This window comes from Streptomyces sp. NBC_01255 (genome assembly GCF_036226445.1).
GTDB lineage: Bacteria > Actinomycetota > Actinomycetes > Streptomycetales > Streptomycetaceae > Streptomyces.
On record NZ_CP108474.1, the window covers coordinates 4,170,204 to 5,069,744 of the forward strand.

Here is an 899,541-nt window from a genome sequence, read left to right on the forward strand (position 1 = left end):
GGGGCCGTGGAGGACACCCTGCTCCAGCTGCAGAAGCAGGAGCTGATCAAGGTCATCGACGCGGCCACCGTCAGCTGGCCGGAGGAAGCGAGCAAGCCGAAGACCAAGCAGCTGAACAACCTCACCGGCGCCGGCGCGCTGTCCGGCACCTTCTGGGGCATGCTCTTCGGCCTCCTCTTCTTCATGCCGCTCCTCGGCGCGGCCGTCGGCGCGGCCGCCGGTGCGCTCGGCGGCAAGATGGCCGACGTCGGCATCGACGACGACTTCATCGACTCGGTCAAGTCAAAGGTCACGCCCGGCAGTTCCGCGCTGTTCCTGCTGTCGGCCGACGCCGTCGTCGACCGCGTGAAGGACGCCTTCCCGAACGGCCACGCCGAGCTGATCCAGTCCAACCTGGACAGCGAGAAGGAGGCCAAGCTCCGCGAAGTCTTCGCGAGCTGAGCCGAGTTCACGCAAGCAAGACGGAGAAAGGGAAGGCTGTTCCATGGGCGACGCCGTCGGACAGATGCTGGCCCCGGCCGTCGGCATCGCCATCAGCCCCATCCCTCTCATCGCGGTCGTCCTGATGCTGGCGACCCCACGCGGGCGCAGCAACGGCGTTGCCTTCACGGTGAGTTGGGTCGTCTCGCTCGCCGTCGTCGTGGCCGCCGTCGTCCTGCTCGGTTCGAGCGCGGGCGCGTCCGGTGACGACGGGCCCGCCGACTGGACGCTGTGGCTCAAGCTCGGGCTCGGCATCCTGTTCCTGCTCATGGGCGCCAAGCAGTGGAAGGACCGCCCGCGGGAGGGGCAGGAGCCCGAGCCGCCGGGCTGGATGAAGGCGATCGACCGGTTCACTCCCGGCAAGGCGGCCGGACTCGCGGCCGCCCTCGCGGTCGCCAACCCGAAGAACCTGGTCCTGGCGGTCGGCGGCGCCGTCTCCATCGCCGGCAGCGGGGCCTCGGCAGGCGGCAAGACCGTCGCCGCCGTCCTGATGGTGCTGATCGGCTCCCTCTGCACCCTGGCGCCGCTCACCGTCTACCTCCTCGGCGGCGAGCGGTCCGCGCAGACCCTGGGCGGCTGGAAGACCTGGATGTCCCGGCACAACGCGGCGATCATGACGACGCTGCTCGTGGTCCTCGGGGCGAAGTACGTCGGCGACGCGCTGAGCGGGCTGGCGGCGGCGTGACGGAACGGGGGCGGGTCGGTACGTCGGGGCGGGGCCGTGAGTCGGGGCAGGGCCGTGAGTCGGGGCAGGGCCGTGAGTCGGGGCAGGGCCGTGAGTCGGGGCAGGGCCGTGAGTCGGGGCGGGGCCGTAAATCGTGGTGGCTCGGGCCACTCGGCCGGCTCGGGCGGCCCAAGCCCGCAGACGTGGGATCCGGCCTCGTCACCGGACTGTTCTCCATCCCCGAGGGCATGGCCTACGCCGCCATCGCCGGCTTCAACCCCGTCGCCGGTCTCTACGCCGGCGTCGTCCCCGCGATCGTCGACTCCCTCACCGCCCGTACCGTCCTCATGGTCACCACCCTGACCAGCGCCATCGCCCTCACCTCCCAGAGCGTCCTGTCCGACGCGGGCCTCGACGCGAAGGACCCCGGCAACATCGCGACCCTCACGCTCCTCGCCGGGCTCGTCATGCTCCTCATGGGCGTGCTGCGGCTCGGTGCGGTGATGAGCTTCGTCTCGAACGCCGTCATGACCGGCTTCTCCACCGGCATCGCGCTCCAGATCGTCACCGGCGTACTGAAGGACGCCACCGGCTACAAGCCGCAGGGCCACAACCGTCTCTACCAACTCGGCGACTGGCTGGCCCACATCGCCGACTGGGCTCTCGGCGCCACCCTCGTCGCCGTCGCCACGATCGGCATCTGGGCCGCGACCCGGCTCGTGAAGCGTCTCGAACCCGTCGCGCTGCTCGTCGCGATGGTCCTGGCGAGCGTCGCCGTGGCCGTGCTCGGCACGGACGTGGAGCTCGTCCGGGACATCGCCCACATCCCGGCCGCGCTGCCCGGCTTCTCCGCGCCCGACCTGTCCGTCGTCCCCGAGCTGCTCGGCGGCTCGGTCGCCGTCGCCCTCGTCGCCCTCGCCCAGGCCGCGAGCATCGGCCCCTCCGTACCCAACCCGGACGGCTCCCGCTCCTCCGTCAACGGCGACTTCGCCGCCCAGGGCCTCGCCAACCTCGCCGGCGGCCTCTTCCAGTCGCTGCCCGCGGGCGGCTCCCTCTCCCGTACGGGCGTCGCCGTCTCCGCCGGGGCCCGCACCCGCTGGGCCGGCGTCTTCTCCGGCGTCCTGCTCGCCGTCATCGTGCTGATCTGCGCCCCGCTCGCCGAACGCATCCCGATGCCCGTCATCGGCGGCCTGATCCTCGTCGTCGGCGGCGAACTGATCTGGGGCAAGCGCCGCGACATCCTGCTGGTGCTCCGCACCTCGCGCCTGTCGTCGGCGGCGATGATCCTGACGTTCCTCGCCACCACCCAACTCCCGCTCCAGCAGGCCATCGTGCTCGGCGCGGTCCTCTCCCTCCTCCTCTACTGCGCCCAGGCCGCCCGGCGCGCCCGCCTCGTCGCCTTCGTACGCGACGAGAAAGGCGGCTGGCACACGGCCGAACCGCCGAAGCACCTCACGGCGGGCGAGACCACCGTCCTCTATTACGACGGCATCGGCTTCTTCGCCGAACTCCCCCACATCGAGGCCACTCTGCCGCGCGCGGACGACGCTCCGGGAGCCGTGCTCGTCCTCGTCATGCGCGGCGTCCCGGACGTCCCGTCCTCGACCGTCGTCAAACTCCTCCGGCGGTACGTGACGGAGCTCCACCGGCACGGCGGCCGCCTCGTCATCGCGGGCGCGGAACCCGGTCTCGTACGCACCCTGAAGGCCACCGGCCTCGACGAGGACCTCGGCCCCGGCGGCATCATCCCGGCCGAGGGCACCCTCTTCGCCCCCCTGAACCGCGCCCTTGCCGAGGCGTCCCGGGGACGCCAGGACCCCGGACGACCTGTCCAGGAGACCCCGCCGGACACCCCCTAGCCCTCGCGTACGACACGGTGGCGGAGGAGGACGGAACGGCCGTCGAAGGTCCGGGACTCCACCGGCTCCAGCTGCGTACGACGCTCAGCGGGGTGGAAGGCCGGGGTGCCACCACCGAGGAGCACGGGGTGGACGACGACCTGGTACTCGTCGACGGCATCGTGCGCGCCGAGGTGGGCGGCCAACTCGGCGCCGCCGAAGAGCACCAGGGTCTTGCCGGCCTCCGCGAGCGCCGTCAGCTCCTCGGCGACGTTCTCGAAGACGACGGTGGTGTTCCAGCCGAGGTCCTGGCCGGCGAGGGTCCTGGAGACCACCACCTTCGGAGCCTCCCGCCAGACCGGCGCGAAGGTCAGGTCGTGCGGGTCCTGCGAGTACTGCTCGGCGTTCGGCCAGAAGCCGGACATCAGGTCCCAGACCTTGCGGCCGTAGAGGAAGACGGTGTCACCGGCGGTCAGCTCCGCGGTGTACGCGGAGAGCTCGGCGCCCATGGCCGGCCAGTCGAACTCGCCGTTCGGCCCGGCGATGAAGCCGTCGAGGGACTGGTGCACGAAGTGGATGATCCCGGCCATGAGGGGTCCTGCCTTCAGGTGACGCGCACCGCCTCTGCGGCCCGCTCTCACCCATGGGTCGAGAGCGGGCCGACGCCGCTCGACATCCGAGAGGAGCCTATTTCGGCCAACTTGTTTCGGCCTGAGGGCCTGAGATCAGCCCGGGATCGGTCTGGGATCAGCCTGGGATCGGCCTGGGATCGGCCTGAGGTCGGCCTGAGTGGTCTGGGATCGGCCTGAGTGGTCTGGGATCAGCCTGGGCTGCTGCCGGGACGACCTGGCCCCCGGAGCGGCGAACGGCCCGCCGGTAGCCGCCGGGCGCCGAGCCGTGGACGCGCTTGAAGGCAGCGGAGAAGGCGAACTCGGTGCCATACCCGACCTGTTCGGCGACGGTACGGAGCGGGGCGTCCGTCGTCCGGAGCAGCCGCTCGGCAAGGGTCATGCGCCACCAGGTGAGGTACGCGAGGGGCGGACGCCCGACGAGTGCGGCGAAGCGGCGGGCGAACGGGGCCCGCGAGAGCCCCGCCTCCGCGGCGAGGCGCTCCACCGTCCAGGGGGCGCCCGGTGACCGGTGCATCGCGTGCAGAGCGGCCGTGACCACCGGGTCGCCGAGCGCGGCGGCCCAGCCGGAGGCCCCGGGCCCGGCCTGGGCGGCCTGTTCGGCGAACCAGATGCGGAGGATGTAGAGGAGCAGCGCGTCCAGGAGGGCGGGCACTGCCGCGTCCGTCCCCAGCCCGGGCCGCCGCAGCTCGGCGGCGAGCAGCTCCACGGCGGCGGCCAGCTCGGGCGGGCGACCGGGCCGGGCGGCCGGCAGATGGATCAGGTCGGGAAGGCCGTGCAGCAAGGGGTGCGTACGGGAGGGGTCGAGCTGGTACGTGCCGCAGAGCAGCTCGGTGACGGGGCCGCCTTGGCCGGTGGGGTCGACGCGGTCGGAGACGTAGGGGGAGGCCGAGGGGGTGGGGGCGCAGTCCTCGACGGCGGTCTCGCGGTATGCGTCCCCCGAGGCGCGGCAGTCGGCGAGGAGATGCCCGGTGCCGTGCGGCAGGAACACGACGTCACCGGCGGCCAGTTCGAGGTCCCCGGCGCTGGGGGACCGCAGTGCACAGGTGCCCTCCAGGACGACCTGGAACCCCGCCGATCCCGGAACTGTGGCGAAACGCTGCGCCCAGGGCGCGTGCCAGCGGACGGAGGCGGAGCGGGGGCGACCGGACCGCATCACGGCGATCACATCGCTCAACACATCCATGGGTGGAGCCTAGCGAGACGAACGCGCATGAAGAAGGCATCCAGGCACATGGATCGTCTCGCTCACCCTTCCTAGATTCACCTCATGACGACAACAAGGCCGCTGATGAAGGCCACCCGAATCCACCAGTACGGCGACGCGGACGTGATCCGCTACGAGGACGCGCCGCTCCCCGGCCCGGCCGCGGACGAGGTGCTCGTACGGGTCGCGGCGACCTCCTTCAACCCGACCGAGACGGCCCTGCGCGGGGGCCTGCTGCACGGCTTCCTGCCGGTGGACCTGCCGTTCACGCTCGGCTGGGACATGGCGGGGGTCGTCACCGAAGTGGGCGCGGCTGTACGGAACTTCACGATCGGCGACCGGGTCGTGGGCCGGCTGGACGGCGGGGCGGGAGCCGAGTACGCGGTGGCGCCGGCGAGACTGCTGGCGGCCGCGCCGGCCTCCGTACCGCTCGCACACGCCGCCGCCCTGCCGGTGGCCGGCCTCACGGCATGGCAGGCGGTCTTCGAGCACGGGCGGGTGGGGGCAGGGCAGCGGGTCCTGGTGAACGGCGCGGGCGGCGGAGTCGGCGGCTTCGTCACCCAACTCGCCTCCCACGCGGGCGCGGACGTCACGGCCACGGCGAGCGCGCGCAGCGCGGCGACGGTGCGGCGGCAGGGGGCGCGGCGGGTCATCGACTACACGACGACCCCACTGCCGGAGGGCCTCCGGTCCCCGGTCGACCTGCTGCTGAACCTGGTCCCGATGCCGCCGGAGGACGCCGCGACGCTGCCCCGCCTGGTACGCCCGGGCGGCCACATCGTCTCGATAGCGACCCCGATCCCGGCGGACCCGGGCAGGTCGGTGACGTCCCGGCACATGGTGGCCAGGAATGACGTGGCCCAGCTGAAGGAACTGATCGCCCTGGTGGACGGGGGTGCGGTGACCTTGGACATCACCGAGACGCGACCACTGGAGCACCTGGCGGAGGTCCACAGGTCGAGCGAGGCCGGGGGCGTGCGGGGGAAGGTGCTGCTCGTGCCGTGAGGGGTTCGTTCACCGGTTAGAGGGGTGCTGCGAGGGAGGGACGTTCCTGCGGTCACCGGTGTGTAGTGATGCCGATACTTTCTGTGATGACCGATCCGGTTCGACCAAACAGGGGTTATCCATGAGGAAGTTGGCGACTGCGGTGGTGGCTGCGGGGCTGTTCTTTGGGGGAATGGGGGTGGCGGTGGCGGACTCGGAGCACAAGCTGATCATCACGGACCCAGGCGTTGTGTTCGCCGGCACGTACCAGTGGCAGCCCACGAGCAAGGTGCCCAGTGGGCTTCATGTGAAGGGCGAACTGAGGGACGACGACGGTGACGACGGGCACAACGTGTACCTCCGCTCAAGGGTTGAGGGCTATGCCTGGGGCCGTCTCACGGGCACCCAGAGGAGGAATGTCAAGGTCGACAAGGTCTTCGTCGACGGCGCGGTCCTGAAGACGAAGGAAGTCCGGCTGCAGGTGTGCCGCGACCGTGGCTCCCTGCGACCGGACAACTGCTCCCCTGAGCGGCTGATCTCGCGGCGATAGTCAACGGTTCTGGGAGCCGCCGATGAGCGGCTCCCACTCTGCAGGGAGCAGACCACGATGGACGTCATCCTCCGCGCCGAGGGCGTGGATCTTTCTTACGGCACGCATCAGGCGGTCAGCGGTGCCGATTTCACGCTCAAGCGCGGCGAGGTAGCCGCCATCATGGGCAGCAGCGGGTCAGGGAAGTCTTCTCTGCTGTACTGCCTTGCCGGGGTTCTGCCTCCTTCCAGCGGCACGGTGACCTTCGACGGGGTCCAGCTCGGTTCTCTCCCCGACGGAGAGCTGAGTGCCCTGCGTCGCACTCGCTTGGGGTTCGTCTTCCAGTACGGGGAACTGTTGCCGGAGCTGACCGTGGAGGAGAACGCTGCGCTTCCCCTCCGGCTTGCCGGGATCAGTAAGACCCATGCTCATGCCATGGCTGGCCAAGTACTGGGGCGGCTAGGAATGGGCGAGCTGGTCCGGCGAAGGACCTCGAAACTGTCGGGTGGCCAGAGTCAGCGCGTGGCGGTTGCGCGGGCTCTGGTCCACCGGCCGGACGTGGTGTTCGCGGATGAGCCGACCGGGGCCCTCGACAGCGCCAACGCCGCTGCGGTGTTGGAGGAGTTCCTCCAACTGGCTCGGAGACAGAAGACGGCCGTGGTTATCGTCACGCACGACGCCGACGTCGCGGCAAAGGCGGACACGCAATACACGATGTCGGACGGTCTGCTGACGCAGCGGGTGCCAGTGTGAACGCGTTTCTCCTCGGGCTCCGCCTTCTCTGGGGAAGTGGGCGCAGGGGGCGGATTCGCTTCCTTTTGATGGCACTCGGATCCGCACTCGGGGTGGCCTGCCTTGCCGCAGTGCTGACCATTCCGTCGATCCTCACCGCGCACGACGCTCGCACGGCTGCCCGGGAGCCACGGCCAGGCGGTAGCAACGCCCTTTATCGTGAGTTCCGGGACCCGTACGGGTCGCAGCCACTCCATCGGGTCTTCGTTGCTCGCACAAACCCCGGGCCGACGCCAGTGCCACCCGGCATCGACGAACTTCCCGAGGCCGGTGAGGCGATCGTTTCGCCGAAACTGGTCGAGATCCTGGCAGCCAACCCGAGGGCAGCCGGTCTTATCCCTGGTCGCGTAACCGGCACCATCGCGCCGGCGGGATTGGGCGACTCGGACGATCTGTACGCCTACATCGGCACCACTCCGGACGAGCTGAGCGGAGCAGAGCAGCTCGGTAGCTTCGGCACCGGCAGCTCGTGGCGGCAGATCATCGACCCCTCAACCCTCGACATCCTGCGCTTCACCCTCGGGTGCATCGTGCTCCTCCCCCTCGTCATTTTTCTCTCGGTCTGTGCACGGCTCTCTGGGGAGTCCCGTGCCCGACGCCTCGCCGCCCTTCGGCTCGTCGGGCTCAGTGTGAAGGACACACTGCGGGTCAATGCCGGGGAGAGCATGGTCGCCGCGTTCGTCGGAGCCGTGCTCGGTGTCGCCGGGTATCTCGGCGTCAACGAGGTCATGGCGCGGGTCGGGTTGCCGGGGCTGCACTGGTATCCGGCGGACGGGCGGCCCGAGGCGTCAACGATTGCCGTGTGTCTCCTCGGATGTCCGGCGCTCGCATGGGTCGTGGGCCAGTTCAGTGCGCGGCGGGCCGCTCTGTCGCCGATCAACGTCCGTCGGACCGGGGAACGCAAGCCGCCGAGGATCTACGGGACACTGCTGCTGATCCCAGGGGTCGGTGTCATCGGCGGGTACTGCGTGCTCAGTGTCATGGGGCGCGACCCCTCCGGGGGTTCTGCGAGTTCTGTACTCGTTCCTGCCGCCGTGTTGTTGACTGGTGCCGGTCTCGTCTTCGGTTTGGCTCCGATTACTGCGTGGCTCGCGAGGCGGGTGGCCGGGGCCGCGAAGTCGCTGCCGGTGGCGTTGGCGATGCGGCGTACGGAGGTCGATCCGGGGTCATCGTTGCGGGTTGCCACCGGTCTCGTGCTGCTGGTGTTCGGAGCCTCGCTCACTCAGGGAGTACTCGTCGAACTGGACCAGGTCAGCCGTCGGACTGCGCCCGTTCAGGAGTACAAGATCAACCTCAGTGATCTGAGCCCCAAGCAAAGGCAGCAGCTCACACTGGTCCCTGGTGTGCGGATGCAGGTGCCCGCGTACAGCTCATGGGATCCGCTAGACGGCACCTTGCGGCCGCACGTCGACCTACTGGTCGCCACCTGTGCCCAACTCACCGCAACAACTCAGTGGGCAAGAGGCTGTGTGGACGGAAGGATCATGCAGCTGCACGACGGCAACTCCGCGTACCCCGAGGACCCTCAGCCTGGTGACCGATTCCCCTTCGAGACACGCGACGGGCGAAAGATCATTCTCACCGTTCCTCCTGAGCGGATCAGCATGAGGGCATACCAGCCGTCCGTCTTCCGCACGAGTGCCCTCCTCGTACCGCCCTCCCTCCTGCCCCCCGACCTGGCCGACGCCGACGGCACTCTCACCCTCGTCAGCGCCGCCGACCCCGCCACCATCCGTTCCGTTCTCGACGGGGTCGGGGCCATCGCGCCCACCGCGTCCGTCGATCCCGTCGGGATCGTGATCGATTCGCTCGCGCAGCTCGCTGTGATCCGGAGTCTGCTGGCCGTCGGGATGGTGCTCGGGCTGGTGATCGGGGTCGCCGCGTTCGTCGTTTCCGTTGCCGATCGGGCCATGGAGCGGCGCGCGCAGGTGACCGCGCTCGCATTGTTGGGGGCTCGGGCCGGGACCTTGCGGGTGGTGCAGGTGTTGCAGGTCGGGTTGCCGCTGGTCGTGGGGTTGGGGGCGGCGATCGTCACCGGGTGGCTCGCCGAGTCCAGCTATCTGATCACCGGGGGTGGGGCCGTGCATTGGGACTGGGAGGGGCTGCCGCTGCTCTTCGCCTGTGCCCTGGGCGTCCTGTGCGCCGCTGCCCTCGCCTCCGTACCCATGGTCCGGCGGCACATCGATCCCGAACACATTCGGCGGGATTGATCTTGCGGTCGGCGATGAGTTCCGGGTGCAGTGGGGGTCTTACCTTCAGTTGCCCACTTCACCCAGGAGATCACCGTGGCCGAGAACACCCCCAAGGGTCCCGCCAGCTACTTCCCCTCCATCGAGAAGAAGTACGGGCGGCCCGTCGCCGAGTGGCAGGAGATCATCCGGGCCTCGCCGCTCACCAAGCACATGGAGCTCGTCTCCTGGCTCAAGGCCGAGCACGGGCTCGGGCACGGCCACGCCAATGCCCTCGTCGCCCATACCCTCGCCGAGGGCAAGTAGGGCAAGTAGGGCAAGTAGGGCAAGCAGGGCGAGTAGGGCGAGTGCGGGACGCAGCCTCAGGCCGCCAGTTCGTGGGCCGTGCGGCGGTGGACGCGCGGCGCCAGCATCAGGGTCGCCACCGATGCCGCCGAGCCCGCCACCAGGGCCGTCCACCACAGGGCGCTCGGGCCCAGGGTCGTGTAGGCGGCGACGCCCACCGTGAGGGCCGCGAAGCGGGCCACGCCCCACGTCCAGCTGAAGGCGCCCTGGTAGCGGCCCCGGGCGTGCGCCGGGGCGAGGTTGGCGACGACTCCGGCGGCGATGCCGGCGACCACGACCTCGCCGAGGGACCAGACCACGACCGACACCGTGTAGCCGACGATCCCGTCGGCCAGGCCGGTGAGCGCGACGCCCACGGCGATCAGGGCACTGCCCGCGCTCTGCACCACGAGCTGCGGCAGCTTGGCCAGCCGGGCGGTCACGAAGGGCTGGAGGGCGACCACCAGGACCGCGTTGACCGCCGCCATCGCCCCGTACACCGCCGGGGAGAGGCCGCTGTCGCGGACCGCGAGCGGCAGGGCGACCTCGGTCAGCGAGTACACGAAGAGCTGGATGCCGAAGAGGGGGAGGAGGAGCAGGGCCAGGCGGTCGCGGAGGATCACTCCGTAGCCGATGCCGTCCTTCTTCTCGTCCTTCTGCTCGCCATTGGTCTTCGGGGTCTTCGCTCGTGCCGGTTCCTTCAGGCGCGTCGCCACGACCACCGCGTACAGCAGCATCGAACCCGCGTCCACCGCGAACAGCAGCCAGTAGCCGTGGGCCGCGAGGTAGCCGCCCAGGACGCCCGCGACCGCGGTGCCGATGTTCACGCCCCAGCCGAAGAGGGCGTACGCGCGCTGGCGGCGTTCGCTGTCGACCGCGTCGGCCAGCAGCGCGTACGCCGCCGGCGACACCGTGCTGCCCGCCGTGCTGATCAGCAGCGACGCCGCCGCCATCGTCCACACCCCCGGCGCCAGGAACAGCGCGCCCTGCGCCGCCGCCGCGCCGATCAGGCCGATCAGCATCGTCGGCCGGCGGCCGATGCGGTCGGCGAGGATGCCGCCGACGGCGGGGCCGATGAGGTTGCCCGCGCCGAGGGCGCCGAGGACGTACGAGGTGTCGGTGCCGGTCACTCCGCGCGCGGCGAGGAAGAAGACCAGGAACGGCGTGACGAGGTAGCCGAGGCGGTTGACGATCGTTCCAGCGAAGATCGTCCAGACGATGGGCGGGAGACCGCGGAAGGTGGAGGGCATGGGCTGATCTTGTGGGAGCCCCCGCTTCCCTCTCCAATGATTAAGCTCAGGACGAATCCATTCGATCCTTCATGATGAGCAGGGCGGTAACTCCATGGAATCCGGGCTCCGTTTCTCCGCCGCCGACCTCGCCCAGACCCGCTTCGCCGTCTCCCCCATGTGGGAGGTCGTCACCAGCTTCCGTCTGCTCGTCCGGAACTCCGACACCTCCCCCCACCGCCGCTGGGCCGCCCAGGTCCGCCCCCGCCTCCTCCGGGCCGGGCTCGACCGCGGCTGGCTCGCCGCCCTCGTCCCCGCCCACGGCTACCTCGCCGACTTCCTCAACCCCACCCCCACCGGGCCCTTCCCCACCCTCGACGCCGAGCTCGACGCCATCCGCCGCACCCCTCCCGAGCAGGTACGCGACGACCTCGGGCGGCTCGGGGCGGAAGGCGGCGACGAGGCCCGGCGCCGGCTGCTGCACGAGGCTCCCGAGGCCGCCCTCCGCAAGGTCGCCGACGAGGTCGACACGTACTGGGAGATCAGCCTCGCGCCCTACTGGGCCCGCATCCAGAAGCTGCTGGAGGCCGACGTCTTCCACCGGGCCCGCCAGGTCGCCGAGCACGGTTCCGCCCGGGTCCTGAGCGAGCTCCACGAGACCGTACGGTGGGACGACGGCACCCTGCGGCTCGTACGCCGCCACTGCGCGCTCACCCGCGACGAGGCCGGCTCCGGGCTGCTGCTCATCCCCTCCGCCTTCGCCTGGCCCCAGGTCCTCACCCGGTCCGTCCACCCCGATCCGCCCCAACTCGCCTACCCCGCCCGGGGAATCGGCACCCTGTGGGAACCCCGTACCACCGCCGCCACGGACGCCGTCGCCGCCGTCCTCGGCCGCTCCCGCACCCTCCTGCTCACCGAGCTCGACACCCCTGCCTCCACCACCCAACTCGCCACGCACTGCGGCCTGTCCGCCGCCGGCGTCTCCCAGCACCTCATCGCCCTGCGGAACGCCGGCCTCGTCACCGCCCACCGCAGCGGGCGCTCCGTCCTCTACGCCCGCACCGCCGTCGCCGACCAGCTCCTCAATCCGTAGCGAGGTCGGGGAGGATGTGGGGATGACTGCTTCCTTGGGGTTCCGCTGGGCCGAGCGGGTCGTCGTGCGCGACCACGTGCGGCTGTCCTGTCGCGACTGGGGCGGCTCCGGGCCCGACGTACTCCTCCTCCACGGGCTCGCCGGGCACGCCGGGGAGTGGGACGCGACCGCCCGCGCCCTCCGGGACGCCGGATACCGGGTCGTCGCCCTCGACCAGCGCGGGCACGGCAGCAGCGAACGGCGGCCCGCGGACGTCTCGCGCGCCGCGTACGTCGCCGACGTGGTGGCTGTCGTGAGCGAACTCGGGCTTCACCGGCCCGTGTTGATCGGCCAGTCCCTCGGCGGGCACACCGCACTGCTCACCGCCGCCGCCCACCCCGGGCTGCCGAGCGCCCTCGTCCTCGTCGAGGCCGGGCCCGGCGGGTCGAACCCCGGCGTGCAGGACGCCATCGGGGAGTGGTTCTCCGCGTGGCCCGCGCCCTTTCCGTCGCGGGAGGCGGCCGTCGCGTACCTCGGCGGCGGGAAGCGGGCCGTCGGGGAGGGGTGGGCGGACGGGCTCGAAGAGCGCGGCGACGGGCTGTGGCCGCGCTTCGACGCCGACGTCATGGTCCGGTCGCTCGACGAGAACGCCACCCGCACCTTCTGGGGCGAGTGGGCGGCGGTCACCTGCCCCACCCTCGCCGTCCTCGGACAGGGCGAGCAGGGCGGGATCATCGGCGACGAGGAGTACGCGGAGATGGTCCGGCTCCGGCCCGGAGCCCTGCACGGGGTCAGCGTGCCCGGCGCGGGGCACGACGTGCATCTGGAGCGGCCCGAGGTGCTGCACGCGCTGGTGACGGGGTTTCTGGGCTGAGCCTGGCACCTCACACGGTCCGGTAGTGCTCGCCGAAGAGTCGTGCGACGAGTTCGCCCCGGCTGGACACCTCCGCCTTGCCGAAGACGGCCTTGAGATGGTCCCGCACGGTGTGCGGGGAGATGAACAGTGTCGCGGCGATCTCAGCGGTGGGCAGCCCGCGCGCGATGAGCTGGGTGATCTCCAGCTCGCGCGGCGTCAGGCCGTACGCCTCGGCGATGAGGACCGCCCGGTCGGTGGCGGCCGCCGGCTCGATGACGAGTGCCACGGGACCGGGTCGTCCAGCGGGGCCGCTGAGACAGGAGGCGTGGCAGGTCAGCCAGCGGCCGTCGACGGTCCGGATGCGCGTCCTCGCGCCGCCCGCCCGGTCGCGGCCCCGGGCGATCGCCCGTGCCTGCAGTGCGGTGGCGACCACCCAGATCGGGAGCCTCAGGCCCAACTGCGAGGGGATGTAGGGGCCTTCAGGCAGTTGCGAGAGGTACTGCCGTGCCTCTTCGTTGATCGACGTCGGCTCGCCGGAGGGATCGAAGAGCACCAGTCCGGGCGCGGGCGCGTCGGATCCGCCGCCGGACGCGGACGGGCGGGCGAACCGGCGCACCCGGGAGGCCAGCGGAGCGGACAGACCGGCGAGCAGTGTGGTCTCGGCCGGTCCGAACGGGGCGCCACCGCCCATGCGGAACAGGCTCACCACGGCCCAGGGCCGGTCGCCGACCCGCAGCACGGCCCGTAGCTCGTCGTCCACGCCCTGGCTCCCGAGGAGCCGGCGGAAGCGCGCGCTGCGCGCGGGCAGGTCGCCGGTGGCCGCACGCAGACCGGCCACTGGGACGGCGGCGCGGGCGAGGTCCCGAAACGGGAGGACGTTCTCCTCCAGGAGTTCACTTTCCCAGTACTCGGCGCAGCCCTCGCCGGAGCCGAGGTTCTCCACCAGCATCGGCGCGGTGATGAGACCGGTTTCCGGGTCGGTGGCCGCCCAGACGGCCGAGTCGAACGGAACGATCCGACACAGCTTGGCGGACACCCTGCTGAAGAGTTCGCGTGTGTCGGTGGCCCGATCGGCGTCCGACAGCACCTTGGCGTGACCTGACAGCACCTCGGCCTGGCGGCGCGCATCGGACATGGAGATCCCTCCCGTGGTCTGGACGCAGGCCAGCCTTCCCGCCCTCCCGTCCGGCACCAACCCCCCGTTTGAGGGGGTTATTTCCCACCGGTCACCCCTCGCGGGGGATGGGGCTCCGCACTGGGGGCGGCGAGTCTCGACGAGGCCGCGGTTCTTTCGGCGGCAGCCCGGAACGTGAAAGGAAGGACGAAGCACATGGACATCGCCATCGTCGGAGCGGGTGCTGCCGCGGTCGGTCTGCTGGACAGCCTGGCGGCCACCGCCGACAGCCCTGGGGCCATCACGGTGTTCGAGCCATCCCCGCATCTTTGGCGAGGCCGCCCGTACGGCCCTGACCTGGACACGGTGCTGGTCAACGCACCACCGGCCATCATGTCGATCCGCCACCTGGACTTCGGGCACTACGCGGCCTGGCTGGGCACGCGTGCCCCGGCTCACCTCGACGAACGGCTGGGCCGGCCGCTGGTTCCGCGCGCGCTCTACGGCGAGTACCTGGCACACACCGCGGAGACGGCGTTGGACACCCTGCGCGAAGCCGGCCGGCGGGTGCGGGTCGTCACCGCCCGCGTCATCGGGGCAGCCCGGTCCGGGGCCGTCTGGTCGCTCCGCACCGAGGACGGACGTGGGCACGAGGCCGACCACGTGGCCTTGTGCGTGGGCGGGGGGACGCCGCAAGACCACTACGGTCTCGGCGGCGCCTCCGGTTTCGTCGACGATCCGTACCCGCTGGCCCGCAACCTCGACCGGGTCCCGCCCGGCAGCAACGTCGCGGTCATCGGGAGCGGTCTGACCGCGGTCGACGTCGTCGTGTCGCTCGCCGCGCGCGGGCACACCGGGCCGATCACGCTGCTGTCCCGCAGTGGTGTGCTGCCCCACGTCTGGCAGCGCCCGGTCGAGCACCGGCCGCAGCACGTGACCGCCGAGCGGGTGGCGGCACTGCACCGGCAGCACGGTGTCGTCACCCTTGAGGACCTCATCGGGCTGCTGCGGGCCGAACTGGCCGAGACCGGAGAGGACTTCGATGCCTTCGTGGCCGATCTGCTGGCGACCACGACCGAAGATCCGGTCCGGCGCCTGCGGGCGCAACTGGACGCCATCGACGACTACAGGATCGGCCGCCGGGTCCTCCAGGAGACAGCGCACAGCGTCGGCCCGTACGTGTGGCGGCTGCTGCCCGAGCCCGACCGTATGCGGCTGCGGCGCCACTTCCGCACGGCGACGAGCGTGGCCTCACCGATGGTCCCGGTGAACGCCGCCACCATGATGCGGCTGTTGGACTCCGGGCAACTCTCCGTCGCCGCGGGCGTCCGCAAGATCGAGGCGGCGGACGGGGTGTTCCGGGTAGGCCGCGACGAGGGCGAAACTACGTTCGACGCCGTCGTCAACGCCGTGAACCCGCCACCGCGGGCGATCCCTCGGGGGGCCGGGCAGTTGGTCGCGGCCTTGCTGGCCGACGGCTCCGCCGAGCTGCACCCGGCCGGTGGGCTGGTTCCGGCCGACCCGCGCCTGCACGTGGTGGGAGACCTCGCCGGGGGCGGTCCGTTCATCACGTCCAGCATCGCGGGCATAGCGGCCCAAGCGGCACGGGCCGCGCAGACGATCGTCGCGGCCGGCGATGGAGGAGCCACGCCTTGACCGGCCACTCACGCCGCTGGGACTGAGGGACGAAGGCCTGGGCTGAGACCTGGCCTGGGGCCTGGCCTGGGGCCGGTCAGGTCTTGCCTTCGAGTGCACTCCAATTCCTAGAGTGCGGCGCATGCGCTATCGAACACTCGGCGGGACCGGGATCGACGTCAGCACCTACTGCCTCGGCACCATGATGTTCGGGGCCGTCGGCAATCCGGACCACGAGGACTCCGTACGGATCATCCATGCCGCCCTCGACCAGGGCATCAACTTCGTGGACACCGCCGACATGTACTCCGCCGGCGAGTCCGAGGAGATCGTCGGCAAGGCCCTGCGCGACCCCCGGCGCCGCGAGGAGACCGTCCTCGCCACCAAGGTGTACTTCCCGATGGGCGGCGAGGGCCCCAACAAGGGCGGCTCGTCCCGTCGTTGGATCACCCTCGCCGTCGAGAACAGCCTGCGGCGGCTCCAGACCGACTGGATCGACCTCTATCAGGTCCACCGGCCCGACCCCCGTACGGACATCGAGGAGACCCTCGACGTCCTCGGCGACCTCGTCACCCAGGGGAAGATCCGGGCGTTCGGCTGCTCCACCTTCCCCGCCGAGGAGATCGTCGAGGCGCACGCCGTCGCCGAGCGGCGCGGGCTGCGCCGCTTCCGCTCCGAGCAGCCGCCCTACTCGCTGCTCGCGCGGGGCGTGGAGGCATCCGTGCTGCCCGTGGCCCAGCGGTACGGGATGGGGGTGCTGACCTGGAGCCCGCTCGCGTCCGGCTTCCTCACCGGCCGGTACCGCAAGGGCGCGCCGATCGACCTGACCAGCGGGCGGGCCGCGCTCACCCCGCACCGCTTCGACCCGTCGCTGCCCGTCAACGCCGCCAAGCTCGACGCCGTCGAGGAGCTCGTCGCGCTCGCGGACGAGATCGGGTGCAGCCTGCCCGAGCTGGCCCTGGCCTTCGTGACCGCGCACCCGGCCGTGACCTCCGTGATCATCGGGCCGCGCACGATGGAGCAGTTGGAGGGGCTGCTGAAGGGTGCGCCGGTCGTGCTCACGGACGAGGTCCTGGACCGGATCGACACGATCGTGCCGCCGGGGACGAACCTCTACCCGCCGGACGGCGTCTGGCGCCCCCGCGCCCTCACCGAACCGGCTCTGCGGCGACGGCCGTTGGAGGAGCGCGCGGCGGGCTGAGTCGGTCGAGTGCGCGGGGCGGGGAGTGCGGCGGCGTGGGTCACGGGGTGCGTCGCGCGCCCGCCGTTTCCTACGCCGGCGCGAACTGCTCCCCGCCCACCACCCTGAGCAGCGCCAGCCGCTCCCCCGCGTCCGTGCCCGGCGGCGGCGTGTGGATCACGAGCCGCTGCTCGCCCTCCGGGGCCAGCAGCACCTGGCAGTCCAGGTCCACGGGGCCGATCACCGCGTGCACGACCCGCATCCGGCTGTGCCGCCGGACCCCCACCTCGTGCCGCGCCCACAGCTCCGCGAACTCCTCGCTCGCCCCGCGCAGTCGCTCCACCAGACGGACGCACGCCGGGTCGCCGGAGCGGCGGCCGACGGCCGCGCGCAGGTCGGCGACGTGGAGGCGGCTGTAGTACGCGTGCTCCTCGGCCGGGTACGCCGTACGGGCCTCGGGGTCGGCGAACCAGCGCCACACGACGTTCCGCCCGTGCTCGGACACCGTGCACACGCCGCCGAGCAGGGCGCGGGCCATCGCGTTCTGGGCGAGGACGTCCCCGAGGTCGCTCAGGACCTGCGCCGGGGTCGTGTCCAGCTGGTCCAGGAGGTGCAGGAGGCCGGGTGAGACGTGGTCGCCGACGGTGGGCCCGGCGGGCGGGCGGTGGCCGGCGAGAAGGTGGAGGTGGTCCCGCCCGTCGGTGTCGAGGCGCAGCGCGCGGGCGAGCGCGGCCAGCATCTGGGGCGAGGGCTGCGGGCCGCGGGCCTGCTCCAGGCGGATGTAGTAGTCGGCCGACATGCCGGCGAGCTGGGCGACCTCTTCGCGGCGCAGCCCGGGCGTACGGCGGCGGGGGCCGGCCGGGAGGCCCGCGTCCTGCGGGCGGACCCGGTCGCGGGAGCGGCGCAGGAAGTCGGCGAGTTCGCGGCGGTCGATCGTCGTCATGTGGATCATCCTGCCGGAGGGGTGCCTGCCCATCCAGGCCGTATCCAGGGACTGGCGATCCCAGGGTCGGAAGGGCTCTCCCGCCCGTTCCCGGCGGTCGGCAGAGTCCTCGGTGTCAGCCACTCACCCCCTTCCACCGGGAGCAGCGATCATGGCCACCGTCACCGTCGGCACCGCCCGCGTCCACTACGACGTCGAGGGCTCGGGCGCCGGTCCCGCCCTTCTCCTCGTCCACGGCACCGGTTCGGGCGGCGCCGCCGTCAACTGGGGTCGGACCGCGCCCCGCTTCACCGGCGACCGTACGGTCGTCACCCTGGACCTGTCCGGCGCCGACCGGACCGTCGACGACGGCGGGCCGCTGACCGTCGAGGCGCTCGCCGCGCAGGTGATCGCGGTGATCGAGGCGGCCGGCACCGGGCCGGTCGATCTGCTCGGTTTCTCGATGGGTTCCCCGATCTCGGCGACCGTCGCAGCGCTCCGCCCCGACCTGGTGAACAAGCTGGTCCTGGTGGCGGGTTGGGCGTACACGGACGGCGACGAGTACCTGCGGAACCTGTTCACGCTGTGGCAGCGGCTCGGTACGTACGACCCGGCGGGCTTCGGGCGGAGCGTGACGATGACGGGGTTCAGCCGTGGTTTCCTCAACGGCATCGGCCGCGAGGGCGTCGAGGCGCTGATCCCGAACCTGCCGCCCACCCCCGGCACCCTGCGGCACGTGGCGCTCGACCTGGAGGTCGACATCCGGGAGCTGCTGCCCCGGATCACGGCGGAGACGCTGGTCGTGGGCTGCACGCAGGACGCGACCGCACCCGTGGAGAACAGCCGGGCGCTGCACGCGGCGATCGGCGGCAGCTCGTACGCGGAGATCGACGCCGGGCATGTCGTCTTCTTCGAGAAGGAGGACGAGTTCGTGAGGACGGTGACGGATTTCCTCGGTTCCCTCGTCGGTTCGGTCCGCGTCTGAAGCCATGCTGGGAGGCATGGGTGAGACAAATACGCGTACGAGAACGATCGACGACGCCGAGCGCAGGGCCCGGCTCGCGGTCCGGCACCGGCTGGCCGGGGCCGCGCGGGCGGCGACGGCGGAGGAGGTCGGGGACTCCTTGGTGGCGCTGCACGGCACGGATCCGGCGAGCGTGTTCCTCGCGATGGGGGCGCGGCTGGCGGGCGGCGAAGGGCCGGTCGCGTCGGCCGAGCGGGCACTGTACGAGGAACGGTCCCTGATCCGGATGCACGGCATGCGGCACACGGTCTTCGTCTTCCCGTCCTCTCTCGCGCCCGCCGTGCAGTCCTCGACGACCCGCCCGGCCGCCGTGCGTGAACGGACGGTGCTCGTCCGCCACTTGGCGGAGGGGAGCTCCTTCGACGAGGCCTGGCTGGCGGAGACGGAGCGGCTGGTCCTGGCCGAGCTGGCCGTACGCGGGGAGGCGGCCGGCACCGAACTGGGCGCGGCCGTACCGAGGTTGCGGGAGACGTTCGTGTACGGGCCGGGCACCCGTCAGGAGGGCGTCCAGTCCGTCGCGAGCCGGGTGCTGCGGGTCCTCGGCATGGAGGGCCGGATCGTCCGGGGGCGGCCGCAGGGGACGTGGACGTCGAGCCGTTTCCGCTGGGCGCTCGCGGAGGAGCACCCGCCGGTGCCGGCGGCGGAGGCGCGGGCCGAGCTGATCGGGCGCTGGCTGGCGGCCTGCGGGCCGGCGACCGAGGCGGATCTGAAGTGGTGGACGGGGTGGAAGGTCACGGACGTGCGCGCGGCGCTCGCCGCGGTCGGGGCGGTGGCGGTGACGCTGGCCGGGGACGGGGACGGGGACAGGGCTGGGGCTGGGGCTGGGGCTGGGGCCGGGGCTGGGGCCGGGGGGACGGGTTTCGTCCTGCCGGACGACCTCGACCCCGTACCGGCGCCGGAGCCGTGGGCGGCGCTGCTGCCCGCGCTCGACCCGACGGCGATGGGCTGGCAGGGCCGGGACTGGTACCAGGACCCCGGCCACCGGGCCGCGCTGTACGACCGCAGCGGGAACATCGCGCCGACGGTGTGGTGGGACGGCCGGATCGTCGGCGTCTGGGCGCAGCGGCCGGACGGCGGGATCGTCCACCGGCTCCTGACCGACGTGGGCGGGGACGCGGTGCGGGCGATCGGGGTGGAGGCGGCGCGACTGGCGGCCTGGGTGGGGGACGTACGGGTGACGCCCCGGTTCCGCACCCCGCTGGAACGGGAGCTCGCCGCGCCCTGATCACCGGCACCTACTCGCTCTCGCCGAGGCCGGGGACCCCCAGCTCGGCGAGGCCGTTGAGGACGAGGTCGACGCCGACCGCGGCGAGCAGCAGGCCCAGGAGCCGGCCGAGGAGCTCGATGGTGGTGCCCTGGGCGCGCCGCAGGACGCCGGCGAGGAGCAGCACGCAGGCCAGGTCGAGGGCGATGACCGCCGCGTACGCGAGGACGACGGTCGAGCGCCAGCCGAAGGAGTCCCCGGAGGCGCCTCCGATGAGGATCGCCGTCATGGCGAGCGGGCTCACGACGTACGGCGTGAGCAACTCGCGCACTCCGCTGACCAGGTCCGGGGAGTCCCGGTGCGTGCTGACGGGTCCGATGTGGAGGCCGAGGACGAGTCCGAGGGCGTAGAGGAAGAAGATGATGCCGCCCGCGAGCATGAGCGCGGGCGTGCTGATGTGGAAGAGCTCGAGCAGCCACGGGGCCGTGATGCCGGTGCCCAGACCGACGAGGACGGCCAGACCCGAGGAGACGAGGGCGATGGAGCGCAGCTGGCGGGCGGGGTGGATCTGGGCGAGCCCGGCGAACGACAGGAGCACCTTGGGCGGGCCGACGACGGAGAAGAAGGCGATGAAGGCGGTGGAGAAGCTGAGTGCGTGCACCCTGGAATCATGGGACGGCCGGGTGATTTCTCCCGTCTTTCCGGCCTTTGCCCGCGCGGTGTCGAGAATCGCCCGTCGGCTCCGATTCTCCTGCGAGAGGCAGAACCGGCCACGGATGTGAGGAGGACGTCATGAAGTACCTGGTGATGGTGCAGGGCTCGCAGATCGACTACGAGGCGATGGTGGGCCGCGGCTCCGCCGGGAGCCCTGCCTGGGACAAGGCGGACCTCAAGGCGATGTTCGAGCACATGAACGCGATCAACACCGAGCTGACCGCCAGGGGCGAGATGCTCGACGGCCAGGGCCTCGCCGCCCCGGCCACGACTCGCTTCGTGACGGTGGACGGCGAGGGCAGGCCGGTCGTCACGGACGGCCCGTACGCGGAGACCAAGGAGGTCCTCGCGGGCTACTGGCTCCTCGACTGCGCCTCCCTGGACCGCGTCACGGAGATCGCCGCCCAGGTGGCCCGCTGCCCCGCCCCGGCCGGCTCCCCGGAGTACGCGGTGGTGATCCGCCCCGTCGACGAGTCCGGTCCGAGTCAGGACTGAGCTCGCCGAGGCGCCCTTTCCTCAGTGCACCCCGTGGGGGCCGCCCGTGTGGCGGGGGGTGCCGCGGGGGATGAGGAAGGGGGCCGTCAGGGCCGCTGTGGCCGCTGTGGCCGTGCAGAGGGTGAAGGCCGCCGTGAAGCCCGTCGGCGTCGGGTCCGTGGTGGCGGTGAGGGCCAGGGTGGAGACGGCGGCGACGCCGATGGAGCCGCCGACCTCGTGGAAGGTGTTGACGATGCCGGAGGCGAGGCCGGCCTCGTGCGGGGCGATCAGGCCGAGGGACGTCGTGGTCGCCGCGACGAAGACCGCGCCGAGGCCGAAGGACGCCGTGGCGAGGGCGGGCAGGAGGGTCGCCCAGGGGTTGGCGCCGGGGGTCAGGAAGGTCAGCGGCAGGCAGCCCAGGGCCGCCAGGGCCAGGCCGCCGGTGGCGCAGGCGCGCGGGCCCGCCGTCGTCACGAGGCGCGAGCCCAGGTGGGCGCCGATCGCGGTCGTGAGGGCGATCGGGAGGAAGAGCAGTCCGGTGCGGAAGGCCCCGAGGCCGTACACGTGCTGGAGCTGCATCGAGCCCAGGAAGAAGAAGGAGATCAGGAGCGCGGTCGCGACCAGCATGAGCAGGGAGCCCGCGACGACCGGGCGCCGCGTCAGCATCCTGAGGTCCATCAGCGGGGCGGCGCTCGCCCGCTCGACCGCGACGAAGATCCCGTAGAGCGCGAGCGCGCCGAGCAGCGGCAGCAGGGTCGCGGCGGAGGCCCAGCCGGAGTCGCCCGCCTGGACGAGGCCGTAGACGAGCGCGCCGGTGGCGGTGGTCACGAGGAGTGCGCCGGGGGCGTCCAGGCGGGCGTTCGTGCGCCCGGGCCTGTTGTCCGGGAGGACCTTCGGGAGGGTGGCGAGGAGGGCCAGGCCCACCGGGACGTTGACGTAGAAGATCCAGGGCCAGCCCGGGCCCTCGGTGAGGGCTCCGCCGAGCAGGACGCCCACGGCCGAGCCGGTGCCGCCGATCGCCGCCCAGGCTCCGAGGGCCTTGGCCCGCTCGGCGCCGTGGAAGGCGGTCGTGACGAGGGCGAGCGCGGCCGGGGAGAGGAGCGCGGCGCCGATGCCCTGGGCGATGCGGCCGCCGAGCAGGACGGGGGCGTTCGCGGCGAGGCCGCAGACCAGGGAGGCGGTCGTGAAGAGCGCGAGGCCGGTCAGGAGGACGCGGCGGGCGCCGAGGGCGTCGGCGAGCCGGCCGCCGAGGAGCATGAGTCCGCCGAAGCAGAGGGTGTACGCGGTGACCACCCAGGTCAGGGCGGTGCGCCCCAGGTCGAGGTCGGCGGAGAGGGCGGGCAGGGCGAGGTTCACGACGGTGACGTCGAGGATCAGCATGAACTGGGCCGCGCAGATCAGCGCGAGGGCCGTCCAGCGGCGTGGGTGGGGTTGCGGGTGGGCATGGGTGTGGGCCGGCGCGTCGAGCTGAGGCTTCATAACTGAACTGTACGGCACAGTACAGTTGAACTCAACGGTACAGTTCGGTTGTAGGGTGACGGGTATGAACGCGCAGCCCCCGGACGTTCCCGCCGCCGTCGCCGCACCCAGGCCCGCACCCAGCGGCCCCCGCGCCGCCCGCAAGCGCCAGGCCGTCGTGCGGGCCGCCCGCGATCTCTTCCTCCGCGAGGGCTTCGGCGTCGGCATGGACGCCATCGCCGCCGAGGCGGGCGTCTCCAAGGTCACCGTCTACAACCACTTCGGCAGCAAGGAAGCGCTCTTCACCGCCGTCGTCGCCGGCGCCCTCGACGAGCCCCTGGCCGGAGGGGAGGAGGCGGAAGGGCCGGACCTCGCGCTGCTCGTCGCCGCCGAGGGGCCCGACGCGCTCAAGGCCGCCCTCACCGACGCCGGCCGCGCCTGGGCCCGGGCCGTACGCGCCGACGACGAGGGCCGCGCGCTGCGCACCCTCGTCGCCACCGAACTCCACCGCTTCCCCGAGCTGGGCCGCGCCTGGCGCGCCCACGGCCCGGCCGGCCACCACCCCGCCGTCGCCGACGCGCTGCGCACCCTCGCCGACCGGGGCCTCCTGGAGATCCCCGACCTGGAGGTCGCGGTCCTCCAGCTCTACTCGCTGCTCGTCTTCCCGCAGATGGTCTTCGAGCAGTACGGGACGGAGCTCGCCGAGGAGCTGAGCGAGCGGCTCGTCACGGACGGGGTCGAGATGTTCCTCCGGCGTTACGCCGCCTGAGACGGCCGGCCGGCAGACGCGTCGCTACGCCTCCTGACGCAGGCGTGCGAGCGTCGCGTCGAGGGTCGGCCCGCCGTTCTTCGCCGCGCGGTTGTACGGGAGCTTCCCGAGCATCAGCGCCATGCCGCAGGTGTCGGTGAGCGCCGAGAAGACGAGCCCGCCCGCGACGCCCGCCGAGAGCAGCTGGAACGCGGGGTGGACGAGGAGACCCAGTGCGAGGCCGAGCAGGACGAGCGAGCCCGCCACGAGCCTGACCTGCCGGTCCATCGCCCAGACCGGCTTCGCCGGGGCGCCCACCGGGCGGTCGAGGCCGTGCCCGCGGGCCGCCCAGCCGCTCGTACCGCCCGCGAGGTCGATCGCGGCGACGCCGTGCGCGGCGAGCCGGGCGCAGGCGTCGGCCGAGCGGCCGCCCGACTGGCACACGACGAGCAGCCCGCCGCGGGCCGCCGCCTCCCGGAGCTCGGGCACGGCCCGGCCGAGCCGGTCGAGCGGGACGTTGAGGGCCCCGGGAACGTGCCCGGAGGCGTACTCGCCGGGTGTCCGCACGTCGACGACGGTCAGCTCGGCCAGCCGCTCACGGGCCTGGTCGGCGTCGAGCGAGAGGGGTTCGTTCATGGCAGGTGTCATCCTTGGTCTTCGGCGGACGGGCCCTAGCCCCGTGCTGGGGAGTAAATTACCCCCTGGGGTATCTGTGGAGGAGTAGTCGTGGAACTCGATCTCGCGGGCGCGGAGCTCAAGGCGGTACTGAACCGGCTGCGCCGGGCCCAGGGCCAGATCGCCGGCGTGATCCGGATGATCGAGGAGGGACGGGACTGCGAGGAGGTCGTGACCCAGCTCGCCGCCGCCTCCCGCGCCCTCGACCGGGCCGGGTTCGCGATCATCGCGACCGGACTCCAGCAGTGCCTGACCGACATCGAGGACGGCCGGAAGAACGGCGAGGACCGCGATGCCATGCGGGCGCGCCTGGAGAAGCTCTTCCTGTCGCTGGCCTGAGGGGCGCAGAAACGCCGAGCACCCCCGGGGATGTCCCCGGGGGTGCTCGGCGTTTCGGGATCTCGCGCCTCAGTCGTCCGCGAGGCCCTTCAGGCGCTTCGCGATCCGCGTCAGACGCGCGCCCTGGTAGCGGGCGGCCTGGAGGACGCTCTCCTCCGGGGCGCCGTTGGCGCCGGGGTGCGAGGTGCCGTAGGGGTTGCCGCCGGCCGCGTAGACGCTCGGGTCGGTGAAGCCGGGCGAGACGATGACCGAGCCCCAGTGGTGGAAGGTGTTGTAGAGCGCGAGCAGCGTCGACTCGTTGCCGCCGTGGACGTTGTGGGCGCTGGTGAAGGCGGTCGCGGGCTTGTCCGCCATGACGCCGCGCTGCCACAGACCGCCCGAGGTGTCGACGTACTGCTTGAGCTGGGCGGCGACGTTTCCGAAGCGGGTCGGGGAACCCAGCGCGTACGCGTCGGCCCACTCCAGGTCGTCCAGCGTGGCGGTCTCCACGTCAGCGGTGGCGTCGACATGCGCACGCCAGGCCGGGTTCGCGTCGATCGCGGCGTCCGGGGCGAGCTCGGGCACCCTGCGCAGGCGCACGTAGGCGCCGGCCTTCGAGGCGCCCTCGGCGACGGCCTGGGCGAGCTGATGGACGGCGCCTGTGGACGAGTAGTAGATGACGGCGACCTTGACGGACATGACGAACTCCCTCAACCGGATTACTTTCCGCTTCGATGCTCCGAGGTTAAACGGATGACTATCCGCTTTGCAAGGGCAGCGGGTATGCTCACATCGAGGAGCGATCGAGGGGGACGCGAGCACACGCGGGCGAGCACGGGCGAACGGACGAAGGACAGGAGTCGGCAGATGAGCACGAGAGAACCGCGGGCCGGGGACACGGCCGCGGCGCCCGCCGCGCCGATGCTCAGCCTGCTCCCCACCGGCGGCGGCAGCCCCGCCCCCGAGCGCGCCGACGCCGCCCGCAACCGGCGGAAGATCCTCGACGCGGCCGCCCGGATCGTCGCCGAGGACGGCCCCGACGCCGTCACCATGAACCAGGTCGCCCACGCCAGCGGCATCGGCGTCGGCACCGTCTACCGCCGCTTCGGCGACGTCTCCCAGCTCCTGTGGGCCCTGCTCGACGACCGCGAGCGCCAGTTCCAGGAGGCGTACATGAGCGGCCCGCCGCCGCTCGGGCCCGGCGCTCCCGCCGCCGAGCGGCTCGACGCCTTCCTCGACGCGCTCGTCGACCGGGTCGGCGAGCAGCGCGAGATCCTGCTCGCCGCCCACTCCGCCGCGCCCCGCGCCCGCTACCACAGCGGCGCGTACCGGGTGATGCACACCCATGTGACCCTGCTCATCGGCGAGTTGAGGCCCGGCTCCGACGCCGCCCTGCTCGCGCACCTGACGCTCGCGGCGTTCTCGCCGGACGTCATGCACCATCTGACGGTCGAGCAGGAGCTGTCGGGCGAGCGCTTGAAGGCGGGCGTGCGGGAGCTGCTGACCCTGCGGGGCTGAGGCAGCACCCGGCGATCAGGCTCCGGGCCCGCCCAGCGCCGCCAAGCCGTCCAGCGTCCGCGCGAGCCCGAAGGCGTACGCGTGCTCCGCGTCGTACACGCCGTCGTACGCGATCGCCGACGCCTCCCCCACCCGCGCCGCCAGCGGGAACCTGGCCTCGTCGAAGACCCGGGCCAGCAGCGGCTCGTGGGTGTCCCACCACTCCGCGTCGGACATCGCGCTCTCCCGCTCCACGGCCCGCGCGTCCAGCTCCGCCCTCGCGCTCGCCTGGACGGAGCCGAGGAGGTACGTCAGCGCCGAGTCCCGCGCCACGTCGTCGAGCCCGAGCCCCTCGAAGGCCCCGAGCTCGTACTCGTACTTGGCCATCACCCCGGGCCCCAGCGGGGCGCGCACGACCCGCAGGTCGACCAGCCAGGGGTGGCGCAGATGCAGCGCCCGGTTCGCGTCGGCGACCGCCGTCACCCTGGCCCGCCAGGGCTCCTCCGGGGCGAACGGCGGCCGGTCCATCCGGAGGAAGGCGGCGTCCAGCATGAGGTCGATCAGCTCGGCCTTGCCGGGGACGTACGTGTAGAGCGTCATGGGGGTCACGCCGAGGCGCTGGGCGACCGCGCGCATGGTCACCGCGTCGAGCCCGCCGCCGTCGGCGAGGCCGAGGGCCGTGTCGACCACCGCGTCGACCGTCAGGCCCTGCCGGGGGCCGCGCCGCCCTGCCGGGGCCCCCGGCAGGGCCTCGCGCCACAGCAGCTCCAGGGTGCGCGCCGGGTCGCCGGCGCCGCTGCGGCTCTTCCCCTTCGTCTCCGTCATGACGGCCATTCTCGCAGGTCAGTAACTGTTTTCCCTAACTTTGTACGCTGTATAGAGTAACCTGTCCGGAGAGCATCGGAGAGCCATGGGACGATCGCCGGAGGGCATACGCATGAACCACCCCGTCGCAGCGGACAGCCACCACGTCATCCAGGTCCGCGGGGCCCGGGAGAACAACCTCAAGAACGTCGACGTCGACCTCCCCAAGCGCCGCCTCACCGTCTTCACCGGGGTCTCGGGCTCCGGGAAGTCCTCGCTCGTCTTCGGCACCATCGCCGCCGAGTCGCAGCGCCTGATCAACGAGACCTACAGCGCCTTCCTCCAGTCCTTCATGCCGTCCCTGTCCCGCCCGGACGTCGACGGCCTGCACAACCTGAGCGCGGCGATCGTCGTCGACCAGGAGCGGATGGGCGCCAACTCCCGCTCCACCGTGGGCACCGCCACCGACGCGTACACGATGCTGCGGATCGTCTTCAGCCGCCTCGGCACCCCGCACGTCGGCACCTCGGGCGCCTTCTCCTTCAACCTGCCCGAGGGCATGTGCCCGCGCTGCGAGGGCGTCGGCCAGGTCTCCGACATCGACGTCGACGAGCTCGTCGACCGCACGAAGTCCCTCAACGAGGGCGCCCTCACCGTGCCGGGCTACGCCGTCGACTCCTGGATGTGGCAGATCATCGCCCACTCCGGTTTCTTCGACCCCGACAAGAAGCTCGCGGACTTCACCGAGCAGGAGTGGGAGGACTTCCTCCACAAGCCGTCCTGCAAGGTGAAGGTCGGCAGCAACAACTTCACCTACGAGGGCCTCGTGGTGAAGCTCCAGCGCACGGTCCTCTCCAAGGACCGCGAGTCCATGCAGGCCCACATCCGCGCCTTCGTCGACCGGGCCGTCGTCTTCCGCACCTGCCCCGAGTGCGAGGGCACCCGGCTCACCCGGGCCGCGCTGTCCTCCCGTATCGAGGGGGTCAACATCGCCGAGTGCTCGGCGATGCAGATCAGCGACCTCGCCGCGTTCATCCGGAAGATCGAGGACCCCTCGGTCGCCCCGCTCCTCGCGAGCCTCCGCGAACTGCTCGACTCGCTCGTCGAGATCGGCCTCGGCTACCTCTCCCTCGACCGGTCCTCCGGCACGCTCTCCGGCGGCGAGGCCCAGCGCGTGAAGATGGTCCGCCACCTCGGCTCGCCCCTCACCGACGTCACGTACGTCTTCGACGAGCCGACCACCGGGCTCCACCCGCACGACATCCAGCGGATGAACGACCTGCTCCTCCGCCTGCGCGACAAGGGCAACACCGTCCTCGTCGTCGAGCACAAGCCCGAGGTCGTCGAGATCGCCGACCACGTCGTGGACCTCGGGCCGCGCGCCGGGACCGCGGGCGGCGAGATCTGCTACAGCGGGAACGTGGCGGGCCTGCGCGGCTCCGGCACCCTCACCGGCGACCACCTCGCGCACCGGGCGAAGCTCCGCCCCGAGGTACGGACCGGGACCGGCTCCCTCACCATCACGGGCGCGAACCAGCACAACCTCAAGGACGTGAGCGTCGAGATCCCCACCGGGGTCCTGACCGTCGTCACGGGCGTGGCCGGCTCCGGCAAGTCCTCCCTGATCCACGGCAACCTGCCGGGCCGCGCAGGGGTCGTCGTCGCCGACCAGTCCCCCATCCGCGGCTCGCGCCGCTCGAACCCGGCGACGTACACCGGGCTCCTCGCCCCGATCCGTACGGCCTTCGCCAAGGCCAACGGCGTCAAGGCGGCGCTCTTCAGCGCCAACTCGGAAGGCGCCTGCCCGCACTGCAACGGCCTCGGGCTCGTCTACACCGACCTGGCGATCGCGGCGGGCGTGGCCTCGGTCTGCGAGGCGTGCGAGGGCAAGCGGTTCACCGCCGAGGTCCTCACGTACGAGCTGGACGGGAAGAACATCCACGAGGTCCTGTCGATGTCGATCGAGGAGGCGTACGACTTCTTCACGGCCCTCGGGGCGAAGAGCCAGGCCCGCACGATCCTCGGCCGGCTGAAGGACGTCGGCCTCGGCTACCTCCGCCTCGGCCAGCCCCTCAACACCCTCTCCGGCGGCGAGCGCCAGCGTCTCAAGCTCGCCATCCACATGGCGGAGAAGGCCGCCGTCTACGTCCTCGACGAGCCCACCACCGGCCTCCACCTGGCCGACGTCGACCAGCTCCTCGCGCTCCTCGACCGCCTCGTCGAGGCCGGCAACACGGTCGTCGTGATCGAGCACCACCAGGCGGTCATGGCCCACGCCGACTGGCTGATCGACCTCGGCCCGGGCGCGGGCCACGACGGCGGCCACATCGTCTTCGAGGGCACCCCCGGCCGGCTCGTCGAGAAGGGCGACACCCTGACCGCCCGCCACCTGCGGGAGTACGTGGGCGGCTGAGCACCCCCGTACGGGTCCGCCCGCTCCGTGGACGGTGGTGGACCGGGAGCGGGCCCCGGCCGCAGGATCGTGGCATGACCACGTATCTGATCCTGCACGGCTTCCAGAACCACCGTCCGCCGGGTCACTGGCAGCACTGGCTCGCCGGGGAGCTGCGGGCGCGCGGGCACGAGGTGCGCTACCCGCAGCTGCCCGAGGCCGACGCGCCCGTCCTGGAGGACTGGCTCGCCGCCCTGGAGGAGCACGGTGAGCGGCCGGCCGACGGGGAGTTCGTGGTGCTCGCGCACAGCCTGTCCGTGCTGCTGTGGCTGCGGGCCGGGGAGCGGCGGCCGGACGCCGACCGGGTGCTGCTCGTCGCCCCGCCCTCACCGCCGGTGACCGCGTCGATCCCGGCGATCGCCGCGTTCGCCGACGGGCTCGACCTCGCGGAGAAGGGCCTGGCGGAGACGGGCCTGGCGGAGACGGGCGTACGGGCACGGCTCGTGTACGGGGACGGGGATCCGTACTGCCCCGAGGGCGCGGACGTCCACTACGGCACCCCGCTCGGCCTCGACACGGACCACGTCCCGGGCGGCGCGCACCTCAACCCCGACTCGGGATACGGGGAATGGTCCTCGGTCCTGGAGTGGTGCGAGAACCCGGCGGCCCGCGTCAAGGGTCGGTAGCCTCGGCCGGATGCACCCCGAGACCGCACCCTACGACCAGAGCCTGCTCGACGTGGGCGACGGCAACCTCATCCACTGGGAGGTCTCCGGCAACCCGGCGGGCCGGCCCGCGCTCGTCGTGCACGGCGGGCCGGGCTCCGGGTCATCCCCGCACAACCGGCGGTTCTTCGACCCGGAGGCGTACCGGCTCGTCCTCTTCGACCAGCGCGGCTGCGGGCGCTCCACCCCGCACGCGAGCGACCCGGCCGCCGACATGTCCGTGAACACCACCGCGCACCTGGTCGCCGACATGGAGCGGCTGCGCGAGCACCTCGGGATCGACCGCTGGCTGCTGTTCGGCGGCTCCTGGGGCTCCACGCTGATCCTGGCGTACGCGGAGGCGCACCCCGAGCGCGTGACGGAGATCGTCATCACGGCCGTCACGACCACCCGCCGCTCCGAGATCGCCTGGCTGTACGAGGGCGCCGGCCGCTTCTTCCCGGAGGCCCACGACCGCTTCCGGGCCGGGGCCGACGGGGCGGAGGACCTGGTGAGGGCGGAGGACATGGTGGCCGCCTACTCCGCCCTGATGAACCACCCCGAACGGGCCGTACGGGAGAAGGCCGCGGCCGACTGGTGCGCCTGGGAGGACACGGTGCTCTCCATGGAGGGCAAGGGCACCCCGTACACCGACCGGGTCGACGACGCCCGGCTCGCCTTCGTCCGGATCTGCGCGCACTACTTCGCCCACGGCGGCTGGCTGCCGGAGGGCGCGCTGATCCGCGACGCGCACCGGCTCGCCGGCATCCCCGGCGTCCTGGTCCACGGCCGGCTCGACATGGCAGGCCCGCCCACCACGGCCTGGGAACTGTCCCGCGCCTGGCCGGGCGCCGAACTGCACATGATCGAGGACGCCGGGCACCTGGGCGGCGAACGGACCCGGGACCTGATCCTTTCGGCCATGGACCGCTTCGCGAAGGGATGAACCCACCATGCGGGCGCCCGGCGGCGGCGGGATGATCGAAGCATGAGTTCCCAGGCAAGGCCCGAGATCCATCTCGCCCAGCAGCCCGAGGCCGACGCCCTGCTCGGGCGTTCGCCGCTCGCCGCGCTCGTCGGCATGCTCCTGGACCAGCAGGTCCCGATGGAGTGGGCGTTCTCCGGCCCGTACACGATCGCCTCGCGGCTCGGGGCGGACGATCTCGACGCACACGAGATCGCCGCCCGCGACCCGGAGGAGTTCGCCGCGCTGCTCTCCGAGAAGCCGGCCGTGCACCGGTTTCCCGGGTCGATGGCCCAGCGCGTGCAGCAGCTCTGCCGCTTCCTGGTCGAGGAGTACGGGGGCGACGCCGAGGCCGTCTGGGCGGACGCGGCGACCGGGAAGGAGCTGCTCGCGCGGCTCGAAGCGCTGCCGGGCTTCGGGAAGCAGAAGGCGCAGATCTTCCTGGCGCTGCTCGGCAAGCAGTACGGGGTGCGGCCCCCGGGCTGGCGGGAGGCGGCGGGGCCGTACGGCGAGCAGGGCGCGTACCGCTCGGCCGCCGACATCACCGGGCCGGAGTCGCTCGTGAAGGTGCGCGCGCACAAGCAGGAGATGAAGGCGGCAGCGAAGGCGGCAAAAGCCGCCAAGGATCCCAAACCGTCCGGGAATCGATAATTCCAGATGTCAATCCTGCTCAAGGTGACAGGAATTGCGCAGAACCTGTTCACAGAACCCCCCACAGATCGCTAACTTCCCCTCAACCTCGTCCGTTTCGGGAAGGACTTCTGTGAACGCAACCCAGCGCCGTGCCGCGGCCATCCTGGCCGCTGCCGCCCTCGCCACCCCGCTGGTCCTCTCCTCTCCCGCCACCGCCGGCCAGGACCCCGCGGCCGCACCGGCCCGCGATGCCGCCAAGCTGGCGAAGAAGCTGGTCCGCGAGACGTCCGGCAAGGACGCCTTCAAGCACCTGCAGATGTTCCAGGCGATAGCCGACTCGTCCGGCGGCCACCGCGCGGCCGGCACGCTCGGGCACGACGCCTCCGCCGCGTACGTGTACACGCAGCTCAAGAAGGCCGGCTACAACGTCTCGTACCAGAAGTTCGAGTTCCTCTACACGCAGACGCTCGCCGAGAAGGGCTCCGTCGTCTCCCCGGCGCCCCGCACGCTCGACGTCAAGGCGATGACGTACACCAAGTCCACCCCGGTCGGCGGCATCACCGCGGCCCTCGCGGCCGTGCCCGTCGACGCCGACGGCACCACCGGCTGCGAGCCGGGCGACTACGCCTCCGGCACCTTCACCGGCAAGATCGCGCTGATCAAGCGCGGTGGCTGCTCCTTCGCGATCAAGCAGGAGCAGGCCGCCGCGGCCGGCGCCACCGCCGCCCTGGTCTACAACAACGTCGAAGGCGCCCTCTCCGGCACCCTCGGCGACCCGGCCGCCGGGAAGCTCCCGACCGGCGGTCTCACCCTGGCCGAGGGCACGGCGCTCGCCGCCGACCTCGCCAAGGGGCCGGTCTCGCTCTCCCTGGAGATCCGCCAGCTCCAGGAGAAGCGTTCCACCAACAACGTCATCGCGGAGACCAAGGGCGGCAACGCCGCCAACACCGTGATGCTCGGCTCGCACCTCGACTCCGTCACCGCCGGCCCCGGCATCAACGACAACGGCTCGGGCTCCGCCGGTCTTCTCCAGACCGCCCTGGAGCTCGCCCAGTCGAAGGACAAGGTCCGCAACAAGGTCCGCTTCGCCTGGTGGTCCGCGGAGGAGAACGGCCTCCTCGGCTCCGACCACTACGTCAAGAACCTCACCGCGCTCGACAAGAGCGAGATCAAGCTCTACCTCAACTTCGACATGATCGCCTCGCCGAACTACGGCCTCTTCGTCTACGACGGCGACAACTCGGACAACGTCGGCGAGGGCGCGGGCCCCACGGGCTCCGCCCAGCTGGAGCGCGACATCACCGACTTCATGGACAAGAACGGGGTCCCGAACGAGGGCACCGACTTCTCCGGCCGCTCCGACTACGGCCCGTTCATCAAGGTCGGCATCCCCTCCGGCGGCACCTTCACCGGCGCCGAGGGCATCAAGACCGCCGCCCAGGCCGCCAAGTTCGGCGGCACGGCGGGTGTCGCGTACGACGTGAACTACCACGCCAAGGGCGACGACCTGAAGAACGTCAACATGAAGGCCTTCGACGTGAACATCGACGTCATCGCCAACGCCGTGGGCACGTACGCCCACGACATCTCCTCCCTGCGCAAGCCGGTCGTCTCCGTCCCGACCACCGGCGGCACGGGCAGCGGCGGCGGCCTGCACGACGACCACCACGAGGTCACCGAGTAAGCCGGTAGTCACTTCCGGCGGCGGGCCGTGCCGAAGATCGAGCGGCTGATCTCCCGGCCCAGCTGAGTGCCGATCGACCGGGTGAGGGATTTGAAGATCCCACTGCCCACCACCTGTTCGGCGAGCGAGGGCTCCGGCTTCGGAGCCCTCGCTCCCTGCTGTCCGGAGGCCTTCTCGGCCTTCTCGGCCTCCTTCGCCGCCGCGGCCTCCAGGGCCGCCGCCTCCGCCGCCCGCTGCTCGGCCGTCAGCCGCTCGTACGCCGACTCCCGGTCCACCGCCTCCGCGTACCGCCCGTACAGCGGCGACCCCTTCACGGCGGCGTCCAGGGCGGCCGCGTCGATCGGGCCCATCAGCGACTCGGGGGCCCGCAGCCGGGTCGCCGCCACCGGGGTCGGGGCGCCCTTCTCGCTCAGTACGGTGACCACCGCCTCGCCCGTGCCGAGCCCCGTGAGCACTTCCTCCAGGTCGTACGCGGAGTTGGGGAAGGTCCGCACGGTCGCCTTGAGGGCCTTCGCGTCGTCCGGGGTGAAGGCGCGCAGCGCGTGCTGCACCCGGTTGCCCAGCTGGGCGAGCACGTCCGAGGGGACGTCCTTCGGCGTCTGGGTCACGAGGAAGATCCCGACGCCCTTCGAGCGGATCAGCCGGACCGTCTGCGTGATCGACTCCAGGAACGCCTTCGACGCCCCCTTGAACAGCAGGTGCGCCTCGTCGAAGAAGAAGACCAGCTTCGGCTTCTCCAGATCGCCGACCTCCGGCAGGTCGTCGAAGAGGTCCGCGAGCATCCACATGAGGAAGGTCGAGAAGAGCTGCGGCTTGTCCTGCACGGCCGGCAGCTCCAGGACCGAGACGATCCCGCGCCCGTCGGCCGCCGTCCGCAGGAACGCGGCCGTGTCGAACTCCGGCTCCCCGAAGAAACCGCCCGCGCCCTGCTGCTCGAAGGCCGTGATCGACCGCAGGATCACCCCGGCCGTCACCGTCGACAGACCGCCGATCCCCTTCAGCTCGGCCTTCCCGGTGTCCGAGACCAGGAAGGCGACGACCGCCCGCAGGTCCTTGAGGTCGACCAGTTCGAGGCCCTTGGAGTCGGCGTAGTGGAAGATCAGGCCGAGCGACTGCTCCTGCGTCTGGTTGAGCTGGAGCACCTTCGAAAGGAGTACGGGGCCGAAGCCGGTCACCGTGGCGCGCACCGGGATGCCGGGGCCGATGCCCCCGAGCCCGTAGAACTCGCAGGGGAAGCCCGTCCCCCGCCACTCCTGGCCGACCTGGGCGGCCCGCTCCCGCACCTTCTCGCCGTCCGCCCCGGGGGCCGAGATCCCGGAGACGTCCCCCTTGACGTCGGCGAGGAAGACCGGCACGCCGTGGGTCGAGAGCTGCTCCGCGATCAGCTGGAGCGTCTTCGTCTTGCCGGTGCCGGTGGCACCGGCGACCAGACCGTGGCGGTTGAGCATCGGCAGCGGGATGCGGACCGGCGCGTCCGGGTGACACGCGCCGTCCCAGAGGAGCGCCCCCAGATCGAGTGCGGGTCCGTCGAAGGCGTACCCGGCGGCGATCTCGGCGGCGGGCCCCGCAAGGGGTGCGGGCGGCTGTGCGCTCTGCTCACTGACGCTCATGACGACACCTTGATTTCGCTTTTGTCACGGTTCGCACCAGCATCGCACCGCCCTTGCGTGGCTGCGCCGGGAGCCGCTTGCCCGGTAGGCTTTCCGTGTGATCTTCAAGCGCATCGGAAACGGAAAGCCGTATCCCGACCACGGCCGGGAAAGCACCCGGCAGTGGGCGGACGTCGCGCCGCGCCCGGTCCGCCTCGACCAGCTGGTCACCACCAAGGGCCAGCTGGACCTGGAGACGCTGCTCGCCGAGGACTCCACCTTCTACGGCGACCTCTTCGCGCACGTCGTGAAGTGGCGCGGCGACCTCTACCTCGAGGACGGACTGCACCGCGCCGTCCGCGCGGCACTGCAGCAGCGCCAGGTGCTGCACGCCCGCGTCCTGGAACTCGACTGACGCTCCACCGCCACTGACCCTTTCGGGGTCAGTTCGCCCCCATCCGGACGCGATCACATGATCATCAAGTAGGCATCGCCGACGGGCGGTATTACGCTGCGTTCATGAGCATGCTCACACCCCCCGGAATGGGCGGAAAGTACCGCATCACGGGGGATGTCTACCCGCGCATGCGCCGCCCCCACCGCCGGCGCCGGATCATCCTCGCGGCCGCGGCCTCCGTGGTCGTGCTCGGCGCGGCCGGCTGGGGCACGCTCCAGCTCGTCGACGTCTTCTCCGGCGACGAGGGCACGAAGACGACCGCCGGGAAGCAGACCGACTGCAAACCCGTGGCCAAGGCGACGACCCCGCCCGTGGCCGCCCTCCCGAAGCCCGGCCAGATCACGGTCAACGTCTACAACGCGACCCCGCGCAGCGGGCTCGCCAAGACGACCGCGGACGAGCTCAAGAAGCGCGGCTTCAAGATCGGCAAGGTGGGGAACGCTCCCGCCGCCTTCGACAAGAAGGTCCCCGGCGCGGGGCTGCTGCTCGGCCCGCCCGCGGCCACGAAGGGCGCCTTCCCGGTCCTCGGCACCCAGCTCAAGGGCGCCACGACCAAGACGGACACCCGGGGCACGACGGACGTGGACCTGATCATCGGGACCGCGTTCAAGACGCTGTCCCCGAAGGCGACGGCGGACGCGGCCCTGGTCGCCCTGACCAAGCCCGCGCCCGTACCGACCGGAAAGTGCTGAGGTACTCCTGAGGAGCTACTCGGCAGAGCCGGCTGCGTCCTATTCGGCGGAGCCGGCTGGGTAATTACTCGGCAGAGCCGTACATGCGGTCGCCCGCGTCGCCCAGGCCCGGGACGATGTAGCCGTTCTCGTTGAGCCGCTCGTCGACCGAGGCCGTCACGACGGTCACCGGCGTGCCCGCGAGCTCGCGCTCCATGATCTCGACGCCCTCCGGGGCGGCGAGGAGCACGACCGCGGTCACGTCGTCGGCGCCGCGCTTGATCAGCTCGCGGATCGCCGCGACCAGCGTGCCGCCGGTCGCCAGCATCGGGTCCAGGACGTACACCTGGCGGCCCGAGAGGTCCTCCGGCATCCGCGTGGCGTAGGTCGACGCCTCCAGCGTCTCCTCGTTGCGGATCATGCCCAGGAAGCCGACCTCGGCCGTCGGGAGCAGACGGACCATGCCGTCGAGCATGCCGAGCCCGGCACGCAGGATCGGGACCACCAGCGGACGCGGGTACGAGAGCTTCACACCGGTCGTGGGAGTGACGGGGGTCTCGATGTCGACCTGCTCGGTCCGCACGTCCCTGGTGGCCTCGTAGGCGAGCAGGGTGACCAGCTCGTCGGAGAGACGACGGAAGGTCGCGGAGTCCGTGCGCTTGTCGCGCAGGGTGGTGAGCTTGTGGGCGACCAGAGGGTGGTCGACGACGTGGAGACGCATGACTCAACAGTAGCCCGCCGCGCACTGGCGTCGACCCACGCCGCTGGGGGAAGGTGGGGGCACAGGGACCCAGCGATGGGGTGGTGTGGCCGATGCCCGACCTGGAAGAACCGGCCGAGGAAGCCGCCGAGGGGGCGGCCGACCAGCCGGCACCGGAGACCGACGCGCAGCGCCGCAGGCGCCGCGCCCAGTTCCTCCGCGAGCTGAACGAGGCGAAGGCGCTGCGCGAGCGCGTACAGCCGCGGCGCGCCCGGGCCGCACGGATGCGCCAGGCCATGCGTATGCGGACCTTCCGCTGGTGAGAACACCCGGCGCGGCCCGCCGTGCGCCCCCTGTGTGCGCCGGGGTCGCACGCCCGCCCGATGGCGGTGCCCTTCAGACTGATGCACGACGCAAGAGCCGAAGACCTCTCCTGAGCGCCCTGTTTCTGTCACGATGCCGATTGGGCGGGGCATCGGAAGCGCGCCGCCGGAACGTCACACCTCTGATCAGTGGGAGAGAGTCAGGTGTACATCGCCGCACTGCTCGCGCGCACCGAAGACGGGTGGGAAGCGAGCGACACGGAGCTCGACGACGTGGAGACCCTGTCGGATCTGGCCGAGCTCGCCCGTGAGGCCTCGGACGACGACACGGTGATCGTCTACATCGAGCAGGAGGACGCGTGGTTCGGGATCGTCCGGATCGAGGGTGAGGAAGACCCTCGGATCTACGTCTCGGACGGCGCCGCCGCCGCCCGTTCCTCGTACGGGGAGATCCTCACCCGGGAGATCCTCGGCGACGACCTCGACGCCGAGCTCGACGAGCTGGAGTCGCTGGACCTGGACGGCACGGAGGACGGGGAGCCCCTCGTCGACGATGCCGACGATGACGACGACGAGCGGGCCGGCGCGGCCGCGGAGGCCGTGCCGTCCGCTCCCGTGGGCGACGCGCTGGTCCTCGCGGACCTCGGCCTCTCGGAGCGGGAGCTCCGGGGGCTCGACAGCGACGCGCTCGCGGTGATCGCGGACGCGCTGGGCGCCGCGGAGGTCCTGGAGGCCGTCCGCTAGTGACCCACGCCGTACCTGTCCCCGACCCCGGCGCCGGCCCCGTACCGACGCCGGGTGCCGACCCCGTATCGACGCCGGGTGCCGATCCCGTATCGACGCCCGTCGCCGACCCCGTACGGGACCCCGTAAGGGACCCCTGGCGGGACGCCATGCGGCTCGCTCTCGCCGAGGCCGACGCGGCCGCGCCCGCCGGTGACGTACCGGTCGGCGCGGTCGTGCTCGGCCCGGACGGCACGGTCCTCGCCCGCGCGCACAACGAACGGGAGGCGGCCGGCGACCCGACCGCCCACGCCGAGGTCCTCGCCCTGCGGCGGGCGGCCGCGGCGACCGGGGAGTGGCGCCTGACGGGGTGCACGCTCGTCGTCACCCTGGAGCCGTGCGTGATGTGCGCGGGCGCCCTCGTCCAGTCGCGGGTCGAGCGGGTGGTGTTCGGCGCGCTCGACGAGAAGGCGGGCGCGGCGGGCTCGCTCTGGGACCTCGTACGGGACCGGCGGCTCAACCACCGCCCCGAGGTGATCCACGGCGTGCTCGGCGAGGAGTGCGCGGAGCAGCTGACGGCCTTCTTCCGCACCCGCTGACACCCCTCCTGACCTCGCCGGGGATACGGATTTCATCGCAGCGCCAGTTTCGGCTAAGCTCTCTCTCGGTAGCGTGTCCGAGCGGCCGAAGGAGCTCGCCTCGAAAGCGAGTGTGGCGCAAGTCACCGAGGGTTCAAATCCCTCCGCTACCGCTCTTGGGAACCGCCCCTGACCTGTGAAGAACAGGTCAGGGGCGGTTTCATTTTGACGCGACGTCAGTGGGTCGGGTCCGGAGCGAATGCCTGGGCGACGGCGAGGCTGTCCTCGTAGACGTGGTGGCGGGTGACCAGGCCGTCCTCGACGGTGAGGTGCAGGGCGAAGCGGGCGCGGTACGGGCGTCCGGTGGTGCGGGCCGTCTGGCGGATCTCGCCGAGGACGATCGCGTCGTCGCCGTCGACGAGGATGCGTTCGATCCGGGTGTCGGCGGCGCCGGGGACGTGGTGCTCGGCGATCTCGCGGTAGTGGGCGGCCGCGTCGGCGCGCGAGGACCGGTGGCGGATCCACGGCGTGGCGGGTCGTCCGTGTTCGGCCTCCGGCCAGTCCAGCTTCCAGTCGCCGTGCTCCGCGTAGAGCTCGGCGATCTTCTCGGGATCGCCCTCCCCGATGCGGCGCAGCAGATCCTCCAGGACGGCACGGGTGGTCGCGGGCGCGGGTGTGGTCATCGTCTTCTCCTCGTGTGCACGGGTCCGGGGGTGGGGCTCAGGCACGGGCCGGGTGCTCGGCGATCCTGAGCAGGAGCTTTCCGGTGCTCGCCCGTGAGGCCATCAGCCGGTGCGCCTCGGCCGCCTCGGAGAGGGCGAACTCGGCGGTGACGGGCAGGGTGACCGTGCCGTCGGCGACCTTCGCGAACGCCCGCTCGGAGAGGGAGCGCAGGGCTTCGGGGGCGGTGCCGGCGAGCGCCAGGATCGAGAAGCCGCCGACCGAGATCCCTGCGGGGTAGAGCTCGGGCTGGCCCACGCTCCAGGGAGCGGCCGCGCCGGCGTTGCCGAAGGAGACCAAGCGGCCGAAGAGGGCGAGGGATGCCAGGGAAACCTTCAGGGTCGAGCCGCCGACGGGGTCGAGGGCGACGTCGACGCCGCGGCCGCCGGTCGCGGTGCGGACGCCGTCCTGGAAGTCGTCGCCGAGGAAGACGTCGTCGTAGCCGTGGGCGAGGGCGTGTGCGGCCTTGGCCCGCGACGACACGACGCCGTACACCGCGCTCATGCCCGCGTCCTTCGCCAACTGGCCCACCACGGTGCCGATTCCGCCGGCCGCGCCGTGGACGAGGAGTGTCTCGCCCGGCCGGACCCTGGCCACCTCGTGGAGCAGGGCGTAGGCCGTCGGGAGCACGGTGGGCAGGGTCGCGCCCGTGCGGAGGTCGACTCCGGACGGCAGGGGGAGGACGGTGGCCGCGTCGGTCACGACGACCTCCGCGTAGGCGCCGCCGTCGGTCAGCGCGGTCACCTCCTGGCCGACGGCGAGGCCGACGACGTCCGGGCCGAGCGCCCGCACACGGCCGGAGACCTCCAGACCGGGGCGGAAGGGCAGGGCCGGCACGCGGTAGCCCTCGGCCCGCGCCTTCAGGTCGGCGAAGTTCACGCCGGCGTAGGAGACGTCGATGCTCACCTGGCCAGGGCCGGGTGCGGGAACGTCGGTCTCCACCACCTTGAGGACTTCGGGACCGCCGTACTCACCCAGTTCGATCGCGCGCATGCGTCACACCTCCCGCTCGACTGTTCAATGAAAAGCGAACACTCGGGACTGTATGATCTCCATCGAACACTCCGCAAGTCTCCTTTCCCCGACGGAGGGCACCATGAGCGCGAGCAGCCACCGGACCGCCCCCCAGCACACGCACCCCGACGACGTTCCCCTGCTGACGGCCCTCGCCGCCCTCGCCGACCCCGTGCGCCTCACCCTCGTACGGGAGCTGGCCGGCTCCACCGACTGGGCGCGCACGTGCAGCAGCTTCGACGTACCCGTGGGCAAAGCGGCCCTCAGCCACCACTTCGCGGTGCTGCGCGCGGCCGGACTCGTCGAGAGCCGGGACGAGGGGCCTCGCCGGGTCAACCGCCTGCGCCGCACCGAGTTCGACCACCGGTTCCCCGGCCTTCTCGCCCTCGCCCTCCGCCTCGAAGACCCTCTCCCCCGGCGCTGACGGGAGCCGGTCGCCACGTCGCACGGGAACGGCGTACGGGAACGGCGCAAGGGAACGGCGTACGGCAAAGGCGCACGGGAAAGGCCCCGGTCCGCGCTCGGGGCGCGGGCCGGGGCCTTCTCCGTAGGACGGGGGGAACGGCATCGGGGGGACAAGCCGTTCCCCCCGATGAGAACCGGACCAACAAGTCCTGCGCCGCAGTCAGGGGGGAAGCTGGCGGCGCGGACCCCGCAGTGCGGGCCGGTTCCGGAAGCCCTTCGGATTCCTGCCAGATCCTCCGGGCTCGACATCCATACTGCTCGCCCGTCACTCTTCCGGGGGGCGGCGAAAGGCCTCGATCTCCGGGTCCTTGGTCCATAAAGGCTCGGTTAGAGTGGCGCGATCGTACGGCGGGGACAGGGGAGGGCTGAGCAATGGGGCAAGCGAGGAAGATCGCGCTGTACGCGGTCGCGGTCTTTGTGCTGTACACGATCATCAACTCCCCCGAGCGGGCGGCCGATCTCGTGGGAGTAGGGTTCGAAGGCATTGCCAGCGCTGCCCAGGGCGTCGGCGAGTTCATGACCGAACTCATCAACTAGGAGCCCTTCGTGATCCGCCATCTGGTCCTCTTCAAGCTCAACGAGGGCGTCAAGCGCGACGAGCCCCGTGTCGTCGCCGGTGTCGAGGCGTTCCGCGCGCTCGGCGAGCAGATCCCCGAGCTGAGGTTCTGGGAGTGCGACTGGAACATCACCGACCGGCCGATCGCGTACGACTTCGCCATCAATTCGGCCGTCGAGGACACGGACGCCCTCCAGCGCTACCTGGAGCACCCCGCACACCAGGCGGGTGTCGCCCAGTGGCGCGAGTTCGCCACCTGGGTGATCGCCGACTACGCCTTCTAGCCACACCCGGAGCATTCGCGCCGCCGAGGCCCCCCGCCGTCATGGTGGGGGGCCTCGTGCGGTTCTGGCCTCCCCTTTTGCTCCACCATGCCCTCAACACGTAGCTATACGGTGCTTGCACACAGTGGACATGTCTTGTGATGCTATGACCGCTTTTGACGGATGAGTTGACCGTAGTTGACCCAGTCGACCAGCAAGACCAGCCAAAGGGGTGGCGTGAACGTGCCGGCCAGTACAGCGCCTCAGGTCCCGCCCCAGCACGAGGCAGGTGGGGCGGAGACCCCGCGCCCCCGCCCCCAGAGCACCCGCGGCGCCGACACCCGCGCCCTCACGCAGGTGCTCTTCGGGCAGCTCAAGCACCTGGAACCGGGCACTCCGGAGCACCACCGGGTGCGCGGGGCCCTCATCGAGGCCAACCTGCCGCTCGTGCGGTACGCGGCGGCCCGCTTCCGCTCCCGCAACGAGCCGATGGAGGACGTCGTCCAGGTCGGCACCATCGGCCTGATCAACGCCATCGACCGCTTCGACCCCGACCGGGGCGTGCAGTTCCCGACCTTCGCCATGCCCACGGTCGTCGGCGAGATCAAGCGGTACTTCCGCGACAACGTCCGGACCGTGCACGTGCCGCGCAGGCTGCACGAGCTGTGGGTCCAGGTGAACGGCGCCACGGAGGACCTGACGACCGCCCACGGCCGCTCCCCCACGACCGCGGAGATCGCCGAGCGGCTGCGGATCGGCGAGGACGAGGTGCTCGCCTGCATCGAGGCCGGGCGCTCGTACCACGCGACCTCCCTGGAGGCGGCGCAGGAGGGCGACGGGCTGCCCGGGCTGCTCGACCGGCTCGGCTACGAGGACCCCGCGCTCGCCGGCGTCGAGCACCGCGACCTCGTCCGGCACCTGCTCGTCCAGCTGCCCGAGCGCGAGCAGCGGATCCTGATGCTGCGCTACTACAGCAATTTGACCCAGTCTCAGATCAGTCAGGAACTCGGCGTCTCGCAGATGCACGTGTCAAGGCTCCTCGCCCGGAGCTTCGCGCGTTTGAGATCCGCAAACAGAATCGAGGCGTAACCGGAACGGGTAGACCGGTTCGGAGCAGTTCTACGGCGCCCCAAATGCCGTACACCCCTTGTTTCCTGCGGAAATGCACCGTCTGCTTGTCGACAAGTCACTACAGCGTGTTGCCGACATGTGACATTCTGCTGGAACCGAGTTTGCCGCAGCCCCGCCGCCGGTATTCAGGTGGAGGCTGCGTTCCTCAGATGGTCGCGGCCACCGCGACCGTCCGCGACCTCAAGGGGGTGGCATGTCCACAGAACTGGGCAGCTCGAAGGTGCTCACGCTCACGCCCGTTCCCGTGCCCACGCAGACGACGGCTCCGACCGCGGCCGAAAGCTCCGCAGGGAGCTCCGCGGCGAGCTCCGCGGAAACCGCCGTCGTGAGCGTCGTCGACACCGTGGAGAGCACGGCTCCGCCGCTGCCCGCCACGCCCGGCGCCCTCGACACCCGCACCCTCTCGCGCTCCCTGTTCCTGCGGCTCCGCGCCCTCACCGACGAAGGCGCCGCCCCCGACAGCCCGGAGCGGACCTACGTCCGCGACACCCTCATCGAGCTCAACCTCCCCCTCGTGCGGTACGCGGCGGCCCGCTTCCGCTCCCGCAACGAGCCGATGGAGGACATCGTCCAGGTCGGCACCATCGGCCTGATCAAGGCGATCGACCGCTTCGACTGCGAACGGGGCGTGGAGTTCCCGACGTTCGCCATGCCCACGGTCGTCGGCGAGATCAAGCGCTTCTTCCGCGACACGTCCTGGTCGGTGCGGGTGCCGCGCCGGCTCCAGGAGCTGCGGCTCGCCCTCACCAAGGCCAGCGACGAGCTCGCGCAGAAGCTCGACCGCTCCCCCACCGTCCCCGAACTCGCCGCCGTCCTCGGGGTGTCGGAGGAGGACGTCGTCGACGGCCTCGCCGTGGGCAACGCGTACACCGCCTCCTCGCTCGACTCCCCCTCGCCCGAGGACGACGGCGGCGAGGGCTCCCTCGCCGACCGCCTCGGCTACGAGGACACCGCGCTCGAAGGCGTCGAGTACCGGGAGTCGCTCAAGCCCCTGCTCGCCAAACTGCCGCCCAGGGAGCGGCAGATCATCATGCTGCGCTTCTTCGCCAACATGACCCAGTCGCAGATCGGCGAAGAGGTCGGCATCTCCCAGATGCACGTCTCGCGGCTGCTCACCCGCACCCTCGCCCAGCTGCGCGAAGGCCTCATCTCCGACTGACCGAACGGGCGGACTTCTCGAAAACCACGCCTTGCTGACGATCCGTCAGCCAGACTGTGGTCCATGAGGCGAAGGAAGCCGGGACTCGTGGCGGTGGCGCTCTGCCTCGGCGGGGCGCTGACCGCCTGTGGCGGCGGAGGAGACGACGAGGGGTACGCGGCGGTCGGCGCCGGCCCCTTCCCGAGGGGCGCGGTCGCCCCCTCGGGTGCGGTCACGCTGGTCCCCCTGGACAGCCCCACCGCGAGCGGGACAACGTCCAGTACGTCGTCCCCGGCGCCTGCGCCGTCGTCGCCGTGGTCATCGCCGCCATCGTCATCGTCGTCGTCGCCTTCGTCGTCATCGTCGGATGCGGCGGGTGGGAGCGCGGCGCCCTCCTCCGGCCCCGGGACCTCCGGTACGTCCGGCGGCTCGGGCTCTTCCGGTACGGAGTCGGGTACGGCTCCGGTGACCTCCGCGCCCGGCGGCTCCACCACCTCCGGTACGGCTCCTGGTACCGGCGGCGGCACCCCGCCCCGTACCCCCTCCAGCACTCCCGGGACCACGCCCGCGCCCGGCACCAGTGGCCCCGGCCCCTCCACGGCCCCGCCCACAACCCCCGGCCGCCCTTCGCCGTCCCCCACGCCCCCGCCCGCCCTGCTCACCGTCTCCGCGCCCGCCCTCGCGGACGCCGACCGGCGCTGGTGCGAGCAGGTGACCGTCACCTTCCGGAACACCGGTGGCACGGCGGCCCGTTCGGGCACGGTCACCTTCGCCACGCACGTCATCGGGGCCCTCGGCGTCGACTGGGCGACGGTCACCTCCAGCCAGGCCCTGCCCGCGCCGATCGCCGCCGGGACGGCGCGGACGCAGACGTACCGCGTGTGCGTGGACTCCTGGCGGGTGCCGCTGGGGATGCGGATCGACACCCAGCAGGTCACCGTCAGCTGGCAGTGACCGGGAAGCGCACCCCGGTCAGGCCCTCCGACACCTCCCACAGCCGGCGCCCCGTGCCGGCGTCGGCCGCCGCGTCCGAGAGACGCACGCGGGCCGGCGCGCCCCGCAGCTCGGCCGGACCGTCCGGGCCGATGAACTCGCCGCCCGTCACGTCCGGGGCGGTCGCCGCGTACAGCTGGGGCAGCGCGCCCCGCTCCGGGGGCTGGGCGAGCAACGGGTTGCCGATGCGCCCGAAGACCAGCCGCGTCAGACCGCGTGTGTCCCGGGTCTGGAGGCTCGTCGCGGAATAGCCGGGGTGGGCGAGCACGCTGCGGACCGGGCTCCCGGTCTCGGTCAGGCGGCGGTGGAGCTCCCGGCCGAAGACGGCGTTGGCGAACTTCGACTGGTTGTAAAAGGCCATGGGCGCGTAGCCGCGCTCGCCGCCGAGGTCGTCGAAACGAAGGCTGCCCTGCCGGTGGTTGATCGAGCTGACGGTGACCACGCGGGGGTCCCGTCCGGCGGCGAGCAGGTCGAGGAGCAGCCCGGTGAGCGCGAAGTGGCCGAGGTGGTTGGTGGCGAACTGGAGCTCGTGGCCCTGGGCGCTCAGGGTGCGGGGCGGTGCCATCACGCCCGCGTTGTTGACGAGCACGTCGAGGTGGCGGTGCTCCTCGCGGAGGCGGGCGGCGAAGGCGCGTACCGAGTCGAGGTCGGCGAGGTCGAGCCGCCGTACGTCGAGCAGACGGGCGTCCAGGGGGAGGGCTCCTGACCCCGCTGCCATCAGGCCCTCGACGACCTCGCGGCCCTTCACCTCGTCCCGTACGGCGAGGATCACGCGCCCGCCCCGGTGGGCCAGCGCCCGGGTCGTCGCGAGGCCGAGGCCACTGGTGGCTCCGGTGACGACGAAGACCCTTCCGGTCTGGTCCGGGATCCGGTCGGCGGTCCAGCTCTGCTTCTTGGTCATGCGACACACGCTGCCGCTAGTGTCACCGAGTGTCAAGCATGCGCCCTGGTGTCATTGAGGGCACCGCGTTACCATCTCCCCGTGAGCCCTGTGAGCACCCGCCCCGACGTCACCCTGGCCCAGCGCAAACGACAGCTCGTCGCGACCGAGCTGACCGAGGCGGCGCTCCAGCTGCTCGCCCTCAGAGGCTTCGACGCGGTCACGGTCGACGAGATCGCGACCACCGCGGGCGTCTCCAAGCGCACGTTCTTCCGGTACTTCGCGTCGAAGGAGGACGTGGTCGTCCAGTTCCTGGCCGACATGGGCGCCGACATGCGCGCGGGACTCGCCGCCCGGCCCGCCGGGGAGCGCCCCTCCGAGGCGCTGCTGCACGCCGTCTCCGTACCCCTGTCCCTCTGCGGCGACCACGCCGAACGTGCGCTGCCGGTGGTCAGGCTGATCCTGCGGACGCCCGCGCTGCTCGCCCGATTCCTGGAGCACGAGGCGCGGTGGCGGGAGGAGCTGACGGAGGAGCTCGCGGGGCGCCTGGGGCTCGACCCCGAGGCCGAGCTCTATCCGCGGCTGGCAGCGGGCATGGCCATCGCCGCGTTCGACACGGTGCTGCACCACTGGAGCGGCGACGGGGACACCGAGGACCCGACAGCGCTCATCGGCCGGGCCTTCACGCTGCTCGCGCCCACCCTGGACCGAGAGACACGGTGACAGCATGAGACACGGCGAAAGCAAAGACGGGCCGGGTCCGCGTGATGCGGACCCGGCCCGTCCGGGGTGTGCTGTAGGGACGAGCGGTCAGCCCAGGGCCAGCCAGGCGACGGCCGCCAGGACGGCGATCACCGCGACGACGCCGACGATCAGGCCGACGCGCGGCCCGGCCGGGGCCGCCGCCGGGGCAGCGGCCTGCGGCTGCTGCCGCTGCGGAGCACCCTCGTCGACGAAGGCGCGGAACATCTGCGTGCTGCCGGCGGGGTCGTAGCCCTCGGGGCCCTGCCCCTGGGGTGCCTGGCCCTGGCCGTACGGTGCTTGGGGGTTGTGTGCCATGAGCCAGGACCCTAGCGAAGTGCGGGTGGGGGGCCCAAGCCCGTCACCCTCCTCCGCGGCCTCGACCCCGCCGCGCCCCCGCCCCGGCCGCCCTTTGCCGATTCTTTAGCGCCGTTTGACCGATTTAGTTTGCCTGAAGCAACCATCCATCTCTATCGTTGCCCTAAGCAACAACATCTGTGGAGTGGCCGATGGAACCGACGGACCGGACGGATCCGATGGACAGAGGCAGGCGCTACGAGAACCTCGCCCGCCAGGTGAGCGCGATCGGAGCGGTGAAGCGCGGACTCGCGCGGACCCTGCCTGCCGAGTGCCCCGGCGGGTCCGCCATCGTCCTCGCCCTGCTCCACCACCACGGGGACATGCGGATCGGCCGCGTGTCCGAACTGATGGCCGTCGACATGTCGGTCAGCAGCCGCCACGTGGCCCACACCGTGGACCGCGGCTGGGTCGAGCGACTGCCCGACCCAGCCGACAAGCGCTCCCGCATCCTGCACCTGACCTCCGCGGGCGAGTCCATGCTCGCCGTCCTCGACCGACGGCTGACGGACATGCTCGCCCGCACCCTCGCCGAGTGGTCCGACGACGACGTCGAACTGCTCACCGACCTGCTTGCCCGCCTCCGCGACTCCTTCGGGGACTGCCGGGCCCACCACGCTTGAGAACGAAGGAAGTTGATGGCAACCACCACACCTGCCACCGGTGTGCGCGGCGGGAGCGCCCGGCAAGAGGACACCGCCACCGGCGGCGCCCCGATGACTCACCGGCAGATCATGGAGGCGCTGTCCGGCCTGCTGCTCGGCATGTTCGTCGCCATCCTGTCCTCGACGATCGTCTCCAACGCCCTCCCCCAGATCATCACCGACCTGGGCGGCGGCCAGTCCGCCTACACCTGGGTGGTCACCGCCGCGCTCCTCTCGATGACCGCGACCACCCCGCTCTGGGGCAAGCTCGCGGACCTCTTCTCGAAGAAGCTGCTCGTCCAGATAGCCCTGATCATCTACGTGGCGGGCTCGGTCGTCGCCGGTCTCTCCCAGAGCACCGGCATGCTCATCGCCTGCCGTGTCGTCCAGGGCATCGGCGTCGGTGGTCTGACCGCCCTCTCCCAGATCATCCTGGCCGCGATGATCGCCCCGCGTGAGCGCGGCCGGTACAGCGGCTACCTCGGCGCGACCTTCGCCGTCGCCACCGTCGGCGGCCCGCTGCTGGGCGGCGTCATCACCGACACCGACTGGCTCGGCTGGCGCTGGTGCTTCTACGTCGGCGTGCCCTTCGCGTTCATCGCGCTGGTCGTCCTGCAGAAGACCCTCAAGCTCCCCGTCGTGAAGCGCAAGGTCAAGGTCGACTGGGCGGGCGCCTTCTTCATCAGCGCCGCCGTCTCCCTGCTCCTCATCTGGGTCACCTTCGCGGGCGACAAGTACGACTGGATGTCCTGGCAGACCGCCGCCATGGTGCTCGGTTCGATCGCGCTCGGCGGGATCTTCCTGCTCGTCGAGTCGAAGGCGAGCGAGCCGATCATCCCGCTCCGCCTCTTCCGCAACCGCACGATCACCCTGGCCTCGCTCGCCTCGCTCTTCGTGGGTGTCGCGATGTTCGCCGGCACGGTCTTCTTCAGCCAGTACTTCCAGCTGGCGCGGAACGAGTCGCCGACGATGTCCGGCGTCCTCACCATCCCGATGATCGCGGGCCTGTTCGTCTCGTCCACCGCCTCCGGCATGATCATCACGAAGACCGGCAAGTGGAAGGCGTGGCTGGTCAGCGGCGGCGCCCTGGCCGCCGGCGGGCTCGGGATGCTCGGCACGATCCGCTACGACACGACGTACTGGCACATCGCGATCTTCATGGCGGTCCTCGGCCTCGGCCTCGGCATGATGATGCAGAACCTCGTGCTCTGCACCCAGAACCAGGTGGACCCCGCCGACCTCGGCGCGGCCTCCTCCGTCGTCACCTTCTTCCGCTCCCTCGGCGGTGCGATCGGCGTCTCGGCGCTGGGCGCGGTCATGGCCCACCGGGTCACGGACTACGTCAAGGAGGGCCTGGCCGAGCTCGGCCCGAAGGCCGCGGGTGCCATGGGCCAGGCCGGCTCGGGCGGCGGGATCCCGGACATGGACAAGCTGCCGGGCCCGATCCGTACGGTCATGGAGAGCGCGTACGGACACGGCGTCGGCGACGTCTTCCTCTACTCGGCGCCGTTCGCGCTGCTCGCCTTCGTGGTGACGCTGTTCATCAAGGAAGTCGCCCTGAAGAGCAGCACGGTGACGGCCTCCGAGGAGGGCTAGAAAAGCTCCCGGCCGCGCTTCGAGCGGAGGCGCGGCCGGGTCGGGAACGGAGCGGCGGGCAGGGGACGGCCCGCCGCTCCGTCATTTCCTGGTTTCACGGGAAACCATCGCCTCGATGCCGGCGACCAGGACGTCCAGGGCATAGGCGAAGTCCCGGTCCCACATTTCGGTGACGCTGCCGTGCGCGGCCCGCGCGTCGAGGATCTCCGCCATGGGTTCGATGGCGTCCACGAAGCCCGGATTGTCGCGGAAGGCCTTGACGGACTCCCCGTAGAAGTCGTCCTGCGACATCCCGGCCTCTGCCGCACGTCGCCCGAACTGGGACTCGATCGTTCCGTAGCCGTACACGAACTGGAAGACCGCCGACGTCGCACTGGGCTGACGGTCGATCGGCAGGCCGGTGTCCCCGATCGCCTCCTGGATCTTGGCGCCGACCGCGATCGCGTGCGGGCCGATGTTCAGGTACCGCCCGGCGCTCGGCGACATCCACGGGTGGCGGACCAGCATCCGGCGGTATTCCAGGGCGAGGACCCGGGTAGTGTCCCGCCAGCCGTCGGCGGCGTCGATCGCCGCGAGGTCGAACTCGCCGTAGACGCTGTCCATGGCGAACTCGATGATGTCGTCCTTGGTGTCCACGTACCAGTAGAGGGACATCGCGGTGACCTTCAGCTCGGCCGCGAGCTTGCGCATCGACAGCCCGGCCAGGCCCTCCTCGTCGAGCATCCGGATCGCCGCGTCGACGATCCGGTCCCGGTCGAGCCCGGCCGGACCGCCGCCGCTGCGGGGGGCCCTCTCCTCCAGCCAGACGCTGGAACGCGCCGGGTTCTTGGCCCGTTCGGCTGCCTTGACCATCGCGTTCCTCCGTCTGTCAGCGGTCCGTCACCATGCTAAGCAGCCGTCTCGATCCGTTCCGCCGCCTCGGCCGCCCCCGCGGCCTTGGCCTCCGTCCGCTCGGCCCGCCTGAGGAGGGCCGCGGCGACCAGACCGCCGGCGAAGACGGCGATCGCGCCGACGAGCTGGCTGGTCTGGAGGCCGGAGGCGAAGGCGTCGGAGATCTCCTGGCGCTCGGCCGCGCTGCCCGCGGCGGCGAGCGCGGCCGGGAGCGAGGTCGCGGTGACGGCGACCAGGGCGGCGAAGCGGGCGTTGAGCACGGCTCCGAGGACGGCGACGCCGAGGCCGTTGCCGAACTCGGCGAGGGTGCCGTTGATACCGGCGCCCACGCCCGCCTTCTCCGGCGGGATCGAGCTCATGATCGCGTTGGCCATGGCCGGGGACGAGACGGCGATGCCACCGCCCATCAGGACCAGGCCGAGCAGCATGCCCCAGTAGCTGCCGTCCGTACCGCCGCCGAGCAGCGAGATCGAGGTGAGACCGCCGGCGACCAGGGTCATGCCGAGGACGACGGTGGGCGGGGTGCCGAGCTTCATGACGATCCGCGGGCCGATGCCCGTCAGGTTGAGGGCGACGATCGTCAGCGCGAGCGGCGCCATCCGCAGACCCGCCTCGAGGGGCTCGTACCCGAGCACGAACTGCAGGTGCTGGGTGAGCAGGAAGAGCGAGCCGCCCATGCCGAACACGACGAGGATCGAGCCGCCGATGGCGCCGACGAACTTCTGGTTGCGGAAGAAGTGCATGTCGAGCATCGGGTACGGGGTGTGGAGCTCCCACAGCGCGAAGGCGCCGAGCCCGAGGAGGCCGATGACGGCCGGGACGAGGACCTCGGCGGAAAGCCAGCCGTGCTCGGGGCCGGTGATGATCGCGTACACGACGGCCGTCATGCCGATCGTGGAGAGCAGTGCGCCGAGCAGGTCGGGGCGGTCGCCCTGCGGGTTCTTGGACTCGGGGACCAGCTTGAGGACGGCGACGAGCGCGAGGACCGCGACCGGGATGTTGATGAGGAAGATCATTCCCCACCAGAAGTGGTTGAGGATCACGCCGCCGATCAGCGGCCCGCCGGCGAAGCCGAGCGAGGCGACCGTGGACCAGAGCGCGATGGCCTTGACCCGCTCGGAGTCGTCGAAGATCTGCATGACGACGGCGAGGGTGGTGGTCATGAGGAGCGCGCCGCCGACGCCCATGCCCGCACGGGCGGCGATGAGCTGCGTGGTGGAGTCGGCGAGGCCGGCGGCGAGCGAGCCGAGGCCGAAGAGCGCGAGGCCGGCGGCGAGGAGCTTCTTGCGGCCGTAGCGGTCGGCGGCGTTGCCCGCGCTCAGCAGGAGGCCGGACTGGACGAGCGAGTACGCGTTGATCATCCACTGGATGTCGGTGGTGGTCGCGTCGAGTTCGGAGGTCAGCGAGGGGATGGCGACGCTGAGCACGGTGTTGTCGAGCAGCACGGTGAGCTGGGCGAGGCAGATGACGCCGAGGATCAGCCAGCGCTGCGGGTGGCCGCCGGTGGGCTTGGCCGGGGCAGTCGACGCCGTCATGGGCAGGACTCCTTGTACGGTGTACGGGACTAGGTCTCGTACACCGCACAAGGAGTCTCGTACGCTGTATAGCGATTACTTCGTCGTGGTCAGGTCGTAGAAGGTGGCGCCGCCGATCGTGACCTTCTCGAACGTCTCCGAAACCCAGGTGGAGATCTCCGAGTTGCCGCCGGGACCGCCGCCGCCCATGCGGCCGCCGCCGTTCTCGCCGGTGGCGCCTTCGCCCGTGCCGCCTTCGCTGCCGCCGATGAAGTAGTGGATCTTCCCCTCGGCGACGTGCTGCTTGAACTGGGCGAGCGTCGGGGACGGGTCGCTGCCGTTGAAGCCGCCGATCGCCATCACGGGCTTCTCGGTGGCGAGCTGGTAGCTGGCCGCGTTCTGGGCGCCGACCGTGGCCGCGACCCAGGTGTACGCGTCGGCGTCCGCGAGGAGCGCGGCCTTCGCCTCCGTACCGACGCTGGCGCCGTTGAGGAGACCGCCCATGCCACCGCCGCCGGGGCCACCTTCACCCCGGGTCATGCCCTGGGGCGGTGTGCCGCCGCCGGGCATCTGGCCCTGGCCACCGGGCATCTGGCCGCCCTGGCCACCCGGCATCTGTCCCTGACCACCCTGCCCACCGGGCATCTGACCTTGCCCCTGACCGTCCGGGCCCTGGCCGCCCTGGCCCTGGCCACCCTGGCCCTGACCGCCTTGGCCCTGGCCTCCCTGCGGCAGCGCCCCCATCTCGAACGACCGCATACCGCCACCGCCCGGGCCCCGACCGCCCATGGCGCCGCCCGACGGACCCGCCGTGACGATCGAGCCCTGGTGCCCGGAGCCCAGCGTCTCCAGGGTGTACGCGAACGGCCCCGCGAGCCCCGCCGCAAGCCCGAGGCCCGCCACCGCGAGCCCGAGCCGGCGGTCGATCCGGCCGGCGAACAGCAGCGCCACCGCGGCCGCCGCGCCCACCACCAGGACCGCCCAGCGCAGCCACGGCAGCCAGTCCGGAGTACGGCCGAGGAGCGTCCAGGCCCACACCGCCGTCACCGCGACCGTCACCGCGAGGGCCGCCGAGGCGAGCCACCGCGTGCGCTCCTCCCAGAGCACCGCCGCACCCATGCCGACGAGCGCCGCGACGTACGGGGCCAGGGCCACCGTGTAGTACTCGTGGAAGATGCCGGCCATGAAGCTGAAGACGGCGAGTGTGATGAGCAGCGAGCCGCCCCACACCAGGAACGCCGAACGTGCCGTGTCCGTCCGGGGCGCCCGCCAGGTGACGACGAGCCCCGCGACGAGCAGGACCAGCGCCGCCGGGAGCAGCCAGGAGATCTGACCGCCGACCGCGTCATTGAACATCCGGCCGATCCCGGTCTCGCCCCAGCCGCCGCCCTGGCCGCCGCCGCGTCCGCCGCCGCCGACGCTGCCGGTCTCGTTGCCGTTGATCCGGCCGAGGCCGTTGTAGCCGAAGGTCAGCTCGAGGAAGCTGTTGTTCTGCGAGCCTCCGACGTACGGGCGGGAGGCCGCGGGCCACAGCTCGACCAGGGCCACCCACCAGCCGGCCGACACGATCATCGCGAGTCCGGCGAGGGCGAGACGGCCGATGCGGCGGCCGATCGCGCCCGGCGCGCACACCCCGTAGACGAGCGCGAGCGGCGGCAGGATCAGGAAGGCCTGGAGGGTCTTCGCGAGGAACGCGAACCCGAAGGCCACCCCGGCCCAGACCAGCCACTTCGCCGCGCCCTGCTCCTGCTCCAGGGCGCGCAGCACGCAGTACACCGCGACCGTCATGAGCAGCGCGAGCAGCGCGTCCGGGTTGTTGAAGCGGAACATCAGCGCGGCGACGGGCGTCAGCGCGAGCACCGCGCCCGCGATGAGACCGGCGCCCGCGCCGAACCGGCGCCGGACGGCCGCGTAGAGCACGGCGACCGTGGCCACGCCCATCAGCACCTCGGGCACGAGGATCTGCCAGGAGCCGAGCCCGAAGAGGCGGACGGAGAGCGCCATCGGCCACAAGGCGGCCGGGGGTTTGTCGACGGTGATGGCGTTGGCCGCGTCGAGGGAGCCGAAGAAGAAGGCCTTCCAGCTCTCGCCGCCCGCCTGGACGGCCGCCGAGTAGAAGGAGTTGGCGTAGCCGGAGGCGCTCAGGTTCCAGAGGTAGAGCGCGGTGGTCACGGCGAGCAGGCCGAGGAAGGCGGGCCGGACCCAGGGGGCGTCCTCGGCGCGCCCGCGCCGGAGCCGGGTGAGCGGGCCGCCGCGGGACGGCGCGGCATGGGCCGCGGTGGACATGGTGGTCATCGGTCGTTCCTTGAGGAGGTCTGCGGGGTGGACCGCTCGGGGAAGACCCAGAGCCGGAAGAGGAGGAAGCGCAGGACGGTCGCGGCGAGGTTGGCGACGATCAGGACGGCGAGCTCCGTGGAGTGCGCCGGATCGCCGGTCGCCGCGCCCAGGGCGGCGAGTGAACCGCTCGTCAGGGCCAGGCCGATGGCGAAGACCACGAGCCCCTGCGCCTGGTGGCGGACGGCCCGGTCCCTGCCCCGTACCCCGAAGGTGAGGCGCCGGTTGGCCGCCGTGTTGGCGACGGCGGAGACGAGCAGCGCGGCTGCGTTGGCGAGCTGTGGGCCGACGCCGAGGCGGAAGGCCGAGTACAGCGCGACGTAGAAGAGCGTGGACAGCGCGCCGACCACGCAGAAGCCGACGAGCTGCCGCGCGAGACCGCCCGGCACTCCGCTGAGGTCGCGGTCCCGGGGGTCGTCGCCGAAGGGCCGGGCCAGCCGGTCGAGGGGCAGCGAGCCGGTCGCCAGGGCCCGGCCGACCCGCCACACGCCCTTGAGGTCGTCGGTGGCCGTCTTCACGATGTGCACGGTCGAGTCGGGGTCGTCGACCCAGTCGACCGGCACCTCGTGGATGCGGAGCCCGGCCCGCTCGGCGAGGACCAGCATCTCGGTGTCGAAGAACCAGCCGGTGTCCTCGACCATCGGGAGGAGCCGCTCGGCGACGTCCCGCCGTATCGCCTTGAACCCGCACTGGGCGTCGGAGAAGCGGGCGGCGAGCGAGCCGCGCAGGATGAGGTTGTAGGCCCGCGAGATGAACTCCCGCTTCGGCCCGCGCACCACCCGCGAGGAGCGGGCGAGACGGGAGCCGATCGCCAGGTCCGAGTGGCCGGAGATGAGCGGCGCGACCAGCGGGAGCAGTGCGTTCAGGTCGGTCGACAGGTCGACGTCCATGTAGGCGAGGACGGGCGCGTCCGAGGCGGACCAGACCGTCCGCAGCGCCCGGCCGCGCCCCTTCTGCTCAAGCCGTACGGAGCGCACCTCGGGCACCTCGTCGGCGAGGGCCGCGGCGACGGCGGGCGTCGTGTCGGTGGAGGCGTTGTCGGCGACGGTGATGCGGAAGCCGTACGGGAAGGTCCGCAGGAGGTGTTCGTGGAGCCGGCGGACGCACGGCTCCAGGTCCTTCTCCTCGTTGTAGACGGGAATCACCACGTCCAGGACGGGCCTTCCGGCGACGCTCACCGGCAGGTGCTCCCGGGCGGGAAGGGCGCCGGGAGTCCCGGACGCGGGGCCCGCGATCGTTGGGGTTCGCATGACACCGACACTCGCCGGGGCCGCTGTCACGGCTGTGTGATGAGCCTGTGCCCTCGCTGTGAGTCCGGCTGTGAGTCCCGCGGGGAGGCCTTCTCGGCGGGCAGCCGGACGGTGAAGACGGTCCGGCCGGGGGCGCTCGCGACGGTCACGTCGCCGCCGTGGGCGAGGGCGACCGCGCGCACGATGGCGAGGCCGAGGCCGGTGGAGCCGGCGTGCCGGGAGCGGGAGGCGTCGCCGCGCGCGAACCGCTCGAAGACGGACGGCAGGAGCCCGGGCGGGATGCCGGGCCCGTCGTCTTCGATGTCGACGAGCGCGCTCGGCCCGTCCGACCGGACGCGGGCGGTGACCTTCGTGCCGGGCGGGGTGTGGGTCCGGGCGTTGGCGAGAAGGTTGACGAGAACCTGCTGGAGGCGGGCGCCGTCGGCCCGTACGGTCACGGCCTCGCCGTCCGCGGGCAGTTCGAGGCGCCAGTGGTGCTCGGGCCCGGCAGCCCGGGCGTCGCTCACGGCGTCCACGACGAGGGGGACGAGGTCGGTGCTCTCGTACGAGAGCGGGCGTCCGGCGTCGAGCCGCGCGAGTAGCAGGAGGTCCTCCACCAGACCCGTCATCCGGGTCGCCTCGGACTCGATCCGGCCCAGCGCGTGCCGGGTGTCGGGCCCGCACTCCTCCCGGCCGCGCCGGGTGAGCTCCGCGTACCCCCGGATCGAGGCGAGTGGGGTCCGCAGCTCGTGGCTGGCGTCCGCGACGAACTGCCGGACGCGGGTCTCGCTCTGCTGGCGGGCGTCGAGGGCCGAGTGGACGTGGTCGAGCATCCGGTTGATGGCCGCGCCGACCTGGCCGACTTCGGTGCGGGAGTCGGCCTCCGTCTCCGGGACCCGCTGATGGAGCGCCACCTCGCCACTGTGCAGCGGGAGCTGGGCGACCTGGCCGGCGGTGGCGGCGACCCGCCGCAGCGGGCGCAGCGCCACCCGGACCAGCACGGTCCCGGCGATCGAGGCCGCGACGAGCCCGGCGCCGGTGACGCTCAGCTCGACGAGGACGAGGGTGGAGAGGGCGTCCTCGACCTCGGCGAGCGGGATGCCGGTGAGGAACGAGCCACGCTCCCCGGAGGCGTACTCGACCCGGTAGGACCCGAGGCCGCCGGGCAGTTCGACGGTGTGCGGCTCGCTGTCGCGGGGGACGGCGGCGAGCGCGGCCCGCTGGGCCGCGTCGAGCGCTGTGGTCTGGACGTTCCGTCCGAACTCCCCGGCATCCTCGGACGCGGCCTCCGCCGAGTACCCGGCCGTGGTCATCTCGCCGTCCACCAGGAAGGCACCGAGGGTGCCGATCCGGGCGCCGGACTGGACGAACGCGAGCGGGTCCTTCGGCGGGCCCGGGTCGGGCATGCCGGGGAGGGATCCCCTGGCGACCGGCGGGCCCGAAGCCCGCATCGAGACGCTGTTCAGCTGCTCGTCGGCCTGGTCGTACAGGTACGAGCGGAAGGCGATGGTCGTCACCGTCCCGATCACGGCCGCGACGACCGCGATCAGCGCGACCGCCGAGACGACCAGCCGGGTGCGCAGCGACCACGGCCGCCGACGTCGTACGGGCACGGGCGCTACTCCCCCGGCTTGATGAGGTACCCGGCCCCGCGACGGGTGTGGATCATCGGCTGGCGCCCCGCGTCGATCTTCCGGCGCAGGTAGGAGATGTAGAGCTCGACGACGTTGGCCTGGCCGCCGAAGTCGTACGACCAGACGCGGTCGAGGATCTGCGCCTTGCTGAGCACCCGGCGCGGATTGCGCATGAGGTAGCGCAGCAGCTCGAACTCGGTGGCGGTGAGGTGGATCGAGTCCCCGCCCCGGGTGACCTCGTGGCTGTCCTCGTCGAGGGTGAGGTCCCCGACGGCGAGCAGCGACTCGCTGCGCGCCTGCGCGGCGCCGGACCGGCGGATGAGGCCGCGCAGCCGGGCGACGACCTCCTCCAGGCTGAAGGGCTTGGTGACGTAGTCGTCCCCGCCGGCGGTGAGCCCGGCGATCCGGTCCTCGACGGCGTCCTTCGCCGTCAGGAAGAGGACCGGAACGTCCGGGAGCTCACGCCGGATCGAGCCCAGCAGGCTGAGCCCGTCGGCGTCGGGGAGCATCACGTCGAGAAGCACGGCGTCGGGCCGGAACTCGCGTACGGAGCGCAGGGCGGCGGCGCCGTCACCGGCACTCCGTACCTGCCAGCCCTCGTAGCGGAGGGCCATGGAGAGGAGCTCGGCGAGCGAGGCCTCGTCGTCGACGACGAGGACGCGGACGGCGGTGCCGTCGGCACGGAGCATGTCGGCGCGGGTGCCGGGGCGGCGTGTGGTGACGGTCATGCGCCCACGCTCTCCACCGCCGCTGAGAGCCCTCTTTCCCTTTCCTGTGATTTCCCTGAGAAAGGCCCTCGGGGTGGCCGTCTCAGGGGTGTTTCACGTGAAACAACGCGGCGCCGTTCTCGTACAGGACGCGCCGCATCCAGTCGTCCCCGAGCCCGAGGCGTTCAAGGGCGTGGAGTTGGTGGGCGTACGGGTAGGGGATGTTCGGGAAGTCGGAGCCGAGGAGGACCCGGTCACCGAGGGCGGCGAGCCGCCCGAGCTCCGCCGTCGGGAAGGGCGCGAGCCGCTCGCTGAAGTCGGTGAAGGCCATGGTGGTGTCGAGGCGCACGCCCTCGTACCGCTCGGCCAGGGTGAGGAAGTCGCCGTACTCGGGCATGCCCATGTGCGCGACGATCACCCGCAGCCGGGGGTGGCGGGCGAGCAGCCGCCCCATCGGTTCGGGGCCGGTGAACTTGCCCGGGGTGGGCCCGGAGCCGCAGTGCACGACGACGGGCGTACCGCTGTCGGCGAGGGCTCCCCACGCGCTGTCGAGCAGCGGGTCCGTCGGGTCGAACCCGCCGACCTGAAGATGCACCTTGAAGACGCGGGCGCCGGCGCCGAGCGCCTCACGGACGTACGTGTCGACGCCCGGCTCGGGAAAGAAGGTCGCGGTGTGCAGACAGTCGGGGGTGCGGGCGGCGAAGTCGGCGGCCCAGGCGTTCAGCCAGGCGGCCATGCCGGGCTTGTGCGGGTAGAGCATCGCGGTGAAGGCGACGGCCCCGAAATCGCGCAGGATCGCGAGCCTGCGGTCCTCCTCCTCTCGGTAGGTGATGGGCCACTCCAGGCCCGTCAGGGGGCCGGCGGAGTCGAAGTAGGCCCACACCTTGTCGAGGACGTTCTGCGGCATGAAGTGCGTGTGCACATCGACGAGCCCGGGAATCCCGAGCCGCGCGACAAGCGCCCGGATGTCGTCGCTCTCGCTACTCCCGCTCAAAGCTGTAGCTCCGCTCGACCTTGCCGATGTGGACGCTGTAGCTCTCGTACCAGTGCTCCCGCCCGTGCGCCTTGGCGGCCTGGTGCTCGGTGTCGAGACGCCAGGCGTCGAGGGAGTCGAGGTCGCGGAAGTAGGCGACGGTGATGCCGATGCCGCCGGGGGTGCGGGCGTACTCGTAGCCGAGGAACCCGGGGATGTCCTTGACGATCTCCTGCATGCGGGAGGAGGTCTCGGCATAGCCCTCGGGCGCGTCGGGACGCACGGAAGTGAACAGGGCGGTGTAGTACGGCGGTTCCAGGCCCGCCACCAGCTTCTGGGTCATGTGATCACCCTCGTCGCGGCCGGGCCGGGATGTCCACGGTCGCAGGCCAAAGGGATCCAAGACTTTACGAAGCATCAGAAGAGCTCGCCCTGGGAACTCTCGGGCTCCGCACCGGTCACAGCGGCCACCGGCACCGAGAAAGCACCCGCCTCCCCGACCCCCCGGAGCGCCCAACCCCCCATGAGCCGGGTGTCGAGGACGACGCACCGCCCACCGGGATCGAGCAGGTGCAGATCGGGCCCGGCGGCGGCGAGCAGGCGCCCGGTGACGACACCGCCGTCGACGAGCTCGGTGACGGTCCCGCCGAGCGGCGGCAGCCCGTCCAGATGAAAGGCCTCGGCGTGGTCACGAGCGACGAAGTCCAGCGGCTCCAGGGTCTCCGTCCACCCGCCGATCTCCCGCGCGCGCCGGTGCAGCTCCTGAACCTCCCGGGCACGTTCCTCGGCGGGCGGCAGGACATGCCGTACGGCCCGCTTCCGCTCGTACGCGATCCGGTCGGGGACTCCGAGTGCCTGCCGCAGCACTTCCTCGGTCCGGCGCGCGGCCATGAGAGGCCCTCGCCCGAGCCAGCTGAAGGCGACCGCGCCCTGCTCCAGGAGCCGGGCCTCGCCACGGGCCTCGGCGGTGATCCCGACCTTGGTCATGCCGGGCCCGAACCAGGCGAGATAGACGCGGTACGGCTGCGGATCGTCCAACAGGGTGTCCGCCGCGACCGAGTGCGCCCGGTCGAGCCGCGCGCACTCGGCGCACCGCCCGCCGGTGGCCCGCCCGGACACGACGGCCTCCAGGGGACAGGGATTGCCCCGAGCGCCAGGACACCGCCGCACCCCGACGGCCCGAAAGGCAAGCCCCTGCCCGTACGTGAGGGCACTGACCCGCCCACCCTGCCATCGCAACCCGGGCACCCCATCACGCCACCCGAGCCCCCGACACCACCACTCCACCGGCCCATGCCTCCCTACCAGCTGTGGTGTCCAGTCTCCGCCACGTCAGCCCCCGTCCCCGGCTCAGGGCAGCACATAAATCCGCGCACCGTCGGGATCCGGAGCACCCACCTCACGCATGCAGCCGCGCTCCAGAAGGATCCGGACGCAGTCGCGGACGCGCTCGCCGGAGAGACCGGTCCTGAGGGTGACGTCCTGGGGCCGGTAGCGGACCCCGCCCCGCACGAGTGCGGGCGCCAGACAGCAGGCGACGGTCCGGGTGTCGCCGGTGATGGCCCAGGACTCGACGAGCTGGTGCGGGGTGAGCGCGACGACGGCGGCGCCGGTGCGCTGCCGGGGCACCGAGAGACGCGCAAGGGAGTCGGCGGCCCTTGCGAGGTTCTCGCGTGTCTCGCGGAGCAGCTCCGCGCGGTCGGTGTACTCCTCGTAGGCGGCGTGCACGGCGGCCTGCTCGTCGAACTCGCCCTCCAGTCGTACGAGCGCGTCGACGAGCTCCGGCGGCAGGAGGAACCCGGCCCGGACCGGCGAGGGTTCGAGCCCGTATCCGCCGTCCCGCTGGACCGCCGTCACGACCTCCGCGACCCACGCCCGGAACGGCCCGGCCTCCGGCCTCCGGCAGGCGCCCACGAGCTGGACGAGCCCCGGAACGTTCACCATCCGCGCCGAGGCCCTGACGCCGCTGAGGGCGAGTATCGCGGCGCTCCCGGCGAGCTCCCCCGCCCCCGCCAGGCACCCCTTGGGCAGCACCACCGTCCGCAGCGCCTCCCGCGTCCCCGCGTACCCCAGCCGCCTCGCCACGTCCACGACCGGGAACCAGTGCGTCCCGTCCGGCGCGGTCAGCCGCCTCAGACGCGCCCCGGTGGCGACGTACACCATGTCATCGATGTCGATCGCATCCATCGATCATCACCTCCGCCTCGCAAGCTAGGCCGAGGGCATATTCAACTGACATGCAAATCAGACAGGTTCACCCAAAAGGGGAAGGCCCCTGGATCCCCAAGGGCCTTCCCACCGACTTCGCCGACTCCGCCGACTCTGCCTACTTCTCCTACTTCGCGACGAACTGCGTCAGGATCGCCTGCACCTCGTAGATGTCGACGCCCTTGGTGAAGGTCTTCTGGACGGGCACGGCGTTGCCCGAGATCCAGATCTTCAGCTCGGCGTCGAGGTCGAAGGTGCCGGCGGTCTCGACGGCGAAGTGCGTGATGCTCCGGTACGGGATCGAGTGGTACTCGACCTTCTTGCCGGTGATGCCCTGCTTGTCGACGAGCACCAGGCGCCGGTCGGTGAAGAAGATCGTGTCGCGGATCAGCAGGTACGCGGCGTGCACCTGCTCCCCCTGCCCGAGCAGCCGCGCGAAGTCCTGCTGCGCCTGCGCCGGATCGATCGCGTGCGCGTTCCCGAAGAGCGCCATGTTCCAACCCCCAGATGAAGAGAAAAAACGATCATCAAACCTCGACCCACCTCCACGCAAGAGGTCCCGGTCGCTGTCAGGAAGGAACGGAGATGATCTGCCAAGCGATCATTCCTGTGGCTCCAGCCGCTGCGCTGATGTCGATCGGCAACTGTGTCGGGGCATTCTCGACGCGCCGGCCTGCCGGTACTCCGTCACACGGCACGGACTGGGGCGGCTTGTCCGCGATGACGACCTTCACGGCCCCTGTGCCGACGCAAGCCACGGAGAGCTTGTAGGCCTTGCCCTTCTTGAGCGGGGAGAGACTGTGCACACCGTCCCGAACCCGCTCCAGCCCGGATTCCACGAATTCCGGCTCATCCGGCGAGACGATCTCCAGTGCGGCCTTGGCGCGCTTGCCCTGGTCTTCCTCGCTTTCCCCTTGTGGCGACTGCGTCGCAGTGGGCTTCCCCGTCGCCGATGCCGACGGGGTACCCGAGGGTGTTGCACCGTCGGTGCAGCCGGCCGCCAGGAGGGATACGAGAACGAGGGTCGCCCCCGCGGTCAGTGGCTTGCGCAGTGTCGTCACGAGTTCGTCTCCCAGTAGCGCCACCCGACCTCCGAGGAGGGCAGCTTCGCGGTTCCGCTTTTGATGAGCTTCTTGCCGCATCGATCCGCGCTGGTCTCGCACTTGGCCCACTTTACGGAGTATCCCCAGGAGCCGTACTGAAGATGACCGTACTTGTTGTTGGTCACGTTCCTGCGGTACTCGTGTCCCAGAGTGATCCCGACCTCAGCGCCAATTGTGACCGACACCGAGGTCTTGGCCTTGGCGATGACGGCGCCGACCTCTGCCTCCGCGGCCCCGGTGATCTCCGCCTTGAGCGTCCCCGATTTCTCGACCTTGACCACCATGATGCCTCCGGGCCCGTCCTTGAAGGACGTCCCTACCCACTTGGTCGGCATGTGGACGGGGGTCTTTGAGGTGATCTCGATCCAGTTGCGACGGGGGTTGTCACACGCCTGCGAGCCGGTCTCCCCGTTGGTCGATGTCTCCGGTAATTGCGCCAACGATTCGTCCTCGGGCGCGGCCCTCGTGCTGTAAAAACGCATGGTTCCCCCACGTTAAGGCTGATCGTGAGGCCACCTGTTAGGTCAATGAGGTGGCCGCATGGAAGGAACGTAACCGTGTTCACGGGCGATGAGGGAGAAAAGAGCGTTCTTCTGAGCAAGAATTGAGGAAGATAGTTTCCGGCCGCCTGCGACCTCAACTGGCCATCGAAAACGTTACGTTGTGAACGTGCGGCTGAGATCGCTACCGACGACGTCCGCCGTCTCCACGGGCTGCCCCTGATCGATGTAGTACGTCCGACGGATGTGCGTGACGTGTCTGCCTCCACGATCGAGCCGGGGATCCTGACCCGGATGTTCGCCCTGCGGGCCCGCCGCGCCGGCGTGCGCGTGATCCCGCTTCGGAACACCCGCCACACGTACAGCTCGCTCCTGGTCGCACTCAAGGTCCACCCGAAGGTGGCACAGCGGATCCTGCGGCACTCTCAGATCGCGATGACGATGGAGGTGTACGCCGAGGCGAGCGAGGAACAGGTGCGCACCGCGATCGGCAAGCTGTCCGATGCGATGGGCGGCACCGGCTGAGCCATCCAAGGCACGTCGGCGTGAGAAGACCCCGAGGAGCACCCCGGGTTCTTCTGCCATATGGCTCGCCTAGGACTTGTCCGGCCGATCAAGGTCCCCCCACGGAGTTCTGCGTGGCCGGGCCCTCACCGCGCCGCCTGCCGTCCAGGGAACCGTGGCGGCCTGGTCCGAAGCCCCTGCCTGCGGTGATCGCCACATGACCCGGATACGGTGCCCGCGTGGTGCGTCGAGACCTCTCTCCGCGCCACCTCAGGGAGGGATCAATTGCGCACTTCAATACTTCGGCGCCTGGCCACGGTGGCCACGACGCTGGGGCTCACCGCTGCGGGTCTGCTGGGGGCGGGCATATCGCCCGCGCAGGCCGCGACCAGCGACTGTCCCTCGGGCTACTTCTGTGCCTGGAAGACCGGCAACGCCACGGGCACGATGTACGTCAGCCCGAGTTCAGTAAACTCAACAACGATTGGCACTCCGACCGTCTCGTCCGCAACAACGCGGGACAGCTCTGGTTCCTCCCCGGGAACGGTTATGGCGAGCTCATCGGAACCGGAGGCTGGAACGCCTTCAACGCCTTCGTGCGCCAGGGCGACTTCAGCCGGGACGGCCTGGAGGACGTGATCGCCCGCGAGGCTTCCACAGGGAAGCTGTGGCTGTACCCGGGCAGGGTGACGGACTCGGGAGCTGCTGCTCTCGGCGCGCGCAAGCTCATCGGCTCCGGTGGCTGGAACGTCATGGGGCAGCTGGTCGGCGCCGGCGACCTGAACGGCGACACCCGCTCCGACCTGGTCGCCGTCGAGAAGGCCTCGGGCAAGCTCTGGTTCTACCCGGGCAAGGCCGGCGCCTACGGCTCCCGCGTGCTGATCGGTAGCGGCTGGAACTCCATGGCCTCGCTCCTCGCGGTCGCCGACTACACCGGCGACGGCTACAACGATCTGGCCGCGATCACCGGGGCCGGCACCTCCACCACCACGTGCCCCTCGGGAGACGGCTGCCTGCTCGTGTACCCGGGCACCGGTACGAGCAAGCTCGCACCGGCCTCCCGGAAGGCCGACGACTGGTGGGGCCTGACCGGCGCCTTCTGATCCCGGTAGGAACCCTGCCGTACACATGAACGACCGATGAAGAGGGTCCCGCTTAAGGGCAGGGCCGCATGCTCTCGGTCTCGTTGCTCACGCTGGTCTTCGGCATGATCGGCCGGACAGGTCCATCCGTCTCGGTTCCGGCGACGGGGCCGTGAGGCGTGGTGACGGTCCAATAGCCGAAGCGCCATGGCGTGGTTGAGAAGGCGGGCCCAGCCGTAGGCGGTTTCACCGTCGAGCGGACACCCTACCCACGGGGCGAGACCGGGCCGCTCCTGGGCCGGTTGCTGTACTTCGCTGCTGTACGACCCCAACGCAAGAGGCCCCGGACTCTCGTCCGGGGCCTCTCACCTGTGTGCACTCGGCAGGATTCGAACCTGCAACCTTCTGATCCGTAGTCAGATGCTCTATCCGTTAAGCTACGAGTGCTTGTTTTGTTTTCTGCCTTCGCTCCCCGGCCTTTCGGCCCGCTCGCGGCGACAGGAAGAACATTACATGACTGCCGCCGTCATGTGAAATCCATTCACCCCACCCCTTGTGACCTGCGAAAACGCTGCTCAGGAGAGGTTCGGGGTGTCCGTGGCCGGAGGTCGCCGGTGGGCGCGCTCGGGGCGGAAACACGCCGAAAGAGACCGGGGTCACACGGGCCGGGAACGGCCGAAGCCCCGGCCGTTGGGCCGGGGCTTCGGTAGGGGCGGAGGCGGAGGGATTTGAACCCTCGATGGGCTTTAAGACCCAAACCGCATTAGCAGTGCGGCGCCATAGACCGGACTAGGCGACGCCTCCATGCACCCCGCGCATACGCGAGTGGTGCGTGCAGATGATGACACAGGCGAACCGGCTGTCACCAATCGATTCTCACCGTACTAGGCCTCCGGGGTCCAGGGCAAAGCCCCGGGGGCCCGGCCGCGCCCCGTGCCGCCCACCCGGCGCACCCCGCTTGCGCAACGCCCCCGCGCCCGGAGCGTTAGTGAGAAGGGACGGGCCCCTTGGACCCGCCCTCGTACCCGCATCCGTGTCCGTGTCCGTGTCCTTCGCCGTATCCCGCCGCTCCTGGAGATCCGTATGTTGCGCCGCCTCCTCCTCGCGACCCTCGCCACCGCCGCCGGGACCGCCGGACTCGGCCCCCTGCCGCCGCTGCCCCTGCTCTCCCCGCCCGACACGCTGACCGTGACGGTCGCCGAGAGCGGCCGTCCCGGCGCCGACGGCACGTTCGAGCTGACCTGCGACGACCAGGCCGGCGGGACGCACCCGGACGCCGAGGACGCCTGCGCGCGGCTGGAGAAGCACGCGAAGGCGGGAAGGAACCCGTTCAAGGCCGTTCCGCAGGACGCGTTCTGCACCCAGGTGTACGGCGGGGACGCCGTCGCGCACGTCACCGGCACCTGGCTGGGCCGCGAGATCGACGCCCGTTTCTCCCGCGTCAACGGCTGCGAGATCGACCGCTGGACCGACCTCCAGCCGGTCCTTCCCGCCCTCGGACAATGAACGGCGGGCGGCGGCTCCCTTAGACTCCCTCCGTGACAGGCTGCGGCCCGAGGGGCAAGATGGGGCCCGCCTGCCGACAGGCAAGCACGTGCAGTGGGTCAGGGAGGAACCGTCGTCGTGAGCAGCAGGCCATCCCGAGGCGCTGCTCGCCTCGCAGCCATACTCGACGCCCTTCCTGACGGCCTCGTGCTCGTCAACTGCAATGGCACGGTCGTCAACGCCAACACGATCGCCCTCGGCATGTTCGAGACGCCCGGCACCGCGCTCGTCGGCCGTGGCCTGCTCGATCTGCTGCCCGGCTTCGACTCGCGCCTCATCCCCGGCTCCATGCGCCGCCCCGAAGGCACCGACGAGCGCGGCCGCACCAAGCCGACCCGGATGATCGCCCGCCGCACGGACGGCGGCGAGTTCCCCGTCGAGGTGACCAGCGCCAGCCTGGAGGACGGCCGCGAGGCCTACGACTCGTACAGCGGCTACACCGGCGACGAACTGCTCATGCTCGTCGTCCGGGACCTCACCGGCACCCTCGACACCGAGGCCGAACTCGCGCGCTCGCAGCGCCAGACCGAGATGATCCTGCGCGCCGCGTCCGAGGGCGTCGTCGGTACGGACACCGACGGCCGGGTCGTCCTCGTCAACCCCGCCGCCGCGCAGATCCTCGGCTACCGCGCCGGTGAGCTCGGCGGCCAGGAGCTGCACCCGCTGATCCTCGCCACCCGCGCCGACGGCGAGCCCTTCCCGTACGAGGAGTCGCCGCTCGCCGACACCCTCAAGTCCGGGCGCAAGCACCGGGTCCGCGGTCAGGTGCTGTGGGCGAAGAAGGGCGACCGGGTGCCGGTCGACCTGACGACCGCCCCGGTACGGGACGGGGACCAGCTCGTCGGCGCGGTGATGACCTTCGCCGACCGCAGGCCGTACGAGCAGCTCGAGGAGCAGCACGCCGCCGAACTCTCCGACCGCGCGGAACGGCACGCGGTGGAGCGGGAGACGCAGCAGGAGCGGTACGCCTCGCTGGCCGCCCGGCACGAACAGCTGACCGCCGTCCTCGCCGAGTCGCTGCGCGGTCCTCTGGAGGAGCTGCGCAGCCGGCTGGGCGCGCTCGCCGCCGACGACGCCGGGCAGCTGTGGCCCGAGGCCAACCAGGTGCTGCACCACCTGACCGCCGGCTACGCCCGGATGACCGCGCTCGTGGACAACGTCCTGGGCTACCAGCGCCTGGACGCGGGCGCGGAGAAGCTCGACCGGCGGGTCGCGCTCCTCGACGGGGTCGTGACGGCCGGCATCGACGGGGCCGTCGAGCTGATCGGGCCCGGCCGCGCGCAGTTCGCCGTGCACGCGCCGCCGATCGAGGCCGAGGTGGACCCGGACCGGCTCGCGACCGCGCTCGCGCACCTCGTCGCGGACGTCGCCGGCGTCGACGCGACCGGCAAGAACCGCGCCGCCGCGCAGGGCGCCGGGCCGGCCGACTCCACGATCGTCGTCGCGGCCGCCCAGCGCGGCGACGTCGTACGCATCGAGGTCCGCGGCCCGTACGCGGGCGGCGACCCGGTCCACGGGCCGGTCGTGCGCGGGATCGTGGCGGCGCACGGCGGTGTCGTGCAGACCCACGAGGTGCCGGGGACGAGCGGCGGCGCGTACGTCCTGGAGGTCCCGCTCGGGGCCGGGCGGGGCACGGTCCCCGCACCCGCACCCACGCCCTCGCCCGCGGCCGGTGCCGTGCCCACTGCCTCTGCTTCTTCCTCTCCCGCGCCGCGGGACGTCCCGGCCCTCCCCGCGCAGGCCACGGGCACGGAGGGCGAGACCTCCGGCGGCGGACGTCGCCGGGCCCGGCGCGCCTCCACGGACGCCTTCCTGGAGAGCCCGGTCGCCCCGGAGGCCGCCGAATCGGGCGGTCGCCGTCGTGCCCGTACGGCAGAGTCGGCCGGCCCCGCCGAGCTGATCCCCGCCCAGCAGAACGCCGCCGCCGACAGCTCCGCCATGCCCGCGCTCCCGGCTTCCGTGCCCGCCTCCCTTCCGTCGGCCGGGCCCGCCGTCGAGCCCACCGGGCGCCGCCGTGGCCGTCCCGCCGAGGGCTCCGTGGTGACCGCCGCCGAGGGCGCGCAGGGGCGGGCCGCACTGGGCGCCGCCGTGCCTCCGCAGGGTGTCGCCGCCGCCGAGCACGTGAACGCGCACGCGGTCGCGGCCGCACACGGTCCTGCCCTGGCCCTGCCCGCCGTCGCCTCCGGCGGTGACGTACCGGGCGCCCAGCCGAGCGGGCGCCGCCGGCGGGCGCTGGCCGCCGCGCAGGAGCGGGCGGCAGCGGCCGAGGCCGGCCCACGGACGCCGTTCGCGCTCCCGCCGGCCGACGTGGACCGCCCCGAGACCACGTCCGCTTCCGCCCCCGCGCCGGTACCCACGCCGGTTCCGGTTCCGGGCACCGCCGCGCTGTCCGTCTCCGACGAGGGGCAGCACGAGGCCGTACGCGGTGTCCCGGGCTCCGACCACACGCCTCCGCAGCCCCATCCGCACCTCGCGCAGCAGCCGCAGCCGCTGCCCGAGCCGAGCGGTCGCCGCCGGGCCATGGCACCGCCGGCGCCCGCGCCGCCGTCGGCGACCCCGCTGCCCGCGCCGCAGAGCGGCACCGGCTCCGGGACGGGCACCGGCTCCGTACCGCTGCCGCCCGAGCTGCCCATGCCGGTGACGACGTCGCCGACGACGGTGTCGAAGGACTCGACCCAGGGGCGGGCGTTCAGCGTGCGCACCCTCGGGCAGGGCGTTCCCTTCGTCCCGCCGGCGGCCGCCTCCGCCACCCCGGCCGTCGCGACCCCTGCGGCTGCCCCTGTGACCCCAGTGGCCCCTCCCGCCCCAGTGGCCCCGATTGCCCCTGCTGTCCCGGCGGCCCCCGCGCCCTCCAACGGCTCCGGGCGGCGGCGCAAGCTCGCCACCCCGCCGGAGGTCGACCCGCCGGCCCCGGCGGCGCTCCCCGTACCGGCCGCCGCCGAGAACGCCGCCAAGCCGCACCCGCAGTCCTCCTCCGAGGCCGCGCTGGGGCTCGCCCCGGCCGCTTCCGAGGGCCGCGCCTACGCCATAGGGGCGCCCGCGGAGGGCTCGGCCGAAGGCCCCGAGCCGCTCGACGGCCCCGGTGGCGCGGTCGAGGTCGCCAACCGTCCCGCGCCGCGGCCCGTCGACGACGAGCTGCCCCCCGAGCCGCTCGACAACCCGCGCCGGCTGCTCGTCTGGCCCGCGCCCGACGTCTCCACCCAGCAGGCGCTCAGCGACCGCGGCTACCGCCCGGTGATCGTGCACTCCCGCGAGGAGGTCGACGCCCAGATCGCCGCCTTCCCGGCCGCGCTCTTCGTCGACCCGCTGACCGGGCCCATCACCCGTACCGCGCTCCAGTCGCTGCGCCAGGCCGCCGTCGCCGCCGAGGTGCCGGTGCTGCTCGCGGCAGGGCTCGGGCAGGCGACCCGGGAGGCCGCGTACGGCGCCGATCCGGCCGTACTCCTCAAGGCGCTCGCGCCCCGCGACAGCGAGCAGCACCCGTCCCGGGTCCTGCTGATCGAGGAGCACGACGACATCGCGGAGGCGCTCGCCGCCACCCTGGAGCGGCGCGGGATGCAGGTCGCACGGGCGGCCACGGACACCGAAGCGGTCACGCTGGCCACGGAGACCCGGCCGAACCTCGTCGTGATGGACCTGATGCAGGTGCGCCGCCGACGGGCCGGAATCATCGACTGGCTGCGCGCGAACGGGCAGTTGAACCGCACGCCGCTCGTCGTCTACACCTCGGCCGACCTCGACGAGGAGGAGCTGCCGAAGCTGTCCTCCGGCGAGACGGTCCTCTTCCTCGCCGAGCGGTCGAACAGCACCGAGGTCCAGGCCCGGATCGTCGACCTGCTCGCGAAGATCGGCACCAACTAGGGCCTGTCCGGCGGATCAGGGTCGGATAGGCCCTAGCCGTACGGGCACGCGTGAGGGGAGGGCCTGAGCCCTCCCCTCACGCATGTCCTGAGGCCGTCGCTACAGCTGGGTCACGTCCAGCTCGCCCTCCGCGTACTGCTTGCGGATGACCTTCTTGTCGAACTTGCCGACGCTCGTCTTCGGCACCGTCGGCACGATCGCCCAGCGCTCCGGCAGCTGCCACTTGGCGATGCCGCCCTCGGCGGCGAGGAAGGACCGCAGCGTCTCGTAGTCCGCCGTGGCGCCCTCCTTGAGGACGACCGTCGCGAGCGGCCGCTCGCCCCACTTCTCGTCCGGCACGGCGACGACGGCGGCCTCGGCGACCTCCGGGTGCGCCATGAGGGCGTTCTCCAGGTCGACGCTCGATATCCACTCGCCGCCGGACTTGATGACGTCCTTCGCCCGGTCGGTGAGGGTGAGGTAGCCGTCGGGGCTGATCACGCCGACGTCACCCGTCTTGAGCCAGCCGTCCTCGCTGAACTTGTCGGCCGGGCGGATCTCCTCGCCGTCGGCACCGCCGAAGTACGAGCCCGCGATCCAGGTGCCGCGGACCTCCAGCTCGCCCGCCGACTCGCCGTCCCAGGGCAGGTGGTCGCCGCCGGGGCCGACGAGCCGCGCCTCGACACCGGCGGGGAAACGTCCCTGCGTGACCCGGTACGGCCACTCCTCCTCGGCGCTCAGACCGGCCGGCGGGTGCGCCATCGTGCCCAGCGGGGAGGTCTCGGTCATGCCCCAGGCGTGGCAGAGACGGACGCCGAGCCGGTCGTACGCCTCCATGAGGGACGGCGGGCAGGCCGCGCCGCCGATGGTGACCTGGGCCATGGAGGAGAGGTCGCGGGGGTTCGCGGTGACCTCGGCGAGCAGGCCCTGCCAGATGGTGGGGACGGCCGCCGCGTGGCTCGGCCGCTCGCGCTCGATCATGTCGGCGAGCGGGGCGGGCTGGAGGAAACGGTCCGGCATCAGCATGTTGATGCCGGTCATGAAGGTGGCGTGCGGGAGGCCCCAGGCGTTGACGTGGAACTGCGGCACGACGACGAGGGTCGTGTCCTTGTCGGTCAGGGCCATCGACTCGGCCATGTTCACCTGCATGGAGTGCAGGTAGATCGAACGGTGGGAGTAGACGACGCCCTTGGGGTCGCCGGTGGTGCCGGAGGTGTAACACATCGCGGCGGCGGAGCGCTCGTCGAGCTCGGGCCAGTCGTACGTGGTCGGGCGGCCGGCGATCAGCTCCTCGTAGTCGTGCACGCGCGGCGCGACGCCCTCGAGGCCGGAACGGTCCCCGGGGCCCGCGACGACCACGTGCTCGACCGTCGGAAGGTGCGGGAGCAGCGGGACGAGGAGCGGCAGCAGGGAGCCGTTGACGAGCACGACCCGGTCGGCGGCGTGGTTGACGATCCACACCAGCTGCTCGGGGGGAAGGCGGAGGTTGAGGGTGTGGAGGACCGCGCCCATGGAGGGGATCGCGAAGTATGCCTCGACATGCTCGGAGTTGTTCCACATCAGGGTCGCGACACGCTGGTCGCCGGTCACCCCGAGTTCGTCGCGCAGGGCGTTGGCCAGCTGGTGCGCGCGGGCTCCGGCCTCCGCGAACGTGCGGCGCTGCGGCTCGGGCTCGCCCGTCCAGGTGGTGATGGTGGACTTCCCGTGAATCGTCATCCCGTGCTTGAGGATGCGGCTCACGGTCAGCTGTACGTCCTGCATGGTGCTGTACACGGGGCGTCCTCCCGGTGGGCGCTACGTGGCAGAAAGGGTGTGGAGATTCTGCGCACGTACCGCGCGGTATGTCACTACCCGGGAGTACGTAAATTGCCAGTGTTCACTGGCGGAAGTTGCTCTTCCCTCTGATTTCCCCCTGGTTTCCCCCCTGTTTCCTACCGTACGGGGGTCAGCTCCGGGTCCTCGCGGAGCTTGCCGAGCGCCCGGGACACCGCACTCTTGACCGTGCCGACCGAGACGCCGAGCACCTCGGCGGTCTGGGCCTCGCTGAGGTCCTCGTAGTACCGCAGGACCACCATCTGGCGCTGGCGCTCCGGCAGCTTCATCACCGCGCGCCACATCGCGTCGTGCAGCACCTGGCGGTCTGCCGGGTCGGGCTCCGGGAGGCCGGTCGGCTCCGGCAGCTCCTCGCAGGCGAACTCGTCGACCTTGCGCTTGCGCCACTGCGACGTACGGGTGTTCAGCAGGGCGCGGCGGACATAGCCGTCCAGGGCGCGGTGGTCCTCGATGCGCTCCCAGGCGACGAAGGTCTTGGTGAGCGCGGTCTGGAGGAGGTCCTCGGCGTCGCAGGGGTTGGCGGTCAGGGAGCGGGCCGTCCGCAGCAGCACGGGACCACGTGCCCGCACGTACGAGGAGAACGACGGGTACGGCACGTGGCCGAGGGCGGCCTTCGAGGCGCCGGTGCAGACGGGGCCAGAGGGTGGCGGAGTCATGACTCCACGCTAGAAGCGGACCGTGCCCGGCGGATCGGCCCCAGGTCCCGAACCGGGGTCCGCCTCAGGTTGGAGGAACGGCGATGCCCGGACCTCCTCTGGGTGGAGTCGCCCCTCCACCGGAGTCAGGGTCGGTACCGGGTCGAACCAGGGTCGGGGGAGGGGCGGGGAAGGGTTGGGGAAGGGCCGAGGCGGGTGGGCGACGTGGTGCGCGGGGTCAGGTGCCGGGCGTCGTGACACGGGCGACGGGCGCGTCCACCGCGTTGCGGTCGATCAGCATCCGGCGTCCTCCGTACGACTCGGCGACGTTGCCCGCGTACTGATGGATCCGGGCGTGCGGCATCCAGGCCTCCGGGTGCAGCGACGCCTCCGCGTACAGCGCGGGCACGCCCCGCCAGCGCGCGAACCACAGCACGGACGGCAGGTCCTCCGTACCCGCCTTCCGCTCCCCCTCGATGTGCCGGATCCCGGTCTCGGCACTGCTGTAGTAGCCGGGCAGGTAGCCGAGGCGCCGCACCTCCCGGTTCCAGGCGCGGACGAAGGAGAGCGTGGTGGCCGCGCAGCGTGTGTCCTCCACCTGGAAGGCCTCGATGTCCAGGTACAGCGGGCTGCTCGTGCCGATCCCCAGGGCCCGCGCCGCCCGCACTGCCTCGCCCGCCTCCCGGACGCCCTGGCTCCAGGGGCTTGTGCCGATGGCGTACGGCCGCTTCGCGGCGGAGTAGACGCACGGCGCCTGGGAGCCGACGAAGAGCGGCAGCAGCCGCCAGCCCATGGCGTGGGCGGAGGCCACCCAGGCGGGGTTCAGCTCCTTCTGGGTGGGACAGCCCCTGCCCCGGCCCCCGAAGTAGACCCCGACGGCCCGGTACGGGGACGCGAGCCAGGCCTTCATCACCGCGAGGGACGGCGCCTCACAGGTGTCGAAGGCCTTGCCCGCGAAACGCGGCGCGGACGCGGGCGCGGCAGGGACGGGAGCGACAGGGACGGGAGCAGCAGGGACGGGCGCGGCAGGGACGGGAGCCGAGGCCCGGGCGCTGACCGACGTCGGGCCCGTGACGAGAGCGGCGCCGGCCACCGCCGCCACCGCCAGGGCGGTGACCACGGCCCGCGCCCCGGGAGACGGCGCGGACCGTGCGTGCGGCGGGCGGACTGACGGGAGCGAGGCGGCCGGAAGCGGGGCGGGGTGCGGGGGTGGTGCGTTTGTGTTCATGCCGCGAGTGAAGGGCCGCCCGCCCCTCCCGGCCACCGCTGCGGCCGTCGTGTCAGCCGTCCGCGCCCAGGATCAACCCGGACGTGGGAACCCCCGTGCCCGCCGTGACCAGGGTCCGGGCCGCGCCGGGTATCTGGTTCACGGACGTGCCGCGCAGTTGGCGCACCGCTTCCGCGATGCCGTTCATGCCGTGCAGATAGGCCTCGCCGAGCTGACCGCCGTGGGTGTTCAGCGGGATGGCGTCGGCCGCGACGAAGTCCGCCGCCTCTCCCGGACCGCAGAAGCCGAACTCCTCCAACTGCATCAGCACGAACGGTGTGAAGTGGTCGTAGAGGATGGCCACGTCGATGTCGTCCGGGGTGAGGCCGGCGGTCCGCCAGAGCTGCCGGGCTACCACGCCCATCTCCGGCAGCCCGGTCAACTGGTCCCGGTAGAAGCTGGTCATGGCCTCCTGCTTCCGTCCGGCGCCCTGCGCCGCCGCCAGGATCACGGCGGGGGGCCGCGGCAGGTCGCGGGCGCGCTCGACGGAGGTGACGACGATCGCCTGGCCGCCGTCCGTCTCCTGGCAGCAGTCGAGGAGCCGCAGCGGCTCGACGATCCAGCGCGAGGCGGCGTGGTCGGCGAGGGTGATCGGCTTCCCGTGGAAGTACGCGGCGGGGTTGCGGGCCGCGTGCCGCCGGTCGGTGACGGCGACGTGCCCGAAGGCGTCCGGGGTCAGCCCGTAGGTGTGGAGGTACCGCTGGGCGGCCATCGCGACCCAGGAGGCCGGGGTGAGGAGCCCGAAGGGCAGCTGCCAGCCGAGCGCGGCGCCCTCGGCGGAGGGCTCGCGCTGCTGGACGCCGGAGCCGAAGCGGCGCCCGGAGCGCTCGTTGAACGCCCGGTAGCAGACGACGACTTCGGCGACGCCGCTCGCGACGGCGAGCGCGGCCTGCTGGACAGTGGCACAGGCGGCCCCGCCGCCGTAGTGCACGCGGGAGAAGAAGGACAGCTCGCCGATGCCGGCGGCCTGGGCGACGGTGATCTCGGGGTTGGTGTCCATGGTGAAGGTGACCAGGCCGTCGACATCGCCGGGGGCCAGCCCGGCGTCGTCGAGGGCGGCCCGTACCGCCTCGGCGGCGAGGGAGAGTTCGCTGCGGCCCGAGTCCTTGGAGAACTCCGTCGCCCCGATGCCGACGACGGCCGCCCGCCCGCCGAGGCTGTCCCTGGTACGGACGCTCATCGCGCCACCTCCACGGTGACGGTGACCGTCGCGGTGACATGGTGTCCCAGGTCGTTGGCCCCGACGACCCGGACCGTGGCCGTGTCCCCGGCCACCTCGGTGACCGTCCCGGTCAGGGTCATCGTGTCCCCGGGGTAGTTGGGGGCGCCGAGCCGGATGGCGACCCTGCGGAGGACCGCACGGGGGCCGAAATGGTCGGTGATGTACCGGCCCACGAGTCCGTTGGTCGTGAGGATGTTCATGAAGATGTCCGGGGAGCCCTTCTCCCGGGCCAGTTCGGCGTCGTGGTGGACGTCCTGGTAGTCGCGGGAGGCCACGGCCCCGGCGACGATCAGGGTGCGGGTGATCGGGATCGACAGCGGCGGCAGCTCGTCCCCGGGCTTCATGACAGGTCTCCCTTCGCGAGCAGGTCGCCGAGTTCGGCGAGGAGTTCGGTGCCGCAGCCCAGATAGGCGTCGAGCTGCCGGCCCCACAGGAAGTGCCGGTGGACGGGGTGGTCGAGGTCGGCGCCCATGCCGCCGTGGAGGTGCTGCCCGGTGTGCACGACCCGTTTGCCCGCCTCGGACGCCCACCAGGCGGCGGTCAGGGCGGCCTCGGTGGCGTCCAGGCCCTCGTCGTGGCGCCAGGCCGCCTCGTAGGCCGTGACCCGGATGGCCTCGGTGTCCATGTGGGCGTCCGCGGCGCGCAGCTGGACCGCCTGGTGGGTGGAGAGCGGGCGCCCGAACTGCTCGCGTACGGAGGTGTACTCCACGGCCCTGGCGAGGGACCCCGCGCACACCCCCGCCTGGAGCCCGGCGAAGGCGACCCGGGCGGCGGCCAGCACGTCCGCGTAGGCGCCGGGGCCGGTCCCCAGCCGCTCCCCCGCCGCCCCGTCGAGCACGAGCCGCCCCGCGGACCAGGGCGCGGTGAGCTCGACGGTCTCGGTCCGGGCCGCGTCCTCGGTGCGGACGAGCCACAGTCCGCGCTCCGCGTCCGGTACGAGGACGTGGGTCGCGTCCCTGAGCCACGGCACCCAGTCGGCGGCCCCGCTGAGCCGCCCCTCGCGCGCCGCGACCCCGCCGGTCGCGGGGAACGCGCCCGTCACCACCGTCGTACCGTCGCGGAGGCCCGGCAGGAGCCGGGCGCGCTGCTCCTCCGTGCCGTGCCGGGCGACGGCGAGGATCCCGTAGACACAGCTCGCGGCGAGCGGTACCTGTGCGGTCCTGCGCCCCTGCTCCTCCAGGAGAAGGACGAGGCCCAGCAGCCCGGTCTCCTCGACGGCGCCGGGAAGGCCGGCCGCGCAGAGGGCCTTCCACAGCTCGGCGTCGCTGCCGGTTCCGGCGGCCGCGAGCCGCTCGTGGGTGGCGAGGTCGCCGAAGATCCGCGCGGCCAGGTCCCGGGCGGCTTCCTGCTCCTCGGTGGGGGTGAAGTCCATGTCAGCTCTCCCCTCCCGCGCGGAAGACGGGGAGCTCCAGCTCGTCGTCGACCCGCTGGAACTCCAGCCGCACCGGCATCCCGATCCGGACCTTGTCGTACGGCACACCCACCACGTTGCTGATCATCCGTACGCCCTCGGTCAGCTCGATCAGCCCGACCGCGTAAGGAGGGTCGAAGGCCGGGAAGGGCGGGTGGTGCATCACCACGTACGAGTAGACGGTCCCGGCGCCGCTCGCCTCGACCGTGTCCCACTCCGGCGAGCCGCACTCGGCGCACCCCGGCAGCCAGGGGAGACGCAGGCTCGCGCAGTCGCCGCAGCGCTGGATGAGCAGCCGGTGCGCGGCCACGCCCTCCCAGAATCCGGCGTTGTCCCGGTTGACGACCGGGCGCGGCCGCCGGGGCGCCGCGGCGGCGGGCTCCGGGGTCCGCCGGTCGGGCTTCGGCGGGCGCCCGGCGGGCGCGTACTTGAGGATCCGGAAGCGGTGGGTGCCGGCGAGCTCGCCGTCCGCCCGGACGTCCATCCGGGTCGTGACGAAGTGCCCGGTGCCGAGCTTGGTCGTCTTGCGCGGCGACACGGACTCGATGACGGCGTCGAAGGTGATCGCGTCCCCCGGCCGCAGGGGCTTGAGGTACTCCTGCTCGCAGTCGGTGGCGACGACCGAGGTGTACCCGGCGGCGTCGAGGAGCGCGGACAGCTCGTCGTACGCCCCGGAGCGCTCGCTGTGCCCGGAGAGGCCGCCCATGGTCCATGCCTGGAGCATGGTCGGTGGCGCGACCGCCCCTGGCCCTTCGTACGCCGGGTGGGCATCGCCCATGGCCTCGCACCAGTGCCGGATCATGGGCAGGTTGACCGGGTCCTTGCCGATCCCGGCGGTGGCGGCGGACTTCCCCTCGTAGGCGGCGAGCCGCTCGTAGAACTCGTCCGGCACCGCGCCCGGTGCCGCCTCCGTACCGCTCATCGCCGCCCCCTCCCCTTCATGCCGAGCCGCATCCTCGCGACGATCTCGCGCTGCACCTCGCTCACCCCTCCCCCGAAGGTGTTGATCTGCGCGGCCCGGTTCATGCGCTCCAGCTCGCCGCCGTCGAACTCCCCCGGCGATCCCGCTCGCACCGTCCCCGCCCCGCCCGCGATCTCCTGACATATTCGATACACCTCGACCGCCGATTCGGTTCCCGCGAACTTCACGCCGCTCGCGTCCCCCGGGGCCAGTCGGCCGGCCCCCACGTCCCCCACCAAACGCCAGTTGAGCAGGCGCGTTGCCGCCAGCCGGGCATGCGCTTCGGCGGCCCGAATCCGTATCCACGGCTCGTCAATGCGGCGCCTGCCCGTCACCAGATCGGGGGTACGCGCCCGGTCGAGCGCCGCCGCGAAAAAGTCCTCTGCCTGCATGCCGATCGCGGCGAGCGCGACCCGCTCGTGGTTGAGCTGCTCGGTGATCAGTCCCCAGCCGCCGTGCTCCGGTCCGACGAGGTTCCCGGCGGGGACCCGTATCCCGTCGTAGTAGGTGGCGGTCGTCGTCAGCCCGCCGACGGTCGCGATCGGGGTCCAGGAGAAACCGGGCGCGTCGGTGGGGACGAGGACGATGGAGATGCCCCGGTGCGGCGACGCGGCGGGGTCGGTGCGGCAGGCGAGCCAGATCCAGTCGGCGTTCTGGGCGTTGGAGGTGAAGATCTTCTGCCCGTCGATCAGCCAGTCCGCGCCGTCGCCCTCCCCGTCCCGTACCGCCCGGGTCCGCAGGGAGGCGAGGTCCGTACCGGCCTCGGGCTCGCTGTAGCCGATGGCGAAGACGGTCTCGCCGCGCAGGATCCGGGGCAGGAGGTAGGCCTTCTGCTCGTCGGTCCCGTACTTCATGAGGGTGGGCCCGACGGTGTTGAGGGTGACCATGGAGACGGGGGCGCCCGCCCGGTAGGCCTCGTCGAAGAAGACGAACTGCTCGTCGGGGCCGCGCCCCTGCCCGCCGTACTCCTCGGGCCAGCCGAGGCCGAGCAGCCCGTCGGCGCCGATCCGGCGGAGCAGCCGGCGCTGGGCGGCGGTATCGCCGGGGGGAGGCGGTCCTTCGGGCATCACCTCGCGGAAGTACGCGCGGAGTTCGGCGCGCAGCCGCAGCTGCCGCTCGGTCGGGGCGAGGTGCACGGCGACGGCCTCCCGTGGGACGACTGAGGTTTCTGACTGTCCGTCAGATTCAGGACCTCTGTCAAGGTCGGCGACCGTACGCCGACGACCGCACGCCGTGGGGCGTGCGGTCGCGGAAACGCGGGACGGCCCGCGCCCCGGTACCGAAGTACCGGCGCACAGGCCGTTGTTCACACCGCGGTCACGCCCCCCGTCGGGCCGGCTCCCGTGCTGCTGCCGACTACCACCACGGGAAGAAGTTCACCACCGCGTTCGACTGGTCGATGTGGGTGAACGCGGAGCCGTTCACGCTCGCCGTGTTGTTCTGGTTGGAGGCACCGGAACCGGTCGCCACCTGCTGCGTGGTGGTCGAGTTTCCGTTGTTGTCCCCGCCCACACCACTGCCGATGATCGTGGCGACGCTCGTGTTCGATCCGTCGTCCGCGAATCCACCGTTGTCGGCCTGGGCCACCCCGGTGAAGAGCGCGGCGGCAAGGGGCAGGGCGGCGGCAGCGGCGAGAACGCGGGCGGTACGGATGCTTGCCATGTCTGTTCCTCCGGGAACTGAAACTGATGCTGTGCACGGAACTGCTTCGAGAACTTCTCTGAACTACAGCCAATACCCAGGCAGTTGGCCGACCGCCTCGGTCGTTGTGCTCGACGTCGCGAATCCAGAGTTGCCCACCGAATCCCCGTCGAACCACCCCGGAGCGGCTTATTCCCCCGCAAGCGTGAGGACAGCCTGATAAACCCCGGCGAAGCGAGAACGGCGCAGCTCAGCCGGGCGACGGGCAGCGTGCGGCCGAAAGAATCCGGGCGCGGCAAGGGAGGAAGCGTTCCGGCAGATTTTCCGCCAATCCTTCTCTCGGAAAGACGGCCCGGCGAGTCCCGGCCACAAGGAATGCGAACGCATGGGCGACGCCCGGAGAGAAATTCGACGAATTGCCCTGCCGAATGCCCTACGGAAGATCCTGACTGCCGACCGCCGCCTCGAAGGCCGCATACGCCCCCGCGTCGAACAGCACGAACCGCACTTCCTCCACCTCGGTACGGGCCGCCCGTACGGTCTCCACCGCGATCCTGGCCCCGTCCTCCATCGGCCAGCCGTAGATCCCGGTGGAGACGGCCGGGAACGCGACCGTGCGGTCCCCCAACTCGTCCGCGACCCGCAGGGATTCGCGATAGCAGGAGGCCAGCAGCGCCGACCGGTCCTCGTCCCGCGACCAGACCGGCCCCACGGTGTGGATCACATGCCGGGCCGGCAACCGCCCCGCGGTCGTCGCCACGGCCCGGCCGGTCGGCAGCCCCTTGCCGTAGTGGGAGCGCCGCAGATCCTGGCAGGCGGCGAGGATCTCCGGCCCGCCCTTCCGGTGGATGGCCCCGTCGACGCCGCCGCCCCCGAGCAGCGACGAGTTCGCGGCGTTGACCACCGCGTCCGCCGCCTCGGCCGTGATGTCCCCCTGAACGAGCACGATCCGCACCACGACGAAAGCCTTTCCACTCCGGAACCAGCGAGGGACGACGGCGACCCGCCAGCCACGAACGACAGAACGGCCCCTGACTGTCGTTCCTGGTCAGGGGCCGTTCCACTGGCGGTGGGTGTGGGATTTGAACCCACGGTGACATCGCTGCCACGACGGTTTTCAAGACCGTTCCCTTAGGCCGCTCGGGCAACCCACCCTCGCCCCGGCCCACCTGGGGTGGAGCGGGCTACAGCGTACCGGCTGGGGAGCGGGGTGGGGCTGGGTCGGCCGGGGAGGGGGCCGGGTTAGAGTCCCTTGTTCACAAGATCTCCACATCTGAGTTTCGCGGCGTCCGCCGCGCGATTCCCGAAGGGTTGCAGGGTGCACGGGCCTGCTCACCGGGCTCGGCGTCGCCGGCATGCACTACCTGGGCATGGCCGCGGTCAGCGTCCAGGTCGACGACGCGTCGCACACGGCCGAGGGTTCCTCGCTCCTGAACGTGCTGCCGATGCTCGTCGGCCCGCTGATCTTCCTCGTCCTGGCCGCCGCCGTCGTGATGTTCGATCCGCTGCTGATCATGGGCGACGACGAGCCGCGCCGCCCGGCGCACCGGAAGGGCCCGCGGGCCGGCGAGTTCGGTGAGTTCAGCGCCTCGCGGATCGACATCGGGATATCAGGGTTATCGGGGATATCGGGGATGCCGTGAGCGAGGGGGCGTGGGATGCGCGGGAGGCGAGCACCGAGACCCTCGCCTCTTCCCACGGGTGGCGGTCGTAGACGCGCGCGACACCGCGCGTGAAAGGGGGAGGGGAGCACCTGGTGTCTGCCGGTGCTCCCCTCCCCCATTTCCCTGCCGCCGTCCCGTACGGTCAGCTGTCGCCCGTGCGTTCGCCCAGGGTGACGGTGGCCGTGGCCGTCTTGCCGTCGCGCTCGTAGGTGATCTTGACCGAGTCGCCCGGCTTGTGGGTCCAGATCTCGCTGATGAGCGCGGGGCCGCTGTCGATCGCGTGGCCGCCGAAGCCCGTGATCACGTCCCCGGCCTTGAGGCCGGCCTTCGCCGCCGGGCCGTTCGGGGTGACCGAGGCGGTGCCGCCGGATCCCTGGGCCGCGATCGTCGCGCCCTCGCCCTGCTCGGTCATGTTCACGGTCGCGCCGATCACCGGGTAGACCGGCTTGCCCGTCTTGATCAGCTGCTGTGCCACGTTCTTCGCCTGGTTGACCGGGATCGCGAAGCCGAGGCCGATCGAGCCCGCCTGGGACTGGCCGAAGCCGTTCCCGGTGGACTGGATGGCCGAGTTGATGCCGATCACCGCGCCGCTCGCGTCGAGCAGCGGGCCGCCGGAGTTGCCCGGGTTGATCGAGGCGTCGGTCTGCAGGGCGCTCATGTACGAGTTGCCGCCGCCCGAGCCGTCGCCCGAGGCGACCGGGCGGTTCTTGGCGCTGATGATGCCCGTCGTCACCGTGTTCGACAGACCGAAGGGCGCGCCGATCGCGATCGTCGAGTCGCCGACCGCCACCTGGTCGGAGTTGCCGAGGGGCAGCGGCTTCAGCCCCTTCGGGGCGTTCGTGAGCTTCAGGACCGCCACGTCGTACCCCTGGGCCCGGCCGACGACCTCCGCGTCGTACGTCTTGCCGTCGGAGAAGGTCACGGAGAGCGTGCCGCCCTCCGCCGCCGACGCCACCACGTGGTTGTTGGTGACGATGTGGCCTTCCTGGTCGTAGACGAAGCCGGTGCCCGTGCCGCCCTCGCTCTCGCTCTCGCCCTGCGAAGCGCCGGACTTCGCCTGGATCGTGACCACGCTCGGCAGCGCCTTCGCCGCGACCGCGGCGACCGTCCCCGGGTCGCGCTTGAACGAGGCCGGTGCCTCGCCCGAGGAGACCGTCGTCGAGCCGGTGCCCTCGTCGCCGCGCTGGGCCGCCCAGTAGCCGATGCCGCCGCCGACACCGCCCGCGACGAGCGCCGCGACCAGGACGGCCGCCACGATGCCGCCGGTCCGCTTGCGAGGTGCCTGGGGAGCGACGGGTACGGGCGGGACCGGCGCGCCCCAGGCCGGTACGGCCGGCGGCGGCGGGGGCCAGCCACCGGCCGCGCCTGCCGCCACGGGGGCGGGCGGCGCGGGAGCCGCGACGGTCGCCGGCTCGGGAGCCGGTGCGGGGGCGGGGGCGGGGGCCGCTGCCTGGGCAGGCGTCGGCGCCTCCGTCGTCACCGCCTCGGTCGGCGCCGCCGGCGGGGCCGGAGGTACGGGAGGCGTCGGAGGGGCGGGCGGCGTCGGAGGGGCGGACGGGGCAGTCGGGTCCGCCGGAACCGCCGTGCCCTCGTTCTCGGTGCTCACAGCTCGCTCTCCTCGTTGGCTGCTCGGTCACTGCGCGGAATGGTCGTGGGTGGTCGTGGGTGGTCGTGTCTGGCGCAGGGTGTCGTGACCAGCTTTTCCCACCGGGCGTCAGGCCACCGTAAGGCGGAGCTGTGCATCCGCGCCCCATCCTTTATATACGGGCAGAACGGACAGCATCCGGTGTGCTCGTCCCACCCCGCCAATGGCACCATGACGCCGTGACTCACGCACGGCAGCACCCGAACAGCGGACCCGTCCAGGTCGTCGCCCACCGCGGAGCCTCCGAGGACGCCCCGGAACACACCCTGGCCGCCTATGTGAAGGCCATCGAGGACGGCGCCGACGCCCTGGAGTGCGACGTCCGGCTCACCGCCGACGGCCACCTCGTCTGCGTCCACGACCGACGCGTCAACCGTACGTCGAACGGTCGCGGTGCCGTCTCCGCCCTCGAGCTCGCCGACCTCGCCGCGCTCGACTTCGGCGTCTGGAAGGAACGCGAGGAACGCGGCGAAGCCTCCGAGAGCCCCGACTGGGGAGACCCCGAGTACACCTCCGTCCTCACCCTGGAGCGCCTCCTGGAGCTCGTCTCCGACGCCGGGCGCCGGGTCGAGCTGGCCATCGAGACCAAGCACCCCACCCGCTGGGCGGGCCAGGTCGAGGAGCGGCTCCTCCAGCTCCTGAAGCGGTTCGGACTCGACGCCCCGGCCTCCAGCGACGACTCTCCCGTGCGGGTCATGAGCTTCTCGGCCCGTTCCCTGCACCGGATCGCCGCCGCCTCGCCGACTCTGCCGACCGTCTCCCTCACCCAGTTCGTCACCCCGCGGCTGCGCGACGGACGCCTCCCCGCGGGCGCGCGCGTGGCGGGCCCCTCGATCCGGATCGTCCGGCACCACCCCGCCGTGATCCTGCGGCTCCAGAAGGCCGGGCACCAGGTCCACGTCTGGACGGTGGACGAGCCCGAGGACGTCGAGCTGTGCGTACGCCTGGGTGTGGACGCGATCATCACCAACCGTCCCAAGCAGGTGCTCGCGCAGCTGGGCCGCGACTGAGCTCCTGCCCCATTCGTCACACCTTCCCCAGGGCTTACGGGGAGTGCACCGGCGCGTTCAGCGCGTACGCGATCGTCACGAGTGCGACACGCCACGCGCGTTGGCCGGTTTCCGGTCCAGTCCAGTGGGGCATCCACACGGTGGCGTGGGGCAAAGGAGGTCTCGGGGGTGGCGTTGGTGGTGGCACAGGAGGTGCCCACGTCGTCGAGCATGGCCGTACCCCATGGCCCTGCGGGCGTGGGTGAGGCGCGACACCGGATGCGGGACGAGCTGTACCGCAGCGGGGTGTCCGAATCGGTCGTCGACGACGCGGTACTGATCCTTTCGGAGCTGCTCAGCAATGCCTGTCGTTACGGCAGGCCGCTGGGACGGGCGGAACGGGGCGAGGGCGATGTCCTGGCGGCCTGGCGGGTCGACCCGGCGGGTGGTCTGCGGGTCGAGGTGACGGACGGCGGTGGTCCCACAAGACCCGTGCCGTCCACACCCTCGGTCACCGCACGCGGCGGACGCGGGCTGAACATCATCAGCGCGCTGGCCCAGGACTGGGGCGTACGGGACAGCGCGACCGGTGAGGTCACGGTCTGGGTCGTGGTCACCGAGGGGCACCGCCGCGAGGACTTCGCGGCGCGCGTCGGCGGCGGCTCGGGCTTCGACTTCCTCGATACGTACGACGATCTGGACTGACGCCGGGACACCCGGGCCGCGGTCCGACGTGCCTCGGACCCCGGTCCGGCGTGCCTCGGACCCCGGTCCGGCGTGCCTCGGACCCCGGTCCGGCATGACCCGGACCGGGGCGCATCGGACCGGCGCGCCTCGGGTGGGGCCGCGCCCCGCCTGAGGAGCGGCGGTGCCCTGTGCGGCTAGGCTCGCGCCCGATACAGCACGCACACAGCACCGCCGCGATCGGGAGAAAGCCACACCATGGCCAAGAAGCGCCCCCAGACGAAGGCCGGCAAGGCCGGCCAGGCACAGGTCACGAGCGGGGAGATCCCGGTCGTCGGCGCGCGCGAGCCCTGCCCCTGTGGCTCGGGCCGCCGCTACAAGGCCTGTCACGGCCGGTCCGCCTCGCACGCCGTGACCGAGCTCGTCCAGCGCCCCTTCGAGGGCCTGCCGGGCGAGTGCGACTGGGTCGCGCTCCGCGAGCTCGTGCCCGCCGCCACCGTGCCGCTCACCCTGAAGGGCGGGCTGCCCGAGGGCGTGCCGTCCGTGACGCTCGCGACCGTGCTGCCGATGGCGTGGCCCGCGCTGCGCCGCGACGACGGCTCCGTCCTCCTCGCCCTGCAGAACGACTCGTCCTCCGGCGACCTCGCGCGCGACCTCGCCGACACCCTCCAGCGTGCCCTGGAGACCGAGCCGGGGACCCCGGTTCCCCCGCGCCGCGTGCCCGCCGAGGGCCCGCGCCTGCAGGAGCTGCTCGACGCGGACGCCCCGTTCACGCCGGAGGTCCACACGGGCTTCGAGTTCTGGATCCCCGCGTCCGCGGACGGTGCCGACCCCGAGGTCGCCGCCTCCCTGGAGCGGGCCAACGCCGCCGCGATCCCGACGGTCAAGCTGACCGGTGTCGACTCCGCGTACTGGTGCGAGACCCCGGACAAGAACCACCTGCGCTGGGTCATGCCGCACCCGGAGGAGAAGCTCCTCGACGCGCTCGCCCGGCTCCAGGCCGGCGAGGGCACGTCCCTCGGCGCGGACACCCGGCTCGTCGGCTCCTTCCGCGCCCACGGTCTGATGGTGCCGGTGTGGGACCTGCCGACCTCCATGACCGCCGAGGAGTGCGAGAAGCCGGCCGCCGAGTTCGCCGAGCGGCTCGCCGGGGCGCTCGCCTCGGACGCCCCGCTCACGGCCGAGGAGCGCCGGGCGCGCGGCGGCCTCACGAACCGTCAGGTGACTCTCAGCTGATACCCCAGGTGGTATTGGTGACTGACAGACCGGCCAGTCGGTGACTTCCGCCACAACCCGGTCTGCGGGCGGGTAAATCCCTGTCCGAATAACCGAGATCGAATTTGCGAACAGCAGATCTCTTGTTACCGTTCTGGAAGCCCGGTCGCTGGTGCATCCCCCGTCGCCAGCGACCGGGCGTTTCCATGCCCGCCCCAGGCCGCGCCGGGGCGCCGGCGCTCAACTTCCTTCGGTGTCCGCCGTGTTGCTCCCCGACCTGAGCAGCAGCGGGGTACTTCCCCCTTCGCCGGTACCCGCGAATTCCGCAACCGCCGTATACGCCGTGGCCTTGCCCTGACCGCGTTCCCTGGGCGTTTCACAGGTTCCCGGTTCGTCCTGCGCCGCGACCGGACAACGTACGTGCACGGTCCGCCCGCCGGGCGCCATCAGGGTCAGAAACGCGTCGAGTTCCTGCCCTGTCGCGTTCCGGTAGTACGTACGCGCCCATGTGTCGGGACCCTCGGCCAGGACGCAGGTCTGCGCCTCGATGCCCTCGGGAGAGGCGAGTTCCGGCCCACACTTCGTGATCCGCTCGGGAGCCGCCGGAACAGCGGACGGCGTGGACGGCGCGGAGGGGGCGGAAGGGGCGGCGGAGGCGGGAGCCGGATCGGGGCCGGCCACGGCAGGCTCCGCCGTACGGGATCCGAGGCCCAGCCCCAGGTCCGGCAGCAGGCCCCCGTCCCCGGACTTCGCATCACCCGTGCCCGCGGGCCGTACAGGATCACCCGTCGGACCCGCCACCGCGACGATCGGCAGCAGGACGGCGACCGCTACGGCCGCCCCGAGTCCGATCATGCGGAGTTTCGCCGGGCTCATCACCGGACTCATGCGACCCACCTGCTCCTTCGCCCGGGATCTTCGACGGGTGGGGCGAACATATCGGCGGCCGGCGGGCGGCCGGTCGGCCGCGCGCCCGTTTCCCCTGCAAGTCGGGCCAGGACACACCCGTTCGGGTGAACGGTCACCCCGCGCCCGTACGCGGCCGGCCGTCAGTAGGTGAGCCGGCTCCCGCCGCCCGGCGTGCTCGTGCTCGCCTCGACCAGGGCGTCCACCACGGCCTCCACGTCCGGCAGCCACGGCCGGGCCGAGCCCGCCAGCGGCGCCCGCTCCCACCGCACCTGCCCGCTCCCGGCGACCGAGGGCGGCAGCAGCAGGTAGCCGCCCTCGCCGTGGAACCGCAGCGAACTGGGCACGCTGTCCTTCGCGTACAGCAGCTCGCCCAGCCGTTCGAGGCCGTACGGGGCGACGAGGATCGACCACCGCGTCGGTGTCGCCACCACCGGGCCGAGCCGCATGCCCATCGCGTCGAGCGCGGTCAGCGCCCGCGCTCCGGCCACCGCGGGCAGGCTCACCGCGCAGGGCGCGCCGCCGCCCGTGGCGAGGACCACCGGGGCCTCCGCGCGCCTGGTCCACCACCAGCGGATCATCCGCTCGTCGGTGGTGGCCGCGAGGAGCCCGGGGTCGTACGGGTGCGCGCCGGGCACCGCGCACGCGGGGTCGGGGCAGGCGCAGGCCGGCCCCGCGGCCGTGCTGGTCTTCGTCTTCAGGCCCACGCCGGGCAGGACGGGCCAGTCCCACTCCGCGAAGGTGACCGCCGCGTCGAGCCGGGCGGTCAGCACCTCGCGCCGGAGCCGGAGCCTGCGTCGCCTTCCTCGCCTCACGAGGGGTCCCAGGATTCCGAGGATCTCGCGCATGAGCGCTCGTTCCTTTCCGTTGAACGCCGAATCCACATCACACCATGTGCAGATCTCTTCACCGTGCGTATCAGCGCGTACAAGGTCGGTGGTGCGCCGCCCGCGCCGAAGCGGGGCCGACGGGCCAGGTATGAACCGGTTGAGCCAGGTCGAGCCGGGGAGGAACCGGTGGAGCAGGTCAGAACCAGGTGAAGCCAGGTCGGAACCAGGTCGAGCCAGGTCGATCCGTATCGGTGCCAGATCCAAGCCGGGTCAGAACACGTTCCCCGCCACTGGGGGACGGGCCGAGGCCTGCGGCACGTAAGACGCCGGGGTTCCACGGCACGTTCCGGGGCAGCTCCAACTGCCCCTGCCTGTCATCGAGTACGTACCCAGCACGCTCGGAATGACGCGCTTTCAAACGACGCCAGTCGACCGCAAAAGGTGCACACAGGGGGTAATTTTCAGCCAACTTCCCGCGTACTTCAACCCTTGCGTCCAAGCTCACGGACACCACAAGTCCCATGCGGACAATGCTGGACATCGCTCCTCCAGTGCGTGTACATGTGGATGCATCGAGCGGCGCAGAATGACATGGGGGTTTGCGATGCTATGGCGTCAAACGCACCGGTCGGAAAGCCGACTGACATGAGCGCCCCACACATGCCGAATGTGGCTGGAATCGATTCCACGGTTCCCTCTCCCCCGCACACTGCGGCGCCCCTTTCCGGGGTCCCCGCTGCGGCGACGCCCGTCGACGCGGCTCTCCCGCCCGGCGTGCTGATCCAGGACCGGCTGGCCGGCTGGGTCTCCGACCTCACGACCCTCCACGAACTCACCGAGCGCCTCATCAGGACCTCGTCCCTCGACGAGGCCCTCCCCGAGGTGCTCGGCGCCGGTGCGGCCCTCGTCGGCGCCCGCCGGGGCATGGCCGTCCTCGAACCCGCCGACGGCCTCGGCCCCGCCACCACCATCGGCCTCGGGCTCGCCCACGCCGAGCTCGGCACGATCGAGACCGTCCCGCGCGGCGCGACCAGCTACGGCCGCCTCCTCGACGGCCTCCCCGATCCCGCCGACCCGGCCCGCGTCCCCGATCCGATCGCCATCCCCGACGTCCGTACGGAGGAGGGCCTCGACCCGCGCCACCGCGAGGTCGCCGCCCGCCTCGGCTACGCCGCCAGCTACGCCCTCCCCCTCGCCACCGAGGAGGCCGGCCGGCTGGGCGCGGCCGTCTGGCTCTACGACGAGCCCGCCGAGCCCTCCGAACGCCAGCGCCACCTCATCGGGCTCTACGGCCGCTTCGCCACCGAGCACCTCGCCCGCCTCCTCCAGGTCGAGCGGGCCCGCGCCCAGGTCGCCACCGTCGCCGAGGAGCTGCTCCCCAGCCGCCTCCCCCGCGTCCCCGGCGTCCAGCTCGCCGCCCGCCACCGCACCGGCCCCCGGGGCGGCGGCGACTGGTACGACGCGCTGCCGCTGCCCGAGGGCGCCCTCGGGCTCGCCGTCGGCTCCGTCTCCGGGACCGGCCCGAGCGCGCTGGCCGCGATGGGCCGGCTGCGCGCCTCCCTCCGGGCGTACGCGGTGATGGAGGGCGAGGACCCCGTCGCCGTCCTCTCCGATCTGGAGCTCCTGCTCCGGCTCACCGAGCCCGCGCGCTCGGCGACCGCGCTCTTCGCGTACGCCGAGCCCGCGCAGCGCCGGATCGTCCTGGCCGGGGCCGGCCACGCGCCGCCGCTGATCATCGGCGACCACCGCACCGAGTTCGTCGAGACCTCGCTCTCGGCTCCGCTCGGGATGCTCTCCTGCTGGGAGGCGCCGAGCGTCGAGCTGTCCCCCGCCCCGGGAGAAACGGTGCTTCTCTACACGGACGGGCTGCTCCGCCGTACCGGCGACGCCATGGACCGGGCCTTCGCGCGGCTCCACGCGGCCGCTTCGAGCGTGCCGAAGGCGGACCGGGGCGACCCGGGCGCGATCGCCGACCACGTCCTGCGGACCCTGCTGCCGGACGGCCTCACCGCGGCGGGCACCGAGGAGGAGGACGTGGTCCTGCTCGCGGCCCGCTTCGAGTGAGCGGAACGTGACGCTCCGGTAATAGGCCTTCCGGCCCTGGGCCCCCTTCCGTACGACCGTACGATGGTGGGGGTTCAGTGTCGTACCAAGAGGAGGCAGACCCGTGGCCGAGGAGCTCACGCCGGAGACCCCGGAAGAGTCGACCGAAGAGCAGGCGATCAAGCAGCGGAAGAACGGCCTGTACCCGGGCGTGTCCGACGAGCTCGCCGAGAACATGAAGTCCGGCTGGGCCGACACCGAGCTGCGCGATCTCGCGCCCATCGCGCAGGCCGACAAGACCGCCGCGCGCCGTGCCGCGCTGTCCGCCCGCTTCCCGGGCGAGCGTCTGGTGATCCCCGCCGGACAGCTGAAGACCCGGTCGAACGACACCGAGTACGCCTTCCGTGCCTCGACCGAGTACGCGTACCTCACCGGCGACCAGACGCAGGACGGCGTCCTCGTCCTGGAGCCGGCGAAGAGCGGCCACGAGGCCACGATCTACCTGCTGCCGCGCTCCGACCGCGAGAACGGCGAGTTCTGGCTCGACGGCCAGGGCGAGCTGTGGGTCGGCCGCCGTCACTCCCTCACCGAGGCCGAGCAGCTCCTCGGCGTCCCCGCGAAGGACGTCCGCGAGCTGGCCGCCCACCTGAAGGAGGCCACCGGCTCCGTCCGCGCCGTCCGCGGCCACGACGCCGGCATCGAGGCGGCGCTGACCGACAAGGTCACCGCCGAGCGCGACGAGGAGCTGCGCGTCTACCTCTCCGAGGCCCGTCTCATCAAGGACGACTTCGAGGTCGCCGAGCTGAAGAAGGCCTGCGACGCCACCGCCCGCGGCTTCGAGGACGTCGTCAAGGTCCTCGACAAGGCCGAGGCGACCAGCGAGCGCTACATCGAGGGCACGTTCTTCCTGCGCGCCCGCGTCGAGGGCAACGACATCGGCTACGGCTCCATCTGCGCCGCCGGCCCGCACGCCACCACCCTCCACTGGGTGCGCAACGACGGCGACGTCCGCTCCGGCGACCTGCTGCTGCTCGACGCCGGCGTGGAGACCAACGAGCTCTACACCGCGGACATCACCCGCACCCTGCCCATCAACGGCCGGTACACCGAGCTCCAGCGCAAGATCTACGACGCCGTGTACGAGGCGCAGGAAGCCGGCATCGCCGCGGTGAAGCCCGGCGCCGCCTACCGCGACTTCCACGACGCCGCCCAGCGCGTCCTCGCCGAGAAGCTCGTCGAGTGGGGCCTCGTCGAGGGCCCGGTCGAGCGCGTCCTGGAGCTCGGCCTCCAGCGCCGCTGGACCCTGCACGGCACCGGTCACATGCTCGGCATGGACGTCCACGACTGCGCCGCCGCGCGCACCGAGGCGTACGTCGACACGACCCTCGCTCCGGGCATGTGCCTGACCGTCGAGCCGGGTCTGTACTTCCAGGCCGACGACCTGACCGTGCCGGAGGAGTACCGCGGCATCGGCGTCCGGATCGAGGACGACATCCTCGTCACCGACGACGGCAACGTGAACCTCTCGGACGCGCTGCCGCGCCGCTCCGAAGAGGTCGAGGCGTGGATGGCCGGCCTGAAGGGCTGATCTCCGCGATCACGCGTACGTTGGAGACGAAGGGCCCCCGCCGACCGACCGGCGGGGGCCCTTCCCCGTATCCGTACGTTCCTCTCGGGCTCAGGCCATCAGCAGGCTCAGGCCATCAGCAGGGACGGCCCGTCCTTCCACTTCAGGATCTTGTCGAAGCTGACCACCGCGCCGCCCCGGCCCGAGCGATTGCCGAACTGGACGTGATCAGCGAGCTCTTCGATCAGACGCAGCCCCCGGCCGTGCTCGGCGTCGTCCGAGGGGGCCGTCGGCGCCGTCTGAGCGCCCGGGAAGCCCGGGCCTGAGTCCGCGACCTCGATACGGCAGGTCTCGCCGTCCAGATACGCCGTCACCCGGTACGCCCTGCCCGTCCCGCCGGCGTCGCCGTCGCCGCCGTGCTCGACCGCGTTCGCACAGGCCTCGGTCAGCGCCACCGACAGGTCGTACGACACGTCGGGATCGACACCAGCCGTCTCCATCGTGCCCATCAGAAGCCGGCGGGCCAGCGGCACGCTCGCAGCCTCGCGCCGCAGATGCAGTGACCACCAGATGCTCATGCTCCAGCCTCCCGGCAGCGGCTCGACATACCGATACCTATTGCCGGACGGAACCCTTCGTAAGCCCCTGAAGGCGACAAGAGCGCTCGTTCGGCGGATGCACCACGCCGATACGCCGGTGTATGTCGCCCCGAAGACGCCCAAGAACGACCTTCCGGACCTGCCTCATGCCGGGCGTACGCCTGGTGCGATGATGGGCCCCGCCATGACTGCCCCCGCGCTCGCTCCACGGCTGCTGAGGGCCGCGGTGTTCACCGCGGTCTGTGTCGTGCTGTCCGCGCTGGGACACGCCCTCGCCGCCTGTGCGGGCATCGCGCTGTGGACCCTCGTCGCCGGTTTCCTCGGCGTCTTCGGGACCACCCTCCTCTTCACCGGACGCGAACGCTCCCTCGCCTTCGTCGTCGGCGCCCTCGCGGGCGGGCAGCTCGGCCTGCACATCCTCTTCAGCCTGGGGCAGCGCCCCCTCGCGCTGAGCTCCACGGCCGACGACGCGCTCGTGCGGATGGCCGCCAAGCTGGTCTGCGGAGCGGGCACCGGGGCCCTCAGCCCGGCCGACGCCGCCCGGGTCGTCGGCGACGCCGGGCTCGACCCGGCCACCGCCCACGCCCACATGGGGCACGCGACGGCCCCGGCCGCGGGGCTCCTGCCCGGACTGCCGATGCTCCTCGGCCATCTGCTCGCGGCACTCGCCGCGGGCTGGCTGCTGCGCCGCGGCGACCGGGCCCTGGTCCGGCTCGTCCAGCTCTCCGAGCAGGGGGCGACGGAGCTCGCCGAGTGCACCCTCGTGCGCTCGCTGCGGGCCACCCTCCGTCTCGTACGGAGCCTGCTCGCCGGGCTGCCCGCCGCCCCGCACGCCGGATCGCGGCGGCCGGCCCGTACGGCCTTCGACTCCTCGCCGCCGCCCGTGTTCGAGGCGCTCGAGGACACGGTGATCAGGCGCGGCCCTCCGGCCGCCGACTGCGTCCTCGCAGCCTGACGCGGACCGCTCACCAGGAGCGGCGCCGCGTACACCCGCACGCCTCGACAGGGGTACCGCCCCTCGGCGCGCCGGATCCCGCCGTCCTCCTCCGAGCCGGAGTGTCTTCTGCCATGAACGTTTCCCGTCCTGCCTCCTCGCGTCTCTCCGCCGCCACGCGTGTCGCCCTCGCCGGTGGCATCGCGCTCTCCTCCGTCGTGCTGCTGTCCGGCACGGCCTTCGCACACGTCAGCGTGCAGCCGCAGGGCGAGGCCGCCAAGGGCGGCTACGCGACCGTCAACATCAAGGTCCCGAACGAGCGCGACAACGCCTCCACCGTGAAGCTGGAGGTCAACTTCCCGCTCGACCACCCGCTGGCGTCCGTCATGCCGCAGCCCGTCCCCGGCTGGAAGGCCGAGGTGACGAAGAGCAAGCTCAGCAAGCCGCTGGAGCTGCACGGCAAGACGATCAACGAGGCCGTCTCCAAGGTCACCTGGACCGCCGACGGTTCGAAGATCGGCCCCGGCCAGTTCCAGCAGTTCCCGCTCTCCCTCGGCCAGCTGCCCGAGGACACGGACCAGCTCGTGCTCAAGGCCATCCAGACGTACGACAACAAGGAGGTCGTGCGCTGGATCGAGGAGGCGAAGGAGGGCGCGGACGAGCCGCAGAACCCGGCTCCCGTCCTGAAGCTCTCCGCCGCGAGCGGTGACCACCACGGCGCCGCCACCTCCCCGTCGGCCTCGGCCTCGGCTTCCGCCTCCGCTGACGAGAAGGGCGGGCACGACGACAAGGCCGGCGCCCACGAGGAGAAGACGGCCTCCGCCTCTTCCTCCTCCTCCGACACCACGGCCCGGATCCTCGGCGTCATCGGCATCCTCGTCGGCATCGCCGGCGTCGCCTTCGGCGTCCTCGCCGGCCGCCGCCGCTCGGCCTGACGCTCCCCCTTCCTTTTCCCTCCCTCCACCCGACCAGTTCGGAAAGAACCACCATGTCCGCAAAGAAGACACCCACCTCGCAGCCCGGGGACGGCACCGCCCGCCCCGGGCGGCGCACGCCGCTGATCGTCGCGGCGGTCGCGATCGTCGCCGCGCTCGGCATCACCGCGGCCGTCGGCCTCGGCGGCAACGACGACAAGGCCTCCGGCACGGGCTCCAGCTCGGTCGCCGAGGTCTCCGGCGTCGACGACTCCACCAAGGCCGCCACCGTCCTCGACCGGCCGTTCACCAAGCCCTCGCTCGTCCTCACGGACACCAAGGGCCAGAAGTACGACCTGCGCGAGCGGACCAAGGGCAAGGCGACCCTCGTCTACTTCGGCTACACGCACTGCCCCGACGTCTGCCCCATGACGATGAGCAATATCGCCATCGCCATGAAGCAGCTCCCCAAGGCCGACCAGGACAAGCTCCAGGTCGTCTTCGTCACCACCGACCCCGAGCGGGACACCCCGGCCGAGCTCGCCAAGTGGCTGCCCGCCGCCGGCGACCCCTCCTTCACGGGCCTCACCGGCGACTTCTCCGCCATCCAGGCGGGCGCCCGCTCGATGGGCATCGGCATCGACCCGCCGAAGAAGGAGAACGGCAAGGTCGTCTCCATGCACGGCGCCCAGGTGATCGCCTTCTCGCCCACCACCGACCAGGGCTACGTCCTGTACGGCGAGGACACGACCGTCGAGGACTACGCCAAGGATCTGCCGAAGCTCATCAAGGGGGAGAACCCGTGAACCGCCGCACCACCGCCCTGTCCGCCGCCGTGGCCCTCGCCGCCGCACTCGCGCTGACCGGGTGTTCGTCCGACAGTGACGAGCCCGAGCTGAAGGTCAGCGGCGCGTACATGCCGCAGCCCGTGATGGACATGGCCGGCGGCTTCCTCACCATCACCAACGACGGCGGTACGGCGGACAAGCTCACCTCCGTCACCAGCCCCCTCTCTGACGACGTCACGATCCACGAGACGAAGGACCAGAAGATGGTGGAGGTGAAGTCCTTCGACATCCCCGCGAACGGGGAGCTGAAGCTCGAACGCGGCGGCAACCACATCATGTTCATGGAGCTGAAGAAGAAGCCCAAGCAGGGCGAGAAGGTCAGCATCGAGCTCCACTTCGAGAAGTCCGGCCCCATCAAGGTCGACGTTCCCGTCGAGGCAGCCAACCACAACCCGCAGCAGCACTGAGCTCGTTGACGGAGTGACACAGAGATGACAACCACCGCCCCGCGCCTCGGTACCGCCGTGGCCCGGCTGCTGATCCTCGCGGCCGCGCTGCTCGGCACGCTGCTCGCCGGCGCCGCCCCCGCCTCCGCGCATGCGGCGCTCACCGGAAGCGACCCGAGGGACGGGGCGGTGGTCGCCACCGCTCCCAAGGAGGTCAACCTGACCTTCTCCGAGCAGGTCGCGATGAGCGCCGACTCGATCCGGGTCCTCGACCCGGCGGGACGGCGCGCCGACACCGGCGAGATACGCGACCTGTGCAGCGGCGCCGTCGTCCGGTACGGAGTCGGGCTCCGCGCCGGACTGCCGGACGGTACGTACACCGTGGCCTGGCAGACCGTCTCCGCCGACAGCCACCCGATCGCCGGCGCCTTCACCTTCTCCATCGGTGCCCCCTCCGCGACCTCCGTCGCGCTGCCCGAGCAGAACGCCGGCGGCGGACTCGTCGGCACCCTCTACGGCATCGCGCGCTACCTCTCGTACGCCGCCTTCGCCGTCCTCGTCGGCGGCGGCGCCTTCGTCCTGGCCTGCTGGCCGCGGGGGGCGGGCGTCCGCCCGGTCCAGCGGACCGTGGTCCGGGGCTGGCTGACCCTCACCGTCGCCACGCTGGCGATGCTCCTCCTCCGCAACCCGTACACCGGCTCCGGCGAGCTCTCCGACGCCTTCGACCTGGCGGGCCTGAAGTCCGTCCTGGAGACCAAGACCGGGGCCGCGCTCACCTCCCGTCTGCTGCTGCTCGGCGCCGCGGCGCTGTTCGTCGCGGTCCTCTTCGGCTCCTACGCCCGCCGTACCGACCCGAAGGAGAGGAAGGACCTCGCCTTCGGCCTCGGCCTCGGCGGCACGGTCGTCGCCGCCGGGATCGCCGGTACCTGGGCGCTGGCGGAGCACGCGTCGACCGGCATCCAGCCCGGCATCGCCATGCCCGTCGACATCCTGCACCTGCTGGCCGTCGCCGCCTGGCTCGGCGGACTCACGGTGCTGTTCGTCGCCCTCTACCGGACACCCTCCGTCGAGCGCTCGGCGGTGGAACGCTTCTCGAAGGTCGCCTTCGGCTCCGTGGTCGTCCTCGCGGCCACCGGCCTCTACCAGTCCTGGCGCCAGGTCGGCTCCTGGTCCGCACTGACCGGCACCCGCTACGGGCAGCTGCTGCTGGTCAAGATCGGCCTGATGGTCGTCCTCCTCGGCATCGCCTGGATCTCACGCCGCTGGACCCAGCGCCTCGCCGACCCGACGCCCACCGAGGAACCGGTCGCGGAGGCCGAGGCAGCGGAGGAGGCCGAGCTGGCGGAGGAGGCCGAGGCGGCCGAGGTCCTCGTCGGCGCCGCGTCCGAACCCGACCCCGAACCCGACCCCGAGCCGGACCCCGAGCGGGCCGCTCAGCTCGCCCGGCAGCGCGCCGCCGTGGCCACCGCCCGCCGCAAGCGGGAGCGGGATGCCGACCCCGAGCGGGCCGGCCTTCGCCGCTCGGTGCTGACCGAGGCCGCCGTCGCCATCGTCCTCCTCGCCGTGACCACCGTCCTCACCTCCACCGAGCCCGGCCGCACCGAGGAGGAGGCCGGCCGCACCGGCTCCACCGCCGGCTCGGCCGCCGTGCCCGACCGTCCCGTCGACATCCGGCTGCCCTTCGACACCGGCGGCGTCGACGGCAAGGGCGTCGTCCGTCTCAGCCTCGACCCCGGCCGCACCGGCGCCAACGCGCTCCATGTCTTCGTCGAGCGCCCCAACGGCAAGCCTCTGGACGTCCCCGAGATCAAGGTCGCCTTCACCCTGGAGGCCAAGGACGTCGGCCCGCTGCCCGTCGCCCCCGACCGCATCCAGACCGGACACTGGAGCGCGAACGGCGTCCAGATCCCGATGCCCGGCGAGTGGAAGATCCAAGTGACCGTCCGCACCTCCGACATCGACCAGACCACCATCGACAAGAACGTGAAGATCGGCTGACCCTCGTGACCGAGAGCGACAACAGCGGCAACAGCGACAGCCGCGGCGACAACACCCCCGTGGACATCTCCCGGCGGCGCCTGCTCGGCACCGTCGGCGCAGCGGGCGCGGCCGGACTCGTCATCGGCGCGGCCAGTGGCGTCGGGATCTCCTCGGCGGTGTCGGGCGACGACACCACCGCCGGCTTCGGGGCCGGCGGGCCGCAGGCCCTGACCTCCGTCGGCGCGACCGAGGTGATGTTTCACGGGAAACATCAGGCCGGTATCACCAACCCCCTCCAGTCCCGCGGCCATCTCATCGCCTTCGACCTCGCCCCGGGCGCCGGGCGCAAAGAGGCCACCGCCCTGCTGCGCCGCTGGTCGGCCACGGCGAAGGCGCTGATGGCGGGGAAGGCGCCGGCCGAGGACACGGGCATCGCGCTCGACGCCGGGCCCTCCTCCCTCACGGTCACCTTCGGCTTCGGCCGTACCTTCTTCGACCGCACCGGACTGGCCGCCCGACGCCCCACCCAGCTCGACCCGCTGCCCGCCTTCTCCTCCGACGCCCTCGATGCCCGGCGCTCCGAGGGCGACCTGTGGGTGCAGATCGGCGCCGACGACGCCCTCGTCGCCTTCCACGCGCTGCGGGCCGTCCAGAAGGACGCGGGCGACGCGGCCCGGGTGCGCTGGCAGATGAACGGCTTCAACCGCTCGGCCGGTGCCACCGCCCAGCCGATGACCGCGCGCAACCTCATGGGGCAGGTCGACGGCACGGGCAACCCGAAGCCCACCGAGCCCGACTTCGACCAGCGGATCTTCGTCCAGACCGGCGCCACGGGCGCCCAGGAGTGGATGGCCGGCGGTTCGTACGCGGTGGTGCGGCGGATCCGGATGCTGCTCGACGACTGGGAGAAGCTGCCGCTGGACCGGCAGGAGCAAGTGATCGGCCGCCGGAAGTCCGACGGTGCCCCGCTCAGCGGCGGCACCGAGACCACCGAGCTCGATCTGAACAAGGTCGGTACGGACGGCATGCCGGTGATCCCGGCCGACGCCCACTCCCGGATCTCCGCCCCCGAACAGAACGGCGGGGCGGCGATGCTCCGCCGGCCCTTCTCCTTCCACGACGGGATCGGCCCGGACGGGACACCGGACGCCGGACTCCTCTTCGTCTGCTGGCAGGCCGATCCGCTCCGGGGATTCGTCCCGGTGCAGCGCAAGCTCGACCGGGGCGACGCGCTGTCCCGGTTCATCCGGCACGAGTCGAGCGGCCTCTTCGCGGTCCCGGGCGGCCCCGCCGAGGGCGAGTACGTGGGCCAGCGGCTCCTGGAGGCGTAACCGGCCGAGATGTCGTCCAAGCGGGCGGCCCCCGCGCCCGGCGACCATTAGGGTGACGGTATGTCCGCCACCCGGTTCACGTATCTCGGTCCCGAAGGCACCTTCACAGAGGCCGCGCTGCGTACGCTGCCTGAGGCCGCGACCCGGGAGCTCGTCCCGATGCTCTCGGTCCCGGCCGCGCTCGACGCCGTACGGAACGGGGAGGCCGCCGCCGCGCTCGTACCGATCGAGAACTCGGTCGAGGGCGGGGTGACCGCGACGCTGGACGAGCTGGCCTCCGGCGAGCCGCTGATGATCTACCGCGAGGTGCTGCTGCCGATCGCCTTCGCGCTGCTGGTGCGGCCCGGGACCAAGCTCTCGGAGATCAAGACGGTCACGGGTCATCCCGTGGCCCAGCCGCAGGTCAGGAACTGGCTGCGCGCGCACCTGCCCGATGCCCTGTGGGAGTCGGCCGCGTCGAACGCGGACGGGGCTCGGCTGGTCCAGGAGGGCCGGTTCGACGCCGCCTTCGCGGGCGAGTTCGCGGCGGTGACCTACGGTCTGGAGCCGCTGGTCAAGGAGATCCACGACGCGGAGAACGCCGAGACGCGGTTCGTGCTCGTGGGCCGGCCGGCCCGCCCGGCGGCTCCGACCGGCGCGGACAAGACCTCGGTGGTGCTGTGGCTGGGTGACGATCATCCGGGTGCCCTCCTCGAACTGCTCCAGGAATTCGCGGTGCGCGGGGTGAACCTGATGCTGATCCAGTCCCGGCCCACGGGAGCGGGGATCGGGAACTACTGCTTCGCCGTGGACGCCGAGGGCCATATCTCGGACCGCCGGGTGGGCGAGGCGCTGATGGGGCTCAAGCGGAACTGCCCCAAGGTGCGCTTCCTCGGCTCGTACCCGCGGGCGGGCGTCGCGGTGGGGGACGTGTCGGCGCTGCGGCGCGGGACGTCGGACGGGGACTTCACGGCGGCCTCCGACTGGCTGGCGAGGGCCCAGGACGGTCGGGCCTGACCCGATACTGACCGACCGCTCCCGCCGCCGGGGGCGGTCGTCCACAGGTACGAACAACTAGTCCTACCTGCATACTTTTCAGTTACCCACAGAGGTTATCCACAGGGCTCTGCTCGACCTGGGGACAAGTCGACATCACAATCCGACATGGTCGACAAATCACCCCAGCTACCTTCAGCCGCGCCCGAGCCGTCCACAGTGCGCCGATGACGCATCCGTCAGCGCGTTTCCGCGGATCAACTCTTTGGAGCGAGCAATTCCCACCCGAATGAGTGGGCAAATGGCGTTTGATCACGGAATTGCCAGGCCCGCCGCGCGGAATCCCCGCGATCTTCCCCGTAGTCCACAGAACTTCCGCACAGCCTGTGGATAAGTGAATGCGGTGGCCCGTGATCCGCTTTTCCCTGAGCGGCAATTCGGGCAAAACAACACGCGCGACCTTATGCGGTGGGGGCGCGCAAGCGGGCACCGGTAGCCTGGTGGGGTGATTGACCTTCGCCTGCTCCGTGAGGACCCCGACCGTGTTCGCGCCTCCCAGCGCGCCCGTGGAGAGGACGTCGCGCTCGTCGACGCCCTGCTCTCCGCCGATGAGCGGCGCAGGTCGTCCGGCGTCCGCTTCGACGAGCTCCGATCCGAGCAGAAGGCGCTCGGAAAGCTGATCCCCAGGGCCACGCCCGAGGAGCGCACCGAGCTCCTGCAGAAGGCCGAGCAGCTCAAGACTGACGTCAAGGCCGCCGAGGCCGAACAGAACGAGGCCGACGAGACGGCCAAGCGGCTCCTGCTCCAGCTCGGGAACATCGTCCACACGGACGTCCCGGTCGGCGGCGAGGAGGACTTCGTCGTCCTGGAGACGCACGGCACCATCCGCGACTTCGCGGCCGAGGGCTTCGAGCCCAAGGACCACCTGGAGCTCGGCGAAGCGCTCGGCGCCATCGACGTCGAGCGTGGCGCCAAGGTCTCCGGCTCGCGCTTCTACTACCTGACCGGCGTGGGCGCCCTCCTGGAGCTCGCCCTGGTCAACGCGGCGATCGCCCAGGCCACCGAGGCCGGCTTCATCCCGATGCTGACCCCGGCGCTGGTCCGCCCGCGCGCCATGGAGGGCACCGGCTTCCTCGGCCAGGCCGCGGAGAACGTGTACCACCTGGAGAACGACGACCTCTACCTGGTCGGCACCTCCGAGGTCCCGCTCGCCGCGTACCACATGGACGAGATCATCGACGCGGACAAGCTGCCGCTGCGCTACGCCGGCTTCTCCCCGTGCTTCCGCCGCGAGGCCGGCACGTACGGCAAGGACACCCGCGGCATCTTCCGCGTCCACCAGTTCGACAAGGTCGAGATGTTCTCGTACGTCGCGCCCGAGGACGCGGAGAACGAGCACAAGCGGCTCCTGGACTGGGAGAAGCAGTGGCTGACCGCTCTGGATCTGCCGTTCCAGGTCATCGACGTCGCCACCGGTGACCTCGGCGCCTCCGCCTCCCGCAAGTTCGACTGCGAGGCGTGGATCCCGACCCAGGGCAAGTACCGCGAGCTGACCTCCGCCTCGAACTGCAACAGCTTCCAGGCCCGCCGCCTCTCCGTCCGCATGCGCGACGAGCAGGGCGGCAAGAAGACCGTGCAGCCGCTGGCCACCCTGAACGGCACGCTGTGCGCCGTACCGCGCACGATCGTGGCGATCCTGGAGAACCACCAGCTGCCCGACGGCTCGGTGCGCGTGCCCGAGATCCTGCGGCCGTACCTGGGCGGGCGCGAGGTCCTGGAGCCGATCGCCAAGTGAGCCCCTTCCCCTACCGCCTGGTGGCGACGGACCTCGACGGCACGCTGCTGCGCGCCGACGAGTCCGTCTCCGGCCGCACGCGGGACGCGCTCGCCGCCGTGACCGAGGCGGGCGCCGCGCACATCGTCGTCACCGGCCGGGCGGTTCCCTGGACGCGGCACATCCTCGACGACCTCGGCTACGAGGGGATCGCGGTGTGCGGGCAGGGCGCGCAGGTCTACCACGCCGGTGAGCACCGGCTGCTGACCTCGCTCACCCTGGACCGGCAGCTCGCCGGGCTCGCGCTCTCCAAGATCGAGGCGGAGATCGGCCCGCTGGCGCTGGCCGCCAGTCGCGACGGTCTGGAGGGCGAGGTCCTGATGGGCCCCGGCTACCAGGTCCACGAGGGGCGCCTGCCGTACGTCCCGTACGAGGACCCTGCGGAGCTGTGGGCGGCGCCGCTGACCAAGCTCTACGTCCAGCACCCGGAGCTGAGCGACGACGAGCTGACGCGGATCGCGCGCGAGACGGTCGGCGGGCTCGTGGACGTCGTCATGGCCGGGCCGGGGATCGTGGAGATCCTCCCGCTCGGTCTGAGCAAGGCGACGGGGCTCTCCCTGGCCGCGCGCCGGCTGGGCGTGAAGGCCGCGGAGACGATCGCCTTCGGCGACATGCCGAACGACATCCCGATGTTCGCCTGGGCGGCCCACGGTGTGGCGATGGGCAACGCGCATGAGGAACTGCAGGCGGTGGCGGACGAGGTGACCTCGTCGAACGAGGAGGACGGCATCGCGGTCGTCCTGGAGCGCCTGCTGAGCGCCTGAGCTTCCTGGACACCGAAGAAGGCCCGCTCCCCTCAAGGGAGCGGGCCTTCGACGTTCACGGCCTCGCACGGACGTACACGTACGCGCGCTCGAAGCGGCCGCTTCCGGGAGATCCCCCGTTTCCCCCGCACGACTAGTGTGCGCCGGTGCGCTGTTCGGGAGCGACTGGTTTTCCTCGGGTCAGCGGATAGCAGGCGAGCCCGATCGCCAGGGAGATCGCGTGGCCGAGATCGGTGTACGTGCGGCCGGCCACCAGCGGCACGAGGAAGAAGGCGACGGCTCCCGCGAGGTAGAACCAGCGCCAGGGCCGGGGCAGCCGGTAGGTCAGGATGCCCACGGAGGCGGCGAGCCCGTAGCTGACCCCGATGTCGACGACGTGCGCCATGCTGCGCGGCACGTCGTGGTCGCGGATGGCGTCCAGGACGACCTGCTGGCTGATGAGGGTCGCCGCGATGTGCGCCGTGGCCACGGTGAAGAGCCACTTCGGCGTGCCGAGCCACCGCTCCACCGGGGCGTGGAAGAGCTCGAAGAGGACCGCGTAGAGCAGCAGGTCCGCCGGGTCCTCGATCCAGAACGCGCTGCCGAGCAGAGCCCGCGCCGGGTGGTGCGCGAGCTGGTGGAGGTTGCTGCTGTTGCGGTGGAGGAGATAGCTCTCCAGGCCGTCGGGCGAGAGCGCGATGACGAGGCTCGTGATCGCGATGACCAGCAGCCAGACATGCGTACCGGGTGACGAACGCACCCACGACCTGATCGGTCGGGATGGTTCGCCACCCGGAGAGGCGTCGCTGTCCGGGGATTCTCTATTCGGCACCTTTCAGTGCCTATCACCCGGAACCGTGAGAAACCTTAGAAATTGATCATGTGTCCGGCAATGCCGTGGATCGCTTCCTTCACGGCCTCGCCCAGCGTCGGGTGCGCGTGGACGTTCCGCGCGACCTCGTGGACCGTGAGGTCCCACTGCTGGGCCAGCGTCAGCTCGGGCAGCAGCTCGGTGACGTCGGGGCCGATCAGGTGGGCGCCGATGATCTCGCCGTGCGTCCCGTCGGCGATGATCTTGACGAAGCCCGTGGCGTCGCCGAGGCCGTGTGCCTTGCCGTTCGCGACGAACGGGAACTTGGCGACCTTGACGTCGAAGCCCTTCTCGCGGGCCTGCGCCTCGGTCCAGCCGAAGCTGGCGATCTGCGGCTGGCAGTAGGTCGCGCGCGGGATCATCGGGTAGTCGAGCTCCATCGTCTCGGCGTCCCCGATGGTCTCGGCCGCGATGACGCCCATGGCCTCGGCCGTGTGCGCGAGCATCAGCTTCGCGGTCACGTCACCGATGGCGTAGATGTGCGGCACGGAGGTGCGGCAGCGGCCGTCGACGTCGATCGCGCCGCGCTCGGTCAGCGCGACACCGGTGGCCTCCAGGCCGTAGCCGGTGACGTTCGGGGCGAAGCCGATGGCCTGAAGGACCTTGTCGGCCTCCAGGACCTTCTGGGCCCCGTCCTTGCCGGTGACGGTGACGCGGACCTGCGGGCCGGACTCGTCGATGGCCTCGACACGGGTGGAGGTCAGGACGTCGATGCCGAGCTTGCGGTACTGCTTCGCCAGCTCCTTGGAGACCTCTTCGTCCTCCAGCGGGGCGATGCGGTCGAGGAACTCGACGATGGTGACCTTGGTGCCGTAGTTGTTCAGCACGTACGCGAACTCGATGCCGATCGCGCCGGCGCCGGCGATGACGATCGACTGCGGGGCGTCCTCGGCGAGGATCTGCTCCTCGTACGACACGACGCGCTCACTGCGGGCGGTGCCCGGCAGCAGGCGCGGGGTGGCGCCGGTGGCGATGATGCAGTTGTCGAAGGTGATCGTCTCCGAGGTGCCGTCGGCCTTGGCCACCTGGAGGGTGTTCGCGTCGAGGAAGGTGCCCCGGCCGTCGAACTCGGTGATCCCGTTCTTCTTCATGAGGAAGTGGACGCCCTTGACCCGGCCGTCCGCGACCGAGCGGCTGCGGCGGAAGGCGTCGCCGTAGTCGAAGGTGACACTGCCGTCGACCTTGATGCCGAAGGTCTTCGCCTCGTGGTTGAAGATGTGGGCGAGTTCGGCGTTGCGCAGCAGCGCCTTGGTGGGGATGCAGCCGACGTTCAGGCAGACACCGCCCCAGTACTTCTCCTCGACGACCGCGACCCGCTTGCCCAGCTGGGCGGCGCGGATGGCGGCGACGTAGCCGCCGGGGCCAGCTCCGAGTACGACGACGTCGAAGCGGTCTGACATGACTGACTCCCGAGGGTGGTGAGGGTGTTCGGTCCGCGTACGGCCCCACAGTAGTCCGGTGTCCCCCACATGGTCAGTTGTAGGATGACTGGGCAACCGGGCGAATAGAGGGGTCGTAACGGCATGGCGCTCAAGGCGGCGGGGCGGACCTCGCTGGTGGACTCCGTCGTGGAACAGCTGCGTGCGCAGCTCGCGGACGGGGAGTGGGCGGTCGGCGACCGCATCCCCACCGAGCACGAGCTCGCCCAGCAGCTCGGCGTGGGCCGCAACACCGTCCGCGAGGCGGTCCGGGTCCTCGTCCACGCCGGTCTCCTGGAGTCCCGGCAGGGCAACGGCACCTTCGTCAGGTCGACCGCCGATCCTGCCGCCGTGCTGTCCGGGGTGCGCCACGCGGGCGCGGCGGACGTGATCGAGCTGCGGATCGCCCTGGAGGCGGAGGCCGCCCGGCTCGCGGCGGTGCGCCGGGACACCCACGACCTGGTGCGGCTGCGGGCGGCCCTCACCACCCTGCGAGAGGAGGGTGACCGGGACGCGGACGCGGACCTCGCCTTCCACCTGGCGGTCGTGGGCGCGACGCACAACGCGGCCTTCGTCGAGGTGTACCGCTTCTTCTCGGCGCAGGTGCACGAGGTGCTGGTGGAGGCGCTCGGCGACCGGGAGATGCCGCCGGTCGACATGGACACCCACGAGGCCCTGGCGGCGGCGATCGAGGCGGGCGACCCGGAGGAGGCGGAGCGTCAGGCGCGGGAGCTGCTGCGGGTGCCGATGGAGGCGGTCGTGGCGCTGACGGACGAACAGAAGCGGTCGGGGAGCGCGGGGAAGACGGGGGAGAGCCGGTGAGCGGGGAGATACGGACGCCGGATCATGCCCCGGTGGGCGTGCTGGTCGACGCCGAGGCCGGGGCCGATGCCGGGGCAGGGGGCGGGGCAGGGGCCGGGGGCCTCGCCTCAGCCGAGGGCGTGGCGGCCCGGCGCGCGCTGCTCGCCCACCCGGCGGTGCTCCTCGTCGGGATCGTGCTGGCCTCGCTGAACATGCGGGCCTCGCTGGCGAGCGTGGCGCCCCTGGTGGGCGAGATCTCCACCGCCCTCGGTCTGTCCTCGACGGCGAGCTCGCTCCTCACCTCGGTCCCGGTGCTCTTCCTGGGCCTGGGCGCGCTGGTCGCGCCGTGGCTGGGGCGCCGCTTCGGCGCCGAGCGGGTGCTGTTCGCCGCGCTCCTCCTGCTCGCCGTCGGCATCCTCGCGCGCGTGCTGCCGTCCGTGTACGCGCTCTACGGCGGCGGGATCCTCGTCGGCACCGCGATCGCCCTGCTCAACGTCCTGATGCCCAGCCTGATCAAGCGGGACTTCCCCGACCGGGCCGCGGCGATGACCTCCGTCTACACGGGCGCGATGATCGCCGGCGCGACGGTGGCGGCGGCGGCCGCGGTGCCGCTCGAGGAGACCCTCGGCGGCGGCTGGAAGGCCTCGCTCGGCGTCTGGTCGCTGCTCGCCATGGTCGCGGCGGTGGCCTGGCTGCCGCAGGTGCTGATCGCCAGGGGCCGTACGGGCCACGGGGTACGGGCCGTCCCGGCCGGCGACGCCCGACCGGTGAGCCTCTGGCGCTCGCCGCTGGCCTGGCAGGTGACCCTGTTCATGGGCATGCAATCGGTCTGGACGTACGTGCTGATCGCCTGGATGCCGACGATCTTCACCGACCACGGGATGAGCCGCTCCACGGCCGGGGTGGTCTTCGCCTTCAACACCCTCACCCAGATCGTGGGCGCCTTCGCGGTGCCGCTGCTCGCCGGCCGGACGCGGAGTCAGCGGCCGCTGATCGTCCTGGTCACGGCGCTGGTCGCGGCCGGTTACGTCGGTCTGCTCGTCGCGCCGGTCGAGGGCGCCTGGCTCTGGTCGGGCGTACTCGGCGTCGGCCAGGGCGGTGCGCTGGGCCTCGCCCTGACCCTGATCGTGCTGCGCTCGGGGGACGCGGCGACCGCGTCCCGGCTGTCCGGGATGGCCCAGTCGGTCGGCTATCTGCTCGGCGCGGCGGGTCCGCTGGCCGCCGGCGCCCTGCACCAGGCCACCGGCTCCTGGACCCTGCCGATCGCCCTGGTCCTGGGCGTCTGCGCGGTGGCCCTCGCGGTGGGTCTCCTCGCGGCCCGGGACCGGGTGGTCTGAAAGGGGCGCGGCACGGCTCCGGGAGGGCCTCCCGGAGCCGTGCGACGACCTTCGGAGTCGTACCGACTCCGCATGGTCCCGGGGCCTACTCCTCGCCCGCCAGGGTCAGCGTCCGCAGCTTGTGGCCGGCGAACCAGGTCGCCACGACCGTGACCGCCACGAGGAGGACGGTCGCCGTGGTGAGACCGACCTCGGAGTCGATCAGACCGTCACCGGTGACCTTCTCCGCGAGGGCGAGCGACCACTGCTGGACGCTCAGGGTCTTGGCGCCGGAGATCAGGGAGCCGAAGAGGGTCTCCCAGACCAGCGCGTAGACGAGGCCGATGACCACCGCGTGCCGGCTGACCGTGCCGAGCAGCAGGAACAGCGCGCTGTAGGCGATGGAGGCCACCAGGGCCGCCACCGTGTACGCGATCGCCACCTGCTGGCCGTTGCCGTTGAGGACGAATCCGGCGATGAACGTCGGCACCGCCGAGAAGACCATGGTCACGGCGATCGCCACGATGAGCTTCGTGAAGATGATCGAGGACCGCTTCACCGGCTTGGACAGCAGGTAGACGATCGAGCCGTCGTCGATCTCCGGCCCGATCGCGCCCGTCCCGGCGATCACGCCGATCAGCGGCACCATCGTGGCCAGCGCGAAGCCGCCCAGGACGTCGGCGGCGACCTGGTCGTCCGCGCCGTTGAAGGCCCGGACCGCCGCCGCGATGAGCACCAGCAGGGCGGGCAGCAGGAAGAGGATCAGCGCCCGTCGGCGGCCGAGGAGTGCCCGGTAGGTGAGCCGGGCGACTGTGGGGTTGTACATCGGTCAGGCTCCTTTCAGGCCGCGACGAGGTACGAGAAGACCGATTCGAGGGACTCGTCCGAGGGCGAGACCGTCAGGAGGCGGATGCCCTGGTCCTTCGCGACCCTGGGCAGCAGCTCCGTGAACCGCCCGAAGTCCACCGCCTGGACGCGCAGTCCGCCTTCCACCTGGTCGACCTCGATCCCGGCCGTGGACGGGTCGGCGATCAGCGCGGCGGCCAGCGCCCGGTCGTCGCTGGAGCGGACGAGATAGCGGTGCGGCCGGTCCGTCATGAGCCGGCGGATCTTGCGGAAGTCGCCGGAGGCCGCGTGCCGCCCGGCCACGATCACCTCGATGTGGGAGGCGAGCTGCTCGACCTCCTCCAGGATGTGCGAGGAGAAGAGGACCGTGCGGCCCTCCGCGCCCATCCGCCGCAGCAGGTCCATCAACTGCATGCGCTGGCGCGGGTCCATGCCGTTGAACGGCTCGTCCAGGAGGAGCACGGACGGCTCGTGCACGAGGGCCGAGGCCATCTTCACGCGCTGCCGCATGCCCTTGCTGTACGTGGAGATCTTGCGGTCCTGGGCGTACTCCATCTCGACCGTGGCGAGGGCCGCCTGGGCCTCCTTGTCGCCGAGGCCCTGGAGCTCCGCGTTGGCCACGACGAACTCGCGACCGGTGAGGAAGTCGTACATCGCCTCCCGCTCGGGGACGACACCGATCTGGCGGTAGACGGACTCGTTCCCCCAGATCTTCTGCCCGTCGAGCGTGACGCTGCCGGTGGAGGGGTCGAGGAAGCCGCCCATCATGTTGATCAGGGTGGACTTCCCGGCGCCGTTCGGTCCGAGGAGGCCGGTGACGCCCGGGCCCACCGACATCGTGACGTCGTTCACGGCCACGACGTTTCCGAACCAGCGGGAGACGTGGTCGATGTGGAGGGTTGTCACAGCCCGACCTTTCGGTAGCGGCGCATCAGGATGCCGTACGAGCCGGCGATGAGCGCGAGGACGACCAGCACGTAGACCACGCCGGCACCGGTGCTCGGACCCCCGAGTTCGGGGAAGCCCGGAGGGGCACCCAGGAAGGCGCTCTGCACGCCGTCGATGAGGGTCATCGGCGAGAAGAGGCCGAGCCACTGGATGGCCCCCTCGTTCTCGGTGGCGAAGGCGATGCCCATGAGGGTGGAGACCGCCCCGTACGAGACGGTCAGGACGGCGATCACGGCGGCGACGCCGAAGCCGCGGCGCGGGGTGAGGGCCGCCATGACGAGGCCGATGCCGCCGAAGAGCACCGAGAGCAGGGCCACGGAGACGAGCCCCTGGCCGAACATCTTGGTCTGCTCGGCGAAGTCCATCTTGGCGAGCAGCGAGCCGATCCAGAGGATCAGCAGCGGCGAGGCGGTCAGGATGAAGAGCGCCGAGGCCATCGCGCCGAGCTTGGCGAGGACGTAGTCCGCGCGCTCGATCGGGCGGGAGAAGTACAGCGGCACCGTCCGGAACCGGAGGTCCCGGGAGACGGACTGCGGTGCCTGCGAGGCCAGGTAGATGCTGATGACGACCTGGAGGTAGATCGCGTACTGCGTGTACTCGATCGACAGCTTGGACTGCTTCCCGACCACGGCGACCGCGACGAGGATCAGCGCCGGGACGCACATCACGGCGAAGAGGAGCATCGGCAGCACCTTCGACTTGGCGCTGCGGCCGAGGCCGTAGGCACCGCGCAGGGACTGCGAGAAGAGCGACCGGCGCGCGTAGGCCCGGCCGAGGCGCGGGCCGTCGTAGGACCGGTAGCCGATGTTGTGGATCTGCGTCGTGTCGGGAGCGGCCTGGGAGGGGTGGGGCAGCTGGGTGCTCATCGGGCCGGCACCTCCTCGTGCCGCGGGGGCGTCTCGGGCCGGAAGACCTCGGCGATGTGGTGGCGGCGCTGCTCCATGCGGACGAGACCGAGGCCGAGACCGGCGACGGTGTCCCGCACGAGGTCGTACGTCTCCTCGCCGGCCGCCTCCAGGAGCAGGATGTGGCCGGCGCCCGGCAGACCGTCCTCCACGCCCGCGTGGAGGGTGACGCCGGCGTCGGTGAGGGCCGCGCGGAGCGCCCCCGTGCCGTCGGGGTGGGTGTCGGAGTCGGTGACCTCGACCGCGAGCGTCGTTGTGGTCCGGGTGAAGTCGCTGGTGGAGCTGGAGCGGAGCAGCTGCCCGCCGTCGATGACGACGACGTGGTCGCAGGTGCGCTCCAGCTCGCCGAGGAGATGCGAGGTCACGAGGACGGAGATGCCGAAGTCGGTCCAGACGCGGCGGATCAGTCCGAGCATCTCGTCGCGGCCGACCGGGTCGAGGCCGTTGGTCGGCTCGTCGAGGAGGACCAGCTTCGGGTCGTGGACGAGGGCCTGCGCGAGCTTCACCCGCTGCTTCATGCCCGTCGAGTAGCCGCCGATGGGGCGGTAGCGCTCCTCGTACAGGCCGACGTGACGGAGGGTGTCGGCGGTCCGCTCCCGGGCGGCGGTCGCGGGCAGGCCCGACATCCGCGCCATGTGGACGACGAACTCGGTGGCCGAGACGTCCGGGGGCAGGCAGTCGTGCTCCGGCATGTAGCCGACCTGCTCACGGATCTGCGCGCCGGAGGTGCTGACGTCGAGGCCGAGCACCTCGGCGCGGCCCTCCGTGGCGGGGGCGAGTCCGAGCAGGATTTTGATCATGGTGGACTTGCCGGCTCCGTTGGCACCCACGAGTCCGGTCACACCGGGCCCGATGTCCAGGGAGAGCCGGTCAAGAGCGGTCACCCGGGGGAACCGCTTGCTGAGGCTTTCGGTCGCGATCACAGTCACAGTGACGACGGTAGTGGTGTGCGCCACAGCGGTCGTCAGCCCAACGGCTCGATCCTTCTCCGACCAGAGGAGTACAAGCCCGTAAGGGGGTCGCGACGAAAGTCGTTTTCCACAGGCTGCTGTCCGACCCCTTGACTCAGCCGCCGGGCATTGTCACATTCATCGGTGTCAAGTTACGGACGCGTAGTGCGATCGGGCGCTCACACGGGACGGCGGATGGCATGGGCTCAGCAGTGACAGGCGAACTCTCCGCGGAGTTGCGGGGGTTCAGGGAAGTGCAGCGGCTCTCCTACGAGTGCGCGGAAGCCGTCGCGGCGCAGCTCAAGCCGGGCGTGACCGAGCGCGAGGCCGCCCGGATGCAGCGGGAGTGGCTGTACGAGCGCGGGGTGCGGGACTGGTTCCACCGGCCGTTCGCCTGGTTCGGGGACCGCACGGCCTTCGTGGACTTCAGGATCCCCCTGCAGTTCTTCCCGACGAACCGCCGCCTGGAGGCGGGGATGCCGTTCATCCTCGACATGGCGCCGGTCTACAAGGGCCACACCGCCGACATCGGCTACAGCGGCTGCCTGGGCCTCAACCCCCTGCACGACAAGCTGCTCGCCGACCTCCGCGACCACCGCGAGCTGATACTCCGCGAGGTCCGCGAGCGCCGTACGCTGCGGGAGATATACGAGGACGTGGACCGGCTCATGGTCCGCCAGGGGTACGCGAACCGGCACCGGGCCTACCCCTTCGGCGTCATCGCCCACAAGATCGACCGGGTGAAGGAGCGCCGCTGGTCGCCGACGCTCTTCGGCTTCGGCACGCAGGCGATCAAGGGCTTGGCGAGCGACGCGATCCACGGCCACCGGGACGGCTGGTCGCCGCTCTGGTCGCCGTACACGTTCTCCGACCACCCGCCCGTGCCCGGGCTGTGGGCGGTCGAGCCGCACCTCGGATTCCGGGGTACGGGCGCGAAGTTCGAGGAGATCCTGGTCGTCACCGACTCGAAGGATCCCGAGCAGAGCGCGTTCTGGCTGGACGACGATCTGCCGCACGTGCGGCGCTGGAACGAGGGGGCGGTCTGATGGCGGGGCTCAAGGGTGTGCGGGAGCGCTGGGTCCGTACGGGCGGGGTCGAGCTGTGTGTCGCCGAGCTCGGCGACACGGACCGGCCGACCGTGGTGCTCGTGCACGGCTACCCGGACTCCAAGGAGGTCTGGTCGGAGGTCGCGGCCCGGCTGGCCGAGGAGTTCCACGTGGTGCTGTACGACATCCGGGGCCACGGCCGGTCGACGGCTCCGGCCCCTCTCCGCGGCGGCTTCACCCTGGAGAAGCTGACGGACGACTTCCTCGCGGTCGCCGACGCCGTCAGCCCGGACCGGCCCGTCCATCTCGTCGGCCACGACTGGGGCTCGGTGCAGTCCTGGGAGTTCGTCACCGTCCCGCGCACCGAGGGGCGGATCGCGTCCTTCACCTCGATGTCGGGGCCGAGCCTCGACCACTTCGGGCACTGGATCAAGCAGCGCATGGCCCGGCCCACCCCCCGTCGCGTCGGGCAGCTCCTCGGCCAGGGCGCCAAGTCCTGGTACGTGTACATGCTGCACACGCCGGTGCTGCCGGAGCTCGCCTGGCGCGGGCCGCTCGGCAAGCGCTGGCCGAAGATCCTGGAGCGGGTCGAGAAGGTCCCGGCCGGCGACTACCCGACACCCTCGCTGCCGAGCGACGCGGCGCACGGCGCCTGGCTCTACCGGGACAACGTCCGCGCCCGTCTCGGCAGGCCGCGCCCCGACGCGTACGCGCACGTGCCCGTGCAGCTGATCACGCCGACCGGTGACGCCTTCCTCTCCGAGCGGCTCTACGACGACCTGGGCACCTGGGTGCCGGACCTGACCCGGCGCACCCTGCCCGCCAAGCACTGGGTGCCGCGCACCCGGCCGGACCAGCTGTCCGCCTGGATCGCCGAGTTCGTCCGGGCGAACGAGGACCCGGCGACCGGAGCCTCGGGTGCTCGCCGGCCCGTCGCGGCGACGGCGCCGAGAAGCGGGGTGAAGCCGGAGTACGCGGAGCGGTTCGGCGGGCAGCTGGTCCTGGTGACCGGGGCCGCCAGCGGCATCGGGCGGGCCACCGCCTTCGCGTTCGCGGAGGCCGGTGCCCGGGTCGTGGCCGTGGACCGGGATGCCGAGGGCGCGGGCCGTACGGCCGAGATGGCCCGGCTCATCGGCGCTCCCGAGGCCTGGAGCGAGACCGTCGACGTCGCCGACGAGCAGGCGATGGAGAAGCTGGCCGCGAAGGTGGCGAGCGAGTATGGGATCGTCGACGTCCTGGTCAACAACGCGGGCATAGGGCTCACCGGCTCCTTCTTCGAGACGACGAGCGAGGAGTGGAAGCGGGTCCTGGACGTCAACCTGTGGGGCGTGATCCACGGGTGCCGGATCTTCGGCGCGCAGATGACCGCGCGCGGCCAGGGCGGTCACATCGTCAACACCGCCTCGGCGGCCGCCTTCCAGCCTTCTCGTGCCCTGCCCGCGTACAGCACCTCGAAGGCCGCCGTGCTGATGCTCAGCGAGTGCCTGCGCGCCGAGCTGGCCGACCAGGGCATCGGGGTGTCCGCGATCTGCCCCGGCATCGTCAACACCAACATCACCGCGACCACGCGGTTCGCGGGGGTCACGGACGAGGCGGAGGAGACGCGGCGCCAGAAGAAGGCGTCCCGGCTCTACGGGCTGCGGAACTACCCGCCGGAGAAGGTCGCGGACGCGATCCTGGGGGCGGTCCTGCACGACCGGGCCGTCGTCCCGGTGACCCCCGAGGCCCGGGGCATCCACACCCTGTCCCGGCTGAGCCCGGGCGTGCTGCGGGCGTTCGCCCGCTGGCAGCCGCCCGCGTAGGCGGGTCGCGCCCTCCGCGTCTGCCGGACGCGGAGGGAACGGGGGAGGGAACGGGGGAGGGACGGGGGAGGGACGCGCGGTCGTACGATCCCTCCCAGGAGGGGCCCCGCGGCGACGGGGTGCGGAAAGCGGGGGGTGGGAGCGGGTTTGTCCGAGCAGTCAGCACAGCCGGAGTACCGGATCGAGGATCTCGCGCATCACAGCGGTGCCACGGTCCGGACGATCCGCGCCTACCAGGACCGCGGTCTGCTGCCCCGCCCCGAGCGGCGCGGCAGGTCCAACGTGTACGGGGACGCTCACCTCGCCAGGCTGCGCCAGATCGCCGACCTCCTCGACCGCGGCTACACCCTGGCCTCGATCAAGGAGCTCCTGGAGGCCTGGGACACCGGCCGGGGCCTCGGCGGGGTACTCGGCCTGGTCGCGGAGGTCCACGGGCCGTGGACGGACGAGGAGGCGGCCCGGATATCCCGCGCGGAGCTGGACGCCCGCTTCGGCGGCAAGCCCGACGAGGACGCCATCCGGGAGGCCGTAGAGCTCGGCGTACTGGAGCGGCTTCCGGACCGCGAGGCGGAGGAGTACCTCGTACCGAGCCCGCAAGAGCTCGCCGTGGCCGTCGAGTTGTACGCGGCCGGGGTGCCGCTTCCGGCAATCACCGGGCATCTGCGGGAGCTTCGCGACCAGGTCGAGCACATCGCCTCCCGTTTCCTGGAGTTCACGACCGAGCACGTCTTCGCTCGCTATCTGGAGCACCGGCCCCCGACGGACGCGGACGCGGCCGAGGCGGCGACGATGGTGCGACGGCTCCGGCCGCTCGCCCAGCAGACGGTCGATGCCGAACTGGCTCGGGCCATGCGCCTGTTGGCGACCCGGCACCTCCAGCTCCATCTCTCGCCCGACGCGCCGCCTGCGAGGGACGACGAGCCCCGCTCGGTGGGTCTGCCCGCCGGGACGATTCGGGCCGTTCAGAATCTCGTTGGCGCGGAGGGTGTCGCGGCGTTCATCACTGCCGCCACGGAACGCGAAGTCCATAAAAGGACATTGGACACGCTTGCCTCAACTCAGCAGATATCCAACCAACTTACCCAATAGGCCTTAAATGGCAGCCGCGTTGTCCACAGAATCGCCAACTAGCCTGTGGATAACCTACTTTGGCTGTGGATCAAACATGTCCGCTTCAATTCATCGGAGAACAATGGACGAACGACGCACGGTGAAGGTGTCGAAGTACCTCTCCAAGCATCTGCGTCACCAGCCCGAGCGCATCGGCCTCGTCCTCGACACGCAGGGCTGGACCGAGATCGACACGCTCCTGCGGGCAACGGCCGCGCATGGCTTCCCGATCACCCGCGAGGAACTCGACCACGTCGTCGCGACCAACGACAAGAAGCGCTTCGCGATCGAGGGCACCCGCATCCGCGCGAGCCAGGGCCACACCGTCGAGGTGGACCTGGACCTGCCGGTCGCCGAACCGCCCGCGTACCTCTACCACGGTACGGTCGCGGACCGGCTTGCCGCGATCCGGGCGGAAGGCCTGCGCCCCATGGCCCGCCACCACGTGCACCTCTCCCCCGACCGGGAGACCGCGACCCGGGTCGGCGCCCGGCGCGGACGGCCGATCGTGCTGAGCGTCGACGCCGGCGCCATGCATCGCGCGGGACACGTCTTCCACGTCAGCGCCAACGGGGTCTGGCTGACCGACGCCGTGCCTCCGGAGTTCCTCCGCCTGCCCTCCTGAGACCGGCCGCCCCCTGAGCCGAGCGGCTGAGGCATGATCACCCCCATGGCACACCCGCACCTGCCCACCACCGAATCGGCCGTCACCGCGATCCGCGAGATCGCCCAGGAGTTCCACCTGGAGATGACGGTGACCGACGACATCGGCGCGGACCAGACCTCCCGGCGCACCTCCGCCGGCGCGTTCGCCGTCCTCGACCCGGACGGCTCCCTGCCGCACGAGGCCTACGTCGAACTGGGCGGCTCCCCCTCGCTCAGCGTCCAGCTCTTCCCCGAGGACGACGCCAGGATCGTCGTGGACGGTATCGAGTTCGCCGACGTGCCCCGCGACGCGGTCCCCGCCTTCCTCCGCTCCGTCCTCGGCGGCCTCGCCCATGTGAAGGGCCGGTTCTTCCCGCCCGGCTGGTGGCTGGTCGTCCCGCTCCCCGGCGACACCACGCACAAGGAGCTCATCCCGGGCAGCTCGCTCACCCCCTGGATGAACCGCCGCGTCCGCTGATCCTCCGCGGACCGCCGAGGCTCAGCGCATCACATCGTGGTCAAGCGGGCTCGGTGTAACCGAGCTCTCCCAGACGAAGTCTCAGCCGTACCGCAGCGGCCTCGTTCTCCCTCTCCAAGTCCGTGATCGAGGCCGCGTACCGGTCGCCCCACGAGCGATACGCATCGACAAGTCCTTGTCGTTCCGTAGCGGCAAGCCTCTCCACACGAGAGCGGAGATCGTCACCAAGGACATCGAGCACCCGCTCGCGCGCCAGATCCTCAGGAACGTACGAAGGCCGTTCGTCGGTCGACGCCCACCGGTCGATCAGCCCAGGAAATCCTCGATTGTCAAGACTCCTGAGGTCGTTGTGCCGATCCGACCACCAAGCTGCGAAGACACCCGCCAGTTGATATCGGTCCAGAATGCCGGCAGGCAGGAGTTCCTCGCGGAAGGAAGCCATGAGCCGGGGGCGCAGCATCAACAGTCTGCCGGTGCCCGCAAGCTCGGCGATGAGGTACTCGGTCTCCCTCCACCATGACCGGCAGCGGTCGCCGAAGTCCCGCTCGCGGGCGGCGCCCAGGTCAGGGATGCGGGCTGCGGTCGCCTCGAAGCCCTCACCAAGGAAATCGAGGTACGCGGAACCCCGCGTCCTGAACAGGTCGGCGAGGTCGACGCCGAAAACGCGGAACCTCTCCGCTTGCGCATCGACCTCGCTTCTAGGCACACCACCAAACAACGCCGCACGGACATCAAGAAGCTGCTCGGCCGGCGGACTGGCGTCTACATAGCGCCGAATATTGAGATTGAAGTCGTTCTCCGCGATCTCATCCAGCGAGACCACTCGCGAGAAGCCAGGAATGTTCGCCCATTCACGGAAAGCACCCACGATCTTCTCTACGTTCTGCGGCTCCAGGCGGTTCTGGGATCGCCCCGTGACTACCTCGTGCTCGGCGTTGATGAACAACACCTGACCACGTTGTTCCGCTGGGGTTCCGTTCTCGCCCCGGAGCACCAGGATGCAAGCTGGGATGGACGTTCCATAGAAAACATTCGGTCCGATGCCGATCACGGCTTCGAGCCGGGAAGCCTCGACGATTCCGCGACGGATGTCCGCCTCTACCCCACCTCGGAAGAGCACACCGTGCGGGGTGACCACCGCGCCGATGCCACCCGGTCGGAGTGTGGCCAGCACATGCTGGACATTCATCAGATCGGCCTTCTTGCCCTGCCCAGGTGTCCAGCCGTATCTCATCCGCTCCGGATACCTCACCACCTTCTCGGAATAGTTCATCGAGAAAGGAGGATTGCTCAGCACACAGTCGAAGCGTCTCAGGTGCCCGTCCGCCATCACGTGCAGGGGGTCGCTCAACGTGTCCCCGCAGAGCACCGAACTGTCAACGATGCCGTGTAGCAGAAGGTTCAACCGGGCCGTAGAGCAGGTCGCGGCGTTTACTTCCTGCCCGAAGAGGGCCAGATGCGTACCGGCCCCGACGTGCTCGTCAACGTACTGTCTGGCCTGAACGAGCATGCCTCCCGAGCCAGCAAAGGGATCGTAGACCGACTGTCCCTCCTGCGGCCGGACCAGATGCACCATCAACCCGACCACAGAGCGGGGTGTAAAGAATTCCCCGCCACGCTTCCCAGCACCGTCGGCGAACGAGTTGAGGAGAATATCGTATGCACGACCGACCACGTCACCGGACTCCAGATCGTTGTCACTCAACGAAATCCGGTCGAATTGGTCGATCAGTGCTTTCAAATCAGCACGGCCCAGCCTTCTGTCGAAGTCAAGAGCTTCGAATACACCTTTCAGTACCTCTGGGTTACTTCGCTCGAGTTCCCAAAGAGCTTCGTTGAGGACGTGTCCCAGCGCCTTACCCTCGTAGCCGGTGATGTGGGACCAGTGCGCGCGCTCGGGAACTCGAAGGATCCCCGGCTGGTCAGAGACCCGCTTGAGGACCAGCATCCCGGAGATGATGTCACGATACTGAGGTTCGTCCATCTTTCCGCGCAATACGTCAGAGGCGCGGAAAAGGGCACGCTCTAGACCGACAGAGGTACGGAGGGTCATAGGTGGCTCGTTCCTTGAATCAGCTCTTCGAAGATAGCCGGCCTGAGTGCTTCCAATCGGTCGGCCAGCTGCCGCTGAATCTTGATCCGGGCATCGATATCGGCCAGGGCTTGGACAACAGCGTGCTGGCGAGGCAAGGGTGGGACGATGACCAGCAACTCGCTCAGCATCGCCGAATTAAGCGAAGGAACTGTGCCCGGGAGGGACTTCCCCAGCATGGCCCGCTGCACGGACGGATCAGACAGGTACGACACGAGGTATTCGGGCAGGACAAACTCACGCTGCGGCCTGATACGGAGACAGGAAGAGCCGTAGAACCACGTGGCGTGCTCTGCCTCGATCAGCGCCAGCCGCCCGAGTGCCCCCTGCCGCACGACGAGAAGGTCGCCTGCTCGCAGCGCGAAGCGGGCGAGCCGTTTGGCCTCGCTCCACGGCACCCGTCGCAACCGCCTCGTGTCCACGGTGTGGTGGTCGGTGAGATCTGGGGGCGAGATCACCGGCACACCGTCAGGCCCGTCGTTCAGGCTGTCCAGCAACGACCCCGACGGGCCGGCTGTCACCTCGCAGAGATTCCCGAGCGGCTGCTCAAGGTGCGCCGAGGGTGCGTCACCTACTCGCACAGCGCCTCCGTCCTTTATGTCCGCATAGCAAATTTGTCGACTTCTGCGAGGTGGGGGAACCGCACACGTGTGGCTCCCCCACCTCACACTCGGGCTAGTCAGACAGTACGCAGCCAGCCCCGCATCACGGTCCGCACCAGTTCCTCCGCCACGACGGTCAGCAGAGCGGTGGCCACGACGGCCAACGCCACCGCGCCGTGCCCCATGAACGCCGCGCACACCACGACCACCACGGTGATCCCCAGGAGAATCTGCACAGCCCTCCTGGCCCGGGGCGGCAGGAACCATGCATCATGGACATTGACAATCCTCACAGGGTCGTCCTTTCTGTCACGCGCTTCGCGCGGTGACGGTTTTTGCTGCGCCGCCCTGCCGGGCCTGCAAACCATGCGGGGCGGTGCGGCGTCTACGGTTGACTGTTCTCTTAGCGGCGCAAGCAGGAAGCGACGCCCCCCCAGCCACCAAGCACGCGGCCCGAGCACGCCCGAGCTTCGATAGCCAAAGCATACACACCGTCAGACTGCGAAGCTAGCTTCGCAGTTGACTGCCTGTGGGCAGCTCGTGGTCAAAGGCCGACCCGTCCATCGGACCGCCGTAGGCTCGGGACCATGAGCCTGCGTCTGAGCACCGTCATCCTGCCCATCGACCGGTGGCACGAGGGAGGCCGCGAGAAGTGGCGGCGCGCCGAGGAGCTGGGGTTCCACACGGCGTACACCTACGACCACCTCTCCTGGCGCACCTTCCGCGACGGCCCGTGGTTCGGCGCGCTGCCCACCCTCACCGCCGCGGCCACGGCGACCGAGCGGCTCCGCCTGGGCACGCTCGTGACCTCACCCAACTTCCGCCACCCCGTGACCCTCGCCAAGGAGCTGATGTCGCTCGACGACATCTCCGGGGGCCGGATCACACTCGGCATCGGGGCCGGCGGCAACGGCTTCGACGCCACCGCCCTCGGGCAGGAGGCGTGGACGCCGAAGGAGCGGGCCGACCGGTTCGGCGAGTTCCTGCCACTGCTCGACCGTCTCCTCACCGAGGAATCGGTGACGGAGCGGGGCACCTTCTACTCGGCGGAGGAGGCCCGGAACATCCCCGGCTGCGTCCAGCGTCCGCGACTGCCGTTCGCGGTGGCGGCGACCGGGCCGCGCGGGCTGAGGCTGGCCGCCCGGTACGGGCAGGCGTGGGTGACGACCGGCGACCCGAAGATCTTCGAAAACGGCACCCCGGAGCAGTCGGTGGAGGCACTGCGCGGCCAGGTCGAGAAGCTCGGCAAGGCATGCGCCGAGACCGGCCGGAACGTGGCCGAGCTCGACAAGGTCCTGCTCACCGGCCTCACCCCGGACCGTGGTCGCCCGCTGGAGTCGCTGGACGCCTTCGTCGACTTCGCCGGCACCCACCGCGACCTCGGCTTCACCGAGATCGTGATCCACTGGCCGATCCCGGACTCCGGCTTCGCCGCCGACCAGGCCGTCTTCGAGAAGATCGCCACCGAGGCCCTCTCACAGCTGGGCTGAGCCGCCCGCCACGGTCGTACGCCCCGCCGGGGCCTGAGGTCAGGGCACGCGCCGGGCGTGCCCGCGCCACAGGGCGAGCAGCACCGGTGAGCCGGTCGGCGCGGGCCGTCCGGGGCACACGTCGAAGTGGCTGACCCGGCAGGTGTCGGACGGTACGGCGGGGCCGAGGTTGACCGCCGTACCGTCGCCCGCCACGCGCCAGCGCCGGCCCGCCGGAACCACCCGGGCCGGCAGCTCCCCCGGCTCGATCATGACCCAGCGCCCGCGCACCGTCCGGTGCCACGCGGCGCCGGCTCCGCACGCGCCGCAGGTCGCGGGCGACGAGCTCCGCGCGTCCGGCACTGCCCTCCCGGTGCGGGCCGCGTGCGTCACGGCCGCGGTCATCCCCGCCAGGACGTCGCCCACCAGCACCGGATCACGCGCCGGATGATCCGATCCGGCCCGCTCACAGCTCCCGCAGAGCGCCATCCCGAGACTCGCTATCCATATGCCGTACGGCGCACCGCAGGCCTCGCACTCGTCACACCGCCGGCCCGAGACCATGCCCCACCCCCTGGAGATGCCGTCAGCTCTCCTGGAATCCTCCCCACCCTCGCCAGGAACCGAACGAGCGTTTTACGGCCAGATCAGGACGCTCCGGGACGGGTCGCGCCACCGAATTCGCCTACTCATATGTGCACCTCCTCGCACGCCCGTGCGTCCGGTGCGGAACAATGGTGCGGTGACCTCTCCCCCCTCTCCGCGTTCCTCCGCTCCCGCGGCCCCGGCGACCCGGCTGATCGCCACCGACCTCGACGGCACGCTCCTGCGCGACGACAAGTCCGTCTCCGAGCGCACGATCGCCGCCCTCGCCTCGGCGGAGCGGGCCGGTATCGAGGTCTTCTTCGTCACCGGCCGGCCGGCCCGCTGGATGGACGTCGTCAGCGACCACGTCCACGGCCACGGCCTGGCCATCTGCGCCAACGGTGCCGCCGTCGTCGACCTCCACTCGGGAGGCACGTTCCTGGAGGTCCGCCCGCTGGAGCGGCCGGTCGCCCTCGACGTCGTACGGGCGCTGCGCGCCGCCGCGCCCGGGACCTCCTTCGCGGTCGAGCTCACCACCGGCATCCACTACGAGCCGGACTACCCGCCGTTCTTCCTCGACCCCGGCGCCACCGTCGCCACCGCCGAGAAGCTCCTCTTCGAGGAGGCTCCGGGCGCCGCCGCCCCGGTGCTCAAGCTGCTCGCCCAGCACCCCGAGCTCGACCCCGACGCGTTCCTGGCCCTGGCCAGGGAGGCCGCCGGCGAACTGGCCTCCTTCACCCGGTCCAGCCCCACGGCTCTCCTGGAGGTCAGCGCCCTCGACGTCTCCAAGGCCTCCACCCTGGCCCGGTGCTGCGCCGAGCGCGGCATCTCGGCCGAGGAGGTCGCCGCCTTCGGCGACATGCCCAACGACATCGAGATGCTCAACTGGGCCGGCCGCTCGTACGCGATGGGCAACGCCCACCCCGACGTGATCGCCGCCGCCTCCGGCCGTACGGTCGGGAACAACGAGGACGGGGTGGCCGTCGTCATCGAGCGGCTCGTGGCGGAGGCGCTGGACGCGCGGCGGGACACCCCGTAGCCACACCCCGTCGTCAGAGCGGGGCTTCCCACACCACCGTCGTGCCGCCGCCGTCCTCCCCGAGGCCCGGCCCGCACCAGCTCGCGCCGCCCAGCGACTCGGCCCGCCGCGCCAGGTTGCGCAGACCGCTGCGCCGCCCGCCCTTCGGGATGCCGACGCCGTCGTCCGCGACCGAGAGCCGCACCCCGGCCGAACCGTCGGGCAGCGTGACCGTGGCGTCGACGACCACCTCGATGCGGCTCGCCTCCGCATGCCGGAAGGCGTTCGAGAGGGCCTCGCGCAGGGCGGCGATGAGGTTCTTGCCGGTGAGATCGCCGACCGCCGAGTCGATCACGCCGAGGAAGCGGTGCGCCGGCTTGAAGCCGAGCGGCACGGCCGCCATGTTGATCTCCCGCAGGACACGGGTGCGCAGCCCCGACGGGGCCTCGGCAGGACCCTGCTGAAGCGCGAAGATCGCCGTACGGATCTCCTGGATGGTCACGTCCAGCTCGTCCACGGCCTTGCCGACGCCCTCGCGTACGGCCGGCACGATCGACTTCCGCTGGGCGCTCTCCAGCATCATGCCGGTGGCGAAGAGTCGCTGGATGACCAGGTCGTGCAGGTCACGGGCGATCCGGTCACGGTCCTCGAACACGGCGAGACGCTCCCGGTCCCGCTGTGCGTCCGCCATCATCAGCGCGAGCGCCGCCTGTGAGGCGAACTGCGTGGCGAGCGTCCGCTCCGTCTCCGTGAACGGCCGCCCGCCCCGCACCCGGGGCGTGGCGAGCGCGCCGAGGACCCGGCCGCCGCTCTGCAGCGGCAGCATCATGCTCGGGCCGTACGCGGACGTCAGCCGGCTGATCATGCGCGGGTCCGTCGAGGCGTCCGCCACGAAGACCGCCTCGCCCTCCAGGAGCTGTTCGACCACGGCGCTCTCGGGCGGGATCACGACGCCCAGCGACTTGGTGGCGCGGGGCGAGGAGACGGCGACGATCTCCAGGCCCCCCTCCTCGGCGGGCAGCAGCACGATGCCGGCGTCCGCGTCTGCGAGTCGGCGCGCCTGTTCGGCGACGACCGCGAGCGCGTCGTCGGCGTCGCCGCCGGAGAGCAGGGCCGTGGTGACGGCGACCGAGCCGTCGATCCACCGTTCGCGCTGCCGGGCGGCCTCGTAGAGGCGGGCGTTGCCGATGGCGATGCCCGCCTCCGTGGCGAGCACCCTGACCATGTGGACGTCGTAGTCGTTGAACTCGCCGCCGCCGTGCTTCTCGGCGAGATAGAGGTTGCCGAAGATCTCGCCCTGGACCCGGATGGGGACGCCGAGGAAGCTCCGCATCGGCGGATGCCCCGGCGGGAAGCCGGCCGCGCGCGGATCGGTGGACAGGTCGGCGAGGCGGATGGTCTGCGGGTCGCGGATCAGCGCGCCGAGCAGCCCGGCGTGGCCGTCGGGGAGATGCCCGATCCCGCGGGCCACGTCCTCGCCGACGCCGAAGGTGACGAAGTCGGACAGTCCCTTGCCCTCTTCGTCGACGACCCCGATCGCGGCGTAGCGGGCGTCGGCGAGTTCGGCGGCGGTCTCGCAGATCCGGTCGAGGGTGGAGTGGAGTTCGAGCCCCGTACCGACCGACCGCATGGCCTCCAGGAGCTGCGGTACGCGGGCGGTGAGCTCCGTGGACAGCCCCTGGAGGCTGCGCGTGGCCCGAGTGGCGGCTTCCAGGGGGTCCGAGGCGTCGGACGCGGCGGCGGTCATGAGCCTGAGCCTAGTTAGTCCTATTTGGCGAGAAAAGTCGGCCGATGGCCTACCGTCCCGCTCATGCCCCCGACATGGCCCCGCTCATGCCCCGTCATGCCCCTGACGCGGCCCGGCTCGGCCCGGCGCCGACGACGAGCAGATCGGTCTCCCGCTCCTGCTCCAGCATCCGACGCAGCGGGCCCTCCGCCTCCGCCAACTCGGCGTACGGGCCACGCTGCACGGTCCGGCCCTCGGCCAGGACCACCACCTCGTCGACGGCGTCGAGCCCGTGCAGCCGGTGGGTGATGAGGACGGTGGTGCGGCCCTCCGTGGCCCGGAGCAGGTCGTCGGTGAGCGCGTCGGCCGTGGCCAGGTCGAGGTGCTCGGCCGGCTCGTCGAGCACGAGGACGGGGAAGTCGGCCAGCAGGGCGCGTGCGAGCGCGAGGCGCTGCCGCTGGCCGCCGGAGAGCCGCGAGCCGTGCTCGCCCACGAGGGTGTCGAGCCCGGCCGGGAGGCCGTTCACCCAGTCGAGCAGCCGGGCCCGGCGCAGCGCGTCGCGCAGTTCCTCGTCGCTCGCCCCGACCTTCGCGAGCCTCAGGTTCTCCCGGACGGAGCTGTCGAAGATGTGGGCGTCCTGGGCACAGAGTCCGACGAACCGCCGGACCGCGTCGCCGTCGAGCTCCCAGGCGGGCACGCCGCCGATCCGGTACATGCCGTTCTCCACGTCCAGGAACCGCAGCAGCACCTGGGCGAGCGTGGTCTTCCCGGAGCCGGAGGCACCGACGACGGCGACCCGGCGACCGGCCTCCAGGGTGAGCCCGAAGTCGGCGAGCGCCGCGCGGTCCTGCCCGGCGTGCCGGGCGGAGAGCCCCGTCAGCTCCAGTGGGAACGGGTTCGCCGGGGGAGTCTCGGGCCTGGCGGGCTCGTGTACGGGGACGGGGGCGTCGAGCACCTCGAAGACGCGCTCGGCGCTGTGCCGGACGCGCTGCCGGTACTGGACGGCGAGCGGCAGGCCGGTGACGGCCTCGAAGGCGGCGAGCGGTGTCAGGACGACCACGGCGAGGGCCACTCCGTCGAGCCGCCCGTCCCGTACGGCCTGGACGCCGACGAGTGCGGCGGCCGCGACCGTCAGTCCGCAGACCACCGCGGAGAGACCGGCGCCGAGCGCGGTGGCCGCGGCCTGCCGGGAGGCGATGGAGGTGAGGTGCCGGTCGGCGGTCCGGGTCCGCTCGACCCGGCCGGGCAGCGCGCCCGCGACCGTCAGTTCGGCGCAGCCGCGGAGCAGGTCGGCGACGGCGGTCGCGAGGGCGCCGCGTGCGGGGGCGAGCCGGCGCTCGGCCCGGCGGGCGAAGGCCCCGCCGACCGCCGGGACGGCGACACCCGCGACCAGCAGACCCGCGGCGAGGACGGCCCCGGCCTCGGGCAGCAGCCAGGCGGTGAACCCGGCGGAGGCGACGCCCACGACGAGGGCGGCGCCCACCGGGAGCAGCCAGCGAAGCCAGTAGTCCTGGAGCGCGTCGACGTCCTGGACGAGCCGGGAGAGGAGGTCTCCGCGGCGGGTGCGACGCAGCCCGGCCGGGGCGATCCGCTCCAGGCGGCGGTAGACGGAGACCCGGAGCTCGGCGAGCATCCGGAGCACGGCGTCGTGCGAGACGAGCCGCTCGGCGTACCGGAAGACGGCCCGGCCGATGCCGAAGGCGCGCGTGGCGGTGACGGCCATCATCAGATAGAGCACGGGCGGCTGTTCGGAGGCCCGGGAGATGAGCCAGCCGGACACGGCCATGAGTCCGACGGCGGAACCGAGGGCCAGGCTCCCGAGCAGGAGGGCAAGCGCCATGCGTCCCTTGAGCTCACCGGCCATGTCCCGGACCCGCCCGAGCAGCGACCGCCCGGAGCCCGTTCCGGCTCCCTCGTCGGCCACGCCGACCGCTCCGGCGTCCGGTCCGCCGCTCACGGCCCCCTCCCCACCGGACCGATCCGCCGAGTCCGATCCCGCCGCTTCCACCTGGCCGCGCGCGCCGACCGGACCCGCCACGCCGACCGACTCCGACTCGGCCGAACCCGCTTCCCGGGCCGCCGTCGGAATCAGGCTCACCACCCGGTCCGCGACCGCGAGCAGCGCCGGACGGTGGACCACCAGCAGAACCGTCCGGCCGGCCGCGAGACGCCGGACCGCCTCGACGACGCCCGCCTCCGTCTCGCCGTCCAGCGCGGCCGTCGGCTCGTCGAGCAGCAGCAGCGGCCGGTCCGCCAGGAACGCCCGGGCGAGCGCCAGGCGTTGCCGCTGGCCCGCCGACAGCCCGGCACCGTCCTCGCCGAGCGGGGTGTCGAGCCCCTCGGGAAGCCCCGCGACGAACCCGTCCGCCCCGGCATCCCGCAGGGCTTCCCGTACCGCCTCGTCGGAGGCGTCCGGGCGGGCCAGACGTACGTTCTCGGCGATCGTCCCCGCGAAGAGGTACGGGCGCTGCGGCACCCAGGCGATCCGCGACCGCCAGCCCTCCAGGTCCAGCGTCGCGAGGTCCTCGCCGCCGACCCGGACGGAACCGCCCTCCTCCGGTGCCACGAAGCCGAGCACCACGTCGAGGAGCGTCGACTTTCCGACGCCGCTCGGACCGACCAGGGCCACCGTCTCGCCGGGCTCGACCGTCAGCGTCGCCGCGTCGAGGGCCGGTTCGGCGCGCCCCGCGTGCCGCACGGTCACCCGGTCGAGCTCCAGCCGCACGGAGCCCGGAACCGCCCCCGTACCGCCCTCGCGTACGGGCTGCTCCAGGACCTCGAAGATCTCCTCCGCCGCCGCGAGTCCCTCGGCCGCCGCGTGGTACTGCGCGCCCACCTGCCGCAACGGGAGGTAGGCCTCGGGCGCCAGGATCAGGATGACGAGCCCGGTGTACAGATCGAGCTCACCGTGGACGAGCCGCATGCCGATGGTCACGGCGACGAGCGCGACCGACAAGGTCGCGAGGAGCTCCAGGGCGAAGGAGGAGATGAAGGCGATCCGCAGAGTGCGCATCGTCGCCTGCCGGTACTCCGAGGTGATCGCGCGGATCGACTCGGCCTGGGCCTTCGCCCGGCCGAAGATCTTGAGGGTGGGCAGCCCCGCCACGACGTCCAGGAAGTGGCCGGAGAGCCGGGAGAGCAGCTTCCACTGCCGGTCCATCCGCGCCTGCGTGTACCAGCCGATGAGGATCATGAAGAGCGGAATCAGCGGCAGAGTGACGACGATGATCGCCGCCGAGACCCAGTCCTCGGTGACGATCCGGGCGAGGACCGCCACCGGTACGACCACCGCGAGGCCGAGCTGCGGGAGGTAGCGGGCGAAGTAGTCGTCGAGCGCGTCGACGCCCCGCGTCGCCAGCGCGATCAGCGAACCCGCCTTCTGGCCGCTCAGCCACCCGGGTCCGAGCGCGGCCGCCCGGGCGAGGAGCCGGCCGCGGAGCTCGGACTTGACCGCCGCACTCGCCCGGTGGGCGGCGAGCTCGGTCAGCCAGGAGACGACCCCCCGCGCCACCGCGACTCCCGCGAGCAGCAGCAGAGAGGTGGTCAGATCGGAAACCGCCAGGCCCTTCTGGAAGGCCCCCACCACGATCTCGGCGATGAGCATCGCCTGGGCGATGACCAGCGCCGCCCCGGCCAGACCGAGCACGACCACCGCCGCAAGGAAGAAGCGGGTGGCCCGGGCGTACCGGAGCAGACGCGGATCGATCGGTTTCACGTGAAACATGCCCCTCTAGTGAGCTCGTGCGTCGGTCGGCTGGTGAGCGTCGGCGATGTGCTGCGTACCGATGCGCTTACGGAACACCCAGTAGGTCCAGCTCTGGTAGAGCAGCACCAACGGGGTCGCGATCGCCGCGCACCAGGTCATGATCTTGAGCGTGTACGGGCTCGACGACGCGTTCGTCACGGTAAGACTCCACTCGGGGTTGAGCGAAGACGGCATGACGTTCGGGAACAGCGCGAGGAAGAGCATCGCCACCGCGGCGGCGATCGTCACACCCGAGAGCGCGAACGACCAGCCCTCGCGCCCCACCTTGATGGCACCGATGGCGCCGACCAGGGCCACCACGGCGATCAGCATCGCCGCGAGGCTCCAGCTGTCCCCCGTGTCGACCTGGGTCCAGATCAGGAAGACGAGCGCGAGCACGGCCGCGACCAGGCCCAGCTTGAGTGCGAGCGCCCGGGCGCGCACCCGGATGTCACCGATCGTCTTGAGCGAGGCGAAGACCGCGCCGTGGAAGGTGAAGAGGGTGAGCGTGACCAGACCGCCGAGGAGCGCGTACGGGTTGAGGAGGTCCCAGAAGGTGCCGACGAACTCCATCTCCGCGTCGATCTTCACGCCCCGGACGATGTTGCCGAATGCCACGCCCCAGAGGAACGCCGGGATCAGGGAGGTCCAGAAGATGGCCTGCTCCCAGTTGCGCTGCCAGTTCTCCTCGGGCCGCTTCGCCCGGTACTCGAAGGCGACGCCCCGGACGATCAGACAGACCAGGATGATCAGCAGCGGCAGGTAGAAGCCGGAGAAGAGCGTCGCGTACCACTCGGGGAAGGCGGCGAAGGTCGCGCCGCCTGCGGTGAGCAGCCATACCTCGTTGCCGTCCCAGACGGGACCGATCGTGTTGATGAGGACCCGCTTCTCGGCCCGGTCGCGGGCGAGCAGCTTGGTCAGGACGCCGATCCCGAAGTCGAAGCCTTCGAGAAAGAAGTAGCCGATCCAGAGGACGGCGATGAGTACGAACCAGACGTCGTGGAGTTCCATGCCTCGTTCTCCTGAGCCTCAGTACGAGAAGGCCATGGGGCGGTCGGGGTCACGGGAGTCCCCGCCGATCTTGGTGGGCGGGTTGAGGTCGTCCTCGGTGAGCTCCGGCGGTCCCGCCTTGACGTACTTGACGAGGAGCTTGACCTCGATCACGGCGAGAACGGCGTAGAGGGCGGTGAAGATGATCATTGAGGTGAGCACCTCACCCTGGGAGACACCGGGGGAGACCGCGTCCCGGGTGCGCAGCACGCCGTAGACGACCCAGGGCTGACGGCCCATCTCGGTGAAGATCCAGCCCCAGGAGTTGGCGATGAGCGGGAAGCCCATGGTCCAGAGGGCGACGATCCAGTACCACTTGGTGAAGCGCGGGCTGAGCGCCTTCCGCTTGAACAGGACCAGATTCGGCACTTCGTCCTCGCCGGTCCGCATCCCCGGCGCCAGCATGAACTTCTTGCGGGTGAGCCAGAGACCGAGCATGCCGATGCCCAGGGAGGCCATGCCGAAGCCGATCATCCAGCGGAATCCCCAGTACGCGACGGGGATGTTCGGCCGGTAGTCGCCGGGGCCGAACTTCTCCTGCTCGGCCTTGTTGATGTCGTTGATGCCCGGGACGTACGAGGTGAAGTCGTCGTTCGCGAGGAAGGACAGGAGTCCCGGGATCTCTATGGCGACCTTGTTGTGGCCCTTGTCGACATCGCCGTAGGCGAAGATCGAGAAGGGCGCGGGCGCCTCGCCGTCCCAGAGCGCCTCGGCGGCGGCCATCTTCATGGGCTGCTGCTTGAACATGACCTTGCCGAGCAGGTCACCGCTGATGGCGGTGCCGAGGCCGGCGATGATCAGGGTGATCAGGCCGAGCCGCAGCGAGGTCCGCATCACCGGGATGTGCTTCTTGCGCGCCAGGTGGAACGCGGAGATGCCGACCATGAACGCGCCGCCGACCAGGAAGGCCGCCGTCATGGTGTGGAAGAACTGGGTGAGGGCCGTGTTCTGGGTGAGCACCAGCCAGAAATCGGTGAGCTCCGCCCGGCCGCGCTCCTCGTTGATGCGGTACCCGACGGGGTGCTGCATCCAGGAGTTCGCCGCGAGGATGAAGTAGGCGGAGAGGATGGTGCCGATCGACACCATCCACATGCAGGCGAGGTGGATCCGCTTGGGCAGCTTGTCCCAGCCGAAGATCCACAGGCCGATGAACGTGGACTCGAAGAAGAAGGCGATGAGCGCCTCGAAGGCGAGCGGGGCACCGAAGATGTCGCCGACGAAACGGGAGTAGTCGGACCAGTTCATGCCGAACTGGAACTCCTGCACGATGCCGGTGACGACACCCATGGCGATGTTGATCAGGAAGAGCTTGCCCCAGAACTTCGTCGCCCTGAGGTACTTCTCCTTCTCGGTCCGCACCCAGGCCGTCTGGAGACCGGCGGTGAGGGCGGCGAGGGAGATCGTCAGGGGGACGAAGAGGAAGTGGTAGACGGTGGTGATGCCGAACTGCCAGCGCGCCAGAGTCTCTGGCGCAAGAGCGAGGTCCACGTCGTTTTCTCCTTACTCGCCGTGGTCACATCGGCAGTTTGCCCTGTTAATCCCACCAATTAGGGGACGAACCGGGACACGCTTGTGAACGCGTTCACATTCACAAGCATTATGGCTCATACGAAATTCGTACCTTCAGTCGGGGTCCCTCTACCGAAGGTCACCTCTTCCCAGGACCTTCAACATATTGTTGAATCCGGGCATGACCCTTCGGATACGCATCTTCTGGCCGGCCGGACACACCACGGCGACCCTTGAGGAAACCCCCACGAGCGCGGCGCTCGCGGGGGCTCTCCCGATCTCCTCCACCGCCCGGACCTGGGGCGAGGAGGTCTACTTCGACACTCCGGTCTCCGTCCCCGTCGAGGACGGCGCGCGCCAGGTCGTGGAACCGGGCACGGTGGCCTTCTGGACGGACGGCGACGCGCTCGCCCTCCCCTACGGCCCGACCCCGATCTCGCGGGGAGACGAGTGCCGGCTCGCGAGCCCGTGCAATCTGCTGGGCGCGCTGGACGGCGACCCGCGGATCCTGGCCACCGTCAGGGACGGCGACCCGATCCGCGTGGAGCTCGTCGCCGGCCGCTGATCAGCCCTGCTCGCGGAAGCCCTCCGCCGCCTTCAGGAACAGGTCGTTCGCCTCGGTCTCACCGATCGTGACGCGCACGCCCTCGCCCGCGAACGGCCGCACCATCACGCCGTGCCGCTCGCACTCCGCCGCGAAGTCCAGCGTCCGCTCGCCGAGCCGCAGCCAGACGAAGTTCGCCTGGGTGTCCGGCACGGTCCAGCCCTGGGCCACAAGCCCCGCGTGGACCCGCTCGCGCTCGGCCACCAACGAGCCGACCCGGCCGAGCAGTTCGTCCTCGGCCCGCAGCGAGGCCACCGCCGCGTCCTGCGCCAGCTGGCTGACCCCGAACGGGACCGCCGTCTTGCGCAGCGCCGCCGCCACCGGCTCGTGGGCGATCGCGAAGCCGACCCGCAGCCCCGCCAGGCCGTACGCCTTGGAGAACGTACGCAGCACGGCGACGTTCGGCCGGTCGCGGTAGAGCTCGATGCCGTCCGGGATGTCACCCCCTTCACCTGGGGTGGAACGGACGAACTCCCTGTACGCCTCGTCGATGACGACCAGGACGTCGGAGGGCACCCGGTCGAGGAAGCGCTCCAGCTCGGCCCGGCGGACCGCGGTGCCCGTGGGGTTGTTGGGGTTGCAGACGAAGATCAACCGGGTCCGGTCGGTGATCGCCGCGGCCATCGCGTCGAGGTCGTGCACGTCGCCGTCGGTCAGCGGCACCTGTACCGAGGTGGCACCACTGATCTGCGTGATGATCGGGTACGCCTCGAAGGAGCGCCAGGCGTAGATCACCTCGTCGCCCGGGCCGGACGTGGCCTGGAGCAGCGACTGCGCGACCCCGACCGAGCCCGTGCCCGTCGCGATGTGCGAGACCGGCACGCCGAAGCGGTCGGCGAGCTCCTGCATCAGGCCCGTGCAGGCCATGTCCGGGTAGCGGTTGAAGTTCGCGGCGGCGGCCAGCGTGCTCTCCATGACCCCGGGCAGCGGCGGATAGGGGTTCTCGTTGGACGACAGCTTGAAGGCCACGGGTCCGCCCGCGGCGGCCGGCTTGCCCGGCTTGTAGGTGGGGACGCCGTCCAGCTCGGCGCGCAGCTTGGGGCTGCCGGTGCTCGTCCCGCTGGTCTCGCTCACAGTGTGGCCTCCTCGGCCGTCCGTACCGCCAATACTCCTCACCTTATGAGGATTCGCCTCCGCTGCGAATGGCCTGTGGACAACAGGAGGGACACGCTGTGGACAGCGCTCCCGATCCCTCCCGCGGCGAGCCCGTGGAGAGGGGGAGCGCGAGCCCGGGTGGCGCGCGCCGGTGGCGGGCGCCGTGGCGCGCATCCCCCGTAGAGGTGAGTTGAGACCTCTTCGAGACCTCGCCCCTTCGCCAGGCCTATGCCGTTCGGCAACCCTAGGTCGCATGGAAGAACCCTTAACTGCCTTGGATTCCTTACCTATTGACCGTTTTCGATCATGCAGAAACGTGCCTGTCAATGCCTGCATATGCGACCGTCCCGACCGCCCCTCATCGCCCTACTATCGGCTCGCCATGACAGCAGCAGGGAAGCACCAGGTGAGCCGGGCACAGACCCGGGGAAGCCGGCAGGGCCGGGCAGGCATCCGGGACGTGGCCGCCGCCGCCGGGGTCTCCATCACGACTGTCTCCGACGCGCTCAACGGCAAGGGCCGACTCCCGGACGCCACCCGCCGCCACGTCCGCGAGGTCGCCGACCGGCTGGGCTACCGCCCATCCGCGGCGGCCCGCACGCTCCGTACGGGCAAATCGGGACTCATCGGCCTGACCGTGACCACGTACGGGGATGAACCTTTCACCTTCACCGAATTCGCATACTTCGCGGAGATGGCCAGAGCAGCCACATCGGCGGCACTCGCCCGGGGCTACGCCCTGGTCATCCTCCCCGCCACCTCCCGCCATGACGTCTGGTCGAACGTCGCCCTCGACGGCACCGTCGTCATCGACCCCTCCGACCACGACCCGGTCGTCACCGAACTGGTCCGGCAGGGCCTCCCCGTCGTCTCCGACGGACGCCCCGCCGGCACCCTTCCGGTCACCGCCTGGGTCGACAACGACCACGAAGCCGCCGTCCTCGATCTGCTCGACCACCTCGCCGACGCCGGCGCCCGCCGCATCGGCCTCCTCACCGGAACCACCACCGACACGTACACCCGCCTGTCCACCACCGCGTACCTCAACTGGTGCGAGCGGGTCGGCCAGGACCCCGTCTACGAGTCTTATCCGGCGCACGATCCGTGCGCGGGCGCCGTCGCGGCCGACCGGCTGCTCGCCCGCCCGGACCGACCCGACGCCGTCTACGGCCTCTTCGATCCCAACGGAACCGATCTCCTCGCGGCCGCGCGCCGCTACGGGCTGCGCGTCCCGGAGGACCTGCTGCTGGTCTGCTGCAGCGAGTCCACCGTCTACGCCACCACCGAACCGCCCATCACGACGCTCTCGCTCAAGCCACGCAGGATCGGCACGGCCGTCGTCCAGCTCCTCATCGACGCCATCGAGGGGATCGATACGGACGGTCCGGTTGAGCAGGTGATACCGACCGAACTCATCGTCCGCACGTCCTCGCAGCGGCGCTCGCCGCGCACCACGGTCAGCCCGCCGCGCTCACCCGCGAAGGACTGACCGAGGCTCACCGACACCGCCGCCCCGCCCCTGCCCGTGGGCCGGGGCGGCGAAACCGAGCACCGTACCGGCCTCAACCCTGGACTGGACCTTCTCAATTCGGGCGAAACAACCGGTGAACCCGGAGTGGACCCGGATTCACCACCCCTGGTGCGTCACACAGGAGGACCCTCATTCCTATGATGGGCGGACGACATCGTGGGCCACCCCGACCAGGCCGGTCCACGATGTGCAGGGCATCGCGACGGTGGTGGAGGGGTCCATGACTCAGGGGGCCGGGCAGGAGCCCGTGGTGCGCACGGCGACATTGCGCGACTTCCGCGTACCGCCGTACGCCCGGGTGCCCGTACAGGGCCACGCCGCCGAGCCGACGTCCGCGGATCAGCTGCCGACGCCCGCGCCGGCCGCCGAGCACCTTCCGCCGGCTGAGCCGGCTGCCGAAGCACCGGCCGAGGCGCCGGTCACGACACCGGTCGCGACACCGGTTGCCCCGCCCATGCCGGCCACCGCGCCCGCGCGGACCGTCGAGGCAGCACCGAGCGGGTCGCTCCCCGTCGTCGGCGCGCCCCTGTCCGCCCCCGCCGATCCGACCCTGCTCCTGGGCCGCCGTGTCGCCCCCGCGTACACCGGCGTCACCACCAGCACCACCGGCTCCTCCATCGTCTCGGTCGCCACCGGCCACCCCGGCAGCGCCTTCCCCGAAGGAGGCCTGCCCGAGGGCTACACCCCGACCGAGCGCGACCTCCCGATCATCAACCGCGGCGACACCGTCCAGGTCCGCGTCACCCCCGACGCCGCCACCGCGCCCGACCCCGCCGCCACGACCGGCGACGGCCCCGGCCCCCTCTACGTCGTCGGCGACGTCCACGGCTACCTCGACGAACTCGTCGCCGCCCTGCGCGCCCAGGGCCTCGTCGACGAGAACGGCGGCTGGGCCGCGGGCAACGCCCGGCTGTGGTTCCTCGGCGACTTCACCGACCGCGGTCCCGACGGCATCGGCGTCATCGACCTCGTCATGCGCCTCTCCGCCGAGGCCGCCGCCGCCGGTGGCTACTGCAAGGCCCTCATGGGCAACCACGAGCTGCTGCTGATCGGCGCCAAGCGCTTCGGCGACACCCCGGTCAACTCCGGGGCGGGCACGGCCACCTTCCAGGCCGCCTGGCTGCTCAACGGCGGGCAGAAGCACGACATGGACCGGCTCCAGGACGTCCACCTCCAGTGGATGTCCCGGCTCGACGCCGTGGTCCTGGAGGACGACCACCTCCTCCTGCACTCCGACACCACCGCGTACCTCGAATACGGCGAGACCATCGAGGACGTCAACGAGACGGTCCACGAGATCCTCAACCGGAGCGACGCCGACGAGGTCTGGGACGTGTTCCGGAAGTTCACGAAGCGCTTCGCGTTCCGCGACGAGGGCGGACCGCAGGCCGTCCAGGAGCTCCTCTCCACCTACGGCGGCAGCCGGATCGTGCACGGCCACAGCCCCATCCCGTACCTCCTCGGCCAGGTCGGCACGGAGGAGAGCGAGAACGGCGGCGGCCCGATCGTCGACGGACCGCATGTGTACGCGGACGGTCTCGCGATCGCCATGGACGGCGGCGTGACCATGGCCGGAAAGCTGCTGGTCGTCCAACTCCCTCTGAACGGCTGACGCATAACCCTGCGCATCCGGGGAAGTCGATTTCCGGAAACACTCTGTCAGCCCGTGGCGTCACCGCAATACCATCGGACCATCCGTAGCAGGCTCTCCTCCGTTTCCGCCCGACCAACCGTTCTCCACGGCTGATCCGGGCCTGCGGAGCATCGGGGGATGCACATGAACGTGGCTCCGTACCTGCTGACCGAGGATCGCGCCGAGTACGAGCGGGTCCTCGACGACGCACTGAGCACCGCCCACGCACGTCCGGATCTCGCCGGAGTCGGGACCCGGCTCACGGTCGGACAACTACGCTCCATGGCCCTGAACGCGACAGCGCTGATCACCACCGCGGCGTCCAGCGAGTACGACCACTTCGTCAAGGTCCGCGAGCAGAGCCGCGTCGCGGTCGCCACCCGCATACCCGCCCCGCAGGACGGCTCCGGCGCGGGGATCGTCGCGATCGTCACCGTCATGGTGCCCGTCCTCGCCGGGTCGGCCGCCTTCATCTTCCTGCTGGTCGGCGCGCTCCTGCACGCGATCGCGCCCACCGTGGTGTTCGGCGCGACGCTGCTGACGGCCGGCCTGGTGTTCGGCGCGGTCGCCGCCGCGGGCCTGCTCTGCGCGGCCGCCGGACTCCTCCGGACCGCCCTGCGCAACAGCCCGACCGCGACGGTCAGCGCCGGTGCGCCCGCCACCACGGCGGACGACGAACTGTCCCGCGCTCGCGAGGCCTGGCGCCTCGCCCTGCTCGAACGCGGCGTCGTCCCCTTCCTCCGCGACGCCCTCGCCGCGATGGACCGGGACGACGGCACGCCCAGCTGAAGGCGGCACCGCCACCTGACAACGGCACCGGCCCGCGACTCCCCCGTGGGTCGCGGGCCGGTGCCTGTTCGGAAGCCTGCGTGATGCCGGCCCGGAAGCCGCCGCGGTCAGTCCGCGAGCGGCAGGTAGACGCGGTTGCCGGCCTCCGCGAACTCCTTCGACTTCTCCGCCATCCCGGCCTCGATCTCCTGCTGCGTGCCGCCGTGCTCACGCCGGATGTCCTGGGAGATCTTCATCGAGCAGAACTTCGGACCGCACATCGAGCAGAAGTGCGCGGTCTTCGCGGGCTCCGCCGGCAGCGTCTCGTCGTGGAACTCGCGTGCGGTGACCGGGTCGAGCGCCAGGTTGAACTGGTCCTCCCAGCGGAACTCGAACCGCGCGTCCGAGAGCGCGTCGTCCCACTCCTGCGCGCCCGGGTGGCCCTTGGCGAGGTCCGCCGCATGGGCGGAGATCTTGTACGTGATGACGCCCGTCTTCACGTCGTCCTTGTTGGGCAGGCCCAGGTGCTCCTTGGGCGTGACGTAGCAGAGCATCGCCGTGCCCCACCAGGCGATCATCGCCGCGCCGATGCCGGAGGTGATGTGGTCGTAGGCGGGCGCCACGTCCGTCGTCAGCGGGCCGAGCGTGTAGAACGGCGCCTCCTCGCAGATCTCCTGCTGGAGGTCGATGTTCTCCTTGATCTTGTGCATCGGGACGTGACCCGGGCCCTCGATCATCGTCTGCACGTTGTGCCGCTTGGCGATCGTGTTCAGCTCGCCGAGCGTACGCAGCTCCGCGAACTGCGCCTCGTCGTTGGCGTCCGCGATCGAACCGGGGCGCAGACCGTCGCCGAGCGAGTACGTGACGTCGTACGCCGCCAGGATCTCGCAGAGCTCCTCGAAGTTCGTGTAGAGGAAGTTCTCCTTGTGGTGGGCGAGGCACCAGGCGGCCATGATCGAGCCGCCGCGCGAGACGATGCCGGTCTTGCGGCGCGCGGTGAGCGGCACGTACGGCAGGAGCACGCCGGCGTGCACCGTCATGTAGTCGACGCCCTGCTCGGCCTGCTCGATGACCGTGTCCTTGTAGATCTCCCAGGTCAGGTCCTCGGCCCGGCCGTCGACCTTCTCCAGCGCCTGGTAGAGCGGCACGGTGCCGATCGGCACGGGGGAGTTGCGCAGCACCCACTCGCGGGTGGTGTGGATGTTGCGGCCGGTGGACAGGTCCATGACCGTGTCCGCGCCCCACTTGGTGGCCCAGGTCATCTTCTCCACCTCCTCCTCGATGGAGGAGGTGACGGCGGAGTTGCCGATGTTGGCGTTCACCTTCACCAGGAACCGCTTGCCGATGATCATCGGCTCGATCTCCGGGTGGTTCACGTTCGCCGGGAGCACCGCGCGGCCCGCGGCGATCTCCTCCCGTACGACCTCGGGGGAGACGTTCTCCCGGATCGCGACGAACTCCATCTCCGGGGTGATCTCCCCCCGGCGGGCGTACGCGAGCTGCGTCACCGCCTGGCCGTCGCGGCCGCGGCGCGGCAGGCGCGGGCGGCCGGGGAAGACGGCGTCGAGGTTCTTGAGCCCGCCACCGCGCGGTGACGTGTGCTTGATGCCGTCGTCCTCGGGGCGGACGGGACGGCCCGCGTACTCCTCGGTGTCACCGCGCGCGATGATCCAGTTCTCGCGCAGCGGCGCCAGGCCACGCCGTACATCGGTGTCGATGGTGGGGTCGGTGTACGGACCGGACGTGTCGTACAGCGTCACGTCCTTGCCGTTGGTGAGGTGCACCTGACGGACCGGGACCCGGAGGTCGGGGCGCGAACCCTCGACGTAACCCTTGTGCCAGCCCGGCGTGCGGGTGCCGTCGACGGACGTGCCGTCCTGGTCGGAGGCAGGCGTGCGTGCATCCTGAATGGTCATGAGACCGATCTCCCTACGCCGGCATTACCCGGTAACAGGTTCGGCGGTCGGCGCAGCCTCCTCCCGTACGTGCGTACGGTGATCAGCGCCCTCTCAGCCCGGTGCTCCGAGCTCCCGCGTGTGCAAAGGTGTCACCACGCTAGCGTCATCCCTGGCGTGCTGAACAGTGGGCCCCCACCGTTCTTGCGATGATCGGTCGGTGACTTCCCCCCAGCAGCCCCCCGAGCCGCACGGCCACGTCCCCGGTCCCGACCACGGGCACGGGCACGATTCCGGCCCCTCCCATGGGCACGGGCACAGCCACAGCCACGGCCCCGCAGCCCCCGTCTCCCGGCATCTGCGCAAGGTCATCGCCGCGGTCCTGATCCCCTTCGCCACCGCCGTCGTGGTCGGGCTCGCGGTCCTGTGGCCCGGCGGCGCTCCGGCGCACGAGCGCACCGGGGTCGGCTTCGACCGGCAGACCGAGCAGGGCACGGTCGTCTCCGTCGAACAGATCGACTGCAAGGACGTGAACGCCGCCCAGGTCCCGCCGACGGGCGACACGTCCACACCCGAGGGACGCGAGGCGGTCGAAGCCCAGCAGGGTCAGTGCGAGAAGGCGACGGTCGAGGTCACCAGCGGCCCGGAGAAGGGCCGTACGTTCACCGAGATCGTGCAGCCCGACGCTCCGCGCCAACTGCACGAGGGGCAGGGCGTGGTGGTGGCGTACGCCCCGGACGCCCCCCGCGACCTCCAGTACTCCGTGACGGACGTGGACCGGAAGCTCCCGATGGCGCTGCTCGCCGGGATCTTCGCCGTCGCGGTCGTGGCCGCCGGCCGGATGAAGGGCTTGATGGCGCTCGTCGCGCTGGTCGCGAGCTTCGTGGTGCTGACGTTCTTCATCCTCCCGGCGATCCTGGAGGGCTCGAATCCGCTGGTCGTGGCGGTGGTCGGGTCGAGCGCGATCATGCTGATCGCGCTCTACTTGTGCCATGGGCTCTCGGCCCGCACGTCGGTCGCGGTGCTCGGCACACTGATCTCGCTGCTGCTGATCGGACTGCTCGGCTCGCTCTTCGTCGGCTGGGCCTCGCTCAGCGGCAACACCGACGACAACACCGGCCTGATCCACGGCCTGTATCCGGACATCGACATGTCCGGCCTGCTGCTCGCCAGCATCATCATCGGTTCGCTCGGCGTCCTCGACGACGTGACCGTCACCCAGACCTCGGCGGTCTGGGAGCTGCATCAGGCAGACCCGCGGATGGGGCCGCGCGCGCTGTACCGGGCCGGGATCCGGATCGGCCGCGACCACATCGCCTCGGTCGTGAACACCCTGGTCCTCGCCTACGCGGGCGCCGCCCTGCCGCTGCTGCTGCTCTTCTCGATCGCGCAGAGCAGCATGGGCACGGTGGCCAACAGCGAGCTGGTCGCGGTGGAGATCGTCCGAACGCTGGTCGGTTCGATCGGTCTGGTCGCTTCCGTGCCGCTCACCACGGTCCTCGCGGCGCTGGTGGTCTCCGCCGACCGGCCGGGAGCCGACGCCGACGGGAAGCCCCGGGCGGCGGCGGTACGGGGCGGTCGGCGCCGCCGCGCGAAGTAGGGATTCCGGGTGTGGGCTGGTCCGTCCCGCACTCCCGCACCCCGTACTCCGCGTCCCGTCCCGTTCTCCGGTGTACCCCGTCGCTGTGCCGACGGGGTCTCAGCCGGCGTTCTCCTCTGCCAGAATCCGGCCGAGTGCCGCCTCCAGGTTGTCCTCGAAGTCGCCGAGTGTCCGTTCCTGACCAAGCGGAACCAGCTTGTCCGTGCGGTCGAGGAAGGCGACCAGCGGCGGCGCGCTGGCCCGGAACAGGGCGCGGTCGCCTCCCACCTGAAGCCGGATGGAGACGTCCGAAAGCCCATCGGGGTCCGTCGGGGCGATGTGCACGTCCCCGTCCCCGCTCGGCTTGTTGATCCCGTCGAGCAGCAGTTCCCTGCCGAACGCCCAGGTCACGGGCGCGTCTCCGGGGAGGTGGAAGGTCATCCGCACCGCGTAAGGATCCCGGGTCTCGTATCGCAGCTCGACTGGGATCTTGAAGCAGAGCTCCTCGGAGACGAGGAAGCTCATCAGGACCTCGGCCTGAACCGACTCTCGCATCATGTACCCCGCAGTAGATGAAGCAGTTGTGTAAACACAGCTGCTGAAAGCTGTGACCGAAACGGCCAGGAATGATCCCCCGTGGCCCTCTTGACGCAATCGTGCTGTAAGCGCTAGCAGATCACAAGGAGTGATTTTTCAGATACTGATAGAGAACGCGAGCGAACTGAAGAGCCTCCCGATCTCCGTACGTAGCCGCTCGACTGCTGGGAGCAACCGTTCTTCCTGGTGAAGGGGGAGGGAAATGGCCATCGCGGCCGCCGCGGAGCCCGCTGTGATGGGAATGGCGGCACAGACCGTGCCGAGTGCATATTCCTGACGCTCTACCAGGGGCTCCATTCGCCCCAAACCGCCCAAACGATCCAAAAGCACACGCCGGTTACGCACCGTGTACGGAGTGATTGCTTCCACCGGATGGCGGTCGAGGTGGTCTTGACGAGTTTTCAGATCGAGTTGACTCAGCAGGCACTGCCCGATGGCGTGCGCGTGCGCGGTCTCGCGGAAGTCGGCCCACTCCTCCACCGCGGGGGCCGAGGGAGTGTCCGCGACAGCGACGAGCTCGATCTCGCCCTCCCGATAGAGGGCGAAGTACACCGGCACACCGATCTCGTCCCGCCAGCGGGCAAGGGAGTCTTCGATCTTGATGCGACGATTCTGCACAGCTCCGCCGCCGGCCAGTCGGACGGCGGCGTCGCCCAGGACGAACACACCCTTCTCGCGGCGTAGATAGCCCTCGTGCGTCAGGGTGCGGAGCAGGTGGTACGTGGTGGGCAGCGGAAGGCCCGTCTCGCGGGCGAGCTGTTTGGCCGGGGCGCCATCCGCATGGGAGGACACGGCCTCCAGAAGTCTCAGCGCCCGCTGCACCGAGCCGATCAGGGTAGGTGCAGCAGACTGCGTAGCCGTGGCCAAAGGTCACCCCCAGGCGTGACGACGGATGCCATGCATCCGCCCGCGGGGGCCGCCCCCGCGCGCCCGCCGGGCCTGGGAAACCGCTGGTCAGTACGGCGGTCTACGCCCGTAGTCCCCAACACGGCGGAGGGATTCCACTCTAGTGGCAGCCTTTGAGGCCCTGCCCGGATTCCAGCCCCGCGTTCCCCCGGGCGGGCTAATGCCCGCCATCGGTTCCCTACGGCTCCGCGGCTTGTGCTACCAGTCCTCGCGCGACCCGGTGGAGTTCTTGAACTTCCGCACGACGTAGACGAGTCCGGCGACGAGGGCCACGAAGAGCAGCACCTTGAACAGCACCGCGACCACGAAGGTCAGGACGCTGGTGATCAGTCCGCCGAAGACCAGCAGGACGAGAGCGGGTATGGCGACCCACTTCACCCACCAGGGCATCCCCGCGAGAATCTCTTGTACGGCCATGGTCCTACCTCGCTCTCGAAGATCTGTTCCGCGCATTCCGCGCCGAACACCCTCAAGGCTAGGGGCGGAAAGCGGCCCACGGGGGCCACGGGGCCCCCGCTCTCCCCTGATCCGTCCCCTAGGGGGTCGCCGGCCTCCGCATCGGGGCCGCCACCGCCGCCTCGGGCCTCAGCCCTCCGGCGGGGAGAAGACCACCATGACCCGCAGGTCCTCGCTGATGTGGTGGAACTTGTGGGGCACCCCGGCCGGCACGTAGACCACGCTGCCGCGCGCCACCTGGGTCGTCTCCTCCCCTACCGTGATCGCCGCACGGCCGCTCACCACGAAGTAGACCTCGTCCTGGCCGTGCGGCTGCTGCGGGTCGAGCGCCCCGGCGTCCAGCGCGTACAGGCCCACCGACATGTTCCGCTCCCGCAGGAACTGGAGGTAGGCGCCCTGGTTCGCGGCGCGCTCCGCTTCCAGTTCGTCCAGCCGGAATGCCTTCATCGCCTGTCAGCCCCTGCCCTTGGCCCGATCATGTCTGCCACGATCAGACACATGAAGAATTTTGTAGTCAAGACGCTCGCGAACGCGGGCGCCCTGGGAGTCGCCGTCTGGGTGCTCTCACCGGACATCACCCTGACCGGTGAGAGCACCGGCAGGCAGGCCCTGACCCTCATTCTCGTCGCCCTGGTCTTCGGGCTCGTGAACTTCTTGGTCAAGCCGATCGTCAAACTGCTGACGCTGCCGCTCTTCATCCTGACCCTCGGCCTGATCACCCTGGTGGTCAACGCCCTGATGCTGATGCTCACGTCCTGGTTTGCCGACCTGTTCGACCTCAGCTTCCACGTGGACGGCTTCTGGACCGCCGTCGTCGGCGGCCTGATCATCTCCGTCGTCTCGTGGGCACTGAACGTCGTGCTCCCCGACGGTGACTGAGCCGGCGACCGTGCCCTATCGCGTGTGCTTCGTCTGCACGGGCAACATCTGCCGCTCGCCGATGGCCGAGCACGTCTTCCGCCGGCGGGTGGAGGAGGCCGGCCTCGGCGGGGCGGTGGAGGTCGACAGCGCGGGGACCGGCGGCTGGCACGAGGGCCACGGTGCCGACCCGCGCACGGTCGCTGTCCTGGACGAGAACGGCTACACCTCCGCGCACTCCGCGCGCCGGTTCCAGGCCTCGTGGTTCCCCGCCCTCGACCTGGTGATCGCGCTGGACGAAGGGCATCTGCGGGAGCTCCGGGCACTCGCCCGCACCCCCGAGGAAGCGGCGAGGATACGGCTGCTGCGTTCTTACGACCCGGCCGCGGGGGACGCGCTCGACGTCCCCGACCCGTATTACGGGGGCCGGGAGGGCTTCGAGGAATGCCTGGAGATGGTGGAGGCCGCGAGCGGGGGACTGCTCGCTGCCGTACGTGCGGAAATGGAGGAACGGACAGCGTGACCGACCAGGCAAGCGACCCCGGCCGGCGGACGGCCGGCGTACTGGGTGACGGCACCCTCGCCGTGCGGGCCGGGCTCCCCGCGCCCGTGAAGTACGAACCGACCCTGCCGGGCCCGGTCTTCGCCGCGCACTTCCATCTGCCGGGCGAGCCGACGGGCGGCTACGCGTACGGCCGCGACGAGAACCCCACCTGGACCCACCTGGAACGGGCCATCGGCGAGCTGGAGGCACCGGGGGAGCAGGGCGTCGAGACTCTGGTCTTCGCCTCGGGCATGGCCGCGATCTCCGCTGTCCTCTTCTCCCAGCTGAAGGCGGGCGACGCGGTGGTGGTGCCCACCGACGGCTACCAGGCCCTGCCGCTGCTGCACGAGCAGCTGCGGGCGTACGGCATCGAGGTCCGCACCGCGCCGACCGGCGGCGACGGGCAGCTCGCCGTCCTCGAAGGCGCCCGGCTGCTCTGGATCGAGACCCCGTCCAACCCCGGGCTCGACGTCTGCGACATCCGGCGTCTGGTGCGCGAGGCACACGCCGCGGGGGCGCTCGTGGCCGTCGACAACACCCTCGCCACCCCGCTCGGCCAGCGGCCCCTGGAGCTGGGCGCGGACTTCTCCGTCGCCAGCGACACCAAGGGCATGACCGGGCACGGCGACATCCTGCTTGGGCACGTGAGCTGCCGGGATCCGCTGCGGGCGGCGGAGGTACGGCGCTGGCGCAAGGTGGTCGGCGCGATCCCCGGCCCCATGGAGGCCTGGCTCGCCCACCGTTCGCTGGCCACCCTCCAGCTGCGGATCGACCGGCAGTGCTCCACCGCTCTGTCCCTCGCGCGCGTACTCGCCGAGCGCGACGACGTGACCGGGCTGCGATATCCGGGGCTGCCCGGCGACCCGTCGCACGCGGTGGCGGCCCGGCAGATGCGGCGCTTCGGCCCGGTGGTCTCCTTCGAGCTGGCGGACCGGAAGCGGGCCGAGCGGTTCCTCGAAGAGCTGCGACTCGTGGACGACGCCACCAGCTTCGGCGGCGTGCGCTCCACGGCGGAGCGGCGGGGGCGCTGGGGCGGGGACGCGGTCGCGGAGGGCTTCATCCGCTTCTCGGTGGGCGCCGAGGATCCGGAGGACCTGATCGCCGATGTCCTGCGGGCCCTCGACGAGGCCGGAGCAACCGGCTGAGTCCGTCGTGGTGGCAGGGACCGGTTCCTACCACGCCCGGCCGGCAACAGGCGCACGGAACGGGGCGCTCCGAGCCTCCCCCCTCGTGGCTCGGAACGCCTCGGTTCCACGCGCGGAGACCGCCTGAACAAGGCTAGTTGACTGTGCGTCAGTGTCCAATCACGGTAGCGACAGAGACCTATCGACTTATTTATAGTTGGACGGTCCTGAGGCGCAGTCAGCCGACCGCCTGAGTCGAACGGCCGCACGGCCGGGAGGGGGCGGACATGGATCTGGCTCTGCTGCGCACGTTCGTCGCGGTGCACCGGGCCGGCTCCTTCACCCGCGCCGCCGCGCTCCTGGGACTGTCCCAGCCCGCCGTCACCAGCCAGATCAGGACCCTGGAGCGGCAGTTGGGGCGGCCGCTCTTCCTCAGACAGGCGCGCGGGGTCACGCCGACCACGATCGGCGACGAGCTCGCTCACCGTGCCGCGCCGCATCTGGACGCGCTGGTCGAGATCGCCGAGACCGGGCTCGACGAGGAGAGCGGCGTCCGCACCCTCCATATCGCCGGGCCTCCGGAGTTCACCGCGCTCCGCGCGCTGCCCGCGCTCACCCCGCTGGTCGGCCAGGGGCTCGCGATCCGGGCGACCTTCCTCGGGAACGCGGAGGAGATCCTCGACGGGCTCGCGGCCGGCCACCATGATCTGGCCCTCACCACTGCCCGCCCCCGCGGTGGTCTCTTCGTCGCCACCCCGCTCTGCGACGAGGAGCACGTACTGGTCGCGGCCCCGCGCTGGGCCGCCCGGCTCGCCCCCGAAGTGCTGCTCCGCAAGGGGGCGGTGGTCCTGGAACAGCTTCCGGTGGTCGAGGTGCACGAGTCGCTGCCGTTCGTCTCCCGCTACTGGGCCGCCGTCTTCGAGACCAAACCGGCGGCGGCAGCGACAGTGATCGCCCCCGACCTGCGAGCCGTACGGGATTCCGCGGCCTCCGGTGCCGGTCTTGCCGTCCTGCCGCGCTATTTGTGCGAGGAGGCCTTGGAGCAGGGGCGGCTCGTGGCGCTGCTCGACCCTGCGGTGCCTCCGCTGCGAACGTACTTCCTGGTGGTGCGGACCGGGACGCTCGCGCTCTCGCACATCGCGCGGGCGCACGAGGGTTTGTTGCAGGCCGCAGGGGACTGGTGAGTTTCAGGACACCGCGTACGGGCCATTTTCTTCCCATGACCGAACGGCCCGTGATCAAGCGCACCGCACGCGCCATCCTGCTCGACGGGGACGACCTCGTCCTCATCAAACGCACCAAGCCGGGGATGGATCCCTACTGGCTCACGCCCGGTGGTGGCGTGGAGCCTTCCGACACCACCGTCGTCGAGGCCCTGCACCGCGAGGTGCTCGAAGAGCTCGGCGCCAAGATCACCGACGTGGTGCCCTGCTTCGTCGACACGATCGAACACATCGTCGACGGCGGGGTCTCCGGGGTGAAGGTCCAGCACTTCTTCGTGTGCCGGCTCGGCTCCATGGACCCCTCCCTGCGACACGGCCCCGAGATCGACGAACCGGTCGGCGAGTACGAGATCGTCCGGGTGCCGTTCAGCCGGGTCGGCATCGCCGCCGTCCATCTCGTCCCTCTCTCCCTGCGTCACTACCTCGACGGCAACATCGAAGGAGTTCGCGCCATGCACGCCCCCGACCTGGGCTGATCACTGTTCGCCGGGGTGAGCTCGCCACTCGCGGTGGTGAGCTCGGCCAGGAAGTCGTGCCGGATGCGGTCCGACGGCACCCCTGCTCCGCGCAGGGCGTCGACCCCGCGGCGGACCATGCCGAGCGGGCCCGAGAGGTAGGCGTCGCGCTCCTCCCAGCGCCCGTAGCGGCAGACGGCGTCCGGGAGCCGCCCCTGCTCCTCGGTGACCGGGTGGACGGAGAGCCAGGGGAAGGTCTTCTGGAGCCGCAGCATCGTGTCGATGTCGTAGAGGTCGTGACCGCTGCGCGCCCCGTAGAAGACGTCGACCGGCCGCCGGTCCCCGTGCTCGGCGACGTCCTCGACCAGGGCCTTGATCGGCGCTATCCCGGTGCCACCGCCCAGGCAGAGCAGTCCGCTGTCGGTGGAGTGGTCGACCGTCATGGAGCCGGCCGGCGGGCCGAGGCGCAGGGTGTCTCCGGGGCGCGCTCTGTGGACCAGTGCGTTGGACACCCAGCCTGCCGGGACCGCTTTGATGTGGAGGGCGAGCAGCCCGTCGGGCCGGGGCGCCGAGGCGAAGGAGTAGTGGCGCCAGATCCGTGGCCACCAGGGGGTCTCCAGCGTCGTGTACTGCCCCGCCAGGAAGGGGTACGGCTGATCGGGCCGGAGGGTGACGACGGCGACGTCGGGGGTGCGGAGATCGTGGGAGACCACCTCGGCCTGCCACCACGCGGGCGCGCGCTCCTCGTTCTCCGCCGCCGCGTCGATCATGATCTGGGAGATCGTCGTGTACGTACGGACCCAGGCCGCCTCGGTCTCCTCGCCCCAGCTCGCCGTGGCGTACCGGACGAGCGCTCCGATCAGGGCCTCGCCGACGGCCGGGTAGTGGGCGGCCTGGGTGCCGTACTTGCGATGTCCCTTGCCGAGGTTCTCCAGATACGCGGTGAGGACGGGTACGTCGTCCAGGTGCTCGGCCGCTGTCAGGAGGGCCTTCAGGAGCCGGTCCCGCTGGGTGTCCATGGCCGCGGGGAACATCTCGCGCAGCTCGGGGTTCCGGACGAAGAGCAGGGCGTAGAAGTACGAGGTCACCTGGTCGGCGACGGGTGCGATTTCCGCCAGCGTCCGGCGGACCAGAATCGCGTCGTGGGAGGCCTCTCCGGGTATTCGGGCCTCCGTCCCGTCCGTCGTGCTGGTCGGAGCATCCATCATGTGCCTCGCCTCGCGCTGGCCGGCTTCCGTGCCCGCAGCATGACATTTCCGGGCACCGCTTCGGACGGAAAGCGGAGTTCTCGGTCCATAGGGCCGGGTTTCCGGCTAAGCTGCGCGGTTTCGGACGAAGCTGTAGGCCTCTCGCAGGTCCCCTCCGGTGTAGCTGTGGCGGGAAAGCCCGGCGAGATGATGGTCCGCGTTCACGGCCACGGTGTCCCGCACGATCGCGAAGAGCTCGGCGTCGGACATCGAATCCCCGTAGGCCACGCAGTCGGCCCATTCCATGCCGTACTCCGCGCAGAGCTCCCGAGCGATCCGTACCTTCCCCGCCGCGTCGAGGATGCCGGGCCGATGGATCGGCTCCGTGAAGGGGACAGCAGGCCAGCGTGACCCGTGCACCGTGTCGACGCCCCAGTCGAGAAGGCGGTCGACGAAGAAGTCGGGCGAGAGGGAGATGACCGCACAGCGCTCACCCCGGGCCCTGATGTCGGCCCAGACCTCGCGGATGCCCGTCAGCCAGGGCGCGCCCTCGAAGGCCGCGGCGACCTGCTCCGGGGTGAGCGTGGCCCAGAGCTCTCGGGCCCTCACGGCGAACTCGTCCGGAGTGAGCCCCCGCAGAAACCCCTCCTCCAGTGCGGCGATCTCCTCCGCGAGGCCCAATTGCCGGGAGATCTCCACGGCGGCGGCCGAACCTCTGATCAGCGTGCCGTCGAGGTCGAAGAGGTGCAGTCTGCTGTGTCGGGATTCCGTGGATTCACTCGGTTTCACGTGAAACATCGTCCGTATCCCAGGGGCTGGAATCAACGCTTCCCGGGTAATCGGCCGGATCTCGTAAACCGGTGGACGGAAGATCACTGCTTCGGTCAGCCTGAAAGGCATGCCGACTTCCCCCTCAGCTCTCGCTCAGCTCCCCATCCGGCGCCTCACCGCGGACGACCTCCTCGCCTGCGCCGACCTCTCCGAGAACCGGGGGTGGCTGCGCGAAGAGCACAAGTGGGGCCATCTACTGACGGCGGGCACCGGCTACGGCATCGACGACCCGTCCGGCACGGGGCTGGTCACCTGCTGCGTGGTCACCTCGTACGGCCAGGAGCTCGCCGCGATCGGCATGGTGCTCGTCGCCGAGGCGTACGCACGCCAAGGGGTGGGACGCCGGCTCATGCAGCACGTCCTGGCGGAGGCGGGTGACACCCCGCTGACCCTGTATGCCACCGCCAACGGCCAGCCCCTCTACGAGCAGCTGGGCTTCATCGAGACGAGCCGGTCCGAGATGGTGCGCGGACAGTTCAGCTTCACCACGCCCGCACCGGACGTCCCCGTCCGCCCGGCGACCGCCGAGGACCTCCAAGCGATCGTGCGCCTGGACCGCGAGATCTTCGGCCTCGACCGCACGCACATCCTCACGCGGCTGCCCGCGTTCGCGGACCACCTGCGGGTCGCGGAGGAGGACGGCGAGATCATCGGCTTCGCGGCGGCCTGGCCCAACATGGACACGCATGTCGTCGGGCCGCTGATCGCCAAGGACCCGGCCACGGCCCAGGCGCTGATCGCCTCCCTTGCCGCCGCCACCGACCGGCCTCTGCGCACGGACATCGACGTACGCCACACGAAGCTGCTGAGCTGGGCGAAGGAAAACGGCATCGACTCGATCACCACCACCGCCGTGATGGTTCGCTCCCTCCCGGACCTCCCCGGCGACTGGCGCCGGCGCTTCGCCCCCCTGACCGTCGCGGCGGGCTGACCTCCGTTTCCCCTCGGCACCCGGGCAGATTTACTTGCAGACGCGCATTATTGCGCCGCATCGTCTACCCTGGTTCGTGAGCCGCTCCGGCGCCGAGGAGAGACCGAGGAGAGACCATGACCGCCACGGACCCCGCACTGACCGCGCTCTCCCAGCGCTGGTGCGCCCTCTCCCTGCTGCACGGCAGGATCGAGTCGCACATCGAGCGCGCCCTGGAGTCCCGGCACGGTCTGAGCGTCCGCGAGTACTCGCTCCTCGACGTCCTCAGCCGCCAGCACAGCGGCCCCGGCGGTCACCTCCAGATGAAGCAGGTCGCCGACGCCGTCGTGCTGAGCCAGAGCGCCACCACCCGGCTCGTCACCCGGCTCGAGGACCGCGGCCTGCTCACCCGGTACCTCTGCGCCACTGACCGGCGGGGCATCTACACCGATGTCACCGAGGCCGGCCAGAAGCTCCTCGAAGAGGCCCGTCCCACCAACGACAGCGCGCTGCGTGAGGCCCTCGACGAAGCCGCGAAGAACCCCGAGCTGGCGCCTCTGGTCCAGGTCGTGGAGGGCGTGGGCGTCACCGTCTGACGCGGGGGAAAGGCGGCGGCAGCGGAGGAGCGTGCGTACGCTGCGGAGCATGAGCGATCTTGACGTACGCCCTGCCGTCGCCGCCGATCTCCCGGCCATCGTGGCGATGCTCGCCGACGACCCGCTGGGTGCGCAGCGCGAGTCCCCCGACGACCTCTCCCCGTACCTCGCCGCTTTCGAGCGCCTCGCGAGCGATCCCCACCAGCACGTCGTCGTGGCGGTCCGCGGGGAGAAGGTCGTCGGGACGCTCCAGCTGACGGTGATCCCCGGACTCTCCCGCCGGGGGACCACCCGCTCGATCATCGAAGGCGTCCGCATCCACGCCGACGAGCGCGGCAGCGGACTCGGAACACAGCTCATCGAATGGGCCGTCGAGGAGTCCCGCCGCCAGGAGTGCGGACTGGTCCAGCTGACCTCCGATGTCACGCGTACCGACGCCCACCGCTTCTACGAGCGGCTCGGCTTCGAGGCCTCCCACGTGGGCTTCAAGAAGAACCTCTGAGGCCACCCGGCGGACGGACAGCGCGCCGGCCGGCGACCCGGCGCGCTGTTTCACGTGAAACACGAGGTGGAGACCGCAGAGGCAACCACCAGGCGGACGGCTCAGAGGCCGCGCCAGCCTGCCTCGTCCACCCCGCCCGGCACCGCGTCCCCCGGCTCGTACGGCTCCCGGGTGAAGACGAAGGACCCCAGGTCGAGGTGGCTCACGCTGCCGTCGGGGCGCCGCACCACCCGGAGCGTCTCCCCCTCGTAGTAGCCGTTGAGGCCGACCCAACCGCCCTCGGGCAGCGCACGGAAGCGAGCCCGCCGCCCGGCTCCCCTCAACGGCTCCAGCACCACGGAACGCTCGGGCCCGAGCCGGAGCCCGTAGGAGTACGTGCCCCAGTACCAGGGCCCCGTCAGGGAGAGCAGCTCCTCATCGGCCTCGGCCTCCGGAAGGGGGCGCCAGGGCTCCGGGAACTTGGGCTCGGCGTCCGCCACGATCCGCACGAGATCGGCCGCCACGGCTGCTGTCAGCGGGCCGGACGTGGCATTGGCGAGAGCGATCCCCGCCAGTCCGTCCTCCACGCTCACCCACAGACAGGCGACGAAGCCCGGCAGCGAGCCGGTGTGCCCGATCAGGGTCCGGCCGTCCCTGCGCAGCAACTGGAGACCGAGCCCGTAACTCCCCTCCCAGTCACCCTCACCGGCGGGGGAGGCCGGAGCCCGCATCTCCTCCACGGAGGCCGCCACAAGCACCTGCTCGTCGCCCGCCGTGAGGAACACGGCAAACCGGCCGAGGTCCGCTGCCGTCGACCACAGCTGTCCGGCCGGCGCCATCAGCCCCAGGTCCTCGGACGGCTCGGGCAGCATCACATCGGCCCAGGGATGCACCGCCCAGCCACCCGTGTGCGGGGCGACCGGGTCGAGCGTCGTACGGCTCATCCCCAACGGCTCCAGGATCTCGCGCCGCAGCACCTCCTCCCAGGAGACCCCGCGCAGCTCCTCGACGAGCGCACCGAGCAGGGTGTAGCCGGGGTTGGAGTAGTGAAAGCCGCGCCCCGGGGTCCGGAGGGAGGGCCGCTCCCCCAGGACGTCGGAGAGCTCCGGCCGCAGCGTGGCGGAGGACCGTTCCCACCACTGGCCGGGTGTCTCGGCCGCGAGGCCACCGCTGTGGCCGAGGAGCTGAGCGATCGTCACCTCGCCGACGCTCGTCCCCTTGAGGTGGCGCTCCAGTGGATCGTCGAGGTCGATCAGTCCCTCGTCCCGCAGGCGCATCACCAGCACGGCGGTGAACACCTTGGTGAGGGAGCCGATCCTGAACTGCGTGTCGGCATCCGGCGCGTGCCCGTCCACGCAGCTGCGCGAACCACTCCACACCAGCGCTCCGTCACGGACCACCGCCCCGACGAAGGAGGGCGCGCGCCCTTCGGACTGGGCGACCGCCACGCGGTGCAGCAGAGCCCGCTCGGTACCGGGCAGCAAGGCGTCGAAAGATGTCGTCATGGAACCCATCCAACGTGATGTCACATCCGAAGCTTCCCGATCCGTCCCATGAACATCACCGGATCGGATCGGAAGGGAGCACGGACATGAAGGTTCTGCTGGCAGGAGCGAGCGGCGCACTGGGCCGGAGCGCCACCCGGCAGCTGACCGCCGCCGGCCACGAGGTCGCCGGGCTCGGCCGGGGCACCACGAACACGCTGCGCGCCGACCTCCTGGACGCCGACGCCGTCCTCAGCGCCGTGGACGGTCTCGCCTTCGACGTCGTCGTCCACGCGGCGACCGCGCTCAAGGGCGAGTCGATGGCACGCCACCAGAGCATGGTGCCGACCAATGCCCTGCGGACCCGGGGCACGGAGAACCTGCTCGCCGCCGCCCGCGCGACCGGCGCCCGCCGGTTCGTGGTCGAGTCGATGATGTTCGGCTACGGCTACGGCGACCACGGCACCGGCCTCGTCACCGAGGAGAACACCCCCTTCGGCCCGCGCGGCACCACCACGTGGCTGGAGCGCCACGTCGGCGCCATGCGCACCAAGGAACGCATGGCCTTCACCGCGGAAGGACTGGAGGCGATCAGCCTGCGGTTCGGCTTCTTCTACGGCTCCGGAGTCACCGACGCCGACGTGCTCCCCCTCCTGCACAAGCGCTCCCTGCCCGTGGTCGCCGACCACGGACGCGCCCTCTCCTGGGTGGACGTCGACGACGCGGCACGGGCCGTCGTCCTGGCCGTCGGGAGCGGCACCCCGGGCCAGGCCTACAACATCGTCGACCGCACCCCGCTCCCCTTCGGCACGCACGTCCAGGAGGTCGCCGCGGCCTTCGGGGCTCCCAAGCCCCTGCGGGTCCCGCTCTGGCTGCTCAAGCCGGCTCCCCTGGTCCACACCTGCATGACCAGCCAGCTGCGCCTCGACGCGAGCAAGGCCGAGCGGGAACTCGGCTGGTCGCCCACCCACGCCGACAGCCTGACGGGTGTCCGGGCCCTCGCCTCCGCCCACCCCGCTGCGGCCTGAGCGGAGCAGTGCGAGGGGAGCGGCGCGCTGTCAGTGGTGGCTGTGACCATGGCGCGTATGGAGATCTTCGAATGGGGGCCGCTGCTCAGGCTGTGGAGCGAGGAATGGCTGGAAGCACGGGCCGCGGAGGACCCGGAGGAGTTCCAGGATCTGGACGAGGACCTCGTGCAAAACCGCTGGCTGGGGTTCGCCCCGGCGGATCCGGCACGGCTCGCGGCTCTGGACGAGCGGGTCCGAGGGCTCGGGATCGAGGTGCCGCTGCCTCCGTCCTTGCGCGCGTTCCTCGAAACGACCGACGGCTGGCGGCACGCGGGCGGCTTCGTCTACCTGTTGGCGGGCGCGGAGGGCATCGGGTCATACGGAGATCCTCACGACCTGCAGCCCTTGTACGAGGAGTACCTGGACGAGGACCCGCCCGAGGAGGAGGTGCTCCTCGCCGGCATGTGGGGCCGGGCGCTCCAGCTTTCCCTCGACTCGGACATGACCGACGTGCTGCTCGACCCGGGCGACGTGGGCGCCGACGGCGAGTGGGCGGTGTATGTCCGTCACGGGTGGGGCGGTGAACGACCCAGCCGCTACGCCTCGTTCCGCGTGTTCATGGGGGACATGTACAAGGAGTTCTACCGGGCGGCGCTCACGCCGGCTTCGAGAACACCGTGACCCGGGAACGCGACGCCATGGTGGAGACGGCCCGGCTGGCCTGTCCGAGAGGTGAACTGGACGAGGCTCTCACCCTCTTCGGCGAGGCGCTGGATTTCGGCAGGCCTCGGGCCGGCCTGCTGACCTCGCAGCTCCGGGCACTGCTCGACGGGCACGGCTGGGTGCCGGTCGACCCGCGCATGGACGATCCGCTGTACGCGGGCGAGGTGCTGCCCCTGAAGGTGCGCGACCATCTGCGCGACCGCCACGGGCACGACGACTCCGTACTGGGCCCCGCGACCGAGGAGTACGCGGAGGACAGGGAGCGGGCCAGAGCCGTTCTGGAGCAGCTGAGGCAGCGCACCTACGAGTACACCTCACCGGGCCCCTTCGGGCTCGCGGTCACCGAGGCCAGGGAGCTGGCGCGCTGGGGCGACACGGACGGCGCCTGGCGGGTCCTCGCGGCGGCGGTCCCGCGGTGGGAGCCGTACACGGTGGACCACGTGGCGCCGTTCGGCCTGCTGGCGGATCCGCTGCTCGGGCCGGTCATCACACCGGAGCGGGGCCGGCAGTTGCTGACCACACCCCGGGCGCCGGTCAGGGCGCGGCGGCGCCCGCGCCCATCGCTGAGGCAGAGCCGGGGACAGGGACGGGGACGGGGACAGCGCGCGACGGGCTCGGGTGGCTGACACGTGCAGGCCTCACGAGCGGACTGCGCCGGGACCCGTACCGGTTCGTCCTGGTGGAAGGCGTACCCCCTGAAGAGCTGGCCGAGCGGTTCGGCACGGGACCCATGGAGCCGGTGGCGAGCGAGACCGACCTCTGGCGGCTGGAGGCCGCGGCCCGGCGAAAGCGCGCCTTCCCCAGGGCGCGGATCGGCGCCCTGAACGGCTGGAGCTTCGCCTTCGAGTCGGCCCACTGGCTCGGCTTCGACCCGGCCCGCCTGATCGCCCCCGGCCCCGATCTGTCGCACGGCACCCGCGCCCTCACTGTCTGGTGGGAGCCGGGCCTCTTCCACTTCGCGTGCGCCGAGGACGGCGAGCAGCGGTACGTCTTCACGGTCCATGAGACCGACCGGCACCGGACCGGCATCCTCCCCGCCGCGCTCGACCCCGACCGGCTGTTCCCGGACCCCTTCGGGCCCGCCGTCGACCGCTCGGACGAGGGCCACGCCCTGGACGCGATCGCGGAGGCGTACGGCGTCTCGCTGCCCCGGTTCGCCCTCGACCAAGGCAGACTGCACACGATCCCGACCCGGCAGTGGACCAGACCGCCGGAGCCGCCGGAGCCCGGGACGCCGCCGTATCTGACGTTCACGCGCACGCGCAGGTAGGCGGGCGGCCTGTGGGGTCTCGTACTCGGCTTCATACGGCGCGGCTGCGAGCGTGGGTATCGGGCGGGTGTTCCACGGTCGGCCATGCGCGGTCGTCCACCGTCAGGATTGGCTCGCCCAGCACGGTCGCCGGGGTTGTGCCGATGAACTCCATGACGTCCCGATGCAGATGGGACTGGTCGTAGTCGCCGCCGTCCGCCGCGACTCGGGCTGCGCCTTCACCCGCGACACGTCGTCGAGGGACACCAGGGAACCGGCCAGATCGGCCGGAGAGGCGCCCAGAACCGCACCTGCGATCACTGGGGACAGGCGCACCTGCACGCACCGCATTCCGCGCGGGATACCAGGTCCCGCAAGAACTCGTCGACGAACTGCGCGGCATGACCTACCGCGCGCTCACCGCGGCGATGCAGGCGTCCATCGCCTATCTGAACCAGCGTGCGCTCCCGGATCGGCTGATGGCCCTCGGCAAGCCATTGCAGGTGATCTTCGGCGACCAGGACCGCAGATGGCGCCCCTCGTCCGCAGCCGACTACCACGTCGTTCCGGGCGCGAGAGTCGAGTTGCTGCCCGGTGCCGGCCACACACCCATCCTGGAGGATCCGCCGCGGACCGCCGCGCTCCTCCTGTCCTTCGCCGAGATCTGAGAGCCCACGCGGCCTCCGGTCAGGTCTGGGCCATGTCCACGAAGCGCGAGTAGTGGCCCTGGAAGGCCACGGTGATCGTGGCCGTCGGGCCGTTACGGTGCTTGCCCACGATGATGTCCGCCTCGCCGGCCCGCGGGGACTCCTTCTCGTAGGCGTCCTCGCGGTGCAGCAGGATCACCATGTCGGCGTCCTGCTCGATCGAGCCGGATTCACGCAGGTCGGAGACCATCGGCTTCTTGTCGGTGCGCTGCTCGGGACCACGGTTCAGCTGGGAGAGCGCGATCACTGGCAGCTCCAGCTCCTTGGCGAGGAGCTTGAGGTTTCGCGACATGTCGGAGACTTCCTGCTGACGGCTCTCCTGCCGCTTGGAGCCGCCCGACTGCATCAGCTGGAGGTAGTCGATGATCACGAGCTTGAGGCCGTTGCGCTGCTTGAGGCGGCGACACTTCGCCCGGATCTCCATCATCGACAGGTTCGGGGAGTCGTCGATGTACAGGGGCGCCTGGGAGACGTCCGGCATGCGGCGGGCGAGCCGCGTCCAGTCCTCGTCGGTCATCGTGCCGGAGCGCATGTGGTGGAGCGCGACCCGGGCCTCCGCCGAGAGCAGGCGCATCGCGATCTCGTTGCGGCCCATTTCGAGGGAGAAGATGACGCTGGGCAGGTTGTGCTTGATGGAGGCCGCCCGGGCGAAGTCCAGGGCGAGGGTCGACTTACCCATGGCGGGACGGGCCGCGATGATGATCATCTGGCCGGGGTGCAGTCCGTTGGTGAGCGAGTCGAGGTCGGTGAAGCCGGTCGGCACACCGGTCATCTCACCGCTGCGGGAGCCGATCGCCTCGATCTCGTCGAGGGCCCCCTCCATGATGTCGCCGAGCGGCAGGTAGTCCTCGGTGGTGCGCTGCTCGGTGACCGCGTAGATCTCGGCCTGCGCCGAGTTCACGATCTCGTCGACGTCTCCGTCGGCCGCGTAGCCCATCTGCGTGATCTTGGTGCCGGCCTCCACGAGGCGGCGCAGGACGGCGCGCTCGTGGACGATCTCGGCGTAGTACGAGGCGTTGGCCGCAGTCGGTACCGACTGGACCAGGGTGTGGAGGTAGGAGGCGCCGCCGACACGGGTGATCTCGCCGCGCTTGGTGAGTTCGGCGCCGACCGTGATGGGGTCGGCCGGCTCGCCCTTGGCGTAGAGGTCGAGGATCGCGGCGTAGACGGTCTCGTGGGCGGGCTTGTAGAAGTCGTTGCCCTTGATGATCTCCACGACGTCCGCGATCGCGTCCTTGGAGAGCAGCATGCCGCCCAGGACGGACTGCTCGGCGTCGAGATCCTGCGGGGGAACTCGTTCGAAACCGGAGAGTCCGCCGTCCCACGGGCCGTCGTTGCCGCGCTCTTGCTGGTCGTCCCGCCCGCGGCCCCGGCCGCGTCCTTCTCCTCGGGTACGGGTGGGCAGCCGGTCGCTCGGTCCGCTGTCGGCCCAGGGGTCGTCCATGGGCTCGGGAACGCTCACCAAGCACCTCCTCCCGTCCGCTCCGCGGACCTCGCCGTGCCACTCTTTCTTACGCCACGGCCTTGATCAACGAGTGGCTTTGCGACCGCTGCTGGCGCGTCGGGTGCCGGACCACGGTAGGCCCGCGAGGAGCGTCAGCCAATCTGGTTATCCACAGGGCCTGTGGGTGAACGGCCAGATGCTGTGGAGAACTCCCCGGATCCTGTGCACGGAGCGGGGGACAGCCATGTGGACAAACTCATAGCACCCCCATCCTCACCCACCTGACCTGCACCTTTTCCATCCACGGCCTGTGGGGGAGAAAAAGTTCTCCCCCTGGACCAAGATCAGAACAAACGGCCCACACCCGAAGCCCCGCGCCATCGTAAAGTAATGGTCTCTGGCTCATTGCATCTCTTACCTGTGGAAGATTAGATTGACCCCATGATCCAGGCCCCCGCGACCTCCAAGGCCGTCCGTCGGCAGCACGACCGCGAGATCGTCTCCCTCGCCCTGCCGGCCTTCGGCGCTCTCGTCGCCGAGCCGCTGTTCCTGATGGTCGACAGCGCCATCGTCGGCCACCTCGGCACCCCCCAGCTCGCGGGTCTCGCGATCGCCGGCGTTCTGCTGTCCACCGCCGTCAGCGTCTTCGTCTTCCTCGCCTATGCGACCACGGCGGCCGTCGCCCGGCGCGTCGGCTCGGGCGACCTCCAGGCCGCCATCCGGCAGGGCATGGACGGCATCTGGCTCGCCCTCCTCCTCGGCGCCGCCGTTGTCGCCCTGACCCTGCCCACGGCGCCTTGGCTCGTCGACGTCTTCGGCGCCTCCGACACGGCCACCCCCTACGCCGTGACCTATCTACGGATCTCCAGCCTCGGCATCCCGGCCATGCTGGTCGTCCTGGCCGCCACCGGCGTCCTGCGCGGCCTCCAGGACACCCGTACGCCGCTCTACGTGGCCATCGGCGGCTTCGCCGTGAACGGGGCGCTCAACATCGGACTGGTCTACGGCGCCGGCCTGGGGATCGCCGGATCGGCCTGGGGCACGGTCATCGCCCAGTGCGGCATGGCCGCCGCCTACCTCGTCGTGGTCGTACGGGGTGCCCGGCGCCACGGCGCCTCCCTCCGCCCCGACGCCACCGGCATCCGGGCCTCCGCCCAGGCGGGCGTCCCCCTCCTGGTCCGTACGCTCTCGCTCCGCGCCGTCCTGATGATCGCCACCGCCGTCGCGGCCCGCATGGGTGACGCGGAGGTCGCCGCCCACCAGATCATCCTGTCCCTGTGGAGCCTGATGGCTTTCGCCCTCGACGCGATCGCCATCGCGGGTCAGGCCATCATCGGCCGCTATCTCGGCGCGAACGACGCCGACGGCGCACGCCAGGTCTGCCGCCGCATGGTCCAGTGGGGCGTGCTCTCCGGCGTGGTGCTCGGCGCGCTCCTCATCGTCGCCCGCCCCTTGTTCATCCCGCTCTTCACCGGCGACACCACCGTCCAGGACACCCTGCTCCCCGCCCTGCTGGTGGTCGCGCTGTCCCAGCCGATCTCCGGTGTCGTCTTCGTCCTCGACGGAGTCCTCATGGGCGCGGGGGACGGTCCCTATCTGGCCTGGGCCATGCTGCTGACCCTCGCGGCCTTCGCCCCGGTCGCCCTGCTCGTTCCGGCCCTCGGTGGCGGCCTGACCGCCCTCTGGTGGGCGATGACCCTGATGATGACGGTCCGGATGATGACGCTCTGGCTGCGCGCACGCTCCGGGCGCTGGATCGTCACAGGCGCCACACGCTGAACGTTTCACGTGAAACGGCGGAAGGGCCGCACCCCGAGGGGTGCGGCCCTTCCTCACTGCTGAGCGCAGAGCGCCAGCGGCAGCGTTACGCGGCGACGATCTCGACGCCGAGCTTCGCGGCAACGTCGGCGTGCAGACGCACGGACACCTGGTGCGAGCCCAGGGTCTTGATCGGCGAACCGAGCTCGACGCGACGCTTGTCGACGTCGGGGCCACCCGCGGTCTTGATCGCCGAGGCGATGTCGGCCGGGGTCACGGAGCCGAAGAGGCGGCCGGCGTCGCCGGAGCGAACGGCCAGGCGCACCTTCGTGCCCTCGAGCTGGGCCTTGATCTCGTTGGCCTGCTCGATGGTCGCGATCTCGTGGATCTTGCGGGCGCGGCGGATCTGCGCCACGTCCTTCTCGCCACCCTTGGTCCAGCGGATCGCGAAACCACGCGGGACCAGGTAGTTGCGAGCGTAGCCGTCCTTGACGTCGACGACGTCGCCGGCGGTGCCGAGGCCAGAGACCTCGTGGGTCAGGATGATCTTCATTTTTCGGTCACCCTTTCCTTATCGCGCTGTGGACGTGTAGGGCAGCAGCGCCATCTCACGGCTGTTCTTGACGGCCGTGGCGACGTCACGCTGGTGCTGCGTGCAGTTGCCGGTGACGCGGCGGGCACGGATCTTGCCACGGTCGGAAATGAACTTCCGCAGCATGTTCGTGTCCTTGTAGTCCACGTACGCGGTCTTGTCCTTGCAGAACGCGCAGACCTTCTTCTTAGGCTTGCGCACAGGCGGCTTCGCCATGGTGTTTCTCCTGTGTGATCAAGAAGTGGGGATACGAGCTGCTTCGAGGGCGTGTGCCCTAGAAGGGAGGCTCGTCCGAGTAGCCGCCGCCGGAGTTCCCACCCCAGCCGCCGCCTCCGCCGCCCTGCTGGCCGCCGGAACCGCCGGAACCGCCAGAAGGAGCACCGGTCGCCCACGGGTCGTCGGCGGGAGCACCGCCGCCACCCTGCGGGGCACCGCCGCCGGAGTTTCCACCCCAGCTGCCGCCACCCTGCTGCTGGCCACCGCCGCCGTAGCCGCCCTGACCACCGCGACCAGTGGTCTTGGTGACCTTGGCCGTGGCGTTCTTGAGGCTGGGGCCGACTTCCTCGACGTCCAGCTCGTAGACCGTGCGCTTGACGCCCTCACGGTCCTCATAGGACCGCTGCTTCAGCCGGCCCTGCACGACGACGCGCATGCCTCGCTGAAGCGACTCGGCGACGTTCTCCGCCGCCTGACGCCAGACCGAGCAGGTGAGGAAGAGGCTTTCGCCGTCCTTCCACTCGTTGGTCTGACGGTCGAAGGTGCGGGGGGTGGACGCGATACGGAACTTCGCGACCGCCGCACCGGACGGGGTGAAGCGCAGCTCGGGGTCGTCGACAAGATTGCCGACGACCGTGATGACGGTCTCGCCTGCCATGGGGGAACCTCTCGGCGGGATTGCTTCTGGCTGCTTGTAGCTACTCGAACCCGATGACCTCTGAGCTAGAAGCTCAGTGGGTCTCGGGGCGGAGGACCTTGGTCCGGAGGACCGACTCGTTCAGGTTCATCTGGCGGTCGAGCTCCTTGACGACCGCAGGCTCGGCCTGCAGGTCGATGACCGAGTAGATGCCCTCGGGCTTCTTCTTGATCTCGTACGAGAGACGACGACGGCCCCAGGTGTCGACCTTCTCGACCTTTCCGTTGCCCTCACGGACGACGGAGAGGAAGTTCTCGATCAGGGGGGCGACAGCGCGCTCCTCCAGATCGGGGTCGAGGATGACCATCACCTCGTAGTGACGCATGTGGAACCCACCTCCTTTGGACTCAGCGGCCACGGTCGTTCCGTGGCAGGAGGGTCGTGATGCGTAAACAACGGTATCCGCCACCACTGACAATCCCCCTCGACGAACGAGGGGCACTGTCGAGATCCAGGACGGACCCAGGGCAGACACCGGTGCAGACCGTACAGAGTACCTGCACATCGGCCTGCGGTTGAAATTCACCGGTGAGGGGACGCAATCTGTACACATCGGATGTCGGCGGCGCTAAGATGCGCCGCCGTCCGGCAGGCACGCCAGGAGGTGCCCCCATGGCACAGGCAATGCGACCCGACCCCGGCCATTCCCTCTTCGCGACCGACGGCAAGCCACACCCGCTCCAGGACACGCTGCTCGCCGTGACGCTGATCCTGGGCGTGCTCTCCTTCGTCACCGCCCAGTTCCACAGCCTCCACCTGCTGAGTTCCTGGTCGGGGCTGATCGGCATCCTGACCGGGGCCTACGGACAGTTCATCTCCGTGACGACCCGCGAGCGCTTCGCACTGGTCGTCGGCCTCGGCCTGGCGGCGGTGGGCTTCTACCTCGGCATGGCGCACGGCGGTCTGTTCGGAGGCGTCATCAGCGGCTGAGTCCGGCGGCACGTCAGGGCGGGCCCAGCGGCACGTCAGGACGTACACGCCCATCCGGGGCGCTCCCCGGTCACAGTAGGCTTCGGCGCGAGAGCCGGAGCCCCTGACCGATGGGGACACACCTGCCGAGGAGCGCCCCGCATGAGCCTGACCCTGAGGACCATCAGCCGTGAGCAGCATCTGGGATTCATCCAGAGCCAGCCCGCGGCGAGCCACTGCCAGGTCCCGGCGTGGGCTGACGTGAAGACCGAGTGGCGCTCGGAGAACCTCGGTTGGTTCGACAAGAACGGCGAGCTCGTCGGTGCCGGTCTGGTGCTCTACCGTCAGCTCCCGAAGATCAAGCGCTACCTGGCCTATCTGCCCGAGGGCCCGGTCATCAACTGGCACGCGCCCAACCTCGACGACTGGCTCCAGCCGATGCTGGCGCACCTCAAGCAGCAGGGCGCGTTCTCGGTGAAGATGGGCCCGCCAGTCGTCATCCGCCGCTGGGACGCCGCCGCCATCAAGTCCGGTATCCAGGACCCGGACGTGAAGCGCCTCAAGGACGTCGAGGCCACCCACATCGAGCCGCGCGCCTTCGAGGTCGCGGACCGGCTGCGGAAGATGGGCTGGCAGCAGGCCGAGGACGGCGGCGCCGGCTTCGGCGACGTCCAGCCCCGCTACGTCTTCCAGGTCCCGCTCGCGAACCGCTCGCTCGACGACGTCCTCAAGGGCTTCAACCAGCTGTGGCGCCGCAACATCAAGAAGGCCGAGAAGGCCGGCGTCGAGGTCGTCCAGGGCGGCTACGAGGACCTGGCCGAGTGGCAGCGCCTCTACGAGATCACGGCCGTCCGCGACCACTTCCGGCCGCGCCCGCTCTCGTACTTCCAGCGCATGTGGACCGTCCTCAACAACGAGGACCCCAATCGCATGCGGCTCTACTTCGCACGCCACAACGGCGTGAACCTGTCCGCCGCGACCATGCTCGTCGTCGGTGGCCACGTCTGGTACTCCTACGGCGCCTCCGACAACATCGGCCGCGAGGTCCGGCCCTCGAACGCGATGCAGTGGCGGATGCTGCGCGACGCCTACGCGATGGGCGCGACCGTCTACGACCTGCGGGGCATCTCGGACTCGCTCGACGAGACCGACCACCTCTTCGGGCTCATCCAGTTCAAGGTGGGCACGGGCGGCGAGGCCGTCGAGTACGTCGGCGAGTGGGACTTCCCGCTGAACAAGCTGCTCCACAAGGCGCTCGACATCTACATGTCCCGCCGCTGAGCGGCGTCGCTTCGGCGACGGTTCCGTAGTCTCGTACATATCTTTGATACACCGCTGCCACCAGAAAGGTTCCGGGCCGGCCATGGCGCTCTCCCTCTACGTCGACACCGCTCGCTGGCGCGCGCACCAGAAGACCGTCATCGACCAATTCCCCGGTCTGATCCCGGTCTGCAAGGGCAACGGCTACGGCTTCGGGCACGAGCGCCTCGCCGACGAGGCCGCCCGCTTCGGCGCCGACATGCTCGCGGTCGGCACCACCTACGAAGCCGCGCGCATCAAGGACTGGTTCAGCGGCGACCTGCTGGTCCTCACCCCCTTCCGACGGGGTGAGGAACCGGTTCCGCTGCCCGACCGGGTCATCCGCTCCGTGTCCTCCGTGGACGGCGTCCACGCCCTGGTGGGCGCCCGCGTCGTGATCGAGTGCATGAGCTCGATGAAGCGGCACGGCGTCCACGAGGAGGAGCTCCAGCAGCTCCACGCCGCGATCGAGGACGTACGGCTCGAGGGCTTCGCCCTCCACCTCCCGCTGGACCGCCCGGACGGCACCGACGCGGTCGAGGAGGTCATCGCCTGGATGGACCGGCTGCGGGCCGCCCGTCTGCCGCTGCACACCATGTTCGTGAGCCACCTGCGGGCCGAGGAACAGGCCCGGCTCCAGCAGCAGTTCCCGCAGACCCGGTTCCGCGCGCGGATCGGTACCCGGCTCTGGCTGGGCGACCACGAGGCCACCGAGTACCGGGGCGCCGTCCTCGACGTGACCCGGGTCGCCAAGGGGGACCGGTTCGGCTACCGCCAGCAGAAGGCCGCGTCGGACGGCTGGCTGGTCGTCGTCGCCGGTGGCACCTCGCACGGCGTGGGTCTGGAGGCCCCGAAGGCGATGCACGGCGTCATGCCGCGCGCCAAGGGCGTCGCACGGGCGGGTCTGGCCACGGTCAACCGGAACCTGTCGCCCTTCGTCTGGGCGGGCAAGCAGCGCTGGTTCGCCGAGCCGCCGCACATGCAGGTGTCGATCCTGTTCGTCCCCTCCGACGCCCAGGAGCCCCGCGTCGGCGACGAGCTCGTCGCGCATCTGCGCCACACCACGACGCAGTTCGACCGGCTCGTGGAGCGCTGAGCCGGTCGAGCACGTTCACCCCCGGGGGCCCGGTTCCGATTCCGGTTCTTCCCCGGGGGTGCCTTGTTCCACCTCTCCGACCGTGCCCCACTGCACGCGCGGCCCCTCAACCGCCGGTGCGGCGTGCCGGGCCGGGTGCGCCGCTCTGCCCGTGACGAAGACGTCCTCGGCACCGTCCAGGACGCCTCCTGAGGGGTCGTCCGAGCCGTCCTGCCGGACCGGGTCCTTCTCGGGCATGAGGATGTCGCGTACGACCATGACGCACAGGTACAGCGTGCCGAGCAGGTGCAGGACGATCGCGAACTGGTAGCCGTCGACCGGCAGTCCCTGCTTATTGCCGCTGTTCATGAAGGCCAGGTACATCCAGATGCCCAGGAAGTACATGACCTCGCACGCCTGCCAGATCAGGAAGTCGCGCCAGCGCGGCCTGGCGAGGGCCGCGAGCGGGACGAGCCACAGCACGTACTGCGGCGAGTAGACCTTGTTGGTCAGGACGAACGCGGCGACGACCAGGAAGGCCAGCTGGACGAAGCGGGGCCTGCGGGGAGCGTTGAACGCCAGGAAGCCGAGGGCGACCACCGCGATCACCATGAGCATCAGCGCGTACAGATTGGCCTTGTCCGGCGTGATCGAGGTGCCCGTCCGCTGGCTGACCAGCAGCCAGACCGAACCGAAGTCGACGTTCCGGTCACGGCTGAAGAGATAGAACTGCTTCCACCCCTCGGGCGCCATCAGCATCACGGGCAGGTTCACGACCAGCCACGCGCCGGCCGCGCCGAGCACGGCCGTCCCGTACTCGCGCCACTTCCCCGCGCGCCAGCAGAGCAGCAGCAGCGGGACGAGCAGCAGTATCGGGTAGAACTTCGCGGCCGTGGCGAGGCCGAGCAGGATGCCGAAGCCGAGCGGCCGGCCGCGCGACCACAGGAGCACCGCGGCGGAGGTCAGCGCGACGGCCAGTATGTCCCAGTTGATCGTCGCGGTGAGCGCGACGGAGGGCGCCAGGGCCACCAGGAGACCGTCCCAGGGGCGGCGCCGGTGCGTACGCGCCACACAGACCGCGAGGACGGCCGCGCAGACCATCAGCATGCCCGCGTTGACCATCCAGAACGTCTGCTCGCGATGGTCCATGGTGCCGCCGCCGGGCGTCAGCCAGGCCGCGACCTCCATGAAGAGACCCGTCAGGACCGGGTACTCCAGGAACGGTATGTCGCCGCTCAGCCGGTCGAAGTAGGGCACCAGACCATCGGCGAACCCGCGCCCGGAGAAGAGATGCGGGATATCCGAGTAACAGGCGTGGGTGTACTGGGAGGTGGTGCCCCGGAACCAGGCCCAGTTGTAGCAGGGCAGTTTCTGCACCATGCCGAGGGCGAACATCCCGATGGCCACGAGGGCGATCACCCGCACCGGTGTGAACTGACCGGCGCCGGTCAGGGCACGGCGGCCGAAGGGACCGCCGATCAGCTCGCTGCCCGCGGCGGCCACCTCGTCCCGGTGGGTGGGGATGACCGCCGGCGGGCCCTGCGGCCGGTCCTGCGGCTCGCGCGTCTTCTGGAGGCTCGGCATGGGGGACATCCTGCCGTACGTCCCTGGGAAAACGGCGAGGGCCGCCGCGTCCGGCCCGTACGGAAGGTACGGACGGACGCGACGGCCCTCACTGCGTGCGCTGCTCTCGTGGAGGCGCGGCCGGGATCAGGGGGTCCAGGCCCCGTCTCCGTCTCCGCCGCCTCCGCCGCCGGGCCCGCCGTTCCCGTTGCCCGGGTCCTCCGTCGTCGCCGACCCTGTCGGTGTCGGTGCCTCCGTCGTGGTCGGCGCCGTGGTCGTCGGCTCACCGGTGTTGCCACCCGGGTCGCCACCCGGGTCGTTGCAGTCCCAGTCGAAGACAGTGCAGGTCGTCTTGCCCGGCTTCGGCGACTTCGTCGGCGTGGTCGGGGGAGTCGTCGTCGGCGTGGCCGGGGGAGTCGTCGTCGGCGCCGTCGTCGTCGGCGTGGCCGAGGTCTCGGTGGGCGTCGGGGTGGGCGTCGGCGACGGCGTCGGGCTGGTGGCGCCACCGCCGAAGACGGGCTCGGCGTTCTCCAGCTTCTCGGGCTCGGGGAACTTCACGTCCGGCATGCCCGCGACGGCGTCCGTCATGTAGTCGTTCCAGATCTGCGAGGGGAACGACGAACCGTGGATCGTGTCCCGGTTACCCGTGCCGTACATCTTCTCGAACTCGCGGTTCTTCTTCGTCTCGTCGTCGTCGAAGCGGTACATGTCGATGGCGGTCGACAGCTGCGGGGTGTAGCCCACGAACCAGGCCGACTTGTTGCCGTCGGTCGTACCGGTCTTGCCGGCGACGGCACGGCCCGGGATCGCGGCCTTGCGGCCGGTGCCCTCCGGGTCCTCCACGACGGACCGGAGCACGTCGGTGACGTTGCTGGCGATGGCGGACGAGAAGGCCTGCTCGGTCTTGCCCTTGTGCGTGTAGATGGTCTTGCCGCCCTTGACCACCTTCGTCACCGAGAACGGCTCGTTCTGCTCGCCGTTGTTGGCGAAGGTGGCGTAGGCGCCGGCCATCCGGATCGCGCTCGGGCTGGAGATACCGAGGGAGAAGGAGGGCACCTCACCCTTGACGAGGGAGTCCTCACGCAGACCGGCCCTGACGGCGGCGTCACGGACCTTGTCGATGCCGATGTCCATGCCGAGCTGCACGTACGGCGAGTTGGCCGACTTGATCATGGCCCGTCGAAGGGTCATGGAGCCGTAGCTCTCGTCGCCGTCATTGGTCTGCAGCCACCCCTCCCCCTTCTCGTCCTCCCAGATCTCGCCGTCGTACTTCCGGATCTTCAGCTCGTTCTTGCCGGAGTAACGGCTCTTGTCCGGGTCCACGATCTTGCGGGAGGACTCGTCCTGCACGGGGCCGAGTCTCTTGTCCCGGACGCCGTCCTTCATCGCGGCGGCCAGCACGAAGGGCTTGAAGGTCGATCCGACCTGGGCACCGGTCGTGTCGGCGTTGTTGGTGAAGTGCTTGGTGGCGTCCTGGCCGCCGTAGATCGCGACGAGCTCGCCGGTCTTCACGTCGACCGAGGCGCCGCCGAACTGGACGTTGGTGTCCGTCTTCGGCCGCTTCTCCGGGTCGATGTGTTCGTCGTAGACCTTCTTGACCGATTCCTCGAGTGCCCTCACCTTCTTCTTGTCGAAGGTGGTGTAGATCTCGAAGCCGCCGCGCTCCAGCTCCTTGGTGCCGATGCCCTCGGTGTTGTTGTTGATGAAGTTCGCCTTGGCCGTGCTGACCAGGTAGCCGATCTGACCGGTCAGCGCCGCGTCCTGCTTGCGCTTCTGGACCTTGGGGAACGTCGTGTACTTGGCACGTTCCTCGGCCGTGATCTTCTTGTCCTTGACCATCTCGTCGAGGATCCAGCTCCACCGCTTGGTGGCACGGTCGAGGTTCTTCTGGGGCGTGGCCTCGGGGTCGATCTCCGGGTAGCCGGCCGGGTCGTAGTACGTCGCGCCCTTCAGCACTGCGGTGAGCAGCGCCGACTCACTGGCGTTGAGGTGCTCGGAGTCCTTGTTGAAGTACGCCCGAGAGGCGGCCTGGATGCCGTAGGCACCACGCCCGTAGTACGCGGTGTTCAGGTAGCCGGCCATGATGGCGGGCTTCTTGGTCTCGTTGCCGACCTTCATGGAGATGAAGAGTTCCTTCACCTTCCGGCTGAGTGTCTGCGACTGGTCGTTGAGGCGGTTGTTCTTCACGTACTGCTGAGTGATCGTCGAACCGCCCTGGGTCTCGCCGCCCTTGGCCATGTTCCACACGGCACGGCCGATACCCATCGGGTCGATGCCCGAGTCGGTCCAGAAGGTCTTGTTCTCGGCCGAGACCACGGCCTCCTGCATGACCCTCGGGATCTGCTCGATGCCGACGATCTGGCGGTTCGTACCACTGCCGGTCGCGACCATGCGCGAGCCGTCGGCCCAGTAGTAGATGTTGTTCTGCGAGACCGCGGTCGCGTCCTCCTTCGGGACGACCACGTTGGAGTACGCGAAGACCGCGCCACCCATCAGCACGCCGACGAACAACAGGAACGTGCCCGTCACGAGCCGCCACGAGGGCATCCAGCGACGCCAGCCGTACTTGTCGTGGCGCGGGTAGTCGATGATCCGCTTCTTGCCCGGCGGACGCCCGCCGGAGCCGCGGCCCGGACCGCTGCCGCGGCCGCCACCACCACCGCCGCGCCGCCCTCCACCGGGACCGGCAGGACCACCAGGGCCCCCGGGGCCGGCTTCGGCCCCCCTTCGGCGGCCACCGCGCTGCGCGGCCCGTCGGGCCTCCGCGCGACCGCCGTAGGGACGCGACTCCTCCCCATGGGAAGAGGGCGGCCCGTACGAGGCCGAAGGGGCCCCCCTACCGACATCCTGGGCCGGGGCCGACCTGCGGCCCACCGGCTGCTGGGCAGCGCGCCGTGCCGCCGCACGGCCACCTGTCGGCGGCTCCTGCGACGGCATTTTGCGACGATGCTCGCTCATCGAACGACTACTCCTCGGGCAGGCGTGTACGCCTGGAAGCGGCAGTTGAGTTCCGGTCCCCCCGAAATGCGCACGGACGGAACCCATCGGAGGCCCCTCCGTACCGCAGCCGGTCACCCGCAGCACTGACGCCCCGCGGCATCGCTTGGTTCCCGGTGGTCTGCATGCCGCACAGACTACGCACGGCCAAAACCCACGTAGGGCCCGAGTTCACCCCAAATCAGGCAACTCGATCGCTGTGAATTGACGATGTGACGCCGGTCACGGCGGTCCCACTTGTCGAGACAGTGCGGCCGTTCTATCGTGCTGATGTATCGAGTCGATACATCAGCACGGCATAAGGGTCCCGGGAAGCGGAGGAGGCGACGGATGAGCAGGCGCTCAGGCATCCTCGAGTTCGCCGTTCTCGGCCTGCTCCGCGAGGCCCCGATGCACGGGTACGAGCTGCGGAAGCGCCTCAACACCTCGCTGGGGGTCTTCCGGGCCTTCAGCTACGGGACGCTGTATCCCTGCCTCAAGACGCTGGTCGCCAACGGCTGGTTGATCGAGGAGCCGGGCAGCGCTCCCGAGGACGCTCTCGCCGCTTCACTCGCAGGACGCCGGGCCAAGATCGTCTACCGGTTGACACCGGAAGGTAAGGAGCACTTCGAGGAGCTCCTCACCCACACCGGCCCCGACGCCTGGGAGGACGAGCACTTCGCCGCCCGCTTCGCCTTCTTCGGTCAGACCGAGCGCGAAGTACGGATGCGGGTGCTCGAAGGCCGTCGCAGCCGGCTGGAGGAGCGTCTGGAGAAGATGCGCGCCTCCCTGGCCCGGACCCGCGAGCGACTCGACGACTACACGCTTGAGCTGCAGCGCCACGGCATGGAGTCCGTGGAGCGCGAGGTGCGCTGGCTGAACGAGCTCATCGAGAGCGAGAGGGCGGGACGGGATCAGCGATCCGGTCCCGACGCCCCCGCTCTGCACGACAACGATTCTGGAGAAACGGGCGGCCTGCCCCGGCACGGGGGCAGTACCCGGCCGGATCCGTCCGACGACACCGCCAAGTGAAACCCTGCGCACAGCAGGGCTTCCACGATCACAACAGGGAGCAACCGGAAATGGGTTCGGTTCGCGTAGCCATCGTCGGCGTGGGCAACTGCGCCGCCTCGCTGGTCCAGGGCGTCGAGTACTACAAGGACGCCGACCCGGCGGCCAAGGTGCCCGGCCTGATGCACGTCCAGTTCGGCGACTACCACGTCGGTGACGTCGAGTTCGTCGCCGCGTTCGACGTCGACGCGAAGAAGGTCGGCCTCGACCTCTCCGACGCCATCGGCGCCAGCGAGAACAACACCATCAAGATCTGCGACGTCCCGAACGCGGGCGTCACGGTTCAGCGTGGTCACACGCTCGACGGTCTCGGTAAGTACTACCGCATGACCATCGAGGAGTCCGCCGAGGAGCCGGTCGACGTCGTCCAGATCCTCAAGGACCGCCAGGTCGACGTTCTCGTCTGCTACCTGCCCGTCGGTTCCGAGGACGCTGCGAAGTTCTACGCGCAGTGCGCCATCGACGCCAAGGTCGCGTTCGTCAACGCTCTCCCGGTCTTCATCGCCGGCACCAAGGAGTGGGCTGACAAGTTCACCGAGGCGGGCGTCCCGATCGTCGGCGACGACATCAAGTCGCAGGTCGGCGCGACCATCACGCACCGCGTGATGGCGAAGCTGTTCGAGGACCGCGGTGTCCGTCTTGAGCGCACCATGCAGCTCAACGTCGGCGGCAACATGGACTTCAAGAACATGCTCGAGCGCGACCGCCTCGAGTCCAAGAAGATCTCGAAGACGCAGGCCGTCACCTCGCAGATCCCGGACCGCGAGATGGGCGAGAAGAACGTCCACATCGGTCCGTCGGACTACGTGGCCTGGCTGGACGACCGCAAGTGGGCGTACGTGCGCCTCGAGGGTCGCGCCTTCGGTGACGTTCCGCTGAACCTGGAGTACAAGCTCGAGGTGTGGGACTCCCCGAACTCCGCGGGTGTCATCATCGACGCCCTGCGCGCCGCGAAGATCGCCAAGGACCGCGGCATCGGCGGCCCCATCCTCTCCGCGTCGAGCTACTTCATGAAGAGCCCGCCGGTTCAGTACTTCGACGACGAGGCCCTGGCCAACGTCGAGAAGTTCATCAAGGGTGAGGTCGAGCGCTAAGCGCCACACGCTTGTCGAAGAGGGTCCCCGCGGCGCTGCCCGGGGGCCCTCTTCGTATGTGAGTCTTGCTGCCATGTCCGTCGTACGTGATCTGCGCGTACTCCTGCGCCTGACGAACTTCCGCCGCCTGCTCGCCGTCCGGCTGCTCTCCCAGTGCGCCGACGGCGTCTACCAGGTGGCCCTGGCCACGTACGTCGTCTTCTCCCCCGAGAAGCAGACCTCGCCCACCGCCATCGCCTCCGCCATGGCCGTGCTCCTGCTCCCGTACTCGCTCGTCGGACCCTTCGCCGGGGTCTTCCTCGACCGCTGGCAGCGCCGACAGGTCTTCCTGTACGGGAACCTCCTGCGGGCCCTGCTCGCCTGCGGGACCGCCGTGCTGGTCGTCGCCTCCGTCCCCGACTGGCTCTTCTACGCCTCCGCGCTCTCCGTCACGGCGGTCAATCGCTTCGTGCTCGCGGGCCTCTCGGCCGCGCTCCCCCGCGTCGTCGACGAGGAACGGCTGGTCGTGGCGAACTCGCTCTCCCCTACGGCCGGCACCCTCGCCGCCACGCTCGGAGGCGGTCTGGCCTTCGGCGTCCGGCTGATCGCGGACGACTCCGACGCGGTCGTGGTGGCCTTCGGCGCGGCTCTCTACCTCCTGTCCGCCCTCGCCTCCCTGCGGATGCCCCGGGGGCTCCTCGGACCCGATCCGGAGCTCGTTCCCCAGCGGCTCACCTCCTCGCTGGCCTCCACGGCCCGGGGACTGGCCGAAGGGCTGCGGCACCTGGCCGAGCGTCGGCCCGCCGCCAGGGCGCTGACCGCGGTGGCCCTGATGCGCTTCTGCTACGGCGCCCTGCTCGTCACCGTCCTGATGCTCAGCCGCTACGCCTGGAGCACCACGGAGTCCGAAGGCCTGGGCCTCCTGGGGATCGCCGTCGCCGCTTCGGGGGCCGGGTTCTTCGCAGCGGCCGTCCTCTCCCCCTGGGCGGTGGGACGACTGGGCCCCTTCGGCTGGATGACCCTGTGCGCGGGGCTCGCCGCCGTCCTGGTGCCGACGCTCGGCCTGTTCTTCGACCCCGCGCCCTTCCTCGTCGCCGCTTTCGTCCTCGGGCTCATCACCCAGGGAGCCAAGATCGCGACGGACACGGTGGTGCAGACGACCGTGGACGACGCCTACCGAGGCCGGGTGTTCTCCCTCTACGACGTGCTGTTCAACGTCGCCTTCGTCGGGGCAGCGGGCATCGCGGCGCTGATGCTGCCGCCGGACGGCCGCTCCCCCCTGCTTGTCGTCCTCGTGGCAGCGGTCTACGCGGCGATCGCGCTGGCGCTGCGAAAGGAACGCACGGAGGGGTGATGTTTCACGTGAAACACCACCCCTCTGCGGCATCGCCGCCTCGGTCACGATCGGGTGGGTGTTTCACGTGAAACACCTACCCGATCTCCCCGACTCGTCTCAGCCGCGCGCCGCCCACCACTCCTTGAGTGCGGCGATCGCCTGGTCGTGCTCCATCGGGCCGTTCTCCAGCCGGAGCTCCAGCAGGAACTTGTACGCCTGACCGATGGCCGGACCGGGTCCGATACCGAGGATCTCCTGGATCTGGTTGCCGTCCAGGTCAGGACGGATCGCGTCCAGCTCCTCCTGCTCCTGAAGCTGGGCGATGCGCTCCTCCAGGCCGTCATAGGTGCGGGAGAGCGCCGACGCCTTGCGCTTGTTACGGGTGGTGCAGTCCGAACGGGTCAGCTTGTGCAGCCGCGAGAGCAGCGGTCCCGCGTCGCGGACATAGCGGCGCACCGCCGAGTCGGTCCACTCGCCGTCCCCGTAGCCGTGGAAGCGGAGGTGCAGCTCGACCAGCCGCGAGACATCCTTGATCATCTCGTTGGAGTACTTCAGTGCGGTCATGCGCTTCTTGGTCATCTTCGCGCCCACCACCTCATGGTGGTGGAACGAGACCCGGCCGTCCTTCTCGAAGCGACGGGTGCGCGGCTTGCCGATGTCGTGGAGCAGGGCCGCGAGGCGCAACACCAGGTCGGGGCCGTCCTCCTCCAGGTCGATCGCCTGCTCGAGCACGGTCAGCGAGTGCTCGTAGACGTCCTTGTGCCGGTGGTGTTCGTCGCTCTCCAGACGCAGCGCGGGCAGCTCGGGCATGACGTGGTCGGCGAGACCCGTGTCCACGAGCAGGCCGAGGCCCTTCCGGGGGTGGGCCGAGAGCAGCAGCTTGTTGAACTCTTCCCTGACCCGCTCGGCGGAGACGATCTCGATCCGGCCGGACATCTCGCGCATGGCCGTGACGACCTCGGGTGCCACCTCGAAGTCCAGCTGGGCGGCGAACCGCGCGGCCCGCATCATGCGCAGGGGGTCGTCGGAGAAGGACTCCTCGGGCGTGCCCGGCGTCCGCAAAACCCGGGCGGCAAGGTCTTCCAGGCCGCCGTACGGGTCGATGAACTCCTTCTCGGGGAGGGCCACGGCCATGGCGTTGACGGTGAAGTCACGCCGGACGAGGTCCTGGTCGATGGAGTCGCCGTAGGAGACCTCGGGCTTCCGCGAGGTCCGGTCGTACGCCTCGGAGCGGTACGTCGTGACTTCGATCTCAAAGCGCTGATCAACATCTCCGACGCGGGCGTCCTTCTGGCAGCCGACTGTCCCGAAGGCGATCCCGACCTCCCAGACGGCGTCGGCCCACGGGCGGACGATCTTCAGGACGTCCTCGGGGCGGGCGTCGGTGGTGAAGTCCAGGTCGTTGCCGAGCCGGCCGAGCAGGGCATCCCGTACCGAGCCGCCGACCAGCGCGAGGCTGAACCCGGCCTCCTGGAAACGGCGGGCAAGGTCGTCGGCGACAGGGGACACACGCAGCAGTTCGCTGACCGCGCGTCGTTGCACCTGGCTCAGTGCGGTCGGGGTCTCTTCGTTGGCGTTCGGCACAACAGAAAAGGGTACGTGCCCCGGTCCACCGCGACGTCCTCGTTTTCCCGCGGAACGGGCACGCGGCCCCATCGGCTGGAGCAGTCCCCGGCACTTGCCCCCAGCGTGCCTCGTTACCATGCCTGGACACAGCAACCGGGAACCATCGACACCACTGGCACCACAGACAACGACGAGGATGGGCGAACGCGTGGGCGAGGCGGCAGACATTCAGGGAACCGGTCCCTCACCTGCCCGCCGCTGGCTGCGGCGCACCATCACGGTCGCCGTCGGCGCGCCGCTCCTCGCTGGTCTGCTCCAGGCCCCGACCGCCTCACCGGCGGACGCCGCGGAGGAAGCCACCGTCTCGAAGACCGTCGATGTGTCTCTCGACACGCTGTCCCCGAGCGCCCCGGTGGACGGTGACACCGTCACCGTCTCGGGGACGGTCACCAACCGGGGAAAGAAGACGATCACCGACGCGACCGTGGATCTGCGGGTCGGCCCGATGATGACGAGCCGCAGCGAGATCGACCAGGCGTCGGACCGCACCGGCTACCGGAGCGACAGCGACCCCGCTCCGCTCGACGAGTCCCCCACCGTCAAGATCCCCCGCCTCGGCGCCGGGCTCAGCGCGGACTTCTCCCTCTCGGTCCCGGTCTCCGAACTCGGTCTCGACGAGTTCGGCGTCTACCAGCTGGGCGTCTCGCTCACCGGCCAGACCTCGGACCTGCGCTACGACCGGGTGCTCGGCATCGAGCGGACCTTCCTGCCTTACCAGCCGGAAGCCACCGAGAAGAAGACCCAGCTCACCTACCTCTGGCCGCTGATCTCCTCGGCCCACGTCTCCGCGGAGACGGCCACGGACGATCAGCAGACCCCGGTCTTCGAGGACGACGCCCTGGCCGCCGAGCTGCGTCCGGGCGGCCGTCTGGAGCAGATGGTCTCGCTCGGCAAGGACCTGCCGGTGACCTGGGTGATCGACCCGGATCTGCTGGCCACCGTCGACGCCATGGCCAACGGCTACCGCGTCAAGGACGGCACGGTCCACGTCCCGGGCAAGAACAAGGCCGTGGCCGAGCAGTGGCTGAACGAGCTGGAGACAGCGGTGCAGGGCCGCAAGATCGTCGCCCTGCCGTTCGCCGACCCCGACCTCGCTTCCCTGGCCCATCGCGGCAAGGACGTCCCGGGCTCCCTGGGACACCTCCAGTCGGCGACCTCGCTCGCGGCGATGACCGTCGAGACCGTCCTCCACGCCCAGCCTTCCACCGACTTCTCCTGGCCCGTGGAAGGGGCCGTCGACCCCTCGATCGTGGCCGTCGCCACCTCTGCCGGCGCGAACAAGGTGATCGCCCGCAGCGACAGCGTCCGCGACGACCTCCCCTACACGCCGACGGCGGCCCGCCCCCTCGGCAACGGCAGCACCACGGCCGTGGTGAGCGACGAGCTCCTGTCCACCGCCTTCGAGGGCGACATGGTCCGCGCGGAGAAGTCCACCCTCGCGGTCCAGGAGTTCCTCGCGCAGTCGCTCGCGATCACCCTGGAACAGCCGGAGCAGCAGCGCAGCGTCGTGGTCGCCCCGCAGCGGGTGCCGACCGTCTCCCAGGCGCAGACGATGGCGAACGCCATCCGCGGGCTGTCCGCCAAGCGCTGGAGCAATCCGATCGAGCTCCAGGCGGCGGCCGCGGCCAAGCCGGACCCGGACGCGTCCACCACGGTGCCCAGCGGTTCCCGGTACCCGAAGCAGCTGCGCGACCGGGAACTGCCCGTCCAGACCTTCCGTGACATGAAGACCACCCGTGACGAGCTGGACGACTTCAAGATCGTCCTGACTCTCCCGGACCGTGTCGTGACCCCGTTCGGCAACGCGATCAGCCGTGAGATGTCCACCTCCTGGCGCGGTCAGGCCAGGGCGGCCGCGGTCTACCGGAACGACGTCCTGAAGTACCTGCAGGACCTCACCGAGGGCATCCAGCTGGTCGACAAGTCGGACCTCACGCTGTCCGGCCGCAGCGCGACGATTCCCGTGACCGTCCAGAACAAGCTCCTCCAGGGCGTGGACGACCTGGTCCTGCGCCTCACCTCCGGCAACGGGAACCGGCTGGAGCTGAACGGCCGGCGGTACGCCGAGCTCCCCGTGAAGATCAACGCCGGGCACAGCCAGTCGGTGAAGTTCGACGCTTCGGCCAATGTCAACGGCCAGGTCCCGATGACCGCCCAGCTCTACACCGTTGACGGCACCCCGTACGGGCAGCCGATGACCTTCAACGTCAAGGTCTCCGAGATCACCGCCACGGTGATGCTCGTCATCGCCGGCGGCGTGCTGCTCCTCGTCCTCGCCGGCGTACGGATGTACAGCCAGCGCAAGCGGGTCGCGGCCAGGAAGGCGGAGACGGAAGCCGACGAAGCCGAAGCCGAGGAATCCGGAACCGAGGCCGAGGAATCCGAGGCGGGTACGGAGACGGAGCCCGCGCCGGAGACGGAGGACGTCGAGGGCGGTGAACCCGAGCAGCCGAGTGACCCGACACCGGACACCGGGTCCGAAAGCGGCGACCCGTCCGGCCCGGGTGAGAAAGTGGACCGTTGAGCGATGTCGTGGCCGGTCGGCCGGGGACGATGAGGTGGGGTAACCATGAACGCGCCGTACGACGGTGACCGCGGCCAGGGCGCGGGCGGCACCGCGCCGTCCGGTGGGACGCCCGCGGCACCCCCCGGTTCCGGGTACCCACCGGTGCCGCCTTCGCCTCAGCAGGGTGTCCACGACCCGCACGGGCAGAACCCTTACGCGCAGAACAACCCGTACGCCCAGGACCCCTACGTCCAGGACGCCTTCGCCCACGACCCGTACCAGGCCCAGGACCTCTCCGCGCAGGACCCGGTGACCGAGGCGCTCTACGACCGCGCCGCGCACCCGCCGCCCCCGCCCGGTACCTACCAGGAGCCTCAGCCGCTCTACCAGCAGCCCGCCGCGCCCCAGCACGCCCCGGACCCCCGCGTGTGGGCGCAGACTCCGGCGCCCGAGCCCGACGGCCCCTCCCGTCACCTGCCGTACGGCGACGACGCCCGCACGGTGCAGTTCACCGGCGTCGACGACCTGGTGACCCGCGCCGGCGAGGAGCAGCCCGAGCCGGACGCGTTCGCGCACCTCTACCGGGACCAGCAGACGCCCGGCCAGGTACCGCCGCCCGCCTCGGAGGCGGACCCCATGCCCGTTCCCGCCCCCACGCCGAAGAAGTCCGGCCGCGCCTCCGGGCTGCTCAAGTCGAGTGCCGTGATGGCGGCCGGCACCCTGGTCTCCCGGCTCACCGGCTTCGTCCGCAGTCTGGTGATCACCGGCGCGCTCGGCGCCGCACTCCTCGGTGACACCTTCACCATCGCCTACACCCTGCCGACGATGATCTACATCCTCACCGTCGGCGGCGGCCTCAACTCGGTCTTCGTCCCCCAGCTCGTCCGCTCCATGAAGAACGACGAGGACGGCGGCGAGGCCTACGCCAACCGCCTGCTCACGCTCGTGATGGTGGCACTCGGCCTGATCGTGGTGGCGGCCGTCTTCGCCGCGCCGCTGCTGGTCCGGCTGATGTCGAACACGATCGCCGACGACGCCGCCGCCAACAGCGTGGCCGTGACCTTCGCCCGCTACTGCCTGCCCACGATCTTCTTCATGGGCGTGCACGTGGTGATGGGCCAGATCCTCAACGCCCGCGGCAAGTTCGGCGCGATGATGTGGACGCCGGTCCTCAACAACATCGTCATGATCGTCACGTTCGGCCTGTTCATCTGGGTCTACGGCACCTCCGCCGAGTCCCAGATGGGCGTCCAGACCATTCCCGACGAGGGCATCCGCCTGCTCGGCATCGGCACCCTCCTCGGGCTCGTCGTCCAGGCCCTGGCGATGATCCCGTACCTCCGCGAGACGGGCTTCCGCTTCCGGCCCCGCTTCGACTGGAAGGGCCACGGGCTCGGCAAGACGGTGAAGCTCGCCAAGTGGACCGTGCTCTTCGTCCTCGCCAACCAGGCGGGGGTCCTGGTCGTCACCCAGCTCGCCACGGCCGCCGGTCAGGAGTCGGGGAAGAACGGCGCCGGCTTCCTCGCCTACTCCAACGCCCAGCTGATCTGGGGCATGCCGCAGGCCATCATCACCGTCTCCGTCATGGCCGCGCTGCTGCCGCGGATCTCTCGCGCCGCCCACGACAACGACCCCGGCGCCGTCCGCGACGACATCTCGCAGGGCCTGCGGAACTCGGCCGTCGCGATCGTCCCGGTCGCCTTCGCCTTCCTGGCCCTCGGCGTCCCGATGTGCACCCTGCTCTACGCCTCCAGCGGCGTCGAGGCCGCCCAGAGCATGGGCTTCATCCTGATGGCCTTCGGCCTCGGCCTGATCCCCTACTCCGTCCAGTACGTCGTGCTCCGCGGCTTCTACGCCTACGAGGACACCCGGACGCCGTTCTACAACACGGTCATTGTCGCCGCCGTGAACGCGGCCGCCTCGGCCCTCTGCTACGTCCTCCTGCCCGCGCAGTGGGCCGTCGTCGGCATGGCCGCCTCCTACGGACTCGCCTACGCGGTCGGCGTCGGCATCGCGTGGCGCCGCCTGCGCAACCGCCTCGGCGGCGACCTAGACGGCACGCATGTGATGCGGACCTACGCGCGGCTCTGCATGGCCTCCGTACCTGCGGCGATCGTCGCCGGCGCCGTCGGCTTCGGACTGCTGAAGCTCCTGGGCGAAGGCGCCCTGGGCTCGCTCGTCGCCCTGTTCGTAGGCGGAGCAGTCCTCCTGGGAGTCTTCTTCGTCGCGGCCAAGCGCATGCGGATCGCGGAGCTGAACACCCTGGTCGGCATGGTGCGCGGACGTCTGGGACGCTGATTCGATGTCCCCGCACAACCATCGGCGGGGACCGCGTGTCGTGCATAGCGTCGGACTGTGGGCACAATTGGCATGGCTGTTGGATGTGGCGCAACGGATGGGGAGGCAGGACGACGGTGGCGGAACGTAGCACGGCTGCCGTCGACGTGGCCGACAACAGCGGTGACGACCCGCTGACCGCCAAGGCGGACAAGGCCGCGACCGACGGGGTGGCGGAAACGCAGAAGACGGCGGCGACGACCGCCGAGGCCACGGAGAACAAGGCGGTCGAACGAAAGAGCGGCGAACAGCCCTCCATCACGGCACCGGAACTGCACAGCGGCCACAAGCTGGCCAGACGATACCGGCTGGAGGAGTGCGTCACCCGTCTGGACGGGTTCAGCAGCTGGCGTGCCGTCGACGAGAAGCTGCGGCGTGCCGTCGGAGTCCACCTCCTGCCGGCCGATCACCCCCGGGCCCGCTCCGTCCTGGCCGCGGCCCGTTCGGCGGCGCTGCTCGGCGACCCCCGGTTCGTCCAAGTCCTCGATGCCGTCGAGGAGAACGACCTCGTGTACGTCGTGCACGAGTGGCTGCCCGACTCCACCGAGCTCACCGCGCTGCTCGCGACCGGCCCGATGGAGGCGCACGACGCCTACCAGCTCGTCAGCCAGGTCTCACAGGCCATGGCCGCCGCTCACCGCGAGGCCCTCGCGCACCTCCGGCTCACCCCGAGCGCCGTCCTGCGCAGCTCCACCGGCCAGTACCGGATCCGTGGTCTCGCCGTGAACGCGGCTCTGCGCGGCATCACCGCCGAGCGCCCGCAGCGCACCGACACCGAGGCGATCGGTGCCCTGCTGTACGCGGCGCTCACTCAGCGCTGGCCGTACGACAGCGACGCCTATGGGCTCTCGGGCCTCCCCAAGGGCGTGGGGCTCCTCCCGCCCGACCAGGTCCGGGCGGGGGTCCACCGCGGCCTCTCCGAGATCGCCATGCGCGCCCTCGCCAACGACGGGGCCACCGCGTCCCGCCAGGAGCCGCCCTGCACGACGCCGGACGAGCTCGCCAAGGCCGTGGCCGCGATGCCCCGCGTCAAGCCGCCGGAGCCGACGTTCCCCACCCCGCCCGACTACCAGCGCACGACGTACCAGCAGGGCACCTACGGACGCCCCCAGGCACGTCCCGCCGCCACCCAGCCGGTCATGGTGCCGCCGGCCCCGCTCCAGAGCCGCACGGGCACGGCCTTGAAGTGGGCCGTCTCGGCCCTGCTGATCGCCGCCCTGGGCCTGGGCAGCTGGCAGATCGCCGACCGGCTCCTCGACCAGGAGCCGACCACCAAGACGCCGGTCACCTCCCCCACGGTCGACGAGAAGCCCAAGCCGCCCAAGCCGATCTCCATCGTGTCCGCCCAGGACTTCGATCCGCCCCCGCAGGGCAACGGCACGGAGAACCCCCAGGCCATACAGCTCGCCTACGACGGCGACCCCAACACCTACTGGCACACCGTGAACTACCGCGGTGTCGGCTTCGCCAACCTGAAGTCGGGCGTGGGTATGGTCCTCGATCTGGGCACGGCCCAGAAGATCAGCTCGGTCGACCTGTCGTTCCTGGGCAGCACCTCGGTGGAGCTCCACACCGCGCCCTCCGACGCCTCTTCGGCACCGTCCACACTCGACGGGTTCACGACGCAGGCATCCGGCATCGGCAGCAACGTGACCCTGAAGCCCACCGAGGCGGTCACGACCCGCTACGTTCTGGTCTGGCTGACGGAACTCCCCGCCAACGACGGGGGCTACCGCGGCAAGCTGGCCGAGATCAAGATCTTGGGCTGACCACCGCACGGGGAGGGGCTCACCGTTGGACGCTCCGATAGACGAGACCACAGGCGATCAGGAGCTCTTGGCGCGCCATGTCGCCGGAGACCCGGACGCCTTCAGTGAGCTCGTGCGGCGTCACCGCGACCGGCTGTGGGCGGTGGCCCTGCGCACCCTGGGGGACCGCGAGGAGGCCGCCGACGCCCTCCAGGACGCCCTGCTGTCCGCCTTCCGGGCCGCCCATACCTTCCGGGGCCAGTCGGCCGTCACGACCTGGCTCCACCGCATCACGGTGAACGCCTGCCTCGACCGGCTCCGCAAGACCGCCTCCCGCAGAACCTCACCCGTCGACGACACCGACCGCTTCGAGCAGCTCCTCGACCCCCACGAGTCAGCCGAGGCCCCCATGGAGCGCCAGGATCTGCACCGGCAGCTCCTGGCGGCCCTCGCACAGATCCCCGAGGACCAGCGCGCCGCACTCGTCCTCGTCGACATGCAGGGATACCCGGTCGCGGAGGCGGCACGTATCCTCGGCGTTCCCACCGGAACCGTGAAAAGCCGTTGCGCGCGGGGACGGTCTCGCCTCCTCCCGATGGTCACTCATCTGCGCGCCGACACAGTGGGTAACGAGGCCGTCGAAGGGGGAAGGAACCGGACGCCGGGGACATCCGTCCCACCGGTGCCGGGGCCGACGGACACCGGACCGACAGATCCAGCTGCTGTGAAGGGCGGAGGTGGGCGCGCGTGACTTCCACGACCGGCAAGGCCGACACGACACAGCACCCGGACGTCTCGGAGATCTCCGATCTCACCGAGGGACTCCTGTCACCGAGCCGCTCCGCGGCCGTACGCCGCCATCTGGACGGCTGTCCCCTCTGCGCCGACGTCAGGACCTCCCTGGAGGAAATCCGGGGCCTCCTGGGCACGCTGCCCGGGCCGCCCCGGATGCCCGCCGAGATCGCCGGCCGGATCGACGCCGCGCTCGCCGCCGAAGCCCTTCTCCAGGCCACCGCGCCGGACAGCGACAGCCCCGTTTCACGTGAAACATCGCGTCCCCGCACCGAGCCGGTCCCCTCCGGCGCGCCTTCCCCCGCGGAACGCCCTGCGGGCCGCCCCAAGGCGGCCACTGGCCCCGGTCGCCCCGGAAAGCCTCGGCGGCGCCGGATCGCGCTCGTCTCCACACTCGGCGCCGCCTTCGCCGCCGCCGTCCTCGGCATGAGCCTCTTCCTCAGCCAGGGCGGTGGACCGACCGCCGGGAGCACGCAGGGCGCCAAGCTGGCAGACGCCAGCGCCGTGGCCCCCTTCTCCGGGACCCCCGTCGAGGAACGCGTCCACACGCTCCTGGGCGAGGAAGCCGGCGTGGCCAAGACGCCTCAGGGAGTCGGCCCCGAATCGATGTCCGCCGAGAGTGCCACGACCGCCAGCCCCCAGCGGAACCGGGACAGCGCCGTCCCCGCCTGCGTCCTGGCCGGCACCGGCCGTACCGACGCCGTGCTCGCCCATGAGCGGGGCGAGTACCAGGGGACGCCCGCCTATCTCCTCGTTCTGACGGACCCCGCGGACAGCACCCGCGTCCAGGCCTTCGTCCTCGACGCCTCCTGCGCCGAACGGTCCACAAGCACCGGAAGCCCTGCGGCCGATCTCCTGCTCAGCGAGACGTATCCACGCTCCTGATCTCGCTCTGTGCCTCGGCCACGTGCCGCGCGGCAATCTCGGGAATGCATGCCCCGTAGGATCCGTTGGGTGGGGTGAGAGTGACCGAGACAACCGCCCCCGTAGGCAGTGGCAGTCTGCAGAGACGAGGAAGTAACCCGTGAGCGACGTCCGTAACGTGATCATCATCGGCTCCGGGCCCGCGGGCTACACCGCAGCGCTCTACACGGCCCGAGCGTCGCTGAACCCGCTGGTCTTCGAGGGCGCCGTCACCGCCGGTGGCGCGCTGATGAACACGACCGAGGTCGAGAACTTCCCCGGATTCCGTGACGGCATCATGGGCCCGGACCTGATGGACAACATGCGGGCCCAGGCCGAGCGCTTCGGCGCCGAGCTGGTCCCCGACGACGTCATCGCCGTGGACCTGACCGGCGACATCAAGACCGTCACCGACACCGCCGGCACCGTGCACCGCGCGAAGGCCGTCATCGTCACCACAGGCTCCCAGCACCGCAAGCTCGGCCTCCCCAACGAGGACGCGCTCTCCGGCCGCGGTGTCTCCTGGTGCGCCACCTGCGACGGGTTCTTCTTCAAGGACCACGACATCGCCGTCGTCGGCGGCGGTGACACCGCGATCGAGGAGGCCACCTTCCTCTCGCGCTTCGCCAAGTCCGTCACGATCGTCCACCGCCGCGACACCCTGCGTGCCTCCAAGGCCATGCAGGAGCGCGCCTTCGCCGACCCGAAGATCTCGTTCGCCTGGGACAGCGAGGTCACCGAGATCCACGGCGAGCAGAAGCTCAGCGGTCTGACCCTGCGCGACACGAAGACGGGCGCGACCCGCCAGCTGCCCGTCACCGGCCTCTTCATCGCCGTGGGCCACGACCCGCGGACCGAGCTCTTCAAGGGCCAGCTGGAGCTGGACGACGAGGGTTACCTGAAGGTGGCCGCGCCGTCGACCCGCACGAACCTCACGGGCGTCTTCGGTGCGGGCGACGTCGTCGACCACACCTACCGTCAGGCCATCACGGCCGCCGGTACCGGCTGCTCCGCCGCGCTCGACGCCGAGCGCTTCCTGGCCGCCCTCGCCGACAGCGAGAAGCTGGCCGAGACCCCCGCGGTCTGACCCTCGTCCTTCCTGACTCCACACCCCGCGAAAACAAGGAGGCCGCCGTGGCCCTGAAGACTGTGACCGACGCTTCCTTCGAAGAGGACGTCCTCAAGAGCGACAAGCCCGTCCTGGTGGACTTCTGGGCGGCGTGGTGCGGCCCGTGCCGCCAGATCGCCCCGTCGCTGGAGGCAATCGCCAAGGAGCACGGCGAGCAGATCGAGATCGTGAAGCTCAACATCGACGAGAACCCGGGCACGGCCGCCAAGTACGGCGTCATGTCCATCCCGACGCTGAACGTCTACCAGGGTGGCGAGGTCGTGAAGACGATCGTCGGCGCCAAGCCGAAGGCCGCCATCGAGCGCGACCTGGCGCCGTTCCTCGAGTCCTCGAACGGCTGACACGCTCTCTGTTTCACGTGAAACATGAAGCGTGAAACACGAACGGCCCGCCCCTCAAGGGGCGGGCCGTTCTCATGCCCCGGTACTAGAGCGGCCGCAGAGCGGGCTCTTTCTGTACGGCGCCGAGCAGCCGGTCCAGAGCCATCTCGACGTCCTCCTTCCAGGAGAGCGTCGTCCGGAGCTCCAGCCTCATCCGGGGAAAGGCGTGATGTGGCCGGACCGTCTTGAAGCCCACGGCCAGGAGGTGCTCGGCCGGCAGCACACAGGCCGGTTCCTTCCACCGGGCATCGCCGAACGCCTCGATCGCCTTGAATCCCCGCCTCATCACGTCCTTCGCCACGGTCTGCACGACCATCCGGCCCAGCCCCTGGCCCTGGTACTGCGGCATGATCCAGGCCGTCATCAGCTGGACGGAGTCAGCCGCCACCGGGCTGGTCGGGAAGGCCGTCGACCGCGGCACATAGGCCGGGGGAGCGTAGAGGACATAGCCGACGGGCACGTCGTCCACGTAGACCACCCGCCCGCAGGAACCCCACTCCAGGAGGACCGCCGAGATCCAGGCTTCCTTCTCCGCCTCCGGACGCCCCGCCTTCACGGCAGCCTCTCCACTCACCGGGTCGAGCTCCCAGAAGACACAGGAGCGACATCGCCGGGGAAGATCCGGAAGGTTGTCCAGCGTGAGCGGTACGAGCCGACGCCCCACGGTTTCCCCTCGCTTCCCTCGCCCTTGAGCACGGATACGCTTCTCAGAATCGTATCGACCGGGCGATCAGGGGGACACCGCTCGCAGGCAAAGGGCGGGTCGGGCTCCGGTGAAGACCGGAACCCGACCCGCCCTGGGCAGCCTCAGCGCAGCGGCAGCGTCAGCCCTGCTCGCTCTGCTCGGTGTTCTTGTGGTCCATGACCTTCCCTTCGCCGGGCGCGAGGGTCGAGAGGATCCGGTCCAGATCGTCTATCGAGGCGAACTCGACGACGATCTTTCCCTTCTTCTGCCCCAGGTCGACCTTCACCCGGGTCTCGAAGCGGTCCGAGAGCCGGGACGCGAGATCGGTGAGTGCGGGAGAGACACGCCCCCCGGCGCGGGGGCCCTTCGGCTTGACCGCGGCGGGCTCCTCGGAGCCCATGAGGCTCACGATTTCCTCGACGGTACGCACGGAGAGACCCTCGGCGACGATCCGGTAGGCCAGCTGGTCCTGGGCCTCCGAGTCCTCCACGCCGAGCAGGGCTCGCGCGTGACCGGCGGAGAGCACCCCGGCGGCGACCCGCCGCTGCACCGGCGGTGAGAGACGCAGCAGACGCAGCGTGTTGGAGATCTGCGGGCGGGAACGCCCGATCCGCTCCGCGAGCTGATCATGGGTGCAGCCGAAGTCCTTGAGCAGCTGCTCGTAGGCGTGAGCCTCTTCGATCGCGTTCAGCTGGGCCCGGTGGAGGTTCTCCAGGAGGGCGTCCAGGAGCATCTTCTCGTCGTCGGTGTCCCGGACGATCGCCGGGATCCGTTCAAGGCCGGCCAGCTTCGATGCCCGCAGACGACGCTCACCCATGACGAGCTCGTAGCGCTCGTCATCGACCTTGCGCACCACCACGGGCTGGAGCAGGCCGACCTCCTTGATGGAGACGACCAGCTCCGCCAGCGCGTCCTCGTCGAAGACCTCGCGCGGCTGGTGCCGGTTGGGAACGATGGCTTCGACCGGAAGCTCGGTGAAGTAGGCCCCACCCTGAATCTCCGGCAGAACCACCTCCTCGGCCTCGCTCCACGACGCCGACGCGTCGGGGGACGGGCTGCTGTGCGGAAGCGTCGCCAGCTTCGCCGCGGCCACGCCCCGCTCCGCGGACAGCCCGGAGGCGACGCCGGGGGAGGTCGCGCCCACCCCGATACCGACCGCCGGAACCTTCTGTTCCTGGGGAGCGGCGGGGATCAGCGCACCGAGCCCACGTCCCAATCCCCTAGGTCGCTTGCTCACTGGATCCCCTCCGACATGCTGCGCTGGTTGTTCTGGTGCCCTGTATGGGCGTGCTGCGGGTCGTAGTGCAGGGCAGCACCCCGCAGGGCGATCTCGCGGGCGGCTTCCAGATACGACAGGGCACCGCTGGAGCCCGGGTCGTACGTGAGAACCGTCTGGCCGTAACTCGGTGCCTCCGAGATACGGACGGACCTCGGAATGCTGGTCCGCAGCACCTCCTCGGCGAAGTGGGTGCGCACCTCGTCGGCGACCTGGGAGGCGAGCCTCGTCCGGCCGTCGTACATGGTGAGCAGGATCGTCGAGACGTGGAGCTCGGGGTTCAGATGGCCCCGGACCAGCTCGACGTTCCGCAGGAGCTGGCCGAGCCCTTCCAGCGCGTAGTACTCGCACTGGATCGGAATCAGCACCTCGGCCCCCGCCACCATGGCGTTGACCGTGAGCAGGCCGAGTGAGGGCGGGCAGTCGATGAGGATGTAGTCGAGCGGCTGCTCGTAGGCCTGGATCGCCCGCTGCAGACGGCTCTCACGCGCCACCAGCGACACGAGCTCGATCTCCGCACCGGCGAGATCGATGGTGGCGGGGGCACAGAAGAGGCCCTCGACGTCCAGGACCGGCTGCACCACCTCGGACAGCGGACGGCTGTCCACCAGCACGTCGTAGATCGAGGGGACCTCGGCGTGGTGGTCGATGCCGAGCGCCGTGGAAGCGTTGCCCTGCGGGTCCAGGTCGATGACCAGGACCCGGGCACCGTGCAGGGCTAGGGAGGCGGCAAGGTTGACCGTCGTGGTCGTCTTGCCCACGCCGCCCTTCTGATTGGCGACCACCATCACGCGCGTCTGGGCCGGTCGGGGAAGTCCCTCACCGGCACGACCCAGGGCTTCTACTGCCAGTTGGGCAGCACGACCAATGGGGGTGTCGTCCATCGGGGGCAATGTTTCACGTGAAACATCCTCCCCCACCGATTCGGTTCGGGGACCGGGGACCGGATCGGTCATCGGTCCCGCGATGTTGGCGTCGGACCGCAAGGATTCACTCTCCTCGGCTTCAGGCTCGCGATGAGCAGAGCCTGCCATGCTTTCGGGGTCGTGAACCAGCGAGGTCGGTGGTTCTGTGGGTGAATCCACCTCTGTGGACAACTCCGTAACCCTCGCGAGTGGCTTCACGCGGGGCTTACGGTCCCGGGGCGTGGCAGCCGCGCGGCCGCGGCTGATGATCCCCTGCAGCAGGGAGCGACGTTTCACGTGAAACACCATGCCCCTGCTGCCCGGTCGGAGCCGTTCGACACTCCGAAATGGTACGTATGCGACGCTCAGCGGCGTCGACGGGTCTTGCTCGTCCGGGCTGCCTTGGCTCGCTTGGCCGCGAACCGCACACCACCCGGGCTCTCGCCGACCTCCACCCGCACGACCGTGGACAGCGGATCGACGATCCCCTCACCCACGTGCAGCACCGAGGTCTCCACCACACCGAGCTTGGAGAGTGCGGCGCGAGCGCCGTTGAGCTCCTCCTCCGCGGTGTCGCCCTTGAGGGCCAGCATCTCGCCGTACGGGCGGAGCAGGGGAACACCCCAGCCGGCCAGCCGGTCCAGCGGTGCCACCGCGCGAGCGGTCACCACGTGGACAGGTGTGATCTTGTCGAGCATCTCCTCCGCTCGGCCACGGACCACGGTCACGTGGTCGAGGCCGAGCAGCTCGACGACTTCCTGGAGGAAGTTCGTCCGGCGCAGCAGCGGCTCCAGGAGGGTGATCTTGAGGTCGGGCCGGACCAGAGCCAGCGGGATACCGGGAAGACCGGCACCCGAGCCCACGTCGCAGACCGTGACGCCCTCGGGGACGACCTCCGAGAGGACGGCACAGTTCAGCATGTGCCGCTCCCACAGCCGCGGGACCTCGCGCGGGCCGATCAGGCCGCGCTTCACACCCGCGTCCGCGAGAAGCTCCGCGTACCGCACGGCCTCCGGGAAGTACTCACCGAAGACTGTCCGCGCCTGCTCCGGGGCCTCCGGGAGCTCCGCTGCCTCCGTCACGGGAACCGTCCTTCCGTACCGCACGCAATCCCTGCGAGCGCACTGTGGTGGCTGACTATCAGGCTGACAAAGATCGGCCCCGCCTGCGAACAGACGGGGCCGACACTACGAGAGAGATCAGGCCGGAAGTACGACGACGAAGCGCTGCGGCTCCTCGCCCTCGGACTCACTGCGCAGACCGGCGGCGGCGATCGCGTCGTGCACGACCTTGCGCTCGAACGGGGTCATCGGGTCCAGCTTGACCGGCTGGCCGCTGGACTTCACCTCGTCCGCAGCCTTGGCGCCCAGCTCTGCGAGCTCAGTGCGCTTCTGGGCGCGGAAACCGGCGATGTCGAGCATGAGCCGGCTGCGGTCACCGGTCTCACGGTGCACGGCCAGGCGGGTCAGCTCCTGGAGAGCCTCCAGGACCTCGCCGTCGCGGCCGACGAGCTTCTGCAGGTCGCGGCTGCTGGAGTCGCTGACGATCGAGACCGCGGCGCGGTCCGCCTCGACGTCCATGTCGATGTCGCCGTCAAGGTCGGCGATGTCGAGGAGACCCTCAAGGTAGTCGGCCGCGATCTCACCCTCCTGCTCCAGGCGGGTCAGGGTGTCGCCACCCTCGGTGGCGGCGGAGGTGATGCCTTCCGTCACGGACGGTCTCCTTCTTACTTCTTGGACGACGGGTGCTTGGGCCGCTGCTGGCCCTTGCGCTGACCGGACTTGCCCTGGCGGGAGCCTCCGGAGTTGGCACGGGGGCGCGCGGGCTTGTCGCCCTGCGCCTGGTCCTTCGCCTCGTCCTTCGTCTCGGCCTCGGCGTCAGCCTCAGCGTCGGCCTTCGCCGATCCCTGCGGCTTCTTCTCCAGCGACGTGGTCGCCTGCTCGGCGGCCGGCTCGGAGCCTTCCTCGGCGTCCTTCGCCGCGGCCTGCTGCGCTGCGGCGGCCTGGCGCTGAGCCTTGGTCTGGCGCTTGGGCTGCTGCCGCTTGGCGGCGCCGCCGCCCTCGGCCTCGGCCTCGATCGTGTCGCTCTTGATCACAGTGCCGTCGGCCTGGGCCGCGAAGCCGGCCTTGGTCAGGCCCGAGAAGAAGCGGCGCTCGTTCTCGTTGCGATCGCTGGTGGCCTTGGCGACGATCATCTTCACGATGGTCTTCCGGCGACGACCGCGGACCTCACCGTGGGCGGTGATGCTCTTCAGCAGACGCTGGAGGTAGGAGTCCTGGGCCTTGCTGCCCGGAGTCGGGTTCTGGTTGATCACGTACATCTGCTGGCCCATGGTCCACACGTTGGTGGTCAGCCAGTAGACGAGAACACCGACGGGGAAGTTGATGCCCATGACGGCGAAGATCACCGGGAAGATGTACATGAGCATCTTCTGCTGCTGCATGTACGGGGTCTTCACCGAGAGGTCGACGTTCTTCATCATCAGCTGGCGCTGCGTGAAGAACTGCGAGGCCGACATCAGCACGATCATGATCGCGGTGACGATGCGGACCGAGGTGATCGACGCGTCGAGAGCGGCGACCGCGGCGGCGCTGTCGGTGAACTTCGAGGCCAGCGGGGCACCGAAGATGTGTGCCTGACGGGCGCTGGCAAGCAGCGGGCCGTCGATGACACCGATCTCCTTGCCCGAGGCGATCGAGGAGAGCACGTGGTAGAGGGCGAAGAAGAACGGCGACTGCGCCAGGATGGGAAGGCACGAGGAGAGCGGGTTGGTACCCGTCTCCTTGTACAGCTTCATCATCTCTTCGGACTGACGCTGCTTGTCGCTCTTGTAGCGCTCCTGGATCGCCTTCATCTTCGGCTGGAGCGCCTGCATGTTCCGCGTCGACTTGATCTGCTTGACGAACAGCGGAATCAGACAGATACGGATCAGCACCACGAGGCACACGATCGACAGGCCCCAGGCCCAGCCCGTGTCAGGGCCGAAGATCGCCCCGAACAACTTGTGGAACTGGACGATCACCCATGAGACAGGTGTGGTGATGAAGCTGAACAGACTGGCAATCGTGTCCACTAATCAGGCTCCTTGAGCATTGGGCGAAGTCTCGGCGGCCGGGCTCGTCTCGGCGGTGGACCCGCCCTTGTCGCCGCGCAGCGCGTTCCTCAGCATTTCGTGCCAGCGAGGGCGCTTCCGCGGGGGGACATGGTCCACACCGCCGGGCGACCACGGGTTGCACCGCAGGATGCGCCAGGCGGTCAGGGCAGTGCCCTTGATCGCGCCATGCCGGTCGATGGCCGTGAATCCGTAGTGGGAACACGACGGGTAGTACCGGCAGACAGGCCCCAGAAGAGGGCTGATCGTCCACTGGTACAGCTTGATGAGAGCCAGCAGCGGGTACTTCATCGCGCGCCCCCTCCCAGCAACCGCTGAAAAGCGGCGTCCAGGTCTCGGGCCAGCTGTGCGTGATCGGCGTCACCGGCTCCGGGCAACGCCCGTACGACCACCAGGCTACCGGGGGGCAGCTCGATGAGACGGTCGCGGAGAAGATGGCGCAGGCGACGCTTCACCTGGTTGCGTACGACCGCGCCGCCTACGGCCTTGCTCACGACGAAACCCGCACGCGTCGGGGGAGCGCTCTCCCCAGGCGCGTGCGGGTCCGTTGCACCGCTGCGTAGGTGGACGACGAGGAGCGGGCGACCGGCCCGGCGACCTCGGCGTACCGCGGTTGCGAAGTCCTCGCGCCGCCTCAGCCGATTCTCGGTAGGCAGCACGTCATGACCTGTTTAAGTGGATCAGGCGGACAGGCTCGCGCGACCCTTGCCACGGCGGTTCGCCAGGATGGCGCGGCCGGCACGGGTACGCATGCGCAGGCGGAAGCCGTGGGTCTTCGCACGACGACGGTTGTTCGGCTGGAAGGTGCGCTTGCTCACTCGGGGGCTCCAGAAATGATTCGGGTGGTGGCGGGACATCGCCTGGCTGTCACCGTGCGCCCACGAGTAGCTCGTAACGCCCGATAGCACCGCTTCGCGACCACAGATCGTGGTCTTTGCCCATCGGAGGCAGGCGGCAGCAGCCATCGACAACTCGACCTGGTCACGGTACGCGCGGCTACGCCATCCGGTCAAACCGACCTGTCGCCATGGTCCATTATGCACAGGCTGTGGACAACAACTTGAACCACGTCAGCCGCCCCGACTACCGTGGGGAGACTCCACAGTCTTTTCCCTTCTGTCCTCACCTGTCCTCAACGGACCCGTCCTCACGGACTTCGACCCACCGTCCCCCGAGAACCACACCATCGTGGGACCTGCGAGAAAGCGTGCCCCGTGGCTGACGTACCTGCCGATCTTGCCGCAGTGTGGCCACGCGTCCTCGAGCACCTCCTGGGCGAAGGGCAGCAGGGGATCGAGGCCAAGGACAAGCAGTGGATCGAGCGCTGCCAGCCGCTGGCCCTGGTCGCAGACACCGCTCTCCTCGCCGTGCCCAACGAGTGGGGCAAGCGCGTCCTCGAGGGCCGGCTGGCCCCGCTGATCAGCGAGACCCTGAGCCGTGAGTGCGGACGCCCGATCCGGATCGCGATCACCGTCGACGACTCCGTCGGCGAGCCGAGCCCGCCCGCGCCTCCCGCTCAGCAGCCTCGCTACGACGAGCGCCCGCAGCACGAGCCGTACGAGAAGTACGAAGGCTACGGTCACCGTCCGATGCCCGACGACGGGCTGCCCACCGCGCGCCCGGCCTACCCGGACTACCAGCAGCCGCAGCGCCCCGACCCCGGCTCCTGGCCGCGCACCCAGGAGGACCTCTCCTGGCAGCAGCCGCGGCTCGGCGGTTACCAGGAGCGGGCGCCGTACACCGGCCCGGAGCAGTCCCGGCAGTCCCGCTACGACGAGCCTCCCCGGGGATACGAGCAGCCGCAGCGGCCCGAGCGCGCCGAGCTGCCCGACCCGCAGGGCCACGGTGCCCGCCCCGGCCCCCGGCCCGGCGGCGGTCCGGTGCACGGCGGTCCCGGTCCCTCCTCCTCCGGGCAGGGCTCCGGCGCGCCGGGTGAGCAGCACGCGCGGCTGAACCCCAAGTACCTCTTCGACACCTTCGTCATCGGTTCCTCGAACCGCTTCGCGCACGCCGCCGCCGTCGCGGTGGCCGAGGCGCCGGCGAAGGCGTACAACCCGCTCTTCATCTACGGGGAGTCGGGGCTCGGCAAGACCCACCTGCTGCACGCCATCGGCCACTACGCGCGGAGCCTCTACCCGGGCACGCGCGTGCGGTACGTGAGCTCCGAGGAGTTCACCAACGAGTTCATCAACTCGATCCGCGACGGCAAGGGCGACGCCTTCCGCAAGCGCTACCGCGATGTGGACATCCTGCTCGTCGACGACATCCAGTTCCTCGCGAGCAAGGAGTCGACGCAGGAGGAGTTCTTCCACACGTTCAATACGCTGCACAACGCGAACAAGCAGATCGTGCTCTCCTCGGACCGGCCGCCCAAGCAGCTGGTGACTCTGGAGGACCGGCTCCGCAACCGCTTCGAGTGGGGTCTCACCACCGACGTGCAGCCGCCCGAGCTGGAGACGCGCATCGCGATCCTCCGCAAGAAAGCGGTGCAGGAGCAGCTCAACGCCCCGCCGGAGGTGCTGGAGTTCATCGCCTCCCGGATCTCGCGGAACATCCGTGAGCTGGAAGGCGCGCTGATCCGGGTGACGGCCTTCGCGAGCCTCAACCGGCAGCCGGTGGACCTGGGGCTCACCGAGATCGTCCTCAAGGACCTGATCCCGGGCGGCGAGGACAGCTCGCCGGAGATCACCGCCCCCGCGATCATGGCGGCCACGGCCGACTACTTCGGGCTGACGGTGGAGGACCTCTGCGGATCGTCGCGCAGCCGGGTCCTGGTGACGGCGCGGCAGATCGCCATGTACCTGTGCCGTGAGCTGACGGACCTGTCGCTGCCGAAGATCGGCGCGCAGTTCGGCGGCCGCGACCACACGACGGTGATGCACGCGGACCGGAAGATCCGTGCCCTGATGGCGGAGCGGCGCTCCATCTACAACCAGGTCACCGAGCTCACGAACCGCATCAAGAACGGCTGACGGACCGCCGCGACAGCAGCGGCGGAAGGGCGCCCCGGGACACGTCCTGGGGCGCCCTTCGGCGTTCTCGCACCCCGTGCCGGGCCGCCCTTCGGCGTTCTCGCACCCGCTCCAGGGGCGCCCCTGTTCGCTGTGCACAGCTGTGTACGAGCGCGAGGTGTTCGATTACTCCGTTCCGGTGGCGGGTTCTCCACAGATTGGGGGATGATCTCCCGTCCACAGGGTGGGGACTGTCGAGTTATCCGGATCGTGTCCACAGGCCCGGCTGGTGACAGTTCATCACCCCAGGTCAGACCCATGGGGATTTGTTGGCAACTTCTTTCCACAGCCTGTGGATGAAACTTTCGTCCACAGGGGGCCCGGAAAGTTGTCCACCGGCTGCCCACAGGGGGCTGCCGGTTGCCCACAGCTTCTCCACACCCCTGTCCACTGTTCGGCAACGAATCGCCCGTCCTCACCGCGTCGAGTGAAAGCCGTCACACCAAGGGAGACGGTTGGGCTGTGGGGAACGTGGGTAAAGCTGGGGACAGCGCTGGGGAGAACTCCCCATGACCTGTGTACCGGGTGTGCAGAACTTTTCGGTGTCCACAGAGAACCCTGGTTTTCCACGGGTTCCACCCACAGGGTCGGTGGACAAAAAAACGGGTCTGACCTGCGAAAACGACGTTATCCACCGTTTCCACAGGCCCTACTACTACTCCCACTTAGAGTTAGCTAGGAATCCGCTTCGAAGTGGGGCCTGTGCACAACTCGCCGCCGGAGCTCCGACGCGCCCTCGTCGCGACTTGACCCCGAGCAGCAACGAGTGTCGGCGGCGTACGTCAGACTGGTTCCCTCAGTCGACGATGAGCCAGCAACAAGCAGGAGGCGGTTCCGGTGAAGATCCGGGTGGAGCGCGACGTACTCGCCGAGGCGGTGGCCTGGGTGGCCCGCAGCCTCCCGGCCCGTCCGCCGGCGCCCGTACTCGCGGGCCTTCTCCTGAAGGCCGAGAACGGTGCCCTGAGCTTCTCGAGCTTCGACTACGAGGTCTCCGCCCGGGTCTCGGTCGAGGCCGAGGTCGAGGAGGACGGCACGGTCCTCGTCTCCGGCCGGCTGCTCGCCGACATCTGCCGCGCCCTCCCCAACCGTCCCGTGGAGATCTCCACAGACGGTGTACGGGCGACCGTGGTCTGCGGCTCCTCCCGCTTCACCCTCCACACCCTGCCTGTGGAGGAGTACCCGGCGCTGCCGGAGATGCCCACCGCGACCGGCACCGTCCCCGGTGAGGTCTTCGCCTCCGCCGCCGCCCAGGTGGCCATCGCCGCCGGCCGTGACGACACGCTGCCCGTCCTCACCGGTGTGCGCATCGAGATCGAGGGCGACACGGTCACCCTGGCCTCCACCGACCGCTACCGCTTCGCGGTCCGCGAGTTCCTGTGGAAGCCGGAGTCCCCGGACGCCTCCGCGGTCGCCCTGGTGCCCGCGAAGACCCTCCTGGACACCGCGAAGGCGCTCACGAGCGGCGACACGGTCACGCTGGCGCTCTCCGGCTCCGGCAAGGGCGAGGGCCTGATCGGTTTCGAGGGCGCGGGCCGCCGCACCACGACCCGGCTGCTCGAAGGCGACCTGCCGAAGTACCGCACGCTCTTCCCCACGGAGTTCAACTCGATCGCGGTGATCGAGACCGCGCCCTTCGTCGAGGCCGTCAAGCGTGTGGCCCTGGTCGCCGAGCGCAACACCCCGGTCCGGCTGAGCTTCGAGCAGGGCGTGCTGATCCTGGAGGCCGGCTCCAGCGACGACGCACAGGCTGTGGAGCGTGTGGACGCGCAGCTGGAGGGCGACGACATCTCGATCGCCTTCAACCCGACCTTCCTCCTGGACGGCCTGAGCGCGATCGACTCCCCGGTCGCCCAGCTCTCCTTCACGACCTCCACCAAGCCGGCGCTGCTCAGCGGCAAGCCCGCCCTGGACGCCGAGGCGGACGAGGCCTACAAGTACCTGATCATGCCGGTGCGGCTCAGCGGCTGACCTGCTCGTACGGGGTCGTCGCCTGAGCGGCTGACCCCACAGGTGTGCATCCGGGGCCGGGCGTAGGCTCGGACCCGGGTAAACCGCACACGACGCTTAAGGAATCTCTGATGGAGCTCGGTCTCGTCGGTCTCGGCAAGATGGGCGGCAACATGCGCGAGCGCATCCGCCGCGCAGGCCACACCGTCATCGGATACGACCGCAACCCGGACCTCGCCGATGTCCACAGCCTCGAAGAGCTTGTGGGCAAGCTCAAGGGTCCGCGGGTCGTGTGGGTCATGGTTCCGGCCGGTGCCGCGACCCAGTCCACGATCGACGAGCTGGCCGCTCTCCTCTCCCCCGGCGACATCGTCGTGGACGGCGGGAACTCCCGCTGGACCGATGACGAGAAGCACGCCGAGGAGCTCGCCGCCAAGGGCATCGGGTTCGTCGACTGCGGCGTCTCCGGCGGCGTCTGGGGCCTGGAGAACGGCTACGCGCTGATGTACGGCGGCTCCGCCGAGGACGTGGCGAAGGTCCAGCCGATCTTCGACGCGCTCAAGCCCGAGGGCGAGTTCGGCTCGGTCCACGCGGGCAAGGTCGGCGCCGGCCACTTCGCGAAGATGGTCCACAACGGCATCGAGTACGCGATGATGCAGGCCTACGCCGAGGGCTGGGAGCTCCTGGAGAAGGTCGACTCCGTCACCGACGTGCGCGAGGTCTTCCGCTCCTGGCAGGAGGGAACGGTCATCCGTTCCTGGCTGCTGGACCTCGCGGTCAACGCGCTGGACGAGGACGAGCACCTGGACCAGCTGCGCGGCTACGCATCGGACTCCGGCGAGGGCCGGTGGACCGTCGAGGCCGCCATCGACAACGCCGTACCGCTGCCGGCGATCACCGCGTCGCTGTTCGCACGGTTCGCGTCCCGTCAGGACGACTCCCCGCAGATGAAGATGATCGCCGCACTGCGCAACCAGTTCGGTGGCCACGCGGTCGAGACGAAGAAGTAATCCACAGGCTGTGCACCCCGCGGTGCACAGCCGCCGGGGGAAGAAGGTCGGCGCCCACCATGCACGTCACGCATCTCTCGCTGGCCGACTTCCGCTCGTACGCCCGGGTCGAGGTTCCGCTCGACCCGGGCGTCACCGCGTTCGTGGGCGCGAACGGCCAGGGCAAGACCAATCTCGTCGAGGCCGTCGGCTATCTCGCCACTCTCGGCAGCCATCGCGTCGCCTCGGACGCCCCGCTGGTACGGATGGGCGCGGAGCGCGCGGTCATCCGGGCGGCCGTCACCCAGGGCGAGCGCTCCCAGCTGATCGAGCTCGAACTCAACCCCGGCCGGGCCAACCGCGCCCGTATCAACAGGTCCTCGCAGGTCAGACCGCGTGACGTACTGGGCATCGTCCGGACCGTGCTGTTCGCGCCGGAGGATCTCGCCCTGGTCAAGGGCGACCCCGGTGAGCGACGCCGCTTCCTCGACGAGCTGATCACCGCGCGGACACCGCGCATGGCGGGCGTGCGCTCCGACTACGAGCGCGTCCTCAAGCAGCGCAACACGCTCCTGAAGTCGGCGGCGATGGCACGGCGGCACGGCGGCCGGGGCATGGACCTGTCCACGCTCGACGTCTGGGACCAGCACCTCGCGCGCGCCGGGGCGGAGCTGCTCGCGCAGCGCCTCGACCTCATCGCCACCCTGCAGCCGCTCGCCGACAAGGCGTACGAGCAGCTGGCGCCGGGCGGCGGACCGATTCTGCTGGAGTACCGCCCCTCCGCGCCGGGCGCCGGGCACACCCGCGAGGAGCTGTACGAGCAGATCGTCGCCGCGCTCGCCGAGGTACGGAAGCAGGAGATCGAACGGGGCGTCACGCTCGTCGGACCGCACCGGGACGAGCTGCTGCTCAAGCTCGGCGACCTGCCGGCGAAGGGGTACGCGAGCCACGGGGAGTCCTGGTCGTACGCGCTGGCCCTCCGGCTCGCCTCGTACGACCTGCTGCGCTCCGAGGGCAACGAGCCGGTCCTCGTCCTCGACGACGTCTTCGCCGAGCTGGACGCGCGCCGCCGCGAGCGGCTCGCGGAGCTGGTGGCGGGCGGCGAGCAGGTCCTGGTGACCGCGGCGGTGGACGACGACGTGCCGGGGGTCCTCGCGGGGACGCGGTACGAGGTGGCCGGCGGGACGGTGGAGCGGGTATGAGCGAGCAGCCGCCCCTGGGCGCCGGGGCGCCGGAACAGCCGGAGGGACCCAAGGTCCCCGAGGCCTCGGGCATCGACCTGGCGCGGGTCGCGCTGCGCGCGGCCAAGGAGCAGGCGAAGGCGCGGGGCGCCGCCGCCCAGCAGAAGAAGCAGGCCCGGCGCGGGGGCGGGCTGCGTTCCGGCGCGCGCGCCGACGGGCGCGACCCGATGGCGCTCGGCGCGGCGATCAACCGGCTGATCACCGAGCGCGGGTGGGAGACACCGGCGGCGGTCGGCGGCGTCATGGGGCGCTGGCCGCAGATCGTCGGCGAGGACCTGGCGAAGCACTGCGTACCGCTGAAGTTCGACGACGAACCGGACGCGCGGGTCCTCACCGTGCAGTGCGACTCCACGGCGTGGGCTACGCAGCTGCGGCTGCTCGCGCCGCGGCTGGTGGCCCGGCTGAACGAGGACCTCGGGCACGGGACTGTGCGGGTCATCAAGGTGTTGGGGCCTGGGGCGCCGCGGCGGGCGTACGGGCCGTTGCGGGCGCCGGGGTCTGTGGGGCCCGGGGACACGTACGGCTAGAGCGCCGGGCCGCCGGGTTCCCTGGCGTGCGAGGCCCCCTGCGGGCCCCGCTCTCGTGGTGCGGGTCCGGGAAGAGGGCGCCGTGCGGGTGGCGTTGTGCCCACCCTCCCCCAGAGGGGGGACCCCCAGCCCGGGCGGAACGCATGCCCACAACGTGGCTACCGGATCCCCACAACGCGCAACCACTCGAAGCGCTAGGTGGCCGTCAGAGGGCTCTGGGGGGCCTGTCTGGATATGGGGAGTCGTCTCGGGTCCGCTCAGGGCGGCACATGCGGACTCAGGGACCGGCAAACCCCCATGAGTGTCGGCGCTACCGGTAGACTGGGAGACAATCCCGCCACCCTGCGGAACAAGTCGAACGACGCAGCCGCTCCCGTATGCCCGGAGAACGGCCTGTGCTGTGCCAGAAAGGGCGCTTCGTGGCCGATTCCGGCAACCCCAACGAGAACAACCAGTACACCGCCAGCAACATCCAGGTCCTTGAGGGCCTGGATGCGGTGCGCAAGCGCCCTGGCATGTACATCGGCTCGACCGGCGAGCGCGGTCTGCACCACATGGTGCAGGAGGTCGTCGACAACTCGGTCGACGAAGCCCTGGCCGGCCACGCCGACACCATCGACGTGACGATCCTGCCCGACGGCGGCGTCCGCGTCGTCGACAACGGCCGTGGCATCCCGGTGGGCATCGTGGCCTCCGAGGGCAAGCCGGCCGTCGAGGTCGTGCTGACCGTGCTGCACGCGGGCGGCAAGTTCGGCGGCGGCGGCTACGCCGTCTCCGGCGGTCTGCACGGTGTCGGTGTCTCCGTCGTGAACGCCCTTTCCACCAAGATCGCCGTCGAGATCAAGACGGACGGCCACCGCTGGACGCAGGACTACAAGATGGGCGCCCCGACCGCGCCCCTCGCGCAGCACGAGGCGACCGAGGAGACCGGCACGTCGGTCACCTTCTGGGCCGACCCGGACATCTTCGAGACCACCGAGTACTCCTTCGAGACGCTCGCGCGCCGCTTCCAGGAGATGGCCTTCCTCAACAAGGGCCTCACCCTGACGCTCACGGACGAGCGCGAGTCGGCGAAGGCCACGGTCGGTGCGGACGACCCGGAGGCGGAAGCCGCAGAGCCGGCCGCGCGCACGGTGAAGTACCACTACGAGGGCGGCATCGTCGACTTCGTGACGTACCTCAACTCGCGCAAGGGCGAGCTGATCCACCCCACCGTGATCGACCTGGAGGCGGAGGACAAGGACAAGGCCCTGTCCCTCGAGGTCGCGATGCAGTGGAACAGCGGCTACAGCGAGGGCGTGTACTCCTTCGCCAACATCATCCACACCCACGAGGGCGGCACGCACGAGGAGGGCTTCCGTGCGGCGCTGACCTCGCTGATCAACAAGTACGCGCGCGACAAGAAGCTGCTCCGCGAGAAGGACGACAACCTCACGGGCGACGACATCCGCGAGGGCCTGACGGCGATCATCTCGGTCAAGCTGAGCGAGCCGCAGTTCGAGGGCCAGACCAAGACCAAGCTGGGCAACACGGAGGCGAAGACCTTCGTCCAGAAGGCGGTCTACGAGCACCTCAACGACTGGCTCGACCGCAACCCGGTCGAGGCCGCGGACATCATCCGCAAGTCGATCCAGGCCGCCACCGCGCGCGTGGCCGCCCGCAAGGCGCGCGACCTGACCCGCCGCAAGGGCCTGCTGGAGTCGGCGTCGCTGCCGGGCAAGCTGTCCGACTGCCAGTCGAACGACCCGGTCAAGTGCGAGATCTTCATCGTCGAGGGTGACTCCGCCGGCGGCTCGGCCAAGTCCGGCCGCAACCCGATGTACCAGGCCATCCTGCCGATCCGCGGCAAGATCCTGAACGTCGAGAAGGCCCGGATCGACAAGATCCTGCAGAACACCGAGGTCCAGGCGCTGATCTCGGCCTTCGGCACCGGTGTGCACGAGGACTTCGACATTGAGAAGCTCCGCTATCACAAGATCATCCTGATGGCGGACGCCGACGTCGACGGTCAGCACATCAACACCCTGCTGCTGACCTTCCTCTTCCGCTTCATGCGCCCGCTGGTCGAGGCCGGTCACGTCTACCTCTCGCGACCGCCGCTCTACAAGATCAAGTGGGGCCGGGACGACTTCGAGTACGCGTACTCGGACCGCGAGCGGGACGCGCTCGTCGCGCTGGGCAAGCAGAACGGCAAGCGGATCAAGGAAGACTCGATCCAGCGCTTCAAGGGTCTCGGCGAGATGAACGCCGAGGAGCTGCGCGTCACCACCATGGACGTCGAGCACCGCGTACTCGGCCAGGTCACCCTGGACGACGCGGCCCAGGCCGACGACCTGTTCTCGGTGCTGATGGGCGAGGACGTCGAGGCACGGCGCTCGTTCATCCAGCGCAACGCCAAGGACGTTCGCTTCCTCGACATCTGAGTCGGTCTCAGCTGACCGTACGAAAGGACTGACGACCAGCAATGGCCGACGAAAACACTCCCGGCACCACCGAAGAGCAGGAGCCTGTGCTGCGGATCGAGCCCGTCGGGCTCGAGACCGAGATGCAGCGCTCGTACCTCGACTACGCGATGTCCGTCATCGTGTCCCGCGCGCTGCCCGACGTACGGGACGGCCTCAAGCCCGTCCACCGTCGCGTGCTGTACGCGATGTACGACGGCGGCTACCGGCCCGAGAAGGGCTTCTACAAGTGCGCCCGCGTCGTCGGTGACGTCATGGGTACGTACCACCCGCACGGCGACTCCTCGATCTACGACGCGCTCGTCCGCCTCGCCCAGCCCTGGTCGATGCGCATGCCGCTGGTCGACTCCAACGGCAACTTCGGTTCCCCGGGCAACGACCCGGCCGCCGCCATGCGGTACACCGAGTGCAAGCTCATGACGCTGTCGATGGAGATGCTCCGGGACATCGACGAGGAGACCGTCGACTTCCAGGACAACTACGACGGCCGCAACCAGGAGCCGACGGTCCTGCCGGCCCGCTTCCCGAACCTGCTGATCAACGGCAGCGCCGGTATCGCGGTGGGCATGGCGACCAACATCCCGCCGCACAACCTCCGCGAGGTCGCGGCCGGTGCGCAGTGGGCGCTGGAGCACCCCGAGGCCAGTCACGAGGAGCTCCTCGACGCGCTCATCGAGCGGATCAAGGGCCCGGACTTCCCGACCGGCGCGCTCGTCGTCGGCCGCAAGGGCATCGAGGAGGCGTACCGCACGGGCCGTGGCTCGATCACGATGCGCGCGGTCGTCGAGGTCGAGGAGATCCAGAACCGCCAGTGCCTGGTGGTCACGGAGCTTCCGTACCAGACCAACCCGGACAACCTCGCGCAGAAGATCGCCGACCTCGTGAAGGACGGCAAGGTCGGCGGCATCGCCGACGTCCGCGACGAGACGTCGTCCCGTACCGGTCAGCGCCTCGTCATCGTGCTCAAGCGCGACGCCGTCGCCAAGGTCGTGCTGAACAACCTCTACAAGCACACCGACCTGCAGACGAACTTCGGCGCGAACATGCTGGCGCTCGTCGACGGCGTGCCCCGCACCCTCTCGCTCGACGCGTTTATCCGCCACTGGGTGACGCACCAGATCGAGGTCATCGTCCGCCGGACGAAGTTCCGGCTGCGGAAGGCCGAGGAGCGCGCCCACATCCTGCGCGGTCTGCTCAAGGCGCTCGACGCGATCGACGAGGTCATCGCCCTCATCCGGCGCAGCGACACGGTCGAGGTCGCCCGCGGCGGCCTGATGGACCTCCTCCAGATCGACGAGATCCAGGCCAACGCGATCCTGGAGATGCAGCTCCGCCGCCTCGCGGCCCTGGAGCGGCAGAAGATCGTCGCCGAGCACGACGAGCTCCAGGCCAAGATCAACGAGTACAACGCGATCCTGGCCTCCCCGGAGCGCCAGCGGTCGATCGTCAGCGAGGAGCTCGCGGCGCTCGTCGAGCGCTTCGGCGACGACCGCCGGTCCAAGCTCGTGCCCTTCGACGGTGACATGTCCATCGAGGACCTGATCGCCGAGGAGGACATCGTCGTCACGATCTCCCGCGGCGGCTACGTGAAGCGGACGAAGACCGAGGACTACCGCTCGCAGAAGCGCGGCGGCAAGGGCGTGCGCGGGACGAAGCTGAAGCAGGACGACATCGTCGACCACTTCTTCGTCTCCACCACCCACCACTGGCTGCTCTTCTTCACCAACAAGGGCCGGGTCTACCGGGCCAAGGCGTACGAGCTGCCGGACGCCGGCCGGGACGCGCGCGGCCAGCACGTGGCCAACCTGCTCGCCTTCCAGCCGGACGAGCAGATCGCCCAGATCCTGGCGATCCGCGACTACGAGGCCGCGCCGTACCTGGTGCTCGCCACCAAGGCCGGCCTGGTCAAGAAGACCGCGCTGAAGGACTACGACTCGCCCCGCTCCGGCGGTGTCATCGCGATCAACCTCCGGGAGACCGAGGACGGCCGTGACGACGAGCTGATCGGGGCCGAGCTGGTCTCGTCCGAGGACGATCTGCTCCTCGTCAGCAAGAAGGCGCAGTCGATCCGCTTCACGGCCACGGACGACGCTCTTCGCCCGATGGGACGTGCCACGTCGGGCGTCAAGGGCATGAGTTTCCGCGCGGACGACGAGCTGCTCTCGATGAATGTCGTCCGGCCCGGTACGTTCGTCTTCACCGCGACCGACGGCGGGTACGCGAAGCGCACCCCCGTCGACGAGTACCGCGTCCAGGGCCGTGGCGGCCTCGGCATCAAGGCCGCCAAGATCGTGGAGGACCGCGGCTCGCTCGTGGGCGCGCTGGTGGTCGAGGAGACCGACGAGATCCTCGCCATCACGCTGTCCGGCGGTGTGATTCGTACGCGAGTCAACGAAGTCAGGGAGACCGGCCGTGACACCATGGGCGTCCAGCTGATCAACCTGGGCAAGCGCGATGCCGTCGTCGGCATCGCACGGAACGCCGAGGCCGGCAGCGACGACGAAGATGTCGACGACGACGCCGAGGGCGTCGTCGAGGCGACCGAGGCCGCAGTGGTCGAGGCCGAGGCAGTCGAGGGCACGGAGCCCTCGGCCGGGGAGCACGAGGAGTAAGAGCGTGAGTGGAGCCACGGGCGCCGGATCGGCGGCCGCCGGAGCTTCTGCTGGTGCTGGAGCGAACGGCGCCCGTGGCCCCGCCACGGACTCCCAGGGGGTTGCGGTGACGGATACCCGGGGGCAGCAGCCCTCGTACGAGACCTACAGCGGGCCTCTGCCCGGCGAGCGCGCGGGTGCGCAGCAGCCGGGCGGCCCGTACCACCCGCCGCAGGCGTACGGCGCTCCGGCGCCGGGCGGCCAGGCGGGCGGTCCGGCAGGCGGGACACTGGGCGGCCAGACGGGCGCCGGTGCCGTGCGCCGACCGCGTACGGGGGCACGCACCACGCCCCGTACGCGCAAGGCGCGGCTGCGGGTGGCGAAGGCCGATCCGTGGTCGGTGATGAAGGTGAGCTTCCTGCTCTCCATCGCGCTGGGCATCTGCACGGTCGTCGCCGCCGCGGTGCTGTGGATGGTCATGGACGCCATGGGCGTCTTCTCGACGGTCGGCGGCACGATCAGCGAGGCCACGGGCTCGAACGAGTCCAACGGCTTCGACCTGCAGTCGTTCCTTTCGCTGCCGCGGGTCCTGATGTTCACCTCGGTGATCGCCGTGATCGACGTGGTCCTGATGACCGCCCTGGCGACGCTGGGCGCGTTCATCTACAACCTGTCGGCCGGTTTCGTCGGCGGTGTGGAGCTGACGCTCGCCGAGGACGAGTAGGACGTGTGGGGCCGACCCGGGAACGGATTTTGGGACTGGCCCCCACGTGCGCTAATCTTCAGGAGTCAGCGCGCGGGACACACACCGCAAGCGCGGCGGGGCTATAGCTCAGTTGGTTAGAGCGCATCCCTGATAAGGATGAGGCCACAGGTTCAAATCCTGTTAGCCCCACAGTTCAGATCGACCCGGACGGTTCAACCGTCCGGGTCGATTTGTTTGTGGCAGGTTTGAAGTCCGCACAGGTCACCGATCGGTATCGGTCGATGTGTAGAGTGGGCGTCAGAAGTCTCCTACGTCAACGAAAGACGAGGTCGCGCGGTGAAGAAGCTTCTCCTGGTCGCACTGGCCGCCATCGGCGGGCTCCTCGTGTACCGCCAGATCCAGGCGGATCGCGCCGAGCAGGATCTGTGGACGGAGGCGACCGACTCCGTGCCCGCAGGTTCGGGTGTCTGAGACGAAAACCGTCTGTGGGTGGAGCCCCGGCCGCGCGTGAGCGGGCCGGGGCTTTGCTTTGCCTGAGCGAACAATTTGCTTGCTTGAGTAAAGGGGAGAGGCGCGTGAAGACGCAGGCCGGCATCGGACGCATCGGCCGGAGAGCGGGGGCCCTGATCGCGACGGTCGCGGCAGTGGGCGCGGTGACGGCGCTGCCGGGCCAGGCACGGGCGGCCGACGGGGGCGCGCTCCCGCCGTACGCCTTCGACGGCACGGCCCAGCAGGTCAAGGGCGCCGCTTCGAGCTCGGACGCGGAGCAGCTGAAGACCGGGCAGACCTACCGGGACACGCTCAAGAAGGACGGCAAGATCTATTACCGCGTCGACCTCGACGACAAGCTCAACAGCTACGTCTCCGTGGTCGCCGTGCCGAAGCCCGGGGGCAAGGTCGAGTACGGCGACGGCTTCAAGGTGAGCATGCAGGACGGTTCCGGCACCGACTGCGGCTACCAGCAGGTGTCGTTCTCCTCGGCCGAGTACACGCGGCCGCTCGCCGGGTACGCCCGCCGCATCATCGATCCGGACAGCTCCAGCTGCCAGAAGGCGGGCGCCTTCTACGTGCTCGTCGAGCGCACGTCGAAGCCGACCTCGGCCCCGGACGACTGGGAACTGGAGATCCGGCACCTGTCCGAGCCGGGCCTGAAGAAGGCCGGCCCGACCGAGCTCCCCGAGGCCTGGTCCTCCGCCACGCCCCCGCCGCCGACGGGCGGTCCGCAGAAGCGGCAGGGCGGCGCCGGCTTCCACGACGCCGTCTCGCTGACGCAGGGCGAGTGGCGGTCCGACATCCGGCCCGGTCAGACGCTCTTCTACCGGGTGCCCGTCGACTGGGGGCAGCAGCTCTTCGCCACCGCGGAGCTGGGCAGCAGCGCCGCCGCGGACGAGTACGTCAGCTACGCGTTGGTGCTCTCCCTCGACAACCCCGCGCTCGGTCACGTCGACGAGAACAGCGGAAGCTACGACGGGAAGCCCGCGACGCTGGCGCTCGACGCACAGCGGCCGGTGGCGCACGAGAACCGCAGCTCGTACAACGACGCCACGAACGGCATGCGGTTCGCCGGCTGGTACTACCTGTCGGCCACGCTCAGCCCCAAGCTCGCCGAGGAGTACGGGGACAAGCCGGTGCCGCTGACGCTGCGCGTGAACGTCACGGGGACCGCGAAGCCCGGGCCCGGGTACGACGGGGACCCGGGCCCGTTCGCGGTGACCGCCGACGACAAGGAGGCGGCGGCGAACGGCGCGAGCGGAGCGGCGGCGGCCGAGGGGAACGGAGCCATGCGGCTCGTCGCGGTGGCCGGCATCGGCACCGGGAGCGTGCTGCTGCTCGGGCTCGGCGCGTGGACGCTGGTGGCGCGGAGGCGGGCGGCTTAGAGCGGTTGGGCGGGGGTTGGGCGGTTGGGCGGTTGTAGAGCCGCGTAGGACCCCGTGAGGGCCCCTCAGGGCGGCTCAGGGCGGCTCAGGTCTGGGTCAGGGCCCAGAAGCCGACCGCGAAGCAGACCAGGGCGAGCAGCAGGACCGGGACCGTCACCTTCGGGGGCGGTCCCGGTCGGCGTACGGGGGCCGGGGGCGCGGGTTCCGCGCGGTGCGCCGGTGCGGTGTGCTGATCGGGAACCTGAACGGGGTGAGCGGTGTATGGATGAGTAGGGGCCTGTCCATACGGTGCTCCGGCCGTGGGGGCCTGGTCGAAGGAGGGGGTCGGGTGCGTGACCGGCGGAGGCAGGTGGAAGCTGCCCGTCTCGGAGGGGTTCGGCATCGGCGCGTGCGCCGGGGCTGCCGCCGACACGGGCTGCTGGTACTGGGGCTGGTACTGGGGCTGTGCGGGGTGTTGCTGAGGCGGTACGGGCCCGGTGGGCCCGGTGGGCCCGGTGGGCGGCACGCCGGGCGGCGTCGGTACGGCGTCGGTGGCGGTGGCGTGAGTGCCGGGGGCTGCCGGTCCGCCGGGACTCGCGGGGCCGGTCGGGCCCAGGGGGCCGAAGCCGGCCGGCAGCGGGCCGATCTGGTCGAAGATCTCGACCGGAGGCTCGTCGGGACGCGGCTCGGGCAGCATCTCGGCGGCGGCGTCCAGCGCCTTGCGCGCGCCCGTGGCGGTCCGGAAGCGGGCCTGCGGATCGGGCTGGAGCAGCCCGGCGAGCACCTGCCACAGCGGCTCCGGGATGCCCTCGGGGGCGCTCGGAGTGCCGTACGTGAGGAAGTGGCCGACGAGGGCCTGGGAGTCCGGGCTGCGGCCCTGGAGCAGATAGAGCGCGACCAGGCCGACGGCGAACAGGTCGGCGGTGAAGTCCGGCTCGGCACCGAGGAGTTGCTCGGGCGCGAAGTAACCGGGCGTTCCCACCACGTAGTTGGTCTCGGTGAGCCGGGGCTCACCCTTGCGCATGGAGATGCCGAAATCGGACAGCCGCAGGTGCGGCCGCCCGGTTCCGGTGACGTCCAGAAGGATGTTGGCGGGCTTGATGTCCCGGTGGACGACGCCCTCGGCGTGCACCGTGGCCAGACCCGAGAGGAGCTGGTCGAGCAGGGTGCAGACGAAGCGGGGCGGCAGCGGGCCGTAGTCCCCGACGACGTGCGCCAGCGAGCCGCCGGCGACCAGGTCCATGGTGAAGAGGACCTTGTCGTCGTCGGCGGCCCAGCTGGCCGGGGCGAGGACGTGCGGATGGTCGATCCGCATCGCCTGCTCGCGGACGAAGCGGAGCAGCGTGTGGGCGTCGCTCTGCTGGAGCACCTTGGCCGCCACGTACCGGCGCCGCCGGTGGTCCCAGGCGCGCCACACCGCGCCCGCCCCGCCCCGTCCGATCGGGTCGATCAGCTCGTACCGACCAGCGAAGACCTCACCCATCGCGCTGCGCCCGCTCCCCGTCGTGTCGTGTCTCCCCGGGACCGGCCGACCGCCGGTCCCGTGTCAGTTCTGGTGCGACTCGTAGTGCGCGACCGCGTCCGCGGTGCGCCCCGCGCCGTACACCCGGAGGAACTCTGCCAGTTCCGGGTGCGCCGGGGCGAGGGAGTCCGCCGCGTCGATGATGTCGCCCGCGGCGGCCACCGACCGCAGCAGGGACTGGATCTCGCGGACCACGCGGCGCACGGTCGGTGCGCCGGAGCCGGTGGCGGTCTGGGCCGTGCTGGTGAGGACGGAGCCGCCCTGCGACTTCTTGACCTCGTCCATCCGGTCGGTGGCCTCGGCGGCGCTGACGCTGCCGTCGGCGACCTGGACGGCGAGCTCCTGGAGAGCCTGGACGCGCTGGACGACGGCCGGGTTGCCGATCTTCGCCCGCTGGCCGCTCATCAGCTGGGACAGCATGGGCGCGGACAGCCCGAGCACGGCCGCGAGCCTGGCTTGATTAAGCCCGAGATCATCGATCAGCCGACGGAAGAGCGCCCCCAACGGCTCCCCGTACCAACTGCGCTGAAGCTCTCTGGCTCTTGCCGTGGCTTCCTGCTGCGCTGCGTCCATTACTTCTCCCCATCCCTTAGGTTCGCCACTGCGAACCTCGATCAGCATCTTACGGAGAGTGGTCGTGGACCGGGAGTCCCTATCCTTTTGCCGGACATGGGGGGAGACCCGGTACGCTGTTCTCGTTCCGGGGCCTTAGCTCAGTTGGTAGAGCGCTGTCTTTGCATGGCAGATGTCAGGGGTTCGACTCCCCTAGGCTCCACCTGGATGCACCCCCTTGATCAGCGGAGACGCGATCAAGGGGGTGTTTTTTGTGCCCGTTTCCGGTGGGGGTGACCGCGTGCGGGGGCAGTGAGCGTTCGGCGCACAGGAGGATCGCTGCGCCCGTCAGGACCATCAGCGCGAGGACGGTCCACAGCTGCCACTGCCCCGCGTCGAGGAGGAACCCCAGGAGCATGGGCGCGAGGGTGCGGCAGGCGGACCAGGACAGTTGGTAGACCGACAGGTACCGGCCCCGCAGGTGGTCGGGTGCCGCCTGGACGGACAGGCCCTGCGAGGGTGCGGAGTGGACGAGTTCGCCCGCGGTGTAGAGCACGGCGACCGCGAGGACCGCGGCGAGGGCGTTCGGGCCGCTGACGAGCCGGGGGAGCAGGGCGAAGGCGACGAAGGAGAGTGCGAAGACGACCGCGCCGAGCGCGGCCGCCCGCGGGCGGCTGCCGCGCAGCGTCAGGCGGGCGGCGGGGACGCCGAGCCCGGCGACCAGGACGGTGTTGACCGCGAAGACGATGCCGGCCAGGGCGTCGGGCAGGGCGACGTCCCGGGTGAGGAAGACCGGCAGGGCCATGGCCTGGGTGGTGTAGCCGAAGGCTATGAGGAAGTTGGCCGCCGTGATGAGCAGGTAGGGCCGGTCGGCGAGGACCTGTCGGTACCCCTCGCGTGCCGCTGGTCGCGCGGTGCCGCCGCGGACGTTCGGGATCCTGCTCACCAGGAGCGCGGCGCAGGCGAAGACCACGGCCAGGGTCTCGGAGGCGACGACGAAGCCCGCGGTGCCGTTCCACACGAGCATGCCGGCGGCCGCGAGGCTGCCGCATCCCATCCCGGCGTTGCGGAGGCTGCGGTCCCAGGCCAGGAGGCGGTCACGCTCGGTGCCCCGCGCGAGGTCGCCGATGAGCGCGTGCTGGCTGGGCGAGGAGGCCCACATGCCGACCGCGACGACCAGGGCGATCGCCAGGAACGCGGGGTAGGACGCGGCGAAGGGGTAGGCCGCGAAGCCGGCCGCGCGCAGCGCGAGTACGCCGATGAGCACTCGTCGGCCGCCGAACCGGTCGATGAGGATGCCAGCGGCCGGCATGAACGCCAGCGCGCAGAGCCCGGCGATCGTCAGGCCCGTGCCGATCGATGTCAGGGACAGGCCGGTGAGCGAGTGGAGGAACAGCATCGTCAGCGGCACGTAGATGCCGTCGCCGATCGACCCGGCCAGGCTCGCGGCGACGAGGCGGCGGCGCGTGGATCTCTCTCTCGTGGATTTGTCTTCCATGGAAGATTTTTTATCATCCGTGGAAGATAGAGTGAAGGGATGCAGGCAGACGCCATCGCCGCCATCGTCGACCAGTGGCGACGCGAGCGACCCGATCTGGACGCGACGCCGATGCTCGTCATCGGCCGCCTCTTCAGGCTCACCGACGCGCTGGACCAGCTGCTGCGCCCGCCGTTCGCCGCCGCGGGGCTGGGCAGCGGCGACTTCGACGTCCTCGCCGCCCTGCGGCGGTCCGGTGAGCCCTACGCGCTGTCCGCGGGCGAACTCAGCCGCACCGTCCTGGTCACGACCGGCGCGATCACCAAGCGGGTCGACCGGCTCGAGCAGCGTGGTCTGGTGGCTCGGACCGTCACGGAGGCCGATTCGCGCGGCCGCCTCGTCACGCTCACCGCGGCGGGCGTCGCGCTGACCGACGAGCTCATCGCCGTCCACCTGGACAACCAGCGCCGGCTTCTGGCCGGGCTCGGCGAGGACGAACAGGCGGCGCTCGCGGATCTGCTGGAGCGACTCGCTCTCGGGCTGCCCCCGGCGGGTGGCTGAGGAGGCTTTCGGTGAGAGGCCCTGGGGCGTCTAGAGGTCGGCGAGGGTGCTGTCCACGGTGTCCAGCAGGGCCTGCCGGTTTCGCTGGACGCGGCCGAGCACGCGCAGTCCGTAGTACGTGCTCTGGACACGGCGGGCGAGGGCGCGGAGGTCGCCGGTGGAGCGGATCTCGCCGCTGTGGCGGCCGGCGGCGAGGATCGCGTACAGCTCGTTCTCGACCCGGTCGAAGCTGCGCTGTACGGCGTCCCTGACGTCCTGGTCCGGGCCGGAGGCCTCGACGGCGGCATGGATCGCGAAGCAGCCGCGGCCGTCGGCCTCGTCGAGGTCCGCGTCGACGGCGTGGAGCATCATCGCGCGCAGGCGGTCCTTGACGGGGCCGGGGCCCTGGAGCAGTGCGACCTGCTCGGCGGTGCGGGTCTCGTAGTAGCGGTGGAGGGCGCGGAGGTAGAGCGGGCGCTTGCCGCCGAAGGCGTTGTAGAGGCTCGACGGCCCGAGGCCCGTGCTGTCGCAGAGATCGCGGGTCGACGTGCCCTCGTAGCCGTGCCGCCAGAACGTCTCCATGGCCGCGGTCACGACACGCTCCTCGTCGAACTCTCGCGGCCTGGCCATGCTCCCACCCTAAGACGTCCGCCCCCGGGGTCAGGAGGCGGTGGCGACCGCTTCGATCTCGATCAGCCAGGCGGGGTCCGCCAGCGCGGCGACCTGGACGAAGGTCTCCGCGGGGAAGGGCGGGGCGTAGTGCTTCGCGCGGAGGGCGGCGAAGGCCTCCTGATGGGAGGGGGAGAGGTCCGTGGCGAAGACGGTGAGCTTCACCAGCCGGTCGAGGCCGGAGCCGGCGTTGGTCAGGACGGTGGACACGTTGGCCAGGGCCTGGGCGGCCTGCGCCGCGAAATCGCCGTGGCCGACGGTGGTTCCGTGTGCGTCGATCGGGGCTTGTCCGGAGGTGAAGACCAGGCCGCCCACCCGGATGCCGAGGGAGATGCCGGCCTCCTCGTACCAGTCGGGGTCCGCCGTGACGCGGACGCGGGTGAAGGGCGGAGGGGAGGTCGGTGTCATGGCGGCTGCTCCTTCTGTTCCTTCGGTGAACCTGCGTTGACCCTTCGTCAGGTGGACCGTAGCAGGTTTTGGAGCGATCGATTCAGAATGAGTGATGACGGGGGTGCTTTCGGGGCGGTTGCCTTCTTTCCCGTCGTCCTGGTCCGTCAGTGCGCGTCGGGGGCGAGCTCCCGCAGGACCGCGATCCCCTCGTGGGCCAGCGCCTCCGCGTGCCTGTTGCCCAGCCTCCGGGCCAGTTCCAGGGCCTGGCGGTGCAGCCGCAGGGCCTCGTCGGGGAGGCCCGCGAGCCGGCAGGTCTCGGCGTAACCGTCCAGGAAGTGGATCTTCCAGTGCTCCTCGAAGACCTCGTCGAGCAGCGCGAACGCCTCCCGGTGACTGGCCAGAGCCTCCTCGTACCGCCCCATCTGCCGCAGCGCGACGCCCCGGCAGTTGAGGCACCACGCCTGGTTGTGGAGGTGCCCGTCGTCACGGGCCACCGCCAGCGCCCGCCCCAGGTGCTCCACCGCCTCCTCGGGCCGATCGGGCGCGACGGCCACACCGAGAGTGATCCGGGCGGTCAGCGCGGGCGGCCAAGTGGGGTCCGTGTGGGGGATGCCCAGCACCTCCCGGGCCCGCCGCGCCGCCTCCTCCCGGTGGCCCAGCTGGAGCATCGCCCAGGCCTCCGACGCGGCCGCGTGGGCCGCACCCGTCGGGCTGCCTGCCTGCTCGTACAGCTTCCCCGCCAGCCGGAAGAGGTCGAGCGGTTCCTCGACGTGTCCCGCGTCCCAGCTCAGGTAGCCGCGGCGCAGGGCCAGTTCGGCCTCCGCCCGGGTGTCCCCCGCGCGGGCCGCCTGCACCTCGGCCGCGTCGTACGAGGCGGTGGCCTCCGCCATCCGGCCCGCGTTGTAGCGCGCGAAGCCCAGGTCGCTGTACGCCTCGGCCAGTTGCAGCGGATCCCCCAGGCGCTCGGCGGCGGCGAGCGACCGCTCGAAGAGGTAGTTGAGGTGGGACGTGCCGCAGCGGCGGGCGAAGTACGCCCGCAGGAAGCGCGGCAGCTCGCACACGTGCGTGTCGGCGCCGACGGCGGCGGCCGTCTCGAAGGCGGCCAGGAGGTTCCCGTACTCCGTGACGAGCCAGCCGAAGGCCGCGTTCTTGTCCGCGAACCGGGGCAGCACGGCCGGCGGCACGCCGGCGGAGGCAGGGCGCCCGGGCGCCAGGTACGGCATCGCGGCGTCGGCCGCCGCCGTCGCGTGGACGTAGTAGTCCAGTACGCGGTGCAGGGCCCGCTCCCGCGCGGGCGCCGCGTCCTGCTCCGCCACGGCCCGGCGCGCGTGCTGGTGCACCAGGTCGTGCAGCCGGTAGCGGCCCGGCGTCGGCTCCTGGACGAGGTGCGCGTCCACCAGGTCCTCAAGGGACGCCCGCGCCTCGCGCAGCGGCAGGTCCGCGAGGGCCGCCACCACGTACGCGTCGAAGGATTCCCCCGGCAGCAGGCCGAGCAGCCGGAACAGCCGGGCCCGGGCGCGGTCGAGCTGCCGTACGGACATGGCGAACGCCGCACCGAACTCGGCGTCGAACTCGCTCGCGCCCTCGCTCGCACCCTCCGACATCCGCTCGACGAGGATCCCCACGGTCCAGCCCGGCCGGTGCCGCAGCCGTGCCGCGGCCAGCCGCAGGGCGAGCGGCAGCCGGCCGCACAGCCGCAGCACCTCGGCGGCGGCCTCCGGATCGCGCGCGAGCCTGCTGTCGGGGCCGCCCGGGTCGCCGCTGGCGCGGGCCAGCAGCTCCGCGCTCTCCGCCGGGCTCAGCACGTCGAGCGAGACCGGGGGCACCTCGTCCAGCCCGAGGAGACGGTTGCGGCTCGTGATCAGGGCGACGGACGGCCCGGCGCCGGGCAGCAGCGGGCGGACCTGGTCGGCGTCGGCGGCGTTGTCGAGGACCACGACGACCCGGCGGCGCGCCAGCTCCGACCGCCAGCAGGCGGCCAGCTCCTCGACGCCCTCGCGCGGGACCTTCTCGGAGGGGACGTCGAGCGCGGCGAGCAGCATCCGCAGCGCGGAGTCGGGGTCGAGCGGCGGCCGGCCCTCGGTGAAGCCATGGAGGTCCACATAGAGCTGGGCGTCCGGGAAATCGGCGGCGAGGCGGTGCGCGGCGTGGACCGCGAGGCAGGTCTTGCCCACGCCCGCCATGCCGTCGACGGAGACCGCCCGGTGGCTCTCGACGGCCGCGAACACGGCGGCGAGCCGCTCCTCGCGCCCCGTGAAGTCGGGCACGTCGCGCGGCAGGTCGTTGCGGGGCAGCGGCCGGATCTGCCGACTGCTCTTCGGGGGCGGGGGCAGGGGGTTCGAGGTCCGCTCCCACAGCGGCCGCAGGGGGCGGGGGTCCCGCTTCACCAGGCGGCACAGGGCGACGACCGCGGGCCAGGGCGGCACGGTCCGGCCGTTGAGGTAGCGCGAGAGCGACGAGGAGCTGAGGCCGGTGTCCCGCGCGAGGGCCCGTACGCCGAGCCCGGACAGCTCGTGGAGCAGGCGCAGCCGGGCGGCCAGCTCCTCCTGCGGGTCGGCGCCCGAGGCTCTCGCGTGTGAGTCGGCCGGTCGTGCGTCCATGGTTCCCCCGTCTTCGTGTCCTGCTGTGGTGCTGTGATCCCGTCCCGCGCGGGGCGAAGTCTTCCGATCCAACTCGCCGCAGGTCAAGGCTGTTTCACCTGTCCCACGGTGTCCCACCGCGATGGCCGCGGCGGGCGGAACGGGCTGTCATGGAGTCACGCCCCGAGGGAACGGGGCACCGACCCGGAAGAGGTGAAGAGGTGCGGAGCGAACCGCGGTCCCGTATGAGGAACCCCGTCGCCGTGCTGCCCGCCGCGACGCGGCCCGTCCAGGAACTCCTCGACGCCGTGCGCTCCGGAGGCGTGGACGGGCAGACGCTGGAACTGATCCACCTGCGGATCAGCCAGATCAACGGCTGCGCCGCCTGCGTCGACGGCGGCGCCAGGACGGCCCGTGCGGCCGGCGTGAGCGACGAGCGGCTGGCCGCGGTCGCCGCCTGGCGCGAGGCCCCGTACTTCACCGCGGCGGAGCGGGCGGCCCTCGGGCTCGCCGAGGCCGCGACGCGGCTGGCGGACCGGCCCGACGCGGTCACCGACGAAGTCTGGGACACGGCCGCCACCTACTACGACGAGAAGCGACTCGCCGCGATCATCCTCATGGTCGGCGTCACCAACCTGTTCAACCGGCTCAACGCCACGACCCGGCAGATCGCCGGCGCGTACCGCCCGTAGCCGCATCCGTACCAGTAGCTGTACCCGTACCCCGTACCCCGTAGCCGCATCCGATTCCGTACGAGAGCAAGGAAGTCCGCCATGACGAACACGCAGAAGCCCGCCAAGAAGACCGCCGCGGCCGAGACGAAGACCGAGGAATGGACGGCGGAGGAGCGGAGCGCGATGAAGGAGCGCGCCAAGGAAGTGAAGGCGTCCGCGCGCCGTGGATCGCGCGCCGACAAGGCGGCGGAGGAGGAGGCGGCCGTGGTCGCGAAGATCGCCGAGATGGAGGGCTCGGACCGGGACATGGCCGAGCGCGTCCACGCCGTGGTGAAGGAGAGCGCCCCCGAACTCGCGCCGAAGCTCTGGTACGGGATGCCCGCGTATGCCAAGGACGGCAAGGTCGTCTGTTTCTTCCAGAGCGCGCAGAAGTTCAACGCGCGGTACGCGACCTTCGGCTTCAACGACGTGGCCAACCTCGACGACGGCACGATGTGGCCGTCCGCCTACGCCCTGAAGGAGCTGACCGCCGCCGACGAGGCGCGGATCGCCGAGCTGGTGAAGAAGGCGGTGAGCTAGCCCGCCGGGGCCGGGAGGTGGCCACTGATCCGTACGGGTGGTGTTCATCGGAAGAACTGCGCGGCGGTGGCGTCGTTCCGCGGGAATCTCGGGTCGCATCCACATCATGTGGAAAGTACGTAAAGCGCGCAACCCGAAATGAACCATCTGAGAACGTCACGAAAGTGAGAGATCATGGCCACCGCCAAGGTCAAGCAGTTCTGGACCGCCTTCATCTCCGTCCTCTTCGCCCTCCTCGCCTCCGTCGGCCTGGCGAGCACCGCCACCGCGGCCCAGCAGCCCGCCGTGCAGCAGCCCGAGGAGCCCGTCGGCTCTGCCTCCGCCGCCGCGGTCCCCGCCGCCGGGGAGCGTGCCCTCGTCTCCGTACCGGCACAGCGGACGCATCGGTGGCCGCTCGCCGGTGACCGCTCCCTGCCGCCCACCATCAAGCAGCGCATCGGCGCCGAGGCCCACGGCTCCTCCCCCTCCGTACGCCACCGCCACGCGGGTGGAGCGGCCGAGAGCGACCCGGCCGCGCTGACGGAGCTGGCGCTCGCCGCGACGGCGCCGGCGGCGGGCGCGTAGGACGCGGGGAGCCGACGTATGCGTACGCGCACTCCCCGCGCCTGTGGAACCGCGAGATCCTCAGAGCAAGACCCTCAGACCTCCTCCAGACCCTCCAGACCCTCCAGACCCTCTAGGCAATCCAGACCGACCGACCGCAGTGGTCAGCGACGCTCGTCGCGCTCCGCATCGGCAGCGGCCTCGGCGTCAGCTTCCGCCTCCGCCTCCGCCTCGATCTCGGCATCAGCCTCGATCTCGGCCTCGGTCTCCTTGTACTGCACCTCCGGATCGAGGAATCCGTTACTGCCGTCGACGGACGACAGCGTGGATCCCTCACCTACCTCGGTAGGAGCGGGCGGCTCGACCAGCCAGTCGGGATTGGCCTGCTTGTCCCACCACTTCCAGGCGGCGAAGACGCCGCCGGCCACCAAGCCGAGGACCACGAGTCCCTTGGCGAGGCGTCCGGCCCTGGCCCGCCGCTCGTGCTTCCTCACGATCTTCTGAATGTCCTTCGGCGTCACCTGCCCGCGCAGCGCGGCCCAGGCGGCGGTGGAACGCGACCCGGCCTCCTCAAGGACGGGACCGGTCGCGGCGACCGCGTGCTCGACACGCGGAACGGTGTAGTCGGTCGCCTGGCGGGCGGCCGAGCGGGTCATGACCGCCGCGCGATGCGCGGCCGCGTCGACCCGCGGTGGTACGTGCGGTGCGACGTACGAGGCGTACTGCGCACGCGCCTGTGCTCGGGCCTGTCGTGTGGCCTTGGAGACCTTCGGCGCGATCCGCACCCGCGCCTCGTGCGCGTAGTACGTGGCCTGGTCCCTGGCCGTTTCGGCGTACGGCGCCACCACTTCCGCGGCGTGCAGGACGCTCTCCTTCGCCGAATCTGACGCGGCGCGCACGCTGTCCATGCGGGTCACGGGATTCCTCCTCCTCGGTGGCGACGATGTCGGTTTTTCACCTTTCCATCCTTTTCGGAATCATGCCCGTCGGATCGGGGTCCGGCATGCGGGGCGGGCATCCGGGGCATGCGGAGCGGTGATCCAGAGCGTGTGGCGCGGTGATCCAGGGCATGCGGAGCGGGCATCCGGGGCATGTGGGGCCGTGATCCGGGGCATGCGAGGATCGGTCACGCCAGAGACAGACGTGACATGACGCAACACGACACGACGTGGACGGAAGGCGACCGTGGCCGAGCAGCTGTACGCGATCCTCAAGACCAGCCTGGGTGACATCGAGGTCCGGCTGATGCCGTTCCACGCCCCGAAGACGGTGCGCAACTTCGTCGAACTCGCCTCCGGCGAGCGCGAGTGGACGCACCCCGCCACCGGCACGGTCTCCTCGGATCCGCTCTACGACGGCACGGTCTTCCACCGGGTCATCAAGGGCTTCATGATCCAGGGCGGCGACCCGCTGGGGAACGGCACGGGCGGACCCGGGTACGAGTTCGCCGACGAGTTCCACCCGGAGCTCTTCTTCGACCGTCCGTACCTGCTGGCCATGGCCAACGCCGGCCCGGGCACCAACGGCTCGCAGTTCTTCGTCACGGTCGGCGCCGCGACCTGGCTGAACCGGAAGCACACCATCTTCGGCGAGGTCGCGGGCCAGGAGAGCCGGAAGGTCGTGGACGCGATCGCGGCGGTCGCGACCGACCCGCACACCGAGCGTCCGCTCCAGGACGTGGTGATCGACTCCGTGGTGATCGAGAAGCGCTGAGGCGAAAGTGACGGAAGGGACGCAAGGGAAGGAACCTCCCATGGACCCGCAGTCCGGTCTGCCCCGCTGCTATCGCCACCCGGAGGCCGAGACCGGCATCCGCTGCGCCCGCTGCGACAAGCCCATCTGCCCGCAGTGCATGATCTCCGCCTCGGTCGGTTTCCAGTGCCCTGACTGTGTGCGCAACGGTTCGGGAACCGGCCATGCCGCCGACGCCAACCAGCCCCGGACGCTCGCGGGCGGCCGGGTGGCGGCCGACGACCGTCTGGTCACCAAGATCCTCATCGGGATCAACCTCGCGGTCTACCTCATGGTGCTGCTGTTCGGGGACCGGCTCGTCGACGAGCTCGTGCTCATCGGCTACGCCTACATGCCGGCCCTCGGCGAGTTGGTCGGGGTCGCGGACGGCGAGTGGTACCGGCTGCTGACGGCGACCGTCCTCCACCAGGAGGTCTGGCACATCCTCTTCAACGTGCTGGGCCTGTGGGTGATCGGCGGGATCGTCGAGCCCGAGCTCGGCCGGATCCGGTACACGGTCCTGTGCGTGCTCTCCGGGCTCTCAGGCTCCGTGCTCGCCTATCTCGTCGCCGCACAGAACCAGCCCTCGCTGGGCGCCTCCGGCGTCGTCTACGGCCTGATCGGCGCCTGGGTCGTGCTGGCCCGCCGCAAGCGGCACGACATGCGGCCGGTGGTCCTCTTCGTGGCGCTGTCGCTGCTCATGACCTTCACCCGTCCGGGGATCTCCTGGGAGGCCCACGTCGGCGGTCTCGTCGCGGGCGTCCTGGTGACGTACGCGCTGTTGCACGCGCCGAGGGCGCGCAGGGACCTCGTGCAGTACGGGGCCTGTGGACTGGTGCTCCTGCTCGACCTGGGGCTGGTGCTTGCCCGATCCGCTGCGCTCACCTGAGCGCAGGGGGCTGTGGACGAGCTTTTCTTCGAGCTTTCCCCAGAGTTATCCACAGTGTGTGGCGGCTCACCCCCGCACTGTGGGGAAACACTGCACCCCTCGCCTCTGACCTGGTGTTTCTCCAGGGAGGCGAGGGGTGCGGCACGTTCTACGGCAGGTGATCGCGCTCACAAAGCGGTCATACCGGCGTCAACCTCGTCCAAGTTATCCACAGATCTTCGTAAGTTATCCAGTGCTGTGTACAACGCTGTGGATAAGTTCAGGGGAGAGCTTGACGAGCCGCCGGTCCAGCCGATAAATCGCGGGCTTTTTCGCTACTTCGCTACTTCGCTACTTCCACTGCGTGGAGACACCGAAGCCCGCCGCGATGAAGCCGAAGCCCACCACGATGTTCCAGTTGCGGATCGCCTCGATCGGCATCGAACCGTCGGTGACGTAGAAGACCACGATCCACACCAGCCCGATGGCGAACAACGCCAGCATCACGGGGGCCACCCAGCTGTGGTTCGTCAGCTTGATGTTGGTGGCCTGCTTGGCAGGCGTAGGCGTGAAGTCGGCCTTCTTGCGGATACGTGACTTCGGCACGAGGGACTCTCCTGTCGATGCGCTGCGTGACCGCGCAGGGAACTGTGGCTGGCGCCGGGATGTGACGTAGGAGGAAGACTGCGTCCCCCGGGCGTCCGTTAGCGTAGTGGTTCCGCGGCACCGAAGGGGATCAGGGTACGTTGAGCAATTCCGCCGACACTCCCACAGGGCCGGGCCGCACCACGAGGTGGCGCCCCGTCCGGGTGCTCACCCTTGCCGTCTTCGCCCTCGCCGGACTGATCTTCGTCACGAGTTTCAACACCGCCAAGGGCACCAACATCCGCACGGACGCCTCGCTGCTCAGGCTCTCCGACCTCATCGAGGAACGCAGCCACAAGAACGCCGGGCTCGACGAGTCCACCGCCGCCCTCCGCTCCCAGGTCGACGGCCTCGCCGCCCGCGACGACGGTTCCACCCGTGCGGAGGACGCGAGGCTCGACGCCCTCGAAGCGACCGCGGGGACCAAGGAGGTGTCCGGCTCCGGCCTCACCGTCACCCTCGACGACGCCCCGCCCAACGCCCAGGCGGCCCCGGGCTACCCCGAGCCGCAGGCGAACGACCTCGTCATCCACCAGCAGGACCTCCAGGCCGTCGTCAACGCCCTGTGGCAGGGCGGCGCCAAGGGCATCCGCGTGATGGACCAGCGGCTCATCTCCACCAGTGCCGTGCGCTGCGTCGGCAACACCCTGATCCTCCAGGGCCGCGTCTACTCGCCTCCGTACAAGATCACGGCCGTCGGCGACCGCGGGAAGCTGAGCAAAGCGCTCACCGAGTCCCCCGCCCTCCAGAACTACCAGCTGTACGTCAAGGCGTACGGGCTCGGCTGGAAAGTCGACGACCACAAGGCGGTGACTCTGCCCGGCTACTCGGGCACAGTGGACCTCCACTACGCGAAGCCGGTGAGCTGACCGGAGGGACTGCGGGGAGGGGCGCGTGGGCGGCTTGCGTCTCGTCGTGCGGACCTTCAGCGAGCTGTGCCTCACCGTCGGCACCCTGATCGTCCTCTTCGTCGTCTACGTCCTGTACTGGACCGGTGTCCAGGCCGAGAGCGCGAGCGCCGGCCAGATCGACACCCTCCAGCGGGCGTGGGCGGACGCACCGCTCGCACCGCCGCCCGCGCCGGGGTCCTCATCCCCGCCGCCCGCCCCCGAGACGCGCCCCTACGCCCCCGGCAAGGGGATCGCCGTCATGTACGTCCCCCGGCTCGGCAAGGACTGGAAGTGGCCCGTCCTCGAAGGCACCGGCCCGGGCGTCCTGAAGAAGGGCCTCGGGCACTACGCGGCCACGGCACGCCTCGGCGCGACCGGGAACTTCGCCGTCGCCGGCCATCGCCGCACGTACGGCGACCCCTTCAAGGACTTCCCGCGGCTGCGCCCCGGCGACGCGGTCGTCCTCACCGACGGGACCACGTGGTTCACGTACCGGATCGACCGCGGCTCCTACAGGACCCTGCCCACCGACGTCGGGGTCGTCGCCCCCGTACCGAAGCCGCTCAGGAAGAACGCGGCCGGCTACGACGGGCCAGGCCGCTACCTCACCCTCACCACCTGCGAGCCCGAGTGGGGCAGCAGCCACCGGCTGATCGTCTGGGCGCACCTCGACGCCACGCAGCCGGTGACCGACGGTCGTCCACAGGCTTTGGGCAGCTGACCCCCCACAGCCCCCTCGCCCCGTACTCTGGTCCCCGTAACGAACGGAAGGGGCGGTCGACGTCATGTACGGCTGGATCTGGAGGCATCTGCCGGGCAACGCGTGGGTGCGGGCACTGATCTCGATCGTGCTGGTGCTCGCGGTTGTCTACGCCCTCTTCCAGTACGTGTTCCCCTGGGCGGAGCCCCTGCTTCCGTTCAACGATGTGACGGTGGACGGCCAGTGAGCGCGCGAATTCTCGTCGTCGACAACTACGACAGCTTCGTCTTCAACCTCGTTCAGTACCTCTACCAGCTCGGTGCCGAGTGCGAAGTCCTCCGCAATGACGAGGTCGAGCTGAGCCACGCACAGGACGGCTTCGACGGCGTCCTGCTGTCGCCCGGGCCCGGCGCGCCCGAGCAGGCCGGGGTCTGCATCGACATGGTCCGGCACTGCGCCGCCACCGGCGTGCCCGTCTTCGGCGTCTGCCTCGGCATGCAGTCGATGGCCGTGGCGTACGGCGGTGTCGTCGACCGCGCGCCCGAACTGCTGCACGGCAAGACGTCCCCCGTCACGCACGAGGGGAAGGGCGTCTTCGCAGGCCTCCCCTCGCCCTTCACGGCGACCCGCTACCACTCGCTGGCCGCCGAGCCCGCCGCCCTGCCGGCCGAGCTCGAGGTCACCGCGCGGACCGAGGACGGCATCATCATGGGGCTGCGCCACCGTGAACTGCCCGTCGAAGGCGTCCAGTTCCACCCCGAGTCGGTCCTCACCGAGCACGGCCACCTCATGCTCGCCAACTGGCTGGAGCGGTGCGGCGACAAGGGGGCGGTCGGCCGGTCGGCGGGGCTCGCGCCGGTGGTGGGCAAGGCCGTCGCGTGACGGCGGGCTCGCCGTGGTTCCGGGACGCGGGAGGCCCGGGGCCCGAGCCGATACCCGTGGACCCGTACGGGCAGGGGGAGCAACTCCCTTACGAGCCGACGGCGTACGAGCCGACGGCGTACGAACCGTCGTACGAGCCCGTGTACGAGGCTCCGGCTGTCCCCGCGTACGAGGGTCCGTACGAGCCGCCGTATGAGGCTCCGTACGAGGCGGCCTCTCACGAGCCCGCGTACGCGTCGTACGCGCCGGAGGAGCCCCCACAGGCCCCACCGGCCCCACGGGACGAGACGGTGGCCCTGCGGGCCGTGGAGACGCCTCAGACGCCTCAGACGCCTCAGGGGCCCGGACGGGCCGAGCGGCGCCGCGCGGCCAAAGGCGGCAGAGGCAAGAGCCGCGGCAGCGCCGCCCCCACCGCCACCACGGGGACGGCCACCGAATCCCGCCCTCTCTCCCGCGTCGAGGCCCGCCGCGCAGCCCGTGCGGCCAAGGACAGCGTCGGTGTCGTCGCCAGCCGGATCATCGGCGAACTCTTCATCACCTTCGGCGTCGTCATGCTGCTCTTCGTCACCTACCAGCTGTGGTGGACGAACATCCGCGCCGGCCAGCAGACCGACCGCGCCAAGGAACAGATAGAGGACACCTGGGCGAAGGGCGACAGCAAGCCGGAGGCCTTCGAGCCCGGCGAGGGCTTCGCCATCATGTACATCCCCAAGCTCGACGTCGTCGTGCCCATCGCCGAGGGCATCAACAAGACCAAGGTCCTCGACAAGGGCATGGTCGGCCACTACGCCGACGGCAAGCTCAAGACGGCCATGCCGTCCGACAAGCAGGGCAACTTCGCCGTGGCCGGACACCGCAACACGCACGGCGAACCGTTCCGGTACGTCAACCAGCTCAAGCCCGGCGACCCGATCGTCGTCGAGACCCAGGACGCGTACTACACCTACGCGATGGCGAGCATCCTGCCCCAGACCTCGCCGTCGAACGTCGCGGTGATCGACCCGGTCCCGAAGGGCTCCGGCTTCACCAAGCCCGGCCGGTACATCACGCTGACCACGTGCACGCCCGAATTCACCAGCACGTACCGCATGATCGTCTGGGGCACGCTGGTCGAGGAACGCCCGCGCAGCAAGGGAAAGCCCGAGGCACTCGTAGGCTGAGACCCCACACCTCCGGACGGGACGACGGGACGACCTAGTGGCACGCGCGCGCAACCGGATCGCCGGGATCATCAGCGTCTTCGGCGAACTCCTCATCACAGCGGGTCTGGTGCTCGGACTCTTCGTCGTCTACTCGCTGTGGTGGACCAACGTCCTCGCCGACCGCGCGGCCGACCAGGACGGCGCCCAGGTCCGCGACCGCTGGGCCGACGGCCCCGGCGCCCTCGACACCAAGGACGGCATCGGCTTCCTGCACGTGCCGGCCATGAACAACGGCGAGGTCCTGGTCAAGCAGGGCACCACCCCCGGCATCCTGAACAACGGCGTCGCCGGCTACTACACCGACCCGATAAAGTCCGCCCTCCCGCAGGACAAGAAGGGCAACTTCACACTGGCCGCGCACCGCGACGGGCACGGCGCGAAGTTCCACAACATCCACAAGCTGAAGACCGGCGACCCGATCGTCTTCGAGTCCAAGGACACCTGGTACGTCTACAAGGTCTACAAGACGCTGCCGGAGACCACGAAGTTCAACGTGGACGTCCTCCAGCCCGTCCCGAAGGAATCCGGCGTGAGCAAGCCGGGCCGCTACATCACGCTGACGACCTGCACCCCGATGTACACCTCGGACTACCGGTACATCGTCTGGGGCGAACTGGAACGCACGGAGAAGGTCGACCGCGACCGCACCCCGCCGGCGGAGCTGCGCTGACGTTCGGCCGACGAACGACCGAGCCCCGGCATCCCAAGGATGCCGGGGCTCGGTCGTGTCCAGGTGCACGAGTACGGGTGCGGGTACGGGTGCGGCCGTCAGTCGAAGAAGCCGCCGCCGCCGTTGTCGTTCCCGCCCTGGTCTCCACCCTGGTCTCCACCCGGGTTGCCACCCGGGTTTCCGCCTTGGTCGCCAACGGTGCCGCCCACGGTGATGATGGTCACCGGAGTGTTGGGGTCGACCATCGAACCCGGTGCAGGGTTCGAGGTGATCACCGTGGCGTCCTCCTTGTCGGAGCCCTGCTGGACGACGTTCGTCAGGCCCATGCCCAGAAGCAGGTCCCTGACCTCCTTGAACTGCTTCGTGGCGATGTCCGCCGGGATCTGGATCTGGGTCACCTGCGGGCCCTTGGAGACCTTCAGCGTGATCTGAACGTCCTTCGGCTGGTCCGTGCCGCCCTGCGGGGTCATGTCGACGACCGTGCCCTTGGGCAGGTCGCTGTCCACTTCCTCTTGGTTGATCTTGTTGAAGCCGACGGCGTTCAGCTGCTGGACCGCCTGGTCGTAGGTCCGGCCCTTCTGGTCGGGAAGCTCGGACAGCATCTGCTTCGCGACGGTGATCGTCACCTCGGAGTTCTTCTCCGCCTTGGAACCAGAGGTCGGGTCCGTACGCAGGACCGTGCCCGGGTCCTCCTGGGACTCCTCCTGCTCGACCTTGACCTCGAAGCCCTTGTCCTTCAGGGTCTGCTCGGCGCGCTCCTGGGACTGCTCGATGACGTCCGGGACCTCCACGAGGGGCGCGCCCTCGGAGACCCACACCTGGATCGTGCTGCCGGTGTCCATCTTCGCGACGTTGTCCGCGACCGGGACCTGGCGGCAGATGGAGCCCTTGGGCTCCTCGCAGCGCTCGGTGCCGGCCTCGACCGCCTTCACCTGGGCGTTCGTCGCGAGACCCTCCGCTGCCTTCAGCGGCTGACCGACGAGCTGGGGGACCGTGACCTGCTGGGGCCCCTCCTTCTTGTCCATCAGCGAGACACCGATGAAGATCGCGCCGACAAGCACCAGGATGCCCGCGAGAACCAGCAGGATCGTCGAGGTGTTCGACTTCTTCTGGCCACCGCCGCGACGACGGTCCGGACGGTCGTCATAGCCGTAGCCACCGTCGTCGCCGTTGACCGGGGGCATCATCGACGTCTGACCGGCCGGGTCGGCCTGGCGCAGAGCGGTCGTCGGCTGGTCCTCCGGGTAGCCCCCGTAGCCCCCGCCGTACGCGGGCGCGCCGCCCATGCCCATCCCCATGCCCATCGCCGCGGCGGCCGCGACCGGCTGACCGTCGAGGCAGGCCTCGATGTCCGCGCGCATCTCGTCCGCCGACTGGTAGCGGTAGTCGGGGTCCTTGACCAGCGCCTTGAGGACGATGGCGTCCATCGACGGCGTGATCTCGGGGTCGAAGTTGCTCGGCGGCTGCGGCTCCTCACGGACGTGCTGGTACGCGACCGCGACCGGAGAGTCGCCGATGAAGGGCGGACGGACGGTGAGGAGCTCGTACAGCAGGCAGCCGGCGGAGTACAGGTCGGACCGGGCGTCGACCTGCTCGCCCTTGGCCTGCTCCGGGGAGAGGTACTGGGCGGTGCCGATCACGGCGGCGGTCTGGGTCATGGTCATGCCCGCGTCGCCCATGGCGCGCGCGATGCCGAAGTCCATGACCTTGACCTGGCCGGTGCGCGTCAGCATGACGTTCGCCGGCTTGATGTCACGGTGCACGATGCCGGCGCGGTGCGAGTACTCGAGCGCCTGGAGGATGCCGACCGTCATCTCGAGCGTGCGCTCGGGCAGCAGCTTGCGGCCCGAGTGCAGCAGCTCGCGCAGGGTCGACCCGTCGACGTACTCCATCACGATGTACGGGATGGAGACCCCGTCGACGTAGTCCTCGCCGGTGTCGTAGACCGCGACGATCGCCGGGTGGTTCAGCGAGGCGGCGGACTGTGCCTCACGGCGGAACCGGGCCTGGAAGGACGGATCGCGGGCCAGGTCGGCCCGCAGCGTCTTCACGGCGACGGTGCGGCCGAGCCGGGTGTCCTGGGCGATGTACACCTCGGCCATGCCACCACGGCCGAGCACCGAGCCCAGCTCGTACCGGCCGCCGAGGCGACGCGGCTCTTCCATAGCTAATCCAGCCCTCTCCGTCTGTCCCGACCGCACCCATGGGTGGTCCGGCGGTGTGTGCTGTTCGCGCATACGCTACCGGCCCCTGGACGGCGTTCCGCTCGGGGCCGGTAGCTGATACCTGACCGGTACCTGGTTCGTACCGTCTCGGTGGTTCGTACCGTTCCGGGATCAGCCCCGGCTCTTGAGAACCGCCTTCATGACGTCCTTCGCGATCGGGGCGGCCAGGCCGCCACCGCTGATGTCCTCGCGGTTGGTGCCCTCGGAGTCCTCGACGATCACGGCCACGGCGACCGGGGAGCCCTGGTCGGTCTTGGCATACGAGATGAACCAGGCGTACGGACGCTTGGCGTTCTTCTCGCCGTGCTGGGCGGTACCCGTCTTGCCGCCGACCTTGACGCCGTCCATGTTCAGGTCCGCGTTGCCGCCGGTGCCCTTGGAGACGACGTTCTCCATCATCTGCTGGAGCTTTTGGGCGTTCTCCGGGGAGACCGGCCGGCTCATCTCCTCCGGGTCGTTCTGCTTGATGACGTCGAGGTTCGGGGCGACCAGCTTGTCGACCATGTACGGCTTCATCAGCTTGCCGTCGTTGGCGATCGCCGCCGTGACCATCGCCATCTGGAGCGGGGTGGTCGCGGTGTTGAACTGGCCGATGGAGGAGAGCGCGTTGCCGCCGCGGTCCATCTGCTTGTCGTAGACGGAGGCGGCGGAGCGGACCGGAGTGAACTGCTCGGCGTTGAAACCGAACTTCTCGGCCATCTCCACCATCTTGTCGCGACCGACGTCGTCACCGAGCTTCGCGAAGACCGAGTTGCAGGAGATCCGCAGCGCCTCGTTGAGGCTCGCGTTGGCACAGCCGCCCGAGTGGTTCTTCATCGGGACCGTGGAGAGCGGGATCTTCCAGCCCTCGGGGGTCTCGGTCGCCGCGTTGATGTCGGTGACCTTGCCGGCCTCCAGCGCCGCGGCGGCGGTGACGACCTTGAAGACGGAGCCGGGCGGGTAGATCTCGCGGATCGCGCGGTTCTGCTTCGGCTTGTTCTTGTCCTTCTCCAGCGCGACCCAGGCCTTCTCGTCCTTGCCGGAGTAGCCGGCGAACGAGCTGGGGTCGTACGAGGGGGTGGACGCGAGCGCCAGGATCTTGCCGGTGGACGGCTCGATGGCGACGACGGCGCCGGTGTTGTTCCCGAGACCCTTGTAGGCGGCCTTCTGCGCGGCCCCGCTGAGGGTGGTGACGACGTCGCCACCCTTCTTCTTCTCGCCGGTGAACATGGCGAGCGTGCGGTCGAAGAACAGCCGGTCGTCGTTGCCGGTGAGGATGCCGTCCTCGATCTTCTCGATCTGGTTGGCGTCGTAGGCCTGCGAGGCGTAGCCGGTGACCGGGGCCCACATGGGGCCGTCGGTGTAGGTGCGCTTGTACTTGAAGTACTCGTCCTTCGAGTCGACGGAGCCGGTGATCGGCTTGCCGTCGACAATGATGTTTCCGCGCTCGTTCGCGTACCGCTCGATCCGGACACGGGTGTTCTTGGGATGCGAGGTCAGCTCGTCGGCGCGGACGAACTGTACCCAGTTGTCCCGCAGGAGCAGGGCGAGGATGAGCAGGCCGCAGAAGATCGCGACCCGGCGCAGCGGCTTGTTCACGGACGGACCACCTGGGTCATCTCGGCGTCGGGGGACGGGGCGGGCGCGGGCGCCGGACGGCGCGCCGTGTCGCTGATCCGGATCAGGATGCCGATCAGTGCCCAGTTGGCGATCACTGAGGAACCGCCGTACGCGAGGAACGGCATGGTCATACCGGTGAGCGGGATGAGCCCCATCACGCCGCCGGCGACGACGAAGATCTGGAGCGCGAAGGCGCCGGAGAGGCCCATCGCGAGCAGCTTGCCGAAGGGGTCACGGGCGGCGAGGGCGGTGCGGACACCGCGCTCGACGATCAATCCGTAGAGGAGCAGGAAGACCATGACGCCGGCCAGCCCGAGCTCCTCACCGACCGTGGCGAAGATGAAGTCGGAGTTGGCGGCGAACTGGATCAGGTCCGAGTTGCCCTGGCCGAGACCGGTGCCGAGGATGCCGCCCGAGCCGAAGGACATCAGCACCTGCGTCATCTGGTCGCAGGCGTTCAGCATGTTCTGGTCGGTGGCCGTCTCCAGACAGCCGAAGGGGTCGAGCCAGGCCGCCACACGGGACTTCACGTGGCTGGCCGTGGAGCCGACGACCGCCGCACCGGCGACTGCCATCAGCAGACCCATGACGATCCAGCTGGTCCGCTCCGTCGCCACGTACAGCATGATCACGAAAATGCCGAAGAACAGCAGCGACGTACCGAGGTCGTTCTCGAAGACCAGGATGAGGAGGCTGACCGCCCAGATCGTGAGGATCGGGCCGAGGTCACGGCCGCGCGGCAGGTAGAGCCCCATGAAGCGGCGGCTGGCCAGGGCCAGAGCGTCCCGCTTCACCATCAGGTAGCCGGAGAAGAACACTGCCAGGACCAGCTTGGCGAACTCGCCGGGCTGGATCGAGAAGCCGCCGATGCGGATCCAGATCTTGGCACCGAAGACATCCGCGCCGAGGCCCGGGACCAGCGGGAGCAGCAGCAGGATGAGCGAGACCACCATGGAGATGTACGTGTAGCGCTGCAGGACGCGGTGGTCCTTCAGGAGCAGCAGCACGCCCACGAACATGGCGATGCCGATCGCCGAGTACATCATCTGGCTTGGCGCGTCGGGGCTGAAGGTGCCGTAGCGGCGCATCGACGTGGCGATCAGCCGAGGCGACTGGTCCAGCCGCCAGATCAGTACCAGGCCCATGCCGTTGAGCAAGGTCGCCAGGGGCAGCAGCAGCGGATCCGCGTACGGGGCCCACTTGCGCACCACGAGGTGGGCGACGGCAGCGAGCAGCGCCAGGCCGAGTCCGTACCCCAGCATGCCGGCCGGGACCTTGCCGTCCATGGCCAGGCCCACGTTGAGGTACGCGAACACCGGGATGACGACGGCGAACGCGAGCAGCGCCAGCTCGGTGTTGCGGCGGCTCGGCGCCTCGATCGCGCCGATGGTGGTCGTGTTGGTGACAACGCTCATGGTGGTGAAAGGCCCCCTACGGGTGCTTACTGCTTGCCGCAGTTCGAGGCCAGCTTCTGCTCCTCCGCGGTGAGGGTGGGACCCGGGGACGGAGCGGCTGTGGTGGGCTTGGAGTCAGGGGTGGCAGTGCCTTCCGGCGTCTCGGCCGGCGGCTTGCTCGCCTGGTCCGCGGCCTTCTCGGCGGCGGCGCGGCGCTGCTCGGTCTTCTTGCAGGCCGAGGCCTGCGCCGCCAGCTCGGAGATCTTCGTCTCGGCCTTGCCGAGGTTGCCGCCCGCGATCGTGTCCTCGACCTGCTTCCGCTGGTAGGCGGGGAGGTACTTGAGTTCGATCTCGGGGTGGTCCTTCTCGACCTTAGACAGCGAGACCCAGGCCAGGTCCTGGCTGATGCCCTGGTAGAGCGCCACGTGCTGGTCCTTGGAGCCGACGAAGTACTGCGTCTGCGTCCACCGCCAGCCGCCGTAGAGCCCGCCGCCGACGACGGCGAGGGCCAGGACGAGGAAGAAGGAGCGCTTGAGCCACTTGCGGCCCGTGCGCGGCTTGACGAAGTCGTCGTCCGTGTACGACTCGAAGGAGCCCTGCGGCGGCATGCCGCCGTAGCCGTGGTCGTCGCCGCTGCCGGGCGGACCGAAGCCGCCGGCGGGCGGCTGCTGGTGCGGGGCCGGGCGGCCGAGGCCGGAGGCGCGGCCGGCGGGGGTCTGCATCGCCCCGCCGTCGTTCAACTGGGCGGCCTGGTTCTCGGCGACCGCGCCCACGATGACCGGGGTGTCGCTGAGGTGACCGGCAAGGGTGTCGCCGCCGTCGACGTCGAGGACGTCGGCGATGATCACCGTGATGTTGTCGGGGCCACCGCCGCGCAGCGCGAGCTGGATCAGCTCCTGCACGGTCTCCTGCGGGCCCTGGTAGCTGGCGAGCGTGTCCTCGAGGGTCTGGTGGGAGACCACGCCGGACAGGCCGTCGGAGCAGATCAGATAGCGGTCGCCGGCCCGGACCTCGCGGATCGAGAGATCGGGTTCGACGTGGTCACCGCTGCCGAGCGCGCGCATGAGGAGCGAACGCTGCGGGTGGGTGGTGGCCTCTTCCTCGGTGATCCGGCCCTCGTCGACGAGGCGCTGGACCCACGTGTGGTCCTGCGTGATCTGGGTGAGGACACCGTCACGGAGCAGGTAGGCGCGCGAGTCGCCGACGTGCACGAGGCCGAGGCGCTGGCCGGTCCACAGCAGGGCCGTGAGCGTCGTGCCCATGCCCTCGAGCTGCGGGTCCTCCTCGACCATCATCCGCAGCTGGTCGTTGGCGCGCTGCACCGCCGTACCGAGCGAGGTGAGGATGTCGGAGCCGGGGACGTCGTCGTCGAGCGTGACGAGGGTGGAGATCACCTCGGAGGAGGCGACCTCACCGGCGGCCTGGCCGCCCATGCCGTCGGCGATGGCGAGCAGCCGGGGGCCGGCGTAGCCGGAGTCCTCGTTGCCCTCGCGGATCATGCCCTTGTGGGAGCCCGCGGCGAAACGCAGGGACAGAGTCATGCGCACCTGCCCTGTCGACGCTGCATCGGGGTACAGCCGGTCTCGACCCACACTGCCCACCCTCCGGTCGCTCCGCTCATTGTCGTACTACTTCCGCAGCTCGATGACGGTCTTGCCGATGCGAATCGGCGCGCCCAGCGGAACCGGAGTGGCGGTGGTGAGGCGGGTCCGGTCGAGATAGGTGCCGTTCGTGGACCCGAGATCCTCGACGATCCACTGGCCGTCCCGGTCCGGGTAGATCCTGGCGTGCCGGCTGGACGCGTAGTCGTCGTCCAGCACGATCGTCGAATCGTGCGCCCTGCCCAGCGTGATCGTCTGGCCCTGGAGGGCGACGGTGGTGCCGGTGAGGGTGCCCTCGGAGACGACCAGCTTGGTCGGGGCGCCACGGCGCTGCCGCCCGCCCGCAGTGGGCTGCTGCCCACGCTGCTGCGGCGGCGCGGCGGCCTGCTGGCGCGCGTTCTGCTGCGGCCGGGCGTCCTGGCGCCGTGAACCGCGCTGCGTCACCCGCGTTCCGAACAGGTCGCTACGGATGACCTGGACGGCCACGATGACGAACAGCCACAGAACGGCCAGGAAACCCAACCGCATGACCGTCAGGGTCAGCTCTGACATTGCCCCCGCTTCACCCTTCGGCTTGCCGGTAAACGATGGTGGTACTACCCACGACGATCCGCGAGCCGTCGCGGAGCGTAGCGCGGGTGGTGTGCTGCCCGTCCACCACGATGCCGTTGGTGGATCCCAGATCCTGGATCGTCGAGGGCGTTCCGGTCCGGATCTCGCAGTGCCGGCGGGAGACGCCGGGATCGTCGATCCTCACGTCCGCGTCGGTGCTGCGGCCGAGGACCAGGGTCGGGCGGGAGATCTGATGGCGGGTGCCGTTGATCTCGATCCAGCGGCGGACCTGGGAGCCTGCTCCGGCCCCGGAGCCCGTGCCGGGCATGGCCACGGGGCCGCCCGCCGGGCGTCCCGCGGCTGCCGTGGGCCGCTGGCCGGGGGCGCCGGGAGGAGGCGAGGCGGGCATGGGCGGGGCGCCGGCCGGGGGGTACCCGTAACCGCCGCGGCCCTGTGCCTGGCCCTGCTGCTGGTGGGGCTGCTGCTGTCCGGCCGCGGGCGGCTGCGGCTGTGACGTACTCGACGCGAGGGTGCGGCTGCGCACCCGGTAGAGACCGGTGTCGAGGTCGTCGGCCTTCTCCAGATGGACCTTGATCGGGCCCATGAAGGTGTACCGCTGCTGCTTCGCGTAGTCCCGGACCAGGCCGGCGAGCTCGTCGCCCAGCTGACCCGAGTAGGGGCTGAGGCGCTCGTAGTCCGGCGTGCTCAGCTCCACGATGAAGTCGTTCGGGACGACGGTCCGCTCGCGGTTCCAGATCGTCGCGTTGTTGTCGCACTCGCGCTGGAGCGCGCCGGCGATCTCGACGGGCTGGACCTCGGACTTGAAGACCTTGGCGAAGGTGCCGTTGACCAGACCTTCGAGGCGCTGCTCGAATCGCTTCAGGACTCCCATGGGGCACCTCCTCCGTCGTTGTCGTCCTGGTACTGCTTACTGATCGTATCCACGCGTCGGGAAATCGGCTGGTTCCCCTTCTCTGCCCTGTGGACGAGTGTCACCTCTCACAGACCTTTCCCCCGGATCGTAGAGGTGGCCTGTGGACAGTGTCCCGCACCCGGCGGAGGGAGCGGCGGTGGGACGGGGGGTCCGGCCCCGGAGACCGAGTGCGGTCCGTCACCTTCCTCCCGTCTCCTTCCGTTCCACCCGTTCCCTCCCTTCCACCTGTTCCGCCCGTTCCATCCGTTCCATCCGTTCCACCCGGTCCTTCCGTTCCATCCCTTCGTTCCGTCTCCTTCGCTTTCCTGTCTCCCCTTCCTGTCCTTCCCCACTCGTTCCCTTCGGGGTCTCTCTCAGGCCTCCCTCTCTCCTTGTTCTGCGGGCGTGGGGGCGAAACAAGGGATGTGAATCCACGGTCTGCGACGTGCTAATCTTCAGATGTCGCCAGGCGCTCGCACCGAAAGGTGAGAGGGCAGGGAGGCCACCAATGCGCGGGTGGCGGAATAGGCAGACGCGCTGGATTCAGGTTCCAGTGCCCGAAAGGGCGTGGGGGTTCAACTCCCCCCTCGCGCACCAGACGAAAGCCCCGTAGGTCATCGACCTACGGGGCTTTCGCGTGTGTATCGCGGAATGTGAGCCTTCCCACGTCGGGTCCGGGTCGGGGTCGGGGTCGGGGTCGGGGAGTGGGTCCGGGGGCCGGGGTGCAGGGCGGGCCCGAGGTCGCGACTTTTGTCGTCGCGGGGCGAGACGAAAGACGGACGTCCGCGGGTGGGGTCGCTGCCTAGGGTGCGAGCGTGGACGTTATGTCGAAATCGGGGGACCCGGGCGCGAGCGGGAACGAGACCGGGAAACAGGTAGTGACGGGGACGGGGACGGGGCTCAGGGCCGGGATCGGGGTCAGGGTCGCCGCTTGGTGGGGATGGTTCGCCGTACCGGGACAGTGGTCGCGGCGCAGGACCGCCGGCGAGATCTCGCTCGCCGTGGTCGTCGCTCTGCTCGCCGCCGGGAGCGAGGAGCTCCTGGGCGGTGAGGGCTGGCGGCTGGCCGGGGTCGCCGCCGGTGCCGCCGTGCTGTCGCTGCTGCGGCGCAGGCTGCCCGCGGGCGTGCTCGTCGCCGCCGCGGCGCTCGCTCCCTTCCTGCCGGGATTCGGGCCGCTGCTGATCGTGGTCAGCTGGTCGGCCGGCCGGTACATCGCGGGCGCCGGGCGGGCGCTGGCCGCGTTCATGGCCGCCTTCGTCCTGGACGTCGGGGGGACGCTCCTGGAGACCTGGGACCGGCAGCGGCTGCTCACGGTGGCCTTCCTCGCGACCCTCTACTACCTCGGCACCACCCTGGCGCCCGGGCTCGCCCACCGTTACTGGACCCAGCGGCGGACCCTGTTGCACGCCCTCCAGGAGCGCAACGCCCAGCTGCTGCGGGAGCGGACGATGGTGGCCTGGCAGGCGCGGCTGCGGGAGCGGCAGCGGATCGCCCAGGACATGCACGACAGCCTCGGGCACCAGCTGGCGCTGATCGCCGTGCACACGGGGGCCCTGGAGGTGGACCGGGAGCTGAGCGAGCGGCAGCGCGAGGTCGTCGGAGTCCTGCGGAACGCCTCGGTGACGGCGATGCACGAGCTGCGGGAGGTCGTCGGCATATTGCGCGACGGGATCGAGGCGACGGGAGGAACGGCCTCGGCGCCCGCGCGGGCCGGGGACGAGACGGGGCGGGCGGCGCGGGGGACCGCCGGCATCGAGGGGCTCGTGGTGGCGGCCAGGGCGGCCGGAACCACCGTCGGGCTGAGCCGGCTCGGGGAGGAGCGGTCACTGGCACCGGCCGCGGACCACGCCGCGTACAGAATCGTGCAGGAGGCGCTGACCAATGCCTACAAGTACGCGCCGGGGGCGCCGATCGCCGTCGAGCTGCGGTACGAGCCGGACACCTTCGTCGTGGAGGTCCTCAACGAGGCGTCGGCGGGCGGCCCGGCCAAAGACGTGGTGAGCGGCGGACAGGGGCTGACGGGACTCGCCGAGCGCGCGCGGCTGGTGGGCGGCATGTGTCACGCGGGTCCGGCCGACGGAGGTGGGTTCCGAGTGGCCGGGATGCTGCCGTACGGAGCGGCACCCGTCGCCGAGGCAGCGCCTTTGGTCGATGCCGCCGACGACTTCCGGCAGCAGTCGACGAGACCGCTGGTGGGCGATGGTCGTCCGGTCGTGGTCGGACCGGCCGACTGGACGTTCACGGAGCGGGAGCTGGCGATGGCGGTACGCGGGGGCAGAGGCAGGAGCATGGGCGCAGGTGGCGGGGTCGCGCTGGGCTGCGGGATCGCCTTCGGTGCGGTCGTCCTGCTCGTGGTGGCGGCGGGTTTCGGTCTCTTCTTCATGATCGGTTCCTTGGAGAAGGGGATGATCGAACCCGAGCAGTACGACGGGGTGAAGGTCGGTATGACCGAGCGCGAGGTCCGCGACCGACTCCCGTCGGGCGACTCGATCGCCACCGCGGGTCTGGGTGGCAAGGGGCCCGCGCGGCCGGAGGGCGCCGACTGTCTGCTGCTGCTCTCCTCGGAGACCGGTGAGTCCTTCGACGAGGAGCCCGTTTTCCGGTTCTGCTTCAAGGACGGCAAGCTGATCGAGAAGAAGTCGTACGTGGTCGAGCAGCGGTGACGCTGTCCTCGGCCCCATCGCAGTCGTGGGGGAGTAGCTGTGGCAGGGCAGCCCATCAGGGTCGTGATCGCCGATGACGAGCCCCTGATCCGGGCCGGGATCCGGATGATCCTCATCTCGGACCCGGACATCGAGGTGGTCGCCGAGGCGGCCGACGGCCGGGCGGCCGTCGAGGCGGCGCGGGCGCACGCCGCCGACGTGGTGCTGCTCGACATCCAGATGCCGGTGCTCGACGGCCTCTCCGCGCTGCCGGAGCTGCGGCGGGCCGCACCGGCGGCCCGGGTGATCGTCCTGACGACCTTCGGCGAGCGGGAGAACGTGCTGCGGGCCCTGGAGCACGGGGGTGCCGGGTTCCTGCTCAAGGACACGGCGCCGGCCGAGCTGATCAGGGCGGTGCGAGCGGCGGCGGCGGGGGACGCCTATCTGTCGCCGGCGGCGACCCGGCACGTGGTGGAGCGGCTCGCCACGGGCCGGGAGGCCGCGCGGTCCGAGCAGGCGCGGGTGCGGGTGGCGGCGCTGAGCGAGAAGGAGCGCGAGGTGTTGGCCGTGCTCGGGGAGGGGCTCTCCAACGCGGACGCGGGCCGACGGCTGCACATGAGCGAGGCCACGGTGAAGACGTACGTGAGCCGGATCCTGGCCAAGCTGGACTGCGAGAACCGGGTGCAGGCGGCGCTGCTGGCCCGGGACGCGGGGCTGTAGCCCCTCGCCGGAGGGGACGGGGGCCAGGTGGGACGGGTGCGCTCGGGAGGGCGGGTCAGCGCGGGGTGGTGTCCGGGAGGCCGCTCGTGCTCGCGGTGTTGTAGCGGAGCAGGTACGCGGCGAACCGGGCGAGGTCGTCGGCCGACCAGTCCCTGAGGCGTTCCTGGTAGGCGGCGAGGCGGCTCGTCTGCGCTGAGGCGAGGACCTCGGCGCCCGCCTCGGTGGGGTGCAGGACCTGGACGCGGTGGTCGTCGGGGGCGGGCCGGCGCTCGACGAAGCCGAGCTTCTCCAGGGTGGCGACCTGGCGGCTGACCGTCGACTTGTCCAGCAGGTAGTGGGCCGCGAGGTCCGTGGCGCGGCAGCCGCGCTGGTCGTCGATGTGGGCGAGCAGCGTGTAGGAGACGAGCGGGAGCTCGGGGTGGACCCGGGCCGCCGCGGCGCGGGCGCGGCGCGCGAAGGCCGTCAGCTCGCGCTGGATGACGTCCACGGACGCCTCGCGCGGTACCTCTGCGCCACCGGTCATGGTGCGCTCCCCTGTCGTCTGGTGTCGTTGCCTGCGGGTTCGGTTGTATGGTACAACGGTTCTTTAGTTGTAAAAGCCAACCATGGAGGTTTCCGGTGTCCGCAGGACCGAGCACCAACGGCGCGTTGCGGCATGTCCTCGGACATCTGCTCGCTCCCCTGCTGATGTGCGTCGGCATGGGCCTGGCCTACCTCGGAGCCTTCCACGCGCCCGCGCCCCACGACCTGCGCGTCGACGTCGTCGGCTCCGGACCGAGCGCCCAGGTCCTCGCGCAGACGCTCCAGGACCAGGGCGCCGGTGCCCTCGACGTCCGTACCGTCGCCGACCGGGACACGGCCGTCACCTCGCTGCGCGAGCAGGGCAGCTTCGGGGCCTACATCCCCGGCGAGAAGCCCGAGCTCCTCGTCGCCTCGGGCTCCTCCGACACCAGCGCCATGGCCGTCGAGAAGGTGTTCACCAAGGTCGCCGCCGCACAGGACGCCCCGCTCGAGGTCACCGACGTCGCCCCCGTCGCCTCCGGCGACCCCACCGGCCAGGGAGTCTTCTTCCTGCTCGTCGCCCTCAGCATCGGCGCCTACGCCTCGGTCGCCGTCATCGGTGGAGCCGGCGCCGTCCTGCCCATGCGGATCAGGGTCCTCCTCGCCGCCGGGATGTCGCTGGTCGTCAGCCTGATCGGCACCCTGTTCGCCGGACCGCTCTTCCACCTCGTCGACCAAGGGCTCGGCGGAGTCTGGGCGATGTCCTGGCTGTACGCGTCGGGCATCCTGCTCGTCGGCGTCGGCCTCCACACGTTCCTGCGCCGCTGGACCACGCTCGGCGTGATGGTGCTCTTCGTCATGCTCAACTTCACGAGCTCCGGCGGCATCTACCGGCCCGAGCTCCAGCCGGGCTTCTTCGGCGCGCTGCACGCCTTCTGGAACGGCGCGGGCTTCGTCGAGGGCGTCCGCAGCCATGTGTACTTCGGCGGTCACGCGCTCGGCGGACACGTCCTCGTCCTCGCCCTGTGGTTCCTCGCCGGAGCCGCCCTCGTGGTGACCGCGGGGGTCGTGGAGGCCAGGAGGAACGGTGCCGCGAAGGCCGGGGAGAAGGCCGGGGAGAGGGCACGGGAGAAGGCACGGGAGAAGGTCCCGGCAGGGGACGGGATCGAGGAGGAGTTGGAGGAGGCGGTCGCCGTCTGAGGTTGTCCACAGGGCGTTGTCCACAGGGGGAGACGGCCGATCAGGTGCGGCTGTACCGTCAGGGCCGGATGATGTTGGACATCGCATCGGGGGAGGGCATCCCATGGACGAGATCCGGGCCGTGGTGCCGGGACAGCGCGGTACGGACGGGGCGGCGGACGGTGAGCGCGTCCCGCACGTACCGGGCTTCGCGCGCCGTGGCGCCGATGGTGGCGCAGGGGTCTCCTCCAGGGACGCCGGCAAGGGACTGCGCGGCCGGGTGCCCCGCTCCGCGCACGACCGGCCGGCCCTCGCGGCCGACCGGCCGGACGCCGTCCGCGCCGTCGAGGACTCCAGCCGGGACCGGGTGCCCGAGCTCGCGCCGATACGGGTCGGGAGGATGGCGGCGAGCCCCTTCGCCTTTCTGCGCGGATCCGCCGGGCTGATGGCCCAGGACCTCGTCACGACCCCCGTCACCGGGATATCCGCCCAGCTGTGCGGTGACGCGCACGCCGCCAACTTCGGTCTCTACGGCGACGCCCGCGGACGGCTCGTCATGGACCTCAACGACTTCGACGAGACGATCGTCGGCCCCTGGGAATGGGACCTCAAGCGGCTCGTCACCTCTCTCGTCCTCGCCGGGCGCGAGGTCGGCGCGAGCGAGGAGGTGTGCCGGGCGGCCGCGTTCGACACCGTCGGCGCCTACCGGCGCACCATGCGCCTCCTGGCCCGGCTGCCCGCCCTCGACGCCTGGAACGCGATAGCCGACGAGGAACTCGTCTCGCACACCGACGCCCGCGATCTCCTCGGCACGCTGGAGAGGGTCTCGGCGAAGGCCCGGAACAACACCAGTGCCCGGTTCGCCGCCCGGTCGACCGAGGCCGTGACCGATGCCGAGGGCGGCGGACGCAGATTCGTGGACGCTCCCCCGGTACTGCGCAGGGTTCCCGACGTCGAGGCGGCGGCCGTCGCCGCCTCCCTCGGCGGCTACCTGGAGACCGTGTCCGAGGACCGGCTGCCGCTCCTCGCGCGGTACGCCGTCCACGACGTGGCCTTCCGGGTCGTCGGCACCGGCAGCGTCGGCACCCGTTCCTATGTCGTGCTGCTGCTCGACCACCGGGGCGAGCCGCTGGTGCTCCAGGTGAAGGAGGCGAGGCCTTCGGCCCTCCTGCCGTATCTGCCGGCCGTGGGCTTCACCGTGCCGGACCACGGCCACGAGGGGCGGCGGGTGGTCCTCGGGCAGAAGCGGATGCAGGTGGTGAGCGACAACCTGCTCGGCTGGACCACGGTCGAAGGGCGCCCCTTCCAGGTGCGTCAGTTCCGCAACCGCAAGGGCAGCGTCGACCCCGTCGCGCTCACCGTGGACCAGGTCGACGACTACGGCCGGATGACCGGGGCTCTGCTGGCCCGGGCGCACGCCCACAGCGCCGATCCGCGTCTGATAGCCGGCTACTGCGGCAAGAACGAGGAGCTGGACGAGGCGGTCGCGTCCTTCGCCGTCTCGTACGCGGACCGCACCACCGCGGACCACGCCGACCTGCTCGCCGCGGTCAGGGCGGGGCGGATAGCGGCGGAACTGGGCGTCTGACCGACGCCCGCACGGGGGGAGGGAGGGGAGGGGGAGGGAGGGGGGAGGCCCCCCCCCGAAGGACCGTAGGCTGGGTGGGACGAGCCGGAACGAGGACGTGGGCGGGCGTGAACGTGAGCGTGGACCAGGGTGCGAACGACGAGCCCGAGGCCGAGCGGTCCGCGGACGAGCGGCCTGCGGGCGAGCCGTCTGCGAGTGGCGAGCGGGCCGAGAACGGGCCCTCCGTAGGTTCGGAGTGGGCCGAGAGCGGGCCGTCCGTAGGTCCGGGGCGGGCTGAGAGTGAGGCGTCTGTGAGTGGTGAGGCGTCCGCCAGTGGCGAGCGGGGTGCGGACGAGCGGCCCGAGGCTCGGCTGGAGCGGGCCGTGCGGGTCGCCGAGCAGGCGCTGATCGAGTTCGAGATCGCCGTCGAGACCTTCCGGGTCGAGGTGGAGAACTTCTCGCGGCTGCACCACCAGAAGCTCGGCCCCATGTACGCGCGGCTCGACGAGCTCGACGCGCGGATCGCCGAGGCTCGGGCGGCGCGTACCGGAGATCCCGAGGATCTGCGGCGAGCCCAGGAGGCGCGGGCCGCGGTCATGCCCATGCCCGGGGTGGAGGAGCTCTTCCACGACTGGATCGACTCCGACGGCCTCTCCCCCGAGGCGGCGGCGATGCTCAACGAGCGGCCGGTGCAGGCTCCGAAGCGGGTCCGGCCCAGCGAGGAGGCCCGCAGGCTCTACCGCGAGCTGGCCCGCAAGGCCCACCCCGACCTGGCCCGGGAGGACGCCGAGCGGCAGCGTCGCGAGGAGTTCATCACGCGGGTGAACGCCGCCTACGCCCGGGGCGACGAGGCGCAGCTGCGTGAGCTCTCCGACGAATGGGCGGCCGGTCCTGTGCCGGCCGAGGAGCGGCTCAGCGAGAGCGAGGAGCTGTACGCCCGGCTGGAGTGGCTGGCGCAGCGCAAGGACCTGCTGTCCGTGATGGCGCGTGAGCTGGAGGAGTCCGCGATCGGCGCGATGCTGCGGATGGCTCCGGACGACCCGGACCGGCTCCTGGAGGAGGTCGCGGAGCAGCTGCTCGCGCAGGTCTCCGAGCGTGAGACGGAGCTTGCCGGGCTGGTGGAGTAGGTTTTTTCCGTGCGCTCGAACTTCTTCGGGCGGTTCTGACGAGAGAAGGCCAGTCCCATGAATTTCTCCCCGCTGCCCTCGGTGGACGCGGCTGCCGTGCCGGCCGATGGCCTGGTGCTGGACGTCCGGGAGGACAACGAATGGGAAGCCGGCCACGTCGAGGGTGCGCTGCACGTGCCGATGAGCGACTTCGTGGCGCGCTTCGGTGAGGTGACGGAGGCGGTGGCCGAGCACGGTCGCGCCTATGTGATGTGCCGGGTGGGCGGCCGGTCGGCGCAGGTCACGCAGTATCTGGTGCAGCAGGGCTTCGATGCGGTGAACATCGACGGCGGGATGCTGGCCTGGGACGGTGCCGGGCGTCCGATGGTGACGGGAAGCGGGAGCCCGGCTTTCGTCCTCTGAGCTGAGCTGAGCTGAGCTGAGCTGAGCTGAGTCGTCAGGCGAGGGGGTGGGTGGCCAGGAGGTCGCCCAGGGCCTCCTCGTGGGCGGCCGCGGGGCCGAGGGACAGTTCGAGCTGCTTGGCCCAGGCGTGGTAGCGGTGCAGGGGGTAGTCGGTGTCGGCGCCGAAGCCCCCGTGGAGGTGCTGGGCGGTCTGCACCACGCGCCGTACGCCCTCGGACGCCCAGATCTTCGCGACGGCGATGTCCCCGGCCGCGGGGAGCGCCCCCTCGGCCCCGGTGGAGACGCGCCAGGCGGCCTGCCAGAGGGTGGCCTCCATGGCGCGCAGGTCGATGTAGCGGTCGGCGGTCTGGACGGCGACGGCCTGGAAGGTGGCCACGGGGTGGCCGAACTGTTCGCGTTTGCCGGTGTACTGGCTCGTCATGGTGAGGACGGCCTCGCCGAGTCCGAGGGCGAGTGCGCAGGTGCCGGTGGTGAGGAGCTCGCTCAGTCGCTCGCAGGCGCCTTCGGCGTCGATGACCTCGGTGCTGTCGAGGCGTACGGCGTCGAGGTGGAGTTCGGCGAGGAGTTCACCGCTGGTGGAGTACTGCTCGGCGAGGGTGACGCCTTCGTGGGTGCGGGGGATCAGGGCGAGGACGGTGCGGTCCTCGGTGTGCGCGGGGACGGCGACGATGTCGGCGCCGTGGGCCCAGGGGACGGTGCTCTGGAGTCCGTCGAGGATCCAGGTGGTGCCGTCGCGGTGGGCGGTGACGGCGCGGTCGGCCGGGTCGTGGCCGGTGCGTCCGTGGGAGGCGGCGGTGAGGACGAGTTCGCCGCGGCAGACCCGGGGGAGGAGCGCGGCGGCCGTCGACGGGTCCGCGTACCGGTCGACGGTCATGGCCACGGCGCCCGTTTCCAGCAGGGGTACGCGGGCGAGGACGCGGGCGGATTCGCGCAGCACGAGGCAGAACGCGACGGGGTCGAGTCCGGCGCCGCCGTGCTCGGGGGGCAGGACGAGACCGAGCAGGTCGGCGGCGGCGAGGCGGGACCAGAGTGACCGGTCGAGGTCCTCGGAGACGGCGCCCGGGGTGAGGGCCGGGCTCGGTACCGCGTCGGGTGTGACGCTCGTGAAGACCGCCTTGGCCGCCTCGACGGCTGCCTGTTGCTCTTCGGTGAAGGTGAAGTCCACTGTCCTGCCCTCCCGTTGCCGCTCCTGCTCTCTCTGCCCTGACGAGCCGTCAAGATAGAACAGGTTCTAGCGGAAGGGAATGGCGGCGCCGGGACTCGTCAGCGGTCGAAGTCCAACTCCACGTCCGGGGTGACGGGATGGGACTGGCAGGCCAGGACGTATCCGGCCTCGGTCTCCTCGGGTTCCAGCGCGAAGTTGCGGTCCATCCGCACCTCTCCGCCGACGAGGAAGGCGCGGCAGGTGCCGCACACGCCGCCCTTGCAGGCGTACGGGGCGTCCGCGCGGGAGCGCAGCACGGTGTCGAGGAGGGACTCGCCCCGGTCGACCGGCCAGGTGCCGGAGCGGCCGTGCAGGGTCGCGGTCAGGGTCGCGTGCGCGGGGGTGTCGGCCGCGGCGACCGGCGCGGGCGCCGAGCCGTCGTCGACGTGGAAGATCTCCTGGTGGATCCTGCCCCGGTCCACTCCGAGGCCGCGCAGCGCCTGCTCGGCGCCCTGGACGAGCCCGAAGGGGCCGCAGAGGAACCAGCCGTCGATCTCGCCGACCGGCAGGAGCGCGGGCAGCAGGGTGTCCAGCCGCTCGCGGTCGAGGCGGCCGGAGGGCAGTCCCGCCTGCTGTTCCTCGCGGGAGAGCACGGTGACCAGCTGGAAGCGGTCCGGGTAGCGGTCCTTGAGGTCGGCCACCTCGTCGAGGAACATCGTGGAGGCGGCGGTGCGGTCGCTCCGGATCAGGCAGAACCTGGCCTCGGGCTCCCGGGCGAGCAGCGTGGCCGCCATGGACAGGACCGGGGTGATGCCGCTGCCGCCGACGACGGCGGCGAAGTGGCCGGGGCGCGGGGTGAGCGCGAAGCGGCCCATGGGTTCCATGACCTCGACGAGGTCGCCGACGGTCAGCTCCTTGAGCGCGTACGTCGAGAACGCGCCGCCGTCGACGAGCCGGATGCCCACGCGCAGGACGGGGGGCTCGCCCGCGGGGGCGGCGGGGGCGCAGATCGAGTACGTACGCCGGATCTCCTCGCCCTGTTCGCCCGCGCGGCGCAGGGCGAGGTGCTGGCCGGGGAGGTGCCGGTACGTCTCGTGGAGCTCAGGCGGTACCGCGAAGGTGACGGCCACGGAGTCGTCCGTGAGCCGCTCGACGTCGCTCACCCTGAGCGGATGGAACCCGGCCCGTCCGGCGGCTGAGGGCAGCATCTACAGCTCCTTGAAGTGGTCGAACGGTTCGCGGCACGCGATGCAGCGGCGGAGGGCCTTGCACGCGGTGGAGGAGAAGCGGCTGAGGAGTTCGGTGTCGGTGGAGCCGCAGTTCGGGCAGCGGATCGCCAGGGTGAGGAGCACGGGGCCACCGGCCGGGCCCTGGGGGCGGGGCGGGGCGATGCCGAACTCGGCGAGCTTGCGCCGCCCTTCCTCGCTGATGTCGTCGGTGGACCAGGCGGGCGCGAGGACCGTGACGACGGAGACGTCGGGCACGCCGTGCTCGTGGAGGGCGCGCTCGATGTCGGAGGACATCGCCTCTATCGCGGGACAGCCCGTGTACGTCGGGGTGAGGGAGACCTCGACGCTGCCCGGGCCGGTGACGTGGACGCCCCGCATGACGCCGAGTTCCTCCAGGGTGAGGACGGGCATCTCGGGGTCGAGAACGGCGCCGGCGATCCGGCTGAGCTCCTCCTCCAGGGCCGTCATGGTCACCATGTCGCCCCCGGGTGGCTGCGGTGCAGGTGCTGCATCTCGGCGAGCATCCGTCCGAAGGACTCGGTGTGGAGGCCCTGGCGGCCGGCGCCCGCGGCCCAGGCTCCGGTGCGGGGGCCGGCGGGCACGGTGAGCGTGGCCTTGTCGAGGACGGCCGTGACGGAGTCCAGCCAGGCGCTCTCCATGGCCGTGCGGTCCAGGTCGAGGCCGTCGACGGGCTGGAACAGCTCGCCGGTGTACCGCCAGAGGGCGTCGCAGGCCCGCTGCATCCGGTCGTGGCTCTCGGGGGTGCCGTCGCCGAGGCGCAGGGTCCAGTGCTCGGCGTGGTCCTGGTGGTAGGCGACCTCCTTGACGGCCTTGGCCGCCAGGCCGGCGAAGGGGCCGTCGCCGGCCGCCAGCTGTCCGTACAGGAGGCGCTGGTAGGTGGAGAAGTACAGCTGCCGGGCGATGGTGTGGGCGAAGTCGCCGTTCGGCTGTTCGACCAGCTGGGCGTTCCGGAAGGAGCGCTCCTCGCGGAGGTAGGCCAGTTCGTCCTCGTCGCCGGCGAGGGAGAGCAGGACGCGGGCCTGGCCGAGGAGGTCGAGCGCGATGTTCGCGAGGGCGACCTCTTCTTCCAGGACGGGGGCGGCGCCGGCCCACTCCCCCAGGCGGTGGGAGAGGACGAGGGCGTCGTCGCCGAGGGCGAGGGCGGCGGTGGTGATCGCGGCGGTCTCGCGGGTGTCGGGGGTGCTCACAGGTGCTTCACCCCCTCCGGGATCTCGTAGAACGTCGGGTGGCGGTAGGGCTTGTCCGCGGCCGGTTCGAAGAAGGGGTCCTTCTCGTCGGGCGAGGAGGCGGTGATCGTCGCGGAGGGCACGACCCAGATCGAGACGCCTTCGCTCCTGCGGGTGTACAGGTCGCGGGCGTTGCGCAGGGCCATCTCCGCGTCGGGCGCGTGGAGACTGCCCGCGTGGGTGTGGGACAGTCCGCGGCGGGAGCGCACGAACACCTCCCACAGCGGCCAACCGTCGGTGGTCATCCCTGTGCCTCCCCGTGCTTTCCGGTGTGCTTCTCCGCGTAGACCGCGGCCGCTTCTCTGACCCAGGCGCCGTCCTCGTGGGCCTGGCGCCGCTTGCTCAGCCGCTGGTCGTTGCAGGGGCCGTTCCCCTTGAGGACGTCCCAGAACTCGGTCCAGTCGATGGGGCCGAAGTCGTAGTGCCCGCGCTCCTCGTTCCACCGGAGGTCGGGGTCGGGGAGGGTGAGGCCGAGTGCCTCGGCCTGCGGGACGGCGATGTCGACGAAGCGCTGGCGCAGTTCGTCGTTGGTGTGGCGCTTGATCTTCCAGGCCATCGCCTGGGCGGTGTGGGTCGACTCGTCGTCCGGCGGGCCGAACATCATCAGCGAGGGCCACCACCAGCGGTCCACCGCGTCCTGCGCCATGGCGTGCTGGGCCTCGGTGCCGTTCGACAGGGCGAGAAGGGCCTCGTACCCCTGGCGCTGGTGGAACGACTCCTCCTTGCAGACCCGGACCATCGCGCGGGCGTACGGGCCGTAGGAGCAGCGGCACAGGGGGACCTGGTTGGTGATTGCGGCCCCGTCCACGAGCCAGCCGATCGCGCCGACGTCGGCCCAGGTCAGCGTCGGGTAGTTGAAGATCGAGGAGTACTTCTGGCGGCCGGAGTGGAGCTTGTCGAGCAGCTCGTCGCGGCTGGTGCCGAGGGTCTCCGCGGCGCTGTACAGGTACAGGCCGTGGCCGGCCTCGTCCTGGACCTTGGCCATGAGGATCGCCTTGCGGCGCAGCGAGGGCGCGCGGGTGATCCAGTTCGCCTCGGGCTGCATGCCGATGATCTCTGAGTGGGCGTGCTGCGCGATCTGCCGGACGAGCGAGGCGCGGTAGGCCTCGGGCATCCAGTCGCGCGGCTCGATCCGCTCGTCGGCGGCCACTGCGGCGTCGAAAACGGCTTCGTAGGCGGCCTGTGTCGCCGCTACGGCCGCGTCCGACACGCCGGGCGCGCCCGTGGTTCCTGTCGTCCCTGCCGTCACTGCGGTCATCGGACCCCCTACCGACCGATCGTTCGGTTCAATGACTTCAATGGTGAGTCGGGGGCCCGTATGGTGTCAACCCTGTGGATAACCGAGGTGGGCCGATCGGGATCGGGGCGGGATGGACGCGGACGTCGAAAGGGACATCGACGCGGACGTCGAAAGGGACATCGACGCGGACGTCGAAACGGACGCTGACGCGGTGACGAACGGCCCGTCCGCGGCGACGCCGGCCGGCAGCGGGATCATGGCCCTGTCGCTGCCCTACCAGGTCGTCGCCGCCGTGGCGCTCGCCGTGGCCGGCGTCTTCGTCTGCGTCCACCTGGCGATGGTGTTCCTGCACGTCGCACCGTCCAACACGCTCACCAAGCGGCACGGCCAGGCCGTCGACGACTGGATCTACCCCGAGTTCGAACAGAACTGGAAGCTCTTCGCGCCCAACCCGCTCCAGCAGAACGTCTCCGTCGAGGTCCGCGCCGAGGTCGTCACCACCGGTGACGGCCGCCGCACCACCGGCTGGATCGACCTCACCGCCCAGGACGCCGCGGCGATCCGCCACAACCCGCTGCCCAGCCACACACAGCAGAACGAGCTCCGCAGGGCCGTGGACTTCTACCTGAACTCGCACGCCGACGACGGCAGCCCCAACGGGACGCGCGGTCACCTCTCGGAGGAGTACATGCGCCGGATCGCGATGCTCCGGCTCGACGGCCTCGCCTCCCTCGACGGGGCCGACGTGCGACGGGTCCAGCTGCGCGCGGTCACCCGGCCCGTACCCGCGCCCCGGTGGAGCACCGAGAAGAACGAGGTCACCCCCTCCTACCGCGACTTCCCCTGGTGGAAGGTGACCGACGCCGACCGGCCGGACGGCGCGTCCCGGAGCCGTACGGACGCCGTCGGCCCGAGCCGTGGGGAGGCGGGTCGATGAGCGGTCCCACCAGCACGCGCGCGCGGACGCGTGAGCCCTTCGACCGGCGGATCGCCCGCGCCGTCCAGGCCGTCACCGGCCGCGCGCTCGGCCCGCACCAGACCGCGATCGTGCGGATCGGCTTCTCGCTGACCTGGCTGGTCTTCCTGCTGCGCGAGCTGCCGCACCGGCACGAGATGTACGGGCCCGACGGCCCGTGGTCCTGGGAGCTGGCGAGCCGGCTGATCGCCGACAACCGGGCCTTCACCGTGCTGATGTGGTCGGACGGACGGGTCTGGTTCGAGCTCGTCTACGGGCTCGCGGTGCTCTCCGCCGCCCTGCTCCTCGTCGGCTGGCACACCCGGGCCGTGTCGGTGGTCTTCATGGTCGGGGTCCTCTCGCTGCAGAACCGGTCCGTCTTCCTCGGCGACGGCGGCGACAACGTCCTCCACCTCGCCGCGATCTACCTCGTCCTGACCCGCTGCGGCCAGGTGTGGTCCCTCGACGCCAGGAGGGCCGCCCGCAGGGCCGTCCGAGGGGCTCGTGAGGACGTCGTCGGCCCGCTGCTGTGGATCGTGCTCGGCGGCTTCCTGCTCGCCACCACCTGGTTCAGCGACGTCACCGGAGAGTGGTGGCTGCCGGTGCTGCTGTGGGTGCTGTGGCTCGGGCACGGGCTGTGGTGGCTGGTCTGCCGGCTCGCGCCCGGGGAGCCGCGCACCCTGCTCGACGTCCTCGCCAACCTCACGCACAACGCCGCCCTCGTCGTGATCATGGCCGAGGTCTGTCTGATCTACGCCACGGCCGGCTGGTACAAGATCCAGGGCTCGCGCTGGCAGGACGGCACCGCCCTCTACTACCCGCTCCACCTGGACTACTTCTCGCCCTGGCCCGCGCTCTCCGAGCTGCTCGCCTCCAGCGGGATCATGGTGATGCTGCTGACCTACGGCACGGTGATCGTGCAGGTCGCCTTCCCGTTCACGCTCTTCCACCGCAAGGTGAAGAACGTCCTGCTGGTCGCGATGATGCTGGAGCACGCCGGGATCGCCCTGCTCCTCGGGCTGCCGGTCTTCTCCCTCGCGATGATCTCCGCCGACGCGGTGTTCCTGCCGACGGCCTTCCTGGTGGCCCTCGGCGCACGGGCCGCGCGGGGCAGGGACCGGCTGCTGGGACGGCGGCGGTCCGCCGGAGCGCTGCCCGAGCAGCGCCGTACGGGTGAGGAGCACGGCCCCCGTACCCTCGTCGGGTGAGCACCACCGAAGAGAATCCCCGAGCCGAGGCGGCTGAGGCAGTCGACGTGGCTGACGCGGTCGACGTGGCCGAGCCGGCTCAGTACGACGAGGGGTTCGGCCCCGAGATCGGCGTCGGGCCGCACCCGGAGCCGTGGCCGGAGGGCGAGCGGTACGACCCCGAGCTGCTCGCCGGCGGCGACCGGCGCAATGTCGTGGACCACTACCGGTACTGGACGCGGGAGGCGATCGTCGCCGACCTCGACACCCACCGTCACGACTTCCACGTGGCCGTGGAGAACTGGGGCCACGACTTCAACATCGGCTCGGTCGTACGGACCGCCAACGCCTTCCTCGCGAAGGAGGTCCACATCGTGGGCCGACGGCGCTGGAACCGGCGGGGCGCCATGGTCACCGACCGCTACCAGCACGTCCGCCACCACCCGGACACCGAGTCGCTGACCGCGTGGGCGGCGGCCGAGGGCCTGCCGATCATCGGGATCGACAACCTCCCGGGCGCGGTGCCGCTGGAGCGGACCGTGCTGCCGCGCCGCTGTGTGCTGCTCTTCGGACAGGAGGGCCCGGGGCTCACGGACGAGGCTCGCGCCCGCGTGGAGACGGTCTGCTCGATCGCCCAGTTCGGCTCGACCCGGTCGATCAACGCCGGTGCGGCCGCCGCGATCGCCATGCACGCGTGGGTGCAGCGGTACGCGGAGATCGACAGCCCGCAGGGGGGCGTGGAGGCCCCGTAGGGCCCCCACGCGCCTGGGTCAGGCCTGGCGGCGGACCTCCACCACCCGGAAGCGGTTCGAGACGAAGGCGCCGTCGCACAGCGCCGCGTTCGCCGCGGGGTTGCCGCCGGAGCCGTGGAAGTCGGAGAACGCCGCCGTCTGGTTGACGTACACCCCGCCCGTGAGGTTCAGCGAGAGCTGCGCCGACTCCTCCAGGCAGACCTCCTCGACCGCACGCTCGGTTTCGGCCGAGGTCGTGTACGCGCCGACCGTCATCGCGCCCTTCTCGCGGACCGTGCGCCGCAGCAGCTCCAGGGCGTCGGCGGTGGAGTCCACCGAGACGGCGAAGGAGACCGGGCCGAAGCACTCGGAGAAGTACGCGGCCTGGGCGTCCGGCTTGGAGCCGTCCAGCTTCACGATGACCGGGGTACGGACCACGGCGTCCGGGAAGTCGGGGTTGACGACCTCACGGGACGCGAGCGCCACCTCGCCGAGGCCGGCGGCCGCCTCCAGACGCGCCTTCACGTCCGGGTTGACCAGCGCGCCGAGCAGACCGTTCGCCCGGGCGTCGTCGCCGAGCAGGCCGCCGACCGCCGCCGCGAGGTCGGCGACGACCTCGTCGTACGCCTTGGGGCCCTGATCGGTGGTGATGCCGTCGCGGGGGATCAGCAGGTTCTGCGGGGTCGTGCACATCTGGCCGCTGTACAGCGACAGCGAGAACGCCAGGTTGGCCAGCATGCCCTTGTAGTCGTCGGTCGAGTCGACCACGACCGTGTTGACCCCGGCCTTCTCCGTGTAGACCTGCGCCTGGCGGGCGTTGGCCTCCAGCCAGTCGCCGAAGGCGGTCGAGCCGGTGTAGTCGATGATCCGGACCTCGGGCCGCACGGCCAGGGTCTTGGCGATGCCCTCGCCCGGGCGCTCGACCGCGAGCGCGACGAGGTTCGGGTCGAAGCCGGACTCGGCGAGCACCTCGCGGGCGACGCTGACAGTGAGCGCGAGCGGCAGGACGGCGCGCGGGTGGGGCTTGACCAGGACCGGGTTGCCGGTCGCCAGCGAGGCGAACAGGCCCGGGTAGCCGTTCCACGTGGGGAAGGTGTTGCAGCCGATCACCAGGGCGATGCCGCGGCCGACCGGGGTGAACTCCTTGGACAGCTCCAGCGGGTCGCGCTTGCCCTGGGGCTTGGACCAGCCGGACCGCCCGGCGGGGGTGCGGGTCTGCTCCTCGTACGCGTACGCCACGGCCTCCAGGCCGCGGTCCTGGGCGTGCGGGCCGCCGGCCTGGAACGCCATCATGAACGCCTGTCCGCTGGTGTGCATGACGGCGTGGGCGAACTCGTGGGTGCGGGCCGAGATCCGGGACAGGATCTCCAGGCAGACGAGCGCGCGGGTCTCCGCCCCGGCGTCGCGCCAGGCGGCCGTGCCCGCGCGCATCGCGGGCAGCAGGACGTCGATGTCGGCGTGCGGGTACTCGATGCCGAGCTCCGGGCCGTACGGCGAGACCTCGCCGCCGGTCCAGCCGTCCGTGCCGGGCTGGTCGAGCTCGAAGCGGGTGTTCAGCAGGGCCTTGTGGGCGGCGAGGCCGGCCGCCGCGTCGAGCGAGCCGTCCTCCCCGTAGGCCTTCGGGTGCTCGGGGTACGGCGACCAGTAGGCGCGGGTGCGGATCGTGGCGAGTGCCTGATCGAGCGTGGACCGGTGCTTCTCGGCCAGACGGTCGGTGGTCGGCAGAGCGGTGGCCATGGATGGACCAACTCCTCGTCGAGCTGGGCAGGGAGACGCGTACGGAGTTAGAGTAACCGAACGATCGGTCGGGACAAGGGGGTCCGCCGATCCTGTGGAAAACCCATCGGGGAGGATCACTCCTATGAGCGCCAACGTGACCGTCAGGGGGAGCGACGACGTGACCGCCAGTGAGCCGACCGCCCTCGCACAGGACCGCACCGTCGCCGTCGTCGGCACCGGCACCATGGGCCAGGGGATCGCCCAGGTCGCGCTGGTCGCCGGCCATCCCGTACGGCTCTACGACAGCGCCCCCGGCCGGGCCGGGGAGGCCGTGGCCGCCCTCGCCGCCCGCCTGGACCGGCTCGTGGAGAAGGGCCGCCTGGACGCCGCCGCGCGCGAGGCGGCCGCCGGCCGGCTGCACGCGGCGGAGGACCTCGCCGAGCTCGCGGACGCGGCGCTCGTCGTCGAGGCGATCGTCGAGAACCTCGCCGTCAAACAGCAGCTCTTCGCCGACCTGGAGAAGGTCGTCGGCGACGACACCGTCCTCGCCACGAACACCTCCTCCCTCTCCGTCACCGCGATCGCGGGCGGGCTGCGCCTGCCCGGCCGGTTCGTCGGACTCCACTTCTTCAACCCGGCGCCGCTGCTCCCGCTCGTCGAGGTCGTCAGCGGCTTCGCCACCGACGCGGACGTCGCCACGCGCGCGTACGAGACGATGAAGGGCTGGGGCAAGACGCCGGTGCGCTGCGCGGACACCCCCGGCTTCATCGTGAACCGGGTCGCGCGCCCCTTCTACGCGGAGGCGCTGCGGGTCTACGAGGAGGGCGCGGCCGACCCCGCCACCATCGACGCCGCCCTGCGCGAGTGCGGCGGCTTCCGCATGGGGCCCTTCGAGCTCACGGACCTCATCGGGCAGGACGTGAACGAGGCCGTCACCCGCTCGGTCTGGGAGTCCTTCTACCAGGACCCGAAGTTCACGCCGTCGCTCGCGCAGCGGCGGCTCGTGGAGTCGGGGAGGCTCGGCCGCAAGTCGGGGCAGGGCTGGTTCTCGTACGAGGAGGGCGCCGAGCGGCCCGAGCCGCACAACGCGCCGCCGGCCGAGGCGCCCGCGCGGATCGTCGTCCGTGGCGACCTGGGGCCCGCCGAGCCGCTGGCGGGCCTCTTCGAGGAGGCGGGGATCAAGGTACGGCGCAAGGGCGGTGACGGGTTCATCGTGCTGCCCGGCGGCGGCCAGCTCGTCCTCGCGGACGGCGAGACCGCCTTCGAGTACTTCAGCGACGAGATCATCTACTTCGATCTCGCGCTCGACTACGCGCGAGCGACCCGGATCGTGCTCTCCACCGGGGAGCGGACCTCGCCCGAGGTCCTCGCGGAGGCCGTGGGCCTCTTCCAGGCGCTCGGCAAGCAGGTGTCCGTGATCGGTGACGTGCCCGGCATGATCGTCGCCCGTACGGTCGCGATGCTGGCCGATCTGGCGGCCGACGCGGTCGACCGGGGCGTCGCCACCGCCGAGGACGTGGACACGGCGATGAGGCTCGGGGTCAACTACCCCGCCGGCCCCTTGGAGTGGGCCGAGAAGGTGGGGCACATGCGTGTGTGCGACCTGCTGTCGGAGATGAACAAGCGCTACCCGACGGGGCGGTACGCGCCGTGCCTGGCCTCCGCCCGCAAGGGAAGCGCCGATGCGGCCCGGATAGGAAAGGAAGGCCGATGACGACGGCGAAGCGCGACACGTACACCCCGGAGACGCTGCTCTCGGTCGCCGTACGGGTCTTCAACGAGCGCGGCTACGACGGCACCTCCATGGAGCACCTGTCCAAGGCGGCGGGGATCTCCAAGTCGTCGATCTACCACCACGTGTCCGGCAAGGAGGAGCTGCTGCGGCGCGCGGTCAGCCGGGCGCTCGACGGGCTCTTCGCGGTGCTCGACGAGCCGGGAGCGGTACGCGGCCGGGCCGTCGAGCGGGTCGAGTACGTCACGCGCCGGACCGTGGAGGTGCTGATCGCGGAGCTGCCGTACGTGACGCTGCTGCTGCGGGTGCGGGGCAACACCGCGACCGAGCGGTGGGCGATGGAGCGGCGGCGCGAGTTCGACCACCGGGTGGCCGAGCTGCTGAAGGCCGCGGCGGCGGAGGGCGACCTGCGGGCGGACGTGGACATACGGCTGGCGACCCGGCTGCTCTTCGGCATGATCAACTCGCTGGTGGAGTGGTACCGGCCGCATCCCGACGCGGTGGGCGAGCGGGAGCAGCTCGCCGAGACCGTCGCGCATCTGGCGTTCGACGGGCTGCGGACGGCCCGCTGAGCGAGCGTGGACGGCTTGTGGACGGCCCCTACGGGGGCCGTCCTGCTTTTCGGGCGGTCAGAGGCGGTGGTCGGTGTTGAGGTCCGTCTCCTCGAAGACCAGCAGGGTGCGGGTCGACAGCACTTCGGGGATCGACTGGAGCCGGGTGAGTACCAGCTCGCGCAGTGTCCGGTTGTCCGGGGTGTGCACGAGCAGCAGCACATCGAAATCACCGCTGACCAGCGCGATGTGCGTGGCGCCCGGGAGCGCCCTGAGCTGCTCGCGGACCGTCCGCCAGGAGTTCTGGACGATCTTGAGCGTGATGTAGGCGGAGGCGCCGTGTCCCGCCCGTTCGTGGTTGACGCGGGCGCTGAAGCCGCGGATCACGCCGTCGTCGATGAGCCGGTTGATCCGTGCGTAGGCGTTGGCCCGGGACACGTGCACCCGCTCGGCCACGGAGCGTACCGAGGCGCGGCCGTCCGTTTGCAGCAACCTCAGGATGTCGCGGTCGATCGCGTCCAGTGGGCGTGGCGGAGGGGCGCCCGTCGGCGTGCCGATCGGTGCGCTGAGGGCCTCTTCGGGCACCTCGCCCTCGGTCCCGCCGTGGGGCCTGCCGAGTGCCTCGTTCAATGCCCCGCCCAGTGCCTCGCCCGGTGTGCTGCCGGGTGCTCCGCCCGTGGTGCCGGCCGGAGCCCCGCTCCGGTCGACGGCCATTTGTTCTTCCGCCATGTCCCCCCGCCTCTCTCCGGTGGACGACCTGCTCCTATCCCAGGCTGTGGAGAACCGTTTGTCCACAGGCTGGAGGTGCCTGTAGCCAAAATGCCTCCACGACCGAACAATCGGTAGGTGAGGCGCGCCACACTCGCGCCACCCGCCTTCGGGTCTTATGCCCGCTCCCACGAGGAGGTGGACTCGTTGCAACAGCGCAGTTCGACAGTCCAAGAGCCGCCCGGTGCCGTTCCCGCCTACCGGCCCACCCCGCCGCCGGCGTGGCAGCCGCGTACCGACCCTGGCCCGCTGCTGCCCGACGCCGAGCCGCTGCGCGTGCTCGGCACGGACGCCGTGGCCGATGCCGACCCCGCGCTGCTGCTCCGGCTGTACGCGGAGCTGATCCGCGGCCGTCGGTACAACACGCAGGCCACCGCTCTCACCAAGCAGGGCCGGCTCGCCGTGTACCCGTCCACCACCGGCCAGGAGGCGTGCGAGGTCGCCGCCGCCCTGGCCCTGGAGGAGCGGGACTGGCTCTTCCCCTCGTACCGCGACACCCTCGCGGCGGTCGCCCGCGGCCTCGACCCCGTGCAGGCGCTGACGCTGCTGCGCGGCGACTGGCACACCGGGTACGACCCGCGCGAGCACCGCATCGCGCCGCTCTGCACCCCGCTGGCCACCCAGCTCCCGCACGCGGTGGGCCTCGCCCACGCCGCCCGCCTCAAGGGGGACGACGTGGTCGCCCTCGCCATGGTCGGCGACGGCGGCACCAGCGAGGGCGACTTCCACGAGGCGCTGAACTTCGCGGCCGTCTGGCAGGCCCCCGTGGTCTTCTTCGTGCAGAACAACGGCTTCGCGATCTCCGTGCCGCTGGCCAAGCAGACCGCCGCCCCCTCCCTGGCCCACAAGGCCGTCGGATACGGGATGCCGGGCCGGCTGGTCGACGGCAACGACGCGGTGGCCGTGCACCAGGTGCTGACCGAGGCCGTGGCACGCGCGCGGCGCGGCGGCGGCCCCACCCTCGTCGAGGCGATCACCTACCGGATCGACGCCCACACCAACGCCGACGACGCCACCCGCTACCGCGCCGCCGGCGAGGTCGAGACCTGGCGGGCACACGACCCGATCCTGATCCTCGAACGGGAACTGACCGAGCGTGGCCTGCTCGACGAGGACGGCAGGCGCGCGGCGGCCGAGGCCGCCGAGACGATGGCGGCGGAGCTGCGCGAACGGATGAACGCCGACCCGGTGCTCGACCCGATGGAGCTCTTCTCCCACGTGTACGCCGAGCAGACGACGCAGCTGCGCGAACAGGCGGCGCAGCTGCGCGCCGAGCTCGAAGCCGAGGGTGAGGCGTGATGACGACCGCGACGACCGGCCCCACGGCGGCCAAGGCGGCCAAGGCCGCCGGTGCCGCCGGGAAGCCCAAGCCCGCGACGATGGCGCAGGCGCTCCAGCGCGCCATGCGCGACGCGATGGCCGAGGACCCGACCGTCCATGTGATGGGCGAGGACGTCGGCACGCTCGGCGGTGTCTTCCGGGTCACCGACGGGCTCGCCAAGGAGTTCGGCGAGGACCGCTGCACCGACACCCCGCTGGCCGAGGCGGGCATCCTCGGCGCGGCCGTCGGCATGGCCATGTACGGCCTGCGGCCGGTCGTCGAGATGCAGTTCGACGCCTTCGCCTACCCGGCGTTCGAGCAGCTGATCTCGCACGTGGCGAAGATGCGGAACCGCACGCGCGGCGCCATGCCGATGCCGATCGTCATCCGTGTCCCGTACGGCGGCGGGATCGGCGGGGTCGAGCACCACAGTGACTCCTCCGAGGCCTACTACATGGCCACCCCCGGCCTGCACGTCGTCACCCCGGCGACCGTCGAGGACGCCTACGGGCTGCTGCGCGCGGCCATCGCCTCCGACGACCCGGTGGTCTTCCTCGAGCCCAAGCGGCTCTACTGGTCGAAGTCCGACTGGTCGCCCGAGGCGCCCGCGCCCGTCGAGCCGATCGGCAAGGCGGTCGTACGGCGGCGGGGCACCGGCGCCACCCTGATCACCTACGGCCCGTCGGTTCCGGTCTGCCTGGAGGCGGCGGAGGCCGCCCAGGCCGAGGGCTGGGACCTGGAGGTCGTCGACCTGCGCTCGCTCGTGCCGTTCGACGACGAGACCGTCTGCGCCTCGGTACGGCGCACGGGCCGGGCGGTCGTGGTCCACGAGTCGACCGGTTTCGCCGGCCCCGGCGCGGAGATCGCCGCGCGCGTCATGGAGCGCTGCTTCCACCACCTGGAGGCGCCGGTGCTGCGGGTCGCGGGCTTCGACATCCCGTACCCGCCGCCGATGCTGGAGCGGCACCATCTGCCCGGCGTGGACCGTGTCCTGGACGCGGTGGCACGGCTTCAGTGGGAGGCGCAGAGCTGATGGCCCAGGTGCTCGAATTCAAGCTGCCCGACCTCGGCGAGGGTCTCACCGAGGCCGAGATCGTCCGCTGGCTCGTCGCCGTCGGCGACGTCGTCGCCATCGACCAGCCGGTCGTCGAGGTCGAGACGGCCAAGGCCATGGTCGAGGTGCCCTGCCCGTACGGCGGCGTCGTCACCGCCCGGTACGGCGAGGAGGGCACCGAACTGCCCGTCGGCGCGCCGCTCCTGACGGTCGCGGTGGGCGGTACGGGTGCGCCGGAGGAGCTCGCGGAGGCTGCTCCGGAAGCGGCCCTCACGGCGGGTGGGTCCGCCGCCGAGTCCGCCGTCTCCTCGGAGCACTCGGGCAACGTGCTCGTGGGCTACGGCACGGCGGGGCCCGCCGCCCGGCGCCGACGGGTGCAGCACGCGAGCCCGACGGCCGCCCAGGCTCCGGCCGCCGTCTCCGCACCCGCACCCGCGGCCGTCGTGGCAGCGGTTCCGGCGTCCGCCGAGCCCGCGGGCCCGGTGCCGGTCATCTCGCCGCTCGTACGGAAGCTGGCCCGGGACCGGGGACTCGACCTGCGGGAGGTACGCGGATCGGGGCCCGAGGGTCTGATCCTGCGGGCGGACGTGGAGCTGGCGCTCGCGGCCCTGGACCGGCCGGTCGCCGCCCCGACGCCCGCCGCGAGCCCCGCAGTGACTCCTGTCGCGGCGGTCGGCGAGCGGATTCCGCTGCGCGGGCTCCGCGGCGTGGTGGCGGACAAGCTCTCGCGCAGCCGTACGGAGATTCCGGACGCGACCTGCTGGGTCGACGCCGACGCGACCGAGCTGATGGCGGCCCGGCGCGCGATGAACTCGGCGGGCGGGCCGAAGATCTCGCTGCTCGCGCTCCTCGCCCGGATCTGCGCCCACGCCCTGGCCCGGTTCCCCGAGCTCAACTCCACGGTGGACACGGCCGCCCGGGAGATCGTCCGGCTGCCGGCCGTGCACCTCGGCTTCGCCGCCCAGACCCCGCGCGGTCTGGTCGTCCCGGTGGTCAGGGACGCGGGGACGCGGACGGCCGAGTCGCTCACGGCGGAGTTCGCCCGGCTCACGGAGTCCGCCCGGCAGGGCACGCTCACGCCGGCCGATCTGACGGGCGGCACGTTCACCCTGAACAACTACGGGGTGTTCGGGGTCGACGGCTCCACGCCGATCATCAACCACCCCGAGGCCGCGATGCTCGGTGTCGGCCGGATCATCCCCAAGCCCTGGGTCCACCAGGGCGAACTGGCCGTCCGTCAGGTGGTGCAGCTCTCGCTCACCTTCGACCACCGCGTCTGCGACGGCGGCACGGCGGGCGGCTTCCTGCGGTACGTGGCGGACTGCGTCGAACAGCCCGCGGTCCTGCTCCGTACGGTCTGACACCCCGTCCGGCCGGCCCGGCCCGTCTCTTGTGAGGGGACGGGCCGGACGTCCGCGGTGCCCGGCGGCCCATACTGCTGGGGTGACCACCGCATACGACGCCGTCGTGCTCGCCGGGGGCGCCGCCAGGCGCCTCGGCGGCTCCGACAAGCCCGGGGTACGGGTAGGGGGCCGGACACTCCTCGACAGGGTGCTCGCGGCCTGCCCCGACGCCGGCCGGACCGTGGTCGTCGGGGACCCCCGCCCGACCGCCCGCCCCGTCCGCTGGACCAGGGAGGAGCCGCCCGGCGGCGGCCCGGTGCCCGCCGTCGCCGCCGGCGTGCGCGAGACGGACGCCGACGTCCTCCTCGTCTTCTCCGCCGACCTGCCCTTCCTCGGCCAGGACACCGTCCGGCGCCTCCTGGAAGAGCTCGCCGGGGCACCCGACGCGGAAGCCGCCGTCCTCACCGACGAAGACGGCCGGGACCAGCCGCTCGTCGCCGCGTACCGGACCGGGCCGCTCGTCCGCGAACTGACCCGGCTCACGCACGACCACCGCGGACTGGCCCACATGCCGCTGCGGTACCTCACGGACGGGCTTCGCCTCACCCGGGTCGCCGCAGGGCCGCTCGCCTCCTTCGACTGCGACACCTGGGAGGACATCGCCACAGCCCGGGCCCGCGTCAGGGAGCATGGGACCGTGCTGGACGAATGGATCACCGCAGTCAAGGACGAACTGGGCATCGAGCTGGACGTCGACACCGGCGTGCTGCTCGACCTGGCCCGTGACGCCGCCCACGGAGTGGCCCGCCCCGCCGCGCCCCTGACCACCTTCCTGGTCGGCTACGCGGCGGCGAGCGCGGGTGCTGCCGGGGGCGGCCCCGAGGCGGTCGCCGAGGCGGCCCGCAAGGCGGCGGAGCTCGCCAAGCGCTGGGCCGCCGAACAGGACGAGGCCGGATGACCCTCAAGGAGTCCGCCCTCGTGGCCCCCGACACCGCTCCCCGCCCACAGGCGGCCGAGGAGCCGCACCGCGCCACCGCCTGGCCCGCGGCGCGGACAGCTGCCGCCGAAGCCGGCGCCGCGGCCCGCGCCGGACAGATCGGTCAGGCGAGGAAAGCCGGGCACGCCGGTCAGGCCAGTCAGGCCGGGCACGGTGTGCGGGAGCCGCTGGCTGTTCCTCTCGGCGTGGCGCTCGGCCGGGTCCTCGCGGGGCCGCTCCTGGCCCTCACCGACCTGCCCTCCTTCGACACCTCCGCCATGGACGGCTGGGCGGTCGCCGGGCCGGGCCCCTGGACGGTGCGTGAAGAAGGCGCCGTCCTCGCGGGCCACGCCCCCGCGGCCGTACTGGCCGACGGCGAGGCCGTACGGATCGCCACCGGAGCCCGCGTCCCGGCCGGGACGACCGCGGTCATCCGGAGCGAGCACTCCCGCACCGAGCAGAGCGGTGTGAAGCCCGGCCCGCTCCTGCACACCCTGCACGCCCTGCGCGAGGTGCGGCCCCGGCAGGACATCCGCCCCCGGGGCCAGGAGTGCCGCGCCGGAGACCGGCTGCTCCCCGCGGGCTCCGCCGTCACCCCGGCCGTCCTCGGTCTCGCAGCGGCCGCAGGCTACGACACCTTGCCCGTCCTCCCCCGCCCCCGCGTGGAGATCCTGGTCCTCGGCGACGAGCTGCTCACGACGGGACTCCCCCACGAGGGGCTCATCCGTGACGCCCTCGGCCCGATGCTCGGACCCTGGCTGGAGGCGCTCGGCGCCGAGGTCCTCGCCACGCGCCGGATCGGCGACGACGCCGAGGAGCTGTACACCGCCGTCACCGGCTCCACCGCCGACCTGCTGATCACCACCGGGGGGACCGCCGCCGGGCCCGTCGACCATCTGCATCGCGTGCTCGACGCGGCGGGCGCCACCCTCCTCGTCGACGGGGTGAAGGTACGGCCCGGCCACCCGATGCTCCTCGCCCGGCTCGCGGGCACGGACCCCCGCCATCTCGTCGGGCTCCCCGGCAACCCGCTCGCGGCGGTCTCCGGGCTCCTCACCCTCGCCGAGCCGCTGCTCGCCGCCCTCGCCGGGTACTCCCGGGCGCCGCACGGCGCACCCGGCGTGGCCGCCGTCGAGGACGAGGTCCAGGGGCACCCCCACGACACCCGGCTCGTCCCGGTCGTCCGCCGCGCCGACCGGGCCGTCCCGCTGCACTACAACGGACCGGCCATGCTCCGTGGCATCGCCGCGGCCGACGGCCTGGCGGTCGTCCCGCCCGGTGGTGCCCGATCGGGGCAACAACTGGAGATCCTCGGCCTTCCCTGGCCGACACCGGCGGGGGACGCCCCGGCCGAAGGAGTGTGTTTCACGTGAAACTTCCCAGCCGTGACGTGATGGCCCGCAACGCGGACGAGCGGATCGCGGGTCCCCAGATCCGGCTGCCCCGCCGAGTCGTCGAGAAGCCGCTGCGCCAGGTCGGCAAGCGGCTGCTCATGGCGCTCGGCGTGCTCCTCTTGACGGTGCTCATCGTCTACGTCGACCGCGACGGCTATCACGACAACGCCGATGAGACGCTCGACTTCCTCGACTGCGTCTACTACGCGACCGTGACGCTCTCCACCACCGGCTACGGCGACATCGTCCCGTACAGCGACACGGCGCGGCTCGCCAACATCCTGCTGGTCACGCCCCTGCGCGTGCTGTTCCTGATCATCCTGGTCGGTACCACTCTCGAGGTCCTCACGGAGAGGACCCGGGAGGAGTTCCGGCTGAATCGCTGGAGGTCCACCTTGCGCGACCACACCGTCATCGTCGGCTTCGGCACCAAGGGACGGTCCGCGATCCAGACCCTCTGCGCCACCGGTCTCCACAAGGACCAGATCGTCATCGTCGACCCCTCCAACAAGGTGATCGAGACGGCGAACGCGGACGGCTTCGTCGGTGTCGTCGGCGATGCGACGCGCAGCGACGTGCTGCTGCGGGCGGAAGTGCAGCGGGCCCGCCAGATCGTCATCGCCACCCAGCGCGACGACACGGCCGTCCTGGTCACCCTGACCGCCCGCCAGCTCAACCGGGGCGCGAAGATCGTCGCCGCGGTCCGCGAGGAGGAGAACGCGCCGCTGCTGCGCCAGTCCGGCGCGGACGCGGTCATCACCAGCGCCAGCGCCGCCGGTCGGCTGCTCGGCCTGTCCGTGCTGAGTCCCAGTGCCGGCACGGTGATGGAGGACCTCATCCAGCAGGGCTCCGGCCTGGACCTCGTCGAGCGTCCGGTGACCAAGGCCGAGGTGGGCAAGAGCGTGCGGGAGACCGAGGACCTCGTGGTGAGCGTGCTCCGTGGCCACCGGCTGCTGGGCTACGACGACAAGGCCGCCAGTCCCCTCCAGCCCACCGACCGGGTGATCACCATCGTGCGCGCCGCGCCGGTGACCCCGCTCACCACGCCACCGCAGGACTGAGGGTGCGGGACCGGGCACCGGCCGCCGGAGTAGCCTCGCCGCCATGTACGCGATCACGATTCCCGAACCCGGCGGTCCCGAGGCACTCGTCTGGGCCGAGGTGCCCGATCCCGTGCCCGGCGAGGGCGAGGTCCTCGTCGAGGTGGTGGCGAGCGCCGTCAACCGCGCCGATCTGCTCCAGCGCCAGGGCTTCTACGACCCGCCGCCGGGCAGTTCCCCGTACCCCGGTCTGGAGTGTTCGGGGCGGATCGCCGCGATCGGGCCGGGGGTGTCCGGCTGGTCCGTCGGCGACGAGGTCTGCGCGCTGCTCGTCGGCGGCGGTTACGCCGAGAAGGTCGTCGTCCCGGTCGGCCAGCTCCTGCCGGTGCCGGAGGGCGTCGACCTGACCACGGCCGCGGCGCTCCCCGAGGTCGCCTGCACGGTCTGGTCCAACATCTTCATGATCGCCCACCTGCGTCCCGGCGAGACGGTGCTCGTGCACGGCGGGGCGAGCGGGATCGGCACGATGGCGATCCAGCTCGCGAAGGCCGTCGGCGCGCGGGTCGCGGTCACGGCCGGGAGCCCCGGGAAACTGGCCCGCTGTGCCGAACTGGGCGCGGACATCCTCATCGACTACCGCGAGCAGGACTTCGTCGAGGAGCTGCACAAGGCGACGGACGGGGCCGGTGCGGACGTCATCCTGGACATCGTCGGCGCCAAGTACCTGGAGCGGAACGTGAAGGCACTGGCCGTCAGCGGCCGGCTGGTGATCATCGGGCTCCAGGGTGGCGTGAAGGGCGAGCTCAACCTGGGGGCGCTGCTCGCCAAGCGTGCGGCGGTCATGGCGACCACGCTGCGTTCCCGCCCGCCGCACGAGAAGGCGGCGATCGTCGCCGCCGTCCGCGAGCACGTCTGGCCGCTGATCGGCGCGGGCACGGTCCGGCCGGTCGTCGACCGTACGGTGCCGATGCCGGAGGCCGCCGAGGCGCATCGGGTGCTGGAGTCCGGCGGTCACGTCGGCAAGGTGCTGCTGCTGGCGCCGCAGGGCTGATCCGCGGGACACGAAGGAGGGGCCCGGCGCATCTCGTGCGCCGGGCCCCTCTTCCGTACCGACCTCGCGGACCTACAGGTACGGCCCCGAGCGGACCGCGTGGCCGTGGCCGCGGTCGTCGTCGTCATCGTCGTGCGAAGCGCCCGGCGGCAGCGCCCGGCGCATCTGCTCCAACTGGGCGCGGGCCGCCATCTGCTGGGCGAACAGCGCCGTCTGGATTCCGTGGAAGAGGCCCTCCAGCCACCCCACCAACTGGGCCTGCGCGATCCGCAGTTCCGCCTCGGAGGGGACCGCCTCGTCCGTGAACGGCAGGGAGAGCCGCTCCAGTTCCTCGACCAGCTCGGGCGCGAGCCCGTCTTCCAGCTCCTTCACGGAGCTGGCGTGGATGTTCTTGAGCCTGACGCGGCTGGCCTCGTCGAGAGGGGCCGCCCGTACTTCCTCCAGGAGCTGCTTGATCATGCTGCCGATGCGCATGACCTTCGCAGGCTGCTCGACCATTTCCGTCACCGGGACCTCGCGGGATTCGTCGTCACCCTGAGTGCCGCCGAGCGCCGTTCCGTCCTGTCCCACGATGAGGACCTGGGGGCTCTCCTGCGACCTGTCATTCCTCGGCATCTCCATGCCGCCATTCTCTCGCACACATGCCTCACCACACGGTGTGCCCCTGTACGAGAGTGATCCACCCTCGTACAGGGGCACAGGAACGCAACGAACCGACGGGGCCGGGTCTGTCAGGTCGCCGCGCGCCGGGCCACGGCGCCGCGCGAGCGGGTCACCAGGGCGGCGAGGAGCGCGGCGCCGAGCGGTACGGCGACGAGGAGGCCGGCCAGCGTCTCCCAGGGGATGACGATCGGCACGTACGGCGGGCCCGACATGCCGTTGTCCCAGCCCTGAGCGATGGCCTGCTCGTAGAAGTTGGTCGCCTCGCGTCCCTCGGTGAGCCGGAGCCCGATCGCGGGCAGGACGCCGGCTGCCGATCCGAGGACCACGCCCATCGCCGCGACGACTCCGCACTGGAAGCCGCTGAGCGTACGGCGGACCCGGGGCGGGGCGCCCACGGCGGCGAGCGTCTTCAGGTCGGCCTCGGCGTCGGCCTGGGCGAGCCCGGTGGCGATACCGGCGGCGCCGATGGTGACGAGGCCGGCGAAGACGGCCAGCGCGATCACGAAGAGGCTGTCCTCGTTGACGAAGCCCTCCTCGACGTGCAGATCGGCGTTGCTGCCGAGCTTGGCGAGCTCGCCGTCGAGCTTCTGGCGCGCCTCGGTGTCCGGCATCCGCTCGGTGCTGAAGTACGCACCGGCCGGCAGGGTGGAGAGTCCGGCGGCCTTCGCGGTGGCCGGGGTCATCAGCAACTGGACGCCGTAGGACTTCTGCCCCTTGGGCACCAGGTAGGCGGGGATGGAGCTGACCTTCCCCGGCGCGGGCAGGCCCTTCTCGGAGGCCCGGTCGGCGGCGGGGATGTCGGTGACCTGCTTGATCCCGACGGTGCCGTTCTTGTCGATCTCGCCCCGGGAGAAGCTGACGATCTTTCCTTCGGCGAGGGCCTTCACGGCGCCCGGGTCGTCGACGCCGAGAACCTGGAGGACCTTCGCGTCACCGACGAGCAGACCGCCGTCGACGGACATCCAGCCGCCGCGGGAGGACTGGTCGCACCGCCAGTCCTCGGTGATCAGCTTCCGCCGCTGTTCCGGGGTGTACTTCTCGCTGGGGTCGACGCCGCCGGGCAGTGAGGTGGCGTACAGCGGGCACTCGTGCGCCTTGGGAAGCACGACCTCGTAGCGGCCGCAGCCCGCGCCGCCGCCGCCCCAAGGGGAACAGCCGGGCTTGCCGACCGAGACGCGCTCGACGTCGGCGCGGACGTCGACGGGGAGGTAGCGCTGGATCGCCTCGCGGACCGCGGGGACGTCCCGGCCGCCCTCCTCCAGGACGAAGGCGGAGACCGCGCCGTGCGGCAGCCGGGCCTCGTACGCGGCCCTCTGCTGCGCCTCGCTGCTGGCCATGAACGTGGAGACGGCAACCGTGCCCGCGACGGCGGCGAGGACGGCGGCGACAGCGGGTGCCGTACGCCCCCGGTTCCGGACGGCGTCCCGCAGCGCGAGCCGCGGGGAGAGCGGCAGCCAGCGCCCGGTGCGGCCGAAGAGCCCCACCAGGGCCGGGGTCATGGCGACGACGCCCAGCTCGGCGATGGCGGAGCCGCCGCCCACGATGACGACCGACTCGGTGGCGAGCGAGCCGAAGAGCGCGATCGCGCCGCCCAGCAGGATGGCCGCGAGGCCGATCAGGGGCAGGACACGGCTGCTGCGGCGGACGCCGCGCCGGCCCGTGAGCGAGGCGAGGACGGTCTGCCGGGAGGCAGTGATCGCCGGGACGATGGCGGCGAGCAGACCGGTCAGGACGGCGAGCAGCGCGATGCCGAGCAGTTCGAGCGGCCGGATGTCGAAGGCGCCGAACCGCTGGTTCATCATGTCCTCGAGAACCGGCTGCAGTGCCAGCGTGAGGATCACGGCGAGGACCGTGCCGACGACGGCCGCGGCGACGCCGATCACGAGACCACCGCTCAGCACGATGGCCCGGATGTGGCTGCGGGCACCGCCGTTGGCCCCGACCAGACCGAGCTGCCGGCGCGAGCGGCGGGCGCCGACCGCGAAGGCGGGTCCGGCCAGGAGGCAGATCTCCAGCATCGCCAGGCCGACGACGGTGGCGACGGCGGCGAGCGCGGCGGCGTCGGCCGCCGGGCTGGAGTCGAAGCTGCCCCAGCCCTCCTTCTGGAAGAGCGGCACCTCGGACTCGGCGGGCGGGTCGATCATGACGGCACGCGAAGTGACGACCACGCCCTTGGTGTTGATCTGCTGGACCGTGTTCCACGTGAAACCACCGGACTTCTTCACCAGATACGAGGTGGAGGTGTCGGGGGTGGGCATGCCGGACTTCTCGACAGCCTTCGCGTACGGGACGAGGAAGGCACCCGGCAGCGCGTTGACCTGGGAGACGGCGAGCGCGTCGGGAACTTCGTAGGAGCCGACGATCCGATACGTACGGTCGAAGTTGCGGGCGGAAAGGGTCGAGCCGACCGACAGACCGCTGACCTCCAGGAAGTGCGAGGTCGCCATGACCTCGTCGTTCTTCTCCGGGAAACGCCCCGAGAGGAGGGTCATGATGCCGCGGGTGATCGGGTCGGACGCCTTCAGCTCACGCACCTCGGCGGAGAGCAGACCGTGGGACGTCGTCAGCTTGGCACTGCCGGAGCGGTCCGTGACGACCGTGGAACCCGCCGGGATCGCCTTGGTGACGTCGGTGGGGCCGTTCGGCCACGGCTGGTCCTTGTAGTCCTTGACCGGCGTGTGCATCTCGCCCGGCGGGTCCTGAAGGATCGGAACGCCCTCGGCGTGGGCGTCCCGGAATATCGCGTCCGCCGTGCCCATCGACCTGTCCGCCCGTTCCGTGGGGGAGAGTTCGGAGCTGCGGTAGGTCAGATCGAGGGCACTGACACCCAGGATCGGCAGGGCGATCATCGCCAGGACGAGGGCGCTGCGGCCCTTGGAGCGCCAGGCGTCGCGGCGGGCGATGCGGATCGCGGCCCGCCAGGAGTGGAACCAGGTCTTCACGCCTCCGCCACCTGGCCCGAGAGGAGGGAGTCGGCCTCGCTGCGTACGGTCTGGTCGACGATCGCGCCGTCCCGCAGGAACACGACCCGGTCGGCCCAGGCGGCGAACCGCGGCTCGTGGGTGACCAGGACGCCGGCGGCGCCCGCGTCGCAGCGGGAGCGGAGCAGGGCGAGCACGGACTCGCCGGTCTCGGAGTCGAGGGCGCCGGTCGGCTCGTCGGCGAGGACGAGGCGGCGGTCGCCGACGAGGGCGCGGGCGATCGCCACGCGCTGCTGCTGGCCGCCGGACATCTCGTCGGGGAAGCGGTCGGCGAGGTGGCCGAGCCCCATCTCCTCCAGGGCCGCCAGGGCCTCGACGCGGGCCTTGCGGGCCGAGGTGCCGTCGAGCTCGCGGGGCAGGGCGACGTTCTCGGCGGCGGTGAGCGCCGGGATGAGGTTGTAGTCCTGGAAGACGTACCCGATGCTGCGGCGGCGCAGGGCGGCGAGCTCCTTGACGCTCGCGGTGGTGATGTCGGTGTCCTCGACGATCACATGACCGGAGGTCGGGGTGTCCAGGCCGCCCGCGATGGTGAGGAGCGTGGACTTGCCGGAGCCGGACGGGCCCATGACGGCGACGAGTTCGCCGGGATACACGGCGAGGTCGATACCGCGCAGGGCGTGCACCTCGGTGGCGCCCGAGCCGTGGACACGGGTCAGGTTCTGGAGCTGCAGCACGGGCTGCTGTGTGGACATGGAGGGGTCCCCCTTGGACGTACGCGGCGTTCGGCCGGTACGGAGCGAGCGGTGGAAGGTGGTGCGACAGCGGTACGGGGTGGGGTGCGACCGTGCGGTCAGCGCGCCCCGCCCGCGGCCGATGCCGGGGTGGTCGTGTGCGCATCGGCCGAAGCCGAAGCCGAAGCCGAAGCCGAAGCCGGATCCGAAGCCGGTGTCGATACCGGCGGGGATGCGGATGCGGATGCGGAAGTGGAAGCCGTCGTCGACGACAGGCGGATCAGCCGGGCCTCGCAGTGGTCCAGCCACCGCGCCTCGGCCTCGGTCTGGAAGATCAGCTGCTCCAGGACGAGCAGCCAGGCCACGTCGTCCCGTTCCCGCGCGCCCCCGCGCTCGACGGCGACGAGCGCCTGAGCCTTGAGCCGGGTGTAGTCCTGCATCGCCTTCACGGTGTGCCGGCGCTGGGACTGGATGACGTCGCGGATGTCGATACAGGGCGCGCCCACCGCCATGGCGAGCTTGATGGCCAGCTCGTCACGGGCGGGGCTGGTGCGGTCCACCGGCTTCTCGAACCAGGTCCTGAGCTCGGCGAGACCGGCGTCCGTGATCGTGTAGAGCGCGTGCCCCGCCTCGTCCTGGCCCCCCTGCGCGACCATGCCGTCGCGCTCCAGACGACTCAGCGTCGTATAGACCTGGCCGACGTTGAGCGGCCAGGTGGAGCCGGTGCGGGACTCGAACTCCGTACGGAGCTGGGAGCCGTAGCGAGGGCCGCGTTCGAGAAGGGCGAGAAGCCCGTGGCGGATCGACATACTCAGTATGTATACCGAGTATGCCGTGGTCGACAACCGTCCTGAGACGGAAGGCGCGAGTCCGACTCAAGGGGGACCCCGGCGGTCAGAGCGGCTCAGCGGCGGCGCATACGGAGCCCCAGGAAACCGATCCCGAGCCCCATCAGAGCCAGCCCCACACCCAGGGTGAGGACGGGAATCCGCTGGTCGACGAGGGTGGGCGCGGCATCGGCCGCCATCCCGGGCGCGGCGGCGGGCCGGGTCGCGGGCGCCACCTCGGTCAGCACCTCGTCCTCCTCGCGTACCGCCTCGACGTCCTCCTCGGCGGCCTCGTACGGGTCGGAGTCTGTTGCCGTCCTGGTACGAGCGGGGTCGGGCGACGGAGAGTCGGCGCTCGGCGGGACGGCGGGCGGCGTCTCGGAACGGCCGGGGCGCGGGTGCCCCTCTCCGGCCGGTCGGCCCGCCAGGGAGGCGGAGCCGCTGGGGGCGGGGGCGTCAGTGGGCGTGGAGCTCGGCGCGACGGGAGAGGAGGGGGCGGCGATGGAGGGCGAGGGCGACGCGGTGCCGGTCGGCGCGGGCGCCGGCGGGACGGGTGTGCCGGGGCTGCCGGTGCGCCCGGGGGACGCGGACCCGGACGCGGACCCGGTTCCGGTTCCCGTCCCGGGGACAGGGGAAGAGGGCGGCGGGATGCCGGGGGACGTCGCCGAGGAGGGTGTCGTCCCCGTGGCGGGCGGCACGGGCGGTCTGGAGGGCCCGGTCGCGGTGGGCGGCGCGGGGGGCGTGGTCGGCGCGGCCACCCGCGTACCGCCGAGGGCCTCCGCTCCGTACGCGAGGGGCGCGGCACACAGGGCGAACGCGCAGGCGAACGTGCAGGCGAGCGCGGGGCCGAGGGCCCGCGCCCGTGCCCTGCGGAGTGCTGGAGTCACCGGGTGACCCCCTCCCGTACCGAGCCGCCAAGGTGTCGACTCAGCGTCACATGCCGGGACACTTCCGGCATCCGGGACGAGGGCGGTGGACCTCAAAGGAGGAAAAGGGGACGGCCGTTCCCACCGGCCGTCTCTCCTACTGCGGCGGATTGCCCGTCGAGATCTTGAGGGTGAACTCGGCGTCGTCGGCCGTGATGTCCTCACCGGCCGGCGGGTACTGCTCCAGGACCGTGCCCTCGCCGTACGTCGACTCGTCCACGGGGGTCTGGGTCATGATCTTCCACCCGGCCGCCCGGGCGCAGTCCTTCACCGACTGGATGTTCTTGTACGTGAAGTTGGGGACCTCGAACTTTGCGGGGTCGTCGCTCGACTCCGAAGGCTGGGTGCACTTCTTCACGTCGATGGTCTTGGTCAGGTCGGGACCCTTGTGGCCGGGGGCCGCCGTCTGGGTCTGCTCCGTGCCGCCGGTGGTGCCGCCCGTGCCGCCGGCCTCCTTGCCCGGGTCGTCCTTCTGGCTGAGCACCACGATCAGGCCGCCGACCGCGAGGAGGACGGCGACGACGGCGCCCACGAGCACCGGGGTGTTCCGGCGGGAGCCGCCGCCCGTCGCCATGGGAGCGGGCGCGGGGGCCGGCGTGTGCATCGGGCCCGTGGCGTACGGCGAGGGGGCCGGCGCGGTCTGGTAGACCGGCGCGGGCGTCGGGGCCTGCTGCGGGTAGCCGTACGACGGGCCGGGCGCGGGCGTCGCGGGGCCGTACGGTCCGGGCTGCGGCGTCGGCGGCAGGTAGGGCTGCTGTACGCCGTGCGGGCCGGGCTGCGGCTGCGGCGGCGGGGTCTGGCCGACCGGCGGGAAGACCGCCGAGCCGACGCCCGAGCCGCTGCTGACCGGACCGCCCTGGACGATCATCGGGGCGCCGGTCTGACCGGCCGCGAGCACCCGCAGGCACTCGTCGCGCATGGCCGCGGCGCTCGGGAACCGCTCGTTCGGGTTCTTCCGCAGCGCCCGGGCGACGAGCGCGTCCATCGCCGGCGTCACCGCGCGGTTGACGGAGGACGGGGCGACCGGCTCCTCCTGTACGTGCGCATACGCGATGGCGAGCGGCGAGTCGGCGTCGAAGGGGAGACGGCCCGTCAGCAGCTGGAAGAGCATGATGCCGACCGAATAGAGGTCGGAGCGGGCGTCCACCGCGCGGCCGAGGGCCTGCTCGGGGGAGAGGTACTGAGGAGTGCCGACGACCATGCCGGTCTGCGTCATCGACGTGACGCCGGACTGCATCGCCCGGGCGATGCCGAAGTCCATGACCTTGACCACGCCGCGCTTGGTCGTCATCACGTTGCCCGGCTTGATGTCCCGGTGGACCAGGCCCATCTCGTGGCTGACCTCCAGGGCGGCCAGCACGTCGGCCGTGACCTTGAGCGCCTTGTCGGCGGGCATCGCGCCGTACTGCCGCACGTCCGAGGCGAGGACCGAGCCGAGAGGCTGCCCCTCCACGTACTCCATGACGATGTACGGCATGACGGCGCCGTCGAGGGTGTCCTCGCCGGTGTCGAAGACCGAGACGATGTTCGTGTGCGACAGCTTCGCGACGGCCTGCGCCTCGCGCCGGAACCGCTCGCGGAACGACGCCTCGCGGCCGAGTTCCGTGTGCAGCGTCTTGATCGCGACCTGCCGGTCGAGGGCGCTGTCATAGGCCAGGTACACCGACGCCATGCCGCCCTCGCCGAGGAGATCGCGCAGCTGGTACCGGCCGCCCGCTACCGAACCGCCCGCATAGCGGCCCTGTGCGCCGTCCTGGCTCATCTGTGCTTCCCCCTACGCGCGCGTGGCGGCGTCGAATTCCGGAATTTCCTGGCCAAGTCTGCCCCAGGGCACCGACACGTCAAGCCGCGTGCCCGTTCCGTGACCCTCCGCACAGGGCGTGTCCTCGAAGCGTTCCCGAAGTGTCCGCGGAAACCCGTCGAATTTGCACAGGTGTACGTGGACGAGGTTGGATGGCCGGTCAACCGCGGACCGTGATGTCGTACGGAGCCTGTAGCGTGACGACTGGACACGGCACGACAGACGACGGCGAGGACTGATGGCACCCGAATCCGGAACAGGTGGCGGTGTGCCGTCCTCGGACGCGGAATCGTGGGGCGTCGGTGGTGTCGTCGGCGACGGACGGTACCGGCTGACGCACCGCCTCGGCCGCGGCGGCATGGCCGAGGTCTTCGCCGCAGAGGACGTGCGCCTCGGGCGCACGGTGGCGGTGAAGCTCCTCCGCGCCGATCTCGCCGAGGACCCCGTCTCGAAGGCACGCTTCACCCGTGAGGCGCAGTCGGTCGCGGGGCTCAACCACCACGCCATCGTCGCCGTGTACGACTCCGGCGAGGACCTCGTGGGCGGCCGGCCCGTGCCGTACATCGTGATGGAGCTGGTCGAGGGCCGCACCATCCGTGACCTGCTGATCAGCGCCGACGCGCCGGGGCCCGAGCAGGCGCTCATCATCGTCTCGGGTGTTCTCGAGGCGCTGGCCTACTCGCACCAGCACGGCATCGTGCACCGCGACATCAAGCCGGCGAACGTCATCATCACGCACGGCGGCGCCGTGAAGGTCATGGACTTCGGCATCGCCCGCGCCCTGCACGGCGCGCAGTCGACGATGACGCAGACCGGCATGGTCATGGGCACCCCGCAGTACCTCTCCCCCGAGCAGGCGCTCGGCAAGGCGGTCGACCACCGCTCCGACCTGTACGCGACGGGCTGCCTGCTCTACGAGCTGCTCGCGCTGCGGCCCCCCTTCACGGGTGAGACGCCGCTCTCCGTCGTGTACCAGCACGTGCAGGACGCGCCGGTCCCGCCGTCCGAGGTGACTCCCGGTGTGCCGCCGGAGCTCGACGGCCTGGTCATGCGTTCCCTCGCGAAGGACCCGGACGACCGGTTCCAGAGCGCGGAGGAGATGCGCGGGCTCATCCAGTACGGCCTGCAGATGCTCCAGCAGCTGGGCGGCCACACCGGCGCGTGGAACACCGGTCCCGTCGACATGCACGACGGCGGGCACACGCCCGGCGGCGGCATGGCGGCGACGACCGCGATGGGTCACCCGATGCACGGGGAGACCGCGCAGGGCCGGATCCTTCCGCAGATGAACCCGGACGACGGGGGCGTCGGCGGGTACGGCGGCTACGACGGCGGCACCGGCGGCTACGGCCAGGACGGGGCGTACGGTTCGAACGGCGGCGGCCGGGGCGGCCGCGGCAAGCTGATCCTCTTCGTGGCGCTCGCGCTGGTCGCGGTCGTCGCGGGTGTCGTGTACGCCATCGACGCGGCGAGCAAGAAGGACGGCGAGACGGTGAAGCCGATCCCGACGACCGTCAGCAACTCGCCGTCGACCGCCTCCGAGCAGCCCACCCCTTCGGAGGAGCCCTCCACCGAGGAGGAGCAGACGCGGGACCCGGACACGTCGACCGGGGGCGGCGCCACGCAGCCGCCGTGGACGCAGCAGCCGCCGGTCACGCAGCCTCCGACCACGCAGCCGCCGACGACGGAGCCGACGCCGACGGAGCCGACGACCACCGAGCCGACGACCACCGAGCCGACGCCGACGGAGACGACGACGGCGCCGCCGACGGACCCGACGGGCACCACGGATCCGCCGGTCGACCCGACCGGCGATCCCACCGACGACGGCGGCGACGGCGACACCCCGCCGACGGGCGGTTCCACCGCCACCGGCTGACCCGCCGGACGCGGCCTCCGTCCCGCCGGAAGCCGTTTCCGTCCCGCCTCCCGGCCGCTCAGCCGGCGAAGGCGTCACGCACGGCGTCGTACTCACGGGTCCACCAGACCGCCAGGGCCGACACCGCAGGAAACTGCGGGTCGGCCCTTCGGTCGTGCAGCTGGTAGCGCCAGCGCAGCGTCCAGAAGTCGTTGAGCCGCTCCCACCACACCCGGTGCGCCGCCGCGGCCAGCTCGGCACCGTCGGCGCCCGTCGCCCGCCGGTACGCCCGCGCGTACGCCCGCACCTTCTCCAGGGCCAGCTCGCCCCCGGGCCGTACGAAGAAGATGGCGGCCGCCCTGACCGCCTCCTCGGCCCGCGGCCGGACCCCGAGGCGGTCCCAGTCGACGATCGCGGCCGGCTCCGCGCCCCGGTAGAGCAGGTTCAGCGGGTGGAAGTCGCCGTGCACCCAGCCGGACGCGGCGGCCGGCGGCGGCCGGTGGTGGGCGTGCTGGGCGAGCAGCCGGCGGCGCTCCCGCAGCCGGTGCTCGGCGAGCGCGTCGAAACTGTCGTGGGGCCGGTGCGCGCGGGCGAGGCCGATCAGCTCCTCGATGGCACGGAAGGTGTCCTCGGGGCGGGCGCTCTCGTGGTCGTCCCCCGGCGGCGGGGACTCCATGACCCGCTCCAGACAGGTGTGGACGTGCCCCAGGAGCGCGCCGAGGCGGCGGGAGCCGCCGGTGGAGAGCTGGGTGCCGTCGCGGTGCCGGCCGTCGATCCACGGGTGCAGGGCGTAGCAGAGGCCGTCGATGACCGCGACCGTACGGCCCCGGCTGTCGGCGAGCGGCGGGGCCACCGGCAGGCCCAGGGCGTGCAGGCGCTGGGTGGCGCGGTGCTGCCGGGCGATGGTGACGCGGTCGGCGGTGGGGGCGTCCAGGTGCTGCTTGAGGAAGTAGGCGCCGCGCGTGGTGGAGAGGCGGTAGCCGCGGTTGAGCAGGCCCTGGGCCACGGGTTCGCAGGAGAGGGGCTCGCCCGCGGCCGCGTAGCGGCGAAGGAGGGCGCCGACGGGCGGAGCGAGGGTTGCAGATGAGCGCGGCACTCCCCAAATGTTAGATCACGCTACGTGGTGGAGATGTCGCTCCAGGGAATGGTCCACGGGCCGCTCCGTGGAGTGGTCCATGGAGTGCAGCTCGACGGGCCGGCCGGCCGGCCCGGCGGCGTCCCCGGCCGAGTAGTCGAGCTCGTGCACGGTCACGAACTGCGGTTCGATCCGCAGGTAGACCGGTTCGAAGGGCTCGTCGTCCACGGCCCGCGGCTCGGGCCCGAACGCCGCGAGCTGCTCCTCGGTCGGCTCGACGATCTCCGCCGTGCCCGTGAACTGCACGGACCAGATCCTCTCGGCCCCGGTGTTGAAGTTGTCCGCGCCGTACGCGACGACGCTGCCATGGCAGGCCCGGTGGTAGCCGAGCCCTCTGTGCATCCGGATCAGGACGCGTCCGTCGGTCACGATGTGCCGGGCGGGCGCGACGAACGGCATCGCCCGCATGCTCGTCGCCACCCGGCCGTACGACACTCGGCCGAGCAATTCGATGGCGCGGATCTCCTCGGTGGACATGGCTTCCACTCTCCGCCACCGGCAGCGTGTCGGAAAAGGGGCCCCTGCCCCGCCTTCACGGGGACGTAGGTCCCGAATCCGGGCCGTCGGCCCCGGGCTGCTCCGTACGGGTGACGCACGGGCGGGACCGGGGCCGCGCGGGCCTCAGTGGCGCTCGGCCTGGAGCCGTGCCACGTACGCCGCGGCCTGCGAACGCCGCTCCATGCCCAGCTTCGACAGCAGGCTGGAGACGTAGTTCTTGATGGTCTTCTCCGCAAGATGGAGCCGCTCGCCGATGACCCGGTTCGTCAGGCCCTCGCCGATCAGGTCCAGGATCTTGCGCTCCTGGTCGGTCAGGTTGGCGAGCTTGTCGTCGCCCTTCGGGTTGTTGCCGTCGCGCAGCCGCTCCAGGACGCGGGCGGTCGCCACCGGGTCGAGCAGCGACTTGCCGGCCGCCACGTCCCGCACGGCGTTCAGCAGCTCGTTGCCCCGGATGGCCTTGAGGACGTATCCCGAGGCCCCGGCCATGATCGCGTCGAACAGCGCCTCGTCATCGGCGTACGAGGTGAGCATCAGGCATTTGATGCTCTCGTCCTGCGAACGGATCTCACGGCACACCTCCACCCCGCTGCCGTCCGGCAGCCGGACATCGAGCACGGCGACGTCGGGGCGGGTCGCGGGGATCCTGACCAGCGCGTCTGCCGCCGTCCCGGCCTCGCCGACCACCTCGATGTCGTCTTCCACGGAGAGCAGCTCGTGGACGCCGCGCCGGACGACTTCGTGGTCGTCCAGCAGAAATACCCTGATTTTTCCTTCTTCGCGCACCCAGTCAGTCTCACATATTGGCTCTTCCCGCGCCCGGGGTGCGCGGGATACCGTGCCGCTTGTTCCGACGACGGCGTCGAGCCGTTGTCCATGCGCTGACCAGGGCGGAGTCCCCCTTTTCTCGATTTACTTGGAAATCCAAGCAAAATCGCAGGTCAAGTGGGGTTTCGCGGGAATGGCGCACTATGGGTAACGTGCCTATGACGGCGCTCACCGGGACACCTGTCACGCCCGACCCCGGCCGCGTCGCACCCACCCCGTGCGAAGGGTACGGAGAAGGCGGAGCCGCACTGGCCTGCCCGGCGAACCCGGGGGCCGGACCGACGGAGGAGCACGCACGTGACCGTGGAGAGCACTGCAGCGCGCAAGACGACGCGACGCAGCAGCGGCACCAAGCGCACCGCAAGCGCGAGCACGAGCACCACCAAGAAGACGAGCACGCGCGCCGAGGCGGTAGCGACGGAGCCCGAGCTCGTCCAGCTGCTGACGCCCGAGGGAGAGCGCGTCCAGCACCCCGACTACGACATCGACTTGAGCGCCGAGGAGCTGCGCGGTCTCTACCGCGACATGGTCCTCACCCGTCGCTTCGATGCCGAGGCCACGTCCCTCCAGCGCCAGGGCGAACTGGGCCTGTGGGCCTCCCTGCTCGGCCAGGAGGCCGCGCAGATCGGCTCCGGCCGCGCCCTGCGGGACGACGACTACGTCTTCCCGACCTACCGCGAGCACGGCGTCGCCTGGGTCCGTGGGGTCGACCCCACGAACCTGCTGGGAATGTTCCGTGGCGTGAACCACGGCGGCTGGGATCCCAGCACCAACAATTTCCACCTGTACACGATCGTCCTCGGCTCGCAGACCCTGCACGCCACGGGCTATGCCATGGGTATCGCCAAGGACGGCGCGGATTCCGCCGTGCTCGCGTACTTCGGCGACGGCGCCTCGAGCCAGGGCGACGTCAACGAGTCGTTCGTCTTTTCCGCGGTCTATAACGCCCCGGTCGTGTTCTTCTGCCAGAACAACCAGTGGGCCATTTCCGAGCCCACCGAGAAGCAGACCCGCGTCCCGCTCTACCAGCGCGCCGCCGGCTTCGGCTTCCCCGGCGTCCGCGTCGACGGCAACGACGTCCTCGCGTGCCTGGCCGTGACCCGCTGGGCGCTCGAGCGTGCCCGCAACGGCGAGGGCCCGACGCTCATCGAGGCGTTCACCTACCGCATGGCCGCCCACACCACCTCCGACGACCCGACGAAGTACCGCCGGGACGAGGAGCGCGAGGCCTGGGAGGCGAAGGACCCGATCCAGCGCCTCAAGACGTACATGGAGAACGAGGGCCACGCCGACGCGGCCTTCTTCGAGGAGCTGGAGGCGGAGAGCGAAGCCCTCGGCAAGCAGGTCCGCGAGGTCGTGCGCGCCATGCCCGTCCCGGAGCACATGGCGATCTTCGACAACGTGTACGCGGACGGGCACGCGCTCGTCGACGAGGAGCGCGCGGAGTTCGCCGCGTACCAGGCGTCCTTCGCGAACGGAGAGGCCGAGTAATCATGGCTGTTCAGAAGCTTCCCCTCGCGAAGGCGCTCAACGAGTCGCTGCGCAAGGCCCTGGAGACCGATCCCAAGGTCCTCATCATGGGCCTGGACGTCGGCAAGCTCGGCGGTGTCTTCCGGATCACCGAAGGTCTGCAGAAGGACTTCGGCGAGGACCGTGTCATCGACACCCCGCTCGCCGAGTCCGGCATCGTCGGCACCGCGATCGGCCTCGCGCTGCGCGGCTACCGGCCGGTAGTGGAGATCCAGTTCGACGGTTTCGTCTTCCCGGCGTACGACCAGATCGTCACCCAGCTGGCGAAGATCCGGGCCCGTTCGCTCGGCACCGTGAAGATGCCGGTCGTCATCCGCATCCCGTACGGCGGCGGCATCGGCGCCGTCGAGCACCACTCCGAGTCCCCCGAGTCGCTCTTCGCGCACGTCGCGGGCCTCAAGGTCGTCACCCCGGCGAACTCCTCCGACGCCTACTGGATGCTCCAGCAGGCGATCCAGAGCGACGACCCGGTCATCTTCTTCGAGCCCAAGCGCCGCTACTGGGACAAGGGCGAGGTCGACACCGAGGCCATCCCCGGCGAGCTGCACAAGGCCCGGGTCGCCCGCGAGGGCACGGACCTCACCCTGGTGGCCTACGGCCCGATGGTGAAGACCTGTCTGGAGGTGGCCGAGGCCGCCGCCGAGGAGGGCAAGTCGATCGAGGTCGTGGACCTCCGCTCGATCTCCCCGATCGACTTCGACACCATTCAGGCCTCGGTCGAGAAGACCCGCCGCCTGGTCGTCGTCCACGAGGCGCCGGTGTTCTTCGGCTCCGGCGCCGAGATCGCCGCTCGGATCACCGAGCGCTGCTTCTACCACCTGGAGGCCCCCGTCCTGCGGGTCGGCGGCTACCACGCGCCGTACCCGCCGGCGCGCCTGGAGGAGGAGTACCTGCCGGGCCTGGACCGCGTGCTCGACGCCGTCGACCGCTCGCTGGCGTACTGAGGAGAGCACCGTGACGATCCGCGAATTCAAGATGCCCGATGTGGGCGAGGGCCTCACCGAGGCTGAGATCCTCAAGTGGTACGTCCAGGTCGGTGACACGGTCACCGACGGACAGGTCGTGTGCGAGGTCGAGACGGCCAAGGCCGCCGTCGAGCTGCCGATCCCCTTCGACGGGACGGTGCACGAGCTGCGCTTCTCCGAGGGGACGACGGTCGACGTCGGCCAGGTCATCATCTCGGTGAACGTGGGCGGCGGAGACGCCCCCGCCGCCGAGGCGCCGGTGGCCGAGGCTGCCCCGGTGGTGGCGGCCCCCGCCGCCCCGGCGGCCGAGGACGACGAGCCCAAGGGCCGCCAGCCCGTCCTCGTCGGCTACGGCGTGGCCGCGAGCTCCACCAAGCGCCGCCCGCGCAAGGCACCGGCGGGCACCACCCCGGCGGCTGCGACGGCCGCTCCGGTCCTCGTCTCCGTACCGGAGCAGCTCAACGGGCACGGGCCGGTCGGCGACCGGCCGCTGGCCAAGCCGCCGGTCCGCAAGCTCGCCAAGGACCTCGGCGTCGATCTGGCGACGGTCACCCCGACCGGCCCGGACGGCATCATCACCCGCGAGGACGTCCACGCGGCGGCGGCTCCCGCTCCCGCGCCGGTCGTCGAGGCCCCGGCTCCCGTGGCCACTCCGGCTCAGGCCACGGCCCAGGCGCCGGCTCCGGCTCAGGCTCCGGTCTCCGTCGCGGCGGCCGAGGTGTCGTCGGAGGCGCGAGAGATCCGTGTCCCCATCAAGGGGGTGCGGAAGGCGACGGCGGCCGCGATGGTCGGCTCGGCGTTCACGGCGCCGCACGTCACGGAGTTCGTGACGTTCGACATCACGCGGACGATGAAGCTGGTCGAGGAGCTGAAGTCCGACAAGGACATGGCGGGCCTGCGGGTCAATCCGCTGCTCCTCATCGCGAAGGCCGTGCTCGTCGCGGTCAAGCGGAACCCGGACATCAACGCGGCCTGGGACGAGGCGGCGCAGGAGATCGTGCTCAAGCGGTACGTGAACCTGGGCATCGCCGCGGCCACCCCGCGCGGTCTGATCGTGCCGAACATCAAGGACGCGCACGCCCAGACCCTGCCCGAGCTGTCGAAGTCCCTGAGCGAGCTGGTCTCCACCGCTCGCGAGGGCAAGACGACTCCGGCGGCCATGCAGGGCGGCACCTTCACCATCACCAACGTCGGCGTCTTCGGCGTCGACACCGGTACGCCGATCCTGAACCCGGGCGAGGCCGCGATCCTCGCGGTCGGTGCGATCAAGCTCCAGCCGTGGGTCCACAAGGGCAAGGTGAAGCCGCGTCAGGTCACGACGCTCGCGCTCTCCTTCGATCACCGCCTCGTCGACGGCGAGCTCGGCTCGAAGTTCCTCGCGGACATCGCCGCGGTCCTGGAGCAGCCGAAGCGGCTCATCACCTGGGCCTGATCTCCTCGACGCGGTAGGCGGGTTCGCCCGTTTCACGTGAAACATCCGGTGGAGACATCCGGTGGTGGCATCTGCCACCACCGGATGTTTGGGTAGAGGGCATGGATCTCCCTATCGAACCGCCGCACGGTGTCGGGCCCGTACGCCTGGGCATGACCTTCGACGAGGCGGCGGCCGCCGTGACGCCCTGGGGCGAGCCCCGGCTCCGTCCCCGGGCGCGGAGCGGCTCCCTCTCCGCGTCCTGCGCGGGCGTGGGTGTCGAGGTGCTCCTTGAGGAGGAGAACACCGTCACGGCCGTCGAGTTGTGGTGGCCGGGTGAGGGGAAGGAAACCCCCACGCGCGTGCTCCTCGACGGGCAGGACGTCTTCCGTGCGCCCGCTGACGCAGTCCTCGACCATCTCGCGGCTCAGGGCCGGCGCGTCCACGACGCCGACGGCGAGGACCCGTTCGTGGCCGGTCTGTCTCTCGGCTTCACGCGCCGTACCTCGCAGGAGGTGCCGCGCCGGCCCGACGGTCTCCCCACGTGCTTCACCTCCGTCCTGGTCGGCGGCGAGAGCTACTACGACTTCCGGATCTAAGGGGCCGCCGTCCGCATCTTGGACGGCGGCTCCTGTTGCACCTCTGTTGTATCTAAGCTGTACGCATGGCATCCGCACCCCCAGCCGCAGACCGCGTCTACATGCACGTCAAGCAGGCGGTGCTCGACCGTCGTTACGAGGGCGGCACCCTGCTCACCGAGGGGGAGCTCGCGCTGGCGGTGGGGGTGTCGCGGACCCCCGTCCGCGAGGCCCTGCTCAAGCTGGAGATGGAAGGGCTGCTCAAGCTCTACCCGAAGAAGGGCGCCCTCGTCCTGGCCGTCTCCGCGCAGGAGATCGCCGACGTCGTCGAGACCCGGCTGCTCGTCGAGGAGTTCGCGGTCCGCCGGGCCGTGCCCGCGCCGGCCGCGCTGATCGAGCGGCTCGAAGAGCTCCTGGAGGAGCAGAAGCAGCGCGCCGAGGCCGGGGACCTCGCCGAGGTCGCGATCACCGACCGCTGCTTCCACGCCGAGATCGTCCGGCACGCCGGCAACCAGATCCTCGCCCGTCTCTACGACCAGCTCCGCGACCGTCAGCTCCGCATGGGTGTCGCCGTGATGCAGTCCCAGCCCGACCGGATCGCCAAGAACATCGCCGAGCACGCCGAGATCCTCGACCGGATCCGCGCGGGTGACGTGGAGGGCGCGGCCCACTGCGTCCGCCAGCACCTCACCTGGGTCAAGGTCCTGGTCCGGGGTGAGGACCGGTGAACCCCGACAAGGGGAAGGGACGGGCCCGCCGCGGCCGGAACAAGAACGGGAACAAGAACGGGAAGAACCGGAACGCGTACGGCTCCGCCGTCACCCTCCCCGGCGACCCGCCCGGCGGCCGCCGGGCCGCCCTCGTCTGGGGCGTCGGCGTCGCCGTCTACTTCGTCGCCATCATCTTCCGCACGTCCCTGGGCGTCGCCGGACTCGACGCCGCCGACCGCTTCGACGTCAACGCCTCCGCGCTCTCCACCTTCTCCATACTCCAGCTGCTCGTCTACGCGGGCATGCAGATACCCGTCGGGCTCATGGTCGACCGGCTCGGCACCAAGAAGGTCCTGACCCTCGGAGTCCTGCTCTTCACCCTCGGCCAGCTGGGCTTCGCGCTCTCGCCCACCTACGGCACGGCGCTCGCCTCCCGCGCGCTTCTCGGCTGCGGCGACGCCATGACCTTCATCAGCGTCCTGCGGCTCGGCAGCCGCTGGTTCCCCGCCCGGCGCGGCCCGCTCATCGGCCAGGTCGCCGCTCTCTTCGGCATGGCCGGCAACCTCGTCTCGACCATCTTCATCGCCCGCGCCCTGCACGGCCTCGGCTGGACGACCACCTTCGTCGGCAGCTCGCTCGCGGGCGTCCTCGTCCTCGTCCTGCTGCTGATCTTCCTCAAGGACCACCCCGAGGGGTACGAGCCCGAGCCTGTCCGGCACGCGGGCGCCGCGTTCGTCCGCCGCCAGATCGCCGAGTCGTGGCGGGAGCCCGGCACCCGGCTCGGCATGTGGGTCCACTTCACGACCCAGTTCCCGGCCATGGTGTTCCTGTTGCTGTGGGGGCTGCCGTACCTCGTCGAGGCGCAGGGGCTGTCCCGTGGCACGGCGGGCGAGCTGCTGACCCTGGTCGTGCTCTCGAACATGGTCGTCGGCCTCGCGTACGGGCAGATCATCGCCCGCCACCACAACGCCCGTGTCCCGCTCGCCCTCAGTACGGTCGCGGCCACCGCGCTGCTGTGGGGGGCCACCCTCGCGTACCCCGGCGACCACGCCCCGATGTGGCTGCTGATCACCCTCTGCCTGGTCCTCGGGTCCTGCGGACCGGCCTCGATGATCGGCTTCGACTTCGCGCGCCCGGCCAATCCGCCGGAGCGTCAGGGCACCGCCTCGGGCATCGTCAACATGGGTGGTTTCGTCGCCTCGATGACGACGCTGCTCGCCGTCGGCGTGCTGCTCGACGCGACCGGTGGCGATTACCGGATCGCGTTCTCGTCCGTCTTCGTCCTGGAGGCGTTCGGCGTCGTGCAGATCCTGCGCCTCAAGGCCCGCACCCACCGCAGGGAGCGGGAGCGGCTCGTCGCCAGCCGTGTGGAGGCCGTGCACGTACCGGCGTGAAGCCGTTCTAGCGGGGCGTCACCGCGAAGTTGTCGAGTATCGCCCGCGCCAGGTCCTCGTCGCCCTCCGTCTTGACCCGGTCGGCGACATCGGCCGGCCGGACGCGACCGCAGGCGAGCCGTACGAACGTCTCCCAGTCCGTCGCGAGCGTCACCGCCGGGCCCAGCGAGGGCGCCCCGTCGACCGTCCCCCGGCCCTCGGCGTCGACCCGTACCGTCCGCAGGAACTCCACCGGACCGGTCACGTCGAGCACCACCGCCGAGGAGGCGGGCGCCCCGGCGTCCTTGGCGACCACCTTCGGCAGCGCCTCCAGGAGCACGTCCCGGGTGACGTGCGCGCCGGCCGAGTCCAGATTGCCCGGCACGCCGAGCGCGACCCGCAGGTCCTGCTCGTGCACCCACACGTCGAAGGCGCGCATCCGGTAGGCCAGTTCGAGGGACTGCTCGGCGCCGAGAGGGGCGCGGATCAGGTGCTCGGGAGAGCGGTTCTCGTTGCGGAGCTGACGGGCCCTGCGGATGAGGATGTACTCCAGCTCCGAGGTCATCTCCGGCGCGGTGTGGTGCCGCCGCACATCGACCTGGACTTCCATGTAGCGGGCGAAGTCACTGCGTACGTGGTACAGATCGCGCGGCAGGGAGTGGATGGGGCGCGGGTCGCCCAGCATCTCCGTCTCCATGCCGATGACATGGGAGACGATGTCCCGCACCGACCAGCCGATGCACGGGGTCGGCCGGTTCCACTCGCCCTCCACGAGCGGCTGCACCAGCTCGGCTATCGCCTCGATGGAATGGGTCCAGGCGTCGGCGTAGTTCTGGAGGCTGGGATGGACGGTCACGGGACCCCTCGGCGGTTCTTCGGTGCGCGGGCTGAAAACACGACTGGGTGGGAGGCTCGGACGCTAAGTTACGCTGCCCGAAGGCACCCCGGCAGTGCTTTCGTGTGACGATCGTAGGCCGGTGTTGACGGCTCGAATGCCAGGACGGTGGTAGTGTGCGCGCCTCGCTGATCCAGATCGCGGTAGACCCGGACGAACCGGTCGACGCCCGACGGGCCCGCGTGGCCCGTCTCGTACGGGAGGAATCCGGCCACGCCGACCTCGTCGTCCTCCCCGAGCTGTGGCCCATGGGGGCCTTCGCGTACGAGCAGTTCGCCGCCGAGGCCGAGCCGCTGAACGGCCCGACGCACCGGGCGATGGCGGAGGCCGCGCGGGACGCCGGGGTCTGGCTGCACGCCGGGTCGTTCGTCGAGGCGGAGGGCGGCGCCCTCTACAACACCTCGCTCGTCCTCTCCCCCGACGGCGAACTCGCCGCCTCCTACCGCAAGATCCACCGCTTCGGCTTCGACAAGGGCGAGGCGGTGATGATGGCCGCCGGGGAGGACCTGGTCACCGTCGACCTGCCGCACCTCACGCTCGGCGTCGGCACCTGCTACGACCTGCGCTTCCCCGAGCTCTTCCGCGGCCTCGTCGACGCGGGCGCCCAGGCGTTCGTCGTCCCCGCCGGCTGGCCGGCCCGCCGCCGCGCGCACTGGACGCTCCTCGCGCAGGCGCGGGCGGTCGAGAACCAGGCGTACGTCCTCGCCTGCGGCACCGCCGGCACCCACGCGGGCGTCGAACAGGCCGGGCACTCGATCGTCGTCGACCCGTGGGGCGAGGTCCTCGCGGAGGCCGGCCCGGACGAGGAGATCCTGCGGGTCGTCCTCGACCCGGCGAAGGTGACGGCGACGCGCGAGCAGTTCCCGGCCCTCAAGGACCGCGTCCTGGGCATCGCGGCGCCGCGCGTCCGCCGCCCCTGAGGCGGCCGGGCGGTCGGGCGGTCAGCTGTCGGGCGTGAGCGCGGCGAGGCCCTTGCTCAGGTCCTCCCCGTTCATGACCGGCGTGTAGGAGATCTTGGCGCCGAGTTGGAGGAAGAAGGGCTCCGAGATCTTCGGCATCTGGGACGGGTCGGCCAGGTCGAAGAAGATGAAGGCGGTCCGACAGCCGTCCTGGGCCGTGAAGTAGGCGGCCTCGGGTCGGAGCTCCGCCATGGCCTTCTCCACGATCTTCTGCAGGGTGCCCTGCTTGATGGCCTCGTTGGAGGCCTGGGTGTCCATCTGGACCTTCAGCAGCATGCGCATGACGCGGCCTTTCCGACCGGGCAGGCGCTCCGTTCGGTACGCACCCTCGACACCCGGACGCGCTCACTTCCAGCGTCTCTCCTCCAGCCCGGCGGGACCACTCGGGCCTACGCCTGCGCCTCCGCCCACAGCTGGCCGACCCGGGAGAAGCCCGCGCGGACCGCGCCGCCCCGGGTGAGCGCCGCGCGGTCCACCCCCGCGAAGATCAGCGCCAGGGACAGGTCCGCCGCGCCCGCCCGGCCCGACACGGTGACGTCGAGCCGGCGCCGGCTGCCGCGCCCCGCCCCGCTCACCGACACGGTGACCCCCGGGTCCTCGGCGTCCGCGGCGCGCTCCAGCGTCCAGGAACGCCGGTCCCGCGCCCACAGCCGGTAGTGGTCGCCGCCGTACCGCAGCTGGAGCGCCCGCTGCCGGGCCGTCGCGCCGATCCTGTTGCGGGTCATGTAGACGTGGGCGTCGCCGACGCGGAGGGTCGCGCGGTTCAGGGTCGGCAGCCGGATCGTCTCCGTGTGGATGCCCCGTGTCTCGTACGACGCCGGCGGGAGCAGACCGCCCCGCAGCTCCGAGACGACGACCTCCTGCACGGTCTGCCGCAGCGGCGCCTCCACGGTGATCTCGCCGAACTCGGCGGAGGCGCCCCGCCAGCCGGCCCGCCGCTCGTACCCCTTGCCCTCGCGCCACGGGCGCAGCGCGAACGGTGTGACGGTGGTGTGCATGGCGCCCCCTGATGTGCCTCCGGCCGTTTCAGACGACGATCGCATGAAGGGACGCGCGCTCCGCCTCCGGGTCCGGGGCGTACTCCGCCCAGGCCGCCGCCAGCCTCCGTACCGCCTCCGTGAGGATCTCGGGCGGTGCGAGGAAGTGGAGCCGGAGGTGGCGGAGGCTGCCGCCGAGGGCGTCCGTCGTGGCGCCCGGGAGGACGGCGACCCCATGGCGGAGGGCGAGTTGGGCGAAGGAGACGCCGTCGCCGTGCGGGAGCCGCACCCACAGGGTCTGGCCGCCGGCCGTCGGCGCGCAGGACCAGGAGGGCAGCCGCCGGGCGAGCTCGGCCCTGAGGTGGTCGTGGCCCGCCCGTGCCGCCGCCGTGCGGGCGGCCAGGACCGGGGCGAAGTCGTCGAGGAGGCGGGTCGCGGCGAGTTGGGACGGGAGGTCGCTGCCCAGGTCGTGGAGGGCCTTGAGCCGGGCGAGGCGGGCGATCAGCGGCGCCGGACCCCGTACCCAGCCGATCCGCAGCCCGCCCCACACGACCTTGCTCAGCGAGCCGACCGCGATCACCTCGCCGTAGGAGGAGAGCGACGGCTGCCCTTCTCCCGGGGTGAACGCGAGGTCGGCGAGGACCTCGTCGTCGACGAGCGGCACGCCCAGCGCGGTCGCCGCCTCGACGAGCCGGCGGCCGGCGAGCGGCGGCAGGACGGTCCCGGTGGGGTTCTGGAAGCGGGGCACGACATAGGCCAGGGCCGGACGGTGACGTTCCATCACCCGTACCGCCTCCGCCACGTCCACGCCGTCGGGGCCCACCGCCACCGGCAGCGGTACGGCCGCCGCCTCCCGGAAGAGGTCGAGCGCCCCCGGATACGTCGGCGCCTCCACCAGCACCCCGTCGCCGGGCGCGAGCAGCAGCCGGGTGAGGAGCGAAAGGCCCTGCTGGGCGCCGGTGGTGACGAGGATCCGCTCCGGACCGGTCGGCACGCCCCGCGCCGCGTACCGCGCGGCGACCGCCGCCCGCAGCGCGCCGAGCCCGGCCGGGTGGTAGCCGAGGTCCGCGTCCGGCAGGACGAGCGAGCGGTACGCCTCCGCCAGCTCGGGCGGCGGCTGCGAGGGCGCGGCGCAGCTCAGCAGGATCACGTCGTCGGGCGCCTCCAGGAGGTGCAGGAAGAGCGGGTTCGACGTCTCGGTCACCCGGGGCCGTTCCGGCGCGAGCGCCGCCCGGGCGACCCGGGTGCCGCTGCCCTGCCGCCGTACGAGCCGCCCCTCCTGGCGCAGGGTGTCGTAGGCGGCGACGACCGTCGTACGGCCCACGGCGAGGGCCGTCGCGAACCGCCGGTCCGGCGGCAGCCGCGTGCCGGGCGGCAGCGCGCCCTCGTCGATCAGCCGGCGCAGCCGGGCGGCGAGCAGGAGGTAGAGCGGGCCGCGCCCGGCGGACCAGCGGCCGAGCCGGGCGACCAGCGCGTCGATCGTGTCGGGGGAGGGACTGATTGGCTCCATCGCCGAACCAATCTGCCGGGATTGGACCTGGGAAGGCAAACGGCCGGTCCACAGACTGGGCACATGAGCCACGCCGACTCCGCAGACTCCGCAGCAGCGTTCCGTACCCGTCCCGAGACGCTCGCCGTCCACCCGCCCCACGTCGAGATCACCGGCAGCAGGCCGCTCGGCGTCCCCCTCCACCAGGGCCACGTCTTCGCCTTCGACTCGGCCGACGCCCTCGCCGAGGCCTTCACCTCCCCCGACGCGTTCATGTACAGCCGCCACGGCAACCCCACTGTCCGCACCCTGGAGAACGCCGTGGCCCGCCTCGAAGGCGGGGCCGCCGCCCTCTCCTTCGCCTCCGGCATGGGCGCCGTCAACGGCGTCCTCCACGCCCTGCTCGGCAGCGGGGGCCATGTCGTCGCCCAGACCTGCCTGTACGGCGGTACGTACGCGGTCCTCACCGACCTCGCCACGCGCTGGGGCGTCGACGTCACCTACGTCTCCGGTACGGACCCGGAGGAGGTGCGCGCGGCCCTGCGCCCCGAGACCCGCCTCCTCTACCTGGAGACCATCGCCAACCCGACGACCCGCGTCTCCGACCTGCCCGCGCTCGCCGCCGTCGCGGGCGAGGCCGGGGTGCCGGTCGTCGTCGACAACACCTTCGCCTCCCCGCTGCTCTGCCGGCCCCTCCACCACGGCGCCGACATCGTCGTCCACTCCGCCACCAAGTACCTCGCGGGGCACGCCGACGTCCTCGGCGGTGTCGCCGTCTTCAAGGACCCCGACCTCCACCGCAGTGTCCGCCGCCACACGATCGAACAGGGCGCGTCCACCGACCCGTTCGCCGCCTGGCTCACCCTGCGCGGCATGCAGACCCTGTCGCTGCGCATCGCGCGCCAGTGCGCGAACGCCGCCGAGCTCGGCGCCCGGCTGGAAGCGCACCCGGCGGTCACGGCCGTCCGCCACCCCTCCCTCGCGAGCCACCCGGACCGGGAGATCGCCGAGCGGCTGCTGCCGGACGGGGGCGGCGGCGTGATCTCGGTCGACCTCGCGGGCGGCCGCGAGGCGGGCCGGACGTTCGTCGAGGCGGTCCGGGTGGCATCGCTGAGCGTCTCCCTGGGCGACGTGAAGACCCTGGTGATGCACCCGGCCTCCACCTCGCACCACCAGCTCGACGCGGAGGCCCTGGCGGCGGCGGGCATCGGGCCGGGCACGGTCCGGATCTCGGTCGGCATCGAGCATGTCGAGGACCTGTGGACGGACCTGGAGCAGGCCCTGGCCAAGGCGGTGTGAGGAGCCGTCAGCGTCAGTCCTCGCGCTCCCGCTCGGCCATCCGGATCACGCACACGGCCACCGCGACGAGCAGCGCCGCGTCCGCGTCCTCGCGGACGACGTTCACGGCGTACGTGTCGCGGACGCGGAACCACTGCCGGGAGATGTGGGCCAGGAGCTCGCCGTCGTACTCGACGGTGAACTCCCGGTCCAGGATCCGGCCGCTGACGTCCAGTTCGGTGCCCTCGACGAGGGTCACCCGGTAGTGGTTGCGCAGGAGCGAGAGCCGTTTGCGGCGGATGGTCGCGAGGGGGCGGTCGTCCCGCTCGATCGTCATCGCGTCCCGGAGGCTGAACATCTTCTGGCGCAGGGTGATCAGGACCTGCCCGTCGGGGTCCTTCAGCTCCAGGGTGTCGCGCAGCCGCATGGCCTTGCCGTCGACGAGGAAGGCGTGGCGGCCCTGCTCGTCCTCGATCCAGTAGTCGTCGCCGATCGCGAAGATCTTGTCCCGTACGAGATATTTCACGCGGATATGCCTGCCCCGTGATCGCTCGGCTCACGCCGAGAAATAGCGGACGAAGGCGTCCGGGGTCGCGCCGAGCGTCTCGCCGAAGGGCGAGTCGAGCTGATGGATCAGCAGCACCGTGAACGCGATGAACCCGGAAAGACCCATCACCATCACCACATGGGTCGTGCTCTTCTTGATCCCGAAGAGGAACATGAACGCCAGCGTCAGCGCGCCGCCGATGATCAGGCCCGTCCACAGCACCGGCGAGAGCCGCTCCTGCGCCGCCGCTTCCCGGCCGCGCCGCGCGTCGTCGACGTAACCGAGCTGGGCGAGCACCTCCTGCGCGGCGATGTGCTCGGACACCTTGTCGGAGTCGGACACCTCGCTCGCGCGCCGCAGCTGTTCGAGCATCGCCCAGCCGGAGGCGTCGAGGGGCTCGCGGGCGGCCATCGCCGGCCACTCGACGCCGACGACGTGGTTCGCGTACGAGCGGGCGGCGTCGCGCAGCGGCTGCCGATGGCCGGCGGGGAGCGCGTCCGCGAGCAGGTACGTCTGGTGCAGGGCGCTCGCCTCGGCCTGGACGTGGTCGGCGGCGGAGGAGCGGGTGTCCCAGACGGAGACCAGGCAGAGGCCGAGCACGACGGCGTAGAGGACCGACACCATCATGGCGATGTACTCGGCGACGTCCTCGCGCGGTTCCTCGTCCTCGCCGACCGGGAAGAGCCGGGTCTTGGCGACGACGGCGAGGGCGGCGACGAACGCGACGCCGAGGACGACGACGAGCGTTTCGAACAGGGCCACGGTCAGCCCCGCCGGTTGCCGAGGAGGGCCGCGGCGATCGCCGCGGGGATCAGAAGCAGCAGCAGGGTGATCACGATCCCGAGCTCGTGCGCCTCCCGGCCACGGCGCCGCAGCCGCCCGAGGAAGCCCTCGTCGTCGGGGGCGGCGGCGCGGAGGGCGGCGGGGGCAGTGGTGGTGCCGGGCCGCTCACCGGCGACGGGTTGGGTGCCATCCGGCCCGACGGCGGGCGGTGCCGGCGGCGGAGGGGGAGGCGGAGCCGGTACGGGAACGGCCCCGGTGGCGACCCCCGCGCCCCCGGGAGCCACGACCGCACCTGCCGCAGCCGCCGTACCGCCCGCAGCACCCCCCGGAATCGCGGGAGCCCCCGCAGCCCCGGCAACTTCAGCAGGCCCAGCAGGCCCAGCGGGCCCAGTGGCCCCAGCAACCCCCACACCCCCAGGAGCCCCTGGAACGGCACTGCCCCCCGGCGCCCCACCGCTCCCCGGCCGATTCGGCTTGGGCGCCGCGACGCTCGCGCGTCGCGGGAGGGTGAAGACGGCCGAGGACCGGGCGGTGAGCGTCGGCGCGAGGAGGCGCTCGCCGCCGGGCCCGTAGGTGGTGACCCGGTCGCTGCCGGAGGCGATCCCGGTGCTCCGGTGGGTGCCCGGCGGCCGCCGCACGACGGCCGTACAGCGGGCCGAGGCCCCGGGCGCGAGCACGGCGACGGTCCCGCCGCCCGCCCCGCAGTCGAGGGAGCCGGGCGCGAGCCCCAGCCCCGGGTCCTCGACGCGTACCGCGTGGACGGCCCGGTTGCCGCGATTGGTCACGGTGTACGCGACGCCGACCGACCCCGCCCCAGACCCCGACCCAGACCCCGACCCCACCCCCAGGCCTCGCCCCGCGCCCGCACCGGCTCCCGGCACCGTGACCCGCTCGGTGAGACGGAGGCCGCCGGCGACCCCGGTGTACCCGGTGCGGGCGGTCGCGGTGAGCCGCCGCCGCAGCGACGGGATGTCGCCCTCGACGCGCGCGGTGGCCCGGCGTACGCCGCCGACCGCCGGGAACCGGGCGACGCACTCCAGCTCCCCGAGCGCGGCGAGCGTGCGCCCGGGGCACCGCACGGCCCCGGCGGGCACCGCCGGATCGACGACCCGGACCCCGTACAGATGGGCCTCCCCGCTGTTCACGAGGCGGTACCGCTTCACGACCTGCGCCCCGACCCGTACGGCCGGCGGCCGCAGCCCGCTGTGCCCCCGCCCGTTCACGGTCACGGTCATCCGTAGCGCCCCGTCCCCGACCCCACCCGCCGCCCACGCCCCGGGGAGTCCGGGCAGGGCCAAGCAGGGCAGGACGAGCAGCCCCACCAGCAGTCCGCCTCTCACCCGATGGCGGTAATAGTCCGATGATCTGCCCACGCGCGTCATGGGGGCCATGCTCACCAGCCCACCCTCCGACCCCACCCCCGGACACGCACCCCCGCCCCGCCCGGCCCCCACTTTCCACCCGTACGGCACCCTTGACCCATGAGCGACCCCGCGACCGCACCCGCGCCCCGACGTGCCCGTGTCCGTGCCCCCGAGCTGATCGGCAAGGGCGGCTGGCTGAACACGGGAGGAGACGACCTCACCCTCGCCGACCTGCGAGGAAAAGTCGTTCTTCTCGACTTTTGGACCTTTTGCTGTGTGAACTGCCTCCACGTCCTCGACGAGCTGCGGGACCTGGAGGAGAAGCACCGCGACACGCTCGTCATCGTCGGTGTGCACTCGCCGAAGTTCGTGCACGAGGCCGAGCATCAGGCCGTCGTCGATGCCGTCGAGCGGTACGAGGTGCATCACCCCGTGCTCGACGACCCGGAGCTCGCGACCTGGAAGCAGTACGCCGTCCGGGCTTGGCCGACGCTCGTCGTGATCGACCCCGAGGGGTACGTCGTCGCCCAGCACGCCGGTGAGGGGCACGCCAACGCGATCCGGACCCTCGTCGAGGAGCTGGAGGCCGAGCACGAGGCCAAGGGGACGCTGCGGCGCGGGGACGGGCCGTACGTGGCGCCGGAGCCCGTCGCCACCGACCTCCGCTTCCCCGGCAAGGCGGTCCTGCTGCCGTCCGGGAACCTCCTCGTCTCCGACACCACCCGGCACCAGCTCGTCGAGCTCGCGGCGGACGGGGAGACCGTCGTGCGGCGGATCGGGGAAGGGGTGTTCCGGGAGCCGCAGGGCCTCGCGATGCTGCCCGACGGCAAGATCGTCGTCGCCGACACCGTGAACCACGCCCTGCGCGTGTTCGACCCGGAGAGCGGCGCGATCGAGCTCGTCGCCGGCACCGGAAAGCAGTGGTGGCAGGGGTCGCCCACGTCCGGGCCCGCCCTGGAGGTCGACCTGTCCTCGCCGTGGGACGTCGCCTGGTGGCAGGGCAAGGTGTGGATCGCCATGGCCGGCGTCCACCAGATCTGGACGTACGACCCCGAGAGCGGGACCGTCGAGGTCGCCGCCGGGACGACGAACGAGGGCCTCGTCGACGGGCCCGCCGCCGAGGCCTGGTTCGCGCAGCCGTCCGGGCTCGCCGCCACCGAGGACCGGCTGTGGATCGCCGACTCCGAGACCAGCTCCGTGCGCTGGATCGACACCGAAGGAATCGTCCACACGGCCGTCGGCACCGGGCTCTTCGACTTCGGGCACCGCGACGGCGCCGCCGACCAGGCCCTGCTCCAGCACCCGCTGGGCGTGACCGCCCTCCCCGACGGCTCGGTCGCGATCAGCGACACGTACAACCACGCCCTGCGCCGCTTCGACCCGGCGACGGGCGAGGTGACGACGCTCGCCACCGATCTGCGCGAGCCGAGCGACGCCGTGCTCGTCGACGGCGACATCGTGGTCGTCGAGTCCGCCCGGCACCGGCTGACGCGGCTCCGCCTGCCCGAGGAGGCCGTCCAGGTCGAGTCGGTCGCCCACCGCACCAAGCGCGAGGCCACGGAGGTCGCCCCCGGCCGCCTCCGCCTGGATGTCGTCTTCCAGGCCCCGACGGGCCAGAAGCTCGATGACCGCTACGGCCCGTCGACGCGGCTCCTGGTCTCCTCGACCCCGCCGGAGCTGCTGCTCGGCGGCGAGGGCACGGGAACCGATCTCTTCCGTGAGCTCGACCTGAACCCGGAGCTGACCGAAGGCGTCCTGCACGTCTCCGCGATGGCCGCGTCATGCGACGACGACCCCGCCAACGAGTACCCGGCCTGCCACGTCCACCAGCAGGACTGGGGCGTCCCGGTGAAGATCACGGAGACGGGCACGGCCCGCCTCCCCCTGATCCTCGCGGGCATGGACGCCTAACGCACGATCCCCTGGTTCCTGGACGGGCGCCCTGCGGCCCCGTCCAGGCACCCGGCCACCCACGCCGCCGGGTCGTGGACGGCCCGTTCGCCGCCCATCCCCTGCCGCTCCATGAGCGCGCACTCCCCGGCGAGCAGCGCCTTCGTGCGCGAGCCGTCGACGTCGTACCCGCGGATGCGGGAGGCCAGGATGTAGCCGCCCTCGTACGCGATGTCCGTGCCCCACGGCGGCCGGTCGTCGTACCGGTCGATGACGACGCCCGCCGCCGCCGCGGCGAGCGCGACGGCGACGGTGATACCGGCGGTGAACTTCCCCCGGGACGGGCCCTCGTGACGGTGCATGAGGACGAGGCTGCCGGGCGGGGCCTTTCGTCGATGTTTCGCTCGGCGCCCCGGACGTGCTCAGCCCTCCAGGAAGGCGACCAGGGCGTTTGCGAGGAGGTACGGGTCGTCGGCGCCGCAGAGTTCGCGGGCGCTGTGCATCGAGAGGATCGCGACGCCGATGTCGACGGTCTTGATGCCGTGGCGGGCGGCGGTGATCGGGCCGATCGTCGTGCCGCAGGGCATGTCGTTGTTGGAGACGAACGACTGCCAGGGCACGCCCGCCTTCTCGCAGGCGGCGGCGAAGACGGCCCGGCCGCTGCCGTCGGTGGCGTACCGCTGGTTGACGTTGACCTTGAGGATCGGGCCGCCGTTGACGCGCGGGTGGTGCGTCGGGTCGTGGCGCTCCGCGTAGTTGGGGTGGACGGCGTGGCCGGTGTCGGAGGAGAGGCAGACCGTGCCGGCGAAGGCGCGGGCGCGGTCCTCGTAGGCGCCGCCGCGGGCGTAGACCGAGCGCTCCAGGACGTTGCCGAGCAGCGGGCCCTGGGCGCCGGTGTCGGCCTCGGAGCCGTTCTCCTCGTGGTCGAAGGCGGCGAGGACCGGGATGTACGGCAGGTCGTCGCGGCCCGCGAGGGAGGCGAGCGCGGCGACGGCGGCGTGGACGGAGAGGAGGTTGTCCATGCGCGGTCCGGCGAGGAGTTCGCGGTCGCGGCCCAGGTAGGCGGGCGCCTCGACGGGGTGGACCATGAGGTCCCAGCCGGTGACGTCCTCGGCGTCGACGCCGGCCTCGGCGGCGACGAAGGAGATCAGGTCGCCCTCGTGGACCTTGCCGATGCCCCAGATGGGCTGCATGTGGCGCTGGCGCTCCAGCTTGAGGCCGTCGTTGGCCCCGCGGTCGAGGTGGATGGCGAGCTGCGGGACGCGCAGCAGCGGCCGGTCCACGTTGACGAGGTGGTGGCTGCCGTCGCGGAGGGTGAGGCGGCCGGCGAGGCCGAGGTCGCGGTCGAGCCAGGTGTTGAGGAGGGTCCCGCCGTAGATCTCGACGGCGACCTGACGCCAGCCTTGGGCGCCCATGTCGGGGCGGGGCTTGACGCGCAGGTTGGGGGAGTCGGTGTGGGCGCCGACGATCCGGTACGGGGTGTGGGCGGCGGCGCCCTCCGGCACGTACCAGGCGATGATCGCGCCGCCGCGGACCACGTACTTCCCGCCGCTCGTCCCGTCCCACTCGGCGGTCTCCTCGACGCGCCGGAAGCCGGCCTTCTCCAGGCGTGAGGCGGCGCTCGCCACCGCGTGGTACGCCGACGGGGAGGCCGTCAGGAAGGACATGAGGTCATCGGTGTGACCGCGGTCGAAGGGGCCGGCCGTGGGGCGGGAAGCTGCGCTGCTCATGGGCTCCACCTTACGCAGCACGGCTCCTGAGGGGCCGGTGGGTACCGGCGCCCACATGGGCCTGGCAAGTGAGCCCGGCTGGAGCGCCCCGGAGGTGAACCGAGCCGTAAAAAGAAAACAGCACGGCCCGCCCCCCTCCCCGGGGACGGGCCGTGCCGGCAGGACGTGGTGGCGTTCCTTAGAACGCGGCCTCGTCCAGGTCCATCACCGAGGAGTCGATCGCCTCGGCGAGCGCGCGCTCGGCGGAGACGCCCGGCAGGACGTTCGCGGCGAAGAACTTCGCGGCCGCGATCTTGCCCTGGTAGAAGGCGACATCCTTGCCCGTGGCGCCGGCGGCCAGCTTCTCGGCGGCGACAGCGGCGCCCTTGAGGAGCAGGTAGCCGACGACGACGTCGCCGGAGGCGAGCAGCAGGCGGGTGGTGTTGAGGCCGACCTTGTAGATGTTCTTGACGTCCTCGCCGGTGGCGGTGAGGTCGGTGATCATCGTGCCGACGATGCCTTCGAGGTCGACGGCGGCCTTGGCGAGCGCGTCGCGGGCGCCGGCCAGCTCCTCGCCGCCGGTGCCGACCGCGAGGAACTTCTTGATCTCCTCGGAGAGCGTGTTCAGGGCGGCGCCCTGGTCACGGACGATCTTGCGGAAGAAGAAGTCCTGGCCCTGGATGGCCGTGGTGCCCTCGTAGAGGGTGTCGATCTTGGCGTCCCGGATGTACTGCTCGATCGGGTACTCCTGGAGGAACCCGGAGCCGCCGAAGGTCTGGAGCGACTGCGCGAGCTGCTCGTAGCCCTTCTCGGAGCCGTAGCCCTTGACGATCGGGAGCAGCAGGTCGTTGAGACCGTGCAGCGCCTTGACGTCCTCGCCGGCCGCTTCCTTGAGCGCGATCTCGTCCTGCACGGAGGCCGTGTAGAGGACGAGGGTGCGCATGCCCTCGGCGTACGCCTTCTGCGTCATCAGCGAGCGGCGGACGTCGGGGTGGTGCGTGATGGTGACCTTGGGCGCGGCCTTGTCCATGAAGTTGGCCAGGTCGGTGCCCTGGACGCGCTCCTTGGCGTACTCCAGGGCGTTGAGGTAGCCCGTGGAGAGGGTGGAGATCGCCTTCGTGCCGACCATCATGCGGGCGAACTCGATGATGAGGAACATCTGGCGGATGCCCTCGTGCTTGTCGCCGATGAGCCAGCCCTTGGCGGGGTGCTGGTCGCCGAAGGTCATCTCGCACGTGTTGGAGGCCTTGAGGCCCATCTTGTGCTCGACGTTGGTGGCGTAGACGCCGTTGCGGGCGCCGAGCTCGCCGGTCTCCCAGTCGAACTCGTACTTCGGGACGAGGAAGAGGGAGAGGCCCTTGGTGCCGGGGCCGGCACCCTCGGGGCGGGCGAGGACGTAGTGGAGGATGTTCTCCTCCATGTCGTGCTCGCCGGAGGTGATGAAGCGCTTCACGCCCTCGATGTGCCAGGAGCCGTCCTCCTGCTGGACGGCCTTGGTGCGGCCGGCGCCGACGTCCGAGCCGGCGTCGGGCTCGGTGAGGACCATGGTGGAGCCCCAGCGCTTCTCGACCGCGATCTGGGCGACCTTCTTCTGCGCCTCGTTGCCCTCGTTGTAGAGGACGCCGGCGAACGCCGGGCCGGAGGAGTACATCCAGATGGCCGGGTTCGAGCCGAGGAGGAGCTCCGCGTAGGCCCAGACGAGGGAGCGCGGGGCGGTGGTGCCGCCGATGCCCTCGGGGATGCCGAGGCGCCAGTACTCGGAGTCCATGAAGGCCTTGTAGGACTTCTTGAAGGAGGCCGGTACGGGGGCGGTGTTGGTCTCCGGGTCGAAGACCGGCGGGTTGCGGTCGGCGTCGGCGAAGGACTCCGCGAGCTCGTTCTCGGCGAGGCGGCGGATCTCGTCGAGGATGCTCTTGGCGGTCTCGACGTCCATCTCCTCGAACGGACCGGTGCCGTACACCTTGTCGCGGCCGAGCACCTCGAAGAGGTTGAACTCGATGTCGCGGAGATTCGACTTGTAGTGCCCCATGGCGACGGCTCCGTAAAGGCTCGGGGAGGCAGGTTCCTCGTACACGTACCAGCGAGTAGCAACACGCTCTCTCCGATGATGCTACCCACCGGTAATAAGAGCAACCCCTTCCGGGCCATCTGTGACGCAGTAGGCTCAGGGCCCATGTACGGCTACGACCAGAATCCGGGTGCCCAGCAGCAGTACGCCCCGCCGCAGCAGGGGTACGCGCAGCAGCCTCCGCTCTATCCGGAGCCCTCGCCTCCGTCTCTTGCCGACGCCGTACGCGCCTTCACGACCGGCACCCTCGCCCCCGAGGACTTCCAGCAGATCTTCGCGACCTCGAAGGTCTACTGCCCGCGCGGCGACAACCCCGGCTTCCTGGCCCTGCACAACACCCAGCAGCCGGTGATCCCGATGTTCACCACGCTCAAGGAGCTGCGGCGGTACGCGGGCAAGGAGTCGAAGTACTTCGTCATCACCGGCGCCGAGGTGATCGACCTGCTGCCGACCGGCTACGGCTTCGTCCTCGACATGGAGGGCGACCACCGCATGGTCTTCGACGCCAAGGCCGTGGAGCAGATGGTCGACTACGCGATGCGCCGGATGTACGGCTGACCGATTCTTGACCCCATGGGGCGCCCGGGAGGAATTCCTCCCGGGCGTTCCGCGTTCCAGGTGGCAGAAAGTTCAGTGTTCAACTAAAGTGGACGTACAAGGTCGCACCTAGGAGGTCCGGTCATGCCCGCTGTGACTGTCGAGAACCCGCTCACCCTGCCGCGCGTCGCCGCCCCGGCCGACGCCGGCTCCCGCCCCGTGCTCGCCGTCACGACGGCCCCGTCCGGCTTCGAGGGCGAGGGTTTCCCGGTGCGACGCGCGTTCGCCGGGATCAACTACCAGTACCTCGACCCGTTCATCATGATGGACCAGATGGGCGAGGTGGAGTACGCCCCCGGCGAGCCCAAGGGCACGCCCTGGCACCCCCACCGAGGCTTCGAGACCGTCACCTACATCATCGACGGGACCTTCGACCACCAGGACTCCAACGGCGGCGGCGGCACCATCACCGACGGCGACACCCAGTGGATGACCGCAGGTCAAGGCTTGCTTCATATCGAGGCCCCGCCGGAGTCCCTCGTCGTCAGCGGCGGACTCTTCCACGGTCTCCAGCTCTGGGTGAACCTGCCCGCGGCCGACAAGATGATGGCCCCGCGCTACCAGGACATCCGCGGCCGCCAGGTCCAGCTGCTCACCTCCCCCGACGGCGGCGCGCTGCTCCGCGTCATCGCGGGCGAGCTCGACGGCCACGAGGGCCCGGGCATCACCCACACCCCGATCACGATGATCCACGCCACCCTGCGGCCGGGCGCCGAGATCAGCCTGCCGTGGCGCGAGGACTTCAACGGCCTCGCGTACGTCCTCGCCGGCCGCGGCACCGTCGGCGCCGAACGCCGCCCCGTCCACATGGGCCAGACCGCCGTCTTCGGCAAGGGCGGCGCGCTCACCGTCCGCGCGGACGAGAAGCAGGACGGCCACACGCCGGACCTGGAGGTCGTCCTCCTCGGCGGGCAGCCGATCCGCGAGCCCATGGCGCACTACGGCCCGTTCGTCATGAACACCCAGGCCGAACTCCGCCAGGCCTTCGAGGACTTCCAGGCGGGCCGGCTCGGCACGATCCCGGCGGTCCACGGGATCGGCGAGTAGGAGTACGTACGTCACAGGAGGAGCAGCAGGCGTACGTACGTAACCGGTGGTGACGTGCCGTCACCCGTACGGCCGTCAGCACGCGACGACACGCCGACGGGCGTGGTCCGGTGGACGGGTGCAGACGACCCGAGCGCTCCTCCCCGAACCCGCCCGTCGTTTCGCCGCGTGGTGCGTGGTCCTGCTGCTCGCCGCGGGGGTCTTCGCCATCGGGATCTGGCTGTGCGTCGTCTTCCAGACGGCCGTCACACCCGTCCTCCTCGCGATCCTCGGCACCGCCCTCCTCGGGCCGCTCTACCGCTGGCTCCTCCGCATGAAGGTGCGGAAGTCGTTCGCCGCCGGGCTCACCGTCGTCGCCGTCGTCACGGTCGTCGGCGGCGCCACGTACATCGTCGTCCTCGCGCTCATCGACACCGGCGACCAGATCATCACCTCGCTGCGGCAGGCCGCCGCCGACATCGCGAAGCATCTCGGCGCCGCCGGGACCTCCCTCGACGACCTCGCCAAGAACGCCGAGGGCCTCCTCAAGCAGTTCGGCGGCACCGCCGCCTCCGGGGTGATCAGCGGGCTCAGCGTCGTCGCCCAGATGCTCGCCACCGCCGTCCTGGCCCTGCTCCTGATCTTCTTCTTCCTGAAGGACTCCGACCGGGCCGCCGGCGCCCTGCGCGCCCTCGCGCCCCACGCCACCGGCGACACCGTCGAGGCCATGGCCCGACGCGCCTTCGAGGCCGTCGAGGGGTACATGCGGGGGACGACCCTCGTCGCCCTCGTCGACGCCGTCATCATCGGCGTCGGACTGCTCGTCCTCCAGGTGCCCGGCGCCGTGGGACTCGCCGCGCTCGTCTTCGTCACCGCCTACATCCCGTACCTCGGCGCCTTCCTCTCCGGCGCCGTCGCCGTCCTCGTCGCCCTCGCCGACCGGGGCTTCGTCATCGCCCTGTGGGTGCTCGGCATCGTCCTCGCCGTCCAGGTCCTGGAGGGCAACGTCCTCCAGCCCTTCGTCCAGAGCAAGACCGTGCAGATGCACCCGGCCGCGGTCATGCTGGCGATCACGGCGGGTGCGTCCGTCGCGGGCATCCTGGGCATGCTCCTCGCCGTACCGCTGACCGCGGCGGCGACGGGCGTCCTCGGCGAACTGCGCGCGCGGTACGGGGCGCCCCGCGAGCCCGAGGTTCCCGAGGTTCCCGAGGTTCCCGAGGCTCCCGAGGTCCCCTAGGTTCCCGAGGTTCCTTAGGTTCCCGAGGTTCCCTAAGCGGTCGCCATCCCGCCCGGCTCGAACGAGGCCAGCATCTGCTCCAGGGCCGCCTGGTCGGGGCCGACGAACGGGTCCGTGTCCGGAGCCATCGCGATCGTGTCGATCATCGAAGCCGTCATCCGGACCGCGGGCGGCAGATGCGTGGACAGCACGATCTCCGGGGCCATGTCCTGCAGCGGGTCGATCGTCGCCCGGTACTTGACCGGGTCCACGACGTGCACCCAGGGGCTGTCCAGACTCGCCCACAGCAGCTGGGCCTGCCGCAGCTCCTCGGGCTTGAGGTCGTTCGCGTGCCCGCTCTCCGCGAGCTCGGCGGTCGGCATGGGCCCGCCGAAGCAGTCGGAGCTGAAGCAGATCCGGGTCTTCTCGTCGTAGAAGCCGACGGTGGCGGGGTTGTCGAACAGCGGCGGCCTGAACGCGCGCAGCATGCGGTCGCCGACGTCGAGGGACTGGCCGGGGTTGAGGAAGTACAGGCGGTCCATCGGCAGCGGGCGTTCCGTCGTCATGATCCCGGCGCCGATGAAGGTGGTGACGACCTTCGCCCGGGGCGCGGCCACGAGCAGGTCGAAGATGCCGCCCGTGTGGTCGCGGTCCGGGTGAGTGAGCCAGATCCAGAGGACATCGGCGGGGTCGATGACCGAACCGAGCGTCTCGACGAAGTTCCGGTCGGCTATCGAGAGTCCGGTGTCGACGACGACGGGCTCGGCGGCGGTCAGGACGTAGGCGTTGACGGGGATGTGGCCGATCCCCGGGATTTCGAGGCTGTCGGCGATCACGGTGGTGTCGCTGCCGACCTTGTGGGTGTCCATGGCACGCATGCTCCGTGGTCCCCCCGGGCGGCCGTACGACACCAGTCTGCGCCGTACGAGGGGGCGGCGCGCGCCGGGCGGAAGCGGGCTCGGCAGGGGCTCTACCCGCAGCGGCCTTTCCTTGATGGTGGCCCTACCCGCAGCAGCCCTGCCCCGACGGGGTCTCGTTCAGCTCGAACCAGATCGACTTGCCCTCGCCCCGCGGGTCGAAGCCCCACGCGTCCGCCAGCATCTCCATCAGGAGCAGCCCGCGGCCGCTCGACGCCATCTCGCCCGGGTGCCGCTTGTGCGGCAGCTCGTCGCTCTGGTCGGAGACCTCGACGCGCAGCCGCCGCGCCTTCTCGCCGCAGGCGACCTCGGCGACCAGGAGCGCGTCGCCGTCCGTGTGGACGAGGACGTTGGTGACCATCTCGGAGACCATCAGGACCGCCGAGTCGAGCTGGTCCTCGTCCGTCCAGTCGTGCAGGAGCTGGCGCAGCTGCTCGCGCGCCTCGGCGATCCGCTCCGGCTCCGCCTGGGCGATCGTCATCAGGGTGCGGCGCGGGGCCTCCGGCGGCGCGCCCGCGGGCCGGCGGGAGAGGAGCAGGACCGCGATGTCGTCCTCGCGGCGGTCGGCGAGCGGCCCGGTGGTGTGGTGCGAGCCGGGCCCGTGCACCGCCTCCACCAGGGTGTCGGCGAGCTGCTCCAGGTCCTCGCCGTCGTGGGACTCCAGGAGCGTCTTGACCCGCTCCCAGCCGGTGTCCAGGTCGTGCCCGCCGGTCTCCAGGAGGCCGTCGGTGCAGATCATCAGGGTCTCGCCGGGCTCCAGGGTGAGCCGGGTCGTGGGGTAGTCGGTGTCGGGGTCGATGCCGAGCGGCAGACCGCCGGCCGTGGGCCTGAGGAGAACCGTTCCGTCGTTCATCCGTACCGCCGGGTCCGGATGCCCGGCCCGCGCGATGTCGACCGTGCCCGTCTCCAGGTCGACCTCCAGGTAGAGGCAGGTCGCGAAGCGCGGGCCGACGTTCTCCCCGTCGTCGCCGTCCGTGATCCCGTACAGGAAGCGCGAGGCGCGCGAGAGCACCGCGTCCGGCCGGTGGCCCTCGGAGGCGTACGCGCGCAGGGCGATCCGCAGCTGCCCCATCAGGCCCGCCGCCCGTACGTCGTGGCCCTGGACGTCGCCGATGACGAGCGCGATGCGCCCGGCGCCGTGCCCGCCGGCGCGGGTGGTGCCGCCGGGCAGCCGGATCATGTCGTACCAGTCGCCGCCGACCTGGAGCCCGCCGCCGGTCGGCACGTACCGGGCGGCGACCTGGATGCCGGGGATGCCGGGGCCGAGGACCGGCATCATCGTCCGCTGGAGCCCGAGCGACAGCTCGCGCTCCGACTCGGCCACCCCGGCGCGCGCGAGGGCCTGCGCGAGCATCCGCGCGACCGTCGTGAGCACCGAGCGCTCGTCGGGGGTGAAGGCGACCGGATGCTTGAAGGCGGCCATCCAGGCGCCCATCGTGCGCCCGGCGACGACGAGCGGCACGAACGCCCAGGAGCGGCGGCCGAAGCGCTGGGCGAGCGGCCAGGTGGTGGGGTAGCGGCGCAGGTACTCGTCGGGTGTCGGCAGATAGATCGCCCGCCCGGTCCGTACGACCTCCGCCGCCGGATAGTCGGTGTCGAGCGCCATCGACGAGAACGGGCCCTCGTCGCCCTGGCTGTGCCCGTGGTGGCCGATGACGGTCAGCCGGTCGCCGGCCACGCCGAAGACGGCGAGCCCGTCCGGCGAGAAGCCGGGCATCGACAGGGAGGCCGCCACCCGCAGCACCTCGGCGGTCGAGCGGGCTTCGGCGAGGGCCCGTCCCGCGTCGAGGAGGAAGGCCTCGCGGGAGCGGCGCCAGTCGCCGGTGATCGGGGTGTGAGCGGCGGTGCCGGGCTGCTGCTCGGCGACTTCCTGGAGGGTGCCGACGAGCTGGTAGTCGTTGCCCTCGATGAGCGGCTTGGACCTGCTCCGTACGGTACGGATCACCCGGCCGTGCTCGTCCATGATCCGCAGCCGGGCCTCGGCGAGGGTGCCCTCGGCGACGGCCAGATTGACGACGCCGTCGATCTCGTTCCAGTCGACCGGGTGAAATCGCGAGCGTACGGCCGCCTCGGTGAGGCGCACGGACTCGGCGGGCAGCCCGAGCAGCCGGGCCGCCTCGGCGTCGAGCGAGACGATCCCGGACGCGTTGTCCCAGCGCCACAGGCCGGTCGCGATCGCGGCCAGGACGTCCTCGGTGCGCATTGCCCCACTTTATGAATATCGGACAGCAGGTCGCCACTGAGAGTATTCGAAAAGGGATCATGGGGCGGCCGGTACCCTGGGTGCGTCTGTCTGCGTGTCCTGTGACTTGCGTCCCGTGAGTGAGGGCGCGCGGCGACTGAGTGCGGACGCGCGCCGACCCACTCCAAGATCCCGAAGATCCCGATATCGAAGACTGGATGAACGACGATGCATCGGTACAGGTCCCACACCTGCGGCGAGCTCCGCGCCTCTGACGTCGGCACCGACGTCCGGCTGAGCGGCTGGCTGCACAATCGGCGCGACCTGGGCGGCATCCTCTTCATCGATCTGCGCGACCACTACGGCATCACGCAGCTCGTCGCCCGCCCCGGCACCGCCGCGGCCGAGGTCCTCGACAAGCTGACGAAGGAGACCGTCGTCCGCGTCGACGGCAAGGTCGTCTCGCGTGGCGCGGACAACGTCAACCCGGAGCTCGGCACCGGCGAGATCGAGATCGAGGCCGCCACGGTCGAGGTCCTGGGCGCGGCCAAGCAGATCCCGTTCACGGTCAACACCGACGACGGCGTGAACGAGGAGCGGCGTCTGGAGTACCGCTTCCTCGACCTGCGCCGCGAGCGCATGCACCGCAACATCATGCTGCGCTCGGCCGTCATCGCCTCCATCCGTTCGAAGATGGTGGCCCTCGGCTTCAACGAGATGGCGACCCCGATCCTCGCCGCGACCTCCCCCGAGGGCGCCCGCGACTTCGTCGTCCCGTCCCGTCTGAACCCGGGCAAGTTCTACGCGCTGCCGCAGGCGCCGCAGCAGTTCAAGCAGCTGCTGATGATCTCCGGCTTCGACCGCTACTTCCAGATCGCGCCCTGCTTCCGCGACGAGGACGCCCGCGCGGACCGCTCGCCGGGCGAGTTCTACCAGCTCGACGTCGAGATGAGCTTCGTCGAGCAGGAAGACGTCTTCCAGCCGATCGAGAAGCTGATGACGGAGATCTTCGAGGAGTTCGGCGGCGGCCGCCACGTCACGTCTCCGTTCCCCCGCATCCCCTTCCGCGAGTCGATGCTGAAGTACGGCAACGACAAGCCGGACCTGCGCACGGCCCTGGAGCTCGTCGACATCTCCGACGTCTTCGAGGCGTCCGAGTTCAAGGCCTTCGCCGGCAAGCACGTCCGCGCGCTCGCCGTGCCGAACACGGGCGACCAGCCCCGCAAGTTCTTCGACGCGCTGGGCGACTTCGCGGTCTCCCTCGGCGCGAAGGGCCTGGCCTGGGTCCGCGTAGGCGAGGGCAACGCCCTCACCGGCCCGATCGCCAAGTTCCTCACCGAGGAGAACGTCAAGGTCCTCACCGAGCGCCTCGGCCTGGAGCCGGGCCACGCGATCTTCTTCGGCGCGGGCGAGTTCGACGAGGTCTCCAAGATCATGGGCCCGGTCCGGGTCGAGGCCGCCAAGCGCGCCGGCCAGTTCGAGGAGAACGTCTTCCGCTTCGCGTGGATCGTCGACTTCCCGATGTACGAGCGGGACGAGGAGACCGGCAAGATCGACTTCTCGCACAACCCGTTCTCCATGCCGCAGGGCGGCATCGAGGCCCTGGCGACCCAGGACCCGCTGGACGTCCTCGGCTGGCAGTACGACATCGTCTGCAACGGCATCGAGCTGTCCTCGGGCGCGATCCGGAACCACGAGCCCGAGATCATGTTCAAGGCCTTCGAGATCGCGGGCTACTCGCGCGAGACGGTCGAGCACGAGTTCGCGGGCATGCTCCGCGCCTTCGAGTACGGCGCCCCGCCGCACGGCGGCATCGCCCCCGGCGTCGACCGCATCGTCATGCTCCTCGCGGACGAGCCCAACATCCGCGAGACGATCGCCTTCCCGCTCAACGGCAACGCCCAGGACCTCCTGATGGGCGCCCCGACGGAGCTGGACGAGTCCCGCCTGCGCGAGCTGAACATCCAGCTCCGCAAGCCGGTCGAGAAGGCGGCCGAGAAGCCGTCCGACGACCGCCCGGTCACGGACGCGGTCCACCCGGACGCGGCGCGGTAATCAGCTCGTAAACGTCGCTGGGGCCCGGAACCGTAGAACGGTTCCGGGCCCCTCTCGCGCTGTCGCCGACCGAGACACCCCCGCTGCGATCGCGTCGGAAGTCGATCCGGAACGGCGTGCCGACACCGACGCGCCACACCTGGCCCGTGTTCCACTCTCTGGAGGTCAATGACCGCCAACTGTTCTTTCGGCCAAGCCTGGCGGAGGGTGCCTCCTACAGGACCTTCGGTTCCGTAGATTCGAAATCGGGTGGGAAATACATTCGGATGATCCCGTCACCGTTGTACTCTGCAAAGTCCCCGAAATTAGGACGCGGTCCGTCACTGCCCAGGTCGGTGCCGCAAAAGTATCGTGGACCGGGGGCGCTCGAGTAGAGGAAATCCAGATCGGTGATGGCGTCACTTATTCTGCACACAAATCCCGGCTCGCGACTTCCGTACATCAGGAAAATGAATTCGTGACTTCCTACTGGACTGTTGTGGAATTCTTTCCAGAAATCTTGGCCGGGGGAATCTTCTGGGACCTCGAGATCTCTATAGTTGAGGGCTGCCCATCTGACGCCACTCACAGTCCAGGGAAGTTCGCTGAGTGTTCGATTGAACTCCTGTGAGTACTTTACGTCAAGGAGCCAGCTTTCGTGCTCTGACAACCAGTCGGCTACGTGGCCAGCTCTCGTATGCATGATTTCACCCTCTCACGTGTGCGGATAGTGCTCAAGGATGGCCAGGAAGTCGTCCTCGGTGCCGCCTCTTACCGTGTCGGCTCCGTACTGCCACTGGTCGCTTCTCTTGCGTCCGACTCGGGACCACCAATTGATATGGAAGCCTTTATTGGGGTTGTCGGGATCGAAGTCGATTCGCCATCCGCGCATTCCGTCCGGGCTCTGCATGCCCGTGATCCGACCGGCGTGGGGGCCGATTTCCTGCACGAAAGGCACCTGGTCGTCCCCGAGGCTAGCGCGCTCCTTCGCGTGCTGGCGAGCCTCGGTGTAACTATCGAAGAAGTCGTGTATCTCCCGAGATTTCTTCCTCTCCCCTTCTTCTTCGGGGCACGGCGACAGCCCCAGGGGGTCGCTCCACGTATGTGGATTGCGGACGTACGTCGCGGGGTTCGGGGCCGGAGCCAGGCCCAGGGGGTCCTGGGAGAGGTAGCGGGCCGATTCCGGGTCGTAGTAGCGGAAGTGGTTGTAGTGAAGGCCCGATTCGGGGTCGAAGTACTGGCCCGGGAAGCGGAGGGGGGTGTAGGCGGTGGCTGTCTTGTTCCAGGTTGTGGTGCCCCAGAGGGTCGTGCGAGTGCGCCAGGCCAACTCGCCTGATTCGTCGACGAGTTCCGTCGGCGTGCCGATCAGGTCGGTGACGATTGCGAAGAAGCGTTCGTCTGTGGACTTCGTTCGGCGTTCCGTCTGGGTCAGGGGGCGTAGGCCCGCATGGTCCCAGGTGAGGGTGATGTCCTCAGTCGTCTGTTCGCAGAGAGTTGTGCCGTCCCAGGTGAAGTGGACTGTTTCCCTTGGGGATTGCTTGGATAATCGGCGGCCCAGGGGGTCGTACGCGTACCGCCAGACCGTGCCGTCCGGGGTCGTCACCGCCGTGAGGCGGTCCTCCGCGTCCCACTCGTAGCGCCACGTGTCCGGTTTGCGGGAGAGGCGGGTCTTCTGGCGTAGGACTGTCCGGCCCTGGGCGTCGTGTTCGTAGCGGACGGATCCTGCATGGGAGATGCGGGTGCCCTGGTAGGCGCGTGTGCCCGTCGCGGAGTGGGACGGGTGGGTGGCCGGCCAGGACGCTTCCGTCTGGTTGCCGGTCTCGTCGTAGGCGTACCGCTCCGTCCAGTCGGTCGCGTGGACGGCCGTCACCCGGCCCGCCCCGTCCAGGTCGAAGCTGCGCGTGCCGGAGAGTGCGTCCGTGATGCTGATGAGCCCGCCGTCCGCGCGGTACGTGTACGCGCGGTGCTGGACGCGGCCGCCCGCGCCGCCGGTGACCTCCTGGGCGGTGAGGCGGCCCATCGTGTCGAACGACGACGTCAGGACGGCGAAGTCAGCCACGTGGCGCGTGGTTTCGCGGCCGAGGGCGTCGTGGGTGAAAGCCAGTCTCCGGCCCGAGCTCGTCAGTTCCGTTCGGCGGCCCGCCTCGTCGTACGACCAGCTGCTCGTCGAACCGCCTGGCGTCGTCCGTCCCACCCGGCGGCCCGCCTCGTCGTGCGTGAATGAGAGGGTACGACCGTTGACCGTCTCGGAGACGAGACGGCCGTAGCGGTCGCGGAGGCGTTGCAGTGTCGCGTCCGGGCCCGTCGCCGTCGCCAGTTGGTCGAAGACGTCGAACTCGTAGGTGCTGACCGCCCCTTCGGCGTCCTTGCGGACGATTCGGCCGAGGCTGTCGCGGTCGAATCGGATCGCCTGGCCGAGTGCGTTCGCGCGGGACGCCAGTCGGGCCGCCGCGTCGTAGGCGTAGCTCAGCGTCCGGTCGTCGAAGTCCGTCTCCGTGACCAGTCGGCCCGCCGGGTCGTAGGCGTAGTCCCAGGTCAGACCCTGCGGGTCCGTCACTCGCGTCAGTCGCAGGTTCGTGTCGTGGGAGAACTCGTAGCGGACTCCATCCGGGCCCGTGCGGGACGTCAGCAGGTCGAAGTCGGTGTACGTGAAGCGGGTCGTGCCGCCCATCGCGTCCGTGTGGCTGAGGCAGTTGCCCTCGCCGTCGTACGTCCAGGACTCCGCCGTGCCGTCGGGTGCGGTACGCCGGGACGGTCGGCCCTCGACCGTCCACTCCAGACGGGTGGTCGCGCCGAGGGGGTCGGTGGTCCGGATCGTACGGCCGAAGGCGTCGTGTTCGTAGCGGGTCGTTGCTCCTAGCGGATCGGTGATCTCGATCGGGAGGCCGCGGTCGTCCAGGATCAGTCGGGTGGTGGCGCCTTGCGGGTCCGTCACCGACGTGAGCCGGCCTGACTCGTCGTACACGAACTCCGTCCGCGCTCCCGAAGGGTCCGTCACCGACGTGCGGTTGCCGCGTTCGTCGAAGGTCTGGCGGGTGACATTGCCGTCGGTGCCGGCGATGCGTATCGGGAATCCGAGTTCGTCGTACTCGGCTCGTGCCTGCCGTCCGTCCGGGCGTTCCACCAGGGTCGGGCGGCCGTGTTCGTCGTAGGTGGTGCGGCTGACGTGGCCCATCGGGTCCGTGCGGGACAGCAGGTGGTTGTGGCGGTCGTACGCGAAGTGCGTGACCGCGCCCAGCGCGTCTATCTCGGCGACGACCTGGGAGAGGTCGTTGACCAGATGGCGCGAGGTGTTCCCCAGGCCGTCTGTGAGGGTGGTGACGCGGAGCCCCGTCGCCGGGTCGACGTCGTCCCAGGTGAAGGTGGTTTCGAGGTGGCCGTTCGTGCCCGACTGGTAGGTGCAGCGGTCCTGGTCGTCGTAGACGTAGTCGAAGCGGCTGCCGTTGGTGTCGGTCCATGAGGTGATGCGGCCTTGCTCGTCGCAACCGAAGAGAAGAGGACGGTCCGAGGAGTTGGTGACCTCTGTCAGATGGCCGTCCGTGTAGCCGTAGCGCAGGATCTCCTGGTCGGTGCCGTCCACCGCCGCTCCTGCGAGGTGGAGCGCGGTTACCCGTCCTTCGCTCGTCGTCAGCTTCAGGTGGTAGCCGCCGTGGTGGACGATCGATGTCGGGGCGCCCGACTCGTCGTGTTCGAAGGTGATCCAGCGGCCGTTGCGGTCGTCGATCTGGGCCAGGAGCGCGAGCCCGTCGCCGTGGTCGGTGAAGTGCCAGACCTTGCGGGTGTCGGGGTCGGTGATCGTGTAGCCGTCCTCGACACGGTCCAGGGGCCACCGCCGACCGTGGTTCGGCATGACCGGGACACCCGGCGCGGGGTGGGGATAGGCGAGGAGGCTGCCTTCGTCACAGCTGAAGACGACACCTTCCGAGTCGATCTCCAGCCGCTGGTCCACCGTGCTCGACCACGTCGGGCCGAACCAGCGTCCCGAGCGGCGCGAGGAGTCGAAGCCGCGCCGGAAGACGAGAGGTAGCGAGCCGGGCAGGGCGATGTCGGTCTGCGGCAGCAGCATGCGGCCCGTGGCGATGTCGATGGGATCCCGCTCGCACCGCGTCTCTTTGCCCGTCTTGCAGGTGCTGGGCGGGTTCTTCTCCTGGTCCGCGCGGCTGCCACCGTCCGGCGTCTTCCCGTCGGGCAGGTGCTTGGTGCCGTTCAGCCCGATGCGCACACCACTGCGCGCGAGCCCCGCGCCCTTCGTGCCGAGCAGCTCCGGGAGCAGCCGGCCGATGAACTCCGACGGGTCGCCCTTCGCCGCGTCCCAGGCGTTCTTCAGCGCCCTGTCCGGGTTCGCCGCCGTGGACGCCAGGCCGGCGAGCGTCATGTTGACGCCCTTGTAGTAGTCCATCGGGTGGGTCACGTTGTACGGGTCCGTCGGGTTCACCGACCGAACGGTGTTGACCAGCCCCGCCGCGCCCTTGACGACGCCACCACCGACATGGGCCAGCTCGATGCTCTGCCCCAGGCCGTAGTCCGTCAGTTCGAGCAGGGCTCTCTCGCGGCCCGTCGGCACCTTCGGCGCGTGTGCCAGCGCGGCGCTGACCGCTGCCTTCGCGGTGTCCCCGGCCTCGTTACGGGCCTGCCGCGCGTCGTTCAGGATCTGGCGGGCGCGCTGCCGCTTGGCTTTGCCGGGGTCGGAGAACGCCCCGGGGTCCGGCAGCGGACTGTCGCCGGTGCGCGCCGCGTTGTAGGCGTCGACCTTCTTGTTGTACGTGTCGACGGCCGACTTGGAGTCCTGGTCGCCCTCCTTGTACAGCGCTATCGCCTCACGCGCCTTGCCCTGCGCGCTCACGACCGTATGGGAGTACGTCTCCAGGGCCTTTGCCGCGTTCTCCATCGCGTCCGCCGCGTGCAGCCAGTCGGTGGGCAGGGTGCTGAACTTCTCCCGGAACGCGTCAGCGGCCTCGCCCTTCCAGTGGGCGGAGTCCAGCTGCTTCATCCCGCTGCCGACCAGGTCGAACGCCCGCTGGAAGTCCCGCAGGTTCTTCACTGCCCCGGCGATCTTCTCGGGCTTGCCGTGGACGAGCTCGTCCGCATCCTCGGTCTGCCCGAGCTGCTGCTCCCCGACCTGCGCACCGAGCGAGGAGGCGACCCCGTCGCCCCAGTCCTCGACCGAGTCCGCCCAGTCGTGCGCGCCTACCTTGTCCAGGCCCTGGCCGACCTTGTCGGTCGCGTGGTCGACGGCTTCGCCGACCACTTCCTTGCCCTTGTCGACGACGTCACCGAACTTGTCGATGCCCTTGTCGAGCAGACCTCCGAAGTCCACCATCAGCGGCTCTCCCCCCAGCGCGGCTGCTCGGCCTGTTCGACGGTCGCCTGGTCAGGGTCGAGGTCCCCCCTGAGCTGCTCGTCCATCCGGTCGCGGTCCGCCGGGTCTATCACCCCGGAACGCTCCATCGAGTCCAGCCCCGAATCCATGACGTCGTAGCCGGTGTTCTGCCAGAGTTGATCGACTTCGTGCTTGGTCTTGATGACCGACTCCGGACTCCAGTCCGCGTTGTCCCATGTGTGCTGGTCACGGATCGTGTCCCAGCGCATCTTCTTGACGTCGTCCTCGGAAAGGTGCGGGTTTCCGTTGAGGGAGTTCACGCCGATCTTGATCGAGTCCTTGATGTACTGCTCCTGCTCCGCGAACGAGCCCGCGGACAGGCCGACCGCCTGAGCGAACCCGTTTCCGCGCAGGGTCAGCGCACGGATCCCCCACTCCCACCGTTCGCAGAACGTCTCGAACTCCGACGTCAGCCCGCCGTGCCCCAACTCAAGTCCGGACAATGCGAGATCGGAGAACCCGCGGCCCGTCGACGCCTCGCCGATCATGCCGAGCTCCTTCAGCTCGGCATGGGCCAGGTCGATGCCTTTCGCTATCGCCGCCAGCGCCGCCGCCGGCGCCGCGAGGTCCGGCTCACTCCCACTCATCGTGCCCCCGTCCCTCGTTCACCGAGATCCACCGCCACCTCATCCGGGACGATCCCCGCCACCGGCGGAAACAGCGCCCCGTCCGCACTGCCCGCGTCCAGAGCGACCCCACCAGGCCCGGGCAGCATCGGCACCATCACGTCAAGCAGCCGCGCGCCCAGCACCGTCCGGTACGTCCACTCACGCCCCGCTTCCCCCCGCGCGACCGCGAACCGCGCCAGCGCCTCCTCGTCCGAGAACGCGCAGATCCAGCGGACCCCGTTGAAGTCCGCGGTCCACATGCTGTCGGAGTCATCGAACGGCACCAGTACGGCCGTACGCCGGAATTCGCCGAGCACCCGAGCGAACTCCCGCCGCGCCACGGTCACCTTCGCCTCGTCGCCGACCTCAGGCTCGGGACCAGGCTCCGGCACGGCCCGTGCGGCCGGGGTCGCGAGAGCCGCCTCCGGTTCCGGCGCCGTCACCGGGACCGATCCGCCCGCCAGATCCGCCAGCCTCGAAACCCGTCGAGGCCCCGGTATCCCGTCCCCGTTCCCAGTCACTCACGCATGCTGCCACGCGCCCATTCACACGAGCAACGAACAAAGACCCGAGCCCGTCAAGTCGGACGGCGACGCGCGAGGGCCCGGGGACGGACGTCGTCCCCGGGCCCCTTCCGTACTCCCCGCCGGTTCTACTCGTCCGCGAAGATTTCCTCGGCCGATGCCACCGTGACGGCGCGGGTGAGCCAGCCGTGCAGGGTCTCCGGGTCGTCGCAGCCGGTGACGCGGGCGCGGACGTCGTCGGGCACGTCGAGGCCGCGCTGCTCCAGGACGACCAGTATGGCGTCGGCGCTCGCCTGCGCGCGGCCTTCGGCCTTGCCTTCGGCCTTGCCCTCGGCCTTGCCCTCGGTTCGGCCTTCCTCCCGGATTTCTTCGGCGAGGTACGACTTGTAGAAGGAGAGGTCCACGGCCACCAGGGTCCTCCAGAGGTCTTGCGCCGGGCGGTTAGCCAGAGTTCTTTGTGCGGCTCAGGGCTGTTCGCCGGGCTCGCTTCCGTAACGCGGCAGGTCCTCCGTCGAGATGGTCCATTCGGCGATGGTGACGTCCTCGCCGTAGACGAAGTCCTTGCGGGTGGCGTAGCGGGGGCCGTCGGGCGTGGGGTGGATGTCGGTGAGGACGGCTCCGGTGCCGGTGCGGGGGTCGAAGACCGCGTAGGAAGGGACGCCGATCAAGGGATAGTCGCGCACTTTGACCACCCAGTCGTTGTCAGGGTTGGAGCGGGAGACGACCTCGATCGCGGCGAAGAGCGTGCGGGGGTCGAAGGAGCCAGGGACGTCCATGTCCGCGAGGGCGATCACCATCACGTCGGGTCGACGCATGATGCCCTCGGACGCGTCCTCGACGTCGGGTTCGCCCGTATGGGCCACCATCTCCTCCGGCATCACCTTCTCAAGGCGTCTGCGGAGGTGCACGGTGGTCAGCTCGTGCGGGCCGACGGGCGCCATCATGTCGTGAACGATCCCTTCCTTGGTGACCTCGAACTTGCCGGGCACGGTGTCGTCCGTGGACTGGACGAAGTCCCGCATGGCCCGATAACGGAAGGAGGCGGTCTGCCGTGCGTCGTCCGGGGCGATGGTCATGGTGGCTCCTCGTCTGTGCCCATCGGGCCGAGTCATCACCTTCATGCTAGGCAGCCTTTCCTCAGCCGGCCGCGCAGTCGCGGCAGCTCCCCGGTTCGGGGGCGCGGTAGGCGCGGTCGCAGGTGTCGCAGTTTTGGAGGGGGTGCCGGGTGGCGGCCGGGTCGTTCGGGGCGCGGAACGGTGGCAAGGGTGGGAGCTGGGCCGTGAGGCGGTGGGCAAGGAGGGCAGCCGGGCGGATGAGGGGCTCCGGCGGTAGGGCGGAGGTCAGGGCGCGGTGTACGGCTTCGGGGGTGAGGTCGCGCTCCAGCCAGGCGGCGACTCCGGGGACGAGGTGTTCGGCGTCCGTGGCGGAGATCAGGAGTCGGGGGTCCTCGCGGCGGAGGCCGGAGAGGACGCCCAGGGCTGTCTGGAGGAGATCCGGGGCAGGGTACGCGGGCTGCGGTACGGCGGGGAGAGCGCGGCGGCGGGGTGGTTTGTCGGGGCTCCGGCGGGGCTGGGGCCGGGAGCTCGGGTCGTCCTCGCCTCCGCCCGTTCGGCCCGGCTGGTTGCAGGAGACCGTACGGGTGACCATGCGGCCCCCGTCGATGCGTACGCGGGTGCGCCGCAGGTAGCCGTGGGCCTCCAGCTCGCGCAGGGCGTTCGCGATCCGGGTCTTTCCCTCGGGGAAGCGCTCGGCGAGGGTGTCGATGTCGACCTGGGCGCCGGTCGGGAGCGACTGGATGTGTACTGCCAGGCCGATCGCGACGAGGGACAGGTCCTCGTGCTGGGCCAGGTGGTTGCCGACCACCGTGAAGCGGGTGGTGTGGTGGGCGTTGTCGTGGACTACGCCGCCGTAGCGCCTCCGGGTGCTCCGGGAGGAGTGGTTTTTCCCGTCGTTACGGGACTGGGCGTGCGGGCGCACGCTAGTGTTCTGAACACCCATGGGGAAGGTACTGCTTCCTCTTGGTCAGGCCCTCGCACTGGGATTGCCGTCCCGGCGGGGGCCGACGTATGTCTGCGGTCATATGCCAGCCGAGCTGAGCGTAAGGCAGGCAACCGGGGCGAAATCCAGCTGAGTTGATGTTCTTCACCCGCATGAGTGAGCGTGCGCCCGGGGCGGGAGGGGTGGGGCTTGGTCCGGGTTCTTTCTCTCTGTGGTCGTCCTTTGGGAGACCCTCCGCCCCGCCGAACTCCGCATTTCCGGGGTTCGGTGGCTGCATCGTCTTCGCAGGTCAGGGGTGCGGCAGGTCGAGTTCGGCCCATACGGTCTTCCGGGGTACGGGACCTGGCTCGACACCCCACCGGTCCGCCAGCGCCTCGACGAGGAGCAGTCCGCGTCCGGAGTCGCTTGGGGGGAAGGGTGGTTGGAGGCGTGGGAGGTTCTCGCCTCGGGTGTCCGTCACCTCGATACGCAGGACGCTGTCGTGGGTGACGAGCGCCAGCCGGAAGCTCCGGCCGGCGACCCTGCCGTGAGTGGCCGCGTTCGCGGCGAGTTCGGCGACGACCTGGGTGGCGGCCTCCGCCACGCCGTACGGCACCTCGTGCTCCCGCATCCACTCGACGGCGAGCAGGCGGGCGAGCCGGGCCCCGCGTGGTGTGGGGGACAGGAGGACGGTGAAGTGGCGTGTGGGCGAAAGGACTTGGGTGGTGTTCTGCTGATTCACGTCACCGAGCGTGGCCGCCCCCGCTTACCGTGAACAGTGACGACGCCGATGCGTAGGGTGACTGTCCGGAGCTTGTCCACTGCTGTCCGGGCTGTCCGGAGCCCTTCCGGGGGAGGTGTCGCGCCACGAAGGGGCGAGGGAAGGGTGCGGGTATGTCGGTGGACGGTGGGGCGCAGCGGCTCAAGACCGAAGCGGACGAGCCGGGGTGGGAGGTCGATCCCGACGATGACTGGGGCGTGGCCGTAGTCGCCACTGTGGGGCGGCAGTTGAGGCTGCGGAGGGAAGCGGTGGGGATGCGGGCCGCCGAGCTCGGGGCGGCTACCGGCTATGGCGAGGACCTCATCTACAAGATCGAGAGCGGGAAGCGGATCCCGCGACCTGAGTTCCTGGACAAGGCGGACGAGGTGTTGGGGGCGGGGGGTCTGCTCTCCGCCATGAAGGAGGACGTGGCGAAGGTCCGCTACCCGAAGAAGGTGCGGGATCTGGGGGACGCCGAGGCGAAGGCCGTAGAGATCGGTGTGTACGTCTGCAACAGCATCAGTGGGTTGTTGCAGACGCCGGAACACGCTCGTGCCGCGTTCGAGTCGCGGCAACCTCCCTACCCGGAGGCCGAGGTGGAGCGGTTGGTGACCGCTCGGGTGGCTCGGCAGTCCATCTTCGCGCGAGAGCCGGCGCCTTCGCTCGGTTTCGTGCTGGAAGAGGCGCTGCTGCGACGGCCACTGGGAGGCACAATGGTGTGGCGAGGACAGCTCGAACGTCTTCTGGAGGTGGGTCGGTTGCGTAACGTCACGCTTCAGGTGATGCCGACGCACGTAGAGGTCCATCCCGGTCTGGACGGCAGGATCGAGCTGCTGAAGTTCGTGGACGGTACTGCGACGGGACGCTCCGACGGTGCCTTTAACGGTCGTCCCGTCGCGGACCCGAGGCAGGTACGCATCCTTGAGCTGCGGTATGGCACGATCCGGGCTCAGGCTCTCCCGCCCCGGGAGTCGCTGGCCTTCATTGAGCAACTGCTGGGAGAGACATGATCCGCAAGTCCTCTACCGGGGACGCCTCCGAACTGGCGTGGTTCAAGAGCAGCTACAGCGACGGCAACGAGGGCGACTCGTGCATCGAGGTAGCCACTACCCCCGCCACCGTCCACGTCCGCGACTCCAAGAACCTCGGCGGTCCCCAGCTCGCGCTGACGCCGACCGCCTGGGCGGGGTTCGTCTCGTACGCCGTCCGTAACTGACGTACACAGGAACCCACAGCCCGCTCTCACGTTCCTGACAGGCCTGCTTCCTAGGGTCCTCGCCCATGAGCGAAAACCAGAAGCACAGGCGGGGCATGACCCGGCGGCGGGCACTCGTCGCGGGTGGTGGGGTCGTGGTCGCGGCGGGGATCGGCGCCGGGGTCGTCTCCACCGCCTCGGCGGACGGAGCGGCCGGAAAGGCGAAGTCGGCCGCGAAGCCCACTGCGGGCGAGGCCTGTTACCGGCTGACGTCGGAGACGACCGAAGGGCCGTACTACATCGACGCGGACAAGATCCGCAGGGACATCACGGAGGACCGGGAGGGCATCCCGATGACCGTGCGGCTCAAGGTGATCGACTCCGACACCTGCAAGCCGCTGCGGGGCGCCGCCGTCGACGTCTGGCACTGCGACGCGCTCGGCATCTACTCCGGGTACGAGAGCCTCAGCACGGGTGGTGGGGGTGGGGCCCCCGGGGGCGGTACGCCGCCGACCGGTACGCCGCCCACTGACGCGCCCACCGGCACCCCGCCCACCGGTACGCCCCCGACAGGCGGCCCCGGCGGTGGCGGTGGTGGCGGGCACGAGGAGCCCACCGACGACAAGCGGTACCTGCGCGGCACCCAGCTCACCGACAAGCACGGGTACGTGGAGTTCCGGACGGTCTTCCCCGGCTGGTACCGGGGGCGTTGCGTGCACGTCCACACCAAGGTGCACGTCGGCGGGAAGATGACGGCGACCGGGTACGAGGGCGGGCACACCTGCCACACCGGGCAGCTCTTCTTCGCGGAGAGCGCCGTTCTCGACTCGGCGAAGGTCGCCCCGTACTCCACCAGCACCACCGAGCGCACGACCCTCGACGACGACACCATCTACCCCGGCAACGGGGCCGAGGGCGGCCTGCTCACCCTCAAGTACCCGAAGGGGAAGATCGCGAAGGGGGTCGTCGCCACGCTGACGATGGGCGTCGACCCGGACGAGACCCACACGGGTACCTCCGCCTAACGGAGGCCGTCCAGGAACAGGGCGGCGGCGAGCAGATGGCCGCTGCCCCGGGGCCGGAGGCCGCGATTCCGCAGCCGGCGGTCGAGGTCGTCGAGGGCCAGGTGGCCTGCCAGGACCTCCCGGGCGCCGTCCTGGACCTCCCGCAGGCCGTGCGGGCCCGCCGTGTGCAGCAGGCCGGTGTCCTGGAGGGTCGTCATGACGGCGAGCAGGGCGTTGATCCGTGCCTCCGGCTCGCGTGCCCCGGCGCGCCGGGCCGTGTCCAGCGCCGCCAACGCCCGCCGTACGTGCGGGAACCCGGCCCGCGCCTCGCCCTTCGCGCCGGCGGCGCCGTACCGGACGGAGACGGCGGAGCCGGGGGTGGGCGTGCGCGGTGCCCGCCGGTCCGGGTGGGCGGCGATCCGTCCCGCGAGCGCGGTTGCTTCCTCGGCCGTCCCACGCGGCGCGAGAGCGGCCCCGGCCACGAGCAGCCCAAGCGGCCACACGGCCCCGTGGTGCAGCACCCGCCCCCCATCGGCCCGCGCCATGTCCCGCTCGGTGGACCGCCCGACCGCCCCGAGTTCGATCCGCAGTGCCGCCGAGGGCTCCGCGACCCGCCGTGCGACCGCCGCCATCGCGGCGAGCCCGGGCGCCAACGCCTCGGCGGACCATCGCAGGTCCCCGCCGTCCGTGCGCTGCCCGCCCGGAAGCCCCGGCCTGGGCGTCAGGTCGATCCCCGCCACCAGCGCTTCCACGGCGGCGCGGGCCAGCCTCTCGTCCTCACGACTCCCGATACTCCCGATCATGCGCGGCACGCTAGGCCCCGGACCTGGGAGCCTGCTCGCCGCCGCCTGTGCAGCGGCTGTGTCCGTCACCCCGTCGAGCCGTACGACGCATCCCGGCGAACCCATGCGGCTGCGGCACTAGACACCTCCGATGCGGCTCTGCGCCGCCGGCACCACTCTGCCGATCGTCGTGGCGAGTGTGGCTCCGAGGACGCCGACGCCGGCCAGGGTCAGCCAGATCGCGGTCGCCCCGCTGGACAGCAACACGGAGAGGGCGGCCGGAGCGACCGCTCCTGCGACGGTCACGGCGAGCTGGTTGAGGGCCAAGTACCGGCCGCGGAGAGCGTCTGGGGCGCTCTCCGCGGCGACAGTCGAGGCGATGGGTCCGCAGAGGACTTCGCCGAAGGTGTAGCTGACCGCACCGAGCAGGACGATGCCGACCGCGAGGGCGAGCGCAGCCACGCGGTCGGCGGCAAGGAACAGGAGGTAGCCGGCCACGAAGCAGGCGTGTCCGGCGACGAGGACGCGGCTGCGGATCCGCCCGCTGAGCCACCCGACGACGATGCCTTGGCCGAAGCCGACCATCAGGGTGTTGAGCGTGAAGATCGCACCGGCAGTCCAGCCGGGCAGTCCCAGCACGTCCACGGCGTAGACAGGTATCGCGATGTTGAGGGCGAACAAGGAGATCGCAAAGCACAGTTGATGCGCGACCAGCGACAGGTACCGCCGGTCCCGGAGCACGTGCCCCCAGCCTCCGGCAGCGTCCTGGCCCGCCTTGGGGCGGATGTTCGGCACGGCCCGCATCAGAACGAACGCGGTGACATAGGACAAGGCGTTGACGACCACCATCGCGGCCCAGACGCCGTGGGTGCCGAAACTGACCGCGACGGCGGAGAGCAGCCCGCCGAGTGCGTAGCCGAGGTTGCGTACGGAACCCAGAAGACCGAACCATCGCTCCCGTCGGCCGGGCGCGGCCAGCGCCGTGACGGTCACGCCGTAGCAGCTGAAGGACACCGCCCGCCCGGCACTGTTCAACCAGGCGCAGATGACGATCTGCCATGTCTGGCCCGCGACGAGATACCCGGCGAAGCCGAGCGCCTGGGCCAGGTTCGCCGCCTGCAGTACGGGCTTGGCGCCGTACCGGTCGGCGAGTCCTCCGACCAGAGGACCCGCGGGGAGCGCCAGCAGCCCGGCCGTCGTCAGCGCCGCGCCCACCTGCACCAGCGTCAGCGACGTCGTGGCCAGGAAATACAGCATCGAAACGGGGACGAAGACACCGGTGCCGATCGAGTCGATGACGATCGCTGCGACGAAACGGCCGTGCCGAGCTGTCGAGGGACGGATCGTGCCATCGGGAATAGTCACGACCCGGACGGTATAAATTCGATACCGGTATCTACAACGCTACCGGGAGTCGTGCATGGGTAACGCGTACAACGTCATGGCCGCGACCTGCCCCAGTCGCACCGTTCTGCACCGGATCGGGGCGCGCTGGACGGTGTTCATCGTCAACGCGCTGGACAACAGGCCGATGCGATTCACCGAGCTCAAGGCGCACATCCGGGGGATCACATCGAAGGCGCTCACCGAGACCCTTCGCGCGATGGAGTACGACGGTCTGATCTCTCGCACGGAGATTCCCGCAAGTCCCCCGCATGTCGAGTACGCCCTCACCGACCTCGGGCGGTCCCTGCTCACACCCCTGCGTGCCGTCCGGGAATGGGCCGAGAGCCACGTCCCCGACATCGAACGCGCCCGCGCCCAAGCGGACGCGCAGCGGTAGCCCCGAACACCGGGTGCGTCGCGGGAAGCCGGTGACCATGCCGGCCGACGGATCCTGCACGCCCGCAACTCCCACGCCAGGGAAATCGTCCTGAGAAATTTCGCCGGGGCTGTCACACATCCCGTCCGGGCTCCGTCAGTGCTGTGTCCGGCTCGGTCGAGGCGGACACGGGAAAGGCTGAAGGAGCCGTCGCGATGTTCACCGAGATGTCCACCACCGCAGTCGTCGTCACCGCCGTCGCCGCCTTCATGGCCGGGTTCTCCGCCGCGGCGATCTTCTTCAAGGCCGCCTTCGTCGTCGAGCCCCTCGCCGCGTACGGCGTGCCGCAGTCGTGGTGGAACTGGCTCGGGGCCGCCAAGGCCGCCGGGGCCGCCGGGCTCGTCGTCGGGTTCTTCGTGCCGGTCATCGGGACCCTCGCCGCGATCGGACTGATCCTGTACTTCGCCGGCGCCGTGATCACCATCGTGCGGGCCCGCTCGTACGCCCACGTGCCCTTCCCGCTGGTCTACATGGCCCCCGCCGTCGCCGCCCTGGCTCTGACCTGGTGACCCGTTCCGTAGGACGGCGAAGGCCGCCGCCCCTGTTCACAGGGGACGGCGGCCTTCTTCGTACGCGTACGCCGGGGCGTCAGTCCTTCTTCGGCTCCTCCAGGCGCGGGAACAGCACCGCGCCCTTCGTCACCGTCGCGCCCGCCGGGAGCCGGCCCCACGTGGCGGCGTCCTGGACCGGCTGCGCGGCCAGGGCGCCCAGGGACGCCTCGGCGCCGAGCGAGTCCCACAGCGCCTGCGAGGTCTCCGGCATGATCGAGTTGAGCAGGACCGCGACCGCGCGGAGCGACTCGGCGGCCGTGTAGAGGATGGTCGCCAGGCGGGCCTGGCCCTCCGGAGAGTCGTCCTTCGCGACCTTCCAGGGCTCCTGCTCCGTGATGTAGCCGTTGACCTGCTTCACGAAGTCGAAGATCGCCAGGATGCCGCCCTGGAAGTCCAGCTCCTCGCCGATCTTGGCGTCGGCCGTCGCGACCGCCTTGGCCAGACCGTCCTGGATCGCCTTCTCGGCGTCACCGTCGGCCGCCGAGGCCGGCAGCGCGCCGTCGAAGTACTTGCCGACCATCGCCGCCACGCGCGAGGCGAGGTTGCCGTAGTCGTTCGCCAGCTCGCTCGTGTAGCGGGCCGTGAAGTCCTCCCACGAGAACGAACCGTCCTGGCCGAACGCGATCGCCCGCAGGAAGTACCAGCGGTACGCGTCCACGCCGAAGTGCGACGTCAGGTCCTGCGGCTTGATGCCCGTCAGGTTCGACTTCGACATCTTCTCGCCGCCGACCATCAGCCAGCCGTTCGCGGCGACCCGGCCCGGGACCGGCAGGCCCTGCGCCATCAGCATCGCGGGCCAGATGATCGCGTGGAAGCGGAGGATGTCCTTGCCGATGAGGTGCACGTTCGCCGGGAACGTCTCGTCGAACTTCGCCTGGTCGGCGCCGTAGCCGACGGCCGTCGCGTAGTTCAGGAGCGCGTCGACCCACACGTACACGACGTGCTTGTCGTCCCACGGGACCGGGATGCCCCAGTCGAACGTCGAGCGCGAGATGGAGAGGTCCTCCAGGCCCTGCTTGACGAAGTTCAGCACCTCGTTGCGCGCCGACTCCGGCTGGACGAAGCCCGGGTTCGACTCGTAGAACTCCAGGAGCTTCGGGCCGTACTCGCTCAGCTTGAAGAAGTAGTTCTCCTCCTTGAGGATCTCCACCGGCTTCTTGTGGACGGCGCACAGCTTCGTGCCGTCCTCCGCCTCGATGAGGTCGCCGGGGAGCTTGAACTCCTCACACCCCACGCAGTACGGGCCTTCGTACCCGCCCTTGTAGATCTCGCCCTTGTCGTACAGGTCCTGCACGAACTCCTGGACGCGATCGGTGTGACGCTTCTGCGTGGTGCGGATGAAGTCGTCGTTCGCGATGTTCAGGTGCTCCCAGAGGGGCTTCCACGCCTCCTCGACGAGCTTGTCGCACCAGGCCTGGGGCGTGACGTCGTTCGCCTCGGCCGTGCGCATGATCTTCTGACCGTGCTCGTCCGTGCCGGTGAGGTACCACACCTTCTCGCCGCGCTGACGGTGCCAGCGCGTGAGCACGTCGCCTGCGACGGTCGTATAGGCGTGGCCCAGGTGAGGAGCGTCGTTGACGTAGTAAATGGGGGTCGTGACGTAGAACGCCTTCGCCCCCTGCTTCTCGGATCCAGTGGCCGCCATGGTCGAAATCCTAACGGTCGTACGAAGATCCACTCACATCGATAAACGTGGGGGCGGGGAGGGAGGGCAGGGGGAGAGGTCCGCGAAACATGCGGGTGGGGAAGATGGGGGCATGCGTGTACTCGTGGCCGAGGACGAGCTCGTCCTCGCGGAGCTCGTCGCCGTCGGCCTGCGGCGGGCCGGCTTCGCCGTCGACGTCGTCCATGGCGGCGACTCCGCCCTGGAGCGGCTTGGCCTGGACTCGTACGACGTCACTCCCTACGACGTCAGTCCCTACGACGTCCTCGTCCTCGATCGCGATCTGCCCCGCGTCCACGGCGACGAGGTCGCCCGGCGGCTCGTCGCCGCCGGGTCCCCCACCCGCATCCTCATGCTGACCGCCGCCACCGCCGTCGAGGACCGCGTCGCAGGCCTCGACCTCGGCGCCGACGACTACCTGGGCAAACCCTTCGAGTTCCCCGAGCTCGTCTCCCGCGTGCGCGCCCTGCGCCGGCGCTCCGCCCGCCCGCCGATCCCGCCCCTCCTGGAACGCGACGGGCTGCGCGTCGACACCGCCCGCCGGACCGCCACCCGCGACGGGCGCGACCTCGACCTCTCCCCTAAGGAGTTCTCCGTCCTCCAGATCCTCCTGGAGGCCGACGGCGCACCCGTCTCCGCCGAGGAGCTCCTCGAACGCGCCTGGGACGCCCACGCCGACCCCTTCACCGGGGCCGTACGCGTCTGCATGAGCAAGCTGCGCGCGAAGGTGGGGGAACCGGGGCTCATCCGGACCGTGCAGGGCGTCGGGTACGTGGTGTGAGCGGGCCCGTCCTGGGGGCCGGGTCCACCATCCGGACCCGGATCGCCCTCGTCTACGGCGGTGTCTTCCTGGTCCTCGGGGCCCTCCTGCTCCTCCTCGTGAACCTGCTGGTCAGAGCCGGTACGGACGGGGAGACGGACGCGATCGTCTCGAAGGTGGACGAGGTTGCCGTCGTCGAGGCGTACCGGCTCGGCGACGACATCAGCGCGGCCGCCGGCGACCAGATGCTCATGTGGTCCTGCCTCGCCCTGCTCGTCATGGCCTGCGGCGCCGTCGTCGTCGGATGGTGGACCGCCGGGCGGGTCCTGCGGCCCGTGCACGAGATGACCGCCCGGGCGCGGCGGCTCTCCGAACGGAACCTGCACGAGAGGATCGCGGCGAGCGGCCCCGACGACGAGCTGAAGGAGCTCGGCGACACGATCGACGCGCTCCTCGGACGCCTGGAGACGGCCTTCGACAGCCAGCGCCGGTTCATCGCCAACGCCTCCCACGAGCTGCGGACCCCGCTCGCCACACAGCGCGCCGCCATCCAGGTGGGACTGGACGATGACTGCGCGGTGCGGGATGTACTTCTCGACAGCAACCGCCGCAGCGAACGGCTCATCGACGGGCTGCTCCTCCTCGCCCGGAGCGAGCGCGGGCTCGCGGAGCGGGAGGACGTACCGCTGGGGGACGTCGTCGCGGAGGAGTACGAGGACGCGGAGGTGGTCGCCGGAGGCGGTGTCGTGCGGGGGAGCCGGGTGCTGCTCTCGCAGCTCGTCCGGAACCTCGTCGCGAACGCGGTCGCCTACAACGTGCCGGGGGGAGTGGTCGACGTACGCGTCGAGGGCGGGGTGCTGACCGTGGTCAACACCGGGCCCGTCGTCCCGCCGGACCAGGTCGCCGGGCTCTTCGAACCCTTCCGGCGGGGCGAGGGGCGGGACCGCATGGGGCCGGGCGCGGGGCTCGGGCTCTCCATCGTGCGGTCGATCGCCGTCGCGCACGGGGGCGCCGTGACGGCCGTGGCGCGGGGTGCGGAGGAGGGCGGCGGGCTGGTGGTGACGGTGACCCTGCCGGTCACCGTCACCCCTGCTTCTATCTAGAACTCCAGGTCGGCGAGCAGACCGGCGTAGAACGCCGGGTGCGCCGTCTCGACCGGGGTCGCGCCGGGGAAGTACGCGGCGGTACGGGGAGTGCCGTCGAGCTTCCGGAGGAAGTCGAAGGCCTTGTTGTCCTCCTCGCCCCAGGCCACGAACCGCCAGTGCAGCGGGCGGTCCGCCGCCTCGGCCAGCGCCGCCGTGGCCGCCGTCTTCGACTCGGGCGCGCCGTCGGTCTGGAAGACGACCAGGGCGGGTCGCGCCGGGTCGGTCTTCTCGTGGTGGGCGAGGACCTCCTCCACCGCACGGTGGTAGTTGGTGCGGCCCAGGCGGCCGAGCGTGCCGTTGATCTCCTCGACGCGGGTGGGCGTGAGGTCGGCGGGGGTGAGCTCGACGGTGCCGTCGATGTCCGTGGAGAAGAACACGGTCGTGACGGTGGCGTCCTCGTCCAGGTGCGCGGCGAGGGCGACGGTCTGCTCGGCGAGACGCTGGACGGAGCCGTCCTTGAAGTACCCGCGCATCGAACCGGACCGGTCCACCACGAGGTACACGGCGGCCCGCGCCCCGGTGAGCCCCTGCTTCTTGAGCACGGCGCCGGCGGCCTTGTAGGCGTCGGCGAGGTGCGGGGCGGCGGCCTTCACCTTGGCGAGGGGGAGGGCGGGCGCGGCGGCCCCATCGGTGTCGGTGGCGGTGTCCGTGTCGGCTTCGCCGGCGGGCGCCTCGGCCTCGGCCGGGCTCGCGTCGTCGGCGGCGACGACCGCCTCCGGCTCTGCCGGGGTGTCGGCCGCGTCCGCCTGCGGGGTCGCCTCGGCGGTGGCCGTGTCGTCGGTGTCCGGCGTCTCGGCGAGCTCCTCCGGAGCGGCCGCCGGGTTCGTACCGTCGGTGTCCGCCTCCACCGGCTCGGCCGCAGGGGCCTCCGCCTCGACGGCTTCGGTGGTCTCGGGGGCAGCCTCGGCCTCCGGCTCCGCCGGAGTCTCGGTCGCCTCCGCGATCGCGGGCTCCGCCGCGCTCTCCTGCTCCTCCGGAGCGTCGACGGCGACGGCCGCCTCCGACTCCGCCGGGGCGTCCGGGGCCGTGTCGGCCACCGTGGCCGGCTCCGCTTCCGGCTCGGCGGTCTCGGTGGCGGGCGCGTCAGCGACGGCCGCCTCCGGCTCCGCTTCGGCCTCCGGCGCAGCCGGTTCGGCGGTCTCGGTCTCGACCGTGGCGTCAGGCGCCTCGGCGGTCTCGGTCTCGACTGTGGCGGCAGGCGCCTCGGCGGTCTCTGCCTCCGGCTCCGTCCGCTCCTCGGCGTCGGCCGCAGCGGCGGCCGGCTCCTCGGTCTCGGCCGTCGCGGGGGACGCCTCCGCCTCCGGCGTCTCGACCGCCGACGGCTCTGCAGCCGCCTCCGGCGCCTCGACCGCAGCGGCCTCCGCTTCCGGCGTCTCGACCTCCGCCGGCTCCGACGTGCTCGTCTCCGCCGACGCCTCGACTGTCGTGGTCTCCGCCGTCTCCGACGTCCCCCCGCTCCGTGCCTTCGGCACCTGCGGGTTGTCGAACGACGCGGCCACCAGGTCGTCCGCCGCGCGGCGGGCCGCGGCTTCTTCGGTGTCCGTGGACGTGGACGTGGACGTGTCCGTCGACGTGGACGTGTCCGTCGATGCCGACGAGGCCTCACGCGTCTGGGGCGGGACGGAGGTCGCCGGGGTGTCCTCGCGGTCCCGGCCGAATACCTTGCGCAGCATGCTCCGAATACCCATGGGCGAACCCTTTCGCATGAGTGGGTGCAGTGTGAATGTCCGTACTGGGCGTTTCGGGACGTTCATCCCTGGCCAGGGCGGACACGTAAGGTTAGCGGCCACCCCCTCCCTCCTCCGTGACCCGGTCGCCTCCGGATGCCGTGCATTCATTCGGCGTTCACTCCGGCGCCGCCCCTGTGCAGATGTGCGCACATAGCGTCGCCGCCGAAGGATTCCCGACACCATGTCGGCGCAGTGTGCGCCGGAGGAGGACGAAGTGCGCAAACTGCTGCCGCTCCTGAGCACGAACCCCCACGGAGGCGGCCGTTCCGCTCTCACCTGCCGATTCCGGTGTGGTGACGCCTGCTTCCACGAGGTGCCGAACACCAGCGACAACGAGTACGTCGGCGACGTCATAGCCGGTGTCCTCTCCCGTCGTTCGGCGCTGCGCGCCGCCGCCGTCGTGACCGTCGCCTCCGCCGCCGGCGGTGCCGTCGTCCTCGGTGGCGCCCCGGAGGCCGTCGCCCGTCCGCAGAAGCCCGCACGCCCCGACGGTGCCCGTGGGCTCCGCTTCGCCGCCGTCGCGCCCAACACCGCCGACCAGGTCACCGTGCCCGCCGGCTACGCCCAGAACGTCGTCATCCGCTGGGGCGAGCCGATCCTCCGCGGCGCGCCCGCCTTCGACTCCGAGAAGCAGACGGCGAAGGCCCAGGCCGGCCAGTTCGGTTACAACAACGACTTCCTCTCCCTGCTGCCGCTGCGCGGGGAGCACCACCGTCAGGTCCTCGTCGCCAACCACGAGTACACCGACGAGATCCTGATGTTCCGCGGTTACGACTCCGAGAACCCGACCCGCGAGCAGGTCGAGATCGCCTGGGCCGCGCACGGCCTCTCGGTCGTCGTCGTCCAGGAGGAGCACCGCTCCGGCAAGCTGACGCCCGTCACCCGTCACCACCTCAACCGGCGGCTGCACACCACCAGCGAGTTCGAGCTGACCGGCCCCGCCGCCGGCAGCGCCCTGCTGAGGACGAGCACCGACCCCGAGGGCCGTATCGTCCTCGGCACGCTCAACAACTGCGCCGGCGGCACCACCCCGTGGGGCACCACCCTCCACGGCGAGGAGAACTTCAACCAGTACTTCGCCTACGGAAGCTCCGCCACCGACAAGCGGTACGGGGTCGGGACCGGCGCCTCCGAGCGCAAGTGGGAGCGGTTCGACAAGCGCTTCGACCTCCGCCAGGAGCCCAACGAGGTGCACCGCCAGGGCTGGGTCGTCGAGCTCGACCCGTACGACCCGGAGTCCACGCCCCGCAAGCGCACCGCGCTCGGCCGCTTCAAGCACGAGGCCGCGCAGCCCCGTCTCACCGAGGACGGCCGCCCGGTCGTCTACATGGGCGACGACGAGCGCTTCGACTACTTCTACAAGTTCGTGTCGTCGAAGCGGATGAAGAAGGGGAACTCGCGCAGCGCCCGCGAGCACAACCTCACGCTCCTCGACGAGGGCACGCTGTACGTCGCCAAGCTGACCGGCGACTCCCCGGCCGCCGAGATCGACGGCACCGGCAAGCTGCCCAACGACGGCGAGTTCGACGGCTCCGGTCAGTGGATCCCGCTCGCCACCGGCGACGTCTCGCACGTCCCCGGCATGACCGCCGAAGAGGTGTACGTCTTCACCCGCCTCGCCGGTGACAAGGTCGGGGCGACCAAGATGGACCGCCCCGAGGACGTCGAGCCGTCCCCGCGCAGCGGCCGCGTCTACGTCGCGCTCACCAACAACACCAACCGCGGCAAGGGCACGAACCCGGGCGCCGACGAGGCCAACCCGCGCAACCTGAACAAGCACGGGCAGATCCTGGAGCTCGCCGAGCACTGGGACGACCCGGCCGCCGACGGCTTCGCCTGGCGTCTCTTCCTCGTCGCGGGCGACCCGAACGACCCGGCCACCTACTTCGCCGGCTTCCCCAAGGAGAAGGTCTCCCCGATCTCCTGCCCGGACAACGTGGCCTTCGACCCGCACGGCAACCTGTGGATCTCCACGGACGGCAACCAGCTCGGCTCGCACGACGGCCTGTTCGGCGTCGCCACGCGCGGCGAGCGCCGCGGTGAGCTCAAGCAGTTCCTGACCGTCCCCAAGGGTGCCGAGACCTGCGGGCCGATCATCCAGGACCGCCGCGTCGTCGTGGCAGTGCAGCACCCGGGCGAGCTCGACGGCGCCTCCGTCGAGACCCCGAAGTCGGACTGGCCCGACGGACCCGGCAAGATCGTCCGCCCGTCGGTCGTCTCCGTCTGGCGCAAGGACGGCGGCGACATCGGCGTCTGAGGGCGCTAGATCCCGGGGAGGGTCTGGGCGTGGAGTGCTCTTCTACTCCACGCCCAGGCCCTCCCTGAATCTCGTGAACTGTTCCTCCGGGTCCCCCGTGTACGCCCACGGCACCCATGCCGCCCGCGCCCCCAGCATCCCGAGCAGCTCCCTTGCGATCTCCACCTGGCCCGCGTAACACGCCGCGTGCGTCAGGAAGTTGAGGTCCCCCACCTCCTCCGGCGCCACCGGGCGTCCCGGGTCCCTGCCCTCGATCCAGCGCGCGTACGTGCGCCGCAGCTCCGTCACCGCCAGCTCGTGCTTCCAGTGCTGGTCGAAGCCCCGCACCGGGCCCCGGCCGAGCGCCCCGTCCGCGATGTAGCGGTACTCCTCGACCCGGGCGACCTGCACGAGCACCGGCAGCGCGGAGCCGGGCGGCGCCACGCCCGCCGCGTCGCGGGCGAAGTCGTACATGCTGCCGTGCGTGCCGTGCCACCGCGCCGACCAGTAGCGCAGCACCTGGATGTGTCCCTCGGTGTTGTACGGGTCCCGGCGCCGCAACTCGTCGAACCAGTGGCGCAGTTCGCGGCGCGCCACCCCGCCCTCGTACAGTCTCGCCACCGAGAGCAGCGACACCCACGGCATGGGGTCTGCCGGTGCCGCCTCGGCCGCGCCCCGGCAGGCGTCGACGGCGGCGTCGATCCGGCCCCGTTCCACGGCGGCGCCCCGGCCGGCCGCGATGGCCGCGTCGAAGACGCGGACGACCTCGGTCGCCGCCCGCAGCACGGCGGCGTCGGGGTTGCCGGGCTCGGCCGCCCGCCACGTCTCGACGGTGGAGCTGCCGGCGGCGGCGTGCGAGAGGAGCCGCAGCCGGTGGGTGCGGCGCGCCCAGTCGTCGCCGGTGGCGGCGAGCAGGTCGCGGACGCCCTGCCAGCGGCCGATGACGATGTCGTGGCGCGCCTCGGTGAGCGCGCGGTCGCCGAAGTCCGGGTCGAAGTCGGGCGCGAAGCGCTCCGCTCGCGCCGAGCGCGCGGAACGACGGCGTACGGCCATGGGGGACTCCTTCGGTTCGGCTTCCGTCAGGTCCGACAGGTGGGGGTGTCGCTGCGTCTCGTGCGTACTCAGAAGTCGGTGGCGTAGCTCTTGTCGTGGGCGCCGGTGCGGGCGTGCGGGGTGGCCGGGCCGGAGCCCTCGGTGGCGGCGAGCGCGCGGACGGCGTCCAGGCGGGCGGGGCGGTAGTAGTCGCTGCCCTTGCGCCAGTACACGAGGAGCGGGACGACGCCGATGAGGAGTCCGCCGAGGCCGATGGTGAGGGCCGTGGTCGAGAGCTCGCCGAGCGATTCGACGAAGCACCAGAGCATGAAGCCGGAGCCGAGCAGCGGCCACAGGCCGCCGAGGAGGAAGTTCCGTACGGAGCGCAGGAGGAGCGACTTGTACGCGACGACGGCGGCGATGCCCGCGAGGCCGTAGTAGAAGGCGATCTGGAGGCCGATCGCGGCGACGGCGTCGCTGAGGATCCGCTGGACGGACTGCGCGGCTGCGGCGGCGGCGAACATGAGGAGCGCGGCTCCGCCGACGGCGGCGATCGCGACCCAGGGGGTGTTCCAGCGGCGGTGCACGGTGCCGAGCGCGGCGGGCAGGGTCCGGTCGCGGCCCATCGCGAAGAGCGAGCGGGTGACCTGGAGGAGGGTCGTCTCCAGGGTGGCGACGGTCGACAGGACGACGGCCACGACGAGGAGTTTGCCGCCGACGCCCGGCCAGATCTCCTGGCCGAGGACGGCGAGGACGTTCGGTCCCGCGGTGCGGATCTCCTCGGCGGTCAGCAGGACGTTCACGGCGACGGTGAAGGCCTCGAAGAGGACGAAGACGAAGCCGACGCCGACGAGCGCGGCGAGTCCCGCCGTACGGCGGCTGTTCCGGGTCTCCTCGCTGAGGTTGCTGGTGACGTCCCAGCCCCAGTAGTAGAAGGCGGCGATGAGGGCGCCGGCGGCGAAGCCCTGGGGGCCGTCGAACTGGCCGAGGCCGAACCAGGACCAGTCGAAGGCGGCGGCCCGTCCCCGGTGCAGGACGGCGGCGACGACGAAGCCGATGAGGATCAGCATCTCGACGCCCGACATGACGAGTTGGGCCCGTACGGTCAGGCGGGCGCCGCCCAGGACGACGAGCAGCATCATCAGGAACCAGCCGGCGCCGACGGCCGCCGCGAGCGGGGTGTGGTTCGCGAGGTCCGGGTCGATCAGGGAGAGCGTGAGGGAGCCGGCGGGCAGCGAGCCCGCCACCATGAAGACGGTGGCGGCGAAGACGAGCGCCCAGCCGGAGAGGAAGCCGAGGAAGGGGTGGAGGGTGCGGCCCACCCAGGAGTAGCCGGCGCCGGCGTTCACGTCGATCCGGCCGAGGCGGGCGTAGGCGAGGACGATGCCGAGCATCGGTATCGCGCAGTAGAGCAGGGCGGCGGGTCCGGCGAAGCCGACCGCGCCGAAGAGGACGGCGGTGGTCGCGGCGAGCGAGTAGGCGGGTGCGCTGCCCGCCACGGCCATCACGATCGTGTCGAACGTGCCGAGGACATTGGGCTGGAGCCCTCTGCTGTGGGTGGTGCGCATGGCGGAGTCCTCGGGGCGCGGGGGGTGGTGAGGCGGGCGGTGGGGGTGCGGTGGGGGGTGCGGTGGCGGTGCGGTGGCAGGCGGCGGTGCGGTGGCAGGGTGAAGTGGCCCGTCCGCCGGGTCGGTTGCGCGACGGCGGCAGGCGCGGAGCACGGTGGATCGCTGTGGATCTCGCGGAATCTCGGTGAATCGAGCGCATCGTAGTCGCCCGGATGGCGTTCGGTAACGGCGGTGGGGAGGGTTCCGTTCCGTGACCGCCGGTAAGTCCTCCCGTACGCCCCCCGGGGGAGGTTTACCGCAGGTCGGGACCGGCGATGGCGCGGGCCGCGCGGACCTCCTGGCGGAGGGGTGCGAGGACTCCGTTCTCGTCGCCCGGGAGCTCCGCGCGGACCTCCACGAGCGTGACGCTGGAGCGCAGTCCTTCGGAGAGTTCGCGCAACTCCCGCTCCACGGCGGCGACCTCGGCCGCGTCGGGGGCGGGGGCGCCGTGGGCGACGCGGATCCGGGCGGCGGTCGTCGCGTCGACGATCCGCTCGACGGCGACGACGAGCGGCCACCAGGCGGCGGCGCGGGTGCCGGTGGGCGGCGGTTCGGTCAGGGCGCGCTGGAATTCGGAGCGGACGGTCGACAGGTCCCGGTAGAGCTTGCGCCGGGCCCGGTGACGGGCGGTCCGGTCGTCCGCCGTGAACGCGCCGCCGACGTACGCGGCGGTGTCGGCGACGGCGTCCGCGAGCCGGTCCCCGATACGGGTGTGCCAGGACTCGGGCCAGAGGAGGTAGCCGGCGATCAGGGTGATCGCGCAGCCGATGAGCGAGTCGTAGAGGCGGGGCATGACGAGGTCGAAGCCCTGGTGGTTGAGCATGTCGGAGAGCAGCAGGATGACCGGGGTGATGGCCGCGGTCTGGAAGGCGTACCCCTTCGCCGAGAAGGCCGGGATCAGGGCGGCGAGCGCCACCATCACGGGCACGTCCCACCAGCCTCTCGGGACCTCGGCGAGGACGAGGGCGGCGAGGACGAGGCCGGCGGCGGTGCCGAGGGCGCGGAGCACGGCCCGGGAGAAGACCGAGCCGAAGTCGGGCTTCATGACGAAGGTGACGGTGAGCGCGACCCAGTACGAGCGGGGCACGGGGATCAGCGAGACGAAGGCCTGGGCGAGGCCGATGCAGAGCGCGAGCCGCAGCCCGTACCGCCAGGACGCCTCGGAGAGCAGGACGGCGCGGGTGGCGCGGCGGACCCGGACGCGGAGGGCGGCGGGGCGGCCGAGCCGGTCGTCGATGTTGTAGGGGGCGGGCTCGTCCTGGTGGACGACGGTCGCCGCGTAGCGCAGGGCGTGGTCGACGGCCTTCTCGGCGGGCCGCTCGGGCGCGGGCAGGTCGAGGACGGGGGTGCCGGTGCGGCCTTCCTCGACGGCGTCGGCGAGTTCCCGTACGGCCGCGGGGATCGCGGCGGGCAGCGGGCCGAGGAGCCGGACGCGGAGGCGGGCGGCGGGGGCGGCTTCGAGGAGCGGGACGAGGGCGTTGAGCTGGGAGAGGAGCCGGACCAGGTGGGGCGCGCGGCCGTGTTGGCGGGCGCGGCGGGCGAGGACCAGGTCGTAGGACTGGTTGAGGGAGGCGGTGACGGCGTGCCGCTGTTCGTCGTAGGCGGCGGCGGTGGTGCCGGTGGCCTCGTAGAGGTCGGCGACGGCCCGGTAGGTGGCGGCGACGGCGGCGCGTTCGGGGGCGGTGCGGCGCAGGGGCCAGCCGAGGAGGGTGAGGAGGAGGACGAAGAGCCCGCCGAGGGTGAGGAGCAGGGGCGCCTTCCACCACGGTCCCGGCATGGGGAGGCCGGCGCCGACCACGCAGTTCAGGAGCAGCAGGAGTCCCGACACGGAGGCGACGGCGCCGATCGACGAGATCATCCCGGAGACGAGCGCGACGAGGGTGAGGACGGCGACGGCGAGCCAGCCGTGGCCGAAGACGAGGGTGCCGAGGGTGACGCCGAGGGCGCCGAAGAGCTGCGGCACCGCGATGTTGAAGATCCGCATCCGGTAGGCGTCGGCGGTGTCGCCGATGACACCGGAGAGGGCGCCCATGGAGACGAGGGCGCCGTAGGCGGGCTGTCCGACGGCGAGTCCGACGGCGATCGGCGCGGACAGCGCGACGGACGCGCGGGCGACGGCGGCCCAGGGGATGGGGGTGGGGGCGGGCTTGAGCCCGGCCGTGAGCCAGGTGGGCGGTGAGAGCCGTACGGGCCGAGCGGGGCGTGCCATGCCCCCCAACTTACGTGTCAGGTGGTGCGGTCAGGCGGCGCGGCAGAGCTCGGCGCGGTGGGGGTGGTCGGCCGGGGTCGCCGGGGTCGAGGTGTGGGTGACGGTCCTGTGGACCGGTCGCGTGGCGTTCGTGGCCCGCGAGCGGGTCCTGGTGAAGACGACGAGGCGGAGCACCGCGAAGCGGGCGGTGCCGGCGAGTGCGGAGGCGGTCAGGTAGACGATCTGTTCGAGCATCGCCCCGGGCGCCGCCACCAGTTGCTGGAGGAGCAGCATCGCGCCGCAGGTCACCGCGTACGCGGCCGCGGCGGAGCCGGCCGACTGCGTGTGCTGGCGCCAGGTGGCGCGTCCGCCCGCGCCGAAGGTGAAGCGGGCGTGCAGCTCGGTGGAGAGGAGTGTGGAGGCCACGGCTATCAGGGCGTTGGCCAGGAGCCAGGGGATCCAGGAGGCGAGGCCCGTCACGGCGAAGCTGGAGGCGATGCCGACTCCGCCGCCGCAGAGCACGAAGCGGGCGAAGGCGTGGAAGGCGCCGGGTGCCGTCTGCTGCCGGCTCTGCCCTGCTGTCTCCATGATCGGACCCCTCCGCTGGCTCGCTCCGCCGCCCGATGCGTACCCGTCGGCCGGTGGGCCGTGGGCGTGCATCCCTTATGGCGCCATGATGGCACATGAGTGGCGCCATGGCGAGCCATTAATGGCATCAGTGGCGCCATCGATGGCGTCAGGGGGCGCCAAGGGGTGCCAAGGGGGTGCCATCAGGGGTGGTGGAGGTGCCTCATCCTGGGGTCAGTGACTGGAGCGGCGCATGGGGCGTCCTCGACGGCCCCGCGCGGCGAGGGTCGGTGCGGTGGTCAGTTGCGGTAGGACTCGACCTCCGAGGCCGGGCGGAGGGCGGCCGTGTCCGGGTCCTCGCCGAATTCGCTCTTCGCCCGGCGCTGGCGCAGCAGGTCCCAGCACTGGTCGAGCCTGACCTCCAGCTGGGCGAGGCGGGTGCGTTCCTCCGGGAGGAGGCCGCCCGTGCGCGTGCGCAGCGCGCGTTCCTCCTCGACGAGGGCGCCGATGTCGCCCAGGATCTCCTCGTTGTCCATGCTTTCAGCGTGGCCGATCAGCGTCTCGCGCGCAGGTCGAGAGCTCAGCGCTCTCCGCGCAGGTCGAGATCGGCGAGGACGGCCCGGTGGTCGGAGCCCGCGAGGTCGAGGAAGCGGATGCTCCGTACGGTGAAGTCGTCGCTCACCAGGACGTGGTCGATCTGGGCGAACGGCGGCAGCGGGCCTTCCATGGGCCAGGTCGGGGTGCGGCTCGCGTCCGCGCGCCGGGCGGCGTCCTGGAGGCGGCCGGCGGCGAGGATCGAGCGGAAGGCCGCGTGGTCCTGGGAGGCGTTGAAGTCCCCGGCGAACAGACGTGGCCCCGTGCCGAGCCGGGTCACGGCCTCGTCCTCGATCCGGCCGAGCTCCTGCTTCCACCCGTCGATCTGGCCCGGCACCGGCGGCAGCGGGTGGGCGAGTTGGAGGCGTACGGGCAGTCCGGCGATCCGGGCGGTGGCGCCCGGCATGCCCATCGCCGCCGGGATGACCCGCTCGTCGGTGAGCGGGTAGGCGCTCAGCAGGACGGAGCCGGAGGCCCCGCCGGCGTCGACCGAGGTGTGGTGGGGGAGTTCGGCGGCGAAGGCCGTGGTCAGGGCGTGTCCGCACACGAGGTCGCACTCGGTGGCGAAGACGAGCTGGGGGCGTTCGCGCCGGATCGTGTCGATCAGCGCCCCGGTGGCCTGGCCGTACTCGACGTTGGCGGCGAGCACCTTGACCCGGGCCAGCGGCAGTCCGTACGAGGTGACGAGCTGCGGCATGTAGGGCAGGGAACTCCAGCCGACCGCGGCGAGGACGACGACGGCGAGGAGGGTGAGCGCGCGGCGCCGGGCGACGGCGGCGAGGAGCACCGCGAGCCCGGCGGGCACGGCGAGCCAGGGCAGCAGGGAGAGCAGCTGCGGTACGGGGGAGATCCCGTCCGTGTCGAGGAAGCGGCAGGCGCTGATCAGGGCCGGGACGACCAGGAGCAGCCCGGCGGCCCAGGCGGTGAGGCGGTGCCTGGGCCGGAGGGGCTGGGGTTCGGGAGCCGTCGGTGCGGCGCTCGTCACGGATGCGGTTGGGGCGGCAGGGGCTCGGTCCACGCCTTTCAGTGTCGCAGGGCCTGTGCGATCTCCGCGGTCGTGGTGCCCGAGAGCGTCCGATTGCTGCGCGCCGTACCCGACTTGGAGGCTCCGGGTTCGACGCCGTTGATGTTCAGGACGACCGCGTCGAGGAGATTTCCGCTGTCGTCACGGAAGTTGACCATGACCGTGTAGTCGGCGTTCTTGTCCTGGGGGTTGGTCGCCGTGATCTCGGCGACCGTGCGGTCCCCGTCGGCGCTCGTCGTCCCGGCCTTCACGTCGCCGGTGGCGTTGACCCCGTCCTTGACCTCGTTCATCTTCTCCTCGGCCGCCGAGGCGACGGCGGCCGTTGCGGAGGAGACGACCTCGCCGGCCTTCTCCGAGACGGCGTCGCAGCCGGTGAGGGAGAGGGTGACGGAGAGGAGGGCGGAGGCGGCGAGGGCGACTCCCGTCGTGCGTGGTCTCATCGGTGGCCGCCTCAGAACTTCTCGGTCGTGCCGTAGGCCTCGTCCGTGGCCAGTGCCCAGATCACGAAGATCGAGATGGCCATGGAGAACAGCGCCCACCACGGCTGGTACGGCAGGAAGAGGAACTGGAAGAGGACGTTGAGGGAGGCCAGCGCGATACCGGCGACCCGGCCCCACTCGGCGCCCTTGAGGATCCCGTAGCCGGCGATCGCGAGGATGATGCCGAGGATCAGGTGGATCCAGCCCCAGGTGGTGAGGTTGAACTTGAAGACGTAGTCGCCGACCCGGGTGTAGACGTCGTCCTCGGCGATCCCTGCGATGCCCTGGAAGACGTCCATGAATCCGGTGACCAGCATGAGGACACCGGCGAAGAGGGTGCCGCCGGTGGCCCAGGCACTCGAGGTGCTCGGCTTGCGGGGTGCGGTGTTCTGGCTCATGACCCCATCGTCGGAGCGTTCGTACGATTCCGAACTTTCAGCTGGGCCGAACGAGTGAGCGAAGGTAGGAGTCGAGTGCGGAGTCGAACTCCTCGGGCCGTTCCAGGTTGGGCAGGTGCGCGGCCCGTTCGATGACGGCGAGCGTGGAGTGGGGCAGCAGCGCGTGCATCTCCTCCGCGTCCGCGACCGGTGTGTACGTGTCGTCCCGGCCGACCACGACGAGCGCGGGCACGGCGACGGTGGTGAGCGACTCGCGGTAGTCGGGCCGCTCGGCCCGGCCGCGCAGCGCGGCGGCGGCGCCGGCGGGGTCGGTCGCGCACATCATGCGGTGCACGTGCGGCGCGGCATGGGTGTTGTACGGGGCGACCATCCGGTCCAGGACCTCGTCGGCGTACTCCCGCATGGCGTCGGCGCCGCCGGCGAGCAGCCGGTCGGCCATGGCGTTCCGGGCGGCCTTGCCCTCGTCGGTCTCGGCGGCCGGGAACGTGTCGGCGAGGACGAGGCCGCGGACGCGCTCCGGGTGGCGGCGGTGGAGCTCCATGGCGATCTGGCCGCCCATGGAGAGGCCCGCGACGACGCACTCCTCGATGTCCAGGTGGTCGAGGAGGTCGACGAGGTCCTCGGCGAAGTCGCCGAGGCCGGTGAGTCCGGTGAGGTCGCCCGTCGCGCCGGGCGGGGTGATGCCGTAGCCGCGCAGGTCGGGGGCGATCACCCGGTGCGTGAGGGAGAAACGGTCGATCTGGGGCTGCCACATGGTGTGGTCGAAGGGGTGGCCGTGGACGAGGAGGAGCGCGGGGCCGCTGCCGCGGTCCTCGAAGTAGAGGCGGGTGGCGAGGTTGTCGGTGAAGCGCATGACGGCAGGCTAGGCAGCGGCGATCGCTCGGTGCAATGAGATCTTTGCTCTCGGTGCAATGAGGCGCGCTGTGCGAGGGAGGGGTGTCGTGGAGGAGTACCGGAGGATCGCGGACCGGGTCGAGGCTGCCGTACGGGACGGGCGGCTGGGTCCCGGCGACCGGCTGCCGCCGCAGCGGGTCTTCGCCCGCCGCCACCGGATCGCGAACTCGACGGCCATCCGCGTCTACGGGGAGCTGGCCCGCCGCGGCCTGGTCGTCGGCGAGGTCGGGCGCGGCACCTTCGTCCGGGCCGCGCCGCCGCTGCCCGGGTCCGCGCTCGCCGAGGCGACCGGGGCGGCGCCCGTCGACCTCCAGCTCAACTACCCCGTCGCGGAAGGCCAGTCGGAGCTGATGGCCCGCGCGCTCGCGGCGCTCGCCCGGCCCGACGTCCTGGCCGAGGCCGTCTCGGGCCCGGCCGCCGCGACCGGCACCCCGCATGCCCGGGAGGCGGCGGTGTCCGTCCTCGCCCGGCCCGGCTGGGCGCCGGACCCGGAGAACGTCCTCTTCGCGGGGAACAGCCGCCAGGCCATCGCCGCCGCGCTCTCCGCGCTCGTCCCGCCCGGCGGCCGGCTGGGCGTCGAGGCGCTCACGTATCCGCTGGTCAAGGCGGTGGCCGAACGGCTCGGCATCCGGCTGGTGCCGCTCGCCCTCGACGAGGACGGGATACGGCCGGAGGCGCTCGCGGCGGTGCACCGGGCGACCCCGCTGGCCGCGCTCTACGTCCAGCCGACCCTGCACAACCCGCTCTCCACGACCATGGGCGCGACCCGGCGGGCCGAACTGGCCGAGCTGCTGCGCCTCCTGGATCTGACGGCGGTCGAGGACACGACCTGGGCCTTTCTCGTACCGGACGGGATCGCGGACGGGATCGCGGGCGGGATCGCGGGCGCGAGTGCGCCCCCGCCGCTCGCCGCCTTCGCCCCTGACCGGGTCCTCCTCGTGGACAGCCTCTCCAAGCGGCTCGCCCCCGGTCTGACCGTCGGCTACCTCGCCGTGCCCGGGCGGCTGCGGGCGGCGGTGGCGGAGGCGCTGCGGTCCGGTGCCTGGACGGCGGGCGGGCTCGCGCTCGCGGCCGCCACCCGCTGGGCCGCGGACGGCACGGTCGCCGAGGCCGTCGCCGCCAAGCGCGCGGACACGGAGGCCCGGCACGCCCTGGTCCGGCGCCATCTCGGAGGTCACGCCGTACGGACCTCCCCGCACGCCTACTACTGCTGGTGGGAGCTGCCCGCGCCCTGGCGCGCGGAGACCTTCGCGGCGGCGGCGGCCGAGCGCGCGGGCGTGGCGGTCACCCCGGGAAGCGCCTTCGCGGTCGGCCCGGGCACGGCCCCGGACGCGATCCGGGTGGGGCTCGCGTCGCCGCCCCGCGCGGTACTGGACGCGGCACTGGCCCGCCTCGCGGCACTGGCCGCCGAAGCGCCCTGAGGTGCTGCGCGGCCTTGAGGTGCTGCGCGGCCCTGAGGCGCCGATGCGCCACCTGAGGCCTGAGGCGCCCTGAGGCGCCGCGGCGTCCTTGCCTCCCCTATTCGAGACATGTAGAGTCCTGAATCATGAGGATGAGCGAAGGCGTGGAATGGGCACTGCACAGCTGCCTGAACCTGGCCTGGATCGGGTCGGAGCGGGCGGTCACCGCCGCGCGCCTCGCGGCCTATCACGAGCTGCCCGCCGCCTACCTCACCAAGCAGCTCCAGGCGCTCGCCAGGGCCGGGATCGTCACCTCGGTCTCCGGGCCGAAGGGCGGCTTCCGGCTGGCTCGCGGCCTGGACCGGATCACGCTCATGGATGTCGTCGCCGCCGTCGAAGGCCCTGAGGAGGCCTTCCGCTGCACCGAGATCCGGCAGCAGGGTCCGGGGGCGGGGCCGTCCGGGTCGTACGCCGCCGAGTGCGCCATCGCCGGCGCCATGGGGCGGGCCGAACTGGCCTGGCGGCGCGAGCTCATGGCCCAGACCCTGGACGACGTCCGGGAGCGGGCGGAGCTCCAGGCGCCGGCCGCGCCCGACCGGATCCGTCACTGGTTCGCCAACGTCTGACACGACCGCTCTCCCTCCCGGGGGAGCTTCTCAAGGGGGTGATTCTGGATGTTAGATATCCAGGTTAAAGAGCCTGGTGCCGACGACACGCGCCACCGGTCCGGACGGCCCGCCGTCGCCGCCGTCACGCTCGGGATCTTCACCGTCATGACCGCCGAACTCCTGCCGGTCGGACTCCTCACCCCGGCCGCCGCCGACCTGTCCGTCACCGAGGGCACCGCCGCCCTCATGGTGACCGTGCCCGGCCTCGTCGCCGCCGTCGCCGCGCCCCTCGTCACGGCCCGCGCGGCCGCCGCCGACCGCCGGACGCTCCTCGTCGCGCTCATGCTCCTCGCCGCCGCCGCCAACCTCGTCTCGGCGCTCGCGGGACACCTCGCGGTCGTCCTCGCCGCCCGACTGCTCCTCGGCCTCGCGATCGGCGGCTTCTGGGCCCTCGCCGGCGGGCTCGCGCCCCGGCTCGTCCCGCCCGCCGCCGTCGGCCGGGCCACCGCCGTGGTCTTCGGCGGGGTCTCGGCCGCCTCGGTCCTCGGCGTCCCCGCCGCCACCGTCATCGCCGAACAGGCGGGCTGGCGCTGGGCGTTCGCCGCCACCGGCCTGCTCTCCCTGCTCGCGGCGGCGGCCCTCCGCACCCTGCTGCCCCGCCTCCCGGGACGGGGCACGGCATCACCCGCGCCACAGGACACCGGGCTCCGCGCGCTCGCCGCTCTCGCCGCGCTCCCCCGCCGCAACCGCCGCGTGCGGGCCGGGCTGCTGCTCACCCTCGCGCTCGTGACCGGCCACTTCCTCGCGTACTCCTTCGTCCGCCCCCTGCTCACCGACCACGCCCGCGTCCCCGAGGCGCTCCTCGGCGCACTGCTCCTCGGCTACGGCCTCGCGGGCGTCGCCGGGAACTTCCTCGCCGGCTCCCGGGCGGCCCGCGCCCCCCGCCGTACGCTCGCGGTCATCGCCGCCGCGCTCGGCACCGTCCTCCTGACGGCCTTCGCGGCCCCCGCCTGGGCTGCCGGGCTGCTGCTCCTCTGGGGGCTCGCCTACGGCGGGGTGTCGGTCGCGCTCCAGTCCTGGTTCATGGCCGCCGCCCCCGACGACGTCGAGGCCGCCACCGGACTCAACGTCAGCGTCTTCTGCCTCGCGATCGCCCTCGGCGCCCTCCTCGGCGGGCTGCTGACCGACGCGTACGACGTCACCGCGGTGCTCCTCGCCGGCGCCGCGCTCACCCTGGCCGCCGTCCCGGTGGCCGCCCTCTCCGGAAGGAACGATCCCTCATGAACGACGTCACTCCCGCCGCCGACCAGCGCGTCATCACCAACCCCGGCACGCTCCACGACCCCACCCCCTTCGGCTACAGCCACGCCGTCTCCGCGCCCGGCGAACTCGTCTTCATCGGCGGCCAGTACGCCTCCGACGCCACCGGCGCGCCCGTCCCCGGGGACTTCGCCGCCCAGGTCGAGCTCTCCCTCGTCAACCTGCGGCTCGCCCTGGAGGGCGTCGGCCTCGGCCTCGCCCATGTCGTCCGCCTCGGCTCGTACATCGTCGAGCACGACCTCGCCAAGCTGGAGGTCCTCGGCAAGGCCCTGCACGCGCACTTCGGCGAGCGGCTGCCCGCGCAGACCCTCAGCGGGGTCGCGGCGCTCGCCCTGCCGGGCATGCTCTTCGAGATCGACGCCGTCGCCGTACGGCCCACGGGGTCCCTGGGGGCCTGATCCACTTGCGGGGCGCCGGGCGCGGGTGTGCCCTGGAGGGTGCGGGACCCAGGGGGCCAGAACCTGCGGGGGCGAGAGACGAAGGAGCTCCAGCCATGGCCGCACACGCAGCGCTACCGGCCCGAGGCCGGGCGACCAGCACCCAAGGCCGTACCCTCGGCTGGGCACTCCCGGCCACGCTCGGCGTGATCTACGGCTGGTACGCGGCCTTCATCCAGAAGTCCGGCGCCCCGGTCACCTGGGGACTGTTCTGGCTCGGACTGATCTCGGCGGTCGTGTTCGGCGGGGCCGTGTACGGGCTCCACCGCATCGGCCGCGCCCTGCCGCGCGAGCTCCACGCGGCCGCCTGGGGCAGCCTCGCGGGCATCGCGGTCGGCTTCCTCTACAGCCTGTCCGACGTGAGCATCCTGTCGGCGACCGTCCTCGGGCTGATCGTCGGCGGGGGCGTCACCGCCGGCGCCTTCTACCTCTACTACACCCACGAGGACGCCGCGGGCCGCCCGGCGCCGTACTGACGCCCCGCGCCCCCGGTCCGGGTCCTGCGCCGGTAGTACGAGGCCGCCACGGCGGCCACGAGCACCGGCCAGGCCAGCAGGGGCGCGTAGCAGGCGATCAGCAGGGCGTCCTGCGCCGGGGAGGCGGGGAGGCCGGGTCCGAGGTCCGCGACCGAGGCGTACACGCCCCACCCGGCGATCGCGCACAGCCCCGCCACCCCGGCGAAGGCCACGCCCGTCGCGGCCGCCGCGTTCACCCGGCGCCCGCCGAGGAACGGCATCCACCGGGGGAACACCTCGCCCCAGGAGCGGACGAGGCCCAGCGTGAGGAAGGCGAGCAGCTCGGAGACGACGCTCAGGCCGACGACGTACACGGATTCGCCGAAGCTCATCGTGCCGAGCTCGGCGTCCTGCGTGACGGGGAGCCCCGCGACGAGCGCGAGGCGCCACAGCCCGGACGGGAGGGTGACGAGCGGGACGGCGTGGGCGGCGAGGACGGCCCAGCGGGGCACGTCGGGCAGGGCCTTGATCTTCATCATGCGTCCAGCGTCCCGCCGGGCCCCGGGCCCGGTCGTCGGCCCGGGGACGGGTCCGCCTCCGCCGCGCGGGGGAGCGGCGCTCGTCCGACGTGGCGATCAGCGGCAGGCCGACGGAGACTGGGAGAAGCGCTCTCTTTCCGATAGTCCGGAACATCCCGTCATCCCGCAGTCCCGTAGTCCCGCAGTCCCGTAGTCCCGGAGGAACGGCATGACCGACCTCGCCATCGAGACCGAGGGCCTGGTCAAGGTCTTCGGCAAGAACCGCGCAGTCGACGGCATCGACCTGCGCGTCCCCGCCGGCACCGTCTACGGCGTCCTCGGACCCAACGGCGCCGGCAAGACCACCGCCGTCAAGATGCTCGCCACGCTCCTGCGCCCCGACGGCGGCCGGGCGAGCGTCTTCGGCAAGGACGTCGTCAAGGACGCCGACGCGGTACGCGGCCGGGTCAGCCTCACCGGCCAGTACGCCTCCGTCGACGAGGACCTGACCGGCACCGAGAACCTGGTCCTGCTCGGCAGGCTCCTCGGCCACACCCGCCCCGACGCCCGCGAGCGCTCCGGGCAGCTCCTGGAGGCGTTCGGGCTGGCGGAGGCGGCGGACAAGCAGATCAAGAACTACTCGGGCGGCATGCGGCGCCGTATCGACATCGCCGCGTCCATCCTCAACACCCCCGACCTGCTCTTCCTCGACGAACCGACGACCGGCCTCGACCCGCGCAGCCGCAACCAGGTCTGGGACATCATCCGCGCGGTCGTCGCCCAGGGCACCACGGTCATGCTGACCACCCAGTACCTGGACGAGGCCGACCAGCTGGCGTCCCGGATCGCCGTCATCGACCACGGCAAGGTGATCGCCGAGGGCACCAAGGGCGAGCTGAAGGCCTCCGTCGGCTCGGGATCGGTGCACGTACGGCTCCGGGAACCCGAGCAGCGCCCGGAGGCCGAGCAGGTCCTGCGGCGCGCCCTGAACGCCACCGTCCAGCTCGACCAGGACCCCGTCGCGCTCACCGCCACCGTCAACGGCCACGGGACGGACCTGGGCGCCGCCGAGCAGGCCGCCCGCGCCCTGGCCGAGCTGTCCAGGGCCGGGATCACGGTCGACAACTTCGCCCTCGGGCAGCCCAGCCTCGACGAGGTCTTCCTCGCCCTCACCGACCGGAAGGGAACGACGGCATGACCACCGTCACCACCGGCAAGGACACGCAGACGACCGACACCCTCGACTTCGTCGCCCCGAAGGCGGACGAACTCGCGGCGCTGTTCACGGGACGGTCCCGGCCGCCGCGCCCCAGCGCGCTCTCCGCGTCGCTGACGTTCGGCTGGCGGGCCATGCTCAAGATCAAGCACGTGCCGGAGCAGCTGTTCGACGTGACGGCCTTCCCGATCATGATGGTGCTGATGTACACGTACCTCTTCGGGGGCGCGCTGGCCGGCTCGGTCGACGAGTACATCCAGTTCCTGCTGCCGGGCATCCTCGTGATGAGCGTCGTGATGATCACGATGTACACGGGCGTCTCGGTCAACACCGACATCGAGAAGGGCGTCTTCGACCGCTTCCGGACCCTGCCGATCTGGCGGCCCGCGCCGATGGTCGGCTACCTCCTCGGCGACGTCGTCCGCTATCTGATCGCCTCGGCGGTCATGCTCACGGTCGGCGTGATCATCGGCTACCGGCCGGACGGCGGCATCGTCGGCATCCTGCTCGGCGTCGCGCTGCTGCTGGTCTTCTCGTTCGCGTTCTCGTGGATCTGGACGATGTTCGGCCTGCTGCTGCGCAGCGAGAAGTCCGTCATGGGCGTCTCGATGATGGTGATCTTCCCGCTCACCTTCCTCTCGAACGTCTTCGTCGACCCGAAGACGATGCCGGGCTGGCTCCAGGCCTTCGTGAACAACAACCCGGTGACCCATCTCGCGACCGCGGTCCGCGAGCTGATGGCCGGCCACTGGCCGGGCGCGGACATCGCCTGGACGCTGGGCTGGTCGGCGCTGTTCGTCCTGGTCTTCGGCTGGTTCACGATGAGGCTGTACAACCGGAAGTGAGGCTGTCCGAAGTCCCCGTACGGAGTTGTGCGCCGTGCGAGAGTGAAGTGGCGTGGCCCCTGATCCGTTCCAGCCGCGCGTCAAGCCCCGCCACGAGCAGGAGGAGCTCCTCGCATGCGTGAGATGTTCGAAGGCGTCGACGGGGTTCGGCTCGAACAGGACGCGTACACGCCCGACTTCATGGAGCGCTTCTGGCGCATCGGGGCCGAGGGGTTCTGGAAGCTGGAGCGGAGGCAGAGCTACGACGAGGGTGACTTCCCCAGTTGGCTGGCGTTCCGCCGGGGTGAGTGGGACGAGTCGCTGCGGCTGGTCGAGGAGCTGCGGCCGGAGTACGAGGAGTACTTCGGGAAGATCGGGCAGTCGGGCTTCGGCCACCACCGCGTGCGGATCGTCGAGCAGCCGGTCACGCCGTACGTCCAGTGGGAGCTGAACGTCCTGCACGTCAAGCACGGCTACGGCGAGCAGGTCGCCGTGCTCGACGCGGAGCGGGTCGCACCGCACGAGCAGGGGGAAACCCTGCCCGAGCTGTGCGTGCTGGGCGCCGAGGCCGTCTACGTCATCGACTACACCCCTGAGGGCGTACCCGACGGAGCCACGCGGTTCACGCGGCCGGACGTCGTGGAGCGGGCCCGTGCCTTCGTGCGCGAGCTGTACGCGGCGGGAGAGGACCTGGGGACGTACTTCCCCCGGGAGATCGCACCCCTGGGAGCGCCGGACAGGCCCTAGAGGGTGTCTAGCCCGCCGTGCGCGGGGTCGTCTGCTGGACCGACCAGCGGTTGCCGTCGGGGTCGGCGAAGTAGACGAAGGAGCCCCAGGGCTGGTCGTCGATCGCGGTGACCTCGATCCCGCGTGCGGTGAGGTCGGCGTGGGCCTCCTCGATGTCGGTCACGACCACCTGCATGTTGTCGAGGGAGCCCGGAGCCATCTCCGTGATGCCCTTGCCGAAGGCGATCGAGCAGGCCGAGCCCGGCGGGGTCATCTGGACGAACCGGATGTCGTCGCTGACGGGGATGTCGTGGTCGGGGTGGAAGCCGACCCGCTCGTAGAAGGACTTGGCCCGGTCGATGTCGGTGACGGGCACGCCGATCAGTTCCAGCTTGATGTCCATGGTGGTCACTCTCCGCGGACGACGACGACGGGGCAGGGGGAGTGCTGCGTGACGTGGGACGAGACCGAGCCGAGGACCGCCGCCTTGAAGCCGCTGTAGCCGCGGTCGCCGACGACGAGGAGCGTCGCGCCCTTCGCCGCGTCGAGCAGGGCCTGCGGGGCGTTGCCGCCGACCACCGTGCGGGTGGTCCCGGCGGCGGTCTTCGGGTCGAGGGCCTTGTCCAGGGACTCGTCCAGGATCTGCTTGGCGAGCCGCTCGGGGTCGAACTCTGGCGGCACGCCCGGCATCAGCGTCGCCCACGACGCCGGATACTCCCAGCTGATCACCGCCTGGAGGGAGTCCCCGGCGAGGGCGGCCTGCGCGGCCGCCCACTTCAGCGCCCTCAGGGAAGGCGCCGATCCGTCCACACCCACCACGATCCTGCCGCCGGCCATCGCCGACCTCCGTTACGTTGTCGGGGCTGTTCCCCCACAACCGTACAAAGGCCTCAATCCAGGCGCAGGTCGGCCAGCTGCTTCTCGAAGGGCACGATCTCGTCCTCGTCGGCCTGCCGGGACGGTCGGGCGGCGACGGCGTCCGCCAGTTCGTGGCCCGCCCTGGTGATCCGGGACGGCAGCCCGTCCGTCCACTCGTCGCCGCCGGAGCCCCAGTCCTCCGAGGCCGCGTAGACGGCGGTGGGGACGACGAGGGCCCGCAGGTAGGCGAAGAGCGGCCGCAGGGCGTGGTCCAGGACGAGCGAGTGGCGGGCGGTGCCGCCGGTCGCCCCGATGAGGACGGGGGTGCCGGTCAGCGCGGCCGGGTCGATCAGGTCGAAGAACGACTTGAAGAGACCGCTGTACGAGGCCGTGAAGACCGGGGTCACCGCGACGACCCCGTCCGCGCCGGTCACCGCGTCGATCGCCTCCTGGAGCTTCTCCGAGGGGAAGCCGGTGACGAGGTTCTTCGCGATGTCGAGGGCCAGGTCGCGTACTTCGACGACCTGGACGTCGACGGCGTACTCCTGCTCGGCCAGCCGGTACCGGGTCGCCTGGAGCAGCCGGTCGGCGAGCAGCCGGGTGGAGGAGGGGGCGCTGAGTCCGGCGGAGACCGCGACCAGCTTCAGGGTCTGCATGGGTTACGCCTCCTTGGCGGTGCGAATGACGGCGGGGTGCAGCGGGGCGGCCTCCGGTACGCCGGCCGGGCGCAGGTTCGCGAACTCCTTGCGCAGCACCGGGACGACCTCCTCGCCGAGGATGTCGAGCTGCTCCAGGACCGTCTTGAGGGGCAGTCCCGCGTGGTCGACGAGGAACAGCTGGCGCTGGTAGTCGCCCACGTAGTCGCGGAAGGACAGGGTGCGCTCGATGACCTCCTGCGGCGAGCCGACGGTCAGCGGGGTCTCCCGGGAGAACTCCTCCAGGGACGGGCCGTGGCCGTAGACGGGCGCGTTGTCGAAGTACGGGCGGAACTCCCGTACCGCGTCCTGGGAGTTCTTGCGCATGAAGATCTGGCCGCCGAGGCCGACGATCGCCTGCTCGGGGGTGCCGTGGCCGTAGTGCGCGTACCGCTGCCGGTAGAGGCGGACCATCTTCTCGGTGTGCTGCTTGGGCCAGAAGATGTGGTTCGCGAAGAAGCCGTCGCCGTAGTAGGCGGCCTGCTCGGCGATCTCGGGGGAGCGGATGGAGCCGTGCCAGACGAACGGCGGGACGCCGTCGAGGGGGCGCGGGGTGGACGTGAAGCCCTGGAGGGCCGTGCGGAACTTGCCCTCCCAGTCGACGACGTCCTCCCTCCACAGCTTGTGGAGGAGCGCGTAGTTCTCGATGGCGAGCGGGATGCCCTGGCGGATGTCCTGCCCGAACCACGGGTAGACCGGCCCGGTGTTTCCGCGGCCCATCATCAGGTCCACCCGGCCCTCGGCGAGGTGCTGGAGGGTCGCGTAGTCCTCGGCGATCTTCACCGGGTCGTTGGTGGTGATGAGGGTCGTGGAGGTGGACAGGATCAGGTTCTCGGTGCGGGCGGCGATGTGCCCGAGGAGGGTGGTGGGGGAGGAGGGCACGAACGGCGGGTTGTGGTGCTCGCCGGTGGCGAAGACGTCGAGCCCGACCTCCTCGGCCTTGAGCGCGATGGCGACGGTGTCCTTGATCCGCTCGTGCTCGGTGGGGGTGCGGCCGGTGGTGGGGTCGGCCGTCACGTCGCCGACGGTGAAGATCCCGAACTGCATCGTGCTCACCTCTCGCGTTCCTGATTAGTGGTTGAAGCTTAAACTAACACGTCCAACGGTGCACCCTCCCGACCTATTCCCGGCCCGTACCCTGGACCGCATGACCGAGAAGACACACGACGACGAGCGCTGGAAGGAGCGCGGTGTCATGCTCCGCGTCTTCGTGTACGTCTTCGCGACGCACGCCTTCGCGGGCTTCGTCTGGCTCCTCTTCTACGTCGGGCAGAACGCCCAGAAGTGACCCAGAGGTAGCCGCCCCGGGGCCTCACGTAGAGTCCCGGACGTGAACGCTGCGATATCGGTCGTCGGAATCGGCGCGGACGGGTGGGACGGACTCCCCGAGAACTCCCGCCGCCCCCTGCGCGCCGCCGAGGTGCTGATCGGCGCCCCGCGCCAGCTCGACCTCCTCCCCGCCGGCGAGTGCCCCGGCGAGCGGATCGCCTGGCCTTCGCCCCTCAGGCCCGCCGTCCCCGGACTGCTCGCCGCCCACGCGGGCCGCGCGGTAGCCGTCCTCGCCAGCGGCGACCCCTCCTTCTACGGCATCGCCCGCACCCTCGCGGAGACCGTCGGCGCCGCAGCTCTCCGGGTCCACCCGCACCCGTCCTCCGTCTCGTACGCCTGCGCCCGCCTCGGCTGGCCCCTGGAGGACATCGAGACCGTCTCCCTCGTCGCCCGGCCGCTTGCCGCGCTCTCCGCCGCCCTCCACCCCGGCCGCCGGCTCCTCGTCCTCGGCGAGGGCCCCGACACCCCGGCCCGGGTCGCGGCTCTCCTCCGGGACTCCGGCTGGGGCGGCACCCGCGTCCGCGTCCTCGAACAGCTCGGCGGGCCCGTCGAGCGGCTCCTCGACTCCACCGCCGCCGACTGGCCGTACGAGCGGACCGACGCCCTCCACGTCCTCGCGCTCGACTGCGTACGCGACCCCGGCACGCTCCGGCTCGGCGCCGCGCCCGGCCTGCCCGACGAGGCGTACGAGCACGACGGGCAGCTCACCAAGCGGTACGTCCGCGCCGCCACGCTCGCCGCGCTCGCCCCCGCCCCCGGCGAACTCCTCTGGGACATCGGCGGCGGCTCCGGCTCCATCGGCATCGAATGGATGCGGACCCACCGCTCCTGCCGGGCGATCGCGGTCGAGAAGTCCCCCGAGCGCGCCGAGCGCATCACCCGCAACGCCGACACCCTCGGCGTCCCCGCCCTCCGCGTCGTCACGGGACCGGCCCCCGCGGCGCTGACCGGCCTCCCCGCCCCCGACGCCGTCTTCATCGGCGGCGGCCTCACCGTCCCCGGCCTCCTCGACGCCTGCTGGGACGCGCTCCCGCCCGGCGGCCGGCTCGTCGCCAACACCGTGACCCTCGAATCCGAGGCGCTGCTCGCCGACCGCTACCGCCGCCACGGCGGCGAACTGGTCCGGCTCGCCGTCGCGGCGGCCGTCCCGGTGGGCGGGTTCACGGGCTGGCGCCAGGCGATGCCGGTCACGCAGTGGTCCGTCACCAAATCAGGAGAACGAGCATGACCGTCTACTTCATCGGCGCGGGCCCCGGCGCGGCCGACCTGATCACCGTGCGCGGCGCGCGGACCCTCGCGGCGTGCGGGGTCTGCCTCTACGCCGGCTCCCTCGTCCCCACCGAGCTGCTCGCCGAGTGCCCGCCGGACGCCAGGCTCGTCGACACGGCCCAGCTCGACCTGGACAAGATCGTCGCCGAGATCGTCCGCGCCCACGAGGACGGCCACGACGTGGCACGGCTGCACTCCGGCGACCCGTCCGTCTTCAGCGCGGTCGCGGAGCAGATGCGCCGGCTGGACGCGCTGGACATCCCGTACGAGGTCGTGCCGGGCGTCCCGGCGTTCGCCGCGGCCGCGGCCGCGCTCAAGCGGGAGCTCACCGTGCCCACCGTCGGCCAGACCGTGATCCTCACGCGGATCGCCCAGCAGGCCACCCCGATGCCCGAGGGCGAGGACCTCGCGACGCTCGGCCGCAGCGGCGCCCTGCTCGTCCTCCACCTCGCCGCGCGGTACGTCGACCGGGTCGTCGGCGAACTCGTCCCGCACTACGGCGCGGACTGCCCGGCCGCGGTCGTGGCGATGGCGAGCCGCCCCGACGAGCTGGTCCTGCGGGGCACCCTCGACGACATCGCGGAGCAAACGAAGGCGGCCGGCATCACGAAGACGGCGGTCATCCTGGTGGGCCGCACCCTCGCGGCCTCGGAGTTCCGCGACAGCCACCTCTACGACCCGGCGCGCGACCGCGACCACGTCTGCTGATCTTTTTCCTCTCTCGTCGGTCACATCCGATCGCCCTCGCGCGTCAGTGAACCGACCGACGAGAGAGGAACGACCGATGACCACCCTGCCCCGACGTACGCTGACCGCCGCCACACTGGTCGCCGCACTCCTGGCGACGGCAGCCCTCCCCGCCACCGCGCACGGCGGCGGCAGCGGCAGCGGAAGCCGCTGGAACGGCGCGTGGACGGCGGCCGTGCAGCGGCCCTCCACGAACTTCTACCCCAACTGGTCCGAGCAGGGCTTCGACCACCACTCGGTCCGCCAGGTGGTCCGGATGTCCGCCGACGGCTCCGCCCTGCGGATCCGGGTCTCCAACGCCTACGGCACGACCCCGCTCCGGCTGACCGGGGCGAGCGTCGCCCGGTCCGGCGACGGGGCGGCCGTGAAGCCGGCGACGCTCAGGACCGTACGGTTCGCGGGGGCGGCGTCGGTGGCGGTCCCCGCCGGGGCGAAGGCGGTCAGCGACGCGGTCCCGCTGCCGGTGAGGGCGGGCGAGCGGCTGACGGTCACCCTGTACTTCGCCGGGGCGACCGGCCCGGCGACGTACCACGACCTCGCCCAAGGGACCTTCGCTTACCGCGCGAGCGGGGACCACCTGCGGGCCACGGGCGCGGGCGCGTACACCGAGACGAGCAAGTCCTGGTACTACCTGGAGGGCGTCGAGGTCGCGGGTCTCCCCGCGCGCTCGGCGGTCGCGGCCTTCGGCGACTCGATCACCGACGGATACGGGGCGACGGAAGGCGCCGACGAGCGCTACCCGGACCAGCTGTCCCGGCGCCTCGCCGCCGAGGGCCGGCCGCGACCCGTCCTCAACACCGGCATCGGCGGGAACCGGATCCTCAACGACTCCGCCTGCTTCGGCGAGAAGGCCACCGCCCGCTTCGCCCGGGACGTCCTCGACCAGCCCCGGGTGGGCACGGTCATCGTCCTGGAGGGCACGAACGACCTGCTGTTCGGGTACATGGACCCGACGTACTTCCCGTGCAGCCTTCCGAACGCCAGGCCGACGGCGGCGGACCTGATCGAGGGCCACCGCGCACTGATCCGCGCGGCCCACGCCAAGGGGATCCGGGTGGTCGGCGGCACGATGATCCCGATGAAGGGCTCCAAGGCGGCGCCCCAGTACCCGGCGGAGGCGTTCGCCCCGATGGAGGCCGTCCGCGACGAGGTCAACGCCTGGATCCGGACGAGCGGCGCGTACGACGCGGTCGTCGACTTCGACCGCGCCCTGGCCGACCCCGCCCCCGGCAACGAGGACCTGCTGAACCCCGCGTACGACTTCGGCGACGGCCTCCACCCGAACTCGGCGGGCTACGCGGCGATGGCGCGGGCGGTCGACCCGAACGCCCTGTGACAACGCCCTGTGACAGACCGAAGGCCGGGCCCACAGGCCCGGCCACCGTCACCGCCACCGGCGGCACCACCGCTCAGGCGTTGGGGCGCTTGCCGTGGTTCGCCTTCTTCTTCTTGCGGGCCCGGCGCTTGTTGCCTCGCTTCGCCATGGGACTCCCTCTCATTCGTGGGGGTATGTCCCGGTAAGCGTAGATTCGGGTCGAGGGGGCCGCACGTCGGCTGTCGGCGCCGTGCTGTCTCATGGACGGGTGACCGTTTACGACGTCGCCCGGGCGCTGCCGGGCATCGAGGAACTGCGCGACCACTCCCGGGGGCTCGCGATGCTGGACGCCGTCCTGAGCCCGGAGTGGGAGAGCCGGTACTACTCCTTCGACGCGCACTGGTCGGAGACCGAGCAGCTGGCGTCCATGCGGGACGGCCAGGGAGGTGAGTACACGATCGTCCTCTCGCCGGCCGGGGCGTTCGCGCGCGTCTTCGACCACGAGTCGCCGCTGAGCCCGTTCGGGGACCTGGCGGACGGGCAGACCTGGCCCGGCGTGCTCGACGGGGTCCCGGAGGCCTTCGGGGAGTACCTGACGGAGCCCGCGTTCACGGACGAGGACGGGGTGCACGTGACCACCGCCTGCCTGTGGCGCGAGACCACGGACACGGCCTGGCGGACCGGGCCGGTCGCCTTCACGGACCTGGACGGCCGCGAGGACCCGGACGGCTCCGGCCGCTTCCTCCACCTGCTCACGGACCGCTCGGCCGAGGCGTACGCGGAGTGGGCCTCGGACTTCTACGAGCGCCCCGTCGACCTCGGAGCCGTACGACACGTCCTCGCCCTGCGCCCCCTGACCCCGGAGATCGTGGCGGCGCTCAACCCGGAGACGGACCTCGCCGGCCTCGCGGAGGACGTACGGGAGATCGGCTACCCGGCCGAGTAAGTAGTAACATGTACTACATGGAGACTACGGCTCGGGAGTTCAACCAGAAGTCGTCGCAGATCCTCGCAGCGGCTGCGGGCGGTGAGACCGTCACCGTCACCAAGAACGGTATCGCCGTCGCGCGCGTGGTACCGATAGGAGCCGAGGTGCCCCCGTATCCCACCGACCCCATGGGTGAGATCGACCTTCCCGATCTCGGTCTCGTCGACCTCGACAACGACGAGATCGAGGACGTGCTCAAGGGAATGGGGACGGCGGAGTGATCGCCGTCGCGGACACCAACGCTCTCTACCGTCTGCTCGACCCGCGCCTCACAGCACACGAAGCGCACAAGAAGGCGCTGGCCGCGATCAGTCACCTGGTGATCTCCCCCATGGTGTTGGCCGAGCTGGACTACCTGATCGCCGAGCGTGCCGGTGCACGCAAGGCCCTTGTCGCGGCCCGGTTCATCGAGCGCTATACCGTCACCCGCCGCTTCGAGGTGCCGCCGGTGGCCGCGCATCTCTCCACCGCGATCGCCGTCGCCGAGGGCTACGCGGACGCGGACGACGGGAAGGGCGTGGGCATGACCGACGCCATGAACGTCGCCCTGGCGGCCGCGTACGGGACCGAGGTCATGTTCACGACGGACCGCCACTTCCGCATGATCCGGCCGCTGACGGGCCACAAGGCGTTCCGGCTGCTGCCCGAAGACCTGTGAGACGTCGGGCCGAGGCAGAGGAGCACGGCTAACCCGCCCGGGAGCCCAAGGACTCCTGGTGCTTCCGCCACTCCGGCGCCAGCACCGACATCACCGTCGCGTCGACCCGCTCGCCCTCCCACAGCAGCGCCCCGCGCAGGACGCCCTCGGCCGTGAAGCCGGCCTTCTCGTAGGCGCGGCGGGCTCGGGGGTTGAAGGCGTAGACCTCCAGGTGGATGCGGTACAGGCCGAGCGCCTCGAAGCCGTGGCCGACGATCAGGCGCGTCGCCTCCGTGCCGAGGCCCCGGCCGACCGCGTCCGGGACGAAGACGGTGCGGAAGGAACAGCTCTCGTTGTCCTCGTCCCACCCGTTGAGCACGACCTCGCCGACGACCCGGCCCGTCGCCCGCTCCACGACGGCGAGGTCGAGCCGGTCGTCCCGCGCGCCCAGCGACCCGTACCACTTCCGCAGCGCCGGCTCGTCGAAGACGGTGTGGCACCCGGTCAGCCGCGTGATCTCCTCGTCCTCGAAGAGCGGCAGCAGCGCGGGCACGTCGTCCTCCGTGACGGGACGGAGGACCACCAGATCACCGGTGAGCGTGGGCTTGTACGAGAAGTCGGTCATCCCCGGATTCTCGACGGCGGGGCAGGGCGCTGTCGCGGCGATTTACGCGCCGCCCTGGCCGAGCGCGGGGCCCCGCACCGACGAGCGGCCCACGACCGTGCCCGCGCGGTCGATGCAGATCACGTCCACCGCGACCGGCGCGCCCCGCAGGACCGCGAGGGACTCGTCGCGGGCGCGGGCGCCGACGAGGTCGCCGAGGGGCACGCCGGCGGCCTCGCAGAGGCGGAGCGCGGCGAGGCCCGTGTTGGCCTCGGCGATCTCCGCGGCGAGGGCCTCGGAGGCGCCGCCGGTGCGGGCCAGGTCGGCGAGGAAGCCCTTGTCGACCTGGGAGCGGGCCGAGTGGAGGTCGAGATGGCCCGCGGCCAGCTTGGAGAGCTTGGCGAAGCCGCCGCAGACGGTGAGCCGGTCCACGGGGTGGCGGCGGATGTACTTGAGGACCGCGCCCGCGAAGTCGCCCATGTCGAGGAGCGCGATCTCCGGCAGCTCGTACATCCCGGCGACCGTGCGCTCGGAGGTCGAGCCGGTGCAGCCGGCGACGTGCGTGAGGCCGCCCGCGCGGGCCACGTCCACGCCCCGGCGGATGGAGTCGATCCACGCCGAGCAGGAGTAGGGGACGACGACGCCGGTCGTGCCGAGGATCGACAGGCCGCCGAGGATGCCGATCCGCGGGTTCCAGGTGGAGCGGGCGATCTCGGCGCCGTTGTCGACGGAGACGGTGATCTCGACGTCCCCGGGCGCCCCGTGCCGCGCCGCGACCCCGGCGACGTGCTCGCGCATCAGCTGCCGGGGCACGGGGTTGATCGCGGGTTCGCCGACCTCCAGGGGGAGGCCGGGCAGGGTGACCGTGCCGACGCCGTCGCCCGCCCGGAAGACGACGCCGGAGCCGGGCGGCAGGAGCCGTACGGTCGAGCGGATCACCGCGCCGTGCGTGACGTCCGGGTCGTCGCCCGCGTCCTTCACGACGGCCGCCATGGCGGCCCCGCCCGACAGGGACTCGGCGGTGAGCGCGAACGCCGGCGTCTGCCCCTTGGGCAGCGTGATCGTCACCGGGTCGGGGAACTCGCCGGTCAGGAGCGCGGTGTACGCGGCGGTCGTCGCCGCCGTCGCACAGGCACCGGTCGTCCACCCCGGGCGCAGACCGGTGTGCTTGAGTTGGGCCTCGCGCCCGCCGCTCGACGTCCCGCCGCCCGACTTCATGAAGAGGCTCCTGTGCTGCACATACTCATTCTCGGGGGGACGACCGAGGCCCGCGCGCTCGCCGGACTGCTGCACGGCGAGACCGGCGTACACGTGACCAGCTCGCTCGCGGGGCGGGTGGCGAACCCCCGGCTGCCGGCCGGGGAGGTCCGGATCGGCGGGTTCGGCGGCGCGGACGGTCTCGCGGCCTGGCTGCGCGAGCACGCCGTGGACGCGGTCATCGACGCCACCCATCCCTTCGCCGAGCGGATCAGCTTCAACGCGGCCCGGGCGGCCGCCACCGCCCATGTTCCCCTGCTGGCGCTGCGCCGTCCCGGCTGGGTCCCGGTGGACGGCGACCGCTGGGTGTCCGTGCCGTCCCTCGACGCGGCGGCCGGGGCCCTGGACGGTCTCGGCGACCGCGTCTTCCTGACCACGGGCCGCATGGGCCTCGCGGCCTTCGCGGACCGCCCCGAGTGGTTCCTGGTCCGCTCGGTCGACGCCCCGGACGCGCCGATGCCGGCCCGCACCGAGATCCTCCTCGACCGGGGCCCCTTCACCCTGGACGGCGAGCGGGAGCTCCTCGCCCGCCACCGGATCGACGTCCTGGTGACGAAGGACAGCGGCGGCGCGGCGACCGCCCCGAAACTGACCGCGGCCCGCGAGGCGGGCATCCCGGTCGTGGTGGTCTGCCGCCCCCCGGTCCCGGAGGGCGTACGCACGGCGGCGACCCCCGACGAGGCCGCCGCCTGGGCGCTACGGGGCTGAGCCCGGGCCTCGTCAGACGAGCGCGGGCCACACGGTGGACAGGGCGCGCGTCGCGACCGTGGTGCCGTCGGCCCGCACCGCCTGGAAGGTGTAGAAGTACGCCCGTCCGGGCACGGCCGTCCTGTCCACGTAGCTGGTGCCGGCGGCGGGAAGCAGCCCCGTGTGGAGCGGTTCGTACGCCTTGGTGGCCGGGTTCCAGCGGCTCATCCGGTAACCGGCGATCTGTGCGCACGGCTCGGCGGTGAAGCACGTCCAGCCGATGGACGGCGCACTCGTGGTGACGTCCGACCAGTTCATGGCACCCGAGAGGTTCCAGTCGTCGACGACGTTCACGGACGGCCGGAGGTCGAGCTCCGTCGCGGTGACCTTCGCGATGTCCGGACCGTAGAGGGAAAGGCTGTTGCCCCAGCGGTCGCGGGCGCTCACCGCGTAGACGGCGGCCTCCCCGTCGGGGACGTTGGGGCAGACCATGGCCAGGGGGTCGCTCTGGCCCTCCCGGCAGCCGGCCCAGGCGATGGTGCCGTTCTCCCTGGCGACTCCCTGCCACGCCGAGTAGCCGACGACGTCGTCGTCCGCCGGAGGCTTCCAGGTCAGCAGCGTGCCGTCGGCCCGCGGGGTGGCCTTCAGGTCGACGACCGGCGCGGGCGCGACGCTGTCGCCGCTGCGGATGGTGACGGGGGCGGACAGCGGCGACTCGTTGCCCACCGGGTCGACGGCGGTGACGGCGTACGTGTGGTAGCCGTTCGGCGCCATGTCCTCGTCCTGGCACTCGATCCTGACGGGGGCCGATCCCGCTACCTCGTACAGGTTGCAGGAGACGCGGGTGAGGTCGGTCGGATCGAGGGCGGTTCCGGGCGAGCGGTAGACGCGGAAGCCTCCGGAGTAGGCGACCTCGTTGCCGAAGGATCCGATCATGTTCCAGGAGATGACGGTCTTGTCGAGCTCGGCGAGAGCGCGCACAGCCGTTGGTGCCGGCGGCGGCGTCGTGTCGGTCCTGTTGCCGCTGACGACGGCGGAGTACGCCGAGGGGAGTTCGGCGGTGTCGAAGGCGCGGACGCGGTAGTACCGCGGGACTCCAGCCGGTGCCGAACTGTCCCAGTAGCGCAGGTCGGTGAACGGACCGTAGGTGTATGGCGTGAGCACCGTGAACGGCCCTGTCGGCTGGTCGGCCGCTTCCACCTCGTACCGTACGGCGTCGGTCGCCGCCTTCCAGCTCAGCTGGTTCTCGTTGTTGGCGGTGGAGACGGTGAGGCCCGTCGGAGTGGCGGGGGCGGTGCGGTCGATGGTGTGGACGGTCGGGTCGTAGGGGCTGCCGTACGACTCGTTGCCGGCCTTGTCCCGTGCCCGTACCTCGTAGACGTACGTCTGGCCGGTGCGCGGTGTGTTGTCCGTGTAGGACCTGGTGGTCAGCAGGGCGGTGCCGCTGACCCGGCTCCAGGCGGTGGAGGTCTCCGGGCGCCGGTAGACGCTGTACCCGGCGAGGTCCATCTCCTTGTTCGCGTTCCAGTAGATCTTGGTCGCCCCCGTGGTGTAGTTGGGGTCGACCCAGGCGCTGGCCGGTGCGAGCGGCCGTACCTTGTCGACGGTCGCCGAAGTGCGGGGCGCGTAGCCGAACTTGACGTTCGCCGCGCCCGTCCAGGTCACGTAGTGCACGACGATCGTGTGGCGGCCGGACGGGATGGTGAGGTCGACCGTCTTCTTCTGGGTCGTGGAGACGTTCTTCCACAGGTCGATCTTGCGCACGCCGTCGAGGCTTACGCGGATGCCGTCCTGCGCCTCCGCGGTGAACGTGAAGGGGCCGCCGGAGCCGAAGTCGCGGGTGAGGGTCCAGCGGACGCCGAAGTTGTCCTTCGGGAGCGTGGTGACGGCCGGGTCGCCGAGGCCGTAGTTCTCGGCGATGACGCTGTCGCAGGTGACCAGCTTGGGCGTGCCCGTGAGCGTGGTGTTGGCGTAGTAGTCCGCCTTCCACAGCGGGGAGGCGCAGGTGACGGCCGCTGCGGCCGGGGTGGCGGTCAGCAGACCGCCGGATGCGACGAGGGCGGCCGTGGTGGCCAGCGCGCTCAGTCGGGTACGAGTGATCACGAAGAGTGGGGCCCTTTCCGGACCTGCGGGGATGACCTGCGGGGAACAGACGACGCGTGGGGGGAAGGGGCGGTGCGGGTGGGGCCGGTGTTCCGCCGGAGGGGGACTTTACCGGCCCGTTCCTTCCGCGCGACAGGGGATTCGGCTCGGCGTTCAATGGAGGGGTGAGTACCGTCCGCTGGCTGGTCACGGCGGGGCTCGTGGCGCTGTTGGGCGCCGCGCCGAGCCCCTCCCCCACCCCCGATCCGCCGCCCCCGCAGCCGCCTCCCGTGCTCGACCAGGCGGACGTGGACCGGGCGGTCGGCCGGCTCGACGCCACGGTCACGGAGCTGATGAAGCGCACCGGTGTCCCCGGCGTCTCCGTCGCCGTCGTGTACGAGGACCGGGTCGTCGTCGTGAAGGGGTACGGGGTCCGCGAGGTCGGCAAGGAGGCCCGGGTCGACGCCGACACCGTCTTCCAGCTGGCCTCGGTGTCGAAGCCGATCGCGTCCACCGTCGTCGCCGGGGCCGTCGGCGTCGAGGGCTGGCAGCGTCCCGTCGCCGACGACCTGCCGGAATTCCGGCTGAAGGACCCGTGGGTGAGCTCCCACGCGACGGTCGCCGACCTGTTCTCGCACCGCAGCGGCCTGCCCGACCACGCGGGCGACCTCCTGGAGGACCTCGGCTACGACCAGGAGTACATCGTCTCCCACCTGCGGTACGAGCCCCTCGCGCCGTTCCGCGCGAGCTACGCGTACACCAACTTCGGTCTGACGGCGGCCGCCGAGTCCGTGGCCGAGCGGGAGGGCGTGCCGTGGGAGAAGCTCGCCGAGGACACGCTCTACAAGCCCGCCGGCATGAACGACACCAGCTCCCGCTTCGAGGACTTCGCCGACAACGCCGACCGGGCCGTCGGCCACGTACAGGAACCCGACGGCACCTGGAAGGCGCGGTACGTCCGCGACCCGGACGCCCAGTCACCGGCGGGCGGCGTCAGCTCCTCGGCCACCGACATGGCGACCTGGATGCGGCTCCAGCTGGCGAACGGCGAGCTCGACGGGCGCCGGATCGTCGACGAGGACGCCCTCCTCGTCACCCACCACCCCCAGGCCGTGTCCTCGCCGCCGCACGCACCGGCCGGCCGGACCGGCTTCTACGGCCTCGGCTGGAACGTGTCGTACGACGACGAGGGCCGGCTGCGCCTCTCGCACACCGGGGCGTTCGCGCTCGGCGCGCACACCAACGTCACGATGCTGCCGGGCGAGCAGCTCGGGATCGTCGTCCTCACCAACGGGGCCCCGGCCGGCGTCGCGGACACCGTCGCGCTCGACTTCTTCGACACGGCGCAGGACGGCGAGCCGAGCAGGGACTGGCTGCCGCTGGTCGACGGCATCTACAAGCAGCAGGAGGAGGCGGGCCGTTCGGAGACGGACTTCGCGAAGCCGCCCGCCGACCCCACCGCTGCGAAGGCCGCCGACGCCTACACCGGCACGTACGCCAACGACTACTACGGCAAACTGACGGTCGTCGAGGAGGACGGCGGCCTGGTGCTGAAGCTGGGGCCGGAGCCCCAGTCGTACCGGCTCACGCACTACGACGGGAACACGTTCAGCTTCCCGACGCGCGGGGAGAACGCCGTCGGCCCGACCGGCGTCACGTTCTCCCCGGACGGCAAGACCGTCCGCGTCGAGTACCTGGACCAGGAGGGGCTTGGCACCTTCACCCGCGGCTGACCGCGGCTCACTGCGGCTGACCGCGGCTCGCCAAGGGGCGGCGACTCGGGTGCAGTTGCGAACGGCGCCACCGCACCGACCCATGCGGTGAGCGGGCAGATCACGGTTTCGGCTTTGCTCTTGATCACGACCGGGTGGGGTCGGCTAGTCTCGCCCGGGTATCGGAAGCATGGCGTGCGTATCGGGGGACACACGTGGGTTGGGATCTCAACATCTCGGCGGGGGAACTGCGGGCTTCGGCCGGCGCCGCCGACGCTCTGGCGGCGGACTTGCACGAGCCGCTGCGCAAGGCGGGCGCCGATCTGGCGTCGGCCGCCGCGGCCTTCGGGCCGTGGACCGTGGGCCCGCGGATGTCGCAGACCGGCGAGGGCTGGGGCTCGGGCCTGGAGACCCTGCGGGGCCGGCTCACCGAGCACGCGAACGGGCTCCGCCATCTCGCCGACGGGCGCGACGTCATGGAGCAGGACGTCATGTCCTGCTTCCAGGGCTGGTGACGGCGCCGTGACGGAGCACTTCGCCCAGTTGATGAAGCAGGACTTCGCGGACCTGGACAGCGCCGTGGGCTCCTGGAAGAAGCTCGCCGACGCCCTGTCGCAGACGCAGACGGGCAGCGGCAGGCGGGTGACCGGACCGCTGCACAAGGCGGGCTGGACCGGCGTCAGCGCCACGTACGGCCTCGAAGCCATGGAGGCCACGGAGAGCAAGCTGGGGACGGGCCGCACCAACGCCCAGCTGATCGCCACCACCCTGGACACCCTCAACACGAAGATGCAGGCGGCCCAGCGCAAGCTGCGCGCCGCCGTCGCCGACGCGGAGGCGGCGGGCCACACGGTCCGCGACGACGGCTGGGTCGAGTCCAAGCAGGCCGTGGACCCGAAGTACCACAACGACCCGGACTACGCGGACGCCCAGCGCGACGCCAACTCCGGCCTCGGCGGCTTCCGTGCCCGGATCGACGCGGCCGTGGCGGAGGCGGAGGCGGCGAGCAACGAGGGCGCCGAAGTCCTGCGCCAGATCGACCCGTTCGACCTCGACAAGCGGTACGGCGGCGCCCATGCCCAGGAGGACGCGGCCCGGGTCGCCGCCTTCGCGGGCATCGACAAGAAGGACATCCCCGACGGTACGGACCCGCAGCGCTCGGCGGACTGGTGGAAGGGTCTGGACGAGGAAGACAAGCGGATGTACCTGGCGGCGTACCCGGAGCAGGTCGGCGGCCTCGACGGCCTGCCCGCGACCACCCGCGACCAGGCCAACCGGACCGTGCTCGACATGCGCCTCAACGACTACGCGCAGCGCGAGGGCGACCTCGGCTACCACGACCGCTCCAGTTACCAGGGCCTGCAGAAGCTGAAGGACCGGATGGACAAGTCGGACACGGCCCCGGAGCACAAGCAGCTCCACCTGTTGGGCTTCAGTACGGAGGGGGACGGCAGGGCGATCGTCTCGGTCGGCAACCCGGACAAGGCGGCGCACACGGCGGTGTCGGTGCCGGGGACGGACAACCAGCTCGACAACTTCACCGACTCGATCGACCGGGCGGAGAAGCTGCAGGACTCGGCCGGTGAGCGCACCCCGGGCCAGGGCAAGGATGTCGCCGTCATCGCCTGGCTCGACTACGACGCCCCCGAGCTGGACCTCGGCGTCGTCACGCCGGGCCGGGCCGAGGACGACGCCGAGACCCTCCGCGACTTCACTCACGGACTGCGCGCCTCGCACGAGGGTGAGCGGACCCACATGACCGTCGTCGGGCACAGCTACGGCTCCACCATGGTGGGCACGGCCGATTCCGGCGGTCAGGGACTGGACACCGACGACATGATCGTCGTCGGCAGCCCGGGCCTCAACGTGGACCGGGCCGACCAGCTCCAGGTCTCGCCCTCCCGGCTCTGGGTCGGCGCGGCGCCGGACGACGGCGTCGTGAACTGGACTGCGGACAAGACCCTCGGTGAGAACCCGGCCGACCCTGCCTTCGGCGGCCAGCAGATGTACGTCGACACCAGCGGCCACAGCGGCTACTGGAACGACGACAGCCAGAGCCTGGCGAACCAGGGGCGCATCATCGCCGGGAAGCAGCCGGAGGGCGCTCCCGCCTCATGACGCCTGTGACCCTGAGGAATTCCGTGACCCGGCCTGTGATCCGGAGGGCTTCGCTCGCCCTCGTACCTGTTCTCGTACTGCTCCTGGGGGGCTGTGTGTCCGACGAAGCGAAGAACGATCCACTGCCCCGCATGAGCAAGCAGAAGGCGGAGGAGTGGGCCGAGCACTGGACGAGTTCCATGGCGCGCACGGCCGAGGCGGAGGTCGTCGCGTCGACCCGGCAGGCGAACTTCTCCAACTGCCTCGGCAAGGGCGGGGAGTCGGCGAGCGACGGCCGCTTCACCCTGCGGTACAACCTCCGCGCGAAGCTGCCCAGGGACCGGCAGGCGGCGGGCATCCGCGCGATCAAGGACGAGCTGGAGAAGCAGGGCTTCGAGATCCAGGGCTACCGGTCCGACCCGGCCAAGGATCCCGTGAACCTGGTCGACGCCAGGCAGCCGGAGCAGCGCTTCGCCGTCTCCGCGGAGGACCTGGACGACCAGCTGATCGTGCTCGTCGTGAGCACCCCCTGCCTCCTGCCGCCCGACGTCGAGCAGCAGGAGTTCTGACCTCCGTCGGTCGTCGGGGCCGTCAGCCGTAGCGGCGCGGCGTCCAGGCGATCGTCCGGCCGTCGGCCCGCTCGACCGCCCGCGTCTGCGAGGAGCCGACGAGGAGCAGGGTGCGCATGTCGACCTCGGACGGCTCCAGGGTCTTCAGGGTCACCACCCGGACCGACTGCTCGGGGCCGCCGACGTCACGGGCGACGACCACCGGGGTCTCGGGCGAGCGGAGTTCGAGCAGGAGGTCGCGGGCGGCGGCCACCTGGTGCGTACGGGACTTCGACCCCGGGTTGTAGAGGGCGATGACCAGGTCGGCGCCGGCGGCGGCGCGCAGCCGGGCCTCGATGACGTCCCACGGCTTGAGCCGGTCGGAGAGCGAGATCGTGGCGTAGTCGTGGCCGAGCGGGGCGCCCGCCGCCGCGGCGGCCGCGTTGGCGGCGGTCACGCCCGGCAGGACCCGTACGGGGACGTCCGCGTACGCCGGTTCGCAGGCGACCTCCAGGACGGCGGTGGCCATGGCGAAGACGCCCGGGTCGCCGCCGGAGACGACTGCGACCTTCCGCCCGCGCTTGGCCAGGTCGAGCGCGAACTCGGCCCGCTCCGACTCGACCTTGTTGTCGGAGCCGTGCCGGATCTGCCCGGGGCGCAGCTCCGGCACCCGGTCCAGGTAGGTGGTGTAGCCGACGAGGACGTCGGCGTTGACGAGCGCGCCGCGCGACTCGGGCGTCAGCCAGGGCGCGCCGGCCGGGCCGGTGCCGACGACGACGACCTCGCCCCGCTCCCGTACCGGAAGCTCCTGGTCGATACGGGAGGGGAGGACCGCGACGGAGAAGTACGGGACGGAGTCCGGGTCGATGTCGGCGAGGTCGCCGGTCCGCTCGCCCGCCATGAACGCCCGCTCCACGTACCGCGCGTCGTCGAGCCGGCCCGCCCGCTCCAGGGCGCGCTTCACGGTGGGGAAGGTGCGGCCGAGCTTCATCACGACCGCCGAGTCGGTGCCCGCGAGGCGGGCCGTCAGCTCGTCCTCCGGCAGGGTGCCGGGGATGATCGTGAGGACCTCCTCCGCCTCGCACAGCGGCTCGCCGAGCCGGGCGGCGGCGGCGCTCACCGAGGTGACGCCGGGGATGACGGTCGTGTCGTAGCGGTCCGCGAGCCGCTTGTGCATGTGCTGGTACGAGCCGTAGAAGAGCGGGTCGCCCTCGGCGAGGACGGCGACCGTGCGGCCGGCGTCGAGGTGGGCGGCGAGGCGGGCCGCGGCCTCCTCGTAGAAGTCGTTCAGGGCGCCCCGGTAGCCGCCGGGGTGGTCCGTGGTCTCGACGGTGAGCGGGTACATGAGCCGCTCCTCGACATGGTCCTCGCGGATGTGCTCGGCGGCGATGGAGCGCGCTATCGAGCGGCCGTGGCGGGCCGAGTGGTACGCGACGACGTCGGCGGCGGCGATGGCCTTCACCGCGGCGACGGTCATCAGGTTCGGGTCGCCGGGCCCGAGCCCGACCCCGTACAGCTTGCCTTTCGTGTGCGCGGTGCTCATGCCTGGATCTCCGCTTCGTGGGCGAGGGCGTTGATCGCGGCGGCGGTCATCGCGCTGCCGCCGCGCCGGCCCCGTACGACGAGGTAGTCGAGGTCCAGGGTGTTCGCGGCGAGCGCGTCCTTGGACTCGGCGGCGCCGATGAAGCCGACCGGGATGCCGAGGACGGCGGCGGGCCTGCCGGCGCCCTTCGCGATCATCTCCAGGAGGTGGAAGAGGGCGGTGGGGGCGTTGCCGATGGCGACGACGGAGCCTTCGAGGCGGTCCCGCCACAGTTCGAGCGCGGCGGCGGAGCGGGTGGTGCCGAGGTCGGCGGCGAGGCCCGGCACGGCCGGGTCGGAGAGCGTGCAGATCACCTCGTTGTCGGCGGGCAGCCGCTTGCGGGTGACGCCGCTGGCGACCATCTGCGCGTCGCAGAGGATCGGGGCGCCGGCGCGCAGGGCCTCGCGGGCGTTCGCGGCGACCTGAGGGGAGTACGCGATGTCCTGGACGAGGTCGGTCATGCCGCAGGCGTGGATCATCCGGACCGCCACCTGGGCGACGTCGGCGGGCAGGCCCGCGAGCTCCGCCTCGGCGCGGATCGTGGCAAAGGACCGGCGGTAGATCTCCGCCCCGTCCTTCTCGTAGTCGAACATCCTGGTGCTCTCGCTCATCTCGTCGTCGTGGCGGTCGTGCCGGTGGTGGTGCGGGCCGTGGTCACTGCTTCGGGCAGGGCGGTACGGGGGGTGGGGACGCCGTCCACCAGGTAGGCGCCGTCGGCGGTGGCGACGACGTCGACCCAGGTGCCGTGCGGATGCCCGCAGCGGCGCTCGCACCCGGAGTAATGAACAGGGAGAGGGAGGCAGAGGGCGGCCCCCGGGGCCGCGTCCTCGCGGACGTCCGCGAGGGACTTGGCGCACCCGGGGCGCCCGGTGCAGGCGCTGACGCCCGCCCAGGGGGAGTCGGGCCGGGTGATCAGCCCGGAGGCGGCGAGGGCGGCGAGCCGGTCGCGGTCCTGATGGCCCGCCGCCGCCGCCGCTGCCGCCGCCGCTCCCACGACGACCGCACCGCGCCACGGCGTCAGCCGCACCTCCTCGGCGGGCAGCAGCGCGCGCAGCTGGGCGGCGGTGAGGCGGCCGAGGGGCGCCAGGACGTACAGGGCGGTGGCGCCGAGGGGCCCGGGGGCGAGGGGCGCGCCATCGGGGACTTCTCGTACAGGTAGGGGTACGGGCTCCGCCGCGATCCCCGCGCGGGCGAGCGCGCCCGCCACGTCGGGGGCGCACCCATCCGGCAGCTCCCGCACCCGCCAGGCCCCGTTCCCGGCCTCGCGGGCGGCGTCCAGGAAGGCCCCGGCGGCGGCGAGGGCGGCCCGGGGAGCGTCGGCCCCGCCGACCCGGAAGGCCAGCCCGCCCACGTACAACAGCGCGGCACCCGGCTCCACTGCGACCAAGGTCACATCGCCGCCGAGGCCCGCCACGTCACCGCGCCCGTCGTCGAGGACGAAGAGGAAACGGCCGGACAGCGCCGCCGCCCAGGGCTCGGCGCACAGCAGGGTGTCCAGCTCACGGGCCCACAACTGGACCTCGGGGCCGCCGAGTCCGTCGAGGCCGGCGGCCGGGGAGGCCACGATGTTGCGGACGCGTTCGTGGGTGGGGGAGGGCAGCAGGCCCGCTTCCGCGAGCAGTGCGGCGAGCTCCGCCCCGCAGTCGTCCGCGAGGCCGCGCAGCTCCGCGTTCCCCCGGGAGGTGATGCTGACCCGTCCGTCGCCGAGGATCTCCGCCGCGTCCGCCAGCGCCTCGACCTGACGTGCCGTCAAGCATCCTGCGGGCAGCCGCAGTCGGGCCAGCCGGCCGTCGTCGGCGGCGTGCAGGCGCAGCGCCCCGGGGCAGGCGTCGCCACGGTCCCGTTTGCGAGCTTCGTCCCGTTCGGGCGTCGAGGGTGGGGTGGGCGGCATGGCGGCGAGCATACCCACGGGGAACCGGGCCACCACCGAGTGTGATCCGGCCGACTCCACGGCCCGCCCCGCCCCGCCGACCTCACGATCTAGGATGCAGATCGGCATGGGGTCCCAGGACCCCGGGGAGGAAGCCCGGTGAGAATCCGGCGCGGTCCCGCCACTGTGAGCCCGTACCAGCGATGGCACGGGTGAGTCAGGAACTCCCGCCGTCCACACGACCACCCGGGGCGCGGACAACCCCGAGGAAGGGCCTGCGCACGCCATGCTTCTGCTGCTGTCGCACTCCGACACCGACCTGCTCAGTGCCCGCGCGGCGAACGCCGCCTCGGCCGAGGGAGCCGGCGGCCCGGTCGAGTACCGGTTCGCCAACCCCTCCCGGCTGTCCCTCGCCGAACTGCCCACGCTCCTCGACGGCGTCGATCTCGTCGTCGTCCGCCTCCTGGGCGGCATCCGCTCCTGGGAGGAGGGGATCGACGCGATCCGCGCCACCGGGAAGCCGGTCGTCGTGCTCAGCGGCGAACAGGCCCCCGACGCCCAGCTGATGGAGACCTCGACCGTCCCCGTCGGCGTCGCCACCGAGGCGCACGCCTACCTCGCGCACGGCGGCCCCGGGAACCTGGAGCAGCTGGCCCGCTTCCTCTCCGACACCGTCCTCCTCACCGGCCACGGCTTCGAGGCCCCGGCGCCGGCCCCCACCTGGGGCCCGCTGGAGCGCACCGCCCGGACGACGACCGGCCCGACGATCGCGGTGCTCTACTACCGCGCCCACCACATGAGCGGGAACACCGCCTTCGTGGAAACCCTCTGCGCGGCGATCGAGGACACCGGCGCGCAGGCGCTCCCGCTGTACGTGGCGTCCCTGCGCGCCCCCGAGGCGGAGCTGCTCGACCGGCTCCGTACCGCCGACGCGATCGTCACCACCGTCCTCGCGGCGGGCGGCACCAAGCCCGCCGAGGCGCAGGCCGGCGGTGACGAGGAGGCCTGGGACGCGGGCGCGCTGGCCGGGCTCGACGTACCGATCCTCCAGGCGTTGTGCCTGACCGGTTCGCGCGAGAACTGGGAGGAGAACGACGAGGGCCTGTCGCCGCTGGACGCGGCCAGCCAGGTCGCCGTGCCCGAGTTCGACGGCCGGCTCATCACCGTCCCGTTCTCCTTCAAGGAGATCGACGCGGACGGGCTTCCGGCGTACGTCGCGGACGCCGAGCGCGCCGCCCGCGTCGCCGGGATCGCCGTCCGCCACGCGCGGCTCCGCCACATCCCGAACGCCGAGAAGAAGCTGGCGCTCGTCCTCTCCGCGTACCCGACGAAGCACTCCCGCATCGGCAACGCGGTAGGCCTCGACACCCCCGCCTCCGCCGTCTCGCTCCTCCGCCGCCTGATCGCCGAGGGCTACGACTTCGGCCCGGCCGAAGACCTCCCCGGCCTGATCTCCGGCGACGGCGACGAGCTGATCTACGCCCTCATCGAGGCCGGCGGCCACGACCAGGACTGGCTGACGGAGGAGCAGCTCGCGCGCAACCCCGTCCGCATCCCGGCCGCCGACTACAAGCGCTGGTACGCGACCCTGCCCGAGGAGCTCCGCACGCACGTCGAGGAGCACTGGGGCCCGGCGCCCGGCGAGATGTTCCTCGACCGCTCCCGCAACCCGGAGGGCGACATCGTGCTCGCCGCCCTGCGCCGCGGGAACCTGCTGATCCTCATCCAGCCGCCGCGCGGCTTCGGCGAGAACCCGATCGCGATCTACCACGACCCCGATCTCCCGCCGTCGCACCACTACCTGGCCGCCTACCGCTGGATCGCCGCCCGCGCCGAGGACGGCGGCTTCGGCGCCGACGCCATGGTCCACCTGGGCAAGCACGGCAACCTGGAGTGGCTGCCCGGCAAGAACGCCGGCCTGTCCGCCGCCTGCGGCCCCGACGCGGCACTGGGCGACATCCCGCTGATCTACCCCTTCCTCGTCAACGACCCGGGCGAGGGCACGCAGGCCAAGCGGCGCGTGCACGCGACCCTCGTCGACCACCTGGTGCCGCCGATGGCGCGCGCCGAGTCGTACGGCGACATCGCGCGCCTGGAGCAGCTGCTCGACGAGTACGCGCAGATCTCCTCGATGGACCCGTCGAAGCTGCCCGCGATCCGCGCCCAGATCTGGACGCTGATCCAGGCGGCCAAGCTCGACCACGACCTGGGGCTCCAGGACCGCCCGGAGGACGACGGCTTCGACGACTTCCTGCTGCACGTCGACGGCTGGCTGTGCGAGGTCAAGGACGCCCAGATCCGCGACGGCCTGCACGTCCTGGGCGGCGCGCCGGAGGGCGAGGCCCGCGTCAACCTGGTCCTCTCGATCCTCCGCGCCCGCCAGATCTGGGGCGGTACGCAGGCGCTGCCGGGCCTGCGCGAGGCGCTCGGCCTGGACGAGTCGGCCATGGACCGGGCCAGGACCGACGACATCGAGGAGCGCGCCCGCCGGGTGGTCGAGGCCATGGAGGCCGCCGGCTGGTCCGTGGACGCGATCACGGACGCCGCCGTACTGGGCCTGGGCGCCCCGCCGATGGGCGGCACGGCGTACGGGATCCAGCTGGAGTCCGTGAAGACGGTCCTCCGCTTCGCCTGCGAGCAGGTGGTACCCCGCCTCGCCGGCACGACGGACGAGCTGACCCACGCGGTCCACGCCCTGAACGGCGGCTTCGTCCCGGCGGGCCCGTCGGGCTCCCCGCTCCGCGGCCTGGTCAACGTCCTGCCGACGGGCCGCAACTTCTACTCGGTGGACCCGAAGGCCGTCCCCTCCCGCCTGGCGTGGGAGACGGGCCAGGCCTTGGCCGACTCGCTCCTGGAGCGCTACCGCACGGACAACGGCGAGTGGCCGACCTCCGTCGGTCTCTCCCTCTGGGGTACGAGCGCGATGCGGACCGCAGGCGACGACGTGGCCGAGGCGCTCGCCCTGCTCGGCGTCCGCCCGCTCTGGGACGACGCCTCGCGCCGGGTGAACGGCCTGGAGGCCATCCCCCTCGCCGAACTGAACCGCCCGCGTGTCGACGTCACCCTCCGCATCTCGGGCTTCTTCCGAGACGCGTTCCCGCACGTCATCGGCCTCCTGGACGACGCGGTACGCCTGGTCGCGGCCCTCGACGAACCGGCCACGGACAACTACGTCCGGGCGCACGCGCAGGCCGACCTGGCCGAGCACGGCGACGAGCGGCGCGCGACGACCCGTATCTTCGGCTCCCGGCCGGGGACGTACGGCGCGGGCATCCTCCAGCTGATCGACAGCCGCGACTGGCGCACGGACGCCGACCTCGCGGAGGTCTACACGGTGTGGGGCGGCTACGCCTACGGCCGAGGCCTCGAAGGCCGCCCGGCGCGCGCCGAGATGGAGACGGCGTACAAGCGCATCGCGGTGGCCGCCAAGAACACGGACACCCGCGAGCACGACATCGCCGACTCGGACGACTACTTCCAGTACCACGGCGGCATGGTGGCGACCGTCCGCGCGCTCAAGGGCACGGCCCCCGAGGCGTACATCGGCGACTCCACCCGTCCCGAGACCGTCCGCACCCGCACCCTCGTCGAGGAGACCTCCCGGGTCTTCCGCGCCCGCGTGGTCAACCCGCGCTGGATCGAAGCGATGCGCCGCCACGGCTACAAGGGCGCGTTCGAGCTGGCGGCGACGGTCGACTACCTCTTCGGCTACGACGCCACGACGGGCGTGGTCGCCGACTGGATGTACGACAAACTCACCCAGGAATACGTCCTCGACGCGGACAACCAGGCCTTCCTGAAGGAAGCCAACCCCTGGGCCCTGCACGGCATCGCGGAACGCCTCCTCGAAGCCGAGTCCCGCGGCATGTGGGAGAAGCCGGACCCGGAGACCCTGGCCGCCCTGCGCCAGGTCTTCCTGGAAACGGAAGGCGACCTGGAAGGCGCCGGGGGCACCGACGAGGAGGAGTAACCCTCCCTTCTCACCCGCAAGGTCTCCGAAGGCCTCGCTCACCGCACGGGGGTCGGTGGACGGGGCCTTCGGCATGCCGTGACCTCCGTGCATCGCGGCCCGCCAAGGACCCGGCCCACAGCGCCTGACGGGCACTCCGGTCGGTGCTTGACCTCAACCTTTGTTGATGTACGAGAGTCGTGTCATCGAACCGCGAGACGAGGAGATTCCGATGACACAGCCCAGGATCCTGGTGACCGGCGCGACGGGAAGGGTCGGCGGTGCGGTGGTGGGCCAACTGCACGCGGCGGGCGTGCCCGTGCGGGCGCTGGTGCGTGGGGAGGCGGACTTCCCGGAGGGTGTGCAGGCGGTACGTGGCGATCTCGGTGATCCCGCGTCGTTGGGCCCGGCTCTGGAGGGCGTCGATACGGTCTTCCTGGTGTGGCCGTTCCTGAGTGCCGAGGGTGCGTCGGACGTGATCGACGCGATCGGGAAGCATGCTCGGCGGGTGGTGTACCTGTCGTCCGCCGGGGTCGGGAGCGAGAACGAGGAGCCCGGCGAGGCGATCACCATGTTCCACGCGGAGCTGGAGCGGCTGATCGAGGCATCGGGCCTGGAGTGGACGGCGCTGCGGCCCACCGGGTTCGCGAGCAACACGCTGGGCTGGGCGGAGGAGGTCCGCACCACCGGCGCGGTACGGGCGCCGCTGGCACAGCTGGCCCGCCCGCTGATCCACGAGGCGGACATGGCCGCGGTCGCCGTCCAGGCGCTGACGACCGACACCCTGCTCGGCGCCCGCCCCCTGATCACCGGACCCGAACTGGTCACCCAGGAACGGCAGGTGGCGCTGATCGGCGAGGCGATCGGGCGACCGGTGCGGTTCGAGGAGGTCACGCTGGACGAGGCCGTCGAGCAGATGAAGGCCGCGGGCTACCCGGCGGAGCTGGTGGAGGCCATCCTGCCGGCCCAGGCGAAGATGCTCGACCGTCCGGAGCCGGTCAACGACGAAGTGGAGCGCATCACGGGCACCCCGGCCCGGTCCTTCCGGGAGTGGGCGGTGGACCACGCGGCGGACTTCCGCTGAGAGGGCGCCGGGCGCGCGCGAAGGCGGCGGGCCGAGGGGTCAGGCGGAGGCTATGCGCAGGGTCAGGGCTGCCGCTGCGATCAGGGTGAGGACCACCGCCGGGGCCATCTCGTAGTCCTTCGCGCGTACGTGGGTGACGATCGCGCCCGCGAAGTAGAGCGTCACGCCGATCGCCGCCGCCACGCCCAGCGGGGCCACCGCGAGGCCCGCGAGGAGGCCGATCGCGCCCGCCGCCTTCGCCGTCGCCAGCCAGGGCAGCCAGGAATCCGGGACGCCCAGCTTGGTCATGTTGCCGGTGATCTGCGGGTTGCGGGTGAAGGTCAGGAAGGCGGAGGCGGAGAGCGCGAAGGCGAGCAGCGCGGCGACCACGGCGTAGCCGATGAACATGGGAGTGCTCCGATGATGTGAGGGACTTAATCGTTGAACCGTAGCAACGATTTCTCTCGCTCCACAATAGGGTCGCTGTTACCGTGGACGGCATGGCAGCTCTCCCGACCGATCGCCTCGGCTTCCTCCTCTCCTTCCGGGGGGAGCTCACCGGTGCGCGTCTCCGTGCCGCTCTGGGCGTCGTGGGATTGCATCCGCGGAACGCGATGACGTTGATGCAGCTCGCCCCGGGGGCCATGAGTCAGCGGGAGCTGGCCACCGTGATGGAGATCGATCCCAGTCAACTCGTCGCGATTTTGAATGAGTTGGAGGCCGAAGGGCTTGCCGAGCGGCGGCGTGATCCGGCCGACCGGCGCCGTCATATCGTCGAGATCACGGCGGCGGGCGCGGAAGCGCTCGAACGGGTCGACTCGGCCGTGAGCGCGGCGGAGCGCGAGCTGTTCGGGGATCTGACCGAGGCCGAACAGGCTGTGTTGCGGGGGTTGTTGGACCGGGTCGTCGTCGACCCGGCCGACCATGACTGCGGCTAGCTAGGGAGTGGGCCGGGCGCTGCCCAGGACGCGTACCGCCTCGACGATCAGGTCCCAGAAGCCGGCCGCGTCGACTTCCATGCCTACGTCCGCGTTGGGCGGCAGGCCCGTCACCCCGTCCAGGTCGACGACCGTCGCGCCGCGCGTCCACGTGCCCGCCAGCTCCACCCGTACCGCCGCCCGGACCAGGCTGACCAGTGACGGGTCGATGAGGTGGGCCACGGTCAGCGGGTCGTGCAGCGGGGGTGTGTCGAAGCCGTAGACCTCGCGGTAGGTCTGCGTGAAGTAGGTGAGCAGTTCGACGCAGAGCCGGCTCAGCGGGGTGCCGAGCGCCGCGAGCCGTGCGACGACCTCGGGGGTGGCCCGGACTTGGTGGGTGGCGTTGAGGCCGAACATCGTCACCGGTACTCCGCAGCCGAACACGATGTCCGCCGCCTCCGGGTCGCACAGGATGTTGAACTCGGCGGCGGGCGTGCTATTTCCGCGTTCCACCGAGCCGCCCATGAGGACGATCCGCTCGATGCGGGCCGTCAGCCGCGGGTACGCGAGGAGCAGCGTCGCGATGTTCGTCAGCGGGCCCGTCGGGACGAGCGTGACGGGCGCCGGGTGGGCGGTGAGGGTGTCCCGGAGGAGCGTCAGCGCGTCGCGCGGGTCCTGCGGCACGGTCGGTTCGCCATGGCCGAAGGTGGGTTCCCAGTTCGGGCCGTCGAGCCCCGAGCCGCCGTGGATGTTCTCGGCGACGAGCGGCCCGCCCTGCGGCCGGGCGTGCAGCGGGCCCGCCGCGCCCGCCGCGATCGGCACGTCCCGGATCGCGGCGGCCTCGCACACCCGGCGCGCGTTGAGGGTGGTCTTCTCCAGCGACTGGTTGCCCGCGACGGTGGTGATCGCGAGCAGGTCGACGGAGGGGTGGGCGGCGGCCAGCAGGATGTTGAAGGCGTCGTCGTGACCGGGATCGCAGTCGAGGATCACGGGTACGGGCATGTCTCCACCGTCCCACAGGGACGGGCCGCCGTCACGAACCCCGGCCCCCGCGTCCAGGCCCTAGTCGCTCTTGGCCGCCTTCACCGCCGCCGCCGCGTCGACGTTCCCGAGGCCCAGTTTGGCGAGCTTCTGCGGGTTGGCCGCCGTGTCGCGGATCGTCTGCATGATCGCCTCCGGGGCCAGGCCCTGCTGGTGCAGGAGCGCGGCCACGGCGGAGACGTACGGCGAGGCCATCGACGTACCGGAGAGCTTCCCGTACCCCGAGAGGTTCTTCAGGGTCTCCTTCGTCGTGTACGTCGGGAGCGTGGAGAGGATGTCGACGCCGGGGGCCGTCACGGCGTTCTGCGCGCCGAAGTTGGTGAAGGAGGCGGGGAGTCCCGTCCGGTCGGCGGCGTTGACGACGAGGACCGGAGTGTCGAGCTTGTACGGCTGGAGCGCGGTGGAGTCGTTGCCCGCGGCGGCGACGACGACCGCGCCCTTGCCGTTCGCGTGGGTGATGGCCCGGTTGAGGACGCCGCCCTTGAGGAGGCGGCCCGCCAGGCCGGACTCGCCCAGGGAGAGGTTGATGACGTCGGCGCCGTGGTCGGCCGCCCAGACGATGCCCTTGGTGATGTTGGCGTCGGTACCGCTGCCGTCGACGCCGAGCACCCGCACCGGCATGATCTTGGCGCCGGGCGCGCCGCCCGAGACCCCGATGCCGTCGTCGGTGTGGGCGGCGGCGATTCCGGAGACATGGGTGCCGTGGCCGTTGAGGTCCTTGGGCTCCGCGTCGTCGTCGACGAAGTCGTAGCCGTCGACGAGCCGCCCCTTGAGGTCCGGGTGGTCGAGGTCGACGCCGGTGTCGACGACGGCGATGACCGTGTCGTCGCCCCTCGACGTGGACCAGGCGTCCGGCATCTTCAGCGCGTCCAGCCCCCACTGCTGGTTCCGCAGCGGGTCGGGCGTGTCGTCGCTGCCACAGCCGGTGGCGAACGCGGCGGTGAGCGCGGCGAGGGCGGTGAGAGCGGCGAGGGTGGCGGTGGCGGGCCGGCGGCGCATGAAGTTCTCCCCAATTGTCAGCGTTTGGCCGTTTGGCCTAGTCAACAACCCGTCCGGAGCGCTCGCATCTCGAAGATCCTTCGACCGTAATCCGCATTGTTCTAGTAGAGTACGAACAAGGGAGGTTTTCATGAACCGTGCCACACCTCGTCTCCGCGCGCTCGCCGCGCTCCCCTACGCCCTCGCCCTCGCCGTCCACCTGCTGCTCTTCGCCCGCTGGCGCGACGAGCTGCCCGCCGAACTCGCCACCCACTTCTCCGCCGGGGGAGAGGCCGACAGGTGGACCGGCCCGACCGCCTACGTCCTCATCAGTACGGGCCTGCTCCTCGGCCTCGCCGCCGCCTGGACCGCCTTCGTCCGGCGCCGCTACCTGTGGGCGGCCTGGGCCACCGCTGGCTTCACCGGCGGACTGTTCACGCAGCTCCTCCGCGCCAACCGCGTCGACGACGTCGAGGCGGTGGTCTTCTCCCCGGGTACGGACCTTGCGGTTGCCCTGGCGGTCGCGGCCGTGGCCGGTGCCGCCGGGTGGGCGCTCACCTCGCTCGTCCCCGAAGGGCTCGCCGAGCCCGAGAGGTCCGTGTCAGGGCCTGCCGACGGCCCCCGGCTCCCGCTCGCCCCCGGCGAGGCCGCCGGCTGGTCCAAGGACACCGGCTCCCGGGCGCTCACCGCCCTCGCGGTGCTCGCCCTCGCCGCCGCACCCCTCACCCTGCTCGTCGCCACCTGGCCCGTCGCCCTGTTCGGCCTCCTCGGCCTCGTCATCGGCGTACCGGGGCTCGCCCTCGCCCGGGTCAGGGTCACCGTCGACCGGCACGGCCTCACCGTCCGCTCCGCCCTCGTCCCCCGCCCCCGCGTCCGGGTCCCGCTCGACGCGATCGAGGTCGCGAGTGTCCGCGACATCGACGCCGTCGCCGACTTCGGCGGCTGGGGCTACCGCGTCCGCGCCCACCGGACGGGCGTGGTGATGCGCTCCGGCGAGGCCCTCGTCGTACGGAGACGGGGGGAGAGCGGGCGCGAGTTCGCGGTGACCGTGTCCGACGCGGGGACCGCCGCCGCCCTCCTGAACACGCTGGCCGAACGGCATGGGAAGGTCTGACCGTGCTCTTCCGCGTCGACCCGGCCTCCTCCGTCCCCCTCGGCGACCAGATCGCCGCCTGCGTCCGCGGGGCGCTCGCCGACGGCTCCGCCGAGCCCGGCGAACGCCTCCCGGCCGCCCGGGAGCTCGCCGACTCCCTGGGGGTCAACGTCCACACCGTCCTCCGCGGCTACCAGCGGCTCCGCGAGGAGGGCCTCATCGAACTCCGCCGGGGCCGCGGCGCCGTCATCGTCCCCGGCGCCGCCGCCCCCGACCGCGCCCGCCTGGTCTCCCGCCTCCGCGAGGCGGCGGCGGAGGCCCGCGGACTGGGCCTGACGGAAGCGGAGTTCCTGGAGCTCGCCCGTACCAGTCTCAGCTGAGTACGGAGCCGATCGCGACGTTCCAGCGGCCGGAGCGGCCGGTGAGTTCGACGGACGACCGGGGGCGCACGTCCAGGCGCCAGAAGGCGGCCTCCGGCGCGCCGAGGGCGTGTGCGGCGGCCGCCCGGATCACGTCCGGTTCGGCGACGGCCCAGAGGGTGCCCGGCTCCAGGGCGTCCATCCAGGCGCCGACCCGGGCCCACAGGGAGCTCAGGGACTCGCCGCCGTGCGGGGTCGCGTCCGGGTCGGAGAGCCAGGCCGCCACCGATTCCGCTTCCTCGGCGGCGAGTTCGTCCAGGCGGCGGCCCCGCCACCGGCCCATCGCGCACCCCGCGAGGGCCGGTTCCGGGACGGCCCCCGTCAGACCGAGGAGCTCGGCCGTGCCCCGGCAGCGCGGGGACGGCGAGGTGAGCATCCGGGCGGACCTGCCCAGGCGCACCGGCGCGACGCTCACCGGTTCCTCCACCGGGGAGCCGTCGTCGAAGCGGGCCTCGCGCAGGGCCGCGTTCATCGCGGGGGCGACGAGGACGAGCCGTACGGTCCGCTCCGGCGGGGGCTTTCTCACGGGCTCGCTCGGAGGCTGGCTCGGGGGCTCGCTCGGGGGCTGGCTCGGGGGCGCGTTCACGGGTGATACATCCCTCAGTGCTCGGTCGGCCTCCCGTACGCCCTTGGCGCGGTGCGGCCCGCGCGGTACGGTCACGGCGACAATTCCACAACCGACGACGGCGACACGGAAGTCCGGTGCAAAACCGGCACGGTCGCGCCACTGTGAGCCGACCCGGCATCCCCGGGACCCGGCGAGTCAGACCCGACGACCGTCGTCGCGCACCACCGTAATGGGACGCGAGTTCCCGAGGAGGTACCGCCATGGCCGAGGCCGTCGCCCCGTCCGTCACCCCCACCACCCCTGTCGTGCTGCCGGTTTCCCTGCCGGTCCGCACCGTGTTGCCCTGGGCGCTGTTCGTCGGCCTCCTGGCGCTGGTCGCGCTCTACTTCGTCGGCGCCGAGCAGGGCGCCACCTCCGTCTTCGCGGGCAGTGATGTCCACGAGTGGGTCCACGACGGCCGTCATCTCCTCGGCTTCCCCTGCCACTGACCGCGGTAGAGGAGCTCACGCACATGTACGACACGTCTTCCTCCACCGTGAGGAAACTGCTGGTCCGCGGCATGCTCGCGGGACTGATCGCCGGACTGTTCGCCTTCGCCGTCGCGTACGTCGTCGGTGAGCCGTCCGTCGACGCCTCGATCGCCGTCGAGGAGGCCGCCGCCAAGGCCGAGCACGCGGGCCACGGCGCGGCCGCCGCCGCCGAGGAAGAGGAGGAGCTCGTCAGCCGGGACGTCCAGTCCACGGTCGGCCTGGCCACCGGCGTCCTCGTCTACGGCGTCGCGCTCGGCGGCATCGCCTCCCTCGCGTTCGCCTTCGTCCTCGGGCGCGTCGGCCGGTTCACGCCGAAGGCGACCGCCGCGCTCGTCGCGGCCGCCGCCTTCACGACCGTCTACCTCGTCCCGTTCCTGAAGTACCCGGCGACCCCGCCGGCCGTCGGCAACCCGGACACCATCGGGCAGCGCACCACGCTCTTCTTCCTGATGATCCTGCTGAGCGTGCTGCTCGGCGTCGCCGCGGTCGTCGCCGGCCGCCGGCTCGCCCCGCGCCTCGGCAACTGGAACGCGACCCTCGTCGCCGGCGCCGGTTTCGTCGCCGCCGTCGCCGTCGCCTGCGCGTTCCTGCCGGGCAACGACGACGCGGTGCAGGCCGGCTTCCCTGCGGCCGTGCTGTGGGAGTTCCGGCTCGCCACCCTCGGGATCCAGGCGGTCCTGTGGGCGGTCTTCGCGGTCGCCTTCGGGTCCCTGGCCCAGCGGCTGCTCGCCCCGGCCGCACCCCGCGACGCCGCCGCGGTCAGGGAGACGGTCACGGCCTGAGCCGCCTCTCAGGGCAGCCCGGAGCAGTTCAGGGCAGCCCAGAGCAGCCCAAAGCAATTCAGGGCAGCTCGCGCAGCGGGGCGCCCGCCAGGAACGCCTCGATGTCCTCGACCGCCTGCCCGAAGTAGCGGGCGTAGTTGCCCTCCGTCACGTATCCCAGGTGGGGGAGGGCAAGCACGTTCGGCAGGGTCCGCAGGGGGTCGCCGGCCGGCAGCGGCTCCGTGTCGAACACGTCGATTCCGGCCCCCGCGATCCACCCCTCGCGGAGCGCCCGCAGCAGCGCCCCGCCGTCGACGAGCCCCGCCCGTGAGGTGTTGACGAGGTACGCGGACGGGCGCATCGCCCGCAGCTCCGGCTCCCCGATCAGGCCCCGCGTGCGGTCGGACAGCACCAGGTGCAGGGAGACGAAGTCGCTGCTCCCGAGCAGCTCCCGCTTGTCCTTCGCGAGCCGTACGCCGTGCTCGGCGGCCCGCTCCTCCGTCAGGTTCGGGCTCCAGGCGAGGACGTCCATGCCGAAGGCGAGGCCGATCCGGGCGACCCGGCCGCCGATCTTGCCGAGGCCGACGAGGCCGAGCGTCCGGCCGGCCAGGTCGGCGCCGACCGTGGACTGCCAGGGCCCGCCCTCGCGCAGCGCCTGCGCCTCGGTCCGTACGTGCCGGGCGAGGCCGAGGAGCAGGGCCCAGGTCAGCTCGGTGGGCGGCTCGGAGCTGCTGGCGGTGCCGCAGACGGTGATTCCCCGGGCGCGGGCGGCGGCGACGTCGACCGAGGCGTTCCGCAGCCCGGAGGTGACGAGCAGCCGGAGCCGGGGGAGCCGGGCGAGGAGCGCGACGTCGACCGGGGTCCGCTCCCGCATGACGACGAGGATCTCGCAGTCCTCGACGGCGGCGACGAGCGCGTCGCGGTCGGTGAGGTGCTCGCGCAGCACCCGGACGTCGACCCGGCCGGCGAGCGGGCTCCAGTCGGCGGAGGAGAGGGCGACACCCTGGTAGTCGTCGAGTACGGCGCAGCGCAGCAGCTTCATGACCGCATGATCGCCCTCCGCGCGACAAGGCCGCTCGCCCCACGGAGAATTGCCCTGACTTGTCTCTCTATGCGCTTTCGCTGTGAGGAGTGGGTGCCGTGGACGCCAAGGACGTGGGTTCCGACGGGGACGATCTCGCGGCTCTCCGGGCCCGGATCGCGGCCCTGGAGGCGAGTACGGCGGCCCGGCCGCCCCGCCACCGCCTCCGCTCGTTCTGCGCAGCCCTGCTCATCGTCATCGGCTGCGTCCTGACACCCCTGGGCCTGGTCGCCTCCTGGACGTCGGACATCGTCGGCGACACCGACCGGTACGTGCAGACGGTCGAGCCGCTCGCCTCCGACCCGGCCGTCCAGGCCGCCGTCGCGACCCGGGTGACCAACGTCGTCATGGAACACATCGACCTGAACGCGCTCCTGGAGGGAGTGGCGCCGGAGCAGCGGCCGCTCCTGGAGAAGGCCCTGGGCAAACTGGGGGACTCCCTGGAGAGCGCGGTCGCCAGCTTCGTCCACGACCGGACCCAGGACGTGGTGGCCTCCTCGGCCTTCGCGACGATCTGGACCGACGCCAACCGGGCGATCCACACCTCCCTCGACCGGGCCCTGACCGGCAGCGACGAAGGCGCGGTGAAGATCGACACGGACAAGGTCACGATCGACCTGGCGCCCGTGATCGACCGGGTGAAGGAGCGGCTCGTCGACTCGGGCCTGACGGTCGCGGGCAAGATCCCCGAGATCCACACCGACTTCACGGTGCTCCAGGCCGACGACATCGGCAAGGTGAAGACGGGCTTCTCCCTGCTCCAGGCGATGGGCGTGTGGCTGCCGGTGATCTCGGTGCTGCTGGTGGCAGGCGGGATCCTGCTCGCCGCGCGCAGGCGCCGCGCCCTGGTGGCGGGTGCCCTGGGCATCGCGGTGGCGGCCCTGGTCCTCGGTATCGCCCTCACCGTCTTCCGTACGGTCTATCTCAACGCCCTGCCGTCGGGGGTCTCCCCGGCCGCCGCCGGAGCCGTCTACGACACCCTGGTCCGCTATCTCCGCACGTCGGTACGGGTGTTCGTGACCCTGGGCGTGCTGGTCGCGATCGCCGCCTGGATCTCGGGACCGAGCCGCCCGGCGACCCTCGCCCGGGGCCTGTGGGACTCGGGCATCTCCGCGACCCGCGCCACCGCCGACCACGCGGGCCTGCGGACGGGCCCGGTGGGGCCCTTCGTCCGCCGGTACCGCACCTGGATCACCTGGATCCTCGTCGGGGCGGCGGCCGCGGCCTGCGTCTTCTGGCCCCACCCCACGGGCTGGGTCGTGCTCGGTCTCGCGCTCGGTCTGCTCTTCGCGCTGGCGGTGCTGGCGTTCCTGGCGGAGGAGTCGCGGGACGGGGACTCGCACGACGGGGACTCACAGGAGAAGGAGCCCCAGCCGGTGGCGTGAGGCTCCTTCTTGGGGGGGGAGGGGGGGGGCGGCTCAGCGCCGTACGGTGTCGTCCGTCTTCAGGTCGTCCAGGGCCTCGTCGAACTCGTCGAGCTGGTCGGGGCAGTAGACCTTCAGCACGATCCGCTCGGCCTCGACGGCCTTCGTGTCGGAGATGACGGGCCGCTGGCCCGGGCCGGTGGTGCCGTTCGACTGGCCGATCTTCCAGAGCGCGGTCTGCAGGGCGTCGCCCGGCGCCTCGCAGACCGGACCGCCGTCCGTGCCGAGCAGCGCCTCGATGGTGTCGGTGTCGGGGGGCGCGGAGTAGCCGGCCTCCAGCAGCTCGTCCTGGAGCTGGTTGGCCTTGGAGAGGGACTCGTTGTTCGTCACGACGGCCGAGTACCGGATGAGGCCGGTGACGGCGAGGCCGACGAGGATCACGATCGCGCCCCAGTAGATCCACTTGTGCTCGGAGGCGTAACGGGTGGGGCTCATGACCGGTCTCCCTCGGTCGACGTGCTCGATGTGCCCTCCGGGCCGGCCGCGGCCTCGGCGGTGCGCCAGCTCGGCTTGCGGAACTTCAGGAAGGCCCAGGGGACGAGGAACCCGAGGACGACCAGGCCGCTGCCGATGAAGAGGGCGTACGCCCAGACGCTGCCGCCGCCGAACTGGGACGGCGGTACGAAGCCGATGGCGAGGGCCGCGAGCGAGGCGAGCAGGCCGACCGTGCAGATCAGCCCCAGGGCGGGTGCCCGGTAGCCGCGCGGATGGTCGGGGTGGGTCTTCCGCAGCCGCATCGCGGCGGCGAACATCAGCAGGTAGACGATGAGATAGACCTGCGTGGTGATGGTGGAGAAAATCCAGTAGACGCTCGACACGTTGGGGATGAGCGCGTACATCAGGGCGATGACCGAGGTCACGACGCCCTGGCTGACCAGGATGTTCTGCTGGACGCCGAACTTGTTGAGCTTCTGCAGGAACGGCGGCAGGTAGCCCTCGCTGCGGGAGATCTCCAGGAGGCCCTTGGACGGGCCGGCGAGCCAGGTCAGCATGCCGGCCAGGGACGCGGAGATCAGCATGACGGCGGCGATCGGCGTCATCCAGCCGATGTCGAAGTACGAGAAGAAGGCGTCGAAGGCCTGCATCACGCCCGCGGTGAGGCTGAGTTGGTCCGCGGGGACGACCCAGCTGATCGCGAGGGCGGGCAGGATGAAGATCAGCAGCACCAGGCACACGGCCAGGAACATCGACTTCGGGTACTCCTTCCCCGGGTTCTTCAGCGAGGAGACGTGGACGGCGTTCATCTCCATGCCGGAGTACGAGAGGAAGTTGTTGACGATCAGGACGAGGCTGGCGAGGCCCGTCCACTGAGGCAGCAGGTGGTCGGCGTTCATGGGGGCGGCCGACGGATTGCCCTGGCCGAGGAAGACCATGCCGAGGACGACGAGGATCGTGCCCGGCACGAGCGTCCCGATGACCAGGCCCCAACTGGACAGTCCCGCGAGGGCCTTCGTGCCGCGTGAGGAGACCCAGACGCCGGTCCAGTACAGGACCATGATGACGATCGCGGTGTAGACGCCGTTGGAGGCCAGGGACGGATCGATCACGTACGCGATGGTGGAGGCCACGAAGGCCAGCAGACTCGGGTAGTAGAAGATCGTCATCGCGAACTGGCACCAGACCGCGAGGAATCCGAGCGGCTTGGACAGCCCCTCGGAGACCCAGCGGTAGACGCCGCCGTTCCAGCCGGAGGCGAGCTCCGCGGAGACCAGCGCCGTCGGCAGCAGGAACACGATGGCCGGGACGAGGTAGAGGAAGACGCACGCCAGTCCGTAGACGGCCATGGTGGGTGCGGCCCGCAGGCTCGCCACCGACGCGGTCGTCATCAGGGCGAGCGTCACCCAGGTCATGGTGGTCGGCGCGGCGGCTCGGGCCGCGGCCGCCCGTGGTCGGGGCACTTCGGCCGGGGTGTCGAGGCTGCTCATGGGCCCTCCCATAGGTCACACGATCACCCCAGGCTCGATCGGCGGGTGGGGTGCGGCAACTGGGGGAGCCCGTACGGGCTAGGGGGTGTCCGCGTTCTTCGGCGTGTCGGCCTTCAGCCGTGCTTCGAGGCCGTCGAGGAGGGCGTGGAGGCCGTACGCGAAGGTGTCGTCGGGAGCGTCGGCGTAACCGGAGGTCCCGGCAGTGCCGGCGGTCCCGTCGGTCCCGGCAGTCCCGTCGGTCTCTGCCGCCTCCATGGCCTCGATACGGCTCCGCAGCCGCGGGAACCGGCCGGCGATCTCGACGGCTTCCTTCATGGTGGCGGCGAACGCCTCCTCGGCGTCGCCGCCCTCGCGCTCGATGCGGCGGGTCAGCGAGGTCGTGGCGGCGGCGGCGGAGGCGTTGCCGAGGACGTACGTGAAGACGGCGGCGGCGGCCCGGTCGGCGGCGGGTCCGGCGAAGCCCGCGGCCTCGTAGACGGCGAGGGTGTGGTCGTCGTGGCGGGCCTTGCCCTCGCCGTGGAAGAGGTGGGTCGCGAAGGCCTGCACGAGCCAGGGGTGGCGGGTGAACATCGCGTACAGGTCCTCGGCCATGGTGACGGCGGCCGTACGCCAGTCGACGGCGTCGAGGTCGGGCAGCCGGATCTCGTCCCAGACCTGGTCGCCGGCGAGCGTGACGAGGTTGTCCTTGTTCTTGACGTGCCAGTAGACGGCGGTGGCGGCCGAGTTCAGGCGCTGGCCGAGGCTGCGCATGTTGAGGCCTTCGAGGCCGTCCGCGTCGAGGAGCTCGACGGCGGTCCTGACGATCTGTTCGCGGGTGAGCGTGGGGCGAGGCATGGCTTCACGATAGGTCACCGGGGGCCGGATTGCACAAAGTTCAAGAGGCCACTTGCACTTAGTTCAAGTGCGGCTCTACAGTTCTCGACATCGCCACTTGAACAAAGTGCAAGTCCAGTAGTGAACCCCCGGACCGCAAGCCAAGGAGCCCGCCGTGAACACCCTCACCGTCCTCGCCGCCGCCGCCCAGATCCTCGTCGCCGCCGCCTTCGTCAGCATCCCGGTCCTCCGCCACCGCTTCGGCGCCGTCGCCAAGGCCGCCGCCGTCGCCGAGCTGCGCCGCCAGGACGTCCGCCCGGAGGTCCTGGAGGAGAACCGGCTCCGCTTCGACGCGAGCGGCCACGAGTGGTGGGCGCCCGGCGCCTTCGCCGCCGGCTCGCTGGCCGCCGCCGTGCTCAACCTGACCGGCAGCCCCTGGGGGACCACCCTGACCTGGGTCTTCTCCTCGATAGCGTTCCTGGCCAACATCGCGATCCTGCAGAGCCAGCTCGGCGCCGTGAAGTCCGTCCGCGCCGCCTTCCGACGCAAGGGCGACCCGGAGCTCCTGCGGGTCGACGTCCCCGCCTTCCTCACGGCCGCCGAGGGCGCCTTCCCCGCCTGGACCCGCGTCCTCCAGAACGTCCGCCACACCGTGGTCTTCGCCGGCTCGGCCCTGGCCCTGACGGCCGCGGCCCTCGTCTGACCGACCGACCGACCGACCGACCGAGCGACCGACCGAGCGACCGTCCGTCCGACCTCAGACGGTGGGCGTACGGGTGAAGGAACGGCGGTACGAGCGGGGCGGGACGCCCCGGCGGCGGACGAACTGGGCGCGGAGCACGGCCGCGCTGCCGAAGCCGACCGCGTGGGCGATCTCCTCGACCGGCAGGTCCGTGGTCTCCAGGAGTTCCTCGGCGCGGCTGAGGCGCAGCCCGAGCAGCCAGGCGTGCGGGGTGGTGCCCGTGGAGGCGGCGAAACGGCGGGCGAAGGAGCGGCGGCTCATCAGGGCCCGGCGGGCCAGCTCGGCGACGGGGAGCGGTTCGTGGAGATGCTCGCGGGCCCAGGCGAGGACGCCGGAGAGCCGCTCGTCCTGACTGTCCTCGGGGACGGGGGTGGTCAGGTACTGGGCCTGGCCGCCGTCCCGGTGGGAGGGGAGCACCAGGTCCCGGGCGATGGCGTTGGCCGTGGTGGCCCCGTACTCGCGCCGCAGGAGGTGCAGGCACAGGTCGAAGCCGGCGGCGGCGCCCGCGCCCGTGGCGACGCTGCCCTCGTCCACGTACAGGGCGTCGGGGTCGACGGTGACGGCCGGGTGGCGTTCGGCCAGGAGGCCGGCGAACCGCCAGTGGGTGGTGGCCCGCCGCCCGTCGAGGAGCCCGGCGGCGGCGAGCGCGAAGGCGCCGACGCAGTGGGCCGCGACGAGCGCGCCGCGCCCGTGGGCGGCGGTCAGTGCGTCGAGTACGGCGGGGGCCGGGGGCGTACGGAAGTCGGCCCAGGGCAGGGCGATGACGAGGTCGGCCGAGGCGAGCCGGTCCAGGCCGTGCTCGACGAAGAGCGGCAGTCCGACATCGGTGCGGACCCGGCCGGGCCGGTCGGTGCACAGGGCGAAGTCGAAGCGCGGCAGGCCCTGTCCGCGGAAGTCGAACACCTCGGAGACGATCCCGGCGCCGAGCATGCCGACGCCGGGCGGAGCGTAGGCGGCGACGGTCACGAAGGGCGGCACCCCTGGAGTGTGGCACGGCCCGCCCCGGCCGCCTGGCACGATTCACGCGATCGATGGCAGCACGGCCACTCGTGAAGGTCCCGCCGAACGCGAAGACTTGAGCCCATGAACACCAACGACGACGCACTGCGCGGCCGCACCGCCCGCTACACGGTCCTGACCACCGGCTACACCCTCTCCACGGGCCCCGGGGTCGCCGCCACCGTCTCCTACGTGCACGACGGCGACCGGCACGTGATCGTCGACCCCGGCATGGTGGCCGGCCGCGACCGGATCCTCGGCCCGCTCGCCGAACTGGGCCTCGGCCCCGACGACATCACCGACGTCGTGCTCAGCCACCACCACCCGGACAACACCATGAACGTCGGCCTCTTCGGCCAGGCGCGCGTCCACGACCACAAGGCGATCTACGAGAACGACCAGTGGACCGACCGGGACGCCGAGGGCTACGAACTCACCCCGTCGCTCCGGCTGATCCGCACCCCCGGCCACAGCCGCGAGGACATCACGCTCCTCGCCGGCACCGACACCGAGGTCGTCGCCTTCGTGGGCGACCTCTGGTGGCGGCCGAACGGCCCGGTGGACGACCCGGTCGCCCCGGACCACACGATCCTGCGCGACTCCCGGCTCCGGGTGCTCGCCGCCGCGGACGTGATCGTCCCCGGCCACGGCCCGGCCTTCCCGGCGGACGACACGGCGCCGCGCTGACACATCTGATCGGAACGACCGAGGCCCCGGGGGGACTACCCCCGGGGCCTCGTCGGTCGTTCGGGCGGAGGGCTGCTCCTGGGAGGGCCTGCTCCTGGGAGGACTACTGCTCCCTGGCCGGTGGCTGCGGCGGCTGCTGCTGCGTACCCAGCTGTTCGTTGATCTTCTGCTGGGCCGTATCGACCTGGCTCTGGTACTTGTTGCCGGTCTTGGCGTCGACGGTGTCGCCCGCCTTCTCGACACCCTGGCGTGCGGTGTCCTCATGGCCCTTGAGCATGCCCTTGAGCTTGTCGAGCATGGACATTGCTTGTCCTCCTCACGAAAAGCCGACGCCCCCAGCATCGCGGCCATGCGGAACATCCGCATCCGGAGGAGCCGGCGGCCGGCGGAGGCCTCAGACAGGAGTGATGTCGCCGAGCTTCCAGGACCGGTCGAAGTACGGCTCCAGGAGCTGGTCGTGGTCCCCGGCGCCCGCTGGTCCGAGCGGTCCATCATCTGGACGAGGTCCCACTGCCGGTCGGACCAGTAGCGGGAGCCGGGGAAGCGCTTGGCGAAGGAGTTCGCCTTCGCCATGAGCTCGCCGACCGTGCTCGCCCGGGTCAGGATGCGGACCAGCCGCTCGTCGGGCGCGAACGGCTTCCCCTTCTCGATGCCGAGCTGCTTCAGCATGGCGAGGAAGAAACGGTCGCGTTCGTCGACGGTCTCGCGCTGGTAGATGTCGTGCAGCCGCTCCCAGTACTCCAGACCGCCCGGCTGGTCCCCCGACCAGGGCCGGCCCTCCGGGGACACCAACCGGGCACGGAGCACGGAGCACGGGCCAGAGGGGCTAGAGGGTGGCGGCGACCCGGGTGAACAGTCGCCCGCCGAGGTCGGCCCCGCTGATGGCCCCGCTGTCGTCGCGGGTGAAGAAGCCGCGCTGACCCTGGAGGCCGCCCCCGGTGACGATGTAGTCGTCGCCGTCGCCGGGCAGCAGGCCGAGACCGGCCGCCGGAAGGTCGGCGGGCATCTCGGCGTCGGAGGCGGCGCGGAGCTCCGGCTTGATCGCGCAGGCGAGGGTCAGCCCGGCCTCGTCGGTGTCGATGGTGATCGTCATCATCTCGTTCGCGTACTCCCCGACGACCTCACGGGCGCGCGCCGGGTCGTGGGGGAGCGGCTCCGGGTCGCGGTCGATGACGCCGAGGTAGTGCTCGAGCGCCCAGCGGACCACGGCCCGGTTGAGCGCGAGCCCGTTGTCCGGGCCCTCGTTGGAGGCCACGACGACGGCGAAGTCGCGTTCGGGGACGAGGACCAGCTCGGCGAACTGGCCGCTGGCCGAGCCGCCGTGCTCGACGACGCGGACGCCGTCGGTGTCGCGCAGGAACCAGCCGATGCCCATGGCGTCGCCGAGCGAGGTGCCCCGCAGCTCGACCGTCTGCTGCTGCATCCGGTGCACCACCTGCGGGGGCATCACGCGGGCGCCGGAGTCGGAGCGGCCGAGCCAGAGGTGGAACCGGGCCCAGCGCATCAGGTCGTCCATCGAGGACAGGGCCCCGCCGCCGGCGTTGTTGGCGCGGCTCTCCTTCCACGGCGCGAGGGCCGACAGGCTGCCGTCCTCCTCGCGGTGGTGGGAGGCGGAGGAGCCCAGGGCGAGCGCCTCGTCGAGCGAGTAGGTGGTACGCGTCATCCCCAGCGGCTCGAACAGGAGCCTGGAGACGGCCTGTTCGAAGGGGAGGCGGGTGACGTTCTCGATGATCCGGCCGACCAGGTTGTATCCGGTCTGGCTGTACGAGGACCGGGCGCCGGGTGCGCCGATCAGCTCCGACTCGTCGAGGCGCGCCACGTAGGCGGCCAGGGCGTCGTCGCCCTCACCGGTCTCGGCGCCGAAGCGCCAGTCGAGGCCGGCGGTGTGGTTGAGCAGCTGGAGGACGGTGATCGTCGCCGCGGTCCGCTCGTCGGGGAGCTTGAGCTCGGGGACGTACCGCCGTACGGGCGCGTCGAGTTCGACGTGTCCGTCGGCGACGAGCCGCATCAGTGCGGTCGCGGTGAACGACTTGGACACCGAGCCCACCAGGAAGGGCGTGTCCTCGCCGACGGGCACCTGGGTGTCGACGCTCGTGACGCCGTAGGAGGCGAAGGTCTGCCGGTTGCCCGCCCAGATCCCGACGGACACACCCGGTACGCCGAGCTCGGTGGCCTTGGCCTCGATGAACCGGGCCGGGTTGTCCTGCGACATGAGGTTCTCCTTCTCTCGCGGTGTGTCCCGCGGCAACGACTTGCACTGTGTTCAAGTAGAACGCTACCCCTGGACTTGAACGCTGTGCAAGCGTTTCCTTGAACTAAGTGCAAGAGGATCCCGCGGAGAGAGGCGGACGCACCCGCCAGGACTCACCAGGCACCCGGGCGGCCGCCGGGGGAAGGGCCGGTGCTGCGCGCGAACACGAGCGCCGACCCGACGGACCCGGTCGCGTCGTACATCGATCGGAGTAGTCGTGTACTCCGCTGTCGCAGGCGCGGATGACGCGTCGGGGACGACGTTTCCGGGTGGGCGCCGGACCTACTGTCTGGCCCCATGACCAAGACATTCTCTCTGGCCGGCTTCGCCGTCGCCGTCCTCGCCTTCGCGATGTCCGATGCGGTCAACAGGGGGTACGACCCGGTGTCCGAGACGGTCAGCAGGTACGTCAACCAGCCGCACGGCTGGCTGGTGACCGTCGGGCTGCTGGCGGTCGCGGCCGGGTCGGCGGCCGTGGCCGTCCGGACGGCCGGCGGCAGGGGGTGGGGCGGGTGGCTGCTGCGCGTCTGGGCCGGATGCGTACTGGTCGCCGCTGTCTTCCCGGCCGACCCGCCGGGCGACTGGAGTCGTCCCTCGCTCTCCGACGGCGTGCACGGGGTCGCGGCCTGGACGGGATTCCTGGCGCTCGCGACAGCGATCGTCCGGCTGACCGTCATATGGCGGCGCGAGCCGGCGTGGGCCTCGAAAGCGCGTGGGCTGACCGTGCTCGCGTGGGCGTCGTCGGTGGCGTTCGTGCTGTTCGCCGTGGCATTGGTGGACAAGACGGCCCTCACCCACACGGCCCCGCTGGGCCTTGCCGAGCGCCTCGTCATCGCCCTCGACCTGGCCTGGCTGGCCCTGGCCGCCGCCACCGCGCCGAACCCCCGGCCCTCGACGTCAGGCATCGTCAAGTGAACTCCCGTCAAGTGAACTCCCGTCAGGCGAGTGCCCGTCGGGTCAGCGCCCGTCCGGCGAGCAGCTCCCGTCCGGTGAGCTCCCGTCCGGCGAGCCGGTGGCGGGCGCGGGCGTTGGACCTGGCGCCGGCGCTGCTGACCGCCGTGGGCATCGGCGCGGGTCCGGCCGTGATGGGTGCGCCGCTGTCGTGGCACGGCACGTTCGGCCCGGGCGTGATCCTGGGTGTCGTCCTGGGCGGTCTGCTGCTGGTCCGCAGACGCCACGCCATGCTCGTCCTCGTCCTGTCCGCCGCCGTGCTGGCCGGCTGCCAAAGTGCCGGCCTGTTCGAGGGCGGCGCGGTCTGGCCCCTGTCCGTCGCCCTGTTCACCGCCGCGCTCAGCCGCCCGGTCCGGGCCGCCGCCGTCGGCGCCCTCACCCTGGCGTACGGCCTGGCCGTGCAGGGGCTGGACGCATCGGAAGCCCTTGCCCGAGGCGGTGTCGAGCTGCTCTGGCTGGCGTTGCTGACGGTCGGGGCGAACTCCTGGCGCCAGTACGTACGGTGGCGGGCCGAGCATCAGGCCCGCATCCTCCAGCTGGAACAGACCCGGCTGGTCGAACAGCGACTGATCATCTCCCGTGAGGTGCACGACGTGGTCGCCCACACACTGGCCGTCGTCGGTGTCCACCTGAACGTCGCCGTCGAGGCCCTGGACGACTCGCCCGAAGAGGCGCGTACCGCCCTGCGTACCGCGATCGCCGTGCGCAACCAGGCCATGACCGACCTGAAGGCGTTCGTGGGCGAGCTCCGCGACGTGCCGCAACACGGCTTGGCGTCCGTCGCCGGCCTGGTCTCGCAGGCGGAGGCGGCCGGGCTGGACGTCCGCTACGACGCGGAGGGCGACCCCGACGCCGTCCCGGCAGCCCAGGCGCTCACCGCCTATCGGGTCGTCCAGGAGGCCGTGGTCAACACCCTGCGCCACGCCGACGCCGGGCGCCTCGCCATCCGGGTGCGGGCACGCCCGCGAGCACTGGAGGTGACGGTCACCGACGACGGCCGCCCCACCGAGGGCTTCACGGAGGGGCACGGCCTGACCGGGATGCGCGAACGCGTCACGGCTCTCGGGGGAACGCTCCGCGTCGACGCCGGCAAGGGCTTCTCCGTCCAGGCCGTGCTCCCTCTGACGGACCACGTGACAGGCTGGACGCCATGACCATCAGCGTGCTGCTCGCCGACGACCAGGCGCTCGTACGGGCGGGGTTCCGCAGCCTGCTCGGCCGCGCCAAGTTCCTGGCCGTCGTCGGCGAGGCCGCCTCGGGCGAGGAGGCGGTACGTCAGGCCGCCCTGCTGCGGCCGGACGTCGTGCTGATGGACATCAGGATGCCGGGCATGGACGGCATCGAGGCCACGCGCCGCATCCTGACCGAGCTGCCGTCGACCAGGGTGATCATCCTGACCACGTTCGACACCGACGAGCACGTCTTCGAGGCGCTCCAGGCGGGCGCGAGCGGTTTCCTCACCAAGGAGGTCGAACCGGCCGAACTACGGCGTGCGGTCGAGGTGGTGGCGGCCGGCGACTCCCTGCTGTCCCCGGGTGTCACACGCCGCGTCATCGAACGCTTCGCGCACCGCCCCCGCCCCGCCGCCACGCTGCACGCACTGACGGCACGCGAGAACGAGGTGGTCAGGCTGGTGGCGGAAGGACTGTCGAACGACGAGATCGCCGCGGCACTGGTGATCAGCCCGCTGACCGCGAAGACCCACATCTCCCGGGCCATCACCAAGCTGGGCCTGCGCGACCGAGTGCAACTGGTCATCACCGCCTACGAGCACGGCCTCGTCGGCACCACGCGCACGCCCACGCGCGCCGACGGCCGATGACGGCATCGAACGCGCGCCATAGGCCGCACAGCTCTGCTTCTTGAACGGGTTCGAAGTGTCCTGTCGCTGCTGTTGGGGCTGCTGGGGCTGCTGTTAGCATCGCGGCATTTGCATGGGGCGGTACGGCTGGGGGGCCTTTCTCGCTCGTACTCGCGTGGCTGGATGAGCCGACGCCGGACCTCCAAGCCCACCGGTGCGTGGCGCCTGTCGCTGACGGAGTCCGCCACCGGGACCGTCGTGCGCACCTTCACCGGCGCCGAGGCGCGCGGCCGCATCAATGCCGCTTGGGACGGCAGGAACGCTTCCGGGCAGGTCGTGCGCAACGGTTCGTACGCCTGGACCCTGACCGCCAAGCCTGCCGACGGGGTCGGCGCCGACCCGACGCTGAACGGCTCGGTGACCGTGACCGGTGGCGCTCCGGCGCCGCTTCCCGCATGGCGTGACGTCAGCGGTGACGGCAAGGGCGATCTCCTCGCGCTCACCTCGGCCGGGGCACTGACCGTGCGCACGGGTACGGGGACAGGTGGGCTCGGGACGGGGGCCTCGGCGACCGGATGGCCGGCGACGTCGATGGTCGTGCCGTTCGGGGACCTGTCGGGCGACCGGTGCAATGACGTGCTCGTGCGCAGTTCCGCGGGTGTGCTGACCCGGTACGACGGAGGCTGTGGAAAGGCCTACTCGACCGGCGGGCCCCGGCTGACGATCGGTTCGGGCTGGCAGGCGTACGACATGCTGACCGCGCCCGGCGATCTGACCGGTGACGGCCGGACGGATCTCCTCGCACGGACCCCGGCCGGTGAGCTGTGGATGTACGCCGCCGACGGCGCGGGGAAGTTCAAGGGACGCGTGAGGCTGGGCGGCGGCTGGCAGGGCTACAACGCGCTCGCGGGCGTCGGTGACATCACCGGCGACGGCAGGGCGGACCTGGTCGCCCGGGACACGGCCGGAGTGCTGTGGCGCTACGACGGCACCGGCGTGGGCACGTTCTCCGGGCGGGTGAAGATCGGCGGCGGCTGGCAGATGTACAGGACGCTGTCCTGACCTGTTCCCTCAGCCTGTTCCCAGGCCGCCGTCGGAGGGCGACACGACGACATAGCAGCCCCGGGTCGCTGACCCGGGGCCTCCGAACCGAACCGCACCCCTCGAATTTCGCCGTACGGCCTCCCGGGCCGCCACATTGGCCGAAAACGGCTACCGGCCGGTAGGCCGTGCTGCGGTTTTGTGAACGGAGTGTGTCTCGACGGCTGAATAGATTGGCTGGAACTGTTCGGCTCGCTGTTTCCGTGCGCCGCCGAGCAGGGTGGTCTTTCAGCCGTGCGACTCCTGAGCGGGCCTTGGGATCATGGACCAGGCAAAGGTCAGAGCCGGTTGAGAGGTTGAATTTCGGCCGTTCCCGAAACTGTTGACAGTGTCGATCACGCTTGCGATGTTGTGCTCGCCGCGCCGGTTGAACGACCGGTCGGCCAGGGGGACGGGGAGAGAATGTGGGCGCAATGGGGGCGGCGGACCGATCGCGGGAGACCCGATCGCGGGAGGCCCGATCGCGAGGTGGGGACGGCATGACCATCCTGGTGATCGTCGGCGCCAATCCGACCGTGGCTCGGGAGGCGGCATCCCTGCCCGGCGAGCTCGTTCACGTCCAGTTGCCCGGTGCGCCCGTCCTCGACCCCGGCGCCCGGGTCCTCACCGCCGACTTCCTCGACGTGCCCGCCTTCCTGGCCTTCACCGACGAGGTCCTGCGGCCGTTGGCACCCACCGCCGTCGTCTCCCTCACCGAACTCGGCCTGGAACCGGCAGCGCTGGCAGCCCGCCGGCTCGGCGTCGCCGGCATCGACCCGGCCGTCGTGCGGGCCACCCGCGACAAGCTGGAGATGCGGCGGATCCTGGAGCGCGAGGCCCCACACCTGAACCCGGCGTTCGCGGCGGGCGACGACCCGGAGGCCGTGGCGCGCCTGTTCGCCGGCCACGGGCGGGCGGTGGCCAAGCCGGTCGACGGGGTCGGCAGCACCTCCATCGCCCTGGTCGAGGACATCGCGGACCTCCCCGCGGACCGCCGCACGGCCGCGACGCTGCTCGAACAGTTCGCCGAGGGCCGCGAGTTCAGCGTCGAGGCGCTCTCGGCCGACGGCCGGCACACCGTCCTGGGCATCGCCGAGAAGGGCACGACGGACGGGTTCATCGAGGTCAGCCACATGATGCCGCCGCCGTCCCTGGACGCGCACCGGCAGCAGCTGGTCGCCCACGCGGTCGGCGAGCTGCTCGACGCCATCGGCCTGACCGACGGACCGAGCCACACCGAGGTCAAGGTCGACGGCGACAAGGTCGTCGTCATCGAGACCCACACCCGGCTCGGCGGCGACGGCATCGCCGACCTGGTCCGCCTCACCACGGGAGTCGATTGGCGGTGCGCCGCCCTCGGCTGGGCCGTGGGAACCGGGGTCCGCCGCGGGCCCGCCACGGCGGCCGCTGCCGCCACCGTCTTCCTCGTCGCACGGCCCGGGCGGGTGACGGCCGTCGCGCCGCGACCCACCCTCACCCACGGCCACGTCCATGCCTGGGACCTCCCGGTCCGCCCGGGGGACGAGGTCCGCCCGCTGCGTTCCTCCTCGGACCGGCTCGGTATGGCGGTCCTGACCGCCGCCGACACCGAGGCCTGCGCGGCCGCCGTCGCGGAGCTCATCGCCGTACCGGTGGTCACCACCGCGCCGGCCCCGGCGCCCTGACCACTTCGATCCACGCGTCGGACCTCACCCGACACCCTTCATTTTTCTTGATCACACGACCGTACGGGGGATACATGTCTGCCCAGAACAACCCGATTTCCTACGATTTCCATGGTGATGCCCCGTTCTCGATGCCCTTCAAGGACATCAAGCGCGAGGACATCCACATCTACCTCGACCTCGACACCAAGGTCGGAAAGAACACGTGCGGGCAGAAGTGCACGCACTGTTGGTTCGTCAACTACGAGAAGGTCTACGACAAGTCCTTCGCCATGGAGGAGGGCCCCCGCATCCTGGAGGGGCTCCAGTCGCACGGCTACCACGTCTACCCCCGCTACGTGGACAGCTTCGCCTACGACGGCGAGTTCATGCGGATCTACGGACCGGCCAACAACCGCGAGTTCCGGCAGGAGTCCGACCACAAGCCCACCGAGACGATGGAGAAGGGCGACGCCTGGACCAGCGGCCGCCCGCTGCTCGCCGACAACTGGACCGAGCTCCTCGACCTGGCCGTCAAGAACGGCTACGGCACCATCTCCATCACCTACCACGGCGTGATCGACGAGGACCTCAAGGTCATCGACCACAAGACCTACCCCATCAAGGGCGTCTTCTCCGGCGCGGAGACCGAGGAGGTGCTGCGCCGCATCGCCGAATACAACAAGGGCGTCGACCCCGAGGACGCCTTCCGGGTCAACATCGGCGTCACCATCGGCACCCACAACCACGGCCGCACCTCCCTGGAGCGCTACGCCCACTACTTCAACAAGCTGGGCGTGGCCACCGTCCGGTTCAACAACTTCACCGACCACGGAGGCCGCCACCCCGAACTGCGCCTCTCGCGCGAGGAGATCGAGCAGGCGTACCGCGACTTCAAGTGGGTCCACGACACGATCCCGCTCGGATTCCAGCTCGGCGTCAGCGAGGACTTCGGCACCTTCGGCATCAAGGCCATGGGCTTCCCCGGCCACGTCGGCTGGTGCCGGGCCGGCCGTCAGCTGTTCGCCGCCATCCCCGCGCAGGAGGAGGTCCTCTCCGACGGCCCCGAAGGCCGCCGCGAGAAGATCGGCGACGTCGTCGGCTGCGTCAACACCTTCGAGCCGCACCTGGGGATCCTGGTCCGCACGGTCACCACCGGCGAGGCGGGCGACAGCACCACGTACGACGTGGAGTTCGACCACGACGAGATCGAGGCGTTCACCGCCAAGCGGCTCGCCGGCACGTACAAGGACGGCTGCTTCGCCACTGAACTGTCCGAGGAGCTCGGCCTGATCTCCCGGGTCCCCGCGCGGCGCCGCCTGCCGCTCCTCGTCGACTCGCAGAGCTGACCCGAGAGGAAGACCGCCGCGATGCGCCACATCCTCGTCTTCGCCAAGACGCCCTACGCCAAGACCCCGTACGACCAGTGGCTGGCCGGTTCGGGGATCGTCCCGGTCATCGTGACCGCGACCGAGTACGAGGCGAGCTACGCCCATCTCCCGCACGTACACGCCTTCGACGCGTACGACACCAACCAGCTGGTCGAGAAGACCGCGCTGCGCCTGGCCCGCGAATTCGCGGTCGAGGCGGTCTTCGCCCGCGCCGAGGCCGACGTCGTACGGGCCGCCCAGCTGCGGGAGCTGCTCGGCCTGCCGGGCCAGCACACCGCGAGCGCGCTCGCCTTCCGCGACAAGGTGGTCATGAAGGACCACCTCGCGGGCGGCCCCGTCGACGTGCCCCCCTACCGGCGCCTCGACTCGGCCTACACGGCCCTCGACTTCGTCGCCGAGCACGGCTACCCGGTCGTGATCAAACCGGTGTCGGAGTCGGGCTCGCTGGGCGCGGCGATCATCCGCGACGAGGCGGAGCTGGACGCGTACCTGGCCAGCCCGTGGCGGGGGAGCAGCGAGATCGAGGCCTTCGTGCCCGGCCAGATGTACCACGTGGACGGACTGGTGGCCGGCGGCGAAGTGGTCTTCGTCCACGCCTTCCGCTACCTCAACGACTGCCTGTCCTTCCGGGAGAACGACTGGGTGGCCAACCTCCCGCTCACCCCGCAGGACCCGTCGTACGACCGGCTGGTCAAGGCGGCGCGGGCGGTCCTGGCCGAGCTGCCGACCCCGCCGCAGACCGCCTTCCACGCCGAGTTCTGGATCACGCCCGACGACCGGCTGGTCTTCTGCGAGATCGCCAGCCGCACCGGCGGCGGCATGATCAGCGCGATGGTCCGGCACGCGTTCGGGATCGACCTGGACAAGGAGTGGCTGTACGCGGAGTGCGGCCTGCCCTCGACGCTCGGCACCCCTGTGTACCGGCCTGCCGGGGCACTGTGCATCCCGCCGCGGAACGGCGTGCTGGACGAGCTGCCGGAGGCCGGCGGGGAGCCCGGGTGCGTGCGCGAGGTGATGCTGACCGGCGCGGCGGGCCAGGAGTTCCACGGCGGGGTCAAGTCCGGCCTGTTCCTGGCCGGCTACGTGGTGGACGGGGACACGGAGGAGGATGTGGCAGCCAATCTCGAACGTGTGGCGGGCTGGTTCTCCGACAACACCCGGTGGCGGCCCGTCGTTTCCTCCGGAGGTATCGCATGAGCGCGACGACACCCCCCGACCTCGCTGCCGCCGGGCTCCCCGGCCCTCTTGTCGGGGCCGACTGGCTGGCCGCACGGCGCGGCGAGGGCGTGGTCCTCTTCGACGCCTCCGTCGGCGCCCGCCGGGGCGCGGCCGCGCGCCTCCCCGGGGCCCGGCCCTTCGACCTCGACGGAGAGCTGTCCGACCACACCTCCGCCGTGCCGCACACCATGCCCGGTGCCGAGGAGTTCACCGAGGCCCTGCGTGCGCTCGGAGTGGACGACACCGACACGCTCGTCGTCTACGACGCACAGGGCGTCTACTCCAGCGCCCGCGCCTGGTGGATGCTGCGCGCCATGGGCTTCGACCGGGTCGCCGTCCTCGACGGCGGCCTGCCTGCCTGGATCGCGGCCGGCCACCCGGTCGAGCCGGTGCCCGCCGCGTACGACGGCCCACGCGGCACCTTCACCGCCCGGCCCCGGCCCGGCCTGATCGTGGACGCCGATGCCGTCACCGCCGCCCTCGCCGACCCGGCCGCCGCCGTCCTCGACGCACGCACCCGTGAGCGGTACGCCGGCACCGCGCCCGAGCCGCGACCGGGCCTGCGCGGCGGCCACATGCCGGGTTCCGTCAGCCTGCCCTTCGGGGAGCTCCAGCGGGACGGCGGCACGATGCGGCCGGTGGACGAGCTGCGCACGGCGCTCGAGGCGGCGGCCGGGGACCGCGAGCAGCTGTACTTCGCCTGCGGCTCCGGGGTCACCGCGTGCGTCCTCGCGCTCGGGGCCGCCCTGGCCGGCTACCGCGACCTCGCCGTGTACGACGGCTCGTGGAGCGAGTGGGGCCAGCCGTCCGAGCGACCGGTGGCCACCGGCGAGGCCACCGGGGAGGCCGTCGGGCAGGCCACGGGCGAGGTCGTCGGCGAGAGCGGCTCACCGTGACCGGGGGGCGCCGCGGCGGCGGGCTCACCGCGAAGTGGCGGACCTTCACCGGCTTGCCCGCCGGCCTCAAGGTCCTGATCGGCCTGTCCTTCGTCGTCGCCTTCGGCAGCTACATGGTCACCCCGTTCATCGGGGTGCTCATGGTCGAGGCCGTGGGCCTCGACATCAGGGTGGCCGGGGTCCTGGTAGCCGTGGCCACCTTCATCCAGTTCGGCGGCAGCATCCTCGGCGGCACGGTCGTGGACCGGCTCGGGCTCAAGCGGACCATGGTGCTCGCGCTCACCCTGCGCACGGCCGGCCTGGTCCTGCTCGGTCTCGCGGTCCAGGTGCCCTGGGTCGCGTACCCGGCCGTCGTCCTCGTCGCGGCCGGCCCGGCGCTGTACCTCCCGGCGAACAAGGCGTACATCGTCACCAGCGTCTCCGACGAACTGCGTCCGCTCTTCCTCGGGGTGAGCAGCGCCGCCCTCAACGCGGGCATGGGGCTCGGGCCGTTGCTCGCCGCGCTGCTGATCGACGCCGACCCGGTGGTGCTGCTCATCGGTCTCGCCGGGCTCTTCGCCCTGATCACCGCGGCCCACCAGGCCGCCCTGAAGCCGGTCGGGCTCCGGCCGGTCGCGGCCCCGGCGGCAGCCGGAACCGAGCGGGGCACCGGGAACCGGGCGGCGCTGCGCGGCGCGCTCCGCCCGGTCCTCTTCACCGCCCTCGCCTTCTACCTCTACTTCTTCTTCCAGAGCTTCATGGGCCTGTACGCGGCCGGGGTGTCCAACATCCAGGTCCTGGGCTGGGTGATGCTGCTCAACTGCGCCATGGTGGTGGTGCTCCAGCCGGCACTCGCCGACCGCATCGCGCGCGCCGACTACCGCCTGCTGGTGGTCGGCTCGTTCGCCCTGATGGCACTCGGCATGGGGGCCATGGCCCTCGGCAGCACCCCGGCCCTGCTGGCCGGTACCGCCCTCTTCACCTTCGGCGAGATCTTCCTCTTCCTGCGCTGCGACCTGGAACTCGTCGACCGGGTGCCGGGCAACCCGGCCTTCGCCTTCGGTGTCCAGCGGCTGACCGCCGGCATCGGCGGACTCCTCGCCGGCGTCGTCGGCGGATTCGTCTTCGCCCACTACGAGGCGGTCGGCGACCTGGGTACGTTCTGGCTGGTGGTGGCGGCACAGTGTGCGGGCGCGGCGCTGCTCGCACTGCTGCTGCTGGGTGGCCGCCGGCGGCCCGCCGTCCCCGAACTGCCCGTGGCCGAACCGGCGGTGGCCCGGTGAACGACTCCACCTCCTCGCGGGAGACGCGGTTCGTGCACGCCGGCTCCGATCCCCGCCGCCAGGGCGGCTACGTCAACCCGCCCGTACACCGCGCCTCCACCGCCCTCTACCGGGACGTGGCCGAGATGGACGCCTCCCAGGCGGACCCGCTCAAGCGCGGTACCCCGGTCTACGGCCGCTTCGGCACCCCCACCGGCCGCGCCTTCGAGGAGGCGCTCACCGAACTGGAGGGTGGCCACGCGGCGGTGGCGACCTGCTCCGGACTCTCGGCGATCACCACGGCGATCCTCGCGTACGTCCGGGCCGGAGACCACATCCTCGTCAGCGACTCCGTCTACCTGCCGACCCGGAAGTTCTGCGACTCGCTCGCCGCGCTGGGAGTGGAGACCGAGTACTACCGTCCGGACGCGGGCGGCGCCGCGATCGAGGAGCTGATCCGCCCGCGGACCCGGCTGCTCTACCTGGAGTCCCCGGGCTCCACCACCTTCGAGGTACAGGACATCCCGGCGATCACCGCCGTCTGCCGGGCCCGCGGGGTGGCCACCATCGCGGACAACACCTGGGCCACGCCCGTCTTCTGCCGACCGCTGGCGCTGGGTGCGGGAGTGGACGTGGTGGTGCACTCCGCGACCAAGTACCTGACAGGGCACGCGGACAGCCTCCTCGGCGCGATCGTCTGCGCGGAGGAGAGCTACCCGGTCGTCCGGGGTGCGGCCATCCGGCTGGGCCAGTGCGCGAGCGCGGACGACGTCTACCTGGGCCTGCGCGGGCTGCGCACCCTGGGCGTACGGCTGGGCCGGCACCAGGAGCAGGGGCTGGAGCTGGCCCGCTGGACCGCCAAGCAGGAGGGTGTGGCGGCCGTCCTGAACCCGGGGCTGCCCGAGGATCCCGGCCACGACCTGTGGCGCCGCGACTTCACCGGCGCGGCGGGTCTGTTCGGGGTGGAGCTGGAGCCGGGCTTCGGCAAACCGGCTGTCGACGCCATGCTCGGCCGCCTGAGGGTCTTCGGCCTCGGCCACAGCTACGGCGGCTTCGAGAGCCTGATCGTGCCGACCGACCCGGTCTCCCACCGCTTGCCGGGCACGTGGGCGGGACGCGGGCCGCTGGTCCGGGTGCACGTCGGCTTCGAGGGCCTGGACGACCTGAAGAGGGACCTGACGGCGGGCTTCGAAGCCCTGCTGGGCAGGCCTCAAGAGGTCTAGGATCACGTCGGATCGGTGGTCAGAGGTGAGTGGCCAGAGGTCAGTGGTCAGCGGTCAGAGGTCAGCGGGGAGACCGGCCGCTCGAAGAAGGTCTCCAGGACCACCGTGGCCTGCGTCCCGCTGACCCCGTCGATGGCGTAGATGCGACGCAGCACGTCTTGCAGCTGCTCGGTGGTGGCGGTCCTGACCTTCACCAGCACCGAGGCGCTGCCGGCGATGATGTGCGCCTCCAGGATTTCGGGAAGCGCGGCGAAGTCCTTCGCCGAATCGCCCATCCAGGAGGCCGAGTCGACCATCACGTACGCCAGGACGGGGCTGCCCACCGCGACCGGGTCCACCTCGGCCGAGGTGCGCCGGATGACTCCGCGCTCGCGCAGTTTCCGCACCCGCTCATGAGCGGCACCGGCGGACAGGCCGACGGCCTGTCCCAGTGCGGCGTAAGGCTGGGCGGCGTCCTGCTGGAGCTGGGCCAGCAGTGCACGATCGATGTGATCCACAACTCTCCGTTCGGAATTCTCTTGAGGTGACCGTACCTCATCCTGCAATCTTCACCTCAGGCAAGATGTGGTTCGGCACGTGATGTCCACAGGGAGGGCGGATCCCCATGACCAACGAGGGCCCCGGGCTGTACGAGATGCTCGACGAACGGTTCCGTACCGGACGGTGCATGAACGGTGATGAAGCGCTGGAAGTCCTGTACACCGGCTGCCGTTGGGCCGAGGGCCCGATCTACGTGCCCGCCTGGCGCCAGGTGGTCTGGAGCGACATCCCCAACGACCGGATGCTGCGGTGGGACGAGGAGACCGGCTCGGTGAGCGTCTTTCGCCGCTCGGCCGGGCACACCAACGGCAACACCCTCGACCGAGAGGGCCGGCTGATCACCTGTGAGCAGGGCAACCGCCGGGTGACCCGCACCGAACACGACGGCACCATCACCGTGTTGGCCGACCGGTGGCAGGGCAAGCGGCTGAACAGCCCGAACGACGCGGCAGTGAAGGGCGACGGTTCGATCTGGTTCTCCGACCCGGACTTCGGCATCACGAGCGACTACGAGGGCTATCGCGCCGAGAGCGAGATCGGCTCCAACAACGTCTACCGGATCGATCCGGCCACGGGCGAAGTACGGCTGGTCGCGGACTGCTTCGGAGCGCCGAACGGACTGGTCTTCTCGGCCGACGAGCGGCAGCTGTTCGTCTCCGACACCCGCGCGGGCTGCATCCGGGTCTTCGACGTGAGCGACGAGGGCACGCTGTCCGAAGGCGGGATCTTCGCCGAAGCGCAGGCCGGCACGAAGGCCCGCTTCGACAACCTTCGCTTCGACGACGGTGGCCGGCTCTGGGCCGCTGCGATGGGCGACGGGGTGCACTGCTACGACCCCGACGGCACCCTGATCGGGCGGCTCAACGTCCCCGAGGCGGTCGCCAACATCTCCTGGGGCGGCGCCAAGCGCAACCGCCTCCTCATCGCCGCGGAGACCAGCCTGTACTCGGTGGTCATGGGCGTCACCGGCGCCCACCCGACGGGCCCGGGCCGCCGACCCTGGCTGGAGCCGGCATCCCGCTGACCTCCGGGGCACGCGGGCCGCAGAGGTCTCGGCATCGACGCAGCCCCAGGTCGCCGACCTGGGGCTTCGTCGCCCTGACTGGCACGTGGTGGCACGACGAGCGCGAGGTCCGTTCAGGCGGCGCCGCCGGCGTCCGGGGCGATGAAGCGACGGTAGAGGGGGGCGAACGTCACCTGTGGCTCGGTCGTGACGCCCAGTTCCCCCTTGACGACGGGGGCGACCCGGTCGGCGATGAACCGCGTGAAGTGGTCCTCCGTCTCCCAGACGTCGGCCACGTGGAAGGCGTCGTCGACGAACCAGCCCATGTGCATCACGAACCCGTCCGGAGCGTCGTCTTCCCAGCCCACCCGGGCACGAGCCGCGTCGTACACCTCCGGCGTCATCTCAGGCCACACGAAGGTCATCACGACTGCCATGGGAGTTCCTCTCCATTGCCCTGGTGCGCCGCAGCCTGTGCGGCACGGCAGTACGACGCTAGGCAGGTCAGGCCGGCCGGGCACATCGGAGCAGCCATTCGGCGCAGGTGGTCATCCGCGCCATTCGACCAGGAGGAGCGTGGCGTCGTCCGTGGTGGCTTCGCCGCGGGCCCGCTTGAGCGTGTGGGACAGGTCCCGTGCCACCGTGCGGACGCCCCGGTCCGTCTCCTGCAGCCGGTTCACCAGGTCGATCAGCTGGTCCTCGCCGAACTGCTCCTGCCCGCTCTGGTGTTCCTCGATCAGGCCGTCGGTGAAGCACAGGACCCGGTCTCCCGGCTCCAGCGCCAGCTCGCTGACCTGTGGCTCCGATCCGCCGAAGCCGACGGGGAGGGTCGTCGGGCTGTCCAGCCGGCGTACGACGCGGTGCCCGCGGATCAGCAGGGGAGCGGGGTGTCCCGCGTTGACCCACTGGAGGTTCCCGGTGGTCGTGTCCAGCCGCATCATCTGCGCGGTCACGAAGTGGTCGGGGGCGAACTGGTCGGCAACGGCCCGGTCCATGAAGGCGTAGATCTCGGACAGCTCGATGCTGGTCCGGCGAGCGTGGCGGTAGGCGCCGATGGCCACGGTGGCCATCGTGGCCGCGCTCAGCCCGTGGCCCATCGCGTCGATCATGGCGAGGTGGAGGGTGTCCTCGTTGTAGGCGTAGTCGAAGCTGTCGCCCGCCACGTCGTAGGCGGGCTCCAGGACCCCCGCGACCGCGACTCGGGGCATCACCATGGCCAGGGGTGGCAGCAGGGACCACTGGATCTCCGCGGCGACGCTCATCGGCTCGGTGCGACGGGTGCGGGAGAACAGGTCGGTGTAGCCGTTCTTGGTCACCATCATGTCGGCCACCAGGCCGGCGATCCTGCGGAGGATGCGGCGGTCGTCGTCGTCGACCCGATCCAGGGTCACGGACAGGACCCCCGCCGGGTCGCCGCCGTGCAGCAGCGGCAGGTGGACCCGTACACCGTCGGCCAGCAGGAGCTCGACAGGGCGTGAGCCGAGGAAGCACCGGCCCTCTTCGGAGCTGTCGATGGGCTGCGGATCACCGGCCGCCAGGCCCTCGCCGGCCAAGGGGACCAGCTGCTGCTGTCCGTAGTCCTGGAGCAGGATCTGCGGGTCGCGGGCCCCCAGCCGGGCCACCGCGTCGGCGACGTGCGGCGCGACCAGATGGGGCGGCAGCTCGTGTGCCCGGTCCAGGAACACACCCAGGAGCCCCTCCCCGAAGCTCTCGGAGCGGTCGGAGCGGTCCGGGTCCCCGCGCTGTCCGGCTGCCATCCAGTTACCTCCGGCCGGGCGGTGGGCCGTACCGCTGTGCGCCTTCAGGATGCTCCGCGGTAGCCGGGTGCGCCACACGGGTTTCCGTGCGTGCCGACGGCCGCGGCGAGGGCGGCCGACTCCCGGCGCGGCGAGGGCGGCCGACTCCCGGCCGGAGCTCAGCCGCGTTCTTCCTCTTCGGCCTCCATCCGCCTGATGCCCTGGTGGGTCAGGGAGACCATCGCGGGTGTGTTGCCCGGTTCCCAGTCGACGGTGATCAGGCCCTCGCCGGCCAGGTAGGTGCAGGCCGCGGCCAGGTCGTCCTCCGGGATGCGCAGGTCGTTCCGCAGCGTTCGACCAGGGACTCCGAGGAGGCGGTTGCCCTCGGTGGCTTCGTAGAGGGCGGTCAGGACCCGTTCGCGGTAGCTCTGTCGCTCGCGGAGAGTCGCCATGACCGAGTCCTTTCATGCGTGGGGGTCTGATTGCTCCTCAGACCTCTGGCGGGCGAGAAGTCACGGGCGGGCGAGAAGCCGGCGGGTGGGTTGTCCCGGGTGTCGGGTGCCCCACCCGCGGCCTTCGGCCGGAGGAGTGGTCCGAGGTGGTCACGGCCAGGTGCCCGTGCTCCTGTGGCCGGGCACCGGCCCTGCCCGCGTATGGGGGCTGTGACCGGGTGGCCGGAAGACGGCCGGGAAGGGGTCGCTGAAGTGGTGGGCCGCGATGCGGGCGTCGTGCTGGGCGTTGAGCCGGTGGATCAGGCGCATGCCGAGCGCGATCAGCAGGGCGACTGCCGCGAGCGCGATCAAGGTCTCCATGACGTCACCTCCCCGGGGTCCCGCGGAGCAGGATCATCCGCGAGCCGACGACCGGGTGCCGGAGGGGCGGCAGGTCGGACCCGCCGTCGGTCGCCCAGGCGTCCTCGCTGCTGCGGGCGTCCCGCCTACGGCGGCCGGTCGCGGTCTCGTCGGACATCAGGACACCGGCGGTGAGGACGCTGCCGGGGACGGCGGCGGCGGTCATGAGCCGGGCGGCTGCGGCGGGTTCGGTCTCGGGCGGAATCACCAGCAGGTCGCAGCGGCCCACGGTGTAGGAGAGCAGGATCATCTTGTCGGGGTCCTGTTCGGTGAACCAGCCCACGTGCAGGGTGTGCCCGGTGACGGGCACCTTGTGCGGTACGACGGGCCAGCGGGTGGGGTTCACCGCGACGCGCGTGATGCGTCCGAAGCGGCCCTCCAGCGCGTCGATCAATGGCGGAAGCTCGGCTTCGAGATCGCGTGACTCAGGCCACCAAGCGCCGTCCAACTGGCCGACGAGGGTGGTCTCAGGTGTCAGCGACAGGCGCACCGAGATGAGGGGAGCGGCGACGGCGGTCATGATCGCGGACCCGTCTCCGGGCCGCCCTGCAGGGCGGCCCAGTGTCTTGATCGCCGGAAACGACGTCCGCATGAGAGCGGGTGCTCGACTTACTCCCGGTACCTTCAGCGTACTCCGCGCCGTGGACGGACGAGTCGGTTCTGACCAGGCAATTTCCGACCGGGGACACCGCCCGGCCGATGCTCCGGGCGTGCTCGCAGGCGCCCGGAGTCAGGCGCCCGGAGTACCGTGAGACCACGGCGGTTTCTCGTCGGCTTCGAGGTGTCGGCGGCCCCGCGCAGGCAGGCGGACCACCATGGCCGAATCTGACACACCCAGCCCTCGGAAGCTCCTCCCGGACGAGATCCACCGAGCGGTGAGGCCCGGAACGGCCCTGCTGAGGCTGGAGACGACGCACTCCCGCGAAGGCGTCCTCGACGGTGCCTGGTGGCCCCGCTCCCGGGACGTCGCGACCGAGCTGCCCGCCCTGGTCCAAGCGCTCACCGGACACCTCGGCCCCATCACGAGGGTCGGCCTGGACACCGACGCCTGGGGCGAGGTCCCGACGCGCCTTGTCATCGACGACCGGGTCGTCCGTCTGGACTCGTTTCCCGTCGGTGACGACACCGTCCTCATCACCCGTGGCGACAACGACCACTTCGCCCTGCTGGTGGTCCCGCCGCACACCACGGCGGATGCGGCCCGCGCGGCGATGGCCCGTGCGGTCGACGCCGGCAACGTCACCCAGGCCGCCGAGATCCTTGTCGCCGCGCTGCCCGAACCGGTGACCGACCGCGAGGAGTCGGAATGATCCAGATGGCGGACATCCGTGAGTGGCGAACCCGCGACGTCGTGGACACGCGGGGCCGAAGGATCGGAGAGCTGGAGGCGATCTACGTCGACACCAGCACCGACGAGCCGTTCATGGCCACGGTCCGGGTCGGCCTGCCCACCCGCCACCGTCTGGTGTTCGTCCCTCTGGACGGTGCGACGGCGGGGCCGGGGTATGTGCAGGTCGCCCATGACAAGGCTCTGGTGAAGCAGTGCCCTTCGATCGGCACCGACGACGTACTTCCCGCCGAGGACGAGGAAGCGGTCTTCCGGCACTACGAACTCCCCTACGAGCCCGGGGCGAACGGCGAACGGCAACTGGCCCGCGGCTGAGCCCCCAACCGACCGAGGAGGCAGCACTCATGGCGCTCTTCCTGACCTTGATCATCGTCGCGATGGTGCTGGGCATCATCGGCGTCACCGCCGACGGACTCCTCTTCCTTCTGTTCATCGGCATAGCGGTGTTCGTGGCAGCCCTCACGTACGCCGTCAAACGCACAGGGTTGCGCTCTGCGCATCGCCGCCCGGTCCGGTGACCCGGCGCACGGGGCGATCCGGTCCGGACAACGACGCAGCCCCAGGTCTCTGACCTGGGGTTTCGCGGAAAGAGCGGATGACGGGAATCGAACCCGCGCCGTAAGTTTGGGAACGTAGTGGCACGTGGCTCAGTTTCCGTGCCACGCGGTGAGTAGTTCCCCCGGGCCGTACGTCGCCCGGCCACCGGCTGGCGGTCGGCGCCGACCAGGTCGATCTCGATGTCGTTGCTGCGGGTCCAGTATCCGCCGATGGCCGGGGCGGCGGGCAGCTCCCCGTCGGGAAGCAGGCGGGCAAGCGATTCGCGTACGAGTGGCTCGACGGCCCGGCCGCGCCAGCTTGTCCATTGTTCTTTGATCCGGCTCAGGGTCAGGTCGCCGCGCATGCGCTCGATCTCTGCCATGTGCGGGTCGAGGAACGCCGGCCAGAAGCGCAGATACGGGTCGGCCACCCGGTAGCGGCGCTCCTTGGACGGCCTGAGGGAGACGGGTAGTTCGGCTGCTACCACGCGCTTCTCCGTCAGGACGTCGGTGGCCCGGGTGAGGGTCGTATGGGTGATGCCGCCGGCCGCCCGGGCGATGTTGGTGAACGTGCGCTCGCCGCTCCCGATCGCACGCAGCACTTCCCGGCTCATCGCCTGGGGAGGGAGCTCGGCGGCCAGTGACCGTTCGGCGGAGACCAGGAGGGCGGAGAGGGGATTGTCGAGCGAGGTCCGCAGGAACTCCCAAAGTGAGGTCCCCGGCGCCCATTCGGCGCAGATGAGGGGCAGTCCGCCGGTCACCAGTGCCGCATCGAACGAGGACGCCGGTTCCAGGTCGAGCATGTCGCCGATGCCAGCGGGATTGAGCGGCCCCAGGACCATTGTCGGTGCCTCCTCGCCGAACAGGGACCGCTCCGGCAGGGTGGAGGAGGCGACGGCGTCGAGCAGCTCCGTCAGCTCGTCCTCAGCGGATCCCCCCACTGCGGTGAAGAAGAGGTACGGAACCTCGGCCCGGCCGAGGAATTCCTCGACCAGGCTCGACTTCCCGACTCGACGGCGCCCGCGTAGCAGGATGCAGCCGGGACCAGAGCCGGCCCCGGCTGCAATTCCCCCTGCAAAAACTATGGATGGATTCTGGTTGCAGGCGCAAGTGTACGACCTATACTTGCGTGTATGTCATATACAGCGTCGCGCATGCAAGGCCTCCCGCTGCGAAGGTTCACCGGAACCACCGGTGTGGCATTCACAGTCCTGCAGGTCATCGAGGTGCCGCTCTATTTCATCCATGACGGGGCACCGCCCGACTCCAACGTGCTGACCCGCATCATGCTCAGCCTTGTCGTCCTCGTGCTGTTTCTCGGCTTCGTCACCGGGCTCCGCGAGCTCGTCCGCCTGGCGGCCCCGGCCTTCGGCTGGGTCGCGGACCTCGCCTACGGAGGGGCACTGGTCTACATCGCGGTCACCTTCGTCGCTCACTCCCTGCAGGCCGGGGAGGTCATCGCTGCCGAGGAGCCGGTCGATCCGACTATCACCGCAGAGGGCTCCTATCTGCTGTACGGCTCGATCGGGCGCATCCTCATCGCGGTGTTCCTGGTGGCCGCCGGGTATGCCGTCGTTCGGTCCGGACTGCTGTCCCTGTGGGCCGCCCGGTCGGCCTACGCCATCGCCCTGATCAATCTCGCGTTCGTCCCGTCGCTGTATTTCGGCAACGACACCGGGCACTTCTTCAGTGCCAACGGCTGGGGCACCACGGCAACCATCGCCAGCCTCTACGCTTACTGGGTCCTCGCAGTCGGCATCGCGCTCCTCCGACAGCGGAACACCCGCCACTATGCTGGGCAGCCGGGATCGGCCTCGGAGAATCGGCGGTAGAAGTGTCAGCGGACAAGAGCGCGGCGGCTACCTTCCGACTCCTCTGGGAGACGAAGCAGAGCGCTCGGTCCTCTCTCAGCGTCGGCGGCATCGTCGAGGCCGCCATCGCGCTGGCCGACGCCGAGGGTCTGGGTGCGGTGTCGATGCAGCGGGTCGCCGGCGAACTCGGTTACACGGCGATGGCCCTGTACCGGCACGTCCCCGGGAAGGAACAGCTGGTCGCCCTGATGGCCGACCGAGCGCAGGGCAACCCCCCGGCGGAGTCGGGGAAGGATTGGCGCACCGAGATCCTGAACTGGGCGGATGCGGCCTGGGACTTCTACCTCGCCCACCCCTGGATGCTGCGCGTCGCGACCACCGGGGCGCCGACCGGTCCGAACGAGCTGGCCTGGTTCGAGGCCCTTCTGCGTCCTCTGGCCCGGTCCGGCCTCGCCACCGAGAACCTGGTCGCCACTGCCATGTTCATCTCCAGCGCCGTCCGTGACCTGGCCCGGATCGCCACCGAGGTCGTCCCGTCCGGCTCCGACTACGGGAACCTTCTCGCCCAGGTCATCCAGCCAGAGCAGTTCCCCACCCTCGCGTCCCTGATGGAATCGGGCGCTGTGGAAGACGACGGCGATGTCAGACCCGCCCTCGACTTCGGTCTCACTCTCATCCTCGATGGCCTCAAGACCTACACGTCGTGACGCCGGCCTGTACGCACGGCCCCACCGGCCACTTCGCGCTCTACCTCCGCGCCTACTGGCCCGACCCGACCGCCCTCGACGGCACCTGGCGCCCCCCGGCCGTCACCAGGACCACGGACTGACGTCCCCGGCCGGCCGTGGCCCACATGTCCCAAGGCGGGGACAACGACGAAGCCCCAGATCGCTGACCTGGGGCTTCGTTCACGAGCGGATGACGGGAATCGAGCCCGCGCCATAAGCTTGGGAATCACCGACGCCGATTCCACCTATGTTGCATCTGACCTGCGGTAACGCGTTCCAGTGGTGCTCATTCCGCAGGCTCGTGAGCACCCTTCCCGACCGCTGTTGTCCGTTCTGAAGGGCACGGCCGGGGCGCGAGTCCGGAACGGATCAGGCGTCGGGCAGCGTCGTCGCCAGCGACTGGAACCAGGCGCCGTGGGAGAACGGCTCGGGAGGGCCGACCTCCATGCCGAGTTCGGCGGCGGCCAGGGCGTAGTCCCCCTCGTCCAGGGGGAGGGCGAGCAGCTCGTGGAGTTCACCCACGAGGCGGGCGATCAGCTGGGGGTGGGTGGTAGCGGCGTAGTCGGCGACGGCGGCGTCGTGATCGGGGAACTCGTCGACGATGTCCTGCGAGAACCAGCCGCCGAGCAGTTGCGCGATCTCCGGGAAGCGGGCGTGCCACTCCCAGTGCGTCTGCGGGGAGGACGGTTCCGGGGCGTCGCCTTCCTCGATGCTCTTCTTCAGATGGTCGGCCAGCACCGTCAGCCAGTCGCCGATCTCCGACTGCGGCATTCCCATGTCCGGGATGGCGTAGAACTCGCCCAGTTCCTGCCGGATACGACCCGGAGGGTTGCGGCTGTACTCGCGCAGCTGGCGCTCCGCCTCCGCGATGGCCGAGGGGCGGGTCTGCCAGGTGTGCCGGAGGTACGCGTCAAGGGCGCGGCTGCGCCGCTCCGGGGTGTCGTCGGCCGGCTGCCCCAGGTACGCGCGCATCACCTGGTCCAGCTCGCCGTAGCGGCGGTCGTGTTCGAGGGGCTTCATGGGCATGTGCGCGCGACCTCTAGAGGTAGAACGGGACGGTCGTGTGGACGGCGAAGCCGTGCGGGCTCGACGGCTCGCGGCGCAGCACCACGCGCGCCGCGCGGACGTCGACGGGCCCGCGGCCCGCAAGGAGTTCGGCTTCCAATTGGACCCGGCCCACGGCCTCCTCACGGGACGGCCAGGCGGCCTCGATGGTGAGGCGGGCCCGGGTCTTCTGGGCGAGCCAGCGGTGGATGACCTGCTCGTTGGCGGTCACCACCTGCTGGGTGGCCCAGTGGGCGGTCTCCCTGTCGGGGTAGGAAGCGGAACGGGTCAGCACGGGGGCATCCTCTCAAAGCGCCTGTTCAGGAGCTGCGTGCTCGTACGGGATCAGTAGTCGGAGAAGTTCCAGAACATGCCCACCTCGGTGTCCGAGACGACGATCAGGCCGTAGTCCTCCGTGTAGACGCTCAGAGGGCTGTACCCCCAGTTCCGCGTCCTGAAGTCGAGCGTGCCGCGCACGTGGCCGGGCCTGCTGACGTTGGTGTGATAGCGGGCCCCGTCCCCGTAACGCGCGAGGATCGTGCACGCCATCGCCCGCAGCTCCTCTTCGCTCTCCGTGAAGCGCGAAAGGTTGGACAGGGTGCAACTGTCGTCGGTGAGGGCGAGGAGCAGGTTCTCGGCGCTGGCCCGGTCGATCTCCTTGAGTCGCGCCGCGACGTACTCCGGGGGGTGGGCTGCGAAGGGGTACGTGGGGAACCCGTCGCGCTCCGGATCCTGCGCCGCGCCGTCGAGCCCTGACCAGTCCCTGGGGTCCGGAACGGCACGGGCCATCAGCGAGAGGACGTCGAGGACCCAGTCCTCGTGGCAGCGCGGGCCCGTGGCGTCGTACGGGTACGCGTCCTCGTACAGGTGGCGTACAGCGGCTTCCCAGGACGCCTGGTCGATTGACATGTGGTGCTGGCCTTTCTCGGCTGCGGGCTAGGACCTGGAGGGCATCGACGTCATGACGGTGAACGGGGGGTTGCGGCTGCTGTCGTACTTGAGGCGCGTGTCGATGCCGTTCACGTCGTACACCGTGGCGCTCATGCCACCCTGCCTGTACCCGGTCTGCGGGTCCTCCGGGTCCATCGGTTGCTTGCGCACGAAGCGGCCGCTGGTCTGGTCGTCCGGCGCTGTCGCGTGGAACGACTTGACATCACCGTCGGTCAGCGGGGGCGGGCCCTTGAGCCACGCCTCGATGGCTGGTTTGTTCCTGTTGAGGTTGTACTCGGTCAGTTCCTGGGCCCGCTGGTAGTTCGGGAAGGCCGAGGAGCCGCCGGGTATCGGTATGCCGTGCGGCCAGGTCGGGGTCGGGCCGCTCGACTGCTGGTCGCGCAAGCGCTGCCTGAGTTGCTCGTCCGTCTTGCCGACGTGCCTGTCCAGAGTGTGGCCGCCTGCCATGTACTCGTTTGCGGCGAGATTGAGGTCGTACGCGCCTTTGGAGTCGACCTTCAGCCAGACCTGCGAGTCCTTGAACTCCTCCAGAGCCCGGGCGCCGAAGCCGTGAGCGCGGGCGACACCGGCCTCGAACTTGGGGGCGCTCATGTATGCCTCGTCCAGCGGCCCCTTCAGGGCCTCCATGCGGGTGGTCAGCCCGTTCAGGATGCCGGTGTACGTGTTGACGATCCGGTTCAGCTTGGCCGTGTCGATGTTCAGCACGGTCTTGACCTCGAAGGACAGGACCAGACCCACACCCTTGCCGATCACGTTCGTGACGGCGCTGAGGGCGCTCTTGGCGTCCTTGGGCTTGGCCAGGTCCTCGATGATCTCCTTGGCGGCCTTCGCCATGGCCCGGTCGAGCTCGTCCTTGACGTCGCGGTTCAGGTCGACGGCGGCCTCGGCGTACTCGCGCAGGAGGGTGGCGATGGTGTCGGCCGTGTCCTTCAGTACGGCCATGACGGGCTCGCTGCCGGTGGGGACCTTGGGTGTGCCCGGGCCGGAGCCGGCCGTATGCGCCCACTGGTAGCCGGGTGGCCGCTGCTGTCCCCAGCTCGTCGCGCCCCACAAGGCGCTGCAGAAGGTCCGCATGGCGGCTTCCCAGTCGGCCTGTTGGTGGTTGGTGATGGCGCCGACGGCCTGGGTGAGCTGGTCGGCCCCCGTCGTGGCGACGATGGAGACGTTCATCCAGCTGTGGCACAGGGAGTTGAGGTAGTGCTGCTGGGGGAAGGGGTGGACGTCCGCCACCCTTCCGATCCGGAACACGTGCCTGCACAGTGGTTGGAGTACGTCCCGGACGATCTCCGGGATGCCCTCCATCAGGCCGCGCAGGATGTCGTCGCCGCCGTCGTCGTCGCCCCACTTGATGTCGGGTATCGAGGCGAAGTTCGGGTCCTTGTCGATGACCGCGGGCCGGGGCCGCTGTTCGGCTGTCTTCCCCGGCTTGGGGTTGGCCGCCGCGTCCGCCTGCGTGTAGGCGTTGGCCGTCTCGGTGAACCCGACCGCGACGCCGCCGACGCTGAGTACGGACCGGCCCCAGACCTCCAGCCAGCGGTCGCCGATCTTCTTGTACGCCTGGGCGAACCTCTGGGCCTCGCTGCCGGCGCCTCCGGCGTCGGGGTACGTGCCCAGCTCCTCCAGGAGTTTGTTGGCGCCGCGCATCAGGAGGTCCTGTTGGGCGGCGACCCGGCCGGAGACCGACCAGAGATCGCTCGGCTTGACGTCGATGGCGCCGCTGCCGCCCGGTGACTGGGCGGGGATGGACGGGCCGGCCATCAGGCGCCGCCTCCCCAACCTTGGAGTACTGACCTGTTGGCCGCGGCGTAGGTGAGGTGCCCCTTCACCACGACCTCGTGGAGCCAGGCCTGGGCGGCCTTGAGGTCGTCGGCGGAGCGGCTCCACTTGTCCAGCTCGTCGATGAAGGCCTCACGGGCCTCGCCGTCCCAGCTCAGGACGACTTTGGCGGCCCGCCCGTACAGCGTGTCCAGCTTCTCGTTGAGGGTGCGGAGGATCTCCTCCAGGTCCCCCGAAAGGCGCTGCAGGGTGCCGAAGTCGACGGTGATCCGGTCTTCGTCCGTCATGGTGCTGATCCCCCGTGGTTCAGACGTCCAGGATGCGGCTCTGCGGCCGGCTGGTGTTCGGCCCTGACGCCGGGTCGGGCACGGTGAGGTCACGGGCGGCGGCGGACACGTCCTCGCCGTCCTGCATGCGCCGGATCCGGGCCAGGGTGTCGAGCTCCTGCTCGGTGAAGCCGTCGCGCGAAGCGCGCATGGCCGCTTCGAGGAGGACCATCACCTGCCGGATGCGTACGGCGTTCTCGGCGACACCGCGGTGCAGGGAGCGGTACGCGGTGGCGGTGGGGCCCTGCCAGCCCGCGGCGACCCTGTCGACGACCCCGTCCATGACGCGGGTCTGCTGCTCCAGGTAGCGCTGCATCTCGTCGAGATCGTTCGCCAGCCCAGTGAGAGCGTCCCCCGAGACGTCCAGATCGGCGTTCAGCATCATGAGCCCCCGCTCGTCGCGCCGTTCGTGCGTGCGTTCCCGTGTGCGGCTGTTCACCGTAGAGGGCGAGGCCCGTGGATCGGGGGGCGGTCGTTACGCGGGGAGGGAGCGACGATAAAGCCCCGAGGCCCTGACCTGGGGCTTAGTCAGGAGAGGGGGGATCGGTGTGCTGCCGCTCTCATATCCGTTCCGGGGGCTTTCTCGTCAAGTCGACAGGCGGCGGAGCCGGGAAGCGGGGGTGGATTCCTCCCTCGATTCGGGACAACGACGAAGCCCCAGGTCGCTGACCTGGGGCTTCGTAGAAGAGCGGATGACGGGAATCGAACCCGCGCCATAAGCATGGGAATCACCGGCGCCCAGACAGATCATTTGGTATCTGACCTGTGAAAACGCCTTCTGGTGTGGCGGCATCGGCGGGCGAGGGGACACCCATGTCGACCGCTGTTCGCCGCTCTGAAGGGCACGGATGGGGCACGGCCCGGCGTCGTAGGGCACCGACGGGAGTGGGTGCGCCGCCCTAGCCGGCGCGGTCCTCCGAGGCGTGCGGCGGCAGATCGCGCGGCGGCGTGGCGCGTTCGCGCTCCCGGTGCCATTGTTCGGCCGCGTGGAGCATGGCCTGTCCGACGTGCTCGAAGAAGTCGCCGATGTCGTACAGCCGAGCACCGGCTGGCGAGTTGAGGCCGAGGGTGTCGGCGCCGGATCGGGCGAAGTCGGCCAGGGCGGAGTTCTGGCGGGCGCTGGCCGTCCAGCCGCGGAACCAGGCGTCGGCGTCGATCACATAGCGGTCGCGTCGCCCGCGGGGGTCGCGTTCGCGGCGCACGAGCTCCTGTTGTTCGAGCTGGCCGATGGCCTTGGAGACGGAGGCGGGGCTGACCTGGAGGCGCCGGACGAGTTCGGAAGCGGAGAGGCTGCCGCTGTCGGTGAGGTAGAGGCAGGCGAGCACCCGGGCGGTCATGCGGGGCAGGCCGGTGCCGATCATGATGTCGGTGAACCGGTGTTCCAGTTCGCGCACCGCGTCCGCGTCACGCTCCTCGGCATCGGTGGCGGCATCGGCGGCGGCCCGCGTCACCGGGCGGCTCCGGCGGGCCCGCTCCCGGGTGGTCCGGTGCGCCTCGTCGGCCCGGTAGGCGTCGGGACCGCCATTGCGGCTCACTTCGCGCGTGACGGTGGACAGGGGCCGGTCCAGGCGGACGGCGATCTCGGTGTACTTGAGTCCTTCGGCCAGTCCCTCGGCGATGAGCCGCCGTTCCTCGTGAGTCAGCCTGCCTCCGGGCATCTCTTCGCCTCCTGCCGCTCCGGCCGCCCGCTCGATGCGGGCGGGATCGCTGGACAGTCTTACGTTCGCCCCCATGTCATTGCAAGTATGGACGGAAGTGACTTGCGTTCAACGTCATTGTCATTGCAATCTCCCTTCATAATTCCTTGCAATGCTGGGCGCTAGACCGTGCTTCGATGTTGACGAAATAGTGAATGCAAGTTACGTTCGGCGATACGTAAATGCTGGCTGTTGCGATCGGGCGTCCGGGAACGAGGCGCTGCTCGCCACCCGGGATGGGATCTCCGATGACGTCGACGTTCGCCCCCGCGCGCACTTCCTGGCGCACCTGGCACCGCCCCCTGCTGGTCTGCTCCGGCCTGATGGCCGTTCTCGTGCTCGTCTGCGGCGTCGGCCTCGCGGTCGACGACCGGCTGCTGCTCGGTGAGCCGGTCTGGTACAAGCCGCTGAAGTTCGGTTTCGCCTTCGGCCTCTACGCCGCCACCCTCGCGTGGCTGCTCGCCCGGCTGGACAAGGGGCGGCGCCTTGCCCGGTGGCTGGGCACGGTCTTCGCGGTGACCACCGTCGCCGAGGTCGGCGCCATCACCGTCCAGGCGGCGCGTGGCACCATCAGTCACTTCAATGCGGACCAGGTCGATCCGGTCACCCTGGCGCTGACGCCGGTCCTCACCTTCGGGGTGATGGTCATCGTGATCGCCCAGCTCGTCATCGGCGTCGTCGTCCTGATCCAGCGCACCGGCAGCCCGGCCCTCAACCGGGCCATCCGCGCTGGCATCGGCCTTACGATCGCGGGCATGCTCATCCCGGTCTACTGGATGGTCACCGAGGTCAACCCCCGCACCGTCACGGACGCCAACGGGCACGCCATCCCCCTTTATCAGGGGCACGGCATCGGCGACCCCGACGGCAGCGGCATGCCGCTGACCCACTGGAGCACCACCGGCGGCGACTTCCGCGTCCCGCACTTCTTCGCCCTGCACGGCATCCAGGTGCTCCTCGTCCTCGCCTTCGTCCTCACCGCCCTCGCCGCCCGCCACGCCTGGCTCCGCAGCGAGCAGGCACAGGCCCGCCTCGTGGGCGCGGTGGCCCTCGGCTACACCGGCCTGGTCGCCGTGGTGACCTGGCAGGCCGGCCGCGGCCAGTCCTTCCTCCACCCGGACACGACCACCCTCACTGCGTTCACCGCGGTGCTGCTGTTTACCGCCGGGACGATCGTCACGACGATTGTGAAGGCCCGGCGCGCGGGCGCGGAGGTGGTCGAGCATGCCTGACACGAGGCGCGGAACGCACCCGCAGGGCGCCCCCGTCCTGGATCAGGAGGACCTGTGCAACGTGGTGAAGTCTGGTGGGTCGAGTTCGACGAGCGGCGGCTGGCCGTACTCCTGTCGGGAGACACGGCGTCCGGGATCCGGATGATGCAGGTCGTCGCCCCGGCGGGCGTCGACATCAGCGGTCTGGGCGTCGAAGTGGCCGTGGGTGCCATGGAGGGACTGCCCTTGGAAGGTGTGCCGCGGTTCGCGTTCCCGCGTCCGGGCTTCACCCCGTGTACGTGGCTGACCACCGTGTCCCAGGGCGACCTGATCGAGCCGGCGGGCGTCCTGTCCTCCGCGAAACTCAGCGAGGTCGAGCAGGCCATCCGGCTCGCCGAACAGGCGAGGGAGCGGACCCCGGCGGCGACCGCGAAGCTCAGCGAGATAAGTGACGCCCTCCGTCTCGGTGGACTCGGGTAGACGGAAGGGGAACCGACGCCCGCGGTGGCGGGGTCGGTACCGCTTCGAAGGCGGGCAGGCCGCGCTGTCCGAGTCTCTGGGGTACACCGTCGCCGCCTCGACCTGGTGGGCCTCTCGGTGACCCTGCCGCGCCAACGCGCACCGGTTTCGAAACGACGGGCCAACAACGAAGCCCCAGGTCGCTGACCTGGGGCTTCGTGGAAGAGCGGATGACGGGAATCGAACCCGCGCTATAAGCTTGGGAATCACCGCCGCCCGGCGGGGCTATCCTGCCTCTGACCTGCGGGAACATGCTCAGGCGGCGCTCATTCAGCGGGCTCGTGGGCACCTGTGCCGACCGCTGTTGTCCGTCCTGAAGGGCACGGTTGGGGCACGAGGTGACGAAGGCGATCCCCGCCTCCCCGCTGCCCACCGGGTCGCCGCGATCGCGCCCAGAAGGAGCGGGCCAGGGCCTTCAAATGAGCCTTCGCGCGCCCTGCGGATGCCCTCCGGGCACTGCTCGGCTGAGTGGAAACGGCCGCACCCGTGCCGCTCTCGCGTTGGCGCTGGCGACGCTGACGGCGTCGGGATTCACTGCGCCGTCGGCGTTCGCCGACTCGGCCTCGGACGTGACCGTCCTGCCTGCGGCCCCGCGCTTCTCGCCTCGCGCCACCTCGATCCTCAACGCGGGGGAGACCGGCTCTGAGACGCGATTGAGCCAAACGGTCCGTTCGTTTATCGATCACCCTCGGCGCTACGGTTCCGATCCCGCACTCGTTCCGGCCGGCCACGGGGGCAACTGGTCCTTGCCTCTGAGTTCTTCGGCCTTGTCGAAGCACGCCTGAGCAGCAGCGGTTTCGCTGAAGTGCGCGTGGGTCCGTCCGACGGCCATCAGGGTGTCCGTCGAGCCGCCGGCGTCGCCGACCTGACGTCGCAGAGCCAGAGCCTCGGTCAAGGCGTCGAGCGCTTCGTCACGCCGGCCGAGTGCGCGCAGGGTGTCGCCGAGATCTTCCAGGGCGATGGCGATGTTGGTGAGGTACCCCAGCTCGCGGCACATGGCCAGCACCTGGCGGTACACGGCCTCGGCCTGCCGGAGTTCGCCAGCGGCGCGATGGGCCGTGGCCAGTCCGCTCAGGAGCGGAGCCTCGCTGCGCTCGCTGCCGGACCGCCTGAAGAGATCGATGGCCTTCCGCGCGTGGTCGAGGGCTTGCCGTGGGCGGTGCGTCCCGCTGTAGGCCCGGGAAAGGTTGGAGTAGACACCCGCCCGGCACTCGAGATCGCCGCTCGCCTCGAAATGGGGGAGGCAGTCCAGCAGGCAGGTGAGGCTGGCATCGTGCCGGTGCGCCATGCGGTGCGCCACCCCGAGGCGGAACAGGACCCATGCCTGCCCCTCGTGGTCGTCGTGCGCCTTCGCCGTGGCCAGCGCCGACCGCAGGCAGGTGTCCCACACGCCGGTCCACCAGTACGTGGTGGCGTAGCCGAAGAGGTTGAGGGCCAGCCGCCAGGCCAGATCCGGACGCAGGGACAGCGCGGCCGCCTGGACGGCTTCCCGCAGGTTGGGCAGCTCCTGCACGAACCACGCCAGCGCCCCGGCGGCGTCGTAGAAGCGCGGCGCCCGGCCCGCCGGGCCCTCCTCGAACCTCGGGCCGGCGGGCATGCCAGGCGCGATCGTCGCACTGGCCGCCTCGGTTGCGACGGTGTACCAGGTCAGGAGCCTCAGCAGCGCCGTCCTTCGGGCGGGCTCGGACTCCTCCGCGGCGCTGCGCTCGGCCGCGTACTCTCCGACCAGGTCGTGGAACCGGTATCGCCCGGGCTCCGGATTCTGCAGCAGATGTACGTCCCCCAGGAGTCCGAGCACCTCGGCGGTCCTGCGCGCGGGAAGGTCCAGCAGCGCGGCGGAGGCATCGAGGCTCAGCCCCTCGCCGCGCCACAGGCTGAGCAGCCGGAAGGCACGCGCCGCGTCGCGTTCGTGGCGGTCACGGCTGTCCCGCAGCATCCGATAGCTGGAGGCGAAGGAGCTGTGGACGGACAGGCTGCCGGCCGACAGGGCCCGCAGCCGGCCGTCGCCGGCTTCCAGTTGCTCCGCGATCGCGCGCAGCGGCCAGGAGGGGCGAACCCTCGCCTTCGCTCCGACGATCCGCAGGGCCAGGGGCAGTCCGGCACAGGCCGCCAGGATCCGCGTAGCGTCCCCTGCCTCCGCCAGGACTCGGTCGGCACCGCAGAACGCCGAGAGCATCGCCCGTTGGTCGCCTTCGCCGAGCGGCTCCAGGGGAACCCGGGCTCCGATGGGCAGGTCGGGCAGCGCGTTCCTGCTTGTGATCAGGACCGAGCAGCCGGCCGAACCCGGCAGGAGCGGGAGCACCTGCTCGACGTCGTGGGCGTTGTCGAGGACCATCAGCACGCCCCTGTCCGTCAGGCGGGTACGGAGCAGCGCCGCGCGTCCGTCGGTGTCGCCGGGTATCGGCAGGCCGGGACCGGCCGGAGTGTCGGACAGATCGCTCAGGAAGCGCCCGAGCAGGTCGTGCGGGTCCTGGCGGGTACCGAGCCCGAATCCGTGCAGGTCCGTGAAGATCTGGCCGCCCGGAAAGCGGTCGCCCAGGATGCGCGCGGTGTGGACGGCCAGGGCGGTCTTCCCGACGCCGCTCATCCCGGTGACGACCGCCATGCGGGGGCCCCGGTCGTCCGGCCGGGGGGTGAGCAGCTCGATCAGGGTCCGCACCTCGTCGGCGCGCCCCGTGAAATCGGGGACGTCGGCGGGCAGCTGGGACGGAGCGGGCCAGGTCCTGACGGTACGAGGGTCAGCGGCTTCGTCGGGCACGTCGGCGTCGACGGACGCGCCGCCGCCGGGGTGTCCGCTGGCGGCGTGCACCGCATCGGCCTGCCGGCCGTTCTCGGCGGCGACGGCCGGGCCCGTCCACTGCAGTGCCGGGTCGTCGACCAGCAGTGACTGATGCAGATCGCGCAGTGCGCGGCCCGGATCAGTGCCGAGCTCCTCGACCAGGTCATGGCGCACGCGCTCGAACGCGAGCAGCGCCTCGGCCTGGCGACCGCTGCGGAACAGGGCGAGGATCAGCTGGGCGCAGAACACCTCGTGCAGTGGGTACCGGGCGGTCCACCGGCTGATCTCGGGAACGATCTCGTGGTGACGCCCCAGCCGGAGCTCGGCCGCGAAGTGCCACTCCCGGGCCTGCACCCGCGCCTGCTCGTAGTGTGTGATCTGGGGACGCAGGGTCTCGGACACGGGGGCGTCAGCGAGCGGAGCACCGCGCCACAGCTGTTCGGCCGCCCGGGTCAGGCGGCTGACGGACACCCAGTCCTGCCGGGATTGTGCCGTCTTCGCCTCAGCGAGCAGCAGGGTGAACTCCTCGGTGTCCACCTCGCCGCCGTGGACGAGTAGCCGGTAGCCGGTCGGTACGGACGCGAGGCGCTCGGCGTCGACGGCCGACAGGGTTCGTCGCAACTGGCTCACGTAGTTGCTCAGGGCGGCAGCGGCCGTCGCGGGCGGACTCTCACCCCACAGCGCGGCCGCGAGCCGCTCACGTGAGACGAGGCGGTTCGGCTCGAGAAGCAGCGCGGCCAGCAGGGCCCTGCTCTTCGGAGTGGGAACGGCGAGAGGCCTGCCACCGGCGTCATGGACGGTCAGCGGACCCAGCAGACCGAACCTCATCCCCACCGCTCCGTGATCCCCGGGCACGCCACCGCGCTGATCATAGCCAGCGCCGAAACCGGGCCGTTGACGTTCCATTGCCGCCGCCCCGCAGACTCGGGCGCCAGAGACCGACGTGCACCGGAGCCGAGAAGAGTCCGGAAGCCGAGAGGAACAAGGAGGCCTTGTGGCCAAGGTCGTGGAACTCACCTATTACCCGGTCAAGGGCTGCGCGGGCCTCTCCGTGCAGGATGCCTTCATGGCCCCGGCGGGACTCCCTCACGATCGCTCATTCATGATCGTCGACGAGAACGGAGTCTTCCGCAGCCAGCGGCGCGATCCCCGGCTGGCCCTGATACGCCCGAGCATCGCGGCCGACGGAACACGCCTGACCTTGGAGGCCCCGGGCTCCGGCACCGTCACCGTCCCGGTGGACTCGTCGTCCGAGCGACGGCCGGTGGAACTGTTCGGAGCTCCGTTCACCGGCATCGATCAGGGCGACGAGGCAGCAGCCTGGCTTTCCGCGGTGACAGGCGGGCCGAGCCGACTCGTGCGGGTGCCGCCCGAGCACGACCGGATCACCGACGGACTCGTCGCGGGCACATCGGGCTACGCCGACAGCTGCGCGGTGCACGTCGTCTCCCGCTCGTCCATGGCCGCCCTCAACGAGCGCCTCGTCTCCGACGGCGCGGAACCGCTGCCGATCAGCCGGTTCCGCCCCAATGTCGTCGTCGACGGATGGGACGATCCCCACACCGAGGACCTCGCGCGCCGCATCACCGTCGGCTCGGTGGAGTTGGCGTACGCGAAGCTCGCCATCCGCTGTGCCGTCACCTTGGTCGACCAGCAGTCCGGGTGCCGGAGAGGGCGGGAACCGATCCGCACCCTCGCCACCTACCGGCGGGCCGCTGAGGGCGGCGTCGCCTTCGGCGTGAAGCTGGCCGTGGTCCGGCCCGGCCGACTGTCCGTTGGCGACGGCGTGACAGTCAGCTCGTGGGGTGTGTCCGAACTTTGCGCCGATGGTGCGGCGACGATCATGTGACCGGGTCGGACAGGTCTGGGCAACGACGAAGCCCCAGGTCTCTGACCTGGGGCTTCGTTTGAAGAGCGGATGACGGGAATCGAACCCGCGCTATAAGCTTGGGAAGCTCATGTTCTACCATTAAACTACATCCGCACAGCGGCCGTATGAACGGTGCCGCATCGTTGCACACTGTACCCCATGCGCCACTTGAGGCGAAGCTCACGCCTCCGCGTGTGCGGAGCGCCGCCTGGAGGGTGTCCTGTTGATCCCCTAATGTGGCTGTCTCGTCCACCGCATGTGTAGGGGAAGGGACTTGATGGGTTCCATGGAGCGCACCATCGTCCGCTGTGCCGAAGGGCACGTGTTCAGTACCGCCTCGTTCCCGCTTCAGCAGCTCGGGGCCGGGCGGATCGGGCCCGGGCGGCTCATTCGGTGTCCCCGGTGTGCGCGGTTGCGGCACGCGGTGCCCGTGGTGCTCGGGCAGCGCTGAGCCGAGGGGCCGGGCGCGGGGCCCTGCCGATTGGGGCAGGTCCGCGCCCTCTGCGTATCGTGGGGGCGTGCTTCTCTCAGACAAGGACATCCGGGCCGAGATCGATGCCGGACGGGTGCGCATCGACCCGTACGACGAATCCATGGTGCAGCCCTCGAGCATCGACGTGAGGCTTGACCGCTTCTTCCGGGTGTTCGAGAACCACCGCTACCCCCACATCGACCCCGCCGTCGAGCAGTTCGACCTGACGCGTGAGGTCGAGCCGGAGGGCGACGAGGCGTTCATCCTCCACCCCGGCGAGTTCGTGCTCGCCTCGACCTACGAGGTCATCTCCCTGCCGGACGACATCGCGTCGCGGCTGGAAGGTAAGAGCTCCCTCGGGCGGCTCGGGCTGGTCACGCACTCGACCGCCGGGTTCATCGACCCCGGTTTCTCCGGGCACGTGACCCTGGAGCTGTCGAACCTCGCCACCCTGCCGATCAAGCTGTGGCCGGGCATGAAGATCGGCCAGCTGTGCCTGTTCAAGCTGAGCTCGCCCGCCGAGTTCCCGTACGGCAGCGAGCGGTACGGCTCGCGGTACCAGGGGCAGCGGGGGCCGACGGCCTCCCGCTCGTTCATGAACTTCCATCGGACCCAGGTGTGAGGCGGTAGCCGGCATGAGTGAAGTACGCGAGAACCTGACGTACGAGGGCTTCGGCACCGCCGTCCGCGAGCTGGCGCAGACCATCGCCGACGACGGCTACGAGCCCGACATCGTGCTCTCGATCGCCCGCGGCGGCGTCTTCGTCGCCGGCGGTCTGGCCTACGCGCTCGACTGCAAGAACATCCACCTCGTGAACGTGGAGTTCTATACCGGCGTCGGGACCACCCTGGAGATGCCGGTCATGCTGGCGCCCGTGCCCGACGCGATCGATTTCAGCGACAAGAAGGTGCTCATCACCGACGACGTCGCCGACACCGGCAAGACGCTCAAGCTCGTCCACGACTTCTGCGTCGACCATGTCGCCGAGGTCCGCTCGGCCGTCATCTACGAGAAGTCGCACTCGCTCGTGAAATGCGAGTACGTGTGGAAGAAGACCGACGAGTGGATCAACTTCCCCTGGTCGGTCGAGCCGCCCGTCGTGAGGCGTGAGGGCCAGGTTCTCGACGCCTGAGTCGCCTGCGGCGCTTGAGGGTGTGATTGCGGTACGGGAGAAGGGGCCCTGTCGGCTTCGGTCGACGAGGGCCCCTTTTTCTTTACGTCCGCTTTTTCTTTACGTCCGCGCGTCGCTCAAGGGTGAGCGGCCGGGGTCAGTCCCAGACGTAGAGGCCCCAGCCGGCGGATTCGCGCAGGCAGTAATAGGACGAGTATCCGTGGCGAACGTAGTATTCGCCGCCGCCCTTGCATTGCGACTCGGAGCTGTAGTGAGCAATGAAGTGCTGCGCGGTAGCAGTGGCGGGAGCGGCGGAAGCGCTGCTCGACACGGCTCCCGTCAAACCGAATGCGGCAAGTGCGGCCGAGAATATTGCTAAGCGAGAAATCTTGCCGGACATAAAACTCCTCGAATGAGTCGAAAGCCATTCCATGCGGTGAGTCCGGGCCGATCCTCTCATCTGACGGCAGCATGTCAACGGAGTTCCCGGGGGGTGGCGAAAAAGCGCTCCCCGAGTGCGGAAACGCCGCTCAGGCGACCAGGTTGCTCAGTGCCCGGTACGTGTTCGTGCCGGGCACACCGTCCAGCGGGCCCGTGTAGCCGCCGGTCTGGGCCAGGCGCTGGAGCGCCACGTACGTCGCCGTGCCGGGTGCTCCGTCGATCAGGCCCGAGTAGCCCGAGCCGCGCAGGCACGCCTGGACGCCGGCCCAGCTGTACGAGCCGAGCACGCCGTCGGCCGGGCCCGTGTAGCCGCCGAGTACGGCCATCCGCTGCATCGCCGCGTACGTGTTCGTCCCCGGAGCGCCGTCGATGGGACCCGTGTAGCCGAAGCGGCGCATCACCGTCTGGACGCCCTTCCACGAGTTGGTGCCCATGGCGCCGTCGATCGGGCCCGTGTAGCCGCCCGCCGTCGCCAGGGTCTGCAGTCCCTTGTACGTCGCCGTGCCGGGCGCCCCGTCCAGCGGGCCCGTGTAGCCGTAGCCCCGCAGGACCGTCTGGACGCCCTTCCACGAGTTGGTGCCCATGGCGCCGTCCAGCGGGCCGGTGTAGCCGCCGCCCTTGGCGATCTTCTGCAGGGTCGTTCCGTCGGCCGTCGAGATCGGGCCGGGGCCCGTGCCCGTCACGCTCAGGTACGTGCGGACGGCCGCGAACGTGTTCGGGCCGGGCACGCCGTCGATCGGACCGCTGTAGCCGTAGTCGGCCGCCAGCCGCTGGAGCCCCTTGTACGTCTCCGGGGTGGGGGTGCCGTCGATCGGGCCCGTGGAGTAGCCCTGCGCCAGGACCGTCTGGACGCCCTTCCACGACAGGGGGCCCAGGACGCCGTCCACCGGGCCCGTGTAGCCGCCGCGCTGCGCCAGCTGCTGGAGCGTCTTCGCGTCCGCCGTCGAGATCGTCACCGGCCCCGTACCGCCCGCCTGCGCGAGGTAGCCGCGCAGCCCGGCGTACGTGTTCGGGCCCATGATCCCGTCGACCGGGCCCGTGTAGCCGCCGCGCTGGGCCAGGGTCTGCAGTCCCTTGTACGTGTTCGGGCCGGGGGCTCCGTCGACCGGGCCGCCGTACAGGCCCAGCTGGGTGAGGAAGGTCTGGATGCCCTTCCACGACAGGGGGCCCAGGACGCCGTCCAGCGGGCCCGTGTAGCCGCCCAGCTGCGCGATCCGCTGGAGCGTCACGCCGTCGGCCAGCGGGATGTCCGGCGCCGGGTCGGGGATCGGGTTCGGGCCCGGGGGCGGCAGGACCGCCGAACCGAACGCGTCCGGCTTCGCCTGGTTCAGGTCGACGGCGACGCCCTTGACCGACCCCGTGTCGCTGAACTGGTGGATCGCCCACGCCGGATACGCCGTCCCGATCCGCGGGCTGCCGGCGGGAGCGCCGTAGTCCGCGATCCAGAGCTTCGCGCCCGTCGCCTGCGTCTGCGGCCAGGAGCGGGACTGGAGCAGGGAGGAGTACGTGTAGAGGAACGGGGTCGTGCCCAGACGGGCCTTCACGATGCCGATGAACTCCGCCGTCTGGGCGTCCGTCCACACCGGGCTCTGGTCGACGCCCTCGACGTCGACCATCAGCGGCTCGCCGGGGCGGTAGTCACGCAGATGGGCGAGGAAGTACGCGGCGTCGGTGGCCGCCGCTCCCCAGCCTGTCATCCAGTAGTGGCCGACCAGGAACCCGGCGGCCCTGGCCTCGTCGACCTGCCGGACGTAGTGCGGCGAGGTGTACGGCTGGTGGGTGCCGTCGTTCGAGCCGCCCGACTTCACGACGCAGAACCGGAAGCCGGCGCTGCGCGCGGCCAGGAAGTCCAGGTCGGCCTGGCTGGTGCCGACGTCGATCCCGTACACCGCGTCCGTGGGTGAGGGGGTGGGGGCCGGGCCCGGCGCCGGTGGCGTGGACGGCGGGTGCGCGGACAGCCAGCCCGAGACGCCGAGGATCGTGTTCGGGCCGAGGACGCCGTCGATCGGCCCGGTGTAGCCGCCGTCCCGGGCCAGGGCCTGGACCGCCTTGTACGTCGCCGCGCCGGGCACGCCGTCGATCGGGCCCGTGTAGTCGTAGCCGCGGACCGCCGTCTGCACGCCCTTCCAGCCGTTGACGCCGATCGCGCCGTCGACGGGGCCGGTGTAGCCGCCGCGCTGCGCGAGCGTCTGCAGCACGCGCTGGTCGTCCGCGGTCAGCGGGTACGTGGAGCCCCCGGGGCCCGGGGTGCCGACATCGGCCATCCGCGCACCGACGTTGTCCAGCGTCCAGCCCAGGTAGACGAGGCCGGCGAGGGAGTTGTACCGGGCGACGGACTGGGTCCCGATGCGGTAGCCGCCGGGAGCGAAGTCCTCCCCGCCCGACAGGTGGCCCGTCGCCATCAGACAGCGCGTGCCGCCGCCGTCGAGGTCCAGGGCCACGTGGCCGGGCGTGAGCCGGACCGCGTTGGCCCACCAGTGGAAGGCCCCGCGGGGCGCCGCCGAGTAGTCCGGATGCCCCTCTCCCGACGCCTCCCACGCGTCGTACGCCGTGCCCCGCGAGCTGCTCAGGTCGCAGGCCCGGAACATCAACGACTGGCACATGTCCGACCAGTTGGAGCCGTTGTCGAAGCCGGCGGCACCACCATCGGTGACGTGCAGGCGGGCCCACTGCTCCGCCCCGGCGACCGTTCTCGTCAACTCGCACCTCGCTGAAGGCCGTTGGGGGTGGCGGGGGAGGTGAGGACGGACAAGTCGGCCGTCGCGAGGATCGTCTCGGATCCCACCAGTTGGGCCCGTACCACCGGTCGTGCGCCCGTCGTCGCCGCCGTCGGTACGGCTCCGTGCCGGAGCCACGGGGCCAGGTCGACCGTTCCTTCCGCGTCCGTGTCGAGGTCCAGGTAGCCGTGCCGGCCCGGGGACTTCCGGCCCTCGGACACCTCGAACCAGAGACCGGGACGGGCCGCGTGGAAGGAGCCGAGGGAGAACCGGACCCGTCGGCCGGACAGCGGCCTGCCGTCCGGTGCGGCGAGCGTGAACAGCACTCCGGTGGCCGGGGCACCGGAGGGCCCCGGTGCTCCCGTGGCCCGCCAGGCGTATCCGGGTGACGAGAACGTCCCCCGGACGTCCGCGTCGCCGGACGTCCGGGGCGGGCTCGCCGCCGAGGCCGTGCCGACCGCGCCCACCCCCACTCCCAGAACCAGTCCCGGCAGCAGCGCGCCGGCCGTCCGCAGGACGGACCGCCGGGACAGTCCCCGCCCCCGCCCTTCGCCGTCAACCCACTCGGGCACCTGACCTCCTGGAATCCCTGTACCGCCGGCCGAACCACGGACCGGTCAAGACCACCCCACGGGCCGTGCGCCGACAACCCAACGAAAACGCGGAGTTGAAGCCCCGGTTCCGCGCATTCGTTGGGTTGTCGGCGACGGGGCGGCCCGATGGGATGAGCGGGCTCGCGAACCGTCCTAGACGAGGAGAAGCGTTGACCGAGAACGAGGCACGGCACCGTTGTGGCGGCGGCCAGGACGACCACCACCCCGTCGTCCCCGCGGGCGTCAGCCGCCGCACGCTGCTGCGTGGCGCGGTGGTGGGCGGCGGAGCGCTGGCCGCCGGCGGGCTCGTGCTGCCCACGAGTGCGTACGCCGTCCCCGCGCTCTACAACCCGTTCGGCGCGTACGCCGTCACCGGCCCGTGGGACCCGCCGTACCACAACGGCATCGACTACGGCATGGCCGTGGGGACGTCGCTCCCGGCCTGCGGCGCCGGAACCATCGAGAACATCGCCTACAACGGCACCGGCGGCCACACCGTCACCATCCACCACGCCGAGGGCTACCGCAGCCAGTACATGCACCTGTCGCAGTTCCTGCTGTCCAACGGCGCCTCCGTGGCCGCCGGGACGATCGTCGGGCGCTCCGGAGGGGCGGCCGGGGCCGACGGCGCCGGCAACTCGACCGGACCGCACCTGCACTGGCACGTCATCAACGCGAGCGGCGTCCGGGTCAACCCGCTCTCCGTCGTGGGCGGCGGTACGCCCCCGCCCTCCTCCGGGGGCGAGGGGCTGACGCTGCAGAAGATCGCCGGTGCCGGCGGCTACACCGGAGCCCTGGACGGCGTGCCGGGCACCAACACCTGGAAGGGCGTGCAGCAGGTCGTCACGGGCTACGCCTACACCGGCACGATCGACGGCGTGCCCGGCACGAACACGTACAAGGGCCTCCAGCGGATGGCCGCGAAGGGCGGCTACGGCGGCCCGATCGACGGTGCGATGGGCACCAACTCCTGGATGGGCGTGCAGACCATCTGCCGGCGCTTCGGCTACGGCGGTCCGATCGACGGAGCCCCGGGGACGAACACGTACGCGGCGATGCAGCGGATCGCCAAGCTCGGCGGCTACACCGGCCCGGCCGACGGCATCCTCGGCGGCAACTCGTGGAAGGGCCTGCAGAGGCTGTTCACCGGCTTCGGGTACACCGGCCCGATCGACGGCGCCCCCGGCAAGAACACGTACATGGGGCTCCAGCGCATGGCCCAGCTCGGCGGCTACGGAGGCCCGGTCGACGGCGTCCCCGGCGACTACACCTGGGCGGCGCTCGCCAAGCTCGTCTGAGGCATCCTCTGACACGTCCGCTCGTCCGACCGCTCGTCGAACTCCGTTGGGGCAGGGTCTCTTTCCGAGGCCCTGCCCTCAGGCATGCCGCTCAACTATCTTCATCGTTGCGTGCCGGAGGGCTGTCACCGGAGGGCCGCCCCGGAGCCGAGGAGGACGATGAGGATCCGTAGCGGTCCGTGGCGGGTCGCGGAGCTGCCCACGACGAGGGCCGGCGTCGAGCGGGCCTTCTCGTACTTCACCGCGGGGGTCCGGCTCGGGACCGTCGCGCAGATGGTTCCCGCGGTGCAGCTCGGGGCGGCGCGCTCGCCGCACGAGGCCGGCTACCTCGCGTGCTGGGGCGCCGCCGCCCTCGCCGCGGTCGCGGTGAGCGTCGTGACGCTCGTACGCCGCCGGCCGCCGGGCACGGTCGTGTCCGTGCTCGACTTCGGGCTGGCCTGCGCCCTGCTCGTCCTCGGCCCCCTGGTGCTCGCGCCCTGGGACCGCTTCGGCACCTGGACCGCGTTCCAGCCGGGGTACGCGCTGTCCGTCATCATCACCGCCGGCGGGGTGCGCGCCCTCGGGGTCTGGGCGGGCAGCCTGCTCGCCGTCTCCGTCTGTTACGTGGTCTACCTCGGCGGCGACGTCGGGAGCGAGATGACGTCGACCGCCGTCGGCAACGTCATGACCTATGTCGTGTACGCGCTGGTCGCCCGCATGTTCTTCGGGTACACCCGCCGCATCGCGCGCGACGCCGACGCCTCACGCGCGCGTGCCGCCGAGCTGGCGCGCCGCGAGGAGGAGCGGCGGGCGCAGGTGATGATGCACAACGGCGTCGCCGTCATGCGCCTGCTGACCGAGCAGGGCGACGACGTCTCGCGGGCCCGGCTCGTCGGCCAGGCCGAGGTGGAGCTGCGGCGGATGCGCTCCTATCTGCGGGGCACGGACGTGTACGTCTCCGACGCCGAAGGGGCCTCGGTCGGGCTCGTCCCGATGGTCAGGCGGGTGTGCGACCGCTTCGCCGACCTGAACGTCGTCGCCTCGCTCGACCTCTGCACCGGCCTGCGGATCCCCGCCGCGCAGGCGGAGGCGCTGGAGCGCGCGCTCGGGAGCCTGCTCCTGAACGTCCGCGTGCACGCCCGCGCGCACGAGGTCGTCGTCCACCTCGACGACCAGGAGACCGAGCGCGGGGGCTGGACGCTGACCGTGCACGACGACGGCGTCGGCTTTGAGCCGGCGTCGGTGACCGCCGGGGTCGGACTGCGCGAGGTGGTCGTCGGCGAGCTGCGCCGGCGGGGACTCGGCGTCGGGATCGTGTCCGCCGTGGGCGAGGGGACGACCGTGACGGTCCGGTCGCGCCCGGGGCCGGACGCGGATCCGCCGGGGCCGGCGCATCCGACCGTACGGGCCGCCTTCGCGGACGCGCCGTGAGGCCCGCGGTGGCGGTCGTCGACGACGCCTCGCTGATCCGCGAGTCGATCGGGCTGCTCATGCCCGGTCTCGACGTCGTCGCCTCGGTCGCGACCGTCGAGGAGCTGGTGCGCCGCAGCCCGGCGGTGGACGTCGTCCTGCTCGACCTGCACCTGGCCAACCTCGAACAGCAGCCCGACGCGCGCCAGGGCATCGCCGCCATCCGTACGCTGACCCGCCGCGGCTACCGCGTCTGCGTCTACAGCCAGGAGGAACGCCGGTTCGTCCTCGCGGCGTGCATCGCCGCCGGCGCGAGCGGCATCGTCTCCAAGGCCCTGCCGCGCGACCGGGCCGAACAGCTCTTCCTGGACGTCGCCGCCGGCGGCACCGCCGTGCCGCAACAGGTCGTCGGCATCCTCGAAGTGCTCGTCCGGCGCGACTGCATCACCCTGCTGAGCGAGCGCCAGCGCCAGATCCTGCACGGCCGTGCCCGCGGCCTGAGCTACGCCCAGGTCGCGCGCGAGCTGTTCGTGAGCGAGTCGACGCTGCGCGGCTACTGGTTCGACCTGACCAGGTCGCTGTCGGACTCCCTGCGAGGCCTCACCCCCGGCGAGATCGAGCGCGCCCTCGGGCTCGCGCCGGGCGACCTCCTGGAGTACTGGGCCGAGGGGGCGACGGACCCGCTGGACCCGCCGGACCGCAAGGACTGGTGGCGGATCGGCGGCCGGAGCCGCTGAGCGGATGCGGATGTACGGAGCGGCCCCCCACCGAAGTGCGATGGGGGGCCGCTCCCTGTGCGTGCGTACGTGTGTACTGCGCCGCTACAGCATGCCCAGCTTGGTCAGGCTCAGCAGCGCCACGAGCTGGATCGCCGACGCGCCCAGGGCCTTCGGCCACGGCAGGTCGTGCGAGCGGCTCACCATCACGGTGAGCAGGGCGCCGAGCGCCAGCCAGGTCAGCCAGCCGACGACCTGCACGAAGCCGTTCTCGCCGCCCAGGAAGAGCGCGAAGACGAGCCGGGGCGTGTCCGTGATCGACATGATCAGCATCGACAGGCCCACGGTCGGCTGCCAGGAGCCGTCGCCGCCGAGCTGGCGGGCGAGCGTGTGCGTGACCGCGCCCAGGATCAGTCCGCCGACGACGAAGCCGAGGGCGGTCATCAGGACGTACGGGATCGCCGTCGACAGGGTCGCGTTGATCGCCTCGTCGCGCGCCTTGTCGAAGCCGAAGATCGCGAGCAGGCCGTAGAGGAAGGTGACGATCAGCGCCGGGCCCCAGACGGCGTGGTCCCGCATCCGGAGGAAGGTGTCCGCCGGGCGCAGCACGATGCCGCTCAGAAGGGCCTTCCAGGGGAGGCGGGGGCCGGTGGGGACGGGCGGCGCGGCCTGGTAGCCGCCGCCGTCGCCGTACGGGTCGTCGACGCTGAACATCTGCGTGTGGCCCGGGTTGTTCGCCGTGCCGGCGTGCGCCTGCTGTCCGGGCGGCTGCTGCTGCCCGTACGAGTCCCCGAAGTACTCGGGCTCGCCGTAGGGCTGCTGCTGCGGCTGTCCCTGGGGGCCGCCGCCGTACTGGCCGCCGCCCTGCGGGCCCTGCTGACCGCCGTACTGACCGCCGTACTGGCCGCTCTGCGGGGGCCACTGCTGCTGCGGGTACGGCGGCGGGGCCGCGTTGTACCCGTAGGGCGCCTGCTGCGGTTGCTGTTGCTGCGGGGGGCGGTTGTCCCGGCCGCGTCCGTTCCTGAATCCAGCCACGCCCTTGAACGTACCCGCTCGGGCTGTGAGGGCGCGCGTCCGGACGGTCCTTGCCACTGAGCTGTGACATCCCCTAAGGGATCCTCGGGGGAGCCATGGGGGACGGCGGGGCCGTGACGCGGTCGGTGGACAGCCTTGAGGGCGCTGTTACAAATCCGACGTATCACCTCAATGTCGGCCTCGTAGCTTCGGAGATGTCAGCGACCCGAGGACCCCACCAAGGAGCTCTTCCGATGCGTGTCACCCGCCGTTCCGCCCGTACCGCCGCAGTCGCCACCGGGGCCGTCGCCGCCCTCCTCCTGCCGGCCGCGGGGGCCTTCGCCGCCGACGTGCCGGACCAGGACCAGGACCCGAGCGTGAGCGACGAGTCGGTCCTGTGGCGGAACGTCGACCTCGCCGACGGCTCGCTCGCCAAGGTCTACCAGGACGGCCCGGGCCGCTTCTCCGCCGACATCTACGCGGGCGGGTCCCTGATCGACACGCTCACGACCACCGGGCAGCCGGCCTACGGGCAGAACAACGGCCTCCACGTCACCCTCCAGCCGGACGGCACGGTGACCTCCTGGCTGGAGACCGCCCCGAAGCCGACGCCCAAGCCTGCCCCGAAGCCGACGCCCAAGCCTGCCCCGAAGAAGCCCGCCCCACAGCAGGCGTACGCCAAGATCACGCTCCCCGACGGCAACACCGCCAAGTTCTTCAAGAGCAAGGGCCCGAACACCTGGCCCCGCGTCGAGATCGACCGGCCGAACGGGCACGCCGTCGGCACCCTCGATCTCAAGCACCCCACCGCCGCCCACCACGGCTGGACCTACAAGCTCGTCGACACCGGCAAGCACCGCTACGAGCTCGCCGCGATCGACACCCCGAAACAGGGCGCCGACAGCTGGGTCTACGACTTCCAGGGCAAGCTGATCGAGAAGTACACCGCGCAGAAGACCGCCTGAGGCGAGGACACAAGAAGGACGGCCGCCCCGCATCTCCGCGGGACGGCCGTCCTTCTCGTACGTACGTGACTACTGCCTACTGAGCCGGCTCCGGCTCCGGCGCGGACTCCGGCTCCGCCGGGGTCTTCACCGAGTCGAGGAGCAGCTGGGCCACGTCCACGACCTGGAGGTTCTCCTTCGCCTTGCCCTCGTTCTTCTTGCCGTTGACGGAGTCCGTCAGCATGACGAGGCAGAACGGGCAGGCGGTGGAGACGATGTCCGGGTTCAGGGACAGGGCCTCGTCGACGCGCTCGGTGTTGATGCGCTTGCCGATCCGCTCCTCCATCCACATCCGGGCACCGCCGGCGCCGCAGCAGAAGCCGCGCTCCTTGTGGCGGTGCATCTCCTGCTGGCGCAGGCCGGGGACGGCGGACATGATCTCGCGCGGCGGCGTGTAGACCTTGTTGTGACGGCCCAGGTAGCAGGGGTCGTGGTAGGTGATGAGGCCGTCGACCGGGGTCACCGGGATCAGCTTGCCCTCGTCGATGAGGTGCTGGAGCAGCTGGGTGTGGTGGATGACCTCGTAGTCGCCGCCGAGCTGCGGGTACTCGTTGGCGATGGTGTTGAAGCAGTGCGGGCAGGTCGAGACGATCCGCTTCGCCGACTTCGGCTTCTTCGTCTCCGGATCGTCGTCGTCCTCGCCGAACGCCATGTTCAGCATGGCGACGTTCTCCTGCGCGAGCTGCTGGAACAGCGGCTCGTTGCCCAGGCGGCGGGGGGAGTCACCGGTGCACTTCTCGTCGCCGCCCATGATCGCGAACTTGACGCCCGCGATGTTCAGCAGCTCGGCGAAGGCCTTGGTGGTCTTCTTGGCCCGGTCCTCCAGGGCGCCCGCGCAGCCGACCCAGTACAGGTAGTCGTACTCCGAGAGGTCCTCGACGTCCTTGCCGACGATCGGGACCTCGAAGTCGACCTCCTTGGTCCACTCGACGCGCGCCTTCTTGGCGAGACCCCAGGGGTTGCCCTTCTTCTCCAGGTTCTTGAGCATCGTGCCCGCCTCGGACGGGAACGCGGACTCGATCATCACCTGGTAGCGGCGCATGTCGACGATGTGGTCGATGTGCTCGATGTCGACCGGGCACTGCTCGACGCAGGCGCCGCAGGTGGTGCAGGACCACAGGACGTCCGGGTCGATGACGCCGTTCTCCTCGGCGGTGCCGATGAGGGGGCGCTCGGCCTCGGCGATCGCCGACGCGGGGACGTCCTTGAGCTGCTCCGGCGTCGCCTTCTCGTTGCCCTCCATGTCCTTGCCGCCGCCGGCGAGCAGGTACGGGGCCTTGGCGTGCGCGTGGTCGCGCAGCGACATGATGAGGAGCTTCGGGGAGAGCGGCTTGCCGGTGTTCCAGGCGGGGCACTGCGACTGGCAGCGGCCGCACTCGGTGCAGGTGGAGAAGTCGAGGATGCCCTTCCAGGAGAACTGCTCGACCTGGGAGACACCGAAGACGGCGTCCTCGGCCGGGTCCTCCCAGTCGATCTCCTTGCCGGCGGTCGTCATCGGCTGGAGCGCGCCGAGGGCGGTGGAGCCGTCGGAGTTCCGCTTGAACCAGATGTTCGGGAAGCCGAGGAAGCGGTGCCAGGCGACACCCATGTTGGTGTTGAGCGAGACCGTGATCATCCAGGTGAAGGACGTGACGATCTTGAGCGCCGCGACGAAGTAGGTCAGGTACTGGATCGTGCTCAGGCTCAGGCCGTCGAGCAGCGCGATCAGCGGGTACGAGGCGAAGAAGCCCGGCTCCCAGCTGGTCACGTGGTGCTGGACGCCTTCGAGGGCGCGGAGCGTCATGATGCAGGCGCCGACGATGAGGATGACGGCCTCGACGAAGTACGCCTGGCCTGTCTTGGAGCCGGTGAAGCGGGACTTGCGGCCCGCCCTGGTGGGGCTGCTGAGCTGCCGGATCACGATGAGGGTCAGGATGCCGAGGACCGTCATCAGGCCGAGGAACTCGGTGAAGATCTCGTACGGCAGCCAGTCGCCGATGATCGGGATCAGCCAGTCGGCCTGGAACAGCTGGCCGAAGGCGTTGACGATCGTGAGGAGCAGCGAGAAGAAGCCCACCGCGACGAACCAGTGCGCGAAGCCGACGATGCCCCAGCGGTTCATCCGGGTGTGGCCGAGGAACTCCTTGACCAGCGTGATGGTGCGCTGCGTGGGGTCGCCGGTGCGCGTGCCCGCGGGGACCGGCTGGCCGAGGCGTACGAAGCGGTAGATCTGCACGGTGGCACGGCCGAACAGCGCGACGGCCACCACCGTGATGACGATCGACACGACGATCGCGGCGAGTTGCATGAGGGGCTCCTCGGGCGGGCCTCGCGTGCCTACTACTCGCGGGCCTACTAAGCGGTAACTTATTGAGTCCGTGCTGAGATTACCGGGTCACGGCCCCGCGCTGTAGCGGCACTCACGGTGATCTGTGTCGCTCAGGCAAACCTTGCCGCGCGACGTCTGCGGACTGCTGGAAGCGTACGCGCCAGGATGGTCAGGTCCATCCCGAGCCAGTGGTGGTCCACATAGTGGAGATCGAGCAGCTCGCGCTCCTCCCACGGTAGTTCCGATCGCCCGCTGATCTGCCACGGTCCGGTGAGTCCGGGGCGTACGGAGAGCCGGCGCCGGCCCTCGCCCGCGCACTCGCGGTGGGACGGGGTCAGCGGACACGGCCCGACCAGCGACATCTGGCCCGCGACGACGTGCAGGAGCAGGGGCAGCGCGGCCAGCGGGCTCCTCGTGCGGAAGGTCAGCATCGTGAAGGCGCGGCCGTCCAGACCGGCCACCGTCCGGCGGCGCAGCACGCCGCGGCCGGGCGTCGTCCCGCCGAGCGCGACCGAGAGGGCGACGGCGGCGAGGACCGGGAGGAGCACGACCAGGAGGGCGAGCCCGCCCAGGACGTCGAAGGCGCGCTTGGCCGTCATTCCCCACACCCTTCCGAGGGACCGAGTGAGAATCATGGGATATTCGTGGGATATGCCTGCTTTGCCCGGCGAGGGGCAACCGGACTCTCTCACGCGTCACCCCGTCCGGTCCGGGATCGACGCGCACCCGGCTCCGTATGAGCGAGATAAAGGGCGAAGAATTGAGCCCCCTCCACTCAGGTCTGTTGACGCACCGCGGGGTCTCGTGCATCCTTGAGTCAGATCCACTCAAGTACGTCAGCTGGAGGAATTGAAATGGCACGTGCGGTCGGCATCGACCTGGGCACGACTAACTCCGTCGTCAGCGTTCTGGAAGGCGGCGAGCCCACCGTCATCACCAACGCCGAGGGCGCCAGGACCACGCCGTCCGTCGTCGCCTTCGCGAAGAACGGCGAGGTGCTCGTCGGCGAGGTGGCCAAGCGTCAGGCCGTCACCAACGTCGACAGGACCATCCGGTCGGTCAAGCGCCACATGGGCACCGACTGGAAGATCGAGATCGACGGCAAGAACTTCAACCCGCAGCAGATGAGCGCCTTCATCCTGCAGAAGCTCAAGCGTGACGCCGAGGCGTACCTGGGCGAGAAGGTCGTCGACGCGGTCATCACCGTCCCGGCGTACTTCAACGACTCCGAGCGTCAGGCCACCAAGGAGGCCGGTGAGATCGCGGGCCTCAACGTCCTGCGCATCGTCAACGAGCCGACCGCGGCCGCCCTGGCCTACGGCCTCGACAAGGACGACCAGACGATCCTCGTCTTCGACCTCGGTGGCGGCACCTTCGACGTGTCCCTCCTGGAGATCGGCGACGGCGTCGTCGAGGTGAAGGCCACCAACGGTGACAACCACCTCGGTGGTGACGACTGGGACCAGCGCGTCGTCGACTACCTGGTGACGCAGTTCCAGAACGGCCACGGCGTGGACCTGGCCAAGGACAAGATGGCCCTCCAGCGCCTCCGCGAGGCCGCCGAGAAGGCCAAGATCGAGCTGTCCTCCTCCACGGAGACCTCGATCAACCTGCCCTACATCACGGCTTCCGCCGAGGGCCCGCTGCACCTGGACGAGAAGCTCACGCGCGCCCAGTTCCAGCAGCTCACCTCGGACCTGCTCGACCGCTGCAAGGTGCCGTTCCACAACGTCATCAAGGACGCGGGCATCGAGCTCCGCGAGATCGACCACGTCGTTCTCGTCGGTGGCTCCACCCGTATGCCGGCCGTCGCCGAGCTCGTCAAGGAGCTGACCGGCGGTCAGGACGCCAACAAGGGCGTCAACCCGGACGAGGTCGTCGCCATCGGCGCCGCGCTCCAGGCCGGTGTCCTCAAGGGTGAGGTCAAGGACGTCCTGCTCCTCGACGTGACCCCGCTGTCCCTCGGCATCGAGACCAAGGGAGGGATCATGACGAAGCTCATCGAGCGCAACACCACGATCCCGACCAAGCGGTCCGAGATCTTCACGACGGCCGAGGACAACCAGCCGTCCGTGCAGATCCAGGTCTACCAGGGCGAGCGCGAGATCGCGGCGTACAACAAGAAGCTCGGCATGTTCGAGCTGACCGGTCTGCCGCCGGCCCCGCGTGGTGTCCCGCAGATCGAGGTCGCCTTCGACATCGACGCCAACGGCATCATGCACGTGACCGCGAAGGACCTGGGCACGGGCAAGGAGCAGAAGATGACCGTCACCGGCGGCTCCTCGCTGCCGAAGGACGAGGTCGACCGGATGCGCCAGGAGGCCGAGCAGTACGCGGACGAGGACCACCGTCGCCGCGAGGCCGCCGAGTCCCGCAACCAGGGCGAGCAGCTCGTCTACCAGACGGAGAAGTTCCTCAAGGACAACGAGGACAAGGTCCCCGGTGACGTCAAGGCCGAGGTCGAGGCCGCGCTCGTCGAGCTGAAGGAGAAGCTCAAGGGCGAGGACACCGCCGAGATCCGCACCGCCACCGAGAAGGTCGCGGCCGTCTCCCAGAAGCTCGGCCAGGCCCTCTACGCCGACGCGCAGGGCGCGCAGGCCGCGGGCGACGCCGGTGCCGGTCAGGCGCAGGCCGACGACGACGTCGTCGACGCCGAGATCATCGACGACGAGCCCAAGAAGGGTGGTCAGGCGTGACCGAGGAGACCCCGGGCTTCGAGGAGTCCGACGTCCCCTCCGGCGCCACCCCTGACGACGCCGCCGAGGCCGCCGACTCCTCCAAGGAGGAGAAGGCGGCCCCGGCCGGGGACGCAAGCAGCCAGAAGTCGGCCGCCGGTACCGCGGGCCTCACCGCCCAGCTGGACCAGGTGCGCTCCGCGCTCGACGAGCGCACCGCGGACCTCCAGCGGCTCCAGGCCGAATACCAGAACTACCGCCGCCGCGTGGAGCGGGACCGGATCACGGTCAAGGAGATCGCCGTCGCGACCCTCCTGTCCGAGCTCCTGCCCGTGCTCGACGACGTCGGCCGGGCCCGCGAGCACGGTGAGCTCCTGGGCGGGTTCAAGTCGGTGGCCGAATCGCTGGAGACCGTCGTCGCCAAGATGGGTCTGCAGCAGTTCGGCAAGGAGGGCGAGCCCTTCGACCCGACGATCCACGAGGCCCTGATGCACTCGTACGCGCCGGACGTCACCGAGACGACCTGCGTGGCGATCCTGCAGCCGGGGTACCGGATCGGCGAGCGGACCATCAGGCCCGCCCGGGTCGCGGTGGCCGAGCCCCAGCCGGGCGCCACGTCCGGCACCAAGGAAGAGAAGGCCGACGAGGAGAGCGGTGCCCCCGAAGAGGGGTGACGCAACGATCGTCCGGAAGGAGGGACGTCGATGAGCACGAAGGACTTCGTCGAGAAGGACTACTACAAGGTTCTCGGCGTCCCCAAGGACGCCACCGAGGCCGAGATCAAGAAGGCGTACCGGAAGCTCGCCCGCGAGAACCATCCGGACGCCAACAAGGGTGACGCGAGCGCCGAGTCGCGCTTCAAGGAGATCTCCGAGGCGAACGACATCCTCGGTGACCCCAAGAAGCGCAAGGAGTACGACGAGGCGCGCGCCCTCTTCGGGAACGGCGGCTTCAGAGCCGGCGGCCCGGGTGGCGGCTCGTTCAACTTCGACCTGGGCGACCTCTTCGGAGGCGGCCAGGGCGGCGGCCCCGGCGGAGCCGGCGGCTTCGGCGGCGGTGGCGGCATCGGGGACGTCTTCGGCGGCCTGTTCAACCGCGGGGCGGGGGCGGGTACGCGTACCCAGCCGCGCCGCGGCCAGGACATCGAGTCCGAGGTGACCCTCAGCTTCATCGAGGCCGTCGAGGGCGCGACCGTACCGCTGCGGATGTCCAGCCAGCAGCCGTGCACGGCGTGTTCGGGCACCGGCGACAAGAACGGCACGCCCCGCGTGTGCCCGACCTGTGTCGGCACCGGGCAGGTCTCGCGCGGCAGCGGCGGCGGCTTCTCGCTCACCGACCCGTGCGTGGACTGCAAGGGCCGCGGCCTCATCGCCGAGAACCCCTGCGAGGTCTGCAAGGGCAGCGGGCGGGCCAAGTCCTCCCGCACCATGCAGGTCCGCATCCCGGCGGGTGTCGCCGACGGGCAGCGGATCCGGCTGCGCGGCAAGGGTGCCCCGGGTGAGCGCGGCGGGCAGAACGGCGACCTGTACGTCGTCGTGCACGTCGACGACCACGCGGTCTTCGGCCGCAAGGACGACAACCTCACCGTCACGGTGCCGGTCTCCTTCACGGAGGCGGCGCTCGGCGGCGAGATCAAGGTGCCGACGCTCGGCGGCCCCGCGGTGACGCTCAAGCTGCCCGCGGGCACTCCGAACGGCCGGACCATGCGCGCCCGTGGCAAGGGCGCGGTCCGCAAGGACGGCACCCGCGGCGACCTGCTCGTCACGGTGGAGGTCGCGGTGCCGCAGGAGCTGGACGACAAGGCACGTGAGGCCCTGGAGACCTTCCGCGAGGCCACGGCCTCCGAGGACCCCCGGGCGGAGCTGTTCCAGGCCGCGAAGGGAGCGTGACCCCGTGGACGGGCGCCGACGCAATCCGTACGAACTGACCGACGAGTCGCCGGTGTACGTCATCTCGGTGGCGGCCCAGCTCTCCGGTCTGCACCCGCAGACCCTGCGGCAGTACGACCGTCTCGGCCTGGTCTCCCCGGACCGCACGGCGGGCCGCGGCCGGCGCTACTCGGCCCGTGACATCGAGCTGCTCCGTCAGGTGCAGCAGCTGTCGCAGGACGAGGGCATCAACCTCGCGGGCATCAAGCGCATCATCGAGCTGGAGAACCAGGTCGCGGCGCTGCAGAGCCGGATCGCCGAGCTGTCGGCCGCGGTCGACGGCGCGGCGGCGGCGATGCGGCAGCGCGAGGCCCAGGTGCACGCCTCGTACCGGCGCGACCTGGTGCCGTACCAGGACGTGCAGCAGGCGAGCGCGCTGGTGGTCTGGCGCCCCAAGCGCGGCGAATAGCCCCGCACGGCATGTACGGCGAGGCCCCCTCCACCACGGTGGAGGGGGCCTCGTGCGTGTGCCGGAAGGATTCCTAGGGGATCAGCTCGCCCACGATGTCGCCGAGGGTCTCCCACCAGGGGGAGGCGCCGGTGCCGAACGCGGCGGCGAGGGCGGTGCCGAGGGCGAGGTCGTGGGGGGTGGGGTCGCCGTCCCACTCGTCGATGACCTTGCCGTCGCCCGAGGAGGTGAAGGTGCCGATCCGGCGCCCGTCGCGGGTGAGGCGGCTGTCCACGTACCCGCAGGGCACGAGCCGGTAGCGGACGCCGCCGGTCCGGACGTCCACCCGGTAGGAGCGCCGCAGGAGCCGCCCGCGCGCGGGCCGGATGACGGCCGGTTCCCCGTCGACGGTGAGCGCGAGCAGGGCGCGCTTGCGGGTCCCGATGGGGGTGTGGGCGTCGGGGTCGGTCCCGGGGGCCCGTACGAGCTCCACGGTGGGCAGCCCGTGACCGGAGACCCGGAGCGTCCCCGCGGGTCCGTCGAGGTCGATCTGTACGTACACGCTGGTCAGTTGTCCCGTTCGAGGATGCCGGACTGGGCGATGAGATAGCCGAGCTGGGCCCGGCTGCCGCTGCCGAGGGCGGTGGCGAGTTTGGCGATGTGGGCGCGGCAGGTGCGGACGTTCATGCCGAGGCGCCGGGCGATGGCCTCGTCGACGTGCCCCTCGACGAGGAGCTTCGCGATGGACCGCTGGACGCCGCCGATGCCGTCGGCCTTGATGTCGTACGGGATCTCCTCCCGGATCGGCACCGCGAGGTGCCAGAACTGGTCGAAGACGCCGCCGAGGTAGGCGACCAGGCCCGGGTGTCGCAGCTCCAGGGCGACCTGGCGGTCGCTGCGGGCCGGGACGAAGGCGACCTCGCGGTCGACGATGATCAGCCGGTCGATGATCTCTTCCAGCGTGCGCACCTGGACCTCGGGGCCGACGTGCTCCAGGTAGGTCAGGGTGAGCTCGGTGTGGCGGGCCGTGTGCTGGTAGAGCGTGCGCATGCTGATGCCGCGGCCGAGCAGGGGCGAGACGCGGTCGAGGGCTTCGCTGAGGGCCTGCGCGGGGCGCCCGCCGCCGGGCTGGACGGTGAGCAGTTCGTGGCGGCAGTTGGCGACGACGCGGTCGAGGGTCGAGTTGATGCGGTCGATGCCCTCGAGCACGGTGATGGCGTGCGTGGTGGGGGAGTCGTGGGCGCTGATGGCCATGAACGGCTCGAAAGCGTCCGAAAGGGCGACGGTGCGCCGGCGGCGGTCGAGTATTTCCCGTTCGATCGGCTGGAGGAGCTGGGCGAGGGCGGCCGAGGGGGGAACCGGACGGAGCCACCGGGCGTCGTCCGGGTCGGGGTGGAGCAGGGAGAGATCGAGGAGGCAGGGGGCCTCAAGGGTCTCTGACCGGGGTATTCGCCCGGTCCGCAGGGCGGCCGCGTACAGCTCGGAACCGGCTTTGCACAGTTCGGCATACGAATGCGGGTGACCGGTTTCGTCCGCTTGTTTCCGCATATGTACACCCCCAGGCTCCTGCATCTCAGGAACATGATGCCTGGGTTTGGTGGTGCAGGTGCAGAGAGTAAGCCATCGTCTTACTCGCGGGGGTTGGAAAAGAGACGTTGCCTTCAAGTGAGGTTGCTCGGTGATGATGAAGAAGCTCATACGCACGGTGGCCGGAGTCGCCTTCATCGCGGCGGCCGCATTGGGCGCCGTGGGAGTGGCGCAGGACCCCGGTTGGTCCTCGGCTCCGGCCGAGGTGCACGCCGCTCCGCTCGACCCGGGCTGGAGCGTGGCGCCCGCACTCCTCGGTGACCCGGGCTGGAGTGTGGCCCCCGCACAGGATCCCGGTTGGAGCTAGACGGGCGCATGAACGTTCCCGATGACCCAAGGTTCCGCCGGGAGATGGCCTCGGCCTATCGCTCCGGCTGGCACTTCGTCGACCTCGCCACGGCCATCCCCCACCGTGGCGACGCGCTGAAGGTCTCCCTCTTCGGAGAACCGATCGTCGTGGCACGCGAGCAGGACGAGGACGTCCGTGCTTACCGCTGTCTCCGCCGTCCGCGCGGTGCCCCGCAGCCCATCCGCTGTGCCATCCGGTACGGCATGATCTTCGTCAACCTCGACCAGCGGGACCACCAGCTGATCGAACCAGAGACCATCACCGCCACCCCCCGCAGTGCCTGAGCGATTCCCCCGTCGTTGTAGATCGCTCCGGCACTTCCCCCACACAGCGGCGCCATCGCGGACCTGAAACGCGATGGCGCCGCTGTGCTGTGCCCGTGTCTTCTCCGGGCTCGCCGCCGCGTCCTTCCCGCCTCTCAGGCGCGGCCCATCGCCCGCGTGAGGGCGATCTCGATGACGACCCGGTCCGGGTTCGGGGCCGGCGTGCGGCCGTACCGCTCGGCGTACCGGTCGACGGCGTCCGCGACGACCTCGGCCTCCGTGCGGACGCGCCCGACGCCCTCCAGGGTGGCCCAGCGCCCCTTGTCGACCTGGCAGACCGCCACGCGCGCGCCGTCCGCGCCCGCCGCCAGGACGTTGGCGACCTTCCGGCTGTTCTTGTTGGTGATCACCCGGGCGTATCCGCCCTCGGGGTCGTACGTGACGCCGACCGCCACGACGTGCGGGGTGCCGTCCGCGCGCGGGGTCGTCAGGGTGCACATGTGGTACTCGCGCCAGAAGCTGAGGTACGAGTCGGAAGGGTTCCTCGGGTCTGTGGCCATGCCCGGAAACTACCCGGGGGAGAACTCCCTCCGAAAGCTTGAGTGGAATGGACTCAACTTTGTGTACGCTGGAAGGGTCATAGGAGACGAGTAGCCCTACACCGAGGAGGAACACCGCACGTGGACGTCGAACTGACCAACCGGAGCCGGGACGCGATCAACGCGGCCACGAGCCGCGCCGTGTCCGCGGGGAACCCGGATCTCATCCCCGCACACCTGCTGCTCGCCTTGCTGGCGGGTCAGGACAACGAGAACATCACCGACCTGCTCGCCGCCGTCGAGGCCGACCAGGCGGTCGTGCGCTCCGGCGCGGAGCGGCTGATCGCCGCCCAGCCGAGCATCACGGGGTCCACGGTCGCGCCCCCGCAGCCCAACCGCGAGTTCCTCGCGGTCATCGCCGACGCCGACCGGCAGGCCAAGGAGCTCGGCGACGACTTCCTCTCCACCGAGCACCTGCTCATCGGGATCGCCGCCAAGGGCGGCCAGGCCGGTGAGATCCTCGACCGGCAGGGCGCGAGCGCGGCGAAGCTGCTCGACGCCTTCGAGAAGAGCAGGGGAGGACGCCGGGTGACCACACCCGACCCGGAAGGGCAGTACAAGGCGCTGGAGAAGTTCGGCACGGACTTCACGGCCGCCGCGCGCGAGGGCAAGCTGGACCCGGTCATCGGCCGGGACCACGAGATCCGGCGCGTGGTGCAGGTGCTGTCCCGCCGCACCAAGAACAACCCGGTCCTCATCGGTGAGCCCGGCGTCGGCAAGACAGCCGTCGTCGAGGGCCTCGCCCAGCGGATCGTGAAGGGCGACGTACCCGAGTCGCTGAAGAACAAGCGGCTCGTCTCGCTCGACCTCGGCGCGATGGTCGCGGGCGCCAAGTACCGCGGCGAGTTCGAGGAGCGGCTGAAGACCGTCCTCTCCGAGATCAAGGCGAGCGACGGCCAGATCATCACCTTCATCGACGAGCTGCACACGGTCGTCGGCGCGGGCGCCGGCGGCGACTCCGCCATGGACGCGGGCAACATGCTCAAGCCCATGCTGGCGCGCGGCGAGCTGCGGATGGTCGGTGCGACCACCCTCGACGAGTACCGCGAGCGCATCGAGAAGGACCCCGCCCTGGAGCGCCGCTTCCAGCAGGTCCTGGTCGCCGAGCCGACGGTCGAGGACACCATCGCGATCCTCCGCGGCCTCAAGGGTCGGTACGAGGCGCACCACAAGGTCCAGATCAACGACTCCGCGCTGGTCGCCGCCGCGACCCTGTCCGACCGGTACATCACCTCGCGCTTCCTCCCCGACAAGGCCATCGACCTCGTCGACGAGGCCGCGTCCCGGCTCCGTATGGAGATCGACTCGTCGCCCGTCGAGATCGACGAGCTCCAGCGCTCCGTGGACCGGCTCCGCATGGAGGAGCTGGCCCTCAAGAACGAGACGGACGCGGCGAGCAAGCAGCGCCTGGAGAAGCTGCGGCGCGACCTCGCCGACCGCGAGGAGGAGCTGCGCGGCCTCACCGCCCGCTGGGAGAAGGAGAAGCAGTCCCTCAACCGGGTCGGCGAGCTCAAGGAGCGCCTCGACGAGGCCCGGGGACGGGCCGAGCGCGCCCAGCGCGACGGCGACTTCGACGCCGCGTCCAAGCTGCTGTACGGGGAGATCCCGGCCCTGGAGCGGGAGCTGGCGGAGGCGAGCGAGGCCGAGGCCCAGCAGGAGTCCAGCAAGGACACCATGGTCAAGGAGGAAGTCGGGCCCGACGACATCGCGGACGTCGTCGGCGCCTGGACCGGCATCCCCGCCGGCCGCCTCCTGGAGGGCGAGACGCAGAAGCTGCTGCGCATGGAGGACGAGCTCGGCCGGCGTCTGATCGGCCAGTCCGAGGCCGTGCAGGCCGTCTCCGACGCCGTGCGCCGCACGCGCGCCGGGATCGCCGACCCCGACCGGCCCACCGGCTCCTTCCTCTTCCTCGGCCCCACCGGCGTCGGCAAGACCGAGCTGGCGAAGGCGCTCGCCGACTTCCTCTTCGACGACGAGCGGGCCATGATCCGCATCGACATGTCGGAGTACGGCGAGAAGCACTCCGTCGCCCGGCTGGTCGGCGCGCCTCCCGGCTACGTCGGCTACGAGGAGGGCGGCCAGCTCACGGAGGCGGTCCGCCGCCGCCCGTACAGCGTGGTCCTGCTCGACGAGGTGGAGAAGGCGCACCCGGAGGTCTTCGACGTCCTGCTCCAGGTCCTCGACGACGGCCGCCTCACCGACGGCCAGGGCCGGACGGTCGACTTCCGCAACACCATCCTGATCCTCACCTCGAACCTGGGAAGCCAGTACCTCGTCGACCCGGTGACCTCGGAGGACGTGAAGAAGCAGCAGGTCCTGGACGTGGTCAGGGCGAGCTTCAAGCCGGAGTTCCTCAACCGCCTCGACGACCTCGTCGTCTTCTCGGCGCTCGACCGGGCCGAGCTGGGCCGGATCGCGCGGCTCCAGATCGACCGGCTCGCGAAGCGGCTCGCCGACCGGCGGCTCACCCTGGAGGTCAGCCCGGAGGCCCTGGAGTGGCTCGCCGAGGAGGGCAACGACCCCGCGTACGGCGCCAGGCCGCTGCGCCGCCTGATCCAGACGGCGATCGGCGACCGGCTCGCGAAGGAGATCCTCGCGGGCGAGGTCGTGGACGGCGACACGGTCAGGGTGGAGCGGTTCGAGGACGGTCTGATCGTCGGCCCGGCGCGGTGACGGGGCGGTGACGGGGCGGTAGGGGGCGACGTTCTTGTCAGCCCGCAGCGGATCGCGGCTGGTGGGGCTCCCATGAACGGCCCGACATGGGGGAGGATGGCGAGCATCCGTACGAAGGGAAATTCACGGTGAGCATCGACCCGTCCTCGATTCCGAATTTCGGGGGCCAGCCCCAGCCTCAGGCCGCAGGACCGGCGGGCCCCGTCGTCCCCGACCAGGACCTCGTCAAGCAGCTCCTCGAGCAGATGGAGCTGAAGTACGTCGTCGACGACGAGGGTGACCTCGCGGCGCCGTGGGAGGAATTCCGCACGTACTTCATGTTCCGCGGCGAGGACGAGCAGCAGGTCTTCTCGGTGCGGACGTTCTACGACCGCCCGCACTCGGCCGACGACCGCGCGAGGGTCCTCGACGCGATCGACGACTGGAACCGCCGCACCCTGTGGCCCAAGGTCTACACCCACCTGCACGAGGAGGAGGACGGCTCCGCCACCCTCCGTCTCATCGGTGAGGCCCAGATGCTGATCGGCACCGGCGTCGCCCTGGAGCACTTCGTGTCCTCCACGGTCAGCTGGGTCCGCGCCTCCATCGAGTTCGACAAGTGGGTCGTCGAGCAGTTCGGTCTGGAGACCCCCGAGCAGAAGGCGGGCGACGAGGAGGCCTGAGCCTCCCGCCACTCGCACCCCGCCGAAGCCCGGCCGGGAGCCGTGATCCCCGCGATCACGGCCCCGGGCCGGGCTTTCGCACGTCCGGGGCCCGGTCTCAGGCGGCGAGGCGCTTGAGGCGGGAGACTGCCTCCTCCAGGACCTCCGTCTTCTTGCAGAAGGCGAAGCGGACGAAGGGGGCGCCGGCCTCGCGGTGGTCGTAGAAGACGGCGTTCGGGATGGCGACGACGCCCGCGCGCTCCGGGAGGGAGCGGCAGAAGGCGAAGCCGTCGTCGGCGCCGAGCGGGCGGATGTCGGTGGTGACGAAGTAGGTGCCCGCCGGGCGGTAGACCTCGAAGCCCGCCTGCGCGAGGCCCTCGCTCAGCAGGTCCCGCTTGGCCCGGAGGTCGGCGCGGAGGCCGTCGAAGTACGTGGCGGGGAGGCGGAGCGCCTCGGCGATCGCGTACTGGAAGGGGCCGGCGGAGACGTACGTGAGGAACTGCTTGGCCGAGCGGACGGCCGAGGTCAGCTCGGGGCTCGCGGTGATCCAGCCGACCTTCCAGCCGGTGAAGGAGAACGTCTTCCCGCTCGAACCGATGGTGACCGTGCGGTCCCGCATGCCGGGGAGGCTCGCGAGCGGGATGTGCTCGGCGTCGTCGAAGACCAGGTGCTCGTACACCTCGTCGGTGACGACGAGCAGGTCCCGCTCGATCGCCAGCTCGGCGACGGCGGTCAGTTCGGCGCGGGTGAGGACGGTGCCGGTGGGGTTGTGCGGGGTGTTCAGGAGGATCAGCCGGGTGCGGTCGGTGACGGCGGCCCGCAGCTCGTCCAGGTCGAGGACGTAGGCGCCCTCGTGCGGGCGGAGCGTGACGGGGACGCGGGTGCCGCCGGCCATCGCGACACAGGCCGCGTACGAGTCGTAGTACGGCTCCAGGGCGATCACCTCGTCGCCCGGTTCCACGAGGGCGAGCAGGGTGGCCGCGATCGCCTCGGTGGCGCCGGCGGTGACCAGGACCTCCGTGTCGGGGTCGTACGTGACGCCGTACCACTCGCGCTGGTGGTCGGCGACGGCCTGCCGCAGCTCGGGGACGCCGGGGCCGGGCGGGTACTGGTTGCCGCGGCCGTCGCGCAGCGCGCGGACCGCGGCCTCGCGGATCTCCTCCGGGCCGTCGGTGTCGGGGAAGCCCTGACCGAGGTTGATCGACCCGGTCGTGGCGGCCAGTGCGGACATCTCGGCGAAGATCGTCGTCCCGAATTCGGCGAGCCGGCGGTTGAGCAGCGGTCGTGTCATGACCGCCATCCTGGGGGGAAGCTCTGGACTTCCTCAAGTGCGCTTTGGCGAGGGCGCGCCGGGGGGATCGCCCTGGCATGAACATCGCATTCTTCATCCTCGGGATCGCGCTCGTGATCGCGATCGTGGTGTGGGTCGTCGCGCTGTCGATGCGCGGCACGGTGCGTTCCGGTGGCAGTGCCGGTGGCAGCGCGAGTGGTGCCGAGAGCTGGTGGGCCGGTTCGTCGCCTTCCTCGTCGTCTTCCTCGTCCTCGTCCTCGTGTTCGTCGTCTTCCACTTCGTCTTCCTGTTCCACGTCCAGCTCGTCGTGTTCGAGCTCGTCGTGCTCCTCGTCCTCGTCCTCCTGCTCCAGCTCCTCGTCCTCGTGCAGCTGAAGCTCTGGAATCGCTCAAGTCGTCTTTGAGGGAGGGCCCCAGGGGGCATCTCCCTCGCACAGAAGAACGGGGGTAGTACAGATGGAACTCTTCATCGTCTTCATGGGGGCCGTGATCCTCATCAGCCTGATCCACACCGTCCGCCGCGGCACCGGCGCGGGCAGGCGCCGCGGCGGCCGGCGGAACGGGCGCAGCTGGGCCGACGGCGGCGGCGGTGGCACGGCGGGCTGCGGAGGGGGCGGAAGCTCCTGCAGCTCCGGCTCCAGCTGTGGAGGTGGCGGCTGCGGCGGCGGCAGCTGAGGCGCGCCGGCCCCGGTGGGCCGCCGGCGTAACGGGCGCGGTGGCACGTGACGTTGGCATTTCGGCGGATCTTGTCGATCGATTCTGATTGAACAATTGAACTGTGGGGTCCCCGAAGGGGTTGGAAACCACGGCAAGTTGGGTAAAAACGCTGCGAGTCGCCCGGCGTCCGTGGTTCTCTCGCTCCTGACAGAGACAGCCCTCGGACCGTGTGTGGAACCGAGCCGGCGATCCCCCACTCCCGTTGGACCCTCTCCGGGGCGCCCCCGGCCCACCCGTCAAACCGTGTTTGCGGAGCCGACCCATGCTCACCACCCTGAAAACCTCCTATACCGATACCCGCGCGGCCGATCTGGCCTGGGCCCTCGGGCGCGAGCCGCTGCCCGCCCTGGCCGTGCTCGACCTCGAACTCTCCGGTGCCAGACTCCAGTTGAGACTGCTCGGCGCCTCCCATCAGGTACTCCTGGAGGAGGAGGGTCGCAGCTGCTCGGAGACCGTCGCCTGTATGCCCGGCAGCAGCACCCCCCTCCCGCTCGGCGTCTCCAAGCGCGTCGGCGAATGGGAGTACGAATTCGCGGCGCGCGTCGAGACGCTCTCGCACGGCTCCTTCGCGGGCCGTGCGCAGGAGTTGCTCGCGCTCGTCGCCGACCACCCCAACGGCCTCGCGGGGACCTTCCCCGGCTCCCCGCACGCCTTCACGGCGATGCTGGCGCAGCGCCACGAGGGCCAGGTGCGCTGGCGCACCTGGCACGCCTACCCGCAGGAAGGGCAGCTGGTGGTGACCAGGACCCGGATCGGCGCACGTATGCCGGCGACACTCTGATACGCCCCTCCAGAGCTCCAGATGCACTCGTGTGGGTGACAAGGAGTGGGTAATTCGTGACGTAGCGTTACGTTCATGATCGAGCCGACCGTGACCATGCCACCCACCAGGGTGCGACAACCGCCCGTGCGGCGGCGCGAGCGGCCGCCCAGACCGCCCAGGTCGCCGAAACCTCCCAGGTCACCCCGGCCGCCGCGGTCGGCCGAGGCGGTGCGGTTCCCGGTCCTCGCCGTGGTCTTCGTCTGCGCCGCCTGCGGTCTGGTCTACGAACTGGAACTGGTCGCGCTCGCCTCCTACTTGATCGGCGACTCGGTCACCCAGGCGTCCGTCGTGCTCTCCGTGATGGTCTTCGCGATGGGAGTGGGCTCGCTCCTCGCCAAACGGCTGCGCTGCCGTGCCGCCGTCGGCTTCGGCCTGGTCGAGGCCGGGCTCGCCCTCATCGGCGGCTGCTCGGCCCTCGCGCTGTACGCGGCCTTCGCCTGGCTCGGCGAGTCGCGGTACGTCGTCGTCGCGTTCTCGCTCGCCATCGGTGTGCTCATCGGCGCGGAGATCCCGCTCCTCATGTCCCTCATACAGCGGGCCGCCGGGGACGGGTCCGGGTCCGCGCGGCGGCAGGCCTCGGCCGGCGAGCAGGACGACGCCGCGGGGACGGTCGCCGACCTCTTCGCCGCCGACTACGTCGGCGCGCTCGTCGGCGGCCTCGCCTTCCCCTTCCTCCTGCTGCCCTGGCTCGGCCAGCTCACCGGCGCGCTCGTCACCGGCGCGGTCAACGTGATCGCGGGCGGCGGCCTCGTGCTGTGGGTGTTCCGCCGCGACCTGACCGCACGCTCCCGCGCCCTGCTGATCGGGGTGAACATGTCGGTCCTGGCCGTCCTGGCCACGGCGACCGTGCTCGTCGACGACTTCGAGGAGGCCGCGCGCCGGGCCGTGTACGGGGACCGGGTGCGGGTCGCCGTCCACACCGACCTCCAGGAGGTGGTGGTGACAGGAGGCCGCGAGGGGCCGCCCGACCTGTTCCTCGACGGCCGGCTGCGGGTGGCGGGCCAGGACGAGTACCGCTACCACGAGGCGCTCGTCCACCCCGCGATGAAGGGCCCGCACGCGCGCGTACTGATCGTCGGCGGCGGGGACGGCCTCGCCGCCCGCGAGGCGCTGCGCTACCCCGGCGTCACCTCCGTCACCGTCGTCGAGCTCGACCCCGGGGTCGTCCGCCTCGCCCGCACCGATCCGGCGCTCGCCACGCTCAACGCCCAGGCGTTCCGGGACCCGCGCGTCCGGGTGGTCTACGCGGACGCCTTCAACTGGCTCCGGGGCGCCGCCGACCGTCTGCAGGAACGGTACGACGTGGTGATCTCCGACCTCCCGGACCCGGGCATCACCCCCAGCACCAAGCTGTACTCGGAGGAGTTCTACGGGCTCGCGGCCCGGGTCCTCGCCGGTTCCGGGCGGTTCGCCGTCCACGCCGGATCGGTCACCGACCGGCCGCACACCTACTGGACGGTGGACGCCACCCTGCGCGCCGCCGGGTTCGCGACCCGCCCCTACAGCGCGAGCGGCCGCACCCCCGGCTTCGCGGCGGGCCCCGACCGCGCCGACCGCACCGGCGGTACGGAGCAGGGGCCGGGGGACTGGGGCTTCCTCCTCGCGGTCCCGGGCGACCGGCCGCCCGCCCTCGGCCTCGCGCCCGACGTGCCCCGGCTGCGCTCGCTCGGTGCGGGCACCCTGGAGGCCGCGGCCCGCCGCGCCGAACGGGCCAGGGGCGCCGAGCTGCCGCCCTCGACCCTGGTGCACCCGAGGTACGGCGGCTGAGGGCGAAGCCGCGGAGGGTGGCGGCAGGGGCGCGCGGGCCCCGGCGCAAAGAGGCGACGCCGCGCCCCGGCCTGAGTAGGCTCGGCTTCCATGGAGCATGAGGTGTTCGTTCCGGTACCGGCCGAGGCCCTGCGCGCGACGCTCACGGACCCGGCCCGGGTGGTGCGCTGCGTGCCCGGCCTCCAGCGGGACGCCGACGCGGAGGCGGGCCCCCTCTCGGGCCGGCTCAAGGTCCGGGTCGGCGGCCACACCATCACCTACCGCGGCGCCCTGCGGGTCGTCGAGCGGGACGGCGCCATCACCTACGAGGGACAGGGCGCCGAGGCCCGGGGCAAGGGCTCGGCCGAGCTCACCCTGACCGTCGTCCTCACCCCCGTGGACGAGGGCACGAGCATCGCCTTCACCGGCGCCCTGACGGCGGCCGGCCGGCTCGCCGAGGCGACGGACGAGGCACGGGCCACGGCCGGCGCCAAGCTGCTCGACAAGTTCGTGGAGGCGCTGGCAGCGCTCGCGGAGGGGCCGGGGGAGACGGGGGAGACGGAAGAGGAGGACAGCGACTCCGACTCCGACTCCGACTCCGATCACGACGGTGTGGACGACGGAGTCGAGGAGCCCCCGCGCCCCTCCGTCTACGACGCGCCCGTCCCGCCCCCCTCCCTCGACCCCCTCCGCGACGAGGACTTCGGCGCCACCCCGATCGAGTTCCCCGCCCCGCAGCCCGCCGTCGAGGCCGCCCACGCGCGGCGGACCATGATCGGGCGCAGCGCCGAGGAGGTCGACCACGCCCCGCCGCGCGGCCGGTACGCCCCCGTCCCCGCTCCCGAGTCCGGCGGCGCGACCGCGACTCTGCGCTGGATCGCCCCCGCCGCCGCGCTCGCCATCGCCTCCGCCGTCGTCGTCGGCCGCGCTCTGCGCCGACGCCGCTGAATCGCCCCGGCACGTGGGGCCCCTGTCCGGCGGATCAGGCCGGACAGGGCCTAGGGTCAGAGGCGTGAGCATGCAGACGCGACTGACGGCGGGCGACGCCGAGTTGACCATCAGCCCCGAGCACGGCTGCCGGATCGAGGGCCTGCGCATCGGCGGCACCGAAGTGCTGCGCCAGGGCGAGCGGTTCGGGAGCTTCCCGATGGTGCCCTGGTGCGGGCGGACCGAGAACGGCCGCTTCCGCGACGGGGCGACCACGCACCAGCTGCCGGTCAACGCGCCCCCGCACGCCATCCACGGCACCGTCCGCGACCTCGCCTGGAAGACCGCCCGCGTCTCCGGGACGGAGGCGGTCTTCACCTGCGATCTCGGGGACCCGTGGCCGTACAAGGGCAGGGTGACCCAGGTCTTCGAGCTGGCCGAGGACTCCCTCACCCTTCGCTTCGGGGTCGAGACCTACGACGACTCCTTCCCGGCGCAGGCCGGCTGGCACCCCTGGTTCCTGCGCAACCTCGGCAACGGCGGCCAGGACGTACGGCTCGGCTTCACCCCCGGCTGGCAGGAGGAGCGCGGCGAGAACCACCTCCCCACCGGCCGCCGGATCGACCCCCTCCCCGGCCCCTGGGACGACTGCTTCGGCATGCCCGACGGCGTCGACGTCACCCTCACCTGGCCGGAGGAGCTGGAGCTGAAGGTCAGCAGCCGTGCCGAGTGGGTCGTGATCTACGACGAGCCGGCGGAGGCGGTCTGCGTCGAGCCGCAGTCCGGCCCGCCGAACGGTCTCAACACCCACCCGCGTCTCGTCACCCCGATCGACCCCCTGGAGATCGAGAGCGTCTGGAGCTGGCGGCGGCTCTAGAGAGTGCCCTCTAAGCTGCTGACCATGACTGACGTACGCGCTGAACTGCTCCAGCAGATCAAGGACAAGGCCGTGGTGCACGGCAAGGTGACCCTCTCCTCGGGTCTGGAAGCCGACTACTACATCGACCTGCGCCGCATCACGCTGGACGGCGAGGCCGCGCCGATGGTCGGTCAGGTCATGCTCGACCTCACCGCCGACCTGGACTTCGACTGCGTCGGCGGCCTGACCCTGGGCGCCGACCCGGTCGCCACCTCGATGCTGCACGCCTCCGCCGCGCGCGGACAGCGCCTCGACGCCTTCGTCGTACGGAAGGCCCAGAAGGCGCACGGCATGCAGCGCCGTATCGAGGGCACGGACGTGAAGGGCCGTCGCTGCCTCGTCGTCGAGGACACGTCGACCACCGGCGGCTCCCCGCTGACGGCCGTCGAGGCCGTCCGCGAGGCGGGCGGCGAGGTCGTGGCCGTGGCCACGATCGTGGACCGGGGCGCGGCCGGCGCGATCGCCGAAGCGGGTCTGCCGTACCTCACCGGCTACCAGCTGGGCGATCTCGAGCTGGCGTAACCGCCGCGAAGTCGTGACTTAGGTCCCGGACCCTGTCGAAAGCGGTCCTGACCTGCATTTTCACCAAGGGGCGGGGTGTTTCACGTGAAACACCCCGCCCCTTGTCGTGCCGCGCCCGTGGGAGCCCGGACAAGAGTCTGGAAGGATGGGGGCGACGATGACGTCGCCCCCAGGTCAGGGACAGCAACGCACACACCCCGCACATCACAAGGAGCGGACGAATGCCCATCGCAACCCCCGAGGTCTACACCGAGATGCTCGACCGGGCGAAGGCAGGCAAGTTCGCCTACCCGGCCATCAATGTGACCTCGACCCAGACTCTGCACGCTGCACTGCGCGGCTTCGCTGAGGCCGAGAGCGACGGCATCATCCAGATCTCGACCGGCGGAGCCGAGTTCCTGGGCGGCCAGTACAACAAGGACATGGTCACGGGCGCCGTTGCCCTGGCCGAGTTCGCGCACATCGTCGCCGCGAAGTACGACATCACGGTCGCGCTGCACACCGACCACTGCCCGAAGGACAAGCTGGACGGCTACGTCCGTCCGCTGCTCGACATCTCCGCCGAGCGCGTCGCCCGTGGCGAGAACCCGCTGTTCCAGTCGCACATGTGGGACGGCTCCGCCGAGACCCTCGCCGACAACCTGGCCATCGGTCAGGAGCTGCTCGCGAAGGCCGCCGCCGCCAAGATCATCCTTGAGGTCGAGATCACCCCGACCGGTGGCGAGGAGGACGGCGTCACCCACGAGATCAACGACGAGCTGTACACCACCGTCGACGACGCCATCCGCACCGCCGAGGCCCTCGGCCTGGGCGAGAAGGGCCGCTACCTGCTGGCCGCGTCCTTCGGCAACGTGCACGGCGTCTACAAGCCGGGCAACGTCGTGCTCCGCCCCGAGCTCCTCAAGGACCTCCAGGCGGGCGTCGCCGAGAAGTTCGGCAAGGTCAACCCGTTCGACTTCGTCTTCCACGGCGGCTCGGGCTCGACGGCCGAGGAGATCGCCACCGCGCTGGAGAACGGCGTCGTGAAGATGAACCTCGACACCGACACCCAGTACGCCTTCACCCGTCCGGTCGTGGACCACATGTTCCGCAACTACGACGGTGTCCTGAAGGTCGACGGCGAGGTCGGCAAGAAGTCCACCTACGACCCGCGCACCTGGGGCAAGCTGGCCGAGGCCGGCATGGCCGTCCGCGTGACCGAGGCGTGTGCCGCGCTGCGCTCGACCGGCACGAAGCTGAAGTAAGTCCACGAGGCTGACGTAAGTCATCCTGTGAACGACGGGCCCGGTACCTCCCGAGGTGCCGGGCCTTCGTGCGTCGACGAGAGGGCGGAGGGCCTGATGTACGACTTCGACCGTGAGACAGACCGGCACGGGACCTGGTCGGTCCAGTGGGACGGGATAGCGGACCGCTTCGGCGTCTCCGACCTGCTCCCCTTCACCATCTCCGACATGGACTTCGCCTCGCCTCCGGAGGTTCTTGCCGCCCTGCGCGACCGCGTCGACCACGGGGTCTTCGGCTACACGGACTGGCGGCTCGGCGACTTCCGGGACGCGATCCGGCACTGGTACGCGAGCCGGTACGCGACCGAGATCGACCCGGGCGCGCTGGTGTACGCGCCGTCCGTGCTCAACCAGCTGTCGCAGCTCCTGCGGATGTGGACGGAGCCCGGCGACGGCGTCGTCGTGCACACCCCCACCTACGACGGCTTCCGCAAGGCCGTCACCGGGCTCGGGCGCGAGCTGCGCGGCGTACCGCTCGGGGACCTCGACGCCCTGGAACGGGAGCTGGCCCGCCCCGACAGCCGGATGTTGCTGCTTTGCTCCCCGCACAACCCGACCGGCCGGGTGTGGACGGAGGAGGAGCTCGCCGCCTTCGCCGAGCTGGCGGAGCGCCACGGCGCGTCCGTCGTCAGCGACGAGATCCACGCCGACCTCACCACCGACGGCCACCGCCACGTCCCGTGGACGCGGGTGGCGGAGCCGGGCCGGGGCCGCCGCTGGGCGCTCGTCACCTCCGGCACGAAGGCCTTCAACTTCCCCGCGCTCTCCGGTTCGTACGGGATCCTCGGCGACCCCGACGCCCGCGAGGCCTTCGTCCGGCGCATGGAGACCGGCGAGGGCCTCGCCTCGCCCGCCGTCCTCTCGCTGACGGCCCACATCGCCGCGTACCGACAGGGCGCACCGTGGCTGGACGAGCTGCGCGGCTATGTCGCGGGCACGATGGAGCTGCTCCGGGAGCGGCTGGCCACGGGCCTGCCCGGCGTCGTCTGGGAGCCCCCGCAGGCCGGCTACCTCGCCTGGATCGACCTGCGGCCGCTCGGGATCGAGGAGACCCGGCTCCAGGAGGAGCTGGTGTCGGTGGAGAAGGTCGCGATCATGCCGGGCGGGGTGTACGGGACGCCGGGCTTCGTCCGGCTGAACGTGGGCTGCCCGAGGAAGAAGGCCGAGCGGGGCGTGGACGCGCTGATCCGGGCGGCGACCCGGCTGCGTACGGCCTGACCGAGACCGGTCGGGCGGGCGGCGGTCAGGCTCCGGATGGCCTGAGGCCGGGTCGTTCGGAGCGCGGTCGCGGCGGCTTCGCGGGACCATGCAGGCATGGGTGAGCGGGACGTACGGATGGCCTCGGGGACCGGCCGGTGGATCTTGTTCACGACCGTCCTCGGCTCCGGGATGGTGCTGCTGGACTCCACCGTCGTCAACGTCGCCCTGCCGCACATCGGCGAGGACCTGGACGCCGACCTCGGCGCGCTCCAGTGGACCGTCAACGCCTACATGCTGACGCTCGCCGGGCTGATCCTGCTCGGCGGGGCGCTCGGCGACCGGTACGGCCGCCGCCGGGTCTTCGTGATCGGGGTGGTGTGGTTCGCGCTGGCCTCGCTGCTGTGCGGGCTCGCGCCGAACACCGGGATCCTGATCGCGGCCCGTGCCCTCCAGGGCGTGGGCGGGGCACTGCTCACACCCGGATCGCTCGCGCTGATCCAGGCCAGTTTCCACGAGGACGACCGGGCCAAGGCGGTCGGTCTGTGGTCCGGCTTCGGCGGGGTGGGCGCGGCGGTCGGGCCGTTCGTCGGCGGCTGGCTGGTGGACGGGCCGGGCTGGCGGTGGGTGTTCCTCCTGAACGTGCCGCTCGCCGCCCTCTGCGTGCCCGTCGCCCTGCGTCATGTGCCGGAGTCGCGGGACGAGACCGCGCACGGCCGTTTCGACGTGCTCGGTGCGGTCCTGGGCGCGGCGGGGCTCGGGCTCGTGACGTACGCGCTGATCGGCGAGGCCTGGTGGGCGGGGGCGGTCGGGGTGGTGCTCGGGGCGGGGTTCGTGGTGGTGGAGCGGCGGCGCGGCGAGCGGGCGATGGCGCCCCCGTCGATCTTCGCGTCCCGGCTGTTCACGTCGGTCAATCTGGTCACCCTGTGCGTGTACGCGGCGTTCGGCGGCTTCTTCTTCCTGGCCGCGCTCCAGCTCCAGGTGGTCTCGGGCTACTCGGCGCTGGGCGCCGGTACCGCGCTGCTGCCGACGACCGTGCTGATGCTGCTGCTGTCGGCGAAGTCCGGGGAGCTGGGGGAGCGGATCGGGCCCCGGATCCCGCTCACGGTGGGGCCGCTGCTGTGCGCGGCGGGGATGCTGCTGATGCTGCGGGTCGGGGAGGACGCCTCGTACGTGCAGGACGTGCTGCCGGCCGTGACGGTGCTCGGTCTCGGCATGACGGCCCTGGTGGCCCCGCTGACCGCGACCGTCCTGGCCTCCGTGGACGTGGCCAGGGCGGGCCTGGCGAGCGGGATCAACAACGCGGCGGCGCGGGCGGCCGGACTGCTCGCGGTGGCCGCGCTGCCGCTGCTGGCGGGGATGGGCCCGGAGGCGTACCTCTCGGCGGAGGAGTTCGACGAGACCTTCCGGCGCGCGATGCCGATGTGCGCGGGGATCCTGGTGGTGGGGGCGGTGCTCGCCTGGACGACGATGCGCACCCCGGCCGTGGGAGCCACGTGCCACCCGGAGTGCCGGGTCCACTGCGGGGTGACGTCACCGCCGCTCGACCCGGGCGAGCGGGACGCCCCGGCCTGAGCCCCGGCACACCCCCTAGGGTGGTCCCCATGGCCATCCACGAGAACCTTCTGGGGGGACCGGCCCCCACCCACCTGCCCGACGACCCGGGGCCGCGCGAACTGCTCGCGAACGGTACGGCGCCGGCGGAGGTCGCCGCGCAGTACCCGACGTCTTCGCTCGCCTGGGCGCAGCTCGCCGACGACGCCTTCGAGGGCGGCCGGGTCGTCGAGTCGTACGCCTACGCCCGTACGGGCTACCACCGCGGCCTGGACTCGCTGCGCCGCAGCGGCTGGAAGGGCCACGGCCCGGTGCCGTGGGAGCACGAGCCGAACCGCGGCTTCCTGCGCGCGCTGCACGCCCTCGCCCGGGCGGCCGGCGCGATCGGCGAGAAGGAGGAGTTCGAGCGCTGCACGACCTTCCTGCGGGACTCCTCGGAGACCGCGGCGGAGACGCTCGGCTGACCTTCCTGTGACGTTCCCGACGGTCTTCCGAACGACCTGATCCATCCCGATTTTCCCCCGTCCCGCCGGGTCGGGGGAAAACGGGACACACCTCTCGTTGCGCCCGAGCACGTTCGAGGATGTTCGAAGAGGGCCGGTACGATCCCGGGGACCGCAGCACCGAGAACGCCGGTTTCCGAGGCCCCACTTCCTCTTCCCCCACACCGGCCGACGCAGGGGAGAAGACTGTCGTGGGCAAGCGTGCCGCACCCGCAGGACGGCGAGGGACACAGAGCCGCCGGCGGGGCAGAGGCAGACGCGGTCCCGTGCGCCGTCTCGCGCTGCCGGTCCTGGTCCTGATGACCGTCGCCCTCGGCGGCGGCGCGGCCCTCGCGCACTTCAACGGTCAGACGACCGACGACTCGGCCGCCCCCGCGCCGCAGGCGACGACCGCGACTGCGGATCCGACGACGGACGCACCCACCCCCCGGCCGACCACGGCGAAGCCGAAACCGAAGCCGAAGGCCACGACGGCGAAGCCGAAACCCAAGCCGACGCCGACGCCGAAGAAGACGACCGTGCCGAAGTCCGGCGCCGGGACCTTCACCACCGCGCAGGCCTCCGGTGACGCGGAGGGCACAGGCGGCTCGCTGCGCCGCTACCGCGTCCAGGTCGAGGACGGCATCGAGCTCTCGGCGCACTCGGCGGCCGCCGAGATCCAGCAGATCCTGGCCCATCCGCGCAGCTGGGCCGCGCACGGCCGGGGCCGTTTCCAGTTGGTCTCGCAGAACGCCGACTTCGTCATCCGGATCGCCACCCCGGACACGGCGGACGCCCTCTGCGCCCAGCAGGGTCTGAACACCCACGGCGAGCTGAACTGCGAGACCACCGACGGCGTCGTGGTGAACCTCAAGCGGTGGATGCTCGGCTCGCCGACCTTCGCGGGGGAGCCGGCCGAGTACCGGCACCTGATCATCAACCACGAGGTGGGGCACGAGATCGGCATCAGGCAGCACATGGGCTGCCCGGGTCCGGGCAAGCTCGCGCCGGCGATGATGCAGCAGATCAAGGGTCTGAACGGCTGCCGTTCGAACGCATTTCCGTATGACGAAGACGGGAGCTACATCACGGGCCCGATCGTGTCATGATGCCGTTGGGACGGCGCGCGACGAAGCACGCCTCCCGAGGGGACCGGGGCTCCCGTGCCGCAGGGAAGTACGCGCGGGCGGTGGAGCAGACCGCTACCCGGTAGTTCGTATCGAGGAGACAGAAATGTCACTCCCCCCGGGTTCTCCCCATTCCGGAGCCGGTTCGGTCGACCCGAACCTCGACTTCGCGGGTACCACGCCGTACGAGGACTACGTCCAGGCGGACGTCCTCACCCACCTCCAGCACCTCCGCTCGGACGACCCGGGCGAGATGGTCTTCCTGGTCACCACCCAGGTCATGGAGCTGTGGTTCACGGTCATCGTCCACGAGTGGGAGACCGCGAGCCGCGCCCTGCGCGAGGACCGCGTCCCCGTCGCGATGGACGCGCTCAAGCGCTCGGTGCGCGAGCTGGAGGCCCTGAACCACTCGTGGCGGCCGCTCGCCCAGCTCACCCCCGGCCAGTTCAACGCCTACCGGGCCGCGCTCGGCGAGGGCTCCGGCTTCCAGTCGGCGATGTACCGCCGCATGGAGTTCCTGCTCGGCGAGAAGTCCGCGTCGATGCTCGTCCCGCACCGGGGCGCGCCCCGCGTCCACGCCGAGCTGGAGAAGGCGCTCCAGGAGCCGAGCCTGTACGACGAGGTCCTCGGCCTGCTGGCCAGGCGCGGTCTGCCCGTGCCGCAGTCGGTCCTCGGCCGTGACCTCGCGCAGCGGTACGAGCCTTCCCCGGCGGTCGAGGCCGTCTGGGCCGGGATCTACGCGGACACCGACCAGAACACCGAGCTGGTCCGGCTCGGCGAGGCCCTCAGCGACGTCGCCGAGCTCGTCTGGCGATGGCGCAACGACCACCTGGTGGCGACCCGGCGCGCGATGGGCGCGAAGACCGGCACCGGCGGTTCGGCGGGCGTGGCCTGGCTGGAGAAGCGGGCCCAGAAGAACGTGTTCCCGGAGCTCTGGACGGCGCGCAGCCATGTCTGACCTCCTCAAGGGCAGGGCCCTGGAACTCGACGCCGCCGACGGCCTCGCGAAGTACCGCGAGAAGTTCGCCCTCGACGCCGGGACCGTCTACCTCGACGGCAACTCGCTCGGCGCGCTGCCCGCGCACGTCCCGGCCCGCATGGCCGACGTGATCACCCGTGAGTGGGGCGAGCTGCGCATCCGCTCCTGGGACGAGTCGGGCTGGTGGACCGCGCCCGAGCGGATCGGCGACCGGATCGCCCCGATCGTCGGCGCCGCCCCCGGGCAGATCGTGGTCGGCGACTCGACGAGCGTGAACGTCTTCAAGGCGGTCGTCGCCGCGGCCCGGATCAACGGCGACGAGCGGGACGAGATCCTCGTCGACGCGACGACCTTTCCCACGGACGGGTACATCGCGGAGTCCGCGGCGCGCATGACGGGTCACGAGATCGTGGCGTGCGACCCGGCCGACATGGCGGACGCAGTGAGCGACCGGACGGCCCTCGCGCTCGTCAACCACGTCGACTACCGGACGGGTCGGCTCCAGGACCTGCCGGGCCTCACCGCCGCGCTTCACGCGGCGGGCGCGCTCGCCGTCTGGGACCTGTGCCACAGCGCGGGCGCCCTGCCCGTCGGCCTGGACGCCCACGGGGTCGACCTGGCCGTCGGCTGCACCTACAAGTACCTGAACGGCGGCCCCGGTTCGCCCGCGTACCTGTACGTCGCCGAGCGCCACCAGGCGGCCTTCGACTCGCCGCTGCCCGGCTGGAACTCGCACACGGACCCGTTCGCGATGACCCCCGGGTACGAGGCGGCCGAGGGCGCCCTGCGGGGCCGCGTCGGGACGCCGGACATCCTCTCCATGCTGGCGCTGGAGTCGGCGCTCGACGTGTGGGACGGCGTCGCGATCGAGGACGTGCGCGCCAAGTCCCTCGCGTTGACGGACTTCTTCCTGGAGTGCGTCGCCGCCTACGCGCCCGCGGGCCGGGTCGTCCCGGTGACGCCGGGAGCGCGCGCCGAGCGCGGCAGCCAGACCGCGCTGAGCTGCGAGAACGCGCCCGCCGTGATGGCGGAGCTGATCAAGCGCGGGGTCGTCGGCGACCTGCGCCGCCCGGACGTGCTGAGGTTCGGCTTCACGCCGCTGTACGTGGGCTTCGCGGACGCGGAGCGCGCGGCCCGGATCCTCGCGGAGGTCCTGGCCGACCTCCCCGCCTGAGGGTGACCGTCCGATGATCGCCTGATCTGCGGGGGCTCCGGTGCTGGTACCGTCCCCGCAGGTCAGGCCAATTCGGCCGCGTCACCGAGAGGTTGGAACAGCATGCCGGACCCCGCCGCGCGCGATGCCGCCGAAGAAGCGTCGGCCTTCTCGCACCCGGCCGTCGCCCCGGACGCCTCCGCCGCGTACGGCGACCACCCGGACCAGGTGGTCGACTTCTACGCCCCGCGCGACGGCCGCACCCGGGCCCCGCTCGTCGTCGCCCTGCACGGCGGCGCGTGGCGGGCGCCGTACGACCGGCAGCATCTGACCCCGTTCGTGGACTTCCTGGCCCGCCGCGGCTTCGCCGTCGCCAGCGTCGAGTACCGGCGCGGCAGCGACATCCCCCGCCAGGGCGGTACGGCCCCGGTCGCCGGGCGCTGGCCGGAGACCTTCGACGACGTGGCCGCCGCGCTCGACGCCGTACCGGCGCTGGCCGCCGCACACCTGCCGCAGGCGGACACCGCCCGGATCGTCCTCACCGGCCACTCCGCCGGCGGGCACCTCGCCCTCTGGGCCGCGGCCCGCCATGTCCTGCCCGCCGGCTCCCCCTGGCGGCTGCCCGCCCCGCCCGCGCTGCGCGGGGTCGTCGCCCTCGCCCCGATCGCCCACTTCGAGCGGGCGGTGGAGCTCGGCGTGTGCGGCGGCGCGGTCACCGAACTCCTCGGCGGCGAGGCGGAGTACGCGCACCGGGCGGCCTTCGCGGACCCGGCCGTCCTCCTCCCGACGGGCATCGCGACCACGATCGTCCAGGGCCGCGAGGACGTCGTCGTCCCGCACACGGTCGCCGAGGCGTACGCGGAGGCGGCGGCGAAGGCCGGCGAGGAGGTCGGCTTCACGCTTCTCGAAGGCGTCGGCCACTTCCCGCTGATCGACCCGGCGGCGGACGCGTGCGCGGTGGTCTCTGAGGAGATCGCCCAGCTGGCCTGGTGACGGACACGTAGTCCTCAGGGGGGACGGCGGAGGATCCGCATCGAGCGGGACGACCGGGTCCCCCGCCGCCCGTACCGTGGAGCGCGTGACCGAGACACGGACCTCCGAGACGAGCCGCAGCCCCGAGCTCCACCTGGTGCAGGTGGCCATCGGCGGGCTGCGCCAAGAGCTCTTCCATGACGCCTTCGCCTACCGACCGCTGCCGCGCATGGACGTGAACAGCGGGCCGACCCGCTTCCTGCCGGAGCGGATACGCATCTTCGCGGGGTTGCTCCCGCACGCATTCGTCGCGTTCTGCGCCGTGATCGTCTTCGCTCTGGGATACGACCGGATCTACTACGCCTTCGGCGTGTCGGCGCTCGTGATCACCTGCCTGCCGGCCGCGATCGTGCTGCTCACCCTGGTCCGGCCGATCCTCGCCTTCTGGGCTTCGCTCGGTGCGGCCCCCTTCGTCGGGTACGTCGGCGGTTTCGACGGCGGCTGGCCCTGGACGGGGGCATGCCTCGTCGGCCATGTGGTGGTCCTCGGCGTGGTCGCCGCCCGCACCCGGCCCCGTACCGCTGTGTGGATGTGGCTCGTGACGGCCGCCTACTGCCTTTTCGCCGAGATGTTCCTCGGCATGGGCCGCAGCTCCGTCTCGGTCCCGCTGCTCTTCGTCTCGGCCCTCGTCCTGCTCACCGTCTCCATGATCCAGGTCCGCCGCCAGGCCGACCGCGAGGTCACCGCCCAGCAGACCGTCACCGCCCAGGAGATCTCCAAGCGGACCGTCCTCGAAGAGCGCACCACCATCGCCCGTGAGCTCCACGACGTCGTCGCCCACCACATGTCGGTGGTCGCCATCCAGGCGGAGGCCGCGCCCTACCGGGTCGATAACCCGCCGCCGGAGCTGGAGCAGGCCTTCCTCACCATCCGCGAGAACGCCGTCGCCGCGCTGACCGAGCTGCGCCGCATCCTCGGGGTCGTCCGCGCCGAGGACTACGAGGCCCCCGACGCCCCGCAGCCGACCCTCGGCGACCTCGACGCACTCGTCCGCAACGTCACCGAGGCCGGGCTCGACGTCGAGAAGACGGTGACCGGCGCGGTGCGCGAGCTGCCGCAGGGCGTGGAGCTCTCCGCGTACCGGATCGTCCAGGAGGCCCTGTCGAACGTCCTGCGCCACGCGCCCGGCGCGGCGGCGAAGGTCGAGGTCAGCTATGTCCTCGGGGGGCTCGGGCTGCGCGTCGCCAACGGGCCCGCGCGCGGTCTCGTGAAGCCCTCGCCCGGAGCCGGGCACGGCATCACCGGCATGCGGGAGCGGGTGACCATGCTGGGCGGCGAGATGACCGCCGAGGTCACGGCCGACGGCGGCTACGAGGTGGCGGCCTTCATCCCCGTGAGCCGTGAAGAGACCCGTGACGAGACCCGTGAGGAGGCCGGGGAATGAGCATCAAGGTGCTGATCGTCGACGACCAGATGATGGTCCGCGAGGGCTTCTCCGTCCTGCTCGGCGCGATGCCCGACATCGAGGTCGTCGGCGAGGCCGTCAACGGCCGGGAGGCGATCTCCCAGGTCGCCGCCCTCCGCCCGGACGTCGTCCTCATGGACATCCGGATGCCCGAGCTGAACGGCATCGACGCCACGCGGGAGATCGTCGCCGCCGACGAGGACGCGAAGGTCCTCGTCCTGACCACCTTCGACCTCGACGAGTACGTGTACCAGGCGCTGCGCGCCGGGGCCTCCGGCTTCCTCCTCAAGGACGCCTCGGCCCGGCAGCTCGCGGAGGGCGTGCGGGTCGTCGCGGCCGGCGAGGCGCTGCTCGCGCCGACCGTCACGAAGCGGCTGATCACCGAGTTCGCCAAGGCACCCGGCAGCTCCCCGCGCCCGCCGGCGATGGCGCAGATCGGGGAGCTGACGGAGCGGGAGACGGAGGTGCTCGTGCTCATCGCGCAGGGCCTGTCGAACGTCGAGATCGCCGAGCACCTCGTCGTCGCCGAGTCCACGATCAAGACGCACGTGAGCCGCATCCTGGTGAAGCTGGGGCTGCGCGACCGGACGCAGGCGGCGGTCTTCGCGTACGAGGCGGGTCTGGTGCGTGTCGGCGGCTGACGGCCCGTTCGGAGGTAGCGTCCGGTCATGAACGCCATGGACGCTGTTGATGTCGACGCCGTGTACGACCCCTGGTCCCCCGGGTTCGTCGCCGATCCGTACCCCGCCTACGCCCGGCTGCGCGCCGCCGGTCGCGCGCACTGGCACGGTCCCACCCGGCAGTGGCTGATCCCGCACTACGAGGACGTGTCGGCGCTCCTCCGAGACCGGCGGCTCGGCCGGACGTACACGCACCGGTTCACCCACGAGGAGTTCGGGCGGGAGGCGCCGGCCGCCGCGTACGAGCCCTTCCACACGCTCAACGACCACGGGCTGCTCGACCTGGAGGCGGCCGACCACGGCCGGATCCGGCGGCTCGTGTCGAAGGCGTTCACGCCGAGGACGGTGGAGAACCTGGCGCCGACGGTACGGCGGCTCGCCGCCGGGCTCGTCGGCGACCTGGTCGCGCAGGGCGGCGGCGATCTGCTCGCCTCGGTCGCCGAACCCCTCCCCGTCGCGGTGATCGCCGAGATGCTGGGCGTCCCGGAGGACGACGAGGAGCGGGGGCGGCTGCGGCCTTGGTCGGCGGCGATCTGCGGGATGTTCGAGCTGAACCCCTCGGAGGAGACGGCCCGGCGGGCGGTGACGGCCTCGATCGAGTTCTCGGACTACCTGCGGGAGCTGATCGCGCGGCGCCGGAAGAGCCCCGGGGACGACCTGATCTCGGGCCTCGTCGCGGTGGAGGGGCTGACGGAGCAGGAGATGATCTCCACCTGCGTCCTGCTCCTGAACGCGGGCCACGAGGCCACCGTGAACACCACGGTCAACGGCTGGTGGACGCTCTTCCGCAAGGGTGTCCGTCCGGATCCCGAAAAGTTGTCCACAGCTGTGGAGGAACTTCTGCGGTACGACACCCCGCTCCAGATGTTCGAGCGCTGGGTCCTCGACGACATCGAGGTCGGCGGCCAGGTCATCCCGCGCGGCTCCGAGGTCGCCCTCCTCTTCGGCTCCGCCAACCGCGACCCGGCCCGCTTCGGCCCGACGGCCGACGAGCTCGACCTCACCCGCGCCGACAACCCCCACATCACCTTCGGCGCGGGCATCCACTACTGCCTCGGCGCCCCGCTCGCCCGCCTCGAACTGGAGGCGGTCTTCGGCGAATTGCTGCGCCAGGCGCCGGGCCTGCGGCTCGCGGCGGAGCCCGTGTGGAAGCCGGGGTACGTGATCCGGGGCTTCGAGGAGCTGCTCGTGGAGGTGTGAGGCCTGCCGCCGTACGGGGCGGGGCCCGCCGTCAGTTCGTCTCCACGTCCCGGCGGCGCAGCCCCGCCAGGCCCATCGTGACCAGGGCCGCTGCCAGGGCGGTCAGGGTCAGGGCCGGGAGCCAGGCCGGGTCCTGCCCGGGGAGCTTCGGCAGGTGGCCGAAGGGGGAGAGGTCCAGGACCGCCTGCGGCAGGTCCAGCGCCGGGCCGATCCAGCCGAGGGCCAGGCAGACCCCGGCCGCGCCCCACGCGGCGGGCGCGGCCTTCGGGACGGCGCCCCAGAGGAGGACGGCGAGCCCGGCGAGGGTCCACACCGCCGGGAGCTGGACGAGCGAGGCGCCCAGGACCGGACCGAGGTCCCGCCCGTAGGAGAGGGCGAGGCCGAGGCCGGCGAGGACCAGGATCAGGGCCGAGCCGCCGAAGGCGATCACCAGGTGGCTGGCGGCCCAGCGGATCCGGCCGACCGCGTTCGCGAGGAGCGGTTCGGCGCGGCCGGAGGTCTCCTCGCCGTGCGCCCGCAGCACCGACCCGACGGCGAAGAGCGCGGCGATCATCCCGAAGAGGGAGACCATGGTGGCGAGGAAGGCGTTCGTCAGCCCGCTCTGCCCGCCCATCCGCTCGAAGATCTCGCGGGCCTGCGCGTTGTCGCCGACGATGTCGGCCGCGCCCTCGACCATCCCGCCGAAGACGAGCCCGCCGAGCAGGAAGCCGAGCGACCAGCCGAGGAGCGAGCCGCGCTGGAGCCGCCACGCGAGCGCCCCGGCCGAGGCCAGCCGTCCCTCCGCCGGGCCCGGCCGGGTCGCGAGGAAGCTCGCGCCGACGTCCCTGCGGCCGGTCAGCGCGTACGCCACCGCCGTCTGGACCAGGACGGCCGCGCCGATCAGGAGCAGCACCCACCAGCGTTCGCCGGCGAAGGCGCGGACGTTCTCGGCCCAGCCGAAGGGGGAGAGCCAGGTCAGGACGGAGTCCCCGGAGGCCGTACCGGCGTCGCCGGCCGCCCGCAGGACGAAGGCGAGACCGAGGACGGCCGCCGCCAGGCCCCTGGCGAGGCGGGCGCTCTCGGTGAGCTGCGCGGTGAGGGCGGCCAGGGTCGCGAAGACCATGCCGGTGCCGCCGACGGCGAGGCCGAGGGCGAGCGCCCCGGCCGCGCCCTGTCCGGCGAGCCCCGCCGTGACGATGAGGGCGACGGCGCCGTTGAGGGCGAGCGCGGCGAGGAGGGCGGCGGTGAGCGGGGCGCGGCGGCCGACCGCTCCGGCGGAGAGCATCTCCTGGCGGCCCGTCTCCTCCTCGTCGCGGGTGTGGCGGACGACGACCATCAGGCTTGCCACGGCGGCGAGGACGGCGGCGAACATGCCGAAGCGCCAGGCGACGAGCCCGCCGAGGGAGTCGCTGAAGACCGGCCCGTAGAACGAGCGCATCGAGCTGTTGGCGGTCATGGAGGCGGCGACCTCGGCGCGCTCGGCGGCCGTGCCGTACAGCCCCTCCATCGAGCCGGCGCCACTGGCGACGATGCCGCCGGTCACGACGGCCCAGAGCGGGATCATGAGCCGGTCGCGGCGCAGGGCGAGCCGGGTGAGGGTCCCGGTGCCGGTCACGCTGGTCATCGCAGGGCCCCCTCTTCCGCGTAGTGGCGGAGGAAGAGCTCCTCCAGCGTGGGCGGGGTGCTGGTCAGGCTCCGGACTCCCGACCCGGTCAGGGACCGCAGGACGGCGTCGAGCTTGTCGGTGTCGACCTGGAGCTTCACCCGGTGTCCCGTCACGGCCAGGTCGTGGACGCCGGGGAGGTGGGCGAGCCCGTTGGGCGGGGAGGCGAGGTCGGCCGTGACACTCGTACGGGTCAGGTGGCGCAGCTCCGCGAGCGAGCCGGACTCGACGATCCGGCCCTTGCGGACGATGCTGACCCGGTCGCAGAGGGTCTCCACCTCGCTGAGGATGTGCGAGGAGAGGAGCACCGTCCGGCCGCGCTCCCGCGCCTCGGTGACGCAGCTCTGGAAGACCTCCTCCATCAGCGGGTCGAGGCCGCTGGTCGGTTCGTCGAGGACGAGCAGGTCGACGTCGGAGGCGAAGGCGGCGACGAGGGCGACCTTCTGGCGGTTGCCCTTGGAGTAGGTGCGGCCCTTCTTGGTGGGGTCGAGCTCGAAGCGCTCGATCAGGTCGGCGCGCCGGGACCGGTCGAGGCCGCCGCCGCGCAGCCGCCCGAACAGGTCGATGACCTCGCCGCCGGAGAGGTTGCGCCAGAGCGTCACGTCGCCGGGGACGTACGCGATGCGGCGGTGCAGCGCGACGGCGTCCTGCCAGGGGTCCCGGCCGAGGACGGCGGCGGCGCCGGAGTCGGGGCGCAGCAGGCCGAGGAGGACGCGGATGGTGGTGGACTTCCCGGCGCCGTTGGGGCCGAGGAAGCCGTGGACCTCGCCGGCCTCGACGGCGAGGTCGAGACCGTCCAGCGCGTGGGTGCGCCCGAAGGACTTGTGGAGTCCGGCGACGCTGATTGCCTTCGTCATGCTTCTGAACGTACGATACTTTCACAAACTTGTGAAGTTAAGGAAGCGTATAAAGTCGGGGTGGTAAGACGAGCGAGGGAGACGATGACCGGCATGAGCAGCACCGAAGGCGCCGAAGGGACCGAGGTCGACGACGCGGCGGCCTCCCGCTTCGTCGAGCGCTTCGCCGCCGAGATGACGGAGGCCGGCATGCAGCGCATGGCGTCCCGGGTCTTCGCGGCGCTCCTCGCCTCCGAGACGGCCTCCATGACCTCGGCCGAGCTCGCCGAACAGCTCCGGATCAGCCCGGCGGCGGTCTCCGGCGCGATCCGCTACCTCAACCAGGTCAGCATGGTCAGCCGCGAGCGCGACCCGGGCACGCGCCGCGAGCGGTACGTCCTCCACAACGAGCTCTGGTACGAGACCTTCACCCGCCGCGACCAGGTCCTGACCCGCTGGGAGAAGGTCCTCCGCGACGGCGTGGAGACGCTCGGCCCGGACACGGCGGCGGGCCGGCGGACCGCCGAGACGGCCGACTTCTTCGCGTTCCTCCAGACGGAGATGCTGGGGATCATGGACCGCTGGCGGGCCCACAAGGAGGGTCAGGCGGGCGGCTGAGGGGCCTCCACGCCCGGTGCCAGCCACTCCAGCTGCCCCTCGAAGTCGGCACTGCCCGCCTCCCAGAGCGGCTCCGCGGGCCACAGCGGCCGCCCGTCGACCCAGGGGACGACGACCGGCAGACCGGAGTCCGCCCGGTCGAGCCAGCCGTGCAGCTCCACGGAGCCGGTGGGCGCGGAGGGCAGCGCGTCGGACGGCCGAAGCATCAACAGGCCGTCGGGCAGGTCGTCCGGCCGCTCGCCGTCCGGGAACAGGAACAGGCTCGGCCGCCCGCCCGCAGGGCCGTGCAGCAGCACGTACCGCCGGGTGGCGGGCCGGGGAGCGGTCGCGGCCCGGGCGAGGCGGCGGGCGGCGGGGCGGCCGGTGGTCAGCAGCCGGTAGCCGGAGACCACGAACGTGCCGAGCATCATCATCCCGAAGGTGTACGCAGCGATCTCGGGGCCCCCGTCGAGGTCGGTCGGCGTCAGCACGCCGAGGAGGACCGCGCAGACGACCCCGGAGATCAGCACCTCACCCAGTCCGGAGCCCTGGCGCAGACTCCGCACCCGCCACCAGGGCACGGCCCGGACGTCCGCCTCCGGGCGGTGCGCGCGGGCCGGCGCGACGACCTCACGCGCGGCCTCGGCGGCGAGCAGGGCGTACGTCGGGGATGGCGCGGTACCGGCTTCGTCGAGACTCACGGGCGGAGCGTAGCCCGGAGGCGGGGCCGCGGGGGAGGGGGTCGTGGACGGGAGCGACAGGACGCCGGGACCCCGGCTCGCCGCGCCGCGTCAGACCGCCGCCTGCGGGCTCCTCGGCACCGGACGGTCCAGCAGGCCCTCCGCCCGCGCCACGATCCGGCGCCGCCCGGCTTGCCCCCGTACCGGCCTCATCCAGACCAGCTCCCCGCCCCCGGGAGGCGCGATCACACCGCCCAGTCGAGGGTCCCCGCACCACCACAGCACCCCGTCCGGACCCGGCACTACGGGTCCGAACCGCTGCCGTACGGACGGCAGCGTCAGCGGCCACAGCTCGCCGGTGCCCGGGGAGGCCAGTACGACGGTCTCCGCGTGCCAGGGACGGGCCACAGGCAGGGCCGTGTGCGCCGACCACGTCCCGACGCCGAGGACGTGCCGCATCCGCTTCGCGATCGACCGGGCGTTGACGCCGATGCCCAACGTGGGGAGAGCGAACAGCACGAGCCAGCCGATCGCGGCGGGCGTCCACGAGCCCGAGAACAGCAGACCGACGCCGACGGCGAGGACGAGCAGCACCGCGCCGATGACCGTCAGCCTGACCGCCCTCCGCCGGTACCGCTCCAGCGCGTCGGCCGTCTCCGGCAGATCGAGCGCACGTGCCACCGCAAGCCCCTCTCGCCCCACGAGCTCCCACCAGCCACTCCAGCCCCACACGCGAGGCTAGAGCCCGGCGGACTCCCGGGGAAGCATCAGCCCCCACGCTCCCGCCCGGGCCGTCCACGTCCGGCGGCGGACCGGGCCCGTGACGCGACCGTCCGCGCGGTAGCGGAAGTCCGGGCCCGAGACCGTGAGTGTGCGGGCCAGCGCCTGGTGGTCCGGCGGCCGGTCGTCCGGCGACGGGTGGGCCGGGTGGACGGTGACCTCCGCCGTGCCGGCGACCGAGCGGACCGAGACGCCCTCCACCGGCGTGTCCACGTCCGCGAGGAGCACCCCGTCCGCCTCCACCCGCAGCCGGTGCGTGCGGACCGCGAGGGCCGTCGGGGCCGGGCGGACCAGCGTGCGGACCAGGGAGCGGCAGGTGCCCCACACGGACGAGGTCGGCGCGGCCAGGGTGCGGAGGGCCGGTACGCCGGGGATGCAGAGGTCGCCGAGGACGACCCCGTCGCTGTCGTCGACCAGCAGGTCGAGGCGGCGTACCGCCCCGTCGAGGACCGCCCGCGCCGCCGCCGGGGTGGAGCGCGGCACGCCGAGCGCGTGCGCCAGTTCCAGGGCGTCCGGCGGGCCGATCGGGACGAGGGACAGCGCCCCCTCGGCGAGCTCCCGCTCCCGGTGCAGCAGCGTCACCGTACGGAGCAGCGCGCGGTCGTCGCCGAGCACCACGGGGTGCCGGGAGCCGCGCCGGGCCAGGGCCCGGGTGAATTCCTCCGGGCTGTCCGGCAGGCAGATCTTCGCTTCCGCGCGCGCCGACAGGACATCCTTCGCGATCCGTACGGACTCGCCGTCACTTCGGCGGGCGACCGGGTCGACGATGACCAGCAGCTGGTCGTGATCCGACACCTCGGTCCTTCCTCGGGTAGCATCTTTGTGCAAGAGCCCCTTGCGCTATTGCGCCAGGGGCTTCGTCTATTCCGGGGCACACCGGTGAGGCGGCCTCGGCCCCTGACCTTGGACATGCCCCACCCGGAAGGGGTGTACGCCTGTGCCCGCACTTGTGCTGCTCGGTGCTCAGTGGGGTGACGAGGGCAAGGGAAAGGCCACCGATCTCCTCGGTGGATCCGTTGACTATGTAGTGCGTTACCAGGGCGGCAACAACGCCGGCCACACCGTCGTCGTAGGCGACCAGAAGTACGCGCTGCATCTTCTCCCTTCCGGAATCCTCTCGCCGGGGTGTACCCCGGTGATCGGAAACGGTGTCGTCGTCGACCCGGCGGTCCTGCTCTCCGAGCTGAGTGGACTGAACGAGCGCGGCGTCGACACGTCGAAGCTCCTGATCAGCGGTAACGCTCACCTGATCACCCCGTACAACGTCACCCTCGACAAGGTGACGGAACGGTTCCTCGGCAAGCGCAAGATCGGTACCACCGGTCGCGGCATCGGGCCGACGTACGCCGACAAGATCAACCGCGTCGGCATCCGGGTCCAGGACCTGTACGACGAGTCGATCCTGGTCCAGAAGGTCGAGGCGGCGCTGGAGGGCAAGAACCAGCTCCTCGCCAAGCTGTACAACCGCCGCGCGATCGACGCCGCCCAGATCGTCGAGGAGATGCTCCAGTACGCGGAGCAGATCAAGCCGTTCGTCGCGGACACCACGTTGATCCTCAACAAGGCGCTCGACGACGACAAGGTCGTGCTCTTCGAGGGCGGCCAGGGCACCCTGCTCGACGTCGACCACGGCACGTACCCCTTCGTCACCTCCTCGAACCCGACCGCGGGCGGCGCCTGCACCGGCGCCGGCGTGGGCCCGACGAAGATCAGCCGGGTCATCGGCATCCTCAAGGCGTACACGACCCGTGTCGGCGCCGGCCCGTTCCCGACGGAGCTCTTCGACGCGGACGGCGAGGCGCTGCGCCGCATCGGTGGCGAGCGCGGTGTCACCACCGGCCGTGACCGTCGCTGCGGCTGGTTCGACGCGGTCATCGCCCGTTACGCGACCCGCGTCAACGGCCTGACGGACTTCTTCCTCACCAAGCTCGACGTGCTGACGGGCTGGGAGCAGATCCCGGTCTGCGTCGCGTACGAGATCGACGGCAAGCGCGTCGAGGAGCTGCCCTACTCGCAGACCGACTTCCACCACGCGAAGCCGATCTACGAAATGCTGCCGGGCTGGTCCGAGGACATCACCGGGGCGCAGACCTTCGCCGACCTGCCGAAGAACGCGCAGGCGTACGTGAAGGCCCTGGAGGAGATGTCGGGCGCCCCGATCTCCGCGATCGGCGTCGGCCCCGGCCGCACCGAGACGATCGAGATCAACTCCTTCCTGTAGGAGTACGCACGAGGAAGGGCCCGCACTCCGGCGACGAACCGGTGTGCGGGCCCTTCGTCATGTCCGTCAGCCGTCCAACTTCGTGTCCCGGCCGACCTTCTCCCAGGCCGTGAGGTCGCCGCGCACCTGCTCCAGGTGGCCCAGGATCGCGTCGATGGAGTCGTCGCCGAGGGCGAGCCGCAGCGGGGGCTCGTCGGCGTCCAGGGCCTTGAGTACCGCCGCCGCGGCCTTCGCCGGGTCGCCCTCCTGCGTACCGCCCCCGGTCTCCACGAACGCCCGCGTCCCGCCCACCGTGTCCGCGTAGTCGGCGATGCCGTCGCCGCTGAGGCTGTGGTTGCCGAACAGGCTCGTACGGAAGGCGCCCGGCTCCACGATCAGGACCCGGATGCCGAGCGGGCCGACCTCGGCCGCGAGCGCCTCCGACATGCCCTCCAGGGCGAACTTGGTCGCGCTGTACGCGCCGAAGCCCGCCATCGACGCCTGCCCGCCGACGCTGCTGAGCTGCACGATCGCGCCCGAGCGGCGGGCCCGCATGTGCGGCAGGACGGCCCGCGTGAGGGCGGCCGGGCCGAAGACGTGCAGGTCGAAGAGGGACCGCAGCTCGGCGTCGACGGTCTCCTCGACCGAACCGACGTGCGTGCGGCCCGCGTTGTTGACGAGGACGTCGATGCGGCCGTGCCGCTCCGCGGCCTCCGCGACGACCCGGTCGACCGCCGCCGCGTCCGTGACGTCCAGGGCGACCGCGTCCACCTGGTCGGGGTGGGCGGCGACCAGGTCGTCCAGGGTCCCGGGGCGGCGGGCGGCGGCGACCACGACGTCGCCGGCGGCGATCGCGGCCTCGGCGAAGGCCCGCCCGAATCCGCTGTTGGCGCCCGTGATCAACCAGACCTTGCTCATGTCCGTACTCCCTCGCGGCTGTTCCGTGCTGACGCAACAAGCCTGCGCCGGACGCCCTTTGGCCGTCCAAGACCTGCCGTGATAACCCATGGGCATGACCACCAGCGATGTGCACGGCCGCGACCTGAGGTACTTCCTCGCGGTCGCCGAGGAGCTCCACTTCACCCGCGCCGCCGAGAAGCTGTACGTGTCCCAGCCGGCGCTCAGCAAGCAGATACGGGCCCTGGAACGGCAGCTCGGCGCCCCCCTCTTCGACCGCGACCGGCGGGGCGTCGCCCTCACCCCCGTCGGTACGGCCCTGCTGCCGCACGCCCGCGCCGCGCTCGCCGCCTGGGAGGAGGGCCGGGAGGCGGTGCGGCGGGCGCGGGAGGCCGCGGACGGCACCCTCGTCGTCGGCATGAGCACCAGCCCCGGGCGGGGCGGCCTGCTGCCCGCGATCCGCTCCCGCTTCACCGAGGCCCACCCCGGGGCCCGGCTGAAGCTGCGCCAGGTGGCCTGGGACGACCCGACGGCCGGCCTGGCCGAAGGCGGCAGCGACGTCGCCTTCGTCTGGCTTCCGCTGGCGGGCGCGGACCGGTTCCGCTGGGTCGTCGTGGCCACCGAGCCCCGGCTCGTCGCGCTCTCCGAGGCCCACCCGCTGGCCGCGCGCGAGAGCCTGGACTTCGCCGACCTCCTCGACGAGCCCTTCCTCGCCCTGCCCGACACCGGACCCGAACTGCGCGACTACTGGCTGGCGTTGGACTCCCGGGGCGGGTGCCCGCCGGTGATCGGCGCCGAGATCGGCGGGGTGGACGAGACGTACGAGGCGCTCGCGGGCGGCCTCGGTATCTGCCTGGTCGCGGCCGGGAACGTACCGCTGCTCGCCCGCGAAGGCGTCGCGATCCGCCCCGTCAGCGGCGTCGCCCCGAGCCGTCTCGTCCTCGCCTGGCGGGCCGACGATACCCGCCCCCTGGTGCGCGGCTATGCCCGCGCGGCGGCCGAACTCCGCCCTCAGGAGGCCTGAACTCGCCTTGTGAGTAAGGGGAGTTGAGCGCTTAATGAGTCTCCACTCACGTGCGGTTCCGTCCCAGGGGGAAGCATGGACACGACCGGACCTCTCGTCACACCGCCGCCGCCGCCGAACCGGCCACCCGCTCCGCCGCCCGGCGACGTCAGCATCATCGACGTGAGCGTCAGCAAGCGCCTGCTGTGGGTGAACCGCGCGTGCTATCCGCTGGGGAACATCGCCCGCGTCCACACGTACGTCGTCGTGCCCGACCGCTGGGCCGCCGTGAAGCGGTTCCTGACGATCGTGCTCATCCCGGTTCTGGTGCTGTCCGTGGCCGCCGCCGGCTCCGGCGAGGGCGTGGACATCGCCCGGTTCGTCAGCCTCGTGGTCCTTGTCTACGCCCTCGCGGACATGCTGATCATTCTCTTCCGGCCGGAGCACTCGGTCCTGGCCATCGAGACCACGGGGGCGGCGATCGCGCTGCTCACCAGCCGCGACGCGAGCGTGCTCGCGGATCTCGTCCGCCGGATCGCGCTCGCGATCGAGAACCCGGACGCGGATTTCCACGTCCAGGTGGAGCAGCTGACGGTCAACATGAAGAACTACACCGGGGACACCGTCAACATCGTCGGAGGCCGCGACCACAAGGGGATCGTGAAGTGATGTCCGGGGACAACCACGGCGGAAACAACCACGGTAGCGGCGACGTGGTGAACATCTTCGGCGGCCAAGGTCACACGGGCATCGTCAACAACCCCGCCCCGCCCCAGCAGCAGCCCGCCTTGGAGGCGGCGCTGCGGACCGTCGTCGAGCTCATGGAGCAGCTGCGTGCCGACGTGGGGCCCGAGGACCGGCGCTCCTTCGACGAGGCGCTGCCCGTGCTCGAAGCCGACGCCGCCGACCCGGCCGTCGAGACGCCGGTACGGCGCCGGGCGCTACTGGCCGTCGCGGGCATCGCCGCGCTGCTCGGGACGGCCGGCGCCTCGCTCCTGGACGCTGCCCGGGCAGCGCTGGAACTACTCGGTGTAGGCGGCTAGGTCCTCTCCAGGGGGTGTGCTCACGCAGGGTGTTCGGGTGCCCCGGCCCCGAGTTGCCGACTCGGGGCCACGGGAGAAGAGTGGGTCCTGTGATTCCTGTGCACCGTTGAGTCGTGGAACTCCGGTCATCTTGGGCCGCCTTCGCGGGTCGGCCCTCAAGGGACGAACCAGCAAACTGATAGCACCTGGATTCACCATGACCACATCCGCCCAGCGACGAGTCGTCCGGGCTGCGAGCGCGTCGATCCTGGCTGCCGGCTTGGCCTTGTCGGCAGGTATGAGTGCCATGGCGGCACCTGCCGCCGCCCCGGCACAGGTCCAGACCGTGGCAAGTGGCCTGAACGAGCCGGTACCTCCTCCCGGCGAGGGGGAGCCGGTGCCGCCGCCTCCGGCCGAGGAGGTCCCGCCGCCCGCCGAGGAGGTGCCGCCTCCGGCCGAGGAGGTCCCGCCGCCCGCCGAGGAGGTGCCGCCTCCGGCCGAGGAGGTGCCGCCGCCCGCCGAGGAGGAAGTGCCGCCTCCGGCCGAGGAGGAGGCGCCGCCGCCCGGTGAGGAGGAGGCACCGCCTCCCGCCGAGGGCGAGGCGGAAGTGCCGCCCGGCGCGGGCGAGGAAGCGCCTCCCGCCGAGAACGGAGTACCTCCGGCGCAGACACCTGACGAGATCAAGAAGCAGGTGGAGACCAGCATCAACGGCTCCAGCCTCTCCGCGGCGGACAAGGCCAAGGTCCAGAAGTCGCTGGACGACGTCCTCAAGGTCCTCAACGACGGCGCGGCAACGGCGGAGCAGAAGGCCGAGGCCACGGCCATCGCGAAGGGTCTCGGCGAAGCCCTGAGGCTCAGCAAGGACCCGGGCACGTCGACGGCGGACCAGGAGAGGTACGCCAAGCTCGCGGTCGGCCTCAGCGAAGCGCTGCAGAAGGCCAACGACCCGTCGCTTCCCATCGACGAGCAGGACGCGTACTACGAGGTCTTCCTGGACCTGAACGACATCCTCGCCGGTCTCACGGCCGAGAACCTGACGCCGGCGGACAAGATCTACTACTCCAAGTGGGCGGACCTGCTCCTCGGCGGTCTGCTGGCCGTCCAGCAGCCGGGGACCGCGCCGACGGAGCCGGAGGACAAGAAGAAGGTCCAGGAGCAGTTGAAGAAGAACTCCGCGGCGCTGAAGACGTACCAGAACCCGGAGGCCTCCGAGGAGGAGAGGGCCGCCGCCAAGCAGACGCTCGACGAGCAGGCCGCCGCGACGACGAACGACAAGTACCAGGAGCTCGTGGCGGAACTCAAGCGCCTGAAGGCGCCGCAGGCCTGCCTCGACGTCGTCCAGAACCGCACGCAGCAGGCCGGTTGGCCGGACGGATCCCTGTGGGGTCTGACCGACAAGTCCTGTGCCGCCACGGTGAAGGCGGGTGCCGCGGACACCAACAGCGAATGGAACGACCTCTTCACCTGCGTCACGACTCAGGCGTTCTCCACCTGCACGGCCCGCATCCCCGAGTAACCGCTACAACCCCTACAACCGCAGGAACTCACCTGGCTCCGCGTCGATCATCGGATAGACGAGGAGCCGGTCCTTGCCCTCCCACTTGTCCGCGACCAGATAACTGGCCCCGGCCTCGGGGCACTCGGCGTCCGAGCTGCCCGCGTCCTTGGCCTGTGGGCCGACGACGAGGAGGTCGCCGACGCCCGCGAGGACGGCGGTGGAGCCGCAGCTGACGATGTCGGTGGTGATCTCACCGGCGTCGTTCATGCGCGGGAAGACGTCGGTGAAGCGGACCAGCTGGGTGCCGATCGGGCCCTGGCTGACCGTGACTTCCGTCCTGTAGCGGTCGTCGTTGTCGCCGTAGATCTCCGGCATGGGCTTGCTGCGCCAGCGGCCGAGGAAGCGGGCCGGGACGACGGCGGTGCCGGTGGGCGCCTTGCGGAAGGTGGCCTTCGCGGCGCCCGAGGTCCACTCCAGGACGTCGGGGGAGCGCAGGGTGAGGGTCTGGTGGGCGGCGGGGGTGCAGCGCTGGGCGGGCATGCTGCTCGTGACGTCGGACTCGCCGTAGACGACCTTGTCCTCGTCGGCGGAGACGAGCCGGGAGCGGCCCATGCAGAGCCGTCCTTCGGAGACCTGGACGTAGACGGCGTTCTTGGCGCCGGCCGCGCCCTGGGTGATCTCGATGCGGGCGGTCTCGCGGGGGTGGTCGGCGGTGCCCTGGATGACGCCTTCCCAGGCGCCGAGGAAGCCGCCGGGGACGATCCCGGCCGGCCGGGCGGAGACGCCGTCGGTCTGGCCCTTGCCGCGGTTCTTCTGCTCGTCGCCGCCGGTGTTCGGGTCGGGCCAGAAGGTGTACGTGGCGGTGGCCGCGGCGGCCACGACCAGCGTCGCCAGGGCGGCGATCAGGGCCGTACGCCGACGGGGGCGCGGTGCGGTGCGGGCGGTGGGCGGCAGGGGAGTGGCGGGCGTCGGGTCACCGGCGGCCGATCCCCCGGCTACGGCAGCGGCAGCCACCGAGGCTCCCCCGGACCCCGTCCCGACCCCCGTCGCGGCCTCCGCCTCCAGGAGGCGGGCCGCGTGGCGGCCGAGCCGGGCGAGGACGTCCGCCGGGAGCCAGGGGTCGGCGACCGGAAGCGTCTCGACGATCTCGGTCGCCGAGGGGCGGGCCTCCGGGTCCTTGGCGAGGCAGGCCCGGATGAGGCCGGAGAGCTCCGGCGCGAGGTCCGTCAGGTCGGGCTCGTCGTGGGCGATGCGGAACATCGTGGCGTGGACCCCGCTGTCGGCCGTCCCGAAGGGGGAGCGGCCGGTCGCCGCGTAGGCGAGGACGGAGCCGAGGCAGAAGACGTCCGACGCGGGCGTGACGCGGTCGCCGCGGACCTGCTCGGGCGACATGAAGCCGGGGGAGCCGACGACCGCGCCGGTGGTGGTCAGCCCGCCGCCGTCGGCGACCGTGTCGACGGCGCGGGCGATGCCGAAGTCGATGAGCCGGGGCCCGTCGACGGTCAGCAGCACGTTGGACGGCTTGAGGTCGCGGTGGACGAGCCCGGCGTCGTGGATGTGGACGAGGGCGCGGGCGAGCCCGGAGGCCAGTGTCCGTACGGTCGCGGGCGGCAGCGGCCCGAACTCGTCGCCGACCACGGTCCGCAGCGAAGGACCCGGTACGTACCCGATGGCCACCCACGGGGCTCCGGCGGTCGTGTCGGAGCCGAGCACGGGCGCGGTGCCCGTCCCGCCGACCCGCTCCAGGGCGGCGACCTCGCGGGCGAACCGCCGCCGGAACTCCTCCTGGGCGGCCAGCTCGGCGTGCACGACCTTCACCGCGACCGTCCGGCCGCCGGCCGAGCGCGCGAGGAACACCCGGCCCATCCCCCCGACCCCGAGACGGCCGATCAGACGGAACGGACCGATGCTGACCGGGTCTTCCGCGTTCAATGGCTCCACGGCGACGAGCATGCCAGACCGCGCGTCAGCCGTCCCCTACGGACGCCAGCAGCCGTCCCCTACGGACGCCATCACCCGTCCCGTACGGACGCCATCAGCCGGCCCCGCAGATCCGTAGCCCCTTCGGGGTGGAGCAGGGCAGATGGCCGTGGGTGAGGACGACGTCCTGGCCGCTGCCCCGGATCAGGTAGTTGAGGAAGCTGGAGGTCAGGGAGTCGGCCGGCGGCCGGCCCCAGGTGTAGGCGTACTCGATCTCCCGGTACGGGTAGCTGGACTCGCCGATCTCCTCGACGACGGGTCTGCGCCCGTCGATGGCGACCCGGTGCAGCCCCTTCAGGCCGCTGCCGCTGCGGAGTTCGGTGTAGCCGATGGCGCCGGGAAGCCTGGCGACGGTCGACAGGACCTGTTCGGTGGAGTCGAGTTCGCAGCGGACCACCACGGAGGCGGGGTCGTCGATGTTCTGGCAGTCGAGGGAGGAGTTGGCCAGCTCGTTGCGGCCGAGGACCCGGCGCTGGAACACCTCCCTGGTACCGGAGTTGGCGTCCCTGCTGATCAGCCGGACCGGCTGGTCGAGGCTGGGGACCAGCTCCTTCCAGTTGGTGATCTCGCCCCGGTAGAGGCGGCGGATCTCGTCCAGGGTGAGGCTCTCCACGGGGATCCCGTCGTTGAGGACGAGCGTGAAGAGGGAGACCGCGACCATGCTCTCCCGCAGCTGCGGATAGCCGCCCGGCTTGCGCCCGTCGGAGAGGGCGACGACGGCGGGGGAGCCCTTGGCGGACTTCGCCCCGGACGCTTCCAGCTCCCGTATCCCGGCGGTCGAGCCGTGCGCGGTCACGTTCACCGTCGAGCCCGCGCAGTCCTTCTCGTACTTCCTCGCCAGCTCCCGTACGACCGGTGCGAAGGCCGTCGAGCCGGTGACGGTGAGGGTGCCCCTGGCGCAGCCGATCGGGGGCGGGGTCTGCTCGCGGACGATGATCGCGGCGAGCGCGACGACACAGACGGTGAGGACGACGGTGACCGTGCGGGCGACCCGGCTGAAGACGGGCGGCTTGTCGTCGGGGGTCGTGCTGTGGTTGACGTGGACGTGCCCCTCGGCGATGTTGCCGTCGACCGAGACCGGGTCGTCGATCGGGCCGCCGGTGAGCAGGACGAGCAGCTTGTAGTGGGCGCCGCGGTTGAGCGGGACCTTGGGCAGCAGGATGGTGGCGTCGCCCTCCGCCGGGCCCACCCAGCTGTCGGAGAAGTGGCTGAGCAGCCGGGGATGGTCGGGAGCGGTCACGACGACCGCCTGCACCCGGCGGCGCTCGAACTCGACCGTGAGTCCGTGGTCGTCACCGTCCGTGTAGTGGTCGGCGCCGATGGACAGGGCCCCGTCGTTCTCGATCCGGAGCAGGACGAGGGTGGCGTCCCTCAGGGCCGGGGTCGCGTTGAAGAACCCGCGCCGCACGGCCGCGCCGGGGCCGGTCGCCGCCCCGTTCGTCGCGGCGTTCCCGATGGTCGTGTCGAGCTGGACGCGGTAGCCGATCCGCCGCTGGTGCGGCACCCGCCGCTCGTACCAGACGGCACCGGTGGAGACGAGGACACCGAGGAGGGCGGTGACCAGGGCGATGAGGTTCTCAGCGGTGAGCCAGTCCACCCGCGCGACAGTACGCACGTGTGTGCGGTTCCGTGCGAGGCGTAGTCCCCCGTCACCCGGAGTTCTCCCTTCCTTCAGCCGGGGGCTCGCGGGCGGGCCATCAGGGGTTGCTCGGGGCTCTCCGGCGTGGGTGTAATGGCCACGAGGGGGCCTTCCGTCTGAGGAGTACCCCATGCGTGTCGTCGAAGTGACCGCCTACGGCGGACCCGAGGTCCTCAGAATGGCCCGCCGGCCCGAGCCGGTGGCCGGGGACGTCCCCGGCAGGGTGCGCGTACGGCTCAAGGCCGCCGGTGTGAACCAGGCGGATCTGCGGATCCGGGCAGGCCTGTACGCCGACGCGGTCGGCGCGCTCAAGCCCCCCTTCGTCCTGGGGACGGACTTCGCGGGAAAGCTGCTCGATCCCCTGCCCGGGATGGCCGAAGGGACCCGTGTGGCCGGTTACGTCAACTGGTACGAGGAGCTGACCGGCGAGGGCACGTACGCCGAGGTCATCTGGGTCGATCCGGACTGGCTGGCCCCGATCCCGGACGACGTGGACTTCACCGTGGCCGCGTCCGTCCCGCTGGCCTCGGCCACCGCCCAGCAGGGCCTCGACCGGCTCGCCCTCCCGGCGGGGGCGACGCTGCTCGTGACCGGCGGGAGTACCGTGGTGGGCCGCTTCGCGGTCCAGTACGCCCATGCGGCCGGACTGTGGGTCGTGGCCGTCGCCCACGAGGGTGACGAGAGCGAACTGAAGATCCTCGGCGCGGACCACGCCGTCCCGCGCGGTGCGCCGGAGGAGGTGGCCGCCAGGGTGATGGAGGTCGCCCCGGAGCGGGTGGACGGGGTCTTCGACGGGGCGCTCTTCGGCGGTGTGGGGCTCCTTCCGCTGCTGAAGGACGACGGCGTCTTCGTCGCGATCGCTCCCGACCGGGTTCCGGCCGCCGAGCGGAACATCCGCGTCGAGGCCGTCCGGGCCCGCCCGGACGCCGCCCGGTTGAAGGAGACCCTGGAGAAGGTCGCGGCCCGTGAGCTGATCACCCGGGTGGCCGACGTCATGCCGCTGGAGGAGGTCGCCGAGGCCCACCGCCGGGCGGAGGCGGGCCACCGCCCGGGCCGCGTCATCCTGATGATCTGACCGGTTCCGATCGGTTCCGGCCCGTCAACCTCATCCGCCCCGGGTGCCCCGACCCGGGGCGGATGACGGCCGTACCGGTACCTGGGACGAGGGGGATCGTTATCCGGACATGAACTCTTCCCAGCGTGTCCTCACCGCCCTCGCCCTCGCCGCCTCCGCCATCGGTCTCGGAGCGGGCGCCGCCGCCGCGGTCGACCCCCTGGCGGGCGCGACCGGCCTGCTCGGCCCGGTCACCGGCGTCGCCAGCCAGTCCGACTCTCCCCTGGGCGCCGTCACGGACGCCGCGAACCCCGCCGCGCTCGGCGACGTCACCAAGGCCCTGCCCCTCTAAGGCGCCCGCTTCTCCCTCTCTCCCCCGACGGCTCCGGGGGGCGGCAAGCCGCCGCCCCCCGGAGCCGTTTTTTGTGGCGCAAAGCTATCGAACAGCTGTGGCAGGATTCGGGGCAGCGGCGGTGTGTCAAATGCGCCGCCGAAGTATCCCAGGGGGGATTTTCGATGAACATCATTCGTCGTCGTGCGCTCAAGGGCGCGTTCGTCGCCACCGCCGTCGCGGTCGCGACCGCGACCGTGGCCGGCACGGCCTCCGCGGCGGAGCTGCCGGTGCAGCCCACGTTCGAGATGTACGGCGTCCACAAGACGACCCAGGAACTCCACGTGTGGTACCCCGTGGGGAACGGCAGCTTCGAGAAGGTCGGTCCTCTGGACGACGCCCGCGACATCGCCGACATCGTCGTCGCCGACAACGACAACGACGGACACGGCGAGAGCGAGTGGATCGTCTACAAGGACGGGCGCCTGGACTTCTGGGGCCCCGAGTCGGGCTCCGAGGACACGAGCGTCGTCGGCAAGGGCTGGAACATCTACAAGACGGTCCTCTCGCCCGGCAACATCGGCGGTGCCAAGGAGGCCGACCTCATCGGCGTCGACAAGTACGGCGTGCTGTGGAGCTACCTCACGTACCCGAACGGCACCACCACCACCCGCGTGCGGGTCGGCGGCGGCTGGAACGCGTACGACCAGATCGCCGGCCAGGGCGACCTGACCGGTGACGGCAAGCCCGACATCGTCGCCAAGGAGAAGTCCACCGGCTACCTGTACCTCTACAAGGGCACGGGCAACTACAAGGCCCCCTTCAGCGGCCGTACGAAGATCGGCCAGGGCTGGAACGCGTACGACCGCCTGGTGTCGACCGGTGACATCAACCTCGACGGCAAGGCGGACCTCCTCGCCCGCAAGCCCAGCGGTGCGCTGATGCGCTACTACGGCACGGGCGTCGCCGCGACCCCGTTCAAGGCGCCGACCCAGGTCGGCACCGGCTACCAGTCGTACAACCTGCTGTAGCAGTACGGGCGTTACGCGCCTCACGTCGGCCCCGGGCCTCGGATCTCCGAGCCCGGGGCCGCTTCGTATGCAACCGGAACCCCAACTGTCACAAGTTCTGGTCTAGACCTTGACAGGTCCAGACCAATCACGCTTCGCTGGGCCTTCCCCACCCGGACCCCACCCGGAAGGACAGCTCATGCTGCGAAGGCTGATCACTCTGATCGCCGCTCTCTGTACGGCCGCTGGACTCGCCGTACTCCTCCCCTCCGCGACCGCCGGCGCGGCCCCCGCCTGTGTCGGCGCCTGGAACTCGGGCAGCGTCTACACCGGCGGCATGACCGCCTCGTACAACGGCCACAACTGGTACGCGAAGTGGTGGACCCAGAACGAGCGTCCCGGCTCCTCCGACGTCTGGCGCGACGAGGGCACCTGCGGCACCGGCGGCGGCACGGACCCGGACCCCTCCGGATTCGTCGTCTCCGAGGCGCAGTTCAACCAGATGTTCCCGAACAGGAACCCCTTCTACACGTACGCGGGCCTCACCGCCGCCCTCAAGTCCTACCCCGGCTTCGCCAAGACGGGCAGCGACACGGTGAAGAAGCAGGAGGCTGCGGCTTTCCTCGCCAACGTCTCCCACGAGACGGCGGGCCTCTTCTACATCGTCGAGCAGAACACCGCGAACTACCCGCACTACTGCGACGCGGGCCAGCCCTACGGCTGCCCGGCCGGCCAGGCCGCGTACTACGGCCGCGGCCCGATCCAGCTCTCCTGGAACTTCAACTACAAGGCGGCCGGTGACGCCCTCGGCATCGACCTGCTCAACAACCCCTGGAGGGTCGAGCAGGATCCGGCCGTCGCCATGCAGACGGGCCTCTGGTACTGGAACACCCAGAACGGCCCCGGCACGATGACCGCCCACAACGCCATGGTCAACGGCGCGGGCTTCGGCCAGACCATCTGGGCGATCAACGGCAGCCTGGAGTGCAACGGCGGCAACCCGGCCCAGGTGCAGAGCCGGGTCACCAAGTACCAGCAGTTCACCCAGATCCTGGGCGTACCCACCGGCGCGAACCTGTACTGCTGATCAGTCCTGCCAGGCAACGAACACGGTCCAGGCGGCGGGCTCCACGGCGAACGTGGGCCCGTCGCTGACCTTCGAGTCCCGAAGGTGGACGGCGTGGGCGCAGGAGGCGACCTCTACGCAGTTGCCGCCACTGCTGTCGCTGTAGCTGGACTTGAACCAGTGCAAGGTGTCGTTCATCTTTGTACTCCCGCCAACTCCTCGATGAGGCCCAGCGACCTGCGCGGATCCAGGGCCTGTGCCCGGATCTTTGCATACTGCTGCATGTGAGCACTTACCTTCGCTCGGTCGGTGATCAGCAGGCTCTCCCGCTGGATCTCCAGGTAGGTCACACGGTCGTGGGCGGGGGTCTCGATGATGTTCAGATCGCCCCGGTCGCCGGCGTACTCGCCCCCGAGCCCCGCATCCAGCGGCAGCACCTGAAGGTTCACGTTCCTCCTGCGGGCGCACTCGGCCAAGTACTCCAGCTGCTCCCGCATCACCTCCTTGTCACCGATCACTCGCCGCAGCACCGACTCGTCGAGGATCAGCTCGATCTCGCACACCTGCTTCCTGTTGAACAGGGCCTTGCGGGCCATCCGGCCGACGACCAGCTCCTCGACCCGCTCCGGAGTCGGCTCCGGGTGACCGCCCGCGATCAGCGCCCGCGCATACGCCTCCGTCTGGAACAGACCGTGCACGACGTGGTTCGCGTACAGCCACAGCGCCAGCGCCTTCTGCTCGATCGGTGCGTACCCGCGGAACTGCTCCGGCAGTTTCTCCAGCCGTACGAGCTCCCGCATCTCCTCGAAGATGCCCGTCCCGCCGCCCAGGGCGACTTCGAGATGCACCAGCATCTCGTCGCTCACCGCGTGCAGGAGCCGTTCCATCGCGCTGATCGCCGCGCCGCTGTAGCCCATCTGCGCGCCCAACTGCTCCTGTGTCAGGCCCTTCTTCAGTCGCATTCTCTTCGCCACGGCAGCCGCCATCCTCGCCGCGGGGCCCACCGTTTCCTTGTTCTCTTCTCGCGCCATCGCGATCCCCATCCGAACTCAACCGGTCTCAACCGGTCTCAACTGCTCCCCGCCGAATTCGACTGCCCACAAGGTGCGTTGGTGCAGGTCAAGGGGTTACCGACGCGCCCACCGCAGTCGTGGAAAACGCTAGCGTCGGCGCGGGAACATGTCCCTGTGAATGAAGAGAATCGGGAAGTAAACGTGGATTGGATTCCTGTTTCCGGATTCCAACTCCGCAAGGCCGGAGTGCAATTCGACGCCGTCCGCGTCGACGGCGACGAGGGGCGGCGGCTCGCCGACTGGATAGAGGCGCTCACCGGGGGCGACCCCGGGCCCGTCGTCATCGAGGCGAACGGCCGGCGCGGGGTGTACTTCCTCGTGCCGCCGGGGTCGACGGCGCACCGGTCGTGGCCGCGCGGGGTGACCCGGTTCAACGCCGGGCCCGCCCAGGTGAGTTACGTACCAGTGCCCGCGTTGACGGGACGGACCTGGCCGCTGTCGTGGCGGTTCCCGCCGACGGCGCCGGGCCGGTTCGTGCACACGCTGCTCCTGCGGAGCGCCGTGAGGGAGCTCTTCGCGGACCCGTACGCGTACACGGACGCGACCGCTTCGGGCCGGTGAAATTTTATTCGCGGCGCGAGACGGCGGTATGTGCTTATTGTTCCGCCGTGACCGACTGGAGCGGCATCGAAGCCGCCGACTACGCCATACCCGCCGACCGTGACCTGGAAGAACTGACAGGAGAGCTGTCCCGCGCGCTCGCGGATCCCGATCCGGGGATCCGCGACGGGGCGGCGTACTCCGTCCTCGCGACCTGGATCGAGCGCGGGGTGATCGACGGGCCCCGGCGGCTCGCGCTCGGCGACGAGATGGCGGCGCGCTTCGACGACCCGGAGATCCAGGCCCGGACGTTCGCGCCGCTCGTGCTCGACATGCTCGTGGGCAAGGGGGACCTCCGGCCGGAGTGGGTGGACGCGTTCGCGCGCTGGTACCCGGCGGAGGAGGACCTGCGGGGCCACGACGAGAAGCTCGGCTGGCTTCACGCGGTCGCGCACGGCGCGGACCTCCTCGCCGTGTTCGGGCGGCACGCCGAGGTGGACCCGGTGCGGATGCTGGACCTCGCCGCCGCGCGGCTTACGGCGCCCACCGACCACGTACTCGACCAGCTGGAGGACGACCGGCTCGCACGGGCCGTCGCCCGCGTCCTCATCCGCCCCGACCTGACCGAGCACGAGGCGACGGCCTGGCTCGACGTGATCGCCGCCGACTTCGGGGCGGACGCCCCCGGCGCCCCCGTCCCCGCCCACCTCTCCAACTGCCTGCGCACGCTGCGCATGGTGTACGTCCTCGCGGACCGGGGCGTCCGGATGACCCGCGAAGGCGAGCCGCAGCCGCTCCCGCACGGCCCTGCGGTCAAGGCCCGCCTCGCGGAGGTCCTCGACCGGATCGTCAGGCGCTGATCAAGCTGATCAAGCCGGTCAAGCCGGTCAAGCCGGTCAAGGCGTCTCGGGGGCCGTGTAGCGCGTACTGACCGCGTCCAGTGCCCCCGAGAGCCGTTCCAGTACCCGTACCGTCTCGTCGAAGGCCTCCTGGCCGCCCAGCTCCCGGGCGAGCAGGGCCGCCAGCTCCGCGTGGCCCGGCTCGATGCGGTCGATCGCCGCCCGGCCCGCCTCCGTCGGCGCGAGGAGCTTGGCGCGGCGGTGGGCGGGGTTCGTCTCGTACGCCGCCAGGCCCTCCCGTACGAGCAGGTCCGCGATCCGCTGGACGCTCTGGCGCGTGATGCCCATGACGCGGGCGATCCCGGCGACCGGCAGCGGTTCGGGGAGGACGGCGCCGAGGACCTGCCACCAGGCGGCGGTCAGGCCGGCCGGTTCGGCCAGCTTCTCCGAGACGGCGAGGAACTGGCCGTTGAGGCGGAAGGCGCCCAGGGCCGTACGGGACAGGGCGTCCTGCTCCTCGCGGCTCACGAGTTCAGCTCGACGAAGGCCGCCGGGTCCGAGTCGTGGAAGAGGCGGTACCAGGCGTCCCGCTTGCCCTCGTACGCGCCGAGGCGGGCGAAGATCTCGCGGGCGAACGCGACCGGCTCCGTCGGGCCCGCCGTGATCAGGTCCCCGTCCCTCACCGCGTCCGCGTCGACGTAGTGGTCGCCGCCCTTGTAGCCGGTGGCGGCCAGGTAGAACGAGACGGCGCTCGTGTGCGGGCGGTCGTCGAGGAGGCCCTCCTTCGCCAGGCCCGCCGTGGCGCCGCAGATCGCGGCGACCGGCACGCCGGCGTCGAGGAAGGCGCGGGCCTTGGCCGTGAAGGGGGCGAGCTCGTCGCCCTCGTCGTACTTCTCGGCGCCCGGCAGGATCAGCAGGGCGCTGTCCTCGGGGCCGAGGTCGGCGAGCGCGAGGTCGGGGACGATCCGGATCCCGGCGATCGTCGTGACGGGCTCTCCGGCGACCGGGCCGACGGTCCGGATCGTGTAGCCGGCGCGGGCGAGCCAGGCCGTGGCGTGGCCCGTCTCCCAGTCGGCGAGGGTGTCGTAGACGGCGAGATGAACGGTCTTGGTGTCGCTCTCGTTTCCCATGACAGAAGACTGTCATGATGACAGCTTGCTGTCAATGAGGATGTGGGTTCATGTGGGTTCCTCCGAGACTCCGCCCCGGCGCGAAACGCGACGGAGCAAGATGTCGCGTCCGGCCCGGTCTCGGTGGACAAGATGGCCATGGCCCACCCCACCAGCGATTACTTACCCTCGACCGCATGACCCCTCATGTCGCCGCACCCGATCCGCAGGCCGGCGCGGCCGTCAAGGCCGCCGACCGCGCGCACGTCTTCCACTCCTGGTCCGCCCAGGGTCTGATCGACCCGCTCGCCGTCGCCGGCGCCGAGGGTTCGTACTTCTGGGACTACGACGGAAACCGCTACCTCGACTTCACCAGCGGTCTCGTCTACACGAACATCGGCTACCAGCACCCCAAGGTCGTCGCCGCGATCCAGGAGCAGGCCGGGAAGCTGACCACCTTCGCGCCCGCCTTCGCCATCGACGTCCGCTCCGAGGCCGCACGCCTCATCGCCGAGCGCACCCCGGGCGACCTGGACAAGATCTTCTTCACCAACGGCGGCGCCGAGGCCGTCGAGAACGCCGTCCGCATGGCCCGGCTGCACACCGGCCGTACGAAGGTGCTCTCCGCCTACCGCTCGTACCACGGCGCCACCTCCACCGCGATCAACCTGACCGGTGACCCGCGCCGCTGGGCCTCCGACAACGGCTCCGCCGGCGTCGTGCGCTTCTGGGCGCCGTTCCTCTACCGCTCGCCCTTCTACGCCACCACCGAGGCGGAGGAGAGCGCGCGGGCCCTCCAGCACCTGGAGGACACGATCGCCTTCGAGGGTCCGGCGACGATCGCCGCGATCATCCTGGAGACCGTGCCCGGCACCGCCGGCATCATGACCCCGCCGCCCGGCTACCTCACCGGCGTCCGCGAGATCTGTGACAGGTACGGCATCGTCTTCATCCTCGACGAGGTCATGGCCGGCTTCGGCCGCACGGGCAAGTGGTTCGCCGCCGAGCACTTCGACGTCGTGCCCGACCTGATGACCTTCGCCAAGGGCGTGAACTCCGGCTACGTGCCGCTCGGCGGCGTCGCCATCAACGCCGAGATCGCCGCGACCTTCGACAAGCGGCCCTTCCCGGGCGGTCTGACCTACTCCGGTCACCCGCTGGCCTGCGCCGCCGCCGTCGCCACCATCCAGGTGATGGAGGACGAGAAGGTCGTCGAGAACGCCGCCCACATCGGCGAGAACGTCCTCGGTCCCGGCCTGCGCGAGCTCGCCGAGCGCCACCCGTCGGTCGGCGAGGTCCGCGGCATGGGCGTCTTCTGGGCGCTCGACCTGGTCAGGAACCGCGAGACGCGCGAGCCGCTCGTCCCGTACAACGCGGCCGGCGAGGCCGCCGCGCCGATGGCCGCCCTGGGCGCCGCGGCGAAGAAGAACGGCCTGTGGCCCTTCATCAACATGAACCGCACGCACGCCGTCCCCGCCTGCAACGTCTCCGAGGCGGAGGTCAAGGAGGGCCTGGCGGCCCTGGACGCGGCGCTCTCGGTGGCCGACGAGTACACCGCGTAAGCGCGTAGCCAAGGCGATACGGGGAGGTTCCCTCCGTTTGGACTAGGGTGTCCGAAGCCGGACGGAGGGGACCGACCACATGCCCGCGAGCGGAGCTGTCACCCGCAACACCTTGCGACAGCAGATCGCGGACGCGCTGCGTGACGAGGTGCTCGCGGGCCGTCTCCAGCCGGGCGAGGAATTCACCGTCAAGCAGATCGCCGAGCAGTACGGCGTGTCCGCGACGCCCGTACGGGAAGCCCTCGTCGACCTCTGCGCGCAGGGGCTCCTCGACTCCGATCAGCACCGCGGCTTCCGCGTCCACCAGTACTCGGTCGACGACTACCGGCGGATGGTCGAGGCCCGGATGCTCGTCGTCGACGGCATCTTCCGCCGCGACGCCGCCCTCGTGCCGCCCCGCTCCGCGGCCACCGAACCCGACCTCGGGATCGGCGTCGCACTCGTCTCCATACGGCGCAGGGGCGAGGCCGCGGCCCGCGCCGCCCGCGCCGGGGACCTGGACGTCCTCATCGGGTACGACATCCGCTACTGGCGCGAACTGGCCCGCCTCGTCGCCTCGAACGACTACATCGCCGACTTCCTGCACCGGCTCCGCGTCCAGGCCTGGGTCTTCTCCGTGCCCTACCTGCGCTCCGAGCGGGAGATGCACGGCTGGCTGTGGAGCGGACACGTCGACCTGGTGGACGCGGTCACGCGCGGCGACGCGGAGGCGGCCGTCGCGGTCGTACGGGACTACAACACGCACTCGCTGGACTGGGCTGACCGGTTGGAGAGCCGCGCGCGCTGAGGGGATCCCCAGGGTGGGGGCCGGGTTGAGGCGGTGCCTCCCGGGGCAGTTCCTGAGCGGGTGGGCGTCGTCGGCCGTGCCGACTACCCTGGCCGTCCCTGCAACTGACGGAGAGCGAGCCTCCCTTGGCCTGTGACCTGTGGCTGGTCCCCCTTGTCGACCTGCTGTGCCACAGCCCCGACAACCCCTTCGCCGAAGAGATAGCGGCCTACGACGCCGTGCTGAGCGCGTCCGGCCTGCCGACCGTGCCCGTCTACGCGTACATGCCGGGGCTCTCCGGCGACGTCGCCCCGATCGCGGGCTTCGACTACGAGGCCCTGCACTTCCTGCGCCGCGCGTACCTCCTCCAGGTGTGCGGGCTGCCGGTCGAGCCGGTCGGCGCGCTCGGCGGGGACTACGAACAGCTCCTGGAGATGTTCGAGTCGACCGCCCAGCAGTCGCACCTGGTCTGGCACTACGACCACGCGGGCTCGTACGTGCCCGTCGACTTCCCGGCGCCGCTCTCCAGCGACGAGCTCCTGGAGCGGGGCGGCCCGCTCGGCTCCTCGTACGGGCTGCTGCGGGAGCTCGAGTTCGTGGCGCCCTCGATCGGCATCGACCCGATGAACCCGCCGGCGATGCCGGTGCCGCCGGAGCGGCCGACCTCCCTGGAGGAGCCGGCCGGACCGATTCCGTACGACGACAGTCCCTTCGCGCGGGAGCGTCACGTGTGGCTGGGGCTGCACGCGGCGGCGACCAGGAGCCTCGCACAGGGCTCGATGATCATCCTGAGCTAGGGCCGGACAGGCCCTGGGGCGCCGATCCACCGGACAGGCCCCGGCCCCCGCGCGGGCGCCCCCGTCGGCCCCCTCCGGAGGCTCAGCGAGCCTCCGGGGGCCGCTGGCGCGGCATGTTCGGCCGGGTGCCGGGCGGCAGCGGGAAGCGGCCCGACGGGTGCGAGCTCTCCGCGCGCGCGGGCACCACGCCCACCGACTGGAGCATGAGCGGCGCCGGGCCCGAGCGGAACTCGACCATCCAGTCCGCGGTCTCCGCCCGTACGAGCTCGGTCACGTCCTCCGAGAAGCGGCGCAGCACGCCGAGACATCGCTCGGCCGCCTCGCTCGCCGTGCCCTCCGTGGGCCCCAGGACCTCCCGGACGCTCTCCGATGCCCAGTCGAACTGCAGGGCCTGGAGACGGCGCTGCACGGCCTGTGCCGTCGCCACGTCCCTTATCCAGCCGGACGTCAGCCCGAAGTACCGGTCGCAGGCCAGGCAGGCCGCGCCGATCAGCAGCGACAGATAGCCCCAGCCGGCCGCGCCCTCGGCCGCCCCGGTCAGGTCGAGCAGCGGCAGCGCGGCGCCCGCGATCACCCCGGCGGCGGTGCCCACCCGCAGGATCCGGGCGCAGCGGCGCTTCCAGACGCGGTCGGAGAGGTACCACTCCGCCGTGCGCAGGGCGTTCGACTCGACCCAGCGGTACAGCTCGTCGAGCCGCTCGGCGGGCTCGCCCCAGTCGCCCAGGGGGAACGGCGTACCGGTGAGATCGCGGTCCGGCCGCTCTGTGTCTTCCGCGTTCTCCCCGGGCTGCCCCGGTGGCTGCATGTCCGGCTGCTGGCTCACCGGGGGACTCCTCTGTTCAGCTCAGCGCGCGTGTCCTTCTGTGACGTGCGGTGCACGTGGTGCCTGCCCTTCCTACCGCCGAATGGTGGGCGGCGGACCCGGAATCCCGGGTTTTCCGCCCGCAAGAGGGTGTTGATCAGGTAGAGAAGCCCGCAGTTTCTCACTCGAAAGAGTGATGGAGGCAGGGCGGGCGGCGACCACGTAGGCTCGGGCGTACCCGACATACGGACGTACCGAACCTCAGGAGTGACCGTGATTCCCGGTGGTGGCCAGCCCGACATGCAGCAGCTTCTCCTCCAGGCCCAGAAGATGCAGCAGGACCTCGCCCGCGCCCAGGACGAGCTGGCCAGGACCGAGGTCGAGGGCCAGGCCGGCGGCGGCCTGGTCAAGGCCACCATCACCGGCTCCGGCGAGCTGCGCGGCCTCGTGATCGACCCCAAGGCGGTCGACCCGGAGGACACGGAGACGCTCGCCGACCTGATCGTGGCCGCCGTGCACGCGGCCAACGAGAACGCGCAGCAGCTCCAGCAGACGAAGCTGGGCCCGCTGGCGCAGGGCCTGGGCGGCATGCCGGGCCTCGGCTTCTGAGCCGTACATCTTCAAAGGTGGCATTCCAGCCACTACCGTAAGAATCAAGCACCCCCGAGAAGGGCGTTCCGTTGTACGAAGGCGTGGTTCAGGACCTCATCGACGAACTGGGCAGGCTGCCCGGCGTCGGTCCCAAGAGCGCGCAGCGGATCGCCTTCCACATCCTCCAGGCCGAGCCCACCGACGTACGGCGGCTGGCGCACGCGCTCCTGGAGGTCAAGGACAAGGTCCGGTTCTGCGCGGTCTGCGGCAACGTGGCACAGCAGGAGCAGTGCAACATCTGCCGGGATCCGCGGCGCGACCTGACCGTCATCTGCGTGGTCGAGGAACCGAAGGACGTCGTCGCGATCGAGCGGACGCGCGAGTTCCGGGGGCGGTACCACGTCCTCGGCGGCGCGATCAGCCCGATCGAGGGCGTCGGCCCGGACGACCTGCGCATCCGGGAGCTCCTCGCGCGGCTCGCGGACGGCGCGGTCACGGAACTGATCCTCGCCACCGACCCGAACCTGGAGGGCGAGGCCACCGCGACGTACCTGGCGCGGATGATCAAGCCCATGGGCCTGAGGGTGACCCGGCTCGCGAGCGGGCTCCCGGTCGGCGGCGACCTGGAGTACGCCGACGAGGTGACCCTCGGCCGCGCCTTCGAGGGGCGGCGACTGCTAGATGTATGACGAGGACCGAGCCCACGCAGGTGCGCCCCGAGGAAGGCTGCTCGATGTCTGACGCCACGCTCCACTCCGTCACGCAGGACCCCGACGACTTCGCGGTCCAGATCGCCGACTCGATCGAGAGCTTCATCGTCGCGACCACCGAGGTCGCCAAGGGCGACGAGCCGGACAGCGCGGTCCCGTTCATGCTCCTGGAGCTCTCGCAGCTGCTGCTCGCGGGCGGGCGGCTCGGCGCGCACGAGGACATCGTTCCCGACGAGCGGTACGAGCCGGACACGGGTCCGGAGCCGGACGTCGACGACCTGCGCGAGCGGTTCGCCGTGATGCTGGACCCGGTCGACGTCTTCTCCGAGGTCTTCGACCCGTACGAGCCGCGCAAGGCCCCGGTCCCGGCGCGGATCTCCGACAACCTCGCCGACATCGTCACCGACCTCCGGCACGGCCTCGCGCACTACCGCGCGGGCCGCACCAGCGAGGCGCTGTGGTGGTGGCAGTTCTCGTACTTCTCCAACTGGGGCCCGACCGCCTCGGCGACCCTCCGCGCCCTCCAGTCCCTCGTCGCCCACGTCCGCCTCGACCAGCCCCTGGCCGAGCTGGACGGCCTCGACACGGACGAGGACCTGGCGGAGGAGGAGCTCGCGGAGGAGGCGGGGCGCGTGATGCTGGAGGAGATCGCGGCGCCGCTGGGCCTGCGGTCGGTCAGGAAGTAGCGGACCTCCGGCCGCGCGGGATCCGGCCCGAGGGCTGCTCCGCGACGGCCGGAACGTCCTCGGCGAGGGCGGGTTGCCGGACATCGTCCGACAACTCGCCGATGAACAGCTGCCGTCGGACGGCTGACTCCCCCATCATGGCCCCATGGCAGCCACCACACCCTCAAAGGCCTTGCTCCGGAGCGGAATCTGCGTCGCCGGAACCGGCGTGGGCGCCCTGCTCGCCGTAGCCGTCTCCGACCTCGGCAAGGCGGACCAGATCGCCAGTGTCACCGGAGCCGTGCTCGCCCTCGCCGGGCTCGGGCTCTCCCTGTGGGCGCAGTTCGGGCGTTCCGGCGGTGTGGAGGCCGCGGGAAGCCGCGCCGTCGCCGCCGGCGGGAGCATCGGGGTCGCCGTCACCGGTGACGGGGCGCAGGCCCCGCCCGCCCCGCCCGCCATGCCGGCCGGCGGGCCCACCGCAGCGGGCCCCGTCACCGCCTCCGGTGACCGGTCCGTCGCGGCGGGCGGTGACATCGGCTCCGTATCGACCGGCGACGCGTGAGCGGGGGCGTCTCCGCCTCGGGGGACCGGGCCGTCGCGGCCGGTGGGGACATCGGTTGGGTGCACACCGGCGACCGCGTGACCACGCTGCCGCCGGAGGCCCTCGGGCCCGTGGTCTGCCCGCCCGGACTCGTCAGCGTGCCCCGCAAGGCCGCCCACTTCGTGGGGCGCGGCGAGGAGGGCGACCTGCTCGACCGGGAGGCGGAGACCGTCGTGATCTGCGGCCTCGGCGGGGTCGGCAAGTCCTCGCTCGCCGCCCGCTGGGCCCTCCGGCAGGCGGCGCACCGCAACCCCGTCTGGTGGATCACCGCCGAGAGCCGCGCCGACGTGGACGCCGGGCTCGCGGACCTCGCCGTCGCGATGCAGCCCGCGCTGATCGGCATACTCCCGCAAGAGGCCCTGCGCGAGCGGGCCTTGCAGTGGCTGTCGGCCCACGACGGCTGGCTGCTCGTCCTCGACAACGTCACCGACCCCGGGGACGTGGCGGGCCTCCTGGCCCGGACCGGCCGGGGGAGGATCGTCGTCACGAGCCGGACGACGGACGCCTGGTACGGGATCGGGCGGGTCGTCACGCTGCCCGTCCTGCCGGCCGCCGAAGCCGTCGAGCTGTTCACCCGCGTCGCCACCCACGCAGGCCCCCGCGACACCACCGGCGCCGAGCGGCTCTGCGAGACCCTCGGGCAGCTGCCGCTGGCCGTCGAGATCGCCGCCGCGTACTGCGGCCGCACGGCCACGCCCCCGCTCGCCTACCTGGCGGAGCTGGGCCGGAGCGGCGGCCCCGGCAACGCGGAGGAGGCCGTCGCCCGGACCCTGCGCGTCACGCTCGACCGGCTCGACGCCTCCAATCCACTCGCGGGGGCCGTCCTGGGGCTGCTCGCGTGGTTCGCCCCCGACCGGATTCCTGCGCTGCTCCTGCCGTCGATGCCCGGCGTCCGCGAGGCGCTCGGGGAGCTGGCCGCGCACAGCATGGTCACGCTCCACGAGGACGGGTCGGTGTCGGTGCACCGGCTGGTGCAGGCGGTGGCCCGGCGGGCGGACCCGGAGGACCCGTACCGGGCTCCGCGGGTGATAGCGCAGGCCCGGCTGGTCGCGGAGGGGGCGCTCGGCCGTGCCGTACCGCTGAACAGCGGGGATCCGGTCCACTGGGAGACGTGGCGCGGGCTGATGCCGCACATCGAATCGTTTCTGCGGTACGCCGACCCCGCGGAGGACGGCAAGGCGCTGCTGGTGACGCTGGCCGTCGCGGGCGCCTATCTGAGCCTGAACGGGCTGCCCGAGGCGGCGGTGGGCATGTACGAGCGGGCGCTGACCGGCTCCGAGCGGCTGCTCGGCCCGGACGATCCGTTCACCCTCGGGATGCGTGGCGCGCTGGCCGAGTGCCTCGCCTCGTCGGGACGCCCGGAGGAGGCGATCGAGCGGGCGGCCGAGCTGGTGCGGAGGACGACCGAGGTCCTCGGGGCCGACCACAGGGACACGCTCCTGACGCGGGCCAGCCTCGCGCAGGCCCACCTGCACGCCGGGCTGCTCCGCGAGGCGGCCACTCTCCAGGCGAGCGTGCTCGAGGACATGGTCCGCGTGCTGGGCGTGAAGTGCCGGGAGACGCTGGTGGCGTTCGTCGATCTCGCCGGGATGTACCAGGCCGCGCACCGGACCCGCGAGGCCGTGGCGGTCTGCGCTTATGCGACGGCCGAGCTGCGGACGCTCCTCGGCGAGGAGCATCTGGAGGCCCTGAGCGCCCGGATCAATCTGGCCGGTGTGTACGCGAGCGCCGGGGTGACCGACCGGGCCCGGGCCGACTACCGGGAACTGCTGCCCGTCTGCGTACGCGTGCTCGGGGAGCACCACCCCTACACGGTGCTCGTGGAGGATGCCCTCGCGGAGCTGCCCGAGTGATCACTCTCTGAGCGGCGCGTCTCAGCATCCGATATCACGCTGGCGTTCCCGGGCCGCTCGTTAGACTGAGCCGATCGCAGCGCCGGCTGCGGCACACATTGAGCGAGGAGCGCACGTGGGCCTTGTCGTGCAGAAGTACGGAGGCTCCTCCGTTGCCGATGCCGAAGGCATCAAGCGCGTCGCCAAGCGGATCGTGGATGCCAAGAAGAACGGCCACCAGGTGGTCGTCGTGGTTTCCGCGATGGGCGACACGACGGACGAGCTGATCGATCTCGCCGAGCAGGTATCCCCGATCCCTGCCGGGCGAGAGTTCGACATGCTGCTGACCGCCGGAGAGCGGATCTCGATGGCCCTGCTGGCCATGGCGATCAAAAACCTGGGCCACGAGGCCCAGTCGTTCACGGGCAGCCAGGCAGGTGTCATCACCGACTCGGTCCACAACAAAGCGCGCATCATCGATGTCACGCCGGGCCGGATCCGCACCGCCCTCGACGAGGGCAACATCGCCATCGTCGCCGGCTTCCAGGGTGTGTCCCAGGACAAGAAGGACATCACGACGCTGGGCCGTGGCGGTTCCGACACGACGGCCGTGGCGCTCGCCGCCGCGCTCGACGCCGAGGTCTGCGAGATCTACACCGACGTCGACGGTGTGTTCACGGCCGACCCGCGCGTCGTGAAGAAGGCGAAGAAGATCGACTGGATCTCCTTCGAGGACATGCTGGAGCTCGCCGCCTCCGGCTCCAAGGTGCTGCTGCACCGGTGCGTCGAGTACGCGCGTCGCTACAACATCCCGATCCACGTCCGCTCGTCCTTCTCGGGGCTGCAGGGCACGTGGGTCAGCAACGAGCCGCAAGGGGACCGCAAGGTGGAGCAGGCCATCATCTCGGGCGTCGCCCACGACACCTCCGAGGCGAAGATCACCGTCGTCGGCGTGCCGGACAAGCCGGGCGAGGCCGCGGCCATCTTCCGCGCCGTCGCGGACGCCGAGATCAACATCGACATGATCGTGCAGAACGTGTCCGCCGCCTCCACCGGTCTGACGGACATCTCCTTCACCCTCCCCAAGGCCGAGGGCCGCAAGGCCATCGACGCCCTGGAGAAGGCGAAGGGCGCGATCGGCTTCGACTCGCTCCGCTACGACGACCAGATCGGCAAGATCTCCCTGGTCGGCGCCGGTATGAAGACCAACCCGGGCGTCACCGCGGACTTCTTCAAGGCGCTCTCCGACGCGGGCGTGAACATCGAGCTCATCTCGACCTCCGAGATCCGCATCTCGGTCGTCACCCGCGCCGACGACGTCAACGAGGCCGTGCGCGCCGTCCACTCCGCCTTCGGACTGGACAGCGACTCGGACGAGGCCGTCGTCTATGGAGGCACCGGCCGATGACGCCGAAGCCGACGCTCGCGGTCGTCGGTGCGACCGGAGCCGTCGGCTCGGTGATGCTCCAGATGCTCACGCACCACGCGGACGTCTGGGGCGAGATACGCCTGCTCGACATCCCGGGGGCGGCGGTCGGCTCCAAGGCCGCCGTCCGCGGGGTCGAGTGCGAGATCCTCGCGCTCGACGAGCAGTCCGAGGAGTCCCTGGACGGCGTCGACCTGGCGCTCTTCCTCGTGCCCGAGGCGGTGGCGGCGCGGTGGGCGCCCATCGCCGTCGCCAAGGGCGCCGTCGTCGTGGACACCTCCACGGCCTTCCGGGGCGACCCGGACGTGCCGCTCGTCGTCCCCGAGGTCAATCCGCACGCCGCGCGCGTACGCCCCCGGGGCATCGTCGCGAGCCCCGGCTGCACCACCCTCGCGCTGATCGCCGCCGTGGGCGCCCTGCACGCCGAGTTCGGGGTCGCCGAACTGGTCGTCACCGCCCAGCAGGCGGCGAGCGGCGCCGGCGCCGGGCAGGCGGGCGTCGACGCGCTCCGCGCGCAGCTGGGCCTGGTGGCCGGCGGCGGCGAGCTCGGCACACAGCCCGGCGACGTACGCCGGGCCGTCGGCGACGACAGCGGACCGTTCCCCGGGCCCCTCGCGCTCAACGTCCTGCCCTGGTCGGGCACGGCAGGCGAGGACGGCGCCTCCTCGGAGGAGGAGCGCGTCCGGGACGAGACCCGCAGGATCCTCGGGCTGCCCGGGCTGCGGATCGCCGCGACCTGTCTGCGCGTGCCCGTCGTGAGCGGCCACTCCGTCTCCGTCCACGCGCGTTTCGAACACCCCGTCACCGTCGGGCGTGCGCACGAGGTTCTGGCGACCTCGCCGGGCGTCGTGCTGTACGACGATCCCGCGGCGGGCGACTTCCCCACCCCGGCCGATGTCGTCGGCACCGATCCCGCGTGGGTCGGACGGGTGCGGCGCTCGATGGACGACGAGCGCGCGCTGGACTTCTTCGTCTGCGCCGACAACCTCCGCAAGGGCGCGGCGCTCAACGCGCTGCAGATCGCGGAATCGGTTGTCACAGATTTGTAGGATCTGTGAAGGTGCTGTGAGCAAAAAGGCGTCAGATACCTCTTGAACTGCGGTGATTCCGTGTTCGACGATGCTCTTCCCCCGCATTGCAACCACGAGTTGGCTGGGGCGCGTCTCTGCGTTCACTCACCATCGTGTGGCGCGGAACACGCTGCGAAAGCGGGGTATCGGGGGAGAACGGTTACGCATGAGGACAAACGGGTCACCGTCGATTTCGGTGGCGTACGCGTACAACCCTGACGGGGCGAGACGTGTCCAACAGGCGTGGCAGAGGTACTCGACATCGCGACCATCGCTCCGCTGCGCGGCGCGGGCACAGCGGTGCTCCCCGTGCGGAGCGCCGCCGTCATCCCCGTACGCGGCTCCGCGACCCGTCCGTTCGGGCGTCCGCGCGGGCTCGGCGGGATGCCGGTGATCGCCCCCGTGCCCGCCGGATCCCGCACGAGAGCGATGGACGGCATCCCCTCTCCCCGTACGAGCGCTGAAGGGGCCATGGCCGCCGGCACCACCGTCGACCACCTGACCGAGACCTACCGCGCCCACTACCGGTCGCTGCTGGGCCTCGCGGCGCTCCTCCTGGACGACACGGCCTCCTGCGAGGACGTGGTCCAGGAGGCGTTCATCCGCGTCCACTCCGCCCGCAAGCGCGTCCGCGAGCCCGAGAAGACGCTCGCCTACCTGCGCCAGACCGTCGTGAACCTCTCCAGGTCCGCGCTGCGCCGGCGCATCCTCGGCCTCAAACTGCTGTCCAAGCCGATGCCGGACATGGCCAGCGCGGAGGAGGGGGCGTACGACCAGCTGGAGCGGGACGACCTCATCAAGGCGATGAAGGGCCTTCAGCGGCGGCAGCGCGAGGTGCTCGTGCTGCGGTACTTCGCGGACATGACGGAGGCCCAGGTCGCCGAGACGCTCGGGATATCGCTGGGTTCGGTGAAGGCGTACGGTTCGCGGGGCATCGCGGCGCTGCGCGTCGCGATGGAGGCGAACGCATGAGCCACGAGAAGGACGAGCCCCAAGCCGAGCGCGACGCCCGTGCCGAGCGCGACGCCCGTGCCGAGCGTGACGCCGGTGATGAACGTGACGACCTGAGTGGACGACGGATGCTGAACATCGAGCCCGATTCCGAGCCCGATTCCGAGCCGGATCCAGAACCGGATCCGGAGGCGGATGTCGTGGGTGCCGTCAGTGGTCCGGGCGCCGTGAGCGACCTGGGTGCCGGGAGCGACCTGGGTGACCTGGGTGACGAGCTCGCGCTGCGGCGGCTGCTCCACGGCGCCGTCGCGGGCCTGGAGCCCACCACCGGCTCGCTGGACCACCTGCGCCGTGCCGTGCCCGCGCGGCGGGCCCGCAAGCGGCAGGCCGTCGTCGGCGCCGCCGCTGCCGCCGTCCTCATCGGGACGGCCGTGCCGGCCTTCGTGCACGTCGCGAACTCGGGCGGGATCACCGCCGCCAACCCCGTGAACGCGGGCCACGGCCAGGATGCCCAGGGCGGCACCGGAGCCGAGACGGGCGTCGAGGGAGGCAAGTCCTCCCAGTCCCCGGCGACCCATGTGTCCCCCAGCCAGGGCACGGTCGACGGGGCCACGGGCAAGCCGGAGCGGACGGAGAGCCTCACGAGCACCACGGGACCGCGGGCCTCCGAGATCCCGGTGATCGGCGACTCGCCGCGGTGCGAGCCCGACCAGCTCGGCGTCAGCGCGACCCAGACGAGCGGCCCCGACGGCTCGGGGAGCGTGTACGGCACGTTCCGCGTCGCCAACGTCTCCGGGAAGAACTGCGTCGTGGACGGCAGCGGCATCGTCAGCTTCGAGGCCAGGGGCGCCGCCGACCCGGGCCAGATCTCGGTCGTCCGGCACACCGCGGGCGACGGCAGCGGACTGCCCGATCCCGCGCAGGAGGCGTCCGCGCTCCTCCTGAAGCCCGACGGCTCCTACGAGGTCCGGTTCGCCTGGTTGCCGAGCTCGACCTGTCCGACGACCGGCGGGACCGCGACGACGGTGCCGACTCCGACGCTGCCGCCGACCGTGCCGCCGACCACGCCGCCCTCGACGGAGCCGACGCCGACGGAGCCGCCGACCACGACGCCCCCGACGACGGAACCGGCCACCCAGGACCCCGGCACGGACACGGGGACGGGCACCGGCGGGGACACCGGAACGGGCACGGACGCGGAGAGCGGTGTGGCGCCGCAGCTGTTCCGGGCGGACGGCGCACCGGCGGACGGCAGCGTCTCGGTCAGCCACACCGCGGAGCCGGGCGGACCCGTCGCCGTGGCGACCGTCCCGAACGCCTGCGCGGGCACGATCTACCGGACCGGCATCCTCGCGGGCTCCTGAGCCTGAGCCGACGGAAAAGGGCCCGGAGGACCCGTCGGTCCTCCAAGCCCTTTCGCGGCTGTCCTACAGGCCCAGCGCCTCGTCCCGGGAGGCCTCCGCCTCGCGGCGCACGAGGCGGAACCACATGAAGAGGACGAAGCCGGCGAAGACGAACCACTCCGCCGTGTAGCCGAGGTTCTGGAAGGCCTTCACGTCCAGGCTCGTCCCCGAGGCGGCCGCCGCCGGGACCGGCGTGAGACCGGCGGGGGAGTCGGTGAGGGTGATCCAGGCGTCGTAGACGTCGTCCGTGACCACGTTCACCAGGGCCGCCGCGCTGATCATGCCGAGCTGCCCCTCGGGCAGGCCGCCCGCGCTGTGGACGCCCTTCGTCCCCGGATTCTCCGAGGCCTGGAGCGCGCCCACCACCGTGACCTCGCCGGTCGGCGGGGCCGGGGCCTTCGTACCCGTGGGGAGCCAGCCCCGGACCACCGGCAGGGACTGGCCGCCGTCCGTCTTCAGCAGCGTCAGGACGTACGAACCGGTCCGGCCGTCCAGGTCGCGCTCCGGGACGAGGAACTGCTCCCCGAACCGGCCGCGCGCCTCGGCGGGCCGCCCCGAGGTCTCCTGGTCCACCGGCAGGAGCGTGTCCAGCGGCGCCGCCTTCAGCGAGCTCGCGGCGGGCCGCTGCTCGGCCTCCTGATGGGAGTCGACGCGATCCTCGAACTTGCCCAGCTGCCAGGTCCCCATGAACACGCAGAACGGGATCGCCAGCAGGACGAAGACGTTGATCCCCCACCAGCGGGGCGTTGCCAGGAACCGGTACACACCCCCACGGTACGCAAGCGCGCCCCGCTCCCCGACGGCCGGGTCCCCAGGGGATCCCCCTGGGATCCCCCTGGGGTCCCCAGGCGGTCCCTACGCGGTCCCGAGGTGCTTCGCGGCGAAGGCCAGGTCCAGGGCGACCTGCTTGATCCGCTCCTCCACCACGAGCGAACCGTGGCCCGCGTCGTACCGGTACACGTCGTGGACGGCGCCCCGGTCGGCGAGCCGGTCCACGTAGTTGTCGATCTGCCGGATCGGGCAGCGCGGGTCGTTGACGCCGGCCGAGATGTGCACCGGGGCCTTCACCGCGTCCACGTACGTCAGCGGTGACGAGGCCGCGTACCGCTCGGGCACCTCCTCGGGCGAGCCGCCGAGCAGCGTCCGGTCCAGCGCCTTGAGGGCCTCCATCTCGTCCTCGTACGCCGTGACGTAGTCCGCGACCGGGACCGCGGCGAGACCGACCGCCCAGGCGTCCGGCCGCGTGCCGAGACCGAGGAGCGTGAGGTAGCCGCCCCACGAGCCGCCGGAGAGGACCAGCCGCGCCGGGTCGGCGAGCCCGCTCGCCACCGCCCACTCACGGACCGCCTCGACGTCCTCCAGCTCGATCAGACCGACCCGGTGCTTGAGCGCGTCCGTCCACTCCCGGCCGTACCCCGTCGAGCCCCGGTAGTTCACCCGCACCACCGCGTATCCGTGGTCCACCCAGGCCGCCGGGCCCGAGGCGAAGGCGTCGCTGTCGTGCCACGCCGGGCCGCCGTGCACCTCGAAGACCGTGGGGAACGGCCCCTCGCCCTCGGCGGGGCGCTGCACCAGCGCGTGGATCCGGCCGCCGGGCCCGTCCACCCACACGTCCTCCACCGGCACCGACGGCGGCGCCTTGGGGCCGGGAGGGTCGAGGACGATCCCGCCGTCCGTGGAGCGCACGACCGGCGGCTCGGCCGCCGAGGACCACAGGTACTCGACGCTGCCGTCGGGCCGGGCCGTCGCGCTCGACACCGAACCGGCCGGGGTGTCCACCCGGACCAGCGCGCGCGTCGCGATGTCGTACCGGAACAGCTCGCTGCGGGCCTCGAAGCCGTGCACGATCAGCAGGCCGGAGCCGTCCGGGTACCACTCGGCCGACACGTCGCCCGGCAGGTCGAGCCGCAGGTCGGTCTCGGTGCCCGTCGCCACGTCCCAGAGCATCGGCTCCCAGCGGCCGCGCCGCTGGTGCGCGACGAGCAGCCGGGAGTCGCCCGCCATCGGCGCGAAACCGAGGACCGCGAGCCCGAGCTCCTCGGTGCCGCCCTTGGTGTCGTCGAGCTCGGCAAGCACGCTCGCGTCGGCGGCGCGCAGCACGCGCAGCGCCGAGTGCATCGCGTCCCCGTGCTCGGTGTGCTCGATCGCGATCAGCGACCCGTCGTGCGAGAGGTCGCCGACCCCGGCCGACTCCCGGTGCCGGTAGATCTCGACCGGGGCGCCGGCCCCCGGGCGTACGAGATGGACCGTCGAGCCGTCCTCGTCCGTGGAGCGGCCGATCACCAGCGTGCCCTCCCGGCCGATGGCCAGACCGCCGGGGTAGGAGGCGTCCAGGCCGGCTACGGCGGGCTCGTCCGCGCCGCCCGCGAACGGCTGGCGCATCCACACCCCGAACTCGTCCCCGTCGGTGTCCGCGAACCACCAGATCCACGCGCCGTCCGGGGAGAGCGTGCCGTCCGTCGTGCCGTTCGGCCGGTCCGTGACCTGCCGCTGCTCACCGCTCGCCCGGTCCCAGGCGTACAGCTCGTACGTCCCCGTGGCGTTGGAGACGAACAGCGAGCGGTCCGGGGCCTCCTCGGCCCACTCGGGCAGGGAGACGCGCGGTGCGCGGAACCGCTGCTCCCACACCGGGGTCTGCTCCCATGCCGGGATCTGGGCGAAGTCCTTGCTCTCAGTCATGACACCCATCATGCTCCGCCCGGCCGACAATCCGGTCGCGTCGTCCGCAACCTGTGGATAACCTCGCGATCATGTACTCCCCGACCCCTGAGGACTGGCGCGAGGCCAATCGCGCACGCTGGGACGAGCGCGTCCCGATCCACGCCTCCAGCTCCTACTACGACCTCGACTCCTTCCGGGCGGGCAAGGACGCCCTGCGGGACTTCGAGCTCGCGGAGGTCGGGGACGTCACCGGACGCTCCCTGCTCCACCTCCAGTGCCACATCGGCCTGGACACGCTCTCCTGGGCCCGGCACGGCGCCGCGCACGTCGTCGGCCTGGACTTCTCCGAGCCGGCCGTCGAGACCGCCCGTTCGCTCGCCGGCGACCTGGGGTTCTCGCAGGACCGCGCCGCCTTCGTCGCCGCCGACGTGTACGACGCCGCAGAGGCCGTCCCGGACAGCTCGTACGACATCGTCTACACGGGCACCGGGGCGCTCAACTGGCTTCCCGACATCGAGCGCTGGGCGGAGACCGCCGCCTCCCTCGTCGCCCCGGGCGGCTTCCTCTACGTGGCCGAGTTCCATCCGCTCACCGACTCGCTCGACGACGAGACCGGCAGCCGGATCGTGAACGACTACTTCGTCCGCGAGCCGTGGGTGGACACCGCCCCGGGCACGTACGCGGACCTCGACGCCGACACCGTCCACAACCGCAGCGTGGAGTGGGTGCACCCGGTCGGCGACGTCGTCACGGCGATCGCGCGGGCAGGGCTGCGCATCGAGTCGCTGCGCGAGCACGACGCCTCGCTGTACCCCCGCTACGGCGCGCTCCAGCGGCACGAGGACGGCTTCTACCGCTTCCCGGCCGACCGTCCCCGGATCCCGCTGATGTACTCGATCAAGGCGACCCGACCCGCCTAGAGGTGTCCCCTACGACCGGCCGAGCCTGATGACGGCGCGTCCGCCCGTCAGATCCACCGTCGAGTGGTGCGGCGGGGCGCCGTCCAGCTCGTCGTCGCGCATCACGAGGGAGCTCTGCCGCTCCTTGAGCTCGTTCTGCTTGCCCTGCGAGAACGTCGCGTGCAGCTGCTCGAAGCCCGTGGAGGAGACCTGGCCCGTGCGCTTGCCGCGCCCGGTCGCCCGCAGCAGCTGGTCGGCGAAGGCCACCACCGTCAGCAGGATGACGAGGCCGGGCAGCGTCACGAACACGGCGAACTCCATGGCCCCATGAGACCACGTCGGGCGGTACGGGGGAACGGGCCGGAACGGGCCGGCCGGCCTCAGATCGCCACGTCGGGCCGGATGTGGTGCGTGCGCCGTCCGTCCGGGCCGAGGACCTGCGCCCCGATCTTGTGGGTGCGCAGGGAGACCTGGGTGCCCGTGATCCGCATCGTGGGAGCGGCCCGTACGAGCGTCGCCGTCACCTCGTGGAGTTCCTCGACCGTACGGAGCCACATCGCGAGCGCCAGATTGTGCGGTCCCGTCACCGAGGTGATCACACGGGTGTGGCGCAGCCGGGTCAGCGCCGCCACCGTCGCCGCCACCTCGAGGGGCGGGACGTCGGCCGTGACCAGCGCCCACACCGGACGCCCGGAGAACCTCGGGGCCGGCAGGCAGTGGTGGTGCAGCGCGCCGGCCGCCATGAGGGCGTCGAGCCTGCGCCGTACCGTCGACTCGCTCGTGTCGCACTGCCGGGCCAGCTCGGCGGCGCTGCGGCGGGCGTCCCCGGCCAGTTCCGCGACCAGCTTGCGGTCGAGCTCCGTGAGGGGAGTCTGCGCGCGGCCGGGTATGCGCACCCGCCGGTCCCCGCCCGTGGCCTCCGCGAGGTGCTGGACCTGCCCCGGGGCGAGCTGCTCGATGCGTGACCGGTACGGGCGGTTGTGCAGCCGGGTCACCACCTGCGTACGGGAGCGGAGCACTCCGGGCAGCGGTCGCACCCGGCCCGCGAGGTAGGCGTCGAGGGCGTAGAGATCCGGGCAGACCACGAGCAGCAGCAGGTCGGCGTCGCCGGTCACCTGGTGGACGCCGAGGGTGTACGGATCGTCCGTGAGCTCGATCGCGGTGGCTTCGGCGGCACCCGCGGCGCATTCCAGCTCGACCCAGGCGTACAGCGTGGTGTCCCCGCCGCGGGCGACGATCAGCGAACTCCAGGCCCAGCCCCCCGTGGTGAGGTGGTCCCAGCGTCGGGCGAGCGTGTCGGGGCTCGACCCCAGCACGGCCGAGAGCTGGGTCCAGCTGGCGCGCGGTGCGATCTGCAGTGCGTGGATCAATGACAGATCCGCCTCTCCCAGGACGGATTCCCCGGTATGCATATGCCTCCTTGGCCGATCCCTGGGAAACCGTGGGTGTGGGCGCCAGGGCGCCCCAGGATGTGGACTGGGGCATATGCATTCAAGCCGTAGTGGCGATTGTTCGCCATTAAGGCCGGCATAAGTCCCGGATTCGGACAGAAAGAGAACAGGACAGAACGGGACAGGGTGGTACGGGGGATGGAATCCATGGGGCACATGGGGAATCCGAAGAGCCCGCGGAGTACGAGGGGTACGAGCAGTACGAGCAGTACGCGGAGTACCGGGGGAAGGGAGGACGCGGGGAGTACGAGGCTCTCCGCGAGTAAACGCATGGCGGGGCGCACGGCGGGCACGGGGAGCACGACGAGCCCCGTGTGCGCGGCGGCGGAGGAGTCGCCGGAGGCAGAGCTGCTGTGGGGCGAACCGGTCAGTCCCGACCAACTGACCGCCGCCGAGCAGGGCTACGAGCGCTGCGGCGCCGCCGAACGCCTCCTGTGGGAACGGCTCTCCGTCTTCGAGGGCGCCTTCGGCCGGGAGGCCGTCCGCGAGGTCTGCGCCTCCGGCACGCTGCCCGCGGGGGAGATCCAGGCGGTCCTCGACCGGCTCGCCCCCCTCGCGCTCCTCCCCGTCGACGACCTCTTCGACGGCGAGGACGGCGCGCCCCGCTACTGGATGCCGCACCCGATGCGAGCCGTCGGCGCCCGCCGCCTCACCGAACGCGGCGACCGGTGGGCCGTCGTCCTGCACCACCGGAGGTGGTGCGTGAAGCTGGCCCGGCAGGCCGCCGACTGGTGGCAGAGCGGCCGCCAGATCGACGCCAGGAACCTCGCCCTGCGGGAACTCCCGGACCTGGCCGCCGCGATGGACCCGACGACCGCCCCGCTCTCGCCGCGCGCCGAGGCCGGCACGTCCGTCGAGATCGCGATCTCCCTGTGGTTCCTGTGGGTGGCCTGCGGGCGGGTCGCCGAGGGCCGGACCCGGCTGCGGCACGCCCTCTCCCTGCACTCCGGCCCGCCGCCAGCCCGCGCGCTGTGGCTCGCCGCCTACCTGGAGCTGGAGTCGGGCCGCCCCGAGGACGCCGACCCGCTCCTCGCCCAGGGCTGGGCGGCGGCCGTACGGGACGGGGACGACCGGTGCCTCGGCATGCTGGCCCATCTGCGCGGCGCGACCGCCCTCTTCCAGGGGCGTACGCGCGCGGCGGCGACGGAGTTCCGGGAGGCCCTCGCGCTCATGGAGGAGCACCCGGAGTTCGGGCCGAGCCGGGAGCTGTGCTGGGTCGCCCTCGCCCTCGCCCTCAGCCGGACCGACCCGGAGGCCGCGCAGGAGGCCCTGGACCAGGCCGTCCTCGACACGGCGGCCCGGCGGGCCTGGACGGGGCGCGACCTGTGGGCCGACGCCTGGGCGCACCACGCGCGGGCCGAACTCCTCGCCTGGGACGGGGAGCGCGAGCGGGCCGCCGAGCACGCCCGGCGGGCGCTCCGCGCCCATCTGTCCCTCGGCGCGGCGGTCGGGGCGGCCTGCGCGGCCGAACTCCTCGCCCAGATGCGGGTCATGGTCGGCCGGATGACGTCCGCCGCCCATCTCCTGGGCGCGGCGGACCTGTTGCGCGCCTCGGTCTTCGAGGAGTCGTACTGCCCGGCGGAGTACTGCGCGACCTCGCGCGACCGCAGCGAAACGCTCCTGCGGCGGCTCCTCGACGACCGGGAGCTGCGCCGCGCCTACGAAGAGGGCGCGCGGCTGGGCCTGTTCGCCCTGGCGGGCGAGGAGTAGGCGAGGCTCGTCGTCACGGGATCCGGCTCCGTCGACAGTCGGATTGTCAGTCGCGGTGTCTACGATGTCGGAATGTTCGCCTTCGTCGTGGCCGCGGTCTTCCTGCTGCTCTTCGGGGCCGGTGTGCTGCGCGACCGGCGCCGCTTCGGCAATGCCGTGTACCTGGGCCTGGCCGTCACGTTCCTCGGGCTCGGTCTCCTCGCCGAGATCGACGCCGCCCCGCCCGGCGTCTCCGAGACCGTGATGATCCTGGTGCTGCTCGTGCTGAGCCTCGGCCCGGTCGTGCTCGCCGGCCTGCTCTGCGTGAACGGCGTGAAGATGGTCCGCAAGGAGGGCAGACGCCCGGCGAACCTGCTCTCGCTCCTGGCGGGCCTCGGCATGTTCGGGGTGATGGGCCTGATGGCGGCGGCGGTCGTCACGCACTCGCGGGCCCTGGGCCTGATCGCCGTCACCACCCTCCTCGTGCTCGGCTACGTCTCGTTCCTGTTCCTCTGCTTCGTCGGGTACGCGTACCTGTACGGACGGATGCGGCTCCGCCGCGACGCCGACTACGTCGTGGTCCTCGGCTCCGGGCTGATCGGCGGCCGCCGGGTGCCGCCGCTCCTCGCGAGCCGGCTGGACCGGGGCCGGCAGGTGTACGAGACGCTGGCCGCGCGCGGCGGGGACGCGCCCGTCCTGATCACCTCGGGCGGCCAGGGCCCCGACGAGGAGGTGCCCGAGTCCCACGCGATGGCCGACTACCTCGTCGGGCGGGGCTTTCCGGCCGGGGCGGTCGTGCGCGAGGACCGTTCGCGCACGACCGAGGAGAACATGCTCTTCAGCAAGGAGCTGATGGAGCGGGACAGACCCGGCTCCTCCTGCGTGATCGTCACCAACAACTTCCACGCCTTCCGGGCCGCGCTGATGGCCCGGCGGGCGGGGGTGGACGGCCAGGTCGTCGGCTCGCCCACCGCCGCCTACTTCTGGCCGTCGGCGACCATGCGCGAGTTCGTCGCGGTCTTCCTCCAGTACAAGGTGGTGAACCTCGGGATCTGCGCGGCGCTGATCCTGCTCGGCGTCGTGGCGTGGTTCGCCCGCTGACCCGCACCACTGATGCGGCTCACGGGGTGACGATCGGGAACTGCGGGTCGGGCGTCGTCACGTACGAGAAGAGCCGCCCGAGCAGCGCCGGGTCGCCCTCCACGCCGACCCCGAGCTCCTGGACGCTCTGGCCCGCCAGCAGGCCGAGGAGCTGGGCCTTGGCCAGGGTGAGCGTGAGCCCGGCGGGGGTCCGGGGATCGGAGATCTCCCGGTGGGTGAGAGCGCCGTTGTGCAGGGTGAGCCGGCGGCGGGTCCCCGCGCCCTTGGGGCCGTCCGTCAGGACCAGGTCGACGGTCAGCTCCTCGTGCCAGGCGCGCGGCCCGTCGATCCGTACGGCGATCGAGTCGAGGAGCATGGGGACGGTGAGGGCCATCGCCATCTCGGGGTTGGACGTGTCGAGATCCGTCTTGACGATGCCCTCGCGGAGCTCCAGCGCCGAGGTGAGGTAGAAGTTGCGCCAGGTGCCGTTCTCGGAGCCGTACCCGAGCCGGTCGTAGACCGAGGCCAGGGCCTCCTTCGCCTCGACGTTCCCCGGCTCGGCGAAGACCAGGTGGTTGAGCAGGGTCGCCGCGAACCGCAGGTCGTCCGCGTCGACGTACTCGCGGGCCTTGACGAGCATCTCTGCGGGGCCGCCGGCCAGGGCCACGTACCGCTTCGCGGTCTCGACCGGCGGGTGCTCCCAGAGATGGGCGACGTTGCCGTCGAACCAGCCCAGGTAGCGCTGGTAGATCGCCTTGGTGTTGTGGCTCAGCGAGCCGTAGTAGCCGCGCGCGTGCCAGGACGTGGCCAGGGCGGGCGGCAGCTCGATCCGCTCGGCGATCTCCGGGCCGGTGAGGCCCTCGTTGAGCAGCCGCAGCGTCTGGTCGTGCATGTACGCGTAGAGGTCCCGCTGCTCGGTCAGGAACCGCACCACGTTGTCGTGGCCCCAGGTCGGCCAGTGGTGGGAGGCGAAGCCGACGTCGTACATCCCGTGGAAGTACTCGATCGCCTCGTCGAGGTACACGGACCAGATGCGGGAGTCGCGGACGACCGCCCCGCGCAGGGTCAGGATGTTGTGCATGTTGTGCGTGGCGTTCTCGGCCAGGCACAGGGCACGGAGGTCGGGGAAGAGGAAGTTCATCTCGGCCGGGGCCTCGGTGCCCGGCGTCAGCTGGAAGACGATCCGTACGCCGTCGACCGTCACCTCCTGGCCGGTGTCCGTGATGTCCACGGTCGGCGGGATGAGGCTGATGGTGCCGAGCGAGGTGGTCTGGCCGAGGCCGGCGCTGATCTGGGCGTCCGGGGCCTTGGGGAGGTTCGCCCCGTACATGTAGGCCGCGCGGCGGGTCATCGCGTTGCCCGCGTACACGTTCTCGCTGACCGCGTGCTCCAGGAAGCCGACCGGGGCGATGATCGGCACCCCGCCCTCGGTGCCGTGCGGCAGGATCCCGCGGGCGCCGCCGAAGTGGTCGCCGTGCGAGTGGGTGTAGATCATGCCGGTGACGGGCCGGTCGCCGCGGTGCTCCTTGTAGAGCGCGAGCGCGGCGGCGGCGGTCTCCGTGGAGATGAGCGGGTCGATGACGATGATCCCGCTGTCGCCCTCGACGATCGTCATGCTCGACAGGTCGAGGCCCCGCACCTGGTAGATGCCCGCGGTGACCTCGTACAGCCCCTGCCGGGAGCAGAGCTGGGCCTGACGCCAGAGGCTCGGATGAGCGGTGTCGGGGCAGTCCGCCTTCAGGAAGTCGTAGACGTCGCCGTCCCAGACGGTCCGGCCGTCGTCGGCCGTGATCGCGCCGGGGACCAGGGCGCCGATGAAGCCGCGGTCCGCGTTCTCGAAGTCGGTGGTGTCGTCGAAGGAGGGCAGGGTGTCGCTCATGTACGGGGTGCTCCGTTCCGCGAGGGCGGTGATCGGCGTTCCGATCCATCTGAACACCGGGGCACTACGACCGCACTTCGGAGCAGATCCGCGAAAGGCGTGGTGAGCGGCGGGAGCGGCGCTCCGTACCTACTCTGGAGGTACGGAGGTGACCCATGAGGCGACGCCACCACTTCCACATCGACTACCTCGGGCACTCGGTCTCCGCGACCGTCCAGACCGGGCACACGCCCGTCGTGGAGGTGCTCGTCGACGGCAAGGAGACGGGGTACGCCACCGCGAAGCACGACCGGCCGGTGACCGTACCGATCGAGCTGCCGACCGACCCGCCGACGGCCGTGTTCGTACGGGCGACGCCGGGGCCCGGCGTGCCGCGCTGCCTGCTGCTCGCGACGGCGGACGGGGAGCCGCAGGTGATGGCGCCGAGACTGTACTGACGATCTGCACCGGCGATCTGTACCGACGGCCTGTCCTCACGGCCGGTACCGACGGCTCAGGAGAGCCAGGCCATGCCGATGATCAGGAAGACGACGAAGGCGATGGCCCCGGCGACGGCGGCGGTCTTGCGGGGACGGCGCCGGGACAGCTCGGCGAGGCCGCCGGTGCTGGTGCCCACGCCGGCCGCGGGGCGCTCGCGCCGCCGCGAGGTGGGCGCGGTGGGGGGCACGTGACGGGGCGCGGGCTGGTGCGCGGGCACGTGCTGCTGTGGGGCGTGCGACGCAGGCACGTGCTGCTGCGACTGCTGAGGCTGATGGGGCTGAGGCGACTGATACGCCTGCTGAGGCTGATGCGACGCATGCGGTTGCTGTGACTGGTGGGGCTGCTGCGATTGGTGAGGCTGATGGGCGGCCGGCTGCGGATAGCCGCGCCAGGCGCCGGAGGAGAACCAGTCCGCGATCGCCTGCGCCGACGGCCGCTGCTCGGGCTGCTTGGCGAGGAGGCTCAGCAGATACGTCTCGAAGACGGGCGGCAGCGCCACCCCCAGCCGCCCGGGCGGCATGGGTGCGGTGTCGATGTGCTGGTACAGCAGGGCCGTGGCGGTGTCCGCGCGGAACGGCGGGCGCCCGGTGAGGAGTTGGTAGAGCACGCACCCCAGCGAGTACACGTCGGAGGCGGACGACGCGGACTGCCCGAGGGCCCGCTCGGGCGCCAGGTACAGCCCGGTGCCGACGATCTGCCCCGTCGTGGTGAGCGCCCCGGAAGGGTCGTCGACGAACCGCGCGATGCCGAAGTCGGCCAGCTTCACGGTGCCCTCGGCGTCGACCAGCAGGTTCCCGGGCTTGATGTCGCGGTGCACGACCCCCTGCCGGTGGGCGGCCGCGAGCCCGGCGGCGGCGTGGGCGGCGACGACCGCGACCCGCTCGGCCGGCAGGACCAGCGGATCGGACGGGCTGCCCGCGAGGCTGTCGCCCTCGACCAACTCCATGACGAGGTACAGCTTCCCGTCCCACGTACCGAAGTCGAAGACGCCCACGACGTGCGGGTGGCTCAGCCGGGCGGCGGTCTGCGCCTCCAGCCGGAAGCGGTCGCCCGCGGACGGGTCGGAGCCGTGGCCCAGCATCAGCTTCACGGCCACGGACCGGCCGAGGACCTCGTCGGTGGCCTGCCACACCTCGCCCATGCCGCCCCGGCCGATACACACATGAAGCCGATATCGGTCCGCGACCAGCACCTGGAGACCACCCTTTCGACGATCGATCAACTTGACGGAAGGGAACCAGCGTAGAGCCGCGCGGAGGCGCCCTTCGCCGCGCGTCCCCTCCGGACCGCCTCCCACCCTTCTCCCTCCCCGCCCGAGATGATGAAGGGATGCTGATCGAACACGACGGCCACGCGCCGACCGTCCACCCGACCGCGTATGTCGCCCCGACGGCGACGCTCTCCGGCGACGTCCGCGTCGGCGCCGGCTGCCGGATCCTCTTCGGAGCCGTACTGACCGCCGAGGGCGGCCCGGTGGAACTCGGCGAGGGCTGCATCGTCATGGAGAACGCGGTCCTGCGCGGCACCCGCCGCGACCCCCTGACCCTGGGCCGGCACGTACTGATCGGACCGACCTCCTCCCTCGCGGGCTGCACGGTGGAGGACGAGGTCTTCCTCGCCACGGGCAGCCGGGTGTTCAACGGGGCGCGGATCGGTACGCGTTCGGAGGTCCGTGTCAACGGGATCGTGCACCTGAGGACGGTGCTCCCCGCCGACGCGACCGTCCCGATCGGCTGGGTCGCGGTCGGCGACCCGGCACGGATCCTCCCGCCGAACGACCACGGCGAGATCTGGGAGACGCAGAAGGACCTGGACTTCCCCGGCTACGTCTTCGGCCTGGACCGCCCGGCGGAGGGGGAGAGCCTCATGCCGGCCGTCTCCGAACGCTACGGCCGTGCCCTGGGCCACCACCGCAACGACCGCCCGCTCTGACGACGACGCCGTCCGATGCATTCCGATGTATGAGGTCTGTGATGCGGATGAACGGAAGATGACGCCCGGCGGTTAGCATCACGGCGTTGTCTCTGAGCGTGGGACGGAGTGGGTCGTGGCACGACCGCGTATGGGTGTGGCGGTACTGACGATGGGCTCGCGCCCCGACGAGCTGCGGGCCCTGCTCGACGCCGTGGCACGGCAGGACGAACCGGCCGCCCGGATCGTCGTGGTCGGCAACGGCACCGGCTCGCTCCCGGAGCTCCCCGAGGGCGTCACGGGGGTCGAACTTCCCGAGAACAGGGGAGTGTCGGGCGGCCGGAACGTCGCCATCGACACGCTGCGCGCGTGCGGCGACGTCGACGTGGTGGTGGACCTCGACGACGACGGCCTGCTGGTCGACACGGACGTCCTGCGCCGCCTGGCCGACCTGTACGAGGCCGATCCGGCCCTCGGGATCGTCTCGTTCCGCATCGCCGACGAGACCGGCGAGACGCAGCGCCGCCACGTCCCCCGCCTCGGGGCGAAGGACCCGCTGCTCGGCGGCGAGGTGACGACGTTCCTCGGCGGCGGCCACGGCCTGTCGATGCCGATGCTCGACCAGATCGGCGACTGGCCGGAGGACTTCTTCTTCACCCACGAGGAGACCGACCTCGCGTGGCGGGCCCTCGACGCGGACTGGAAGGTCCTGTACGCGCCGGAGCTCCTGCTCCAGCACCCGAAGACCAGCCCCGCCCGGCACGCCGTCTACTACCGGATGACCGCCCGCAACCGCGTCTGGCTGGCCAAGCGCAACCTTCCCCTCCCGCTGGTCCCCGTCTACCTCGGCGTCTGGACCCTCCTGACCCTGGCCCGCACCCGCTCCCTCCCCGGCCTCGCGGCCTGGTTCGCCGGCTTCGCGGAAGGCATCCGCCGCCCCTGCGGCCCCCGCCGCCCCATGCGCTGGTCCACGGTGGGCCGCATGACCCGCCTGGGCCGCCCGCCGATCATCTAGGGCCACCCCGAGCACGGCCCGGCGGGCCGCGAACATGCGAAGGCTTCCGGCGAATGCTGCAATTGATGGAGGCCTCGGTCCGACCATGCCTTGCGCGGGCCAGCGGGCGGTGTGCAGGGATTGGAGTGGTCATGAGCGACGAAATCGAGGACATGGGACCGGTCGACTACCTGGTCGTCGAGTTCCCGGGCAACCGCATGACGGGGGAGGGCTTCCCCCTGCTTCTCGACCTGGTGGACCGAGGCGTCATCCGCATCCTCGACCTCCTGTTCGTACGGAAGGACGACGACGGGAGTGTCGTCGGTCTCGAGCTGGCCGATCTGGACGGTGACGGCCGGCTCGACCTGTCCGTGTTCGAGGGAGTGTCGTCCGGACTCCTGGGCCAGGACGACATCGAAGAGGCCGGGATGGCGCTCGAACCCGGCAACGCGGCCGGAATCCTGGTCTACGAGAACCTCTGGGCCGCTCCCTTCGCCCGCGCCCTGCGGCGCGGCGGCGCGCAGCTCGTGGCGGGCGGACGGATCCCCGTGCAAGCCCTCCTGGCCTCGCTCGACGCCGCGGAGGCGACGGAGGACTGACGGATCGAGCCGACGGAAGCAAGGAGGAGCGACATGCCAGGACTGCTTCGAGGGGTGGCACGCACCGCCGTGGTGGCAGGGACGGCGACCGCGGTCTCCAACCGGGTCTCACGGCGCCAGGCGGGCCGCTGGGCCGGCCAGGAATCGGCGGCAGCCGAACAGCGCGCCCCGGCGCCTCCCCCTCCCCCGCCCCCGCCGCCGGCCGCACCGGCCGACGACATGAGCAGCAAGATCGCTCAGCTCAAGGAACTCGGACAGCTGAAGGAACAAGGCGTCCTCACCGAGGAGGAATTCGCGACCCAGAAGAGCCGGATCCTCGCCTCCTGACCGCCGTACTCGACTCAGTCCGAGGAGGCCGGCGGAGGGGCCGGCGGAGGGGATGATTCGGCGGCGCGGCGGTACTCGGCGTTGATCCGCTGGGCTTCCTCGAGCTGGTCTTCGAGGATGATGATGCGGCAGGCGGCCTCGATGGGGGTGCCCTGGTCGACCAGCTCCCGGGCGCGGGCGGCGATGCGCAGCTGGTAGCGGGAGTACCGGCGGTGGCCGCCGCCGGAGCGGAGCGGAGTGATGAGGCGCGCCTCACCGAGGGCGCGCAGGAATCCCTGGGTGGTACCGATCATCTCGGCGGCTCGGCCCATCGTGTAGGCGGGGTAGTCGTCGTCATCGAGACGGTCGAGACGGTCGGAGGAGTCGTCTGCTGTCACTTGCACCTCTCTGGTGAACGCGTTGAGGGGCCCTGGTGCCGTACGGCACCAGGGCCCCGAAGGAACTACTACACCATCCGCCGGTCCTGATACTGCACCGGCCTTCTGTTTCCACCGACCCGACCGAGATGCTGTCGGGCACGCGGGGATCGCGGTTGCTTGACCGGAGACCACCTCACTATCGATGTCCTGCGGTACCCGGACTCAAGAGTTCCGCCCGGGCGATCCTGATGGCGCCTGGCTCCTCCGTTCTTCCCTCGGTGATCAACTGCATACCCAACGGGGGACTGCGTACTGCTGGAACTGCGTACTGCTCGCGGCGGCCCCTGATCACTGCGGGCCCCCCGGTCCGGCCGTCAGTCCCGTCGCCGTCCTGCAACAGCCCTGGCTTCGGAACTCCACCACCGCACCGTCCTGCCAACTACACCTGCGGGTACTGCTGCCCGGCAGTTCGTCTCTGCCAGGCCTTCTTGTCTCGCTGGGTTACGAGAGAAACCATAATCACGCCACTGCCCAATGTCTACTCTGGCCGGGATAGATTTTTGTTGTCCCTGAGGAGAGGTAAATCTTCCTGGCCGGTCCAGGATGTGGAGAGCCGCCGAATCGGCTCCCCTGCCGAAGCCGGTACGCGGAAGGGCCCGACCAGCAAGCGTGCTGGTCGGGCCCTTCTGGTTGTTCCGGTGGCGGCTCGCGCCGGTCCCGTCGGTCAGACGGCGACCGGGGTGCCGAGCAGCGCGGATGCCTGCTGTACCGGGGTGAGGCCGTGGGCGGTGGCGTCGGCGTCGGGAAGCCCGCGGCAGGTGAAGCCGAGCCGGGTCATGGCCCTCAGGACTTCGCCGGCGCTGAAGTCACGGCGGTCCTGGCGCGTGATGACCTGGCCGACCTGCTTCGCGGGGTAGGTGCGGCGGCCGATGATCACGGATTCGCCGGTGACCGGCTCGGGCTTGATGCCCTTCATCGAATCCAGGACGCCGCTCCTGGTCAGATCGAACGGGAACCGGGCGATGACACAACGCATGGTGCCTCACAGGGAGAAGGGGGAGAAGGTGCTCCGACGGTGGCCTATCGGGGTGCGGGGTGAGGTGAACGGCCCGCGGTCGCCGGGGACGTCGCGCAGCCGGATGCGGTCCGTGTACGCGCTGCTGTCACGGACGGCGGCGAGCTGGGCCCGGGTGACCAGTCGGGTACACAGACCGTCGTCGTCGCAGATGAGCAGATGCCCCGCGCGGGCACTGATCACGACGGACAGGGCCACTTCCACGGTCATGTCGTCGCAGACCCGCGGTGCGGTCGTGTCCATGGCGTCGGTCACCGACCTGTCCGCGGGGGTGACGTTCGCCGAGCGGGGCTGCGTCTGGACCAGCGTCAAAAGTGCCTCCTGCGGAGATGGTTCGGTTGCCTGTTCATGGCGTACGGACCGTCGGGCCGACGGTGGACTCCGCACGCCCACGTGCCGGACCGCCGCGCGCTCACGCGCCGGACCGCCACACGCTCACGCGCCGGACTGTCGCGCGGCGCGCCGGGCCGCCGAGGCGGCACTGCGGCGACCGCGGGACACCGGGGCGCGCTTACGCTGCTCGGTCGCCGGCGCGGTGATGGTGACCGGGACGCCGCTGGGGGTCCGGGCGCCGGTGATCCGGTGGAGTGCTTCCTCGCCGGAGCGGACCTGGGTGGTCTGGGGCACGATGCCGGCGTCGGCCATGAGGCGGGTCAGGCCGCGGCGCTGGTTGGAGGTGACCAGGGTGACGACGCTGCCGGACTCGCCCGCACGGGCGGTGCGGCCACCGCGGTGGAGGTAGTCCTTGTGGTCGGTCGGCGGGTCCACGTTGACGACGAGGTCGAGGTTGTCGACGTGGATGCCGCGGGCGGCGACGTTCGTGGCGACCAGGACGGTGACGTGTCCGGTCTTGAACCGGGCGAGGGTGCGGGTGCGCTGGGGCTGGGACTTGCCGCCGTGGAGTGCCGCGGCGCGGACTCCGCTGTCGAGGAGGTCCTGGGTGAGCCGGTCCACGGCGTGCTTGGTGTCCAGGAACATGATCACCCGGCCCTCGCGCGCCGCGATCTCCGTCGTCACCCGGTGCTTGTCGGTGCCGTGCACGTGCAGGAGGTGGTGCTCCATCGTGGTGACCGCTCCCTGGGAGGGGTCGACGGAGTGGACGACGGGGTCGGTGAGGTAGCGGCGGACCAGCAGGTCGACGTTGCGGTCCAGGGTGGCGGAGAACAGCATCCGCTGGCCTTCGGGGCGGACCTGGTCCAGGAGGGCGGTGACCTGGGGCATGAAGCCCATGTCGGCCATCTGGTCGGCCTCGTCGAGGACGGAGATCGCGACCTGGCTCAGCCCGCAGTCACCTCGGTCGATGAGGTCCTTGAGGCGGCCGGGGGTGGCGATGACGACTTCGGCGCCGCCGCGCAGGGCGCCGGCCTGGCGGCCGATGGACATGCCGCCGACCACGGTCGCCAGACGCAGCCTGACGGCGCGGGCGTACGGCGTGAGGGCGTCGGTCACCTGCTGGGCCAGCTCGCGGGTGGGGACGAGGACGAGGGCGAGCGGCCGACGCGGCTCGGCGCGCTGCCCGGCGGTGCGGGCCAGGAGGGCCAGGCCGAAGGCGAGGGTCTTGCCGGAGCCGGTCCGGCCGCGGCCCAGCACGTCACGGCCTGCGAGGGAGTTCGGCAGGGTCGCGCCCTGGATCGGGAACGGCACGGACACGCCCTGCGCGGTGAGGGCGGCCAGGAGCTCCCTGGGCATGTCGAGTTCGCCGAACGCCTCGACGGCGGGCAGCGAGGGGGTGATCGTCTTCGGGAGGGCGAACTCTCCCTGCACCACGGCGGGCCGGCGGCCACGGCCACCCGAGCGGCTCGGGTCTCCCGCACGGCTGGGGGCGGAGGAGCCGAAGCGACCGGCCCGAACCGGAGCGGCGGTGGAGCCGAAACCGGAGCCGCCGGTGCGTCGGCGACTCTGGGAGGAGCGGCCATTCGTACGTGTGGGGTTCATTCAGAACCTTCCTTGATGCGGCACGTCATCAAGGAATTCCCGCAGCGGTGGAGCGGCGCGGGGAACCAAAAGAACGGGCCGAAGGGAATGCGAAAGCGAATCTCGCCCGCATGGAATATGTATCGGCGCCCCTGGAGGGCCCGTGGGCGGCGGTCATGGGCGGTCGTCCCGCAGATGAAACCGTCGCCGGAAATGCGTATAGCTGGGGCCCGCACCCCGAGGGATGCGGGCCCCAGCTACGAACTACGCGTCAGCTTCAGGCGGGAACGATGTTCTCGGCCGTCGGGCCCTTCTGGCCCTGCGCGATGTCGAAGGTGACCTTCTGGCCTTCCTGCAGCTCGCGGAAGCCCTGGGCGGCGATGTTCGAGTAGTGGGCGAACACGTCGGGGCCGCCACCGTCCTGCTCGATGAAGCCGAAGCCCTTTTCCGCGTTGAACCACTTCACGGTGCCAGCAGCCATGTCATATCTCCTTTGGGGCAGTACATCGGCGTCCGCACTTTACGGACGCCGTGTCGCCGCGATGATGCCCTGACCGGAAAATGACCGGAAATAAAAAGCGCTCTTATGTGGCGGAGAGCCACCTGGAGACGCTTGAAGTCTTTGGGTACCAAAACTGCAACTGATATCGACAGTAGCATGCCGCAGCGGCTTCTGCGTGGAGGAAAATCCCTCTCTGCGCGTTGTGGCAAAAACTCTCCCTGCGGGGCCCGGTAAAGTCTGTTCCCGCGGTCATAGATAGTGATTCACCCCGAGTGCAGCATTTCGGAAGCCCGGGCCGCATCGACGGCGGTCAGCGGCTCGCAGGGGCGTGGACCACGGGGGTCGGTACGGGCAGCAGGCTCCGCTGCCGATCCGGCGCAACCCGGAAGGGGATCGCCGAAGAGATCGCCGAGGCGCGGCGCTCCCCCGCACGGCTCCAGAGGAGCCCCGGAAACCACTCAGGGGCCCGACCCGCTTTCGCGGATCAGGCCCCTGAACTGGTCTTACGGCTGTCGGGGTGGCGGGATTTGAACCCACGACCTCTTCGTCCCGAACGAAGCGCGCTGCCAAGCTGCGCTACACCCCGATGTCGCTGCTCTGTTCTTCACGTCGCGGCGACATCGCTTACTTTAGCCCACGCGCGCGCTCAGGCGAAATCCGGTTTTCGGAGAGCCGCACCGCAGGTCGGACGCGGTCGAGGCCGACGATCGCGAGGCCCAGGACGTAGAAGCCCGCGCCCAGCACGACCGCGTTGGTGAGGACGCCGGCGTAGCCGTGGACGGTGACGTCGAGGAACGGGTACGTGTAGCGGGTGGGGGCGTCCGGGGAGATCAGTTCGCCGCGGATCAGGGCGAAGGCGAAGTAGACGGCCGGGGCCGCGAGCCACTGGGCGGCGTGGCGCAGGCGGAGGGCGCCGGGGAGGGTGAGGAGGAGGAAGTCGAGCACCGCGCCGATCGGGGTGACGGTGTGGAGCAGCTGGTTCGCGACGGCCTTCGCGCCGGTGAGGCGGGCGATCTCGGCGGCCTGGTTGAACTCGCTCGCCTCGTTGTCGAGGACCAGGTGGAAGACGAGGCCGACCACCGAGATGCAGAGCAGGGCGCCGCCGGTCCAGAGCGCGGGGAGCGGCGGGCGGCGGTTCCAGGCGCGGACGGCGCCCCAGCCGAAGACCACGGCGACCAGGATGTTCGACCAGATCGTGAAGAAGCTCAGGACGACGAGGACGTTCCCGTGGACGCACTCGATGACGAGTCCCGTCGCCGCGCACAGGGCGATCAGGCACCGGAACGCCGCCGCGGAGGGGCGCCGCTGGGCGGGGGGTACGACGGCGGAGGCCGGTATGGCCGACGTGCCGGCGGAGCGGGGCGTGAGCATTCCCCCACCGTAGGTGGTTACGCGCGCGCCGTCAGCGTGAGCAGGGTGACCTCGGGCGGGCAGGCGAAGCGGACCGGGGTGAAGCGGTTGGTGCCGCAGCCCGCCGAGACGTGCAGGTAGGAGGTGTGGTCGGCGACCGTGTGCGTGGAGAGCCCCTTCACGCGGTCCGTGTCCAGGTCGCAGTTGGTGACGAGCGCCCCGTAGAAGGGGATGCACAGCTGGCCGCCGTGGGTGTGCCCGGCGAGGATCAGCTCGTACCCGTCCGCCGTGAACGCGTCGAGCGAGCGCAGGTACGGGGCGTGGACGACGCCCACGGTGAAGTCGGCCGAGGCGTCGGGGCCGCCGGCCACCCGCTCGTACCGGTCGCGCTTGATGTGCGGGTCGTCGAGGCCGGTGAAGGCCAGTTCGGCCTCGGGCAGCTTGAGCGTGCCGCGGGTGTTGGTGAGGTTCACCCAGCCCGCCGCGTCGAAGGCGTCCCGCATGCCCTCCCACGGGTTGTGGACCGCGCCGACCACGGGCTTGTTGCCGTTGAGACCGTGGCGGCCCTGGGCCTTCTCCATCAGGTAGCGGGCGGGGTTGCGCAGCTTCGGCCCGTAGTAGTCGTTGGAGCCGAAGACGTACACGCCCGGGAACTCCATCAGCGGGCCGAGCGCGTCCAGGACCTCGGGTACGGCGTCGGGGTCGGAGAGGTTGTCGCCGGTGTTGACGACGAAGTCCGGGCGGAGCCCCGCGAGCGACTGGAGCCAGGCCCGCTTCTTGCGCTGGCCGCTGACCATGTGGATGTCGGAGACCTGAAGGACCCGCAGGTCGCGCATGCCGCGCGGGAGTACGGGCACGGTCACCCGGCGGAGCCGGAAGGAGCGGGCCTCGAAGCCGGCCGCGTAGACGATTCCGGCCGCGGCCGTCGCCGTGAGACCTGCCGTGACCTTCAGGGGGATCCCGTACCGTGCGCGCATCGCACCATCGTCGCAGACCCGGCGGGCGGAAATGTGCGGGCGGGTGGGGTGGGGCACCTGCCACACTTGACCCCATGACCACGCTCAAGGAGAAGCTCAAGGCCGACCTCGACGCCGCGATCAGGGGGCGCGACGAACTGCGCTCCTCGACCCTGCGGCTGACCATCACCGCGATCACCATGGAGGAGGTCGCGGGCAAGTCCAAGCGCGAACTCTCCGACGACGAGGTGCTGAAGGTGATCGCCAAGGAGGCGAAGAAGCGCCGCGAGGCCGCGGAGGCCTTCGCCCAGGGCGGCCGTGCCGAGTCCGCGGAGCGGGAGCGCGCGGAGGGTGTCCTCCTCGACGCGTACCTGCCGAAGCAGCTCAGCGACGAGGAGCTCGACGGGATCGTCGCGTCGGCCGTCGAGGAGGCGAAGGCGGCGGGCGCCGAGGGGCCGCGTGCCATGGGTGCCGTCATGAAGATCGTGAGCCCGAAGGTGGCCGGCCAGGCCGACGGCGGCCGCGTCGCCGCCTCGGTGAAGAAGCTGCTCGCGGGCTGATCCGCCGCCGCGGAGTACGTACGAGGAAGGGCGCCCCACCGAGAGTGGGGCGCCCTTCGTCGTCATCCGTTACGTCAGCGGTTTCCGCCGCGGCGGTTGCCGTCGCCGTCTCCGAACATGTCCGGCGGGATCGTGATCCCCGGGAACGGGTTCGTCGGCGGCTTCGTGTCGCCGGGCTTGTTGTCGCCGGGCTTCTTCGGCTTGTTCGGGCCTTCGTCGCCCTCCTTCTCCTTTTCCTTGGGCTTCTCGGCCCGCGGTACGGAGATGGGGTTGAAGCGCGGCTTCTCGTCGTCCAGGGCGCCCGTCATCGCGATCCGCCAGATGGGGCCGGGGAGGCAGCCACCGCAGACCTTGTCGTAGTAGACGCCGCCGATGGTGATGTCGAACATCTCGTCGCGCTTGCCGACGTCGTCGCCGACCCAGACGGCGGTGGACAGGTTCGGCGTGTAGCCGACGAACCAGGCGTCCTTGCGGCCTTCGGTGGTACCGGTCTTGCCCGCGTTGTCCCGGTCGCTCAGACCGGCCCGCGTACCGGTGCCGTCCTCGACAACGCCCTTCAGCATCTGGTTGATGGTGTCGGCGGTGCGGTCGGACATCGCGCGTGTGCACTTGGTCTGCGGCACGTTCAGCTTGTCGCCGTTGGCGCCCTTGATGGACTCGATGGCGACCGGAAGGCAGTAGATGCCGCGGTTGGCGAAGGTGGCGTAGACGGAGGCCATGTCGAGCGGGGTGCTCTCCAGGCTGCCGAGCGTGGCCGACGGGCTCTGCGCGATGCGCTTGCCCAGCTCGCGCTCGTAACCGACCTTGTTCGCCATCGTCAGCGTCTCGCACAGGCCGGCCATCTGCTCCAGCTTGGCGAAGTACGTGTTGATGGACTTGCCGAGGGCGCTCGTCATGTCGTACGCCCCCTTCTCCGACTTGAGCTCGTTCTGGACGGACCAGTCGGCGTAGCCCGCCGGCTTGCCGTCGCAGCGCGTGAAGTCGTTCTCCTTCATGTTGATCTTCCACGGCGTGTCGAAGCTCTGCGCCGGGCTCAGACCCTTCTCCAAGGCGGCGGCGGCAGTGATCGGCTTGAAGGTCGAGCCGACCGGGAAGCCGAACGTGGTGCCGCCCATCTTGCTGCCGACGGCGAGATTGAGCGTCGTCTGGTGCTGCTTCTGGTCCAGGCCGTACGGGCGGGACTGGCCCATCGAGAGGATCTTGCCGGTACCGGGCTGGACCTGGACGACGGCGGTCGCGACGCCGTCGTCCTTGTTGACCTTGGCCACCGCGGCCTCGTTGGCCGCCGCCTGCGCCTTCGGGGAGAGCGTGGTCCTGACGGTGAGACCGCCCAGGTTCCACAGCTTCTGCCGCTCCTCGGCCGTCTTCCCGAAGACCGGGTCGCTCAGGATCGTCTTGCGGACGTAGTCGCAGAAGAAGCCGGCGCCGTCGACGGCGGTGATGCAGCCGTTCTTCGGCGTCTTGACCTTCAGCTTCAGCGGCGCGGCCTTCGCCTTGTCCGCGTCCGCCTGGCTGATGTCCTTCACGTCGGCCATCCGCTGGAGGACCACGTTGCGGCGCTTGGTGGCTTCCTGGATGTCGTTGATCGGGTCGTAGCGGCTCGGCGACTGGACGAGCCCGGCCATCATCGCCGCCTCGCCCAGCTCCAGGTCGGCGGCCGGCTTGGAGAAGTACCGCTGGGAGGCGGCCTCGATGCCGTACGCCTGCTGACCGAAGAACGTGATGTTGAGGTAGTTCTCCAGGATCTTCTTCTTGCCCAGCTCCTCCTCGACCTGGATCGCGAACTTCAGCTCGCGGACCTTCCGGCCGATGGTCTGCTGGGTGGCCTGCGCGACCTTCTCCGGGTCGTCGCCCGCCTCCTCGACGAAGACGTTCTTCACGTACTGCTGGGTGAGCGTGGACGCGCCCTGCGCGACCCCGCCCGACTGCGCGTTGCGGTTGATCGCGCGCAGCACGCCCTTGAGGTCGATCGCCCCGTGCTCGTAGAAGCGGCCGTCCTCGATCGCGACGATCGCCTTCTGCATGTACGGGGAGATCTTGTCCAGCGGGACGACCTTCCGGTCCCGCGAGTACACCGTGGCGAGGAGCCCGCCCTCGGCGTCGAGAATGGTGGTGCGCTGACTCAGCGGCGGGGTCTTCAGGTTGGAGGGAATCTCGTCGAATCCCTCGACCGTGCCCTTCGCGGCCAAGCCGAGTGCTCCGGCCGCGGGCAGGGCGATGCCCGCCAGCACGGCTCCGGAGAGCACACTGACACCGAGGAACTTGGCGGCCTGCTGGGTCCCGGTCAGACCACCGCCCGAGCGCTTCTTTGCCATGGGGGCAGCCTACGTTCTCATTCGCCGGACACGCGTATATGCCTTGGCCTAAGCTGCTCACAACTGTCACAGCAGTGTGGTTTCGCATCAAGACCCGTGCGTGACATCGGCATGAATTCCCGTGACCCGAAACACGGGAAGCTCGTGTCCGTTTCCGGATCATGCGTCACCCGGTGCCCGAAGTGGCGCCGGTGAGGAAGGGCGTATCCATGGGGATATGTCCGCTATCACACGCATGTCCTTCGGTCACTCCCCTGGGTGATCTGACGCGTACGCATAGTCCGTTCGGGCCATTCAAGATTGGGCCCGAAGGGGGTGTTGCGCTGTGCCCACCTTCCGTAACGTCCCAACTGGCAGCGGTGAATATGCCGCTGCCGCCGTGGGGGAGCCTCGATTCGGGAGAGGACGGCGCCGGTATGGGCTGGGTAGCTGACTGGAGTGCGCAGGCGGCCTGCCGCACTACCGATCCGGATGAACTTTTCGTGCAGGGAGCGGCGCAGAACAGGGCAAAGGCGGTGTGCACCGGATGTCCGGTGCGGACCGAGTGCCTCGCCGACGCCCTCGACAACCGCGTGGAGTTCGGTGTGTGGGGCGGCATGACGGAGCGCGAGCGCCGTGCCCTGTTGCGCCGACGGCCGACCGTCACCTCGTGGCGCCGGCTCCTGGAGACCGCGCGGACGGAGTACGAGCGTGGTGCGGGCCTGCTGCCCGTGGCGATCGAGGACGACGCGACGTACGAGGCGTACGCCGCGGTCGGCTAGTCCCCGACCGGCAGGTACGGGGACGGTGGCTCAGCTCAGGCCGAGGGCATCCGCCCGGCCGTGAGCCGGTCACCGATGGCCCGCAGCCCGGCGAGGTCGTGCACATCGCCGGGCAGGGCGGCCACTTCGGCCACCGCCACCTCGGGGTGGAGCGCGGTGAAGCGGTCGCGTGTGCGCTGCTCACGCGCGAGCACCCGCATGCGCTCGGCATGCAGGCGCAGAAGTCCCGCGGTGAGATGTCGTACGTCTACGTCTGTGTATGCGTCTGTGTCTACGTCTGGGTGCTGTGCGGCCGGTTCGGCTGTGGGGGCAGCCTCGGGTACGGAACATACGGCGGCGGTGGCGAGTTCAGACAGCTCGGGCGACGTGGCCGGGGAGCCACTCCGTCCAGTCTTCCCGTCGCCCCGATCCGTCATGCGCCCCTCGTCAAGATTTTCCGCGGCGGCCCGCGCCCGCTCGGCCGAGAGGCCGGCCGCGCCGCTGCCGTGGACACGGTTGAGGACGAGACCCGCCAGCGGCATCTCCTCGGCCGCCAGCCGCTCCACGAAGTACGCGGCCTCGCGCAGCGCGTCCCGCTCCGGCGTGGCGACGACGAGGAAGGCCGTGCCCGGGGCCTGGAGCAGCCGGTACGTGGCGTCGGCGCGGGTCCGGAAGCCGCCGAACATCGTGTCCATCGCCGCGACGAAGGTCTGCACGTCCTTGAGGAACTGACCCCCGAGCAGCTTCCCGAGCGTCCCCGTCATCATCGACATGCCGACGTTGAGGAACTTCATGCCGGCCCGGCCGCCCACCTTCGCCGGGGCCATGAGCAGCTTGATGAACTTCCCGTCGAGGAAGGACCCCAGCCGCTTCGGCGCGTCCAGGAAGTCCAGGGCGGAGCGGGACGGCGGCGTGTCGACCACGATGAGGTCCCACTCGTCGCGCGCCCGGAGCTGGCCCAGCTTCTCCATCGCCATGTACTCCTGCGTACCGGCGAACCCGGCCGACAGGGACTGGTAGAAGGGGTTCTCCAGGATCGCCCGGGCCCGCTCGGGGTCCGCGTGCGCCTCGACGATCTCGTCGAAGGTCCGCTTCATGTCGAGCATCATGGCGTGCAGTTCGCCGCCGTCGGACCCCTTGATCCCGTCCACCTTGCGGGGCGTGTTGTCGAGGGAGTCGATGCCCATGGACTGGGCGAGGCGGCGCGCCGGGTCGATGGTGAGCACGACCACCCGTCGGCCGCGCTCCGCCGCCCGTACGCCGAGGGCCGCCGCCGTGGTCGTCTTGCCGACCCCGCCCGCGCCGCAGCAGACGATGATGCGGGTGCCCCGGTCGTCGATGAGCGGATCGAGCTCCAGGACGGGGACAGCGTCGAACCCGGTGGTGTCCGGGTCGGGGACAGCGTCGAACCCGGTCGTGTCCGGTGTTTCCGGCCCGGTCGTGTCGTGGGCGGGTCTTTTCGGTCCGGTCGCCTTCTCCGTCACGCGCCCACCCCTTGCTTCCGCAGTTCCTTCGCCAGCCGGTAGAGCCCTGCGATGTCCCCGCCGTCCCCGAGGAAGGGGAGCTCGTACGAGGGCACGTCGATGCCGTCCAGGACCGCGCGCTGCTCCCGCTCCAGCTCCACCCGCCGGGCGTGCTCGGCCGCCTGGTCGAGGAGCGGTTCGACGAGCCGCGAGCCGCCCGCGACGCCGACGGAGGCCAGGCTCCGCGCGATCGCGTCCCGGTGGTCGCCGGAGGCGGCCCGTACCGCCGCCTCGTCGAGGACGTGCGGGCGGACCATGTTCACCACGACCCGCCCCACCGGCAGTTCGGCGGCGCGGAGCTCCGCGATGCCGTCCGCCGTCTCCTGGACCGGCATCTCCTCCAGGAGCGTCACCAGATGGACCGCCGTCTCGGGCGACTTGAGGACCCGCATGACGGCCTGCGCCTGGTTGTATATCGGGCCGATCCTGGCCAGGCCCGCCACCTCGTCGTTGACGTTGAGGAAGCGGGTGATGCGGCCGGTGGGCGGCGCGTCCATGACCACGTGGTCGTAGGTGTGGCCGCCGTGCTTCTCGCGCCGTCTGACCGCCTCGCACGCCTTGCCGGTCAACAGGACGTCCCGTACCCCCGGCGCTATCGTCGTCGCGAAGTCGATCGCCCCGAGCTTCTTCAGGGCCCGCCCCGCGGTGCCCAGTTTGTAGAACATCTGGAGGTAGTCGAGGAGCGCGCGCTCGGCGTCGATCGCCAGCGCGTACACCTCGCCGCCGCCCGGCGCGACGGCGATCTTGCGCTCCTCGTACGGAAGCGCTTCCGTCTCGAAGAGCTGTGCGATGCCCTGTCTGCCTTCGACCTCGACGAGGAGGGTGCGTTTGCCCTCCGTCGCGAGGGCGAGCGCGAGGGCCGCGGCGACCGTCGTCTTACCGGTACCGCCCTTTCCGCTGACGACCTGGAGCCTGCTCACGCTGTCGAGCCTAACCACTGGCGGCGGCGCCCAATCAGGAGGCCGCCCCACGGCAGCGGATACAGTCGCCTCCATGACCAAGTGGGAGTACGTCACGGTGCCGCTTCTGGTGCACGCGACGAAGCAGATTCTGGACACCTGGGGCGAGGACGGCTGGGAGCTCGTCCAGGTCGTGCCCGGGCCGAACAACCCCGAGCAGCTCGTGGCCTACCTGAAGCGGGCCAAGTCGTGAGCGGGGCCGTGGAGGCGAAGCTCGCCGAGCTCGGCCTGACCCTGCCGGAGGTCGTGCCCCCGTTGGCCGCGTACCAGCCGGCCGTGCAGTCGGGCGTGTACGTCTACACCTCGGGCCAGCTCCCGATGGTGGGGGGCAAGCTCTCGGTGACCGGCAAGGTCGGCGACGAGGTCACCGCCGAGGAGGCCAAGCAGCTCGCGGCCACCTGCGCGCTGAACGCCCTCGCGGCCGTGAAGTCGGTCGCCGGTGACCTGGACCGGATCAAGCGGGTCGTGAAGGTCGTGGGCTTCGTCGCCTCCGCCTCCGACTTCACCGGGCAGCCGGCCGTCATCAACGGCGCCAGCGAGCTGCTCGGCGCGGTCCTCGGCGACAAGGGCGTGCACGCGCGCAGCGCCGTCGGCGTGGCCGTGCTGCCGCTCGACGCGCCGGTCGAGGTCGAGGTCCAGGTGGAGCTCGTCGAGGCCTGACCCCCTGGCCTCCCAATTCGTTCGTGAAGAGCCGGTTCCTTCGTGCGAGTTCCTTCGTGCGAGGGAACCGGCTCTCCTGCGTTCCCGCCGCTCCCCGGCCTTCCGCCGGCGAGCGGCCATTCCGGCCCTCGTGGATTTCGGTGCTTGCGCATAGCATCCGCCCATGCCGCCCAAGTCGAATGCTCAGCCGAACGGTCAGTGGTACCCGCCGGAATGGCCCGACCGCATCCGCGCCCTCGCCGCGGGCGAGCTCACCCCGGTGAGCCCCCGGCGCGCCGCCACCGTGCTCATCCTGCGGGACGGGGCAGCGGGGCCCGACGTGCACATGCTGCGCCGTCGCGCCTCGATGGCCTTCGCGGGCGGCGCGTACGCCTACCCCGGCGGCGGGGTCGACCCGCGCGACGAGCACCCGGTGCGCTGGGCGGGGCCCTCGCTCGACGAGTGGGCCGGGCGCCTCGGCCTCGACGACCCCGCGCAGGCCCAGGCCGTGGTCTGCGCCGCCGTACGCGAGACGTACGAGGAGGCGGGCGTCCTGCTCGCCGGGGACACCGCGGACAGCGTGGTCGGCGACACCACCGGCGAGGACTGGGAGCGGGACCGGGAGGCGCTCGTCGCCCGGGAGCTGTCCTTCGCCGACTTCCTCGACCGGCGCGGGCTCGTCCTGCGCTCGGACCTGCTCGGCGCGTGGGCCCGCTGGATCACCCCGGAGTTCGAGCAGCGGCGCTACGACACGTGGTTCTTCGTGGCCGCGCTGCCGGCCGGGCAGCGCACCCGGAACGCCTCCACGGAGGCGGACCGCACGGTCTGGATCCGCCCGGCGGAGGCCGCCGCCGGCTATGACCGCGGCGAGCTGACGATGATGCCGCCGACGATCTCGACCCTGCGCACCCTGGAGCCGTACGGCACGGCCGCCGAGGCGCTGGAGGCGGCCGGGGGCCAGGACATGACCCCCGTGCTCGCACAGGCGCGTCTGGAGGGCGACGAGCTGGTCCTGAGCTGGCCGGGGCACGAGGAGTTCACCAAGATCATCCCGGTCGGGGGTACGCGATGAGCGACGCCGCCGCCCTGCCCGGGCAGCCGCGCGGGCTCGTCGTCTCCGGGCCCGCGACCGCCCGCGCCGTGAACGTCCTCGCGCCGAACCCGTCCGCGATGACCCTCGACGGCACGAACACCTGGCTCCTCTCCGAGCCCGGCTCCGACCTCGCCGTCGTCGTCGACCCGGGGCCGCTCGACGAGGGCCATCTGCGCCATGTCGTCGAGACCGCCGAGAAGCTCGGCAAGCGGGTCGCGCTCACCCTGCTCACCCACGGCCACCCGGACCACGCGGAGGGCGCGGGACGCTTCGCCGAGCTGACCGGGACCGCCGTACGGGCCCTCGACCCGGCGCTGCGGCTCGGCGACGAGGGGCTCGGCGAGGGGGACGTGGTGACGGTCGGCGGCCTGGAGCTGCGGGTCGTCCCGACGCCCGGGCACACCTCGGACTCGCTCTCCTTCCATCTGCCCGCCGACCGGGCGGTCCTGACGGGGGACACGATCCTGGGGCGCGGCACGACGATGGTCGCGCATCCGGACGGGCGGCTCGGCGACTACCTGGACTCGCTGCGGCGGCTGCGCTCGCTCACCGTCGACGACGGGGTGCACACGGTCCTGCCGGGGCACGGGCCGGTCCTGGAGGACGCGCAGGGGGCCGTGGAGTTCTATCTGGCGCACCGGGCGAACCGGCTCGCCCAGGTCGAGACGGCGGTCGAGAGCGGCCACCGGACGGCGGCCGAGGTCGTCGCGCACGTGTACGCGGACGTGGACCGCTCGCTGTGGCCGGCCGCGGAGCTGTCCGTGCGGGCGCAGCTGGAGTACCTGCGGGAGCGCGGCCTGGTGTAGGGCGGGCCCGGCCGGCGGAGGCGGGGCGGAGGTGAAGGCGGGGCGGGGGTGAAGGCGGGGCGGGGCGCAAGGCCCGGCTTCGGGGACGTCACGATCCTGTCCCGAGGCTGACCCCGACGCTTCGGCGTTCTTGACCCGTGCTTTACGCTCCGCTTACTTCTGGCCGTAGCTTTCGGGGGGATCGCCCGTGTTCGTCATCGCCATTCTGTTGCTCATCGCCGCAGTGGTGCTCTTCTTCGTCGCCCGCTCGCAGGACTCGAAGGGGCTGAAGCTCGGCGCCGTCGGCGCGGTCGTCGCCGGCCTCTTCTCGCTCGTCGTCAGCATGACGTACGTGATCAGCGCGTACGAGGTCGGTGTGCCGGTCGCCTTCGGCAAGGTGGGCTCGCCCATGACCTCGGGCATGCACGTGAAGTCGCCGTTCACCGACGTCACGACGTTCTCCACCCGCCCCGTCGACCTCAACCTCTCCGACAAGGACGTGGTCGAGGTCCGCTCCTCGCAGGGTGGCGTGATGTACGCCGAGGTGACGGTGAAGTGGGCTGTCGTCCCGTCCAAGTCCGTCGAGCTGTACAAGCTCGCGGGCAGCGAGGACGCCATCCAGCAGCGGCTCGTCTACCCGGACAGCCGGGAGATCGTCCGGAACGTCTTCGCCCGCTACACCAGCGAGCAGGGGTACGCCTCCGACCGCGAGAAGATCAATGCCGAGATCGGCACCCTGATCAAGGAGCGTCTCGTCCCGCGCGGCATCGACGTGACCACGGTCAACCTGCGCAACGTGAAGCCCTCCGACTCGCTCCAGGGCCAGATCGACCGCAAGATCCAGCAGCAGCAGGCGACCGAGCGCGCCCTTGAGGCCGCCCGTACCGCCCAGGCCGAGTCCGACCGGCGCCGGATCGAGGCGGAGGGCATCGCCCGCGCCAACAAGATCCTCAACGACTCGCTGACGGACAAGGTCCTCATGAACCAGTGCATCGACGCGTTCAAGGAGGCGGCGGCGAAGAACCCGATCTACACCGTGCCCTGCGCGAACGGCGGCTCCGCCCCGGTGATCGTGGACGGCTCGAAGCGCTGACCCCGCCCGTACCCGTACACGTACCCGTACACGTACACGGAAAGGCCGCCCCGGTCCGACGACCGGGGCGGCCTTTTCCGTACGCGTACGGAGGTGCTTACCGCGAGCGCTTCGCGAGGCGCTCCACGTCCAGCAGGATCACGGCGCGGGCCTCCAGGCGCAGCCAGCCGCGCTGGGCGAAGTCGGCGAGCGCCTTGTTGACCGTCTCGCGGGAGGCGCCGACCAGCTGGGCCAGCTCCTCCTGGGTGAGGTCGTGGACGACGTGGATGCCCTCCTCCGACTGCACGCCGAAGCGGCGCGACAGGTCGAGGAGCGCGCGGGCGACACGGCCCGGCACGTCGGAGAAGACCAGGTCGGACATCTGGTCGTTGGTCTTGCGCAGCCGGCGGGCGACCGCGCGGAGCAGCGCGGTGGCCACCTCGGGGCGGGCGTTCAGCCAGGGCTGGAGGTCGCCGTGGCCGAGGCCGAGCAGCTTGACCTCGGTCAGCGCCGTCGCGGTCGCGGTGCGCGGGCCCGGGTCGAAGAGGGACAGCTCACCGATGAGCTCGCCGGGGCCGAGGACCGCCAGCATGTTCTCGCGGCCGTCGGGGGAGGTGCGGTGCAGCTTCACCTTGCCCTCGGTGACCACGTACAGGCGGTCACCGGGGTCGCCTTCGTGGAACAGCGCGTCGCCACGGGCGAGCGTCGCCTCACTCATCGAGGCGCGCAGCTCGGCGGCCTGCTCGTCATCGAGCGCCGCGAAGAGCGGGGCGCGCCGCAGAACGTCGTCCACGAGTTCTCTCCATACTGTCGACCTGCTCAAAGGACCTGGGTCCCATGATGCCGGACGCACAAAACAGTGCGATCAATCACAACAAGTTTGACGCACTTGGCTACCCGTGCGTACGGCAGGGGCCCGATTGGGGTGCGATCGGCCGTGCCCGGGGCGGATGTCGGTGGTGGCCCCTAGGCTGGCCGGGTGTCCAACTCGCCGGTGAGAGCGCAGGCCAAGGGGGCTGAAAGAGTGTCGGCCGAAGGTAATTCCGCCGTGGGCGAACACGGCGTGTCGAAACGGGTGAAAGCCTCAAATCGGAAGGTTGTGGCCGCTCCGAAGAGCCCGAAGAGTCCGAAGGGGGCGTCCGCCAAGCCCGAGTCGCGACTCGCGATGGTCCGGCGGGCACGGAAGATCAACCGCGAGCTGGCCGAGGTCTTCCCGTACGCCCATCCGGAGCTCGACTTCCGGAACCCCTTCGAGCTCCTCGTCGCCACGGTCCTCTCCGCGCAGACCACCGACCTGCGGGTCAACCAGACCACCCCCGCGCTCTTCGCGAAGTACCCCACGCCCGAGGACCTCGCCGCCGCCGTGCCGGAGGAGGTCGAGGAGCTGATCCGCCCGACCGGCTTCTTCCGGGCCAAGACCAAGTCGATCATGGGTCTGGCCGCCGCCCTCAGGGACGACTTCGGCGGAGAGGTCCCCGGCCGCCTGGAGGACCTCGTGAAGCTCCCCGGCGTCGGCCGCAAGACCGCCTTCGTCGTCCTCGGCAACGCTTTCGGGGTCCCCGGCATCACCGTCGACACCCACTTCATGCGCCTCGTCCGGCGCTGGAAGTGGACCGAGCAGGAGGACCCGGTCAAGATCGAGGCGGAGATCGCCGAGATCTTCCCGAAGAGCGAGTGGACCATGCTCTCGCACCGGGTGATCTTCCACGGTCGCCGGATCTGCCACGCCCGCAAGCCCGCGTGCGGCGCCTGCCCGATCGCCCCCCTCTGCCCCTCGTACGGCGAGGGCGAGACGGACCCGGAGAAGGCCAGGAAGCTGCTCAAGTACGAGATGGGCGGCTTCCCCGGCCAGCGGCTCGACCCGCCGCCCGGCTACCCGGGCCGCCCCGCGCCGCCGCTGGGCGCGAGCGGCTGAGACCACAGCCGATCGGCCGCTCGGCCGCTCAGCCGCTCAACAGGGGAACGAACCCGTCCATCGATCGCGTTGTGAAACACGGGGTGCCTATGACGCGCACTGACGAAGACATCCACGACGAGCACGTCCACAACGGAGGGGGTCACCGCCCCGGGACCGGTGGCCTGCTCGACAGGGACGGGCTGCCGGGCTGGCTCGGCCCCGTCGACCGGGCCGCCCGCACGGTCGCGCCCGAGCAGCTGAGCCGCTTCCTGCCGCCCGCGAGCGGCGCCGGCCGTCAGTCCGCCGTCCTCGTCCTCTTCGGCGAGGCCGAGCGCGGCCCCGAGCTGCTCCTCATGGAGCGCGCCGGCAGCCTCCGCTCGCACGCCGGCCAGCCCTCCTTCCCCGGCGGCGCCCTCGACCCCGAGGACGGCGACCCGGCGGACGGCGGGCTGCTGCGCGCGGCCCTCCGGGAGGCCCAGGAGGAGACCGGGCTCGACCCGGCGGGCGTCCAGATCTTCGGCGTGCTCCCGCAGCTCTACATCCCGGTCAGCGGCTTCGTCGTCACCCCCGTCCTCGGCTGGTGGCGCGTCCCCAGCCCGGTCGGGGTCGTCGACCCCGGCGAGACCGCCCGCGTCTTCACCGTGCCCGTGGCGGATCTCACGGATCCCGCGAACCGCGCGACGACCGTCCACCCGAGCGGCCACCAGGGCCCGGCGTTCCTGGTCGAGTCCGCTCTGGTCTGGGGTTTTACGGCCGGAGTGATCGACCGGCTACTGCACTACGCAGGCTGGGAGCGCCCCTGGGACCGGGCCAAGCAGGTCCCGCTCGACTGGCGCTCATGACAGGCTGACCCCGGGCGACCGAAACGAATTTGCGAGGCTATCGACGGTGAACGTGCTGGACATCTTGTTGCTGCTCGCCGCCGTGTGGTTCGCCGTCATCGGATATCGCCAGGGATTCGTGGTCGGCATCCTGTCGGTGGTCGGGTTCCTCGGCGGCGGTCTCGTCGCGGTTCTGCTGCTCCCGATCCTCTGGGACCAGCTGACGGACAACAGCGAGGTCTCGACCACGGCGACGGTCGTCTTCGTGATGGTGGTCATCGTCTGCGCCTCGGTCGGCCAGGCGTTCACCACCCACCTCGGCAACAAGCTGCGCCGGCACATCACCTGGTCACCGGTGCGCGCCCTGGACGCCACCGGCGGCGCGCTGGTCAACGTCGTCGCGATGCTGCTCGTGGCCTGGCTGATCGGCTCGGCCCTGGCCCGGACCTCGCTGCCCACCGTGGGCAAGGAGGTGCGCAACTCCAAGGTCCTGCTCGGCGTGGAACAGGTGATGCCGGATCAGGCGTCCGGCTGGTTCGACGACTTCAGCAAAACCCTGGCCCGCAGCGGCTTCCCCCCGGTCTTCAGCCCCTTCGCCAACGAGCCGATCACCCCGGTCACACCGCCCGACCCGGCGCTCGCCGACAGCCCGGTCGCCGCCCGCGCCCAGCGCTCCATCGTGAAGGTCGTCGGCACGGCGCAGAGCTGCGGCAAGGTCTTCGAGGGCACCGGCTTCGTCTTCTCCGACCGCCGGGTCATGACCAATGCCCATGTCGTCGGCGGGGTCGACGAGCCGACCGTCCAGATAGGCGGCGAGGGCAAGCTCTACGACGCCAAGGTCGTCCTCTACGACTGGCAGCGCGACATCGCCGTCCTGGACGTGCCGGACCTCAAGGCGGAGCCGCTGAAGTTCACCGAGGAGGACGCCCGCAGCGGCGACGGCGCGATCGTCGCCGGCTTCCCGGAGAACGGCTCGTACGACGTGCGATCGGCGCGCGTGCGGGGCCGTATCAGCGCCAAGGGCCCCGACATCTACCAGCGGGACGAGGTGCGCAGGGACGTGTACTCGCTGTACGCGACGGTGCGCCAGGGCAACTCCGGCGGCCCGCTCCTCACCGAGGACGGCGAGGTGTACGGCGTGATCTTCGCCCGCTCCCTCGACGACGTGAACACGGGCTACGCCCTGACGGTCGACGAGATCCGCGAGGACATCGAGCGCGGCCTGACCGCCGGCCAGCAGGTCGACACCCAGGGCTGCGCGCTGTAGCCCGACCCCCTACGGGGTGTCGCGTGGATGCCGGAGCCGGGCCGAGACCCAGCGGGCCCGGCGTCGCAGGATGCGCGAGATCCCTACCCCTTGCACGGCGTGCGCGCGGCCCTGGTCCGGCGGGCCACCCCTCTCTCGGGAGCCCGGCCCAGCGGCCGAGCGGCGGTTGCGTGCTGTGTCACCGTAGTCGTGCGTCCAGCCCATACCTCGACGTCTGCCCGTGCCCCAAGGTCGGTAACCGCCCGGGGGCCCGCCAATTGGAGTATGCGCCGGGCACATGGCCGTTCGACGGATGTCTGTGCGTCAGAAGAAGGGGCCGGCGCGGGTGCAGACGGAGCGTCAGCGATCGGGCTCGGGGTCCTTCAGCCAGTTGACGAGCTCCGTCGAGAAGGCCACCGGGTCCTCCTCGTGCGGGAAGTGACCGAGGCCGTCGAAGAGCCGCCAGCGGTACGGCGCCTCCACGTACTCGCCCGAGCCGGCCGCGCTGCGGGTCCGCATCACCGGGTCCAGCGAGCCGTGCAGGTGCAGCGTCGGCACCCGTACGGGCCGCTTCATGCGCCGGTTGAACTGGATGCCGTCGGGGCGGGCCAGGGACCGCACCATCCAGCGGTACGGCTCGATCGAGCAGTGCGCCGTCGACGGGACCAGCATCGCCCGCCGGTAGACCTCTACGGCCTCCTCGTCGGCGGGGCGCGGCCCCGACCACTCCTGGATCAGCTCCCCGACGAGCGCCGCGTCGTCCGCGACGAGCCGGCGCTCCGGCAGCCACGGCCGCTGGAAGCCCCAGATGTGCGAGCCGGCCCGCGACTGGGAGAAGTCGGCGAGCATCGCCGAGCGCCAGCGGCGCGGGTGCGGCATCGAGGAGACGGCCAGACGGCGCACCAGCTTGGGCCGCATCACGGCCGCCGTCCAGGCGAGGTAGCCGCCCAGGTCGTGCCCGACGAGCGCCGCGTCCGGTTCCCCGAGGGAGCGGATCACGCCGGTGATGTCGAGAGCCAGGTTGGCGGGGTCGTAACCCCGGGGCGTGCGGTCGCTGCCGCCCACCCCGCGCAGGTCCATCGCGACGGCCCGGAATCCCGCGTCGGCGAGGGCCGGCAGCTGGTGGCGCCAGGTCCACCAGAACTGCGGGAAGCCGTGCAGGAGCAGCACCAGCGGGCCGTCACCCATCTCGGCGATGTGGAAGCGGGCACCGTTGGCGGCCACGTCGCGATGGGTCCACGGCCCGTCGAGCCGGACGGGCCCGCCGCTGCCGTTGCTGCTGTCGGGAAGGGTCATACGGACGAGCGTGCCACAGCGGGGGCCTTCTCCAGCGCCGGGCGCTGCTCCGGACGGGGGTGCGGCTTCACGTTCTGCATGATCGCGGCCGTCTGCTTGGCGGAGGCGATGGACTTCTCCGGCGGCTTGACCTTCTTGAACTTGGCGTACGCCAGGAGGCCGAGGAGTCCCGCGATCAGCACGTTCGCCGCGAAGGAGAGCAGGAAGCACCAGACGAGGTTCCAGCCCCCGTTGCCGTTGTGCCCGCCGGTCCAGGTGTTGATGGCGTACGCGAGCGCGAAGCTCAGCATCGGCAGCGAGAACAGCAGCACGACGCCGGCGGCGATGCCCGCGACGCTGCCGATCGCGCCGCGCTTGACGTCCTGCTTGACCTCGGCCTTGGCCAGGGCGATCTCGTCGTGCACCAGCGCGGACATCTCGGCGGTCGCCGAGGCGACCAGCTGGCCGAGGCTGCGCTCGGTGCCGTCGAACGGGTCGCTCATCGCTGCTCCCTCTTCTTTTCTGCGGTCAGAGGTTCTCTTCTACGGTGCGAGTCCTCTTCTACGGTCCGAGTCAGATCATGCCGGACGGTCGGCCTCGTCGCGCGATGCCCCCGCCGCTTGGGCGCGCTCGCGGTGTTCGGCGGCCTTCCGCTCGTAGATCTCCGCCATGCGCAGGTGGTACGCCGGGTTGTCCTGCTCGTAGATGTCGGGGATGCCGTCGTGGTCGTCGTCGCGCTCCTCGTCGGCGATGAGCGCCTGGTACTTGCGGACCCGGAGCTTCAGCAGGACGGAGGCGAGGACGGCCGCGATGAGGGAGCCGATGAGGACGGCGGCCTTCACCTCGTCGGTGAGGACGGCGTCGCCGGCGAAGGCGAGTTCGCCGATGAGCAGCGAGACGGTGAAGCCGATGCCGGCGAGGGAGGCGACGGCGAAGACGTCCGGCCAGGTCAGGTCGGGGTTGAGTTCGGCCTTGGTGAAGCGGGCGGCGAGCCAGGTGCCGCCGAAGATGCCGACGGCCTTGCCGACGACGAGACCGAGGACGACGCCGAGGGTGACCGGCTGGGTGAAGACGTCGCCGATCGCGCCGCCGGAGACGCTGACACCGGCGGAGAAGAGCGCGAACAGCGGTACGGCGAGGCCGGCGGAGAGCGGGCGTACGAGGTGCTCGATGTGCTCGCCGGGGGAGTGCTTCTCACCCTCGCGGGTGGTGCAGCGCAGCATCAGGCCCATGGCGACACCGGCGATGGTGGCGTGGACGCCGCTGTTGTACATCAGGGTCCAGATGACGAGGGCCAGCGGGACGTACACGTACCAGCCGCGGATGTTCTTGCGGAGCAGGACCCAGAAGAGGACGAGTCCGGCGAAGGCGCCGCCGAGCGCGGCGAAGTTCAGGTCGTTGGTGAAGAAGACCGCGATGATCAGGATCGCGAAGAGGTCGTCGACGACGGCGAGGGTGAGCAGGAAGGCGCGGAGCGCGGACGGCAGCGAGGTGCCGATGACGGCGAGGACGGCGAGCGCGAAGGCGATGTCGGTCGCGGTGGGCACGGCCCAGCCGTCCATCGAGCCGTTGCCCAGGGCGTTGACCAGGGCGTAGACGAGGGCGGGCGCGGCCATGCCGCAGATCGCGGCGATGACGGGGAGTGCGGCGGCCTTGGGGTCGCGCAGCTCGCCCGCGACGAGCTCGCGCTTGAGCTCGATGCCGGCGACGAAGAAGAAGATCGCGAGGAGGCCGTCGGCGGCCCAGTGCTGGATCGACAGGTCGAGGCCGAGGGCGGCGGGGCCTATGTGGAAGTTCTGTACGGACTTGTAGCTCTCGGCCGCCGGGGTGTTGGCCCAGATGAGGGCGGCGACGGCGGCGAGGAGGAGCAGCACGCCGCCCACGGTCTCGGTGCGCAGGGCGTCGGTGAGGTACCGCCGCTCGGGCAGGGAGAGCCGGCCGAGGAACTTGCGGTCGGTCGGTGTGGGCGTGGGTGCGGACACGTGGGAAACCTCCGTCGGGCGGGCAGGGCGAAGCACATGCCGACCAGACTTCCCGGCGCACCTAGGTATTTCTGTCGCGTTCCTGACGCGATCCTTACCTTACCTAACGAGCGAGGGTTGTGTCCGGCGGGATTCACTTTATGGATATCCGCGGCTTTCGTCCCCTCGGAGTCCGACATGCGAAAAGCCCGCCCCGAACGGATCGGGGCGGGCTTTTCGTGGCGTACGACTGCTTCGGCTCAGTCCTCGCTGGACGTCGTCGGCAGCTGGGTCTGGATGAGCGACATGACCGAGGAGTCGGTGAGCGTCGTGACGTCGCCCAGCTCCCTGTTCTCCGCCACGTCGCGCAGCAGACGGCGCATGATCTTGCCCGAGCGGGTCTTCGGCAGCTCCGCGACGGGCAGGACCCGCTTCGGCTTGGCGATCGGGCCGAGGGTCGCGCCGACGTGGTTGCGGAGCTCGGCCACCAGGTTCTCGTCCTCGCTGGCCGTACCGCGCAGGATGACGAAGGCGACGATCGCCTGACCGGTGGTCTCGTCGGCGGCGCCGACGACGGCCGCCTCGGCCACGGCCGGGTGGGAGACGAGGGCCGACTCGACCTCGGTGGTCGAGATGTTGTGGCCCGAGACGAGCATGACGTCGTCGACCCGGCCGAGCAGCCAGATGTCGCCGTCCTCGTCCTTCTTGGCGCCGTCACCGGCGAAGTACTTGCCCTCGAAGCGGGACCAGTACGTGTCGATGTAGCGCTGGTCGTCGCCCCAGATCGTGCGGAGCATCGACGGCCACGGCTCGGTGAGGACCAGGTAGCCCCCGCCGCCGTTCGGCACCTCGTTCGCCTCGTCGTCGACGACGGTCGCGGAGATGCCGGGCAGCGCGCGCTGGGCGGAGCCCGGCTTGGTCTCGGTGACGCCCGGCAGCGGCGAGATCATCATCGCGCCGGTCTCGGTCTGCCACCAGGTGTCCACGATCGGGGTCTTGTTCGCGCCGATGTGCTCGCGGTACCAGACCCAGGCCTCGGGGTTGATCGGCTCGCCGACCGAGCCCAGCACGCGGAGGCTGGACAGGTCGAACTTCGCGGGGATGTCGTCGCCCCACTTCATGAACGTGCGGATCGCGGTGGGCGCCGTGTAGAGGATCGTGACGCCGTACTTCTGCACGATCTCCCAGAACCGGCCCTGGTGCGGGGTGTCCGGCGTGCCCTCGTACATGACCTGCGTCGCGCCGTTGGCCAGCGGGCCGTAGACGATGTACGAGTGCCCGGTGACCCAGCCGATGTCGGCGGTGCACCAGTAGACGTCCGTCTCCGGCTTCAGGTCGAAGACGGCGTGGTGCGTGTACGCGGCCTGGGTGAGGTAGCCGCCGGAGGTGTGCAGGATGCCCTTCGGCTTACCCGTGGTGCCGGAGGTGTAGAGGATGAAGAGCGGGTGCTCCGCCTCGAAGGCCTCCGGGGTGTGCTCGGCGGACTGGCGGGCGACGATGTCGTCCCACCACACGTCGCGGCCCTCGGTGAAGGCGGTGTCCTGGCCCGTGCGGCGGACCACGAGGACGTGCTCGACCTGCGGGCACTTGGCGACGGCCTCGTCGATGGCCGGCTTCAGGGCGCTCGGCTTGCCGCGGCGGTAGCCGCCGTCGGCGGTGACGACCAGCTTGGCGTCGGCGTCCTGGATGCGGGAGGCCACGGCGTCGGCCGAGAAGCCGCCGAAGACCACCGAGTGGGCGGCGCCGACGCGGGCGCAGGCCAGCATCGTGATGGCCGCCTCGGGGATCATCGGCAGGTAGACCGCGACCCGGTCGCCCTTGCGCACGCCCAGCTCGGTCAGGGCGTTGGCGGCCCGCGAGACCTCGTCCTTGAGCTCGGCGTACGTGATGGCGCGGCTGTCGCCCGGCTCGCCCTCGAAGTGGATGGCGACCCGGTCGCCGTGACCGGCCTCGACATGGCGGTCGACGCAGTTGTACGCCACGTTCAGCTCGCCGTCCGCGAACCACTTGGCGAACGGCGGGTTCGACCAGTCGAGCGTCTCGGTCGGCTCGGTGGCCCAGGTCAGGCGTTTGGCCTGCTCGGCCCAGAAGCCCAGCCTGTCCGCCTTGGCCTGCTCGTACGCCTCCGCCGTCACATTGGCGTCCGCGGCCAGCTCGGCAGGCGGCGCGAACCGCCGCTCTTCCTTGAGCAGGTTGGCCAAGGATTCGTTGCTCACGACATCTCCCTTTCCCAGGGCGTCCTCTGTGCGTATGTGTCCCGCGTCATACCTCACCAGTCAGATGCCCGGGTGACAAGAGCATCCAGGAAATTGGTTTAGACCTGTGAGGTGGATGACGTGCGGTGGCCCCTTCTTCCCGAGCGGGTGGGAGAAGGGGCCACACAGTCTCACGGACGGCAGGAGCCGATGGTTCAGGACGCGCGGGGGCGGGATCGGGCCGAAGGTTTCAGGACACGCGGGCGGTCTCGCAGGTGGACGGCCTTTGCGTGGCCCTCCTCCGTGTGGCCCGTTTGCTCCCTGTAGGCCGTTTGCTCTCCGTGGGCCGCTTGCTCCCCGTGGGTCGTCTCCGCGTGGTCCGTCGGCATGACCTGGGTGAAGACGTCGTCGTAGCTGTGCACCTCGTCCGTGCCGGCGAGCAGGTACGCCTGCGCCTCGCCCACGTGGAAGTACATGCCGTGCAGCGTCAGGCTGCCGTCGGCCAGTCGGCGCGCCACCGACTCGTACGCCCTGAGGTGCTCCAGCTGCTGCACCACGTTGGTCAGGCAGAGCTGCTCGACCGCGTCGGCAGGCAGCCGTCCGGAGATACGGGCCCAGGCGTGCCGACGGCTGTCCATCCGCTCCAGGCTCGGCCGGCCGTGCCGCAGCCAGCGCCGCAGCGGGGTCGGCGGTGTCGCCGGATCGTCCGGGCCGCTGCCCAGCAGGGCCTGCATAGCGCCGCAGCCGGAGTGGCCGCACACGGTGATCGACTCGACCCGGAGCACGTCCACCGCGTACTCGATCGCCGCGGCCACCGAGTCGTCCCCGCTCTCCTTGCCGGGGAGGGGGACGAGGTTGCCGACGTTGCGCACGGTGAAGAGGTCACCCGGGCCGCTGGAGGTGATCATGCTCGTGACCAGGCGGGAGTCCGCGCAGGTCAGGAAGAGCTGGGAGGGGCGCTGACCCTCGCGGGCGAGGCGGGCCAGCTCGTCCCGTACGAGCGGGGCGGTGTTCCGCTGGAACTTGCCGATGCCACTGGCCAGGTGCAGCCCCGACGTCCGCCGGGTCTCGGCGGGCTCGGCGGCCGCGTCCGGCCCGTCGGTGGTCTCGGCGAGCCCCTCGGCCGGCGCGGGCCGTTCCCCGCACTGGTGGTTGTGCCACGGGGTCCAGGGGCGGGAGCAGGCGGGCGAGGCGGGGCCGGAGGCCGTATCGGAGGCCGTACCGGGGGCGGGTTCGGCGATCCGGGCGCCGGACGGACCGGTCGTCTCGACCGTGCCGCCGCGGGCGAGGTACCCGGATCTCCACTCGCTCAGCGTCTCGTAGGCCGCGTGGTCCATGAAGGACCCGTCGAGCTCGACCACGACGTGGGACCCCTGGGGCAGTTGGTGCAGGGCCCGGCTCAGCCGGGGGACGGCGAGGAAGGTCAGCTGGCCCCGTACGTGCAGCAGCTGGTGTCCGTCCCGCTCCTCGCGGCTGATCCGCGTGTGGGCCAGCCGGTGCAGTGCGACGGCGATGGCGACGGCGATGCCGAGGGCGACGCCCTCCAGGATGCCGACGAGGACGACACCGGCCAGCGTCACGGCGTAGACGACGACTTCGCGGTGGCGCGTGACCGTACGGATGTGGGTGATGCTGACCATCTGGATGCCGACCACCATGACGAGCGCGGCGAGCGCGGCCAGCGGGATCAGGTCGAGCGCGGGGACGAACAGCAGGGCCGCCAGCACGATCCACAGACCGTGGAGCATGGTGGAGGCGCGGCTCACCGCGCCCGCCGAGACGTTGGCGACGCTGCGGACCGCGACCCCGGCGACCGGCAGTCCGCCGAGCGCCCCGGAGACCACGTTGGCCGCGCCCTGTCCGGCGAGTTCGCGGTCGAGGTGGGAGCGGGGGATGTTCCGGCCGAGGTCTGGGCGGGCGGCGACCAGCTTGTCGACCGCGACGGCGGAGAGCAGCGACTGCACGCTCGTGACCAGGGTGATCGTGAGCACCCCGGCGGCGATGCCGAGGACCGGCCCCTCGGGCAGGCCGGGCAGTGCGTGGCTGCTCCAGGAGGGCAGGTCGACGCGCGGCACGGAGAGCCCGGCGACGACGGCCACCGCCGTCGCCCCGGCCACCGCGACGAGCGCGGCGGGCACCTTCCGTACGAGCCGGCCGGCCCGCCCCGGAAGCTTCGGCCAGGACAGCAGCAGGGTCACGGTGAGAGCGCTGATGGCGAGCGCGGACGGGTGGATGTGCGCCAACTGGGCGGGCAGGCCGAGGACGTTGTCCACGGCGGAGCTCTGGGGGGTGCCGCCGAGCACGATGTGGAGCTGGGCGAGGGCGATCGTGACGCCGATGCCGGCCAGCATGCCGTGCACGATCGCGGGCGAGACGGCGAGGGCGGAGCGGGCCACGCGCAGGACGGACAGGCCGAGTTGGGCGAGTCCGGCGAGGACGGTGATGGCGCAGGTGGTGCGCCAGCCGTACCGCTGGATGAGCTCGGCGGTCACCACGGTGAGGCCGGCGGCGGGCCCGCTCACCTGGAGGGGGGAGCCGCCGAACCGGCCGGCGACGATGCCGCCGACGGCGGCGGCGACCAGGCCGGACTGGAGCGGTGCTCCGGTGGCGAGCGCGATGCCGAGCGAGAGCGGCAGGGCGATCAGGAAGACGGCGACCGAGGCGGACAGGTCCGCGCCGGCGATGCGGAAGCGGCGCGGGCCGTCCGGCGGGCTGTGGGGCCGCTGGACGTGGGGCCGGGTGGTTTTGCGGCGGGTGGTCTTGCGCGTGGTCTTGCGGGCAGGGGGGCAGAGGGTCATGTTCCCGTCTCCTCCGGGGCAGCGCGGTCGCGGCTCGTGCGGGACGAACGTGGGGGTCGCGGCCGTGGGTCACGGCGTGCAGCGGCGGGATTCCGGCGGGACCCCCGGGATGGGGAGGATCAACGCTCGGTAAATGGATCGTAATGGAGAGTAAAGTCTCCGGCATTATTTTCGGGGCAAACAGGGCAATGATTCACCGGTTCCGGTGATAGACGAGCGGAATGCCGCTTGTCGTTTCATCTCCCCGGCGGGTGTGATGCGACGTTGACGCCGCTCGTACGGAACGTGTGCTCTGAGGAGAGGTGGGCGGATGCCAGCCGCCGGGAGAAGGACCGCAATCCACAAGGCAGTCCACAGGAAGGCGCTCGCCGCCGGTGCCCTCGCCGTCGCCCTGATCACCGGTCTCGCCGGCTGCTCGGGCTCCGACGGCGCTGCCACGAAGGGCACGCCGGGTGGCGCGGGTGCCAAGAAGGGCCCGGCCGCGGCTCCGCCGAACGCGGTCCGCCTGATCGGTGACGGCTCCACGGCCTTCACCGGCGCCCAGCCCCACCAGCCCGTCTGGCAGAAGCTCAAGCCGGGGGAGACGCCGCCGCAGTTCGTGGTCTTCTCGTGGGACGGCGCGGGCGAGGACAGCCAGAAGCTGTTCTCGCACTTCCGCTCGGTCGGCAGGAAGTACGACGCGACCATGACGTACTTCCTGAGCGGCGTGTACCTGCTGCCCGAGGAGAAGCGGAAGCTCTACGACCCGCCGCGGCACAGCGCGGGCCGCTCCGACATCGGCTTCAACGACGTCGAGGGGATCCGTGCCACCGTCCGCGAACTGCGTGCGGCGTGGCAGGAGGGCAACGAGATCGGCACCCACTTCAACGGGCACTTCTGCGGGACGGACACCAGCGTCGGCAAGTGGTCGCCCGAGGAGTGGAAGAGCGAGATCAACCAGGCCAAGTCCTTCGTCAAGAACTGGAAGACGAACGCCGGCCTGGGCGCGGAGCAGCCGCTGCCCTTCGACTACGACAAGGAGCTCGTCGGCGCCCGCACCCCCTGCCTGGAGGGACGGCAGAACTTCCTCCAGGCGGCGAGCGAGATGGGCTTCCGTTACGACACGAGCGGCGTCAACGACCAGATCTGGCCCAAGAAGGACCTGGGTCTGTGGGACCTGTCGATGCAGCTGGTGCCGGTCCCCGGCCGCGCCTTCCAGACGCTCTCCATGGACTACAACTTCCTGGTCAACCAGTCCCCGGGCACGACCCAGGGCGACCCGTCCCAGCACGGGTACTGGGGCGACCAGATGCGGGACGGTCTGGTGCAGGCCTTCGAGCGCTCCTACAAGGGCAACCGCGCGCCGCTGATCATCGGCAACCACTTCGAGTCCTGGAACGGCGGCACGTACATGCGCGCCATCGAGGAGACCATCGCGACGGTCTGCGTACAGAAGGACGTCAAGTGCGTGTCCTTCCGCCAGCTGGCCGACTGGCTCGACGCCCAGGACCCCGACGTCGTCGCCAAGATGCGCACCCTGAAGGTCGGGGAGGCCCCGGCGACCGGCTGGCAGACCTTCCTGGCCGCCCAGCCGCCCGCCCAGCCGCCCGCCCCGGCGGGCGCCCCGGCGACCGGCGTCAAGCAGGCTGAACGGCACTGAGCCCTTCACGCAACACAAACCCGGGGTCGACCTGCGCCAACAGGTCGGCCCCGGGCCCCTTTGTCTTTGCGCCCCTCGCTTCGCTCGGCACCGGGGGCGCCTCACGGGCTTCGGGTCGCTGCGCCGGACTCCGTCCGGCGGCGTCCGGTCCGGGGCGTCGTCAGCCGAGCTGCGATACGGCCACGCGCTCGCCGAGGACGAACTCGGGGTCGACCTGCGCCGCCAGGTCGGCCCCGGTTTTGGCGTTGCCCCAGCTTTCCGCGTTGCGCAGGTGGAAGTGAACCATCTGGCGCGTGTAGCGGTCCCAGTCGCGGTGGGCGTACGAGTCGTCGGCCGCGTCCTGAAGGGCCTGGAGCGACATGCGGTTCTCCGCCTCCAGGAGCTCGAAGCGGGGCGGGCGGCCCTTCTCCATCGCGCGGACCCAGTCCGAGTGGCCCACCGTCACCAGCAGGTCGTCGCCGACCTCCGCGCGCAGGAAGTCGAGGTCGTCATGGCCCTGCACCTTGTTCCCGACGACCTTGAGCGCGACGCCGAAGTCCCGCGCGTACTCCTTGTACTGGCGGTAGACCGAGACGCCCTTGCGGGTCGGCTCGGCCACCAGGAAGGTCATGTCGAAGCGGGTGAAGAGGCCCGACGCGAAGGAGTCCGAGCCCGCCGTCATGTCGACGACCACGTACTCGTCGGCCCCGTCCACCAGGTGGTTGAGGCAGAGCTCCACCGCGCCGACCTTCGAGTGGTAGCAGGACACCCCGAGGTCCGACTCCGTGAAGGGGCCGGTCGCCATCAGCCGGACGTCGCCGTCGTCGAGCGCGACCGTGCGCGCGCAGGCCCCGTAGACCGGGTTGTCCTCGCGGACGCGCAGCAGCCGCGAACCCTCCCCGGGCGGCGTCGTCTTGATCATCGTGTCGGCGGAGACGATCCGCGGGTTCGAGCCCCGCAGGTACTCCTTGATGAGCGGCAGATGCGCGCCCATCGCGGGCATCGCGGCGGCCTCGGACTCGGGCAGTCCGAGCGCGGCGCCCAGGTGCTGGTTGATGTCGGCGTCGACGGCGACGACCGGGGACTCGGTGGCGGCGAGGTGGCGGATGAAGAGCGAGGACAGCGTGGTCTTGCCGCTGCCGCCCTTCCCCACGAAAGCGATCTTCATGTTCACCTAGCGTAGTGGCATGAATGCGTGGTGTGGTCAAGGTGCGTGAAGAAGACCACTCCATCGTGGGGCGGGCCGCCAGGGCGCGTAGCCTCCCTACTTATGAGTACGCACGCCTCTGACCCCTTGGCCGCCCTCGGTTCCCTGCCGGGCGTCGCCGACGCGGTGGACTCCGTACGCAAGGCCGTCGACCGGGTCTACGGCCACCGTGTGATGCGGCGCCGCAGCAACGAGATCTCCTCCGAGGCGGCGCTGCGCGGGGCGCGCGGTTCGGCCGCCCTCTCCGGTGCCGACTGGGCCCTCGAAGAGGTCCGCCGGCGGACCGACTTCAGTGCCGACGCCGAGGCCCGCACGGTCGGCGCCGCCCTGCGCCTGGGTGCGGAGGCCGGGCAGCTCCTCTCCATCTGGCGCCAGTCGCCGATGCGGGTACTCGCCAGGCTCCACCTGGTCGCCGCGGGCGACGCGGGGATCTCGGGCGACACGGGTTTCGCGGTCGGCTCGGGCGGTTCCGACGGCTCGGCCGACTCGGTCGGGCGGCCCCGGCTGGACGGCGAGGCCGTCGACGAGCCGCTGATCGAGGCCCCGCTGCCGATGCCGTCCGAGGTGGCCGGCCGCCTCGACGGGCTCGCGGAGCTGATCGTCGCGGGCGGTGAGGCCCCGGCGCTCGTGACGGCCGCGGTCGTGCACGGCGAACTTCTCGCGCTGCGACCGTTCACCTCGTACAACGGTCTGGTCGCGCGGGCGGCGGAGCGGATCGTGCTGGTGGGCAGTGGCCTCGACCCCAAGGCGATCTGCCCGGCGGAAGTCGGCCACGCCGAGCAGGGGCGGGCGGCGTACCTCGCCGCGTTCGAGGGGTATCTGTCGGGCACCCCGGAGGGTGTGGGTGCCTGGATCGCGCACTGCGGGCGCTCGGTCGAGCTGGGTGTCCGGGAGTCGACGGCCGTCTGTGAGGCGCTCCAGCGCGGCGCGGCCTGAGGTGGTCCGCTTCCGGCGCCAGCGAAGCTGACGCCGGTCGCGATCCACCCCGGCACCGGCTCCAGTTGCGATCCAGAGCCGGGCCGGAAACGGGTTGCGGCGGCACCAGGTCTGGTACCGCCGCTGGCACGTCTACCCAGTTACCATGCGTCCTCGATAAGTGCCCATCAGGCCGGGAACTTTGCCCTTGGCCTGGTGCGGCTGGCCCGTAATCGACGGGTCGACGTCGCGTGGGTGCTCGGTTTCTGTGCTAGGTCCGTGGGGCCTTCATGCTCAACAGGTGATCCTCTCGGATGTCCTCGGTCTCGCGGGCCTGATTCCTTTCTACTCCTGTCGACGGGGAAGCGAAAGTGCTGGCTCCGCTTCTTTGCTCATTGCTCAAATTCGGGCAAAGTCACCCGGCGAGGCGATGGGTGAGCGCGGCCTGGCGGCGCCGGGAGGCGTACCAGACGAGTCCGGCCGTCACCGCTGCCGCGCCCACGGCCGCGGCGGCGACGAGCGCGGGGCGGGGCGGCATCCGGAATTCCGGCAGTCGCTGCTTGAGGCGTACCGGCTTGTCGAAGGAGAGCACCGGCCATTCGCGGGCGACGGCCTCGCGGCGCAGTGTCCGGTCGGGGTTGACGGCGAACGGGTGGCCGACGGCCTCCAGCATGGGGATGTCGGTCGCCGAATCGCTGTAGGCGTAGCAGCGGGAAAGGTCGTAGCCCTCCGACTCCGCGAGTTCCCGGACGGCCTCGGCCTTCGTCGGTCCGTAGGCGTAGTACTCCACCTCACCGGTGAAGCAGCCGTCCTCGCCGACCACCATCCGGGTGGCGACGACACGGTCGGCTCCGAGCATCTCGCCGATCGGCTCGACGACCTCGGCGCCGGACGTGGAGACGATCACGACGTCGCGGCCGGCGGCGTGGTGTTCTTCGATGAGGGAGGCGGCCTCGTCGTAGATGATCGGGTCGATCAGGTCGTGCAGGGTCTCGGCGACGAGCTCCTTGACCTGGGCGACGTTCCAGCCTTTGCAGAGCGCAGAAAGATATTCACGCATCCGCTCCATCTGGTCGTGATCGGCTCCCCCCACCAGGAACACGAACTGGATGTAGGCCGTCCGCAGGGCGGCGCGGCGGCTGATCAGTCCGCCCCGGTAGAAGGACTTGCTGAAGGTCAGCGTCGAGGACTTCGCAATGACCGTCTTGTCCAGGTCAAAGAAGGCGGCTGTGCGCGGCAAGGAGTGGTTTTCCACAAGCCTGAGCATAGGTGCCCGCCATTCGGCGTACGCTGGGGCGCGTGGGTTTGCCTGAGAAGGCTCTCGGGTACACCATGGAAGTCACGGATCGTTCGCGACCGTGCTAACCCGGTCCGGCTCCTCCCCCCCCCGAGTCGGCCGGAAAGACGACCCCCGCTCTCCCCCCCGGCGGGGGTCGTCGCATGTCCGGAGCCGTTTTGGCCCTCCGTGTCATCGTCAGCCCCTCTCTCCATGTGCCTGGGCCGCGATCCGGCCTAGCTGCCGTCGAGCCCTCGATTCATCACTCAGAGTAACCGGCAGGTTGCGTTCCGGGGAGCCCCCGGAGGGATGGCGCGGATATTCACAGGGCCGCGGTTATCCACAGTTTTTCGGTGAGATCTCCGAGATTTCCGTTGCGGCCCCACGGTGATTCCTGACGCGAAGTTCGCGGACGGCAGGAATCACGAGAGGGGTGCGCGCGGTGGAGGGAACAAGGACTTCCGGGGCCAGGGGCGCGGCGAGGACTGGGGGGACGACTGCGGCGAGGGCTGCGGGGAGGGCCGGGGAGAGGAGTTCCGCGGTCGCCGCGGGCCCGGGTGGGGCAGCCGACGAGCCCCGCCGCGCGGGGCCGCTGATCGTCACCGAGGACCTCGCGCTCCTCGACGACCTCCTCCGGCTGTGCGCGGCGGCCGGAGTCGAGCCCGAGGTGCACCACCGGGTGCCGGAGCGGCGGGCGAGTTGGACCGACCCGCCGCTCGTCCTGGTCGGTGACGACGCGGCGGTCCGCTGCCGAGGGGCGGCGCGTCGTCCGGGGGTCGTCCTCGTCGGCCGCTCGCAGGACGATCCAGGGGTCTGGCGGCTCGCCGTCGAGGTCGGCGCGGAGTGCGTGCTGCGGCTGCCGGAGGCCGAGAGCGTCCTCGTCGACCGCATCGCCGACGCGGCCGAGGGCGTGGGGCGGCAGGCGCTGACCGTCGGCGTCGTCGGTGGCCGGGGCGGCGCGGGCGCCTCCACCCTGGCCTGCGGCCTCGCGCTGGCCGCCGCGCGGACCGGCCGGCGCACCCTGCTCGTCGACGGCGACCCGCTGGGCGGGGGGCTCGACGTCTTGCTCGGCGGCGAGCGCGAGGACGGCAGACGCTGGCCCGACTTCGCCGCCTCGAAGGGACGGCTGGCCGGCGGCGCCCTGGAGGAGTCGCTGCCCGCCGTGCGCGGTGTGCGGGTGCTCAGCTGGGGCAGGGAGCCCGCGGCGCCGGTGCCGCCCGAGGCCGTGCGGTCCGTGCTCGCCGCCGCGCGCCGTCGCGGCGGGGTCGTCGTGGTCGACCTGCCGCGCGGGACCGACGAGGCGGCCGCCGAGGCCCTGGCCCAGCTCGACCTCGGACTGCTCGTCGTCCCGGGGGAGCTGAGGGCCGTCGCGGCTGCCCACCGGGTGGCCTCGGTCCTCGGCATGGTCGTGCGCGACCTCCGGGCCGTGGTCCGCGGTCCGTACGCGGCGGGGCTCGACGAGCGCTGGGTCGCCGACGCCCTGCGGCTGCCGCTCGCCGGTGAACTGCCCTACGACCCGGGGATCGTCGCCGACCAGGACGCCGGCGTGCCGCCGGGCGCGGAGCCCCGTGGGGCGCTCGGCCGGTTCTGCGACGCCTTCTGGGAGCGCGCCCTCGTCCCCGGTGGTGCGGCATGACCGGGACCGTCGTCGCGGGTGGCGGCGGGATCGGGGGCGGCGGTGCGGGGCTGCTCGACGCCGTGCGGCAGCGGCTCGCGGCGAGCGGCGCCGAGCCCACTCCGGCGCGGGTGGCGGCGGCGCTCCGGGCCCAAGGGCGGCTCCTCGGAGACGCGGAGGTGCTCGGCGCGGCCGAGGAGCTCAGGTCCGAGCTGATCGGCACGGGGCCGCTGGAGCCGCTGCTCGCCGATCCGGCGGTCACCGACGTCCTGGTCTCGGCGCCCGACCGGGTGTGGGTGGACCGGGGTACGGGCCTGGAGCGGGCCCCGGTGTCCTTCCCCGACGCCACAGCCGTCCGCAGGCTCGCGCAGCGGCTCGCCGCCGTGGCCGGACGCCGGCTCGACGACGCCCGGCCCTGGGTGGACGCGCGGCTGCCCGACGGCACCCGCATGCACGCGGTGCTGCCCCCGGTGGCGGTCGGCTCGACCTGCCTGTCGCTGCGGGTCGTGCGCCCGCGTGCCTACACCCTGGACGAGCTGGCCGATGCGGGCACCGTGCCGCCGGGCGGGGCCCGCGTCCTGCGGGCGCTCATCGACGCCCGTGTGTCGTACCTCGTCAGCGGCGGCACGGGGACGGGGAAGACCACGCTGCTCGCCTCCCTGCTGGGTCTCGTGGGGGAGCGGGAGCGGATCGTGCTCGCCGAGGACTCGGCGGAGCTGCGACCCGACCACCCGCACGTGGTGCGGCTCGAAGCGCGGCCCGCGAACCAGGAGGGCGCCGGTCTCGTGACCCTGCGGGACCTGGTCCGCCAGGCGCTGCGGATGCGGCCCGACCGTCTGGTGGTCGGCGAGGTCAGAGGCGGCGAGGCGGTGGACCTGCTCGCCGCCCTCAACACCGGCCACGAAGGGGGGTGCGGCACGGTCCATGCCAACACGGCGGCGGACGTACCGGCCCGTCTTGAGGCGCTCGGGACCGCGGCCGGGCTCGACAGGGCCGCCCTGCACAGCCAGTTGGGCGCTGGTCTGTCCGCGGTGCTCCACCTCGTACGGGACCGGGACGGGCGGCGGCGGATCGCCGAGATCCACGTCCTGGAGCGGGATCGGGACGGGCTCGTACGGACGGTTCCCGCGCTGCTGTGGGGTGCGGCCGGGTTCGAGCGGGAGCGGGGCTGGGAGCGGCTGCGGTCGCTGATCGGAGGCGGGACGTGGTGATCGCGGAGCTGGTGTCGGTGCGGGCCGTGGCGGAGGGGGCGGCGCTGTTCTGCGCGGGGCTCGGCCTGTGGCGGCTGGTCGAGTGGCGGCGCGGGACGGCCCGGGCCCGGGCGGTGCTCGCGGGCGTCGTGCCGGACGAGTCCGGAGAGCGGGACGAGCGCCGTGAGTGGCGGGCGGTGGCCGTGCGGTGGTGGGCCGTGGCGCGCGGGCGGCGGGCATGGCTGTGCCTGCCGGTGGCCGGGGTGGTCGCGCTGCTGGGCGGGTCGCCGCTGCCGCTGGGCGCCGGCGTGGTCGCGGTGCCTCTGGTGGCCCGGCGGCTGCGGGCGGCCGAGCGGCGGAAGGAACGGGAGGCGCGCGCCGATCGCGTGGTGGCCCTCTGTGGGGCCGTGTCCGGGGAGCTGAGAGCCGGTTGGCAGCCCGCGCAGGCGCTGTCGTTCGCGGCCCGGCAGACGGGCGCGCTGGGCGACGAGGAGGCGGTGGTGCTCGCGGCGGCCCGGTTCGGCGGGGACGTGCCGGAGGCGCTGCGGCGGGCGGCCCGGCAGGACGGCGCCGACGGGCTCGCCGGCCTGGCGGCCTGCTGGCAGGTGGCCGTGGACGGTGGTGCGGGCCTGGCGGCCGGGCTCGACCGGCTGGAGGCGGCCCTGCGGGACCACCATGAGCAGCGGGAGCGGCTGCGGGCCGAACTGGCCGGGGCCTGGGCGACGGTGACGGTCCTCGCGGTGCTGCCGGCGGCCGGACTCGCCCTCGGAGCGGCGCTGGGCGCCGATCCGCTGCGGGTGCTCCTGCACACGCCGGCGGGTCTGGGGTGCCTGGTGGTGGGCGGTGCGCTGGAGGCGGCCGGCCTGTGGTGGGCCGCGCGGATCGTCCGGGGAGGGGAGCCGGCATGAGGGGGGTCGGTCAGATCGTGGCGCTGCTGATCCTGGCGATGGTGCTGTGTGAGCAGGCCGTCCTCGCGGTGGTGCGTGAGCGGCGGGCGCGGGGGATGCGGCGGCGGGTGGGGAGCCTGCTGGCGACGCCCGCGCCACGGCCCGGGAAGCCGGTGGCCCGGAGGGCCCGGGGTGGGTGGTCGACCCGGGTGAAGCGGTGGGCGGTGCCGCTCGCGGTGTCGCTCGTCGGCTGGGCGCTGCTCGGTGTGTTCGGCGGTCTGTGCGCGGGGGTCCTGGCGGCCTGCGGGGCGCGGTGGCGGCGGGCCCGGAAGCCGCCGGCCGCGTCGTCCGACGGCGGCGAGGTGGCGGCGCGTCACCTTCCGCTCGCTGCCGATCTGTTGGCGTCCTGCGCCTCCGCGGGGGCGGGGCCGGGAGAGGCGGCGGAGGCCGTGGGGCGCTCGCTCGGCGGTCCGCTGGGCGAGCGGCTGATCCGCACGGCGGCCGAACTGCGGCTCGGCGGTGAACCGGCCGAGGTGTGGCGGAGGTTCGGCGCGATACCGGGCGCCGAGGGGCTGGCCCGCTGCATGGAGCGGGCCGGGTCCTCGGGCGCTCCCGCGGCGGAGGCCGTCGCCCGGCACGCGGCGGGCCTGCGGGCCGCCCGGGCCCGGACGGCCGCGGCGCGGGCGCGCCGGGCGCAGGTGCTGATCAGCGCGCCCGTGGGGCTCTGCTTCCTGCCCGCGTTCCTGGCGGTGGGGGTGGCGCCCGTGGTGATCGGGCTGGCGACGGGATTGATGGACCGATGAACGCAACGGCAAGGCGACACAAGGAGATCGAGATGGCGAGCATGGCGGGCAAGGCGGCGTCTGTGCGTGGGTGGTGGCGGGCTCGGCGGCGGGCCTCGCGGTCCGACGCGGGGATGACGACGTCCGAGTACGCGGTGGGCACGATCGCCGCGGCGGCCTTCGCCGCGGTGCTCTACAAGATCGTGACGAGCGGGACGGTCTCGGGAGCGCTCGAGTCGATGATCGGCAAGGCGCTCGATGCGCCGTTCTGACCGCGGGTTCGTGACCGTGGAGGCGGCGATGGTCCTGCCCGTCCTCGCGCTGTTCACGGTGACGCTGCTCTGGGCGCTGGCCGCGGCCGCCGCGCAGATCCGGTGCGTGGACGCGGCGCGGGCGGGGGCCAGGGCGGCGGCCCGCTCCGAACCGGTCGCCGCCGCCGAGGGGGCCGCCCGGGCCGCCGCGCCCGAGGGCGCCCGGGTGTCGGTGACGCGGTCGGGGGAGCTGTGGCGGGTGACGGTGGAGGTGGCGGCCCCGGGTCCCCGGGGCATGGGACTGACCTTGCGGGCGGGCGCGGCGGCCCTCGCGGAGGACACGATGGGCGAGGGCCTGGGGTTCGGGAGCCCGCCGTGACGGCGGGTCGCCAGGCCGGGCGGGCCGGTCGGGTCGGATGGGCCGGTCGGGTCGGATGGGCCGGTCGGCGTGATCGGGGGGCGGCGACCGTGTGGGCGGCGTTCGCGGCCTGTGCGTTGTGTGTGGTGTTCGGGGCGGTGCTCGCGCTCGGGCAGGCGGTGGCGGCCCGGCACCGGGCCGGCGGCGCCGCCGATCTGGCCGCCCTCGCGGCGGCCGACCGGGCCCTGTGGGGCGAGGCCGAGGCGTGTGCCGTCGCTTCCCGGGTGGCCGCCGCGCAGGGCGCCGAGCTGCTGCGGTGCGCCGTGCGCGGCGACATCGCCGAGGTGACCGCCACGGTGGTGCGCGGGCCGTACCGGCCGGACGTCAGCTCTCGGGCGGGGCCTCCGGGGCCTCCCTCAGCAGTTCCGTGAGGAGACGGACCGCGCCGCGCTTGTGCAGCGGGTCGTTGCCGTTGCCGCACTTCGGGGACTGGACGCAGGAGGGGCAGCCCGCCTCGCACTCGCAGGAGGCGATGGCCTCGCGGGTGGCGGTCAGCCAGGCCCTGGCCGTGTGGAAGGCGCGCTCGGCGAAGCCCGCGCCGCCCGGGTGGCCGTCGTACACGAAGACGGTCGGCAGCAGCGTGTCGGGATGGAGGGGTACGGAGACGCCGCCGATGTCCCAGCGGTCGCAGGTGGCGAAGAGCGGCAGCATGCCGATGGAGGCGTGTTCGGCGGCGTGCAGGGCGCCCCCGAGGATCTCCGGGCTGATCCGGGCGGCGTCGAGCTGGTCCTCGGTGACCGTCCACCACACGGCCCGGGTGCGCAGGGTGCGGGGCGGCAGGTCGAGCTTGGTCTCGCCGAGGACCTCGCCGGTGATCAGACGGCGGCGCAGGAAGGAGACGACCTGGTTGGTGACCTCGACGGAGCCGAAGCAGAGGCGGCCGGCTCCCCAGGGGATCTCGGTGTCGGTTTCGAGGACGGAGACGGAGGTGGTGTCGCGGGCGGTGGTGGAGTACGGGGGGACGGCCTCCTCCACGAGGGCCACGGAGTCCTTCAGGTCGAGCTCCCGCACCAGATAGGTGCGGCCCTGGTGGAGGTGGACGGCGCCCTCGTGGACGGCGGTGTGGGAGGCGCCCTCGTCGACCGTGCCGAGCAGGCGGCCGGTGCCGGCCTCCACGATCCGGACGGGGCTGCCGCCGCCGCCCCGGATGTCGGTGAGGTCGGCCGCCCGCTCGCGGCGGGTCCAGTACCAGCCGGTGGAGCGGCGGCGCAGCAGTCCGGCGCCCTCCAGCTGGGGCATCAGGCCGGGCGCGGCCGGGCCGAAGAGCGTCAGGTCCGCGTCGGTCAGCGGGAGCTCCGCGGCGGCGGCGCACAGATGGGGGGCGAGGACGTAGGGGTTGTCGGGGTCGAGGACGGTCGACTCGACCGGCTGTTCGAAGATCGCCTCCGGGTGGTGGACCAGGAAGGTGTCCAGCGGGTCGTCCCGGGCGACGAGGATCGCGAGGGCGCCCTCGCCCGAGCGGCCGGCGCGGCCCGCCTGCTGCCACAGGGAGGCCCGGGTGCCCGGGTAGCCGGCGATCACGACGGCGTCCAGGCCGGAGACGTCCACGCCCAGCTCCAGGGCGGTCGTGGCGGCCAGGCCGAGGAGCTCGCCCGAGTGCAGGGCCCGTTCCAGGGCGCGGCGCTCCTCGGGCAGGTAGCCGCCCCGGTAGGCGGCGACCCGCCGGGCCAGGGCGCGGTCGGTCTCGGCGAGCCGTTCCTGGGCGATCACCGCGATCAGTTCGGCGCCGCGCCGGGAGCGGACGAAGGCGACCGAGCGGACGCCCTGTCGGGTCAGGTCGGTCAGCAGGTCGGCGGTCTCGGCGGTGGCGGTGCGGCGCACGGGCGCGCCGCGCTCGCCGTGGAGCTCGGTGAGCGGCGGCTCCCACAGGGCGAAGACCAGTTCGCCGCGCGGGGAGGCGTCGTCGGAGATCTCGGTGACCGGCAGTCCGGTGAGGCGGCCGGCGGCCAGGGCCGGTTCGGCGGAGGTGGCCGAGGCGAGGAGGAAGACGGGATCGGAGCCGTACCGGGCGCAGATCCGGCGCAGGCGGCGCAGCACCTGGGCGACGTGCGAGCCGAAGACGCCCCGGTAGGTGTGGCACTCGTCGATCACGACGTAGCGCAGGGCGCGCAGGAAGGAGGACCACCTGGGGTGGGAGGGGAGTATGCCCCGGTGCAGCATGTCGGGGTTGGTCAGCACGTAGTTCGCGTACTGGCGGACCCACTCGCGCTCCTCGACGGGCGTGTCGCCGTCATAGACGGCGGGGCGGATCCGGGTGCCGAGCGGGCCGGCCAGTTCCCGTACGGCGCGGCGCTGGTCGGCGGCGAGGGCCTTGGTGGGCGAGAGGTAGAGGGCGGTGGCCCCGCGTCCGTTGGGGGCCTCCGCGCCGTCCAGGAGGGTCGTCAGGACCGGGGCGAGGTAGGCGAGCGACTTGCCCGAGGCGGTTCCTGTGGCGATCACCACGGAATCGCCGTTCAGGGCGCGCTCGGCGGCCTCCGCCTGGTGCGCCCAGGGGTGCTCGATTCCGGCCGCCTGGATCGCGCTGATCACCTCGGGACGGATGAGGTGCGGCCAGACGGCATGACGGCCCTCCCGGGCGGGCATGTGCTCCGTATGAGTGATGCGCGCGGCCCGACTCTCGCCTGCGGAGAGCCGGTCGAGGACCATGCCGGGGGAGGGGCGACTGCCCGTGTCCCCGGCTGGACGGCGGGGGCGTGGATTCTTGGCCATCGGCACCGAGTGTGTCACTGCCAGGACGGACAATGCTTCCAAGGCGTCGTGCATGACTGCCGGTAAGTGATTGAATGCCATTGCGGCTGGCGATCAGTTCCCTGGCTCCGCCTGGGAGGCCCGAGGGGGCGATCGCCCGATAGCAAGGTGCTGGAGGATCCGTGGACCTGTCCCTGTCGACTCGCAATGTGTCCGGCGCTGGTGGCGACCGTACGGTCGTCGAGGTCGGTGGCGAGATTGATGTGTATACCGCGCCCAAGCTGCGCGAGCAGTTGGTCGAGTTGGTGAACGACGGCAGCTACCACCTGGTTGTCGACATGGAGGGCGTGGACTTCCTCGACTCCACCGGCCTGGGTGTGCTCGTCGGTGGGCTCAAGCGCGTTCGTGCGCACGAGGGCTCGCTGCGTCTGGTCTGCAACCAGGAGCGCATTCTGAAGATCTTCCGGATCACAGGGCTCACCAAGGTGTTCCCGATCCACACGTCGGTCGACGAGGCCGTCAACGCGGTCGACTGACCGAGGGGGATCGCATGGCCACCGTTGAACTCCGATTCAGCGCTCAGCCCGAGCACGTCCGTACGGCTCGCCTGGTGGCGGCCGCGGTCGCCCGCAGGGCCGGAGTGGACGAGGCGGTCCTCGACGAGGTGCGTCTCGCCGTCGGTGAGGCCTGTTCCCGTGCGGTCGGGCTGCATCGCAGCAACGGCGTCACGACCCCCATCAGGGTCGTGCTGTCCGAAGAGGAGAAGACGTTCTCCATCGAGGTCGGCGACGAGGTGCCGGGCGCGGGCGTGGCGGCGGCGGATGCCGCCGGTGTGCCCGGTGCGCGGTCCTCGGCCCCGGCCGATGACTTCGACGACGCCGACGGCGAGGACGAGATGGGTCTCGCGGTGATCCGCGGGCTCGTCGACGACGTCGAGGTGAGCGCCGGCGAGGACGGCGGCACCATCCGCATGAGCTGGCCTACCAGCACGGCGGACGTCCTGTCCTGACACCGTTCGACCGGTACAAGCGCGACGAGAAGAGGCCCTGCCCCGTGCAGGGCCTCTTCTCGTTCCTCTTTTCGTTTCCTCGGCGGCTCGTGCGGCCGCCCGGATTGGTGCATCCGCGCGGTGGCTCCACGGGGTCCCCGTTTGAGCAGGTTCGTCTCCTTATGATCCGTCCCCATGGACCCCACTTCGCTCGCCGCGGCGGTGCTCACGAGCGGGAACCGGACGATCGTGGTCGTCGTCGCGGCCGTCGCCCTCGGCGCACTGGTCGTCGCCCAGCTCCTCGCCCGCCAGGTGCTCGCGGCCGGCCAGGGCACCGAGAAGATGAAGGAGATCGCCGCCGCCGTGCAGGAGGGCGCCAACGCCTATCTCGCGCGGCAGCTGCGTACTCTCGCCGTCTTCGCGGTCGCCGTGTTCTTCCTGCTGATGCTGCTGCCCGCCGACGACTGGTCGCAGCGCGCCGGACGGTCCCTGTTCTTCCTGGTCGGGGCGCTCTTCTCGGCGACCACCGGATACCTCGGCATGCGCCTCGCCGTCCGGGCGAACGTGCGGGTCGCCGCGGCGGCCAGGGAGGCCACCCCGGCGCCGGGCGAACCGGAGAAGAACCTCACCGAGGTCGCGCACCGGGCCATGCGGATCGCCTTCCGTACGGGCGGGGTCGTCGGCATGTTCACCGTCGGCCTCGGACTGCTCGGAGCCTCCTGCGTCGTCCTCGTCTACGCCGCCGACGCGCCGAAGGTCCTGGAGGGTTTCGGACTCGGCGCCGCGCTCATCGCGATGTTCATGAGGGTGGGCGGCGGCATCTTCACCAAGGCCGCCGACGTCGGCGCCGACCTGGTCGGCAAGGTCGAGCAGGGCATTCCCGAGGACGACGCGCGCAACGCCGCCACCATCGCCGACAACGTGGGCGACAACGTCGGCGACTGCGCGGGCATGGCCGCCGACCTCTTCGAGTCGTACGCGGTGACGCTGGTCGCGGCACTCATCCTCGGCATGGCCGCCTTCGGCGATCACGGCCTCGCGTTCCCGCTGATCGTGCCCGCGATCGGCGTGGTCACCGCGGTGATCGGCATCTTCGCGGTCGCCCCGCGGCGCGCCGACCGCAGCGGGATGAACGCCATCAACCGGGGCTTCTTCCTCTCGGCGACGATCTCGCTCGTGCTGGTCGCCGTCGCCGCCTTCACGTACCTGCCGTCCTCGTACGCCGAGCTGGAAGGCGTCACCGAGCCCGGCATCAACGACCACTCCGGCGATCCGCGGGTCCTCGCCCTCGTCGCGGTCGCCATCGGCATCGTGCTCGCCGCGCTCATCCAGCAGCTCACCGGCTACTTCACCGAGACCGGCCGGCGGCCCGTCCGGGACATCGGCAAGTCCTCGCTCACCGGACCCGCCACCGTCGTCCTCGCGGGCGTCGCCCTCGGCCTGGAGTCCGCCGTCTACACGGCCCTGCTGATCGGGCTGGCCGTGTACGGGGCGTTCCTGCTCGGCGGTGCCTCGATCATGCTGGCGCTGTTCGCGGTCGCCCTCGCCGGGACGGGCCTGCTCACCACCGTCGGCGTGATCGTCGCCATGGACACCTTCGGCCCCGTCTCCGACAACGCGCAGGGCATCGCGGAGATGTCCGGCGACGTCCGGGGCGCGGGCGCGCAGGTCCTCACCGACCTCGACGCCGTGGGCAACACGACGAAGGCCATCACCAAGGGCATCGCCATCGCCACCGCCGTCCTGGCAGCCGCGGCGCTCTTCGGTTCGTACCGGGACGCCATCGCGACCGCGGTCTCCGAGGCCGGTGCGATCGGCGGGGCGGCGGACGTGCTGACGCTCTCCATGGACATCTCGCAGCCCAACAACCTCTTCGGGCTGATCCTCGGAGCGTCGGTCGTCTTCCTCTTCTCGGGGCTCGCGATCAACGCGGTGTCCCGGTCGGCCGGTTCGGTGGTCTACGAGGTGCGGCGGCAGTTCCGCGAGCACCCCGGGATCATGACGTACACCGAGAAGCCCGAGTACGGGCGGGTCGTCGACATCTGCACCAGGGACGCGCTGCGCGAACTCGCCACGCCCGGGCTGCTCGCCGTGACGGCCCCGATCGCGGTCGGCTTCGCGCTCGGTGTCGGACCGCTCGGCTCGTACCTCGCCGGAGCGATCGGCACGGGCGCCCTGATGGCGGTCTTCCTCGCCAACTCCGGCGGTGCGTGGGACAACGCGAAGAAGCTGGTCGAGGACGGCAACCACGGCGGCAAGGGCAGCGAGGCGCACGCCGCGACCGTCATCGGGGACACCGTCGGCGACCCCTTCAAGGACACCGCGGGACCGGCGATCAACCCGCTCCTGAAGGTGATGAACCTGGTCGCGCTGCTGATCGCCCCCGCGGTCGTGAAGTTCGGTTACGGGGACGACGCCAACGACTGGGTGAGGGCGGCGATCGCGGGGCTCGCGGTCCTCGTCGTGGTCGCCGCGGTTTGGGTCTCCAAGCGGCGTTCGGTGACGGTCTCCTGACGTGTCGTCCGTCTCATTTTCCGGGCGCGGGAGGTGTTCGCGGAGCTCTCTCCCTTGGTTCAAACGACTGCAATGTGGGATGAATCCCTCCCACGAAAGGTGGAAGTAGCCCGTTCGGCGTGTATGTTCCGGGGCCGAGAGCCTTGGAAGGGACCGATCCGGTGAACAAGAAGCTTGCGGCCGCGCTGTCCGGCGGCGCGGTACTGGTGCTCGCGCTGTCCGGTTGCAGCGATGACGAGGGCGACAAGGTGGGGGACTGGGCGAAGACGTTCTGCGACCAGGCGAAGCCTCAGATCCAGAAGCGGGCCAACGCCCACCAGATCATCATCTCGACGGCGGCCGACAGTAAGCCGGCCGAGATCCAGGCCGCCGACTCGAAGGCGTTCCAGGACATCGCCGACGCCGACCGCGCGCTCGCCAAGGCCGTCGAGGCCGCCGGGGTCCCGCCCGTCGAGAACGGCGAGAAGGTCCAGCAGGACGCGATCAAGGAGCTCAACGCCACCGCGGTGGCCTACTTGGGGCTCAAGAAGGAAGTCGACGCGCTGGACCCGAGCAACCAGCAGAAGTTCGCGGACGGCCTCCAGGACGTCGCCGACGGGCTGACCAGGATCGAGAAGATGGACCAGGCGGCGCTGGCCAAGCTGGAGGAGGGCGAGCTGGGCCAGGCGATGGCCAAGCAGCCCGGCTGCCAGAAGCCCACGGCCTCGGTCCCGCCGAAGACGTCCGGTTCGGCCACGGCCTCGCCGAAGCCCGGCTCGACCTCCTCGGACAAGGGCTCGGACGCGGACGCGGACTCGGGCTCCGGCTCGGAGTCGGACGCCGACTCGGGCTCCTCGACGCCTAGCAAGAAGGCCTCCGCCAAGCCCACCAAGAAGTCCTAGGAGCAGGTCTTCCCCACCCCGGCGGCGGCGATCGGTCGTCTGTCGCCGGGTCGGCAGCCCGGATGTCGGTGGCGGCCGTCACAATGGGATCCGTGAGTACGACCAGCCTGCCTCCCCGCCTCCCGGTGCCCGCGCACGCCGCCCGTCTGCGCGAGGCACTGCTCGCCGCCGACTACACCGCCGACGGTCTGCTCGACCTGCTCGGCGCCCCCGCCTACGCGGCGCTCGCCCGCAGCGAGACCGTGCCCGCCCTGCGCGCCACCCGCGGCGACTCGTCGCTGGAGACCCTCGTCCGGCTCTTCCTGCTCCAGCGGGCCGTCGCGTACGACAAGGCCGCCGCCGCGCTCCCGCTGGACGAGGCCCTCGCCGACGGCTGGGTGGTCCGCGAGGACGACGCCGTGCTCGCCACGGTCGACGTCCGGCCCTACGGAGGCGAGGACGGCGGGAACTGGTTCATCGTCTCCGACCTCGGCTGCGCCGTCGGCGGAGCCGGCGGCATCGGGAAGAAGGCCGAGGGCGTCGTCCTCGGCGTCGGCGGCGCCTCCACCACGCTCGCCGGGATCACCGTCCGTACGGCGGTGTCCTCCGCGCTCGACCTCGGTACCGGCTCCGGCATCCAGGCGCTGCACGCCGCCCAGCACGCCACGCTGGTCACCGCCACGGACCTCAACCCGCGCGCCCTGGACTTCACCCGGCTCACGCTCGCCCTCTCCGGGGCCCGGGAGGCCGAGCTGCTCGAAGGCTCGCTCTTCGAGCCGGTCGACGGCGACACGTACGACCTGATCGTCTCCAACCCGCCGTTCGTCATCTCCCCCGGCGCCACGCTCACCTACCGGGACGGCGGGATGGGCGGCGACGACCTGTGCCGCACGCTCGTGCAGCAGGCGGGCGAGCGGCTCAACGACGGCGGATACGCCCAGTTCCTCGCCAACTGGCAGCACGTGGACGGCGAGGAGTGGCAGGACCGGCTGCGGTCCTGGGTGCCGCGCGGCTGCGACGCCTGGATCGTGCAGCGCGAGGTCCAGGACGTCACCCAGTACACGGAGCTCTGGCTGCGGGACAGCGGGGACCACCGCGGCGACCCGGACGCGTACCGGCTGGCGTACGGGCGCTGGCTCGACGAGTTCGAGGCCCGCAGGACCAGGGCGATCGGCTTCGGCTGGATCACGATCCGGCGGAACGCGGCGGTGGAGTCGGGCGAGACCGAGCCCTCGATCCTGATCGAGGAGTGGCCGCACCCCGTCGAGCAGCCCCTCGGCGACACCATCCGCGCCCACTTCACGCGCCAGGACTACCTGCGGAGCCACGACGACGCCGCGCTGCTCGCCGACCGCTTCACGCTCGCGCCCGAGGTGATGCAGGAGCAGGTCGGGCTGCCGGGCGCCGAGGACCCCGAGCACGTCGTGCTCCGGCAGAACCGCGGCATGCGCCGCGCCACCAAGGTCGACCACGTCGGCGCCGGGTTCGCCGGCGTGTGCGACGGCACCCTCAGCGCCGGCCGCATCCTCGACGCGATCGGGCAGCTCATGGGGGAGGACCCGGTCATACTGCGGGACCGCACCCCGCAGGCGATCCGGCTGCTCGTCGAGGAGGGCTTCCTGCTGCCCGTCGGGCAGACGCCCGGGGAGTCCGGCGAGGTGAGCGGCGCTTGATACGGATCGAGCTGGACGAGGCCTCGCTCGGGGCGACCCGGATCGCCATCAGCCCGCTGCGGGACGCGTTCTGCTCGATGCACCTCGCGCTGCCGCACCGTCACCCCTCCTGGCCGTACCAGGCGTGGGTCGGGCAGGCGCGCGAGGTGTGGCGCGAGGACGACCGGCTCCGCCCGCTGTGGGACCTGTTCGTCGAGGGGCGGGTCGAGGTCTCCGACTTCCTGCTGCCCCGGCCGTTCGGCACGGTCAACGTCCACGAGGAGCTGGCCGCGCTGCGGGCCACCGACCCGGAGTTCGTCCGCGCCCAGGTGGCCGTCTGCTATCCCGGCATGGCCGACGAGCCCTTCGTACAGCCCTACCTGAAGGATCCGGAGGCGGCCTGCGCGGCGCTCGCCGACGCGTACGCGGCCTACTGGGAGGGCGCGATCGAGCCGTACTGGCCGACGATGCGGCGGCTCGTCGAGGACGAAGTGCTCGTCCGGGCCAGGACGTTCGCGACGGAGGGCGTCGACGCGCTGTTCGCGGGCCTGGAGACGCGGGGGCGGTGGCAGCCCCCCGTACTCGAACTGACCAAGTACATCGACGCGGAGTACGCGCCCGGAGAGCGCCGGCTCGTGCTCGTGCCGCTGGTCTTCGCCGAGGGCTGCCGGCTGTACTCGACGGACGACCCCGAGGTGTTCGCGCTCAGCTTCCAGGCCCGGGGAGCCGCCGCCCTGCGCGAACCGCCCGAGCCCGTCGCCGACGACCGGCTCGGCCTGATGCTCGGCCGGGGCCGCGCGGCGGTCCTGCGCGAGCTGGGCGGGCCGCTCACCACGGCCGGGCTCGCCGACCGGCTCGGCCTCGCGCCGAGCACCGTCTCCGAGCACCTGTCGGTGCTCGCGGAGGCCGGGGTCGTCACCCGGCACCGGGTCGGGCGCTCGGTGTACTACCAGCTCACGGACACCGGCCGTTCGCTGCTCGCGCTGCTCGCCGGGGAGGGCGTGCTGCACGCGGTCGCGTAAGGGGGTGGGGTCGCGTGCCGACGATTCGGGGGCTCCCGAATCGATGGCCCCGCCCCTCCGCCGGCTTCTACCGTCCGCCGCATGCTCGCAATCGAGGCGGACGCGCTGCGCCGCACCTACACCAGCAGGACCGGGTGGCTGAAGCCCCGGCGGACCGAGACCGAGGCCGTGCGCGGGGTCACCTTCGAGGTGGCGCCCGGGGAACTGTTCGGCCTGCTCGGCCCCAACGGCGCCGGGAAGACCACCACCATCAAGATGCTCAACACCCTGCTCCTGCCGACCTCCGGCACGGCCCGGGTGTTCGGCCACGACGTGGCCCGCGACCCCGTCGCCGTACGCCGCAGGATCGGGTACGTCTTCGGCGGCGACCGCGGCCTGTACGAACGGCTCTCCGCCCTCGACAACCTCCGCTACTTCGCCGAGCTGTACGGCGTCGAGGCCCGCGACCAGAAGCGGCGCATCGCCGAACTCCTCGACCTGGTCGGCCTCGTGGGCCGGGAGAAGGAGCGCGTCGAGGGGTACTCGCGCGGCATGCGGCAGCGCCTCCACATCGCCCGCGGCCTCCTCCACCGCCCCGACGTGCTCTTCCTCGACGAGCCGTCCATCGGCGTCGACCCCGTCGCCGCCCGCGACCTGCGCCGCACGGTCGCCGACCTGTCCGCGGCCGGCACCACCGTCCTGCTCACCACCCACTACATGGCCGAGGCCGACGAGCTCTGTGGCCGGATCGCCGTGATCGCGGGCGGCCGGATCTGCGCCCTCGGCACGCCCGAGAGCCTCAAGTCCCGGGTGCGGGGCCGGGACGTGCTGGAGATCCAGGCGTATGGGGTCGACGAGGAGCGGCTCGACCGGGTGCGCCGCCTCGCCGGGGTGCGGGGCGCGTCGGTCGAGGACCGGGGCGCACTGCAGATCGTCACCGTGCAGACAGGCCGGGCCTCCGCCGAGCTGCACGGACCGGTGCTGAACGCCCTCGACGGCGTACGGATCGGCCGGGTCGCGAGCCGCGAACCGTCCCTGGAGGACGCGTACATCGCGATCGTGGAGGAGGCGTCCTCCAGGGACGGCTCGGGGGACACGGAGGCTGTTGACCGCGCGTCCGAGGAGCTTCCCGTGTCCGAGGAGCTGCCGGTGTCCGAGGAGCTGCCCGTATGAGGCGCGTCCCGCGGCTGATCCTCGTCGGCGTCCGCACCCATGTCTCGTACATGTCGCGCTCCCCGATCGAGATCACCTTCGCCGTCCTCGTCCCGCTCGTCTACGCGACCCTCGCCGTCTACCTGTTCCGGGCCGCGGGCGACCCCGACCGGCTGCTCACCGCCTCCGTCGGCGCCGGACTGATGGGCATCTGGGGCTCGGTGCTCTTCGGTTCGGGCGGCGCCGTGCAGAACCAGCGCTGGCTCGGCACCCTGGAGACCCTGGTCGTGGCGCCCGCGCCGCTCGCGCTCGTCCTGCTCCCGATCACCCTCGCGACCGCCGTCATCGGCACGTACGCGATGGGTGCGACGGTCCTGTGGGGCGTGGTCCTCTTCGGTGTCCCGCTCGACTTCGCGCACCCGCTGCTGTTCCTGCTCGCCGTGCCCGTCTGCGTCCTCGCGCTCGGCATGATGGGGCTCCTCCTCGCCGCCACCTTCGTTCTGCTGCGCAACGCCAACGCCCTGGCCAACCCCCTGGACACGCCCGTCTGGCTGCTGTCCGGGCTCCTCGTGCCCGTCACCGTGCTGCCCGCCTGGACGCACCCGCTGTCCTGGGCGCTGCCCACCACCTGGGGCGCACGGGCCGTGCACGCGGCGACCTCCGGCGGGGACGTGGTCACGCCGCTCCTCGCCGCCGTCGCGCTCGGGGCGGGTTACGCCCTGGCCGCCGTCCTCGTCCTCGGGCGGGTGGAGCGCCGGGCGCGCGCCGCCGCCACCCTCGCCCTCACCTGAAAGGCCAGCCAGAGATGTTCCGTTTCCCCGGCACCGCCCGGCTCGTCGTCGTCGGCGGCGCGATCTCCTACCGGGCGCTCTTCAACTGGACGACCCCGCCGATGTTCATCGGAACGCTGCTGGTGGGGCCGCTTCTCCAGGTTTTCTTCTTCGTCTTCCTCGGCCGGGAACTGGGCGTCGCCGACGACCGTTTCCATCTCGTAGGCAACGCCGTCCTCGCAGCTTCCGCCTCCTGCGTGTACGGCGGCACGATGGCCGTCGCCAACGAGCGCCGGTACGGCACGCTCGGCGCCGTCCTGCTCTCGCCCCGGCACCGGGTCCCGCTCTGGCTCGGGCGCGCCCTCCCGTACGTCCTCAACGGGCTGTTCGTCAGCGGCTTCGTGCTGACCGCCGCCGCGCTCGTCCTCGGGCTGCCCGTGCCCGCCGGCGCGCTGCCCGGGCTCGCTCTGGTGCTGCTCGCCGCCGCCGGTGCCTGCTCGGCCTTCGGGCTCGCGCTGGGGGCGCTCGGGCTCCGCTTCCGCGACGTGTTCCTGGTGTCCAACGTGGCGAGTTCGGGGCTGCTCCTCCTGACGGGCGCCGCCGTGCCCCGGGAGTCGCTGCCGGAGTGGATGCGGTTCGCCGGCGAGCTGCTGCCGCTCACGCACGCGGCGGACGCGGCGCGGCGGCTGACCGCGGGCGGCGGCCTGGACGGCACCCTGCTCGGGACCGAGCTCGCGGTGGGCGCCGGCTGGGGGCTGCTCGCCGTCGCCCTGCTCGCCCTCTTCGAGCGCGGCAGCCGACGCCGGGCCACGCTCGACACGATGTGACGGAGGAGAGGGAAAGGACGTGAGGAGTGGGTCACTACCGGCCATCTTCGTGAAACCGTACGGGACGGTCCGCGTCGTTCACCCGGAATTCGCGCCCACGACGCCCGGAGGTGTCAGCCTCGGCTGCGGGAGACGAACACCGCACGTGGACGGAACGGGGTACGGGCATGGAGAGCGGGCCGGCGATCTTCGCGGGGGCGGCGTTCACGCTGTTCGGGGCCGCGCTGCTGCTGTGGACGACCGTGCGGGTGCTGCACCGCGAGCCCGTGGCGTACGGGGTCGCGCCCCGCACCGCCGTCGCGCTGACGAGCCTCTTCGGCGCCGCCTTCCTGGCCCTCGGCCTCTGGTGCTTCGGCCGGCTCTGAGCCGCCTCCGGTTCCACCGCTGATCTCTCCGGCGCGTCCGCCCGCCCCGCCCGACCGGGAGTCCGGGCGGCAGGAATGCCAGGACTCGGGTTACCGTTCGAGTGGCCGTTGCGGGCTTTCGCCGTTTGACACGGGGGCGGGTTGTACCGTCACACTCCGCAGCGACGGGAGCGTCACCGTCCGTGCCGCTGCCGTGCGTGCCAGTGCCGTACGTGCCAGAGAGTGTCGATCCGGAGAGAAGAGCGAAGTTGTCCCCGACCAGCGAGACCGCACACGGCGGCCGCCGACTCGTCATCGTCGAGTCGCCCGCCAAGGCGAAGACGATCAAGGGCTACCTCGGCCCTGGCTACGTCGTCGAGGCGAGCGTCGGGCACATCCGCGACCTCCCCAGCGGCGCCGCCGAGGTGCCGGAGAAGTACACCGGCGAGGTGCGCCGCCTCGGCGTCGACGTCGAGCATGACTTCCAGCCCATCTATGTCGTCAACGCCGACAAGAAGGCGCAGGTCAGGAAGCTCAAGGAGCTGCTCGCCGAGTCCGACGAGCTCTTCCTCGCCACCGATGAGGACCGCGAGGGCGAAGCCATCGCGTGGCACCTCCAGGAAGTCCTGAAGCCCAAGGTCCCGGTCCACCGGATGGTCTTCCACGAGATCACCAAGGACGCCATCCGCGAGGCCGTCGCCAACCCGCGCGAGCTCAACCAGCGCATGGTCGACGCCCAGGAGACCCGCCGCATCCTCGACCGGCTGTACGGCTACGAGGTGTCGCCGGTCCTGTGGAAGAAGGTCATGCCGAAGCTGTCGGCAGGCCGTGTGCAGTCCGTCGCCACCCGGCTCGTCGTCGAGCGGGAGCGCGAGCGCATCGCCTTCCGCTCCGCCGAGTACTGGGACCTCACCGGCACCTTCGGCACCGGCCGCTCCGGCGACGCCTCCGACCCGTCCACGCTGGTCGCCCGGCTGAACACGGTCGACGGCAAGCGTGTCGCCCAGGGCCGTGACTTCGGCGCCGACGGCCGGATGAAGACCGACAGCGTCCTCCACCTGGACGAGGCGAACGCGCGCGCCCTGGCCGCCGCGCTCGCCGACACCGCGTTCGCGGTGCGCTCGGTCGAGTCGAAGCCGTACCGCCGCTCCCCGTACGCCCCCTTCCGCACCACGACCCTCCAGCAGGAGGCGAGCCGCAAGCTGGGCTTCGGTGCGAAGGCGACCATGCAGGTGGCGCAGAAGCTGTACGAGAACGGCTTCATCACCTACATGCGTACGGACTCCACGACCCTGTCCGACACCGCCGTCGTGGCGGCCCGGGCGCAGGTCACGCAGTTGTACGGCGCCGACTACCTGCCGGAGAAGCCGCGCGTCTACGCGGGCAAGGTCAAGAACGCGCAGGAGGCGCACGAGGCGATTCGCCCTTCGGGTGATCGTTTCCGCACCCCCGCGGAGACCGGCCTGACCGGCGACCAGTTCCGGCTCTACGAGCTGATCTGGAAGCGGACCGTCGCCTCCCAGATGAAGGACGCCACCGGTAACTCGGTCACCGTCAAGATCGGCGGCCGGGCCTCCGACGGCCGTGACGCCGAGTTCAGCGCCTCCGGCAAGACGATCACCTTCCACGGCTTCATGAAGGCGTACGTCGAAGGCGCCGACGACCCGAACGCGGAGCTCGACGACCGCGAGCGGCGCCTGCCGCAGGTCGCCCAGGGCGACGCGCTGACCGCCGAGGAGATCACGGCGGACGGCCACGCGACGAAGCCGCCGGCCCGCTACACCGAGGCCTCGCTGGTCAAGGAGCTCGAAGAGCGCGAGATCGGCCGCCCGTCGACGTACGCGTCGATCATCGGCACCATCCTCGACCGCGGCTACGTCTTCAAGAAGGGCACGGCGCTCGTGCCGTCCTTCCTGAGCTTCGCCGTCGTCAACCTCCTGGAGACGCACTTCGGGCGGCTCGTCGACTACGACTTCACCGCGCGGATGGAGGACGACCTCGACCGCATCGCGCGGGGCGAGGCCAAGTCCGTGCCGTGGCTGAAGCGCTTCTACTTCGGTGAGGGCGGGGGCACGGGCGAGGGCGGCGCGGCTGCCCCCGGCGGCGCGGCGGACGCCGGGAACGGCGACGGCGACCACCTCGGCGGCCTCAAGGAGCTCGTCACCGACCTCGGCGCCATCGACGCCCGGGAGATCTCCTCCTTCCCGGTCGGCAACGACATCGTGCTGCGCGTCGGCCGCTACGGCCCGTACGTGGAGCGCGGCGAGAAGGACGCGGAGGGCCACCAGCGCGCCGACGTCCCCGAGGACCTCGCGCCCGACGAGCTCACCGTCGAGCACGCCGAGGAGCTGCTCGCCAAGCCGAGCGGCGACTTCGAGCTGGGCGCCGACCCGGTCAGCGGCAACCAGATCGTGGCGAAGGACGGCCGCTACGGCCCGTACGTCACGGAGATCCTGCCCGAGGGCACCCCGAAGACCGGCAAGAACGCGGTGAAGCCGCGGACGGCCTCTCTCTTCAAGTCGATGGCGCTCGACACCGTCACCCTGGAGGACGCGCTCCGGCTGATGTCCCTGCCGCGGGTCGTCGGCGTGGACGCCGAGGGCGTCGAGATCACCGCGCAGAACGGCCGCTACGGCCCGTACCTGAAGAAGGGCACGGACTCGCGGTCGCTCACCGACGAGGAGCAGCTCTTCTCGATCACGCTCGAAGAGGCGCTCGCGATCTACGCGCAGCCGAAGCAGCGTGGCCGGGCGGCGGCCAAGCCGCCGCTGAAGGAGCTGGGCACCGACCCGGTCAGCGAGAAGCCCGTGGTCGTCAAGGACGGGCGCTTCGGCCCGTACGTGACGGACGGCGAGACCAACGCCACCCTGCGGACCGACGACAGCGTGGAGACGATCACGCCGGAGCGCGGTTACGAGCTCCTCGCGGAGAAGCGGGCCAAGGGGCCGGCGAAGAAGGTCGCCAAGAAGGCGCCGGCGAAGAAGACCACGACGGCGAAGAAGACGGCCACGAAGACGGCGGCGAAGAAGACCGCGGCGAAGAAGACCACCGCCGCCAAGACGACCGCCGCGAAGAAGACCACGGCGGCGAAGAAGACGACCGCGGCCAAGAAGACGGCGGCGTCGCAGCCGGAGTAGACGCATGGTGTGACGAAGGCGGGGCGGGGGCCGGTGGCCCCCGCCCCGCCTTCGTCACAGGGTCGTCCGGATGTTCGGTCGGAGGCCGCGGGGAGCAAGGGCGTCCGGATAGGGTGGACGGATGACGCGAGCAGAGCAGCCAGACCGCCTCGGCGATTCCGACGCCGCACTCGTCGCGGATTCCCAGGAGCGTGCCGTACGGGCCCTCCTGCGCCATCAGCCCGTGCGCCGGCTGTGGGGCGCCCAGGTGGCCGGCGGCGTCGGTGACGCCCTCGCCCTCCTCGTCCTCGTCCTCCTGGGCCTCCAGGCGGCCGTCGCCGAGGGCGCGCTCGGGGGCGGATACCGGGGCGCCGCGTTCGCCGTGGCCGCCGTCGTCGGTACGCGTCTGCTCGCCTCGGTCCTCTTCGGGGCCGTCCTCCTCGGCCCGCTCACCGCGCTCACCGGCCCCGACGGCCCGCTCGACCGCCGCTGGACCATGATCGGCGCCGACGGAGTGCGGATCGGGCTCCTCGTCATCGCGCCCCTGTGGATCGACTGGACCCCCGACAGCGCGCTCTGGTTCCTGCTCGGCACCGTCTTCGTCACCGGAGCGGCCGAGCGGCTCTGGACCATCTGCCGCGAGGGCGCCGCGCCCGCGCTGCTGCCCGCCCCGCCGCTGGAGGGCGACGCCGTACGGCCGCTCCCCGACCACCTCGGCGCGCTGCGCCGGCTGTCCCAGCGCACCGGCTTCCTCGCCGTGCCGGCCGCGGCCGCCGTCCTGCTCGTCGCCACGCTCGTCGGCAATCTGCTCGGTGCCGGACTCGACTGGTTCTCGCTGCACCAGGCCGCCCTCGGTTCGTACGTGGCGGCCGGCCTGTTCGCCGCCTCCGTCACCGGCCTGTACGCGATGGCGCTGCCCGGCGGGCAGACGCCGAGGCCCCGTTCGCCCCTGGAGGGGCTGCGCCGCCCCGCGGCGGAGAAGGGCGCCGCGGAAGGCAAGGGCCGCACCGGCGTCCTGCCCCTGCTGGTCCTGACCTGCGCCACCGTCGCCGGGGCGATCGCCGCGGCCGCGTCCCTCGCCGTCCTCCACGCGTACGACCTGGGCGGCGGCCCCGTCACGTACGCGCTCCTGATCCTCGCGCTCAGCGGCGCCACCGCCGTCGGCATCCGCACCGCGCGCAAGGTCCTGCCCGTCCTGTCCCGGCGCCGGCTGCTCGCCCTCGCGACCGCCGTCACCGGTGTCGCGCTGATCGCCATGGGCCTGGTCCCGGACACCGCGACCGTGCTGTTCCTCGCCGTCCTCGCCGGGTACACCGCCGGTGTCGCCGCCAACACCGGCCACACCCTCGTCGACCAGGAGACCGAGGAGCCGCGCCGGGCCCGGACCACCGAGCACCTCCAGGCCAACGCCCGTGTGGGCATGGCCGTCGGCGCGCTCGCCGCCCCGCTGCTCGCCGCCGCCATCGGGCCGTACCGGCTCGCCTCGGAGAGCGCCGACTTCGCGCACGCCGGCGCGGCCCTGACGCTCGCCCTGGTCGGCGCCCTGCTGCTGCCGGTCGCCGCGCTCGTCCTCGCGAAGACCGACGACCGCGCCGGTGTCCCGCTCCGCCGTGACCTGCGCGACGCGCTGCGCGGCTCCGACCCCGCCCAGGCACCCTCCCCGACCGGCTTCTTCATCGCCCTGGAGGGCGGCGACGGCGCCGGGAAGTCCACCCAGGTCCAGGCGCTCGCCGAATGGATCCGGGCGAAGGGTCACGAGGTCGTCGTCACCCGCGAGCCCGGTGCCACTCCGATCGGCAAGCGGCTCCGCTCGATCCTTCTCGACGTGTCGTCGGCGGGTCTTTCGAACCGGGCCGAGGCCCTGCTGTACGCGGCCGACCGCGCCGAGCACGTCGACTCCCTGGTCCGGCCCGCCCTGGAGCGGGGCGCGATCGTCCTCTCCGACCGGTACATCGACTCGTCCGTGGCCTACCAGGGCGCGGGCCGCGACCTGTCCCCGACCGAGATCTCCCGCATCTCGCGCTGGGCGACGGACGGGCTCGTCCCGCACCTCACCGTCGTCCTCGACGTCTCCCCGGAGACGGCCCGGGAGCGCTTCACCGAGGCGCCCGACCGGCTGGAGTCCGAGCCGCCGGAGTTCCACGCGCGCGTGCGGGCCGGTTTCCTCGCCCTCGCGGCCGCCGACCCGAGCCGCTACCTCGTCGTCGACGCCGGCCAGGAGCCCGAGGCCGTCACCACCGTCGTACGCCACCGGCTCGACCGGATGTTGCCGCTCTCCGAGGCCGAGGTGAAGGCCGCCGAGGAGGCCCGCCGGAAGGCCGAGGAAGAAGCGCGGCGCCTCGCGGAGGAAGAGGCCGCCCGCAAGGCCGAGGAAGAGCGCCTGGAGCGCGAGCGGCAGGAGCAGCTCGCCAAGCTCCGCGCCGAGGAGGAGGAGCGGAAGCGGCGCGAGGAGGAAGAGGCGCGCCGCCTGGAGGCCGAGCGGCAGGCGGAGGAGGCCCGCCGGAAGGCCGAGGAGGCCCGGGTCGCCGCCGAGCTCGCCGCCGAGGAGGAGCGGAAGCGGCTCGCCGCCGAGGAGAAGGCCCGCCTGGAGGAGCAGGAGCGGATCCGCAAGGAGGCCGAGGAGGAGGCGCGGCTCCGGGCCGAGGCGGAGGAACGCCGCCTGGAGAAGCAGCGCAAGGCCGAGGAGGCCCTGCTCCGGGCCGAGGAGGCCCGCCGGATGGCCGAGGCCGCCGCCGCCGCGAAGGCGGCGGAGGAGGCCGCGGTGAAGGCCGCGGCGGAGAAGGTGGCCGCCGAGGCGGCCGCGAAGGCCGCCGCCGAGAAGGCCGCGGCGGAGCGTGCGGCGGCCGTGGCCGCTGCCGAGGCCGAGCGGAAGGCGGCGGCCGAGCGCGCCGCTGCGGAGAAGGCGGCCGCGGAGAAGGCTGCTGCGGAGCGTGCGGCGGCCGAGAAGGCGGCGGCCGAGCGGGCCGCTCGGGCCACCGAGGAGTCCGCGAACGAGGTCACCGTGGCGACGCCGGTCGTGAAGCCGGACGCCGGGCCGGTCGCCGAGCCGGTCGCCGAGTCCGAGGCGCCCACCGTTTCGCCCAACGAGGTCACCGTGGCCACGCCGATCATGAGGCCTGAGGCCGAGACGGCCGTCATGCCGAAGATCCGGGACCCGCGGGCCGTCGACGAGACCGCCGTCCTGCCTCCCGTACGGGATCCCCGGGTGTCCGACCCCGCCGACCGGGTGCCGCAGGGAATCTTCCGCGACGAACGGACGCAGCCGCAGCCGCAGGCGCAGGCGCACGGCGCGAACGACCGGACCCGTGAGCTGCCCCAGCTCGACGAGAACGGGCAGCCGCGCCGCCGCTCGGACTGGGCCGAGGAGACCCCGCTCGACGATCTGCCGACCCTCGCGGACGAGCTGTTCGGCCCGCACGACGACGACGAGAACGACGGCCGTCGCCGCCGCCGCTGACGGCGGGCGTCCTCGCCAACGCCTACGTCGACACGTTCGCCGGCTGGACCGGCGCCACGCACGTCACGGCGAGCGTCGGCTCGGGCGTGCTCGTGCTCGCCTCCGCGGGGTGGCCTGACGCCCGGTCGGCGGGGGTTGTCAGCGCGCTGCCCCACAATGGAGGGCGTACCTGAGGAGGGGCAGACATGGCCGTATGGGACGACCTGGTCGGACAGACGCGGGTCGAGGAGCAGCTCAGCGCCGCCGCGCGCGACGCCGACGCGCTCGTGACCGCCCATACCGCCGGAGAGCCCGCCCCCGAGGCGTCGAAGATGACCCACGCCTGGCTGTTCACCGGCCCGCCGGGGTCCGGGCGGGCGACCGCGGCGCGGGCGTTCGCCGCCGCGCTCCAGTGCGTGAGCCCCGACCGGGCGACGGGCGGGATCCCGGGCTGCGGATTCTGCGACGGCTGCCACACGACCCTCGTCGGCACCCACGCGGACGTGGAGATCGTCCGTACGGACCTGCTGTCCATCGGTGTGAAGGAGACCCGCGAGCTCGTCCGGCGCGCGCAGCTGTCGCCCGCCGGCGGGCGGTGGCAGGTCATCGTCCTGGAGGACGCGGACCGGCTCACCGAGGGCGCGGGGAACGTCCTGCTGAAGGCCATCGAGGAGCCCGCGCCGCGCACGGTCTGGCTGCTCTGCGCGCCGTCCATCGAGGACGTGCTGCCGACGATCCGTTCCCGCTGCCGTCTCCTGACCCTGCGGACGCCGCCGGTGGAGGCGGTGGCCGACGTGCTCGTGCGGCGCGACGGCATCGAGCCGTCCGCGGCGCACGCCGCGGCCCGCGCGACACAGGGGCACATCGACCGGGCCCGGCGGCTCGCCACGGACGAGCGGGCCCGGGCGCGCAGGGCCGTCGTCCTCAAGCTGCCGCTGCGGGTCGGGGACGTCGGCGGCTGCCTCAAGGCCGCCCAAGAGCTGGTCGACGCGGCAGCCGAGGACGCGAAGCAGGTCGCGGAGGAGGTCGACGTCAAGGAGACCGAGGACATGAAGGCGGCGCTCGGCGCCGCGCAGGGCGGGCGGATGCCCCGCGGCACGGCCGGTGTGATGAAGGAGCTGGAGGAGCGGCAGAAGCGGCGCAGGACGCGCACCCAGCGCGACAGCCTGGACCTCGCGCTCACCGACCTGACCGGCTTCTACCGCGACGTGCTCGCGCTCCAGCTCCGCTCGCGCTCGGACATCGCCAACGTGGACGTGCGGGACGCACTGGAGCGGATCGCCGCGGACACCACCCCGGAGCGGACCCTGCGCCGCATCGAGGCGATCCTGGCCTGCCGGGACGCCCTCGACAGGAACGTGGCTCCGCTGCTGGCGGTGGAGGCGATGACGATGTCGCTCCGCGACTAGGGCCTGTCCACAGGCGTCCCACACGATTGGACACGGTCCGTACCCGTCCGGATACGCTCCGGGGATGGACTCCAGGGGTTTGCTCCGTACGTCCGCCACGGCCCTCGCGGCCGCCGGACTGATCCTCTCCGGCTGCACGGGCGGAAGCGACGCCGCCGCGTCCCGCACGACGACGACGTCGGCCGCCCGCGTCTCCGCCTCCGCCGCGCCCGAGAGCGGGGCGCTGAAGAAGTACTACGGGCAGAAGCCGACGTGGCGCGACTGCGGTGTCACGGGCTTCCAGTGCGCGACGCTGCTGGCCCCGCTCGACTACGCGAAGCCGGACGGTGGTGACGTCGAGCTGGCGGTCTCGCGGATCCGGGCCACCGGACCGGGGAAGCGGCTCGGGTCGCTCCTGGTCAACCCGGGCGGGCCCGGCGGATCGGCCGTCGGCTACCTCCAGGGGTACGCGGGCATCGGCTACCCCGCCCCCGTCCGCGCCCGCTACGACATGGTGGCCGTCGACCCGCGCGGGGTCGCCCGCAGCGAGCCGGTCGAGTGCCTGACGGGCCCGCGGATGGACGCGTACACGCAGGTGGACCAGACCCCCGACGACGCGGCGGAGACCAACAGGCTGAGCGCGGCGTTCAAGGAGTTCGCGGCGGCCTGCCAGAAGCGCTCCGGGAAGGTCCTGCCGCACGTCTCCACCGTCGAGACGGCCCGTGACATGGACATCCTGCGAGCGGTGCTCGGCGACGAGAAGCTCAGCTACGTGGGGGCCTCGTACGGCACGTTCCTCGGCGCCACGTACGCCGAGCTGTTCCCCGGCCGGGTCGGCCGGCTGGTCCTCGACGGGGCGATGGACCCGTCCCTGTCCGCGCTCGACCTCAACCGCGACCAGACCGCCGGCTTCGAGACCGCCTTCCGCGCCTTCGCCGCCGACTGCGTCCGCAAGCCGGACTGCCCGCTCGGCACCGAGTCGGTCGCGGAGGCCGGCGAGGCGCTGCGGGCCTTCTTCCGCGACGTGGACGCGGAGCCGGTGCCGACGGGCGAGAGCCGCGAGCTCGGCGAGTCGCTCGCGACGACGGGCGTGATCGCGGCGATGTACGACGAGGGCGCCTGGCCCCAGCTGCGCGAGGCCCTCACCCGGGCGATCGGCGGCGAGGGCTCGGGCCTGCTCGCCCTGGCCGACAGCTACTACGAGCGGGAGGCGGACGGCACGTACGCCAACCTGATGTACGCCAACGCCGCCGTGAACTGCCTCGACCTGCCGGCCGCCTACGCCGGCCCCGCCGACGCCGAGAAGGCGGTCCCGTCCTTCGAGAAGGCCTCCCCGGTCTTCGGCGAGGGCCTCGCCTGGGCGGCCCTCAACTGCACCTACTGGCCCATGCGGCCCACCGGCAGCCCCCACCGCATCACCGCCGACGGCGCCGCCCCGATCCTCGTCGTCGGCACCACCCGCGACCCGGCCACCCCGTACAAGTGGGCGCGCTCCCTGGCCGCGCAGCTCTCCTCGGGCGTCCTCCTGACCTACGACGGCGACGGCCACACCGCGTACGGCCGGGGCAGCGACTGTGTCGACACGGCCATCAACGCCTACCTCCTGGAAGGCACGCCTCCGCAGGACGGAAAGCGCTGCTCATAGGCATGATCCGGGGGTGGTCGGAGCACCCCCGGAAACTGTGTAGACTTGGCGGCGCTGCTGCACCCAACATGGGTCTGCACGGCAAGCCGCCTTAGCTCAGCTGGCCAGAGCAACGCACTCGTAATGCGTAGGTCTCGGGTTCGAATCCCGAAGGCGGCTCGGAATTACCCCAGGACTCACTCGCCGTGACCTGGGGTTTTTTCATGCCCGGGTGGTCGGTCAGTGGCCCGTTGCGATGAAGCGGAGATAGCGGAGGAAGCCGAAGGCGCGGCGGTGGTCCGTGTCGGCTGTGGCGAGCTGCCTGACGAGCAGGTTGCGCGTGACGCTTGCATCGGCGAGTTGTGCCTGACGCTGGAGCAGTGCCGCACGCTGCTGCTGCTCCAGTGCGAGGTGCTGCTGTTTCTCCCTGTTGACCTGCTGCTGACGGGTGGCGAGGCGCTGCTGAACCTGGTCGCGCTTCTGGACGGCAGCCCTCTCGGCCTTCGCGATCTCTGCTTCGAGCTGCTTCTTCCGTGCGGCGAATTGCTGTCGGATCGCGGTCCGCTCTTTGGTGCTCAGGCTGGTCGGTGCCGACTTCCGGGCCTGCTGCTCCAGCGAGGTCCGCCAGCTTTCGAGTGCGGAGGCGCGGACTTCGCCGACTCCCGGGACCTTGACCTGCTGGCCGTTGGGCCGCATGAGATACGCGTCGCGGTTCGCGTACCGGCCGCTCTGCACGTACCGGACCCCGGTGAAGTCGGCGGCGGTGTGGATGCCGGCGACGGTCAGGGCCGTGACCGTCCCAGCGCCCATGTTGGACAGCTTTTTGACGTTCTGGATGGAAGCGAGGCGGAGCTTGCCCTGAACGTGTGTCCTGACCGCCGTCGCCAATGCGGCTTCCCGTTGTTTCTGTTCGCGGTTGCTCAGTGTGCTCAGCGTGTTCTTGAGGCCGCTGGTCGCCTTGTTGAGCGCGCTGGTGATCCGTGCCTGCTCGTCGCGCAGCTCGGTCTGGAGGCTCTTGATCTGCTGATTGAGCTGTGTGCCCCGGCTCGCACCTGCAAGGGCCAGCTCTTCGATCTCCCGGTGGATCTTCTCCGCCGCCGCCTTGGGGTCCTCCAGGGCTCCTATCTGTTGTCGGAGCGCCTTGAGCCGGGACTTCGACGCCTTGGCCTCGGGGCGGGAACGGCGGGTGGCGTGAAGGGCGCCGCCGGACACGATCAGGGCGCCCATCTGCGCGGTGGTGTAGCCGGTCGGCAATGCGCTGACGGCGGTCAGGATGCCGGGTGTGGCGGCCCCGGTCAGGGCGAGGAGCCCGGCGAGGACGTCCGCGGCGCGTCGGCGGGCGAAGCCTGTGCCGGTGGCCCCGGTGGCCCCGGTGGCCCCGGTGGCCCCGGTGGCCCCGGTGGCCCCGGCGGTCGTGGTGGCGCTCCCGCTGCTTCCCGCGGGTGCGGTTCGGGGTGGCGGGATGTGGCCGGCGAGCCAGGAGGGAGTTCCGCCTGCCGGAGCGGCGGCAGGAGGCTGCTGCTGGGCCGGGAGCGCCCCGGCCGTGGACAGCGCGGGGACGGCGTGGGCGGCCGGGGAGAGCAGCCCGTGGGTCTGCGCGGCCAGCGCCCGAAGGGCCGGGTCCGGGTGGGTGAGCAACAGACTCCACGCCAGTGAGGACTGCGGTTCCTTGAAGTCGTCCTCTTTCAGGATCAGGAATTCTCCCTCGTCGTCGTGCAACTGGTCCCAGATGCCGGGGTCAGTGGCGATCGCGACCAGGGCGAGGTAGATGATCCAGGCGGAGAACCGGTCCATGTCGGGGCCGAAGTCCGCGCTCGTGCGGGTCGGGGACTGGTAGTTGCGGTGGCCGCTCTCCGTGGCGCCCTGCCCCTTGAACGCGGGCACGTACATCCCGTCGTAGTCGACGAGGCGGAGCGTGCCGTCGGCGGCGACCAGCAGATTGCCGTGCTGGAGGTCACCGTGGGCGAGGCCGAGCTTCTCCAGGTCGGCGACCAGTGCCGCGAACCGCTTGGCCGTCCGGAGGACGGCCGGCGTGTCCCGGACGTTCCGGTCGATCCACGTGATCAGGCTCGTGCCCTCCACCCAGGCCATCTTCAGGGCCGGGTACCACTCACCGGCGACGAGGACACCCCTCGGCAGGTACTCGATGCCGACCGGCCACGGCTGGGACAGTTCGGCGGGCCTGAGGACGGCGAGCTCCCTGCTGATGGCCTGGTAGCGGGCCTCCAGCGTGCTGCTGTCACGAGTGAAGCACTTCAGCGCGTAGCGCTGTCCGCCCGGGGCGGTGACCGAGAAGACGCTGGCGAAGTTGCCCGAGATCGCCTTCGGACCGAGTACGGGGCTCTGCTGGACCGTTCCGTGTTTGAGGTCCGGGTCCTCGAAGCACAACGTGGGGTTCTGGAGAGCTTCCACGTAGTTCGCGCCCGTCGGGAACCTACGGCCGGAGACAGGTCCGCCGGGGCGGGAGAGCGCCATTACCCCTCCGTCTTCATCCGCATGCGAATGAGGGCTACGTCGTCGTTGCGCATCCGGGACTTGTCGCGCTCGTGCTGGACCCAGTCGGCGAAGATCTCTTCGCCCAGGGCCGCCAGATTCCCGAGCTGCTTTCCGGCGCCGCCCGAGTCGATCTCGGGGTGCGACAGCAGCCATGCCGCCAGCGCGTCGGTCGCCAGCAGCAGCTCGTCCTCCGCGCGTAGTTCGCCGGTTGCGGTCACCGCCCGGTCGGAGATCAGGATGGCGTCACGGTTACGGCTGCCGAGAAGCTGCGGGGTGATGCCGAAACCGTCTCCGTCCGTGATGGGGAACGAGGTGATCAGCCGGCCGTCGCGGAGATGGAAGAGGCAGCTGTCGCCGAGAGCGAAGGCCTGCCACATCCAGCGCGCGGCACCGGGGGCCGGCTCCGCCCGCATGTGGACGGCCGTCAGCGTGGCGAAGGCCCCTTTGGCCAGGCCCGGCTGTTCGTACCAGGCGATGGGCCGGCCGGAGGCCGCCCGCTCCGCCTGGTACTCCGAGACGTAGCTCTCCCACTGGTCGACCGTGCGGGCCAGAAGGCCCTCGACGAAGGACCCGGGCAGAGCGGTCTGCCCGTCGCCTGACTCGTCGTCGGCAGCCGTCATCGACGCGATGGCACCGTGCACCAACTGCCGGGCCCACACCCCGGCGAGCAGGCTCTCGGACGCTCCGTCGGACACGGCGGCGAAGAGTGAACTCGCGTCGGGTGACAGCGAGACGTCGGCGGCGTCCTCGCACTCGGCGGACGAGCTGCCCGCCTTGGGTACGAGGAAGCGCTGGACGTCGAGGGGCGACGGGCGGGCGTCCACGCTGCTCAGCGCAGTTCCGTGGCGCGGGTGCCGATGTCGAGGAACTCGACGATGGAAGTGATGTCGGCGTTGTAGACGAAGCCGCGTGTGGCTTCGCTGACCCGGTGGCCCTGCGAAGCGGCGTAGGAACGCATGTGACCGGGCAGCACGCTCGACATGTGGAAGAGCAGCCGGGAGTAGGTGTCGGGGAGTTCGCCCTCGCTGTCCGGGAACGTGACGGGCGTGCCGCTCGCCCCGGAAACGTGCAGGTTGAAGAGGAGTACCGACCCGTCGGCGGTGGCATGCGAGGCGAGCCCGATGGCTGCACTCGTGGGATCGCCGTCAGTGGACTCGCCGTCGGTCAGGTTGAGGATGATGGGAGGGAAACCGCCCGGGTGCTCGTCGACCCAGCGGGCGACGAGAGACTCGGCGTAGCCGAGGGCGCGAGTCATCGGGGTGCCGCCGTTGGTGACCGGGTCCATCCAGACGGGGAACTGCACGGTGGTCTCGACGAGGCCGCCGGCGCCGTCCGGCACCTTCTTCGTACGGCTCTCCAGGCGGGCGGGGTTGTTCGCGATCTCGCCCAGTGGCACGAGGTCCCGCCCGGCGAGTGCGCCGGTGAAGGCGGAGCCGACCTGGGTGTGGCCGTAGCCGACCACCGCGACGTGGAAGTAGTCGCGGACGCCCTCCTCCTTCGCGCACTTGACCGACAGTTCGGTCAGTAGCCGGTTGATGGCATCGGATACGACCTGGGCGCGCTGCTGGACCGTCTCGCCGCTGCCGATGGGATCGCTCATCGAGGCGGACTGGTCCACGAGGAAGATGAAGCAGCCGGGGTTGGTGCGGCTGATCTCGGCGGTGTACGGCATCTCGGCGGCCCGGCTCCTCTTGCGCGAACGGGGGCTGAACGCCGCGGCACGAGACGCACGCGGAAAACCTGACCCCCCAGGGAGGCCGATCGTAGCCGTGCCGTACCTGCTCGGTGAGCGGAATCGGAGAGAAGATCTCGGCTGCCGTCCCCTCTCCCGCACGAGGGGACGACCACCCTCGGCCGTCCCCGTACGGAGCGGGCCGAGGCGCGCACGTCGGCTGTTTCGGCTCCGGAGTGCGGCGGGACCCGAGACGGGACGCCGAGCTCAGCGGGACCGGGCCCGCTCGCCGGGTTCGGGACCTCTTGCTTGGCGCATTGGTCTAGTCCAAACTGATCGATTGACGAAGCCTCCGCGGAGTCGGCCACGCACAGCCCGCAATGCCACCGCCGGTCATGATCGACAGGTCGCGGTGACCGGATGAGGGGGATGCCATGTCAGAGAGGACGGCGGCCACGGGGCTTCCCCGGGGAGGTCCGGCAGGCGAGCCCGGTTCGTTCGGGCCACGGCTCCAGGCGCTTCGCAGACGGGCCGGGCTGAGCCAGGAGGTGGCGGCCTCGCGGGCCGGGATCAGCACCAGGGCGCTGCGTGACATCGAGCGCGGCCGGGTCCGGCAGCCCCAGTCCCGCACCCTCCAGCGCCTGGCCGAGGCGCTGGGGCTGACCGGCGGGGAGCTGGCGGACCTGCTGAGCTCCGCCCGCACCGGGCCGCCGCGCGACACCGTACGGCCGCGCCTGCTGATCCTCGGCCCGCTCTCCCTTCAGCGCGGCCGGACCCCCGTCCCCGTCACCAGCCCCATGCTGCGCCGCCTGCTCGGACTCCTCGCGCTCAAGCACCCCGAGCCCGCCACCCAGCAGGAGATCACCGACACCCTCTGGCCGTCCGGGCCGCCCAGCTCCCACCAGAGTCTGATCCACACCTACGTCAGCCAGGTCCGCCGGCTCCTTGAGCAGGGCGGCCTGCGGACCGTTCCGCCCCCCACCGTCGTCCGGACGCCCACCGGCTACCTCCTCGAGGCCGCCCGGAACCAGATCGACCTCGGCCACTTCGACGAGCTGGTGGCCCAGGCGGAGGGCCTCCATCGTGCGCAGGACGCGCGCGCCGCGTACGAGTCGCTGGCGCAGGCCCTCCAGTGGTGGCGGGGCCCCGTGCTCGCGGACGCGGACCCGGTGCTGCGCCAGCATCCGGCGGCGGTGGTGGCCAACGAGCGGCGGGTCAAGGCCGTACAGCTGCACGCCGACACGGCGCTGCTCCTCGGCCGGCCCGAGGAGACCGTCCCGGTGCTGTGGGGCATGGTGAACACCGAGCCGCTGCACGAGGGCCTGCACGCCCGGCTGATCCTCGCCCTCGCCAGCTGCGGGGAACAGGCCGCAGCCCTCAACGTGTTCAACCGCCTGCGCGACCGGCTCGACGAGGAGCTGGGCATCGCCCCCAGCGCGGAGGTACGCGACGCACAGCTGCGGGTGCTGCGCCAGCAACTGCCCCTCGCGCAGCGCCGCCCCGACCGCCCCGCGCCGCCACCCGACCGCACGGCGCCCGCCGGCCGTACGCCGCCCACCGGCCCGCTCCCGGCCCAACTGCCCGCAAGAGCAGGCTCGTACGTCGGACGGCGACGGCAGATGCGGGAGCTGGACGCCCTCGTCTCGCCCGACCCGGCGCGCCGCTCGCACCTGGTGGCGGTGGTCGGCGCGCCCGGGGTCGGCAAGACCGCCCTCGCCAAGCACTGGGCGCACGCGCGGCGCGAACACTTCGAGGACGGGCAGCTGTTCGTCGACCTGCGCGGCCACTCCCCGCTGCCGACACTGCGTCCCGGCGACGTCCTGGCCCAGTTCCTCCGGGCCCTCGGCGCCCCGCCCGACCAGCTGCCCGCGGACGAGGACGAGGCCGCGGCGCTGTACCGCACGCTGCTCGCCGACAAGCAGATGCTGATCGTCCTGGACAACGCCCGCGACGCCGAGCAGGTCAGGCCGCTCATCCCGGGCGCCCAGGGCTGCGCGGTGGTGATCACCAGCCGCAGCCGGCTCGCGGGTCTCGTCGCGAGCGACGGCGCCCGCCAGCTCGTCCTGGACGTGCTCGACCCGGAGGAGGCCCGCCAGCTCCTCGGCACCACCATCGGCGAGAGCAGGGTCGCCGCCGAGGAAGAGGCGGCCCGCAGGCTCGTGCAGGTGTGCGGCGGTCTGCCGCTGGCCATCCGGATCGCCGGTGCCAACCTGCTCGCCCGCGATGCCGGGATCGCCGACTACTGCGCCGAATTAGCGGGTGACGACATGCTCAGCCGGCTGCGCATCGAAGGGGACCGGCGCTCGACGGTACGGGCCGCCTTCGACCTCTCGTACCGCGCGCTCCCGGCCGCGGCCCAGCGGATGTTCCGCCTCCTCAGCCTGATACCCGGCCCGGACGTCACCGTGGCCGGCGCCGCGGCGCTCGCGGACGCGCCCCCGGCCGAAGCGGCCGGCCTCCTCATGAGCCTGACGAACGCCCATCTCGTACGGGAAAGGGCGGCCGGCCGGTTCGGGATGCACGACCTGCTGCGCTCGTACGGGCGCGAGCTGGTCAGCCGGGAGGAGGCGCACGCCGCCCGGCAGCGGCTCTTCGACTGGTACCTCCATCGCACCGACGCGGCGGCGCGGCTGCTCTATCCGGCGGAAGGGGTTTTGGACCCCGAGGCTGCGTCGTCGGTCTTCTCGGGCCGGGGCGAGGCATCGGAGTGGCTCGACAATGAGCGGGAGAACCTCGCCGGCGCCGTCCTCCAGGCGTCCGGCGCGGGCTTCACCGCCCTCGCCTGGCGGCTGGCCGAGAGCCTGCACGACTACCTCTCGGTGGGGATGTACACGGGCGACTGCCTCAAGGTGGCGACCGCCAGCCTGTTCGCCGCCGTCGCCGACGGCGAGCTGCGGGCCCAGGCCGCCGCCCAGTTGAGGCGCGCCGAATGCCACTGGGTACTGGCGAACAACGCGCAGGCCCTGGAACTGTTCGGCCGCGCCCTGGAGCTCGCGCGGCTGGCCGGCTGGACCGAGGGGCAGGACCTGGCGCTGCGCCGCATCCGCGCCGCGCACCAGGAGGACGGCGCCATGCGACCGGCCTGCGACCACCTCTCCCAGGCGCGGGGACTCGCCCGGTGCGGCAGCGGGGCGGAGACCGCCGACGCGGACGACGTCGCCGGCGTGGGGCTGACCTGCTGAGGGCCTGTTCCTCCGGCGGCAGGTCAACCACTCCGGCAGGTGTCCCGGTTCTGCCGGTTCCTGCGGGGTAGCCGGCGGCGCCCGGCAGAACGGTAGGTCAGCGCCGGTGCGGGAGGACCTCCGGGGGCTTCCGGTCCTCTGGTCCGACTACAGGAGCCCGCCCAGGCCCGAATCGTACGGTGGCCGCACCGGAAGGCCGCTCCCCGTGCCGATTCATGAGGTGACACGTTGCCACAGCCCACGTCGGCCTTCGCCGCCGCCCCGTGCCGAGCGCGTTCCGGGACCCCTCCCTTCGGTCATGCCCACAGGCCGCACCGCACCCGCGCGATCAGAAAGGTGACGATGGAATCCCCGGCACAGACCCCACGTCAGGAAGCCCGGCGCGCAGCCGAGGTGAACGAGTTCGTGGTCGCGTTCTACGAACGCACCATCGGACGCGCCGACTTCAGCCCGTCCGGGATCGCCGAGGAACTGGGCGTCCCGCAGCAGCGTGCCGAGCAGGCCGTCGGCGTGCTGCGCGAGCTGCGCCTGGTCAAACCGGCGGAGGGCAGCACGGACCGGCTCGTCGCGGTCAGCCCCGAGGCCGCCCAGATGGAGCTGCTGGTCCCCCTGGAGCGGGAGATCCTCGACAGCCGTCACCGACTCGAAGGATTCAAAGGGCAGTTGACCTCCTTCGTGGCGGCGTTCGAGAAGCAGGCCAGGACCCGCGCCGAAACGGTCGTGATCACCGACGACCGGGAGGAGATCGAGCTGCGCCTCCTGGAAGCCGCACAGAGCTGCACCACCGAGGTCCTCGTGATGCAGCCCTGCGTGGCCCGCGAGACCCCCGAGCTGCGGCTGGCCCGTCCGCTCGTCCTGGAGGCCGTACGGCGCGGTGCGCAGGGCCGGATCCTCTACCCCCACACCGCCCGCGGCGACTCCGACACCCGCGCCCACCTCGGCGAGCTCCTGCCCGCGGGCGGGCAGGTGCGCACCACCAACGAAGTGCGCGACCGCTTCCTGGTCTTCGACCGGAAGACGGCCTTCATCCCGGCCGGCGAGGGCGACGCGATCGCCGTCGTCTACGACGGCGCGGTCGCGGCCTTCCTCGCCGGACTGCACGCCCGGGTCTGGGAGTCCGCGTTCGACTTCGACTCCGGCGCGGCCGGTTACGCGGGGACGATGGGCGACCTGAAGGCGACCCTGCTCGACCTGCTGGCCTCCGGCGCCAAGGACGAGGTGATCGCGCGCAGGGTCGGCATGTCCGAGCGGACCCTCCGCCGCCACGTGGCCACGATCATGCAGGAACTGGCGGCCTCCAGCCGCTTCCAGGCCGGTGTGCTGGCCGCGCGGACCGGCCTGGTCGACCTGGCCCTGAGGGGTGCCGCATGAGCCGGTACGACCGACTCGCGTACACCTCGTCGGTGCGCCGGGTCCAGGAGCAGATGGGCAGCGCCACGGCGACCGACCGGCGGCTGCGGGAGCCGGTCGAGGAGGCCGAGCCGCTCACCGGCGCCGAGACCGGCTTCATCCGGAGCCTCGACGGCTTCCTGTTCGCCAGCGTGGGCGAGACCGGCTGGCCGTACATCCAGTTCCGCGGCGGCCCACCGGGCTTCGTCCACGTCCTGGACGCGCACACCCTCGGCTATCTGGACGTCCGCGGCAACCGGCAGTACATCACCACCGGCAACGTGCGCGGCAACGACCGGGTCGCGCTGTTCTTCATCGACCACGCCCGGCAGGCCCGCCTCAAACTGTTCGGTCACGCCACCGCCGTGCCGGCCGGCGAGGCTCCCGAGCTCGTCGAGCGCCTGGACTCGCCGCGTACCGACGGAACGGTCGAGCAGCTCGTCACCATCCGGGTCGAGGCCTTCGCCTGGAACTGCCCCAACCACATCACCCCGCGCTTCAGTCAGCGCGAGGTCTCCGAGGCCATGGCGCCGGTCCGTGACCGCCTCGCACTCCTTGAGCAGGAGAACGCCGCCCTGCGCGCGGAACTGGCGGACCGGCCCGCCCGCTGACCCTGCCTGCCCGCTGACCGGCCCGCCTGCTGACCCTGCCTGCCCGCTGACCGGTCTGCCCGCTGACCCTGCCTTCCCGCTGAACGCCCGCTGACCGAATTCGGCAGCCGGTTTCGGTCCTTGAGGGAACCTCCACCGGAATCCCATTCTGGATTCAGCAAAGAGCCCTCGAAGCGAACGGAGACATCGCGCGATGGTCAGCGACGTGATCGACCGAAACGACCGGTTCCGGGGAATCCTGGACCGGCTCGCCACGAAGTCGATCGACGACTACTACAACCCGTACCGGCTGTTCGAGTGGCCGGACCGACTGCCCGAGGACATGTGGTGGATGAGCCCCGAGCTCACCACCACGTACGGGACGGAATGGGCCGAGAAGCTCACTCCTCAGCAGCTCCACACGCTTTCCAAGCACGAGAGCATCAATTTCTACAGCCTCAATGTGCACGGCATCCGGGAACTGCTCATCGAAGTGGTCGCCCGGATTCACACCGCCGGTTTCGAAACGCCTTCGGAGTTCTTCCACCATTTCATCGGTGAGGAGAACGAGCACATGTGGTTCTTTGCCGAATTCTGCCTCCGCTACGGCGGGAAGATCTACAAGCAGCCGGCCGGCGGCGCCGAGGTGGCCGGCTCCTCGGCCAAGATCCAGAGCCTGCTGGTCTTCACCCGGATCCTGATCTTCGAAGAGCTGGTCGACCACTTCAACTCGGCGATGGCCGAGGACGAGCGGCTGCACGAGACGATCCGCGGCATCAACCGGATCCACCACCAGGACGAGTCCCGGCACATCGCCTTCGGCCGAGAGCTGGTCAGCCTGCTCCACCAGGACCTGAAGGAGACCGCCACCGAGCAGGAACTCGACGACGTCTCCACCTACTTGCGCCGCTACCTGAAGCACAGCTTCGACTCGCTCTACCACCCGCAGGTCTACCGCGACGCCGGCCTGGAGAACCCGCACGAGCTGCGCCGGTCCCTGATGGAGTCGCCGGCCCGGGCCGAGGCCGAACTGCGCACCTTCCGCAAGACCGCCAAGTACCTCGAGAAGACGGGACTCATCCGATGAACCGCCTGACCGGGAGCGACGGCGCCCCCGCGGTCGCCATCCTCGGGCCGCCGGCCACCCGGCTCCTCAAGGAGCTGGACACGGTCTTCGCCGGCTGGGGCACCGCGGCCGGCGCCGAGGAGATCAGCGCCCCGCCGCTCTTCCCGGTGACCGACCTGGAGAAGTTCGACGTCTACACCAACTTCCCCCAGCTCGCCTGGGTGGCCGGCTCCCTCGACCTGGCGGACGATCAGCACAAGCCGGTGGACGGGAAGTTCGGGCCGGGAGCGGTGACCGAGGCGCGGTACGGGCTGCCGCACGCCACCTGCTACGGCGCGTACCTCTTCCACGAGGGCGACCAGGTCGCCGACGACACCCTGGTGACCCTGGTCAACCGCTGCTTCCGCAACGAGGACCACTACGGCGGGCTGCGCCGCCTCGCCACCTTCCAGATGCGCGAGATCGTCGCCCTCGGCAGCTTCGACCACACCCAGCAGGTCATCGCCCGCTTCACCGAGCGGATCCAGTCCTTCGCCGCCGCGCTCGGCGTCGACCTGGCCAAGGAGCCGGCCGGCGACCCGTTCTTCCGCAACGACAACGGCCGCGCCCTGATGCAGAAGCTCAGCCCGGTCAAGTACGAGTTCCAGTACGGCGACCTGGCGATCGCCTCGGTCAACACCCACCGCAACTTCTTCGGCGAGCGGTGCGGCATCCGGCTGGAGTCCGGCGAGCACGCCTACACCTCCTGCGTGGCCTTCGGTCTCGAACGCTGGATCGCGGTCCTGACCGAGCACTTCGAGGAAGACCTCGACGCCGCGCTGACCGCCGTACGCGCCGCCGCGGCGACCGCCGCCCCGTCGTGACCCAGCCCCTGATCGGCGTCGACCTCGTCCCGCTCTCCCGGGTCGGCGAGCTCCTCGACCCCGAGGCCGGGCCGCCGGCTCCCGGCATCGGGCCGCTGCTCGGGAAGTACCTCTCCGCCGACGAACTGGCGGTCTCCCGGACCCCGGACGGCGCACCCGACCAGGCCAGGATCGCCGGACGTCTGGCCGCCAAGGAAGCCGTCTTCAAACTCCTCGGCGCCGTCGGACGACCGGTGCCCTGGCAGGGCATCGAGGTCCTGCGCGGCCCCGGCGGACGGCCGGGGATCCGGCTCTCCGGCCGGGCGGCCGAGCTGGCCCGCGCCGCCGGGCTCGGCCCGATCGACGTGAGCATCAGCCACGACGCCGGCTTCGCGATCGCCGTCGCGGCCTCCTCCACCTCTCTCGATCACCACCCGTCTCACGCTCACCACTCGTCTCTCGATCACCGCCCGTCTCACGCTCACCACCCCTCCCGCTCATCCCATCTCGCAGCATCAGCGACTCCGAAGGGAATGCCATGAGTTCCGCAGGTATCGACAAGGTCCGGGACTGGATCCTCGGCCGTCACCCCGAGCGCACCGAGCTCGCCGCCGACGTCGACCTCATCGAGAGCCGTCTCGTCGACTCGCTCGCCTTCGTCGAGCTCGTCTACACCATCGAGGACGCCGCGGGCGTCGAGATCGACTTCGACAACATCGACATCGAGGACTTCCAGACCCTCGCGACCATCGAGAAGGCGTTCTTCGCCTGATCCCGAGGAGGGATCTTCACCATGGATGCAGTCTCGTACACCGCACAGTGGATGGCCGCGGCCCGCGCACAGGAGTCCGAGCGGGAGGACGCGCTGTTCGTCGACCCGCTGGCCAAGGACCTCGCCGCTCCCAGGGGCTTCGAGCTGATCGAGCGCTACGCCGGCGGCGGCCTCCTGCCGTTCATCTCCATCCGGACCCGGTTCCTGGACGACGCCATCCGGGACGTCCTCGCCGAGGGCGGGATCCAGCAGGTCGTCCTGATCGCGGCGGGCATGGACACCCGGGCCTTCCGGCTCGACTGGCCGGAAGGCGCCCAGGTCTACGAGGTCGACCACGCGCTGCTCATCGCCGAGAAGCGCCGCCGGCTCGACGCCCTCGGGGCCGAGCCGCGCACCGACCGGCGCGAGGTCTCCGCCGACCTCACCCAGGAGTGGCTGCCCGCCCTGGAGGCCGCCGGCTTCGACCGCACCCGCCCCACCCTGTGGGTCGCCGAGGCGCTGACCTTCTTCCTCACCGAGGAGCAGGCGGCCGGGCTGCTCCAGCTGCTCGCCTCCGCCTCGGCCCCCGGCAGCCACCTGGCCTTCGACATCCTCGGCCGCGCCCTGCTGCGCAGCCCGTTCTCGAAGCGCTGGCTGGACACCCTCGCCGCCGACGGCACGCCGTGGATCTTCGGCACCGACGAGCCCGAGGAGTTCCTCACGGCGAACGGCTGGAAGACCACCGACCTGCGGCAGCCGGGCGAGCCCGGCGCGGGCGAGGGCCGCTGGCCGTACGACGTCCAGCCGCGGGACCGCCGGGGCGCCAACCGGCTGTGGCTGATCCGCGCCGAGATAGCGACGGCCTGATGGGTCACCCGGCCACGGACCTCCAGGCCTCGGACGCCCAGGCCGCGGGCCACCAGGCCCAGGCCTCGGCGGCCACGGACCGCCCGGCCCCGGACCGTCGGATCACCCTGGAGCGGATCGAGTCGTACCTGCCCGAGCGCAGCGTACGGATCGAGGAGCTGGGCGAGCGGCTGGGTCTGCGGCGGGCCGAACTCGGGGTGTTCCGCAAGTTCTACGGCCTGGACACCCTCCGCTTCGACCCCGAGCTGCCGCTGCTCGACCTGCTGCGGCCCGCCGCGCGCGGCGCCCTGGCCGCCCTCCCGGAGGGCGGCCGGGTGGAGTACCTGGCCTATGCCCACGTCACCCAGGCGGTGGCGCCGGCCGACGTGGACATCGCCCAGGCGGTCGGCGAGGACCTCGGCCTCGACGGCACCGAGGCCTTCGGCCTCAGCCACCAGGCCTGCGTGAGCAGCCTGGGCGCCATCGAGGTGCTCGGCGAACTGCTGCGCGCGGAGGGCGCCGAAGGCGCGTACGCCCTGATGGTCACCGGCGAGCAGGCGTACTCGCCGATGGTCCAGCTCGTCCCCAACACCTCGATCATGGCCGACGCCGCCGCCTCCTGCCTGATCACCCTGGACGGCGAGGGCGATGTCGTCCGCTCCTTCGCCACCCGGACCCTGGGCGAGTACGCGCAGTGGCTGGAGCTGACCGCCGAGCAGAACACCGAGTTCGGCGAGCAGTACGGCAAGCGGATCTCCGAGGTCATCCACCAGGCCCTGACGGAGGCGGGGCTGACGCTCGACGACGTCGACCTGGTGATCCCGCACAACGTCAACAAGCTGGCGTGGCGGCAGACCATCAAGGAGCTGGAGGTGGCGCCGGAGAAGGTCTTCCTGGACAACGTCCCGCGCTACAGCCACACCTTCGCCTCGGACGTCTTCGTCAACTACACGACCCTGCGGGACGCGGGCCGTCTCGTGGACGGCGCGCACTACCTGCTGGTCTCCGTCGGCCTGGGCGCCACCTTCGGCGCGATGGTGATCACCCACCGTGCGGGGGGCGAAAAGTGATGGAGCGTCAGGAGATTCTGCTCGTCATCGAGAAGGCCCTCAGCGAGGTCCTGGAGCGGCCGGTCAGCGGGCTCACCGAGGAGACCGCGCTCTTCGACGAGCTCCAGCTCGAATCCATCGCCGTCCTGGGGCTCCTCATGACCGTCGAGGAGGCGACCGGGATCGCGGTCGACCCGGACGAGCTCGACATCGACCACCTGCGGACCATGCGGTCCTTCGCCGACTACGTCGAGGCCGCACTCCGCGAAGCAGAGGGGACGTCATGACCGGACTCGCCGTCCGGGCCGCCGCGGCGGTGCGCTCGCCGCGGGGCCGGGCACCGGACGACCGCCCGGCCGCGCTCGACTACTACCGCGACCTGCTCACTCCCTTCGGGGAGAAGCCGGACGAGGAGCTGCTGAGCCGCGGCGCGCACGTCCACCACCGGGACCTCGCGGACCTGCTCGTCGCCGACGAGGGCGTCGGCCGGAGCCGGCCGGAGCTGCTGATCGTCACCCACGCCCTGCCGGACGTGGTGCCGTTCACCGCCGTCGCGCCGCACATGACGGATCGCCTCGGCGGCCTGGCGGCCAACTTCGCGATCGCCCAGCAGGGCCTGGCCGCACCCTTCACCGCGCTGCGGATCGCCTCCGCGTACCACCGCGCGGGGCGGGCCGCGGAGGTGGTGCTCGCGGTGCTCGAACAGACCACGCTGCCGACGCCGTTCCCGCTGGTCCAGGACACCCCGCTGACCGACTCGGCCGCGGCGGTCGTCCTCGGGTCCGCCGCGGAAGGCGAGGACGGCCTGGCGTTCGTACGGGCGTACTCGGCCGCTTCGGCGGTCGCCGCCCTCGACCGCCCGGACCTTGACCGCCCGGACCTCGGGGAGGACGGCACGCTCCTCGTGCTCGGGCCCTGGGTCACCGAGGACGTCCCCGAGCGCTCCCCGGTGCACCGGGTGGCCCCGGGCAGCTACTGCACCAGCCTCTGGCTGGAGCTCGCCGACCACTGGCAGGAGTGGCGGGACACGTACCGGCGGGTCGTCCTGTGCGACACCGACCCGCGCTCCGGCCGCAGCCACGTGGCGCTCTTCGCCCGCGGCGAGGGGTAACCCCCGCGCGGTCCGGGGGTCAGCCCGTCCACCACGCCCCCGCCGTGGTGGACGGGCTCGCCCCCGATCGCCGTACCCACCAGCTCGACAGACATCGGACAAGGCAACCGAAGGGAAGGTCGGAACACGATGACCACGGCTGAGACGCGGACCATCAGGCTGGACTCCGCGAGAGCCGGCGCCGGCCCGGCGACCTGGGGGCAGCGGGCGATCTGGGGTGTCGTCACCCGGCTCGGCGACGACGCCCCCCGCTACAACGTGCCGGTCGACCTCCCCGTCAGCCCGCCCCGCCCCGTGTCCCGCGTCCTCGCGGACGTGACGGAGCTCCTCCTGCTCCACGACAGCCTGCACACCAGGTTCCTGTCCGACGGCGACGACGGCCTGAAGCAGGTCGTGGACGGCAGCGGCGAGCTTCCCGTGGAGATCCGTACGTGCCCGGCGGCACGGGCCGCGGACGCCGGTGCCGCCCTGCTCAAGGAGCTCGCCGGGCGCTCCTTCGACCACACCCGGGAGTGGCCCCTGCGCGTCGGCCTCGTGGAGTCCGAGGGCCTGGTCCACCGGCTGGTGCTGGTCGGGGCGCACACCGGGATGGACTACTGGGGTCTCGGCATCCTGCTCCGCGACCTGGGGGCGGTCGTATCGGGGGAGACCTCCGCGTCGCTGCGCCTGGCCCGCCCCTCCCTCCAGCCCCTGGACGCCGCCGAGGTCCAGGCGTCGCCGCTCGGCCGTCGCCGGGACGAGGCGGCCCGCCGCTACTGGTGCGAGCAGCTGACCGCCGGCCCCCGGCGGATCTTCCAGGACCCGGCGGCGCCGGAACTCGCGGACGACCCGACGCGGATGTTCCCCAACGCGCTGCTGCGCTCGCCCGCGCTCGCGGTCGCCGTCGGGCGGGTGGCGGCGGAGCTGGAGGTGAGCGACGCGGCGGTGCTGCTCGGCGCGGCCTCCCACCAGCTGGCCAGGATGTCCGGGAGCAGCGACGTGCTGTTCCAGGTGGTCGTGGGCAACCGCTTCCAGCCGGCCGCCGCAGCTGCGGTCAGCACGGTGGCGCAGGAGGCGCTGTTCCGGCTCACGGACGCGGACCGGGACTTCGAGGACGCGGTGCGGCGGACGCGGTCCGTCGCCTTCAGCGCGTTCCGCCACGCCTCGTACGACAAGTGGGCGCTGGACCGGGAGGTGGCGCTGCTCGTCGAGAAGGGCGAGGCGGCCGACCACTCGTACTGGTGGAACGACACCCGCGACCCGGCCGTCGGGCCGTTCGAGACCGTCGAGCGGCCGCGGGCCGCGCTGAGCGAGCTGATCGGCCGGACCGACCTGAGCTGGCCGACGGAGTTCCTGCCCCGCAAGAACGTCTCGATGGCCGTGGACGTGCTGACCGCCCCGGGCGCCCTGGACCTCGCCATGACCGCCGACCCGGCCGTCCTCGGCCGCGACGGGATGGAGCGGTTCCTTCGCGGGGTCGAGCGGCTGATCGTCGCCGAGGCGATCGCGCTGGGGGACTGATGGCCGAGACGTACGCGGGAATCGCCTGGACGGGCGAGGGGTACGAGGTCGAGGTCCTCGACGGCGCCGGGCGCCGGGTCGTGGAGCCGAGCGGCTGGAGCGGCGCCCAGACCGCCGAACTCATCGCCTGGCTCCGGGACTTCGACGGCGGGCGGGCACCCGCCGTGGTCCTGGACAGCACCAACGGGCTGCTCGACGGCCCGATGACGGCGGCCGGTCTGGAGGTCTACCGCGCGGATCCCTGGCTGCTGCCGCCGCGGCCGGGCTTCGGCTCGGTCCCGGCCGCACGGCTGGCGGAGCGGGCCAGGACCGCGCCCGGCGAGCTGGCCCGGGTCACCGCCGAGGGCGGCACGCTGACCGGCCGCGCCGAGGAGTACTTCGCCGGCGTGAAGCGCGGCGAGCCGGTCGTCGCGGAACTGACCGCGGCCGGACGGTGCTTCGCGCACGGCCGCCGGGACGCCCCGAAGGTCGCGCTCACCTTCGACGACGGCCCCGACCCGGTCTTCACCCGCCAGGTGCTGGACATCCTGGAGCGCTACGGAGCCCGGGCGACCTTCTTCTGCGTCGGGCACCACGTCGCGGCGCTGCCCGACCTCGTACGCCGGACCGCCGCCGCCGGCCACGAGCTGGGCAACCACTCCTGGTCACACCCCTACCTGCCCGACCTCACGCCGGAGCAGCTGCGCGAGCAGCTCGACCGGACGGCCGAGGCCGTGGCCAAGGTGACGGGCGAGGACGCCCCGACCCGGTTCCGGCCGCCGTACGGAGCGCTGAGCCCCGAGGTGCTGGCCGCCCTTGAGGGGTATCCGACCACGCTGACGATGTGGGACGTGGACACCCGCGACTGGGCGCGGCCGGGAGCGGAGCGGATCGCCGCGACCGTCCTGGAGTCCGCGGAGCCGGGCTCGGTGGTGCTGATGCACGAGGGCGCCGGCGATCGCGCCCAGACCGTGGAGGCCCTTCCGGCGATCGTCGAGGGCCTCCTCGCACGCGGCCTGGAGCTCGTCACCGTGGGGGAACTGGCCGCGCCTCCCGGCACCGACGGCCCGCCGCCGTCCGCCCGATGAAGACCACGATCAACGACCGAAGGGTTTGAACAGTCATGGAAGAACGCTTGGCGGACCACACCGCGGCGGACGCACCCCCGCCGACGAAGGACGGACCCGACGGGCCCGACCGACCCGACGGGTCGCCGCCGTCGGGGGTGTCGACCCCCGGGGTGCCGTCCTCGGGAGAGCCGGCGATCTGGTCCCGTAACTTCCGGTACTACTTCACGGCCCGCAGCGCGGGTCTGCTCAGCTGGGCCATGCTGCCGGTCGCGGTCTCGGCCGGTCTGCTCAGCGGCGGGTACGGCCTGGACACCGCCGGGTACTCGATGGCCTTCCTCGTCGCGCCGTTCGCCGGTCTGGTGCTGTTCGGCGGGGTGCTCGCCGACCGGTTCACCGCCCGCCGGATGATGATCATCGCGGATATCGCCAACCTCACCGCGCACATCCTGCTCGCCCTCCTGTTCATCCACGGCATCGACCATCTCTGGCAGCTGTACGGGCTGTTGGTGGTGGCCGGTACGGCGAACGCGCTGTTCCAGCCGGGCGCCTCCTCGACCGTCCCGCTGGTCTCCCGGGACGTGCAGGGCGCGAACGGCGTGCTGCGCACCTCCGAGGCGATCACCGGCCTCGGCGGCCCGGCGCTGGCCGGCGCCCTGGTCGGGTTCGGGTCCACCGGCTGGGTGATGGTGATCTCCGCCGTCGCCTACGGGACCAGCGCGATCTGCTTGTTCGTGCTCCGGCTCGGCGTGGTGCCCGCGCCGCCGCCCGGCCAGAGCCTGTGGCGCAATCTGGCGGTCGGCTGGCAGGAGTTCACCTCCCGCAGCTGGCTGTGGGGCGTGATTTTGGTCTGGATGTTCTACGCGGTGCTCTCCTGGGGGCCGCAGCTGTCGGTGGCCGCCGGCGTCATCGTGCCCGAGCACGGCGCGTCCGCCTTCGGTCTGATCAACGCCGCGCTGGGCGCCGGCACCGTCGCCGGTGGCCTCCTCGCGATCCGCTACAAGCCCCAGCGGCCGCTCGCCGCCGGGGCCGTGGCGATGATGGCGTACCCCATCTACCCGCTCGGCATCGTGCTCGGCTGGCCGGTCTGGATGCTCGCCGTCGCCCAGGTCCTGGTCGGCGCCGGGATCGGCGTCTGGGGCGTCATGTGGGCCACCAGCGTGCAGACCCAGGTGCCGGGCGAGGTGCTGAACCGCGTCCACGCCTACGAAGTCGCGGGCTCCGTCGGCATGTACCCGATCGGCAGCGCGCTGGCAGGACCCGCCGTCGGCGCGTTCGGCACCGACGCGGTGCTCCTGGTGGGCGTCGTGGTCTCCTTCCTCACCGCCGCCGCGCTCCTGGCCGCCCGTCCGATACGGACCCTCCAACGTGTGCCGGACCGCGTCTGAGCAGGTTCCGAGCAGGTGAGGACGCCCGTCGAGGGCGTGCACTACGTGGTCCGCCGGAGCGAGGAGGTCCTCGACGCGCTGCCCGTCGCCGCCACGGACCGGGCGGCCGCCGCGGAACTGCCGCCGTGGCGCGCCGTGGAGCACGCCGCTTCGCGGACCCTGCTGCGGGGCCTGCTGCGGGAGATCGGCGAGGACCTCCGGGGCGGGCCGGTCGCCGCTCTCCCGAGCGGCCGGCCGTACCTGCCCGACCGGCCCGACCTGGGCGTGAGCCTCTCGCACTCCTCGGGCTGGGTCGCCGCGGCCGTCGGCAGGAACCGTGACGTCGGCGTCGACGTGCAGGTCCCGTACGCGGTCGGCGACCGCATGCTGCGGCTGTGCTGCGCGCCCGGCGACGCCGAGGCGCTGTCCGGCATGCCCGAGGCCCGGCGCAGACGGGAGTTCGCCTGGATCTTCACCGTCCAGGAGGCGTGCGTGAAGGCCGTCGGCGCGGGTTTCCCCGGCCGCCCGTGGAGCGTTCCGGTGGCGCTCGGACAGCGGAGGGGCGACTGGGGGCGGGGCGATGGGGAGCGGGTCGGCTGGTGCGCCCCTCGTGGCGCGCAGCCGGTGCCGGCCGGCTGCGCCTGGACCGAGCGGGAGGTGTTCCGACAGGTGGGCGCCGGTGGCGGTGACGGGCTGTGAGCCCGTAGAACACCACCAGCAACCAGCAACCGGCACGCGGAACGAGAGGGCATCATGAGCGCCACCACAGAAGCCACCGCCGACCCGACGGGAGCCACCGCCGAGCCGACGGGCGGCGGCGACGGCCTGGTCGTCACCGAGCGGACCCGGCTGCGGCGGATGCGCGAGAAGGGCAGCCACCGGCGGGCCGACCTGGACGCCGTGCTGGCGGCGGGCTTCCTCTGCCACCTCGGGGTCCCCGTCGACGGGACGACGATGGTCGTGCCCACCGCGTACGGCGTGGACGGCGACCGGCTCTACCTCCACGGCTCGGTCGCCAGCCGCAGTCTGGTCCAGGCCCCCGACACCACCGTCTGCGTCACGGTCACCCACGTCGACGGTCTCGTCCTCGCCCGCTCCGTCTTCGAGCACGGCGTGAACTACCGCTGCGCGATGGTCTACGGCATACCGCGGATCGTGACCGACCCGGAGGAGAAGCTGCGCGGGCTGCGGGCGCTCACCGAGCAGAGTTCGCCGGGACAGTGGGAGTACGTGCGGCAGCCCAGCCGCAAGGAGCTCGCCGCGACCTCGGTCCTCGCACTCGACCTCACCGAGGCCTCGGTGAAGACCCGCAGCGGCCCGCCGGACGACGGCGACTCCGAGGACGCGGCGCTCGGCCTCTGGGCGGGTGTCCTGCCCGTCGTGACCACCTTCGGCGAGCCGGTCACCGACCCCGTCCTGCCCGAGGATTTCGCGGCGCCCGCGCACGTCGCCGAGCGCGCCGGGCGTGTGCTGGGGGAGTAGGGGCGTACAGCCGGTAGTACGGGAGTGAGGGCGTTCAGGCCGGGGCGGTGTTCTCCGCCGGGGCCTGGACGGTCAGGCGGCTGAGGTGGCCCTCGTCCGCCAGGACGTCCACCGAGGTGATCCGGCCGTCGAGCACGGTGAAGGAGAAGACGGTGTAGACGGTGCCGGGCGGTCCGCCGCGGCTCAGGACCAGGCCCGCCGTCCCGTCGACCAGGGCCGGGCGGGCCTCCAGGATCCGCCCGGCGAGGGCCGGGGCCACCGACCCCGCCCCGTGCGCGGGCCGCACCCCGGCCCGTACGGCGGTGGGGTCGGCCCGCAGCGCCACGTCCGGGTCGAGGAGCGCGCGCAGCGCGTCGGAGTCCCCGGCCCGCGCGGCCGCCAGGCAGGCGGCGACGGTCGCCCGCTGGCGTGCCGGGTCGGGTTCCGGCATCTCCTCGGCGCCCTGCACCCGGTGCCGGCCATGGGCGGCGAGCTGTCGGGCGGCGGCCGGGGTGCGGTCCAGGATCCGGGCGATCTCCTCGTACGGGATGCCGAACAGGTCGTGGAGGACGAAGGCGAGCCGCTCGGGCGGTGTGAGCGGGTCCAGGGCCGCCAGGAGGGCCGGGTCGGGGTCCGCCGGGTCAGGCCGGACAGGGGCCCAGGGATCCCAGGGCGCCGTCCGGTGGGTCTCGCGTGCGCGGAGGCGTTCCAGGCAGATCCGGGCCAGGGCGTCCAGCACCCGTCCACCGGCGGTGGGGCGGCGGGCCGTCTCCGGTGCCGACTTCCGTACCGAAGCAGGTACGGACTCCGGTACCGACTTCGGCATCGACGCGTGGACCGCTTCCCGTACCGACTCCCGTACCGCGTCCCGTACCGCCTCATCGGCCTCGTCGGACGAGCCGAGCATCCGGTACGCCACGGCGTTCAGCCGCGGCTCGCGCTCCTCGGTGCGGGCGGCGAGGTCGTCGTCGTCATCCACGGATCGTGACCTCCGTCAGTCGCCGGATCGCCTGGCGTCAGTCGCCGTGGCCGGTGCCTCCGCTGCCGAAGCCGCCGCTGGAGATTCCGCCCCACTTGCGCTTCTCCTCGCTCGGCGGGTCCGGTGAGGTCTCGGTGCCCGACGTGCCGGGGCCCTTGAGCTCGTACGGCATGAGACGGTGCTCACCGTCGTTCTGCGGCATCTCCGCGGGCCTGCGGTACTCGGACATCTCACCGGGCAGCCGGTCGGTCTCCGGCCGGTGCGGATGCTCGTCCGGCTTGGGCGTGTCGGATTCGCGGTCGCGGATCCGGAAGCCGAGCCAGACGGCCCCGATGAGTACGGCGACGATGACGAACCCGCCGAGAACCTGTCCCAGGCCTGACTGCCAAACCCCAGCGGCCAGGGTCTCTGCTGCGCTGAGAGTGTTCATACTTCAGGATTACCCGATTCCGCTTCTTTGGACCCGTCGAGCGGGACCCACCGCGAAGATTTCCTCGGACATTCCCTGAAACATTTCCGCACCCCCGTCGCGTCAATGAGGTGTACGGCGACCACACCAAGTGACCGCGAGGGAAAGGAGGGGCATGAGAAAGTCCCGCGCGGACGAGTTCCTGGAGTTCGCCTCCGCACGCACGGGGCACCTGTTCCGTTCCGCATGCCTGCTGACCAGCGGCGACACCCACCTCGCCGAGGATCTCACGCAGGAGACGCTCGGCCGGATGTACGCCCTGTGGGGCCGGATGGCACGGATCGGCAACCCCGCCGCGTACGCCCAGACCGTGCTCGTCCGCACGTTCCTCAGCCACCAGAGGCGCCGCTCGGCCACCGAGCGCCCGCTCGGCGAGCTGCCCGACCGCGCACCCGAGAACGGCGAGGACCCGGCACTCCGGATCGCGCTGCTCGACGCGCTGGCCGGACTGGCGCCCAAGGACCGGGCGGTCGTGGTGCTGCGGTACTGGGAGGACCGCAGCATCGAGGAGACCGCCGACGCCCTGCACGTCAGCTCGGCGGCGGTCCGCACCCGCTCCGTACGGGCGCTGGCCAAGCTGCGCGAACGGCTCGGCGGCAACATCGCGGAGTTCGCCACCCGCTGACCCGCTCCCACCCCAAAGACTTCACCTCCACGAACCGGAAACGGTGGTTTCGGCATGTCCCAGAACGAAGGTTCCCCGCACGAGGGCTTCGAGGAAGAGCTCGGAGCGGTCCTGCGCAGCACCGGCGAAGGCTTCTCCGTCGACGGCCGGCGCGAGCTCGTCGCGGGCGGACTCACCCGCGGCCGGCGCCGCCTGGTGCGCCGCCGCCTCGCGGTGACCGGCGGCGCCCTCGCGCTCGCCGCCGTCGGCATCGGCGGCGTGTACGGCGGGTCGCTGCTCGGCCCCGACGGCGCGGCGAAGACCGTGAGCGGTGTCGCGGCGGCCCCGAAGCCCGGGAGCGAGACCGGCACCGCCGAGGCTGCGCTGCCGGGCGACGCGAAGATCCCGGTCAAGGACATCGCGGCCGTCATCAAGGCCAACACCCCCGACGGGGAGTGGCAGTTCGAGGACCTGGACGCCAAGGGCCAGGCGGCCCGCGGGGTCTACGACGACGGTGACGGCGAGGCCGCCGTGTCCGTCGGCCTCTACCGCTCGGCCGGCGGTGACGGCGAGGCCGGCTCGGGGCAGGTCGAGTGCCCGAGCAAGGTCCACGTCCCCTCCGACAGCTGCACCAGCGAGAGGCTGCCGGGCGGCGACCGGCTGATGGTCATCCAGGGTTACGTGTACCCCGACAAGCGCGAGGAGACCAAGGACTGGCGGGCGGTCCTGCTCACCAAGGACGGCTTCCTGGTCGACGCCCGCGAGGTCAACGCCGCAGGTGAGAAGGGTGCCGCGATCAGCCGCGAGAACCCGCCCTTCACCGCCGCCCAGCTGAAGGCCCTCGTCACGTCCGAGGACTGGCGCCCGCTGCTGAATCAGCTGCCCGCGCTCCCGAAGCCGAAGCCCACCTCGGCGACGGGCCAGGTGCCCCAGGAGCCCAGCGGCGCCGCCGTCCAGGCCACCCTGCGCTCCCTCCTGCCCAAGGGGCTGAATGTCACGGACAAGGGTGGCCAGGGCGGGTACGCCTTCGTGGTCGTCGACGACGGCAAGGGCAAGAGCTTCGTCCAGATCAACGTCCAGCCGAACATGAAGGGCGCGGCCGACGCCATCTTCGGCAGCGGGGACGTCACCACCTTGCCCGACGGCCGCAAGGTCAAGCTCACCAAGCAGCCCGGTGAGAAGGGCGGCTCCGGTGTCGTCATGTGGACCGCCGACACCATCACGCACACGGGCTTCCGGGTCGTCGTCTCCGGCTTCAACACCGGTGCGCAGCACGAGCCCGCCACACGCGCCGAGCCCGCGCTGACGATGGAGCAGATGAAGGCCATCGCGCTGAGCCTGAGGTGGCAGACCCTCCCCATGAAGTAACTCCTGAGCCGACGGGGGAGCAGGGGAGGGGTGGCGGGCTCGGCCCGCCACCCCTCCCCCGCACGTCTGTGTGGCGTCCGCGCACCCCTACTTGGCGTCCGCGTACCGCTCGACCGTCGCCGTCGTGAACGGGAACCGCACCGGCGTCTCCCCGAACGCGATCCGCCCCGCCTCGTCCCCGGCCGCCCTGATCGCGGCCGTCACCGCCTCCGCCTCCTCCGCGGGACAGTGCACGATCACCTCGTCGTGCTGGAAGAAGACCAGCTCCGCCCGCATCCCCCGAAGCGCGCGCCGCAGCGACGCCAGCATCAGCAGCGCCCAGTCGGCGGCGCTTCCCTGCACGACGAAGTTCCGGGTGAAGCGGCCGCGCGCCCGGGCGTTCCCCGAGGCGTATCCCGGCACGAACCCGTCCTCCGCCGCCACCGGTTCACCGCTCTCCTGGGGCAGCCCGGCCTCGTCGTCGTCGCCCGCGCCGACCGCCTTCGGGCTGGTCCTGCCGAGCCAGGTCCGGACGAGCCGGCCCTCCTCGCCGGCCTTCGCCGCGTCGTCGACATAGGCCACCGCCAGCGGGAAGCGGCGCCGCAGCGCCGCCAGGTTCTTCAGGCCGTCACCGCTGGTCTGCCCGTAGATCGCGCCGAGCAGCGCGATCTTGGCGTGGTCGCGGTCGCCGGAGAAGGCCCGGTCCGACAGGCGCGTGTACAGGTCGTCGGGGTGGCCCGCGACCTCCATCAGCCCCGGGTCCCGGGAGATCGCGGCGAGGACGCGCGGCTCCATCTGGTCGGCGTCCGCGACCACGAGCCGCCAGCCCTCGTCGGCGACCACGGCCCGCCGGATCACCTTCGGGATCTGGAGCGCCCCGCCGCCGTTGGTCGTCCAGCGCCCGCTGACCGTGCCGCCCGGCAGGTACTCGGGCCGGAAGCGGCCGTCCCGGACCCAGTCGGCCAGCCACGACCAGCCGTGCGCCGTCCAGATCCGGTACAGCTTCTTGTACGCGATCAGCGGCTCCACCGCCGGGTGGTCGACCTCCTCCAGCTCCCAGCGGCGGGTGGACTTCAGCCGGATGCCGGCCTGCTGGAAGGCCTTCACCACGTCGTTGGGCAGGTCGGGACGGACCCGCCGCCCGAAGGCCGCGGACACCTCGTCCGCGAGCTCGGCGAGGCGGCGCGGCTCGCCCCCGCCCGCGTACCGCTCGCCGAGCAGCTCGTGCAGCAGGTCCCGGTGCACGTCCGCCCGCCACGGCAGCCCCGCCCGGTGCATCTCGGCGGCGACCAGCATCCCCGCCGACTCGGCGGCCGTGAGCAGCCGCATCCTGCCCGGGTGCTCGGCCCGGCCGTGGCGGGCGAGCTGCTCCGCGTAGACCGCGAGGAGCCCCTCGAAGGGCACGGAGGCGACGGGCCGCGGCTCGAAGAGCGAGTCCTGCGAACCGGGCTCGGCGGCACGCTGCGGCGGATCGGGCGGTACGGGGGCGTTCCGCAGGCGCGCCCAGGCCGCCGCCGCCGAGCGGGGCTCCCCGAGCCGTCCCTCGTGCCCGAGGAGGAGCTGCTCGGCGTCCTCCACGTCGTAGCACCGCTCGACCCGTACCCCGGCGGCGAGCAGCCGGGGATACACCTCGGCCGTCGACCGCCACACCCAGCGGGCCACCTCGGGCCGGGCGCGCACGGCGGCCACCAGGTCCGGCTCGCGCCGCACCTCCCCGGCGGGCAGCCCGTCCTGGCCGAGGGGCACGAGCAGCGCCCCGTCCCCCTCGGCTTCGGCGGCCAGCGCCCACCTCTCGCTCATGGGTGCGAGTCTGGCACCCGCCACTGACAGCGCCGGGTCACGACATCAGCCGACCCCCAAACAGGCCCTACGCCGCCGCGTGGAAGAGCGCGGCGGCCTCGCCGCGCGAGTCGACGCCCAGCTTGTTCAGGATGTTCGCGACGTGGAACTTCACCGTCGACTCGCTGATGTGCAGCTCCTCCGCGATCCGCCGGTTCCGGTGGCCGAGCGCCAGGTGCCGCAGCACCTCCACCTCCCGCTCGCCGAGCCCGGTGAGCGGGTGGGCCGCCTCGACCGGCGCCTCCGGGGTCGCCAGCGGGAGGACCGCCGTGATCGTCGTGCCCCAGCCCGGCACCGCGTCGATGTCGAGCCGTCCGCCGAGCACGTCGAGGCGGTCCCGGATGCTGCCCGCCCCCAGGTCGCACGGGGCCAGGGCGCCCGCCCCGTCGTCCCGCACCGAGGCCCTCAGCTCGTGCTCGGTCAGCTGCCAGCCGACGTGGACCCGGTGCACCGAGTCCTGCTCCAGGACGATCAGGAGCAGCGCCCGGACGATGGCCCGCGCGCTGTGCGCGACGTCCGCCGCGAGCGAGCGGTCGGAGTCCGGCGCGCCCAGGTCGAGCCGGACCGCGCTGTGCCGCAGCATCGGCCGCAGCTCGCCGGCGAGCCGCTCGAAGGCGTCGCGCGCGGGCTCCTCGGCGAGCGCGCGGTCCCGTCGCTGCTCGGCCCGCATCTCGATCAGCGCCGTGGCGGCCAGGTCGGTCGCGGTCGCCCGGGCCGTCGTGTCGTCGAGGGCCCGGCTGCGCAGCACCCCGAGGACCCCGGAGAGCGCGGCCGCGTGCGCCGTCGACAGCTCCGCGATGACCCGGGCCCGAGTGTCGGCCGCCGCGCGCGAACGGGCCAGGGCCCCCGGCATGGCCTCCGTAGCGAACCGGTCGAAGTGGCTGGTCACCAGGTTCCACAGGGCCTGCGCCACGGTCAGCTCGGCCGCGCCCGCCGGGGCGGCGCCGTCCTCCCGTACGAGCACGAGGACCGCCCCGCGCCGGGTCGCGTCGCTCTTCACGGCGACGACCTCGCGCGCCCGGCCGCCGATCGTCGCGACGCCCTGCCAGGGGGTCCCGGGGACGCCCGCCAGGAGCAGCGGCGTCAGTTCGGCGCCGGTCAGCAGCTCCGTACCGCCGAGGGACTTGAAGGGGGAGTGGGCGCAGTGGGTGGAGAGTTCGGCGGCGTCCGCGTGCGGGATCAGCGGGGCGAGGGCGGCGGAGACCTTGGGGAGGATCTCGCCGAGCGGCTGCCGGAGGATCTCGTACGCGGAGGTCAGGGTGAGCGCGTCCATGCGGCTCAGCGTACGGGGGCGAGGCCTGGCCCCGGCCGGTCTTTCGGACAGGTGGCACTGGCCGTTCGGAGGGCGGGGAGAGGAGGGGGCGTGGCACAGGCTGGAGCACGTCGGAGAGCAAGAGACACCTGAACGGGCAGCGCTGGAGGCTGAGATGGAAGCGATCGTGTACGAGGAGTTCGGTGGCCCCGAGGTGCTGCGCCACGCGACCGGCGTCGCCGTGCCGGAGCCCGGCCCCGGCGAGGTCCGGGTGAAGGTGGCGGCGGTGGGCGTCAACCCGGTGGACTGGAAGCGGCGTTACGGCTGGGTCGAGGAGTTCTACCCGACGACCTTCCCCGCCGTCCCCGGCCTGGAGTTCGCCGGCACCGTCGACGCGCTCGGCGAGGGCGTCACCGACCTGGCCGTCGGCGACGAGGTCCTCGGCTGGACGAAGACCGGCTCCTACGCCGAGTACGCCATCGCCGGCACCGTCGCGCCCAAGCCCGCCGAGCTCTCCTGGGAGGCCGCCGCGAGCCTGCCGGTGGCCGGGGAGACGGCCCAGCGGGTCCTGGACCTGATCGGCGTACGGGAGGGCGAGACGCTCTTCCTGCACGGGGCGGCGGGCGTCGTCGGCTCGGTGGCCGTCCAGCTCGCCGTCGCGGCCGGCATCACGGTCGTCGGCAGCGCGTCGGAGTCCAACCACGCGTACCTGCGGGAGCTCGGCGCGATCCCGGTGGCGTACGGGGACGGGCTGGCCGAGCGGGTGCGGGCCGCCGCGCCGGGCGGCGTCGACGCGGTCTTCGACGCGGCAGGGCACGGAGTGCTGCCGGTCGCGATCGAGCTCCTGGGCGGGGAGGGCACGGCACGGAAGGAGCGGATCGCGACGATCGCGGCGACGGACGCGGCCGAGTACGGGATCGCCTTCTCGGGCGTCACCGGCGCCCCGGACGCCGTACGCGCCGCGCTCACCGCCCAGGCCCGGCAGGCGGTGGAGGGCACCCTCGCGGTCCGGCTCGCCGACACGCTTCCCCTGAAGGAGGCCGCCCGCGCCCAGGAACTGAGCGAATCGGGCCACGTGCGGGGCAAGTTGGTACTGATCCCGTAAGGCCCGACCCGGTCGGTAAGTCGGTGGAGGCGGTCGGCGGACGGTGAGAGGATCCCTCCGCTGTGAGGCCCGGACCCGACCGCGGAAGGCGACGACGACGATGATGTACGCGATACCCCTGGGGGACGACGGCGCGGAGCTGCGGCCGCTCGAACCGTGGCAGGCCGAGGAGTTCCTGGCGCACATGGACCGGGGGCGGGAGTTCATCGGCGCCCGCAACGGCCTCCCCGACGTCGTGACCGACCTGGAGTCGAGCCGGGCCTTCCTCAAGCTGTACGCGGAGAAGGTGGCGGCCGACACGGGCCGGATCTGCGGGATCTGGTCGGCGGAGGGGACGCTCGTCGGCGCCGTCATCCTCCGGACGCTGAACACCGCGAGCGGCAGGGCCGAGGCGGGCTGCTGGCTGGAGCCGGCGGGGGTCGGCAAGGGCCTGGTGACCCGGGCCGCGCGGGCGCTCATCGACTGGGCGATCGAGGTACGGGGCATCCGCCGCGTGGAGTGGGTGGTCTCCTCCGGCAACGAGCCGAGCATCGCCGTGGCCCGGCGCCTCGGCATGACGCGCGACGGCGTCCTGCGCGAGAGCTACGCCTACCGGGGCGAGGTGCACGACGAGGAGGTCTGGTCGGTCCTCGCGTCCGAGTGGCGCGCGGCGAAGCCGGCCGACTCCGCTTCGGCCGCCCCGGCTTCGTAGGGCTCCCGGCGGGGCTCCACGCGCGCGTGGAGCCGATCCGCCGGGCACGCGCGCGCGTGGAGGGGCGGTGACCCGGCTCCGACCCTTGTCACCGCCCCGTGTCCCACCATCGCCGCTCAGCGCGTGAGGCGCCACGCGGGGAGGGCCGAAGCGGCGATCGCGACCGCCGCGCAGACCGCCGCGGCGGCGCCGACCGTGGCCCAGGGGAGGACCAGGGCCACCGGGGCCGAGAGCGCCGCCAGGCCCGCGCCCAGGGTGCCGAGGACGGCCGCCGTCACCGCGAGGCCGAGCAGCGCCCCGATCGCGGTGGCGAGCGCCGCCTCGCCCGTGACCACCCGCAGGATCTGGGTGCGGGTGGCGCCGGCCAGCCGGAGCGAGGCCAGTTCCCCGCCGCGTACGGAGGTCGCCATGAGGAGCGTGTTGGCGAGGCCGATCACCGTGTAGACGAGGGCGATGCCGAGGACCAGGATCATGCCGAGCCGGGCCTGCGGACTGCTCGGCGGATGGTCGGCCGCCGCCCAGGCGTCGGCGGTCCTGACGGTCCCGCCGCTCGCCTCCAGGGCCCGCGCCGTGGCCGCGCCGCCGCCGCGCGCCTCGATCCGGTCGACGGCGGCGCCGGGCGCGTTCGCCCGGGTGACGTACGGTCCGTTGTCGCCGGTCCCGAGCGCGAGGACGGCCACGACCCGGAGCCGTACGGGACCGCTCCCGTCCGCGCGCCAGATCTCGACGGTCTCGCCGACCCGGTGCCGCTCGAACTCCTCGTTGACGACGATCGACCGGTCGTCGAGGTCCCGCAGATCCCCCGCGACCAAGGGCAGCCGCGCGAGCTCCGCGAAGGCCGCCGGGTCGGCGACCGCCCGCGCCCCGTACTTGACGACGGCCTCGGCCCCGTCCCGTACGAAGAGGGAGGTCGACGCGGTGGGCGAGACGACGGCCCCGTCCGGGGCTTCTGTCACCGGCCTCAACTCCTCCCCGCTCGCCACGTACTGAGCGGCCGTCTGTTCCCGCGCCTCGACGCCCCGCGTCCGCGTGACGCTCGCCGCCGACCCGAAGAGCGTCCCGGCGAGCGCCACGGTCACGAGGACGGGCGCGGCGACGGCGGCGGTACGGCGTACGGAGGCGGCGCTGTTCTCCCGTACGAGGGTCCCCACGGCCCCGCGCGACCGCAGCAGCCGTGCCACGGGCCGGACCAGGAGCGGGGAGAGCAGGGCGACGCCGCCGATCAGGAGCATCGGGAGGGTCGTGTACGTCTTCCGCTTCAGCAGCTCGGACGGTTCGGTGACGCACGTCCAGACGAGCAGCCCGAGCCCCGTGACCAGCAGCCCCGTACCGAGCAGGGCCCGGCCGAGGGGCAGGACGTCGGTGTCGACGTCCGCCTCGCGGAGCGCGGCCGTCGGGCCGACCTTCCCGGCCCGGCGGGACGCGGCGACGGCCCCGGCGAGGGCGACGGTCAGGCCCGTCCAGAAGGCGAGGTGGAAGGGCCAGGTCGCGTCGCCGACCGCGAACCACTCGGGTGCGAGGCCGCTGTCGACGAGCGTCCGGGCGAGCAGGGGCGCACCGGCGGCGCCGAGCACGCACCCGGTGGCGGAGGCGAGCACGCCGAGCGCCGTCGCCTCGGCGAGGAGCATGCGACGGACCTGCCCGGGGGTGGCTCCGGCGGTGCGGAGCAGGCCGAACTCGCGGCGCCGCAGGGCGACGGCGAAGGCGAAGGTGGAGGCGACGACGAAGACGGAGACGAAGGCGGTGACGCCGCCGGTGGTGCCGAGGAGGGCGTTGAGGCCGACGAGGGCCTGGGCGTCCCGCTCGGGGTCGGGGTCGGCGTCGCGTCGTTCGTCGCCGGTGAGGACCCGGGCGCGGTCGCCGACCAGGGCCCGGACCTCGGCGGCGGGGGCGTCGACGCCGACGGCGTCGGGACCGCCGGAGGTGGTGAGGGTCCAGCGGGTGCGGAGCTCGCGCAGGAGTTCTTTGTCCACAGGCTGTGGACGGTCGAGCCGCTGCGACACGGGGACGGTGTCCGGCCCGCGCCGCACGTCGAGCGTCAGCCGGTCCTGGCCCTGGACGACGACGGGCGAGGAGGCGAACCGTTGAGGAGAACGCTCGGGCGCGTGAAAAGTGGCGGAGAGGCCGAGGCCCATGGTGGCGAGCAGCCCGACGCCGAGAGCGAGGGCGAGGAAACCACCGAGGAAGGAGGCCCAGCGGGCGCGGAGCCCGGAGAGGACGACGATCAGCATGCGGGGCTCCTCACGGGGTCGCCGGAGGCCTCGAGCCCCGCCATCCGGGCCGCGACCGACTCCACCGTCGGCGCCGTCAGTTCGCCCGCGAGGCGGCCGTCGACCAGGAAGACCACCCGGTCCGCGCGGGCCGCCGCCACCGGGTCGTGGGTGACCATGACGATCGTCTGGCCGTCCTCGTCGACGAGCCGGCGCAGCATGCCCAGGACCTCGCGGCTCGTCGTCGAGTCGAGCGCGCCCGTCGGCTCGTCCCCGAAGAGGACGGCGGGCCGGGTGATCAACGCCCGGGCGATCGCGACCCGTTGCTGCTGCCCGCCGGAGAGTTCCCCGGGCCGGTGCCGTTCCCGCCCGGCGAGCCCGACGCGCGCGAGGGCCTCCCGCACCTCCGTACGGGAGGGCCGGCGGCCGGCGAGGCGGAGCGGCAGGGCCACGTTCTGCGCGGCCGTCAGGCTGGACAGCAGGTTGAAGGACTGGAAGACGAAGCCGATCCGGTCCCGCCGCAGCAGGGTCAGGCGCCGCTCGCTCAGCCCCTCCAGGGCGGTGCCGCCGACCTCGACGCTCCCGGAGGTGGGCCGGTCGAGCCCGGCCGCGCACTGGAGCAGCGTGGACTTGCCGGAGCCCGAGGGGCCCATGACGGCGGTGAAGGTCCCGGCGGCGAAGTCGAGGTCGACGCCGTCGAGGGCGCGGACGTCACGGTGGTGGCGGGCGAGCCCCCGGAGCCGTACAGAAGGAGTGGTCGTGGTCATGGCTCAAGCGAACCGTTTCCGCCCCCGCCGATCACGACCACTGCCGGGCGTCCGGGGGGTAGGGCCAGGCCTACCTTTCCCGTACGGCCTTCACGAACACGTTCAGCGCGTCGAGGGGTTCGCGCCCGCCGAGCAGCGCGCGCAGGTCGCTCTCGACGCCCGTACCGTCCAGGAAGCCGTGCGCGATCGCCGAGTACGTGCTCGCCAGCATCGGCACCTGGAAGGGCACGGCCCCGGACGCGGCGACGGCGGCACGGGCGTCGGCGAGCGAGCCCGGGGCGTACGTGGCGCCCAGGGCCGCCGCGAGGTCGGCGCCGCCGAGGGGGCGCTCGCCGACGAGCTCGTAGACGCGGTTGCGGTGGGCCGCGGGGTCCGTGGCGACGGCGACGGCGACATCGGCGAGGTCCGCGCGGGCGACGGCGGCGAGCCGGCCCTCGCCGAGGGGGCCGGTGATGCGGTTCTCGGCGTCGGGGGCGGCGATCCAGGTGAGGAACTCCGCGTAGAGGCCGTTGCGGAGGATCGTCCAGTCGAGCGTGGCGGACCGCCGGAGCCGCCGCTCGGTCCACCGGTGGGCGAGCGCGTACGTCAGGTGGTCGCCGTCGCCGGAGAGGCTCGTGTAGACGACGTGCCGGACGCCGGCCCGCTCGGCGGCGGAGATCGCGGCCTCGTGGCGGGCGACGACCGTGTCGTCCTCCCCGTATCCGGCGGAGACGAGGAGCAGGGTGTCGACCCCGGCGAAGGCCTCGGGCAGGGTCCCGGGCGCGTCGAAGTCGACGCGGCGGGTGCCGGGCAGTCCGGCGCGGGTGGCGTCGGCCGTGCGGGTGACCTCGGCCGTGCGGGTGGCCTCGGCCGCCCGGGTGCCGAGGACGACGTCGTCGCGGCCGGCGAGGCGGGCGGCGACGAGAGAGCCGAGGGCGCCGGAGACGCCGGTGACGAGCAGCATGTTTTCCCCCAGGGGTCGAGACGGCCGAGACCGCTGAGACCATCGTGGGGGGACGGGGAAGATCGCGGAAGGAGGCACATTGATGTCCGAAGGGCACACGGAGGTAACCACGGAGCCGGTTGCCGGACCGGTGGTGACCTGCGCCGACGAGTGCGGGGTACGGGACGTGCAAGATCGTCTCGGCGACAAGTGGACGGTGCACGTGGTCGTCGAACTCGCCCCGGGTTCGCGGCGGTTCCGGGAGCTCCAGCGGCTGGTCCCGGGGATCTCGCAGCGGATGCTGACCCTGACGCTGCGCCGCCTCGAACGCGACGGTCTCGTCTCGCGTACCGTCCACCCGACGACCCCGCCGCAGGTGGAGTACGCGCTGACCGGGACCGGCCACAGCATGACCCAGCTGATCAAGCAGCTGGTCGACTGGTCGCTCGACCACCGTGCGGTGATCGCCCGGTCGCGCGAGGAATGGGACACGAGGACGGCGTGAGCGGCACCACGATCATCGACAAGGCCTTCGAGGCGCTGTACGCGAGCGACGACGCCTCGCTCGACACGGCGGCCTCGCTGCTCGCCGCCGCCGACCGGGCCGCGGACGCGGAACTGACCCGGCGCGGCGAGGAGTTCGTACGGACGCTGTGGGGGAGGGGCTGGCAGCCGGCGGACCTGGCCCGCACGGTCCGCCGCGAACTCGCGGACGAACACGTCCGCCTCCTGGCGGTCCTGATCAGAGCGGAAACGGCCGGCTACGAGCGACTGCCCCACCGATGGCAGGCACAGCTGGACGAACTGGCCGACTCCACGGTCCGGCCGACGGACCGCTTCTCGTACGCGACGACCGTCCTGGAGCTGTACCGGATCCTGGTCCGGCTGCCGAGGCTCGACGCGGTCGGCCCGGTCCCGGGGGAGGTGCTGCCGCCGCCGACGGCCGGGGAGCCGCGGATGCTCGCCCGGATCCGAGCACTGCTCGCGAAAGCGGAGGCCACCGGCTACCCGGAGGAGGCGGAGGCGCTCACGGCCAAGGCCCAGGAGCTGATGGCACGGCACAGCCTGGACGAGGCGACGCTCGCGGCGGGCGCGCCGTCGCCGGAGACGCCGGGCGCGATCCGGATCGGGGTGGAGCCGCCGTACGAACAGGCGAAGGCGATCCTGCTGGACGCGGTGGCGACGGCGAACCACTGCCGGGCGGTGTGGAACGAGGCGTACGGCTTCTCGACGGTGGTCGGCTTCGAGGCGGACCTCGATCCGGTGGAGCTTCTGTACACGTCGCTGCTCGTGCAGGGGACGGCGGCGATGACACGGGCGGAGGCGGAGCAGCGGGCGGGCGGCCGCAAGCGTACGAAGTCGTTCCGCCAGTCCTTCCTCCTCGCCTACGCCAACCGCCTGGGCAGCCGGCTGTCGGCGACGTCCCGCCGGGTCGCCGCCGAGGCCCCGACGCTCCTCCCGGCCCTCGCGTCCCGCGACCTCGCGGTCACGAACCGCACGGACGAACTCTTCCCGGAGACCCGGACGACCAGGGTCCGAGCGGCCTGGGACGAGGAGGGCTGGACCCACGGCGCCACGGCAGCGGACAAGGCGGGCCTCCACCCCAACCGCCGCCACCTCCCGTAGGCCACCGGGGCCCCGCCCTCCCCCCCACCAGCCCCTGGCAGGGTTCGGGAAGGGGCGGGGTGGGGGGAAATGGCCGTTTCATACGCGTTCGCGGATACGCTCAGGGCCATGAGTTGGCTCCGGGCCCTGAAGGAGACCGCCCGCTCGGGGCTCACTGTCGAGCGCCCGCGGCTCGAACCCGTCATCGCCGCCCGCGGCGCCCTCGGACTCGCCCTCGTCGTCGGCCTCTCGCTCGCCCTCTTCGGCCCCGCCGTCGCCGTCTCCTCCGCCTTCGGCGCCTTCCAGGCGGCCATCGCCACCTTCCAGCGTTCCTGGCGACCCCGCCCCACCCTCGCCCTCGCCTCCGGCGCCAGCCTCGCCGTGTCGACGTTCCTCGGCTACGTCACCGGCGCCGGCGCGCACCCGGTCCTCTTCCTCGGCCTGCTCCTGCTCTGGACGTTCCTGTCGGGGCTGGCCTGGGCCGCCGGCCCCACCGCCGGCATCATCGCCTCCTCCAACGTGGCGATGATGCTCGTGACGGTCACCCTCCCCACCTCCGTCGCCGCCGCCGCCGGCCACGCCGCCATGATCTTCGCCGGCGGGGTCGTCCAGGCCGCCCTCGTCGTCCTCCTCCCCGTCCGCCGCTGGGGCGCCCAGCGCGACGCCCTCGCCGACGCGCTCGCCGCCGAGGCGGACTACGCCCGCCGCCTCCGCCACGACCCGGTCGCCCCCTTCGACCCCGTACCGCTCATGACCGCCCGCAACGCCGCCGCCGTGACCCCCCGCCAGGCCCGCAGCCGCCCGGCGGAGCTGCACGGCGCGCGCGGGCTCGCCGAGCGGATCCGGCCGGTCCTCGCCTCGCTCGCGGACCCGGCCGTCGGCGTGCCCGAGGAGGGACCGCAACGGGACCGCGTACGGGAACTGCTGGCCGCCGCCGGCGCCCTCCTCGACGCCGCCGCGCACGCGATCCGGCACGGCGAACCGGTCGCCCTCCCCCCGGCCGCCCTCGCCGCCCTCCGTACCCCCGACACGGGCGCGATCCTCTCCGGCCCTCCCCGCCGCGCCGCCGTCCGCCTCGCCGCCCTGCTCGGCGACGTCGTCGAGACGGCGGAACCCCGCACCGAGACGACGCCCGCGGGGACGACGCCCGCGGGGACGACGCCCGCGGGGACGACGCCCGCGGGGACGACGCCCGCGGGGACGACGCCCGCGGGGACGACGCCCGCGGGGACGACGCCCGCGGAGGGCACCGCCCGCGCCCGCCCGACCATGGTCCGGCTCGCGCCGATCGTCCTCGCGAAGATGCGTGCCGAGCTGCGCCCCGACTCCCCGATCCTGCGCCACGCCGTCCGCGTCTCGGTGGTCACGGCCGCCGGCTACCTCCTCGGCGCCGCGCTCCCCTTCGGCCACGGCTACTGGGCGCCGATGGCCTCCGTCATGGTGATGCGGCCGGACTTCACGCAGACGTACGCCCGCTCCGTGGCCCGCTTCGGCGGCACGCTCGTCGGCGTGGCGCTCGCGACGGCGGTCGTCCGGACGGCCCACCCGGGCCTGTACCTGTCCGCCGCGCTCGCGGTGCTGTGCGCCTTCGGCATGTACCTGCTGATGCGCACGGGATACGCGGTCGCCCAGGTCTGCGTCGCCGCGTACGTCGTCTTCCTGCTCGGCATGGACGGCGCCGGCCTCACCCAGACGGTCCGCGAGCGCGTGCTGCTGACCCTGCTCGGCGGGCTGCTCGCCATGCTCTCCTACGCCGTCTACCCGGCCTGGGAGACGCCCCGGCTGCGCGGCCGGCTCGCGGACTGGCTGACGGCGTCGGGCCGGTACGCCGCCGCCGTCGCCGCCCGGTACGCCGAACCCGCCGGCCAGTCCTCCCCCGACGTCCGGGAGGCGCTCCTCGCCGCCCGCGCCGCCCGCGTGGCCTGGCAGGAGGCGGTGGACAGGGCGACCCACGAGCCGGTACGCCACCGGGGGCTCTCGCACGCCACGGCGGAGGAGGCCGGGCACGCGCTGGCGGAGTTCGGCCGGGCGGCGATGCTCCTGGAGGCGCACCTGCCGGACCGCGGCGCCGCGCCGCTGCCCGCCGCCGCGACCCTCGCGGAGGCCCTGCGCCGGGCGACAGAGCAGGGAGCGAAGGACGTACGGGAACGCAGGGAGCCGCACTGGGACGACCTCCGGGAGACCGTCGCCGCCTGGTCGGCCGACCCGCCGGACCACTTCCTCCTCGACAAGGGCGCACGGCTGCTCCTCGACGCCCTGGACGAGCTCACGGAGGCACTGGCGGAGTCCACGCGGTCCCGGTAACGACCGTCCGCGCCGCGCCTCGTGGAGTGCCAAGGGGGCAGTGCCGACCCGCACGAATGTTCTGATACTCGGTCATAGGGTCACTCCCGTACGGTGATGGGTATGCAGCTCCGGTACTCGTTTCGCGTGTACCCGAACGGTCCGCAGCGTGCCGCGCTGGCTCGGGCGTTCGGGTGTACCCGGGTCGTGTTTAACGACGCGTTGCGCGTTCGTGAGGCCGCCCGCGCCGCGGGCGAACCATTCCCGAAAACCGGGGACCTGTCGAAGCTGCTGATCACCGAGGCGAAGAAGACTGGCGATCGGTCCTGGCTCGGTGACGTGTCCGCCGTGGTGTTGCAACAGTCCCTGAGGGACCTGGACACCGCCTACCGGAACTTCTTCGACGGCCTCAAGGGAAAGCGCCCGCATACGGGCGCACCCCGTTTCAAATCCCGCAAGGACAACCGGCAGGCCGTACGGTTCACCGCAAACGCCCGCTGGAGGATTACATCCAGCGGGGAACTGGCGCTCCCGAAGATCGGGGACGTGCGGGTGAAATGGTCCCGCGCTCTGCCCTCCCTGCCGTCCACGGTGACCGTGATCAAAGACGCGGCCGGGCGGTACTTCGCGTCCTTCGTCGTCGAGACCGATCCGACCCCGCTGCCCGAGACCGAATCCGTCGTCGGCATCGACCTGGGACTCGGACACTTCGCGGTCCTCTCGGACGGTACGAAGATCGACGCGCCGCGTTTTCTGCGCCGGGCGGAGAAGAAGCTCAAGAAAGCCCAGAAGGACCTGAGCCGCAAGGTGAAGGGATCGACCAACCGAGACAAGGCCAAGGGCAAGGTCGCCCGGGCACATGCACAGGTTGCCGACGCACGGCGCGAGTTTCACCACCAGCTCTCCACACGGGTCATTCGCGAGAACCAAGCGGTGGCGGTGGAGGACCTGGCGGTGAAAGGGCTCGCCCGTACGCGTCTGGCCAAGTCCGTGCACGACGCGGGCTGGGCCGCGTTCGTCGCGATGCTGGAGTACAAGGCGGCCCTGTTCGGCCGGACCTTCATCAGGATCGGACGCTTCGAGCCGACCAGCCAGGTGTGCTGTGTGTGCGGCGTCAAGGACGGCCCCAAGCCCCTGCACGTCCGTGTGTGGGAGTGCCAGGGATGCGGAGCCGTCCTGGACCGGGACATCAATGCGGCGGTCAATATCGCCAAGGCCGCCGGACTGGCGGTGTCAGCCTGTGGAGCGCAGGTAAGACCGGTACGCGTACCGGCGCAGCGCTGCGAAGCAGGAACCCACCGAGACGGTCGGCCGACCGTGGCAGGAATCCCCGCCCTTTAGCGCGGGGAGCGGAAGTCAATGGGAGGACCTCACCGAGCAGGAGATCGCGATGGTGCTCAACTGCTCGCTCGGCACGGTCAAGACGCACGCGAGACGCGGCCTGGCCGCGCTGCGCACCCACCCCCGGCTCGTCCGGAGCCCGCCGATGACCACCCCCGAAACCGCACCCGATCCGGACACCGGCCCCGCTGCCGCCCATGAGAGCGACACCGACACCGACACCGACGCCGAAGTCGACCGGATCCGCGAGGCGTTCGCGCGAGAGGCCTTCGGCGTCACCCCGAGCCCGGTGCCGCTGGAGGCCCTCCGGCGCGCGGGCCGGACGCTCCGCCGCCGCCGTACGGCGACCTTCTCGGCGCTGTCGGTCGTCGCGGCGGCGACGGCCGTGGCGGCGGTCGTCGCCGTGACGTACCCGAGCCCGTCCCCGCCGGCCCCATCCCCGGTGGCCGCCCCACCGGCCAAGGTCACCCCCCAGGTCCCGCCACCCACGTCCCGCGCCACGCCCACGCGGACGGCGGCGCGGACGCCGACGCCGGTCCGGGTCGTGGCCTCCGGCGAGCGCGTCGACGCCGGGAAGGGCTGGAAGATCTGGCTGACGTCCGAGGGCAAGCACTGGACGGGGCCGGACGGGTACGAGAACACCCGCAGCGTGACCGACGGCAACGTCGACACGGCCGCGCCCGGCGTGAGCCACCAGACCGAGGCGTCGGCGGCGGGCGCCTTCCACTCGGGCCTGTACTACGGGACCCGAGCGGTGGGCAGGGTCGAGCTCACGGGCTCCGGGGGCGGCAGGACCACCGCCACTCTGCTCGAACTGCCGGGCCGGCCCGGCTGGGGCGTCTGGTACGCGCACACCGGGCCGGCGGGCGGGGAGGCCTCCGTCGCGATGTACGACCGCGCGGGCAAGCTCCTCACGAGCCTCCCGGGCTGACCGCCGCCGCGTGGGGCCGCCCCTTCACCACGACGCCTTCCGCACCCCCGGCAGGAAGCCCGCGTGCGCCTGCTCCCTCATCCGGACCCGGGACAGCCCGAACCTCCGCAGGTGGCCCCGGGGTCTGCCGTCCACCGCGTCCCGGTTGCGTACCCGGGTCGCGCTCGCGTCCCGGGGCTGGCGGCCGAGTTCCCGTACCGCCGCCGCTCGGTCCGCGGCGGGGGTGGAGGGGCGGCGGACGATCTCCTTCAGCTCGGCCCGCCGCTCGGCGTACCGCGCCACGACGGTCTTCCGCCGCTCGTTGCGTGCGATCTTGCTGCGCTTGGCCATCAGACCGTCACCCCGCGCGCCCGGATGCGGGCCACGGCGGCCTCCACGCCGATGGCGTCGACGGTCTTGATCGCGCGGGCGCTGAGCGTGAGCCGGACGTACCGGCCCTCGCCGGCGAGCCAGTACCGCTTGCGCTGGATGTTGGGGTCGAAGCGCCGCGAGGTGCGCCGGTGGGAGTGCGAGATCCGGTTGCCGAATCCGGGCCGCGCGCCGGTCAGCTGGCAGTGGGCGGACAAGGGTGACCTACCTCTCCGTAGAGCTCTCCGCAGAGAAACCGTAGAAACTGGAAATGGGAACCATTTTCATTTACTCTACACGCCATGGCCCGCAACGAACTCCGCCCCCTCGTCAAACTCCGGTCCACAGCAGGCACCGGATTCACCTACGTCACCCGCAAGAACCGCCGCAACGACCCCGACCGCCTCACCCTGCGCAAGTTCGACCCGGTCGTCCGCCGCCACGTCGACTTCCGAGAGGAGCGCTGAGCCCCATGAAGCCCGGCATCCACCCCCCGTACGAGCCCGTCGTCTTCCGTGACAAGACCGGCGGCCTCGCCTTCCTCACCCGCTCCACCCTCACGAGTGACAAGACCGTGGAGTGGGAGGACGGGCGCACCTACCCCGTCGTCGACGTCGAGATCTCCTCGGCGAGCCACCCCTTCTACACGGGCACCGCGCGCGTGCTCGACACCGCCGGCCGCGTCGAGCGCTTCGAGAAGCGGTACGGACCGCGCGAGGCCCGCTGATGCTCACCGTCGCCCTCGTCGGAGGACTCCACTCCGACGCCCGCCGCGCCGCCGTGGACCGGCTCCTGGCCGACGTCCCCGGCGGCGTGGCGCTCCACCACGACCTCGCGACGGCCCCGGAGACCGGGACCGTCGCCCGTACCGTCCGGGACGCCACGGGCGTCCTGTCCACGGGCGAGACCCCGCTCGTCAACGACTGCGCCTGCTGCGCCCTGCGTGAGGACCTCGTCCCCGAGCTGGAGCGGCTCCGCGACTCCGGCCTCACCCGGCTCGCCGTCGTCGAGCTCTGGGACTCCGTCGAGCCCAAGGCGATGGCCGAGGTCGTCGCCGCCGCCGGGTTCCGCATCGGCGCCGTCGTCACCGCCGTCGACCCGGCGCTCCTCCTGCCGTACCTCGGCAACGGCGACGACCTCGCCGATGCCGGTCTCGCCGCGGCGGCCACCGACCGGCGTACCGTCGCCGACACCTGGGCGCGCCAGCTGGAGTACGCGCCCGTTCTCGCCGTCGCCGCGAGCCCCGAGGCCGACGCCGAGGACCTGGCCCTGCTCGACCAGCTCCACCCCACCGCCCGCCGGATCCCCGTCGAGGGCGGCGGTCTTGCCGCCGCGGTCTTCGCCGGCTTCGACGTGGAGGCCGCGGCCGCCGCCCAGCACCCGGCCTGCGCGCTGCTGCCGCAGGACGCGGACGAGCACGGCGTGGCCACGTACGTCTGGCGCCACCACCGGCCCTTCCACCCCGAGCGGCTCTGGTCCGCCCTGGAGGATCTGGCCTGCGCCGCCGCCCGCAGTCGCGGCCGCTTCTATCTGGCCGACCGGCCCGACACCCTGCTCGCGTGGGAGGCGGCGGGCGGCGCGCTCTGTGTGGAGAGCGCCGGTCCCTGGCTGGCGTCGCTGCCCGACGCGGCCTGGGAGATGGTCCCGCCGGTGCGGCGGGCCGCCGCGGCCCTCGACTGGCACCCGGAGCACGGTGACCGCTGCCAGCACCTGGTCTTCACCTCGCCCGGCCTGGACCGTGACGGCCTGGCCGAGCTTCTCGGCTCCTGTCTGCTCACGGACGCCGAGTACGCCGCCGGGCGCGAGTCCTGGAAGGGGCTCGCCTCCGCGTTCGACACCCTCCTGGAGGTCTGATCCATGCCCGCCAAGCCCCCGCGCAACTCCCCGCGCGACTCCCCGCGAAAGTCCGTGAAGGCGCGACCCAACCCACTCGACCGTGACGACGTCCTCTATGTCGACTACAAGGACACGGCCCTGCTGCGGACGTTCGTCTCCGACCGGGGGAAGATCAGGAGTCGTAGGGTGACCCGGGTGAGCGCGCAGCAGCAGCGGCAGATCGCGAGGGCCGTGAAGAACGCCCGTGAGATGGCGCTTCTGCCGTACTCCTCGGTAGCACGCTGAGTCGCGTAGCCACTACGCCACCCCTCGTGCACGTGCATCTGCTCATGCATTGGCATATGAACACAGCTATGATCCGAGGAAGTTGACACCTGCACCAAGCAATTCGGGGAGCTACCAGTGCATCATGCGCATCGCGCGTACAACGGCATGGCGGCCACGGAGCTGCGAGGCGTCGTGTGGCAGAAGAGCAGGCACAGCAACTCCCAGGGGTCCTGCGTGGAGTTCGCGAAGCTTCCGGGGGGAAACGTTGCCGTACGCAATTCGCGCCACCCCGACGGGCCCGCGCTCGTCTACACGCCGGCGGAGATAGAGGCGCTCCTGCTCGGCGTCAAGGACGGGGAGTTCGACCACTTGGTGTGAACCGGGTGTCACGACGGACATGAATGAAGGGCCCCGGCGGCGACCGCCGGGGCCCTTCATTCATGCATGTGCCCGTGTACCGCTACTGCTCCGGGCCGACCCGGAACAGCGCCCACACGACCTTGCCCTGGAGCGTCCCGGCGAGCGGGTGCCAGCCCCAGCTGTCGCTGAACGACTCCACCAGGAAGAGTCCGCGCCCCGACTCGGCGGCGAAGTCCTCCTCGCCGCCGCGTGCCTCCGGGCTCTCCCCGCTCGGGTCGCGCACGGCGCACACCAGGCGCGAGGCCCAGCGCATGAGGTGCAGCCTCACGGGCGGGTTCTGGCCGTCTTCCTGGGGCGCGTCGGCGGGTACCGCGTGCCGCAGCGCGTTGGTGACGAGCTCGGAGACGACCAGGGCCACATCGTCGAAGCGGTCGGTCATGTCCCAGCGGTCGAGCGTCGCGCTGGTGAACTTCCGGGCTCCGCGCACGGCTTCGAACCGGGCGGGCAGAGCGCAGGAAGCGGAGGTGGAGACGGCGCCGGGATCGATCGGCGGAAGGCCCTGCCGTAACGGCTCGAGCACGGTCGATCCATTCGTCCCCATGCGAGGCACTCCCGGGAATCGCGACTGTGGTGCGACAACACGACAACACGAACGAGTACGCGGCTGCGCGGGGTCCATGGTTCCGAATGCGACCACTGGATGCAAGGGCAGATGCACGTGCACGCGCCGGACCTGTCCGTCCCTGTGGTGAATCTGTGCATATCTTCTGCGGGTTGACGGGCGAATCCGCGTGTCCCCACCCTGGATGCGCCCCCCGATGCGCCCCGTTCCGTCGAGCAGGTGCCCGGAAGTCGCCCTCTTTCCGTAATCGAATGTGTACGCGCTGAAGCGTTTGGTGGCAGAATCCGGGGCTCGACGGGGGCTCGACACCGTAAAGGGGAGGCTGAGAGCCGTGACCGCAGTGACCGCAGGCGAATCGAGCGGAGCGAGCGGGAGCGTGGTCCGGCGCATCCTGCTCGGCTCCCAGCTGAGGAGGTTGCGCGAGTCGCGCGGAATCACCCGCGAGGCCGCCGGATACTCGATCCGCGCGTCCGAATCCAAGATCAGCCGTATGGAGTTGGGACGGGTGAGCTTCAAGGCCAGGGACATCGAGGATCTGCTCACGCTCTACGGAGTCGGCGACGAGACCGAGCGCGGCGCGCTCCTCGGGCTCGCCCGCGAGGCCAACGTCACCGGCTGGTGGCACAGCTTCGGCGACGTCCTGCCCGGCTGGTTCCCCACCTACATCGGACTCGAAGGCGCCGCCTCCCTCATCCGTGTCTACGAAGTCCAGTTCATCCACGGCCTGTTGCAGACCGAGGCGTACGCCCACGCCGTCGTCACCCGGGGCATGCCCGAGGCCCCGCGCGCCGAGATCGACCGCCGCGTCGCCCTGCGCCTGGAGCGCCAGAAGGTCCTCGTCTCCGAGCGGGCCCCGCAGTTCCACGCCGTCCTCGACGAGGCCGCGCTGCGCCGCCCCTACGGCGACCGCTCCGTCATGCAGGGGCAGTTGAGGCATCTCATCGAGATCTCCGAGCACCCCGGGGTCACGCTCCAGGTCATGCCCTTCAGCTTCGGCGGCCACGCCGGCGAGAGCGGCGCCTTCACGATGCTGAGCTTCCCCGAATCCGACCTCTCCGACATCGTCTACCTGGAGCAGCTCACCAGCGCCCTCTACGTCGACAAGCGCGAGGAGGTCGCCCAGTACCAGCGCGTGATGGAGCGTCTCCAGAAGGACAGTCCGGATCCGGCCGAAAGTCGGGACCTTCTCCGGGGACTCCTCCAACTCTCCTGACACATCAGTACGATGACGCCACATCAGTCTGATCGCGGGTAGCGGGTAGAGGGGTCTCCACCATGTCGCACTTCACCGACCTGGCCCACCAGTACATCGACGGCGAGTGGAAGCCGGGCAGCGGCTCGTGGGACATCATCGACTTCAATCCGTACACCGGGGAGAAGCTCGCGTCGATCACCATCGCCACCGTCGACGAGGTCGACCGCGCCTACCGGGCGGCCGAGCGCGCGCAGGCCGAGTGGGCCGCGACCAACCCGTACACGCGCCGGCTCGTCTTCGAGCGCGCGCTGCGGATCGTCGAGGACCGCGAGGCGGAGATCGCCGAGACGATCGTCGCCGAGCTCGGCGGCACCCGCCTCAAGGCCGCCTTCGAGCTGCACCTCGCCAAGGAGTTCCTGCGCGAGGCGGTCCAGCTGGCGCTGCGCCCCGAGGGCCGCATCCTGCCCTCGCCGGTCGACGGCAAGGAGAACCGCGTCTACCGCCTCCCGGTCGGTGTCGTCGGCGTCATCTCCCCCTTCAACTTCCCCTTCCTCCTCTCGATCAAGTCGGTGGCGCCCGCGCTCGCCCTCGGCAACGCCGTCGTCCTCAAGCCCCACCAGAACACCCCGATCTGCGGCGGCACGCTCGTCGCCAAGGTCCTGGAGGAGGCCGGCCTCCCGGCGGGCCTGCTGAACGTCGTCGTCACCGACATCGCCGAGATCGGCGACGCGCTCCTCACCCACCCCGTCCCGAAGGTCATCTCCTTCACCGGCTCCGACAAGGTCGGCCGCCACGTCGCCACGGTCTGCGCGCAGAACTTCAAGCACGCCGTCCTCGAACTCGGCGGCAACAGCGCCCTGATCGTCCTCGACGACGCCGACGTCGACTACGCGGTGGACGCGGCCGTCTTCAGCCGCTTCGTGCACCAGGGCCAGGTCTGCATGGCCGCCAACCGCATCCTGGTGGACCGCCGCCTGGAGGCGGAGTTCACCGAGAAGTTCGTGGCGAAGGTGAAGACGCTGCGGGTCGGCGACCCGGCCGACCCCGCCACCCACATCGGCCCGCTGATCAACTCCCAGCAGGCGGAGGCCGTCTCCTCGGTCGTCGAACAGGCGGTCGCGGCCGGCGCGACGGCGCTGCTGCACGGCTCGGTCGACGGGAACGTCGTCTCCCCGTCCGTCCTGGCCGGCATCCCGGCCGACTCGCCCGTGCTGAGCCAGGAGATCTTCGGCCCGGTGGCGCTCATCGTCCCCTTCGACGGCGAGGAGGAGGCCGTACGGATCGCCAACGACACCCCGTACGGGCTGAGCGGCGCCGTGCACACCGGGGACGTCGAGCGAGGCGTACGGGTCGCCCAGCGCATCCACACCGGCATGATCCACATCAACGACGGCACCGTGCACGACGAGCCGATCGTGCCCTTCGGCGGCGAGAAGCACTCGGGCATCGGGCGGCTCAACGGCGACGCGATGGTGGACGCCTTCACCACGCAGAAGTGGATCTCCATCCAGCACGGCCGGAGCCGTTTCCCCTTCTGATTCCCGTCTAGGACAGAAGCTGTCCGCAAGGGCCCGTAGTTTGAGGGGTGTCGGAAAGCTCCTGTACGGAAGGCGGACATCATGGTTGCTCTCGTTCCCACCGAGGCCCACGGCGACGAGCGCGGCGCGCTCCTCAACTTCATCGAGGCCCAGCGCGCCGCGATCCGCCGCTCGCTCCTCGGCCTCACCGAGGAGCAGGCGGCGAGCCGCCCCAGCGTCAGCGAGCTGAGCCTGTCCGGCCTGCTCAAGCACGTCGCCGAGGTGGAGCTGAACTGGCTCCGCCTCGCGCAGCAGCGGCCGAACGAGAAGCAGCGCACCCAGGAGACCTGGGGCGAGGGCTTCCGGCTCGTCGGGGACGAGACGATCCCGGAGATCGTGGAGTTCTGGGCGGGCGTGGCCAAGCAGACCGAGGACTTCGCCCGCTCGGTGCCGAGCCTGGACGACACCTTCCCGCTGCCGGAGGCGCCGTGGTTCCCGAAGGACGGCCGCGTGTCCGTGCGCTGGATGCTGCTCCACCTCGTCCAGGAGGCGGGACGGCACGCCGGGCACGCGGACGTCATCCGCGAGTCCCTGGACGGCAAGGGCTCCTTCGATCTGATCGCGCAGGAGCAGGGCCGGGGGTGACACCCCCGGCGTACCCTGGTCAAAATTGACTAGGGAGGTACGTGGGATGTCGGCGATCCGGCTGCTCGTCCTGGGCGCGGTGAAGATGCACGGCCGCGCCCACGGCTACCAGGTGCGCAACGACCTCGAGTTCTGGGGCGCGCACGAATGGTCCAACGCCAAGCCCGGCTCGATCTACCACGCGCTCAAGCAGATGGCGAAGCAGGGAATGCTGCACGCCCACGAGATCGCGCCGAGCGCGGTCGGCGGGCCGCCGCGCGTCGAGTACGAGCTGACGGAGCGGGGCGCGGAGGAGTACTTCGCGCTGCTCCGCGAGGCCCTGACCACGTACGACCAGAAGATGGACGTCCTGTCGGCCGGCATCGGCTTCATCGTGGACCTCCCCAGGGAGGAGGCGGCGGAGCTGCTGCGGCGGCGGGTGCGGGCGCTCGACGAGTGGCGGGCCGCGGTCACCGAGTACTACACGCCGGAGGGCGGTCCGGGGCAGCTCGGGCACATCGGCGAGATCATGCACCTCTGGGTGCACTCGGCCGACGCGGGCAAGGAGTGGACGCTCGGTCTGATCGAGCGGATCGAAGGCGGGGCGTACGTGTTCGCGGGTGAGGGCGATCCCTTCGTGGGCGTGCTCGCCGAGGGCGAGGAGAACCCGTTCGCGACGGGCTCTCCGGAGGACTCCGCCCAGGACTCCGTCGGCTAATCAAGGTTGACTAGCTGCCCGCGAGGGCATAACTTCCTTCGTCGGCGGCAGCTGGTCAAATTTGACTAAGGCGTTTTCGGGAGGAATCGGAATGAACAAGGAAGCGATCCTCGTGGAGGGCGCACGGAAGCGGTACGGGGAGAAGGACGCCCTGGCCGGGCTCGACCTGGCCGTCGGCCGCGGCACCGTCCACGGCCTGCTGGGCCCCAACGGCGCGGGAAAGACCACGACCGTACGGATCCTGGCCACCCTGCTGCGCCACGACGAGGGCCTGGTGCGGGTCGCGGGCCACGACGTACGGACCGAGGCCCGGGAGGTGCGCCGGCGGATCGGGCTGCTCGGACAGCACGCCGCCCTCGACGAGGAGCTGGGCGGCCGGCAGAACCTGGAGATGTTCGGCAGGCTCCACCACCTGGGCGCGCGGGGCGCCGGGGCGCGGGCCGACGAGCTCCTGGAGCGCTTCGGCCTCACGGACACCGGCCGCAAGCCGGTCAAGCAGTTCAGCGGCGGCATGCGGCGGAGGCTCGACCTGGCGGCCTCGCTGATCACCGAACCCGAGGTGCTCTTCCTCGACGAGCCGACGACCGGGCTCGACCCGCGCGGCCGCGGCGAGGTGTGGGAGTCGGTGCGCTCCCTGGTCGGCGGGGGCACGACGGTCCTGCTCACGACGCAGTACCTGGAGGAGGCCGATCGGCTCGCCGACCGGATCTCGGTGGTGGACCAGGGGCGGGTCGTCGCCGACGGCACGGCCGACGAGCTCAAGGCGCGGGTCGGCGCCGACCGCATCGACGTGGTCGTCCGGGACGCGGCACGGCTCGACGAGGCGGCCGCGCTGCTGCCGGCCGCGCGGGCGGAGGTGAGCGTGGACGCCGACCGGCGGCTTCTCAGCGCGCCGGTGGCGGACCGCATGGCCTCGCTCACCGAGACCGTCCGGGCCCTCGGGGCGGCGGGGATCGAGGCGGAGGACATCGCGCTGCGGCGGCCGACGCTGGACGAGGCCTTCCTGCGGCTGACGGGCCAGGACGCCGAGCGGGAGACGGCAGATCGGGGCGATCGGGAGAAGCGCGAGAAGGAGGTGGCGGCATGAGCGCCGCGTACGTGGTGAGCGACTGCTGGACGATGACCCGCCGGGAGCTCGCCCACTGGGCGCGTCAGCCCGTGCAGGTCCTGGTCGGGCTCGTGTTCCCGGTGATGATGCTGCTGATGTTCGGCTACCTCGTCGGCGGCGGGCGGGCCGTCGACGGCGACTACGTCGACTACCTCGTGCCGGGCATGCTCGCCCTGACGATGGTCTTCGGGCTCGAAGGCACCATGACGGCGGTGACGCAGGACCTGAACAAGGGCGTGATCGACCGGTTCCGGGCGATGCCGATGACCGACGGGGCCGTCCTGGTCGGGCGGGCGGCCGCCGACATGCTCCAGTCGACCGTCGGGCTCCTCGTGATGGTGGGCGTGGGATACGCGATCGGCTGGCAGGCCACCGGTGGGGTCGGGAGCTTCCTGGGGGCGCTGGGGCTGCTGCTCCTGCTGCGCTTCGCGATGCTCTGGATCGGGATCTTCCTCGCCCTGGTCGCGGGGCGCGCGGAGCTGGTGCAGGCGGTGCAGATCCTGGTCTGGCCCGTCGGGTTCCTCTCCAACGCCTTCGCCTCACCGGACTCGATGCCGGGGTGGCTCGGCACGGTCGTGGAGTGGAACCCGATGTCGGCGACCGCGACGGCGGTACGCGAACTCTTCGGCAATCCGGGCGGCGAACCGGGGCACGTCATGGCGGCGGTGGTGTGGCCGCTGGTGCTCCTCGCGGTCTTCTTCCCGCTGGCGGTGCGGAGGTTCGGGCGGCTCGGAAAGTAGCGGCGCGGAGGTGGGAACCCGAAGGCGGTGAGCGGTGTATTGAAAGCAGTGGTTCACCGCGAACCGCCCGAGGGGCAAGGGGGATCGTGCGATGCGCAGGCTCGTGGGAGCGGCCGGCGCCGTCGTGGCGCTGGTGTTGGTGGTACTGACGGGGTGTACGGGGACGGGCGGGAGCGATCGTCCTCTGGGGGCGCCAGGGGGCTCGGCATCGGCTTCCCCGCACCCGAGGGGGGTGTTCGGGGCGCCGCCCCGGATGCCGTCCTCGCCGGGGCTGCCCGGGTGGGCGCACAGTCTGGGCTTCGCGCGGGACGGCAGCGGGTTCGCGCTGCTCGCCGAGTGCGAGGGCGACCCGGCGGCGGGGACCGGGTCCTGCCGGCAGCACGTGGCCGTGCGGGACGCGGGGGCGAAGGAGTGGGTGCTGCGGCGGTCGCCGCTGCCCGACACAGCGATGCCGGAGGGCGTCTCGGCGCATCTGCTGGCCCTCGGGCCGGGCAGGGCGCTCGTCGAGGACGGCGGTTCCGGGCCGGACGCCCGGACCTGGTTCACCCGGGACGGCGGCCGGAACTGGCGGGCGGGCGACCGGCGTACGGTCGGCACGACCCCGGACATACCGGCGGGGGCGGTGCTCACCGCCGACTGCGCGGCGCCCGCCGGGGCCCTGCCCGACGACTGCGACAGGAAGCGTCTCGTCGTGGTCTCGCCGCAGGACGGGCGGCGCAGGGCGCTGGCCCGGGTGCCGCTCCTCGGGGCGCAGCCGCGGCCGGCGGAGCAGCCGGAGCCCGACGGGTCCTGGTGGGTCTCGGGGGCGGACCCGCTGTCCGGGCGGGCGGCGGTCGCCGTCTCCCGGGACGCGGGCCGGAGCTGGACGGTGAGCCGGCTGCCCAGTCCCGCTGTGGGCCCCGGGTGGTACACGGCGGTGGCGGTCGGTCAGGACGCGGTGTACGCGGCGGAGATGGGGGAGCTGACGGGCGGCGAGCCCGTCAAGAACCCGATGCGGGCGCTGCACCGCTCCGTGGACGGGGGCCGGACGTGGCAGCGGATGTGGACGACGGGGCGGGAGCGGGAGCCCCGGACGCTGCTGGGGCTGCCGGTCCCGGGGCCCGGCGGCCGGGTGGAGATCGGCGGGGAGCTGTCGGGGCACGGGAGCGTGGACGGCGGGCGCACCTTCGTCCGGCTCGGTGACGGCTCGTACTTCACCCGCCGCACCCCGCTGGGACTGCTGCGGGAGCAGGCCCCCTGTCAGTACGCGCTGACCGCGGACGGGGTGCGGTGGTCGGAGTTCCTGCTGGCCTGCGAGGACGGGGAGCCCTGAGGCTCCCCGTCGGGCTCAGTGGTGGAAGGAGGTCGCCGCGCCCTTGTCGTGGGTGAACGGCTGGGACTGGCGCCGCAGTTCGGGCAGCAGTCGGCTCAGGTCCTCGACGAACAGTTCGGCGAGGTCGGCCGAGAAGCCGTTGCGGCAGACCACGCGCAGGACGGACAGGTCCTCGCGGTTGACGGGGAAGGTGTAGGCGGGGACCAGCCAGCCCCGTTCGCGCAGCCGCCGGGAGACGTCGAAGACGTCGAAGGAGGTGACGTCGGGTGCGGTGGTGAAGGCGAAGACGGGTAGTTGGTTTCCGCGGGTGAGGAGCTGGAAGTCGCCCATGGCCTCGATGCGTTCGGAGATGCCCCGGGCGACGTCACGGGAGGTCTGCTGCACCACCCGGTAGCCTTCCCGGCCGAGCCTCAGGAAGGTGTAGTACTGCGCGACGACCTGGGCGCCCGGCCGGGAGAAGTTGAGGGCGAAGGTGGGCATGTCGCCGCCCAGGTAGTTGACCCGGAAGACGAGGTCCTCGGGGAGTTCGGCGGGCGAGCGCCACAGTGCCCAGCCGACGCCCGGGTAGACCAGGCCGAACTTGTGGCCGGAGGTGTTGATCGAGGAGACGCGGGGGAGGCGGAAGTCCCACACCAGGTCCTCGTCGAGGAAGGGGGCGATCATGGCGCCGGAGGCTCCGTCGACGTGGACGGGGATGTCGAGGCCGGTGCGTTCCTGGAGGGCGTCCAGGGCGGCGCAGATCTCGGCGACCGGTTCGTAGGAGCCGTCGAAGGTGGAGCCGAGGACGGCGACGACGCCGATGGTGTTCTCGTCGCAGAGCGCGGCGGCGGACTCGGCGTCGAGGTGGAAGCGGTCGCCCTCCATGGGGACGAGCCGGGGCTCGACCTCCCAGAAGTTGCAGAACTTGTCCCAGCAGACCTGGACGTTGACGCCCATCACCAGATTGGGGCGGGCGCCGCCTGCGTAACGGTCGGCGTTCCGCTTGGCCCAGCGGCGCTTGAGCGCCATGCCGGCGAGCATGCAGGCCTCGCTGGAGCCGGTGGTGGAGCAGCCGACGGCCGTGGTCGGGTCCGGGGCGTTCCACAGGTGGGCGAGCATGGCGACGCAGCGGCGCTCCAGTTCGGCGGTGCGCGGGTACTCGTCCTTGTCGATCATGTTCTTGTCGCGGCACTCGCCCATCAGGACGGCGGCCTGGGGCTCCATCCAGGTGGTGACGAAGGTGGCGAGGTTGAGCCGGGAGTTGCCGTCGAGCATCAGCTCGTCGTGGACGAGCTGGTAGGCGCTCATCGGGGGCAGCGGCCCGTCCGGGAGCTGGTGGCGCGGTGGGGCCTCGGTCATGCCGCCGATGGGATCGGCTTCCCCGAAGAAGGGGTTGAGCGCGAGCCGGCGCTCGTGTTGGGGCGCGGAGGCGTCGGGACCCTGGTGCAGCGGCATGGGGGATTCCTTCTGTCCGGGTTGGGCGGTGGGGGTGGGGGGTCAGTGCAGGGATTTGCCCTCGTCGTCGAGTTCGAGCTGGGGGCGTCCGGTGACGATCAGCCAGGCCGGGAGGGTGGCCAGGCAGAGCACGGCGAGCATCGCGGGGGAGGGGGCGAGGACGGCCCCGGTGAAGAGGCTGATCCAGCCCAGCCGGGTGGTGGCGAGCAGGACGCCGAGGACGGCGGAGGAGACGGCGACGGCGGGGTGGACCTCGGGGACGAGCGCCTGGGCGAGCAGTCCGAAGGCGGCCCCGATGAAGACGGCGGGGAAGATGCGGCCGCCCCGGAAGCCGCAGGAGGCGGCGACGAGGAGGGCGAGGAGTTTGACCACGGCCAGCTTGGCCAGTTCGCCGGAGGACCAGCTGCCGATCGAGGAGGTGAGCTCCTTGACCTGCTCCAGCCCCTTGAAGAGGGTCAGCTGCCCGCCGAGGGCGCCCAGGAGGCCGAGGACGAGCCCGCCGAGGGGCAGCATCAGCATCGGGTGGCGCAGGCGCTTGAAGGCGGCGTGGAGGTAGGGGAAGAGGTAGCAGGAGGCGAGGCCGAAGACGGCCGCGGCGGAGGCGATGACCAGGGCTGCGAGGAGGTCGCCCCAGCCGGGGTCGGTCAGCGGCGGCAGCCCCATGTCGAAGGTCGGCTCGGCGAGCAGCTCCGTGGTCATCGATCCGGCGCCGGCGGCGACGAGCGGCAGGAAGAGCCGGTCCCAGAGGGAGCCGCGGCCCGGCTGCCCCACCAGGGCCTCGGAGATGACGAGGGCGGCGGCCACCGGCGTACCGAAGAGGGCGCCGATGGTGGCGGCCGAGGCGAGGGCGACCCAGGCGGCGGCGGGCACCGTGGGCTGGGCCTTGCGGCCGACCCAGTAGGTGAGGGCGATGTTGGCCGTGATGATCGGATACTCGGGGCCGAGGCTGACCCCGCCGGCCAGGGCGAAGGTGGCCGCGACCAGCAGGCCCGGCACCACACCGGGGGCGAGTGGCGCCCCGCCGAGACCTCCGGAGGCCGGGTCGGGGCCGGCGTGTCCCGGCACCTTCCACACGACGAGGCCCACGGCGATACCGGTCGCGGTGAGCATGATGATGATCCAGAGGGAGGAGTAGCCGCCGATGCCGAGGGCGTCCGGCAGGTCGTTCCAGAGCACTCCCTGGAACTCCTCCGCGAGGGCGCTGACCCCCAGGAGCACCAGGCTCGCCGCGACGCCGATCGCGAGCGCGGGCGGGATCTGCCGTAGCTGGACCGGGTGGGGGGACTCCGCGGGGGAGGGTGACGGCGCGGGCGGAACATGATCAGTGGCCACCGCCCCACCATAAGTGCGCAAAAGCCGCATAACATCCCGAGGTGTGGCCGGAACGGGCCCGTACGGCCCTGCATCTCACGCCGCGTCACGTCAGGCCGCAGCCGCCACGACGGCGCGGCGCCCGAGCCCGCGGGCGGGGATCCGCGGGTCGGGTCCGCGGCCGGGCCGGCCACCGGGTCCGTCGGCTCAGGCGCGGGGCGCGATCACGACGGCCGTGCCGTAGGCGCAGACCTCCGTGCCCACGTCCGCCGCCTCCGTCACGTCGAAGCGGAACATCAGCACGGCGTTCGCACCGCGCGCCTGGGCCTGTTCCACCAGCCGTTCCATCGCCTGGTTGCGGGTCTGGACCAGCGTCTTCGTCAGACCCTTCAGCTCGCCGCCGATCATCGACTTCAGCCCCGCGCCGATCTGGCTGCCCAGGTGGCGCGAGCGCACGGTGAGCCCGAAGACCTCACCGATGACCTGCCGGACCTCATAGCCCGGCACGTCGTTCGTCGTCACGACCAGCACGTCAGGGTGCGGACCCTGGCCGCCTCCGTACTCCTCGATGCCCATCGGCATACACCTCCTGGCCTCCCACCCTCCGGGCCGGGAGCCCGCTCCGCATCCCGTGGGATCCGGGTGGAACCGGTCGGGTCCCGTCCACGTTGATAGCTTGGGGCGAGCCGTCCCCCATGCCCCCACTGACCGCAGGAGCCCGGAACCCGTGAACACGCTTGCCCTCGGACCGAGCTGGCTGGACCCCGACTTTCTGATCGACACCTTTGGTCCGATCGGTGTCCTGGCCATCGTCTTCGCCGAGTCCGGCCTCCTGATCGGGTTCTTCCTGCCCGGCGACTCGCTGCTTTTCACCACCGGCCTGCTGATCACGACCGGCAAGCTGGACATGCCGCTGTGGCTGATGTGCACGCTGATCGTGGCCGCGGCGGTCATCGGCGACCAGGTCGGCTACCTCTTCGGCCGGAAGGTCGGCCCGGCGCTCTTCACACGCCCCAACTCCAAGCTCTTCAAGCAGGAGAACGTCGAGAAGGCGCACGAGTTCTTCGAGAAGCACGGCCCGAAGTCGCTGATCCTGGCCCGCTTCGTCCCCATCGTGCGGACCTTCACGCCGATCATCGCCGGCGTCAGCAAGATGAACTACCGCCAGTTCATCACGTTCAACATCATCGGCGGTGTGCTGTGGGGCGCGGGCGTGACCCTGCTCGGCGCCTCCCTCGGCAAGGTCGAATTCGTGCACCAGCACATCGAGGCGATCCTCGTCGGGATCGTCCTCCTCTCCGTGGTCCCGATCGTGATCGAGTACCTCCGGGCCCGCTCCCAGTCCAAGAAGGCCAAGGCCGACGGCGACCACGGCGACCAGACCGGCCACGGGGGCCACGGCGGGCACGACGCCCCCGGCACCCCCAACCCCCCGGCCTCCCCCCGCGGCCGCCACGCCAAGCGCTAGGACGAGCCCGGAGAACGAGCCCGGAGAAGACGCTAGAAGCCCCTGGTGCGCTTCGCGGCCCGACGGGCCGACGCCGCACCGGGGGCCTGCATGAAGAGGCGCGCCAGCTCGCCTCCCAGGTTCACGCCGATCGCGATCGCCAGGGCCAGGGCCGCCGCCTTCGCCAACGAGGCGAAGCCCTGGTCCAGATTGTTCTGGGCGATCGCGAGCACCCCGAAGTACGTCGCCGAACCAGGCAGCAGCGGGCCGATCGCCGCCGTCACGTACGGCAGCGACGACGTGTGGTGATACCGCGCGATCAGCTGCCCGAAGAGCCCCACCAGGCCCGCCGCCACGGCCGTCGCCATCACCGTCGAACCCTCCGCCGTCACCGCGATCGACGCGTAGATCACCCACGCCACCCCGCCGTTCAGCGTCGCGAAGAGCACCGTCGCCCGCGACTGCTGCAACAGGATCGCGAAGGTCGCGCACAGCACCATCGACGCCAGGATCTGCGTCACCGGCCGCTCCACCGCCCGCAGCGCGCCCTCCGGGTTCAGCTGCGCGTCGAACTGCACCGCGACGTACAGCACGGACAGCACGCCCACCACGATCGCGACGAAGAAGTACGCGACCTCCAGCAGCCGCGCCGACGCCGTGATGTAGAAACCGGTCAGACCGTCCTGCACGGCCGCCACCAGCGCCCGCCCCGGAATCAGCGCGAACAGACCACCGGTGATCACCGCCGAAGGCCGCAGCTCCGCGTGGAGCATCGTCAGGAGCACGCCCATCGCCGCCGGCGGCATCGCCGCCACCAGGAACTGGTAGAACTCCGGCAGCCCGCGCCCCGCGCACAGCCACGCCAGCCGGTCGCCGAGCACCGCGCCCAGCGCCGCCACGAAGAAGACCGTCAGGCCGCCGCCGAGCAGCACCGAGGCCGCACCCGCCAGCACCCCCGCCGCCGCCGTGAGGACCCACCCCGGATACGGATGCCGGTTCCGCCGTATCTCCGCGAGCCTCCGGTACGCCTCCTCGGGCGTCACCTCGTGCGCCTGCGCGTTGATGTCGGCGAGCAGCGTGTACACCGCCGCGAGCCGCGTGTAGTCCGTGCCCCGCCGCCGTACCGTCCGGTTCGCCGTGACCGGGTCGTCCACGAGCGACGGCTGGTACGTGACGGACAGCAGGGTGAAGGTCACCGTCGGCTCGACCCGGTCCAGACCGTACGAGCGGCAGATCACGAACATCGCCGCCTCGACGTCCTCCGCGCCCTCCCCGCCCGCGAGCAGCAGCTCGCCGATGCGCAGGGTCAGGTCGAGGACACGCGGCACCGAAGGCCCCGCCTCGTCCTCCTTGCGCGGCGCCTCCGGCACCGGCCGCTCACCCACCGGCAGCCGGAGCATGGTCCGCATCTGGTCCTGCCACGGAGCGTTGTGCGGCAGCCGCACCAGGGGCACCCCGTACGCCGGGGTGAACGCGGGCGGCGAGTCCTTCGCCGTGTACGTGGCCGGCGTCGCGAACGCCGAACCCTCCTGCTCGGCCGGCGGCTCCGCCGTAAGACCCGGCGGCAGCGCGAACTCGGAGGTCGGATGCTCCTCCTCCGGCGGCGCGGGCTGCTCCACCCCGGCCGGTGGGACGAACGCGCTCCGCGCCTCGTCCGACTGCGGCTTCCGGTCCTCCGGAGCATCGTCCGGGGCACCCTTCGAGCCGTCCGGCTCCGCCACCACTCTGTCCGCCTCACTGCCTCGGGAACCGTGGCTTCCAGTATGAGTGTGCGACAGATGCGATCGGTGTGCGACGGATGTACGAAAGAGTGCGGCGGATGTACGAAGGGTGCGACGGATGCACGAAAGGCGGCGCACCCCCGAAGAGGTGCACCGCCCGTCACACGATCAGAAGATCAGTCCCGCCGAGCCGTGGGCTCAGTGGCCGCCCTGCTCCTTGGCACGCGCGTAGGACTTCTCGATCTCTTCCTCGGCCTCGGCGCGACCGACCCAGTCCGCACCCTCGACCGACTTGCCCGGCTCCAGGTCCTTGTAGACCTCGAAGAAGTGCTGGATCTCCAGACGGTCGAACTCCGACACGTGGTGGATGTCCCGCAGGTGCTCCATCCGCGGGTCGGTGGCCGGGACGCACAGCAGCTTGTCGTCGCCGCCCGCCTCGTCCGTCATGCGGAACATGCCGATGGCGCGGCACTTGATCAGGCAGCCCGGGAAGGTGGGCTCGTCGAGGATGACGAGCGCGTCCAGCGGGTCGCCGTCCTCGCCGAGGGTGTTCTCGACGTAGCCGTAGTCGGTCGGGTAGGCCGTCGACGTGAAGAGACGACGGTCCAGGCGGATGCGACCCGTCTCGTGGTCGACCTCGTACTTGTTCCGCGATCCCTTGGGGATCTCGATGAGAACGTCGAACTCCACGGGTGGCTCCTCCTGAATCAACACAAGTGAATGCTCGCGACGACGCGCGGTGATTAAGTGTCCCTCACGGACGACCGTGATCGCGAAAGGGGCTGGTCATCTCATGCCGGAGCCGAGGAAGTGGCAGCTCACGGCGGGCTCCGCCGCCCTCGGTCTGGCACTGGCCGCCGTGGCGGTGACCGCGGCAGGCCCATGGGACTCGGGTCAGCGTACGGCCGAGCGGGCCCGCGCCGCCGCCCCCTCGACGGGTGGCGCACGTCACGCCCCGCCCCCGGCCCCCGCCGCACCCCACCGCCCCGCACCCCACCGCCCCGCGCCCGCGCCCAGCGCCCCCGGCGTCCTCCCCGCACTCCACGCCCCGGCCGCCGCCGGGCGCCCCGCGGACCTCGCCGCCACCCTCGTACCGCTCCTCGCCGACCCCGGCCTCGGCCCCCTCCGCACGGCCTCCGTCGTCGACACCGCCACCGGCACCCAGCTGTACGGCGAAGGCGCCGGCACCCCCATGACCCCCGCCTCCACCGTCAAGATCGCCACCGTCGCCGCCGCGCTCTCCGCCCTCGGCCCCGACCACCGCATCCCCACCACCGTCACCGCCTCCGCCGACGGCCGCACCGTCACCCTCACGGGCGGCGGCGACCCCACCCTCGACCCGGCCCGCCTGAAGCGCCTCGCCGCCGACACCGCCCGCGCCCTCACGGCCCGCGGCCACACCGCCCCCGTACGGCTCACCTACGACACGAGCCTCTACCAGGGCCCCGAGCTCCACCCCATCGGCCCCAACGAGAACCTCGCCCCCGTCACGGCCCTCATGACCCGCGAGGGACGCCTCGACAAGAGCAGCAGCGGCCCCGCGCCCCGCACCGCCGACCCGGCCGGCGACACCGCCACCGCCTTCGCCGCCCTCCTCACCGACGCCGGCGTCAAGGTCACCGGAGCACCCACACCCGCACCGGACACCGACCGCGCCCCGAAGACGACGCCCACCCCGAAGACCACGCCCACCCCGAAGACCACCCCCGCCGCCCCGAAGGTCACCGCCCCCCTCGCCGTCACCCACTCCGCCCCCCTCGCCGACCTCGCCGAACGCACCCTCACCCACAGCGACAACGACCTCGCCGAGGCCCTCGCCCGGCAGACCGCGATCGCCCACAAGCAGCCCGCGAGCTTCGAGGGCGCCGGGAAGGCCGTACGGGACGAACTCGCCGAGCTCGGCCTCCCCCTCGCCGGCGCCCGCTTCGCCGACGGCAGCGGACTCGACCGCCGCGACCGCGTCTCCGCCGCCCTGCTCACCGCCCTCCTCACCCGCGCGGCCGACCCCGCGCACCCCGCCCTCCGCCCGGTCCTCACCGGCCTGCCCATCGGCGGCTTCACCGGCACCCTCGCCGGCCGCTTCGACATCGCCCCCGCCACCGCAGGCGCCGGACTCGTCCGCGCCAAGACCGGCACCCTCACGGGCGTCAACACCCTCGCCGGCACCGTCGTCACCGCCGACGGACGACTCCTCGCCTTCGCGTTCCTCGCCGGCAGCACCCTCTCCCCGTACGAGGCCCAGCCCGCCCTCGACCGGCTCTCCGCAGCCCTCGCCGGCCAGAACTGACCACCACCCGACCCGCACCGAAACCCGAACCGAACCCGCACCGATCGGGCGCCGAGACCGTACGGTTGACGCATGACGAGCATCGGTGGCGCAGGCACATCCGGGATGGTCGACTGGAACCTCGCGGTCGCGACCGCGACCCGCCTCGTGCGGCCCGGACCCGAAGTCAGCCGCGACGAGGCCCGCGAGGTCGTCGCCGAACTCCGCAAGCACGCCAAAGTCTCCGAGCAACACGTCCGCGCCTACACCCGGATGCTCCCCGAGGGCGCCGACGTCCACGACACCCCCGTCCTCGTCGTCGACCGCGCCGGCTGGATCAAGGCCAACGTCGCCGGCTTCCGCGAACTCCTCACCCCACTCCTCGGCAAGATGCAGGAACGCCGCTCGACCACCCCCGGGAACGCCGTCCTCGGCGCCGTCGGCGGCAAGGTCACCGGCGTCGAACTCGGCATGCTCCTGTCCTTCCTCGCCTCCCGCATCCTCGGCCAGTACGAGACCTTCGCCCCTGCCACCCGCGACCTCCCCGCAGGCGCAAACGGCGGCGGACGCCTCCTCCTCGTCGCCCCCAACATCGTCCACGTCGAACGCGAACTCGACGTCTCGCCCCACGACTTCCGGCTCTGGGTCTGCCTCCACGAGGAGACCCACCGCACCCAGTTCACCGCCGTCCCCTGGCTCCGCGACCACCTCCAGGGCGAGATCCAGTCCTTCCTCGCCGCCACCGAGGTCGACCCCGGCACCGTCGTCGAACGCCTCCGCGAAGCCGCCCAGGCCCTCGTCGGCGGCCGCCCCGAGGGCGAGCAGGGCGAACCCGCCCCCTCCCTCGTCGAAATCGTCCAGACCCCCGAGCAGCGCGAGATCCTCGGCCGCCTCACCGCCGTCATGTCCCTCCTCGAAGGCCACGCCGACTACGTCATGGACGGCGTCGGCCCCGAAGTCGTCCCCTCCGTCGCCGAGATCCGCGAGAAGTTCCAGCAGCGCCGCGCCCGCGGCGCCTCCCGCCTCGACCTCGCCCTGCGCAAGCTCCTCGGCCTCGACGCCAAACTCCGCCAGTACCGCGACGGCGAGCGCTTCGTCCGCGCCGTCGTCGACCAGGTCGGCATGGACGGCTTCAACCGCGTGTGGACCTCCCCCAACACGCTCCCCACCAAGTCCGAGATCGCCGCCCCCGCCGACTGGATCGCGAGGGTGCACCGTAAGGCAGACTCGTGAGACAGGTGCGCCGGACGGCGTAGGGACACGGGAGAACAACCCGCCAATCACCCATCCGAGGGACCCTGACCATGGGGTGAGGCGTGCAATGCTCGGGTAACGGCCGGGTTTCTGTCACCATCGACGCACTCTGAGTGACCGAAACCCCCTTTCCGACCGTTAAGACTCCGACCGAGGCACCCCACCCCATCACGAAGGGCACCGGACATGGGTCCCCATCCTGCGGTCGCGGCGATACGCCTGGCGGTCCGCCGCGTACTCCACGACGTTCTCACCGAGCACCAGACCGACCTCACCACCGCGCACGACGGACGCGAACCCCTCGTGCTCGTCGCCTGCTCCGGCGGCGCCGACTCGATGGCGCTCGCCTCCGCACTCGCCTTCGAGACCCGCAAACTTCCCGTACGCGGCGGCGGCATCACCGTCGACCACGGCCTCCAGGACGGCTCCGACACCCGGGCCACCGAGGTCGCCGGACGCATGACCGCCCTCGGCCTCACCCCCGTCGAGGCCGTCACCGTCACCGTCGGCCGCGAAGGCGGACCCGAGGCCGCCGCGCGCGACGCGCGCTACACCGCCCTCGACGCCGCCGCCGAGCGCCACGGAGCCGCCGCGATCCTCCTCGGCCACACCCGCGACGACCAGGCGGAAACCGTCCTCCTCGGCCTCGCCCGCGGCTCCGGCATCCGCTCCCTCTCCGGCATGGCCGCCGTCTCCGGCGCCGCCGGCCGCTACCGCCGCCCCTTCCTCCAGCTCGACCGCCACACGATCCGCAAGGCCTGCATCGCGCAGGAACTCGCCGTCTGGGACGACCCCCACAACAGCGACCCCGCGTACACCCGCTCCCGAATCCGCCACGAGGGCCTCCCCGCCCTGGAGAAGGCCCTCGGCAAGGGCGTCGTCGAAGCCCTCGCCCGTACGGCCCAGCTCTCCCGGGACGACGCCGACGCCCTCGACACCTGGGCCGCCGACGCCGAGACCTCCGTACGCGACGAGGCGGGCACCCTGGAGTGCGCCAAGCTCTTCGGCCTGCCCTCCGCCGTACGCCGCCGCGTCCTGCGCCGCGCCGTCATCGCCGAGGGCGCCCCCGCCGGCTCCCTCTTCGCCCGCCACATCGAGGAAGTCGACCGGCTCATCACCGGCTGGCGCGGCCAAGGGGCCATCAACCTGCCCGGACGCGTCGAAGCCCGCCGCCAGGGTGGCAGACTGGTCATCCGGCAAGGCTGACGCACGCTGCAACGAAAGTGACCCGGGTGAACGAGAAGGACATGGGCACCGACCTCCAGTCGGTGCTCATCACCAAGGAAGAGATCGACGCCAAGCTGGCAGAGCTGGCCGCGAAGATCGACGCGGAATACGCGGGCAAGGACCTGCTCATCGTCGGCGTCCTCAAGGGCGCGGTGATGGTGATGGCGGACCTGGCTCGCGCCCTGTCCACCCCCGTCACCATGGACTGGATGGCCGTCTCCTCCTACGGCGCCGGCACCCAGTCCTCCGGCGTCGTCAGGATCCTCAAGGACCTCGACACCGACATCAAGGGCAAGCACGTCCTGATCGTCGAGGACATCATCGACTCCGGCCTGACCCTGTCCTGGCTGCTGTCGAACCTCGGCTCCCGCGAGCCCGCCTCCCTGGAGGTCTGCACCCTCCTGCGGAAGCCCGAGGCGGCCAAGGTCGCGATCGACGTCAAGTGGATCGGCTTCGACATTCCCAACGAGTTCGTCGTCGGCTACGGCCTCGACTACGCGGAGAAGTACCGGAACCTTCCGTTCGTCGGCACGCTCGCCCCGCACGTCTACGGCGGCTGATCACCAGCCGATCACCCGGCTGTACGGGGAACCCGCACCGCCTTCCCTCCGTTGAACCACGGGAAGGCGGTCGCGGGCGACGATGCTGAGGTACCGTCCGAAGAACAGCTTTTTCACATAGCAGCACTCATGCAGCTCTCACAGCAGCATTTTCCTACGGGCAGGAGGGACGGGGCGTTCTCGCTCCGTATGGATGGACGTGAAGCGATACTTCCGTGGGCCGGTCATGTGGATCGTGCTGGCCGTCCTCGCCGTGGTCGTGCTGATGCAGGTCGTCGGCTCGTCCGAGGGCTACAAGACGGTGGACACCGGCAAGGTCGTCCAGGCGATCGACAAGAACCAGGTCAAGCAGGCAAAGGTCACCACCGGTGACGATCAGATCATCAAGATCGAACTCGTCGACGGTCAGAAGATCGACAACAGCAGCAAGGTCCAGGCCAGCTACATCGGCTCCCAGGGCGTCGACGTCGCCGACAAGCTGCAGGAGAAGTTCGAGGCCGGGCAGATCGAGAAGGGCTACACCGTCTCCCCGACGAAGCAGTCGCCCTTCGTCTCGATCCTGCTCTCCCTCCTCCCCTTCGTCCTCATCGTGGTCGTCTTCCTCTTCCTGATGAACCAGATGCAGGGCGGCGGCTCCCGCGTCATGCAGTTCGGCAAGTCCAAGGCCAAGCTCATCACCAAGGACACGCCCAAGACCACCTTCGCCGACGTCGCCGGCTCGGACGAGGCCGTCGAGGAACTCCACGAGATCAAGGAATTCCTCCAGGAACCCGCGAAGTTCCAGGCCGTCGGCGCCAAGATCCCGAAGGGCGTCCTGCTCTACGGCCCGCCCGGAACCGGCAAGACGCTCCTCGCGCGCGCCGTCGCCGGCGAGGCCGGGGTGCCGTTCTACTCGATCTCCGGCTCCGACTTCGTCGAGATGTTCGTCGGCGTCGGCGCCTCCCGCGTCCGCGACCTCTTCGAGCAGGCCAAGGCCAACGCGCCCGCCATCGTCTTCGTCGACGAGATCGACGCCGTCGGACGCCACCGCGGCGCCGGCCTCGGCGGCGGTCACGACGAGCGCGAGCAGACCCTCAACCAGCTGCTCGTCGAGATGGACGGCTTCGACGTCAAGGGCGGCGTCATCCTGATCGCCGCCACGAACCGTCCCGACATCCTCGACCCCGCCCTCCTGCGCCCCGGCCGCTTCGACCGGCAGATCGCCGTCGACCGACCGGACATGCTGGGCCGTCTGGAGATCCTCAAGGTCCACCAGAAGGGCAAGCCGGTCGCGCCGGACGTCGACCTCGGCGCCGTCGCCCGACGCACCCCCGGCTTCACCGGTGCGGACCTCTCCAACGTCCTCAACGAGGCGGCGCTCCTCACCGCCCGTGGCGACCAGAAGCTGATCGACAACGCGGCACTGGACGAGGCGATCGACCGCGTGGTCGCGGGCCCGCAGAAGCGGACCCGGATCATGTCGGACAAGGAGAAGAAGATCACCGCGTACCACGAGGGCGGTCACGCCCTGGTCGCGGCGGCCTCGCCGAACTCCGACCCCGTCCACAAGATCACCATCCTGTCCCGCGGCCGCGCCCTGGGCTACACGATGGTGCTCCCGGAAGAGGACAAGTACTCGACCACGCGCAACGAGATGCTCGACCAGCTGGCCTACATGCTGGGCGGGCGCGCGGCCGAGGAGCTCGTCTTCCACGACCCGACCACGGGCGCGGCGAACGACATCGAGAAGGCCACGGCCACGGCGCGAGCCATGGTCACGCAGTACGGCATGACCGAGCGTCTCGGCGCGATCAAGTTCGGCGGCGACAACACCGAGCCGTTCCTGGGGCGCGAGATGTCGCACCCGCGGGACTACTCGGAAGAGGTCGCGGCGCTGGTCGACGAAGAGGTCAAGAAGCTCATCGAGACCGCGCACAACGAGGCCTGGGAGATCCTCGTCGAGAACCGTGACCTTCTCGACAACCTGGTCCTCGCGCTCCTCGAGAAGGAGACGCTGGGCAAGGAGGAGATCGCCGAGATCTTCGCCCCCATCGTCAAGCGCCCGGCCCGCCCGGCCTGGACCGGCTCCTCCCGCCGCACGCCCTCCACGCGTCCGCCGGTGCTCTCCCCCAAGGAGCTCGCACTGACGAACAGCGCGAACGGCACGGCGACCCCGGCGGTCGACACCACGAAGGGCATCGAGATCGCCCCGGTGGACACCCCCGAGGACTGACGGTCCCGGCAACCCGGAATGGATGCCGCGCCCCCACAGGTTTTAGCCTGTGGGGGCGCGGCTTTTCGCGCACACCAGTCAGACGGAACGAGGCACAGAGATGACCGACCCGGTGACGCTGGACGGCGAGGGCAGGATCGGCGAGTTCGACGAGAAGCGCGCCGAGAACGCCGTACGAGAGCTCCTCATCGCGGTCGGCGAGGACCCGGACCGCGAGGGCCTCAAGGAGACGCCGGCGCGCGTGGCGCGGGCGTACAGGGAGCTGTTCGCGGGGCTGTGGCAGACGCCCGAGGAGGTTCTCACGACGACGTTCGACCTCGGACACGACGAGATGGTCCTGGTGAAGGACATCGAGCTGATGGCGACCTGTGAGCATCATTTGCTCCCATTCCATGGTGTAGCTCACATTGGCTACATTCCGGCTGAATCGGGCAAGATCACCGGCCTGTCCAAGCTGGCGCGCCTTGTCGACGTCTTCTCTCGCCGTCCGCAGGTGCAGGAGCGTCTGACGACGCAGATCGCCGACTCGCTCATGAAGATCCTTGAGGCGCGCGGTGCGATCGTCGTCATCGAGGCCGAGCACATGTGCATGACCCTGCGGGGCGTGCGCAAGCCGGGCGCCAAGACGACGACCTCGGCGGTTCGCGGTCAACTTCGTGACGCTACTACACGCGCTGAGGCCATGTCCCTGATACTGGCCCGCTCGTAGCGGTCTGCCGAGAGTGCCCCATACCGTCCGGATCAGTGACGTTGATGGCTGATCGAGGGGGATCGGTATGGGGTACGGGCTGTCGGTGTGGGCGGCTAGCCTGCGCGGATGATGGAGACGATCTGCGACGACCGCTGCTTTCCCCCCGCCCTGGCGGATGTCGCCCGAGTCGAGTTCTTCTACGGCGATGAGGGCGAGGGGGTCGACTTCGAGCCGTACGACGTCTTCGACTCCGCCGAGGAGACCACGGACTGGCTTCGGCACTGGACGGGAAACCACGCGCTCGACGGGGGCGCCTATCGCGTCTTCGGGCAGGACGGGACCGGTGGTCTCGCCGCGATCTGGTGTGTGAGGCCGGGGCGGCCCCTCGACGAGCAGCCCGTGGTGTTCATGGGGTCGGAGGGCGAGCGCGGTGTGGTCGCCGGGAATCTGTCCGACTTCCTGTGGGTGCTGGCCGACGGCTTCGGGCCGATGGAGGCCGCTCTGTACGCGGAGCGGGCGGCGCGCCCGGACTCGGCTCTGGCCGAGCTTGCCGAGCGGCACGCGACCACCCCGCGGCGGGCGGCCCGGGAGATCGTCGCCGAGGCCCAGGCGGAGTTCGCGACCTTCTCCGAGGACCTCGACGAGCTCTGTCGCTGAGTCGGACCCTCAGGCCCGGGCCTTGCCCGGGCCTTCGCCGTCGTCCTCCGGGAGTTTGCAGACGCGTTCCAGGAAGAGGGCCGCGGCGATGACGCCGATGCCCGCGGCCACCGCGAGGGCCGCGTAGAGGGCCTGGTCGCGGCGGGCCGGGACGTCCAGGGAGCCGAGGAGGTAGACGCCCGTGCCGCCGTACATGCCGGCGACGAGGGCGGCCACCAGGGCGCTCGCCTGGCCGAAGACCACCGCGCGGGCCGCCATCAGGGGCTCGACGCCCTTGGCGCCGGGGCGGCGCTCGCGCTGGGCCTTGAGGCGGGTGCGGATCGAGAGGGCGGTCGCGGTGAGGACGACCGCGATCACGGCGAGGACGATCGGTGCGGCGATCGGCACGCTGGGGAGGTTGCCGACGGAGTCCCACAGACGGGCGCCGCCCCAGGAGAGGATGCCCGCCACGAGGAACAGTCCGGTGAGCACCTTCAGCCGCAGTTGTTTCACCGGGTGTCCTTCACGTGATCGTCGGTCGTGGTCGTGGGCGGTCTGCCACGAAGCGTAACGACTACTCGGGCAGACGGAGTTCCAGGTCGACACGGGGAGTGACGCCCGCGCTGCCGATCGCGGCGAGGAGCGCGGCGACCGGGCCGCGGCCGGGGAGCTGGGCTTCGGGGTCCACGTCGTGCCAGGGGGCGAGGACGAAGGCGCGCTCGTGGGCGCGGGGGTGCGGCAGGGTGAGGACGGGGTCGTCGGAGACGACGTCCGCGTACGCGATGATGTCGACGTCGATGGTGCGGGCGCCCCAGCGCTCCTCGCGGACGCGGTGGAAGGCCTCCTCGACGGCGTGGGCCCGCTCCAGGAGCGAGGAGGGCGGCAGGGTCGTCTTCACGAGCGTGACGGCGTTGAGGTACGAGGGCTGGCTGCCGGGCTCGACGCCCCAGGGCTCCGTCTCGTACACGGGGGAGACGGCCTTGACCCGGAGGCCGGGGGTGTCCGCGAGGGCGTCGACGGCCCCCTGGAGGGTCTCCAGGCGGTTGCCGAGGTTGGCGCCGAGGGCGAGGACGGCCCAGCGGGGGTTGGACAGTGTCGTGTCCGCCGCGTCCACGGTGGCGACGACGGAGGCGGGTACGGGCTGGACGGTGGGGTCGCTCTGCGTCGGCTTCATCGTCGGCTCCGGGTGATCGTGATGGTCACGTCGTCGAAGGGCACGGTGATGGGTGCGTCCGGCTTGTGGACGACGACTTCCACTTCCTGTACCCCGGCGTGGCTGAGGCACTGCTGGGCGATGCGCTCGGCCAGGGTCTCGATGAGGTCGACGGGCTCGCCCTGGACGACGTCGACGACTTCCTCGGCGACGATGCCGTAGTGCACGGTCTTCGCCAGGTCGTCGTCGGCCGCCGCGGGGCGGGTGTCCAGGCCGAGGACCAGGTCCACGATGAAGGTCTGGCCCTCCTCGCGCTCCTTGGGGAAGACGCCGTGGTGGCCTCGGGCCTTGAGGCCGCGCAGCGCGACACGATCCACGCGAATCACTCCTGCTGTCGTAGTTCGGGTGGCCACGCAGCCGGGTGCGGACGGCCGGGTGTCCACTTCGAATCTACCTGCGGGGACCGACAGCGCTTGCCCTCGGGGGGCCATGGGTGGGTCAGGTGGCGGGTTCCGTGCCGTCGATGCCGGGGCCCTCGGTGCCCGTCTCGTCGGTGTCCGTGAGGACGGGGGAGGCGTGGTGGGACCAGATCCGCCAGCCGTCCGGTGTGTCGCGGAACACGTTGGTGGCGACGACGAGCTGACCGACGAGGGGGCCGAGTTCGGCGCCGTCCTCGGCGGGTCCGCCGCTGAGGATGTTCTCGGTGCAGGTGACGACGGCGGTTCCGCCGGCCAGGGAGATCCTGAGGTCGGTGAGGAAGAACTGGATGTACTCGGTGTTGGCCATGATCAGGGCGTACGAGCGGAGCACTTCGCCGCGGCCGGTGAGGACGGGCCAGCCGGGGTGGACGCAGGTGATGGGGGTGGCGCCGTCGTCGAGCCAGAGGGCGGAGACGGCTTCGAAGTCGCCGGTCTCCATCGCCTCGTAGAAGGCGGTGTTGGCGGCTTCGACGGCCGCTCGGTCCGTGGTGCGGCTCACGCGGCTCCCTCGACGGCCCGGGCGACGCGTACGGCGTCGGCGGTGGCCCTGACCTCGTGGACGCGGACGGCCCAGGCGCCTTCGTGGGCGGCGATGGCGGAGACGGCGGCGGTGGCGGCGTCGCGCTCGCGGGCGGGGGGTGGGGTGGCGGCGCCGTCGCGGGTGAGGACGTGGCCGAGGAAGCGCTTGCGGGAGGCGGCGACGAGGAGGGGCCGGCCGAGGGCGCGGAGCTCGGGGAGGTGGGCGACGAGGGCCAGGTCGTGGGGGGCGAGCTTGGCGAAGCCGAGGCCGGGGTCGACGACGATGCGCTCGGGGGCGATGCCGCCGTCGACGACGGCCTCCAGGCGGGTGCGGAGTTCGGCGACGACCTCGGCGACGACGTCGTCGTACACGGCGAGGCTGTTCATTTCCTGGCTGAAGCCGCGCCAGTGCATGACGACGAAGGGGACTTCGGCGGCGGCGACGGCGGGGACCATGCCGGGGTCGGCGAGTCCGCCGCTGACGTCGTTGACGAGGACGGCTCCGGCTTCGACGGCGCGGGCGGCGACGGCGGCGCGCATGGTGTCGACGGAGACGGTGACGCCTTCGGCGGCGAGGCCGCGGACGACGGGGACGACGCGGCGGAGCTCTTCCTCCTCGTCGACGCGGCTGGCGCCGGGGCGGGTGGACTCGCCGCCGACGTCGACGAGGTCGGCGCCCTGGGCGACGAGGTCGAGGCCGTGTTTGACGGCGGCCGTGGTGTCGAACCAGCGGCCGCCGTCGGAGAAGGAGTCGGGGGTCACGTTGACCACGCCCATGACCGCGCAGCGGTCCCACTCCGGCAGGCCCTGGGCTGTGCCCCGGTCGATCGTCGTACTCATGTGTCCAGCCTAGGGCCCAGGGCCGGTAGGAGGGGGGTCAGGCGGCGTGGACCTCGCGCTCGGCCCGGACCGGGGTGGGGGTGGTGACGATGTGGGCGCAGGGGCGTGGGGTCCGGGTGGGGCGTCGGCGGGGGAAGAGGCGGGGGAGGGAGAGGGTGACGAATCCTTCGGCGCGCATGGCGGCGAGGCCGATGCGGGGCAGGTCGCGGCTGTTGCGGTAGACGACGAAGCGGGGTTCCCAGCGGGGCCGGAACTTGGCGTTGAACTTGTAGAGCGACTCGATCTGGAACCAGCGGGAGAGGAAGACGAGGAGTCCGCGCCAGACGCGGAGGACGGGTCCCGCGCCGATCTTCTCGCCGCGTGCGAGGGCGGAGCGGAACATGGCGAAGTTGAGGGAGACGCGGTCGATGCCGAGGGCGGGGGAGGCCTGGAGGGCGGCGACGATGAGGAGTTCGTTCATACCGGGGTCGGCGGAGCGGTCGCGGCGCATGAGTTCGAGCGACATGCCGTCGGGGCCCCAGGGCACGAAGTGGATGATCGCCTTCAGGTCTCCGTAGGGGGAGGCGGGGCGGTCCGGGTCGTCGGGATCGTCTTTGTGGGCGGTCGCTATGACGGCGTCTCCGTCGCCGGGGGCGCCGATGCGGCCGAGGGCCATGGAGAAGCCGCGTTCGGTGTCGGTGCCGCGCCAGTCGGCGGCGGCGCGGCGGACCCGTTCCAGTTCCGCGTCGTCGAGGTCGCGGACGCGGCGGACCTGGGTGGTGTAGCCGTTGCGTTCGATGCGCTTGACCATCTGGCGGACGTTGCGCATGGCGCGTCCGGAGAGGGAGAAGTCGGCGACGTCGACGATCGCCTCGTCGCCGAGTTCGAGGGCGTCGAGGCCGGTCTCGCGGGTCCAGACCTGGCCGCCGGTCTCGGAGCAGCCCATGACGGCGGGGGTCCAGGAGTGGGCCTTGGCCTCGTCCATGAAGCGTTCGATGGCGCCGGGCCAGGCTTCGACGTCGCCGATGGGGTCGCCGCCGGCGAGCATCACGCCGGAGAGGACGCGGTAGCAGACGGCGGCCTTGCCGCTGGGGGAGAAGACGACGCCCTTGTCGTGGCGGAGGGCGAAGTGGCCGAGGGAGTCGCGGCCGCCGTGCTGGTCGAGGAGGGCGCGCAGCCGGGTCTCGTCGTCGTCGGTGAGGCGGGCGGCGGGGTGCTCGGGGCGGAAGGCGAGGTAGATGGTGGTGAGGGCGGTGAGCATGCCGAGGGCGCCGAGGGAGTAGCCGACGGTCCAGTCGACGCCGCGGGTGTAGGCGACGGGGCCTTCGACGCCGAAGAGTCCGTACAGGACGTGTTCGAGGCGGTCGGTGAGGCTGGGGTCGCCGACGACGCGGCGCGGGTGGGCGCTGACGATGACGAGGCCGAGGGCGATGGATCCGGCGCCCATGACGACGAAGTTGGCGAGTGCCCGCCAGCGGCTGCGGGGGTCGGGGAGGGCGGCGAACTCTTTGCGGTGGCGCAGCAGGAGGGCGAGGAGCGCGAGGGAGAAGAGGGCGCCGATGACGGAGTGGCGCCAGACGAACTGGGCCGCGGCGCCGAGGGGGAGGAGGACGACGGCGGCGCGCCAGGCGCGGCGCTTGTGCCGCTTGAGGCCGTGGGCGAGGAGCAGGAGGAGGACGCCGGCGCTGAGGGAGAGGGCGGCGGAGAGGTGGCCGAGGGTGCCGGGGAGGACTTCGGCGACGGCGTGCATGCGGCTCGCGCGGAAGCGGGGGAAGACTCCGGCGGCGATGTCGATGAGACCGCCGATGGTGCAGGCGGTGCCGACGAAGGCGGGGACTTTCTCGGGTCGGGGGCCGCGGAGAATCCGGCGTACTCGAACCGGAACCAATCGCGATTTGTCCCCATCTACCGTGACAGACATGGCTTCCCGTACTTCCCGTGGTCCTGCGAGGGGTCTCTGACTCCGGCCGGGCCCTGCGGCGCGTTCGGCGGGCCGTACCGGCTGGTGCGCTCTCTAGGACGGAGTGGCGTGGAGCCGGGTTCATCGGTTCACAGGAAATTCTTGGAAAGAAGGCTCGGTCGTCTCATGGGGCTCATCAGTAACAAGGTCCTCGTGCTGGCCGTGGTGCTGGCCGTGGTGCTGTTCCTCGCCACGGTCTGGCTCTGGCCGCGGCTCGCGCGGCGCGGGTGGCGTGCGGTCGTGGGGCGGGTGGGGCTGCTGCTCGTGACCCAGGTGGCGTTGTTCGCGGCGGTGGGTCTCGCGGCGAACCGTTCCTTCCTCTTCTACGGCTCCTGGGCGGACCTGTTCGGGCAGGAGCAGGACATGGGCGTGGTCGTCGACCACGGGGCCGGTTCGAAGGACGTGCGGGTGGTGGGGAAGGAGGGGCTGACCGTGCCGGGCGGGTCCCGGCCGGAGGTCGGCGGCCAGATACAGAAGGTGGTCATCGCGGGCGAGCGGTCGGGGATCACCTCGCCGGCCTACGTCTACCTGCCGCCGGAGTACTTCCAGGAGCGGTACGCGAAGAAGACGTTCCCGGCCTCTGTGGTGCTCACGGGGTACCCGGGGACGGCGGAGAACCTGATCAAAGGGCTGAAGTACCCGCGGACGGCGTACACCCAGGCGAAGGCCGGGAAGATGCAGCCGATGATCCTGGTGATGCTGCGTCCGACGGTGGCGCCGCCGCGGGACACCGAGTGCGTGGACATCCCGGGGGGTCCGCAGACGGAGACCTTCTTCGCGGAGGACCTGCCGAAGGCGGTCTCGGAGACGTACCGGGTGGGGACGAAGCCCCGGAACTGGGGCTTCATGGGGAACTCGACGGGTGGGTACTGCGCGCTGAAGATCGCGGTGCACCACCCGGACCGGTACGCGGCGGGGGCGGGTTTCTCGGCGTACTACCGGGCGGCGGAGGACGTGACGACGGGTGACCTCTTCCACGGCGACGACCGGCTGCGCAAGCGGGGGGACCTGCTGTGGAGCCTGGACCACCTGCCGCAGGGGAAGTCGTCGTTCCTGGTGACGACGTCGAAGCAGGGCGAGGGCAACCTGAAGGGGACGCTCGACTTCATCAAGAAGGTGAAGAGCCCGGCGCGGGTCTCGTCGATCACGCTGGAGAGCGGCGGCCACAACTTCAACACGTGGAACCGGGAGATCCCGCCGGGTCTCGTCTGGATGGCCGGGCGGCTCAGCGCGGCCTGACGCTCAGTCGACGGTGGCCCTGCGCAGGGCGCGGTGGACCCCCTCCGGGGTGAGGACACCGACCGAGCGGCCGTCGGCGCCGGTCACCGTGAGCCGGCCGGTGTCGTGCTGGAGGAGTACGGCGAGCGCGTCCTTGAGGGAGGTCCCGAGGGGTACGGGGGCGGGGGCGCCGTCCTCGCGCGTCCCGAGGCCCTTCGGGAGCGGGTCGAGGTCGGCCTCGGTGACGGGCGTGACGGCGAGGCGCTTGAGCCCGCGGTCGCTGCCGACGAAGTCCGCGACGTACGGGGTGGCGGGGGCGCCGAGCACGGTGGCGGGGGTGTCGAACTGCTCGATGCGGCCGTGCCCGTAGACGGCCATGCGGTCGCCCATGCGGACGGCCTCCTCGATGTCGTGGGTGACGAGGAGGACGGTCTTGCGGACGGTAGCCTGGAGCGCGAGGAACTCGTTCTGGAGGCGCTCCCGGACGACGGGGTCGACCGCGCCGAAGGGCTCGTCCATGAGGAGGACGGGCGGGTCGGCGGCGAGCGCGCGGGCGACGCCGACGCGCTGGCGCTGTCCGCCGGAGAGCTGGGCGGGGTAGCGGGAGCCGTAGACGGCCGGGTCGAGGCCGACGAGGTCGAGGAGTTCGGCGGCGCGGGCGCGGGCGGCGGCCTTCTTCCAGCCGAGGAGCGCGGGGACGGTCGCGGTGTTGTCGAGGACCGTGCGGTGGGGGAAGAGGCCGACCTGCTGGATGACGTAGCCGATCTTGCGGCGCAGGGCGACCGGGTCGACGCCGGCGATGTCGCGGCCGTCGACGAGGACGCGGCCGGAAGTCGGTTCGACGAGCCGGTTCACCATCATCATCGTGGTCGTCTTGCCGCAGCCGGACGGCCCGACCAGGGTGACGAGTTCGCCCTCGGCGACCTCGAAGGAGAGGTCGTCGACGGCGGTGGTGCCGTCCTCGTACCGCTTGGTCACGTTCTCGAACCGGATCATGGTTCCCCATTCTTACCCCTGGACACCGGGGGTGTGTGAAGGGCGTGTTGCCGCATTGTGGCGGATCCCGGTGATTGTCGGTGGCGGGGGTTAGGGTCGTCAGACATACGTTCGGAGCGAGCGGACGACCCGGGGGGAGGGGCGGATGAGCACGCCGAACTGTCTGGTCACCAACGACTGGATATGCGGGGAGTATCTGCGCACGCGCAGCGAGGAACTGACGGAGGCGACCCTCCAGCATGTGGGAATCACGGTCGTGTCCGTGCTCCTCGCGCTCCTCGTCGCGGTGCCGCTGGCCCTGCTCGTGCGGGCCAGGCCGCGGTTCGCGGGGCCGGTCCTCGGGCTGACGACCCTGCTCTACACGGTGCCGTCGCTCGCGATGTTCTCGCTGCTCCTGCCCGTCTTCGGGCTCTCGGCCGCGCTCGTCGTGACCGGTCTCGTGCTGTACGCGCTGACGATCCTCGTGCGGAACACCCTGGCAGGGCTCGACGCCGTGCCGGCCGAGACGCGCGAGGCCGCCCGGGGCATGGGGTACGGCTCGTGGCGGCTGCTGTGGCAGGTCGAACTCCCGCTGGCGCTGCCGGTGCTGATGGCCGGGATACGGATGGCGACGGTCTCCACGATCGCGCTGACCACGGTCGGCTCGGTCGTCGGCCGCGGCGGGCTCGGCAATCTCATCGAGGACGCGCTGCCGACCTTCTTCAAGGCGCAGGTGCTCGCCGCCTCCGTGCTGTGCGTGCTGCTCGCGCTCACCGCCGACCTGCTGCTCCTGGGCCTCCAGCGGCTCCTCACGCCGTGGGCCCGGATACGGACCGCGCCGGGGGGTGCGTGAGGTGGGGATCGTGACGGACGCCTGGGCCTGGCTCACCACCGGCGCGCACTGGACCGGCGAGGAGGGCATCGGGCAGCGGCTCGCGGAGCACGTGTACGTGAGCGGGGCGGCCCTGCTCATCGCCGCGGCGATCGCGCTGCCGCTCGGGCTGTGGCTCGGTCATCTCGGCCGGGGCGGGGCGCTCGCGGTGAACGTGTCGAACGTGGGGCGGGCGGTCCCCGTCTTCGCGGTCCTCGCGCTGTTCATGGTCTCGCCCCTGCGGAACGCCGGCTATGTGCCGACCGTCGTCGCCCTCGTGCTGTTCGCGATACCGCCGCTCCTCACCAACGCGTACGTGGGGATGCGGGAGGTGGACCGGGCCGCGGTGCGGGCCGCGCGGGGCATGGGGATGACGGGCGGCCAGCTGTTCCGGCGCGTCGAAATGCCGCTGGCACGGCCGGTGGTGATGACCGGGGTGCGTTCGGCTGCGGTGCAGGTGATCGCCACGGCGACGGTCGCGGCGATGGTCGGCCAGGGCGGGCTCGGCCGGATCATCACGGCCGGCTTCGCCCTCTACGACACCGCGCAAGTGGTCGCGGGCGCCGTGCTCGTGGCCCTGCTCGCCCTCCTGGTGGAGGCGGTGCTCGCGGGAGCGGACCGGCTCCTGGCGGGGCCCTCGCGCGTGCGCGCATCGAAAGACTGAACGACCTACTGAAGCTGATGACGTTGATGACGGAGATGGGTGGTCTTGTGAACAGGGTCTCGCGTATCGCGGGTGCGGTGCTGGGGACGACGGCGCTGGCCGTCGCGCTCGCCGCGTGCGGTGGTGAAAGCCTGGAGGGGGGCAAGAAGAAGGACTCCGGCAGCGCAGGCGACGCGTCCGCGGGCGCGGAGAAGGGCTCGCTCGTCGTGGGCGCGGCGGCCTTCACCGAGTCGAAGGTGCTGGCCGAGCTCTACGCCCAGTCGCTGCGGGCCGCCGGATACTCCGTATCCGTCACCAGCGTGAAGAATCGCGAACTGTACGAGCCGTCCCTGGAGAACGGCGAGATCGACGTCGTACCGGAATACGCGGCGACCATCGCGGAATTCCTCAACGCGAAGGTGAACGGCCCGAAGGCGCCCGAGGAGAAGCCGGTCGCTTCCGGTGACGCGGCCGCCACGGTCGAGGCGCTGCGGAAGCTCGCCGAACCGCGCGGCCTCAAGGTGCTCGCGGTCGGTGAGGCGGTCGATCAGAACGCCTTCGCGGTGACCAAGGAATTCGCCGCGAAGAACAAGCTGACGACCCTTTCCGATCTCGGCCGCTCGAAGCTCAAGGTGAAGATCGCGGCCGGTGACGAATGCGCGGTGCGCCCCTTCTGCGCGCCCGGTCTGAAGAAGGCGTACGGGATCGACGTGGCCGGCATCGACCCCAAGGGCGTCGGGACCCCGCAGGCCAAGCAGGCCGTCAAGGACGGGGTGGACCAGCTGGTCCTGACGACCACCACGGACGCCACGATCGACAGCTTCGGGCTCGTCTTCCTGGAGGACGACAAGAAGCTGCAGAACGCCGACAATGTGCTGCCCGTGGTCAACGCCAAGGACGCCGGCGCTCCCGAGATAGCGGCCGCCCTCGACAAGATCACGAAGGTGCTGACCACCGCGGATCTCGCCGAACTCAACCGCAAGGTGGACGCCGAGCGGGCCAAGCCGGAAGACGTCGCCAAGGACTATCTGACGGCGAAGGGGCTGCTCAACAAGTAGGTCCCGGGTGAGGGGAGTCGGCCCGAAACGGAACCGGAAGGGCTCATATCCACTTCTTGTGGCGAGAAGTGGCCAAGAGATTGCCGGGCCGACACCCCACATGGCGCCTACGCACGGTAAATTTCAGGCCATGCCACGTGGACGCCACCGCCATTCCCCGCCTCTGCACAAGTTGCTGCCGCCCTCCGCGGTCGCAGGCGCCGCGGTCGTGTGCGCCGCGGTCGTCTGGTTGCCCGGAGATCTGCTGATCGTGCGGCTGCTCGCGGTCGCCGCCGCGGCGGCGGCCGTCACCGGTGCCGTCCTCATGCGCAGTTGGGACCGGAGCGCCGGTGCCCGGGTCGCCGAGCTGAACCGGGCCCGTACGGCCGACCAGTGGAAGGCCGAGGAGCGGGTCGCCGAGCTGGAGTCCGACCTGGAGGAGTCCCGCGGTCTGCGGACCCGGCTCGACGCCAAGCTCCGTGCCAAGCGCGTCGAGCTCGCCGCGCTGCGCGGCGAGCACGCCGACCTCCTGCGCCGGTACGCCACGGCCGAGACCGAGCGGGCCAGCGCCCTGGAGGGCCGCCGCGTCCTCGCCCTGGAGGCCACCACCGCCGGTACGGCCGGCACCGAGGCGAAGGCGCTGCCCGCCGCCGGGTCCACGCCCACCCCGGAGGCGTACCGTCGCGCCGCGCAGGCCCTGAAGGACCTCCCGCGCAACGCCGCGGCCCAGCACGCCCGGCGCACCGCCGAGGCGGCCCGCGCCCGGGACCTCGCCGAGCGGGCACGGGAGACGGAGGAACCGCAGGGGAAGCACGCGGCGGCCGCCGGGACCGAGCAGCACAGCCGTACGGCCGCCCCCGCCCTCGGGCCCGCCCCCGCGCCGGCGGCACTTCCCGCCGCGCCCGCCACGACCTCGTCGGACACGTCGGACTCCGCGGCGGACTCGGAGTCCGAGGCGCCCGTGCCCGTCCCGCCCACCGGGATCGCGCCCCTGCCCGCCGTCCAGGCCGCCGCGGCGATCGTCCCGTACGCGGCCCGCAGGCCCGTCCCCCGCCCCGAGGGCGGTTTCGACTTCTTCGGTACGCAGAAGGTGGCGGCGGCCATCGAGGCCGTGCAGAACACGGACCTCGCCGACGTCGTGGGCGAGGAGGTCCTGGAAGAGGCCCTGGCCGCCGAGACCCCGTTCCTCGTCCCGCTCGCCCCGCTCCCGGCGCCGGCGCCGCCCCGGGCGATCGGCGAGGTCATCGACCTCACCGCGCACGACGAGACCGAGCAGATCGACGTGGCCGAACTGCGGGGCGCGGTCAGCTCGTGACGTACCGCCTCGCCCTGCTCACGGCGGCCGAGGCGGCCCGGCGCCGCGAAGAACTGATCGCCCTGTGCGCCCAGGCCTTCGGCGTATCCCCCTGGCACGAGCCCCCGCTCGGCGCCGTACGGACCGTGGACCGGCTGCTCGACAGCGCCGCGCGGAGGGACGACTTCTGCGCGGCGGCCGCGTACGCCGACGACGGCACCGAGGACGCCGACGGCACCGCGTACGCCGACGCCGCCCTGCTCGGCTTCGCGGCCGGCTGGACCGACACCGCCCTGTCCGGCGACGAGCCCTTCTTCGAGCTGGCCGAGCTGGTCGTCGCCCCCGGCAGCCAGGGCCAGGGCATCGGCCGGTCCCTCCACGACGGGCTGCTCGTGGTCGGCTCGCCGGGGCCGGCCCTGCTGATGACCCTCGACGTACCGGAACTGACGGACCGGTACGCGCGCTGGGGCTGGACGGTCGTGGACCGCCGGCGCCCCGGCACGGAGCAGCGCGACTACGTCGTGATGAGACACGCCTGACCCGACAGGCGGGTCGGGCCTACGTGTCGGGCCTACTTGTCGATGTCGCCGACGACGAAGAACAGCGAGCCGAGGATCGCGACCATGTCGGCGACGAGCGTCCCCGGCAGCAGCTCGACCAGCGCCTGGATGTTGTTGAACGACGCCGAGCGGAGCTTCAGCCGGTACGGCGTCTTCTCGCCCTTGGAGACCAGGTAGTAGCCGTTGACGCCGAGCGGGTTCTCGGTCCAGGCGTACGTGTGCCCCTCCGGCGCCTTCAGCACCTTCGGCAGCCGCTGGTTGATCGGGCCCTGCGGCAGCTCGGCCATCCGGTCCAGGCAGGCGTCCGCCAGGTCCAGGGAGTTGTGCGTCTGGTCGAGCAGGCACTCGAAGCGGGCCAGGCAGTCGCCCTCCTCGCGCACGGCGACCCGCAGCGTGTCCTGGAGCTCCCCGTAGGCGAGGTACGGCTCGTCGCGGCGCAGGTCGAAGTCGACGCCCGAGGCGCGGGCGATCGGCCCGGACACCCCGTACGCGTGCACCGCGTCCGGCGACAGGACGCCGACCCCGCGCGTACGGCCCCGGAAGATCTCGTTGCCGAGGACCAGCCGGTCGTACACGTCCATCCGCGAGCGGACGTCCGCGACGGCCTGCCGCGCCCGTCCGAGCCAGCCGGCGGGCAGGTCCTCCTTGAGGCCGCCGACCCGGTTGAACATGTAGTGCATCCGGCCGCCGGAGACCTCCTCCATCACGGCCTGGAGCTCCTCGCGCTCCCGGAAGGCGTGGAAGACCGGGGTGATCCCGCCCAGTTCGAGGGGGTACGAGCCGAGGAACATGAGGTGGTTGAGGACCCGGTTCAGCTCGGCGAGGAGCGTACGGGTCCACACGGCGCGCTCGGGGACCTCCATGCCCAGCATCCGCTCGACGGCCATGACGACCCCGAGCTCGTTGGAGAACGCGGAGAGCCAGTCGTGACGGTTGGCCAGCATGACGATCTGGCGGTAGTCACGCGCCTCGAAGAGCTTCTCGGCGCCGCGGTGCATGTAGCCGATCACCGGCTCGGCCTGCTGGATCACCTCGCCGTCGAGCACGAGGCGGAGGCGGAGCACGCCATGGGTCGAGGGATGCTGCGGTCCGATGTTCAGCACCATGTCGGTGCTCTCCGCCGCGCCGCCGATTCCGACCGTCGTCTCCGTCATGCGGGACAGTATCCCCTGCCCGGCAGGACACCCCCTAGCCCCACGGATCAGCCGGTGGCGGGCGGGACCCGCTGCGTCAGCCAGAGGAAGTCGCCGAGGCCGCCGCGGGCGGTGAGCTCGGCGGCCTCGCCGGCGGACGCGAGCGCGCGGACGTAGCCGGCGGGGTCGGTCGTGGCGAGCGAGAGCGGCGGTCGGCCCCCGGACACCCCGAGCCGGTGCAGGGCCTCCCGCTGGGTGACGAGCTCCGCGCCGCCACCCGCCGCCCCGCACGCGTCCGCGGCCACGTGGGCCGTCACGTCGCAGCTGCCGTCCGGGACCGGCGGTACCTCGCGGCCGGCCCGGAAGCCGGTCAGCGTGCCGAAGAGCGGCCGGGACTCCCGGACGTGCGCGTAGTCGACGGCCACCGCGCGGCCCGCCGCGAGCGAGCCCACCGCCGCCGCCCACGCCGCGTCCCGGGGCCGCCCGATCTCGGCCCGCGCGCCGGGCTCCCGCAGCGGCCACCAGCGGGCCAGCCACTCCGCGTCGGCGCCCGAGACGGGCGCGGCGAGCCGCTCCGTACCGTCCGCGCGGACCTCCACGTACCGGGCGACGCCCGCCGCGTCGACCTCGGCCACGTCCACCGGCACGTTGTCGAGCCACTCGTTCGCGAAGACGAGGCCGCGCACGCTCCGCGGCTCCGGCAGCCGGTCCGTCCAGACGATCCGCGGGTCGAGGCCCGCCGGGCGGGCGGCGCGCTCGACCGCGTACGCCCGGACGACGAGGTCCGTCCCCGTGCTCGCCGCCATCCCCGTGGTCGCCGCGGTCGCCGCGAGGACCGCCGTGAGCAGCTCGCCCCGCCCCGCGCCCACGTCGACCAGCGCCACCTCGGCCGTTCCCAGCTCCTCCGCGACCTCGCCGAGCAGCCGGGCCACGGCCCCCGCGAAGAGCGGCCCCGCGTGGACCGAGGTGCGGAAGTGCCCCGCAGGTCCCTCGGGACGCCGGTAGAAGCCTCCCGGGCCGTACAGCGCCCGTTCCGTGGCCTCGCGCCACCCCTGCCACTGACACGTCTCACCCGTCACGTCATCCGTCACGGACCCCAGTCTCCACCTCGGGGAGTACAGGCCCCTCACCAAGGATCGGCCCCACGGTTGATCCCTGCACCTATCGGCCTTCCCTACTCTGGGTGACGTGCAGCGCCTCTACGACTTCATCCGCAGACACCCGACGGGCGTCGACTCCTTCTGGGCCGTCGTCCTCCTCGGGTTCTCCCTTCTGTGGGTGGCGACGACCTACCCGGCGGTCGATCAGCCCTTCGCGTACGGGGTCGTCGCCGTGCTCTTCTCCCTGGTCGTGGCCCTGCGCCGACGTGCCCCGGAGAAGATGCTGCTCCTCGCGGTCGTCCTCGGCCTCGTCCAGCTCGGCTTCGGCCTGCTGCCGTTCATGGCCGACTTCGCCATGCTCGTGATCGTCTTCACGGTCGCGGCGCACGACGGTCCCCGCTGGGCCTCCCGCCTCGCCCTCGTCGGCGGACTCAGTGCCTCCACGCTCTCGCAGGTGAGATGGCCCATGGAGGACATCGACTCCGTCGCGGCCCGGATCTTCTTCACGGTCATCATGACCGTGCCGTTCGCGCTCGCCTGGGTCCTCGGCGACTCGCTCCGCACCCGCCGCGCCTACTTCGCGCAGCTGGAGGAGCGGGCCTCCCGTCTGGAGCGGGAGCGCGAGGCGCAGGCCAAGGTCGCGGTCGCCGCCGAGCGGGCCCGGATCGCCCGCGAGCTGCACGACGTCGTCGCCCACAACGTGTCGGTGATGGTCGTCCAGGCCGACGGCGCCGCCTACGTCATGGACTCCTCCCCGGAGACCGCCAAGCAGGCCCTGGAGACGATCTCCACGACGGGCCGGCAGGCCCTCGCCGAGATGCGCCGCCTCCTCGGCATCCTGCGCACCGGGGAGCACCAGGAGGCCGGCGAGTACGTGCCGCAGCCCGACGTGGGCCAGATCGAGGACCTCGTCGAGCAGGTCCGCAGCGCCGGCCTCACCGTCGACTTCGCGATCGAGGGGAGCCCCCGCCCGCTGCCCAGCGGCGTCGAGCTCACCGCGTACCGGATCGTGCAGGAGGCGCTCACCAACACGCGCAAGCACGGCGGTCCCGACGTCGGCGCGAGCGTCCGGCTCGTCTACTTCGACGACGGCCTCGGGCTGCTCGTCGAGGACGACGGCCGCGGCGCTCCGCAGGAGATGTACGAGGACGGCGGCGCCGACGGGCGCGGCCATGGTCTGATCGGCATGCGCGAGCGGGTCGGCATGGTCGGCGGCACGCTGGACGCGGGGCCGCGTCCCGGGGGCGGCTTCCGGATCAGCGCACTGCTGCCCCTCAAGCCCGCTCACTGACGAAGCCTGCTCACTGACGAAGCCCGCTCACAGACGACCTGTAAGGAACTGCCCTCATGTCCATCCGCGTGATGCTCGTCGACGACCAGGTGCTCCTGCGCACCGGTTTCCGCATGGTGCTCGCCGCCCAGCCCGACATGGAGGTCGTGGCGGAGGCGGGCGACGGCGTGGAGGCGCTGGAGGTCCTGCGGTCCGCGGCGGTCGACGTCGTCCTGATGGACGTGCGCATGCCGAAGCTGGACGGGGTGGAGGCGACCCGGCGGATCTGCTCCCAGCCGGACGCGCCGAAGGTGCTGATCCTGACCACGTTCGACCTCGACGAGTACGCGTTCTCGGGGCTGAAGGCGGGCGCGAGCGGCTTCATGCTGAAGGACGTGCCGCCGGCGGAGCTGCTGGGCGCGATCCGTTCGGTGCACAGCGGCGACGCGGTCGTGGCGCCCTCCACGACCCGCCGGCTCCTCGACCGCTTCTCGCCGATGCTGCCGTCGACGGGCAAGGAGACGCGGGCCGTCGACACCGCGCTCGCGCGGCTCACGGACCGGGAGCGCGAGGTGATGATGCTGGTCGCGCAGGGCCTGTCGAACGGCGAGATCGCCGCCCGGCTCGTCCTCTCCGAGGCGACGGTGAAGACCCACGTGGGCCGGATCCTGACCAAGTTGGGCCTGCGCGACCGGGTCCAGGTCGTGGTCCTCGCGTACGAGTCGGGCCTGGTCCGCGCGGGCGGCGGCGCCGCGTAGGGCTCAGCGCAGCACGCTCTCCAGGAAGTCGCTGCCGAGCCGGGCGACGACGGAGACGTCGAGCTGGTGGAGCACGTACCGGCCGCGGCGCTGGGTGGTGACAAGCCCGGCCTTCTTCAGGACCGCGAGGTGCCGGGAGACCTCAGGAGCGGTGATGCCGTGCGTGTCGGCCAGCTCGCCCGTCGAGTACCCGCCCCGGGCGAGGCTGCGGCACAGCCGCATCCGCAGCGGGTGCGCGACCGCCTCCAGGCGCAGTTTGACCGCCTCGGTCGTGGCGGGGCCGCCGAGGTCGCGGGTCGGCACGGGGTACTGGACGACCGGCTGCCAGCCGGGCGTGTGCAGGGCGACGAGGTGCGGCCAGCCGAAGGCGGTCGGCAGGAACGTCACGCCCGAGCCCTCGGCGCTCGTCCGCTCCTGGACCAGCTTGTCGACGACGATCCGGGAACCCCACTCGTCCTCCTCCAGGACCATCGCGGCCGAGGCGGCGGTGACGGCCTCGGCGAGGCCCTTGCGGCGCATCAGCTCGCTCTTGTGCCGGGCGTCGGCGGCGAGCTGCACGCCGACGCGGCGCCAGGTGTCGGCGAAGAAGGCCTCGTCGCAGTCCTCCAGGAGCCGCCGGATCCACGCGCGCGTGCCGGGCGGGTCGGCGAGCATCCGCTCCACGAAGGCGACCTGCCGGGGGCCGCGCGCGGCGGCCAGGTCGAGGGTGCGGCGCCGCATCCGCTCGTTCACGAGCGGGGACGGCGCGCCGTGCGTGTAGTGGCTGGCGCAGGAGATCTCCAGGGCCGAGCCCACGTACTTCTCGTCGTCCATGCGGTCGAGGTCGTCCAGCTCCTCCGCGAGGGTCCCCCGGGGCCGCGGCGGCAGCAGGATGTCCGAGCGGGTGGAGCGCCACATGAAGTCGGCCTCGTGGAGCCGGTCCGCGAGCTCGGGCTTGAGTGCGGCGGCGGTCGTGGTCGTCCAGGCGTGCAGCCGGGGGTGGTGCGCGGGCTCGGCCAGGGCGTGCAGGGCGGCGCCCAGTTCGGCCAGGGGCGAGGGGCAGAAGGAGATGCGCTCCTGCGGCAGTCCGGTGATGTCGATCGTCACGCTCACGCCCCTATGGTGCGGGGTGCGGCGGGGGTGGTGTCGCGCCGTTTGACGAGTGCCGTCAATCGGCGCGCCGGGCCGCCGGGGCGCGGCGGCCTCCGCACGGCCCTGCGCCGGTGGCGGCACCCCCGTTCCTGCTGACCGGACCGCCGGTTCAGACGGCGATCCGGATCAGACGGTGACCCGGTTCAGGCGGCGATCCGGGACAGGAAGTCCCGTACCGCCGTCCGTACGTCCGCCGCCGTCCACTCCAGGCCGGGTGCCGTCACCGTCAGCTCCGTCACGGCGACCCCCGGCGGGCCGCCCGCGCCCGGGGTGAACCAGCGGCGGAAGAGGGCGGTCCCGGTGGCCTCGGTCTGCGCGGCGGCCGCGTCCGTCAGGGCCTCGGGGGCGTACGGGAGCCAGACCTGGAACTGGTGGGTGTGCGGGACCTCCGGGTGGACCCGGAACCAGCCCACGCCCGCCTCCGCGAGCTCCTCCCGCACCGCCTCGGCCACCACGCGCGCGTGCCGCACGTACGAGGGCAGCAGAGGCAGCTCGACGGCGAGGCCCCGGAGCGCGGAGAGCGCCGCCGGGTACTGCTGGGCGACAAGACCCCCGTACCGGTGCCGCCAGACCCGCGCCTCCTCCATGACGTCCTCGGGACCCGCGAGCGCGGCGCCCGACAGGCCGCCGAGGGACTTGTAGAACGAGACGTACACGCTGTCCGCGAGTCCCGCGATCTCCGCGAGCCCGCGGCCGAAAGCCGTCGTGCACTCCCACAGGCGCGCGCCGTCGAAGTGGACCACCGCGTCCCGCTCCCGGGCCGCCTCGACCACCTCGGTCAGCTCCTCCCAGGACGGCAGGACGAAGCCGGCGTCGCGCAGCGGCAGCTCCAGCATCAGCGTCCCGAAGGGTTCCGGGTGGTCGCGGACCTCCTCCGCCGTGGGCAGTCGCGGCTCGTCGGTCAGGTGGACCGTACGGAGCCCGGAGACCGCTCCCAGTGCCCCGCCCTCGTGGACCTCGGGGTGGGCGAGCGGGTGGAGGCCGACGACGGGGCTGCCGGTGCGCCCGGCCCAGCAGCGCAGCGCGACCTGCTGGGCCATCGTGCCGGTCGGGAAGAACACGGCGGCGGGCAGGCCGAGCTCCGCGGCCACGCGCCGCTCGACCTCCTCCACGAGCCCGGTGCCGTACATGTCGACGGGGGCGTCCCCGTGCCCCGCGAGCTCCGCCCAGTCGGCGAGCTCGCGCAGCCGCTGCCCGACCGTCCCGTCGACGGAGGTGTGCCACAGCCGCCGCTCGGCGCCGCTCCAGAGCTTCGCCCGGTACGGCCGGGCGGCTTCCTCATCCACGAGATCCACGTCCACGTCCGTGCCCGTGTCCATGCCCTTGTCCACGCCCGTGTTCCTGTCGGTGTTCCTGTCCATGGGGCGATCATCACACCGTCGCCCACACCCTGTGGACAGCCACGGGAGCAGCGCGAAACGCTGGCGTAGCATGACCAGAAATCGTCCGGTACCCACCGAGGACTGGAACGGAAGGCCCGTACCCACCGTGAACGCACCAGCAGCGCCAGAGCCCCGAGGACCAGAGCCCCGAGCCTCGGAGCCCCGTCCCGAGGACCGGCCCGCCCGGCTCACCGTCGGAGTCGTCGGCGCCGGCCGCGTGGGCCCCGCCCTCGCCGCCTCGCTCCGGCTCGCGGGTCACCGCCCCGTCGCCGTCTCGGCGGTCTCCGACCGCTCCCGGCGCCGCGCCGCCGAGCTCCTGCCCGACGTCCCGGTCGTCGAGCCCGCCCGCGTCCTCGCGCTGTCCGACCTCGTCCTCCTGACGGTCCCGGACGACGCCCTGCCGGGTCTGGTCGAGGGCCTCGCCGACACCGGAGCCGTACGGCCGGGTCAGCTGATCGTCCACACCTCCGGGCGGTACGGCGTACGGGTCCTCGACCCCGCCCGCCGGGCCGGCGCCCTGCCGCTCGCCCTGCACCCCGCCATGACCTTCACCGGCACCCCCGTGGACGTCCAGCGGCTGGCCGGCTGCTCCTTCGGGGTGACCGCGCCCGAGGAGCTGCGGCTCGCGGCCGAGGCCCTGGTCATCGAGATGGGCGGCGAGCCCGAGTGGATCGCCGAGGACGCCCGCCCGCTCTACCACGCGGCCCTGGCGCTCGGCGCGAACCACCTGGTCACCCTGGTGGCCCAGTCGATGGAGCTGCTCCGCAAGGCCGGTGTCGCCGCGCCCGACCGCATGCTGGGCCCCCTCCTCGGCGCGTCCCTGGACAACGCCCTGCGGTCCGGGGACGCGGCCCTGACCGGCCCCGTCGCGCGCGGTGACGCCGGCACGGTCGCCGCCCACGTCGCCGAGCTGCGCAAGCACGCGCCGGGCACCGTCGCCGGCTACCTGGCGATGGCCCGCACGACGGCCGACCGGGCGCTCGCGCACGGCCTGCTCAAGCCGGAGCTGGCCGAGGACCTGCTGGGCGTGCTCGCCGCCGACACCGCCACTCCCGCCGACGGAGCCGCCGACGGGCCGCAAGGAGACGACCGATGACCCTGTCCGCCCGCCACCAGCCGGCCGGGCTGATGCCCACGGTCGAGGACCTCCGGGACGCCGCCGCCCGCCACGGCCTGCCCGGCCGCAACGCCGTCGTCATGACCATGGGCGCCCTCCACGACGGCCACGCCACCCTGATCCGTACCGCCCGCGAGCGCGTCGGCGCGCAGGGCTTCGTCGTCGTCACGGTCTTCGTCAATCCGCTCCAGTTCGGCGCGGGCGAGGACCTCGACCGCTACCCCCGCACCCTCGAAGCCGACCTGGAGCTGGCCTTCGACGCCGGTGCGAGCGTCGTCTTCGCACCCTCCGTCGACGAGGTCTACCCCGGCGGCGAGCCGCAGGTCCGGATCACCGCGGGCCCCATGGGCGAGCGCCTCGAAGGCGCCTCCCGGCCCGGCCACTTCGACGGCATGCTGACCGTCGTCGCCAAGCTCCTCCACCTCACCTCGCCCGACCTGGCCTTCTTCGGCCAGAAGGACGCCCAGCAGCTGGCCCTGATCCGCCGCATGGCCCGCGACCTGAACTTCCCGGTCGAGATCGTCGGCGTGGAGACCGTCCGCGAGACCGACGGCCTCGCCCTCTCCAGCCGCAACCGCTACCTGTCGGCCGGGGAGCGGCGTACGGCCCTCGCGCTGTCCGGCGCGCTGTTCGCCGCCCGTGAGCGGCTCGCCGCCCAGGAGGCGCTGCGCGCGCGTGCCACCTCCCTGCCGGGCGCCCAGGGCCGGGCCGAGAACCGTGCCGAGGCGCTCTCGCGGCTCGGCGAGGCCCGGGCCGCCGCCGACGCCCACGCGGTCGCGCAGGCGGCCGAGGGCCGCGGCGCGGAAGCCGTCCGGGCCGCGGCCCGTACCGTCCTCGACGACGCGGCGAAGGCCGATCCGCCGCTCGCCCTCGACTACCTGGCCCTCGTCGACCCGGCCGACTTCACCGACGTCGCCGACGACCACGACGGCGAGGCGGTCCTCGCCGTCGCCGCACGGGTGGGGACCACGCGGCTCATCGACAACATCCCCCTGACCTTCGGAGCCTCCAAGTGACCGGAATACGGCTGCACGCGCCCGCACCGGGCTGGGCCATCGACGCCGACGTCGTCGTGGTCGGCTCCGGCGTAGCGGGCCTCACCGCCGCCCTGCGCTGCACCGCCGCCGGGCTCCGTACCGTCGTCGTCACCAAGGCCCGGCTCGACGACGGCTCCACCCGCTGGGCCCAGGGCGGCATCGCCGCCGCGCTCGGCGAGGGCGATACCCCCGAGCAGCACCTCGACGACACGCTCGTCGCCGGAGCGGGCCTCTGCGACGAGGAGGCCGTGCGGCTGCTCGTCACCGAGGGCCCCGCCGCCGTCCGCCGCCTCATCGCGACCGGCGCCGACTTCGACAAGACCGCCGACGGCGAGATCGCGCTGACCCGCGAGGGCGGCCACCACCGCCGCCGGATCGCCCACGCCGGCGGCGACGCGACCGGCGCCGAGATCTCCCGCGCCCTCGTCGAGGCGATACGGGACCGGGGCGTGCGCACCATCGAGCACGCCCTCGTCCTGGACCTCCTGACGGACGCCGAGGGCCGTACGGCGGGCGTGACCCTGCACGTCATGGGCGAGGGGCAGCACGACGGCGTCGGAGCCGTCCACGCCCCCGCCGTGGTCCTCGCCACCGGCGGCATGGGCCAGGTCTTCTCCGCGACCACCAACCCGGCGGTCTCCACCGGCGACGGCGTCGCGCTCGCGCTGCGCGCCGGGGCCGAGGTCTCCGACCTGGAGTTCGTCCAGTTCCACCCGACGGTGCTCTTCCTCGGCGCCGACTCCGAGGGGCAGCAGCCGCTGGTCTCCGAGGCGGTCCGGGGCGAGGGCGCGTACCTGGTCGACGCCGACGGGGTCCGCTTCATGCTCGGGCAGCACGAGCTGGCCGAGCTCGCGCCCCGCGACATCGTCGCCAAGGCGATCATGCGCCGGATGCAGGAGCAGGGCACCGAGCACATGTACCTCGACGCCCGCCACTTCGGCGCCGGGATGTGGGCGGAGCGCTTCCCCACGATCCTGGCGGCCTGCCGCTCCCACGGCATCGACCCGGTGACCGAGCCGATCCCGGTCGCCCCCGCCGCGCACTACGCCTCCGGTGGCGTCCGCACGGACCTGCGCGGCCGGACCACGGTCCCGGGCCTGTACGCGTGCGGCGAGGTCGCCTGCACGGGCGTCCACGGCGCCAACCGGCTCGCCTCGAACTCGCTCCTGGAGGGCCTGGTCTTCGCCGAGCGGATCGCCGACGAGATCATCGAGGACCTCGGAGGGAACCCCGCCGGGGAGACCCGGGAGCCCGGGAAGACCACGGCCGCCGCGCCGCGCGTGCCCGGCGCCCCCGTGCCGCACCCGGCCCCGGTGACCCTGCCGCTTCCGGTGGCCGGCGCCCGGACCCGTATCCAGCGGGTCATGACGGCGGGCGCCGGGGTGCTCCGCTCCGAGCGCAGCCTGCGGGAGGCCGCAGAGGCCCTCGAAGCCCTGCACAGCGACGCCGTGGCGGGCGGCACCGACGACACCAAGTCGGCCGAGCCCGGCGTGGAGTCCTGGGAGACCACCAACCTGCTGTGCGTCGGCCGGGTCCTGGTCGCCGCCGCACGCCGCCGCGAGGAGACCCGCGGCTGCCACTGGCGCGAGGACCACCCGGACCGGGACGACACGGTCTGGCACCGGCACCTCGTCGTCCGCCTCACCCCGGAGCGGACCCTCGACGTCCGCACCACCGAGACCCCCGACTTTCCCCCCACCCTCGACGCCCCCAGGGAGCCGTAAGTGACCACGCCCGAGGAAGCCCGTCCCGAGCCCGTGGACGTCCCTCTGATCCAGATCAGCGCCGCCCCCGCCGAAGAGGCCGGCGGCTGCGGCGACGGCTGCGGCTGCGGCGGCACCGAGGAGTTCGAGTGCGGGCTCGACCCCGCGCTCGCCGAGCTCCTCGCGGACGCCGGCCTCGACCCCGTACAGGTCGAGGACATCGCCCACCTCGCGATCGCCGAGGACCTCGACGGCGGCGTGGACGTGACGACCGTGGCGACCGTCCCCGAGGACGCCGTCGCCACTGCCGACTTCACCGCCCGCGAGGCCGGTGTCGTGGCGGGCCTGCGGGTCGCCGAGGCCGTCCTCTCGATCGTCTGCACGGACGAGTTCGAGGTCGAGCGGCACGTCGAGGACGGCGCGCGCGTCGAGGCCGGGGAGACGCTCCTCAGCGTCACCGCCCGCACGCGCGACCTGCTCACCGGCGAGCGCAGCGCGCTCAACATCCTGTGCCGCCTCTCCGGCATCGCCACCGCCACGCGCGCGTGGGCGGACGCCCTGGAGGGCACGAACGCCAAGGTCCGCGACACCCGCAAGACGACCGCGGGCCTGCGCGCCCTGGAGAAGTACGCGGTGCGTTGCGGCGGCGGCGTCAACCACCGCATGTCGCTCTCCGACGCGGCCCTCGTGAAGGACAACCACGTGGTGGCGGCCGGCGGCGTGGCCCAGGCCTTCAAGGCCGTACGGGAGCTGTTCCCGGAGGTCCCGATCGAGGTCGAGGTCGACACGCTGCACCAGGTCGGCGAGGTCCTGGACGCGGGCGCCGACCTGATCCTGCTCGACAACTTCACCCCGGCCGAGACCGAGGAGGCCGTCGCGGTCGTCGCGGGCCGCGCCGTTCTGGAGTCCTCGGGCCGGCTGACCCTGGAGAACGCGGCGGCGTACGCGGCGACCGGCGTCGACTACCTGGCGGTCGGCGGGCTCACCCACTCCTCCCCGATCCTCGACATCGGCCTCGACCTGCGCGAGGTGCGGGCCTGATGCTGCTCACCATCGACGTCGGCAACACGCACACGGTCCTCGGCCTCTTCGACGGCGACGAGATCGTCGAGCACTGGCGGATCTCCACGGACCCGCGCAGGACCGCCGACGAGATGGCGGTCCTGCTCCAGGGCCTCATGGGCATGCACCCGCTGCTCGGCGTCGAGCTGAGCGACGGCATCGAGGGGATCGCCATCTGCGCGACGGTCCCCTCGGTGCTGCACGAGCTGCGCGAGGTGACCCGCCGGTACTACGGGGACGTCCCGGCGGTCCTGGTGGAGCCGGGCGTCAAGACGGGCGTCCCGGTCATCACCGACAACCCGAAGGAGGTCGGCGCGGACCGCGTGATCAACGCGGCCGCGGCGGTCGAGCTGTACGGCGGCCCGGCGATCGTCGTCGACTTCGGCACGGCGACGACGTACGACGCGGTCACCGCGCGCGGCGAGTACGCGGGCGGGGCGATCGCGCCGGGCATCGAGATCTCGGTCGAGGCGCTGGGCGTGAAGGGGGCCATGCTCCGCAAGATCGAGCTGGCCCGCCCGCGGAACGTGATCGGCAAGAACACGGTCGAGGCGATGCAGTCGGGCATCATCTACGGCTACGCGGGCCAGGTCGACGGCGTGGTCGCCCGGATGAAGCGCGAGCTCGTCGGCCCGCAGGGCGACCCCTCCGACGTCACGGTGATCGCGACGGGCGGTCTGGCGCCGATGGTCCTCGGCGAGTCGACGGAGATCGACGAGCACGAGCCCTGGCTGACCCTGATCGGCCTGCGGCTCGTCTACGAGCGGAACGTCTCCCGCATGTGAGGCCGGCGCCCGGACCTGTGGCGATGGCGATCATTCCGGCGCGCCGGAATGATCGCTAAGAGAAAATTGTCCGATTAGCGCGTATCGTCGGCCCATGCCCACGCCATACGGATCTCGCGGCGGCATGGCATTCAGTGCGGACGAGCTGCGTGTGCTCCGACGCGCCCTTGCCATCGCCCTCCACCCTGCCCCCCTCCAGGACGAGGACGTCCAGGACTGCCTGCGCCTGGCCGAATCCGTGGACGAGGCGGTACGCGAGGCCGGCCGGCTGCGCGCCTTCCTCCTCGACGACCTGGCCCGCTACCGCGAAGCCCTCCCCGGCTCGCTCGCCGGCTACCTGAGCCTCCTCCGGGACGCCCTGAACGCCGGGTACGACCCCGGGGTCGACGACCTCGCCGCCCTGCGCGCCCTGCGCGGCAACCCGGCCGCCGCCGAGCTGCTCGCCCGCTGCCGGATCCTCGCCGAGCGTTCCGTACGCGCACGGCTCGCCCGGGTCTCCCAGGCGACCGGCTCCCCGGCCCCGGCCCCCGTCCCCGTCCCCGTCGGCGCGGCGATCGCGCCCCGGGCGCGGCTGCTCGCCCTCCCCGGCGGGCGCGCCGCGGCCGGCGAACCGAAGCCGAACCCGCCGTCCGGTCCCACCCCCGGCGAGAAGCCGGTGCCCAAGCCCTCCGAGGTGTTCCCGCCGCGCCGACGGCCCGTACCCCCGCCCCCGCCCGAGGAACGGGCCGCCGGATAGCTACCCTGGTCGCCATGGACTACGTATCCGCGCTCCTGCCCCCCGTCGTGATGGCCGCGTTCTTCATCGGCCTCGTCGTCACGATCGTCAAGAGCCAGGGCGGCCCGAACAAGGCCAAGGAGGACGCGGTCGTCGACGCCGCCTACGCCCGCGCCGAGGCCACCCGCCAGGCGGACGGCACCGCCGCCTCCTAGGCCCCCGCCTCCTCCTGGGCACCGAGGAACCCCGCACCACCGGGACGTGCGACCTTTCGAGGTCGCGCGTCCTTTTTGTTGCGTTTCTCCATGTAAATAGCCGCTTATCAACTCTTTGCGAACTATGGTGGCAGTGTGCCCCGTCCATTGGGAGAGCTTGAGGACGCCGTCATGACGCGCGTCTGGCAATGGAACCGCCCGGTGACCGTCCGGGAAGTTCTGGAAGACCTCCAGCAGGAACGGTCCATCGCCTACACCACCGTCATGACCGTCATGGACAATCTCCATCAGAAGGGCTGGGTGCGCAGGGAAGTCGACGGCCGCGCCTATCGATATACGGCGGTCTCCACCCGCGCCGCTTACTCGGCCGCGCTGATGAACGAGGCCTGGGCCCAGAGCGACAACCCCGCCGCCGCCCTCGTCGCCTTCTTCGGCATGATGTCGCAGGATCAGCGCGAGGCGCTGAACGACGCCATCCGTCTCGTCCAGCGCGACGACAACCCGCTCCCCGCCCCGCCCGAAGAGGCCGGGCGCGACAAGGGCGCCGACGGATCCGAGGCGCAGGAGCGATAGCGTCCCCCCATGTCGCCGTCTGCTTCCCCGGCCGCTTCCGCGGCCTCCGCCAAAGCCGTCACCGTACGCAGGGCCCGCACCGGCGATGTCGCCGCGGTCCGCCGTCTCGTCGATCCTTTCGTCCAGCGCGGCATCCTTCTCGACAAGGCGACCGTGACCCTTTACGAGGCCATCCAGGAGTTCTGGGTCGCGGAACGCGACGAGGACGCCAAGGTCGTCGGTTGCGGTGCTCTGCACGTCATGTGGGAAGACCTCGCCGAAGTCCGCACACTCGCCGTCGATCCCGAGTTCAAGGGAGCCGGCGTCGGACATCAGGTGCTGGACAAGTTGTTGCACACCGCCCGATGGCTCGGGGTGCGGCGGGTATTCTGCCTGACCTTCGAAGTCGACTTCTTCGCGAAGCACGGCTTCGTCGAGATCGGCGAGACCCCGGTCGACGGAGATGTCTACAGCGAGCTCCTCCGTTCCTATGACGAGGGAGTCGCCGAGTTCCTCGGTCTCGAACGAGTGAAGCCGAACACCTTGGGCAACAGCCGCATGCTTCTGCACCTGTGAGCCGGAACCCCGGCGGCGGCTATGTCCGAATCGCGCATGTTTCCCGCGTCGTCGGGGTTCTGAACCTCTCCCAGGGGTTTGTGTTTTTCCCGGAAAAGCGGTTTCCTTTCCGCGTACTGCATTTTCGATGAAAGGAAATCCGGTGGCACAGAAGGTTCAGGTCCTTCTTGTCGACGACCTCGACGGCATCGAGGCGGACGAGACGGTGACGTTCGCGCTGGACGGCAAGACCTACGAGATCGACCTCACCACCGCAAACGCGGAAAAGCTCCGCGGCCTGCTCGAGCCGTACACCACGGGCGGTCGTCGGACCGGTGGCCGCACCACGAGCGGACGCGGCAAGGGCCGTGTCGCGGCCGGCAGCCCCGACACCGCGAAGATTCGCGCGTGGGCCAAGGAGAACGGCTTGGACGTGAACGACCGCGGTCGTGTGCCCGCGACCGTCAAGGCCGCTTACGAGGACGCGAACCGCTGAGGCGACAGCTGCTGAGGCGCCGGGCCACCGGTCCGGGCACTCAGCAGCCGCACCCGGTGGCACTCCGCCGCGGCGGCGGCCACGAGGCGCACCAGGCAGGGGGCGTCCGCACCGCCCCAGGGTGCGGACCGCAGGGCCGGAAGCGAGGACTCGACCTCGCGGCCCGGCGCGGGCGGCCGCAGCCAGACCGCGGCACCCGGCGCGCCGGATCCGCCCCGCCCCGGGGGAAGGGGCGCGGTCATCCGGCCGTCGGTGCCCAGGATCGCGAGATCCAGTGAGATCCCGCCCCACTCGAGCCAGTCGAGCAGCCCCGGGAGCTCCTCCGCGCTCCCCGCGGCCACGAGCAGCCGCATCCGGCGCCCCATCAGGGCCACCGGACCCGTGGCCGCGCCCATCCGGCGCAGGACACCACGGCCGGCCGTGGCGGGCAGCTCCAGGACGTCGAAACGCAGCCCCGTGACCAGCTGCACCGGGGGCCCGGGCACCGCGGCCCAGCCGAGTCCGTGCTCGTACCACCGCGCCAGACCGCCGACGCCGTCACCATCGCCGTCCAGCGGCGAGCGGGGAAACGGGACGGTGAAGGCCATGCCCGGCGCAACTCCCGCGAACCCCTCTTGGTTACGCCCACAGCCCGTCCGCGGTGACGTACGGTCCCGATCCGGATGCGCAAGGTGTCCGTGATGGGGCGTACGGGCGCATTCGGCAGCGCAAGGTTGTTCGCTGGTAGCGGAGGGAACCGGGGTGCGCCGCATGGAGTGTCAGTGCTTACGGGTAAGACATTCCTAGTGGAGAGGGGCGACTCGCGGGCTTCGGCGTCTCACGTTCGCCATCGGCGTACTCAAGGCGCGGCTAACTACTTGGCCTGCGGGAACATCGTCTCGCACCATCGGGTTGGAGCATTTGTCGGTTGTTCGGCGGCAGGTCTCCCCGCGGAAGAGGGGTGATCCGGACGGATGTCGGCAGTTGGAATGAGCGGTCCCCGCTTGCGGGACTAAGCTGCGGAAGGACAGGGAGGGGATCGACCCCTAACTGACTGACCGCTCTGAGGAGCGATTAACGATGTTCGAGAGGTTCACCGACCGCGCGCGGCGGGTTGTCGTCCTGGCTCAGGAAGAAGCCCGGATGCTCAACCACAACTACATCGGCACCGAGCACATCCTTCTGGGCCTTATCCACGAGGGTGAGGGTGTCGCCGCTAAGGCCCTGGAGAGCCTCGGGATTTCGCTCGAGGCGGTCCGCCAGCAGGTGGAGGAGATCATCGGACAGGGGCAGCAGGCCCCGTCCGGGCACATCCCCTTCACTCCTCGTGCCAAGAAGGTCCTGGAGCTCTCGCTCCGCGAGGCACTCCAGCTCGGCCACAACTACATCGGCACCGAGCACATCCTGCTCGGCCTGATCCGCGAGGGCGAGGGCGTCGCCGCCCAGGTCCTCGTGAAGCTGGGCGCCGACCTCAACCGGGTGCGGCAGCAGGTCATCCAGCTGCTCTCCGGCTACCAGGGCAAGGAAGCCGCCACGGCCGGCGGCCCTGCCGAGGGCACCCCCTCGACGTCCCTGGTCCTCGACCAGTTCGGCCGGAACCTCACCCAGGCGGCCCGCGAATCCAAGCTCGACCCGGTCATCGGGCGCGAGAAGGAGATCGAGCGGGTCATGCAGGTGCTGTCCCGCCGCACCAAGAACAACCCGGTCCTCATCGGCGAGCCCGGCGTCGGCAAGACCGCCGTCGTCGAGGGCCTGGCGCAGGCCATCGTCAAGGGCGAGGTGCCCGAGACCCTCAAGGACAAGCACCTCTACACCCTGGACCTCGGCGCGCTGGTCGCCGGCTCCCGCTACCGCGGTGACTTCGAGGAGCGCCTGAAGAAGGTCCTCAAGGAGATCCGCACCCGCGGCGACATCATCCTGTTCATCGACGAGCTCCACACCCTCGTGGGTGCGGGTGCCGCCGAGGGCGCGATCGACGCCGCCAGCATCCTCAAGCCGATGCTGGCCCGCGGTGAGCTCCAGACGATCGGTGCCACGACGCTCGACGAGTACCGCAAGTACCTGGAGAAGGACGCGGCCCTCGAGCGCCGCTTCCAGCCCATCCAGGTCGCCGAGCCGTCGCTGCCGCACACCATCGAGATCCTCAAGGGTCTGCGCGACCGGTACGAGGCCCACCACCGGGTCTCCATCACCGACGAGGCCCTCGTCCAGGCCGCGACCCTGGCCGACCGGTACATCTCGGACCGCTTCCTCCCGGACAAGGCGATCGACCTGATCGACGAGGCCGGCTCCCGGATGCGCATCCGCCGGATGACCGCGCCGCCGGACCTCCGCGAGTTCGACGAGAAGATCGCCGGCGTCCGCCGGGACAAGGAGTCCGCGATCGACTCGCAGGACTTCGAGAAGGCCGCCTCTCTCCGTGACAAGGAGAAGCAGCTCCTCGCCGCGAAGGCCAAGCGGGAGAAGGAGTGGAAGGCCGGCGACATGGACGTCGTCGCCGAGGTCGACGGCGAGCTGATCGCCGAGGTCCTCGCGACCGCCACGGGCATCCCGGTCTTCAAGCTGACCGAGGAGGAGTCCAGCCGCCTGCTCCGCATGGAGGACGAGCTCCACAAGCGCGTCATCGGCCAGAAGGACGCCGTCATCGGTCTCTCGCGGGCGATCCGCCGTACGCGAGCCGGTCTGAAGGACCCGAAGCGCCCCGGTGGCTCGTTCATCTTCGCCGGTCCGTCCGGTGTCGGTAAGACCGAGCTTTCGAAGGCTCTCGCCGAATTCCTCTTCGGCGACGAGGACGCGATGATCTCCCTCGACATGTCGGAGTTCAGCGAGAAGCACACGGTTTCCCGTCTCTTCGGTTCGCCGCCCGGATACGTCGGCTACGAAGAGGGCGGCCAGCTCACCGAGAAGGTGCGCCGCAAGCCGTTCTCCGTCGTCCTCTTCGACGAGGTCGAGAAGGCCCACCCCGATATCTTCAATTCCCTTCTCCAGATCCTGGAGGACGGTCGCCTGACCGACTCCCAGGGCCGGGTCGTGGACTTCAAGAACACGGTCATCATCATGACCACCAACCTCGGGACCAGGGACATCTCGAAGGGCTTCAACCTCGGCTTCGCGGCCCAGGGCGACACGAAGTCCAACTACGAGCGGATGAAGGCGAAGGTCAGCGACGAGCTGAAGCAGCACTTCCGCCCCGAGTTCCTCAACCGTGTGGACGACATCATCGTCTTCCCGCAGCTGACGCAGGACGACATCCTCCAGATCGTCGACCTGATGATCGGCCGCGTGGACGAGCGCCTGAAGGACCGGGACATGGGCATCGAGCTCTCCCAGTCCGCGAAGGAGCTCCTGTCCAAGAAGGGCTACGACCCCGTGATGGGCGCCCGGCCGCTGCGCCGGACGATCCAGCGCGAGATCGAGGACACGCTGTCGGAGAAGATCCTCTTCGGCGAGCTGCGCCCCGGTCACATCGTGGTCGTGGACACGGAGGGCGAGGGCGACGAGAAGACGTTCACCTTCCGCGGCGAGGAGAAGTCGGCCCTGCCGGACGCCCCGCCGATCGAGGCCACGGGCGGCACGGGCCCGAACCTCTCGAAGGACGCGTGACGCCGCGCTGAGCCGGTAGCGCTGAAGGGGCGGCCCCGGAACCTTGATGGTTCCGGGGCCGCCCCTTGTTTCTGGGTCAGGTGGAGATCTCGATGTGAGGCGGGAGGTGCTCCGTGCCGGTGAGTTCGGCCGCAGGGGCGATCAGGTGACGCAGGTGGGGAAGGCGCGCGAGCGGAGCCACGTCCCATTGGGCCTCTGGCCGCTCACCGACCAGTGTGAGCGCGTACAGGCGGGGGAAGGCATCGGTGATCAGCTGGCAGGGGGGCTCGTCAGAGGTGACCCACACTTCGAGCACCACGATCTGCGGCAGACGGAGCGCCGTCTGGGAGTCGAACAGATCGTGGAGGTGATCTTCGAACAGAGTGAGCCTCCGTACGTCGGGCAGTAGGGGACGGAGGGGTGCGAGGCCGGCATCGGTGACTCCCCACCTGATGTCCAAGGACTCGGGCCGTAGACCGAGCCGGACCAGCAGAGCACCTTGTTCGTCGTTCGCGATGGTGTAGTCCAGCCCGTCCGGGGCGAGCCTGGCGACGATCTCCTCGGCGTACTGGTCCGTGTCGAATCGGGACCACGCCCAGATGAGCTGGGACCGGACCTCCAGGGCAGGGTGACCGGTGAACAGGGCCAGATAGGGAATTGCCGCATCGGCGGTGACATGGGTCGCCGCCGTCACCACCATCTGGGCTTCCTTGTCGCCGAGACCCTCCGGTCCCGGCAGCAGGTCGAGGACCAGGCGCCCCACGCCGGCCAATTCGCGCGCCTCCGCCGCCGTGCGCGGCGGGATCACCTCCGCGGTGCGGGCCAGTAGCTCCTGCCGTACCTCCGGGGCCACCTCCGTCGCGTGCTCCAGGGCCGTCGCCGCCAGGATCACGAGCCGCAGCCGGGTGCGGCGGTCCTCCGTCGCGTCCGCCGCGGTCAGCAGCTCGCGGAGGATCTCCGCGCACTCGCGCGGCCGAGCATGGCCCAGCGCCATGCGGATGACGTCCTCCCACTGGTCGTCCGCCGCGTGCCGGACCAGGACGCCGATGTCCCAGCGGTCCACGAGAGCCTTCGCCGCCAGGTAGTCCTGGAACGTGCGGTGGACGAACTCGACCGTGTCGGCCGTCGGCTCGCGGAGCAGGCCGCTGCGGTGGAGGAGGTGGGTGAAGACCGCGTCCGGGGCGTACGCCGAGGCCTCCTGGACCGCCGGGACGGCCTCCGCGACGATCTTCTCCGCGTGGGTCCGGTCCAGCGTCGTCCGGCCGTTCAGCGTCAGCCAGTACGCGAGCCGCTGGATCAGCTGGATCTGTGGGGCCTCGTCGAGCACGAGTCCGGACGGGGCGCCCATGTCGCGCTCGCGGTCGCGCCGCGAGAGGAGCATCGACAGGGCGGCCTCGTAGAGCGCCTTGCGGCCGCGGGGCAGGAAGCCGCGCCGGTCGCGGTGGAGCGCGCAGATCAGACCGCACATCAGGGGGTTGGTGGCGAGCTGGGCGACGTGCTCGGTGGTGCGGAGCGCGTCGAGGAGCGGCTGCTCGTACGGTGCGGCCTCCGGCCCGGCGGCCCGGTGCCAGCGGCGTACGAAGGTGGCGACCTCGGCCCGGGTCATGGGGGAGAGGGCCAGCTCGGTGAAGCCCTCGGGGGCCAGCCAGTCGTCCCGTACGGCCGTGGGGCGCGAGGTCACGAGCCAGCGGTTGCCCTCGTACGTGTCGAGGAGACCGCGGAGCCACTCGCGGGCCCGGCCGCGCTCGGCCTCGGGGATCTCGTCGATGCCGTCCACCAGAACCAGGCCCCGTCCGGCCGCCAGGACGCGGTCGGCCCAGCCCTCGGGAGGGGTGAGCGGGCAGCCGACGGCGGCGAGGAAGCGGTCGGGGGAGGGGAGCCGCTCGCCGTGGCGGGTGAGGGTGCGCAGGGGGAGGACGAACGGGACGCGGCCGTAGAGGTAGCCCATGCCGTCCGCCGGCTTCTCCGCCGCCGCGGAGGTCGTCAGCCATTGCACGAGCGTCGTCTTGCCCGCGCCGGCGAGGCCCCGCAGGAGGACCTTGTCGTGCCGGGCGAGGGCAAGGTCGGCGCGGGCGACGACCTGGTCCCCCTCCGGGCCGTGGAGGCGGTCCACCGGGCCGGACCCCGTCGCCTCCAGCGACAGATACGCCACGTCCAGCGGCCATCGGTCCGGTGAGTCGTGCAGATCGATGCCGTAGATGGTGAGGCGGCCGTGCTTCTTCGCCAGGTGCGCCAGGTAGCGCCGCTCGAACTCCGCGTCCCGCTTGTCCACCCTCGGCGTCCGGCGGATGACCTCGTCGATCTTCGCGATGAGTTCCGTCTGGCCGCGCGTCTGCTCGACCAGGCTGCGGGCGATGAACGTGGACCGCTGGGTGAAGAACTCCAGGATGTGGAGGCAGGCCCATTCGGTCATCGACTCCAGATAGAGGACCGAGTCGGCGGAGAGGCCGTCGGGGGCCGGGGCCGCCGCCCGCAGGCGGCGGGCGAGGGCGCGGTGGCCGAGGCGGACGGCCTGGACGTCGTCCATGTCGAGGTCGCCGAGGGCGAGGAGGGTCGTCCCCAGGGTGTGGGCGACGGCCTCGGTCTCGTCCGTGGGGAACGGGGCCTCACCGCCCTCGCTCCGGGAGCGCTCGACCAGAGTCGCCGCGAGCCCTCGGACGTCCTTCTCCGTGAGCGTGCGCTTCTCGCCGCGGAAGGAGAGGAGGCCGGAGAGCCGCACCTTGGGCGCGTTCCCGGTGAGCCCGGCGCCTGGACCATCGCTGACCAGCAGTTTCTTCAGGAGTGGGCCGATCGCCGCTGACGCGAGGCGCGTGCCGATGAGTGCCGGTTCCATGTGTGTCCCCCCGTGGGTCCCCGAAGCGGTCAGCGTAGTGCGGGACGGTCTTCCGGACGGCTCGGTTGCGTGACCCAGGTCCCATTGGCGGTCGGCGCCGGGTGACAAGGCGCACAGGCGTTTCGAGGGGTACTAACCGGAATAGTGGCGACCTTTGGTGGTGATTCAGGACGTTCAGGGATCAACCGTCGGGACTTTAGGCCTGAAGGGTCCCGAACCGGGCGGGGAGCGGCCTTTCGGGCAGTTCTGGCCCCCCTCGACGTGCGGTTAAACGGGTTTCCTTGTGGCGGTATGTCCGCTTTCAGTACTTGAAGCCAAGGCCGTCAAGGGTCGATCTCCCCCGGAGATCGCTACGACGCAATGTCGTAGATGGGGTGTTTTGGGCTGGGCGGGGGTCCGGGTTACCAAGGATGAGCAAGCCCGGCGCCACGCACCGTTCGCGTCGGGTCCCGTACTTCCCCGGAGGTTTTCCCCCGTATGTCGAAGCGCGTCATGAACCCCGCCGCCCGTGTCACCGCCGTCGCTCTCACCGTCGCCGGTCTGGGAGCGTCGCTGGTGGCCGGAGCAGGGTCCGCCTTCGCCGCCGAGGGCAAGGCCGTCGCCCCGGTCGCCGCGACCGCGTCCGCCGCCGTCGCGGCCCAGGCCGAGACCCAGGCCCACGTCGCCGCCCAGGTGAAGGCCGCCGCCGCGAAGGCCGCAGCGCAGAAGGCCGCCACCGCGAAGGCCGTCGCCGTGAAGGCCACCCCCGTGAAGGCCGCGAAGAAGGCGACCCCGTCCTGGGTCAAGCCGGTCGCCTCGTACACCCTCTCCGCCAGCTACAACCAGGGCGGCGCCATGTGGGCCCACAAGCACTCCGGCCAGGACTTCGCCGTCCCGACCGGCACCCCGGTCAAGGCCGCGGGCGCGGGCACCGTCGTGAAGGCCGGCCCGAACGGCGGCGGCGACGGCCCCGCGTACGGAAACGCGATCGTCGTCAAGCACGCCAACGGCACGTACTCGCAGTACGCCCACCTGTCGAAGATCAAGGTCAACGTCGGCCAGAAGGTCGCCGCCGGTCAGCAGATCGCCCTCTCGGGCAACACCGGCAACTCCTCCGGCCCGCACCTGCACTTCGAGATCCGTACGACCCCGAACTACGGCTCCTCCGTGAACCCGGCCGCCTTCCTGCGGTCCCACGGCGTGAGCATCTAAGCTCCGCTACCCGGCCCCGTGGGCCTGGTTCAGCAGACCGAGGGCGACCTCGAGGACGGCTTCGCGCTTCTCCTCGGAGTCGCCCTCGACGTTGTCCATGAAGAACATCCCCGCGTGGAGCGTGAAGATCGCGCTCACGCAGCGCACCCGGTCGCGCACGGTGAAGTCGGGCTCCTGGATCAGGCCGCTCAGTTCGAGCATCCGCTCCTTGAAGGTCAGGCCGATGCTCAGCTCGCGGACGGCCGCCTGGTTCTCCTGCATGAAGCGGAACAGCGGGTACGCGCTGATCAGGGATGCCTGGTAGCGGCGGAGGATCTCCTCCCTCACCTCCAGCGTGCGCGGCTGCTCCTGCGCCCATGCGATCAGCTCGTCCACGGGCCGGGTGAGGTCCTGGAAGATGCCGATGATGATGTCTTCCTTGGTCTTGAAGTGGTAGTAGAGCGCGGCCTTGGTGACGTCGAGGTGCTCGGCGATCTCACGCAGGCTCGTCTTCTCGTAGCCCTGTTCGGCGAAGAGCGCGAGGGCCACGTCCTGGATGCGCTGGCGGGTGTTGCCTCGTGCCTGGGCCATGGCTGTTCTCGCTCTCCGACTTTTACTTACTTGACGACCGGCAAGTTACGGGTCTACCGTCCCCATTCTAGTAACTAGCCGGGCGGCAAGTAAGGGGATGGCGATGGCGACCAGCGGGACAACGCAAGCAGCCGAGGAGAAGGTACCGCCGGCGCGCAGCGTCCGCGTCGTCCTCCTCGCCCTGATGATCGCGATGCTGCTCGCGATGCTGGACAACATGATCATCGGCACGGCGATGCCGACGATCGTCGGCGAGCTCGGCGGCCTGGAGCACCTCTCCTGGGTCGTCACCGCCTACACCCTGGCCACGGCCGCCTCCACCCCCCTCTGGGGCAAGCTCGGCGACATGTTCGGCCGCAAGGGCGTCTTCCTCACCTCGATCGTGATCTTCCTGATCGGCTCGGCGCTCAGCGGCATGGCCCAGGACATGGGCCAGCTCATCGGCTTCCGTACGATCCAGGGCCTCGGCGCCGGCGGCCTCATGGTCGGCGTCATGGCGATCATCGGCGACCTGATCCCGCCCCGTGAGCGCGGCAAGTACCAGGGCATGATGGCCGGCGTCATGGCCCTCGCCATGATCGGCGGACCGCTCGTCGGCGGCACCATCACCGACCACTGGGGCTGGCGCTGGTCCTTCTACATCAACCTGCCGCTCGGCGCCGTCGCCCTCGCCATGGTCACCACCGTCCTTCACCTGCCGAAGAAGCAGCGCGTCGCGGGCACCCGGATCGACTTCCTCGGCGCCGCACTGCTGACCGTCGGCATCACCGCGATCGTCCTCGTCACCACCTGGGGCGGCACGGAGTACGCCTGGAGCTCGGCCACCATCGTCGGCCTCACGGTCGCCGGAGTCGCCTCCCTCGCCGCGTTCCTGTGGGTGGAGACCAAGGCCGAGGACCCGATCGTGCCGCTGCACATCTTCCGCAGCCGCAACTTCACCCTGATGTCCCTGATCGGCTTCATCACCGGCTTCGTGATGTTCGGCGCGGTCCTCTACCTGCCGATCTTCCAGCAGTCCGTCCAGGGCGCCTCGGCGACCAACTCCGGTCTCCTGCTCCTGCCGATGCTGATGGCGATGATGGTCGTCTCGCTGCTCGTCGGCCGGTTCACCACCAGCACCGGCAAGTACAAGATCTTCCCGATCGTCGGCGGCGTCCTCATGACCGCCGGCCTCTTCCTCCTCGCCACGATGGACACCGGCACCTCGCGGCTGACGTCCGGCGTCTACATGGCGCTCCTCGGTGCCGGCATGGGCTTCCTCATGCAGATCACCATGCTCGTCGCGCAGAACAGCGTCGAGATGAAGGACATGGGCGTCGCCTCCTCCTCCACCACCCTCTTCCGGACCCTCGGCTCCTCCTTCGGCGTCGCGATCATGGGCGCGCTCTTCACGAGCCGGGTCCAGGACGAGATGGCGGCGCGCGGCGGGTCCGGGCTCACCGAGCGGACCGCGCAGCTCGACGCGGCGAGCCTCGCCAAGCTGCCGGAGCCGCTGCGCGAGGCCTACCAGTACGCGGTCTCCGCCGGCACCCACTCCGCCTTCCTGGTCGCCGCCGCGGTCTCCGTCGTCGCGTTCGCCCTCGCCCTCTTCGTCAAGGAGGTGGCGCTGCGCGGCGCCGGACCGGCGGAGCCGGAGCCGAAGGCGCCGGCGGGCGACGACGCCCCGAAGGTCGCCGAGAAGGTCTGACGCCCGGCTGACACCCGGACCCCGGCTGACACCCGGACCCCGGCCGACGCCCGGACCCCGGACGCTCGTGTACGGCGGTGGGGCCGGTCCCGAAAGGGGCCCCCCACCGCCGTATCCGCTCCACGCACCGCGTCGTCAGTCCGGCAGCTGCTGCCCCAGCATCGGGAAGCTGCCCGTGTTCGTCGGCGCGTGGTCCGGCAGCCACAGCACCGCGATCGCGCCGCCCACCCCCTCCGGGGCCGCCGCCGAGGCCACGTTCCGGAAGGTCAGCCGGGCGCCGAGCACCCGCGCCTGGCCCGCCGCGATCGTCAGCCCCAGGCCGTGGCCCTGGCCCGCGCGGTCGCTCGTCCCCGTACGGAAGCGGCTCGGGCCCTCCTTGAGAAGCGCCTCGGGGAAGCCCGGACCGTGGTCGCGGACCCGTACCACCCGGCCCTCGACCGTGACCTCGACCGGCGGCTTGCCGTGCTTGGCGGCGTTGGCGAGGAGATTGCCGAGGATGCGCTCCAGGCGGCGCGGGTCGGTGTTCACCCAGGACTCGTGGACGACCCGGACGACCACCTCCGGATCGAGCGCCCGCACCCGCCGCTCCACGAACTCGCCGAGCGCGATCTCCTGGAGCTCGGCCCGCTCCGACGCGCTGTCGAGCCGGGCCACCTCCAGGACGTCCTCGACCAGCGTCCGCATCGCCTGCGCCCGGTCCCGTACTAGCTCGGTCGGCCGCCCCGGCGGCAGCAGCTCGGCCGCCGTGAGCAGCCCGGTCACGGGGGTGCGCAGCTCGTGCGCGATGTCCGCGGTGACCCGGCGCTCGGCCTCGATCCGCTCGTTCAGGGCGTCGGTCAGGGCGTCGACCGCCCGGGCCAGCTCGTCGGTCTCGTCCCGGACGACCCCGCCGATCGCGTCCCGTACCCGTACGTCCGTGTTGCCCTGGGCGACCCGCCCGGCCGCGGCGGCGGCCTTCCGCAGCCGCCGCGAGAGCTGGCCGCCGATGAGCACGCCGAGGGCGCAGCCGCCGAACACCACCGAGACCGAGCCGATGACGAGCGCCCGGTCCAGATCGTTCATGATCGCCGCGCTGCGGTCGGCGAAGGGGATGTGCAGCGACAGGACGTCGCCGTTGGCGAGGGGCACCGCGGCCCACACGTCGGGCGGCCCGCCGTGCCGGTGCTCCTGCACGTACGTGCCGCGCCGCCGGTCCCGCATCAGCTGGTCGAGCTGGGGCGGCAGCGCCGGGTCGTTGATCTTCGTGCCGAAGCGGGGCTCCTTCGGCTTCGACGTCTCGTACATCCGCTGGGCGAAGAGCAGCCGCTCCATCTGCACCTCGCGCGCGTTGTCGAGCATCGAGATGCGGGCGGCGTTGTGCACGACCACGCTCAGCGTGACCGCGATGAGCGCGCCGACCGCCGCGATGGCGACGGCGATCTTCCAGCGGACCCCGGTACGGAGGGCGAGCGGCTTCACGGGGCGGAAGGACATCGGAAGGACACCGTTCCCTAGCCCTTGAGCTTGTAGCCGAAGCCCCGGACCGTCTCGATCCGGTCCTGGCCGATCTTGGCGCGCAGCCGCTGCACGTGGACGTCCACGACCCGGGTGTCGCCGCCCCAGCCGTAGTCCCAGACCCGCTCCAGGAGCTTGTCCCGGGACAGCACGGTGCCCGGCGCGGACGAGAACTCCAGGAGCAGCCGCATCTCGGTCGGGGTCAGCGCCACCGGCGTCCCGTCCTTGCGGACCTCCATGCCCTCGGTGTCGACCTCCAGGTCGCCGAAGGCGAGCAGCCCGCCGCCGTCCGCCGACTCGTCCCCGTGCTCGCTGGCGCCGACGCCGCCCGCGTGCCCGAAGCGCCGCAGGACGGCCCGGATGCGGGCCATGAGGACCGATCCGTCGAACGGCTTCGTGACGTAGTCGTCGGCCCCGGCCTCCAGGCCGAGGACGACGTCGATCGAGTCGGCGCGCGCCGACAGCATGATCACCGGCACGGTCGACTCGTCGCGGATGCGGCGGCAGAGGCTGACGCCGTCCATGCCCGGCAGCATCACGTCGAGGAGGGCGATGTCCGGCCGCTGCGCCCGGAAGGCGTCCAGGCCGGAGAGCCCGTCGGGCATCGCCGTGACCCGGAAGCCGTCCCGCTCCAGGGCGAGCTGGGTGGCCTCACGGATGACGTCGTCGTCCTCGACGAACAGGACATGGGTTTCGGCCATCGTGCGTGCCCTTCGGGGGTCTGTGCTGCTGTGTCGTGCGGGTGATGCGGGTGATGCGGGTGATGCGGGTGATGCGGGTGATGCGGGTGATGCGGGTGATGCGGGTGATGCGGGTGATGCGGGTGGTGCAGGTGGTGCAGGTGGTGCAGATAGTGCACGTGATGGGGGTCAGCTCGGGGTGGGTTCGCTCGGCGCCGGCTCGACCGCGGCCTCACCGTCCCCGACGGCGCGGCTGTAGTCGTTGTGCACCCAGTCGTGCTGGGTGAACTTGTTCCCCGACCAGCGGTACGTGATGACGTCCTCGCCCGAGGGATATGCGACCGGGTCGCCCTCCGCGTACACCTGCTTGGTGACGACGAGATCGCCGCGGTCGATCGTCGCGTAGACGGCCGCGTCCTCCGCCATGAACACGTTCTCGTACCGGTCGCTCTGCTTCCGGTAGACGTACGTGCCGATTCCGACGGCATCGCCGCAGGTCATCACGTTGACGACGACGTCGGGGTCGGCGCTGCCGGTGAGGTTGCCGTAGGAGGCGTCCACCGGGTAGGCGTCCGCGACGCACGGCTTCAGATCGTCCTTGAGCCGCTCGCCGATCTTCGGGTCGGCCTTGAGCAGCGCGATCGGATCCACCCGCTCGGCGGACTGCGGACCGCTGGGCGCGGCGGGGGAGGAGGGGCTGGGTGCCGCCGCCGCGGTCTCGTCGACGCGGGCCGCGCCCTCGTCGCGGGAGCCCGTACCGCCGGTGGAACAGGCGGCCACGGACAGCCCGACGGCGACGAGCCCGGCCACCGCCGTGACGCTCGCCGCCTTGACGGTACGGCGAGGGCGGCGCCGCCCGATGCCGTACCGGTCGTCGCCGCCGTGTGCTCTGCCGTCGTGTGCTCTGCCGTGTTCTCCGCCGTCGTGTTCTCTGCCGTCGTCGGATTCGGCGTCTAGGCCGCGCACCGCCCCCGCCCCCTTTCGTCACCTCGTACGTCCGCCCGCTCTCCCGTCCGTCCCAGGGCGCGGGCGTCGAGGTCGCGGCTCTCCAGCTCCTGGCGGAGCCGGGCCAGCGCGCGGTGGAGCGTCGACTTCACCGTACCCGTCGACATCCCGAGCGCGGCCGCCGTCTCCTCGGTGCTCATCTGCTCCCAGTGGCGGAGGACGACGACGCTGCGCTGCTTCGGCGCGAGCACCTTCAGGACGTCCATGAGGAGGGCCCGGTCGGCGTGCTGCTCGGTCCGGTCGTCGATGCTCGCGTCGGGCAGCTGCTCGGTGGGCACCTCTTCGAGCTTGCGGGAGCGCCACCACTCGGTCCGGGTGTTGATCATGACCCGGCGCAGGTAGGCGTCGGCGAGGGACTTGTCGGCGATGCCGTCCCAGCGCCCGTACGTCCGGGCCAGCGCGGTCTGGAGGAGGTCCTGGGCGTCGACCGGGTCGGGGACGAGACGACGGGCACTGCGCAGTAGCGCGTCCTGCCGCGTGCGTACGTACTCCTCGAAGTCGAGCACCTCTCCGTGCCTCATCCGAACCGCCTCCATCCCCGTGACCAGCCATTTCCTCGTGTCGTGGACGACGCTACGGAGGCTGTGTCACGGGGCTGTGCGGGGCAGCCGTCGGTGGACGCACGGCTACCCATCGGTTGTGTAACAGCGGATACGGAAGAGGTTTCGCGAGGGTGGCCTCAGGAGAGCGGCAGGCGGTAGAGCCCGTCCTCCAGCGGTTCGACGAGGCCGTCCGCGACCAGGCCGTCCAGGGCCCGGGCCCGCTGCACCGGCTCGTCCCAGACCGCGTCCAGGGCCGCCTGCCCGACCGGGTCCGTCGCCTCCCGCAGCACCGCGAGGAGCCGGCCCCGTACCTGCCGGTCCGTGCCCGCGTACGTCTGGCCGCGCCGCGGCGGGCCGTCGTGCGCCGGCTTCCCCGCCAGCTGCCACGCACAGCGCTCGGCGATCGGGCAGCGCCCGCAGTCCTCGTTCCGCGCCGTGCACACCAGCGCGCCCAGCTCCATCGAGGCCGCGGCCCAGCGGGAGGCCGTCGCCTCGTCCTCCGGGAGCAGCGCCCGGGCGAGCCGGCGCTCGGCGGCCGTGGTCGCGTTCGGCGGGTACTGGACGCCGGTCGCCGCCCGCGCGAAGACCCGGCGCACATTGGTGTCCAGGACCGCATGCCGCTGCCCGTACGCGAAAGAGGCCACCGCGGCCGCCGTGTACTCGCCGATCCCGGGCAGCGCGAGCAGCTGCCCGTGGTCGCGGGGCACGTCGCCGCGGTGGCGTTCCGTTATGGCCGTGGCCGCCGCGTGCAGGCGCAGGGCCCGGCGCGGATAGCCGAGCCGGCCCCAGGCGCGTACGGCCTCGCCGGGGGCGTCGGCGGCCAGGTCGGCCGGGCGCGGCCAGCGCGCCAGCCACTGCTCGTACACCGGAAGGACCCGGACGACGGGGGTCTGCTGGAGCATGAACTCGCTGACCATCACCCCCCAGGCTCCGGCTTCGGGGCGGCGCCAGGGCAGGTCACGGGCGTGCCGGTCGAACCAGGCGAGGACGGGCCCGTGCAGCTCCGGGGGGAGCGAGGGAGCTACGGGGGCCGGGGGACCGGGGGGAGTGTCGATGGAAGTCATGGCACTCCGATCCTGGCACGTCCGAGGCGGGATCAGTGCGCGCCGTGGCGCGAGCGCTCGGGCCGGTCGGCGCGCGCGGAGGCGTGCGCCGGGAGCCCGCCGTGGGCGTGCGCCCGCGGTCCGCGCCCCGCGCACCACACGACGGCCGAGCTCCGGCTCGACCTGGCCGTGTCCACGAGGGAGCGCACCGGCCGCTCCGCCGCCCGCATGACGAGGAAGGCGACCAGGGCGCCGAGCAGCAGGCCGGCGGTCACGTCGTGCGGGTAGTGCACGCCGACGAAGACCCGGGAGAACGCCATGAGCAGCGCCATCGGCACGGTCAGCCAGACGATCCCGCGCCAGGACAGTGCGAGCGCGATCGCGGCGGCGCCCGCGATGGCCGAGTGGTTGCTGGGGAAGGACCAGTCGCCGTACGGCGGGCACTCCACGAGCGCGGCGGGTGCCCCGACGACCGCGCGGCACGGCCGTTCCTCGTCGATCAGCGACTTCAGCCCCTCGCTCACCACGTAACCGAAGGCGGTGGCGAGCGGGGCGAGCAGCGCGAGCGCCATCATCCGGCTCGATCCGTCACGGGAGCGCCACCAGCCGGCCAGGAACAGCACGCCGAAGAGCAGCAGTCCTGCCTCCGTCCACACCTCCGCGAGCCACTGGAACCAGTGCGGGGTGGAGTGGGCGAAGTCGGCGACGTCGAGGTAGAGCCGATCGGAGAGGTCGAGGAGGGAGTCCATGGTGGACGACGCTAACCGGAATTCGGAGCTCTCCGCCCCGGGCCAACGACCAGAGCGACCCCCGACGAAAGTCGGGGGACCGCCGGATCCCGGTGATTCCCCGCCGCTTCAGGCCTGTTCCGGAAAAGTTCCCGGCACGGAAGGATGTGATCATCGGCAAAACTTGATGCCTCGGGCGGCGGGTGGGGCGGGAGTTGGGCCGGATCTCTCGTAAGGTTCGGGTCGTGGGATCTTTGCGCAATCCGGTCGGGCCGCTTCCCTCCACCATCTACTGGCGACGGAGGGCGGTGGCGGTGTGCCTGGTTGCGGTTCTCGCCCTGCTCGCCGTATGGGCCGTCGCCTCGGGTGACGGCGGCGGGAAGAAGACGAACGACGCCGCCAACGGCTCGTCGCCCACACCCCCTTCGATCACTCCAGGCCCCTCCGGCACCGGCCCGGCGATCAGCCAACAGCCCGGTGGCCGCGACGAGTCGGGCGACGGCGGCGACACGTCCGGCGGCAGCGGTGACGGCAGTGGTGACGGCGGCGGCTCCGCCGGCTCCGGTACGGACGCGGGCTCGGGCTCCGGTACGGGCGCCGACGCCGGTACGGACTCGGGCGCCGGCGGCACCGGGAAGAACGGCGACACCGACGGCGCGGGCGGCGACGGCGGCGCGGGCACCGGCGCGGGACAGCAGGTTCCGGCCAATTCTCCGCTCCCGAACTGCCCGTCCGGAGCGCTCCAGTTGACGCTGCGCAGCGCCAAGCTCTCCTACGAGGCGGGCGAGAAGCCCCGCTTCCACCTGGTCGCCAAGAACACCTCGAACACCGCCTGCAAGGCAGACTTCGGGCCGCGCAGCGCGGTTCTGACGATCAGTGACAAGCAGGCCGACGCGGTCTGGGCGTCCGACGACTGCCCGCGCCCCGGCAACCCGCTCCTGCTGAGCGTCCCCGCACAGACCACGGTCACCCACACCGTGGAGTGGGACCGCGGGCGCAGCGCACCGCAGTGCGCCACGGCCCCGGCGGGCCAGGCCGGCCCCGGGACCTACCTGGTGGAGGCGACGATGGCGGGCGCGAAGGTCGCCCCGGCCTCGTTCACCCTGGCCAAGGACTGAGCGGAACAACAAGGACCGAGCGGAACAACCGGGCACCCGGCCTCCGGCCTCGACCCGATTCCAGGACCCCGTCCCCGGCCCGGCTCTCGTTGCCGGATCAGACGTACCGCTCCAGGATCGAGGACTCCGCGAGCCGCGAGAGGCCCTCGCGCACGCTGCGGGCGCGGGCCTCGCCGACCCCGTCGACGGTCTGGAGGTCGTCGACGCTCGCCGCGAGGAGCTTCTGCAGCCCGCCGAAGTGCTCCACGAGCCGCTCGATGATCGCGCCCGGCAGCCGCGGAACCTTCGCGAGGAGCCGGTAGCCGCGCGGCGAGACGGCCGAGTCGAGGGTCTCGGGCGAGCCGCTGTAGCCCAGCGCCCTCGCCACGACGGGAAGTTCGAGGAGCTCGGTGTGGCTGAGCGCGTCCAGCTCGGTGAGCGCCTCGGCGACCGTCCGCGAGCGCTTGGCGGTGGGCTCGGGCACGTAGTCCCGGACCACCAGCTCGCGCTCCGGCTCCACGCCCGCGATCAGCTCGTCGAGCTGGAGCGACAGGAGCCGTCCGTCGGTGCCGAGCTCGACCACGTACTCGGCGATCTCGGTGGCGATCCGGCGCACCATCTCCAGACGCTGGGCGACGGCGGTGACGTCCCGGACCGTGACCAGGTCCTCGATCTCCAGCGCGGAGAGCGTGCCGGCCACCTCGTCGAGCCGGAGCTTGTACCGCTCCAGGGTCGCGAGCGCCTGGTTGGCGCGGGAGAGGATCGCGGCCGACTCCTCCAGGACCCGGCGCTCACCGTTCACGTACAGCGCGATCAGATGCATCGACTGCGAGACGGAGACGACCGGGTAGTTGCACTGCTTGGAGACCCGGTCCGCGGTGCGGTGCCGGGTGCCGGTCTCCTCGGTGGGGATGGAGGCGTCCGGGACCAGCTGCACACCGGCGCGGTGGATCTTGGTGATGTCCTTGTCGAGGACGAGCGCGCCGTCGAGCTTGCACAGCTCGCGCAGGCGCGTCGCGGCGAACTCGACGTCCAGCACGAAGCCGCCGGTGCACATCGAGTCGACCGTCTTGTCCAGGCCGAGCACGATGAGACCGCCGGTGTTGCCCCGGAGGATCCGCTCCAGGCCGTCGCGCAGCGCGGTGCCAGGGGCGACCGCGCTGAGGGCGGCACGCATGAGCGCCTCATTGCCGGAGCCCGCGCCGGACTTCCCGGGAGCTGTTGCCCCGTCCTTCGCTGCCACTGCACTCCTCCGGCTCGTACGGATGGGCGAGACCAGGGCAAAGTCTAGCGACACCACCCCGCCCCCCTCCGCCGCGCGCCGGTCAAGAGTGCGGCGCGAGGGACAGAAGGGCCCTCGTCATGCCCCCTCGCCTACCCCTCGGGGTCCCTCGTCTACCCCTCCGAAGCCCCCGCTCACCCCTCCGACGACCCTCAGCCGAAGCCCACGAGGGCTCGCCCGCCACGCCTCCGGCGTGGCCGCGAGGGCTCGCCCGCCCCGCTCCGCCGAAGCCTATGAGGCCTCCCCCGCCCGGCTCCGCCGAAGCCCACGAGGGCTCGCCCGCCCGGCTCCGCCGAAGCCCGCGAGGGATTTCCCGCCAGCCCTCCGGCGGCCCCGCCCTACCCCTCCGCGCTCTCCGAGCGCGGCGCGCGGCGGCTGCGGGGCAGGACGCGCAGCGCGTCCCCCATGTCCGCGACCTCTGTCACCTTCATGCCCGCCGGCACCTTGCCCGGGTCCGGCGGCACCAGTGCGTGCGTGAAGCCCAGCCGGTGGGCCTCGGCCAGCCGGCGCTGGACGCCCGTGACCCGGCGGACCTCGCCCGCGAGTCCGACCTCGCCGATCGCGACCAGGTTCTTCGGCAGCGGGGTGTCGCTCGCCGCGGAGGCGAGGGCGAGCGCGATCGCCAGGTCGGCGGCCGGCTCGGAGAGCTTCACGCCGCCCACGGTCGCGCTGTAGATGTCCCGCTTGCCCAGCGCGCTGATCCGGCCCCGCTGCTCCAGGACCGCCAGCATCATCGAGACCCGGGAGGTCTCCAGGCCGGAGACGGTCCGGCGCGGCGAGGGGATCTGCGAGTCCACCGTCAGCGACTGGACCTCGGCGACGAGCGGGCGGCGGCCCTCCAGGGTCACCGTCAGGCAGGTGCCCGGCACGGCCACGTCACGCCGGGTCAGGAAGAGCCCCGACGGGTCGGTCAGACCCGTGATGCCCTCGTCGTGCAGCTCGAAGCAGCCGACCTCGTCGGTCGCCCCGTAGCGGTTCTTCACGCCCCGGACCAGGCGCAGGCGCGCGTGCCGGTCGCCCTCGAAGCTCAGGACGACGTCGACCAGGTGCTCCAGGAGCCGGGGCCCGGCGATGGCGCCGTCCTTGGTGACGTGGCCGACGAGCAGCGTGGACATGCCCCGCTCCTTGGAGGCCCGGATGAGGGCTCCGGCGACCTCGCGGACCTGCGCCATGCCGCCGGGCGCGCCGTCGATCTCGGGGGAGGCGACCGTCTGCACCGAGTCCATGATCAGCAGCGAGGGCTTCACGGCGTCGAGGTGACCGAGGACGGCCGACAGATCGGTCTCCGCCGCCAGGTACAGGTGGTCGCTGAGCGCGCCGATCCGGTCGGCGCGCAGCCGGACCTGGCTCGCGGACTCCTCGCCCGTGACGTACAGCGTGCGGTGCTCGTCGCTCGCCGCCTTCGCCGCCACGTCGAGCAGGAGCGTGGACTTGCCGACGCCGGGCTCGCCCGCGAGCAGCACGACGGCGCCGGGCACCAGGCCCCCGCCGAGGACCCGGTCCAGCTCGTCGACGCCGGTCGAGCGGGCGGTCGCCGTCCGGCCGTCGACCTGTGCGATGGGGACGGCGGCGGTGGAGACCCGGCCGGCGGCGGTCGTCCGGACCGCGGGCGCGCCGTACTCCTCGACCGTCCCCCAGGCCTGGCACTCGGGGCAGCGGCCGAGCCACTTGGCCGTCTGCCAGCCGCACTCGGTGCAGCGGTAGGACGGCCGGTCCTTGGCGGTTTTCGTACGGGCAGCCATAGGCCACACCGTAGCGGCCCCCACTGACAGCGACGGCCAGGGTCTGTCCGGTCCCCGATCCGAGCCCGTCCCCGATCGAGTGACGGAAGGTGAGGTTCCTGTCCCCCTTCGAGCGATAGCTTCACCCGTAAGAATGAGAAGTGCTCGACCGGTACGAAGAGCGCCCCCCGCCCTGCCTACGGTCGCCCCGTGACGAGCAGCAGGCTGGATCCCCCCACATGCACCACCGGCGCACACCGGGCGCACCGCGGCGCCGCGGAGCAGGGACCGCGCACGCTCGGCCGCCGGCCCCCCGCCCGCTACGAGGCCGCCCTCGACGGCCTCTACACGTACTGCCTCTCCGTGCTCTGCGAGCACGACACGGCCACCGCCGTCCTCGGCGACGTCCTCGCCGTCGCCGAGCGCCACCACGGCCGCTGCCCCTCCGACGAGGAGGGCCGCGCGGCCTGGCTGTACGCACTCGCCCGCTGGGCCTGCCTGCGCACCCTCGGCGAGCAGCGCCGCAAGCGACAGGGCGCCCACACCGGCCGCCCCGCCGTCACCGCGCCCGAACCGCCCCCGGTCTCCGACGAGACCGCCGAGCACCGCCGCGCCGAACTCGCCAGGCTCGCCTGGCCCGAGGCGGCCGGCACCACCCCCGAGCAGCGCGAGGCCCTGGAGCTGGCCGTCCGGCACGGCCTGAGCCACCGCCAGATCGCCGCCGTCCTCTCCCTCGACCCGCTCGCCGCCCGCGAGCTCCTCGCCATGGCCGCCTGTGAGGTCGAGCGGACCCGCGCCGCCCTCGCCGTCGTCGAGACCGGCAGCTGCCCCACCGTCGCGCGGCTCACCGGCGACCACAGGGTGCTCCTCTCCGCCGCCCTGCGTGCCGAACTCGTCCGGCACGTCGACGACTGCCCCCGCTGCCGCCGGGCCGCCGAGCGGGTGGGCGCCACCGGCCCCTGGCCCGGCGCCGCACCCCGCCCGCCGGACCGGCTGCCGCTCGTCGAGGCGCCACGGGCCGCCGCCTACATGGCGATGCTGCACGTCCCACGCGCGCGTGCCGGTGCCCCGCGCTTCACCCCGACCGGTTTCCCCATGGATCCCAAGGACCACACGGCCCGCCGCGACCGGCTGCGGGCCCGCGCGGTGACCACCACCGTCGTCGCGGCCGTCGTGGCCGCCCCGGTCCTCGCCCTGTGGACCTCGTACCGCGGCACTCCGGCCGCCGACGAGGGCGTCCAGGGCGGCACCAGGATCAGCGCGCGCGAGGCGGACGAGCCGGTGGACGAGGACGGCCGCCCGTACGACCGCTACGAGAACGCGGGCAATGCCCGCACCACGCCCGAGCCCCGCTTCACCCGCGGCAGTCGCTCCCCGGACGTTTCGGTCGAGGTCGTCAGCCCCGGCGGCCCCACGGGCTCCGTGGGACCCTCCCGGCCCGGCGAGCCCGCCCCGGGCTGGCTCACGGTCGGCGCGCGCGGTTCCGGTGACCTGACGATGCTCACGCTCACCGCCGACGGCGGCTCGCCCGTCGCCTGGTCGCTGTGGACGGACGCCCCCTGGCTGTACGTGAGCCGGGCCTCCGGCACGCTCCGCCCCGGCGAGACGGTCACGATCGTCGTCCGCGTCGACCACGGGCGCGAGCCCGCGGGCGCGTGGAGCGCCCGCGTCGGCGTGAACCCCTCGGGCGCGGTCGTTCGCATCGACGGTCAGGGGCAGACTGCCCCGCCGCAGGTCACCCGCCCGGTCACCCCGCCGCCCACGACGACCGACCCGACCACACCCCCGACGAGCCCGCCGACCACGGAGCCCCCGACGAGCCCGCCGACCACGGAGCCGCCGACGACCCCGCCGACGACGGAACCGACCACACCCCCGCCGACGACCGACCCGGGGACGACACCCCCCACCTCACCGCCGACCACGGAGCCGACCACCCCGCCGCCGACGACGGAGCCGACCACGCCCCCGCCGACGACCGACCCGGGCACGACTGACCCGGGCACGCCCCCGCCGACGACGGACGACCCGCCGCCGTCCGGCCCCTGACGCCTACGAGACGGGATCGGCCGGATGCGGGGCCACCAGCGGCAGCTGCGAGGCCAGCCGGGCCTGGCACAGGCCGACCAGGACCTCGTACGCCTCCTTGCCCATCATCTCCGTCAGCTCCGGCCGGTACGTGACGTAGACGGGCTCCCCTGCCCCGTGCGCCGACGTGGCCGAGGTGCACCACCAGTGCAGGTCGTGGCCGCCCGGACCCCAGCCCCGGCGGTCGTACTCGCCGATCGACACCTGGAGGACCTTGGTGTCGTCGGGCCGGTCGATCCAGTCGTACGTCCGGCGCACCGGCAGCTGCCAGCACACGTCCGGCTTGGTCTCCAGCGGCTCCTTGCCCTCCTTCAGGGCCAGGATGTGCAGCGAGCAGCCCGCGCCGCCCGCGAAACCGGGACGGTTCTGGAAGATGCAGGACCCCTCCCAGCGGCGGGTCTGCCGGTCGCCGTCCTCGTCGAGCTGCACCCAGCCCGAATCCGTACCGACGTCGTGGAACTGCCACAGCTCCGGCGTGAGCCGCGCCACGTGCGACGCGACCCGCTTCTCGTCGTCGTCATCGGAGAAGTGCGCGCCCAGCGTGCAGCAGCCGTCGTCGGCCCGGCCCGCCTGGATGCCCTGGCAGCCGCTGCCGAAGATGCACGTCCAGCGCGAGGTCAGCCAGGTCAGGTCGCAGCGGAACACCTGCTCGGCGTCGGCCGGATCCGGAAACTCGACCCACGCCCGCGCGAAGTCCAGACCCTTCTCGTCCGTCTCCATGCCCTTGCCCCGCTTCTTGGCGCCCTTCACGGACTTCACGGCCTTCTCCGCCTTACCGGCCTTGCTGGCCTTGTCGGCCTTCACACCCGTCTCGCCGCTGCTGTCTTTGCCCGGCTTCGCCTGCTTCGTCTTTGGCACAACGCCAAGCGTATGCGGGCCGGACCAGTAGCGTTCCGCCCATGAGACTCGGAGTCCTCGACGTCGGTTCGAACACGGTGCACCTGCTGGTGGTGGACGCCCACCCCGGCGCCCGCCCGCTGCCCGCCCACTCCCACAAGGCGGAGCTGCGGCTCGCCGAGCTCCTCGACGAGCGGGGCGCGATCGCGCCCGACGGCGTCGAGCGGCTCATCGCGACCGTCCGGGACGCGCTCCTGGCGGCCGAGGACAAGGGCTGCGAGGAGGTGCTGCCCTTCGCCACCTCGGCGGTCCGCGAGGCCACCAACGCCGACGCCGTCCTCGCCCGGGTCAAGGACGAGACCGGGGTCGACCTCCAGGTCCTCACCGGCGAGGAGGAGGCCCGGCTCACCTTCCTCGCCGCCCGCCGCTGGTTCGGCTGGTCCGCGGGCAAGCTCCTCCTCCTCGACATCGGCGGCGGCTCCCTCGAAGTCGCGTACGGCATCGACGAGGACCCGGACACGGCCGTCTCCCTGCCGCTCGGCGCGGGCCGCCTCACCTCGGGCTGGCTGCCCGGCGACCGGGCCGACGCCGACGCCGTGAAGTCGCTGCGCCGGCACGTCCGCGCCCAGATCGCCCGTACGGTCGGCGAGTTCAGCCGCTTCGGCCGCCCCGACCACGTCGTGGCCACCTCCAAGACCTTCAAGCAGCTCGCCCGGATCGCCGGCGCGCCCGGTTCGGGGGACGGCCTGTACGTCCAGCGCGTCCTGTCCCGCAAGTCCCTGGAGGAATGGGTCCCGCGCCTCGCCGCGATGACCGTCCCCGAGCGCGCGGCCCTGCCGGGCGTCTCGGAAGGCCGCGCCCCCCAGCTCCTCGCGGGCGCGCTCGTCGCCGAGGGCGCGATGGACCTGCTCGGAGTGGAGGAGCTGGAGATCTGCCCGTGGGCGCTGCGCGAGGGCGTGATCCTGCGCCGCCTGGACCACCTGCCGGAGGAGTGACGGACGCGGGCCCGCCCCGCCCGCGCCCGCCCCGCCCGCCCGCCCGCGCCCATGCCCACGGACCGGCGTGACCGGAACCACCTCCCGGGCCCCCGGCCCGCCCCGTACCCTGTCGGGGTGGCAGAACCAGTGGTGCGCATCCCGGATGCGAAGGTCGCCCTGTCGACGGCCTCGGTCTATCCGGAGTCGACGGCGACGGCCTTCGAGATCGCCGCGCGCCTCGGGTACGACGGCGTCGAGGTCATGGTGTGGACCGACCCCGTCAGCCAGGACATCGAGGCGCTGCGCCGCCTCTCCGACTACCACCAGGTCCCGATCCTGGCCGTCCACGCCCCCTGCCTCCTCATCACGCAGCGCGTCTGGTCCACCGACCCGTGGGTCAAGCTCCAGCGCGCCCAGGCGGCGGCCGAGAAGCTCGGCGCGTCGGCGGTCGTCGTGCACCCGCCGTTCCGCTGGCAGCGCCAGTACGCGAAGGACTTCGTCACCGGCATCTGGCGGATGGCGGACGAGACCGACGTCCGGTTCGCCGTCGAGAACATGTACCCGTGGCGGTACAAGGACCGCGAGATGCTCGCGTACGCCCCCGAGTGGGACGTCACGAAGGACGACTACCGGCACTTCACCGTCGACCTCTCGCACACCGCGACCGCCCGCACCGACGCCCTCGCGATGATCGACCGCATGGGCGACCGCCTCGGCCACGTCCACCTCGCCGACGGCAAGGGCTCCGCCAAGGACGAGCACCTGGTCCCGGGGCGTGGCACACAGCCCTGCGCCGAACTCCTGGAGCGGCTCGCGCTCACCGGCTTCGACGGCCACGTCGTCATCGAGGTCAACACCCGCCGCGCGATGTCAGCCGCCGAACGCGAGGCCGACCTCGCCGAGGCCCTGGCCTTCACCCGCCTCCACCTCGCGTCCGCCGCCGCCGGCCGCCCCACCCGGGTCCCGCGCCCATGACCGACCCGGCCCCGCGCCGGCGCGGCCGCCCGTCCCGTACCGGAGAGGACAGCGGACCGGGCGCGCGCGAACGCATCCTGGAGGCGGCCCGCACGCAGTTCGCGGAGCGCGGGTACGACAAGGCCTCCGTCCGCGGCATCGCCAAGGCGGCCGGCGTGGACCCGGCGCTCGTGCACCACTACTTCGGTACGAAGGACGAGGTCTTCGCCGCCGCGATCGAGGTCTCCTTCGAGCCGGCGCTCGTCGTCCCGGCGATCCTCGGCGGCCCGCGCGAGGCCATCGGCGAACGGCTCGCGCGCTTCTTCATCGGCGTCTGGGAGAACCCGGTCAGCCGCGCCCCGCTCCTCGCGATCGTCCGCTCCGCGCTGACCCACGAGGCCGCGGCCAAGGTGCTGCGGACCTTCGTGCTCCGCCGGCTCCTGGAGCGGATCGCGGCCGAACTCGACGTACCGGAGCCGAGCTTCCGGGCGGAGCTGGCGGCGTCCCACATGATCGGGATCGTGATCCTGCGGTACGTGATCGAGGTCGAGCCGCTGGCCTCGGCCGACCCGGAGGAGATCGTGGCCCAGGTGGCCCCGACGCTCCAGCGGTACCTGACCGAGAGCTGAGAAGCTCCCCGGACCGGAACCTGACCGAAAGCTGAACACCCCGTCCGCCATACGGACAGGCTGTCCAGATCTTGGAGCGTCAGCGTACGCTCGAAGGCAAGCACACCCATCACGAGGAGCGAGCGACGATGCCCGAGCTGAGGTCCCGCACAGTCACCCACGGCCGCAACATGGCGGGCGCACGCGCCCTTATGCGCGCCTCCGGTGTACCGGGCGCGGACATCGGCCGTAAGCCGATCATCGCGGTGGCCAACTCCTTCACGGAGTTCGTCCCCGGCCACACCCATCTCCAGCCGGTCGGCCGGATCGTCTCCGAGGCCATCACGGCCGCCGGCGGCATCGCCCGCGAGTTCAACACGATCGCCGTCGACGACGGCATCGCGATGGGCCACGGCGGCATGCTCTACAGCCTCCCGTCCCGCGACCTGATCGCGGACAGCGTGGAGTACATGGTCGAGGCGCACTGCGCCGACGCCCTGATCTGCATCTCCAACTGCGACAAGATCACCCCCGGCATGCTGATGGCCGCCCTGCGCCTCAACATCCCGACGGTCTTCGTCTCCGGCGGCCCGATGGAGTCCGGCCGCGCGGTCCTCGTCGACGGCACGGTCCGCACGCTCGACCTGGTCGACGCGATGTCCGACGCCGTGAACCCGAAGATCTCGGACGAGGACATGCTCCGGATCGAGGAGAACGCCTGTCCGACCTGCGGGTCCTGTTCCGGCATGTTCACCGCCAACTCGATGAACTGCCTGACCGAGGCGATCGGCCTCTCCCTCCCCGGCAACGGCTCGCTCCTCGCGACCCACACCGGCCGCAAGGCGCTGTACGAGAACGCGGCCCGCACGGTCGTCGACATCACCCGCCGGTACTACGACGAGGACGACGCCTCCGTCCTGCCGCGCGCGGTCGCGACCCGCGCCGCCTTCGAGAACGCCATGGCCCTCGACATCGCCATGGGCGGCTCGACCAACACGATCCTCCACCTGCTCGCCGCCGCCCAGGAGGCCGAGCTCGACTACGGCCTCGGCGACATGGACGAGGTCTCGCGCCGGGTTCCCTGCCTGGCCAAGGTCGCCCCGAACGTCGCCAAGGACCGCACGTACTACATGGAGGACGTGCACCGGGCGGGCGGCATCCCGGCCATCCTCGGCGAGCTGTACCGCGCCGGCCTCCTCAACGAGGACGTCCACTCCGTCCACTCCCGCTCCATCAAGGAGTGGCTGGACGCCTGGGACGTGCGCGGCGGCTCCCCGACGGACGAGGCCGTCGAGCTGTTCCACGCGGCCCCCGGCTGCGTCCGCTCGGCGACCGCCTTCTCGCAGTCCGAGCGCTGGGAGGCGCTGGACGTGGACGCGGCCGGCGGCTGCATCCGCGACGCGGCCCACGCGTACTCGAAGGACGGCGGCCTCGCGGTCCTGCGCGGCAACCTGGCCGTGGACGGCTGCGTCGTGAAGACGGCCGGCGTCGACGAGTCGATCTGGACCTTCGAGGGCCCGGCCGTCGTCTGCGAGTCGCAGGACGAGGCCGTCGAGAAGATCCTCAACAAGCAGGTCACCGACGGCGACGTGGTCGTCATCCGCTACGAGGGCCCGCGCGGCGGCCCCGGCATGCAGGAGATGCTCTACCCGACCTCCTTCCTCAAGGGCCGGGGCCTGGGCAAGACCTGCGCGCTGGTGACCGACGGCCGCTTCTCCGGCGGTACGTCGGGCCTGTCCATCGGCCACGCCTCCCCGGAGGCGGCCTCGGGCGGCACGATCGCCCTCGTCGAGGACGGCGACCGGATCCGTATCGACATCCCGAGCCGCTCGATCGAGCTCCTCGTCGACGAGGCCACCCTGGCGGCCCGCCGCGACGCGCTGAACGGCGTGTACGCGCCGAAGAACCGCGAGCGCAAGGTGTCGGCGGCGCTGAAGGCGTACGCGGCGATGGCGACGAGCGCGGACAAGGGCGCGGTCCGCGACGTGTCGAAGCTGGGCTGACCCCGGAAGACGTACGAAAGCGGGGAGTGGGTACGACACCCACTCCCCGCTTCTTCGTGTCTGAGCCACCCACTCACCAGGACTCGGGCTCGCGCGCGTCGACCGCGAATACGGAGCCGTCGGGCGCCGTCCCGAACACCCGGTCCCCGGCGACCAGGGGCTCGGGAACCATGGGCGCGTAGCCGAGCCGCCCGTTCCGCAGCCGCGGCCGGGTCTGGCCGATCAGCGCGCCGCGCTTGGTGTTGACGGCGAGCAGCCGCCCGTCCTGGACGGAGAAGTAGAGGCGGTCGTCGCCGCCGAGGACCGGCACGGAGACGTTTCCGGCGCCCGTCTCCAGCTCCCACAGCACCCGCCCCTTCTCCGCGGCGGTGTCGAAGGCGGTGAGGTGGCCGTTCGCGTCGAGGATGTGGACGACCGCGCCGCGCACGGCGACGCCCCGGACGTCGATCCGGTGGGGCAGGGCCAGCCGCCGCACGGAGTCCGCCGAGCCGTCGGGGCCCACCAGGACCAGGCCGTCGATCAGCGGGTCCTGGTAGTGGTCCGCGAGGACGAGGGCTCCGGCGCCGGTGCGGCCGAGTGCGGCGAGATCGCCGTCCAGGCTCCGCTGCCAGACCACCTCGCCGGTCCTGGGCAGGACCGTACCGACCCGGGTGCTCGTCCCGTCGGCCGAGGTCTCGGTGACGGACAGCAGCCCGGAAGGAGCGTCGTACGCGCCGAGCCGCGGGACCGCGAAACCGGTCAGGCCGTGCCGCCACAGCTCCTTCCCGCTGCGGCTGTCGAGGGCCCGGAGCCCGCCCCGCCCGTCGGCAAGGACGACAGCGCTGCCGGCCGCCCGGTACAGCTCGGGGGCACCCTCCGTCTCGACGGCGCTCCACCCGGGGGCGCCGCCCCCCGTCGCGTACGCCCGCAGCGGGTCCGTGGGGGCGGCGGCGCCGACGAGGCCGTCGGTCAGGAGGACGGGGGCGGTCGGGGTCTCCGAGTCGATGGGGGTGGTCCGCGACCACAGGACCCGCCCGGTGACGGGGTCGAGCCGGGCGATGCCGACGCCCCGGGCCACGCAGTACAGCGCGCCGCCGCCGTGCGCGCAGGCCGGGGCCGCCGTGGGGCCCCGCTCCTGGAGCGGCGTCCGCCAGCCCGCGAAGGCCGTGGCCACCTCGTCCGGGCGGGCGGGGGTCTCGGGCCCGCCGTCCGCGGGAGTGCTCAGCGCCCCGTACAGCCCGGCGCCGGTCAGCGCGAGCCCGGCGACGAGGGCGGCCGTCAGCCGCGGCCGGATCCGCGGGCGCCGACGGCGCGGGGGCGGCACGGCGGTCGCCCGGACGCGTGTGTCCGCGTCCCAGGCGGGGGAGACGCCGGGCTCGCTCTCCGGCAGGGTGGGCCGCCGCCGCTGGGCCGGTATGAACGCCTCCGCCTCGTACGAGGGCGGCAGCAGCGCCGACATGATCTCGGCGGGCGTCGGCCGCTCGGCGGGATCCTTGGCGAGGCAGCGCGCCAGGAGCGGCGCGAGCTCCTCCGGCACGTCCGTCAGATCCGGCTCGTCGTGGACGACCTGGTAGGCCACGATGTACGGGCTGTCGGAGTCGAACGGGCCGTGTCCGGTCGCCGCGTGCACGAGGACCGAACCCAGCGCGAAGACGTCCGCAGCCGGCCCGACCTCCCTGGGCCGCTGGAACTGCTCGGGCGCCATGAAAGGCGGCGACCCGATCAGCTTCCCCGTCTCCGTGTGCAGATCACTGTCCACGGGCCGGGAGATGCCGAAGTCGATGACCTTGGGGCCGGTGTCGGTGAGCAGGACGTTGCTGGGCTTGAGGTCCCGGTGGACGACCCCGGCGCGGTGGATGTCGCGCAGCGCCTCCGCGAGCCCGGCCGTGAGCCGGCGCAGCTGGGCGGGGGACAGGGGGCCGTTCCGCTTCACCTGTTCGGCGAGGGTCGGCCCGGGCACGTAGAGGGTGGCCATCCAGGGGCGTACGGCATCGGGGTCGGCGTCGACGACAGGCGCCGTGAAGGCCCCGCTCACCCGCCGGGCGGCCGCGACCTCCTGGCGGAAACGGGCCCGGAACTCCGGGTCCTCCGCATACCGAGCGTGTACGACCTTGACCGCGAGCCGCAGGCCGGAGGCCGAGGCGGCGAGGTGGACGACCCCCATGCCGCCGGACCCCAGACACGCCTGGAGCCGGTAGTCGCCCGCGTACTCGGGCCCCTCCGCATCGCGGTCGGCGCCGGTGCTGCGCAACGGTGGCATCTCCCACCCCCGTGTGAATCCCCGTCACATCACGCGCGTGCGCGACCCGACGGAGCCTAGTCCATGGCACCCGCGATGTCGGAGGGGCTTGCTAGCCTGCGCGTCGCAGAGAGTGAAACTCGGCGGAGCGCTTTTGCGCCAAGGGGGAGAACACCATGGGAACCGACGACAAGCAGGCCACCGCGAGCGTGACGGCGGACGTTTCGGCGACGGCGACGAGCGCGGTGAAGCGCTACGCGATCGCCCCGGGCTACCGGGTCAACGTCCGCTCGGGCCCGAGCACCCAGTACTCGATCGTCCGGTCGCTGGCCGCCGGCTCCACGGTGCCGATCCACTGCCAGAAGCCCGGCGAGTGGGTCAGCGGCCCGTACGGCACCACCAACCTCTGGGACAACATCGCCCCGGGCGAGTACATCTCCGACGCCTACGTGAAGACGGGCAGCGACGGCTACGTCGCACCGCGCTGCGCCTGAGGCCCTCCTCCGCCGCTCCGGGGATAATCGACTCTGTGAGCGACGACGAGCAGACCCCCGGCACGGAGCAGAACCCCGGCACGACGGCAGGCGGCCCGCAGCCCGAGGAGATCCGTTTCTTCGGTACGACCTGGGTCGACCACACCGGCAACTACGCGCTGCGCCGCGTCGGACTGGCCGCCGGCTCGCTGGCCGCCGCCGTCGCGGCCTGCCTCGTGCTGCGCTTCGCGTACCAGGGCCTGGCGATCGCGGACGTCGGCGGCCTCGTGAACATGCTGGTCGTCGTCATGTTCGGGGTCTGCAGCGCCATCGCCTTCCGCAAGACCTGGGAAGGCTTCACCCGCAGGCCCACCGACCCGGGCCGCGAGGAGTCGCTGCGCAGCCTGAAGGCCATCGGCTTCATCGGCTCGCTCCTCGCCTACTTCGTCCGCTGCTTCACCGAGGCCCCCGGCGAGAAGCTGCGCCGCACGGAGTACGAGACGTCCCGCGCCCAGTACGAGAAGCGCCGCGGCGCCCGCACGGGCAACCCGGCCGCCCGCAAGAAGCCCAAGCGCAAGTAACCCACCCCGCTCCGAGCCGCCCCGCTCCGTCCTGCCCGGATGCTTGACGGCCGGCACCCCCAGGAGCACTATTCATCGCATGATGAATTACCCGACGGGTGCGACGGGCTCGACGGAACCGGCCCCCACAGCCGACAACACGACCGACACCGCAGCGGCCATCACCGCCCACGCCCTCACCACCGTCCGCGGCGACCGCACCGTCCTCCGCGACCTCGACTTCACCGTCCCCTCCGGCCGCATCACCGGCCTCCTCGGCCCCTCCGGCTGCGGCAAGACCACCCTCATGCGCGCCATCGTCGGCACCCAGGCCAAGGTCGGCGGCACCCTCCAGGTCCTCGGCCGCCCCGCCGGCGACCCCGCCCTCCGCTCCCGCATCGGCTACGTCACCCAGGACCCCTCGGTCTACGACGACCTCACCGTCCGCCAGAACCTCGACTACTTCGCCGCCGTCCTCTTCCCCGGCCGCGCCCGTCGCCACGACCGCCGCACCGCCGTCGACCGGGCCATCACCGACGTCGACCTCACCTCGCACGCCGACGCCCTCGCAGGCCGGCTCTCCGGCGGCCAGCGCAGCCGCGTCTCCCTCGCCGTCGCCCTCCTCGGCACCCCCGAACTCCTCGTCCTCGACGAACCCACCGTCGGCCTCGACCCCGTCCTCCGCCGCGACCTCTGGAACCTCTTCCACCAGATCGCCGCCGACCGCGGGACGACGCTCCTCGTCTCCTCCCACGTCATGGACGAGGCCGAGCGCTGCCACCGCCTCCTCCTCATGCGCGAAGGCGAGATCCTCGCCGAGGACACCCCCGAAGCCCTCCGCCGCCGCAACGACACGGCCACCGTGGAAGAGGCCTTCCTCCACCTGGTCGACGCGGCAGCCGCCCGCGCCGCCCACCCCAAAGCCCCGCGGACCGCCCACGAGGAGCCCCGCTCATGAACAGCGCCCGCACCCTCGCCACCGCCGCCCGCGTCCTGCGTCAGCTGCGCCACGACCCCCGCTCGATCGCCCTGATGCTCCTCGTCCCCTGCGTCATGCTCTTCCTGCTCAGGTACGTGTTCGACGGAAGCCCGGGCACCTTCGACAACATCGGCGCCTCCCTCCTCGGCATCTTCCCGCTCATCACGATGTTCCTGGTGACCTCCATCGCCACCCTCAGGGAACGCACCTCCGGCACCCTGGAACGCCTCCTCGCCATGCCCCTCGGCAAGGCCGACCTCATCGCCGGCTACGCCCTCGCCTTCGGCCTCCTCGCCGTCCTCCAGTCCACCCTGGCCACCGGCCTCGCCGTCTGGTTCCTCGGCCTCGACGTCGTCGGCTCCCCCTGGCTCCTCCTCCTGGTCGCCCTCCTCGACGCCCTCCTCGGCACCGCACTCGGCCTCTTCGTCTCCGCCTTCGCCGCCTCGGAGTTCCAGGCCGTCCAGTTCATGCCGGCGGTGATCTTCCCCCAGCTCCTGCTCTGCGGACTCTTCACCCCGCGCGACCGGATGGCCCCCGCCCTCGAAGCGATCTCCGACGTCCTGCCCATGTCGTACGCCGTCGACGGCATGAACCAGGTCCTCCGCCACCCCGAGATCACCGGCGACTTCGTCCGCGACGCCCTCGTCGTCGCAGGCTGCGCCGTCCTCGTCCTCGCCCTCGGCGCGGCCACCCTCCGCCGCCGCACGGCATGACCGCCCCTCGGACACCCACGCACCCCCCGGCCCGCCGGTGCGAGGATGACTCCACGTACCCCCCTCCGGCGAGGTGAAAGACCCATGACCCAAACCGTCGCAGTCCTCGGCACCGGCAAGATCGGTGAAGCGCTCCTCAGCGGCATGATCCGCGCCGGCTGGCGCCCCGCGAACCTCCTCGTCACCGCCCGCCGCACCGAACGCGCCGACGAGCTCCACGCCCGCTACGGCGTCGAAGCCGTCACCAACGCCGAGGCCGCCAAGCGCGCCGACACCCTCATCCTGGCCGTCAAGCCCCAGGACATGGGCCGCCTCCTCGAAGAGCTCGCCCCCCACGTCGCCGCCGACCGCCTCGTCATCAGCGCCGCCGCCGGCATCCCCACCTCCTTCATCGAGGAGCGCCTCACCGCAGGCACCCCCGTCGTCCGCGTCATGCCCAACACCCCCGTCCTCGTCGACGAAGGCATGTCCGTCATCTCCGGCGGCAGCCACGCCACCCCCGCGCACCTCGTCCACACCGAGGAGATCTTCGGCGGCGTCGGCAAGACCCTCCGCGTTCCCGAGTCCCAGCAGGACGCGGCCACCGCCCTCTCCGGCTCCGGCCCGGCCTACTTCTACTTCCTCGTCGAGGCCATGACCGACGCCGGCATCCTCCTCGGCCTCCCCCGCGCCCAGGCCCACGACCTCATCGTCCAGGCCGCGATCGGCGCCGCCGTGATGCTCCGCGACAGCGGCGAGCACCCCGTCAAGCTCCGCGAGGCCGTCACCTCCCCGGCCGGCACCACCATCAGCGCCATCCGCGAGCTGGAGAACCACGGCGTACGGGCCGCCCTCATCGCCGCCCTCGAAGCCGCCCGCGACCGCAGCCGCGAACTCGCCTCCGGCAACAGCTGACACCTGCCCGCCGGGGGCCACCGACCCCCGGCGGAACACGAGGCCCCCTCCACGCCTCCCGTCACCCCGCGGGCAGCAACCCGATCGCCCGATAGGCCCGGTCCACCAACGGCCGCGCCATCCCCCGGGCCCGCCCGGCCCCGTCCCGCAGCACCTGATCCACATAACCCGGATCCGCCGCGAGCTCGGCATGCCGCTCCCGCAGGGGCCTCAGCAGCTCGACGACGGCGTCCGCCGTGTCCTTCTTCAACGCTCCGTACGACTCGTATACACCGGCCAGCTCCTCCGGGTTCCCATCCGTCGCGGCCGCCATCAGATCGAGCAGGTTGGCGATCCCCGGCTTGACCTCCCGGTCGTACTCCACGTCCCGCCCGCTGTCGGTCACGGCCCGCATGATCTTCCGCCGCACGGTCTCCGCGTCGTCCAGCAGATAGACGATCCCGGCCCCGTTCGCGTGCGACTTCCCCATCTTCGACGTGGGGTCCTGCAGATCCATGACCCGCGCGGCCACCGCAGACCGCGTCGCCCGCGGCACCGCGAACGTATGCCCGTACCGCTGGTTGAACCGCACCGCCAGGTCCCGCGTCAGCTCCACGTGCTGCGTCTGGTCTTCACCCACCGGCACCTCGTCGGCCCCGTACGCCAGGATGTCCGCCGCCATCAGCACGGGGTACGTCAGCAACGACAGCCGCACACCCTCCCCGGCGGCCCGCGCCAGCACGCTCTTCTCCTTGTACTGGATCATCCGCCGCACCTCGCCGTCCGTGGCCGTGCACTCCAGCAGGTACGAGAGCCTGGCGTGCTCGTCCACATGGCTCTGCACGAACAACGTGCACAGCTCCGGATCCAGCCCGGCGGCCAGCAACAGCGTCGCCGCCTGCCGACTGAGCCGCCGCACCCGCCCGGGATCGTGCTCCACGGTCAGCGCGTGCAGGTCCACGACGCTGAACAGCGCCTCCGCCTGGTGCTGATCGACCTCGACCCACCGCCGTACGGCCCCGAGGTAGTTGCCCAGCGTCAGATGCCCGGTGGGCTTGACCCCGCTGAAGATCCTCGTCATCGCGTTCCTTCTCCCTCAGCTACGGGCCGCCGGCCCGACGGCCCGGCTCCCGGAGGGGGATACGCGAACGGCCGCCGAGACGGCGGCCGCTTGGTGCATGCGCGAGTGCGGGCCGCCGGTCAGGCGGCCCACCACTGGGTGGCGTGCGCATGCGTACTCATACGGAGAGGCTACGCCCGAGGACCGGGGTTGACACGGGATTACCCGGTCCGTAGTGTTCTCCGAGTTGTCCGACGTGAGCACCGACCCCGGTCGGCCCCGGACAGCCATTCCGCAAGACCCACAGAAGCTGACGACGCTTTGCCGCGCCGTCGGACCTCCCGTGTGTTTTTGCGAAATGAGGAATCCGCGTTCGAAGGTCTGAGCGCAAGCCGCCCGATTAGCGTCGGAGGCAGGAATTCGCTAAAGTCTCACTCGTCGGAACGGCCCAACAGCCGGAAAGACAAATCCCGCTGACTGGGAATCAGACGCCGAAAGGATCTGATAGAGTCGGAGACACAAGAACGAAGGAAGCCCGGAGGAAAGCCCGAGAGGGTGAGTACAAAGGAAGCGTCCGTTCCTTGAGAACTCAACAGCGTGCCAAAAATCAACGCCAGATTAGTTGATACCCCGTCCATCTTCGGATGGTCGAGGTTCCTTTGAAAAAGTCCACCCCTAGCCGGGTGGCACACAGCGAGGACGCTGTGAACGATCGGTCTTATTCCGACTCGATCGTTCCGCTCAACGCGAGTGTATCGCCGGATTACCGGCAAACATTCACGGAGAGTTTGATCCTGGCTCAGGACGAACGCTGGCGGCGTGCTTAACACATGCAAGTCGAACGATGAAGCCCTTCGGGGTGGATTAGTGGCGAACGGGTGAGTAACACGTGGGCAATCTGCCCTTCACTCTGGGACAAGCCCTGGAAACGGGGTCTAATACCGGATAACACCGGCTTCCGCATGGGAGCTGGTTAAAAGCTCCGGCGGTGAAGGATGAGCCCGCGGCCTATCAGCTTGTTGGTGGGGTAATGGCCTACCAAGGCGACGACGGGTAGCCGGCCTGAGAGGGCGACCGGCCACACTGGGACTGAGACACGGCCCAGACTCCTACGGGAGGCAGCAGTGGGGAATATTGCACAATGGGCGAAAGCCTGATGCAGCGACGCCGCGTGAGGGATGACGGCCTTCGGGTTGTAAACCTCTTTCAGCAGGGAAGAAGCGAAAGTGACGGTACCTGCAGAAGAAGCGCCGGCTAACTACGTGCCAGCAGCCGCGGTAATACGTAGGGCGCAAGCGTTGTCCGGAATTATTGGGCGTAAAGAGCTCGTAGGCGGCTTGTCACGTCGGGTGTGAAAGCCCGGGGCTTAACCCCGGGTCTGCATCCGATACGGGCAGGCTAGAGTGTGGTAGGGGAGATCGGAATTCCTGGTGTAGCGGTGAAATGCGCAGATATCAGGAGGAACACCGGTGGCGAAGGCGGATCTCTGGGCCATTACTGACGCTGAGGAGCGAAAGCGTGGGGAGCGAACAGGATTAGATACCCTGGTAGTCCACGCCGTAAACGTTGGGAACTAGGTGTTGGCGACATTCCACGTCGTCGGTGCCGCAGCTAACGCATTAAGTTCCCCGCCTGGGGAGTACGGCCGCAAGGCTAAAACTCAAAGGAATTGACGGGGGCCCGCACAAGCAGCGGAGCATGTGGCTTAATTCGACGCAACGCGAAGAACCTTACCAAGGCTTGACATATACCGGAAAGCATTAGAGATAGTGCCCCCCTTGTGGTCGGTATACAGGTGGTGCATGGCTGTCGTCAGCTCGTGTCGTGAGATGTTGGGTTAAGTCCCGCAACGAGCGCAACCCTTGTCCTGTGTTGCCAGCATGCCCTTCGGGGTGATGGGGACTCACAGGAGACCGCCGGGGTCAACTCGGAGGAAGGTGGGGACGACGTCAAGTCATCATGCCCCTTATGTCTTGGGCTGCACACGTGCTACAATGGCCGGTACAAAGAGCTGCGATGCCGCGAGGCGGAGCGAATCTCAAAAAGCCGGTCTCAGTTCGGATTGGGGTCTGCAACTCGACCCCATGAAGTCGGAGTTGCTAGTAATCGCAGATCAGCATTGCTGCGGTGAATACGTTCCCGGGCCTTGTACACACCGCCCGTCACGTCACGAAAGTCGGTAACACCCGAAGCCGGTGGCCCAACCCCTTGTGGGAGGGAGCTGTCGAAGGTGGGACTGGCGATTGGGACGAAGTCGTAACAAGGTAGCCGTACCGGAAGGTGCGGCTGGATCACCTCCTTTCTAAGGAGCACAGTACCGATTGCAGACAAACGTTCTGCACGGTCAGCTCATGGGTGGAACGTTGATTAGTTGGCGTGAGCGAACCTGATGGTTCTTCGAGTACTGCTTCGGCGTGGAAAGAAGAGTCCGGTGGGTGGCTCACGCTTGGCACGTTGTTGGGTATCTGAGGGTACGGCCGTATGGTCGTTGCCTTCGTGATGCCGGCCCCAGTGAACTTGCTCTTAGGAGCAGGGTGATGGGTGGCTGGTCGTTGTTTGAGAACTACACAGTGGACGCGAGCATCTGTGGCCAAGTTTTTAAGGGCGCACGGTGGATGCCTTGGCACCAGGAACCGATGAAGGACGTGGGAGGCCACGATAGTCCCCGGGGAGCCGTCAACCAGGCTTTGATCCGGGGGTTTCCGAATGGGGAAACCCGGCAGTCGTCATGGGCTGTCACCCATGCCTGAACACATAGGGCATGTGGAGGGAACGAGGGGAAGTGAAACATCTCAGTACCCTCAGGAAGAGAAAACAACCGTGATTCCGGGAGTAGTGGCGAGCGAAACCGGATGAGGCCAAACCGTATGCGTGTGATACCCGGCAGGGGTTGCGCATGCGGGGTTGTGGGATCTCTCTTTCACAGTCTGCCGGCTGTGAGACGAGTCAGAAACCGTTGATGTAGGCGAAGGACATGCGAAAGGTCCGGCGTAGAGGGTAAGACCCCCGTAGCTGAAACATTAACGGCTCGTTTGAGAGACACCCAAGTAGCACGGGGCCCGAGAAATCCCGTGTGAATCTGGCGGGACCACCCGCTAAGCCTAAATATTCCCTGGTGACCGATAGCGGATAGTACCGTGAGGGAATGGTGAAAAGTACCGCGGGAGCGGAGTGAAATAGTACCTGAAACCGTGTGCCTACAAGCCGTGGGAGCGTCGGAAACAAGCTTGCTTGTTTCTCGTGACTGCGTGCCTTTTGAAGAATGAGCCTGCGAGTTTGCGGTGTGTTGCGAGGTTAACCCGTGTGGGGAAGCCGTAGCGAAAGCGAGTCCGAATAGGGCGATTTAGTAGCGCGCTCAAGACCCGAAGCGGAGTGATCTAGCCATGGGCAGGTTGAAGCGGAGGTAAGACTTCGTGGAGGACCGAACCCACCAGGGTTGAAAACCTGGGGGATGACCTGTGGTTAGGGGTGAAAGGCCAATCAAACTCCGTGATAGCTGGTTCTCCCCGAAATGCATTTAGGTGCAGCGTCGTGTGTTTCTTGCCGGAGGTAGAGCACTGGATAGGCGATGGGCCCTACCGGGTTACTGACCTTAGCCAAACTCCGAATGCCGGTAAGTGAGAGCACGGCAGTGAGACTGTGGGGGATAAGCTCCATGGTCGAGAGGGAAACAGCCCAGAGCATCGACTAAGGCCCCTAAGCGTACGCTAAGTGGGAAAGGATGTGGAGTCGCAGAGACAACCAGGAGGTTGGCTTAGAAGCAGCCACCCTTGAAAGAGTGCGTAATAGCTCACTGGTCAAGTGATTCCGCGCCGACAATGTAGCGGGGCTCAAGCGTACCGCCGAAGTCGTGTCATTGCAGCAATAGGGCCAACGCCCGCTGTGATGGGTAGGGGAGCGTCGTGTGCCGGGTGAAGCAGCAGCGGAAGCTAGTTGTGGACGGTTCACGAGTGAGAATGCAGGCATGAGTAGCGATACACACGTGAGAAACGTGTGCGCCGATTGACTAAGGGTTCCTGGGTCAAGCTGATCTGCCCAGGGTAAGTCGGGACCTAAGGCGAGGCCGACAGGCGTAGTCGATGGACAACCGGTTGATATTCCGGTACCCGCTTTGAAACGCCCAATATCGAGCCCATTAATGCTAAGGCCGTGAAGCCGTTCCGGACCCTTCGGGGAAAGGAAAGTGGTGGAGCCGTCGACCCAAGGTGGTAGTAGGTAAGCGATGGGGTGACGCAGGAAGGTAGTCCAGCCCGGGCGGTGGTAGTCCCGGGGTAAGGGTGTAGGGCGTGTGATAGGCAAATCCGTCACACATTAAGCCTGAGACCTGATGCCGAGCCGATTGTGGTGAAGTGGATGATCCTATGCTGTCGAGAAAAGCCTCTAGCGAGTTTCATGGCGGCCCGTACCCTAAACCGACTCAGGTAGTCAGGTAGAGAATACCGAGGCGTTCGGGTGAACTATGGTTAAGGAACTCGGCAAAATGCCCCCGTAACTTCGGGAGAAGGGGGCCATCACTGGTGATCGGATTTACTCCGTGAGCTGGGGGTGGCCGCAGAGACCAGCGAGAAGCGACTGTTTACTAAAAACACAGGTCCGTGCGAAGCCGTAAGGCGATGTATACGGACTGACGCCTGCCCGGTGCTGGAACGTTAAGGGGACCGGTTAGTCACATTTCGGTGTGGCGAAGCTGAGAACTTAAGCGCCAGTAAACGGCGGTGGTAACTATAACCATCCTAAGGTAGCGAAATTCCTTGTCGGGTAAGTTCCGACCTGCACGAATGGCGTAACGACTTCTCGACTGTCTCAACCATAGGCCCGGTGAAATTGCACTACGAGTAAAGATGCTCGTTTCGCGCAGCAGGACGAAAAGACCCCGGGACCTTTACTACAGTTTGATATTGGTGTTCGGTTCGGCTTGTGTAGGATAGGTGGGAGACTTTGAAGCCGTGACGCCAGTCATGGTGGAGTCGCCGTTGAAATACCACTCTGGTCGTGCTGGATGTCTAACCTCGGTCCGTGATCCGGATCAGGGACAGTGTCTGATGGGTAGTTTAACTGGGGCGGTTGCCTCCCAAAGGGTAACGGAGGCGCCCAAAGGTTCCCTCAGCCTGGTTGGCAATCAGGTGTTGAGTGTAAGTGCACAAGGGAGCTTGACTGTGAGACCGACGGGTCGAGCAGGGACGAAAGTCGGGACTAGTGATCCGGCGGTGGCTTGTGGAAGCGCCGTCGCTCAACGGATAAAAGGTACCCCGGGGATAACAGGCTGATCTTCCCCAAGAGTCCATATCGACGGGATGGTTTGGCACCTCGATGTCGGCTCGTCGCATCCTGGGGCTGGAGTCGGTCCCAAGGGTTGGGCTGTTCGCCCATTAAAGCGGTACGCGAGCTGGGTTTAGAACGTCGTGAGACAGTTCGGTCTCTATCCGCTGTGCGCGTAGGAATATTGAGAAGGGCTGTCCCTAGTACGAGAGGACCGGGACGGACGAACCTCTGGTGTGCCAGTTGTCCTGCCAAGGGCATGGCTGGTTGGCTACGTTCGGGAGGGATAACCGCTGAAAGCATCTAAGCGGGAAGCCTGCTTCAAGATGAGTATTCCCACCTCCTTGAGAGGGTAAGGCTCCCAGTAGACCACTGGGTTGATAGGCCGGATGTGGAAGCCCAGTAATGGGTGGAGCTGACCGGTACTAATAGGCCGAGGGCTTGTCCTCAGTTGCTCGCGTCCACTGTGTTAGTTCTGAAGTAACGAACACGCCCCCTTTGGGTGGTGCGGCGGTTCATATCTTCATAGAGTTTCGGTGGTCATAGCGTTAGGGAAACGCCCGGTTACATTCCGAACCCGGAAGCTAAGCCTTTCAGCGCCGATGGTACTGCAGGGGGGACCCTGTGGGAGAGTAGGACGCCGCCGAACAATCATTGTGGGAAAGCCCCGCACCTTATGGTGCGGGGCTTTTCTGCGTTCAAGGCCAAATAGCCGGCTCCGAGCGTCGCGCCGGCGAGACGAGCCGGCCGATGCCGGGACGGTGCACAGCCCGGAGGAGACCTCCTCCGACGGTGCCCGAGGTGGGAATCCGACCCCCAGATGTCTGATAGAGTCGGAGACGCAGGAAGGGACCGGCGCGAAAGCTAAGGGACCGGAAAGCGCCGAGGAAATCGGATGGAAAACATCTGATAGACTCGGAACCGCCGGAAGGGCCTAGAGCGAAAGCGAACAGGACCGGAAAGCACCGAGGAAATCGGATCGAAAACATCTGATAAGCTTCGGAACGAAGGGAAGCCCGGAGGAAAGCCCGAGAGGGTGAGTACAAAGGAAGCGTCCGTTCCTTGAGAACTCAACAGCGTGCCAAAAATCAACGCCAGATTAGTTGATACCCCGTCCATCTTCGGATGGTCGAGGTTCCTTTGAAAAAGTCCACCCCTAGCCGGGTGGCACACAGCGAGGACGCTGTGAACGATCGGTCTTATTCCGACTCGATCGTTCCGCTCAACGCGAGTGTATCGCCGGATTACCGGCAAACATTCACGGAGAGTTTGATCCTGGCTCAGGACGAACGCTGGCGGCGTGCTTAACACATGCAAGTCGAACGATGAAGCCCTTCGGGGTGGATTAGTGGCGAACGGGTGAGTAACACGTGGGCAATCTGCCCTTCACTCTGGGACAAGCCCTGGAAACGGGGTCTAATACCGGATAACACCGGCTTCCGCATGGGAGCTGGTTAAAAGCTCCGGCGGTGAAGGATGAGCCCGCGGCCTATCAGCTTGTTGGTGGGGTAATGGCCTACCAAGGCGACGACGGGTAGCCGGCCTGAGAGGGCGACCGGCCACACTGGGACTGAGACACGGCCCAGACTCCTACGGGAGGCAGCAGTGGGGAATATTGCACAATGGGCGAAAGCCTGATGCAGCGACGCCGCGTGAGGGATGACGGCCTTCGGGTTGTAAACCTCTTTCAGCAGGGAAGAAGCGAAAGTGACGGTACCTGCAGAAGAAGCGCCGGCTAACTACGTGCCAGCAGCCGCGGTAATACGTAGGGCGCAAGCGTTGTCCGGAATTATTGGGCGTAAAGAGCTCGTAGGCGGCTTGTCACGTCGGGTGTGAAAGCCCGGGGCTTAACCCCGGGTCTGCATCCGATACGGGCAGGCTAGAGTGTGGTAGGGGAGATCGGAATTCCTGGTGTAGCGGTGAAATGCGCAGATATCAGGAGGAACACCGGTGGCGAAGGCGGATCTCTGGGCCATTACTGACGCTGAGGAGCGAAAGCGTGGGGAGCGAACAGGATTAGATACCCTGGTAGTCCACGCCGTAAACGTTGGGAACTAGGTGTTGGCGACATTCCACGTCGTCGGTGCCGCAGCTAACGCATTAAGTTCCCCGCCTGGGGAGTACGGCCGCAAGGCTAAAACTCAAAGGAATTGACGGGGGCCCGCACAAGCAGCGGAGCATGTGGCTTAATTCGACGCAACGCGAAGAACCTTACCAAGGCTTGACATATACCGGAAAGCATTAGAGATAGTGCCCCCCTTGTGGTCGGTATACAGGTGGTGCATGGCTGTCGTCAGCTCGTGTCGTGAGATGTTGGGTTAAGTCCCGCAACGAGCGCAACCCTTGTCCTGTGTTGCCAGCATGCCCTTCGGGGTGATGGGGACTCACAGGAGACCGCCGGGGTCAACTCGGAGGAAGGTGGGGACGACGTCAAGTCATCATGCCCCTTATGTCTTGGGCTGCACACGTGCTACAATGGCCGGTACAAAGAGCTGCGATGCCGCGAGGCGGAGCGAATCTCAAAAAGCCGGTCTCAGTTCGGATTGGGGTCTGCAACTCGACCCCATGAAGTCGGAGTTGCTAGTAATCGCAGATCAGCATTGCTGCGGTGAATACGTTCCCGGGCCTTGTACACACCGCCCGTCACGTCACGAAAGTCGGTAACACCCGAAGCCGGTGGCCCAACCCCTTGTGGGAGGGAGCTGTCGAAGGTGGGACTGGCGATTGGGACGAAGTCGTAACAAGGTAGCCGTACCGGAAGGTGCGGCTGGATCACCTCCTTTCTAAGGAGCACAGTACCGATTGCAGACAAACGTTCTGCACGGTCAGCTCATGGGTGGAACGTTGATTAGTTGGCGTGAGCGAACCTGATGGTTCTTCGAGTACTGCTTCGGCGTGGAAAGAAGAGTCCGGTGGGTGGCTCACGCTTGGCACGTTGTTGGGTATCTGAGGGTACGGCCGTATGGTCGTTGCCTTCGTGATGCCGGCCCCAGTGAACTTGCTCTTAGGAGCAGGGTGATGGGTGGCTGGTCGTTGTTTGAGAACTACACAGTGGACGCGAGCATCTGTGGCCAAGTTTTTAAGGGCGCACGGTGGATGCCTTGGCACCAGGAACCGATGAAGGACGTGGGAGGCCACGATAGTCCCCGGGGAGCCGTCAACCAGGCTTTGATCCGGGGGTTTCCGAATGGGGAAACCCGGCAGTCGTCATGGGCTGTCACCCATGCCTGAACACATAGGGCATGTGGAGGGAACGAGGGGAAGTGAAACATCTCAGTACCCTCAGGAAGAGAAAACAACCGTGATTCCGGGAGTAGTGGCGAGCGAAACCGGATGAGGCCAAACCGTATGCGTGTGATACCCGGCAGGGGTTGCGCATGCGGGGTTGTGGGATCTCTCTTTCACAGTCTGCCGGCTGTGAGACGAGTCAGAAACCGTTGATGTAGGCGAAGGACATGCGAAAGGTCCGGCGTAGAGGGTAAGACCCCCGTAGCTGAAACATTAACGGCTCGTTTGAGAGACACCCAAGTAGCACGGGGCCCGAGAAATCCCGTGTGAATCTGGCGGGACCACCCGCTAAGCCTAAATATTCCCTGGTGACCGATAGCGGATAGTACCGTGAGGGAATGGTGAAAAGTACCGCGGGAGCGGAGTGAAATAGTACCTGAAACCGTGTGCCTACAAGCCGTGGGAGCGTCGGAAACAAGCTTGCTTGTTTCTCGTGACTGCGTGCCTTTTGAAGAATGAGCCTGCGAGTTTGCGGTGTGTTGCGAGGTTAACCCGTGTGGGGAAGCCGTAGCGAAAGCGAGTCCGAATAGGGCGATTTAGTAGCGCGCTCAAGACCCGAAGCGGAGTGATCTAGCCATGGGCAGGTTGAAGCGGAGGTAAGACTTCGTGGAGGACCGAACCCACCAGGGTTGAAAACCTGGGGGATGACCTGTGGTTAGGGGTGAAAGGCCAATCAAACTCCGTGATAGCTGGTTCTCCCCGAAATGCATTTAGGTGCAGCGTCGTGTGTTTCTTGCCGGAGGTAGAGCACTGGATAGGCGATGGGCCCTACCGGGTTACTGACCTTAGCCAAACTCCGAATGCCGGTAAGTGAGAGCACGGCAGTGAGACTGTGGGGGATAAGCTCCATGGTCGAGAGGGAAACAGCCCAGAGCATCGACTAAGGCCCCTAAGCGTACGCTAAGTGGGAAAGGATGTGGAGTCGCAGAGACAACCAGGAGGTTGGCTTAGAAGCAGCCACCCTTGAAAGAGTGCGTAATAGCTCACTGGTCAAGTGATTCCGCGCCGACAATGTAGCGGGGCTCAAGCGTACCGCCGAAGTCGTGTCATTGCAGCAATAGGGCCAACGCCCGCTGTGATGGGTAGGGGAGCGTCGTGTGCCGGGTGAAGCAGCAGCGGAAGCTAGTTGTGGACGGTTCACGAGTGAGAATGCAGGCATGAGTAGCGATACACACGTGAGAAACGTGTGCGCCGATTGACTAAGGGTTCCTGGGTCAAGCTGATCTGCCCAGGGTAAGTCGGGACCTAAGGCGAGGCCGACAGGCGTAGTCGATGGACAACCGGTTGATATTCCGGTACCCGCTTTGAAACGCCCAATATCGAGCCCATTAATGCTAAGGCCGTGAAGCCGTTCCGGACCCTTCGGGGAAAGGAAAGTGGTGGAGCCGTCGACCCAAGGTGGTAGTAGGTAAGCGATGGGGTGACGCAGGAAGGTAGTCCAGCCCGGGCGGTGGTAGTCCCGGGGTAAGGGTGTAGGGCGTGTGATAGGCAAATCCGTCACACATTAAGCCTGAGACCTGATGCCGAGCCGATTGTGGTGAAGTGGATGATCCTATGCTGTCGAGAAAAGCCTCTAGCGAGTTTCATGGCGGCCCGTACCCTAAACCGACTCAGGTAGTCAGGTAGAGAATACCGAGGCGTTCGGGTGAACTATGGTTAAGGAACTCGGCAAAATGCCCCCGTAACTTCGGGAGAAGGGGGGCCATCACTGGTGATCGGATTTACTCCGTGAGCTGGGGGTGGCCGCAGAGACCAGCGAGAAGCGACTGTTTACTAAAAACACAGGTCCGTGCGAAGCCGTAAGGCGATGTATACGGACTGACGCCTGCCCGGTGCTGGAACGTTAAGGGGACCGGTTAGTCACATTTCGGTGTGGCGAAGCTGAGAACTTAAGCGCCAGTAAACGGCGGTGGTAACTATAACCATCCTAAGGTAGCGAAATTCCTTGTCGGGTAAGTTCCGACCTGCACGAATGGCGTAACGACTTCTCGACTGTCTCAACCATAGGCCCGGTGAAATTGCACTACGAGTAAAGATGCTCGTTTCGCGCAGCAGGACGAAAAGACCCCGGGACCTTTACTACAGTTTGATATTGGTGTTCGGTTCGGCTTGTGTAGGATAGGTGGGAGACTTTGAAGCCGTGACGCCAGTCATGGTGGAGTCGCCGTTGAAATACCACTCTGGTCGTGCTGGATGTCTAACCTCGGTCCGTGATCCGGATCAGGGACAGTGTCTGATGGGTAGTTTAACTGGGGCGGTTGCCTCCCAAAGGGTAACGGAGGCGCCCAAAGGTTCCCTCAGCCTGGTTGGCAATCAGGTGTTGAGTGTAAGTGCACAAGGGAGCTTGACTGTGAGACCGACGGGTCGAGCAGGGACGAAAGTCGGGACTAGTGATCCGGCGGTGGCTTGTGGAAGCGCCGTCGCTCAACGGATAAAAGGTACCCCGGGGATAACAGGCTGATCTTCCCCAAGAGTCCATATCGACGGGATGGTTTGGCACCTCGATGTCGGCTCGTCGCATCCTGGGGCTGGAGTCGGTCCCAAGGGTTGGGCTGTTCGCCCATTAAAGCGGTACGCGAGCTGGGTTTAGAACGTCGTGAGACAGTTCGGTCTCTATCCGCTGTGCGCGTAGGAATATTGAGAAGGGCTGTCCCTAGTACGAGAGGACCGGGACGGACGAACCTCTGGTGTGCCAGTTGTCCTGCCAAGGGCATGGCTGGTTGGCTACGTTCGGGAGGGATAACCGCTGAAAGCATCTAAGCGGGAAGCCTGCTTCAAGATGAGTATTCCCACCTCCTTGAGAGGGTAAGGCTCCCAGTAGACCACTGGGTTGATAGGCCGGATGTGGAAGCCCAGTAATGGGTGGAGCTGACCGGTACTAATAGGCCGAGGGCTTGTCCTCAGTTGCTCGCGTCCACTGTGTTAGTTCTGAAGTAACGAACACGCCCCCTTTGGGTGGTGCGGCGGTTCATATCTTCATAGAGTTTCGGTGGTCATAGCGTTAGGGAAACGCCCGGTTACATTCCGAACCCGGAAGCTAAGCCTTTCAGCGCCGATGGTACTGCAGGGGGGACCCTGTGGGAGAGTAGGACGCCGCCGAACAATTTTTAGCCTCAACCCCCGGACTCTGTCCGGGGGTTGAGGCATTTTTGCGTTCTAGGCTTTGTCCATGCGATACGACTTGGTCATCTTCGACAACGACGGTGTGCTCGTGGACAGCGAGCCGATTTCCAACACGCTTCTCGCCGGCTACCTGACGGAGCTCGGGCATCCGACCTCGTACGAGGAGTCGGTGCGCGACTACATGGGGTCCGCCATGCACCGCATTCACGAGCTGGTCGAGGAGCGGACCGGGGAGCGCTTGCCCGCGGACTTCGACGCGACGTTCCACGCGCGGGTCTTCGCCGCGTTCGAGAGGGAGCTGGAGGCTGTGCGCGGGGCCGCGGACGTGCTGAAGGGGCTGGCCGAGGCCGGGGTTCCGTACTGCGTGGCGTCGTCCGGGAGTCATGAGCGGATTCGGGTGGGGCATCGGAAGACGGGGCTCGACGCGTGGTTCCGGGACGAGACCGTCTTCAGCGCCGAGGACGTCGGGCGGGGCAAGCCGGAGCCCGACCTGTTCCTGTACGCGGCCGCGCGGATGGGGGTCGCGCCGGAGCGGTGTGTCGTGGTCGAGGACAGCCGGCTCGGGGTCCAGGCCGCCGTCGCCGCCGGGATGGACGTGTACGGGTTCACGGCGATGACGCCCGAGGAGAAGCTCGCCGGCGCCACGGGGTTCTTCCGGGCGATGGGTGAGCTTCCCGCGACATTGGGTCTGTGATCCATCTACCCATCGGTAGGGCCCGGCCCTACGCTGAGCCGCCATGACGGATGCGCGGTTGCGGCGTGGGCGGGGATCCCTGGCGGTCAGTTTCTTCGTGCAGGGGGTCACGTTCGCGCTGCTCGTGACCCGAATACCGGGGATCCAGGACCGGTACGGGATCTCGGACGCGCTGCTGCCCGCCTTCCTCGCCGCCGTGCCGATCCTTGCCGGGGTGGCGAGTGTCGCGACCGAGAAGGCCGTCGCCCGGGTGGGGCCCGCGGTGGTCCTGCGGTGGGCGCAGCCCGTCGTCCTGCTTGCTCTCCTGGGGGTGGGGGCCGGCACGGAGTTGTGGGAGGCGGCGGTCGCCCTCGGGCTCTTCGGGCTTGCGGTGGGCGCCCTCGACGCGTCGATGAACATGCTGGGGGTGAACCTTCAGCGGGCGTACGGGCGGAGCATCATGCTCGGGTTCCACGCCTCGTACAGCCTCGGCGGGATCGCCGGCGCCTCGCTGGCCTGGGTGGGGGCGCACTGGCACCTGTCTCTGTTCGTGTCGTATCTGCCGGTCGTCGCGCTACTGCTGCCCGTCGCCCTCGTGGGCAGTCGGTGGTACGGGGCCGGGGAGCACCGGGCGGTCGAGAAGGAGGCGGGGGAGAGCGGGGGGAGTCGGGTCGCCTTCGCGTTGCTGCTGCCGCTCTGTCTTGTGATGACCTTCGCGTACATCGGGGACTCCACCGTTTCCAACTGGAGTGCCAAGTACCTCCAGGACGTGCTCGGGAGCTCGGAGGAGCTGGCGACCGTGCCGTACAACGCGTACATGGTGACGACACTGCTGGGGCGGGCGGTGGGTGACTTCGGGGTGCGGAAGCTGGGGGCCGCGACCGTCGTGCGGTGCGGGGCGGTGCTCGCGGCGCTGGGGTTCGCGGTGGTGGCGGTGGCGCCGGGGGCGTGGGCGGGGATCGCCGGGTTCACCGTGCTGGGGCTCGGGCTGAGTGTGATCGTGCCGCAGACCTTCGCCGCGGCCGGGAAATTGTTCCCCGGGGCCAGTGACGCTGCTGTGGCGCGGCTCAATGTCTTCAACTACGTGGGGTTCCTCGTCGGGTCGCCGTTGGTGGGGGCGCTCGGGGACGCGTGGAGTTATCGGGGGGCGATGCTGGTGCCGATGGTGCTGGTCCTGGTGACGGTGGTGTACGCCACGTCGTTCGGTTCGCGGGAGGCCCGATACGGTGGCGGGCATGAGCGGCCGCGCACTGTTGATGTGGGATGAAGCTGTCACGCAGTACGACTTCGGGTCCGAGCATCCGATGGATCCGGTACGGCTCGCGCTGACCATGGGGCTGGTGCGGGCGTACGGGCTCGACCGGGCCGTGGACGTGGTCGCGGCGCCGCCGGCCGGGGACTCGACCCTGCGGCTCGTGCACCGCGAGGACTATGTGGCGGCGGTGCGGGCGGCCTCGGCGGATCCGCGCCACGCGGATCAGGCGTACGGGCTCGGTACGGTCGACGATCCGGCGTTCGGCGGGATGCACGAGGTGTCGGCGCTGATCGCCGGGCAGTCGGTCGGGGCGGCGGAGGCGGTGTGGCGCGGGGAGGCCGCGCACGCGGTGAACTTCGCGGGCGGGCTGCACCACGCGATGCCGGGGAGCGCGTCCGGGTTCTGCATCTACAACGACGCGTCGCTGGCCATCGCCCGGCTGCTCGAGCTCGGGGCGGAGCGGGTCGCGTATGTGGACGTGGACGTGCATCACGGTGACGGGGTGCAGGCGGCGTTCTGGGAGGACCCGCGGGTCCTGACGATCTCGCTGCACGAGCATCCGCGGACGCTGTTCCCGCAGACCGGGTGGCCGGAGGAGACGGGTGCGGCGGGGCCTGGTGAGGGCGGGGCCGTGAACGTGGCGCTGCCGGCCGGGACGGGGGACGCGGGGTGGCTGCGGGCCTTCCACGCGGTGGTGCCGGAGCTGATCGCGGATTTCCGGCCGCAGGTGCTCGTGACGCAGCACGGGGCGGACACGCACTTCGAGGATCCGCTCGCGCATCTGGCGGTGTCGCTGGACGCGCAGCGGGTGGTGCAGTCGGCCTGTCACGACCTGGCGCACGAGTACGTCGAGGGCGGGAAGTGGGTCGCGCTCGGCGGTGGCGGGTACGCGGTGGTGGATGTCGTGCCGCGGTCGTGGACGCATCTGGTGGGGATCGCGGCGCATGCCCCGGTGGATCCGGAGTCCGTGATCCCGTCGTCCTGGCGGGACGAGGTGTACGCGCGTACCCGGCAGTTGGGGCCCGCGCGGATGACGGACGGGCGGTGGCCGGTGGGCTTCCGGGACTGGGCCGAGGGGTACGACCCGGCGGATCGGCTGGACCAGGCGGTGCTCGCGACCCGGAAGGCTGCCTTCCCGCTGCGGGGGCTGCTTCCCTAGGGGTGGGGCCGTTCGGGGCGGGAGGTTTCGGGGCGGGGGTGTCCTCCTCGTTCGTTACGCCGACTGTGCACTGTCCCTGGGGTTTCGGCTCCGGGGACGGCGTGTTCCGGCAGCATCGGGAGGGTGTTGAGTACCGGTGCGCTGCGGGCGCATCTTTTGGCGGCGGGGTTGGCGGGGACGGTGGCGACGTCGCGGGAGGAGAGTCTGCGGAGCTATCGGCTCTTCGCCGCTCGTGATCCGCGGGTGCTGCTGGGGCTCGATCCGGCCTGGGGGTGGGGCGAGGCGGATCTGCTGCGGTTGATGGCCGACAAGTGCGGGGTGTCGGGGGATCCGGCGCACCGGTCGGGGCCTGACGTCATCGATCCGGAGCGGACGCTGAGGGGGCTCGACGCCTTCGCGGCGAGGCTGGGGGCGGCGGCCGCTCGACGGGTTCCGGTGCTGTTCGGGACGGGTCATCCGCACCGTCTGCTCGGTTTCTACGTCGCGCTTGCAGACGCTTTGTCGGCGGCGGGATGTCTTGTCCTCACCCCGGCGCAGGGGCGATGTGTCGACATAACGACCCGGTTCGGCGTACGTACGTACCTCCTCGACTACGTACGGGGGGTCGCGTTGGTGCGTGAGCCCGGGCTGTCGGGGGGTGGTCGCGAGCCGGGGGTGCACTCGCACTCCGCGCTGCCGGTTAGGGCCGCGCTCGAAAGCGCGGCCGAGGGCGGCGGGCCGCTGCCGGAGCTGGTGGTCGGGGACCACGGATGGGTCTGCGGTGCAGGTCAGCTGGGTATCGAGGCCATCGGGCTCGCCGATACGGATGATCCGGCGCTGTTCGTCGGTGAGGCGGAGGGGCAGGTGTCGGTGGCCGTTCCGCTTGATGACGGCGTGCGCTCCGACTACTACCGTCCGCTCACGCGCTATGTACTCAATCGAGCGTTTCTGTCACGGTAAACGGCCGATGGCAGCTCCTCTTCCCCACTCGTACCACCCGCCCCTAGTCTGGCGAGTGAGCGCTCGGCGACGAAGAGTCACCGGAGGGGAAGCCGGTGGGCGTCGCGGCGGAAGGTACAGGTGGGTCATGGCTGCTGGCGATCGACCTCTCAACGAGGTCAAGTTTCTGACCGTGGCGGAAGTCGCCTCGGTGATGCGCGTGTCGAAGATGACCGTGTACCGCTTGGTGCACAGCGGTCATCTGCCGGCGATCCGGGTGGGCAGGTCTTTCCGGGTGCCGGAACAGGCGGTTCACGAGTACCTGAGGGAGTCCTTCGTGGGGGTGGGGACCGCGTAGCGAGCGCGCGGCCGTTAAGCCGGGAAAGTCGCGTACGGCCCTCGGATTACAAGCGCGGTGCTCGGGACGGTAGGCTAGGCCGACGTAGGTCGTGTGGGCCCAGACGCCCCGCACCGATCCCCGCCGGGAGGCGGGGATGTTCCGAGAAGTGAGCGAGGGTAGTCGTGGGCTCTGTTATCAAGAAGCGGCGCAAGCGGATGGCGAAGAAGAAGCACCGCAAGCTGCTTAAGCGCACGCGCGTTCAGCGTCGCAACAAGAAGTAAGGCGACCGCTGCATCGCAGCGTTCAGTGCGTCAGGCGTGGCCCTTCACCGTTCGCGGTGAAGGGCCACGCTTTATTCGCGCCGAAATCCGGAGGCGCTACGGTGGCGACCAACGGAAGACGGACGGAAGGCGCTGATCTTGGGCAGGGTCGTGCTCGTCACCGGTGCCGCCCGGCACCTCGGGGGCCGTTTCGTACGGCGAATCCAGCGGGACCCGGAAGTGGAGCGGGTGATCGCGGTGGACGCGGTCGCCCCGGCGCATCAGCTCGGCGCCGCCGAATTCGTCCGGGCGGACATCCGCCGGCCGGCGATCGCGAAGGTCCTCGCCGAGCACGAGGTCGACACGGTCGTCCATATGGACGTCACCGGTACGGCGCTCGGCGCCGGCGGCCGTACGTCGGTCAAGGAGACCAACGTCATCGGCACCATGCAGCTGCTGGGGGCCTGCCAGAAGTCGCCGCGGATCAAGCGGCTCGTGATCAAGTCGAGTACGAGCGTCTACGGCTCCGCGCCGCGCGACCCGGCGGTCTTCACCGAGACCACCCCGGCGAAGTCGCTGCCGAGCGGGGGCTTCGCCAAGGACGCCGTCGAGGTCGAGGGGTACGTGCGGGGCTTCGCCCGGCGCCGGCCGGACGTGGCCGTGTGCGTGCTGCGGTTCGCGAACATCCTCGGGCCGCGGATCGACTCCCCGCTGGCGGAGTACCTGTCGCTGCCGGTCATGCCGACCGTGCTCGGCTACGACCCGAGGCTCCAGTTCGTCCACGAGGACGACGTGATCGACGTCCTGCGCCTGGCGGCGCACGAGCCCCGCAGGGCCACCCTGAACAGCGGCACGTTCAACGTGGCCGGGGACGGGGTGCTGCTGCTCTCCCAGTGCGCGCGGCGGCTCGGGCGGCCGACCGTCCCGGTGCTGCTGCCCGCGGTCACCTGGGTGGGGACGGCGCTGCGCACGATCGGGATCACCGACTTCGCACCCGAGCAGATCCGGCTGCTCACCCATGGCCGGGTGGTCTCGACGGTGCAGATGCGCGAGGTCCTCGGGTTCTCGCCGCGCTATACGACGGCGGAGACCTTCGCGGACTTCGCGGGCAGCAGGGGACCGGGTCTTCTGCCGCCGGAGACGCTCGCCGGGGCGGTGGACCGGCTTGCCGGCCGGCTCGCCCCGGCCACCACTGACATCGACCCACTTCACCACGGCGCCTGAGGAGACCGGACAGCGATGGCGGACGCCAAGGTCATTCCGTTCGACGACGACCGTTCGCGGGCCCGTCGTCGGCCCAGCCGGGCCGACGGGGAGGCGGCGGCCGTCAGAGCCCTCCCCGGGGCGCAGCAGGGCCCTCAGGAGCCTGCGGGGCCCGGGGAAGGGCTGCCCGGTGCCGACGCGGGCGGCGGGGTCGGGGGCGGTGCGGGCGCGGAGGCGGGGAGCGGCGTCGAGGCCGCGTCCCCGTCCGGGGCCGTACCCGGTGGCGGGGGCTGGGAGCGGCGGCTCGCGGGTGGTCTCGCGTTCCTGCGGCGGCGGATCACCGGTGAGTACGAGGTCGACGAGTTCGGCTACGACGAGGAGCTCACCGACCAGGTCCTGATGTCGCTGCTGCGGCCGCTGTACGAGAAGTACTTCCGGGTCGAGGTGAAGGGCATCGAGAACATCCCCGCCAAGGGCGGGGCTCTGATCGTCGCCAACCACTCGGGGACTCTGCCGCTGGACGGGCTGATGATGCAGGTCGCCGTCCACGACCGGCACCCGGCGGGGCGGCACCTGCGGCTCCTCGCGGCGGACCTGGTGTTCGTCCTGCCGGTGGTGAACGAGCTGGCGCGGAAGGCGGGGCACACCCTGGCCTGCGCGGAGGACGCGGAGCGGCTGCTGCGGGCGGGTGAGATCGTCGGCGTGATGCCGGAGGGCTTCAAGGGCATCGGGAAGCCGTTCTCGGAGCGGTACAAGCTCCAGCGGTTCGGGCGGGGCGGCTTCGTCTCGACGGCGCTGCGGGCGGGGGTGCCGATCGTGCCCTGCTCGATCGTGGGGGCGGAGGAGATCTACCCGATGATCGGGAACGCCAAGACACTGGCGCGGGTGCTCGGCATCCCGTACGTCCCGATCACCCCGACCTTCCCGTGGCTGGGGCCGCTCGGGGCGTTGCCGCTGCCGACGAAGTGGACGATCCAGTTCGGGGAGCCGATTCCTACGGACGGGTACGCGCCGGAGGCGGCGGAGGACCCGATGCTGATGTTCAACCTGACGGACCAGGTCAGGGAGCAGATACAGCACACGCTGTACAAGTTGTTGGTGCAGCGGCGGTCGGTGTTCTTCTGACGGTGCGGCCGGCAGCCGGGATCGCCCGCCCGGCGGACGGAGTCCGGCGCAGGCTTCCGAAGCCCGTGAGGCCCCCTGGGGCCGAGCGGTGCGAGGGAGGCAGAGAAAGAGGGGCCAAGTTGTTGGTGCAGCGGCGGTCGGTGTTCTTCTGAGGAGTTCTTCTGACGGTGCACAGAGGTGAGGGGCGCCCCCGTCCGTGGGGCGCCCCTCACCTCTTGCTAGCGAGCGTCCTCGCTGTCGATGCCGAAGCCTGGTAGCAGGCCCGGCAGGAGTGGTGGAAGGGTCACGTCCGGTACGTCGGGGGGTGTCGGGGTCGTGGGAGTGGGGATCGTCGGCGAGCCGGTGGGGGTGGGCGGCTGGAGCAGCCCGCCCGTGTCGCCGCCGAGGAGACCGTCGTCCTCCGGTGACGGGGTGGTGCCGCTGTCCGTGCTCGCGCTTGAGCTCGTGCCGGTGCTCGGGGTGGGACCGGACGGGCGGGGCGGGGCGGAGGTGCTGCCTGTGGGCGGCGCCTCGTGGGTGGACGGCGGACGCTGGGTGTCCGGTGCCTGGGTGTCCTGCGGGGTGCTGGGTCCGCTGGTCGGGCGCTCGGTGGCGATTCCGTCCTTCTCCAGGGTGCGGGGAAGCACCGACTGGAGCGGCTCCACCTCTTCGTCCATGGCGTCGAAGACTCCGGTCACCTCGGTGCCGACGTCCGTGAGCTGGACGGGGAGCCGGTCGCGGATGCCGTTCCAGGTGTCCCGGTGGGCCTGCGCGAAGGAGTTGAGTCGGGCCATGGGGCCGATCTCGCCGTCCTGCTCGTAGGCCTCGCGGAGCAGGCGGTGGCCTTCGCTGGCGTCGTGCTTCATTCCGCCCAGGACGCGGCGGATCTCGGTGAGCGACTCGTGGTCGAGGTCGCCTGAGCGGCCGCGCTCCATGAGTCTGCGGGCCTCGCTGAGCCGGGTGGACGCCTGGTCGAGGTAGATGCCGCCGCGGTCCGCGGCGTCGTCCGCCATTCCGAGCTTGATGTCCTCCATGCCTCGCTTGAGCCCGTAGAGCGAGTCACCGGGCAGGGCGTCGGAGCTGGCAGCGGCCACTCCGCCGAAGGCTCCCGCGGCCACACCGACCGTGAGGCCGCCGGCGGCGAGGCCCTTGGACCAGCGGGAGCGCGGGCGGAGCTTGCGGAGTGGAGACGCCCGGTGGGCTCCCTTGCTTCCCGGTGCCCGTTGCTCCGGGACCGTAGGTCCCGCGGCCGCGCTGCCCTCCATGAGCATCGCTTCCATGGCGGCGACGAGCTGCGCTCGCTGCACCACCTTGACCTCGGGGTCCAGCTGTGGCTTCGGCAGTTCGCCTAGGCCGTTCGACAAGGCCAACAGCCGCCCCTGCTCCGCCGGTTCGGCCGGAGCTTCGGGCTGTTCGGCTGCCGCGCCCTCGGCCGCCCGGTCCTCCAGGGCCTGGGCGAAGGCGTTCGCCCGCCGGTGCGCCGATACGTTCGCGATCACTGGCGGCACCTCCTCTCGTCATGACGGTCGACTCCCCGGGGTGTCCGGAAGGTTGCACACCTTGAACACATCCACACGAACGAGTGAGTGGCTGCGGGCATGGCGTGACCACAGGGAGCCTGCATTCCGCACAACGAGCGGCGCGGCACTTGGGTTACGCGCGAAAGATGATCGGACCAGTGCGTCACCGAGGGGTCACCGACTGTGAGTTGAGCGGGGGTCGTGGAATGTGGGGGGAGGTGTGGGGGGCGAGGCGCGGACGGGTGGGGCGTGGGCCGCTGCATGGGCGCGCGTGTGGGGGGCGCGGACCGGTCAGCGTGCGTCGTCCGGGAGGAGGCGGGCCAGTGTGCGGACGGCCCGGTACTGGAGCGTCTTGATGGCGCCCTCGTTCTTCCCCATGACGCGGGCGGTCTCGGCGACCGAGAGGCCCTGGAGGAAGCGCAGGGTCACGCACTCCTGCTGCTGGGGGTTGAGGCGGCGGACCGCGTCGAGGAGTGCCGCGTTGGAGAGGGATTCCAGGACGGAGTCCTCGGGGCTGCGCTCGACCTCGTTGGCGTCGAGCATCTCGCCGGTGGTGACCTCGAGGCGGAAGCGGCTGGACTTGAAGTGGTCGGCGACGAGGTTGCGGGCGATGGTGACGAGCCAGGCGCCGAAGTCGCGGCCCTGCCAGGTGAAGGTGGAGATCCGGCGCAGGGCGCGCAGGAACGTCTCGCTGGTCAGGTCTTCCGCGGTCGCCTTTCCGCCGACGCGGTAATAGATGTAGCGGTAGACGGTGTCGCTGTACTGGTCGTACAGGCGGCCGAAGGCCTCGGCCTCGCCGGCCTGGGCGCGCTCGACCAGGTCCATCATGCGAGCGCTGTCGCTGTCGGCGGTGGGGCGGCGGGCGGCGGTCGAGGTTCCGGCGCCGCCGCGGGTTCCCCGTCTGCCCACGGCGGCGCTGCCGTCGGCCAGGGCATAGCAAGGGCCGGCGGGTGCCGGTGAGGCGAAGGCGAAGGCGGGGACGGGGCCGGCGTACGCGGTGGGGACGAAGCCGCGCAAGTGGTCGAGGACCGTTGCGCGCAGCGTAGCCAGGCCCGAGGTGTCAACCCCGACGTGTGGGTACACGGGACTCCCAGAGGCAGAGCTTCCATCACGTGCAGTGCGGGACCGTTCACTCGTCGTGGCGACGGGAGGGGTCCTTTGTGCGTCTGAGGAGAATAACGCTTCGTACAGGCAGCGCTACACCCAGTTGCTCAAATCACCGATTACGTCGTTTCCGTTACCGCTTGCAGTCGTAACTGGCCGCTATTCGTGACCGGTTGTTGATCGGATTGCTTCCGAGTGTGACTGCGCGGGCGTTGCGTTGTGCTCAAGTGCAGAACGGGGGAGTGATCGGGGCCGCTGCTGGGTAAGGAGTCCGGAATGCCTGGGAGTCGACCTGTGCGGTGGTGTTCGACCACGGACGGGTGAGGGCTGCTGGTCCGGGGTTGTCGCAGATGATCGCAGCCGAAACGTATCGGCAGGGGTCCGGCGCGCCGCGTGGCGGTGGCGTCAGTGGCGGCGGCGGTGCAGGGCGACCGCGGCGGCGGTGCCGCCTGCGATGGCGCCCAGGCCCGCGGCGGCGGGGATGCCGACCTTGGCGGCCTTGCGGCCGGTCCGGTAGTCGCGCAGTCGCCACTCCCGGTCCCTCGCGTACTTGCGTAGCTTGGTGTCCGGGTTGATCGCGTACGGGTGTCCGACGAGCGAGAGCATCGGGATGTCGTTGTGCGAGTCGCTGTAGGCGGCGCAGCGGCTCAGGTCGAGGCCTTCGGCGGCGGCGAGGGCGCGTACCGCCTCGGCCTTGGCCGGTCCGTGCAGGGGCTCGCCGACCAACTTGCCCGTGTAGACGCCGTCGACGGACTCGGCGACCGTGCCGAGCGCGCCGGTCAGGCCGAGTCGCCGGGCGATGATCGTGGCCGTCTCGACCGGGGCGGCCGTGACGAGCCAGACCTTCTGGCCGGCGTCCAGGTGGGCCTGGGCGAGGCCGCGCGTGCCGGGCCAGATGCGGTCGGCCATGTACTCGTCGTAGATCTCCTCGCCGATCGACATCAGTTCGGAGACGCGGTGGCCCTTGACGATGGACAGGGCGCTGTCGCGGGCGTCCTGCATGTGCTCGGGGTCCTCGACGCCGGCGAGCCGGAACCAGGCCTGCTGCCAGGCGAAGCGGGCGAGCTCGCGGCGCTGGAAGAACTTCCGCTTGTACAGGCCGCGGCCGAAGTGGAAGATCGCGGCGCCCTGCATCACGGTGTTGTCGAGGTCGAAGAACGCGGCCGCTTCCACGTCGCCGACGACCGGGAACTCCGGTTCGGCCGGGGCCGCGGGCTCCGCGGTGGCCGTCTCGGCCGCCGCCTCCTCCCGCTCCCGTTCCAGCTGGAGCGAGGACTTCCGCGCTGCCTCGGCAGCGGCCTCGCCTGCGAGGACGCTGCGCGCGGTGGCGGAGCGCCTACGAGGGGTGAGCCATCCCAGAGCGGCCATGCCGTGAGCATAGCCAGTCTGTTCGGTACTTCCCGACTTGTGACGATGCCGGGGCGTGAACACTGCGGGGCTCCCCTGTTAATTGGACAGAATGGACGTCATGTTCGGACGGACGAAGAAGAAGGACGCCGGATCGCGCACCGTGACGCTGATCGGCAAGCCGGGATGTCATCTCTGTGACGACGCCCGGGCGGTGATCGAGACCGTGTGTGCCGAAACAGGCGCACGATGGGAGGAGAAGGACATCACGCGCGATGAGGAGCTCTACCGGGCGTACTGGGAGCAGATCCCCGTCGTTCTCGTCGATGGCGAACAGCACACTTTCTGGCGCGTGGACCCGGGGCGGCTCCGGCGCGAACTGGGTGTGTGACCGAAAGGCGGTTACCATCGTGGACGTTTTGTTGGGTTTCGGGGGTGGCGTCGTGAGGAGTGTGTGCGGTTTTGCCCCCTTCGGGATCTCAACGCTCTGACCTGCTCCGCGGTTCCGTGAGGATGGGAACCAGCCGCGTGACCCCGGTCACTTTGGCCGGACAAAACGGACACCATCTTTGTGCACGCGTTCACAAAGACATAGCCTGCATTCGACGGGGCGGTCTTGGGACATACGGCCGCCTGCAGCCCCGCTCATCCCGCAGGAGCACCGTGGCAACTGGCCGAACTCACCGACCGGCGACCCGTAGCCGAGGAATTCCCGAGGCCACCGTCGCCCGGCTTCCGCTGTATCTGCGCGCACTGACCGCGCTCTCGGAGCGCTCCGTACCCACGGTCTCCTCCGAGGAGCTCGCGGCCGCTGCGGGCGTCAACTCCGCGAAGCTGCGCAAGGACTTCAGCTACCTCGGCTCGTACGGCACCCGTGGTGTCGGTTACGACGTCGAGTACCTCGTCTACCAGATCTCGCGTGAGCTGGGGCTCACCCAGGACTGGCCGGTCGTCATCGTCGGCATCGGTAACCTCGGCGCCGCGCTCGCCGGCTACGGCGGCTTCGCCTCCCGTGGCTTCCGGGTCGCCGCGCTGATCGACGCCGACCCCGCCATGACCGGCAAGCCGGTCGCCGGCATCCCGGTCCAGCACAGCGACGACCTCGAGAAGATCATCGACGAGGACGGCGTCTCCATCGGCGTCATCGCGACGCCCGCCGGCGTCGCCCAGCAGGTCTGCGACCGGCTGGTGGCCGCCGGAGTCACCTCCATCCTGAACTTCGCCCCGACCGTGCTCTCCGTGCCCGACGGCGTGGACGTACGCAAGGTCGACCTCTCCATCGAGCTCCAGATCCTCGCCTTCCACGAACAGCGGAAGGCCGGCGAGGAGGCGGGCGCCGAGAGCGGCCCGGAGACGGGTACGGACACCGGTGCGCCCGCCGCGCCGCCCGCCGCCCGCACCGGGGGCAGCAGCCGCAAGGGACCCGACGGGGACGTCCCCGCCGTGATGCCGGCATGAGCCTTCTCGTCGTCGGGCTGAGCCACCGCAGCGCCCCGGTCTCCATCCTGGAGCGGGCCGCGCTGTCGGGAGAGACCCAGGTCAAGCTGCTCCAGGACACCCTCGCCGCCGAACCGGCCGCCGAGGGCACCGTCCTGGCCACCTGCAACCGCATCGAGCTCTACGCCGACGTGGACAAGTTCCACGCCGGTGTCGCCGAGCTGTCCACGCTGCTCGCGCAGCACAGCGGCGTCGGCCTGGAAGAGCTCACTCCCTATCTCTACGTGCACTACGAGGACCGGGCCGTCCACCACCTCTTCTCGGTGGCCTGCGGGCTCGACTCCATGGTCGTCGGCGAGGGCCAGATCCTCGGCCAGATCAAGGACGCCCTCGCGCTCGGCCAGGAGCAGCACACCGCCGGACGCCTCCTCAACGACCTGTTCCAGCAGGCCCTGAGGGTCGGCAAGCGCGCCCACAGCGAGACCGGGATCGACCGGGCCGGGCAGTCGCTCGTCACGTTCGGGATGGAGCGACTCGTCGACGGCGCGGGTACGGACGCGGGCGCGGCCGGCTTGGACGGCCTGAGCGCCGCCGACGTCGACACCTGGGCCAAGGGCAAGCGGGCGCTCGTCATCGGCGCCGGTTCGATGTCCTCGCTCGCCGCCGCCACCCTCGCGCGCTCCGGCGTCTCCGAGGTCGTCATCGCCAACCGCACCCTGGCCCGCGCCGAGCGGCTCGCCCAGATCCTGAGCGAGCCCGGCGGCACCGGGGTGACCGCACGCGCAGTCGAGATGGTTGCCGTCGGCGACGAACTGACACGTGCCGACGTCGTCGTCTCCTGCACCGGCGCCACCGGACTCGTCCTCACCGCCGAAGCCGTCGAGACCGCCGCACAGAACCGCCGCACCCCCCTCGCCCTGCTCGACCTCGCCATGCCCCGCGACATCGACGCCGCCGCCCACCGGATCCCCGGCGTCCGGCTCGTCGACATCGAGTCGCTCGCCGAGGCCTCCGCCGACGCACCCATGGCCGCCGACGTCGACCAGGTCCGGGCCATCGTCTCCGACGAGGTGGCCGCCTTCGGCGCCGCCCAGCGCGCCGCGCACATCACCCCGACCGTCGTCGCCCTGCGCACGATGGCCGCCGATGTCGTGGCCAGCGAGGTCGCCCGGCTCGAAGGCCGGCTGCCCGACCTCGACGACAAGCAGCGCGCCGAGATCACCCAGACCGTGCGACGCGTGGTCGACAAGCTCCTGCACGCGCCGACCGTGCGGGTCAAGCAGCTGGCCAGCGAGCCCGGCGGCGCCGGGTACGCGGACGCGCTGCGGACACTCTTCGACCTCGACCCGGAGACGGTGGCATCCGTCAGCCGGGCCGACCTGAATGACGCCGACGTCAAGAACCGAGGGCGAGTATGACCGAGAGGGCACTGAGGCTCGGGACCAGGCGCAGCAAGCTCGCCATGGCCCAGTCCGGGCACGTGGCCGACGCCGTCCGGCAGCTGACCGGCCGGCCCGTCGAGCTCGTGGAGATCACGACGTACGGGGACACCTCCCGGGAGCACCTCGCGCAGATCGGCGGCACCGGCGTCTTCGTCGCCGCCCTGCGCGACGCGCTGCTCGCCGGTGACGTGGACTTCGCCGTCCACTCCCTGAAGGACCTGCCGACCACGCCCCACCCCGACCTGGTGGTGGCCGCGATCCCGAAGCGCGAGGACCCGCGCGACGTACTGATCGCACGGGCCGGCGTCACACTCGACCGGCTGCCCAAGGGCGCCCGCGTCGGCACCGGGTCGCCGCGTCGCATGGCCCAGCTCCACGCGTACGCGCGCAGCCACGACCTGGAGATCACCTGTGTCCCGATCCGGGGGAACATCGACACCCGGGTCGGCTACGTACACAGCGGTGAACTGGACGCGGTGGTTCTCGCCGCGGCCGGTCTCAACCGCATCGGCGGGACCGCGGAGCTGACCGGCTCCCTGTCGCTCGACCACCTGTCGGTCGACACGGTCCTGCCCGCCCCCGGTCAGGGGGCCCTGGCGATCGAGTGCCCGGCGTCCGACGCCGAGCTCGTCGCCACGCTCGCCGCTCTCGACGACCCGCACACGCGGGCCGCCGTGACGGCCGAGCGATCCCTGCTCGCCGCCCTGGAGGCCGGCTGCTCCGCACCTGTGGGTGCGCTGGCCGACCTGCTGGCCGACGACCCCGGTCACGGGCAGGTTGTCACCGAAATGCGCCTGCGCGGCGTCGTCGGCACCACCGACGGCTCGACGCTGGTGCAGCTGTCCACCACCGGTCCCGTACCCACCTCGCACCACGAGGCGATGGCGCTCGGACGCGAACTCGCGGACGAGATGCTCGCCAAGGGTGCGGCTGGTCTTATGGGGGAGCGAGCACTTTGAACCCCACCCGCCCGACCACCAGCCCAGTGTCCTCGGCCTTCACCGGCCACGGACACGTCACGTTCCTCGGCGCAGGACCGGGAGACCCCGGACTGCTGACCCTCAGGGCCGTCGAGGCCCTCGCGGGAGCGGACGTCCTGATCGCCGAGCCGGAGGTGCTCGAGGTCGTTCGCGACCATGCGCGCGCGGGGGTGAGCACGCCTGAGCTGACGGTTGTTGACGAGGCGTCAACAGCCGCCGGAGTCCCCGTGTTGAGGGATGCCGCCAATCTTGTCATGGAGGCCGCGAGGGGCGGCAGGCGGGTCGTCCGTGCGGTGACCGGCGACCCCGGCCTCGACGGAAACGCGGGCGCGGAGATGCTCGCCTGCGCCGCCGAGGGCATCCCCTTCGAGGTCGTCCCCGGCGTCGCCACCGCCGTCGGCGTGCCCGCCTACGCCGGTGTCCCGCTGCGCGACGCGCAGGGCACGGACGTGCGGTTCGTCGACGCCAGGACCGCCGACGAGCGGTGCTGGACCGAGGTCGGCGCCTCCGACGGCACCGTCGTCGTGTCCACCTCGCTCGACTCGGTGGCAGCGGCCGCCGGTGAACTGGTGGCGGCTGGCCGTAAGCCGGACACCCCCCTCACCGTCACGATCGCCGGTACCACCACCCGCCAGCGGACCTGGACCGCGACCCTCGGCACCATCGCCCAGGTCTTCAAGCAGGGCAAGATCCTCCCCTCGCCCGAGGGCCACCGGCCGGTCATAGCCGTGGTCGGCGAGCGCAGCGCCCCCGCGCAGCGGGACCAGCTGTCGTGGTTCGAGTCCAAGCCGCTCTTCGGGTGGCGGGTGCTCGTGCCGCGCACCAAGGAGCAGGCCGCCTCGCTCTCCGACCAGCTGCGGTCGTACGGCGCCGTGCCGCACGAGGTGCCGACGATCGCCGTCGAGCCGCCGCGCACCCCGCAGCAGATGGAGCGCGCGGTCAAGGGTCTGGTGACCGGCCGCTACGAGTGGATCGCCTTCACCAGCGTGAACGCCGTCAAGGCGGTGCGGGAGAAGTTCGAGGAGTACGGGCTCGACGCGCGCGCCTTCGCCGGGATCAAGGTCGCGGCGGTGGGCGAGCAGACGGCCGCGGCGCTCGTCGACTTCGGTGTGAAGCCGGATCTCGTGCCGAGCGGTGAGCAGAGCGCGGCGGGGTTGTTGGAGGACTGGCCTCCGTACGACCCGGTTTTCGATCCCATCGACCGGGTGTTCCTGCCGCGGGCCGACATCGCCACGGAGACGCTGGTCGCCGGGCTCATCGAGCTCGGGTGGGAGGTCGACGACGTGACCGCCTACCGGACGGTACGGGCGTCGCCGCCGCCGGCGGACACGCGCGAGGCGATCAAGGGCGGCGGCTTCGATGCCGTGCTCTTCACTTCGTCGTCGACCGTGCGGAACCTGGTCGGTATCGCCGGGAAGCCGCACAACGTGACGGTCATTGCCTGTATCGGGCCCGCCACGGCCAAGACGGCCGAGGAACACGGGCTGCGGGTGGACGTCCTGTCGCCCGAGCCGTCCGTGCACAAGCTCGCCGAGGCGCTGGCCGACTTCGGACTGCGGCGGCGGGAAGCGGCGCTGGAAGCCGGGGATCCGGTGACGCGGCCTTCCGAGCGGCGGCCGGGAGCCAGGCGGCGGCGGACGACGTAGGTGGTTGCCCGGGGTGCGGGTCCCTTGACGGGGCCCGCACCCCGCTGCGTTGCAACACCGTGTCGGTAAAACCACTGTTTGTGCGGGCGTAGCCTCGGGCGTATGAACTCGTACGGATCCTTTCCCGGGGCGCGGCCGCGACGGCTGCGGACGACGCCTGCCATGCGGCGCATGGTGGCCGAGACGCGGTTGCAGCCGGCCGATCTGATCCTTCCCGCGTTCGTGCGCGAGGGGATCACCGAGCCCGTGCCGATCGCCGCCATGCCCGGCGTCGTGCAGCACACGCGCGACACCCTGCGGAAGGCCGCGGTCGAGGCGACGGAGGCCGGCGTCTCCGGAATCATGCTCTTCGGCGTCCCCGAGGACGCCAAGAAAGACGCCGCCGGTACGGCAGGGACCGATCCCGACGGGATTCTTCAGGTCGCCATCCGTGACGTGCGCGCCGAGGTCGGCGACGACCTGGTGATCATGTCGGACCTCTGCCTCGACGAGTACACCGACCACGGGCACTGCGGCGTCCTCGACACCGACGGCCGCGTCGACAACGACGCCACGCTGGAACGTTACGCCGAGATGGCGCAGGTCCAGGCCGACGCCGGCGTCCACGTCGTCGGACCCTCCGGGATGATGGACGGGCAGGTCGGGGTCGTCAGGGACGCCCTGGACACCATCGGCAAAGAGGACGTGTCGATCCTCGCGTACACCGCGAAGTACTCCTCCGCCTTCTACGGCCCCTTCCGCGAGGCCGTCGGCTCCTCCCTCGACGGCGACCGCAAGACCTACCAGCAGGACCCCGCCAACCTCCGCGAGTCGATGCGCGAGCTCGCCCTCGACCTGGAGGAGGGCGCGGACATGGTGATGGTGAAGCCGGCGGGGCCGTATCTCGACGTGCTCGCGAAGGTCGCCGCCGCCGTGGACGTGCCCGTCGCCGCGTACCAGATCAGCGGCGAGTACGCGATGGTCGAAGCCGCCGCCGAGAAGGGCTGGATCGACCGCGACCGGGCGATCCTCGAGACCCTCACCGGCATCCGGCGCGCCGGCGCCCAGATGATCCTGACCTACTGGGCGACCGAGGTGGCGCAGAAGCTGGCCGTCGGGCGGGGTTAGCCAAGGCTAGTCCCACCAGAACGTCCAGACGGGGCTGTCCAGCAGCCCCGTCCGGGCGTATGCGCGCAGGCCACCGTGGTCGCCCTGGTTCACGTTGTCCGGGCAGAACGCGAAGTGCTCCGCCGCCAGCGCCTCGGCCTCCTCCAGCGTCCCGGGCGGGGCCGCGACCGAGACCACCAGCTGGTCGAAGGTGAGCGCGACGACACGGGCCCCGAAACGGTCCTCCCAGGACCGCAGGACCGCACACAGGCGGGCCACGTCGTTCTCGTGGTTCAGCGGCCCGGTCCAACCGATCACCGCCGGTATGTCCGCGCTGCGCCGTGCCGGGACGAGGGCCGGCCGGGCGTCCTCCAGCCAGAACCCCGGCTCCGTCAGCATCTCGGCGACGGCGGCCGCCGTCCCGTCGGGGTCCGCGTCGCACGGCTGCGCCGGGGCCAGGCCCGGCCAGCCGACGCTTCCGGGTATCTCGTCGGACGCGTTCGCGTCCCAGAACCCGGCGAGGACCCCGTCGGCCTCGTGGTCGGCCGGGTCGCTCATTCGCTCCGGCATCAGCTCCCACCGGTCCAGGCTCCAGTCACCGCCCAGCAGCACCGGCAGCAGTCCCGCCGTGCGGGCCGCCGGGCGCAGCGCGCTCCAGGCGGACGGGCCCGCCGCGCCGTGTCCCGACCAGATATACGGGGCGTCCACCGGGCCGGTGAGGGCGCCGGGCGGCAGGTCGAGGCCGAGGGAACGGCCGGTCGGATCGGCTGCGAGCCGGGGCAGCTGGTTCGGGATCATCGCCATGCGGAGAACGTACGGGGCACCACTGACATTGATACTCGTAGCGGGTTCCGGGGGCCGTGGCTCTCCCACTGACTGACGCCCTGCTGGGCTGTCTTCGCGTTGTACCGTCCGGCCGCCGGGACCCGTTCTTCATGGCTCCGGCCAGGTGGAACATGACCTGATAGGAGCTTGGTCAGAAGCCCCATCAATGTCCTGTCTGCGCCACCTGGCCGGTGTCACCTCCGGCTAGGAAGGCACCCCCAGCATGACGTCAGCGGGCACGGTGGACATGGATCAGCAGTGGGTGTTCGGCGGCGTGGATTCTCATGCCGACACCATCCACGTCGCGGTCGTCACCGACAACGGCGGTCACGTTGCCGACGCCGAGTTCCCCACCACCACGGCCGGATACACCGCGGCCCTCGCGTTCCTGGGCGCCCATGGGGACGTGATCGCGATCGGCGTGGAAGGCACCGCGTCCTACGGAACCGGCTTCACCCGCGCGGCCCGGGCCACCGGTTTGACCGTGGTCGAGGTCAACCGCCCCGACCGCGCCGAACGCCGCCGCAACGGCAAGTCCGACCCCATCGACGCCTACGCCGCCGCCCGCGCCGCACTGTCCGGACGCGCGTCCAGCGCGCCCAAGGACGACGCCGTCACCGGCATACGTGCCCTCCACAACGCCGCCCGGTCCACGGTCAAAGCCCGCACCGCCGCCATCAACCAGATCGGTCACATCCTGGTCAGTGCCCCCGACGCTATCCGCGACCGCTACCGGGCCCTACGCGGCAAGGTGCTGATCGACACCCTCGCCCGCCAGCGACCCCACGGGGACGCGGTCCATACTGCCGTCCTGACCGCCCTGAAGAGCCTGGCCAGGCGGGTCCAGGCCCTCACCGGCGAGCACGACGAGCTCACAGCCGCACTCGACGGCGTGGTCAGCACCCACAATCCGGGCCTGCGAGCTGCCTACGGCGTCGGTCCCGACACCGCGGCCCAGCTCCTGATCACCGCCGGCGGCAACCCCGACCGCCTCCGCACCGAGGCGTCCTTCGCCGCTCTATGCGGCGTCGCACCCGTGCCGGCCTCCAGTGGCAAGACCAGCCGTCACCGCCTCTCCCGAGGCGGTGACCGGGCCGCCAACGCGGCCCTCTACCGCATATCCCTCGTCCGCATGGCCAGCGACCGGCGCACACGCGAATACGTGGCACGGCAGACCGCGGCCGGCCGGACGAAGAAGGAGATCATCCGTCTCCTCAAGCGGGCCATCGCCCGCGAGGTGTTCCGCTACCTCACCACCACGGTCACCGTCCCCGACATCGCCGACCTACGACCTCTGCGGCGGTCCAAGAACATCACCCTCACCACCGTGGCCGAGCACTTCGGCGTCTGGCCCGCCGTCATCTCCTGCGTCGAACGCGGCACCCGCCGCGACGACTACCTCGCAGGCGCCTACCGCGACTGGCTCATCGCAGCTTGACCCTCTGACGCGGAGGTTCACTCATAGCCAGTGGCGGCCTGAAGCGCTTTCGCCAGGAAAGCCCAGTTCCCGCCTTCGGGGAGCTCTTGACCCACGTTCTGATACCAGCCCGGCGAGTCATGCATCCATGCCGCAAGGGCCTCAAGGAATCGATCGAGGGTCTGGTTCTCCCACTCGTCTCCCCTTCGGAGATAGTCCTCATGCAGTCCTCGAACAAAGGAGACCAGTTCGTCGCGGCTGCGGACTTCATCGTCGGGAATCAGTGACATAGAGCGAACCTACCCTCCACCTCGTCCGCAGAGCGCTTGACGATCAATAGGAGCATCAACGGGGCGAGTGGTGTGGCGGCACCGGGCGGCGCACTCTGGAGAGGTACCCGACAGGTACCTCGCTGGAGGTGGTCCTCATGATGCACACGCTTGTCGGATGGCACGTGGAGATGGAATTCAAGGAGGAGGGCGACCGGACGCGGGCGGCGGCCATGGTCCGGCTCACGGACGGCACCGAGTTCCGGGCCCACGGCACGGCCAATCGACACCCCTCCGATCCTGACCAGCTGCGCGTCGGCGAGGAGATCGCGGGCGCCCGCGCGCTCATGGACCTCGCCTCACAGCTGCTCCAGAAAGCCCACACGGAGATCGACGAGGTCTCGGGCAGGACCTCCCACTCCATCCGATGACGACGAAGCCCCCGCCACGGTGTTCCCGTGCCGGGGGCTTCGCTCAGCTACGGCTCCGAGCCGCCAGGAGCACTCGGAGCGTCAGAGGCGCTCAGGCGTCCGGATGCCCAGCAGCGCCATGCCCTGGTGGAGCGTCCGGGCGGTCAGGTCGCAGAGGAAAAGACGGTTCTCGACCTGCTCGGGGGTGTCGGCCTTCAGGACCGGGCACTCCGAGTAGAACGTCGTGTAGTGCGAGGCCAGCTGGTACAGATACGACGCGAGCTTGTGCGGAGCGTACTCCGCGGCCGTCTCGGCGATCAGCTCGCCGAAGGCGTCCAGGTGCAGCCCGAGAGCCCGCTCGGAGGGCGCCAGGGCCAGCTCCGCGTGCGCCGCCGGCCTGGCATCGCCCGCCTTGCGCAGAATCGACTGGATACGGGCGTACGCGTACTGCAGGTACACCGACGTGTCGCCGTTCAGCGACACCATCTGGTCCAGGTCGAACTTGTAGTCACGCGCCGCCGACGTCGACAGGTCCGCGTACTTCACCGCGCCGATGCCCACCTGCGCACCCCGGTCGGCGATCTCCGCCTCCGTGAGGTCCTGAGCCTTCTCACGGACCACGGCCGACGCCCGGTCGATCGCCTCGTCCAGCAGGTCCACCAGCCGGACCGTCTCGCCCTCACGGGTCTTGAACGGCTTGCCGTCCTTGCCCAGGACCGTGCCGAACGCCAGCTGGACGGCCTTCACACCGTCATTCAGCCAGCCAGCCCGACGGGCCGTCTCGAAGACCATCTTGAAGTGCAGCGACTGACGGGCATCCACCACGTACACCAGGGACGTCGCCTTCAGGTTCCCCACCCGGTCGCGGATCGCCGACAGGTCCGTCGCCGCATAGCCGAAGCCACCGTCGGACTTCTGGACGATCAGCGGCGTCGGGTTGCCGTCCGGACCCTTCACGTCGTCGAAGAACACACACAGCGCGCCCTCGGAGCGGACGGCGACGCCCGACTCCTCCAGCAGGCGGCACGTCTCGTGCAGCATGTCGTTGTAACCGGACTCGCCAACGATGTCCGGATCGTTGATGTCCATGTCGAGCTTCTCGAAGACCGAGTAGAAGTAGATCTTCGACTCGTCGACGAACCGCTGCCACATGGCCAGCGTCTCCGGGTCACCCGCCTGCAGGTCGACCACCCGGGCACGCGCCCGCGTCTTGAACTCCTCGTCGGAGTCGAAGAGCGCACGCGAGGCCTTGTAGAGCCGGTTCAGATTCGACATGGCCTCCTCACCGGAGACATCGGCACCCTCGACCTTGTGGTCCAGCTCGTGCGGGTGCTCGATCAGGTACTGGATGAGCATGCCGAACTGGGTGCCCCAGTCGCCGATGTGGTGCCGCCGGACCACCGTCTCGCCCGTGAACTCCAGGATCTCCACCATCGCGGCGCCGATCACGGCGGACCGCAGATGCCCGACGTGCATCTCCTTCGCCACGTTCGGCTGGGCGTAGTCGATCACCGTCGTGCCCGCCGACTCGTTGAACGGCACGCCGAGCCGCGCGTCGGCGGCACGGGCCGCGAGCGTGTCGATGATCGCCGAGTCCGTCACCGTGATGTTCAGGAAACCGGGGCCCGAGACCTCGATCTCCTTCAGGACGTCGTTCGCCGGGATCGCGTCGACGACCTTCGTCGCCAGCTCACGCGGATTGCCCTTGAGCTGCTTGGCCAGCGCCAGGATGCCGTTGGCCTGGAAGTCGGCCCGGTCGCTTCGTCGCAGCAGCGGGTCGACGGACGCGGCCTCCGGCAGAGCTGCCGAGAGTCCGTCCGCGAGGCGCTGCTGCACGGTCGAAGCGAGGGAAGGGACCGAGGCCATGAGCTTCCGTTCCTGTTGAGTTCGTCAGGTCTATTTCGCTTGTCAAGTGTCCCATGGGAGAGCAACGTGTTTTCTCCGCCTGTGGACAACCTCCGAGTGCGCGCTTCCGTCTGGGAGAATGGCTCACGCAGGGCTGTACCGCAGCGAGGCCATCCAGCAGGACCCCTCAGGAAGAAGGACGTACCGACCGTGGCTCAGAGCAGCACCGAGACCGACTGGGTCTCCCGTTTCGCGGACGAGGTCATCGCCGAATCGGAGCGACGTGCGCCTGGCAAACCGGTCGTCGTCGCCTCCGGCCTCTCCCCGTCCGGCCCCATCCACCTCGGCAACCTCCGCGAGGTCATGACCCCGCACCTCGTCGCCGACGAGATCCGCCGCCGCGGGCACCAGGTCCGCCACCTCATCTCCTGGGACGACTACGACCGCTACCGCAAGGTGCCCAACGGCATCGAGGGCATCGACGCGTCCTGGGCCGAGCACATCGGCAAGCCCCTCACCTCAGTCCCGGCCCCCGCCGGCTCGCCCCACCCCAACTGGGCCGAGCACTTCAAGGCCGCCATGGTCGAGGCCCTCGCCGAGCTCGGCGTCGAATACGACCCGATCAGCCAGACCGAGCAGTACACCACCGGCGCCTACCGCGAGCAGATCCTGCACGCCATGAAGCACCGCGGCGACATCGACGCCATCCTCGACCAGTACCGGACGAAGAAGGCCCCGAAGAAGCAGTCGCAGAAGCCCCTCGACGAAGCCGAGCTGGAGGCCGAGGAAGGCTCCGGCGCCGCCGCCGAGGACGACGGCTCCGGCGGCACGTCCGGCTACTTCCCGTACAAGCCCTTCTGCGAGCAGTGCGAGAAGGACCTCACAACCGTCACCTCGTACGACGACGAGACGACCGAACTCGCCTACACCTGCACGAACTGCGGCTTCGCCGAAACCGTCAAGCTCAGCGAGTTCAACCGCGGCAAGCTGGTCTGGAAGGTCGACTGGCCCATGCGCTGGGCCTACGAAGGCGTCATCTTCGAGCCCTCCGGCGTCGACCACTCCTCGCCCGGCTCGTCCTTCGTCGTCGGCGGCCAGATCGTCCGCGAGATCTTCGACGGCGTCCAGCCCATCGGCCCCATGTACGCCTTCGTCGGCATCAGCGGCATGGCCAAGATGTCCTCCTCGCGCGGCGGCGTCCCCACCGCGGCCGACGCACTGAAGATCATGGAAGCACCGCTGCTGCGCTGGCTCTACGCCCGCCGCAAGCCCAACCAGTCCTTCAAGATCGCCTTCGACCAGGAGATCCAGCGGCTCTACGACGAGTGGGACAAGCTGGAGGCCAAGGTCGCCGACGGCACCGTCCTCCCCGCCGACGCCGCCGCCCACACCCGCGCGGCCCGCACCGCCGCCGGCGAGCTCCCCCGCACGCCGCGCCCCCTCCCGTACCGCACCCTCGCCTCGGTCATGGACATCACCGCCGGCCACGACGAGCAGACCCTGCGCATCCTCACCGAACTCGACCCCGAGAACCCGGTCACCTCCCTCGACGAGGTCCGGCCGCGACTCGACCGCGCCGAGAACTGGATCACCAACCAGGTCCCCGCCGACCAGCGCACCATCGTCCGCGACGAGCCCGACACCGAGCTCCTCGGCACCCTCGACGACGAGGGCCGCGAGTCCCTGCGACTCCTCCTGGAAGGCCTCGACAGCCACTGGTCGCTCGACGGGCTCACCACGCTCGTCTACGGCGTCCCGAAGGTCCTGGCCGGCCTCGACCCCGAAGCCAAGCCCACACCCGAGCTGAAGCTCGCCCAGCGCGCCTTCTTCGCCCTGCTCTACAAGCTCCTCGTCAGCCGCGAGACCGGGCCGCGCCTGCCCACGCTGCTCCTCGCGGTCGGGGCGGACCGGGTGCGGAAGCTGCTCGGCGCGTGAGTGGCGAGTGGTGAGTGAGCAGCTGAGCATGTGAAAGGGCCGCCGCTCGGAGTCCGGGCGGCGGCCCTTCTGCATGGCCTCGTGGCCATCAGGCCGTGTCGAAGTCGGCCATCTCCTGCTGGATGCGCTGCTGAATCACCGGGGTCAACTGGTGCAACAGATCCGTGTCGGGGAACTCCGGAACGCCGTAGTGAGCGGCCACCAACTGCTGCAGCTCACCATCGCCGGGGAACTGCTTGTGCTCGTGGACATACGACCACGTGATCTTGTAGACCGTCTCCTCGAAGTCACCGACCCGAGGCTCCGGCTCCTCCACGTACTCCGGGTACGGCTCGAACGCCTCGGGGCCCTGCTCATGGCGCGGGTCCGGGATCGGAACGTCCTCCGGACCGAGCGGCACGGCCACCGGAGTGGGAGCCAGACCGTCGACGTACTGCGGGTCGTACGCCGTCTCGATCGCCTCGGACGGGAGATGCGGAGCCTGGAACCACGGGCTGTCGTGGTTCGAGGCTTCTGCCTGGCCCTGCTGCCCCTGCCGGCCCTGCTGGCCCACCTGTGGGTGCTGCTGAGGCTGCTGGGGCGCCTGCGGCAGCTGCTGCGGCTGCTGCGGCTGAAGCGCGGGGGCCGCCTGGACCGCCGCCACCGGCTGCATCCCGTGCACCGCCTGCGCCTGCGGCGGGAGGACAGCCGGCTCGATGCCCGCCGCCGCGAGGCCCGCCGCCGCCGTCTCCGCCAACGGCACCCCGTACCGCGCCAGCCGCAGCGGCATCAGCGCCTCAACCGGCGCCTTGCGCCGCCAGCTACGACCGTAACGAGCCTGGAGCCGCGCCTGATAGATCAACCGCTCCTGCTCCAACTTGATCACCTGCTCGTACGAGCGGAGCTCCCACAGCTTCATCCGCCGCCACAGCCGGAACGTCGGCACCGGAGAGAGCAGCCAGCGCGTCAGCCGCACGCCCTCCATGTGCTTGTCGGCCGTGATGTCCGCGATCCGGCCGACCGCGTGACGCGCGGCCTCCACGGACACGACGAACAGAATCGGGATCACCGCGTGCATACCGACGCCCAGCGGATCCGGCCAAGCGGCCGCACCGTTGAAGGCGATCGTCGCCGCCGTCAGGATCCAGGCGGTCTGACGCAACAGCGGAAACGGAATCCGCAGCCAGGTCAGCAGCAGATCCAGAGCCAGCAGGACACAGATGCCCGCGTCGATACCGATCGGGAAGAAGTAGGAGAAGGTCCCGAAGCCCTTGTCCACCGCGAGCTCGCGGACCGCGGCGTACGAACCCGCGAAACCGATCCCCGCGATGATCAACGCACCGGCGATGACGAGGCCGATGAGTATTCGGTGTGTGCGTGTCAGCTGCATCGCGGCCACCCGCGATCCCCTCCCGTCAAACGACATCTCGCGCGCACAGACTGGCACATGCGCGCGGAGCCCGGCCCTCGGGGGAGGGACGGGCTCCGCGCGGGTGTCTCCGTCTGCGTTGGTTTGTGACTACTTGTTGGCTACGTGTCGGCTACTTGTTGGCTGCCGCGACGGCGGCCACAGCCTCCTTGGCGGCCTTCACGGCACCATCCATGATCTTCTTGTCGGAGGGCGCGTCGGCGCCCGCGTAACCGGCGCCGTTGTACGACAGCAGGACCAGCACGTTGCCCGTACGCGCCACGACCGAGGCGTAGACGAAGTCCTCGTCCGTCTTGCGCAGCTTGTACGCGACCGACTTCGCCTCCTCGCCGATCCCCGAGGCCGCCGTGGTGCGAAGCTTCTTCGCGCCCGGCGTCTCCTGGATCTTGGCGAGCTCCTTCGTCAGGTTCTCCACCGCGCGCTCCTCACCGCTGCCGAGCGACACGTCCGACTCGTACCGGTAGAACGACACGTCCAGCCAGCGGTACTGCGAGCCGTCCACACCGTTGTCGTCGAGACCGTTCCACGAACAGCCACCACGGCTCGCCAGGTCACTGGAGGCGGCCGGCGTGCCCTTCTTGCTCTTCGCCTTCGGCACCAGGGACGCAGTCGTCTTCGCCGAGATCGCCTTGCAGACCTCGGGCAGCTTCGCGAACTTCGCCGGCTCGACCGTCGGCGTCGGCGAGGCAGTGGGCGTGGCCGAGGCCGACGCGGACGCCTTGTCCTGCGCCCCCTTCTTGCCGGAGTCACCGCTGCCACCCGAGTCCGAGGAGCAGCCGGCGACGACAAGCATCACCGGGACGGCTGCGCAGGCGAGTATGCGGGGGAGTCGCGGGGCTGATCGCTGCATGGTTCCTTCAGTCGCTTGTCGGCCACGGGTACGCCGACACGTTACGTGGTCGCCGCCCGCTCACGGATCGTCCGCGAACGGCTACTCCTCCAGGCGCTCGGCGAGCATCCGGGCCAGATTCCGGGCCTTGTCCTGCAGTTCCTTGCTGTCGGGGGCCTCCGCGGAACCGGTGCTCTGCTCCCGGTAGGAGACCGTCACGATGACGTTGGATGTGCGGAACACCACGCTGACGACACGCTGATGTCCGCTCGCGCCGACGGCGCTCAGCGCGTCGTCGAGGTACGCGATGTCGCCGAGGCCGTCGAGGACGCGGGACTCCAGGCCGGTGGAGGTGGAGGTGGGCGTGGGGCCGGTGGAGGGCGTTCCCGTGGAGGGGGCTCCCGACGTCGGGCCGTCGGTGGGCGGGGTCTTGCTCGTCGGCGCCGTGGGGCTCGTGGTGGTCGTGGCGCTCTTGGGGTCGGTGGAACCGGTCGCCTGAGGATCCGCCGTACCGGAGGCGGTGCCCGTGGCCGGAGCCGTGCCCGTGGCCGTGCCGGTGGGCGTGCCGGTGGGCGTGGGCGGGGTCGTGGGAGGTACCGGGATGCCCGCCGCGAGTTGCTTGCGGAGGTACACCTCCTGCGCCCGGGCGTCGTCGCTGACGGCGGAGTCGTACGACACGACCCGCTCGATGTCGAGAACGAGCCGGTGGGAGGTCTCGGGACTGTCGGCCTTCCACGTGCAACCGACGCGCCGGTCGGTGTCGTACGTGACGGCCGCGACGCCGCGGTACGCCTTGGCGCGGTCGGGGTCGGACAGTGCGGCGGCGCCCGGGAGCAGGTCCTTGAGCGTGGCCTGCGGGACGGCACCGCAGGGCTCGAAGAGCGTCCGGTAGCGGCCGGGAGGTGCGACGGGCGTGACGGGGCCGGCCTTGGCGTCGACGGCGATGTCGTCGGTCGTGGGGCCGGCCGAGCATCCGGTGAGGCCGAGCCCGAGGCCCAGTCCGAGGACGCTGGTGAGGATGGCGGCGGTACGCGCCGTGGACCCGGTGCGGCCGGGGGCGTACCTCTTTCGCTGCACGGTCCCAGGCTCCCTTCTCCCGAAGTCTTTCCCGAAAACTGTTTGCCGCGCGAACCCGGCCGGTGGACACAATGTCTATCGCACACGCAGCTGTTGATGCCGGTCCGCTGTCACCTGTACGGGCTTTGGCTCCGGTTTTTGCGTTATCAGACTTTTCGGGGGAATTGAGGAAGTATGTCGTACGTAGAGGTACCGGGGGCGAACGTACCCATCCGGATGTGGACCGATCCTTCCACGGTGGACGACGGCGCCATGCAGCAGCTGCGGAACACGGCGACGCTGCCGTGGATCAAGGGCCTGGCCGTGATGCCGGACGTGCACTTCGGCAAGGGCGCCACGGTCGGTTCGGTGATCGCGATGCAGGGGGCGGTGTGTCCGGCGGCGGTCGGTGTGGACATCGGCTGCGGGATGTCGGCGGTCAAGTCCTCGCTGACGGCGAACGACCTGCCGGGCGATCTGTCACGGCTCCGGTCGAAGATCGAGCAGGCGATCCCGGTGGGCCGTGGGCTGCACCGGGAGGCGGTGGACCCGGGGCGGCTGTACCAGTTCCCTACGGCGGGGTGGGGGGACTTCTGGTCGCGGTTCGACACGGTCGCCGATCCGGTGAAGTTCCGCCGGGGGCGGGCGGAGCAGCAGATGGGAACACTCGGCGGGGGGAATCACTATGCAGAGGTCTGCATAGATATGCAGGGTGAAGTTTGGCTCGTTCTGCACTCCGGATCGCGCAACATCGGCAAGGAGCTTGCCGAGTATCACATCGGCGAGGCGCAGAAGCTGCCGCACAACCGCGGCTTGGTGGACAGGGATCTCGCGGTCTTCGTCGCTGACACCCCGCAGATGGCGGCCTATCGCAACGATCTGCACTGGGCTCAGGAGTACGCGAAGTACAACCGGGCGGTCATGATGGCGCTCTTCCAGGAGGTGCTTCGTCGGGAATTCCGCAAGGCGAAGGTGACCTTCGAACCGGTGATCTCCTGCCATCACAACTACGTGGCGGAGGAGCGATACGAGGGGATGGATCTGCTGGTCACGCGGAAGGGTGCGATCCGGGCCGGATCCGGGGAGTTCGGGATCATCCCGGGCTCCATGGGCACCAGCTCGTTCATCGTGAAGGGGCTCGGCAACAAGGCTGCCTTCAACTCGGCCTCGCACGGTGCGGGCCGCCGGATGAGCAGGAGCGAGGCGAAGCGGCGCTTCTCGACGCGGGACCTGGAGGAGCAGACTCGGGGCGTGGAGTGCCGTAAGGACTCCGGCGTCGTGGACGAGATCCCGGGCGCGTACAAGCCGATCGAGCGCGTGATGGAGCAGCAGCGGGACCTGGTCGAGGTGGTCGCGCAGCTGAAGCAGGTCGTCTGCGTGAAGGGCTGAGAGCGAACAGGAACGGGGTGCCGCACCTGCGGCACCCCGTTTTTTGGTCCCCGTCTCGGGCTACTGGGCAGGTGCTGGCGTCTGTCCGGTGCGGAGGCGCCAGAGGCGCATGGAGCAGCTCTGCTCGGTTCGATCGAGCGCGATGGCTGCGGCGGCGGGGTCGTTGTGTCGTAGGAGTTCGCGGTCGTCCGTCTCGGTCCAGCGCCTACGGGGTGGTGCGAACTTCATATCTGCTGGACGCACCCAGCTTTGGATCGAGGTCGCGTTGGCCTTTTTGTGGTCCAGGGCTAGGCAGTCGCGGTAGTAGAGGTGCGCGGCGAGCTGTTGCGCCTGCTCTTTGTAGTAGGTGATGACGTAGACCTGGTCGCGAGTGTTGCGGCGGGCGATGCGCTCGGCGCCCGTGATCTTCTTCGTGTAGTGGCACAGGTATGCGGCAACAGCCGTGCTGGCCGACGTGAACGAGAGGAACGGGATGCCTTCGGCGGTCCAGCCGAGCGAACCGTCGGCATCGATGACGCCGCGGAGATAGTCCGGTCGGGAGAACTTGACGCGGGGTGGCCGGATGATCCGCGACTTCTTGCCGTAGGGGATTCCGAGCTCGTTGACGATGGTCCTGGCCTCGAGTGCGCACAGCGACCATGTGGCTGAGTGGTGCTGCGCGGCGAAGTTGGTGGTGCGGACCCGTTCCGTGATGGAGCTGTAGTACGGGGTCAGGCGCTGGAACTCGTGGAGGATATGGATGTCCCGCGCGTTGATCTCGGCGGTCAGCCTGCCCTTCTGGCCCGTCCCCCGGGAAAGGTGCCCGTCGGCCTGGAGGAAGCCGAACATGTAGGCGTAGCTGGGGTCTTTGAGGTCCATGAAGTGCGGCGGGGTGGTGGGCGTGAGGGCGCTCATGTCGAAGAGCGCGGGCACGCTAGGGTCCTGTTCAGCCATGGGAAGTTGCGTCTTCCTGGTGGTGAGGCCCTCGGCTGGGATTGCAGTCCCGGTCGAGGGCCGTTCTGTATGGAGTTGTCTTCGACGTTAGGTCGGGTCTTCGGGCGTCGTCCCGGTGATCGGGTGGGTTCACTCGATCGTGGTTACAGCTCGCGGTGGACCTTGGTGTTGGAGGCCTGGGCGCGGGGGCGGACTACCAGGAGGTCGATGTTGACGTGCGGGGGGCGGGTGCAGGCCCAGGTGATGGTGTCGGCGACGTCGTCCGCGGTGAGGGGTTCGGCCACGCCCGCGTAGACCTTGGCGGCCTTGTCGGTGTCGCCGCGGAAGCGGGTCGTGGCGAACTCGTCGGTCTTGACCATGCCGGGGGCGATCTCGATGACGCGGACCGGGGTGCCGACGATCTCCAGGCGGAGGGTCTCGGCGAGGACGCGGGCGCCGTTCTTGGCGGCGACGTAGCCGGCGCCGCCCTCGTAGGTGGAGTGGCCCGCGGTGGAGGAGAGGACGACGACCGTGCCGTCGCCGCTGGCGGTGAGGGCCGGGAGCAGGGCCTGGGTCATGTGGAGGGTGCCGAGGACGTTGACCTCGTACATCCGGCGCCAGTCGTCGGGGTCGGCGATCGCGACGGAGTCGGCGCCGAGGGCGCCGCCGGCGTTGTTGACGAGGACGGCGAGGGCGCGGAAGGCGGTGGCGAACTCGTCGACGGCGGCGCGGTCGGTGACGTCGAGGGCGTAGGCGGTGGCCTGGTGGCCGGCGTCGTTGATCTCGGCGGCGAGGGCTTCGATGCGGTCCTTGCGTCGGGCGGTGAGCACTACGCGGTAGCCGGCGGCGGCGAGCTGCTTGGCCGTGGCGGCGCCGATTCCGCTGCTCGCTCCGGTGATGACGGCGATGGGGGTACCGGGGGCGGTCATGGAGTGCTCCTCGCGCAGGTGGTCGATTCCGTGGATCGCCCGGTCAGGATAGGCGGGGGCGTGGTTCAGCGGCCGCGGGGGGCGTACATGATCAGGGCCATGCCGGCGAGGCAGACGAGTGCGCCGGTGACGTCCCAGCGGTCGGGGCGGTAGCCGTCGGCGATCATGCCCCAGAGGAGTGAGCCCGCGACGAACACGCCGCCGTAGGCGGCGAGGATGCGGCCGAATTCGGCGTCGGGCTGGAGGGTTGCGACGAAGCCGTAGATGCCGAGGGCGAGGACGCCGGCGCCGATCCAGATCCAGCCGCGGTGTTCCCGTACGCCTTGCCAGACGAGCCAGGCGCCGCCGATCTCGAAGAGGGCGGCGACGGCGAAGAGGGCGGCGGAGCGGGCGATCAGCATGGGGGCAGGGTGCCATGGGCTAGGGACACGCTGGCTGATGGGGTGTCAAGGGATGCGGTCGTATGTGGGTATTTTGTGCTTATGCGTGGAATGCGGAAGTCTGTGCTCGGGGTCGTGCTCGCGGTCTCCGTGGTGATGGGTGCGGGTGGGAGTGCCGGTGCCGTGGGGGCCGAGGCGGATCTTGCCCATCACGGGCATGTCTCCCTGTGGGACGGGCGGGTCGGTGTGTGGTTGGTCAGTGAGAACCACGGGCCTTCCGATCTCTCCCAGGCGACGGTCCGGCTCGCCTTCTCCGAGCCGATGTCGGGGGGCCAGGAGCTGCCGACGGCCTGTCTGTGGAGCAGTGACCGTGTGGTGTCCTGCCGGACGGGTGAGCTTCTGGCGGCGGGGGCCGTCGGCGAGCTGGCGCTCGACCTGCGGACGGCGGGCCTTCCGGACGAGCTGACGGTGGAGATCACCACGGCTTGGCGGGACGGGGCCGGTGACGGGAATCCGGCGAACGACCGGCATCGGGTTCTGGTGCTGGCCACCGGGGATCCGTACGTCTTCTGATGCGCGGGTCGGCGGGGCCGGTGTCTGGTTCGTACAATTTCTGCATGCCGCAGAAGAGTTCCGACCGGCGCGAGGCGCTGATGGCCGAGCTGTACGGGGAGGCCCGTCGCTACATGGCCTCCTACGCCCTGTTCAATCAGGCCGTCGCCGATCATCTGCGGCTCCACCCGACCGATGTGCAGTGCCTGAACCTGCTCAGTCTGGAGGAGCGGCCGGTGACCACCGGGCGGGTGGCCGAGCTGACCGGGCTCACCACGGGCTCCGCGACCCGGCTCGTCGATCGGCTGGAGCGGGCCGGGTACGTGACGCGCGAGCGGGACGCCGAGGACCGGCGCCGGGTCCTGGTGTCGCTGGTGCCCGGGCGGATGGCCGAGCTCGCCGCTCTGTGGCGGAAGCTCAACGGGACCTGGGGCACGATGTTCGACGTCTACAGCGATGCCGAGGTCGCCCTGCTCATCGCCCATATGCGGCGCACCGTCGAGGTCAGCGCCGTGCAGATCGAGCGGCTGCGCGGCGGCGAGCTCGGCTGACCGGGGCGTGGCCCTAGCGGGCCGCAGCGCCGCCGAACTCTCGGACCGCTTCGGAGACGATGGCCTCCAGGCGGGCGTGGTGGGCGCCGCGCCAGTAGACCCGGCCGCACTCCACGCACTCCGCGAAGACGTCGTAGGTCTTCTCCGTGCCCTGCTCCAGGCGCTCGCGGACCGCGTCCTTGTCGGCGTCGGACAGCCGGCCGTTGCATGCCGTGCAGCGGGTCCAGGGGGTCAGTGGTGGTGCGAACCGCTCCAGGACGTCGCGGAGCTGGTCCTCCGGTCGGTCGCTGTACACGTAGGCGCCTGCCCACAGCTCCCGGCGGCGCAGCAGGCCGCGGTCGCGTGTGAGCATGACCCGCTGCTCCCGGGCGGAGAGTGCGGCCAGTGCGGGGTCGCCGATGTCCTCGCTCTCGTATGCCGCGTCGACGCCGAGCAGGCGCAGTCGGCGGGCCAGGGTGCCGAGGTGTACGTCGAGCAGGAACCGGAGTGGTGCGCCCGGCACCGGCTGGGGGCGGGCGACGTCCTCCACGTCGATCGTCTCGCCCGCTACCGGGACGTGTGACGTGTCCACGGGGCGGCCGTCGACGAGGAGCCGGCCCGCTTCGGTGAGCGGTACGCCGAGCGACTCCACCACGTGGCCGAGTGAGGAGGCGCCGTCGGTGGTCACGGGGGTGTGTCCCGAGCGTCGCTCCGCCGAGACGAAGAGCCGCAGGCCGGGGGCGAATCTGATGTGGATCTCCGGTCCGTTCACGGGGACAGGATGGCATCGGGGGGTGGGAGGGGGCCAGGGGATTCGTCTTCCGGGGGGCGGGGGCCGGTCAGGGGCGGAAGGCGGCGGCGTGGTCGGTGGGTACCGCGAGGGCGGCCTCGGCGATGTCGCGCTCATGGATCGGATCCCCGTGCGCGTGCGGATAGGGCAGGGCCGGTGCGTGTCCGGTCCGGAGTGCCCGTGACCACTGCAGGGCGTTGGAGGCGAAGGCGCCGGGCCGGAGGTATGTGGCCTCGAAGGCTCCGGTGTCCGCGGCGGTGGACAGGGCGTGCTCCGCGGCCAGGTGGGAGGTGGCGATCGCGTTTCCCGCGGCGTCCGGGGCGAGGGCGGAGCTGGAGGAGAGGAGCACGATGTGCTCGACGCCGGCGGCCCGGGCCCGGTCGGCGAATGTCCCGGCGTGTGCGGCCTCGGCGTACAGGAACACGGCGTCGGTGCCGGTCAGGGCGGCGTCGAAGGTGGTCGGATCGGTGAGATCGCAGCGCACCGTGTCGACTCCGTGGGGTGGGGAGAGGTCGGCGGGGTTCTTGGAGGCGGCTGTGACCTTGATGCCCGCGGCGTCGAGCAGGCCGATCAGGGTGGAGGCGCCGCGGCCGCGGCTGCCGGTGACGAGAACGGTCATGAGGGTGTCCCTTCGGTTCGGTGGGAGGTCGAGGCGGTTTGCTGTGTTGCGAAGAGTCTGCGTTACGCAGATAAATATCCGTGGGCTTGCCTCGTCCGTCAACCCTGAAAAACCCTGGGGTACCGTCCCCGTATGAAGATCATCGACCTCGAGCCGGGCGATCCCCGGCTGGAGAGCGACCTCCTGCCGGTCCTCTCCGAACTCCGCCCCCACCTCACCCCGGAGCTGTTCCGCGAGGTGTACGAGGCGGGGCATCCCCAGGGGCTGCGGTTCAGCGCCGCCTACAGCGACGCCGGGCGCTGCGTCGGCGCGGCCGGCTGGCGGATCATCAACAACACCAGCTCCCTGCGCAAGCTCTACGTCGACGACCTGGTGACCGCCGCCGCCGACCGCTCCACCGGCGTCGGCCACGCGCTCATCGCCCACCTGGAGGGCCACGCGCGCGCGGCCGGCTGCCACGAGCTCAACCTCGACTCCGGCACCCACCGCACCGGAGCCCACCGCTTCTACCTGCGCGAGCGCTTCGACATCGTCGCCTTCCACTTCACCCGGCTGCTCACCGGGCCGGAAGACGCCTCCTAGCCGGGAGCGAAGCCCAGGTCGAGCCGCCAGTCGTTGCAGCGCATCGGGCGGCCCGGCGGGTACTCGAAGGTGCGCTCCCCGCGCAGCTCGAAACCCGCCTTCCGGCACACCGCGTTCGACGCGGTGTTGTCCGCCGACGGGAAGGCGTGCAGGTGCCGGTGGAGGCCCGCGGCCCGGGCTTCCGCCGCCACCGCGCGCGTGGCGGCCGTCGCGACGCCCTTGCCCTGGAAGCCCGGCAGGACGGTCCAGCCCGTCTCGTACACCGGCTCGCCGTCCCAGGTCTGTGCCCAGAAGCCGATGCTGCCCACCACCACGTCCTCCGGCAGCAGCCGGATCCGGAACATCCGCCCCGCGCCCGTGTCGTCGGCGCTCAGCGCCACGTACCGCCGGTGGCGGCCGACGAGCTGCTCCTCCGTCGCCGGACCGCCGAGGTGCTCCATCAGCTCCGGTGCGTTGAGCGCGCGCAGCAGCCCCGCGTCCTCTTCGGACCAGGCTTCGAGCCGTACGGAAGAGGTGTCGTCGTCCATGGTCCGTACGGTAGGTCAGGGCGCCGACACCGCGCGGGCGTACGCGGTCGGCGGCACCCCGATCGTCGCCGTGAAGTCCCGTACGAGATGGGCCTGGTCGCTGTAGCCGAGCTCGTCCGCGAGCAGGGCCCAGTCGGGGGCGCCCGCCGTCCCGGCGGACTCCGCTCGCTCCAGGGCCTCGTGGATGCGGTAGCGCAGGATGACCCACTTCGGTCCGACGCCGACGCAGGCGGCGAAGAGGCGCTGGAGGGATCGGGCCGACAGGCCGGACGCGGCGGCCAGCCGGGACACCCTGCGCAGCCCGCGGTCCGTGCGGATCAGGTCCACGAGCTCCATGGCCTGCTCGGCGGCCGGGTCGGGTGTGGGGCCGTGGGCGAGGAGGAAGGCGTCGAGCGCCGCCACGCGCGCGTGGTCGCCGTCGGGGAAGAGGACCGCGGACAGTGCGTCGGTGCCCTCGCCCGTACCTCCCGCTTCGTTCGTCGGGAACACCTTGGTGAGGGGGATCCGGCGGCCCGTCCAGGTCGAGACCGGCCACGCGGGCGCGAACGGGCGGAAGCCGCCGGGGCGGAACTGCACGCCGCAGACCCGGCCCAGGCCGGTCAGCTTCTGTGTGAACAGGCCGAGCCCGATCCCGGAGACCTCGGCGGACGACTCGGCCGTGTCCGGAGGGCCGTCGAGCGGGCCGTACCGCTGGAAGACGACGTTCACGGACGGGTGCGGGACGACGTGGGTCGCGTACGGCTCCGTCAGCTCCCAGTCGATCAGCCAGTAGTGCTCCAGGTAGGGCCGCAGCTCGGGCGCCGGGGGGTGGCGGCGGAAGCGGACGCGGGTGAGCAGCTCGGCGGGGTCGACGATGCCCCGGGTGTCCCGGCGTGGCGCTGAGGCTGAGGCGGCGGACATGCTGCGGATGCTAGGCGGTGCCGGCGGTTGTTCGGGGGTCTTCCCCAGGGCTTCTTTCAGGGGTGCGGGTCTGTGGCGGCGCGTTTTTTCAAGACCGGGGCGGGCAGGTTCCCCTAGCGTCGACGCATGACGTACGAGGCCCCGCCCCGCATCGGTGATCTGCTCCGCACCGCCGCCGCCCACGCCGACCCCCTGGTCGGCGCCACCACCGACGACTCGCTCGGCGCGCCCACGCCCTGCGCCGAGTACGACGTGCGTGCCCTGCTGAACCACCTCTTCTCCGTCGTCGTGAACTTCCAGGCCCTCGCGGCCAAGGAGCCGGCCGACTTCGCCGAGACCCCGGACCGGCTCGCGGAGGCCGGCTGGCGCGAGCGGTTCTCGGTGGAGACCGGGAAGCTGGTCGCCGCCTGGTCCGCGCCGGGCGCGGACGAGGGGATCGTCGGGGCGATGGGGCTGCCCGCGCGGACGGTCGGGTCGATGGTCCTGCTCGATCTGACCGTGCACGTGTGGGATCTGGCCCGTGCCACCGGGCGCGGTTTCGAGCCGGATCCGGCCGTGGTGGCCGGGCTGGTGGAGGAGGTGGAGGGGATGGCGCCGATGGCCCGGAAGATGAACGTCTTCGGGGAGGGCGTCGACCTGCCCGAGGGGGCGACGGTGTTCGAGCGGCTCCTCGCGGTGACGGGTCGCGACCCGCGCGCCTGGGCGGTCTGAGGCGGCCTTGAGGGGCCGGAGGGGGCCTGGTGCGACCTGGGGCTGCGCGCTCGGGCGGCCCCGGGCTCAGCGCAGGCGGCCCGGGGAGCCGAAGGAGAGGCGGGAGACGACCTGGCCGAAGGCGTGCTCCTCCGCGGGTGTCAGCTGGACCGACTCCTGCGGGTGCCAGACGCGCTCCAGCGGGCCTGTCGCCGCCCGGTCGCGGCGTGCCCGGGCGCGGGACCGCAGGCTCAGCGTCAGCCACACCGCCGTCGAGACGGCGAGCAGGCCGAAGAGCGTGAGGACACGGGGGTCGGAGAACTGGCCGGGCAAGGACATGGCTCACTCCAGGGCGTGAGGGCCGTCCGTACGCGCTGCGCCCCGGCAGGTGGCGCGCGGGCACGAAGGCGCTGGCGATTCCTACTGCTTCCTCCCGACCTGTTCAGTTAACACCACGCCGGGGGACTTTCGGCAGGGGGGTCCGGGACGAAAGTCCCGGGTGGGGCGGCAGGCGGCGGGGGTGTGCGCGGAGGGGCGCAGGCCCTCTTGTGCGGGCCGGGGAACCGTTCCAAGGTGGCCGCAGGAGGCAGTCTCGGCCGGGGAGGGAGCAGCCGCATGTCCGGAACGCAGCCATGGGGATTCACGGACGACAGGGGTGCGGAGCCGGTGTCGGCCCGGGTGCCGGAGCGGGTCGTCGCGTATGTACGGGCCGGGGCGGCGCTGCTCGATCTGGGGGTGACGCCGGTCGCCGTCTACGGTTCCGGGCACGACGGCCCGGTGTCCGACCCGGCCAAGGCGGGTGGCCTCGACGCGGCCGGGGTCCCGTACCTCGGTCCCGGCCGGGCCCTGGACGAGGGGCTGCTGCGGGAGTGGCGGCCGGATCTGATCGTCGACGTGACGTACGACGGGAAGAGCCCGTACGCGCTGGACGAGGCGGTCGCCGACCGGCTGGGGGTGCCGCTCGTCGCGCTCTCCGTCGGCAACGAGCTCACCCTGCCGGCGATCCTCGACCGGTTCGGGGCGCTGGGCGCCTCGCTGCGGGCCGGGGCGGCGGTGTCCACGGCGGCGTCGGCGGAGCCGGCGGCGGGCGTGGAGGAGGCCGAGGCAGTCCTCCGGGGCGTCGCGGGGCGGACCGGGCTCACTGTGCTCGCGCTGTCCGGGGCCGGCCCCGACCAGGTCCATCTGGCCCGTCCGCAGGCCTGGCCCGAGCTGGCGCGGCTCGCGGCGCTCGGGGTCCGGCTGCTCGACCCCGGTCCGGGGCCCGGCGCCAACTGGCTCACCGCCGACTGGGGCCGTGCCGCCGAGCTCCGTCCCGACCTGATCCTCTTCGACAACCGGTTCCACGCCGTCCCGCCGTACGAGACACCGCCCGGCACCCGCCTCGCCGCGTGGAACCCCGAGACCCCGCCCAGCCCCGCCGCCTACGCGCGCTTCTTCCGTGAGCTGGCGGAAGCCCTGGCGGCGTAAGGGTTCCGGGTCGGGTCGGGTCGGGCCGGGTAAGGCCGGGTCGGGCCAGGTATGGCCGGGTCAGGCCGGGGTCGAGGACAGGCGGCTGCGGAGGGACGTGGCGAACTCCTCCGCGCGAGCCAGCTGGGTCCGCAGTTCGGTGACCCGCTCCGCGGCCGCCTGCTCGTAGCGGCGGACGCGGGTCACGAGCGCGGTGCGGTCCTCCGGGTCGAGCTCCGTGTCCGTGCCCGGACGGTCCTCGGTCAGCCGGTCCACCGCCGTGAGCAGTTCGCGGGTCTCGTCGAGGGTGAAGCCGAGGGGCTTCATCCGGCGGATCACCATCAGCCGGGAGACGTCCGCGTCCGTGTAGAGGGGGAATCCGCCGGGCGAGGCGGCGGAGGGCACCACCAGGCCGTTGTCCTCGTACTGGCGGATGGTGCGCAGGGACAGTTCCGTCCGTGCGGCGACCTCGCCGATCTGCATGGGTTCGCCGGCCATCCGTACTCCGCTTCCTACTCCGCTCCGTACTCCGCTCACGCGTGACGTCCTTCCTCGTAGAGGGGTTCCGCAGGGCGCGGCTTCCGCGCATTACATACCATTCGTCCTAACTTCAGCACTTATGAGAGCTGGAAGTGCGGCGAAACGCCTGCTCGTAGGACGTCCGTTGGACAGCGGACGGCTCGGTGAGACCCTGCTGCCGAAGCGGGTGGCCCTGCCGATCTTCTGCAGCGACCCGCTCTCCTCGGTCGCCTACGCCACCGAGGAGATCCTGCTGATCCTCGCCCTCGGTGGCCTCGCCGTGCTCCATCTGGCCTGGTACGCGGCGGTCGGGATCGTGATCCTGCTCCTGGTCGTCGTCGCGTCCTACCGGCAGACCTGTTACGCCTATCCGGGCGGCGGCGGGGCCTATGTCGTCTCCGCCGAGAACCTGGGGCAGACCGCCGCGCTCACCGCCGCCTCCGCCCTGCTCATCGACTACGTGATGACCGTCGCCGTCTCCGTCGTCTCCGGGGTCGCCGCGATCACCTCGGCCGTCCCCTCGCTCGACGGGCACGCCGTGGCCATGTCGGTGGGCTTCGTGGTGGTGCTGGTCTGGCTGAACCTGCGCGGGGTGCGCGAGTCGGGGCGGTGGTTCGCCATCCCCACGTACGCCTTCATCGCCGTCATCTACGTCATGTTCGCCGTCGCCGCCGTGCGCATGGCGACCGGTTCGACGATCCGCGCCGAGTCCGCCGACCTGCCCGTCAACGCGGTCTCGGCCTACTCGGGGATCGCGCTCGTCTTCCTCGCCCTGCGTGCCTTCGCCTCCGGGTGCACGGCGCTGACCGGTGTCGAGGCCGTCAGCAACGGCGTCCCGGCCTTCGCGAAGCCGAAGAGCCGCAACGCGGCCATGACGCTCGCGATCATGGGCGGGCTCTCGGTGACCATGTTCTTCGGGATCACCGTGCTCGCCATGGTCTACGAGGTCCACGTCGCCGAGGACCCCACCGAGCTCGGGCTCGCCCCCGGCACCCCGATGTCCACGGCGCTCGCCCAGATCGGCCGGGCCACCTTCGGCGACTGGCACGTCCTCTTCTACGCGCTCCAGGCCGTCACCGCGGGCGTCCTGATCCTGGCGGCCAACACCGCCTTCAACGGCTTCCCGATGCTCGCCTCGGTGCTCGGCCGCGACCGCTACGCGCCCCGCCAGCTCTTCCACCGCGGGGACCGGCTCGTCCACTCCAACGGCATCGTCCTTCTCGCGCTCGCCGCGATCGCCCTCATCGTCGCCTTCGACGCGCAGCTGACCCGGCTGATCCAGCTCTACATCATCGGCGTCTTCGTCTCCTTCACCCTTTCCCAGACCGGGATGGTCAAGCACTGGCGGCGAGAACTCGCCACGCCCACCGGGGCCGCCGACCGCCGCGGGATCCACAGGCGCCTCGCGATCAACGCCTTCGGCGCCTGTCTGACCGCGGTCGTCCTCGTCATCGTCCTGATCACCAAGTTCACGCACGGCGCCTGGCTGGTCGTGATCGCGATGCCGGTGCTCTTCGCCGGGATGAAGGGGGTGCGGCGGCACTACGACGCCGTCGCCGCCGAGGTCGCCGTCGCTCCCGGCGAACGGCCCCACGCCCTCGCCGGGAACCACGTCCTCGTCCTCGTGGCCTCGGTCAACGCGCCCAGCCTGCGTGCCCTGTCGTACGCGAAGACCCTGCGGCCCGCCTCCCTCACGGCCGTCACCGTCGCCGAGGACCCGGCGGAGGCGGAGGTGCTCCGCGCGACCTGGGAGGCCCACGGGATCGACGTACCGCTGCGGGTGCTCAGCTCCCCGTACCGCTCGCTCGTCCAGCCGATCCTGCGGCACGTCCGGGAGACGTCCGAGCGGACGCCCGACGCGGTCGTCTCGGTGGTCATCCCCGAGTACGTGGTGGGGCACTGGTGGGAGCAGCCCCTGCACAACCAGAGCGCGCTGCGGCTCAAGACCCGGCTGCTGTTCATGAAGAACGTCGTGGTCATCGACGTCCCGTACCGGCTCGCCTCCGCCCGCGAGCTCGCCGAGCAACAGCGAGAACGACAAGGCCCTTAGACGTTATTCACTCGTGTCCCCTGGGCCCCCTGCGCGTTGGGGTGTGATCGCTACCGTGGGACGACGATGAGTGCTGTCTCCGAGCCACCGCGTGGGCGCAAGGCCGTCGTCATCGGCCTGATCGCGCTGGCGGGCCTGGCCGTGCCGGCCGCGCTCGTGTTCCTCTGGGTCACCGTCGTGACCGGCATGTCCGACCCCCTCGGCCCCAGCCTCCTCGGGCTGCGGATCGACGGGGACACGGTCACGGTCAAGGCCGCCCAGTGCCCGTCGGAGCGGGTGCGGCGGGTGGAGCTCCGGGACAGCGGGACGGAGAAGCTCGTGTGGCAGGCCGACGGGCCGCTGACCGACGAGGGCCGGGGCGGGCTGCTGCGGCTGTGGGCCGCGGGGGACTACCGGACGTCCCGCCCGGCCACCCGTCCGGCGGAACCGCCGAAACAGCTCGACGTGTTGGTCGCATACGGATCCGAGGGCGCGGCGGGTGCGGTCTTCGACCTCGCGGCGGTACGGGCGTCCGCGCCGCCCGCCAGCTCGTACTGGACTCCCCAGGGGATCGTGACGGGCGAGGAGCTCGACGAGCTCGTCGACTGCGGCGGCGGCGAGACGGCCCCGTAGGGAGCGGGAAGGCCGTCGGTGCTCGCGCCGTCGCCCCTTCCCGTCCCGGAGCAGGGGTTACGGCCAGACCAGGCAGTAAGGCTGGTGGCCGGCCTCGTGGAGGCGGACCGAGAAGTCCTGCCACTCGTGGAGCAGCTGGTAGACGTCGAAGGCGTCGCGCGGGCCGCCGCGGTCGGGGACCGTGGACCAGATGAAGGCGGCGGCGCCGACCGACTCCTCGCCGATCCCGCGCAGCGGGTCGACCACGGTCATCGGGAGCTTCACGACCGCGTAGTCCGGGTGGAGGACGACGAGCTCCAGCGGGGGCACCTTGTTCAGGGGCATGCCCTGGATGCCCGTGAGGACCATCGCCGCTATGGTCTCCGGCTTGATCTTGGTGAACATGCCGCCCATGCCGAGCTCGTCGCCGCCGAGCTCCTCCGGGCGCATCGAGATCGGGACGCGGGCCGCCGTGGCGCCGTCGGGCGCGCCGAAGTACTTGTACGTCACTCCCAACGACCGGCCGCTTCCGCTTCCGGATCCGGGATCGGCCTCGGGGCCCTGGCCGCCGGGGCTTCCCGGAGTGCCCGGCGCGCCGGGAGTCGACCCGTCCGCCCGCCGGCGCCGGTGCCTCCCTCGCCGGGCAGACTCCGGACCCAGGTCGTCCGTCCCCTCGCCCGGTCCGCCACCGCGATGCATATCTCCACCCGACTGCTTTTTCTCGGCAACACGACCCCGCCGCGCGACCCGATCATCGTGTCAGTGACCTCCCCCGCGTTCGTACGGTGAAACACCTGTCCGCAAGAACGCCGTGGCCTCTGACACCATGGATTCCGTGAGCCATCCCTCTGACGCCCCAGTTTCGCAGACGCGGCCGACAGCCGCCCCGGCGTCATCTCAGGGTGCCCACACCGTTCCTCCGTACTCGAAGCCGTACTCGCAGCCGTAATCGCGGCCGTACTCGCAGGTCAGGATCACAGTGCCGTATTCATACGAAGCCCCAGTCTCACAGACGCTTTTCGACCGCGCGTCCCTCGTGACGCCCGGCGGCGTGAACTCACCGGTGCGTGCCTTCCGAGCCGTGGGCGGTACGCCCCGGTTCATGGTCTCCGGTACCGGTCCGTACCTCACCGACGCGGACGGTCGGGAGTACGTCGACCTGGTCTGCTCGTGGGGGCCGATGATTCTCGGCCATGCGCACCCTGAGGTCACCGCGGCGGTGCAGGCCGCCGTGGCCCGCGGCACGTCCTTCGGTACGCCGGGTGAGGGCGAGGTCGCGCTCGCGGAGGAGATCGTCGCGCGCGTCGAGCCGGTCGAGCAGGTCCGGCTGGTGTCCTCCGGTACGGAGGCCACGATGTCCGCGATCCGGCTCGCCCGCGGCTTCACGGGGCGTGCCAAGGTCGTCAAGTTCGCGGGCTGCTACCACGGTCACGTGGACGCGCTGCTGGCCGCGGCCGGTTCCGGGGTCGCGACCCTCGGCCTGCCCGACACGCCCGGTGTGACCGGCGCGCAGGCCGGGGACACGGTCGTGCTGCCGTACAACGACCTCGAAGCGGTGCGGGCGGCGTTCGCCGCGCACCCGGGTGAGATCGCCTGTGTGATCACCGAGGCCTCGCCCGGGAACATGGGCGTCGTGCCGCCGGCGGAGGGTTTCAACCAGGGCCTGGCGGACCTGTGCCGGGAGAACGGCGCGCTGTACATCTCGGACGAGGTGATGACCGGTTTCCGTACCTCGCGGGCCGGCTGGTACGGCATCGACGGCGTGAAGGCGGACCTGCTGACCTTCGGCAAGGTCATGGGCGGCGGCTTCCCGGCCGCCGCGTTCGGTGGCCGCGCCGACGTGATGGGGCACCTGGCCCCGGCCGGGCCGGTCTACCAGGCGGGCACGCTCTCCGGTAACCCGATCGCCACCGCCGCCGGGCTCGCGCAGCTGCGGCTGCTCGACGAGGCCGCGTACGCGACGGTGGACGCGGTGTCGAAGGAGATCCAGGGGCTCGTCACGGGCGCCCTCGCGAAGGAGGGTGTCGCGCACCGGCTGCAGACCGCCTCCAACATGTTCTCGGTGTTCTTCACGGCCGACGAGGTGCGGAACTACGACGAGGCGAAGCAGCAGGAGGCCTTCCGCTTCAACGCCTTCTTCCACTCGATGCTGGCCGACGGGGTCTACCTGCCGCCGTCCGCCTTCGAGTCCTGGTTCGTGTCGGCCGCCCACGACGAGCGGGCGATCGAGCGGATCGCCGCCGCGCTGCCGGCCGCCGCCCGCGCCGCCGCGGAGGCCACCGCATGAGCGTCTCCAGCGGTGCCGACGACATCACCGTCGTCCACCTGATGCGGCACGGCGAGGTCCACAACCCGGACGGGGTCCTCTACGGCCGCCGCGCCGGCTACCACCTCTCCGAGCTGGGCCGGCAGATGGCGGACCGGGTCGCCGAGCACCTGGCCGCCCGGGACGTCACGTACGTCGTCGCCTCCCCGCTGGAGCGGGCGCAGGAGACGGCGATGCCGGTCGCCAAGTCGCACGGCCTGGACCTGGCGAGCGACGAGCGGCTGATCGAGGCGGCGAACGTCTTCGAGGGGAAGACCTTCGGCGTCGGTGACGGGGCCCTGCGCAAGCCGGGGAACTGGAAGCACCTGACCAACCCGTTCCAGCCGTCGTGGGGCGAGCCGTACGTCGAGCAGGTCGTGCGGATGATGGGCGCGCTGGACGCGGCGAAGGACGCGGCCCGCGGGCACGAGGCGGTCTGCGTCAGCCATCAGCTGCCGATCTGGATCGTCCGGAGCTTCGTGGAGAAGCGGCGGCTCTGGCACGACCCGCGGCGGCGGCAGTGCACGCTGGCGTCGCTGACCTCGTTCACGTACCGGGGCGACAAGATCGTCTCGGTCGGGTACAGCGAGCCGGCCCGGGACCTTGTCCCGGCGCATCTCCTCGCCGGGGCGAAGCCGGTGAAGGGGAAGTCGAAGGCCTTCGGGGCGTAGTCCCAGCCGGTTCGGGGCGTAGTCCCAGCCGGTTCGGGGCGTAGTCCCAGCCGGTTCCGGGCGCAGTCCCGAGCCGGGTTCCGGGCGTGGTCCCGGAGGGATTCCCGGGGAGCGATACGGCGCGGGCCTGGACAGCGGGCCCGAAGAGGTCCATCGTCAGGGCGGTCAGGTGGTGTACATGCCATCCGGCCGCCCTGAAATTTATGTGCGAATTTCCGGAACCTCCGTGTTCCGCCCTGCATCTCACTCATTGTCGGTTTGGATGACGTTTAGTTCATACGTCAGCGCGAATGGGGATGTCATGCGCGGGATCAACGGAATCAGTCGAAGGGGGCTCCTCGGGGCGGGCGTTGGCGCGGCCGCGGCGATCGGAATCGCCGGCTGTGGCAGCAACAACGAGGACAAGCCGGGACGTTCCGGACCCGGCAAGGGAGGCGACGCGTCGGCGGAGCCGACCACACCCGCTCCGACCAAGGACGACGCCAAGCTCATCGGCGACGGTTCCACCGCCGACACCGGCAAGCAGCCGCACCAGCCCGACACCCCCGTGCCCCTCGAACCCGGCCAGACCCCGCCGCAGTTCGTGATCTTCTCCTGGGACGGCGCGGGCGAGGTCGGCAACGGCCTCTTCCCCCGCTTCCTCGAACTCGCCAAGAACCACGACGCGGCGATGACCTTCTTCCTCTCCGGGATCTACCTCCTCCCCGAGTCGAAGAAGAACCTCTACCGCCCGCCGAACAACCGCGTCGGCGCCTCCGACATCGGCTACCTCACCGACGACCACATCAAGGACACGCTGAAGTACGTCCGGCAGGCCTGGCTCGAAGGCCACGAGATCGGCACCCACTTCAACGGGCACTTCTGCGGCGGCTCCGGCTCCGTCGGCAACTGGACCCCTGCCCAGTGGCAGAGCGAGATCGACCAGGCGATGAAGTTCGTCACCGAGTGGAAGACCAACAGCGGCTGGACCGACCTCGACCCGCTGCCCTTCGACTACTCGAAGGAGCTCGTCGGCGGCCGCACGCCCTGCCTCCTCGGCCAGGACAACCTGCTCCCCACCGCCAAGCGCCTCGGCTGGCGCTACGACGCCAGCTCGCCCGGCGGCCGCCAGACCTGGCCCGTCAAGCGCCAGGGCATCTGGGACCTGCCGCTCCAGGCGGTGCCCTTCCCCGGGCACTCCTTCGAGGTCCTCTCCATGGACTACAACATGCTCGCCAACCAGTCGAAGAACACGACGAAGGGCATGCCCTCCCGCTACCCGGGCTGGCGCAGGCAGGCCACCGACGCCCTTCTCGGCGGCTTCACGCGCGCGTACGAGTCGAACCGCGCGCCCTTCTACGTCGGCAACCACTTCGAGCAGTGGAACGGCGGCATCTACATGGACGCCGTCGAGGACGCGATCAAGGGAATGGCCGGAAAGAAGGACGTCCGGCTCGTCTCCTTCAAGCAGTTCGTGGACTGGCTCGATGTGCAGGACCCGAAGATTCTCGCCAAGCTGCGCGGGCTCGACGTGGGGCAGAAGCCCACCGGCGGGTGGAACGCCTATCTCAAGACCGCCTAGTCAGGCTTAGGCGATCTTGACAAGGGGCTTTACGGGCACGTAGGGGGGTGCCCAAGATCCCCCAAACGCCCATGCGAAACTTTTCACATGAGCCTTAGCAGTCGTGCCAGTCGCGCCCGTCGTGCCCCTCGACGCACCCTGCTCGCCGTCGGAGTGCTGTCCGCCGCCCTCACGCTCTCGGCCTGCAGCGGCGACAGCAACGGCAAGTCCGGCGGCGGTGGCAACACCAACTTCGTGACCAACACGGGCGGTATCTCCACCGCGGCCAAGGGCGAGCGGGCGACGCCCGGGAAGCTCGCGGGCGAGACCCTCGACGGCAAGCAGCTCGACGTCGCCGACCTCAAGGGCAACGTCGTCGTCCTCAACGCCTGGGGATCCTGGTGCGCCCCCTGCCGCGCCGAGGCTCCCCACTTCGCGAAGGTCGCCAAGGACCTGGAGGGCAAGGGCGTCGAGTTCGTCGGCCTCAACACCCGCGACCCCAACAAGCAGCCCGCGATCGCCTTCGAAGAGGACTACGGGGTGCCCTACCCGAGTCTCTACGACCCGCAGGGCAAGCTGATCCTCTTCGGCTTCCCCAAGGGCACCCTCAGCCTCCAGGGCATCCCCTCCACCGTCGTCCTCGACAAGGAGGGCAAGATCGCCGCCCGTTCCCTCATGGCGCTCGACGAGGAGAAGCTCCGGTCGATGATCGAGCCTCTCCTCAAGGAGAAGTGAGCCCGTGAACGAGACGGTCACCAGCGGAGCCCTGCTGCTCGCCCTGCCCCTCGCGGTCCTCGGCGGCCTGGTCTCCTTCTTCTCGCCGTGCGTCCTCCCGCTCGTCCCCGGCTACCTCTCGTACGTGACCGGGGTCACCGGCACCGACCTCGCCGAGAGCCGCCGCGGCCGGATGACCGCCGGGGCCGTCCTCTTCGTCCTCGGCTTCACCGTCGTGTTCGTCTCCGGCGGCGCCCTCTTCGGCTACTTCGGGTCGACCATCCAGGCGTACCGCGAGACGCTCACCACCATCCTCGGCGTGCTCATGATCCTCATGGGCGTCTTCTTCGCCGGCCTGATGCCCTGGTTCACGCAGCGCGAGTTCCGCTTCCACAAGAAGCCCGCCGCCGGACTGATCGGCGCCCCGCTGCTCGGCGCGCTCTTCGGCATCGGCTGGACCCCGTGCATCGGCCCGACCCTCGCGTCGGTCAACGCCCTCGCCCTGGAGCAGGCCAGCGCCGGGCGCGGCGCGATACTCGCCTTCGCGTACTGCCTCGGCCTCGGCGTACCGTTCGTGCTCGCCGCCATCGCCTTCCGCAAGGCGCTCGGCGCGTTCGGATGGGTCAAGAAGCACTATGTGTGGGTCATGCGGATCGGCGGCGGCATGATGATCGTCACCGGCGTCCTGCTCCTCACGGGCGCGTGGGACAGCATGGTCGCCACGATGCAGGGCTGGTCCAGCGGTTTCACGGTGGGGATCTGAGTTCCATGAGCACGACCGACACATCCGGTACGACCGGCACATCCGGTACGTCCGACACGACGGAGACCGAGCGCACCGCCGACGAAGCGGCCGGCGCGCAGCTCTCCACCGCCCCCACCGAGGACCGCGGCGACGCCCCCATCGGCGGCCCCGTCCTCGGAGTCGTCGGCTGGATCCGCTGGTTCTGGCGGCAGCTGACGTCGATGCGGGTCGCGCTGATCCTGCTGTTCCTGCTCTCCCTCGGCGCCGTCCCCGGCTCCCTCATCCCGCAGACCAGCGCGGACGAGATCAAGGTGCAGGACTTCCAGGCCGCGCACCCCACCCTCACGCCGATCTACGAGAAGCTCCAGCTCTTCGACGTCTACGGCTCGGTGTGGTTCTCGGCGATCTACATCCTGCTGTTCGTCTCCCTCATCGGCTGCATCGTGCCGCGCACCTGGCAGTTCGTCGGCCAGCTCCGCAGCCGTCCGCCGGGCGCCCCCCGGCGCCTGGACCGGCTCCCCGCGTACGCCACCTGGCGCACCGACGCCGAGCCCGAGCAGGTCCGCGAGGCCGCGCTCGCCGTCCTCAAGGGCCGCCGCTTCCGCGCCCACACAGCCGGGGACGCGATCGCCGCCGAGAAGGGCTTTCTGCGCGAGGCGGGCAACCTCCTCTTCCACGTCGCCCTGATCGTGATCCTCGTCGCCTTCGCCTGGGGCCAGCTCTTCAAGTCCGAGGGCGGCAAGCTGATCGTCGAGGGCGACGGCTTCTCCAACACGCTCACGCAGTACGACGACTTCAAGTCCGGGTCGCAGTTCGGTACGGAGGAGCTGGAGCCGTTCACCTTCACGCTCGACGCCTTCGATGGCACGTACGAGATGAACGGCCCGCAGCGCGGCACCCCCCGCACCTTCGAGGCGAAGGTCCGGTACTCCGAGGCCGACGGCGCGGAGAAGAAGGCGGTCATCCGCGTCAACGAGCCGCTCAAGGTCGGCGATTCCAAGGTCTACCTGATCGCCCACGGCTACGCGCCCGTCGTCACCGTCAAGGACGGCGGCGGCAAGACCGTCTTCCACGGCGCCGTGCCGCTCCTGCCGATCGACAACAACATCACCTCGACCGGCGCGATCAAGGTGCTGGACGGCTACCGCGACAAGAACGGCAAGGGCAAGAAGGAGCAGCTGGGCTTCCAGGCCTTCTTCGTGCCGACCTTCGCCGGCGCCGGCGAAGGCACGATGTTCTCTCAGTTCCCGGGGCTCGTCGACCCGGCCATGGCGCTCACCGGCTACCACGGCTCCCTGGGCGTGGACTCCGGTCTGCCGCAGAACGTGTACCAGCTCGACAAGACCAAGATGAAGCAGTTCACGGACACGTCCGGCAACCCGCTCGCCCAGCGCCTCCTGCCCGGCATGACGATGAAGCTCCCCGACGGGGCCGGCTCGATCACGTTCGAGAAGGAGATCAAGGAGTGGGCCAGCTTCCAGATCTCGCAGCAGCCGGGCAACGGCCTCGCCCTCGCGGGCGCGATCGCGGCGATCGCCGGTCTCACCGGTTCGCTCTTCATCCAGCGGCGCCGGGTCTGGGTCCGGGCCGTACGGGGTGAGGACGGCGTGACCGTCGTCGAGATGGCCGGCCTCGGCCGGAGCGAGTCGGCCAGGCTCCCGGAGGAGCTGGGCGACCTCGCGGTCACGCTCACCGCGGATGCCCCGCCCGCCGCACCAGCGCCAGAACCCGCGGAAGAACCCGCAGAAGACCCTGCCCCTTCGGGAGAGGCCGACAAGTGATCCTCGCCGCCACCACCAACGAGAGCCTGGCGAAGATGAGCGACCTGCTCATCTACTCCTCCATGGCCGTCTACACCCTGGCCTTCTTCGCGCACATCGCCGAGTGGGTCCTCGGCAGCCGCAGCAAGGTCGGCCGGACCGCCGCCGCCCTCACGCAGCAGGCCTCGGCCGCGGCCGCCGCCGTGACCGTCCAGGTCAAGGGCGCGGCCGGCGCCACCGCCGTCCTCGACAAGCCGAAGGTCGTCACCCGCTCCGCGGCCGGCACCCGGGACGTCCCGGACGGCCCCGGCGCGTCCGGCGGCACGGTCAAGGGCGACCTCTACGGCCGGATCGCCGTCTCCCTCACCGTCCTCGCCTTCGCCATCGAGGCGGCGGGCGTGGTCAGCCGGGCCCTCGCCGTGCAGCGCGCCCCCTGGGGCAACATGTACGAGTTCTCCACCACCTTCTCCACGGTGGCGGTCGGCACGTACCTCGGCTTCCTCCTCGCCAAGAAGAACGTGCGGTGGATCGGCCTGCCGCTGGTCACGACCGTCCTGCTCGACCTGGGCCTGGCCACGACCTGGCTGAAGACCCCCAGTGACCAGCTGGTGCCGGCGCTCGACTCGTACTGGCTGTGGATCCACGTCTCCACCGCGATCTTCTGCGGCGCGGTCTTCTACCTCGCGGCCGTCGCCACTGTCCTGTACCTCTTCCGCGACTCGTACGAGAACAAGCTCGCGAGCGGCGGCGCACCCAGCGCGTTCGCCCGCTCCGTCCTGGAGCGGCTGCCCTCGGCGGCGTCCCTGGACAAGTTCTCGTACCGGGTCAACGCGGCCGTCTTCCCGCTGTGGACGTTCACGATCATCGCGGGCGCGATCTGGGCCGGCGACGCGTGGGGCCGGTACTGGGGCTGGGACGCCAAGGAGGTCTGGTCCTTCATCACGTGGGTCGGTTACGCGGCGTACCTGCACGCGCGCGCCACGGCGGGCTGGAAGGGGCGGAAGGCCGCGTACATCGCGCTCATCGCCTTCGGCTGCTTCCTCTTCAACTACTACGGCGTCAACATCTTCGTCACCAGCAAGCACTCCTACGCGGGCGTGGAGTAGGAACCGGCGTTGGAGTAGCGGGTGGGGGACCCCGGGGCCACGCTGGAGGTATGAGCGAGATACCCCGGGGCAGGTGCGAGGCCCACGACGGCGACACGCACCTGCTGCGGTACGTCATGGAGCTCCCGCACCCGCCGGCGGAGGTCTGGGAGGCCGTCGCCACCCCCGAGGGCCTGCCGGGCTGGCTGTGCGCGGCGGACCCGCTGGAGCCCCGGCTCGGTGGCCTGGTCACGCTCCGCTGGCTCAACAGCGAGACGGAGGTCTCGGGGCGGGTGACCGCCTGGGACCCCGAGTACGTCGCCGAGTACACGGTCGATCCGCCGCACGGCCGGATCCGGTTCCATCTGGAGCCGGGGTCCGGGGGCGGCGGGTCGACCGTGCTGCGTTTCACCAACGAGTTCCGGGGGACGCGGGAGTACCGGCTGGACTGCCTGGCGGGCTGGCACGACCACTTCGAGCGGCTGGTGGCGGCGCTGGACGGCCGCCCGACGGACTGGGCCGCGTGGTCGCCCGAGCGCTGGGCCGATCTGCGCGTGCTGTACGAGCGGGACGAGGCGCCCTGGCCGAAGTGGGTGCCGTGACCCCCTAGCTCCTCTTCGGTGGCAGGCAGGACGTGCTCGGGGGGTTCTTCTCCGGCCAGGCGATGGCGACGAAGCGCTGGGAGCCGTCCAGGGCCAGTTCCACGATCGGGACCGCCTTGTTGTACGGGTTGCCGTAGTTGTCGAGGCAGATCCAGCCGCTCGCGCCCTGCACCCGCAGCGAGCCCTTCACCTGCGGCCACTGCGTGACCACGTCCGCGAGCTCCGGGTACTGGGCCTCGCGGGGCGTGGCCTGGCGGATCGCGTGGACCGCCGTCGCCATCGCGTCGTACGCGACGATCGCCTGCCCGTCCGCGAGCGGGACCGGCTCCTTCGAGGCGCGGGCGATGTCCGTCTCGAAGGTCGAGTACGCCCCCACCGAACCGCCCGTTGCCGGGACCGGCCGCCCCGGCGCCGGCTTCCACGCGTCGGGGTGGGCGAGCGCGGCGTAGCGGACGGTCAGCTTCTTCTTGAGGGCGTTCCGGTCGAGCTTCTTGTCGGCGCCCAGGTACGAGCCCTCGTCGCCGGTCAGGATGGTGAAGGCGCGGTCGGTGCAGCCGCGCGACCCCAGCGCGTTGATGAACTGGCGGAGCTGGGTGTGACGGCCCGCGAAGAAGACCGTCTCGGCGCGGGTGTCGCAGATCAGGTGGGTGATCTGGCGGAAGGTGTTGGCGGTGGTGCCCTCGTCGGTCGGGTCGGGGGGCGAGGTGAACAGCTGCGGCTCGTAGGGCGCGCCCTTGAGGGAGGCGGCGAAGGCGGACTTGAGGGTGTCCGTGTAGTGGTCGCCGCTGCGGGTGTCCTGGACGAGGAGCGCCTTGGCGGCGTCGACGCGGCCGAAGTGGGCGAGGGCCTTGGCCTCGTCGCTGTTGGTGGGGGAGACGCGGGCGAGGCCGGGGTAGCGGTTGTTTCCGGCGCCGGGGCCGTTGGCGATGTCGTCGGCGGTGATGGTGGTGCCGACGACGGCGATCCCGTCCTCGGTGAGGGCGGTCACCGCCTCCCGCATCTCGGTCGAGGAGGTGGCGATGCCGGAGACGACCCGCAGCCGGTCGGGGGCGCCGGTCATCGACGCCAGCTGCTGGGTGACCGACGGCCAGTGGGCGTTGCCCCGGCCGGTGTTGGCGAGGACGAGCCGGATCTTCGGGGTCTGGTTGTTGGACTCGTGGTTGGCGCGGTACTGGTAGGCGTACGCGCCCTGCACCTCGTGGAGGACCTTGGTCCGCATGCCTCCGTCGGGGGAGGTCAGCGGCAGGAGCACGGCGACGGTCGCGTACTCGCCGGGTGTGAGGGCGGCGTTCTCGCGGCCGATGGCCTCGGCGACCTCGGCGAGTTCGGGGATGCCGAAGGCGTGGCCGTCGCCGTTGACGCCGACGCACTCGGAGCTGCCCTCCGGGCGTTCGACGCCCGCCGCGCAGGAACGGTCCTCCGGGGTGGTGAGCCGGGCGATCCCGTATCCGCCGAGGCCGATGACGACGGCGGCCGTGACGACTGCGGCGACGAGCTTCTGGCGGGGGGTGCGGACGCGGCGGCGCAGCCGGTCGGTCAGTCCGCCGTTCGGTCGGTCGGGCATGGCGTCAGACTCCGTCCTCGCGGCCGGGCGGCAGCGAGAGCTCCCGCCAGGCGCGGATGTCGCGCGGCCAGTGGGTGGCCGCGTCCCAGAGCGAACCGCTGCCCGTCAGATGGCGGCCGGACAGCCTGCGCAGCTCGTGCGCGAGCCGGTCGGCCACGTCGTCGTCGGGCAGTGCGAGCGGATCGGTGAGCAGCCATACGGCGTGCAGCAACCGCCGTACGGAAAGGTGGAGTTCGATGCGGTCGGCGTCGAGTCCCGCCGGGAGGTCGCCCGTCGGGGCCTGCCCCAGGGCGATCGCCCGGCGCGGGTCGGGCCCCGAGTGGTCCCGCTCGCGCGGGTACGGGGCGGCGGCGACGAACTTCAGCCGTCCGAGCCAGCCGAGGACGTCCTGCTCGGGGAAGGTGGCCCGCAGGTGGGTGACGGCCTCCTCGGTGCGGCCGAGCGCGAGGTCGTGGTGGAGGCGGTACGGGCCGGGCTCGGGCCCGTAGTACCGGTGGAGGGTCTCGTGGACCGCGCGCCAGGACGCGTAGCGCGGGTGGTCGTCGTCCTCGAAGCGGAGCCGGTGCAGGAGCAGGGCGCGCAGGAGGGGGTCGGCGACGAAGTGGCGGGGGCCGTCCTGCCAGTCCTCGGCGCGGAGCCGGTCGCGGACGCGCAGCGCCACGTCCCCGTCCAGGGACTCGCCCTGGAGCCGGGCGTGGGCGAGCACGCGGGCGGACCCCTCGTCGTGGGTGGCGGCGAGCACGGCGTACGGGCCGGGGCGTCGCACCGGGAGCAGCTCGGCGAGGAGGGTGGGGGCGACGGGCACCGGCGGGGTGTCCTCGCGCAGCTCCACCGTCAGGTCGAGGAGTCCGCCCGGGGTGAGGGCGGCCCGGAGCTCTGCCGGGGCCTCGCCGGCGGCCCGGCCGAGGAGGGCCACGCCGAGCGGGCGGCCGCCGGTCAACCGGTGGACGGCGCGGGCGAGTTCGGGTGGTGTGCGGCCGGCCGGGTCGTGGTGGTCGAAGGCGGTGCGGGTCTGGGCGGGGGAGAGCGGGGTGAGTTCGACGGCGAGGATGCCGGAGCTGACGCCCGTCCCGCGCGGGCAGGGCGCCCGGTGCGCGGTCTCCGGCAGCCGGGACCTGGTGGCGTGCCGCAGCGCCTCGTGCTCACGGACCCGGGAGGTGGCGAGGACGACGGTCCGGTCGCGGCGGCCGGTGGCGCGGGCGCGCAGGATCGGTTCGACGAGCTGGCGGCCGAGCGGCTCGTGGGCGTTGTCGAGGAGGAGGAGCGGTCTGCCGATCCGGGTGCCGCGCCGGAGTCCCGTATAGGCGTGGAGCAGGTCCTCGGTGAGGGCGACGACGAGGAAGTCCTCGGCCTCGCCACGGCGCCGGCCGCCCTGCTCGAAGTCGATCGCGAGCTGCCGGAGGCCGGCCTTGCCCCGGCCGCCGGCGTTGCGGTAGCTGCCGTACCAGTTCTCGGAGGCGCGCTGGAACCGCCCGAAGACCTCTTCGAGCACGGTCTCGACGGTCGCCTCGGCGAGCAGTCCCGCCATCGGCACGGTGGCCTCGGCGAAGTTCGCGGCCAGCTTGGCGAGGACCTTGGAGACCCAGTTCCCGGCGGCGCCCTTCGTCGCGTCGACGGTCGCGAGCAGCGGCCCGAGCTGCTGGAGGTCGTTCCTGGCCCGCTCGTCGTCCTCCTGGGACCAGCCGAGCGAGGCGACGGCGACGAGCCCGAGCGAGAGTCTCGGGAACTGTACGGGTTTCGCGGCGAGCACCTTCGGCGACAGCTGGACGGCGAGCTCGGTGAGCGCGCCGGTGACCTGGCTCCAGCCGGGGCCGTGGTCGGCGGGCGGCTCGACGTGCGCGCAGTCGAGCAGGGCGAGCGGCGTGTAGCCCTTGTAGCGGTTGCGGACCTCCTTGAGCAGGGAGGTCTTCCCCATGCCGCGCCCGCCCGTGAACACCGTGACCGGCGGATCGTCGCCGTGCTCGTACGCGACCCGCGCGGCACCGTGCCGGGTGAGCCCACTGAGCCGTGCGACGAGACCACTGTCGTGCAGGACCGCTTCGCGTCCGTAGAGCTCCCTGTCCACCGGCCACCCCCCTGCTTCCCCCTGCTACCCCACGAGATGCGCCCCGTCACATCATCAAGTCCAGGATATCGACAGGGTGTTGGGATCACGTCAACCTTTGCGAGGTTGGTGGGTGTCAGGTGAGGGCGGTGACCAGCAGGGTGAAGGCGGCGATGACGACGGCGACGCGGACGTGGTGGAAGCGGTCCCAGCGGTCCCAGCGGTTCGTCTGCATGACGACCCCTCCTGGGATCTAGTGTTGCTAGATGGCGGGGCGGCGCTAGTGCTGCTGCCGCTTGATTGTCTAGCGATGCTAGGATGGAGGTATGTCGGTACAGGAACGCAAGGAGCGCGAACGAGCGGTCCGCGAGCGCCTCATCGTGGCCACGGCCCGCGAACTCGCCGAGCAGCAGGGCTGGGACGCGGTCACCACCCGTCGGCTCGCCGAGCGCATCGAATACAGCCAGCCCGTCCTCTACAGCCACTTCCGCGGCAAGCGCGAGATCATCGGCGCCGTCGCCCTCGAAGGCGCCGCCGAGCTGGCCGCGGCGGTGCGGGCCGCGACCTCCGCCGCGGACGGCCCGCGCGCCCGGGTCGCCGCCCTCGCCCGCGCCTACCTCGACTTCGCCGAACGCCACCCGGCGGTCTACGACGCCATGTTCCAGCTCGACGGCGGCCTGGCGTTCGCGGACGAGGAGACCCCGGAGCCTCTGAAGGACGCCTTCGCCGCGCTACTGGAGACTCTCGTCGAAGTCGCCGGGGAAGGCGTCCACCCGGGAGTGTTCACCGAGGTGTTCTGGGCGGCCCTGCACGGGCAGGCGACCCTGGCCCGGGCGGGACGGCTGCCTGCGGAGTACGCCGAGGGGAGAGCCGAGCTGCTGGTGGACCGGCTCGCCGTGGTCTGACGCGCCGCCGTCACGGGTCTACGGTGACGAGCGCGGCCTCGTCAAGACCGGCGGGCCCTCGGCCGCCAGGGCCCGCTGCAGGCAGTCGGTCAGGCGGCCGGCGATCGTCCCGTCGGGGTCGAGTCGGGGGTTGAAGATGGTGACATCGAACCCGACGGCACGCTCCTGGCCCAGGGCCGTCCTCAGCACGTCCTCCAGTTCGGCCCAGCTCAGCCCGCCGGGCTGCCGGTAGTCGACGGCGGGCATGATCGCGTCGTCCAGGACGTCGACGTCAAGGTGGACCCAGAACCCGTCCCGCTCGGCGAGCCGGGCAACGGCGCCGCGCGCGGCCTCGACCGCGCCGGCCGCGCGCACGTCGTCGAGGGCGAGGGCGTACAGCCGCGGCGGGAGCGGTCGGCTCCCCGCCGCGGCGGACTCGTCGGCGTCCCGGAACCCGAACGCGACGACGTCCTCGTCCCGCACCAGTGGCTCCCGCCCCTCCAGATCGGCGAGCGGCCGCGGGCCGCGCCCGGTGGCCAGGGCGAGTTCCATCGACGCGACCTCGCCGGTGGGCTCGGCGGACGGCTGGTAGAAGTCCGTGTGTCCGTCGAGGAACAACAGCCCGTACCGCCCCCTGCGCCGCAGGGCGAGCAGGTTCCCGAGCAGGATGCTGCAGTCGCCACCCAGGACGACGGGAAAGCGCCCGGAGTCGAGCACCTCGCCGACGACGTCCGCCAGCTGTACGGAGTACCGCGCGATCCCGCCCGGGTTGAGCACCCCGGTCACGGCGTCCCTCACCGGGTCGTACGCGGGCGGTTCGACCCGTGCGACCCGCACCACTCCGCCGAGCACGGCCTCCGGCAGCTCCTGCACCCCGGACGGCCGCAACCCGAGCACGGACGGGGCCTCGACGACGGCGAGGCCACGCTCGCCGGGCAGCGTCATACGTCCATGGTGTCCCCATCGGGCAGACCGTGCGCGCGCCGGTGAAATCGGCCTGCTCAGGGCGTTTCCCGGGCAGTAACATCCCCGGATGCGAAGCATCGAGACCCTGGTACCGCAGGCCGGATTCCATGACACCGCAGGCTTGCGGGAGGTCGGCGCGGAGGAACTCGCCCGGTACGTGGCGGACCCGGGACACCCGTGGTGGCGGCGCCGGCCGTGTGTGATCGCGCTGACCGGCCGGGTCCCCGAACGGTACGTCCCCGAGCTGATCGCGTGCGTCCAGGACCCCCAGGACACCCCCGAGGTGCGCAGGGCCCTCCTCGACCTGCTCGCCGACCGGGCGGAGCTGCTGCCGTGGCTGCGGCACGAGGATCGTGCGTCCGACACCTCGTACGGCATGGGAGAGGCGTTCCTCAAGGCGCGGGGCCTGCTGGGCGACCGTTCGGCGGCGCGCGAGCTGGCGACGCTCGCCGCCTTGCCGCAGCGGAGCGCCCGCGACGCGGGCGATGCCGGTCTGGACGGGCTCGTGGACCGGTACGGAGCGGACGCGATCCTGGCCGATCTCGGCGAGGACCGCCCCGAGGACCGGGAGTTCCGCGTCTGGATGCGGTACCGCGCCGACGAGGACGTGACCTACGCGCTCGCGGACCCGGACCGGCGGGTCGGGTACGTCGCCCAGTCGCTCGCGACCGACGCGGACCGACTGCGCGCCTACCTCGACGAGGCGCCGACGACCGAGGCGAAGGTCTGGGCGGCGTACGCGCTGTACGGCCTCACCGAGGACAGGGCCGAGGCCCAGGCGGTCTACGAACGTCTGGGGCGCCCCCGGGTCGAGGTCGAGGGCCTGGACGAGGAGCTCCGCGGTGCGATCGTCCACGAGTACGGTCCCGGCTGCGAGCGCCACAGCGACCCGCGGTGGCGGATCGAGGCCGTGTGCGCCGAGCCGCCCGCCCGTCCCGACGTGGACGAGCAGCTCCGCCGGGCGACGGCCGCCCTCACGGCGGCCGGCCTGGCTCCGAAGCCCCCGGTCTCCTGCGGCGAGGACAACCAGCAGGGGGACGGGACGTACCACGTGATCGAGGTCGGTGGGGACCGGCTCCTGATCAGCACCCTCGGCCCGTTCGCGACCGCCGAGGAGGACGCTCCCGACGCCGCCTGGCGTGCGCTCGAATCGGCGGGCTTCCGCTGGATCGACGGGGAGACGGGAGCGATCCGGGTCACGGACCTCTGCGTCTACTACTTCGGCGGACGGAACGCCATCACGGTCGACACGGCGCTCTTCTACTGGCAGGACTAGTCCCGCAGGACCTTCACGGCCCGGTCGAAGGCCGAGTCCTTGTTCCCGTCGAACTCCTCCGTGGTGAAGACCGGCTCGGTGAGGTGCGGCGGGATGCCCGCGCCGTCGAAGGTCCTGCCCGACCGGGTCAGCAGCTCCTCGTTCGGCAGCCAGACCGACATGCCGTTGGGGAGCTTGCGCACCATGATGTCCGAGAAGACGCCCTGCGTGGGCTGCCCGATCCGCACGGTCCGGCCGGGCCGGTCCATGAGGGCCTGGGTGAAGGTCTCTCCCGCGCTGACGGTGGATCCTCCGGTCAGCACGGCGATCGGTCCGGTGTAGCGGGGGCCCTTGGCGGGCGTGACGTACAGCGGCTGGGGGCGCGTGTGCCGGGTGGGGTCCGCGGGATCGTTGCGGGCCCGCTTGGAGTAGGCGAGGTAGGGGGTGTCGGTCAGCCGCCCGGCGATGTGGAGCCCCATGGCGTCGGAGCCGCCGCCGTTGACCCGCAGGTCGATGACCAGGCCCTTCAGGTGCCGGGTGCGCTCCTGGTCGAGGACCGTGTCCAGCGCCCTGTCGAGCTCGGCCAGCTCGGCGGCGTAGGAGGCCTTGTCGCCCGCGTAGCCGCCGAAGCCGGAGATCCGCAGGTAGCCCTGCCCGCCGGGGAGGTCGGCGTAGGTGATCCGCCCGGCGGCGAAGTCCTGGAGGTTCCGGGCGTCCTTGAGGTCGCGCTCCACGACGAACTTCTTGACCTTGGCATCGAGCGTCCCGCCGGGCATGACGGTGCCGGGGCGGGCCTGCCCGAAGAGCCGGTCGGGGTAGCCGTCGCCGTCGCCGTCGACGTCGCAGACGGCGACGTGGGCGTCGTAGAGCGGCTCCACCATCTTGCTGAAGACGGCGAAGAGTTCGTCCGGGGTCGTCCCTTCGTGGACCGTGGGCCGGTACCGGTCGCGTACGGCGTGCCAGTCGATGCCCTTGGCGGCGAAGAAGGGGTAGTTCTCCTCGAAGGACTGCCAGAAGACGTCGAAGGAGGCGAGCGGTCCCCCGGGGGCGGAACCCGTGCAGGCGTCGGGCAGTTCCGTCATCCGGCGCAGGTTCCGTTCGCCGACGTCGCCGTCCAGCCGTACGGAGGCGCGGTCGCGGTCCCCGCGGATGCGCACGGTGAGGACGGTGTTCCCGGGCGTGGTGTAGGTGCCGGGGCCGGTCCGCCGCGCGGTGTCGCCCGCGATGCAGCTGACGGCGGTGGTCTGGTACTCCTGGAGGGTTCCGTTCCGGATGGACAGCACAGTGCCGTAGCCGTCGGTGCGCCAGATTCCGTCGGTGGACGGCTGGTGGGCGGTGGCGGCCGGCGCGGCTGCGCCGACGAGGGCCAGGGCGACGGCGGTGGCCGTGACGATGCGCACGATCTTGCCTTCTCTGTAGGCGACTTGCTGGGTACCGCCCCACCGTCGCCGACACGGGACCCACCGGGCCATCCGGCTGTCCGGCCGATCGGGGGTGGGGCCAGCCCCCGCCACTCGCGGCACCCGGGACCACCGATCACCGCAGCTCCTGACGCCAATCCCTCCGTCGGGCGCCCGACTTGGGGTGGGTACGGTAGGGGTCATGATCAGATTGACACGAGGTGCGGCGGGGGCCGCCCTGGGAGCGATGCTTCTCCTGACGGGCTGTGAGACCTCGGACGCTTCGGCGAATCCGTACGACGCGAAGCCGCAGAACCCGGCAGAACAGGCCGCGAAGCCGGGCAGTACCGACCTGGCCATGGTCGTCGGTGAGTGGAAGGAGACCGGCACCGAGGGCGACACCCCCTGGACGCTGCGGATCTCCGCGGACGGGACGTTCTGGACCAGCGACGGGAGCGACACCTGCGAGGGCGGCGTGCAGGCCGTGCAGTCGGAGGCGGACAAAACCTGGCGCCACTTCCTCGCGCAGGTGGACTGCGGCTGGGCCGGCAAGCAGACGACCCCGCTGCGTCTCGGCGAGGTGGACGGCGAGGAGCGGCTGATCCTCACCAACGACTCGGGCCAGGGCTCGGAGGAGACCTACCAGCGGGTCGGCTGACCGCACGAACGCCCAGCGGCCTGCCGGACGGCGACGCTGGTGTTGATGTACGCGCCGTCGGCCGGCACGGGCACGCCCTCGCAGTACTGGGCCCTGCCTAGGGCTCTTCCCCGATGTCCTCGTGCCAGAGCGCGGGGTGCGCGGCGATGAACTCCCGCATGAGCGCCACGCATTCGGCGTCGTCGAGGACGATCACCTCGACGCCGTGCCGGGTGAGCCAGTCGTGCCCGCCGTGGAACGTCCGGGCCTCGCCGACGACGACCCGTGAGATCCCGAACTGCCGGACGAGGCCGGAGCAGTACCAGCACGGCGACAGGGTCGTGACCATGGTCGTCCCCCGGTACGAGCGCTGCCGCCCGGCGGCCCGGAACGCGGCGGTCTCGGCGTGCAGGGAGGGGTCCCCGTCCTGCACGCGCCGATTGCGCCCGCGCCCGAGGAGGGTGCCGTCGGCGCCGTAGAGCGCGGCCCCGATCGGAATCCCGCCTTCGCCGAGCCCGTCCCGCGCCTCGGAGAGGGCGGTGCGGAGCCAGCGCTGTGCCTGTTCCCGGTCGATGAGGGGTTCCGCCGTCGAAGGGGTGCTCACTCCGGTGGTGGGTGCGACGAAGGAGCCCTTGCCGGGCACGGTGTAGATCAGTCCGTGCTTGCGGAGTTCCTGCATGGCCCGGCGGGCGGTCAGCACGGCGATGCCGTACTCCTCGGCGAGGCGGGCCGGCGTGGGGACCATGCGGTCGGGGGCGTACTCCCCGGTGGCGATCCGCGCTGCGATCACGTCGGCCAGCTGCACGTACAGCGGGCGTCCCGACTTCGGGTCAAGGCTCATAGGTCAACGGTAGATAGTCATACAAAGACACGTTCGGATGGATCTAGCTACATAGTGATGCAGCAGTGTGTAGCACTCACTACGGTGAGGGGAACGCAAGACCCCGGCGACCGCTCGAACGGCCCCGGGGCATGGCCACCAACTACCAACGGAGTTGATGACGTGCGGAACCCTATCGCGCGCGTACTGGGCAGGGCGCTGATCCCCGTACTGCTCGGGCTGCTGATGCTGACCCTGCCTGCCACCGGCAGGCACCGCCCCCGCCCGGCGACACCGTCCCCCGCGCCCCGACACCGCGCGCCCTCCCGGCGATCTCCCTACGCCCGCGAGCAGACCGCACTCCTCGACGGCGCCCGATCGCCCCTGGAGCGGCCCTATTTGGCGGCGGACTCGGCACGGACCGTGCAGCGGCGTCGGCGGCGGGCGCTGTGGCTGGCGACGGTCGGGGTGGACGTCGACCACCGCAACATCCACGCCGGGAGCGCCCGATGAGCCGATGCGGGGCGCGGCGGTCCGTGTTCGACGTCGCCGAGGCGGTGCGGCCGGTGTGGGGCGGCTCGGTCTGCGTGCTGGCCGTGGGGCACGACGGTCCGCACCGCGACCGCGCGGGCGACGGCTGGTGGGTGACGCCGGAGATCGCCGACGCGGTGGCCGTGTCGCTGCTGACCCGCGTCCTCGCGCCCGAGCCGGAGTTCCGGTCACCGCGCTGCATCGTCGGCCGCCACGACCGCTGCCGGGACGGGGTCCCCCGCGACAGCGGCGTACAGGGAGTCCGCTACCTCGTGTGCGGGTGCCTCTGCCATCCGGCGCCTCCGCCCCGGGCCGGCGACCGTCCATGACGTGCGGCGCCGGCGGGCCTCCTCGGTCTCCCTACGGGGCCGCCTGGGCGTCGTTGGCTGCGAATACCGTGTCGGTGGCACAGGGCTTGCCGTCGAACCGGTCGGAACTTCCGCCGCCCAGCCCCACCTTGTCGCCTTCGCGGGCGAAGAGCTTGCCGTCGGCGTCGTACACGGCGGCCTTGCCGCTCTCCTCGCGAACCGACCAGCCGTGGCCCCAGACAACGGCAATCGGCTTCTCGCTCCGGGCGGTGGTCACGGCGACGCAGTTGTCGTCGGTGACGACGAGAGTCCCTGGGAGATGGGCGTAGAGGCTGGGAGTCGGGTCGCCCGCACCACGGGTGATGATCTTCACGGAGGGCTTCTCGTTCGCCGTGACCTGCGAGTCGCCGTTCGTGGCCTTCGCCGGTGCGGGGGCAGCCGCCTTCGTGCTCTCCGCGTCGGCTCCTCCGCACGCGGAGAGCGCGGCAGCGAGGAGCAGGAAACCCGCGAGGGCATGGATGCCACGGCGGGTTGCCTCGGGACGTCGATCGCGGTTCTCGGGCATGGCATCCGACTCCTTCGACCTCTACGGGAGAACAACGTATCCCGCGCCAACTCCCTTTGCAGAGAGTCAGGTTCATGATGGATGCTCACAGAGCGCTATCGTGTGGTGACTGTGGGGAGGCGCATGAGCAGGAAAGCGACGGCCTTGGTGGCGGGCGGGGTGGTCGCCGGGGCGTTGGCGTTGGGCGGCTGGTCCGGATACCGGTATCTGGAGGGGCAGGTCTCGTCCGGGTGTGTCCTGCGGGTGTACGACGCCACCAGCGTGGTGGACACCGCCTCGTACGCCGAGAACGTCTTCACCGGGCGCGTGGTGGCGTTCGTGGAGCGGCGCGTGGACGAGTCCTGGACGACGGACGTCTACCGGGTCGACGTCGTCTCGGTGCTGCGCGGGGACGTTCGGGGCGCGGTGCTCGTGCCTTTCGCGCCGGACGAGGCGTCCGCTCGGCGGTTGGTGGACGGCGAGACGTACGTGTTCGCGACCCAGCCTAAGGACGCCGACGGGTACTGGCTGATGTTCCAGGGAGAGATGAAGCCCGTGGACGACGGGGAGTTGCTCCTGTGGAAGGCGGCCGTGGCACTTCCGAGGGAGGGGGAGGGGGAGTCGTAGAACCCCCATCGGTCCCGCCGATCGCCCCCATCGGGAGGACGGGCCACTGGCTCGTGGACCCGGCTCCCCTCCCGCTCGTAGCGTCGCTGTCATGAGAAACGAGACCAGGGGAACCGTCGAACTCACCCTCGCCATGGTGCTCTCCGGCACGCTCGGCGTCTTCGTCGTCGAGTCCGGGGCTTCGCCCTTCGAGGTGGTGTTCTTCCGGTGCCTCTTCGGGGCCGCCGCGCTCGGGGCGTACAGCCTCGCCCGGGGGTTCTTCACCGGGCACGGGTTCACCCCGAAGAAGCTCGGGCTCGCTGCGCTCGGCGGGGTGTTCATCGTCTTCAACTGGGTCTTCTTGTTCGAGGCTTACGAGGCCACCTCGATTTCGCTCGCCACCGTCGTTTACCACACGCAGCCGTTCTTTCTTGTGCTGCTCGGGGCGGTATTCATGAGGGAGCGGATATCAGGGGCAAAGCTCGGGTGGCTCGCACTCGCCTTCGGCGGGCTCGTGCTCGTCTCCGGCGTGCGGCCCGGGGACACCGCCTCCCTCAAGGGGCTCGGCTTCGCCCTCGCCGCCGCCGTGCTCTACGCCCTCGCCACCTTCGTCACCAAGCGGATCACCGGCGTACGGCCCCATCTGATCGCGCTCGTCCAGGTCCTCGTAGGGCTCCCGCTGCTCCTGCCCTTCGTCGACTTCGGCGCCGTCGGCGGGATCGGGGGCGGGTGGCTGTGGCTGGGTGGGCTGGGCGTCATCCACACCGGGCTCATGTACGTGCTCATGTACGCCGCTTACGCCAAGCTGCCCACCGCCAAGATCGCCGTCCTCGCCTTCACCTACCCCGCCGTCGCCATGGGCGTCGACTGGGCGGTGTACGGGCACCACATCGGGCTCGTTCAGGCGCTCGGCGTCCCGCTCATCGTCCTCGCCAGTCTCAAGGTCACACTGGCCGGCTCTGCTCGGACACCAGTCGCCGCGCCTGCTCCACGAACAGCCGGACATGCGCCGGGAGCTTCTTCCCCCGTCGCCACGCGAGCTGTGTGAAGAGGGTGAACGGGGCTTCCCAGTCCAGGGCGATCAGGGTGCCGGAGGTCAGTTCCTCCGCCACCGCCACCCGGGGGAGCAGGGCCACGCCCAGGCCCCCGGTCACTCCCCGCTTCGTCGCCTCGATCGTGCCGAACTCCATGAAGGGCGGCGCCCACTCCCGCAGCTCCGCCTCGAAGAGGTCGCGGTACGGGCAGCCCGGTTCGGTGCCCACCAGGCGGGCCGCGGCCAGGTCCGCGTTCGTGAGTCGCGTACGGCCCGCCAGGGGGTGGCCCGGGCCGGCGACCAGGACCAGCGGTTCCGGCGCGAGGACCTCCGACTCCAGGCCCTCGTGCTCCGTACCGGGCTCCATCAGGAAGCCCACGTCGTACGTGCCCTGGCGCAGCGCCGCCCGGGTCTCGTCGCCCAGGGTGGGGCGCAGCGTCAGCCGCACCTTCGGGTAGCGGTGGTGGAAGTACTCCAGGAGCGGCGGCAGCCGGTAGGAGGTGAGGGACTCCATCGTGCCCACGGCGATCGTCCCGGACGGTTCGGAGGCGGTGGAGACCGCCGTCCTCGCCTCCTCCGCCAGCTCCGTCATCCGGCGGGCGTACGGCAGGAGCCGCTCCCCGGCCTCGGTGAGCCGGATGCGGCTGCCGAGCCGCTCGAAGAGCTCCACGTCGAGCGACGACTCCAGGGAGCGGATCTGACCGGTGACGCTGGACTGGGCATAGCCGAGGTCGGCGGCCGCCCGGGTGAAGGAGAGGACGTCGGCGACCTTCTCGAAGGTGAGGAGGAGTCGCAGTTCCATCGGTCCTCCGTCAGCTCTCGGTGTCCTCGCCGCTCTCGCGCTTCCTCAGCTCTTCCTCGCGGCGGCGGAGGTCCGCCTCCCGCTCCTCGAACCCCTGGGTGTTCTCGTCCTTCAGGGACTTCAGGAACTCCGGGTTGTCGTCGGGGGCGACCCAGCCGCCCGCCCTGCCCCGCGCCCCGGCCGGGCGCCGTACCTTGCCCGCGAAGAACCAGACGATCGGCCCGACGATCCAGAACAGCAGGATGATGATGACCCAGACCACCTTCGGCAGGTGCTTGGTCTCTTCCTCCGGGGTGTTCAGGCAGTCGATGAAGGCGTAGATCGTCAGCGCCAGCGGCAGGATGTACAACAGCGCCCTGAGCATGTGGGACAGCCCCCTGGAAGCGGTGGCGGGGGCGCGTTTCGGCGGCCCCGGTGACAGGTCAAGGGTAGCCGGTGACCGATACTGGCCCTTATGGCTTACGACGATCTCCGCTCGCTGCTCAGGGCCCTTGAGCGCGAAGGCGACCTCAAGCGCATCAAGGCCGAAGTCGACCCGTACCTGGAGGTCGGGGAGATCGTCGACCGAGTGAACAAGGCAGGAGGTCCGGCGCTTCTCTTCGAGAACGTCAAGGGCTCCTCGATGCCGCTCGCGATGAACGTCTTCGGGACCGACCGCCGGCTGCTCAAGGCCCTCGGCCTGAAGTCGTACGGCGAGATCAGCGAGAAGATCGGCGGGCTGCTCAAGCCCGAGCTTCCGCACGGTTTCGTCGGGGTCCGCGAGGCCTTCGGCAAGCTCGGCTCGATGGTCCACGTGCCGCCGAAGAAGGTGAAGTCCGACGCCGCTCCCGTCCAGGAGGTCGTGCTCACCGGGGACGACGTCGATCTCGACGCACTCCCCGCGCTGTTCACCTGGCCCAAGGACGGCGGCTCCTTCTTCAATCTCGGGCTCACGCACACCAAGCACCCCGAGACCGGCGTGCGGAACCTGGGGCTCTACCGGCTCCAGCGGCACGACAAGCGCACCATCGGCATGCACTGGCAGATCCACAAGGACAGCCGCAACCACTACGCCGTCGCGGCAGCGAAGGGGGAGCGGCTGCCGGTCGCCATCGCCTTCGGCTGCCCGCCCGCCGTGACGTACGCGTCGACCGCCCCGCTGCCCGGTGACATCGACGAGTACCTGTTCGCCGGCTTCGTGCAGGGCAAGCGGATCGAGATGGTCGACTGCAAGACCGTGCCGCTCCAGGTGCCCGCGCACGCCGAGGTCGTCATCGAAGGGTGGCTGGAGCCGGGTGAGACCCTGCCGGAGGGGCCCTTCGGCGACCACACCGGGTTCTACACGCCGCAGGAACCGTTCCCCGCGCTGAAGATCGACTGCGTGACGATGCGGAAGCGTCCGCTGATCCAGTCGATCGTCGTCGGCCGGCCGCCCACCGAGGACGGGCCGCTCGGCCGGGCCACGGAGCGGTTCTTCCTGCCCCTGCTCAAGATCATCGTGCCGGACATCGTCGACTACCACCTGCCGGAGTCGGGCGGCTTCCACAACTGCGCGATCGTCTCGATCGACAAGAAGTACCCGAAGCACGCGCAGAAGGTCATGCACGCCATCTGGGGCGCGCACATGATGTCGCTGACCAAGCTGATCATCGTGGTCGACAAGGACTGCGATGTGCACGATCTGCACGAGGTGTCCTGGCGGGCCCTCGGCAACACCGACTACGCCCGCGACCTCACGGTGGTGGAGGGGCCGGTCGATCATCTGGACCACGCCTCGTACCAGCAGTTCTGGGGCGGCAAGGCCGGTATCGACGCGACCAAGAAGCTGCCCGAGGAGGGCTACACCCGGGACGGCGGCTGGCCGGACATGGTGGAGTCCGATCCGGCGACGGCGGCCCTCGTGGACCGCCGCTGGAAGGAGTACGGGCTGTGACCACGGCCGCCGTACCGGGCGCGGATCCGGGGCGTACGAAGGCGTTCCTGCGCCTCGTGATGATCGAGCACTCGGTCTTCGCGCTGCCCTTCGCGTACACCGCCGCGCTCACCGCGATGTACCAGGTGGACAAGAACATCCACTGGTGGACGCTCTTCCTCGTCACCGTCTGCATGGTGGGCCTGCGGACCTTCGCCATGGCCTGCAACCGGATCATCGACCGCGAGATCGACGCCCGCAATCCGCGGACGGCGGGGCGCGAGCTGGTGACCGGGGCGGTGTCGGTGCGGTCGGCGTGGACCGGGGCCGGGATCGCGGTCGTGGTGTTCCTGGGCGCCGCGGCGCTGCTCAACCCGCTCTGTCTGGCGCTCGCGCCGCTCGCCGTCATCCCGATGGTCGTCTACCCGTACGGCAAGCGGTTCACGAACTTCCCGCACGCCATCCTCGGGCTCGCCCAGGCCATAGGGCCGATCGGTGCCTGGCTCGCGGTCACCGGCGAGTGGTCCTGGGACGCGGTGATCCTCGGCCTCGCGGTCGGCATCTGGATCGGCGGCTTCGACCTGATCTTCGCCTGCCAGGACGTCCAGGCGGACCGCGCCGAGGGTGTCATGTCCGTCCCGGCGCGCTTCGGCATCCCGGCGGCGCTGTGGGGCGCGCGCGCCTCCGCGGTCGTGACGACGGGGCTGCTCGTCTGGTACGCGGTGGCCACGGACGCGGGGATGTTCTTCTGGGTCGGCCTCGTCATCGTGGCGGCGGCCTTCTGTTACGAGCACTCGATCGTGAAGCCGAACGACCTGTCCCGGCTCAACCGGGCGTTCTTCACGACGAACGGCTTCATCGGGATCAGCCTGTTCGTGTGCGCGCTGCTCGATCTGCTGGTGCGCGGGCTGTCTCTCTGATCGTTCACGATTCGGGGGCGAAGCGGTCCAGGAGGGCGTCCAGGCCGATGGCCAGGCCTTCCGGGGCGCCGTGCCGGGCGAGTGTCGGGGCGGCGCCGCGCAGGTGCGGGAGCTCGCGGGCCGGCATGCGGTGCAGGCCGAGGCGGAAGGCGGGATCGGGCTCGTCGGGGTTGTCGACCATGGCCCGCAGGTCTCCGAGGATGTAGCCGAGGACCCAGCCGGTGACGGCCCGGAAGGCCATGACCGTGGCGTCCTCGTCCAGGCCCGCCCGCTCCAGGAGGGCCAGGATCCGCTCGTGGTCCCTGAGGACGGGGAGCGGGCGGCGGGCGAGTGGGACCGCCAGCATGCGGGTGGCCAGGAGCGGGGCCACCTGGGGGTGCGCGAGGGCGACCCGGTAGGTCGCGGCGGCGATCCGGTGGAGCTCGTTCCGCCATCCGGGTGCTTCGTCGGAGGCGGCCAGCTGTTCCTCCAGCTCGGTGTAGAGGGCCTCCACCAGACCGTCGAGGAGTGCGTCCTTCCCGGCGGCGTACCGGTACAGCGCCATGGCCTCCACTCCGAGCTCCGCGCCGGTCCGGCGCATGCTCAGCGCGGACAGTCCCTCACGGTCGACCAGCTCCAGGGCGGTGGCGAGCACGCGCTCGCGGCTCAGGCGGCCGTACCGCCCGTGGTCGCCGGCCCGCCGGCCAGGCGCGCGGCGGCCCGATGCGGGGGCCGATGGGGGCTTGGATGCGGGCCCCGATGCGGGCTCCGGTGAGGGGTCCTTCTCGATCGCCATGTGTCCGCCTTCGCTGTGCACTCCTTGACCACAGGACATTCAGGGATAAAGTGTACATATACGGCGTAAACGTACGTATGGTGCATCGCACGGGTGGACGTACCTGTCACCTGGCATCACACTCCGGCGGACGGCCTCCGCAGCACGACGCGACCGTGCACCGATTCGATCCCGGAGCCATCATGACCACTCACCCGACTCTGCGGCAGAACACCGACTTCCCGCCCACAGAGCACCCACTCCGCCGCTCCACCGACTCCGCCCCGCACCCCATGCGGCGCGCCGAGGACAAGGAACCGACCCGGCTCGCGGTGAGCCTGGTGATCCCGGCCCTCAACGAGGCGCGCAACATCCCCTGGGTCTTCGAACAGATCCCGGACTGCGTCGGCGAGGTCCTGCTGATCGACGGCGACTCCCACGACGCCACCGTCCGCATCGCGACCCAGATCCTGCCCACGGTCCGCAGCCTGAAGCAGAGCGGGAAGGGCAAGGGGAACGCGCTGCGCACCGGCTTCCTCGCGGCGCGCGGCGACTACGTGGTGATGATGGACGCCGACGGCAGCATGTCGCCCGCGGAGATCCCGCACTTCGTGCACTTCCTCGAGAACGGCTACGACTTCGTCAAGGGCTCCCGCTTCGTCGAGGGCGGCGGCTCCCTCGACATCACGCGCTTCCGGCAGCTCGGCAACCACGCCCTGCTGGCGCTCGTGAACCGGCTCTACGACGCCACGCTGACCGACCTCTGCTACGGCTTCTGCGCCTTCCGGCGCAGCTTCCTCGACCAACTCGACCTGCACGCCACCGGTTTCGAGATCGAGGCCGAGATGATCGTGCACGCGCTGCGCTCCGGACTGCGGATCGCCGAGGTCCCCAGCCTCGAACTGCCCCGCCGCAACGGCCGGTCCAACCTGCACGCGATCTCCGACGGCCGCCGGGTGCTGAAGACGCTCCTGTCCGAGCGCCCCGGCGGGCCGAAGGCGTCCGCCCGGCCGACGTCCGCCCAGCCGGCGTCCGCTCCGTTGGAGCGGAGCGCGTCGTGACCGGCGGACGGCCGCTCGCGTCGGCCGCGCCGCTGCCCGTCGTGGACATCGACCTCGCCGAGCCCGGGGCGTTCCGGCGCCCCGGGGGCGGGGTGCGGACCAGGCCCTCCGGCCGCGCGCTCGGTCTCGTACGGTTCCACGGCCGTCCGCTGGGGATGGCCGAGGCGTCCGGCGGCGGGCCCGAGGAGCTGTGGCAGGCGCTCGCGGCCACGGCGGTCCGGGAGTTCGCGGTCACCGACGAGGACCCCGCCCGCGCCCAGCCGCACCGGACGTCCGTCGGGACGCCCGCGATCAGCGTGATCGTGGCCACGAGAAACCGCGCCGGAATGCTCCGCGACTGCCTGGACTCGCTCCTTGCGCAGACGTACCCGCGGTTCGAGGTGATCGTCGTGGACAACGCCCCGGCGGACACGACCACGGAGGAGCTGGTCCGGCGGGAGTACGGCGGCGGCACACGTCCCGTGGTCCGCTACCTGCGCGAACCCGTGCCCGGTCTCGCCCGTGCCCACAACCGCGGGCTCGCGGCGGCCCGTGGCGGGATCAGCGCCTTCACCGACGACGACACGCTCGTCGACCCGCTGTGGCTGACCGCGCTCGCCGCGCCCTTCCTGGCGGACCCCCGCACCGGATGCGTCACCGGGCTCATCGTCCCCGCCGAGCTGGACACCGAGGCGCAGCTCGCGCTGGAGCGGCACGGCGCGTTCGCGAAGGGGTACGCGCCCCGCGTCTGGTCGCTGCGCGCTCCGCCCGCGGACCCGCTGTTCCCGTTCACCGCGGGCCGTTTCGGCTCCGGCGCGAACATGGCGTTCCGTACGGAACTGCTGCGCGACCTCGGCGGCTTCGACCCCGCCACCGGCGTCGGCACCCCCGCGCACGGCGGTGACGACCTGCTCTCCTTCTTCCGGGTCCTCGCCCGTGGCCGCTCCCTCGCCTACGAGCCCGCCGCGATCGTCTGGCACCGGCACAAGCGCACCCCCGAAGCCCTCGACGCGCAGGCGTTCGGCTACGGCGCGGGCTTCGGCGCCTATCTGGCCGGGGCGATCGTCCACGAACCCCGCATGCTGCCCGCGCTGCTGCGACGGCTGCCCGGCGGCGTACGGTACGCGCTCACCCGACACCACGAACGTGGTGGACCGGACTCCGGGCGTGGCGCCACGGCGTCCCGGCTCACCCGCCTGGAGCTGCGCGGCATGCTCTACGGCCCGTACGGCTATCTGCGCAGCCGGCGGATCGAGCGGCGGCTACGACGGCGGACCGAAGGCCGCCACGACGACCTCGCGCACCCCGACCCGCGGAGACGGGGCGGACCCCGATGACCTATCCGCGGATCGCACGGCACGCCCGGAGGTCACCGGCGGCCGGCACCACGGTCGCGTTCGTCGACGGCAGGACTCTCCCCGCCGCGCACCGCTCGGTCGGCCAGGTGGTCCGGTCCGGCGTCACCGCGGTGTTCCCCCGAGACCCGCTGCTGCGCAACGGCCACCTCCTCGCGATCAGCTCCCTCGTCAGCGCCGCGCTGGGCTCCCTCTTCTGGGTGCTGGCCACGCGCTGGTACGACGACGAGGTGGTGGGCCTCAGCTACTCCGCGCTCTCCATGACCCTGCTCCTGGCCAACATCGGCCAGCTCAACCTCTCCGACTTCCTCGTCCGGTTCGTGCCCTCCGCCGGCCACCACACCCGCCGGCTGATCCTCCTCTGCTACACCGTCAGTGCCGTGATGAGCGCCCTGGCGGCCTTCTGCTTCCTGCTGCTCGTCCCCAAGGTCGCCCCCGGCCTCGACTTCCTGCTGACCCCCGTGACCGCCGTCTGCTTCATCACCGCCACCGCCGGATACGCCGTCTTCGTGATGCAGGACGGCGCGCTGACCGCGGTGCGGCGGCCCGGCTGGGTGGTCGGCGAGAACGTGATCTTCGCCTGCGTGAAGATCGGGCTGCTCGGCATGGGCGCGGCCATGGCGCTCTTCTCCGGCATCCTGCTCTCCTGGGTCGGGGCGCTCGCCGTCTCCCTCCTCGTCGCCAACTTCGTCCTGCTGCGGCGGGCCGTACCCGAACACGTGCGGGTGTCGACACAGGCGAAACGACCGGACCGGGCCCTGCGGTACGCCGCCGCCGACTACTTCGGCTCGCTGTTCCGGATGGCCGCGTACACCGTGGTCCCGCTGATGGTCCTGAACGCTCTGGGCGCCGAGCAGAGCGCCTACTTCTCGCTCGCCTGGATCGTCGGCTACGTGCTCTACCTGGTCGCCCGCAACCTCGGCAGCTCCCTCGTGGTGGAGGCCGTGAGCAACCCGGAGCGGCTGGTCGAGCACACGGTGAGGATGCTGCGCCACACGGGTCTGCTGCTCGGCGCCGGCATCGTCTTCGTCGCCGCGCTCGCGCCGCAGATCCTCTGGTTCTTCGGCCCCGGGTACGCCGAGAACGGCACCACCCTGCTGCGGCTCCTCGCCCTGTCCGCCCTGCCGAACATCGTGGTCAGCCTCGCCATCGACGTGTGGCGGGCGCGGCGGCGCCTGCGGTGGGCCGTCGGGGTGCAGATCGCGATGTGCGTGATGGTCCTGGGGCTCACCAAGATGCTGCTGCCCACGATGGGCATCACCGGCGCGGGCGTCGCCTGGCTGGTGACCATGTGCGTGCTCGCCACGCCCCTGCTGATCTGGCGGAACCGCTGGCTCACGACCGGAACCGGGAGGTCCTCGTGAACACCGACACCCGCAGCCTGCCGACTCTGACCGTCGTCGTCTGCGCCTACACCCTCGACCGCTGGGACGACCTGCGGGCGGCGGTCGGGTCGCTGCGCGCCCAGCGGCGTCCCGTGGAGGAGACCGTCCTTGTCGTCGACCACTGCCGCGAACTGTACGAGCGGGCGGCCGCCGCCTTCCCCGGTGTGCGGGTGCTCGCCAACGCCGAGCGCCAGGGCCTGTCCGGGGCACGCAACACCGGTGTGGCCGCTGCCCGTTGCGAGGTCGTGGCCTTCCTCGACGACGACGCGGCCGCCGATCCGGACTGGTCCGGACGGCTTCTCGCCCGCTACGCCGACCGTGCCGTCGCGGGCGTCGGCGGTCTGGTCCGGCCGTGGTGGGTCACCCGCCGGCCGGTGTGGTTCCCGCGCGAGTTCGACTGGGTGGTCGGCTGCTCGTACCGCGGACTGCCCGAACAGCCTTCCCCCGTACGGAACTTCATCGGCGCCAACATGTCCTTCCGCCGGTCCGAGCTGCTCGCCGCCGGAGGGTTCCGGACGGATCTGGGGCGCGTGGGGACCCGCCCCCTCGGCTGCGAGGAGACCGAGCTGTGCCTGCGCATCGCGGCCCGTGACCCGGCCGCGGTCCTGCTCCACGAACCCGCCGCCGCGGTCCGCCACCGCGTGCCCGCGGCCCGCGCCACCTGGGCGTACTTCGTCGCCCGGTGCTACGCGGAGGGCCTGTCCAAGGCGCACGTCGCCCGGCTCGGCGGCACCCGCGCCGCCCTGGCCAGTGAGCGCGCCTATCTGCGCTCGACCGTCCCGAGGGCGTTCGTCCGGGCACTGCGGCCCGGCCGCCCCGGCGGTCTGCGCACCGCCTCGGCGCTCGCGGGAGGCGTCGGGGTGACCGTCGCGGGATACGTCGCGGGCCGGGTCCGGCATGCGGAGCCGGACCCGGTGCCGGACCCGGCCCCAGGGCCGGCCGCCGTACCGGCCCTGGGACGGGTGGGGGACGCCGGCGGGGGGCTGCCATGACCGCCGTGCCCGTCTTCCTCTACCACTCGGTGGCGTCCGACCCGGCGCCCTGGATCGCGCCGTTCACGGTCGGCCCGCGGGTCTTCGCCGAGCAGCTGGAGATGATCGTCGACAGCGGTCTGCGGCTCGTGCCGCTGCGCCGGCTGGTGGCCGCGCAGCGCGGCGGCCCGCCGCTCCCCGACCGGGCCGCGGTCCTCACCTTCGACGACGGTTTCGCGGACTTCCACTCGACGGTGCTGCCCCTGCTCGCCCGGCGTGACCTGCCCGCCACCCTGTACGTCACCACCGGCGCGCTGCGCGGCCGGGCCGGCGGGCCGACGGAGGGCGTCTTCCCGCCGGAGTCCCGGATGCTGAGCTGGCGGCAGCTCGTCGTCCTCGACGCGTACGGCATCGAGATCGGCGGCCACACGCGGACGCATCCGCAGCTCGACACCCTGCCCGCCGACCGGGCGTGGGACGAGGTGGCGGGGTGCGGACGCGAGCTGGAGGACTTCCTCGGCCACCCGGTCACCTCGTTCGCCTATCCGCACGGGTACTCCAGCCCCGCGGTGCGCGAGCAGGTGCTCGCGGCGGGCTGGACGTCGGCCACGGCGGTGCGGGACGCGTTCAGCTCGGCGGGTGACGATCCGCTGCGCATCGCCCGGCTGATGGTGCGCGCCGACACCGACCGGGAGCGGTTCCGGCAGTGGACCACGGGCGCCGCGGCGCCGGTCGCGCCGTTCCCCGAAGGGCCGAGGACCAGGGGGTGGCGGGCCTACCGCCGGATGCGGGCACGGCTGAACATGCCGTACAAGGCGGTCTCCTGAGGGGGCCCGGGGCGGGGCGCCTCACCGTGCCGGGAGGCGCCCCGCCCCCCTGCTCACCGCTCCCACACCCGTACCCAGTCCACGTACATCCGGGCCGTGTCGACCGTGTCCGGCGGGGAATTCGGCACCCCGACCGCCAGATTGATCAGCACCTCCATGGGCACGTCCGGGATCCGTTCCGTGTCCGTCACCCGGAGGCGCTCGACGCCGTCCACGTACCAGACCAGCGCGTCCGGCTCCCACAGCAGACCGAACATGTGGAACCGGTCCGGGAAGTCGGCCGGGCCGTACGTGCCGCGCTGCCGCTCCTCGTCGCCGTCGGACCCGCGCCAGTGCACGTACATGCTGACCTGCTCGGTGGTGTCCAGGAACTCCATGATGTCGATCTCCGGCGGCGTGAACTTCGACTCGGGCATCATCCAGAACGCCGGGAACATGCCCGCCTCGGGCGGGATCCTGATCGCCGCCTCGAAGTAGCCGTACGTGAACGTGCGCCGGGGCTCGGCGTACCAGTCGTCCCGGCCGGTGGAGATCATGCCGGAGATCCACGGGTAGGTCCGGTCGTCGCTGCCCTCCGTCTCGCGCCGCTCGGCGGTGAGGGTCAGTTCGCCGTTCCGCACCGAGACCTGCTCCGGCAGGTACCACTGCTCTTCGTCGTTGCCGCTGTTGGTGCAGCCGTCCTTGTTCCAGTCGTAGCAGGTGGTCCACGTCCGGTCGTCGAGTTCCGTCCCGTCGAACTCCTCGTCCAGGACGATCCGCCAGGAGCCGGACGGCGGCGGCCCGGTGGTGGGCGCCCGCGGGGTCTCGGCCGTTCCGGCGCAGGCGGTGGCCGTCATCAGCAGGGCGGACGACAGGGCCAGCGCCACCCGCCGGAGGGGCCGGCGGGCGCCCTTCGCGGTCACCGTGTCCCGCCCGCGACGGAGCCCGCCACCGAGGCCGCGACCCGGTGGGCGGCGAACGTCGTGCCGTGGACGAACCGCAGGAGCGGGCCGAATGTGGGGGCCGCGGCCAGTCCGGTGAAGTACAGGCCGGGGACCGACGACTCGAACCCCGCCGAAAGCACCGGCGCGCCGCCGGACGAGGTGGCCACCGACGTCCGCAGCGCCGGTTCCAGGACGGGGATCCTTCCCACGTCCACCCGGTAGCCGGTGGCCGCCAGGACGTGATCGGTGTGCAGGACGTCCCGCCGTCCCGCCGGGTCCTCCACCTCCAGGCGTACGGCGCCGTCCGTGCCGTCCTCCTGCCGGGCCGACACCAGGCTGCGGGCGCACCACACCGGGAAGTGTCCGTCCACCCGGTCCCGGAGCCACCAGGCGCCGGACGGTCCGAGCACGGTGCGGAGGAAGTGGGCGCGTACCGGGAGCGGCAGACGGCGGTAGGCGGCCGGGCCGTGGCTGACCGCGAACAGCGACCAGCCCGGGCCCAGCGCCGAGCCGGGTTTACGCAGCCGGGTGGACCGGGACCGGGCGGCTGGCCGGTCCGCCGGCGGAGGGTCGCCGAACAGCAGGGCCCGGGTCCGGGCGATCACGACGGGCCGGGCGCCCGCCTCGTGCAGCAGCGCGGCGCTCTCCAGGGCCGACTGGCCCGCGCCGACGACGGCGACGCGTCGGCCATCGAAAGCGGTGAAGTCCTGGTGGTCGCAGGAGTGGGACGCGAGGCCAGCCGTGACGAGCGGCGCCAGTGCGGCCGGCCGGTGGGCGTACGCGACGAGTCCGGTGGCCACCACCACGGCCCGCGCGGTGACCTCCTCGCCGGTGTCCAGGGAGACGCCGAACCCGCCGTCGGCGGTCCGCACCTCGCGTACGGCCGTACGCTCCACGTCCGGCACCAGGCGCTCCTGGAACCAGTGGCCGTACGCGATGAACTCGTCCACCGGGATCGGATAGGTGTCGCCGACCGGCGGCCGGCCTCGCGCGGCGCGGAAGTCCGCGAACCGGTGCCCGCTCTCGGGGGCGGAGATCGAGGAGGCTGCCGGGACCGACTTGAGGAACATGCCGTCGGGCATGTGGGCCCGCCAGGTCGCCATCGGATCGCCGAACACGCGGGTGGTCATGCCGTTCGCGGTCAGCCAGGCGGCGGTGGCGAGTCCGAACGGACCGGCTCCGACGACCACCACGGGAAGCCGCCGGCGCGCGCCGGCGCCGGGGTGCGGGGGCGGGATCGGGGGCGGGTCCTGGGCCATCGCGCGCCTCCTCTCTTCAACCAGCGTGCACCTCCGTGTCCCGGTTCCGCGCGCCGGAGCGGCCGGGCAGCAGGGCCAGGACGGAGGTCAGGACGGCGAGGGCGAGGAGGGACCGGGTGGCGGTGAAGACACCGCCGAGGAAGAGCGCGACGGCCACGAGGGTCGCCATCGCGAGACCGAGCACGAGGCTGACGAGGGCGGTCTCCAGGGCCGCGGCCGGGTTGCCCCACAGCGGGCTGCCGGCCGGCCGCAGGACGCGCAGGGCCGCGAGCCCCGGGCAGACGAGCAGGAACGCGGTGACGACGGCCACCCGCACCGGGGCGGCGTCCGGCAGCGCCGTGGCGAGGAGCGCGAGCCACCCGGAGGCGGCGAGTCCCAGGCGCGGGAGGATCGGCGGGAGGTTCACGAGTGCCTCCTCAGTCCGGTGGCGGTGTCACGTAGCGGTAGACGATCGCGTCGCCGTTGTCGTAGACGCGGGTGAAGCCCGGTGCGCCGGCCAGCGCGGCCTGCAGCCGCTCCGAGACGTCGGCCGGCAGGGCCCCGGTGACGTAGAGGTTCATGTCCTGGGCGCGGGTGAGGACGATGTACGCGGGCTTCTCCTCGGTGGCGCCGTAGATGAAGCCGGTCACCCCTTCCAGCGGGTCGACGACCATCTGCCGCAGGTCGTCCTCGTCCTGGTAGGCCAGCTGGACCCGGCGGTGTTTCTCGTAGTCCAGGTCGAGGTCGGGCACGTCGGCGGTGAGCGAGACGATCGTCGAGCCCGGTGGGGCGTTCTCGATCACGTAGCGGGCGGCGGCGACCTCCTTGAGCGTGTACTGGTTCAGGGCCTCCTTGCCGAAGTAGCCGAAGACCAGCCCGCCGAGCATCGCGAGGAGGACGGGGTAGACGGCGAGCGTGCGCCCGACGCCCCGCCGGTCGCTCGGCGGCAGCAGGAGGACCGCCACCAGGAACGCGGCGGCGGGCAGCGCGAAGAGGTAGGCCCGGAAGAGCATCTCGCCGCCGTAGGCGTTGACGGCGAGCAGCGGCAGCGGGGCCGCGGCCAGCAGGGGCAGGCCGGTGCGCCAGGTCCACCGGTGGGTCAGGAGGCCGGCCAGGGCCAGGACGGCGACCGCGGCCGACAGACCGCGGTCGACCCAGGACAGCAGGATCTGTCCCGGTGCGGCGTCGCCCAGGGCGGCGAGGCCGGAGGTGACGTTCTTGTCGGGCTCGGTGAGGGACTCGATGACGCCGGTGATGTTGACGGAGATGTACGACCGGGCCACGGTCGCGTCCCAGACGGCGGTGAGGACGACCGCGGCGATCAGCACCGGCAGCGCCAGGCGTCGGCTGCGGCGGGGGAAGGACAGCATGGCCATGGCGGTGATCAGCATCAGCGGTGTGAGCGGGTGGGAGACCACGATCGCGGCCACGATCACCACGACCACCACGAGGAGCCCGGGCGGCCAGCCGTCCCGGCGGTCCGGATCGGGGCGGGGGAGCGCCGACGACGGCAGCTGCCGGTACAGGAGGGCGATCACGGTCAGGAAGAGCAGGAAGGCGAAGGACTGCGGCGCGAAGTAGTCCTGGCCCACCCAGGAGCAGCTGTAGAAGATCCAGACGGCGCCCCATACGAGCCGCCGGTCGCGGGTCACGCTCCGGTACACCAGGAGCAGCGGGGCCAGCAGTAGGACGTTGGCGACCGGAGGCGTCCAGGAGGCGTACCCGACGGCCGAATCCAGGCCGGTGATCTGCAGGAACATCGCGTGGAGGTCGAAGAACCCCGGCCACTCGTTGTAGACGGAGAACTTGTCCGCGTTCGGCACCTCGCCGCCGTGCCGGTTCACCGCGTCGATGACCGCCAGGTGTTTCCAGGCCCAGGAGTAGCGCAGGGTCGGGTACAGCAGGGTGGGTGTGGCGTGGAGCAGGGCGATCAGCGCGAAGACGTAGCCGGCCAGCCAGGCGCTGTGGGTGCGGCGGTCGCTCAGGGCCAGCAGGAAACCCAGCGTGAGCAGGGCCGTCGCGACCCAGAAGAGCGGGGGCAGGACCTGGAGCAGTCCGAGGTCCCGCATCTTGTCGAGCGGGACCGAGCGCAGCGACAGCAGCCAGAGGGCGACCGAGACGGGCAGGACCACCCGTGCGGCCCAGACGCGGACCACGTCGGCCCGGGTGCGCGCCGCCGGGGCGGGGGTCTGCTCGGCGGCGGACTGCTCGGCGGCGGGCTGCCCGCTCATCAGGACACGTCCGTGACCTGTTCGGCGGGACCGCGCCTTTCGGGAAGTCGCAAAAGGGGCATAGTGGTGGTAATTCTAGAACGCCCCCTGCTGTGGGGCCTGATGAGGACGTCGGGCCCCCGGAGAACCCGCCGAAGGGAGAGCCGTGAGGCAGCGTGCGCCGGGCGACCCCTTCCTCGATCCGGCGGTGCCCGCGCTCCTTGCCAAGATCGGCGGGTACCCCCAGCACCACGGCGGGCTCGGCGTGGTGCGCAGCCTCGGCCGGGCGGGCGTCACCGTCCATGCCGTCGTCGAGGACCGGCTCACCCCGGTCGCGCTCTCCCGTCACCTGTCCCGCGCCTTCGTCCGGCCGACGACCGGCCTGGAGCGGCAGGACGAGCTCGTCGCGGCCCTGCTCGACATCGGCCGGTCCATCGGTACGCGCTCCGTCCCCGTGCCGACCGACGACGAGGCCGCGATCCTGATAGCGGAGCACTACGACGCCCTGTCCGAGTGCTTCCTGCTGCCCCGGGTGCCGCCGGGCCTGCCGCGGCTCCTGGCCGGGAAGGCGGGCCTGCACGTCCTCTGCGAGGAGCTGGGGGTCCCGTCGCCGCGCACCAGGGTGCCCGTCACCCGCGACGAACTCGTCGACGCGGGCAGGGACCTGGGCTACCCCGTCGTGCTGAAGAACCGCGACGCGTGGACCAGGCTGCGCGACCCGGCCGTGGGCGGCACCACCGCGGTCCGCGACGAGCGCGGCCTCCTGGACCGGTTCGCGCCGGGCGTCCTGCCCCCGCTCCTGGTGCAGGAGTACATCCCGAGGGAGTGGGCGGAGGACTGGATCACCCACCTGTACTGCGGATTCGGGGGCGAGCCCCGGGTCGCGTTCACCGGTCTGAAGCTGCGGTCCTGGCCGCCGCACGCCGGGGTGACGACCCGGGCCGTGGCGTTGGGCAACCCCACCCTCGTGAAGCTGGCCGCGGACCTGTGCCGCCGGATCGGCTACAGCGGCGCGGCGGACCTCGACTGGCGCTACGACCGCCGCGACGAGCGCTACAAGCTGGTGGACTTCAATCCGCGGACCGGCGCCCAGTTCCGGCTCTTCGAGAACGTCGACGGCGTCGACGTCGTACGGGCCATGCATCTCGACCTGACGGGCCGTGACGTGCCGCGGGGCCCGCAGGTCGAGGGGCGGGTGTTCGTGGCCGGACAGCTCGACCTGCCGTCCGTGGCGGCATGGCTGCGCGAGGAGCACCGGCTCCCGCCCGGCCTGCTGCCGGGACCGGAGACCGAGCGGGCCTGGCTCAGCCGTGAGGACCCGCTGCCGGCCGTGGCCGAGGCCGTCCGGTTCCTCGGCACCGTCGCCCGCCGTGTCGGCCGGGAGGTGCGGGCGGGCGGCGCGCGGAGGTCGTAAAGGCCTTGTTAGAGTGAAATATCCGCATTCATTCGTCGATGGATGGCCGGGAGGATCCGTGGACACCGCCCTCCCCCGGACCGCGCCGGGGGAACGGTCCGGCCCCGGACGGTCGGGATGGAGCGGCTTCCTTCCGCTCGATCCGAACCCCCTGCTGACCCGGCCGCTCGACCTGGTGCGGGCCCGCCGCCTCGCCGGCCTGCTGCGCGGCCGGGACGTCCGCTACCGCGATCTGCACCGGCTGGAGCGGACCGTCTCCGACCTGCTGGTGTTCCGCCTCGACGACCGCGCGGCGGAGCCCCTCGTGATCAAGTACCCGCGCAGTGCCCGCGCGGCCGGATCCCTCACCCACGGCTGCGCGGCCCTGCGCGAACTGGCCGCGGACGACCGGGTCGGGGCGTGGCGACGGCTGCTGCCGCCGGCCGAGGAGCTGCGGTACGACGGCCGGCTGCTGCTCGTGGCGGAGCGCTGCCTGCCGGGTGTCGAGGGAGACGTACTGCTCCGGCGCGCACCCGGCCGGGCCTGGCCCCTGGCCGTCGCGGCGCTCGACTCCGTCGCCGCCCTGCACCGCGCGACCGGCCGCCCGGAGCGCGCCGAGCGCAGGACCGCCGACTGGGTGGACGCCCGCCTGGCGGTGCTGGCCCGGGAGGTCCCCTGGTGCCGCGGGGCCCGCGGGACCGCCGCCGTACGGGCCCTGCGGGAGCGCCTCAACAGCGGCCTGGCCGGGCGCACCCTGACCGCCGCCTGGACCCACGGCGACTACCACCCCGGGAACATCCTGGTGGACGAGGAGAGCGGGGCGCTGTCCGGGGTGATCGACTGGGCGGACGCGCGCCCCGACGGGCCGTGCGCCGTCGACTCGTACCTCTTCGTCCTCACCCTGCGGCGGCAGCGCGAGCGGCGGGAGCTGGGGCGGATCGTGGCCGACGCCGTGCGCCGCGGCGGCCTGCTGCCCGAGGACCGCGCCCTGCTCGCCCACTCCGACGTCCCGCCCCCGGGGCAGGAGTCCGACGAGGCCCTGCTGCCGCTGCTCACCTGGCTGTGGCACGTGGCGGGGAACGCGGCCAAGTCCGCGCGCTACGGACGCAGCCGCCGCTGGGTGGCCGGCAACGTGGTGCCGGTCCTCACCGAGGTGGTGGCGCGGCGATGAGCACGGTGGAGGTCCTCGCGCGGACCACCGCGGCGGGCCCTGTACGGGTGACGTCCCCGGCACCGCGCGACGCCTGGTGGCGGCTGGCCGAGGAGGACGGGACCACGCTGGTCACCCAGACCCCGTCCTGGCTCGACTGCGTCTGCGACACGGGACCGTACGAGGACGCCAGCCGGCTGTACGCCTTCGAGGGCGGCCGCCGGGTCCTCGTCCCCCTCGTCCGGCGGCGCGGCCTGCCCGGACGGCTGACCGCCGAGGAGTCCTTGCCGTCCGTCTGGGGGATCGGCGGGCCTCTGGCGTCCCCGGGCGCGCCCGACGCGGAGGAGGCGCGGGTCGTCTTCCGCGACCTGGCCAGGCGCCCGGCGCTGCGGGTCGGCGTGCGGTTCGGGCCGGACGCCGACCCGGTGTGGCCGGCCGCCGCGCCGCCCGACTTCGTCGCCGAGGGACTCACGACACACGTACTGGACCTGAGCGGGGGCTTCGGCACCGTCTGGGACCAGCGCTTCCACCAGCGGGCCAGGCGGGACGCGCGCAAGGGGGAGCGGTCGGCCGTCGAGGTGGAGATCGACCGCGAGGGCCGGCTGGTGGGGGAGTTCTACGGGCTGTACGAGACGTCCATGCAGCGGTGGGCCCGGCAGCAGCACGAGCCGTGGGCGGTCGCCCGCCTGCGCCGGTCCCGGGCGTTTCCGCGGCGGTACCTGGAGGCGGTCGCCGACCGGTTCGGCGCCTCGTGCGCCGTCTACCTGGCCCGCGTGGACGGGGAGCCGGCCGCCGGCGTGGTGGTGGTGTCGTACGGAGGCCGGGCGAAGTACTGGCGCGGCGCGATGGACAAGGAACTGGCCCATCCGGTGCGGGCGAGCTTCCTCCTGCAGCGGCTCGCGATCGAGGACGCGTGTGCCGAGGGCCGCGCGTTCTACGTCATGGGCGACTCCCGTCCTGGGTCCTCGCTCGCGCGGTTCAAGGAGGGGTTCGGGGCCGAGGGGCGCCCTTCCCTCCGCTACCGCCGCGAACGCCTTCCCCTGACCGAGGGGGACCGCCTGGTGAAGGCGACGGCCAAGCGGCTGCTGCGCTTCCGGGACGCCTGACCGAGGTGGTCCAGGGGCGGGCCGGTCCCGGGAGCGTGCCGTGCTCAGGCCTGGCTTTTCCCGGCCGGATAGGCTCACTGTCGTGGAGTCGCAGGAGATGAAGAGTCGTCGGCCCTGGGTGGTGGGGGTTTCGGGCGCGTCGGGTACGCCGTACGCGGCCGCCGTACTGAGGGGGCTGCTCGCCGCGGGTGAGAGCGTCGACCTCGTCGTGTCGAGGGCCTCGCGGCTCACGCTCCTCGACGAGACGGGGATCTCCTTCCGGGACGCGCACTGGCGCGAGGACCTGGCGACCTGGCTGGCGCGGGGCGCCGACGGGAAGCCCGGCACGTTCGACGTCGGGGACGCGCTGGAGGACGTGCGGTACTGGGCGGCCGGGGATCTGGCCGCGGGGCCGTCCTCGGGCTCGTACCCGGCGAAGGGGATGCTGGTGGTGCCGGCCTCGACCGCCGCGGTGGCGGGAGTGGCACTCGGGCTCTCGAAGGACCTGCTGCAGCGGGTCGCGAGCGTGACGCTGAAGGAACGGCGGCCGCTGGTGGTCGCCGTGCGGGAGACCCCGCTGAACGGTCAGACGCTCAAGCACATGGTGGCGCTGGACGAGGCGGGCGCCGTGGTGCTGCCCGCCTCTCCGGCGTTCTACGCGGGGGCGACGCACATCCAGGATCTGGTGGACTTCGTCGCCGGGCGGGTGCTGGACGCGGCAGGTGTGCCGCATCGGCTGTACCGCCGGTGGGAGGGAGAGCTGGGTGCGGCTCTCCAGGCTGATTAGCGCTTCTTGGCGCGCTTCTTCGCGGCGCGCTTCGAGGCGGAGGTCGACTGGTGGGCACGCGAGCGGTTGGCCAGTTCCTGCAGCTCGCGCATACGGGCGTAGGCCATCTCGATCGTGTACACGGTGAACACCACTCCTGAAAGATCGTCTTTGATCAACTGAAAGATTCACAGGGCGTCTTCCCTGTGTACCTTAGATTCTATACCTAAACTCGCGGTATCGCTGGACAATGGAAGGCCTCATACCTATGGACGCCGTGGACAGGCAGCTCATCCAGGCTCTGCGCGAGAACGGTCGTGCCTCGTACGCCGAGCTCGGCCGGCTCGTCGGGCTCTCCGGCCCCTCCGTCACCGACCGGATCAACCGTCTTGAGGCGGCCGGGGTCATCACGGGCTACCGCGCCACCGTCGACGCCGCCTCGCTCGGCCTCGGCGTCACCGCCCTCATCGGCATCTCCCTCTCCGACGCCGCCGACCACGAGGACGTGGCCCGCCGCCTGAAGGACCTCGCCGAGATCGAGGACTGCTGGTTCATCGCCGGCGACGACTCCTTCATGCTCAAGGTCCGCGTCGGCGACGTCGACGGCCTGGAGAAGACGATCCGCCGCCTCAGCGGCACGAAGGGCGTCTCCCGCACCCGTACGACGATCGTGCTCTCCACCAAGTGGGAGAACCGGGTCGGAGACCTGCCCGAAGAGGGCTGAGAGTACGGTGGGGGAGCCTGATTTCGGAGACGTCGGAGACAGAAAAGGGAGGCGGCCGTACATGGACGCTGGACTCAAGCGCGAACTTGAGCAGAAGGTCCGGGACGGTGAGCGGCTGAGCCGCGAGGACGGCATCGCCCTGTACGAGTCCGACGACCTCGCCTGGCTCGGCGGGCTGGCCCACGAGGTCCGGACCCGCAAGAACGGCGACGTGGTGCACTTCAACGTCAACCGTCACCTCAACATGACGAACGTGTGCACCGCCTCCTGCGCGTACTGCTCCTTCCAGCGCAAGCCGGGCGAGAAGGACGCGTACACCATGCGCATCGAAGAGGCCGTGCGCCTCGCGAAGGCGATGGAGAACGACAACCTCACCGAGCTGCACATCGTCAACGGGCTCCACCCCAACCTGCCCTGGCGGTACTACCCGCGCTCGCTCTCCGAGCTCAAGAAGGCCCTGCCGAACGTCTCCCTCAAGGCCTTCACCGCCACGGAGATCCACCACTTCGAGACGATCTCCGGGATGTCGGCCTCCGACATCCTCGACGAGCTGATCGAGGCCGGTCTGGAGTCCCTGACCGGCGGCGGCGCCGAGATCTTCGACTGGGAGGTCCGGCAGCACATCGTGGACCACCGCACCCACTGGGAGGACTGGTCCCGGATCCACCGCCTGGCGCACTCCAAGGGCCTCAAGACGCCTTCGACGATGCTGTACGGGCACATCGAGGAGCCGCGCCACCGCGTCGACCACGTGCTGCGGCTGCGTGAGCTCCAGGACGAGACCGGCGGCTTCCAGGTCTTCATCCCGCTGCGCTACCAGCACGACTTCGTCGACATGCAGGACGGCAAGGTCCGCAACAAGCTCCAGGCGCGCACGACGATGGCGACCGGCGCGGAGGCCCTGAAGACCTTCGCTGTCTCCCGCCTCCTCTTCGACAACGTGCCGCACGTCAAGGTCTTCTGGGTCATGCACGGCGTCCAGACGGCGCAGCTCGCGCTCCAGCACGGCGCGGACGACATGGACGGCTCGGTCGTCGAGTACAAGATCACGCACGACGCCGACAACTACGGCACGCCGAACAAGCTGGGCCGCGAGGACCTGCTGGAACTGATCAGGGACGCGGGCTTCCGCCCGGTCGAGCGGAACACCCGCTACGAGATCATCCGCGAGTACGACGGCCCGGACGCGAACCGCCGCGAGACGCCGCAGTCGATGCGGTTCTGACGACGTGTGAGGCATGAGGAGAAGGGTCGGCGGGGACACCCCGTCGGCCCTTCTTCTCATAGGGGCAGCAGCATGATGATGTCGTCGCGGTCGTCGCCGGGGGCGACCCGGATCGCGTCGGGGACGCGGCCGACCTCCTTGTAGCCGGACTTGGCGTAGAAGCCTTCGACCCCGGTGCCGCCCCGGCAGGTCAGCCGGATCGCGTCGATCGCCTCGAAGCCCTCGGCGGTGCGGGCGGTGTGCTCGACGGCGGCCATGAGGTCGGCGCCGTAGCCCTTGCCCTGGTGGCGGGGGTGGACCATCACCGTGTAGAGCCACACCCAGTGGGTCATCAGCGGGTGGGTGTTGAAGGTGAAGAACGCGGTGGCGGCGACCTCGCCGTCCTCGTCGCGGCCGACGAGCAGGCGCGTACCGCCCTCGGTCATCGCGACGAGGTGCCTGAGCAGCGCGGGGCGGATCGCTTCGGGGGTCACAGGGGGGACGAAGCCGACGGCGCCGCCCGCGTTCGAGACGTCCGCCCAGAGGGCGAGCACGCCGTCGCGCAGGGTCCGGTCGACCGCCGGATCCACCTCGAAGGTAAGGGTCATGAAGGCATTCTATCTATTACTCGTCGCGGCTCAACCCCCCGCTCCCGGCGACCGCCCCTCCCCGTGCTTCACTGGAGGGGCGCTCGTCCCGTATGGGAACTTTTCGGAACGGAAGAGTGGACTGACTGACATGCTCCGCTACTCGCTGATGCGGCTCGGCATCTTCGCCGGGTGCTTCTTCGCCCTGTGGGGTCTCGTCTACGTCGGCGTGCTGCCGCGCGGCCTGGGCGACTCGAACCTGCTCTGGGTCCTCGGCCTCGCCATCGTCGTCTCCGCCCCCCTCAGCTTCGTCCTCCTGCGCAAGCAGCGTGACGACATGAGCGTCGAGATCGTCGGGAAGGTCGACCGCGCCAAGGGTCGACTGGCCTCGAACCGGTCCCAGGAAGACGCGCTCTAGCCCATATAAGGGCTGCGTAAGCTTCGTCACAGATCCACCCGGATCCTCCCGGATCCCACCCACCCCAGCTGGAGCTTCCCAGGCTCCTGCCTGGGGTGTTCTGCGTTTCGGAGGCGCGGAGGCCTCTTCAGGTCTCAAAGAATGGCTTTGAGGATCTCAAAGTTCAAGTGTTAACGTGTTCGACATGACGACAGCAGTGCGCCTTTCCCATGCCGCGAGCATCCCGCTCGTGGCGCGCCTGCACGTCGATCTGTGCCGCTGTATGTCCGCGGTCTGTTGCCGCGAGCTCTGACCCGGCATCATGCAGCGGCCCGCGTGAAAACGCGTGTGTGCCGCACCCCCGTCCCGTATTCCCCGATACGCACCTGTGGAGTGTGTCTGTGTCCGCGTCCGCGACCACACCCGAGCAGAAGTCCCCGGCTTCCTCACGCATACCCAAGATCCCCTTCTGGGCCCAGATCATCGCCGGTCTCGTCCTCGGCGCGCTGCTCGGCTGGATCGCCCGCAGCCAGGACGTCTCCTGGCTGAAGGAGACCCTCGGCCAGGTTGGCGACATCTTCGTCCAGCTGCTCAAGCTGGCCGTCGCGCCGCTCGTCTTCTTCGCGATCCTGGTCTCGATCACCAACCTGCGGAAGGTGAACAACGCCGCCAGGCTCGCCACCCGCACGCTGCTCTGGTTCATGATCACCTCGCTGATCGCCGTTGCCATCGGCCTCGCGATCGGCCTGATCACCAACCCGGGCTCCGGCACCGGCCTCACCCCGCAGGACGGCAAGCTGCCGAAGCGCGAGGGCTCCTGGATCGACTTCCTCACGGGCATCATCCCGTCGGACGTCATCACGCCCTTCACCGAGCTGAACGTCCTTCAGATCGTCTTCATGGCCGCCGTCGCCGGCATCGCCGCCCTCAAGCTCGGCGACCGCGCCAAGCCGATCCTCACGCTCTCCGAGTCGATCCTGGAGCTCCTCCAGAAGGCGCTGTGGTGGGTCATCCGCCTCGCCCCGATCGGCACCGTCGGCCTCATCGGCTTCGCCATCGCCGACTACGGCTGGGAGCTGATCGGCAAGTACGCGACCTTCACCGCCGACGTCTACATCGGCTGCGCTCTGGTCCTCTTCGGCGTCTACCCGCTGCTGCTCGCCACGGTCGCCAAGGTCAACCCGCTCCAGTTCTACAAGGGCGCCTGGCCCGCGATCCAGCTGGCCTTCGTCTCCCGCTCCTCGGTCGGCACCATGCCGGTCACCCAGAAGGTCACCGAGCGCCTCGGCGTCCCGAAGGAGTACGCCTCCTTCGCCGTCCCGTTCGGCGCCACCACCAAGATGGACGGCTGCGCCGCGATCTACCCGGCGCTCGCCGCGATCTTCATCGCGCAGATCTTCGACGTCCAGCTCGGCATCGGCGACTACCTGCTGATCGCCTTCGTCTCGGTCATCGGCTCGGCGGCCACCGCCGGTCTGACCGGCGCGACGGTCATGCTGACGCTGACCCTCTCCACCCTGGGCCTCCCGCTGGAGGGCGTCGGCCTCCTCATGGCGATCGACCCGATCCTGGACATGATTCGCACGGCGACGAACGTCGCAGGTCAGGCGCTCGTCCCGGTGATCGTCGCCGCCCGCGAGAAGATCCTGGACCACACCGCGTACGCGAACGCCTCCTCGTCCCCGCTCGACGAGCTGGTCGCGGTCGGCGAGACCGACCAGAAGGTCGCGGTCACCGCCGCCGCCTGACGTACTCGCCCCGCCTGAACGCCTTCGTGCCCCCTGCCCCCGTCCGGGCAGGGGGCACGTAGGCTTTGGCGGGGCAGCCGATCGATCTTGGAAACAGGGGTGGGCGCCATGACGGACGGCGCGAAGGCGCGGCGGTTGCCGCGGGCCGTTCGGGAGCGGCAGATGATGGACGCGGCCGTGTGCTGCTTCGCCCGGCACGGGTACCAGACGGCGTCCATGGACGAGATCGCCGAGCTCGCGGGGGTCTCCAAGCCGCTGGTCTATCTGTATCTGGGCTCCAAGGAGGAGCTGTTCACGGCCTGCATCCGGCGGGAGGCGGGCGCGCTGCTCGCCGCGGTGGCCGCCGGTGTCGAGGACCGGAGCCGGCCCGCCGACGAGCAGTTGTGGGCCGGGCTGCTGGCCTTCTTCACGTACGTCGCGGACCATCCGGACGCCTGGGTGGTGCTGAGCCGGCGGGCGTGGACGCAGGGGGAGCCGTTCGCGGCCGAGGCCTCGCGGATGCGGGAGGAGATCGCCGCCTTCGTGGCGGGGTTGCTCGGGGATGCGCACGGGGGTGTCGCCGGGCGGGAGGTGGAGGCCCTCGCGCAGGCGCTCGTCGGGGCCGCCGAGTCGCTGGCCGACTGGGCCGGTTCGACGCCCGGGATGACGGCCAGGGACGCCGCCGCGACGCTGATGAACTTCGCCTGGGCGGGGCTCGGAAACCTCATGAAAAGCGAGCGCTGGTCTCCCCCTTGAGGCTTACCCCACAGTAAGGTTACCGGCTAGTCATCACCTGGCACGGCCACCGCCACCGGTCCCCAGGAGCGCAACGTACCGACGCACGACCTCAGTTCATCGCGAAGACCGAGGAGTCGCACGTGTCCGTCGTCACCGCCGCATCCGGGACCGATCCGGTCGAACCGGTCGAGCCGCAGAAGATCCTGGTGGACGGGCGGGTACGGGAGGTCTCCGTCCCCGCGCTCGTCCCCCGGGTGGCCCGCGGCTCCCTCGCCGACCTGCCGTACGACAACGCCCGCCAGGACCCCGAAGCCCCGCTCTTCTCCCGTAAGAACCCGCAGGGCGAGTGGTACGACGTCACCGCGTCCCGCTTCGCCGCCGACGTCCACGCCGTCGCCAAAGGGCTCATCGCCCACGGCCTGCGCCCCGGCGACCGGCTCGCCCTCATGGCCCGCACCACCTACGAGTGGACCCTGATCGACTTCGCCGCCTGGGCCGCCGGACTCGTCACCGTCCCGATCTACCCCACCTCCTCCGCCTTCCAGACCCGCTGGATCCTCCAGGACTCCGGCGCCGCCGCCTGCGTCGTCGAGGACCCCGAGCAGGCCCGGCTCGTCTCCGCCGAACGGCGGCAGCTCCCCGGCCTCGCCCACCTCTGGGCCCTCGACACCGGCGCCGTCGACCTGCTCCGCAGAGCAGGCGCCCGGGTCGCCGACGAGGCCGTCACCGCCCGGCGCGGACTCCTCACCCCCGAGACCCTCGCCACCCTCGTCTACACCTCCGGCACCACCGGACGCCCCAAGGGCTGCGCCCTCACCCACGCCAACTTCTTCGCCGAGGTCGACAACGCCGTCCGGCTCCTCCATCCCGTCTTCCTCGCGGAGAGCAAGGAGCCCGCCGCGACCCTCCTCTTCCTGCCGCTCTCGCACGTCTTCGGGCGGATGGTCTCCGTCGGCTGCGTACGGGCCCGGGTCCGCGTCGGCCACGCCCCCTCCGTCGAGGGCGAGGAACTCCTCACCGACCTCGCCGCCTTCCGGCCCACCTTCCTCCTCGCCATCCCGTACGTCCTGGAGAAGGTCTTCAACACCGCCCGCGCCACCGCCGAACGCGGAGGCAAGGCCGCCGCCTTCGACCGCGCCGCGACGATCGCCCGCCGGTACGGGGGGACTTCGACCCCCTCGCTGGCGCTGCGGGCCGCGCGGGCGCTGTACGACCCACTCGTCTACCGGCGGATCCGGGCCGCGCTCGGCGGCCGCGTGAAGTACGTGATCTGCGGCGGATCCCCGCTCGGCGCCCGGCTCGCCGAGTTCTTCACCGGCGCGGGCGTCGAGGTCTTCGAGGGGTACGGCCTGACGGAGACCACGGCCGCCTCGACGGTCACCCCGCCGCAGCGGCCGCGCACCGGCACCGTCGGCTGGCCCCTGCCGGGCACCGCCGTCCGGATCGCCGACGACGGGGAGGTCTGGCTCAAGGGCGCCCATGTCTTCGCCGGGTACTGGGACGCCCAGCGCGGGGTGGCCGTCCCTTACACCGACGACGGCTGGTTCCCCACCGGCGACCTGGGCTCGCTCGACGAGGACGGCTATCTGCGGATCACCGGCCGCAAGAAGGACATCCTCATCACCTCGGCCGGCAAGAACGTGGCTCCGGCCCCGCTGGAGGACTGGCTGCGCGCCCACCCGCTGGTCGCCCAGTGCATGGTCGTGGGCGACGACCGCCCGTACGTCACGGCCCTGATCACCCTCGACCACGAGGGCCTCACGCACTGGCGGCGGATGCGGCACAAGGACCATCTGGCGCTCTTCGAGCTGACCCGGGACGAGGAGCTGCTCGCGGCGGTCCAGCGGGCCGTGGACGACGCCAACCGGCTGGTCTCGCGGGCCGAGTCGATCCGCGCCTTCCGGCTCCTGACGACCGAGTTCTCGGAGCGGTCGGGCCACATGACCCCGTCGCTGAAGCTCAAACGGCGGGCCGTGCTACGGGACTTCGCGCGCGAGATCGACGAGATGTACGGGGCGGGGGGCACCCCGTGAGGGGTGCCCTTCGGGGATTCCTCACACCGTGAGGGGTACCTCGTGGATCTCGTCGGCCGGGTGGCCCGTGCGGGCGTGGACCCGTTGGACCGATTCCATCGAGGGGCCGTGCGACAGGCAGTAGACCGTTCCCGACTTCGGGTCGGCCCACGCTCTCTCGAAGTGGACGCCCTCGTCCTTCTCGACGGCGAGGTCGGCCGCGTGGGCTTCCTTGAGCTGCTCGGCCGTGATGCCCACCATGTCGCGGTGCACGTCCATGTACGTCGCCATGGTTCTCACACCTCCACTTCCATGGTGCGCCGGTTTCAGGGCCAGAGCAGCTCGCGGACCCAGCGCTCGTCCGTACGGCGGTAGCGGAGGCGGAGGTGGCGGCGCCGGGCGTCGCCCTGGAAGAACTCGACCTCGGACGGTTCGACCACGTACAGGGTCCAGGTGGGGGCGTGGGCCTCCGGTTCGGCCTCGGCCCTGGCCCAGGCCGCCGCGCTCGCCTGGGCGAGGGCCTCGGGGGACTCCAGGATCTCGCTCTGCCGGCCGACGAGCGCCGAGGCGAGGGCGCCGGCGGTGCGGGCGTGGAGGTCCTCGTACGCCTCCTCGGGGGTGCCGGTGGTGACGTGGCCCCGGATCCGGACCTGGCGGCCCTGGACCGGCCAGTAGAAGCCGAGGGCGGCCTCGGGGCGGGCGGCGAGCTGGCGGCCCTTGGCGCTGCCGGCGTGCGAGGCGAAGTGCCAGCCGCGCTCGTCGGCGTCGTGCAGCATCACCGTACGGACGTCGGGCCTGCCGTCCTCGTCCACGGTGGCCAGGGAGAGGGTGTGCGGCTCGGTCTGGCCGGCCGCGACCGCCTCCGTGAACCAGTCGTGGAAAAGGGCGAGGGGCTCGGGCGGGGCGCTCGCCGGGTCGAAGGAGGGGAGCTCGGTGTCCCAGACCCGGAGGGAGCGGAGGGCGCGGTGGAAGTCGGTCATGCCGTCACGGTAGGGCTCGGGGTGCCGTCGCCGGTGGCCGGAGTGGCGGTCGGTGCGGTGCGGTCCTCGTAGTCCTCGATCGGGACCGCGTTCGCCGCCGCCTGGATCCCGTCGCGGATCTTCTTCGCGATGAGGTTCTTCCAGGGCGTCCTCGGCAGGGTCCGCACCATGAGCATCCGCAGGGCGATCTTCCACTTCGAACCGACGGTCATCTCCTTGACGAAGCCCTCGGCCATCTTCTGGTTCTGCTCCACGCCCGGCCGCATCCGCTCCTCGTAGCGGGCGAAGGCCACCGTGTGGTCGCCGCCCGCCCGGGCCAGCTCGCCCGCCAGGACGTACGCGCCGGTGAGGGCGAGGCCGGTGCCCTGGCCGGAGGCGGGGGAGGAGCAGTGGGCGGCGTCGCCGAGGAGGACGACGCGCCCGCGCGACCAGCGGTCCATCTCGACGAGGGCCATGGAGTCGAGGTAGAAGTCGTCGGCGTCGGCCGCGTGCTCCAGGAGCCGGGGGACCTCCCAGCCGTCCCCCGCGAAGGTGTCGGCGAGCAGCCGCTTCTGGTCGGTGACGTCCCGGAGGTCGTAGGGGACGTCCTCGGGCCCGGAGAAGATGAACAGGTTCTTGGCGTCCGTCTCGCCCGAGGAGCTGTAGACGCAGAGGAGCTTCTTCGGGATGGCGTGGTACGTCTCCCAGCGGTCCAGGCCCAGGTGGTTGGGGGCGGTGAAGATGGAGATGTACGCGCCGAGGTGGCGCTTGAACCGCTCCTCCTCGCCGAAGGCCAGGCGCCGGGTGTTGGAGTGCAGCCCGTCGGCGCCGACGACGAGGTCGAAGCGGCGGACGGTGCCGCTCTCGAAGGTGACCGTGACCCCGTCGGCGTCCTCGTCCAGCGCGGCGATCGAGTCGTCGAAGAGGTACTCGACGTCGTCGCGGGTCCGGTCGTAGAGGATGCGGGCGAGGTCGCCGCGCATCAGCTCGTCGTCCTCCTCGACGCGTCCGCCGAAGATGTCGGCGGGCAGCTCGCCGATGGTGCGGCCGGCGTCGTCCACGTACGAACCGCCCCGCATGTCCGTGGACTTGGCGCGGATCTCGTCGAGGATGCCCATCCGCCGGCAGACCTCGATCGCGGTGCCGCGGATGTCGACCTTGTAGCCGCCGGTGCGGAGCTCGGGGGCGCGCTCGACGACGGTGGGGGCGAAGCCGTAGCGGTGCAGCCAGAGGGCGAGGGCGGGGCCGCCGATGGAGGCGCCGGAGATCAGGACGGTCCGGGCGGCGGTGTTCGTGGCCTGGTGCGTCATCGCAGGACTCCTTGTCGGGTGGTGCGGGCCTTCCCCTGCCCGCACCGATGACTATACGGATGTCCTACACGGCTGTCTATGACGCTTGTATAGATTCTTTGGGTGGAGTCGGAGCGCGGTCAGTCGCGGCCGAGCACCACCGTCCCCGAGGAGCAGAACCAGCCCCCCGTCCCCGAGGCCACCGCAAGGCGCGGGAGCGAGCCGTCCGCCCGCCGCACCTGGAGTCCGGGCGCCTCCCCGCGCAGCTGCCGCACCGCCTCCACCAGCAGGAACAGGCCCCGCATCCCGGGGTGGCAGGCCGAGAGCCCGCCGCCGTCCGTGTTCACCGGCAGCCGGCCCTTCTCCCCGAAGAACGCGCCGCCCTCGCCCTTCGCACAGAAGCCCAGGTCCTCCAGGGTCACCAGGGTCATGTAGGTGAAGGCGTCGTAGATCTCGGCGAGATCGACGTCGGCCGGGGTCACCCCCGCCCGCTCGAAGGCGAGCCGGCCGCTGACCGCCGCCGGGGAGACCGTGAAGTCCTCCCACTCCGACATCGTGGTGTGCGAGACGTGCTCGCCCGTGCCGAGGATCCAGACGGGGGTCGTCCGGCAGTCCTTGACGTACTCCTCGGCGACGAGCAGCACCGCGCAGCCGCCGTCGCTGCGCAGACAGCAGTGCAGCTTGGTGAACGGGTCCGCGATCATCGGCCCGTCCAGGACCTCGTCGACGGTGATCGGGTCGCGGAACATCGCCTCGGGGTTGAGTGCCGCGTTCGCCCGCGCCTCCACGGCGACCTCGGCGAGCTGCTCCAGGGTCGTCCCGTACTCGTGCATGTGGCGGCGGGCGGCCATCGCGTACTTGGCGATCAGGGTGTGCCCGTAAGGGACTTCGAACTGGAGCGGGCCGCGCGAGCCGAAGGAGAGGTTCGCGGTGCGGCGCCGGGCCTTGATGTCGGCGCGGGCGGTGGAGCCGTACACGAGCAGCACCGCGTTGGCGTGGCCGGCGGCTATGGCGTCGGCGGCGTGTGCGGCCATGACCTCCCAGGTGGCGCCGCCGACGGTGGTCGAGTCCACCCAGCGGGGGCGCAGGCCCAGGTATTCGGCGACCTCGACCGGGGCGAGCGTGCCGAGCCCCGTCGAGGCGATGCCGTCGATCAGCGAGCGGTCGAGGCCGCTGTCCGCGAGGGCGCGCCGGGCGGCCTGGGCGTGGAGTGCGTACGGGGTGGCCTCGTCGACGCGGCCGCTGTCGGAGAGGGAGACGCCGACGACGGCGACGCGGCGGGGGCTGCGCGGAGTGGCGGGCATGAATCTGACGGTACATCAGATTCGTCGAATCGGGACCGGCGTCTCTCTGGGCAACCGGCACCCCACCGCCCTAGCATGACGCACCGTCAGATACGGAGGGAGCTCCATGGACGCCGCCGACACAGCAGCGGACTCAGCCGCCCGCGCCACCGCGCCCGAGGTCGCGCTCGCAGTCGCGCTCACCGGGGAGCAGCAGAAATTCCGCCACACCCTGCGCGACCTGCTCGCCGAACGGGCCGGACCGGGGGAGAACCGCGCCGCCACCCCCGAGGGATACGACACCGGGCTCTGGGCCCGGCTGTCCGACACCCTCGGCCTCGCCGGGCTCGCTCTCCCCGCGGAGTACGGAGGAGCCGGCCGCGGGCCTGCCGAACTCGCCCTCGCCTGCGAGGAGACCGGCCGCGCCCTCGCGCCCTCCCCGCTCCTCGCCACCGCCGTGCTCACCGCCCCGCTGATCGCCGCCCTCGGCACCCCAGCCCAGCGCGCCGAGCTCCTTCCGCGCATCGCCGACGGGAGCCTGACCTGCGCACTCGCCGTCCCGGGCGGCTCCCTCGCGCTCGCCCTCGGCCTGACCGGTGACAACGCGGCGGAGCACTGGTCGGGCGGCGGCCGGGCCGGCGGGATCCAGGCGCGCGCAGTGGACGGGGGCGGGGCCGGGGCCGGGACCGGGGGCACGGGCTGGCGGCTGTACGGAGAGGCCGCCCAGGTCCTCGACGGACACACCGCGGACCTGCTGCTCGTCGCCGCCCACACCGGCGGCTTCGCCCGGAGCCGCACCCTTCTCTTCCTGGTGCGGGAACGGGAGGGCGGGACCCCCGGGGTCGTACGGACCCGGCGGACCGCCCTCGACCCCACCCGACCCCAGGCCGGCGTCGAACTCCGGGACGCCGAGGCCGAACTCCTCGGCGAGGAACCGGCCGACGTCCTCGGCGCGCTCGCCGCCACCGGCCGCACCGCCGCCGTGATGCTCGCCGCCGAGGCGGTCGGCGCGGCCGGCGCCGCGCTCGACCGGGCGCTCGCCCACCTCGGCTCGCGCGGACAGCCACAGGCACACGCACACGAACAGGCACACGCACACGAACAGGCACACGCACACGCACAGGCGCTGGCCGCCAAGGGCACCCTCGCCGACCTCTACGTCCGGGTCGAGGCCGCCCGCTCCCTCACGTACTGCGCGGCCCGGGAGCCCGGGCCCGGGCCCGAGAGCGGGCCGCTCGCGCTCGCCCAGGCCCTGGAGGCACTGCGCGCCACGACGGGCGAGAGTGCCCGGCTCCACGGCGGCGACTCCGCCGAGGACCAGGAGGCACGGCTCTTCTTCCAGCGGGCCGCCTCCGACGAACTGCTCTTCGGGCCCGCCCGGCGCCTGCGCGCCCGGGCGGCGGAACGGACCGGACTCTTCGGAGAGGTGGCGGCGTAGATGCCCGTCGGCGTGAGACTGATGCAGAAGGTGTCCTCGACCAGGACGTTCGCCCGGATCGCCCCGCACGTCATCCCCGCGATGGACAAGACGGTGCACCGGCTGACCAGGGGAAAGGTGCTGCTCAGCGCCCGGATGCTGCCGGGGGTGGTCCTCACCGCCCGGGGCGCGAAGAGCGGGCAGCCGCGGGTGACGCCGCTCGCCTGCATGCCGGAGCCGGACGGCGGCTGGCTGCTCATCGGCTCCAACTTCGGCCGCCCGGGTCATCCCGCCTGGACGGCGAACCTCCTCGCCCATCCGGACGTCGAGGTCAACTGGCGGGGCGAGGACATCCCCGTACGGGCGGAGCTCCTCGCGGGGGAGGCGCGGGCGGCGGCCTGGAAGTCGGCCCTCGTGTTCTGGCCGCCGTACGCCACGTACCAGCAGCGGGTGGAGCGGGAGATCCGGCTCTTCCGGCTGACCCGGCGCTGACCATCCGAGGGGGAAACGGCGACGCCGACGGCGGTTCCGCTCCGTGGGGGCGGAGCGGTACCGCCGTCGGCGTCGACGACAGGACGGGTGAAGGAGGGGAAGGGAGGGGGGTAGGGGCTATCTGGTCGGCTTCTTGCCGGTGATGCCCAGGTGGACCAAGAGGGCGAGGTTCGGCTTGAGTTCGGCCTGCTTGACGCCCCAGGTCTGGAAGCCCTTCTGGTGGCCGGCGACCGAGGCCAGCATCGCCACCAGGGAGCCCGCCATGGCGGCAGGGTTGACGTCCTTGTCGACCTTGCCCTTGGCCTGGAGCTCCTTCACCGCGTCCGTGAGGGAGTTGGTGACCGAGTTCAGGATCTTCATGCGGATCTTGTAGAACCGCTTGTCGCCCTCGGCGGCACCGAGGTCGACGACCCGGAGGATCGCGTCGTGTTTGCGCCAGAAGTCCAGGAAGCCTTCGACGAGTTCCTCGGAGGTCTGCCAGCCGGCCTTGCCGACCCAGGAGCGGCCGGAGACCAGCTCGGTCAACCCGGCGCCCTCCTTGGCCATTTCCTCCGCGATCTCGAGAACCGCACCCTCGACGTCCGGGAAGTACTGATAGAACGTCGCGGGTGAAGTACCCGCCTTCCGGGCCACGTCGATGACCTTGACGTCCCGGTACGGCGAGGAGCTGAGCATCTCACCGAGGCAGTCGAGCAGCTTCTGCCGCGTCGCCTGGCCGCGTCGTCCGGCCACGCGGCCGTCGACGGTGCGTACTTGTCCTGTCATGCCGTCAGCTTACCGAGGGGCGATCGGCGCGCGATTCGGCCGACTGCAAATGGGGTGCGGCCCGGTTCCGGGGGCGTTCCGGGAGGTGGGGGACGGTCCGGGGCTCGGGGTGTGGGGGCGGGTTCAAGCCAGGGTGAGGGAGCCGTCGGATCGGCCGGGGGCGCCCCGTACCCGAATAGGCTTATGAACAGCCTGTGGACAACTTCGGTGGACAACTCAAGCGCCCCAAGGGTTTCAGGCCCATAAATCGCCCACTTGTTCCTATATCGGGGTGTGCGGGTCCGACCACACCGTCATAGCGTGGACCCATGGCGCCACGTACTGAGGGCACCCCGTGCTGGGTGGACGCGCAGCTTCCCGATCTCGAAGCGGGCAAGCGCTTCTACGGCGAGCTCTTCGGCTGGACCTTCGACCCCGACCGCGACGAAGCCCTCCTCGACGGACGCCGGGTCGCCGGGCTCCTCCCCAAGCGGGACGGCCGCATGCCCACCACCTGGACCGTCTACCTCTTCACCGAGAACGCGGGCACCCTCGCCCAGCGGATCAAGGCCGCCGGCGGACAGATGGTCATGGAGCCCTACCCCGTCGGCCCGTTCGGCGTCCTCGCGCTCGCCGCCGACCCCGGCGGCGCCGTCTTCGGACTCCGCCAGGCAGGCGACGACAACGGCTTCGAGAAGACGAACGAACCGGGCGCCTTCTGCTGGATGGAGGTGTACACCCGCCGGCCGGACGCCGTCGACACCTTCTACGCCACCGTCTTCGGCTACCTCGGCCGCCAAGCCGACGCCGACGAGGAGGGCAGGGCGGCCGGCTTCGACTACCGCGTCTGGTCGCCCCCCGGCTCCCGGCCCGGCGACGACAGCGCCTTCGGCGGGCGGGCCGTCATCACCGACGACTTCCCCGCCGAGATGCCCGGCCACATCCTCGTCTACTTCGTCGTCGACGACTGCGACGAGGCCTGCGAGACCACCGTCCGGCTCGGCGGCCGGGTCGCCACCCCGCCCTTCGACACCCCGCACGGCCGCATCGCCGTCCTCCGCGACAACCAGGGCGCCCGCTTCGCGGTCCTCGCGGAACCCACCGCTACGCCCTGATCCGCCCCGATCCGTCCGGGCCGGGACGTCCGGAGCACCCCCCACCGGGCCGGACCGATATGACCTGTGACACCCCGATCCGCCCCCGGGTTCGCAACCAGGCCCTCGGACAGGAAGAATCAGGGCCACGGGGCCGTACCCTCATGGCCCGTACGGGGAGGTGGCAGGCAAGTGGAACAGCTGACGCAGCACGACCCGAGACGTATCGGGCCCTTCGAGGTGCTGGGCCGGCTCGGCGCGGGCGGAATGGGCCTGGTCTATCTCGCGCGCTCGGCCTCGGGCCGGCGCGTGGCGATCAAGACCGTGCGCACGGAGCTCGCAGAAGACCAGCTGTTCCGGGTCCGATTCACCCGGGAGGTGGAGGCCGCCCGGGCGGTCTCGGGCTTCTACACGGCCGCCGTGGTGGACGCCGACCCGCGGGCCGCCGTGCCGTGGCTGGCCACCGCCTACGTCCCCGCGCCCTCCCTCGAAGAGATAGTGAACGAGTGCGGGCCGCTCCCGGCCCAGGCCGTGCGCTGGCTCGCGGCCGGTGTCGCCGAGGCCCTCCAGTCCATCCACGGTGCGGGCCTGGTCCACCGCGACCTCAAGCCCTCCAATGTCCTCGTCGTCGAGGACGGTCCCCGGGTGATCGACTTCGGCATCGCGTCGGGCGTCTCCAACACGCGCCTGACCATGACCAATGTCGCCGTCGGCACCCCCGCCTACATGTCGCCCGAGCAGGCCCGCGACTCGCGCAGCGTCACCGGCGCGAGCGACGTCTTCTCGCTGGGCTCCATGCTGGTCTTCGCCGCCACCGGCCACGCGCCCTTCCACGGCGCCAACCCGGTCGAGACCGTCTTCATGCTGCTCCGCGAGGGCCCCGACCTGGAGGGCCTGCCCGACGAGCTGCGGCCCCTCATCGACTCCTGCATGCAGATGGACGTCACCCGGCGGCCCAGCCCGGCCGACCTCCAGGCCCAGCTCGCCCCGCACCTCTTCGGTCCCGGCAGCGACGACAGCGGTACGGCCTCGGCCTGGCTGCCGCACCGCGCCACCGCCATGATCGAGGAGCGGCGCAACGGCGGCCGCTCCGTCCCCGGGCCGGCCGCCCCGCCGAGGCCGCCGCGCCCGCCCCGGGAGCCCGCCGACTGGTCCGGCGACCCGCGCTCCCCGGAGCCCGGTCCCGGTCCCGGTCCGTCCGGCGGCCGGCAGCCCGCGCACGCCGGAGACGGCCGGCAGCCCTCGCACGTCGGGGGCGGCCGACAGCCCGAGCCCGCGCACCTCGGCGGCCGGCACGCGGGTCCCGCCGAGAGCGCCGGCGGCCCCGTCCGCCTGGGCGGCGCCACCGTCCCGATCGGTCCTGGCCCCCGGGTCTCCGACACCCGGGCCGCGCTCGCCGTCGGCCGGAGCGCCGACGCGGGCCCGGCGACCGGCTGGATCAGGCCGCCCGCCGGCGGCCCGCACGGCGCCGAGCCCGGCCCGCTGCCGGGCTCCCGCCCCGTCTCCGTACCCCCGCAGGGGGAGGCCGCCGCCCCGGCGCAGCCGCCGGAGCCGGGCCCCTGGCGGCCCTGGCGCTTCCGGATGTCGAACGACGTCTGGGGCACCCCGGTCGTCGACGGCGACCTGCTCTACGTGACCTCCTTCGAGGTGCACGCCCTGGACACCGGGAGCGGCCGGCGCCAGTTCAAGACCCGGGACGTGGCCTGGTCGATGGCCGTCGCCTCGGGCCGTATCCACGCCTCCGACGGCCCCACGCTGTACGCCCTCGACGCGACCGACGGCAGCGAGCGCTGGCGGCTGCACACGGACGCCTGGGTGTACTCCCTCCAGGTCGACCGGGGCACGGTCGTCACCGGGACGCGCGGCGGCGGGGTCCAGGGCTGGGAGGCCTCCAACGGCGCCAAGCTGTGGGAGATCACCGGCGCCCAGACCGACTTCGAGACCCCGGAGGCGGGGCCCGCCGTGCACGGCGACACCGTGTACGTGTGGCGGGAGGCCCGGCTCCAGGCCCTCGACGCCCGGACGGGCGTGGAGCGCTGGTCGTACCCGATCGGGGACGCGGCCTCCTGCGCCAACGTGCCCATCCGGGTCGCTCCGGCCGAGGACGGCTGCGTGTACGTCTCCGCCGGCACCCGGGTCCTCTCGATCGACATCGCCGCCGGGCACGTCCGCTGGCACTTCGAGGCGCCCGCCGTCTTCCTCTCCCCGCCCGCGTTCGCGCCGGGACCGGCCGTCACGGGCGGCGGCGTGTACCTCTCCGACCACCTCGGCACGGTGTACGCGCTCGACGCCACGACCGGCCAGGACCGGTGGCGGATCGCGACCGAGCCGCGCCAGTCGGCGGAGCCGGTGCTCGTCGCCGACGGCAATGTGCACGTCGGCAGCGGCAGCGCGCTCTACACGCTCGACGCGGTCACGGGCACCCCGAGGTGGCGGTTCGCGGCGGGCGGCGAGCTCGTCGGCTCCCCGGTCGTCGCCGACGGACGGGTGCACTTCGGCTCCGCCGACCACGTCCTGTACACCCTGGACGCGACCGGCGGCCAGCTGCGCTGGAAGCTCGCGACCGGCGGCGAGATCACCGGCTCGCCGGTGGCGAAGGGCGGGGTCGTGTACGCGTGCAGCAAGGACCGCTGCGTGTACGCGCTCGACGCGGTCAAGGGCACGGCCACGGGCAGGGGGTCGGCGCCGCGCTGACGCCGGCTTCCCGCCGGACAGGCCCTCGCTAGCGCTGTTGCTGCGGGGGCGGGCCGTCCCGGTCCGGGTCCCAGACGGGGATGTCGTACGGCTGGGTCGGCGCCGCGTACGGGGTCGAGGCCTGCGGGTGGTGGCGCGGGGCGTCACCGAACCCGTCCGGCGGCGGGCCGGCCGGCGGCGGGCCGTCCAGCGTGGGGTGGGTGGGCGGCGGTTCGTGGTGCACCGGCTCCACCCGGTGCATGTGGGTCCTGCCCGACATGACGAGCGCGCCGAGCAGCAGGAGGACCCCGCCGCCGAAGGCGTTCGCGACACCGTCGCCCAGGCCCCTGCCGTCGCCGGAGATCACGAGGCTGCCCTCGGCCTGGCCGACCCGCACCATCCAGAAGACGGTGAAGCCGAGGACGACGAGGCCGGCGAGGGCGACGAGCAGCCGGGACCGGAGGGCGACCCCGACGAGCGTGACGAGGGCGGCGAAGGCGAAGGGCAGCAGGATCGAGCCGATCACCTCGGCCTTTGCGTCCGTGACGCCCGTGAACAGCTCGTCGATCGCGTAATCGCGTCCGTGACGGCCGTCGTACCAGGCACGGAAGGGGCTCCAGACGGCGGCCGTCGCTCCGGCGAGGGCCAGGACCGAGCCGATGACGTTACGGATCATCGATCGGCCTCCTTGACGGTCCGGCTCTCGCTCCCGACGCTACGCCGGGTGCGGGGGCCCCGCCATGCGGCACAAGCCATCCCCTAGGGTGGCGCGGACACGACATGGAGACACGGGGAGGGCCGATGGTGCGCACGCGCCTGAAGATGGCGGCGACGCTCACGGTGGTGGTGCTCGCGCTGACCGGATTCCAGACCGGTCACGGGAGCGGCAGCGGCGGCGGCAGCGGGAAGAGCAAGAGCGGCAAGAGCCGCGACGACGATTCGGGCGGCGGTTGCTCCAGCGACGAGAAGAGCAACGACGACTACAGCGGCTCGGGCGGCTCCGGGTCGCAGATGACGGCGCCCACCCCCACCACCTCCCGCGCGGTGGCCGACGTCGTGGTCGTCGACTGTGTGAAGCCCGCGCAGAAGAAGCGGAAGGGCAAGCCCGCCCGTAAGGCGGACACCACGGCGACCCTGCGGATCACCTCGAACAGCGCGTACACGGAGACGTTCGCGGTGACCCTGGAGTTCAAGGGCTCGGCGGGGTCCGCGGTGGACTCGGCCGAGGCGCTCGTCACCGTCGAGGGCGGTGCGACGAAGACCTTCGAGGTCGCGATGAAGACCCCGAAGGCCGTCGGCCAGGTGAAGAACTGCCGGGTGTACGACGTGCGCGAGGCGCCCGGCGCGACCGCCGCCACCCCTACCCCGTCCGCTACCTCGTCCTGAACCCCGCCCCCCGCCGGGTGAACAGCTCCGCCTGACGTTCCGGCGTCAGGTTGCCCAGGGTGACCAGGTGCGGTGCGTGGGCGAGGGCCGGGGTGCGGGACGGCTCCGTGACCGACCAGAGGGCCCGGACCGTGCCCTGGACGGCCTCGGTCGGGTGCGCGGCGATGACGCCGGCGGCCCGCACGGCGGCCTCCAGGGCCCCGCCGGCCGGCGTCAGCTCGGAGACGAGCCCCGTCTCGTACGCGCGCCGGGCCGAGACCCGTTCCGCGCTGCCCATCAGGGCCATCCGGGCGATCTCCCCGTAGGGCATCCGCTGCGCCATGTGGATGGTCTCGAAGGCGCTGACCATCCCGTAGGTGGTGTGCGGGTCGAAGAAGGTGGCGTCCTCGCCGGCGATCAGGAACTCGGCCTCGCCGAGCAGATAGAACGCCCCGCCGCAGGCCATGCCCTCGACGGCGGCGATCACCGGTTTCCACAGGTCGTTCGCCTTGGGGCCGATCGTGAGGAGCGGGTCGTCGATCGTGTACGGAGACGAGGGCTGCGGGATGTTCCCTACGGCGTCCCGGTCGATGCCGGTGCAGAAGGCCCGCCCCCCGGCCCCGGTGACGACGACCGCGCGGACCTCGTCCTCGTACCGGAAGCCCCGCCAGACGGCGGCGAGCTCACGGGCCATGTCCAGGGTGAGGGCGTTGTGCTTCTCCGGCCGGTCGAGGGTGACGACGGCGACCCCGGTCTCCTTGTCGCGCTCGACGCGGATGCCGGGGGCGCCCGGGGTGTTCACCCGCGCTCCAGGAGCCAGCGCGGGACGGTGACGCCGTCGACCTCGGTGAACGCGACCTTCACCGCGGCGCCGATCCGCAGCCGGCCCGGGTCGACCGAGTTCAGGGGTGCGTCGGGGGTGGTGACGACGTTCCCGACGAGGCGGATGCGGGGGGCCTCGGCCAGTTCGACGAGGACCGCGTTGTACCCGGGCTGGGCGGCGTAGTCGGGCAGGAGCGGCGGGTGGGGCAGGACGTACGACCAGATGCGGCCGCGTCCGGACATGAGCCGCCACTCGCTGTCGAAGGAGCGGCAGTGCGGGCAGCAGGGGCGGGGCGGGAAGCGCAGCTCGCCGCAGTCGGGGGCCGCGCAGGCCTGGACGCGGAGCTCGCCCCGGGCGGCGTACTCCCAGAAGGGAGCGCCGTCCTCGTCGGCGACGGGTGTCAGCATCGGCATCGGTGTCTCGGCTCCTCAGGCTCGAAGGAGGATCGCGGAGGTGGGGACGCCCTCGCCGGCCGTGACCAGGCAGGTGGCGGCGTCGGGTACTTGGGCGGTGGAGCTGCCGCGGAGCTGCTTCACGCCTTCGTTGATGAGGTTGAAGCCGTGGACGTACGCCTCGGAGAGGCCGCCGCCACCGGTGTTGAGGGGCAGCCGGCCGCCGATCTCCAGGGCGCCGCCCTCGGTGAACGCAGCGCCCTCGCCGCGCCCGCAGAAGCCGTAGCCCTCCAGGGAGAGCGGGACGAGCGGGGTGAAGGCGTCGTAGATCTGGGCGACGTCGACGTCCTCGGGGCCGAAGTCGGCCTGTTTCCAGAGGTGTCGGGCGGCGGTCCAGGCGGGCCCGGAGAGCGGGTCGTCGTTCCAGTAGTTGACCATGCCGTGGTGCTGGGCGGGCAGGCCCTGGGCGGCGGAGTGGACGTACACCGGCTTCTGGCGGCAGTCGCGGGCCCGTTCGGCGGAGACGATGACGCAGGCAAGGGCTCCGTCGGTCTCCAGGCAGTTGTCGAAGAGGCAGAGGGGTTCGCTGATCCAGCGGGACGTCATGTACATCTCGCGGGTCATGGGGCGCTCGTACATGATCGCGGCGGGGTTCTGGTTGGCGCGGTTGCGGCAGGCGAGCGCGACGTTGAAGAGGTGGTCGCGGGTGGCGCCGTACTCGTGCATGTAGCGGCGGGCGAGCATGCCGATCTCGTCGGCGGGGCGGAGCAGCCCGAAGGGGCGGGTCCACTGGCCGGGGGTGGCGAGCTGGGCGGCGGTGTTGGTCCAGGGCCGGGGGCCGCTGCCCCGCTTCCGGGAGCGCCAGGCGACGCCGACGCTCGCCTGCCCGGCGGCTATGGCGGCGGCGAGGTGGCCGACGGTGGCGCAGGAGCCGCCGCCGCCGTAGCCGACCTTGGAGAAGAAGGTGACGTCGCCGGCGCCGATGGCCTTGGCGACCTCGACCTCGTCGGTCTCCTCCATCGTGTACGAGGCGAAGCCGTCGACCTCGGAGGGGTCGATCCCGGCGTCGTCGAGGGCGGCGAGGATCGCCCGGCAGGCGAGGGCCTTCTCGGACTCGGGGAGCCGTTTCGCGAAGGCGGTCTGTCCGATCCCGACGATGGCCGTGGCGTCCTTGAGCAAGACAACCTCCACGTGTGACAGCGCTACTGACAGCGCGTCAGGTTACAACTAATCTGACGGATAGTCAGCTCACGGGAGCGGGCGGCGTGGAGTGCTGGAGGTGGAGATGCACGCTGGGATGCGCGGCGACCTGGAGTGGGGCACGATCCCCGGGCTCGTACGGGCGGCGGCCGAGCGGTACGGGGAGCGGGAGGCGGTCGTCGACGGACGCGCCCGCGTCACGTACGCCGAATTCGGCGAGCGCGTCGAACGGGCGGCCGCCGCCTGTCTCGCCACCGGGATACGGGCGGGGGACCGGGTGGCGGTCTGGGCCCCCAACACCCTCGACTGGATCGTCTCGGCGCTCGGCGCCGTCACCGCGGGCGCCGTCCTCGTCCCCCTGAACACCCGCTTCAAGGGCACCGAGGCGGCGTACGTCCTCCAGAGCTCCCGGGCCCGCCTGCTCTTCGTCACCGGCACCTTCCTCGGCACCTCGTACGTGGCCTCCCTGCGCCGCTCCGGCGTCGCGCTCCCGGATCTGGAGAAGGTCGTCGTCCTCGGCGACACCGCGCCGGACGAGGCGGGCTGGACGACCTGGAAGGCGTTCCTCGCGGAGGGCGACCGGGTCCCGGCCGCACGGGTCCGCGCCAGGGCCGACGCGATCGACCCCTCCGACCCCTCCGACATCATCTACACCTCGGGCACCACGGGCCGGCCCAAGGGTGCCGTCATCGGCCACGCCCAGACGCTGCGCTGCTACGAGGTCTGGTCCGAGCTCGCAGGCCTCCGCGAAGGCGACCGCTACCTCGTGGTCAACCCCTTCTTCCACACCTTCGGCTACAAGGCCGGGATCCTCGCCTGCCTCATGCGCGGCGCGGTGATCGTCCCGCAGTCCGTCTTCACCGTGGACACCGTCCTCGCCAACATCGCCGCCGAGCGCGTCACGGTCCTCCCCGGCCCGCCCACCCTGCACCAGTCCCTCCTGGACCACCCCGCCCGTGCCGCCCACGACCTCTCCTCGCTCCGGCTCGTCGTCACGGGCGCGGCCGTGGTCCCGCTGCGGCTCGTCGAGCGGCTCCGCACGGAGCTGGGCGTCGGCACGGTCCTCACGGCGTACGGACTCTCCGAGGCGAGCGGCATCGTCACGATGTGCCGCCGCGACGACCCGGACGAGACCGTCGCCACCACCTCGGGCCGCCCGATCCCGGACACGGAGCTCCGCCTCTCGCCCACCGGCGAGGTCCTCGTCCGCGGCCACCACGTCATGCGCGGCTACTTCGAGGACGAGGAGGCGACGGCGGCGGCGATCGACGAGGACGGCTGGCTGCACACCGGGGACGTCGGCGTCCTGGACGAGGCGGGGAACCTGCGGATCACGGACCGGCTGAAGGACATGTTCATCGTGGGCGGCTTCAACGCCTACCCGGCCGAGATCGAGCAACTCCTCGGCCTCCACCCCGACATCGCGGACGTCGCGGTCGTCGGCGTCCCCGACCCGAGACTCGGCGAGGTGGGCAAGGCCTTCGTGGTCAGGAGGGCGGAGGCGCGGATGACGGCGGACGACCTGATCGCCTGGTCGCGGCGGGAGATGGCGAACTTCAAGGTGCCGCGGGAGGTCGAGTTCGTGACGGAGCTGCCGAGGAACGCGAGCGGGAAGGTGGTGAAGGGGGAGCTGAGGGCGAGGGGCTGACGGCGAAGGGCCTGACAGCGAAGGGCCGGCGGTGCGGGGCCGGCGGCGAGGGGCTCACGGCCCGGGGGAGTGCAACCAACTCCCCACGTGTACACGTCATACGAGCAGTCTTACGCTCCCCTTACCTCGCCCCCTCCTCCAGGAGCAGCCGGTGTCGACGCAAGAGATCCGCCTCACCCTCACCCCGCAGCAGGCCGCCACCGGCGTCGTCATCCCGGTCAACCTGCCGACGGGCCCCGTGCAGCTCGCCGTCCCGCCCTGCCGCAACGGCGACCTCGTCCCGGCCCGGCTCGGCAACGACACGGTGTACGTGCGCATCACGGTCTCGGGCGGCAAGAAGTCCGGCGTCCTGGGCTGCCTGGTCCCGCTCGTCGTGATCGGCGCGCTCGTCGGCGGCGCGTTCCTCCTGAACGACGACGACAAGGACTCGGCCGGCTCCAGGGGCCCGGGCCCGATCCCGACCTTCTCGATCTCACCCTTCCCGAGCCTCGACCTCGACCCCACCGCGACCGCCGCGCCCACGGAGGAGGAACCCGACCCCTTCGACAAGGGCACCTGCCTCAACGGGCAGCTGCCCGACTCGGAGACCGCGCAGAGCGTCGACGACGTCGAGGAGGTCTCGTGCTCGGCCTCGGACGCCCACTACAAGGTGATCCAGACGTTCCCGTTCACCTCCGACATGAACAAGTGCAACGCCAACCCCAAGACGCAGTACGCCTTCTCGCACCGGTACACGATGAACGGCGCGGTCGTCAGCCAGTACGTGTACTGCCTCGTCGGCCTGGGCTCCTACGCCCGCTGAGACCGCCCGCGCCCTGGCGGGCGCGCTCCGACGGGCGTTTCCCGGTGGGCCCTTCCCGGGAGGCGCTTCCTGGGAGGCGCTCGCCCGGGCGGGTGACGTCGGGCGTATCCCCGCCTCCTCGCCCCGGACCTGCGGATACGCTCCGGGATCCGGCCCCGGATCGCGCGAGGAGCACCCCCATGAGGGCAACGGGCCCCGTCACGGCCGCCGCCGTCCTGGCCGCCACCCTCCTGCTCACCCCTCACGCGGCGGGGGCCCCGGCCGCCCCCGCGCCATGCGTCTCCGGGGAGTCCGAGACCCGAGGGGACTCCAGCGTGGACGGCAAGGAGCTCCGCTGGGAGGACGACAGCAAGTACAACGACCCGCTGACCTGGGCCCACCGGGTCTGGTCCCTCGGCGTGGTGAAGATCGCCGCCGACGGCGCGGGCAGCGTCAACGACCTGGAGTGGCGGGACTACTCCAAGGCCGACGGGCACGCGGGCTACTGGCAGGGCAAACCGGGCGTCGACTACATCTACCTCAACGCCTACTACCTGGACGGCCGTTACAAGGACCGGAACTCCCGCCGGCACGTCGCCGTCCACGAGCTCGGCCACGCCCTGGGCCTGTGCCACAAGCCGGACACGTGGGCGTCCGTGATGTGGACGAAAGTCGCCGACACCCCGCCGACCGAGCCGACGCACCGCGACGAGGCGAACTACCGGAAGCTGTGGAAATGACCATGAACCCCAAGCGGATCGCCGGTCTTGTCGTCGCCGGGACGCTCGTCCTCGGCGCCACGGGCTGGGCCGCCGCCGAGGCCTTCACGACCCGCGCGGAGCCCGTGCACGCCCTCTGCCTCCCGGACCTCACCCGTGACGAGTACGTACCGGCCGCGATGAGCCGCCTCGCCTACGCCACCGTCGAGGAGACCGTCGGCTTCGCCCCGGACACGGACGGCGGCCCCGGAGGCATCCAGAAGGTCCGCCTCCGCGTCCTCCACACCCTGAAGGGCGAGGTCCCCGGCACCCTCACCCTGGGCCAGGGCGTCGGCGTGTCCGCCGACGGCGACTACACGAGCCACGACCCCCAGTACCCGGTACTCCGCCCCGGCCGCACCTACGTCGTCGGCTACGCCCCTGACCCCACCTACGGCGACGGCTACACCCGCTACGCCAAGCAGGAACCGGACTCCGCCCTCGACCGCTGGACGACCTACGTCTCCCGGGGAGCGGCGGCCCCACTGGGCGAAGGGTGCGGCGACGCGGCGTGAGCGCGGGATCGGACCGAGGCTCTCCGTCCGTGCACGCGAGAGGGGCCGGGCAGTTGCCCGGCCCCTCTCTTGCGGTGGTCCGATCGCGTTGCGCACGGGCCCTGCCCGGACGGATCCCCCCTGGGTCCGTCGGGTGTCCCCCGAGTCCGTGTGCTCCCCCGTCGACCGGACCTCCCTGGGCCCCGGCGGCTCCCCCGAAGTCGCCGCCGCGGCCTTTCCCCGTCGGGAATGGTCTACTTGGCCGGCTCGGACGTGATGTGCACGTTGCCGAGCGGGGCCACCGTGCCCGCGTCTGCCGTCGCGGGCTCGCCGGTGATGTGGACGTTCTTGATGCCGATCTTCTCGGCAATCGCGTCGCCGGCCTCGGCGTCCGTGATGTGGACGTTCTTCGTCTCCAGGTCGGCGGTCTCGCCGCCGGTGATGTGGACGTTGGTCGGCTTGATGATCTTGTCGTCGCTCATGGCCACTCCTGTGATGCCTAGGCAGGTGGGTCTGCGGGGCACGTCCGGCTGCTCCCCCGTGGGCTGCCGGACGTGCCCCAATGCAGGGCCGTTCACCCTAGTGCGTTGGTGCGACGGCCTCATCGGTGACCCGTCTGCCCCCCGAGGCGACGGATCGATAGGTAGACCATGACGCGGTGCGATAAACGAACGATGAACGCCCAGACGGGAGGGCTTACGCGGCCGTGCTATGGGTCAGAAGTGCGCGCACTTCCTGGGCTTCGGCCGAGTTTGCGCCCTCGAAGATCTCAAGCGCGTCCTGCCAGCACACGTGGGCGCGCCCCGACTGGCCGATCCCCAGCAGGGCATGGCCCAGGACGGTGAGTACCTTGCCGCGTCGCCATTCCCCGCCGACGTCACGGAGGACGGTCAGTGCCATCTCTGCGTTCGAGGCGGCCGGTGCGTACCGCCGGGCTGCCAGGTCGACCTCGGCGAGACGAAACAGTGTCATGCCCTCCCACAGTCGCTGGCGGCTGTCAGCGAACGTGTCGAGAGCCTCCCGGAGGCAACGGGACGCCTCGGGGAGCTGGTTGCCCTCAGTGAGCGCGATGCCCATCGCGTAGCGGCCGTTAGCTCCCTTGAGTGCATGTCCGAGTTCGTCGTACATCTCGGTTCCCCGCTGGGCGAGGGCCACGGCGCTGCTCGGCCGTCCGGTCGCCAGGTGTACGCGGGACTGGTTGCACAGCGCGCTCGCCTCGCCGGCGAGATCCTCGCACCGCTTGAAGTCGGAGATGGCGCGCATGAGGTGACGTTCTGCGTCCTCGTACCTGTTGCGGTAGAACGCCATGGCGCCGAGGAGGTTGGAAGCCCAGCATCCAGGGAGTGGGTCGCTCGCCGTCTCGGCCACGGCCAGGGCGGTGTGTGCCTCGTGATCCGCCTCGTCGAAGCGGCCCGCCACGTGCTGGACGTACGCGAGGGTCAGGGCCGCGCGGCCCTTCGCCCGTACGTCGCCCATCCGCCCCGCCGCCTCCCGCAGCACCGTCGCCACCGCCTCGTACTCCTTCGAGTTCGCGCCCGACTCCGCCAGGTCCAGCGACGCCCACAGCAGGTCCACCGCTCGGCGGAGGGTCGTCGGGGACGGGGCCGACTGGCGGACCGTGGCCAGGAGGCAGTTGGCTTCCGCGTACAGCCAGTCCTGGGCCGTGTGGCGGTCGGTGAAGGTGAGGCCCTCGTGGGTGGTGGGTTCCAGGTGGTCCACCAGGCGGTCGCCCGGGCGCTCGATCGCGTACACCCTCGCCGCTGTCGAGAGGTAGAAGTCCAGGAGGCGGGACAGGGCCGACTCCTTCTCCGACGGGGGCTGCTCGTCGCGGTCCGCGCAGGCACGCGCGTAGAGCCGGACCAGGTCGTGGTAGCGGTAGCGGCCCGGGGCCGCCGATTCCAGGAGGGACGTGTCGACCAGGGCCTCCAGGAGGTCCTCCGTGTCCCAGAGGGGGAGGTCCAGGACGGCCGCCGCCGCCGCGAGCGAGATGTCCGGGCCGTCGGCGAGGCCGAGGAGGCGGAAGGCGCGGGCCTGGGCCGGTTCGAGCTGGCCGTAGCCGAGTTCGAAGGTGGCCTTGACGGCGAGGTCGCCCGCCTGGAGTTCGTCGAGGCGGCGGCGCTCGTCGGCGAGCTTCACCGCCAGGACCGAGACCGTCCACGTGCGGCGGGCCGCCAGGCGGGACGCCGCGATGCGGATCGCCAAGGGGAGGAAGCCGCAGGCTGCCACCACGTCCAGGGCCGATTCGCGTTCGGCCTGGACTCGCTCCTCTCCGACGATCCTCGTGAAGAGCTGCAGCGCCTCCTCCGGGGACATCACGTCCAGGTCCACCAGGTGCGCGCCTGCCAGGTCCACCATCCGGATGCGGCTCGTCACCAGGGCCGCGCAGCCTGCCGTGCCGGGCAGGAGGGGGCGGATCTGGGCCGCGTCCCTCGCGTTGTCCAGGAGGACCAGGACCCGGCGGCCGTCGAGCGTCGAGCGGTAGAGCGCGGCGCGGTCGTCCAGGGAGTCGGGGATCGCCGAGTCCGGCGTGCCGAGGGCGCGGAGGAAGGAGCCGAGGACGGTTTCCGGGGCGGCGGCGCGGTTGCCCGCGCCCTGGAGGTCCACGTACAGCTGGCCGTCCGGGAAGTGCGGCCGGGCCTCGTGGGCCACGTGCACCGCGAGGGTCGTCTTCCCGACGCCGCCGATCCCCGCCAGCGCCGAGACGGCCATGACGTGGCCCTCGGCCGTCGCGAGCCGGGCGCCCAGTTCGCGGACGAAGGAGACTCGGCCCGTGAAGTCGGGGACCGTGGCGGGGAGTTGCGCCGGGCGTGCCACGGGTGCGGCCGCCGGGGTCGCCTCCTCCACCGGGCGGGCCAGTTCGGCGTCGCCCTGGAGGATGCGCTGCTGGAGCCGGGAGAGTTCGGGTGTCGGGTCGACGCCGAGCTCGTCGGCGAGGAGCCGGCGCGTGTCCGCGTACACGGCGAGCGCCTCCGCCTGCCGTCCGCCCCGGTACAGGGCGAGCATGAGCAGCTCGCGGAGCCGCTCGCGCAGCGGGTGCGCGGCGGTCAGCGCGGTCAGCTCGGAGACGGCCTCGGCGTGCGCGCCGACCTCCAGGTCGATGTCGAGCCGGGTCTCCAGGAGTGTGAGCCGCCATTCCTCCAGGCGGGTCCGCTGCGTCTCGGCGTACGGGCCGGGTACGGAGGCGAGGACCTCGCCGTCCCACAGGGCGAGGGCCTCGGCGAGCCGGGCCCGCGCGCCCGCCCGGTCCCCGGAGGCCCGTAGCTTCTCGGCCTCGGTGGCCAGTTCCTGCGCGGTGAGGAGGTCCAGGGCCTTGGTGCGCAGGGCGTAGCCGCCGGACTCGCTGACCAGGACCTTCGGGTCGAGGGCCTTGCGGAGGCGGGAGGCGTACGTCCGTACCGCCGCGAGGGCCTGCGAGGGCGGGTCCTCGCCCCAGAGCGCGTCGATCAGCTCGGATGCGGTGGCGGTGCGTCCGCCGCGCAGGAGCAGGGCGGCGAGCAGGGCGCGCTGCTGCGGCGAGCCCGTGGGCAGGGCTTCGCCGTCCCGCCAGGCGCGTACGGGGCCGAGCACGCCGAAGCGCAGCTCACCGCCGGATTCACTCGTGATGCCCGTGCCCGCGCTCACCTCGGAATCCGTGCCCGCGCCCGCGTCGGCTCCCGCGCCCGCCTTCCGAGCGCGCTGCACCGGAACTCGCGGCCCGTCTTCACGGCCCATAGCTCCCCCTGCCCGTACCGCTGGTTTCGCCCAGGACAGTCTGCCTTGTCCGGAGGGAGTCCGTCAGCATCGGGTCGGCCGAGAACGGGGCCGGGAGCGGGACTGGAGCGGTGCTGGAACCGGGTCGTTGCGCGACCGTTGTACGCCACGGTAGCTGACGGGCCGTCAGATCAGCGCTACCGTGAAAGCCATGGAGCGCATGGAGAGCACGGAGAGCAGTAGGGAGAGCGACATGGAGCGCGGCATGGACAGCGGCACGGAGGCCGTCCCCGGGGACTTCCCGAAGATCATCTCGGTGGACGACCACACCGTGGAGCCCCCGCACGTCTGGCGGGACCGGCTCCCGTCCCGCTTCCACGACACCGGCCCCCGGATCGTCCGCGCCCCCCTCAAGGAAATGACCTTCCTCGGCGGCAAGTTCGCGCCGGTCATGGGCGCCAAGGGCGACGACGGGCCCATCGGCGACTGGTGGGTCTACGAGGACCTGCACCGGCCCCTCACCCGGCTCGACACCGCCGTCGGCTACGACCGGGACGAGATAAAGCTGGAAGTCATCACCTTCGAGCAGATGCGGCCCGGCTCCCACTCCGTCCCCGACCGCCTCGCCGACATGGACGTCAACCACGTCCAGTCCGCCCTCTGCTTCCCCACCTTCCCGCGCTTCTGCGGGCAGACCTTCACCGAGGCGAGCGACCGCGAGCTCGGCCTGCTCTGCGTCCGCGCCTACAACGACTGGATGGTCGAGGAGTGGTGCGGCCCCGAGGCGAACGGCCGGCTCATCCCGCTCACCCTCATCCCGCTCTGGGATCCCGAACTCGCCGCCGCCGAGGTCCGCCGCAACGCCGCGCGCGGTGTGCGGGCCGTCGCCTTCTCGGAGATCCCGCCCCACCTCGGGCTCCCCTCGGTCCACACGGACCACTGGGACCCCTTCTTCCGCGCCTGTGACGAGACCGGCACGGTCATCGCCATGCACATCGGCTCGTCCAGCCGGATGCCGTCCACCTCCGCCGACGCCCCGCCGGCGGTCGGCTCCACCATCACCTTCGCGAACTGCTGCTTCTCGATGGTCGACTGGCTGATGAGCGGCAAGTTCGAGCGCTTCCCGAACCTGAAGATCATGTACGCGGAGGGGCAGATCGGCTGGATCCCGTACATCCTGGAGCGCGCCGACGTCGTCTGGGAGGAGAACCGCGGCTGGGGCGGGGTCGCGGACAAGGTCCTGCGCCCGCCGTCCGAGCTCTTCGCCGGGCACGTCTTCGGCTGCTTCTTCGACGACGCCTTCGGCCTGAAGAACCTCGACTCGATCGGCGTCGGGAACGTCCTGTACGAGACGGACTACCCGCACTCCGACTCCACCTGGCCCAAGTCGCGCGAGGTCGGCGAGGCCCAGATGGGCCACCTGGCACCGGACGTCGTCGACCGGATCGTCCGCGGCAACGCGATCGAGCTCCTCGGGTTGAGCCCGGACGGTCTCTGGCGGCCGTGACCTGAGACGCCCACCGGTCGGGCCTCGTCCACATCGTTCCGGGCCGAAGCCCTGCCGGGCCTTCCGTTCAGACCTTGATCACACGAATGCCGGGCCCGCACAGGGCGGTCAGGTCCTCCGGGGCCGAGGTCAGGACCGTCACCGGGGCCGGAGAGGACAGCGCGGTCGCGGCCACGAGGGCGTCGAGGGCGTACTTGTGGCCGTGCAGGCCGGCACCCGCCAGGAGCTTGCAGGCCAGGCGGGCGATGGTCTCGCTCGGCGGGATCACATTCACGCGTGAGGCGGCGTAGTCGAAGCGGGCCTGGGGGACCCGGGCGTCCCGGGCCTCGACGAGAGTGGCGGAGCTGGTGACGACCCGGATGTCCTCGGCCTCGGCTGCCACGAGCCATTCGAGCAGGTCGGTGGAGCGTCGTACGAGCAGTGACAGGCCTTCGCAGTCCAGGACGAGCGTCCCGCTCACGCGGCGTCCGCCCGCTTCGCGGCCTCGCCGCGGAGCATCGCGCGCTTCGCTTCGACGGCGGCGGCGTCGGCCGGGCCGAGTTCCGCCTCGGCGTCCTCGATCAGCTCACGCAGCCGTTCCCGCTCCAGCTGGCGCTGGACGAGCGCCTCGATGTACGAGGACATGCCGCGCTTGCCGGTGCGCTCCTTGAGCGCGGCGATCGTCCCCTCATGCAGGGAGACGGAGATGGGACGGGTCGGGCCCTCGCCGGGGCCGGGCTGCTCGCTCATGGAGAGAATGATAGCAGCCGATTAACAATCGGATTGTTATTTGCCCCCCGTTCGCCCCGCCTCACCCCTTGCCTGATGGTCCGTCAGGGGTGAGCATGGGGCCGTCGCCGTAACTGACGTAGCGTCAGACGAAGGGGTTCCCATGGTGGTCTACGGGATGCAGCTGCCCGTCCAGTCGCAATCCGCCCTCTACGCCGAGGCCTGGGAGGCGGCAGCGGGACCGGCGGACCTGCTCGCCGTCGCCCGCGCCGCCGAGGAGCACGGCTTCGACTACCTCGCGAGCTGCGACCACGTCGCCATCCCGCGCCGTCTCGCCGGGGCGATGAGCACCGTCTGGTACGACCCGGTCGCCACGCTCTCCTTCCTCGCCGCCGCCACCGAGCGCGTCCGGCTCCTCTCGCACGTCGCCGTCGTCGGGCTGCGGCATCCGCTCGTCACCGCCAAGGCGTACGCGACCCTCGACCACCTCTCCGGCGGCCGCCTCGTCCTCGGCGTCGGCGCCGGGCATGTCCAGGAGGAGTTCGAGGTGCTCGGCGTGGACTTCGCGCGCCGGGGCGCCGTCCTCGACGAGACCGTCGACGCGCTCCGGGCGGCCCTCGGCCCCGAGGAGTACCCCGAGCACCTGGGGGAGCGGTTCGCCTTCAAGGATCTCGGGCAGCTGCCCCGGCCCGCCCAGGAGCGGGTCCCCGTCTGGGTGGGCGGCTCCTCGCCGGCCGCCGTGCGCCGGGCCGCGCTCAAGGGCGACGGCTGGCTGCCGCAGGGCGACCCGCGCGACAAGCTCGCCGAGCAGATCCGGCGGCTCCTGCGGCTCCGTGCCGAGGCGGGCGTCGCCGAGCCGATCACGGTCGGCGCCATCACCGAGGCGCTGTACGTCGGCGCCCCCGGCTGGGAGGTCGGCCGCCGCACCCTGAGCGGCTCGCCGGAGGAACTCGCCGCCTCGCTGCGCGCGTACGGGGAGATGGGCGTGCACCAGATCCAGGTCCGGTTCCGCTCCCGGAGCCGTACCGAACTCATCGACCAGATGGCGGCCTTCGGCACGGAGGTCGCCCCCCACCTCTAAGGAGTGCGGACATGGGCAAGCTCGACGGGCGGGTCGTCCTCGTCACCGGCGCGGCGCGCGGGCAGGGCGAGCAGGAGGCGCGGCTCTTCGCCGCCGAGGGGGCGCGGGTCGTCCTCGCGGACGTGCTCGACGACGCCGGCGAGGCGCTGGCCAAGGAGCTGGTGGAGTCGCTGGGGGAGGAGCGGGCCGTCTACGTCCACCTCGACGTGACCAGGGAGGAGGAGTGGGCAGCGGCCGTGGCCGTCGCCAAGGAGCGGTTCGGGAAGATCGACGGGCTCGTCAACAACGCCGGGATCCTCCGCTTCAACGAGCTGCTCTCCACTCCCCTGGAGGAGTTCCAGGCCATCGTCTCGGTCAACCAGACGGGCTGCTTCCTGGGCATCCGGACGGTCGCGCCCGAGATCGCGGCGGCCGGCGGCGGCACGATCGTCAACACCGCCTCGTACACGGGGCTGACCGGCATGGCCGGGGTCGGCGCCTACGCGGCGAGCAAGCACGCCGTCCTCGGCCTCACCAAGGTCGCGGCGCTCGAACTGGCCGCGCGGAACATCCGGGTGAACGCGGTCTGCCCCGGGGCGATCGACACCCCGATGAGTAACCCGGAGGGTGTGGACCCGGCGGCCACGGCCGAGCTGTACCGGAAGCTCGTGCCGCTCGGGCGGATCGGGCAGGCCGCGGAGGTGGCGGCCCTCGCGCTCTTCCTGACGGGCGAGGACTCGGCGTACATCACGGGGCAGCCCTTCGTGATCGACGGCGGCTGGCTGGCGGGCGTCAGCCTGTTCTGACGAGGCGTCAGGTATTGACGCACTCATCCCGTGGTGCCACAGTCGGGCACATCAGAGATCTGACGGATCGTCAGAAATAATGAGGACGGTGAACCCCTTGGAATTCGGGATCTTCGTACAGGGATACGTCGGCAAGCGGGCCGAGACCGATCCCGAAGCCGAGCACAAGGCCCTCATGGAGGAGACCGAGTACGTCATCCAGGCGGACAAGTCCGGCTTCAAGTACGCCTGGGCTTCCGAGCACCACTTCCTGGACGAGTACTCGCACATCTCGGCCAACGACGTCTACCTGGGCTACCTCGCCCACGCCACCGACCGGATCCACCTCGGCTCCGGCATCTTCAACCCCCTCGCCCCGGTCAACCACCCGGTGAAGGTGGCCGAGAAGGTCGCCATGCTCGACCACCTCTCCGGCGGGCGCTTCGAGTTCGGCTCCGGGCGCGGCGCGGGCTCCCACGAAATCCTCGGATTCATGCCGGGCATCACCGACATGAACCACACGAAGGAGATCTGGGAGGAGACGATCGCCGAGTTCCCCAAGATGTGGCTCCAGGACGAGTACGTCGGCTTCCAGGGCAAGCACTGGTCGCTCCCGCCCCGCAAGATCCTGCCGAAGCCGTACGGGAAGTCCCACCCCGCCATGTGGTACGCGGCCGGGTCCCCCTCCTCGTACGCCATGGCCGCCAAGAAGGGCCTCGGCGTCCTCGGCTTCAGCGTGCAGAAGGTCTCCGACATGGAGTGGGTCGTCGAGTCGTACAAGACGGCGATCAAGGAGGCCAAGGCGGTCGGCGACTTCGTCAACGACAACGTCATGGTCACCTCCACCGCGATCTGCGCGGAGACCCACGACAAGGCCGTCGAGATCGCCGTCTCCGGCGGCCTCAACTACCTCCAGTCGCTGCTCTTCCGCTACCACGACACCTTCCCCCGGCCCGAGGGCATCCCCGAGTGGCCCGAGCTGCTCCCCGAGTACTCGGCCGAGATCATCGAACTCCTCATCCAGGAGGAGCTGATGATCTGCGGAGACCCCTCGGAGGTCCTCGCCCAGTGCAAGCGCTGGGAGCAGGCCGGCGCCGACCAGCTGTCCTTCGGGATCCCGATCGGGGTCTCGTACGAGGACACGATGAACTCGATCAAGCTCATCGGCGAGCACGTGATCCCCAAGATCGACACGGACCCGGTCCACCGCACGACCCGCTTCCGCCAGGCCGCGGGTTCCTGACGGGACCGCCGGTACGAACGCGGGGCGGTGTCTTCCCGGATCGCCGCCCCGTACAAGCCCCGGCCGGAGGCCGTTCCGCGGCGGCCCCCGGTCCGGGGCACACCCGCGTCCACGGACAGAAAGGGACCGTCATGCTCGACCACCTGATCACCGGCGCCACCGTCGTGGACGGCACCGGCGCCCCCGCCTTCACCGCCGACGTCGGGATACGCGACGGACGCATCGCCGTCGTCGCCGAACCCGGGACCGTCCGCGAGGAGGCCCGGACCACCGAGGACGCCACCGGCCTCGTCCTCACCCCCGGCTTCGTCGACCCGCACACCCACTACGACGCCCAGCTCTTCTGGGACCCGTACGCCACCCCCTCCATGAACCACGGCGTCACCACCGTCGCCGGCGGCAACTGCGGCTTCACCCTCGCCCCGCTCCACCCGGACCGGCCCGCGGACGCCGACTACACGCGCCGCATGATGTCCAAGGTCGAGGGCATGGCCCTGGCGGCCCTGGAGGAGGGCGTCGACTGGAGCTGGTCCTCCTTCGCCGAGTACCTCGACGCCCTCGAAGGACGGATCGCCGTCAACGCCGGCTTCATGGTCGGCCACTGCGCGCTGCGCCGGTACGTGATGGGCGCCGACGCCGTCGGCGGGCAGCCCACCCCCGAGCAGCTGGAGCAGATGGTCTCCCTCCTCAAGGGGGCGATGGAGGCCGGGGCCTGGGGGCTCTCCACCACCCAGTCCTCCACCCACTCCGACGGCGACGGCGCCCCCGTCGCCTCCCGGCACGCCACGCCCGCCGAACTGATCGCCCTGTCGAAGGCCGTCGGCGAGCACGAGGGCACCCAGCTGGAGGCGATCCTGGCCGGCTGCCTCGACCAGTTCTCCGACGCCGAGATCGAGCTGTTCGTCGAGATGACCGCCGCCGCCGGACGCCCGCTCAACTGGAACGTCCTCACCATCGACGCCGCCGTCCCCGAACGCGTCCCGCGCCAGCTCACCGCCTCCGAGCGGGCCCGCAAGTCCGGCGGCCGGATCGTCGCCCTCACCATGCCGATCCTCACCCCGATGAACATGTCGCTCGGCACGTTCTGCGCCCTCAACCTCATCCCCGGCTGGGGCGAGATCCTCGCCCTCCCCGTCCCCGAGCGGATCGCGAAGCTCCGCGACCCCGACGTGCGGGCGGAGATGCTGCGGCGCGCCGACTCCAAGGAGGCCGGGGTCTTCCGGCGGCTCGCCCACTTCGGCCGGTACGTCATCGGCGACACGTACAGCGCGGAGAACGAGGGCCTGAGCGGCCGGGTCGTGAAGGACATCGCCGCCGAGCGCGGCCAGGACCCCTTCCAGTGCCTCGTCGAGATCTGCGCCAACGACGACCTGCGGACCGTCCTGTGGCCGATGCCCAGCGACAACGACCCGGCGTCCTGGGCGCTGCGCCGGGAGACCTGGGACCACGAGGACGTGCTGCTCGGCGGTTCGGACGCGGGCGCGCACCTGGACCGGATGTGCGGGGCGCCGTACACGACCCGCTTCCTCGGCGACTGTCTGCGCGGCCGGAAGCTGGTGCCCCTCGAGCGGGCGGTGCGGATGCTGACCGACGAGCCGGCCCGGCTCTTCGGGCTGCGGGAGCGCGGCCGTATAGAGGAGGGCTTCCACGCCGACCTCGTCCTCTTCGACCCGGAGCGGATCGAGGCGGGCCCGGCGACGCTCGTGCACGACCTGCCGGGGGACAGCCCGCGGCTGGACTCGCGCGCGATCGGGATCGTCTCGGTCCGGGTCAACGGCGTGGAGACGATCAGGGACGACGAGGTGACCGGCGCGATCCCGGGGAAGGTGCTGCGCTCCGGCCGCGACACGAGGACGGTGGCGACGCGATGAGGACCGAGCGGCTTTTCATCGGCGGCGAGTGGGTCGAGCCCGACGGCGGCCACTACGAGGTGATCGACCCGGCCACGGAGGAGGTCGTCGGCCTGGCGCCCGAGGCGTCGCGCGCCCAGGTGTACGAGGCGGCCGCCGCCGCCCGCGAGGCCTTCGACTCCTGGTCCCGGACGAAGCCGGAGGAGCGGGCGGCGATCCTCGACCGGGCCGCGGACCTCATGGCCCGGGACGCCGAGGAGAACGTCCTGCTCGCGCGGGCCGAGACCGGCGCCACCACCGGCACCGCCCGCGGCATGCAGGTCGCGATCGGCTCCTCCCGCTTCCGGCGGTACGCGCGGGGCGCGATGGAGCCGGTCGAGCAGGCACTGCCCCCGCAGATCAACGAGGCCGGGCCGATGGGCAAGGCCGGGGTGTTCGGCGCGGTGGCGGTGCGGCGACCGGTCGGCGTGGTCACCTGCATCACCTCGTACAACAACCCCTGGGCCAACCCGGCGGGGAAGATCGCGCCGGCGCTCGCGATGGGCAACACGGTCCTCGTGAAGCCCGCCCCGCAGGACCCGCTGTCGGTGTACGCGATGACCCGGGCCCTGGCGGAGGCCGGGGTCCCGGCGGGCGTCGTGAACGTGGTGACCGGCTCCTCCGCGGAGTCCGGGCAGGCGGCCGTCGACTCCCCGGACGTCGACATGGTCTCCTTCACCGGCTCCACGGCCGTCGGGCAGGCGATCGGCGAGGTCTGCGGGCGCGCGCTGAAGCGGCAGCTGATGGAGCTGGGCGGGAAGGGGGCCGCGGTCGTCTTCGACGACGCGGACCTGGACTCCGCCGTCATGGGCATCGGGACGACCTTCGCCTTCTACAGCGGGCAGATCTGCACGGCCCCGACCCGGGTGCTCGCGCAGCGCGGGATCTACGAGCAGCTGATCGAGAAGCTGACCGGCTTCATGGCCTTCATGAAGGTCGGCGACCCGGCCGTGCAGGGCACGGTGGTCGGCCCGGTGATCTCGGCGGCCCACCGCGACCGGGTGGAGTCGTACGTCGAGCTGGGGAGGAAGGAGGGGGCGCGGGTCGTCGCGGGCGGCGAGCGTCCGGACTTCGCCAAGGGCTTCTACGTGGCCCCGACCCTGCTCGCCGACTGCACGAACGAGATGCGGGTGGTCCGGGAGGAGATCTTCGGCCCGGTCGTCGTGGTCGTCCCCTTCGACGACGAGGAGGAGGGGATCGCGCTCGCCAACGACAGCGACTACGGCCTGATCGACTACGTGTGGTCGGGCGACGTGGCCCGCGCCTTCCGCGTCGCGGCCCGGCTGCGGGCCGGCGGGGTGGGCGTGAACACGATCGGGCGGAACATGGAGGCCCCGTTCGGCGGATTCAAGCGGAGCGGGGTCGGACGGGACGTCGGCTCGTACGCGCTGCACGCGTACAGCGAGCTCCAGGCGGTCGTCTGGCCGGGCTGAGGAAGGGTTCGAAAATTCCTCGGGAAATTTTGAAAACGGACATTTAGGGTACTGCTGCGGTTCCCGCATATCGGACACGGATCGACGGACCTACCAGTTGGTCGGTCCGTTCCGGTCGTCGATCTTTCAATCATTGGCGGGTGGTCGCTTCCACCCGCTCAATGCAAGGCGATGATCGATCAAGTGAGCGGACTTCGATCTTCCGGATGTGGAAACCGCAGCATTTAACGTCCTGTTCATGACTCAGGTGGATGCACGGCCCCAGGCCGGAGACACGGTAAGGCCAGTCGACGCCCCGGGCGCCACCCAGGCCGTACGCACCAAAGGCCTCGGAGGGAACTCCGTCGGCCTGCTCGGCAGTGCCGTCATCGGCATCTCGACCGTCGCCCCCGTCTACTGCCTGACGTCGACGCTCGGCTCCACGGCCGGCGAAGTCGGCCTGCAGATGCCCGCGATCTTCCTCGCGGGCTTCCTCCCGATGCTCCTCGTCGCCTTCGCGTACCGGGAGCTCAACCGGGTCATGCCCGACTGCGGCACCTCCTTCACCTGGACCGTGAAGGCCTTCGGCCCCAAGATCGGCTGGATGTGCGGCTGGGGGCTCGTCATCGCGACGATCATCGTGCTCTCCAACCTCGCCGGCGTCGCGACCTCCTACTTCTGGCTCCTCGCGGGTGAGATCAGCGGCAGCGAATCCATCGCCGCCCTGGACGACAACAAAGCCGTCCACATCATCACCTGCCTCACGCTCATCGCCGTCGCCACCGCCATCAGCTACCGCGGCATGACCGCCACCAAGGGCATCCAGTACGCCCTCGTCGGCCTCCAGCTCGTCGTCCTCGTCGTCTTCGTGGCGATGGCGCTGTCGAAGGCCGGCGACTTCGAGACCTCGGTCTCCTTCTCCTGGTCCTGGATGAACCCCTTCGCGGTCCAGTCCTTCGCCGCCTTCACCGCCGGCCTCTCGCTCTCGATCTTCATGTACTGGGGCTGGGACGCCTGCATGGCGACCAACGAGGAGACCACCGGCAGCGCGAAGACCCCCGGCCGCGCCGCGCTCATCGCGATGGTCGTGCTGGTCGCCTCGTACCTCGCCACCGGCATCGCCGCGCAGATGGCCGTCGGCTCCGGCGAGGAGGGCCTCGGCCTCGCCAACCCGGAGACCTCCGACAACGTCTTCGCCGCCCTCGCGGGCCCGGTCATGGGTCCGGCGCTCGGCATCCTGCTCTTCGTCGCGGTCCTCGCCTCGGCGGCCGCGAGCCTCCAGACGACCTTCATCCCGGTCGCCCGCACGGTGCTCGCCATGTCCACGTACGAGGCGCTGCCGAAGTCCTTCACCAAGGTCCACCCGGTGTTCAAGACCCCCGGCAAGGCCACGATCGTGGCCGGCCTCGCCACCGGCGTCTTCTACACCGTGATGACCCTCGTCAGCGAGAACGTCCTGGTCGACACGATCTACGCGCTCGGCCTGATGATCTGCTTCTACTACGCGCTGACGGCCTTCGCCTGCGTCTGGTACTTCCGCGGCGAGCTCTTCCGCTCCGGCCGGGACTTCGCCTACAAGGGCCTCATGCCGCTGCTCGGCGGGCTGATCCTCACCTCCGTCTTCGGCAAGACCCTGTACGACATGTGGGACCCGGCCTACGGCTCCGGATCCGCCGTCCTCGGCGTCGGCTCGGTCTTCGTCATCGCGGTCGGGCTGCTGCTCCTCGGCGTGGTGATCATGCTGGTCATGCAGCGGAAGAGCCCGGCGTTCTTCCGGGGCGAGATCCTCACGAAGGAGACCCCGTCGCTGGTGGTCGCCGACTGACGGCAGCCGTACGTTCCTGAGTCATCCGAAACGCGAAGGTGGCGGCCCGTGGGGGGTCCGCCACCTTCGTCATTCCGCTGTACGGGGTCAGGGCCAGGGGTCAGCGCCCGGGGAGCAGCTTCTCCACCGCCGCGTTGGCCGGCGGCAGGTCGGGCGTGCCGGCCGGCTTCGCCTTGGGGGCCAGGACGCCGCTGAGCGGGACGACGGAGGGCAGGTTCATGCCGCCGGTGTCGGCGGCGGCGGTCCCGGCGGTGGCGCCCGCGAGACCCGCGGCGGCGAAGGCGGTCAGGGCGGCTGCGGTGAGGATCTTCTTCATGCCGGTCCAACGCGGACGGGACGGATCCGGTTACGACGACGGCCCGCCGCCCGTGATGCCTACCAGGTCGCCCCGGCCGGCTGCCGGGTCGTCGCGTTGATCCGGTTGAAGAGGTTGGTGACCCCGAGCCACAGCACGATCTGGGCGAGCTGCGTCTCGTCGTAGTGGCGCGCGGCCTCCTCCCACACCTCGTCCGGCACGGCGTCCGCGCGGTCCGCGAGCCGGGTCGCGTGCTCGGCGAGGGCGAGCGCCGCCCGCTCGGCCTCGGTGAAGTACGGGGTCTCCCGCCAGGCCGCCACCGCGTGCAGCCTCTCGTCGGTCTCGCCCTCCTTCTGCGACTTCAGGGCCCCGCCGACCACGCAGTAGCCGCAGCCGTTGATCTGGCTGGCGCGGAGGTGGACCAGGTCGAGGGTGGAGGCCGGCACGTCGCCGCCGGACTGGACGGCCTTGACGAGCCGGAGGATGGCGGGCACGGCGTCGGGGAGGACGGCGGCGGGGTTGGACATGCGTGCGACGGCCACGGCGGGCTCCTTAGGATGCGGGCGTGAACTACGTGTATGGGGAAACGGGCTGGTCGCTGCGCCCGGGCAGGCCGGAGGACGTCGAGCCGGTCGCCGAGCTGCGGGCGGTCGTCATGCGGGACGACCTGGTGCGGCTCGGCCGCTACGACGAGCACCGGGTGCGGCAGCGGCTGCGGGACGGGTTCTCGCCCGCGTACACCTCGGTGATCGAGGTCGGCGGCGCCTTCGCGGGCTGCGTGACGCTCCGCCCGTACGAGGAGGGTGACGGGGCAGGGGTCTACCTGGAGCACTTCTACCTGGCCCCCGAGCTACAGGGGCGCGGCCTCGGGACGGCGGTGCTGCGCGGCCTCCTCGACCGGACGGACGAGGAGGGGATACCCATCCGTCTCGTGGTCCTGAAGGGGAGCGCGGCCCGCCGTCTCTACGAGCGCGAGGGGTTCGCGGTCGAGTCGGAGGAGGACCCGGTCGACGTGCTGATGGTGCGGGAGCCCGCCCGTACCGTCACAGGCACCGTCAGAAGCCCACGCCGGCCGGCTGCCGGACGGTGACGTTGAGCCGGTTGAAGAGGTTCGTGATCGCGACCATCAGCACGATCGACGCGAGCTGCCTCTCGTCGAAGTGATCGGCGGCGGCGTCCCAGATCGCGTCCGGCACGGCGTCCGAGACGTCGGCGAGCCGGGTCGCGGCCTCGGCCAGCGCGAGGGCCGCGCGCTCCTCGTCGGAGAAGTACGGCGCCTCGCGCCAGGCGGCGACGGCGAACAGCTTCTCGTCGCTCACCCCGGCCTTCCTTGCGTTCTTCGCGCCGATGTCGACGCAGAAGCCGCAGCTGTTGATCTGGCTGGCCCGCAGGTGCACGAGCTCCAGGGTCGATTCGGGGACCCCGCCCTGCTTGGCGGCCTTCACCAGGTTCATGATCGCCGGGCCGGCGTCGGGCAGGACGTAGGCGGGGTTGGTCATACGGGCCTTGGGCTCGTGCAGCATGGTGATCGCTCCTCGGCGTCTCTCGTCGGTCGCTCGGTCGTTCGGTCGTTCGTCGCTTTCACAGCAATGACGGACCGGGCGCCGAGAATGTGACACCACCGGAGAACTTTTTTCGGGGAGTCTCCCGTGAGCCCTACGCCTCCGCGATGAGGGCGGTCGCGACCGTGCGGAAGCCGAGCCGGCCGTAGAGCCGGGCCACGTCCGCGTCCGACGCCGTCAGGAACACCAGCTCCGCGCCCCGGGCGCGGGCGTCCGCGACGAGCGCGGCGGTCACCGCGAGCCCGAGGCCGCGGCGGCGGGCCGCCGGGACGGTGCCGACGCCGACGACCTCGGAGACCGGACCGACCGGCTGGTGCTGCCCGGCCGAGAGGGCGACGCCGACGCTGTCGAGGGCCGCCGCGAGCCGGGTCAGCCCGGCGTCGATCCGCTCGGCGATCCGCTCGGCGGTGCCGGGCTGGGGCGCCATGCCGAAGGCCGCGTACGGGGCGGCGACGGCGGTCGCCAGGGCGTCGGTGTCGCCGGCGTCGACCATCCGGACGGTGACCCCCTCGGGGCCCGGTACGGCGAGGCCGTCGCCCTCCAGGACCATCAGCGGGTGCTCGTGCACGGTGAGCCCGCTCGCCTCCACGGCCGCCCGGAGCCCCGGCGTCGTCTCCGCGACCCACTCGAAGGCCTCGGGCACCCCGAGCTCCCGCTGCCGGGCCCGCACCGCCTCCACGGCGTCGAGCGCCACGACGCCGGAGTGCCCGAGCGTGGGGCGGGCGTAGAAGGGCCAGCCCTCCCCCTCCCGTACGAACAGGGTCAGGGGCCCGTGCGCCTCGGCGCGGGCGGAGGAGCGGGGGACGGCGTCGTAGTACGACTCGATTCGGTTCAGCACGCGGACACGGTAGGGGGCGGGGTGGTCGACCGCCTTCGAATATCGGACGGACGGTACGAGGAACCGGTCATGGCATGATCCCGTCACCATGGGCAGGAGTGACAGGGGAACAGTCGAGGGGGAGCCATGAGCCGGACGCACGCCTGCCCGGGATGCGGGCAGGACGACCGGGTGCAGGCCGTGCCCGCCGTGTACCTCGCAGGCCGGGACGCGGTCACCAGCCGCGAGCGGAACCGGGACGGCGACCTGCGGACCGTGACGCGGACGGTGACCACCGGACTCTCGGACGCGCTCGCGCCGGTGCCCGGGGCACCCGCCCACGCCATCGGTCTGCTCGGCTTCCTCAGCGGATTCGTGTGCGTCGCCGCGTTCCTGGGCTGGGTCTTCGTCGGGGGCGGTCTGGAGTCCGGGCCGGAGCTCGGGCCGGGGTCCGGGGCGGTGTCCGAGCCGGACTTTTCGATGTTCGGGACCCCGGAGGATCTCGGCCCGGACCTGGGCTACCTGGGCTGGGTCTCGGCCGGCGCCCTCGCCGTCACCCTCCTGGTCCTCTTCGAGGTCCGGCGGCGCCGGACGGCCTTCGCCCACCTCACGCGCGGCCGCGGCCGCGCCGAGGAGCTGTGGTCCCAGGGCTGGTACTGCCACCGCTGCGGCACGGTCCACTTCGAGGACGTCCCGGGCGAGGACCGCGCCCCGCTCACGCTCCAGCGCTTCCGCGAGAAGGTCTGGGAGCAGGGAGGGTACGGCGAGCTGGCGGCGGTGCGGCGCGCGGTGGACCCGGCCCGTGGCCGGGACTGACGACCGCCCGTGTCGTACCGAGGCGTACGACCCGCCCGTGTCGTACCCCTCGGAAAACCGCGCCCCACCCCCTACCGTGCCGCTATGCGGATCTCGACCACGATCTTCCTGACCGACGAGACCATCACCCCCGTGCGGCTCGCGCGCGAGCTGGAGGAGCGCGGCTTCGCCGGGCTGTACCTCCCCGAGCACACCCACATCCCCGTCGACCGGACCACGCCCTACCCCCAGGGCGGCGAACTGCCCCGGGAGTACGGCCGCATCCTCGACCCCTTCGTGGCGCTCGGGCAGGCCGCCGCCGTCACCGAACGGCTCGGGCTCGGCACCGGCGTCACGCTGATCGCCGAGCACGACGCGATCGCCCTCGCCAAGCAGATCGCGACCCTCGACCACCTCTCCGGGGGCCGCTTCACCCTCGGTGTCGGCTACGGCTGGAACCGGGAGGAGGCCGCCGACCACGGCGTCGACTGGTCGACCCGCCGGAAGCTCACCCACGACCGGCTGGCCCTGATGCGGGCCCTGTGGGCGCCGGAACCCACGGCGTACGAGGGGGAGTTCAGCCGCTCCGTCCGCGCGTCGCAGGCCTGGCCCAAGCCGCCGCGCGGCGACGCGCCCCGCATCCTGCTGGGCGGTGCGGCGGGCCCGAAGCTCTTCGCGCGGATCGCCGCGGAGGCGGACGGCTGGATGCCGATCGGCGGCCGGGGCCTGACGGAGTCGCTCCCGGTCCTGCGCGAGGCCTGGGAGGCCGCGGGCCGCGACCCGAAGAGCCTCCAGCTCGTCCCGTACGCGGTCCTCCCGAACCCCGGCAAGCTCGCGCACTACGCGGAACTGGGCTGCGAGGAGGTGGTCCTCCAGCTGCCGCCGGGGGGCGAGGCGGAGGTGCTGGGGGTTTTGGACGAGTACGCGCACTACCTGTCGTAGGGGCGCTATAGTCGACCTATGGCGACGACGACGATTCAGGTCTCCCGCGAGACCCGCGACCACCTGGCCACCCTCGCCGTGGAGCGCGGTCTCACCCTGGGCCAGCTGGTCCAGCAACTCGCGGAGCGCGTGCCCACCCGCGACCAGATCGCCGAACGGCTGCGGGCGGACCGTGACCACGCCCGCGCGCTCCTCGGTGTGGACGTGAGCGACGAGGAGTTCGACCAGGCGCCCGACGTCCTCGGCAACATCTACAAGATCGCGGCGGAGAAGGTCCGGGCCGCCCGGGGCGAAGCCGCGTGATCATCCTCGACTCCAGCGCGGTTCGCGCGCTCGCCGAGGGCCACAAGGCGCTCATCGAGCTCGCTGCCAACATGGCGAAGACCCCGGGTGACGCCATGTGGGTCCCGGCTCTGTGCCTGGCGGAGGCCGAGGCGACGAGTGAGGGTGCCGGGCGTGCCGCCCTCACCTTCTCCGCCGTCTCCGTCGATGACCTCGACACCGTCGCCGCCATGACCGTCGGCACCCTCGTGCGCGACGGCTTCGGTGGCCTGGACACCTGCCACGCGCTCTACTGCGCCTCGCCCCGACCGCAGTTCACCGGAATGTCGATCCTGCTCACGGCCCATGAGGACCGCTACCCGCCCGGCATCGTGACGGTGGACATCGACTCGCCCGGGATACTGGGCCACCACTGACCCCCCTTCCTACGGGGACCCGAACCCGACCCGGCGTGCCCGCTCGTATGCTCGGTTCATGACGGATCACCAGGCAGCACGTCCCACCGAGAACGCCATGCGTCGCGCGCTCAAGCGGGCCAGGGACGGGGTCGCGCTCGATGTCACCGAGGCCGCCGTGCTGTTGCGGGCGCGCGGGGAGGACCTCGCCGACCTCGTCGCCTCCGCCGGGCGCGTGCGGGACGCCGGTCTCGAGGCCGCCGGACGGCCCGGGGTCATCACGTACTCGAAGAGCGTGTTCATACCCCTCACCCGACTCTGCCGGGACAAATGCCACTACTGCACCTTCGTCACCGTGCCCGGCAAGCTGCGCCGGGACGGCCACGGGATGTTCATGTCACCGGACGAGGTCCTCGACGTCGCCCGGCGCGGGGCCGAGATGGGCTGCAAGGAGGCCCTGATCACCCTCGGCGACAAGCCCGAGGACCGGTGGCCCGAAGCGCGCGAGTGGCTCGACGCCCACGGCTACGACGACACCCTCGCGTACGTACGGGCCATGGCGATCCGGATCCTGGAGGAGACCGGGCTGCTGCCCCACCTCAACCCCGGCGTGCTGTCCTGGACCGACTTCCAGCGCCTCAAGCCCGTCGCGCCGTCCATGGGCATGATGCTGGAGACGACCGCGACCCGCCTGTGGAGCGAGCCCGGCGGGCCCCACTACGGCTCCCCCGACAAGGACCCCGCCGTGCGCCTGCGCGTCCTGGAGGACGCGGGACGGTCCTCCGTGCCGTTCACGAGCGGGCTGCTCCTCGGCATCGGCGAGACCGTCGAGGAGCGCGCCGAATCGCTGTTCGCGCTGCGCCGCGTGGCCCGCGCGTACCACTCGATCCAAGAACTGATCATCCAGAACTTCCGCGCCAAGCCGGACACGGCCATGCGCGGCATGCCCGACGCCGAGCTGGACGACCTGGTCGCCACCGTCGCCGTCGCCCGGCTCATCATGGGCCCCTCCGCCTGCCTCCAGGCCCCGCCCAACCTCGTCGACTCCGAGTACGAGCGGCTCATCGCCGCCGGCATCGACGACTGGGGCGGCGTCTCCCCGCTCACCATCGACCACGTCAACCCCGAGCGCCCCTGGCCGAGGATCGAGGAGCTGGCCGAGCGATCCGCCGCCGCCGGCTTCGAGCTGCGCGAACGCCTCTGCGTCTACCCGGAGTTCATCCAGCGCGGCGAACCCTGGCTCGACCCCCGCCTCCTCCCGCACGTCCGCGCCCTCGCCGACCCCGAGACGGGTCTCGCCGACCCCGACGCACCCGTCCGCGGCCTGCCCTGGCAGGAGCCCGACGAGGCCTTCACCGCCGCCGGCCGCACCGACCTGCACCGCACCATCGACACCACGGGCCGCACGCACGACCGGCGCGACGACTTCGACGAGGTCTACGGCGACTGGGACGCGCTCCGCGAGGCCGCCGCCCCCGGGATGGTCCCCGAGCGCATCGACACCGACGTCCGCGAGGCCCTCGCCGTCGCCGCCGACGACCCGACGAAGCTCACCGACCCCCAGGCGCTCGCCCTGCTGCACGCCGACGGGCCCGCACTCGACGCCCTCACCCGGATCGCCGACGACGTCCGTCGGGCGGCCGTCGGTGACGACGTGACCTACATCGTCACGCGGAACATCAACTTCACCAACGTCTGCTACACCGGCTGCCGTTTCTGCGCCTTCGCCCAGCGGCGTACCGACGCCGACGCGTACACCCTCTCCCTCGACCAGGTCGCGGACCGCGCCCAGCAGGCCTGGGAGGTCGGCGCCGTCGAGGTCTGCATGCAGGGCGGCATCCACCCCGACCTGCCCGGCACCGCCTACTTCGACATCGCGCGCGCGGTGAAGGAACGCGTCCCCGGCATGCACGTGCACGCCTTCTCGCCGATGGAGGTCGTCAACGGCGCCACCCGCACCGGTCTGTCGATCCGCGAGTGGCTGACGGCGGCGAAGGAGGCCGGGCTCGACTCGATCCCCGGCACCGCCGCCGAGATCCTCGACGACGAGGTCCGCTGGGTTCTCACCAAGGGCAAGCTGCCCACGGCCACCTGGATCGAGGTCGTCACCACCGCCCACGAGCTGGGCATCCGCTCCAGCTCCACGATGATGTACGGGCACGTGGACCAGCCCCGGCACTGGCTCGGCCACTTCCGGACCCTCTCCCGCATCCAGCAGGAGACCGGTGGCTTCACCGAGTTCGTGACGCTCCCCTTCATCCACACCAACGCGCCCGTCTACCTCGCGGGCATCGCCCGCCCCGGCCCGACCGCCCGCGACAACCGCGCGGTCATCGCGATGGCCCGGCTCCTCCTCCACCCGCACATCCCCAACATCCAGACCAGCTGGGTGAAGCTGGGCACCGAGGGCGCCGCCGAGATGCTCCGCTCGGGCGCCAACGACCTGGGCGGCACCCTGATGGAGGAGACCATCTCCCGTATGGCCGGGTCGAGTTACGGCTCGTACCGCTCGATCCGCGACCTGGAGGCCATCGCGGAGGCGGCGGGCCGCCCGGCGAAGCCCCGGACGACGATGTACGGGGAGGTCCCGGAGGAGCGGCAGCGCACGGCGAGGGCGTCCGACGGCCACCTCCCGGAACTCCTGCCGCTCGTCCAGGAGTGAGGGGCATGATGCGTCCATGACGCAGATCATCAAGGGGGGAAACCTTCCGCTCAGCGGCGAGCCGATGCGGGTCGCCGTCGTACGCCGGTCCGACGGGCCGGGAGCGCCGGAGGTGGACGCGGCGGCGCTGCTCGTCGGCGCGGACGGCAAGGTCAGGGGCCGGGAGGACCTGGTCTTCTACAACCAGTCCGCGCACGTCGGCAGCGGCGTGCGGCTGACGGGGAACGTCCGGGGCGAGGGCGGGGCGGTCGCGGACTGGCTGGAGATCGACCCCGACCGCGTGGAGCCGGCCGTGGAGCGGATCGTGGTCGCGGCGTCCTGCGACGACGCGACGTTCGGTGAGGTCGAGGACCTGTACCTGCGCGCGGTGAGCGCGACCACCGGGGAGCAGCTGGCGCTGTACGCGGTCGAGGACGCGACGACGGAGACGGCGATCCTGCTGGGCGAGTTCTACCGCAGGGCCGGCGGGTGGAAGTTCCGCGCGGTGGGTCAGGGGTACGACTCCGGACTGCCGGGCCTGGCCGAGGACTTCGGATTCGCGGTGCCGGAGGAGACGGTGGAGGCGCCGGAGTTGGAGGCGGAGGAGGCGGAGGTGCCGGTGCCGGCCCCCGTGCCCGCGCCGGCCCCCGTGGATGCACCGGCCCCCGTGCCCCTCGCCGTCGGGGCCGTCGGCAAGGTGCACGGGCCCGCGTCGCTCTCCGTGCCGTCCCTCGGGGTGCCCCTGGCGCGGCGCAACGACCTGCCCGAGGAGATGGGGCCCGAGTTCGCGCCCGTCGAGTTCTCGGACCGTGGGAAGGAGGAGATCGACCCCGGTCTCACCCTCCCCAAGGGCTTCGTCGTCGTCGACGTGCTGAGGAAGGGCGACGGGTACATCGAGGTCGTCACGCTGACCGTGCGCGGGCGCCGATGGCGGGAGGTCCTGAGCAGCACCCTCCCGGACCTGCACGGGGTAGGCGTCTTCCACCACGACGGCCGGACGCCGCTGCGGCTGCGGGTCGACGCGCCGGGTATGGCCGCGTGGACGATCAGGCTCCGGCCGGTGTCGACCCTGCGTGCCTTCGACGGCCCCGTGGAGGGTTACGGGCCGGACGTCCTGGCCCACACCGGCGACGAGACCGACGTCAGGTTCCGGTTCCGGGGCGACGAGGACAAGGAGGGGTACTTCGGTGTGAACGTCCACCGGCGCGGCGGACACTGGCAGCACTCGTTCAGCAGGCGGGACCGGGGGCGCGGCGGCGGTTCGATCCCCCGGGGCCCCCGCCTGCTGGTGGTCGAGGCCGACGGCGGCTGGTCCATGGAGCCCGGCCCGTCGAGGATCGCGAGCTTCTGGACCCGCCGCCGCTAGCGGGGTGTCGTGCGCTACCCGACCAGCAGGTCCCTCTTCAGCTCCTTGAGCTCCTGCTGGTCGAGGCCGAGGCCCTTCCGCAGGTACGCGCGGAAGGAGCCGTACTCCTCCTCGACCTCCGCGAAGCTCGCGTTGAGGTACGCGGGGCGGACGTCGAGGAGGGGCTTGTAGACGGCGGCCTGCTGGGCCGGGAGGTGGGAGAGGATCGCCTCGTTGGCGGCGGCCCGGTAGGTGTTGCTGGCCAGGTAGTCCGCCATGACCGTCTCCTCGGGGACGCCGAGGGCGGTGAGCAGGGCCGCGTTCGACCAGCCGGTGCGGTCCTTGCCCGCGGTGCAGTGGAAGAGGACGCCCCGGCGGTCGTCGTCGGCGATGCCGTCGTAGACGGCGGTGTAGGCGGTACGGGCGGTGCCGCCGCTCACCATGAAGCGGTTGCCCTCGACCATCATCGCCTCGGCCTCGGCGGGGCTCTTCGGCATGGAGGTGAAGGTGCCGGAGCCCGCGAGGACGTCGGCGACGACATGCGTCGCGCCGGCCGGGACGCGGTCCGGGGCGGCGGTCCGCTCGGACTCCATGCGCAGGTCGAAGACGGTCCGGACGCCGAGCCGCCTCAGCTTGGCGAGGTCGGCGTCGGTGAGCTTCTCCAGCGAGTCGGAGCGGTAGACCTCGCCCATCTTCACCCACTGGCCGTCGCGGGTCCGGTAGCCGCCCGCGTCACGGAAGTTGACGGTGCCCTGGAGGCGTATCAGCCGGTCGGCGAGGCGCAGCGACGTGCCCCGGTCGGGGACGAGGTCGAACCAGCGGCGGTCGGCGCCGGCCAGGCCGGAGACGGTGACGGAGCCGGTGGCGCCGCCGCGGGCGACGGTACGGCCGCCGGTGCGGATCGTGACGCCGCGGGTGCCGGGGGCGGACCACGTGACGGTGTAGGTGCCGCCGGCGTTCTCGGTGACGGTCGCGGCGGTGAAGGGGATCCGCTGCTGCGTGTGAGCCGGTCCGTGGCGGTGCGCGGAGGCGGTGGGCGCGGTGATGCCGACGAGCAGTGCGGCGGCGAGGGCCGCGGTCGAGAGGGTCTTGACTCGTGTCACGGGGTTCATGCCGTGGATCGTTCAAGTCACGACCAAACCTCGGGTGAACTGCGGTCAAAAGTGGACTGACGGGCGTCCGATCACATAACGCTTCGGCCCCCGAACGCTCGTACCCGGTCGATTACAGTGCGGCAAGGAACCGTCAGCGAACCGCCGACCGGGGGAGGGCACGTCGTGGCGACGACAGCCGCAGCCGTGTGGGGCCGCGCCGAACAGCAGGACTTCCGGGCCCGCGTCAGGGGCTGTCTCCTCGGCGGAGCCGTCGGCGACGCGCTGGGCGCCGGGGCCGACGGCCTCACCCTCGCGGAGACGCGGGAGGCCCACGGACCTGACGGACTGACCGAGCCCGTCCCCGCGTACGGCAGGCGGGGCGCCGTCACCGCCGCCACCCAGATGAGCCTGTTCACCGTCGACGGCCTCATCCGCGCACAGGTCCGCCGCGACACCGGCGCCTGGCACCCGCCGACCGACGTCCACCGGGCGCACCTGCGCTGGGCCGCCACACAGCGCGACTGGGGCCCGGACGAGCGCCGCAAGGACAACGGCTGGCTCGCCCGCGAGGAGTGGCTCTACGCCCGCCGCAACCCGCCCCGCGCCTGCCTCACCGGCCTCGGCGACGAGCTCCTCGGCACCCTCGACAAGCCCAAGAACCCGGAGGCCGCCGACTCCGGCGCGCTCGTCCGCTCGGCGCCCTTCGGGCTCCTCGTCGGCTGGGAGCCGCAGCTCGTCTGCCAGCTCGCGGTGGAGTGCGCGGCGCAGACGCACGGCGCCCCGGCGGCCACGCTCGCGGCGGGCGCCCTCGCGGTCACGGTGCACGGTCTCGCGCGCGGCGCCTCCGTCGAGGCGGCGGTGGCCTCGGCCGTGCAGCAGGTCGCGGAGCGCCCCGGCCACGAACCGGTGACCGAGGCCCTCACGGGGGCCCTCGGAGCCGTACGGGAAGGGGCGCCGGACGCGGAGCGGGTGGCGGGTCTCGGGGCGGACGAGGACCGGGCCGAGGGGCAGCTGGCGGCGGCCGTCTACTGCGCCCTGGTCGGCGAGGACGTCCGGCACGGGCTGCGGCTGGCCGTGAACCACGACGGGCCCTCGTCGGTCACGGGGGCGCTCACCGGCGCGCTGCTCGGCGCCCTGCACGGCGAGACGGCCCTCCCGCCGGCCTGGCTGGCCGAACTGGAGGGCCGCGCGACGGTCCTTGAGCTGGCGGACGACTTCTCGATGGAGATGACGCAGGGCGCCGCCCTGCACTCCGCCACGGAAGCCTCCCCGGGCTGGCTGGCGCGCTACCCGCGGGGCTGACGGGCGGTGGGACCCGCTAGCCGAGGGGCTGATCGGCGGCCTGCCCGGGCCCGCCCTGCGCGGGCACGGAGGCGGCGGCCGATCCGCCGTCCCCGTCCTCGTCCCCGTCCGGATCCGTGCCGATCCGGTGCAGGAGCGCGTCCCGCTCCGGGGTGTCCTCCGGCCGGACGAAGCCGATGAGGACGTACAGGACGAGGGAGGTGGCGAGCGGCGAGACGATCTGGATCTGGAGCTCGATGCCGTCGAGGCCGTAGTTGGTGAGCCAGAAGACGAAGAGTCCGGCCGCCCAGGAGACGAGGGCCGCGGTCGGCCCGGACTTCCGGAAGGTCTTCAGGAGGCCCAGCATGAACGGGATGGCGATCGGGCCCATCAGACCGGCCACCCACTTGATGACGACGGTGATGATGTCCTTGAAGGTGGGGGAGTTGACCTGGGTGGCGACCGCCATCGACAGGGCGAGGAAGGCGATCGTCGACCAGCGCGCGGCGAGCAGCCCGGCCTGCTGGGTCCAGCTCCGCGCGGCCTTGCTGAGGACGGGGGCGATGTCCCGGGTGAAGACGGCCGCGATGGCGTTGGCGTCGGAGGAGCACATGGCCATCGTGTGCGAGAAGAAGCCGACGATGACCAGGCCGAGCAGTCCGTGCGGGAGCAGTTGCTCGGTCATCAGGGCGTAGCTGTCGGAGGCGTCGGGCTTCTTCGGGTCGACGAGCAGCGGCGCGACCCACATGGGGAAGAAGAGGACGAGCGGCCAGACGAACCACAGGACGGCGGAGAGCCGGCCGGAGCGGGTGGCCTCGCGGGCGTTGGGGGTGGCCATGTAGCGCTGGGCCTGGTTCCACATGCCCCCGCTGTACTCGAAGGTCTTGATGAAGAGGTACGCGAGGAGGAAGGTCAGCGTGTACGGGCCGGCGGTGGGCGCCGTGTGCCCCTGGAGCTCGGGCCGGTCCCAGACGTCCCACAGCGCGCTGATCCCGCCGAGCTTGGCGAGGACCGCGACGAGCATGGCGATGCCGGCGAAGAACTGGATGACGAACTGGCCGAGTTCGGTGAGGGCGTCGGCCCACAGGCCGCCGACCGTGCAGTAGATGCCGGTGATGACACCGGTGATGAGGATGCCCTCGTTGAGGGAGATCCCGGTGAAGACGGAGAGCAGGGTGGCGATGGCGGCCCACTTGGCGCCGACGTCGACGATCTTCAGGAGGACGCCGGACCAGGCGAGCGCCTGCTGGGTCGGGAGGTTGTACCGGTTCTTCAGGTACTCCAGCGGGGAGGCCACGTGGAGCCGGGAGCGGAGCCGGTTGAGGCGGGGCGCGAAGAGGTGGGCGCCGATGGCTATGCCGATGGCGATGGGGAAGGACCAGGTGACGTACGAGGTGACGCCGTAGGTGTACGCGATGCCGGCGTACCCGGTGAACATGACGGCGCTGTAGCCGGACATGTGGTGCGAGATGCCGGAGAGCCACCAGGGCATCTTGCCGCCGGCGGTGAAGAAGTCGGAGACGTTGTCCACGCGCTTGTGGGACCAGACGCCGATCGCGACCATCACGCCGAAGTAGCCGATGAGCACGGCCCAGTCGAGACTGTTCATTGAGCCCCCTCCAAGGGGTCCGGTCCGCCTTGTGAACGCCGTTCATGGTGTGGCGAGTCACAAGGCGGGGACAATGCAATGGAGGGTCAAGGGACAGTAAAATCGTTCTGTTTACTGACCCTTGTTCACATCTATGAATTTATGGAGGGGGTGGCGGAGAGGCTCCGCGCCGGGTCAGCGCATCAACTCCCCGGCGTTGACCAGCAGGGACTGGCCCGTGATGGCCCGCGCCCGGTCCGAGGCGAGGAAGGCCGCGGCCTCCGCCACGTCCCCGTCCGTCGCCAGCTCCGGCAGCGCCATCCGCTCGGTGAGCCGGGCCAGGACCTCCGCCTCCGGCACTCCCTCGGAGTCCGCGGCGAACCGCACGTACGCCTGGACCGGCGGCCCCCACATCCACCCCGGCAGCACGGTGTTGACCCGGATCCGGTGCGGCCCCAGCTCGTGCGCGAGGGAGTACATCGCCGAGGTCAGCGCCCCCTTCGAGGCCGCGTACGCCGCCTGCCGCACCTGCGTGGGGGCGGCGATCGCCGACTGCGTACCGATCAGGACCACGGAACCGCCCCGTTCCTTGAGTGCCGGCAGGCAGGCCCGGGTCATCCGCAGCGTACCGAGCAGATTGACGTCCAGGACGGCCTGCCAGGTCGCGAAGTCGGCGTCCTCCAGGCCCCCGAAGTAGGAGTCCCACGCGGCGACGTGGACGACGGCGTCGACCCCGCCGAACCGCTCGACGGCGAGGGAGGCGAGGGCCGCGCACTGCTCCTCGTCGGTGATGTCGGTGGCTCGGTACGCGGTACGGCGCCCCTCCGGGTCGATCTCGGCGGCGGACTTGGCGAGGTTCGCCTCGGTACGCGCGCCGAGCACCGCGTTCCCGCCGTCCCGCACCACCGTCTCGGCGATCCGATGACCGAGCCCGGCCCCGACCCCCGACACGACGACCGTCTTCCCCTGGAGCAGCATCCGGACCCTCCTCGACCCTGGCCAAGCATCTGACGGTCCGTCAGGGTAGAGGGGGTGCGTGCAGGAGAGAAGATGCTTGGACGTATTCGGTCAGTCCAGGTAGTGCGGATGGATGTGGTCCGGGTTGAACGGGGCTCGCCCTTTGCCCGACGGCATCACATGGATGGCTCTGAAGATCTCCCCCACCAAGGCGCGGCGTTGCTCCAGCCCTCCAGCTCGCCACTCGTTTTCGTAGTCTCGCTCACGGCGGCGCCGGGCACGGGAGCCGTGAGTCGCCAGCTCGCCCTCCAGTCGGTCGAGTTCGGCGTTCATGGAGGCGAGGGCTTGGTAGTAGTCGTCAGGGCGCAGTCCCTGCACCCGATCCGAGCCCTCGGCCCACGACGATGTGAGGTCCCGCTTGCGGGCGGAGATGTCCGAGATCCGAGTTCGGAGGGTCTCCGCGAGACCGTCCTGTTCCGGACTTTCTTCCCGTGTCGGCGGCTTCGTCGAGTCCGTCGATCTCGCCCGACAGCAGGTCGCTGAGCATGCGCCGGAAGGCGGGACGGATCACCATCCAGTCGGCCGTGCCATCGCTCTTCGTGAGCCGCTTCTTCTTGAACGCCCCGGTGTCGTTCTCTCGGTAGACCTGAGCGAAGGGACCCCAGGCGAGGTCGATGCGCTTCCGGTCGACGTCCTGCAGCTGGAGGTCGATCCCTTTCTCGTCGCCGCGTCGGTCGCAGGAGGTTCGTAGGTAGCAGCCGGGGCGCTGTGGGACGTACCGGCGTAACGAGTCTCCGACGGCGAGCGCAACCGCCGTGCGGTTCCGAACACGCTCAGGGATCACCACGCCATCCCAAGATGCGTCGAGCTCGGTCGAATCGGTGGCGTCGAAGGTGTTCATGGTTTCTCCGGGTGCGAAGGGTATGCACCCGGAATCTAAGACCCAACGGTGACTTTGTGGGTGCAATGAGTAGTTGTCGTCCGCAAGGTGGATCGCTCGCGCAGGCGTTCCCACCCGCCAGTATCTGACGTACCGTCAGGTATGTTCGGTTGAGTCGTATCTGGCGTGGGAGGGTGCATGGAAGCGAGTGATCGCGAGGAGCGACACCTGGAGATGTACGCGGAGTTGGCGTCGGTCGGCCCGTATGGCGTGAAGGTCGGACACGCCTTGATCACCATGGTCGAACCGCATGTCGGGCATGAGCGGGCGTACCACAGATGGTACGAAGATGATCATTACATCGCTGGAGCCATGGCCATGCCCTGGATGTACGCGGGCCGGCGCTGGGTCGCCACCCGCGAGCTCCAGGAGCTGCGCCGGCCGGAGAAGTCCGCCGTCGCGCAGCCCGTCACCGCGGGCTGCTACCTCTCCACGTACTGGATCACCGACGGCCGCTACGACGAGCACATGAAGTGGACCGTCGCCATCAACAAGCGGCTCAACCGCGACGCCCGCGTCCACCAGGACCGCACGCACGTCTTCACGGCGTTCCAGGACCACGAGGCGACCGTGTACCGCGACGGGGCGGGCGGCCCGCGCGACTTCCACGCCCTCGACCACCCCTACCAGGGCCTGATTCTCCAGGTCGTCGACACCGAGGGCCCCGAGGCCCGGGCCGCGCTCCTCGACCGGCTGCGCTCGCGGGAGCTGCCCCGGCGGCTGGCCGGGTCACCGGCGGCGATGGTGACGGTCTTCCGTCCGACCCCGCTGCCCGGCGACCGGATGACGTACGTGAAGCAGGTGGAGGGCGTCGACACCCGGCTGACCCTGCTCTGGTTCCTGGAGCAGGACCCGCGCGCATGCTGGACGGAGCACTTCGCGGACCTGGAGAACCTCGGGGGCGCCGGGGGAGACGGGTGCCGGGTGGAACTCGTGGCGCCGTTCATCCCGACGGTGCCGGGGACGGACCGGTACGTGGACGAACTGCGCTGAACTTCTGCGCCGACCTTCTGCGCTGAACTTCTGCGCCGGGAAAGGGCCGAGCCCCCTCGGCCAGGACGGCGGACCGGTCGAGAGGGCTCTTCGGGTACTGCGGTGAAGACGGGTGCATCGGGGTCAGAGGGCCCCGTTGCTCACCTCGCCGACGAAGGCGTTCCACGATCCCGGTCCGAAAGAGAGGGACGGGCCTTCGGGAGCCTTGGAGTCACGCACCGCGATGGCGGCCACGACCGGGGACTTCACTTCGACGCAGGCGCCGTTCCCGCCGGAGTACGAAGACTTCGTCCACACGTCCGTCGCACCCTGAAAAATCGCCATTATGCTCAACTCCGGTTCTGCCAGTGGGTGTGTCTCGCCAGCGTTCTTGCCGGCGTGATCGACGCTACTCGCCGGTCCCGTCCGACGGGACCGGCGTTCACCCGACCGGGTGGCATATTCCAACTGCGCTTCCATGGGAGCGATCACGCGGTGTACGGTGCCTGGCCCGCCCGCTCGCGATCTGTTTGCGATCAGCCCTGGGCGTGCTTCTTGGCCATCTTCGCGATGAACTCACGCGTCTGGTCGACGTTCAGCGCCTGCGCCCTGAGGTGCTCGTACATGACGCTGTACTTGCCGACGTCCTGCGCCTTCTCCAGGTACAGGTCGCTGGTCACGCCCTCGATGTAGACGACGCTGGAGTCGGACGTGTCCGGGAACTCCAGGATCGAGTACTGGCCGCTGATCCCCGGGTGCGCGCCCATCTCGAAGGGGATCACCTGCACGGTGACGTGCGGCAGGTGCGACTGCTCGATGAGGTGCTCCAGCTGCTGCACCATCACCTGCCTGCTGCCGACGATCCGGTGCAGGGCGCCCTCGTCGATGACCGCCCACAGGCGCAGCGGACGCTCCTCGTCCCGGATGCGCTCCTGGCGGCGGGTACGGACCGTGACGCGCTTGTCGATCTCCGCCGGCGTGGACTCCGGCAGTGCGCCGCAGATCACGGCCTCCGCGTACGCGTGGGTCTGGAGCAGGCCGGGAATGATCTGCGGCTCGTACATCCGCAGGCTCTCCGCGTCCGTCTCCAGGCCGATGTAGACGCTGTACGGGATGTCGCCGAAGGCGTGCCACCAGCCCTGCTGGCGCGAGTCCTTCGCCATTTGCATGAGCGAGTCGACCATGCGCTCGTCCTCGACCTCGTACACCCCGCAGAGGTCGCGCACATCGCGCTGACTGATGGAGCGGCGGCCGTTCTCGAGGCGGCTGATCTTGGACTGGGAGACGAGAAGGCGCTCGGCGACCTGCTCGGCCGTCATGTTCTTCGCTTCCCGGAGCTTGCGCAGCTCCTGGCCCAATCGGCGCCGCCTGACAGTGGGGTTGACGTTGGACGCCACGGAAACTGCACCTCCGGCTGCTGTCTGCCTGCGTAGCTGTGAGTATCTACTGCTTGGCAGACTGCCACCAATGGCCGGGTACGCGCTGGGAAACCGGCACAACGCACGTGTGCGGGGCGGTCGTCACGACCGCCCCGCACACCTGTGCGGCTCCCGGGCTGGTTCCTTCTCGGTCCTTGCGTGTCGGCTCAGTGAGCCGCCGCGCGGGCCATGGTGCCGCGTGGCTGCGCCGGTACGCCCGCGGCGGGCGCACGGCGCGGCTGTGCCGCCGCACCGTTCTGGACGTCCATCACGGCGTGTGCCACGAGGCCGCCCATCGGGTCGTGCCGGATCAGATCGCGCAGCCGGGACCGCGACGACCGTCCTTCGTTGCCGGGGTACAGGTGCTTGCCGAGACCGACCGCGTGGGCCAGTGCGGCAAGCGCCGCGGTCCGCGGGTCCGGCGGTACGCCGGTGCGGATCGCATTGTCCAGCCGGGAGCGGATCTCCCTGCTGATCGCCGTCTCCGTCGCCTGGTAGCGAGTCGTCGGCAACACCCCGCACATCTGGCCCTCCACGGCATGCACCATGCCGCATCGCTCCAGATGCGAGAGATACGTCTGACGGAGCCCCAGTCGGGGTCCGCCGATCCAATGGACGGCCCGAACCGGGCTGCCACGCCTGCGCAGCAGCTCCAGTGCGGAGTCCAAGGTCGGATCTCCGGTCGGCCGTGGCATCACCACGGCGATACGATCCCCGTCTGGGGCTATCCGTCCTGCCAGAGCCAGCTCCACTAGCTGTGCTCCGGCCAGGCCGAGGTCGAGCGACTGCGGCTGCGCTGTGGTACCCGTGGTCGGGTCCAGAGCGAGCAGCAGAAGCTCCTCCGGAATAGTTCTGCGGCTCCTGCCCATCCATGCCTCCCCGCGTGGATGAATGACAGGGTGACCCCTCTCACATTCATCTGTCGAGAGTGCCTGGGTGGTTCATCCGGGAACCAGTAGGTATGTCGTTCTCGTCTAGCACGGGAGCCAAGGGGTTCACACAGGACACTGGTAGACGGTTCGGACGTACGCATGACGCATGGAGGAGGCACGGTGGCGGGCGAGTCCCCCGACAAGGCGGAGCAGCAGGGGTCGTCGGAACAGACGGCGGCTTCGGGCGGCGGCCGGGATCCTCGGCTTTCCGTACTCCGTGAGTCAGAGTCGTCCGTGGCCTCGCAGTCGCCGTCACAGTCGGCGGTTCAGGTGGATCAGCCGACGGCCGTGTTCAAGACGCTGGCTCCCCGGACGTCGGAGGACGACGTGCCGAAGCCGGAGGCGTCCCCGAAGTCGGCCGCGTCCCCGTCCGCGTCCCCGTCCCCGTCCGCGTCCTCGGACGAGCCCGAGAGCGCGCGTCTGAAGGCGGCTGTGGCGGCGTGGGTCGCCTCGGCGGACGACGAGGACTCCGAGAGCGAGTCCGAGCCCGCGAGTGCCCCTGAGCCCGAGGACGCCGTCGAGACCGACGCACCGGCCGACGAGGACGCCGACGAGGAGTCGGCGGACGAGGCGGACGAGGAGCCCGGCGACGAGCCCGCCGACGAGCAGGTCGACGCGTCCGTCGACGCGTCCGTCGAGGGCAAGGCGCCCGTCGAGTCCTGGTTCGCGGCGCGGAAGCCCAGCGAGGCGGAGAAGTCCGCGGCCGACGACGAGCCGACCTCCGACGAGCCGACCTCGACCTCCGACGAGCCGGCCGACGACGAGCCGGCCGACGACGAGCCGGTCGATCAGCCGACCGCCATGTTCAAGATCGTCCGTCCGCCCGTGGCGCCCGCCGTGGACCAGCCGACGACCGCGCTGAAGCTCCCGCCCGGTCTGCGCGAGGATTCCGACAGCGAGCGCACGAGCACCTTCGTGCCGCTGCGTGCGGACATCCCCGCCGAGCGGAAGGCGGAGGCGGCCCAGGAGGCCCCGAAGCCGCCGAAGGCGCAGGAGGCCCCCAAGGCGCCCGTGCCCGCCCCCAAGGCCGCGGCCGGGGCCCCGAAGGCCCCCGCGGCCGCGGAGCCCGCCCCCGCCCCCGTACCGCCGGCGTCTCTCGTCGAGGCGGAGCGGACCCGGCAGCAGCCGCTTCCGCCGCTGCCTCCGCTGGACCTGCTCGCGGAGCTGACGAACACCCCGCCGCCGAAGCCGAACGCCCTGCGGACGACCGCGCGCCGGGTGCGGATCTGGACGCCGCTGGTCGTGCTCCTGCTGATCGTCTTTGCGATCGTGCAGATGGTCCGGCCGCTGCCCGCGCCCGCCCTGACCCTCTCCGCCTCGCCGACCTTCACCTTCGGCGGCGGCGAGCTGAAGCTGCCGTGGCCCACCGAGGGCCAGGGCGCCGTCGAGGTCGAGGGCGTCGGCTCCATGGGGCTGTACGGCCCGCAGAAGCCGGCCCCGATCGCGAGTGTCACGAAGACGATGACGGCGTACGTGATCCTCCGCGACCACCCGCTCAAGGGGAGCCAGAAGGGCCCCGAGATCGAGATCGACCAGAAGGCCGCCGACCAGGGCAAGGCCGAGCACGAGTCGACGGCGGCGGTCCAGGTGGGCCAGACCTACACGGAGAAGGAGCTCCTGGAGCTCCTCATGATCCCGTCCGCGAACAACGTGGCCCGGCTGTTGGCCCGGTGGGACGCCGGTTCGGAGGCCGCGTTCGTCGAGAAGATGAACGCCGCCGCGAAGGACCTGGGCATGACCCAGTCCACGTACACCGACCCGTCCGGTCTGCTCGACAGCACCGTGTCGACCCCGCAGGACCAGCTGAAGCTGGCGAAGGCGGTCATGCAGTACGACGTGTTCCGCGAGATCGTGAACATGCCGAACGTGACGGTCGACGGCATCCCCGGCCGGATCGAGAACAACAACAACATCCTGCTCGAGCCGGGCGTGAGCGGCATCAAGACCGGCTCCTCCACCCCGGCGGGCGGCAATCTGCTCTGGTCGGCGAACACCGTCGTGGACGGGCAGACCCGCCGCATCCTCGGCATCGTGATGGGCGCGAAGGACGCGGACCAGCTCGGCGAGAAGCTCCAGCTCGCCATCGACAACAGCCTGAAGATCATCCAGCAGGCCCAGAAGGACGTCACCTCGGCCGCCGTGGTCCGCAAGGGCCAGGTCCTCGGCTACATCGACGACGGGCTCGGCGGCCGGACCCCGGTCGTGGCGACCAAGGAGCTCAAGGCGATCGGCTGGCCGGGCCTCCAGGTGAAGCTGGCGCTGACGGACGGCGGCAAGGCCGTCCCGCGCTCGGGCAAGGCGGGCGACGTCGTCGGCCAGGTGTCCATCGGTACGGGCGTGGGCAAGGTCAGCGCCCCCGTCGCCCTCCAGGCGGACCTGGTGGAGCCGGGCTTCGACAAGAAGCTCACGCGCGTGGGCTGAGCCGCCACCCGCTCGGCCGGGCGCCCCGGACCTCCGGGGCGCCCGGCTGTTAGCGTTTCCGGGGGACGAGAAGCGAGACGGTACGGGCAGCACGGGAGAGGGCAGCAGTGACCACCGCTGAGCCGACACGCGCGGACCGCGCCGACCACGCCGACGGCGAGGACCACACCGATGAAGCCGACCGAGAAGCAGCGCCCGACGATTCCGCCCGCGAATCGCCGGCCTCTTCCCGTTCGCGAATAGTGCTCCCGACCCAGCGGCCCGCCCCGGAGTCCGAGGCGGCACCACCCGCATCCGCCTCCGTGTCCCCGGCCGCGTCACCGCCCGCGCCGCCCCGCCGGCGGAAGCGCCGCTACACGGTCATGGCGGCCACCGCGGTCGCGGCCGTCACCCACATCCTCTGGTTCTTCTTCTTCGCGAACAGCGGCGGGGACCTGGCCGCGCAGGACGCGTGGGCCGAGTTCGTCGGACGGCACCCGGACTCCGCGTACAACCTCGCCTGGTACGGCGGGATGCACCCGGTCTCGTACAGCGTCGTCTCGCCGTACCTGATGTCGCTGCTCGGCGTGCGCAGCACGATGATGGTCGCCGGGACGCTGTCGGCCGCGCTGACCGCGCTGATCCTGGTGCGGGTGCCCGCGGTCCGCAATCCGATGGCCTGCTCGCTCGCGGGCGTCTTCGCCTTCCTCTGCAACGCCATGTCGGGGCGGGTCACCTTCGGCCTCGGCATGATGTTCGCGCTCGGCGCGGTCGCCGCCGTCTTCTGCTGGCCGCACCGCTGGCGCCGCAAGCGCTGGGCCAAGGCCGCGGTCGCCGCCCCGCTCGCCGGTCTTGCGACCGCGTGCAGCCCGGTCGCCGGGCTGTTCCTCGGGGTCGCGGCGGCGGCGCTCTTCCTCAACAAGCGGCGCCCGGGCGCGTACGCCCTCGGCCTCGCCCCGGTCGTGGTGGTCGCGCTCTCCTCCTGGCTCTTCCCCTTCTCCGGTACGCAGCCGATGGCGTTCGGTTCGACGGCGCTGCCCCTCCTCTTCGGGATCCTGGTCTTCGTCCTGGTCCCGGGGGACTGGCGGACGGTCCGCACCGCCGCGGCCGTCTACACGGTCGGCACGCTCCTGACCTGGCTGATCGACTCGCAGATCGGCTCGAACATCTCGCGGCTCCCGATGCTCTTCGCGGGCGTCGTGCTGCTCGCGGCCCTGCCGTACACGGCGCCGCGCTCGCGCCGCTGGTACGCGCTGGTGCTCGCCTTCGCCGGGCTGAACTTCTGGATCGGCTTCAAGGGCGTCGACGACGTCATCCGCACCGCGCCGGACGCCTCCTGGGCGCGCGAGCTCGCCCCGCTGGTCAACCAGCTCCAGGTACGGGACGCGGGCAAGGCGCGGGTCGAGGTCGTGCCGGCCTCCAGCCACCGCGAGTCCTCCGCGCTCAGCCCGTACATCAACCTGGCGAGGGGCTGGAACCGCCAGGCCGACATGGAGCGCAACCCGCTCTTCTACGACGACACCCTGAACGCCGTGAACTACGAGGACTGGCTCCACCGCTGGGCCGTCCACTACGTGGTCCTGCCCACCGGCGCCCCCGACTCGGGCGCGGAGCAGGAGGCGGAACTGGTCGGCGAGGGCCTGCCGTACCTGAAGCAGGTCTGGTCGGACGAGAACTGGCGGCTGTACGCGGTCGAGAACCCGACGCCGCTCGCGTCCCCGCCCGCGCATGTGCTGAGCGCGGAGGAGAACGAGGTCGTGATCCGGGTGGGCAGCCCCGGCCGGGTCCAGATCCGCGTCCCGTACTCGCCGTGGCTCGCGCTCATCGACGAGAACGGCGCCAAGGTCGAGGCGCCGGAGGAGACCGAGGCCTCGAAGCTGGCCCGCGAGGAGTCGGAGACGGAGCTCCCGAAGGTCTTCGCCAACGAGGAGGGCTGTCTGTTCAAGGCGGAGGCGGACGCGGAGGGCGACGAGTGGACCGAACTGGTCGCCCCGAAGGCGGGCGTCTACCGCCTGGGTGCCCCGTACGAACTGTCCCGGGGCACGCCCTGCCCGGAGGAACTCCGCTAGGGCCTGTCCGGCGGATCATGGCCGGGGTCGCGACCCTGATCCGCCGGACAGGCCCTAGAGACGACCGAGGGAGGCGAGCATCCGCCGCATCCCGAAGGCGTGCCCGCCGCTGCCGATGACGAGGAGCCGGTAGAGCCGCCCGGCGACCCCGGGAAAGGCGGCCCGGCTCTCGGCCCGCAGCCGCGACCGGCCGTCCGTGAGCTCCTCGATCCGGAAGACCAGCGAGTACGTGGAGAACCGGTGCCGCCCCTCAAGGGCCAGCTCCCGCCCCGGCACGACCCGAACCACCCGGAACCCGGGGAACGTGGCCCCCTCGACCACCGGCCGCGCCCCGCCCGCGCGCCGGGGCTCGGCCCCCACGAGCCGCGCATACGCCCCGAGCCCCCGCTGCGACAGCGAACGCTCCACGCCACCCCGCACCCGTCGCCACGCCTCAGCGGCCCCGGCCTCGACGATGACGGCGTGCTCGTCGACGTACGGCAGCGTGCTCATGAGCTCTCGTCCCCCCGGGGCGCGAACAATGCGACGAAGCAACGACCGGAGGCCCTGCCGTCCATCAGGACGACAGGGCCTCCGGCCTGCTACTTCACTGTGCCCCCGGCAGGATTCGAACCTGCGACACCCGCTTTAGGAGAGCGGTGCTCTATCCCCTGAGCTACGAAGGCGAGGCGAGGACTCGGCGGAAAGCCGAACCCGGGAACAGGGTAGCGGATGACCATCCGCCAGGGGGTCCACGTTTCCGGAGGCCGGGAGGGCAGACTGGCTGGGGCCGGTGGTCGTGCCGGTGGGGTGGGCTGATGAGGGGGACGTCGGGGATGACTCTGGCCGGTGACATGGTCCTGATCGCTTTCGGTGAGGGGAGTGGCAGGCTTCCCGTGCGGCAGTCGTTGGCGCCGGTCGTGCGGGGTGCGCTGCTTGTCGAGCTGCTCGACGGCGGTGCTCTGGTGGACGAGGCGGGCACCGTCCGAGTCGCCGGTGAGGCTCCGCGGGACGCCGTGCTGCGGGAGGTCTGGCAGCGGATCGGGACCGAGCCCGGCAGGACGTGGCTGTACTGGGTCCGCAAGGACGGGCGGGCGTCCGTCCATGACGTGCTGCGGGGGCTGGAGAAGGACGGGCTGGTCGAGCGGAGTACCGGCCGGGTCTTCGGTGTCTTCCCGCTGAACCGGGCCGCGCTCACCCCGGCGGGTCTCGCCGCCGCCGCGGAGATGCGGGCCGCCGTGGTCGCCGTGGTCGAGGAGCCGGCCGCCCCCCGCGCCCCCGGTGGGGTCGCCTTGTTGGCCGGGATCGCTTATGCCGGCGGGCAGTTGGGTGCCGTCCTGGGCGCTGATCGGCGTCGGCTGTTCAAGGAGCGGCTGACGGTGTTGTTCGACGGCGCCGCCCCTGTGTCCCCGGCGGTGCGGCGGGTCGTCCAGGATCTTCAGGGTGCGGCCGTGGGTTGACCCCCGAACCGGGGGCGCATAGCGTCGCCGCGCTGGGGTAAGCGAGCGCTCAGGAGGTCTCGTGGTGGTGTCGGGTGGGGTGGAGCGGCTGACCGTCGACGGGGCGCCCTTCGCCGTCGAGGACGGCGTGTACGTCTCGGGACCGCGGACTCTGCGGGAGTTCGTGGAGACCGTCTGGGCCTACGGGGACCGGGTGTTCCTCGTGTCCGAGGCCGGGCGGACGACCTATCGGGAGTTCTTCGACGCCGCCTGCGGGCTCGCCCGGCGGTTCGTCGGGGAGTACGGGCTGCGTCCCGGGGACCGGGCCGTCGTCGCCATGCGGAACCTTCCCGAGTGGCAGGTCGCCTTCTGGGCCGCCCAGCTCGCCGGGCTCGTCGCCGTACCCCTCAACGCCTGGTGGACCGAGGACGAGTTCACGTACGCGCTGGACGACTGTGCGCCCGCGGTGTTGCTCGTCGACGGTGAGCGGGTCGAGCGTGTGCGGGCCTGGGCGCGGGAGAACCGCGTGCCCGGGATCGTTTTCCAGGGGGAGGCGGAGGAGGGGTTCGTCGCGTACGTCGCCGACCTCGACCCCTCCCTCGGGCCGCCGGCCGTCGACGTCCTGCCCGAGCACGACGCCACCGTCATCTACACCTCCGGCACCACCGGCCGGCCCAAGGGCGCCGTCGCCACGCACCTCGCGCAGGCCGGGGCCGCCATGAATCCCCGGTACTTCGCCGCCGCTGCCGCCCTCGCCCGGGGAGAGGTGCCCGGGACCGGGCCCGCGCCCGTCTCGCTGACGACGTTTCCCTTCTTCCACGTCGCCGCGTTCACGTCGTTCTATGCCGTCATGGCCGCCGGCGGGACGCTGGTGATGATGCGGAAGTGGGACGCTGGGCTTGCGCTTGAGCTGATCCGGGAGCATGGCGTCACCCACTACGCCGGGGTGCCCACCACCGCCCTCCAGCTCCTTGAGGCCGCCCGGACCGAGAAGGACGGGCTGGAGAGCCTCGTGCTGCTGAGTACCGGCGGCGCCGCCGCCCCGCCCGGGATCGTCGCCGGGATCACCGCCGCGTACGGCGAGCGCGTCGAGCCCCGCAACGGCTACGGGCTGACCGAGACCTGCGGCGGCGTCCTGTCGAACGTCGGGGCCGAGTACCGCGCCCATCCCGGGAGCGTCGGCCGTCCCTCGCCCGCCACCGAGGTGCGAATCGACCGGCCCGACGAGGACGGTGTGGGGGAGCTGTGGCTGCGGGGGCAGTCGCTTGTCCGTGGGTACTGGGGGAACGAGGCCGCGAGCCGGGCCGCGTTCGCCGACGGTGGGTGGTTCAAGACCGGTGACCTCGCCCGCGTCGACGACGACGGGCGCGTCAGCGTCGTCGACCGGCTCACGGACATGGTGATCCGCGGCGGCGAGAACGTGTACTGCGTCGAGGTCGAGGGCGTGCTCCACGAGCACCCGGACGTCCTCGACGCCGCCGTTCTCGGCGTTCCGCATCCCGTGCTCGGCGAGGAGGTCGTGGCCGTCGTGCGACTGCGGGACGGGGCGGCCGCCGACACCGCCGCCGAGCGGCTGCGGGCGCACGTCGGCGCGCGCCTCGCCGCCTTCAAGGTGCCCGCCCGGGTCCTCGTACGCGAGGAGGAGCTGCCGCGGAATCCGACCGGGAAGCTGCTCAAGCGGGAGCTGAAGGACGCTTTCAGCGACGAGTGACGCGGATGCGGTACGCGCCGCCCGGGTCCTCGCCGAGGACGCTGATCCGGATGCCGCCTGCCCGGTCCGTGAACGTCTCGCCCGGGCGGTACGGGGCGTCCGACAGCTCCGCGTGGACGTTCGGGCGCCGCGTGCAGCCGCCGCTGGAGCGGTCGCTGTCGGAGACGGTCACCGGTCCGTGGCCGGTGTCCACGTCGGACTCGACCCGGTAGACGAGGACGCCCTGCTCGCAGACCGCCTCGTCGTTGCCGTCCTTGCTGCGCACCTCGACCGCGTACCCCGAGGTGCCGGAGAGCGGGACGAAGGCGAGCTTGGGGCCGCCGGGGACGGCCAGCGGGGTGAGGGTGTAGTCGGTGGAGCCGGGGCCGGACGCGCAGCTGATCTGGTCGTTGTCGAGCCAGCCCAGCTTCCACTTGTGCCAGCCGAGCAGGTCGTTGTTGGCCCCCCAGTCCTCCGACATGATGTCCCAGTGCCCGACGGTGCCGCCGCCGTCCGCGGTGTAGAGGTCGGGCAGGCCGAAGACGTGGCCGTTCTCGTGGGGCAGCACCCGGTAGCCGGTCTCCGCGAAGCTGCCGGAGCCGTCGTCCTGACGGCTGTAGACGAAGGACGTGTTCGCGAGCGGCACGCCGTCGGCGTACGGGGCGTCGTCGTTGCCGGAGAAGGTCACGGACAGGACGGTGTCGAGGGCGGAGGGCCCGGCGTTCGGCGTGACGAGGACGTTGACCAGGTCGTACGCGCTGAAGTCCACCTTCGCGTCGGCGGCCTTCACGATGTCCTCGACGAGGGAGCGGTAGCCCGGCTCGTACGGTGAGCCGCGCTCGATCCCGTACGAAGAGAACGGCCGGGGCATCCGCAGCCAGTCGGTCATCGGGACCTCGGCCTGGTACTTCAGGCGCCCGTACGAGCTGGTGTGGAACCAGTCGGAGGTCTGCGGGAAGAACTCGCGGAAACGGCTCATCGCGGTGCCCTCCCCGACGGCGTCCGTGAAGTCGACCATCAGCGTGAGGGCCTTGATGCGGCCCGTGGAGCGCACGTATCCGGGGGCGGTCGGCAGCCCCTCCGACATCTGCACGCCCAGCGTGGTGGCGATCCGGCACGGCCCGAGCTGCGCGCCGCTCGGCGCGGCGGCCACGGGGCCGGCCGAGGCGGGGGCGGGGTCGGGGAGCGTCGTGCTCGCGGAGGCGAGCAGCGCGAGGGAGAGGGCCGTGGTCGCTGCCAGGGCGACGGGCCTGCGTATCCGTCGGCGGGGGTGCTGCATACGGGCGCCTCTCCGGTGGGGGCAGGTCTGCGGCACGGATCTCCTGCGCGGGGAGACGTCCGGGGAGACGGACGGAGATCCGTGTCGTGCGATCAGCCTGTGGCGAGTGGGTCGGAGGCGCGCGCCGGGTGGACCGATCGTGTGGGTATTCCGCACGGCGTGTCGGCTGTGACTCACGTCACATCGCGAAGGGGAAATAACCGGGGACCGTGTCCCCGTTTAACCCTGTGTTCCGCGAAGTGGGGAGTCCGTCCCCGGATGTCGATTGCGGATGACCGATGACAGTTGCCGAGGAGGTTGTGGCGTGACCAGTACCCCCGTGGCCGGCGCCCCGGACACCGCGCCCGTCCGCCGCGTACCCCGCCCGCGCGCAGACGCCCTGCGCAACCGCGAGCGGATCGTGACGGCGGCCCGCGAGATGTTCGTCGAGTTCGGCCCCCAGGTGCCGTACGACGAGGTGGCGCGCCGCGCCGGCGTCGGGAACGCCACGCTCTACCGCAACTTCCCCGAGCGCACCGACCTCGTCCGCGAGGTCGTCCTCTCCCTCATGGCCCGCGTCACCGAGCTCGCCGAGAGCGCCGCCGAGGAGGAGGCCGACACCTTCGCCGCCCTTCGCCGCTTCACCCACGCCGCCGCCGACGAACGCATCGGCGCCCTGTGCCCGATGCTCGACGGGGCCTTCGACAACGACCACCCCGATCTGACCGTCGAGCGCGAGCGCCTGGAGGAGGCCGTCCAGGGCCTCGTCGAGAGGGCGCAGCGCGCCGGCCGGCTCCGCTCCGACGTCGGCGTCGGGGACCTGATGGTGGCGGTCTCGCAGCTGACCCGCCCGCTGCCGGGCACGCCCTGCGCGAACTTCGACCAGTTCGTCCACCGGCACCTGCAGTTGTTCCTCGACGGCCTGGAGGCGCCCGCGCGCTCCGAGCTGCCGGGGACGGCCGCGACCCTGGAGGACCTGAGACGCGACTCCTGCCGGCGGTCGTGACGACTCCCTAGCGCTCCCCCCTTACGTCTTACGTCTTTACGTCCTTTTTTCACCTGTACGCGCCAAGAGGTGGCTACCCCCATGTCCAAAATCCCCGAGAGCCCCGCGAGCCAGGCCGAGGCCGACCCCGGCCGCTGGAAAGCACTCGTCTTCATCGCCCTCGCCCAGCTGATGGTCGTGCTCGACGCGACGATCGTGAACATCGCGCTGCCCTCCGCCCAGCAGGACCTCGGGATCTCGGACGGCAACCGGCAATGGGTCATCACCGCCTACGCCCTCGCCTTCGGCGGTCTCCTCCTCTTCGGCGGCCGCATCGCCGACCTGTGGGGCCGCAAGCGGACCTTCGTCGTCGGACTGATCGGCTTCGCCGCCGCCTCCGCCCTCGGCGGCGCCGCGAACGGCGAGGCCATGATGCTCGGTGCCCGCGCGCTCCAGGGCGCCTTCGGCGCGCTCCTCGCGCCCGCCGCGCTCTCGCTGCTCGCCGTGACTTTCACCGACGCCAAGGAGCGCGCGAAGGCCTTCGGCATCTACGGCGCGATCGCCGGTGGCGGCGGCGCCGTGGGCCTGATCCTCGGCGGTTTCCTCACCGAGTACCTGAACTGGCGCTGGACGTTCTTCGTCAACATCCCGTTCGCGATCGTCGCCGCCGTCGGCGCGTACTTCGTGATCCGTGAGCCCGCGGGCGGCCGCAACCGCTCCTCGCTCGACATCCCCGGCGTGATCCTCTCCACCCTGGGTCTGGTCGCGCTCGTCTACGGCTTCACGCGCGCCGAGTCCGAGGGCTGGAGCGACGCCGGCACGATCGGCCTCTTCGTCGGCTCCGCCGTCCTGCTCGCGGTGTTCGTGTTCACCGAGTCGCGGGTGAAGTCGCCGCTCCTGCCGCTGCGCGTCCTCACCGACCGCAACCGCGGCGGCGTCTACCTGTCGCTGGGTCTCGCCGTCATCGCGATGTTCGGCCTCTTCCTCTTCCTGACGTACTACCTCCAGATCGTGAAGGGCTACTCGCCCGTCATGACGGGCTTCGCGTTCCTGCCCATGATCGTGGGCATGATCGTCGGTTCGACGCAGATCGGTACGCGGCTGATGACCCGGGTCCCGCCGCGGCTGCTCATGGCCCCCGGCTTCCTGACGGCCGCCGCCGGCATGCTGCTCCTGACCCAGCTGGAGGTCGGCACCTCGTACGCCGGTCTGATCCTGCCCGCGCAGCTGCTGCTCGGTCTGGGCATGGGTACGGCGTTCATGCCGGCCATGTCGCTCGCGACGTTCGGCGTGGACCCGCGGGACGCCGGTGTGGCCTCCGCGATGGTCAACACCTCGCAGCAGGTCGGCGGTGCCATCGGTACGGCCCTGCTGAACACGATCGCCGCCTCGGCGACCACCGCCTACCTGGCCGACCACGCGGCCGGCGCGACCACCCCGGCCGCGCAGAAGCTGGTCCAGCTCCAGGGCATGGTCGAGGGTTACGCCGCGGCCATCTGGTGGGCCGTCGGCATCCTGGTCGTCTCGGCCACGATCGCCTTCGTGCTGATCAACACCGGGAAGCCGGAGATGGGGGTCGTCGCCGGGTCCGGAGCGGGCGCGGACGACGAGATCAAGGTGCCCGTCATCGTCCACTGATCCCTCGGTGGATTCCGGACCTGCCCTGGCCCCGCGTACTCAGCGGAGCCAGGGCAGGTCCGCGTCCGGGTCCGCCGGTTCGAGGCCCTCGGCCATCACCCGCATGATCGCGCCGAGCTGTTCCACCTGCTCCGGGGCGAGCCGGTCGAAGAGGGCCTGGCGTACGGCCGCCACATGGCCGGGCGCGGTGCGGCGCAGGACGTCCATCCCCTCGTCCGTGAGCCGCGCGAACTGGCCGCGCTTGTCGGAGGGGCAGTTCTCGCGCGTCACCCAGCCGTTCTTCTCCAGCCGGGCGATCGCGTGGGAGAGACGGGAGCGGGTGATCTTGGCGCTCTTGGCGAGTTCGGTCATCCGCAGCCGTCGGCGGGGCGCCTGGGAGAGCTGGACGAGCAGCCCGTAGTAGATGTGCGGCATCCCGGCGTCCCGCTGCAACTGGCGGTCGAGGTGATCCTCCAGGAGCGTGGTGGCGTGCAGGTACGCGCGCCAGGTGCGCTGTTCCTCGTCGTCGAGCCAGCGCGGTTCGGTCATGTCTCCCATGGGTCCCATCGTACGACTCGTTCTTGAAAGTTGAACTACATACGTTTACTCTGCAGACATCTAGCTTGAAGTTTCAAGCAAGTTTGAGGTACCACGAGGATGTCGGAGGTCGTCGCCATGGACGCCACGCTGGAACGGATGCCCGCCCTCTACCTGTCCCACGGCGCCCCGCCGCTCGCCGACGACCCCGTCTGGCCCGGCGAGCTCGCCGCCTGGTCCGCCGACCTGCCCCGCCCCAAGGCGATCCTCATGGTCTCCGCCCACTGGGAGGAGGCCCCGCTCGCGCTCGGCGCCACCGAGACCGTGCCCCTCGTCTACGACTTCTGGGGCTTCCCCGAGCACTACTACCGGGTCCGCTACGGGGCTCCCGGCGCCCCGCAGCTCGCCGAGGCCGTCCGCAAGCTGCTCCGTGGACCCGGCACGCCCGTGCAGGACATCCCCGACCGGGGGCTCGACCACGGCGCCTACGTGCCGCTCGTCGAGATGTTCCCGGGCGCCGACATCCCCGTACTCCAGATCTCCATGCCCACCCTCGACCCGCGCCGGCTCATGGACATCGGGCGCAGGCTCGCCCCGCTGCGCGACGAGGGCGTCCTGATCGTCGGCAGCGGCTTCTTCACCCACAACCTCGCCGCCCTCCGCCACACCGGCGGCGGCGTGCCGGGCTGGTCCGCCGAGTTCGACGACTGGGGACACCGCGCCCTGGCGGCCCGGGACGTCGACGCCCTCCTCGACTTCGAGCACAAATCCCCGGCCGGACGCCTCGCGCACCCCCGTACGGAACACTTCGCCCCCCTCTTCGTCACCATGGGCGCGGCGGACGCGGCCGGCGACCTCGACGCCGAGCGGTCCGTCATCGACGGCTTCTGGATGGGGCTCGCCAAGCGGTCCGTCCAGTTCGGCTGAGCGCGCCGGACAGGCCCTAGTAGACCGGCGGGTTCAGCTCGATCGAGCGGACGGCGGCGGCCAGCGCGAGCGGGTCGCCGACGTCGAGCGCCGTGTCGGTGAACTTGATCGTGTGGTCGTCGCCGTGGGCCGCCGCCCGCTCGAAGACCTCCTCGGAGGTCAGATCGGTCTTCTCGTACGGGAGCGGGTCTCTCGGGGTGTAGGCCGCCGTCACCGCGGCCGCGGCCGCCCAGGCCGCACCCAGGCTCGGTACCCACAGGTCACGGGGGAGCGCGGGCAGCGCGCGGAGGACCGCGTTCGGTGCCGTCGCCGCGTGCACGAGCATGATCGGCTCGCCGTGGCCGTGCGTCGCGTACCGATGGGTGGCCGCCGTCACCAGCTCGGTGAGCCGGGCCTTGGCCGTGTCGGGGTCCGGAGCAGTGCCCCAGGCGGGGAACGCCGTCAGCTGGTCGAGCCGGGTCCGTATCCCGCCGTCCTGCTCCGGGACCGGCGGTACGGCGTCCAGGGCGGCCGCCGCGCTCGGCGCCACGGCCAGCGCGGCGAGCGGCGGCAGCGGCTGGTGGCGGGCCGCCCAGTAGCCGAGGGCGTGCGCCAGCTCGGCGCGGCGCGGCGCCGTCTCGCCGGTCGTCAGGAGCGTCCGTACGGCGTGGCCGGTGCGGATCGCCGGGTGCGTCGCCCCGGCCGCGATCCCGGGGAGCAGCCGGGGCCACCACTCGGCGAGCACCGGACGCCAGGGCCGGTCCGCCAGCTCCCGCGCGAAGAAGCGCGTCCAGTCGGTGATCCGGGCCGGGTCGCCGAGGGCCCCGCGCCAGTCGTCCGCCGTGACGGGGCGGTTCGCGGGCGGGAGCTCCTCCAGCTTGTGCGCGTAGTGGTCGAGCCAGCGGTGCACCGTCCCGGACCGGCCGTTGCGGACGAGTGCCTCGACGGCCATCGGGGCGTGGTTGCTGAGCCAGCCGTTGCGCTCGGGGCCGCTGGTGTGGAGGCGTTCGAGTGCCTCGTCGAGGATTCCGGTCGTGTCGTGGCGCTTTCCGCTTTTTCCGCTCTCTTCGCTCATGGGGACGACGCTAGGTCGGGGCGAGGCGGGGCGTAACGGGCTGGGGACCTAGGCCCCGGGGCCGAGGACGGCTGAGCGGGCGCGGGCAACCTCCACGCCCCCGGTGACGTCTGAAGAGATGGCGCCGCATGTGATCGCGGTCTCACCGACAGTGTGGTCGGAGGCCCCGCGAGCGGCGCCGCCTCACCCCCCGTGCCCGGTCTGACCTGCGCCTCCGTGGGTTTCCGCGGCATGCCCGAAGGGGCGGCGGCCGCGCAGGATACTGCATGATCGCGAAAATCCATGTGCCGGGTGGGAATTCTGTCCTGATTCCAGTCGTTGTTTCCGTCGGATGCAGGGCACTCGAAAGGGTGTCGCGACCTACTCAACAAGGGAGCACGCATGGCAACCCGTGCCGTCGCCCGTCGTCAGACCTCCGCCAAGAGCGGGGCGAGCCGGGCCAGCAGCGTTCGCGCCGTGGGCGGGGACATCGCCGACCGCGACCTGGTCGGCATGTACCTCGACGAGATCGCGCGCACACCCCTGCTCGACGCCGCCAAGGAGGTTGAGCTCTCCCAGACGATCGAGGCGGGCGTGTACGCCCAGCAGATCCTGGACGGAGAGATAGAGAGCGAGGCGGGCGGCGCGGCCCGTGAGGAGCTCGAAGCGCTGGTCGCCGAGGGCGAGCGCGCCAAGGACCTCTTCATCAAGTCCAACCTGCGGCTCGTGGTCGCCGTCGCGCGGCGCTATCCCCGCAGCGGGCTGCCGCTGCTCGACCTGATCCAGGAGGGGAACGCGGGCCTGGTGCGCGCGGTCGAGAAGTTCGACTACGCGAAGGGCTTCAAGTTCTCCACGTACGCGACGTGGTGGATCCGTCAGGCCATCACCCGGTCGATCGCCGACCAGTCCCGGACGATCCGGCTCCCCGTCCACCTGGTGGAGGAGCTCGGCCGGATCCGCCGGGTGCAGCGCGAGTTCAACCGGGAGCACGGCCGGGAGCCGGAGCCGGCCGAGATCGCGGCGGAGCTGGACACCAAGCCGGAGCGGGTCGTCGACGTCCTCGACTGGGCGCGTGACCCGGTCTCTCTGAACATGGGGGTGGACGACGAGGGCGAGACCCAGTTCGGCGACCTCCTGGAGGACACCTCGGCGATCTCGCCCGAGCAGTCGGTGCTCACGCTGCTGCGCAGCGAGGAGCTCGACGACCTCATCGCCAAGCTCGACCACCGCACGGCCTCGATCATCCGTATGCGGTACGGGATCGAGGACGGCCGCGAGCGGACGCTGACGGAGGTCGGCAAGCAGCACGGCCTGACGCGCGAGCGGATCCGCCAGATCGAGAAGCACGCCCTGCTGGAACTGAAGAAGATGGCCGCCGACACCGGCTTCGACGCGGTGGCCTGAGGCGGCCGGCGACCGGGGGCAAAGGGCCCGGGGTCGCAAGGGGCCCGGCGTCGCAGGGGGCCCGGGGACTTCCGTCCCCGGGCCCCTTCGCGTGCCCCTTCGCGTGCCCGTGCTCGTGCCCGTGCTCGTGCCCGGACCTACCCCCGTGTCGCCGTCGCCAGGCGGGTCGCCAGCTCGTCCACGTAGCCGTGGAGGGCCGGCGGGCCGTGGATCGTGAAGGGGGCGTCCACCAGGGCCAGGCGGAGCGCCAGCCACTCGACGGAGTCGGCGGAGCGGGTGCGGAGACGGCAGGTCGTCGGGCCCGTCGCCGCCGGGACCAGGTGGGACGGGAGCCTGGCCGTCACGAAGTCGGCCGGGGCCTCGAAGCTGACGTCGAGCTCCAGCTCGGGCTGGGCCCGGGACATGGAGCGGACCAGGAGCTGCGCCGCGTCGCCGGCCGGCAGCTCACGCGGGGTGAAGCGGGCGCCCGTCGCGAGCGGGTCGCTCACCCGGTCCACCCGGAAGGTCCGCCAGTCCTCGCGGTCCAGGTCGTACGCGACGAGGTACCAGCGGCGCCCGGTCGAGACCAGCCGGTACGGCTCGACCAGCCGCTTCGACTCGACGCCGTCGCCCGCCCGGTAGCCGAAGCGCAGCTTCTCGCGCCCCGTGACCGTGCCCGCGAGGGTCGTCAGGGTGGCGGGAGCGACCGTGGCGCCGTCGCCCCTGGTCAGCGGGAGCGTCGCGTTCTGGAGGGTGGAGACCCGGTGGCGGAGCCGCGCGGGCAGGACCTGCTCCAGCTTCGCCAGGGCCCGTACGGACGCCTCCTCGATGCCCTCGATGGCGTGCCCGGCACCGGCCCGCAGGCCGACGGCGATCGCGACGGCCTCCTCGTCGTCGAGGAGGAGCGGCGGCATGGCCGTACCGGCGACGAGACGGTAGCCGCCGACCGCGCCGAGGGTCGCCTCGACCGGATAGCCGAGGTCACGGAGCCGGTCGATGTCCCGGCGGATGGTGCGGGCGGAGACCGAGAGCCGTTCGGCGAGCTCGCTTCCGGGCCACTCGCGTGGGGTCTGGAGGAGCGACAGCAGATTCAGGAGTCGAACCGGGGTATCTGTCATGCCTCCCAGGATGAGGCCCATCTAGGACATCATTTGACCTAGATGACTTCTATCTTCTTCGTATGAGTTCACACGAAGCCGTCACGGATGCGGCCCCCACGGACACGAGCGACAAGAGGCGGTGGATCGCCCTCGCCATCGTGATGACGGCCGCCTTCATGGATCTGGTCGACGCCACGATCGTCAACATCGCGATCCCCAGCATCGAGCACGACCTCGGTGCCTCCTCCGGGGCCATCCAGTGGATCACCGCCGGTTACGCCCTCGCCTTCGCGACCGGGCTGATCACCGGCGGCCGGCTCGGTGACATCTACGGCCGCAAGCGGCTCTTCCTCATCGGCACCGCCGCCTTCACGATCGCCTCCGCGCTCTGCGGCTTCGCCGCCAACTCGGAGATGCTGGTCGCCTCCCGCCTCCTCCAGGGCGCGGCGGCGGCGATGATGGTGCCGCAGGTCCTCTCGATCATCCACGTCACCTTCCCCGCCCACGAGCGCGGCAAGGTCTTCGGGATGTTCGGCGCGATCATCGGCCTCGGCGCCGTCTCGGGTCCGCTGCTCGGCGCGCTGCTCACGGAGTGGAACATCGCCGGCCTGGAGTGGCGCCCGATCTTCCTGATCAACCTGCCCGTCGGCATCGCCGGTCTGATCCTGGGCCGGAAGTTCATCACCGAGTCGAAGGCGCCGAAGGCGCTCCGCCTCGACATCGTCGGCATGGTCCTGGTGGCGGCGGCGCTGCTGATGCTGATCTACCCGCTGACGCGCGGCCGTGAGCTGGACTGGCCGCTGTGGGGCCATCTGATGATGATCGGCAGCCTGTTCGTGTTCGCCGCGCTCATCGCGTACGAGAAGTACAAGGCGAGGAAGGACGGTTCGCCGCTCGTCGAACTGTCGCTGTTCAAGGTGAAGAGCTTCGCCGCCGGTATCGCCGTGCAGCTGACCTTCGGCGTCGTGCTCGGCATCTTCTTCCTGGTCTGGACGCTGTACATGCAGATCGGCCTCGGCTGGACCGCCCTGAAGGCGGGTCTCACCGGCGTGCCGTTCTCGGTCGCGGTCTCCGTGGCCGCCGGTCTCTCGGTCCAGAAGCTGGTGCCGCGCTTCGGCCGCAAGGTGCTCCAGGCGGGTGCGCTCACGATGATCGCGGGCGTTCTTCTCTACTTCTTCGTGGCGGGCCGGTACGGGACCGGGATCGAGCCCTGGCAGATGATCCCGCCGCTGGTGGTCATGGGTCTGGGCATGGGCCTGATCGTGGCCCCGCTGACGGACGCGGTCCTCTCCGAGGTGCCGCGTGAGCACGCCGGCTCGGCGTCGGGCCTGATCAACACGACGGGCCAGATGGGCAACGCGCTCGGGCTCGGCCTGGTGTCCGTGGTCTTCTTCGGCGTGGTCGACGACTGGGACCTCGCGAAGGCTCCGGCCGAGGTGGGCGCGGCGTTCACGGACGCCTTCCAGAACTCGCTCGGCTGGGCGGCGGTCGTCCTCGCCGGGATCTTCCTGGTGATGTTCGCGCTGCCGGCGAAGCCGAAGCAGCACCTTGAGGGCGGCGACGACGAGGACGCCGCGGAGATCGTGGAGAAGGAGCCGGTGCTGACGCACTGAGCCCCTCAGGCGGAAGGGCCCTGGCCCCGGGAATCGTCCCGGGGCCAGGGCCCTTCCTCGTGTCCGTGTGTCCGTGTATCCGTCAGCTGCGGTTGACCACGCCGCCGTGCTTCAGGTCACCCTTGAACGGGACGGCTCGCAGGGAGCCCGGTGTCGGGGTCGTCTGCTGCACCCAGGGCTGGTTCCAGAGGAAGACGCCGCCCATGATGTTGCCCCTGGTCTGGAAGACCCGGCCGTCTGTGGTGACCACCTTGACGAACGCGTCGTTGCCCTGGGCCTCGATGGCGATGCCACAGGCGTTGGCCGGGTAGTTGACGCGGACGTTCTGGTTCGGCGGGAGGAGGGCGTCGGTGAGGTCGTGCCAGACGATCGTCCCGCCCGGGACGTCCGCCTGGCCGGCGTAGGCGACACCGTCCGTGAGGACGGCCTGGAAGCCCTCGGTGGCGGACGGGCTGTACGTGTCGATGTCGGAGCAGGGCCCGGTGGGCCCGGTGGCACCTGTCGCACCCGTGGCGCCCGTCGCGCCCGTGTCCCCCTTCGGGCCGGGCGGTCCGTGCGGGCGGGCCTACCTTCCCAACGCCATGGCGTATCGCTGCTAGCCGAATGGATGCGTACGCGAAGGCGAATCTCGAACCGCCCGTCGGCGTGCCGACACCGCGCCCTCGGCGGGCGCCCGTAGGGTCGCCCACCCCCCGACAGCTCCCCCGCCCCCACCGGAAGTGGTGTTGCCGTGCAGCCGTCCATCTGCCTGTGCATGATCGTCAAGAACGAGGCCAAGGTCATCGAGCGGTGCCTCGCCTCCGTCCGCGGTCTCGTGGACACCTGGGTCATCTCCGACACCGGTTCCACCGACGGGACCCAGGAGCTGATCCGTACCGCCCTCGCGGGCATCCCGGGCGAGCTGCGGGAGGAGCCGTGGGTGAACTTCGGACACAACCGCAGCCTGAACATCGCGCACGCCCGCGGCCGGGCCGACTACCTGCTGCTCCTCGACGCCGACCACGTCCTGCGGCAGGACGGCCCGCTGCCGGAGCTGACCGCGGACGCGTACATGATCCGCCACGAGGGATCCCTGGAGTACCGCATCAAGCGCCTGGTCAGGGGCGGTCTGCCGTGGCGGTACGAGGGCGTCACCCACGAGTACCTGACCGCCGACCGAGACCACGCGCAGCGGAATCTGGACGCCCTGGTCATCCAGGACTACGCCGACGGCGGGTCACGCCACGACAAGTTCGAGCGGGACGCCCGTCTCCTGGGCGCCGAGTTCGAACGGGACCCTGCCAACCCCCGTACGGTCTTCTACCTGGCCCAGACCCTGCGGGACATGGGCCGCGCCGACGAGGCCGTCCCCCTCTACGAGCGGCGGGCGGCCATGGGCGGCTGGGGCGAGGAGGTCTACTACTCCCTCCTCCAGTCCGGCGTCCTCCGGGCCGAAGCCGGCGACTGGCCGTCCGCGATGGACGCCCTCTCGCGAGCCTGGGAGTCGCGCCCGGAGCGGCTGGAGGCCTGTTACGAGCTGGCGGCGCGGCTGCGGAAGCTGCGCCGGTACCGGGCCGCCCACGCCGTCGTCTCCGCCGTCCGGGACGGGAGGCAGCCGGACGACCTGCTGTTCATGCAGCCGTGGGTGTACCGGTGGGGGCTGCTCTTCGAGTACTCGATCACCGCGTACTGGACGGGCGATCACGCCGCCTCGCTCGCCGCCTGCGACCGGCTGCTCGCCCTGCCGGACCTGCCCGCGGCGTACCGCGAACAGACCCACGCCAACCGGGCGTTCGCCGTGGGCAAGCTGGCGGAAGCCGGCGTCGACGTCCCCGAGCCCGCCGACCCGAATTCCGCCGACTCCGACCCCGCCCCCGCGCTCGTCTGAGGAAGGGCGCGGGGCCGGGGACGGGGCGGGGCGGGCGTCAGCGGACGCGCGCGCGGGTCTCCATCGCCGCGCGGGCCGAGCGCTCGTCCTCGTACACCTCGCACATGTGCCGGCCGTCGGGGGTCGCCGTGTGCTCGATCTCCCAGAGGCTGATCTCGCTGCCGTCGAGCAGCAGGAACTGGTGCTCGTAGAGGGTGAAGCCGGCGTCCCGGCCCCCCTCCACCGCGCACTGCCGCCCGAAGGCCTGCGTGATGTGGTGGGCGAAGGCCAGGCGGAGCCGGCGGGCCGTCCGCTCGCCCGGCCGGTCCACGTTCTCCGCGCGCCGCAGGACGCGGCGCGCGTGGTCGGCGGAGTTGTCCGGTACGTACATCCGGGGCTGGGCCGGTATGGGGCGGGCGAGCAGGGCGCTCAGGAGCGCCATGTCATCGTCGTCGTCGCTGTCCAGGGCACTGCCGTCGGCGCGCTCCGCGGTCCAGCCCGGCAGCGGCCCGGCGGGCAGGCGCGAGGCCGCGAGCCGGGCCTCCGACTCCTCCGCGTACAGCTCGTGCTGGTCGGTGCCGTCCCGTCCGGTGTTGTGGGTGAGCTCCCACAGGCTGAGCGCGCTGCCGTCGGCGAGCAGATAGGTGTGGCGGTAGGTGGTCCGGTGCAGCGACGCGCTGTGGTGCGAGGAGTGCAGCGCGCTGGAGTGGGCGAGCGCCGTGCCGAGGCGCTCGACGGTGGAGTCGGGCAGGTCGAAGGAGTTGAGTGCCCTGCCGAGGAGTCGTTCAAGGTGCGTCTCGGTCGTCTCGTACGGATCGTGAGGATCCCGCGGATCGTTCAAGAGGGTCTCCAGGCCGTCGCCGCATGTCACTTGGTGCTTGCTAAACGTAGTCCCTGGGTCTGACATCGTGTCCTGGGTTCAGCAAAACGAAGGGCGTCCACGGGAAGTTCCCGCATGGTTCTTCGTCAACTCCCTTGTGGTTACCGGGAGTACGGCGCCGATTCGGGAGATTCGCCGGGCAGCTCGCCGTACAGCTCGCCGTACGACGGGAAGTCGCCGCCCGGGCCGCGCAGCCCGCCCGGGGCCGCGCGCAGGGCCCGGACGATCGCCCGGGTCACCAGGTCCGCGCCGGCCGCCAGGATCTCGTTCAGGGCGAGCGGGCCGGGCTCCTCCGGCAGCTCCCGCCGCCCGGTGGCGAGCGTGAAGACCGTGTCCCCGTCGTTCATCAGGTGGACCGGACGCACGGCGCGCGCGATGCCGTCGTGCGCCGTGCCCGCGACCTTCTGCGCCTGCGCGCGCGTGAGCACCGCGTCCGTGGCGACGACGGCGAGCGTCGTGTTCAGCGGGGGAGGGGCGCTCGCCGTCCGGGCCTCCGCGAGCCTCCGCAGCGCCGCCTCGTGCACCGCCTCCGCCGGGAGGCGGGGCCTGCCGCCCTCGAACCAGCTCCCGTACGGGACGCCCGTCGCCGGGTCGACGGCCGAACCGACCGCGTTCACCACGACCAGCGCGCCGACCGTGATCCCCGACTCCAGGACCGTGCTCGCCGTCCCCACCCCGCCCCGCAGCCCGCCGACGACGGCCCCGGTGCCCGCGCCGACCGCCCCGGTCTCCACGCGCGCGTGGTCCCCGCTCGCGTCGGCCGCCTCTACCGCTGCCCGGCCCGTCGCCGCGTCCGGCCTGGCCGAGAAGTCGCCGCCGCGTCCCAGGTCGAAGACGCAGGCGGCGGGCACGACCGGCACCACGTGGGACGGGTCGGGGCCCACCCGCACGCCCCGGTGCCGCTCCTCCAGCCAGGCCATGACCCCGCCGGCCGCGTCCAGGCCGTACGCGCTGCCGCCGGTCAGGACGACCGCGTCGATCCGCTGGACGACGTTCCGCGGGTCGAGGGCGTCCGTCTCCCGCGTGCCCGGCCCGCCGCCCCGTACGTCCACGGCCGCGACGGCCCCGCCCGCCGGGGCCAGGACGACCGTGGTGCCGCTCAGCGCCCCGGGACCGGCCACGCGCGCGTGGCCCACGCGCACCCCGCTCACGTCGGTGATCGCGTCCTTCTCACGGCCGGGCCTGCTCGTCTCCTCGCGCGGTGTCATGTCTCCTGCCTACCACGCGCTTTGGCCTCTGGCAGGGCCTGTGCTCATGTCACCAAGGCCAAGGGGGGCATGGGACGGATCGTCGCGCAGGGGGGAGGCGGTCCGGGGCTCAGGCGGCCGTCGTCCGGGTCGCCGGGTTCCGGGCCGTCAGGGTCACCCCGGTCGCGACCGTCGCCGCCGCGACGAGCCCCGCGGCGAAGACCGCCCAGCGGCCCGCGAACGTACACATGAGGATGGCCAGTGACGCCACGGGCAGCACCAGTTGCTGGGCGATGCCGATCTTGAAGTAGCGGGCGTGCAGCAGCCAGACGGAGAGCAGGAAGATCGCCGACGGGATCGTCACGGCGGCGGACGCGGCGAGCGTGGAGATGTGGGCCTCGCCCACGGCCTGTTCGACGGCGATCTCCAGGCCCGCGCCGACGGCGGCGGCCGAGGCGAAGATGACGTAGTGGCCGTAGCCCCACAGGAAGCCCTGGCGGCTGGAGACCAGCCGGTCGTGGGCGGGCACGACGAAGTAGATCCACCAGGCGGCGAAGACGAGGAGCAGGCCGCCGACGGCGATCGGCAGGAGCTCGCCGAGGGCGTCGTTCTCGACGACTCCGGACTTCACGGCGACGGTCGCGGCGGCGACGGTCTCGCCGAGCACGATGATGGTGAACAGGCCGTACCGCTCGGCGATGTGGTGCGGGTGCCAGGTGCTGGGGGCGTCCTTCTCCGCGTACACGGGCACGGCCATCTCCGCCAGCGCCATGACGAGGAAGATCCAGCCGCGGGCGGGCTCGGGGGCGAGGACGAGCGCGAGCCAGCCGATCTGGACGGCGACGACCCCGCCCGCGTACCGCCGGCACATCGTCCGCTCGGCGGGGTCCGTGGCGTGGTGGGCGGCGCGCAGCCACTGGAAGGCGAGCGCGAGCCGCATGACGAGATAGCCGAGGTAGACGACGAGGAAGTCGTGCTCCTGGAACGCGCGCGTGACGCCGGCGGCGAGGACGAGCACGCCGGCGATCTGGACGAGCGTGACGACGCGGTAGAGGACGTCGTCGTTGTCGTAGGCCGAGGCGAACCAGGTGAAGTTCATCCACGCCCACCAGATGGCGAAGAAGACCATCGCGTAGTTGAGGATCCCCTCGCCGGTGTGGTTCTCGGCGACCGCGTGCACGAGCTCGGCGCCGGCCTGGGCGACGGCGACGACGAAGCACAGGTCGAAGAAGAGTTCCAGGGGGGTGGCGGCCCGGTGCGACTCCTCGCGGGAGCGGGCGGTGAGGGGGAGGAACGGTTGCGTCATGCGTCCCAGCACAGCAGAGCGCCCGGCGCGTCCCGCCGTATGCCACGCGGTACGGGGAGGGTGCCGCCGTACGGGTGGGAGCGGCGCTTCGTCAGGCGGCCCGTGCGGCCGGTGCCGTCCCCGTGGTCTTCCCGGCCGGCACCGTCCCCACGGTCTTCCCGGCCGGCGCCCCCGCGGAGGCCTGCGCGTACCGCGCCGTCACCAGCTCGGCAAGGCGCGGATGGTCGGCGAGCGGCTCCCCGACCGCCCAGGTGTCCGGGACCGACCACAGGGCGCGGGTGAAGCGGCCCGGGGCCAGCAGGTGGGCGGCGAGCGCGACACGGCGGAAGCCGCAGGCACGCAGGCGGGCGACGGCCTCGGCCGGGGCCGGGTCGCTCGCGGAGCAGTACGCGGCGGTCACCGGCACCGGCAGGAGCCGGCCCAGCTGCCGTACCGCCGTGAGCGTGCCGTCGTTCCCGCCGGGCCGGGAGGAGCCCGCCCCGGCGACGACGACCGCGTCGGCCGGGCCGCCGGCGGCCCGTTCGGCGGCGCGCAGCCGGTCGTACAGGGCGAGGGCCACCGCGTACTCGCCGCTCAGTCCGCGCGTGACCGCGCAGTCGAAGTGCCGGGCGACGGACGGGATGTCGACGGTCCGGTGGTAGCCGTCGCCGAGGAGCAGCGGGACGACGACCGCGCCGGTCCGGTCCGCGAGGACGTACGGGAGGGAGGGCCGCTGGTGGTCGAGGTGGCCGACGGCGACGGGCGCCCCGGTCAGCCGGCGCACGGCGTCGGCGAGCCGCTCGACCGTCGCGCCCGCCTCGGGGACGGCGCTGCCGTGCACGGCCAGGACCAGGTTCCGCATGCGTACCTCCACAGACGTTCCCCCGGAGGGCCGCCGGCAGCGGTGTCGTACGCCGCCGGTGGCCCCGCTCCGTTCACGCTAGGCCCCGCGCCGCCCCCGTACCGCCGCCGTAAGGCCTCGTCGGCAGGGCCACAAGTCCCCGATCCTCGGGTCCTTCACGGGCCCGACACGCCCATGCCGCGCCCCTACGGTCGGAAGGAACCACCGAAGCACCCTGGAACTCGTACGCGACCCCCACGGAGACCGCCATGGCAGCCCAGCGGACCCAGGCCCTCGTCCTCATCGGCCACGGCATGGTCGGCCACCGGCTCCTGGAGGCGCTGGCCGAGCGCGGGGCGCTCGCGGACCCGGCCGACCCGGACGGGCCCGGCTGGCGGGTGACCGTGCTCGCGGAGGAGGACGTGCCCGCCTACGACCGGGTTCATCTCTCCTCCGTCTTCACCGGTACCGACCCAAACCAACTGGGCCTCTCCACGCCCGAGTTCCTCTCCGGGCACGGCATCGACCTGCGGCTCGGCGACCCGGCCGAGCTCGTCGACACGGCCGCCCGCACGGTCACCACCACCTCCGGCGCCGTCGTCGCCTACGACGCGCTGGTCCTGGCCACCGGCTCGTACCCCTTCGTGCCGCCGATCCCCGGCGCCGACGCGCCCGGCTGCTTCACCTACCGCACGCTCTACGATGTCGACGCGCTCACGACGTACACCGAGGCCGACGGGGCCGCCGCGGCGGAGGAGTTCCGTACCGGCGTCGTCATCGGCGGCGGGCTTCTCGGCCTGGAGGCCGCCGGGGCACTCCGTACGCTCGGACTCGCCACGCACGTCGTCGAGTTCGCGCCCCGCCTCATGCCGCTCCAGGTCGACGACGGCGGCGCGGCGGCCCTGCGCGCCACCATCGAGTCGATGGGCGTGGCCGTGCACACGGGCGTCGGAGCCGCCGAGGTCGAGACGGACGCGGACGGGAAGGTGTGCGGCCTCAGGCTGTCGAGCGGCGAGGAGCTCCCCGCCGACGTCGTCGTCTTCTCCGCCGGGGTGCGGCCGCGCGACCGGCTCGCCCGCGAGGCGGGGCTCGCGGTCGGGGACCGCGGGGGAGTGGCGGTGGACGAACGCTGCCGGACTACCGATCCGTACGTGTACGCGATCGGGGAGTGCGCGCAGACCTCCGACGGGCGGGTGTACGGGCTCGTGGCGCCCGGCTACCAGATGGCGGAGGCGGTCGCCGACCAGCTCGCGGGCGACGGGACGACCGTGTTCACGGGCGCCGACACCTCCACCAGGCTGAAGCTGCTCGGCGCGGACGTGGCCTCCTTCGGCGATCCTTTCGCGGAGGGGGCGCAGGCCGCCGAGGTGGTCTTCTCGGACGGGCGCGAGGGCGTCTACAAGAAGCTGCTCTTCGGCCCTGAGGGGCAGCTCCTCGGCGGCATCCTGGTCGGCGACGCCGACGCGTACGGCTCGCTCAAGCCGCACGCCGGACGGCAACTGCCGGCCCCGCCCGCCGCGTTCCTCCTCCCCGCCTCCGCCGCCGGTGCCGAGCCGCCCGGCGCAGACGCGCTCCCCGACGACGCCGTCGTCTGCTCCTGCCACAACGTGACGAAGGGCGCGGTGGCCGGGGCGATCGCCGAGCACGGACTGACCGACATCGGCGGGATCAAGCGCTGCACCAAGGCCGGCACCGGCTGCGGAGGGTGCGTGAACACCCTCCAGGCCGTCCTCGACGCGGCGGGCGTGGAGAAGCCGAAGGGCCTGTGCGAGCACTTCCCCGAGCTCTCCCGCCCGGAGCTGTACGCGCTCGTCCGCGACGAACACATCCGCTCGTACAGCGAGCTGGTGGAGAGGCACGGCTCCGGCGGCGCGGGCTGCACGGTCTGCAAGCCGGTCGTGGCCAACGTCCTCGGCACCCTCGCACCCGAACTGGGCCTGCGGCACGTCCTGGAGGGCGAGCAGGCCGCGCTCCAGGACTCCAACGACCTCTTCCTCGCCAACCTCCAGAAGGACGGCACGTACTCGGTGGTGCCGCGCGTCCCCGGCGGCGAGATCACCGCCGAACAGCTCATCGTCATCGGCGAGGTGGCCCGCGACCACGGCCTCTACAGCAAGATCACCGGCGGTCAGCGGATCGACCTCTTCGGCGCGAGGAAGGAGGAACTGCCCGCCATCTGGCGGCGGTTGATCGCCGCCGGATTCGAGTCGGGGCAGGCGTACGGAAAGTCCCTTCGGACGGTCAAGTCCTGCGTAGGGTCCCGGTTCTGCCGCTTCGGGCAGGGCGACTCGGTGCAGCTCGCGATCGACCTGGAGCTCCGCTACCGGGGCCTGCGCGCCCCGCACAAGATCAAGGGCGGGGTCTCGGGCTGTCTGCGCGAGTGCGCGGAGGCCCGCGGCAAGGACATCGGCGTCATCGCCACCGCCGGCGGCTGGAACCTCTACGTCTGCGGCAACGGCGGCACGAATCCCCGCCACGCCGACCTGCTCGCCTCCGACCTGTCGGCCGCCGGGCTGTTCGCGCTGATCGACCGCTTCCTCATGTACTACGTACGGACGGGGGAGCGCCTGGAGCGCACCTCGGCGTGGCTGGAGCGGCTCGGTGGGGGGACGGATCACCTCCGGGAGGTCCTGATCGAGGACTCGCTGGGGATCGGCGCCGAGCTCGAAGCGCAGATGGACCGGCACGTCGCCGCGTACCGCGACGAGTGGCGGGCCGTCCTCGACGACCCGGCGGCTCTGGCCCGCTTCGAGCCGCACGTGGCCGGGGTGGAGTTCCTGGAGCCGGGGCGCGGGCGGGCCGCCGTCCTCGCGGACGGCACGGAGGCGGCGCTCTTCCGGGACGGGGACGGCGAGGTGTACGCGGTGGGGAACCGGGACCCGTTCTCGGGCGCCGACGTCATCGCGAACGGGATCATGGGCAGCCGCGACGGGGTGCCGGTCGTGGCCTCTCCGATGCACAAGCAGGAGTTCGACCTGCGGACCGGGGCGTGCCTCGACGACCCGGAGGTGTCCCTCCCGGTGCTGCCGGTTCCTCCGGCCCCTCGCTGACGGGACCTCCGCCCGCCGGACCGGCGACCATCGGCACTCACGCCCCCCTTACCCCGAAGCGCAGCCTGGAAGAGCAAGGAAAGTCTGCGAAAGCCGAGAAGGCGAAAAGGCAGGGAAGCGCCATGAGTTCCGTAGTCCAGTCCCAGGACCAGGGCAGTAGAAGGACGGGCGGGCCCGCCCCGTCGTACGACACGGAGCAGTACCGTCCCGGGAAGCCGATCACCGACTGGGAGCCCGAGAACGAGCTCTTCTGGAAGTCCATCGGCAAGAAGGTCGCCACCCGTAATCTCTGGATCGCGGTTCCGGCGCTGCTCGTGGCCTTCGTCGTCTGGCAGGTCTGGTCGGTCACCGCGACCAATCTCAAGGACGTCGGCTTCGGCTTCTCCACCTCGCAGCTGTTCTGGCTGACGGCCATCCCCGGTCTGACCGGCGGCACGGCCCGGATCTTCTACACCTTCCTCGGCCCGATGGTCGGCCAGCGCCGCTTCACCGCGCTGTCGACGGTCGTCCTGATCGTGCCGCTGATCTGGCTCGGCATCGCCATCCAGGATCCGACGACCCCGTACGGCGTGATGGTCGCCATCGCCGCGCTCTGCGGCATCGGCGGCGCGAACTTCGCCTCGTCCCTCGCCAACATCGGCTTCTTCTTCCCGAAGGCCAGGAAGGGCAGCGCGACCGGCATCAACGGCGGTCTCGGCAACCTCGGCGTCTCCGTCGTCCAGCTCCTCACCCCGATTGTCATCACCTGGTCGACGATCGCGATCGGCTCCGCGCAGCACAAGGCCGACGGCACTCCCGTCTACCTGCAGAACGCCGCGTTCCTCTGGGTGCCGATCCTGCTGATCCTCGCGGCCGTCGCCTGGTTCGGGCAGAACGACCTCAAGGTGGCCTCGACCCCCTTCAGCCAGCAGAAGATCATCTTCAAGCGGAAGCACAACTGGCTGATGACCTGGCTGTACGTCGGCACCTTCGGCTCCTTCATCGGCTTCGCCGCCGCCCTGCCGATGCTCATCAAGACCACGTTCCCGGACTACTCCGTCGCCACCTACGCCTGGATGGGCCCGGCCGTCGGCGCCCTCGCCCGCTGGGGCGGCGGCTGGATCGCCGACAAGTGGGGCGGCGCCCGGGTCACGATCCTGTCCTTCGTGGGCATGGCCGTCTCCATCGTCGGCGTGATCACCTTCCTGCCCTCGGGCAGTGACAGCGGCTCCTTCTACGGTTTCTTCTTCTGCTTCCTCGCCGCGTTCTTCTTCTCCGGAATCGGGAACGGTTCGACGTTCCGGCAGATCCCGGTCATCTTCCGCGGCACCCACCTGAAGGGCCTTGAGGAAGGCGCCCCGGAATACGCCAGGGCGCTCAAGCAGGCGGAAATGGAGTCGGGTGCCGTCACCGGATTCACCTCGGCCATCGCCGCCTACGGTTTCTTCTTCATCCCGGCCCTCTTCGCCTCGGTGGCCGTGACCAGCGCGATGTGGGGATTCGTCGCCTTCTACGTCAGCTGCATGGTCGTGACCTGGTGGTTCTACGCCCGCAAGAGCGCCGAGGCACCCAGCTGAGCCCCTGTTTTCCTCGTCATCGGAAGGTCCCGCCACGGCGGGGCCTTCCGGCGTTCCCGGAACAGGACCAAAGCCCGTCGACCGGTGACCAATGCCGACCGAAATGATCGATCAAAAGGAGTGGAATGGAGGTAAGCGAAGACGCGATCGAATGAATCGAAGAAGGCGGTGCGGGCAGTGACTGCAACTCCTGCTGAGGCAACGACGACCGAGCGGGCCTGGAAGGGCTTCAAGGGCGGGCTCTGGCGCGACGCCGTCGACGTCCGCGACTTCATCCAGCAGAACTACACGCCGTACGAGGGCGACGACTCCTTCCTCGCAGGCCCCACCGAGCGGACCACCGCCGTGTGGAAGGCCATCACGGACAAGTTCCCGGAGGAGCGCGCCAAGGGCGTCCACGACGTCTCGTACGACATCCCCTCCACCATCACCGCCCACGCCCCCGGTTACATCGACCGCGACAAGGACCTGATCGTCGGCCTCCAGACCGACGCCCCGCTGAAGCGCGCGATCATGCCGTACGGCGGCTGGCGCATGGTCGCCGGCGCCCTGGAGACCTACGGCTACCCGGTCTCCTCGGACCTGGAGAAGGTCTTCACCGAGTACCGCAAGACCCACAACGCCGGTGTCTTCGACGCGTACACCCCCGAGATCCGCGCCGCCCGCAAGGCCGGCATCGTCACCGGCCTCCCCGACGCCTACGGCCGCGGCCGCATCATCGGCGACTACCGCCGTGTCGCGCTCTACGGCGTCGACCGCCTGATCGCGGTGAAGAAGGAGGAGAAGGAGGAGCTCAACGCCCTCCCCGCAGGGAACCGCTCCCTGGAGGAGACCATCCGTCTCCGCGAGGAGCTCTCCGAGCAGATCCGCGCCCTCGGCGAACTCAAGGCGATGGCCGCCTCCTACGGCCACGACATCTCCGCCCCCGCCGGCACGGGCCGCGAGGCGATCCAGTGGCTGTACTTCGCCTACCTCGCCGCCGTGAAGGAGCAGAACGGCGCCGCGATGTCCCTCGGCCGGACGTCCACCTTCCTCGACGTCTACCTCCAGCGCGACATCGAGGCCGGTCTCCTCACCGAGGAGCAGGCCCAGGAGCTCGTCGACGACTTCATCATCAAGCTCCGCATCGTCCGCTTCCTGCGCACCCCCGAGTACGACGAACTGTTCTCCGGCGACCCCACCTGGGTCACCGAGTCCATCGCCGGCATGGGGGAGGACGGCCGCCCGCTCGTCACGAAGACCTCCTTCCGCTACCTCCAGACGCTCTACAACCTCGGCCCGGCCCCCGAGCCGAACATGACGGTCTTCTGGTCGCCGCAGCTCCCGCAGGGCTTCAAGGAGTTCTGCGCGAGGGTCTCCATCGACACCTCCTCCGTCCAGTACGAGTCGGACGAGCTGATGCGGCCGCGCTTCGGCGACGACACCGCCATCGCCTGCTGCGTCTCCGCGATGCCCGTCGGCAAGCAGATGCAGTTCTTCGGCGCCCGTGTGAACCTCGCCAAGACCCTCCTCTACGCGATCAACGGCGGCCGCGACGAGAAGTCCGGCGCCCAGGTCGGCCCGGAGAGCGGCCCCATCACTGCGGACGTCCTCGACTACGACGAGGTCATGGCCAAGTTCGACGAGCAGATGGAGTGGCTCGCGAGCGTCTACGTCCACGCCCTGAACGTCATCCACTACATGCACGACCGGTACGCCTACGAGCGCATCGAGATGGCGCTCCACGACCGCGACGTGCGCCGCACCATGGCCTGCGGCATCGCCGGCCTCTCCGTCGCCGCCGACTCCCTCGCCGCCGTCAAGTACGCCAAGGTCACCCCGGTCCGGGACGAGACCGGCCTCGCGACCGACTACGTCATCGACGGCGAGTACCCGGCGTACGGCAACAACGACGAGCGCGTCGACCAGATCGCCGTCGGGCTGGTCGAGGAGTTCATGCGGAAGGTGCGCAAGCACCCGACGTACCGCGACGCCGAACACACCCAGTCCGTCCTGACCATCACCTCCAACGTCGTCTACGGCAAGAAGACCGGCAACACCCCCGACGGGCGCCGCGCGGGCGAGCCCTTCTCCCCGGGCGCCAACCCGATGAACGGCCGCGACACCCACGGCTACGTGGCCTCGGCCCTCTCGGTCGCCAAGCTCCCGTACGAGGACGCGGAGGACGGCATCTCGCTCACCAACACCGTCACCCCCGACGGCCTGGGCCGCACCCCCGAGGAGCGGATCAAGAACCTCGCCGGCGTCCTCGACGGCTACATGGCGAGCGACGGTTTCCACATGAACGTCAACGTCCTCAACCGCGACGTGCTGACGGACGCCATGGAGCACCCGGAGAACCACCCGCAGCTGACCATCCGGGTCTCCGGATACGCGGTCAACTTCGTCCGGCTCACCCGCGAGCAGCAGCTCGACGTCCTGAACCGCACCTTCCACGGCTCCCTGTAGCCCCTGCGACGCACCCGGGGCCGACGGCGGCCCTCACCCCCCGGCCCCGGGGTCGCGCCCGACACCTTCCACGGAGGTCCTGCCATGACCAGCCTCACCATCGGACCCGCCACCCCGGCCGCCGCGGCGACCCACCGGCCCTCCGAGGGCTCGGTCCACTCCTGGGACCTGTCGACCGGTGTCGACGGACCCGGCACCCGCTTCGTCACCTTCCTCTCCGGCTGCCCCCTCACCTGTCTCTACTGCCACAACCCCGACACCTGGAGGATGCGCAACGGCACGCGCACCTCCGCCGACGACGTGATCGCCGAGGCGGCCAAGTACGTCCGCTTCATCGCCGCCTCCGGCGGCGGGGCCACCCTCTCCGGCGGGGAGCCCCTCCTCCAGCCCGTCTTCACCGGCGAGCTCCTGCACCGGATGAAGCACGAGCTCGGCCTCCACACGGCCCTCGACACCTCGGGCTTCCTCGGTGTCCGCGCCACCGACGCCCTGCTGCGCGACACCGACCTGGTCCTGCTCGACATCAAGTCCTGGGACCCGGACACGTACAAGAAGGTCACCGGGCGGCCGCTGCGGCCGACCCTGGACTTCGCCCGGCGCCTCGCCGACCTCGGCCAGGAGGTCCACGTCCGCTTCGTGCTCGTCCCGGGGCTCACCGACGCCCCCGCCAACGTCGAGGGAGTCGCCGCCTTCGCCGCCGGCCTCGGCAACGTCTCCCGCGTGGACATCCTCCCCTTCCACAAGCTCGGCGAAGCCAAGTGGCAAGCACTCGCCAAGCCGTTCACCCTCCACGACACCCCGTCCCCGACGCCCGAGCAGGTCGCCGAGGCCCGCGAGGTCTTCCTCTCCCACGGCCTGCACGCCGTCTGAGCGACGCACTCACCCTGCCACCCCGCAAAACAGGACGAACCGGTACGTACGCCCTTACCGTGGCCGCGTGACCGAGCCACCGCAGACAGCCGAGCCGAGCCCCGCCCCCGGAGACCCGGCCGCGGCCCCAGGAGATCCCGCCCCCGGCGCCGTGCCCGGGGACCCCGCAGCCGCCGGACCCGCGCCGCAGACCCCCGCCGACGTGCGCCGCCGTGCGGTCCTCGCGGGCACCCTCGTCTCCCTGCTCCTGATCCTCGCGATCGTCTTCGGCAGCCGCCTGCTCCGCGACTTCGACTCGGCCCTCCTGCCGTACGCCGTCGCCACGGTCTTCCTCGCCTTCGGCGTCGCCTACCGGTACACCGTCTGGATCTCCGCCCCCGGCGCCCGCCGCCTCTTCAAGCAGGGCTGGCGGTCCTTCTTCTCCGCCGCGAACTTCCGCAAGGCGCCCACCGCCCTGCCCCGGATGATCGCCACCTACCTCGGCTTCCAGAAGTTCCTCGGCGCCCGCTCCCACGCCCGCTGGGCCGCCCACCAGCTCGTCTTCTGGGGCTGTCTGCTGGCCGCCGCGATCACCTTCCCCCTCACCTGGGGCTGGTTCACCTTCACCTCCTCCACCGGCTCGGGGCCCGGCTACGAGATGCGGATCTGGGGCCTCAAGGTCGTCGGCTTCGACGCGCTCAGCATCCTCGGCTGGCTCATGTTCCACGGCCTCGACATCGCCGCCGTCCTCGTCATCGCCGGCGCCTCCTACTTCCTCTGGCGCCGCATGAAGGACCGCGCGGCCATCACCGGCCAGCGGTTCGCCTACGACCTGGTGCCCCTCCTCGCCCTCATCGTCATCTCCGTGACGGGGCTCCTGCTCACCTTCTCGTCGATCTTCCTGCACGGCGGCGGCTACGAGTTCCTCGCCATCCTCCACATGGTGTCCGTGGTCTTCACCCTCATCTACATCCCCTTCGGGAAGTTCTTCCACATCGTCCAGCGGCCCGCGGCCGTCGGCATGCAGCTCTTCAAATACACCTCCCGCGGCAAGGGCGGGTCCGCCGACACCGTCCTCGCCTGCCGCCGCTGCCAGGAGCCCATCGACACCGCCCCCTACGTCGAGAACCTCCAGGGCACCATGCGCGACCTCGACCTGGGCTTCGACGAATGGGCCGAGTACTGCCCCCGCTGCAAGCGCGTCCTCCGCGGCAACGCCTACCTCGACCACGTGAAGAAGGGCTTCAAATGACGGCGGCCGACCCCGCGACCACCCCCGGGCAGCCGCTGCCGCTCGACCCCTCCCTCGCCCCGCCCGGCACCCGCGCCTTCCGCGACGCCGGGGGCATCCCCGCCGACCGCTGGCACGCCGACCAGAACGGCGAGACCCTCGTCCCCACCCACTGCTGCTTCTGCGGAGTCCAGTGCGGCATGTACCTCCGCGTCGACCGCGGAGGCAAGGTCTTCGGCGTCGAGCCCCGCAACCACGACATCAACCGCATGCGGCTCTGCCCCAAGGGCATCAACGCCTACCAGCAGGTCAACCACCCCGACCGGCTCACCGCGCCCCTCATGCGCGCCAACCGCGACGAGGAGTTCCGCGAGGTCAGTTGGGAAGAGGCCCTCGACCGCACCGTCGCCGAGATCCGCCGCATCCAGGGCGAGTACGGCAACGACGCCTTCGGCCTCCTCGGCGGCGCCAGCCTCTTCTCCGAGAAGACCTACCTCGTCGGCAAGTTCGCCCGCGTCGCCCTCAAGTCCCGGCACGTCGACTACAACGGCCGCCTCTGCATGGTCTCCGCCGCCGGCGCCAACAAGCTCGCCTTCGGCATCGACCGCGCCGGCAACCCCTTCTCCGACATCCTCCTCACCGACTGCCTCCTCATCGCCGGCTCCAACGTCGGCGAGTGCTTCCCGGTCATGACCCAGTACCTGTGGGGAGCCCGCGACCGCGGCGCCACCCTCATCGTCGTCGACCCCCGCGAGACGGCCATCGCCCGCACCGCCGACGTCCACGTCGCGATCAAGCCCGGCACGGACTCCGCCTTCTTCAACGCCGTCCTCCACGTCGTCGTCGCCGAGGGCCTCACCGACGAGGCCTACCTCGCCGCCCACACCACCGGCTGGGCGGAGGTCAGGAAGACCGTCGCCGACTATCCGCCCTCCCGCTCCGCCACGATCTGCGGCGTACCCGAGGAGCAGATCGTCCAGGTCGCCCGCATGTTCGCCGGCGCGGGCAAGGCCATGGCCTGGCACGCCCGCGGCGTCGAGCACCACTCCCAGGGCGTCGAGAACTGCCTCTCGATCATCAATCTCTGCGTCGCCACCGGGCACATCGGCAAGCCCGGCGCCGGCTACGGCACGATCACCGGCCAGGGCAACGGTCAGGGCGGCCGCGAACACGGCCAGAAGTCCGACCTCCTGCCCGGCGGCCGCTCCATCACCAACCCCGAGCACCGCCGCCAGATCTGCGAGATCTGGGGCGTCGACGAGGCCGAACTCCCACTCGCCGGCACCTCCATGATGGAGATGGTCTGGCAGATGCAGCGCAAGGAGATCCGCGGCCTCGTCGGCATCTGCAACAACCCCTTCGTCTCGCTCCCGAACTACGCCACCGTCAAGGACGGCTACGACACCCTCGAATTCCACGCCCAGTTCGACTTCTTCCTCTCCGAGACCGCCGCCAACGCCCACGTCGTCTTCCCGGTCACCGTCTGGGCCGAGGACGAGGGCGTCATGGCCAACGCCGAGGCCCGGGTCGTCAAGCACAACAAGGCCCAGGAACCCCCCGCCGGAGTCCGCACCGACACCTGGGTCATGTGCGAACTCGCAAAACGGCTCGGCGCGGGCGACAAGTTCGACTTCCCGGACTCCCGCTCCGTCTTCGAGGAGCTCCGCGTCGCCTCCGCCGGCACGGTCAACGACTACTACGGCATCACCTACGAACGCCTGGAGGAGACCGGCGGCATCGCCTGGCCCTGCCCCACCACGGAGCACCCCGGCACCCCGCGCCTCTTCGAGGACGGGACGACCTACCACCCCGACGGCAGGATCCATCTGCAGGTCGTCGAGTGGCACCCGCCCATGGACCCGTACAGCGAGGAGTACCCCCTCTCGCTCACCACCGGCCGGACCGTCGCCCACTTCCTCTCCGGCAACCAGACCCGCCGGCTCGGCGCCCTCGTCGAACAGACCCCCCGCCCCTGGGTCGAGGTCCACCCCTCCCACGGCTTCCGCAACGGCGATCCCGTCCGTGTCGTCACCCGCCGCGGCAGCGAGGTCTTCCCCGCCCTCGTCACCGAGGCCATCCGCCCCGACACCGTCTTCATCCCCTACCACTGGCCCGTCCCCACCTCGGCGAACGCCCTCACCATCGACGCCCTCGACCCGCGCTCCAAGATCCCGGAGTACAAGGTCTGCGCCGCCCGCATCGAGGCCGCCGAACACGTCGACGACGTCCCCGCGCCGCCCACCGCCCCCGGACAGCAGGCCTACCCCGAGACCCAGGTCTCGCGCCTCGACCCGCTGCCCCCCACCTCCCCCCAGGGCCGCGGCACCGCGGAGAGGAGCTGACCCGCACATGATGGGCCGAACGATCTTCATCGACCCGGGCCGCTGCATCGGCTGCCAGGCCTGCGTCTCCGCCTGCCGCGAATGCGACTCCCACCGCGGCAAGTCGATGATCCACCTCGACTACCCCGACGAAGGCCACTCCGTCGCCTCCCTCCCCACCGTCTGCATGCACTGCGAGGACCCGGTCGCCCCCTGCGCCGAGGTCTGCCCCGCCGACGCGATCCTCGTCACCGCCGACGGCGTCGTGCAGCAGGCCGACACCACCCGCTGCATCGGCTGCGCCAACTGCGTCAACGCCTGCCCCTTCGGCGTCCCCAAGATCGACCTCCAGGCGAAGCTCCAGATGAAGTGCAACCTCTGCTACGACCGCACCGCCTACGGCCTCGCCCCCATGTGCGCCACCGTCTGCCCCACCGGCGCCCTCTTCTACGGAACCCTCGAAGAGCTCCAGGCGGAACGCCCCGGCGTCCAGGTCGCCGACTCCTTCACCTTCGGCACGACCACCGTCACCACCGGCGTCGCGATGGTCGTCCCCGCCGACAAGGTCCAGTGGCCGGTCCCGGGAGGTCTGCCCGTCGTCGAGATCAACGGAAGGGACGTCCGATGAGCGTCACCGACCCCCAGCCGCCCGCGCCGGACCCCCGCGCCGACGCGGCCCAGGAGGCGCTCCGCGACCGGATCGCCGCCGACTCCCTCACCACCCGCCGCGACTACCTGCGGATCGTCGCGACCGTCTCCGGCGGCCTGGCCGTCGGCGGCGTCGCCGTCGCCTCCGGCATCCTGCACCGCCACGGCGACAGCGAAGGGGCCCCCGAGATCAAGAAGGTCGCCGACCGGATCGAGCCGGGGGAGTCGCTCGCCTTCCGCTACCCGGGCGACGAGGACCGGGCCATCGCCGTCCGCATGGACGACGGCACCCTCGCCGGCTACTCCGCCGTCTGCACCCACCTCGCCTGCGCCGTGCTGTGGCGCAGGGAGCGGGGGAGCGAGGGAGAGCTGTACTGCCCCTGCCACGAGGGGATCTTCGACGCCCGTACGGGAGAGGTCACCGCCGGCCCGCCCCCGAGGGGCCTGCCGAAGGTGATCCTCGTCGAGCAGGTCGACGGCAGCGTCTGGGCGATCGGCACGGCCCGCTCGGGCGAGAGCGCCGTCGAGGGCTTCTGCCGCCAGAACGGCGAGGACCGTCCGGGCTGCCCCGGCTTCGGCGCGGAAGGCCCGGCCGCCCCGGCCGCCCCGGGCCGCAAGGCAGCCGAGAGGAGTGAGCGGACATGAGCGAGACCCCGTTCCCGAGGGACCCCGGAGCACCGGAGGCACCGGGTGCCCCGCCGCCGCCCGCGTACACCCCCGGCAGTGCCCAGCCGCGCCTGAACCGGCCGGTGCACGAGCGCTATCCGCAGATCCGGCCCACCAGCGGCTACGGCGACCCCCGGATCCGGCACACCGGGCCGGGCCCGGGAGCCGGCACGGAGCAGGAGCCGGAGCGCTCCTCGAAGCTGTCCGCGCGTCTCGCGCTGGCGCTCACGGTCGTCATCGGCCAGCTCTGGGGGCTGACGATCGTGGTGGACGAGTGGATGACGGGCGACACCGGCACCGCGTGGTGGGGAGCCGGCTTCCTCGTCCTGTCGTTCCTGGTCGTGCTCGGGATCTGGCTCATCGACCCGAAGGACCGCTGACCGAAGGACCGTTGATCAGAGGGGCATGAGGCGGGGTACGGGGCGGGGGGAGCGGCGTACCCTGAAGGTATGAGCACCGCCCCCGCCCACGGACCGCGAGACGCGAAGCGAACCGGCTCCCGACCCACCCCCGAGAACACACCGAAGCCGGTACTCGTCTTCGACGATCCGCTGGACCAGCAGTCCGCGGACGACACGGACCGCGGGTGGGGCGAGCGGCCTCCGGCCGGCAGCGACAGCGCCGCCGACCTCGCGCGCTTCCTCGACGAGAAGCCGCCGCACCACCTCTGATTCCGGCCTGCTCCGCCGGTCAGGAGGTGGGGTGCGTCCCCGCGCCGCCACCGGAGCCCGAACCGGAGCCCGAACCGGAACCCGTGCCCGTGCCCGCGGAGGGGCCGCGCTGGGCGACGAGGTGGTCGCGGATCTCCTTGAGGACCTCCAGCTCGCTGATCTCCATGGTCTCCGCCACGCCCTCCTTCGCCTTGTCGTGCGCCGCACGCTTGGCGAGGATCTTGGCCATCGGCAGGACCATCAGGAAGTAGACGACACCCGCGGTGATGATGAAGCTCAGGACCGCGCTGAGGACCAGGCCCCACTGGAGCTGGACGCCCTGCACCTCGCCGTTGACCACCGCGCAGGTGCCCTTGATGCAGGACGAGTAGCTCTCCAGGTCCTTCGTGCCGAAGGCACCGACGACCGGATTGATGATGCCCTTGACGACCGAGTTCACGATGTTGGTGAACGCGGCGCCGATCACGACCGCGACCGCCAGGTCGATCACGTTGCCGCGCATCAAGAAGGCCTTGAAGCCTCCGAGCAAGCTTTCCTTCTTCTCGGCCACCAAGGTGCCTTTCGTTCTCGTCATGTGTGCTGCGTGCGGAGCCATTACGCCGTGAACGGCGCAGAGGCGTCCAATCCGTACACACGGACCGGCGACTTGACAGTGAGTCAGTGCGAATCAGCACAGCGTCACCGCCAGTTGGGACGTGACACCGGCACCTGCCAGCGCCGCGGCGGTCGACCGTGGCACGGACAGGACGACGAGTGCCCCTCCGTCCGAACGAGTCTCGCCCGAGCGCGGAACTTCGGCCACTCGGGCGCCCGTCGCCACCACGCGGGCCTCACCGCCGCCGCCCATCGGGGAGTTGGGCGCGGCGATCACGTCGACCCGGTCGCCGGCGCGCAGCAGCCGTACGGTCTCGGCGTCGGCGATCCGCACCGGCGCGGACACCAGCCGGACGGCGACCGGGGCGGGCGGCCGCGCCCGAGGCGTCACGGCGGCCCCGGCGGGCGAGGCCCCCGGGCCCGAGCCTGAACCCCAGCTCGCCGCCACCAGGGCGGCGACCGTCAAGACGAGCAGCACCAGAGGAGCGCGCCACCCCCGCCGCAGGGCCCTGAACGGCCCGCGCCGCGCGCCCCGACCCCGTACCGGCTCGAAGGCCGGCACGGCGCACGGCGCGGGCACGGAGGAAGCGGAAGGAAGAGTGGAGGAAGCAGAAGGAAGAGTGGAGGAAGCGGAAGGAAGAGTGGAGGTGGGGATCATGGCGAGTACCGCCTGTCCTGGTCGGGAGTAGGGCCACGCCCCACTCTCCCGGCCCCGCCGCATCCCCGCTCCGGCCTGGGGATCACCCACCGCCTGTGGACAACTCCCTCACCCCCAAGGGTGGTTCGGCCGACACCGCGGGGCGGCTACGGCAGCTCGATCCCCAGGTCCCAGCCGTCGTGCGCCTTCGTGCACAGGCAGTCCCGGTCGACTGTCGCCGGGAGCGCGCCGACCGCGTCGAAGAGCACGTCCCGCAGCCGTCCCACGTTCTCGCCGAACACCCGCAGCACCTCGGTGTGCGAGACGCCCTCGCCGGTCTCGGCGCCCGCGTCCAGGTCCGTGACCAGCGCGAGCGAGGTGTAGCAGAGGCCCAGCTCGCGGGCGAGGACCGCCTCGGGATGGCCGGTCATGCCGACGACCGACCAGCCGGCGGCGGCGTGCCACCGCGACTCGGCGCGGGTGGAGAAGCGGGGCCCCTCGACCACGACCATCGTGCCGCCGTCCACGGGCTCCCAGCCCCGCCCCCGGGCGGCCTTGACGGCGACCCGCCGCCCGTCGGGGCAGTACGGGTCGGCGAAGGTCACGTGGACGACGTTCGGAACGGCTCCGTCGGCCCGCCGCTCCCCGTCGAAGTACGTCTGCGCCCGGGTCTTCGTCCGGTCGACGAGCTGGTCCGGTACGACGAGGGTGCCCGGCCCGTACTCCTCGCGGAGCCCGCCGACGGCGCAGGGCCCGAGGACCTGCCGTACGCCCACTGAGCGCAGCGCCCAGAGATTGGCGCGGTAGTTGATCCCGTGCGGCGGGACGGAGTGGCTCCGGCCGTGACGGGGGAGGAACGCGACCTGCCGGCCGGCGATCTCGCCGAGGAAGAGGGAGTCGCTGGGGCTGCCGTACGGGGTGTCCACGGACACCTCCGTGACGTCCTCCAGGAAGGAGTAGAAGCCCGAGCCGCCGATCACGCCGATGTCCGCGTACGCACCATGGGTCGCCATGACGATCACCCTAAGCGTGGTGCCGGGAAACACCGAGGGCCCCGTCGCGGTACAAGCGACGGGGCCCTCGGTGAAGAGAACGGATCAGGCAGCCGAGGACGAGCTTCCGGCGCTCGACGACGACGAAGAAGACGACGACGAAGACGACGCGGAAGCGGTCGAGGACGACGACGCGGCCGGCTTCGAGTCCGACGTCGAGGACGACGAGGACGAAGACGACGGGGTCGCGGACTTCGACGCGGCCGGCGAGCTGCTGGACGACGAGCCGCGGCTGTCGTTCCGGTAGAAGCCGGAGCCCTTGAAGACGATGCCCACGGCCGAGAACACCTTCTTCAGGCGTCCTGCGCAGCTGGGGCACTCGGTCAGCGCGTCATCGGTGAACTTCTGGACCGCCTCAAGGCCCTCGCCACACTCGGTGCACTGGTACTGGTAGGTCGGCACGTGACTTCCTCCTGGCACTCACACTCATCGAGTGCTAACGACGATCCATCTTGACGTATTCCGTGGGATCAGTCCACCGCCACCGGCACGCGGTGACCGATACCACGTGCCGCGACCCGGCTGGTCTCGCGCGGCTTCAGCCGCGACCGGAGGGCGAGGAGCGTGCCCAGGGCGAGGACGGTGCCCACGGCCGGCACCAGGAACCCGGCGCTGGATCCCTGCGAGTCGGCGAGGCGGCCGGCGATCGTGACGGCCGCGGCCTGGCCGAGCGCGACGGCGCCGGTGAGCCAGGTGAAGGCCTCGGTGCGGGCCGTCGCCGGGATCAGGGTCTCGACGATGGTGTAGCCGGTGATCAGGGCGGGGGCGATGCACAGACCCACGACCAGGCCCAGGGCGCCGAGGAGGAGCACCGAGTGCGCGGTCCACAGCAGGGAGGCCGCGACCGTGAGGCCGGCGTAGCCGAGGATCAGACGGCGACGGGGGCCGGTCTTCCAGGCGACGGCGCCCATCGCGATGCCCGCGAGCATGTTGCCGGCGGCGAAGATCCCGTACAGCAGGCCGTTGGCGCCGGGGTTGCCGATCTCCTCGGTGAAGGCGGTCAGGGAGACCTGCATGCCGCCGAAGACGGCGCCGATGCCGAGGAAGGCGATGATCAGGACGCGGACGCCGGGGATGGAGAGGGCCGAGCGGCGCGGACCGGCGGTGGCGGACGCGGCGATCCCGTACGCGGGCTGGGTGGCGCGCTGCGCGGCGAAGAACAGGCCGCCGACGAGGGTGAGGGCGGCCTCGGCGATCAGGCCCGCGGCCGGGTGGACGCCGGTGCACAGGGCGGTCGCGAGGACGGGGCCGACGACGAAGGTGAACTCGTCGGTCACGGACTCGAAGGCCGCGGCCGTCGGCATCAGCGGCGTGCCGTCGAGCTTGGCCGCCCAGCGGGCCCGGACCATCGGTCCGACCTGGGGCACGGAGGCACCGGCGGGCACGGCGGCCAGGAACAGCGCCCACAGCGGGGCGCCGGACAGGGCGAGCACCACGAGCAGGACGACGGACGCGGTGTGGACGAGGACGCCGGGGATGAGGACGGCGCGCTGGCCGAAGCGGTCGGCGAGCTTGCCGCTCTGCGGGGCGAAGATCGCCATGGAGACGCCGGTGACGGCGGCGACCGCGCCCGCGCTGCCGAAGGAGCCGGTGGTGTGCTGGACGAGCAGGACGATGCCGATGGTCAGCATCGCGAAGGGCTGCCGTGCGGCGAAGCCGGGGAGCAGGAAGGACAGCGCACCGGGAGTGCGCAGAAGCTGCCCGTAGCCGGGTCGCTTGTCCGAGATGACCGTGGACGCCACGGTCCTGGCCTTTCTGCCGCCTGGTAGCGCGCCCCGGCACGGTGGTGCGGGTGTCGCCGAGAGCTGTCCTCATGCGCGTTACTGCGGTAGATACCGGGCCGGCCCCACTACGGAGGGGCGCCTCGGCCGCCATACGGTCGCGCCAGCTCTGCGTCAGGCAGAGTTGGTTCGATCAGGTGTGCCTTCAGGGTACAGGGAAGAGCGTCTTCCCGCCTGGGAAAACGCTCTCGCACCTGAATTAATGCCTGGGATTAACCGGATGTTTTCTTCTCGGAGCCGCGGGCGGGGTCGCGGGAGGAGTCGCGGGAGGAGCCGCGCGAACGCTGCTCGTGGCTCCCGCCATGCCCGCCCGGCAGGTGGAAGCGCGTCGCCGTCGCCGAGTGCGCCGTGACCTCCACGCCCCCCGTGCCGAGCCAGCCGGCGAGCTTGCCGCCCTGTCCGACCGCCCGCAGGCGGCGCTCCGTGGCGTCCCGCACCGGGTCGGTCGCGACGACGAGGAGCTCGTCGCCGCGGCGCAGGACGGTCGCGGGACCGGGCACGAAGCTCTTCTCTTCGCGTACGACGAGGGTGACCGCCGCTCCGGCCGGGAGCCGCAGCTCCCCGACCTCGACGCCGTGCATGCGCGAGGCCCCGGGGATGGCGACGGAGAGCAGATGGCCGCGCAGCCGCTCCAGGGGCGCGGACTCGACGCCGAGGTCGGCGGCCTCGGCGTCGTCGCCCAGCTTCAGCGCCTTGGCCAGCCAGGGCAGGGTCGGCCCCTGGACCAGGGTGTAGACGACGACGAGGACGAAGACGATGTTGAAGATCCGCTCGCTGCCCTCGATCTGCGCCACCATCGGGATGGTGGCGAGGATGATGGGGACGGCTCCGCGCAGGCCGGCCCAGGACATGAGGGCCTGCTCCTGCCACGGGATCCGGAACGGCGCCAGGCTGACCAGGACCTCCATCGGTCGCGCGACCACCGTCAGGACGAGGCCGATGACGACGGCGGGCCAGAAGTCGTGGACGAGTTCGTGCGGGGTGACGAGCAGGCCGAGCAGGACGAACATGCCGATCTGGGCGATCCAGCCGAGCCCCTCGGCGAAGCCGCGGTTGGCCGGCGCGTGCGGCAGCTTGGCGTTGCCGAGGACCATCGCGGCCAGGTAGACGGCGAGGAATCCGGAGCCGTGGGCCAGGGCGCCGGCCGCGTACGCCACGACCGCGATGGCCATGACGGCGATCGGGTAGAGGCCGGAGGCGGGCAGGGCGACGTGCCGGAGGCCGTACGCGCCGAGGAAGCCGACGGCGAGACCGACGGCGACGCCGATGGCGAGCTCCAGGGCGATCGTGCCGACGAGGACGTACCAGGCGTCGACGGGTCCCGCGGTGGAGAAGGCGACGACGAGGATGACGACGGGGGCGTCGTTGAAGCCGGACTCGGCCTCCAGGACACCGGTGACCCGGGAGGGCAGCGGCACCTTGCGCAGGACGGAGAAGACCGCGGCGGCGTCGGTGGAGGAGACGACGGCGCCGATGATCAGCGCCTGCCGCCAGTCGAGGCCGACGAGGTAGTGGGCGGCCGTGGCCGTGATGCCGACGCTGACGGCGACCCCGACGGTGGAGAGGACGACGGCGGCGGGCAGGGCCGGCTTGATCTCCTTCCACTTCGTGCCGAGGCCACCCTCGGCGAGGATCACGACGAGGGCGGCGTAGCCGATGACCTGGGTCAGTTCGGCGTTGTCGAAGGCGACGTTGCCGATGCCGTCCTGCCCTATCGCGACGCCGATCCCGAGGTAGAGCAGCAGGCTGGGGAGCCCGCTCCGGGACGAGATCCGCACGGCCGCGACGGCGATCAGCAACACGAGGGAGCAGATGAGCAGGAGTTCGTTGAGCTGGTGGACAGTCAGTGGCCGATCCTTCCCCTCGCATGCAGCTGGATCGTTCCTCCAGCGGCCGACACTTCGTTACCTTACCTAATCTTTAACGTTTTCTTGACGCCTCCTTTGCATCGGGCCGCTCATCAGTACGGTTCTCTTCCTGACACCGAGTCCGGGCCGTCCGGACGCTGCACCTAAGGTTGCTCCCGTACTCCAGGACCACCCTGCCCCTCGAAGGACAGCGATGCCCTCCAACACGACCGCGCCCCCCGCCAAGAAGAAAGGGCGGCGCGCCCGCCTGCTCCTCCTCGTCCTGGTCCTTGCGCTGGTCGCGGGCATCGGATTCGGCGGGTACTGGGGTGTCACCACCGTCCGGGCCTCGTTCCCGCAGACCACCGGCGAGATCCGGCTCGACAGCCTCTCCGCCGATGTCGCGGTCAAGCGGGACGCGAACGGCGTTCCGCAGATCTACGCGGACAACGAGACGGACCTCTTCCGCGCCCAGGGCTACGTCCAGGCGCAGGACCGCTTCTACGAGATGGACGTCCGCCGGCACGTGACGGCGGGTCGGCTCTCCGAGATGTTCGGCGAGAGCCAGGTCGAGACCGACTCCTTCCTGCGCACGCTCGGCTGGCGCCGGGTCGCGCAGCAGGAGTACGACACGGTTCTCTCGGCCGAGACGAAGAAGTACCTCCAGGCGTACGCGGAAGGCGTCAACGCCTATCTGAAGGACCGGGACCCCGCCGACATCTCCGTCGAGTACGCGGCCCTGGGCTTCACCAACGACTACGCGATCGAGCCGTGGACCCCGGTCGACTCGGTGGCCTGGCTCAAGGCGATGGCCTGGGACCTGCGCGGCAACATGCAGGACGAGATCGACCGGTCGCTGATGACGAGCCGGCTGAGCGCGAGCCAGATCAAGCAGCTCTACCCGGAGTACCCGTACGCGCTCCACCAGCCGATCGTCGACAAGGGCGCGGTCGACGGGACGACCGGCTCCTTCGACCCGTCGGCCGAGGCCGGCGAGGGCGACGGCAGCGGCGAGGGCGACGGATCGACGACGGGCGACACCCCGGGCACCAACCCCACCGGCCCGGGCAGCTCCACCGGATCCTCCCAGGACGGCGTGGACGCCCAGCTCGGCGCGCTCTCCGAGGTCCTGGACGGCATCCCGGCCCTCCTCGGCCCCAACGGCAACGGCATCGGCTCGAACTCGTGGGTCGTCGCCGGCAAGTACACGACCTCGGGCAAGCCGCTTCTCGCCAACGACCCGCACCTCGCGCCGCAGCTGCCGTCGCTCTGGTACCAGATGGGTCTGCACTGCCGCTCGGTCTCGGCCACCTGCCGCTACGACGTCGCCGGCTACACCTTCTCCGGCATGCCCGGTGTGATCATCGGTCACAACGACAAGATCGCCTGGGGTCTCACCAACCTCGGCGCCGACGTCACCGACCTCTACCTGGAGAAGATCGGCCCGGACGGCTACCTCGTCGACGGCAAGGTCAAGCCGTTCACGGTCCGCGACGAGGTCATCAAGGTGGCCGGCGGGGACGACCGGAAGATCACCGTCCGCTCCACCGACCGCGGCCCGCTCGTCTCCGACCGCTCTTCCGAGCTGGAGAAGGTCGGCCAGAAGGCCCCCGTCGGCAACGCCGCCCCCGACCGCGGCACCGGCTACGGCGTCTCCCTCCAGTGGACGGCGCTCCAGCCCGGCAAGTCGATGGACGCGATCTTCGCGCTCGACCGCGCCAAGGACTTCACCACCTTCCGGGCGGCGGCCAAGAACTTCGAGGTCCCGTCCCAGAACCTCGTCTACGCCGACACCGCGGGCAACATCGGCTACCAGTCCCCGGGCAAGATCCCGCAGCGCACCAAGGGCGACGGCACCCTCCCGGCGCCGGGCTGGGACTCCACGTACAAGTGGAAGGGCTACATCCCCTTCGCGCAGCTGCCGTACGAGTTCAACCCGGACCGCGGCTACATCGTCACCGCCAACCAGGCCGTGATCGACGAGAAGAGCTACCCGGACCTGCTCACCAAGGACTGGGGCTACGGCTCGCGCAGCCAGCGGATCAACGACCTCATCGAGTCGAAGACCAAGGACGGCGGAAAGATCTCGCCGGACGACATGCGGACCATGCAGACGGACAACCGCAGCGAGATCGCGACGCTGCTCAACCCGCTCCTGCTGAAGGTCGACATCTCCGACCCGTACGTCCGCGAGGCGCAGAAGCTCCTGGAGGGCTGGGACTACACCCAGGAGCCCGACTCGGCGGCCGCCGCCTACTTCAACGCGGTCTGGCGCAACGTCCTCAAGCTCGCCTTCGGCGACAAGCTGCCCAAGGAACTGCGGGCCGAGGGCGACTGCATCACCGTCCGCCCGGCCGACGCCACCGGCCCGGTCGACGAGCAGAACAAGCTCGTCCGGGAGTGCGGCCAGCGCGACCCCGACTCGGCGCAGCCGGACGGCGGCGACCGCTGGTACGAGGTGGTCCGCCCGCTCCTCAAGCAGGAGGAGAGCGAGTGGTGGACGACCCCGGGCAACCGCATGGACGCGGCCACCGAGACCCGTGACCAGCTGCTCGCCCGGGCCATGAAGGACGCCCGCTGGGAGCTGACCGCCAAGCTCGGCAAGGACATCTCCACCTGGAGCTGGGGCCGCCTGCACCAGCTGACCCTGGAGAACCAGACCCTCGGCACCGCCGGTCCTGGCTTCGTGCAGCGGCTTCTCAACCGCGGCCCGTGGAACCTGGGCGGCGGCGAGGCGGCGGTCGACGCGACCGGCTGGAACGCGGCCGGCGGGTACGAGGTCATCTGGGTGCCGTCGATGCGGATGGTGGTCAACGTCGGCGACTGGGACAAGTCCCGGTGGGTCAACCTGACCGGGGCCTCGGGCCACGCCTTCAACGACCACTACACCGACCAGACGGACATGTGGGCGAAGGGCGAGCTCTACGACTGGGCCTACGGCAAGGCGGCCGTGGACGCGTCGACGAAGGACACGCTGGTCCTCAAGCCGTAGGGGCCGTACGGAATCGGATGACCCCCTTCGGGGTCACCACCGCGTGCACGGGGTGGTCGTGCGGTTCCTCCGGGACCCGGGCGACCACCTCGTCCGCGTACAGGAGCACGACCAGGGCCGGGTCGGTGCCCGCCCGCGCGAGCCGGGCGAGGACCCGGTCGTACGAGCCGCCGCCCCGCCCGAGCCGCATCCCGCGCGCGTCGACCGCGAGGCCCGGCAGCAGGACGGCGTCGGCGGCGCGGACGGCCTCGGGCCCGAGGCGGGGCCCGACCGGTTCGAGGAGTCCGCGGCCGGCCTTCGCGAGCCGCTCCGGACCTTCGTACGAGGCCCAGTCCAGGTCGTTGTCGGGGAGCAGGACGGGGAGCAGGACCCGCACCCCGCGCGCGTGCAGCGCGTCGAGCAGCGCGCGCGTGCCCGGCTCGCGGCCCACGGACACGTAGGCGGCGACGGTGGACGCCTCGGCGAGTTCGGCCAGTTCCACTCCCTGGCGGGCGAGGGATTCGGCCGCGTCCGCGAGGGATTCGGTGCTCAGCGCGGCTCGGGCGGCCAGAAGTCGCCTGCGCAGCAAGGTCTTTTCGGACAACTCGGGTGTCTCGGGTGTCATGACGGCCTCCTCTGAATTCACGAAACTCTCGTAACTGTCTTTATGTGGATGAAGTTAATCGAAGCCACATCTTTCTCTCATTCCGAACGACTAAGGTGCAGTTCATGAATCAGTCGCTCCCCAGGCTCGGCCGGATCAGCAAGGCTGTCATCCCGGCCGCGGGCCTCGGTACCCGCTTCCTCCCGGCGACCAAGGCGACGCCGAAGGAGATGCTGCCGGTCGTCGACAAACCGGCGATCCAGTACGTCGTCGAGGAGGCCGCCGCGGCCGGTCTTTCGGACGTTCTGATGATCACCGGTCGCAACAAGCGTCCCCTTGAGGACCACTTCGACCGGAACTACGAGCTGGAGGAAGCTCTGATCCGGAAGGGCGACGAAGAGCGCCTCTCCAAGGTCCAGGAGTCCAGCGACCTCGCCACCATGCACTACGTGCGCCAGGGCGCCCCGCGCGGTCTCGGCCACGCGGTGCTGTGCGCGGCCCCGCACGTCGGCGACCAGCCTTTCGCGGTGCTCCTCGGCGACGACCTGATCGACCCGCGCGACCCGCTCCTCGCGCGGATGGTGGAGGTCCAGGAGCGCGAGGGCGGCAGCGTGATCGCGCTGATGGAGGTCGAGCCCTCGCAGATCCATCTGTACGGCTGCGCGGCCGTCGAGGCGACCGCCGCCCCGGATGTCGTGAAGGTGACGGATCTGGTCGAGAAGCCGGAGCCGGCGGAGGCGCCCAGCAACTACGCGATCATCGGCCGCTATGTGCTGGATCCGGCCGTCTTCGGGATGCTGCGGGAGACCGAGCCGGGCCGCGGCGGGGAGATCCAGCTGACCGACGCCCTGCAGAAACTCGCCACCGACGAGAAGATCGGCGGCCCGGTGCACGGTGTGGTCTTCAAGGGCCGCCGCTATGACACCGGTGACCGCGGGGACTATCTGCGTGCCATTGTCAGACTCGCGTGCGAACGTGAAGATCTGGGACCGGACTTCCGGGCCTGGCTCCGGAGATACGTCAGCGAGGAGATGTAGGACCTTGAGCAGCAGCGCGGCACCGTCGCCGTCCGACGACGACCAGGGACAGGGCCACGAGACGGGCCACGAGCACGAGCACGGCCCGGCGGACCCCTGCGCGGGCGCGGCCCGCGGTCTGTGGTCGGTGGACGAGCACCTGGCCGACATCCTCGCGACGGTCGGCCCGCTCGAACCCATCGAGCTCCAACTCCTCGACGCGCAGGGCTGTGTCCTCGTCGAGGACGTGACGGTGCCGGTCGCGCTGCCGCCGTTCGACAACAGCTCCATGGACGGGTACGCGGTGCGGGTCGCCGATGTCGCCGGTGCCACCGAGGAGTTCCCCGCGGTCCTCACGGTCATCGGCGACGTCGCGGCCGGTGACGGCGGGCTGCCGACCGTCGGCCCCGGGCAGGCGGCCCGGATCATGACGGGCGCCCCGCTGCCGCCCGGCGCCGAGGCCGTCGTCCCCGTCGAGTGGACCGACGGCGGTACGGGCGGGGGCGCGGCCACCGGCATGCGCGCCGCCAGCGCCGCCCCGGAGGGCGCGGGCGGCGAGGTGCGGGTGCACCGGTCCGCCGAGGCCCGCGCGCACGTCCGTGCGCGCGGCAGCGACGTACGGGCCGGGGAGCTGGCCCTCGCGGCGGGCACGGTCCTCGGCCCGCCGCAGATCGGCCTCCTCGCGGCGATCGGGAGGGGCACGGTCCGGGTCCGACCCCGACCGCGAGTCGTGGTCATCTCGACCGGCAGCGAGCTCGTCCAGCCCGGCGAGCCGCTGGGCGAGGGCCAGATCCACGACTCGAACAGCTTCGCGCTGGCGGCGGCCGCGCGGGACGCCGGCGCCCTCGCCTACCGGGTGGGCGCCGTCACCGACGAGGCCGAGACGCTGCGGGCCACGATCGAGGACCAGCTCATCAGGGCGGACCTGATCGTGACGACGGGCGGGGTGAGCGTCGGCGCGTACGACGTGGTGAAGGAGGCCCTGAGCGCCGACGGGCAGGTCGACTTCCGGAAGCTGGCCATGCAGCCGGGCAAGCCGCAGGGCTTCGGCGCGATCGGCGCCGAGCAGATCCCGCTGCTCGCGCTGCCGGGCAACCCGGTGTCCTCGTACGTCTCCTTCGAGCTGTTCGTCCGGCCCGCGATCCGGGCCCTGATGGGCGTCGAGGACCTGCACAGACCCACGGTCCGGGCGGTGCTCGCCGCCGACAAGGCGCTCTCGTCCCCGGCCGGCCGCCGTCAGTTCCTGCGGGGCACGTACGACCCGGAGGCGGGCACCGTCACTCCGGTGGGCGGTGCCGGCTCGCACCTCGTCGCGGCCCTCGCGCACGCGGACTGCCTGCTCGTGGTCCCGGAGGAGACGGACAGCGTCGAGCCGGGCAGCGAGCTGGAAGTGGTCCTCCTCGGCTGAGGGGGCGAGGGTGGGGGTACGGTGTCGTCCCCATACAGCGACCGGGAGTGTCACGGCCATGAGCACGCAGCAAGGTCTCACCCACATCGACGAGGCGGGTGCGGCCCGCATGGTCGACGTCTCGGCGAAGGACGTCACGGCCCGCACCGCGCGGGCCAGCGGACGGGTCCTCGTCTCGCCGCGCGTGATCGAGCTGCTGCGCGGCGAGGGCGTCCCGAAGGGCGACGCGCTGGCGACGGCCCGCATCGCCGGGATCATGGGGGCGAAGAAGACCCCCGACCTGATCCCGCTCTGCCACCCGCTCGCCGTCTCGGGCGTCACCCTGGACCTGGCGGTCACGGACGAGGCGGTCGAGATCCTGGCGACGGTGAAGACCACGGACCGCACGGGCGTCGAGATGGAGGCCCTCACGGCGGTCTCGGTGGCGGCCCTGACAGTCGTCGACATGGTGAAGGCGGTCGACAAGGGCGCGGTCATCTCCGACGTACGGGTGGAGGAGAAGACGGGCGGAAAGTCGGGCCACTGGACGCGGAGCGGGTCGTGACGCGCGGGGGCCGGGTGAGCGGGGTGCACCCGCGCGAGGAGACCCCGGAGCCGCTCGGTGACGGGCTCGGCGGCGCACTTGTCGGGCCGTACGCGGCCCTCGTCGTCACCGCCTCGAACCGGGCGTCGGCCGGGGTGTACGAGGACAAGGGCGGTCCGCTGATCGCCGAGGGCCTGGCCCGGATGGGCTTCGCCGTGGACGGTCCGCAGATCGTCCCGGACGGGGCGCCGGTCGAGGCCGCGCTGCGGGCCGGCGTCGCGGCGGGGTACGACGCGATCGTCACCACCGGCGGTACGGGCATCTCGCCCACCGACGAGACCCCCGAGGCCACCCGCCGGGTCCTGGACCGCGAGATCCCCGGCATCCCGGAGGCCATTCGCGCGTACGGCCGGGAGAAGGTGCCGACGGCGGCGCTCTCGCGCGGGCTCGCGGGCGTCGCGGGCGGCACGCTGATCGTGAACCTGCCGGGGTCTCCCGGCGGGGTACGGGACGGGCTCGCGGTCCTGGAACCGATCCTCCGGCACGCCGTCGACCAGATCCGCGGTGGCGACCACCCGAGACCGTCATGATCCCGCCCTGGCCCGTGGTCCTGGTGGACGGGGACGTCGTCCTCCGGCCGATAAAGATGGGCGACCAGCGGGCCTGGCGCGAGGTGAACCGGCGCAACCGCGAGTGGCTGCGGCCCTGGGAGGCGACGGTTCCGCCCCCGGCGCCGGGCGGCCCGGTCGCGCAGCGGCCGACGTACCGTCAGATGGTCCGCCATCTGCGGTCGGAGGCGAAGGCGGGCCGGATGCTGCCGTTCGTCATCGAGTACCAGGGGCGGCTCGTCGGGCAGTTGACGGTGGCCGGGATCACCTGGGGCTCCATGTGCTCGGGGCACGTGGGCTACTGGGTGGACAGCGAGGTGGCCGGGCGCGGAGTGATGCCGACGGCGGTCGCCCTCGCCGTCGACCACTGCTTCCGCGCGGTCGGACTGCACCGGATGGAGGTGTGCATCCGCCCGGAGAACGGCCCTTCGCGCCGGGTCGTGGAGAAACTCGGCTTCCGCGAGGAGGGGGTGCGGCCCCGCTATCTCCACATCGACGGCGCGTGGCGGGACCATCTGGTCTTCGCGCTGACGGTGGAGGAGGTGCCGGAGGGATTGCTGCGGCGCTGGCGCCAGACAAGAATGGCATAAACGTTCGAATTTAATCGGTAGTTGGCACGCAAACGATCTGAACAATCACAAAAAAGTTCAGTGATATCAGCCAGATCGTGCGACACACCGGGCCAATTGGCCGATGCCCTCCCGCGAACCCCTCTACCGTGTGAGGCGTGAGCAGCAGCGGCCTCATCTACGCAGTCATCGTCGGGGCCTGGGCCGCCTACTTGGTGCCGATGTGGCTCCGCAGGCAGGACGAGCTGAACGAAGCCCGTCCGACGGAACGCTTCAGCACCGCCATCCGGCTGCTGTCCGGACGGGCGGGAATGGAGCGCCGGTACGCCAGGGAGCTCAAGGAGCGGGACCGTACGGCGGAGGGTCCGACGCCCGACGTGGACCCGGACGCGGCGACCGAGCATCTGAGCTCGGTCGACGTCCGGGCCTTTTCCGCGCCCGCGGCCAGGACCGAGGCGCGCCTCGAACTCCCGGAACCCGACCCGGAACCCACGCCGGAACCCGCCCCCGCCCCCGCGCGCCCCTCCACGGGCGGCGCGGCGGCCGAGCGGGCCCGCCGGGGCAAGGTCCTCGCGCGGCGCCGGCGCACCACGACGCTCCTCTTCGCCGGGTTCACCCTCGGCGCGGTCGTCGCGGCCGTCGGCGGCGTCGCGTTCCTGTGGGCGCCCGCCGTCCCGGCGCTGCTCCTCAGCGCGTACATCGTGCACCTGCGGGTCCAGGAGCGCCGCCGCTTCGTGTACGTGATGGACCGGCGCCGCGCGGAAGCGGCGGCGGCCCGGCTGCGGGAGAGCAGGCGGCCCACCCCGACCCCCGAGCCGGAGGCCGAACAGGCCCCGGTCTCGACGTCGCCCGTGTCCCCGCAGGAGGCGGGGCGCCGCGCCCTGGTCGAGCAGACGGACCACGCGGAGTGGGTGGACCAGCAGCGCGAGCGCGGCCCGGCCCGCGGTGACAGCTGGGAGCCGGTCCCGGTCCCGCTCCCCACGTACGTCACGGCGCCGGTCGCCCCGCGCGCGTCGAGCGGCGTCGACATCACGGACCCGGAGACATGGAGCGCGGCCCGCTCCTCCACGGTGGCGGACCCGGCCCCGGCCCCGTCCCCGGCGCCCCGCCGCCGCACGACCCCGCCCCGCCGCGGCCGCGACAGCGGCCGCACCCCTCTCTTCGACCAGTACGCGGAGGACGACCGCCCCCGGGCGGCCAACGAATGACCCCCGCCGGGGGCCCGCGGCGGCCCCCGGTGACCTGCGGCGGAACGGATTTTTGCGTGAGCCGGTAGGGATGCTAATGTTTCACACGTCGCAAGGGCCTGTGGCGCAGTCTGGTAGCGCACCTCGTTCGCATCGAGGGGGTCTGGGGTTCAAATCCCCACAGGTCCACAAACGACAGTTCGCGAGTAGCTCTCGGGAACAGTGACGAAATCCCGGCCGATCGAAAGATCGGGCGGGATTTCGTCGTTTCAGGGGGCGGCGATGTTGCCGGTCGATCGTGCCGCGTGTGATCAGTACCGCGGGTGGGTGGGTCAGGCGCCTGCGGCCACGGTCGTCAGCCAGGCGTTCCAGTCGCTCTCGTAGTCCAGCGAGGTGAGGAAGGAACGCGCGGCGGTCCAGTTTCCGGTGCGGTAGTGGCCGAGCACGGTGGCGACGTCGGCCGGGTGCTTCTCGACCATGTAGCGGGCGGCGAGGTAGCCCCAGTTGTAGGTGCGGTTGACGTCGCTGTTGGCGTAGGTGGTGTCGAACAGCGTGCGCAGGGAGTACGTGTGCTTGCCGGCCTCGGCGACCGCGTTGGCGTAGGTGATGCCGCGGTAGGAGTAGGAGACGTACTCCGCGATGCCCTCGCCCCACCACACCGTGGGGGTGGTCTGGCCGGCGCCGAAGTCGCCGTAGAGGTTGTAGCGGCCGTCGAGGTAGTGCGTGTACTCGTGGTTGAGGTTCCAGATCTGCCAGCCGGGGCTCACGTCGGTGCGCTCGTAACAGATGAACCGGGGCTGGTTGCCCGCCGCGGAGGGGTCGCCCTCCAGGTACATGCCGCCGTTGTTGGTGTCGATGCCGTAGATCTTCCTCGCGTAGGCCTTGTAGTCGGCGCTCGAGTTGAAGACATCGACCTCGAGGGTGGTGTTGTGGTCGTTCGCGACCGGTCCCGAGTCCTTGGCGATGCTGTGGAAGTAGGCGTCCTGGTTGGCCAGGCTCGCGCAGGTCGCCGTCAGCTGGGCGGCGGTCATCTCCTGGGCCCGGATCCGCAGCGACGGGCTGCAGTTGTGGACGATCGGCAGGATGCGCGATTCCAGCCCGCCGCCGGCGGTCGCGCCGGGGGCGCCGTCGACCTTGCCGTGGGCCGGACGCCGGCCCGGGTCCGCGAAGACGTGGTCCGGCTTGGGCTCGGCCTGGGTGGCCTGGGCGGGGGCGGCCGCGAAGGCCGATATGAGCAGGGCGGTGGCGATGGCCATGGCGCGCAAGATTCGCTCCTGGGGACGGGAGGAGGGGGCCCGTCCGCGACGGGCTGCGCTGTAAAATGGCACATGTCACATAGCTTTTCAATGCTGTTCACAGGATTCAGAGGAGGGCGGCGCCTGTCGGGGGTATCGGGTGGAAGTCCGGGCGCGGGATCAGGCGGGCGATGGAGAAGGGGGCGAATTCCGGGTCCGTCAGGACGCGGTGGACGAACTCCGTGGTGGGCATGGTCAGTTCGTGCCAGTCGTACGGGTCGCCCCGTGTGACGATCGGCCAGGTCGTCGGGGACTCGTCCGCGGACGCCAGCCAGAAGTACTCGCACTCCATCTCCCCGTAGGCCCACGGGATGAGGCCGGGGCGATCGGGTCGGTAGAGCGGGTACGGCGTGACGACGGGGTCGGGTCCGGACTCGGGGGTGTCGGCGAGGTACGTGCGCCAGATGTGGGCCAGGTCGAACTGGCCCGTGGCCTCGACGCCCAGGACGCACATGAACTGCGAGAACTCTCCCGTGCCGAACGTCGCGGCGAGGTGCTTGTAGTCCTCGGGCAGTGGGGTGCCGAGGTCTTCCTCGACGGTGTCCCAGGGGAGTTCCAGCCGAAGCGGCTCCCAGTTCGTGGCCTCGGCGATGCGGTCGACCCACATGCCTCTCACGCTCCGGTCGTGTCGGCGGCGGACCAGGCGGCGATCAGTTCGCCCTGCTTCAGTCCTGCCAGGGTCTCGACGGCCCAGGCCGCCTCCATCGGTGAGGCCGGCCGGGAGAGGGCGCGGAGCAGGGCGGTGTGGGCGAAGCCCGCTCGGGAGAGCGCGGTGGCCAGGGGCGTGAGGTGGCTGCGGCCGTCCGGTTCCGTGCAGCGGGCCAGGCAGGTTTGTACCTCGGGGGCGTCGAGGGCGGGGTCCGTCCGGGCCGCGTCCAGGAGTTCCGTCGCGCGGGCGAGCAGGCGGGACCAGATGGCGAACGGGAAGTCGTCCGCATCCGGCGCCCTCAGGGAGTACAGCGGCATGGCGTCGTCCGCGCGCTGGGTCACGGCCCGGCAGCCCTCGGGCCGGGTCGTCCACTCGATTCCCGCGTCGCGCAGATCCCGCAGGTCGAGCCAGTCGCTCGTCTCCGTCCGCACGCCCGTCGCCCCGGGGATCGGCCGCACCGCGGTGAAGGCCGCGTCCACCAGCGGCGTGATCGCGTCCGGGTCTTCGTCCTCGCTCAGGAACGCGAAGCGCAGCAGCAGCGCCAGCATCGGGCCCGGATGCCGCAGCGCGGGCTCGTGCAGGGCCGCCGCGCGGCACAGCAGGTCGAGCTCGGACCAGGTCATGGCGTGGGGGTGGAAGTGGGCCATGTCGTCCCAGCCCACGGTCTGCGGCTCCGCCGCCTCCGGCGACAGGACAGCCAGGTTGACGTAGTTGGCGCCGGGGTCGAATTCGAGCTCCAGAGCGAGGCCGTGAGGCAGCCGGAACTCCGACCGGAGCACCTCTCCCTCCCCCTCCTCGTCCTCCCTGGCCTCGTCGTAGGCGTCCACCGCCTCGTCGTCGAAGAGGTACAGGGGCCAGAAGTCCGGGTCCGCCGTGCGGGCCGTCAGATCGTCGTCGCGAAGCATGCGCGGCACGCTATCGGCGCGGTCCGACAATCGGAGGACCCCGGGGTGGTCTCAGGTCAGCGGCTTCGCGAAGCAGCGGCTGGTGGAGTAGGTGCGGTAGTGGCCGAACTTGGTGCAGGGTTCGTAGCCGCTGGACGTGTAGAGGGCTATGGCCTCCGGCTGGGCCGTGCCCGTTTCCAGGACCATGCGGGTGCGGCCGGCCGCGCGGGCGTCGGCTTCGAGGGCGGCGAGGACGCGGCGGGCCAGGCCCAGGCCGCGGGCCTCGGGGACCACGTACATGCGCTTCAGTTCGGCGTCGCCGTCCGCGTAGCCCTCGTCGTTCGTGTCCTGGGTGCGCCAGCCGCCGGTGGCCACGGGGCGGCCCTCGTCGTCGTAGGCGAGGAGGTAGAGGCCGTGCGGGGGCGCGAACATCGCGGGGTCGAGCGGTGTGGCGTCGCCCTCACTGTCGTAGCGGGCGGCGTATTCCAGCTGGACCGCGTCGTTGAGTTTCACGGCGTCGGGGTGGTCGAAAGAGGTAGGGTGAATGTTCATGCGGAAGATTGTATATGCATGCGGAAGTGAGTGTCGGTATTCTCCCGGGATGCTCACTGTCACCACCGTCAATGTGTGCAAAGCGTCCCGCCCCTGAACTGCGGAGACGCGACGGCCCCGCCTCGACTTGGAGAGAGCGGGGCCGTCGAGCGTCTACAGCCGTACCGGCGCCGCCCGTTCCCACAGTTCCTCGGCGTGCTCCGCGAAACGGTCGAACATGCCGCCGTCACCGTGCCGGCGGAGGTGCAGGAGCGGTGAGTCGTGGCCGACGAGTCGAGCCAGATGCGGCGTCACAAGCGCCTGCTCGTCAAACCGGAACACGCTCAAGCTCACGTGGTTCACGGCGTCCTCGGCAGCGCTAAGGCGTGCCTCAACGCCCTCGACCACCCCCAGGCGCGCCAGCTCATCGAGCGTGATCCGGATGCGCGTGGACACCGACAAAGGCACGTCCTCGATCACCTCGCGCTGCCGGGTCACCTCCCCATCCGGATCCCCCAGGAGCACCCGCACCCGGCACCCGGCTTCCGCCTTCCGCCGGATGAGCGCGGAGAAGGCCGGAATCTGCGTCCAGAAGAAGTAGTTCGTGTACCCCGCGAGCAGCAGCTCGCGCTCGACGCCGGCCGCAAGGTCGGCCCACACCGTGGACGGGCACGCCGACCGGTACGGGTACGTCCGAAGGATCTCCCGGTCGCCCCCAAGCTTGACTCGGTCCTGCACGGCCTTCGGCCAAATCATGTCCTCATCCACTCCCAGGGCCCGCGCGGCATCCGTCCGGTTCCGGCGGTGCGGCGTGAGCGTCGCGTCCGAGAGCCATCGTTCCACCTGCTTCGGCGATACCCCCACCCGGTGTGCCAGCTCGCGGCAGGACACTCCGGCATCATCCATCGCCGACCGTAACCCTGTGTTCACTGTCAACCCCCTCCGACCGGACTTTTGGGCCGTCTTCGACCCTAGCGGGGGACGTCTCAACTGTCCTCGTTTCGGGGGCAGATACCCCCCTCACGAGGTGCCAAAGTGGAGACATCCCGGAGGAGTACCCGTCAGGAAGGGAGCAAGCCATGACCGCGCCGACGACCGAACCGCCGCCGATCCGCCGACCCGTAACCGAGACCGAGGCCGCCGAGACCTTCGTCGCCCTCAAGAACGCCATGGAAGAGGCCGGCTTCCCCGCACAGGGCCTCTACCGCGACACGCTGCCGAGCCACACCGGCCCCGTGCCGGTGTACGGACTCGGCACGCTCACCATGAGCGGCGCGAAGCGGCTCACGGCCATCCTCACGGCCGCCCGGCGGACGCCATGACGTACCGGTACCGGCCGGGCGACTACGTAGTGGACGGTACGAGAGCCCTCGCGGGCCAGGTGCGCGACGTCCACGGCAGCCTGCTGACCCTCGCGCGCCCGAACGGATACTCGTGGGACGCGAAGAGCACCGACTGTTGGACCGCGAGCCCGCAGGAGCGCGCGAGCATGACCCCGCAGGGGGCCGTGCGGATCATCAGCACCGCGCCGCCGCCCGCGCCACCCTCTTCCTAATCGCCGTCGCTGTCGGCGCGTATGGCGCAGCTTTGTGGCTGCGCACCCCGTAGACAGCCGCCCCGTCGATGTCGATCCCCCGCCTCCTCGGCGGGGCGGCGATCCATCTCCCTCGTAGCTCAGTCAGGAAGAGCCCGTGCGGGCCGTTTCGTCTACACACCCGCTCGGAGACCCCGGTTCGAGTCCGGGCGAGGGAGCTGCCCCGCTCCTGTGGATCTCTTGGTCGAGTGCCAGGGGAGCGGGGCTCAGCAAGTGCAGCACTTCCACCACCGAGTGAAGGAGTACGCACATGATCAACATGGACCGCTGGACGACTCTCCAGGGCGACGAGGACCAGGGAAACAAGGACATCGAGAGCGGCGACGGCGGCGGCAGCAACCCGACCCAGGGCTGCGGCGACAACTGACCCTGTAGCACGGTGAGTCGCGGGCCCCGCTCTGGCAGGATCAGAGCGGGGTTCCGCACGCGAGGAGAGGTGCCATGGCACGCGAGATCAGCGGTACGGGCAGGGTGACGGTGTTTCCCCTGTTGCACATGTGGCCGGACGTGTGGGGGATCGCCGCGTACGCGACCACCGGGCCGTTCGGCGTGACGGCGGCCGTCGGGTACATCCCGATCCCCGAGGTCCCCGATATGAGCCTCCTCGACGTCGGCGCGCGGCACAGCAGCATCAACGCAGACCGAGCAGCCCACGCGGAATGGGTCCTGTGCGCGGCCTGGAGTGCTCGCACCGTCTTCAAGCCGGGGTCCTGGGACATCCCGTCGGCCGAGTGGTCCCTCGAATGGGACTCGCGCGCGGAGCCAAAGGGCAACTCGGGCAACATGTACGGCCACAACGAGCTGTACGTCGGCCGCTTCGCCCTCACAGATGAGGTGCTGATGAAGCAGGCGAAGGAACTACTTCCCCAGCTCGCGCGACGGTAGCCACGCCAGACGACGAAACCGCCCCCTCCGCGTGCCCATGTGGGCGCGGGAGGGGGCGTTGGTGTTCAGCGTGAGGTGTAAGTCCACAGGGCGAGGCAGAGGCTCACAACGCCGGTGAGGGCGCCGACGCTGGCGACGGGCCAACGGCTCCGTTCGAGGGCGTCGATTCGGGCATCGTTCCGCTTCTGGCGCTCAGTCTCGCCGCGCTCGACGGCGTCGATCCGGGTGTCGTGGGCGGCGAGGGTCTCGTCGGTCCTGTTGCTGCGGTGGACAAGCAGGGACAGGGTTCCGGCCTGCTCGGCAAAACCCGTGCGGATCTCGCCGCGCATCTCGGCGATGGCGACGGCGACCGATTCGGATGTCGTCGAGTCGGTCACTGGGGGGTCTCGCTGTCGTCGACGAGGCCGAGGCCGACGCGGTCGAGGAGGGCCTCGACCGCGGGCAGGGCCATGACGCGGGCGAGGCCGCCCGCGATGGCGAGGGCGCCGGCCACCCACGGCAGGGCGGCGGGGACGCCGGACGCGGCGACGATCGCGGGGAGCGTGACGGCGACGCCGGCGGTGCCCTGGAGGATGGTGCGGATGGTGCGCTTCGTGGCGGGGGACATGCGGGTACCTCCGGTGGGGGGATGCTCGAGCATTGATTCAAAGTTCAACGAAACCTCGAGGTCTCGTCAGGCCGTGACGGTGAAACCGCGCTTCGCGGCCAGCTTCCGCAGCGACTCGGCGCCCGGGATACCGTCCGCCGCCGGGCCCTTGTAGCCACACCGGCGCTGCCACGCGGCGTACGCCCGAACCGTGGCCGTGCCGTAGTGGCCGTCAGCAACCTCACGCGCGAGCAGACCCTCGGCCACGAGCGCGGACTCGACCGTCTTCACGCCGTAGTACGACACCGGCGTGCCCCGCTTCGGCGGGTCGGCCTTCGCCGCCGCGACGAGCCGGGACAGGTCCACGCTCGGCTTCGCCGGCGGCTTCGGGCTCGGCGCAGGCTTCGGCTCCGGGGGCTCCTGGGCGGCCGGTCGCGGCGCGCCACGCTGCACCCAGTCGTACAGCGGGTCCCCCGGGCAGGTTGTGGCGTGGCCGTCACGGTGCCCGCCGACCCACGTGCCCGCGCGGCCGTGCTCGCGGAGCTCCTCGATTGCGTCGCGCAGGCCGTGGAGCATGGCGTCGCTCGGCTTGGTCAGGCCCGACGAGCCGAGCAGCGCGCAGACCGCGTAGTCCTGCGAGTTGAGGGCGGCCGTGCCATTGGCGCCGGTCCGCTTGTGGACCCCGCGGCCCTCGAACGCGGAGCCGTGCTCGCAGACGAGGTAGTTGTACGCGACGTCGACGTAGCCCTCCTTGACGTCCGCGAGGTGCGAGGCCCGGATCTGGCGGACGTACGCCGCGCACTGGTCGTGCGGGCGGCTCGCGTACGCGGTGCCGAGGTAGTGCACCTTCGTCCCGCGCGTCGAACCGATGTAGGTGGCCGGGCTGGTCGCGGGAGCGCCCCACTGGGAGCGCCGGATGATCGCCATGGCGACCTCCAGACATGAGAAAGGCCCCGGCCATAGGCGCAGGGCGTACGGAAGTAGGGCGGGCCGGTCAGATGGGGTTGTCGATGTACAGGCCGTCGAGCAAGATCGCGTTCGTACCGGACCCGGCTGCCGTAGGCACGCCGACCTGGAGCAGACCGGCCGTGGAGAGAGTCGCGCGCACGCCGTAGAAGAGAGTGGTCGCGCCGCCGAGCTGCCACCCCCGCTCGAAAGCGGGTCTGTATCCGAGGTTGAACGTGAAGCAGGTCGTGTTGGCGTTGGAGGCGAGCGCGGCAACAGTGATGCGGCCCTCGTACTCCCACCGTTCCACGCCCGCAATCTTGACCTTGCGCATCTGCGGCGGGTTGCTGGCGTTCGCTGAGAAGTTGGTGGCGTAGGTGCCGATGGTGGAGAGGAGCGTCCACTCCATGACCTCTTCGACGAGGGCCGTGTTGAGTCGTCCCGCGGTGAGAATCTCGCCCGCGAGGAAGGGCGTGTAGACCATGGATGGGCCCTCCTAAAGGGCGAGGATGAGAGGCTGGGCCAGCCGGATGTCGGTGCCGACCGGATGCGCCTTGACGATGCCGTTCTGGGACCGGAGGACGGTCGCGGCCTGGGTGAGGCCGGTGCCCGTGATCCCGGTGACGCGGACGATCTCGCCACCCATGACGACGTCGAACGGGAACTGCGCGCCGTGTGTCGCGGTGGCAATCCAGCGGGGTCCGGGGGAGGACACGAACGACATGCTCGTGTCGTCAGCGTCGACCGCCACACCGAGCGTGGTGCCGTCAGTGTCCAGCCGGCCCTGAGAGGCGCTGTCGAGGACACCGACGTTCCACAGGGCGCCGGGCGAGCACGTCAGGACAACGGTCCACGTGAACGTGCGGATGTCCTCGTCGATGCGCTGAACAATCAGATCCACCGGTCCCGGCGGCTGCCAGGGCGGAGTGCCGGTGATCTGTACACGGTCGCCGACCTGGAGGGCGGAGACCGCAGGGATCAGCTCAGGATGCCGGTGCAGCATGATCCGCACCTGCGGGTAGCGAGCCTCGTCCCACGTGCCCGCGTGCAGGCGCCAGGCCGCCAACTGGACCGTCTGCGCGTCCTGGTGGAGCGACAGAGGTACGGCCTCGTCGTAGACGCCTACCGCCGCGACAGACAGCGGTCCGTCCTCCTCCACGAACCGGGTCGAGCTGCCGCCGACACGCTCGACGGTGACGTCGTTGCGGAGCCGGAGATCGCTCTCGTCCGGCTCGAACGGCGTCGTCAGCGCGCCGTACGGGATGACGACGGGCTGCTGATTCTGGAGACTCGTACGGTCGCGGTACACCAGCGCAAGGCGCCGTGTGTCCTCGGCCAGGACCCCGCCGTCAGAGTCCGCGCACTGCTGGAGCACGTCCTGTAGCGCCCCCGGCCGCTGGGCCCCCATCTGCTCCGACGTGCGAGCCGGGTCGCCCTGCCACGTGCGTAGCGTGAGGGTCTGGGCCTCCTCGGCAGCGAGTCGACGGAGCCGGTCCGCCGCCGCTTCCCCAGACCATCCCGTGTCGGCGCCGAGGAAGGGCTGCACAGCGGCAACACCGTCCCCTGTTCCCAGGACGGCGATGTGCCCGACACGGAGCCCGGTGATCGCGCCGAAGTTCGTGGAGACTTGAGTGACCGCGCCAGCGCTGTTCGTCGAGACCCCGGTAAACCCACCGATCTCGCCGCCGATGTTGGTCCAGGAGATACGCCACGTGATCGTGGAGCCGGATTGCTGCACACGGATCATGAGCCGCTGCCAGCCCGTGAATACGTCGGCGCCGACGCTGATTTCCGTGTCGATGTGCAGGATGTTCTCGAAGTCGAACGCCTGGAGGGTGGCGACTCCCGACCTCATGAGAACGCGCCACCGCTTCAAGCTCCCGTTGGTCCGCCACCCGAAGAATTCCGTGTTCGCCACGGGGGTGCTGTCGACCGCGTAGTGGAGGTGCACCGACCACTCCGTCGACTCCCCCGCCGGAACCGGGACGGCCCCGGCCATCGTGCCGCCCGCCTCGACCGCCGGCAGCGCCGAAGACCCCGCCAGGGAATCGTCCGTCGCGAAGGCCGCCCGGGTGAACGCGAGCGGCCTTACACCCTCGATGGGGGATGCGGCCTCGGTGGCGGTGGCGCCGTCTTCACACGGCCAGTACGCCAGGGGCGAGTACGAGGGGATCCGCCGGCGGAGCGTGCTTGCCAGTGCCTTGCGGCCCTGGCCGAGGCGCCGCAGGATTCCCGCTGTCTCGATCGGGGCGCGCACGTCATGGCCCGAGCGGTGCCATGTCGCCGGCCACTTGGGCACCGCGTGCACGACGCGGGTACGGCGGTCGCTGAGGGTGGCTCCGTCCTGGACGGTCCAGGTACGGCCAGTTGAGTCGACGAAGCTGGTGGCTCCGACGGCCTGCTGGTCGAAGCGCGGGCTGGCCACGACCGTGCCGCCGATGCCGTTGCGGACCTCGGCGGCGTAGATCTCCCCGACGGGAGCAAGGACGGCAAAACCGCTGATGTCTCCGACCTGAAGGTCGGTGCTGTTGGTGGCGATGCTGGTGGTACCGGCGGCGGTCTGGGCGGGGCCAAGCTGTGTCCAGGGCCCGGCGATGGTGGGCGCGGTGTAGAAGGTGGTGGTGTGCCCTCCGGCGCCGTTGTTGACGTCCAGCGTTACGCGCAGTGCGAGGCGCCGTCCGGGGCCAGCGGGGAGACGCTGGGAGGTTCGGACGTTGAAGTCAGAGCCGGAGGATGACCAGGCCAGACTGACGTCCCCGCCGTGGCCGAGGAACAGGTACCAGGCGCCGTTCGGCGCTGATGCCCACTTCCCCATGAGGAAGTTCGAGGCGGAGGGTGCCCAGTCATCGAGACGAGCGTCGAACCGCAGATCGATGTCACCGGTGATATCGAGGGAGGCATGGTCCGGGGTGGACGCCCGGTCCTGGACGGTGTCGCCGATGCGCAGGAACGTCTCCCCGGCCGTCGCGCTGATACGGATGGGGGTGTTGCGGGGCAGCTTCCCGAAGTACTCGCTGCTGGGGTTGCGGTTGGAGTACAGGCCGTTCGGTGACAGCAGGGTGAGGGCGCCGGAGCCCGGGTCCACCGGCCGGCCCTCGTCGGACCGGCCGTACGAGAGCTGGATACCGGTGGACTCGACGACGTGCTCGGTCACGTCCGTCCAGGCGCCGTCGATCTGAAGCTCTACGCGGGCGTCAGGGACCGGCATGAGGGGTCCTCCTTCCTACGGCTGGCCGAAGGCGATCTGTACGTCGCCGCGGCCCTTCGTCTGCACGATGTCGGTGATGACGTCCTTGAGGCCTGGGCCCCGCAGCTCGATGACGATCGGCTGCCGTGAGGCGCCGGCGGTCGGGTAGATGCTGTTCGGCCCCATGCCGGGCAGGGACGCGCCGGGGAGCGTGCCGGGAAGGAGGCTGCCGTCGAAGGTGCCCAGGGTTCCCTGTGCGCCCTTGACCATGGCGGCGATGGACGACTGGACCAGGCCGCTGCGGGCGGTGATGCCCTCTGCGAACCCGGAGGCGAGCGACTGGCCGGAGTACAGGGTCCAGCCCTTCCCCGAGAACGGGCCTTCCTTGGCGGGGCTGAAGGGGAAGTAGTCTCTCGCCGCGGCGGCGACGCGGCTGGCAGCCAGCGAGACTTCGTACAACTTGCTCATGATTCCGTTGATGAAGCCCTGTACGAGCGATTCTCCCGAGCTGTACAGCGTGCTACCGAGGTTGCGGAGCTTGTCCGCGGCCTTGCCCGGCAATTCCCCGAGCTTCTGGAGGAAAGCGGTCCGCTTTTCCACGATTGCGTTGTTCATCTCTTGGCCCGCGCGTTCAACCTTCCAGCGCAGCTCGATAGCCAGCCAGATAAGCGCCGTGGCGGCCTTCTTTGGCAGCTCGGTGAAGCGCCGGATCGCGTTGTCGATGAAGCCCTGCACGGCCTGCTTGGCGTAGGTCTGCGCTGAGGAGAAGTCGCCGCGCAGCAGTGCGGTGATGGCCTTGACGGCGGGTACGACGACTCCGGTGATCGTGCGGGCGAGGTCGTCGGCGAGGTACTTGGTGAGCTTCCCGATCAGGTTGATCAGCGGCTGAAGGAGCGGCAGCAGGGCGGTGAGCAGCTCGGTGGACAGGTCGGCCCAGGCTTCGATCAGCGGTCCGAGAGCGACCATCAGTTCGCCCAGGGCCTCGCCGAGGGAGACCAGCGACGGAGCCAGGGCGACGACGATGTCGCCCACGACGCCGAGCCACAGGGCGAGCTGGTCGCCCAGCATTTTGGCCAGCGGGGCGATGATCGGTGCCAGCCCGGCCAGGATCGGCTTCAGGGTTGCGCCGAGGGCGTCGGCGAGATCCTTGACGACCGGGGCCAGGGCGGCGAAGACGACGGCCAGAGCGTCGAAGAGAGGGGTGAGCGCGGGCAGGAGCGACGCCACGAGGTCGCCGATGACGGGCAGGAGCGGGGCCGCGGCCTCGATCAGCGCGCCGAACGCTCTCGCCGCGGCCTCCAGTACGGGCCCGAGGGCCTTGATCACGGGCTGAAGTGCCTTGCCGAGGGCCTTGATCAGGGTCTGGATCGGCGGCCCGAGCGCCGTGAAGATCGGGGCGATGGCCTGGAGCGCCTGTCCGAGGAGCGGGCCGACCGTCTTGGCTAGCGTACTCATCGTCTCGAAGATCGACCTGAGGCCAGCCTGTACCGGCTTCGACGCGAACGCGTCCGCGAGCGCGCCCGTGATCTCCTTCAGCACGCCGATCATGCCGCCGCCGGACACCTGCGCGGCTTTGAAGACGCTGGTGAAGACGCTGGCGAGGTTGCCGAGGACCTCGAAGAGGTCGCCGACGAGCGCGATAGCATTCTCGATCGCCTTCTGCATGGCGCCGGACTCGAACGCCTTCGTCATCCGGGCAGAGAGCTTGTCGAGCGCGCCGCCGGCCGCTGCCGTCAGCTTCCCGAACGAGGGCGCCGCGGCAGCCCCGATCTGGGTCAGGCCGACGACGACCTGTGACGGAATGCGGGCGAGGTTCCACAGGCCGGTGTTCGCGCCGGAGATCGCCTGCCCGAGCGTCCCGCTCTTCGCGAGCCCAATGGCCGCGTTGCCGACACCCTTGGCCATCAAGTTCAGCGCGCCGGCCGAGTTCGTCAGGCCGTTCTTCAGGACGGGCAGGGTGCTCTTGCCCATCTCCTTCAGGATGCCGTCAAGGCCCTTGAAAAGCCTCTCCTGCACGCCCTGTTGCAACGCCCGCAGTTCGGGCGCCATCGCCTTGACCTGCAACGCGAACGCGCGGGCGGACGGCGACAGCTTCTCCAGCGCCTTGTTGAACTCCCCGGCCTTCTCCGGGTCAAGCGCTGCTGACACCGCGTCGGAGACACCGACCATGCCCAACTTCAGTGCGACGGACGCGAGCCGCATCGCGATCATGCCGGACACGGCCACGGCTGCCGCGGGGGCGAGGCTGCCGATGGTCGCGGCCAGGCCTGCGGCAGCGGGCCCGGCCGCGCCGAGCATGGCGCCGAGCTTGCCGACCGACGCGGCCACCGACAGGAAGCCGGACGCGGCAGGCTGGAGGCGGTCGAAGTTGATCCGGCC

Annotated in this window: 858 protein-coding genes, 13 tRNA genes, 6 rRNA genes, 5 pseudogenes and 1 riboswitch (2 of these 883 running past the window's edge); of the genes and pseudogenes, 510 read left to right on the top strand and 372 right to left on the bottom strand. The window is 71.3% G+C overall.

What is annotated here, in order from left to right; genetic code table 11:
- The 3 genes from OG357_RS18490 to OG357_RS18500 form a co-directional block, all read left to right on the top strand.
- Window positions 1-441, top strand: the 3' portion of a protein-coding gene (locus OG357_RS18490; protein ID WP_125746565.1) for a DUF1269 domain-containing protein. The gene continues 45 nt to the left of window position 1, outside the view; the window shows 441 of its 486 coding nt (coding positions 46-486); its start codon lies beyond the left edge, outside the window; it ends in the stop codon at window positions 439-441.
- Window positions 442-484: 43 nt separating this feature from the next.
- Window positions 485-1,165: a GAP family protein gene (locus tag OG357_RS18495; protein WP_329622201.1), complete on the top strand. Its 681-nt coding sequence runs from the start codon at window positions 485-487 to the stop codon at window positions 1,163-1,165.
- Window positions 1,166-1,347: 182 nt separating this feature from the next.
- The gene (locus tag OG357_RS18500; protein WP_329622202.1) at window positions 1,348-3,003 is read left to right on the top strand and encodes a SulP family inorganic anion transporter; all 1,656 of its coding nucleotides are present in this window, start codon (window positions 1,348-1,350) and stop codon (window positions 3,001-3,003) included.
- Here OG357_RS18500 and OG357_RS18505 read toward each other — a convergent pair.
- Together OG357_RS18505 and OG357_RS18510 are read right to left on the bottom strand one after the other, a co-directional pair.
- Window positions 3,000-3,572, bottom strand: a complete 573-nt coding sequence (locus tag OG357_RS18505; RefSeq protein ID WP_329622203.1) for a dihydrofolate reductase family protein — start codon at window positions 3,570-3,572, stop codon at window positions 3,000-3,002. The two genes, OG357_RS18500 and OG357_RS18505, sit on opposite strands and share 4 nt — an antisense overlap.
- A 157-nt stretch (window positions 3,573-3,729) precedes the next feature.
- Window positions 3,730-4,797, bottom strand: a complete 1,068-nt coding sequence (locus OG357_RS18510; protein WP_329622204.1) for an AraC family transcriptional regulator — start codon at window positions 4,795-4,797, stop codon at window positions 3,730-3,732.
- An 84-nt stretch (window positions 4,798-4,881) separates the two neighbouring features.
- Between OG357_RS18510 and OG357_RS18515 the strand changes: the two genes are divergently transcribed.
- The 5 genes from OG357_RS18515 (at window position 4,882) to OG357_RS18535 (ending at window position 9,618) form a co-directional block, all read left to right on the top strand.
- Window positions 4,882-5,823: an NADP-dependent oxidoreductase gene (locus tag OG357_RS18515; protein ID WP_329622205.1), complete on the top strand. Its 942-nt coding sequence runs from the start codon at window positions 4,882-4,884 to the stop codon at window positions 5,821-5,823.
- Between the two features lie 121 nt (window positions 5,824-5,944).
- On the top strand, window positions 5,945-6,352 hold the full coding sequence (locus OG357_RS18520; RefSeq protein WP_329622206.1) for a hypothetical protein: 408 nt from the start codon (window positions 5,945-5,947) through the stop codon (window positions 6,350-6,352).
- A gap of 57 nt (window positions 6,353-6,409) precedes the next feature.
- A complete protein-coding gene (locus tag OG357_RS18525; protein ID WP_329622207.1) occupies window positions 6,410-7,084 on the top strand; it encodes an ABC transporter ATP-binding protein in 675 nt (224 codons plus the stop codon).
- Window positions 7,081-9,333: an FtsX-like permease family protein gene (locus OG357_RS18530; RefSeq protein WP_443066694.1), complete on the top strand. Its 2,253-nt coding sequence runs from the start codon at window positions 7,081-7,083 to the stop codon at window positions 9,331-9,333. Before OG357_RS18525 ends, OG357_RS18530 begins: the two co-directional genes overlap by 4 nt.
- Window positions 9,334-9,408: 75 nt before the next feature.
- Window positions 9,409-9,618 carry a DUF4287 domain-containing protein gene (locus tag OG357_RS18535; RefSeq protein ID WP_329622209.1) on the top strand — a complete coding sequence of 70 codons (210 nt, stop codon included), beginning with the start codon at window positions 9,409-9,411 and terminating at the stop codon, window positions 9,616-9,618.
- Window positions 9,619-9,674: 56 nt separating this feature from the next.
- On the opposite strand, the gene OG357_RS18540 is transcribed toward OG357_RS18535, so the two are convergent.
- Window positions 9,675-10,886, bottom strand: coding sequence for an MFS transporter (locus tag OG357_RS18540; protein ID WP_329622210.1), 1,212 nt, complete (start codon window positions 10,884-10,886; stop codon window positions 9,675-9,677).
- A gap of 94 nt (window positions 10,887-10,980) precedes the next feature.
- Here OG357_RS18540 and OG357_RS18545 point away from each other — a divergent pair, with 94 nt between their 5' ends.
- Together OG357_RS18545 and OG357_RS18550 are read left to right on the top strand one after the other, a co-directional pair.
- A complete protein-coding gene (locus tag OG357_RS18545; protein WP_329622211.1) occupies window positions 10,981-11,958 on the top strand; it encodes an ArsR/SmtB family transcription factor in 978 nt (325 codons plus the stop codon).
- A 22-nt stretch (window positions 11,959-11,980) separates the two neighbouring features.
- Complete coding sequence (locus tag OG357_RS18550) at window positions 11,981-12,811, top strand: alpha/beta fold hydrolase (protein WP_329622212.1); 831 nt, start codon at window positions 11,981-11,983, stop codon at window positions 12,809-12,811.
- 10 nt (window positions 12,812-12,821) lie between these two features.
- Here OG357_RS18550 and OG357_RS18555 read toward each other — a convergent pair whose 3' ends face one another.
- Window positions 12,822-13,928 carry a helix-turn-helix transcriptional regulator gene (locus OG357_RS18555; RefSeq protein WP_329622213.1) on the bottom strand — a complete coding sequence of 369 codons (1,107 nt, stop codon included), beginning with the start codon at window positions 13,926-13,928 and terminating at the stop codon, window positions 12,822-12,824.
- Between the two features lie 195 nt (window positions 13,929-14,123).
- Between OG357_RS18555 and OG357_RS18560 the strand changes: the two genes are divergently transcribed.
- The gene (locus OG357_RS18560; RefSeq protein WP_329622214.1) at window positions 14,124-15,563 is read left to right on the top strand and encodes an FAD/NAD(P)-binding protein; all 1,440 of its coding nucleotides are present in this window, start codon (window positions 14,124-14,126) and stop codon (window positions 15,561-15,563) included.
- A 121-nt stretch (window positions 15,564-15,684) separates the two neighbouring features.
- Entirely contained in the window at window positions 15,685-16,743 is a 1,059-nt protein-coding gene (locus OG357_RS18565) for an aldo/keto reductase (protein ID WP_329622215.1), read from the top strand.
- A gap of 70 nt (window positions 16,744-16,813) precedes the next feature.
- Here OG357_RS18565 and OG357_RS18570 read toward each other — a convergent pair whose 3' ends face one another.
- A complete protein-coding gene (locus OG357_RS18570) occupies window positions 16,814-17,665 on the bottom strand; it encodes a helix-turn-helix transcriptional regulator (RefSeq protein WP_329622216.1) in 852 nt (283 codons plus the stop codon).
- A gap of 151 nt (window positions 17,666-17,816) precedes the next feature.
- On the opposite strand from OG357_RS18570, the gene OG357_RS18575 reads away from it, so the two are divergent.
- Entirely contained in the window at window positions 17,817-18,629 is an 813-nt protein-coding gene (locus OG357_RS18575; protein ID WP_329622217.1) for an alpha/beta fold hydrolase, read from the top strand.
- Between the two features lie 4 nt (window positions 18,630-18,633).
- Complete coding sequence (locus OG357_RS18580) at window positions 18,634-19,893, top strand: winged helix DNA-binding domain-containing protein (protein WP_443066695.1); 1,260 nt, start codon at window positions 18,634-18,636, stop codon at window positions 19,891-19,893.
- 10 nt (window positions 19,894-19,903) lie between these two features.
- On the opposite strand, the gene OG357_RS18585 is transcribed toward OG357_RS18580, so the two are convergent.
- On the bottom strand, window positions 19,904-20,533 hold the full coding sequence (locus OG357_RS18585) for a MarC family protein (RefSeq protein WP_329622219.1): 630 nt from the start codon (window positions 20,531-20,533) through the stop codon (window positions 19,904-19,906).
- A gap of 131 nt (window positions 20,534-20,664) precedes the next feature.
- Between OG357_RS18585 and OG357_RS18590 the strand changes: the two genes are divergently transcribed.
- Window positions 20,665-21,081 (top strand): YciI family protein, encoded by a 417-nt coding sequence (locus OG357_RS18590; protein ID WP_329622220.1) that lies wholly within the window; start codon window positions 20,665-20,667, stop codon window positions 21,079-21,081.
- A 21-nt stretch (window positions 21,082-21,102) separates the two neighbouring features.
- On the opposite strand, the gene OG357_RS18595 is transcribed toward OG357_RS18590, so the two are convergent.
- Window positions 21,103-22,539 carry an MFS transporter gene (locus OG357_RS18595; protein ID WP_329622221.1) on the bottom strand — a complete coding sequence of 479 codons (1,437 nt, stop codon included), beginning with the start codon at window positions 22,537-22,539 and terminating at the stop codon, window positions 21,103-21,105.
- A 64-nt stretch (window positions 22,540-22,603) separates the two neighbouring features.
- Between OG357_RS18595 and OG357_RS18600 the strand changes: the two genes are divergently transcribed.
- On the top strand, window positions 22,604-23,287 hold the full coding sequence (locus OG357_RS18600; protein ID WP_329622222.1) for a TetR/AcrR family transcriptional regulator: 684 nt from the start codon (window positions 22,604-22,606) through the stop codon (window positions 23,285-23,287).
- Window positions 23,288-23,311: 24 nt separating this feature from the next.
- Here OG357_RS18600 and OG357_RS18605 read toward each other — a convergent pair whose 3' ends face one another.
- On the bottom strand, window positions 23,312-23,902 hold the full coding sequence (locus tag OG357_RS18605) for a rhodanese-like domain-containing protein (RefSeq protein ID WP_329622223.1): 591 nt from the start codon (window positions 23,900-23,902) through the stop codon (window positions 23,312-23,314).
- Window positions 23,903-23,992: 90 nt separating this feature from the next.
- Here OG357_RS18605 and OG357_RS18610 point away from each other — a divergent pair, with 90 nt between their 5' ends.
- Window positions 23,993-24,280, top strand: a complete 288-nt coding sequence (locus OG357_RS18610; RefSeq protein ID WP_141299218.1) for a metal-sensitive transcriptional regulator — start codon at window positions 23,993-23,995, stop codon at window positions 24,278-24,280.
- 69 nt (window positions 24,281-24,349) lie between these two features.
- On the opposite strand, the gene wrbA is transcribed toward OG357_RS18610, so the two are convergent.
- A complete protein-coding gene (wrbA, locus tag OG357_RS18615; RefSeq protein WP_329622224.1) occupies window positions 24,350-24,958 on the bottom strand; it encodes an NAD(P)H:quinone oxidoreductase in 609 nt (202 codons plus the stop codon).
- Between the two features lie 168 nt (window positions 24,959-25,126).
- Between wrbA and OG357_RS18620 the strand changes: the two genes are divergently transcribed.
- Window positions 25,127-25,777: a TetR/AcrR family transcriptional regulator gene (locus OG357_RS18620; protein ID WP_329622225.1), complete on the top strand. Its 651-nt coding sequence runs from the start codon at window positions 25,127-25,129 to the stop codon at window positions 25,775-25,777.
- A gap of 15 nt (window positions 25,778-25,792) precedes the next feature.
- Here OG357_RS18620 and OG357_RS18625 read toward each other — a convergent pair whose 3' ends face one another.
- Window positions 25,793-26,581: a TetR/AcrR family transcriptional regulator gene (locus OG357_RS18625; protein WP_443066696.1), complete on the bottom strand. Its 789-nt coding sequence runs from the start codon at window positions 26,579-26,581 to the stop codon at window positions 25,793-25,795.
- A gap of 112 nt (window positions 26,582-26,693) precedes the next feature.
- Between OG357_RS18625 and OG357_RS18630 the strand changes: the two genes are divergently transcribed.
- The 5 genes from OG357_RS18630 to OG357_RS18650 all read left to right on the top strand — a co-directional run bounded on the left by OG357_RS18630 (window position 26,694) and on the right by OG357_RS18650 (window position 32,937).
- Entirely contained in the window at window positions 26,694-28,973 is a 2,280-nt protein-coding gene (locus OG357_RS18630) for an excinuclease ABC subunit UvrA (protein WP_329622227.1), read from the top strand.
- Between the two features lie 74 nt (window positions 28,974-29,047).
- Complete coding sequence (locus tag OG357_RS18635; RefSeq protein WP_329622228.1) at window positions 29,048-29,638, top strand: RBBP9/YdeN family alpha/beta hydrolase; 591 nt, start codon at window positions 29,048-29,050, stop codon at window positions 29,636-29,638.
- 10 nt (window positions 29,639-29,648) lie between these two features.
- Window positions 29,649-30,602 (top strand): prolyl aminopeptidase, encoded by a 954-nt coding sequence (pip, locus tag OG357_RS18640; RefSeq protein WP_329622229.1) that lies wholly within the window; start codon window positions 29,649-29,651, stop codon window positions 30,600-30,602.
- A 42-nt stretch (window positions 30,603-30,644) separates the two neighbouring features.
- Window positions 30,645-31,271 (top strand): HhH-GPD-type base excision DNA repair protein, encoded by a 627-nt coding sequence (locus OG357_RS18645; protein WP_329622230.1) that lies wholly within the window; start codon window positions 30,645-30,647, stop codon window positions 31,269-31,271.
- Window positions 31,272-31,383: 112 nt separating this feature from the next.
- Window positions 31,384-32,937, top strand: coding sequence for a M28 family metallopeptidase (locus OG357_RS18650; protein WP_329622231.1), 1,554 nt, complete (start codon window positions 31,384-31,386; stop codon window positions 32,935-32,937).
- An 8-nt stretch (window positions 32,938-32,945) separates the two neighbouring features.
- Here OG357_RS18650 and OG357_RS18655 read toward each other — a convergent pair whose 3' ends face one another.
- On the bottom strand, window positions 32,946-34,547 hold the full coding sequence (locus OG357_RS18655; protein ID WP_329622232.1) for a helicase HerA-like domain-containing protein: 1,602 nt from the start codon (window positions 34,545-34,547) through the stop codon (window positions 32,946-32,948).
- A 97-nt stretch (window positions 34,548-34,644) separates the two neighbouring features.
- Between OG357_RS18655 and OG357_RS18660 the strand changes: the two genes are divergently transcribed.
- Window positions 34,645-34,941 (top strand): type II toxin-antitoxin system VapB family antitoxin, encoded by a 297-nt coding sequence (locus tag OG357_RS18660; RefSeq protein WP_055642348.1) that lies wholly within the window; start codon window positions 34,645-34,647, stop codon window positions 34,939-34,941.
- Between the two features lie 104 nt (window positions 34,942-35,045).
- Window positions 35,046-35,675: a LytR C-terminal domain-containing protein gene (locus OG357_RS18665; RefSeq protein WP_329622233.1), complete on the top strand. Its 630-nt coding sequence runs from the start codon at window positions 35,046-35,048 to the stop codon at window positions 35,673-35,675.
- Between the two features lie 64 nt (window positions 35,676-35,739).
- Here the strand turns inward: OG357_RS18665 and upp are convergent, their stop codons facing one another.
- Window positions 35,740-36,375 (bottom strand): uracil phosphoribosyltransferase, encoded by a 636-nt coding sequence (gene upp, locus OG357_RS18670; RefSeq protein WP_317597387.1) that lies wholly within the window; start codon window positions 36,373-36,375, stop codon window positions 35,740-35,742.
- A gap of 92 nt (window positions 36,376-36,467) precedes the next feature.
- Between upp and OG357_RS18675 the strand changes: the two genes are divergently transcribed.
- From OG357_RS18675 to OG357_RS18690, 4 genes are all read left to right on the top strand, one after another.
- The gene (locus OG357_RS18675; protein WP_317597386.1) at window positions 36,468-36,677 is read left to right on the top strand and encodes a hypothetical protein; all 210 of its coding nucleotides are present in this window, start codon (window positions 36,468-36,470) and stop codon (window positions 36,675-36,677) included.
- Window positions 36,678-36,881: 204 nt separating this feature from the next.
- The gene (locus OG357_RS18680) at window positions 36,882-37,421 is read left to right on the top strand and encodes a tRNA adenosine deaminase-associated protein (RefSeq protein ID WP_329622234.1); all 540 of its coding nucleotides are present in this window, start codon (window positions 36,882-36,884) and stop codon (window positions 37,419-37,421) included.
- Between the two features lie 149 nt (window positions 37,422-37,570).
- Window positions 37,571-37,999 (top strand): tRNA adenosine(34) deaminase TadA, encoded by a 429-nt coding sequence (tadA, locus tag OG357_RS18685; RefSeq protein ID WP_317597384.1) that lies wholly within the window; start codon window positions 37,571-37,573, stop codon window positions 37,997-37,999.
- A 67-nt stretch (window positions 38,000-38,066) separates the two neighbouring features.
- Window positions 38,067-38,151: transfer RNA gene (locus tag OG357_RS18690), tRNA-Ser, on the top strand.
- 63 nt (window positions 38,152-38,214) lie between these two features.
- Here OG357_RS18690 and OG357_RS18695 read toward each other — a convergent pair.
- Window positions 38,215-38,661: a nuclear transport factor 2 family protein gene (locus OG357_RS18695; protein ID WP_329622235.1), complete on the bottom strand. Its 447-nt coding sequence runs from the start codon at window positions 38,659-38,661 to the stop codon at window positions 38,215-38,217.
- Between the two features lie 37 nt (window positions 38,662-38,698).
- Entirely contained in the window at window positions 38,699-39,691 is a 993-nt protein-coding gene (locus OG357_RS18700) for a quinone oxidoreductase family protein (protein WP_329622236.1), read from the bottom strand.
- Window positions 39,692-39,794: 103 nt separating this feature from the next.
- Here OG357_RS18700 and OG357_RS18705 point away from each other — a divergent pair, with 103 nt between their 5' ends.
- From OG357_RS18705 to OG357_RS18730, 6 genes are all read left to right on the top strand, one after another.
- Window positions 39,795-40,136: an ArsR/SmtB family transcription factor gene (locus OG357_RS18705; protein ID WP_329622237.1), complete on the top strand. Its 342-nt coding sequence runs from the start codon at window positions 39,795-39,797 to the stop codon at window positions 40,134-40,136.
- Between the two features lie 413 nt (window positions 40,137-40,549).
- Window positions 40,550-40,714 (top strand): hypothetical protein, encoded by a 165-nt coding sequence (locus OG357_RS18710; protein WP_317597382.1) that lies wholly within the window; start codon window positions 40,550-40,552, stop codon window positions 40,712-40,714.
- A gap of 9 nt (window positions 40,715-40,723) precedes the next feature.
- Entirely contained in the window at window positions 40,724-41,017 is a 294-nt protein-coding gene (locus OG357_RS18715; protein WP_329622238.1) for a Dabb family protein, read from the top strand.
- Window positions 41,018-41,239: 222 nt separating this feature from the next.
- Window positions 41,240-42,085, top strand: a complete 846-nt coding sequence (locus tag OG357_RS18720) for an RNA polymerase sigma factor SigF (protein WP_055646141.1) — start codon at window positions 41,240-41,242, stop codon at window positions 42,083-42,085.
- Window positions 42,086-42,320: 235 nt separating this feature from the next.
- On the top strand, window positions 42,321-43,286 hold the full coding sequence (locus tag OG357_RS18725; RefSeq protein ID WP_329622239.1) for an RNA polymerase sigma factor SigF: 966 nt from the start codon (window positions 42,321-42,323) through the stop codon (window positions 43,284-43,286).
- Window positions 43,287-43,730: 444 nt separating this feature from the next.
- On the top strand, window positions 43,731-44,219 hold the full coding sequence (locus OG357_RS18730) for a hypothetical protein (protein WP_329622240.1): 489 nt from the start codon (window positions 43,731-43,733) through the stop codon (window positions 44,217-44,219).
- Here OG357_RS18730 and OG357_RS18735 read toward each other — a convergent pair.
- A complete protein-coding gene (locus OG357_RS18735) occupies window positions 44,206-45,159 on the bottom strand; it encodes an oxidoreductase (protein ID WP_329622241.1) in 954 nt (317 codons plus the stop codon). The two genes, OG357_RS18730 and OG357_RS18735, sit on opposite strands and share 14 nt — an antisense overlap.
- A gap of 90 nt (window positions 45,160-45,249) precedes the next feature.
- Here OG357_RS18735 and OG357_RS18740 point away from each other — a divergent pair, with 90 nt between their 5' ends.
- Window positions 45,250-45,861, top strand: a complete 612-nt coding sequence (locus OG357_RS18740; protein WP_329625622.1) for a TetR family transcriptional regulator — start codon at window positions 45,250-45,252, stop codon at window positions 45,859-45,861.
- A gap of 87 nt (window positions 45,862-45,948) precedes the next feature.
- Here OG357_RS18740 and OG357_RS18745 read toward each other — a convergent pair whose 3' ends face one another.
- Window positions 45,949-46,197 carry a hypothetical protein gene (locus OG357_RS18745; protein WP_329622242.1) on the bottom strand — a complete coding sequence of 83 codons (249 nt, stop codon included), beginning with the start codon at window positions 46,195-46,197 and terminating at the stop codon, window positions 45,949-45,951.
- A gap of 218 nt (window positions 46,198-46,415) precedes the next feature.
- Between OG357_RS18745 and OG357_RS18750 the strand changes: the two genes are divergently transcribed.
- Together OG357_RS18750 and OG357_RS18755 are read left to right on the top strand one after the other, a co-directional pair.
- Window positions 46,416-46,859 (top strand): MarR family winged helix-turn-helix transcriptional regulator, encoded by a 444-nt coding sequence (locus tag OG357_RS18750; RefSeq protein ID WP_329625623.1) that lies wholly within the window; start codon window positions 46,416-46,418, stop codon window positions 46,857-46,859.
- 15 nt (window positions 46,860-46,874) lie between these two features.
- Window positions 46,875-48,476, top strand: a complete 1,602-nt coding sequence (locus tag OG357_RS18755) for an MDR family MFS transporter (protein WP_329622243.1) — start codon at window positions 46,875-46,877, stop codon at window positions 48,474-48,476.
- Between the two features lie 81 nt (window positions 48,477-48,557).
- Here the strand turns inward: OG357_RS18755 and OG357_RS18760 are convergent, their stop codons facing one another.
- The 13 genes from OG357_RS18760 to OG357_RS18820 all read right to left on the bottom strand — a co-directional run bounded on the left by OG357_RS18760 (window position 48,558) and on the right by OG357_RS18820 (window position 61,551).
- Window positions 48,558-49,328 carry a TetR/AcrR family transcriptional regulator gene (locus OG357_RS18760; RefSeq protein ID WP_329622244.1) on the bottom strand — a complete coding sequence of 257 codons (771 nt, stop codon included), beginning with the start codon at window positions 49,326-49,328 and terminating at the stop codon, window positions 48,558-48,560.
- Window positions 49,329-49,363: 35 nt separating this feature from the next.
- Window positions 49,364-50,902 (bottom strand): MFS transporter, encoded by a 1,539-nt coding sequence (locus OG357_RS18765; protein ID WP_329622245.1) that lies wholly within the window; start codon window positions 50,900-50,902, stop codon window positions 49,364-49,366.
- A gap of 75 nt (window positions 50,903-50,977) precedes the next feature.
- Window positions 50,978-53,176, bottom strand: a complete 2,199-nt coding sequence (locus tag OG357_RS18770; protein ID WP_329622246.1) for an ArnT family glycosyltransferase — start codon at window positions 53,174-53,176, stop codon at window positions 50,978-50,980.
- Window positions 53,173-54,465 (bottom strand): bifunctional glycosyltransferase family 2/GtrA family protein, encoded by a 1,293-nt coding sequence (locus OG357_RS18775; protein WP_329622247.1) that lies wholly within the window; start codon window positions 54,463-54,465, stop codon window positions 53,173-53,175. The genes OG357_RS18770 and OG357_RS18775 overlap by 4 nt, the downstream gene beginning before the upstream one ends.
- 26 nt (window positions 54,466-54,491) lie before the next feature.
- Window positions 54,492-56,057, bottom strand: a complete 1,566-nt coding sequence (locus OG357_RS18780) for a sensor histidine kinase (protein WP_329622248.1) — start codon at window positions 56,055-56,057, stop codon at window positions 54,492-54,494.
- 5 nt (window positions 56,058-56,062) lie between these two features.
- On the bottom strand, window positions 56,063-56,806 hold the full coding sequence (locus tag OG357_RS18785) for a response regulator transcription factor (protein ID WP_329622249.1): 744 nt from the start codon (window positions 56,804-56,806) through the stop codon (window positions 56,063-56,065).
- Window positions 56,807-56,888: 82 nt separating this feature from the next.
- Window positions 56,889-57,779 carry an amidohydrolase family protein gene (locus OG357_RS18790; RefSeq protein ID WP_329622250.1) on the bottom strand — a complete coding sequence of 297 codons (891 nt, stop codon included), beginning with the start codon at window positions 57,777-57,779 and terminating at the stop codon, window positions 56,889-56,891.
- Complete coding sequence (locus tag OG357_RS18795) at window positions 57,766-58,101, bottom strand: antibiotic biosynthesis monooxygenase family protein (protein WP_329622251.1); 336 nt, start codon at window positions 58,099-58,101, stop codon at window positions 57,766-57,768. Before OG357_RS18795 ends, OG357_RS18790 begins: the two co-directional genes overlap by 14 nt.
- Before the next feature lie 74 nt (window positions 58,102-58,175).
- On the bottom strand, window positions 58,176-59,045 hold the full coding sequence (locus OG357_RS18800; RefSeq protein WP_329622252.1) for a DUF2797 domain-containing protein: 870 nt from the start codon (window positions 59,043-59,045) through the stop codon (window positions 58,176-58,178).
- Between the two features lie 63 nt (window positions 59,046-59,108).
- The gene (locus tag OG357_RS18805; RefSeq protein ID WP_329622253.1) at window positions 59,109-59,945 is read right to left on the bottom strand and encodes a BRO-N domain-containing protein; all 837 of its coding nucleotides are present in this window, start codon (window positions 59,943-59,945) and stop codon (window positions 59,109-59,111) included.
- A gap of 148 nt (window positions 59,946-60,093) precedes the next feature.
- Complete coding sequence (locus tag OG357_RS18810; RefSeq protein WP_024756150.1) at window positions 60,094-60,459, bottom strand: PH domain-containing protein; 366 nt, start codon at window positions 60,457-60,459, stop codon at window positions 60,094-60,096.
- Window positions 60,460-60,535: 76 nt separating this feature from the next.
- Window positions 60,536-61,027, bottom strand: a complete 492-nt coding sequence (locus OG357_RS18815; RefSeq protein WP_329622254.1) for a hypothetical protein — start codon at window positions 61,025-61,027, stop codon at window positions 60,536-60,538.
- The gene (locus OG357_RS18820; protein WP_329622255.1) at window positions 61,024-61,551 is read right to left on the bottom strand and encodes a hypothetical protein; all 528 of its coding nucleotides are present in this window, start codon (window positions 61,549-61,551) and stop codon (window positions 61,024-61,026) included. The genes OG357_RS18815 and OG357_RS18820 overlap by 4 nt, the downstream gene beginning before the upstream one ends.
- A 288-nt stretch (window positions 61,552-61,839) precedes the next feature.
- Between OG357_RS18820 and OG357_RS18825 the strand changes: the two are divergent.
- The 3 genes and pseudogenes from OG357_RS18825 to OG357_RS18835 form a co-directional block, all read left to right on the top strand.
- A pseudogene (locus OG357_RS18825) lies at window positions 61,840-62,094 on the top strand (site-specific integrase); the annotation flags it as partial.
- A 297-nt stretch (window positions 62,095-62,391) separates the two neighbouring features.
- Window positions 62,392-62,712 (top strand): peptidase inhibitor family I36 protein, encoded by a 321-nt coding sequence (locus tag OG357_RS18830; protein ID WP_329622256.1) that lies wholly within the window; start codon window positions 62,392-62,394, stop codon window positions 62,710-62,712.
- On the top strand, window positions 62,670-63,176 hold the full coding sequence (locus OG357_RS18835) for an FG-GAP repeat domain-containing protein (protein WP_329622257.1): 507 nt from the start codon (window positions 62,670-62,672) through the stop codon (window positions 63,174-63,176). Before OG357_RS18830 ends, OG357_RS18835 begins: the two co-directional genes overlap by 43 nt.
- 353 nt (window positions 63,177-63,529) lie before the next feature.
- Here the strand turns inward: OG357_RS18835 and OG357_RS18840 are convergent.
- Window positions 63,530-63,602, bottom strand: a tRNA-Arg gene (locus OG357_RS18840).
- Between the two features lie 266 nt (window positions 63,603-63,868).
- A tRNA-Ser gene (locus OG357_RS18845) sits at window positions 63,869-63,959 on the bottom strand.
- A gap of 279 nt (window positions 63,960-64,238) precedes the next feature.
- On the opposite strand from OG357_RS18845, the gene OG357_RS18850 reads away from it, so the two are divergent.
- On the top strand, window positions 64,239-64,661 hold the full coding sequence (locus OG357_RS18850) for an SSI family serine proteinase inhibitor (RefSeq protein WP_329622258.1): 423 nt from the start codon (window positions 64,239-64,241) through the stop codon (window positions 64,659-64,661).
- Between the two features lie 117 nt (window positions 64,662-64,778).
- The gene (locus tag OG357_RS18855) at window positions 64,779-68,561 is read left to right on the top strand and encodes a PAS domain-containing protein (protein WP_329622259.1); all 3,783 of its coding nucleotides are present in this window, start codon (window positions 64,779-64,781) and stop codon (window positions 68,559-68,561) included.
- A gap of 99 nt (window positions 68,562-68,660) precedes the next feature.
- On the opposite strand, the gene OG357_RS18860 is transcribed toward OG357_RS18855, so the two are convergent.
- From OG357_RS18860 to OG357_RS18910, 11 genes are all read right to left on the bottom strand, one after another.
- Complete coding sequence (locus tag OG357_RS18860) at window positions 68,661-70,313, bottom strand: long-chain fatty acid--CoA ligase (RefSeq protein ID WP_329622260.1); 1,653 nt, start codon at window positions 70,311-70,313, stop codon at window positions 68,661-68,663.
- A 158-nt stretch (window positions 70,314-70,471) separates the two neighbouring features.
- Entirely contained in the window at window positions 70,472-71,029 is a 558-nt protein-coding gene (locus tag OG357_RS18865; RefSeq protein ID WP_317597343.1) for a SigE family RNA polymerase sigma factor, read from the bottom strand.
- A gap of 217 nt (window positions 71,030-71,246) precedes the next feature.
- Window positions 71,247-72,236: a DUF1906 domain-containing protein gene (locus OG357_RS18870; protein ID WP_329622261.1), complete on the bottom strand. Its 990-nt coding sequence runs from the start codon at window positions 72,234-72,236 to the stop codon at window positions 71,247-71,249.
- A 52-nt stretch (window positions 72,237-72,288) separates the two neighbouring features.
- Complete coding sequence (locus OG357_RS18875; protein ID WP_329622262.1) at window positions 72,289-73,455, bottom strand: lipid-transfer protein; 1,167 nt, start codon at window positions 73,453-73,455, stop codon at window positions 72,289-72,291.
- Window positions 73,452-73,841, bottom strand: coding sequence for a MaoC family dehydratase (locus OG357_RS18880; protein ID WP_329622263.1), 390 nt, complete (start codon window positions 73,839-73,841; stop codon window positions 73,452-73,454). Before OG357_RS18880 ends, OG357_RS18875 begins: the two co-directional genes overlap by 4 nt.
- Window positions 73,838-74,869: an acyl-CoA dehydrogenase family protein gene (locus OG357_RS18885; RefSeq protein WP_329622264.1), complete on the bottom strand. Its 1,032-nt coding sequence runs from the start codon at window positions 74,867-74,869 to the stop codon at window positions 73,838-73,840. The genes OG357_RS18880 and OG357_RS18885 overlap by 4 nt, the downstream gene beginning before the upstream one ends.
- Window position 74,870: 1 nt before the next feature.
- On the bottom strand, window positions 74,871-75,830 hold the full coding sequence (locus tag OG357_RS18890; protein ID WP_329622265.1) for a bifunctional MaoC family dehydratase N-terminal/OB-fold nucleic acid binding domain-containing protein: 960 nt from the start codon (window positions 75,828-75,830) through the stop codon (window positions 74,871-74,873).
- The gene (locus OG357_RS18895; RefSeq protein ID WP_329622266.1) at window positions 75,827-77,005 is read right to left on the bottom strand and encodes an acyl-CoA dehydrogenase family protein; all 1,179 of its coding nucleotides are present in this window, start codon (window positions 77,003-77,005) and stop codon (window positions 75,827-75,829) included. The genes OG357_RS18890 and OG357_RS18895 overlap by 4 nt, the downstream gene beginning before the upstream one ends.
- A 220-nt stretch (window positions 77,006-77,225) precedes the next feature.
- A complete protein-coding gene (locus OG357_RS18900) occupies window positions 77,226-77,531 on the bottom strand; it encodes a hypothetical protein (protein ID WP_317597332.1) in 306 nt (101 codons plus the stop codon).
- Window positions 77,532-77,943: 412 nt separating this feature from the next.
- The gene (locus OG357_RS18905) at window positions 77,944-78,468 is read right to left on the bottom strand and encodes an O-acetyl-ADP-ribose deacetylase (RefSeq protein WP_329622267.1); all 525 of its coding nucleotides are present in this window, start codon (window positions 78,466-78,468) and stop codon (window positions 77,944-77,946) included.
- Between the two features lie 106 nt (window positions 78,469-78,574).
- Window positions 78,575-78,664: transfer RNA gene (locus tag OG357_RS18910), tRNA-Ser, on the bottom strand.
- A 174-nt stretch (window positions 78,665-78,838) separates the two neighbouring features.
- On the opposite strand from OG357_RS18910, the gene OG357_RS18915 reads away from it, so the two are divergent.
- Window positions 78,839-79,153 carry an MHYT domain-containing protein gene (locus tag OG357_RS18915; RefSeq protein WP_329625624.1) on the top strand — a complete coding sequence of 105 codons (315 nt, stop codon included), beginning with the start codon at window positions 78,839-78,841 and terminating at the stop codon, window positions 79,151-79,153.
- Window positions 79,154-79,316: 163 nt separating this feature from the next.
- On the opposite strand, the gene OG357_RS18920 is transcribed toward OG357_RS18915, so the two are convergent.
- The gene (locus OG357_RS18920; protein WP_329622268.1) at window positions 79,317-80,780 is read right to left on the bottom strand and encodes a S1C family serine protease; all 1,464 of its coding nucleotides are present in this window, start codon (window positions 80,778-80,780) and stop codon (window positions 79,317-79,319) included.
- Window positions 80,781-80,998: 218 nt separating this feature from the next.
- Here OG357_RS18920 and OG357_RS18925 point away from each other — a divergent pair, with 218 nt between their 5' ends.
- The 3 genes from OG357_RS18925 (at window position 80,999) to OG357_RS18935 (ending at window position 83,728) form a co-directional block, all read left to right on the top strand.
- A complete protein-coding gene (locus OG357_RS18925) occupies window positions 80,999-81,829 on the top strand; it encodes a glycerophosphodiester phosphodiesterase (protein ID WP_329622269.1) in 831 nt (276 codons plus the stop codon).
- A gap of 81 nt (window positions 81,830-81,910) precedes the next feature.
- Complete coding sequence (locus tag OG357_RS18930; protein ID WP_329622270.1) at window positions 81,911-82,513, top strand: ATP-binding protein; 603 nt, start codon at window positions 81,911-81,913, stop codon at window positions 82,511-82,513.
- Window positions 82,514-82,750: 237 nt separating this feature from the next.
- Window positions 82,751-83,728 carry a DUF5926 family protein gene (locus tag OG357_RS18935; protein WP_329622271.1) on the top strand — a complete coding sequence of 326 codons (978 nt, stop codon included), beginning with the start codon at window positions 82,751-82,753 and terminating at the stop codon, window positions 83,726-83,728.
- Window positions 83,729-83,947: 219 nt separating this feature from the next.
- On the opposite strand, the gene OG357_RS18940 is transcribed toward OG357_RS18935, so the two are convergent.
- Both OG357_RS18940 and OG357_RS18945 read right to left on the bottom strand, forming a co-directional pair.
- A complete protein-coding gene (locus OG357_RS18940) occupies window positions 83,948-84,595 on the bottom strand; it encodes a hypothetical protein (protein WP_329622272.1) in 648 nt (215 codons plus the stop codon).
- Window positions 84,596-84,756: 161 nt separating this feature from the next.
- Window positions 84,757-85,461 carry a bifunctional DNA primase/polymerase gene (locus tag OG357_RS18945; RefSeq protein WP_329622273.1) on the bottom strand — a complete coding sequence of 235 codons (705 nt, stop codon included), beginning with the start codon at window positions 85,459-85,461 and terminating at the stop codon, window positions 84,757-84,759.
- 591 nt (window positions 85,462-86,052) lie between these two features.
- On the opposite strand from OG357_RS18945, the gene OG357_RS18950 reads away from it, so the two are divergent.
- Both OG357_RS18950 and OG357_RS18955 read left to right on the top strand, forming a co-directional pair.
- Entirely contained in the window at window positions 86,053-87,507 is a 1,455-nt protein-coding gene (locus OG357_RS18950; protein ID WP_329622274.1) for a PP2C family protein-serine/threonine phosphatase, read from the top strand.
- A gap of 103 nt (window positions 87,508-87,610) precedes the next feature.
- Window positions 87,611-89,074 (top strand): aminopeptidase P family protein, encoded by a 1,464-nt coding sequence (locus tag OG357_RS18955; protein ID WP_329622275.1) that lies wholly within the window; start codon window positions 87,611-87,613, stop codon window positions 89,072-89,074.
- A gap of 107 nt (window positions 89,075-89,181) precedes the next feature.
- Here OG357_RS18955 and OG357_RS18960 read toward each other — a convergent pair whose 3' ends face one another.
- Entirely contained in the window at window positions 89,182-89,631 is a 450-nt protein-coding gene (locus OG357_RS18960) for an ATP-binding protein (protein ID WP_329622276.1), read from the bottom strand.
- 205 nt (window positions 89,632-89,836) lie between these two features.
- Here OG357_RS18960 and OG357_RS18965 point away from each other — a divergent pair, with 205 nt between their 5' ends.
- The 9 genes from OG357_RS18965 (at window position 89,837) to OG357_RS19005 (ending at window position 99,618) form a co-directional block, all read left to right on the top strand.
- Complete coding sequence (locus OG357_RS18965; RefSeq protein ID WP_329622277.1) at window positions 89,837-90,607, top strand: hypothetical protein; 771 nt, start codon at window positions 89,837-89,839, stop codon at window positions 90,605-90,607.
- A gap of 113 nt (window positions 90,608-90,720) precedes the next feature.
- A complete protein-coding gene (locus OG357_RS18970; protein WP_329622278.1) occupies window positions 90,721-91,521 on the top strand; it encodes a YcnI family copper-binding membrane protein in 801 nt (266 codons plus the stop codon).
- A gap of 53 nt (window positions 91,522-91,574) precedes the next feature.
- Window positions 91,575-92,306, top strand: coding sequence for an SCO family protein (locus tag OG357_RS18975; RefSeq protein ID WP_329622279.1), 732 nt, complete (start codon window positions 91,575-91,577; stop codon window positions 92,304-92,306).
- On the top strand, window positions 92,303-92,755 hold the full coding sequence (locus OG357_RS18980; RefSeq protein WP_329622280.1) for a copper chaperone PCu(A)C: 453 nt from the start codon (window positions 92,303-92,305) through the stop codon (window positions 92,753-92,755). The genes OG357_RS18975 and OG357_RS18980 overlap by 4 nt, the downstream gene beginning before the upstream one ends.
- Window positions 92,756-92,779: 24 nt before the next feature.
- Window positions 92,780-94,732 carry a copper resistance protein CopC gene (locus OG357_RS18985; protein ID WP_329622281.1) on the top strand — a complete coding sequence of 651 codons (1,953 nt, stop codon included), beginning with the start codon at window positions 92,780-92,782 and terminating at the stop codon, window positions 94,730-94,732.
- Window positions 94,733-94,737: 5 nt separating this feature from the next.
- Window positions 94,738-96,045: an iron uptake transporter deferrochelatase/peroxidase subunit gene (efeB, locus tag OG357_RS18990; RefSeq protein WP_329622282.1), complete on the top strand. Its 1,308-nt coding sequence runs from the start codon at window positions 94,738-94,740 to the stop codon at window positions 96,043-96,045.
- A gap of 60 nt (window positions 96,046-96,105) precedes the next feature.
- Entirely contained in the window at window positions 96,106-97,041 is a 936-nt protein-coding gene (gene pheA / locus OG357_RS18995; protein WP_329622283.1) for a prephenate dehydratase, read from the top strand.
- 484 nt (window positions 97,042-97,525) lie between these two features.
- Window positions 97,526-98,815, top strand: coding sequence for a serine--tRNA ligase (serS, locus tag OG357_RS19000; protein WP_329622284.1), 1,290 nt, complete (start codon window positions 97,526-97,528; stop codon window positions 98,813-98,815).
- Window positions 98,812-99,618, top strand: a complete 807-nt coding sequence (locus tag OG357_RS19005; RefSeq protein ID WP_329622285.1) for an HAD family hydrolase — start codon at window positions 98,812-98,814, stop codon at window positions 99,616-99,618. Before serS ends, OG357_RS19005 begins: the two co-directional genes overlap by 4 nt.
- A gap of 133 nt (window positions 99,619-99,751) precedes the next feature.
- Here the strand turns inward: OG357_RS19005 and OG357_RS19010 are convergent, their stop codons facing one another.
- Window positions 99,752-100,429 carry a rhomboid-like protein gene (locus OG357_RS19010; protein WP_329622286.1) on the bottom strand — a complete coding sequence of 226 codons (678 nt, stop codon included), beginning with the start codon at window positions 100,427-100,429 and terminating at the stop codon, window positions 99,752-99,754.
- 35 nt (window positions 100,430-100,464) lie between these two features.
- On the bottom strand, window positions 100,465-101,868 hold the full coding sequence (gene lpdA, locus OG357_RS19015) for a dihydrolipoyl dehydrogenase (RefSeq protein ID WP_329622287.1): 1,404 nt from the start codon (window positions 101,866-101,868) through the stop codon (window positions 100,465-100,467).
- 123 nt (window positions 101,869-101,991) lie between these two features.
- On the opposite strand from lpdA, the gene OG357_RS19020 reads away from it, so the two are divergent.
- Window positions 101,992-102,708 carry a FadR/GntR family transcriptional regulator gene (locus OG357_RS19020; RefSeq protein WP_329622288.1) on the top strand — a complete coding sequence of 239 codons (717 nt, stop codon included), beginning with the start codon at window positions 101,992-101,994 and terminating at the stop codon, window positions 102,706-102,708.
- Complete coding sequence (locus tag OG357_RS19025; RefSeq protein ID WP_329622289.1) at window positions 102,705-104,024, top strand: CynX/NimT family MFS transporter; 1,320 nt, start codon at window positions 102,705-102,707, stop codon at window positions 104,022-104,024. The genes OG357_RS19020 and OG357_RS19025 overlap by 4 nt, the downstream gene beginning before the upstream one ends.
- Before the next feature lie 85 nt (window positions 104,025-104,109).
- On the opposite strand, the gene OG357_RS19030 is transcribed toward OG357_RS19025, so the two are convergent.
- Genes OG357_RS19030 through OG357_RS19045 form a run of 4 tightly spaced genes read right to left on the bottom strand, consistent with a single transcriptional unit; the run spans window position 104,110 to window position 107,625 of the window.
- Window positions 104,110-104,829 carry an ABC transporter permease gene (locus OG357_RS19030; protein ID WP_329622290.1) on the bottom strand — a complete coding sequence of 240 codons (720 nt, stop codon included), beginning with the start codon at window positions 104,827-104,829 and terminating at the stop codon, window positions 104,110-104,112.
- Between the two features lie 14 nt (window positions 104,830-104,843).
- A complete protein-coding gene (locus tag OG357_RS19035; RefSeq protein WP_329622291.1) occupies window positions 104,844-105,755 on the bottom strand; it encodes an ABC transporter ATP-binding protein in 912 nt (303 codons plus the stop codon).
- On the bottom strand, window positions 105,752-106,663 hold the full coding sequence (locus tag OG357_RS19040; protein WP_329622292.1) for an ABC transporter permease: 912 nt from the start codon (window positions 106,661-106,663) through the stop codon (window positions 105,752-105,754). Before OG357_RS19040 ends, OG357_RS19035 begins: the two co-directional genes overlap by 4 nt.
- On the bottom strand, window positions 106,660-107,625 hold the full coding sequence (locus OG357_RS19045) for an ABC transporter ATP-binding protein (protein WP_317601951.1): 966 nt from the start codon (window positions 107,623-107,625) through the stop codon (window positions 106,660-106,662). Before OG357_RS19045 ends, OG357_RS19040 begins: the two co-directional genes overlap by 4 nt.
- Before the next feature lie 227 nt (window positions 107,626-107,852).
- On the opposite strand from OG357_RS19045, the gene OG357_RS19050 reads away from it, so the two are divergent.
- From OG357_RS19050 to OG357_RS19070, 5 genes are all read left to right on the top strand, one after another.
- Window positions 107,853-108,698: a M24 family metallopeptidase gene (locus tag OG357_RS19050; RefSeq protein ID WP_317597286.1), complete on the top strand. Its 846-nt coding sequence runs from the start codon at window positions 107,853-107,855 to the stop codon at window positions 108,696-108,698.
- Window positions 108,698-110,500 carry an SDR family oxidoreductase gene (locus OG357_RS19055; RefSeq protein ID WP_329622293.1) on the top strand — a complete coding sequence of 601 codons (1,803 nt, stop codon included), beginning with the start codon at window positions 108,698-108,700 and terminating at the stop codon, window positions 110,498-110,500. Before OG357_RS19050 ends, OG357_RS19055 begins: the two co-directional genes overlap by 1 nt.
- Before the next feature lie 147 nt (window positions 110,501-110,647).
- Window positions 110,648-111,589, top strand: a complete 942-nt coding sequence (locus tag OG357_RS19060) for a MerR family transcriptional regulator (protein WP_329622294.1) — start codon at window positions 110,648-110,650, stop codon at window positions 111,587-111,589.
- 103 nt (window positions 111,590-111,692) lie between these two features.
- Window positions 111,693-112,235: an RNA 2'-phosphotransferase gene (locus OG357_RS19065; RefSeq protein WP_329622295.1), complete on the top strand. Its 543-nt coding sequence runs from the start codon at window positions 111,693-111,695 to the stop codon at window positions 112,233-112,235.
- A gap of 45 nt (window positions 112,236-112,280) precedes the next feature.
- Window positions 112,281-112,733 carry a hypothetical protein gene (locus tag OG357_RS19070; RefSeq protein ID WP_329622296.1) on the top strand — a complete coding sequence of 151 codons (453 nt, stop codon included), beginning with the start codon at window positions 112,281-112,283 and terminating at the stop codon, window positions 112,731-112,733.
- 40 nt (window positions 112,734-112,773) lie between these two features.
- Here the strand turns inward: OG357_RS19070 and OG357_RS19075 are convergent, their stop codons facing one another.
- The 3 genes from OG357_RS19075 to OG357_RS19085 are packed head-to-tail and all read right to left on the bottom strand — an operon-like array spanning window position 112,774 to window position 115,663.
- Window positions 112,774-114,786 carry a type I restriction-modification system subunit M gene (locus OG357_RS19075; protein ID WP_329622297.1) on the bottom strand — a complete coding sequence of 671 codons (2,013 nt, stop codon included), beginning with the start codon at window positions 114,784-114,786 and terminating at the stop codon, window positions 112,774-112,776.
- Window positions 114,783-115,493: a restriction endonuclease subunit S gene (locus OG357_RS19080; RefSeq protein ID WP_329622298.1), complete on the bottom strand. Its 711-nt coding sequence runs from the start codon at window positions 115,491-115,493 to the stop codon at window positions 114,783-114,785. The genes OG357_RS19075 and OG357_RS19080 overlap by 4 nt, the downstream gene beginning before the upstream one ends.
- A gap of 11 nt (window positions 115,494-115,504) precedes the next feature.
- Window positions 115,505-115,663 carry a hypothetical protein gene (locus tag OG357_RS19085; protein ID WP_329622299.1) on the bottom strand — a complete coding sequence of 53 codons (159 nt, stop codon included), beginning with the start codon at window positions 115,661-115,663 and terminating at the stop codon, window positions 115,505-115,507.
- A 351-nt stretch (window positions 115,664-116,014) separates the two neighbouring features.
- Between OG357_RS19085 and OG357_RS19090 the strand changes: the two genes are divergently transcribed.
- The gene (locus tag OG357_RS19090; protein WP_329622300.1) at window positions 116,015-116,917 is read left to right on the top strand and encodes an LLM class flavin-dependent oxidoreductase; all 903 of its coding nucleotides are present in this window, start codon (window positions 116,015-116,017) and stop codon (window positions 116,915-116,917) included.
- 39 nt (window positions 116,918-116,956) lie between these two features.
- Here the strand turns inward: OG357_RS19090 and OG357_RS19095 are convergent, their stop codons facing one another.
- Window positions 116,957-117,328 carry a DUF6083 domain-containing protein gene (locus tag OG357_RS19095; protein WP_329622301.1) on the bottom strand — a complete coding sequence of 124 codons (372 nt, stop codon included), beginning with the start codon at window positions 117,326-117,328 and terminating at the stop codon, window positions 116,957-116,959.
- Between the two features lie 310 nt (window positions 117,329-117,638).
- On the opposite strand from OG357_RS19095, the gene OG357_RS19100 reads away from it, so the two are divergent.
- Window positions 117,639-118,520, top strand: coding sequence for a Cof-type HAD-IIB family hydrolase (locus OG357_RS19100; RefSeq protein ID WP_329622302.1), 882 nt, complete (start codon window positions 117,639-117,641; stop codon window positions 118,518-118,520).
- 13 nt (window positions 118,521-118,533) lie between these two features.
- On the opposite strand, the gene OG357_RS19105 is transcribed toward OG357_RS19100, so the two are convergent.
- From OG357_RS19105 to OG357_RS19120, 4 genes are all read right to left on the bottom strand, one after another.
- Window positions 118,534-120,246 (bottom strand): GAF domain-containing sensor histidine kinase, encoded by a 1,713-nt coding sequence (locus OG357_RS19105; protein ID WP_329622303.1) that lies wholly within the window; start codon window positions 120,244-120,246, stop codon window positions 118,534-118,536.
- A gap of 94 nt (window positions 120,247-120,340) precedes the next feature.
- Complete coding sequence (gene cydD, locus OG357_RS19110) at window positions 120,341-123,940, bottom strand: thiol reductant ABC exporter subunit CydD (protein ID WP_329622304.1); 3,600 nt, start codon at window positions 123,938-123,940, stop codon at window positions 120,341-120,343.
- Window positions 123,941-123,955: 15 nt separating this feature from the next.
- A complete protein-coding gene (cydB, locus tag OG357_RS19115) occupies window positions 123,956-124,981 on the bottom strand; it encodes a cytochrome d ubiquinol oxidase subunit II (RefSeq protein ID WP_329622305.1) in 1,026 nt (341 codons plus the stop codon).
- An 18-nt stretch (window positions 124,982-124,999) separates the two neighbouring features.
- Window positions 125,000-126,508 (bottom strand): cytochrome ubiquinol oxidase subunit I, encoded by a 1,509-nt coding sequence (locus OG357_RS19120; protein ID WP_329622306.1) that lies wholly within the window; start codon window positions 126,506-126,508, stop codon window positions 125,000-125,002.
- 202 nt (window positions 126,509-126,710) lie between these two features.
- Between OG357_RS19120 and OG357_RS19125 the strand changes: the two genes are divergently transcribed.
- Window positions 126,711-127,094 (top strand): cyclophilin-like fold protein, encoded by a 384-nt coding sequence (locus tag OG357_RS19125; protein ID WP_329622307.1) that lies wholly within the window; start codon window positions 126,711-126,713, stop codon window positions 127,092-127,094.
- On the opposite strand, the gene hisC is transcribed toward OG357_RS19125, so the two are convergent.
- On the bottom strand, window positions 127,095-128,207 hold the full coding sequence (gene hisC / locus OG357_RS19130; protein ID WP_329622308.1) for a histidinol-phosphate transaminase: 1,113 nt from the start codon (window positions 128,205-128,207) through the stop codon (window positions 127,095-127,097). It abuts the gene before it with no gap.
- A 403-nt stretch (window positions 128,208-128,610) separates the two neighbouring features.
- Between hisC and OG357_RS19135 the strand changes: the two genes are divergently transcribed.
- The 3 genes from OG357_RS19135 to OG357_RS19145 all read left to right on the top strand — a co-directional run bounded on the left by OG357_RS19135 (window position 128,611) and on the right by OG357_RS19145 (window position 132,181).
- Window positions 128,611-129,717, top strand: a complete 1,107-nt coding sequence (locus OG357_RS19135; protein ID WP_329622309.1) for a LacI family DNA-binding transcriptional regulator — start codon at window positions 128,611-128,613, stop codon at window positions 129,715-129,717.
- 262 nt (window positions 129,718-129,979) lie between these two features.
- Window positions 129,980-131,371, top strand: a complete 1,392-nt coding sequence (locus OG357_RS19140) for a metallophosphoesterase (RefSeq protein WP_443066697.1) — start codon at window positions 129,980-129,982, stop codon at window positions 131,369-131,371.
- Between the two features lie 159 nt (window positions 131,372-131,530).
- Window positions 131,531-132,181 carry a hypothetical protein gene (locus OG357_RS19145; RefSeq protein ID WP_329622310.1) on the top strand — a complete coding sequence of 217 codons (651 nt, stop codon included), beginning with the start codon at window positions 131,531-131,533 and terminating at the stop codon, window positions 132,179-132,181.
- Window positions 132,182-132,288: 107 nt separating this feature from the next.
- On the opposite strand, the gene thiC is transcribed toward OG357_RS19145, so the two are convergent.
- Window positions 132,289-134,076, bottom strand: a complete 1,788-nt coding sequence (gene thiC, locus OG357_RS19150; protein ID WP_329622311.1) for a phosphomethylpyrimidine synthase ThiC — start codon at window positions 134,074-134,076, stop codon at window positions 132,289-132,291.
- Between the two features lie 199 nt (window positions 134,077-134,275).
- Here thiC and OG357_RS19155 point away from each other — a divergent pair, with 199 nt between their 5' ends.
- Window positions 134,276-135,655, top strand: coding sequence for a YibE/F family protein (locus OG357_RS19155; protein ID WP_443066698.1), 1,380 nt, complete (start codon window positions 134,276-134,278; stop codon window positions 135,653-135,655).
- A 99-nt stretch (window positions 135,656-135,754) separates the two neighbouring features.
- Here OG357_RS19155 and OG357_RS19160 read toward each other — a convergent pair whose 3' ends face one another.
- The 4 genes from OG357_RS19160 to OG357_RS19175 all read right to left on the bottom strand — a co-directional run bounded on the left by OG357_RS19160 (window position 135,755) and on the right by OG357_RS19175 (window position 138,040).
- Window positions 135,755-136,189 carry an SsgA family sporulation/cell division regulator gene (locus OG357_RS19160; RefSeq protein ID WP_317601948.1) on the bottom strand — a complete coding sequence of 145 codons (435 nt, stop codon included), beginning with the start codon at window positions 136,187-136,189 and terminating at the stop codon, window positions 135,755-135,757.
- Between the two features lie 138 nt (window positions 136,190-136,327).
- A complete protein-coding gene (locus tag OG357_RS19165; RefSeq protein ID WP_443066699.1) occupies window positions 136,328-137,053 on the bottom strand; it encodes an IclR family transcriptional regulator in 726 nt (241 codons plus the stop codon).
- Window positions 137,054-137,335: 282 nt separating this feature from the next.
- Window positions 137,336-137,554 (bottom strand): DUF5326 family protein, encoded by a 219-nt coding sequence (locus OG357_RS19170; protein WP_329622314.1) that lies wholly within the window; start codon window positions 137,552-137,554, stop codon window positions 137,336-137,338.
- A gap of 168 nt (window positions 137,555-137,722) precedes the next feature.
- On the bottom strand, window positions 137,723-138,040 hold the full coding sequence (locus tag OG357_RS19175; protein WP_329622315.1) for a cupin domain-containing protein: 318 nt from the start codon (window positions 138,038-138,040) through the stop codon (window positions 137,723-137,725).
- A gap of 51 nt (window positions 138,041-138,091) precedes the next feature.
- Between OG357_RS19175 and OG357_RS19180 the strand changes: the two genes are divergently transcribed.
- The 5 genes from OG357_RS19180 to OG357_RS19200 all read left to right on the top strand — a co-directional run bounded on the left by OG357_RS19180 (window position 138,092) and on the right by OG357_RS19200 (window position 141,818).
- Window positions 138,092-138,472, top strand: a complete 381-nt coding sequence (locus tag OG357_RS19180; protein ID WP_329622316.1) for a phage holin family protein — start codon at window positions 138,092-138,094, stop codon at window positions 138,470-138,472.
- A 10-nt stretch (window positions 138,473-138,482) separates the two neighbouring features.
- Window positions 138,483-138,974 (top strand): low molecular weight protein-tyrosine-phosphatase, encoded by a 492-nt coding sequence (locus OG357_RS19185; RefSeq protein WP_329622317.1) that lies wholly within the window; start codon window positions 138,483-138,485, stop codon window positions 138,972-138,974.
- Window positions 138,971-140,140, top strand: coding sequence for a cystathionine gamma-lyase (locus OG357_RS19190; protein ID WP_329622318.1), 1,170 nt, complete (start codon window positions 138,971-138,973; stop codon window positions 140,138-140,140). The genes OG357_RS19185 and OG357_RS19190 overlap by 4 nt, the downstream gene beginning before the upstream one ends.
- A 266-nt stretch (window positions 140,141-140,406) precedes the next feature.
- The gene (locus tag OG357_RS19195; protein ID WP_329622319.1) at window positions 140,407-141,303 is read left to right on the top strand and encodes a LysR family transcriptional regulator; all 897 of its coding nucleotides are present in this window, start codon (window positions 140,407-140,409) and stop codon (window positions 141,301-141,303) included.
- Window positions 141,304-141,338: 35 nt separating this feature from the next.
- The gene (locus OG357_RS19200) at window positions 141,339-141,818 is read left to right on the top strand and encodes an NUDIX hydrolase (protein WP_329622320.1); all 480 of its coding nucleotides are present in this window, start codon (window positions 141,339-141,341) and stop codon (window positions 141,816-141,818) included.
- Here the strand turns inward: OG357_RS19200 and OG357_RS19205 are convergent.
- Both OG357_RS19205 and OG357_RS19210 read right to left on the bottom strand, forming a co-directional pair.
- Window positions 141,761-143,002, bottom strand: a complete 1,242-nt coding sequence (locus OG357_RS19205) for a globin domain-containing protein (RefSeq protein WP_443066812.1) — start codon at window positions 143,000-143,002, stop codon at window positions 141,761-141,763. The genes OG357_RS19200 and OG357_RS19205 overlap by 58 nt on opposite strands.
- Before the next feature lie 108 nt (window positions 143,003-143,110).
- Window positions 143,111-143,782, bottom strand: a complete 672-nt coding sequence (locus OG357_RS19210) for an HAD family hydrolase (RefSeq protein ID WP_329622322.1) — start codon at window positions 143,780-143,782, stop codon at window positions 143,111-143,113.
- A 100-nt stretch (window positions 143,783-143,882) separates the two neighbouring features.
- Between OG357_RS19210 and OG357_RS19215 the strand changes: the two genes are divergently transcribed.
- From OG357_RS19215 to OG357_RS19225, 3 genes are all read left to right on the top strand, one after another.
- On the top strand, window positions 143,883-144,746 hold the full coding sequence (locus OG357_RS19215) for a GNAT family N-acetyltransferase (RefSeq protein ID WP_329622323.1): 864 nt from the start codon (window positions 143,883-143,885) through the stop codon (window positions 144,744-144,746).
- Window positions 144,747-144,862: 116 nt separating this feature from the next.
- Window positions 144,863-145,321: a MarR family winged helix-turn-helix transcriptional regulator gene (locus OG357_RS19220; RefSeq protein WP_317597235.1), complete on the top strand. Its 459-nt coding sequence runs from the start codon at window positions 144,863-144,865 to the stop codon at window positions 145,319-145,321.
- A 49-nt stretch (window positions 145,322-145,370) separates the two neighbouring features.
- The gene (locus OG357_RS19225; RefSeq protein ID WP_329622324.1) at window positions 145,371-145,823 is read left to right on the top strand and encodes a GNAT family N-acetyltransferase; all 453 of its coding nucleotides are present in this window, start codon (window positions 145,371-145,373) and stop codon (window positions 145,821-145,823) included.
- A gap of 101 nt (window positions 145,824-145,924) precedes the next feature.
- Here OG357_RS19225 and OG357_RS19230 read toward each other — a convergent pair whose 3' ends face one another.
- The gene (locus OG357_RS19230; protein WP_329622325.1) at window positions 145,925-147,307 is read right to left on the bottom strand and encodes a serine hydrolase domain-containing protein; all 1,383 of its coding nucleotides are present in this window, start codon (window positions 147,305-147,307) and stop codon (window positions 145,925-145,927) included.
- An 86-nt stretch (window positions 147,308-147,393) separates the two neighbouring features.
- Between OG357_RS19230 and OG357_RS19235 the strand changes: the two genes are divergently transcribed.
- The 5 genes and pseudogenes from OG357_RS19235 to OG357_RS19260 form a co-directional block, all read left to right on the top strand.
- Entirely contained in the window at window positions 147,394-148,314 is a 921-nt protein-coding gene (locus tag OG357_RS19235; protein ID WP_329622326.1) for an NAD-dependent epimerase/dehydratase family protein, read from the top strand.
- 57 nt (window positions 148,315-148,371) lie between these two features.
- Window positions 148,372-148,974, top strand: a complete 603-nt coding sequence (locus OG357_RS19240; RefSeq protein ID WP_329622327.1) for a hypothetical protein — start codon at window positions 148,372-148,374, stop codon at window positions 148,972-148,974.
- On the top strand, window positions 148,971-149,642 hold the full coding sequence (locus tag OG357_RS19245; RefSeq protein ID WP_329622328.1) for a hypothetical protein: 672 nt from the start codon (window positions 148,971-148,973) through the stop codon (window positions 149,640-149,642). Before OG357_RS19240 ends, OG357_RS19245 begins: the two co-directional genes overlap by 4 nt.
- A gap of 53 nt (window positions 149,643-149,695) precedes the next feature.
- A complete protein-coding gene (locus tag OG357_RS19250) occupies window positions 149,696-150,286 on the top strand; it encodes a hypothetical protein (protein WP_329622329.1) in 591 nt (196 codons plus the stop codon).
- Window positions 150,287-150,603: 317 nt separating this feature from the next.
- Window positions 150,604-150,933, top strand: a pseudogene (locus tag OG357_RS19260) (alpha/beta fold hydrolase); the annotation flags it as partial.
- A gap of 19 nt (window positions 150,934-150,952) precedes the next feature.
- On the opposite strand, the gene dnaB reads toward OG357_RS19260, so the two are convergent.
- The gene (gene dnaB / locus OG357_RS19265) at window positions 150,953-152,434 is read right to left on the bottom strand and encodes a replicative DNA helicase (protein WP_329622330.1); all 1,482 of its coding nucleotides are present in this window, start codon (window positions 152,432-152,434) and stop codon (window positions 150,953-150,955) included.
- Window positions 152,435-152,857: 423 nt separating this feature from the next.
- Here dnaB and OG357_RS19270 point away from each other — a divergent pair, with 423 nt between their 5' ends.
- Window positions 152,858-154,195: an MATE family efflux transporter gene (locus tag OG357_RS19270; protein ID WP_329622331.1), complete on the top strand. Its 1,338-nt coding sequence runs from the start codon at window positions 152,858-152,860 to the stop codon at window positions 154,193-154,195.
- An 85-nt stretch (window positions 154,196-154,280) separates the two neighbouring features.
- Here OG357_RS19270 and rplI read toward each other — a convergent pair whose 3' ends face one another.
- The 4 genes from rplI to rpsF form a co-directional block, all read right to left on the bottom strand.
- On the bottom strand, window positions 154,281-154,727 hold the full coding sequence (gene rplI, locus OG357_RS19275) for a 50S ribosomal protein L9 (RefSeq protein WP_024760420.1): 447 nt from the start codon (window positions 154,725-154,727) through the stop codon (window positions 154,281-154,283).
- 18 nt (window positions 154,728-154,745) lie between these two features.
- The gene (gene rpsR / locus OG357_RS19280) at window positions 154,746-154,982 is read right to left on the bottom strand and encodes a 30S ribosomal protein S18 (protein ID WP_005315025.1); all 237 of its coding nucleotides are present in this window, start codon (window positions 154,980-154,982) and stop codon (window positions 154,746-154,748) included.
- 58 nt (window positions 154,983-155,040) lie between these two features.
- Complete coding sequence (locus OG357_RS19285; RefSeq protein WP_056653712.1) at window positions 155,041-155,640, bottom strand: single-stranded DNA-binding protein; 600 nt, start codon at window positions 155,638-155,640, stop codon at window positions 155,041-155,043.
- A gap of 73 nt (window positions 155,641-155,713) precedes the next feature.
- Window positions 155,714-156,004: a 30S ribosomal protein S6 gene (rpsF, locus tag OG357_RS19290; protein WP_005482942.1), complete on the bottom strand. Its 291-nt coding sequence runs from the start codon at window positions 156,002-156,004 to the stop codon at window positions 155,714-155,716.
- Window positions 156,005-156,291: 287 nt separating this feature from the next.
- On the opposite strand from rpsF, the gene OG357_RS19295 reads away from it, so the two are divergent.
- The 3 genes from OG357_RS19295 (at window position 156,292) to OG357_RS19305 (ending at window position 158,983) form a co-directional block, all read left to right on the top strand.
- Complete coding sequence (locus OG357_RS19295; protein WP_329622332.1) at window positions 156,292-156,609, top strand: hypothetical protein; 318 nt, start codon at window positions 156,292-156,294, stop codon at window positions 156,607-156,609.
- A gap of 141 nt (window positions 156,610-156,750) precedes the next feature.
- Window positions 156,751-157,869 carry a lipid II:glycine glycyltransferase FemX gene (locus OG357_RS19300; RefSeq protein WP_024760417.1) on the top strand — a complete coding sequence of 373 codons (1,119 nt, stop codon included), beginning with the start codon at window positions 156,751-156,753 and terminating at the stop codon, window positions 157,867-157,869.
- Between the two features lie 82 nt (window positions 157,870-157,951).
- Window positions 157,952-158,983 (top strand): alanine racemase, encoded by a 1,032-nt coding sequence (locus OG357_RS19305; protein ID WP_141298747.1) that lies wholly within the window; start codon window positions 157,952-157,954, stop codon window positions 158,981-158,983.
- 15 nt (window positions 158,984-158,998) lie between these two features.
- Here the strand turns inward: OG357_RS19305 and OG357_RS19310 are convergent, their stop codons facing one another.
- Window positions 158,999-160,546: a glycosyltransferase family 87 protein gene (locus tag OG357_RS19310; RefSeq protein WP_329622333.1), complete on the bottom strand. Its 1,548-nt coding sequence runs from the start codon at window positions 160,544-160,546 to the stop codon at window positions 158,999-159,001.
- 126 nt (window positions 160,547-160,672) lie between these two features.
- Complete coding sequence (locus OG357_RS19315) at window positions 160,673-163,483, bottom strand: transglycosylase domain-containing protein (protein ID WP_329622334.1); 2,811 nt, start codon at window positions 163,481-163,483, stop codon at window positions 160,673-160,675.
- 369 nt (window positions 163,484-163,852) lie between these two features.
- Here OG357_RS19315 and OG357_RS19320 point away from each other — a divergent pair, with 369 nt between their 5' ends.
- The 3 genes from OG357_RS19320 to OG357_RS19330 all read left to right on the top strand — a co-directional run bounded on the left by OG357_RS19320 (window position 163,853) and on the right by OG357_RS19330 (window position 166,999).
- On the top strand, window positions 163,853-164,533 hold the full coding sequence (locus OG357_RS19320) for a PadR family transcriptional regulator (RefSeq protein WP_329622335.1): 681 nt from the start codon (window positions 163,853-163,855) through the stop codon (window positions 164,531-164,533).
- Between the two features lie 50 nt (window positions 164,534-164,583).
- Window positions 164,584-165,666: an inositol-3-phosphate synthase gene (locus OG357_RS19325; RefSeq protein WP_329622336.1), complete on the top strand. Its 1,083-nt coding sequence runs from the start codon at window positions 164,584-164,586 to the stop codon at window positions 165,664-165,666.
- 73 nt (window positions 165,667-165,739) lie between these two features.
- Window positions 165,740-166,999, top strand: coding sequence for an MFS transporter (locus OG357_RS19330; RefSeq protein ID WP_329622337.1), 1,260 nt, complete (start codon window positions 165,740-165,742; stop codon window positions 166,997-166,999).
- Window positions 167,000-167,098: 99 nt separating this feature from the next.
- Here the strand turns inward: OG357_RS19330 and OG357_RS19335 are convergent, their stop codons facing one another.
- Window positions 167,099-168,565: a CCA tRNA nucleotidyltransferase gene (locus OG357_RS19335; protein ID WP_329622338.1), complete on the bottom strand. Its 1,467-nt coding sequence runs from the start codon at window positions 168,563-168,565 to the stop codon at window positions 167,099-167,101.
- A 190-nt stretch (window positions 168,566-168,755) separates the two neighbouring features.
- Here OG357_RS19335 and OG357_RS19340 point away from each other — a divergent pair, with 190 nt between their 5' ends.
- The 7 genes from OG357_RS19340 (at window position 168,756) to trxA (ending at window position 178,363) form a co-directional block, all read left to right on the top strand.
- Window positions 168,756-171,131, top strand: a complete 2,376-nt coding sequence (locus OG357_RS19340; protein WP_329625626.1) for a DUF6049 family protein — start codon at window positions 168,756-168,758, stop codon at window positions 171,129-171,131.
- Between the two features lie 45 nt (window positions 171,132-171,176).
- Window positions 171,177-173,411: a murein biosynthesis integral membrane protein MurJ gene (gene murJ, locus OG357_RS19345; RefSeq protein WP_329622339.1), complete on the top strand. Its 2,235-nt coding sequence runs from the start codon at window positions 171,177-171,179 to the stop codon at window positions 173,409-173,411.
- Between the two features lie 116 nt (window positions 173,412-173,527).
- Window positions 173,528-175,219: a protein kinase family protein gene (locus tag OG357_RS19350; protein WP_329622340.1), complete on the top strand. Its 1,692-nt coding sequence runs from the start codon at window positions 173,528-173,530 to the stop codon at window positions 175,217-175,219.
- 25 nt (window positions 175,220-175,244) lie between these two features.
- Complete coding sequence (gene sigM, locus OG357_RS19355) at window positions 175,245-175,949, top strand: RNA polymerase sigma factor SigM (protein WP_329622341.1); 705 nt, start codon at window positions 175,245-175,247, stop codon at window positions 175,947-175,949.
- Window positions 175,946-176,875: an anti-sigma factor gene (locus OG357_RS19360; RefSeq protein WP_329622342.1), complete on the top strand. Its 930-nt coding sequence runs from the start codon at window positions 175,946-175,948 to the stop codon at window positions 176,873-176,875. The genes sigM and OG357_RS19360 overlap by 4 nt, the downstream gene beginning before the upstream one ends.
- Before the next feature lie 139 nt (window positions 176,876-177,014).
- The gene (gene trxB / locus OG357_RS19365) at window positions 177,015-177,980 is read left to right on the top strand and encodes a thioredoxin-disulfide reductase (protein ID WP_056653690.1); all 966 of its coding nucleotides are present in this window, start codon (window positions 177,015-177,017) and stop codon (window positions 177,978-177,980) included.
- A 47-nt stretch (window positions 177,981-178,027) separates the two neighbouring features.
- The gene (gene trxA / locus OG357_RS19370) at window positions 178,028-178,363 is read left to right on the top strand and encodes a thioredoxin (RefSeq protein WP_329622343.1); all 336 of its coding nucleotides are present in this window, start codon (window positions 178,028-178,030) and stop codon (window positions 178,361-178,363) included.
- An 85-nt stretch (window positions 178,364-178,448) separates the two neighbouring features.
- On the opposite strand, the gene OG357_RS19375 is transcribed toward trxA, so the two are convergent.
- The 9 genes from OG357_RS19375 to rpmH form a co-directional block, all read right to left on the bottom strand.
- Window positions 178,449-179,066 (bottom strand): GNAT family N-acetyltransferase, encoded by a 618-nt coding sequence (locus tag OG357_RS19375; protein WP_329622344.1) that lies wholly within the window; start codon window positions 179,064-179,066, stop codon window positions 178,449-178,451.
- Between the two features lie 160 nt (window positions 179,067-179,226).
- Window positions 179,227-180,324: a ParB/RepB/Spo0J family partition protein gene (locus OG357_RS19380; RefSeq protein WP_329622345.1), complete on the bottom strand. Its 1,098-nt coding sequence runs from the start codon at window positions 180,322-180,324 to the stop codon at window positions 179,227-179,229.
- Window positions 180,321-181,397, bottom strand: a complete 1,077-nt coding sequence (locus OG357_RS19385) for a ParA family protein (protein WP_317597196.1) — start codon at window positions 181,395-181,397, stop codon at window positions 180,321-180,323. Before OG357_RS19385 ends, OG357_RS19380 begins: the two co-directional genes overlap by 4 nt.
- A gap of 236 nt (window positions 181,398-181,633) precedes the next feature.
- Window positions 181,634-182,350 (bottom strand): 16S rRNA (guanine(527)-N(7))-methyltransferase RsmG, encoded by a 717-nt coding sequence (rsmG, locus tag OG357_RS19390; RefSeq protein ID WP_317597194.1) that lies wholly within the window; start codon window positions 182,348-182,350, stop codon window positions 181,634-181,636.
- A gap of 117 nt (window positions 182,351-182,467) precedes the next feature.
- Complete coding sequence (locus OG357_RS19395; RefSeq protein ID WP_329622346.1) at window positions 182,468-182,980, bottom strand: Jag family protein; 513 nt, start codon at window positions 182,978-182,980, stop codon at window positions 182,468-182,470.
- Between the two features lie 14 nt (window positions 182,981-182,994).
- Window positions 182,995-184,341: a membrane protein insertase YidC gene (yidC, locus tag OG357_RS19400; RefSeq protein WP_329622347.1), complete on the bottom strand. Its 1,347-nt coding sequence runs from the start codon at window positions 184,339-184,341 to the stop codon at window positions 182,995-182,997.
- Between the two features lie 3 nt (window positions 184,342-184,344).
- Complete coding sequence (gene yidD, locus OG357_RS19405) at window positions 184,345-184,671, bottom strand: membrane protein insertion efficiency factor YidD (RefSeq protein ID WP_015034858.1); 327 nt, start codon at window positions 184,669-184,671, stop codon at window positions 184,345-184,347.
- A complete protein-coding gene (rnpA, locus tag OG357_RS19410; protein WP_079037505.1) occupies window positions 184,668-185,039 on the bottom strand; it encodes a ribonuclease P protein component in 372 nt (123 codons plus the stop codon). The genes yidD and rnpA overlap by 4 nt, the downstream gene beginning before the upstream one ends.
- 21 nt (window positions 185,040-185,060) lie before the next feature.
- Window positions 185,061-185,198, bottom strand: coding sequence for a 50S ribosomal protein L34 (gene rpmH, locus OG357_RS19415; RefSeq protein ID WP_006381191.1), 138 nt, complete (start codon window positions 185,196-185,198; stop codon window positions 185,061-185,063).
- A gap of 396 nt (window positions 185,199-185,594) precedes the next feature.
- Between rpmH and dnaA the strand changes: the two genes are divergently transcribed.
- The 11 genes from dnaA (at window position 185,595) to OG357_RS19470 (ending at window position 199,731) form a co-directional block, all read left to right on the top strand.
- Window positions 185,595-187,352 (top strand): chromosomal replication initiator protein DnaA, encoded by a 1,758-nt coding sequence (gene dnaA / locus OG357_RS19420; protein WP_329622348.1) that lies wholly within the window; start codon window positions 185,595-185,597, stop codon window positions 187,350-187,352.
- 876 nt (window positions 187,353-188,228) lie between these two features.
- On the top strand, window positions 188,229-189,359 hold the full coding sequence (dnaN, locus tag OG357_RS19425) for a DNA polymerase III subunit beta (RefSeq protein WP_329622349.1): 1,131 nt from the start codon (window positions 188,229-188,231) through the stop codon (window positions 189,357-189,359).
- A 110-nt stretch (window positions 189,360-189,469) separates the two neighbouring features.
- On the top strand, window positions 189,470-190,348 hold the full coding sequence (gnd, locus tag OG357_RS19430) for a phosphogluconate dehydrogenase (NAD(+)-dependent, decarboxylating) (RefSeq protein ID WP_329622350.1): 879 nt from the start codon (window positions 189,470-189,472) through the stop codon (window positions 190,346-190,348).
- A gap of 59 nt (window positions 190,349-190,407) precedes the next feature.
- Window positions 190,408-191,529, top strand: coding sequence for a DNA replication/repair protein RecF (gene recF / locus OG357_RS19435; RefSeq protein WP_329622351.1), 1,122 nt, complete (start codon window positions 190,408-190,410; stop codon window positions 191,527-191,529).
- Window positions 191,526-192,095: a DUF721 domain-containing protein gene (locus OG357_RS19440; protein ID WP_317597173.1), complete on the top strand. Its 570-nt coding sequence runs from the start codon at window positions 191,526-191,528 to the stop codon at window positions 192,093-192,095. The genes recF and OG357_RS19440 overlap by 4 nt, the downstream gene beginning before the upstream one ends.
- 395 nt (window positions 192,096-192,490) lie before the next feature.
- Window positions 192,491-194,518, top strand: coding sequence for a DNA topoisomerase (ATP-hydrolyzing) subunit B (gene gyrB / locus OG357_RS19445; RefSeq protein ID WP_329622352.1), 2,028 nt, complete (start codon window positions 192,491-192,493; stop codon window positions 194,516-194,518).
- 41 nt (window positions 194,519-194,559) lie between these two features.
- Window positions 194,560-197,169, top strand: coding sequence for a DNA gyrase subunit A (gene gyrA / locus OG357_RS19450; protein ID WP_329622353.1), 2,610 nt, complete (start codon window positions 194,560-194,562; stop codon window positions 197,167-197,169).
- Between the two features lie 106 nt (window positions 197,170-197,275).
- Window positions 197,276-197,872 carry a DUF3566 domain-containing protein gene (locus tag OG357_RS19455; protein WP_329622354.1) on the top strand — a complete coding sequence of 199 codons (597 nt, stop codon included), beginning with the start codon at window positions 197,276-197,278 and terminating at the stop codon, window positions 197,870-197,872.
- A 97-nt stretch (window positions 197,873-197,969) separates the two neighbouring features.
- Window positions 197,970-198,043: transfer RNA gene (locus tag OG357_RS19460), tRNA-Ile, on the top strand.
- Between the two features lie 147 nt (window positions 198,044-198,190).
- Complete coding sequence (locus tag OG357_RS19465) at window positions 198,191-198,325, top strand: DLW-39 family protein (protein WP_003958712.1); 135 nt, start codon at window positions 198,191-198,193, stop codon at window positions 198,323-198,325.
- A gap of 104 nt (window positions 198,326-198,429) precedes the next feature.
- A complete protein-coding gene (locus OG357_RS19470; protein WP_329622355.1) occupies window positions 198,430-199,731 on the top strand; it encodes a hypothetical protein in 1,302 nt (433 codons plus the stop codon).
- Window positions 199,732-199,816: 85 nt separating this feature from the next.
- On the opposite strand, the gene OG357_RS19475 is transcribed toward OG357_RS19470, so the two are convergent.
- Together OG357_RS19475 and OG357_RS19480 are read right to left on the bottom strand one after the other, a co-directional pair.
- On the bottom strand, window positions 199,817-201,193 hold the full coding sequence (locus tag OG357_RS19475) for a serine/threonine-protein kinase (RefSeq protein WP_329622356.1): 1,377 nt from the start codon (window positions 201,191-201,193) through the stop codon (window positions 199,817-199,819).
- 63 nt (window positions 201,194-201,256) lie between these two features.
- Window positions 201,257-201,805 carry a helix-turn-helix domain-containing protein gene (locus OG357_RS19480; RefSeq protein ID WP_150268275.1) on the bottom strand — a complete coding sequence of 183 codons (549 nt, stop codon included), beginning with the start codon at window positions 201,803-201,805 and terminating at the stop codon, window positions 201,257-201,259.
- A gap of 129 nt (window positions 201,806-201,934) precedes the next feature.
- Between OG357_RS19480 and OG357_RS19485 the strand changes: the two genes are divergently transcribed.
- A tRNA-Ala gene (locus OG357_RS19485) sits at window positions 201,935-202,007 on the top strand.
- On the opposite strand, the gene OG357_RS19490 is transcribed toward OG357_RS19485, so the two are convergent.
- Window positions 201,981-203,282 (bottom strand): MDR family MFS transporter, encoded by a 1,302-nt coding sequence (locus tag OG357_RS19490; protein WP_329622357.1) that lies wholly within the window; start codon window positions 203,280-203,282, stop codon window positions 201,981-201,983. The two genes, OG357_RS19485 and OG357_RS19490, sit on opposite strands and share 27 nt — an antisense overlap.
- A 39-nt stretch (window positions 203,283-203,321) precedes the next feature.
- On the opposite strand from OG357_RS19490, the gene OG357_RS19495 reads away from it, so the two are divergent.
- The gene (locus OG357_RS19495) at window positions 203,322-203,822 is read left to right on the top strand and encodes a MarR family winged helix-turn-helix transcriptional regulator (RefSeq protein WP_329622358.1); all 501 of its coding nucleotides are present in this window, start codon (window positions 203,322-203,324) and stop codon (window positions 203,820-203,822) included.
- A gap of 30 nt (window positions 203,823-203,852) precedes the next feature.
- Here the strand turns inward: OG357_RS19495 and OG357_RS19500 are convergent, their stop codons facing one another.
- The 3 genes from OG357_RS19500 to OG357_RS19510 all read right to left on the bottom strand — a co-directional run bounded on the left by OG357_RS19500 (window position 203,853) and on the right by OG357_RS19510 (window position 207,460).
- Window positions 203,853-204,431 (bottom strand): TetR/AcrR family transcriptional regulator, encoded by a 579-nt coding sequence (locus OG357_RS19500; protein ID WP_329622359.1) that lies wholly within the window; start codon window positions 204,429-204,431, stop codon window positions 203,853-203,855.
- Between the two features lie 30 nt (window positions 204,432-204,461).
- Window positions 204,462-204,878: a RidA family protein gene (locus OG357_RS19505; RefSeq protein ID WP_329622360.1), complete on the bottom strand. Its 417-nt coding sequence runs from the start codon at window positions 204,876-204,878 to the stop codon at window positions 204,462-204,464.
- 146 nt (window positions 204,879-205,024) lie between these two features.
- The gene (locus tag OG357_RS19510) at window positions 205,025-207,460 is read right to left on the bottom strand and encodes an ATP-binding protein (protein ID WP_329622361.1); all 2,436 of its coding nucleotides are present in this window, start codon (window positions 207,458-207,460) and stop codon (window positions 205,025-205,027) included.
- 224 nt (window positions 207,461-207,684) lie between these two features.
- Here OG357_RS19510 and OG357_RS19515 point away from each other — a divergent pair, with 224 nt between their 5' ends.
- From OG357_RS19515 to OG357_RS19525, 3 genes are all read left to right on the top strand, one after another.
- On the top strand, window positions 207,685-208,131 hold the full coding sequence (locus tag OG357_RS19515; RefSeq protein ID WP_329622362.1) for a carboxymuconolactone decarboxylase family protein: 447 nt from the start codon (window positions 207,685-207,687) through the stop codon (window positions 208,129-208,131).
- An 81-nt stretch (window positions 208,132-208,212) separates the two neighbouring features.
- Window positions 208,213-208,692: an iron chaperone gene (locus OG357_RS19520; RefSeq protein ID WP_329622363.1), complete on the top strand. Its 480-nt coding sequence runs from the start codon at window positions 208,213-208,215 to the stop codon at window positions 208,690-208,692.
- A 174-nt stretch (window positions 208,693-208,866) separates the two neighbouring features.
- Window positions 208,867-209,256, top strand: coding sequence for a DUF6344 domain-containing protein (locus OG357_RS19525; RefSeq protein ID WP_329622364.1), 390 nt, complete (start codon window positions 208,867-208,869; stop codon window positions 209,254-209,256).
- A 143-nt stretch (window positions 209,257-209,399) separates the two neighbouring features.
- Here the strand turns inward: OG357_RS19525 and OG357_RS19530 are convergent, their stop codons facing one another.
- Window positions 209,400-210,152 (bottom strand): DUF5324 family protein, encoded by a 753-nt coding sequence (locus OG357_RS19530; protein ID WP_329622365.1) that lies wholly within the window; start codon window positions 210,150-210,152, stop codon window positions 209,400-209,402.
- A gap of 268 nt (window positions 210,153-210,420) precedes the next feature.
- Between OG357_RS19530 and OG357_RS19535 the strand changes: the two genes are divergently transcribed.
- Both OG357_RS19535 and OG357_RS19540 read left to right on the top strand, forming a co-directional pair.
- Complete coding sequence (locus tag OG357_RS19535) at window positions 210,421-210,948, top strand: peptidylprolyl isomerase (RefSeq protein WP_329622366.1); 528 nt, start codon at window positions 210,421-210,423, stop codon at window positions 210,946-210,948.
- Between the two features lie 40 nt (window positions 210,949-210,988).
- Window positions 210,989-211,855: a rhomboid family intramembrane serine protease gene (locus tag OG357_RS19540; RefSeq protein WP_329622367.1), complete on the top strand. Its 867-nt coding sequence runs from the start codon at window positions 210,989-210,991 to the stop codon at window positions 211,853-211,855.
- A gap of 330 nt (window positions 211,856-212,185) precedes the next feature.
- Here OG357_RS19540 and crgA read toward each other — a convergent pair whose 3' ends face one another.
- Entirely contained in the window at window positions 212,186-212,440 is a 255-nt protein-coding gene (gene crgA, locus OG357_RS19545) for a cell division protein CrgA (protein ID WP_317597154.1), read from the bottom strand.
- A gap of 140 nt (window positions 212,441-212,580) precedes the next feature.
- Between crgA and OG357_RS19550 the strand changes: the two genes are divergently transcribed.
- From OG357_RS19550 to OG357_RS19575, 6 genes are all read left to right on the top strand, one after another.
- On the top strand, window positions 212,581-213,348 hold the full coding sequence (locus tag OG357_RS19550) for a DUF881 domain-containing protein (RefSeq protein WP_329622368.1): 768 nt from the start codon (window positions 212,581-212,583) through the stop codon (window positions 213,346-213,348).
- Window positions 213,349-213,382: 34 nt separating this feature from the next.
- Complete coding sequence (locus OG357_RS19555) at window positions 213,383-214,090, top strand: class E sortase (RefSeq protein WP_329625627.1); 708 nt, start codon at window positions 213,383-213,385, stop codon at window positions 214,088-214,090.
- Window positions 214,091-214,154: 64 nt separating this feature from the next.
- Window positions 214,155-214,316 carry a hypothetical protein gene (locus tag OG357_RS19560; protein ID WP_024760376.1) on the top strand — a complete coding sequence of 54 codons (162 nt, stop codon included), beginning with the start codon at window positions 214,155-214,157 and terminating at the stop codon, window positions 214,314-214,316.
- Window positions 214,313-214,951 carry an aminodeoxychorismate/anthranilate synthase component II gene (locus OG357_RS19565; RefSeq protein WP_329622369.1) on the top strand — a complete coding sequence of 213 codons (639 nt, stop codon included), beginning with the start codon at window positions 214,313-214,315 and terminating at the stop codon, window positions 214,949-214,951. The genes OG357_RS19560 and OG357_RS19565 overlap by 4 nt, the downstream gene beginning before the upstream one ends.
- Window positions 214,948-216,111 (top strand): class E sortase, encoded by a 1,164-nt coding sequence (locus OG357_RS19570; RefSeq protein WP_329622370.1) that lies wholly within the window; start codon window positions 214,948-214,950, stop codon window positions 216,109-216,111. Before OG357_RS19565 ends, OG357_RS19570 begins: the two co-directional genes overlap by 4 nt.
- Before the next feature lie 37 nt (window positions 216,112-216,148).
- Complete coding sequence (locus OG357_RS19575) at window positions 216,149-216,823, top strand: class E sortase (RefSeq protein WP_317597150.1); 675 nt, start codon at window positions 216,149-216,151, stop codon at window positions 216,821-216,823.
- A 98-nt stretch (window positions 216,824-216,921) separates the two neighbouring features.
- Here the strand turns inward: OG357_RS19575 and pknB are convergent, their stop codons facing one another.
- The 6 genes from pknB to OG357_RS19605 form a co-directional block, all read right to left on the bottom strand.
- On the bottom strand, window positions 216,922-218,988 hold the full coding sequence (pknB, locus tag OG357_RS19580; protein ID WP_329622371.1) for a Stk1 family PASTA domain-containing Ser/Thr kinase: 2,067 nt from the start codon (window positions 218,986-218,988) through the stop codon (window positions 216,922-216,924).
- Window positions 218,989-219,159: 171 nt separating this feature from the next.
- Window positions 219,160-220,626 carry a peptidoglycan D,D-transpeptidase FtsI family protein gene (locus tag OG357_RS19585; protein ID WP_329622372.1) on the bottom strand — a complete coding sequence of 489 codons (1,467 nt, stop codon included), beginning with the start codon at window positions 220,624-220,626 and terminating at the stop codon, window positions 219,160-219,162.
- Window positions 220,623-222,062: an FtsW/RodA/SpoVE family cell cycle protein gene (locus OG357_RS19590; RefSeq protein ID WP_329622373.1), complete on the bottom strand. Its 1,440-nt coding sequence runs from the start codon at window positions 222,060-222,062 to the stop codon at window positions 220,623-220,625. The genes OG357_RS19585 and OG357_RS19590 overlap by 4 nt, the downstream gene beginning before the upstream one ends.
- Window positions 222,063-222,088: 26 nt before the next feature.
- Window positions 222,089-223,582 carry a Stp1/IreP family PP2C-type Ser/Thr phosphatase gene (locus OG357_RS19595; protein WP_317597144.1) on the bottom strand — a complete coding sequence of 498 codons (1,494 nt, stop codon included), beginning with the start codon at window positions 223,580-223,582 and terminating at the stop codon, window positions 222,089-222,091.
- Between the two features lie 87 nt (window positions 223,583-223,669).
- The gene (locus tag OG357_RS19600; protein ID WP_329622374.1) at window positions 223,670-224,194 is read right to left on the bottom strand and encodes an FHA domain-containing protein FhaB/FipA; all 525 of its coding nucleotides are present in this window, start codon (window positions 224,192-224,194) and stop codon (window positions 223,670-223,672) included.
- Between the two features lie 10 nt (window positions 224,195-224,204).
- Window positions 224,205-225,086, bottom strand: a complete 882-nt coding sequence (locus tag OG357_RS19605; RefSeq protein WP_329622375.1) for a DUF3662 and FHA domain-containing protein — start codon at window positions 225,084-225,086, stop codon at window positions 224,205-224,207.
- A gap of 531 nt (window positions 225,087-225,617) precedes the next feature.
- On the opposite strand from OG357_RS19605, the gene OG357_RS19610 reads away from it, so the two are divergent.
- The 3 genes from OG357_RS19610 to OG357_RS19620 all read left to right on the top strand — a co-directional run bounded on the left by OG357_RS19610 (window position 225,618) and on the right by OG357_RS19620 (window position 228,469).
- Window positions 225,618-225,704: transfer RNA gene (locus OG357_RS19610), tRNA-Leu, on the top strand.
- Between the two features lie 281 nt (window positions 225,705-225,985).
- Window positions 225,986-227,770, top strand: a complete 1,785-nt coding sequence (locus tag OG357_RS19615; RefSeq protein WP_443066700.1) for a sensor histidine kinase — start codon at window positions 225,986-225,988, stop codon at window positions 227,768-227,770.
- A gap of 39 nt (window positions 227,771-227,809) precedes the next feature.
- Window positions 227,810-228,469, top strand: coding sequence for a response regulator transcription factor (locus tag OG357_RS19620; protein ID WP_329622376.1), 660 nt, complete (start codon window positions 227,810-227,812; stop codon window positions 228,467-228,469).
- A gap of 55 nt (window positions 228,470-228,524) precedes the next feature.
- Here OG357_RS19620 and OG357_RS19625 read toward each other — a convergent pair whose 3' ends face one another.
- Entirely contained in the window at window positions 228,525-228,992 is a 468-nt protein-coding gene (locus OG357_RS19625) for a MarR family winged helix-turn-helix transcriptional regulator (RefSeq protein ID WP_329622377.1), read from the bottom strand.
- Window positions 228,993-229,039: 47 nt separating this feature from the next.
- Here OG357_RS19625 and OG357_RS19630 point away from each other — a divergent pair, with 47 nt between their 5' ends.
- The 4 genes from OG357_RS19630 to OG357_RS19645 all read left to right on the top strand — a co-directional run bounded on the left by OG357_RS19630 (window position 229,040) and on the right by OG357_RS19645 (window position 233,245).
- A complete protein-coding gene (locus OG357_RS19630; protein WP_443066701.1) occupies window positions 229,040-230,170 on the top strand; it encodes a hypothetical protein in 1,131 nt (376 codons plus the stop codon).
- 103 nt (window positions 230,171-230,273) lie between these two features.
- Window positions 230,274-231,737 carry a DUF2252 domain-containing protein gene (locus OG357_RS19635; protein ID WP_329622379.1) on the top strand — a complete coding sequence of 488 codons (1,464 nt, stop codon included), beginning with the start codon at window positions 230,274-230,276 and terminating at the stop codon, window positions 231,735-231,737.
- A gap of 290 nt (window positions 231,738-232,027) precedes the next feature.
- A complete protein-coding gene (locus OG357_RS19640) occupies window positions 232,028-232,843 on the top strand; it encodes a hypothetical protein (RefSeq protein ID WP_329622380.1) in 816 nt (271 codons plus the stop codon).
- Window positions 232,844-232,900: 57 nt separating this feature from the next.
- Entirely contained in the window at window positions 232,901-233,245 is a 345-nt protein-coding gene (locus OG357_RS19645; RefSeq protein WP_329622381.1) for a rhodanese-like domain-containing protein, read from the top strand.
- A 34-nt stretch (window positions 233,246-233,279) separates the two neighbouring features.
- Here OG357_RS19645 and OG357_RS19650 read toward each other — a convergent pair whose 3' ends face one another.
- From OG357_RS19650 to paaA, 6 genes are all read right to left on the bottom strand, one after another.
- The gene (locus OG357_RS19650; RefSeq protein WP_329622382.1) at window positions 233,280-234,410 is read right to left on the bottom strand and encodes an acyl-CoA dehydrogenase family protein; all 1,131 of its coding nucleotides are present in this window, start codon (window positions 234,408-234,410) and stop codon (window positions 233,280-233,282) included.
- A gap of 98 nt (window positions 234,411-234,508) precedes the next feature.
- Entirely contained in the window at window positions 234,509-235,597 is a 1,089-nt protein-coding gene (locus OG357_RS19655; RefSeq protein ID WP_329622383.1) for a 2Fe-2S iron-sulfur cluster-binding protein, read from the bottom strand.
- Window positions 235,598-236,095 carry a 1,2-phenylacetyl-CoA epoxidase subunit PaaD gene (gene paaD, locus OG357_RS19660; protein ID WP_329622384.1) on the bottom strand — a complete coding sequence of 166 codons (498 nt, stop codon included), beginning with the start codon at window positions 236,093-236,095 and terminating at the stop codon, window positions 235,598-235,600. It lies immediately after the preceding gene.
- Window positions 236,089-236,826 carry a 1,2-phenylacetyl-CoA epoxidase subunit PaaC gene (gene paaC / locus OG357_RS19665; RefSeq protein ID WP_329622385.1) on the bottom strand — a complete coding sequence of 246 codons (738 nt, stop codon included), beginning with the start codon at window positions 236,824-236,826 and terminating at the stop codon, window positions 236,089-236,091. Before paaC ends, paaD begins: the two co-directional genes overlap by 7 nt.
- Complete coding sequence (paaB, locus tag OG357_RS19670) at window positions 236,823-237,110, bottom strand: 1,2-phenylacetyl-CoA epoxidase subunit PaaB (RefSeq protein WP_309057055.1); 288 nt, start codon at window positions 237,108-237,110, stop codon at window positions 236,823-236,825. The genes paaC and paaB overlap by 4 nt, the downstream gene beginning before the upstream one ends.
- Window positions 237,107-238,123: a 1,2-phenylacetyl-CoA epoxidase subunit PaaA gene (paaA, locus tag OG357_RS19675; protein ID WP_317597124.1), complete on the bottom strand. Its 1,017-nt coding sequence runs from the start codon at window positions 238,121-238,123 to the stop codon at window positions 237,107-237,109. The genes paaB and paaA overlap by 4 nt, the downstream gene beginning before the upstream one ends.
- A 112-nt stretch (window positions 238,124-238,235) precedes the next feature.
- Here paaA and OG357_RS19680 point away from each other — a divergent pair, with 112 nt between their 5' ends.
- Genes OG357_RS19680 through OG357_RS19690 form a run of 3 tightly spaced genes read left to right on the top strand, consistent with a single transcriptional unit; the run spans window position 238,236 to window position 240,999 of the window.
- On the top strand, window positions 238,236-239,042 hold the full coding sequence (locus OG357_RS19680; RefSeq protein WP_329622386.1) for a DUF5819 family protein: 807 nt from the start codon (window positions 238,236-238,238) through the stop codon (window positions 239,040-239,042).
- Window positions 239,039-240,268 carry an HTTM domain-containing protein gene (locus OG357_RS19685; protein ID WP_329622387.1) on the top strand — a complete coding sequence of 410 codons (1,230 nt, stop codon included), beginning with the start codon at window positions 239,039-239,041 and terminating at the stop codon, window positions 240,266-240,268. Before OG357_RS19680 ends, OG357_RS19685 begins: the two co-directional genes overlap by 4 nt.
- A gap of 47 nt (window positions 240,269-240,315) precedes the next feature.
- Window positions 240,316-240,999 (top strand): TrmH family RNA methyltransferase, encoded by a 684-nt coding sequence (locus OG357_RS19690; RefSeq protein ID WP_329625629.1) that lies wholly within the window; start codon window positions 240,316-240,318, stop codon window positions 240,997-240,999.
- An 18-nt stretch (window positions 241,000-241,017) separates the two neighbouring features.
- On the opposite strand, the gene paaN is transcribed toward OG357_RS19690, so the two are convergent.
- Window positions 241,018-242,715, bottom strand: a complete 1,698-nt coding sequence (paaN, locus tag OG357_RS19695; protein WP_329622388.1) for a phenylacetic acid degradation protein PaaN — start codon at window positions 242,713-242,715, stop codon at window positions 241,018-241,020.
- Between the two features lie 124 nt (window positions 242,716-242,839).
- Between paaN and OG357_RS19700 the strand changes: the two genes are divergently transcribed.
- Together OG357_RS19700 and OG357_RS19705 are read left to right on the top strand one after the other, a co-directional pair.
- The gene (locus OG357_RS19700) at window positions 242,840-244,411 is read left to right on the top strand and encodes a 3-hydroxyacyl-CoA dehydrogenase (RefSeq protein WP_329622389.1); all 1,572 of its coding nucleotides are present in this window, start codon (window positions 242,840-242,842) and stop codon (window positions 244,409-244,411) included.
- Window positions 244,408-245,001 carry a TetR/AcrR family transcriptional regulator gene (locus OG357_RS19705; RefSeq protein WP_055642496.1) on the top strand — a complete coding sequence of 198 codons (594 nt, stop codon included), beginning with the start codon at window positions 244,408-244,410 and terminating at the stop codon, window positions 244,999-245,001. The genes OG357_RS19700 and OG357_RS19705 overlap by 4 nt, the downstream gene beginning before the upstream one ends.
- A gap of 57 nt (window positions 245,002-245,058) precedes the next feature.
- Here OG357_RS19705 and OG357_RS19710 read toward each other — a convergent pair whose 3' ends face one another.
- Window positions 245,059-245,709, bottom strand: coding sequence for an Lrp/AsnC family transcriptional regulator (locus OG357_RS19710; RefSeq protein WP_443066702.1), 651 nt, complete (start codon window positions 245,707-245,709; stop codon window positions 245,059-245,061).
- Between the two features lie 177 nt (window positions 245,710-245,886).
- Between OG357_RS19710 and pdhA (OG357_RS19715) the strand changes: the two genes are divergently transcribed.
- The 7 genes from pdhA (OG357_RS19715) to OG357_RS19745 all read left to right on the top strand — a co-directional run bounded on the left by pdhA (OG357_RS19715) (window position 245,887) and on the right by OG357_RS19745 (window position 253,927).
- Complete coding sequence (gene pdhA / locus OG357_RS19715; protein WP_329625631.1) at window positions 245,887-247,047, top strand: pyruvate dehydrogenase (acetyl-transferring) E1 component subunit alpha; 1,161 nt, start codon at window positions 245,887-245,889, stop codon at window positions 247,045-247,047.
- Window positions 247,047-248,102 (top strand): alpha-ketoacid dehydrogenase subunit beta, encoded by a 1,056-nt coding sequence (locus OG357_RS19720; RefSeq protein ID WP_443066703.1) that lies wholly within the window; start codon window positions 247,047-247,049, stop codon window positions 248,100-248,102. Before pdhA (OG357_RS19715) ends, OG357_RS19720 begins: the two co-directional genes overlap by 1 nt.
- Window positions 248,102-249,484, top strand: coding sequence for a dihydrolipoamide acetyltransferase family protein (locus OG357_RS19725; RefSeq protein WP_329622390.1), 1,383 nt, complete (start codon window positions 248,102-248,104; stop codon window positions 249,482-249,484). Before OG357_RS19720 ends, OG357_RS19725 begins: the two co-directional genes overlap by 1 nt.
- A gap of 82 nt (window positions 249,485-249,566) precedes the next feature.
- Window positions 249,567-250,424, top strand: a complete 858-nt coding sequence (locus tag OG357_RS19730; protein ID WP_329622391.1) for an NTP transferase domain-containing protein — start codon at window positions 249,567-249,569, stop codon at window positions 250,422-250,424.
- Window positions 250,421-251,815 (top strand): molybdopterin molybdotransferase MoeA, encoded by a 1,395-nt coding sequence (locus tag OG357_RS19735; RefSeq protein ID WP_329622392.1) that lies wholly within the window; start codon window positions 250,421-250,423, stop codon window positions 251,813-251,815. Before OG357_RS19730 ends, OG357_RS19735 begins: the two co-directional genes overlap by 4 nt.
- Window positions 251,816-251,835: 20 nt before the next feature.
- A complete protein-coding gene (locus tag OG357_RS19740) occupies window positions 251,836-252,897 on the top strand; it encodes a potassium channel family protein (RefSeq protein WP_443066813.1) in 1,062 nt (353 codons plus the stop codon).
- A gap of 43 nt (window positions 252,898-252,940) precedes the next feature.
- Entirely contained in the window at window positions 252,941-253,927 is a 987-nt protein-coding gene (locus OG357_RS19745) for an NAD(P)H-quinone oxidoreductase (protein WP_329622394.1), read from the top strand.
- A gap of 72 nt (window positions 253,928-253,999) precedes the next feature.
- Here OG357_RS19745 and OG357_RS19750 read toward each other — a convergent pair whose 3' ends face one another.
- The 6 genes from OG357_RS19750 to OG357_RS19775 form a co-directional block, all read right to left on the bottom strand.
- A complete protein-coding gene (locus OG357_RS19750; RefSeq protein ID WP_024760339.1) occupies window positions 254,000-254,548 on the bottom strand; it encodes a bacterial proteasome activator family protein in 549 nt (182 codons plus the stop codon).
- 110 nt (window positions 254,549-254,658) lie between these two features.
- Window positions 254,659-257,532, bottom strand: coding sequence for an ABC transporter permease (locus tag OG357_RS19755; protein WP_329622395.1), 2,874 nt, complete (start codon window positions 257,530-257,532; stop codon window positions 254,659-254,661).
- Window positions 257,529-258,263 carry an ABC transporter ATP-binding protein gene (locus OG357_RS19760; RefSeq protein ID WP_024760337.1) on the bottom strand — a complete coding sequence of 245 codons (735 nt, stop codon included), beginning with the start codon at window positions 258,261-258,263 and terminating at the stop codon, window positions 257,529-257,531. Before OG357_RS19760 ends, OG357_RS19755 begins: the two co-directional genes overlap by 4 nt.
- A 98-nt stretch (window positions 258,264-258,361) precedes the next feature.
- Entirely contained in the window at window positions 258,362-259,051 is a 690-nt protein-coding gene (locus OG357_RS19765; protein ID WP_329622396.1) for a PadR family transcriptional regulator, read from the bottom strand.
- Between the two features lie 95 nt (window positions 259,052-259,146).
- Window positions 259,147-259,956, bottom strand: a complete 810-nt coding sequence (locus OG357_RS19770; protein WP_329622397.1) for a hypothetical protein — start codon at window positions 259,954-259,956, stop codon at window positions 259,147-259,149.
- 136 nt (window positions 259,957-260,092) lie between these two features.
- Window positions 260,093-261,757 carry a Stk1 family PASTA domain-containing Ser/Thr kinase gene (locus OG357_RS19775; protein ID WP_329622398.1) on the bottom strand — a complete coding sequence of 555 codons (1,665 nt, stop codon included), beginning with the start codon at window positions 261,755-261,757 and terminating at the stop codon, window positions 260,093-260,095.
- 277 nt (window positions 261,758-262,034) lie between these two features.
- Here OG357_RS19775 and OG357_RS19780 point away from each other — a divergent pair, with 277 nt between their 5' ends.
- A complete protein-coding gene (locus tag OG357_RS19780; RefSeq protein ID WP_329622399.1) occupies window positions 262,035-263,675 on the top strand; it encodes a protein kinase domain-containing protein in 1,641 nt (546 codons plus the stop codon).
- A gap of 58 nt (window positions 263,676-263,733) precedes the next feature.
- On the opposite strand, the gene OG357_RS19785 is transcribed toward OG357_RS19780, so the two are convergent.
- From OG357_RS19785 to OG357_RS19795, 3 genes are all read right to left on the bottom strand, one after another.
- A complete protein-coding gene (locus OG357_RS19785) occupies window positions 263,734-264,750 on the bottom strand; it encodes a phosphotransferase (protein WP_329622400.1) in 1,017 nt (338 codons plus the stop codon).
- A 15-nt stretch (window positions 264,751-264,765) separates the two neighbouring features.
- Window positions 264,766-265,266: a pyridoxamine 5'-phosphate oxidase family protein gene (locus OG357_RS19790; RefSeq protein WP_329622401.1), complete on the bottom strand. Its 501-nt coding sequence runs from the start codon at window positions 265,264-265,266 to the stop codon at window positions 264,766-264,768.
- Window positions 265,267-265,410: 144 nt separating this feature from the next.
- Window positions 265,411-266,070 carry a response regulator transcription factor gene (locus tag OG357_RS19795; RefSeq protein WP_329622402.1) on the bottom strand — a complete coding sequence of 220 codons (660 nt, stop codon included), beginning with the start codon at window positions 266,068-266,070 and terminating at the stop codon, window positions 265,411-265,413.
- A 339-nt stretch (window positions 266,071-266,409) separates the two neighbouring features.
- Here OG357_RS19795 and pdhA (OG357_RS19800) point away from each other — a divergent pair, with 339 nt between their 5' ends.
- From pdhA (OG357_RS19800) to OG357_RS19825, 6 genes are all read left to right on the top strand, one after another.
- Window positions 266,410-267,603, top strand: a complete 1,194-nt coding sequence (gene pdhA, locus OG357_RS19800) for a pyruvate dehydrogenase (acetyl-transferring) E1 component subunit alpha (protein WP_329622403.1) — start codon at window positions 266,410-266,412, stop codon at window positions 267,601-267,603.
- A 2-nt stretch (window positions 267,604-267,605) separates the two neighbouring features.
- Window positions 267,606-268,586, top strand: coding sequence for an alpha-ketoacid dehydrogenase subunit beta (locus OG357_RS19805; protein ID WP_125746902.1), 981 nt, complete (start codon window positions 267,606-267,608; stop codon window positions 268,584-268,586).
- Between the two features lie 31 nt (window positions 268,587-268,617).
- Entirely contained in the window at window positions 268,618-270,039 is a 1,422-nt protein-coding gene (locus OG357_RS19810; RefSeq protein ID WP_329625633.1) for a dihydrolipoamide acetyltransferase family protein, read from the top strand.
- Window positions 270,040-270,140: 101 nt separating this feature from the next.
- Window positions 270,141-270,617 (top strand): hypothetical protein, encoded by a 477-nt coding sequence (locus OG357_RS19815; protein WP_329622404.1) that lies wholly within the window; start codon window positions 270,141-270,143, stop codon window positions 270,615-270,617.
- Window positions 270,618-270,682: 65 nt separating this feature from the next.
- Window positions 270,683-271,324, top strand: a complete 642-nt coding sequence (locus OG357_RS19820) for a GntR family transcriptional regulator (protein ID WP_329622405.1) — start codon at window positions 270,683-270,685, stop codon at window positions 271,322-271,324.
- Entirely contained in the window at window positions 271,321-272,700 is a 1,380-nt protein-coding gene (locus OG357_RS19825) for an MFS transporter (protein WP_329622406.1), read from the top strand. The genes OG357_RS19820 and OG357_RS19825 overlap by 4 nt, the downstream gene beginning before the upstream one ends.
- Before the next feature lie 7 nt (window positions 272,701-272,707).
- On the opposite strand, the gene OG357_RS19830 is transcribed toward OG357_RS19825, so the two are convergent.
- Complete coding sequence (locus OG357_RS19830; protein ID WP_329622407.1) at window positions 272,708-273,535, bottom strand: maleylpyruvate isomerase family mycothiol-dependent enzyme; 828 nt, start codon at window positions 273,533-273,535, stop codon at window positions 272,708-272,710.
- A 155-nt stretch (window positions 273,536-273,690) separates the two neighbouring features.
- Here OG357_RS19830 and OG357_RS19835 point away from each other — a divergent pair, with 155 nt between their 5' ends.
- Window positions 273,691-274,494 (top strand): carbon-nitrogen family hydrolase, encoded by an 804-nt coding sequence (locus OG357_RS19835; protein ID WP_329622408.1) that lies wholly within the window; start codon window positions 273,691-273,693, stop codon window positions 274,492-274,494.
- 21 nt (window positions 274,495-274,515) lie between these two features.
- Here the strand turns inward: OG357_RS19835 and OG357_RS19840 are convergent, their stop codons facing one another.
- The 3 genes from OG357_RS19840 to yczR all read right to left on the bottom strand — a co-directional run bounded on the left by OG357_RS19840 (window position 274,516) and on the right by yczR (window position 277,020).
- The gene (locus OG357_RS19840) at window positions 274,516-274,815 is read right to left on the bottom strand and encodes a hypothetical protein (protein ID WP_329622409.1); all 300 of its coding nucleotides are present in this window, start codon (window positions 274,813-274,815) and stop codon (window positions 274,516-274,518) included.
- 107 nt (window positions 274,816-274,922) lie between these two features.
- Window positions 274,923-275,531, bottom strand: a complete 609-nt coding sequence (locus OG357_RS19845) for a hypothetical protein (RefSeq protein ID WP_329622410.1) — start codon at window positions 275,529-275,531, stop codon at window positions 274,923-274,925.
- Between the two features lie 28 nt (window positions 275,532-275,559).
- Window positions 275,560-277,020, bottom strand: coding sequence for an aminotransferase-like domain-containing protein (gene yczR / locus OG357_RS19850; RefSeq protein ID WP_329622411.1), 1,461 nt, complete (start codon window positions 277,018-277,020; stop codon window positions 275,560-275,562).
- A gap of 63 nt (window positions 277,021-277,083) precedes the next feature.
- On the opposite strand from yczR, the gene OG357_RS19855 reads away from it, so the two are divergent.
- On the top strand, window positions 277,084-278,298 hold the full coding sequence (locus tag OG357_RS19855) for a trans-sulfuration enzyme family protein (protein WP_329622412.1): 1,215 nt from the start codon (window positions 277,084-277,086) through the stop codon (window positions 278,296-278,298).
- 13 nt (window positions 278,299-278,311) lie between these two features.
- On the opposite strand, the gene OG357_RS19860 is transcribed toward OG357_RS19855, so the two are convergent.
- The 3 genes from OG357_RS19860 to OG357_RS19870 are packed head-to-tail and all read right to left on the bottom strand — an operon-like array spanning window position 278,312 to window position 280,947.
- A complete protein-coding gene (locus tag OG357_RS19860) occupies window positions 278,312-278,803 on the bottom strand; it encodes an LURP-one-related/scramblase family protein (RefSeq protein WP_329622413.1) in 492 nt (163 codons plus the stop codon).
- 30 nt (window positions 278,804-278,833) lie between these two features.
- Complete coding sequence (locus OG357_RS19865) at window positions 278,834-279,586, bottom strand: bestrophin-like domain (protein WP_329622414.1); 753 nt, start codon at window positions 279,584-279,586, stop codon at window positions 278,834-278,836.
- A 2-nt stretch (window positions 279,587-279,588) separates the two neighbouring features.
- The gene (locus OG357_RS19870; protein ID WP_329622415.1) at window positions 279,589-280,947 is read right to left on the bottom strand and encodes a hypothetical protein; all 1,359 of its coding nucleotides are present in this window, start codon (window positions 280,945-280,947) and stop codon (window positions 279,589-279,591) included.
- 141 nt (window positions 280,948-281,088) lie between these two features.
- Between OG357_RS19870 and OG357_RS19875 the strand changes: the two genes are divergently transcribed.
- Window positions 281,089-282,882 (top strand): NHL domain-containing thioredoxin family protein, encoded by a 1,794-nt coding sequence (locus OG357_RS19875; protein ID WP_329622416.1) that lies wholly within the window; start codon window positions 281,089-281,091, stop codon window positions 282,880-282,882.
- Here the strand turns inward: OG357_RS19875 and OG357_RS19880 are convergent.
- The 3 genes from OG357_RS19880 to OG357_RS19890 all read right to left on the bottom strand — a co-directional run bounded on the left by OG357_RS19880 (window position 282,879) and on the right by OG357_RS19890 (window position 286,599).
- On the bottom strand, window positions 282,879-283,223 hold the full coding sequence (locus OG357_RS19880; RefSeq protein WP_329622417.1) for a hypothetical protein: 345 nt from the start codon (window positions 283,221-283,223) through the stop codon (window positions 282,879-282,881). The genes OG357_RS19875 and OG357_RS19880 overlap by 4 nt on opposite strands.
- 60 nt (window positions 283,224-283,283) lie before the next feature.
- Window positions 283,284-284,591 (bottom strand): M18 family aminopeptidase, encoded by a 1,308-nt coding sequence (locus OG357_RS19885; RefSeq protein ID WP_329622418.1) that lies wholly within the window; start codon window positions 284,589-284,591, stop codon window positions 283,284-283,286.
- A 178-nt stretch (window positions 284,592-284,769) separates the two neighbouring features.
- Window positions 284,770-286,599, bottom strand: coding sequence for an acyl-CoA dehydrogenase (locus tag OG357_RS19890; protein WP_329622419.1), 1,830 nt, complete (start codon window positions 286,597-286,599; stop codon window positions 284,770-284,772).
- 144 nt (window positions 286,600-286,743) lie between these two features.
- Between OG357_RS19890 and OG357_RS19895 the strand changes: the two genes are divergently transcribed.
- The 3 genes from OG357_RS19895 (at window position 286,744) to OG357_RS19905 (ending at window position 289,498) form a co-directional block, all read left to right on the top strand.
- A complete protein-coding gene (locus OG357_RS19895) occupies window positions 286,744-287,196 on the top strand; it encodes an SseB family protein (protein ID WP_317597074.1) in 453 nt (150 codons plus the stop codon).
- Between the two features lie 123 nt (window positions 287,197-287,319).
- Window positions 287,320-288,282: a pirin family protein gene (locus OG357_RS19900; protein ID WP_329622420.1), complete on the top strand. Its 963-nt coding sequence runs from the start codon at window positions 287,320-287,322 to the stop codon at window positions 288,280-288,282.
- Window positions 288,283-288,400: 118 nt separating this feature from the next.
- Window positions 288,401-289,498, top strand: coding sequence for an AI-2E family transporter (locus OG357_RS19905; RefSeq protein WP_329622421.1), 1,098 nt, complete (start codon window positions 288,401-288,403; stop codon window positions 289,496-289,498).
- 32 nt (window positions 289,499-289,530) lie between these two features.
- On the opposite strand, the gene OG357_RS19910 is transcribed toward OG357_RS19905, so the two are convergent.
- Window positions 289,531-290,346, bottom strand: a complete 816-nt coding sequence (locus OG357_RS19910) for an MBL fold metallo-hydrolase (protein ID WP_329622422.1) — start codon at window positions 290,344-290,346, stop codon at window positions 289,531-289,533.
- A gap of 133 nt (window positions 290,347-290,479) precedes the next feature.
- A complete protein-coding gene (locus OG357_RS19915) occupies window positions 290,480-292,597 on the bottom strand; it encodes a SpoIIE family protein phosphatase (protein WP_329622423.1) in 2,118 nt (705 codons plus the stop codon).
- 207 nt (window positions 292,598-292,804) lie between these two features.
- On the opposite strand from OG357_RS19915, the gene aspS reads away from it, so the two are divergent.
- Entirely contained in the window at window positions 292,805-294,631 is a 1,827-nt protein-coding gene (gene aspS, locus OG357_RS19920; RefSeq protein WP_329622424.1) for an aspartate--tRNA ligase, read from the top strand.
- 694 nt (window positions 294,632-295,325) lie between these two features.
- Here the strand turns inward: aspS and OG357_RS19925 are convergent.
- The 7 genes from OG357_RS19925 to OG357_RS19955 all read right to left on the bottom strand — a co-directional run bounded on the left by OG357_RS19925 (window position 295,326) and on the right by OG357_RS19955 (window position 303,841).
- Window positions 295,326-299,930 (bottom strand): putative T7SS-secreted protein, encoded by a 4,605-nt coding sequence (locus tag OG357_RS19925; RefSeq protein ID WP_329622425.1) that lies wholly within the window; start codon window positions 299,928-299,930, stop codon window positions 295,326-295,328.
- Complete coding sequence (locus tag OG357_RS19930; RefSeq protein WP_329622426.1) at window positions 299,930-300,577, bottom strand: hypothetical protein; 648 nt, start codon at window positions 300,575-300,577, stop codon at window positions 299,930-299,932. Before OG357_RS19930 ends, OG357_RS19925 begins: the two co-directional genes overlap by 1 nt.
- Window positions 300,574-301,119 carry an SseB family protein gene (locus OG357_RS19935; RefSeq protein WP_329622427.1) on the bottom strand — a complete coding sequence of 182 codons (546 nt, stop codon included), beginning with the start codon at window positions 301,117-301,119 and terminating at the stop codon, window positions 300,574-300,576. The genes OG357_RS19930 and OG357_RS19935 overlap by 4 nt, the downstream gene beginning before the upstream one ends.
- Window positions 301,120-301,250: 131 nt before the next feature.
- Window positions 301,251-301,526 (bottom strand): hypothetical protein, encoded by a 276-nt coding sequence (locus tag OG357_RS19940; RefSeq protein WP_329622428.1) that lies wholly within the window; start codon window positions 301,524-301,526, stop codon window positions 301,251-301,253.
- 60 nt (window positions 301,527-301,586) lie between these two features.
- Entirely contained in the window at window positions 301,587-302,198 is a 612-nt protein-coding gene (locus OG357_RS19945) for a Uma2 family endonuclease (RefSeq protein WP_329622429.1), read from the bottom strand.
- Window positions 302,199-302,259: 61 nt separating this feature from the next.
- A complete protein-coding gene (locus OG357_RS19950; RefSeq protein ID WP_329622430.1) occupies window positions 302,260-303,120 on the bottom strand; it encodes a helix-turn-helix domain-containing protein in 861 nt (286 codons plus the stop codon).
- A gap of 289 nt (window positions 303,121-303,409) precedes the next feature.
- Entirely contained in the window at window positions 303,410-303,841 is a 432-nt protein-coding gene (locus tag OG357_RS19955) for an ATP-binding protein (protein ID WP_329622431.1), read from the bottom strand.
- 152 nt (window positions 303,842-303,993) lie between these two features.
- Here OG357_RS19955 and OG357_RS19960 point away from each other — a divergent pair, with 152 nt between their 5' ends.
- From OG357_RS19960 to OG357_RS19970, 3 genes are all read left to right on the top strand, one after another.
- The gene (locus OG357_RS19960; RefSeq protein WP_329622432.1) at window positions 303,994-304,869 is read left to right on the top strand and encodes a helix-turn-helix domain-containing protein; all 876 of its coding nucleotides are present in this window, start codon (window positions 303,994-303,996) and stop codon (window positions 304,867-304,869) included.
- The gene (locus OG357_RS19965; protein WP_329622433.1) at window positions 304,866-305,075 is read left to right on the top strand and encodes a DUF397 domain-containing protein; all 210 of its coding nucleotides are present in this window, start codon (window positions 304,866-304,868) and stop codon (window positions 305,073-305,075) included. The genes OG357_RS19960 and OG357_RS19965 overlap by 4 nt, the downstream gene beginning before the upstream one ends.
- 65 nt (window positions 305,076-305,140) lie before the next feature.
- Complete coding sequence (locus tag OG357_RS19970; RefSeq protein WP_329622434.1) at window positions 305,141-306,079, top strand: intradiol ring-cleavage dioxygenase; 939 nt, start codon at window positions 305,141-305,143, stop codon at window positions 306,077-306,079.
- Here OG357_RS19970 and OG357_RS19975 read toward each other — a convergent pair.
- On the bottom strand, window positions 306,076-306,849 hold the full coding sequence (locus tag OG357_RS19975) for a triphosphoribosyl-dephospho-CoA synthase (protein ID WP_329625634.1): 774 nt from the start codon (window positions 306,847-306,849) through the stop codon (window positions 306,076-306,078). The genes OG357_RS19970 and OG357_RS19975 overlap by 4 nt on opposite strands.
- Before the next feature lie 129 nt (window positions 306,850-306,978).
- Complete coding sequence (locus tag OG357_RS19980) at window positions 306,979-308,205, bottom strand: MFS transporter (RefSeq protein WP_329622435.1); 1,227 nt, start codon at window positions 308,203-308,205, stop codon at window positions 306,979-306,981.
- Window positions 308,206-308,260: 55 nt separating this feature from the next.
- Here OG357_RS19980 and OG357_RS19985 point away from each other — a divergent pair, with 55 nt between their 5' ends.
- Window positions 308,261-308,623, top strand: coding sequence for a winged helix-turn-helix transcriptional regulator (locus OG357_RS19985; protein ID WP_329622436.1), 363 nt, complete (start codon window positions 308,261-308,263; stop codon window positions 308,621-308,623).
- Window positions 308,624-308,817: 194 nt separating this feature from the next.
- Window positions 308,818-309,171 (top strand): DoxX family protein, encoded by a 354-nt coding sequence (locus OG357_RS19990; RefSeq protein WP_329622437.1) that lies wholly within the window; start codon window positions 308,818-308,820, stop codon window positions 309,169-309,171.
- 79 nt (window positions 309,172-309,250) lie between these two features.
- On the opposite strand, the gene metG is transcribed toward OG357_RS19990, so the two are convergent.
- Entirely contained in the window at window positions 309,251-310,858 is a 1,608-nt protein-coding gene (gene metG / locus OG357_RS19995; RefSeq protein WP_329622438.1) for a methionine--tRNA ligase, read from the bottom strand.
- A 112-nt stretch (window positions 310,859-310,970) separates the two neighbouring features.
- Here metG and OG357_RS20000 point away from each other — a divergent pair, with 112 nt between their 5' ends.
- Complete coding sequence (locus OG357_RS20000) at window positions 310,971-311,657, top strand: response regulator transcription factor (RefSeq protein ID WP_329622439.1); 687 nt, start codon at window positions 310,971-310,973, stop codon at window positions 311,655-311,657.
- Complete coding sequence (locus OG357_RS20005; RefSeq protein ID WP_329622440.1) at window positions 311,654-312,739, top strand: ATP-binding protein; 1,086 nt, start codon at window positions 311,654-311,656, stop codon at window positions 312,737-312,739. The genes OG357_RS20000 and OG357_RS20005 overlap by 4 nt, the downstream gene beginning before the upstream one ends.
- Here the strand turns inward: OG357_RS20005 and OG357_RS20010 are convergent.
- Window positions 312,736-314,469 (bottom strand): VWA domain-containing protein, encoded by a 1,734-nt coding sequence (locus tag OG357_RS20010; protein WP_329622441.1) that lies wholly within the window; start codon window positions 314,467-314,469, stop codon window positions 312,736-312,738. The two genes, OG357_RS20005 and OG357_RS20010, sit on opposite strands and share 4 nt — an antisense overlap.
- Before the next feature lie 256 nt (window positions 314,470-314,725).
- Between OG357_RS20010 and OG357_RS20015 the strand changes: the two genes are divergently transcribed.
- Window positions 314,726-316,768 carry a PhoX family protein gene (locus tag OG357_RS20015; protein ID WP_329625635.1) on the top strand — a complete coding sequence of 681 codons (2,043 nt, stop codon included), beginning with the start codon at window positions 314,726-314,728 and terminating at the stop codon, window positions 316,766-316,768.
- A gap of 42 nt (window positions 316,769-316,810) precedes the next feature.
- On the opposite strand, the gene OG357_RS20020 is transcribed toward OG357_RS20015, so the two are convergent.
- From OG357_RS20020 to OG357_RS20060, 9 genes are all read right to left on the bottom strand, one after another.
- Complete coding sequence (locus tag OG357_RS20020; protein ID WP_329622442.1) at window positions 316,811-317,800, bottom strand: hypothetical protein; 990 nt, start codon at window positions 317,798-317,800, stop codon at window positions 316,811-316,813.
- Window positions 317,801-317,868: 68 nt separating this feature from the next.
- Complete coding sequence (locus OG357_RS20025; RefSeq protein ID WP_329622443.1) at window positions 317,869-319,347, bottom strand: APC family permease; 1,479 nt, start codon at window positions 319,345-319,347, stop codon at window positions 317,869-317,871.
- A gap of 292 nt (window positions 319,348-319,639) precedes the next feature.
- Window positions 319,640-321,595 carry an FUSC family protein gene (locus tag OG357_RS20030; protein WP_329622444.1) on the bottom strand — a complete coding sequence of 652 codons (1,956 nt, stop codon included), beginning with the start codon at window positions 321,593-321,595 and terminating at the stop codon, window positions 319,640-319,642.
- Window positions 321,596-321,625: 30 nt separating this feature from the next.
- Entirely contained in the window at window positions 321,626-322,162 is a 537-nt protein-coding gene (locus OG357_RS20035; protein WP_329622445.1) for a hypothetical protein, read from the bottom strand.
- A 278-nt stretch (window positions 322,163-322,440) separates the two neighbouring features.
- Window positions 322,441-322,677, bottom strand: a complete 237-nt coding sequence (locus OG357_RS20040; RefSeq protein WP_329622446.1) for a DUF2630 family protein — start codon at window positions 322,675-322,677, stop codon at window positions 322,441-322,443.
- A 44-nt stretch (window positions 322,678-322,721) separates the two neighbouring features.
- Window positions 322,722-323,753, bottom strand: coding sequence for an endonuclease/exonuclease/phosphatase family protein (locus OG357_RS20045; RefSeq protein ID WP_329622447.1), 1,032 nt, complete (start codon window positions 323,751-323,753; stop codon window positions 322,722-322,724).
- A gap of 5 nt (window positions 323,754-323,758) precedes the next feature.
- Window positions 323,759-324,199, bottom strand: coding sequence for a hypothetical protein (locus OG357_RS20050; RefSeq protein ID WP_329622448.1), 441 nt, complete (start codon window positions 324,197-324,199; stop codon window positions 323,759-323,761).
- A gap of 11 nt (window positions 324,200-324,210) precedes the next feature.
- Window positions 324,211-324,636 carry a DUF7144 family membrane protein gene (locus OG357_RS20055; protein WP_329622449.1) on the bottom strand — a complete coding sequence of 142 codons (426 nt, stop codon included), beginning with the start codon at window positions 324,634-324,636 and terminating at the stop codon, window positions 324,211-324,213.
- Between the two features lie 37 nt (window positions 324,637-324,673).
- A complete protein-coding gene (locus OG357_RS20060) occupies window positions 324,674-325,489 on the bottom strand; it encodes an alpha/beta fold hydrolase (protein WP_329622450.1) in 816 nt (271 codons plus the stop codon).
- An 88-nt stretch (window positions 325,490-325,577) separates the two neighbouring features.
- On the opposite strand from OG357_RS20060, the gene OG357_RS20065 reads away from it, so the two are divergent.
- The 5 genes from OG357_RS20065 to OG357_RS20085 all read left to right on the top strand — a co-directional run bounded on the left by OG357_RS20065 (window position 325,578) and on the right by OG357_RS20085 (window position 329,771).
- On the top strand, window positions 325,578-326,951 hold the full coding sequence (locus OG357_RS20065) for an aminotransferase-like domain-containing protein (protein WP_329622451.1): 1,374 nt from the start codon (window positions 325,578-325,580) through the stop codon (window positions 326,949-326,951).
- 131 nt (window positions 326,952-327,082) lie between these two features.
- The gene (locus OG357_RS20070) at window positions 327,083-327,556 is read left to right on the top strand and encodes an RrF2 family transcriptional regulator (RefSeq protein ID WP_329625636.1); all 474 of its coding nucleotides are present in this window, start codon (window positions 327,083-327,085) and stop codon (window positions 327,554-327,556) included.
- A 48-nt stretch (window positions 327,557-327,604) separates the two neighbouring features.
- Window positions 327,605-328,822 (top strand): MFS transporter, encoded by a 1,218-nt coding sequence (locus tag OG357_RS20075; protein WP_329622452.1) that lies wholly within the window; start codon window positions 327,605-327,607, stop codon window positions 328,820-328,822.
- Window positions 328,819-329,256, top strand: coding sequence for a RidA family protein (locus tag OG357_RS20080; RefSeq protein WP_329622453.1), 438 nt, complete (start codon window positions 328,819-328,821; stop codon window positions 329,254-329,256). The genes OG357_RS20075 and OG357_RS20080 overlap by 4 nt, the downstream gene beginning before the upstream one ends.
- A 95-nt stretch (window positions 329,257-329,351) precedes the next feature.
- Window positions 329,352-329,771 carry a hypothetical protein gene (locus tag OG357_RS20085; RefSeq protein WP_329622454.1) on the top strand — a complete coding sequence of 140 codons (420 nt, stop codon included), beginning with the start codon at window positions 329,352-329,354 and terminating at the stop codon, window positions 329,769-329,771.
- On the opposite strand, the gene OG357_RS20090 is transcribed toward OG357_RS20085, so the two are convergent.
- On the bottom strand, window positions 329,729-330,289 hold the full coding sequence (locus OG357_RS20090; RefSeq protein WP_329622455.1) for a hypothetical protein: 561 nt from the start codon (window positions 330,287-330,289) through the stop codon (window positions 329,729-329,731). The genes OG357_RS20085 and OG357_RS20090 overlap by 43 nt on opposite strands.
- 208 nt (window positions 330,290-330,497) lie before the next feature.
- Here OG357_RS20090 and OG357_RS20095 point away from each other — a divergent pair, with 208 nt between their 5' ends.
- The 3 genes from OG357_RS20095 (at window position 330,498) to OG357_RS20105 (ending at window position 333,055) form a co-directional block, all read left to right on the top strand.
- The gene (locus tag OG357_RS20095) at window positions 330,498-331,466 is read left to right on the top strand and encodes an ATP-binding cassette domain-containing protein (protein WP_329622456.1); all 969 of its coding nucleotides are present in this window, start codon (window positions 330,498-330,500) and stop codon (window positions 331,464-331,466) included.
- Window positions 331,463-332,329 carry an ABC transporter permease gene (locus OG357_RS20100; protein WP_329622457.1) on the top strand — a complete coding sequence of 289 codons (867 nt, stop codon included), beginning with the start codon at window positions 331,463-331,465 and terminating at the stop codon, window positions 332,327-332,329. Before OG357_RS20095 ends, OG357_RS20100 begins: the two co-directional genes overlap by 4 nt.
- A gap of 114 nt (window positions 332,330-332,443) precedes the next feature.
- Window positions 332,444-333,055, top strand: a complete 612-nt coding sequence (locus OG357_RS20105; RefSeq protein ID WP_329622458.1) for a DUF6879 family protein — start codon at window positions 332,444-332,446, stop codon at window positions 333,053-333,055.
- Between the two features lie 7 nt (window positions 333,056-333,062).
- Here OG357_RS20105 and OG357_RS20110 read toward each other — a convergent pair whose 3' ends face one another.
- The 4 genes from OG357_RS20110 to OG357_RS20125 are packed head-to-tail and all read right to left on the bottom strand — an operon-like array spanning window position 333,063 to window position 335,634.
- The gene (locus tag OG357_RS20110) at window positions 333,063-333,437 is read right to left on the bottom strand and encodes a VOC family protein (protein ID WP_329622459.1); all 375 of its coding nucleotides are present in this window, start codon (window positions 333,435-333,437) and stop codon (window positions 333,063-333,065) included.
- 5 nt (window positions 333,438-333,442) lie between these two features.
- Window positions 333,443-333,871, bottom strand: a complete 429-nt coding sequence (locus tag OG357_RS20115; RefSeq protein ID WP_329622460.1) for a universal stress protein — start codon at window positions 333,869-333,871, stop codon at window positions 333,443-333,445.
- Window positions 333,872-333,924: 53 nt separating this feature from the next.
- Window positions 333,925-334,548, bottom strand: coding sequence for an FMN reductase (locus OG357_RS20120; RefSeq protein WP_329622461.1), 624 nt, complete (start codon window positions 334,546-334,548; stop codon window positions 333,925-333,927).
- Window positions 334,549-334,551: 3 nt separating this feature from the next.
- Window positions 334,552-335,634: an LLM class flavin-dependent oxidoreductase gene (locus OG357_RS20125; protein WP_329625637.1), complete on the bottom strand. Its 1,083-nt coding sequence runs from the start codon at window positions 335,632-335,634 to the stop codon at window positions 334,552-334,554.
- A gap of 100 nt (window positions 335,635-335,734) precedes the next feature.
- Here OG357_RS20125 and OG357_RS20130 point away from each other — a divergent pair, with 100 nt between their 5' ends.
- The 4 genes from OG357_RS20130 (at window position 335,735) to OG357_RS20145 (ending at window position 339,268) form a co-directional block, all read left to right on the top strand.
- Entirely contained in the window at window positions 335,735-335,875 is a 141-nt protein-coding gene (locus tag OG357_RS20130) for a DUF6126 family protein (protein WP_329622462.1), read from the top strand.
- A 42-nt stretch (window positions 335,876-335,917) separates the two neighbouring features.
- Window positions 335,918-337,144, top strand: coding sequence for a precorrin-6y C5,15-methyltransferase (decarboxylating) subunit CbiE (cbiE, locus tag OG357_RS20135; RefSeq protein ID WP_329622463.1), 1,227 nt, complete (start codon window positions 335,918-335,920; stop codon window positions 337,142-337,144).
- Complete coding sequence (gene cobM / locus OG357_RS20140) at window positions 337,141-337,893, top strand: precorrin-4 C(11)-methyltransferase (RefSeq protein WP_329622464.1); 753 nt, start codon at window positions 337,141-337,143, stop codon at window positions 337,891-337,893. The genes cbiE and cobM overlap by 4 nt, the downstream gene beginning before the upstream one ends.
- 76 nt (window positions 337,894-337,969) lie before the next feature.
- Entirely contained in the window at window positions 337,970-339,268 is a 1,299-nt protein-coding gene (locus tag OG357_RS20145; RefSeq protein ID WP_329622465.1) for an SGNH/GDSL hydrolase family protein, read from the top strand.
- 73 nt (window positions 339,269-339,341) lie between these two features.
- Here OG357_RS20145 and OG357_RS38855 read toward each other — a convergent pair whose 3' ends face one another.
- Window positions 339,342-339,416: a 50S ribosomal protein bL37 gene (locus OG357_RS38855; protein ID WP_100661309.1), complete on the bottom strand. Its 75-nt coding sequence runs from the start codon at window positions 339,414-339,416 to the stop codon at window positions 339,342-339,344.
- Window positions 339,417-339,515: 99 nt separating this feature from the next.
- On the opposite strand from OG357_RS38855, the gene OG357_RS20150 reads away from it, so the two are divergent.
- Genes OG357_RS20150 through OG357_RS20160 form a run of 3 tightly spaced genes read left to right on the top strand, consistent with a single transcriptional unit; the run spans window position 339,516 to window position 340,893 of the window.
- Window positions 339,516-340,193 carry a hypothetical protein gene (locus OG357_RS20150; RefSeq protein WP_329622466.1) on the top strand — a complete coding sequence of 226 codons (678 nt, stop codon included), beginning with the start codon at window positions 339,516-339,518 and terminating at the stop codon, window positions 340,191-340,193.
- A gap of 17 nt (window positions 340,194-340,210) precedes the next feature.
- Window positions 340,211-340,456, top strand: coding sequence for a type II toxin-antitoxin system Phd/YefM family antitoxin (locus tag OG357_RS20155; RefSeq protein ID WP_329622467.1), 246 nt, complete (start codon window positions 340,211-340,213; stop codon window positions 340,454-340,456).
- Window positions 340,453-340,893: a PIN domain-containing protein gene (locus OG357_RS20160; protein WP_329622468.1), complete on the top strand. Its 441-nt coding sequence runs from the start codon at window positions 340,453-340,455 to the stop codon at window positions 340,891-340,893. The genes OG357_RS20155 and OG357_RS20160 overlap by 4 nt, the downstream gene beginning before the upstream one ends.
- A 28-nt stretch (window positions 340,894-340,921) precedes the next feature.
- Here the strand turns inward: OG357_RS20160 and OG357_RS20165 are convergent, their stop codons facing one another.
- Window positions 340,922-341,497: a GNAT family N-acetyltransferase gene (locus tag OG357_RS20165; protein ID WP_329622469.1), complete on the bottom strand. Its 576-nt coding sequence runs from the start codon at window positions 341,495-341,497 to the stop codon at window positions 340,922-340,924.
- Window positions 341,498-341,539: 42 nt separating this feature from the next.
- The gene (locus OG357_RS20170) at window positions 341,540-342,694 is read right to left on the bottom strand and encodes a cobalt-precorrin-5B (C(1))-methyltransferase (protein ID WP_329625638.1); all 1,155 of its coding nucleotides are present in this window, start codon (window positions 342,692-342,694) and stop codon (window positions 341,540-341,542) included.
- A gap of 15 nt (window positions 342,695-342,709) precedes the next feature.
- Between OG357_RS20170 and OG357_RS20175 the strand changes: the two genes are divergently transcribed.
- Window positions 342,710-343,441, top strand: a complete 732-nt coding sequence (locus OG357_RS20175) for a cobalt-precorrin-6A reductase (RefSeq protein ID WP_329625639.1) — start codon at window positions 342,710-342,712, stop codon at window positions 343,439-343,441.
- A 12-nt stretch (window positions 343,442-343,453) separates the two neighbouring features.
- Here the strand turns inward: OG357_RS20175 and OG357_RS20180 are convergent, their stop codons facing one another.
- Window positions 343,454-345,523: a PA14 domain-containing protein gene (locus OG357_RS20180; RefSeq protein ID WP_329622470.1), complete on the bottom strand. Its 2,070-nt coding sequence runs from the start codon at window positions 345,521-345,523 to the stop codon at window positions 343,454-343,456.
- A gap of 164 nt (window positions 345,524-345,687) precedes the next feature.
- Here OG357_RS20180 and OG357_RS20185 point away from each other — a divergent pair, with 164 nt between their 5' ends.
- From OG357_RS20185 to OG357_RS20200, 4 genes are all read left to right on the top strand, one after another.
- On the top strand, window positions 345,688-347,235 hold the full coding sequence (locus tag OG357_RS20185; protein ID WP_329622471.1) for a serine hydrolase: 1,548 nt from the start codon (window positions 345,688-345,690) through the stop codon (window positions 347,233-347,235).
- A gap of 194 nt (window positions 347,236-347,429) precedes the next feature.
- Window positions 347,430-347,729 (top strand): hypothetical protein, encoded by a 300-nt coding sequence (locus OG357_RS20190; protein WP_329622472.1) that lies wholly within the window; start codon window positions 347,430-347,432, stop codon window positions 347,727-347,729.
- Between the two features lie 7 nt (window positions 347,730-347,736).
- Window positions 347,737-349,332 carry an alpha/beta hydrolase gene (locus OG357_RS20195; RefSeq protein WP_329622473.1) on the top strand — a complete coding sequence of 532 codons (1,596 nt, stop codon included), beginning with the start codon at window positions 347,737-347,739 and terminating at the stop codon, window positions 349,330-349,332.
- Window positions 349,333-349,463: 131 nt separating this feature from the next.
- Window positions 349,464-349,880, top strand: coding sequence for a hypothetical protein (locus OG357_RS20200; RefSeq protein WP_329622474.1), 417 nt, complete (start codon window positions 349,464-349,466; stop codon window positions 349,878-349,880).
- A 22-nt stretch (window positions 349,881-349,902) separates the two neighbouring features.
- On the opposite strand, the gene OG357_RS20205 is transcribed toward OG357_RS20200, so the two are convergent.
- Genes OG357_RS20205 through OG357_RS20215 form a run of 3 tightly spaced genes read right to left on the bottom strand, consistent with a single transcriptional unit; the run spans window position 349,903 to window position 353,344 of the window.
- Window positions 349,903-351,402, bottom strand: a complete 1,500-nt coding sequence (locus OG357_RS20205) for a precorrin-2 C(20)-methyltransferase (protein ID WP_329622475.1) — start codon at window positions 351,400-351,402, stop codon at window positions 349,903-349,905.
- On the bottom strand, window positions 351,399-352,052 hold the full coding sequence (locus OG357_RS20210) for a precorrin-8X methylmutase (RefSeq protein ID WP_329622476.1): 654 nt from the start codon (window positions 352,050-352,052) through the stop codon (window positions 351,399-351,401). The genes OG357_RS20205 and OG357_RS20210 overlap by 4 nt, the downstream gene beginning before the upstream one ends.
- Window positions 352,049-353,344, bottom strand: coding sequence for a cobalamin biosynthesis protein CobG (locus OG357_RS20215; protein ID WP_329625640.1), 1,296 nt, complete (start codon window positions 353,342-353,344; stop codon window positions 352,049-352,051). The genes OG357_RS20210 and OG357_RS20215 overlap by 4 nt, the downstream gene beginning before the upstream one ends.
- A gap of 77 nt (window positions 353,345-353,421) precedes the next feature.
- Window positions 353,422-353,556, top strand: a riboswitch (cobalamin riboswitch).
- 41 nt (window positions 353,557-353,597) lie between these two features.
- Here OG357_RS20215 and cobN point away from each other — a divergent pair.
- Together cobN and OG357_RS20225 are read left to right on the top strand one after the other, a co-directional pair.
- The gene (gene cobN / locus OG357_RS20220) at window positions 353,598-357,281 is read left to right on the top strand and encodes a cobaltochelatase subunit CobN (protein WP_329622477.1); all 3,684 of its coding nucleotides are present in this window, start codon (window positions 353,598-353,600) and stop codon (window positions 357,279-357,281) included.
- A 211-nt stretch (window positions 357,282-357,492) separates the two neighbouring features.
- Complete coding sequence (locus tag OG357_RS20225) at window positions 357,493-358,344, top strand: NAD(P)H-binding protein (RefSeq protein WP_329622478.1); 852 nt, start codon at window positions 357,493-357,495, stop codon at window positions 358,342-358,344.
- A gap of 39 nt (window positions 358,345-358,383) precedes the next feature.
- On the opposite strand, the gene OG357_RS20230 is transcribed toward OG357_RS20225, so the two are convergent.
- Window positions 358,384-358,731 (bottom strand): DoxX family protein, encoded by a 348-nt coding sequence (locus OG357_RS20230; protein ID WP_329622479.1) that lies wholly within the window; start codon window positions 358,729-358,731, stop codon window positions 358,384-358,386.
- A gap of 92 nt (window positions 358,732-358,823) precedes the next feature.
- On the opposite strand from OG357_RS20230, the gene OG357_RS20235 reads away from it, so the two are divergent.
- Window positions 358,824-359,261 carry a MarR family winged helix-turn-helix transcriptional regulator gene (locus OG357_RS20235; protein WP_329622480.1) on the top strand — a complete coding sequence of 146 codons (438 nt, stop codon included), beginning with the start codon at window positions 358,824-358,826 and terminating at the stop codon, window positions 359,259-359,261.
- Here OG357_RS20235 and OG357_RS20240 read toward each other — a convergent pair whose 3' ends face one another.
- Entirely contained in the window at window positions 359,262-360,242 is a 981-nt protein-coding gene (locus tag OG357_RS20240; RefSeq protein ID WP_329622481.1) for a nucleoside hydrolase, read from the bottom strand.
- Between the two features lie 60 nt (window positions 360,243-360,302).
- Window positions 360,303-361,280, bottom strand: a complete 978-nt coding sequence (locus OG357_RS20245; protein WP_329622482.1) for a S8 family peptidase — start codon at window positions 361,278-361,280, stop codon at window positions 360,303-360,305.
- Window positions 361,281-361,410: 130 nt separating this feature from the next.
- Between OG357_RS20245 and OG357_RS20250 the strand changes: the two genes are divergently transcribed.
- Both OG357_RS20250 and OG357_RS20255 read left to right on the top strand, forming a co-directional pair.
- Window positions 361,411-362,373, top strand: coding sequence for a DUF1648 domain-containing protein (locus OG357_RS20250; protein WP_329622483.1), 963 nt, complete (start codon window positions 361,411-361,413; stop codon window positions 362,371-362,373).
- A gap of 2 nt (window positions 362,374-362,375) precedes the next feature.
- Entirely contained in the window at window positions 362,376-362,732 is a 357-nt protein-coding gene (locus OG357_RS20255; protein WP_329622484.1) for a GntR family transcriptional regulator, read from the top strand.
- On the opposite strand, the gene OG357_RS20260 is transcribed toward OG357_RS20255, so the two are convergent.
- Complete coding sequence (locus OG357_RS20260; RefSeq protein ID WP_329625641.1) at window positions 362,725-363,243, bottom strand: histidine phosphatase family protein; 519 nt, start codon at window positions 363,241-363,243, stop codon at window positions 362,725-362,727. The two genes, OG357_RS20255 and OG357_RS20260, sit on opposite strands and share 8 nt — an antisense overlap.
- A gap of 356 nt (window positions 363,244-363,599) precedes the next feature.
- Between OG357_RS20260 and OG357_RS20265 the strand changes: the two genes are divergently transcribed.
- Entirely contained in the window at window positions 363,600-363,827 is a 228-nt protein-coding gene (locus OG357_RS20265; protein ID WP_329622485.1) for a CbtB domain-containing protein, read from the top strand.
- A 23-nt stretch (window positions 363,828-363,850) separates the two neighbouring features.
- Window positions 363,851-364,651, top strand: a complete 801-nt coding sequence (locus tag OG357_RS20270; protein WP_329622486.1) for a CbtA family protein — start codon at window positions 363,851-363,853, stop codon at window positions 364,649-364,651.
- Window positions 364,652-364,709: 58 nt separating this feature from the next.
- Here OG357_RS20270 and OG357_RS20275 read toward each other — a convergent pair whose 3' ends face one another.
- Window positions 364,710-365,672, bottom strand: coding sequence for a D-2-hydroxyacid dehydrogenase family protein (locus OG357_RS20275; RefSeq protein ID WP_329622487.1), 963 nt, complete (start codon window positions 365,670-365,672; stop codon window positions 364,710-364,712).
- 98 nt (window positions 365,673-365,770) lie between these two features.
- Here OG357_RS20275 and OG357_RS20280 point away from each other — a divergent pair, with 98 nt between their 5' ends.
- Window positions 365,771-367,096 carry a hypothetical protein gene (locus OG357_RS20280; protein ID WP_329622488.1) on the top strand — a complete coding sequence of 442 codons (1,326 nt, stop codon included), beginning with the start codon at window positions 365,771-365,773 and terminating at the stop codon, window positions 367,094-367,096.
- Window positions 367,097-367,129: 33 nt separating this feature from the next.
- On the opposite strand, the gene OG357_RS20285 is transcribed toward OG357_RS20280, so the two are convergent.
- The 3 genes from OG357_RS20285 to OG357_RS20295 all read right to left on the bottom strand — a co-directional run bounded on the left by OG357_RS20285 (window position 367,130) and on the right by OG357_RS20295 (window position 369,894).
- Complete coding sequence (locus OG357_RS20285; protein WP_329622489.1) at window positions 367,130-367,570, bottom strand: hypothetical protein; 441 nt, start codon at window positions 367,568-367,570, stop codon at window positions 367,130-367,132.
- Window positions 367,567-369,060, bottom strand: coding sequence for an APC family permease (locus tag OG357_RS20290; protein ID WP_329622490.1), 1,494 nt, complete (start codon window positions 369,058-369,060; stop codon window positions 367,567-367,569). The genes OG357_RS20285 and OG357_RS20290 overlap by 4 nt, the downstream gene beginning before the upstream one ends.
- Before the next feature lie 78 nt (window positions 369,061-369,138).
- Window positions 369,139-369,894, bottom strand: a complete 756-nt coding sequence (locus OG357_RS20295) for a TetR/AcrR family transcriptional regulator (protein WP_329622491.1) — start codon at window positions 369,892-369,894, stop codon at window positions 369,139-369,141.
- A 154-nt stretch (window positions 369,895-370,048) separates the two neighbouring features.
- Between OG357_RS20295 and OG357_RS20300 the strand changes: the two genes are divergently transcribed.
- Window positions 370,049-370,576 (top strand): hypothetical protein, encoded by a 528-nt coding sequence (locus tag OG357_RS20300; RefSeq protein WP_329622492.1) that lies wholly within the window; start codon window positions 370,049-370,051, stop codon window positions 370,574-370,576.
- Window positions 370,577-370,630: 54 nt separating this feature from the next.
- Here OG357_RS20300 and OG357_RS20305 read toward each other — a convergent pair whose 3' ends face one another.
- On the bottom strand, window positions 370,631-371,545 hold the full coding sequence (locus OG357_RS20305; protein ID WP_329625642.1) for a helix-turn-helix domain-containing protein: 915 nt from the start codon (window positions 371,543-371,545) through the stop codon (window positions 370,631-370,633).
- 153 nt (window positions 371,546-371,698) lie between these two features.
- On the opposite strand from OG357_RS20305, the gene OG357_RS20310 reads away from it, so the two are divergent.
- Window positions 371,699-372,301 (top strand): MBL fold metallo-hydrolase, encoded by a 603-nt coding sequence (locus OG357_RS20310; RefSeq protein ID WP_329622493.1) that lies wholly within the window; start codon window positions 371,699-371,701, stop codon window positions 372,299-372,301.
- A gap of 103 nt (window positions 372,302-372,404) precedes the next feature.
- Here OG357_RS20310 and OG357_RS20315 read toward each other — a convergent pair whose 3' ends face one another.
- Window positions 372,405-372,605: an antitoxin gene (locus OG357_RS20315; RefSeq protein WP_329622494.1), complete on the bottom strand. Its 201-nt coding sequence runs from the start codon at window positions 372,603-372,605 to the stop codon at window positions 372,405-372,407.
- A 267-nt stretch (window positions 372,606-372,872) separates the two neighbouring features.
- On the opposite strand from OG357_RS20315, the gene OG357_RS20320 reads away from it, so the two are divergent.
- Complete coding sequence (locus tag OG357_RS20320; RefSeq protein ID WP_329622495.1) at window positions 372,873-373,016, top strand: hypothetical protein; 144 nt, start codon at window positions 372,873-372,875, stop codon at window positions 373,014-373,016.
- Between the two features lie 111 nt (window positions 373,017-373,127).
- Here OG357_RS20320 and OG357_RS20325 read toward each other — a convergent pair whose 3' ends face one another.
- The gene (locus OG357_RS20325) at window positions 373,128-374,513 is read right to left on the bottom strand and encodes a serine hydrolase domain-containing protein (protein WP_329622496.1); all 1,386 of its coding nucleotides are present in this window, start codon (window positions 374,511-374,513) and stop codon (window positions 373,128-373,130) included.
- A 336-nt stretch (window positions 374,514-374,849) separates the two neighbouring features.
- Between OG357_RS20325 and OG357_RS20330 the strand changes: the two genes are divergently transcribed.
- Window positions 374,850-375,467 (top strand): DUF998 domain-containing protein, encoded by a 618-nt coding sequence (locus tag OG357_RS20330; RefSeq protein ID WP_329622497.1) that lies wholly within the window; start codon window positions 374,850-374,852, stop codon window positions 375,465-375,467.
- 22 nt (window positions 375,468-375,489) lie between these two features.
- Here OG357_RS20330 and OG357_RS20335 read toward each other — a convergent pair whose 3' ends face one another.
- A complete protein-coding gene (locus OG357_RS20335; protein WP_329622498.1) occupies window positions 375,490-375,618 on the bottom strand; it encodes a hypothetical protein in 129 nt (42 codons plus the stop codon).
- Here OG357_RS20335 and OG357_RS20340 point away from each other — a divergent pair.
- From OG357_RS20340 to metC, 9 genes are all read left to right on the top strand, one after another.
- A complete protein-coding gene (locus OG357_RS20340; protein ID WP_329622499.1) occupies window positions 375,611-376,657 on the top strand; it encodes a sensor histidine kinase in 1,047 nt (348 codons plus the stop codon). The genes OG357_RS20335 and OG357_RS20340 overlap by 8 nt on opposite strands.
- Window positions 376,654-377,325: a response regulator transcription factor gene (locus tag OG357_RS20345; RefSeq protein ID WP_329622500.1), complete on the top strand. Its 672-nt coding sequence runs from the start codon at window positions 376,654-376,656 to the stop codon at window positions 377,323-377,325. The genes OG357_RS20340 and OG357_RS20345 overlap by 4 nt, the downstream gene beginning before the upstream one ends.
- Window positions 377,326-377,487: 162 nt before the next feature.
- Window positions 377,488-378,366 carry an FG-GAP-like repeat-containing protein gene (locus OG357_RS20350; RefSeq protein WP_329622501.1) on the top strand — a complete coding sequence of 293 codons (879 nt, stop codon included), beginning with the start codon at window positions 377,488-377,490 and terminating at the stop codon, window positions 378,364-378,366.
- A 518-nt stretch (window positions 378,367-378,884) separates the two neighbouring features.
- Window positions 378,885-380,048 (top strand): ATP-grasp domain-containing protein, encoded by a 1,164-nt coding sequence (locus OG357_RS20355; protein ID WP_329622502.1) that lies wholly within the window; start codon window positions 378,885-378,887, stop codon window positions 380,046-380,048.
- A gap of 131 nt (window positions 380,049-380,179) precedes the next feature.
- Window positions 380,180-381,376: a radical SAM protein gene (locus OG357_RS20360; protein ID WP_329622503.1), complete on the top strand. Its 1,197-nt coding sequence runs from the start codon at window positions 380,180-380,182 to the stop codon at window positions 381,374-381,376.
- A 21-nt stretch (window positions 381,377-381,397) separates the two neighbouring features.
- Entirely contained in the window at window positions 381,398-382,615 is a 1,218-nt protein-coding gene (locus OG357_RS20365) for an ATP-grasp domain-containing protein (RefSeq protein ID WP_329622504.1), read from the top strand.
- Window positions 382,612-383,532 carry a sulfurtransferase gene (locus OG357_RS20370; protein WP_329622505.1) on the top strand — a complete coding sequence of 307 codons (921 nt, stop codon included), beginning with the start codon at window positions 382,612-382,614 and terminating at the stop codon, window positions 383,530-383,532. The genes OG357_RS20365 and OG357_RS20370 overlap by 4 nt, the downstream gene beginning before the upstream one ends.
- Window positions 383,529-384,794: an MFS transporter gene (locus OG357_RS20375; RefSeq protein ID WP_329622506.1), complete on the top strand. Its 1,266-nt coding sequence runs from the start codon at window positions 383,529-383,531 to the stop codon at window positions 384,792-384,794. The genes OG357_RS20370 and OG357_RS20375 overlap by 4 nt, the downstream gene beginning before the upstream one ends.
- Window positions 384,791-385,996, top strand: coding sequence for a cystathionine beta-lyase (gene metC / locus OG357_RS20380; protein WP_329622507.1), 1,206 nt, complete (start codon window positions 384,791-384,793; stop codon window positions 385,994-385,996). The genes OG357_RS20375 and metC overlap by 4 nt, the downstream gene beginning before the upstream one ends.
- A gap of 47 nt (window positions 385,997-386,043) precedes the next feature.
- Here the strand turns inward: metC and OG357_RS20385 are convergent, their stop codons facing one another.
- Complete coding sequence (locus OG357_RS20385) at window positions 386,044-386,493, bottom strand: Lrp/AsnC family transcriptional regulator (protein ID WP_329622508.1); 450 nt, start codon at window positions 386,491-386,493, stop codon at window positions 386,044-386,046.
- 107 nt (window positions 386,494-386,600) lie between these two features.
- Between OG357_RS20385 and OG357_RS20390 the strand changes: the two genes are divergently transcribed.
- Complete coding sequence (locus tag OG357_RS20390; RefSeq protein ID WP_329622509.1) at window positions 386,601-387,560, top strand: SMP-30/gluconolactonase/LRE family protein; 960 nt, start codon at window positions 386,601-386,603, stop codon at window positions 387,558-387,560.
- A 113-nt stretch (window positions 387,561-387,673) separates the two neighbouring features.
- Here OG357_RS20390 and OG357_RS20395 read toward each other — a convergent pair whose 3' ends face one another.
- The 5 genes from OG357_RS20395 to OG357_RS20415 all read right to left on the bottom strand — a co-directional run bounded on the left by OG357_RS20395 (window position 387,674) and on the right by OG357_RS20415 (window position 390,646).
- Complete coding sequence (locus tag OG357_RS20395) at window positions 387,674-387,976, bottom strand: hypothetical protein (protein WP_329622510.1); 303 nt, start codon at window positions 387,974-387,976, stop codon at window positions 387,674-387,676.
- Between the two features lie 111 nt (window positions 387,977-388,087).
- Window positions 388,088-389,296, bottom strand: coding sequence for a PP2C family protein-serine/threonine phosphatase (locus OG357_RS20400; protein WP_329622511.1), 1,209 nt, complete (start codon window positions 389,294-389,296; stop codon window positions 388,088-388,090).
- 158 nt (window positions 389,297-389,454) lie between these two features.
- Window positions 389,455-389,727 carry a hypothetical protein gene (locus OG357_RS20405; protein WP_329622512.1) on the bottom strand — a complete coding sequence of 91 codons (273 nt, stop codon included), beginning with the start codon at window positions 389,725-389,727 and terminating at the stop codon, window positions 389,455-389,457.
- Between the two features lie 150 nt (window positions 389,728-389,877).
- The gene (locus OG357_RS20410; RefSeq protein WP_329622513.1) at window positions 389,878-390,087 is read right to left on the bottom strand and encodes a hypothetical protein; all 210 of its coding nucleotides are present in this window, start codon (window positions 390,085-390,087) and stop codon (window positions 389,878-389,880) included.
- A gap of 4 nt (window positions 390,088-390,091) precedes the next feature.
- The gene (locus OG357_RS20415; protein WP_329622514.1) at window positions 390,092-390,646 is read right to left on the bottom strand and encodes a DUF5994 family protein; all 555 of its coding nucleotides are present in this window, start codon (window positions 390,644-390,646) and stop codon (window positions 390,092-390,094) included.
- Window positions 390,647-390,941: 295 nt separating this feature from the next.
- On the opposite strand from OG357_RS20415, the gene OG357_RS20420 reads away from it, so the two are divergent.
- The 3 genes from OG357_RS20420 to OG357_RS20430 are packed head-to-tail and all read left to right on the top strand — an operon-like array spanning window position 390,942 to window position 391,992.
- A complete protein-coding gene (locus OG357_RS20420) occupies window positions 390,942-391,436 on the top strand; it encodes a DUF5994 family protein (protein WP_329622515.1) in 495 nt (164 codons plus the stop codon).
- Window positions 391,433-391,789, top strand: a complete 357-nt coding sequence (locus OG357_RS20425) for a PRC-barrel domain-containing protein (protein ID WP_329622516.1) — start codon at window positions 391,433-391,435, stop codon at window positions 391,787-391,789. The genes OG357_RS20420 and OG357_RS20425 overlap by 4 nt, the downstream gene beginning before the upstream one ends.
- A 29-nt stretch (window positions 391,790-391,818) precedes the next feature.
- A complete protein-coding gene (locus OG357_RS20430; RefSeq protein ID WP_329622517.1) occupies window positions 391,819-391,992 on the top strand; it encodes a hypothetical protein in 174 nt (57 codons plus the stop codon).
- Between the two features lie 179 nt (window positions 391,993-392,171).
- On the opposite strand, the pseudogene OG357_RS20435 reads toward OG357_RS20430, so the two are convergent.
- Window positions 392,172-393,095, bottom strand: a pseudogene (locus tag OG357_RS20435) (ATP-binding protein); the annotation flags it as partial.
- Between the two features lie 69 nt (window positions 393,096-393,164).
- On the opposite strand from OG357_RS20435, the gene OG357_RS20440 reads away from it, so the two are divergent.
- Genes OG357_RS20440 through OG357_RS20450 form a run of 3 tightly spaced genes read left to right on the top strand, consistent with a single transcriptional unit; the run spans window position 393,165 to window position 394,650 of the window.
- Window positions 393,165-393,842: a hypothetical protein gene (locus tag OG357_RS20440; RefSeq protein WP_329622518.1), complete on the top strand. Its 678-nt coding sequence runs from the start codon at window positions 393,165-393,167 to the stop codon at window positions 393,840-393,842.
- A 2-nt stretch (window positions 393,843-393,844) separates the two neighbouring features.
- Window positions 393,845-394,528, top strand: coding sequence for a TetR/AcrR family transcriptional regulator (locus OG357_RS20445; protein ID WP_329622519.1), 684 nt, complete (start codon window positions 393,845-393,847; stop codon window positions 394,526-394,528).
- Entirely contained in the window at window positions 394,525-394,650 is a 126-nt protein-coding gene (locus OG357_RS20450) for a hypothetical protein (RefSeq protein ID WP_329622520.1), read from the top strand. Before OG357_RS20445 ends, OG357_RS20450 begins: the two co-directional genes overlap by 4 nt.
- 268 nt (window positions 394,651-394,918) lie before the next feature.
- Here the strand turns inward: OG357_RS20450 and OG357_RS20455 are convergent, their stop codons facing one another.
- The 7 genes from OG357_RS20455 to OG357_RS20485 form a co-directional block, all read right to left on the bottom strand.
- Window positions 394,919-395,575, bottom strand: coding sequence for a contact-dependent growth inhibition system immunity protein (locus OG357_RS20455; RefSeq protein WP_329622521.1), 657 nt, complete (start codon window positions 395,573-395,575; stop codon window positions 394,919-394,921).
- Window positions 395,576-395,588: 13 nt separating this feature from the next.
- Window positions 395,589-395,888: an RNase A-like domain-containing protein gene (locus OG357_RS20460; RefSeq protein WP_329622522.1), complete on the bottom strand. Its 300-nt coding sequence runs from the start codon at window positions 395,886-395,888 to the stop codon at window positions 395,589-395,591.
- 50 nt (window positions 395,889-395,938) lie between these two features.
- A complete protein-coding gene (locus OG357_RS20465) occupies window positions 395,939-396,502 on the bottom strand; it encodes a hypothetical protein (RefSeq protein WP_329622523.1) in 564 nt (187 codons plus the stop codon).
- Between the two features lie 27 nt (window positions 396,503-396,529).
- A complete protein-coding gene (locus OG357_RS20470) occupies window positions 396,530-398,302 on the bottom strand; it encodes an RNase A-like domain-containing protein (RefSeq protein WP_329622524.1) in 1,773 nt (590 codons plus the stop codon).
- Window positions 398,302-398,607, bottom strand: a complete 306-nt coding sequence (locus tag OG357_RS20475) for a WXG100 family type VII secretion target (RefSeq protein WP_329622525.1) — start codon at window positions 398,605-398,607, stop codon at window positions 398,302-398,304. The genes OG357_RS20470 and OG357_RS20475 overlap by 1 nt, the downstream gene beginning before the upstream one ends.
- Window positions 398,608-398,626: 19 nt before the next feature.
- Window positions 398,627-399,085, bottom strand: coding sequence for a WXG100 family type VII secretion target (locus OG357_RS20480; RefSeq protein ID WP_329622526.1), 459 nt, complete (start codon window positions 399,083-399,085; stop codon window positions 398,627-398,629).
- A 460-nt stretch (window positions 399,086-399,545) separates the two neighbouring features.
- Window positions 399,546-400,304, bottom strand: coding sequence for a GbsR/MarR family transcriptional regulator (locus tag OG357_RS20485; protein WP_329622527.1), 759 nt, complete (start codon window positions 400,302-400,304; stop codon window positions 399,546-399,548).
- A gap of 287 nt (window positions 400,305-400,591) precedes the next feature.
- Between OG357_RS20485 and OG357_RS20490 the strand changes: the two genes are divergently transcribed.
- Together OG357_RS20490 and OG357_RS20495 are read left to right on the top strand one after the other, a co-directional pair.
- The gene (locus OG357_RS20490) at window positions 400,592-401,575 is read left to right on the top strand and encodes a hypothetical protein (RefSeq protein ID WP_329622528.1); all 984 of its coding nucleotides are present in this window, start codon (window positions 400,592-400,594) and stop codon (window positions 401,573-401,575) included.
- A 54-nt stretch (window positions 401,576-401,629) separates the two neighbouring features.
- The gene (locus OG357_RS20495; RefSeq protein WP_329622529.1) at window positions 401,630-402,034 is read left to right on the top strand and encodes a type II toxin-antitoxin system PemK/MazF family toxin; all 405 of its coding nucleotides are present in this window, start codon (window positions 401,630-401,632) and stop codon (window positions 402,032-402,034) included.
- Between the two features lie 733 nt (window positions 402,035-402,767).
- Here the strand turns inward: OG357_RS20495 and OG357_RS20500 are convergent.
- A complete protein-coding gene (locus OG357_RS20500; protein WP_329622530.1) occupies window positions 402,768-405,680 on the bottom strand; it encodes an AfsR/SARP family transcriptional regulator in 2,913 nt (970 codons plus the stop codon).
- 166 nt (window positions 405,681-405,846) lie between these two features.
- Here OG357_RS20500 and OG357_RS20505 point away from each other — a divergent pair, with 166 nt between their 5' ends.
- Window positions 405,847-406,701, top strand: a complete 855-nt coding sequence (locus tag OG357_RS20505) for an MOSC domain-containing protein (RefSeq protein ID WP_329622531.1) — start codon at window positions 405,847-405,849, stop codon at window positions 406,699-406,701.
- A 64-nt stretch (window positions 406,702-406,765) separates the two neighbouring features.
- Here the strand turns inward: OG357_RS20505 and OG357_RS20510 are convergent.
- A tRNA-Gly gene (locus tag OG357_RS20510) sits at window positions 406,766-406,836 on the bottom strand.
- Between the two features lie 404 nt (window positions 406,837-407,240).
- On the opposite strand from OG357_RS20510, the gene dcd reads away from it, so the two are divergent.
- Both dcd and OG357_RS20520 read left to right on the top strand, forming a co-directional pair.
- Window positions 407,241-407,816: a dCTP deaminase gene (gene dcd, locus OG357_RS20515; protein ID WP_329622532.1), complete on the top strand. Its 576-nt coding sequence runs from the start codon at window positions 407,241-407,243 to the stop codon at window positions 407,814-407,816.
- Window positions 407,817-407,829: 13 nt separating this feature from the next.
- The gene (locus tag OG357_RS20520) at window positions 407,830-408,327 is read left to right on the top strand and encodes a phosphoribosyltransferase (protein ID WP_317596877.1); all 498 of its coding nucleotides are present in this window, start codon (window positions 407,830-407,832) and stop codon (window positions 408,325-408,327) included.
- Between the two features lie 136 nt (window positions 408,328-408,463).
- Here OG357_RS20520 and OG357_RS20525 read toward each other — a convergent pair whose 3' ends face one another.
- The 3 genes from OG357_RS20525 to OG357_RS20535 all read right to left on the bottom strand — a co-directional run bounded on the left by OG357_RS20525 (window position 408,464) and on the right by OG357_RS20535 (window position 412,036).
- Complete coding sequence (locus OG357_RS20525; protein ID WP_329622533.1) at window positions 408,464-408,706, bottom strand: hypothetical protein; 243 nt, start codon at window positions 408,704-408,706, stop codon at window positions 408,464-408,466.
- A gap of 130 nt (window positions 408,707-408,836) precedes the next feature.
- Window positions 408,837-411,446, bottom strand: a complete 2,610-nt coding sequence (locus OG357_RS20530) for a GH25 family lysozyme (RefSeq protein ID WP_329622534.1) — start codon at window positions 411,444-411,446, stop codon at window positions 408,837-408,839.
- Window positions 411,443-412,036, bottom strand: a complete 594-nt coding sequence (locus OG357_RS20535; protein ID WP_329622535.1) for a hypothetical protein — start codon at window positions 412,034-412,036, stop codon at window positions 411,443-411,445. The genes OG357_RS20530 and OG357_RS20535 overlap by 4 nt, the downstream gene beginning before the upstream one ends.
- A gap of 191 nt (window positions 412,037-412,227) precedes the next feature.
- On the opposite strand from OG357_RS20535, the gene OG357_RS20540 reads away from it, so the two are divergent.
- The 3 genes from OG357_RS20540 to OG357_RS20550 all read left to right on the top strand — a co-directional run bounded on the left by OG357_RS20540 (window position 412,228) and on the right by OG357_RS20550 (window position 415,481).
- Window positions 412,228-413,355 (top strand): peptidoglycan DD-metalloendopeptidase family protein, encoded by a 1,128-nt coding sequence (locus OG357_RS20540; protein ID WP_329622536.1) that lies wholly within the window; start codon window positions 412,228-412,230, stop codon window positions 413,353-413,355.
- 159 nt (window positions 413,356-413,514) lie between these two features.
- Window positions 413,515-414,765 carry a sensor histidine kinase gene (locus OG357_RS20545; RefSeq protein WP_329622537.1) on the top strand — a complete coding sequence of 417 codons (1,251 nt, stop codon included), beginning with the start codon at window positions 413,515-413,517 and terminating at the stop codon, window positions 414,763-414,765.
- Window positions 414,762-415,481 (top strand): response regulator transcription factor, encoded by a 720-nt coding sequence (locus tag OG357_RS20550; protein WP_329622538.1) that lies wholly within the window; start codon window positions 414,762-414,764, stop codon window positions 415,479-415,481. Before OG357_RS20545 ends, OG357_RS20550 begins: the two co-directional genes overlap by 4 nt.
- An 84-nt stretch (window positions 415,482-415,565) precedes the next feature.
- Here OG357_RS20550 and OG357_RS20555 read toward each other — a convergent pair whose 3' ends face one another.
- Window positions 415,566-416,495, bottom strand: coding sequence for a Yip1 family protein (locus OG357_RS20555; protein WP_329622539.1), 930 nt, complete (start codon window positions 416,493-416,495; stop codon window positions 415,566-415,568).
- Between the two features lie 233 nt (window positions 416,496-416,728).
- Between OG357_RS20555 and OG357_RS20560 the strand changes: the two genes are divergently transcribed.
- The gene (locus OG357_RS20560) at window positions 416,729-417,439 is read left to right on the top strand and encodes a hypothetical protein (protein ID WP_329622540.1); all 711 of its coding nucleotides are present in this window, start codon (window positions 416,729-416,731) and stop codon (window positions 417,437-417,439) included.
- A 76-nt stretch (window positions 417,440-417,515) separates the two neighbouring features.
- Here OG357_RS20560 and OG357_RS20565 read toward each other — a convergent pair whose 3' ends face one another.
- Entirely contained in the window at window positions 417,516-419,765 is a 2,250-nt protein-coding gene (locus OG357_RS20565; protein ID WP_329622541.1) for a (Fe-S)-binding protein, read from the bottom strand.
- Between the two features lie 131 nt (window positions 419,766-419,896).
- Window positions 419,897-420,385, bottom strand: coding sequence for a sugar transferase (locus OG357_RS20570; protein WP_329622542.1), 489 nt, complete (start codon window positions 420,383-420,385; stop codon window positions 419,897-419,899).
- Between the two features lie 255 nt (window positions 420,386-420,640).
- On the opposite strand from OG357_RS20570, the gene dnaK reads away from it, so the two are divergent.
- Genes dnaK through OG357_RS20590 form a run of 4 tightly spaced genes read left to right on the top strand, consistent with a single transcriptional unit; the run spans window position 420,641 to window position 424,798 of the window.
- Window positions 420,641-422,482 (top strand): molecular chaperone DnaK, encoded by a 1,842-nt coding sequence (gene dnaK / locus OG357_RS20575; RefSeq protein ID WP_055642622.1) that lies wholly within the window; start codon window positions 420,641-420,643, stop codon window positions 422,480-422,482.
- Complete coding sequence (grpE, locus tag OG357_RS20580; protein WP_329622543.1) at window positions 422,479-423,135, top strand: nucleotide exchange factor GrpE; 657 nt, start codon at window positions 422,479-422,481, stop codon at window positions 423,133-423,135. The genes dnaK and grpE overlap by 4 nt, the downstream gene beginning before the upstream one ends.
- Before the next feature lie 30 nt (window positions 423,136-423,165).
- On the top strand, window positions 423,166-424,350 hold the full coding sequence (gene dnaJ, locus OG357_RS20585; RefSeq protein ID WP_329622544.1) for a molecular chaperone DnaJ: 1,185 nt from the start codon (window positions 423,166-423,168) through the stop codon (window positions 424,348-424,350).
- 4 nt (window positions 424,351-424,354) lie between these two features.
- On the top strand, window positions 424,355-424,798 hold the full coding sequence (locus OG357_RS20590) for a heat shock protein transcriptional repressor HspR (protein WP_015034631.1): 444 nt from the start codon (window positions 424,355-424,357) through the stop codon (window positions 424,796-424,798).
- A gap of 73 nt (window positions 424,799-424,871) precedes the next feature.
- Here OG357_RS20590 and OG357_RS20595 read toward each other — a convergent pair whose 3' ends face one another.
- Together OG357_RS20595 and OG357_RS20600 are read right to left on the bottom strand one after the other, a co-directional pair.
- Complete coding sequence (locus tag OG357_RS20595) at window positions 424,872-425,339, bottom strand: hypothetical protein (protein WP_329622545.1); 468 nt, start codon at window positions 425,337-425,339, stop codon at window positions 424,872-424,874.
- A gap of 5 nt (window positions 425,340-425,344) precedes the next feature.
- Window positions 425,345-426,325: a helix-turn-helix transcriptional regulator gene (locus OG357_RS20600; protein ID WP_329622546.1), complete on the bottom strand. Its 981-nt coding sequence runs from the start codon at window positions 426,323-426,325 to the stop codon at window positions 425,345-425,347.
- Between the two features lie 133 nt (window positions 426,326-426,458).
- On the opposite strand from OG357_RS20600, the gene OG357_RS20605 reads away from it, so the two are divergent.
- Together OG357_RS20605 and OG357_RS20610 are read left to right on the top strand one after the other, a co-directional pair.
- The gene (locus OG357_RS20605; protein WP_329622547.1) at window positions 426,459-426,671 is read left to right on the top strand and encodes a hypothetical protein; all 213 of its coding nucleotides are present in this window, start codon (window positions 426,459-426,461) and stop codon (window positions 426,669-426,671) included.
- 8 nt (window positions 426,672-426,679) lie between these two features.
- Window positions 426,680-426,997 carry a (2Fe-2S)-binding protein gene (locus OG357_RS20610; RefSeq protein WP_329622548.1) on the top strand — a complete coding sequence of 106 codons (318 nt, stop codon included), beginning with the start codon at window positions 426,680-426,682 and terminating at the stop codon, window positions 426,995-426,997.
- Between the two features lie 134 nt (window positions 426,998-427,131).
- On the opposite strand, the gene OG357_RS20615 is transcribed toward OG357_RS20610, so the two are convergent.
- Window positions 427,132-427,536: a pyridoxamine 5'-phosphate oxidase family protein gene (locus OG357_RS20615; protein WP_329622549.1), complete on the bottom strand. Its 405-nt coding sequence runs from the start codon at window positions 427,534-427,536 to the stop codon at window positions 427,132-427,134.
- Window positions 427,537-427,656: 120 nt separating this feature from the next.
- On the opposite strand from OG357_RS20615, the gene clpB reads away from it, so the two are divergent.
- Complete coding sequence (gene clpB / locus OG357_RS20620) at window positions 427,657-430,248, top strand: ATP-dependent chaperone ClpB (RefSeq protein ID WP_329622550.1); 2,592 nt, start codon at window positions 427,657-427,659, stop codon at window positions 430,246-430,248.
- Between the two features lie 128 nt (window positions 430,249-430,376).
- Window positions 430,377-430,910 (top strand): YbjN domain-containing protein, encoded by a 534-nt coding sequence (locus OG357_RS20625; protein WP_317596843.1) that lies wholly within the window; start codon window positions 430,377-430,379, stop codon window positions 430,908-430,910.
- Between the two features lie 97 nt (window positions 430,911-431,007).
- On the opposite strand, the gene OG357_RS20630 is transcribed toward OG357_RS20625, so the two are convergent.
- Window positions 431,008-432,180 (bottom strand): pyridoxal phosphate-dependent aminotransferase, encoded by a 1,173-nt coding sequence (locus OG357_RS20630; protein ID WP_329622551.1) that lies wholly within the window; start codon window positions 432,178-432,180, stop codon window positions 431,008-431,010.
- A 211-nt stretch (window positions 432,181-432,391) separates the two neighbouring features.
- Between OG357_RS20630 and OG357_RS20635 the strand changes: the two genes are divergently transcribed.
- The 18 genes from OG357_RS20635 to OG357_RS20720 all read left to right on the top strand — a co-directional run bounded on the left by OG357_RS20635 (window position 432,392) and on the right by OG357_RS20720 (window position 449,925).
- Window positions 432,392-432,583: a hypothetical protein gene (locus tag OG357_RS20635; protein WP_329622552.1), complete on the top strand. Its 192-nt coding sequence runs from the start codon at window positions 432,392-432,394 to the stop codon at window positions 432,581-432,583.
- Between the two features lie 52 nt (window positions 432,584-432,635).
- On the top strand, window positions 432,636-432,854 hold the full coding sequence (locus tag OG357_RS20640; RefSeq protein WP_329622553.1) for a hypothetical protein: 219 nt from the start codon (window positions 432,636-432,638) through the stop codon (window positions 432,852-432,854).
- A gap of 304 nt (window positions 432,855-433,158) precedes the next feature.
- The gene (locus OG357_RS20645; protein ID WP_055642633.1) at window positions 433,159-433,677 is read left to right on the top strand and encodes a DUF2617 family protein; all 519 of its coding nucleotides are present in this window, start codon (window positions 433,159-433,161) and stop codon (window positions 433,675-433,677) included.
- 75 nt (window positions 433,678-433,752) lie between these two features.
- The gene (locus OG357_RS20650) at window positions 433,753-435,486 is read left to right on the top strand and encodes a polyamine aminopropyltransferase (RefSeq protein WP_443066704.1); all 1,734 of its coding nucleotides are present in this window, start codon (window positions 433,753-433,755) and stop codon (window positions 435,484-435,486) included.
- A 90-nt stretch (window positions 435,487-435,576) separates the two neighbouring features.
- Window positions 435,577-436,413 (top strand): SRPBCC family protein, encoded by an 837-nt coding sequence (locus OG357_RS20655; RefSeq protein WP_329622555.1) that lies wholly within the window; start codon window positions 435,577-435,579, stop codon window positions 436,411-436,413.
- Window positions 436,414-436,483: 70 nt separating this feature from the next.
- Entirely contained in the window at window positions 436,484-437,269 is a 786-nt protein-coding gene (locus OG357_RS20660) for an aldose epimerase family protein (RefSeq protein WP_329625643.1), read from the top strand.
- Window positions 437,270-437,293: 24 nt separating this feature from the next.
- Complete coding sequence (pyrE, locus tag OG357_RS20665) at window positions 437,294-437,833, top strand: orotate phosphoribosyltransferase (protein ID WP_329622556.1); 540 nt, start codon at window positions 437,294-437,296, stop codon at window positions 437,831-437,833.
- A gap of 221 nt (window positions 437,834-438,054) precedes the next feature.
- Window positions 438,055-439,077 carry a class II fructose-bisphosphate aldolase gene (fbaA, locus tag OG357_RS20670; RefSeq protein ID WP_125747118.1) on the top strand — a complete coding sequence of 341 codons (1,023 nt, stop codon included), beginning with the start codon at window positions 438,055-438,057 and terminating at the stop codon, window positions 439,075-439,077.
- 96 nt (window positions 439,078-439,173) lie between these two features.
- Window positions 439,174-440,334 carry a MalY/PatB family protein gene (locus OG357_RS20675; protein ID WP_329622557.1) on the top strand — a complete coding sequence of 387 codons (1,161 nt, stop codon included), beginning with the start codon at window positions 439,174-439,176 and terminating at the stop codon, window positions 440,332-440,334.
- 96 nt (window positions 440,335-440,430) lie between these two features.
- Window positions 440,431-441,888: an MFS transporter gene (locus tag OG357_RS20680; RefSeq protein WP_329622558.1), complete on the top strand. Its 1,458-nt coding sequence runs from the start codon at window positions 440,431-440,433 to the stop codon at window positions 441,886-441,888.
- Window positions 441,889-441,917: 29 nt separating this feature from the next.
- On the top strand, window positions 441,918-442,331 hold the full coding sequence (locus tag OG357_RS20685) for a DUF3151 domain-containing protein (RefSeq protein WP_317596825.1): 414 nt from the start codon (window positions 441,918-441,920) through the stop codon (window positions 442,329-442,331).
- Window positions 442,332-442,636: 305 nt separating this feature from the next.
- Entirely contained in the window at window positions 442,637-443,458 is an 822-nt protein-coding gene (locus OG357_RS20690) for a DUF3152 domain-containing protein (RefSeq protein WP_329622559.1), read from the top strand.
- Window positions 443,459-443,582: 124 nt separating this feature from the next.
- Complete coding sequence (locus OG357_RS20695) at window positions 443,583-444,434, top strand: tryptophan 2,3-dioxygenase family protein (protein WP_329622560.1); 852 nt, start codon at window positions 443,583-443,585, stop codon at window positions 444,432-444,434.
- Window positions 444,427-445,629: a kynureninase gene (kynU, locus tag OG357_RS20700; protein ID WP_329622561.1), complete on the top strand. Its 1,203-nt coding sequence runs from the start codon at window positions 444,427-444,429 to the stop codon at window positions 445,627-445,629. The genes OG357_RS20695 and kynU overlap by 8 nt, the downstream gene beginning before the upstream one ends.
- Before the next feature lie 102 nt (window positions 445,630-445,731).
- Window positions 445,732-446,601: an alpha/beta hydrolase gene (locus OG357_RS20705; protein WP_329622562.1), complete on the top strand. Its 870-nt coding sequence runs from the start codon at window positions 445,732-445,734 to the stop codon at window positions 446,599-446,601.
- 76 nt (window positions 446,602-446,677) lie between these two features.
- Window positions 446,678-448,024, top strand: a complete 1,347-nt coding sequence (locus tag OG357_RS20710) for a sensor histidine kinase (RefSeq protein ID WP_329622563.1) — start codon at window positions 446,678-446,680, stop codon at window positions 448,022-448,024.
- Window positions 448,021-448,686, top strand: coding sequence for a response regulator transcription factor (locus OG357_RS20715; protein WP_329622564.1), 666 nt, complete (start codon window positions 448,021-448,023; stop codon window positions 448,684-448,686). Before OG357_RS20710 ends, OG357_RS20715 begins: the two co-directional genes overlap by 4 nt.
- A gap of 36 nt (window positions 448,687-448,722) precedes the next feature.
- Complete coding sequence (locus OG357_RS20720; RefSeq protein WP_329625644.1) at window positions 448,723-449,925, top strand: cytochrome P450; 1,203 nt, start codon at window positions 448,723-448,725, stop codon at window positions 449,923-449,925.
- A gap of 31 nt (window positions 449,926-449,956) precedes the next feature.
- Here OG357_RS20720 and OG357_RS20725 read toward each other — a convergent pair whose 3' ends face one another.
- Window positions 449,957-451,528 (bottom strand): ABC transporter permease, encoded by a 1,572-nt coding sequence (locus OG357_RS20725; protein ID WP_329622565.1) that lies wholly within the window; start codon window positions 451,526-451,528, stop codon window positions 449,957-449,959.
- A complete protein-coding gene (locus OG357_RS20730; protein WP_329622566.1) occupies window positions 451,525-452,424 on the bottom strand; it encodes an ABC transporter ATP-binding protein in 900 nt (299 codons plus the stop codon). Before OG357_RS20730 ends, OG357_RS20725 begins: the two co-directional genes overlap by 4 nt.
- A gap of 84 nt (window positions 452,425-452,508) precedes the next feature.
- Here OG357_RS20730 and OG357_RS20735 point away from each other — a divergent pair, with 84 nt between their 5' ends.
- On the top strand, window positions 452,509-453,021 hold the full coding sequence (locus OG357_RS20735) for a GbsR/MarR family transcriptional regulator (protein ID WP_329622567.1): 513 nt from the start codon (window positions 452,509-452,511) through the stop codon (window positions 453,019-453,021).
- On the opposite strand, the gene OG357_RS20740 is transcribed toward OG357_RS20735, so the two are convergent.
- From OG357_RS20740 to OG357_RS20750, 3 genes are all read right to left on the bottom strand, one after another.
- A complete protein-coding gene (locus OG357_RS20740; protein ID WP_329622568.1) occupies window positions 453,006-453,701 on the bottom strand; it encodes a hypothetical protein in 696 nt (231 codons plus the stop codon). The two genes, OG357_RS20735 and OG357_RS20740, sit on opposite strands and share 16 nt — an antisense overlap.
- 90 nt (window positions 453,702-453,791) lie before the next feature.
- Window positions 453,792-454,361 (bottom strand): hypothetical protein, encoded by a 570-nt coding sequence (locus OG357_RS20745; protein ID WP_329622569.1) that lies wholly within the window; start codon window positions 454,359-454,361, stop codon window positions 453,792-453,794.
- A gap of 57 nt (window positions 454,362-454,418) precedes the next feature.
- Entirely contained in the window at window positions 454,419-455,255 is an 837-nt protein-coding gene (locus tag OG357_RS20750) for a diacylglycerol kinase (RefSeq protein ID WP_329622570.1), read from the bottom strand.
- A gap of 142 nt (window positions 455,256-455,397) precedes the next feature.
- On the opposite strand from OG357_RS20750, the gene OG357_RS20755 reads away from it, so the two are divergent.
- Window positions 455,398-456,681: an adenylosuccinate synthase gene (locus tag OG357_RS20755; RefSeq protein ID WP_329622571.1), complete on the top strand. Its 1,284-nt coding sequence runs from the start codon at window positions 455,398-455,400 to the stop codon at window positions 456,679-456,681.
- 66 nt (window positions 456,682-456,747) lie between these two features.
- Here the strand turns inward: OG357_RS20755 and OG357_RS20760 are convergent, their stop codons facing one another.
- Complete coding sequence (locus OG357_RS20760) at window positions 456,748-457,578, bottom strand: oxidoreductase (RefSeq protein WP_329622572.1); 831 nt, start codon at window positions 457,576-457,578, stop codon at window positions 456,748-456,750.
- Window positions 457,579-457,666: 88 nt separating this feature from the next.
- On the opposite strand from OG357_RS20760, the gene OG357_RS20765 reads away from it, so the two are divergent.
- The 4 genes from OG357_RS20765 to OG357_RS20780 all read left to right on the top strand — a co-directional run bounded on the left by OG357_RS20765 (window position 457,667) and on the right by OG357_RS20780 (window position 461,098).
- Entirely contained in the window at window positions 457,667-458,581 is a 915-nt protein-coding gene (locus OG357_RS20765; protein WP_329622573.1) for a LysR family transcriptional regulator, read from the top strand.
- A 75-nt stretch (window positions 458,582-458,656) separates the two neighbouring features.
- Complete coding sequence (locus OG357_RS20770; protein WP_329622574.1) at window positions 458,657-459,229, top strand: DUF6232 family protein; 573 nt, start codon at window positions 458,657-458,659, stop codon at window positions 459,227-459,229.
- Window positions 459,229-459,603: a hypothetical protein gene (locus tag OG357_RS20775; RefSeq protein WP_329622575.1), complete on the top strand. Its 375-nt coding sequence runs from the start codon at window positions 459,229-459,231 to the stop codon at window positions 459,601-459,603. The genes OG357_RS20770 and OG357_RS20775 overlap by 1 nt, the downstream gene beginning before the upstream one ends.
- Window positions 459,604-459,889: 286 nt before the next feature.
- Window positions 459,890-461,098 (top strand): hypothetical protein, encoded by a 1,209-nt coding sequence (locus OG357_RS20780; protein WP_329622576.1) that lies wholly within the window; start codon window positions 459,890-459,892, stop codon window positions 461,096-461,098.
- Between the two features lie 12 nt (window positions 461,099-461,110).
- Here the strand turns inward: OG357_RS20780 and OG357_RS20785 are convergent, their stop codons facing one another.
- Together OG357_RS20785 and OG357_RS20790 are read right to left on the bottom strand one after the other, a co-directional pair.
- The gene (locus OG357_RS20785; protein ID WP_329622577.1) at window positions 461,111-463,021 is read right to left on the bottom strand and encodes a serine/threonine-protein kinase; all 1,911 of its coding nucleotides are present in this window, start codon (window positions 463,019-463,021) and stop codon (window positions 461,111-461,113) included.
- A 94-nt stretch (window positions 463,022-463,115) separates the two neighbouring features.
- The gene (locus OG357_RS20790) at window positions 463,116-464,657 is read right to left on the bottom strand and encodes a substrate-binding domain-containing protein (RefSeq protein ID WP_329625645.1); all 1,542 of its coding nucleotides are present in this window, start codon (window positions 464,655-464,657) and stop codon (window positions 463,116-463,118) included.
- A 172-nt stretch (window positions 464,658-464,829) separates the two neighbouring features.
- Here OG357_RS20790 and OG357_RS20795 point away from each other — a divergent pair, with 172 nt between their 5' ends.
- The 4 genes from OG357_RS20795 to OG357_RS20810 all read left to right on the top strand — a co-directional run bounded on the left by OG357_RS20795 (window position 464,830) and on the right by OG357_RS20810 (window position 468,181).
- The gene (locus OG357_RS20795) at window positions 464,830-465,774 is read left to right on the top strand and encodes an NADP-dependent oxidoreductase (RefSeq protein ID WP_329622578.1); all 945 of its coding nucleotides are present in this window, start codon (window positions 464,830-464,832) and stop codon (window positions 465,772-465,774) included.
- Window positions 465,775-465,883: 109 nt separating this feature from the next.
- The gene (locus tag OG357_RS20800; RefSeq protein ID WP_317596790.1) at window positions 465,884-466,105 is read left to right on the top strand and encodes a hypothetical protein; all 222 of its coding nucleotides are present in this window, start codon (window positions 465,884-465,886) and stop codon (window positions 466,103-466,105) included.
- 164 nt (window positions 466,106-466,269) lie between these two features.
- Window positions 466,270-467,115 carry an FG-GAP repeat domain-containing protein gene (locus tag OG357_RS20805; RefSeq protein WP_329622579.1) on the top strand — a complete coding sequence of 282 codons (846 nt, stop codon included), beginning with the start codon at window positions 466,270-466,272 and terminating at the stop codon, window positions 467,113-467,115.
- A gap of 178 nt (window positions 467,116-467,293) precedes the next feature.
- The gene (locus tag OG357_RS20810) at window positions 467,294-468,181 is read left to right on the top strand and encodes a glycoside hydrolase family 19 protein (protein WP_329622580.1); all 888 of its coding nucleotides are present in this window, start codon (window positions 467,294-467,296) and stop codon (window positions 468,179-468,181) included.
- Here the strand turns inward: OG357_RS20810 and OG357_RS20815 are convergent, their stop codons facing one another.
- Complete coding sequence (locus tag OG357_RS20815; protein ID WP_329622581.1) at window positions 468,182-468,358, bottom strand: DUF397 domain-containing protein; 177 nt, start codon at window positions 468,356-468,358, stop codon at window positions 468,182-468,184.
- Complete coding sequence (locus tag OG357_RS20820; RefSeq protein ID WP_329622582.1) at window positions 468,355-469,191, bottom strand: helix-turn-helix domain-containing protein; 837 nt, start codon at window positions 469,189-469,191, stop codon at window positions 468,355-468,357. Before OG357_RS20820 ends, OG357_RS20815 begins: the two co-directional genes overlap by 4 nt.
- Window positions 469,192-469,347: 156 nt before the next feature.
- Here OG357_RS20820 and OG357_RS20825 point away from each other — a divergent pair, with 156 nt between their 5' ends.
- Both OG357_RS20825 and OG357_RS20830 read left to right on the top strand, forming a co-directional pair.
- Complete coding sequence (locus tag OG357_RS20825; RefSeq protein ID WP_329622583.1) at window positions 469,348-469,794, top strand: hypothetical protein; 447 nt, start codon at window positions 469,348-469,350, stop codon at window positions 469,792-469,794.
- 47 nt (window positions 469,795-469,841) lie between these two features.
- Window positions 469,842-470,633, top strand: coding sequence for a DUF2785 domain-containing protein (locus tag OG357_RS20830; protein WP_329622584.1), 792 nt, complete (start codon window positions 469,842-469,844; stop codon window positions 470,631-470,633).
- A 36-nt stretch (window positions 470,634-470,669) separates the two neighbouring features.
- Here the strand turns inward: OG357_RS20830 and OG357_RS20835 are convergent, their stop codons facing one another.
- Complete coding sequence (locus OG357_RS20835) at window positions 470,670-471,140, bottom strand: MarR family winged helix-turn-helix transcriptional regulator (protein WP_329622585.1); 471 nt, start codon at window positions 471,138-471,140, stop codon at window positions 470,670-470,672.
- Window positions 471,137-471,742: a DJ-1/PfpI family protein gene (locus tag OG357_RS20840; protein WP_329622586.1), complete on the bottom strand. Its 606-nt coding sequence runs from the start codon at window positions 471,740-471,742 to the stop codon at window positions 471,137-471,139. Before OG357_RS20840 ends, OG357_RS20835 begins: the two co-directional genes overlap by 4 nt.
- 176 nt (window positions 471,743-471,918) lie before the next feature.
- Between OG357_RS20840 and OG357_RS20845 the strand changes: the two genes are divergently transcribed.
- From OG357_RS20845 to OG357_RS20855, 3 genes are all read left to right on the top strand, one after another.
- A complete protein-coding gene (locus OG357_RS20845) occupies window positions 471,919-473,283 on the top strand; it encodes an aspartate aminotransferase family protein (RefSeq protein WP_329622587.1) in 1,365 nt (454 codons plus the stop codon).
- 79 nt (window positions 473,284-473,362) lie between these two features.
- Window positions 473,363-474,070, top strand: a complete 708-nt coding sequence (locus OG357_RS20850; protein ID WP_329622588.1) for a GntR family transcriptional regulator — start codon at window positions 473,363-473,365, stop codon at window positions 474,068-474,070.
- 125 nt (window positions 474,071-474,195) lie between these two features.
- Window positions 474,196-474,846: a hypothetical protein gene (locus tag OG357_RS20855; protein WP_317596765.1), complete on the top strand. Its 651-nt coding sequence runs from the start codon at window positions 474,196-474,198 to the stop codon at window positions 474,844-474,846.
- An 82-nt stretch (window positions 474,847-474,928) separates the two neighbouring features.
- On the opposite strand, the gene OG357_RS20860 is transcribed toward OG357_RS20855, so the two are convergent.
- Window positions 474,929-475,651 carry an SLATT domain-containing protein gene (locus OG357_RS20860; protein ID WP_329625646.1) on the bottom strand — a complete coding sequence of 241 codons (723 nt, stop codon included), beginning with the start codon at window positions 475,649-475,651 and terminating at the stop codon, window positions 474,929-474,931.
- Between the two features lie 270 nt (window positions 475,652-475,921).
- On the opposite strand from OG357_RS20860, the gene OG357_RS20865 reads away from it, so the two are divergent.
- The 9 genes from OG357_RS20865 to OG357_RS20905 all read left to right on the top strand — a co-directional run bounded on the left by OG357_RS20865 (window position 475,922) and on the right by OG357_RS20905 (window position 484,858).
- A complete protein-coding gene (locus OG357_RS20865; protein WP_329622589.1) occupies window positions 475,922-476,257 on the top strand; it encodes a YbaB/EbfC family nucleoid-associated protein in 336 nt (111 codons plus the stop codon).
- A 71-nt stretch (window positions 476,258-476,328) separates the two neighbouring features.
- A complete protein-coding gene (gene recR, locus OG357_RS20870; protein ID WP_329622590.1) occupies window positions 476,329-476,928 on the top strand; it encodes a recombination mediator RecR in 600 nt (199 codons plus the stop codon).
- 44 nt (window positions 476,929-476,972) lie between these two features.
- The gene (locus OG357_RS20875; protein ID WP_329622591.1) at window positions 476,973-477,635 is read left to right on the top strand and encodes a DUF5063 domain-containing protein; all 663 of its coding nucleotides are present in this window, start codon (window positions 476,973-476,975) and stop codon (window positions 477,633-477,635) included.
- Between the two features lie 145 nt (window positions 477,636-477,780).
- The gene (locus tag OG357_RS20880) at window positions 477,781-478,176 is read left to right on the top strand and encodes a hypothetical protein (RefSeq protein WP_329622592.1); all 396 of its coding nucleotides are present in this window, start codon (window positions 477,781-477,783) and stop codon (window positions 478,174-478,176) included.
- Complete coding sequence (locus OG357_RS20885) at window positions 478,173-480,068, top strand: tetratricopeptide repeat protein (protein ID WP_329622593.1); 1,896 nt, start codon at window positions 478,173-478,175, stop codon at window positions 480,066-480,068. Before OG357_RS20880 ends, OG357_RS20885 begins: the two co-directional genes overlap by 4 nt.
- A 115-nt stretch (window positions 480,069-480,183) precedes the next feature.
- A complete protein-coding gene (locus OG357_RS20890; protein WP_329622594.1) occupies window positions 480,184-481,455 on the top strand; it encodes an aspartate kinase in 1,272 nt (423 codons plus the stop codon).
- Window positions 481,452-482,522 carry an aspartate-semialdehyde dehydrogenase gene (locus OG357_RS20895; RefSeq protein WP_329622595.1) on the top strand — a complete coding sequence of 357 codons (1,071 nt, stop codon included), beginning with the start codon at window positions 481,452-481,454 and terminating at the stop codon, window positions 482,520-482,522. The genes OG357_RS20890 and OG357_RS20895 overlap by 4 nt, the downstream gene beginning before the upstream one ends.
- A 264-nt stretch (window positions 482,523-482,786) precedes the next feature.
- A complete protein-coding gene (locus tag OG357_RS20900; protein WP_329622596.1) occupies window positions 482,787-483,515 on the top strand; it encodes a SigE family RNA polymerase sigma factor in 729 nt (242 codons plus the stop codon).
- Window positions 483,512-484,858 carry a hypothetical protein gene (locus OG357_RS20905; RefSeq protein WP_329622597.1) on the top strand — a complete coding sequence of 449 codons (1,347 nt, stop codon included), beginning with the start codon at window positions 483,512-483,514 and terminating at the stop codon, window positions 484,856-484,858. The genes OG357_RS20900 and OG357_RS20905 overlap by 4 nt, the downstream gene beginning before the upstream one ends.
- Before the next feature lie 63 nt (window positions 484,859-484,921).
- Here the strand turns inward: OG357_RS20905 and OG357_RS20910 are convergent, their stop codons facing one another.
- Window positions 484,922-485,662, bottom strand: coding sequence for an SURF1 family protein (locus OG357_RS20910; RefSeq protein ID WP_329622598.1), 741 nt, complete (start codon window positions 485,660-485,662; stop codon window positions 484,922-484,924).
- A gap of 90 nt (window positions 485,663-485,752) precedes the next feature.
- The gene (locus OG357_RS20915) at window positions 485,753-487,585 is read right to left on the bottom strand and encodes a prolyl oligopeptidase family serine peptidase (protein WP_443066705.1); all 1,833 of its coding nucleotides are present in this window, start codon (window positions 487,583-487,585) and stop codon (window positions 485,753-485,755) included.
- A gap of 62 nt (window positions 487,586-487,647) precedes the next feature.
- Between OG357_RS20915 and OG357_RS20920 the strand changes: the two genes are divergently transcribed.
- Window positions 487,648-488,478 (top strand): class I SAM-dependent methyltransferase, encoded by an 831-nt coding sequence (locus OG357_RS20920; protein ID WP_329622600.1) that lies wholly within the window; start codon window positions 487,648-487,650, stop codon window positions 488,476-488,478.
- Window positions 488,479-488,487: 9 nt separating this feature from the next.
- On the opposite strand, the gene OG357_RS20925 is transcribed toward OG357_RS20920, so the two are convergent.
- Both OG357_RS20925 and OG357_RS20930 read right to left on the bottom strand, forming a co-directional pair.
- Complete coding sequence (locus tag OG357_RS20925; RefSeq protein ID WP_329622601.1) at window positions 488,488-488,778, bottom strand: DUF6191 domain-containing protein; 291 nt, start codon at window positions 488,776-488,778, stop codon at window positions 488,488-488,490.
- A 59-nt stretch (window positions 488,779-488,837) separates the two neighbouring features.
- Window positions 488,838-489,827, bottom strand: a complete 990-nt coding sequence (locus OG357_RS20930) for an Lrp/AsnC family transcriptional regulator (RefSeq protein ID WP_329622602.1) — start codon at window positions 489,825-489,827, stop codon at window positions 488,838-488,840.
- Between the two features lie 351 nt (window positions 489,828-490,178).
- Between OG357_RS20930 and OG357_RS20935 the strand changes: the two genes are divergently transcribed.
- Together OG357_RS20935 and OG357_RS20940 are read left to right on the top strand one after the other, a co-directional pair.
- A complete protein-coding gene (locus OG357_RS20935) occupies window positions 490,179-491,618 on the top strand; it encodes a tetratricopeptide repeat protein (protein WP_329622603.1) in 1,440 nt (479 codons plus the stop codon).
- 72 nt (window positions 491,619-491,690) lie between these two features.
- Window positions 491,691-492,698: a YdcF family protein gene (locus OG357_RS20940; protein ID WP_329622604.1), complete on the top strand. Its 1,008-nt coding sequence runs from the start codon at window positions 491,691-491,693 to the stop codon at window positions 492,696-492,698.
- Between the two features lie 19 nt (window positions 492,699-492,717).
- On the opposite strand, the gene OG357_RS20945 is transcribed toward OG357_RS20940, so the two are convergent.
- Window positions 492,718-494,556: an alkyl/aryl-sulfatase gene (locus OG357_RS20945; RefSeq protein ID WP_329622605.1), complete on the bottom strand. Its 1,839-nt coding sequence runs from the start codon at window positions 494,554-494,556 to the stop codon at window positions 492,718-492,720.
- A 155-nt stretch (window positions 494,557-494,711) separates the two neighbouring features.
- On the opposite strand from OG357_RS20945, the gene OG357_RS20950 reads away from it, so the two are divergent.
- Window positions 494,712-494,993: a hypothetical protein gene (locus tag OG357_RS20950; protein WP_329622606.1), complete on the top strand. Its 282-nt coding sequence runs from the start codon at window positions 494,712-494,714 to the stop codon at window positions 494,991-494,993.
- 56 nt (window positions 494,994-495,049) lie between these two features.
- On the opposite strand, the gene OG357_RS20955 is transcribed toward OG357_RS20950, so the two are convergent.
- The gene (locus OG357_RS20955; RefSeq protein WP_329622607.1) at window positions 495,050-496,228 is read right to left on the bottom strand and encodes a serine/threonine-protein kinase; all 1,179 of its coding nucleotides are present in this window, start codon (window positions 496,226-496,228) and stop codon (window positions 495,050-495,052) included.
- Window positions 496,229-496,365: 137 nt separating this feature from the next.
- Here OG357_RS20955 and OG357_RS20960 point away from each other — a divergent pair, with 137 nt between their 5' ends.
- The 4 genes from OG357_RS20960 (at window position 496,366) to OG357_RS20975 (ending at window position 498,867) form a co-directional block, all read left to right on the top strand.
- On the top strand, window positions 496,366-496,968 hold the full coding sequence (locus OG357_RS20960; protein ID WP_329622608.1) for a gamma carbonic anhydrase family protein: 603 nt from the start codon (window positions 496,366-496,368) through the stop codon (window positions 496,966-496,968).
- A 130-nt stretch (window positions 496,969-497,098) separates the two neighbouring features.
- On the top strand, window positions 497,099-497,962 hold the full coding sequence (locus OG357_RS20965; protein ID WP_317601921.1) for a glycosyltransferase family 2 protein: 864 nt from the start codon (window positions 497,099-497,101) through the stop codon (window positions 497,960-497,962).
- Window positions 497,963-498,093: 131 nt separating this feature from the next.
- Entirely contained in the window at window positions 498,094-498,540 is a 447-nt protein-coding gene (locus OG357_RS20970) for a DUF6325 family protein (RefSeq protein WP_329622609.1), read from the top strand.
- A 33-nt stretch (window positions 498,541-498,573) separates the two neighbouring features.
- Entirely contained in the window at window positions 498,574-498,867 is a 294-nt protein-coding gene (locus tag OG357_RS20975; protein ID WP_329622610.1) for an SHOCT domain-containing protein, read from the top strand.
- Between the two features lie 14 nt (window positions 498,868-498,881).
- On the opposite strand, the gene OG357_RS20980 is transcribed toward OG357_RS20975, so the two are convergent.
- The 8 genes from OG357_RS20980 to OG357_RS21015 all read right to left on the bottom strand — a co-directional run bounded on the left by OG357_RS20980 (window position 498,882) and on the right by OG357_RS21015 (window position 505,044).
- Window positions 498,882-499,244, bottom strand: a complete 363-nt coding sequence (locus OG357_RS20980) for a MerR family transcriptional regulator (RefSeq protein ID WP_329622611.1) — start codon at window positions 499,242-499,244, stop codon at window positions 498,882-498,884.
- A gap of 706 nt (window positions 499,245-499,950) precedes the next feature.
- Window positions 499,951-500,262, bottom strand: coding sequence for an SCO5918 family protein (locus OG357_RS20985; protein WP_329622612.1), 312 nt, complete (start codon window positions 500,260-500,262; stop codon window positions 499,951-499,953).
- A 6-nt stretch (window positions 500,263-500,268) separates the two neighbouring features.
- Entirely contained in the window at window positions 500,269-500,613 is a 345-nt protein-coding gene (locus OG357_RS20990; protein WP_329622613.1) for a hypothetical protein, read from the bottom strand.
- Between the two features lie 123 nt (window positions 500,614-500,736).
- Window positions 500,737-502,236, bottom strand: a complete 1,500-nt coding sequence (locus OG357_RS20995; RefSeq protein ID WP_329622614.1) for a DEAD/DEAH box helicase — start codon at window positions 502,234-502,236, stop codon at window positions 500,737-500,739.
- 256 nt (window positions 502,237-502,492) lie between these two features.
- Entirely contained in the window at window positions 502,493-502,696 is a 204-nt protein-coding gene (locus OG357_RS21000; RefSeq protein WP_020133169.1) for a cold-shock protein, read from the bottom strand.
- Window positions 502,697-503,229: 533 nt separating this feature from the next.
- Window positions 503,230-503,303 (bottom strand) — tRNA-Pro (locus tag OG357_RS21005).
- Window positions 503,304-503,341: 38 nt separating this feature from the next.
- The gene (locus OG357_RS21010; RefSeq protein WP_329622615.1) at window positions 503,342-504,088 is read right to left on the bottom strand and encodes a Pr6Pr family membrane protein; all 747 of its coding nucleotides are present in this window, start codon (window positions 504,086-504,088) and stop codon (window positions 503,342-503,344) included.
- Window positions 504,089-504,105: 17 nt separating this feature from the next.
- On the bottom strand, window positions 504,106-505,044 hold the full coding sequence (locus tag OG357_RS21015) for a metallophosphoesterase (RefSeq protein WP_329622616.1): 939 nt from the start codon (window positions 505,042-505,044) through the stop codon (window positions 504,106-504,108).
- 74 nt (window positions 505,045-505,118) lie between these two features.
- On the opposite strand from OG357_RS21015, the gene OG357_RS21020 reads away from it, so the two are divergent.
- Window positions 505,119-505,583 carry a GatB/YqeY domain-containing protein gene (locus OG357_RS21020; protein WP_329622617.1) on the top strand — a complete coding sequence of 155 codons (465 nt, stop codon included), beginning with the start codon at window positions 505,119-505,121 and terminating at the stop codon, window positions 505,581-505,583.
- Between the two features lie 74 nt (window positions 505,584-505,657).
- On the opposite strand, the gene OG357_RS21025 is transcribed toward OG357_RS21020, so the two are convergent.
- The gene (locus tag OG357_RS21025) at window positions 505,658-507,898 is read right to left on the bottom strand and encodes a transglycosylase domain-containing protein (protein WP_329622618.1); all 2,241 of its coding nucleotides are present in this window, start codon (window positions 507,896-507,898) and stop codon (window positions 505,658-505,660) included.
- A gap of 416 nt (window positions 507,899-508,314) precedes the next feature.
- On the opposite strand from OG357_RS21025, the gene OG357_RS21030 reads away from it, so the two are divergent.
- A complete protein-coding gene (locus tag OG357_RS21030) occupies window positions 508,315-508,659 on the top strand; it encodes a WhiB family transcriptional regulator (RefSeq protein ID WP_015034550.1) in 345 nt (114 codons plus the stop codon).
- A gap of 35 nt (window positions 508,660-508,694) precedes the next feature.
- Here OG357_RS21030 and OG357_RS21035 read toward each other — a convergent pair whose 3' ends face one another.
- Together OG357_RS21035 and OG357_RS21040 are read right to left on the bottom strand one after the other, a co-directional pair.
- On the bottom strand, window positions 508,695-509,996 hold the full coding sequence (locus OG357_RS21035; protein ID WP_329625647.1) for an ArsA family ATPase: 1,302 nt from the start codon (window positions 509,994-509,996) through the stop codon (window positions 508,695-508,697).
- 122 nt (window positions 509,997-510,118) lie between these two features.
- Window positions 510,119-511,081, bottom strand: coding sequence for an ArsA family ATPase (locus tag OG357_RS21040; RefSeq protein ID WP_329622619.1), 963 nt, complete (start codon window positions 511,079-511,081; stop codon window positions 510,119-510,121).
- A gap of 73 nt (window positions 511,082-511,154) precedes the next feature.
- Here OG357_RS21040 and OG357_RS21045 point away from each other — a divergent pair, with 73 nt between their 5' ends.
- The 5 genes from OG357_RS21045 (at window position 511,155) to OG357_RS21065 (ending at window position 514,730) form a co-directional block, all read left to right on the top strand.
- The gene (locus OG357_RS21045) at window positions 511,155-511,313 is read left to right on the top strand and encodes a DUF4177 domain-containing protein (RefSeq protein WP_015034547.1); all 159 of its coding nucleotides are present in this window, start codon (window positions 511,155-511,157) and stop codon (window positions 511,311-511,313) included.
- Window positions 511,310-511,780: a RidA family protein gene (locus OG357_RS21050; protein WP_329622620.1), complete on the top strand. Its 471-nt coding sequence runs from the start codon at window positions 511,310-511,312 to the stop codon at window positions 511,778-511,780. The genes OG357_RS21045 and OG357_RS21050 overlap by 4 nt, the downstream gene beginning before the upstream one ends.
- A gap of 163 nt (window positions 511,781-511,943) precedes the next feature.
- Complete coding sequence (locus OG357_RS21055) at window positions 511,944-512,831, top strand: NUDIX hydrolase (protein WP_329622621.1); 888 nt, start codon at window positions 511,944-511,946, stop codon at window positions 512,829-512,831.
- The gene (locus OG357_RS21060; protein ID WP_329622622.1) at window positions 512,828-513,658 is read left to right on the top strand and encodes an MBL fold metallo-hydrolase; all 831 of its coding nucleotides are present in this window, start codon (window positions 512,828-512,830) and stop codon (window positions 513,656-513,658) included. The genes OG357_RS21055 and OG357_RS21060 overlap by 4 nt, the downstream gene beginning before the upstream one ends.
- 187 nt (window positions 513,659-513,845) lie before the next feature.
- Window positions 513,846-514,730, top strand: a complete 885-nt coding sequence (locus OG357_RS21065) for a prohibitin family protein (RefSeq protein WP_329622623.1) — start codon at window positions 513,846-513,848, stop codon at window positions 514,728-514,730.
- Window positions 514,731-514,827: 97 nt separating this feature from the next.
- Here OG357_RS21065 and OG357_RS21070 read toward each other — a convergent pair whose 3' ends face one another.
- On the bottom strand, window positions 514,828-515,502 hold the full coding sequence (locus OG357_RS21070) for a Crp/Fnr family transcriptional regulator (RefSeq protein ID WP_015034542.1): 675 nt from the start codon (window positions 515,500-515,502) through the stop codon (window positions 514,828-514,830).
- A gap of 306 nt (window positions 515,503-515,808) precedes the next feature.
- On the opposite strand from OG357_RS21070, the gene nth reads away from it, so the two are divergent.
- From nth to OG357_RS21085, 3 genes are all read left to right on the top strand, one after another.
- Complete coding sequence (gene nth / locus OG357_RS21075) at window positions 515,809-516,624, top strand: endonuclease III (RefSeq protein WP_329622624.1); 816 nt, start codon at window positions 515,809-515,811, stop codon at window positions 516,622-516,624.
- Window positions 516,625-516,713: 89 nt separating this feature from the next.
- Window positions 516,714-517,448: an NUDIX hydrolase gene (locus OG357_RS21080; RefSeq protein WP_329622625.1), complete on the top strand. Its 735-nt coding sequence runs from the start codon at window positions 516,714-516,716 to the stop codon at window positions 517,446-517,448.
- Window positions 517,449-517,494: 46 nt separating this feature from the next.
- The gene (locus OG357_RS21085; protein WP_329622626.1) at window positions 517,495-518,694 is read left to right on the top strand and encodes a MarP family serine protease; all 1,200 of its coding nucleotides are present in this window, start codon (window positions 517,495-517,497) and stop codon (window positions 518,692-518,694) included.
- Between the two features lie 9 nt (window positions 518,695-518,703).
- Here the strand turns inward: OG357_RS21085 and OG357_RS21090 are convergent, their stop codons facing one another.
- The 6 genes from OG357_RS21090 to OG357_RS21115 all read right to left on the bottom strand — a co-directional run bounded on the left by OG357_RS21090 (window position 518,704) and on the right by OG357_RS21115 (window position 526,902).
- Window positions 518,704-518,898: a hypothetical protein gene (locus OG357_RS21090; protein WP_329622627.1), complete on the bottom strand. Its 195-nt coding sequence runs from the start codon at window positions 518,896-518,898 to the stop codon at window positions 518,704-518,706.
- Window positions 518,899-519,033: 135 nt separating this feature from the next.
- A complete protein-coding gene (locus tag OG357_RS21095) occupies window positions 519,034-519,969 on the bottom strand; it encodes an alpha/beta fold hydrolase (protein WP_329622628.1) in 936 nt (311 codons plus the stop codon).
- Window positions 519,966-520,451, bottom strand: a complete 486-nt coding sequence (locus OG357_RS21100) for a phage holin family protein (protein ID WP_329622629.1) — start codon at window positions 520,449-520,451, stop codon at window positions 519,966-519,968. Before OG357_RS21100 ends, OG357_RS21095 begins: the two co-directional genes overlap by 4 nt.
- Window positions 520,452-520,526: 75 nt before the next feature.
- A complete protein-coding gene (nhaA, locus tag OG357_RS21105; RefSeq protein WP_329622630.1) occupies window positions 520,527-521,930 on the bottom strand; it encodes a Na+/H+ antiporter NhaA in 1,404 nt (467 codons plus the stop codon).
- Window positions 521,931-522,169: 239 nt separating this feature from the next.
- Window positions 522,170-524,125, bottom strand: coding sequence for an acetate--CoA ligase (gene acs / locus OG357_RS21110; protein WP_329622631.1), 1,956 nt, complete (start codon window positions 524,123-524,125; stop codon window positions 522,170-522,172).
- Between the two features lie 194 nt (window positions 524,126-524,319).
- Window positions 524,320-526,902 carry a SulP family inorganic anion transporter gene (locus tag OG357_RS21115; RefSeq protein ID WP_329622632.1) on the bottom strand — a complete coding sequence of 861 codons (2,583 nt, stop codon included), beginning with the start codon at window positions 526,900-526,902 and terminating at the stop codon, window positions 524,320-524,322.
- 310 nt (window positions 526,903-527,212) lie between these two features.
- On the opposite strand from OG357_RS21115, the gene OG357_RS21120 reads away from it, so the two are divergent.
- Window positions 527,213-528,541, top strand: coding sequence for a hypothetical protein (locus OG357_RS21120; RefSeq protein ID WP_329622633.1), 1,329 nt, complete (start codon window positions 527,213-527,215; stop codon window positions 528,539-528,541).
- Between the two features lie 160 nt (window positions 528,542-528,701).
- Here OG357_RS21120 and OG357_RS21125 read toward each other — a convergent pair whose 3' ends face one another.
- Window positions 528,702-529,688, bottom strand: a complete 987-nt coding sequence (locus OG357_RS21125) for an ATP-binding protein (protein WP_329622634.1) — start codon at window positions 529,686-529,688, stop codon at window positions 528,702-528,704.
- Window positions 529,689-529,790: 102 nt separating this feature from the next.
- Here OG357_RS21125 and OG357_RS21130 point away from each other — a divergent pair, with 102 nt between their 5' ends.
- Window positions 529,791-530,663 (top strand): oxidoreductase, encoded by an 873-nt coding sequence (locus OG357_RS21130; protein ID WP_317596695.1) that lies wholly within the window; start codon window positions 529,791-529,793, stop codon window positions 530,661-530,663.
- A 394-nt stretch (window positions 530,664-531,057) separates the two neighbouring features.
- On the opposite strand, the gene OG357_RS21135 is transcribed toward OG357_RS21130, so the two are convergent.
- Window positions 531,058-531,909 (bottom strand): HAD family hydrolase, encoded by an 852-nt coding sequence (locus tag OG357_RS21135; protein ID WP_317596693.1) that lies wholly within the window; start codon window positions 531,907-531,909, stop codon window positions 531,058-531,060.
- Window positions 531,910-532,510: 601 nt separating this feature from the next.
- Between OG357_RS21135 and ssd the strand changes: the two genes are divergently transcribed.
- From ssd to OG357_RS21170, 7 genes are all read left to right on the top strand, one after another.
- Window positions 532,511-533,554: a septum site-determining protein Ssd gene (gene ssd, locus OG357_RS21140; protein ID WP_329625648.1), complete on the top strand. Its 1,044-nt coding sequence runs from the start codon at window positions 532,511-532,513 to the stop codon at window positions 533,552-533,554.
- Window positions 533,551-534,744, top strand: a complete 1,194-nt coding sequence (locus OG357_RS21145; RefSeq protein ID WP_329622635.1) for a TadA family conjugal transfer-associated ATPase — start codon at window positions 533,551-533,553, stop codon at window positions 534,742-534,744. The genes ssd and OG357_RS21145 overlap by 4 nt, the downstream gene beginning before the upstream one ends.
- Window positions 534,738-535,631 carry a type II secretion system F family protein gene (locus OG357_RS21150; RefSeq protein WP_329622636.1) on the top strand — a complete coding sequence of 298 codons (894 nt, stop codon included), beginning with the start codon at window positions 534,738-534,740 and terminating at the stop codon, window positions 535,629-535,631. Before OG357_RS21145 ends, OG357_RS21150 begins: the two co-directional genes overlap by 7 nt.
- Window positions 535,628-536,413: a type II secretion system F family protein gene (locus OG357_RS21155; protein ID WP_329622637.1), complete on the top strand. Its 786-nt coding sequence runs from the start codon at window positions 535,628-535,630 to the stop codon at window positions 536,411-536,413. The genes OG357_RS21150 and OG357_RS21155 overlap by 4 nt, the downstream gene beginning before the upstream one ends.
- Window positions 536,414-536,445: 32 nt before the next feature.
- On the top strand, window positions 536,446-536,664 hold the full coding sequence (locus tag OG357_RS21160; RefSeq protein WP_443066706.1) for a DUF4244 domain-containing protein: 219 nt from the start codon (window positions 536,446-536,448) through the stop codon (window positions 536,662-536,664).
- Window positions 536,651-537,022 carry a TadE family type IV pilus minor pilin gene (locus OG357_RS21165; protein ID WP_329622638.1) on the top strand — a complete coding sequence of 124 codons (372 nt, stop codon included), beginning with the start codon at window positions 536,651-536,653 and terminating at the stop codon, window positions 537,020-537,022. The genes OG357_RS21160 and OG357_RS21165 overlap by 14 nt, the downstream gene beginning before the upstream one ends.
- Before the next feature lie 89 nt (window positions 537,023-537,111).
- Window positions 537,112-537,432 carry an Rv3654c family TadE-like protein gene (locus OG357_RS21170; RefSeq protein ID WP_329622639.1) on the top strand — a complete coding sequence of 107 codons (321 nt, stop codon included), beginning with the start codon at window positions 537,112-537,114 and terminating at the stop codon, window positions 537,430-537,432.
- Here OG357_RS21170 and OG357_RS21175 read toward each other — a convergent pair.
- Window positions 537,386-539,851: a DEAD/DEAH box helicase gene (locus tag OG357_RS21175; RefSeq protein WP_329622640.1), complete on the bottom strand. Its 2,466-nt coding sequence runs from the start codon at window positions 539,849-539,851 to the stop codon at window positions 537,386-537,388. The genes OG357_RS21170 and OG357_RS21175 overlap by 47 nt on opposite strands.
- An 80-nt stretch (window positions 539,852-539,931) precedes the next feature.
- On the opposite strand from OG357_RS21175, the gene OG357_RS21180 reads away from it, so the two are divergent.
- The 15 genes from OG357_RS21180 (at window position 539,932) to OG357_RS21250 (ending at window position 559,601) form a co-directional block, all read left to right on the top strand.
- Complete coding sequence (locus OG357_RS21180) at window positions 539,932-540,285, top strand: STAS domain-containing protein (protein WP_015034520.1); 354 nt, start codon at window positions 539,932-539,934, stop codon at window positions 540,283-540,285.
- A gap of 14 nt (window positions 540,286-540,299) precedes the next feature.
- Complete coding sequence (locus OG357_RS21185) at window positions 540,300-540,758, top strand: ATP-binding protein (protein WP_317596683.1); 459 nt, start codon at window positions 540,300-540,302, stop codon at window positions 540,756-540,758.
- 174 nt (window positions 540,759-540,932) lie between these two features.
- Entirely contained in the window at window positions 540,933-543,251 is a 2,319-nt protein-coding gene (locus OG357_RS21190) for a sodium-translocating pyrophosphatase (protein WP_329622641.1), read from the top strand.
- 161 nt (window positions 543,252-543,412) lie between these two features.
- Complete coding sequence (locus OG357_RS21195; protein WP_329622642.1) at window positions 543,413-544,132, top strand: small secreted protein; 720 nt, start codon at window positions 543,413-543,415, stop codon at window positions 544,130-544,132.
- A gap of 83 nt (window positions 544,133-544,215) precedes the next feature.
- Window positions 544,216-545,784: a DUF7059 domain-containing protein gene (locus OG357_RS21200; protein WP_443066707.1), complete on the top strand. Its 1,569-nt coding sequence runs from the start codon at window positions 544,216-544,218 to the stop codon at window positions 545,782-545,784.
- Window positions 545,781-546,785, top strand: a complete 1,005-nt coding sequence (locus OG357_RS21205; RefSeq protein ID WP_329622644.1) for an ArsR/SmtB family transcription factor — start codon at window positions 545,781-545,783, stop codon at window positions 546,783-546,785. Before OG357_RS21200 ends, OG357_RS21205 begins: the two co-directional genes overlap by 4 nt.
- Window positions 546,786-546,866: 81 nt before the next feature.
- Complete coding sequence (locus tag OG357_RS21210; protein ID WP_329622645.1) at window positions 546,867-547,937, top strand: ABC transporter ATP-binding protein; 1,071 nt, start codon at window positions 546,867-546,869, stop codon at window positions 547,935-547,937.
- A complete protein-coding gene (locus OG357_RS21215; RefSeq protein WP_317596673.1) occupies window positions 547,934-548,707 on the top strand; it encodes an ABC transporter permease in 774 nt (257 codons plus the stop codon). Before OG357_RS21210 ends, OG357_RS21215 begins: the two co-directional genes overlap by 4 nt.
- A 14-nt stretch (window positions 548,708-548,721) precedes the next feature.
- On the top strand, window positions 548,722-549,513 hold the full coding sequence (locus tag OG357_RS21220; RefSeq protein WP_329622646.1) for an ABC transporter permease: 792 nt from the start codon (window positions 548,722-548,724) through the stop codon (window positions 549,511-549,513).
- Window positions 549,514-549,680: 167 nt separating this feature from the next.
- Entirely contained in the window at window positions 549,681-549,878 is a 198-nt protein-coding gene (locus tag OG357_RS21225) for a hypothetical protein (RefSeq protein WP_329622647.1), read from the top strand.
- A 248-nt stretch (window positions 549,879-550,126) separates the two neighbouring features.
- Entirely contained in the window at window positions 550,127-552,994 is a 2,868-nt protein-coding gene (topA, locus tag OG357_RS21230) for a type I DNA topoisomerase (protein WP_329622648.1), read from the top strand.
- Between the two features lie 121 nt (window positions 552,995-553,115).
- Window positions 553,116-556,430, top strand: a complete 3,315-nt coding sequence (tmk, locus tag OG357_RS21235; RefSeq protein WP_329622649.1) for a dTMP kinase — start codon at window positions 553,116-553,118, stop codon at window positions 556,428-556,430.
- Between the two features lie 185 nt (window positions 556,431-556,615).
- Complete coding sequence (locus OG357_RS21240) at window positions 556,616-557,818, top strand: DNA polymerase III subunit delta' (RefSeq protein ID WP_329622650.1); 1,203 nt, start codon at window positions 556,616-556,618, stop codon at window positions 557,816-557,818.
- 64 nt (window positions 557,819-557,882) lie between these two features.
- Window positions 557,883-559,442, top strand: a complete 1,560-nt coding sequence (locus OG357_RS21245) for an alpha/beta hydrolase (protein WP_329622651.1) — start codon at window positions 557,883-557,885, stop codon at window positions 559,440-559,442.
- Between the two features lie 85 nt (window positions 559,443-559,527).
- Window positions 559,528-559,601: transfer RNA gene (locus tag OG357_RS21250), tRNA-Thr, on the top strand.
- Between the two features lie 60 nt (window positions 559,602-559,661).
- Here the strand turns inward: OG357_RS21250 and OG357_RS21255 are convergent.
- From OG357_RS21255 to OG357_RS21265, 3 genes are read right to left on the bottom strand one after another with little or no spacing between them, the layout of a single operon-like run.
- Window positions 559,662-561,896 carry a hypothetical protein gene (locus OG357_RS21255; protein WP_329622652.1) on the bottom strand — a complete coding sequence of 745 codons (2,235 nt, stop codon included), beginning with the start codon at window positions 561,894-561,896 and terminating at the stop codon, window positions 559,662-559,664.
- On the bottom strand, window positions 561,896-562,741 hold the full coding sequence (locus tag OG357_RS21260) for a hypothetical protein (protein WP_329622653.1): 846 nt from the start codon (window positions 562,739-562,741) through the stop codon (window positions 561,896-561,898). Before OG357_RS21260 ends, OG357_RS21255 begins: the two co-directional genes overlap by 1 nt.
- Before the next feature lie 5 nt (window positions 562,742-562,746).
- Complete coding sequence (locus OG357_RS21265) at window positions 562,747-563,589, bottom strand: vWA domain-containing protein (RefSeq protein WP_329622654.1); 843 nt, start codon at window positions 563,587-563,589, stop codon at window positions 562,747-562,749.
- Between the two features lie 434 nt (window positions 563,590-564,023).
- Here OG357_RS21265 and OG357_RS21270 point away from each other — a divergent pair, with 434 nt between their 5' ends.
- From OG357_RS21270 to OG357_RS21345, 16 genes are all read left to right on the top strand, one after another.
- Entirely contained in the window at window positions 564,024-566,771 is a 2,748-nt protein-coding gene (locus tag OG357_RS21270; RefSeq protein ID WP_329622655.1) for a BTAD domain-containing putative transcriptional regulator, read from the top strand.
- 342 nt (window positions 566,772-567,113) lie between these two features.
- The gene (locus OG357_RS21275) at window positions 567,114-568,142 is read left to right on the top strand and encodes a LuxR C-terminal-related transcriptional regulator (RefSeq protein ID WP_329622656.1); all 1,029 of its coding nucleotides are present in this window, start codon (window positions 567,114-567,116) and stop codon (window positions 568,140-568,142) included.
- Window positions 568,139-568,771: a pyridoxamine 5'-phosphate oxidase family protein gene (locus OG357_RS21280; RefSeq protein ID WP_329622657.1), complete on the top strand. Its 633-nt coding sequence runs from the start codon at window positions 568,139-568,141 to the stop codon at window positions 568,769-568,771. Before OG357_RS21275 ends, OG357_RS21280 begins: the two co-directional genes overlap by 4 nt.
- Before the next feature lie 193 nt (window positions 568,772-568,964).
- On the top strand, window positions 568,965-569,837 hold the full coding sequence (locus tag OG357_RS21285; RefSeq protein ID WP_329622658.1) for a diiron oxygenase: 873 nt from the start codon (window positions 568,965-568,967) through the stop codon (window positions 569,835-569,837).
- Window positions 569,834-570,679 carry a hypothetical protein gene (locus OG357_RS21290; RefSeq protein WP_329622659.1) on the top strand — a complete coding sequence of 282 codons (846 nt, stop codon included), beginning with the start codon at window positions 569,834-569,836 and terminating at the stop codon, window positions 570,677-570,679. Before OG357_RS21285 ends, OG357_RS21290 begins: the two co-directional genes overlap by 4 nt.
- Window positions 570,676-571,200, top strand: coding sequence for a holo-ACP synthase (locus tag OG357_RS21295; protein WP_329622660.1), 525 nt, complete (start codon window positions 570,676-570,678; stop codon window positions 571,198-571,200). Before OG357_RS21290 ends, OG357_RS21295 begins: the two co-directional genes overlap by 4 nt.
- Window positions 571,197-571,430, top strand: a complete 234-nt coding sequence (locus OG357_RS21300; protein ID WP_024755837.1) for a phosphopantetheine-binding protein — start codon at window positions 571,197-571,199, stop codon at window positions 571,428-571,430. The genes OG357_RS21295 and OG357_RS21300 overlap by 4 nt, the downstream gene beginning before the upstream one ends.
- Window positions 571,431-571,451: 21 nt before the next feature.
- Window positions 571,452-572,276, top strand: a complete 825-nt coding sequence (locus OG357_RS21305; protein ID WP_329622661.1) for a class I SAM-dependent methyltransferase — start codon at window positions 571,452-571,454, stop codon at window positions 572,274-572,276.
- The gene (locus tag OG357_RS21310) at window positions 572,276-573,325 is read left to right on the top strand and encodes a 3-oxoacyl-[acyl-carrier-protein] synthase III C-terminal domain-containing protein (protein WP_329622662.1); all 1,050 of its coding nucleotides are present in this window, start codon (window positions 572,276-572,278) and stop codon (window positions 573,323-573,325) included. The genes OG357_RS21305 and OG357_RS21310 overlap by 1 nt, the downstream gene beginning before the upstream one ends.
- The gene (locus OG357_RS21315; protein ID WP_055642736.1) at window positions 573,325-573,591 is read left to right on the top strand and encodes an acyl carrier protein; all 267 of its coding nucleotides are present in this window, start codon (window positions 573,325-573,327) and stop codon (window positions 573,589-573,591) included. The genes OG357_RS21310 and OG357_RS21315 overlap by 1 nt, the downstream gene beginning before the upstream one ends.
- The gene (locus tag OG357_RS21320) at window positions 573,588-574,415 is read left to right on the top strand and encodes a hypothetical protein (RefSeq protein WP_329622663.1); all 828 of its coding nucleotides are present in this window, start codon (window positions 573,588-573,590) and stop codon (window positions 574,413-574,415) included. The genes OG357_RS21315 and OG357_RS21320 overlap by 4 nt, the downstream gene beginning before the upstream one ends.
- 129 nt (window positions 574,416-574,544) lie before the next feature.
- On the top strand, window positions 574,545-575,915 hold the full coding sequence (locus tag OG357_RS21325) for a condensation domain-containing protein (protein ID WP_329622664.1): 1,371 nt from the start codon (window positions 574,545-574,547) through the stop codon (window positions 575,913-575,915).
- Entirely contained in the window at window positions 575,915-576,982 is a 1,068-nt protein-coding gene (locus OG357_RS21330) for a polysaccharide deacetylase family protein (protein ID WP_329622665.1), read from the top strand. Before OG357_RS21325 ends, OG357_RS21330 begins: the two co-directional genes overlap by 1 nt.
- Before the next feature lie 35 nt (window positions 576,983-577,017).
- Window positions 577,018-578,349, top strand: coding sequence for an MFS transporter (locus OG357_RS21335; RefSeq protein WP_329622666.1), 1,332 nt, complete (start codon window positions 577,018-577,020; stop codon window positions 578,347-578,349).
- A gap of 15 nt (window positions 578,350-578,364) precedes the next feature.
- Complete coding sequence (locus OG357_RS21340) at window positions 578,365-579,027, top strand: 4'-phosphopantetheinyl transferase family protein (RefSeq protein ID WP_329622667.1); 663 nt, start codon at window positions 578,365-578,367, stop codon at window positions 579,025-579,027.
- A gap of 159 nt (window positions 579,028-579,186) precedes the next feature.
- Window positions 579,187-579,810: a pyridoxamine 5'-phosphate oxidase family protein gene (locus OG357_RS21345; protein WP_329625649.1), complete on the top strand. Its 624-nt coding sequence runs from the start codon at window positions 579,187-579,189 to the stop codon at window positions 579,808-579,810.
- Between the two features lie 34 nt (window positions 579,811-579,844).
- On the opposite strand, the gene OG357_RS21350 is transcribed toward OG357_RS21345, so the two are convergent.
- Both OG357_RS21350 and OG357_RS21355 read right to left on the bottom strand, forming a co-directional pair.
- Window positions 579,845-580,768, bottom strand: a complete 924-nt coding sequence (locus OG357_RS21350; protein WP_329622668.1) for a sigma factor-like helix-turn-helix DNA-binding protein — start codon at window positions 580,766-580,768, stop codon at window positions 579,845-579,847.
- A 37-nt stretch (window positions 580,769-580,805) separates the two neighbouring features.
- Complete coding sequence (locus OG357_RS21355; protein WP_329622669.1) at window positions 580,806-581,198, bottom strand: DUF6479 family protein; 393 nt, start codon at window positions 581,196-581,198, stop codon at window positions 580,806-580,808.
- A gap of 154 nt (window positions 581,199-581,352) precedes the next feature.
- Between OG357_RS21355 and OG357_RS21360 the strand changes: the two genes are divergently transcribed.
- Both OG357_RS21360 and OG357_RS21365 read left to right on the top strand, forming a co-directional pair.
- Window positions 581,353-581,862, top strand: a complete 510-nt coding sequence (locus tag OG357_RS21360; RefSeq protein ID WP_317596626.1) for a SigE family RNA polymerase sigma factor — start codon at window positions 581,353-581,355, stop codon at window positions 581,860-581,862.
- A gap of 54 nt (window positions 581,863-581,916) precedes the next feature.
- The gene (locus OG357_RS21365) at window positions 581,917-583,209 is read left to right on the top strand and encodes a hypothetical protein (protein ID WP_329622670.1); all 1,293 of its coding nucleotides are present in this window, start codon (window positions 581,917-581,919) and stop codon (window positions 583,207-583,209) included.
- 87 nt (window positions 583,210-583,296) lie between these two features.
- Here the strand turns inward: OG357_RS21365 and OG357_RS21370 are convergent, their stop codons facing one another.
- A complete protein-coding gene (locus tag OG357_RS21370; RefSeq protein ID WP_329622671.1) occupies window positions 583,297-584,988 on the bottom strand; it encodes a bifunctional 3'-5' exonuclease/DNA polymerase in 1,692 nt (563 codons plus the stop codon).
- A gap of 67 nt (window positions 584,989-585,055) precedes the next feature.
- Window positions 585,056-586,300, bottom strand: a complete 1,245-nt coding sequence (locus OG357_RS21375; protein ID WP_329622672.1) for a helix-turn-helix transcriptional regulator — start codon at window positions 586,298-586,300, stop codon at window positions 585,056-585,058.
- Between the two features lie 154 nt (window positions 586,301-586,454).
- Between OG357_RS21375 and OG357_RS21380 the strand changes: the two genes are divergently transcribed.
- Together OG357_RS21380 and OG357_RS21385 are read left to right on the top strand one after the other, a co-directional pair.
- Window positions 586,455-587,384, top strand: coding sequence for an NADP-dependent oxidoreductase (locus OG357_RS21380; RefSeq protein WP_329622673.1), 930 nt, complete (start codon window positions 586,455-586,457; stop codon window positions 587,382-587,384).
- Between the two features lie 103 nt (window positions 587,385-587,487).
- Window positions 587,488-588,075, top strand: coding sequence for a GNAT family N-acetyltransferase (locus OG357_RS21385; RefSeq protein WP_329625650.1), 588 nt, complete (start codon window positions 587,488-587,490; stop codon window positions 588,073-588,075).
- 116 nt (window positions 588,076-588,191) lie between these two features.
- Here OG357_RS21385 and OG357_RS21390 read toward each other — a convergent pair whose 3' ends face one another.
- From OG357_RS21390 to OG357_RS21400, 3 genes are all read right to left on the bottom strand, one after another.
- Entirely contained in the window at window positions 588,192-590,306 is a 2,115-nt protein-coding gene (locus OG357_RS21390; RefSeq protein ID WP_329622674.1) for an ABC transporter permease, read from the bottom strand.
- Window positions 590,300-591,052, bottom strand: coding sequence for an ABC transporter ATP-binding protein (locus OG357_RS21395; RefSeq protein WP_329622675.1), 753 nt, complete (start codon window positions 591,050-591,052; stop codon window positions 590,300-590,302). Before OG357_RS21395 ends, OG357_RS21390 begins: the two co-directional genes overlap by 7 nt.
- A gap of 70 nt (window positions 591,053-591,122) precedes the next feature.
- The gene (locus OG357_RS21400) at window positions 591,123-591,995 is read right to left on the bottom strand and encodes an NAD(P)H-binding protein (RefSeq protein ID WP_329622676.1); all 873 of its coding nucleotides are present in this window, start codon (window positions 591,993-591,995) and stop codon (window positions 591,123-591,125) included.
- An 82-nt stretch (window positions 591,996-592,077) separates the two neighbouring features.
- Between OG357_RS21400 and OG357_RS21405 the strand changes: the two genes are divergently transcribed.
- From OG357_RS21405 to OG357_RS38860, 5 genes are all read left to right on the top strand, one after another.
- Window positions 592,078-592,479: a winged helix-turn-helix transcriptional regulator gene (locus tag OG357_RS21405; protein WP_329622677.1), complete on the top strand. Its 402-nt coding sequence runs from the start codon at window positions 592,078-592,080 to the stop codon at window positions 592,477-592,479.
- Window positions 592,458-593,600: a DUF2786 domain-containing protein gene (locus OG357_RS21410; RefSeq protein WP_443066708.1), complete on the top strand. Its 1,143-nt coding sequence runs from the start codon at window positions 592,458-592,460 to the stop codon at window positions 593,598-593,600. The genes OG357_RS21405 and OG357_RS21410 overlap by 22 nt, the downstream gene beginning before the upstream one ends.
- 108 nt (window positions 593,601-593,708) lie before the next feature.
- Complete coding sequence (locus OG357_RS21415) at window positions 593,709-595,883, top strand: FUSC family protein (RefSeq protein WP_329622679.1); 2,175 nt, start codon at window positions 593,709-593,711, stop codon at window positions 595,881-595,883.
- 102 nt (window positions 595,884-595,985) lie between these two features.
- Window positions 595,986-597,203: an RNA-guided endonuclease InsQ/TnpB family protein gene (locus OG357_RS21420; RefSeq protein WP_329622680.1), complete on the top strand. Its 1,218-nt coding sequence runs from the start codon at window positions 595,986-595,988 to the stop codon at window positions 597,201-597,203.
- A 49-nt stretch (window positions 597,204-597,252) separates the two neighbouring features.
- Window positions 597,253-598,134, top strand: coding sequence for a hypothetical protein (locus tag OG357_RS38860; protein ID WP_443066709.1), 882 nt, complete (start codon window positions 597,253-597,255; stop codon window positions 598,132-598,134).
- A 24-nt stretch (window positions 598,135-598,158) separates the two neighbouring features.
- On the opposite strand, the gene rpsN is transcribed toward OG357_RS38860, so the two are convergent.
- Both rpsN and rpmB read right to left on the bottom strand, forming a co-directional pair.
- A complete protein-coding gene (gene rpsN / locus OG357_RS21430) occupies window positions 598,159-598,464 on the bottom strand; it encodes a 30S ribosomal protein S14 (RefSeq protein ID WP_317596602.1) in 306 nt (101 codons plus the stop codon).
- Window positions 598,464-598,700 (bottom strand): 50S ribosomal protein L28, encoded by a 237-nt coding sequence (gene rpmB, locus OG357_RS21435; RefSeq protein ID WP_329622681.1) that lies wholly within the window; start codon window positions 598,698-598,700, stop codon window positions 598,464-598,466. The genes rpsN and rpmB overlap by 1 nt, the downstream gene beginning before the upstream one ends.
- Window positions 598,701-598,784: 84 nt before the next feature.
- On the opposite strand from rpmB, the gene rpmG reads away from it, so the two are divergent.
- The 5 genes from rpmG (at window position 598,785) to OG357_RS21460 (ending at window position 600,963) form a co-directional block, all read left to right on the top strand.
- Window positions 598,785-598,949 (top strand): 50S ribosomal protein L33, encoded by a 165-nt coding sequence (gene rpmG, locus OG357_RS21440; RefSeq protein WP_329622682.1) that lies wholly within the window; start codon window positions 598,785-598,787, stop codon window positions 598,947-598,949.
- A gap of 5 nt (window positions 598,950-598,954) precedes the next feature.
- Window positions 598,955-599,209 carry a type B 50S ribosomal protein L31 gene (locus tag OG357_RS21445; protein ID WP_329622683.1) on the top strand — a complete coding sequence of 85 codons (255 nt, stop codon included), beginning with the start codon at window positions 598,955-598,957 and terminating at the stop codon, window positions 599,207-599,209.
- Window positions 599,209-600,336, top strand: a complete 1,128-nt coding sequence (locus OG357_RS21450) for a CobW family GTP-binding protein (protein ID WP_329622684.1) — start codon at window positions 599,209-599,211, stop codon at window positions 600,334-600,336. The genes OG357_RS21445 and OG357_RS21450 overlap by 1 nt, the downstream gene beginning before the upstream one ends.
- A gap of 3 nt (window positions 600,337-600,339) precedes the next feature.
- Window positions 600,340-600,603, top strand: coding sequence for a 30S ribosomal protein S18 (rpsR, locus tag OG357_RS21455; protein WP_329622685.1), 264 nt, complete (start codon window positions 600,340-600,342; stop codon window positions 600,601-600,603).
- Between the two features lie 147 nt (window positions 600,604-600,750).
- Window positions 600,751-600,963, top strand: coding sequence for a DUF397 domain-containing protein (locus OG357_RS21460; RefSeq protein WP_030219358.1), 213 nt, complete (start codon window positions 600,751-600,753; stop codon window positions 600,961-600,963).
- Between the two features lie 82 nt (window positions 600,964-601,045).
- Here OG357_RS21460 and OG357_RS21465 read toward each other — a convergent pair whose 3' ends face one another.
- Entirely contained in the window at window positions 601,046-601,546 is a 501-nt protein-coding gene (locus tag OG357_RS21465; protein ID WP_329622686.1) for an ATP-binding protein, read from the bottom strand.
- Between the two features lie 361 nt (window positions 601,547-601,907).
- Between OG357_RS21465 and OG357_RS21470 the strand changes: the two genes are divergently transcribed.
- The 7 genes from OG357_RS21470 to OG357_RS21500 all read left to right on the top strand — a co-directional run bounded on the left by OG357_RS21470 (window position 601,908) and on the right by OG357_RS21500 (window position 608,781).
- The gene (locus OG357_RS21470) at window positions 601,908-602,780 is read left to right on the top strand and encodes a helix-turn-helix domain-containing protein (RefSeq protein ID WP_329625651.1); all 873 of its coding nucleotides are present in this window, start codon (window positions 601,908-601,910) and stop codon (window positions 602,778-602,780) included.
- A gap of 62 nt (window positions 602,781-602,842) precedes the next feature.
- Window positions 602,843-604,300 carry an aldehyde dehydrogenase family protein gene (locus OG357_RS21475; protein ID WP_329622687.1) on the top strand — a complete coding sequence of 486 codons (1,458 nt, stop codon included), beginning with the start codon at window positions 602,843-602,845 and terminating at the stop codon, window positions 604,298-604,300.
- Between the two features lie 81 nt (window positions 604,301-604,381).
- A complete protein-coding gene (locus OG357_RS21480) occupies window positions 604,382-604,924 on the top strand; it encodes a DinB family protein (protein ID WP_329622688.1) in 543 nt (180 codons plus the stop codon).
- Between the two features lie 46 nt (window positions 604,925-604,970).
- Window positions 604,971-605,621 (top strand): PadR family transcriptional regulator, encoded by a 651-nt coding sequence (locus OG357_RS21485; RefSeq protein ID WP_329622689.1) that lies wholly within the window; start codon window positions 604,971-604,973, stop codon window positions 605,619-605,621.
- Window positions 605,622-605,712: 91 nt separating this feature from the next.
- Complete coding sequence (locus tag OG357_RS21490; RefSeq protein WP_329622690.1) at window positions 605,713-606,708, top strand: ATP-binding cassette domain-containing protein; 996 nt, start codon at window positions 605,713-605,715, stop codon at window positions 606,706-606,708.
- Complete coding sequence (locus OG357_RS21495; RefSeq protein ID WP_329622691.1) at window positions 606,705-607,469, top strand: ABC transporter permease; 765 nt, start codon at window positions 606,705-606,707, stop codon at window positions 607,467-607,469. The genes OG357_RS21490 and OG357_RS21495 overlap by 4 nt, the downstream gene beginning before the upstream one ends.
- Window positions 607,470-607,722: 253 nt before the next feature.
- A complete protein-coding gene (locus tag OG357_RS21500; protein ID WP_329622692.1) occupies window positions 607,723-608,781 on the top strand; it encodes an exo-alpha-sialidase in 1,059 nt (352 codons plus the stop codon).
- A 15-nt stretch (window positions 608,782-608,796) separates the two neighbouring features.
- Here the strand turns inward: OG357_RS21500 and OG357_RS21505 are convergent, their stop codons facing one another.
- The 3 genes from OG357_RS21505 to OG357_RS21515 all read right to left on the bottom strand — a co-directional run bounded on the left by OG357_RS21505 (window position 608,797) and on the right by OG357_RS21515 (window position 612,102).
- Window positions 608,797-610,215, bottom strand: a complete 1,419-nt coding sequence (locus tag OG357_RS21505) for a glutamate decarboxylase (protein ID WP_329622693.1) — start codon at window positions 610,213-610,215, stop codon at window positions 608,797-608,799.
- A gap of 42 nt (window positions 610,216-610,257) precedes the next feature.
- Window positions 610,258-611,547: an ion channel protein gene (locus OG357_RS21510; protein ID WP_329622694.1), complete on the bottom strand. Its 1,290-nt coding sequence runs from the start codon at window positions 611,545-611,547 to the stop codon at window positions 610,258-610,260.
- A 186-nt stretch (window positions 611,548-611,733) separates the two neighbouring features.
- Complete coding sequence (locus tag OG357_RS21515; protein WP_329622695.1) at window positions 611,734-612,102, bottom strand: YbjQ family protein; 369 nt, start codon at window positions 612,100-612,102, stop codon at window positions 611,734-611,736.
- A 151-nt stretch (window positions 612,103-612,253) separates the two neighbouring features.
- Here OG357_RS21515 and OG357_RS21520 point away from each other — a divergent pair, with 151 nt between their 5' ends.
- Window positions 612,254-612,994, top strand: a complete 741-nt coding sequence (locus OG357_RS21520) for a DedA family protein (protein ID WP_329622696.1) — start codon at window positions 612,254-612,256, stop codon at window positions 612,992-612,994.
- Window positions 612,995-613,026: 32 nt separating this feature from the next.
- On the opposite strand, the gene OG357_RS21525 is transcribed toward OG357_RS21520, so the two are convergent.
- Entirely contained in the window at window positions 613,027-614,697 is a 1,671-nt protein-coding gene (locus tag OG357_RS21525) for a threonine/serine exporter family protein (protein WP_329622697.1), read from the bottom strand.
- A gap of 195 nt (window positions 614,698-614,892) precedes the next feature.
- Complete coding sequence (locus tag OG357_RS21530; protein WP_056652730.1) at window positions 614,893-615,384, bottom strand: inorganic diphosphatase; 492 nt, start codon at window positions 615,382-615,384, stop codon at window positions 614,893-614,895.
- Between the two features lie 103 nt (window positions 615,385-615,487).
- Between OG357_RS21530 and dacB the strand changes: the two genes are divergently transcribed.
- The 7 genes from dacB to OG357_RS21565 all read left to right on the top strand — a co-directional run bounded on the left by dacB (window position 615,488) and on the right by OG357_RS21565 (window position 623,561).
- Window positions 615,488-616,981, top strand: coding sequence for a D-alanyl-D-alanine carboxypeptidase/D-alanyl-D-alanine endopeptidase (dacB, locus tag OG357_RS21535; RefSeq protein ID WP_329622698.1), 1,494 nt, complete (start codon window positions 615,488-615,490; stop codon window positions 616,979-616,981).
- A gap of 72 nt (window positions 616,982-617,053) precedes the next feature.
- Window positions 617,054-618,193: a zinc-dependent metalloprotease gene (locus OG357_RS21540; RefSeq protein ID WP_317596571.1), complete on the top strand. Its 1,140-nt coding sequence runs from the start codon at window positions 617,054-617,056 to the stop codon at window positions 618,191-618,193.
- A gap of 207 nt (window positions 618,194-618,400) precedes the next feature.
- Window positions 618,401-619,420: a tRNA lysidine(34) synthetase TilS gene (tilS, locus tag OG357_RS21545; RefSeq protein ID WP_329622699.1), complete on the top strand. Its 1,020-nt coding sequence runs from the start codon at window positions 618,401-618,403 to the stop codon at window positions 619,418-619,420.
- Between the two features lie 41 nt (window positions 619,421-619,461).
- Entirely contained in the window at window positions 619,462-620,001 is a 540-nt protein-coding gene (hpt, locus tag OG357_RS21550) for a hypoxanthine phosphoribosyltransferase (protein WP_030219931.1), read from the top strand.
- 193 nt (window positions 620,002-620,194) lie between these two features.
- On the top strand, window positions 620,195-622,213 hold the full coding sequence (gene ftsH / locus OG357_RS21555) for an ATP-dependent zinc metalloprotease FtsH (RefSeq protein ID WP_329622700.1): 2,019 nt from the start codon (window positions 620,195-620,197) through the stop codon (window positions 622,211-622,213).
- Between the two features lie 100 nt (window positions 622,214-622,313).
- Window positions 622,314-622,922 (top strand): GTP cyclohydrolase I FolE, encoded by a 609-nt coding sequence (gene folE, locus OG357_RS21560; RefSeq protein ID WP_329622701.1) that lies wholly within the window; start codon window positions 622,314-622,316, stop codon window positions 622,920-622,922.
- A gap of 108 nt (window positions 622,923-623,030) precedes the next feature.
- Window positions 623,031-623,561, top strand: a complete 531-nt coding sequence (locus tag OG357_RS21565) for an SMI1/KNR4 family protein (RefSeq protein ID WP_329622702.1) — start codon at window positions 623,031-623,033, stop codon at window positions 623,559-623,561.
- 9 nt (window positions 623,562-623,570) lie between these two features.
- On the opposite strand, the gene OG357_RS21570 is transcribed toward OG357_RS21565, so the two are convergent.
- The 6 genes from OG357_RS21570 to OG357_RS21595 form a co-directional block, all read right to left on the bottom strand.
- Window positions 623,571-624,053, bottom strand: a complete 483-nt coding sequence (locus OG357_RS21570) for a DUF3180 domain-containing protein (protein ID WP_329622703.1) — start codon at window positions 624,051-624,053, stop codon at window positions 623,571-623,573.
- Window positions 624,054-624,114: 61 nt separating this feature from the next.
- On the bottom strand, window positions 624,115-624,714 hold the full coding sequence (gene folK / locus OG357_RS21575) for a 2-amino-4-hydroxy-6-hydroxymethyldihydropteridine diphosphokinase (protein WP_329622704.1): 600 nt from the start codon (window positions 624,712-624,714) through the stop codon (window positions 624,115-624,117).
- Complete coding sequence (folB, locus tag OG357_RS21580; RefSeq protein WP_017240053.1) at window positions 624,711-625,070, bottom strand: dihydroneopterin aldolase; 360 nt, start codon at window positions 625,068-625,070, stop codon at window positions 624,711-624,713. The genes folK and folB overlap by 4 nt, the downstream gene beginning before the upstream one ends.
- Window positions 625,071-625,191: 121 nt before the next feature.
- Entirely contained in the window at window positions 625,192-625,671 is a 480-nt protein-coding gene (locus OG357_RS21585; RefSeq protein ID WP_329622705.1) for a nuclear transport factor 2 family protein, read from the bottom strand.
- Window positions 625,668-626,531: a dihydropteroate synthase gene (gene folP, locus OG357_RS21590; protein WP_329622706.1), complete on the bottom strand. Its 864-nt coding sequence runs from the start codon at window positions 626,529-626,531 to the stop codon at window positions 625,668-625,670. Before folP ends, OG357_RS21585 begins: the two co-directional genes overlap by 4 nt.
- A gap of 37 nt (window positions 626,532-626,568) precedes the next feature.
- Window positions 626,569-628,431 (bottom strand): phosphatidylglycerol lysyltransferase domain-containing protein, encoded by a 1,863-nt coding sequence (locus tag OG357_RS21595; protein ID WP_329622707.1) that lies wholly within the window; start codon window positions 628,429-628,431, stop codon window positions 626,569-626,571.
- A gap of 165 nt (window positions 628,432-628,596) precedes the next feature.
- On the opposite strand from OG357_RS21595, the gene OG357_RS21600 reads away from it, so the two are divergent.
- Window positions 628,597-629,709: an alpha/beta hydrolase gene (locus OG357_RS21600; RefSeq protein WP_329622708.1), complete on the top strand. Its 1,113-nt coding sequence runs from the start codon at window positions 628,597-628,599 to the stop codon at window positions 629,707-629,709.
- Window positions 629,710-629,712: 3 nt separating this feature from the next.
- On the opposite strand, the gene OG357_RS21605 is transcribed toward OG357_RS21600, so the two are convergent.
- Window positions 629,713-630,684, bottom strand: coding sequence for an ABC transporter ATP-binding protein (locus OG357_RS21605; protein ID WP_329622709.1), 972 nt, complete (start codon window positions 630,682-630,684; stop codon window positions 629,713-629,715).
- A gap of 145 nt (window positions 630,685-630,829) precedes the next feature.
- Here OG357_RS21605 and OG357_RS21610 point away from each other — a divergent pair, with 145 nt between their 5' ends.
- The 5 genes from OG357_RS21610 (at window position 630,830) to OG357_RS21630 (ending at window position 635,047) form a co-directional block, all read left to right on the top strand.
- Window positions 630,830-631,516, top strand: a complete 687-nt coding sequence (locus OG357_RS21610; protein ID WP_329622710.1) for an ABC transporter permease — start codon at window positions 630,830-630,832, stop codon at window positions 631,514-631,516.
- Window position 631,517: 1 nt separating this feature from the next.
- Window positions 631,518-632,198, top strand: coding sequence for an ABC transporter permease (locus OG357_RS21615; RefSeq protein ID WP_329622711.1), 681 nt, complete (start codon window positions 631,518-631,520; stop codon window positions 632,196-632,198).
- 35 nt (window positions 632,199-632,233) lie between these two features.
- Window positions 632,234-633,235 (top strand): ABC transporter substrate-binding protein, encoded by a 1,002-nt coding sequence (locus OG357_RS21620; protein WP_329625652.1) that lies wholly within the window; start codon window positions 632,234-632,236, stop codon window positions 633,233-633,235.
- A gap of 130 nt (window positions 633,236-633,365) precedes the next feature.
- Entirely contained in the window at window positions 633,366-634,529 is a 1,164-nt protein-coding gene (locus OG357_RS21625) for a hypothetical protein (RefSeq protein ID WP_329622712.1), read from the top strand.
- The gene (locus OG357_RS21630) at window positions 634,526-635,047 is read left to right on the top strand and encodes a GNAT family N-acetyltransferase (protein WP_329622713.1); all 522 of its coding nucleotides are present in this window, start codon (window positions 634,526-634,528) and stop codon (window positions 635,045-635,047) included. Before OG357_RS21625 ends, OG357_RS21630 begins: the two co-directional genes overlap by 4 nt.
- Window positions 635,048-635,079: 32 nt before the next feature.
- Here OG357_RS21630 and OG357_RS21635 read toward each other — a convergent pair whose 3' ends face one another.
- Both OG357_RS21635 and OG357_RS21640 read right to left on the bottom strand, forming a co-directional pair.
- The gene (locus tag OG357_RS21635) at window positions 635,080-636,222 is read right to left on the bottom strand and encodes an NADH-quinone oxidoreductase subunit D (protein WP_329622714.1); all 1,143 of its coding nucleotides are present in this window, start codon (window positions 636,220-636,222) and stop codon (window positions 635,080-635,082) included.
- A gap of 47 nt (window positions 636,223-636,269) precedes the next feature.
- Window positions 636,270-637,292, bottom strand: coding sequence for an SAM-dependent methyltransferase (locus OG357_RS21640; RefSeq protein WP_329622715.1), 1,023 nt, complete (start codon window positions 637,290-637,292; stop codon window positions 636,270-636,272).
- A gap of 97 nt (window positions 637,293-637,389) precedes the next feature.
- On the opposite strand from OG357_RS21640, the gene OG357_RS21645 reads away from it, so the two are divergent.
- Entirely contained in the window at window positions 637,390-638,592 is a 1,203-nt protein-coding gene (locus OG357_RS21645; protein ID WP_329622716.1) for a sensor histidine kinase, read from the top strand.
- Between the two features lie 56 nt (window positions 638,593-638,648).
- Window positions 638,649-639,329 carry a response regulator transcription factor gene (locus OG357_RS21650; protein WP_317596548.1) on the top strand — a complete coding sequence of 227 codons (681 nt, stop codon included), beginning with the start codon at window positions 638,649-638,651 and terminating at the stop codon, window positions 639,327-639,329.
- Between the two features lie 3 nt (window positions 639,330-639,332).
- Here OG357_RS21650 and OG357_RS21655 read toward each other — a convergent pair whose 3' ends face one another.
- The gene (locus OG357_RS21655) at window positions 639,333-640,421 is read right to left on the bottom strand and encodes a DUF5937 family protein (RefSeq protein WP_329622717.1); all 1,089 of its coding nucleotides are present in this window, start codon (window positions 640,419-640,421) and stop codon (window positions 639,333-639,335) included.
- Window positions 640,422-640,603: 182 nt separating this feature from the next.
- The gene (locus OG357_RS21660) at window positions 640,604-641,779 is read right to left on the bottom strand and encodes a threonine aldolase family protein (RefSeq protein ID WP_443066814.1); all 1,176 of its coding nucleotides are present in this window, start codon (window positions 641,777-641,779) and stop codon (window positions 640,604-640,606) included.
- A 169-nt stretch (window positions 641,780-641,948) separates the two neighbouring features.
- Between OG357_RS21660 and OG357_RS21665 the strand changes: the two genes are divergently transcribed.
- The 10 genes from OG357_RS21665 to OG357_RS21710 all read left to right on the top strand — a co-directional run bounded on the left by OG357_RS21665 (window position 641,949) and on the right by OG357_RS21710 (window position 650,079).
- Window positions 641,949-642,938, top strand: coding sequence for a Rossmann-like and DUF2520 domain-containing protein (locus tag OG357_RS21665; protein WP_443066710.1), 990 nt, complete (start codon window positions 641,949-641,951; stop codon window positions 642,936-642,938).
- 32 nt (window positions 642,939-642,970) lie between these two features.
- Window positions 642,971-643,975, top strand: a complete 1,005-nt coding sequence (gene panC / locus OG357_RS21670; protein ID WP_443066815.1) for a pantoate--beta-alanine ligase — start codon at window positions 642,971-642,973, stop codon at window positions 643,973-643,975.
- Window positions 643,972-645,720 carry an L-aspartate oxidase gene (locus OG357_RS21675; protein WP_329622721.1) on the top strand — a complete coding sequence of 583 codons (1,749 nt, stop codon included), beginning with the start codon at window positions 643,972-643,974 and terminating at the stop codon, window positions 645,718-645,720. Before panC ends, OG357_RS21675 begins: the two co-directional genes overlap by 4 nt.
- Complete coding sequence (nadC, locus tag OG357_RS21680) at window positions 645,721-646,740, top strand: carboxylating nicotinate-nucleotide diphosphorylase (protein ID WP_329622722.1); 1,020 nt, start codon at window positions 645,721-645,723, stop codon at window positions 646,738-646,740.
- Window positions 646,740-647,546 carry a type III pantothenate kinase gene (locus tag OG357_RS21685; protein ID WP_329622723.1) on the top strand — a complete coding sequence of 269 codons (807 nt, stop codon included), beginning with the start codon at window positions 646,740-646,742 and terminating at the stop codon, window positions 647,544-647,546. The genes nadC and OG357_RS21685 overlap by 1 nt, the downstream gene beginning before the upstream one ends.
- Before the next feature lie 124 nt (window positions 647,547-647,670).
- Entirely contained in the window at window positions 647,671-648,282 is a 612-nt protein-coding gene (locus OG357_RS21690) for a hypothetical protein (RefSeq protein WP_329622724.1), read from the top strand.
- A gap of 14 nt (window positions 648,283-648,296) precedes the next feature.
- Window positions 648,297-648,476 (top strand): hypothetical protein, encoded by a 180-nt coding sequence (locus OG357_RS21695; protein ID WP_317596536.1) that lies wholly within the window; start codon window positions 648,297-648,299, stop codon window positions 648,474-648,476.
- Window positions 648,477-648,611: 135 nt separating this feature from the next.
- A complete protein-coding gene (locus tag OG357_RS21700) occupies window positions 648,612-649,049 on the top strand; it encodes a BlaI/MecI/CopY family transcriptional regulator (protein WP_329622725.1) in 438 nt (145 codons plus the stop codon).
- Window positions 649,050-649,058: 9 nt separating this feature from the next.
- Complete coding sequence (locus tag OG357_RS21705) at window positions 649,059-649,604, top strand: amino-acid N-acetyltransferase (RefSeq protein ID WP_329622726.1); 546 nt, start codon at window positions 649,059-649,061, stop codon at window positions 649,602-649,604.
- Between the two features lie 142 nt (window positions 649,605-649,746).
- Complete coding sequence (locus OG357_RS21710; protein ID WP_329622727.1) at window positions 649,747-650,079, top strand: histone-like nucleoid-structuring protein Lsr2; 333 nt, start codon at window positions 649,747-649,749, stop codon at window positions 650,077-650,079.
- Here OG357_RS21710 and OG357_RS21715 read toward each other — a convergent pair.
- Entirely contained in the window at window positions 650,058-650,666 is a 609-nt protein-coding gene (locus tag OG357_RS21715) for an SCO3374 family protein (protein WP_329622728.1), read from the bottom strand. The two genes, OG357_RS21710 and OG357_RS21715, sit on opposite strands and share 22 nt — an antisense overlap.
- 472 nt (window positions 650,667-651,138) lie before the next feature.
- Between OG357_RS21715 and OG357_RS21720 the strand changes: the two genes are divergently transcribed.
- Window positions 651,139-653,661, top strand: a complete 2,523-nt coding sequence (locus OG357_RS21720; RefSeq protein ID WP_329622729.1) for an ATP-dependent Clp protease ATP-binding subunit — start codon at window positions 651,139-651,141, stop codon at window positions 653,659-653,661.
- Window positions 653,662-653,737: 76 nt separating this feature from the next.
- Here the strand turns inward: OG357_RS21720 and OG357_RS21725 are convergent, their stop codons facing one another.
- Window positions 653,738-656,473: an NACHT domain-containing protein gene (locus OG357_RS21725; RefSeq protein ID WP_329622730.1), complete on the bottom strand. Its 2,736-nt coding sequence runs from the start codon at window positions 656,471-656,473 to the stop codon at window positions 653,738-653,740.
- A gap of 477 nt (window positions 656,474-656,950) precedes the next feature.
- On the opposite strand from OG357_RS21725, the gene OG357_RS21730 reads away from it, so the two are divergent.
- A complete protein-coding gene (locus tag OG357_RS21730; protein WP_329622731.1) occupies window positions 656,951-657,664 on the top strand; it encodes a M23 family metallopeptidase in 714 nt (237 codons plus the stop codon).
- Window positions 657,665-657,670: 6 nt separating this feature from the next.
- On the opposite strand, the gene OG357_RS21735 is transcribed toward OG357_RS21730, so the two are convergent.
- Window positions 657,671-658,234, bottom strand: a complete 564-nt coding sequence (locus OG357_RS21735) for a TetR/AcrR family transcriptional regulator (RefSeq protein ID WP_329622732.1) — start codon at window positions 658,232-658,234, stop codon at window positions 657,671-657,673.
- 103 nt (window positions 658,235-658,337) lie between these two features.
- Here OG357_RS21735 and OG357_RS21740 point away from each other — a divergent pair, with 103 nt between their 5' ends.
- Window positions 658,338-659,921 carry an MDR family MFS transporter gene (locus OG357_RS21740; RefSeq protein ID WP_329622733.1) on the top strand — a complete coding sequence of 528 codons (1,584 nt, stop codon included), beginning with the start codon at window positions 658,338-658,340 and terminating at the stop codon, window positions 659,919-659,921.
- Between the two features lie 135 nt (window positions 659,922-660,056).
- On the opposite strand, the gene cseC is transcribed toward OG357_RS21740, so the two are convergent.
- The 6 genes from cseC to OG357_RS21770 form a co-directional block, all read right to left on the bottom strand.
- Entirely contained in the window at window positions 660,057-661,379 is a 1,323-nt protein-coding gene (gene cseC / locus OG357_RS21745; RefSeq protein ID WP_329625653.1) for a two-component system sensor histidine kinase CseC, read from the bottom strand.
- A gap of 32 nt (window positions 661,380-661,411) precedes the next feature.
- Window positions 661,412-662,116: a two-component system response regulator CseB gene (gene cseB, locus OG357_RS21750; RefSeq protein WP_329622734.1), complete on the bottom strand. Its 705-nt coding sequence runs from the start codon at window positions 662,114-662,116 to the stop codon at window positions 661,412-661,414.
- A gap of 168 nt (window positions 662,117-662,284) precedes the next feature.
- Window positions 662,285-663,061 (bottom strand): hypothetical protein, encoded by a 777-nt coding sequence (locus OG357_RS21755; RefSeq protein ID WP_329622735.1) that lies wholly within the window; start codon window positions 663,059-663,061, stop codon window positions 662,285-662,287.
- Window positions 663,049-663,621 (bottom strand): SigE family RNA polymerase sigma factor, encoded by a 573-nt coding sequence (locus tag OG357_RS21760; RefSeq protein WP_317596522.1) that lies wholly within the window; start codon window positions 663,619-663,621, stop codon window positions 663,049-663,051. The genes OG357_RS21755 and OG357_RS21760 overlap by 13 nt, the downstream gene beginning before the upstream one ends.
- Before the next feature lie 158 nt (window positions 663,622-663,779).
- On the bottom strand, window positions 663,780-664,706 hold the full coding sequence (locus OG357_RS21765; RefSeq protein WP_329622736.1) for an A/G-specific adenine glycosylase: 927 nt from the start codon (window positions 664,704-664,706) through the stop codon (window positions 663,780-663,782).
- Between the two features lie 32 nt (window positions 664,707-664,738).
- A complete protein-coding gene (locus OG357_RS21770) occupies window positions 664,739-665,434 on the bottom strand; it encodes a phosphatase PAP2 family protein (RefSeq protein WP_329622737.1) in 696 nt (231 codons plus the stop codon).
- A gap of 224 nt (window positions 665,435-665,658) precedes the next feature.
- On the opposite strand from OG357_RS21770, the gene OG357_RS21775 reads away from it, so the two are divergent.
- Entirely contained in the window at window positions 665,659-666,531 is an 873-nt protein-coding gene (locus OG357_RS21775) for a hypothetical protein (RefSeq protein WP_329622738.1), read from the top strand.
- 97 nt (window positions 666,532-666,628) lie between these two features.
- On the opposite strand, the gene disA is transcribed toward OG357_RS21775, so the two are convergent.
- Both disA and radA read right to left on the bottom strand, forming a co-directional pair.
- Entirely contained in the window at window positions 666,629-667,753 is a 1,125-nt protein-coding gene (gene disA, locus OG357_RS21780; RefSeq protein ID WP_329622739.1) for a DNA integrity scanning diadenylate cyclase DisA, read from the bottom strand.
- A 377-nt stretch (window positions 667,754-668,130) separates the two neighbouring features.
- Window positions 668,131-669,534, bottom strand: coding sequence for a DNA repair protein RadA (gene radA, locus OG357_RS21785; protein ID WP_329622740.1), 1,404 nt, complete (start codon window positions 669,532-669,534; stop codon window positions 668,131-668,133).
- 189 nt (window positions 669,535-669,723) lie between these two features.
- Between radA and OG357_RS21790 the strand changes: the two genes are divergently transcribed.
- On the top strand, window positions 669,724-671,562 hold the full coding sequence (locus OG357_RS21790) for a BACON domain-containing protein (protein ID WP_329622741.1): 1,839 nt from the start codon (window positions 669,724-669,726) through the stop codon (window positions 671,560-671,562).
- A gap of 3 nt (window positions 671,563-671,565) precedes the next feature.
- Here OG357_RS21790 and OG357_RS21795 read toward each other — a convergent pair whose 3' ends face one another.
- The gene (locus tag OG357_RS21795) at window positions 671,566-672,459 is read right to left on the bottom strand and encodes a hypothetical protein (protein ID WP_329622742.1); all 894 of its coding nucleotides are present in this window, start codon (window positions 672,457-672,459) and stop codon (window positions 671,566-671,568) included.
- 41 nt (window positions 672,460-672,500) lie between these two features.
- Here OG357_RS21795 and OG357_RS21800 point away from each other — a divergent pair, with 41 nt between their 5' ends.
- From OG357_RS21800 to ilvD, 4 genes are all read left to right on the top strand, one after another.
- The gene (locus OG357_RS21800; protein ID WP_317596509.1) at window positions 672,501-673,433 is read left to right on the top strand and encodes a Ppx/GppA phosphatase family protein; all 933 of its coding nucleotides are present in this window, start codon (window positions 672,501-672,503) and stop codon (window positions 673,431-673,433) included.
- A gap of 117 nt (window positions 673,434-673,550) precedes the next feature.
- Window positions 673,551-674,390 (top strand): sugar phosphate isomerase/epimerase family protein, encoded by an 840-nt coding sequence (locus OG357_RS21805; protein WP_317596507.1) that lies wholly within the window; start codon window positions 673,551-673,553, stop codon window positions 674,388-674,390.
- Window positions 674,387-674,998 carry a TetR/AcrR family transcriptional regulator gene (locus OG357_RS21810; protein ID WP_329622743.1) on the top strand — a complete coding sequence of 204 codons (612 nt, stop codon included), beginning with the start codon at window positions 674,387-674,389 and terminating at the stop codon, window positions 674,996-674,998. Before OG357_RS21805 ends, OG357_RS21810 begins: the two co-directional genes overlap by 4 nt.
- 128 nt (window positions 674,999-675,126) lie before the next feature.
- Complete coding sequence (gene ilvD, locus OG357_RS21815) at window positions 675,127-676,980, top strand: dihydroxy-acid dehydratase (RefSeq protein ID WP_329622744.1); 1,854 nt, start codon at window positions 675,127-675,129, stop codon at window positions 676,978-676,980.
- A gap of 73 nt (window positions 676,981-677,053) precedes the next feature.
- On the opposite strand, the gene OG357_RS21820 is transcribed toward ilvD, so the two are convergent.
- Entirely contained in the window at window positions 677,054-679,219 is a 2,166-nt protein-coding gene (locus OG357_RS21820) for a serine/threonine-protein kinase (RefSeq protein ID WP_329622745.1), read from the bottom strand.
- Between the two features lie 155 nt (window positions 679,220-679,374).
- Between OG357_RS21820 and OG357_RS21825 the strand changes: the two genes are divergently transcribed.
- From OG357_RS21825 to proC, 5 genes are all read left to right on the top strand, one after another.
- A complete protein-coding gene (locus OG357_RS21825) occupies window positions 679,375-679,692 on the top strand; it encodes an SH3 domain-containing protein (RefSeq protein ID WP_329622746.1) in 318 nt (105 codons plus the stop codon).
- A gap of 35 nt (window positions 679,693-679,727) precedes the next feature.
- The gene (locus tag OG357_RS21830; protein WP_329622747.1) at window positions 679,728-680,252 is read left to right on the top strand and encodes a hypothetical protein; all 525 of its coding nucleotides are present in this window, start codon (window positions 679,728-679,730) and stop codon (window positions 680,250-680,252) included.
- Between the two features lie 79 nt (window positions 680,253-680,331).
- Window positions 680,332-681,189, top strand: a complete 858-nt coding sequence (locus tag OG357_RS21835) for an ABC transporter ATP-binding protein (RefSeq protein WP_329622748.1) — start codon at window positions 680,332-680,334, stop codon at window positions 681,187-681,189.
- Complete coding sequence (locus OG357_RS21840) at window positions 681,186-681,923, top strand: ABC transporter permease (RefSeq protein WP_329622749.1); 738 nt, start codon at window positions 681,186-681,188, stop codon at window positions 681,921-681,923. Before OG357_RS21835 ends, OG357_RS21840 begins: the two co-directional genes overlap by 4 nt.
- Window positions 681,924-682,007: 84 nt before the next feature.
- Window positions 682,008-682,817, top strand: coding sequence for a pyrroline-5-carboxylate reductase (gene proC, locus OG357_RS21845; RefSeq protein WP_329622750.1), 810 nt, complete (start codon window positions 682,008-682,010; stop codon window positions 682,815-682,817).
- Window positions 682,818-682,878: 61 nt separating this feature from the next.
- On the opposite strand, the gene trpS is transcribed toward proC, so the two are convergent.
- A complete protein-coding gene (gene trpS / locus OG357_RS21850) occupies window positions 682,879-683,877 on the bottom strand; it encodes a tryptophan--tRNA ligase (RefSeq protein WP_329622751.1) in 999 nt (332 codons plus the stop codon).
- A gap of 755 nt (window positions 683,878-684,632) precedes the next feature.
- Between trpS and OG357_RS21855 the strand changes: the two genes are divergently transcribed.
- From OG357_RS21855 to OG357_RS21920, 14 genes are all read left to right on the top strand, one after another.
- Window positions 684,633-686,158: ribosomal RNA gene (locus OG357_RS21855) — 16S ribosomal RNA — on the top strand.
- A gap of 286 nt (window positions 686,159-686,444) precedes the next feature.
- Window positions 686,445-689,564: ribosomal RNA gene (locus OG357_RS21860) — 23S ribosomal RNA — on the top strand.
- An 83-nt stretch (window positions 689,565-689,647) separates the two neighbouring features.
- Window positions 689,648-689,764: ribosomal RNA gene (gene rrf, locus OG357_RS21865) — 5S ribosomal RNA — on the top strand.
- Between the two features lie 608 nt (window positions 689,765-690,372).
- Window positions 690,373-691,898 (top strand): 16S ribosomal RNA (locus OG357_RS21870).
- A 286-nt stretch (window positions 691,899-692,184) separates the two neighbouring features.
- A 23S ribosomal RNA gene (locus OG357_RS21875) occupies window positions 692,185-695,305 on the top strand.
- Window positions 695,306-695,388: 83 nt separating this feature from the next.
- Window positions 695,389-695,505: ribosomal RNA gene (rrf, locus tag OG357_RS21880) — 5S ribosomal RNA — on the top strand.
- The 16S, 23S and 5S rRNA genes sit together here, the layout of an rRNA operon.
- 67 nt (window positions 695,506-695,572) lie before the next feature.
- Window positions 695,573-696,220 (top strand): HAD family hydrolase, encoded by a 648-nt coding sequence (locus OG357_RS21885; RefSeq protein ID WP_329622752.1) that lies wholly within the window; start codon window positions 695,573-695,575, stop codon window positions 696,218-696,220.
- Between the two features lie 43 nt (window positions 696,221-696,263).
- Window positions 696,264-697,466: an MFS transporter gene (locus OG357_RS21890; RefSeq protein WP_329622753.1), complete on the top strand. Its 1,203-nt coding sequence runs from the start codon at window positions 696,264-696,266 to the stop codon at window positions 697,464-697,466.
- On the top strand, window positions 697,435-698,613 hold the full coding sequence (locus OG357_RS21895; RefSeq protein ID WP_329622754.1) for an acetoin utilization protein AcuC: 1,179 nt from the start codon (window positions 697,435-697,437) through the stop codon (window positions 698,611-698,613). Before OG357_RS21890 ends, OG357_RS21895 begins: the two co-directional genes overlap by 32 nt.
- A gap of 123 nt (window positions 698,614-698,736) precedes the next feature.
- Entirely contained in the window at window positions 698,737-699,552 is an 816-nt protein-coding gene (locus OG357_RS21900) for a phosphatase (protein WP_329622755.1), read from the top strand.
- A gap of 127 nt (window positions 699,553-699,679) precedes the next feature.
- On the top strand, window positions 699,680-699,889 hold the full coding sequence (locus OG357_RS21905; RefSeq protein WP_030223786.1) for a helix-turn-helix domain-containing protein: 210 nt from the start codon (window positions 699,680-699,682) through the stop codon (window positions 699,887-699,889).
- A 164-nt stretch (window positions 699,890-700,053) separates the two neighbouring features.
- On the top strand, window positions 700,054-700,152 hold the full coding sequence (locus OG357_RS21910; protein ID WP_003948845.1) for a 30S ribosomal protein bS22: 99 nt from the start codon (window positions 700,054-700,056) through the stop codon (window positions 700,150-700,152).
- A 138-nt stretch (window positions 700,153-700,290) separates the two neighbouring features.
- Window positions 700,291-701,355 carry an NAD-dependent epimerase/dehydratase family protein gene (locus OG357_RS21915; RefSeq protein WP_329622756.1) on the top strand — a complete coding sequence of 355 codons (1,065 nt, stop codon included), beginning with the start codon at window positions 700,291-700,293 and terminating at the stop codon, window positions 701,353-701,355.
- A gap of 15 nt (window positions 701,356-701,370) precedes the next feature.
- On the top strand, window positions 701,371-702,459 hold the full coding sequence (locus OG357_RS21920; protein ID WP_329622757.1) for a lysophospholipid acyltransferase family protein: 1,089 nt from the start codon (window positions 701,371-701,373) through the stop codon (window positions 702,457-702,459).
- A 218-nt stretch (window positions 702,460-702,677) separates the two neighbouring features.
- Here the strand turns inward: OG357_RS21920 and OG357_RS21925 are convergent, their stop codons facing one another.
- The 3 genes from OG357_RS21925 to OG357_RS21935 form a co-directional block, all read right to left on the bottom strand.
- Window positions 702,678-703,937 carry a DUF5667 domain-containing protein gene (locus OG357_RS21925; protein ID WP_329622758.1) on the bottom strand — a complete coding sequence of 420 codons (1,260 nt, stop codon included), beginning with the start codon at window positions 703,935-703,937 and terminating at the stop codon, window positions 702,678-702,680.
- Between the two features lie 312 nt (window positions 703,938-704,249).
- Window positions 704,250-705,041 carry an ECF subfamily RNA polymerase sigma factor, BldN family gene (locus OG357_RS21930; RefSeq protein ID WP_055642830.1) on the bottom strand — a complete coding sequence of 264 codons (792 nt, stop codon included), beginning with the start codon at window positions 705,039-705,041 and terminating at the stop codon, window positions 704,250-704,252.
- A gap of 426 nt (window positions 705,042-705,467) precedes the next feature.
- Window positions 705,468-706,430 carry an HAD family hydrolase gene (locus OG357_RS21935; protein WP_329622759.1) on the bottom strand — a complete coding sequence of 321 codons (963 nt, stop codon included), beginning with the start codon at window positions 706,428-706,430 and terminating at the stop codon, window positions 705,468-705,470.
- Window positions 706,431-706,521: 91 nt separating this feature from the next.
- Between OG357_RS21935 and OG357_RS21940 the strand changes: the two genes are divergently transcribed.
- From OG357_RS21940 to hemB, 6 genes are all read left to right on the top strand, one after another.
- Entirely contained in the window at window positions 706,522-706,800 is a 279-nt protein-coding gene (locus tag OG357_RS21940) for a glutaredoxin family protein (protein ID WP_329622760.1), read from the top strand.
- A 272-nt stretch (window positions 706,801-707,072) separates the two neighbouring features.
- On the top strand, window positions 707,073-707,867 hold the full coding sequence (locus tag OG357_RS21945) for a redox-sensing transcriptional repressor Rex (RefSeq protein ID WP_329622761.1): 795 nt from the start codon (window positions 707,073-707,075) through the stop codon (window positions 707,865-707,867).
- Window positions 707,864-709,264, top strand: coding sequence for a glutamyl-tRNA reductase (locus OG357_RS21950; protein WP_329622762.1), 1,401 nt, complete (start codon window positions 707,864-707,866; stop codon window positions 709,262-709,264). The genes OG357_RS21945 and OG357_RS21950 overlap by 4 nt, the downstream gene beginning before the upstream one ends.
- Window positions 709,261-710,247: a hydroxymethylbilane synthase gene (gene hemC, locus OG357_RS21955; protein WP_317596469.1), complete on the top strand. Its 987-nt coding sequence runs from the start codon at window positions 709,261-709,263 to the stop codon at window positions 710,245-710,247. The genes OG357_RS21950 and hemC overlap by 4 nt, the downstream gene beginning before the upstream one ends.
- Window positions 710,244-711,914 (top strand): uroporphyrinogen-III synthase, encoded by a 1,671-nt coding sequence (locus OG357_RS21960; protein ID WP_317596467.1) that lies wholly within the window; start codon window positions 710,244-710,246, stop codon window positions 711,912-711,914. Before hemC ends, OG357_RS21960 begins: the two co-directional genes overlap by 4 nt.
- A gap of 102 nt (window positions 711,915-712,016) precedes the next feature.
- Window positions 712,017-713,021, top strand: coding sequence for a porphobilinogen synthase (hemB, locus tag OG357_RS21965; protein WP_329622763.1), 1,005 nt, complete (start codon window positions 712,017-712,019; stop codon window positions 713,019-713,021).
- 6 nt (window positions 713,022-713,027) lie between these two features.
- Here hemB and OG357_RS21970 read toward each other — a convergent pair whose 3' ends face one another.
- Window positions 713,028-713,804, bottom strand: a complete 777-nt coding sequence (locus OG357_RS21970; protein WP_329622764.1) for a DUF4253 domain-containing protein — start codon at window positions 713,802-713,804, stop codon at window positions 713,028-713,030.
- Window positions 713,805-714,048: 244 nt separating this feature from the next.
- Between OG357_RS21970 and OG357_RS21975 the strand changes: the two genes are divergently transcribed.
- On the top strand, window positions 714,049-715,263 hold the full coding sequence (locus OG357_RS21975; RefSeq protein ID WP_329619721.1) for an IS110 family transposase: 1,215 nt from the start codon (window positions 714,049-714,051) through the stop codon (window positions 715,261-715,263).
- Window positions 715,264-715,280: 17 nt separating this feature from the next.
- Here the strand turns inward: OG357_RS21975 and OG357_RS21980 are convergent, their stop codons facing one another.
- Entirely contained in the window at window positions 715,281-715,532 is a 252-nt protein-coding gene (locus OG357_RS21980; RefSeq protein WP_329619722.1) for a DUF7660 family protein, read from the bottom strand.
- 140 nt (window positions 715,533-715,672) lie between these two features.
- Between OG357_RS21980 and OG357_RS21985 the strand changes: the two genes are divergently transcribed.
- Window positions 715,673-715,942 (top strand): DUF1876 domain-containing protein, encoded by a 270-nt coding sequence (locus OG357_RS21985; RefSeq protein ID WP_329625654.1) that lies wholly within the window; start codon window positions 715,673-715,675, stop codon window positions 715,940-715,942.
- 81 nt (window positions 715,943-716,023) lie between these two features.
- Here OG357_RS21985 and argS read toward each other — a convergent pair whose 3' ends face one another.
- Window positions 716,024-717,787: an arginine--tRNA ligase gene (gene argS, locus OG357_RS21990; RefSeq protein ID WP_329622765.1), complete on the bottom strand. Its 1,764-nt coding sequence runs from the start codon at window positions 717,785-717,787 to the stop codon at window positions 716,024-716,026.
- Window positions 717,788-717,802: 15 nt separating this feature from the next.
- On the opposite strand from argS, the gene lysS reads away from it, so the two are divergent.
- A complete protein-coding gene (gene lysS, locus OG357_RS21995) occupies window positions 717,803-719,701 on the top strand; it encodes a lysine--tRNA ligase (RefSeq protein ID WP_443066711.1) in 1,899 nt (632 codons plus the stop codon).
- A gap of 88 nt (window positions 719,702-719,789) precedes the next feature.
- Here lysS and OG357_RS22000 read toward each other — a convergent pair whose 3' ends face one another.
- From OG357_RS22000 to OG357_RS22010, 3 genes are all read right to left on the bottom strand, one after another.
- Complete coding sequence (locus OG357_RS22000; protein WP_329622767.1) at window positions 719,790-721,079, bottom strand: DUF2637 domain-containing protein; 1,290 nt, start codon at window positions 721,077-721,079, stop codon at window positions 719,790-719,792.
- Window positions 721,080-721,221: 142 nt separating this feature from the next.
- Window positions 721,222-721,959: a DUF3558 family protein gene (locus tag OG357_RS22005; protein ID WP_329622768.1), complete on the bottom strand. Its 738-nt coding sequence runs from the start codon at window positions 721,957-721,959 to the stop codon at window positions 721,222-721,224.
- An 81-nt stretch (window positions 721,960-722,040) separates the two neighbouring features.
- The gene (locus OG357_RS22010; RefSeq protein ID WP_329622769.1) at window positions 722,041-723,015 is read right to left on the bottom strand and encodes a DUF3558 domain-containing protein; all 975 of its coding nucleotides are present in this window, start codon (window positions 723,013-723,015) and stop codon (window positions 722,041-722,043) included.
- A 174-nt stretch (window positions 723,016-723,189) separates the two neighbouring features.
- Between OG357_RS22010 and OG357_RS22015 the strand changes: the two genes are divergently transcribed.
- A complete protein-coding gene (locus tag OG357_RS22015) occupies window positions 723,190-724,383 on the top strand; it encodes an RtcB family protein (RefSeq protein ID WP_329622770.1) in 1,194 nt (397 codons plus the stop codon).
- A gap of 60 nt (window positions 724,384-724,443) precedes the next feature.
- Here OG357_RS22015 and OG357_RS22020 read toward each other — a convergent pair whose 3' ends face one another.
- The 3 genes from OG357_RS22020 to OG357_RS22030 form a co-directional block, all read right to left on the bottom strand.
- On the bottom strand, window positions 724,444-725,316 hold the full coding sequence (locus tag OG357_RS22020; RefSeq protein WP_329622771.1) for a hypothetical protein: 873 nt from the start codon (window positions 725,314-725,316) through the stop codon (window positions 724,444-724,446).
- Window positions 725,317-725,459: 143 nt separating this feature from the next.
- Window positions 725,460-726,224, bottom strand: a complete 765-nt coding sequence (locus OG357_RS22025) for an SDR family NAD(P)-dependent oxidoreductase (protein WP_329622772.1) — start codon at window positions 726,222-726,224, stop codon at window positions 725,460-725,462.
- Window positions 726,225-726,289: 65 nt separating this feature from the next.
- Complete coding sequence (locus tag OG357_RS22030; RefSeq protein WP_329622773.1) at window positions 726,290-726,625, bottom strand: YnfA family protein; 336 nt, start codon at window positions 726,623-726,625, stop codon at window positions 726,290-726,292.
- A 90-nt stretch (window positions 726,626-726,715) separates the two neighbouring features.
- On the opposite strand from OG357_RS22030, the gene OG357_RS22035 reads away from it, so the two are divergent.
- Entirely contained in the window at window positions 726,716-727,177 is a 462-nt protein-coding gene (locus OG357_RS22035; RefSeq protein WP_329622774.1) for a hypothetical protein, read from the top strand.
- Window positions 727,178-727,221: 44 nt separating this feature from the next.
- Window positions 727,222-727,707 carry a MarR family winged helix-turn-helix transcriptional regulator gene (locus OG357_RS22040; RefSeq protein WP_329622775.1) on the top strand — a complete coding sequence of 162 codons (486 nt, stop codon included), beginning with the start codon at window positions 727,222-727,224 and terminating at the stop codon, window positions 727,705-727,707.
- A gap of 13 nt (window positions 727,708-727,720) precedes the next feature.
- Here OG357_RS22040 and OG357_RS22045 read toward each other — a convergent pair whose 3' ends face one another.
- Window positions 727,721-728,458, bottom strand: coding sequence for a Mut7-C RNAse domain-containing protein (locus OG357_RS22045; RefSeq protein WP_329622776.1), 738 nt, complete (start codon window positions 728,456-728,458; stop codon window positions 727,721-727,723).
- Window positions 728,459-728,525: 67 nt separating this feature from the next.
- The gene (locus OG357_RS22050) at window positions 728,526-729,095 is read right to left on the bottom strand and encodes an SDR family oxidoreductase (RefSeq protein ID WP_329622777.1); all 570 of its coding nucleotides are present in this window, start codon (window positions 729,093-729,095) and stop codon (window positions 728,526-728,528) included.
- 132 nt (window positions 729,096-729,227) lie between these two features.
- On the opposite strand from OG357_RS22050, the gene OG357_RS22055 reads away from it, so the two are divergent.
- Window positions 729,228-729,677: a GNAT family N-acetyltransferase gene (locus OG357_RS22055; protein WP_329622778.1), complete on the top strand. Its 450-nt coding sequence runs from the start codon at window positions 729,228-729,230 to the stop codon at window positions 729,675-729,677.
- Here OG357_RS22055 and OG357_RS22060 read toward each other — a convergent pair.
- On the bottom strand, window positions 729,674-730,204 hold the full coding sequence (locus OG357_RS22060; protein WP_329622779.1) for a GNAT family N-acetyltransferase: 531 nt from the start codon (window positions 730,202-730,204) through the stop codon (window positions 729,674-729,676). The two genes, OG357_RS22055 and OG357_RS22060, sit on opposite strands and share 4 nt — an antisense overlap.
- Before the next feature lie 15 nt (window positions 730,205-730,219).
- Complete coding sequence (locus OG357_RS22065; RefSeq protein WP_329622780.1) at window positions 730,220-731,104, bottom strand: helix-turn-helix domain-containing protein; 885 nt, start codon at window positions 731,102-731,104, stop codon at window positions 730,220-730,222.
- Window positions 731,105-731,230: 126 nt separating this feature from the next.
- Here OG357_RS22065 and OG357_RS22070 point away from each other — a divergent pair, with 126 nt between their 5' ends.
- Complete coding sequence (locus tag OG357_RS22070; protein WP_329622781.1) at window positions 731,231-731,815, top strand: TIGR03086 family metal-binding protein; 585 nt, start codon at window positions 731,231-731,233, stop codon at window positions 731,813-731,815.
- A 66-nt stretch (window positions 731,816-731,881) separates the two neighbouring features.
- On the opposite strand, the gene OG357_RS22075 is transcribed toward OG357_RS22070, so the two are convergent.
- Complete coding sequence (locus OG357_RS22075) at window positions 731,882-732,133, bottom strand: hypothetical protein (RefSeq protein ID WP_329622782.1); 252 nt, start codon at window positions 732,131-732,133, stop codon at window positions 731,882-731,884.
- 276 nt (window positions 732,134-732,409) lie between these two features.
- Between OG357_RS22075 and OG357_RS22080 the strand changes: the two genes are divergently transcribed.
- Complete coding sequence (locus OG357_RS22080; protein WP_329622783.1) at window positions 732,410-733,261, top strand: ABC transporter substrate-binding protein; 852 nt, start codon at window positions 732,410-732,412, stop codon at window positions 733,259-733,261.
- Between the two features lie 60 nt (window positions 733,262-733,321).
- On the opposite strand, the gene OG357_RS22085 is transcribed toward OG357_RS22080, so the two are convergent.
- Window positions 733,322-733,738 carry a MerR family transcriptional regulator gene (locus OG357_RS22085; RefSeq protein WP_329622784.1) on the bottom strand — a complete coding sequence of 139 codons (417 nt, stop codon included), beginning with the start codon at window positions 733,736-733,738 and terminating at the stop codon, window positions 733,322-733,324.
- A gap of 121 nt (window positions 733,739-733,859) precedes the next feature.
- On the opposite strand from OG357_RS22085, the gene OG357_RS22090 reads away from it, so the two are divergent.
- Window positions 733,860-735,809, top strand: a complete 1,950-nt coding sequence (locus OG357_RS22090; RefSeq protein WP_329622785.1) for an APC family permease — start codon at window positions 733,860-733,862, stop codon at window positions 735,807-735,809.
- A gap of 66 nt (window positions 735,810-735,875) precedes the next feature.
- Complete coding sequence (locus tag OG357_RS22095) at window positions 735,876-736,421, top strand: hypothetical protein (protein ID WP_329622786.1); 546 nt, start codon at window positions 735,876-735,878, stop codon at window positions 736,419-736,421.
- 57 nt (window positions 736,422-736,478) lie between these two features.
- Here the strand turns inward: OG357_RS22095 and OG357_RS22100 are convergent, their stop codons facing one another.
- Complete coding sequence (locus OG357_RS22100) at window positions 736,479-737,099, bottom strand: hypothetical protein (protein WP_329622787.1); 621 nt, start codon at window positions 737,097-737,099, stop codon at window positions 736,479-736,481.
- A gap of 280 nt (window positions 737,100-737,379) precedes the next feature.
- Here OG357_RS22100 and hemL point away from each other — a divergent pair, with 280 nt between their 5' ends.
- The 8 genes from hemL (at window position 737,380) to OG357_RS22140 (ending at window position 745,822) form a co-directional block, all read left to right on the top strand.
- The gene (gene hemL, locus OG357_RS22105; protein WP_329622788.1) at window positions 737,380-738,687 is read left to right on the top strand and encodes a glutamate-1-semialdehyde 2,1-aminomutase; all 1,308 of its coding nucleotides are present in this window, start codon (window positions 737,380-737,382) and stop codon (window positions 738,685-738,687) included.
- The gene (locus OG357_RS22110; RefSeq protein ID WP_329622789.1) at window positions 738,684-739,376 is read left to right on the top strand and encodes a histidine phosphatase family protein; all 693 of its coding nucleotides are present in this window, start codon (window positions 738,684-738,686) and stop codon (window positions 739,374-739,376) included. Before hemL ends, OG357_RS22110 begins: the two co-directional genes overlap by 4 nt.
- Window positions 739,377-739,686: 310 nt before the next feature.
- The gene (locus OG357_RS22115; protein ID WP_443066816.1) at window positions 739,687-740,937 is read left to right on the top strand and encodes a hypothetical protein; all 1,251 of its coding nucleotides are present in this window, start codon (window positions 739,687-739,689) and stop codon (window positions 740,935-740,937) included.
- An 87-nt stretch (window positions 740,938-741,024) separates the two neighbouring features.
- Window positions 741,025-741,651 (top strand): TlpA family protein disulfide reductase, encoded by a 627-nt coding sequence (locus OG357_RS22120; RefSeq protein WP_329622791.1) that lies wholly within the window; start codon window positions 741,025-741,027, stop codon window positions 741,649-741,651.
- Window positions 741,652-741,655: 4 nt separating this feature from the next.
- Window positions 741,656-742,393 (top strand): cytochrome c biogenesis CcdA family protein, encoded by a 738-nt coding sequence (locus OG357_RS22125; RefSeq protein ID WP_329622792.1) that lies wholly within the window; start codon window positions 741,656-741,658, stop codon window positions 742,391-742,393.
- A gap of 5 nt (window positions 742,394-742,398) precedes the next feature.
- Entirely contained in the window at window positions 742,399-744,156 is a 1,758-nt protein-coding gene (gene resB, locus OG357_RS22130) for a cytochrome c biogenesis protein ResB (RefSeq protein ID WP_329622793.1), read from the top strand.
- Window positions 744,153-745,241 (top strand): c-type cytochrome biogenesis protein CcsB, encoded by a 1,089-nt coding sequence (gene ccsB / locus OG357_RS22135; protein ID WP_329622794.1) that lies wholly within the window; start codon window positions 744,153-744,155, stop codon window positions 745,239-745,241. Before resB ends, ccsB begins: the two co-directional genes overlap by 4 nt.
- A gap of 50 nt (window positions 745,242-745,291) precedes the next feature.
- The gene (locus OG357_RS22140) at window positions 745,292-745,822 is read left to right on the top strand and encodes an SRPBCC domain-containing protein (RefSeq protein ID WP_329622795.1); all 531 of its coding nucleotides are present in this window, start codon (window positions 745,292-745,294) and stop codon (window positions 745,820-745,822) included.
- Between the two features lie 4 nt (window positions 745,823-745,826).
- On the opposite strand, the gene OG357_RS22145 is transcribed toward OG357_RS22140, so the two are convergent.
- The 3 genes and pseudogenes from OG357_RS22145 to OG357_RS22155 form a co-directional block, all read right to left on the bottom strand.
- Complete coding sequence (locus OG357_RS22145; protein WP_329622796.1) at window positions 745,827-747,386, bottom strand: hypothetical protein; 1,560 nt, start codon at window positions 747,384-747,386, stop codon at window positions 745,827-745,829.
- A 4-nt stretch (window positions 747,387-747,390) separates the two neighbouring features.
- On the bottom strand, window positions 747,391-749,451 hold the full coding sequence (locus OG357_RS22150; protein ID WP_329622797.1) for a hypothetical protein: 2,061 nt from the start codon (window positions 749,449-749,451) through the stop codon (window positions 747,391-747,393).
- A gap of 115 nt (window positions 749,452-749,566) precedes the next feature.
- Window positions 749,567-749,647: pseudogene (locus tag OG357_RS22155) on the bottom strand (DUF1772 domain-containing protein); the annotation flags it as partial.
- A gap of 109 nt (window positions 749,648-749,756) precedes the next feature.
- Between OG357_RS22155 and OG357_RS22160 the strand changes: the two are divergent.
- On the top strand, window positions 749,757-750,335 hold the full coding sequence (locus OG357_RS22160) for a TetR/AcrR family transcriptional regulator (RefSeq protein WP_329622798.1): 579 nt from the start codon (window positions 749,757-749,759) through the stop codon (window positions 750,333-750,335).
- Window positions 750,336-750,353: 18 nt separating this feature from the next.
- Here the strand turns inward: OG357_RS22160 and OG357_RS22165 are convergent, their stop codons facing one another.
- A complete protein-coding gene (locus OG357_RS22165) occupies window positions 750,354-751,259 on the bottom strand; it encodes an arginase family protein (RefSeq protein ID WP_329622799.1) in 906 nt (301 codons plus the stop codon).
- Window positions 751,260-751,347: 88 nt separating this feature from the next.
- Here OG357_RS22165 and OG357_RS22170 point away from each other — a divergent pair, with 88 nt between their 5' ends.
- The gene (locus OG357_RS22170; RefSeq protein ID WP_329622800.1) at window positions 751,348-752,556 is read left to right on the top strand and encodes a hypothetical protein; all 1,209 of its coding nucleotides are present in this window, start codon (window positions 751,348-751,350) and stop codon (window positions 752,554-752,556) included.
- Here OG357_RS22170 and OG357_RS22175 read toward each other — a convergent pair.
- Entirely contained in the window at window positions 752,553-753,935 is a 1,383-nt protein-coding gene (locus tag OG357_RS22175) for a S41 family peptidase (RefSeq protein WP_329622801.1), read from the bottom strand. The genes OG357_RS22170 and OG357_RS22175 overlap by 4 nt on opposite strands.
- A gap of 202 nt (window positions 753,936-754,137) precedes the next feature.
- Here OG357_RS22175 and OG357_RS22180 point away from each other — a divergent pair, with 202 nt between their 5' ends.
- A complete protein-coding gene (locus tag OG357_RS22180; protein WP_329622802.1) occupies window positions 754,138-754,593 on the top strand; it encodes a hypothetical protein in 456 nt (151 codons plus the stop codon).
- Between the two features lie 97 nt (window positions 754,594-754,690).
- Here the strand turns inward: OG357_RS22180 and OG357_RS38865 are convergent, their stop codons facing one another.
- Window positions 754,691-755,413, bottom strand: a complete 723-nt coding sequence (locus tag OG357_RS38865) for a GntR family transcriptional regulator (protein ID WP_443066712.1) — start codon at window positions 755,411-755,413, stop codon at window positions 754,691-754,693.
- 162 nt (window positions 755,414-755,575) lie between these two features.
- On the opposite strand from OG357_RS38865, the gene OG357_RS22195 reads away from it, so the two are divergent.
- Window positions 755,576-755,905, top strand: a complete 330-nt coding sequence (locus tag OG357_RS22195) for a hypothetical protein (protein WP_329622803.1) — start codon at window positions 755,576-755,578, stop codon at window positions 755,903-755,905.
- The gene (locus OG357_RS22200) at window positions 755,902-756,252 is read left to right on the top strand and encodes a hypothetical protein (RefSeq protein WP_329622804.1); all 351 of its coding nucleotides are present in this window, start codon (window positions 755,902-755,904) and stop codon (window positions 756,250-756,252) included. Before OG357_RS22195 ends, OG357_RS22200 begins: the two co-directional genes overlap by 4 nt.
- Before the next feature lie 31 nt (window positions 756,253-756,283).
- On the opposite strand, the gene OG357_RS22205 is transcribed toward OG357_RS22200, so the two are convergent.
- Window positions 756,284-756,796 (bottom strand): hypothetical protein, encoded by a 513-nt coding sequence (locus OG357_RS22205; RefSeq protein WP_329622805.1) that lies wholly within the window; start codon window positions 756,794-756,796, stop codon window positions 756,284-756,286.
- Window positions 756,797-756,919: 123 nt separating this feature from the next.
- Here OG357_RS22205 and OG357_RS22210 point away from each other — a divergent pair, with 123 nt between their 5' ends.
- Complete coding sequence (locus OG357_RS22210) at window positions 756,920-757,402, top strand: hypothetical protein (RefSeq protein WP_329622806.1); 483 nt, start codon at window positions 756,920-756,922, stop codon at window positions 757,400-757,402.
- Between the two features lie 91 nt (window positions 757,403-757,493).
- Window positions 757,494-758,429, top strand: a complete 936-nt coding sequence (locus OG357_RS22215) for a DMT family transporter (RefSeq protein ID WP_329622807.1) — start codon at window positions 757,494-757,496, stop codon at window positions 758,427-758,429.
- On the opposite strand, the gene OG357_RS22220 is transcribed toward OG357_RS22215, so the two are convergent.
- Window positions 758,326-759,216 (bottom strand): LysR family transcriptional regulator, encoded by an 891-nt coding sequence (locus OG357_RS22220; RefSeq protein WP_329622808.1) that lies wholly within the window; start codon window positions 759,214-759,216, stop codon window positions 758,326-758,328. The genes OG357_RS22215 and OG357_RS22220 overlap by 104 nt on opposite strands.
- 10 nt (window positions 759,217-759,226) lie before the next feature.
- Window positions 759,227-759,580 carry a PLD nuclease N-terminal domain-containing protein gene (locus OG357_RS22225; protein ID WP_317596391.1) on the bottom strand — a complete coding sequence of 118 codons (354 nt, stop codon included), beginning with the start codon at window positions 759,578-759,580 and terminating at the stop codon, window positions 759,227-759,229.
- Between the two features lie 90 nt (window positions 759,581-759,670).
- Between OG357_RS22225 and OG357_RS22230 the strand changes: the two genes are divergently transcribed.
- Complete coding sequence (locus OG357_RS22230) at window positions 759,671-761,128, top strand: menaquinone biosynthesis decarboxylase (RefSeq protein WP_329622809.1); 1,458 nt, start codon at window positions 759,671-759,673, stop codon at window positions 761,126-761,128.
- Window positions 761,125-762,027: a menaquinone biosynthesis prenyltransferase MqnP gene (gene mqnP / locus OG357_RS22235; protein ID WP_329622810.1), complete on the top strand. Its 903-nt coding sequence runs from the start codon at window positions 761,125-761,127 to the stop codon at window positions 762,025-762,027. Before OG357_RS22230 ends, mqnP begins: the two co-directional genes overlap by 4 nt.
- A 4-nt stretch (window positions 762,028-762,031) precedes the next feature.
- On the opposite strand, the gene OG357_RS22240 is transcribed toward mqnP, so the two are convergent.
- Entirely contained in the window at window positions 762,032-762,802 is a 771-nt protein-coding gene (locus OG357_RS22240) for a TetR/AcrR family transcriptional regulator (protein ID WP_329622811.1), read from the bottom strand.
- Between the two features lie 182 nt (window positions 762,803-762,984).
- Between OG357_RS22240 and OG357_RS22245 the strand changes: the two genes are divergently transcribed.
- Genes OG357_RS22245 through OG357_RS22265 form a run of 5 tightly spaced genes read left to right on the top strand, consistent with a single transcriptional unit; the run spans window position 762,985 to window position 768,359 of the window.
- Window positions 762,985-763,842 (top strand): glycosyltransferase family 2 protein, encoded by an 858-nt coding sequence (locus OG357_RS22245; RefSeq protein WP_329622812.1) that lies wholly within the window; start codon window positions 762,985-762,987, stop codon window positions 763,840-763,842.
- Entirely contained in the window at window positions 763,839-765,158 is a 1,320-nt protein-coding gene (locus tag OG357_RS22250) for a glycosyltransferase (RefSeq protein WP_329622813.1), read from the top strand. Before OG357_RS22245 ends, OG357_RS22250 begins: the two co-directional genes overlap by 4 nt.
- On the top strand, window positions 765,155-766,540 hold the full coding sequence (locus OG357_RS22255) for a lipopolysaccharide biosynthesis protein (protein WP_329622814.1): 1,386 nt from the start codon (window positions 765,155-765,157) through the stop codon (window positions 766,538-766,540). The genes OG357_RS22250 and OG357_RS22255 overlap by 4 nt, the downstream gene beginning before the upstream one ends.
- Window positions 766,537-767,553: a glycosyltransferase family 2 protein gene (locus OG357_RS22260; protein ID WP_329622815.1), complete on the top strand. Its 1,017-nt coding sequence runs from the start codon at window positions 766,537-766,539 to the stop codon at window positions 767,551-767,553. Before OG357_RS22255 ends, OG357_RS22260 begins: the two co-directional genes overlap by 4 nt.
- Window positions 767,550-768,359: a polysaccharide deacetylase family protein gene (locus OG357_RS22265; protein ID WP_329622816.1), complete on the top strand. Its 810-nt coding sequence runs from the start codon at window positions 767,550-767,552 to the stop codon at window positions 768,357-768,359. The genes OG357_RS22260 and OG357_RS22265 overlap by 4 nt, the downstream gene beginning before the upstream one ends.
- 53 nt (window positions 768,360-768,412) lie before the next feature.
- On the opposite strand, the gene OG357_RS22270 is transcribed toward OG357_RS22265, so the two are convergent.
- From OG357_RS22270 to OG357_RS22285, 4 genes are read right to left on the bottom strand one after another with little or no spacing between them, the layout of a single operon-like run.
- Window positions 768,413-769,261 (bottom strand): glycoside hydrolase family 16 protein, encoded by an 849-nt coding sequence (locus tag OG357_RS22270; protein ID WP_329622817.1) that lies wholly within the window; start codon window positions 769,259-769,261, stop codon window positions 768,413-768,415.
- Window positions 769,258-770,541 (bottom strand): NAD(P)-binding domain-containing protein, encoded by a 1,284-nt coding sequence (locus OG357_RS22275; protein WP_329622818.1) that lies wholly within the window; start codon window positions 770,539-770,541, stop codon window positions 769,258-769,260. The genes OG357_RS22270 and OG357_RS22275 overlap by 4 nt, the downstream gene beginning before the upstream one ends.
- Before the next feature lie 16 nt (window positions 770,542-770,557).
- Window positions 770,558-770,947: a hypothetical protein gene (locus tag OG357_RS22280; RefSeq protein WP_329622819.1), complete on the bottom strand. Its 390-nt coding sequence runs from the start codon at window positions 770,945-770,947 to the stop codon at window positions 770,558-770,560.
- A 10-nt stretch (window positions 770,948-770,957) separates the two neighbouring features.
- Window positions 770,958-772,751, bottom strand: a complete 1,794-nt coding sequence (locus OG357_RS22285) for a glycosyltransferase (protein ID WP_329622820.1) — start codon at window positions 772,749-772,751, stop codon at window positions 770,958-770,960.
- A gap of 145 nt (window positions 772,752-772,896) precedes the next feature.
- Here OG357_RS22285 and OG357_RS22290 point away from each other — a divergent pair, with 145 nt between their 5' ends.
- The 4 genes from OG357_RS22290 to OG357_RS22305 all read left to right on the top strand — a co-directional run bounded on the left by OG357_RS22290 (window position 772,897) and on the right by OG357_RS22305 (window position 777,145).
- On the top strand, window positions 772,897-774,144 hold the full coding sequence (locus OG357_RS22290; RefSeq protein WP_329622821.1) for a carboxylate--amine ligase: 1,248 nt from the start codon (window positions 772,897-772,899) through the stop codon (window positions 774,142-774,144).
- A 58-nt stretch (window positions 774,145-774,202) separates the two neighbouring features.
- Window positions 774,203-775,294: a phosphotransferase family protein gene (locus OG357_RS22295; RefSeq protein WP_329622822.1), complete on the top strand. Its 1,092-nt coding sequence runs from the start codon at window positions 774,203-774,205 to the stop codon at window positions 775,292-775,294.
- Window positions 775,291-776,379, top strand: coding sequence for a GNAT family N-acetyltransferase (locus OG357_RS22300; protein ID WP_329622823.1), 1,089 nt, complete (start codon window positions 775,291-775,293; stop codon window positions 776,377-776,379). The genes OG357_RS22295 and OG357_RS22300 overlap by 4 nt, the downstream gene beginning before the upstream one ends.
- A 97-nt stretch (window positions 776,380-776,476) precedes the next feature.
- On the top strand, window positions 776,477-777,145 hold the full coding sequence (locus OG357_RS22305) for a UbiX family flavin prenyltransferase (protein ID WP_329625656.1): 669 nt from the start codon (window positions 776,477-776,479) through the stop codon (window positions 777,143-777,145).
- Here the strand turns inward: OG357_RS22305 and OG357_RS22310 are convergent.
- Window positions 777,142-777,267, bottom strand: a complete 126-nt coding sequence (locus OG357_RS22310) for a hypothetical protein (protein ID WP_329625835.1) — start codon at window positions 777,265-777,267, stop codon at window positions 777,142-777,144. The genes OG357_RS22305 and OG357_RS22310 overlap by 4 nt on opposite strands.
- Window positions 777,268-777,392: 125 nt before the next feature.
- Between OG357_RS22310 and OG357_RS22315 the strand changes: the two genes are divergently transcribed.
- Together OG357_RS22315 and mqnE are read left to right on the top strand one after the other, a co-directional pair.
- A complete protein-coding gene (locus tag OG357_RS22315; protein WP_024761206.1) occupies window positions 777,393-777,848 on the top strand; it encodes an Lrp/AsnC family transcriptional regulator in 456 nt (151 codons plus the stop codon).
- Window positions 777,849-777,909: 61 nt separating this feature from the next.
- Window positions 777,910-779,073, top strand: a complete 1,164-nt coding sequence (gene mqnE / locus OG357_RS22320; RefSeq protein WP_329622824.1) for an aminofutalosine synthase MqnE — start codon at window positions 777,910-777,912, stop codon at window positions 779,071-779,073.
- A gap of 56 nt (window positions 779,074-779,129) precedes the next feature.
- Here mqnE and OG357_RS22325 read toward each other — a convergent pair whose 3' ends face one another.
- Window positions 779,130-779,660 (bottom strand): GNAT family N-acetyltransferase, encoded by a 531-nt coding sequence (locus tag OG357_RS22325; protein WP_329622825.1) that lies wholly within the window; start codon window positions 779,658-779,660, stop codon window positions 779,130-779,132.
- A 130-nt stretch (window positions 779,661-779,790) separates the two neighbouring features.
- On the opposite strand from OG357_RS22325, the gene OG357_RS22330 reads away from it, so the two are divergent.
- The 4 genes from OG357_RS22330 (at window position 779,791) to OG357_RS22345 (ending at window position 784,534) form a co-directional block, all read left to right on the top strand.
- On the top strand, window positions 779,791-780,057 hold the full coding sequence (locus OG357_RS22330; protein ID WP_329622826.1) for a DUF4229 domain-containing protein: 267 nt from the start codon (window positions 779,791-779,793) through the stop codon (window positions 780,055-780,057).
- Window positions 780,058-780,437: 380 nt separating this feature from the next.
- Window positions 780,438-781,784 (top strand): dicarboxylate/amino acid:cation symporter, encoded by a 1,347-nt coding sequence (locus OG357_RS22335; protein ID WP_329622827.1) that lies wholly within the window; start codon window positions 780,438-780,440, stop codon window positions 781,782-781,784.
- A 108-nt stretch (window positions 781,785-781,892) separates the two neighbouring features.
- Window positions 781,893-782,519 (top strand): TetR/AcrR family transcriptional regulator, encoded by a 627-nt coding sequence (locus tag OG357_RS22340; protein ID WP_329622828.1) that lies wholly within the window; start codon window positions 781,893-781,895, stop codon window positions 782,517-782,519.
- Window positions 782,520-782,641: 122 nt separating this feature from the next.
- Complete coding sequence (locus OG357_RS22345; RefSeq protein WP_329622829.1) at window positions 782,642-784,534, top strand: AMP-dependent synthetase/ligase; 1,893 nt, start codon at window positions 782,642-782,644, stop codon at window positions 784,532-784,534.
- 21 nt (window positions 784,535-784,555) lie between these two features.
- On the opposite strand, the gene OG357_RS22350 is transcribed toward OG357_RS22345, so the two are convergent.
- The 4 genes from OG357_RS22350 to OG357_RS22365 all read right to left on the bottom strand — a co-directional run bounded on the left by OG357_RS22350 (window position 784,556) and on the right by OG357_RS22365 (window position 788,065).
- Complete coding sequence (locus OG357_RS22350; RefSeq protein ID WP_329622830.1) at window positions 784,556-784,804, bottom strand: SCO4226 family nickel-binding protein; 249 nt, start codon at window positions 784,802-784,804, stop codon at window positions 784,556-784,558.
- Between the two features lie 35 nt (window positions 784,805-784,839).
- Window positions 784,840-785,493, bottom strand: a complete 654-nt coding sequence (locus tag OG357_RS22355; RefSeq protein WP_329622831.1) for a pyridoxine/pyridoxamine 5'-phosphate oxidase — start codon at window positions 785,491-785,493, stop codon at window positions 784,840-784,842.
- Window positions 785,490-786,782 carry an FAD-dependent monooxygenase gene (locus OG357_RS22360; protein ID WP_329622832.1) on the bottom strand — a complete coding sequence of 431 codons (1,293 nt, stop codon included), beginning with the start codon at window positions 786,780-786,782 and terminating at the stop codon, window positions 785,490-785,492. The genes OG357_RS22355 and OG357_RS22360 overlap by 4 nt, the downstream gene beginning before the upstream one ends.
- 119 nt (window positions 786,783-786,901) lie before the next feature.
- Complete coding sequence (locus tag OG357_RS22365; protein ID WP_329622833.1) at window positions 786,902-788,065, bottom strand: thiolase C-terminal domain-containing protein; 1,164 nt, start codon at window positions 788,063-788,065, stop codon at window positions 786,902-786,904.
- 106 nt (window positions 788,066-788,171) lie between these two features.
- On the opposite strand from OG357_RS22365, the gene OG357_RS22370 reads away from it, so the two are divergent.
- Both OG357_RS22370 and OG357_RS22375 read left to right on the top strand, forming a co-directional pair.
- The gene (locus tag OG357_RS22370) at window positions 788,172-789,482 is read left to right on the top strand and encodes an acyl-CoA dehydrogenase family protein (RefSeq protein ID WP_329622834.1); all 1,311 of its coding nucleotides are present in this window, start codon (window positions 788,172-788,174) and stop codon (window positions 789,480-789,482) included.
- Window positions 789,483-789,953 carry a nitroreductase family deazaflavin-dependent oxidoreductase gene (locus OG357_RS22375; protein ID WP_329622835.1) on the top strand — a complete coding sequence of 157 codons (471 nt, stop codon included), beginning with the start codon at window positions 789,483-789,485 and terminating at the stop codon, window positions 789,951-789,953.
- A gap of 117 nt (window positions 789,954-790,070) precedes the next feature.
- On the opposite strand, the gene OG357_RS22380 is transcribed toward OG357_RS22375, so the two are convergent.
- On the bottom strand, window positions 790,071-790,718 hold the full coding sequence (locus OG357_RS22380; RefSeq protein WP_017241026.1) for a TetR family transcriptional regulator: 648 nt from the start codon (window positions 790,716-790,718) through the stop codon (window positions 790,071-790,073).
- Between the two features lie 308 nt (window positions 790,719-791,026).
- Between OG357_RS22380 and OG357_RS22385 the strand changes: the two genes are divergently transcribed.
- Window positions 791,027-791,812 carry a VOC family protein gene (locus tag OG357_RS22385; protein ID WP_329622836.1) on the top strand — a complete coding sequence of 262 codons (786 nt, stop codon included), beginning with the start codon at window positions 791,027-791,029 and terminating at the stop codon, window positions 791,810-791,812.
- A gap of 171 nt (window positions 791,813-791,983) precedes the next feature.
- Window positions 791,984-794,485 (top strand): outer membrane protein assembly factor BamB family protein, encoded by a 2,502-nt coding sequence (locus OG357_RS22390; RefSeq protein ID WP_329622837.1) that lies wholly within the window; start codon window positions 791,984-791,986, stop codon window positions 794,483-794,485.
- Window positions 794,486-794,513: 28 nt separating this feature from the next.
- Here OG357_RS22390 and OG357_RS22395 read toward each other — a convergent pair whose 3' ends face one another.
- A complete protein-coding gene (locus OG357_RS22395; protein ID WP_329622838.1) occupies window positions 794,514-795,140 on the bottom strand; it encodes a hypothetical protein in 627 nt (208 codons plus the stop codon).
- Window positions 795,141-795,265: 125 nt separating this feature from the next.
- Between OG357_RS22395 and OG357_RS22400 the strand changes: the two genes are divergently transcribed.
- Window positions 795,266-795,850 carry a hypothetical protein gene (locus OG357_RS22400; RefSeq protein ID WP_329622839.1) on the top strand — a complete coding sequence of 195 codons (585 nt, stop codon included), beginning with the start codon at window positions 795,266-795,268 and terminating at the stop codon, window positions 795,848-795,850.
- Here the strand turns inward: OG357_RS22400 and OG357_RS22405 are convergent.
- Genes OG357_RS22405 through OG357_RS22415 form a run of 3 tightly spaced genes read right to left on the bottom strand, consistent with a single transcriptional unit; the run spans window position 795,837 to window position 798,223 of the window.
- A complete protein-coding gene (locus tag OG357_RS22405; protein ID WP_329622840.1) occupies window positions 795,837-796,631 on the bottom strand; it encodes an enoyl-CoA hydratase/isomerase family protein in 795 nt (264 codons plus the stop codon). The two genes, OG357_RS22400 and OG357_RS22405, sit on opposite strands and share 14 nt — an antisense overlap.
- A complete protein-coding gene (locus OG357_RS22410) occupies window positions 796,628-797,059 on the bottom strand; it encodes a Zn-ribbon domain-containing OB-fold protein (protein WP_317601909.1) in 432 nt (143 codons plus the stop codon). The genes OG357_RS22405 and OG357_RS22410 overlap by 4 nt, the downstream gene beginning before the upstream one ends.
- Window positions 797,060-797,080: 21 nt before the next feature.
- Complete coding sequence (locus OG357_RS22415) at window positions 797,081-798,223, bottom strand: lipid-transfer protein (RefSeq protein ID WP_317596329.1); 1,143 nt, start codon at window positions 798,221-798,223, stop codon at window positions 797,081-797,083.
- 118 nt (window positions 798,224-798,341) lie between these two features.
- Between OG357_RS22415 and OG357_RS22420 the strand changes: the two genes are divergently transcribed.
- From OG357_RS22420 to OG357_RS22435, 4 genes are all read left to right on the top strand, one after another.
- Entirely contained in the window at window positions 798,342-799,892 is a 1,551-nt protein-coding gene (locus OG357_RS22420) for a FadD3 family acyl-CoA ligase (RefSeq protein WP_329625657.1), read from the top strand.
- Between the two features lie 151 nt (window positions 799,893-800,043).
- On the top strand, window positions 800,044-800,694 hold the full coding sequence (locus tag OG357_RS22425) for an LppU/SCO3897 family protein (protein WP_329622841.1): 651 nt from the start codon (window positions 800,044-800,046) through the stop codon (window positions 800,692-800,694).
- A 179-nt stretch (window positions 800,695-800,873) separates the two neighbouring features.
- The gene (locus OG357_RS22430) at window positions 800,874-801,413 is read left to right on the top strand and encodes a matrixin family metalloprotease (protein WP_329622842.1); all 540 of its coding nucleotides are present in this window, start codon (window positions 800,874-800,876) and stop codon (window positions 801,411-801,413) included.
- Window positions 801,410-801,946 carry a hypothetical protein gene (locus OG357_RS22435; protein WP_329622843.1) on the top strand — a complete coding sequence of 179 codons (537 nt, stop codon included), beginning with the start codon at window positions 801,410-801,412 and terminating at the stop codon, window positions 801,944-801,946. The genes OG357_RS22430 and OG357_RS22435 overlap by 4 nt, the downstream gene beginning before the upstream one ends.
- Window positions 801,947-802,179: 233 nt before the next feature.
- Here OG357_RS22435 and OG357_RS22440 read toward each other — a convergent pair whose 3' ends face one another.
- Both OG357_RS22440 and OG357_RS22445 read right to left on the bottom strand, forming a co-directional pair.
- Window positions 802,180-802,407: a hypothetical protein gene (locus OG357_RS22440; RefSeq protein ID WP_329622844.1), complete on the bottom strand. Its 228-nt coding sequence runs from the start codon at window positions 802,405-802,407 to the stop codon at window positions 802,180-802,182.
- Window positions 802,408-802,621: 214 nt separating this feature from the next.
- Window positions 802,622-805,636 carry an AfsR/SARP family transcriptional regulator gene (locus OG357_RS22445; RefSeq protein WP_329622845.1) on the bottom strand — a complete coding sequence of 1,005 codons (3,015 nt, stop codon included), beginning with the start codon at window positions 805,634-805,636 and terminating at the stop codon, window positions 802,622-802,624.
- Window positions 805,637-805,880: 244 nt separating this feature from the next.
- Here OG357_RS22445 and OG357_RS22450 point away from each other — a divergent pair, with 244 nt between their 5' ends.
- Window positions 805,881-807,122: an amidohydrolase family protein gene (locus tag OG357_RS22450; RefSeq protein WP_443066817.1), complete on the top strand. Its 1,242-nt coding sequence runs from the start codon at window positions 805,881-805,883 to the stop codon at window positions 807,120-807,122.
- A 67-nt stretch (window positions 807,123-807,189) separates the two neighbouring features.
- Here OG357_RS22450 and OG357_RS22455 read toward each other — a convergent pair whose 3' ends face one another.
- Window positions 807,190-807,582 (bottom strand): DNA-binding protein, encoded by a 393-nt coding sequence (locus OG357_RS22455; protein ID WP_329622846.1) that lies wholly within the window; start codon window positions 807,580-807,582, stop codon window positions 807,190-807,192.
- The gene (locus tag OG357_RS22460) at window positions 807,579-807,851 is read right to left on the bottom strand and encodes a hypothetical protein (RefSeq protein ID WP_329622847.1); all 273 of its coding nucleotides are present in this window, start codon (window positions 807,849-807,851) and stop codon (window positions 807,579-807,581) included. Before OG357_RS22460 ends, OG357_RS22455 begins: the two co-directional genes overlap by 4 nt.
- 142 nt (window positions 807,852-807,993) lie before the next feature.
- Between OG357_RS22460 and OG357_RS22465 the strand changes: the two genes are divergently transcribed.
- From OG357_RS22465 to OG357_RS22490, 6 genes are all read left to right on the top strand, one after another.
- Entirely contained in the window at window positions 807,994-808,911 is a 918-nt protein-coding gene (locus tag OG357_RS22465) for an LLM class F420-dependent oxidoreductase (protein ID WP_329622848.1), read from the top strand.
- Between the two features lie 11 nt (window positions 808,912-808,922).
- On the top strand, window positions 808,923-809,696 hold the full coding sequence (locus OG357_RS22470) for an SDR family NAD(P)-dependent oxidoreductase (RefSeq protein ID WP_329622849.1): 774 nt from the start codon (window positions 808,923-808,925) through the stop codon (window positions 809,694-809,696).
- 97 nt (window positions 809,697-809,793) lie between these two features.
- Complete coding sequence (locus OG357_RS22475; protein WP_329625659.1) at window positions 809,794-810,918, top strand: LLM class flavin-dependent oxidoreductase; 1,125 nt, start codon at window positions 809,794-809,796, stop codon at window positions 810,916-810,918.
- A gap of 131 nt (window positions 810,919-811,049) precedes the next feature.
- On the top strand, window positions 811,050-812,789 hold the full coding sequence (locus OG357_RS22480; RefSeq protein ID WP_329622850.1) for an N-acyl-D-amino-acid deacylase family protein: 1,740 nt from the start codon (window positions 811,050-811,052) through the stop codon (window positions 812,787-812,789).
- Window positions 812,786-814,240, top strand: coding sequence for an aldehyde dehydrogenase family protein (locus OG357_RS22485; protein WP_329622851.1), 1,455 nt, complete (start codon window positions 812,786-812,788; stop codon window positions 814,238-814,240). Before OG357_RS22480 ends, OG357_RS22485 begins: the two co-directional genes overlap by 4 nt.
- 238 nt (window positions 814,241-814,478) lie before the next feature.
- Window positions 814,479-816,044 (top strand): APC family permease, encoded by a 1,566-nt coding sequence (locus OG357_RS22490; protein WP_329622852.1) that lies wholly within the window; start codon window positions 814,479-814,481, stop codon window positions 816,042-816,044.
- Window positions 816,045-816,144: 100 nt separating this feature from the next.
- Here the strand turns inward: OG357_RS22490 and OG357_RS22495 are convergent, their stop codons facing one another.
- A complete protein-coding gene (locus OG357_RS22495; protein ID WP_329622853.1) occupies window positions 816,145-816,360 on the bottom strand; it encodes a hypothetical protein in 216 nt (71 codons plus the stop codon).
- A gap of 59 nt (window positions 816,361-816,419) precedes the next feature.
- Window positions 816,420-816,866, bottom strand: a complete 447-nt coding sequence (locus OG357_RS22500) for a carboxymuconolactone decarboxylase family protein (RefSeq protein ID WP_329625660.1) — start codon at window positions 816,864-816,866, stop codon at window positions 816,420-816,422.
- Window positions 816,867-816,904: 38 nt separating this feature from the next.
- Here OG357_RS22500 and OG357_RS22505 point away from each other — a divergent pair, with 38 nt between their 5' ends.
- Entirely contained in the window at window positions 816,905-817,429 is a 525-nt protein-coding gene (locus OG357_RS22505; RefSeq protein ID WP_443066713.1) for a GNAT family N-acetyltransferase, read from the top strand.
- Here the strand turns inward: OG357_RS22505 and OG357_RS22510 are convergent.
- Window positions 817,395-817,862 carry a carboxymuconolactone decarboxylase family protein gene (locus OG357_RS22510; protein ID WP_329622854.1) on the bottom strand — a complete coding sequence of 156 codons (468 nt, stop codon included), beginning with the start codon at window positions 817,860-817,862 and terminating at the stop codon, window positions 817,395-817,397. The two genes, OG357_RS22505 and OG357_RS22510, sit on opposite strands and share 35 nt — an antisense overlap.
- Window positions 817,863-817,995: 133 nt before the next feature.
- Window positions 817,996-818,739 (bottom strand): GNAT family N-acetyltransferase, encoded by a 744-nt coding sequence (locus OG357_RS22515; RefSeq protein WP_329622855.1) that lies wholly within the window; start codon window positions 818,737-818,739, stop codon window positions 817,996-817,998.
- 126 nt (window positions 818,740-818,865) lie between these two features.
- On the opposite strand from OG357_RS22515, the gene OG357_RS22520 reads away from it, so the two are divergent.
- The 6 genes from OG357_RS22520 (at window position 818,866) to OG357_RS22545 (ending at window position 825,139) form a co-directional block, all read left to right on the top strand.
- Window positions 818,866-819,534, top strand: a complete 669-nt coding sequence (locus OG357_RS22520) for a hypothetical protein (protein ID WP_329622856.1) — start codon at window positions 818,866-818,868, stop codon at window positions 819,532-819,534.
- Window positions 819,535-819,618: 84 nt separating this feature from the next.
- Window positions 819,619-820,455, top strand: a complete 837-nt coding sequence (locus tag OG357_RS22525; RefSeq protein ID WP_329622857.1) for an LLM class F420-dependent oxidoreductase — start codon at window positions 819,619-819,621, stop codon at window positions 820,453-820,455.
- Between the two features lie 18 nt (window positions 820,456-820,473).
- Window positions 820,474-820,758, top strand: a complete 285-nt coding sequence (locus OG357_RS22530; protein WP_329622858.1) for a hypothetical protein — start codon at window positions 820,474-820,476, stop codon at window positions 820,756-820,758.
- Window positions 820,755-821,153, top strand: coding sequence for a hypothetical protein (locus OG357_RS22535; RefSeq protein ID WP_329622859.1), 399 nt, complete (start codon window positions 820,755-820,757; stop codon window positions 821,151-821,153). The genes OG357_RS22530 and OG357_RS22535 overlap by 4 nt, the downstream gene beginning before the upstream one ends.
- Before the next feature lie 58 nt (window positions 821,154-821,211).
- Window positions 821,212-823,794 (top strand): bifunctional FO biosynthesis protein CofGH, encoded by a 2,583-nt coding sequence (locus OG357_RS22540; RefSeq protein WP_329622860.1) that lies wholly within the window; start codon window positions 821,212-821,214, stop codon window positions 823,792-823,794.
- Between the two features lie 16 nt (window positions 823,795-823,810).
- Window positions 823,811-825,139, top strand: a complete 1,329-nt coding sequence (locus OG357_RS22545) for a TerD family protein (protein WP_329622861.1) — start codon at window positions 823,811-823,813, stop codon at window positions 825,137-825,139.
- Between the two features lie 14 nt (window positions 825,140-825,153).
- Here the strand turns inward: OG357_RS22545 and OG357_RS22550 are convergent, their stop codons facing one another.
- A complete protein-coding gene (locus tag OG357_RS22550; RefSeq protein ID WP_329622862.1) occupies window positions 825,154-826,230 on the bottom strand; it encodes a tyrosine-protein phosphatase in 1,077 nt (358 codons plus the stop codon).
- Window positions 826,231-826,395: 165 nt separating this feature from the next.
- Here OG357_RS22550 and OG357_RS22555 point away from each other — a divergent pair, with 165 nt between their 5' ends.
- The gene (locus OG357_RS22555) at window positions 826,396-827,514 is read left to right on the top strand and encodes an ADP-ribosylglycohydrolase family protein (protein ID WP_329622863.1); all 1,119 of its coding nucleotides are present in this window, start codon (window positions 826,396-826,398) and stop codon (window positions 827,512-827,514) included.
- A 16-nt stretch (window positions 827,515-827,530) separates the two neighbouring features.
- Here the strand turns inward: OG357_RS22555 and OG357_RS22560 are convergent, their stop codons facing one another.
- From OG357_RS22560 to OG357_RS22575, 4 genes are all read right to left on the bottom strand, one after another.
- Window positions 827,531-829,102 (bottom strand): sodium:solute symporter family protein, encoded by a 1,572-nt coding sequence (locus OG357_RS22560; RefSeq protein ID WP_329622864.1) that lies wholly within the window; start codon window positions 829,100-829,102, stop codon window positions 827,531-827,533.
- A gap of 174 nt (window positions 829,103-829,276) precedes the next feature.
- A complete protein-coding gene (locus tag OG357_RS22565; RefSeq protein ID WP_329622865.1) occupies window positions 829,277-830,059 on the bottom strand; it encodes an SDR family oxidoreductase in 783 nt (260 codons plus the stop codon).
- Between the two features lie 90 nt (window positions 830,060-830,149).
- A complete protein-coding gene (locus OG357_RS22570; protein WP_329622866.1) occupies window positions 830,150-830,371 on the bottom strand; it encodes a hypothetical protein in 222 nt (73 codons plus the stop codon).
- 25 nt (window positions 830,372-830,396) lie between these two features.
- The gene (locus tag OG357_RS22575; protein ID WP_329622867.1) at window positions 830,397-830,939 is read right to left on the bottom strand and encodes a hypothetical protein; all 543 of its coding nucleotides are present in this window, start codon (window positions 830,937-830,939) and stop codon (window positions 830,397-830,399) included.
- 177 nt (window positions 830,940-831,116) lie between these two features.
- Here OG357_RS22575 and OG357_RS22580 point away from each other — a divergent pair, with 177 nt between their 5' ends.
- Complete coding sequence (locus OG357_RS22580; protein WP_329622868.1) at window positions 831,117-831,971, top strand: hypothetical protein; 855 nt, start codon at window positions 831,117-831,119, stop codon at window positions 831,969-831,971.
- Window positions 831,972-832,094: 123 nt separating this feature from the next.
- Here the strand turns inward: OG357_RS22580 and OG357_RS22585 are convergent, their stop codons facing one another.
- The 3 genes from OG357_RS22585 to OG357_RS22595 form a co-directional block, all read right to left on the bottom strand.
- The gene (locus tag OG357_RS22585; protein ID WP_024756945.1) at window positions 832,095-832,295 is read right to left on the bottom strand and encodes a DUF397 domain-containing protein; all 201 of its coding nucleotides are present in this window, start codon (window positions 832,293-832,295) and stop codon (window positions 832,095-832,097) included.
- Window positions 832,296-832,486: 191 nt separating this feature from the next.
- Entirely contained in the window at window positions 832,487-833,347 is an 861-nt protein-coding gene (locus OG357_RS22590) for a helix-turn-helix domain-containing protein (protein WP_329622869.1), read from the bottom strand.
- Window positions 833,348-833,535: 188 nt separating this feature from the next.
- Window positions 833,536-834,237: a GOLPH3/VPS74 family protein gene (locus OG357_RS22595; RefSeq protein ID WP_329622870.1), complete on the bottom strand. Its 702-nt coding sequence runs from the start codon at window positions 834,235-834,237 to the stop codon at window positions 833,536-833,538.
- Window positions 834,238-834,420: 183 nt separating this feature from the next.
- On the opposite strand from OG357_RS22595, the gene OG357_RS22600 reads away from it, so the two are divergent.
- Both OG357_RS22600 and OG357_RS22605 read left to right on the top strand, forming a co-directional pair.
- Window positions 834,421-836,721: a D-alanyl-D-alanine carboxypeptidase family protein gene (locus OG357_RS22600; protein ID WP_329625662.1), complete on the top strand. Its 2,301-nt coding sequence runs from the start codon at window positions 834,421-834,423 to the stop codon at window positions 836,719-836,721.
- A 362-nt stretch (window positions 836,722-837,083) separates the two neighbouring features.
- The gene (locus OG357_RS22605; RefSeq protein ID WP_329625663.1) at window positions 837,084-838,769 is read left to right on the top strand and encodes an MFS transporter; all 1,686 of its coding nucleotides are present in this window, start codon (window positions 837,084-837,086) and stop codon (window positions 838,767-838,769) included.
- A gap of 54 nt (window positions 838,770-838,823) precedes the next feature.
- On the opposite strand, the gene OG357_RS22610 is transcribed toward OG357_RS22605, so the two are convergent.
- Window positions 838,824-839,261 carry a hypothetical protein gene (locus tag OG357_RS22610; RefSeq protein WP_329622871.1) on the bottom strand — a complete coding sequence of 146 codons (438 nt, stop codon included), beginning with the start codon at window positions 839,259-839,261 and terminating at the stop codon, window positions 838,824-838,826.
- A gap of 100 nt (window positions 839,262-839,361) precedes the next feature.
- Window positions 839,362-839,434 (bottom strand) — tRNA-Arg (locus OG357_RS22615).
- A 168-nt stretch (window positions 839,435-839,602) separates the two neighbouring features.
- Between OG357_RS22615 and OG357_RS22620 the strand changes: the two genes are divergently transcribed.
- Both OG357_RS22620 and OG357_RS22625 read left to right on the top strand, forming a co-directional pair.
- On the top strand, window positions 839,603-840,208 hold the full coding sequence (locus OG357_RS22620; protein ID WP_329625664.1) for a GOLPH3/VPS74 family protein: 606 nt from the start codon (window positions 839,603-839,605) through the stop codon (window positions 840,206-840,208).
- Between the two features lie 61 nt (window positions 840,209-840,269).
- The gene (locus tag OG357_RS22625; RefSeq protein ID WP_329622872.1) at window positions 840,270-841,898 is read left to right on the top strand and encodes a class I adenylate-forming enzyme family protein; all 1,629 of its coding nucleotides are present in this window, start codon (window positions 840,270-840,272) and stop codon (window positions 841,896-841,898) included.
- On the opposite strand, the gene OG357_RS22630 is transcribed toward OG357_RS22625, so the two are convergent.
- The gene (locus tag OG357_RS22630) at window positions 841,885-843,156 is read right to left on the bottom strand and encodes a M6 family metalloprotease domain-containing protein (RefSeq protein ID WP_329622873.1); all 1,272 of its coding nucleotides are present in this window, start codon (window positions 843,154-843,156) and stop codon (window positions 841,885-841,887) included. The genes OG357_RS22625 and OG357_RS22630 overlap by 14 nt on opposite strands.
- Before the next feature lie 304 nt (window positions 843,157-843,460).
- Here OG357_RS22630 and OG357_RS22635 point away from each other — a divergent pair, with 304 nt between their 5' ends.
- Window positions 843,461-844,141: a TetR/AcrR family transcriptional regulator gene (locus OG357_RS22635; protein ID WP_329622874.1), complete on the top strand. Its 681-nt coding sequence runs from the start codon at window positions 843,461-843,463 to the stop codon at window positions 844,139-844,141.
- Between the two features lie 81 nt (window positions 844,142-844,222).
- Window positions 844,223-845,758: an MFS transporter gene (locus tag OG357_RS22640; protein ID WP_329622875.1), complete on the top strand. Its 1,536-nt coding sequence runs from the start codon at window positions 844,223-844,225 to the stop codon at window positions 845,756-845,758.
- A 39-nt stretch (window positions 845,759-845,797) separates the two neighbouring features.
- Here the strand turns inward: OG357_RS22640 and OG357_RS22645 are convergent, their stop codons facing one another.
- Window positions 845,798-846,304 carry a MarR family winged helix-turn-helix transcriptional regulator gene (locus OG357_RS22645; RefSeq protein ID WP_329622876.1) on the bottom strand — a complete coding sequence of 169 codons (507 nt, stop codon included), beginning with the start codon at window positions 846,302-846,304 and terminating at the stop codon, window positions 845,798-845,800.
- 108 nt (window positions 846,305-846,412) lie between these two features.
- Here OG357_RS22645 and OG357_RS22650 point away from each other — a divergent pair, with 108 nt between their 5' ends.
- The gene (locus OG357_RS22650; protein ID WP_329625665.1) at window positions 846,413-847,201 is read left to right on the top strand and encodes a dioxygenase family protein; all 789 of its coding nucleotides are present in this window, start codon (window positions 846,413-846,415) and stop codon (window positions 847,199-847,201) included.
- Between the two features lie 16 nt (window positions 847,202-847,217).
- Here the strand turns inward: OG357_RS22650 and OG357_RS22655 are convergent, their stop codons facing one another.
- Complete coding sequence (locus OG357_RS22655; protein WP_329622877.1) at window positions 847,218-848,255, bottom strand: questin oxidase family protein; 1,038 nt, start codon at window positions 848,253-848,255, stop codon at window positions 847,218-847,220.
- A 381-nt stretch (window positions 848,256-848,636) separates the two neighbouring features.
- Here OG357_RS22655 and OG357_RS22660 point away from each other — a divergent pair, with 381 nt between their 5' ends.
- Window positions 848,637-849,638, top strand: a complete 1,002-nt coding sequence (locus OG357_RS22660; protein ID WP_329622878.1) for a sigma-70 family RNA polymerase sigma factor — start codon at window positions 848,637-848,639, stop codon at window positions 849,636-849,638.
- Between the two features lie 137 nt (window positions 849,639-849,775).
- On the opposite strand, the gene OG357_RS22665 is transcribed toward OG357_RS22660, so the two are convergent.
- Window positions 849,776-850,735, bottom strand: a complete 960-nt coding sequence (locus OG357_RS22665; protein ID WP_317596232.1) for a helix-turn-helix transcriptional regulator — start codon at window positions 850,733-850,735, stop codon at window positions 849,776-849,778.
- A gap of 62 nt (window positions 850,736-850,797) precedes the next feature.
- Here OG357_RS22665 and OG357_RS22670 point away from each other — a divergent pair, with 62 nt between their 5' ends.
- Window positions 850,798-852,330 carry an MFS transporter gene (locus OG357_RS22670; RefSeq protein ID WP_329622879.1) on the top strand — a complete coding sequence of 511 codons (1,533 nt, stop codon included), beginning with the start codon at window positions 850,798-850,800 and terminating at the stop codon, window positions 852,328-852,330.
- 82 nt (window positions 852,331-852,412) lie between these two features.
- Here the strand turns inward: OG357_RS22670 and OG357_RS22675 are convergent, their stop codons facing one another.
- Window positions 852,413-852,580 carry a hypothetical protein gene (locus OG357_RS22675; RefSeq protein ID WP_329622880.1) on the bottom strand — a complete coding sequence of 56 codons (168 nt, stop codon included), beginning with the start codon at window positions 852,578-852,580 and terminating at the stop codon, window positions 852,413-852,415.
- Between the two features lie 480 nt (window positions 852,581-853,060).
- On the opposite strand from OG357_RS22675, the gene OG357_RS22680 reads away from it, so the two are divergent.
- Window positions 853,061-854,197, top strand: coding sequence for a glycosyltransferase (locus OG357_RS22680; RefSeq protein ID WP_329622881.1), 1,137 nt, complete (start codon window positions 853,061-853,063; stop codon window positions 854,195-854,197).
- A gap of 37 nt (window positions 854,198-854,234) precedes the next feature.
- On the opposite strand, the gene OG357_RS22685 is transcribed toward OG357_RS22680, so the two are convergent.
- The 4 genes from OG357_RS22685 to OG357_RS22700 all read right to left on the bottom strand — a co-directional run bounded on the left by OG357_RS22685 (window position 854,235) and on the right by OG357_RS22700 (window position 858,390).
- Entirely contained in the window at window positions 854,235-855,083 is an 849-nt protein-coding gene (locus OG357_RS22685; protein ID WP_443066714.1) for a DUF6227 family protein, read from the bottom strand.
- A 74-nt stretch (window positions 855,084-855,157) separates the two neighbouring features.
- The gene (locus OG357_RS22690) at window positions 855,158-856,264 is read right to left on the bottom strand and encodes a P1 family peptidase (RefSeq protein ID WP_329622883.1); all 1,107 of its coding nucleotides are present in this window, start codon (window positions 856,262-856,264) and stop codon (window positions 855,158-855,160) included.
- A 109-nt stretch (window positions 856,265-856,373) separates the two neighbouring features.
- Complete coding sequence (locus OG357_RS22695; protein ID WP_329622884.1) at window positions 856,374-857,549, bottom strand: low temperature requirement protein A; 1,176 nt, start codon at window positions 857,547-857,549, stop codon at window positions 856,374-856,376.
- A gap of 91 nt (window positions 857,550-857,640) precedes the next feature.
- A complete protein-coding gene (locus OG357_RS22700; RefSeq protein ID WP_329622885.1) occupies window positions 857,641-858,390 on the bottom strand; it encodes a sirohydrochlorin chelatase in 750 nt (249 codons plus the stop codon).
- 248 nt (window positions 858,391-858,638) lie between these two features.
- On the opposite strand from OG357_RS22700, the gene nirB reads away from it, so the two are divergent.
- The 10 genes from nirB (at window position 858,639) to OG357_RS22750 (ending at window position 871,809) form a co-directional block, all read left to right on the top strand.
- Complete coding sequence (nirB, locus tag OG357_RS22705; RefSeq protein WP_329622886.1) at window positions 858,639-861,419, top strand: nitrite reductase large subunit NirB; 2,781 nt, start codon at window positions 858,639-858,641, stop codon at window positions 861,417-861,419.
- A 122-nt stretch (window positions 861,420-861,541) separates the two neighbouring features.
- Window positions 861,542-862,975 (top strand): MFS transporter, encoded by a 1,434-nt coding sequence (locus OG357_RS22710; RefSeq protein WP_329622887.1) that lies wholly within the window; start codon window positions 861,542-861,544, stop codon window positions 862,973-862,975.
- A gap of 177 nt (window positions 862,976-863,152) precedes the next feature.
- Window positions 863,153-865,423, top strand: a complete 2,271-nt coding sequence (pflB, locus tag OG357_RS22715) for a formate C-acetyltransferase (protein WP_443066715.1) — start codon at window positions 863,153-863,155, stop codon at window positions 865,421-865,423.
- Between the two features lie 84 nt (window positions 865,424-865,507).
- Window positions 865,508-866,293: a pyruvate formate-lyase-activating protein gene (pflA, locus tag OG357_RS22720; RefSeq protein ID WP_329622889.1), complete on the top strand. Its 786-nt coding sequence runs from the start codon at window positions 865,508-865,510 to the stop codon at window positions 866,291-866,293.
- Window positions 866,294-866,444: 151 nt separating this feature from the next.
- A complete protein-coding gene (locus OG357_RS22725) occupies window positions 866,445-867,524 on the top strand; it encodes an MFS transporter (protein WP_443066818.1) in 1,080 nt (359 codons plus the stop codon).
- Complete coding sequence (locus tag OG357_RS22730; RefSeq protein WP_329622890.1) at window positions 867,521-869,845, top strand: molybdopterin oxidoreductase family protein; 2,325 nt, start codon at window positions 867,521-867,523, stop codon at window positions 869,843-869,845. The genes OG357_RS22725 and OG357_RS22730 overlap by 4 nt, the downstream gene beginning before the upstream one ends.
- 7 nt (window positions 869,846-869,852) lie before the next feature.
- Entirely contained in the window at window positions 869,853-870,452 is a 600-nt protein-coding gene (locus OG357_RS22735; protein ID WP_055642974.1) for a 4Fe-4S dicluster domain-containing protein, read from the top strand.
- Entirely contained in the window at window positions 870,449-871,117 is a 669-nt protein-coding gene (locus OG357_RS22740) for a QcrA and Rieske domain-containing protein (protein WP_329622891.1), read from the top strand. The genes OG357_RS22735 and OG357_RS22740 overlap by 4 nt, the downstream gene beginning before the upstream one ends.
- The gene (locus OG357_RS22745) at window positions 871,114-871,518 is read left to right on the top strand and encodes a hypothetical protein (protein WP_329622892.1); all 405 of its coding nucleotides are present in this window, start codon (window positions 871,114-871,116) and stop codon (window positions 871,516-871,518) included. The genes OG357_RS22740 and OG357_RS22745 overlap by 4 nt, the downstream gene beginning before the upstream one ends.
- 69 nt (window positions 871,519-871,587) lie before the next feature.
- A complete protein-coding gene (locus OG357_RS22750; protein WP_329622893.1) occupies window positions 871,588-871,809 on the top strand; it encodes a hypothetical protein in 222 nt (73 codons plus the stop codon).
- 19 nt (window positions 871,810-871,828) lie between these two features.
- On the opposite strand, the gene mscL is transcribed toward OG357_RS22750, so the two are convergent.
- The 6 genes from mscL to OG357_RS22780 all read right to left on the bottom strand — a co-directional run bounded on the left by mscL (window position 871,829) and on the right by OG357_RS22780 (window position 877,675).
- Window positions 871,829-872,383: a large conductance mechanosensitive channel protein MscL gene (gene mscL, locus OG357_RS22755; protein ID WP_329622894.1), complete on the bottom strand. Its 555-nt coding sequence runs from the start codon at window positions 872,381-872,383 to the stop codon at window positions 871,829-871,831.
- Window positions 872,384-872,476: 93 nt separating this feature from the next.
- Window positions 872,477-872,881, bottom strand: a complete 405-nt coding sequence (locus OG357_RS22760; RefSeq protein WP_329622895.1) for a hypothetical protein — start codon at window positions 872,879-872,881, stop codon at window positions 872,477-872,479.
- A gap of 326 nt (window positions 872,882-873,207) precedes the next feature.
- Window positions 873,208-874,053: an S-methyl-5'-thioadenosine phosphorylase gene (locus tag OG357_RS22765; RefSeq protein WP_329622896.1), complete on the bottom strand. Its 846-nt coding sequence runs from the start codon at window positions 874,051-874,053 to the stop codon at window positions 873,208-873,210.
- Between the two features lie 84 nt (window positions 874,054-874,137).
- A complete protein-coding gene (locus OG357_RS22770) occupies window positions 874,138-874,494 on the bottom strand; it encodes an FmdB family zinc ribbon protein (protein WP_329622897.1) in 357 nt (118 codons plus the stop codon).
- Between the two features lie 68 nt (window positions 874,495-874,562).
- Window positions 874,563-875,834: an MFS transporter gene (locus OG357_RS22775; RefSeq protein WP_329622898.1), complete on the bottom strand. Its 1,272-nt coding sequence runs from the start codon at window positions 875,832-875,834 to the stop codon at window positions 874,563-874,565.
- 251 nt (window positions 875,835-876,085) lie between these two features.
- Window positions 876,086-877,675: a potassium/proton antiporter gene (locus OG357_RS22780; RefSeq protein ID WP_329622899.1), complete on the bottom strand. Its 1,590-nt coding sequence runs from the start codon at window positions 877,673-877,675 to the stop codon at window positions 876,086-876,088.
- Window positions 877,676-877,934: 259 nt separating this feature from the next.
- Between OG357_RS22780 and OG357_RS22785 the strand changes: the two genes are divergently transcribed.
- On the top strand, window positions 877,935-880,712 hold the full coding sequence (locus tag OG357_RS22785; RefSeq protein ID WP_329622900.1) for a penicillin acylase family protein: 2,778 nt from the start codon (window positions 877,935-877,937) through the stop codon (window positions 880,710-880,712).
- Here the strand turns inward: OG357_RS22785 and OG357_RS22790 are convergent.
- Window positions 880,702-881,316, bottom strand: a complete 615-nt coding sequence (locus OG357_RS22790) for a 5-formyltetrahydrofolate cyclo-ligase (RefSeq protein WP_329622901.1) — start codon at window positions 881,314-881,316, stop codon at window positions 880,702-880,704. The two genes, OG357_RS22785 and OG357_RS22790, sit on opposite strands and share 11 nt — an antisense overlap.
- Window positions 881,317-881,420: 104 nt before the next feature.
- On the opposite strand from OG357_RS22790, the gene galU reads away from it, so the two are divergent.
- From galU to OG357_RS22825, 7 genes are all read left to right on the top strand, one after another.
- A complete protein-coding gene (gene galU, locus OG357_RS22795; protein WP_329622902.1) occupies window positions 881,421-882,332 on the top strand; it encodes a UTP--glucose-1-phosphate uridylyltransferase GalU in 912 nt (303 codons plus the stop codon).
- 4 nt (window positions 882,333-882,336) lie between these two features.
- The gene (gene glp / locus OG357_RS22800) at window positions 882,337-883,719 is read left to right on the top strand and encodes a molybdotransferase-like divisome protein Glp (RefSeq protein ID WP_443066716.1); all 1,383 of its coding nucleotides are present in this window, start codon (window positions 882,337-882,339) and stop codon (window positions 883,717-883,719) included.
- Between the two features lie 58 nt (window positions 883,720-883,777).
- Window positions 883,778-884,263 carry a cyclic pyranopterin monophosphate synthase MoaC gene (gene moaC / locus OG357_RS22805; RefSeq protein WP_024754798.1) on the top strand — a complete coding sequence of 162 codons (486 nt, stop codon included), beginning with the start codon at window positions 883,778-883,780 and terminating at the stop codon, window positions 884,261-884,263.
- Window positions 884,260-884,832, top strand: coding sequence for a MogA/MoaB family molybdenum cofactor biosynthesis protein (locus OG357_RS22810; RefSeq protein ID WP_443066717.1), 573 nt, complete (start codon window positions 884,260-884,262; stop codon window positions 884,830-884,832). The genes moaC and OG357_RS22810 overlap by 4 nt, the downstream gene beginning before the upstream one ends.
- Complete coding sequence (locus tag OG357_RS22815) at window positions 884,829-885,440, top strand: GNAT family N-acetyltransferase (RefSeq protein WP_329622903.1); 612 nt, start codon at window positions 884,829-884,831, stop codon at window positions 885,438-885,440. Before OG357_RS22810 ends, OG357_RS22815 begins: the two co-directional genes overlap by 4 nt.
- 137 nt (window positions 885,441-885,577) lie before the next feature.
- Entirely contained in the window at window positions 885,578-886,627 is a 1,050-nt protein-coding gene (gene sepX / locus OG357_RS22820; RefSeq protein ID WP_329622904.1) for a divisome protein SepX/GlpR, read from the top strand.
- A 94-nt stretch (window positions 886,628-886,721) separates the two neighbouring features.
- Window positions 886,722-886,795: transfer RNA gene (locus OG357_RS22825), tRNA-Ala, on the top strand.
- A 149-nt stretch (window positions 886,796-886,944) separates the two neighbouring features.
- Here the strand turns inward: OG357_RS22825 and OG357_RS22830 are convergent.
- The 5 genes and pseudogenes from OG357_RS22830 to OG357_RS22850 all read right to left on the bottom strand — a co-directional run.
- Window positions 886,945-887,703, bottom strand: a pseudogene (locus tag OG357_RS22830) (collagenase); the annotation flags it as partial.
- A 265-nt stretch (window positions 887,704-887,968) separates the two neighbouring features.
- The gene (locus tag OG357_RS22835; RefSeq protein WP_329622905.1) at window positions 887,969-888,508 is read right to left on the bottom strand and encodes a hypothetical protein; all 540 of its coding nucleotides are present in this window, start codon (window positions 888,506-888,508) and stop codon (window positions 887,969-887,971) included.
- A 5-nt stretch (window positions 888,509-888,513) separates the two neighbouring features.
- Window positions 888,514-889,455 carry a hypothetical protein gene (locus OG357_RS22840; RefSeq protein WP_329622906.1) on the bottom strand — a complete coding sequence of 314 codons (942 nt, stop codon included), beginning with the start codon at window positions 889,453-889,455 and terminating at the stop codon, window positions 888,514-888,516.
- 51 nt (window positions 889,456-889,506) lie between these two features.
- Window positions 889,507-889,986: a GNAT family N-acetyltransferase gene (locus OG357_RS22845; protein ID WP_329622907.1), complete on the bottom strand. Its 480-nt coding sequence runs from the start codon at window positions 889,984-889,986 to the stop codon at window positions 889,507-889,509.
- 153 nt (window positions 889,987-890,139) lie between these two features.
- Window positions 890,140-890,871, bottom strand: a complete 732-nt coding sequence (locus tag OG357_RS22850) for an XRE family transcriptional regulator (RefSeq protein ID WP_329622908.1) — start codon at window positions 890,869-890,871, stop codon at window positions 890,140-890,142.
- A 173-nt stretch (window positions 890,872-891,044) separates the two neighbouring features.
- Here OG357_RS22850 and OG357_RS22855 point away from each other — a divergent pair, with 173 nt between their 5' ends.
- The 4 genes from OG357_RS22855 (at window position 891,045) to OG357_RS22870 (ending at window position 892,444) form a co-directional block, all read left to right on the top strand.
- Window positions 891,045-891,287, top strand: coding sequence for a hypothetical protein (locus tag OG357_RS22855; protein WP_329622909.1), 243 nt, complete (start codon window positions 891,045-891,047; stop codon window positions 891,285-891,287).
- Entirely contained in the window at window positions 891,284-891,520 is a 237-nt protein-coding gene (locus OG357_RS22860; RefSeq protein ID WP_329622910.1) for a hypothetical protein, read from the top strand. Before OG357_RS22855 ends, OG357_RS22860 begins: the two co-directional genes overlap by 4 nt.
- A gap of 108 nt (window positions 891,521-891,628) precedes the next feature.
- Window positions 891,629-891,717, top strand: a tRNA-OTHER gene (locus tag OG357_RS22865).
- A gap of 283 nt (window positions 891,718-892,000) precedes the next feature.
- Window positions 892,001-892,444, top strand: a complete 444-nt coding sequence (locus OG357_RS22870) for a hypothetical protein (protein WP_329622911.1) — start codon at window positions 892,001-892,003, stop codon at window positions 892,442-892,444.
- 65 nt (window positions 892,445-892,509) lie between these two features.
- Here OG357_RS22870 and OG357_RS22875 read toward each other — a convergent pair whose 3' ends face one another.
- The 6 genes from OG357_RS22875 to OG357_RS22900 form a co-directional block, all read right to left on the bottom strand.
- The gene (locus OG357_RS22875; protein ID WP_329622912.1) at window positions 892,510-892,821 is read right to left on the bottom strand and encodes a hypothetical protein; all 312 of its coding nucleotides are present in this window, start codon (window positions 892,819-892,821) and stop codon (window positions 892,510-892,512) included.
- Window positions 892,818-893,051 carry a hypothetical protein gene (locus OG357_RS22880; protein ID WP_329622913.1) on the bottom strand — a complete coding sequence of 78 codons (234 nt, stop codon included), beginning with the start codon at window positions 893,049-893,051 and terminating at the stop codon, window positions 892,818-892,820. Before OG357_RS22880 ends, OG357_RS22875 begins: the two co-directional genes overlap by 4 nt.
- Before the next feature lie 66 nt (window positions 893,052-893,117).
- Entirely contained in the window at window positions 893,118-893,957 is an 840-nt protein-coding gene (locus OG357_RS22885; RefSeq protein WP_329622914.1) for an N-acetylmuramoyl-L-alanine amidase, read from the bottom strand.
- Window positions 893,958-894,024: 67 nt separating this feature from the next.
- Complete coding sequence (locus OG357_RS22890; RefSeq protein WP_329622915.1) at window positions 894,025-894,459, bottom strand: hypothetical protein; 435 nt, start codon at window positions 894,457-894,459, stop codon at window positions 894,025-894,027.
- A 12-nt stretch (window positions 894,460-894,471) separates the two neighbouring features.
- On the bottom strand, window positions 894,472-897,183 hold the full coding sequence (locus OG357_RS22895) for a hypothetical protein (protein ID WP_329622916.1): 2,712 nt from the start codon (window positions 897,181-897,183) through the stop codon (window positions 894,472-894,474).
- A gap of 15 nt (window positions 897,184-897,198) precedes the next feature.
- Window positions 897,199-899,541, bottom strand: partial view of a hypothetical protein gene (locus OG357_RS22900; protein WP_329622917.1) — the 3' portion only. It continues 351 nt past the right edge of the window; only the last 2,343 of its 2,694 coding nucleotides appear in the window; its start codon lies off the right edge, out of view; its stop codon occupies window positions 897,199-897,201.

What these genes read in the sequence shown, in the direction of transcription:
- OG357_RS18495 (WP_329622201.1), top strand. Translation starts at nt 485, where the DNA reads ATGGGCGACGCCGTCGGACAGATGCTGGCCCCGGCCGTCGGCATCGCC.
- OG357_RS18505 (WP_329622203.1), bottom strand. Translation starts at nt 3,572, where the DNA reads ATGGCCGGGATCATCCACTTCGTGCACCAGTCCCTCGACGGCTTCATC.
- OG357_RS18510 (WP_329622204.1), bottom strand. Translation starts at nt 4,797, where the DNA reads ATGGATGTGTTGAGCGATGTGATCGCCGTGATGCGGTCCGGTCGCCCC.
- OG357_RS18515 (WP_329622205.1), top strand. Translation starts at nt 4,882, where the DNA reads ATGACGACAACAAGGCCGCTGATGAAGGCCACCCGAATCCACCAGTAC.
- OG357_RS18520 (WP_329622206.1), top strand. Translation starts at nt 5,945, where the DNA reads ATGAGGAAGTTGGCGACTGCGGTGGTGGCTGCGGGGCTGTTCTTTGGG.
- OG357_RS18525 (WP_329622207.1), top strand. Translation starts at nt 6,410, where the DNA reads ATGGACGTCATCCTCCGCGCCGAGGGCGTGGATCTTTCTTACGGCACG.
- OG357_RS18540 (WP_329622210.1), bottom strand. Translation starts at nt 10,886, where the DNA reads ATGCCCTCCACCTTCCGCGGTCTCCCGCCCATCGTCTGGACGATCTTC.
- OG357_RS18545 (WP_329622211.1), top strand. Translation starts at nt 10,981, where the DNA reads ATGGAATCCGGGCTCCGTTTCTCCGCCGCCGACCTCGCCCAGACCCGC.
- OG357_RS18550 (WP_329622212.1), top strand. Translation starts at nt 11,981, where the DNA reads ATGACTGCTTCCTTGGGGTTCCGCTGGGCCGAGCGGGTCGTCGTGCGC.
- OG357_RS18555 (WP_329622213.1), bottom strand. Translation starts at nt 13,928, where the DNA reads ATGTCCGATGCGCGCCGCCAGGCCGAGGTGCTGTCAGGTCACGCCAAG.
- OG357_RS18560 (WP_329622214.1), top strand. Translation starts at nt 14,124, where the DNA reads ATGGACATCGCCATCGTCGGAGCGGGTGCTGCCGCGGTCGGTCTGCTG.
- OG357_RS18565 (WP_329622215.1), top strand. Translation starts at nt 15,685, where the DNA reads ATGCGCTATCGAACACTCGGCGGGACCGGGATCGACGTCAGCACCTAC.
- OG357_RS18570 (WP_329622216.1), bottom strand. Translation starts at nt 17,665, where the DNA reads ATGACGACGATCGACCGCCGCGAACTCGCCGACTTCCTGCGCCGCTCC.
- OG357_RS18575 (WP_329622217.1), top strand. Translation starts at nt 17,817, where the DNA reads ATGGCCACCGTCACCGTCGGCACCGCCCGCGTCCACTACGACGTCGAG.
- OG357_RS18580 (WP_443066695.1), top strand. Translation starts at nt 18,634, where the DNA reads ATGCTGGGAGGCATGGGTGAGACAAATACGCGTACGAGAACGATCGAC.
- OG357_RS18590 (WP_329622220.1), top strand. Translation starts at nt 20,665, where the DNA reads ATGAAGTACCTGGTGATGGTGCAGGGCTCGCAGATCGACTACGAGGCG.
- OG357_RS18595 (WP_329622221.1), bottom strand. Translation starts at nt 22,539, where the DNA reads ATGAAGCCTCAGCTCGACGCGCCGGCCCACACCCATGCCCACCCGCAA.
- OG357_RS18600 (WP_329622222.1), top strand. Translation starts at nt 22,604, where the DNA reads ATGAACGCGCAGCCCCCGGACGTTCCCGCCGCCGTCGCCGCACCCAGG.
- OG357_RS18605 (WP_329622223.1), bottom strand. Translation starts at nt 23,902, where the DNA reads ATGAACGAACCCCTCTCGCTCGACGCCGACCAGGCCCGTGAGCGGCTG.
- wrbA (WP_329622224.1), bottom strand. Translation starts at nt 24,958, where the DNA reads ATGTCCGTCAAGGTCGCCGTCATCTACTACTCGTCCACAGGCGCCGTC.
- OG357_RS18620 (WP_329622225.1), top strand. Translation starts at nt 25,127, where the DNA reads ATGAGCACGAGAGAACCGCGGGCCGGGGACACGGCCGCGGCGCCCGCC.
- OG357_RS18625 (WP_443066696.1), bottom strand. Translation starts at nt 26,581, where the DNA reads ATGACGGAGACGAAGGGGAAGAGCCGCAGCGGCGCCGGCGACCCGGCG.
- OG357_RS18630 (WP_329622227.1), top strand. Translation starts at nt 26,694, where the DNA reads ATGAACCACCCCGTCGCAGCGGACAGCCACCACGTCATCCAGGTCCGC.
- OG357_RS18635 (WP_329622228.1), top strand. Translation starts at nt 29,048, where the DNA reads ATGACCACGTATCTGATCCTGCACGGCTTCCAGAACCACCGTCCGCCG.
- pip (WP_329622229.1), top strand. Translation starts at nt 29,649, where the DNA reads ATGCACCCCGAGACCGCACCCTACGACCAGAGCCTGCTCGACGTGGGC.
- OG357_RS18645 (WP_329622230.1), top strand. Translation starts at nt 30,645, where the DNA reads ATGAGTTCCCAGGCAAGGCCCGAGATCCATCTCGCCCAGCAGCCCGAG.
- OG357_RS18655 (WP_329622232.1), bottom strand. Translation starts at nt 34,547, where the DNA reads ATGAGCGTCAGTGAGCAGAGCGCACAGCCGCCCGCACCCCTTGCGGGG.
- OG357_RS18665 (WP_329622233.1), top strand. Translation starts at nt 35,046, where the DNA reads ATGAGCATGCTCACACCCCCCGGAATGGGCGGAAAGTACCGCATCACG.
- upp (WP_317597387.1), bottom strand. Translation starts at nt 36,375, where the DNA reads ATGCGTCTCCACGTCGTCGACCACCCTCTGGTCGCCCACAAGCTCACC.
- OG357_RS18675 (WP_317597386.1), top strand. Translation starts at nt 36,468, where the DNA reads ATGCCCGACCTGGAAGAACCGGCCGAGGAAGCCGCCGAGGGGGCGGCC.
- tadA (WP_317597384.1), top strand. Translation starts at nt 37,571, where the DNA reads ATGCGGCTCGCTCTCGCCGAGGCCGACGCGGCCGCGCCCGCCGGTGAC.
- OG357_RS18695 (WP_329622235.1), bottom strand. Translation starts at nt 38,661, where the DNA reads ATGACCACACCCGCGCCCGCGACCACCCGTGCCGTCCTGGAGGATCTG.
- OG357_RS18700 (WP_329622236.1), bottom strand. Translation starts at nt 39,691, where the DNA reads ATGCGCGCGATCGAACTGGGTGAGTACGGCGGTCCCGAAGTCCTCAAG.
- OG357_RS18705 (WP_329622237.1), top strand. Translation starts at nt 39,795, where the DNA reads ATGAGCGCGAGCAGCCACCGGACCGCCCCCCAGCACACGCACCCCGAC.
- OG357_RS18710 (WP_317597382.1), top strand. Translation starts at nt 40,550, where the DNA reads ATGGGGCAAGCGAGGAAGATCGCGCTGTACGCGGTCGCGGTCTTTGTG.
- OG357_RS18725 (WP_329622239.1), top strand. Translation starts at nt 42,321, where the DNA reads ATGTCCACAGAACTGGGCAGCTCGAAGGTGCTCACGCTCACGCCCGTT.
- OG357_RS18735 (WP_329622241.1), bottom strand. Translation starts at nt 45,159, where the DNA reads ATGACCAAGAAGCAGAGCTGGACCGCCGACCGGATCCCGGACCAGACC.
- OG357_RS18745 (WP_329622242.1), bottom strand. Translation starts at nt 46,197, where the DNA reads ATGGCACACAACCCCCAAGCACCGTACGGCCAGGGCCAGGCACCCCAG.
- OG357_RS18750 (WP_329625623.1), top strand. Translation starts at nt 46,416, where the DNA reads ATGGACAGAGGCAGGCGCTACGAGAACCTCGCCCGCCAGGTGAGCGCG.
- OG357_RS18755 (WP_329622243.1), top strand. Translation starts at nt 46,875, where the DNA reads ATGGCAACCACCACACCTGCCACCGGTGTGCGCGGCGGGAGCGCCCGG.
- OG357_RS18760 (WP_329622244.1), bottom strand. Translation starts at nt 49,328, where the DNA reads ATGGTCAAGGCAGCCGAACGGGCCAAGAACCCGGCGCGTTCCAGCGTC.
- OG357_RS18765 (WP_329622245.1), bottom strand. Translation starts at nt 50,902, where the DNA reads ATGACGGCGTCGACTGCCCCGGCCAAGCCCACCGGCGGCCACCCGCAG.
- OG357_RS18770 (WP_329622246.1), bottom strand. Translation starts at nt 53,176, where the DNA reads ATGACCACCATGTCCACCGCGGCCCATGCCGCGCCGTCCCGCGGCGGC.
- OG357_RS18775 (WP_329622247.1), bottom strand. Translation starts at nt 54,465, where the DNA reads ATGCGAACCCCAACGATCGCGGGCCCCGCGTCCGGGACTCCCGGCGCC.
- OG357_RS18785 (WP_329622249.1), bottom strand. Translation starts at nt 56,806, where the DNA reads ATGACCGTCACCACACGCCGCCCCGGCACCCGCGCCGACATGCTCCGT.
- OG357_RS18795 (WP_329622251.1), bottom strand. Translation starts at nt 58,101, where the DNA reads ATGACCCAGAAGCTGGTGGCGGGCCTGGAACCGCCGTACTACACCGCC.
- OG357_RS18805 (WP_329622253.1), bottom strand. Translation starts at nt 59,945, where the DNA reads ATGGATGCGATCGACATCGATGACATGGTGTACGTCGCCACCGGGGCG.
- OG357_RS18810 (WP_024756150.1), bottom strand. Translation starts at nt 60,459, where the DNA reads ATGGCGCTCTTCGGGAACGCGCACGCGATCGATCCGGCGCAGGCGCAG.
- OG357_RS18820 (WP_329622255.1), bottom strand. Translation starts at nt 61,551, where the DNA reads ATGCGTTTTTACAGCACGAGGGCCGCGCCCGAGGACGAATCGTTGGCG.
- OG357_RS18850 (WP_329622258.1), top strand. Translation starts at nt 64,239, where the DNA reads ATGTTGCGCCGCCTCCTCCTCGCGACCCTCGCCACCGCCGCCGGGACC.
- OG357_RS18865 (WP_317597343.1), bottom strand. Translation starts at nt 71,029, where the DNA reads ATGACTCCGCCACCCTCTGGCCCCGTCTGCACCGGCGCCTCGAAGGCC.
- OG357_RS18870 (WP_329622261.1), bottom strand. Translation starts at nt 72,236, where the DNA reads ATGAACACAAACGCACCACCCCCGCACCCCGCCCCGCTTCCGGCCGCC.
- OG357_RS18875 (WP_329622262.1), bottom strand. Translation starts at nt 73,455, where the DNA reads ATGAGCGTCCGTACCAGGGACAGCCTCGGCGGGCGGGCGGCCGTCGTC.
- OG357_RS18880 (WP_329622263.1), bottom strand. Translation starts at nt 73,841, where the DNA reads ATGAAGCCCGGGGACGAGCTGCCGCCGCTGTCGATCCCGATCACCCGC.
- OG357_RS18885 (WP_329622264.1), bottom strand. Translation starts at nt 74,869, where the DNA reads ATGGACTTCACCCCCACCGAGGAGCAGGAAGCCGCCCGGGACCTGGCC.
- OG357_RS18890 (WP_329622265.1), bottom strand. Translation starts at nt 75,830, where the DNA reads ATGAGCGGTACGGAGGCGGCACCGGGCGCGGTGCCGGACGAGTTCTAC.
- OG357_RS18900 (WP_317597332.1), bottom strand. Translation starts at nt 77,531, where the DNA reads ATGGCAAGCATCCGTACCGCCCGCGTTCTCGCCGCTGCCGCCGCCCTG.
- OG357_RS18935 (WP_329622271.1), top strand. Translation starts at nt 82,751, where the DNA reads ATGGCCAAGAAGCGCCCCCAGACGAAGGCCGGCAAGGCCGGCCAGGCA.
- OG357_RS18940 (WP_329622272.1), bottom strand. Translation starts at nt 84,595, where the DNA reads ATGAGTCCGGTGATGAGCCCGGCGAAACTCCGCATGATCGGACTCGGG.
- OG357_RS18945 (WP_329622273.1), bottom strand. Translation starts at nt 85,461, where the DNA reads ATGCGCGAGATCCTCGGAATCCTGGGACCCCTCGTGAGGCGAGGAAGG.
- OG357_RS18950 (WP_329622274.1), top strand. Translation starts at nt 86,053, where the DNA reads ATGGCGTCAAACGCACCGGTCGGAAAGCCGACTGACATGAGCGCCCCA.
- OG357_RS18960 (WP_329622276.1), bottom strand. Translation starts at nt 89,631, where the DNA reads ATGAGCATCTGGTGGTCACTGCATCTGCGGCGCGAGGCTGCGAGCGTG.
- OG357_RS18965 (WP_329622277.1), top strand. Translation starts at nt 89,837, where the DNA reads ATGACTGCCCCCGCGCTCGCTCCACGGCTGCTGAGGGCCGCGGTGTTC.
- OG357_RS18970 (WP_329622278.1), top strand. Translation starts at nt 90,721, where the DNA reads ATGAACGTTTCCCGTCCTGCCTCCTCGCGTCTCTCCGCCGCCACGCGT.
- OG357_RS18975 (WP_329622279.1), top strand. Translation starts at nt 91,575, where the DNA reads ATGTCCGCAAAGAAGACACCCACCTCGCAGCCCGGGGACGGCACCGCC.
- OG357_RS18985 (WP_329622281.1), top strand. Translation starts at nt 92,780, where the DNA reads ATGACAACCACCGCCCCGCGCCTCGGTACCGCCGTGGCCCGGCTGCTG.
- pheA (WP_329622283.1), top strand. Translation starts at nt 96,106, where the DNA reads ATGTCCGCCACCCGGTTCACGTATCTCGGTCCCGAAGGCACCTTCACA.
- lpdA (WP_329622287.1), bottom strand. Translation starts at nt 101,868, where the DNA reads ATGTCAGACCGCTTCGACGTCGTCGTACTCGGAGCTGGCCCCGGCGGC.
- OG357_RS19020 (WP_329622288.1), top strand. Translation starts at nt 101,992, where the DNA reads ATGGCGCTCAAGGCGGCGGGGCGGACCTCGCTGGTGGACTCCGTCGTG.
- OG357_RS19030 (WP_329622290.1), bottom strand. Translation starts at nt 104,829, where the DNA reads ATGTACAACCCCACAGTCGCCCGGCTCACCTACCGGGCACTCCTCGGC.
- OG357_RS19040 (WP_329622292.1), bottom strand. Translation starts at nt 106,663, where the DNA reads ATGAGCACCCAGCTGCCCCACCCCTCCCAGGCCGCTCCCGACACGACG.
- OG357_RS19050 (WP_317597286.1), top strand. Translation starts at nt 107,853, where the DNA reads ATGGGCTCAGCAGTGACAGGCGAACTCTCCGCGGAGTTGCGGGGGTTC.
- OG357_RS19055 (WP_329622293.1), top strand. Translation starts at nt 108,698, where the DNA reads ATGGCGGGGCTCAAGGGTGTGCGGGAGCGCTGGGTCCGTACGGGCGGG.
- OG357_RS19065 (WP_329622295.1), top strand. Translation starts at nt 111,693, where the DNA reads ATGGACGAACGACGCACGGTGAAGGTGTCGAAGTACCTCTCCAAGCAT.
- OG357_RS19070 (WP_329622296.1), top strand. Translation starts at nt 112,281, where the DNA reads ATGGCACACCCGCACCTGCCCACCACCGAATCGGCCGTCACCGCGATC.
- OG357_RS19075 (WP_329622297.1), bottom strand. Translation starts at nt 114,786, where the DNA reads ATGACCCTCCGTACCTCTGTCGGTCTAGAGCGTGCCCTTTTCCGCGCC.
- OG357_RS19090 (WP_329622300.1), top strand. Translation starts at nt 116,015, where the DNA reads ATGAGCCTGCGTCTGAGCACCGTCATCCTGCCCATCGACCGGTGGCAC.
- OG357_RS19105 (WP_329622303.1), bottom strand. Translation starts at nt 120,246, where the DNA reads ATGACCGCCGCCGCGTCCGACGCCTCGGACCCCCTGGAAGCCGCCACT.
- cydB (WP_329622305.1), bottom strand. Translation starts at nt 124,981, where the DNA reads ATGGAACTCCACGACGTCTGGTTCGTACTCATCGCCGTCCTCTGGATC.
- OG357_RS19125 (WP_329622307.1), top strand. Translation starts at nt 126,711, where the DNA reads ATGACCCTTCGGATACGCATCTTCTGGCCGGCCGGACACACCACGGCG.
- OG357_RS19135 (WP_329622309.1), top strand. Translation starts at nt 128,611, where the DNA reads ATGACAGCAGCAGGGAAGCACCAGGTGAGCCGGGCACAGACCCGGGGA.
- OG357_RS19140 (WP_443066697.1), top strand. Translation starts at nt 129,980, where the DNA reads ATGACTCAGGGGGCCGGGCAGGAGCCCGTGGTGCGCACGGCGACATTG.
- OG357_RS19145 (WP_329622310.1), top strand. Translation starts at nt 131,531, where the DNA reads ATGCACATGAACGTGGCTCCGTACCTGCTGACCGAGGATCGCGCCGAG.
- thiC (WP_329622311.1), bottom strand. Translation starts at nt 134,076, where the DNA reads ATGACCATTCAGGATGCACGCACGCCTGCCTCCGACCAGGACGGCACG.
- OG357_RS19160 (WP_317601948.1), bottom strand. Translation starts at nt 136,189, where the DNA reads ATGCGAGAGTCGGTTCAGGCCGAGGTCCTGATGAGCTTCCTCGTCTCC.
- OG357_RS19170 (WP_329622314.1), bottom strand. Translation starts at nt 137,554, where the DNA reads ATGGCCGTACAAGAGATTCTCGCGGGGATGCCCTGGTGGGTGAAGTGG.
- OG357_RS19175 (WP_329622315.1), bottom strand. Translation starts at nt 138,040, where the DNA reads ATGAAGGCATTCCGGCTGGACGAACTGGAAGCGGAGCGCGCCGCGAAC.
- OG357_RS19180 (WP_329622316.1), top strand. Translation starts at nt 138,092, where the DNA reads ATGAAGAATTTTGTAGTCAAGACGCTCGCGAACGCGGGCGCCCTGGGA.
- OG357_RS19195 (WP_329622319.1), top strand. Translation starts at nt 140,407, where the DNA reads ATGGATCTGGCTCTGCTGCGCACGTTCGTCGCGGTGCACCGGGCCGGC.
- OG357_RS19200 (WP_329622320.1), top strand. Translation starts at nt 141,339, where the DNA reads ATGACCGAACGGCCCGTGATCAAGCGCACCGCACGCGCCATCCTGCTC.
- OG357_RS19205 (WP_443066812.1), bottom strand. Translation starts at nt 143,002, where the DNA reads ATGGATGCTCCGACCAGCACGACGGACGGGACGGAGGCCCGAATACCC.
- OG357_RS19210 (WP_329622322.1), bottom strand. Translation starts at nt 143,782, where the DNA reads ATGTTTCACGTGAAACCGAGTGAATCCACGGAATCCCGACACAGCAGA.
- OG357_RS19215 (WP_329622323.1), top strand. Translation starts at nt 143,883, where the DNA reads ATGCCGACTTCCCCCTCAGCTCTCGCTCAGCTCCCCATCCGGCGCCTC.
- OG357_RS19220 (WP_317597235.1), top strand. Translation starts at nt 144,863, where the DNA reads ATGACCGCCACGGACCCCGCACTGACCGCGCTCTCCCAGCGCTGGTGC.
- OG357_RS19225 (WP_329622324.1), top strand. Translation starts at nt 145,371, where the DNA reads ATGAGCGATCTTGACGTACGCCCTGCCGTCGCCGCCGATCTCCCGGCC.
- OG357_RS19230 (WP_329622325.1), bottom strand. Translation starts at nt 147,307, where the DNA reads ATGACGACATCTTTCGACGCCTTGCTGCCCGGTACCGAGCGGGCTCTG.
- OG357_RS19235 (WP_329622326.1), top strand. Translation starts at nt 147,394, where the DNA reads ATGAAGGTTCTGCTGGCAGGAGCGAGCGGCGCACTGGGCCGGAGCGCC.
- OG357_RS19240 (WP_329622327.1), top strand. Translation starts at nt 148,372, where the DNA reads ATGGAGATCTTCGAATGGGGGCCGCTGCTCAGGCTGTGGAGCGAGGAA.
- OG357_RS19270 (WP_329622331.1), top strand. Translation starts at nt 152,858, where the DNA reads ATGATCCAGGCCCCCGCGACCTCCAAGGCCGTCCGTCGGCAGCACGAC.
- rplI (WP_024760420.1), bottom strand. Translation starts at nt 154,727, where the DNA reads ATGAAGATCATCCTGACCCACGAGGTCTCTGGCCTCGGCACCGCCGGC.
- rpsR (WP_005315025.1), bottom strand. Translation starts at nt 154,982, where the DNA reads ATGGCGAAGCCGCCTGTGCGCAAGCCTAAGAAGAAGGTCTGCGCGTTC.
- OG357_RS19285 (WP_056653712.1), bottom strand. Translation starts at nt 155,640, where the DNA reads ATGGCAGGCGAGACCGTCATCACGGTCGTCGGCAATCTTGTCGACGAC.
- rpsF (WP_005482942.1), bottom strand. Translation starts at nt 156,004, where the DNA reads ATGCGTCACTACGAGGTGATGGTCATCCTCGACCCCGATCTGGAGGAG.
- OG357_RS19295 (WP_329622332.1), top strand. Translation starts at nt 156,292, where the DNA reads ATGGCACAGGCAATGCGACCCGACCCCGGCCATTCCCTCTTCGCGACC.
- OG357_RS19300 (WP_024760417.1), top strand. Translation starts at nt 156,751, where the DNA reads ATGAGCCTGACCCTGAGGACCATCAGCCGTGAGCAGCATCTGGGATTC.
- OG357_RS19305 (WP_141298747.1), top strand. Translation starts at nt 157,952, where the DNA reads ATGGCGCTCTCCCTCTACGTCGACACCGCTCGCTGGCGCGCGCACCAG.
- OG357_RS19310 (WP_329622333.1), bottom strand. Translation starts at nt 160,546, where the DNA reads ATGCCGAGCCTCCAGAAGACGCGCGAGCCGCAGGACCGGCCGCAGGGC.
- OG357_RS19315 (WP_329622334.1), bottom strand. Translation starts at nt 163,483, where the DNA reads ATGAGCGAGCATCGTCGCAAAATGCCGTCGCAGGAGCCGCCGACAGGT.
- OG357_RS19320 (WP_329622335.1), top strand. Translation starts at nt 163,853, where the DNA reads ATGAGCAGGCGCTCAGGCATCCTCGAGTTCGCCGTTCTCGGCCTGCTC.
- OG357_RS19325 (WP_329622336.1), top strand. Translation starts at nt 164,584, where the DNA reads ATGGGTTCGGTTCGCGTAGCCATCGTCGGCGTGGGCAACTGCGCCGCC.
- OG357_RS19330 (WP_329622337.1), top strand. Translation starts at nt 165,740, where the DNA reads ATGTCCGTCGTACGTGATCTGCGCGTACTCCTGCGCCTGACGAACTTC.
- murJ (WP_329622339.1), top strand. Translation starts at nt 171,177, where the DNA reads ATGAACGCGCCGTACGACGGTGACCGCGGCCAGGGCGCGGGCGGCACC.
- OG357_RS19385 (WP_317597196.1), bottom strand. Translation starts at nt 181,397, where the DNA reads ATGGCAGGCTCTGCTCATCGCGAGCCTGAAGCCGAGGAGAGTGAATCC.
- yidD (WP_015034858.1), bottom strand. Translation starts at nt 184,671, where the DNA reads ATGAAGTACCCGCTGCTGGCTCTCATCAAGCTGTACCAGTGGACGATC.
- gnd (WP_329622350.1), top strand. Translation starts at nt 189,470, where the DNA reads ATGGAGCTCGGTCTCGTCGGTCTCGGCAAGATGGGCGGCAACATGCGC.
- recF (WP_329622351.1), top strand. Translation starts at nt 190,408, where the DNA reads ATGCACGTCACGCATCTCTCGCTGGCCGACTTCCGCTCGTACGCCCGG.
- OG357_RS19440 (WP_317597173.1), top strand. Translation starts at nt 191,526, where the DNA reads ATGAGCGAGCAGCCGCCCCTGGGCGCCGGGGCGCCGGAACAGCCGGAG.
- gyrA (WP_329622353.1), top strand. Translation starts at nt 194,560, where the DNA reads ATGGCCGACGAAAACACTCCCGGCACCACCGAAGAGCAGGAGCCTGTG.
- OG357_RS19475 (WP_329622356.1), bottom strand. Translation starts at nt 201,193, where the DNA reads ATGGGTGAGGTCTTCGCTGGTCGGTACGAGCTGATCGACCCGATCGGA.
- OG357_RS19480 (WP_150268275.1), bottom strand. Translation starts at nt 201,805, where the DNA reads ATGGACGCAGCGCAGCAGGAAGCCACGGCAAGAGCCAGAGAGCTTCAG.
- OG357_RS19490 (WP_329622357.1), bottom strand. Translation starts at nt 203,282, where the DNA reads ATGGAAGACAAATCCACGAGAGAGAGATCCACGCGCCGCCGCCTCGTC.
- OG357_RS19495 (WP_329622358.1), top strand. Translation starts at nt 203,322, where the DNA reads ATGCAGGCAGACGCCATCGCCGCCATCGTCGACCAGTGGCGACGCGAG.
- OG357_RS19500 (WP_329622359.1), bottom strand. Translation starts at nt 204,431, where the DNA reads ATGGCCAGGCCGCGAGAGTTCGACGAGGAGCGTGTCGTGACCGCGGCC.
- OG357_RS19505 (WP_329622360.1), bottom strand. Translation starts at nt 204,878, where the DNA reads ATGACACCGACCTCCCCTCCGCCCTTCACCCGCGTCCGCGTCACGGCG.
- OG357_RS19510 (WP_329622361.1), bottom strand. Translation starts at nt 207,460, where the DNA reads ATGGACGCACGACCGGCCGACTCACACGCGAGAGCCTCGGGCGCCGAC.
- OG357_RS19515 (WP_329622362.1), top strand. Translation starts at nt 207,685, where the DNA reads ATGAGGAACCCCGTCGCCGTGCTGCCCGCCGCGACGCGGCCCGTCCAG.
- OG357_RS19520 (WP_329622363.1), top strand. Translation starts at nt 208,213, where the DNA reads ATGACGAACACGCAGAAGCCCGCCAAGAAGACCGCCGCGGCCGAGACG.
- OG357_RS19525 (WP_329622364.1), top strand. Translation starts at nt 208,867, where the DNA reads ATGGCCACCGCCAAGGTCAAGCAGTTCTGGACCGCCTTCATCTCCGTC.
- OG357_RS19540 (WP_329622367.1), top strand. Translation starts at nt 210,989, where the DNA reads ATGGACCCGCAGTCCGGTCTGCCCCGCTGCTATCGCCACCCGGAGGCC.
- OG357_RS19560 (WP_024760376.1), top strand. Translation starts at nt 214,155, where the DNA reads ATGTACGGCTGGATCTGGAGGCATCTGCCGGGCAACGCGTGGGTGCGG.
- pknB (WP_329622371.1), bottom strand. Translation starts at nt 218,988, where the DNA reads ATGGAAGAGCCGCGTCGCCTCGGCGGCCGGTACGAGCTGGGCTCGGTG.
- OG357_RS19590 (WP_329622373.1), bottom strand. Translation starts at nt 222,062, where the DNA reads ATGAGCGTTGTCACCAACACGACCACCATCGGCGCGATCGAGGCGCCG.
- OG357_RS19595 (WP_317597144.1), bottom strand. Translation starts at nt 223,582, where the DNA reads ATGACTCTGTCCCTGCGTTTCGCCGCGGGCTCCCACAAGGGCATGATC.
- OG357_RS19600 (WP_329622374.1), bottom strand. Translation starts at nt 224,194, where the DNA reads ATGTCAGAGCTGACCCTGACGGTCATGCGGTTGGGTTTCCTGGCCGTT.
- OG357_RS19605 (WP_329622375.1), bottom strand. Translation starts at nt 225,086, where the DNA reads ATGGGAGTCCTGAAGCGATTCGAGCAGCGCCTCGAAGGTCTGGTCAAC.
- OG357_RS19625 (WP_329622377.1), bottom strand. Translation starts at nt 228,992, where the DNA reads ATGACCGGTGGCGCAGAGGTACCGCGCGAGGCGTCCGTGGACGTCATC.
- OG357_RS19630 (WP_443066701.1), top strand. Translation starts at nt 229,040, where the DNA reads ATGGTACAACGGTTCTTTAGTTGTAAAAGCCAACCATGGAGGTTTCCG.
- OG357_RS19635 (WP_329622379.1), top strand. Translation starts at nt 230,274, where the DNA reads ATGGACGAGATCCGGGCCGTGGTGCCGGGACAGCGCGGTACGGACGGG.
- OG357_RS19645 (WP_329622381.1), top strand. Translation starts at nt 232,901, where the DNA reads ATGAATTTCTCCCCGCTGCCCTCGGTGGACGCGGCTGCCGTGCCGGCC.
- OG357_RS19655 (WP_329622383.1), bottom strand. Translation starts at nt 235,597, where the DNA reads ATGCTGCCCTCAGCCGCCGGACGGGCCGGGTTCCATCCGCTCAGGGTG.
- paaD (WP_329622384.1), bottom strand. Translation starts at nt 236,095, where the DNA reads ATGGTGACCATGACGGCCCTGGAGGAGGAGCTCAGCCGGATCGCCGGC.
- paaB (WP_309057055.1), bottom strand. Translation starts at nt 237,110, where the DNA reads ATGACCACCGACGGTTGGCCGCTGTGGGAGGTGTTCGTGCGCTCCCGC.
- paaA (WP_317597124.1), bottom strand. Translation starts at nt 238,123, where the DNA reads ATGACCGCAGTGACGGCAGGGACGACAGGAACCACGGGCGCGCCCGGC.
- OG357_RS19680 (WP_329622386.1), top strand. Translation starts at nt 238,236, where the DNA reads ATGGACGCGGACGTCGAAAGGGACATCGACGCGGACGTCGAAAGGGAC.
- OG357_RS19685 (WP_329622387.1), top strand. Translation starts at nt 239,039, where the DNA reads ATGAGCGGTCCCACCAGCACGCGCGCGCGGACGCGTGAGCCCTTCGAC.
- paaN (WP_329622388.1), bottom strand. Translation starts at nt 242,715, where the DNA reads ATGGCCACCGCTCTGCCGACCACCGACCGTCTGGCCGAGAAGCACCGG.
- OG357_RS19700 (WP_329622389.1), top strand. Translation starts at nt 242,840, where the DNA reads ATGAGCGCCAACGTGACCGTCAGGGGGAGCGACGACGTGACCGCCAGT.
- OG357_RS19705 (WP_055642496.1), top strand. Translation starts at nt 244,408, where the DNA reads ATGACGACGGCGAAGCGCGACACGTACACCCCGGAGACGCTGCTCTCG.
- OG357_RS19710 (WP_443066702.1), bottom strand. Translation starts at nt 245,709, where the DNA reads ATGGCGGAAGAACAAATGGCCGTCGACCGGAGCGGGGCTCCGGCCGGC.
- OG357_RS19720 (WP_443066703.1), top strand. Translation starts at nt 247,047, where the DNA reads ATGACGACCGCGACGACCGGCCCCACGGCGGCCAAGGCGGCCAAGGCC.
- OG357_RS19725 (WP_329622390.1), top strand. Translation starts at nt 248,102, where the DNA reads ATGGCCCAGGTGCTCGAATTCAAGCTGCCCGACCTCGGCGAGGGTCTC.
- OG357_RS19735 (WP_329622392.1), top strand. Translation starts at nt 250,421, where the DNA reads ATGACCCTCAAGGAGTCCGCCCTCGTGGCCCCCGACACCGCTCCCCGC.
- OG357_RS19740 (WP_443066813.1), top strand. Translation starts at nt 251,836, where the DNA reads ATGGCCCGCAACGCGGACGAGCGGATCGCGGGTCCCCAGATCCGGCTG.
- OG357_RS19745 (WP_329622394.1), top strand. Translation starts at nt 252,941, where the DNA reads ATGTACGCGATCACGATTCCCGAACCCGGCGGTCCCGAGGCACTCGTC.
- OG357_RS19750 (WP_024760339.1), bottom strand. Translation starts at nt 254,548, where the DNA reads ATGGAGATGCCGAGGAATGACAGGTCGCAGGAGAGCCCCCAGGTCCTC.
- OG357_RS19760 (WP_024760337.1), bottom strand. Translation starts at nt 258,263, where the DNA reads ATGTCCACACAGCAGCCCGTGCTGCAGCTCCAGAACCTGACCCGTGTC.
- OG357_RS19765 (WP_329622396.1), bottom strand. Translation starts at nt 259,051, where the DNA reads ATGTCGATCCGCCACGGGCTTCTCGCCCTTCTCGAACGCGGCCCTCGC.
- OG357_RS19775 (WP_329622398.1), bottom strand. Translation starts at nt 261,757, where the DNA reads ATGAGCCAGGACGGCGCACAGGGCCGCTATGCGGGCGGTTCGGTAGCG.
- OG357_RS19780 (WP_329622399.1), top strand. Translation starts at nt 262,035, where the DNA reads ATGGCACCCGAATCCGGAACAGGTGGCGGTGTGCCGTCCTCGGACGCG.
- OG357_RS19790 (WP_329622401.1), bottom strand. Translation starts at nt 265,266, where the DNA reads ATGTCCACCGAGGAGATCCGCGCCATCGAATTGCTCGGCCGAGTGTCG.
- OG357_RS19805 (WP_125746902.1), top strand. Translation starts at nt 267,606, where the DNA reads ATGGCTGTTCAGAAGCTTCCCCTCGCGAAGGCGCTCAACGAGTCGCTG.
- OG357_RS19810 (WP_329625633.1), top strand. Translation starts at nt 268,618, where the DNA reads ATGCCCGATGTGGGCGAGGGCCTCACCGAGGCTGAGATCCTCAAGTGG.
- OG357_RS19815 (WP_329622404.1), top strand. Translation starts at nt 270,141, where the DNA reads ATGGATCTCCCTATCGAACCGCCGCACGGTGTCGGGCCCGTACGCCTG.
- OG357_RS19820 (WP_329622405.1), top strand. Translation starts at nt 270,683, where the DNA reads ATGGCATCCGCACCCCCAGCCGCAGACCGCGTCTACATGCACGTCAAG.
- OG357_RS19840 (WP_329622409.1), bottom strand. Translation starts at nt 274,815, where the DNA reads ATGCGCATGCTGCTGAAGGTCCAGATGGACACCCAGGCCTCCAACGAG.
- OG357_RS19845 (WP_329622410.1), bottom strand. Translation starts at nt 275,531, where the DNA reads ATGCACACCACCGTCACACCGTTCGCGCTGCGCCCGTGGCGCGAGGGC.
- yczR (WP_329622411.1), bottom strand. Translation starts at nt 277,020, where the DNA reads ATGGAGCCAATCAGTCCCTCCCCCGACACGATCGACGCGCTGGTCGCC.
- OG357_RS19855 (WP_329622412.1), top strand. Translation starts at nt 277,084, where the DNA reads ATGAGCCACGCCGACTCCGCAGACTCCGCAGCAGCGTTCCGTACCCGT.
- OG357_RS19875 (WP_329622416.1), top strand. Translation starts at nt 281,089, where the DNA reads ATGAGCGACCCCGCGACCGCACCCGCGCCCCGACGTGCCCGTGTCCGT.
- OG357_RS19880 (WP_329622417.1), bottom strand. Translation starts at nt 283,223, where the DNA reads ATGCACCGTCACGAGGGCCCGTCCCGGGGGAAGTTCACCGCCGGTATC.
- OG357_RS19885 (WP_329622418.1), bottom strand. Translation starts at nt 284,591, where the DNA reads ATGAGCAGCGCAGCTTCCCGCCCCACGGCCGGCCCCTTCGACCGCGGT.
- OG357_RS19890 (WP_329622419.1), bottom strand. Translation starts at nt 286,599, where the DNA reads ATGGGGCACTACAAGTCGAATCTCCGCGACATCGAGTTCAACCTCTTC.
- OG357_RS19895 (WP_317597074.1), top strand. Translation starts at nt 286,744, where the DNA reads ATGTACGGCTACGACCAGAATCCGGGTGCCCAGCAGCAGTACGCCCCG.
- OG357_RS19900 (WP_329622420.1), top strand. Translation starts at nt 287,320, where the DNA reads ATGCCCGCTGTGACTGTCGAGAACCCGCTCACCCTGCCGCGCGTCGCC.
- OG357_RS19910 (WP_329622422.1), bottom strand. Translation starts at nt 290,346, where the DNA reads ATGGACACCCACAAGGTCGGCAGCGACACCACCGTGATCGCCGACAGC.
- OG357_RS19915 (WP_329622423.1), bottom strand. Translation starts at nt 292,597, where the DNA reads ATGCGCACCGAGGACGTCCTGGCCGCGATCGCGACCGGCCTGTGGCGC.
- aspS (WP_329622424.1), top strand. Translation starts at nt 292,805, where the DNA reads ATGCATCGGTACAGGTCCCACACCTGCGGCGAGCTCCGCGCCTCTGAC.
- OG357_RS19925 (WP_329622425.1), bottom strand. Translation starts at nt 299,930, where the DNA reads ATGGTGGACTTCGGAGGTCTGCTCGACAAGGGCATCGACAAGTTCGGT.
- OG357_RS19930 (WP_329622426.1), bottom strand. Translation starts at nt 300,577, where the DNA reads ATGAGTGGGAGTGAGCCGGACCTCGCGGCGCCGGCGGCGGCGCTGGCG.
- OG357_RS19945 (WP_329622429.1), bottom strand. Translation starts at nt 302,198, where the DNA reads ATGACCATCGCCCCGGACGACGCACGGCAGACCGCCTCCTTCCGTTAT.
- OG357_RS19950 (WP_329622430.1), bottom strand. Translation starts at nt 303,120, where the DNA reads ATGGGTGTTCAGAACACTAGCGTGCGCCCGCACGCCCAGTCCCGTAAC.
- OG357_RS19960 (WP_329622432.1), top strand. Translation starts at nt 303,994, where the DNA reads ATGTCGGTGGACGGTGGGGCGCAGCGGCTCAAGACCGAAGCGGACGAG.
- OG357_RS19965 (WP_329622433.1), top strand. Translation starts at nt 304,866, where the DNA reads ATGATCCGCAAGTCCTCTACCGGGGACGCCTCCGAACTGGCGTGGTTC.
- OG357_RS19970 (WP_329622434.1), top strand. Translation starts at nt 305,141, where the DNA reads ATGAGCGAAAACCAGAAGCACAGGCGGGGCATGACCCGGCGGCGGGCA.
- OG357_RS19985 (WP_329622436.1), top strand. Translation starts at nt 308,261, where the DNA reads ATGGGTAACGCGTACAACGTCATGGCCGCGACCTGCCCCAGTCGCACC.
- OG357_RS19990 (WP_329622437.1), top strand. Translation starts at nt 308,818, where the DNA reads ATGTTCACCGAGATGTCCACCACCGCAGTCGTCGTCACCGCCGTCGCC.
- metG (WP_329622438.1), bottom strand. Translation starts at nt 310,858, where the DNA reads ATGGCGGCCACTGGATCCGAGAAGCAGGGGGCGAAGGCGTTCTACGTC.
- OG357_RS20000 (WP_329622439.1), top strand. Translation starts at nt 310,971, where the DNA reads ATGCGTGTACTCGTGGCCGAGGACGAGCTCGTCCTCGCGGAGCTCGTC.
- OG357_RS20010 (WP_329622441.1), bottom strand. Translation starts at nt 314,469, where the DNA reads ATGGGTATTCGGAGCATGCTGCGCAAGGTATTCGGCCGGGACCGCGAG.
- OG357_RS20020 (WP_329622442.1), bottom strand. Translation starts at nt 317,800, where the DNA reads ATGGCCGTACGCCGTCGTTCCGCGCGCTCGGCGCGAGCGGAGCGCTTC.
- OG357_RS20025 (WP_329622443.1), bottom strand. Translation starts at nt 319,347, where the DNA reads ATGCGCACCACCCACAGCAGAGGGCTCCAGCCCAATGTCCTCGGCACG.
- OG357_RS20030 (WP_329622444.1), bottom strand. Translation starts at nt 321,595, where the DNA reads ATGGCACGCCCCGCTCGGCCCGTACGGCTCTCACCGCCCACCTGGCTC.
- OG357_RS20035 (WP_329622445.1), bottom strand. Translation starts at nt 322,162, where the DNA reads ATGGAGACAGCAGGGCAGAGCCGGCAGCAGACGGCACCCGGCGCCTTC.
- OG357_RS20040 (WP_329622446.1), bottom strand. Translation starts at nt 322,677, where the DNA reads ATGGACAACGAGGAGATCCTGGGCGACATCGGCGCCCTCGTCGAGGAG.
- OG357_RS20050 (WP_329622448.1), bottom strand. Translation starts at nt 324,199, where the DNA reads ATGAGACCACGCACGACGGGAGTCGCCCTCGCCGCCTCCGCCCTCCTC.
- OG357_RS20055 (WP_329622449.1), bottom strand. Translation starts at nt 324,636, where the DNA reads ATGAGCCAGAACACCGCACCCCGCAAGCCGAGCACCTCGAGTGCCTGG.
- OG357_RS20060 (WP_329622450.1), bottom strand. Translation starts at nt 325,489, where the DNA reads ATGCGCTTCACCGACAACCTCGCCACCCGCCTCTACTTCGAGGACCGC.
- OG357_RS20070 (WP_329625636.1), top strand. Translation starts at nt 327,083, where the DNA reads ATGAGCGAAGGCGTGGAATGGGCACTGCACAGCTGCCTGAACCTGGCC.
- OG357_RS20075 (WP_329622452.1), top strand. Translation starts at nt 327,605, where the DNA reads ATGTTAGATATCCAGGTTAAAGAGCCTGGTGCCGACGACACGCGCCAC.
- OG357_RS20080 (WP_329622453.1), top strand. Translation starts at nt 328,819, where the DNA reads ATGAACGACGTCACTCCCGCCGCCGACCAGCGCGTCATCACCAACCCC.
- OG357_RS20085 (WP_329622454.1), top strand. Translation starts at nt 329,352, where the DNA reads ATGGCCGCACACGCAGCGCTACCGGCCCGAGGCCGGGCGACCAGCACC.
- OG357_RS20090 (WP_329622455.1), bottom strand. Translation starts at nt 330,289, where the DNA reads ATGATGAAGATCAAGGCCCTGCCCGACGTGCCCCGCTGGGCCGTCCTC.
- OG357_RS20095 (WP_329622456.1), top strand. Translation starts at nt 330,498, where the DNA reads ATGACCGACCTCGCCATCGAGACCGAGGGCCTGGTCAAGGTCTTCGGC.
- OG357_RS20100 (WP_329622457.1), top strand. Translation starts at nt 331,463, where the DNA reads ATGACCACCGTCACCACCGGCAAGGACACGCAGACGACCGACACCCTC.
- OG357_RS20105 (WP_329622458.1), top strand. Translation starts at nt 332,444, where the DNA reads ATGCGTGAGATGTTCGAAGGCGTCGACGGGGTTCGGCTCGAACAGGAC.
- OG357_RS20110 (WP_329622459.1), bottom strand. Translation starts at nt 333,437, where the DNA reads ATGGACATCAAGCTGGAACTGATCGGCGTGCCCGTCACCGACATCGAC.
- OG357_RS20115 (WP_329622460.1), bottom strand. Translation starts at nt 333,871, where the DNA reads ATGGCCGGCGGCAGGATCGTGGTGGGTGTGGACGGATCGGCGCCTTCC.
- OG357_RS20120 (WP_329622461.1), bottom strand. Translation starts at nt 334,548, where the DNA reads ATGCAGACCCTGAAGCTGGTCGCGGTCTCCGCCGGACTCAGCGCCCCC.
- OG357_RS20125 (WP_329625637.1), bottom strand. Translation starts at nt 335,634, where the DNA reads ATGCAGTTCGGGATCTTCACCGTCGGCGACGTGACGGCCGACCCCACC.
- OG357_RS20130 (WP_329622462.1), top strand. Translation starts at nt 335,735, where the DNA reads ATGACCGAGAAGACACACGACGACGAGCGCTGGAAGGAGCGCGGTGTC.
- cobM (WP_329622464.1), top strand. Translation starts at nt 337,141, where the DNA reads ATGACCGTCTACTTCATCGGCGCGGGCCCCGGCGCGGCCGACCTGATC.
- OG357_RS20145 (WP_329622465.1), top strand. Translation starts at nt 337,970, where the DNA reads ATGACCACCCTGCCCCGACGTACGCTGACCGCCGCCACACTGGTCGCC.
- OG357_RS20155 (WP_329622467.1), top strand. Translation starts at nt 340,211, where the DNA reads ATGGAGACTACGGCTCGGGAGTTCAACCAGAAGTCGTCGCAGATCCTC.
- OG357_RS20165 (WP_329622469.1), bottom strand. Translation starts at nt 341,497, where the DNA reads ATGACCGACTTCTCGTACAAGCCCACGCTCACCGGTGATCTGGTGGTC.
- OG357_RS20170 (WP_329625638.1), bottom strand. Translation starts at nt 342,694, where the DNA reads ATGAAGTCGGGCGGCGGGACGTCGAGCGGCGGGCGCGAGGCCCAACTC.
- OG357_RS20200 (WP_329622474.1), top strand. Translation starts at nt 349,464, where the DNA reads ATGAGCAAGCAGAAGGCGGAGGAGTGGGCCGAGCACTGGACGAGTTCC.
- OG357_RS20205 (WP_329622475.1), bottom strand. Translation starts at nt 351,402, where the DNA reads ATGAGCACCGCGCACACGAAAGGCAAGCTGTACGGGGTCGGGCTCGGG.
- OG357_RS20210 (WP_329622476.1), bottom strand. Translation starts at nt 352,052, where the DNA reads ATGAGCGAGAGCACCAGGATGTTCGACTACGAGAAGGACGGGGCGGAG.
- OG357_RS20215 (WP_329625640.1), bottom strand. Translation starts at nt 353,344, where the DNA reads ATGCTCGCCGCCATGCCGCCCACCCCACCCTCGACGCCCGAACGGGAC.
- cobN (WP_329622477.1), top strand. Translation starts at nt 353,598, where the DNA reads ATGCTTCTGCTGCTGTCGCACTCCGACACCGACCTGCTCAGTGCCCGC.
- OG357_RS20225 (WP_329622478.1), top strand. Translation starts at nt 357,493, where the DNA reads ATGACACAGCCCAGGATCCTGGTGACCGGCGCGACGGGAAGGGTCGGC.
- OG357_RS20230 (WP_329622479.1), bottom strand. Translation starts at nt 358,731, where the DNA reads ATGTTCATCGGCTACGCCGTGGTCGCCGCGCTGCTCGCCTTCGCGCTC.
- OG357_RS20235 (WP_329622480.1), top strand. Translation starts at nt 358,824, where the DNA reads ATGGCAGCTCTCCCGACCGATCGCCTCGGCTTCCTCCTCTCCTTCCGG.
- OG357_RS20240 (WP_329622481.1), bottom strand. Translation starts at nt 360,242, where the DNA reads ATGCCCGTACCCGTGATCCTCGACTGCGATCCCGGTCACGACGACGCC.
- OG357_RS20245 (WP_329622482.1), bottom strand. Translation starts at nt 361,280, where the DNA reads ATGCGCCGCCGGCCCGCCACCGCCACCCTCGCCGCTCTCACCGCCCTC.
- OG357_RS20250 (WP_329622483.1), top strand. Translation starts at nt 361,411, where the DNA reads ATGAACCGTGCCACACCTCGTCTCCGCGCGCTCGCCGCGCTCCCCTAC.
- OG357_RS20260 (WP_329625641.1), bottom strand. Translation starts at nt 363,243, where the DNA reads ATGAACGCGGCCCTGCGCGAGGCCCGCTTCGACGACGGCTCCCCGGTG.
- OG357_RS20265 (WP_329622485.1), top strand. Translation starts at nt 363,600, where the DNA reads ATGGCCGAGGCCGTCGCCCCGTCCGTCACCCCCACCACCCCTGTCGTG.
- OG357_RS20270 (WP_329622486.1), top strand. Translation starts at nt 363,851, where the DNA reads ATGTACGACACGTCTTCCTCCACCGTGAGGAAACTGCTGGTCCGCGGC.
- OG357_RS20275 (WP_329622487.1), bottom strand. Translation starts at nt 365,672, where the DNA reads ATGAAGCTGCTGCGCTGCGCCGTACTCGACGACTACCAGGGTGTCGCC.
- OG357_RS20285 (WP_329622489.1), bottom strand. Translation starts at nt 367,570, where the DNA reads ATGAGCCCCACCCGTTACGCCTCCGAGCACAAGTGGATCTACTGGGGC.
- OG357_RS20290 (WP_329622490.1), bottom strand. Translation starts at nt 369,060, where the DNA reads ATGAGCAGCCTCGACACCCCGGCCGAAGTGCCCCGACCACGGGCGGCC.
- OG357_RS20295 (WP_329622491.1), bottom strand. Translation starts at nt 369,894, where the DNA reads ATGCCTCGCCCCACGCTCACCCGCGAACAGATCGTCAGGACCGCCGTC.
- OG357_RS20305 (WP_329625642.1), bottom strand. Translation starts at nt 371,545, where the DNA reads ATGCTCGGCGCCGGGATCGTCTCCGAGGTGTTCGACTTCCGCGGACAG.
- OG357_RS20310 (WP_329622493.1), top strand. Translation starts at nt 371,699, where the DNA reads ATGAACACCAACGACGACGCACTGCGCGGCCGCACCGCCCGCTACACG.
- OG357_RS20315 (WP_329622494.1), bottom strand. Translation starts at nt 372,605, where the DNA reads ATGTCCATGCTCGACAAGCTCAAGGGCATGCTCAAGGGCCATGAGGAC.
- OG357_RS20320 (WP_329622495.1), top strand. Translation starts at nt 372,873, where the DNA reads ATGAGCTCGCCGACCGTGCTCGCCCGGGTCAGGATGCGGACCAGCCGC.
- OG357_RS20325 (WP_329622496.1), bottom strand. Translation starts at nt 374,513, where the DNA reads ATGTCGCAGGACAACCCGGCCCGGTTCATCGAGGCCAAGGCCACCGAG.
- OG357_RS20330 (WP_329622497.1), top strand. Translation starts at nt 374,850, where the DNA reads ATGACCAAGACATTCTCTCTGGCCGGCTTCGCCGTCGCCGTCCTCGCC.
- OG357_RS20335 (WP_329622498.1), bottom strand. Translation starts at nt 375,618, where the DNA reads ATGCCCACGGCGGTCAGCAGCGCCGGCGCCAGGTCCAACGCCCGCGCC.
- OG357_RS20345 (WP_329622500.1), top strand. Translation starts at nt 376,654, where the DNA reads ATGACCATCAGCGTGCTGCTCGCCGACGACCAGGCGCTCGTACGGGCG.
- OG357_RS20350 (WP_329622501.1), top strand. Translation starts at nt 377,488, where the DNA reads ATGAGCCGACGCCGGACCTCCAAGCCCACCGGTGCGTGGCGCCTGTCG.
- OG357_RS20355 (WP_329622502.1), top strand. Translation starts at nt 378,885, where the DNA reads ATGACCATCCTGGTGATCGTCGGCGCCAATCCGACCGTGGCTCGGGAG.
- OG357_RS20360 (WP_329622503.1), top strand. Translation starts at nt 380,180, where the DNA reads ATGCCCTTCAAGGACATCAAGCGCGAGGACATCCACATCTACCTCGAC.
- OG357_RS20365 (WP_329622504.1), top strand. Translation starts at nt 381,398, where the DNA reads ATGCGCCACATCCTCGTCTTCGCCAAGACGCCCTACGCCAAGACCCCG.
- OG357_RS20370 (WP_329622505.1), top strand. Translation starts at nt 382,612, where the DNA reads ATGAGCGCGACGACACCCCCCGACCTCGCTGCCGCCGGGCTCCCCGGC.
- OG357_RS20390 (WP_329622509.1), top strand. Translation starts at nt 386,601, where the DNA reads ATGACCAACGAGGGCCCCGGGCTGTACGAGATGCTCGACGAACGGTTC.
- OG357_RS20395 (WP_329622510.1), bottom strand. Translation starts at nt 387,976, where the DNA reads ATGGCAGTCGTGATGACCTTCGTGTGGCCTGAGATGACGCCGGAGGTG.
- OG357_RS20400 (WP_329622511.1), bottom strand. Translation starts at nt 389,296, where the DNA reads ATGGCAGCCGGACAGCGCGGGGACCCGGACCGCTCCGACCGCTCCGAG.
- OG357_RS20405 (WP_329622512.1), bottom strand. Translation starts at nt 389,727, where the DNA reads ATGGCGACTCTCCGCGAGCGACAGAGCTACCGCGAACGGGTCCTGACC.
- OG357_RS20410 (WP_329622513.1), bottom strand. Translation starts at nt 390,087, where the DNA reads ATGGAGACCTTGATCGCGCTCGCGGCAGTCGCCCTGCTGATCGCGCTC.
- OG357_RS20415 (WP_329622514.1), bottom strand. Translation starts at nt 390,646, where the DNA reads ATGACCGCCGTCGCCGCTCCCCTCATCTCGGTGCGCCTGTCGCTGACA.
- OG357_RS20420 (WP_329622515.1), top strand. Translation starts at nt 390,942, where the DNA reads ATGGCCGAATCTGACACACCCAGCCCTCGGAAGCTCCTCCCGGACGAG.
- OG357_RS20425 (WP_329622516.1), top strand. Translation starts at nt 391,433, where the DNA reads ATGATCCAGATGGCGGACATCCGTGAGTGGCGAACCCGCGACGTCGTG.
- OG357_RS20430 (WP_329622517.1), top strand. Translation starts at nt 391,819, where the DNA reads ATGGCGCTCTTCCTGACCTTGATCATCGTCGCGATGGTGCTGGGCATC.
- OG357_RS20440 (WP_329622518.1), top strand. Translation starts at nt 393,165, where the DNA reads ATGCAAGGCCTCCCGCTGCGAAGGTTCACCGGAACCACCGGTGTGGCA.
- OG357_RS20455 (WP_329622521.1), bottom strand. Translation starts at nt 395,575, where the DNA reads ATGCCCATGAAGCCCCTCGAACACGACCGCCGCTACGGCGAGCTGGAC.
- OG357_RS20465 (WP_329622523.1), bottom strand. Translation starts at nt 396,502, where the DNA reads ATGTCAATCGACCAGGCGTCCTGGGAAGCCGCTGTACGCCACCTGTAC.
- OG357_RS20470 (WP_329622524.1), bottom strand. Translation starts at nt 398,302, where the DNA reads ATGGCCGGCCCGTCCATCCCCGCCCAGTCACCGGGCGGCAGCGGCGCC.
- OG357_RS20475 (WP_329622525.1), bottom strand. Translation starts at nt 398,607, where the DNA reads ATGACGGACGAAGACCGGATCACCGTCGACTTCGGCACCCTGCAGCGC.
- OG357_RS20485 (WP_329622527.1), bottom strand. Translation starts at nt 400,304, where the DNA reads ATGCCCGGAGGCAGGCTGACTCACGAGGAACGGCGGCTCATCGCCGAG.
- OG357_RS20490 (WP_329622528.1), top strand. Translation starts at nt 400,592, where the DNA reads ATGACGTCGACGTTCGCCCCCGCGCGCACTTCCTGGCGCACCTGGCAC.
- OG357_RS20500 (WP_329622530.1), bottom strand. Translation starts at nt 405,680, where the DNA reads ATGAGGTTCGGTCTGCTGGGTCCGCTGACCGTCCATGACGCCGGTGGC.
- OG357_RS20520 (WP_317596877.1), top strand. Translation starts at nt 407,830, where the DNA reads ATGAGTGAAGTACGCGAGAACCTGACGTACGAGGGCTTCGGCACCGCC.
- OG357_RS20525 (WP_329622533.1), bottom strand. Translation starts at nt 408,706, where the DNA reads ATGTCCGGCAAGATTTCTCGCTTAGCAATATTCTCGGCCGCACTTGCC.
- OG357_RS20545 (WP_329622537.1), top strand. Translation starts at nt 413,515, where the DNA reads ATGAGGATCCGTAGCGGTCCGTGGCGGGTCGCGGAGCTGCCCACGACG.
- OG357_RS20560 (WP_329622540.1), top strand. Translation starts at nt 416,729, where the DNA reads ATGCGTGTCACCCGCCGTTCCGCCCGTACCGCCGCAGTCGCCACCGGG.
- OG357_RS20565 (WP_329622541.1), bottom strand. Translation starts at nt 419,765, where the DNA reads ATGCAACTCGCCGCGATCGTCGTGTCGATCGTCATCACGGTGGTGGCC.
- OG357_RS20570 (WP_329622542.1), bottom strand. Translation starts at nt 420,385, where the DNA reads ATGACGGCCAAGCGCGCCTTCGACGTCCTGGGCGGGCTCGCCCTCCTG.
- dnaK (WP_055642622.1), top strand. Translation starts at nt 420,641, where the DNA reads ATGGCACGTGCGGTCGGCATCGACCTGGGCACGACTAACTCCGTCGTC.
- dnaJ (WP_329622544.1), top strand. Translation starts at nt 423,166, where the DNA reads ATGAGCACGAAGGACTTCGTCGAGAAGGACTACTACAAGGTTCTCGGC.
- OG357_RS20600 (WP_329622546.1), bottom strand. Translation starts at nt 426,325, where the DNA reads ATGCGGAAACAAGCGGACGAAACCGGTCACCCGCATTCGTATGCCGAA.
- OG357_RS20605 (WP_329622547.1), top strand. Translation starts at nt 426,459, where the DNA reads ATGATGAAGAAGCTCATACGCACGGTGGCCGGAGTCGCCTTCATCGCG.
- OG357_RS20610 (WP_329622548.1), top strand. Translation starts at nt 426,680, where the DNA reads ATGAACGTTCCCGATGACCCAAGGTTCCGCCGGGAGATGGCCTCGGCC.
- OG357_RS20615 (WP_329622549.1), bottom strand. Translation starts at nt 427,536, where the DNA reads ATGGCCACAGACCCGAGGAACCCTTCCGACTCGTACCTCAGCTTCTGG.
- OG357_RS20630 (WP_329622551.1), bottom strand. Translation starts at nt 432,180, where the DNA reads ATGACACGACCGCTGCTCAACCGCCGGCTCGCCGAATTCGGGACGACG.
- OG357_RS20640 (WP_329622553.1), top strand. Translation starts at nt 432,636, where the DNA reads ATGGAACTCTTCATCGTCTTCATGGGGGCCGTGATCCTCATCAGCCTG.
- OG357_RS20645 (WP_055642633.1), top strand. Translation starts at nt 433,159, where the DNA reads ATGCTCACCACCCTGAAAACCTCCTATACCGATACCCGCGCGGCCGAT.
- OG357_RS20650 (WP_443066704.1), top strand. Translation starts at nt 433,753, where the DNA reads ATGATCGAGCCGACCGTGACCATGCCACCCACCAGGGTGCGACAACCG.
- OG357_RS20655 (WP_329622555.1), top strand. Translation starts at nt 435,577, where the DNA reads ATGGAGCATGAGGTGTTCGTTCCGGTACCGGCCGAGGCCCTGCGCGCG.
- OG357_RS20660 (WP_329625643.1), top strand. Translation starts at nt 436,484, where the DNA reads ATGCAGACGCGACTGACGGCGGGCGACGCCGAGTTGACCATCAGCCCC.
- pyrE (WP_329622556.1), top strand. Translation starts at nt 437,294, where the DNA reads ATGACTGACGTACGCGCTGAACTGCTCCAGCAGATCAAGGACAAGGCC.
- fbaA (WP_125747118.1), top strand. Translation starts at nt 438,055, where the DNA reads ATGCCCATCGCAACCCCCGAGGTCTACACCGAGATGCTCGACCGGGCG.
- OG357_RS20675 (WP_329622557.1), top strand. Translation starts at nt 439,174, where the DNA reads ATGTACGACTTCGACCGTGAGACAGACCGGCACGGGACCTGGTCGGTC.
- OG357_RS20680 (WP_329622558.1), top strand. Translation starts at nt 440,431, where the DNA reads ATGGGTGAGCGGGACGTACGGATGGCCTCGGGGACCGGCCGGTGGATC.
- OG357_RS20685 (WP_317596825.1), top strand. Translation starts at nt 441,918, where the DNA reads ATGGCCATCCACGAGAACCTTCTGGGGGGACCGGCCCCCACCCACCTG.
- OG357_RS20695 (WP_329622560.1), top strand. Translation starts at nt 443,583, where the DNA reads ATGTCACTCCCCCCGGGTTCTCCCCATTCCGGAGCCGGTTCGGTCGAC.
- kynU (WP_329622561.1), top strand. Translation starts at nt 444,427, where the DNA reads ATGTCTGACCTCCTCAAGGGCAGGGCCCTGGAACTCGACGCCGCCGAC.
- OG357_RS20705 (WP_329622562.1), top strand. Translation starts at nt 445,732, where the DNA reads ATGCCGGACCCCGCCGCGCGCGATGCCGCCGAAGAAGCGTCGGCCTTC.
- OG357_RS20715 (WP_329622564.1), top strand. Translation starts at nt 448,021, where the DNA reads ATGAGCATCAAGGTGCTGATCGTCGACGACCAGATGATGGTCCGCGAG.
- OG357_RS20720 (WP_329625644.1), top strand. Translation starts at nt 448,723, where the DNA reads ATGGACGCTGTTGATGTCGACGCCGTGTACGACCCCTGGTCCCCCGGG.
- OG357_RS20725 (WP_329622565.1), bottom strand. Translation starts at nt 451,528, where the DNA reads ATGACCAGCGTGACCGGCACCGGGACCCTCACCCGGCTCGCCCTGCGC.
- OG357_RS20730 (WP_329622566.1), bottom strand. Translation starts at nt 452,424, where the DNA reads ATGACGAAGGCAATCAGCGTCGCCGGACTCCACAAGTCCTTCGGGCGC.
- OG357_RS20735 (WP_329622567.1), top strand. Translation starts at nt 452,509, where the DNA reads ATGACCGGCATGAGCAGCACCGAAGGCGCCGAAGGGACCGAGGTCGAC.
- OG357_RS20760 (WP_329622572.1), bottom strand. Translation starts at nt 457,578, where the DNA reads ATGAGCAAGGTCTGGTTGATCACGGGCGCCAACAGCGGATTCGGGCGG.
- OG357_RS20765 (WP_329622573.1), top strand. Translation starts at nt 457,667, where the DNA reads ATGGGCATGACCACCAGCGATGTGCACGGCCGCGACCTGAGGTACTTC.
- OG357_RS20770 (WP_329622574.1), top strand. Translation starts at nt 458,657, where the DNA reads ATGGACACGACCGGACCTCTCGTCACACCGCCGCCGCCGCCGAACCGG.
- OG357_RS20775 (WP_329622575.1), top strand. Translation starts at nt 459,229, where the DNA reads ATGTCCGGGGACAACCACGGCGGAAACAACCACGGTAGCGGCGACGTG.
- OG357_RS20780 (WP_329622576.1), top strand. Translation starts at nt 459,890, where the DNA reads ATGGCGGCACCTGCCGCCGCCCCGGCACAGGTCCAGACCGTGGCAAGT.
- OG357_RS20795 (WP_329622578.1), top strand. Translation starts at nt 464,830, where the DNA reads ATGCGTGTCGTCGAAGTGACCGCCTACGGCGGACCCGAGGTCCTCAGA.
- OG357_RS20800 (WP_317596790.1), top strand. Translation starts at nt 465,884, where the DNA reads ATGAACTCTTCCCAGCGTGTCCTCACCGCCCTCGCCCTCGCCGCCTCC.
- OG357_RS20805 (WP_329622579.1), top strand. Translation starts at nt 466,270, where the DNA reads ATGAACATCATTCGTCGTCGTGCGCTCAAGGGCGCGTTCGTCGCCACC.
- OG357_RS20810 (WP_329622580.1), top strand. Translation starts at nt 467,294, where the DNA reads ATGCTGCGAAGGCTGATCACTCTGATCGCCGCTCTCTGTACGGCCGCT.
- OG357_RS20815 (WP_329622581.1), bottom strand. Translation starts at nt 468,358, where the DNA reads ATGAACGACACCTTGCACTGGTTCAAGTCCAGCTACAGCGACAGCAGT.
- OG357_RS20820 (WP_329622582.1), bottom strand. Translation starts at nt 469,191, where the DNA reads ATGGCGCGAGAAGAGAACAAGGAAACGGTGGGCCCCGCGGCGAGGATG.
- OG357_RS20840 (WP_329622586.1), bottom strand. Translation starts at nt 471,742, where the DNA reads ATGGGAAACGAGAGCGACACCAAGACCGTTCATCTCGCCGTCTACGAC.
- OG357_RS20845 (WP_329622587.1), top strand. Translation starts at nt 471,919, where the DNA reads ATGACCCCTCATGTCGCCGCACCCGATCCGCAGGCCGGCGCGGCCGTC.
- OG357_RS20850 (WP_329622588.1), top strand. Translation starts at nt 473,363, where the DNA reads ATGCCCGCGAGCGGAGCTGTCACCCGCAACACCTTGCGACAGCAGATC.
- OG357_RS20860 (WP_329625646.1), bottom strand. Translation starts at nt 475,651, where the DNA reads ATGCAGCCACCGGGGCAGCCCGGGGAGAACGCGGAAGACACAGAGCGG.
- OG357_RS20875 (WP_329622591.1), top strand. Translation starts at nt 476,973, where the DNA reads ATGTCTGACGCCACGCTCCACTCCGTCACGCAGGACCCCGACGACTTC.
- OG357_RS20880 (WP_329622592.1), top strand. Translation starts at nt 477,781, where the DNA reads ATGGCAGCCACCACACCCTCAAAGGCCTTGCTCCGGAGCGGAATCTGC.
- OG357_RS20895 (WP_329622595.1), top strand. Translation starts at nt 481,452, where the DNA reads ATGACGCCGAAGCCGACGCTCGCGGTCGTCGGTGCGACCGGAGCCGTC.
- OG357_RS20905 (WP_329622597.1), top strand. Translation starts at nt 483,512, where the DNA reads ATGAGCCACGAGAAGGACGAGCCCCAAGCCGAGCGCGACGCCCGTGCC.
- OG357_RS20915 (WP_443066705.1), bottom strand. Translation starts at nt 487,585, where the DNA reads ATGGGTGTCATGACTGAGAGCAAGGACTTCGCCCAGATCCCGGCATGG.
- OG357_RS20920 (WP_329622600.1), top strand. Translation starts at nt 487,648, where the DNA reads ATGTACTCCCCGACCCCTGAGGACTGGCGCGAGGCCAATCGCGCACGC.
- OG357_RS20925 (WP_329622601.1), bottom strand. Translation starts at nt 488,778, where the DNA reads ATGGAGTTCGCCGTGTTCGTGACGCTGCCCGGCCTCGTCATCCTGCTG.
- OG357_RS20935 (WP_329622603.1), top strand. Translation starts at nt 490,179, where the DNA reads ATGGCGGGGCGCACGGCGGGCACGGGGAGCACGACGAGCCCCGTGTGC.
- OG357_RS20940 (WP_329622604.1), top strand. Translation starts at nt 491,691, where the DNA reads ATGTTCGCCTTCGTCGTGGCCGCGGTCTTCCTGCTGCTCTTCGGGGCC.
- OG357_RS20945 (WP_329622605.1), bottom strand. Translation starts at nt 494,556, where the DNA reads ATGAGCGACACCCTGCCCTCCTTCGACGACACCACCGACTTCGAGAAC.
- OG357_RS20950 (WP_329622606.1), top strand. Translation starts at nt 494,712, where the DNA reads ATGAGGCGACGCCACCACTTCCACATCGACTACCTCGGGCACTCGGTC.
- OG357_RS20960 (WP_329622608.1), top strand. Translation starts at nt 496,366, where the DNA reads ATGCTGATCGAACACGACGGCCACGCGCCGACCGTCCACCCGACCGCG.
- OG357_RS20965 (WP_317601921.1), top strand. Translation starts at nt 497,099, where the DNA reads ATGGGTGTGGCGGTACTGACGATGGGCTCGCGCCCCGACGAGCTGCGG.
- OG357_RS20970 (WP_329622609.1), top strand. Translation starts at nt 498,094, where the DNA reads ATGAGCGACGAAATCGAGGACATGGGACCGGTCGACTACCTGGTCGTC.
- OG357_RS20975 (WP_329622610.1), top strand. Translation starts at nt 498,574, where the DNA reads ATGCCAGGACTGCTTCGAGGGGTGGCACGCACCGCCGTGGTGGCAGGG.
- OG357_RS20985 (WP_329622612.1), bottom strand. Translation starts at nt 500,262, where the DNA reads ATGCGTTGTGTCATCGCCCGGTTCCCGTTCGATCTGACCAGGAGCGGC.
- OG357_RS20995 (WP_329622614.1), bottom strand. Translation starts at nt 502,236, where the DNA reads ATGAACCCCACACGTACGAATGGCCGCTCCTCCCAGAGTCGCCGACGC.
- OG357_RS21000 (WP_020133169.1), bottom strand. Translation starts at nt 502,696, where the DNA reads ATGGCTGCTGGCACCGTGAAGTGGTTCAACGCGGAAAAGGGCTTCGGC.
- OG357_RS21010 (WP_329622615.1), bottom strand. Translation starts at nt 504,088, where the DNA reads ATGCTCACGCCCCGCTCCGCCGGCACGTCGGCCATACCGGCCTCCGCC.
- OG357_RS21015 (WP_329622616.1), bottom strand. Translation starts at nt 505,044, where the DNA reads ATGCGCGCACGGTACGGGATCCCCCTGAAGGTCACGGCAGGTCTCACG.
- OG357_RS21020 (WP_329622617.1), top strand. Translation starts at nt 505,119, where the DNA reads ATGACCACGCTCAAGGAGAAGCTCAAGGCCGACCTCGACGCCGCGATC.
- OG357_RS21025 (WP_329622618.1), bottom strand. Translation starts at nt 507,898, where the DNA reads ATGGCAAAGAAGCGCTCGGGCGGTGGTCTGACCGGGACCCAGCAGGCC.
- OG357_RS21030 (WP_015034550.1), top strand. Translation starts at nt 508,315, where the DNA reads ATGGGCTGGGTAGCTGACTGGAGTGCGCAGGCGGCCTGCCGCACTACC.
- OG357_RS21045 (WP_015034547.1), top strand. Translation starts at nt 511,155, where the DNA reads ATGACCAAGTGGGAGTACGTCACGGTGCCGCTTCTGGTGCACGCGACG.
- OG357_RS21055 (WP_329622621.1), top strand. Translation starts at nt 511,944, where the DNA reads ATGCCGCCCAAGTCGAATGCTCAGCCGAACGGTCAGTGGTACCCGCCG.
- OG357_RS21060 (WP_329622622.1), top strand. Translation starts at nt 512,828, where the DNA reads ATGAGCGACGCCGCCGCCCTGCCCGGGCAGCCGCGCGGGCTCGTCGTC.
- OG357_RS21080 (WP_329622625.1), top strand. Translation starts at nt 516,714, where the DNA reads ATGACGCGCACTGACGAAGACATCCACGACGAGCACGTCCACAACGGA.
- OG357_RS21090 (WP_329622627.1), bottom strand. Translation starts at nt 518,898, where the DNA reads ATGGGCTGGACGCACGACTACGGTGACACAGCACGCAACCGCCGCTCG.
- OG357_RS21095 (WP_329622628.1), bottom strand. Translation starts at nt 519,969, where the DNA reads ATGACCCTTCCCGACAGCAGCAACGGCAGCGGCGGGCCCGTCCGGCTC.
- OG357_RS21100 (WP_329622629.1), bottom strand. Translation starts at nt 520,451, where the DNA reads ATGAGCGACCCGTTCGACGGCACCGAGCGCAGCCTCGGCCAGCTGGTC.
- OG357_RS21115 (WP_329622632.1), bottom strand. Translation starts at nt 526,902, where the DNA reads ATGACCCTCTGCCCCCCTGCCCGCAAGACCACGCGCAAGACCACCCGC.
- OG357_RS21120 (WP_329622633.1), top strand. Translation starts at nt 527,213, where the DNA reads ATGCCAGCCGCCGGGAGAAGGACCGCAATCCACAAGGCAGTCCACAGG.
- OG357_RS21125 (WP_329622634.1), bottom strand. Translation starts at nt 529,688, where the DNA reads ATGAAGATCGCTTTCGTGGGGAAGGGCGGCAGCGGCAAGACCACGCTG.
- OG357_RS21130 (WP_317596695.1), top strand. Translation starts at nt 529,791, where the DNA reads ATGAGTACGCACGCCTCTGACCCCTTGGCCGCCCTCGGTTCCCTGCCG.
- OG357_RS21135 (WP_317596693.1), bottom strand. Translation starts at nt 531,909, where the DNA reads ATGCTCAGGCTTGTGGAAAACCACTCCTTGCCGCGCACAGCCGCCTTC.
- OG357_RS21145 (WP_329622635.1), top strand. Translation starts at nt 533,551, where the DNA reads ATGACCGGGACCGTCGTCGCGGGTGGCGGCGGGATCGGGGGCGGCGGT.
- OG357_RS21155 (WP_329622637.1), top strand. Translation starts at nt 535,628, where the DNA reads ATGAGGGGGGTCGGTCAGATCGTGGCGCTGCTGATCCTGGCGATGGTG.
- OG357_RS21160 (WP_443066706.1), top strand. Translation starts at nt 536,446, where the DNA reads ATGGCGAGCATGGCGGGCAAGGCGGCGTCTGTGCGTGGGTGGTGGCGG.
- OG357_RS21165 (WP_329622638.1), top strand. Translation starts at nt 536,651, where the DNA reads ATGCGCCGTTCTGACCGCGGGTTCGTGACCGTGGAGGCGGCGATGGTC.
- OG357_RS21175 (WP_329622640.1), bottom strand. Translation starts at nt 539,851, where the DNA reads ATGGCATTCAATCACTTACCGGCAGTCATGCACGACGCCTTGGAAGCA.
- OG357_RS21185 (WP_317596683.1), top strand. Translation starts at nt 540,300, where the DNA reads ATGGCCACCGTTGAACTCCGATTCAGCGCTCAGCCCGAGCACGTCCGT.
- OG357_RS21190 (WP_329622641.1), top strand. Translation starts at nt 540,933, where the DNA reads ATGGACCCCACTTCGCTCGCCGCGGCGGTGCTCACGAGCGGGAACCGG.
- OG357_RS21200 (WP_443066707.1), top strand. Translation starts at nt 544,216, where the DNA reads ATGGGATCCGTGAGTACGACCAGCCTGCCTCCCCGCCTCCCGGTGCCC.
- OG357_RS21210 (WP_329622645.1), top strand. Translation starts at nt 546,867, where the DNA reads ATGCTCGCAATCGAGGCGGACGCGCTGCGCCGCACCTACACCAGCAGG.
- OG357_RS21215 (WP_317596673.1), top strand. Translation starts at nt 547,934, where the DNA reads ATGAGGCGCGTCCCGCGGCTGATCCTCGTCGGCGTCCGCACCCATGTC.
- OG357_RS21220 (WP_329622646.1), top strand. Translation starts at nt 548,722, where the DNA reads ATGTTCCGTTTCCCCGGCACCGCCCGGCTCGTCGTCGTCGGCGGCGCG.
- OG357_RS21225 (WP_329622647.1), top strand. Translation starts at nt 549,681, where the DNA reads ATGGAGAGCGGGCCGGCGATCTTCGCGGGGGCGGCGTTCACGCTGTTC.
- tmk (WP_329622649.1), top strand. Translation starts at nt 553,116, where the DNA reads ATGACGCGAGCAGAGCAGCCAGACCGCCTCGGCGATTCCGACGCCGCA.
- OG357_RS21240 (WP_329622650.1), top strand. Translation starts at nt 556,616, where the DNA reads ATGGCCGTATGGGACGACCTGGTCGGACAGACGCGGGTCGAGGAGCAG.
- OG357_RS21245 (WP_329622651.1), top strand. Translation starts at nt 557,883, where the DNA reads ATGGACTCCAGGGGTTTGCTCCGTACGTCCGCCACGGCCCTCGCGGCC.
- OG357_RS21255 (WP_329622652.1), bottom strand. Translation starts at nt 561,896, where the DNA reads ATGGCGCTCTCCCGCCCCGGCGGACCTGTCTCCGGCCGTAGGTTCCCG.
- OG357_RS21265 (WP_329622654.1), bottom strand. Translation starts at nt 563,589, where the DNA reads ATGCCGTACACCGCCGAGATCAGCCGCACCAACCCCGGCTGCTTCATC.
- OG357_RS21270 (WP_329622655.1), top strand. Translation starts at nt 564,024, where the DNA reads ATGTCAGAGAGGACGGCGGCCACGGGGCTTCCCCGGGGAGGTCCGGCA.
- OG357_RS21275 (WP_329622656.1), top strand. Translation starts at nt 567,114, where the DNA reads ATGGAATCCCCGGCACAGACCCCACGTCAGGAAGCCCGGCGCGCAGCC.
- OG357_RS21280 (WP_329622657.1), top strand. Translation starts at nt 568,139, where the DNA reads ATGAGCCGGTACGACCGACTCGCGTACACCTCGTCGGTGCGCCGGGTC.
- OG357_RS21285 (WP_329622658.1), top strand. Translation starts at nt 568,965, where the DNA reads ATGGTCAGCGACGTGATCGACCGAAACGACCGGTTCCGGGGAATCCTG.
- OG357_RS21290 (WP_329622659.1), top strand. Translation starts at nt 569,834, where the DNA reads ATGAACCGCCTGACCGGGAGCGACGGCGCCCCCGCGGTCGCCATCCTC.
- OG357_RS21300 (WP_024755837.1), top strand. Translation starts at nt 571,197, where the DNA reads ATGAGTTCCGCAGGTATCGACAAGGTCCGGGACTGGATCCTCGGCCGT.
- OG357_RS21305 (WP_329622661.1), top strand. Translation starts at nt 571,452, where the DNA reads ATGGATGCAGTCTCGTACACCGCACAGTGGATGGCCGCGGCCCGCGCA.
- OG357_RS21310 (WP_329622662.1), top strand. Translation starts at nt 572,276, where the DNA reads ATGGGTCACCCGGCCACGGACCTCCAGGCCTCGGACGCCCAGGCCGCG.
- OG357_RS21315 (WP_055642736.1), top strand. Translation starts at nt 573,325, where the DNA reads ATGGAGCGTCAGGAGATTCTGCTCGTCATCGAGAAGGCCCTCAGCGAG.
- OG357_RS21320 (WP_329622663.1), top strand. Translation starts at nt 573,588, where the DNA reads ATGACCGGACTCGCCGTCCGGGCCGCCGCGGCGGTGCGCTCGCCGCGG.
- OG357_RS21325 (WP_329622664.1), top strand. Translation starts at nt 574,545, where the DNA reads ATGACCACGGCTGAGACGCGGACCATCAGGCTGGACTCCGCGAGAGCC.
- OG357_RS21330 (WP_329622665.1), top strand. Translation starts at nt 575,915, where the DNA reads ATGGCCGAGACGTACGCGGGAATCGCCTGGACGGGCGAGGGGTACGAG.
- OG357_RS21335 (WP_329622666.1), top strand. Translation starts at nt 577,018, where the DNA reads ATGGAAGAACGCTTGGCGGACCACACCGCGGCGGACGCACCCCCGCCG.
- OG357_RS21345 (WP_329625649.1), top strand. Translation starts at nt 579,187, where the DNA reads ATGCGCGAGAAGGGCAGCCACCGGCGGGCCGACCTGGACGCCGTGCTG.
- OG357_RS21355 (WP_329622669.1), bottom strand. Translation starts at nt 581,198, where the DNA reads ATGAACACTCTCAGCGCAGCAGAGACCCTGGCCGCTGGGGTTTGGCAG.
- OG357_RS21360 (WP_317596626.1), top strand. Translation starts at nt 581,353, where the DNA reads ATGAGAAAGTCCCGCGCGGACGAGTTCCTGGAGTTCGCCTCCGCACGC.
- OG357_RS21365 (WP_329622670.1), top strand. Translation starts at nt 581,917, where the DNA reads ATGTCCCAGAACGAAGGTTCCCCGCACGAGGGCTTCGAGGAAGAGCTC.
- OG357_RS21370 (WP_329622671.1), bottom strand. Translation starts at nt 584,988, where the DNA reads ATGAGCGAGAGGTGGGCGCTGGCCGCCGAAGCCGAGGGGGACGGGGCG.
- OG357_RS21375 (WP_329622672.1), bottom strand. Translation starts at nt 586,300, where the DNA reads ATGGACGCGCTCACCCTGACCTCCGCGTACGAGATCCTCCGGCAGCCG.
- OG357_RS21380 (WP_329622673.1), top strand. Translation starts at nt 586,455, where the DNA reads ATGGAAGCGATCGTGTACGAGGAGTTCGGTGGCCCCGAGGTGCTGCGC.
- OG357_RS21385 (WP_329625650.1), top strand. Translation starts at nt 587,488, where the DNA reads ATGTACGCGATACCCCTGGGGGACGACGGCGCGGAGCTGCGGCCGCTC.
- OG357_RS21390 (WP_329622674.1), bottom strand. Translation starts at nt 590,306, where the DNA reads ATGCTGATCGTCGTCCTCTCCGGGCTCCGCGCCCGCTGGGCCTCCTTC.
- OG357_RS21395 (WP_329622675.1), bottom strand. Translation starts at nt 591,052, where the DNA reads ATGACCACGACCACTCCTTCTGTACGGCTCCGGGGGCTCGCCCGCCAC.
- OG357_RS21400 (WP_329622676.1), bottom strand. Translation starts at nt 591,995, where the DNA reads ATGCTGCTCGTCACCGGCGTCTCCGGCGCCCTCGGCTCTCTCGTCGCC.
- OG357_RS21405 (WP_329622677.1), top strand. Translation starts at nt 592,078, where the DNA reads ATGTCCGAAGGGCACACGGAGGTAACCACGGAGCCGGTTGCCGGACCG.
- OG357_RS21410 (WP_443066708.1), top strand. Translation starts at nt 592,458, where the DNA reads ATGGGACACGAGGACGGCGTGAGCGGCACCACGATCATCGACAAGGCC.
- OG357_RS21415 (WP_329622679.1), top strand. Translation starts at nt 593,709, where the DNA reads ATGAGTTGGCTCCGGGCCCTGAAGGAGACCGCCCGCTCGGGGCTCACT.
- OG357_RS21420 (WP_329622680.1), top strand. Translation starts at nt 595,986, where the DNA reads ATGCAGCTCCGGTACTCGTTTCGCGTGTACCCGAACGGTCCGCAGCGT.
- OG357_RS38860 (WP_443066709.1), top strand. Translation starts at nt 597,253, where the DNA reads ATGGTGCTCAACTGCTCGCTCGGCACGGTCAAGACGCACGCGAGACGC.
- rpsN (WP_317596602.1), bottom strand. Translation starts at nt 598,464, where the DNA reads ATGGCCAAGCGCAGCAAGATCGCACGCAACGAGCGGCGGAAGACCGTC.
- rpmG (WP_329622682.1), top strand. Translation starts at nt 598,785, where the DNA reads ATGGCCCGCAACGAACTCCGCCCCCTCGTCAAACTCCGGTCCACAGCA.
- OG357_RS21445 (WP_329622683.1), top strand. Translation starts at nt 598,955, where the DNA reads ATGAAGCCCGGCATCCACCCCCCGTACGAGCCCGTCGTCTTCCGTGAC.
- OG357_RS21450 (WP_329622684.1), top strand. Translation starts at nt 599,209, where the DNA reads ATGCTCACCGTCGCCCTCGTCGGAGGACTCCACTCCGACGCCCGCCGC.
- rpsR (WP_329622685.1), top strand. Translation starts at nt 600,340, where the DNA reads ATGCCCGCCAAGCCCCCGCGCAACTCCCCGCGCGACTCCCCGCGAAAG.
- OG357_RS21460 (WP_030219358.1), top strand. Translation starts at nt 600,751, where the DNA reads ATGGCGGCCACGGAGCTGCGAGGCGTCGTGTGGCAGAAGAGCAGGCAC.
- OG357_RS21465 (WP_329622686.1), bottom strand. Translation starts at nt 601,546, where the DNA reads ATGGGGACGAATGGATCGACCGTGCTCGAGCCGTTACGGCAGGGCCTT.
- OG357_RS21475 (WP_329622687.1), top strand. Translation starts at nt 602,843, where the DNA reads ATGTCGCACTTCACCGACCTGGCCCACCAGTACATCGACGGCGAGTGG.
- OG357_RS21480 (WP_329622688.1), top strand. Translation starts at nt 604,382, where the DNA reads ATGGTTGCTCTCGTTCCCACCGAGGCCCACGGCGACGAGCGCGGCGCG.
- OG357_RS21485 (WP_329622689.1), top strand. Translation starts at nt 604,971, where the DNA reads ATGTCGGCGATCCGGCTGCTCGTCCTGGGCGCGGTGAAGATGCACGGC.
- OG357_RS21490 (WP_329622690.1), top strand. Translation starts at nt 605,713, where the DNA reads ATGAACAAGGAAGCGATCCTCGTGGAGGGCGCACGGAAGCGGTACGGG.
- OG357_RS21495 (WP_329622691.1), top strand. Translation starts at nt 606,705, where the DNA reads ATGAGCGCCGCGTACGTGGTGAGCGACTGCTGGACGATGACCCGCCGG.
- OG357_RS21500 (WP_329622692.1), top strand. Translation starts at nt 607,723, where the DNA reads ATGCCGTCCTCGCCGGGGCTGCCCGGGTGGGCGCACAGTCTGGGCTTC.
- OG357_RS21505 (WP_329622693.1), bottom strand. Translation starts at nt 610,215, where the DNA reads ATGCCGCTGCACCAGGGTCCCGACGCCTCCGCGCCCCAACACGAGCGC.
- OG357_RS21515 (WP_329622695.1), bottom strand. Translation starts at nt 612,102, where the DNA reads ATGGGCATCGAGGAGTACGGAGGCGGCCAGGGTCCGCACCCTGACGTG.
- dacB (WP_329622698.1), top strand. Translation starts at nt 615,488, where the DNA reads ATGCCGGAGCCGAGGAAGTGGCAGCTCACGGCGGGCTCCGCCGCCCTC.
- OG357_RS21540 (WP_317596571.1), top strand. Translation starts at nt 617,054, where the DNA reads ATGACGAGCATCGGTGGCGCAGGCACATCCGGGATGGTCGACTGGAAC.
- tilS (WP_329622699.1), top strand. Translation starts at nt 618,401, where the DNA reads ATGGGTCCCCATCCTGCGGTCGCGGCGATACGCCTGGCGGTCCGCCGC.
- hpt (WP_030219931.1), top strand. Translation starts at nt 619,462, where the DNA reads ATGGGCACCGACCTCCAGTCGGTGCTCATCACCAAGGAAGAGATCGAC.
- ftsH (WP_329622700.1), top strand. Translation starts at nt 620,195, where the DNA reads ATGGACGTGAAGCGATACTTCCGTGGGCCGGTCATGTGGATCGTGCTG.
- folE (WP_329622701.1), top strand. Translation starts at nt 622,314, where the DNA reads ATGACCGACCCGGTGACGCTGGACGGCGAGGGCAGGATCGGCGAGTTC.
- OG357_RS21565 (WP_329622702.1), top strand. Translation starts at nt 623,031, where the DNA reads ATGATGGAGACGATCTGCGACGACCGCTGCTTTCCCCCCGCCCTGGCG.
- folK (WP_329622704.1), bottom strand. Translation starts at nt 624,714, where the DNA reads ATGAAGCCGACGCAGAGCGACCCCACCGTCCAGCCCGTACCCGCCTCC.
- folP (WP_329622706.1), bottom strand. Translation starts at nt 626,531, where the DNA reads ATGAGTACGACGATCGACCGGGGCACAGCCCAGGGCCTGCCGGAGTGG.
- OG357_RS21595 (WP_329622707.1), bottom strand. Translation starts at nt 628,431, where the DNA reads ATGTCTGTCACGGTAGATGGGGACAAATCGCGATTGGTTCCGGTTCGA.
- OG357_RS21600 (WP_329622708.1), top strand. Translation starts at nt 628,597, where the DNA reads ATGGGGCTCATCAGTAACAAGGTCCTCGTGCTGGCCGTGGTGCTGGCC.
- OG357_RS21605 (WP_329622709.1), bottom strand. Translation starts at nt 630,684, where the DNA reads ATGATCCGGTTCGAGAACGTGACCAAGCGGTACGAGGACGGCACCACC.
- OG357_RS21610 (WP_329622710.1), top strand. Translation starts at nt 630,830, where the DNA reads ATGAGCACGCCGAACTGTCTGGTCACCAACGACTGGATATGCGGGGAG.
- OG357_RS21620 (WP_329625652.1), top strand. Translation starts at nt 632,234, where the DNA reads ATGGGTGGTCTTGTGAACAGGGTCTCGCGTATCGCGGGTGCGGTGCTG.
- OG357_RS21625 (WP_329622712.1), top strand. Translation starts at nt 633,366, where the DNA reads ATGCCACGTGGACGCCACCGCCATTCCCCGCCTCTGCACAAGTTGCTG.
- OG357_RS21635 (WP_329622714.1), bottom strand. Translation starts at nt 636,222, where the DNA reads ATGACGGAGACGACGGTCGGAATCGGCGGCGCGGCGGAGAGCACCGAC.
- OG357_RS21650 (WP_317596548.1), top strand. Translation starts at nt 638,649, where the DNA reads ATGTCCATCCGCGTGATGCTCGTCGACGACCAGGTGCTCCTGCGCACC.
- OG357_RS21660 (WP_443066814.1), bottom strand. Translation starts at nt 641,779, where the DNA reads ATGGACACGGGCACGGACGTGGACGTGGATCTCGTGGATGAGGAAGCC.
- panC (WP_443066815.1), top strand. Translation starts at nt 642,971, where the DNA reads ATGCCCACGGTCGAGGACCTCCGGGACGCCGCCGCCCGCCACGGCCTG.
- OG357_RS21685 (WP_329622723.1), top strand. Translation starts at nt 646,740, where the DNA reads ATGCTGCTCACCATCGACGTCGGCAACACGCACACGGTCCTCGGCCTC.
- OG357_RS21690 (WP_329622724.1), top strand. Translation starts at nt 647,671, where the DNA reads ATGGCATTCAGTGCGGACGAGCTGCGTGTGCTCCGACGCGCCCTTGCC.
- OG357_RS21695 (WP_317596536.1), top strand. Translation starts at nt 648,297, where the DNA reads ATGGACTACGTATCCGCGCTCCTGCCCCCCGTCGTGATGGCCGCGTTC.
- OG357_RS21705 (WP_329622726.1), top strand. Translation starts at nt 649,059, where the DNA reads ATGTCGCCGTCTGCTTCCCCGGCCGCTTCCGCGGCCTCCGCCAAAGCC.
- OG357_RS21715 (WP_329622728.1), bottom strand. Translation starts at nt 650,666, where the DNA reads ATGGCCTTCACCGTCCCGTTTCCCCGCTCGCCGCTGGACGGCGATGGT.
- OG357_RS21720 (WP_329622729.1), top strand. Translation starts at nt 651,139, where the DNA reads ATGTTCGAGAGGTTCACCGACCGCGCGCGGCGGGTTGTCGTCCTGGCT.
- OG357_RS21725 (WP_329622730.1), bottom strand. Translation starts at nt 656,473, where the DNA reads ATGGAACCGGCACTCATCGGCACGCGCCTCGCGTCAGCGGCGATCGGC.
- OG357_RS21730 (WP_329622731.1), top strand. Translation starts at nt 656,951, where the DNA reads ATGTCGAAGCGCGTCATGAACCCCGCCGCCCGTGTCACCGCCGTCGCT.
- OG357_RS21735 (WP_329622732.1), bottom strand. Translation starts at nt 658,234, where the DNA reads ATGGCCCAGGCACGAGGCAACACCCGCCAGCGCATCCAGGACGTGGCC.
- OG357_RS21740 (WP_329622733.1), top strand. Translation starts at nt 658,338, where the DNA reads ATGGCGACCAGCGGGACAACGCAAGCAGCCGAGGAGAAGGTACCGCCG.
- cseB (WP_329622734.1), bottom strand. Translation starts at nt 662,116, where the DNA reads ATGGCCGAAACCCATGTCCTGTTCGTCGAGGACGACGACGTCATCCGT.
- OG357_RS21760 (WP_317596522.1), bottom strand. Translation starts at nt 663,621, where the DNA reads ATGAGGCACGGAGAGGTGCTCGACTTCGAGGAGTACGTACGCACGCGG.
- OG357_RS21765 (WP_329622736.1), bottom strand. Translation starts at nt 664,706, where the DNA reads ATGACTTCCATCGACACTCCCCCCGGTCCCCCGGCCCCCGTAGCTCCC.
- OG357_RS21770 (WP_329622737.1), bottom strand. Translation starts at nt 665,434, where the DNA reads ATGGACTCCCTCCTCGACCTCTCCGATCGGCTCTACCTCGACGTCGCC.
- radA (WP_329622740.1), bottom strand. Translation starts at nt 669,534, where the DNA reads ATGGCTGCCCGTACGAAAACCGCCAAGGACCGGCCGTCCTACCGCTGC.
- OG357_RS21800 (WP_317596509.1), top strand. Translation starts at nt 672,501, where the DNA reads ATGAGACTCGGAGTCCTCGACGTCGGTTCGAACACGGTGCACCTGCTG.
- OG357_RS21810 (WP_329622743.1), top strand. Translation starts at nt 674,387, where the DNA reads ATGACCGACCCGGCCCCGCGCCGGCGCGGCCGCCCGTCCCGTACCGGA.
- ilvD (WP_329622744.1), top strand. Translation starts at nt 675,127, where the DNA reads ATGCCCGAGCTGAGGTCCCGCACAGTCACCCACGGCCGCAACATGGCG.
- OG357_RS21820 (WP_329622745.1), bottom strand. Translation starts at nt 679,219, where the DNA reads ATGCCACCGTTGCGCAGCACCGGCGCCGACCGCGATGCGGAGGGGCCC.
- OG357_RS21825 (WP_329622746.1), top strand. Translation starts at nt 679,375, where the DNA reads ATGGGAACCGACGACAAGCAGGCCACCGCGAGCGTGACGGCGGACGTT.
- OG357_RS21835 (WP_329622748.1), top strand. Translation starts at nt 680,332, where the DNA reads ATGATGAATTACCCGACGGGTGCGACGGGCTCGACGGAACCGGCCCCC.
- OG357_RS21840 (WP_329622749.1), top strand. Translation starts at nt 681,186, where the DNA reads ATGAACAGCGCCCGCACCCTCGCCACCGCCGCCCGCGTCCTGCGTCAG.
- proC (WP_329622750.1), top strand. Translation starts at nt 682,008, where the DNA reads ATGACCCAAACCGTCGCAGTCCTCGGCACCGGCAAGATCGGTGAAGCG.
- trpS (WP_329622751.1), bottom strand. Translation starts at nt 683,877, where the DNA reads ATGACGAGGATCTTCAGCGGGGTCAAGCCCACCGGGCATCTGACGCTG.
- OG357_RS21885 (WP_329622752.1), top strand. Translation starts at nt 695,573, where the DNA reads ATGCGATACGACTTGGTCATCTTCGACAACGACGGTGTGCTCGTGGAC.
- OG357_RS21890 (WP_329622753.1), top strand. Translation starts at nt 696,264, where the DNA reads ATGACGGATGCGCGGTTGCGGCGTGGGCGGGGATCCCTGGCGGTCAGT.
- OG357_RS21895 (WP_329622754.1), top strand. Translation starts at nt 697,435, where the DNA reads ATGAGCGGCCGCGCACTGTTGATGTGGGATGAAGCTGTCACGCAGTAC.
- OG357_RS21905 (WP_030223786.1), top strand. Translation starts at nt 699,680, where the DNA reads ATGGCTGCTGGCGATCGACCTCTCAACGAGGTCAAGTTTCTGACCGTG.
- OG357_RS21920 (WP_329622757.1), top strand. Translation starts at nt 701,371, where the DNA reads ATGGCGGACGCCAAGGTCATTCCGTTCGACGACGACCGTTCGCGGGCC.
- OG357_RS21935 (WP_329622759.1), bottom strand. Translation starts at nt 706,430, where the DNA reads ATGGCCGCTCTGGGATGGCTCACCCCTCGTAGGCGCTCCGCCACCGCG.
- OG357_RS21940 (WP_329622760.1), top strand. Translation starts at nt 706,522, where the DNA reads ATGGACGTCATGTTCGGACGGACGAAGAAGAAGGACGCCGGATCGCGC.
- OG357_RS21950 (WP_329622762.1), top strand. Translation starts at nt 707,864, where the DNA reads ATGAGCCTTCTCGTCGTCGGGCTGAGCCACCGCAGCGCCCCGGTCTCC.
- hemC (WP_317596469.1), top strand. Translation starts at nt 709,261, where the DNA reads ATGACCGAGAGGGCACTGAGGCTCGGGACCAGGCGCAGCAAGCTCGCC.
- hemB (WP_329622763.1), top strand. Translation starts at nt 712,017, where the DNA reads ATGAACTCGTACGGATCCTTTCCCGGGGCGCGGCCGCGACGGCTGCGG.
- OG357_RS21970 (WP_329622764.1), bottom strand. Translation starts at nt 713,804, where the DNA reads ATGGCGATGATCCCGAACCAGCTGCCCCGGCTCGCAGCCGATCCGACC.
- OG357_RS21975 (WP_329619721.1), top strand. Translation starts at nt 714,049, where the DNA reads ATGACGTCAGCGGGCACGGTGGACATGGATCAGCAGTGGGTGTTCGGC.
- OG357_RS21980 (WP_329619722.1), bottom strand. Translation starts at nt 715,532, where the DNA reads ATGTCACTGATTCCCGACGATGAAGTCCGCAGCCGCGACGAACTGGTC.
- OG357_RS21985 (WP_329625654.1), top strand. Translation starts at nt 715,673, where the DNA reads ATGCACACGCTTGTCGGATGGCACGTGGAGATGGAATTCAAGGAGGAG.
- argS (WP_329622765.1), bottom strand. Translation starts at nt 717,787, where the DNA reads ATGGCCTCGGTCCCTTCCCTCGCTTCGACCGTGCAGCAGCGCCTCGCG.
- OG357_RS22005 (WP_329622768.1), bottom strand. Translation starts at nt 721,959, where the DNA reads ATGCAGCGATCAGCCCCGCGACTCCCCCGCATACTCGCCTGCGCAGCC.
- OG357_RS22015 (WP_329622770.1), top strand. Translation starts at nt 723,190, where the DNA reads ATGTCGTACGTAGAGGTACCGGGGGCGAACGTACCCATCCGGATGTGG.
- OG357_RS22020 (WP_329622771.1), bottom strand. Translation starts at nt 725,316, where the DNA reads ATGGCTGAACAGGACCCTAGCGTGCCCGCGCTCTTCGACATGAGCGCC.
- OG357_RS22025 (WP_329622772.1), bottom strand. Translation starts at nt 726,224, where the DNA reads ATGACCGCCCCCGGTACCCCCATCGCCGTCATCACCGGAGCGAGCAGC.
- OG357_RS22030 (WP_329622773.1), bottom strand. Translation starts at nt 726,625, where the DNA reads ATGCTGATCGCCCGCTCCGCCGCCCTCTTCGCCGTCGCCGCCCTCTTC.
- OG357_RS22035 (WP_329622774.1), top strand. Translation starts at nt 726,716, where the DNA reads ATGCGGAAGTCTGTGCTCGGGGTCGTGCTCGCGGTCTCCGTGGTGATG.
- OG357_RS22040 (WP_329622775.1), top strand. Translation starts at nt 727,222, where the DNA reads ATGCCGCAGAAGAGTTCCGACCGGCGCGAGGCGCTGATGGCCGAGCTG.
- OG357_RS22050 (WP_329622777.1), bottom strand. Translation starts at nt 729,095, where the DNA reads ATGACCGTTCTCGTCACCGGCAGCCGCGGCCGCGGCGCCTCCACCCTG.
- OG357_RS22055 (WP_329622778.1), top strand. Translation starts at nt 729,228, where the DNA reads ATGAAGATCATCGACCTCGAGCCGGGCGATCCCCGGCTGGAGAGCGAC.
- OG357_RS22060 (WP_329622779.1), bottom strand. Translation starts at nt 730,204, where the DNA reads ATGGACGACGACACCTCTTCCGTACGGCTCGAAGCCTGGTCCGAAGAG.
- OG357_RS22065 (WP_329622780.1), bottom strand. Translation starts at nt 731,104, where the DNA reads ATGTCCGCCGCCTCAGCCTCAGCGCCACGCCGGGACACCCGGGGCATC.
- OG357_RS22070 (WP_329622781.1), top strand. Translation starts at nt 731,231, where the DNA reads ATGACGTACGAGGCCCCGCCCCGCATCGGTGATCTGCTCCGCACCGCC.
- OG357_RS22075 (WP_329622782.1), bottom strand. Translation starts at nt 732,133, where the DNA reads ATGTCCTTGCCCGGCCAGTTCTCCGACCCCCGTGTCCTCACGCTCTTC.
- OG357_RS22080 (WP_329622783.1), top strand. Translation starts at nt 732,410, where the DNA reads ATGTCCGGAACGCAGCCATGGGGATTCACGGACGACAGGGGTGCGGAG.
- OG357_RS22085 (WP_329622784.1), bottom strand. Translation starts at nt 733,738, where the DNA reads ATGGCCGGCGAACCCATGCAGATCGGCGAGGTCGCCGCACGGACGGAA.
- OG357_RS22090 (WP_329622785.1), top strand. Translation starts at nt 733,860, where the DNA reads ATGAGAGCTGGAAGTGCGGCGAAACGCCTGCTCGTAGGACGTCCGTTG.
- OG357_RS22095 (WP_329622786.1), top strand. Translation starts at nt 735,876, where the DNA reads ATGAGTGCTGTCTCCGAGCCACCGCGTGGGCGCAAGGCCGTCGTCATC.
- OG357_RS22100 (WP_329622787.1), bottom strand. Translation starts at nt 737,099, where the DNA reads ATGCATCGCGGTGGCGGACCGGGCGAGGGGACGGACGACCTGGGTCCG.
- OG357_RS22110 (WP_329622789.1), top strand. Translation starts at nt 738,684, where the DNA reads ATGAGCGTCTCCAGCGGTGCCGACGACATCACCGTCGTCCACCTGATG.
- OG357_RS22120 (WP_329622791.1), top strand. Translation starts at nt 741,025, where the DNA reads ATGAGCCTTAGCAGTCGTGCCAGTCGCGCCCGTCGTGCCCCTCGACGC.
- resB (WP_329622793.1), top strand. Translation starts at nt 742,399, where the DNA reads ATGAGCACGACCGACACATCCGGTACGACCGGCACATCCGGTACGTCC.
- OG357_RS22140 (WP_329622795.1), top strand. Translation starts at nt 745,292, where the DNA reads ATGAGCGAGATACCCCGGGGCAGGTGCGAGGCCCACGACGGCGACACG.
- OG357_RS22145 (WP_329622796.1), bottom strand. Translation starts at nt 747,386, where the DNA reads ATGCCCGACCGACCGAACGGCGGACTGACCGACCGGCTGCGCCGCCGC.
- OG357_RS22160 (WP_329622798.1), top strand. Translation starts at nt 749,757, where the DNA reads ATGTCGGTACAGGAACGCAAGGAGCGCGAACGAGCGGTCCGCGAGCGC.
- OG357_RS22165 (WP_329622799.1), bottom strand. Translation starts at nt 751,259, where the DNA reads ATGACGCTGCCCGGCGAGCGTGGCCTCGCCGTCGTCGAGGCCCCGTCC.
- OG357_RS22170 (WP_329622800.1), top strand. Translation starts at nt 751,348, where the DNA reads ATGCGAAGCATCGAGACCCTGGTACCGCAGGCCGGATTCCATGACACC.
- OG357_RS22180 (WP_329622802.1), top strand. Translation starts at nt 754,138, where the DNA reads ATGATCAGATTGACACGAGGTGCGGCGGGGGCCGCCCTGGGAGCGATG.
- OG357_RS38865 (WP_443066712.1), bottom strand. Translation starts at nt 755,413, where the DNA reads ATGAGCCTTGACCCGAAGTCGGGACGCCCGCTGTACGTGCAGCTGGCC.
- OG357_RS22200 (WP_329622804.1), top strand. Translation starts at nt 755,902, where the DNA reads ATGAGCCGATGCGGGGCGCGGCGGTCCGTGTTCGACGTCGCCGAGGCG.
- OG357_RS22205 (WP_329622805.1), bottom strand. Translation starts at nt 756,796, where the DNA reads ATGCCCGAGAACCGCGATCGACGTCCCGAGGCAACCCGCCGTGGCATC.
- OG357_RS22210 (WP_329622806.1), top strand. Translation starts at nt 756,920, where the DNA reads ATGAGCAGGAAAGCGACGGCCTTGGTGGCGGGCGGGGTGGTCGCCGGG.
- OG357_RS22215 (WP_329622807.1), top strand. Translation starts at nt 757,494, where the DNA reads ATGAGAAACGAGACCAGGGGAACCGTCGAACTCACCCTCGCCATGGTG.
- OG357_RS22220 (WP_329622808.1), bottom strand. Translation starts at nt 759,216, where the DNA reads ATGGAACTGCGACTCCTCCTCACCTTCGAGAAGGTCGCCGACGTCCTC.
- OG357_RS22225 (WP_317596391.1), bottom strand. Translation starts at nt 759,580, where the DNA reads ATGCTCAGGGCGCTGTTGTACATCCTGCCGCTGGCGCTGACGATCTAC.
- OG357_RS22230 (WP_329622809.1), top strand. Translation starts at nt 759,671, where the DNA reads ATGGCTTACGACGATCTCCGCTCGCTGCTCAGGGCCCTTGAGCGCGAA.
- OG357_RS22240 (WP_329622811.1), bottom strand. Translation starts at nt 762,802, where the DNA reads ATGGCGATCGAGAAGGACCCCTCACCGGAGCCCGCATCGGGGCCCGCA.
- OG357_RS22245 (WP_329622812.1), top strand. Translation starts at nt 762,985, where the DNA reads ATGACCACTCACCCGACTCTGCGGCAGAACACCGACTTCCCGCCCACA.
- OG357_RS22255 (WP_329622814.1), top strand. Translation starts at nt 765,155, where the DNA reads ATGACCTATCCGCGGATCGCACGGCACGCCCGGAGGTCACCGGCGGCC.
- OG357_RS22265 (WP_329622816.1), top strand. Translation starts at nt 767,550, where the DNA reads ATGACCGCCGTGCCCGTCTTCCTCTACCACTCGGTGGCGTCCGACCCG.
- OG357_RS22275 (WP_329622818.1), bottom strand. Translation starts at nt 770,541, where the DNA reads ATGGCCCAGGACCCGCCCCCGATCCCGCCCCCGCACCCCGGCGCCGGC.
- OG357_RS22285 (WP_329622820.1), bottom strand. Translation starts at nt 772,751, where the DNA reads ATGAGCGGGCAGCCCGCCGCCGAGCAGTCCGCCGCCGAGCAGACCCCC.
- OG357_RS22300 (WP_329622823.1), top strand. Translation starts at nt 775,291, where the DNA reads ATGAGCACGGTGGAGGTCCTCGCGCGGACCACCGCGGCGGGCCCTGTA.
- OG357_RS22305 (WP_329625656.1), top strand. Translation starts at nt 776,477, where the DNA reads ATGAAGAGTCGTCGGCCCTGGGTGGTGGGGGTTTCGGGCGCGTCGGGT.
- OG357_RS22315 (WP_024761206.1), top strand. Translation starts at nt 777,393, where the DNA reads ATGGACGCCGTGGACAGGCAGCTCATCCAGGCTCTGCGCGAGAACGGT.
- mqnE (WP_329622824.1), top strand. Translation starts at nt 777,910, where the DNA reads ATGGACGCTGGACTCAAGCGCGAACTTGAGCAGAAGGTCCGGGACGGT.
- OG357_RS22325 (WP_329622825.1), bottom strand. Translation starts at nt 779,660, where the DNA reads ATGACCCTTACCTTCGAGGTGGATCCGGCGGTCGACCGGACCCTGCGC.
- OG357_RS22330 (WP_329622826.1), top strand. Translation starts at nt 779,791, where the DNA reads ATGCTCCGCTACTCGCTGATGCGGCTCGGCATCTTCGCCGGGTGCTTC.
- OG357_RS22340 (WP_329622828.1), top strand. Translation starts at nt 781,893, where the DNA reads ATGACGGACGGCGCGAAGGCGCGGCGGTTGCCGCGGGCCGTTCGGGAG.
- OG357_RS22350 (WP_329622830.1), bottom strand. Translation starts at nt 784,804, where the DNA reads ATGGCGACGTACATGGACGTGCACCGCGACATGGTGGGCATCACGGCC.
- OG357_RS22355 (WP_329622831.1), bottom strand. Translation starts at nt 785,493, where the DNA reads ATGACCGACTTCCACCGCGCCCTCCGCTCCCTCCGGGTCTGGGACACC.
- OG357_RS22360 (WP_329622832.1), bottom strand. Translation starts at nt 786,782, where the DNA reads ATGACGCACCAGGCCACGAACACCGCCGCCCGGACCGTCCTGATCTCC.
- OG357_RS22365 (WP_329622833.1), bottom strand. Translation starts at nt 788,065, where the DNA reads ATGCCCGCCACTCCGCGCAGCCCCCGCCGCGTCGCCGTCGTCGGCGTC.
- OG357_RS22370 (WP_329622834.1), top strand. Translation starts at nt 788,172, where the DNA reads ATGGACGCCGCCGACACAGCAGCGGACTCAGCCGCCCGCGCCACCGCG.
- OG357_RS22375 (WP_329622835.1), top strand. Translation starts at nt 789,483, where the DNA reads ATGCCCGTCGGCGTGAGACTGATGCAGAAGGTGTCCTCGACCAGGACG.
- OG357_RS22380 (WP_017241026.1), bottom strand. Translation starts at nt 790,718, where the DNA reads ATGACAGGACAAGTACGCACCGTCGACGGCCGCGTGGCCGGACGACGC.
- OG357_RS22385 (WP_329622836.1), top strand. Translation starts at nt 791,027, where the DNA reads ATGGCGCCACGTACTGAGGGCACCCCGTGCTGGGTGGACGCGCAGCTT.
- OG357_RS22395 (WP_329622838.1), bottom strand. Translation starts at nt 795,140, where the DNA reads ATGATCCGTAACGTCATCGGCTCGGTCCTGGCCCTCGCCGGAGCGACG.
- OG357_RS22400 (WP_329622839.1), top strand. Translation starts at nt 795,266, where the DNA reads ATGGTGCGCACGCGCCTGAAGATGGCGGCGACGCTCACGGTGGTGGTG.
- OG357_RS22410 (WP_317601909.1), bottom strand. Translation starts at nt 797,059, where the DNA reads ATGCTGACACCCGTCGCCGACGAGGACGGCGCTCCCTTCTGGGAGTAC.
- OG357_RS22420 (WP_329625657.1), top strand. Translation starts at nt 798,342, where the DNA reads ATGCGCGGCGACCTGGAGTGGGGCACGATCCCCGGGCTCGTACGGGCG.
- OG357_RS22430 (WP_329622842.1), top strand. Translation starts at nt 800,874, where the DNA reads ATGAGGGCAACGGGCCCCGTCACGGCCGCCGCCGTCCTGGCCGCCACC.
- OG357_RS22435 (WP_329622843.1), top strand. Translation starts at nt 801,410, where the DNA reads ATGACCATGAACCCCAAGCGGATCGCCGGTCTTGTCGTCGCCGGGACG.
- OG357_RS22440 (WP_329622844.1), bottom strand. Translation starts at nt 802,407, where the DNA reads ATGAGCGACGACAAGATCATCAAGCCGACCAACGTCCACATCACCGGC.
- OG357_RS22445 (WP_329622845.1), bottom strand. Translation starts at nt 805,636, where the DNA reads ATGGGCCGTGAAGACGGGCCGCGAGTTCCGGTGCAGCGCGCTCGGAAG.
- OG357_RS22450 (WP_443066817.1), top strand. Translation starts at nt 805,881, where the DNA reads ATGGACAGCGGCACGGAGGCCGTCCCCGGGGACTTCCCGAAGATCATC.
- OG357_RS22460 (WP_329622847.1), bottom strand. Translation starts at nt 807,851, where the DNA reads ATGAGCGAGCAGCCCGGCCCCGGCGAGGGCCCGACCCGTCCCATCTCC.
- OG357_RS22465 (WP_329622848.1), top strand. Translation starts at nt 807,994, where the DNA reads ATGGTGGTCTACGGGATGCAGCTGCCCGTCCAGTCGCAATCCGCCCTC.
- OG357_RS22470 (WP_329622849.1), top strand. Translation starts at nt 808,923, where the DNA reads ATGGGCAAGCTCGACGGGCGGGTCGTCCTCGTCACCGGCGCGGCGCGC.
- OG357_RS22480 (WP_329622850.1), top strand. Translation starts at nt 811,050, where the DNA reads ATGCTCGACCACCTGATCACCGGCGCCACCGTCGTGGACGGCACCGGC.
- OG357_RS22485 (WP_329622851.1), top strand. Translation starts at nt 812,786, where the DNA reads ATGAGGACCGAGCGGCTTTTCATCGGCGGCGAGTGGGTCGAGCCCGAC.
- OG357_RS22490 (WP_329622852.1), top strand. Translation starts at nt 814,479, where the DNA reads ATGACTCAGGTGGATGCACGGCCCCAGGCCGGAGACACGGTAAGGCCA.
- OG357_RS22495 (WP_329622853.1), bottom strand. Translation starts at nt 816,360, where the DNA reads ATGAAGAAGATCCTCACCGCAGCCGCCCTGACCGCCTTCGCCGCCGCG.
- OG357_RS22500 (WP_329625660.1), bottom strand. Translation starts at nt 816,866, where the DNA reads ATGTCCAACCCCGCCGCCGTCCTCCCCGACGCCGTGCCCGCCATCCTC.
- OG357_RS22510 (WP_329622854.1), bottom strand. Translation starts at nt 817,862, where the DNA reads ATGCTGCACGAGCCCAAGGCCCGTATGACCAACCCCGCCTACGTCCTG.
- OG357_RS22520 (WP_329622856.1), top strand. Translation starts at nt 818,866, where the DNA reads ATGAGCCGGACGCACGCCTGCCCGGGATGCGGGCAGGACGACCGGGTG.
- OG357_RS22525 (WP_329622857.1), top strand. Translation starts at nt 819,619, where the DNA reads ATGCGGATCTCGACCACGATCTTCCTGACCGACGAGACCATCACCCCC.
- OG357_RS22530 (WP_329622858.1), top strand. Translation starts at nt 820,474, where the DNA reads ATGGCGACGACGACGATTCAGGTCTCCCGCGAGACCCGCGACCACCTG.
- OG357_RS22540 (WP_329622860.1), top strand. Translation starts at nt 821,212, where the DNA reads ATGACGGATCACCAGGCAGCACGTCCCACCGAGAACGCCATGCGTCGC.
- OG357_RS22545 (WP_329622861.1), top strand. Translation starts at nt 823,811, where the DNA reads ATGACGCAGATCATCAAGGGGGGAAACCTTCCGCTCAGCGGCGAGCCG.
- OG357_RS22550 (WP_329622862.1), bottom strand. Translation starts at nt 826,230, where the DNA reads ATGAACCCCGTGACACGAGTCAAGACCCTCTCGACCGCGGCCCTCGCC.
- OG357_RS22560 (WP_329622864.1), bottom strand. Translation starts at nt 829,102, where the DNA reads ATGAACAGTCTCGACTGGGCCGTGCTCATCGGCTACTTCGGCGTGATG.
- OG357_RS22565 (WP_329622865.1), bottom strand. Translation starts at nt 830,059, where the DNA reads ATGCTGCTCCAGGGGAAGACGGTCGTCGTGTCGGGGGTCGGGGCCGGG.
- OG357_RS22570 (WP_329622866.1), bottom strand. Translation starts at nt 830,371, where the DNA reads ATGAACGCCGAACTCGACCGACTGGAGGGCGAGCTGGCGACTCACGGC.
- OG357_RS22575 (WP_329622867.1), bottom strand. Translation starts at nt 830,939, where the DNA reads ATGAACACCTTCGACGCCACCGATTCGACCGAGCTCGACGCATCTTGG.
- OG357_RS22580 (WP_329622868.1), top strand. Translation starts at nt 831,117, where the DNA reads ATGGAAGCGAGTGATCGCGAGGAGCGACACCTGGAGATGTACGCGGAG.
- OG357_RS22585 (WP_024756945.1), bottom strand. Translation starts at nt 832,295, where the DNA reads ATGGCGATTTTTCAGGGTGCGACGGACGTGTGGACGAAGTCTTCGTAC.
- OG357_RS22595 (WP_329622870.1), bottom strand. Translation starts at nt 834,237, where the DNA reads ATGGGCAGGAGCCGCAGAACTATTCCGGAGGAGCTTCTGCTGCTCGCT.
- OG357_RS22605 (WP_329625663.1), top strand. Translation starts at nt 837,084, where the DNA reads ATGGCGGCCACCGCGGTCGCGGCCGTCACCCACATCCTCTGGTTCTTC.
- OG357_RS22610 (WP_329622871.1), bottom strand. Translation starts at nt 839,261, where the DNA reads ATGAGCACGCTGCCGTACGTCGACGAGCACGCCGTCATCGTCGAGGCC.
- OG357_RS22620 (WP_329625664.1), top strand. Translation starts at nt 839,603, where the DNA reads ATGGTCCTGATCGCTTTCGGTGAGGGGAGTGGCAGGCTTCCCGTGCGG.
- OG357_RS22630 (WP_329622873.1), bottom strand. Translation starts at nt 843,156, where the DNA reads ATGCAGCACCCCCGCCGACGGATACGCAGGCCCGTCGCCCTGGCAGCG.
- OG357_RS22640 (WP_329622875.1), top strand. Translation starts at nt 844,223, where the DNA reads ATGTCCAAAATCCCCGAGAGCCCCGCGAGCCAGGCCGAGGCCGACCCC.
- OG357_RS22645 (WP_329622876.1), bottom strand. Translation starts at nt 846,304, where the DNA reads ATGGGACCCATGGGAGACATGACCGAACCGCGCTGGCTCGACGACGAG.
- OG357_RS22650 (WP_329625665.1), top strand. Translation starts at nt 846,413, where the DNA reads ATGGACGCCACGCTGGAACGGATGCCCGCCCTCTACCTGTCCCACGGC.
- OG357_RS22655 (WP_329622877.1), bottom strand. Translation starts at nt 848,255, where the DNA reads ATGAGCGAAGAGAGCGGAAAAAGCGGAAAGCGCCACGACACGACCGGA.
- OG357_RS22660 (WP_329622878.1), top strand. Translation starts at nt 848,637, where the DNA reads ATGGCAACCCGTGCCGTCGCCCGTCGTCAGACCTCCGCCAAGAGCGGG.
- OG357_RS22665 (WP_317596232.1), bottom strand. Translation starts at nt 850,735, where the DNA reads ATGACAGATACCCCGGTTCGACTCCTGAATCTGCTGTCGCTCCTCCAG.
- OG357_RS22670 (WP_329622879.1), top strand. Translation starts at nt 850,798, where the DNA reads ATGAGTTCACACGAAGCCGTCACGGATGCGGCCCCCACGGACACGAGC.
- OG357_RS22685 (WP_443066714.1), bottom strand. Translation starts at nt 855,083, where the DNA reads ATGTCAGACCCAGGGACTACGTTTAGCAAGCACCAAGTGACATGCGGC.
- OG357_RS22690 (WP_329622883.1), bottom strand. Translation starts at nt 856,264, where the DNA reads ATGACACCGCGCGAGGAGACGAGCAGGCCCGGCCGTGAGAAGGACGCG.
- OG357_RS22695 (WP_329622884.1), bottom strand. Translation starts at nt 857,549, where the DNA reads ATGACGCAACCGTTCCTCCCCCTCACCGCCCGCTCCCGCGAGGAGTCG.
- OG357_RS22700 (WP_329622885.1), bottom strand. Translation starts at nt 858,390, where the DNA reads ATGCGGAACCTGGTCCTGGCCGTGCACGGCAGCGCCGTCCCCGAGGCG.
- nirB (WP_329622886.1), top strand. Translation starts at nt 858,639, where the DNA reads ATGGCAGCCCAGCGGACCCAGGCCCTCGTCCTCATCGGCCACGGCATG.
- OG357_RS22710 (WP_329622887.1), top strand. Translation starts at nt 861,542, where the DNA reads ATGAGTTCCGTAGTCCAGTCCCAGGACCAGGGCAGTAGAAGGACGGGC.
- pflA (WP_329622889.1), top strand. Translation starts at nt 865,508, where the DNA reads ATGACCAGCCTCACCATCGGACCCGCCACCCCGGCCGCCGCGGCGACC.
- OG357_RS22730 (WP_329622890.1), top strand. Translation starts at nt 867,521, where the DNA reads ATGACGGCGGCCGACCCCGCGACCACCCCCGGGCAGCCGCTGCCGCTC.
- OG357_RS22735 (WP_055642974.1), top strand. Translation starts at nt 869,853, where the DNA reads ATGATGGGCCGAACGATCTTCATCGACCCGGGCCGCTGCATCGGCTGC.
- OG357_RS22740 (WP_329622891.1), top strand. Translation starts at nt 870,449, where the DNA reads ATGAGCGTCACCGACCCCCAGCCGCCCGCGCCGGACCCCCGCGCCGAC.
- OG357_RS22745 (WP_329622892.1), top strand. Translation starts at nt 871,114, where the DNA reads ATGAGCGAGACCCCGTTCCCGAGGGACCCCGGAGCACCGGAGGCACCG.
- OG357_RS22750 (WP_329622893.1), top strand. Translation starts at nt 871,588, where the DNA reads ATGAGCACCGCCCCCGCCCACGGACCGCGAGACGCGAAGCGAACCGGC.
- mscL (WP_329622894.1), bottom strand. Translation starts at nt 872,383, where the DNA reads ATGACGAGAACGAAAGGCACCTTGGTGGCCGAGAAGAAGGAAAGCTTG.
- OG357_RS22765 (WP_329622896.1), bottom strand. Translation starts at nt 874,053, where the DNA reads ATGGCGACCCATGGTGCGTACGCGGACATCGGCGTGATCGGCGGCTCG.
- OG357_RS22785 (WP_329622900.1), top strand. Translation starts at nt 877,935, where the DNA reads ATGCCCTCCAACACGACCGCGCCCCCCGCCAAGAAGAAAGGGCGGCGC.
- OG357_RS22790 (WP_329622901.1), bottom strand. Translation starts at nt 881,316, where the DNA reads ATGACACCCGAGACACCCGAGTTGTCCGAAAAGACCTTGCTGCGCAGG.
- galU (WP_329622902.1), top strand. Translation starts at nt 881,421, where the DNA reads ATGAATCAGTCGCTCCCCAGGCTCGGCCGGATCAGCAAGGCTGTCATC.
- moaC (WP_024754798.1), top strand. Translation starts at nt 883,778, where the DNA reads ATGAGCACGCAGCAAGGTCTCACCCACATCGACGAGGCGGGTGCGGCC.
- OG357_RS22815 (WP_329622903.1), top strand. Translation starts at nt 884,829, where the DNA reads ATGATCCCGCCCTGGCCCGTGGTCCTGGTGGACGGGGACGTCGTCCTC.
- OG357_RS22835 (WP_329622905.1), bottom strand. Translation starts at nt 888,508, where the DNA reads ATGTGGGTCGACCGCATCGCCGAGGCCACGAACTGGGAGCCGCTTCGG.
- OG357_RS22840 (WP_329622906.1), bottom strand. Translation starts at nt 889,455, where the DNA reads ATGCTTCGCGACGACGATCTGACGGCCCGCACGGCGGACCCGGACTTC.
- OG357_RS22845 (WP_329622907.1), bottom strand. Translation starts at nt 889,986, where the DNA reads ATGAACATTCACCCTACCTCTTTCGACCACCCCGACGCCGTGAAACTC.
- OG357_RS22850 (WP_329622908.1), bottom strand. Translation starts at nt 890,871, where the DNA reads ATGGATGATGCCGGAGTGTCCTGCCGCGAGCTGGCACACCGGGTGGGG.
- OG357_RS22855 (WP_329622909.1), top strand. Translation starts at nt 891,045, where the DNA reads ATGACCGCGCCGACGACCGAACCGCCGCCGATCCGCCGACCCGTAACC.
- OG357_RS22860 (WP_329622910.1), top strand. Translation starts at nt 891,284, where the DNA reads ATGACGTACCGGTACCGGCCGGGCGACTACGTAGTGGACGGTACGAGA.
- OG357_RS22870 (WP_329622911.1), top strand. Translation starts at nt 892,001, where the DNA reads ATGGCACGCGAGATCAGCGGTACGGGCAGGGTGACGGTGTTTCCCCTG.
- OG357_RS22880 (WP_329622913.1), bottom strand. Translation starts at nt 893,051, where the DNA reads ATGTCCCCCGCCACGAAGCGCACCATCCGCACCATCCTCCAGGGCACC.
- OG357_RS22885 (WP_329622914.1), bottom strand. Translation starts at nt 893,957, where the DNA reads ATGGCGATCATCCGGCGCTCCCAGTGGGGCGCTCCCGCGACCAGCCCG.
- OG357_RS22890 (WP_329622915.1), bottom strand. Translation starts at nt 894,459, where the DNA reads ATGGTCTACACGCCCTTCCTCGCGGGCGAGATTCTCACCGCGGGACGA.
- OG357_RS22895 (WP_329622916.1), bottom strand. Translation starts at nt 897,183, where the DNA reads ATGCCGGTCCCTGACGCCCGCGTAGAGCTTCAGATCGACGGCGCCTGG.